The following is a 922,746-nucleotide window of genomic DNA, read 5'->3' as shown; positions in this document are numbered from 1 at the left end:
CCGGTTGGACGGCAGGTCCGGGAACAGGTGGTGCTCGATCTGGTAGCTCAGGTTGCCGGTCATGAAGTCCATGACGGGGCCGCCGGAGATGTTGGCGCTGCCGAGCATCTGCCGCAGGTACCACTGCGCCTGCGACTCGTTGTCGACGTCGGCCTTGGTGAACTTCTCGGCGCCGTCGGGGAAGTGCCCGCAGAAGATGACCGCGTTGGTCCACAGGTTCCGGATGACGTTCGCCGTCATGTTCGCGGTCAGCGTGGACTTCCAGGCCTTGCCCGTCAGCGCCGGGTAGACCACGTAGTCCTTGACGATCTGGCGACCGATCTTGTCCCCGACCTCGCGCAGCTTGCGCTTGGTCTCGGCGCGGTCGTCGCGGCCCTTGGCCACCTTGCCGAGCTCGAGATGCTGGACCGCGACGCCGTACTGGAACAGCAGGGCGAGCAGCGCGTTGTAGACGATGTTGCCGTAGTTGAACGGCGACCAGCGCTGGTCCCGCGTGACCCGCAGCAGGCCGTATCCCACGTCGTCGTCCATGCCGAGGATGTTGGTGTACTTGTGGTGCAGGTAGTTGTGGGTCTGCTTCCAGTGCGCGGACGGGTCGGCGTTGTCCCACTCCCAGCTGGCGGAGTGGACCTCGGGATCGTTCATCCAGTCCCACTGCCCGTGCATCACGTTGTGCCCGAGCTCCATGTTCTCGATGATCTTCGAGACGCCGAGCAGGCCCGCACCGAGCAGCCACAGCGGACGCCGGCGGCTGCCGAACAGCGCCGCGCGCCCGCCGAGTTCCAGGCCGCGCTGCAGCCGGATCGTGTTGCGGATGTAGCGGGCGTCGCGTTCGCCGCGGGAGTCCTCGATGTCTCGCCGGATGGCGTCGAGTTCTCGGCCGAGGGCCTCGACGTCCGCCTCCGTGAGGTGCGCGTACTCCTTGATGTCCGAAATGGCCATGCGCCTACCGTACCGTAGGTTACGAGTCCGTAGGTTACGGAGATGTAGCTTGTGCGGCAGATCACTTCCGCCGGGCGGCGCGTTTGGCGGCGCGCAATGTCTGCAGCGCGGTCGCCAGCCCCTCGCGACGCTCCCCCACCGACCGCACCCGCGGCAGATCGGGACGCCGGAACTTGCGCTCGGAGGAGGTCTCCGGGGCGTCGTCCGACGTCGCCCGCAACCACGCGTCCGGCAACGCCAGCTTGTGGATCGTGCGCAGCGCCAGCAGGTACTGCTTGCCGAGCGGACCGCTCGTGTACGGCAGGTCGTACTTCGCACACAGCGTGCGCACCCGCTCCGCGATCTCCGGGTAGCGGTTGCTGGGCAGGTCCGGGAACAGGTGGTGCTCGATCTGGTAGCTCAGGTTGCCGGTCATGAAGGCCATCACCGGACCGGCATCGATGTTGGCGCTACCGAGCAGCTGCCGCAGGTACCACTGGCCCTGCGTCTCGTTCTCGTACTGCGCCACGGTGAACTTCTCGGCGCCGTCGGGGAAGTGACCGCAGAAGATCACCACGTACGCCCACAGGTTCCGCACCAGGTTGGCCGTGAGGTTCGCGGTGATCGTGCTGCGCCACGCCCGGCCCGTCATGGCCGGGAACAGCACCAGGTCCTTGCCCAGCTGCCGCGCGATCTTCCGGGCAAAGTCCTTGGTGGGCTGGGAGTTCCGCTGCCCCGGCGGCACACCGCACGCCTTCTTCTCGGCTCCGAGGTCGTGCAGGGCGATGCCCCACTCGAAGGTGGCCGCCAAGATCAGGTTGGCCACGGGCTGCAGCAGGTTGATCGGCCGCCACTTCTCGTCGCGCGTCATCCGCAGGATGCCGAATCCCACATCGTCGTCCATGCCGACGATGTTCGTATAGGTGTGGTGCGCGTAGTTGTGGGCGCGCTTCCAGTGCTGCGACGGACCCGTCTGGTCCCACTCCCACGACGTCGAGTGGATCTCCGGGTCGTTCATCCAGTCCCACTGCCCGTGCATCACGTTGTGCCCGAGCTCCATGTTCTCGATGATCTTCGACAGGGAGAGCAAGCCCGTGCCGAGCAGCCACAGCGGACGCCGGCGGCTGCCGAACAGCGCCGCCCGGCCGCCGATCTCGAGCACGCGTTGCAGCCGGATCGTGTTGCGGATGTAGCGGGCGTCGCGCAGCCCCCGGGTGTCCTCGATGTCGCGACGGATCGCGTCGAACTCGCGGCCGAGTTCCTCGATGTCCGCGTCGGTGAGGTGCGCGAACTCGGTGATGTCGGTGATTGCCACCGGGGTCCTTCCCCCTGGTCCGGGTCGGTAGTGCGTCAGGCGCCGAGCGTGCAGTCTCCGGCAGCCGCGGAGATGCAGGTCTGAACCCGCTCCCCCTCGGCGTGTTCCTTGCCGGACCGGAGATCGACGACGTGCCCCTTCTCCAGGGGCACCACACAAGTCTGACAGATTCCCATCCGGCAGCCGAACGGCATCAGGGCGCCGGCGCTCTCACCCGCCTCGAGCAGGGTCGTCGCACCGTCGACGGTGACGGTCTTGCCCGACTTGGCGAAGGTCACCGTGCCGCCGGCGCCGGAGGTGTCCGCCCGGGTGACGGCGAAGCGTTCCAGATGGAGCCGCTCCGGCAGGCCCGCGGCATCCCAGAACCGCTCCATGTCGTCGAGCATCGCCTGCGGGCCACACGCCCACACCTGGCGCTCCCGCCAGTCCGGGCACACCGTGTCCAGCTCGGCGAGGGTGAACTTGCCCTGCTCCCGCGTCAGCCGCACGTACGGGCGGTACTGCTCGTGGTCCGCACCGAAGCGGGCGATCTCGTCGGCGAACATCACCTCGGGGGCGGTGGGCGCCGAGTGCACGTGCACGACGTCGGGCAGCTCGGCATGCGCCTGCAGCGACCGGCGGTCGAGGGTGCGCAGCATCGACATGATCGGGGTGATGCCGCTGCCCGCGGTGAGGAAGAGGATCTTCGGCGGCGGGGGGTCGGACAGGACGAACTCGCCCTTGGGCGCGGCGAGCCGCACGATCGTGCCCGCGGGCACGCCGCTCACGAGGTGACTCGACAGGAAACCGTCGGTCATGGCCTTGACGGTGATCGAGATGAGCTTGCGGTCCCAGGTGGGCGACGAGGTCAGCGAGTACGAACGCCAGTGCCAGCGGCCGTCGACGTGCAGCCCGATGCCGATGTACTGGCCCGGCGCGTACCCGAAGTCGAAGCCCCAGCCGGGCTTGATGACGAGCGTCGCGGAGTCGGCGGTCTCGCGGCGGACCTCGACGATGCGGCCGCGCAGCTCACGCGCCGACCACAGCGGGTTGGCGAGGTGCAGGTAGTCGTCGGGCAGGAGCGGTGTCGTCAACCGCGCGGCCGCGCCGCGCAGGAGATTCGACACGGATCGGTCCCTCGTCGCGACATGCGCCGCCGGCCGCTCGATCCAGTCCTTCAGACCCATCCGATCACTTCTCCTCGTCCAGGGGCTACGCCTCCGTAGGTTACCAGCTCCCTACGGAGGCGTAGGTTGCGGCGAGACAGCCGTCACACTCGGGGCCGGGAGCGGCTCAGAGCAACTCGAGCAGGAACTGCAGTTCCTGGGCGGCGTACCAGGCGAGTTCGTGGTCCTCGGCGTCGCCCAGCACGAACTCCGCCTCCTCGTCGCCGAGGTCGGCCGCGTCCACGACCGGGAGGGCACGGGCGATGTCCGGCTCCGCGGCGGCGAGGTCCACGTGCACCGACGCGACCGCGGACAGCGGCACCGGTCCGGGCAGCCGGACCACCGCATCGTCGAGATCCGGGCGCAAAGTCACCCCGTCGACGTCCGCGGCCACGACCACCCGGCGCAGGCCGAACTCGGGAGCCGGGTCGTCGTCGGCCCGGCCGGCGAGCAACCGCAACGAGGCGCGGGCCGCCTCGGCCATCGCGACCTCGGCGAGTTCCTCGTCGTCGCCGGAGGTGTACGCCTCGCGCAACGCGGGGGTGACCGCGAACGCGGTGCGGCTCACCGCCTCGAACTCGCCGTCGGCGACCAACCGCTTCAACGTCTCGATCGTGGCCGGCACGTACACCCGTGTCACAACTCACCTACTGGCATCCAACAACTCCTCGAGCGACTCGTGCAGCAGCGACGTCAGCACCTCCACATCGGGCATGGCGTCGCGGTCCGCATTCAGACCGTAGTAGACGTTGCCGTCGTACGACGTCAACGCGACGCTCAGTGCCTGGTTCTTCAGCAGGGGCGAGATCGGGTACATCTCGAGCACCCGCGCCCCGGCGAGGTAGAGGGGATGCTGCGGACCCGGTGCGTTCGTGATCATCAGGTTGAACATGCGCTGGGAGAAACCACTCGCGACACGCGCCCCGACCGCGTGCATGGTCGCGGGCGCGAACCCGGACAGCCGCATCATCGACCGCGCCGGCACCCGCCGGCCCTGCCGCGAGTAGGCCTCCCCGGCGTGCGAGATGTGGGACAGGCGGACGACCGCGTTCGGTTCACCGACCGGAAGGTCCACCAGGAAGGTCGAGACCTCCCCGCGCGGCCCCGCCGCGGACACGTCCCCACCCTCGTCGGGCGCATCCGGGTCCTGCGTGTACACCGACATCGGCACCATCGCCCGCACCACCGTCGCCTCCGTCAGCGGCTCCCCGCGTGAGAGCAGCCAGTACCGCAGCGCCCCCGCGATCACCGCCAGCACGACGTCGTTGATGGTGCAGCCGTAGCGGGCCCGGATCTTCCGGTACAGCTCGAGATCGGCCTTGACCACCGCGAACCGGCGGTTGCGCGAGATCGAGGCATTCAGCGGGCTGCCGGGCGCGGACTGGGCGGCGGTGCGCGCCAACCGGCCCACGACATCCAGCGCCTCGCCGGCGGTGGCGGCCAGATCGCCGACGGCCGCCCGCAACCCCGACACGGCCTCGCCGGGGCGGGCCACCAGCTCCGCGAGCGCGCCGAACACCAGCGCCGAGTCGCTCGGCTCCGGTTCCGGCATCCACAGCTCCTCCGGATCCACCCGGGGAGTCTCGGTGGGCTCGAAGAGCACCTGCCCGATCTCGAGTGCCTCCTCGCCGTCCACCAGGGCCGAGTGGGTCTTGGTGAACAGGGCGCACCGGTCGCCGGCCAGGCCCTCGACGAGATACATCTCCCACAGCGGGCGCGAACGGTCGAGAGGACGGGAGATCAGCCGGGCCAACAGGTCGTGCAGCTGCGCTTCGGAGCCGGGCCGCGGCAATGCCGAGCGCCGCACGTGGTAGGTGATGTCGAAGTCGCGGTCGTCGACCCACACGGGCCGCGCCAGGCCGAGCGCGACCTCGCGGGCCTTCTGCCGGTACCGCGGCACCGCCGCGAGACGTCGCTCCACCAGCCGCAGCACGTCCTCGTAGTCGAGCCCACCGCGCGGCTGCTCCAGGATGGCGAGCGAGCCGATGTGCATCGGCGTATTGCTCGTCTCCAGAAAGTAGAACGACGCGTCCTGAGCCGACATCCGGTTGGTCATCGCCCGACATCCCCCTCGTCCCGCGGCGCCCCGGCCCGCGACGACTCGCCGAGGCCGAACAGCACCGTCAATTCCGCCACCACATCGGCGGCATCGGCATGATGCACGCCGACCATCCCCGCCGCGACCGCGCCGTCCACGTTCACCCGCAGGTCGTCGACGAACACGCACGCCGACGGTTCGAGCCCGAGACGCCGGGCCACCAGCAGGTAGCTGCGCGGGTCCGGTTTGGCGGTGCCCACGTCTCCGGACAGCACCACCTCGTCCACCAGCCGGCCGCGCCCGAGATCGCGCAGCGGGCCGGCCGCGGGACCACCCGGATCGTTGCTGAGGATCGCGGTGCGCACGCCGCGCCGGCGCACCTCGGCGAGCACCCCACCGAGCGCGGCCGCGTCCGTGCCGGGGCCCGCGAGCACCCCACCGAAATCGAGCACCAGTCCACGCATCGCCTCACCCTAGTTCGCGAGCACCGGTTCGGCGATGCAACAGCCCGAACGACGCGGCGACACCGGACCCGCCATGCTCGCGCCTCCTCGGCGCGGATGTGGCACCATGACCGGCGACTCCGTCCTCTCCCGGGGTCCGCACACCGGGCGTCGGCCGTTCCGCGCCGACGTCGCCCCCCTGGATCCGGGAGAACCGATGACATCTCCGCACGGCGACGCCCACTACGTCCGGCGCATCGTTCCGTTCGAGCCGCCGGTGCAGCGCTGTTGCCCGGCCGGACCGCATCGCCGGCACGCGCGGCGCCGCCTCACCCCGCACGACGGCCGCTCGGTGCGCGCCTCGGCGCCGCCGGCCGGCCGGCCGCTGCCGGAGGTGGATCCGGCGGCGCGACGGTTCGCCGACCTCGCGGCCCGGTTGATCCTCGAGGTGGCCGACCGGCGCCGCCCGGAGACCCAACTCGCCGCGGTGCTGCATTCGTCGCTGCACGCGACCGTCGCCGCCGTGGCGAAGTCGGGCGACACGGGGACCGCGGTGCTCCTGCGGACCCGGCTGCGCGCGGTCGACGCCGACACCGCCGAGTTGTTCGGCTCCTACGGCCGCGGCCACCGCGTGTTCGCGCTGGCCGGCCGGGTCTCGCGCCATCCCACGACACGCCGGACGCCACACGGCTGGCTGATCACCACCGTGTGGCTGGGCTGACCGGACGACGCGGCCGGGCCGGCGCTCCGGCCCGGACCGGGTCGTCAGCGGCGGCGCTGCGCCTTGGTCTGCTTGCGTGCCGCCTCCCGGCGCTGCCGGCGGGTGCCCGTCGTCCCGGGCGCGGACGCGGCCGGCGACGATGTCGCGGGGCTGCGCCGCACCTGGGCACTGCCGTCCTCGGCCGGCCCGGTGTAGGTGAGGTTGCGCTCCTCGTCCTCGTCGAGCCCCTTCGCGCGCAGCGCGGCCGGAGCGGGCGCGGGAGCAGGAGGTGCCGGGGCGGGAGCAGGCTTCGCCAGGGTGGGGGCGGCCTGCGCCGTGACGGCCGCGGACGCGGCGGTGACGCTGACGCCCGGGGCCGGCTGCGGCTGCGCCGCCTCGACCTGCAGGTTGAACAGGAATCCGACGGACTCCTCCTTCAGGCCCTCGAGCATGCCGATGAACATGTCGTAGCCCTCCCGCTGGTACTCGACGAGCGGGTCGCGCTGCGCCATCGCCCGCAGGCCGATGCCCTCCTTGAGGTAGTCCATCTCGTAGAGGTGCTCGCGCCACTTGCGGTCGAGCACCGACAGCAGGACGCGGCGCTCGAGCTCGCGCATGCCGCCCTCGCCGGCGACGGCGTCGATCTCCGCCTCGCGGCGGGCGTACGCGGCGCGCGCGTCCTCCAGCAGGGCCTCGCGCAGTTCCTCGCGGCTGAGGTCCGCGGGCTCGCCGTTCGTGGAGACGGTGAGTTCCTTGTGGTCGATGCCCACCGGGTAGAGGGTCTTCAGCGCCGTCCACAGCTGCTCGAGGTCCCAGTCCTCGACGTAGCCCTCGGCGGTGGCGCCGTCGACGTACGCGGTGACCACATCCGCGATCATGTGCTCGACCTGGCCCTCGAGGTCCTCCCCGCGGAGGATGCGGCGGCGCTCGTCGTAGATGACGGTGCGCTGCTGGTTCATCACCTCGTCGTACTTCAGGACGTTCTTGCGGATCTCGAAGTTCTGCTGCTCGACCTGCGTCTGCGCGCTCTTGATGGCCTTCGAGACCATCTTCGCCTCGATCGGCACGTCGTCGGGCAGGTTCAGGCGGGTCATGATCGACTCGAGCGCCGCGCCGTTGAAGCGGCGCATCAGCTCGTCGCCGAGCGAGAGGTAGAAGCGCGACTCACCCGGATCGCCCTGCCGGCCGGAACGGCCGCGCAGCTGGTTGTCGATACGGCGGGACTCGTGCCGCTCGGTGCCGAGGACGTACAGGCCGCCCGCCGCCCGGACCTTGTCGGCGTCGGCCTTGACCTCGGCGTTGATCCGCTCGATCACCTCGTCCCAGGCCGCCTCGTACTCCTCGGGCGTGTGGACCGGGTCGAGACCCCGCTTGCGCAGCTCCACGTCGGCCAGGATGTCCGGGTTGCCCCCGAGCACGATGTCGGTACCGCGACCGGCCATGTTGGTGGCGACGGTCACCGCGCCGGACCGGCCGGCCTCGGCGATGATCGTCGCCTCCTGCTCGTGGAACTTGGCGTTGAGCACGTTGTGCGGGATGCCGCGCTTGGTGAACTGCTTGGACAGGTATTCGGAGCGTTCGACGCTGGTGGTGCCGATCAGGACCGGCTGGCCCTTGGCGTGGCGCTCGGCGACGTCGTCGACGACGGCCGCGAACTTCGCCTCCTCCGTCTTGTAGATCAGGTCGCCCTGGTCCGCGCGGACCATCGGCTTGTTCGTCGGGATCGGGATCACGCCGAGCTCGTAGATCTGGTGCAGCTCCGCGGCCTCGGTCTCGGCGGTGCCCGTCATGCCGGAGAGCTTGTCGTAGAGGCGGAAGTAGTTCTGCAGCGTGATCGTGGCGAGCGTCTGGTTCTCCGCCTTGATCTCGACGCCTTCCTTGGCCTCGATGGCCTGGTGCATGCCCTCGTTGTAGCGCCGTCCGACGAGGATGCGGCCGGTGAACTCGTCGACGATGATCACCTCGCCGTTGCGGACGATGTAGTCCTTGTCGCGCTGGTACAGCTCCTTGGCCTTGATGGCGTTGTTGAGGTAGCTCACCAGCGGCGAGTTCGCCGCCTCGTACAGGTTGTCGATGCCGAGCTGGTCCTCGACGAGCTCCACCCCCGCCTCGTGCACGCCGATGGTGCGCTTCTTGATGTCCACCTCGTAGTGGACGTCCTTCTTCAGCAGCGGCGCGATCCGCGCGAACTCGGCGTACCACTTGCTCGACGCGTCGGCCGGGCCCGAGATGATCAGCGGCGTGCGGGCCTCGTCGATGAGGATCGAGTCGACCTCGTCGACGATCGCGAAGTTGTGGCCGCGCTGCACGAGATCGTCGAGCGAGTGCGTCATGTTGTCGCGCAGATAGTCGAAGCCGAACTCGTTGTTGGTGCCGTAGGTGATGTCCGCGGCGTACGCGGCGCGCCGCTCGGCGGGCGGGAGGCCGGACAGGATCACCGCGGTCTCGAGCCCGAGGGACCGGTGCACCCGGCCCATCCACTCGGAGTCGCGCTTGGCGAGGTAGTCGTTGACCGTCACCACGTGCACGCCCTCGTCGGCGATGGCGTTGAGGTAGGCGGGCAGCACACAGGTCAGGGTCTTGCCCTCACCGGTCTTCATCTCGGCGATGTTGCCGAAGTGCAGTGCCGCGCCGCCCATGATCTGAACCGGGTAGTGCTTCTGGCCCAGCACCCGCCACGACGCCTCGCGGGCCGTCGCGAACGCCTCGGGCAGCAGCTCGTCGAGGGTCTCGCCGTCCTGGTAACGCCGGCGGAACTCGTCCGTCTTGGCCCGCAACTGCTCGTCGGTGAGCGTCTCGAACTCGGGTGAGAGGGAATCGACGTGGTCGGCGATGTGCTTGAGCCGCTTGACCATGCGACCTTCACCGACTCGGAGCAGCTTCGACAGCGACAGCACGGGCGTGTTCGTCCTCAATCTCGGGTACAGCACGGGCAACGAAAATCCGGCCGAGGCCTGTATCGACCCCGGCCGGATTCCATGGTAGGCGGTCTTTCAGCGAGGTGACGACGGGCGACCGCTCGGCAGGGTGGCGCGCGAGGCGCCGCCGCTCCGCGGTGCGGTCGTCACACCAGCCGGATCAATCCGTAGTCGAACGCGTGCCGGCGGTAGACGACCGAGGGACTGTCGGTCTCCTTGTCGTGGAACAGGTAGAAGTCGTGCCCCACCAGCTCCATCTCGTACAGCGCGTCGTCGACGGTCATCGGCTCGGCCGTGTGCTCCTTCGTGCGCACGATCCGGCCCGGACCTGTGGGCTCGGGCTCGTGCTGTTCCAGCGAGATCTCCGGTGAGATGCCGAGGGAGTCGTCCTTGGCGAGTTGCGCGGTGGCCTCGGCGACCGAGACGGGGGTCTTCTCCCCGTGGTGCACCTTGCGGCGGTCCTTCGTGCGACGCAACCGCGACTCCAGCTTGTCCGTCACGGACTCGAAGGCGGCGTAGAAACTGTCCGCGGACGCCTCCGCGCGCACCACCGGTCCCTTGGCCCGAGCGGTGATCTCGACTCTCTGACAACTCTTCAGCTGCCGGCGATTGCGCTCGTGCTGCAACTCCACATCGAACAGGAAGATCGTCGGGTCGAAACGTTCGAGCCGAGCGAGCTTCTCGGACACGTAGACCCGGAAGTGATCCGGGACCTCGACGTTGCGCCCCTTGACGACGATGTCGGCGCGGGGACCGTTGGACTCCGCAGTACCGGCTTCGGCCTCTGCAGCGGGAACCTTGGACTTCGAAGGGATCGTCACTCGTACCTCCCGAGTACGGCCGGCGCAGCTCGCGCGCCGGCATGATCGACGAGCGCGAAACGCGCTCCGCCCGACACGACGGTCAGGGGCGTTTTGCGCCCGCTACCTGTGTTTTCGGGTCTGAGGGCGACGGTAGTACGGAACGGCGGGGAGTGCCACCGTTCCGTCGAATTTCACGCCGTGGTCACCTCGTGGCAGGACCGATGTCCCCTTTCTCGCGGACCCACGTCCCGCGGCGCAGGGCCCTCCGGCTCGCTACGCGGCGGCGATCACCAGCACCCCGCACGGGCGATGGCCCGCGGCCCGCAGGACCCGCACCGACTCCGCCGCGGTGGCGCCGGTGGTGACGACGTCGTCGACGAGCAGCACCGCCGCCCCGGGCGGCGGACCCGCCGCCGTCCGGATCCGCACCCGGCCGGCCAGGTTGCGCTGCCGCTGGGCGGCCGACAGCCCCACCGAATCCCGGACGCCGCGCCCGGTGCCGAGGAGGCCGCAGACCTCGAGCCGCCGGTCGTGGCCGGCGGCCACGCGCGCCGCGCGCGTCACCGGGTCGCCGCCGCGTGACCGCGCCGCCCGCGCCCTCGTCGGGGCGGGCACCACGACGACGGGTCCGGCGGGCAGCTCGCCCCAGCGCCGCAACCGCGACACGGCGGTCGCCAGCGCGAGGCCGAGCGGGCCGGCCAGATCGCGCCGGCCGTGTTCCTTGGCCGCGATCACCGCGCGACGGCGGGCGCCGCGGTACGGCCCCAGCGCCCACACCGGCACGCCGGGATCGACCCGGGGCCGGACCCGTGCAGGCACGTCCGCCAGTTCCCGGGCACAGCGCCGGCACCAGCCGACGCCGGCGAGTCCGCAACCGCCGCACTCGACGGGCAGCACCAGATCCAGCAGCGAGGTCAGCACCGCGCCAGTGTGGCCGCCGGCCCCGACATCCCGCGCCGGACCGTCAGCCCGGCAGGACGGGGACCGCCTGCAGCCCGGTCAGGCCGGGTACCTCGCGCCAGTACCGGTCGCCGGCCGGATCGGCGTTGTTCAGCTGGAACACCGCCCGCGAGTCGGCCACGAACTCCGAGGTCGTCGACGCCTCGACGGCGACCACGGGCGGGGTGAGGTTCCGGCTCGGCAGGGCGTCCATGCGGGAGCCGTCCACCGCGACCTGCACGACGGGCACGTCGGAGGCGGACCGTGCCACCACCACGGTGTCCGGGGTGCTCCAGTCCAGCGACAACGCCGGGCTGCCGAGGCCGATGGCGATCTCCCGCGGCGTCGTGAGCGAGAACTCGCCGTTCGACTTCTGCACGACCACCGCGACGTACACGCGGCCGTCCACGATCATCGCCGCGCGCACGCCGTCGCGGGAAAGCCGCAGATCGCTGATCACGTTGCCCACGGCCCGCACGGAGCCGGCGTCGACGGGGAGGACGGTGACCCGGCCGGTGCCCGGCTCGCGCACCACGCGCACCACGTTCGTGCCGTTGACCACGGCCCACACGGAGTTGTCGTCGAGCGCCCACGTCGGCCGCGTGATCGATTCGCCCTGCAGGGCACGTGCCGCCGTCCCGTCGCGGTAGGGGCCGATCAGCAGCTCGGCGGTGGCTTCGGGGGCGGGACGCCCGGTGTCGGCGACGGCGGCCGCGAGCTCGCCGTCGTGCGACAGCGCGACCGAGCGCAGGGTCGTCGCGGCGCCGAAGGCCCCGGGCACCGGAGTCACCCCGGTCTCGGCGACACTGACCAGCCCGCCGCCCCGCAGGGCGTGGAGGCCGATGGTGGCGCTCGAGGTGGCCAGCGGGTTCATCGACGCCACGTCCGCGGTGGTCCAGCCGTTCGGGAACCGCTCGTCCAGCGGCTGACCGTCCGCGAGCAGCACGTAGGGCCCGGTGATCTCGGCGTTGGCGAGGGTCCAGATCACCTGTGCCGCCAGCATCTCGCGGCTCTCCTTGCCCAGGGGCTTCAACCCCAGGAAGTCGATCCGGACGCCCCCGAGACCGACACCGACCTGGGTCGTGCGGCCGTCGGCCTTGGTGATCGGCCCCCGCACGGACACCCCGGAGCCGAGTTCCGTGCGCACGGCCGGTGCCAGGGCCGCCTTCGGGCCCTCGATGAGCAGGTCGATCAGCTGTGCCGCGGTCTGGTCCTGGGTCGCGGCGATCCAGCGGGGGTCGGGCACGACCGTGCGCCCGGACGGGTCGACGAAGTACAGCGAGCGTCGCTGGTAGCCGTTGAGGAACTGCGGGCGGTCCATGACGACGCCCGGTCCCATCTCGTCGATGCGCCACTCGCCGCCCGTGAGCACGAGCGTTATCCTGGTTTCGAACGGTCCCTCGTCGGCGCGGTAGACTCCGCCCTCCTCCAGGTGCCCGACCCGGTTGGCGCGGATGACGTACGTCGCGCGCTCGGCGCTGCGCGACTCCGGCAGCACGTCGACCTTGTCCACGATCGTCGCGCTGGCGGCGTCGTCCCACCCGGCCGACATGTCGGCGGTGAGGAACTGCCGGGCCGCGAGGTGGCGGTTCGCCGGGTCGGTGCTGGCGCGCAGGAAGTCGCGCAGGAGCAGGTCCGGTTCCCGGCCCGGTGCCGGCGGGGGGACCGAGGTGGTGGTGGGCTCACGGGCGATGGTGCCGACCGCCTGCGGCGACGACGAGTCCGGCAGGCTGGCACACCCCGACACGGCGACGGTCAGGCCGAGCATCGCCGTGAGGATCGTCTTCGTGCCCCTCATGTGGCGGCTCCTTCGGGCGGGACCGGCACGTGCGCCGAATCCGCGGCCGTCCCGGCGTCGTCGCCGGTCCCGGCATCCGCCGGCTCCGCCTCGGCCGGCGCGGCCGCTCCCGGCAGCGGGCGGCCCTGGACCGCACGGACCGTGCTGGGAACGAGCGGCAGCGGACTGCGGCCGACCTTGCGTCCCCGTTCCCGCGGGAGGGTCAGCCGGAAGCAGGACCCCTGGCCGGGCTCGCCCCACGCCTCGAGCTTGCCGTTGTGGAGGTTGGCGTCCTCGACGCTGATCGCCAGGCCGAGACCGGTTCCGCCGGACCGCCGGACTCGCGACGGGTCCGAGCGCCAGAACCGGTTGAAGACGAGTTTCTCCTCGCCCGGACGCAGGCCGACGCCCTGGTCCCGGACGATGAAGGCGGCGGCGTTGTCGTCGGCGCGCAGGCGCAACAGGATGGGTTTTCCCTCCCCGTGGTCGATGGCGTTGGCGAGCAGGTTCCGCAGGATGCGCTCGACGCGGCGCGGATCCACCTCGGCGGTGACGGGTTCGCCGGGCAGGTCGACGATCAGCTCGGTCCCGCTCTCGCGGGCGAGGTGCCGGACGGTGGAGACCGCGGCACGGGCGCACATCCGCAGGTCGAGCTGCTCGGCCGCGAGCTCGGCGACGCCGGCGTCGTGACGGCTGATCTCGAGCAGATCGCCCAGCAGGCTCTCGAACCGGTCGAGCTCGGTGACGAGCAGCTCCGAGGCCCGCTTCAGGGACGGGTCGAGTTCGTCGCTGCCGTCGTGGATCAGGTCGGCGGCCATCCGCACCGTCGTCAGCGGGGTCCGCAGCTCGTGACTGACGTCCGAGGTGAACCGCTTCTGCAGGTTGCCGAACTCCTCGAGCTGCGTGATCTGCCGCGACAGGCTTTCGGCCATCTCGTTGAAGGACATGGCCAGGCGCGCCATGTCGTCCTCACCGCGCACCGGCATGCGTTCCTTGAGGCGGCCGTCGGCGAACCGGACCGCGATGCGCGACGCCGAGCGGATCGGCAGCACGACCTGGCGCGCGACGATCATCGAGATCGCGGCGAGCAGCACGAGCAGCACGCCGGCGCCGACGAGCAGCGTGCCCCGCACCAGCGACAGCGTGTTCTCCTCGCCCGCCAGCGGGAACACCAGGTACAGCTCGAGGGTGGAGATGTCCGACGCCGTCGGGGTGCCCACGATCAGGGCCGGACCGGAGTAACCGTCCGGATCCGACACGGTCGCGAACTGGTAGGAGATCTGGCCCTTCTGCACGAAGGCGCGCAGGTTCTCGGGGATCTGGTCGGCAGGACCGCTCGACGTCGGGGCGCGCGGTCCGTCGCCCGGCACGATCAGCACCGGGTCGAAGGTGCCCGCGACGCCGGTGTCCTGGCCGGCCTCGCTGCCGCGGTTGGTCAATGCCGCGGCGGCCCCGTCGAGCCGTACCTGCAGCGAACCGGAGTCGTCGGCGCCGGCGAGCTGGCCCTCGACGAGTGCGCGGGAGCGCTCGACCTCCTCGGTGGCGGCGTTGATCTTCACCTCGAGCAGCCGCTCGGTGATCTGGCTGGTGAGCACGACACCGAGGACGAGCATCACGATCAACGACAGCGACAGGGTCGAGACCACGACCCGGAGCTGCAACGATCGCCGCCACGTGTGGGCGAGCCGGTTGCTCACCGCACGTGACCACCTCAGCAGCGGCAGGGTCCTCCTCGTGATCCGCCGCCGCAGTCGGTACCCACCGATCACGGCGGTCCGGCCTTGTAGCCGACGCCACGCACCGTCAGCACCACCTCGGGATTCTCGGGATCCTTCTCGACCTTCGCGCGCAACCGCTGCACATGGACGTTCACCAGGCGGGTGTCGGCCGCGTGCCGGTAGCCCCAGACCTGCTCGAGCAGCACCTCACGGGTGAACACCTGCCGCGGCTTGCGCGCGAGCGCCACCAGCAGATCGAATTCGAGCGGCGTGAGAGAGATCAGTTCGTCCCCGCGGCTGACCTTGTGGGCGGGAACGTCGATGGCGATGTCGCCGATGGAGAGCACCTCGGCCGGTTCCTGCTCGGTGCGACGCAGCCGCGCCCGGACCCGGGCCACGAGTTCCTTGGGCTTGAACGGCTTGACGATGTAGTCGTCGGCGCCGGATTCGAGCCCGAGCACCACGTCCACGGTGTCCGACTTGGCGGTGAGCATCACGATGGGCACGCCCGAGTCGGCCCGCAGCACCCGGCACACGTCGATGCCGTTCATGCCCGGGAGCATGAGGTCGAGCAGGACGAGGTCGGGCCGGATCTCCCGGACCGCGTTCAGCGCCTGCGAACCGTCACCCACCACGTACGGCTCGAATCCCTCGCCCCGCAGGACGATCGTGAGCATCTCGGCGAGCGCGGTGTCGTCGTCGACAACCAGAATCCTCGGCTTCATGGCTTCTATCGTGTCACTCCTCGACCGTGGTGAAGCTGATTTGAGATCTCGGCGGCGAGTTGTCGCGGATCGGCGTCGGGTCCGGCAACCCGCCACGGCGACATCCACTGTCGGCGTGCGAGGTCGTCGTACACCTGCCCGGTCCGGGCCTGCAGACCCGAGTCCCGTTCGTACGCGTCCCGATCGCGGGCCGTGTCGGCAGCGGCGCGACTGCGGGCCCGCTGCGCAGCCAGTTCCACGGGCACCCGCAGCAGCAGCTGCAGATCCGGTACGGGTAGCGCGAACCGGTCGAACTCGAGCTCGCGGACCCATTCCACCGACGGCCCCGAGCCGTCCTCGTGGTGCCGCGCGGCGGTGTAGGCGGCGTTGGACGCGACATACCGGTCGAGCAGCACGATGTCGTTGTCCGCCAGGAGCTTCCGCAACTCGTCGGCGGCGTCGCGCCGATCGAGGGCCCACAGCAGGGCCATCGCCTCGATGCTCGAGGCCGCGTCACCGTGCCGGCCCCGCAGGGCCTCGGCACCGAGGTCGGCGTGCACCGACACGCCGTAGCGCGGGAACGCGAGCGTCGCGACGACGAATCCCGCAGCGCGCCAAGCCTCGACGAGGCCGGCGGACAGTGTCCGCTTGCCGGCCCCGTCGAGCCCCTCCACGACGATCAACGCGCCCATCGGCGGTGTCCTGCGATCCTCGCTACCGTGCTCAGTACCGGTAGTGCTCGGGCTTGTACGGGCCCTCCACGTCGACCCCGATGTACTCGGCCTGGTCCTTGGACAGCTTGGTGAGCTCGCCGCCGAGGGCCTCGACGTGGATGCGGGCGACCTTCTCGTCCAGGTGCTTGGGCAGGCGGTAGACCTCGTTGTCGTACTCGTCCGGCTTGGTCCACAGCTCGATCTGGGCGATCACCTGGTTGGCGAACGAGTTGCTCATCACGAACGACGGATGGCCCGTGGCGTTGCCGAGGTTGAGCAGCCGGCCCTCGGACAGCACGAGGATGGAATGCCCGTCGGCGAAACGGAACTCGTCGACCTGCGGCTTGATGTTGATGCGGGTGACGTCCGCCGCCCGCTCGAGGCCGGCCATGTCGATCTCGTTGTCGAAGTGGCCGATGTTGCCCAGGATCGCCTGGTGCTTCATGCGGCGCATGTGGTCGAAGGTGATGATGTCCTTGTTGCCGGTCGCGGTGATCACGATGTCGGCCTGCTCGATGAAGCCCTCGACCGTGACGACATCGAAGCCGTCCATCAGCGCCTGCAGCGCGTTGATCGGGTCGATCTCGGTGACGGACACGCGCGCACCCTGCCCGCGCAGCGCCTCCGCGCAGCCCTTGCCGACGTCCCCGTAGCCGCACACCAGGGCGGCCTTGCCGCCGATGAGCACGTCGGTACCGCGGTTGATGCCGTCGAGCAGCGAGTGCCGGGTGCCGTACTTGTTGTCGAACTTGCTCTTGGTGACCGAGTCGTTGACGTTGATCGCGGGGAACGCCAGGTCGCCGCCGGCCGAGAGCTGGTACAGCCGCAGCACACCGGTGGTGGTCTCCTCGGTGACGCCGCGCACCGACTCGGCGATCGCCGTCCACTTCTTCGCGTCCTGCGCGAGGGACTCGCGCAGCAGCGCCAGGAACACCCGGTACTCGGCGGAGTCGTGCTCCTCGTCCACCGGCGGCACCACACCCGCCTTCTCGAACTGCGCGCCCTTGAGCACCAGCATGGTGGCGTCACCGCCGTCGTCGAGGATCATGTTGGCCGGCCGCGGTGTCCCGTCGGCGGCGGCGGGCCAGGTGAGCATCTGCTCGGCAGCCCACCAGTACTCCTCGAGGGTCTCGCCCTTCCACGCGAACACCGGCACACCGCGCGGGGCCTCCACGGTGCCGTGCGGGCCGACGACGACCGCAGCGGCGGCATGGTCCTGGGTCGAGAAGATGTTGCACGAGGCCCAGCGCACCTCGGCGCCGAGCGCGACGAGCGTCTCGATCAGCACGGCCGTCTGGACGGTCATGTGCAGCGAGCCGGAGATCCGCGCGCCCTTCAGCGGCAGCACCTCCGCGTACTCGCGGCGCAGCGCCATCAGGCCGGGCATCTCGTGCTCGGCCAGCCGGATCTCCTTGCGGCCGAATTCGGCGAGGGACAGATCGGCGACCTTGAAGTCGATCCCATTCAGCTGGTCGGCCACGAGCTTGGTGTCGGACACGTGAGAATGCCTCTCCTGTTGTCAGTCGGTTCTGCCAACAGGCTATACAACTCGCTGCTCAGTCGTGCCGGGCGGAGCGATCGATGAACGGCCCTAGCAGCTCCGCCAGGTCCGCGGCGACGTCCCGGTCGGACTCGGGCGGCATGGAGATGTAGCTCATCGCGATGCGCACGATCGCGCGGCCCAGGATGCCCGCATCCGACGCGGACGCCTGGACCCAGCTGCGCTGGAAGGTTTCCGACAGCCGGGCGGAGGCCCGCTCGATGAGCGGCGCCGAATCCGTGGTGATCAACCGCAACAGGTCGGGCTTGGCCTCGCCGCGCAGCAGCGACTGGATCAGCGGGTCGGCGCTGCTCTCGACGAAGAACGACGTGAATCCCTCGACGAGGGCGTCGCGCGCCTGCCCCACATGGCTGTAGATCGCGTCGTCGACGGCGTCGACGAACTGATCGACCAGGCGCAGGGCATACGCCTGGGCCAGGCCCTGCCGCGAGGCGAACTCGTTGTAGAGCGTCTGCCGGCTCACACCGGCGCCCCGGGCGACGTCCGTCATGGTGACGGCGGACCAGTCGCGGGCGGTGAGCAGGTCCCGCATGGCATCGAGCACCGAGTTGCGCAGCAGCATCCGGCTGGCCTCGTGGAACGGTACGCGTTGCCGGTCCTCGGGTTCCCCGGCTCGCGGGGGCTCCCCGGCGGGGGACGATTCGTGCACGATCGACATGCCGCGACGTTTTCACGCGGGGCGGGTCCCGTCAACACGAATGGAGCTAGCGGCGCGGCGCCGCCGGTTCCGCCAGTACCGAGTGCCGGCGACTGTAGGTGAAGTAGACGACCACGCCGATCACCATCCACACCACGAACCGCAACCACGTCTCCACCGACAGGTTGGCCATCAGCCACACACACGCGAGTACCGCGAGAATCGGCACGAGCGGCACCGCGGGCACCCGGAATCCGCGCTCGAGATCCGGACGGGTCCGGCGCAGCACGATCACCCCGATCGAGACCAGGACGAACGCGAAGAGCGTCCCGATGTTGACCATCTCCTCGAGGGTGCCGAGCGGAATGAGGCCGGCGAGGACGGCAACCACGACCGTCACCAGCACGGTCGTCCGCACCGGGGTCCCGTGCCGGCCGGTGTGCGACAACCGTCGCGGGACGAGGCCGTCGCGTGCCATCGCGAACAGCACCCGGGTCTGACCCAGCATCAGGACCATCACGACGGTGGTCAGGCCGGCGAGGGCACCGACCGAGATGAGGTTCTTGGCCCAGTCCATCCCGTTCAGCGCGAACGCCGTCGCGAGCGTCGACTCGTCTCCGGCCAGTTCCTTGTAGTTCACCATCCCGGTGAGGACGAGGCTCACCGCCACGTACAGCACGGTGACGATCGCGAGGGAGCCCAGGATCCCGATGGGCACGGCCCGCTGGGGATGCCGCGTCTCCTCCGCGGTGGTGGCGACCACGTCGAACCCGATGAATGCGAAGAACACCAGGCTCGCCGCGGCGAGCAGGCCGTACCACCCGAACGTGCTGCCCCCGGCCCCGGTGAGGAACGAGAACAGCGACTGCCGCAGGCCCTCACCGGTCGAGGCAGATTCCGACGGCGGGACGTACGGGGTGTAGTTGTCGGTGTCGATGTAGAAGACACCGAGGGCGACAACGAACAGGACGACGGCGATCTTGATCGAGGTGATCACCAGCGACACGCGCGAGGAGAGCTTCGTGCCCGTGGCTATGAGTACGCCGATCACCACGACGATCAGGATCGCACCCCAGTCCACCTTCACGGGCCCGAGAGAAGCCACCGGCGACAGGCCGCCGAGCACCTCGCCGAGATACAGCGACCAGCCCTTGCCGACCACGGCGGCGGCGAGAGCGAACTCGAGGATGAGGTCCCAGCCGATGATCCATGCGACGAACTCGCCGAACGTCGCGAAGGAGAAGGTGTAGGCGCTCCCGGCGACGGGCACGGTCGACGCGAACTCGGCGTAGCACAGCGCCGCGAGCGCGCAGGCCACAGCCGCGAGCACGAACGCGAGGGACACGGACGGGCCGGCGACGTTCCCGGCCGTCCGGGCCGTGAGGGTGAAGATGCCGGCGCCGATGACGACGGCCACGCCGAACACGATCAGGTCCCACGCTGTGAGGTCCTTGCGCAGACGGGAATCCGGTTCGTCGGTGTCGAGGATGGATCGCTCCACCGACTTGGTCCGGAACAGTCCGCTGCGGGATACGCCGCCGGTCTCGGTCATCGGGCACTCCCCTTTCTCCGGAGCGGAAGTACCCGGAGTGGCGCCTTCCCAAGCCTAAGCCACGGGGGTCCGGAACAGGGCGGGCTCGAGGTGGATCAGCCGAACGGCGGGGACGGCGGCCCCGACCCGGGCCTCGGCGTCGCCGATCGCGGACAACGAGCCGAGGGAGAACAGCACCCCCTCATCGATCGGAAACGAGCGTGTTTCCGCTAGTCGACGGGAACGCCGGTGTCCGCCAACCGCGCGCGGAACAGTTGCGCCGGCTCGCCGGCCGCCCGCACCGTGACGGCCGGGTCGGAGGCCGACAGCCACACCGCCTGGCCGGCCGACAGTTGCAGGCTCCGCCCGCCGCATTCCACCCCGGCCACCCCGGCGGTGCACAACAGGATCTGCGGGCCGCACGGCGGCAGGGTGACGGCGTCCGGTGCGGCACCGGAGCCGGCGGCGACGTCGACGCGTGACAGCGCGAACTCCGGGGCGGGAGTCCGGTAGCGCACCTCGCCCGGACCGGACGGCTCCGGTTCGAGGATCGGCACGTCCACGGGACGGAAATCGAGCACCCGCAGCAGCTCCGGCACGTCGACGTGTTTCGGCGTGAGGCCGCCGCGCAGCACGTTGTCCGAATTGGCCATGATCTCCACGGCCATGCCGTGCAGGTACGCGTGCAGGTTCCCGGCGGCGAGGAACAGGCCCTGTCCCGGCTCGAGGGTGATCCGGTTGAGCAGTACCGCAGCGAGGACCCCCGCGTCGCCCGGGTAGGACTCGGCCAGCTGCAGCACGGTCCGCACCTCCTCGGCGAACGAGGCCGTGCCGTTGCCGTTGCGCGTCGCCAGGTACGTCACGCAGCCGTCGAGCACCCGCGGCAGCAACGCCGACAGCACCGACTGCGGCAGGGTGATCCAGATGGTGAACAGCGCCCGCAGGCCGTCCGAGTCGGGCTGCCCGGCGAGCAACCCGATGTACGGGTCGAGCTCGGGAACCTCGAGGGCGCCGAGCAGCTCGACGGTGCGATGCGGATCCCGGAAACCGGCGAGCGCCTCGAAACGGGTGAGCGCGACGACGAGTTCGGGCTTGTGGCTCGCATCGCGGTAGTTCCGCACCGGCGACTCGAGGGGCAGGCCCGCGGCCTCCTCCCGGGCGAAGCCCTCGGCGGCCTGTTCGGCGCTCGGATGGGCCTGCAACGACAGTGGCTCCTCGGCGGCGAGCAACTTGAGCAGGAACGGCAGCCGGGGTCCGAACCGGCTCAGTGTCGCCGGCCCCAGATGCCCGCCCGGATCGGCCTCGAGCACGTCGAGCAGCGATGCGCTCGCGCCCGGGCCGTCGCCGTTGGCGCTCACCACGCGCGCCGGGTCCGCGGGATGCGCACCGAGCCACAGTTCCGCCTCCGGATGTGCGGACGGCACGGTACGGCCGCACAGCGCCGCGATCGCGGTGCGCGAACCCCAGGCATACGAACGCAGCGCACCTTCGAGTCGGAGCACTAGCAACCACCGACCAACCGCAGATAGGCCGCGGCCATCTCGAATCGCACGGCCAGCACCGCCACCTGCTCCGGCACCGGCGGCACCGCCTTCGCCTCGAACTCCCCCACCACCGATACCAACTCCATGTCCGGCAGCGCTGCCGCGCGCCGCTCCGCCTGCCGCCGATCCTCCTCCACGCTCAGCACGAACACCCGCGCCGGGGGTGCGGGCACCGGCCCGTCGAGCTGTTCGTCGTGGAAGAACGGATCGTAGGGTTCCCCGCTCGCCGACGGCCTCGCGATGAGCCGGTCCCGGGCGGCGAGGACGTCCGACAACGCCGACGCCGACGCGATCACCCCGGCCACCTGCAACAGGGACTCCCCGGCGTGCCGGGCCAGCGCGGCCGTCACCGCGGAGTCGCCGGCCAGCGCCACCCGACGCGACTGGATGCGGGCCGCGAGCGCCTTCGCCGGGTTGTGGAACACCTCGCTGCCCGGCTGGTCGCGACCGGCCTCCGCGTCCGCCGAATCGGCGAGGTCGGCCAGCGGGGGAACCGCGCCCGCCGTGCGGGTGGCCTCCATCGCGACCACCACCGCGAGGAACACGGCGAGGTGCCGCAGGAGTGAGTACGCCACCGGCACCCGGATCCGCGGGGGCAGCAGCGTCGCACGGCCGGCGGTCGCCGCCCGGATCGGCCCCTCGTCCGGGGCATCGACGACCACCTCGGCCCCGCGCCGCAGGGCCGCGGCGACCGACTCGGCGAGCTGCGGGTCGCCCGCGTCGTCGCCCGCGACGACGACGACGTCGAGCGGGCCGACCCACGGCGGCGTGACGGGGGCCGTGACCAGCGGCACGGCCGAGCGGGCCGCAAGCATCGCGACGACCAGCTCGCCCGCGCGCGCGGCGCGCGCGTCGCCGCACACGAGCACCACGCTGCGGGGGTGCAGGCCGTGCAGGCGGTCGAGGATCTGCTCGTCGACGGCCGCGGCGGTGGCCCGGATCTGGGCCCCACCGAGCGCGGCGAACCGCAGGATCCCGTCGACGTCCGCGTCGATCAGGGCGTCCGTGTCGTCCAAGTCGAGGAACGAAGAGGGAGCCGTCATGGCTGCGCCACCATCCTTCCGACTCGAACCGTCCCGGCGCCGGGCCCCGGGAACTCGATTATCCCCGCTACGGATACTTCCGTCACGCGCGCACGATTGCCAGGATTTCCCTCACCAGCGCGTCGACCTGTTCGGCGGTGCGGGCCTCGACGTTGAGCCGCAGCAGCGGCTCGGTGTTGGAGGCGCGCAGGTTGAACCAGGCGCCGTCGGCGAGGTCGACGGTGACGCCGTCGAGCCGGTCGACCGATTCGGCACGATCGCCGAATGCCTCGAGCACGGCGGCGGTGCGCTCCGCGGCGTCGGCGACGGTGGAGTTGATCTCCCCGGACGCCGCGTACCGGTCGTAGCCGGCCATCAGCTCGGACAGCGGCCGGTCCTGCCCGGCGAGCGCGGCGAGCACGTGCAGCGCGGCGAGCATGCCCGAGTCCGCGCCCCAGAAGTCGCGGAAGTAGTAGTGCGCGGAGTGCTCCCCCCCGAACACGGCCCCGGTCTCGGCCATCTGCTGCTTGATGAACGAGTGCCCGACGCGGGTGCGGACGGGCTTGCCGCCGAGTTCGGCGACCAGTTCCGGCACGGCGCGCGAGGTGATGAGGTTGTGGATGATCGTCGACCCGGGTTCCTTGGCGAGTTCCCGCGCGGCCACCAGCGCGGTGACCGCCGACGGAGTGACCGGCTCGCCGCGCTCGTCGACGACGAAGCAGCGGTCGGCGTCGCCGTCGAAGGCGAGTCCGAGGTCGGCACCGGATTCGCGCACGAGCTTCTGCAGGTCCACCAGGTTGGCGGGATCGAGCGGGTTGGCCTCGTGGTTGGGGAAGGTGCCGTCGAGTTCGAAGTACAGCGGCACGAGGTCGATCGGGAGCGCGCCGAACACCGCCGGCACCGTGTGCCCGCCCATGCCGTTGCCGGCGTCGACGGCGACCTTCAGCGGGCGCATCGCCGACAGTTCCACCCGCGAGCGGACGAACGCGGCGTAGTCGGCGAGCACGTCCCGTTCGGAGACGGTGCCGGGGGCGCCGTCGAAGTCCGGGACGCCGGCGACGAGTTCGGCGGCGATGGTGGCGAGGCCGGTCTCCTGCCCGACCGGCTTCGCCCCGGCCCGGCACAGCTTGATGCCGTTGTAGCGCGCCGGGTTGTGGCTCGCGGTGAACATGGCGCCGGGGGCCTCGAGGATGCCGGAGGCGAAGTACAGCTGGTCGGTGGAGGCGAGTCCGATGTGCACGACGTCGAGTCCCTGGGCGGTGACGCCGGCGGCGAAGGCCTGCGACAGCTGCGGGGACGATTCGCGCATGTCGTGGCCGATCACGATGCGGGTGGCGCCGCCGTCGCGCATCAGGCGAGCGAAGGAGGCTCCGACATCACGGACGAACCCCGCATCGAGCTGTTCTCCCACCACGCCACGCACGTCGTATGCCTTGACCACGGCGGACACGGACTCGGCAGATCTCGCCACTGTTGCTGCTCCTGATCGTCGACTGGCACCGCCGCCTCCGCGGCGGGGCACGGTCAGCCTAGTGGGCGACGATCAGGACGTGGGATCGGGCAACACGCGCAGGTGGCCACGGCGGCCGGTGCGGGCCGTGGGCGGCGCGGCCAGCGCCGTGGGGACACCGGAATCGGTGTCGTCGGAGTCGGTTCGGGCACGCTCGCCGAGACCGGCCTCACGCACCGCCTCGGCCAGGGCGGTCAGGTCGTCCTCGTCCGGAGTGCCGGTGGTGAAGGCACCCTCGTACCGGACCAGCTCCCACCCCTTCGGCGCGGTGATCCGCGAGCCGTGCGATTCGCACAGATCCCACGAGTGCGGCTCGGCGACTGTCGCCAGCGGACCGACGACCGCGGTGGAGTCCGAGTACACGTAGGTCAGCGTCGCAACAGCAGGGTTCTTGCACCCAGGCCGGCAGCATCGACGCAGTGATCTCACAGTCGGAGAGTAGCGCGCCGTCCGCCCGGGGACTATCCGGACACACCGGAGAACCCGGTACGGATTTTCGTGTCGTACTGTCCAGAGCATGCACCGATCGCGCCGTTCCCGCCCCGTGACGTCCCGCTCGGTCGCGCGACGCGGCCGCGGCGTGCGCGGGCCGTTGTTCCCGCACGAGTTGCCGGCGTGGCGCTCACGGGCGGAGAAGTTCGACCTGCTCGTGCTGGGGGCGTTCGCCCCGATCGACGCGCAGTGGCACGACCGGCTGACCAAGCTCGATATCGCCGTCGACGAGGTGCCCAAGATCCGCGCCCTCGACCCCGACTCGGTGAACTGGCCGTCGGAGGTGGTCGCGGACGGTCCGGTGCCGCTGTCGCGACTCGTGCCCGCGGGGATCGACCGCCGCGGCGCCGCGACGCGGGCCCGGATCGTGCTCTTCCGCCGCCCGCTCGAACTGCGGGCGAAGGATCCCGAGGATCTCACCGATCTGGTCCACGACGTGCTCGTGCACCAGGTCGCCACCTACCTCGGCGTGGAACCCGAGGTCATCGACCCCGAGCTCGGCGGCTTCGGCGAGGACTGACGTCCTCAGACGATGCCGCGCTTGAGGCGCCGGCGCTCCCGCTCCGACAGACCGCCCCAGATGCCGAAGCGCTCGTCGTTGGCCAGCGCGTATTCGAGACACTCGTCCCGGACCTCGCAGCCCAAGCAGATCCGCTTCGCCTCCCGGGTCGATCCGCCCTTCTCGGGGAAGAACGCCTCGGGATCCGTCTGCGCGCACAGCGCGCGTTCCTGCCACTGTTCGTCGCCACCGTCGGACGGGTCGCCGAAACCATCGATCAGGCTGAGCACGGGTCGCGCGGGCGCGTCCCCCCCGATGCCGTCGATGTCGTCCCGAACGTCCTCGCCTGCAGTGTCGATGCCTGCAGTGTCGATCCGAGAGCTCTCGAACCATTCGCGCTCGTCGGCCATCGTTCGCCTCCTCACCTGCAGCGCTGCAACTCTCGTCGAAACCGGCCCACTCCGCGCCACCCCCGGTCGAACATGCGTTCGAATGCAGTTCACCACAACCGATCTCGGCCCCGGTTCACTGGAAATGACACTTATGTGATTAGACACGTGGGGCGTGTCGCGGTCAAGCCGAGCGGCGCCGCTGCCTTACCATCCGGGGTTCTCCACCGTGCCGGTGCGCACCCGCCGCCCGGGCGCGCAGGCACCCCGGCAGCCCACCCGGCGCACCGCCTAGGCTTGCCCTGTGAACGTGACTGTATTGGTCGGCGGCGTCGGAGGTGCGCGTTTTCTCACCGGCGTGCGCCGGCTCCTCGGCATCGAACCCGGCCGCGACCTCGACCCCGACGCCGCACACCGGGTCACCGCGATCGTCAACATCGGCGACGACGTCTGGATGCACGGGCTGCGGATCTGCCCCGACCTGGACACGTGCATGTACACCCTCGGCGGCGGGATCGACACCGAACGCGGATGGGGCCGGGCCGACGAGACCTGGCACGCGAAGGAGGAGCTGGCGGCCTACGGCGCCACACCCGACTGGTTCGGTCTCGGCGACCGCGACATCGCGACCCACCTGCTGCGCACCCAGTTGCTGAGCGCCGGATACCCGCTCTCGGCCGTGACCGAGGCCCTGTGCGACCGGTGGAAGCCCGGCGTCACCCTGCTCCCGGTCTCCGACGACCGCAGCGAGACCCACGTGGTCATCACCGATCCGGCCGACGGCGAGCAGCGCGCCGTGCACTTCGAGGAATGGTGGGTCCGGCACCGCGCGCAGGTCCCCACGCACAGCTTCGCGCACATCGGCGCCGAGAAGGCCGCCCCCGCTCCCGGAGTGCTCGCGGCGATCGAATCGGCGGACGTGGTGATCCTCGCCCCGTCGAACCCGGTGGTGAGCATCGGCGCGCTCCTCGCGATCCCCGGCCTGCGCGGCGCGCTGCGCACCACGTCCGCGAAGATCGTCGGCCTCTCGCCGGTGATCGACGGAAAGCCGTTGCGCGGCATGGCCGATGCCTGCCTCGACGTGATCGGCGTCGAGTCGACCGCCCAGGGCGTCGGGCGGCACTACGGCGCCCGCAGCGGCGCGGGCCTGCTCGACGGGTGGCTGATCCACTCCACCGACACCGCCGATGTGCCCGGCGTCGAGGTGCGCAGCGTGCCGCTGCTCATGACCGATCCGGACGCGACAGCCGAGATGGCTCGCGCCGCATTAGAACTGGCAGGAGTGACCCCGTGACCATGCCCACCGACACGGCCACCGGGACCGCCGCCGGAGTGCGCGACCACTCCCCCGGACGGCCGATCGAGATCCTCCCGGTGCCGGGCCTGCCCGAGTTCCGGCCCGGCGACGACCTCGCCGCCGCAGTGGCCACCGCCGCACCCTGGCTCGCCGACGGGGACGTCCTCGTCGTCACCAGCAAGGTCTTCTCCAAGGTCGAGGGCCGCATCGTCGACGCCCCCACCGATCCCGAGGCCCGCGACACGCTCCGGCGCCGCCTCGTCGACCAGGAGGCCGTACGCGTGCTCGCCCGCAAGGGCCGCACCCTCATCACCGAGAACCGGCTCGGGATCGTGCAGGCAGCCTCCGGGATCGACGGCTCCAACGTCGCCGCGTCCGAGCTCGCCCTGCTGCCCGAGGACCCGGACGCGAGCGCCGCGGCGCTGCGGGAGCGCCTGGGGACCCTGCTCGGCGTGACGGTCGCGGTGGTCGTCACCGACACGATGGGCCGGGCCTGGCGCGTCGGCCAGACCGACGCCGCGATCGGTGCGGCCGGGATCCCGGTCCTGCACGAATATGCCGGATCCCGGGACGCGCAGGGCAACGAGCTGTTCGTCACCTCCGTCGCCGTCGCCGACGAGATCGCCGCCGCGGGCGACCTCGTCAAGGGCAAGCTGGGCGGGGTACCGGTCGCGGTGGTCCGCGGTCTCGACCTGCCCGACAACGGTTCCACCGCACAGGAACTGATCCGCGGCGGGGAGGACGACCTGTTCTGGCTCGGCACCGCCGAGGCACTCGAGCAGGGCCGCCGTGAGGCGCTGCTGTTGCGCCGGTCGGTGCGCGAATTCTCCTCGGAACCGGTCGATCCCGAGGATCTGCGGGACGCGGTCGCCGAGGCGCTCACCGCTCCGGCGCCGCACCACACCCACCCGGTGCGGTTCGTCTGGGTCCGCACCGAGCAGGTCCGCCGGCGGCTGCTCGACCGCATGCGCGAACGCTGGGCCGCCGACCTCGCCGGCGACGGGCTCGACCCGGCGGCGATCGACCGCCGGGTCGGCCGCGGCGCCATCCTCTACGGCGCCCCCGAAATGGTGATCCCGTTCTGGGTTCCCGACGGCGCACACAGCTACCCCGACGCCCGCCGCACCGCTGCCGAGGCCACGATGTTCACCGTCGCCGCCGGCGCTGCCGTGCAGGGGTTGCTGGTCTCGCTCGCCGTGCGCGGGCTCGGCAGCTGCTGGATCGGGTCGACGATCTTCGCCCCGGACGTCGTGCGGCGTGAACTCGGCCTGCCCGGGGACTGGTCGCCGCTCGGCGCGATCGCGGTCGGGCACCCCCTCGAGCCGGCGACGCCGCGCGTCGCCCCCGCGGCCGGCGACCTGCTGCTGGAGCTTTGAGGTGACCGCGTCCACGCTGCACGCCTCGGCCGTCGACCGGCTGCAGAACTGGCGGACCGACTCGGTGGACGCGGAGTCGCTGCGGCACACCATGCTCGCGTTCCTCGACGCCGCGCCCGAGGGGTGCCTCCGCAGGCACGTGCCCGGGCACGTCACGGCGTCGTCGCTCGTGCTCGACGCCGACCGCCGGCACGTGCTGCTCACCCTGCATCCCCGGGTGGGGCGGTGGATCCAGCTCGGCGGGCACTGCGAGGAATCCGACGAGACGGTCGTCGGGGCAGCGCTGCGGGAGGCGACCGAGGAGTCCGGCATCGAGAACCTGGTCATCGATCCGGAACTGCTCTCGGCGCACACCCATCCGATCACCTGCTCGCTGGGCCGCCCGACCCGGCACCTGGACCTGCGGTTCCTCGTCGTCGCGCCGCCCGGGGCCGTGCCCGTCCGCAGCGCGGAATCGACCGACCTGCGCTGGTGGCCGGTCGACGCGCTGCCGCCGGAGGCCGAGCACGACACCCTCGGGCACCTGCTCGGCCTCGCCGCCGCACGCACCGGGGCGGGCCCCGCCGTACGCACCGGGGCGGGCCCCGCCGTGCGCACCGGGGCGGGCCGTTAGACCGGCTGCAGCGTGGGGCGTTTCGGTTCGATGCCGTCGCCCGAGGAGGTGCCGCGCAGGCGCCGCCCGACCCAGGGAATCAGGAATTCGCGTGCCCACCGGCGGTCCTCGGCCCGCTTCGCCGCCGAGACCACCGGCGCGGCATCGAATTCGGCCGGGGTGAGCGTGTGCGACACACCGAGGAGATCGAGCACGCGGATCGCCATGTTCCGGTGCCCGGCCGGCGACATGTGGATCCGGTCGAAATCCCACATCCGCAGGTCGCGGTACTCGTCGAACCGCCAGAAGTCGACGATCGCCGCACCGTGGCGGTCGGCGATCGCCCGGACCAGCTCGTTGTAGACGGCCCAGCGGCCGCGCAGCACCCCGAACACCGGCGCCCAGCTGCCGTCGTAGGCCGTCCACACGAGCACTCGCGCACCCGTGGCGGCAAGCTTGCCGATCGCGTCGTCGTACTCGGCCGCCAACGCGTCGAGGTCAAGCTTCGGGCGCATGAGGTTGTTGCCACCGGCGTAGATCGTCACCAGGTCGGGTCGCATCGCGATCGCCGCGTCGAGCTGCTCGTCGAGGATCGGGCGCAGCAGCCGTCCGCGCACGGCGAGGTTCGCATACCCGAACCCGGGGTTGTCGCGGGCGAGCTCCTCGGCGACGAGGTCCGCCCAGCCACGCAACCCGTTGGGCCGGGCCGGATCCGGGTCCCCGACGCCTTCGGTGAACGAATCACCCAGCGCCACATACCGTTCGAACTTCATTCGTGGACCCCCCGTGCTCACACGTCGGTGCTGAAACGGATCCCCCCGTCGGGGATCTGCACACCGGGCCAGACCCGGGCGCCGCGCAGCAGCTCGCAGCGCGCCCCGATGTCGGCGCCGTCGCCGATCACCCCGTCGCGGATCAGGGCGCGGGGACCGACCCGGACCCCGAATCCGATGATGGACCGCTCGATCACCGCACCGGCCTCCACCCTCGCGCCGTCGAAGATCACCGCGCCGTCCAGGCGTGCGCCGGCGCCGATCTCGGCGCCGCGGCCGACGACGGTGCCGCCGATCAGCAGGGCACCGGGCGCGACGGAGGCACCGGGATGGACGAGGGATTCGCCGCGCTGCCCACCGAGCGCGGGCGACGGTGCGATGCCGCGCACCAGGTCTGCCGAGCCGCGCACGAAGTCCTCCGGCGTGCCCATGTCCCGCCAGTAGGCGGCGTCGACGTGCCCGTACACGCGCTTGCCCTCCGCCAGCAGGGACGGAAAGACCTCACGTTCCACGGAGACCGGACGACCCTCGGGGATCGACTCGATGATCTCGCGCTTGAAGACGTAACAGCCGGCGTTGATCTGGTCCGTCGGCGGATCCTGCGTCTTCTCCAGGAACGCGGTGACCCGGCCCTCCTCGTCGGTGGGCACGCACCCGAACGCGCGGGGGTCGCCCACGCGCACCAGGTGCAGCGTCACGTCGGCGTCGGTGCGCAGGTGCGTGTCGAGCACCGCACCGAGATCCGTGCCGCCGAGGACGTCACCGTTGAAGACCATGACGTTGTCGGCGCGCAGCCTGGGCAGCACGTTGCGGATGCCGCCGCCGGTGCCCAGCGGCTCCGCCTCGGTGACGTACTCGATCTCGAGACCCAGTTCCGAGCCGTCACCGAAGTAGTCCTCGAACACCTCCGCCTTGAAGGATGTTCCGAGCACCACGTGCTTGATGCCGGCCGCACGGATGCGCGTGAGCAGGTGCGTCAGGAACGGCACGCCGGCGGTGGGCAGCATCGGCTTCGGCGCGGACAGGGTCAGCGGCCGCAGCCGGGTCCCCTGCCCGCCCACCAGGATCACCGCATCGGTGTGCGGCGCAGCATCGTTCGTCATCGTGTCCCCTGTTCCGTGGTGTTGCCCGCCTCGGCCGCCCGCGCCCGTTCGCGCGCCGCCGCGGCCACCGACATCCTCGACCGGGCGGCGAGCCCGGCCCGCAGCGCCCACCGCAGCGGCGCCTGCCACGGATGCGGGTGCCGGTCCGCCTGGAACCGGTACGCGCTGTCGTGGTGGGCCGGCAGCATGAGTTCGGGATGCCGTCCTGCGGCGTGCCCCTTCGCGTGGGTGACCTCTGCCGAGGGCACGTACACGTTGAGCCAGCCCGCCCGGCCGAACCGGTCGCCGAGATCGACGTCCTCCATGTACATGAAGTAGCGCGAGTCGAAGCCGTCGACCGCGTCGAACGCCGCCCGCCGCACCAGCAGGCACGACCCGGACAGCCAGCCCACCGGGCGTTCGGACACGGTCTCGTTCTCCTGCCGGTACCGCTGCGTCCACGGGTTCTTCGGCCACACCGTGCCGAGCAGCGCGTGCCCGGCGCCGGAGACCAGCCCGGGCACCGAGCGCGCCGACGGATAGACGGTGCCGTCGGGTTCGTAGATCAGCGGGCCGAGGGACGCCGCGCGCGGCCAGCGACGCGCCGCCTCGAGCAGCCGGTCCAGCGACCCGGGTCCCCAGCGCACATCGGGATTGGCGACGACGACGAACTCCTCCGCCGGATCGACCTCCGCGACGGCCCGGTTGACGGCCCCGCCGTAGCCGATGTTGCCGCCGGTGTGCAGCAGCCGCACGTTCGGGTGCCGGGCCGCGGCGTCTTCGGGGGCGCCGTCGGTGGACCCGTTGTCCGCCAGGATCACCTGGGTGGGCAGGTTCGTCGCGCCGGTCAGCGAGGTCAGGAAGTGCTCCAGATGCTCACCGGGCGAGTAGGTCACCGTCACCACGGTCAGCTTCGAACTCACGCCGTCACCTTAGCCGCCGGGCGCGGTCCCGCCGAATCACGCCCTGGCCCGCAGGGCGCCGATCGCGGCGTGCAGCGCAGGCCGCCACGGCCGGAGCGGCGTCAGCCCGGCCGCCGCCCACGCGCTGCCGTCGAGGACGGAGTACGCCGGGCGGGGCGCGGGCCGCACGAACTCGTCGCTGCCGCAGGGCTGCACGCGGCCCGGGTCGGCGCCCGCCTCGGCGAACACCGCACGGGCGAGGTCGAACCAGCTGGCCTGCCCGGAGTTCGTCGCGTGCAGGACCCCGCCGGGCACCGCACCGGCGCGGGTGGCGAGTTCGAGGAGGCCGTCGGCGAGATCGGCGGCGTAGGTGGGGCAGCCGACCTGATCGTCGACGACGCGCACGGTGTCGCGTTCGCGTTCGAGCCGCAGCATCGTCGCGACGAAGTCGTTGCCCTCGCCGGTGTAGAGCCACGCCGTGCGCACCACGTGGGCGGTCGGCAACCGGTCGAGCACCGCGCGCTCCCCCGCGAGCTTGGTCCGGCCGTAGACGGTCCGGGGCCCGGTCGGATCGCCGACCCGGTACGGGCGGTCCCCGTCGCCGGCGAACACGTAGTCGGTGGACACGTGGATCAGGTGCGCTCCGGCGGCGGCGCACGCGGCGGCCAGATGGGCCGGTCCCCACTCGTTGACCGCGGTGGCGTCCTCCACATGGGTCTCGGCCGCGTCGACGGCGGTGTAGGCGGCGCAGTTGAGCACGACGGCGCCCGGTTCGACGAGCGCGGCGACGGCATCCGGATCGGTGATGTCCGCCTCCTCCGCGCCGACGCCCCGGATCGGGAGGCCGGCCGCGGCGCCGCGGGTGAGCAGGTGACGGCCCAGCTGTCCGCGGGCCCCGGTGACGAGAACGGTCTGCACGGGCACGAGTCTGGCACGCCGGGGCGGCTGTCACCCGGTAGCCGTCGCGGCTGTCACCCGGTAGCCGTCGCGGCTGTCACCCGGTACGAGCCGGGCACGCCGCGGCGGGTGCCACAAGGGCCGCGGTCTCGGCAGTAGCCTGGGTGCGACCGCCGACGCCCGACGAGAGGACCGCCAGGTGCCGCCAGAGCCGCCCACACGCCGAGTGCCGGCGCGCGACGCGGGGGGAGGATCGGGGGTCTTCCGCGGCCGCCCGCTGCGGATCGCCGTCAGCGTCGCCGCGGCGCTCACCCTGGTCGTCACCGGCGTCGCATGGCGCGGCATCGATTCGCTGCGCTCGTCGCTCGCCACGGTGGGCGGGCTCACCCTGGGCGACGGCCGGGACGGCGCCCTCGACATCCTCCTGGTGGGCACCGACAGCCGCACCGACGCGCACGGCAATCCGCTGTCCCAGCGCGAACTCGACGCGCTGCGGGCCGGCGAGGAAGTGGCCAACAACACCGACACGATCATCCTGGTCCGGGTGCCGCTCGACGGCACCTCGGCCACCGCCATCTCCATCCCACGCGACACCTACGTCGAGGTGCCCGACATCGGGATGTCGAAGATCAACGCCGCGTTCGGCGCCACCAAGGAGACCGAGCGGCTGCGGCTCGTCGAGGCCGGCGAGTCCGATGCGGCCGCCGAGAAGGCGGCCACGCAGGCGGGCCGGGAGGCACTGATCGAGTCGGTCGCCGACCTGACCGGCGTCACCGTCGACCACTACGCCGAGGTCGGCCTGCTCGGGTTCGTGCTGCTCACCGATGCCGTCGGCGGCGTCGACGTGTGCCTGAACAACCCCGTCGACGAGCCGCTGTCCGGGGCGAACTTCCCCGCCGGCGAGCAGACCCTCGACGGCGCGGACGCCCTGAGCTTCGTCCGGCAGCGCCACGACCTGCCGCGCGGCGACCTGGACCGAATCGTGCGCCAGCAGGTGTTCATGGCCTCACTCGTACAGAAGGTGCTCAGCGCGAAGACGCTGAGCAACCCGTCCAAGCTGAACCAGCTCAGCGCGGCCGTGCAGAGGTCGGTGGTCCTGGACTCCGACTGGGACATCCTCGACCTGGCGACCCGGATGCAGGACCTCGCCGGCGGCGCCGTGCAGTTCTCCACGATCCCCGTCCAGGACCTCAACGCGATGACCGACTACGGCGAATCCGTGGTGCAGGTGGATCCGGAGGAGGTGCGCCGCTTCGTCGCCGACCTCGTCGATCCCGGCTCCGGCGACGACGGGTCGCAGCCGACGACGAGCGCGGCACCGGAGGTCGATGCCGGCACGATCACGGTGGACGTCGCCAACGCCGGTGGTGTCGGCGGCCTGGCCTCCCGCGTCGCGGCCGTGCTGGTCGACGACGGCTTCGTCGAGGGCGGCGTCGGGAACCACACCGGCCGCGCGGTGGACGAGTCGACGGTCTTCGCCGCCGACCCCGAGTCCGACCAGGCGCGTGCCGTCGCGGAGGCGCTCGGCGGCCTGGCCACCGCCGCCGACCCGTCGCTCGACGCCGACACGGTGCGGGTGGTGCTCACCGCGGACTACGCGGGGCCGGGCACGGATGCGAACGTCACCTCCGTGGCCTCCGGATCGGATCTCGTGAGCGCCGGGGCCACCCCGACGTCCGTCCCGGCCGCCCCGCCGATCGACGCCGGCTCCGCCGGCCCCCGCTGCGTGAACTGAGGAACGAGGAAGCTGTGACCACCCTGACCGACACCCTGCTCGATCCGATCCTGGCCGCCGACCCGGCCGGCCCCCGCATCACGTGGTACGACGACGCGTCCGGCGCCCGGATCGAGCTGTCCGCGGTCACCCTGGCGAACTGGGCCGCCAAGACGGCGAACATGGTGCGCGACGAGTTCGGTCTGCTGCCCGGCGGCCGGGTGGCCGTCCTGCTCCCGGCTCACTGGCAGAGTGCCGCGGTCCTGCTCGGCGCATGGTGGGCCGGCGCCGAGGTGGTGCTCGAACCCGACGACGCGGACCTCGCGCTGGTCAGCGCGGACCGTCTCGACGATGTCGCGGACGTCGCCGAGGTCGCCGTCCTCTCGCTCGACGCGTTCGGCCGGCCCGTGCCGGACCTGCCGGTGGGGGTCACCGACTACGCGACGCACGTGCGGGTGCACGGTGACCAGTTCCGCTCCGCCGGGGACGGCGGACCGGTGCTCGACGGACGGACGGCCGGCGAAGTGATCGCGGCGGCCCGGGACGCGGCCGCGGCCGCCGGCATCACCGGCGCGGACCGGGTGCTGTCGAGCCGCGACTGGGGCACCCCGCAGGCGCTGATCGACGGCCTGCTCGCCGTCCTCGCCGTCGGCGCGTCGCTGGTGCAGGTGAGCAACCCGGATCCCGCCGCCACCGACCGACGGGTCGAGAGCGAGAAGGTCACCGCCCGGCTGAACGGCTGACGCGCGGCAGGCTCAGGCGACGTAGCCGCCGTCGGCGAGGCCGGCCTCGATCTCGAATCGGTTGCGGGCACCCGGGTGGCGTAGCTCCTCCCACACGTAGCGGACGGCGAATCCGGCCCCGTACCGCGCCCACTGATCGGCGTGGACCGCCTCGTGCCGCAGGATCCGGCGCGACGGTGGCCGGCCGGTGAGGAACACCCCGCCGATCGTCGTGCCCGAGCGGGCGTAGCCGCCGCGCATCCCGGTGCACACGTAGAGTCCGAACTCGTCGTCGAAGCCGACGCGGCCGCCCCACACCCGGGCCCACAGCAGGGCCAGGGCCGTCACCGCCCGGGCCTGCGCGTCGCCCCGCGACGCGCGCGACCGTTGCAGGTCGGCACGCGCGTCGCGGGGGCTCACGGGCCCGAGCCTATCCGGCCGACAGTGCCTCCACCGGCGACACCGCCGCCGCGCGCCGCGCCGGAAGCAGCGCCGCGACCACACCGGCCACGCCGCCGGCGACGACGATCCCCAGCAGCTGCAGCCACGGCACCGACGGCAGGACGAGCTTGTCCACGCCGAACACCGACGCGGTCCCGGCGACACCGAGGATCAGTCCGAGCGCGACGCCGAGGCCCGAGGCCACCCCTGCCACGAGCAGCGCCTCCTGCACGAGCAGCGACCGGATGCCGCCGCGGCCGAGCCCGACGGCCCGCAGCAGTCCCGTTTCCCGGCGCCGCTCGAGCACCGACAGGGCCATGGTGTTGCCGACGCCGATCAGGGCGATGAGCACGGCGACCGACAGGAGGCCGCCCACCACGAGCAGCATCGTGTCGAGCACCTGCTCGATGGTGCGGCGCATCGCGACGGCGCCGCCGACCTCGCTGCCCGGGGCGGCCTCGGCCGCGGCGCTCGTGACGGCGCGCTGCGCGGCGGCGATCGCCGCGTCGTCGTCGATGTCGGCCAGCCGCAGCCACACCGCCTCGGTGCGCGTCGCCCCGGTCAGCGCGGGCAGGTCGGCGTCGTCGACGAGGGCCGGGGCGCCCTCGGTGCCGTCGACCACGGTGAGGGTCCGACGCCCCCGCTCTCCGGCGACGTCGAGCCGGGAACCCGCGGACACGCCGCGTCCGGCACGCTCGTCGGGCGACAGGGCGATCTCCCCCGGTCCCGGCAGCGTGATGTCGGTGCGCAGGGTGCGGCCGACGTCGACCCGATCCACGCCGAGCACGCGCAGGTCCACTCCGCCGACGGCGAGGGTGACCGCCTGCAGGTCCGCGGTCTCCGCGACCCCGTCGATCGTGTGCAGGCGTTCGCCGAGGCCCGCCGGAAGGCCCTCGTCGCCGGCGGCCGTGACGGTCACGTCGACGGGGAACTGGCCGTCGATGGCCGCGGGCGCGCTCGCCTTCACCGTGGCCACGCCCACGACGATCGTCGCGGTGAGGGTGACGCCGAGGATCAGCGCGGTTGCCGTGGCGGCGGTGCGGCGCGGATTGCGGCCCGCGTTGCCGGCGGCGAGCTCGCCCACGGGCCCGCCGATCCGCGCCAGGGCACGCCCCGCACCCTGCACGACCGCCGGGACGATGCGCCGGGTCGCGGCGAGGAATCCGACGAATGCGAGCAGCCCGCCCGCACACGCGACGAGGACGTTGACTCCCAGGACGCCCGCGGTCAGCAGCACGGCCCCGGCGACGAGGCCGACCGTCGCGACGATGCGGCGCAACCAGGACGACCGTGCCGGCTCCGGCGTGCTCTCCATCGGATGGAGCGCGGCCAGCGGCGCGACGCGGGTGGCGGCCCGTCCGGGGCCGGTGGCGGCCAGGACCGTCACGACGATGCCGACGAGCAGGCCGACGACGACGGTGAGGGGCCCGACCGCGAGCGACCCGATGGGCAGCGGTGCGTCCCACGCCCGGGCCGCCGCGACCACCGCCGCGGCGAGCCCGATTCCGGCGAGGACGCCCGCAACCGAGGCCACGGCGCCGACGAGCAGCGCCTCGAGCAGGACACTGCGCCGTACCTGTGCGGCGGTGACCCCGACGCAGCGCATGAGGGCCAGTTCCCGGGTGCGGGCGGCGAGCACGACCGCGAAGGTGTTGGCGATCACGAGCGCGGACACCACGACGGCGATCGCCCCGAACGCGAGCAGCACGTTGCGCAGCAGGTCGGCGTCGCCGAAGTAGCGCGCGGCCACTGCGGCGGACCGTTCGGCGCCGGTCCGGACGGTCCATCCGGGCAGCGCCTCGGACACCCGGTCGACGAGGTCGGCGGCGGTGACGGTGCCGTCCCCCGCCAGGCGCAGTTCCCACCCCGGTGCGCCGCCGGCCCATCGGTCGACCTGCGCTCCGGTCCCGAACACCGCCGCGTCCGCGGCCTGCGGGGTTCCGGCCAGATCGACCTGCCCGACCACCGTCACGGTCGCGGGCTCGCCGCCCTCGGCATCCGTCACGGTCAGGACCGTGCCGAGCGGCACACCGGTGGTCGAACCGACCGCGATCTCGGAATCGGCGGCGGGCCATCGGCCGTCGGCCAGCCGCTGCCAGCGCAGGGCCTCGTCGCCCCCGACGGAGGTGACGTCGGCGTACGAGGGCACACCCTCGGGACCGGTGTAGCGCACCGGCGCGGTCAGGTCCACCGCGACGGCGCTCACGCCGGGCACCGCGGCCACCCGGGCCGCGAGCTCCTGCGGCCGCTCGACGGGCGCCGGCGGCGACTCGGGCGCGGTGACGACGGCGTCGGTGCCGCGGTACTGGGCCGCGAGCGAATCGGTCACCCCGGCGCGCACCGTGTCTCCGAGGACGAGAGTCGTCACGACGTAGGCGACCGCGACGAGGACGGCGAGGACCGAGGAGAGGTACCGGCCGGCGTGTGCCCGGGCCTGGGCGAGCGCCAGCCGTCGCATCAGCGCACCTCCTGGAGCGCGGCGGTGCCGAGGCGGCGCATCGTGTCGAGGACGGTGTCGGGCGTGGGCGCGGCGATCTCGCCGGCGGGCCGGCCGTCCGCGAGCAGCACGACGCGGTCGGCGTAGGACGCGGCCACCGGGTCGTGGGTGACCATGACGACGGTCTGACCGGTCTCGCGCACGCTCGCCCGCAGCAGGCCGAGCACCTCCGCCCCGGAGCGGGAGTCGAGGTTCCCGGTCGGTTCGTCGGCGAAGACCACATCGGGCTGGGGCAGCAGGGCCCGCGCGACGGCGACCCGCTGCTGCTGGCCGCCGGACAGTTCGTGCGGCAGGTGCCGCAGCCGCCCGTCGAGGCCGAGGCGGGTGACGACGTGGTCGCGCCATTCGTCGCTCGGTCGCCGCCCGGCCAGCCGCATCGGCAGCAGCATGTTCTCCTCGGCCGTGAGCACGGGCAGCAGGTTGAACGCCTGGAAGACGAATCCGATGCGGTCGCGCCGTAGTTCGGTCAGCCGCCGGTCCCCTGCCCCGCTGATCTCGTCGTCCCCCAGGAAGATCCGCCCCGAGGTCGCGGTGTCCAACCCGGCGAGACAGTGCATGAGGGTGGACTTCCCGGATCCCGACGGCCCCATGATCGCCGTGAAGGCTCCCTTCTCGAAGGCCACGCTCACCCCGTCGAGCGCACGCACCTCGGCGTCGCCCCGGCCGTACACCTTCACCAGCTCTTCCGCACGCACGGCGGCGGTTCCCACATCGTTGTCGTCCATGCCGACGACGCTAGGAACCGCGCCGCACCGGCACATCGGAGCGCGGGCGGATCTTCCGGCCGCCGCGGGTCCTACCGTGGTATGACCGGCCGCGACCACGACGGGCGGACGGCCGGAGCCGCGCAGCCGTGCGCCCGCAGGTTCACGGTCCGTCCGCCGCGCCGAGCAGATCCTCCGGCCGGACCAGTCCCGCACGGAACGCGAACAGCACCGCCTGCACGCGGTCCCGCGACGCTGTCTTCGAAAGCACCCTCCCCACATGCGTTTTCACGGTGGCTTCCGACAGCACGAAGCGTTCGGCGAGTTCGGCGTTGGTGAGGCCGTGCGCCATCGCGACGAGCACCTCGAGCTCACGCGGGGTCAACTCCGGCGGAACCCGCACGGCCGGACGACGATCGGGCGCGCCGTCGCCCCCGAGCAGCGGACCGACGTGCCGCAGCAGACGGCGGGTGGCGCGGGGCGCGATCACCGCGTCGCCGCGGTGCACCGTGCGGACCGCGGCGAGCAGATCCTCCGGCGGCGCGTCCTTGAGCAGGAACCCGCTCGCGCCCGCGCCGAGCGCGGAGACGACGTACTCCTCGGTGTCGAAGGTGGTGAGCATCACCACCTTCGGCGCGTGCGGGCGGGTGAGCAGCCGGCGGGTGGTCTCGATCCCGTCCAGGCCGGGCATCTGCACGTCCATCAGCACCACGTCCGTCTCGGCCCGTGCGAGCGCGTCGAGGGCGGCGTGCCCGTCCGCCGCCTCGGCGACCACCGTCAGGTCCGGTTGCGAGTCGAGCACCATCCGGAAGCCGGCCCGCACGAGGTGCTGATCGTCGACGAGACCGACCCGGACGGGTCTCGGCTCCGGGCCCGAGTCCGGCACGGTCTCTCTCCTCTCAGTGGTACGGAAGCAGCGCATGGACACGGTAGCCGCCGCCCGGCGCCGGACCGGCGGACACGGCGCCGCCGTGCAGCCGGGCGCGTTCCGCCATGCCGATCAGTCCCTGCCCGCCCGGGCGGGGCTCGACGAGGGCCGCCGCGCCGCGACCGTTGTCGACGATCTCCACCTCCACGCGTTCGGGCAGCCATGCGAGGCGGACACGGGCGTGGGCGCGGGGGCCGGCGTGCCGCAGCACGTTGGTCAGCGCCTCCTGCACGATGCGGTACACGGTCAGGCCCGTGCCCGCGGGCAGGTCGCGCCGCGGACCGGTGACCGTGAACTCGACGTCGAGCCCGCCGCCCCGCAGATCGGCGATCAGCTCGTCGAGGTCGTCCGGCCCGGGTGCGACGCGGAACTCGCGGGGTCCGTCCTCGCGCAGCACCGCCAGCAGCGAGCGCATGTCGCTCAACGCGCGCCGGCCGGTGTCGGCGATGGCCGTCAGCGCGGACACGGCCTCCTCGGGGTGCTGCGGGGCGGCGTACCGGCCACCGTCGGCCTGGGCGATCACGACGGTCAGCGAATGCGCGACGATGTCGTGCATCTCCCGGGCTATGCGGGTGCGCTCGCCGAGCGCGGCGAGCTCGGTCTCCTTCTCCCGTTCGAGTTCGAGAAGGCGGTTGCGCTCGCTGAGGTTCGCCATCTCCTCCAGGCGCAGATTCCGGATACGCCCGAACGCCCATGCCCCGGCGAGGAATACGACCACGAACACCGCGGACACGGCCATGCCGAGGGCGGAGCGGTCTTCGATGTTCCCGAGGTAGCGGATGCCCGCGAGGGCACCGCCGGCGACCGCCGCGGCGAGGCCGAGGGTGCTCGCCCACCGCGGGCCGTAGGCGGCGAGGGCGTAGACCGCCGCCGGGACGGCCACCGGGGCGACGGGGCTGACCGTCGGCACGGTCGCCAGGTGCACGAACGCGGCGGCGGCGACCACGGCCGTGGCCGGCACCACCCGGGTGCGCCGCCACGCCAGCGGCACGCTCAGGACGAGCACGAGGACCGCGTCCCACCAGCCGGGCTCGGAGGTGGCGACGACGAGCAACCCGAAGGCGGTCAGCAGAGCGGCCAGGACCGCGTCGATGGTGCCGGTGTGGGTGCCGCTCCACCGGTACCACCGCTCGAGGCGAGTGGGGGCGGGCACGGCGCGGCCGTCAGCCCAGCAGCTTCCGCCGCAACGCGTCGTCCTTCTCGAGCACCATCTGCTCGAGGCCCGCCTGGAACTGCTCCATCCGGCCCCGCAGCGCGGGGTCGGCCGCGCCGAGGATACGGGCGGCGAGCAGGCCGGCGTTGCGGGCGCCGCCGATGGAGACGGTCGCGACAGGCACCCCGGCAGGCATCTGCACGATCGACAGCAGCGAGTCCATGCCGTCGAGGTACTTCAGGGGGACGGGCACGCCGATCACCGGGAGCGGGGTCGCGGAGGCGACCATGCCCGGAAGGTGGGCGGCACCACCGGCGCCGGCGATGATCACCTTGATGCCGCGTCCGGCGGCGTCGCGGGCGTAGTCGAGCATGCGCTGCGGGGTGCGGTGGGCCGAGACGACCCCCACCTCGAAGCGGATGCCGAACTCGACGAGCGCCTCGGCGGCGGCCTCCATCGTCGGCCAGTCCGAGTCGCTGCCCATGATCAGGCCGACCTGTGCTCCGTCAGTCACCGTGAGAATCCCATCCGTCGGTCCACACTCCGTGCGAGAGCCAGTGCGCCGCGCGTTCCGCGCGTTCGCGCACCGCCGCCACGTACTGCGGGTCGTCGATCGACCCGGACGCGTCCCCGAGCACGTTGACGTGCCCGATCTTGCGGTCCTTGCGCTCGCCCTTGCCGTAGAGGTGCACACGCACGTCGGGCATCCGGGCGAACAGGTGGTGCAGCCGCTCGTCCATGCTCATCGCGGGCGCCTCGGGGGCGCCGAGGACGTTCGCCATCACCGTCACCGGGGCGATCGGTGACGTGTCGCCGAGCGGGTAGTCCAGCACCGCGCGCAGGTGCTGCTCGAACTGCCCGGTGCGGGCGCCGTCCATGCCCCAGTGCCCGGAGTTGTGCGGCCGCATCGCGAGCTCGTTGACGATCAGCTCGCCGGTCTCGGTCTCGAACAGTTCGACCGCCATGACTCCGACCACACCGAGCTCGGCGGCGATGCGCAGGGCCAGCTGCTCGGCGCCGGCCTCGATGTCGGCCCGCAGGTTCGGGGCGGGCGCGATGACGACGGCGCACTGCCCGTTCAACTGCACGGTCTCGACCACGGGCCAGCTCGCGCCCTGCCCGAACGGCGAGCGCGCGACCATCGCGGACAGCTCCCGCCGCCACGAGACCTTCTCCTCGGCGATGAGCGGCACCCCGGCCGCGAGCTGCTCGGCGACGATCCGCTGCGCCTCGTCCACGTCGTCGGTGATCCACACACCGCGACCGTCGTAGCCGCCGCGCGCCGACTTGATCACGACGGGCCACCCGTGCTCGTCGCCGAACGCGGTGAGGTCGTCGACCGAGGTGAGCTCGGTGAACGGCGGCACCGGGGCACCGAGCTCCGCGAGGCGCCGGCGCATCGCGAGCTTGTCCTGCGCGTAGATCAGGGCCTGCGGCGGCGGCTGCACGCTGACGCCCTCACGCTGGAGCACCTCGAGATGCTCGGTGGGCACGTGCTCGTGGTCGAAGGTCAAGGCGTGGACGCCGGTCGCGGCACTGCGCAACGCGTCGAGATCGGTGTGGCTGCCGAGCACCACGTCGGGACTGACCCGCGCGGCCGGATCGTCCGGGCTCGCGGCCAGCACCCGCAGGGTCTGGCCGAGCGCGATCGCGGCCTGGTGGGTCATCCGGGCGAGCTGGCCGCCGCCGACCATCGCGACGACCGGCATACCGGTGGGCAGCGTGCGGGGAGGGTGCGAAGGGGCGTCACCGGCCGCGGAGGCGGGAGTCGCGGCGGCCGAGTCCGGGGGTGTAGCGGTCACGGCTCACCATGGTGTCACAGCGGGCGGCGGGCGCGGCGCCGCGCTCCCGCGCGACACCCCGTCGTTCCTGTGGTAAAGCTGATAAACCGCCCGCGGGTTCGTGTGTTCGGATCCCGGTTTCGTAGACTCGTCCGGGTGTCTTTCGTCGATGCTGCCGTGAACCGAGTCCCCGAGCCTCTGCGGGGCCTGTTGCTGCGGCACCACGAGTTGATCAAGTTCGCAATCGTCGGCGGCACCACCTTCGTCGTCGACTCGGTCATCTTCTACACCCTCAAGCTCACGGTGCTCGAGGAGAAGCCGGTGACCGCCAAGGTCATCGCCGGGGTGATCGCCGTGATCTGCTCGTACGTCCTCAACCGGGAGTGGTCGTTCAAGAACCGGGGCGGCCGGGAGCGGCACCACGAGGCGCTGCTGTTCTTCGCCGTCAGCGGCATCGGCGTGGTCCTCAGCTTCATCCCGTTGTGGATCTCGAGCTACGTGTTCGACCTGCGGGTGCCGAACGTCAGCCTCACCATGGAGAACATCGCCGACTTCGTCAGCGCCTATCTCATCGGCAATCTGCTGCAGATGATCTTCCGGTTCTGGTGCTTCCGCCGTTTCGTGTTCCCGGAGGAGATGAACCCCGGCGAAGACGACGTTCCCGAGCACGAGGAACTCGCCGAGGAAGGCCTGGGACACTCCTGAGTCCGGTCCCCGCCGCCGCGGGTCAGCCGAATCCGGTCCCCGCCGCCGCGGGTCAGCCGAATCCGGTCCCCGCCGCCGCGGGTCAGCCGAATCCGGTCCCCGCCGCCGCGGGTCAGCCGAATCCGGTCCCCGCCGCCGCGGGTCAGCCGAATCCGGTCCCCGCCGCCGCGGGTCAGCGTGGTTCCCGGATCCCCGCGGGGGCGGACTCGTCGCGGGTCGAGCCGAGGAACAGGGCGAACAGGGCGGGCCGCCGGCGTTGCAGTTCCAGGCGCCCGCCGTCGGCCTCGGTCAGGGCACGGGCGAGCGCGAGTCCCACCCCGGTCGAGCCGGTACCCGAGAAGCCGCGGTCGAAGATGTGCGGGGCCAGCTCGTCGCTGACGCCGTCACCCTCGTCGGTCACCTCCACGCACACGGTCGATCCGCCGCCGTGGGTCGACACCCGCCGCACGGACACCGTGCACGTTCCACCGCCGTGCATGAGGGCGTTGTCGACCAGCACCGCGACGGCCTCGCGCAGCCGGGATCCGGTCACGCGGCTGCGCAGCGACGGATCCCCGCTCAGCAGCAGTTCCCGGCCCGCCTCCTTGTAGGGCCCGCGCCAGTCCGCGATCACCCCCGCCAGCTCCCCCACGACGGACACCTCGGTGCGCAGCTCGGAGCCGCTGTTACGGGACGCGCGGACCAGCTCGTCGATGGCGGTGGTGAGCCGGTCCACCTGGCGCATCGCCTCCTCCGCCTCCTCGACGACGGCCGGGTCGGCGTGGGTGGACAGCTCGTCGAGGCGCAGCCGCACCGCGGTCAGCCGGGACCGCAGCTGGTGCGAGACGTCGCCGACGAGGGCGTGCTCCCGCTGCAGGCGCCCGGCGATCTCCACGGTCGCGGCGTCGAGGACGTCCGAGACGCGGTCGAGTTCCGGGATGCCGTGCCGGCGTGGATCGGGCCGGAAGTCGCCCTCGGCCAGCCGGCGGGCCCGCGCCGCGACGTCGCGCAGAGGGTCGGCCAGCCGCCGCGCGGTGACGACGGCGACGACGGCGCCGACGGCCATGGACAGCAGCACCAGCAGCGTCACCCCGACCAGGACCTGCCGCTGCAGCAGGCGCATGTCCTCGGACGGCGCCTCGAGCCGCAGGGATCCCGACGTTCCCATCGACAGGGACTCGACCAGGGGGTTCGGGACTGCGGCGGCGCCGATGTCGAGGCGGGCCGCGGCGTCCTCGGGGGTCGGGTAGACGACGAGGAGGCGGCCGCCGTCGGGAACGACGAGCCGCAGCGAACTGGTGTCGAGGCCGCCGACGACCAGGCCGTCGGCGCCCTCCTGGGCGATGATCTCCGCGGACATGCGGTCGAGCCGGTCCTGCAGGTCCCTGCGAGCGGTGTCCTCGACGAACAGCCAGGCGGTGTAGGCGAGCGGGACTCCGAGCAGCAGGGCCACGAGCAACGAGCCCGCGAGGACCGCGAACAGGATTCGGCGGCGCACTCCGGTCCCGTCAGTCGGTGTTCAGGCGGAAGCCGACGCCGCGGACGGTGGCGATGCGCCGCTCCCCGGCCGGGCCCTCGTCACCGATCTTGCGGCGCAGCCAGGACATGTGCATGTCGAGAGTCTTGGACCCGCGCAGGTCGGCGTCGCCCCACACCTCCTGCAGGATCACGTCCCGCGAGACCACCTGGCCGGCGTGCTCGAGCAGCACCCGCAACAGTTCGTACTCCTTGTTGGCGAGGGTGACCTCGGAGCCGTCGACGAGCACGCGCCGGGCCGCCCGCTCGAGCCGGATCCCCGCGACCTCGACGATGTCCTCGGGCTCGCCGCCGCCACGGCGGCGCAGCAGCGCCCGGACCCGGGCCATGAGTTCGGCGAGCCGGAAGGGCTTGCCGACGTAGTCGTCGGCGCCGGCATCGAGGCCGACGACGAAGTCGACCTCGTCGGTACGGGCGGTGAGCATCAGGACGGCGAGGTCGGAGCGGTGGGCCCGGATCTGCCGGCACACCTCGAGGCCGTCGATGCCGGGCAGCCCGAGGTCGAGGATGAGCAGTTCGTAGTCACCGGACAGGGCCCGTTCGAGCGCGGCGGGACCGGTCTGTTCGACGGTGACGTCGTATCCCTCCCGGCCCAGCGCCCGGGACAGGGGCGCGGCGATGGCTTCGTCGTCTTCGGCGAGCAGGACTGCGGTCACGGATCCAGCGTACGGATCGGCACCGGCCGTCCGGCGCGTTACCAGGCTTTGCGACTCGGCCCGTCGGGTCGGGGTTCCCGGTCCCGCGCCGGGTCGGCGTGGAACGCCTGCTGGTACAGCAGGGCATGCACGCGCTGCACGTCGGGGATGTCGTCGAACTCGAGCGGATCGTCGGCCGCGGAGACGATGACGAGGGTGCCGGTGCGCAGGATCCGGTCCAGCAGGCCGTGCCGGAACTGCACGTTGCTGATGCGGCCCATCGGGATGTCGATGCCGGAGTGGGTGAGCACGCCCTGCCGGACGAGCACCCGCCGGTCGGTGACGATGAAGTGGGTCGACAGCCAGCTCACGAGCGGCGCCAGGCACTGCCAAGCGACGATCGCCGCCCACAGCACCGCGAGCACGATCGTCAGCGTGCTCGCGGTGGAGCCGTCGAGCCGGGCCTGGCTCAGGCCGAGCAGGAATCCCGCGAGCGCGGTGGCGACCAGGAAGATCGCCGCCGGCACGATGAGCATCTTCCAGTGCGGGTGCCGGTGCAGCAGCAGCCGTTCCTCGGGGGCGAGGGCGTCCTCCGGGTATCCCATGCCGGACACGATGGCACAGCCGCGGCGCCGGGCGCCCGTGCCGGGTCAGGGCACCGGGCGCAGGTGGGTGATGTCCCCGGCCGACACCGCGATCGGCTCGCCACCGTCGTCCGGGGTGATGACGATGCGGCCCTGCTCGTCGATGTCGACCGCGACGCCGTGCAGTTCCGTGTCGCCCGGCAGGACCGCCCGCACCCGGCGGCCGAGCGTGCCGCACCGGTCGCGGTAGGCAGCGGCCAGCCCGGCGACGTCCCAGCCCGCGACGTACCACTGCTCCCACCGGCGGCCGAGTTCGCGCAGCAGGGCCTCGGCGAGTGCGGTGCGATCGAGTTCGGTCGCCCCGGCGAGCGCGAGCGACGTCGCGGTGGGAACCGGCAGCTCGTCCTCGGTGAGCGAGACGTTGAGGCCGATGCCCACCACCACGGCGGGCTCGGGGTGGGTGCCGGCGACCTCGGCGAGGATGCCGGCCACCTTGCGGCCCTCGACGAGCACGTCGTTGGGCCACTTCAGTTCGGCGTCCACTCCGGTGACCGAGCGGATCGCGTCGACGGTGGCGATGCCGGCCAGCAGCGGCAGCCAGCCCAGGTCGGCGAGGTCGATGCCGGGCATGCGCAGCAGCACCGAGACGATCACCTGGGCGCGGGGAACACCGGTCCATCCACGCGAGTGCCGGCCCCGGCCGCCGTGCTGGAACTCGGCGAGCAGGACGCGGCGGTCGGCTCCGGGTTCGCGGGCGGCCGCGAGCAGGTCGGCGTTGGTCGAGGCGGTCTCGGTGACGACGTCGAGGCGCCGGTAGAACGCGTCGGGGTCGGCGCCACGCACGAGCGCGGCGCGCAGCCGGGCGGCATCCAGCTCGCGCCGCACGGGCGCGGGGTCGACGGGCGGGCGCTGCGGTTCGGGTTCGGTGGGCATCCGCACAGCCTAGGATGGGCAGCGAAACGTACTCGCCGGTAGCTTCAGTTCAATGATTCAACACAAGCGGGGCCTCGGTGCGCGATCGCTGACTGACGCTCGCTAAGCTCATGGGCCATGACCACTGTCCAGGAGCCGTCCGCGCCCGAGGCGGCGAGTACGCCCGATATCCACACGACTGCCGGCAAGCTGGCGGACCTGCGCAATCGCCAGGCTCAGGCTCAGGCCCCGAGCGGTGAGGCCGCCGTCGAGAAGGTGCACGCGAAGGGCAAGCTGACCGCCCGCGAGCGCATCGAAGCGCTGCTCGACGAGGGCTCGTTCGTCGAGCTCGACCAGCTCGCCCGGCACCGCAGCACCAACTTCGGCCTGGCCGAGAACCGCCCGGTCGGCGACGGCGTCGTGACCGGCTACGGCACCATCGACGGCCGCGACGTGTGCGTGTTCTCGCAGGACGCGACCGTCTTCGGCGGCAGCCTCGGCGAGGTCTACGGCGAGAAGATCGTCAAGGTCATGGACCTGGCGCTCAAGACCGGCCGCCCGCTGATCGGCATCAACGAGGGGGCGGGCGCGCGCATCCAGGAGGGTGTCGTCTCGCTCGGCCTCTACGGCGAGATCTTCCACCGCAACGTGCAGGCCTCCGGGGTGATCCCGCAGATCTCGCTGATCATGGGCCCGGCCGCCGGTGGACACGTCTACTCCCCCGCCCTGACCGACTTCGTGGTGATGGTCGACCAGACCAGCCAGATGTTCGTCACCGGTCCCGACGTCATCAAGACCGTCACCGGTGAGGACGTCACCATGGAGGATCTCGGCGGCGCGCACACCCACATGGTCAAGTCCGGTGTCGCGCACTACGTCGCCGACGGCGAGCAGGACGCCCTGGACTACGTCAAGGACCTGCTGTCCTACCTGCCGAGCAACAACCAGGCCGCCGCGCCGCGCACCGAGCCGACCGACCCGATCCTCGGGTCGATCGAGGAGTCGCTGACCGAGGAGGACATCGAGCTCGACACGCTGATTCCCGACTCGGCGAACCAGCCGTACGACATGCACGAGGTGATCCGTCGCCTGCTCGACGACGACGAGTTCCTCGAGGTCCAGGCCGAGCGCGCCCAGAACATCATCGTCGGCTTCGGCCGCGTCGACGGCCGGTCCGTCGGCATCGTCGCCAACCAGCCGACCCAGTTCGCCGGCTGCCTGGACATCGACGCGTCGGAGAAGGCCGCGCGCTTCGTGCGCACCTGTGACGCGTTCAACGTCCCGATCGTCACGCTCGTCGACGTGCCGGGCTTCCTGCCGGGCACCGAGCAGGAGTACAACGGCATCATCCGCCGCGGCGCCAAGCTGCTGTACGCGTACGGCGAGGCCACTGTCGGCAAGATCACCGTCATCACCCGCAAGGCCTACGGCGGCGCGTACGACGTGATGGGCTCGAAGCACATGGGCGCGGACGTCAACCTGGCCTGGCCGACCGCGCAGATCGCCGTCATGGGCGCCTCCGGTGCCGTCGGCTTCGTCTACCGCAAGCGCCTGCTCGAGGCGGCCAAGAACGGCGAGGACGTCGACGCGCTGCGCCTCGAGCTGCAGAACGAGTACGAGGACACCCTGGTGAACCCGTACGTCGCCGCCGAGCGGGGCTACGTCGACGCGGTCATCCCGCCGTCGCACACCCGCGGGCAGATCGTGGCGGCCCTGCGGCTGCTCGAGCGCAAGATGGTCACGCTTCCGCCGAAGAAGCACGGGAACATCCCCCTCTGACGGCCGCACGGCCGAGACCATCCCGGCCGGCTCGGTCCTTCCGAGCCGGCCGGGCCACGACCCCACGAGAGGGACGACATGACTTCGAACGCGCAGCGATCCCGCTCCCGCGTCCTGCCCACCGGCTCCGGTAGCCTCCCGGGAGGTGTGTTGTGACTGCGGTAGCTGAGGAGAAGACCATCATCGACACCGAGGTGACCGAGGTCGCGGCGGCCGAGGAGGCCCCGGCGGCGGCGCCGGCGGCCGAGACCGCCGCTCCCGAGGCGGCCGCGGCGATCCGGATCGTCAAGGGCCGGCCCTCGGACGTCGAGATCGCCGCGCTGGTGGCGGTGCTCGCCGCGGCCTCCGGGTCCGCCGCCCCGGCAGGGGACGACCGCCCGCGCGAGACGTGGGGCGACCCCACCCGGATGCACCGCCGGACGGCGCCGTTCTCGCCGTACTCGTACCCGAACCTGGGCTGATCATGGCGAGGCTGGTGCTCGCGTCGGCGTCCCCGGCCCGGTTGTCCGTGCTGCGGTCGGCCGGCGTCGCGCCCATCGTGCGGGTGTCCGCGGTGGACGAGGATGCGCTCGCCGCCGCACTCGGTCCCGGGGCACCGCCCGCGGTGGTGGTCACCGAATTGGCCCGCGCGAAGGCGGCGGACGTGGTGCCCGGCCTGGTCCGGGACAGCCTCGGCGACGACACCCTCGTCGTGGGCTGCGACTCGATGCTGCTCGTCGACGGGCAGTTGCAGGGCAAACCGGGGACGGTCGAGGTAGCGCGCGAGCGCTGGCGGGCGATGGCGGGACGCAGCGCCGACCTGCTCACCGGGCACAGCGTCCTGCGCCTGCGCGACGGCGAGGTCGTCGCCCAGGCCGCCGACCACAGCAGCACCACCGTCCACTTCGGCCGCCCCACCGCGGACGACCTCGAGGCGTACCTGGCCAGCGGCGAGCCGCTGCAGGTGGCGGGGGCGTTCACGCTCGACAGCCTCGGCGGCTGGTTCGTGGAGCGCATCGAGGGCGATCCCTCCTCGGTGATCGGGATCGGCCTGCCGCTGGTGCGTCGGCTCCTGGCCGACGTGGGGGTGTCGGTGGCGCGGCTGTGGGCCGCGAACACGGCCGAAAGCCCTTCAGTTTAGGCTTGCCTTGCCTTACCATCGGGGCATGAGCGATTCCCGTGCCCTGCCCATGTCCGAGCGCGACTCCGCACACCTGCCCGGCCACTGGCTGCTCGCCCGGCTCGGCAAGCGCGTGCTGCGCCCCGGAGGCGCGGGGATGACCACCCGCCTGCTCGTCGATGCGGACATCGAGGGCAGCGACGTCGTCGAACTCGCGCCCGGCCTCGGCCGCACCGCGCGGGAGATCCTGGACCTGGCGCCGCTGTCGTACACCGGCGTCGAACACGACGAGGCCGCGGCCGAGCTGACCCGCGCCGCGATCGGCGACCGCGGCCGCTGCGTCGTCGCGGACGCCGCTGCCACCGGCCTCCCCGACGCCGGCGCCGACGTCGTCGTCGGGGAGGCCATGCTCACCATGCAGACCGACGCGGCCAAGGCGCGCATCGTCGCCGAGGCCGTGCGGACGCTGCGCCCGGGCGGCCGGTACGCGATCCACGAACTCGCCCTCGTCCCCGACGAGCTCGACGATGCGGTGAAGACGGAGATCCGGCAGGGCCTGGCCCGGTCCATCAAGGTCAATGCCCGGCCGCTCACCGTCGCCGAGTGGCGAACCGTGCTCACCGAGGCGGGCCTGAGCGTCGACGTCGTGCGGCTCGCCCCGATGGCGCTGCTGCAGCCCGCCCGGTTCGTCGCCGACGAGGGCGTCCTCGGCACCCTGCGCTTCGTGCGCAACGTGCTGCGCGACGGCGACGCCCGCACGCGGGTGCTGGGCATGCGCGCGACGTTCACGACGTACCGCAGGTCGATCGCGGCCGTGGCGATCGTCGCGACGAAGCCGCGGTAGCCTGCGGTCGTGAGCCCCGCCGCCGCGCCGCAGCCCGAACCCGCGACCCCCGCCCTGTCGTATCTCGCCGACGTCCGCGACGCCGTCGAGCCCTACCCCGACCGGCCGCGCCCACAGCGCGTCCTCGTGGCCGAGGGCGCCCGCGTGGTGATCTTCGCGTTCGACGCCGGGCAGGAACTGCGCGAGCACACGGCCGCGTTCCCGGTGCTGCTGCAGGCCCTCACGGGCCACCTGCAGGTCACCGCCGACGGGCGCACCGTGGATCTCGAGCCCGGCGGGGTGGTGCACATGACCACCCGCCTGCCGCACGCGGTGCGGGCCGTCGAGCCGTCCCGGCTCATGCTGACGATGCTCGATCCAGCTGCGCGCTGAGCGCCGCCGCGATCGCGGCCGCCTTCGCCTTGGCCCGGTCCGCGTTCGCGCCGGCGAACAGCGCGTCCACGCTGTCCGTCCACAACCGCACCCAGCGGTCGAAGCGCGCCGCGCCGAGACCGTGCTGCCGGTGCAGGGCCGTGTGCACCGGAACCAGCCGGCCCCGATAACGGCCGGTGCCGAACAGGACCTGCTCCCAGAAGTCCCCGACGACCGGCAGGTGCTCGTCGAGACCCACGACGGCCAGCGTCGCGAACGCCGCCTCGAGGTCCGGATCCGTCAGCGCCCGGTCGTAGAACCGGCGCAGCAGCCGATCGATGTCGGCGCGCGTCGCGAGGTCGGTCGGGGCGGACGGGGAGCGCAGCACGTGTCCCGACGGTACCGCCTAGAATCGACGGCGCACCTCGTCGTCACCGGATTGCCGATCACCGAACTGTCACCACTGCCTCAGGAGCCACCTGTGCCCGTCGCGCCCGACGCCAACCCGTCCTTCGCCGCCTACGCCGATCCGACCCGCCTGGTGTCGACGGAGTGGCTGTCCGCCCATCTGGGTGCGCCCGAGGTGAAGGTCGTCGAATCGGACGAGGACGTGTTGCTCTACGACGTCGGCCACATCCCCGGCGCCGTGAAGATCGACTGGCATCTCGACCTCAACGACCCGGTCACCCGCGACTACATCGACGGCACGCGGTTCGCCGCCCTCATGGACCGCAAGGGCATCCGCCGCACCGACACGGTCGTCGTCTACGGCGACAAGTCCAACTGGTGGGCCGCGTACGCGATGTGGGTGTTCACCCTGTTCGGCCACGAGGACGTGCGCCTGCTCGACGGCGGCCGCGACGCCTGGATCGCCGAGAACCGCGACACCACCCTCGACATCCCGGTGAGCACCACCACCGGCTACCCGGTGATCGAGCGGGACGACGCCGCGATCCGGGCGTTCAAGGACGACGTGCTGGACCATCTCGGCAAGGGCCCGCTCGTGGACGTGCGTTCCCCGCAGGAGTACACCGGCGAGCGCACCCACATGCCGGACTACCCCGAGGAGGGCGCCCTGCGCGGCGGCCACATCCCCACGGCCGTGTCCATCCCGTGGGCCCGCGCGGCGGCGCCGGACGGCCGGTTCCGCTCGCGCCCCGAGCTCGAGGAGATCTACGCCGACATCGCGCCGGACTCCGACGTCATCGCCTACTGCCGCATCGGGGAACGGTCCAGTCACACCTGGTTCGTGCTGACGTACCTGCTCGGCTACCAGCACGTGCGCAACTACGACGGGTCGTGGACCGAGTGGGGCAACGCGGTGCGGGTGCCGATCGTCAAGGGCGAGGAGCCCGGAGAGGTGCCGGCCCGGTGACCCTGCCCGCTCCCCTCGCCGAGATCGTCGACGATTTCGCCGCCGTCGAGGGCCAGGACAAGCTGCAGTTGCTGCTCGAGTTCAGCCGGGAACTCCCGCCGATCCCGGCCGAGCTCGAGGAAGCGGCGATGGAGCCGGTCCCCGAATGTCAGTCGCCGCTGTTCCTGTCGGTCGATACGGCCGACCGGGAGCACGTGCGGCTGCACTTCAGCGCGCCCCCCGAGGCCCCGACCACCCGCGGATTCGCATCGATCCTGCATCAGGGGCTCGACGGTCTCAGCGCCGAGCAGATCCTCGAGGTGCCCGACGACTTCTACTCGGCCCTCGGGCTGGCCGACGCGGTCAGCCCCCTGCGCCTGCGGGGAATGAGCGCGATGCTGGCGCGCATCAAGCGGCATCTGCGTTCCTGAGATGCCATGGAGTTCACCGAACTCGAGGACTACCCCATCCCGGCGGGTGTACTGACCGAATGGCTGCCGTGCGTCGCAGCGGATGCCTGGAGCACCGATCCGCGACCGGTGTCGTACGTGCACGAGGCACATCTGCGGCGCACCGCGGGCAGCCGGTACGGCGACGTCCCGGACGCGTGGCTGGGCACCGCCTTCGAGGTCGCGGGACGCCTCGAGGAGGAGCCGTTCCGGCGCGCCCTGGAGCGGTGGATCGACCGGCACGAACCGCTGCGCAGCCAGGTCGTCCTGAGCGGTGACGGCGCCGTCGGCTCCGGCGGCGTGACCCGGCGGACCGCGCCGCCGGGCGCGGTGTCGGTCCGATTCGTCCGGCACCTGCCGTCCGCCCCGGACGACATCCGCGAGCACCTCGAGCAACTGCTGGCCGACTGCACCGAGCCGCACACGTGGCCGGCGTACGTCTTCGCCACCCTCGAGCCCGAGGACGGGGACGCGTCCGCGGCGTCGTTCACGGTGTTCTTCGCCGCCGACCACGCGGTCGCCGACGCCTACTCGGTCGTGCTGGTCGCCCACGAGATCACGGCCCTGTACGAGCAGGAGCGGTCCGGCCGGCCGGCCGGACTGTTCCCCGTGGGCAGCTACATCGACTTCGGTGCCGCGGAGCGGGCGGACGCCGCCGATCTGGCCGGCGAGCACGAGGCCGTGCGGATCTGGCGGGAGGCCCTGACCGCCGGCGGCGGCGCGATGCCCGAGTTCCCGTTGCCCCTCGGCCCCCGGCCGGCCGGTGCGGTGCCGCAGCGCCGTCTGTCGACGCGGATGCTCGACGACGACCGGGCCAACCGCTTCGCCGCCCGCTGCCGGGAGGCCGGGCACGGCTTCTTCGCCGGCACGCTCGCGTGCCTCGCCCGCGCCACGGTCGAGCTCGCCGGGGTCGACCGGTTCCGGACGATCGCGCCGTCCCACACCCGCAGCGGTCCGATGTGGGCCGGGGCCCTCGGCTGGTTCGTGGGGCTGCGCCCGGTCGACATCGATGCGGCCGGGGCCACGGACTTCGCGACGCTCACGGCGCGCGCGGGCGCCGAGCTGCGCCGCACGCGGGCGAGCGCCCGGGTGCCGTTCGACCTGGTCGGCGAACTGCTCGAGGTACCCATGCGACCGCGATTCCTGGTGTCGTACATGGACGTTCGCTTCGTCCCCATGGCCGCGCAGTGGCCGCAGTGGAACGCCCGGACGCTGCGCAGCCGCAGCTACACGCACGACGTGTTCCTGTGGTTCAACCGCAGCCCGAAGGGAGTGAACCTGGCGGGCCGGTTTCCCGACACGCCGACCGCCGCGGCCAACGTGCCGTCGTTCGTCGAGCGGGTCCGGGAATTGATGCACGAGGCGAGCGAGGGCCGCGAGTGGGACACGCCGGAACACGGGAACGAGGGCGCTTCCGCTACCGGCCGGTAATGTTGCCGGGTTCCGGGCGACCCGTAGGGTGTAGGGGCTATCCGGTTACATCGTCTATCGGATTGGCGCCTACACTCCCAGAGACGGCAATAACCTAACGATCGATCAACAGGAGGCTCCGTGCCCAGTCATGCCAGCGCGCACATCACGAAGGTGCTCGTCGCCAACCGCGGCGAGATCGCTGTGCGGGTCATCCGAGCCGCCAAGGATGCCGGTTACGGGAGCGTGGCCGTCTACGCAGAACCCGACGCCGACGCCCAGTTCGTGAAGCTCGCCGACGAGGCATTCGCGCTCGGTGGCCAGACCTCCGCCGAGTCCTACCTGGTGTTCGACAAGATCCTCGACGCCGCCCGCAAGTCCGGTGCCGACGCGATCCACCCCGGCTACGGCTTCCTGTCCGAGAACGCCGACTTCGCGCAGGCCGTGATCGACGCCGGTCTGATCTGGATCGGCCCCTCCCCGCAGGCCATCCGCGACCTCGGCGACAAGGTCACCGCGCGGCACATCGCCGAGCGCGCCAAGGCACCCATGGCCGCCGGCACCAAGGATCCCGTCAAGAACGCCGACGAGGTCGTCGAGTTCGCGAAGCAGTACGGCGTGCCGGTCGCGATCAAGGCGGCCTTCGGTGGTGGCGGCCGCGGCATGAAGGTCGCGCACACCATCGAGGAGATCCCCGAGCTGTTCGAGTCCGCGACCCGCGAGGCCATCGCCGCCTTCGGCCGGGGCGAGTGCTTCGTCGAGCAGTACCTCGACAAGGCGCGCCACGTGGAGGCGCAGGTCATCGCCGACCAGCACGGCAACGTCATCGTCGCCGGCACCCGCGACTGCTCGCTGCAGCGCCGCTTCCAGAAGCTCGTCGAGGAGGCCCCCGCGCCGTTCCTGACCGACGAGCAGCGCCGCCGCATCCACGAGTCCGCCAAGGCCATCTGCCGCGAGGCCGGCTACTACGGCGCCGGCACGGTCGAGTACCTGGTCCAGGGCGACACGGTGTCCTTCCTCGAGGTCAACACCCGCCTGCAGGTCGAGCACCCGGTCACCGAGGAGACCGCCGGCATCGACCTGGTGCGCCAGCAGTTCCGCATCGCCAACGGCGAGAAGCTCGAGCTCACCGAGGACCCGGCCCCGCGCGGGCATGCGTTCGAGTTCCGCATCAACGGTGAGGACGCCGGCCGCGGCTTCCTGCCGGCCCCCGGTCCGATCAGCGTGTACCGCGAGCCCTCGGGCCCGGGCGTGCGCGTCGACTCCGGTGTGGTGCAGGGCGACGTCATCGGCGGCCAGTTCGACTCGATGCTCGCCAAGCTGATCGTCACGGGCGAGACCCGCACCCAGGCCCTCGAGCGTGCTCGCCGCGCCCTCGCCGAGTTCGAGGTCGACGGCCTGGCCACCGTGATCCCGTTCCACCGGCACATCGTCGAGCACCCCGCCTTCGTCGGGGACGGCGAAAAGTTCGACGTCTACACCAAGTGGATCGAGACCGAGTGGGAGAACACCGTCGAGCCGTACACCGGCGGTGGGGTCGCCCCCGAGGACGAGGACGAGGCGCTGCCGCGGCAGAACGTCGTCGTCGAGGTCGGCGGCCGCCGCGTCGAGGTGTCGCTGCCCGGCCAGTTCACCCTCGGCGCCGGCGGCGGTGCCGCCGGCGGGGCGCTCCGCAAGAAGCCGAAGCCGCGCAAGCGGGGCGGCGCCCACGGCGGCAAAGCCTCCGGTGACGCGGTGACCGCGCCGATGCAGGGCACCGTCGTCAAGGTCGCGGTCTCCGAGGGTCAGGAGGTCGCCGAGGGTGACCTGATCGTGGTGCTCGAGGCCATGAAGATGGAGAACCCGGTCAACGCGCACAAGGCCGGCGTCGTCACCGGCCTGTCGGTCGAGCCCGGCGCCGCCATCACCCAGGGCACGGTGCTCGCCGAGCTCAAGTAGCAGTTCCGCCTGCGACGGCGCGCCCCGTGAATCCTCGGATTCACGGGGCGCGCCGTCGTTCGTTCCGGGACTAGGGTGGTGATATGGCCGATTCACCGGAGGTCCGTATCGGCACGGCCGAGCGCGAACAGGCCCAGCGCCTGCTCGGCGAGCACTTCGGTGCCGGTCGCCTCACCCTCACCGAGTTCGAGGACCGCAGCGGCCGCATCGCCGCCGCCGTCACCCGCCGCGATCTCGCGGTCCTGTTCACCGACCTGCCCACCGTGACCGGCCGGGCCGACGGGCACCGGCGCGGATGGTGGCTTCTGGTCCCGGTCGTGGCCCTCGGACTGGTCGCGTTCTACCAACTCCTGGAACCGAACGTGTGGATCATGACGGGCGCGACGGTCGCCGCCACCGTCGCCGTCCTTGCCGCCCGCGCCCGCGGCGGACGACCGCGCACGGCCGAGCCGGCCTTTCTCCGCGACGTCCCGCCGCTCCCCGCCCCCGCCGCCCGGGACCCGCACTCCCGGGACCCACAGCCATCCGCGACGCGCGACGTCCCGGACCTGGTGTGGCTGCTGACGATGAGCATGTTCGCCGTCGCGCCGGCGCTGGTGCTGCGGCACCCCATCGCGCTGCTGATCTCCGCCGTCGCGCTGATCCTGATCATCTCCCGGGCATTCCGGACCGGGACCGGCGGGACCGGTCGCTGACGACCCATTAGTGTGGACCCATGGCCGACTCCCCCGAGGTCCGCATCGGCACCGTCGAACGCGAACAGGCACTGAACCTGCTCGGTGAGCACTTCGGTGCGGGCAGGCTCACCCTCGTCGAGTTCGACGAGCGCAGCGCGAAGGCGGCCGCCGCCACCACCCGCGCCGAACTCGACGCCCTGTTCACCGACCTTCCCCCGGCGACCCCGAACACGCCTGCGCCGGTGGACGACACCGCGAAGGCCGAGCAGCGGGAGAGGTGGCGCACCGCCGCCATGGGGCTGATCCCCCTCGTCGCCCTCCTGCTGTTCTTCGTCTTCGACAACTGGTTGTGGTTCCTGCTGATCCCGGCCGCAGGCATCCTGTACTCCGCGACCAAGGGCACGAAGGGCGGCTGCTGAGTGGACCCCGTCGAGATCAACGCCGGCAACTGGTACCTGCTCGCCGAACGCCCCGACGAGTGGGCCGCCGGCACGGGCTACCACTGGTCGGTGCGGGAGGCGACGACCGCCGATGTCGAAGCCACCGTGGAACTCCGGCCGGACGGGACGCTGACCGGGTCGGCCGAACCCGGTTGCGAGGATGCGCTGGCCGCCGCGTTGGCCGCCGTGCGCCGGTTCGCCGAGAGCGCCTGGAACATGGCGGTCACCGAATCTACATGACCGCCCGGTTCGTTCCGGTGGCGCTCACGCTCGTGGTCGTCACCGTGCTGCTCATGCTGCCGGGCGATACGACTCCGTCGGCGTTCCCGCACGCCGACAAGATCACGCACGCACTGATGTTCGCGGTGCTCGCGTACGCGTCCCGCTTCGCCCGGATCCCGCCCGCCGCGACCGTCGTCTGGCTCGCCGTGTACGGGGCGCTCACCGAGGTCCTCCAGGCCGCCGTCGCGGTGCGCCGGTCGGGGTCGGTGTGGGACTGGTGCGCGGACCTGGCCGGGGCGCTGCTCGGGCTTGCGCTGTACGCCGCAGTGCGTCGTCGTTCCCGAGCACGGACGTAGGTGCTCGCGTCCGCCGATACGACTTCCCCGCCGCCGCGGGGCGTCCCGAGCAGCAAGAACGGACGCCGGTCGTGGTGTCGCCTCCGGACGGTACGCTGCGCGCATGCCGCATCCCGTCATGTTCGACGAGGCCGATCCGCTGCTGGCACGGGTACGCGGGCTGGCGCTGACCTTCCCGGGGGCCGCCGAGAAGATCTCGCACGGCAGGCCGTTCTTCTACACGAAGACCGCGTTCGCCGTGTACGGCGGGTCCGTCAAGGCTACGGGCGCCCAATTCCCGCGGTCTCTGCTCGTCAAACCGGACACCGACGAGCACGATGCGCTGCTCGGGCAGGCACACACTTACACCCCGGCGTATCTGGGTCCGTCGGGGTGGATCGGGTTCGATCTGGATCGGGCCGACGTCGACTGGGACGAGGTCGCCGAGTTGCTCGACATGTCGTTCCGGGTCACGGCACCGGCGCGGCTGGTGCGCGAGTTGGACGGCCGCGTCGGATGATCCGGGCCGCGGCACCGCCGCGCCGGATCTCACCCCAGTAGAGCCTGCCCGAGCCGGTCCCGATCGGTGTTCGTGAGCCCCAGGCCTTCGTCGACGTACCGGTCGAACGACCCGAACGTGTCCTCTGCCGTCGCGAATGCCACCTCGAGGTACTCGGCGCGGACGCCGAGAACGGATTCGAGGTCCGCACGGTCCACCCCCCTCTCGGCGAGCGCCGCGAGGATCGGTTCGAACACCGGCAGCAGCAACTCGTTGGTCAGAAGGTAGTCCTCGAAGACCGAGTCGAGCTCGACACCGACCGCCCGCAGGAGCACCGCTGCGGCCCAGCCGGTGCGGTCCTTGCCGGTGGTGCAGTGCACGAGAACCGGGGCACCGTCGTCGGCGAGCAGCGAGTGCAGCAGCGTCCGATACGCTGCCCGGGCGCTCGGCAGCAGCACGAAGTCGCGGTAACTGCCCCGCAGGTACTCGGCGCCGCGGCCGTCCCCGAGAATTTCCCGGGCGAACGCGGCGTCGGTCAGCAACTCCTTCATGTGCGCGGCGATCGAACCGTGCTCACGATCGGCGAGCACGTCGAGTGGACGATGCCGGACGCCGGCCGGTACCCGGTCGGGCGCCGCCTCCCGTTCCGCGGCCGTGCGCAGATCCACGACCGCCGTCAGGCCGAGGCCTTCGAGTAGGCGTGCATCCGCTTCGGTGACCCGGCTCAGGTCGGTCGATCGGTACACCACGCCCCGGCGCACCGACGCGCCGTCCCGGGTGGCCCACCCGCCGATGTCGCGCAGGTTCGGGATCGACTTCGATTCGAGCCCGGGTGTTCGGGCAGGGCTACTGGCGGCGGAGTCCGACATGGGCCCACCCTAGCCGGGTCGATTCAGGCTGTCGTGCCCGCTTCTCCGGCGCCGCACGACCGGTCACCCCGTCGTAGCTCCGCCAGTTCCTCTTCTTCCAGTGCGATCACTCGGCGGTGGAGAGCTTGGATCGCGGCCATGCACACGCCGTCGGCGTCGACGACCGGGATCGGTTTCGTGCGGCGTTCTCGCTGCCGCTTTCCGGGGTGTTCCGGCGAGTTCCGGACACATCACAACTGTGGCTGTCGATGCTCGTTCGGCCGGATCCGTGGTGACACCGGATTCCGGCACCGTGGTGACACCGGAGGCGTTCCGTGCCAGCACGGTGGTGCCCGCGCCGACGTGGGAGGAGACTGAGACGGTCCGGGAGGAGGCCGGGGTGCGGCAACGAGTGATTCAGCTGCTCGTCGTGGTCACCGTGGTGCTCGTCGTGTCGATCGCCGCGGCGGTGGACCGGTCGCCGACGGGACTGCGGGATCCGGCGCGCACGCTCCTGCTCGGGCCGCGCGAGTCCTTCGCTGCCGCCGAGGGCCCGTTCCTGCCGGTGTTCGGCCCGACCGAACTCGGGTTGTTCCTCGGCGCCGGTGTGGCGTTCGTCGTGGCCGGCGCGATCGCGTGGAACACCCGCCCGCACGACCTGACCGGTCCCCTCGTCCTCATCGCCGGCCTGCTGTGGTTCCTCGGTGGTCTGCGACGCTCCGGCGAACCCGTGGCCTTCACCGTCGGCGTGGTGGCGACGAACCTGTACCTGCCCGTCCTGCTCCAGGCTCTCGTGGGGTTCCCGACCGGTCGGCTGGAACGACCGTGGCAGCGCGTGTTCGTCGGTGCCGCCTGGATTCTCGCCACGGTCGGCATCGTGGCCGAGTGGCTGTTCTTCGATCCGCGAACCGCACCCGCGGCGTCCCCGTCGACGTCGACGAATCTGCTTCTCCTGCGCGATGATCCGTCCCTCGCACGGATCGTGCAGCTCGTCGTCGGGTTCTGCGCCTTCCTGATCGTGGTGACACTCGTGGTGGTGGTGGTCGCGCGCTGGCGGTCGGGGTCGCCGGCGTACCGGTCCGGGTTCGCTCCCCTCGGCGTCGCATACGGCGTCTCGGCGGTAATCACGCTCGCCGTGCTCTCCAGCGCGGTGAACCTGCCGTGGTCGCCGCCGACCTGGGTGCTCAACCTGCGCTACCCGGCCACGGCGTTGTTCCCGCTGGCGGTCGCGGTCGGCCTCGTCCGGTACCGGCTCGCACGAGCTGCGGTCAGCGACGCGATGGTCGAGATCGGCACCGCGCCGCTCGGTCTCGGGTTCGTCGACGCGCTCCGACGCGCCGTGCATGACCCGAGCCTGGTGCTGTGGACCTATGCGCCGGAGCGCGCGGCCTACGTCGATCCGGACGGGTCGGTCCACGCTCTTCCCCGCCGTTCCGATTCTCGCGCGGCGACCATCCTCGAACGCGGCGGCACTCCCGTGGGGGCCTTGGTGTACGACCCGTCCCTCGAGACCCAACCCGAGCTGCTCGCCGCGGTCCACAGCGCCACCGCGCTGGCCCTCGAGCACGAACGGTTGCAGGCGGACCTGCAGCTCCGGCTCGACGAGGTGCGGCGCTCCCGCGAACGGATCGTCGCCGCCGGCGACATCCAGCGGCGACGCCTCGAGCGCGACCTGCACGACGGCGCGCAGCAACGGCTCGTCGCCGCGTCGCTGTTGTTGCGCCGCGCCCAGCGCGCCGGGGAGGAGGCCGATCTGCGCCGGCTGCTCGCGGACGGTGCCGCCGAACTCGACACCGCCCTGACGGAACTGCGGGAGCTCGCCCGGGGTGTCTACCCGGCGGTGCTCACCGAGCGCGGGCTCGCGGCTGCGCTGCGCTCGCTGGCCGAGCGGGCACCCGTGCCCGTCGGCATCGACGACGGCCTCCCCGGCCGGCCCTCGCCTCCCGTCGAGCTCGCCGCGTACCTCATCGGGGCGGAGGCCGTCACCAATGCCGGAAAGCACTCCGGGGCCACCGCCGTCCGCATCTGCCTGCACCGGGCGGGTGATGCGCTGCGCATGACGATCCGTGACGACGGATGCGGTGGCGCGCGGCCGACGCCCGGCGGGGGGCTGGACGGGCTGCGGGATCGGACCGAGGCTCTCGGCGGCGACCTCGTGCTCGACAGTCCCGAGGGCCGCGGCACGACCGTCGACGTCACGCTCCCGTTCCACCTCGACGTCGAGTCCTGACCGGCCCAGTCCGCCGGACGGTTCCCGGCCCGGCGGATCAATGCCGTGCCACTTCTCCCAGCACGCGGTCCAGCGCGTCGAGCGCCTCGTCCAGTTCGGCGGTGGTGACCGTCAGCGGCGGCCGGAACCGGATGCCGCGCTGCCCGGTTCCGATCATCAGCACGTGCTCGTCGACCCGCAGGCGGGTGAGCACGGCGTCGCGGACGGTGGGCGTGGGCAGGGTGAACGCGCACATCAGGCCGCGTCCGCGCGGCTCGCCGACCAGCCGGTGGCGGCCGGCGAGCTGGTTCAGCCCGGACAGCAGATGCGCCCCGGTCATGCGCGCCCGGTCGACGAGCCGGTCCCGCTCGATCACCTCCAGAATGCGCCGGGCGCGGACCATGTCGGTCAGGCTGCCACCCCAGGTGGAGTTGAGCCGCGACGAGACCATGAAGACGTTGTCGGGGATTTCGTCGATCCGGCCGCCGGCCATGATGCCGCAGACCTGGGTCTTCTTACCGAAGGCGACAATGTCGGGGGCGACGCCGAACTGTTGGTACGCCCAGGTGGTTCCCGTCAGCCCGACGCCGGTCTGCACCTCGTCGAAGATCAGCAGCGCATCGTGACGGCGGCACAGGTCTGCCATGGCCTGGAAGAACTGCGGCCGGAAGTGATGGTCGCCGCCCTCGCCCTGGATGGGTTCGGCGATGAAACACGCGATGTCGTGCGGATTCTCGGCGAACGCCCGGCGCGCCTGCTGCAGCGCATGCGCCTCCGCGGCCTCGACGTCGCGGTCGTCGGCGAGGTAAGGCGCGTCGATGCGCGGCCAGCGGAACTTGGGGTACCGGGCCGTCTTGATCGGGTCCGTGTTGGTGAGGGACATCGTGTAGCCGGTGCGACCGTGGAATGCCTCGGTCAGGTGGAGAACGCTGCCCCCGAGGTCGGAGCCGAGTCCGCGCGCCTCGTTGAGCCGGCTCTTCCAGTCGAAGGCCGCCTTGAGTGCGTTCTCCACCGCGAGCCCGCCGCCGTCGACGAAGAACAGGTGCGGCAGAGCCGGGTCGCCGAGCACCCGCGCGAAGGTGTCGACGAACCGGGCCATCGCCACCGTGTAGATGTCGGAGTTGCTGGGCTTGTTCGCGGCGGCCGCGGCGAGTTCGGCGGCGAACGCCGGGTCGTCGACGATGTCGGGCGGGTTCATCCCGAGCGCGGAGGACGCGAAGAACCCGAACATGTCGAGGTAGGTCGTGCCGTCCCGTTGATCGACGAGCCGCACGCCCCGCGATCGGTCGAGGTCGAGGACGAGGTCGAACCCGTCCACCAGTAGATGTTCGCGCAGAACGGCGTGTACCCGGCTCGGGGGCAGCTCGCGGGCACCGTCCGGGTGTCGGAATGCAGTGCTCATGCCCAGAGAATACGTCAAAGTTCCGTCAAGATCGGCGCGATAAAGGAAGATCACCCCTTTATTCGGCTATCGTTCGTAAAATGTTTGGAGGATGACGGTGCTGCGGGTGGCCACATTCGCCGTCGCACGGATCTCCTGGAGCAGTTGTTCGAGCGCCCGCGGCGAGGCGACGCGCACGAGCAGGATGTAGCTCTCGTCCCCCGCCACGGAGTGGCAGGATTCGATGGCGTCGATGTGCCGCAACCGCGCCGGCGCGTCATCGGGTTGGGACGGGTCGAGAGGGGTGATCGCGACGAACGCCGACAGCATCAACCCGAGCGCTTCGGGATCGACCTTCGCCGCGTATCCGCGGATCACCTGCCGGGCTTCGAGGCGGCGAACCCGGGACTGCACCGCGGAGATCGACAACCCGGCCTTCTCGGCGAGAGTGGCCAGCGTCGCCCGGCCGTCCACCACCAGTTCGCGCATGAGCAGCCGGTCGATCTCGTCCAGGGACTCCTTCGAGTTTTCCGCCATCAGCGCAGGCTAATCGAACCGGAAAGGACATCGACGATGAATCCGACTGGCAATCTGCACGATCGCGCCGCGGCCGCGCTGCGTCGCTGCGGGGCGAGCGCCCCCGCCCTCGACGGCGCCCACACGGTCACCAGCCCGATCGACGGCTCGGAGCTCGCGCGGTTGCACCCCGCCCGCGGCGCGGACGTCGACGCCACGGTCGCCGCGGCGAGCGCGGCCTTCGGGCACTGGCGGCAGGTCCCGGCGCCGATGCGGGGACGGCTGGTCCGCAGGCTCGGGGACCTGCTCGGCGAGCACAAGTCCGATCTCGCCGAGCTCGTCACGCTCGAGGCCGGGAAGATCCCCTCCGAAGCGCTCGGCGAGGTGCAGGAGATGATCGACATCTGCGAGTTCGCGGTCGGCCTCTCGCGCCAGCTCTACGGCCGCACGATGCCCTCCGAGCGACCCGGCCACCGGCTGATGGAGACGTGGCATCCGCTGGGGGTGGTCGCGGTGATCTCTGCGTTCAACTTCCCCGTCGCCGTGTGGTCCTGGAACACCGCGATCGCGCTCGTGTGCGGTGATCCGGTGGTGTGGAAGCCCTCCGAGAAGACCCCGCTCACGGCGCTGGCCTGCCACGCGCTGCTCGAGCGGGCCGCGGGCGACGTGGGCGCCCCCGCCGGCCTGCACCACGTCCTGGTCGGCGACGCTGCCGTCGGCGAGGCGCTGGTCGACGATCCGCGCGTCGCGCTGGTCAGCGCGACGGGCTCGATCCGGATGGGCCGCATCGTCGCGCCCCGGGTGGCGGCGCGGTTCGGGCGCTGCCTGCTCGAACTCGGCGGCAACAACGGCGCGATCGTCGGCCCCTCCGCCGACCTCGACCTCGCCGTGCGGGCCGTGGTGTTCGCCGCGGCCGGCACCGCCGGGCAGCGCTGCACCACCCTGCGACGGCTGATCGCCCACCGCTCCGTCGTCGACGAGCTGACCGAGCGGATCGCCAAGGCCTACTCGAGGCTGCGGGTGGGCGATCCGTTCGACGACGGGGTGCTCGTCGGACCGCTGATCGACGGCCGTGCCCACGCCGCGATGCAGACCGCGCTCGAGCGCGCCGAACTCGACGGCGGCATTCTCGTCACGGGCGGCGACGCTGTCGAGGTCCCCGGTGACGGGGTGTACGTCCGGCCCGCGGTCGTGCGGATGCCGGCGCAGACGGACGTGGTGCGGGAGGAGACGTTCGCCCCGATCCTCTACGTGCTGACCTACGACGGCTTCGACGAGGCGATCGCCCTGCACAACGGGGTACCCCAAGGACTTTCGTCGTCGATCTTCACCACCGACCAGCGTGAGGCCGAGCGCTTCCTCGCCGCCTCGGACTGCGGCATCGCCAATGTCAACATCGGCACCTCCGGCGCGGAGATCGGGGGCGCGTTCGGCGGCGAGAAGGAGACCGGCGGCGGCCGCGAGTCGGGTTCGGACTCGTGGAAGGCGTACATGCGCCGCGCCACCAACACGATCAACTACTCCGACGATCTGCCGCTGGCGCAGGGTGTGGAGTTCGGTTGAGCGACAATCTGGTTCCGTACCGACTGTGGGGGTGCCGACCGGACCGGTTCGACACCGAGATCGAGGGCGAGTTCGCGTGGACCGACCACATCGTGCGGACCCTCGGCGCGGCGTTCGAGCCGGCCGGCGCCGAGATCCGGAGGGAGGTGTCCCTGCTGCCGGAGACACACGGCGTCAGCGTGCGCGCGGACGGGCTGACGCTGGGCATCCTCGGCGACGGCGACGCGCTGCGCTACGGGCCGGTGCTCCGCCGTGTCGTCGCAGGCGGGTATCTGCCGACCGTGCCGGGCCGCATCTGGGCCGCCGATGCGGGCGCCTACAACGACGACCCGGCCCGCAGCGGCCGCGTCATCGCCCGCGTCTCGGTCAGCCTCGGCGCCCCGGCCCGACTGGTGCCCCGCAACGATCCTCCGGACGTGCCCTACACGCTGCTGCCCCCGGGCCGGACCCTCCAGGTCACCGGGGAGGAACGACACTTCGACCTGCTGCACCCCTACGCCGACCCGCCCGGCAAGTACGCCCTGCTCGTCACCCTCCACGAGGCGGACGGCGCGCTGGTGGAGGTGCGGGTGGACGACCGGGCGTGTGGATACCTCGGCCGGCGGTCCAGTGCGCGTCTGCTGCCGATCGTGACGCACCTGTCCGCGCGTGGACTCCGCACCGCCGCGCGGGCCGCGGTGAGCGGATCCCGGCTGGCGGCCGAGGTGACGGTGTCGGTGACGCCGGCCGACGAGATCGACGAGCGCGTCCTGGACGGACCGCCGGTGGTCGTGCCGCGGCTGGCGCCCGGCCCGGTCGCCGACCCGCCCGACCCGGTGCTGCCGATGCACCGGTACCACGGGTGGGGCGGGCAGATCGTCGTGCAGGGCGACCGGCTGTGGATCCTGCGGGAGGGCCCCGTGGCGCGGGCGTTGGGTCCGGTTCCGTTGACGCCCAAGCGGATCCGTCTGCGGGACGTGGTGGACGTGCAGTTCCGCCCGGCGCTGCCACAGACCGACGGCCTGCTCCGGATCGTGACGGGCAGCGGCCGGGACGGCGCGCCGGCGTCGGCGGATCCCGACACGGTGGTGTTCCACCATCCCGACCGGCAGCGATTCCAGGCGCTCGCCGAGTGGCTGCGGCACGTCGCAGCCGTGAACGCCGGACCGCCGTCGTGAGAGGCACCCCTCAGGGCCGCCGCAGCAGCTCGGCCTCCCCCGGCTCGACGACGATCGTGGCCGGTTCGGTCCGGCCGTAGTACCGCGTACGCAGGAGCCAGCTCCGCGCGTGGGACAGTTCCGAGCGCCACCCGGCCAGGTAGTACTTCCGGCCGAAGCGGGCCATGACGGCCGCCGGTGGCCCGCCCGGCCGCACGGTGGCCCGGCCGTGCAGCCGCAGGACGGGTCCCCGCTCGCCGTCGTCGAGCAGCACCACGACGTCGGGATTCGCGGCCGCGTTGCGCGCCGCCACGGTGCTGCGACCGGTGCCGAAGTACAACCGGCCGTCGACCTGCACGAACCACAGCGGGGCCAGGGCCGCCGCGCCCTTCGGGGAGCGGGTTGCCAGGCGCGCGACGAGGGCACGGTCGAGGAAGTCGCGCACGACGGCGTCGTCCGCCTTCACGCGTCCCGCTCCTCGTGCAGGGTCGCGTAGTCCCACGCGGTGGCCCGCCGGGGCGTGAACACGAACCAGGCGAGGTCCTCGCGACCGTCGGGGGCGGGGGCATCCGCCGCGGCGAGGCGTCCGCGCCAGTTCACCGCCCGCAGCTCGAACCAGAATTCGCCGTCGTCGAGCAGGACGGTGACCCGGTCGAGACCGGCCGACGGCGGCACCGACTCCCGCGGCACACCGACCCACAACTCGCCGTCGCGTCGCCGGACCCGCGCGGGCAGCGCAGTGACCGCACCGGCGTCGTCGAACGCGACCGCCGCCCGACCGTGCTCGAGCAGCCTGCCGGCAAGCGATTCCGGTTCGACGCGCTGGGTGATCCGCCCCATGCCGACAGACGATACCTCCGGATCATCCGCGGCGGCCGGGATCGCGCGGGGCCGGCCGGATCCGGATCGGTTCGGGCACCGTGACGGTCTCGTTGCCGGGCAACGGCTCCCCGCGGCGCCGCCCGACGTCGGCAACCGTGTCGACGTCCGCGAGCGGCTGCGCCCCCTGCCGCGCGACGGTCTCGTCGTAGAGCTCGAACCACGGGAATCCGCGCCCGGTGTAGTCGGCGGCGACCAGGGGCCGGGTCGGTGGGTCCTCCCCGGTGACCGTGCGCCACTGCTCGCTGTTCACCAGGTGCACGTCGACGACCGAGCGGTGGTCGAGGTCCCACGCATCGTGCGGTTCGACCGGGGTGGCGACGCCCTGCTCGACGGACCCGCCGGCACCGAGCCCCATGGCCGCGGCCGGCGCGAAGGAGTGCATCGGACGGCGGGCGTCGAACTCGGCACGTTCCTCCCATCGTCGCGCCCGCATGGGGTACGCCGCGATGCGGACCCCGCCCTGCGCCGGCCCGGACCGCAGCTGCTCCTCGACGCTGTAGCCGGAACCGAGTGGCATCGCGACGAACTGGCGCACCCGCCCCTGCGCCACGACGAAGCCGTCGAGCCACGGTTGCGCCGGCACCTCGAGGTAGTCCTCGCGTTCGAAGTCCGGCACCGGCGACCAGGTTTCGCCGGTGAGCGCGTCGACGTCCCCGGCGGCGACCTTCACCAGGAACGGGTACCGGGACTCGAACCCGAGCCAGCACGCCTCCGACTGCCACATCGGCATCACCAGTCCGCCGCGGGACCGCCACGAGTCCGGTATCCGGGCGTCCTCGAGTCCGGCGACGGTCCGCAGCGGGAACCGTCCCAGGCCGGGCGGCAACGGGTAGGTGTTGCCGTCGTCCGGCACCCGCAGGGTGCGGTGGAACGAGACGGCCATGCGGGCGGCGGCGTGCACCTCGGGGAACTCGACCACCAGGCGGTCCTTCTCGAGAGCGAGCGCCACGTCGTCCCTCCTGTCCGCATGCTCCGGTGCCGTTCACGTGCGGGTGAGGGTACGCCGAGCGGACGGGCCGGTCGAGCAGTTGCGCCGAGCGCCTCTCGGCTCACGTGACCCGGGCCACAGCTGTGGTAGACCAAGGGGCATGTTTCCTGGGAACTTCGTCGCCACGACCCCCGACAAGCCCGCTATCGTGCGGCCCGCCACCGGGGAGTCGCTCACCTACCGGCAGCTCGACGAGAGCTCCGTCCGCCTCGCGAAATACCTGCGCGCCGCCGGCCTCGAGCGGGGCGACCACATCGCGCTGATCTCGGACAACGACCTGCGGGTGATGGAGGTCTACTGGGCGGCGCTGCGTTCCGGCCTGTACGTCACGGTGGTCAACTGGCACCTCACCCCCGCCGAGGCCGCCTACGTGGTCAACGACTGCGGCGCGAAGGTGCTCCTCGCCTCGGCGGGCGCGGCGACCGCGATCGACACCCGTTCCGGGGCCTACCCGAACGTGATCCGCCGGCTCGTGTACGGCGGTGCACTGCCCGGCTTCGACGACTACGCCCACGCGCTCGCGGCATTCGATGCCTCGCCGCTGGAGTCGCAGCCGCGTGGTCAGGACATGCTCTACTCCTCGGGTACCACCGGCCGGCCCAAGGGCATCAAGCCGAAGCTGCCCGAGGGGCAGGTCCAGGACGTCCCGGACCCCTACACGGCGGTGTTCGCCCCGATGTACGGCTTCGATGCCGAGTCGGTGTACCTGTGCCCGGCCCCGCTGTATCACGCTGCGCCGCTTCGCTTCTGCGGAGTGGTGCAGTCCGTCGGGGGCACGGTGGTCCTCATGGACCGGTTCGAGCCGGAGGAGGCGCTCGCCCTGATCGAGCGTTACCGCGTCACCCACAGCCAGTGGGTGCCGACGATGTTCGTGCGGATGCTCAAGCTCCCCGAGGAGGTGCGCGGCAAGTACGACATGTCGAGCCTGAAGGTCGCCATCCACGCAGCGGCGCCGTGCCCGCCGGAGATCAAGCGCGCCATGATCGAGTGGTGGGGCCCGATCGTGTACGAGTACTACGCCTCCACCGAGGGCGCCGGGGCCACGTTCATCGACTCGGAGCAGGCGCTCGAGCACCCCGGATCCGTGGGTCGCGACGGCGTGATGGGCGTCGTCCACATCTGCGACGACAGCGGCGCCGAGCTGCCGGTCGGTGCCACCGGCACGGTGTGGTGGGAGCGCGACGAGCGGCCGTTCGAGTACCACAACGACCCGGAGAAGACCGAGGAGGCGACGCACCCCGATCATCCGACCTGGACCACCAGCGGCGACATCGGATACCTCGACGAGGAGCGCTACCTGTACCTCACCGACCGGGCCGCGTTCACGATCATCTCCGGCGGCGTGAACATCTACCCGCAGGAATCGGAGAACGTCCTCACCCTGCACCCCAAGGTGTACGACGTCGCGGTGATCGGGGTCCCCAACGAGGAGATGGGCGAGGAGGTCAAGGCCGTCGTCCAGCTCGCCGACGGCGTCGAGCCCGGACCCGAGGTCGAGCGCGAGCTCCTCGACTTCGTCCGCGAGCGCGTCTCCCACTTCAAGGCGCCGCGCAGCATCGACTTCTCCGACGACCTGCCGCGCACGCCCACCGGCAAGCTCGTCAAACACAAGCTGCGCGCCCGCTACCTCACCCCGGCAGGCTGACCGTGTCCGCCGATCTCGCCGAACTCGCCAACCAGCTCCCGGCCGGCGCGCTGATCACCGATCCGGACCTGCTCGCCGGGTACCGGCAGGACTGGGCCCGCGATCCGGACGCGGCGGTGCCGCGCGCGGTCGTGCGGGCCACGCGCACGGCGGACGTGCAAGCCACACTTCGGTGGGCGAGCGCCCACCGGGTGCCCGTGGTGCCGCGCGGCGCGGGCACCAGCCTGTCCGGCGGGGCGGGCGGGGTGCCGGGCGGGATCGTGCTGAGCACCGAGCGGATGCGGGCGATCACCGTGGACCCGGTCACCCGCACGGCGGTCGTCCAGCCGGGACTGCTCAACGCCGAGGTCAAGCGGGCCGCGGCCGAGCACGGGCTGTGGTATCCGCCCGACCCGTCCTCGTTCGAGATGTGCACGATCGGCGGCAACGCGGCGACCAACGCCGGGGGGCTGTGCTGCGTGAAGTACGGCGTCACCACGGACTACGTCCTCGGCCTCGAGGTGGTGCTCGCCGACGGCACCGCGGTGCGGCTCGGCGGACCCCGCCTCAAGGACGTGGCGGGCCTGTCGCTGACCAAGCTGTTCGTCGGCAGCGAGGGCACCCTCGGCATCATCACCGAGGTGACCCTGCGGCTCCTCCCGCCGCAACCGCCGGCATCGACGATGGTCGCCACGTTCGGCTCGGTCCAGGCCGCGGCCGACGCGGTGCTGGCCGTGACGGCCACGTTGCGCCCGGCGATGCTCGAGTTCATGGACCGCGCCTCGATCAATGCGGTCGAGGACGCGCTACACATGGGACTGGACCGCGACACCGAGGCGATGCTCATCGCCCGGTCCGACGCGCCGGGCACGGCCTCGGCGCAGGAGATCGCGACGATGGTGCGGGCGTGCGAGGACGCCGGTGCCGAGGAGGTGTTCTCGACCGACGACCCCGAGGAGGGCGAGGCGTTCGCGGCGGCGCGGCGGATGGCCATCCCGGCGGTCGAACGGACCGGCAGCCTGCTGCTCGAGGATGTCGGCGTGCCCCTGCCGGCCCTGCCGGCACTGGTCGGGGGTGTCGCCGAGATCGCCGACCGCAATGCGGTGACGGTGGCGGTGATCGCGCACGCCGGCGACGGCAACACTCATCCGCTGATCGTGTACGACCCCGCCGACGCCGACCAGACGGCCCGCGCGCACGTGGCCTTCGGGCAGATCATGGACCTGGCGATCGCGCTGGGCGGCACCATCACCGGGGAGCACGGGGTGGGCCGGCTGAAGAAGGCGTGGCTGCCGGATCAGGTGGGTCCCGACGTGATGGCCCTGACCCGGCGGATCAAGGCGGCGCTCGACCCGGAATCCATCCTCAATCCGGGCGTCATCCTCTGAAGCAAGATCGAGTACGGTGGCCGCGTGCGTGAGGACCGAATCCAGTGAACGCCCGTACGCCCTTGTCGCCGGCGGGCCTGCCGCTGCGCGACACCCGCTACCGGACGTTCGAGCAGTACCCGGAGTTCGCCACGGCGACAGCCTGGCTGCGCGACTACGTGCGCGCCGCGGTGCCCAACCCGAGGATGAGTGAACGCGAGTACTGGTCGGTGGTGTGCCTGCCGCCGCACGACGGCTCCATCGAGGCGGAACCGCTGGTGAGCGTGCACGTCGGCGCGATCGAGGCCGCGGGGCTGTACGTGGAGGCCCCGGCGGCGCAGCCCCGCCGGATCGGCGGCCGGGTCACCGTGGCCGTCGACGACCTCGAGGCGGCCGCCGGAACGAGCGTGGACGTGCTCGCGGCGGCCCACTCGGACCTGCGGTTCCGCCCCGACGGGCCGGTCGTGTCGATCGGCTGGTCCGACGGACCCGCCAGCCGCGCGCAGTTCGCCGCCGTGCCGTGGGAGCCGGCCGCCGCCGCACTCGTCGGACGCGTGATGCGCAACGGCAAGTGCCGATGGTCGGCTCACCACTGCGCGCAGCTCGCTCGGTTCGCGCTGGCCGACTGACGTCCGGCCCCCGACCCGCCGGCCGGGGGCCACCGGCACGAGCGCGGCGTCCGGGAAACCTCCGGCGTGTCGTACCGGCGGTGCACCATGGAACGGTGACCGACGTCCTGACCCGTTTCTCCGAGCCCACCCGGCAGTGGTTCGCGGGCGCGTTCGAGGCCCCGACCGCCGCGCAGCTCGGGGCCTGGGAGTCGATCTCGTCCGGCGCGCACACCCTGGTGGTGGCCCCCACCGGGTCGGGTAAGACACTCTCGGCGTTCCTGTGGTCGCTCGACCGCCTCGCGGCCACCCCGACCGAGCACTCCGGCACCCGCGTGCTCTACGTCTCCCCGCTCAAGGCCCTCGCGGTGGACGTGGAACGGAACCTGCGCTCGCCGCTGGTCGGCATCACCCAGACCGCGCGGCGGCTCGGCCTCGAGCCGCCGGAGATCACCGTCGGCGTACGCTCGGGCGACACGTCGGCGGCGGACCGGCGCGCCCTGATCCGCACCCCGCCGGACATCCTCATCACCACCCCCGAGTCGCTGTTCCTCATGCTCACCTCCGCGGCGCGCGAGACGCTCGCCGGCGTGGAGACCGTCATCGTCGACGAGGTGCACGCCGTCGCCGGAACGAAACGCGGTGCGCACCTTGCTCTTTCTCTCGAACGGCTCGATCTGCTGCTCGGGCGGCCGGCGCAGCGGATCGGCCTGTCGGCGACGGTGCGCCCGCACGAGGAGGTGGGCCGGTTCCTCGCCGGGACCGCGCCGATCCGCATCGTCGCCCCGCCGTCCGCCAAGACGTGGGATCTCACGGTGCGGGTGCCCGTCGAGGACATGACCGAACTGGGCGTGCAGCCGGAACCCTCGGACGACGGGATGCCGGGGGTTCCGCAGGCCGGGTCGATCTGGCCGCACGTCGAGGAGCAGATCGTCGACCTCATCGTCGCGCACCGTTCCACCATCGTGTTCGCCAACTCCCGCCGCCTCGCCGAGCGGTTGACGGCCCGGCTCAACGAGATCCACGCCGAACGCGAGGGGGAGGCGGTGGACCGCCGGCCCCCGCCCCCGGCGCAGATCGGGGCGCCCACCGAGGTCGCGTTCGGCGCGCAGCCGCTGCTGGCGCGGGCGCACCACGGCTCGGTGAGCAAGGACCAGCGGGCGCTGATCGAGGACGACCTGAAGTCCGGGCGGCTGCGCTGCGTCGTCGCCACCTCGAGCCTCGAACTCGGCATCGACATGGGTGCGGTCGACCTCGTGATCCAGGTGTCGGCACCACCGTCGGTGGCGAGCGGACTGCAGCGCGTCGGGCGGGCGGGCCACCAGGTGGGCGAGGTCTCCCGCGGGGTGCTGTTCCCCAAGCACCGCACCGACCTGGTGCACTGCGCGGTCACGGTCGAACGGATGGTGGGCGGGCACATCGAGGCCCTGCAGGTGCCGGCCAACCCGCTGGACGTGCTCGCCCAGCAGACCGTCGCCGCGGTCGCCCTCGAGCCGCTCGACGTGGACGAGTGGTTCGACACGGTGCGGCGCAGCGGCTCCTTCGCGACGCTGCCCCGCTCGGCGTACGAGTCGACGCTGGACCTGCTGGCCGGGCGGTACCCGTCGGACGAGTTCGCCGAGCTGCGGCCCCGGGTGGTGTGGGATCGCACCGCCGGCACCCTCACCGGCCGGCCGGGCGCGCAGCGGCTGGCCGTCACCTCGGGCGGCACGATCCCCGACCGCGGCCTGTTCACCGTGTACATGGTCGGCGAGAAGGCCACCCGGGTCGGAGAACTCGACGAGGAGATGGTGTACGAGTCCCGGGTGGGCGACGTGTTCGCGCTCGGCGCGACGAGCTGGCGCATCGAGGAGATCACCTTCGACCGGGTGCTGGTCTCCCCCGCCTACGGGCAGCCCGGCAGGCTGCCGTTCTGGCACGGTGACGGAGTCGGCCGCCCGGCCGAACTCGGCGCCGCCCTGGGGGCGTTCGTGCGCGAACTGGGGCACGCCGATCCGGAGGACGCCGCCGCCCGGTGCCGTCGCGGCGGCCTCGACGACAACGCGACCGCCAACCTGACACGGCTGCTCGAGGAGCAGCGCAACGCCACCGGCCACCTGCCCACCGACCGGACCCTGGTGGTCGAGCGGTTCCGCGACGAACTCGGCGACTGGCGCCTCGTGCTGCACTCCCCGTACGGGATGCGCGTGCACGCGCCGTGGGCGCTCGCCGTGGGCGCACGGCTGCTCGACCGGTACGGCGTCGAGGCCGCGCCCACGGCCTCGGACGACGGCATCATCGTCCGGCTCCCCGACACCGAGGACGCCCCGCCCGGCGCGGAGGTGTTCGCCTTCGACACCGACGAGATCGAGGACCTGGTCACCGAGCAGGTGGGCGGCTCGGCGCTGTTCGCCTCCCGCTTCCGGGAGTGCGCGGCGCGGGCACTGCTGCTGCCGCGGCGCACGCCCGGCAAGCGGGCGCCGCTGTGGCAGCAGCGGCAGCGCTCGGCGCAGCTGCTCGACGTGGCCCGTCGCTACCCCACCTTCCCGATCCTGCTCGAGACGGTGCGGGAATGCCTGCAGGACGTCTACGACCTGCCCGCCCTGCGGGACCTGCTCGGCCGCGTCGCCCGGCGGCAGGTCCGCATCGTGGAGGTCGAGACGGCCACCGCGTCACCGTTCGCGACCTCACTGCTGTTCGACTACGTCGGCGCGTTCATGTACGAGGGCGACAGCCCCCTGGCAGAACGGCGCGCCGCGGCCCTGTCGCTGGACTCGACACTGCTCGCCGAACTGCTCGGGCGTGTGGAGCTGCGGGAACTGCTCGACGCCGACGTCATTGCCCGGGCCGAACTGGAGCTGCAGCACCTGGCCCCGGACCGCAAGGCCCGCGACGCCGAAGGTGTCGCGGACCTGCTCCGGCTGCTCGGCCCGCTGACCGAGACCGAGATCGCCGAGCGCACCACGGCCGATCCCGCCGCATGGCTCGACGAGCTGGATGTGCAGCGACGGGTGCTGAAGGTGTCCTTCGCCGGCCACGAGCGGTGGTCGGCCATCGAGGACGCCTCGCGTCTCCGGGACGCGCTCGGGGTGCCGTTGCCGATCGGCGTGCCGACGGCGTTCGTCGAGCCGGTGCCCGATCCGCTGGGCGACCTGATCGGCCGGTACGCCCGCACCCACGGCCCGTTCACCGCGGCGGAGGCGGCGGCCCGGTTCGGGCTCGGCACCGCGGTGGTGCAGGACGTGCTGCACCGGCTGGCCGCCGAGAAGCGGGTCAGCGCAGGTGAGTTCCGGCCCGGCACGACGGGCGCCGAGTGGTGCGACACCGAGGTGCTGCGGCGGCTGCGGCGACGGTCGCTCGCGGCGGCACGACACGAGGTGGAGCCGGTCGGCACCGCCACCCTCGGCCGGTTCCTGCCGGCGTGGCAGCACGTGGGCGGCGGCCTGCGCGGGGTGGACGGGGTGGCCGCGGTCGTCGAGCAACTGGCCGGGGTGCCGGTGCCGGCGAGCGCTCTCGAGCCGCTGATCCTCGCGCCGCGGGTGCGGGACTACTCCCCCGCGATGCTCGACGAACTCACCACGACGGGCGAGGTGCTGTGGGCGGGGTCGGGGCAGATCTCCGGCAAGGACGGCTGGGTGTCGCTGCACCTGACCGACACCGCCCCCCTGACCCTCGCGCCGGCGGCCGAGATCGAACAGACCGACGTCCACCGCGGCATCCTGGACACGCTCGCGGGCGGCGGGGCGTTCTTCTTCCGTCAGCTCACCGAGGCCCTCGGCACCACCGACACGGAAACCGCCTCGGCACTGTGGGATCTCGTGTGGGCCGGCCTCGTCTCGGGGGACACACCGGCCGCGCTGCGCGCCCTCGTCGGCGACACCTCCCGCGCGACCCCCGCGCACCGCACGCCCCGACGCGCCCCGCGCGCCCGGATGTACCGCGGCCGTCCGGCGCTGCCGAGCCGGACCGGGCCACCGACGGTCGGTGGGCGGTGGTCGCTGCTGCCCGACCGGGAAACCGATCCGACGGTGCGCGCCCACGCCGCCGCGGACCTGCTGCTCGAGCGCTACGGTGTGGTCACCCGCGGCGCGGTCGTCGCCGAGGGCGTGCCGGGCGGCTTCGCTCTTATGTACAAGGTACTGAGCCGGTTCGAGGAGACGGGGCGGTGCCGCCGCGGCTACTTCGTCGACACGCTCGGCGGTGCGCAGTTCTCCACCCCGGAGGTCGTGGACCGGTTGCGGTCCTACGGCGAGTCGCTCGAGGGCCGCCACACCGGCACACCCGCGGTGACGCTGGCCGCGTGCGACCCGGCGAACCCGTACGGCGCGGCACTGCCTTGGCCGAAGTCGGCAGCGCCCGAGGACTCGCCGCGGCACCGCCCCGGCCGCAAGGCCGGGGGGCTGGTGGTGCTCGTCGACGGCGAGCTGGGTCTGTTCGTCGAACGCGGCGGCCGCACGGTACTGACGTTCACCGAGGACCCGGGGACTCTCCGCGGTGCGTGCGCGTCACTGGCCGGGTCGGTCAAGGGCGGGGGCCTCGACACGCTCGTCGTCGAGAAGGTCGACGGCAGTTCCATTCACGGTCACCTGTTCGCGGAATTCCTCGCCGAGGCCGGCTTCTCGGCCACCCCCCGCGGTTTCCGGTTGAGGGCCTGATGCCCGAGGGCGACACCGTCTTCCAGGCGGCCACCCGGCTGCGCCGCGCCCTCGCGGGAAAGCCGTTGACGCGCTGCGACATCCGCGTGCCCCGGTACGCGACGGTCGATCTGACCGGCACCGTGGTCGACGAGGTGCTCGCCCGGGGCAAGCATCTTCTGATCCGCGTCGGTGCGCACACCCTCCACACCCACCTGAAGATGGAGGGGGTGTGGGACGTCCACGCGCCCGGGACCCGCTGGCGCCGTCAGGGATATCACGCCAGGATCGTGCTCGCGGTCGCGGACGCCGAGGCCGTGGGCTTCGACCTCGGGATCGTCGAGGTGCTGGACCGCGACCGCGAGGAGGAGGCCGTGGGACACCTGGGACCCGATCTGCTCGGCCCGGACTGGGACCCGGCAGCCGCCGCCGCGAACCTGATGCGCGATCCGGGCCGACCCGTCGGTCTGGCGCTGCTCGATCAACGGGTGATGGCCGGGGTGGGCAACGTGTACCGGTGCGAGCTGTGCTTCCTGCGGGGCGTGCACCCGTCGACACCGGTCGCGGACGCGGGAGATGCGGCCGCCTGGGTCGATCTGGCGCACCGCCTGCTGGTGTTCAACCGGGACCGCGTCAGCCGGATCACCACCGGCGACCGCCGGCCCGGCCGGGGCACATGGGTATACGGACGCGCGGGCAAGCCGTGCCGCCGGTGCGGAACCACGATCCGGACCGGCATGCTGGGGTCGGCGAGCGACCCGGATCGCAAGATCGACTGGTGCCCGCACTGTCAGCCGCGCGACGGGGACGGCTGAGCCGGCGCGTCCCGCCGGCTCGGTCGTCCCGCAGCTCGGTGGTTGCGCAGCTCAGTGGTTGCGCAGCGCGTCGATGAGCTCGCCCTTGCGCTTGGACGAGTAACCCGAGATCCCGAGCTCCTTGGCCCTCTTCTTCAACTCGTCGACGGTCCAGTCCTCGTAGGACCCCGACGTACCGCCCTTGTGGCCGACGGAGGACCGGCCGCGCTTCGCCGCCGCGTTCGAGATCCGGGCGGCCTTCTCCTTGGAGGCGCCGTCGTCGCGCAGTTCCTGATACAGCTTCTCGTCCTTGATCGACGACCTGGGCATGATGCCCCTCCCTTCGTCGAGCGTGCCGTCGTCTCGCGAATACCCCTCCGCCTGCGGCCCTACACTTCCGGCCTGGACGAGCAGGCCCACGCAGTGCCGCACCAACCGCTCCGGCGACACCGCGACGGTGCCGTCCAGATAGCCGATGAACAGGCTCGTCAGCGCCCCGACGAGCCCGACCGCCACCATGTGCCGCTCCTCGCGGTCGGCGATCGCCGTGAGCTGCTGCTGGACGAGCAGCACGAACGTGGGAGCGAGGTCGAGTCCCTGACTACCGAGCGACGGCTCCCGCAGCGGGCCGAGCAGCAGCACCCGGCCCAGGGCCGGGCGGTCGACGATCAGCTCGACGAAGGCCCGGACCGCCGCCTCGGGAAGATCCCCCGGTCGCGGGGCCGTACCGACCGCGGTCTCCAGCGCCGTGCGCACCCGTTCGCCGACGGCGGCATACACGGCGCGCACGAACGCGTCCCGGTCGTCGAAGCTTTCGTAGAAGTACCGTTCCGTCAGTCCGGCCGCCCGGCACACGGCGCGCACGTTGACCGCCGGCCCCTCGGGCGCGCCGAGCAGATCGATGCCCACCGAGAGCAGCGCGTCGCGGCGTGCCCGCCGGCGTTCCGCCATGTCGGTGCCGCCCCAGCGCCGTCGCACCCTCTCCACCACCGCGATCCCGTCGTCGACCACCTGCGTCGTCGGATCCTACGCCGCGGCCCGGACGCAGCGAATGTGTGCGGTCGCAGGCTCCGTGCGACCGCCGTCTGTCACCCTTGTCGGCATGGACTCCGATGCCCACGCGCTCCTGCACGGTCCGTTGTTCTCCCGGCGCACACCTTTGGACCGGGACAACGCCGCCAGCCGTATCAGCGCCTACATCTACGGCAACGTCCTGGTGCTCGCGGCGCTGGTACCGATCATCACCGGCCCGAAGTACGTCGGCATCGCGATCGTGCTCGGTACGGCGCTGTCGACGTTCGTCGCCCACGCATTCGCCGAGGCGGTCGGGCACACCGTGCGCCAGGGGACCCCGCTGACCCGGGCGGAGAAGATCGCCGAACTGCGCAATTCGGTGCCGATCCTGAGTTCGGCGGTCCTGCCGTGCGTGATCCTGGGACTCGGCTGGCTGGGCTGGCTCGAGCCGCGCACGGCCCAGCTGCTCGCCGAGGTCGCCGTGCTGCTGCGGATCGGTGGCATCGTCTTCGTCATCGGCCGCCTCAACGGGGAGCGGCCGGGGCGGACCTCACTGGTGAGTGCCGTCGCACTCACCGCGGTTGCCGCGACCGTGGTGCTCGTCAAGGTCATCCTGACCCACTGACCTTCCCGGCCACCGACCTTCCCGGCCACCGACAGGGCTGGGACGCGCGCCGGTGGCGCCTCAGACGCCCGTCGGGACCGGCTCGAGGATCTCCGCGCGGGCCTCCGGGGCGGCGGCCCGCAGCGCATCGGCGGACTCGTCGTCGGGCCGGCTCTGCGAGCGGATCTCCGCTTCGACCCGGGCCCGGTAGGTCGCAATCTCCTGCTCCACCGTCGCGGCATCCCAGCCGAGGACGGGGGCGACCAGGCGGGCCGTCTGCTCGGCGCAGTGCACGCCGCGGTGCGGGTACTCGATGGAGATGCGGGTGCGGCGGGCGAGGATGTCCTCGAGATGCAGCGCTCCCTCCGCGGCCGCCGCGTACACGACCTCCACCTGCAGGTACTGCGGCGCATCCGTGAGCGGCTCGAGCAGCTCGGGACGGTCGGCCGCCAGTTCCAGCATCTCGTCGATCAGCGACCCGTACCGGTCGAGCAGATGCTTGACCCGGTACGGGTGCAGGCCGTACCGCTCGGCGAGCTGCATCGTCTGGTTCACGAGCGCGAAATAGCCGTCGGCACCCACCAGCGGCACCCGCTCGGTGATGGACGGGGCGATCCGCGCGGGGATGTCCTCCGCCGCCAGGTCGACGGCGTCCTCGGCCATCACGCGGTAGGTGGTGTACTTGCCGCCGGCGATCGCCACGAGGCCGGGTGCGACCCGGGCGACGGCGTGCTCGCGCGACAGCTTCGACGTCTCGTCGCTCTCCCCGGCCAGCAGCGGCCGCAGGCCCGCGTACACGCCGTCGATGTCGTCGTCGGTCAGCGGGACGACCAGGACCCGGTTCACGTGGTCGAGGATGTAGTCGATGTCGGCCTTCGTCGCGGCCGGGTGGGCGAGGTCGAGGTTCCAATCGGTGTCGGTGGTGCCGATGATCCAATGGCTGCCCCACGGGATCACGAACAGCACCGACTTCTCGGTGCGCAGGATGATCGCCGAGTCGCTGACGATCCGGTCGCGCGGCACCACGATGTGCACGCCTTTCGAGGCGCGCACCCGGAACCGGCCGCGCTGCCGGGACAGGGCCTGGATCTCGTCGGTCCACACCCCCGTGGCGTTGATCACCACGTGCCCCTTCACCTCGGTGACCGACCCGTCCTCCGAGTCGCGCACCCGCACGCCGGAGACGCGGTCGGCCTCGCGCAGGAACCCGACCACCTGGGTCGAGGTCCGCACCACGGCGCCGTAGTGCGCGGCCGTGCGGGCCACGGTCATGGTGTGACGGGCGTCGTCGACGACGGTGTCGTAGTACCGGATCCCGCCCACGAGCGAGTCGCGCTTGAGCCCGGGCGCCATGCGCAACGCCGCGGAGCGGGTCAGGTGTTTCTGCGCGGGCACGGACTTGGCGCCGCCCATCCGGTCGTACAGGAAGATGCCCGCGGCAATGTACGGGCGCTCCCACACCCGGTGGGTGAGGGGGAAGAGGAACTTCAACGGCTTGACCAGATGCGGCGCCAGCGTCGAGAGCGACAGCTCGCGTTCCCGCAGCGCCTCGCGGACGAGCCCGAACTCGAGCTGCTCGAGATACCGCAGCCCACCGTGGAACATCTTCGACGAGCGGCTCGACGTGCCGGAGGCGAAGTCCCGTGCCTCCACGAGGGCGACCTTCAACCCGCGGGTGGCGGCGTCCAGGGCGGCACCGGCGCCGACGACGCCGCCGCCGATGACCACCACGTCGAACTGCTCCGAACCGAGCCGTCGCCACGCGTCACGGCGCTGCTGCGGCCCGAGAATCTGGACGCCTGGTTGGTTGGTCACCGCATCGCTCCCGTGAGTCGCCGACGTTTCCGCACTCAGGCTAGTAGGTTCGTCCGCAGACTGCCGTCCCGAACCATACGCCCGGAGAGGTTGCCGTGACCCGATACATCGCCGCGATCGATCAGGGGACCACGTCGAGCCGCTGCATCATCTTCGACCACGACGGCCGCATCGTGGCCTGGGCCCAGACCGAACACGAGCAGATCCTCCCCCGCGCCGGCTGGGTGGAACACGATCCGGAAACGCTGTGGCTCAACACCCGCGAAGTCGCCGCCCTGGCCCTGGCGAAGGCGGATCTGACACGCGCCGACATCGCCGCGATCGGCATCACCAACCAGCGCGAGACGACGGTCGTGTGGGAACGCTCCACCGGCCGGCCCGTCCACAACGCGATCGTGTGGCAGGACACCCGCACCGATCGCCTGGTCGAGCAGCTCGCCGGCGACGCGGGCGTGGACCGGTATCGCAAGGCCACGGGCCTGCCGCTGTCGACGTACTTCGCGGGCCCGAAGGTGCGGTGGATCCTCGACAACGTCGAGGGCGCCCGGGAGAAGGCGGAGGCCGGCGAGCTCGCGTTCGGGACGGTGGACAGCTGGATCCTGTGGAACCTCACCGGCGGCACCGGCGCGGGCAACCGGCAGCCGGGAGTGCATCTCACCGACGTCACCAACGCCTCTCGCACGATGCTCATGAATCTTGAGACGCTGCAATGGGATCCGGACATCTGCGCGGACTTCGGGATCCCGATGTCGATGCTGCCGGAGATCCGCAGCTCGTCGGAGATCTACGGGTACGCCCGCGAACGCGGGCCGCTCGCCGGCGTCCCGGTGGCGGGCATCCTCGGCGACCAGCAGGCCGCGACGTTCGGCCAGGCGTGCCTGTCGCCGGGCGAGGCGAAGAACACCTACGGGACCGGGAACTTCCTGCTCCTCAACACCGGGACGACGCCGGTCCGGAGCGAGCACGGGCTGCTGACCACCGTCTGCTACCGCGTCGGCGACGCCCCGGCGGTGTATGCCCTCGAGGGTTCGATCGCGGTCACGGGGTCGCTCGTGCAGTGGATGCGCGACAATCTCGGGCTCATCCGCACGGCCGCGGAGATCGAGGATCTCGCCGCGACCGTCCCCGACAACGGCGGCGCGTACTTCGTGCCGGCGTTCTCCGGCCTGTTCGCGCCGCGGTGGCGCCCCGACGCGCGCGGCGTGATCGCCGGGCTCACCCGCTTCGTCAACCGGGGGCACCTGGCGCGCGCCGCGCTCGAGGCGACCGCCTACCAGACCCGCGAGGTGATCGAGGCGATGCACGCCGACTCCGGCGTCGAGTTGCACACCCTGAAGGTGGACGGCGGGATGGTCGTCAACGAAACCCTGATGCAGTTCCAATCGGACATCCTCGGCGCCCCGGTGGTCCGGCCCGTGGTCGCCGAGACCACCGCGCTCGGCGCGGCCTACGCGGCGGGCCTGGCGGTCGGCTTCTGGGACGGCGAGGACGACATCCGGCGCAACTGGGCGGCCGGCCGCACCTGGGAACCGAAGATGGACGCCGCCGAGCGGGAGCGGCTCTACGCCGAGTGGAACAAGGCGGTCGAGCGGACCTACGGCTGGGCCTGAGCCGCGTTACGCACGGGCCGTCCTGTGCTGCAGGGCGCGCACGGCGCGGCCGAGCCGGCGCGCCGCCTCGGCGAGGTCGGCCTCCCCGGCGGTGGCGAAGCACAGCCGTGCAGTGCGACCGTGGTCCCCGGACACCGCGAAGGCGGTCCCCGGCACGAACGCGACACCGTGCTCGGCCGCGACGGGCAGCAACTCGGCCGTGTCGAGCTCACCGGCGAACCGCACCCAGGTGAACATGCCGCCGCGCACGGCGGAGGAGACGACCGCGTCGCCGAACTCCGCGGCGAGGGCGGTCGACAGCGCCGTGGCCCGGGCGCCGTAGGTGCCCCGGAGCCGGTCGAGATGCCCGGCGTACCAGGGCCCGTCGGCGAGGAGCGCGGCGGCGATCGCCTGGGTCAGGGACGAGCCGCACAGATCGGCGCCCTGTTTCAGCAGCTCCACGGCCGCGCACAGCCGCCGGTCGCCGTGCAGCCAGCCCACCCGTAATGCCGGGGCGAGGGTCTTCGAGGCACTCGAGAGCCGGACGACGCGGTCCGACCAGGACGCGACGGGCGCCGGAGGTGCCTGTCCGAACCACAGCTCGCCGTACGGATCGTCCTCGACGACGCGGAATCCGTACCGGTCGGCGAGGGCCGCGAGGTGCCGGCGCCGAGCCGCGGACAACACGACCCCGCGCGGGTTGTGGAACGTGGCGACGGTGTGCACGAGCACCGGCCACTCCCCCGCCGCCAGGAGGCGTTCGAGCGCCTCCGTGTCCATGCCGTCGTCGTCGAGCGGTACCGGGACCACGCGGGCCTCGGCGGCGTGGAAGACCTGCAGCGCACCGGTGTACGCGGGCTCCTCGACGATCACCGTGTCACCCGGGTCGAGCAGCACCTGAGCGAGCAGGCTCAGCGCCTGCTGGGAGCCGTGGGTGACGACGACCTCGTCCGGGTGGACGGCGCGTCCGAGCCGCTCGCCCTCCCGCGCGGCGAGCACGGCGCGCAGGTCGCCGCGACCGGAGGTCGCGGCGTACTGGGCGGCAGCCGGGTCACGGAGCACGGTGGCGGCCGCGTCGGCGATCTCCGCGGTGGGCAGCAGCTCGGGCGCGGGGAGCCCGCCGGCGAGGCTGAGGACGTCCGGTCGGGCGGTCAGGGCGAGCAGATCACGGATGGCGGAGCTGCGCAGGCCGCGCAACCTGCGGGCGGTGCGGATACTGCCCTCGACGGACACGGGAACTCCTGGACGGGTTGAGAGAAGACCTCTTTCGTCCCGGGTCCGCGGTCGGCGCGAGGCTGTCGATGACGGACCGGATCCGGTCCTCGCCCCACCGTAGCACCACCTGCCCATAGCGTGGAATGCGGATCCCACACTATGGAACCCTGATCCGGTGGGGCGAAGCCGGCGCGGGAGCCGCGGCGCGCCGGCCTCGGGGAACCTTCATCCCGAAACGTGCTCACCCGGCAGGGGGTGCAGCACCCGCGTACGCATCGCATCGGCAGCGACGTCACGCGGGTCGGTGAGGTAGTACTCCCGGAACGGCCCCTCGGCCGCGAGACCGCGCTCGTCGAGCCACCCGAACAGTGCGTGGTAGGCGACCGGCAGCAGCGCGACCGGACCGACGAAGTCCACGCCCGCGAAAGTCCCGCCCGGCAGCGTCGTCGTGGCAGTTTCCGCACGTCCGAGCGGGGACCGCAACTCGAGACCGACGCCAAACTGCACCACGCCGTCGAGGGTGGCCGGGTACTGCCCCACCACCGGCGCGTCGGTGGGCAGCCCGGCGCTCGACGCGTCGGCCAGCAGCGCCGTCACGAGGTTCGTCACATCCGAATCCAGAGATTCGGCGGTCGATTCCCCATTGCGCCACAAGACCGTTCGATCCTCGATCCAGTGCCGGCGCACGGCGAGGCCGCCGGCTTCGGCCTCGGCGAGGGAGGCGACGAGGGCGAGCGCCCGGTGCTTACGGGCGGCCTCGCGCTCGATCCGTTCCCGCTCCGCGGCGAGGACGACCTCGGTGTGTCCGGGGTCCTGCAGGAGGAGACGGATCGCGGGGACGGATACCTCGGCTCTGCGCAATACCGCGATGCGCAGAGCCGAGGCGAGCTGCTCGCGCGAGTAGTACCGGTATCCGGTACGCGGATCGACCCGGCCTGGAGCGAGCAGCCGTTCGCGGTCGTAGTGGCGCAGCGTCCTGACGCTCAGCCGGGACATCCGCGCGAACTCGCCGATGCTCAGCCATCCGTCGGCCGGGCTCACCCGGTCACCACCGCCCCGCTTCCGGCAACCTCCGGCGCGTACGGGATCACCGTGATGACGTCGACGAGCAGGCCGTCGGGATCGACGGTCATGAAGTGCCGCTGCCCGAAGTCCTCGTCGCGCAGTTCCAACGCGACCGGGAGTGCGAGGTCGCCGGCGCGCGCATACACGGCGTCCACGTCGTCGACCTCCACCGAGATCAGCACGCCGGCGGGAGCGGAGAGGTGGGCTCGGGGAATCGTCTCGTGGCCGCGTGCCACGAGACCGAGCTGCACGGTCTCGTCGGTCGCCGCCTGCAGCTGCGCATACCAGCCGCTGTCGAAAACCACACGCAGACCGAGCAGCCCGGCATAGAAGTCGCGGCTGCGGGCGACGTCGTGAGCGGGGACCACGGGGAAGATGCTGTTCGTTCGCATGCGTCCACCGTCGACCCTCCCCCAGCGAGAGAGTCAAGAACGTCGACGCCGGTCATCCCGCTCAGTCCAGGTGGTCGTCGTGCCGCATCAGCTGGCGCGCCGCCTCGGTGATCGACCCGGTCAGCGACGGGTACACCGAGAAGGTGTGGGCGAGATCGTCGACGCTGAGATTGTTCTGCACCGCGATCGCGATGGGCAGGATCAGCTCCGAGGCGGTGGGGGCGACCACCACGCCACCGATCACGACGCCGGTGGCGGGACGGCAGAAGATCTTCACGAAGCCGCGGCGCAGCCCCGACATCTTCGCACGGGGATTGGTGTGCAGCGGCAGCATCACGGTGCGGGCCGGCACCTCGCCGTTGTCGATCGCGGCCTGGCTGACGCCGACCGTGGCGATCTCGGGCCGCGTGAACACCGCCGAGGCGACGGTCTTGAGCCGGATCGGGCTCACCCCCTCGCCGAGGGCGTGGTACATCGCGATGCGGCCCTGCATCGCGGCCACCGACGCCAGCGGCAGCAGCCCGGTGCAGTCGCCGGCGGCGTAGATACCCGAGACGGACGTGCGCGAGACCCGGTCGACCTGGAGGTAACCGCCCCGGTCGAGTTGCAGGCCGACCTTCTCGAGCCCGAGGTCGGAGGTGTTCGGCACCGAGCCGACCGTCATCAGGGCATGGCTGCCCTCGACGATGCGCCCGTCGGCCAGCTTGACCCGGATCCCGTTCGCGGTGCGCTCGACGGCGTCGGCACGGGCGTGCTTGACCAGGTTCACGCCCCGCTCGGCGAAGGCGTCCTCGAGCACGAGGGCGGCGTCCTCGTCCTCGTGCGGCAGCACCCGGTCGCGGCTCGAGACCAGCGTCACCTGGACACCGACCTCCGTGTAGGCGGAGACGAACTCGGCGCCGGTGACACCGGAACCGACGACCACGAGGTGCTCGGGCAGCGCGTCGAGGTCGTAGAGCTGACGCCAGTTGAGGATGCGGTCGCCGTCCGGCTCCGCGCCGGGCAGCACCCGCGGGCTCGCGCCGGTCGCGATGAGCACGACGTCGGCGTCGAGGATCCGCTCCTCGCCCGTGAAGAGGTTGGCGCGCACCTGGTGCGCCGCCATCCCGACCTGGCTGTCGATGAGCTCGCCGCGGCCGCTGAGCAACTGCACGCCGGCCGCCTCGAGCTTGGTGCGGATGTCCGCGGACTGCGCGCGGGCGAGGCTCTTGACCCGGGCGTTGACCTCGGGCAGCGCCACCCCGGAGCTTTCGAGCTGGACGCCGAGGTCGGCGGCTCGGCGCATGTCGGTGCGGATGCCGGTGGACGCGATGAACGTCTTGGACGGCACGCAGTCGAAGAGCACGCAGGCACCGCCGACCCCGTCCGAATCGATCAGTGACACGGTCGCGCCGTACTGAGCCGCCACCAGCGCCGCCTCGTAGCCCGCAGGGCCGCCGCCGATGATCACGATCCGGGTCATTGTTCTCCTCTGTATCGATTCCGAGATGGTCCTCGGTCCGGGTGTGCGGGCGCCGGGGTTGCCGAACGTCCGCAGACACGCTATGCCACCGGCCCCGTCCTGCGCACGCGGACTCGGCCACGCAGCGGCCAGCGCCCCGTGTCCTGCGCCGGACGGTCAGCCATTAGCCTGTACCCCGTGCCGATCTACGCCGCCTACGGCTCCAACATGCATCCCGAGCAGATGCTGCAGCGCTGCCCGCATTCGCCGATGGCCGGAACCGGCTGGCTCCACGGCTGGCGGCTGACGTTCAGCGGCGGCGACATCGGCTGGGAGGGTGCGCTCGCCACCGTCGTCGAGGATCCCGACTCGAAGGTGTTCGTGGTGCTGTACGACGTACCCGACGAGGACGAACGCAGCCTCGACCGGTGGGAGGGCTCCGAACTCGGCATCCACCGCAAGATCCGGCTGCGCGTGGACACCGACGACGGTCCCGTGCTCGCCTGGCTGTACGTCCTCGACGCGTACGAGGGCGGCCTGCCGTCGGCCCGCTACCTGGGCGTGATGGCCGACGCCGCCGAGATCGCGGGAGCCCCCGCCGACTACGTGCGCGACCTGCGCACCCGCAACAGCCGCAACGTCGGGCCGGGCCGGCCCGACAGCTTCTAGTCCCCGGCCGGCCGGTCCGGGTAGAACGGCACGGGGACGCCGACCCGCAGCGTCACCGGATCCCCGGCCTGCACGTCGTGCGACGCGGCCCGCTGCGCCCGGATCGTCTGCCCGGCGCCGGTCACCCGCACCTCCGTCAGTGCCCCGCCGAAGGCGATGTCGAGCACGGTGAACTTCGACGGCTCGTCGGCCGCGGCGACCTGCACCTGTTCCGGGCGCACGAGCACGTGACCCTTGCCGTGGGCCGGGGCGGCGAGCGGGACCGCACCGATCACCGTGTGCGCGCGGTCGCCGTCCGCATCGGCGTCGAGCACGACCGAATCCCCCACGAATGCGCCCACCTCGAGCGTCGCGGGCCACCGATAGACCTCCTCCGGGGTGCCCACCTGGGCGACACGCCCGCCGAGCATCACCGCGACCGTGTCCGCGATGGCCAGGGCCTCGGCCTGGTCGTGGGTGACCAGCACGGAGGCGACCTCCTGGTCCCGCAGCAGGGCGCGGACCTCGGCGCGCAGACTGGCCCGCAGCCCGGCGTCGAGGGCGCTGAACGGCTCGTCGAGCAGTACGACGGACGGGTTCGGGGCCAGCGCCCGCGCCAGCGCGATGCGCTGCTGCTGGCCGCCGGACAACTGCGACGGCTTGCGCTGACCGGTGCCGGCCAGGCCGACCAGGTCGAGCAGTTCCGCCACGCGGCGGTGCCGGACGGACTTCTGCCGCACCATCGATCGCCACGTCGGCTGCACCAGCCCGTAGCCGACGTTGCGCGCCACGCTCAGATGCGGGAAGAGCGCACCCTCCTGCGGCACCAGCCCCACCCCCCGGCGCTCCGGCGGCAGAGCCGTGAGGTCGCGTCCGTCCGCGACGACGTGCCCCGCGCTCGCCGGGTGCAGACCCGCGACGACGCGCAGCAGCGTGGTCTTGCCCCCGCCCGAGGGCCCGAGTACGGCCAGCAACGCGCCTCGCTCCACCGTCAGCGAGACGTCGCTGACGACCTCGGTCCGCCCGTACCGGGCGCATACGCCCTCGATGGAGAGCCCGCTCATTCCTCACCGCCACTTTCCGCATCGACCCGGCCCCGCAACAGTCGGCCCAGCACCAGCGACGGCAGCGCGGCGATGAGCACCAGGATCGCGGCGTACGGGGCCGCCGAACCGTATTCGAGGGTCTCGGTGTACTTCCACATCCGTGACGCCAGGGTGTCCTCCCCGATCGGCACGAGCAACAACGTCGCGGGCAGTTCCTTCGCGATGGTGAGGAACGCCAGCGCCGCGCCCGCCACGACACCGGGCGCGGCCAGCGGGATCATCACCCGGACGCCGGTCCGCAGCCGTCCGCTGCCGAGGGTCGCGGACGCGTCCTCGAGGCCGAGCGGGATCGAGGCGACGGCCGCGCGGATCGACCCGACGGCGAGCGGCAGGAACAACACCGCGTAGCCGATCACGAGCATCGGGGTGTGCTGGTACCACTGCGGCAGCAGCCGGATACCGAAGAAGACCAGAGCCAGACCCACGGTGATGCCGGGCAGCGCGAACCCGACGTAGGAGGCGCTCTCGGTGAACCGCGCCACCGGCGAGGTCGAACGCGCCGCCAGGGTGCCCACCGGCAGGGCCAGCGCCGTCGTCAGCAACGCCCCCAGGGCCGCCACCCACAGCGTGTACGTCGTCGCCGTCCAGATCCCCGCCCAGTCGATCGCCGCCTGCTGCGAGAACCACAGCCAGCGCGCAAGTCCGGCCAGCGGCACGCCGACGCTCACCACCAGCACGACGGCGAGGAACGTCAGGGCCGTCCACCGCTGCCCGCCCAGCGGCACGGCCGCGACGGCTCGTGGGGCGCCGGAACCGACGCGCGCGGTGGCCCCGCGGCGCACCCGGCGCTCGGAGACCGTCAGCGCGACGGCGAGAACGACGAGCACCAAGCCGAACACCGCGGCCGGGGTGCGGTCGAGCAGCCCCCGGTAGCTGCCGTAGATGGCGAGGGTGAAGGCCTCGTACCGCATCAGCGCGACGGCGCCGAAGTCGCTGAGGGTGTACAGCGCCACCAGCAGGCCGCCGGCCGCCGCGGTCGGCCACACCTGACGCAGGGTCACGGTGAGCGTGGTGCGCAGCCGGGACCGGCCGAGGGTGCGGGCCACCTCCTCGAGTCCCGGATCGACCGAGGCCAGCGCGGCGGACACCGGCAGGTACACGTACGGGAAGCTCGCCGCGGTGAGGACCAGCGCGGCCCCCGCGAAACCCGCGAGGCCGGGGAACTGGGCGATGTAGACGAAGCCGGACACGTACGACGGGATGGCGAGCGGAACGCTCAGCGCCAGGGCGAACCACCGCCGGCCGGGCAGGTCGGTGCGTGCCGTGAGCCACGCGGCGGTGACGCCGATCACGAGGCAGGCGACGGTGACGGTGAGCGCGAGAATGCCGCTGCGCCACACCAGATCGAGGGTGCGCTGCCGGAACACCAGCGACCACACGCGGTCGGGGCCGTCTGCGAACGCACGCATGACCAGGTGTGCCACCGGGGCGAGCGCGAACACCGAGACACCCAGCGCAGCCAGCGTGAGAACGGGCCGGCTGCGCCGGGTGGGACGGAGAGCGGCGAGCTGGATCAGATGAATCCCAGCTCCTGCAGCAACGCCTGGGTCTGCTCGAGCGAGGCGAGTTCGGCGAGTTCGATGTCGGAGTTGCCGATCTCCGACAGCGGACGCAGCTGGTCCTTGGTCTCGACGCCCTCGACGACCGGGTACTCGGCCGTCTCGTCGGCGAAGTAGGCCTGGGCCTCGGGCGAGAGCAGCGCGGCGACGAACTGCTCCGCCTGCTCCTTCTGGTCCGTGGTCTTCAGCACGCCGGCCCCGGCGATGTTCACCAGCGCGCCCGGATCACCGGCCTGGAAGTAGTAGACCTGCACGTTCAGGTTCTCGGCACCGCGCTCGTCCGCGAGGCCGTACCAGTAGTAGTGGTTGGTCAGGCCGAGGGTGACCTGGCCGGTGTCCACACCCTCCATCAGCGGGCCGTTGCCCTCGAAGGCCACCGGCTCGTTGGCCTTGAAGGCCTCGAGCCAGGCGCGGGCCCCGTCCTCGCCGCGCGCGACGCGCAGCCCGGTGACGAACGCCTGGAACGACGCGTTGGTCGGGGCGAAGCCGATCTGGCCCTTCCACTTCGGGTCCAGCAGGCCGTCGATGCCGGTGGGCAGATCCTGCGGCTGCACCTTCTCGTCGTTGTAGACGAGCACGCGGGCGCGCGCGGAGGTCGCCACCCAGGTGCCGTCGGCGGCGCGGTAGTCGGCGGGAACCAGCTCGGTCACCGACGCCGGCAGCGTCTCGAGCAGCCCCGCCTGGTCCAGCAGGCCGAGCGCACCGGCGTCCTGGGTGAACACCACGTCGGCCGGCGAGGAGCCGCCCTCCTCGACCAGCTTTCCGGTGATCTCGGGGGTGCTGCCGTAGACGACGTCGACCTCGAAGCCGAGGGTGCCCTCGAGCTGGTCGATCAGCGGCCCGACCAGGTTCTCGCTGCGCCCGGAGTACAGGGTGAGCGCACCGGTGGAGCCGCCCTCGGACTCACCCGATCCCGAGTCGCTGCCGCACGCGGCCAACACGGCGGCGACGACCCCGGCCGACAGTACGGCGACAGCTCTGCGTCGAAAATGCATCCGGACCTCCTGGCGTGAGCGACGACTCACAGGCAACGTACAGGTTGTGCAAGCCTAACCTGATCCCAGGACCAGGTTCGTCATCACCCGTACGCCGACGGCCAGGGCCCGCTCGTCGAGATCGAAGTCGGGCTGGTGGATGTCGAGCTTCGGCCCGGTCCCCCGCCACACACCCAGCCGGGCCATCGCCCCCGGAACCTGCTCGAGGTACCAGGAGAAGTCCTCCCCACCCCCGGACTGCGGGGTGTCCGCCAGCGCGTCCGGGTCGATCGCGCGCACCGCGTCCTCGACCATCCGGGCCGACACCTCGTCGTTGACGACGGGCGGCACACCGCGCCGGTAGTCCAGCTCGTAGCTCAGGCCGGTCGGCGCGAGCAGACCGTGCACGATCTCGCGCACCATCGGCTCGAGCAGCTCCCAGGTCTCGTGGTCGCCGGTGCGGACGGTGCCGGTCAGCATGCCGGTGCGGGGAATCGCATTCGCGGCCTTGCCCGCCGTCACCGCGCCCCACACCATCACCGTGCTCGTGCGCGGGTCGATGCGCCGGCTGAGCATGCCCGGCAGCCCGGTGATCACGGTGCCGAGCCCGTACACCAGATCGCCCGTCAGGTGCGGGCGGGAGGTGTGCCCGCCCGGCGAGTCGAGGACCAGTTCGACCGTGTCGGCGGCCGAGGTGATCGCCCCGACCCGCACCCCGACCCGGCCCGCCTCGAGCCGCGGATCGCAGTGCAACGCGAAGATCCGGGCCACCCCCTCGAGCGCGCCCGCGGCGACCACGTCGAGCGCGCCGCCGGGCATCACCTCTTCGGCCGGCTGGAAGATCAGCCGCACACCCACCGGCAGCTCGGGCACCGAGTGCAGCGCCAGCGCCGTGCCGAGCAGGACGGTGGTGTGGGCGTCGTGCCCGCAGGCGTGTGTCACGCCCGGCACGGTGGAGGCGAACGGCAGGCCCGTCAGCTCCTGCATGGGCAACGCGTCCATGTCGGCACGCAGGGCGATCCGCGGGCCCTCGGGGCCGAGATCGCAGATCAGGCCCGTGCCGCGCGGCAGCACCTTCGGCTCGAGCCCGGCGGCGGCGAGCGTGCTCCCGACGAACTCGGTGGTGGCGTACTCCTGACGGGCCAGTTCGGGATTGGCGTGGATGTGCCGGCGCCACGCCGACAGGTCGTCGGTGTGCTCGCCCAGCCACTTCTCGATGTACGGGTTCATCGGCGCGCCACGTTCTCGAGCAGCCGTGCACGCTGCGTGGGATCGGTCGCCGCCCGGGCCGCCGTCGCGGCGAGCGCGCGGGCGCCGTCGAGGACGGCGAGGTCCGCCGAGGCGGTGACGCACGCGGCGGCGAACGCCGCCTGGTGGGTCACCGCCCCACCCGAGTCGAGACCGATCACCGGGTGGATACCCGGCACCACGTTCGTCACGTTTCCCATGTCCGTGCTGCCCAGCGGGCGCGATCCTTCCTCCTCGACGGGCAGCGGCGTGCGCCCGAGACCGATGATCTCCTCACGATAAGCCCGGACCAGCCACGGGTCGGGAGTCAGTTCGGTATAGGTCGGCGACACGGTGCGGATCTCGTGCGTGCAGCCGGCGGCGAGAGCCCCCGCGGCGAAGCAGTTCCCGGCGCGCTCGGACAGGTCGGCGAGGGAGTCCGCGGTCGTCGCCCGCAGGTAGTACAGCAGTTCGGTGTGCGCGGGCACGATGTTCGGGGCGGTGCCGCCGTCGCTGACGATGCCGTGGATCTGCTGGCCGGGCAGCAGATGCTGACGCAGCAGGCCGACGGCGACCTGCGCGACGGTCGCGGCGTCGGCGGCGTTGCGGCCGTATTCGGGGGCGGCGGAGGCGTGCGCCTCGCGACCGGTGTAGGTGACGGCGATGTCGGCGAGGGCCAGCGACGTCGCCCCGGTGATGTCGAACGGGCCCGGGTGCACCATCAGGGCCATGCCGACGTCGGCGAACACACCGCGCTCGAGCATGAGCACCTTGCCGCCGCCGGTCTCCTCGGCGGGCGTGCCGATGACGCGGACGGTGATGCCGAGGGCGTCGGCGACCGCGGCGAGACCCAGGCCCGCGCCGGCGGCGGCGGCGGCGATGATGTTGTGCCCGCACGCGTGCCCGATTCCGGGCAGGGCGTCGTATTCGGCGCAGATGCCGACGACGAGTTCCCCGCTGCCGAACCGGGCGTCGAACGCGGTGGGCAGATCGGCGATCCCGGTGCGGACCTCGAATCCGCCGCCGCGCAGCAGTTCGACGATCTTCGCGGCGCTGCGGTGTTCGTCGAAGGCCAGTTCCGGCTCGGCGTGGATCGAATGCGACAGGGCGATCAGGCCGTCCGACGCAGCCTCGATCGCCCTGTCCGCATCGCTCGTCACCCGCTCAGTCTGGCACGGGCGGAACGAGGGCACCTCACCCGAGGCGGAAGTTCGACTCGTCCGTCTTCGTCTCGAGCGCCGCGATCAGCGGCGCGTGCAGACCGCGCTTGATGCCCGCCAGGTTGGCGCCCCGGGTGCCGGTCAGGGCGGCGGCCCGCTCGACGGCGGCGGCCAGCACGGTGTCGCCGTCGACGGCGCGATCGACGATGCCCGCCGCGAGGGCGTCACCACCGCCGAACCGGCGGCCGGTCGTGGTCGCCTCGACCGCGGCCTGGATCGGCAGCCGCTCGCGCAGCAGTGCGGACATCCCCACGGTGAACGGCATGTTCAGCGACACCTCGGGCAGGCACCAGAAGCCGCGGTCGGCCCGCATCACGCGGAAGTCGTGGGTCAGCGCGAGCATCGCACCGGCACCGAACGCATGGCCCTGCACCGCCGCGACGGTGGCCGCGGGGAAGGTGAGGATCCGCCCGTACAACTCGTGGACGGAATCGAGGTAACCCGGCAGCCCGGGGAGGTTCCCGAAGATCCAGTCGGTGTCGAGGCCGTTGCTCCAGAACTTCCCGGTGGCCGCGGTGACGAGCGCCGCGGGGCCGTCGTGCGCGACGACCTCGTCGAGCAGCGCGTGGACGGCGGAGAGCCAGTCGGGGTGGAAGCGGTTCTCGGTGTCGCCGCCGGAGCGGTCGCCGAGGTGGAGGACGAAGACGTCGCCGTCGCGTTCGAGGTATGGCATGCGGAGAGGATAGCGCCAGAACCTACCGGTGAGTAACAACACGGTTGGCGCTAGGGTCGACCGACATGGGAGCACCCGACGCCATCGCCGACCCCCCTGCCGAGGCCGCCCGCGCCGCCGCGGCACTCGCCGAGCGCACCGGCGTGCCCGAGCACTCCGTCGCGGTGGTGCTCGGCTCCGGCTGGCGCGCCGCGGTGGAGCGCTTCGGCACGGCGGTCGCCGACGTTCCGATGAGCGAACTGCCGGGATTCGCCCCGCCCACCGCCGAAGGACATTCGGGCACCGTGCATTCGGTGCGGGTCGGCGAGACCCCGGTGCTGCTCCTCGCGGGCCGCACCCACGCCTACGAAGGGCACGACCTGAGCCGCGTCGTGCATCCGGTGCGCACCGCCGTCGCCGCCGGCGCGCGCACCGTCGTGCTCACCAACGCCGCCGGCGGCATCCGGCCCGATCACGCGGTCGGTCAGCCGGTCCTGATCTCGGACCACCTCAACCTCACCGGACGCTCGCCGCTCGTCGGCGCCCAGTTCGTCGACCTCGTCGACGCCTACTGCCCGAGGTTGCGCGCCCTCGCCCGCGAGATCGACCCCACCCTCGGCGAGGGCGTGTACGCCGGCCTGCCCGGCCCGCACTACGAGACCCCCGCCGAGATCCGCATGTTGCGCACACTCGGCGCGGACCTGGTGGGCATGTCCACCGTCCACGAGACCATCGCCGCGCGTGCCGCCGGCGCCCGGGTCCTCGGCATCTCCCTGGTCACCAACGCCGCGGCGGGGATCACCGGCGAGCACCTCGACCACCACGAGGTCCTTGCGGCGGGACGGGCCGCCGCCACCCGCATGGGCGACCTGCTGCGTGAGCTGGCGGGCCGGCTGTGACCCTGCGCTTCGGCACCGCCGGGCTGCGCGGCCCCGTCGGCGACGGCCCGGACTGCATGAACGAGGACGTGGTCGTCCGCACCACCGCGGGCCTGGCCCGCTGGCTCGACGCGCGCGGCTCCGGCGGCGGCACCGTGGTCGTCGGCCGCGACGCGCGCACCGGATCGGCCGAGTTCTTCGCCGCCGCCACAGAGGTTCTCGCGGCCGCCGGTTTCGACGTCGTGGCGTTGCCGCGCCCGCTCCCGACCCCGGTGACGGCGTACGCCGTGCGGACGCTCGACGCGGTCGCGGGTGTGCAGATCACCGCGTCGCACAACCCGGCCACGGACAACGGCTACAAGGTCTACACCCGCGGCGGCGCACAACTGGTCGAGCCGGACGACCGGGAGATCGAGGCGGCGATCGACGCCGTCGGCGACGCGTCGTCGGTGCCGCGCGTCACCGTCGCACCCGCGGGGGACGAACTGGTGGCACGGTATCTCGCGCGCGTCGCGTCGCTGCCGCGCTCCGCGGCGCGGGAACTCCGCGTCGCGCTGACGCCGCTGCACGGCGTCGGCGGGGAGACCGCGGTGGCAGCCCTGCGCGCGGCCGGCTTCGGCGACGTGCACGTCGTCGACGCACAGTTCGCGCCCGACCCGCGCTTTCCCACCGTCGAGTTCCCCAACCCGGAGGAGCCGGGGTCCGCCGACGCCCTGCTCGCGCTCGCTGCCGAGGTCGGCGCCGACATCGCCGTCGCCCTCGATCCCGATGCCGACCGGTGTGCCGTGGGCGTCCCCACGCCCGACGGCTGGCGGATGCTGCGTGGCGACGAGACCGGGGTGCTGCTGGGCGACCGGATTCTCGCGGGGGCCCCGCGCGGTGCACTGGTGGCGACGACGATCGTCTCCTCGTCCCTGCTCGGCAAGCTCGCCGCCGCGCGGGGCGCCCGCTACGCGCAGACCCTCACGGGCTTCAAGTGGCTCGCCCGCGCGGGCGACGGGCTGGTGTACGCGTACGAAGAGGCCCTCGGACACTGCGTCGACCCGGATGCGGTGCGCGACAAGGACGGCATCGCCACGGCGATCGTCGTCGCGGACTACGCCGCGGAGCTGAAGACCCGGCGGCGCACGCTCGTCGACGCTCTCGACGCTCTGTACCGCGAATTCGGGCTGCATCTCGGCGATCAGGTCTCGATCCGGGTGACCGACCTCGCGCGGATCGGGGCGATCATGAGCCGGCTGCGGTCCGCGCTGCCGGCCGAACTCGCCGGGGAGCCGGTCACGGCCACCGACCTCGCGACGGCGGCCGGCCCGCTGCGCACGGACGCGGTGGTACTCGAGGGGGCGTCGGTGCGGGTCGTGGTGCGGCCCTCGGGCACCGAGCCGAAGCTCAAGTGCTATCTCGAGGCGGTCGCCCCGGACGGTGACCGCGGCGGCGCGACGGCGCGCCTACGGGCGTTGCGCGCGTGGGCATCCGCGCTGAGCGACGGGTAACCACGCACGTCGGTGCCGGCGGTGCCCGCGTGTCGCGGTCACAGCCGGCACCGGAGCGACGACGATTCTCAAAGGCGGTGCGGCACCCCGTATGTGATGACGGTGTCGTTGTTCGAGGTGACAGCCCTGGCGTACGGGCGGATCGTGACCGGGCCGAGCGCTCCCGAGACCGAGCCGTGGACTCCCGCGAGCCGGACGGTCGCCGCCCTGCCGTCGAACTCCATGTCCTGGACGAATGCCACGTCGGTGATGCCGCCGGGCGCAAGATCGACCTCGATCTCCTGGGAGGGGATGATCGAACCGCCGATCGTCGCGCCGGTGCTCGCGTCGAGCCCGAGCGCGAACTCGGGGGCGAGCTCGACGCCGATGCCGAACTCGTTGCCAACCTCCCAGTCGAGGCTGGGGGTGTTGATGTGCACGATGGCACCGTTGAGGGCGACGGGATAGCCGATCTGGTATCCGATGGTCAGTTTGGTGTCCTGGAAGGAATCCGCGTCCGGCCCGGTGATGTTGACCGATACGACCTCGTCGTGGAAGAACTCGAAGCTGACGGGCGAGCTGTCGAGCGGCGGATAGGACTGGATCGACGTGTCGGCCTGGAGCACTTCGATGGCGTTGTTGTTGCCGAGGGGCAGCGTCCGGGCATTGTCGACAGCGGCTCCGGCACTGCCGGACCCCACCACCATGCCCAGCACTGCGGCCGCACCGAGTGCGGTGGCCCGGGCGCACTGTCGAAACCTGTTGCCGGAGAAGGTGTTGATCATCGAGCGGACCTCATTTTCGTGGACGGTCGAGGGCAGTGGACGAACCAACCGATCTCGGCGAGCGTAACCACAGAAGCCCCGTCCGGAAGGCGAGTTGATCATCTTCGCCGAAACGAGACGGAATCGGCCGGACACACCGCCGCTCCGGACCGGACCCCCTCACGTCCGGCACCGCGACCGGAACCTCTTCCTGTCCTGCGGTTTCGCGGGTTCCGGGCCGGATGCCGGCGAGGCGCGCAATGCCGCGGAGCGGGCCCGCGCCAGATCCCAAAAGAAACTCTATTGTAATCCTGTCACACAAAAGACAAAGAGGACATACAGGACTATCTCGGCGGCGATGCGGATCGCCGGTGCGGCGCAAGCGGATCCGCGAGCCGCCTCAGCGAGGTCCGAACTGGCGGTCGCCGGCGTCCCCGAGTCCCGGGACGATGTACCTGTCCTCGTTGAGTCCCTCGTCGATCGTCGCGGTCACCAACCGGACCGGATGACCGGAGTCGGCGAGCGCCGCCACCCCCTCCGGGGCCGCGACCACGCACACCGCGGTGACGTCGGTTGCTCCGCGCGTGACCAGCAGCTCGATCGTGTGGACCATGGAGCCGCCGGTGGCGAGCATCGGGTCGAGCACGTAGACCGGCAGGCCGGACAGGTCGTCCGGGAGCGACTCGAGGTACGGCACCGGCTCGAACGTCTTCTCGTCCCGGGCCAACCCCACGAAGCCCACGCGCGCCTGCGGGATCAGCGCGTGCGCCTGCTCCACCATGCCGAGCCCCGCGCGCAGCACCGGCACCAGCAGCGGGGGCTGCTGCAGGCGCACACCGGTCGTGCTCGCGACGGGCGTGCGCACCTCGAACCGCTCCACCGGGGCGTCCCGGATCGCCTCGTAGATCAGCATCTGGGTCAGCCGGCGCAGCGCGTACCGGAAGGCGGCGTTGTCGCTGCGCTCGTCACGCAGGGTCGTGAGGAGAGCGGCGGCGAGCGGATGGTCGACGACGAGCGAATCCATGCCGGAAGGATAGAACGCGGCCACCGTGTGCCTGCCGCCGAGTGGGGCCGCGGACCACCCGCCCTCGGGCGGCGATCGACGGTCCGTGCCTGCCGGGTTCCCCGTCGCGGTTCTCCGTCTCGGCCCGAAGCCCGCCGCAGGTGTGCCATCGTGACAGTCGGGCGTGCGGGGAGACGGGACGGGTGCGCATGTGGGAATTCGTCGACGAGCGGAAGGCACAGATCGCCTTCAGCGCCTACCAGCACGTGAGCCTGGTCGTGCAGGCCGTCCTCCTCGCCACGATCGTCGCCGTCGTGATCGCGGTCATCGTCACGCGCGTCCCGCGGCTCGAACCGGTGGCGAACGCGCTCAGCGCCATCGGTCTGACGATCCCGTCGTTCGCCCTGCTCGGCATCCTGATCCCGCTCGTCGGAATCGGCGTCACCCCGGCGTTCATCGCCGTGGCGTTCTACGCGGCGCTGCCCGTGCTGCGCAATGCGGTCGTCGGCCTGCAGGGCGTCGACCGGGCGCTCGTCGAGTCGGCGCGAGGCCTCGGCATGGGCGAGGTCGGCACGCTCACCCGCGTACGGCTCCCCCTGGCCTGGCCGGTCATCCTCGCCGGGGTGCGGGTCTCCACCCAGATGTCCATGGGGGTCGCCGCCATCGCCGCCTACGTCCTCGGCCCCGGCCTGGGCTCGTTCATCTTCACGGGCCTGTCCCAGATCGGTGGCGCCAACGCCCTGAATTCCGCGCTCGTGGGCACGGTGGGCGTGGTCGTGCTCGCCCTCGCTCTCGACGCACTGCTCCTCGCGATCGGCAAGGTCACCGTCTCGAAGGGAATCCGAGCCCGATGAACACGCCAGCACATTCCGCCGGGGGCATCAGCGGCACCGACATCGACCTGGTCGACGTGGTGAAGACCTTCCCCGCTCAGGCCCGGCCCGCCGTCGACGGACTGAGCCTGCACATCCCGGCGGGCGAGATCGTGATGTTCGTCGGTCCGTCCGGTTGCGGCAAGACCACGTCGCTGAAGATGATCAACCGGCTCGTCGAACCCACCTCCGGCACCATCCTGATCGGGGGTGAGGACGTCCGTTCCGCGGACGTCGACGACCTGCGCCGGCGGATCGGGTACGTGATCCAGGGCGGCAGCCTCTTCCCGCACATGACGGTCGCCCAGAACATCTCGATCGTGCCCCGGCTGCTGGGCTGGGACAAGCGACGGACCGCGGACCGGGTCGTGGAGCTGCTCGAACTGGTCAACCTGGATCCCGGCAAGTACTGCGACCGGTACCCGCGGGAGCTCTCCGGCGGCCAGCAGCAGCGGGTCGGCGTCGCGCGGGGCCTGGCCGCCGACCCGCCCGTGGTGCTGATGGACGAGCCGTTCGGGGCGGTCGATCCGATCACCCGGCACCGGCTGCAGGACGAGCTGCTGCGCATCCACGAGGAACTGCGCAAGACGATCGTGTGCGTCACCCACGACATCGACGAGGCCGTGAAGCTGGGCAACCGCATCCTGATCATGGAGGAGGGCGCGCACGTCGCCCAGTACGACACCCCCGAGGTGATCCTCTCGGCACCGGCGAACCGGTTCGTCGAGAAGTTCGTCGGCGCCGGGTCCACCCTCAAGCAGCTGTCCCTCAGCCGGGTCGACGACCTCGACCTCGTCGACGGCACCACCGCCACCGTGGGAAGCCCCGCCGCCGAGGCTGTCTCCCGCGCCGCGGCGAACGACGACGACACCGTCGTGGTCCTCGACCAGCGACGGCGGCCGGTGGCGTGGCTGTGGGTGCACGAGCTCGAGGGCGCCGAGTCCGTCCCGGCCGGCGAACCGCAAGGCGTGATCACGCTCGATCGGCACGCCACGTTGAACGATGCGCTCGACGCGATGCTCACCTCGGCGCACGGGGCCGCGATCGTGACCGGCCGGCACGACGAATTCCTCGGATTGGTGAACTTCGAGTCCGTCACCAACCGGATCCGCCCCACCGGTCCACGCTCGGCGGGGCCCGGCGCCGACGACACCGGGAGCCGCATATGAGCCTCGACGCCGAGCCGGCCGCGCCGTCGCGCGCCGCGGGAACCGGGACACGCTCGCGCGACGCCGGCGCGGGGCGTGAGAACACGGGGCTGCTCGTCGTCATCCCCGTCCTGGTGGCGGTGGTGTTCGCCGCGTGGGCACTGTGGCGGGGCAACGCCGACCTCGACTCGATCGAGGCCCGGCAACTCGACTGGACCACGATCACGACCCTGCTCTGGCAACACGTCGGGCTCACCGTGGTCTCGGCGATCCTCGTCGTGGCGGTGGCCGTCCCGCTCGGCATCGCCCTGACCCGGCCGAGGTCACGCGCACTCGCACCCGTGGCGGTGGGGATCGCCAACGCGGGCCAGGCGGCCCCGGCCATCGGCCTGATCGTGTTGCTCGCGATCTGGCTCGGCTTCGGATTCGGAACGGCGGTCGTCGCCCTGACCCTGTACGCCGTCCTTCCGGTGCTGCGGAACACGATCACCGGGATCGAGGGCATCGACCCCACGCTCGTCGAGGCCGGCCGCGGAATCGGCATGTCCGGCGCCGGGGTGCTGCTGCGCGTCGAACTGCCGCTCGCCGTACCGGTGATCATGACCGGCGTGCGCACCGCCCTCGTCCTGCTCGTGGGCACCGCCACCTTGGCCACGTTCATCAACGCCGGCGGCCTCGGTTCCCTCATCGTCACCGGCATCACCCTCTTCCGGTATCCGGTGCTCGTCAGCGGGGCCCTGCTCGTGGCGCTGCTCGCCCTGCTCATCGACTGGGCGGGCCGGGTCCTCGAACTCACGGTGCAACCGAAGGGGCTGCGCCGGTGACCCGGATCCTGCTGCCCCGCATCGTCGGATCCCTGCTCGTCGCGGCGACCCTGACCGCCTGCGGACTCGGAACCGCCGGCGGCTTCGTCCCCACCGGCGAGCTCGCCGGTCCCCTGCAGTCCGTCCAACGGCTCGACGGGGCGAGCGTCGCGGTCGGGTCGAAGAACTTCTCGGAAGGAGTCCTGCTCGGGAAGATGGCGGTGATCCTCCTGCGCTCGGCCGGTGCGGACGTCACGGATCTGACCAACATCCCCGGCAGCGCCAGTTCCCGCCAGGCGCAGCTCGAGGGACAGGTCGACCTCCAGTGGGAGTACACCGGAACGGCCTGGATCGCCTACCTCGGACACGAGGAGGCCATCCCGGACGAGCAGGCCCAGTACCAGGCCGTGCGCGACGAGGACCTGCGCGAGAACGATCTGGCGTGGCTGCCGCCCGCCCCCATGAACAACACCTACGGCTTCGCGGCCACCAGCCGCAACGCCCAGCGCCTCGGCGTGGACTCCCTCTCCGACATCGCGAACATCCCGGTCGCCGAACGCACCTTCTGCGTGGAATCCGAGTTCGCCAACCGCAACGACGGCCTGCAGCCGATGCTCGAGACGTACGGGATCCCCCTCGGCTCCGGGGTCCCGCGGGAGAACATCAAGACCCTGGACACCGGGGCGATCTACGAGGCGACGGCCCGGGGCGAATGCAACTTCGGGGAGGTGTTCACCACGGACGGACGGATCGAGGCGCTCGATCTCGCGGTGCTCGAGGACGACCGCACGTTCTTCCCCATCTACAACGTGGCCGTCGTCGTCCGCGAGGAGACCCTCACCGAGAATCCGCAGATCGCCGACCTGTTCGCACCCGTCACCCGGGAGCTGACCGACGAGACCCTCATCGAGCTGAACGGGCAGATCGACGTCGACGGCCGGGAGCCGGCCGAGGTGGCCTACGACTGGCTCGTGGAGAAGGGCTTCATCGAGTAGGACGGGGTGTGCGTGATGGCCGAACGCGCCGAGGCCGCGCCGCGCCTCACCGGCCGGATCCTCCTGACCGTTCTCGGTCCCGCGATCGCCTACGCGATCGCGGCCGTCGACCCGCTGATGCTGACCCTCAATCTGTCCACCGTGGGCCGCGGTCTCGACGTTCCCGCCGACCGGATCGGGATGCTCGCCGCCGCCTCCACCCTCATGGTGGCCGCATCCGTCCTCGCGGTCGGGACTCTCGGCGACCGGTTCGGGCTCGCGCGCATGCTCGTGTGGGCCCTCGTCGCCAACATCGCCGTCGGGTTGCTGTCGTCGCTGGCGCCGAACTATCCGGTGCTGCTGCTGATGCGCTTCCTGGACGGCCTGGCGCTGACCGCGCTGCTGGGACTGTCGCTGGCGCTCGTCACCGCCTCCGTTCCGGCCGAACTGCGGTCGACGGCTCTCGGCGTCCTCATGGCCGTCGACACGGTCCTGTACGGCATCACTCCGGCGGTCGGCGGGTGGGTCGTGGAGACGTTCGGCTGGCGATCGCTGTTCCTCGTCACCCCGCCGCTTGCGCTGATCGCGCTGACACTGATCGTCCGGTTCGTCGACGAACCACCGCGCCGGGCCGCGGGCGGAGTCGACGTCCTCGGTGTGAGTCTGTTCGGGGTGGCGCTGCTCGGCCTGGTGGCGGGGATCGGAGCGGTGCCCGACGGGCTCACCGAACCGCGCGCCTGGGTGCCCCTGAGCGTCAGCGTCGCCGCCGCCGCGACGTTCGTGTGGCACGAACGCAGGACGCCGGAGCCGGCCCTGAACCTGTCGCTGTTCGGGCGCCGCGCCTTCGTCCTCGCGGTGCTCGCGGTCCTGACCGTGAACCTGCTCGCGGCCGGTCTGGGAACAGTGCTCGGCCAGCTCGGCGACTACGTGCTGGGCATGTCCTCGCAGGCCGTCGGACTGCTGTACCTTCCCGGCACGCTCGTGATCGCCGCGGCGAGCGTGCTGGCCGGCCGGATGATCGCCGCGCACACCGCGCGCCCGGTGCTGGTGACCGGACTGTTGGTCATCGTGCTGAGCGGCCTCGTGACGGCGGCGACGGTCGCCCCGACGATGACGGTCGCGGCGCTCGTCGTGGCGACGTGGACCAGCAATCTGGGCGGATTCGTGGCCGGAACCGCGACCGCCGACACGATCCTCTCGCAGGCCGAGACCGGCAACACCGGGTCGATCGCCGCCGTCCAGCCGGCGTTCGGAATGATGGGCTACGCCCTCGGCCCGACCGTCTACATCCTGCTGCTCGACGCGTTCTACCGGCGAGAAGTGCTCGAGGACGCCGAAACTCGCGGCATCTCGGTCCAGGAGGCGGAGCAGGCCGAGCACGCCGTCACGATGACGATGTCCCACAGCGGCGGCCCCACCGGGTACGACCCCAACCTGGTGCAGCTCGCCCACGGGCTGACCCTCGGCGTCGACTTCACCGAGGGCGTCGCGACCACCATGCTGATCGTCTCGGCGCTGCCGCTCGTCGTCGCGGTGCTGGTCTTCTTCCTCATGCCGCGACGACCCGACGGCGCCGGCGCGCGCACGCCGTGACGGCCGATCCGCCACTGCCGTGCGCGGATTCGTGCGCCCGGTTCCGGGGCCGGTGCTCCTCGCGGCCGGCCCCGACGGTTGCGGTGTCCCTCCGGAACGGGTTCAGTGCACCAGCTTCAGCCCGATCACGCCCCCGACGATCATGCCCAGGAACACGACTTTCGACGCCGACACCGCCTCCTCGCCCGTGGCCATCGCGAACGCCACGGTGAGCACCGCACCGATCCCCACCCACACCGCGTAGGACGTCCCCACCGGCAGCCGGCGCATGGCATACGCCAGTCCCGCCATGCTCGCGACCAACGCCGCGACGAACACCACCGACGGGCCGAGCCGGCTGAGTCCCCGGGACCGATCCAACGCGGTGGCCCACACCGCCTCCAGCACCCCGGACACCACCAGAACCAACCACGACATCACAGCCTCCGACGGGCCGTCTTGTCGCACACCGGGTACGGCGCCCCTCGTCCGGGAGCCCGGTGAGGCAGGCTCGCGTCCACGGTCCCACACCCCGTGACGGGGAACAAGTTCGCCCTCTGCGTGGCGGGACAGCGGGACGCGCTCGCCCGTGGCGTCCGTACCGCGGGGCCGCAGGGAACCGGGCCGCCGCCCGCTGCGTCCAAGCGGTGGAAGGACGATCCGTTTCCACGGAGGGGAGCAGGCCGAATGGACGCAGGCACCGGCAACGGCAACCACGAGGTGGTACGCGCCCGGCCCGGGACGATCGCGGCGTTCGGGCACACCGCCGCGGCCCTGGGCGAGCGGCTGCACGACGCCGCCGCCGACGCACGCGCGGCCGATCCGGCACCGCTCGGGACGGTGTTCGGCCCGGTCGGCGCCGAGTTCCTCGCCGCGTTCGCGGCCACCCACCGCGGCCACGGAGCGGAACTGACCCGTCTCGGTGACACCTTCGACGCCATGGGCGCCATCGCGGGTGCCACCGCGGCCGCCTACGAACGCGTCGTCGCCGCCCAGGCGGCACGGCTGAACGCCGCCGGGGCCCCGCGGTGACCGCGGCGCCGGGGGCGGATCTGCTCACCGCTCCCCTGGCCGAGCTGTTGTCGGCGTTCGGCGCCGGAGCGGTCGGCACCGACCCGGCCGCCGTGCTGCGGTCGTGCGCCGAACTGGTCGACGGCGTGCACTCGGTGGGCCGGGCTGCGCTGGGCGAACTCGCGTGGGACTGGGCGGGGGCCGCGGCGGAGACGGCCGTGCGCAGCGGCGAGCGGGCGCTCGCCGACCTCGTCGCCGCCGCCGACCGCGGGACGGCCATCGCCGACGTCGCGGCGGACGCGACCACGACCGTCCTGACCGGTGCAGCCGAAATCGCCCGGCTGATCGAATCGTTCACGACGCTGGCCGAGCGCTCCGCTCCCCTGGCGGCGCTACCGCAGGGGCAGATGATGTTGCTGGTCGCGGCGATCGAGCACATCGCGGCCGGGCTCGACGTGCTTACCCGGGTCACCTCGTCGCTCGCCGAGCAGACGACCAGGATGGCGGAGCTGATGCCCTCGGAGCCCGCACCGGCAGCACCGACGGCCGGCGATCCGGCCGCCTCACCGGCCGGCGAGCTGCGGGCCTTCGGCGGCAACGGCACCGAGGTGCGGCTGCCCGACGGCAGCGTTGCCGTGGCACCCAATCGGGCGGCGGCCGAGGCGGTGCGTCACGCGCTCTCCCAGCAGGGCACGCCCTACGTGTGGGGTGGCACCGCACCGGGGCAGGGCCTCGACTGCAGCGGCCTGACCCAGTGGGCGTACGGGCAGGCCGGGGTGCAGATTCCGCGCCTTGCGCAGGAGCAGGACGTCGGCACCCCCGTCGAGGCGAGCGCGGTGCAGCCCGGCGACCTCGCGGTGTGGGACGGGCACGTCGCGATGATCGTCGGAAACGGCCTCATGGTCGAGGCCGGCGACCCGGTGCAGCTGTCGCCGATCCGGACCACGAACAGCGGGATGGGGTTCCAGGGCTTCTTCCGTCCCACCGGCCCCACCGGCTAGGCCGGGAACCGAGGGGCGCGGCGTCGCGTCCAACCGGGTATGGACACCGCGGAGACGACCATCACGACGGCGACCGCCCGGAACCGGTCCGGCACCGTCTCGGTGCGCACCACCGAACAGGGCCTGCCCGTCGACCTGCACATCGATCAGAGCGAACTACGTTACGGGGCAGCACAACTGGCCGAACAGATCGTGTCGCTGTGCCGTCGCGCGACACTCGAGGCCGCCGCGCTGCACCGAGAGGAGCTGGCGGGCAGGGGAATGCCGGAGGGACTGCTGAACCGGCTGGGACTGCCCACCCACGACGACGTGCAGCGCGCACGCCGCGACGACGCGCGGACGGCCGGCTCTCCGTCGGCGACCGGGTGGTGAGCGCGATGTCGGCGAGCGATCAGCGGATCACGGAGATCGTGGACGGTGTGCGCACGCGGCTCGGGGCCCTGCAGGATTGCGTGGCCGCACTCGGCGTGGTGTCGGGCGCCGCGACGAGCCCGGACGGCCTCGTGCGGGCCGAGGTGGACGGCAACGGCGCCCTGACCCGGCTGTGGCTCGACGAGGCGCTGAGCGGGCTCCACGCGCGCGACGTGGCGGCATCGATCCTGGCCACGACGCACGAGGCGGCACGGGCCGCCGCCGCCGAACGAGCTCGTCTGCTCGGGGAACTTCGCGGTGCACTCGGGTGACGGTCGTCTCATCGGCGCCCAGCTATGTCTTCGGCCGGGACATGGCTAGGCTTGGCGACCATGGCTGGAGACATCGTCCCGATCGAGCTCGGTCTCACCGACGGCGACGTCGTGACCCTCTGGGCGCCGCGGTGGCGCGAGGGCGACGACGAATGGGAGGCGTTCCTCGGCCACGGTGACGATCTGTACGCGTTCGGTGCGGTGGCCGAGCTCGTCGCGTTCGTCCGCTCCGGCGCCGACAACGACCTCGTCGAGCATCCGGCCTGGCCGGTGGTCGCGAAACTCTCCGCGGAGGAGTTCGAGCCGGACGAGAGCCATTCGTACGACCTGATCGGCGTGCCGGAACTGGTGGCGGACGACGCGGACCCGGAGTCCGTCGCCGAATTGCAGAACACGTTCGACATCGTCTCCGTCCTCGGCGACGTGTGCGAGCTCGAGTCGGTGACGAAGTTCTTCGAACGGGCGGAGATCGAGGCGCTGCTGAGCCACGGTGTCGCGGCGTTCGAGGGCCGCGAGGGCGGGGAGCTGTGGAACCGGGTCGGCTCCGCCGTCGCCGAGGACTGGGACGGGGTGATCGACGCGCTCGACGCCGTCGTGACGTCCCCCGAGGTCGACGCCGGGCTCGTCGCCGAGGCCGAGGCGGAACTCGTCGCGGCCGAGGAGAACATCGTCGAGGCCGAGGACGCCGCCGAGGAGGCGGAGGACGAGGAATACGAGTTCGTCGACGGGGACGAGAACGAGGACACGAGCTTCTGGACGGCGGTCGGAATCGACCCGGTCAAGATCATCGCCTCCGACGGCACGTGGTTCACCCTGCGCTGCTACCTCGACGACGACGCGCTGTTCCTCGGCCGCGACGGGACGATCCTCGTGTTCCCCACGGAGCGGGCGCTGGCGCGCTACCTGGCCGACCACCACGACCACGATCTGGCGGCGCTCAGCACCTACGACGACATCCGGCACGCGGCGACGGACGGTTCCCTCGAGGTCGAGGTGACGGACGAGAACGTGTACGTGCTGCCCGGGATCGCGGACGACATCGAGCACGGTACGGAGGCGGTGGACGCCGATCAGCTGGATCTGGCGGTCGAACTGTTCACCGACGCCGCGAACTACGCCGAGGACGACAGCACCGACGCCGCGCTGGCCGGGTCGACGGAGCTGGGCTGGTTCGTCAACTACGTGCTCGAGCCGGATCCGACGCGGCTCGCGCCCAGCGCGCCGTTCACCGCGGAGGCCGAGGCGTGGCGGGCTCTCGAGCGGGAGTTCGAGACCCGGCTGCACAAGCACTGATCGTCCGGCGGAGCACCCGCCCGACCACCGGCGGGGCGAACAGCGTCCCGGGCGGATCCACCATCGCCGCGACGCGGAAGAATGCGCGGACCACCTCGGGATCCTGCGCGGCGGCGGCGTGGACGAGCGGCAGGTAGCGGTTGGCCAGGCGCACTTTCGCGCTGCGCCGGCCCTCGACCTGCGGCCAGGCGAGGTCGCCGCCGGTGGCCATGTCCCAGGGCACGTCGACGACCTTCGCCATATCCCGGAACCATCGATGCGGGTCCGGCTCCCGGCCGCCCTTCAGGTGTTCGGCGAGCAGCCCGGCTTCGAACGCCGCGACGCTCATTCCCTGCGCGTAGATCGGGTTGAAACTGCATGCGGCGTCGCCGGTCACCAGCAGTCCCTCCGGCAGCCGCCGGCACCGTTCGTAGCGCTGCCGCCGACTCGCCGGAAAGTGGTACGACCGGGGCGCGTCGAGCGGCTCGGCGTCCCGGATCGCGTCGTACACGTCCGGGCGGGGCAGGGACCGCAGGAAGTCCACCCAGCCGTCCGGCGAGGACGGGGGCCGGTGCCCGAGCATGCCCACCGCCGTCACGAGGCAGCGACCGTTCTCGATCGTCTGGATGGCGGCACCGCGCGGGTACGGCGGCGACGGCGCGAGCAGAATCCCCAGGTCGCCACCCATGAGTGCCGGATCGGAGGCGTAGGTGCGCGTGACGTACGTGAGGTCGACGCGCACCTCCTCCCGCTCGGGCGGGTGGTATCCGAGCCGCTCGAGCCACGCCGGGGTTCGCGAACCACGGCCGGTGGCGTCGACGACGAGATCGGCGTCGAGAACCTCCTCGACGCTGCCGTCCGCCCGGCGGAGCACGCGCACGCCGGTGACCTTTCGGCCGTCCCGGCTCACGGTCAATCCCAGCGCGTCGCAGCGATCGACGATCCGCACTCCGGGACGTGCGGCGACGCGGGACCGCACCCGATGTTCGAGATTCGGCCGGCTCGCGCTCACCGCCGTCAGGTCGCTCTCCGCCTGCCGGAGGCGGTGGCCACCGAGATACCAGCGCACGTCGCCGCACTGGTCCACCATCGGTGCACCGTCGCCGGCGAGATCGGCGGTGAGCCCGGGCAGCAGTTCCTCCATCGCGCGCATCCCGCCGGCCACCAGCACATGGATGTGCCGACCCTGCGGTACGCAGCGCCGTGCCGCGGCACCGTCCGGCAGTCTGTCGTGATCGATCACCACCACGTCCGAGTACGCATCCGACAACACCCGCGCGGCGAGCAGACCGGCCGTTCCCGCGCCGAGGACCACGGCGCGATCACCGATACGTGTCACCATTTCCGGCACCTCCTCGTTCGAGTGCGAGAAGCATGCGTCCGGAATCTGCTCGGTCACCAGTCCGTTCGGTGCTCGGTTGTGCTCACTGCCGGCGGCCGTACACCTCCTGGTCCCACAGCCACGACACGATCCGCTCCACCCCGGTGGCCAGGTGCCTCCGATAGGTGCTGAACGGCAGTCCGAGCGCTGCCGCGGCCGACTCCTGGGTCGCCGCCGGCCGCAGATACGTACGGTCCACGGCCCGCAGCAGTTTGTCGTCGCGGGGATGGTCGGCGAGGGTGGCGACCGCGTCGCGCAGCACCTGCTCGAGCAGCGCGACGTCGGGTTCACCGGCGCCGGCCCGGTCGTGGAGCACCCGGGTGCGCAGCAGGGGATTGCGGGCGAGCAGAGCGTGCTGCCGCAGGTCGTGCAGGCCCTGCTTGACCGACTGCGCGAACTCGGGTTGGGAGAGTACGAGCAGCACGGGTGCGCTGGGCACCGGCGGCGACGGACCGCGGGCCAGCGCCCGTTCCGTCACCCGTTCGAGCCAGGCGCCGACCGGGACGCGCCGGAAATCGTGGGCGAACAGGCCGAATCGGCGGGGACCGACGACGAAGTCGCCGCCGTCGACCCGTGGGAGGTCGGCGACGGCGAAGTAGTCGTCCCACCGGTCCGGCTCGGCCAGGACGAGCACGTCGTAGGCGAGGCCCCGGGTGGTGAGGTATCGCTGCATCGTGAGGATCGGGACCGCGTTGAGCGTCGGCGAGGGATCCTGGTACGTCTCCCGGTCCACGACGAATCGGGTCTGGGTGACGACGTCGCCCTCGCGCACCGGCGTGCCTCGCCGCGCGGCCCGCCATGCCGCCGCGGCCCCGGGGTCGCGGTCCCGGTCCTCTTCGGAGGCGCGGGTGAGGTCCAGCAGCCCGATCACTCCGCGGACGGTTCCGTCCGGGCAGCGCAGAACGAAGAAGCCGTCCGGTTGCCGGTCGAGCCACCGCTGCGCGAGCCGGGCGGACTCGGCTCCCTCCGCGGTCCGGATCAGCTCGACGACCGCCGCGTGCTCGGCGGCGGTGGCGGGTTCCGGATAGTACCGGCCCCAGCTCTCCCACTGCACCGGCGAGAGCACGCCGGCGAGGTGACGGAACACGAACTTCAGGTCGAAGATCGCCTGTTGTTGCCGTCGGCCGGTCGCCGAGTCGAGGGTTCGGTGGATGTGCCGCCACACCCGGCGGAAGACGTCGGCATAGCTGTCGGCGTCCCGCCACCACAGGTCGGCGTCGATGACGTCCCGAGCCAGGTCGTGGGGATGGAGGCCGTCGGCCCCGGTCTCGACGAACGAGAGGCCCCGAAGCCACCGGAATGCGTCGTGGGCGCAGTCGTCGCCGGTGCCCAGCGCGTCCCGCAGGAGCGATTCGGTGGTCACGCGTGCGAGTGCGCACACTTCCAGGGCCCGGCGATGCACGGTGCCCGGTTCCTCGTCGACGAACCGGCGCAGCAGCGTCCCCACGAGGTCGGGACTCAGCGGATCCGCGTCGGCACGTCCGCCGCGGAGCACCGCGTCGGCGAGCAACGACAGCGCCAGCGGATGGCCGTGTGCCACGCGGCAGAGGCGGTCGTGCAGGTCGTCCCGGACCCCGACGGCGCGCAGGTAGTCGACGCTCTCCCGGGGTGCGAGATTGCGCATCGACACCACCCGCAGCAGATCGCCCCATGCGAGGTCCGAGCGCCACTGCGGCGACGGCGGACTCCGCCCCGCGATCACGGTCACCGCGCTGTCCGGCAACCGCGGCAACAGATCCCGGCGGATCCAGCCGTCGATCGGTGCGAGTGCCTCGTACGTGTCGATCACCATCACCAGCCGTTGCCCGGAGGCGGTGGCGATTCGATCCGCGTCCAGGTCGAGATGCTCCGCCAACGAGGCGAGCACGGCGGCCGGGGCGGGAACGAGGTCCCGCCCGTCGAGACGCACGAGGACCGAACCGGCCCCGACGGCGAGATCGGCCACCTCGTCGAGCAGGCTCGTCTTACCGATCCCTCCGGGCCCGTACAGGTACAGCACCGAGAACGGGGGCCGGGGCGAGTCGAGGGCGGCACGTACGAGTTCGAGCTCGGCCGAACGACCGACGAACCGACGCCACCGGCGCGCGGCGAGCACGTCGCCGAGAGTTGCCGAGGGCGGGACGCGATCGCCCATACCTCGACCCTACGAGGTGAGGTTCGCCGAGGGTACTGTCCGACGAGGGGACTGTCAGCCGATCAGGACGGCGTAGCCGGGCTTGATCACGTCGTCGATGAGCTCGAGCCGCTGGTCGAACGGCAGGAACGCGGACTTCATCGCGTTGATCGTGAACCGCTCCAGGTCGGACCATCCGTACCCGAACGTCTCGACCAGCCGCATCATCTCCTTGCTCATCGTCGTGTCGCTCATCAGGCGGTTGTCGGTGTTGACGGTGACCCGGAACCGCAGGCGCGCCAGCAGGCCGAACGGATGCTGCTCGAGGGTGTCGACGGCGCCGGTCTGCACGTTCGAACTCGGGCACAGCTCGAGCGGGATCCGCTTGTCGCGGACGTAGTTCGCCAGCAGGCCGAGGGTGGCGGCGCCGTCCGCGGCGACGGTGATGTCGTCGACGATGCGCACGCCGTGGCCGAGGCGGTCGGTGCCGCAGAACGCGATGGCCTCGTGGATGGACGGCAGCCCGAAGGCCTCCCCCGCGTGGATCGTGAAGTGCGCGTTGGCGGCGCGCATGTACTCGAAGGCGTCGAGATGCCGGCTCGGTGGGTAGCCGGCCTCGGCACCGGCGATGTCGAACCCGACGACGCCGCGGTCGCGGAACCGCACCGCGAGTTCGGCGATCTCCCGGGACCGGGCCGCGTGCCGCATCGCGGTGAGCAGCAGCCGCACCCGGATCGGCTGGGCGCCGGAGGCCTCCACCGCGGACTCCCCCGACCGGAACCCCTCGAGCACGTGCTCGACCACGGAGTCCAGGTCCAGCCCCCGCTCGAGATGCTGCTCGGGAGCGAAGCGGACCTCGGCGTAGACGACGCCGTCGGCGGCGAGGTCGAGCACGCATTCGCGGGCTACCCGCTCGAGGCCGTCCGGGGTCTGCATGACGGCCACGGTGTGCGCGAACGTCTCGAGGTACCGCTCGAGCGAGCCGCTGTCGGCCGAGTCCCGGAACCAGCGCGCCAGCTCGGGTTCCGTGCCGGCCGGCAGCCGGTAGCCGCAGGCATCGGCCAGCTCGAGTACGGTTCCCGGCCGCAGACCGCCGTCGAGGTGGTCGTGCAGAAGCACTTTCGGCGCGGTCCGCAGCGCGGATTCGGTCAGTGTCGTCGTCGCCGGCTCCGTCATGCCCCGACGGTAGTCGGCTAGGCGGTGATCCGCTCGACGACGAGCGGCCGTGTCGCCGGCGTGGAGTCGGAGATGTGCACGCCCTCACCGAGCGTCGCCATCGCGGCGGGGAACTTCGCCGGGGTGTCGGTGTGCAGGGTGGCGATCGCGTCCCCGGCGCGGACCCGGTCCCCCGGCTTGACGTGCAGCTCGATCCCCGCCGCGGCCTGCACGGGTTCGCCCTGCCGTTCGCGGCCGGCGCCGAGCCGCCACGCGGCCACACCCACCGCCATCGCGTCGAGTTCGGCGAGCACGCCGTCGCCGGGTGCGCGCAGCACCTCGGTGTGCCGGGCGACCGGCAGGGGCGCGTCGGGGTCGCCGCCCTGCGCGGCGATCATCGCGCGCCACCGGTCCATGGCGGTGCCGTCGCGCAACTTGTCCGCGGGGTCGACGTCGTCCCGGCCGACGGCGGCGAGCATCTCGCGGGCGAGGGCGAGGGTCAGCTCGACCACGTCGGGCGGGCCGTCGCCGGCGAGCACCTCGACGGCCTCCCGCACCTCGAGGGCGTTGCCCGCGGTCCGGCCGAGCGGGACGTCCATCCGGGTGAGGAGCGCGACGGTGTGCAGCCCTTCGTCCTCGCCCAGCTCGACCATGGTGCGGGCGAGTTCCCGGGCGTCGCCGAGGTCCTTCATGAAGGCCCCGGAACCGACCTTGACGTCGAGGACGAGGGCGCCGGTGCCCTCGGCGATCTTCTTGCTCATGATCGAGCTGGCGATCAGGGGGATGGACTCGACGGTGCCGGTGACGTCGCGCAGGGCGTAGAGCCGGCGGTCGGCCGGGGCGAGGTCGGCGCCGGCCGCGCAGACGACGGCGCCGACCGCCGGGTCGGCGAGGATTTCGGCGATCTCGGCGATGCTCAGCTCGGCGCGCCAGCCCGGGATCGATTCGAGCTTGTCGAGGGTGCCGCCGGTGTGGCCGAGTCCGCGGCCGGAGAGCTGCGGCACGGCGACGCCGCAGGCGGCGACGAGCGGGGCCAGCGGAAGGGTGATCTTGTCGCCCACACCGCCGGTGGAGTGTTTGTCGACGGTGGGCAGGCCCAGGCCGGTGAAGTCCAGCCGCCGGCCCGAGTCGATCATGGCGGTGGTCCAGCGGGCCGTCTCGGCGCGCGTCATGCCCCGGAAGTAGACGGCCATCGCGAGGGCGGCCATCTGCTCGTCGACGACGACACCACGCGTGAACGCCTCGATGATCCAGTCGATCTCGGCTCCGCTGAGCTCCTTGCCGTCCCGTTTGCGGGTGATGATGGACAGGGCGTCAGGCACGGTCGGCACCTCCCGCCTCGCGCACCGCGTCCAGGTCACCGGGGCCGAACGCGTCGGGCAGCAGCTCGGAGATGGGGCGCGGACCGCGGCGCGTGTCGACCTCGAGCTCGGGGCCGCCGTGTTCGAGGAGGATCTGCCGGCAGCGTCCGCACGGGCTCAGGACGGCCCCGCGGGCATCGCAGACGGCGACGGCCCGCAACCGCCCGCCACCACCGGAAATCAAGTTACCGACCAGTACACATTCGGCGCACAGACCCACTCCGTGTGAGACATTTTCCACATTGCATCCGACGACGATCCGTCCGTCGTCCACCAGCGCCGCGGCCCCCACGGGGAATCGGGAGTAGGGCGCGTACGCGCGGCCCATCACCTCATGTGCTTTGGCGCGCAAGGTTTTCCAGTCTACGTCCGGCATGGTTGTCCATCCTGTCACGGTGGCCGATTCCACGGTTCACCGGCCCGGCCGGGCCAGATCACAGTTGGAAAGGCAAACCTAACTTGTTATTTGGAGGCCGTACGAACCGCTACTCGAATTAGTTCCCGACTTTCGGATAGGACTAAAGTCGGTCCAAGTCGGTTCAGGTTCACGTCGAGCCCGTGCTGCGGAATCCCCCAGAGGCTGGAGAGGCTCGACGCGTCCACCATTGACGTTGGAGGCACAGCACTCGATGAGCAGCACGACTGAAGCCGCTCCCGCACCGGGGCGCACACGGTCGCTTTACCGGGGAGACCCGGGCATGTGGTCCTGGGTTCTGCACCGGATCACAGGCGTGGCGACATTCTTCTTCCTTTTCGTTCACGTCCTGGACACGGCACTCGTCCGGGTCAATCCCGAGACCTACGACAGTGTCATCGAGACCTACAAGAATCCCGTCGTCGGTCTCATGGAGCTCGGGTTGGTGGCGATGGTGCTCTACCACGCCCTCAACGGCCTGCGCGTGATGCTCGTGGACTTCTGGTCCAAGGGCCCGCAGTACCAGCGGGTGATGCTCTGGACGATCCTGGCGATCTGGTTCGTGGTGATGATCCCCGCCGCCGGTCGCATCTTCTACAACATGTTTGCGGGGCACTGACATGAGCGCAGCGACGAAGAATTGGGCACTGACATGACTGAAGCGAAGACTCTGGGCACGGCGTACGACCGCCCGGCCAGCCTGGACAACCCGCGCTCCCCGCGCCGCGCCGCGAAGAACAACTTCGAGCTCTACGCGTGGCTGTTCATGCGCCTGTCCGGCCTTGCACTGATCATCCTGGTGCTCGGCCACCTGTTCATCATGCTGATGCTGGACGAGGGCGTGCACCGCATCAACTTCGCGTTCGTCGCCGGCCGCTGGTCCAGCCCGTTCTGGCAGTTCTGGGACCTGACGATGCTCTGGCTCGCCCAGCTGCACGGCGGCAACGGCCTGCGCACGGTCATCGCGGACTACTCCCGCAAGGACTCGACCCGATTCTGGCTCAACACGATCCTGGTCGTGTCGATGATCCTGATCATGGGCCTGGGCACCTATGTGATCTTCACCTTCGACCCCAACATCGTTGCGAGCTAGGGGAGCTACGACTTCATGCAGGAACATCGTTATGACGTGGTCATCGTCGGTGCCGGCGGCGCCGGCATGCGTGCGGCCATCGAGGCCGGCCCCCGCGCCCGCACCGCAGTTCTGACCAAGCTCTACCCCACCCGCAGCCACACCGGCGCCGCCCAGGGCGGCATGTGCGCCGCCCTCGCGAACGTCGAGGAGGACAACTGGGAGTGGCACACCTTCGACACCGTCAAGGGTGGCGACTACCTGGTCGACCAGGACGCGGCGGAGATCATGGCCAAGGAGGCCATCGATGCGGTGCTGGACCTCGAGAAGATGGGGCTTCCGTTCAACCGCACGCCCGAGGGCAAGATCGACCAGCGCCGGTTCGGTGGCCACACCCGTGACCACGGCAAGGCCCCGGTGCGTCGCGCCTGCTACGCGGCCGACCGCACCGGCCACATGATCCTGCAGACGCTCTACCAGAACTGCGTCAAGCACGACGTGGAGTTCTTCAACGAGTTCTACGCGCTCGACATCGCGCTGACGGAAACCCCCGAAGGCCCCGTCGCGACCGGCGTCATCGCGTACGAGCTCGCCACCGGCGAGATTCACGTCTTCCATGCCAAGTCGATCGTGTTCGCGACCGGAGGCTCGGGCCGCATGTACAAGACGACGTCCAACGCGCACACCCTCACCGGTGACGGCATGGGCATCATCTTCCGCAAGGGCCTGCCGCTCGAGGACATGGAGTTCCACCAGTTCCATCCGACGGGACTCGCGGGCCTGGGCATCCTGATCTCCGAGGCCGTGCGCGGCGAGGGCGGCATCCTCCGCAACGCCGACGGCGAGCGCTTCATGGAGCGCTACGCCCCCACCATCAAGGACCTCGCGCCCCGCGACATCGTCGCCCGCTCGATGGTGCTCGAGGTGCTCGAGGGCCGCGGCGCCGGCCCGAACAAGGACTACGTCTACATCGACGTGACCCACCTCGGTGAGGACGTCCTCGAGGAGAAGCTCCCGGACATCACCGAGTTCGCCCGCACCTACCTCGGCGTCGACCCTGTCACCGAGCTCGTGCCGGTGTACCCGACCTGCCACTACGTGATGGGCGGCATCCCCACCAAGATCAACGGTGAGGTGCTGCGCAACAACGAGGACGAGGTCCCGGGCCTCTACGCCGCCGGCGAGTGCGCCTGCGTCTCCGTCCACGGCGCCAACCGCCTCGGCACCAACTCGCTGCTCGACATCAACGTGTTCGGCCGCCGCGCCGGCATCGCGGCCGCCGAGTACGCGAACACCCACGACCACGTGGACCTGCCGGAGGACCCGGCCCGCAACGTCGTGGAGTGGCTCGAGCGGATCCTGGGTGCCGGTGGCAAGGAGCGCGTGGCGGACATCCGCAGCGAGCTGCAGCAGTCCATGGACAACAACGCCTCGGTGTTCCGCACCGAGGAGACGCTCAGCAAGGCGCTCGAGGACATCCACGCCCTGAAGGAGCGGTACAAGAACATCACCGTCCAGGACAAGGGCAAGCGCTACAACAGCGACCTGCTCGAGGCCGTCGAGCTGGGCTTCCTGCTCGAAATGGCCGAGGTCACCGTCGCCGGTGCGCTCAACCGGAAGGAGTCGCGCGGCGGCCATGCCCGCGAGGACTACCCGACGCGCGACGACGAGAACTTCCTCAAGCACACCATGGCCTACAAGGAGGGGACGGAGCTGATCTCCCCCATCCGCCTGGACTACAAGCCGGTGGTGCAGACCCGCTACGAGCCGATGGAGCGGAAGTACTGATGACAACCCTCGAGAAGAACGAAGCCGACGTCTCGAACCTGCCTCCCGTGCCAGAGGGTGCCACCATGGTCACCCTCAAGATCGCGCGGTTCAACCCCGAGGACGGCAAGGGTCAGCACTGGGACAGCTTCCAGGTTCCGGCGCTGCCGTCGGACCGCATGCTCAACCTGCTGCTGTACGTGAAGGGCTACCTCGACGGCACCCTCACGTTCCGCCGCAGCTGCGCGCACGGCGTGTGCGGCTCGGACGCCATGCGGATCAACGGCGTCAACCGCCTGGCCTGCAAGATCCTGATGAAGGACATGCTGCCCAAGGACGGCAAGCCGGTGACCATCACCGTCGAGCCGATCCGCGGCCTGCCGGTCGAGAAGGACCTCGTCGTCGACATGGAACCCTTCTTCGACGCGTTCCGCGCGGTGAAGCCGTTCCTCATCGCCACCGGCAACGAGCCGACCCGCGAGCGGATCCAGTCGCAGGCCGACCGGGCCCGCTTCGACGACACCACCAAGTGCATCCTGTGCGCGTGCTGCACCACCTCGTGCCCGGTGTACTGGAACGACGGCAGCTACTTCGGCCCCGCCGCGATCGTCAACGCGCACCGGTTCATCTTCGACAGCCGTGACGAGGGTGCCGCCGAGCGCCTCGACATCCTCAACGACGTCGAGGGCGTGTGGCGCTGCCGCACCACCTTCAACTGCACCGACGCGTGCCCCCGTGGCATCCAGGTGACGAAGGCGATCCAGGAGGTCAAGCGCGCGCTGCTGTTCGCCCGCTGATCTGCTTCTGCTCCACGGTGAAGGTTCCCGTCACCCGGTTCCACCGGGCGACGGGGACCTTCACCCGTTTCAGGGAACCACCACGCCGCGGCCGCGGATGCTGCCCTCGCGCAGCCGCCGGTACGCCGCCGGCCCCTCGTCGAGGGTGAACGTCTCGGTGTGGATGTCCAGCCGGCCGGCGCGGGCCAGCGCGACGACCTCCATCAGTTCCGACCGGGTGCCCCAGTACGGGGTCACGACGGAGGCGCCGAACGGGATCATGAAGAACCCGACCTTGGCGTGTGCGCCGGCGTGGATGCCCACGACCGAGATGTGCCCGTCGACCGCGACCACCTGCTGCGCCGTGTCGATCGTCGACTGGGCGCCGACGAAGTCGAACACCGCCGTCGCGCCCTGACCGCCGGTCAGTTCCCGGATCGCGGCCGCCGCACCGGCGCCCGACTTCACCGCCGCGTCGGCGCCGACCTCGCGGGCGAGGGCGAGACGGTCGTCGTCGAGGTCGACGGCGATCACGCGGGCCGCGCTGACGGCGCGCAGGATCTGGATGCCGACGTGGCCGAGCCCGCCGACACCGATGACGACGGCCGTCGAGCCCGGCCCCAGCAGCGGCAGGACCCGGGAGATCGCGTGGTACGGCGTCAGACCGGCGTCGGTGAGCGGCGCCGCGGCGACCGGGTCGAGGTCTCCGATCGGGACGAGGTGGCGCGCCGAATCGACGATCATGTACTCGGCCATCGACCCGGGCGAGCCGAGACCGGGTGGCGTGATGCCCAGGTCGGCGGCGCGGGTGCAGTAGTTCTCCCGGCCGCGCGCGCAGGCGTGGCACGCACCGCAGCCCCACGGCCCGTACACGGCGACGGCGTCCCCCACCCCGAATCCCGTGACGCCCTCGCCGAGTTCGGCGACGGTGCCGACACCCTCGTGGCCGAGGGTGAGCGGCAGGCCGTAGGCGTACTGCGCCGCCGGCATGTCCATCACGAAGATGTCCGAGTGGCACAGCCCGGCCGCGGTGACCTTCAGCAGGATCTCACCCGGCCCGGGCGTCGGGGTGGGGATGTCGACAACGACCGGCTCGGAGCCGATCTCGGTGTACTGGACGGCTTTCATGCGCCCGACTCTACGGCCGGGGGTGCGTGCCCGCCCGATACTGCAGCGAATCTTCCGCTGCGCGACGCCGGCCGTTCCGGCCCCGGACGTCAGGCGACACGGACGAGCATCTTGCCGACGTTGCGCCCGCGCATCAGGTCGAGGAAGGCATCGACCGAGTTGTCGATCCCGTCGACGATCGTCTCGTCGAACACCACGTCGCCGGCGGCGAGCCACGGCCCCATCTTCGCCGCGAATTCGGGGAAGAGGTGGGTGTAGTGGCCGAGGGTGAAGCCCTGCAGGGTCAGGCCGCGGGTGATGATGTTGGCCATGTTGTCCGGCCCGGGCGTGCGCTCGGTGTTGTTGTACAGGGCGATCGCGCCGCACAGGGCGGCCCGGCCACCGTCGCGCAGGACGTCGAGCGCGGCTTCGAGGTGGTCGCCACCGACGTTGTCGAAGTACACGTCGATGCCGTCGGGTGCCGCACGGCGGAGCTGGCGCCGCACGGGCGCCGACTTGTAGTCGAACGCGTCGTCGTAGCCGTAGCGCTCGGTGAGCATCGCGACCTTGTCCGCGGATCCGGCGGAGCCGAGCACGCGGGTCGCGCCCTCGAGCCGGGCGATCTGTCCGACGGCGGTGCCCACGGCGCCCGCGGCCCCGGAGACGAAGACGGTGTCGCCCGGCTGCATGCGGGCGATGTGCATCAGGCCGACGTAGGCGGTCAGTCCCGTCAGGCCGAGGATGCCGAGGTACGCGGAGTTCGGGACGCCCGGAAGCTCGTCCACCACGCGGAAGGCCGCGGCGTCGCCCTGCGCGACGTCGCGCCAGCCGAGGTCGTGCAGCACGACCGAGTCGACCGGGTGGGCCGGCGACGTCGACTCCACGACGCGGCCGACCGCGCCGCCGGTCATGGTCTCCCCCAGCGCGAACGGCGGGATGTAGGACTTGACGTCGTTCATCCGCCCCCGCATGTAGGGATCGACCGAGACGAACTCGTTGACGACGCGGACCTGGTTGGGTCCGAGGTCGGGCAGATCGACCGTCGCGGTGCGGAAATCGTCGTGTGTCGGCCAGCCGACGGGGCGTCGGACCAGCTGGATCTGGGTACTCGAGGTCACAGGGCGTGAACCTTCCTCACGTGCCGAGCCGCCGGGAGCTGTCCCCGGGCGCCTCCGAAGTATTGAACTGACCGTTCCAATATATACTGGAACGGTCTTTGCACAACGGGGAACGGAAGGGCACATGGGACGGCCACCGGAGTTCGACACCGCAGACGTCGTGGAACGGGCACGGGATCTGTTCTGGGACAAAGGCTTCGAGGCCACCTCCGTCCCCGAGCTCGAGCGGGCGACGGGGCTGAACCGGTCGAGCCTCTACAACGCCTTCACCAGCAAGCGCGGATTGTTCGACGCCGCCGTCCGCGACTACCTCGACCGCGTGGTGCGACCCCGGCTGCGCGTCCTCACCGACGAGCCCACCGCGCCCGATGCCGCGGCACGCTACTTCCGGGCACTGGCCCGCACCGTGGCCGCCCTGCCGGACGACTCGCCGCGCCGCGGCTGCCTGCTGCTGAACAGCACCGCCGGCCTTGCGGCCCACGACGAGACGCAACGCGCGGTCGTCACCGCCTACCGCGCCGAACTGACCACCGCGTTCACGCACGCGCTGCGCGCCCTCGACCCCGCCGCCGACGACGAGGCGCTGGCCCGCCGGGTACGGGTGCTGGCGTCGCTGTCGCTGAGCACGCTGCTGCTCGCCCGCGTCGACCGCGACGAGGCGGTCGCTACCGCCGAAGCCGCGATCGCACAGCTCGACGAATGGCGCGCGAGCGCTCGCTGAGCAGGACCCCGCCGAGGGCCCCGGCACCGACGAGCGCCAGACCGCCGCGCAGGCCGGGCCCCTCGTGCACCTCCACCCGCGGCGTGATCCGAGCCAGCTCCGGCGGCGGCACGTGGGCCATGACCAGATTCTCCTTGGACGATGCCGCCCACGCCGTGGCGAACAACACCATCCGGGCGGTCAGGTTCGCGAAGACCAGCACGCCGAGGATCGGGCCGAACGCCACCCCGGCGGGGCCGCTGGTGACCCGGGAAAGGTAGATCGAGCCGACCTGCTTGAACACCTCGAACGCCACGGCGGCGAGCAGGCCGGCCCGCATCGCGCTGCGGAAGGTGACGGGCTCCCGGGGCAGCCGGGCGATCACCCAGGTGAACAGCAACCACGTCGCGCACACGGCGATGGCGATCGTCGCCACCGTCAGCGCCACCCCGATGCCGGGCACGTTCTCGAGCCGCAGCACCCCGACGAAGAGGTCCATGACGGGGCCGCTGCTGGCGGCCGACAGGGCCAGCGACGCCACGATGGCGAGGCCCAGGCCGAGGAGGGTCAGCGCGTCGTTGACCTTGGTGCGCACGAACCCGTCCTTGACATGCGGATGGTCCCACATCGCCGTGAGCGCGTCCCGCAGGTTGGTGATCCAGCCGATCCCCGCATACGCGGCGGTGAGCAGGCCCAGTGTTCCGACGGCGCTGCGGGAGGCGATCGCGGAGTCCACCAGACCCTGCACCGTCGCACCGAGTTCGCCGGGGATGTTCTGGGCGATCGCGGTCTGCAGCTGCTCGAGGGTCTCGGGCCGGCCCGCGAGCACGAAACCGGCCACCGAGAACGACAGCATCAGGATGGGAATCAGGGACAGCACACTGAAATACGTGATCCCCGCGGCGTAGTAGTCGCCCTTCTGCTCCTGGTACCGCAGGCCGGCCCGCACCAGGTGGTCGAGCGACGGATGCGCTGCTCGTTGCCGGTCGACGAATCCCGGTTTCGACGGTTCGGTGGAATCGTCGGCCATCGGTGGGCAACTCCTTCCGCGTTCCGTCGCCCCGGGCTGTGTGCGGGGCACGCCCCCGGCTACTTGCGGGGCAGGAATCCCACCCTGTCATAGACCTGCCCGAGTGTCCGGGAAGCCACCTCGCGGGCTTGGTCGGCGCCGGTCGACAGGATGCGCAGCAGTTCCGCCTCGTCGGCGAGGTACTCGTCGACCTTCGCCTGCAGCGGCACGACGAACTCGGTGAGCACCTCCGCGGTGTCGGCCTTGAGGTCGCCGTACCCCTTGCCCGCGTAGCCGGCGACGAGTTCGTCGACCGGCCGGCCGGACAGGGCGGCCTGGATGGTGAGCAGGTTGCTCACGCCGGGCTTGTTCTCGAGGTCGAAACGGATCTCGCGCTCGTTGTCCGTCACCGCCGACTTGATCTTCTTCGCCGACACCTTCGGATCGTCGAGCAGGTTGATCAGACCGGCCGGGGTGGCCGCGGACTTGCTCATCTTCGCAGTGGGGTTCTGCAGGTCGTAGATCTTGGCGGTGCCCTTGATGATCTGCGGCTCGGGAACGACGAACGTCTTGCCGAACCGGGTGTTGAACCGCTGAGCGAGATCACGGGTCAGCTCGAGGTGCTGGCGCTGGTCCTCCCCCACCGGCACGCGCTGCGGGCGGTACAGCAGGATGTCCGCCGCCATCAGCACCGGGTAGGTGAACAGGCCGACGCTGGCGTGCTCGGTCCCCTCCTTGGCGGACTTGTCCTTGAATTGCGTCATCCGGCCGGCCTCGCCGAAACCGGTGATGCAGCTCAGAACCCACGCCAGCTCGGCGTGCTCGGGCACCTGGCTCTGGACGAACAGCACCGACCGATCCGGGTCGATGCCGACGGCGAGCAGCTGAGCGGCGGCGCGGAGGGTGCGCCGGCGCAGCCCCTTCGGATCCTGCGGCACGGTGATCGCGTGCAGATCGGGGATGAAGTAGTAGGCGTCGAACTCGTCCTGCAACGGAACCCACTGTTGCAGCGCGCCGAGGAAGTTCCCGAGGTGGAACGAGTCGGAGGTCGGCTGGATACCCGACAGCACCCGGGGCCGGGCGGTCGGCGCGGTGGTGTTCTGTTCTGCAGTGCTCGCCATGGTTGTCGATACTTTCACGTGCGCGGAGAGCCGCTCGCGGGAGGTCGGCTCCGATCGGCGGATCCGCCCGGATCAGCGGAACTGCACGGTGACCGGGGCGTGGTCCGACCACCGCTCGGCATAGGTGGCGGCACGCTCGACGCGGGCCTCCTTCGCCCGCTCGGCCAGTTCCGCCGTCACGAGGTGGTAGTCGATCCGCCAGCCGGCGTCGGTGTCGAACGCCTTGCCCCGGTAGGACCACCACGAGTACGGGCCGTCGACGTCCGGGTGCAGGGCGCGCACCACGTCGACCCAGCGGCCGTCGGCGAGCAGCGTGTCGAGCCACGCGCGCTCGCTCGGCAGGAATCCGGACTTCTTGACGTTGCCCTTCCAGTTCTTGATGTCGCGTTCGGTGTGGGCGATGTTCCAGTCCCCGCACACCACCATGTGCCGGGCCGCGGCCCCGGCCTCGGCGGCGCGGTGGTTCAGGTGCGTGGCGAACGACGCCATGAACCGCTCCTTCTCCTCCTGCTTCGGGGTGCCGGCCTCGCCGGTGGGTAGGTACAGGCTGCCGACGGTCACGTCCCCGAAGTCGGCCTCGACGTACCGGCCGGAGGCCGCGAACTCGTCCTCGTCGAACCCGATGCGCGAGGCGTCGGCCGGGCGCCGCGACAGGATCGCGACCCCGGCACGGCCCTTGGCCTCCGATTCGGCGGACACCACGTACCACCCGGCGTCGAGGGCGGGCGCGATCGCCGCGTGGAACTGCTGCTCGGTGGCGCGCACCTCCTGCAGGCACACGATGTCGGCCTGCGCGGTGGCCAGCCACGCGAGCAGGCCCTTGCCGGCGGCGGCACGGACGCCGTTGACGTTGACGGTGGTGATGACGTGAGGCACGACGGTCACCGTAGCCGACGGGCCGGACCCGAAACGACGACGGGACGCCCCGGTGGGGGGCGTCCCGTCGTGTGCGGTCCGTGCGTCAGGCGCGGGCCTTCTGGAGGTTCTCGTCGAGCGCGGCGAGGAACTCCTCGGTGGTCAGCCATGCCTGCTCGGGGCCGATGAGCAGGGCGAGGTCCTTGGTCATCTGTCCCGCTTCGACGGTCTTGATGACGACGTCCTCGAGCTGCTGGGCGAAGTCGATGACCTCGGGGGTGTTGTCGAGCTTGCCGCGGTGCTCGAGGCCACGGGTCCAGGCGAAGATCGACGCGATCGGGTTGGTCGACGTCGGCTTGCCCGCCTGATGCTGCCGGAAGTGCCGGGTGACGGTTCCGTGCGCGGCCTCGGCCTCGACGGTCCTGCCGTCCGGGGTCATGAGCACGGACGTCATCAGGCCCAGCGAGCCGTAGCCCTGCGCGACGGTGTCGGACTGGACGTCGCCGTCGTAGTTCTTGCAGGCCCAGACGTAGCCACCCTCCCACTTGAGCGAGGAGGCGACCATGTCGTCGATGAGGCGGTGCTCGTAGGTCAGGCCCGCGGCGTCGAACTCGGCCTTGAACTCTTCCTCGAAGATCCGCTGGAACTCGTCCTTGAACATGCCGTCGTAGGCCTTGAGGATCGTGTTCTTGGTGGAGAGGTAGACCGGGTAGTTCTGCTGCAGACCGTAGGACAGCGAGGCCCGCGCGAAGTCCTGGATGGACTTCTTGTAGTTGTACATCCCCATGACGACGCCGCCGTCCTCGGGGATATGGCACACCTCGTGCTGGATCGGCTCGCTGCCGTCCTCCGGCGTGAAGGTGATGGTGACGGTGCCCGGGCGGTCGACCTTGAAGTCGGTGGCGCGGTACTGGTCACCGAAGGCGTGACGGCCGACGATGACCGGCTTGGTCCAGCCGGGCACCAGGCGGGGCACGTTGGAGATGATGATCGGGGCACGGAAGATGGTGCCGCCCAGGATGTTACGGATCGTGCCGTTGGGCGAGCGCCACATCTTCTTCAGGCCGAACTCCTCGACCCGGGCCTCGTCGGGAGTGATGGTGGCGCACTTGACGCCGACGCCGTGCTTCTTGATGGCGTTGGCTGCGTCGACGGTGACCTGGTCGTCGGTTGCATCGCGGTGCTCGATGCCGAGGTCGTAGTACTCGAGATTCACATCCAGGTAGGGATGGATCAGCTTGTCTTTGATGAACTGCCAGATGATGCGGGTCATCTCGTCGCCGTCGAGTTCGACGACCGTTCCTTCAACCTTGATCTTGGACATGTGCGCTTCGCGTCCTCCTAGGAAGTGTCCCTGGTCCCAAGTCGATCGCACTTTGTGGGTGCGATCGTGGTCGGCTCAATGAACCATTTATGGCGTGCTCACACGTGCGGAACACGATCCAAACAAGACGAGCGTACTGCTATCGACCCGGTCCGCCAAGCGGGCCCCGGGCTACCGGCGGGTAACTTTCGCCTGCTCAGGCGCCTCCCGCCGGCAGGTATGGGTCGCCTACCGAAGCATCCGTTCGAGCCGCTAGACTCGCGCCAGGTCATGAGTACCAGCGTGAAGCCCCGGCTTGCTGGTCGGCAACCCTCCGGCCAGGGTGGGGTGCTCCGGGTGATGACCCGGTCGTCCGGCGCCACGCCGCACGACAAGCCGGTCCGATGGAGGTATTCGTCATGAGGGTTGTGATCATGAGCTGTCGCCCCTAGCCGCCCCGACCTCCCGACCACGGCCAGAAGGACATCATGACCGACAGCGAGAACACCCGGCGCGAAGACGGCTGGAGCTTCGAGACCAAGCAGATCCACGTGGGCCAGCCCGGCGGCGGCGACACCCGCGCCCGCGCCCTGCCGATCTACCAGACCACCAGCTACACCTTCGACAGCACCGACCACGCCGCCGCCCTGTTCGGCCTCACCGAACCGGGCAACATCTACACCCGCATCATGAACCCCACCCAGGACGCGGTCGAACAACGCATCGCCGCCCTCGAAGGCGGCGCCGCCGCCCTGCTGCTGTCCTCCGGCCAGGCCGCCGAAACCTTCGCCGTGCTCAACCTCGCCGCCGCCGGCGACCACCTCGTCTCCAGCCCCTACCTCTACGGCGGCACCTACAACCTGTTCCACTACACCCTGCCCCGACTCGGCATCGAGGTCACCTTCGTCGACGACCCCGACGACCTCGACCAGTGGCGCGCCGCGATCCGCCCCACCACCCGCGCCTTCTACGGCGAAACCATCGCCAACCCCAAGAACCACCTCCTCGACCTGCCGGGCATCTCCGGGGTGGCCCACGAGCACCACCTGCCGCTGATCGTCGACAACACCGTCGCCACCCCCTACCTGATCCGCCCCCTCGAGCACGGCGCCGACATCGTCGTGCACTCGGCCACCAAATACCTCGGCGGCCACGGCACCGCCATCGCCGGCGTCCTCGTCGACGGCGGCACCTTCGACTGGACCGCCACCGGCCCCGACGGCACCGCGCGGCACCCCCAGTTCGTCACCCCCGACCCCAGCTACCACGGCGTGGTCTACGCCGACCTCGGCGCCCCCGCCTACGCCCTCAAGGCCCGCGTGCAACTGCTGCGCGACCTCGGCGCCGCGGTCTCCCCGTTCAACGCCTTCCTCATCGCCCAGGGCCTGGAAACCCTGTCGCTGCGCATGGAACGGCACGTCGCCAACGCCGCCCGCGTCGCCGAGTTCCTCACCACCCGCCCCGAGGTCACCGCGGTGTCCTACGCCGGCCTGCCCTCCTCCCCCTGGTACCGGCGCGGCCGGCAGCTCGCCCCCCGCGGCACCGGCGCCATCGTCACCTTCGAACTCGCCGGCGGCGTCGACGCCGGCAAGAAGTTCGTCGACGCACTGACCCTGCACAGCCACGTCGCCAACATCGGCGACGTCCGCTCGCTGGTCATCCACCCCGCCTCCACCACCCACTCCCAGCTCACCGCCACCGAGCAACTCGCCGCCGGCGTCACCCCCGGCCAGGTCCGCCTCGCCGTGGGCATCGAAGGCATCGACGACATCCTCGCCGACATCACCACCGGCCTCGAGGCGGTCGCGTCTTGACGGCGCGCGTCGACCGGCGCCACGTGGAGCTGCCGCCGGAGGACGGCCGTCTGGGCACGGTCGACATCGGGCCGCTGGCGCTGGAGAGCGGCGCGACCCTGCCCGACGTGACGGTGGCGGTGCAACGGTGGGGCAGGCTGTCGCCGACCCGCGACAACGTCGTCCTCGTCGAACACGCCCTCACCGGGGACTCGCACGTGACCGGCCCCGCCGGGCCCGAGCACCCGTCGCCGGGCTGGTGGTCCGGGATGGTCGGTCCCGGTGCGCCGATCGACACCGACCGGTGGTGCGTCGTGGCGACGAACGTGCTGGGCGGCTGCCGCGGCACCACCGGGCCCGGTTCGACCGCCCCGGACGGCAAGGCGTGGGGCTCCCGGTTCCCCGGCATCACGGTGCGCGACCAGGTCGCCGCCGAGGTCGCCCTCGCCGACGCGCTCGGCATCGACAGGTTCGCCGCCGTGACCGGAGGGTCCATGGGCGGCATGCGGACGCTCGAATGGATCGTCGGATATCCGGAACGGGTGCGGGCGGCCCTGGTCCTGGCGGTGGGCGCCCGCGCCACCGCCGACCAGATCGGCACCCAGACCACGCAGATCGCCGCAATCACCGCCGACCCGGACTGGCAAGGCGGGGACTACTACGGAACCGGACGGGTGCCGCGGGCCGGACTGGGCATCGCACGGCGGATCGCGCACCTGACGTACCGGACCGAGGGCGAGCTCGACACCCGCTTCGCCAACTCCCCCCAGGGGAGTGAAAACCCTTGGAACGGTGGCCGATACGCGGTGCAGAGCTACCTGGAGCACCAGGCCGACAAGCTCGTCGCCCGCTTCGATCCCGGTACCTACGTGGCGCTCACCCAGGCGATGAACCGGCACGACGTCGGGCACGGCCGGGGCGGCGTGGCCGCCGCGCTCGGATCCACCCCGGTGCCGACGATCGTCGCCGGCGTGGACTCCGACCGCCTGTACCCGCTGCGGCTGCAGCAGGAGATCGCCGACGGGCTGCCCGGCTGCGACGGGCTGCGTGTCCTCGAGTCCCGGGACGGTCACGACGGCTTCCTCACCGAGGCCGACGCCGTCGCCAAGCTCCTGTCCGAGCTCGTCACCCTCGCGCGGGGCTGAGAAGCGCGTGCCGCCGGGCCGCCGAGGCCCGGCGGTTCAGCCGGTGCCGAGAGGATCGATCGAGACCGCCAGGGCGATGATGAGACCGCCTACCACGAGGAGCGCGGACACGTCGAAGGTCCGGCTGCGCACGGCGAGCACGCCGACCAGGTCCTCGGGCACCCACAGGCGCAGCAGGCCGGCGAGCAGGGTGGCGCTGCCGAAGACGAACGCACCGCGGCGCCACCGATCCGCCACGACGAGGATCACCGCCGCGGCGATGACGACCGTCACCGCCAGCAGCGGCAGATTCCGCCGGGCCAGACGCACCCAGCGCTCCGCGCCGGCCAGTTGCACCACCGGGTCAGCGGCCGGCGAGCTGTTCGGCTCGCTCGACCACGTTCGCCAGCAGGAACGCACGGGTCAGGGGGCCGACGCCGCCGGGATTGGGCGAGAGGAACCCGGCGACCTCGCGGACGTCGTCGGCGACGTCGCCGCGCAGGCCCTCCGGCGTCCGGCTCACACCCACGTCCAGGACCGCCGCACCCGGCTTGACCATGTCGGCGGTGATCAGTCCCGGCACACCGGCGGCGGCGACGACGATGTCCGCGCGCCGCACCTCCGCGGCGAGATTTTTCGTGCCGGTGTGGCAGAGGGTCACGGTGGCGTTCTCGCTGCGCCGGGTGAGCAGCAGCCCGATCGGCCGGCCGACGGTGACGCCGCGGCCCACGACGGCCACGTGGGCACCCGCGATCGGGACCTCGTAGCGGCGCAGCAGGTGCACGATGCCGCGCGGGGTGCACGGCAGCGCCGCCTCCTTGCCGAGGACGAGGCGCCCGAGGTTGATCGGGTGCAGCCCGTCGGCGTCCTTGTCAGGGTCGATCCGCTCGAGCGCGGCGTTCTCGTCGAGGTGCTTCGGGAGCGGCAGCTGCACGATGTAGCCGGTGCAGGCGGGGTCGGCGTTCAGCTCGTCGATGACCGCCTCGAGCTCCTCCTGCGTCGTGGCGGCGGGCAGGTCGCGGCGGATGGAGGTGATGCCGACCTTGGCGCAGTCGTTGTGCTTGCCGCGCACATACGCCGCGGATCCCGGGTCGTCGCCGACGAGAACGGTGCCGAGGCCGGGGGTGATGCCCTTCGCCTTCAGCGCGGCCACGCGGGCCTTCAGGTCCTCGAAAATCTCGTCGCGGGTCGCTTTGCCGTCCAGGATCGTCGCAGTCACGACCGCCATTGTCTCAGGTCGTCCAGCCGGGGCGGAGACAGCCTCACCACAGCCGGTCCCGCCCCGGGCCGGGCACGCCGCGTCGGCGACTCGGCCGGACGGCCGCGCACGACGGTCCGACCCGGGAGCGGCTGCCGGCGAACGACCCGGAGACACCGACTGGCAAGCTGGATCGGTGTTCCGAGTGATGTTCCACGAGCCGTGTATCCCGCCCAACACAGGCAATGCGATCCGCATGGTCGCCGGGACCGGATGCGAGCTGCATCTGGTGGAGCCGCTCGGATTCGATCTCTCCGAACCCAAGTTGCGGCGCGCCGGCCTGGACTACCACGATCTGGCGTCGGTGTCCGTGCACAAGAACCTCGAGGCCGCCTGGGCCGCGCTGCGGCCGGAGCGGGTATACGCGTTCACCGCGCACGCGAGCGTGTCGTACGCCGCGCTCGAGTACCGGCCCGGTGACGTGTTCCTCTTCGGGCCGGAACCGACCGGACTGTCCGACGAGGTGCTCGCCGACCCGCACGTCACCGCCACGGTGCGGATTCCGATGCTGCCGGGCCGGCGCTCGCTGAACCTGTCGAACGCGGCGGCGGTGGTCACGTACGAGGCGTGGCGCCAGCACGGCTTCGCGGGCGCGGTCTGAGCCGGTCCGGCAGCGAACCCATCCACTCCGGTGGCCGCTCCGAATGCCCACCGACGCCGCGTGCGGAGCCTCGTCGTGGGGAAACGCCGCAACTGTGGGAACGTGGAACGGGGAGGTGAGACGTCGTGACTCTAGTCGTGCTGGTCGACCGCGACGGTCGGGAAGTCGGGACGGCCGAGAAGGTGGCGGCGCACCGCCCCCCGGCCCCGCTGCATCGCGCATTCTCGGCATTCCTGCTCGATGCCGACGACAACGTGCTGCTGCAGCGCAGAAGCCTGGACAAGTACCACTTCGCCGGCCTGTGGGCCAACAGCTGCTGCGGACATCCGCTGCCGGGCGAGAGCGTGCTCGACGCCGCGGCCCGGCGCAGCTGGGACGAACTGGGCGTGCGCCCGTCGGACCTGCAGGAGGTGGCCTCGGTCGTCTACTCCGCCCACGATCCGGACTCGTCGCTGATGGAGCACGAGTTCGACCACGTGGTCGTCGGACGCGTCACCACGGCTCCTCGTCCCGTTCCGAGCGAAGTGGCCGAGGTGCGGTTCCAGTCCCTGGCCGAGGTGGTACGCGAGGTGGAACAGACCCCGCAGGTGTTCGCGCCCTGGATGCCGCATGTCCTCGGCGCGGTGCTGCCGGCGCTGACCCGATAGGCCGTCAGCCGGCGGGCACGTCCGTGGCGGTGGCCCGCATCCGGGCCACACCGGCCCGGATGCGGGCCCGGACCGTCGCGACGGGCAGATCGAGGCGCTCGGCGATCTGCCCGCAGGTCATTCCCTCGTAGTAGGCGAGATACAGCGGCTCACCGTGCCCGCACCCGGGCGGCGTCGCCTCGGCCGCGGCCGGGACCCCGGCGTGCGGCCGGCCGGCCCGTGAGCGGATCCGGTCGGCGGCCCGGCGGTGCGCGAGCGCCGACAGCCAGGCCAGGGGGGACCCGACCTGTGGGGCATAGCGGTCGGCCGTGTGCCACACCTGCTCGAACACATCGCGGGTGACGTCCTCGGCGTCGGTGCCGCCGCGCACGACTCGGAGGACGATGCCGTGCACCTGTGCGACGGTGAGGTCGTAGAGCGCCGCGAAGGCGGCACGGTCCTTTCCCGCGACCCGGACCAGGAGGGGCCGGAGGCGGTCGTCCCCGACCGGGCCGGACCCCTCGGTCCCCGCGTCCGGCGCGCGCTTCGGGGGCGTCGGCGAGCCCGTCGTCGCAGTCATACGAACGACTGTAGACATCGCACCCTCCCGTCGCCGGGTTCGTTTTTCCTTGCGTTGCAGGAAGATCGGACTTCGTATCAATTCGTTATACATCGTTACACTTCCGTGATCTTCCTGCGTCGGGCTCGACACCGGCGACGGGGATGCTCGGGACTCGCACCGCTCCGGTACACCCGGCGACACGCTCGCCGACCGGCTGTCGGGCGAACGACTCGGAGAACAGAGATGACGGCACCACGGATCCCCCACCGCCCGAAGGGCCCCTCGGCGCTGCTCGACGGCCCGCACGCAGGCATGATCCTCGCCGGCGGCGTCACGGTCGTGGGTGCGCTCGCCGCCGTGGCGGTGGCCGGCTCCGCGCTGCTGGCCGTCGCCCTCACGGCCATCGTCGCAGGTGCGGTGGCGGTCGTCGCCGCCGCGATCTGACGGCGACGAGGTGGAAACGCTCGACGCCGTCGAAGTACCGATCCGGCGCCTCGACGACGGACTGCTCGCGGCATCACTGGTACGCGCGTCCGGGCCGTCCCCCCGCCGCCGGCCGCCCCACCGCGCGGTTCCGGCCGCCGACGTCTCCGTACTCGTCCCCGTCCACCTCGGACCGGACTCCGGCGCGCGCGACGCCCTCGGCCACGCCGTGCGCGCGGCCGCCGAATCCCGCCGCGCCGGGCGGCTCGTGGCGGTCGACGAGGTGGGGGCCGATCCGCGGGCCTCGGCGCTGCTCGCGCTGCTCGAACCGGAGATCGTGATCCTCGCGTCCGGGATGCTGACGCGGCGGGCGGACAGCGACGTCGCGCCCACTCTCCATGCCGTGGCCGCGCACGTCGAACGTACGGGCGCCGTCCTGGTGGCCGACGGGGTCGACTCACTCCGGCACCGGCGGCGGGCACTCGAACTCGGGGCCACCCACGGCCTCGGCCGGCTGTATCCGCCGGCGCTGCGAGCCGAGCCCGCCGAGCGTTTCCCGCCGAGCCCGACGTGGAGCACACCCGACGTGGAGACGCCGACCCCCTACGCCACCGTGGCGTCCGGCCGCGTCCCGGTGCGCAGCACCGAGCATCTGCTGGCCCGGATGACCGCCACCCTGGAAGCTCACGCCGCCACCGCCGGTCCGGACACCCTGGTGCTCGGCACGTTCCGGCACCTCGACCACTTCTGCGCCTCCACCCGATCCCGCTGGTCGGGCATGGCCGGGGGCGTCGCCCACGCCGGCGCCTATGCAGTGGGAATGAAGGCCGGTGTGGAGTCCGGCGTCGTCCACACGCCCCTCGACCCGGCGGACCCGCTGGCCGAGGAGTGGAACGTCGTGGTCCTCGGGGCCCACTTCGCGGGCGTGCTCTCCGCGGTGAGCACCCACCATCGGCATCCCGCCGGGGACCGTGAGTTCGACTACGTCGTGTCCTACGACCGTCCGACCGTGGTGCGCTGCGCCCGCTCGATCCTGCGACGCGGCCCCTCCCCCGCCGCTCGGCGCGGGACCGGGTGACCGCCTCCGGGGCGACGGCCGGTCAGACCCCGGCTTCGATGTCGCGGCCGGACTGCTGCCACGCCACGGTGCCGCCGGCCACCGACACGGCGTTGATGCCGCGTCCGGCGAGATAGCTGGCCGCCTGCGAACTGCGCCCTCCGACCGCACAGATCACATAGACGGTGTCGGCGTCCGGGATCTCGTCGGCGCGGGCGACGAACTCGCTGAGCGGGATGAGCGTCACGCCGGGCACCCGCACCTGCAGGTACTCGTCGCGCTCACGGACGTCGATGACGGGTGCACCGGCGGCGAGCGCGGTGTCCAATGCGGCCAGGCCGACCTCACGCATCCTGGTCGTTCCTCTCCGGGTTCGGGGCTGGTTCCGGTTTGCCGCGCCGTGCGAGGAGCCGGACTACCACGTAGACGACGGCCGCGCACACGGCGAGAAACCCCACCCACGGTAGCGCCACCCCCAAAGCGACCACCGACCCGGCCAGCGCCGAGCGCAACGCGTCCCATCCGGCGAGGACTCCGTCCCAGAAGCTGTCCCGGTCCGCGCGGCGCTCTGCCGAGATGTCCACGGTCAGGGTGGACAGCTCGATCTGGTCGGCGAGGTAGCGCTGCTGGGCGACGAGGCCGTCGAGTTCGCCCTGGCGCTGCGCCAGCGCGTTCTCGGCCTCGATGAGGTCGGCGGTGCTCGCGGCCGAGGCCATCAGTGCGCGCAGCCGGTCCACCGACGACTGCAGGGCCGCGATCCGCGCCTCGAGATCGGTGTACTGGAGCGTGACGTCCTCGCGGGTGGTCGTCAGGCTGGTCACCTCGCCGAGACCGCGGATGTCCTCGATCGTTCCGGTGAGCCGGTCCGCCGGCACCCGGACGGTCAGCATGCTGCCGGCGCCCGGCTGCTCGGTGACCGAATCCACCCGGCCGCCCGCGGCCTCGACGAGCGTCACCACCTGTCGTCCGGCCGCGATCGGATCGTCGGCACGCAGAACCAGGTGCCCGGTGACGATCTCCTTGCGCGCGGTGGCCTGCGCGTCCGCGGGCGCGGATTCGCGGGTGCCGTCGGACAGGGAGGGCTGCGGCGGCGCCCCGTCACCTGGCCCACCGTCAGCCGGCCCCTCGCCGCCTCCGGCGCATCCGGCCAGGAACCACGCGAGCAGGGCGAGCAGGAGCACCAGGGGGCGTCGCATGCCGCAGGATGCTAACGGAAGTCGCGGGACTTTCCGATGATGCGCAGATCCATGCGCTGCAACCGGTCCGCCACCACCGTCACCGCTCCCTCCGCGTTCTGCACCCGCCCGCGCACGAGCAGCGCCGGTGCGGTGTGCGCGAGCGTGCGGTACCGCGCCCACAAGCCGACGGAGCACACCACGTTCACCATCCCGGTCTCGTCCTCGAGATTGAGGAACGTCACGCCCTCGGCGGTCGCGGGACGCTGCCGGTGCGTGACCGCGCCGCCCACGAGCACCCGGGCCCCGTCGGGGACCTGCAGCAGCCGCGCCGCCGGCACGACGCCGAGCGCGTCGAGCTGCGGCCGCAGGAACTGGGTGGGGTAGCTGTCCGGGGAGACTCCCGTCGCCCACACGTCCGCGGCGGACAGTTCGACATCGCTCATGCCGGGCAGCGCGGGGGCCTGCGTCGAAGCGCCGACGCCGGGTAGCCGGTCGGGCCGCTGCGCCGCTGCGGCGCTCGCCGACCACAGCGCCTCCCGGCGGGTGATGCCGAAGCACCCGAGGGCGCCGGCCGTGGCGAGGGCCTCGGCCTGGGCGGTGCTCAGCTCGACGCGCCGGGACAGGTCCGGGAACGACGTGTACGGGCCGTGCGCCGTGCGCTCGGCGACGATCCGTTCGGCGAGCGCGTCACCGAGGTGGCGGACCGCGCCGAGGCCGAGACGCACCTCCCGGCCCCGGTTCTCGGTGGTGGCGTGGGCGAGGCCCACGTTCACGTCGGGCCCGTGGACCACGACACCGTGACGGCGGGCGTCGGCGACGAGGGACTGCGGCGAGTAGAACCCCATCGGCTGCGCGCGCAGCAGGCCCGCGCAGAACGCCGCCGGATGATGCAGCTTGAACCATGCGGAATAGAACACCAGGGCGGCGAAACTCTGCGAATGACTTTCGGGGAAACCGAAATTTGCGAAGGCATAGAGCTTCTCGTAGATGCGGTCGGCAACGTCGCCGGTGATGCCGTGCCGCTCGCGCATGCCGTCGTAGAGCCGGCCGCGCAGCCGTTCCATCTTCGCGGTGGAACGCTTGGCCCCCATCGCGCGCCGTAACCGGTCGGCCTCGGCGGCCGTGAACCCGGCGGCGTCGACAGCCATCTGCATCAGCTGTTCCTGGAACAGCGGGACCCCGAGGGTGCGTTTCAGGGCCTTCTCGAGGCAGGGGTGGTCGTAGGTGACGGGCTCGAGCCCGTTGCGGCGCCGGATGTACGGGTGCACGGACCCGCCCTGGATGGGACCGGGCCGGATGAGCGCCACCTCGACCACCAGGTCGTAGAAGACGCGCGGCTTCAGGCGCGGGAGGGTGGCCATCTGCGCGCGGGACTCGACCTGGAACACCCCGACGGCGTCGGCACGGCGCAGCATCTCGTACACCCCCTCCTCGGCGAGGTCGAGACGAGCGAGATCCACCGTGATCCCCTCGTGCTCGGCGACGAGGTCGATCATGTAGTGCAGCGCGGAGAGCATGCCCAGTCCGAGCAGGTCGAACTTGACCAGTCCCGCGGCCGCGCAGTCGTCCTTGTCCCACTGCAGCACGGTGCGGCCCGCCATGCGGGCCCATTCGACGGGGCACACGTCGGCGACGGGACGGTCGCAGATCACCATCCCGCCGGAGTGGATGCCGAGATGGCGCGGCAGGCCCTCGACCTGGGCGGCGAGCTCGAGGACGGGCGGGGGGATGTCGGTGTCGGTCTCCTGTTCCACGCCGTGCCACCGGGTGACCTGCCGGCTCCAGGCGTCCTGCTGGCCCTGCGCATAGCCGAGGGCCCGCGCCATGTCGCGGACGGCGGACTTGCCGCGGTAGGTGACGACGTTGGCGACCTGGGCGGCGTGCATGCGCCCGTACTTGGCGTAGACGTGCTGGATGGCTTCCTCGCGGCGGTCGGATTCGATGTCGATGTCGATGTCGGGGGGGCCGTCGCGCTCCGGGGAGAGGAATCGTTCGAAGAGCAGCTCGTTGCGGACCGGGTCGACGTTGGTGATGCCGATGGCGTAGCAGACGGCGGAGTTGGCGGCCGAACCTCGCCCCTGGCAGAGGATGTCGTTGTCCTTGCAGAAGGTGACGATGTCGTGCACCACGAGGAAGTAGCCGGGGAAGTTCAGCCGGCCGATGACGTCGAGTTCGTGCTCGATCTGCCGGTAGGCCGCCGGGTTGTCCTCGGGGGCGCCGTAGCGGTGCCGCGCCCCGCTCAGGGCGAGTTCGCGCAGCCGGCTGAGTTCGGTGTGCCCCTCGGGTACGTCGAACGGGGGCAGGTTCGGGGCGATGAGCCGCAGGTCGAAGGCACAGTCGCGGGCGAGTTCGGCGGCACGACGGACGGCGCCGGGGTGGGCGGCGAACAGTCGTGCCATCTCGGCGCCGGAACGCAGGTGGGCGCCACCGGTCGGGAGGAGCCGCCCCGCGGCCTCGTCGAGACTCTGCCGGTCGTGGATGGCGGCCAGAGCCGTCGCCAGACGCCGGCGGTGCGGCGTGGCGTAGTGGGCCGCCGTGCTGGCGATACACGAAAGGCCTTGATTGTCGGCAAGTTCCGCGAGCAGCGCGTTGCGCTCGTCGTCCTCGGGGAGGCCGTGGTGAGTGAGCTCGACCGTGACACGATCGGCGCCGAAGCGCTCGACGAGGTCGCGCAGTGCCGTCCCCGCCGCCTCGGGCCCCCCGACCTCGAGTGCCCGGCGGACGTGTCCGCGGCGGCAGCCGGTGAGAATCTGCCAGTGCCCGCCGGCCGCACCGGTGAGCGCGTCGTAGTCGTAGCGGGGCCTGCCCTTCTCCCCGCCCGCCAGGTGCGCGGCGGCAATCTCGCGGGACAACCGCCGATACCCCTCCTGCCCCCGCGCAAGGACCAGCAGGTGCGTCTCGTCCGCCGATCCGGCATCGAGGGAGAGCTCGGCACCGAACACGGTACGCATCCCCAGCTCGCGGGCGGCCTCGGCGAAGCGCACGACGCCGTAGAGGCCGTCGTGATCGGTGAGCGCAACGGCTTCGAGGCCGAGACGCACCGCCTCCTCCACGAATTCCTCGGGGCCGGAAGCGCCGTCGAGGAAGCTGAACGCCGAGTGGGCGTGCAGTTCGGCGTAGGGCACGGTAGGCCCGTCGGGCGGCCGGACACGCGGTTCGTACTCCCCCCGGGTGCGCGACCAGGCGGGACTGTCGCTGCCGTCACCGGGGAACTCCGCGTCGCGCCGGGGCCGGCCCGACAGCACGCGTTCGAGCTCCGACCAGGTCGGCGGGCCACTCCCCCACCCCATCCGTCACCGCCTTCGGGTCGACCTCCTGCGCTCATCGTACATATGTTCGATTGGCCGGCCGACCACCCGCGGACGACGGTCACCGCCGCAGTTCCGCCGACGTCTCCAGCCGCCCCAGTTTGTGTGGGTTGTTGATCGCGTAGAGGCGGGTGATCCGGCCGCCCTCGACCACCAGACTCACTGCAGCGGCAGCGCCCTCGACCTCGAATCGTGCGCCCGGCATCCCGTTGAGCCAGGTGCCGGCCGCCACGAAGCCCGGGGCCTTGGCCAAGCGGATCAGCAACGCCGCCAGTTTCTCGGCTCCGGCGATCGGCTTCCGGGCAGCCGGCACCACCCCGCCGCCGTCGGCGATCGCCACCACGTCCGGGGCGAGCACCTCCATCAGAGCCTGCATGTCCCCCGTCGAGAGGGCAGTCATGAACGTCTCGACGACTGCCAGCTGCTCGGCCGGGTCCACCCGCATCCGCGGCCGCCGCGCCGTGACATGCCGGCGGGCACGGTGCGCGATCTGCCGGACCGCGGCCGGGGTCTTACCCACCACCTCGGCGATCTCGTCGTACGGCGTATCGAACACCTCACGCAGCACGAACACTGCCCGCTCGACCGGACCGAGGGTCTCCAGCACGGTGAGCATCGCGATCGAGACGCTCTCGGCGAGCTCGGCGTCCTCGGCCACATCGGGACTGGTGAGCAGCGGCTCGGGCAGCCATTCCCCGACGTACTCCTCGCGTTGCCGCGCCAGTGCCCGCAGCCGGTTGAGCGCCAGCCGAGTGACGATCCGGACCAGATAGGCCCGTGCGTCCCGCACCTCCGTCCGGTCCACGTCGGCCCACCGCAGCCACGTCTCCTGGACGACGTCCTCGGCGTCGGCAGCAGAGCCGAGCATCTCGTAGGCGACGGTGAAGAGCAGGTTGCGGTGGGCGACGAACGGGTCGTCGGTCATGCCTTCGACGCTACGGCGAGCGGCGCGAGGTTGCAGGCGGCGGAAAACCCCTGCGACTCGATGCCGAGTGCAGTGTTGGAGCGGGTCATGAAGTTCGTCAGCGCGATGTACGCGGTCAGCTCCACCATCGCGGCCGGACCGAGCGCCTCCAGCAGCCGGGCCGACAACTCGTCGGTGACCGTCGGCGGGGTCTGCGTCATCGCCTCGGCGTACTCCATGACGTCGCGCTCCAGCGGCGTGAAGACATCCGACTCGCGCCACCGCGGCACCTCACGCGCCTTCGCCACGTCCAGCCCCTTGTTGTGGGCATGGAAGTAGCCGAGGTCCAGACAGAAGCTGCATCCGACCAGGCTGGCCACCGCCATGTGGGCGAACGACTTCAGGTTCTCGTCACACCGGTCCCACTTCTGAATCCGGCGACCGACCCCGAAGCTGAAGTTCAGCACTTTCCGGTTGTGCCACATCACCCCCACCGCCTCGGGCACGTCGCCGAGCATCCTTCGGGACATCCGCTTGACGAGCGCGCCGTAGATGCCGGTCAGCTCCGCCTTCGGGATCCTGGTGCTGCTGGTCATGATTCCTCCTTCGGTTATGTGCTCTCGGCATGGAGACACCGGCCACGAATCGAATGTGACATCCGAGCCGGAAATCGTTGCCGCGGGCGGCCGAACCGAGGAGGACGAATATGCACGCGGCCGGCGGCAAGCCGATCGAACCACCGCGAAGAGGACACCATCGAGCACCTCATCGCCCGGGTTCGCGCCGGACAGGGCCGCCAGGCCGTCGAGGACTCGCCGAAGGAAGCCGCCGAACCCCACCGCTTGTTCCCTGGGTGGTCCGTCACCGCCGATGCGGTGAGGACTTGCCGGCGGCGACGGGGTTGTGCGCCGGATAGGCGTGGACGAGCGCAGTGGACAGTTTCGGCACCGCATGGGTGAGGGTGTGTTCGGCCTCGTGCGCCAACCGGTGCGCGTCGGCCAGGCTCGTGTCGGCATCGATGTCGAGTTCGACGTCGGCATGCAACCGGTGCCCGATCCACCGCATCCGCACACTGCGCACGCTGCGCACGCCGGGCTCTTCGGACAACGATCTTTCGGCGGCATCGACGAGTTCGGGATCGATCCCGTCCATCAACCGCCGGAACACATCCCGCACCGCGGTGCGCAGGACCACGAGGATCGCGACGGTGATGACCAGTCCGACGATCGGGTCGGCCAGCGGGAACCCGAGGGCCACGCCGCCGGCGCCGAGCAACACGGCAAGGGAGGTGAAACCGTCGGTGCGAGCATGCAGCCCGTCGGCGACCAGAGCGGCGGAGCCGATCCGGCGGCCGACGCGAATGCGGTAGAGCGCGACGAGTTCGTTGCCGACGAATCCGACGAGCCCGGCCAGGGCGACCCATCCGAGTTGCTGGATCGGGACGGGGTTGATCAGCCGACGCACCGCCTCGACCCCGGCGACCACCGCGGACAGGGTGATCATCGCGACCACGAACAGCCCGGCCAGGTCCTCGGCCCGCCCGAACCCGTAGGTGTAGCGACGGGTGGCGGCCCGGCGGCCGAGCGCGAACGCGATCCACAGCGGAATCGCCGTCAACGCGTCGGAGAAGTTGTGCACCGTGTCCGCGAACAGCGCGACCGACCCGGAGACGGCGACGACAGCCAACTGCGCGACCGCGGTGACAACCAGCGCGACCAGGCTGATCTTGACCGCCCGGATACCGATTTCGCTGGACTCGAGCGCGTCGTCGACACTGTCCGCCGCGTCGTGACTGTGCGGAGCGAACACCTCCCGCACCGCGGCACCCCACCGGCCACCGCGTTCGTGCCCATGCCCACGACCGTGGGTGTGGCTGTGGGTGTGAGTTGGCGGTTTCGGCGCGTGGCTCATGCTCGGCCACCTTCCGTGCGTGCCGGTGCGGGATCGACGCCTCGCTCGGCATGCAGAATCCGCAGATCGTCGCCGGTGCGGTGATGACCGGGAACGCCGGGCCCGGCATGCTCGGCATTGAACACCGCGTCGGTCACCAGTTGGCGGACGTGATCGTTCTCCAACCGGTAAATCACCTGGGTGCCCTCCTTCCGAGTGCGCACCAGCCGCGCCATCCGCAGCTTCGCCAGATGTTGCGACACCGACGGGGCGGGCTTCCCCACATGCTCGGCAAGGTCGTTGACCGACAACTCTCGATCCACCAACGCCCACAACACCTGGACTCGAGTGGAATCGGCCAGCATACGGAAGACCTCGACCACGAGATCGACCTGATCGCTCGGCAACCGCCGCCGACATGAATCATTATCTGCATTCATACGCAGATAATATCCAATACGGGTGATGGACTCCACGGAAGCGCAAGACGCCTCTTGACAACTACCCTGCACAAGCGGACATCAACGGGCGCCGACAGATCGAGACCGACCAGCACCGAGGGCGCCGATCACGAGGTCGACCGCCCACCGACGCAGATGCACTAACGAAACCGGACGATTGGTTTTTCGATGGTACGCTGAGAGCGCCTCCAGGGACAGACCTCCGGGACGTGGCGTGCGCCGCGGCACGGACGGGCCTCTGGTTGCACCGCAGGGAGCGGAGGGTGAGGTTCCGTTCGGGCAGGCTCGGGGGGCCGGCCCGAACGGAACACCCCCGTCCGCACCTAGGTCACGCATGCTGTGGGGGCGGACAACGAAGCGAGGAGTGGTGATGCCCCGGGACTCCGTCGGTGCACCGACCGTCGAATCGGCAGCGGCCCCGGCCGACGCGAACGAGCCGGCCGCGGCTTCCCCTGCCGGGCGCCCGGCCCAGCAGCGCGCGATCCGGACACGACAACAGATCCTCCTCGCCGCCGCGCAGTTGTTCGCCGACAACGGCATCCACGGCACGGCCCTGGCAGAGGCCGCAGCCTCGGCCGAAGTGACCAAGGGCGCACTGACCTTCCACTTCCCCACCAAGGACGCCTTGGTCCAGGCGTTGATCACCGAACAGGAACAGCGCACCCTCGCCACGATCGGCGCGGTCCTGCACACCGACGCCCCGGCGCTCGAGCAGCTGGTCGCGCTCACCCATGCGCTGGGCCGGTTGTTCACCGAGGACCTGATCGTCCAGGCCGGATTGCGGCTGACCGGCGAATACGAACGCGCCGATCCCGAGGCGTACCGAGGCTGGATCACAGTGTTCGAGAGCCTGTTCCGACGCGCCGCAGCCGAAGGCGAGCTGAGCACCCGACTGAACCCGACAGCGCACGCCCGGTTCCTCGTCTCCGCCGTCGCCGGGGTGAATCTCCTGTCGATGGTCCTCGCCGGCCGCGCGGACCTCGAGGTCCGCCTCGACCAGATGTGGGAGCTGTTGCTGCCCGGCATCGTCCGTGCCGACCGGCACGACCGGATCCCGGTGATCCGCACAGCACGCTGACGCTTTTCTCCTACCCGTCGGCGACGGGGCGGTAGGTGCAGACGTGCACGCCCGTCCCGCTGGTGACCGTGGAGACCAGCGCGAGCGTGCGCTGCACACCGTCGCCCGGGAAGATGGACTTTCCGCCGCCGAGGATCACCGGCTCGATCATGAGCCGCAGCTCGTCGACCAGCCCTTCGTGGAGCAGGGTCCGGACGAGAGTGGGGCTTCCCATGACCATCAGGTCGCCGCCGTCGGTCTCGTGCAGCTTCCGCACGGCTGCGACGACCTCATCGCCGGGGATCAGCGTGGTGTTGTTCCACGTCAGATCCGCGTCCCGCAACGTCCGGGACACGACGTACTTCGGGACGGCGTTCATCCGATCCGCGAACGGGTCGCCGGCCCGATCGGGCCACGCCGCGGCCATCGTCTGCCACGTGCGCCGCCCGAACAGCAGTGCCCCGGTACGGCCCATCGCCTCGTCGATGGCCGCCCCCATCACCTCCTCGTCGAAGAACGGGAACGACCAGCCGCCGTGGGCGAAGCCCCCGTCGGTGTCCTCCTCCGGTCCACCCGGCGCCTGCACGACGCCGTCCAGGCTCATGAACTCACTGACCACGATGCGCACGAGACTCGCTCCTGTTCCTCGACGGGGTGTACAGCGATACAGACCATCGCGTCACCCCGAAATCATCGCCTCTCCCGTCCCTCGTGCGCACCTTCGGCCTCGAACCGGGAGGAACTCGCGACGAGAAGGCGGTTCCCGCGGCATCGGCCGAGTAGCACGCCCGGCAACCGCCCGCTCGTCGCAGGAACCTCCCGTTCGGTCCGCCGAGTACCCAGGCGCGCCGGTCCCCTTCGGGGTTGTCCCCCATTCCGATTTCCGGTGTGCGCCCGGATGTGCCGCCGCGCCCGCCCCAGCAGTATCGATCTCGTGAAGCGGGTACTGCTGCAACTGTCCGGCGCCGTCGTCGCCGTGATCGTCCTCGTCACCGCGATCGCTGCCGGCGTCGTCGTGCACGCCTGGAACTCGACGGTGGTCGACACCACCGGGCAGGTCACCTTCGACCGTCCGCTGAACATCCCACCGCTCGCGGACAGCACGGTCACGCCCGACGGGGTCCGCGTGTTCGATCTGACCATGCAGCGCGGCACCACGGACATCGGTCGCGGTCCCGGTACCCGGACCTGGGGTGTCAACGGGTCGTACCTCGGGCCGACGCTGCGTGCCGGGCGCGGCGAGCAGGTGCGGGTGAACGTCACCAACGATCTCGGCGAGACCGGCACCCTGCACTGGCACGGCATGCACCTGCCGGCCGCGATGGACGGCGGCCCGCACCAGCCGATCGCCCCGGGGGCGACGTGGAGTCCGCAGTGGACGATCGACCAGCCCGCCGCAACGCTGTGGTATCACCCGCACCCGCACGGCGCCACCGCCGACCACGTCTACCGCGGGGTCGCCGGGATGTTCCTGCTCGACGACCCGGCCGGCGGCCCGTCCCTCCCCGATCGATACGGGATCGACGACATCCCACTCGTGGTGCAGGACAAGCGGTTCGACGGCGACCAGCTCGACACCGGTGGGCCGATGTTCGCCGCCGTCGGTCTCCTCGGCGACGAGATCGTCGTCAACGGCACCCCGCGGCCCTACCTCGACGTCGCCACCGAGCGGATCCGACTGCGGCTGCTGAACGCCTCCAACGCCCGCGTCTACAACTTCTCCTTCGACGCCGGCCTGCCGTTCCTGCTCATCGGCACCGACGGCGGCCTGCTCGAACGTCCGGCGCCGATGCGCCGCATCCAGCTCTCCCCCGGCGAGCGCGCCGAGATCGTCGTCGCGTTGCCCGCGGGCACGACGACCGTGCTCCGCAGCACGGCGCCGGACCTGGGCGCGGACTTCTGGCAGACCCGGTTCTCCGGCGGTGACGACGAGTTCGACGTCCTCGAACTGCGTGCCGCGCGGACCCTCGCGCCCAGCGCGCCGGTGCCCGGGGAACCGACCACCCCCGAGGATCTCGGCACACCCACCGTCACGCGACGCATCGATCTCACCGGCTCCGGCACCATCGACGGCCGCGAAATGGACATGGCGCGCCTCGACCACACCGTCGCCGCCGGCGCCACGGAGGTGTGGGAGGTCCGCAACAGCAGCGGCGCGATCCACAACTTCCACATCCACGGCACGAGCTTCCGCGTCCTCGGCGACGGCCATCCCGCGCTGTCCGGCCCGAAGGACACCGTATACATCGCGCCGGGGCACACCGTCCGGCTGCTGATGCGGTTCGCCGGCCGCCCCGGCCCGGCGACGCCGTACATGTACCACTGTCACCTGCTCCGGCACGAGGACAACGGCATGATGGGACAGTTCGTCGTCGTTGCCCCGGGCGAGGAGCCGAACGTGCCGCACGAACCGGCCGCCCACACCGCAGTCCACGAGTAGCGTGCGTCCCATGACGTCCGCGATCCGGATCGAGGGACTGGTCAAGCGATTCGGACGATTCACCGCGCTCGACGACCTCGATCTCGAGGTCGCCACCGGCGAGGTGCACGGCTTCCTCGGCCCCAACGGCGCCGGCAAGTCCACCACGCTGCGGGTCCTGCTGGGACTGCTCCGCCCGGACGCCGGGCACGTCGAACTGCTCGGCGGCGACCCCTGGCGCGACGTGGTGAGCCTGCACCGGCGGCTCGCCTACGTGCCCGGCGACGTGAGCCTGTGGCCCGGCATGACCGGCGGCGAGGCCGTCGACCTGCTCGGCCGGTTACGCGGCGGGCTCGACCGGCGCCGCCGCGCGGACCTGCTCGACCGGTTCGAACTCGATCCGACCAAGCGCGGCCGCACCTATTCGAAGGGCAACCGGCAGAAGGTCGCGCTCGTCGCGGCGCTGGCCTCGGACGTGGAGTTGTTGCTGCTCGACGAGCCGACCGCGGGGCTCGATCCGCTCATGTCCGCGGTGTTCCACGACGAGATCGCCCGGGAGAAGCAGCGCGGGCGGACGGTGCTGCTGTCGAGTCACATTCTCAGCGAGGTCGAGGCGCTCGCCGACCGGATGAGCATCATCCGCGACGGCCGGGTCGTCGAGACCGGCACCCTCGAGGACATGCGCGCGGACCTGCGGTCCACGATCGACGCGGTCCTCGCCGCGCCCGTGGCCGACCCGACGGCGCTGACGGCGCTGCCCGGGATCCACGACGTGCGGATCGACGGCCCGCGCGTGCACTGCGCGGTCGAGCACGGCCGCGCCGGCCCGGTGCTCGCCGCGCTGGGCCGCTACGACATCCGCAGCGTCACCGTCTCGCCGCCGTCGCTCGAGGAGCTGTTCCTGCGGCACTATCACCGGCACGGCCGGGACGGGCAGGCCCCGACGTGACGGCATCGTTGACGGGGATGCGGCCGCTGCTGCGGGCCACCGCCGAGCAGGACCGCGGCAACGTCGCGCCGTGGATCGTTCTCATCACGGCGCTGTCGGTGTCGTCGGTCCTCGCCTACGGCTGGGTGTTCCCGGACGCGTCGAGCCGGCGCACCCTCGATGCCACGCTCGGCGCGAACCCGGCTCTGCGGGTCGTGTTCGGTCCGGCTCGCGACCTGACGTACGCGGACGGGTTCAACGCGTGGCGGGCCGGGGCGCTCGGCGCGTTCTTCGCGGCCCTGATGGCGATCCTGGCCGTCACCCGCAACAGCCGCGCGCACGAGGATTCGGGCCAGGCCGAGCTCATCGCCTCCGGCGTCGTCGGCCGCCAGGCCCGGCTGGCGACGGCCGTCGCCTGGGCGGCGCTGGCCTCCGTCGCGCTCGGTGTCGTCTGCGCGGGCGCGACGATCCTCGTCGGCGGCGGTGTCGCCAACTCGATCACGCTGGCCGCGACGTTCACCGCGTCCGGGCTGGTGTTCGGCGCCCTCGCGGCGGTCACCGCCCAGCTCGGCTCCTACGCCCCCACTGCCAATACCCTCGCGATCGGGATCCTCGGAGCCTGCCTGCTGATCCGCGCCTACGTCGACGTGACCACTCCGGACGGATGGGCGATCTGGACGACCCCGCTCGGCTGGGTGCAGCAGGTCCGTCCCGCGTCGGGAAACGACTGGTGGCCGCTGGCGGCCTGCCTGACGCTGACGGCGGTGCTGCTGCTGGTCGCGTTCGTCGTACAGGCGCGACGGGACTTCGGAGTCGGCGTGATCGCGCCGTCACCCGGGCCTGCGGAGGGCGGCGCGGGGACGAGCGTGTGGGGCCTGGCGCTGCGGCTGCACCGCGGTGCGCTCGCTGCGTGGGCGACGGTGTTCGTGGCGCTCGGGGTGGTGTTCGGATTCATGTCCACCACGTTCGCCGATGTCTTCGCCGACAATCCGGCGCTCGGATCGTTGCTCGGGAGCGGCCGCGGCTCGCTCGTGTTCGGTTTCGTGGTGACGATGCTGCAGCTGATGGGCATCGTCGCCGCGGTGTTCGGGGTCCAGGTGATGATGCGGCTGCGCGCCGAGGAACTGGCGCTGCGGGTCGAACCGGTGCTGGCCGGGGCGCTGACCCGGACCCGGTACTTCGCGTCGCACGCCGGGATCGCGCTGCTCGCCCCCGCGGCGGCGCTGCTCGTGGGCGCGACGCTGTTCGCGTACGTCTCGTCGGCGCGGGGTGGACAGATTCCGGCCGGGGATCTGATCCGGCAGGCGCTCGTGACGATTCCGGCGGTGTGGGTGCTGGTCGGGCTGGCGGTCGCGGTGATCGGCGCCCGGCCCCAGGCGCGGATGCTCGGCTGGCTCGGTGTGGTCGCCGCATTCGCGCTGACGATCCTGGGGCCGCTGTTCCGGTTGTGGAACTGGATCCTGGGGATCAGTCCGTTCCGGCACGTGCCGGTGGTGACGGCGGCGCCGCCGCAGTGGCTCGGGTTCGCCGTGCTCACCGCCGTGGCCGCGCTGTTCGTCGCGGCGGGGTTCGCGGGGTTCCGGCGCCGGGACGTCGGCTGAGGACCGGACGCCACTACAGTCGCGGAGCATCGGGTCGTCACCGCGAACGGAGCACACCACATGAACCGTTGGTCCACATTCGTCGTCGACCGGCGCTGGTGGGTGCTCGGCTTGGCCGTCCTCGTCGTCGTGCTCGCCGGGGTCTGGGGCACCGGGGTGTTCGGCCGGCTCTCGCAGGGCGGGTTCTACGACCCCGGCAGCGAATCGGCCGAGGTGCAGCGCATCGTGGACGACAACTTCGGTCCGCAGACCGCCGACATCATCGCGATCTACACCCCGCCGCCCGGGCGCACCGTCGCCGACATCGGACCCGAGGTGACCGCGGTGCTCGACCGGTTCGCCGCCGAGGTTCCCACCCATGCGGTCGACTCCTACTGGTCGGCCGCGCCGCCGGCGAAGCAGCTGCTGCTGGCGAAGGACGGCGGCAGCGCGGCGGCGGCCGTCACCCTCGAGCCCGGCTCGGAGATCACCGTCACCACGTTCCAGGGCCTGCTGCCGAAGCTCGAGGTCCCCGGCGTCGACGCGCAGTTCGCGGGGAACTCGGTCGTCGGCGTCGCATTCACCACCCGGCTCGAGCGCGACCTGTTGTTCGCGGAGGCGATTGCGCTGCCGGTGACGCTGGTGCTGCTGGTGTTCATCTTCGGCGGTCTCGTCGCGGCGGCGGTCCCGGTGTTCGTCGGGGTCCTCGCCGTCCTCAGTGCCCTCGCCACGCTGCGCCTGCTCACGATGTACACCGACGTGAGCTCCTTCGCGCTGAACGTCACGTCCCTCATCGGGCTGGGCCTGGCGATCGACTACGGGCTGTTCATCGTCAGCCGCTTCCGGGAGGAACTCGACTCGGGTGCCGACCCGGCGACCGCGACCCGTCGCACCGTGCTCACCGCGGGCCGCACGGTGCTGTTCTCGGGGCTGCTGCTGATGTGCGCGTTCGCCGGAATGCTCGTCTTCCCGCAGGCGCTGCTGCGCTCGCTGGGCCTCGGCGCGATCGCCGCGGTGCTCAGCGCGGCGGTGCTCTCACTCACCGCGATCCCCGCGCTGCTGGCGATACTCGGGCACCGCATCAACGCACTGACGTGGCGGGAGGGCGCCGCGCGGCGGGGCGAGGCCCGGGCCCGGCGCTTCTGGGGGGCGGTGGTGACGAAGGTGATGCGCCGGCCGGCGCTGGTCGCGGTGACCATCACCGCCGGCCTGCTGCTGCTCGCCACGCCGCTGTTGCGCGCCTCCTTCGGGGAGATCGAGTACACGGCCTTGCCGGCGGGCGACCCGGCGCGTGCCGCCACCCAGACGCTGCTCGACGAATTCCCCTCCACCGGCAACGGCGTCACGCTCGTGCTGAGGGGTGACGAGGGCTCCGGGCCCGCCCCGGCCGTGGTCACGTCGGTGTCCCGCGCGGCGGCGGACGTGGACGGCGTCGCGCAGACCGTCACCGTCGCCTCGCGGAACGACGTCGTGGTGCTGCAGGCGCTGTACGCACAGGGCGTGGAGGAGACGCCGCGGGCCGGCGAGATCGTCCGGGAACTGCGGGATCTGCCGCCCCCGCCGGGCACCGACCTGCTCGTCGGTGGCGGCCGGGCGATGGTCGACGACAGCAACGCCGCGATAGCGCGGTCGATGCCGGCAATGATCGCGATCATGGTGCTCTCGACCCTCGTGCTGCTGTTCCTGGCATTCGGGTCCGTGGTGCTGCCGCTCAAGGCGGTGGCGATGGCGGGCCTGAGCCTGGCGGCCACGTTCGGCGTGCTCACCTGGGTGTTCCAGCTCGGGAACGGAGCGGAGTTGCTCGGCGTGACCCCCAGCCCGCTGGAGCCGAGCTTCGTGGTGCTGATCCTGGCGGTGGTGTTCGGCCTGTCCACCGACTACGAGGTGTTCCTCATGTCGCGCATGGTGGAGGCACGGGCCGCCGGGGCGAGCACGGAGGAGGCGGTGCGGTTCGGCACCGAACGCACCGGCCGGGTGGTGACCTCGGCGGCGCTGCTGCTGATCGTGGTGACCGGCGCCTTCACGATCTCGGGCCTGTCGATCATGCGGTTCCTGGGTGTGGGGATGATCCTCGCGCTGATCATCGACGCGACGGTGGTGCGGATGCTGCTGGTGCCGTCGCTGGTCAAGCTGATGGGCGAGGCGAACTGGTGGGCGCCGGCGTGGATGAAGCGGGTGCACGCGAAGGTCGGCATCGGACACTAGAATCCGTTCTTACCTTGCAGTAGGTTCGGGCCATGGCCACGTACCTCGTCACGGGCGGCACCGGCTTCCTCGGCACGCACGTGCTCGGGCGACTGCTCGCGACCCACCCGGACGCCGACGTCCATGTGCTGGTCCGGCCGGCGTCGCTGCCGAAGTTCGAGGCCCTCTCCGCGCGCCTGGAGGGTGGGACCCGGCTGCACCCGCTGCTCGGCGATCTCACCGAGCCGGGACTCGGACTCGAGGCCGCGACGATTCCGCCGGCCGAGCACGTCCTGCACCTCGGCGCCATCTACGACCTCACCGCCGGAGAGGAGCAGGCCACCACGAACGTGGCGGGCACCCGCGCGGTGATCGCCCTCGCGGAGAAGCTGGGCGCGACCCTGCACCACGTCTCGTCCGTGGCCGTCGCCGGTGATCACCGCGGCACGTTCGCCGAGGACGACCTCGACCTGGGCCAGCACTTCCCGTCGCCCTACCACCGCACCAAGTTCGAGGCCGAGAAGGCGGTCCGGGCGAGCCGGGTGCGCCGGCGCATCTACCGGCCGTCCGCGATCGTGGGCAGCTCCACCACCGGCGAGATCGACAAGATCGACGGCCCCTACTACTTCTTTCCCGCCCTGGCCGCGCTGGCGGCGCTGCCGTCGCGGCTGCCGCTGGTCCTGCCCGACCTCGGCGACACCAACCTGGTGCCGGTCGACTACGTCGCGGCCGCGATCGTCGAACTGATGCATCGTCCCGGACTGGACGGGCGCACCTTCCACCTCGTCTCCCGCCCGCAACCGGTCCGCGAGGTGTTCGCGGCGCTGGCCGCCGCGGCCGGGGCCCCCGTTCCCGTCGCCGGCGTGCCCGGCGCGCTGGCACGTCCGCTGTTGTCGATCACCGCGCTTCCCGGCCTGAAGACCGCCCGACGCCTCGCACTGCGACGGACGGGCATCCCACCGGTCGTGTTCGGCCAGCTGACCTTCCCGAGCCGGTTCGCCGACCGCAGCACCCGGGAAGCCCTGCGCGGCAGCGGCATCACGCTGCCCGAGTTCGCCGGCTACGCCCCCGTGCTGTGGCGCTACTGGCGCGAGCACCTCGACCCCGGCCGTGCCCGCCGCGACGATCCGCGTGGACCGCTCGTGGGACGGCACGTGCTGATCACCGGTGCCTCCTCGGGGATCGGACGGGCGAGCGCGATCGCCGCGGCCCGCGAGGGTGCCGTGGTCTTCGCCCTCGCCCGTCGCGCCGAGGCACTCGACGCGGTCGTCGCCGCGATCCGCGCGGGCGGCGGCAGCGCGTACACGTATCCGTGTGACCTCACCGACCCGGCGGCGGTGGAACGCACCGTGCAGGCGGTCCTCGCCGAGCACGACCACGTCGACATGCTCGTCAACAACGCGGGACGCTCCATCCGGCGCGGGCTGTACCACTCGACGGACCGGCTGCACGACTTCGAACGCACCATGGCGGTCAACTACTTCGGTGCGGTGCGGTTGACCCTGGCCCTGGTGCCGCACATGCGCGCACGGCGGTTCGGGCACATCGTGAACATCAGCACCGCCGGGGTGCAGGCCCGCACCCCGCGATACGCCGCGTACATCGCCTCGAAGTCCGCGCTCGAGGGGTTCGCCGACGTCGCCGCCTCCGAAACCCGGGACGACGGAATCACTTTCACCACCATTCACATGCCGCTCGTGCGCACCCCCATGATCGAACCCAGCGGGGCGTACAACCCGGGTCCGGCGATCAGCCCGGAGGACGCCGCGCGGATGGTGGTCCGGGCCCTCGTCGAACGGCCCAAACGCATCGATGTGCCGATCGGCACCCTCGGCGAGCTCGGCGGCATCTTCGCGCCGGGCCTGCGGGACCGGATGTTCTCGCTCTACTACCACGCCTACCCCGACGCGCCCGCCGCGCGCGGCGAGCAGTGCGCCTCCGCCGACGCACCCCCGCAGCCGCGGGCGCTGCCCCGTCCGGTGCTGCCGAACCCTGCGGTGCTGCGCCGGATCGGCCGGCTACTGCCCGGCGTGCACTGGTGAGGCGGCTGCGCCGCCGGTGTGTCCTTCGGGCGGTCCCGGCCGCCCGAAGGACACACCGCACTAGAGCGCAGTTGTCTCCGTCGCCATCAGCGGTCGCACCGGCTTCGGATCGGCGCCGCAGCTGACCGGACGCGGCGGCAACTGCCGGGTCTCGACCTGCACGCGCCAGCGGCGACCGTCGCGGTGCCGCACCACCGTTCCGGCGTCGCCCTCGTCGACGACGAGCGCGTCCGCATCCGCGGGCACCTGCCCCCGCACCGCGATCTCGGCGACCTGCCCGGCCGCGGACCAGCTGCTGCGCCCCCGCAACCCCGGCAGATACACCTCGCCGCGAGCGGCGGCCGCCACGGCGTCCCGGCTCTGCGCGACGTCGAGCCGGCCGTAGGTGTAGCCCGTGGGCAGCAGGATCAGCGACGGGGCGAAGCGGTGCCCGCCGGTGTGCGAACACTCCCACACGTCGTCGCCGAACTCCGCAGCCAGCGCCGCCGCCACGGGGCGCCCCAGCACGGCACAGCACCGGTCCCGTTTGCCGTGGGCGCACACCAGCGCGACGGGCCGGTCCTGCGCACGGCCGAGGCCGGGCGCCGGGCCGGCGACGATGCGCGGGATCAGGTCGAGCAGTTCCTTCGGCTCCCCGACCTCCAGCCGCTCGCACCAGCTGCCGCCCGGATCGGAGCGGGCCAGGAGCACGGTGCGGCCGTCGCCGCGGCGGGCGGTGTCACGACCGGGCCGCCGGACGAACAGGAACCGCACTCCGGCGGCGTCGGCCGCGGCCGAGATCTCGCCGGCGAGGCCGGGGCCGAGAGCGGTGCCGTCGAGGACGTCGCGCCCCCAGCCGGACGGCATCTCGAGGCACACCCAGCCGGGGGCGGTCGCCGCGGTGCCGGGCAGGGGCTCGTCCAGCGCGGAGGCCGCCGAGCAGGCAGGAGGAAAGGCAAGGCTCACCCGCCCATTGTGTCCGTTCGGGCTAGTCGTGGAAGCGACGGCCCTCCGCGAGCTGCTGCACGAAGGCCTCGATGCGGCGTGCCCGGGTCTCCGGGCGCTTCGCGGCCTGCAGCCGGTACACGATCGCGTACCGGTTGCGGCCGTCGAGCGTGTCGTAGAAGGCCTGCGCCGCGGGATTGCCCGCGAGGGCGTCGAGGAAGTCCTGCGGCACCTGCGCGGTCGCCTGGCCGGCGTAGGCGCGCTCCCAGCGGCCGTCGGCGCGGGCGCGGGCGACCTCGGCGGCCCCGGCCGGCGCGAGCCGGCCCTCTGCCTCGAACCGTTCGGCGAGCGCCCGGTTACGCTGCGACCAGGGGCTGCGGGCCCGGCGCGGAGTGATGCGCTGCAGCCGGAAGTCGTCGTCGAGCCTGCGTGCCTGACTGTCGATCCAGCCGTGGCACAGCAGTTCCTCGACCACCTCGGCGTAGGTCACCGACGGATGCGCCGATCCCTTCTTGGCGAGCTTGACCCAGATGCCGGGCGAGTCCGTGTGGTGCTCACGCAGCCAGGCGGCGAAGGACTCCCGGTCCGGGAAGTACTCGACGGGCAGCTCGTCGGCCATGATCATCTCCCCAGCCGGCGCAGGCCCGCCCGCGTCCCCAGGCCCAGGAAGCCCTGGGACAGGTAGGCGAGAGAGCCGAGCGCGAGCACCCACTTGACGGTGCTGACCGTCGTCGCCACCCGAACGGTGGTGTCGGTGATGCGGTCACGGTGGTCGAGCAGATACAGGCCCGCGGCGTTCTCGACGTAGTCCGCCGCCGCGGCCACCGCCGGAGCGACGGCGAGGACCCGGCGGGTGTGCGCGGGCACGGGCCGGTGCTCGGCGAGCGATCGCGCACCGGCCTGCAGTGCGATGGCAAAGATCAAGGGATGCACCAGATCCCAGTAATAGTGCCGGCGATACCGCGGGACGGTGTCCGCGTCGAGTCCGTCGAGAACGTTGCGGTATGTCGCCGCGGAGAAGGCGGCCTGGATCCGTCCCACCGCCGGCGCGGCGGGGCCGAGCACGCGGGCGATGTTCGCCTGCGACACCACGAATACCGCGGCGGCGGCCAACAGTCGACGGTCGGACGCGGTCCATGTCATGCGGCGATCCTAGCGGCTGCGCCGCAGCGCGAGCGCCCTGTCGGGCCGACGGCTCGTGGGTGCCCCGTTCCCGCCCTCCCCGATCCGGATCAGCACGTGGTGATGAACTGTGCCGGCGTGCACCGTGCCCTCGTGCGTCGTGCAGGGCTGCCCTGTGTGCGGGAGTCGAACCCGCGGCGCTGCCCTCCGCGCGCCTGAGGATACAAAAAGGTCGATTCACCGCGACCCACGGCGTGTGCTCGCTTCCGATTCGGGTACCCGCTGCCCACGATCACTCGTCGATCAGATCAACCTCCCAGTTCACGCGCTGGATCTCCATGTCCACCTGCCGGATCCGGCGGGCCAGGTCGTCGGTGGTGCGCCGCAGGTCCCGGACCGACAGCGCCGAGACGTATGCCAGTTCGGACCGGAGTTGTCGCCCGTATCGGTCCCTGCTGCCCGAGGCCGCGTCCGCGGCCGCGGTCAGCGCACGGTGCCGGGCCTGCAAGGCGTCCCGTTCGGCCAGCGCGTCGGTGAGCGTGCGGTCGCCGACGCGGGTGGCGGTGTTCGTCTTGTTGATCCGAGCGATCAGCAGCGCATGCCGATCGATGGCGTCGGTGAGTTGGTCGAGGAGCTCGCCGGCATTCTCGGCGGGCTCCTCACCCTCCTGGTACCGGGCGTTGGCCACGATCCGGGTGCCGAGCTGCTCGATCCGCCGTTTCAGCTCGCCTCGCTCGGCGAGTGCCTCTGCCAACCGCATGGCGTCGAATCGTAGACGACCGGTCGTGTTCATGTGAACCCGGTTTCCGGCACCGTCGAGACCACCCAGCCGGGCGGAAATACCGTGTCCCACGTTCCGGTCCGCGAACGGCCCTGCCACGTCGGCGTGCCCGGGGGTGAGCTGCGGTACAGGCCGCGCGCGGCGGCAAGAGTGCGGTCGTACTGAGTCGGCCAACCGATGTCGGCGGCGAGCTGCTCGAGGACGGTGCGATCTCGGCTCAACGCCCGCTCGGTGTGCGCCAACGCGGGCAGCGAATCCCGCTTGTCGGTGTTGCAACCTCCGCAGGCGAGTACGAGATTGGCCAGCCCGTCGAGAGGCACCCGGGACCACGGTAGCACGTGGTCAACCGGATTTCCATCGGAAAGGCTTGTCGCACAATAGAAACACTGCGTTCCGAAGGCCTCGCGCAGCGCCACGCGCGGCTTCGCGAGCGAGACGCGGTCGCGGCCGAACAGGTGCCCCGCGATGTCGGGAACGTCCTCGTCGAGAAAGGCGTTGTAGCGGCACACGTCCTGAACCCACAGGATCTCCAGTGTCGGGGTGAGCAGACCGGACAGGCGGGCCAGCGCCGCCGCGACCCCCGGAAACAGGCGGATTACGCCACCGTGCCGGGCAATCGCCGCTCGGGTGATTCCGGAGTGCAACCAGGAGTCGTCGTAGAGGAACGGTTCGCCACGTCCGCCCGGTAGCCGCTGCAGCCGGTACAGCGGTTGCTGCGCCAGTGTGAGCGCGACCTCCGCGACAGCCTCGCGGTACAAGTCGGGCATCCGCAGCCTCGCGATGGACAGGCCGACCACCCCGCCGGCGTTCGCCGCACCGCGCAGCACCTCCACCGCCGTCAGGATCCGAGCCTTCGGCTGCGAGGACTGGCGCAACCGGTGCCCGTCGAACGGACGGACCTGGGGCCAGTACAGGTCGATCACCCGCTCGGCCAGGGCGTCGATCGGCACGTCGAGTGCCGCGGCCGGGTCCGCCGGCAGATGTTCGACGCAGAAGCCGACAAGTGCCGAAAGGGTCGCAAGCTTGTAAGTGGCGGTCCGGGCACCGGTCTCGAGGACGGCGACGACGCGCTGACCGAGCGCGAGGGCGTCCGTGGGTGGTCCGGTACCGTCCACCCCGCCACGGTAGCGCAGCGGGAGGAATCATGATGGGCAAGCTGGTCCGCGACCGGATTCCCGACATCATCGAGGCCGACGGCCGGGTGGCGCGCACCCGTGTACTCGATCGGGACGAGTACCGCAGCGCCCTGCTCGACAAGCTGGTCGAGGAAGCACACGAGCTGCGGGAAGCGCACAACGGCGACGAGCGGCTCGGCGAACTCGCCGACGTGCACGAGGTGTTCACGTCCCTGCTCGCCGCGTTCGGGATCGCCGCCGAGGAGGTGGCTGCCGCGGCCACCGCCAAGCGCGCCGAGCGCGGCGGCTTCGATCGCCGCATCTGGCTGGAATAGCGTCGGTACACCGGCAACAGGTTCCGGACGGCGACAACCGTCTCGACGGTTGTCGCTGTCCGGAAGCTCTGTCGTGGCGGAACGAGTGCTCAGGTGAGGAAGGGCAGCACGGCGGCCTCGAACTCGCGGTGCCGATCGCGGTGGATGCTGTGGCCGCAGGTGAAGTCGTGGACCGCGACGTCGCCGAGGACGTCCACAGCGGCCTCGAGCCGGGTCGGATCGACCATGCTGCCCGGCCCGCCCCGCAGGATCATCGTCGGTGCGGTGATCCGCGGAAGATGTTCCCACCACCGCGGATTCGGCGCGCGGAACTGGGTGAGCGCCGAGCTGGTCATGGAGCGGTCGAAGGCGAACGTCGCGCGCGGATTGCGCAGCAGGCTCGTCGAGGCGTGCCACAGCTCGGCCGGCGACGGCAGGCGCCCGCCGAGCACCTGCGGCGGATCGCCCGGGCGCAGCGGCAGCGGCGCCTCCTCGAGCACCAGGCGCCGCACCAGGCCCGGGCGCTGCTGCGCGACGAGGGATCCGGTGTGCCCGCCGAGGGAATGCCCGACGAGGTCGACCGTCTCGAGGCCCAGGTGTTCGCAGAGCCCGAGCACGTCGGCGCCGAACTCGTCGAAGCGGTAGGACGCGGCGCGGGCGCTGCGCCCGTGGCCGCGCAGGTCCACCGCGACGACCCGCCGACCGGCCGCGAGCAGGGACCGGGCGAACCGGTCCCACGTGCGTCCGTCGCCGCCCATCCCGTGCACCAGCATCACCGGCACCGGGTGGTGGCCCGTCCTGGGAGCCGAATCCCGGTAGGCGATCGCCACACCGTTCGGCGCGGCCGTCAGCACACTGGTCTCCACGTCAACCGAGGGTACTCACTCGTAGACGCCCTCCACATGCCAGCGGTCGTCGACGTGGATCACCAGCAGGGCCCGGGACTCCTCGAGCCGCACCTGCAGCCGCGCCGCCGCCCGCGCCGCGGCCGGGTCCCACCAGTACTCGTCCACCGGCCACGGCCCGGCCCAGGCGTGCACCCGCCAGCTGCGGCTGCCCCAGCTCAGCCGGGTGGGATCGCCGCTGAGCAGACCGCGCTCGGTCACCGTCACCGGGGTGCCCGACGCGTCCTCGAGCGCGATCGGGGGCAGGGTGGTGAGCACCACCGCCGGGGCGGGCGGGGGCAGCCGACCCGGCCACGGCGCCGACGGATCCGTCGCCGGCACCCGCTCCTCCCCCAGCGGCACGAGGGTCACCCGTTCCAGCGGGCCACGTCCGCCGCTGAGCACCCCCACCAGCACGGCTTCGCCACCGAGCAGTCCCTGCACCCGCACCAGGGCGCGCCGGGCCCGTTCGTCCTCGTCGCCGGCCCCGCCCCACAGGCCCAGCTGCAGCGCCCCCGCCGCCACCACCTCCACCGGTTCGAGCCGCAGCAGCACGATCCCGGCGGTGGGGCGGGTCGCGCTGTGCCCGGTGAGCCAGCCGTCGAGCTGCCAGCGCACCCGGTCGGCGGTGCCGTCCGGGGTCAGCGGTTCGGCGCAGCGCCACGTCCGGGCCAGCTCCTCACCGTTGCCGGTGCGGGCGGCCACCAGCAGCCGGGTGCAGGCCACCCCCGCCGCGGCCAGCCGGGTGTGCAGCAGCGCGGCGAGCGCCCGGCCGGCGAAAGCGGCCGAGTCGACCCGTTCGAGCGGCGGATCGCAGGGGCGCTCCACCACCAGATCGGGCGGCAGGGCACGACCGGACGGCGGGCGCTGCGGCCGTGCCCGTGCGCTGCGGTGCGCGGCGACGGCGTCCGCACCGAAGCGGGAGGCGACGTCGGTCGGCGACAGCGCGGCGAACGCCCCGATCGTGCGCAGACCGAGCCGTTTCAGCAGGTCCACCAGGTCGACGCGGTCCGGCGCGGTCAGGGACGGCTCCACGCAGATCTCCGAAATATTCAGGGGTGCAAGGAATTCCTCGTCCTCTCCGGGCGGGACGAGGCGGGCGTGGCGGGCGGCGAGCACCGCGGTGAACAGCTCGTCGGCGATGCCGACCTGGCATTCGACGCCGGTGGCGGCCACCTCGTCGACCAACCGCTCGGCCGCCGCCTCCTCGGAACCGAACCAGCGCACGACGCCGCGTGCAGCGAGCACCACCAGACCGGGGCGCAGCACCTCCACGCCGGGCGCCGCCGCGTCGATCGCCGCCACCACCGGCTCGAACAACCGCGCATCGCGGCCCGGATCATCCTGGGCGACATACAAATCCGGACACCGAGCCTGAGCCTCCCGTCGCCGCAGGCCCCGTCGCACGCCGGCGGCCCGGGCCGGTGCGGAACAGGCCGCCACGCGGTTGGCCGAGATCACCGCCACCGGCGCCGTGGGCGGCAGGTCGGCAGCCGCGGCGGCGGCGATCGCCGGCCAGTCCGGACACCACAGGGCCACCACCCGGGCCGGGCAGCCGGATTCGCTCACCGCGCCACCTCGGCCGGGCGGGGCACACTCCCCACCCGCGCCGGTTCTCCGGGGCGCCACTCCACTCCGGTTCGACCGGCACACAAGTCTATTCGCGCCACACGGGGCTGGAAGGCACGGCCCTGCGCGCGCACGGAAAGCCCGGTGCCGCACAGCCTGCCCCGAGCCGAGGCCGACAGTCCCCGGTAGCCGTGCACCGCGGCCTCGAGCCGCACGTGCGCTCCGTCCCACCGGCCGTCGGTGACCATCAGGGCCGCGCCCTTGCTGCGGGCCCGCGCAACCACCGCCCGGGTCCGCGCCGGCGGCACCACGGCGCCCCCGAGGCCGAGGACGACGAGGTCCATGCCGTCGAGCAGGACGGCGGCCACCTCCACCGGATCCGGTCCGGGCTCGGGGATCAGCGCGATCCGGCTCAGTTCGGCCCCCATCTCGGCGGCGGCGAGCAGGCCGAGGCGGCGATGCCCGACGACGGCGGCGTGCCCACCGGCGGCGGTGGCCGAGGCCAGCACACCGATCAGCAAAGACATTGCCCCGGAGAAACTTACGACGGATCCGCGGACCAGGCCACCGTCCGGGAGCAGCCGTGCGAGCGGCTCGGGTACCGGAAGCAGCCGGTCGACCGGCACCGGGGACGTCGCGGGCTCGGCGGGGCGGGGACGAGCACTCTCCCCCCTCACAGGAATCGCGGCGATCTGCCGCCGCAACGCCTCGAGCCGTTCCTGCCGGGGGAGCCCCGCCGGATCCTGCGACCCGCCCTCGACCGGAAACTCGGCCACCTCACCCACACGAACTCCCCTCGCCCTGCGCCGGCCGCGTATAGCACGGCCCACCGACAAACCGCGGGGAAGACGCGATTGTTCGAACACGTATTCGAACAGGTTCAGTAGACCCGACGGCGGGGCGCCCGTCAAGCGATGGCCCACCGCGGCATCCACTACCCTCGTCAAGGTGGCGGAACAGGAGCGAGCGGCAAGCGTCGTCGGCCCGGATCAGCTGGTGGCCGGACGTTATCGACTCGTCTCCAAGCTCGGCGGCGGTGGTATGGGCGCGGTCTGGCTCGCGCACGACACCCTGCTCGACCGGGACGTGGCCGTCAAGCAGGTCACCTCGACCGTGGGCCTGCCCACGGAGGCCGCCGAGGAGATCCGCCGCCGTACGCTGCGCGAGGGCCGGATCGCCGCCCGCCTCACCCACGAGCACGCCATCTCCATGTACGACGTCGCCCTCCACTCCGGCGAGCCGTGGCTCGTCATGGAGCATCTGCCCTCCCGCAGCCTCGCCCAGGTGATGAACATCGCCGACACCCTGCCGCCGCTCGAGGTGGCGCAGATCGGCACACACATCGCCGACGCGCTCGCCGCCGCCCACGCCGCCGGGATCGTGCACCGCGACATCAAGCCGGGCAACATCCTCGTCGCCGAGCGCGGCCGCGAGCTGGGCACCGTGAAGATCAGCGACTTCGGCATCGCCCGCGCCAAGGGCGACCACGACCGTTCCGGTGTGATCACCGGTACCCCCGCCTTCTTCGCACCCGAGGTCGCCCGCGGCAGCGATCCCACCGAGGCCAGCGACGTCTTCTCCCTCGGCGCGACCCTCTACACCGCAATCGAGGGCCAGCCACCGTTCGGCATCGACCCCGACTCGATCGCCCTGCTGCACCGCGTCGCCCGCGCCGAGATCATCCCGCCGACCCGGACGGGCCCGCTGACCGACGTCCTCCTCGCGATGCTGGAACCGGACCCCGCCCGCCGCCCGACGATGGAGCAGGCCCGGGACCGTCTCGCCGCGGTCGCCTTCGGGCCCGACGCCGATCCGGCACTGCTCCGCGGCCGGCCGATCCTGTCCGCCGACGGCACCGTCCCCGTGTGGGCGCGGCGCGCCACGACCCTCGTCGGTTCCCGGCGCACCGCGGGCACCGGGGGCACCCTCACCGGGTTGCCCGCAGCTCCCCACAGCGCGCCCCGCTCGATGTCACCGCGGGGCGTGCCCCGCCCTGCGGAGCTGCTGCACCGGCTGCGGCCCACCGGTCCCCCGCCGCGCACCACGCAGGAGAAGATCGTGGCGTTCGCACCGATGGCGATGGCGATCATGGTGGCCGTGCTCGTTCTCGCGCTGATCGTGGCCCTGATCATCGCGGTCGTCGTGAGCTGAGCTTGACCTTCGGGTCGGCCGAAACTCGATGATGGGGCCGTGACCACCTCCCCAGACCTGATCACGATCGGCACCATGGCCCGGCTCAGCGGGCTCACCCCGGGAGCGCTGCGGTTCTACGGCGACTGCCGGCTGCTCGTGCCCGCCGTGGTCGATCCCGTCACCGGCTACCGGTACTACACGGTCGACCAGCGCGAGCGAGCGGTGACGATCCGTCAGCTCCGCGAACTCGACGTCCCGCTCGACGACGTCGGCCGGATCCTCGACGGCGATGCCGAGTCCGGTGCCGCGCTGCTCGACGAATACGTCGCCGAGCTGCATCGCCGGGCCGAGCGCGCGACCCGGCTGGCCTCCGCCGTCAAGGCCCGCCTCGTGGCGCCGCCGACGGTCGTCGTACCGGGCAGGCTCCTCGCCGACACCGTCGAACGCGTCTTTCCGTCCGTCGCCACGGATTCGGAAATCCCTTGCCTGACAGGCATTCTCGTTGAGGTCGACGCCGGGGCGGTGGTCCTGACGGCGACGAACCGTTACCGGCTGACCACCGGCTCCGTGACGGCCGCGGCCCGCACCGGGAACCCGTTCCGCACCGTCGCCGACGGCTCCGCGCTCCGCGGGACCGCCGCCTGGCTGCGGGAACACGAGAACGTCGGCCTGGCCCTCGACGACGACTCGGGCGCGCTCACCCTCACCGGCGCGGACGGCGAGCGGCACCGCTGCCCGGCCGTCGGGGGCACCTTCCCCGACTACGGCAGCATGCTCGCCGCCCTCGACCCACCGGTCACGCGGGTGATCGTGCACCGCGACGCCCTGGCCGGGGCCGTGCGCGACGCCGCGGCCGGCACGATCGACCTGTGCGTGCGGGCGGCGGCACTCACCGTCGGCCACCGGGGGCACGACCGCGTGCTGCCCGCCGACATCACCGGCGCCGACCTGGATCTCTCCTTCGACCGGGACGGGCTGGGAGCCGCCCTCGACACTGCCGTCGGCCCGGAGGTGCTGCTGGACATCGCCTCCTACGACCGGCCCGTCGTGATCCGTTCCGCTGCCGCCGGCGACCTGACCACCCTGGCCATGCCCGTCCGCCGAGAAGAACACCCGTGACCGCGACCCGACCATGACCGCCGTCGCCGGGGCGATGATCGCGGCGGCGCTCGCGGCCGGATCGACCGAGCGGCTGCCCACGCACGGAACTCCGGTCAGTCGATCCGCCGCCGGTGCGCCCACCGGGTGAGCGCATTGCGGTTGGACTGCTGGGTCTTGCGCAGCACGTTCGACGCGTGCGTCTCGACGGTCTTGACCGAGATCACCAGTTCCTCGGCGATCTCGCGGTAGGTGTAGCCGCGCGCCAGCAGGCGCAGCACCTCGAGCTCCCGGGGGGTGAGCGAATCGAGTTCGGGGTCGAGCGGCGGCTCGGGGACGCTCGAGCGGCCGGTGAACGAGTCCAGGACGAACCCGGCCAGGCGCGGGCTGAACACCGCGTCCCCGCCGGCGACGCGGCGCACCGCGTCGGCCAGCTCGGCCCCCGAGATGGTCTTGGTGACGTAGCCGCGGGCGCCGGCCCGGATCACCGCGATGACGTCCTCGGCGGCGTCGGAAACGCTCAGCGCCAGGCACACCGGGCCCTCGGTGATCCGCCCGAGCACCGCCACCCCGCCCCCGTCGGGCATGTGGACGTCGAGCAGGACCACGTCGGGGCGGGTGGCATCGATTCCCGCGACCGCTTCCGCGACGGTGCCGGCCTCGCCGACGACCTCCATGTCGCTCTCCCGGCCGAGTTCGGCGCGCACCCCCGACCGGAACACGGCATGGTCGTCGACCAGGAACACACGGAAACGGCGGGAGGCGTCGAGTGACGTCAAGTGGGCTGCTCCTCTGGATGGGCGTCGGTGCCCTCCCACTCTAGGGTCGTCGTCCGCTCCGGTCCGGCACCGGCACGGGGCATATGGATGCGGATCTCCGTGCCCTTGCCCGGGTTCGAGCGCACACCGACCCGGCCGCCGCGACGCTCCACGCGACCCCGGATCGAACGGGCCAGGCCCTGCCGGTCCTCCGGCACCGCGGATTCGTCGAAGCCGACGCCACGGTCCCGGACGAAGACGCTCACCTGTTCGGGTTCGACCTCGACGAACAGGTCCACGCTGTCCACCCGCGCGTGCTTGGCCGCGTTGACCAGTGCCTCCCGGGTGGCGCCCAGCAGCGCGGTGAACGACTCGGCGGTCAGGTCCTCGTCGTCGCCGGGCACCACGTCGCCGACGATCACCGGCGCCACCGAGACCCCGTACTGGTCCTCCACCTCGCCGGCGATGGTGCGCAGCGCCTCGGCCAGGCTGGTGTGCGGGGTCTCGCCGCCGCCGAACAGCCAGCGGCGCAGCTCGCGTTCCTGGCTGCGCGCCAGGCGCAGCACCTCCTGCGAGTTGTCGGCCTGCTTCTGGATCAGGGCGAGCGTCTGCAGCACCGAATCGTGCAGGTGCGACGCGATCTCCTCGCGTTCCTCGTTGCGGACGCGGGCGGCGCGTTCCTCCTCGAGCGCGCGCCACATCCGCACCCACAGCGGCACCGACAGCAGGCCGGCCCCGACCAGCGTCACCAGCACCGCCAGCACCGACGAGCGCAGGGCCGCCACGTCGACCTGGGCGAGGATCACGACACCGAGCCCGAGCACGATGAGCGAGGCGCCGCCGACCACCCGCGCCCAGGTCAGCACCGTCGGGCGGGCGGGCAGGCCCAGCACCGAACGCGGTCCCTCGGCGTCGAACTCGCGCCAGACCAGCGCGGCGCCCACCGCCACCACGACGACAGGCGCGATCACCGAGCCCACACCGCCGTTGAGCAGCCACGAAAGCCCTACGGCCAGGCCCAGTCCGATGACCGCCAGGCCCAGCGCCCGGCGCCGCTCGGTGGGCGACGGCGGTTCGGTGTCCGAGCCCTGCGGCGTGAGCGCCCACAGCAACCCGTAGGCGACGATGCCGAGGCCGGCGAGCGCCGCCAGGACCGTGAACGCCACCCGCACCTTGAGCACGTCGACCCCGAGGTGGTCGGCGAGACCACCGGCCACGCCGCCCACGACCCGGCCGCCGACCCGGCGCTCGAGGCGGGGGGTGGGCAGGTGCGGGTAGGGAACCGGCTGCATACCTTCGATACTGGCACGCGCACCCCGCCCCGGGCATCGGGGACGAACCCTGAGCCGGCGGCCGCGCGCAGCGGCAGAATTCAGGGTCGGTCCCTGATGTGCGGCGGGGCGGCGGTCGAGAAGGATGTGCAGCATGAACACGCGAAGCTTCCCCGAGCAGCTCTCGGACATGTGGCGCACCCGTCCGGTCCGGCTGCCACGGCAGGGCCATGTCGCCGGGGTGTGCGCGGGCATCGGCGTGCGGTACGACGTGGATCCGGTGCTGATCCGCGTGGCGTTCGTGGTGTCCACGTTCTTCGGCGGCGCCGGCCTGGTGCTGTATCTGGCGTGCTGGCTGCTGCTGCCGCGCTACGGCGATCAGGTCTCCCCCGCCGAGTCCCTCGTCGGCCGGGGGCACAGCTCCGAATCGAGCACCAAGGCCGTGGTGCTCCTGGTGGTGCTGGCGGTCGCGGCCAGCGCCTTCGGCCCGATGGGCCCCGGGGTCGGCGGTTCCGGGTTCGTGAGCATGGTGCTGATGCTCGGCGGCCTGTGGCTGCTGTACCAGCGCCGGCCCGAACCCCCGGCGCTGCCCGGGGCGCCGCAGCTGTTCCCACAGAACCCCTTCCAGGCCCCGTTCCAGCAGAGCCAGTACCAGCAGGCGCCCTTCGCGCAGCACACCGCCGCCACCGGGCCCGCGCCGGCGGATCCGAACTTCTGGACGAAGCCGGAACCGGACTCGCCCCGGGCCGCCGGCGCGGAGTCCCCCGAGGCGAACCCGGAGCCCCCGCAGGATCCGTTGCTGCAGCGCCCGACGCCGCCGTCCTGGGATCCGCTCGGCGTCGCACCGTTCGCCTGGGACCTGCCCGAGCCGGCGCCCGCGCCGTCGGTCGTGCCGGCGAAACAGCCCCGCTCACGGCTCACCACGACGGTGCTGGGCCTGGCGGTGCTCGCCGCGGCGGCCGCCGGCGCGGTGGCCTCCGCGGGTGAGGTCGCCTGGCTCACACCGGCGCGGATCGGCGCGATCGCGCTCGCGGTGATCGGACTCGGCCTGCTGTTCGGGGCGTTCCTGCACCGCGGCTACGGACTGCTGGTGGTGACGGGCCCGCTGCTCGGGTTCGTGGTGCTGGCCTCGCTCGTCGGGCCGATCGACACCTCGTCGTGGGGGGAACAGCTGTACTCGCCCCGCACCGCCGCGGAACTGCAGCCGGCGTACTCGGTGCAGATGGGTGCCCTGCAACTGGACCTGCGCGGGCTCGAACTCACCGAGGACGAGACCGTCACCGTCGAGACCCGCTTCGGTGCCACCGAGATCATGCTGCCGAAGAACCTCGACGTCGACGTCGTCTGCACCGAGCGGGCCTCGAACCCGTGCATGATGCAAGGCCTCGACGGCGGCGACGACGGCGTCGGCGGACCGGTCCTGACCCTGAACCTCGACACCGCATTCGGCAACTCGGAGGTGCGCCGTGGCTGACTTCGACACCGACCCCACCGACCCCACGACCGGCACCCGCCGGCGGGGCCCGTCGATCCTGATGCTGCTGTCCGCGATCGCGGCGCTGGCGGTCAGCGGGTGGGCGCTGATCGGGCCGTTCTCCCTCGAGCCGCTCGCGAACGTCGAATTCCGCTGGCTGCTCGTCGCGCTCGCCGTCGTCGTCGGCGCGGCCCTGGTGTTCGCGCCGGGCAAGAAGAAGCGCTGACACCCCGGAACGCACTGCGCCCTTCGGATCGGATCCGAAGGGCGCAGCCGCGTCTCACTCCCACTCGATGGTGCCCGGCGGCTTGCTCGTGACGTCGAGGACGACGCGGTTGACGTCGGGGACCTCGTTGGTGATGCGGGTGGAGATCCGCTCGAGGGTCTCGTACGGCAGCCGGGTCCAGTCCGCGGTCATCGCGTCCTCGCTGGAGACCGGGCGCAGCACGATCGGGTGGCCGTAGGTGCGGCCGTCGCCCTGCACGCCCACGCTGCGCACGTCGGCGAGCAGCACCACCGGGCACTGCCAGATCTGTCCGTCGAGGCCGGCCGCCGTGAGTTCCTCGCGGGCGATGGAGTCGGCGCGGCGCAGGATCGCGAGGCGTTCGCCTGTGACCTCACCGATGATGCGGATGCCCAGGCCCGGTCCGGGGAAGGGCTGGCGGCCGACGATCTCCTCGGGCAGGCCGAGTTCGCGGCCCACCGCCCGCACCTCGTCCTTGAACAGCAGGCGCAGCGGCTCGACCAGCGCGAACTGCAGATCCTCGGGGAGACCACCGACGTTGTGGTGGCTCTTGATGTTGGCGGTGCCGGTGCCGCCGCCGGACTCGACGACGTCCGGGTACAGGGTGCCCTGGACCAGGAACTCGACGGTCTCGCCGTGGGCGGCGTTCTCGCCGAGCACCTCCGACACGGCGCCCTCGAAGCTGCGGATGAACTCGCGGCCGATGATCTTGCGCTTGGTCTCCGGATCCGTCACGCCGGCCAATTCCCGCAGGAAGGTCTCGGCGGCGTCCACCGTGACGAGCCGGGCCCCCGTCGCGGCGACGAAGTCCTTCTCGACCTGCTGCCGCTCGCCCTCACGCATCAGGCCGTGGTCGACGAACACGCAGGTCAGGCGGTCGCCGATGGCGCGCTGCACCAGGGCCGCGGCCACGGCGGAATCCACCCCGCCGGACAGGCCGCAGATGGCACGGCCGTCACCGACCTGCTCGCGGATCTGCTCGATCAGGGCCTCGGCGATGTTCGCGGCCGTCCAGGCGGCGGGGATTCCGGCGATGTCGTGCAGGAACCGGCTGAGCACCTGCTGGCCGTGCGGGGAATGCAGCACCTCGGGGTGGTACTGGACGCCGGCGAGACGGCGCGCGCGGTCCTCGAACGCGGCGACGGGGGCGCCGGCGCTGCTGGCGGTCACTTCGAAGCCGGCCGGCGCGGCGGTGACCCCGTCGCCGTGGCTCATCCACACCGGCTGCGTCGCGGGCAGGCCGTCGTGCAGGACACCGCCGGTGACGGACATCTCGGTGCGCCCGTACTCGCGGTTGCCGGTGTGCGCGACGGTGCCGCCGAGCGCCTGGGCCATGGCCTGGAAGCCGTAGCAGATGCCGAACACCGGGACGTCCAGATCGAACAGCTTCGGGTCGAGTTGCGGCGCCCCGTCGGCGTAGACGCTGGAGGGGCCGCCGGAGAGCACCACGGCGAGCGGCTCACGGGCCGCGATCTCCTCCACCGTCGTGGTGTGCGGCACGACCTCGGAGTAGACCTTCGCTTCGCGGACGCGGCGGGCGATCAGCTGCGCGTACTGGGCTCCGAAGTCGACGACGAGGACCGGCCTGGACTGCTGGGTTTGCGACACCCGAACAGTCTAGAGGCCCGGTCCTCGCCCAACGAACGGCGGTTCGGGTCAGGCGACGCCGGAGGTGGAGCCGCTGCGGACCTCGACGATCGGCAGCGACAACGCGCCCGGAGCGCCCGCGGGCACCACCGGCTTCTTCGGGGCGATCGGGTCCAGCCGGCGGTAGCCCTCGCCCTGGGCGGGGCGCAGGTCCTGCTCCCCCTTGTTCGGCCACAGCGCCGCCGCGCGCTCGGCCTGCGCGGCGATCGTCAGCGACGGGTTGACCCCGAGATTCGCCGAGACCGCGGCTCCGTCGACGACGCTCAGCGTCGGATATCCGTACACGCGGTGGTACGGGTCGATGACGCCGTGCTCGGGGTCGGTCCCGATCACGCAGCCGCCGAGGAAGTGCGCGGTGAGCGGGATGTTGAAGATCTCCCCCCAGGTGCCGCCGGGGACGCCGTCGATCTTCTCGGCGATGCGGCGGGTGGCCTCGTTGCCGACGGGAATCCACGTCGGGTTGGGGTGCCCGTGGCCCTGCCGGCTGGTGACCTTACGGCGGCCGAGCAGGCCCTTCTTGGTGTAGGTGACGATCGAGTTGTCCAGGTTCTGCATGACCAGGGCGATGATGGTGCGCTCGCTCCAGTCCTTGACGCTGAGCATCCTCCCCATCTGGACCGGGTTCCGCGCGGCCTGGCCGAGGAACTTCAGCCACCGCGGGACACGGCCGCCGCCGTCGGTCATCAGGGTCTGCAGCAGACCCATCGCGTTGGAGCCCTTGCCGTAGCGGACGGGTTCGATGTGGGTGTCCGCGGTGGGATGGAACGACGAGGTGATCGCCACCCCGCGGGTGAGGTCGAGTTCCGGATCGACGCGCATCTTGCCGGCACCGACGATCGATTCGGAGTTGGTGCGGGTCAGGTGCCCGAGCCGGTCGGACAGCTGCGGCAGGCCGCCGGTGTCCTTGAGGTGGTGCAGCAGGTGCTGGGTGCCCCAGGTGCCGGCGGCCAGCACCACGTGCCCGGCGGTGTAGGTGCGACGGTTCTTCCGCTTCCATGCGCCGGTGCGCTCGGTGTCGACGTCCCATGTGCCGTCGGCGGCCCGGCGCAGGCCGGTGACCGTGGTGAGGGGGACGATCTCGGCGCCGGCGCGCTCGGCGAGCCCGAGGTAGTTCTTCAGCAGCGTGTTCTTGGCACCGTGCCGGCAACCGGTCATGCACTCGCCGCATTCGATGCAGCCCGTGCGGTCGGGGCCGACACCACCGAAGTACGGGTCGGCGACGGTGCGGCCGGGCTCACCGAAGAACACGCCCACCGGGGTCTGGATGAAGGTGTCCCCGACGCCCATGTCCTCGGCGACGGACTTGACGATCTCGTCGGCGGGGGTCATGTGGGGGTTCTGCACCACGCCGAGCATGCGACGGGCCTGGTCGTAGAACGGGCTGAGCTCGTCGTTCCAGTCGGTGATGTGCGCCCACTGGCTGTCCTGGAAGAACGGGGCAGGCGGCTTGTAGAGGGTGTTGGCGTAGTTGAGGGATCCGCCGCCGACGCCGGCGCCGGCGAGAATGAGGACGTCGTGCAGCAGATGGATCCGCTGGATGCCGAAGCACCCCAGCTTGGGCGCCCACAGGAAGCGCTTGAGATCCCAGCTGGTCTTGGCGAAGTCCGCGTCGGCGAAGCGCCGGCCGGCCTCGAGAATGCCGACCTTGTACCCCTTCTCCACGAGCCGCAGGGCCGTCACACTTCCGCCGAACCCCGATCCGACGATGAGGACGTCGTAGTCCGTCGCGCGCTGCTCACCCACCGAAACACCTCCATGACGCTGGTTGTTACTCACCAGTATGCACAGACTCGCTGTGACCACTGCCACAAGGGTGCCCTAACTGTAACCTCGAGTTCTAGAAACCGCAGGTGGGCGCCGAAAACGGCTGTGGCCGAATGTCACATCGCTTCGATCCGATCGACGTGATGTGACATTCGGCCACAGCGGAAGAGGGGGACGGCTACGCGCGGACGGTCAGGCCCACCTTCTGGAACTCCTTGAGATCCGAGTAGCCCGACTTCGCCATCGCGCGACGCAGGCCGCCGACCAGGTTTAGCGAGCCGAACGGGTCGTCGGACGGACCGGCGAGCACCCGGTCCAGGCCCGGGCGCTCGTCGTAGGCGACCTGCAGCAGCGCGCCCCGCGGCACGGACGGGTGCGCACTCGCCGACGGCCAGTACCAGCCGCGGCCCGGCGCCTCGGCCGAGACCGCGAGCGGGGCCCCGAGCACGGCGGCGTCGGCACCGCAGGCGATGGCCTTGGCCAGATCGCCCGAGGTCTCGATGTCGCCGTCAGCGATGACGTGCACGTACCGGCCACCGGTTTCGTCCAGGTAGTCGCGACGGGCGGCGGCGGCATCGGCGATCGCGGTCGCCATGGGCACGCCGATGCCCAGCACCTCGCTCGTGGTGGTGGCCCCGGCCGTCGAGCCGTAGCCGACGATGACGCCCGCCGCGCCCGTGCGCATCAGGTGCAGCGCGGTGCGGTGGTCGCTCACACCGCCCGCGACGACGGGCACGTCCAGCTCGGAAATGAACGTCTTGAGGTTCAGCGGCTCGCTCTCGCCGTGGGCGACGTGCTCCGCGGAGATGATGGTCCCGTGGATGACCAACAGGTCGATGCCCGCCTTCACCAGGTGCGGGGTCAGCGCCCGCGCGTTCTGCGGGCTGACCCGCACGGCCGCGGTCACGCCCGCGTCGCGCACCTGCGCGACGGCGGCGGCCAGCAGGTCGGGCTGCAGCGGGGCCGCGTGGAGCTTCTGCAGGTGGGCGATCGCCGCAGCCGGGTCCGCGTCGGACTCGGCGATGCCGACGAGCCTCTCGATCTCGGCGTCGACGTCGGCGTGCCGGCCCCACAGGCCCTCACCGTTGATGACGCCGAGACCGCCGGCCCTGCCCAGCTGCACCGCGAAGGACGGCGAGACCAGCGCGTCGGTGGGATGGGCGAGCAGCGGGATGTCGAATCGGTACGCGTCGAGCTGCCAGGCCGTCGACACCTCCTTCGAGGAGCGCGTCCGGCGGGACGGCACGATGTTGATGTCGTCCAGCTCGTAGGTGCGTCGGGCGGTCCGCCCCATGCCGATTTCAACCAGGTCGCGCACGCGCGTCCCTTTCTTCTCAGGTAGATGCCCCCGCCGGACACTCCGGCGGGGGCCCGATCGCGGACTCGGTGCTCTAGCGAACCACGTAGTTCGGTGCTTCGGCCGTGATCGTGATGTCGTGCGGGTGGCTCTCCTTGAGACCCGCCGCCGTGATCTGCACGAACTGTGCCTCCTGCAGCTGTTCGATGCTGGCGGCACCGGCGTAGCCCATCGCGGCGCGCAGACCACCGATCAGCTGGTGCGTCACCTGCTGCAGCGGACCGCGGAACGGCACGCGGCCCTCGATGCCCTCGGGCACCAGCTTGTCCTCGGAGAGCACGTCGTCCTGGAAGTAGCGGTCCTTCGAGTACGACTTGGCCGCGCCCCGGCTCTGCATCGCGCCGAGCGAACCCATCCCGCGGTAGCTCTTGAACTGCTTGCCGTTGACGAGGATCAACTCGCCGGGCGACTCGGCGGTGCCGGCCAGCAGGGAGCCGAGCATGGCCGTGGAGGCGCCGGCGGCGAGAGCCTTGGCGACGTCGCCGGAGAACTGCAGGCCGCCGTCGGCGATGACCGGGACGCCCGCGGGCTTGGCGACCGCGACGGCCTCGAGGATGGCGGTGATCTGCGGGGCGCCGACACCCGCGATGACGCGGGTGGTGCAGATGGAGCCGGGTCCGACGCCCACCTTCACGGCGTCCACGCCGGCCTCGATGAGCGCCGCGGCGCCCGCCCGGGTCGCGACGTTGCCGCCGATGATCTGGACTCGGTCGCCGACCTCGGCCTTGAGCTTGGCGATCATGCCGAGCACACCCGCCGAGTGACCGTGGGCGCTGTCGACCACGAGCACGTCCACCCCGGCGTCGGCCAAGGTCATGCCACGGGTCCACGCGTCGTCGCCCACGCCGACCGCGGCGCCGACGAGCAGGCGACCGTCACGGTCCTTGGTGGCGTTGGGGTGCTGCTCGGTCTTGACGAAGTCCTTGACGGTGATCAGGCCGGTCAGGCGGCCCTGTCCGTCGACGATCGGCAGCTTCTCGATCTTGTGGCGGCGCAGCAGCCCGAGGGCGGCCTCGGCGGTGACCCCCTCCTGCGCGGTCACCAGCGGCGCCTTGGTCATGACCTCCGAGACCGGGCGGTTCTGGTCGACCTCGAAGCGCATGTCCCGGTTGGTGATGATGCCGACGAGCTGGCCGTCGTCGTCGGTGACGGGCAGCCCCGAGATGCGGAAGCGCGCGCACATGGCGTCGACCTCGGCGAGCGTGGCGGTCGGCTTGCAGGTGACCGGATCGGTGACCATGCCGGCCTCGGACCTCTTGACGGTCTCGACCTGCGCGGCCTGCGCCTCGGCGGAGAGATTGCGGTGCAGGACGCCCATGCCGCCGACGCGGGCCATGGCGATGGCCATGCGCGACTCGGTGACGGTGTCCATCGCGGAACTGACCAGCGGAACGCGGAGGCGGATGTCCCGGGTCAGCTGGCTCGACGTGTCCACCTGGCTCGGGATCACGTCCGACGCGGCCGGAAGCAGCAGCACGTCGTCGAAGGTCAGACCCAGCATGGCGACCTTGTTGGGGTCGTCACCGCCGGTATGCACGTGCCCTCCGGTACTACTCATGCGGTTCGGACCCTCCATGACGCGTCGATACGGTGCGGGCGGGTGGGCCCCGGCCCGGCAACGGTGATTACGGAACACAATGTCGTGAAAGACAATGGCGTGAGCGGTGCGCACATTCCCCGGACGCTCCGAGCAACGATGCCCTGCTCGTGGACTATCGTATCGGTTTACCGGAACAGGCACACACGCGCATCCGCACGCGTGGATCCGCCCGCGTACACGAAGCCCCGCGGGAAGTCCACGGTGTGACGGCTGGCGCAGACCCCGTCGGACTGCGTACCGTGGAGTCGTGCGTGATCAGTTGCCTCCCGGTCTGCCACCGGACCCATTCGCTGGAGATCCCGACGATCCGTCCGCCGCACTGGACGCGATCGAGCCGGGTCAGCCACTCGACCCTGCCGAACGGCTGGCCGTCGAGGAGGATCTCGCCGACCTCGCGGTCTACGAAGCGCTGCTGTCGCCGCGCGGCATCCGCGGTCTGGTGGTGTGCTGCGAGGACTGCCACCAGGACCACTACCACGACTGGGACATGCTGCGGGCGAACCTGCTGCAGCTGCTCGTCGACGGTACGGTCCGGCCGCACGAGCCGGCCTACGATCCCTCCCCCGACGCCTACGTGACGTGGGACTACTGCCGCGGCTACGCGGACGCCTCGATGAACGAGGCGCTGCCGGTCGACCCATACGGCCTCGACTCCTAGAAGAAGCCTCCGCACGACGGGAAGGGCCCGCCGGGACGAATGTCCTGGCGGGCCCTTCCCGTCGTGCCTACGGCGAAGGCGGGGGAACGACGGTGGAGGGCGGGGGAACGACCGTGGAAGGCGGGGGAACGACGGTGATCGTCTGGCTGATCGACTGCTGTTCGAGTGAACTCGACGGCGCCGGCGCCGAGGCCGACGCGGTCGTCGTCGGCGAGGCCGTCGGCACGGTGGTCGGCTCCGTCGTCACCGGAGCGCTCGTCGGTCCGGTTGTCGGCTCTGTCGTGACCGGCAGCGGTTCCTGGGTGGGCACCGGCTGCGACGACGTCGGCGGCGGCAGGAGATCGACGCTGGGCTCCTCGGTGGACGTCGGCGGCACGGTTCCCGTCCCGGGCGTCGTGCCGGCGATCGTGGGATCCACCGTCGACGGGGTGGTCGCAGTGGTCGGCACCGGCGCGGGAACCACCGGCGCCGACTGGGCCGGGGGGATGGGCAGCACGGGCGGGGGCGGCGGCGGAAGGAGCTGGCTCAGCTCGGTGGTGAGCCGCTGCATCCAGTCGCCCAGCTGGTCCCGCTGGCCGGCGTCGGTGACCGACCCGGAACGCTCCTGTGCCGACTGGAGCAGTTCCTGGGCGCCTTCGGTGTCGCCGACGGCGAGCCGCTGCTCGGCCTCCTGCAGTGTCGAGGCGGTGTCGATCCGGGCGACCGTCGACTCTGCCTGCTCGCTGAAGACGACCTGCTTGACGCTCCACAGCGGGTCGCCGGGTTCGGCCTGGTAGGAGACGGCGGTCGCGCCGCCCACGGCGATGGCGATCAGGGCGGCGGCACCGGCGATGGGACGGATCAGGCGAAGCTGGGTGCGGGAGCGGGACCGGCGCTCGGCGAGCGCGTCGCGGGCACCGATCTCTCGGTTGACCGCGGCGACGATCTCGTCCAGGTCCGGTTCGGAAGGAAGAGGGTCGGCGAGGATCTCGGCACGCCAGCCCGCGAGGAGCGTGGCCAGCTCGTATTCCTCGGTCGTCTCGGTGGGCACCGGTCCGTCCCCGGAGATCGCGTCGATGAGGGCATCGTCACGGCGCACTGCCGCAATGTCCACGGGGGTGCCGTCGTCGGCGAGATCGGCGAAGAAATCGTCATCCGCGCCGTGCTTCCTACCCATTTCTCTCACCTGCTCTCGTCACTTCCTTCTTCAGTCGGGCGATGGCACGGTGCTGCGCCACTCGAATGGCCCCTGCCGTACTTCCCACCGCTGCTGCCGTTTCTTCCGCGGACAGGCCCATCACGAGCCGCAGGATCAAGATCTCCCGCTGCTTCTCCGGAAGCGTGCCCAGCAGCTTCTTCATCTGCCGGCTCGTCTCCGAGTTGAGTGCCTGCTCCTCCGGACTGTCGTCCAGCGACATCGACTCGGGTACCTCCGCGACCGGGTCCGCCCGGTTGCGGGCGGCGCTGCGGTGCGCGTCGGCGACCTTGTGTGCCGCGATCCCGTACACGAATGCCATGAAGGGGCGTCCCTGGTCCTGATACCGCGGCAACGCCGTCATCACGGCCAGGCACACCTCCTGCGCTACGTCGTCCGCGGAGAGCTGGCCACGCTCCGCGGATCCGACCCGCGCCCGGCAGTACCGGACGACCAAGGGCCGGATGGTCCTCAGAACCTGAGCGAGAGCCGTCCGATCCCCCTGCGCAGCCGCAGCGACAGCGGAGTCCAACTCCTCACCCATGACAGTCATCGATTGCGCAAGTCCTGGCGTTACAAAGTGACACGACCCCCCGGCCGGGTGTGCTTCCACTCGCAGTGGAACACCCCCAGACTAACGACACGACCGGACGGAACGGACGCACGGATGACTTCTAGGCCCGGATCGTTGCGAATCTCCCGCCGCGCCGGACGATGAGGGCGGCCGACTCGTCGCGCACGCGCCGGGCCGCATCACCGCCCCCCAGTCCGTCCCACAGCATCGAAGCAGCCCAGCGGAGCGGGACCAGACCGTGCGCGGTGCTGCGATCGAGCACGTCCAGGCACAGGTCGCGGGCGGGGGTCGGATCGGACTCGCCGGTCCACGAGGCGGCCTGCAACAGGTCGGACTTGATCAGGTGCCGGACCGAACCGCTGCGCTCGGCACCTGCCGCTGCGGCAGCGGAATGACGGCGGGCGGTGGCGAAGTCCCCGGAGGCGAGCGCGGTCTCGGCGGTGACCCAGTGCAGGCGCACGCGCTGGCGCCGGAACGCCTCGGGGTGGACGCCCCCCGCTTCGTCGAGACGTGCGGCGCAGCGGTCCAGCAGCCGGGCGGCGAGCCGGAGCCGGCCGCACCCGAGCGCGTCCGCCGCCAGGCCCGTGAGGGCGTCGCAGTGAGCCTCGACGGCCCACGGGCAGTCCGCCGGCGCGCCGGCGAGCGCCGCGACCGCCCGGCCGTCGAGGACGGATGCCTCACGATGCCGGCCGAGCTGACGCAACAGCGACGCCTCGGTGCTCGTCGCGAGGGACGCGAGCGCTCCGCCGGGGCCCGTGGCGCGGCGGAGCCGGGTCAGTTCCGCCCGGGCCGCGCTGTAGCGGCCCTGCCCGCCCAGCGCGACGGCCCGGTGCCACGACGCGACGGGATCGCCGGTGAGGGGCAGGGGGAACAGGCCGGGCCGGGCGCCGAATGCCGCCGAGGCGAGTGCGGACGCGTCGGACGGAAGGGCGATGTCGGGCACGCGCTCATGATCGCACCGCATCTCCCCCTCCCGACGCGGAGGTGGTCCGCATTCCGGGAAATATGCACCGGGGGCGCATGAATTACTCCGCACGACACTTGTGCTGCATCCGGTTGAACATTGGGTTTACGGCCTGTTAATTGCGGACATGGCGCCTGTACGCAAACCCGCGCACGCCGGGCCCGCCGACCCCGGCATTCTTGCCCCCGAGGCCCGGACGGGTGCCCTTCCGCGCCGACTGCAGGGCATATAGTCCCTGATCCGGGCTGTTCCGGGCACCGGACGGAGCCTCGAGCGGTCGAGGCGCACAACATCAAGACACAATCACGAATCGACCCCGATGTAAATATTTCGGTGGTTAATTCTCGCGGATCGGGATATGGAAATTGCCACTCCGCGAAACTGTTGACTCCATTTCGGCGGCCCCTTTACGGTTACGAAGCCTGAATAATTGCTTTGGGGGGAAAGACCTTCCGCCCACGGTCCGCTCGCCCCAGGCGAGCACGCTGCAAAGGAGTGCCCCATGCCTGCACCGAACCACTTGCCCGGACCCAACGCGGACGTCTGGGATTGGCAGATGCACGGACTGTGCCGTGGGGTGGACTCCTCGATGTTCTTCCACCCGGACGGGGAGCGTGGCCGGGCCAGGGCGCAGCGCGAGAGCCGGGCCAAGGAGATGTGCCGGCAGTGCCCGGTGATCGTGCAGTGCCGGGAACACGCTCTGGCCGTGTCCGAGCCGTACGGCATCTGGGGCGGCATGTCCGAGACGGAGCGGGAGATGTACGCGCGGCACCGACGACGGAGGGTCGCGGTCTGACCGGCCGCGACCCCCGGGACGACGAAGCCCCGCACGGGAAGTTCCGTGCGGGGCTTCGTGCCACCCGGGCCACCGTTACGCGCGGCCGGCCCGGGCGTTCGGATCCCTAGTGCGCGTGGCCGTGGCCGTGACCGGCCTCGGCCTCCTCCTCCGGCTTCTCGACGACCGCGCTCTCGGTGGTCAGCACCATCCGTGCCACCGAGGAGGCGTTGACGACCGCGGACCGGGTCACCTTCACCGGGTCCACGACACCGTCGGCGATCAGGTCGCCGTAGGTGAGGGTGGCCGCGTTGAAGCCGGATCCGGCCGGAGCCTCGCCGACCTTGTTCACCACGACCGCCCCGTCGAGGCCGGCGTTGCTGGCGATCCAGTACAGCGGGGCCGTGAGGGCCGCGCGCAGCACGGCGACACCGGTGGCCTCGTCGCCCGAGAGCGAGTTCTCGAGCGCGTCCAGCTCACGGGCGGCCTGCACCAGCGCCGAACCGCCGCCGGGCACGATGCCCTCCTCGACCGCTGCCTTGGCCGCGTTGACGGCGTCCTCGACACGGAACTTGCGCTCCTTGAGGTCGGTCTCGGTGGCAGCGCCGACCTTGATCACCGCGATGCCGCCGGAGAGCTTGGCGAGCCGCTCCTCGAGCTTCTCGCGATCCCAGTCGGAATCGGTGGCCTCGATCTCGCGGCGCAGCTGCGCGACGCGGTTCTGGATGTCCTCCTGCGTGCCGGCACCGTCCACGATGGTGGTGCTGTCCTTGGTGACCACCACGCGTCGGGCCGAACCGAGCAGGTCGAGACCGGCATCCTTCAGGGTCAACCCGATGTCGGCGTTGATGACGGTGCCGGCGGTGACGACGGCGAGATCGTCGAGGAACGCCTTGCGGCGGTCACCGAAGAACGGCGCCTTGACCGCGACGGCCTTGAGGGTCTTGCGGATGGAGTTGACCACCAGGGTGGACAGCACCTCGCCCTCGACGTCCTCGGCGATGATCAGGACCGGCTTGCCGTTCTCGGCGATCTTCTCGAGCAGCGGCAGGAAGTCGGGCAGGGAGCCGATCTTGTCGCGGTAGATCAGGATGACGGCATCCTCGAGCACCGCCTGCTGTGCGTCGATGTCGGTGATGAAGTACGGCGAGAGGAAACCCTTGTCGAACTGGACGCCCTCGGTGACGACAAGCTCGGTCTGCAGCGTCGAGGACTCCTCGACGGTGACGACGCCGTCCTTGCCGACGGTGCTCAGGGCCTCGCCGACCATGGTGCCGATCTCCTCGTCGCGCGAGGAGACGGTGGCGACCTGGGCGATGGCTTCCTTGCCCTCGACCGGGGTGGCGGCGGCGAGGAGCGCCTCCGACACCTTCTCGGCGGCCTGGGCGATGCCGCTGCCGAGCGCGATGGGGTTGGCGCCGGCCGCGACGTTCTTCAGGCCGGCCTTGATGATGGCCTGAGCGAGCACCGTGGCGGTGGTGGTGCCGTCACCGGCGACATCGTTGGTCTTGGTGGCAACGCTCTTGACCAGCTGGGCGCCGAGGTTCTCGAACGGGTCCTCCAGCTCGATCTCCCGGGCGATGCTGACACCGTCGTTGGTGACGGTCGGACCGCCGAACGCCTTGGCGAGCACCACGTGCCGCCCACGCGGGCCGAGGGTGACCTTGACGGCGTCGGCGAGCTGATCGACGCCACGCTCGAGTGCCCGCCGCGCGGTCTCGTTGAACTCGATTTGCTTGGACATGTTCTCCGACTACTCCTGGAACGAAGGATCCGGAACGGATTCCGCCCCGGGTCCGAGACGGAACTCCGGGGCGGAATGCGTGCGGCTTACTTGGCGACGACGGCCAGCACGTCGCGAGCCGACAGGATCAGGTACTCCTGGCCGGCGTACTTGATCTCGGTTCCGCCGTACTTGCTGTAGATGACGACGTCGCCTTCCTTGACATCGAGGGGGATGCGCTTCTCACCCTCGTCGTCCCAGCGGCCGGGGCCGACGGCGACGACGGTGCCCTCCTGGGGCTTCTCCTTCGCCGTGTCCGGGATGACCAGGCCGGAGGCAGTCGTCGTCTCGGCCTCGTTGGCCTGGACGAGGATCTTGTCCTCGAGCGGCTTGATGTTCACGCTCGCCACGATGAGCCCTCCACTTTCAGGGGTTCGATGGTCCGAGGCCTCTTGTCGTCCTCGGACAGGGTTTGTTCAGTCACCACGGTGACTCCGCGCGCAGTCCCGTCGTCGCGGGTGCCGGAACTCGCTCGGCGTCGACTAGCACTCTATACACGCGAGTGCCAGCGCTCAAGGGCAGCGGGTGCTGAATGTCCCCGTGTCGCCCCGGGCACCCCATGCTGCCATCGAAGGCCCCTCGGCCCCGGGCGGCCCTCCGGTCGACCGCGCCCGCCCGGCAACGACGGCCGGAGGCCGGCCCCCGTCCGCCCATGAGCCGGGCCCGTCCGCAACCGAGGAGACCGAATCGTGACCATTCGTATCCGGGAGCTGCCCGGTCGGCCACCCCGCCGGGCAGCGGTCCCCTCACAGCCCACTCCCCCGCCACTGTGCTCGCCCTGCGAGCCGGAAGAACGCCTCCGAGCTGGCACAACAGCGGCGCTGCCGGACTCGGCCCGCCTCCGCCACCGACGTCCGGCGGCCGGTCCACGGGCGGGGTAGCCGGGCCTGCGGCGCGGCCGGACGGACGGGGATCGCCGGTTTTCGACGAGCGCTCGCGGCCACCCGTCTGTTACGTTCGGATAACGGAGACCGAACGCGTGACCATTCGGTGACATTGCGGCCTCGTCCGCGTCACTGTCCGCCGGTCACGCACGGGAGGGGAACTATGCGCACGTCGCTGGGGATTTCCACCGGCGCTTCCGGAGTGGGCTCAGCCCTCGTCGTCGAGGGGTCCGGGGATCGCACCACCGAGTACCGATTTCTCGCCGCCGATCCCGACGCAGCCGGGGATCTGGGCGACCTCGTCATCGATGCCCTCTCCCTCATGAGCACCCAGATCGACGGCCACGCCGTCCCCGACGCCGTGGCGGTGGCCTACCGCACGCCCGAGCACGCGGAGGCGATCCGCTCCGCGGCGGTGCGCGACGGCCACATCGTCCACCTGGTTCCGGAGACGACCGCCGTCTTCGCCTACCTGCACGGCACCGGCCTCGTCGACACCGCCGACACCCTCGCCGTCGCCGACCTCGGGGCATCGGGATTCACCGTCTCCGTTTTCGACCGACGGTCCGGATCGGTGCTGCGCTCGGCCCGGACCGGGGACGTCGGGGGCGATGCCGTCCGTGGCCGCGTCTACGACCACGTGCGCCGCCAGATCGGCCGCACCCGCGGCCGCATTCCGATCGACACCGCCCTGTTGACGGTGCGCTGCCAGGGCGCCCTCGAGGCCCTCGGCTCCGCGTCGGCCACCAGGGTCGAACTCGGTGACGCCGGCCCCGCGGTGCCCCTGACCCGCGCCGAACTCGACGAGATGGTGGCCGATCTCGCCGACACCGCCGCGGCGTTCACGCGACGGATCTGCGGCGGCACCGAGCCGCGGCCGCAGATGCTCGCCCTCGTCGGCGGCGCCGCGGCCATGCCGGCTCTCGCCGGAGCCGTGACCTCCGCGTTCGCGGGGACCGCCGTGACGGTGCCGGAACCGGCCACGGCAGCGGCCCACGGTGCCGCGCTGCTCGCCGCGTCGTCACGCCTCGCGTCGTATCCGCCGGTGGGCGCCTCGGCGCCGACGCCGAGCACCCCCGGGGGCAAGGTATCCGGCGCACTCGCCGGGGCGCTGGTCGTCGGTGCGCTCGTCGCCGGCTACGCGACCGACCGGATCGCGTCCGACGACACGCCCGTCTCCCCCGCCGGCACCAGCGACCAGGCCACCACCCAGCCTGCGGCGGCGGTTCCCGACACCGGACACACGCAGATCCCCTCCGAGGATCCTCACGCCACCGTCACCACGACGGCTCCGGACAACGGTTACGCACGCACGCCCGCGCCGGACCCCTACCCCACCGGGTCGCTACCCCCGACGAGCACCTCGGCGACGACCACGCCGCCCAGCACGCCGGAGTCGACCACCACCGACCGGCCCGAGTCGCCCCCGGAGGCCCCGGGCACCGACCGGCCGTGGCAGTTCCCGGGAACCCTGCCGAGCGTTTCGTTGCCGACCGTCCCGCTGCCGACACCGCCCGGTATGACACCGCCCGAGAGCACGACACCGAGCCCGACGACGTCCGCGCCGACGACCGAGTCCGCACCCGCCGAGACGACGACCGACACCTCCTCGACCGCCGCCCCGGCGGAGGGAACGACGAGTTCGTCCCCGTTGCGCATCGAACCGTCGCCGGTCGGCTGAGCCGCACCGGCCGATCCCCCGCAGCGGACGGTCAGGCCGGCACCTGGGCGATCTCGACCGGCAGCCCGGGGTCGGTCCCGACGGTGAGCGCGGACGGCTGCGCACCTCCGGCGATCAGGTGCGCCCCCAGCGCCGCGATCATCACCCCGTTGTCGGTGCACAACCGCGGCCGCGGCACCCGCAGCGTGATCCCCGCGGCGGCGCAGCGCTCCTCGGCGAGTTCCCGCAAGCGGGAATTGGCGGTGGCCCCACCCCCGAGGACCAGGGTGTCCACGCCCACATCCTGCGCGGCCCGCACCGCCTTCATCGTCAGCACGTCGGCCACCGACTCCTGGAAACCGGCCGCCACGTCCGCGAGCGGGACGGGCTCGCCGGCGCGCTCGCGCGCCTCGACGAACCGCGCGACGGCCGTCTTGAGCCCGGAGAAGGAGAAGTCGTGCCGGGCGTCGCGCGGCCCCGTCATCCCCCGCGGGAACACCACCGCGGTGCGGTCGCCGTCCTGCGCGGCCCGGTCCAGCGCCGGACCGCCCGGAAAACCCAGCCCGAGCAAACGCGCCACCTTGTCGAAGGCCTCCCCGGCCGCGTCGTCGACCGTGGTGCCGAGCTCGACGATCGGCGTGCGGCCGAGGTCCTCGACGTGTAGCAGGTGCGTGTGCCCGCCGGAGACCAGCAGCGCCACGCACGGCGGCATCGGCCCGTGCTCGATCGTGTCCACCGCGACGTGCCCGCCGAGGTGGTTGATCGCGTAGAACGGCACGTCCCACGCCGCCGCGTAGGCCTTGGCTGCGGCGACACCGACGAGCAGCGCACCGGCGAGGCCGGGACCGATCGTCACGCACACGGCGTCGGGCTTGGCGATCCCGGCCGCGGCGAGCGCCCGTCGCATGGTCGGGACGATCGCCTCGAGGTGTGCGCGGGACGCGATCTCCGGGACGACGCCGCCGAACCGGGCGTGTTCGTCGACGCTGGAGGCCACCTCGTCGGCGAGCAGTTCGAGGGTGCCGTCGCCGACCCACCGGACGATGCCGACGCCCGTCTCGTCGCACGAGCTCTCGATGCCCATCACGATCACGACTGTGACTCCTTCCGCCGGTCCGGCCGGCACATGGTGTACGCGTCGGCGCCGCTCGGCTGGTAGTACCGCTTTCTGGTCCCGACGATCTCGAAACCCTCCCGGCGGTACAGCGCGATCGCCGCGTCGTTGTCGGTGCGCACCTCCAGGAACACGGGGCCGCCCCAGGCGTCGGCCGCCCGCAACAGCTCGGCGAGCAGCGCGCCACCGACGCCGCGGCGCCGCTGCTGCGGGTCCACACCGATGGTGTGGACCTCGGACTCCGGATGGATTCCGGTGCCGAGACGGGCGAGACCGGCGTAGCCGATCAGCCGGCCTTCGTCGTCGCGGGCGGCGACGTAGTGGTTCTGCGGCGCCGCCAGCTCGGCGCGGAAGGCGCCGGCGCTCCACGGGTCGTCGCCGGGGAACAGGATCCGTTCCAGCTCGGCGCACCGTGCGACGTCGGACGGCTGCAGCGCGTCGACGAGGGGAAGCGGGTCGTGGGGGCTCATTTCTTCTTCCGGTCCGCCGTCTCCACCGCATCGGGCCGGCGCAGGTAGAGGGGCACCAGGGGCTCGGGCTCCACCCCGGCGAGCAGGTCCGCGACGGCGACGGCGACCAGGCCCGCCGGAGACGGTGTGGCCACCGGATGTGCGGGCAGCGCGAACAGGTCGGTGTGCGGGCGGGACCCGGCGATCCGCAGCGACGGCTCCGCCTTCAGCTCCGCCGGCTTGCACACGCCCGGCCCCTCGACGCGGTGGCCACCGGAGTACCGCGCCCAGTACACCTCGCGGCGACGGGCGTCGGTGACGACGAGCAGATCACCGTCGCCGTCCGTGCCGTGGACGTCGGCCGCGATCGCGTCGAGGCTGCACACGCCGTGCACCGGCACGCCGAGGGCGTCGCCGAAGGCCGCGGCGGTCGCCATACCGACACGCAGGCCCGTGAACGGGCCGGGGCCGACACCGACGACGACGGCGTCGAGGTCGGCCGGCGTGTGGCCGGTGGACGACAGGCAGTCGAGGATCTGCGGAGTCAGCACCTCGGCGTGGGCGCGTGGATTGTCCGTGACCCGCACGGCCAACGTCTCGATGTCGACGCCCCCGCGTTCACCGCCGTCGTCTACCCGGACGAGACCTGCGGTGACAGCGGGGGTGGCGGTATCCACGGCGAGAACGAGCACGAGTATCCAGAGTACCGCCGAGCGCGACGGTCACCCCACCCAGGACCAGGTGGCGGTGCGCACGTCCGAGTCCGGTTCGCGGCGCAGCCGCACCCGCAGGTGCCGCTCGGTCAGTGTCTCGACCAGCCCCTCACCCCATTCCACGACGACCACGGCGGCGGTCAGGTCGGTGTCGAGGTCCAGGGCATCGAGTTCGTCGAGGGCGTTCGGACCGTCCCCGAGGCGGTAGGCGTCGACGTGGATCATCCCCACGGGTTCGCCACCGGCGCGATCGCCGGGGCGATGCTCGCGCGCGATGACGAAGGTCGGCGAGGTGACCCGGCCCTGCACCCCCAGGCCCGCGGCGATTCCGCGGGTCAGGGCGGTCTTCCCGGCACCGAGCGGACCGTCCAGGACGACGAGATCACCCGCGTGCAGTTCGCGTGCCAGGCGGCGGCCCAACGCCTCGGTGTCCTCGACCGTGGGCAGCTCGGCATACTGCTCGGTGCGTGTGCCGGTGGAGCGATCGTCACCCAATTGCGGCGCGCCTCCTGCCGGCGTCGTGGGCGAACCCGCGCTGGATGAGCCGGTCCAGCGCACCGACGACGACCTCGGGGAACTCGAGCTGGACCAGGTGCCCGGCCCCGCGGACCCGCTTGAGCTCGACGTCCGGCAACGCCGCCGCGAGCTCTTCGGAGCCGGAGAACGGGATGATCATGTCGGCGTCCCCGCACAGCACCAGCACGGGCACCTGTCCGAGCACCGGCAACGCCGCCGACTCGTCGTGCAGTTCGAGGGTGCGCAGGAAGTTCACGATGGTCAGCACCGAGGTTTCCGCCAGCATCCGGTCGGAGAACTCCACCAGCTTCGGGCTGACCACCGTCCCGTAGGACGCGGCGCGCAGGATCGGCGCGATGATCGCCTTGGCGGCCCCACGGGCGTACTGCACGAACCCCGGCGCGGTGCGGGCCAGATGCCGGAACGCGTCGATCACCGGGTTCTCGAGGTTACGGCCGATGCCGGTCTTGGTCAGCCCGGCGGCGGTGGTGGCGAGCAGGCCCACCCCGACGATGCGTTCGTCGAACAACTCCGGGCGCTGGGCGGCCAGGGCGATGGTCGTCATCCCGCCCATCGAGTGCCCGACCACGACCACCGGGCCGGTGGGGACGACGGTGTCGATGACGGTGCCCAGATCGCGGCCGAGCTGAGCGATGGTGCAGGACTTCGACGTCGACACGGCGGATTCCCCGTGGCCGCGCTGGTCGTAGAAGACCATCCGCACGTCCTTGCCCCACCGCTCCTGCAGGTGGCGCATCTGCAGATGCCAGGACTGCATGCGCAGGCAGTACCCGTGCACGAACACGATCGTCAGCGGCGCCAGGGCCGAACCCACCTCCCGGACGGCGAGGTCGACGCCGTCCTCGGTACGCACGGTGCGCTTGGGCAGCGCGAGCATCGCGTCGAAGTCTTCCTCGCCGTAGATCTCGTGCGCGGGCAGGCCCGCGGTGCGCACCGCGTACAGCCCCGCGTTCGAGCCGAGCGTGGCCAGGCTCGCACCCAACAGCCCCAAACTGCCCAACAGCGTCATCGCTGCTCGCCTCCTCCGCCACCGACGTAGGTGCGGACGGTGCGCCCGCCCACGCCGGTGACCACCTCGTAATTGATGGTGTCCAGTAGGTCGGCCCAGTCCTGCGCGGCGGGCTCGCCATGGCTACCGTCACCGAAGAAGAACGCGGTATCGCCTTCTTTTACTCCGTCCCCGTCCGGTCCGAGATCGACCACGACCTGGTCCATGCACACGCGGCCGAGCTGCGGTCGGCGGCGTCCGCCGAGCTGCACCTCGAACCGGCCGCTGAGATTACGCCGGATTCCGTCGGCGTATCCCATCGGCAGCAGGGCCACGGTGGTGTCGGCGGGCGCCACCCAGCGATGCCCGTAGGACACTCCGGACCCTGCAGTCACCTTCTTCACCAGCGCCACCCTCGTTCGCAACGTCATCGCGGGCCGGAACCCGAAGTCCCCGACCTCGGGGATCGGGGACAACCCGTACATCGCTATACCCGGTCTGACCATGTCAAAACGCAGGTCGGGGCGGGTAACGGTCGCTGCCGAGTTCGACAGGTGCACCACCTCGGGCTTCATGCCGTGGCGGCTCAGGTCGGCGACGGCCTCGCGCAGCCGGTCCCGCTGGCAGTCGATCTCGGGGTGGTCGAGTTCGTCCGCGTGTGCGAGATGGGAGAAGGCGCCGCGCAGCCGGATCGCCCCCTCCGCCCGGGCCCGGCCCAGATCCCGCAGGAACGCCGGCCACTCGTCCCGTGCCACGCCGTTGCGGTTGAGGCCGGTGTCGATCTTCGCGGTGAGCACCGCGGTCACACCCGTCTCCCGAGCCGCGGCGACGATCGACGCGAGATGCCGCGTCGACGACACCCCCAGCTCGACGCCGGCGGCGATGGCGGGGGCGAAGTCGGCGTCGACGGTGTGCAGCCACGACAGCACGGGCGCGTCGATCCCCGCGCGGCGCAGCTCGAGCGCCTCGGTCAGGGTCGTCACCCCCAGCTCCCGCGCGCCGGCGGCGAGCGCGGCCCGGGCCACCGGGACGGCACCGTGGTTGTACGCGTCGGCCTTGACCACGGCCATCACCGCCGCCTCCCCTGCGTACTCCCGCAGCCGCCGCACGTTCTCGGCCACGGCGTCGAGGTCGATCAACGCCTCGGCCTGCGGCAGGTCGTGGTGGAGGTGGTTGCGGGGTCGGGGTTCGGCCGTGGTCATGAATCTCGATCCTGCCACTGCGGACGAAGTGGCCCGCAGCACGGTGGCAGGTGTCGGGATCACGATTCGGCCATGCCCCGCAGGCTCCGCACCGCCGCGGGCACCCGATCCAGGATCGCGCTCGCCGAAGTGGGGGCGGCCCAACCGGGTTCACCGCCGCGAGCGGCGAGATCGCGACCGCCGCGAGCGGCGAGATCGTGCCCGCCGCGAGCGGCGAGATCCGCGGCGGTGGAGTGGGCGCGCGCGCCCGCCGCGGCCGCGAGATCCGGAGCCATCCCCGCGGACATCAGTGCCCCGATCATCCCGGACAGCACGTCGCCCGCGCCGGCGGTGGCCGCCCACGACCCGCCCGCCTCGTTGACGAACACGTGCCCGTCCGGGTTCGCGATCAGCGTCGACCGGCCCTTGAGCAGTACGTGAACCCGCCAGTCGGCGGCCAGTGCCCGCACCGCCGCCACCCGGTCCGGCTCGGGCCGGCGTCCGGTGAGCCGCGCGAACTCCCCGGCATGCGGTGTCAGCAGGGTCGGAGCCCGCCGGCCGCGGACCAGGTCCGGCTGCCGCGACAGCAGCGTCAGCCCGTCGGCGTCGACGAGGACGGGAAGATCGGTGGCCAGCACGTCGCGCAACGTGTCGGCCGCCTGGTGATCGGTGCCGCCGCCCGGCCCGATCACCCATGCCTGGACGCGGCCCGCCTCGGCGAACGACGGCGCGGCCACCACCTCGGGGAACCGGGCCAGCACGACGGGGGCGGCGCTGCCGGCGTAGCGGACCATGCCGGACGTCGCGGCCACCGCTGCGCCGGCGCAGAGCACGCCGGCGCCCGGGAACCGGGCGCTACCCGCGACGATGCCCACGACGCCCTGGCTGTACTTGTCGTCGTCGGCGCCCGGGACCGGCCAGATTGCTCCGATCTCGGCGGGCTCGGCCGCCACCATGCACGGCGGCGGCAGCTCGAGACCGATGTCGACGAGCTCGACCCGCCCGCACCGGGTGGGCGCGAGGGCGTGGACCGGCTTGTAGGCGCCGAATGTGACGGTCACGGCCGCGGTCACGGCCGGCCCGTCGACGGCGCCGGTGTCCGGGTCGACGCCGCTCGGGGTGTCCACGGCCACGATCGGGGCGGTGATCTGCTCGACCACCGCGGCCGCGGCCGGGCGCAGCGGGCCCCGGCCGGAGATGCCGACAACGCCGTCGAGCACGAGGTCCGGGTCACCGATCCGGTCCGGATCCGCCGGTACGGCGCGCCCGCCGGCGGCGCGCAGCGCCGCCAGTCCCGCCCGGTGCGCCCGCTCGGGGTCGAGGAGCAGCGCCGTGACCGCGACCCCGCGGCGGCGCAGGAACGCGCCCGCCCACAGGGCGTCGCCGCCGTTGTCGCCCGATCCGACGAGCAGGGTCACGCGACGACCGGCGACGGCGCCGGTGCGCGAGCGCAGTTCCGCCGCCGCGACCCGGGCGAGCCCGAACGCGGCGCGGCGCATCAGCGTGCCCTCGGGCAGGGCGGCGAGCAGCGGCGCCTCCGCCGCCCGCACCTGCTCGCACGGGTAGTAGCTGCGCATCGGGCCTCCCGCCGGGGTCGCTATTCCACCGTCACGGACTTGGCGAGGTTGCGTGGCTTGTCGACGTCGTAGCCGCGCGCCTGGGCGACCTCGGCGGCGAAGACCTGCAGCGGCACGGTCGACAGCAGCGGCTGCAGCAACGTCGGCGCGGCGGGGATCTCGATGAGGTGGTCGGCGAACGGCCGCACCGCCTCGTCGCCCTCCTCCGCGATCACCACGGTGCGGGCACCGCGGGCCTGGATCTCCCGGATGTTGCTCAGCAGCTTCGAGTGCAGCACCGCCCGCCCCTTCGGCGACGGCATCACCACGATCACCGGCAGCCCGTCCTCGATCAGCGCGATCGGACCGTGCTTGAGCTCGCCGGCGGCGAAGCCCTCGGCGTGCATGTACGCCAGCTCCTTGAGCTTGAGCGCACCCTCGAGCGCCACCGGATACCCCACGTGCCGGCCCAGGAACAGCACCGTCGACGACGCCGCCAGCTCCCGCGCCAGGCGCCGCACCGGCTCGACCGTCTCGAGCACCCGCGCGATCAGGTGCGGCATCGCGGCCAGATCGGCGTACTCGCGGGCCACCTCGTCCGGGTACTTGGTGCCGCGGGCCTGCGCCAGCGCCAACCCCACCAGGTAGTTCGCGGCGACCTGCGCCAGGAACGCCTTGGTCGAGGCCACCCCGATCTCCGGGCCGGCCCGGGTGTAGAGCACCGCGTCGGCCTCCCGGGGGATCTGCGCGCCGTTGGTGTTGCACACCGCCAGCACCCGTGCCTTCTGATCCTTCGCGTGCCGCACCGCCTCGAGGGTGTCGGCGGTTTCCCCGGACTGCGAGATCGCCACCACCAGCGTCGACCGGTCCAGCACCGGATCCCGGTACCGGAACTCGCTGGCGAGCTCGACCTCCACCGGCAACCGCGTCCAGTGCTCGATCGCGTACTTGGCCACCAGACCCGAGTGGTAGGCGCTGCCACACGCGACGACGAACACCTTGTCCACGTCGCGCAGCTCCTGATCCGACAGCCGCTGCTCGTCGAGCACGATGCGGCCCCCGGCGAAGTGCCCGAGCAGCGTGTCGGCCACCGCGGCGGGCTGCTCCTCGATCTCCTTGAGCATGAAGTAGTCGTGGCCGCCCTTCTCGGCGGCCGCCAGATCCCAGTCGATCTCGAACGGGCGGGTCACCACGTCGGTGCCGCCGTCGAAATCGGACACCTGATACCCGTCGGCGGTGATCACCACCACCTGGTCCTGGCCCAGCTCCACCGCGTGCCGGGTGTGCTCGATGAACGCGGCCACGTCCGAGGCCACGAACGTCTCGCCGTCGCCGACCCCGACGACCAGCGGCGTCGACCGGCGCGCCGCGACGATCGTGTCCGGATGGTCGGCATGGGTGAACACCAGCGTGAAGGCCCCCTCGAGCCGGCGCAGCACCGACAGCGCACTGGCCTCGAAGTCCCCCGCGGTCGGCCCGTCCGCATACGCCCGGGCCACCAGATGCACCGCCACCTCGGTGTCGGTGTCGCTGGCGAACTCCACCCCGGCCTTCTCGAGCTCCACCCGCAGCGGCGCGAAGTTCTCGATGATGCCGTTGTGCACCACCGCCACCTTCCCCGACCCGTCCCGGTGCGGATGCGCATTGCGGTCGGTGGGACGACCGTGCGTGGCCCACCGGGTGTGCCCCATGCCGGTGGTGCCGGCGAAGTGCTCCACCCCCACCTCGTCGAGCTCGGCCTCGAGATTGGCCAGCCGGCCCGCCTTGCGCTCGACGGCCAGGCCGCCCGCACCGTCCAGGACCGCCACACCGGCCGAGTCGTAGCCCCGGTACTCCATCCGCCGCAGTGCCTCCACCACGACATCGAGAGCCGGGCGATGCCCGACGTACCCCACGATTCCGCACATGGTTAGCAGGGTACTGGTCCGCGACCCGCCGGTAACAACTCGTCCACGTCCCGGCGGGTGGCACGCTCGAAGCTGATCATCGGCTAACGTTCACGCCGTGGCGGCGAAACCGAAATCCCTGGCCCAGCGGCTCTCGAAGCGCGGACCGCACACGGTGCTGCGCGGCAACCTCGCTCTCGCAGGTCAGCCGGGCATCGTCTACACCCCCGCCGAGGGCTTCGGCCTGCCCGCCGTCGCGTTCGGCCACGGCTGGATGACCGGTCTCGACAAGTACTCGGCGCTGTTCGAACACCTCGCCTCGTGGGGCATCGTCGTGGCCGCCCCGAGCACCGAACGCGGGCCGATCCCGTCGCACCTGGGCCTGGCCGCCGACCTCGGCACCACCCTCGACATCTGCGTGGGCGTGCGCCTGGGCACCGGACGGATCAGCGTGCACCCCGACCGTCTCGGCCTGGTCGGCCACGGCATGGGCGCGGGAGCTGCGGTACTTGCGGCGTCCCGGCGCGACGTGGCCGCCGTCGCCGCGCTCTACCCGGCCCCGACGTCGCCGCCGGCCTCGGTCCTGGCCGCGCGTGTGCACGCGCCCGGGCTCGTGCTCGCCGCCGAGAAGGACCTCGGCTCGATGGGCAGTGATGCCGTCGCCGTCGCCCAGGCCTGGGGCGGCGAGATGCTGATGCGGTCCGTCCACAAGGCCACCGACGACGGCATGATCGAGGGCCGCCGCCTGCTCGCCTTCCTCGGCGTCGGCGGCGCCCAGCGCAACACCCAGAAGGTCACCCGCGCGCTGCTCACCGGATATCTGCTGTACCGGCTCGCCGGCGACAAGACCTACGCGCCGTTCGCCGACCCCGAGGCCGAGCTTCCCGGCTCGGAGGTGCTCACCGAGCCCGACGCGATCGACCGCGAGCTCGGCACTCAGATCAACCAGCTGCTCGGGCGATAGAACTCCTCTTCGACGGCCGGCGCCGGCCCGCGCGTCGCGCCGGCGGCGAGTTCACGGGGTTCCCGGAGGCGCCGCAGGTTCTCGAGCCGGCGCTCGACCGCGTCCCGGTGCTCGGCGACGATGTGTTCGAACCGTCCGGTCACAGCGGCCCCGCCTCCGCCAGGACCACGCCGTCGGCAGGCTCCTCCTCGGGGCCCGCTTCGACGCTCTCACCAGCAGGTTCCGCCGACGCGGGCCGCCGCGCGGGGGTGTCCGCCCGCGTGCCGGGCATCCCGGCCGGCGCGGGACCGAGCGCTCCGCCGTCACCTGGTTCGTCCGGTCGCCGCGGCTCGTCGGGCGGTGTGGGCGGCGTGTCGTCGCCCGGACCGGCGCCGGGTGTGTCGGGGTCCGTTCCCGTCCCTCCGGCGGCGGGGGCCGGGGTCTCGGGGGCGGGTGTGCGCGACGGCGGGTGTGCCGGATCCGGCGGCGGCGACAGAGAACGCTCCGGCTGCGGTTGCGGCGGGCCGGCCGGCTCGACGGCCTCGGAAACCTCTTCCACCACGGTCGTGGCCAGACCGAGGACCGCGCCTGTGAGTTCGCCCACGGCCGTCGCCAGCCGCAGCCCCGCGGCCACCAGGTCCGTCGCCGCCCCACACGGCGACCACGGATCGGTCACCGGAGCCACGCTCCGCGGGCCGGGATCCGGCGGCGCCAGCGTCGCGGCGAGTTCGGCGAGTACCGCCCGCACCGCTCGGTCGGTGTCGTCGCACAGGTCGAGGAACGACTCGACGGCCGTCTCCACCCCGGGCCGGAACACCTCGTCGCGCCACCGCCCGCACCATTGCGTGACAGCCGCGCGTGCGGGGGCCGGGCCCAGCGCCGAATCCCAGGCGGCGAGCTGGGCTGTCGTCGGGCCGTCGCCGCCCGCGGCGCCGGCCAGAATCGCGTCGATCTCCTCGACGGTGCGCCCGCCGACGGTCGTGTCGGCGAACTCGGCGGCCGCCCGGGACTTCTCCTCGACGATCGCGAGCACCGCGGCCGCCGCGTCGGTCAGCGCGCGACGTGCGGCGCCGAGCCGTGCCTGCAGGTCCTCGCCGACCGCCACATGACGGTCGAGCGCGTCGGCCGCACCCACCGCCCCGCCTCCGGTCCAGGCCGCCGCCAAGGCGTCGACGTAGGAGCGCTGCCGCGCGACCTCGGCACCCAGGGCACCCTCGAGCCGGGCGAACACGTCGGCGTCCGCGAGCAGGACGGCCGGATCCGTGCCGCGCTGCTCGTCGTAGCGTTCCCGCAACTGCGCACAGGACGGCAGGCCGGGGGCGCAGCGCTCGGCGCGGGGAAGATGCTCGGCGAAGAAGCGCAACCCGACGCGGCCCCCGTCGAGCACCAGGTCGAGCCGCTGCCCGCCCCCGGTCACCGGCCTCCTCCGGTCACCGGTGCCCCGTCGGCGGCAGGTCGACGGCCCGCAGGACCGACTCGGACTCCCGCTCCAGCCACGCGTACCCCCCGGCCGCGCGCCGCAGCGCCTCCGCGCGGGCGGCCGTCGCCGCCGACCACTCCGCGACCGCCCGATGCAGCCCGTCGTAGCGCGCTCGCACGACCTCGGCCTCGGACCGGTAGCGGTCGCCGGCCGCGTCCGGACCGAAGCCGACGGCGCGGCACGCACGCGCATGCCAGTCGATCTCGGCGGCCGAGTCCGCCAGGCCCTCGGCGATCACCCGGACCGCCGCACCGTCGAGCCCCACCCCGTCACGCACCGCGCCGCCCCCTCCCTCGTCCCCCCGGGTGGTTCGACGCAGCGGGAGGCGGATCGGTTCCCCGGCGGGGCAGAGCCGACAGATGGAGGCCGACAGATGGAGGCCGACAGATGGAGGCCGTCGGATCGGTGCCGTCAGACGGAGGCGACCGCTCCCGCGAGACGATCGGCGAGAGCACGGGCCACCGCGTCGTCGGCGGCCTCGACCATCACCCGGACCAGTTGTTCGGTGCCCGACGGACGCAGCAGCACCCGCCCGGTCTCCCCCAGTTCCCGCTCCACGGCGGCAACGGCGTCCGCGACGACGGAAGCCTTGGCCACCGCGGCCTTGTCCGACACGGGCACGTTCACCAGCACCTGCGGCAGGGTGCGCATGACCGCGGCGAGCTCCGCGAGGGGCGAAGCGGTCGCGACCATCCGTTCCATGAGGCGCAGGCCGGTGAGCACCCCGTCGCCGGTGGTTCCCAGGGCCGGCAGCACGATGTGGCCGGACTGTTCGCCGCCGAGGCTGAACGAGCCGCGGCGCAGCTCCTCGAGCACGTATCGGTCGCCGACGCCGGCGGTCACGACCGTGATCCCGGCCTCGCGCATCGCCAGGTGCAGGCCGAGGTTGCTCATCACAGTGGCGACGAGCGTGTCGGCGTGCAGCTCGCCGGCCTCGCGCATCCCGAGGGCGAGGATCGCCATGATCGCGTCGCCGTCCACCACGGTGCCCGTCGCATCGACCGCGAGGCACCGGTCGGCGTCGCCGTCGTGCGCGAGACCGAGGTCGGCGCCGTGCTCGACGACCGCGGCCCGGAGGCCGTCGAGATGCGTCGAACCGCAGCCGTCGTTGATGTTGAGCCCGTCCGGGTCGGCGTGCAGCGCGACGACCGTGGCCCCGGCCGCGGCGTACGCGGCCGGCCCGACGCGCGACGCGGCGCCGTTGGCGCAGTCCACCACGACCGTCAGGCCCGTCAGCGGCATGCGCACCGCCGTCGCGAGGTGGGCGAGGTAGCGGTCGGCGGCGTCATCGGCGGTCCGCACCCGGCCGATGCCCGCGCCGGTGGGGCGGGCGACCCCGCCCGCACCGTGCAGCATGGCCTCGATACGGTCCTCGACGGCGTCGTCGAGCTTGTGACCGCCGGCCGCGAAGATCTTGATGCCGTTGTCCGGCATGGGGTTGTGCGACGCGGAGATCATCACGCCGAGGTCGGCGTCGTAGGCCCCGGTCAGGAACGCGACAGCCGGGGTGGGCAGCACCCCGACGGACAACACGTCGACGCCGGCCGCGGTCAGGCCCGCGGTCACGGCGGCCTCGAGCATCTCCCCGCTGGCACGGGGGTCGCGGCCCACCACCGCGACGGGGCGCCGGCCCTCGGCACCGCCTGCCAGCACGGTCGCGGCCGCCCCGGCGAGCCGTACCGCCAGTTCGACCGTGAGCTCGGCGTTCGCCAAGCCTCGCACGCCATCGGTGCCGAACATCCGACCCATCGAGCAAAGTCCTCCACGTCGAGAAATGCGGTCTCCGCCGTCCGCGGGCGCCGCCTGCTGTCGCAAAAAGTACGTCAATGCACGAGAGCAGGCGTCCGGTAGGGAATTCTCTACCGGCGCCTGCTCTCGTGGTCGAACAGGAGCCGAGGCTGACGAGGTCAGCGTCGGCGGCACATCAGCGCTTGGAGTACTGCGGTGCCTTACGGGCCTTCTTCAGGCCGTACTTCTTGCGCTCGGTGGCACGCGGGTCACGCGTGAGGAAGCCGGCGCGCTTGAGCGCGGGGCGATCCTCGGCGGTGACCTCGATCAGCGCGCGGGCGATGGCCAGGCGCAGGGCGCCGGCCTGACCCGACGGGCCGCCGCCGTGCAGGCGGGCATGCACGTCGAACTGCTCGGTGCGCTCGACCGTGACCAGCGGCGACTTGACGAGCTGCTGGTGCACCTTGTTCGGGAAGTAGTCCTCGATGGTGCGGCCGTTGAGCACGAAGTTGCCGGTGCCGGGCACGAGGCGGACGCGGACGACGGCCTCCTTGCGGCGGCCGACGGTCTGCACCGGGCGGTCGAACACGATCGGCGCGGGAGCCGGAGCGGCCTCCTCGGCCACGTACTCGTCCGCGGCGACCTCGACGTTCTCGGCGTCGGTGTACTCGTCGCTGTAGTTCTCGTTCACGTTCTCGGTCACTGCGCCACCTGCTTGATTTCGAACGGCACCGGCTGCTGCGCGGTGTGCGGGTGGTTCGGGCCCGCGTAGACCTTCAGCTTCTTCGCGATCGCGCGACCGAGCTTGTTCTTCGGGAGCATGCCGGTGACGGCCTTCTCCACCAGACGGTCCGGGTTCTTCTCCAGAACCTCACCGACGGTGCGGGACCGGAGGCCGCCCGGGTAGCCGGAGTGGTTGTACAGGAGCTTGTCCTGCTTCTTGTTGCCGGAGATGGCAACCTTGTCCGCGTTGATGATGACGACGAAGTCGCCACCGTCCACGTGGGGGGCAAAAGTGGGCTTGTGCTTGCCGCGGAGCAGGTTCGCCGCCTGCACCGCGAGGCGGCCGAGCACCACGTCGGTGGCGTCGATGACGTGCCACTGGCGGGTCACGTCGCCGGCCTTCGGTGTGTACGTAGACACAGATCTTCCTCGTCTATCGTTTCGCTGCTGGCCCGCGCGCCGCCGATGATCGCTTCCGGCGGCCAGTTGGGACCCGAGAAGCGACGTTCGCCGCGCACGAGGCAACGACGACGGACGACACGCCAACGGCACACGATACCGGGGAGGTGTGTGCACGGTCAAAACAGCACGACGTCCCGGCGGCCTCTCCACCACCGGGACGTCGCTCGCTACTCGTGTCGCCTCAGGCCTGCCACCTCCGTGCCAGCTCGGATTCGACGCTGCGCATCTCGTCGTTGCCCCGCGCCACGGCGACGGCGATCTGGTCGAGCAGCAGATTCAGCTCGGCGGATGCCCGATCCCACTTCTGCTGGGTGACGTGGTACTCGGACCGGGCCTGCCCGTCCCAGGTCTGCACCAGCGGCTCGACCTGTGACCTGATCCGGTCGAGCGTGTCGTTCATGCCGCGCTGCAGTCCGACGACGCGGGTGTGCAGGTCGTCGATGCCACCGAAGTCCTGCCGGATCACATCGGGTCCACTCATTCGTTCGTTCTCCTCGAGTCGTGAGTCGTGTTGTGCGCACGGGCCGATGCGCGGTTCCGCACCGGCCCGCCCGCAGCGGCGTCAGTAGCTGCCGTGGAGGCTGTCGCCGAGGACGTTCAGCGACTGCGCCTGGGCCTGGACGGTGTCCTCGTACGCCCGGCCGTTGGTACGGATGCCGGCGACGATCGCGGCCAGTGCCTCGTTGAGCTGGAGGGCGCTGCGGTCCCATCGCGACATCACGTCGGTGAACGCCATCCCCGACCGGCCCTGCCATACGTCCGGCGACGACGACACGGTGGTGCGCAGCGCACCGAGCAGTTGCTCGAGTTCTCCGTGGGAGTCCTCGATCTGCCGCGCCGCCGTCTCCATGGTCGCGACGTCGGTCGCCACCCGATTCGAACTGCCCTGCCCTGGTTGCGTCACGCCTGTCTCCTCCGTCGTCCCGCGTCCCGTATCCCTCCGGCCCACCGTGGCCGAAGCCGGTTCGCGCCTACATCCGATTGGACGCAGCGCCTGTCCGCCGGGTTCCCCTGCTCGGCGAACGGGGCGATCCGCTACTCCACCGTCACGGTGTGGACGGCCTGCTCGCATTCGTTCTTGATTCCCGCCCATTCGTCGACGAGGAATTGGCATCCGACCGCCACCTGCATGCCGGACTCGACCACGACGAACCAACGCACGAGCGAGAATTCGTCCGGCGCCTCCACGTAGGCGATCACCGGGCGGTCCGCGAAGGTGGTGTCGGGGTCGAGGTCACGGATCACCGGGGAACGTTCGTCCGCGCGCCGGGCCAGCACCTCCCCCACGCCGGCCAAGTCCATATCTTCACGAAGAAGACTGTGCACCAGCACTATTCGCCGATCCCTCCCGCCGGCGGGGACGAGTTCGACGCGCTCGGCCCCGGCAGGCACAGGGTCGCGGACCCTCCAGTCCCCCGGCAGTTCCAGCCGGACGGGCCCGAGTTCGTGACGAACCGAAGGTGGGCGCGGCATGGGCTGTCTCGTCGCCGAGGACTCATCGGCCGAGTCGCCGGCGACGGGAACCTCCGCGCCCACCGCGGGCAGGTCCGCGCCCTGTCCTGCAGTCCACACCCAGCCGGCCGTCGCGGCCACGACGGCCACGACGGCCACGACGGCCCAACGGATCCGGCGGACGGGCCGGGTCGACCGGGAGGCCGGCACGGTGTGCAGCCACTGTGGGAGCGGCTCCGTGTCCCCCGACGGGACGGCCGGGGGTTCCGGCACCGCGGCCAGCACCTCGGACGCGGCGACCGGTATCACCCGGATGCCGCGGCCGAGCCGCTCGGCGATCCGCTCGCACAGCGGAATTCCGGGCGGCTCGCCCGGAATCCCCGTCACGAGGACGACATCCGGATCGACGGAACCGCACACGTTTCGCATCAGCCGGTCCAGCCGCTCGGCTCCCGCCGGCGAGTCGAGCAGTCCCTCGTCGAGGTCGGGGTCCCGCGCGATGCGGTCGACGTCGCCGCCGTCGGGGGCGCTCAGCACCGCCATTGTCACGCCGGCGCCGTCGACCTCCGCGACCGCGCATCGCTCGCCGTCGCCCACAGGCGCGGCGCGGCGCGCGGCCACCGCGGCGGTCAGGAGGACGGCATTTCGCGCGACCTGCCGGGCGGCCGTGTGCAACTCCTCCCGCCGACGTTCGCCCCACTCGGTGGGATGGATCACCACCACCGTGTCGAGGCCGGCCGGCGCGCCTGCCGTCGCCGCGACGTACCCGAGCAGGGTCGCCAGCGGCGCATCGTCGTCCGTGGGGACACGGCCGGGAGCCGATGCGGGAATCGTCACGGTCCGATCGGACCGCCGCGCGTACACCCGACCCGGGACGACCTGCAGGTGCAGCGCGTGGACGTCGCTCATTGCGGCGGCAGCCACGCCGTCTGCACGAGCGTCTCCCCGTCGCGTTGCACGAGGATGCCCCGTCCGGGCGGCATCGGGCGCGGACGCGCGGTGCCCACGAGCGCTCCCTCCTCTCGATTGCCGCTCATCACGAGGCCGGCCGCCGACAATTCCCGCAGCCGCGCGATGACCGGCTCGAAGAGAGCCCGCCCGGCTCCCCCGGAGCGGCGCGCCAGGACGAGGTGCAGCCCGACGTCCTTGGCCTGGGGCAGATACTCCAGCAGGGGCGTCAGCGGCGACTGGCTCGCCGCGGAGACGAGGTCGTAGTCGTCGACGACGACGAACACCTCGGGTCCCGACCACCAGGAGCGCTCACGCAGTTGCTGCTGGGTGACGTCGGGACCGGGCATCCGCCGCTCGAACACCGCCGCGAGGTCGCGGGCCATCGCCGACAACGTCACCGCGGACGGCGCGTATCCGCCGAGATGCTCACCCTCGACGACGCCGAGCAGGGTGCGCCGATAGTCCCCGACGATGATGCGGGCCTGTGCGCCGGTGTGGGACTCCACGAGGCTGCGGCAGATGCCGCGCAGCACGGTCGTCTTGCCGCAACCCGAGTCACCGAAAACGAGCAGGTGAGGCTGCTCGGAGAAGTCGATCCCCACGGGGGCCAGTTCGGCTTCGTCGATGCCGACGGGCACGAAAAACCGCCGCTCCCCGGGCGCGCCACCGGCAGCCGATCGGTCCGCGAGCGCCGCGAGCACCCCGGCCCGATCGACGCGATCGGGAAGCATGCGCACGGGCGGGGCGGGGCGGCCCGGTGCGGCCGCGGCGACGGCGGCCACCGCGTCGGCCAGTCCCGCCGCGAGGTCGACGACCTCGGAGCTGCCGTCCACACGCGGCAGCGCGGACAGCACGTGCAGTCCGTGGCGGTCGATGCCCCGGCCCGGGCGGCCCTCCGGCACCGCCGCCGCCTTCTTGCGGCCGTACTCGGAATCGGCGGGGTCGCCGAGGCGCAGCTCGAGGCGGGTCCCGAGATGGTCCCGCATCGCCGGCCGCACGTCGCCCCACCGCGGTGCGGTGAGCACCACGTGGATGCCGAAGGACAACCCCTGCGCCGCCAGCACGCCGACCTTCGGCTCCAGCGCCTCGAAATCCTGCCGGATGCTGGGCCAGCCGTCGATCACGAGGAACACGTCGCCGAAGGCATCGACGTCCGCGGCCGGACCGCCGCCCTCCCGGCGGCGGCGCAGTTCGGCCATCGACTCCAGGCCCAGCGCGCCGAAACGACCCTCCCGGCGCCGCAGCAGGGCAGTCAGTTCGGCGATCGTCCGGCGCACCCGGTCGGCGTCGAGCCGGTTGGCGACCGACCCGACGTGCGGAAGGCCCGCGAGCCCGGCGAGGGATCCGCCCCCGAAGTCCAGGCAGTAGAACTGGACCTGCTCGGGAGTGTGCGTCATCGCCATCGACAGGACGAGGCTGCGGAGCACCGTCGACTTGCCGGAGCGCGGCCCTCCGACGACGACCACGTTGCCCGCCGAGCCGGCGAGATCCACCAGCAGCGGATCCCGCCGTTGCTCGAACGGGCGGTCCACGATGCCGATCGGCGTGCGCAGGGTGCTCCGCGGCAGCACGTCGCCGGTGAGCAGAGACCGCGGGACCAGTCGGTCCAGGCTCGGCGCCGCGTCGAGGGGCGGCAGCCAGACCTCGTGCGCGGGGGTGCCGTGACCCCGCACCCGGCCGATCAGGACATCGAGCACGGAGCGGCTCTCCTCCGCCGGGACCGGATCCACGCCGGGCTCGGCCGGCCCGGGACCCGGTTCGAGGTGCGCGAGGGGTACTTCGGCCGTGGTGAACAGCCGCGGCCGGGTGGTCGCCGTGCCCGGCCTGATCACCGACCGGCCCGAGCGGCGGGGCTCGTAGGGACCCGACACGTAGGCGGCCGCGAACCGCACGATCTCCGCCGAGTCGCACTTGAGGTATCCGGTGCCCGGCGACGGCGGCAGATGGTAGGCGTCGGGGACTCCGAGAACGCTTCGGGACTCGTTGGCCGAGAAGGTCTTCAAGCCGATTCGGTAGGAGAGGTGACTGTCGAGTCCGCGCAGCCGGCCCTCGTCGATCCGCTGACTGGCCAGCAGCAGATGCATGTGCAGGGATCGTCCCAGCCGTCCGATCGCGGCGAAGAGTTCCGCGAATTCCGGTTGTTGCGTGAGCAGCTCGGAGAACTCGTCCACGACGACGAACAACGCCGGCAACGGAGCCAGCGCGGCACCGCCGGCCCGGGCGCGCTCGTAGTCGCCCACATTCGCGAAGTTCCCTGCCGCGCGCAGCAGTTCCTGCCTTCGGTTCATCTCGCCCTCGAGGGCGTCCTTCATCCGGTCGACCATGGCCAGTTCGTCGGCGAGGTTGGTGATCACCGCCGCGACGTGCGCGGCCGACTCGAGCCCGAGGAAGGTTGCGCCGCCCTTGAAGTCGACGAGGACGAGATTCAGCGCATCGGGGGGATGCGTCGCGATCAGACCGAGCACCAGGGTCCGCAGCAGTTCGGACTTCCCGGACCCGGTGGCGCCGATACAGAGTCCGTGCGGCCCCATCCCGCCCTCGGCAGCCTCCTTCAGATCCAGTTCGACCGGTGCACCGTCGGTTCCGATTCCGATCGGCACGCGCAGCCGGTCGCGGCCCCGTCGCGGCGACCACGCCCGCTCCGGATCGAACTGTGCGACGTCACCGAGACCGAGCAGGTTTTCCCATGGCGCCGAACGATTCTCCCCGTTGCCGGACTCGGCGACCCGCTGGGCGGCGCGGTACGGTGCCAGGCGCCGCGCCGCCGTCTGCGCCTGCGCGACGCTCGCTCCGTCCGGGACCGCGAAGGTCTCCACGCGTTCGCCGGCGCGCGCACCCAATCGGCCCTCACCGACGACGAGTTCGAGCCCGCGGGTGGCCGACAGCCGGGGCATCGACGCGGACAGGTCCAGGACCGTGACGGAGTCGAGCCCGTCGTCGAGGATCCCCGACCCGGAGCCTGGTACGCCACCGTCGATCACGATCACCAGTTCGGGCACACCGTCGACCGGTGGGGTGTTGCGGACGAACCGGCCGCGGCCCGTCAGGCGGTCGGCGAACGCGGTCTCGAGATCCCGGACCGAGCCGAACACGGTGCGGGCGCTGCCCGCACCGTCGGCGATCTCGGGGTTCTGGGCGTGCGGCAGCCACTTGACCCACTCCCACTCCGGGGCGGTGTCCGGACCGCACACCACGGCGATCCGCAGCACGTCCGTGCTGTGGAAGGTGCACAGTTGCAGCAGCATCGCCCGCACCAGATCACGGGCCGCGGGGCGATCGCCGCCGAGCGACACCGCCGCGAACCCCCGCAACGACACCGCGGTCGGCAGGGCCGGTACGACCGAGTGCGCGCGCACGAACCGGCGCAGCGACACGGCCGCCACCGGTTCGAGGTCCTCGACGGGACCCGTGTCGGGGGCGATCAGCCGGGTTGCGAGGCGCTGGCCGCTGAGCCCGACCCGCACGTGGCAGAAGTCGGCGTCGGCTCCGTCGCGTTCCCACATGCGCACCGTTCCCGCGAGCGTCCACAGCACGGCCGGGTCGGGGTGCGTCCACTCCAGGGCCCTCCGCTGCCGGTCTGCGGTGTCGTGGACCTCCCGCCGGAGCTGATCGAGATACCGCAGGTAGTCCTTGCGGTCCTCGTCGGCCTCGGCCGCTTTCGCCCCGCCTCCGCGGCCGCCGCCGGCGAGCATGCCCACCATCGAGACGATCATCATGAGCGGGAAGACGAGCGACATCGGACTTCGCGCCATCCCCGAACCGAACATCAGCGCCACCATGCCGATCATCGCGGCGACCATCACGACGGGCAGCAGCTTCGCCAGGAGATTTCCCGGCGACGAACGCGGAATCTCCGGCGGGGCCTGCATTCTCACCTCGCCCGCCGGCACGCGTGGCACCTCGCGCCGCGGCCTGCGCACGAACCGCACCGTGCTCACACCCCACCCCCGACCCGCACCGTGCTCACACCCCACCCCCGACCCGCACCGTGCCGGCCGTCCTCACGACGGCCGTCCCCCCACGGTCGACGAAGGGTAACGCACCCCTGCGACATCGGCACGCAGGCGGGCGCGAAGACGGCCTGCGCGAAGCGATGTCGTATCGTCTCCGCGAGGTCCGGGCGACACCGGGCGGGCGAGCCCGGCCCGGACCGCAGCACGGTCGGGGGACGACGGGGGGATGGACGATGACGGCTGCGCACACCGAACCGGGGCGGATCGGCGCGCCCGAACTCTGCCGCGTGACCGTGCTGGCCCAGCACACACAGGTCGACCTCGCGTTACCCGCGGACGTCCCTGTCGCACTGCTCGTGCCGGGGGTCGTCGATCTCATCACCGCCCACCGGTCCCACAACGACTTCGACGCCTCCTCCGAGCGGGTCGAGCCCGAGGCGTGGGCGCTGGCCCGTCTCGGATCGTCGCGTCTCGCCGCCGCGCTGAGCCTGCACGAGCACGGCGTCCGGGACGGGGACCTGCTGGTGCTCGAGCACGCGTCGGCACCTGCGCCACCCCCGCTGTTCGACGACGTGACCCACAGCGTCGCGACGGCGGACGAGGCCGGCGCGGGCCGCTGGTCGCCGCGTGCGGCGGCCGCGGTCGCGGCGGTCGTCGCCCTGTCCGCGACGGTCGTCGGGGTGGGGGCCCTGCTGCGACTTGCCTCCCCGGACGGCCGGACGGCCGCCGGTGCCGGCTGCGCCGCGCTCGCCGCCCTGCTCCTGCTCGCCGGGATCCTGCTCGGGCGGGCCCGCGACGACCACCGCACCGCGGCGCTCCTGTGCGCCTGCGCAGTCCCGGCCGCCTTCGCCACCGGAATTCTCGTGGTGCCCGGCTCTTTCGGACCGGCGCACCCCATGCTCGGGGCGGTCCTGTCGGGGGCGGTGGCGACCCTGGTCCTGCTGCTGACCGCCGTCGGAAGGGCGCCCTTCACCGCGGTCGCCGCCGTCGCCGCGACCGCCGCGGCCGCATTTCTCGTCGCCGCCTCGACCGGGATCTCCGCCTCCGCGGTCGGCGCCGGTGTCGTCGTCACGGCCCTGCTGACGGTGACATTCGCACCCCGCCTCGCCATGAAATTCGCCGACCTGCCGTTGCCGCCGGTGCCCGGTCCCGGGACCGGGACCGGGACCCCCGCGCCGCAGACCGAAGACGGCAGGGACGGACCGGGCTCCCCGGACGGCGGGGACCGGTCACTGCCCGATCCCAGCGAGCTGGCGGCGGCCGCCGCGCGGGCACGCGACCACCTCACCGGGCTGATCGGTGCGGGAGCCGTTCTCGTCGTCGCGGGCGCATGGTGTGCCGCGGCGCCGCTGTCCGGCGACGGTCTCCGCTTGCCCGGCACCGCCCTCGCCGTCGCCGCGGCGGCGGTGATCATGCTGCGCGGCCGCACCTACACCGATGCGCGCCAGGCGACGTTGCTGGTGGCAGGCGGCGCAACCGTGCCGGTGGGCCTGCTCGGCGCGGCCGCGGTCGGCGGATCCGCGCCGCCCGTCGTCGTGTTCGCCCTCGCCCTTGCCGTCGCGACCGCAGCGCTGGTGTTCGGCGTGGTCGCGCCGCGACGATCGTTCACGCCGGTGCAGCGCCGCGCCGCCGAAGTGGTCGAGTACGCGGTGATCGCGACGATCGTGCCGTTGGCCTGCTGGGTCACCGGGCTCTACGCCGCCGTCCGCGGGTTCTGACGTGGCCCGCGGCGCACGCCTCGTTGTCGTCGCCCTGGTGCTGACGGCCTCGTCCTTCGGAACGGCCCCGTCCGCCGCGGCGGAACCTCCGCCCGTCGATGCCGGGCGCCTGCCCCCGCCCGGGGAACCCGGGCCCGTCGACGACACCGGGCAGCGTTCGCCGTGTACCACGGTCGACGTCGCCGGCGACAGCGCCTCGATCCCGGAACCGCAGCGCGTGCTGAACTTTCCGGCCGTGTGGCCGCTGAGTCGCGGGGCGGGGCAGCTCGTGGCGGTGATCGACACCGGGGTGGGCCGCAATGCGCGGCTGCCCGGGTTGGTACCGGGGGGCGACTATGTCTCCTCGGGCGATGGGACGCAGGACTGCGACGCCCACGGGACCCTGGTGGCGGGGCTCGTCGCGGCGCAGCCGGTCCCCGGGTCGGGGTTCGCCGGTGGCGCCCCGGATGCGCGGATCCTCACCGTGCGCCAGTCCAGCCGCCACTTCTCGGCGCGACGGTCGGATCCCGCCGACCACGATGCGCGCACGTCGCCCGGCTACGGCAACGTGCGCACGATGGCGATGGCGGTGCGCCGCGCCGCGGACCTCGGCGCCACCGTCATCAACATCTCCGAGGTCGCCTGCGCGCCGGCCGCGGAGGGCATCGACGACCCCGAACTCGGGGCGGCGGTGCGGTACGCGACCGAGGTGAAGGACGCCGTCGTCGTGGCCGCAGCCGGCAACGTGGAGGACCGCTGCCAGGGGTCGAACCCGCAGGGGCTCGATCCTCTCCGGCCGGGAGACGATCCGTGGCGCGCGGTCACGACCGTGGCCTCGCCGGCCTGGTACGACGACTACGTACTCACGGTCGGCTCGGTCGAGCCGGACGGGTCACCGTCGAGCTACAGCCTGCCGGGGCCGTGGGTGGACGTCGCCGCGCCCGGCAGCGGGGTGGTTTCCCTGCATCCCACCGCCGATGGCCTCGTCGACGCCTACCGGGGAGCCGAGGGCCCGGTGCCGGTGTCCGGCACGAGCTTCGCCGCGCCGCTGGTGGCCGCGACCGTCGCGCTGGTACGGGCGCGGTTTCCGCACCTCGATGCCCGCACCGTGGCGATGCGGATCGAGGCCACGGCGCACGCACCGGCGGAGGGCTGGAATCCGCGGGTGGGCCACGGCGTGATCGACCCCGTCGCGGCGGTGACCGCCCCGCCGAGGGAGCGGCGTCCGCAGGCGCCGGCCTCGGTGGCCGTCGCGGCGCCGATACCGCGGACGCCGCCGGATCACCGGCCCAGGGACGTCGCGGTCGTCGTGGCGGCGGTGGTGCTCGCGGTCCTGGGGGTGGCGGCGTCGGCGACCGCGCCGCTGCGGCGCCGTCGTCAGCGGCCGGCGCCGACCGGCGCCGGGTCGTGATCCGGCGCGACACCGTCGTGGGCGACGAGTGCCTCCGCCCGCCCGAGTGCAGGTCCCGGCGCGAACAGTTCGACGATCTGCCACGGCGCGGGCACCGGTTCGGAGAATCCCAGGGCGGTCGCGGCTTCCGCGTCGACGATCCCGTAGCGCACGCCGGTGTCGGCCACGTAGAAGAGGGCGCCGCGCCGCGCGCTGTCCGGCGCGACGGAGGTGGTCTGCACGAACGCCCCCCGGCCGGGCGCGAGGTAGGCGCTGTCGGCCTCGGGCCCGGCGCCGTCCGCCTGGGCCAGAGACACGGGCACCGCGCCGTCGGGCAGCGGCAGCACGGACCCCGCCGACACCTCGACGACGGACCGCGACCGTTCGGCCGCGCCGACCCCCGGGATCCACGTCAGGCAGGCGACGGGACGGTCGCGGGCATCGACGACGGTGGGCACGGTAGCGGGAAAGGTGTCCACCGCGAGACCCCGCACGGTCGGAGCCTCGCGCAGCACATCCGGCGCGACGGCCGGGATCTCCGCGGCGCCCTGCGAGTCGGTGAAGTGGACGATCTGCGCTGTCGCCTCGGACACCTCCTGCACGCCGTCGCGCAGCACGACGTAGAACCTCTTCCCGTCGGGCACCGCGACGCGGACCACCGAACCGACGGTCAGCGATCCGATCGGATAGCCGGGTTCGCCGCCAGCACCGGGGATCCGCGGGGCCTCGAGCCGCGGCACCTCCGGGATCGCGGCGAGCAGGCCCGGCCCGACGGGACGTGCCATGCCGGCATCGATGCCGAGGACGCGGGTGAGCGCCTGGTCCGCCAGATCCACCTCGGCGCGGGAGCCTCGGTAGACCAGATGGTGCCTGCCGTCGGCCGCGACGAGCAGGGCCTCGTCGTCGGCGAGAGGCCGCACGCGCTCGCCGTAGGCCGGCTCTCCCCCGGTGACGGTCGTTGTGACGGAACGACTTCCGTCGGTCGTCACGGTGTCGCACACCGTCCACGGCAGCGGTGCCGCGACGTGTGCCAGCGCGGACGGCGCACCGGGGATACCGACGAGGGGCCCCCGGCGCCGGGTTTCGAATTCGCCGTCGGCGACGACGGCGGGGGCCTCGGGCCGCCCGAGCACCAAACGGGCGGAGGCCAGGTTGAGTACCGGATGGAAGGCGCCGTCGATCGCGACCAGCATCGCGCCGGAATCGCGTCCCACCACGATCGCCGCGTCACCGATCCTGTCCTGCGGGCGGAGCAGAGCGAGCGCGGCACAGCCGGCGAGGCCGACACAGGCGAGGACGGCGCCCACCGCCAGGGCACGCGACTGCGACCGCATCGGGTCGTGGATCATCCGCACGTCTCGCCGCACCAGTGCATGTTCCATGCGGCGCACCAGAAATCGGTAGCCGTTGACCTGCCAGCGCGTGGTCGGCTGCGCTCCCATCGATCCTCCCCCGTACGACGCCCCCTCCGCCGCAACACAGTACAGTTCCGCCCGGGAACGTCGGGGGGGCCGGGCCGTCGCTCGGGTGGGAACGGGGGAATCGTCGTGCAGGATGGGATCTTCCGGCGGCCGCGGCGCCGCTGCGTGGTGACGGTGGTGCGGGCGCAGTGCGCGGCGGTGATCGGCGCGACGACGGCGGCGGCGACGGGCGCTCCGCTTCCCGCTGCGGTGACCGTGGCGGTACTGGCCGCGCTGGCGGTGGCGGTGCCTGTCCACGGACTCGACGCCGTCGAATGGGGGCGGCTGTGGTGGCGGTTCCGGCGCCGTTCGCTGCGGTCCGGCCCGGTGATCGTCGACGTCGCGGCGGGCGACGATCGACCGGTCGGGGTGTGCTGGGACGGCACCGCCGTCGTGGCGGTGGTCGAGCTGGTACCGACGGCCGGCGAGCTCACCCGGCTGACACGAGATCGGGCCGAACCGCTGCGCCGGCTTCCGCTGGCCGCGATCGCCGCGTGCCTCGCCACGCACGACGTCGGCCTCGACGGAATCGACGTCATCGTGCACGGCAGCCGGGTGTGCGACGAGACCGCCGCCGGTGCGGCGTACGAGCGCCTGATCGGGCCGCTGCCCGCCGCCGCGACGTGCACCGTGTGGCTCGCGCTGCGGTTCGACTCCGTCGCCTGCCCGGCCGCGGTGGCCCGCCGTGGCGGCGGCTCGGAGGGCGCGGCGCGCGCGGTGACCGCCGCGGCGCGGCGCGTCGTGCGCGCGTTGGCGGAGCAGCACCACACCGCGAGGATCCTCGGCGCGGGAGAGATCGCCGGGGCGGTGGAGTCCGTCGCCGGGTGCGCGGATCCGGCGTTGCTCGAGGAGGATCGGGGCGCCGTACGGCTTCCCGGCGGCTACAGTCGCGCCGCGGTGGTGGAGCCGGGGCACCTCGACCGGGCGATCATGACCCGGGTCTGGTCCGAGTCACTGTCGTCTGCGACGATCGCGGTTCGGCTGCGCCCCGGCGCCGAGCCGGGAGCCGTGCGGATAGGAGCGTCGGTGCGCGGCACGAGCCGCACGCCCGAGCCGAGGATCCGGATGCCGGGCACCCGACGGCTGTGGAGCCGCGAACTGGACGGGTTGCTGGCGTCGATCCCGACGGCCGCGGTGGGGCTCGAGGATCTGATCCCGCTGCGCACCATGCACCTCGCCGACGTCGACGCCCTGGCGCTGCCGGTGACGGGATGCGGGCAGCTGCTCGGCGCGGACGAGTCCGGTGCGGCCGTGTCCGTCCGCCTGACCGGCCGGGGGGTGCGCACCGTGTATGTCGCCGGGGAGCTACATCTGGCGCAGCAGGTGGTGTTCCGGGCGGTGGCGACGGGCGCCCGCGTGGTGATCCACACCGATCGCGCCCTGGCCTGGCATCCCCTGCTGGCCGCGGCGGGTCCGGACCGGTTGCGGTTGGCCGGCGACGATCGGGACTTCGACACGATCGTGTACGACGGCGTGCGGCCGGCGACGGTCCCGGCCGGGACGACCGCGATCCACGTGCACGCACACCCGGATCGGTGGCCGCGCGAGCGCCCGGACGTGTCGATCCTGCAGCCCGGAGCGGCCGGCGATCGGGTGGTGCTGGCGGTGGGTGGCCGACGGCTGTCGCTGTCGTTGGTGAGCATCGACGCCGAGGCCGCGTACATCGGCCGTCCGCGTGCCGCGCAGCCGGCGCCCGCGCTGAGCCGGGTCCCTCAGCCGGGGTAGGGCTGGGCGGCCCGCCCGGCGCGCACGGTCCGCGCCCACCAGGCGAGCTGGTTCAACATGCGCTGCGCGGCGTCGATCGCGGCGCCGTCGGTGGTGGTGCCGTCGGCGGCGAAGGCGTGCTTGACGCGGTGGAAGCTGACCGATTCGCGGACCGGGACCATGTGCACCTCGACGACGACCTGCCGGAGTTGCTCGACGGCGCGCAACCCGCCGGAGAGCCCGCCGTAGGAGACGAATCCGATCGGCTTGGTGCGCCATTCGCGTTTGACGGTGTCGATGGCGGTCTTGAGGGCGGCCGGGTACCCGTGGTTGTACTCGGAGGTGACGACGGCGAATGCGTCGGCCGCCTCGATCCGCCGGGTGAACGCCTCGGCCTCAGGGCCGCCGGAGAGATCCTGCGGCAGCGGGGTGTCGGCGAGGTCGAGCACGCCGACGTCGAACTCGGGGCGCTGCCGTGCGGTGGCGGCGAACCAGTCGGCGACGACGGGGGCGATCCGTCCGGCGCGCACGCTGGCGACGACGATCTCGAGACGAATCGGGGCTTCGGCGTCCATGGGCCGATGGTAGGCGGCTCAGGCGGTGAGGCCGTGGGTCAGGAGGGCGGCGAGTTCGCGGTAGGCCTGGGCGTCCGGCAGGCCGGTGGCCTCGGCGACGTGGCGCTGCTGGATGCGGACCATGACAGCCGCGACGACGTCGGCGACGAACGCGGCGTGCACGTCGCGCAGTTCGCTGGCGGCGACGCCGTCGGCGATGAGGTCGCGGACGCGTTCGGCGGCGAGGCGGGTGTTGCGTTCGTAGACCTCGCGGGCGGTGGGGGCGGCGGCCATGTCCTCCATGAACTGCGCGGAGGCGGGTTCGAGTTGCCGGCCGACGGCTTCGAGGTAGGCGCGGATGCGGTCGGCGGCGCCGGTGTGGCCGTCGAGTTCGGCCTCGACGCGTTCGGTGGCGCCACGGAAGAAGTGCACGGTGGCCGCGCGGACGAGGCGGTCCTTGCTCTCGGCGAGGGTGTAGAGCGTCGACTTCGAGCAGTGCAGGCGGGCGGCGATGTCGTCGAGGGTGAAGTGGGCGAAGCCCGCGGCGAGGAACAGGGCGACGAGCTGGTCGAACAGCTGCGCCTGACGTGCCGTGCCGCGTCGGATCCCCGCTCTTGTCATACTTCATACAGTACTGCAGTATCGTTCTCAGTACTATTTCCGATCGAGGAGTCTGCCGTGCCTGTCGAGCGCCTGCTGCCCACCCCCGAGGCCTACGACCTCATCGAACTGACCCGCGACGTCGCGGACAAGGTTCTCGCCCCGCGGGTCGTCGAACACGAGCGCACCGAGACGTTCCCCGAGGGGGTCTTCCCGGCCCTCGGCGCGGCGGGGTTGCTGAGCCTGCCGTACCCGGAGGAATTCGGCGGCGGCAACCAGCCGTACGAGGTGTACCTGCAGGTGCTCGAGGAGCTCGGCGCCCGCTGGGCGGCGGTTGCCGTCGCGGTGAGCGTGCACGGGCTGTCGTGCTTCGCGCTGGCCACCCACGGCACCGACGAGCAGAAGAACAAGTGGCTGCCGGACATGCTCGGCGGCGACACGATCGGCGCCTACAGCCTCTCCGAGCCGCAGGCCGGGTCCGATGCCGCGGCCCTGGCCTGCCGCGCGACGGCCGTGGACGGCGGCTACCGGATCTCCGGATCGAAGGCGTGGATCACCAACGGCGGCAAGGCGGACTTCTACACGCTGTTCGCCCGGACCTCCGACGCCGGCTCGAAGGGCATCTCCTGCTTCCTCGTGCCGGCCGGAACCGAGGGCCTGAGCTTCGGTAAGCCCGAGGAGAAGATGGGTCTGCACGCCATCCCGACCACCACCGCCCACTACGACGACGCGTTCGTACCCGGCGAGCGCCGCATCGGCGCCGAGGGCCAGGGCCTGCCGATCGCGTTCAGCGCGCTCGACTCGGGCCGGCTCGGCATCGCGGCCGTCGCGGTGGGTCTCGCGCAGGCCGCGCTCGACGAGGCCACCGCATACGCCAAGGAGCGCAAGGCGTTCGGCAAGAAGATCATCGACCACCAGGGACTCGGGTTCGTCCTCGCCGACATGGCCGCCGCGGTGGACTCGGCCCGCGCGACGTACATCGACGCCGCGCGCCGCAAGGATGCCGGCCTGCCCTACTCGCGGCAGGCGTCGGTCGCCAAGCTCGTCGCGACCGATGCGGCGATGAAGGTGACCACCGACGCCGTGCAGGTGCTCGGCGGCTACGGCTACACCCGCGACTTCCCCGTCGAACGTTTCATGCGGGACGCGAAGATCACCCAGATCTTCGAGGGCACGAACCAGATCCAGCGGCTGGTCATCGCGCGGCACCTGGCCGGCTGACGGTGTGAACTCCCGGCAGCCCCGGGGCGCGCACTCCCGGCGGCGTCGGGGCGCGCGGCCGTCCTCCCCGGCGGCTCGCGCACCCCGACACCGCCCGGATAACTCCTGCCGTGGAATCTGAAACATCCTCCTGTCAGATTTCGCGAACCACCTGCTACCGTGCGCCGGGTGGACAGACGCCGTAGGCGTGGCCGCAGAGCCGCGGACCGGATGGAGTGGGCGGCCGACGCCGCCGACACGGTGGCGACACTCGCCGAGCTCGGCGTCCTGTTCCTGCGGCTCCTGTCGCTGCCGTTCCGCGCGGTGGCGGCGCTGCTCCGGATGATCGCGGACTGACCTCCGACCCCTCGCCGTTCCCCTCGGTATCCTGCGTCACATTTTCTGGGCAAAGCGGACAGCCTGTACTTAGATCTTGTTGGACGTACGTCCAGGATTTGTACATCGACATCGGAGGTAATTCCCATGCTGCTCGGCTCGCTCGGCTCCCTGATCGACCACGTGCTCTCCTTCCTCAGCTGGCTGATCTGAGAGACGCCTCGACGCGTAGCGAAGGGGGCGAGGTCATCCGACCTCGCCCCCTTGCTGTTTCCGTCACGCGTGCCGGGCCGCGCTACGCGCCGATCGCCTCCGCGAGGATCGGCCAGGACTCGTGCAGCGCGTCCTGCCAGTAACCCCACGAGTGCGTGCCCTGCGCGCCCGTGCTGAAGGTCGCCTCGATCCCGAGTTCGTCGAAGGTCCGCCGCAGCCGCTCGGTGCACTGGGCCGTGGCCGCCTCGATGGATCCGAGGACGACCAGGTCGACCGGATCCACCTGCCCGCCCAACGCCGCCTCGTGCGGGCCGGGCAGACCGCCGCCGGACGAGATGTACAGCGTCGTGCCGCGCAACTTCTCCGCGTTCAGCGCCGCATCGTTGGCGATCCACCCCGGTCCGCCGATCGGCCCCCACATGTTCTCGACGTCGCCGCCGCCGAGGGTGACGACGGCCTCCACGTAGCTGCGCCCCGGGTCGCTGCTCGTCTGTGCACACCCGCTGTAGGACGCCACCGCCTCGTACAGCCCCGGCGACTGCTGGGCGAGGGCCAGCACCGAGCTGCCCGACATCGACATCCCCGCGACGGCGTTGCGGCCGTCGGCGCCCAGCACCGCGTCGACGACCGGCGGCAACTCCGACGTCAGGAACGTCGCCCACCGGTGCCGGCCGAGCTTCGGGTCGTCGCGGATCCAGTCCGTGTAGTACGCGAAGGCGCCGCCCACGGGAGTGACGACGTTGACGTTCTTGCCGTCGAAGAACTCGCGGACATCCGTCTGGTCCCGCCAGTTGGCGGCGTCCTCACCCCCACCGGCGCCGTTGAGCAGGTAAAATGTCGGTCGCGCCGCGGAGGTGTCCGCGGGCCGGATCACCTCGACCGGGATCACCCGGTCCATGGACGGCGAGTACACGTGCAGCACCCAGTCGCGCGCGGTCCGCTCCTCCACGTGATCGACGTAGGCACCGGCCGGGTCCGCATCCGCAGCCGGCTGGGCGAGCGCCGGTGCCGTCAGCAGCGACGTCGCGGCGAGCAGTGCCACCGCCACCGTCGCACCCCGTCGCCGGATCGCGGGCAAGTCGAGCAATGGGTGCCTCCCTCTCACACGCCGATCCCCCGGCCGGGCCGGCCGGGGGACGTGCTCGTCGGAACATATCACCGGCCGGCCCGGCCGCAGGTCAGCAGCAGCCGGGGCTGATGGGCCCGCGCATCTCGCGGGTGGCCGCGTTGCGCGCCGCGAGGTCGTCGTCGGCGGGATAGTCGACGCCGACGAGACTGAGCCCGTGCGCCGGGGCCACGGCCACCGCCGCGGCACGCTCCCGTTCGTCGAGCAGTGCGGTCATCCATTCGACACTGCGCCGCCCCTCCCCCACGGCCAGCGCCGCGCCGACGAGGCTGCGCACCATCGACCAGCAGAACGCGTCCGCGCTCACGTGCGCGGTGAGGATCACGCCGACGTCCGGACCGGCGCCCGCCGCGCGACCGCCGGACACCGTCCAGTCGAAGCGCTGCAGTTCGCGGACCGTCGTCGCCCCGTCGCGCCGCTTGCAGAAGGCCGCGAAGTCGTGCAGGCCCAGCAGCGAGGTCGACGCCGCGCGCATCGCGTCCACGTCCACCGGCTTGGGCCAGGCGACGGTGTCGCGGGCCCGCAGGGGGTCCGCCCCGTACACGGCGGTGGTGAGCCGGTACTCGTAGTGCCGGCGGATCGCCGAGAAGCGGGCGTCGAAGTGCGGCGGGGCGACGGAGATGCCGGTGATGCGGACGTCGCGGGGCAGGAACCGGGCGAGACGGCGCACCAGGCGGACGAGGTCGTCCGGAATCGCGGCGGTGGGGACGTCGACGTGCGCGACCTGACCGGAGGCGTGCACCCCGGCGTCGGTGCGGCCGGCGACGGTGAGCTGCACCGGCGCGCGCACGATCGCACCGAGCTTCTCCTCGATCTCCCCGCACACCGTCCGCCGTCCGGGCTGACGCGCCCAGCCGGAGAAGTCGGTGCCGTCGTAGGCGATGTCGAGCCGCAGCCGGGTGGTGTCCACGGCGGCGGCGGAAGGGTTCTCGAAAGCAACGGGCCCGCCGCCCCCGTGGGGGGCGACGGGCTCGTTCGCTTCAGCGGATGCCGAAACCAAGTGGACTAGTCCTTCTTGGCCTCGTCGGCGTCCTTGGCGTCGGCCGCGGTGGCGTTCTCGTCCTCGATCGCGTCGACGACGGCGTCCGCGTTCTCGACCTGCGCGTCGGTGGCGTCGGCCTCGACGGCCTCGACCACATTCTCCTCGGCCGGGGCCTCGGTGGCCGGCGCGCTCTGCGAGGCGGCGACGCGCCGGGCGCGGTCGGCCTCGGACGTGACCGTCTTCTCCTTGACGAGCTCGATGATCGCCATGGGAGCGTTGTCACCCTTGCGCGGCATCGTCTTGACGATGCGGGTGTAGCCGCCGTTGCGGTCCTCGTAGAACGGGCCGATCTCCGCGAACAGCGTGTGGACGACGTCCTTGTTGCGGATGACCTTCAGCACCTCACGACGGTTGGCCAGCGTGCCGGCCTTCGCGTGCGTGACGAGCTTCTCGGCGTAGGGCCGCAGGGCCTTGGCCTTGGCCTCGGTGGTGGTGATGCGGCCGTGCTCGAAGAGCGCGGTGGCCAGGTTGGCCATCAGCGCCTTCTGGTGCGAGGCCGACCCGCCGAAGCGGGCACCCTTCTTGGGCTTGGGCATGATGAATCTCCTAGTAACGGACCGTGAGCTGCTACAGCTGCTCGGTCTCGGCGTAGTCCTCGTTCCCCTCGGCGTCGCCGAAGGAACCGGCGTCCGTGTCGCTCCAGGTACCGGTCGCGGCGTCGTAGCCGGCGACGGTGCTCGGGTCGAAGGACGCGGGGCTGTCCTTGAGGGAGAGGCCGAGCGAGTGCAGCTTGACCTTCACCTCGTCGATGGACTTCTGACCGAAGTTGCGGATGTCGAGCAGATCGGACTCCGTGCGTGCCACGAGCTCACCGACGGTGTGAACACCCTCGCGCTTGAGGCAGTTGTAGGACCGGACCGTCAGGTCGAGGTCCTCGATGGGGAGTCCGAAGGAGGCGATGTGGTCGGCCTCGGCGGGCGAGGGACCGATCTCGATGCCTTCTGCTTCGACGTTCAGCTCACGGGCCAGACCGAAGAGCTCCACCAGGGTCTTGCCCGCCGAGGCGAGCGCGTCCCGCGCGGTGATCGAGTTCTTGGTCTCCACGTCGAGAATCAACCGATCGAAGTCGGTGCGCTGCTCGACGCGGGTCGCCTCCACCTTGTAGGTCACCTTGAGCACCGGCGAATAGATCGAGTCGACCGGGATGCGGCCGATCTCGGCGCCGGATGCCTTGTTCTGAACAGCGGGGACGTAGCCGCGACCGCGCTCGACGACGAGCTCGATCTCCAGCTTGCCCTTGTCGTTCAGGGTGGCGATGTGCAGGTCCGGGTTGTGGACGGTGACACCGGCCGGGGGCACGATGTCGCCCGCGGTCACGGTGCCGGGGCCCTGCTTGCGGACGTACATGGTGACCGGCTCGTCCTCTTCCGAGCTGACCACGAGGCCCTTGAGGTTCAGGATGATGTCGGTGACATCCTCCTTGACCCCGGGGACCGTGGTGAACTCGTGGAGCACGCCGTCGATGCGAATGCTGGTGACGGCCGCGCCCGGAATCGAGGACAGCAGGGTGCGACGAAGCGAGTTGCCGAGGGTGTACCCGAAACCGGGCTCGAGGGGTTCGATGACGAACTTCGAGCGGTCGTCGGCGATGACCTCTTCGCTGAGGGTGGGTCGCTGCGAGATGAGCATGGAGTGCCTCCTTGTGGGCGTCCGCCATATGACGCCCTGGTCGGGGTGTGGTGTCCCCCCGGACCTCGGGAGGACCGGAAGGACACCGCGGCGCGAAGCGCCTTACTTCGAGTAGTACTCGACGATCAGCTGTTCCTGCAGCGGGATGTCGATCTGCGCGCGCTCGGGGAGCTGGTGGACCAGCACCCGCAGACGCGGGCCGACGACCTGCAGCCAACCCGGGATCGGGCGGTCACCCTGGGTCTCACGGGCCACCTGGAAGGGCAGCGTGCCCAGCGACTTCTCGCGGACGTCGATGATGTCGTACTGCGAGACGCGGTAGCTCGGGATGTCGACCTTCTTGCCGTTCACCAGGAAGTGGCCGTGGCTCACCAGCTGGCGGGCCTGACGGCGGGTCCGGGCGAGACCGGCGCGGTAGACGACGTTGTCCAGACGCGACTCGAGGATGACCAGCAGGACCTCACCGGTCTTGCCGGGCCGGCCGGCGGCCTCCTCGTAGTAACGACGGAACTGCTTCTCCATCACGCCGTAGGAGAAGCGGGCCTTCTGCTTCTCCTGCAGCTGGAGCAGGTATTCGCTCTCCTTGATCCGCGCGCGGCCGTGCTGGCCGGGCGGGTAGGGGCGACGCTCGAACGCCTGGTCGCCTCCGACGAGGTCGACGCGCAGACGACGCGACTTACGGGTAACGGGACCGGTATAGCGAGCCATGATTCAAACCTTCCTTTCCCGTTAGACGCGACGCCGCTTGGGCGGACGGCAGCCGTTGTGCGGCTGGGGGGTGACGTCGGAGATGGTGCCGACCTCGAGGCCCGCGGCCTGGAGGGAGCGGATCGCCGTCTCGCGGCCCGAGCCCGGGCCCTTCACGAAGACGTCGACCTTCTTGACACCGTGCTCCTGCGCCTTGCGGGCAGCGTTCTCGGCGGCGAGCTGCGCGGCGAACGGGGTCGACTTGCGCGAACCCTTGAAGCCGACGTGGCCGGAGGACGCCCAGGAGATGACGTTGCCGTTCGGGTCCGTGATGGACACGATCGTGTTGTTGAAGGTGCTCTTGATGTGAGCGGCACCGTGCGGGACGTTCTTCTTGTCCCTGCGGCGCGCCTTCTGGGTCTTCTTCGGACCGGTGCTGCGTGACTTGGGAGGCATTACTTCTTCTTTCCTGCGACGGTGCGCTTCGGACCCTTGCGGGTGCGGGCGTTGGTCTTGGTGCGCTGTCCACGCACGGGCAGACCACGACGGTGTCGCAGGCCCTGGTAGCAGCCGATCTCGATCTTGCGACGGATGTCCGCCTGGACCTCGCGGCGGAGGTCACCCTCGACCTTGTAGGTCTCCTCGATGAACTCGCGCAGCTTGGCGAGATCCTCGTCGGAGAGGTCCTTGCTGCGCAGATCCGGGCTCACGCCGGTGGCCTCGAGGATCTCCTTCGAGCGGGTACGGCCGATGCCGTAGATGTAGGTCAGTGCGATCTCCATCCGCTTTTCGCGGGGAAGATCGACACCTGCGAGACGTGCCATGTGGCATTCCTATTCGGTGTGCGGAGGTCTGCTCCCAGCCCGTCCCCTGCGTCGTGAAACTGTGTGGTCCCGCGGCCCGGCCGAAGCCGGAACGCCGGTAGTCCGAAACACAGTGGGGCCCCGGCCTCCGAACCGGGGGTGTATCGCGCGGCTCCCCGACGAATCGGGAATCGTGACCGAACGACTGGTGCTGGAAGGTCTTCTCTAGCTTGTTGCCAAGCCGATCTTTCGAAGAGCGGGTGGTCTAGCCCTGGCGCTGCTTGTGGCGCAGGTTCTCGCAGATCACCATGACCCGGCCGTTACGGCGGATCACCTTGCACTTCTCGCAGATCTTCTTGACGCTCGGCTGAACCTTCACGGTGCGTCTGATCTCCTGTGTGTACGCCTGAGGCAGAGCACGAGGCATGCCGCAGACATGGTTCTCCCCGACCGTGCGGCCGGGGAAGCTCTTACTTGTAGCGGTAGACGATGCGCCCACGCGACAGGTCGTAGGGCGAGAGCTCCACGACAACCCGGTCCTCGGGCAGGATGCGAATGTAGTGCTGACGCATCTTGCCGCTGATGTGAGCCAGGACCTTGTGACCGTTCTCGAGCTCAATGCGAAACATCGCATTGGGCAGCGGCTCGATCACGCGACCCTCGACCTCGATGGCTCCGTCTTTCTTGGCCATATCCTCCGCGATCCGTGTTGTTCGGCGTGTGGTTGCATCGGTTTCCGTTACCGTGACGCTCGACGTGACCGGCCTGCAGACAACCGCGGGCCGGCGCGCAGGGCGCACCATCGATCTATGTTACGGGAACTTTCCCACCGGGGCCAAATGCCGAGATGCGAGGAGGACAGCCGTGCGGGCGTTGGTTCAGCGGGTGACGGGTGCCGCGGTCGCGGTCGACGGGCGCGAGGTCGCCCGCATCTCGCCCCGGGCCGGCGGTCACGGGCTGCTCGTGCTCGTCGGCGTGACCCACGACGACGACGCGGCGAAGGCCGCCACGCTCGCCCGGAAGGTGTGGACGTTGCGGATCCTCGAGGACGAGAAGTCCGCGTCCGATCTGGCCGCACCGATCCTCGTCGTCAGCCAGTTCACGCTCATGGCCGACACCCGCAGGAGCCGCCGTCCGTCGTGGTCGGCGGCCGCGCCACGCGCGGTGGCCGAACCCCTGGTGGACGAGTTCACGACGGCGCTGCGCGGCCTGGGCGCCGACGTGCAGACCGGCGTCTTCGGGGAGCACATGGAGGTGAGCCTGGTGAACGACGGCCCGGTCACCCTCCTGCTCGAGGCGTGAACCGGCGGCGCCCGCGGCCCGAGCGAATGTATCGTTCAGCTCCTTCACGGCAGCGAGCGATACATTCGCTCGCCGCCACCGCCGCTACTCCGGGCGCGGGGTCAGGATGCGCGGACCGTCCTCGGTCACCGCGACGGTGTGCTCCCAGTGCGCGGCGCGGCTGCCGTCGGTCGTGACGACGGTCCACTTGTCGCCGAGCACCTCGGTCTCGTAGGTGCCGAGGGTCAGCATCGGCTCGATGGCGAGCACCGATCCCACCACGAGACGGGGGCCCTTGCCGGGCGCGCCCTCGTTCGGCAGGAACGGGTCCATGTGCATCTCGCGGCCGATGGCGTGGCCGCCGTAGCCGTCGACGATGCCGTAGCTCCGGCCGTGCGCCGACTCCGCGGCGCGGGTACCCAGCTCGATGGCGTGCGAGACGTCGGTGAGCCGGTTGTCCGGCAGCATCGCCGCAATCCCCGCCTCCATCGACAGCCGCGTCGCATCGCTGAGGTCGGCGTCGGCGGCGGAGAGCTCACCGACTCCGAAGGTCCACGCCGAGTCGCCGTGCCAGCCGTCGAGAATCGCGCCGCAGTCGATCGACACGAGATCGCCCTCGGCGAGGATCTCCGTCGCCGAGGGGATGCCGTGCACCACGCGGTCGTTCACCGACGAACAGATCGAGCCGGTGAACCCGTGGTAGCCCAGGAAGGAGGGGACGGCCCCCGCATCGCGGATGACCGCCTCCGCCACCTGGTCCAGTTCCAGGGTGCTCACGCCCGGCTTCGCCGCCTTCCGTACCGCCACGAGAGCGGCGCCGACGACGGCACCCGCCGCCGCCATCGCATCGAGTTCGCCGGCGGTGCGGAACGGAACCACCTTGCGCTTGCGCCCGAAACCCATCTTCTTGCTCCTGCGTCCTTACTTGCCGAGGGCCGCGAGGGCGCGCGCGTTGATCTCGTCGACCTCGCCGACGGCGTCGACCGTGACGAGCGAATCGGCGTAGTAGTCGAGCAGCGGCGCGGTCTCCTCGCGGTAGACCCGGAGCCGGTTGCGGATGACGTCCTCGGTGTCGTCGGCGCGGCCGCGGGCGAGCATCCGCTCCACCACCACGTCCTCGTCGATGTCGAAGGACAGGACCCCGTCGAGTTGGGTGTCGAGATCCTTCAGGATGGCCTCGAGTTCGCGGGCCTGCTCCACGCTGCGGGGGAAGCCGTCGAGCAGGAAGCCGTTGGCGGCGTCGGGCTCGGCGAGGCGGGCGCGCACCATGTTGTTGGTGATCTCGGCGGGCACGAGCTCCCCGGCGTCGATGTACTTCTTGGCTTCGAGGCCGAGCGGGGTGCCCTGCCCGATGTTGGCCCGGAACAGATCCCCGGTGGAGATTGCGGGGACGCCGAGCTTCTCCGACAGGATGGCGGCCTGCGTGCCCTTGCCGGCACCGGGCGGACCGAGGAGTACAAGTCTCACTTGAGGAACCCTTCGTAGTTGCGCTGCATGAGTTGACTTTCGATCTGCTTGACAGTGTCCAGCGCGACACTGACGAGAATGAGCACCGCGGCGCCGCCGAAGATGCTGGTGGCGGTCTGGCTGCCCGAGAGGAAGAAGTTGGGCAGCGTCGCGATGAGACCCAGGTACAGCGAACCTGGAACCGTGATGCGGTTGAGGACGTAGCTGAGGTACTCGGCAGTGGGGCGTCCCGGCCGGATGCCGGGGATGAATCCGCCGTACTTCTTCATCTCGTCGGCCCGTTCCTCCGGGTTGAAGGTGATGGCGACGTAGAAGAAGACGAAGAAGACGATCAGCGAGAAGTAGATCGCGATGTAAACGGGGTTGTTCGGATTCACCAGGTATTCGTTGATGATCCGCTGCCACCAGCTCGGGTCGGTGGCCGAGGTGGCTCCGGTCAGCTGGGCGATGAGGTTCGGCAGGTACAGCAACGACGACGCGAAGATCACCGGGATGATGCCGGCCTGGTTGACCTTCAGGGGCAGGTAGGTCGAGGAACCGCCGTACATGCGCCGGCCCACCATGCGCTTGGCGTACTGCACCGGGATCCGGCGCTGGCCCTGCTCGACGAACACCACGCCGGTGATGACCACCAGCGCGACGACGAGGACGATGGCGAAGACCAGGCCACCGCGGGACTCGAGGATGGTGCGGCCCTCGGCCGGCAGCCGCGAGGCGATGCCGGAGAAGATCAGGATCGACATGCCGTTGCCGACGCCGCGCTCGGTGATGAGCTCACCGAACCACATGACGAGTGCCGCACCGGCCGTCATGACCAGCACGATCACGACCATGCCGAAGATGCTGTCGTCGGCCAGGATCGGTTCGGTACAGCCCTGCAGCAGCTGACCGCGGGCCGCGAGGGCGACGATGCCGGTGGACTGCAGCACGGCGAGCGCCACCGCGAGGTACCGCGTGTACTGCGTCATCTTGGCCTGGCCGGCCTGGCCCTCCTTGCGGAGTTCCTCGAATCGAGGAATGACCACCGTCAGCAGCTGGACGATGATGCTCGCGGTTATGAACGGCATGATGCCGATCGCGAACACCGACAGCTGTAGCAGCGCGCCACCGGAGAACAGATTGATCAGCGAGTAGATCCCGGCGGAGTCGCCGCCGCTGAGCTGATCGATGCAGGCGCGCACATTGCCGTAGTCGACGCCCGGAGACGGCAACGTCGCGCCGAGGCGGTACAGGGCCACCAACCCGAGCGCGACGAGGATCTTCCGCCTCAGGTCCGGGGTCCTGAGGGCCGAGACGAAGGCGGAAAGCAAAGATCCTCCTGGCAGGGCGAAACGGGAGACTGTGGATCGACGCGCGGGGTCCGACGGTCGACAACTCTTGAACTCTAGCAGCGCGCCCCGGACCGGTGCCGTGGCGCCGGGTCGGGGCGGCTCGCACGCGCGGCGGATGTGCTCCGCCGCGCGGCATGCGGTGGGGTGCGAACGCCGAACGGCCGCACTGCGGGACGTGCTGCAGTGCGGCCGTTCTCGAGCTGTGCGTCACGCACGAGCGAACCGGTCAGGCCAGTTCGGTCGCGGTGCCGCCGGCAGCGGCGATCTTCTCCTTGGCGGAACCGGAGAACTTGTTCGCGGTCACCTGCACGGCAACCGTGAGCTCGCCCTCGCCGAGGACCTTCACGAGCTGGTTCTTGCGAACCGCGCCCTTGGCGACGAGCTCGTCGACGCCGACCTGGCCACCCTCGGGGAACAGGCGGGCGATGTCGCCGACATTGACGACCTGGTATTCGGTGCGGAAGGCGTTCTTGAAGCCCTTGAGCTTCGGCAGCCGCATGTGCAGCGGCATCTGGCCACCCTCGAAGGCCGCCGAGACGTTCTTGCGCGCCTTGGTGCCCTTCGTACCGCGACCGGCGGTCTTGCCCTTCGAACCCTCACCGCGGCCGACGCGGGTCTTGTCCGTCTTCGCGCCCGGGGCCGGGCGCAGGTGGTGCAGCTTGATGGTCACTTGGAGGCCTCCTCAGCAGTGACTTCCTCGACAACGACGAGGTGACGCACCACGTTGATCAAGCCGCGGTTCTGCGCGTTGTCCTCGCGGACCACGGACTGGCGGATCTTCCGCAGACCGAGGGTGCGCAGGCTGTCGCGCTGGTTCGACTTGGCGCCGATGGTGCTCTTGACCTGCGTGATCTTCAGCTCTGCCATTACTTCACGCTCCCAGCAGCCTGTGCCCGGGCGCGCAGCATGCCCGCAGGTGCGACGTCCTCGAGGGGAAGACCGCGGCGAGCCGCGACTTCCTCGGGGCGCTGCAGCTGCTTGAGGGCGGCCACGGTGGCGTGCACGACGTTGATGGCGTTGTCGCTACCGAGCGACTTCGACAGGATGTCGTGGATGCCCGCGCATTCGAGCACGGCACGCACCGCGCCACCGGCGATCACACCGGTACCCGGCGAGGCCGGACGCAGCATGACGACACCCGCCGCGGCCTCACCCTGCACCGGGTGGGTGACGGTGGAGCCGATGAGCGGGACGCGGAAGAAGCCCTTGCGCGCTTCCTCGACACCCTTCTGGATGGCCGCGGGAACTTCCTTGGCCTTGCCGTAGCCGACGCCGACCAGGCCGTTGCCGTCGCCCACGATCACCAGCGCGGTGAAGCTGAAGCGACGGCCGCCCTTGACGACCTTCGACACACGGTTGATCGAGACGACACGCTCGATGTAGTTCGACTTCTCGGCGGCACCGCCGCCACGCGAGTCACGATCGCGGCGGTCGCGACCACCACGCTGGTCCCCGGTGTTGGGGCCATTCTGTCCGGCGGGGCCGTTGCCGCCGTCACGCCGCTGACGTCCCGGCATCAGGCGTTCCTTCCGTTCGAAGAGATGGTCATCAGAACTTCAACCCGCTTTCGCGAGCCGCGTCTGCGAGGGCCGCGATCCGGCCGCTGTAGGTGTGGCCGCCGCGGTCGAAGACCACGGCCTCCACGCCGGCAGCCTTGGCACGCTCGGCGAGCAGCTGACCGACCTTGGCGCCGCGCGCCTTCTTGTCGCCCTCGACCGCACGCACGTCCGGCTCGACGGTCGAGGCCGCCGCCAGGGTGGTGCCCGTCAGGTCGTCCACCAGCTGGGCGTGGATGTGGCGCGAGGACCGGTTCACGACGAGACGGGGACGCTCGGCGGTGCCGGCGACCTTCTTGCGCAGACGGAAGTGCCGACGCTGCTTCGACAGCCGACGCCGGGTGGACGCGTCCTTGCCGAGCGGAATCCGCTTGGCCTTCTGGTTCTCGGTCTGGCTCATGATCACTTACCCGTCTTTCCGACCTTGCGGCGCACCTGCTCGCCCTCGTAGCGGATGCCCTTGCCCTTGTACGGGTCGGACTTGCGCAGCCGGCGGATGTTGGCCGCGATCTGGCCGACCTTCTGCTTGTCGATGCCCGAGATCGAGAACTTCGTCGGCGACTCGACCGCGAACGTGATGCCCTCGGGGGCCTCGATCGGGACCGGGTGGCTGTAGCCGAGCGAGAACTCGAGGTCCTTGCCCTTGAGCGCGACGCGGTAACCGACGCCGTGGATCTCCATCTTCGTGGTGTACCCCTGGGTGACACCGTCGATGAGGTTCTGCACGAGGGTGCGCGACAGGCCGTGCAGCGCACGGCTGCGGCGCTCGTCGTTCGGACGGCTCACGTTGAGCGCGCCGTCCTCACCCTTGGCGATGGTGATCGGCTCGGCGATGGTCAGCGAGAGGTTGCCCTTGGGGCCCTTCACTGCGACGTCCTGGCCGTCGATGGTCACCTCGACACCCGAGGGGACGGTGACCGGAAGCTTTCCAATACGCGACATTGTGGTGGCCTCCCTTACCAGACGTAGGCGAGGACTTCCCCGCCCACTCCCTGCTTGGCCGCCTGGCGATCGGTGAGCAGGCCGGAGGACGTGGAGATGATCGCCACGCCGAGGCCGCCCAGGACCTTGGGCAGGTTGGTGGATTTCGCGTACACGCGCAGGCCGGGCTTCGACACGCGGCGCACACCGGCGAGGCTGCGCTCACGGGAAGGGCCGTACTTGAGGTCGACGACGAGGGTCTTGCCCACCTCGGCATCCTCGGTGCGGAAGTCGGCGATGTAGCCCTCACGCTTGAGGATCTCGGCGATGTTCGCCTTGATCTTCGAGTGGGGAAGCTTCACCTCGTCGTGGTACGCCGTGTTGGCGTTGCGCAGACGCGTCAAGAAGTCTGCGATGGGGTCGGTCATGGTCATGGCTGACCTGTTCACCTTTCTCGTTGCGGTTCCCATGCAACACCGGCAGTGGTGACGAATCACCGGTGCGCCGGCCGTGGGCCTACGACGAACTTGGTTTCATGCGGACCGGACGCGGATGCGACCGGCCCCTGACAGTAGTGACGGTGGGTGACCCTGCGGTCACCCACCGTTCACGTCACCAGGAGCTCTTGTGAACTCCGGGAAGCTCACCGCGGTGTGCCATCTCACGGAGGCAGACGCGGCAGAGACCGAACTTGCGGAACACCGCGTGGGGGCGCCCGCAACGCTGGCAGCGGGTGTAGGCGCGCACCGCGAACTTCGGCTTCTTGTTGGCCTTGTTGACCAGTGCCTTCTTAGCCATGGGCTCAGTTCTCCTTGAACGGGAAGCCGAGGTGCTTCAGCAGGGCACGGCCTTCTTCGTTGTTGGTGGCGGTCGTGACGACGGTGATGTCCATGCCGCGCGGGCGATCGATCTTGTCCACGTCGATCTCGTGGAACATCGACTGCTCGTTCAGGCCGAACGTGTAGTTGCCGTTGCCGTCGAACTGGTTGCCGTTGAGGCCACGGAAGTCCCGGATACGGGGCAGCGCGATGGAGACCAGGCGGTCCAGGAACTCCCACATGCGGTCGCCGCGCAGCGTGACGCGCGCACCGATCGGCATGCCCTCACGGAGCTTGAACTGCGCGATCGACTTGCGGGCCTTGCGGATCTCCGGCTTCTGGCCGGTGATCAGGGCCAGGTCGGCGACGGCGCCGTTGATCAGCTTCGCGTCGCGGGCGGCGTCACCGACACCCATGTTGACGACGACCTTCACGACGCCGGGGATCTGCATGACGTTCGCGTAGTCGAACTCCGCGTTCAGCGCGTCGCGGATCTCCTCGCGGTACCGGGTCTTCAGACGCGGTGCGGTCTTGTTCTCGGTGGTGGTCATGTCAGATGTCCTTCCCGTTCTTCCGGGAAATCCGAACGCGCTTGCCGGTTTCCTCGTCGGTCCGGTAGCCCACCCGGGTGGGGTTGCCGTCCGAGTCGATGACAGCGACGTTGGAAACGTGGATCGGGGCCTCCTGCGTCACGATGCCCCCGGAAGAGGCGCCGCGCTCGTTGGCCGAGACCGCCGTGTGCTTCTTGATCCGGTTCACGCCCTCGACGAGGACCCGGTTCTCCTTCGGGTAGGCCGCGATGACCTTGCCCTTGGCACCCTTGTCCTTGCCCGAGATGACGAGCACGGTGTCGCCCTTGTGCACCTTCATCACAGCACCTCCGGAGCGAGCGAGACGATCTTCATGAACCGCTTGTCGCGCAGCTCACGGCCGACGGGGCCGAAGATGCGGGTGCCGCGCGGGTCGTTGTCACCCTTGATGATGACGGCGGCGTTCTCGTCGAACTTGATGTACGAGCCGTCCGGCCGGCGGCGCTCCTTGGAGGTGCGCACGACGACAGCCTTGACGACGTCACCACGCTTGACGTTGCCACCGGGGATCGCGTCCTTCACGGTGGCGACGATGATGTCACCGATACCGGCGTAGCGACGGGACGAGCCACCGAGAACGCGGATGCAGAGAATCTCCTTGGCACCCGTGTTGTCGGCGACGCGCAGTCGCGACTCCTGCTGGATCACTTACTTCTCCTTGACCTGGCTGAATTCGACAGATCCGGGTGCGCGCACCCTTTTCTGTCTGCACGGCGGATTTCCGACCCGACGTGCACGGTCCGTACCCACGAAGGTGGGGCTGTCCCGGCGCTGCCTGAAGCAGGCCGCTCGAGACAACCCCACCATCGTACTGGGTCCCTTCGTCACCCCCGCGGCGGGGGGTGGAGGAGGCCTTACTTGGCCTTCTCGAGCACCTCGACCAGACGCCACCGCTTGGTCGCGGACAGCGGACGGGTCTCCATCAGCTGCACGCGGTCGCCGATGCCGGCCACGCCGTTCTCGTCGTGCGCCTTCACCTTGGTGGTACGGCGGATGATCTTGCCGTACAGCGGGTGCTTCACCCGGTCCTCTAGCTCGACCACGATCGTCTTCTCCATCTTGTCGGAGACGACGTAGCCGATGCGGACCTTGCGGCTGGCGCGCTCTTCCTTCTGGGTCACTGCCTTTTCCTCACTCATGCCGCGTCACCCGCATCCGGGCCGGAGGCCAGGCCGAGCTCGCGCTCACGCAGCACCGTGTAGATGCGAGCGATCTCGTTGCGCACGACGCGCAGCCGGCGGTTGTTGTCCAGCTGGCCGGTGGCCATCTGGAAACGAAGGTTGAACAGCTCTTCCTTCGCTTCGCGGAGCTTGGTGACCAGCTCTTCCTCGGTCAGCTCGCGGAGCTCTGTGGCGGGGGTTCCGGTAGCCATCAGAACTGCTCCTCCCTCGTCACGATCCTGCACTTGCACGGGAGCTTGTGCATCGCGCGCCGAAGGGCCTCGCGGGCAATCTCCTCGTTCGGGTAGCTCATCTCGAACATCACCCGTCCGGGCTTGACGTTCGCGACCCACCACTCGGGCGAGCCCTTACCGGAACCCATGCGGGTCTCGGCCGGCTTCTTGGTGAGGGGGCGATCCGGGAAGATGTTGATCCAGATCTTGCCGCCACGCTTGATGTGCCGGGTCATGGCGATACGAGCGGACTCGATCTGCCGGTTGGTGATGTAGGCCGGCTCGAGAGCCTGGATGCCGTAGTCACCGAAGGTCACCTGGGTCCCACCCTTGGCGGCACCCGAGCGGCTCGGGTGGTGCTGCTTGCGGTGCTTGACCCGCCGTGGGATCAACATGCGTCAGCCCTCCTGATTCTCGGTCGGAGCGGGTGCATCGGCGGAGGCGGCGCGGCCGGCGTCGGTGCTCGTCGCGGTGGTGCCCGAGGCACCGGAGCGACGGGGACGGCTCGGACGCTCGCGACGGGGGCGGTCGGCCGGGGCGGCGGCCGCAGCGGCCAGCTCACGACGGCCACCGACGATGTCGCCCTTGTAGATCCAGACCTTCACGCCGATGCGGCCGAAGGTGGTCTTCGCCTCGTACAGGCCGTAGTCGATGTCCGCGCGCAGCGTGTGCAGCGGGACCCGGCCCTCGCGGTAGAACTCCGAGCGGGACATCTCGGCGCCGCCGAGGCGGCCCGAGCACTGCACCCGGATGCCCTTGACGTTGGGCTGGCGCATGGCCGACTGGATGGCCTTGCGCATGGCGCGACGGAACGCGACGCGGTTCGAGAGCTGCTCGGCGACGCCCTGCGCCACCAGCTGAGCCTCGGACTCGGCGTTCTTGACCTCGAGGATGTTCAGCTGAACCTGCTTGCCGGTCAGCTTCTCGAGCTCGGCGCGGATGCGATCGGCCTCGGCGCCGCGGCGGCCGATGACGATGCCCGGACGCGCGGTGTGGATGTCCACACGCACACGGTCGCGGGTGCGCTCGATCTCGACCTTGGCGATGCCGGCACGCTCGAGGCCGGTGGCCAGGAACTTGCGGATCGCGACGTCTTCCTTCACGTACTCCGCGTACTGCTTGTCGGCGTACCAGCGCGACTTCCAGTCGGTGGTGATGCCCAGACGGAAGCCGTGCGGGTTGATCTTCTGGCCCACTACTGAGCTCCCTTCCGGCGGTTACGGTTTCCAGCAGACGCAGGCGCCTTGCTCTCGACGATCACGGTGATGTGGCTCGTCCGCTTGCGGATGCGGAATGCACGGCCCTGGGCGCGCGGCTGGAACCGCTTGAGGGTCGCGCCCTCGTCGACGTACGCCGTCGCGACGACAAGCGTGCTCGGGTCGAGGTCGAGGTTGTTCTGCGCGTTCGCGGCGGCGCTCGCGATCACCTTGGCGACCGGCTCGGCCGCGGCCTGCGGTGCGAACTTCAGGATCGACAGAGCCTCGTCCACGGACTTGCCCCGGACGATGTCGACGACGCGGCGCGCCTTCATCGGGGTCACGCGCACGTGGCGCGCAACAGCCCGAGCGCTGTTTGCGGGTGTTTCGGTGCTCAGCTGTGCCGAGCTCTTCGCGTTGCTCATCGGCGCTTGCTCTTCCGGTCGTCCTTGATGTGGCCCTTGAACGTACGGGTCGGCGCGAACTCGCCGAGCTTGTGGCCGACCATCGACTCCGAGACGAACACCGGCACGTGCTTGCGACCGTCGTGGACGGCGAACGTGTGACCGATGAAGTCGGGCAGAATGGTGGAACGGCGCGACCAGGTCTTGATGACCTGCTTGGTGCCCTTTTCGTTCTGCGTATCGACCTTCGCCAGGAGGTGGTCGTCGACGAACGGGCCCTTCTTGAGGCTGCGTGGCATTCTCTAACTCCCTCCTTGACTAGCGCTTCTTGCCGGTACGGCGACGACGGACGATGAGCTTGTCGGACGCCTTGTTCTTGCGGGTGCGGCCCTCGGGCTTGCCCCAGGGGCTGACCGGGTGGCGACCACCCGAGGTCTTGCCCTCACCACCGCCGTGCGGGTGGTCGACCGGGTTCATGACCACACCACGGACGGTCGGGCGCTTGCCCTTCCAGCGCATGCGGCCGGCCTTGCCCCAGTTGATGTTCGACTGCTCGGCGTTGCCGACCTCGCCGACGGTGGCGCGGCAGCGCACGTCGACGCGACGGATCTCACCGGAGGGCATACGCAGGGTGGCGTAGGTGCCTTCCTTACCGAGCAGCTGGATGCTGGCGCCGGCGGAGCGGGCCATCTTGGCGCCGCCGCCCGGACGCAGTTCCACCGCGTGGATGGTGGTACCGGTCGGGATGTTGCGCAGCGGCAGGTTGTTGCCGGGCTTGATGTCGGCCTGCGGGCCGGACTCGACCGGGGCGCCCTGCACCAGGCCCTTGGGGGCGATGATGTAGCGCTTCTCGCCGTCCACGTAGTGCAGCAGCGCGATGCGGGCGGTGCGGTTGGGGTCGTACTCGATGTGAGCGACCTTGGCCGGGATGCCGTCCTTGTCGTTGCGGCGGAAGTCGATCAGGCGGTAGGCACGCTTGTGTCCGCCACCCTTGTGACGGGTGGTGATGCGGCCGTGCGCGTTGCGACCACCGCGGCCGTGCAGCGGGCGAACCAGCGACTTCTCGGGCGTCGAGCGGGTGATCTCGGCGAAGTCCGAGACACTCGCGCCGCGCCGACCCGGGGTTGTCGGCTTGTACTTACGAATTGCCATGAGTCTTCTCGTCCTCTATCTCTCGAGACCCGGCCGCCTACGCGACCGGCCCTCCGAAGATCTCGATGGGCTTGCTGTCGGCCGACAGGGTCACGAGCGCGCGCTTGGTGTCCTTGCGCTTGCCGTAACCGAACCGGGTCCGCTTGCGCTTGCCCTGACGGTTGGCGGTGTTGACGCTGGTCACCTTGACGCCGAAGACCTTCTCGACGGCAATCTTGATCTGCGTCTTGTTCGAGTCCGGGTGCACCAGGAAGGTGTAGGTGCCTTCCTCCATCAGCCCGTAGGACTTCTCGGAGATGACCGGAGCCAGCAGGATGTCGCGCGGATCCGCGATCGTGCTCACTTGCTCTCCTCCTTCTCTGCCTGGGCGGACTCGGCCGGCCCGTGGATGAACGTGTCGAGCGCCTCGACGCTGAACACGACGTCGTCGCTGTAGAGCACGTCGTAGGTGTTCAGCTGGTCCGGAGCGATCGCGTGCACGTTCTGCAGGTTCTGCACGCTCTTCCACGCCGCGAGATCCTCACGGCCGACGACGAGGAGCAGGTTCCTGCGATCGGTCAGCTCCGCGAGGAAGGTGCGCGCGCCCTTGGTCGACGGCGTCTGTCCGGCCACGAGCTCGGTGATCACGTGGATGCGCTCGTTGCGGGCCCGGTCGGAGAGGGCACCGCGGAGGGCGGCGGCCTTCATCTTCTTGGGGGTGCGCTGGCTGTAGTCGCGCGGCTGCGGGCCGTGCACGGTGCCACCGCCGGCGAACTGCGGCGCGCGGGTCGAACCCTGGCGAGCGCGGCCGGTGCCCTTCTGGCGGTACGGCTTCCGGCCACCGCCGCGGACCTCGCCGCGGGTCTTGGTGGCGTGCGTGCCCTGGCGAGCCGCGGCGAGCTGCGCGACAACCACCTGGTGGAGCAGCGCGATGTTCGCGGGGGCGTCGAAGATCTCGGCGGGGAGATCGACGGTGCCGTTGGTCTGGCCGCCGGGGGCCTTGACGTCGAGCGTCAGCTTGGTTGCGGTCTCGGTGCTGGTCATGCCCGTGCACCACCCTTCACTGCGGTCTTGACGATCACGACGCCGCCCTTGCGGCCCGGGATCGCACCCTTGATCAGCAGCAGGCCGTTCTCGGCGTCCACCTTGTGGACCGAGAGGTTCTGCGTCGTGATGCGGTCGCTACCCATGCGCCCGGACATGCGGGTTCCCTTGAACACGCGGCCCGGGGTGGCGCAGCCACCGATGGAGCCCGGACGACGGTGCACAGCCTGCGCACCGTGCGAGGCGCCCTGGCCGGCGAAGCCGTGGCGCTTCATGGTGCCGGCGAAGCCCTTGCCCTTGGAGGTGCCGGTGACGTCGACGAATGCGCCGTCCTCGAAGACCTCGGCGGTCAGTTCCTGGCCGATCTCGAAGCCCTCGGTGTCGTCGACGCGAAGCTCGACGATGTGGCGGCGAGGGGTGACACCCGCCTTGGCGAACTGGCCGGCGACCGGCTTGGTGACCTTGCGCGGGTCGATCGCACCGTAGGCGAGCTGCACGGCGCTGTAGCCGTCGCGCTCCTCGGTGCGGATCTGGGTGACCACGTTCGGTCCGGCCTTGACGACGGTGACCGGAACGACCCGGTTGTTCTCGTCGAAGACCTGGGTCATGCCGAGCTTGGTGCCCAGGATTCCCTTGATCTGGTTAGTCATGTGTTGTCTCCGCTGCGTCTTCTACAAGCTCGCTGGTCTCGAAAGTCACTGAATGTTGACGTCGACGCTCGCCGGGAGGTCGATGCGCATGAGCGCGTCGACGGTCTTGGGCGTCGGGTCGAGGATGTCGATCAGCCGCTTGTGAGTCCGCATCTCGAAGTGCTCGCGCGAGTCCTTGTACTTGTGCGGCGAGCGGATGACGCAGTACACGTTCTTTTCGGTGGGCAACGGCACCGGGCCGACCACGCGGGCGCCCGTGCGGGTCACCGTCTCGACGATCTTGCGCGCAGATGCGTCGATCGCCTCATGGTCATAGGCCTTGAGCCTGATGCGGATCTTTTGTCCCGCCACGCTTAGTGTCCTTTTCTTGCCGCGTTTCGTAGTACCCGAACGAGTCGGGAACCACCTCGTCTGCACAGTTCCACCCGAACGGCGACGGCGAACAGCACTCTTCACACTTCGTGACCGGGCGCACCCGATCCGCATGCCGCTGTTCATCTGTCATTGTTCTCCGGCACACGCGGTCGGGCGTGTCGCCCTACTGCTCGCTCCGCGGCGTCGAACCAACGCTCGACACCACGGATCGACCTGCCGGATGCACCCGTACGGGTACAGGGAGGTACTGCTTCCGTCTTGCATGTGGCCGCGACCAGGCCGTCAGGCTCGATCCGCGACTGTCACTCGATCTCGTTCCGAGCCGCGGAAAACCGTGACCCGGTCAAGGCAACCCGACCAGTATGCAGGACCCGGTCGGCATTCTCAACTTCGCCCCGGCCGCGCGGCCGTCACCACCCTCCGGTCGACAACGTCGCGGGCGTCCGCACGGGCGCCGCCGCCCCGAGCGTGTTGGTCGGATCGGGACCCGGTCCCGGCGCCGCCGGCGTGGCCACCGGCAGCTCGCGCGGCGCCGGCGCCACGGGCGGCACGTCGCGCCACACCGGCAACGCCTCCTGCAGGGCCAGCCCCACCGAGATCAACGCGGCCTCCTGCCAGGGCAGCGCGCCCAGCTGGACACCGAACGGCAGCCCGGTCACCGCCGAGCGGCCGACCGGGAACGAAACGGCAGGGGCGCCGGTGTAATTGGCCCACTGGACGTCGCCGGCCACCCCGGACAGCACGCTCAGGCCCGCGAACGCGTCGCGGGGACAGCCGTCGTCGAGCGCGCCCGGCAACGCGATCACGTCGAGATCGTGGTCCCGGAACATGGCGTTGTACTGGTGCTGGTAGCGCAGCCGGTCGCGCTCGAGCCCGAAGTAGTCGGCCACCGGCAGCGCGAGCGACGCCACCGCCGCGCTCACGAGCGGTGCGAGATCGATGCGATAGTCGCCGAGCCGGTCCACGAACTGCCGGTGGTAGGCCCCCATCTCCGCCGTGTCGCCGGCCAGGAGCGAATCCGGTGGGTGCGGCATCGACACCGGTACGGTTTCGGCGCCCAGCGCACGCGCCGTCGCGAGGAACTCGTCGAACAGGCGCCGCAGCTCCGGGGCAAGCCGGTCGGTCGCCCCGTGCGGCACGCCGATACGGACGCCCGCGAGCGGCGCGGTCCCGGCGGGCGGCACCAGCGGATAGCCGCCCTCGGGCACGCCCGGACCGGCGGCCGTCACCGGATCGTCCGCCTCCGCGCCGGCGAGGACACCCAGCAGCAGCGAGGCGTCCGCGAGACTGTGCCCGATGGGGCCGGGGTGGTCCCGGGTCCAGGTGAGCGGGATCATCCCGTGCGAGGTGATCCGCCCGTACGTGGGCTTGATCGCCGAGACGCCGCACGAGCTGGCCGGCAGCCGCAGCGAGCCGCCGGTGTCGCTGCCGACCGACAGGGGGACGAACCGGGCCGCCACCGCGGCGGCGCTGCCGCCCGACGAGCCGCCCGGGGAGTACTGCGGGTTCCACGGGTTGGCCACCTGCGGGGTGACCACGCCGATCGCGAACTCGTCGGTGTGCACGTGACCGAGCAGGACCGCCCCGGCCTCCTGCAGCCGGCGCCACACCCCCGAATCCCCGGCGGCCACGTTGTCCCGCAGCACGTTGCTCGACGCGGTGAGCGGGAGCCCGCCCACCGCGAAGAGGTCCTTGAGCGCGATCGGCAGCCCGCACACGGGCGAGACGGGCTCGCCCGACGCCCGGGCGGCGCTGAGCCGGGTCGCCGCCGCGTCGGCGGCGGCATAGGCGAGGTCTGGATAGAGGTGGATCCATGCGCCGACGCCGCCGTCGTGGTCCCGGCTGCGACGCAGGCACGCATCGAGGAGTTCGCGCGGGTGCAACTGCCCGGACTGCAGCAGGCTCGCCGCTTCGACCGCGCTCAGCAGGGCCGGATCGATGACCGGGACGGTCCCCGGATCGGGCAGCCGGGCCGCCGGCCGGGCGCCCGCGCGCGCAGGGTGCATCAGGCCGAGCCCGACGAGGCCCCCGGCCATGGTTCCGAGAAAACGACGTCGTGACGTTTCGAAACTCACCGGTCCGACCATAACGGCGGGTAGCGGAGGCCGCAGCGCACGCGCATCCCGCGCCCCTCCCCCACGGCGCACGACCGGTGCGGAATAATCCGTCGAACGGAAGCGACCCGCGCCCCGGAACGCGGGACTGAAGGAGCGCCGAATGACATCCTCTGCCCAGTCCCGGTCGCCCGGGTCCCGGCCGCTGCGCCGCAGGCCCCAGCTGTCCGACGACGTGGCGGTGCACGTCCGCAATCTCATCATGTCGGGTGGGGTCCGGCCCGGCGACTTCATCCGGCTGGACGAGACCGCGGCCGAGCTCGGCGTGAGCGTCACCCCGGTGCGTGAGGCCTTGCTCACACTGCGCGGCGAGGGACTCGTGGAGCTCGTCCCGCACCGCGGCTATGTCGTGGCCCCGTTGAGCCGGGGCGACATCGACGACCTGTTCTGGCTGCAGGGGCAGATCGCGGAGGAGCTGGCGCGACGGGCGGCCGCGGTGATCACCCCGGACACCGTGGCCGAGCTGGCCGACCTCAACGAACGCCTGGCCGAAGCGGTCCGCAGCGGGGACGGGGCGCGGATCGAGGACCTCGAGTTCGCCTTCCACCGCACACTCAACCGCGCGACCGGCGCGCGCAAGCTGTCGTGGTTCCTGCTCAACGCCACGCGCTACACGCCGGTGCACTTCTACTCGTCCGACCCCGACTGGGGTGCCGCGGCGGTGGCGTCGCACAAGCGCCTCGTGGACGCGCTGCGCAGCGGCGACGGCGATTCCGCAGGCCGGGAGACCCGCCGGCACTTCACCGACGGGGCCGGCCGGCTGGTCCGGCACCTCGACGAGATCGGCGTCTGGAGCTGACGGACGCACGGCCCGGCGCTCGCGGAAGACCGGGGCCGCAGGCACCGGCCGGTAACATCGCGGCGTGACGGCGGGATCTACTCGTCGACGGGTCCGCAAGCGGCCGACCGAGAGTTCCACGGCGGAGAGTGATGCTGAGATACCACGACGAAGCGGTCCTCGTCGACGACCTGCACAAGTCGTTCGGGGACGTCCATGCCCTCAAGGGCATCACGTTCTCCGCCCCACGAGGCTCGGTCCTCGGCATTCTCGGGCCCAACGGCGCCGGCAAGACGACGACGGTGAAGATCCTGTCCACGCTGCTGCGCCCGACCGGCGGGCGCGCGGTGATCGCCGGGCACGACGTGGTCGGCGACCCCGCCGCCGTGCGCCGCTCGATCATGATGACCGGCCAGTACGCCGCCCTCGACGAGACGCTGTCGGGCCGGGAGAACCTGATCCTGTTCGGCCGTCTGATGGGCCTCGACCGCGCGGCCGCGCGCCAGCGCGCCGACGAGCTGCTCCGCGAATTCGATCTGGTGGACGCCGGTAAGCGGGCGGTGCGGCACTACTCCGGCGGCATGCGCCGGCGCGTCGACATCGCATGCGGGCTCGTCGTGCGCCCCGAGGTCGTCTTCCTCGACGAGCCGACCACCGGCCTCGATCCGCGCAGCCGGCAGGGCGTCTGGTCCCTGGTGGGTGCGCTCAAGAAGCAGGGCATCACGGTGCTGCTGACGACGCAGTACCTCGAGGAGGCCGACCTGCTCAGCGACAACATCATCGTCATCGACCGGGGCACCGTGGTGGCGGAGGGGACGGCCAACGAGCTCAAGGCCTCCACGGGAGGCAGCTACTGCGAGATCGTCCCGGTCGACCCGAACGCGCTGCCGTGGGTGGTGCACGCCCTCGGCAACCTCGTCCCGCCCGACGTGCGCGCCGAGCTGGCCACCGCGGGCAGCAACGACCGCGTCTCGATTCCGGCGCCGCACGGCCCGGCGACGCTCGCCGAGGCGCTGCGCCGGCTCGCCCCCACCCGGATCGAGCTGGCCGACATCGGCCTGCGCCGGCCCTCCCTCGACGATGTGTTCCTCAGCCTGACCGGGCACTCGGCCGGCGCCGACACGACGTCCGCGACGACGGGAGAGCCCGCGTGACCGTCCACACGAAGAGCATCAGCGCCCAGCGGGTGCGGCACGACGCGAACATCTCGCTGCCGGAGAAGCGGGTGGGCTCGCACCGCCGGGCCGACCCGACGGTGCTCAACCAGTGGAGCGCGCTCACGATGCGCACGGTCCGCACCATGGCGCGGTACGGCGAACTCGTCGTCGCGGCGATCACCCCGGTGGTGTTCGGCCTGGGCTTCTACCTGCCGCTGAAGTTCGTGATGTCGTTGCAGGGCATCGACTACGCGCAGTACCTGATGCCGATCATCGTCCTGCAGGCGATGGCGTTCACGGCCATCTCCGCGGCGCAGCTGTCCTCGGGTGAGGCGATGACGGGACTGACGACGCGGTTGCAGACCATGCCCGTGTTCAGCGCGGTCCCGCTGATCTCGCGGATGTCGAGCGCGATGCTGCGGTCCGTCGTGTCCCTGGCGGGGGCGCTCCTGTTCGGCTACGCCATCGGCTTCCGGTTCTCGGCGGGATTCGCACAGGCGGTCCTGTTCTGCGTCACCGCCCTGGCCATCAGCCTCGTCCTGTCGCTGGGCGCCGACGCGATCGGCACGCTGTCGAAGAGCCCCGAGGCCACCGCGCAGGCCCTGACGCTGCCGCAGCTGATTCTCGGCATGCTCTCGTGCGGCTTCGTCCCGGAGGAGGGCTTCCCCGAGTGGATCCGGCCGTTCGTGCGCAACCAGCCGATCTCGCAGTTCTCGTTCGCCATGCAGGACATGGCCGAGGGCGGCGTCACGTGGTCGGTCCTGTTCCCCACCGTGGCCTGGTGCGCGGGTCTCGCGCTGGTGTTCGCCCCGCTCGCCGTGTGGGCCAGCACGAGGCGGGGGTGAGCGGCAGATGAACGGACCTCCCGACATCCGTCCCGTCGACGCCAACGGCGCCGCCTTCACCTTCCCGCCGCCCGAGCACGCTCGTCCGGAGCGATCGTGGGGCGCCCTGTGGGAGCACAGCCGCATCCAGTGCCAGCGGCTGCTGCTGCGCTGGGCGCGCGATCCCGCGACGATGATCCAGGCGCTGGTCTACCCGGCGCTCACCCTGCTCATGTTCCGGGTCGTCCTGGGCAACACGGTCACCGCCGCCACCGGACAGCCCGCGATCTACGGCACGGTCCCCATGATCATCCTGGTCGGTGCCATGTTCGGGTCGGTGGTCAGCGCCGTCGGCCTGCGCACGGAGCGGCAGAGCGGCCTGCTCGGCCGCTTCTACACCCTGCCGATCCACCGGGCGGCCGGGCTGCTGGGCCGCATGCTCGCCGAGGCCGTCCGTGTGCTCGCCACGACCCTCATCATCCTGGCGGCCGGCGTCGGCCTGGGCTTCCGCTTCACCCAGGGTCTCGCCGCCGGACTCGCGATCCTCGTCATCCCCGTTCTCTTCGGCATCGGGTTCGCCCTGATGGTGACGGTCCTGGCCACCATGTCGAGCAAGCTGCCCCTCGTGGAACTGGTGTCGATCGCGTGCACCCTGCTGATGTTCTTCAACTCCGGGTTCGTGCCGGTCATGGCCTATCCGAGGTGGCTGCAGCCGGTCGTGGAGAACCAGCCCATGTCGTGTGCGATCGACACGATGAAGGCCCTGGCGATGGGCGGTCCGCTCGCGGAACCGCTGATCAAGACGCTGATGTGGTCGGCCCTCATGATCGCGGTCTTTACGATTCCGGCGATCCGGGGCTACCGGCGCGCAGCCGAGGAGGGCTGACCTCGGCGACCCCGAACGGCCGTCCCCGGCTGTTATCCTGTCCGCCGACCCGCGGCCGCACAACGGCTGCTGCAGCCACGGCACTGTCACCGCAGTGCGGCCCCTCGGAGGAATGCCGATGAAGTATGCCCGCCGGATCACCGTCGCGGTGATGGCCGCCGCCCTGACCGCCGCCGGGCCGGCGCTGCCCACGGCCGCCGCGGACACCACCGACGCCGCCTCGTTGCCGGCGCTGCTCGAATCGATGGGGCCGAGCCCCGCGGGGGCGAACAACCTCGACTGCGTGCCCTCCCCCGAACATCCCCGGCCGGTGGTTCTCGTGCACGGAACGAGAATGGACATGACCAGCTCGTGGGCCGTGGCGGCCCCGCAGCTCGCCGACCTCGGCTACTGCGTCTACGCCCTGAACTACGGGGGCATCCGCTCGCTCGTCGACCCCGGCCTCATGATCTGGGGCGTCGGGAGCATCGAGGAATCCGCGAAGCAGCTCGGCGAGTTCGTCGATGCGGTGCGCGCTCACACCGGGGCCGATCGGGTCGATCTCGTGGGCCACTCGCAGGGTGGACCGGTCTCCCGTCAGTACCTGCGGTTCGAGGGCGGCGCGGACCCGGCGGACCCGGCCCGCAACGAGGTCGACAAGCTGGTGATGCTGGGGGCGACCAACCACGGCACCACCTTCAACGGGATGCAGCAGCTGTATTCCCTGTTCGCCCGCCTGGGGCTGGGCAACCAGGAATGGGCCACCGAGCGCGTCGCGCAGATGGTGTTCGGTATCGCCGGTCGTCAGCAGCTGATCGGATCGCGCGTGCTGGCCCGGCTCAACTCCGGAACCGAGACCCTGCCGGGGATCGACTACACGTCGATCGCCACCCGTCAGGACACGGTGGCCACGCCTCCGGAGAATGCGTTCCTGCAACCGGGCGCGGACAGCGTCGTGCACAACGTGTGGGTCGAGGACGTGTGCCCGACCAGCCCGGCCGATCACCTCGCCCTCCTGGAACTTCCGGAGTCGCTGCACCTGGTGAAGTCGGCTCTCGATCCGCACTACGCCGAGACCGTGCCCGCGCCCTGCACCGCGCCGCCCGCCGGCTGACACCCGTAGATCCCCGGCATGCGAACGGCCCCTCCCGGCGGGAGGGGCCGTTCGCATGCTCACGGCGCCGGGTGTCAGACCCCGAGGGCCCGCTGCAGCACCGGCCACGAGTCCTTCAGGTCGTCCTGCCAGTAGCCCCACGAGTGGGTTCCGGTCTCGCGGAAGTTGTAGGTGGCGGGGATGCCGAGCGTATCGAGCCGGTTCTTCAGGTTGTGGGTGCAGTAGTTGGTGGCGGCCTCGATGACGCCACCGACGACGATCTGGTTCGCCAGGACACCGGCGTCCCCGTCGATCTCCGGTCCGGTCAGCGTGTCGTACGGACCGGGCAGACCGCTGCCGTTGGAAATGTACATCTCGAGCCCGCGCAACTTCTCGGCGTTGACGTAGGGATCTTTCTCCGCCCACGTCGGGTCGTTCGTCGGTCCCCACATGTTCTCGGTGTCGCCGCTGCCCCACGTCTCGACCGTGGTCTTGACGAACTGCTGGCCGATCGGATCGGAGGTCTGCGCGCAGCCGCTGTAGGCGGCGACACCCCGGTACAGTCCCGGCGCGGCGAGAGGCAGCTGGAACACCGAGGTGCCCGAGGTGGAGATGCCCGCGATCGCGTTGACGCCGGTGGTGCCGAGCGCACCGTCGACCAGCGGCGGGATCTCCTTGGTCAGGAAGGTCTCCCACTTGTTCACGCCGAGCTTGGGATCGGGGTTCTTCCAGTCGGTGTAGTAGCTGAACATGCCGCCGACGGGCGAGACGACGTTGACGTGCTTGTCCTTGAAGAACTCGATCGCATCGGTGCGACCCCGCCAGGTGGCCATGTCCTCGCCGCCGCCGGCACCGTTGAGCAGGTACAGCGTCGGCGCGGGCTTGCTGGTGTCGGCCGGGCGCCACACGTCCAGCAGGATCTCCTCGTCCATGGACGCCGAGTAGACCCAGACGAGCAGCTGCTGCTCTCCGTAGTTCTCGATCCTGGTGATGTACGACCCGTTCTCGGACGTGACGGCCGTGATGGGCTGCAGGGTGTCGGCCACCGGGTCGGCCGAGGCGAACGAGGCGCCCGTGAACAGCGGCAGCGCGAGTACCGCCGCCGAGATCGCGGCTGTTCCCAGCCTCCGAGCGCGGCTCCGCGACTCGACAACACTCATTCCGTCAACCTCCTCAGGCCCGGCGGGCGGGCGTCCCCAAGCCCCGGCGAACCGGGGTGCGCCCTGCGGCGCAGCATGTACTGAATCGACAGCACGGGCGTGAACGTTACCTTGCGTACCGGCCGTCAGAAACCTCACCGTTCACATCCGTCACATCGATCGCGTCACGATCCAACGCCGGCACGATCACGTCGAGGGCGGGGGGATCCATCATCGCGCCGTGCGCTCCGGGCACGAACCGATTCCGGACCCGCCCGGACACGTACGGGACCCACAGAACCGCCGCGTCCGCCTCCGTCGGGTGCTCGTCCCGCGCGCTGAAGAAGTCGACGTCGCCGGCGAAGAGCCCCGGTTCGTGCCGGTTGATCAGCTCCGGGGAGAGCACCGCCGCGGCGAAGATGCGCTGCACCCGCGGCGCGTCGAGTTCGATCAGCTCCCGGGGCACCGCGGCGGCCACAGCGTTCGCCGCCTCCGCCGGCAAACCGTCGCGCAGCGCGTCCGGATCCGCGTCCACTCCGAGACTGCGGAGGTTCTCGGCGAACTCGGCGCCGAAGCGGTCCGTGTCGATCCGCGGGATGCAGTCGAGCATCGCGAGGTGCTCGACCCGGGCGCCGCGGGCCTGCAACTCCACCGCCACCGCGTGGGCGAGCACCCCACCGAGCGACCAGCCGGCCAACCGGTACGGCCCCTCGGGACGGACCCGCGCGATCTCGTCGGCGTATCGCTGCGCGAGCGCCTCGATCGACGCCGGGACGAATCCCGGGTCCGTGAGCGCCGGCGTCTGCAGCCCGAAGACCGGCCGGCCGGGAGCGAGCCGCGCCGCCAGGGGCGCATAGGGCCAGGCCAGGCCGATCATCGGATGGATACAGAACAGCGGGGTCACGTCGGGCTCGCCGGCGCGCAGCGGCAGGACCACGGCGAGCGCCGCGTCCCCGCCGGCGTCGTCGCCGCCGATCCGTGAGGCGAACGACTCCACCGTCGGCGCCGCGAGCAACCAGGGCACCCGCACCTCCACCTCGAGCGCGTCCCGCAGGCGCGCGACGACCTGCGTCGCCACCAGGGAGTTGCCACCGAGTTCGAAGAAGTCGTCGTCGAGCCCGACCCGGTCGAGGCCGAGCACCTCGGCGAACATGTTCGCGACGGCCCGCTGCGCATCGGTCTCCGGGGCGCGGTACGGCCGCGTGGCCGTGTCCGGTTCCGGCAGCGCATCACGGTCGAGCTTGCCCACCGGCGTGAGCGGGACCTCGTCGAGGGCGACGATCGCCGACGGCACCATGTGTCCCGGCAGCGCCCTCGCCGCCGAGGCCAGCAACGCGGCGGTGTCGAGGGTCGCCGACGGCCGCGCCGTCACGTACGAGACCAACCGCACGACGCCCGCCTCGGAGGTCCGTCCGACGGTGACGGCGAAGTCGACCGCCGGATCACGGCGGAGCACGGCGTCGATCTCCCCGAGTTCGATCCGGAAGCCGCGGACCTTCACCTGGAAGTCCGACCGGCCCACGTACTCGATCTCGCCCGCCCCGGTCCATCGCACGACGTCGCCGGTGCGGTAGAGGCGGCTGCCGGTGCCGTACGGATCGGCGACGAACCGGGACGCGGTCAGCGCCGGCCGGGCGTGGTACCCCCGTGCCAGCTGGACACCGGACAGATACAGCTCGCCGGCCACCCCGACCGGCACGGGCCGGAGCCGGTCGTCGAGGACGAGCGAGCGCGTGCCCCGGAGCGGCCCGCCGATCGTGAGCGGCCCGCCGGGGGTCAGCGGATCGCTGATGTTGGTCATGACGGTGGTCTCGGTGGGCCCGTACCCGTTGTGGAACGCCCGGCCCGGCGCCCATCGCGCGACGAGCTCCGGTGGGCACGCCTCGCCGCCGACCACGACGGTCCGCAGGTCGTCGAGGCCCGCGGGATCGACCGACGCCAGTGCCGCGGGCGTCACGAACGCGTGGGTGACGCGTTCGTGACGCAGCAGTTCCGCGAGGTCCGCGCCGCCGTAGACGGTGGGCGGTGCGATCACCAGCGTGGCCCCGGGCGCGACCGCGAGCAGCAGTTCGAGCACCGAGGCGTCGAAGCTCGGCGACGCGAAGTGCAGCGCCCGGGTGGCCGGTCCGAGGCCGTAACGCTCGCGCTGTTCGGCGGCGAAGTTGGCCAGGCCGGTGTGGGTGACGACCACGCCCTTCGGCAGCCCGGTGGAGCCGGAGGTGTAGATGACGTAGGCGGGGTTGTCCACATGCAGCGGACGCGCCCGGTCACGGTCCGTCACCGGCGCGGGCGACAGCACGGCGAGTTCGGACTCGACCTCCTCGTCGTCGAGCACCACCCACGGGATCGTGTCGGGCAGGCCGGTGCGTTCGGCGGCGACGGTCACTCCCGCCCGCGCCCCCGAGTCGGTGACCATGTGCACGACCCGGTCGACCGGGTAGCCGGGATCGACCGGCACGTACGCGGCACCGGTCTTCGCGACCGCCCACACCGAGATCACGGACTCGAAGGACCGGGTCAGCCCCACGGCCACGACGTCCTCGGGCCCGACGCCGCGGGCGATGAGCAGACGCGCGAGCCGCGACGAGCGGGCATCGAGGTCGGCGTAGGTCAGCTCGCGACCCCGGTACGACAGTGCGGTGGACTGCGGGTCGCGGGCGGCGGCCGCGGCCAGCAGGTCGGCCAGCGGCACGGCCGGTTCCGCCGGGCGTCCGGTCCGTCGGACGAGATCGTCGCGCTCGGCGTCGCCCAGGATCTCGAGCTGCCCGGTCGTGCCGGCCGTCCCGGCGACGAGGCCGCCGAGCACCCGGAGGTAGCGCTGCGCGAGGTTCTGCACGGCGGAGGCCGTGAAGGCGTCCCGGCGGTACTTGAACCCGAAGGCCAGCGACTCCTCGGCCGTGGCCACCACCGTGAGCGGATAGTGGGTGGCGTCCCGGGTGTTCACGCCGGCGACGGTCATGCCGTCGATCGAGCTGGCCTGCTCGAGGCCGCTCCGGTCGATCGGATAGGACTCGTACACGAGCAGGGTGTCGAACAACGCGCCGGTCCCCGCGAGCTGCTGGATCTCTGCCAGCCCGATGTGGTGGTGGTCGAGCAGGTCGGCCTGCTCGGCCTGCAGGGCACGCAGCGCCGCGTCGACCGCCATGTCCGGGTCGAGGCGGACGCGCACCGGAATCGTGTTGATGAACAACCCGACCATCGACTCGACACCCTCGAGCCCGCCGGGCCGGCCGGAGACGGTGGTTCCGAACACCACGTCGTCGCGGCCGGTGGAGCGGGCCACCAGCACGGCCCACGCCGCTTGGAGAACGGTGTTGACGGTGACGCCGAGCCGGCTCGCGTACTCGGTCAGCGCGGCGGTGGTGTCGGCGTCGATCGCGACGCGGTGCTCCGCGCCGCCCACGGCTCCCGCCTCGCCGTCACCGAGCACCTCGGCGAGCATGGCCGGCTCCTCGAGGCCGGCCAGCGCGTCCGCCCAGGCCCGGCGGGACCGGTCGTGGTCGCGCGCGGCCAACCACTCCAGGTAGGTGCGATACGCGGGCACCCGCGGCAGGATCGTCGCATCGGCGTCGGTCGCGTAGAGGGTGAGCAGGTCCTTCAGCAGCAGCGGCATCGACCACCCGTCGAGCAGGATGTGGTGGCTGCTGACGGCCAGCGTCCACGCGTCCGGGGCGGTGCGCACGACGAGGAAGCGGATCAGTGGCGGGGCGGCCATGTCGAACGGGACGTCCTGGTCCGCCCGCACCATCGCCTCCAGGTCGGAGCCGTCCGCGCCGACGGCGTCGACCTCGCGCCACGGCAGGGAGACGTCGTCGAGCACCAGCTGCACCGGCTCGCCGGACTCGCCGGCGACGAACGCCGTGCGCAGGTTGGGATGCCGCTCGAGCAGTGCCTCCGCCGCCCGGCGCAACCGGGCCACGTCGACCCGGCCCGCGAGGTGGAGCAGCACCTGGGTGGTGTAGACGTCGGGCCAGCCGTCGGCGAGCATCGCGTGGAAGAGCAGACCGGACTGCAGCGGGGCGAGCGGCCACACGTCGACCAGGGCGGGGTACCGCGTCTCCCACGTGTCGAGGTCGCTCTGGCCGACGTGCACGAGGGGGACGTCGGACGGCGTCAGACCGCCCGCGTCGGGTCGGGCGGCGTGGGCGGCGAGCGCCTCCAGGGCGCGCACCCACAGCTGCGCGAGTTCCTCGACGTCGCCGCGGTCGAGCAGACCGCTCGCGTATCCGAAGTTTGCGCCGAGCCGGCCGCCGATCACGACGGCGTTGATGTCGACCGTGGCCATCGCGGGCGCGTCGGCGTCGTCGCGACCCGACAGGTCGCCGAGGTCCCCGGCGGGCAGCCAGCCGAGACCGGCCGCGCCCTCGGGGATCTCGCCGGCGTCGATCCGGCCGAGGTAGTTGAAGCTGATCTGCCCGGACGGCAGCGCCCGCAGCACGGGGCCGGCGGCCGGATCGAGATAGCGCAGCAGCCCGTAGCCGATGCCCTTGTCCGGAACGGCGCGCAGGTGCTCCTTGACGGCCTTGATCGCGGCGCCCGCGGCGCGGCCCCCGGCGAACGCGTCGTCGAGATCCACCCCGGACAGGTCGAGCCGGACCGGGTAGATGGTGGTGAACCAGCCGACGGTGCGGCCGAGGTCCGCGCCGGGGACGACCTCCTCCTCGCGGCCGTGCCCCTCGAGCCGGACCAGCGCCGACGGCTCGGCGACGCCCCGGTCGCGGCGCCACCGGGCGACGGCGAGTGCCAGCGCGGCGAGCAGTGCGTCGTTGACGCCCCCGTGGAACCGTGCGGGCAACGTCGTCAGCAATGCGTCGGTCGTCGCGGGATCGACCTGGATCCGCACCTTATCCACCGTGGAGGCGAGGTCGACGGTGGGATCGAAGGGGCGCGCGCCGAGCATCGGATCGGGCCCGTCGACGATCGAGCGCCACAGCCCGAGTTCGGCCGCACGGGCCGGGACCGCGGTCTCGGCGAGGGCGTGCGCCCAGCGCCGGAACGACGTGCCGACCGGCTGAAGCTCCGGACGTCCGCCGTTCGACAGCTGCGCCCACGCCGTGACGAGGTCCGGAACGAGGATGCGCCAGGAGACGCCGTCGACGACGAGGTGGTGCGCGACGACGACGAGCCGCCCGGTGCGCGCCGCGCCCGGGTCGAGCCACACGAACTGCAGCACGACGCCCTCGGCCGGCCGCAACCGCGACTCGGCCTCGTCGAGTGCCCGCGCGGCGAGGTCGGCGAGCGCCTGTTCGTCGGTCCCGGGCGCGACCTCGATGCGGGCGACGAGCGCGTCGACGTCGACGCTGCCCGGCGGCGTGGTCGACAGCTCCCAGTCGCCGGAGCCGTTGCGGCGCAGGCGCGCCCGGAGCATGTCGTGGCGGTCGACGACGGCCGTGAGGGTTCCCACGACGCCGTCGCGGTCGATGCCGGCCGGCAGTTCCAGCGCGAGCGTCTGGGTGTAGCGATCGAATCGGCCGCCGCGTTCGACCATGAACCGGACGATCGGCGTCAACGGCATGTCGCCGACGCCGCCGCCGGGAAGCTCGGCCAGCGCGGGTACCGCCGCCTCCGCACCGACGCGCGCGACCTCGGCGAGCCCGGCCACGGTCTTGCGTTCGAACACGTCGCGGGGGGTGAAGACCACACCGCGGGCCTTCGCCCGCGACACCAGCTGGATCGAAACGATGCTGTCGCCGCCGAGCGCGAAGAACGAGTCGTCGGCACCGATCCGCTCCGCGCCCAGGACCTCCGCGAAGACCGCGGCGATCGCGACCTCGGTGGGGGTGCCGGGAGCACGGAATCTCTTGTCGCCCTTGAATATCGGAGCGGGTAGAGCCTTGCGGTCGAGCTTGCCGTTCGCGGTCAGCGGCAGCGTCTCGAGCACCACGATCGCGTCGGGAACCATGTATCCGGTAAGGAACCGGGCCACCGAGTCCAGGACCGTCGCGGGCTCGAGGTCGTGTCCCGCGCGCGGCACCACGTAGCCGACGAGGCGGTCGCCGGTGCGTTCGTCGGTGCGCACGACCGCGACGGCCTGCGCCACACCGGCGACGCCGGTGAGAGCGGCCTCGATCTCGCCGAGTTCGATGCGGAAGCCGCGCAACTGGACCTGGGAGTCGCTGCGTCCGGCGTACTCGAGCTGTCCTCGCGCGTTCCAGCGGGCGATGTCGCCCGTCCGGTACATGCGGGTGCCGGGCGCGCCGAACGGATCGGCGACGAACCGGCCGGAGGTGAGGTCGGCGCGTCCCAGGTAGCCGCGGGTGAGCTGCGCTCCGCGCACGTACATCTCCCCCGGCACGCCGACCGGAACGGGCTGCAGGCGCGCGTCGAGGACGTAGATGCCCAGCCCGGGGATGCCACGGCCGATCACGCTCGCGGCGAGTCCCGCGTCGGCCGCGGCGAGCGGCAGGTGCGAGACGTGCACGGTGGTCTCGGTGATGCCGTACATGTTGACCAGACGCGGCGCGTCCTCGGCGTGCCGGGCGTACCAGCCGGCGAGCCGCCGCAGATCGAGCGCCTCACCACCGAAGATCACATACCGTAGTGCCGGAAGGCCCGTCTCGTCGCCGTGTTCCGCGGCCGCGCGGTCCGCCTCGGCGAGCTGGTAGAACGCCGACGGGGTCTGGTTGAGCACCGTCACCCGTTCCCTGGCCAGCAGGGCGCGGAAGTCCTCGGGCGAGCGCGAGGTGTAGTGGTCGACGACGACGAGCCGGCCACCGTAGAGCAGCGGTCCCCACAGTTCCCACACGGAGAAGTCGAACGCGTAGGAGTGGAACATCGTCCACACGTCCCGCTCGTCGAACTCGAAGGCGGGCCACGTGTTCTCGAACAGTTCGAGGACCGTCCGGTGCGGAACCTGCACGCCCTTGGGACGGCCGGTGGAGCCGGACGTGTAGATGACGTACGCGAGGTTGTCGACGCGCAGCGGGGCCCGTCGTTCGTCGTCGCCGACCGGTGCGCCGGGGACCGCGGACAGATCGAGCGCCGACACGTCGATCACCTCGACGGCGGTGTCCGGCAGCGCCTCCCGATCGGTGCCGGAGACGAGCACGCAGACGGGAGCGGCGTCCGCGAGCATGAATTCGAGGCGGTCCGCCGGATACGTCAGATCCAACGGCAGGTAGGCACCGCCGGCCTGGAGCACGGCGAGGAGTCCGACGACGAGTTCCTCGGTGCGCGGCAGGGCCACGGCCACGAGGCTGTCCGGCCGCACTCCGCGGTCGATCAGGGTACGGGCGAGGCGGTTCACGCGCGACGCCAGCTCCCCGTAGGTCAGGCTGCGGTCGCCGGCGGTGACGGCGACCGCGTCGGGGGTCCGGCCGGCCTGCGCCTGGAACCGGTCGACGAGCGTCTCGCCGGCGGCGCGGGTGCCCGGCGCGTTCCACGCCTCGAGCACGACGGCCCGCTCCTCGTCCGGCAGCAGCGGGATGTCCCCGACCACCGTGGCCGGATCGGCGGCGACCGCCGCGAGCACCCGGGTGAACCGCTGGGCGAAGGCCTCCATGGTGCCGGCGTCGAACAGGTCGGTCGCATAGGTCAGCGCCACGGACAGCCCGCCCGGCGCACCGTCCTCGGCGACCACGTCCGAGACGGTCACCTGCAGATCGAACTTCGCCTGGTCGAAGGCGAAGTCGACCGGTTCGACGGCCAGGCCCGGAAGTTCGAGGCGGGTGCGCGCCAGGTTCTGGAAGCTGAGCGCGATCTGGAACAGGGGGTGCCGCGCCTGGGACCGTTCCGGATCGAGGACCTCGACGATGCGCTCGAACGGCACGTCGGCATGGCCGAACGCCTCGAGGTCGGTCTCGCGGACGCGAGCGAGGAGGGCGGCGAACGTGTCGCCGGGGCCGACCGGGGTGCGCAGCACCAGGGTGTTGACGAACATGCCGATGACGTCGTCGAGTTCGGCCTCGCCCCGCCCGGCGACGGGCGTGCCGATCACGATGTCCTCGGTGCCGGACAGCCGCGCCAGCACAGTGGCCAGTGCCGCGTGGACGACCATGAACAGCGTGACGCCGTGCTCCCGGGCGAGGGCCGTCAGCGCCGCGTGCGTGCCGGCGTCCACGGAGAAGCCGGCGACGGCACCGCGGTTCGACGCGACGGGCGGACGGGGCCGGTCCGCCGGCAGGTCGAGCTGGTCGGGGATCCCGGACAGCGTTCTGCGCCAGTAGCCGAGTTGCTGCGCGAGCACCGACCGGGGATCGTCCTCGGCGCCGAGAACCTCCCGCTGCCACAGCGCGTAGTCCGCGTACTGGATCGCCGGCGGCGCCCAGTCGGGTTCCCGGCCGGCGGCCCGTGCGGCGTAGGCGAGCATCACGTCGCGTGTGAGCGGCCCCATCGAGAATCCGTCGCCGCTGATGTGGTGCAGCACGACGACGAGCACGTGCTCCCGTTCGGACAGCCGGAACAGTCTCAGCCGCAGCGGGACTCCGGTGGTCACGTCGAATCCGGCACCGATCTCGGCGGCGACCGCGGCCGCGAGGTCGGCCTCGCTCACCGGCGTCGGCTCCAGTCCGGCGGCCGGATCCGCGGTGGGCAGGACGACCTGGCGCGCCACCCCGTCGACCTCCGGGTAGACCGTGCGCAGCGACTCGTGCCGGAACACCACGTCGTCGATCGCCGCGCGCAGCGCCCCGACGTCGAGGTCACCTCGGAGCCGGATGGCCAGCGGCAGGTTGTTCACCGCGGAGTCGGGGTCGAAGCGGTTGAGGAACCACATGCGCTGCTGGGCGAGGGACAGCGGGACGACCTCCGGTCGCGGCCGGGGGCGCAGGGCGACGCGCCCGGTCCGGCCGACCTCGGATTCGAGGCGGGCCGCGAGAGCCTCCACCTCGGGGGTCTCGAACAGCACGCGGACGGCCACCTTGGTGTCGAGCGCAGCACCGAGCCGCGCCGCGACCTGGGTCGCGACGAGCGAGTTCCCGCCGAGGGTGAAGAAGTCGTCGTCGAGACCGACGCGGGTGAGGCCGAGCACGTCGGCGAAGATGCCCGCGACGATCTCCTCGACAGGCGTGCGCGGCCCGCGGAACCCGCGGGTTTCGAACACCGGCTCCGGCAACGCCTTGCGGTCCAGCTTGCCGCTCGCGTTGAGGGGGAAGGCGTCGAGCGCGACGAGCGCCGACGGCACCATGTACGCGGGCAGGATCTCCTTGACGGCGCCGAGCAGCTGCGCGCTCTCGACCGCCGCGCCCGGGGCGGGGACGACGTATCCGACGAGCTGCTCACCGGTGGCCGTGGGCACGACGAGCGCCACGGCCTGACCGACCGTGGGCTGCGCGAGCAGAGCCGTCTCGATCTCCCCCAGCTCGATCCGCTGACCGCGGAACTTCACCTGGAAGTCGGTGCGGCCGATGTAGTCGAGGACGGGCTCGCCGCCGGCGGTGCGGCGCCACCGGACGAGGTCACCGGTGCGGTACATGCGAGCGCCGGGGGCGCCGGCGGGGTCGGCGACGAAGCGATCCGCGGTGAGGTCCGGGCGGCCCACGTAACCACGTGCGAGTTGCCCTCCGGCAAGGTACAACTCGCCGGGCACGCCGACCGGGACGGGGTGCAGCCGGCCGTCGAGAACGTACACGCGCACGTTCCACTCGGGCACGCCGATGGGCACGCTCTGCCGCTCGTCACCGGCGGGCCAGTAGGTCACCGAGACTGCCGCCTCGGTCGGGCCGTACAGGTTGTGCACCGCGGCGTCCGAGACCCGGCGGAACGCGTCGACGGTCTCGGGCGGCAGGGCTTCGCCGATCACGAACACATGCCGCAGCGTCGAGCAGGTGCCGGCCGGCGCATGGGCGGCGAACACGGTGAGCATCGAGGGCACGAAGTCGGTCAGCGTCACGCCGTGCCGGGCAATCGTCTCGGCGACGTACACGGGGTCACGGTGACCGTCGTGGGTGGCGACGACGAGGGTGGCGCCGGCGCGCAGGGGCAGGAACCAGCCCCACAGCGACACGTCGAAGGTGGTGGCGGTCTTCTGCAGATAGACGTCGCCGCCGGTGATCTCGTACTCGTGGGCCATCCACTCGAGCTGGTTGACGATGGCCTCGTGCGAGACGCACACGCCCTTGGGGCGTCCCGTGGAACCGGACGTGAAGATCACGTAGGCGGGGGTGTCCGGGCGGATCGGGCCGGCCGGCTCGCCGTCCCGGATCGGGTCGGGCGCGTAGCACTGCAGGTCGAGGTCGTCGACCAGGACGGGGGCGACCGTGCCGGGCAGGTCCGCCGCGTCCGCGCGGGTGCTCAGGACGCACACCGGCTGTGCCGTGGCCAGGATGTGCCCGATCCGCTCGGCCGGATGGTCGGGGTCGAGCGGGACGTAGGCGCCGCCGGCCGCGATGACCGCGTAGATCGCGACCGGGAGTTCGATCGATCGCCGGATCGCGAGGGCCACCAGGGTTTCGGGTCCGACGCCGAGACCGATGAGGTGCCGGGCGAGCCGGTTGACGCGCGCGTCGAACTCGGCGTAGGTGAGCGACTCGTCACCGAAGACGACGGCCACCGCATCCGGGTGGCGGGCGACGGCGTCCCGGTACGCGGCGAGGAGCCCGGTCGCCCGGACCGGATGCACCGCACGGTCGTTGCCGACGGCGAGGGCGCGGCGCTCGGCGGTGTCGAGGAGGTCGACGTCGCCGACCACGCGGCCGGCGTCGGCGGTGAGCGCCGCGAGCATCCGCATCAGGCGGCCGGCGAAATCCCGCACCGTGGACTCGTCGAAAAGGTCTGTGGCGTAGGTGAACTGCGCCGACATTCCGGCCGGCTTCCCGGCGTCCTCCCGCGGCGAGACGGTCAGCTGCAGATCGAACTTGGCGATGGCCCCGCCGAGGTCGACGGGCTCGATCTCCACGTCCGGCAGGGTCACCTCGGCACGGTCGAGGTTCTGGAAGAACAGCGCCACCTGGAACAGCGGGTGGTGCCCGGTCGACCGCACCGGATCGAGCACCTCCACGAGCCGCTCGAACGGCAGCTCCGCGTTGTCGAACGCGGCGAGGTCGGTGTCCTTGACCCGGCCGAGCAGTTCGGCGAACGTGGCGGCCGGCTCGATGCGGGTGCGCAGCACGAGGGTGTTGACGAACATGCCGACGAGGTCGTCGAGCGCACGCTCGCCGCGGCCGGCGACGGGCGTGCCGATCGCGATGTCCGCGGTGCCCGACAGGCGCGACAGCAGCACCGCCAGCGCGGCGTGGACGACCATGAACGCGGACGTGCCGGTCGCCTGGGCGGTGGCCTCGACCGCCTCGTGCAGGGCGGCATCGACCTCGAAGTCCACGGTGGCGCCGCGGCCCGACGCCTCCACCGGGCGGGGCCGGTCGGTCGGCAGGTCGAGCCGATCCGGGAGGTCGGCGAGCGCGCCGCGCCAGAACTCGATCTCCCGCGCGGCCGGCGACGCGGGGTCGGACTCGTCACCGAGCACCGCGCGCTGCCAGAGGGCGTAGTCGGCGTACTGCACCGCGAGCGGTTCCCACGCGGGGGCCGCGCCGCCGGTGCGGGCGACGTACGCGGTGACCAGGTCCCGCACGAAGGGGGCGATGGACGCGCCGTCGGCGGCGATGTGGTGGACGACCACGACGAGGACGTGCTCGTCGTCGGCCGACCGCAGCAGTGCGACCCGCAGCGGCACCTCGGCGGTCACGTCGAAGCCGGCCGTCGCGAGCCGGGCGACCGCTCCGGGGATCTCGTCGGGCGGCGTCGGCACCGGGTCGAGGGAGTGCGCCGCCTGCTCCGGCGGGAGGACCAGCTGGGACCCGACGCCGTCGCGATCGGGATAGACGGTGCGCAGCACCTCGTGCCGGGCCACGACGTCGGCGAGGGCCCGGCGCAGGGCATCGACGTCGAGCCCCCCGCGGACGCGCAGTGCGACGGGGATGTTGTTCGCGGCCGACGCCGGATCGAACCGGTTGAGGAACCACATCCGCTGCTGTGCCAGCGACAGCGGGATCGGGTCGGGGCGCGGCCCGGCGACGAGCGGTTGCTGCGCTCCTTCCCCGACGCAGGGTTCGACGAGTGCGGCGAGACCCTCGACGGTGGACGCCTCGAACAGCAGCCGCGCGGGGACCCGGGTGGCGAGCCGCTCCCCGAGGCGGGCGGCCGCGCGGGTGGCGACGAGCGAGTTGCCGCCGAGCTCGAAGAAGTCGTCGTCGAGCCCGGCCCGCTCGGTGCCGAGCAGCTCCGTGAACACCTCGGCCACCGCGTGTTCCGCGGCGGAGCGGGGCGCGCGGTACTCGTGGGCGGGCAGCTCCGGTTCGGGCAGGGCCGCCCGGTCGAGCTTGCCGACCGGCGTCAGGGGAATCCGGTCGAGGGGCACGATCACGGTCGGCACCATGTGCGCGGGCAGCCGGCGGGCGACGAACTCGGTCAGCGCGTCGGGGTCGACGACCGCCCCCGGCACGGGGTGAACGTACGACACCAGCCGGGCCTCCCCCGACGGGGTCGGCCGTCCCACCGTGACGGCGAAGTCGGCATCGGGGTGTGCGGCCAGCGCGGCGTCGATCTCGCCGAGTTCGATGCGGAATCCGCGGATCTTGACCTGGAAGTCGTTGCGCCCCGCGTAGATCAGGCCGGTCTCGCCCGATCGGACGAGGTCACCGGTCCGGTACAGGCGGGTGCCGCCGGGCCCGGCGACGAACCGCTCGGCCGTCAGCGCGGCGCGACGGTGGTAGCCGCGGGCGAGGCCGGGCCCTTCGAGATACAGCTCACCCACGACACCGGCCGGGACGGGGTTGAGGCGCTCGTCCAGCACGTGCGCGGTCATCCCGCGGACGGCCCGGCCGATGGTGACCTGCTCGCCGGGCTGCAGCGCGTGCGAGATGTTCGTCATGATCGTGGTCTCGGTGGGGCCGTACCCGTTGAAGAAGCGGCGACCGGGCGCCCATCGCGCGACGAGGTCGGGTGGGCACGCCTCACCGCCCACGATCACCACGCCGAGGGTGTCCAGCCCGGCCGGGTCGACGGACGCCAGGGCGGCGGGCGTGACGAAGGCGTGGGTGACCTGCCGGCTGCGCAGCAGTTCGGCGAGGTCCTCGCCGCCGTACACCGACGGTGGGGCGATCACCATGGTGGCGCCCGCGCCGACGGCGAGCAGCAGCTCGAGGACGGAGGCGTCGAAGCTGGGCGAAGCGAAGTGCAGGGTCCGCGAGTCCGGGGTCAGCGTGTACCGCTCGACCTGCTCGGCGCAGAAACCCTCGAGGCCGGTGTGGGTGACGACCACGCCCTTGGGCCGGCCCGTGGAACCGGAGGTGTAGATCACGTAGGCGGGATGCTCCGCCCGCAGCGTCCGGACCCGGTCGTCGAGCGCGACGGGCGCTGCGGACTGCTCGGCGAGGGTGGTGCGGGTCTCGGCGGAATCGAGGGCGATCCAGGGCACGGAGCCGGGCAGGCCGGGCACCGAGGCCGCGAGGGTCAGGCCGGCCCGGGCGCCCGAGTCGTCGATCATGTGCCGGACGCGGTCGTCCGGATAGTTCGGGTCGACGGGCACGAAGGCGGCGCCGGTCTTGGCGACGGCCCACACCGACAGCACCGACTCGATCGAGCGGGGTACGGCGACCGCCACCACATCCTCCGGGCCGATCCCCCGCCGGATGAGCAGCCGCGCCAGCCGGGAGGAGGCCGAGTCGAGCTCGCCGTAGCTCAGGGTGCGGTCCTCGAACACCACGGCGGGTGCGCCGGGGTCCCGTTCGACCGCGGCGGCCAGGAGCTGGGGCAGAAGGGCGACGCGGGGTCCGCGCCGGCGTGTGGGCCGCTGCCGGACCGGCCGGCGGCTGCGTGATTCGTCCGGTCGTCGGTCCCCCGAACCGTCGACACTCATCCCCGCGTGCTCCGTCGCCGGTCGTCCTGCGCGTGCACTCCAGGCATCATCCACCTCGCGTATCCCTCATCGTCCCAGCCGCTGCCCTCTGCACACGACAGTGCAGGGTGGCACGCGCCAGCCCCATTAGACCATCGGGGCGTCGGGCGCTTCGTTACGGCCGAAACCGGGCGGTCGACCGCGGATCACCCGTCGCGGTCGCCGGGAGGACGACGGAGGATACGGGTCAGCGGGCGCCCCCGATCCAGCGGTCCAGCACCGGACCGATCCGGGCGAGGGCTTCCTGCGACGTCATCTTCCAGTGGGTGGCCTGGACCGATTCGACCGCCAGGGTGCCGGTGACGTGGGCCCGCCACTGCTGCGCGGCGCGGGCGGCCGAGGTTCCGTCCTCCCCCGCGGCGAAGAACAGCAGATCACCGTCGTATCGGGCGGGCCGGTGCTCGCCGAGCAGCCGGTAGGACAGGCGCACGCCCTCGAAGAGGCGTTCGAGCCGGGGCAGGGACAGCGCGTCGAACGGGGCCGGCAGGTCGGCGACCAGCTCCAGTGCCCGCGCGGGGGTGAACTCCGCCAGGTCGACGTCGGACCCGACGTCGGTTCCGATCGCGCCGAGCAGGTCGGCGACGGTGACCGCGGAGGGGGCGGTCCCGGTCGGCGCGGTGGGCGGATGCGCGTCGAGCAGGGCGAGGGTGGCGACCTCGTCGCCGTCGGCGCGCAGACGGACCGCGACGGCGTGGGCGAGGATGCCGCCGAGCGACCAGCCGACCAGGTGGTACGGACCGGCCGGCTGGACATGCCGGATCCGGGCCGCATAGTCGGCCGCCCACGCGTCGATGCTCTCGGGCAGCGGTTCGTCGTCGCGCAGGGCCGGGGACTGCAGTCCGAAGAGGGGACGCTCGGGGTCGAGGTGGCGGGCCAGGCCGGCGAAGCTCCACGACAGGCCGATCACCGGGTGGATGCAGAACACCGGTTCGGCGGAACCGCCCGGGCGCAGGGGCAGCACCGCGTCGAACCCTGCGGTGTGATCGGCCGGACCGGGATCGCCGGCGGATGCCTCGATCCGGGCGGCGAGGGCTTCGACGGTGGGCGTGAGGAACAGCCACTGCAGCGACACCGGCAGGCTCGTGCGCTCGCGCAGCCGGGCGATCACCCGCACGGCGCTGAGGGAGTTCCCCCCGAGGTCGAAGAAGTCGTCGTCGAGGCCGACCGGGAACGCCCCGGTATCGGTTCCCCCGGCCGGCGCGAGGACCTCCCGGTATGCGGCGGCGACCTCCGTCTCGAGCGGAGTGCGCGGCGGGCGGTGGCTCCGCGGGGCGATCACCGGCTCGGGGAGTGCCGCGCGGTCGAGCTTGCCGTGCGGGTTCAGCGGCAACGCGTCGAGGGTGACGAAGCCGGCGGGCACCATGTAGGAGGGCAGGGTCTCGGCCAGCGCGGCGCGCAGCCGGGCGACGTCGACCGGCCCGGCGGCCGGGACCAGGAAGGCCACCAGCCGGTCCCCGCCGTGGACGGTGACCGCGGCGTCGCGGATCGCCGGAAGGGCGCGCAGCGCGGCCTCGATCTCCCCGAGTTCGATCCGGAACCCGTGCACTTTGACCTGGAAGTCGGCGCGCTCGAGGTATTCCAGGGTGCCGCGGCCGGGGTCGTCACCGTCGACGCGCCAGCGCACCACGTCCCCGGTGCGGTAGAGGCGTGAGCCGGGCACGCCGAACGGATTGGCGACGAACCGCTCGGCGGTCAGGCCGGGTCGGCCCAGGTACCCGCGGGCGAGCTGCACCCCGGCCAGGTACAGTTCGCCGGCCACGCCCGGCGGCACGGGGTGCATCCGCTCGTCGAGGACGAACGTCTGGGTGTTGGGGATGGGGTCGCCGATCGGCACCGACGTGTGCGCGAGTGCGGTGACCGCGTGCGCGGTCACCGAGACGGCCGCCTCCGTCGGGCCGTACAGGTTCACCAGGTCCGCGTTCGAGGCGCCGAGCGCGCGCTCCGCCGTCGGGGTGGGCAGCACCTCGCCGATGGCGAGGACGCGGCGCAGGGTGTCGGGCAGCTCGCCGGCCGAGTCCTCGAGCAGCGCCTCGAGCATCGACGGCACCACGTGCAGGGTCGTGACCTTCTCCCGGCGGATCAGGTCGTTGAGGTAGGACGGGTCGCGGTGCCCGTCGTGGGCGGTGATCACCAGGCGGGCCCCGCAGGTGAGCGCGGACCAGAACTCCCACACCGACAGGTCGAAGGTCGCGGCGGTCTTGAGCAGTACCGCGTCGTCGGGGCCGAGCTCGTAGTGCGCCCGCTTCCAGGCGATCTGGTTGACGATCGCCTCGTGCGGCACGGCCACGCCCTTCGGGCGTCCGGTCGATCCGGAGGTGTAGATGACGTAGGCGGTGTTCGCGGCGCGCAGCGGTGTCCGCCGGTCCGCGTCACCGAGCGGCGCGGGATCGACGTCGCTCAGGTCGAGGCGGTCGACATCGAGCACCGTCCGCCCGGCCAGCGCGTCGACCCGGTCGGCGGTGGTCGACAGCACGCACTGCGGGGCCGCGGCGCCGAGGATGTACTCGTTGCGGGCCGCGGGGTGGTCGGGATCCAGCGGCAGGTAGGCGCCGCCGGCCTTGGCGACGGCGTACATCGCCACCACGAGGTCGACCGAACGCCGGATGCACAGGGCCACCGTGGATTCCGGTCCCACTCCCTGCGCCACGAGGTGGCGGGCGAGCCGGGTGACGCGCTCGTCGAACTCCCGGTAGGTGAGGGTGCCGCCGCGGAACACCAGCGCGGGTGCGTCCGGGGTGGCCGCGACCTGCTCGTCGAACAGGTCGACGAGGGTCCGGCCGGCGGTGAGGTCGGCCTGTTCGGCCTCCCATGCCCGCATCATCCCGGCGAGTTCCGTGGCGTCGTGCAGATCGATGTCGCCGACGACGGTGTCGGGTTCGGCGACGATCGCCCGCAGAATCCGCAGGTACCGGTCGAGCATGCGCTGGATCGTCGGCGCGTCGAACAGGTCGGTGGCGTAACCGAACTCGACGTCGAAACCGCCCGGGCCGCCGCCCGCACCGTGGTCGACCACTGTGACGTGGAGATCGAAACGCGCTGCGTACGAAACGCTCTCGACCGGCGCGATCCGCAGTTCCGGCAGCTCGAGGGCGTCGTGGGCGAAGTTCTGGTACGAGAACCCGACCTGGAAGAGGGGATGGCGCGCGGTGGACCGGACCGGGTCGAGCACCTCGACGAGGCGTTCGAAGGGCACGTCGGCGTGCGCGAACGCCTGCAGATCGGTGTCGCGGACCTGCTCGAGCAGCGTCGTGAACGACGCGGCGACGTCGACGTCCGTCCGCAGGGCGAGCATGTTGACGAACATGCCGATCAGGCCGTCGAGTTCGGGGGCCGTGCGTCCCGCGACGGGGGTGCCGACGACCACGTCGTGGGTGTTCGACACCCGCGCGAGCAGCACCGCGAGGACCGCGTGCAGCACCATGAACGGGGTCACGCCGTGCTCGCGCGCGAGAGCCGCGATCGCGTCGCGGGTGGCCTCGTCGACCTGCGCCGAGACCCGTTCGCCCGCATGGCCGATGACCGCGGGGCGCGGCCGGTCGGTGGCGAGCTCGAGGTGCTCGGGGATGCCGGCGAGCGCACGCCGCCAGTAGGCCAGCTGCCGGGCCGTCCCGGACCGGGGATCGTCCTCGTCGCCGAGGGCGTCGAGCTGCCACAGCGTGTAGTCGGCGTACTGGACGGGCAGGGGCTCCCACGACGGTTCCCGTCCCGCCGACCGTGCGGTGTAGGCGGTGACGAGGTCCCGGACGAGCGGCCCCAGCGACGAGCCGTCGCCGGCGATGTGGTGGAGGACCACGGCGAGCACGTGCTCGTCGTCGGCGATCCGGAAGAGCCGGGCGCGGACGGGAACCTCGCCAGTGACGTCGAAGCGCCTGCCCGCGAGGCCGGCGAGGCGGGCCGGGGCGTCGGAGTCGGTCGCGTCCTCCGGCCCGAGGTCGAGCGGAACGTCGCCGACGGCGAGGATGCGCTGCTCGCCGACGCCGTCGACCTCGGGGTACACCGTCCGGAGCGTCTCGTGCCGCGCGACGACGTCCCGCACGGCCGCGCGCATCGCGTCGACGTCGAGCCTGCCGGACAGCCGCACGGCGAGCGGGATGTTGAACACCGCCGAGTCCGGATCGAGGCGGTTGAGGAACCACATGCGCTGCTGCGCGGGAGAGAGCGGGATCCGGTCGGGTCGCGGGCGCCGCGGCAGCAGGCCGCGGGCGGCCGCCGGCGCGGCCTCGACCCGGGCCGCGAGCGACGCGACCGTGGTGGCGTCGAACAGGTCGGCGGCGGAGACGGTGACGTCGAGCGCCCCCCTGATCCGACCGATCACGCGAGTGGCGAGCAGCGAGTTGCCGCCCAGGTCGAAGAAGTCGTCGTCGACCGAGACCCGCGGCACCCCGAGCACGTCGGCGAACGCCTCCGCGACGGCCGCCTCCGCGACGGTGGCCGGCGCCCGGTACGGGGCCGACGCGATCTCGGGCTCGGGCAGGGCCGCGCGATCGAGCTTGCCCACCGGCGTCAGCGGAATGGCCTCCAGCGCGATCACCGACGACGGAATCATGTGCGACGGAAGCCGTTCGGCGACGAAGGCCGTGAGCGCGGCGGCGTCGATCGCGGAACCGGGGGCGGCGTGCACGTAGGTGACGAGACGGGTGTCCCCCGTCGCACCCCGGTGACCGACGGTGGCGGCGAAGTCGACCGTGGAGTGCGCGGCGAACGCCGCATCGATCTCACCGAGCTCGATGCGGAAGCCACGCACCTTGACCTGGAAGTCGTTCCGGCCCAGATACGAGATGCCCTCGCGGGCCGAGCGCGGGGACCGCACCAGGTCACCGGTGCGGTACCTCCGGGCGCCACCGGGCGCGGCGACGAAGCGCGCGGCCGTGAGTCCGGGACGAGCGTGATAGCCGCGGGCGAGGCCGGGCCCGGTCAGGTACAGTTCGCCGGCCGTGCCCGCCGGCACGGGCCGAAGGCGGGAATCGAGGACCTCGGCGGCGACTCCGCGAATCGGCCGGCCGATCGTGACGGGTTCGCCGGGCCGAAGCGGCCCGGAGATGTTCGTCATGATCGTGGTCTCCGTGGGGCCGTACCCGTTGTGGAACCGGCGGCCGGGCGCCCAGCGCGCCACCAGGTCCGGCGGGCACGCCTCGCCGCCGACCACCACCACCCCGAGGTCGTCCAGGCCGGCGGGCTCCACCGAGGCGAGGGCCGCCGGGGTCACGAAGGCGTGCGTGACCCGCTCGCTGCGCAGCAGTCCGGCCAGCTCGTCGCCGCCGTACACGGAGGGCGGGGCGACGACCATCGTCGCCCCGGCACCGACGGCGAGCAGCAGCTCGAGCACCGACGCGTCGAAGCTGGGGGACGCGAAGTGCAGGGTGCGGGCGCCGGGGGTGAGGTGGTAGCGCTCGACCTGCTCGGCGCAGAAGGCGGCGAGCCCGGCCTGGGTGACCACGACGCCCTTCGGCTGTCCCGTGGAGCCCGAGGTGTAGATGACGTAGGCGGGATGGTCGGGGCGCAGCGGCCGCACCCGGTCGACGAAGGCGAGCGGGTCGGCCGGGCAGGCGTCGAGTTCCGTCCGGATCTCGGCGCCGTCCAGGACGACGGTGCCGAACCCCTCGGGGACGACGTGCCGGTGCGCGGCCACCGTGAGGGCGAGGCGGGCGTTCGAGTCCGACAGCATGTAGCGGACCCGATCGGCCGGGTAGCGGGGGTCCACCGGGACGAACGCCGCGCCCGCCTTGGCGACCGCCCAGACGGCGAGAACGGACCGGATCGAGCGGGTGAGCAGCACCGCGACGCGGTCCTCGGGGCCGATTCCCCGAGCGATGAGCAGGCGCGCGAGCCGGGACGACTCGGCGTCGGCATCGCGGTAGGTGAGGGTGCGTCCCTCCGACGTGAGCGCCGGCGCGCCGGGATCGCGTTCGACGGCGGCCGACAGCAGGTGCGGCAGCAGTGCCGTAGGCGTCCGGCGGCGCGAACCGCGGAGATTTCCGCGGACGGTTCGGTCGATCACCTTCATCGGCTCTCCCCTCCGAATTCCGGAGCCGTTGCGCGCGTGCGCATTCCGGCTCCGTTCACCGCCGGGGTGTCAAGAACTACGGCGACGCCCGCCCTCCCCCGGCGGTCGCCGCTCCACTGTGCCTCGCGCACCGGAACCCCGACGATTCCCGGCGCTAGAGCACTTCGTCACCATTCCACACGAAAACAAACCGTGCCACCTGTACGTATGTCCGGAAACTAAGTTACCGACGGGTAGACCGGCATTCCGGACAGGAGTCGCCGGCCCCGCGAGAGCGTCGGCGCAGCCTCGGCGCGACGTTCGCCGCGCGACACAGCGTCGCCCCGCACGGGACGAACGGCCCGGAGCGCCGCGCGCGACCGGCGGCGGGGAGATCCCGGACCTCGCGCCGGATCTGCCTCGCCACCTGCAGATTCCGGTGGCGCGAGGCGAAGGACCTCGGCACCGCCTCCGGGCCGTTCGGCACCGCCTTCCGGCCGTTCGGCCGTTCCGACCGCACCACGAACCCCGCCAAGCCTAGACAATGCACACGTTTCATCCAACTGTTGGACAGCAGACGTTCGATGTCGAATGTGAGCTCGAACACGGCCGCCACTCACCCATGGGTCAACGATCCACGCCGTCGCATTCCGGGCAGGAGCCGCCGGACGTCCAGCGCGCCAGCAGCGGCCCGAGACGAGCGCACGCACTCGGCCCGGTCATCTCCCAATGCGAGGTCGGCAGGTCGTGCCGGTGCACGCCGCCGGAGACGTACGGTGACCAGTCCCGGCCCGATTCGGGATCCGGCACGGTCTGCGGCGCGGCGCCGACGAAGAGAATGCGTCCCTCGTACCGGGCCGGCACGTGCCGCTCGAGCGCCTCGAACGAGCAGTCGATGCTCGTGAGGACGGACGAGGCGAGGGTGGGATCGATCTCGTCGGCGAGCATCCCGATGTCACCGAGGGCGTACGCCGGTTCCCCGCCGCCGGCGCGGTTCGCACCGAAGGCCGCCGCAGCCACCGCGACCGGATCCACCGGGCCGCGCACGGCGTCGGGCAGATAGGCGTCGAGCAGCACGAGCGAACCGACCTCGAGTCCGGCTCGCTGGAGCTGGACCGCCATCTCGTGGGCGATCACCCCGCCGAGGGACCATCCGACCAGGTGGAAGGGACCGTCCGGATGGACCCGCCGGACCTCCGAGACGTACCGCGCCGCCCAGGACTCGATCGAATCCGGTAGGTCCGACTCCCCGGACAGCGCCGGGGACTGCAGTCCGTAGACCGCACGGCCCGGCTCGACGTAGCCGGCGAGCGAGGCGAAGCTCCAGGCGAGGCCGATCACCGGATGGACGAAGAACACCGGATCGCGTCCGTCGTCGCCCTCGCGCAGCGGCAGCAGCACGTCCAGGGAGGAGTCGGCGGACCCGCTCGCCGGCGGCTTCTCCCCCGCCGACTGCTCGATCCGGGCCGCAAGGTCCCCCACCGTCGGATGGGCGAACACCCACTCGAGCGGCACCGGACGGCCGAGCCGGCGCGCGAGCTCCCGCGTCGCCCCCACGGCCACGAGCGAGGATCCGCCGAGGACGAAGAAGTCGTCGTCGGATCCGACCCGGTCCGCAGCGAGGACGTCCGCGAACACCTGCGCAACCGCACGCTCGACGGGCGTCGCCGCAGCCCGGTAGGACGCCCGCTCGGGCATCGGCGCGGGCAGCGCGCCGCGATCGACCTTGCCCGTCGTTCCGACGGGGAGCCGGTCCAGGCGCATGATCGAGGCCGGCAGCATGTAGTTCGGCAGCTCGTCCGCGAGCGCGCTCCGCAGGGCCCCCAGGTCGAGGTCCGACTCACCCTGCGCGGCAACGACATACGCGACGATCCGAGCGCCGGTCGCGGCGTCGTGGTGCACCGTCGCGACCGCGGCCGCCACGGCGGGCAGACGCAGCAGCGCCGCCTCGATGTCTCCGAGTTCGATCCGGAAACCGCGCAGCTTGACCTGGGAGTCTCCGCGGCCCACGTGCTCGAGGACGCCCGCAGGGGTCCACCGGGCCAGATCACCGGTGCGGTACAGACGGCCCCCGGCCCCGAAGGGGTCGGCAACGAACCGGTCCGCGGTCGCCCCGGGGCTGCCGCTGTAGCCCCGCGCGAGTTGCCGGCCCGCCAGGTAGAGCTCTCCGGTCACTCCCACCGGCACGGGCCGCAGCCGCCGGTCGAGTACGTACACGCGGGTGTTCCACCCGGGCACCCCGATCGGCACCTGGTCGGTGTCCGCGCCCGTGACCCGGTGCGCCGTCACCGACACGGCCGCCTCGGTGGGTCCGTACAGATTGACGAGCTCCGCCCGGCTCGACCGGCGCCACGCCCCGGCCACGGCACCCGGTAGCGTCTCCCCGATCGAGAGCACCCGCCGCACCGAGGTCGGCAATTCTCGGTCTGCACCCGCGATCAGGGCGCTCAGCAGGGACGGAACCAGGTACAGCGTCGTCACGAACTCGCGCTCGACGAGCGCGAGCAGGCGGAGCGGATCGCGGCGAGCCTCGGGATCCGCCACCACCAGCCGGCCGCCACATGTCGTGGCGCCCCAGAACTCCCACACCGACAGGTCGAACGTCGCCACCGTCCGCTGCACCGTCACCTCGTCCGGACCGAACCCGAACTCCGCATGCATCCAGCGCAACTGGTTGACCACTGCGCCGTGGGCCACCGCCACGCCCTTGGGCACCCCGGTCGATCCCGACGTGAACAGTATGTAGGCGAGGTTCGAGGGCCGCAGCGGCGCACTGCGATCGGCGTCGGTCACCGGGGCGGCCGAGTACCGCGACAGGTCCACACTCGAGGTATCGATCACCGGGATCGGCTCCGGCACAACCTCCCTCGCGACGCGCGTGGACACCGCCGTCGCGAGGACCGTCGCCGGCCGCGCCGCCTCGACCATGCGGGCCAGCCTGGTGATCGGCAGCGACGGGTCGAGCGGAACGTAGGCGCCCCCGGCGGCGGACACCGCGTACATGGCGACGACGAGGTCCACGGAGCCGGGCATCATCAGACCGACCCGGGTCTCCGGCCCGACGCCGGCCGCCACCAGCGCGCGGGCCAGCCGGGCGACGCGAGCGCCGAGTTCCCCGAAGGTCAGCTGCACGCCGTCCCCGACGAGCGCGACCGCCCCCGGGCGTTCGTGCACCTCGTGCTGGAACAGCTCGGGGAGGCAGCCGCCGCCCGCAACCTCGACCCGGGTGTCGTTCGTCGCCTCGAGCAGCGCCCGCCGCTCGTCGGCGCCGAGCAGATCGGCGTCGCCGACCGCCCGGTCGGGAACCGAGACGAGTTCGCCCAGGATCCGAACGAACCGGTCCGCGATGGACGCGGCCGCGCGTACGTCGAAGAGATCGGTGGCGTAGGACAGATGCCCGCCGATACCCGCAGGCGTCCCGTCTGCGCCGAAACTGTCGCCGACGATCAGGTGCAGGTCGAACTGGGCGATCTCCCCTGCGACGTCGACCGGAGCCGCCACCAGGTCCGGGAGTTCGAAGGCGACCGCTCCGAGGTTCTGGAACGACAACCCCACCTGGAACAGCGGATGCCGCGCCATGGACCGGGCCGGCGCCAGCGCCTCGACGAGTCGTTCGAACGGGACGTCCGCATGGGCCAGGGCCTGAATGTCCTGCTCCCGGACCTGCGCGAGCAGCGACGCGAAGGAGACGGCGGGATCGACCCGGGTGCGGAACACGAGGGTGTTCACGAACATCCCGATCAGGTCGTCGAGGGCCGCCTCACCCCGACCGGCCACCGGGGTGCCCACCGCGACGTCCTCGGTGCCGGACAGCCGGGCCAGCAGCACCGCGAAGGCCGTGTGCACGACCGTGAAGGGAGTGGTCCTCGTGGCCGCCGCGAGCGCGGCCACCCTGCCGTGAAGGTCCGCGTCGATCGTGACGGGAACCCGGTCTCCCCGGTAGGACTGCACCGGAGGCCGCGGCCGGGTCGTGGGCACGGGCAACTGGTCGGGCAGCCCGGCCAGTTCGTCGGCCCAGTAGGCGAGCTGGCGGGAGACGCGCGAGGCGGGATCGGCTTCGCTGCCCAGCACCTCCCGCTGCCACAGCGTGTAGTCCGCATACTGCACCGGCAGCGGCCGCCATGCGGGTTCGCGGCCCTCCCGTCGCGCGCTGTACGCGAGGGCGAGATCCCGCACGAGCGGCGCCACGGAATAGCCGTCGGCAGCGATATGGTGCACCACGACCAGCAGGACGTGTTCAGCCGGGGACACCCGGAACAGCCGCACGAGAACCGGAACGGACCGGGTGACATCGAATCCGACCGCCGCCGCCGACCGGACGGCGGCCTGGAGCTCCGATTCGTCGACGTCCGCCGGGCGCAGGGCCGGCACACCGGCGCCCGCGGGCAGAATCTGCTGGACCGGGACCCCGTCGACCTCGGGGTAGACGGTCCGGAGGACCTCGTGCCGGGCGACCACGTCGGCGACCGCCGACTGCAGCGCGACCGGATCCAGCCGTCCGGTCAGCCGCACGGCCATCGGGATGTTGTAGGCCGCCGCGGTCGCCTCGAACCGGCTGAGGAACCACATCCGCTGTTGGGCCGGCGACAGCGGGATCCGCTCCGGACGCGGCCGGGCCGCCAGGGCGGGCAGGCCGCCGGACCCGACGTGCCGTTCCACGGCTGCCGACAGCGACTCGATCGTCGACGCCTCGAAGATCACGCGGACGGGCACCGACGCGCGCAGCGCCGACCCGATCCGGGCGACCACACGCGTGGCGATCAACGAATTCCCGCCGAGCGCGAAGAAGTCGTCGTCGAGACCGAGCCGCTCCGCGCCGAGCACTTCACCGATCACCGAGGCGACGGTCTTCTCGATCGCGGTGGTGGGCCCCCGGAACTCACGGACGGCCGGGACCGGTTCCGGCAGGGCCCGGCGATCCACCTTTCCGGATGTGGTGAGCGGGAGTTCCCCGAGCACGGTCACCACGTCGGGCACCATGTACCGCGGCAGCAGGCGCCCCACTGCCGCGCGAACGGCGTCCGCGTCGGCCTCGGCGCCGTCCGCGGACACGACGTACGCGGCGATCTGCGCGCCGTGGGGCCCGTCGTGGACGGTCACGACGGCCTGCGCCACCTGCGGCTGCGCCAGCAGTGCCGCCTCGATCTCCCCCAGCTCGATCCGCAGACCGCGCACCTTCACCTGGAAGTCGTTGCGGCCCAGGAACTCGAGCGTACCGTCCGGCAACCACCGGACCCGGTCACCGGTGCGGTACAGCCGCGCCCCGCCGGGGTGCGCGACGAACCGCTGCGCGGTCAGATCCGGGCGGGCATGGTAACCGCGGGCAAGTTGCACCCCACCGAGATACAGCTCCCCCGGCACCCCGATCGGTACCGGGTTCAGCCGCTCGTCGAGAACATGCGTGGTGGTGTTGCGGATCGGACGGCCGATCGGCACGGTGCCGGCATCGGTGCGACGTCCGGCACAGCGCAGCACGGTCGCGGTGACGGTCGCCTCGGTCGGGCCGTACGTGTTGTCCAGCAGCGCATCCGAGCGTTCGGCGAACCGGGCCGCGAGCTCTCCCGGCAGCGCCTCGCCACCGACGGACAGGTACTTCAGCGCCGCCGGCAGTTCGAGTGCGGGATCGGCGAGGAACACGGCGAGCATCGCCGGAACGAACTCGAGGATGCCGACGGCCCACTGCCGCGACAGGCGGGCCAGGTACTCCGGGTCGCGATGGCCTCCCGGTGCCGCGACCACGAGCCGCGCACCGACCTGCAGCGGGAAGAACAGCTCCCACACCGACGCGTCGAACGTGATGGGGGTCTTCTGCAGCGCCGTGTCCCCCATGCCGAATTCGTAGCGCTCGCGCATCCACGTCATCTGGTTGACGACGGCGCCGTGGGTGACGGCAACGCCCTTGGGCCGGCCCGTCGACCCGGAGGTGTAGATCACGTAGGCGATGTTCGCCCGATGCAGCGGCGCCAGGCGCTCGTGGTCGGCGAACTCGGTGACCGGCGCCGGGGCGAAGTCCGATTCGTCGACCACGAGGGCCGGGACGGAATCGGGGAGCGTGCCCCGATCGCGCGTCGTGGTCAGCACCACCACCGGCTCAGCGGTGGCCAGGACGTATGCCGTTCGCTCGGCGGGGTGTTCCGGGTCGAGCGGCACGTACCCGCCACCGGCCCGGAGAACCGCATAGATCCCGACCATCATCTCGACCGATCGGCTCATGTGGACGCCGACCAGCCGATCGGGCCCGACGCCGCACGCGACGAGGCGCCGGGCGAGCCGGTCCACCCGAGAGGCGAACTGCGCGTAGGTCAGCGCGGTGTCCTCGAAGACGACCGCCGTCGCGTCGGGGGTGCGCCGCGCCTGCCGGGTGAACGCGTCCAGCACCAACCGGTCACCGAGCGGCGCGGCGGTCCGGTTCAGCTCGTCGAGCCGGGCACGTTCCTCCGCGGTGCGCAGGTCGATGCCGCCGACCGGAACGCCCGGATCGTCCGCCGCCGCCTCCAGGATCGACGCGAGTCGCGCGGCGAACGTCCGCACGGTGTCCTCGTCGAACAGGTCACACGCGTAGACGACGGATCCCGCGACCCCGTCCCGCCGCCCCTGCTCGTCGCGCATCTCGGTCAGGTGGATCTCGAGATCGAGTTTGGCGCCGCCCGTGGCTGTCCCGACCGGCGCGATGTGCAGGTCCGGCAATGCGATCTCGGAGCGGGTGAAGTTGTGCACCACGAGCAGCACCTGGAACAGGGCCGAATGCGCGGTGGACCGGACGGGATCGAGGATCTCCACGAGCCGTTCGAGCGGAACGTCGGGGTTGCCGAAGGCGGCGAGGTCGACCTCCCGCACGCCGGCGAGGAGCTCGGAGAAGGTGGCGTCCGGGTGGATCCGGGTGCGCAGCACGAGGGTGTTGCCGAACATCCCCACGAGATCGTCGAGTGCCTCCTCGCCGCGGCCGGCGACCTGTGCCCCGACGGGAATGTCGTCGGTACCGGACAGGCGGGCCAGCAGGACCGCGAGCGCGGCGTGCGCGAGCATGAAGAACGTCACGCCGTGATCCCGGGCGAGCCGATCGAGCCGGGCGGCCAACGCCTCGTCCAGGGTGAAGTCGACGCTCGCGCCGCGCCCGGTCTGCACGGCGGGCCGCGGGCGGTCGGTGGGCAGTTCCACCAGGTCCGGCAGGTCCGCCAGCGCCGTGGTCCAGTAGTTCAACTGGCGCGCGAGCACCGACTCGGGGTCGTCCTCGGAGCCCAGCACGTCCTGTTGCCACAGGGCGTAGTCGGCGTACTGCACCGGCAGCGGAGTCCACTCCGGTGCCCGGCCCGCTCTGCGGGACAGGTACGCGGTGGCCAGATCCCGGGCCATCGGGGCCCGGGATCCGCCGTCGCTCGCGATGTGGTGAACGACGACGACCAGCACGTGGTCCCGGTCGGTGAGCCGCAACAGGGCCGCCCGGACGGGTACCGCACCGGTGACGTCGAACCCCCGGGAGACGAGGGCGGCGATCCGCGGGTGCAGGTCGTCCTCGGCCACGTCCTGTGCCGCCAGATCGAGTGGTACGTCCTCGAGCGGAACGATCACCTGGAACGGTCCGGAGTCGGAGTCGGGGAAGACGGTGCGCAGGGCCTCGTGCCGGGCGAGCAGGTCGCGCAGGGCGGCCTGCAGCGCCGGCACATCCAGCGCCCCGGTCAATCGCAGCACGAGCGGGATGTTGAAGGCGGCGGAGTCCGGGTCGAACCGGTTGAAGAACCACATCCGCCGCTGCGCGAGCGACAGCGGAATCCGCTCGGGGCGCCGCCGGGGGCGCAGGGGCATCCGGGACGGGACCGCGACCGGATCCCCCATCCGCGCCGCCAGGGCCGACACGGTCGGCGCTTCGAACAACGTCCGCACCGGGACCCGGACGCCGAGGGCGGCCTCGAGCCGCGCGATGACCTGCATCGCGAGCAGCGAGTTGCCGCCGAGCGCGAAGAAGTCGTCGGCGCGGCCGACCCGCTCGACCCCGAGCACCGCCCCGTACACGTCTGCGACCGCCTGCTCGTCGGACGTGGCGGGGGCGCAGTACTCGGCCGACTCGGGCAGCGGCACCGGCAGTGCCCGCCTGTCCAGCTTGCCACCGGGAGTGAGGGGCAGGGCGTCGAGCACGACGATGTGGCCGGGCACCATGTGGTTCGGCAGTTCCCCGGCGAGGAACTCGCGCAGGTGCGCCGGGTCGGGCACGGCGCCGGCCGCGCCGACGACGTAGCCGACGAGCCTGTCCCCGCCGCGCGGATCGGTGTGCAGCACCGTGGTGGCCTGCGCGACGGAGGGGTTCCGTTCCAGTGCGGCGTCGATCTCGCCGAGTTCGATCCGGAATCCACGCAGCTTGACCTGGAAGTCGCTGCGCCCGAGGTACTCCAGTTCGGCGACCGCGCCGGTGCTGCGCCATCGGACCACGTCCCCGGTCCGGTACATCCGCGTGCCCGGCGCTCCGAACGGGTTCGCCACGAACCGTGCCGCCGACAACCCGCTGCGCCGGTGGTAGCCCCGCGCGAGAGCGGCCCCGGCCAGGTACAACTCGCCGGCCACGCCGGACGGCACCGGCCGCAGCCGGGAGTCCAGCACCAGGGCGGCCACCCCCGGTACGGGCCGGCCGACGGTGACCGGGCGCCCGGGCTGCAGCCGCGCGAACGACGAGATGATCGTCGTCTCCGTAGGCCCGTAGCCGTTGAAGTAGCTCCGTCCCGGCGCCCACCGCGCCAGCAGTTGCGGCGATGTCACGTCCCCGCCGACGGACACGACCCCGAGACGGTCGAGTCCCGACGGATCGACCGTCCCCAGCACCGCCGGCGTGACAATGGTGTGGCTGACCCGTTCGGCCCGAAGCAGTTCCGCGAGTTCGGGTCCGCCGACGATCGTCGAGGGCACCACGACCAGGGTCGCGCCCTGGGAGAACGCGGCCATCCACTCGAGCACCGACGGATCGAAGCTGGGCGAGCACACGTGCAGGAACCGCGACCGTGACGTCACGCCGTACAGCGTCACCGCGGCACCGAGCAGCGGGTCGAGACCCGCGTGGGTGACCACCACACCCTTGGGGTGCCCGGTCGACCCCGACGTGTAGATGACGTACGCCGCGTGCTGCAGCGACAGCGGCCGTACCCGCTCGGCGTCGGACATCCGGGCGGCGGATCGTGTCGCGACGGCCCGCACGACCTCGGGATCGTCCAGTTCCAGCCGGGGCGGGGACGCGGGCAGCGCGGGGGCGTACGAGGTGGTGGTCAGGCACACCGCCGCACCGGAGTCGGCGAGCATGTACCGGACCCGCTCCGCCGGATAGGACGGATCCACCGGAAGGTGCGCGGCGCCGGCCTTCGCGACCGCCCACACGCCGAGCACCATCTCGTAGGAACGCGGGAACGCCAGCGCCACCACGTCCTCGGGGCCGACGCCGCGTGCTGCCAGTTCCCGCGCGAGCCGGGACGACGACTCGTCGAGTTCGCGGTAGCTGATCGTGCGGTCCTGGTACCGGACGGCCGGCGCCTCGGGGTCCCGGGAGACCGCCGCCGTCAGGATCTCGGCGAGCGTGCGGGCACCGCTCGGTGCGTCGTCCGGGGCACGGGTGAGCCGGTCGGCTTCGTCGTCGGCAAGGAGCGCCAGGTCACCGACCGGCACGGCCGGGTCCGCCACGGCGGCGGCCAGCAGCCGCACGAACCGCCGCGCGAATCCGGCCACCGTCTCGTCGTCGAACAGGTCCCTGGCGAAGACGAAGTCCGCCGACATTCCCGCCGGTCCCCCGCCGGGGTCCGTGTGTTCACGCAGCGTCAACGACAGATCGAACTTCGCGGTGGTCGCATCGAACGGCACCGCCGCCACGCTCAGGTCCGGCAGCTCGAGACCCGCGGGGGGCAGGTTCTCGAGGGCGATGGCCACCTGGAACAGCGGGTGCCGCGCGGTCGAACGCTCCGGAGCGAGCAGTTCCACGACGCGCTCGAAGGGGATCTCCGCGTGGGTGAACGCCTCCAGGTCGCTCTCGCGGACCCGCGCGAGATGCTCCGCGAACCCGGAACCGGGATCGACCCGGGTGCGCAGCACCAAGGTGTTGACGAACATGCCGACCATCTCGTCCAGCGCGGCGTCACCGCGGCCGGCGACCGCGGTACCCACGGCGATGTCATGCGACGACGACATCCGGGCGAGGAACACCGCGAGCGCGGTGTGCAGGACCATGAACAGGGTCGACCCGCACTGCTGTGCCAGTTCCCCCGCCCGCCGGTGCGTCGGGGCATCGATATCGAACGCGACCCGGCCGCCGGCGAAGGACTGCACCGGCGGGCGGGCCCGATCCGTCGGGAGGTGCAGTTCCGCGGGGAGATCCGCGAGGACCCGCCGCCAGTACTCCGCCTGTGCCGAGAGGGGACTGTCCGCGTCCCGCTCCGATCCGAGCACCTCACGCTGCCACAGCGCGAAGTCCGCGTACTGCAGCGGCAACGGCTCCCATCCGGGCTCCCGGCCGGCGGCCCGCGCGGCGTACGCGGTCATCAGATCGCGCGTCAACGGCGCCATCGACCAGCCGTCGGCGCTGATGTGGTGTGCCACGAACACGAGCACGTGCTCGTCGTCCGCGACCCGGAACAGCCGCACCCGGAACGGCACCTCGGCGGTCACGTCGAATCCGGTGGCCACCACGTCGGCGATCCGGTCGGCCAGCTCCGTTCCGGGCACCGATTCCGACGCCCAGTCGGGCGTGTATCCGGCGGCGGGAACGACCGTCTGGTACGGGCGCCCGTCCGTTTCGGGATACCTGGTTCGCAGGATCTCGTGCCGGACCGCGATGTCGGACACCGACTTTCGCAGGGCATCGACGTCGAGCCGGCCCGTCAGCCGGATCGCCACCGGGATGTTGTCGGCCGCGGAGGCCGGATCGAACCGATTGAGGAACCACATCCGCTGCTGCGCGAACGACAGCGGTACGCGGTCCGGGCGCTCTCGCGCCACCAGCGGAACAGCGTGTGCCGCCGCGCCACCCGACTCCAGATGCGCCGCCAATGCCGCCACGGTCGGCGCCTCGAACACCACCGGCACCGGCACCCGGGTCTCCAGGGCCGCACCCAGGCGCGCCACCAACCGGGTCGCGAGGAGCGAATTTCCCCCCAGCTCGAGGAAGGAGTCGTCCACGCCGACGCGCTCGCGCCCGAGCACCTCGGCGAACACCGACGCGACCGTCTCCTCGACCGGGGTGCGCGGCGCCCGGTATTCCCGCTCGGCGAACACCGGTTCGGGCAGCGCCGCCCGATCGAGCTTGCCCACCGGGGTCAGCGGCACCGCGTCGAGCACCATCACCAGGGCCGGCACCATGTGGCCGGGCAGCGTCTCGGCCAACCCGGCGAGCACCGCCGGCGCGTCCATCCGGGTTCCGGCCGCGGGCAGCACGTACGACACCAGTGCCGTCTCCCCCGACGGCAGCACCTTCCCGACGGTCGCGGCGAACTCGATGTCCGGCCGGGCCGTCAGGGCGGCGTCGATCTCACCCAGTTCCACCCGGAACCCGCGGATCTTGACCTGGAAATCGCTGCGCCCGAGATACTCGATCGGGCCGTCGGCCGCGCGGCGCACCAGGTCTCCCGTCCGGTACATCCGGGTTCCCGGATCCGACCCGAACGGATCGGCCACGAACCGCTCCGCCGTCAGTCCCGGCCGGCGGTGGTAGCCGCGCGCCACCTGGGCGCCCGCCAGATACAGCTCACCCACCACACCCGGCGGCACCGGCCGCAACCGGCCGTCGAGCACGTAAGCCGCCAGTCCCGGGATCGGGGTGCCGATCGTGATCGGCTCGCCCGCCACCAGCGGCGCGCTGCTCGTCGCCAGGATCGTCGCCTCGGTGGGCCCGTACGCGTTGAAGAACCGCCGGCCGGGACCGGTCCACCGGCTCACCAGCTCCGGCCCGAAGGCCTCCCCGGCCGCCACCACCACCCGCAGGTCCGTCAGGCCCGTGGGATCCACCGAACTCAATGCCGCCGGCGTGATGAACACGTGGGTCACCGCGTCGGCCGCCAGCACCTCGGCCAGGTCGGCACCGCCGCCCACCGACGCCGGCGCCACCACCACCGTCGCACCCGCGGAGAACCCGATCAGCAACTCGAGCATCGAGACGTCGAAACTCGGCGAGCACACATGCAACACCCGCGCGTCCGCGCCGACCCCGTAGTGCTCCCGCTCGGCGGAGATCACGCCGGCGATCCCGGCATGGGTGACCGCCACCCCCTTCGGGCGGCCCGTGGAGCCGGACGTGTAGATCATCCAGGCGAGGTCCGGCCCTTCGAGCGCGCGCGTCCGGTCGGCGTACGAGACGGGATGCCCGGGCAGCTGCCCGACCTGCCCGGCCACCGCCGCATCGTCGAGCAGCACCTGTTCGACTCCGGCCGGCACCGCGGCCGCGAAATCGCGCACCGTCATGCACAGGGCCGCGCCGGAATCTGCCAGCATGAATTCCACCCGCTCGAGGGGGTAGCGCGGGTCGACGGGGACGAACGTCGCGCCCGACTTCGCCACCGCCCACAACGCGAGCACCGACTCCACCGAACGGGGTATCGCCACCGCGACCACGTCGCCCGGCCCGACGCCCCGGCCGATCAGCCACCGCGCCCACCGCGACGACCTCTCGTCCAGCTCGCGATACGACAGGGCGGGGCCACCGGCGGCGCCCACCACCGCGGGATGGTCTCCGCGTTCCTCCACCGCGGAGGTCAGCAGAGTCGGCAGCAGTGCCACGCGCGTGGCCCGGCTACGCGACCGGCCCGGTTCCCTGCGCCGCACCCCCGGCTCTCGCCTCACGTGCCCGGACCTCGATCTGCCCGGACCGGGCTCCTGCGTTGCACTACGGATACAGCTCCTTCCACACGCGGGAAGAGCATGGAGAACTCGTCCCGCCCGGGAGGAATCTACCGGCCGGTATTCAGTTCCGCATACTCCATGGGTCGACGGCGGCCACTGTCGTCCACTGCCCACCCGCGGCAACGGACCCCGGCGGGACCTCGTCGCGGTCGGTGACGACCACGACCCCGAGGTCGTCACCCGGTGCCTCGTTCAACGCGTCTACCAGCGAAGACGGCACGAACGCATGGGTTACCCATTCGTCGGCCACGACGGCGGCGAGGTCGGCGCCGGGCTCGGGCACGATCACCACCGCCCCCGCGATCCCGGCAGCCAGGATCGCGAAGATGCGCCACTGCTCCGCCGTGAGGTCGCACACCAGCGACCGCGATTCGTAGTCCAGCTTCAGCGCGGCCGCACCGCCGCGGACCACGGCGACCAGTTCGCCGTGGTCGAGCCCGCGGCCGGCCACCCACAGCGCGGGGTGCTGCGGCTGCAGGACCCGGACCCGCTCCGAGTAGTCGACCGGCCGGTGGGACAGCGTGTCCACGGCCGTCACCGTCGCCGGGTCGTCGAGGCACACCCAGCGCGCGGCGGCGGACCGACGGGCGTCCGACCCGGTCGTCGTCAACCCGAGCCCGGGTGTCTCCGCAGGCGTGGCGGAGCCGGACACGGCGGGCACGATCGCGGCACCCGCCTTGGTCACCGCCCAGAGCGCGGTGATCAGCTCGGGGCCCGCCGGCACGGCGACCGCGACGCCGTCGCCGGGCCCGACGCCCTCGGCGATGAGATACCGGGCCCACTGCGACGACCGGCGGTCGAGGTCGAGGTAGGTGACCTCGACGCCGTCCGCGACGAACGCCGGGGCCTCGGGATCGGACTCCACGGCGACCTGCCACTCCTGCGGCACCGTCCGCTCGACGCGGTCGGGGACCGCCACCGGCTCGGGCTCGATGACCGTGGGCGCCGTGCGCTCGGTCTCGGTGCGGATGTCGATGTCCCCGACCACCGCGTCGGAGGTTTCCGCGACGGCGCGCAGGACGGTCACGAAGCGTTCGGCGAACGTCGCGACGGTGCCGGCGTCGAACAAGTCCACGGCGTAGGTGAACCCGACGTGCATGCCGGCGGCCGAGCCGCCCGGGTGCTCACGCGGATCGACGGTCACCTGCAGGTCGAACTTCGCGGCGAGTTCACAGGCGTCGAGGGCCTCGACGGTGAGACCCGGCAGTTCGAGCCGCGCCGCCTCGGTGTTCTGGAACGACAGCACCGTCTGGAACACGGGATGCCGGGCCGGGGAGCGCACGGCCACCACGTCGTCGACCACCCGCTCGAACGGCACGTCGGCGTGCCCGAACGCCTCGAGGTCGACGGCGCGGGCCCGGTCGAGCAGCTCGGCGAAGGTCGCCGCCGGGTCCACATCCGTGCGCAGGGCGAGGGTGTTGACGAACATCCCGACGAGGTCGTCGAGGCGCCGGTCACCGCGGCCCGCGACGGGCGTGCCGACGACGATGTCGTGGGTGCCGCTGAGCCGGGCGAGCAGCACGGCGAGCGCCGCGTGGACGACCATGAACAGCGACGCCCGGTGCTCGAGCGCGAGGGCGTCGAGCCGCTGCCGGATCTGCGCGTCGACCTCCACCGCCACCGTGCCGCCGCGCAGCGACGGCTGCGGCGGCCGGGGCCGGTCCGTGGGCAGATCGAGCAGTTCGGGCACCCCGGCCAGGCGCGAACGCCAGTAGGACAGCTGGGCACCGGCCGGCGACTGCGCATCGTCGGCGTCACCGAGGACCCGACGTTGCCAGAGCGCGTAGTCGGCGTACTGCACCTCGAGCGGCGCCCAGGCCGGCGTGCCGCCCGACAACCGCGACGCGTAGGCGGTCATCAGATCCCGTGCCAGCGGCGCCAGCGACGCACCGTCGGCGGAGATGTGGTGGACGACGAGAGCGAGCACGTGGTCGTCGGCGCCGACCGAGACGATCCGGCCGCGCACCGGCACCTGCGCGGAGACGTCGAAGCCCTCGGCGGCGAGGGCGACGACCTCGGCGAACGCCTCCTGCTCGGACGCCACCTCGACCGGCACGACCGCGGGCACCACCGCGTCGGCGTCGAGGACGTGCTGGTAGGGCCCCGTCTCGTCCTGCGGGTACCGGGTGCGCAGCGACTCGTGCCGCTCGATCACGTCGCGCACCGCGGCGGTGAGCGCCGCGGTGTCGAGGCGGCCACGCAGCCTGATCGCGAGCGGGATGTTGTAGCTCGCGGAGGCGGGATCGAGCTGGTTGAGCACCCACATGCGTTGCTGGGCGAGCGAGAGCGGCACCCGATCGGGGCGAGGCCCGGCGGTCAGCGCGGGCCGGGGCGCCGATTCCGCGTGCGCGTCGGCCCGGGCCGCGAGTTCGGCGACGGTCGGTGCCTCGAACAGTTCGCGGATCGCGAGGGCGGTTCCGAGCGACTCGTTGATCCGCGCGATCACCCGCGTCGCGATGAGCGAGTTGCCGCCGAGCTCGAAGAACGAGTCGTCCGCACCGGCCCGCTCGACGCCGAGCACGTCGGCGAACACCTGCGCGACGGCGCGTTCGGCGGCGGTGGCCGGTTCGCGGCGCCCGCCCGCGGTGGTGGCGGTCGCCTGCGGCACCGGCAGGGCGCGCCGGTCGAGCTTGCCGTTGACGGTGAGCGGCAGCTCGTCGAGGACGACCACGAGGTCCGGAATCATGTAGCCGGTGAGGAAGGCACCGAGCTGCTCGCGCACGCGGGCCACGTCGACGTCCGCGCCGGCGCGGGGCACGACGTAGCCGACGAGCCGGTCGCCGAGACCGTCGTCGCGGACCACGGCGACCGCCTGGGCCACCGCGTCGGCACGCAGCAGCGCCGCCTCGACCTCGCCCAGCTCGATGCGGAAGCCCCGCAACTGCACCTGCGCGTCGCTGCGCCCGGCGTACTCGAGCTCGCCGTCGGCGTTCCACCGCGCGACGTCGCCGGTGCGGTACAGCCGGCCCGCCCCGAAGGGGTCGGCGACGAACCGTGCGGCGGTCAGTCCCGGCCGGCCGAGGTAGCCGCGGGAGAGCTGGTCACCGGAGACGTACACCTCGCCCGGCACCCCGACCGGGACGGGCTGCAGCCGCCGGTCGAGCACCCGCAGCCGCAGCCCCGGCAGGGAGCGGCCGATCCGGCTGGCGGCACCGGGGCGCGCGGCGCCGCGGTCGAGGGCCAGGAACGACACGTGAACCGTGGTCTCGGTGATGCCGTACATGTTGACCAGCGTCGGCGCCACGGGCCGGCGCCCGTACCAGCCGTCGAGCTTGCCGAGGTCGAGCGCCTCGCCGCCGAACACGACGTATCGCAGTGCGAGCGGATCGGCGTCGGGACGCTCCACGGACGCGACCCGGTCGGCCTCGTCGAGCTGAAGGAACGCCGAGGGGGTCTGGTTGAGCACGGTGACCCGCTCTGCCCGCAGCAGCTCGAGGAACTGTTCGGGCGAGCGTGAGGTCAGGTAGTCGACGACGACGAGCCGGCCGCCGTACAGCAGCGGTCCCCACAGCTCCCACACCGTGAAGTCGAATGCGTAGGAGTGGAACAGCGTCCACACGTCGTCGGCACCGAACCCGAACAGCGGTTCGGCGTTGTCGAACAGGGTCAGCACGTTGCGGTGGGTGACCGCGACGCCCTTGGGGAGGCCGGTGGAGCCGGAGGTGTAGATGACGTAGGCGCGGTTGTCCGCATGCAGCGGCGCGCTCCGCTCGGCGTCGGTGAGCGGCCCGGACGGCGCGTGCGGGTCGTCGTCCTCGATGTACACCCGGGGCAGGCCGACGTCCGGCAGTGCGTCGCCGTCACCGGTGGTGGTGGTGACGACGCAGCGCGGACGTGCGTCCTCGAGCATGTACCGCAGCCGCTCCGCCGGATACGTGGTGTCGGTGGGCAGATACGCGGCACCGGACTTGAGCACCGCCAGCAGCGCCACGATCAACTCGGCCGACCGGGGCAGCGCGACGGCCACGAGCTCCTCCGGGCCCGCCCCGGCCGCGACGAGCCGGCGGGCGAGGCGGTTGGCGCGCGCGTCGAGCTCGGCGAACGAGAGGGTGCGTCCGGCGAACGTGACGGCCGGGGCGTCGGGGCTGCGGCGGACGACGGCGTCGAAGCGGTCGGCGAGGGTCGCCGCTGCGGGCACCCGGACCCCGGACCCGAGCGTGCTCCACTCGGTGAGGATCCGCTCGGCCTCGGCGTCGTCCAGGAACGGCAGCGCGCCGACCGGGGTGGCGGCGTCCACGGTGACGCCGCGCAGGATCCGGCTGAACCGGTCGGCGAGGGACCGCATGGTGGAGGCGTCGAAAAGATCGGTGGCGTAGGCGAGTTCGACGGTCATCCCGCCGGGGGCGCCGCGCTCCGAGAGCTGCTCGGCGACGGTGACCTGCAGATCGAACTTCGCGATGGCCGTGTCGAATTCGACCCCGGAGATGCTCAGGTCGGGCAGCTCCAGGGCGGACTGCGGCAGGTTCTGGAAGGTGAGCATCACCTGGAACAGCGGGTGCCGGGCCTGCGAGCGGGGCGGGTCGAGCACCTCGACGAGCCGTTCGAACGGCATGTCGGCGTTCGCGAACGCCTCGAGATCCGTGCCGCGCACCCGGGCGAGCAGGTCGGCGAACGGCTCACCGGGTTCGACGGCGGTGCGCAGCACCAGCGTGTTGACGAACATGCCGATCAGGTCGTCCAGGGCGGCCTCGCCGCGGCCCGCGACGGGGGTGCCGACGGCGATGTCGTCGGTGCCGGACAGCCGGGCCAGCAGCACGGCCAGCGCCGTGTGCACCACCATGAACACGCTCGCGTTGTGGGTGCGGGCCAGGTCGGCGAGCGCCGCGTGCAGTTCGGCGTCGATCGGGACACGAAGGGCGGCACCGTGATTGGACGCAACGGCGGGACGGGGCCGGTCCACCGGGAGGGTGAGTTCCTCGGGCAGGTCGGCGAGCTGCGCGCGCCAGTAGGCGAGCTGCCGCGACAGCACGGATTCCGGATCGTCCTCGTCGCCGAGCACCTCGCGCTGCCAGAGCGCATAGTCGGCGTACTGAACCGACAACGGCGGCAACGGATTCGGCTCGTCACGGGTGCGCGCCCGATAGGAGGCGACGACGTCACGGGTCAGCGGCGTCATGGAAAAACCGTCGCCGGAGATGTGGTGCACGACGAAGACGAGCACGTGCTCCTCGTCGGAGATCCGCAGCAGCGCGACGCGCCACGGCACGGCGGCGGTGACGTCGAACCCGGTGCCGACCAACTCGAGGACGCGAGCGGGAACGTCCTCGGCCGCAACCTCGACGGGGGCGAGATCCGGCAGTACCTCGGCCACCGGCAGTACCACCTGGTAGCCGTCGCCGTCGGTCTCCGGGTAGACGGTGCGCAGCGACTCGTGCCGGGCGACGAGGTCGGCGACCGCGCCGCGCAGGGCCTCGACGTCGAGACGCCCGGCGAGCCGGATCGCGACGGGGATGTTGTCCACCGCCGACTCGGGCGCGAACCGGTTCAGGAACCACATGCGCTGCTGGGCGAGCGACAACGGGATCCGCTCGGGGCGGTCGCGGGCGACCAGCGCCACGGCACCCGAGCCGGCCTGCGACTCGAGCCGCGCCGCGAGCGACTCCACCGTCGGCGCCTCGAACACCAGCGGCACCGGCACCCGGGTGTCGAGGGCCGCGCCGAGCCGGGCGACGAGCCGGGTGGCGACGAGGGAGTTGCCGCCGAGGTCGAGGAACGAATCGTCGAGACCGACCCGCTCGACGCCGAGGACGTCGGCGAAGACGTCGGCGACGGCCTGCTGGGCCGGGGTCTGCGGCGCCCGGTACTCCCGGACCGCGAACACCGGGGCGGGAAGGGCCGCGCGGTCGAGCTTGCCGACGGGATTGAGCGGCACCTCGGCGATGGGGACGACCGCCGCCGGGAGCATGTAGTCGGGCAGGAAGCCGGCCGCGAACTCGACGAGAGCGCCGGTGTCGAGGTCCGCGCCCCCGGCGGCCGGCACGACGTAGGAGACGAGCGCGGTCTCCCCGGAGGGCAGGGCGCGGCCCACGGTGGTGGCGAACTCGACGTCCGGGTGCCGGACGAGGACCGCGTCGATCTCGGTGAGTTCGATGCGGTAGCCGCGGATCTTGACCTGGAAGTCGGAGCGGCCGAGGTACTCGATCACACCGCTGTCGTCCCGGCGCACGAGGTCGCCGGTGCGGTACATGCGCGCCCCGCCGTCCGCGAACGGGTTGGCGACGAACCGGTCGGCGGTCAGGCCCGGACGGGCGTGATACCCCAGCGCGAGCTGTGCGCCCGCCAGGTACAGCTCACCGGTGACACCGGCGGGGACCGGGCGCAGGTGCGTGTCGAGCACGTATGCCCCCACGCCGGGGATCGGGGTACCGATGCGGATCGGCTCGCCCGGGTGCAAGGGGGCACTGCTCACCGCCAGGACGGTCGCCTCGGTCGGCCCGTATCCGTTGAAGAAGTCGCGGCCGGGCGCGGCCCAGCGCTCGACGAGATCGGGACCGAAGCTCTCCCCCGCCACCACGACCACGCGCAGGTCGTCCAGGCCCTGCGGGTCGACGGACCCCAGCGCCGCCGGGGTGATGAAGGTGTGGGTGACGCGCTCGGCCGCGAGCAGCTCCGCCAGGTCCGCGCCGCCGACGATCGTCGGCGGCGAGACCACCAGGGTCGCGCCGGCGGTGAAGGCGCTCAGCAGCTCGAGCATCGACACGTCGAAGCTGGGCGAGCAGATGTGCAGCACCCGCGCCTCGGCGGTGACCCGGTAGTGCTCGCGTTCGGCGGTGATCAGGCCGGCGATGCCGGTGTGCGGGACGGACACGCCCTTCGGCAGGCCCGTCGACCCGGAGGTGTAGATCATCCAGGCCGGGTGCAGCTCGGACAGCGGCCGGATCCGATCGGCGTACGACACCGGGTGGCCGGGGCGGGCGGCGATGTCACCGGCCACGCCGGGATCGTCGAGCGCGGTCCACCGCACCGAGCCCGGCAGGTCCGCGGCGAAGGCCGTGAGGGTCAGGCCGACGGCCGCGCCGGAGTCGGACACCATGTGCAGGACCCGCTCGGCCGGGTACTTCGGGTCGACGGGCAGGAACGTCGCCCCCGACTTCGCCACCGCCCACACGGACAGGACGGACTCCGCCGAGCGGGGCACGGCGACCGCCACCACGTCGCCCGGGCCGATGCCCCGCTCGATCAGCAGCCGCGCCAGCTGCGACGACTTCTCGTCCAGCTCCCGGTACGTGAGCGTCGCCCCGCCCGCCGCGACGACCGCCGGGTGATCGCCGCGTTCCTCCACGGCCGATACCAGCAGTTGCGGCAGCAACGTCGCCTGGGTGCGGGTGCGGGAGCCCCGCTGGGGCCGGGTGGGGGCGGGACGGCGGCTGCGGGCGGGGCGTTCGCGGCGCTCGACGGCCGGCGACTGGGGAGCGATCGCCGGATCGCTCCCGCCCAGGCTGCCGTCGTGTCGAGAAGACCGCATGTAGATGCCCACATCCTTCGCTTCGGTTCCGTTGCTCGCGCGCGAACGAGCAAGCATAGTCACTGCGCCCGGCGCCCTCGGCGGGACCGTACCGGCCGGTAGCCGCCACTCGTTCATCCACCGATGCGCCCGCGACGTTACCCTCGGGCCCCCGCCGGGACCGGACGCGGTGAGGCTCCCCCGACGAAAAGGGGAGCCTCACCGCGGCGGGCCGGACCTCAGGCGACGACGACCCGATGGGCCGTGCGCCACCGCTCGAGCAGGTCCTCCGGCGCCCGATCGACCACGACCACCACCGCCAGATCCTCGAGCCCCCCGGGTTCGAGGGTGTCGAGCGCGTCGGCGGTCAGGTGGGCATGGGTGACCCACTCGTCGTACAGGGCGGCGTCGAGTGCCTCCCCCGAGTCGGCGCCCTCCGGCACCACGACGACCGTCGCGCCGGTGGCCGTGACCAGCATCGGCTCGAGCGCACCGGCCTCCGCCGCGGTCGACCCGACCGCGGCGCTGCGCGACTCGTAGGTCAGGCCGTACTGCTCGCGCAGCTCGCCGATCCGGTCGATCAGCTCGGCCTGGGTGAACGTGCGGGTCGCGGTGACCAGGGCCGGGCTCTCGGACCCGACGACCCGGAGCCGGTCCGCGTACGAGACGGGGTGTGCGGCCTGCGCCGCCTGCTCGGCGCGCAGCTGCTCGTCGTCGAGCGGCAGCCACGTGACGGTGCCGGGCAGGCCGGCGGTGAGTTCCGCCACGGTCAAGCCCAGCGTCACCCCTGCGGCGCCCGGCGCCCCGACGAACGGGCCGCCGGGATCGACCATCAGCAGGGCCGCGCCGGTCTTGGCGACCGCCCACTGCGCCACCACCGACTGCACCGACCGCGGGACGGCGACGGCGACGACGTCGCCGGTGCCGATGCCGCGCGCGATGAGCAGCCGCGCCAGCCGCGACGACCGCGCGTCCAGCTCGCGGTACGGCACCTCGGTGCCGTCGACGGCCACGGCCGGGGCTTCCGGATCCTCCTCGACCACGTGGGCCAGCACGGCGGCGAGCGTGCGGCCGGTGCTCGCGGCCGAAGCCTGCGCCGGCTCGGCCTCGGCGACGAGGTGTGCCCGCTCCGCGGCGTCCATGAGGTCGATGTCCCCCACCGCCGCCTGGGCGTCGGCCACGAAGGCGTCGAGGACCCGCACGAACCGCTGCGAGAGCACGGTCACCTCCGTCTCGTCGAAGTACCGCTCCAGGTACTTGAAGGTGAACACGATCTCCGACTGCGCGAGGGTGAGCAGCGTCAGCGGGTAGTGGGTCGCGTCGTCGAGCCGGACGTCCGTGACGGTCATGCCGTCGAGGTCCGTGGCGGCGGAGGACAGCGCGGCCCGGTCGATCGGGTACGACTCGAACACGAGCAGCGTGTCGAATCCGATCCGCCCGCCCGCCCGCTGCTGGATCTCGGTCAGACCCAGGTAGTGGTGGCCGAGCAGTTCCGCCTGTTGTGCCTGCACGCGGCGCAGCAGCTGCGCGACGGTCTCGTCGTCATCGGTGTCCACCCGCACCGGCAGGGTGTTGATGAACAGGCCGACCATCGACTCGACGCCGGGCAGCTCGGCCGGCCGGCCGGACACGGTGGCGCCGAAGGTCACGTCGGAGCGTCCCACGATCCGGCCGAGCAGCACCGCCCAGGCCGCCTGCACCAGGGTGTTCACGGTGACCCCGAGGCTCGCGGCCAGGGCGGTCACCGCCGCGGCGCGTTCCTCGTCGAACACCACGTGCACCGAGGAGATGGCGTCCGCGTCGGGATGCCGCACCGACGGGGCGAGGACGGTCGGCTCCTCGACGCCGGCGAGTGCCTTCGCCCACACCTCGAGCGACGCCTCCCGGTCCTGCTCCGCCAGCCACTCGAGGAACTCCCGGTAGGAGCGGACGGCCGGGAGCGCGGTGGTGTCCCCGTGCGTGACGTACAGCGCCATGAGGTCCTGCATGAGGACCGGCATGGACCAGCCGTCGAGCAGGATGTGGTGGACCGTCACCGCGAGCAGCGAGCGGCCCTCGGCCACGTCGACGAACAGGAACCGGATCAGCGGGGCGGTGCCGAGGTCGAAGCGCCGGACCTGCTCGTCGCGCAGGATGCGGGCCAGCTCGGCGTCGCGGGCGTCCTCGGCGAGGCCGCCGAGGTGCTCGTGCCGCCACTGCACGTCGACGTCACCCAGCACCAGCTGCACGGGATCGCCGCTGTCGGTGACGAACACCGTCCGCAGGTTCGGGTACCGGTCCAGCAGCGCCTGCGCCGCGGCGCGCAGCCGCTCCGGATCGACCGCACCGCCGAGTTCGAGCACCGCCTGCATCGTGTAGACGTCCACGCTCGCCTCGGTCATGAGCGCGTGGAAGTGCAGACCCGCCTGCAGCGGCGACAGCGGCCACGCGTCGGTCACCGACGGGTACCGCGACTGCCACACGTCGAGGTCGTGCTGGGCGACCGACACGAGCGGCACGTCCGACGGGGTCAGGCCCCCGGCGCCCGGCTCGCGGACGTGGCGGGCCAGCGCAGCCAGGGCCTCATGCCAGTGCTGTGCCAGCTCCTCGATCTCCGAGCGCTCGACCACCCCGGCGGGGAAACCGAAGCGCGCCTCGAGCTGTGGGCCCTCCGGGCGGTACGACACGGTCGCCGCGACGTCGATCGTCGCGGTGACGGGCAGGCCGGCGGGGCGGACCGTGAGGTCGCCGAACGCATCGGCCGGCGCCCACGCACCGCCCGGGACCGGCTCGCCGTAGTGGAACGCAACCTGCGGCCGCGGAGCGCCGAGCTCCCCTGCGGAATCGGGGTCGAGGTGCCGCAGCAGACCGAAGCCGGCACCACCGTCGGGCAGGGCCCGCAGCTGTTCCTTGACCGCCTTGACGGCGGCGCCCATCGCCGGTCCCCCGGCGAACGCGTCGTCGAGGTCGATTCCCTCGAACCCGGCACGGAACGGGAATACGGTGGTGAACCATCCGACGGTCCGGGACAGGTCGGCACCGGGGACCACGGCCGCGTCGCGTCCGTCCCCGTCCACCGCGAGCAGCGTGGACGTCTCGTCGATGCCCCGGTCCCGGCGCCACCGCACCAGCGCGAGGCCGAGCGCGGTGACCAGACCGTCGCGGACGGTGCCGTGGAACCGCTCGGGCACCGCGGTGAGCAGCGCCTCCGTGTCCGCGGCGGGGACGGTGCCGCGCACGTGCTCGACCGTGGCGCCGAGATCGACGGCCGGGTCGAGCGGGCGGTTCCCGATCGGGAAGTCCGGTCCGTCGAGGATCGAGCGCCACAGTGCGAGTTCCGTGCGGCGCTCGGGCCGGCCGGCCGCCTCGACCAGCCCGTGCGCCCAGCGGCGCAGGGAGGTACCGACCGGGGGCAGCACCACCGGGCGTCCGGCCGCGAGGGCGTCGTACGCGGCGGCCAGATCGTCGACCAGGATGCGCCAGGACGCGTCGTCGGCCACGAAACGGTGGGCGACGATCAGCAGCGTCTCGCCGCGCCCGTCGTCGATGCGGACGAACTGCACCATCCGGCCCGCGGCGGGGTCGATTCGCTCGACGGCCGCCCCGAGGGCCCGCTCGGCGCGGGCCCGCACGTCGTCGGCCGCGTCCGTTTCCGGTTCCGCCTGCGCCAGCAGGGTTTCCGGGTCGACGGTGCCGGTGGCACGCACCCGCAGGGCGACGGCGCCGTCGGCGTCGTGCTCGACGATCGCACGCAGCGCGTCGTGATGGTCGACGAGCACGCCGATCGCCCCGGCCAGGGCGTCGTGGTCGACGCCGGAGGGCAGGATCACCGCCGTGGCCACGGCGAGTCGTTCGACGTGGCCGGCGGCGTCGAGCGCGTCACGCATCGCCGGCGTCAGCGGGACGTCGCCGACACCGCCACCGGGCAGTTCCGCGGGTGCACCCGCCCCACCGCCGGTGAGGGTGGCGACCTCCGCCAGACCCGCAACGGTCTTGCGTTCGAACACGTCCCGCGGGGTGAACACCACGCCGCGGGCCTTCGCGCGCGAGACCAGCTGGATCGAGACGATGCTGTCGCCGCCGAGGGCGAAGAAGTCGTCGTCGAGACCGACCTGTTCGAGACCGAGCACCTCGGCGAACACCCGCGCCACGGCCTCCTCCGTGACGGTGGTCGGCGCCCGGAACTCCCGGGCCTCGAACACCGGCGCCGGCAGCGCCCTGCGGTCGAGCTTGCCGTTGACGTTCAGCGGCAGCGCCTCGAGCACCACGAACGCCGCCGGCACCATGTACGACGGCAGGTCCCGCCCGAGTTGCGTGCTCACGTCGGCGACGTCGAGCACGACGCCGGGCTGCGGCACCACGTAGGCGATCGCCTGCGGTCCGACCCGGTCGTCCTCGCGGACGATCACCGCCACGTCCCGGATACCGTCGACGCCGCGCAGCGCGGCCTCGATCTCGCCGAGCTCGATGCGGAAACCGCGAATCTTGACCTGGAAGTCCGTGCGTCCGACGTACTCCAGGCGACCCGCTGGATCCCACCGCACCAGGTCACCGGTGCGGTAGAGCCGTTCGCCGTCCCCGAACGGCGAGGCGACGAACCGCTCCGCCGTCAGATCCGCCCGGCCGTGGTAGCCGCGCGCCAGCTGCGCACCCGCCAGGTACAGCTCACCGGGCACGCCGGCCGGGACCGGATTCAGCCGCGCGTCGAGCACGTACACCCGCGAATTCCACTCCGGGACACCGATCGGCACCGACACCCCGGTGGCGTCGTCGACCTCGTGGAAGGTCACCGACACCGCGGCCTCGGTCGGACCGTACAGGTTGTCCAACCGGGCCGTGTTGTGCGCCAGGAACCGTCGCGCCGTCGCCGCCGGCAATGCCTCACCGATCGCGAGCACCCGTCGCACCGACGCCGGGAGCCGGTCCTCGCCGTCGACGAGGAGCGTCTCGAGCATCGACGGCACCACGTGCAGGGTGGTCACGGACCGCTCCGCCGTCAGGGCGTTCAGATAGCCCGGGTCGCGGTGCCCGTCCGGCGCGGCGATCACCAACCGGCCACCGCAGACCAGCGCCGACCAGAACTCCCACACCGACAGATCGAACGTCGCCGCCGTCTTGAGCAACACCGCATCGTCGGCACCGAGCGCATACTCCGCCCGCTTCCACACCAACTGGTTCACGATCGCCCCGTGCGGCACCGCCACACCCTTCGGCCGACCCGTCGAACCCGACGTGAAGATCACATACGCCGTGTTCGACGCCCGCAACGGCGCCAACCGCTCCGCATCGGTGACCGGAGCGTCCGACAGTTCGTCGAGGTCGAGGGTGTCGAGAGTGAGCGTCGGGATCGTCTGTCCCGGTACCACGAAGCCGTCGCGCTCGGTGGTCAGCACCACCACCGGAGCCGCGACCTCGAGAATGTACCCGGTCCGCTCCGCCGGCTGGTCCGGGTCCAGTGGCACATACGCACCACCGGCCTTGACCACGGCGTACATGCCCACCAGCAACTCGACCGACCGGCGCATTGCCAGCGCCACGGTCGACTCCGGCCCCACACCCAGCGCAACAAGCTGCCGCGCAAGACGATTGACCCGGGCATCGAACTCGCCGTAGGTGAGCGTCACACCCTCGAACACCAACGCCGGCGCGTCGGGAGCGCGCCGCACCTGCTCGTCGAACAGATCCACCAGCGTCGCCGGCCCCCCGACCGCACGAGCGGTCTCGTTCCACGCCTCGAGCACCCGCACCCGCTCGGCCGCCTCGAGAATCTCGATATCCCCCAGCGCCACCGACGGATCGGCCACAATCGCCTCGAGCACCCGCACGAACCGCTCCGCGAACACCACGACGGTTGGCTCGTCGAACAGATCCGTGGCGTACGTGAGCACGCTCGTGATCCCCTCGGGGGCGCCGTCGTCGGCGTACCGGTCGGTGACCACGAGATGCAGGTCGAACTGCGAGGTCTGCAGGTCCGCGTCCACACCGGAGACGGTCAGTCCCGGCAGCTCGAGGCTCGTCGTCGCGAGGTTCTGGAACGACAGGCCCACCTGGAACAGCGGATGCCGCGCCGTCGACCGCTCCGGATTGAGCACCTCCACGAGCCGCTCGAACGGCACGTCGGCGTTCGCGAAGGCCTGCAGGTCCCGCTCCCGCGCCTGGTCGAGCAGGTCGGCGAAGGACTCGCCGGGCTCGACCCGGGTGCGGAAGACCAGCGTGTTGACGAACATGCCGATCAGATCGTCGAGTTCACGCTGACCGCGGCCGGCGATCGGCGTGCCGATCGCGATGTCGTCGGTGCCCGACAGCCGCGCGAGCAGCACCGCGAACGCGGCGTGGACGGCCATGAACAGCGTCGCGCCCCGGCCCCGGGCCAGCTCGACCAGCTGCCGGTGCAGGTCGGCGTCGATCGTGAAGTCGATCTTCCCGCCCGCGAAGGACTGCACGGCCGGTCGCGGCCGGTCGGTCGGCAGATCCAGCTGGTCCGGCAGATCCGCCAGGGCCTGCTTCCAGTACGTCACCTGCTTCGCAGCCACCGACGCCGGGTCGTTCTCGTCGCCGAGCACCCGCCGCTGCCACAGGGCGTAGTCGGCGAACTGCACCGGCAGCGGTGCCCAGTCCGGAGCGTTCCCGGTCGACCGGGCGACGTACGCCGCCACGAGATCGCGGGTGAGCGGCCCCATCGAGGAGCCGTCCGCCGAGATGTGGTGGACGACGAAGGCGACGATCATCTCGTCCTCGCCGACGGCGAACAACCGCACCCGGATCGGGGCCTCCGACGTCACGTCGAAGCCGGTGTAGGCCAGCTCGCGGATCCGATCGGCGACCTCGTCCCAGGTGGTGACGACGGGTGTCAGGTCCGGGACCACCGCCGTCACCGGCAGCACGACCTGGACCGCGCCGTCGTCGGTCTCCGGGTACGCCGTGCGCAGCACCTCGTGCCGGGTGAACACGTCCCGGATCGCGTCCTGCAGCGCCGCGACGTTCAACCGGCCCGAGAGCCGCAGCGCCACCGGCAGGTTGTAGGCCGCCGACTCCGGGTCGAAGCGGTTGAGGAACCACATGCGCTGCTGGGCGAGCGAGAGCGGCACCCGTTCCGGCCGCGGCCCGGCCACCAGTGGCACGGAGCCGCCGGATCCGGCGTGCTGCTCGACGTGCGCCGCGAGCGCCTCGACCGTCGAGGCGTCGAACAGCACCCGCACCGGCACCCGCGAATCCAGCGCCGCACCCAGGCGCGCCACCAGCTGCGTGGCGATCAGCGAGTTACCGCCGAGCGCGAAGAAGTCGTCGTCGAGACCGACCCGGTCCACGCCGAGGACCTCGGCGAAGATGCCCGCGACGATCTCCTCGATCGGAGTCGTCGGGGCCCGGAACTCCCGCGCGGCGAACGTCGGCGCGGGCAGCGCCTTGCGATCGAGCTTGCCCGAGGTGTTCAGCGGGAACTCCGCGAGCACCACGATCGCCGCGGGCACCATGTACGACGGCAGCGTCCGCGTCACGAACGCGATCACCTCGCCCGCGTCCACCTCGTGGCCCGGCGCGGGAACGACATAGCCGGCGAGCTGGTCGCCGGTAGGGGTCGGCACCACCAGCACCGCGGCCTGGTTCACCGACTCGTGCGCCAGCAACGCCGTCTCGATCTCGCCGAGCTCGATGCGCTGACCGCGGAACTTCACCTGGAAGTCGGTGCGGCCGATGTACTCGAGTTCCCCGGTTTCGTTCCAGGTGACCAGGTCGCCGGTGCGATACATCCGCTCCCCCGGCGCCCCGAACGGGTTCGCGACGAACCGGTCGGAGGTCAGGTCCGGGCGGCGGACGTAGCCGCGGGCCAGCTGCACGCCCGCCAGATACAGCTCACCCGGGACCCCGACCGGCACCGGCCGCAGCCGGCCGTCGAGGACCAGCACCCGCACGTTCCACTCCGGGACGCCGATCGGCACCACGTCGACCGGTCCGGTGGCCGGCGCCTGCCAGAAGGTGGCCGACACCGCCGCTTCGGTCGGGCCGTAGAGGTTGTCGATCGCGGCCGTGCTGATGCGCCGCACGCCCTCGATCGTCTCCGGCGGCAGGGCCTCGCCGATCACGAAGATGTGCCGCAGCGTGGCGCACGACTCCCGGTCGACGTGGGCGGCGAACACCGTGAGCATCGACGGCACGAAGTCGGTGATCGTCACCTTCTCGCGGGCGATGACGTCCGCGACGTACACCGGGTCGCGGTGGCCGTCGGGTGTCGCCACGACCAGCTTCGCCCCCACACTCAGCGGCATGAAGAAGCCCCACAGCGACACGTCGAACGTCGTGGCCGTCTTCTGCAGGTAGACGTCCTGTGCCGTCATCTCGAACTCGTCGAGCATCCACGCCGTCTGGTTGACGATGGCGCGGTGCGTGACGGCGACGCCCTTGGGCCGGCCGGTCGAGCCGGACGTGAAGATGGCGTAGGCCGTGTTGTCCGGGCGCAGCGGCGCACGCCGGTCCCGGTCGGTGACGGGCGCGTCCGAGACCGCCGACAGATCCAGCTCGTCGACGAGGACGGCGTCGACGGTGAGCCCGTCGGGAACGGTGAACTCGTCGCGGGCGGTCGTGACGATGCACACCGGGTCGGCCGTGTCGAGGATGTGCCGGACACGGTCGACCGGGTGATCCGGATCGATCGGCACCCATGCGCCGCCGGCCTCGACGATCGCGTACATGCCCACCAGCAGGTCGAACGACCGCCGGATCGCCAGGCCCACCAGGGACTCCGGCCCCACCCCCTGCGAGATCAGGTGCCGCGCGAGGCGATTGACGCGGGCGCCGAATTCGGCGTACGTCAGCTCGGCACCCTCGTAGGCCAGCGCCACCGCATCCGGGGTGCGCCGGGCCTGCGCCTCGAACCGGGACAGGAGCAGTTCGGTGCCGTCGAGGGCGTGGTCCGAGTCGTTCCACCCGTGCAGGATCTGCTCGAGTTCGGCCGCGTCGAGCAGATCGACGTCGCCGACGGGCAGCGCCGGCTGCTGTGCGATCGCTTCGAGGACCCGCACGAACCGCGACAGCAGCGTCTCGACCTGCTGCACGTCGAACAGCCTGCGCTGGTAGCGCAGGTCGAGGTCCATGCCGGATCCGACATGGATGAACAGGCTCAGCGGGTAGTGGGTGGCGTCGTTCGTGCCGACGCCGGTGACCGACATGCCGTCGATCGACGCCGCCTGGTCGGCCAGGCCCTTCTCGTCGAGCGGGTAGGACTCGAACACCGTGAGGGTGTCGAACGCCACGGTCGGCCCGGCGACCCGCTGGATCTCGGTGAGACCCAGATGATGGTGCTCGAGCAACTCGGCCTGCTCCTGCTGCAGGCGCTGCAGGAACCGCTCGATCGGCTCCTGCGGATCGAACGTCACCCGCACCGGCAGGGTGTTGATGAACAGGCCCACCATCGACTCCACGCCGGGCAGGTCCGCCGGCCGGCCCGACACGGTGGCGCCGAAGACGACGTCGTCGCGTCCGGTCGACCGGCCGAGCAGCACGCCCCACGCCGCCTGGACGAGGGTGTTGACGGTGACGCCGAGCCGGGCCGCGGCCGAGGCGATCTCGGCCGTGCGGGCGTCGTCGAGCAGCAGCCGCACGCGGTCGGCGCCCTCGGCGCCGGGGTGCCGGTCGGTCGCCGGGGCGAGCAGCGTCGGCTCCTCGAACCCGTCGAGCACCCGGGCCCACGTGGCGCGGGAGGCGTCGAGGTCACGCTCGGCGACCCACGCCAGGAACGACCGGTAGGAGCGGGCCCGCGGCAGCGGCGACGCATCCCCGCGGGTGGCGTACAGCATCATCATGTCCTGCATCAGCAGCGGCATCGACCAGCCGTCGATGAGGATGTGATGCACGGTCACGCCGAGCTGGTAGCGGCCGTCGCCGAGCGACGCGAGGACGAACCGGATCAGCGGCGCCTCGTCCATCGCGAACCGGCGCGCCTGCTCCTCCCGCCAGAACGGGACCGTCGCGCGCACGCCCTCGGCGGCGACGAGCTGCGACAGGTCGGCCTCACGCCACGGCACCCGCACGCCGGAGAGCACCACCTGCACCGGGGCACCGGCGGCGTCGGCGACGAACACCGTCCGCAGGTTCGGGTACCGGTCGAGCAGCGCCTGCGCCGCGCCGCGCAGCCGCTGCGGATCGACCACGCCGTCGAGGTCGAGCACGGCCTGGATCGTGTAGACGTCCACGCTGGATTCGTCCATGAGGGCGTGGAACAGCAGGCCCGACTGCAGCGGGGACAGCGGCCATACGTCGGTCGCCGACGGGAAGCGCGCCTCCCACGCCTCGAGGTCCTGCTGGGTCACCGACACGAGCGGCACGTCCGACGGGGTCAGGCCGCCGGCGCCGGGCTCGCTCGCGTACCGGGCCAGCGCCGCGAGCGCGTCCACCCAGTAGGCGGCGAGGGACTCGACCTCGTCCGGGCCGAGAAGGCCGGTCGGGAAGGCGAATCCGGCCGCGAGCTGCGGTCCGTCCGCACCGTCGGACACGATCGCGTTGATGTCGACGACGGCGTTGGCGGGCATGTCCGCGTCGAGGGCGGCGTCGACCCCACCGAGCGCGTCCGTCGGAACCCAGCCGATCGCGGCGAGTTCCTCGGGCACGTCCGCGGCGGACACCCGGCCGAGGTAGTTGAAGCTCACCTGCGGCTGGGTGGTGTATGCGGACAAGATCTGCGAGCCGACCGGATCGAGGTGGCGCAGCAGGCCGTAGCCCATGCCCTTGTCCGGGATCGCCAGGAGCTGTTCCTTGACGGCCTTGACGGCGGATCCCATGGCGGTGCCGCCGGCGAAGGCGTCGTCGACGTCGATGCCGGTCAGGTCCACCCGCACGGGATGCGCGCTGGTGAACCAGCCGACGGTGCGGGACAGGTCCGCACCCGGCACGACCGACTCCTCGCGGCCGTGACCCTCGAACTTCAGCAGCGCGGACGTCGCGTCGACGCCGCGGTCGCGCCGCCACCGGGTCAGCGCCAGGCCGAGCGCGGCGATGAGCCCGTCGTTGACGCTGCCGTGGAACAGCGCGGGCACCGCGGTCAGCAGCGCCTCGGTGTCGGCCGCGGGGATGTTCACGTCGAGACGCTGCACGGTCGACGCGACGTCGACCGCCGGGTCGAACGCGCGGCCGCCGAGCAGCGGGTCCAGCCCGTCGAGCACCGACCGCCACAGCTCCAGCTCCGCCCGGCGTTCGGGCGCGCGCGCGGCGTCCACCAGACCGTGGGCCCAGCGGCGCAGCGACGTGCCGACCGGCGGCAGCGCGACGTCCTGTCCCGCCGCCACCTGGCCCCACGCGACGGCGAGGTCGGGCAGCAGGATTCGCCAGGAGACGCCGTCGACCACGAGATGGTGGGCGACGACGAGCAGCACGCCGGGGCGTTCGCCGGGTCCGAAGTCGAACCACACGAACCGCAGCACCCGTCCCTCGGTGGGCGCGAGCCGGTCGAGCGCGGCGTCGAGCTCGCGCGACGCGACCGCGGTGAGCGCGGCGGCGTCGATGTCGGCGGGCACCTCGACGCGGGTGACGAGTTCGTCGGCGTCGACCGTGTCCGCGGCACGCACCCGCAGCACGGGAGCGCCGTCGGCGTCGTGCTCGAGGATCGACCGCAGCGCGTCGTGGTGGTCGACGACGGCGCCGATGGTGCGCACCAGCACGTCCCGGTCGATGTCCTTGGGCAGCGTCACCGCCACGGACTGGGAGAAGCGGTCGAACCCGCCACCCCAGCCGAGCACCTCGCGCATGATCGGCGTGAGCGGCACCTCGCCGACGCCGCCGCCGGGCAGTTCCTTCAGACCGCCGGGGCCCTCGCCCGCGGTGGTGCGGGTCGCGACCTCGGCGAGACCGGCGACCGACCGGCGCTCGAACACGTCACGCGGCGTGAACACGACGCCGCGGGCCTTGGCGCGCGAGACCAGCTGGATGGAGACGATGCTGTCGCCCCCGAGCGCGAAGAACGACTCATCGACGCCGACCCGGTCGAGGCGCAGCACCTCGGCGAACACCTCGGCGATGATCTCCTCGAGATCATTGCTCGCGGCCCGGAATTCGCGCTCCTCGAGCTCCGGTTCGGGCAGCGCGTCGCGATCGAGCTTGCCGACGGGGGTCAGCGGGATCTTGTCGAGCACGACGAGCGCGGAGGGCACCATGTGCGCCGGCAGCGAGCGGCCGACGAACTCGGTCAGCGCGGCGGTGTCGATCGTCGCGCCCGCCTTCGGCAGCACGTAGGAGACGAGCACGGTGCCGCCGGAGGGCGTCGTGCGGCCCAGCGTGGCCGCGAACTCCACGGTCTCGTGGGACGTCAGCGCCGAGTCGATCTCGCCGAGTTCGATGCGGAAACCGCGCACCTTGACCTGGAAGTCGCTGCGCCCGACGAACTCGAGTTCGAGCCGGTCGTCGTCCATGACGCGCCAGCGCACCATGTCGCCGGTGCGGTACATCCGCCCGCCGTCCGCCGTGAACGGATCGGCGACGAACCGTTCCGAGGTGAGCACCGTGCGCCGGTGGTAGCCGCGGGCGAGGGCGGCACCCGACAGGTACAGCTCACCCGCGACACCCACGGGGACGGGCCGCAACCGCGAGTCGAGAACGAGGGCGGTCGTGCCGCGCACGGGGCCGCCGATCGTGATCGGATCCCCGGGCCGCACGTGCGCATAGGTGGAGATGACCGTCGCCTCGGTCGGGCCGTAGCCGTTGAGCAGCGTGCGGCCGGGCGCCCACCGGTTCACCAGCTCCGGCGGCAGGGCCTCACCACCGACGACGACCACCTCGAGGCTGTCGAGGCCCTCGGGGTCGACGGTGCCGATCACCGCGGGGGTGATGATCGTGTGGGTGGGGCGTTCGGTGCGGAACAGTTCCGCGAGGTCGGGGCCGCCGATGATCGTCGACGGCACGACGACCAGCGTCGCGCCCTGGGAGAACGCCGCGATCCACTCCATCACCGACGGGTCGAAGCTCGGCGACATGATGTGCAGGAACCGCGAGCGGGACGTCAGGCCGTACAGGTCGATGATCGTGTCCAGCAGCCCACCGAGGCCGGTGTGGGTGACCACGACGCCCTTGGGCCGGCCCGTCGAACCCGACGTGTAGATCAGGTAGGCAGGGTGCTGCGGGCGCAGCGGCCGGACACGGTCGGCGTCGGTGATCGGTGCCGACGAGCGGGCCGCGACGTCCGGTGCGAGACCGGGATCGTCGACGACCAGCCACTCGGCGTCGTCGGGCAGGCCGGCCCGGTGTGCGGTTCCCGTGATACCCAGGGCCGCACGGGAATCGGAGAGCATGTAGCGCACGCGCTCCGGCGGGTACGACGGATCGACCGGCACGTGTGCGGCGCCGGCCTTCGCCACCGCCCACACCGCACGGACCATGTCGTAGGAGCGCGGGAACGCCACGGCGACGATGTTCTCGGGGCCTACGCCGCGCTCGACCAGCAGCCGCGCGAGCCGGGACGAGTCCTCGTCGAGCTCGCGGTAGGTGATCGACCGTCCCTCGTGCCGCACGGCGGTGGCGTCCGGGTCCAGGGCCGCACCGGCCGTGAGGAGGTCGGCGAGGGTTCCGCCGCTGACGACGTCGGTGCCGCGGACGTGGGTCAGCCGCTCGAGCTCGTGCGGCGCGAGCAGCGGCAGGTCACCGACGGGCAGGGCCGGGTCGGCCAACGCCGCGTCGAGGAGGTGCGCGAAGCGGGCGGCGAACCCCTCGACGGTGCCGGCGTCGAACAGGGACCGCGCGTAGGAGAACTCGGCGGAGATCCCGTCCGGTCCGCCCTCGGTGGTGGTGTGCTCCCGCAGGGTCAGTGCGAGGTCGAACTTGGCGCTGTCCACGTCGAACGGCACCGTGGACACACTCAGCTCGGGCAGCTCGAGTCCGGTCTCGGGGAGGTTCTCGAACGACATGGCGACCTGGAACAGCGGGTGCCGGGCCGTGGACCGCTCGGGGTTGAGGATCTCGACGAGCCGCTCGAACGGAAGATCCGCGTGGGCGAACGCCTCGAGATCGCTCTCGCGGATGTGCCCGAGATGCTCGGCGAACCCGGCGTCGGCGTCGATGTGGCTGCGCAGCACCAGGGTGTTGACGAACATGCCGATCATCTCGTCGAGTTCGGCCTCACCGCGGCCGGCGATCGGCGTGCCGATCGCGATGTCGTCGGCGGCGGACATGCGCGCGAGGAACACCGCGAGGGCGGTGTGCATGACCATGAACAGCGTCGTGCCGCTGCGCCGGGCGAGGTCGGCGGCCTGCCGGTGGGTGGCCGCGTCGATGCGGAACTCGACCGTGCCGCCCTCGAAGGCCTGCACCGACGGCCGCGGCCGGTCGGTGGGCAGGTTCAGCTCGTCGGGCAGGCCGGCGAGCGTCCGCTTCCAGTAGTCGGCCTGCGCGGAGACGAGGCTGTCCGGATCGTCCTCCGATCCCAGGACCTGCCGCTGCCACAGCGCGAAGTCCGCGTACTGCACCGGCAGCGGCGCCCGGTCCGGTTCGTGCCCCGCCGCGCGCGCGACGTAGGCGATCATCACGTCCCGCGTCAGCGGTGCCATGGACCAGCCGTCGGCACTGATGTGGTGCGCGACGAACACCAGCACATGGTCGTCGCCGGCGATCCGGAAGAGCTTGGCGCGCAGGGGGATCTCTTCGGTGACGTCGAAGCCGGCGGAGACCACCTCGGTGACCCGGGCGACGAGGTCGGCCTCGGAGACCGGTTCGGGCGTGAGATCGGGTGCGGCCTCGGCGACCGGGAGGACCACCTGGAAGGCGTGCCCGTCGGACTCCGGGTAGACGGTGCGCAGCACCTCGTGCCGGGCGACGACGTCGCGCACCGCGGCCCGCATGGCGTCCACGTCGAGCGTTCCGGTCAGCCGGACCGCCACCGGGATGTTGTTGACCGCCGACCCGGTGTCGAAGCGGTTGAGGAACCACATGCGCTGCTGCGCCAGCGACAGCGGGATCCGGTCCGGCCGCGGCTGCGGCACCAGCGGCGGACGACCGCCCCCGCCGGCGTGCTGCTCGACCGCGACGGCGAGGGCCTCGACCGTGGGCGCCTCGAAGACGACCCGGACGGGGATCTTCGCGTCGAGCGCGGCCCCCATGCGGGAGACCACCTGGGTGGCGAGCAGCGAGTTGCCGCCGAGCTCGAAGAAGTCGTCGTCGACGCCGACCCGGGCGAGGCCGAGCACCTCGGCGAACACGCCCGCGACGATCTCCTCGACGGGGGTGCTCGGAGCGCGGAACTGCCGCGCCTCGAACACCGGTTCCGGCAGCGCCTTGCGGTCGAGCTTGCCGTTGACGTTCAGCGGCAGCGCCTCGAGCACCACGAACGCCGCCGGCACCATGTACGACGGCAACGCGCCGGCGAGCCCGGACTTCACGTGCGCGATGTCGAGCACCGCGCCCGTCTCCGGAACCAGGTACGCCACGAGCTGCGTGCCCGCCCGGTCGTCCTCCCGGGCGATCACCGCCACGTCGCGCACCTCGTCGGCGCCGCGCAGCGCGGCCTCGATCTCGCCGAGCTCGATGCGGAATCCGCGCACCTTCACCTGGAAGTCGCTGCGGCCGAGGTACTCCAGGCGGCCGGTGGTGTCCCACCGGACGAGGTCGCCGGTGCGGTAGAGCCGCTCGCCGTCGCCGAACGGGGAGGCGACGAACCGCTCCGCCGTCAGATCCGCCCGGCCGTGGTAGCCGCGCGCCAGCTGTGCACCGGCGAGGTACAGCTCGCCGGACACGCCGACCGGCACCGGATGCAGGCGCCCGTCCAGCACGTAGACCCGCGAGTTCCATTCCGGCACACCGATGGACACCGAGGCGCCCGCGTCGCCCACCACGTCGCCCGCGGTGATCGACACCGCGGCCTCGGTCGGGCCGTAGAGATTGACCAGCTGCGCGCTGTTGTGTCGCAGGAACCGCTGCGCCGTCGCCGCCGGCAGCGCCTCACCGATCGCGAGCACCCGGCGCAGCGACCTCGGCAGCATCCCGTCGGAGTCGACGAGCAGCGCCTCGAGCATCGACGGCACCACATGCAGGGTGGTGACCTCCTGCTCGGCCATCAGGGCGTTCAGGTAGCCGGGATCGCGGTGACCCTCCGGCGCGGCGATCACCAGCCGGCCCCCGGAGACCAGCGCCGACCAGAACTCCCACACCGACAGGTCGAACGTCGCCGCGGTCTTGAGCAGCGCCGCGTCCTGCGATCCGAGGCCGAAGTGCTCGCGCTTCCACAGCAACTGGTTCACGATCGCGCCGTGCGGCACCGCCACACCCTTCGGCTTGCCCGTCGAACCGGAGGTGAAGATCACGTACGCGGTGTTCGACGCCCGCAGCGGCGCCCGCCGCTCGGCGTCGGTGACCGGAGCACCGGCGTAGGTCGACAGGTCGGCCGTGTCGATCGCCAGGCGCGGGACAGACCTGTCCCCCGGGATCTCGACCCCGTCGGCGGTCAGCACCACCACCGGAGCCGCGGCATCCAGGATGTACCCGGTCCGCTCGGCCGGCTGATCCGGGTCGAGCGGCACGTACACGCCACCGGCCTTGGCGACGGCGTACATGCCGACGAGGAGCTCGATCGACCGGCGCATCGCCAGCGCCACCGTCGACTCGGGGCCGACCCCCGCCGAGATCAGGCGACGGGCAAGCCGGTTGACGCGGATGTCGAACTCGCCGTAGGTGAGCGTCTCACCCTCGAAGAACAGGGCCGTGGCGTCCGGAGTCCGGCGCACCTGCGCGTCGAACAGGTCGGGCAGGGTCACCGACGCGTCCACGGCGTGATCGGTGTCGTTCCAGCCCTCGAGCACCCGGAGCCGCTCGACGTCGTCGAGCAGCGGCACATCGCCCACCGGGAGCGACGGGTCCGCCACCACGGCTTCGAGCAACCGCAGGAACCGGCGGGCGAAACCGGCCACCGTGGACTCGTCGAACAGGTCCGTGGCATAGGTGAAGAAGCCGGTCACCCCGGCCGCGGCACCGTCCTCGGCGTGCCGGTCGGTGACGATCAGATGCAGGTCGAACTGGGAGATCTGCATGTCCGCGTCGACGTTCGCGATGGTCAGACCCGGCAGCTCGAGCCGGGACTGGGCGACGTTCTGGAACGACAGGCCCACCTGGAACAACGGGTGCCGCGCGGTGGAGCGGACGGGGTTGAGCACCTCCACGAGCCGCTCGAACGGCACGTCCGCATTGGCGAACGCCCCCAGGTCGGCCTCGCGGGCCTGTGCCAGCAGGTCCTCGAACGCCGCATCCGGCTGGACCTGCGTGCGGAAGACAAGGGTGTTGACGAACATGCCGATCAGATCGTCCAGCGCCCGCTCGTCACGCCCCGCGATGGGCGTGCCGATCGCGATGTCGTCCGTGTCGGACATCCGCGCGAGGAACACCGCGAGGGCGGTGTGCATCACCATGAACAGCGTCGTGTTGCTGCGACGGGCGAGGTCGATCAGCCGGGCGTGCAGCTCCGGATCGACGGCGAATCCGGTCCGGGCGCCGGCGAAGGACTGCACCGCCGGGCGCGGCCGGTCGGTGGGCAGGTCCAGCTGGTCGGGCAGACCGGCCAGCGCGTTCTTCCAGTACGCCACCTGCTTCGCCGCAACCGAGTCCGGATCGTCCTCGGACCCGAGGACCTCCCGCTGCCACAGCGCGTAGTCCGCGTACTGCACCGGCAGCGGCGCCCACGCGGGGAACTCGCCCTGCGAACGCGCGATGTAGGCCTGCATCAGGTCCCGGGTGAGCGGGCCCGCCGACGAACCGTCGGCCGAGATGTGGTGGACGACCAGGGCGAGCACGTGGTCGTTCGCGGCGAGCCGGAACAGCCGCACCCGCAACGGCACCTCGATGGTGACGTCGAAGGTCGTGGCGCCGAGTTCCCGGACGGCCGCGACGATGTCGTTCTCGCCGACCGCGATCGGGGTGAGATCCTGTTCGGCCTGGGCGGCGGGCACGACGACCTGGATCGGGCCCTCGGCCGTCTCCGGGTAGTAGGTCCGCAGGATCTCGTGCCGGGTGACGAGGTCACCGACCGCCGCCTGCAGCGCCGCGACGTCGAGCGTTCCGGTCAGCCGGATCGCCATCGGCACGTTGTACGCGGCGGTGTCCGTGTCGAAGCGGTTGAGGAACCACATCCGCTGCTGGGCCAGCGACAGCGGGATCCGCTCGGGACGCTGCCGCGCCTCGAGCGGCCGCCGGGCGTCGGCGCTCTGGTGCTGGACGGACACGGCGAGCGCCTCGACGGTGGGCGACTCGAACAGCGCGCGGATCGGCACCCGGACATCGAGCGCGGCACCGAGCCGGGATGCCACCTGGGTGGCGAGCAGGGAGTTGCCGCCGAGCTCGAAGAAGTCGTCGTCGAGACCGACCTGTTCGAGACCGAGCACCTCGGCGAACACCCGCGCCACGGCCTCCTCCGTGACGGTGGTCGGGGCCCGGAACTCCCGGGCCTCGAACACCGGCGCCGGCAGCGCCCTGCGGTCGAGCTTGCCGTTGACGTTCAGCGGCAGCGCCTCGAGCACCACGAACGCCGCCGGCACCATGTACGACGGCAGCTGCTGCGACAGGGCCGACTTGAGCTCCGCCGCATCGAATTCCGCACCGGCGGCCGGAACCACGTACGCCACGAGCTGCGCGCCCCCACGCTCGTCGTCCCGCGCGATCACCGTCACGTCGCGCACCTCGTCGATGCCGCGCAGCGCGGCCTCGATCTCGCCGAGCTCGATGCGGAATCCGCGCACCTTCACCTGGAAGTCGCCGCGGCCCACGTAGTCGAGCTCGCCGCCCCCGTCGCCCGTCCCGATCCACCGGACGAGATCGCCGGTGCGGTAGAGCCGTTCGCCGTCGCCGAACGGCGAGGCGACGAACCGCTCCGCCGTCAGATCCGCCCGGCCGTGGTAACCGCGCGCCAACTGCGCACCCGCCAGGTACAGCTCACCGGGCACGCCGGCCGGGACCGGATTCAGCCGCGCGTCGAGCACGTACACCCGCGAATTCCACTCCGGGACACCGATCGGCACCGACACCCCGGTGGCGTCGTCGACCTCGTGGAAGGTCACCGACACCGCGGCCTCGGTCGGACCGTACAGGTTGTCCAACCGGGCCGTGTTGTGCGCCAGGAACCGTCGCGCCGTCGCCGCCGGCAACGCCTCACCGATCGCGAGCACCTGCCGGAGCGAGTTCGTCAGCGTGCCGCCGGACTCGACGAGCAACGCCTCGAGCATCGACGGCACCACGTGCAGGGTGGTGACCCCCTGCTCGGCCGCCAGGGCGTTCAGATAGCCCGGGTCGCGGTGCCCGTCCGGCGCGGCGATCACCAACCGGCCACCGGAGACCAGCGCCGACCAGAACTCCCACACCGACAGATCGAACGTCGCCGCCGTCTTGAGCAACACCGCATCGTCGGCACCGAGCTCGTACTCCGCCCGCTTCCACACCAACTGGTTCACGATCGCCCCGTGCGGCACCGCCACACCCTTCGGCCGACCCGTCGAACCCGACGTGAAGATCACATACGCCGTGTTCGACGCCCGCAACGGCGACCGCCGCTCCGCATCGCCGACCGGGCCGTCCGCGAACACCGACAGATCCGCCGCATCGAGTTCCAGAGTGCGGACAGACCTCTCCCCCGGCACCTCGAACGCGTCCCGCCCGGTGGTCAGCACCACCACCGGAGCCGCGACCTCGAGAATGTACCCGGTCCGCTCCGCCGGCTGATCCGGATCCACCGGCACATACGCACCACCGGCCTTGGCCACCGCATACATGCCCACCAGCAACTCGACCGACCGGCGCATCGCCAGCGCCACCGTCGACTCCGGCCCCACACCCAGCGCAACAAGCTGCCGCGCAAGACGATTGACCCGCGCATCGAACTCGCCGTAGGTGAGCGTCACACCCTCGAACACCAACGCCGGCGCGTCGGGAGCGCGCCGCACCTGCTCGTCGAACAGATCCACCAGCGTCGCCGGCCCCCCGACCGCACGAGCGGTCTCGTTCCACGCCTCGAGCACCCGCACCCGCTCGGCCACCTCGAGAATCTCGATATCACCCAGCGCCACCGACGGATCGGCCACAATCGCCTCGAGCACCCGCACGAACCGCTCCGCGAAACCGGCCACGGTGCCCTTGTCGAACAGGTCCGTCGCACATGTGAACGTCGCGTCGATGCGGGCGGGCGTCCCGTCCTCGTCGTAGCGGTCGAAGACCGTCAGCTGCAGGTCGGTCTTGGCGAGCTCGAGTTCGAAGTTCGTCGGCGAGACGGTCAGCCCCGGCAGCTCCAGCTTCGTCTGCGCGAGGTTCTGGAAGGACAGGCCCACCTGGAACAGCGGGTTGCGGGCCGTCGAGCGCACGGGGTTGAGCACCTCGACCAGGCGCTCGAACGGCACGTCGGCGTTCGCGAACGCCCCCAGGTCCGTCTCGCGCACCTGGGCCAGGAACTCGTCGAACGCGACGTCGGACTGCACTCGGGTGCGGAAGACCAGCGTGTTGACGAACATGCCGATCAGATCGTCGAGCACCCGCTCGCCCCGGCCCGCGATCGGCGTGCCGATCGCGACGTCGTCGGTGCCCGACAGCCGGCCCATCAGGGTCGCCAGGGCGGCGTGGATCACCATGAACAGCGTGGCGTTGTGCCGGCGCGCCAGCTCCTGCAGGCCCCGGTGGACGTCGGCGTCGACGGTGAAGTGCAGCGATTCGCCGCGGAAGCTCTGGCGAGGGGGCCGCGGCCGGTCGGCCGGGAGATCGATCTGGTCGGGCAGACCGGCCAGGGTCCGCTTCCAGTACTCGACCTGCCCGGCGGCGACGGAGTCGGGGTCGTCCTCCGAACCGATGACGTCACGCTGCCACAACGCGTAGTCCGCGTACTGCACGGGCAGCGGCTCCCAGCCGGGCGCCTCGCCGCGGGAACGTGCCTCGTAGGCGATCGTGACGTCGCGCGCGAGGGGCGCCATGGAGGCGCCGTCGGCGGAGACGTGGTGCACGACGAACGCCAGGACGTAGTCGGAGTCGGTGATCCGGAAGATCCGCGACGCCACCGGCACCTGCCGTGTCACGTCGAAGGTCGTGGACATGAATGCGACGATCTCGCCGGTGAGGTCGTCCTCGGTGACGTCGTACGGCGTCAGGTCGGGCAGCGCGTCGTCCACGGGGAGCACGATCTGGTGCGGCTCGCCGTCCGGGTCCGGGTAGTAGGTGCGCAGCATCTCGTGCCGGCCGATCACGTCGCGGACCGCCGCCTGCATCGCGGCCAGGTCGAGCTCACCCTGGAGCCGCACCGCGAAGGGGATGTTGTCCACCGCGGAGGAGGTGTCGAACTGGTTGAGGAACCAGTAACGCTGCTGGGCCAGCGACAGCGGCAGCCGCTCGGGACGCGGTGCCGCCTCGAGCGGGCGCCGGGCGCCGGTACCGATCTGGCGGCCGACCTCCGCGGCGAACGCTTCGACGGTGGAGGTTTCGAACAGCAGCCGCAGCGGCACCGACGCATCGAGCGCCGCACCGATCCGCGAGACCACCTGCGTGGCGATCAGCGAGTTGCCGCCGAGGGCGAAGAAGTCGTCGTCGAGGCCCACCCGGTCGAGACCGAGCACCTCGGCGAACACACCCGCCACGATCTCCTCCACCGGAGTCGTCGCGGCCCGGAACGCCTTGACCTCGAACACCGGCTCCGGCAACGCCTTACGGTCCAGCTTGCCCGACGCGTTCAGCGGCAGCGCGTCCAGTTCCACGAACGCCGACGGCACCATGTACGACGGCAGGTGCGCCTCGAGGGCACGGCGGGCGAGGGTGTGGTCGAACGTCCCGGCCGCGGGGACGACGTACGCCACCAGCTGCTCGTTGCGGACCATCGCGACCGCCTGGGCCGCCTCGGTGTGTTCGACGAGCGCGGCCTCGATCTCGCCCAGCTCGATGCGCAGGCCGCGCAGCTTGACCTGGAAGTCCGTACGCCCGATGTACTCGAGTTCCCCGCCCTCGGTCCACGTCACCAGGTCGCCCGTGCGGTACAACCGCTCCCCGGGCGCGCCGAACGGCGACGCGACGAACCGGTCGGCCGTCAGGTCCGCCCGACGGACGTAGCCGCGGGCCAGCTGCACCCCGGCCAGGTACAGCTCCCCGGCCACCCCCACCGGGACCGGGCGCAGCCGGGCGTCGAGCACGTACACCCGCGTGTTCCACACCGGCGCACCGATCGGCACCGACACCACGTCCGCGTCGGTCACCTCGTGGAACGTCACGTCCACCGCGGCCTCGGTCGGCCCGTACAGGTTGTGCACGCTCACACCCGGGACCAGCGTCCGCATACGCGCCGCGACCGCGCCCGGCAACGCCTCACCCGATGCGAAGACGTAGCGGAGCGCGGAGAGGCCGGCCACGGCCGGTTCGGCGACGAACACCGCCAGCATCGACGGCACGAAGTGCGCGACCGTCACCGACCGTGCGCGCATGACCGCAGCGAGATACCCCGGGTCACGATGGCCGTCCGGCGCCGCCACCACCAGCCGTGCCCCGACCTGCAACGGCCAGAAGAACTCCCACACCGACACATCGAACGTGAACGGCGTCTTCTGCAACACCACATCCTCGGCGGTCAGCCCGTACCGCCCCTGCATCCACACCAGACGATTGACGATCGCCGCATGCGAGACGCCCACACCCTTCGGCCGGCCCGTCGACCCCGACGTGAAGATCACATACGCCGTGTTCGACGGCCGCAACGGCGCCGTCCGGTCCGCGTCCGCGAGCGGCGTATCGGAATACCCCGACAGGTCCACCGCGTCGACGCACAGGACAGTCGTCTCCCCCGGCGCCTCGAACCCGTCCCGCGTCGTGGTCAGCACCACCACCGGTTCCGCCACCTCGAGGATGTAGCCGTTGCGCTCCGCCGGCTGATCCGGATCCACCGGCACATACCCGCCCCCGGCCTCCACGATCGCGTACATCCCCACCAGCAGATCCACCGACCGGCGCATCGCCAACCCCACCAGCGACTCCGGCCCCACCCCCACCGACACCAGATGCCGCGCCAACCGGCGCACCCGCCCGGCGAACTCGCCGTACGTCAGCGACTCGTCCCCGAACACCACCGCCACCGCCTCCGGCGACCGGCGCACCCGCTCCTCGAACAACCCCACCAACGTCGCCGACGGCACCGGATGTGCCGTGTCGTTCCACACCTCGAGCACCCGCGACCGCTCCACCGGCTCGAGGATCTCCAGGTCGCCCACCGCCACCGACGGATCCGCCACCACCTCCTCGAGCACCCGCACGAACCGCGCCGCGAACCCCGCCACCGTCGACGCATCGAAAAGATCTGTCGCATAGGTGATCCCGACCGCGTATCCGGCGGAATCGGCTGTCTCGGCAGCCGTTTCGGCGAGGGAGAACTGCAGGTCGAACCGGGCGGTCGCGGCGTCGAAGTCGAGGCCCGAGACGCTCAGGCCCGGCAGCTCGAGGGACCCCATCGCCTGGTTCTGGAAGGACAGCATCACCTGGAACAGCGGGTGCCGCGCCGTCGACCGGGCGGGATTGAGCACCTCCACCAGCCGCTCGAACGGCACGTCCGCGTGCGCGAACGCGTCGAGGTCGGTCCCGCGTACCCGCGCGAGCAGGTCCGCGAAGGACTCCCCACCCTCGACCCGGGTGCGCAGCACCAGGGTGTTGACGAACATGCCGACCAGGTCGTCGAGTTCCTGCTCGCCGCGGCCGGCCACCGGGGTGCCGATGGCGATGTCGTCGGTGCCCGACAACCGCGCCAGCAGCACCGACAGCGCCGCGTGCACCACCATGAACGGGGTGACGTTACGCTCCCGCGCCACCCGTCCGATCGCGGCATGGAGTTCCGGTCCGAGCGAGAACTCGTGCACCGCACCCGCATTGGATGCGAACGCCGGCCGGGGCCGGTCCGACGGCAGGTCGAGCTGCTCGGGCAGCCCGGCGAGCGCGCCGGTCCAGTACGCTTCCTGGCTCGCGATCACCGAGTCCGGATCGTCCTCCGATCCGAGAACCTCCCGCTGCCACAACGCGTAGTCGGCGTACTGCACCGGCAGGGGCTCCCACTCCGGCTCCCCACCGGTGGCGCGCGCCGAGTACGCCACCACCACGTCACGCGTGAGCGGCCCCATGGAGAAGCCGTCGGCCGCGATGTGGTGCACGACGAGGACGAGAACATGCTCGGTCGCGGACACCTCGAACAACCGCGCCCGGAACGGCACCTGTGTCGACACGTCGAAGCCGGCCGAGGCCATCGTCAGGACCTCGCCGAGCAGCTCGGCCTCGGACACCGGGATCGGCGACAGATCGGGAATCACCCGCGAGGTCGGCAGCACCTGCTGGTACGCCACCCCGTCGGCGTCCGGGTACACCGTCCGCAGGGACTCGTGACGGGCCAGCACGTCGGCGACCGCCACCTGCAGCGCGTGCCGGTCCAGCAGTCCGGACAGCCGGATGGCCAGCGGGATGTTGTTCACCGCGGAGTCCGGTTCGAACCGGTTGAGGAACCACATCCGGCGCTGCGCCAACGACAGCGGGACCCGCTCCGGTCGGGTCCGCGCCACCAACGGCGCTCGGCTGCCGGAGGCGTCGGCCTGCTCGAGGCGCGCGGCCAGGGCGGCGACCCCGGACGCCTCGAACAGCGTCCGCACCGGAATCGTGGCGCCGAGCGCCGCGCCGAGACGGGAGATGACCTGCGTGGCGACGAGCGAGTTGCCGCCCAGTTCGAAGAAGTCGTCGTCCAGCCCGACGCGGTCCACGCCGAGGACGTCGGCGAAGACCCGCGCGACGATCTCCTCGACCGGGGTGGTCGGCGCCCGGAAGACGCGGGCCTCCTGCTCCGGTTCCGGCAGTGCACGCCGGTCGAGCTTGCCGCCGGGCGTCAGCGGGATCGAGTCCAGGACCACCACCGCATGCGGCACCATGTAGCTCGTCAGGAACTGCGCCACGGAATCCCTGACGGCGGCGCCGTCGAGTTCGGTGCCCGGTTCGGGGACGACGTACCCGACGAGCTGCTCACCACGCTGCCCGTCCCGGCGCACCGTCGCGACCGACTGGGCGACACCGGCGCACCGCCCGAGGGCCGCCTCGATCTCACCGAGTTCGATCCGGAAGCCGCGGATCTTCACCTGGTCGTCGGCCCGGCCGACGTACTCGACCACACCGGCCGCCTCGTCGCCGGGAGAGCCGAACCACCGCACCACGTCACCGGTGCGGTACATCCGGCTGCCGTCGGTGGCGTACGGGTCTGCCACGAACCGCTCGGCCGTCAGCCCGGCCCGACCCAGATACCCGCGGGCCACCTGGATTCCCGCCAGATACAGCTCGCCGGGGACGCCGACCGGCACCGGCCGCAACCGGTCGTCGAGAACGAGCACCCGCATGCCGCGGACGGGGCCGCCCATCACCACCGGATCACCGGGCAGCAACGCGTCGCTGATGTTCGACGCCACCGTCGACTCGGTGGGACCGTAGGCGTTGAAGAACGCGCGGCGCGATCCGTCGGGCAGGATCGTCGCCCAGCGCGACACCAGGCCCGGGGAGCACGCCTCGCCGCCCGTGATCACCACGCGGACGCAGTCGAGGCCCGCAGGGTCCACCGAGCCGAGGGCAGCGGGGGTCACGAAGGCATGGGTGACCGCTTCGTCCGCCAGCAGGCCGGCGAGTTCGGCGCCGCCGTACACGGAGGTCGGCGCGACGACCATCGTCGCGCCCGCGCCGAACGCCAGCAGCAGTTCGAGAACCGACGCATCGAAGCTCGGCGACGCGAAGTGCAACGTCCGGGAGTCGGCGGTGACGGAATACCGTTCCACCTGTTCGGCACAGAAGTTCACCACGCCGGCATGCGCGACGACCACACCCTTCGGCGTGCCCGTCGTGCCGGAGGTGTAGATGACGTACGCCGGATGCGCCGGAAGCAGCGAGCGTACGCGCTCGGCGTCGGACACCGGTTCCGACGGCAGCCCGGCGCCGGCCTCGACCGCCTCCTCGAGCACGAGCCAGGACACCGTGCCCGGCAGCGCGCCGGCTGATTCGGCCGATGTGATACCCAGCGCCGCACCGGAATCCGACAGCATGTACGCGATCCGCTCGATCGGGTACGTCGGGTCCACGGGGACGAACGCCGCTCCGGACCGGACGACCGCCCACAGCGCGACCACCGACTCGATCGACCGCGGGACGGCGAGCGCCACACGGTCTTCCGGTCCGATGCCGCGGGAGATCAGCAGCCGCGCCAGGCGCGACGACGCCGCATCCAGCTCCCCGTACGACACGGACCGGCCGTCGAACCGCAGGGCCACGGCGCCGGGATCGCGCCGGGCGGCGGCGGACAGGATCTCGTCCAGCGTGCCGGCGGGCTCGGCCGGTGCGCCGTGCACCGACGTCAGCGCCCGCCGCTCGGGCTCCGACAGGAACTCGACGTCGCCCACCGCCCGCGCCGGCTCGGCCGCGACGGTCCCGAGCACCCGCAGCAACCGCCGCACGAACGAGGCGATCGTCGCCTCGTCGAACAGATCGGTGGCGTACCGCAGGTCGCAGGCGAGGCCACCCGGCTCGCCGTCCTCGTCGACCGTTTCGACGAAGATGAACGACAGATCGTACTGGGACTGTTCGAGATTCGCGGTGACCGGGCTGATCGCGAGGTCGCCGAGCTCGAGGGTGGTCTGTTCGAGATTCTGGAACGCGAGCATCACCTGGAACAGCGGGTGATGGGACTGCGACCGGACCGGATCGAGCACCTCCACGAGCCGCTCGAACGGGACGTCCGCGTGCCCGAACGCCGCGAGGTCGGACTCGCGCACGCGCGCCAGGAGCCGGGTGAACGGCTCGCCCGGCGCGACCTCGGTGCGCAGCACCAGGGTGTTGACGAACATGCCGATCAGGTCGTCGAGTTCCTGCTCACCGCGACCGGCGATCGGCGTGCCGATGGTGACGTCCGCCGAGCCCGACAGGCGGCTGAGGACGGCCGCCAGGGCGGCGTGCACCACCATGAACGGCGTCGTCCGGGTGTCCTGCGCCAGCCGGACGAGACCCCGGTGCACCGATTCGTCGACGGTGAAGGCGTGCACCGAGGCACGGTTGGTGGCGACGACGGGCCGGGGCCGGTCGGTCGGCAGGTCCAGCCGCTCGGGCACACCGTCGAGACGGCGCGCCCAGTACTCGATCTGCTGCGTGACGACCGACTGCGGATCGTCCTCCGAACCGAGGGCCTGCCGCTGCCAGATGGCGTAGTCGGCGTACTGCACGGCCAACGGCTCCCAGGCGGGTGCCTCGTGCCGGGTACGGGCGTCGTAGGCGACCATCACGTCCCGCGTGAGCGGACCCATCGAGAAGCCGTCCGCTGCGATGTGGTGCACCACGAGCACCAGCACGTGCTCGGTGTCCGCGACCTGCAGCAGACGGACGCGAACGGGCACCTCGGTCGTGACGTCGAACCCGGCCGCGACGGTGCCCGCCACCGTCGACACGATCTCGGACTCGGTCACCCTCGCCGGCGTGAGGTCCAGTTCCACGCCGGAGGCCGGCAGCACCTGCTGGTAGCCGACCCCCTCCGTCTCCGGGTAGACGGTGCGCAGCACCTCGTGCCGCGCGACCACGTCCGACACGGCCGCCCGGAGCGCGTCGACGTCGAGCGTCCCGGACAGCCGCAGTGCGACCGTGATGTTGTTGACCGCCGAGCCGGGATCGAGGCGGTTGAGGAACCACATCCGCCGCTGCGCCAGCGACAGCGGCACCCGCTCCGGCCGCACCTGCGGCACCAGCGGAGGCCGGTGGGAGTCGCCGGCGGCCATCGCCGTGTCGACGAGCGTGGCGAGCTGCGCGGCGGTCGGGGCGTCGAAGAACTCCCGCACGTCGATGCGGACCTTGTGGTCGGCGTTGATACGTGCCACGACGCGCGTCGCACTCAGCGAGTTGCCGCCCAGGGCGAAGAAGTCGTCGTCGACGCCGAGACGCTCGACGCCGAGCACGCTCTCGAAGGCCGCGACGACCGTCTCCTCGGTGGGGGTGCTCGGTGCGCGGTATTCGGTTGCCAGAGAACTGAAGTCGGGCTCGGGCAGGGCCCTGCGCTCGAGCTTGCCCGACGCGTTGAGAGGGAACTCGGTCATCTCGACGAACAGCGACGGCACCATGTAGTCCGGCAGCCGCCGGCGCACGGCCGCGGCCAGTTCGGTGCGGTCGATCGGTTCGCCGTCGGTGACGAGGTAGCCGACGAGGTGGTCGCCGAGCGTCTCGTCGGAGTGCACGACGACGACCGCCTGCCGGACCCCGGGATGGTCGAGCAGGGCGGATTCGATCTCGCCGAGCTCGATGCGCAGGCCGCGCAGCTTGACCTGGAAGTCGGTGCGGCCGACGTACTCGATCAGGCCCTCGGCGTTCCACCTGACCAGGTCACCGGTGCGGTACATGCGGTCGCCGGGCGCACCGAACGGGTCGGCGACGAAGCGGTCCGCGGTCAGGTCGGGTCGGCGCAGGTAGCCGCGCGCGAGCTGGATGCCCGCGAGGTACAGCTCTCCCTCGACACCCTGCGGAACGGGTCGCAGGCCCTCGTCGAGGACGTAGAGGTCGGTGTCGGCGACGGCCGCACCGATGGGGACGACCGCGTCGTCGCCGTGGGTCGCGTAGTAGGTGACGTCGACCGCGGCCTCGGTCGGGCCGTACAGGTTGTGCAGCCCGGCCGTGGAGATCCGGTGGAATCGGGCGACGGTCTGCGCGGGCAGCGCCTCGCCCGAGGCGAAGACATACCGCAGCGAGGTGACGGCCGCGGCGGTGGGCTCGGCGAGGTAGACCGCGAGCATGGACGGGACGAAGTGGGCGACCGTGACCCGGCGCTCGATCATGGTCTGCGCGAGGTAGGCGGGGTCGCGGTGGCCGTCGGGCCTCGCGATCGACAGGCGCGCCCCTACCTGCAGCGGCCAGAAGAACTCCCACACCGACACGTCGAACGTGAACGGCGTCTTCTGCAGCACGGCGTCGTCGCCGCGCAGCCCGTACTCGGCCTGTCGCCAGGCGATGTTCGCGACGATGGCCCGGTGCTCGACCGCGACGCCCTTCGGGCGGCCGGTGGAGCCGGAGGTGAAGATGACGTACGCGAGACTGTCGGCGGTCAGGGGGCCGAGCCGCTCGTCGTCGCGCACCGGGTCCGCGGATACGTCCGCGAGGTCGAGGGTGTCGACGAGCACCACGGGCACCGATCCGGGCAGATCCACCCGGTCGCGGGCGGTGGTGACCACCGCGACGGGTTCCGCGGTGTCGAGGACGTAGGCGATGCGGTCGGCGGGGTGATCCGGGTCCAGCGGCACGTAGGCCCCGCCGGCCTTGACGATCGCGTACATGCCGACGAGCAGGTCGAAGGACCGCCGCATCGACAGGCCGACGCGCGCGTCCGGGCCCACGCCGAGCCCGATCAGGTGCCGCGCGAGCCGGTTGACGCGGGCGTCGAACTCCGCGTAGGTCAGGGTCTCGCCGTCGAACTCGAGGGCGACCGCGTCCGGGGTCGCCTCGACCTGGGCGTCGAAGCGGCCCGCGAGGGTGCCGAGGTCGGGGCCGGCGGGGGCGGCCGCCGCGTCGCCGAGGACGGACGCGGCGTCGGCGAGGAGCAAGTCGAGCACGGCGGGCAGCCCACCGTCGGCGAGAAGCGCGGGCGCGAGGTTGGACAGCACGACCGGGACCAGCGCTTCGATACCGAGCACGCCCCCCATCGCGGCGTCGAGGGTGGCGATCTCCTGCTGGAGCCGGCTGTAGGTCAGCTGCGTGTCACCGTGGGCGAGGGCGACGCGGTCGGGCTCGCGGTCCACGACTCCGGCCAGCAACCGGGGCAGGTCTGCGATCGTCAGCGCCTGCTTGCCCGACGTGCCTTCAGCCATCTACTTCATCCTCCGATACCTCTGCGTGTCGCACACAGTCGTGCGCGCTCCGTCGACCCCGCGGCCACCTCGGTGCCCACGGGGTCGGACGACAGTCGATGTTCGATTATCCCGGTCGGACCGACAGCAAACGAAGCGCCCAGGTCAGAGCCCCCTACCGGTGATCTCGTCGGCCGCCGCGAGCACGGATCGGACCAGTTCGGCGAACCCGTCGGCGCCCAGCGCGGGCAGGACTCCGGGGATGAGGGTGTTCAACACCACGGGCACGAGCGCCTCCGCGGTGAGTGCCCCGCCCGTCGCGGTCGCCGTCGCGGCCAGTTTCTGCGCGAACTCCCCGAAGGTGACGTCCCGGCCGCCGTGGCTGAGCGCCACCGTGTCGGGGGCGGTCTCGGCGGCGGCGGCGACCAGGTCCGGCAGGTCCGCCACGGTCCGGGGCTTGCGCGGCGCGGCCACGCGGGCCCGTTCGGCCTCGGTGAGGATGTCGATCGCGCGCAGCCGCACCTGGGGGTCCGACGTCACCGCGTCCAGGACGCGGGTGAACCGCTCGGCGAACAGCTCGACCGTCTCCCGGTCGAACAGCGCGGTCGCGTAGGTGAAGATCACGTCGAGGCCGCCGAGGCCACCGCCGGGCGCGAACTGCTCGACGAAGGTGCACTGCAGGTCGAACTTCGCCTGATGGGCACCCGCCTCGAGCGGGGTGACCGCCAGTCCGGGCAGCTCCAGCGTTCCGGTCTCGATGTTCTGGAACGTGAGCATCACCTGAAACAGCGGCGTGTACGAGCTCGACCGCTTACGGCCGACGGCGTCGACGAGCCGCTCGAACGGCACGTCGGCGTTGCCGAACGCCGCCAGGTCCTTCTCCTTCGCCTGGGCGAGCAGGTCGGCGAACGTGTCCCCGCCGGCCACGCGGGTGCGCAGCACCAGCGTGTTGACGAACATGCCCACCAGGTCGTCGAGAGCTTCCTCGGCGCGGCCGGCGGTCGGGGTACCGACCGCGACGTCCTCGGCGGACGCGAGCCGCGACAGGAGCACCGCGAGGGCGGCGTGCACGACCATGAACACCGTCGCGTTGTGTTCGCGGGCGGTCTTCTCGATGCGCTGCGCGAGCGCCTCACCGATGGTGAACGCCACCGCGTCGCCCTGGGTCGACTGCCGCGCCGGCCGCGGCCGATCGGTCGGCAGCGCGAGCAGCTCGGGGCTGCCCGCCAGCTCGACGGTCCAGTACCCGAGCTGGCGGGACAGCTCGCTGTCCGGGTCGTCCGGGTCGCCGAGCACCCGCTGCTGCCACAGCGTGTAGTCGGCGTACTGGACCGGCAGCTCCGCCCATCCGGGCACCTGGGCCTCGGCGCGGGCGGCGTACGCGACCATCACGTCGCGCACGAGCGGCCGCATCGAGTAGCCGTCGGCGCTGATGTGGTGGGCCACCAGGGCGAGCACGTGCTCGTCGTCGGCGACGCGGAACAACCGCGCCCGCACCGGCGGGGTCGGTGCCGTCACGTCGAAGCCGGCGCCGAGGACGCCGGTGAGCCGGTCGACGATCTCGCTCTCGGGCACGGGCACCGGGGACAGGTCCGGCAGCGCCTGCGCCGTCGGGAGCACCACCTGGACCGGGCCGTCCTCTGTGTCCGGGTACACCGTGCGCAGCACCTCGTGCCGGGCGATCACGTCGGCGACGGCGGCGCGCAGCGCGTCGACGTCGAGGGAGCCGCTGAGCCGCACCGCGACGGGGATGTTGTAGGCCCCCGATCCCGGATCCACCTGGTTGAGGGTCCACATCCGCTGCTGCGCGAGCGAGAGCGGAACCCGGTCGGGCCGCGGCTCCGGCACCAGCGGCGGCCGGGCGCCGCGGCCGACGGACGGCTGGATCCGCCCCGCCAGCGCCGCGACGGTCGACGCCTCGAACACGGTCCGCACCGACACCCGGGTGTCGAGCGCGGCGCCGAGCCGGGAGGCCAGCTGCGTCGCGAGCAGGGAGTTGCCGCCGAGCTCAAAGAAGTCGTCGTCGAGGCCGGCGCGTTCGATGCCGAGAACCTCGGCGAGGATGCCGGCGACGATCTCCTCCACCGGGGTGGTGGGGGCACGGAACTGCCCGGCCTCGAACTCCGGTTCGGGCAGTGCCCTGCGGTCGAGCTTGCCGTTGGTGTTCAGCGGCAGTGCCTCGAGGACGACGAACACCGACGGCACCATGTACGACGGAAGCGCCTGCGCCAGCGCGGTCTTCGTCGCGGCGGCGTCGAGTTCGGCACCACCGGCCGGAACCACGTAGGCCACCAGCCGATCTCCGACGTGCGGGTCGTTGCGGACGAGGACGGCGACGTCCCGCACCTCGGCGCGGGCGCGCAGCACCGACTCGATCTCACCGAGTTCGATGCGGTAGCCGCGCACCTTGACCTGGAAGTCGGCGCGGTCGCGGTAGACCAGTTCGCCGCCGCGGTTCCAGTGCACGATGTCGCCCGTGCGGTACATCCGGCCCCCGCCGAACGGGTCGGCGACGAACCGGTCGGCGGTCAGGTCGGGACGGCCGTGGTAGCCGCGCGCCAGCTGGGCACCGGCCAGGTACAGCTCGCCGGCGACCCCGACCGGCACCGGACGCAGGCGCGCGTCGAGCACGTGGACCCGGGTGTTCCACTCGGGCACACCGATCGGCACGACCGTGGTGTCGGCGTCGTCGGTCTCGTGCACGGTGACGGACACGGCGGCCTCGGTCGGCCCGTACAGGTTGAACAGGACCGCCGCGTTGTCCGCGCGGAACTGCTGCGCAGTGGCCGCCGGCAGCGCCTCGCCGATGGCGAGCACGCGGCGCAGCGACGGCGCGACCTCCCCGCCGGCGGCGGTCATCAGCATCGAGAGCATCGACGGCACCGAGTGCAGCGTGGTGACGCGCTCGTCGCGCAGCAGCCGCAGCAGGTAGTCGGGATCGCGGTGCCCGTCGGCGGTGGCGATCACCAGGCGCGCGCCGGAGGTGAGCGCCGACCAGAACTCCCACACCGACAGGTCGAACGTGGCGACGGTCTTGAGCAGCACCGCGTCGTCCGGTCCGAGGTCGAACGCGTCCCGCTTCCACAGCATCTGGTTGACGACGGCGGAGTGCGGAACCGCCACCCCCTTGGGCCGGCCCGTCGACCCGGACGTGAAGATCACGTACGCGGTGTTCGCGGCGCGCAGCGGCGCGCGGCGCTCCGCCGCCGTCACCGGCGCGTCCGGCAGCCCGGACAGGTCCACGCGGTCGAGTTCGACCACCGGCACGCCGGGCACGTCGAACCGGTCCGCCGCGACCGTGACCACACAGGTGGGGGCGGCGGTGTCGAGGATGTAGGCGTTGCGCTCGGCCGGCTGATCCGGATCGAGGGGCACATACGCGGCGCCGGCCGTGGCGATCGCGTACATGCCGACCACGAGTTCCGGCGAGCGTCGCGCGACGAGCGCCACCCGATCCTCCGGGCCCACGCCCAGGGCGATCAGGTGCCGGGCGAGGCGGTGGACTCGGGCGCCGAACTCGCCGTATGTGACGGCAACGCCCTCGTACACCAGTGCGACCGCGCCGGGATCCCGGCGCACCTGCTCGTCGAACAGGTCGACGAGCGTTGCGGCCGTGCCGGTCTCGTGGACGGTGTCGTTCCACGCCGTCAGGACGTCGTGCTGTTCGCGCGCGAGCAGCAACGGGTGGTCACCCACCGGCACGTCCGGCGCCTGCACGAGTGCACGGAGCAACTGCTGGAAGCGCTCGGCCACGGCACGGGCGGTGGACTCGTCGAACAGGTCGGTGGCGAACGTCAGGATCGCGTCCATCCCCGACGGGGCGCCCTGCTCGTCGTACCGGTCGCTGACGATCAGGTGCAGGTCGAACTGCGACGTGCCGCCCTCGAGGTCGATCGGCGCGACGGTCAGGCCCGCCAGTTCCAGTGCGGTGCGCTGCTGGTTCTGGAACGAGAAGCCCACCTGGAACAGCGGGTGCCGCGCGGTCGAGCGAGCCGGGTTGAGCACCTCCACGAGCCGCTCGAACGGCACGTCCGCATGCGCGAACGCCTGCAGGTCGGTTTCGCGGGCCGCCGCGAGCAGTTCGTCGAACGAGCGGCCGCCGTCGACGGAGAGCCGGAAGACCAGCGTGTTGACGAACATGCCGATCAGGTTCTCGACGGCGGCCTCGCCGCGGCCGGCGATGGGCGTGCCCACCGCGATGTCGGCGGATCCGGACAGGCGGGCGAGCAGCGTGGCGAACGCGGCGTGCATCGCCATGAACACGGTCGCGTTGCGGGCGCGGGCGAGATCGCGCAACGCGGCGTGCACGTCCGCGTCCACGGTGAACTCGACCCGGTCGCCGCGGAACGACTGCTGCGCCGGACGCGGCCGGTCGGTGGGCAGGTCGAGCTGGTCCGGCAGGTCGGCGAGCGCGGTCCGCCAGTGGTCGAGCTGCCGGGCGGCGAGCGACTCGGGGTCGTCCTCGGAGCCGAGCAGTTCCCGCTGCCACAGCGCGTAGTCCGCGTACTGCAGCTCGAGCGGCGCCCACGCCGGTTCGGTGCCGGCGGCCCGGGCGGCGTACGCGGTCATCACGTCGCGGGCCATCGGGACCATCGACGAGCCGTCGGCGGCGATGTGGTGCACCACGGTGACCAGGACGTATTCGGCGGGCGCGAGGCGCAACAGCGCGATCCGCAGCGGGATCTCGCGGGTGACGTCGAAGCCGGTCGACGCGAGTGCGCGCAGCCGCGACTCCAGCTCGGCCGCCGGGACGTCGACCGGCTCGAGACCGATCGGCACCGCGGTGGCGGGCCGGATCTCCTGCACCGGACCGGAGTTCGTCTCCGGGTACACGGTCCGCAGCGTCTCGTGGCGGGCCACCAGGTCGGCCACGGCGGCGCGCAGCGCGTCGACGTCGAGGTCACCGGTCAGCCGCAGGGCCATCGGGATGTTGTAGGCCGTCGACTCCGGGTCGAAGCGGTTGAGGAACCACATGCGCTGCTGCGCCGGCGACAGCGGGATGCGTTCCGGACGCGTCCGCGCCGTCAGCGGCACCCGGCCGCCGCCGGTGGCGTCCTGCTCGACCCGCGCCGCGAGCGCGGCGACGGTCGACGCCTCGAACAGGGTCCGCACCGGAACCTGCGTGTCGAGCGCCGCCCCGAGCCGCGAGACGACCTGCGTGGCGATCAGCGAGTTGCCGCCGAGCTCGAAGAAGTCGTCGTCCGCACCCACCCGCTCGACGCCGAGCACCTCGGCGAACGTGCCGGCGACGATCTCCTCGACCGGGGTCGACGGCGCCCGGAAGACCCGGGTCTCGAACACCGGTTCCGGCAGCGCCCGGCGGTCGAGCTTGCCGTTGACCGTCAACGGAATCGCGTCGATCACCACGAACGCCGACGGCACCATGTACTCCGGCACCAGCGCGCCCACCCCGGCGCGCAGTTCCTCGACGTCGACGGTCGCGCCGTCCGCCGGCACCACGTACGCGACGATCCGCGCCGCCCCGGGGGCGTCCTCGCGCACGATCACCGCGGCCTGCCCGACCGGCTGCTGGGCCAGCACGGCCGACTCGACCTCGCCGAGCTCGATCCGGAAGCCACGGATCTTGACCTGGTCGTCCGCGCGGCCGAGGTACTCGAGGTCACCCGAGACCGCCCAGCGCGCCACATCGCCGGTGCGATAGAGCAATCCGCCGTCGGCGGAGAACGGATCGGCCACGAACCGGGCCGCGGACAGGTCCGGACGGCCCAGGTATCCGCGGGCCAGCTGCCCGCCGCCGACGTACATCTCACCGGCCACGCCCACCGGGACGGGGTTGAGACGGGTGTCGAGGACGTAGACCCGCAGGCCCGCGATCGGCACGCCCACGATGCTCGCCGAACCGGCCTCGGCCAGGTCCGCACCGATCTCCCGGTACGACACGTGCACCGTGGTCTCGGTGATGCCGTACATGTTCACCAGCCGCGGCGAGGTGTCCCCGTGCCGGGCGAACCAGCCCTCCAGGCGGCGCGGCTCGAGCGCCTCACCACCGAAGATCACGTACCGCAGGGCCAGCTCGCCACCGGTCCCGCCGGCCGTGCGGTCCGCCTCGGCGAGCTGGTAGAACGCCGACGGCGTCTGATTCAGCACCGTCACACCCTCGCGAACGAGCAACTCGCGGAACGCTTCCGGCGAGCGCGAGGTGAACCAGTCCACGACGACGAGGGTGCCGCCGTACAGCAGCGGACCCCACAGCTCCCACACCGAGAAGTCGAACGCGTACGAGTGGAACATCGTCCACACGTCCGACGGGCCGAAACCGTAGACCGACTCGGTGTTGACCATCAGCCGCACCACGTTCCGGTGCGGGATCAGCACGCCCTTCGGCCGGCCCGTGGACCCGGAGGTGTAGATGACGTACGCGAGATTCGTGGCGTCGAGCGGCGCGGTGCGCTCCTCGTCGCGGATCGGCGCGTCGTCCACCCCCGACAGGTCGACGGTGTCGAGCTCGACCACCGGCACCGCGGTGGGCACGTCGACCCCCGTGCCGGAGAGGGTGAGCACCGCGGCCGGCGCGGCGTCGGTGAGCATGAACTCGATCCGGTCGGCCGGGTAGTTCGGGTCCACCGGCAGATACCCGCCGCCGGCCTCGAGCACCGCGACGAGCGCGACCACCAGATCCAGCGACCGCGGCAGCGCGACCGCCACGAGCGACTCCGGACCCACACCCACGGAGATCAGGTGCCGGGCCAGTCGCCGCGCCCGAGAGGCGAACTCGGCGTAGGTGAGCGCCTCGTCGCCGAACCGCACCGCGATGTCGCCGGGTGCGGCGGCGACGCGCGCCTCGAACATGTCCACCAGCGTCACGTCCGCCGGGGCGACGTCGTCGCCCAGCGAGTTCCACCGGGAGACCACGAGCTCGCGCTCGAACTCGTCGACGATCTCGATGTCACCGACCGCGACCGACGCGTCGGCCGCCACGGCCCGCAGGATCCGCAGCAGCTGCTCGGCGAACGCGGCGACCCGCAGCTCGTCGAACAGGTCGGTGGCGTAGGTCACGGCGGCATCGATGCCGGCGGCCGAGCCGTCCGGGGCCACCTGCTCCGAGAAGGTGAACTGCAGATCGAACTTCGCCGTGGGCGGGTCGTAGTCGAGCGCCTCCAGAGCGAGGCCGTCGAGTTCGAACTCGGCCTGTCCGATGTTCTGGAAGGTCAGCGCCACCTGGAACAGCGGGTGCCGGGCCTGGGAGCGTTCCGGATCGAGGATCTCCACCAGCCGTTCGAACGGCACGTCCGCGTGCGCGAAGGCATCGAGGTCGTTCTCGCGCACCGCGCTCAGCAGGTCCGCGAAGGACTGCCCGCCCCGCACGTCGGTGCGCAGGACGAGGGTGTTGACGAACATGCCGACGAGGTCGTCGAGGGCGGCCTCGCCGCGGCCGGCGACCGGCGTGCCGATCGCGATGTCCTCGGTCGCGGACAACCGGGCCAGCAGCACCGCGAGCGCCGCGTGCACGACCATGAACAGCGACGTGTTCTTCTCGTGCGCGAGGTTCTGCAGGCGGTCGTGGAGCGCCTCCTCGACGCGGAAGCGGCTGGTGCGGCCGTGCCCGGAGGCCCGCTCGGGACGGACACGATCGGAGGGCAGGTCGAGCTGGTCGGGCAGGGCGGCGAGGGTGCGCTTCCAGAACTCCACCTGCTCGGCGGCCACGGATCCCGGTTCGTCCTCGGAGCCGAGCACGTCGCGCTGCCACAGGGCGTAGTCCGCGTACTGGATCTCGAGCGGTGCCCAGCCGGGCAGCTCACCGCGGGTGCGGGCCGCGTAGGCGACCATCACGTCGCGGGCGAGCGGACGCACCGAGAACCCGTCCGTGGCGATGTGATGGGCGACGAACAGCAGCACATGCTCGGTCCGGCTCAGCTCGAAGACCACCGCGCGGAAGGGCACCTCGGTGGTGACGTCGAATCCGCGCGTCACCAGTTCGCGGGCGCGGTCCGGCAGGGCCTGCGCGTCGATGCGTTCGATCACGAGCCGCACCGGGGACTCCGGCAGGATCTGCTGGTAGCCGGTGCCGTCCACGTCGGGGTAGACGGTGCGCAGCACCTCGTGGCGCTCGGTCAGGTCCCGTATCGCCCCGCGCAGCGCGGGCACGTCGAGGGCGCCGGTGAAGCGCACGCCGATCGGCACGTTGTTCACCGCCGACTCGGGGTCGAAGCGGTTGAGGAACCACATGCGCTGCTGCGCCGGCGAGAGCGGGATGCGCTCGGGCCGCTCGTACGGGACCAGCGGCGTGCGGCGGCCGGCGCCGGCCTCCTGCTCGGCCCGCACCGCGAGGGCCTCGACGGTCGGGGCATCGAACAGGGCCCGCACCGGGATCGACGCGTCGAGCGCCTCGCTGAGGCGGGCCGCGACCTGCGTCGCGACGAGCGAGTTGCCGCCGAGGTCGAAGAAGTCGTCGTCGCGGCCGACCCGCGGCACGCCCAGTACCTGGGCGAACACGCCCGCGACGATCTCCTCGACCGGGGTCCGCGGCGGGGTGAAGGTGCGCACCTCGAAGGTGGGGGCCGGCAGCGCGCGCCGGTCGATCTTGCCGCTGGCGTTCAGCGGGAAAGCGTCCAGTGCGACGAACGCGGAGGGCACCATGTACGACGGCAGCGTGGCCGCGAGCGCGTCCTTCGCCTTCGCGGGATCGAACTCCGCACCCGGCTCGGGGACGACGTAGCCGACCAGCTGCGGCCCGAAGCGCGGGTCCTCGCGCACCACGGCGACGGCCTGGCGCACCTCGTCGAGGGCGGCGAGCTGCGACTCGACCTCCCCGAGTTCGATGCGCAGCCCGCGTAGCTTGACCTGCAGGTCCGTGCGGCCCAGGTAGTCGAGCTCGCCCGCGGCGGTCCACCGCGCGAGGTCGCCGGTGCGGTACATCCGCTCGCCGGCGGCCCAGGGGTTCGCGACGAACCGCTCGGCCGTCAGATCCGCGCGGCCGTGATAGCCGCGGGCCAGCTGGACACCGGTGAGATAGAGCTCGCCGGCGACGCCGACGGGCACGGGGTGCAACCGTTCGTCGAGCACGAGCGCGTCGGTGTTCCACACCGGCGTACCGATCGGCACCGCCCCGGCGTCGTCGGCACCCGCCGTGCGGTGGACGGTCTGGATCGTCGTCTCGGTGGGTCCGTACAGGTTGTGGACGGGCGCGTCGTTCAGTGCGCGGAACCGTGCGACGGTTTCGGCCGGAAGGCTCTCGCCGCCGCAGAAGACCTGGGTCAGGGACGCGGCGGTCGTCCGGTCGAGGTGTTCGAGGACCGCGTCGAAGACGGCGGGCACGAACTGGGCCACCGTGACGGCGTGACGCGCGATCGCCGCCGCCATTCCGGCGGGGTCGCGGTGCAGGTCGGGCGCACCCACCACGATCCGCGCCCCCACCAGCGGGGGCAGGAAGATCTCCCACACCGAGGCGTCGAAGGTGGCGGGGGTCTTGAGCAGCAGGACGTCGCCGGCCGTCGGGCCGAACCGGTCCCGCATCCACAGCAGCTGGTTGACCACGGCGGCGTGCGGCACGGCCACGCCCTTCGGCCGACCGGTGGAGCCGGACGTGTAGAGCACGTACGCGAGATGCTGCGGCCGCAGCGGCGCGAGCCGGTCGGCGTCGGTCAGCGGCGCGTCGCCGTACGGCGCGGTGTCGGCCTCGTCGAGCGCCACGACCGGCACCGCGTCCGCACCGGGCAGGCGGTCCCGCCCGGACCTGGTGAGAACCAGGACGGGCGAGGCGGATTCGAGGACGTACGTGATCCGGTCCGCCGGCTGGTCCGGGTCGAGCGGGACGTAAGCGGCCCCGGCGGCGAGGACCGCGTGGATCGCCACGAGCATCTCCGTGGAGCGGCCGGCGGCCACCGCGACCACCGTGTCCGGTCCCGCGCCGCGCGCGACGAGATACCGCGCCAGCGCGTTGACCCGGGAGCCGAACTCGCGGTAGGTCAGCGCCGACTCACCCGACTCGATCGCCACGGCGTCGGGGGTGCGGGCCGCCTGCTGGGCGAGGAGATCGACCAGCGTGGCCCCGCAGTCGAGCGTGCGGCGGGGCCCCCGCGCGAGCTGCTCGACCGCGTCGAGTTCCGCGCCCGGCAGCATCGGCAGGTCGCCGACCGGCACGTCGGGCTGCTCGGTCACCAGCCGCAGCAGCCGGACGAACCGGTCGCCGACGGCGGCCACGGTCGGGGCGTCGAACAGGTCGGTGGCGTAGGAGATCTCGACGGCGAGGTCGCCCGCGTCGGTGCCGGCCGCCTGACCCTCGAGGATCGTGACCATGAGGTCGAACTTCGACACGCCCGCGTCGAGGGGCAGCTGCGCGACGGACAGCCCCGGCAGTTCCAGGGCCACGTCGCCGATGTTCTGGAACGCCAGCATGACCTGGAACAGCGGAGTCCGGGCCTGGGTGCGTTCCGGCGCGAGCACGTCCACGAGACGCTCGAACGGCACCTCGGCGTGCGCGAAGGCCCCGAGGTCGACCTCGCGCACCCGGGCGAGCAGTTCGGCGAAGGTGTCGGCAGTGTCCACCTCGGTGCGCAGCACCAGGGTGTTGACGAACATGCCGATCAGGTTGTCGAGCGAGCGTTCCCCGCGGCCGGCCACCGGGGTGCCGACGGCGATGTCCCGGGACGTGCCGAGGCGGGCCAGCAGCAGCGCCAGGGTCGCGTGGACCACCATGAACACCGTCGCGCGCTGTTCCCCGGCGAGCCGGCCGAGCGCGGCGTGCAGCGACTCGTCGATGGTGAGGCGATGTGTCGCACCACGATTCGTCGCGACCGCGGGCCGCGGCCGGTCGGTCGGCAGGTCGAGCCCGTCCGGCAATCCGTCGAGCGCCTGCTTCCAGTACTCGAGCTGACGGGTGACGACGGAGTCCGGGTCGCCCTCGGAGCCGAGCACGTCGCGCTGCCACAGGGTGTAGTCGGCGTACTGGATCTCCAGCGGCTCCCAGGCGGGCTCGTTGCCGAGCGACCGGGCCGCGTAGGCGACCATGATGTCGCGGGTGAGCGGCCCCATCGAGAAGCCGTCGCCGGCGATATGGTGCATGACCGCGACGAGCACGTGCTCCTCGGGACTCAGGCACAGCAGGCGCACGACGATCGGGACGTCGGTGGACACGTCGAAGTGGGTGGCCGCCAGCGCCCGCAGCTCGCCGGGGAGCTGCGCCGGCTCGATCCGCACGGGCTCGAGCGAGACGCGAACCTCGGACGGGGCGAGCACCTTCTGGTAGCCGTACCCGTCGAGGTCGGGGTAGACGGTGCGCAGCGACTCGTGGCGGGCGAGGACGTCACACACCGCTTCCTCGAGCGCCGGGACGTCGAGCCGGCCGGACATGCGGACGGCGACGGGGATGTTGTTCGCCGTCGAGTCGGGATCGAACCGGTTGAGGAACCACATGCGCTGCTGGGCCAGCGACAGCGGCACCCGCTCGGGCCGGGGCTGCGGCACCAGCGGGGCCCGTCGCGCCGGGCCGTCGTGACCGTCGATCCGGGCGGCCAACGTCTCGACGGTCGAGTTCTCGAACAGCAGCCGCAGCGGCACCGACGCATCGAGCGCCGCACCGATCCGCGAGACCACCTGCGTGGCGATCAGCGAGTTGCCGCCGAGGGCGAAGAAGTCGTCGTCGAGGCCCACCCGGTCGAGACCGAGCACCTCGGCGAACACACCCGCCACGATCTCCTCCACCGGAGTCGTCGCGGCCCGGAACGCCTTGACCTCGAACACCGGCTCCGGCAACGCCTTACGGTCCAGCTTGCCCGACGCGTTCAGCGGCAGCGCGTCCAGTTCCACGAACGCCGACGGCACCATGTACGACGGGAGCATCTGCCCCACCGCCGACCGGGCCGCGCCCTCGTCGAACACGGCACCGGCGGCCGGCACGACGTACCCCACCAGCTGATCCGACCGGACCAGTACCACTGCCTGCTCCACCGCCGGCACGTGCAGCAGCGCCGCCTCGATCTCGCCCAGCTCGATGCGCAGGCCGCGCAGCTTGACCTGGAAGTCCGTGCGCCCGATGTACTCGAGTTCCCCGCCCTCGGTCCACGTCACCAGGTCGCCCGTGCGGTACAACCGCTCCCCCGGCGCGCCGAACGGCGACGCGACGAACCGGTCGGCCGTCAGGTCCGCCCGACCGACGTAGCCGCGGGCCAGCTGCACCCCGGCCAGGTACAGCTCCCCGGCCACCCCCACCGGGACCGGGCGCAGCCGGGCGTCGAGCACGTACACCCGCGTGTTCCACACCGGCGCACCGATCGGCACCGACACCACGTCCGCGTCGGTCACCTCGTGGAACGTCACGTCCACCGCGGCCTCGGTCGGCCCGTACAGGTTGTGCACGCTCACACCCGGCAGCACCGACCGCACCCGGGCGGCGACGGCGGCGGCGAGGGCCTCACCCGACGCGAAGACGTACCGCAACGACGAGATCCCGCCGACCGCGGACTCCGCGACGAACACCGCCAGCATCGACGGCACGAAGTGCGCGACCGTCACCGACCGTGCGCGCATGACCGCAGCGAGATACCCCGGGTCACGGTGGCCGTCCGGCGCCGCCACCACCAGCCGCGCCCCGACCTGCAACGGCCAGAAGAACTCCCACACCGACACATCGAACGTGAACGGCGTCTTCTGCAACACCACATCCTCGGCGGTCAGCCCGTACCGCCCCTGCATCCACACCAGACGATTGACGATCGCCGCATGCGAGACGCCCACACCCTTCGGCCGGCCCGTCGACCCCGACGTGAAGATCACATACGCCGTGTTCGACGGCCGCAACGGCGCCGTCCGGTCCGCATCGGTCAACGGCGCATCCGACAGCGCCGCGACGTCCACCGCGTCGACCGCCAGCACACGCACCGACGACTCCGCCGGCGCCTCGAACCCGTCCCGCGTCGTGGTCAGCACCACCACCGGTTCCGCCACCTCGAGGATGTAGCCGTTGCGCTCCGCCGGCTGATCCGGATCCACCGGCACATACCCGCCCCCGGCCTCCACGACCGCGTACATCCCCACCAGCAGATCCACCGACCGGCGCATCGCCAACCCCACCAGCGACTCCGGCCCCACCCCCACCGACACCAGATGCCGCGCCAACCGGCGCACCCGCCCGGCGAACTCGCCGTACGTCAACGACTCGTCCCCGAACACCACCGCCACCGCCTCCGGCGACCGGCGCACCCGCTCCTCGAACAACCCCACCAACGTCACCGACGGCACCGGATGTGCCGTGTCGTTCCACACCTCGAGCACCCGCGACCGCTCCACCGGCTCGAGGATCTCCAGGTCGCCCACCGCCACCGACGGATCCGCCACCACCTCCTCGAGCACCCGCACGAACCGCGCCGCGAACCCCGCCACCGTCGACGCATCGAACAAATCCGTCGCATAGGTGATCTCGGCGACGAGCCCGTCGGCGCGGCCGTCGTCCGAGGACTCGGACAGCGTCAGCTGCAGGTCGAACTTCGCCACCGAGGTATCGATGGCCTGCGTCTCCAGGACGAGACGGGGCAGCTCCACGTGGGTCGATCCGAGATTCTGGAAGGCCAGCATGACCTGGAACAGCGGATGCCGCGCCGTCGACCGGGCGGGATTGAGCACCTCCACCAGCCGCTCGAACGGCACGTCCGCGTGCGCGAACGCCCCGAGCGCCGCCTCGCGGGCCCGGGCGAGCTGCTCGGTGAACGGCCGGTTCGGGTCCACCTGGGTGCGCAGCACCAGGGTGTTGACGAACATGCCGACCACGTTGTCGAGTTCCTGCTCGCCGCGGCCGGCCACCGGGGTGCCGATGGCGATGTCGTCGGTGCCCGACAACCGCGCCAGCAGCACCGACAGCGCCGCGTGCACCACCATGAACAGGGTGGTGCCCTGCCGGCGCGCGACCTCGTCGAGCGCGGAGTGGATCTCGGAGGACACGACGAATCGTTCGGTCCCGCCGCGGAACGACTGCCGTGCCGGCCGGGGCCGGTCCGACGGCAGGTCGAGCTGGTCGGGCAGCCCGGCGAGGGTGTTGCGCCAGTATGCGAGCTGATCGGCGATCAGCGACTCCGGGTCGCCCTCGGAGCCGAGCAGTTCGTGCTGCCACAGCGTGTAGTCCGCGTACTGCACCGGCAGCGGCGGCCACGCGGGGCGCTCCCACTCGATGCGCGCGGCGTAGGCGGCCATGACGTCGCGCGCGACGGGTCCCATCGACCAGCCGTCGGCGGAGATGTGGTGCATGACGATCGCGAGCACGTGCTCGGTCGGGCCGATCTCGAACAGGTGGGCCCGGATGGGCACCTCGCGGGTCACGTCGAACCCGGTGGATGCCAGCGCCGAGATCTCCTGCTGCAGATCCTCTTCCGTGATCAACGTGGGCGTCAGGTTGGGCACCGCCGTGGCGGCGTCCGTGACGACCTGCATCGGCCCGTCCGGCCCTTCCGGGTAGACGGTGCGAAGCGACTCGTGCCGGTCGATGACGTCCATGATCGCGACCTGCAGCGCGGTGATGTCGAGCTCACCGGACAGCCGCAGGGCGAAGGGCAGGTTGTAGGTGGCCGACTCGGGCTCGAATCGGTTGAGGAACCACATGCGCTGCTGGGCCAGGGACAGCGGGATCCGGTCGGGGCGCGGCCGGGCCACGAGCGGGATGCGCCGACCGGCGCCGGCCCGGTGTTCGACCCGCGCGGCCAGCGCGACGACGGTCGACGCCTCGAACAGCAGGCGCACGGGCACCTGGGTGTCGAGGGCCGCGCCGAGCCGGGACACGAGTTGTGTCGCGACGAGCGAGTTGCCGCCGAGTTCGAAGAAGTCGTCGTCCAGTCCGACGCGGTCGATACCGAGGACGTCCTCGAACGTGCCCGCGACGATCTCCTCGATCGGCGTGGTGGGGGCGCGGAAGGTCCGCGCCTCGAACACCGGCTCGGGCAGTGCCTTGCGGTCCACCTTCCCGTTCGGGGTGAGGGGGACGATGTCGAGGACGACGCACACCGAGGGGACCATGTAGGACGGCAGGAATCCGGCGACGTACTCGGTGAGTTCGTCGCTGTCGAGGCCGGCCTCGCCGTGGACATAGGTGACGAGAGTGGTCTGGCCCGAGGGCGTCTCGTGCCCGATCGTGGTGGCGAAGTCGACGGCGGGGTGGGACAGGAAGGCGGCGTCGATCTCACCGAGCTCGATGCGGTAACCGCGGACCTTGACCTGGAAGTCGGTCCGTCCGGCGTACACCAGCCGGCCCTCGTCGTCCCACCGCACGACGTCCCCGGTGCGGTACATGCGCTCGCCCGGCGCGCCGAACGGGGAGGCGACGAAGCGGTCCGCCGTCAGCGCCGGTCGCCGGTGGTAGCCACGGGCGAGGGCGTCCCCGGTCAGGTACAGCTCGCCGGACACGCCGACCGGGACGGGGTGCAGACGCGGGTCGAGCACCAGGGCACCGACGCCGGCGACGGGCGTGCCGATGGTGATGGGCTCCCCGGGGCGCAGTTCGCCACGGGTGGTGACGATCGTGGTCTCGGTGGGGCCGTACGCATTGAAGTAGCGGCGGCCCGGAGACCAGCGGGCGACCAGGTCGCCGGTGGAGACGTCGCCGCCGACGTTGAGGACGCGCAACGTGTCGAGGTCGCGGGGGTCGACCGAACCGAGCACGGCGGGAGTGATGACGGCGTGGGTCACCCCGTGCGCCTTGATCAGGTCGTGCAGTTCGGTGCCGCCCAGCACGTTCGCGGGGGTCACCACGAGCTCGGCGCCGGAGGCGCCGGCCATCAGCCACTCGAGCACCGACGGGTCGAAGCTGGGCGCGCACACGTGCAGCACCCGGGACCGGTCGGTGACGCCGTAGAGTTCGACGCTCTCCTGGACCAGCGCGGCGAGCCCGTGGTGGGTCACGGCGACGCCCTTCGGCAGGCCCGTCGAGCCCGAGGTGTAGATCATGTACGCGACGTGGTCCAGGCGCAGCGAGGCGAGCCGGTCCGCGTCGCGGACGGGCGCGGCGGACGCCCGCGCGATCGCCGCGACGGTCTCGGCGTCGTCCAGGGCGTTCCAGTCGAAGTCCGCGGGCAGCCCCGGCAGGTGCCCGGCGGTGGTCAGGCCGAGCACGGCGCCGGAGTCCCCGACGATGTGCCGGATGCGCTCGATCGGGTGCGCGGGATCGATCGGCACGTACGCGGCGCCGGTCTTGGCTACGGCCCACACGCAGTGCACCATCTCCGCCGAACGCGGGAATGCCAGTGCCACAATTGTTTCGGGACCGACGCCACTGTCGATGAGGACGCGCGCGAGACGATTGGACCACTCGTCGAGCTCGCGGTAGGTGAGAGCGGAGTCGCCGCACCGGACGGCGACCGTGTCGGGAGCGAGATCCGCACCGGCCGTGAGCAACTCGACGAGCGGCCGCTCGCTGCGGTGGAGCCCGGGGCCACGGACCGAGGCGAGCCGCGCCGACTCCTCGGGCGCAAGGATGTCGATGTCACCGACGGGCGTGGCGGCGTCGGCGACGATCGCCTCGAGGATCCGCACGAAACGCTGCCCGAAGACGTCGACGGTGTCGGCGTCGAACAGGTCGGTCGCGTACTCGAACACGGCGTCGACACCGGCCGGGCGGCCCGCGTCGTCGGTGCGCTCGACGAGCCACAGCTGCAGGTCGAACTTCGCGATCGGTACGTCCAGCTCGGCCGCGGTGGCGCGCACGCCGGAGAACGAGATGTCGCGCGTGCCCGGAGATTCCACGGCGAGCGCGGCCTGGAACAGCGGGTGACGGGCCGTGGAACGGGGCGGCTTGAGGACCTCCACGAGCCGCTCGAACGGGACGTCCGCGTTGGAGAAGGCGCTCAGGTCGGAGTCGCGGACCCGGTCGAGGAGTTCCTCGAAGCGCGCCCCCGGATCGACCCGGGTGCGCAGCACCAGCGTGTTGACGAACATGCCGATCAGGTCGTCGAGGAGACGATCGCCGCGGCCGGCGACGACGCTGCCGACGGTGATGTCGTCGGATCCGCTCAGCCTCGACAGGAGCACGGCGTAGGCGGAGTGCATCACCATGAACAGCGACGCCTGATGCGAGCGGGCCACCTCGGCCAGCCCCCGGTGGGTCTCGGGCGAGATCCCGAAGCGGCGCTTGCCGCCCCGGTAGGAGGCGACCGCCGGGCGGGGCCGGTCCGCGGGCAGGTCGAGCTGATCCGGGATGCCCTCGAGTTCGCGGGTCCAGTAGGCGATCTGCTGCGCAGAGATCGAGTCCGGGTCGGATTCGAGACCGAGCACATCGCGCTGCCACAGCGCGTAGTCGGCGTACTGCACCGGCAGCGGGGACCAGGCCGGTTCGGAGCCGGCGGCCCGCGCCGCGTACGCGGCCACGATGTCGCGCACGAGCGGCTCGAAGGACGATCCGTCCGCGGCGATGTGGTGCAGCACCATCGCCAGGACGAACTCGTCGTCCGCCAGGCGATACAGCGCGATCCGGAACGGCAGGTCGACGGTGACGTCGAATCCGCGCTCGGCCAGCGCCACGACCCGGGCGAGCAGATCGGACGCGGCGATGTCGAGGACGGGCACACGGCTGTCGACGTGTTCGACCGGCAGGATCACCTGCTGCGGTTCGCCGTCGACCGCCGGGTAGACGGTGCGCAGCGTCTCGTGCCGGGCGACGACGTCGCCGAAGGCGGCGTCGAGGGCAGCGGGATCGAGCGGACCGGTCAGCTGCACCGTGAAGGGCAGGTTGTAGGCGGCGGTGCCGACGTCGAACCGGTTGAGGAACCAGATCCGCTGCTGCGCCGTCGAGAGCGGCAGCACGTCCGGCCGCGAGCCCGCCACGAGCGGCCGGCGGGCCCCGGACCCGGACTGGCGCGCCACCCGGGCGGCGAGACCCACGACGGTGGACGACTCGAACAGCACCCGCACCGGCACCTGGGTGTCGAGTGCGGAGCCGATCCGGGAGACCAGCTGAGTGGCGACGAGCGAGTTGCCGCCGAGTTCGAAGAAGTCGTCGTCGAGCCCGACCTCGGCGACTCCGAGGACCTCGGAGAACGTCTCGGCCACGATCCGTTCGGCGGCGGTGCGCGGCGCCCGGAACATGCGGGCGCTGTTGAACACCGGCTCGGGCAGGGCCTTGCGGTCGAGCTTGCCGCTGGTGTTGAGCGGGAACGCCTCGAGCACCATCAGCGAGGCCGGCACCATGTACGACGGGAGCGCCCGCCCGAGCGCCTCGGTCAGCGCCTCGGCGTCGATCGCGTGCCCGGGGGCGGCGACGAGGTAGCCGACGAGCTGGTCGCCCGTCGCCGTGGGCACCACGAGCACGACGGCCTGCGACACCTCCGGGGCGGCGAGCAGGACCGTCTCGATCTCGCCCAGCTCGATCCGCTGGCCGCGGAACTTGACCTGGAAGTCGGTGCGGCCGATGTAGTCGAGGTATCCGCCACCGTCCGCGCCGAGGCGCCACAGCACGAGGTCGCCGGTGCGGTACATCCGGTCGCCGGGCGCACCGAACGGATCGGCGAGGAACCGGTCGGCGGTGAGGTCGGGGCGGCTCAGGTAACCGCGCGCGAGCTGGACACCGGCGAGATACAGCTCGCCGGGCCGGCCGGGCGGCACAGGGCGCAGCCGGTGGTCGAGGACGTAGGCGCGGCTGTTCCACTGCGGCACGCCGATCGGGACGGTGGTCACGTCCTCGGGTCCGGCGCGGTGGTAGGTGATCGAGACCGCGGCCTCGGTGGGTCCGTAGAGGTTGTGCAGCTGCGCGTTGCACAACTGGGCGAACGCCGCGGCCGTCTCCGCCGGCAGGGCCTCGCCGATCACGAACACGTGCCGCAGCGTGTCGCACGAGCCGGGGCGGGCATTGGCGACGAACACGGTGAGCATCGACGGGACGAAGTCGGTGACGGTGACGCCGTGCGCGGCGATCTTGTCGGCCACGTACATCGGGTCGCGGTGGCCGTCCGGGGTGGCGACGACCAGGGTCGCACCGACGCGCAGCGGCATGAAGAAGCCCCACAGCGACACGTCGAACGTCGTCGCGGTCTTCTGCAGGTACACGTCGGACGCCGACAGCGCGTACTGGTCGTTCATCCACCGGATCTGGTTGTCGATCGCCCGGTGGGTGACGGCGACGCCCTTGGGCCGCCCCGTGGAGCCGGAGGTGAAGATGACGTAGGCGGTGGTGTCGAGGCGCACCGGCGCGAGCCGGTCGGCGTCGGCGAGCGGGCGCGTGTCCAGGCCGGTGAGGTCGAGGCGGTCGATCTCGACCACGTCGAGGCCGGCAGGCAGGTCCACCTCGTCGCGCGCGGTCGTGACCACGCAGACGGGCCGGGCCGTCTCGAGGATGTAGGCGGTCCGGTCCGCGGGATGGTCCGGGTCGATCGGCACCCAGGCGCCGCCGGCCTTGACGATCGCGTACATGCCGACGAGCAGTTCCAGGGAGCGCCGCACCGACAGCCCGACCAGGGACTCGGGTCCCACGCCGCGGGCGACGAGCAGCCGCGCGAGCGCGTTCGCGCGGGCGTCGAACTCGGCGTACGTCAGGCTCTCGCCCTCGTACACGAGGGCCGGGGCGTCCGGTGTGCGCGCCACCTGCTCCTCGAACGCCTCCAGCAGCGTGCGGTGGTCGAGGGGGTGCTCGGTGCGGTTCCACTCGGTGAGCACCTGGGCGGTCTCGGTGCCCGTTCCGAGGGGCAGGTCCCAGACGCGCCGGTCGGGATCGGAGGCGACGAACCGGTCGAAGAACTCCACGAACCGGGAGTGGTGCGCACGGGACTCCTGCGCGCCGTAGAGGTTGGGGTTGGACTCGAAGTCGATGTGGGTGTGCGTGCCGCCGCTCTTGTAGACGTTGACGCCGAGGTCCTCGATGAGACCGGTGGACAGGATGTTGATCCGTCCCACCATGTCGCCGAGGCGGACCTCGTTGTCGAACAGCATGATGTTGATCCACGGCCCGAAGAACGTCGAACGGCCGCCGGCCGCGTTGCCGGCGTCGCGGACGATGTCCTCGTGGCGGTACCGCTGGTGCCGCAGCGCACCGGAGACCGCGGCGGTGGCCGCCTCCACGAGCTGCCGCACGGTGGTGCCGGAGTCCACGTCGAGCCGCAACGGCACCACGTTGGAGACCATGCTGCCGGACCGGCGCAGCACCGCGGTGGTCCGCGCGGCGACGGGCAGGCTGAGCACGACGTCGGTGCGGCCGGTCATCTGGGCCATGTAGGCGGCGAAGGCGGCGATGACCGCGGTCGCGAGGCTGGTGTTCTCGCGTTCGGTGAAGCTGTCGACGAGCCGCTCGACGCGGTCGCCGAGGGCGGCGCTGTCGATCCGGCTGACGGGGGCCGGCGGGGCGGTGCGGCCGGCCAGGCTGGTGGGTTCCTCGATGCCCTCGATGACCGTCGACCAGTACTCGCGGTCGGTGTGGAACCGGGGTGAGTTCCGGTACGCGATCTCGGCCTCGTACACGGTGCGCACGTCCGAGGCCTTGTTGGGGCTGGGCTCGGCGCCTTCGACGGCGGCGGTGTAGAGCTCCGCGATGCGCGTCATGAAGGTGGCGGCACCGAAACCGTCCAGGGCGAGGTGGTGGACGCGGTTGTACCAGAAGTAGCGGCGCTCGCCGATCTGCAGGACGGTGGCCACGATGAGCCGGTCCTTGAGCACGTCGACCGGCGTGCTGCGGTCGGCGCGCATCCATTCGAGCGCGGCCTCGCGAGGGTTCTCCGCCGCCCGCAGGTCGACGAACCCGAGCGGCGCCTCGAGGCTGGGATCGACCAGCTGGTAGGGCTGCGCGTCGACCTCGAGGAAGCGCAGGAAGCCGGACCCCATCTCGAGGGCGGCGCGGGCGCTGGACTCCCGGAGCAGGTCGACATCGAGGTCGCCGACGAGCTCGACGTACTGGGCGATGTTCGCGGGCACGGAAGGATCGACGTGTTGCGCGAACCACATCCCGAGCTGCGCCGGGGAGAGGGGGAAGGCACCGTCCGGCACGTTCGCCGCGTTCGTGTTCGTCGCACCCGATCCGCCGACACCCAGCGAGTCCAAACCCCAACCTCTCTCTCACCGTCGGACGCAGGCCCGACCGTCGCGCCCGGTGGCCCGGGCGAGCACCGTGCTCAGGTATATCTGCAGTTCAGGGGAGGAGCGTTACACGGCGGACAACGGCGCGAACGCCGCGAGACCCGCCGGGACAACGATCCCCCCGCCTGTCGGCGCGGAGCTGCCCGAGCAGGTTACTCGCCGGTCGCCTTCCGGCCGCGTGACTTGCGCACCGGACCAATCTACAGGGTCGGTAAGGTCGGCTTCATCTTCGCCGCCGGGGGTGTCGGAGCCGTCACCACAGCACGGCGATGACGACGTTGAGGACACCGAGAGCACCGGCCGCGTGTGCGAGGGCGGCGGTCGAGCCCGGGTTCTGCCGTTCCTTCTTCATGCCGACGATCGCGAGGACGAGGATGACGACGGCGACGACGAGCTTGATACCGATCTTCATGTGGTTCAGGTCGGCGTCGTTCGCCTCGTTGAGCCCGACCAGTGCGAGACCGGTCACCACCTGCAGGATCGCGCCGTGCAGCATGCCGGCCACCACGCGCGGTTCCTTGATCACGGCGAGCCAGGAGCCGATGATCCCGGCGAGGCCGATGAAGTGCAGGATGAGGAAGATCTTGATCGCGACGTCCATGCGGCCATCGGATCACCCGAGCAGGACGGATGTCCAATCAGGCTCACCCCACCGGATGTGCCGTCTGGTGACGCGGGTCACCGCGGCTCCTTCCGCTGCCCCGCGTACCAGTCGAGCAGCTCCGGCGCGTCGACCGCGCTGCGATCCACCGTGCGTGCCGCGTCGGCGCCCTGGAAGAGCCGCTTGATCGGCACCTCGAGCTTCTTGCCGGTGCGGGTGTGCGGCACACCGGGGGCGGCGACGATGTCGTCGGGGACGTGCCGCGGCGAGGCCTGCTCCCGGATTGCCGCGCGGATCTTCTCCCGCAGCTCGTCGTCGAGCTCGACCCCGTCGGCGAGCACCACGAACAGCGGCATCCAGTAGCCGCCGTCCGGCTGCTCGGCGCCGATCATGAGCGCCTCGACGACCTCCGGGAGTTTCTCGACGGCCTGATAGATGTCGGCGCTGCCCATCCGGACGCCGTGCCGGTTGAGCGTCGAGTCGGAGCGCCCGTGCATCTCCACGGTCCCGCGCCCGGTGATCGTGATCCAGTCGCCGTGCCGCCACACCCCGGGATAGACGGAGAAGTACGCCTCGCGGTAGCGGTGCCCGTCCGGGTCGTTCCAGAAGCGGACCGGCATCGACGGCATGGGTGCGGTCACCACGAGCTCCCCGACGTCGTCGCGGACCGGGCGACCGTGTTCGTCGTACGCGTCGAGTGCGACGCCGAGGTACGGCACCGACAGCTCGCCCGGCCACACCGGGACAGTGCGTACCGCGCCGACGAAGGCCGACACCACGTCGGTGCCGCCGGTGATGGACATCACCGGGACGTGTTCGCCGACGTTCTCCGCCAGCCACCGCGACGAGGACGCGGGCAGCGTGGACCCGGTGACCCCGACGGCCCGCAACGCGGACAGGTCGTGGTCCCGCCGGGGTACGACGCCCGCCTTGATGCAGGCGAGCACGTAGCCGGGACTCGTGCCGAGGACGGTGACCCGTTCCTCCGCGGCGATCCGCCACAGCCGGTCGACCCGCGGGTGTGACGGGCTGCCGTCGTAGCAGACGATCGTGGCCCCGACGAGCAGCCCGGCCGCCTGGAAGTTCCACATCATCCAGCTCGGGCTGGTGTACCAGAGGAAGGTGTCGTCGGGCCCGAGGTCGGTGTGCAGCGAGACCGCCTTGAGATGCTCGAGCACCACCCCGCCGTGCCCGTGCACGATGCCCTTCGGCAGGCCGGTGGTCCCGGAGGAGAACACGACCCACAACGGATGGTCGAACGGCACCGGCTCGGGGTCGAGGGGTTGGGCCCCGACGGTCGCCGCCTCCCAGGTGAGCGCGCCTTCGAGGTCCTGCCGCGGACCACCGAGCCGGGGCACCACGACGGTCAGCGCCAGCGACGGCAACCCCTCCCGCAGCCGGCCGACCGCCTCGGCGCGGGGGTGGGTGCGGCCGGCGAACCGGTAGCCGTCGGCGGTGATCAGGGCAGCGGGGTCGAGTTGCCCGAGCCGGTCCAGGGCTGCGGGGGCCGAGTAGTCCTGGCCGCAGGCCGCCCACACGGCGCCGATGCTCGCGGTGGCGAGCAGCGCGACAAGGGCCTCCGGGATGTTCGGCAGGTAGCCGACGACGCGGTCACCGACGCCGATGCCGTGCTCGCGCAGCGTGGCGGCCAGCGCGGCCGCCTGCCTGCGCAGTTCGGCCCAGCCCAGCTCGGTGCGTTCCCCGTCCTCGCCGACGTACACGATCGCCGGGCGGTCGTCGCGCGCGTGCCGCAGGGCCTGCTCCACGTAGTTCAGTCGCGCCCCGGGGAACCAGACCGCCCCGGGCATCGAGGCGTCGGCCAGCGCCGGTCCCGGATCGGTGCGCGACCGCACGTCGAACCAGTCCCACACGTCCTGCCAGAACCGCCCGAGGTCGTCGACGGACCACCGCCACAGAGCGTGGTAGTCGGGAAGAGAGAGGCCGTGGCGCTGCTCGACCCACCGGGTGAAGGCGGTGATGCGGGCGTCGGCGACGTCCTGTTCGGTGGGGGTCCACTGCGGCGGCACCGGGGTGTCGGTCATGCCGTCGCACCCCCTCGGTGATCGCCCGAGCGGGCCTCGACGGAGCGGTGCAGGATCTGCTCCGCGTGCCGCAGCACCGGCGCGTCGACCATCCGGCCCTCGAACTGGAACACCCCCCGCTCCTCCGGCACCGCCGCCAGCACCCGCCGCGCCCACGCCACATCCTCCGCGCTCGGCGCGTACGCGGACCGGATCACCGCCACCTGACCGGGGTGGATCGCCACCTTCGCATCGAACCCGACCGCCACCGCGTCCAGCGCCTCCGCCCGCAACCCGTCGTGATCCCTGATGTTCAGATACACCGAGTCCAGGGCGAACCGCTCGTACGCCTTCGCCGCCAGCAACGCCTGCGACCGCACGTGCCGCGCCACGTCCCGATACGTCCCGTCCCCCCGGCGGGACGACTGCCCACCCAGGCCGACCACGAGATCCTCCGCACCCCACATCAGACCGACCGTGCCCGCCGCCAGGGCGATCTCGTCGACCTTCAACGCCCCCAGCGGGGACTCGATCAGCGCGATCACCTCCCGCGGCGCCAGCGACGTCACCTGCTGCGCCGACTCGCACTTGGCCAGCATCACCCGCATGTAGTCGGTGGCCGCCAGCGCCTTCAGGTCCGCCTCGTGCTCGTCGGTGCCGACGGGGTTGACCCGCACCACCGTCCGGGCCGGATCGAGCAGGGTGTCCTGCAGGCACCGGCGCGCGTAGTCCTTGTCCCCCGGCGCCACCCCGTCCTCGAGATCGAGGATCACCACATCCGCCGTCGCGGCCGCCTTACCGAACCGCTCCGGACGATCGGCCGGACAGAACAACCACGCCGGGCCGCCGACGCTGTACATAGAGACCTCCTCGATCGGGTGATCTCTTCGATGATGCGGCCCGGGCACCGCACTGTCAGCACAATCGTGACCCGAGCGCGGGACGGGTGGTCGTCCGCGCGGGAATTCCGCGCGGACGACCGGCAAGAGCGCGGATCCGTCAGGCGCCGGCCGCTGCCTCCGACTGCCCGGCCGCTGCCTCCGACTGCCCGGCCGCTGCCTCCGACTGCACCGAGCGGTGCAGGATCTGCTCCGCGTGCCGCAGCACCGGCGCGTCGACCATCCGGCCCTCGAACTGGAACACCCCCCGCTCCTCCGGCACCGCCGCCAGCACCCGCCGCGCCCACGCCACATCCTCCGCGCTCGGCGCGTACGCGGACCGGATCACCGCCACCTGACCGGGGTGGATCGCCACCTTCGCATCGAACCCGACCGCCACCGCGTCCAGCGCCTCCGCCCGCAACCCGTCGTGATCCCTGATGTTCAGATACACCGAGTCCAGGGCGAACCGCTCGTACGCCTTCGCCGCCAGCAACGCCTGCGACCGCACGTGCCGCGCCACGTCCCGATACGTCCCGTCCCCCCGGCGGGACGACTGCCCACCCAGGCCGACCACGAGATCCTCCGCACCCCACATCAGACCGACCGTGCCCGCCGCCAGGGCGATCTCGTCGACCTTCAACGCCCCCAGCGGGGACTCGATCAGCGCGATCACCTCCCGCGGCGCCAGCGACGTCACCTGCTGCGCCGACTCGCACTTGGCCAGCATCACGCGGGAATAGGGGGTCTTCGCGAGGGACTCGAGATCGGCGAGGTGGTCGGCCGTGCCGGCCGGGTTGAGCCGCACCACCGTCCGGGCCGGATCGAGCGGGGTGTCCTGCAGGCACCGGCGCGCGTAGTCCTTGTCCCCCGGCGCCACCCCGTCCTCGAGATCGAGGATCACCACATCCGCCGTCGCGGCCGCCTTACCGAACCGCTCCGGACGATCGGCCGGACAGAACAACCACGCCGGACCACCCACGGAGTCGACGGAACCCATGCTTGTCCCCTATCCCTTCTGCGTGTCGTCGGCGGGCCGGCATTGCACGAGTGTCTGGCGCACCGCGACCGCGACGACGTCGCCGTGCTGGTTGCGGGCCGTGTGCTCGAGCGTGACGATCCCCTGCCCCGGACGGGACTTGGACTCGCGCTTGTCGGTGACCAGGGTCTCGGCGTACAGGGTGTCGCCGTGGCGGACCGGCGCGGGGAACTTGATCTCCGAGAAGCCGAGGTTGGCGACGATCGTGCCCTGGGTCAGCTGCGCCACCGACAATCCGACGAGGGTGGACAGGGTGAACATCGAATTCACCAGGCGCTCACCGAATTCGGTGCCCTCACTGTAGGCGGCGTCGAGGTGCAGCGCCTGCGTGTTCATCGTCATCGTGGTGAACGCGACGTTGTCGGCCTCGGTGACGGTGCGCCCGGGGCGGTGCTCGTAGACCGTGCCGACCTCGAACTCCTCGAACCACAGTCCCCGCTGGGTGACGCGTCGCTGAGCGCTCACAGGCCGAGCTCCCGCGCCACGAGCATGAGCTGGACCTCGGTGGTGCCCTCGCCGATCTCGAGGATCTTGCTGTCCCGGTAGTGCCGGGCCACCGCGTACTCGTTCATGAAGCCGTAGCCGCCGTGGATCTGCGTCGCGTCGCGCGCGTTGTCCATCGCCGCTTCCGACGCGACCAGCTTGGCGATGGCAGCCTGCTTCTTGAACGGCTTGCCCGCCAGCATGAGGGCCGCGGCGTCGTAGTAGGCGGCGCGGGCGGCATGGGCCCGTGCCTCCATCCGGGCGATCTTGAAGGCGATCGCCTGGTTCCGGCCGATGGGACGGCCGAACGCCTCGCGCTCCTTCGCGTACTTGACGGACTCGTCGACGCAGCCCTGCGCCGCGCCGGTGGACAGGGCGGCGATCGCGATGCGGCCCTCGTCGAGGATGCGCAGGAAGTTCGCGTAGCCGCGGCCGCGCTCGCCGAGCAGGTTCTCCGCCGGCACCCGCACGTCGGTGAAGCTCAGCGGGTGGGTGTCCGAGGCGTTCCAGCCGACCTTGTTGTAGGCGGGCTCGGCGACGAAGCCGGGCGTGTCGGTGGGCACGACGATCGTGGAGATCTCCTTCTTGCCGTCGCGTTCGCCGGTGACGGCGGTGACGGTCACGATCTCGGTGATGTCGGTGCCGGAGTTGGTGATGAACTGCTTGCTGCCGTTGATGATCCACTGGTCACCGTCGAGCTTGGCGGTGGTCTTGGTGCCGCCGGCGTCGCTGCCGGCGCCGGGCTCGGTCAGGCCGAACGCGCCCAGCGCCCGTCCCGCGGCGAGCTGCGGCAGCCACTTCTGCTTCTGCTCCTCGGTGCCGAAGCGGTAGATCGGCATCGCGCCGAGCGAGACGCCGGCCTCGAGGGTGATGGCCACGGACTGGTCGACCTTGCCGAGTTCCTCGAGCGCGAGGCACAGCGCGAAGTAGTCTCCGCCCTGCCCGCCGTACTCCTCGGGGAACGGCAGCCCGAACAGGCCGAGGTCGGCCATGCCCGCGACGACCTCGTACGGGAACGTGTGGTTGGCGTCGTGCTCGGCGGCGACGGGTGCGACGACGGTCTGCGCGAAGTCTGCGACGGTGTTCTTCAGGTCCCGGTAGTCCTCGGGAAGCTGTCCGGTGGAGAGGTAGTCGGTCATCGGGGTGTCCTAGCTGTCGGTGGTGTCGGTGGGGGCGGGAACGGAGTGGGTGGGAACTCCGCTGCCGGGGACGACGCGGGCGAGGAGCTGGTCGACCTTGACCTGGTCGCCGGGGGCGACGAGGAGTTCGACGGTGCCGTCGACGGGCGTGGTCAGGGCGTGTTCCATCTTCATCGCCTCGACGACGACGACGGTGCTGCCGGCGGTGACGGTGGCACCGTTCTCGACGGGGACGGCGATGACGGTGCCGGGCATCGGGCTGGTCAGCTCGGCCTCGCCGGCGTGGGCGTCGGCGTCCCGGATGTTCGGTTCGCGGGCCTCGCGCACCGGCCAGGTGCCGCCGTCACCGGCGAGCCACAGCTGCCCGTCGCCCTCGGCGACGAGGAACTCCGAGCGCACCCCGTCGAGGGTGACGGCGAGGCGGCCGGCGTCGAGCCGAGCGGTGAGTACCCGCTCGGGGCCGTCCTCGATCCGGGCGGTGGCGGCCTCCGGGGTGCCGGTGAGGTGCACGTGATCGGTGCGGGTGGGGGTCTGCAGCCGCACGGTGGTCGGCGCGGGTCCTCCGACCCGCCAGCCGGTGGGCCGGTCCCACGGGTCCACTGCCGACGTCGTGGACGTCGCGGGCCAGCGGCGCAGCCAGCGGTGCGCGGCCGCGGCGACGAGCACCGCGTCGGGGGTGTCCGGGGCGGTGTAGTCGTCGAGGCGGCGATCGAGCAGCCCGGTGTCGAGGTTGCCGGCCTGCACGTCGGGATCGGCGAGCAGGAAGCGGGCGAAGTCGATGTTGGTGACCACCCCGAGGACCGCGGTCTCGGCCAGGGCCCGGTCGAGCCGGCGCAGCGCGGCGGCGCGGTCGGGTCCGTGCGCGATCACCTTCGACAGCATCGGGTCGTAGTCGCTGCCGACGACCGTGCCCACCTCGAGCCCGGAGTCGACGCGGATGCCCACCCCGGTGCCGGCCTGGTTGGCGGGTTCGTCGAGCCCGACGACGGTGCCGCCGGTGGGCAGGAATCCGCGGGCGGGGTCCTCGGCGTAGACGCGGGCCTCGATCGCGTGCCCGGTCAGGGTGATGTCGTCCTGTTCGAAGCCGAGCGCCTCGCCGGCGGCGACGCGCACCTGCCACTCCACCAGGTCCAGTCCGGTGACCAGTTCGGTGACGGGGTGCTCGACCTGCAGGCGGGTGTTCATCTCCATGAAGAAGAACTCGTCCGGCGCGTCCGCGGAGACGATGAACTCCACCGTGCCGGCGCCGGTGTAGTCGACGCTGCGGGCGGTGTTGCACGCGGCCTGCCCGATCCGGGCGCGAGTGGCCTCGTCGAGCAGCGGCGACGGGGCCTCCTCGATCACCTTCTGGTGGCGGCGCTGCAGGCTGCACTCACGCTCGCCGAGATGGACGACGTTGCCGTGGGTGTCGGCGAGGATCTGCACCTCGATGTGCCGTGGGCGCTGCACGAACCGTTCGAGGAACAGGGTGTCGTCACCGAACGCGGAGGCCGCCTCGCGCCGCGCGGAGGCGAGCGCCTCGGCGAGCTGACCGGATTCGGTGACCAGGCGCATGCCCTTGCCGCCGCCGCCGGCGGACGGCTTGATCAGCACCGGGTATCCGATGTCGCCGGCCGCGGCGATCAGCTCGTCGTCGGTCAGGCCGGGCCGGGAGATGCCGGGCACGACCGGGACGTCGAACGCGGCGACGGCGTTCTTGGCGGTGATCTTGTCGCCCATGACCTCGATGGCCTTGGCGGGCGGGCCGAGGAACACGATCCCGGCGTCGGCGCAGGCCTGCGCGAAGCCCGAGTTCTCGGACAGGAAGCCGTAACCGGGGTGGATCGCCTGCGCACCGGTGCGCCGGGCCGCGTCGATCACCTTGGCGATGTCGAGGTAGCTCTCGCGCGCGGCGGCGGGGCCGAGGCGCACCGCGGTGTCGGCCTCACGCACGTGCCGGGCGCCGGCGTCGGCGTCGCTGTACACGGCGACGGACCGGATGCCCATGCGGCGCAGGGTCCGGATCACCCGGACCGCGATCTCCCCGCGGTTGGCCACCAGTACGGTATGGAACATCCCGGCTCGGCCGGTGGTATCGAACATGTTCATGTGCCTCACATCCGGAAGACGCCGTAGGAGACCGGCTCGAGGGGTGCGTTCGCGCACGCCGACAGGGCCAGGCCGAGAACTTCCCGCGTGTCGGCGGGATCGATGATGCCGTCGTCCCACAGCCGCGCGGTCGAGTAGTAGGGGTTGCCCTGGTGCTCGTACTGGGCGCGGATCGGCGCCTTGAACGCCTCCTCCTGCTCGGCGGTCCACGGGGTGCCGGACGCGTCGAGCTGTTCCGAACGCACCGTCGCCAGGACGGAGGCGGCCTGCTCGCCGCCCATCACCGAGATGCGGGCGTTGGGCCACATCCACAGGAAGCGCGGCGAGTACGCCCGCCCGCACATCGAGTAGTTGCCGGCGCCGTAGGAGCCGCCGACGACGACGGTCAGCTTCGGCACCCGCGCGCACGCGACGGCGGTGACCATCTTGGCGCCGTGCTTGGCGATGCCGCCGGCCTCGTAGTCCCGGCCGACCATGAAGCCGGAGATGTTCTGCAGGAACAGCAGCGGGATCGAGCGCTTGTCGCACAGCTCGATGAAATGGGCGCCCTTCTGGGCGGATTCACCGAACAGCACGCCGTTGTTGGCGACGATGCCGACCGGGTGGCCGTGGATCCGGGCGAAGCCGGTGACCAGGGTCTTGCCGTACTCGGCCTTGAACTCGGAAAAGCTCGAGCCGGGCCCGGCGGGGTCGCCGTCGACGATGCGCTCGATGACCTCGTGCACGTCGTAGGGGGTGCGCGGGTCGGTGGGCACCACGTCGTACAGCTCGGCCGGATCCGCGGCGGGCGCGAAGGTCGGCGCCACGTCCCACGGCCGGGGGTTGCGGGGCCCGAACGTGGCGACGATGTCGCGCACCCTGTTCAGCGCGTCGCGGTCGTCCTCGGCGAGATGGTCGGTGACACCGGAGACCTTCGAGTGCAGGTCGCCGCCGCCGAGTTCCTCCGCGGTGACGACCTCGCCGGTGGCGGCCTTCACCAGCGGCGGGCCGCCGAGGAAGATGGTGCCCTGGTTGCGGACGATGACGGCCTCGTCGCTCATCGCGGGCACGTAGGCGCCGCCGGCGGTGCACGAGCCCAGCACCGCGGCGATCTGCGGGATCCCCTTGGCGCTCATGGTGGCCTGGTTGTAGAAGATGCGGCCGAAGTGCTCGCGGTCGGGGAACACCTCGTCCTGCCGCGGCAGGAACGCCCCGCCGGAGTCGACCAGGTAGAGGCAGGGCAGCTGGTTCTGCAGCGCGATCTCCTGCGCCCGCAGGTGCTTCTTGACCGTGATCGGGTAGTAGGTGCCGCCCTTGACGGTGGCGTCGTTGGCGACGATCACGCACTCGCGGCCGGACACCCGGCCGATGCCGGCGATGATGCCCGCGCCCGGGCACTCGTCGTCGTACATGCCGTTCGCGGCCAGCGGCGCGATCTCGAGAAACGCGCTGCCGGGGTCGAGCAGGGCGTCGACGCGGTCCCGGGGCAGCAGCTTGCCGCGGGCGACGTGCCGATCCCGCGCCTTCTCACTGCCGCCGAGGGCGGCGGTCGCGAGCATGTCGCGCAGCTCGGCGACCAGCTGGACGTGCTGGTCGCGGTAGGTCCGCGGAGCGGTTGTTGGGGGGGTTGTCACAGTACCGTCCTCGCCATGGGGGTGAACGCCTGAGTTAATACTCGATAACTGAAAATAAGGTTAGCTGTGATTAACTGAGTTGTCCAGACCACATCAGGAAGGAAGGGTGCGGCCGATGACCGAGCTGAAGCCGGACACCGACGAGCAGCTGCTCACCGCGCGCGGCCGGGCCAAGGCCGACCGGCGGCGGCAACTGCTGCAGGCCGCGGCACGGCTCGTCGCCGAGCGCGGCTTCAACGGCGTGCGCCTCGAGGATCTCGGCGCGGCGGTGGGCATCAGCGGTCCCGCCGTCTACCGGCACTTCCCCAACAAGGACGCGCTGCTCGTCGAGCTCCTGGTCGACATCAGCCGCCGCCTGCTGGCGGGCGGTACCGACGTGATCGACCACACCGACGAGCCCCGGCGCGCACTCGACCGGCTCGTGGACTTCCACCTCGACTTCGCGCTCGGGGAGCCGGACCTGATCCGCGTCCAGGACCGGGAGCTGCAGTCCCTCCCGGAGGACGCCCGCCGGGAGGTGCGCCAGACCCAGCGGCGGTACGTCGAGCTGTGGGTGGGCGTGCTGCGCCGGCTCGACCCCGCCCTGGGGGAGTCCGACGCTCGGACCATGGCCCACGCGGCGTTCGGGCTCATCAACTCGACGCCGCACAGCGCCGACCGGTCCTCTCCCGCGGCGACCCGGGCGGTCCTGCGGCGCATGACCCTGGCCGCGCTCGGTGCCGATCGGCCGGGCACCGCGGCCTCCGGGACCTGAACAGGCACGGAGACCCCGTCCGGATCTCCGGACGGGGTCCCGTTTCGCCGCTGTTACCGGACCCTGCTCCTCGTCATGGAGGTGTAGGCCAGCGTCAGCACCGCGGCCACGGCGATACTGATGATCCAGCGGATCCAGTCGATACCTTCGGTGTCGCCCTGGTCGCTGATCATGCCCCAGATCCAGTAGCCGAGCAGGGCACCGATGATGCCGATGACGATGGTGATGAGCCATCCCATCGCCTGCTTCCCCGGTATCACCAGGCGTGCGAGCACACCGATGACCGCGCCGAAGATGATCGTGCCGATGATTTCTCCCATCACGGGCTCCTCTCTCGGAACATCGAACCGTGGGGACGGTATGCCACAGGGTGCGCGGAATATGCGCACTTCGGGTGAATTCCGGTGAATCTTCTGCAAAAAGTTGCGCGGTCCCGGAGGTGCGCCCTGCCCGGCGGGCGAGGCGCACCCCACGATCAGGCGTCGTGGACGATGACGCCGCGGATGTTCTTGCCGTCCCGCAGGTCCTGGTAGCCCTGGTTGACCTCCTCCAGGCTGTAGCGATGGGTGACCAGCTCGTCGAGCTTCAGCTGGCCGGCATCGTAGAGCCGCAGCAGCCGCACGATGTCGTACTGCGGGTTCGCCGAGCCGAACAGCGAGCCCTTGATGGTCTTCTGGAACAGGGTCAGTTCCGTTCCGGACACGTGCACGGTCAGCTTCTCGGGATTGGCCAGGCCGGTGATGACGACGGTGCCGCCCTTGCCCACGATCGAGGTGGCCGCCGAGACGACCTCCTCGTCGACGGTGCCGACGAGGATCAGGGCGGCGTCGGCGCCCTGGCCCCAGCTCAGCTCGTTGACCTTCTCGGCCGCCTCGGCGGCGCTCGCGAAGGCGTGCGTGGCACCGAACTTCAGGGCGGTCTCGCGCTTGAACTCCACCGGGTCGACGACCACCACGTACTTGGCGCCCGCGTGCACGGCACCCTGGACGGCATTGACACCGAGGCCGCCGATGCCGTAGATCACGACGATGTCCCCGGCACGGACGTCCCCGGCGTACACCGCGGTGCCCCAACCGGACGGCACACCGCAGCCGACGAGCACGGCGGTCTCGAGCGGGAGCCAGTCGTCGACCTTGACCACCGAGTGCTGCGAGATGGTGGCGCGTTCGGCGAACGTGCCGAGCATGCACATCGCGCCGAAGTCGGTGCTGCCGGAATGGAACCGGAACGAGCCGTCCGGCATGCAGCCCTCGAGGATGGTGGCGCCCATGTCGCACAGGTTCTGCCGGCCCGTCGAGCAGTACCGGCAGGTGCCGCAGTTCGGGATGAAGCTGCACACCACGTGGTCACCGGGCTTGACCTTGGTGACGCCAGGGCCGACCTCCTCGATGATGCCGGAACCCTCGTGGCCACCGACGATCGGGAAGCGCGGGGGCAGGTCCCCGTCGGTCAGGTGCAGGTCCGAGTGGCACAGGCCCGCCGCGGTGTACTTGATCAGCACCTCGCCGGGGCCCGGGCCGTCGAGGTCGAGTTCCATGATCTCGAACGGCTTGCCGGTCTCGAGCAGGACTGCGGCTTTGGTCTTCATCGTTGTTCTCCTTGGGGTGGCGGGTGACGGGGGTCAGAGGGCGATGTTCACGGCCTTGGTCTGGGTGTAGAGGTCCAGCGCTCCCGCGCCGAGCTCGCGTCCCCACCCGGACTGCTTGAACCCGCCGAACGGCATCGCGGTGTCGAAGCCGTTGTACTGGTTGATCCACACCGAACCGGCCTTGAGCCGCCGCGCGGTGCGGTGCGCCTTCGACAGGTCCCGGGTCCAGATGCCGGCGGCCAGCCCGTAGATCGAGTCGTTGGCCGCGGCGGTGATGCCCTCGTCGGCGTCGAACGGCATGGCGGCGACGACGGGACCGAAGATCTCCTCGCGCACCACGCTGAAGTCGGGCTGCACGTCCACCAGCACGGTCGGTTCGACGAAGAAGCCCTTGTCACCCCAGCGCTTTCCGCCGGTGAGGGCGCGTGCCCCGTCGGTCAGGCCCTGGCGCAGGTAGCCGGTGACCCGGTCCAGCTGCTCCTGGGAGACCAGCGGGCCGAGCTGGGTGGCCGGGTCGAGACCGGGGCCGATCTTCACCTTGCTCGCCGCCTCCGCGACGGCCTCGGTGAACTTCTCGAAGATGGGACGCTCGACGAACAACCGGGTGCCGGCGACGCAGCACTGGCCGTGGTTGAACAGCCACGCATCGAGCGATCCGGCGACGGCGGCGTCGAAATCGGCGTCGGCGAAGACGATGTTCGGGCTCTTGCCGCCGAGTTCGAGAGAGACCTTCTTCAGGTTTCCCTTGGCGGCGTCGACGACCTTCTTGCCCACCTCGGTGGACCCGGTGAAGGCGATCTTGTCGACGTCGTCGTGGGCGGCGAGCGCGGCGCCGGCGTCGCCGAAGCCGGGCACGATGTTCACCACGCCGGGCGGGAAGCCGGCCTCCTCGAAGATCTCGGCGAGCAGCAGCGCCGTGAGCGGGGTCTGCTCTGCGGGCTTGAGGATGACCGTGTTGCCGGCGGCCAGGGCCGGCGCGAGCTTGAACGCGGCCATCAGCAGCGGGAAGTTCCAGGGCACGATGAGCCCGCACACGCCCACCGGCTCGCGCAGCGTGTAGGCGTGGAACTCACCGCCGGGCACGAACGGCATCGTGACGTTGACCGTGCTGCCCTCGATCTTGGTGGCCCACCCGGCGTAGTAGCGGAAGATGTCCGCCGACCACGCCGTGTCCACGGCCGCGGCGATCACGGCGGACTTGCCGTTGTCGAGGGCCTCGAGCTGGCCGAACTCCTCGGCACGTTCGGTGAGCAGATCACCGACCCGCCAGATCATGCGCTCGCGCTCGGCGGCCTTCATCGTCGGCCAGGGGCCCTCGTCGAACGCCTTGCGGGCGGCCCGCACGGCCCGGTCGACGTCCTCGGCGGCGCCGTGGGCGACGTCGGTGAGCTTGTCCCCGGTCGCGGGATCGTAGGTCGCGAAGACGCGGCCCGAGGCGGCGTCGACCCATTCGCCGCCGATGTAGAGCTGCCTGGTCCCGGAGAGAAACTCCCGAACCCGCGGAGCGACGGTGTGCTCGGCAACAGCTGTCATGCCCAACCTCCTGAAGTAGTGTGACACGGGTCATACTGCTTCGGGCAGGCCCGCGGGAACTGTTCAAGGATTGGACAGTGCGCACATGCGCATACGACGGTCAGCCGGCGATGCCGAGTGCGCGGATCCTGCTGTAGAGGGTGGTGCGGCTGATGCCGAGCCGCGCCGCGGCGTGCACCTTGTTGCCGCCGCTCTCGCGCAGCGCCTCGATGATGGCCTCCCGCTCGGCGCGCTCGCGCCCGCCCAGACGCGAGACCCGGCTCGTCGCGCGGTACTCGACCGGCAGATCCTCCACCCGCACCGGCAGCGGGGACTCCCGCTCCGGGATGGCGGCCAGCACCGCCCGCAGCTCGGCGAGGTTGCCGGGCCACGAGCGTTCCGACAGCGCCGTCAGGGCACTGGGGCCCAGGCGCAGGTCCGGCCGGTCGAGTTCCCGGGCCAGCGCGGAGGCCAGGTCGCCGAGTTCCCGGATCCGTTGCCGCAGCGCGGGCACCCGGACCTGACCGGGGCAGCGCGCCAACAGTTCTCGCACCGTCGGGCGGACGTCGTCCAGGGGGTCCGCGGTGAGCACGAGGCGGGCCGCGGCCGGGTCGGAGAGCATCGACGAGAGCAGCGCCAGCACCGGATCCGGCGCCAGGTGCACGTGTTCGACGACCACGACGCCGCCGTCCGCCGCAGCGGCGACCGACAGCAGCCCGGCCGCCCACTCGTGTTCGCCCTCGCCGACGATCCGGGCGGCGTCGAGGAAGGTGACGGTGTCACGTACGAGTTCCCTTGCGGCCCAGGTCCGTCCGCTCCCGGGCTCGCCGAGGATCGCCACGCCACCGGTGCGCTCGCGCAGCCGTCCGAGCCGCTGCCGCAGCCGCGTCGTCGCGTCCTGCGCGACGTCGCTGCGGGGCACGGGTTCCCGCGCGGCGGCGGCGTCGAGCAGGAACAGCGCCCCGCTGCCGATGCCCGGGATGCGGTCGATCCGCAACCGGGTGCGCCCGCCGGCGGACAACGCGAAGTCCATCGTGCGGGACTCCCCCGCCGGCAGGTCGACCGCGATCGCGCGCAGCGCCGCGTGGTCGGCGGGCACGAGCAGTTCCACGGCGGCCTTGTTGGTGAGCATGATGTCCTCACCCATGGCCGCGACCGCGACGCCGCGCTGCTGCGCGGCCCGCTGGAACGCATCGACCACCCGCCGGTCCGATTCGCGGGCCCCCTCGAGCAACCGCGCCTCGATGTCGCGGGCCGCGCGGGCGAGGAACGGCACGAACAGCGGATTGGCGATCTTGCCGGCGGCGGTGATGTCGAGGATGCCTTCGATGCGGCGGGTGACGGGATGCACGAGGGGGTGCCCGTAGCAGCTGAAGTCCTTGAGGGACTCGAGGTAGTGCTCCTCGCCGTGCACCACGAGGCTCTGCCGCACCTCGAACGGGGTGCCGAGAGCGTTGGTGCCGTAGGTGTCCTCGCTCAGGGTCGCGCCGGGGACCACGCCGATCTCCTCCATGGCGCGCTGCATGGGTGCCGCGTCGAACAGCCGGGCCACGATCCGGCAGTCCCGGTCCACGAGGAGGATGCAGCAGCCCGTGCCGGCGAGCTGCGTGCGCAGCTCGTCGAGCACCGGCCGGGCGGCGTCGAGCAGCCGCCCGGCCGCGTCCGAGGGGCCCAGCAGGGTCGGCTCGGGGAGCCGTCCCGGGTCGATCCCGCTCAACTGCGAGCGTTTCCAGGACAGCGCGATCTCCGGCCGCAGACCGTTCACCCCCGCTCGGCCTCCCCGAGCAGGGCCGTGGACAGCTCCCGCATCTCGACCTTGCGGATCTTGCCGGTGACCGTCATCGGGAACTCGTCGACGATGTGCACGTAGCGGGGGATCTTGTAGTGCGCGAGCTTGCCCGTGCAGTACTCGCGCAGCGACTGCGCGTCGAGCGGCGCCGCCCCCTCCCGCATCCGGATCCACACCATGAGCTCCTCCCCGTACTTCTCGTCGGGCACGCCGACGACCTGCGCGTCGAGAATGTCCGGGTGGGTGTAGAGGAACTCCTCGATCTCCCGCGGGTAGATGTTCTCGCCACCACGGATGACCATGTCCTTGATGCGGCCGGTGACCGAGACGTACCCGTCGGCGTCCATGACGCCGATGTCGCCGGTGTGCATCCACCGGGCCTTGTCGATGGCCTCGGCGGTCTTGTCGGGCTGGTTCCAGTAGCCGAGCATCACCGAGTAGCCGCGGGTGCACAGCTCGCCCGGTTCACCACGCGGGACGGTCAGGCCCGTGGCCGGGTCGACGATCTTGACCTCGAGGTGCGGGCCGACGCGGCCGACGGTGGACACGCGCTGGTCGATGGTGTCGTCGCTGCGGGTCTGCAGGGACACCGGCGAGGTCTCGGTCATGCCGTAGCAGATGGAGACCTCGGTCATGCCCATCCGCTCGATGACCTGCTTCATCACCTCGACCGGGCACGGGGAGCCGGCCATGATGCCGGTCCGCAGGCTCGACAGGTCGTGGGTCTCGAAGGAGGGGTCGGCGAGTTCGGCGATGAACATCGTCGGCACCCCGTACAGGGAGGTGCAGCGCTCCTCGGCGACGGCGGCCAGGGTCTGGGCCGGGTCGAAGGCGGGTCCCGGGATGACCATCGTCGCGCCGTGGCTGGTGCAGGCCAGGTTGCCCATGACCATGCCGAAGCAGTGGTAGAAGGGCACCGGGATGCACACCTTGTCGTTCTCGGTGTAGTGGCACAGCTCGCCGACGAAGAATCCGTTGTTGAGGATGTTGTGGTGGCTGAGGGTGGCGCCCTTGGGGAATCCGGTGGTGCCGGACGTGTACTGGATGTTGATCGGATCGTCGGCCGACAGGTCACGCTGGGCGGCGTCGAGCCGGGTGCGGTCGTCGGCGAGTGCGGCGCGTCCGGACTCGGCGAGTTCGTTCCATTCGGGGTATCCGAGCAGCACCACGTGCTCGAGGTCCGGGCAGTCGCCGCGCACCTCGGAGATCATTGCGGCGTAGTCGGACGTCTTGAAACTCGGCGCGGAGATCAGCATCCGGATCCCGGCCTGGGTGAGCACGTACTGCAGTTCGTGCGAGCGGTAGGCGGGGTTGATGTTGACCAGGATCGCGCCGATCTTCGCGGTGGCGTACTGGACGAACACCCACTCCGCCCGGTTCGGCGCCCAGATGCCCACCCGGTCGCCCTTGCCGATGCCGGCGCGCAGCAGACCGAGCGCGAGGGCGTCGACCTCCGCGGCGAGTTCGGTGTAGGTCCAGCGCCGGCCGGCGGCGCGGTCGACGAGCGCGTCGCGGTCGCCGTGGCGGGCGACGGTGCGGTCGAAGTTGTCGCCGATCGTGTCCCCCAGCAGCGGGGTGTTCCACGCCCCCGAGGTGTAGCTGGGCAGTTCGGGTGTGGCGAAACCGGTCATGGGTGCTCCTGCAGTGTGCGCGGCCCGGGGCGAGCGAGGGGATCTCGTGGACTCGTCCACCATGCTCGCCGATCCGGCGCCGCAGGTGTTCGGATTCTGGACAGTTGGCGGTGCGGTGGCAGCACGAGGCGCCCTCCCCGGGGGTGTCGGGGAGGGCGCCGGTGGGATCAGAGCGCTCGGTCGCGGGTCTCGACGAGGGCCTTGGTGCACACGAAGCTCAGCACGCCGAGCACGGAGAGCATGATGCCGATGGCGATGCCGCCGTAGGACGCCGCGAGGGGCGCGGCCAGCATGGGCGGAATCGCGCCACCCAGGACACCGGCGAGGTTGTAGCCGAGTCCGGCGCCGGTGTACCGGTACCGGGTGTGGAACATCTCCGGCAGCAGCGCGCCGCACGGTCCGTAGGCGATGCCGAAGATGGCCAGGGTGACCATCATGCCGACGACGAACGCGACCGGCGAGCCGGTGTCGAGCAGCGGGAACAGCGCCAGCGCCCACACGACGGAGAAGCCGCAGGAGATCATGATGACGCGCCGGCGGCCGACCCGGTCGGAGTAGAGGGCGGAGAGCACGATCGCGGCCCCGAAGACGAACGAGGCGGCGATGCCGACGGTGAGGACGAACGGCCGGGAGAAGCCGAGGGTCTTGGTCGCGTAGCTGGTCAGGTACGCGGTGCCCATGTAGAAGAAGGCGAACATGATCGCCAGTGCGCCGGCCGAGAGGAGGATCTCCTTGGTCTGGTAGCGCAGGGCGTCGAGGAACGGCAGGGTGCGCTTCTCGGACGGGGCGGCGGCGCGGGCCTCGCTCTCGGCCCGGAACACGGGGGTCTCCTCGATGGCGAGGCGCATGTAGAGACCGATGGCCACGAGAACGATGCTGAACAGGAACGGGATTCGCCAGCCGTAGTTGAGGAAGGCCTCGTTGGTGTCGCCGAGGGCCAGGCCGGTGAACAGGAAGGTGGCGCTCGACAGGGCGAAGGCGATGGCGGGGCCGAGCTGCGGGAACATCGCGTACAGGCCGCGTTTGCCCGGTGGCGCGTACTCGGCGGTGAGCAGCGTCGCGCCGGCCCACTCCCCGCCGACGGCGAAGCCCTGCGCGAATCGCAGCAGCACGAGGATGATCGGGGCGGCGACGCCGATCGTCTCGGCGCCCGGCAGCAGCCCGATGAGCAGGGTCGAGATGCCCATCAGCAGCAGCGTGGAGACGAGGGTCTTCTTGCGGCCGATGCGGTCGCCGAAGTGCCCGAACAGCATGGCGCCGACCGGGCGGGCGATGAACGCGACGGCGAAGGTCGCGAACGAGGCGACCGTGCCGGCGGTGGCGCCGAGAGCCGGGAAGAACACCGTCGGAAAGACCAGGGCTGCGGCGGTTCCGTAGATGAAGAAGTCGTAGAACTCGATGGTGGTGCCGATGCAGCTGGCGATGGCGACGCGTCGGATGCCGGGTCCGCCCGGGGCGGGGGCGGTCGGCGCGGCGGGCTTCTGTCCCGCCGGTACCACGGGGGGTTCGGCCCCCGGTGTCGACACTGTGGTCACGTCTGTCCTCCGTATTTCCGTCCGAGCCGCGGCGGCCCTGCGCCGCGCGATGGAAGGAAAGGTAGTGATCCGTCTCACTCCCCCACTACCCCCGAAAGGGGGGTGGCTGTGAGCCGGATCACGTAGTTTGCCGAACGAAGGACTTGATCGTCGCGGGACGCCCCACCCCGCACCACGCGCGGTCCTCCGCGGCGATTCCGGGACACCCGGTGGCCGAACAACTTTCGCGCCGTCTACGCTCCGTTCATGGCGACGACGACCTGGGACCCGCACGCCCCGGGGATCCTGGCACTACCGTCGGGCCGGTACGTCCGGGGCCGTGGCGTCCGACGTCCCCTTCCGGCCGGACCGCTGCCCACCCTCGGGGTGTACCTCGCGGGCCGGACGCCGCCGGCGGTCCCGTGGGACGCCCGGTGGATCCGGTGGCCCGACTTCCGCCTCCCCACCGACCCCGCCGCTGCCCGCCGGATACTGCACGAGGCGTGGCAGCGGTGCGCGACCGAACGCGTCGAGGTCGCCTGCGGCGGTGGCCGGGGGCGCACGGGCACCGCCCTGGCCTGCCTCGCGATCCTCGACGGCGTACCGCCCGGCGAGGCCGTCGCCTATGTGCGCGAACACTATTCGCACCGAGCGGTGGAGACGCCGTGGCAGCGGCGCTTCGTCGCTGCGTTCCGGTGACCGGCGGCGCCGGTCAGCGACCGGCGGCGCCGGTGAGTTCGGCGCGCATCTCGCTCCACACGGTCGCGTACGAGTCGATGTTCGGCGCCGTCGCCCACGCCAGCGCGCCGGACTTGATCTTCCCGAGCGCCTCGGCGAACAGGTCCTGATACCGCGACAGGCGCGGAACGAACGCCGACACGTCGTCGAAGAGGTTCTGCGCCTTGCGATCCAGCTCGATCAGTTCGTCGAGGAAGTTGGCGGATTCCGGGTCGGCGAGCAGCGCGGAGAGCTCTTCGTCGAGCGGGCCGAACTGCTCGAACAGCTCCGCGAGAGAATCCTCGTCGATCGAGACGCGCTCCGCGTCGAGCTGATCGGTCAGTTCCGCGACCCCTGCGTCGGTCAGGGAGACGCCGTTGCCGGTCTCCTTCGCCTTGCCCTGCGTGACCAGCGCGTCGTACGCCGCCCGCCCGGACGCGACCGACACCCCCAGATGCGCCGCGATCATCTCGGCGGTGACGGTCTCCTTCAACCGCACCGTCTGCAGCAGAGCCAGCTCGTCGACATTGCCAGCGAACGCCATCGTGTCTTCTCCTCGTCGCCCGGTCGCGGGCGGTACGTGTCACCCGGTCGGGCGGAGTACATAATTTGGCGCTTCCGGTCGCGATGTCAACCGCCCACGCGGGTACGTCACACTCTCGCCCCTACAACTCCCCCACCGTCGCGGAATCGAGCCGGTCCGCCCGCGTCGTGTCCTTCAGGTCCACACCGGAACGCCCGAGCCGGCGCGCCCCGTCGACCAGCCCCGCGACGACACGCGCGGCCGCGGCGTACCCGAGCCCCTCCGGGGGGTGGATGTTGGACACGCAGTTCCGCTCGGCGTCGGCCCGACCGGGCCGCGGCTCGTGGGTCAGGTACACCCCGAGGCTGTCGGCGACCGACAACCCGGGCCGCTCCCCGATCAGCACCAGCAGCGTGCGCACCCCCAGGGCGGCGCCGATGTGGTCGCCCAGCGCCACCCGTGCCGACGTCGCGATCACCGGCGGTGCCACGGACAGGTGCCGCGGCAGGGCCGCCACGACGGCCTCGAGCAGGGCGACGCCGTGCTCGGCCAGGGCTCGCGGCGAGAGCCCGTCGGCGAGGACCACCCCGACGTCGGCGCCGGTGCCGGGGACCGCGGACAGATCCTCGGGCAGGCGGCCCAGGTCCGGGCGGCGCAGGTACTCGCCGCGATCGCTCACCCGGCTGGTGACGACGATCGGCGCGCCGAGTCCGAGGCGTTCGAGGTCGGTGGCCAGCGCCGGCACGTCGAGGGGCTGGTGCACCGCGTCGCGGGCCGCGGCGTGCGCGGCCCGGAACTCGAGCACCCGAGCGGTCGGGAGGCCGTCGCCGGCCCGGCCGAGCCCGATGCGGGCCTGGGTCGCCGACCGCAGCGGTGCCCAGAAGTCACGGTCGACGGACCCGCTCACGCCGCACCTCCCGCGAGGGCGCGCAGCGGGGAGGCCGCCGCGTCCACCGGCAGGATGTGCCCGGCTCCGTCCACCATGCCGAGACCGGAGAGCCACCGCTCGAACTCGGGGGCGGCGCGCAGGCCCAGCGCGCGACGCACATACAGCGCATCGTGGAACGACAGGCTCTGGTAGCCGAGCATGACGTCGTCGGCTCCGGGCACCGCGATGACGAACGCGGCGCCGGCCACCCCGAGCAGGGTCAGGAGGGTGTCCATGTCGTCCTGGTCGGCCTCGGCGTGGTTGGTGTAGCAGACGTCCACGCCCATCGGCAGGCCCAGCAGCTTGCCGCAGAAGTGGTCCTCGAGGCCGGCCCGGACGATCTGCTTGCCGTCGTAGAGATATTCGGGGCCGATGAACCCGACCACCGTGTTGATCAGCAGCGGGTCGAGCGCCCGGGCGACGGCGTACGCGCGGGTCTCGAGGGTCTGCTGGTCGACGGGGCGTCCGCCCGTGCCGAGGTGCGCGCCGGCCGACAGCGCCGAGCCCTGCCCCGTCTCGAGGTACATGACGTTGTCGCCGACGGTGCCGCGCCCCAGAGCGCGACCGGCCTCGTTCGCCTCCCGCAGCAGAGCCAGGTTCACGCCGAAGCCGGCGTTCGCCCCCTCGGTGCCGGCAATGGACTGGAACACCAGGTCCACCGGGGCACCGGCCTCGATGAGGCCGAGCGTGGTCGTCACGTGGGACAGGACGCAGGACTGCACCGGGATGTCGAAGCGCAGCCGCATCTCGTCGAGCAGGTGCAGCAGGTCGGCGGTGGCCTGTGGCGAGTCCGTGGCCGGGTTGATGCCGATGACGGCGTCGCCGCAGCCCATCAGCAGCCCGTCGAGGGTCGCGGCGGCGATGCCGCGTGGATCGTCGGTGGGGTGGTTGGGCTGCAGCCGGGTGCCGAGCCGGCCGGGCAGTCCGACGGTGGTGCGGAACGCCGAGGTGACCTCGATCGCGCGGGCCACCGCGATCAGGTCCTGGTTGCGCATGAGCTTGCTGACGGCGGCGACCATCTCGGGGGTCAGGCCGGGCGACATGGCGGCGAACGCCGCGGCCGCATCGGTTTTCGTGACGGTGTCGAGAAGCAGGTCGCGCAGTCCCCCGACCGTCAGGTGCTGCACGGACCGGTAGGCGTCACGGTCGTGATCGTCGAGGATCAGCCGGGTGACCTCGTCGGTCTCGTACGGCACCACCGGCTCGGCGAGGAACACGTCGAGCGGGATGTCGGCGAGGACCCACTGCGCGGCCGCACGCTCGGCGTCGGATTCGGCCGCGCAGCCGGCGAGTTCGTCGCCGGAGCGGCGCGGGGTGGCCTTGGCGAGCAGGTCGACGAGGCCGTCGAAGGTGTAGGTGGTGCCGGCGAGATGCTGGGTGTAGACGCTCACTTCAGCTCGGCCTCCGCCTCGGCGAGCGCGGCGAACTCCTCGTCGGGCGAGTTCGCCACCAGCCGGTGCCGGCTGTAGAGCCCGAAGTAGGCCATGAACGCGGCGAAGGCACCGAGGGTCCATAGGGCGGCGACGGGATCGACCAGGAAGGTGGCCACGACGGCGGCCGCGGCCACGACCAGCGCGAAGGAGGTGGTGACGACGCCGCCGGGGGTGCGGTAGGGCCGCGGCATGTGCGGTTCGCGCCGGCGCAGCACGATGTGGCTGACCATCATCAGCACATAGCTCACCGCGGCGCCGAAGACGGCCATGTTGAGCAGCATCGCTCCCTCGCCGGTGAGCGAGAGCGCGAACCCGATCACGCCGGGGACGATCAGCGCCAGCATGGGCGCCTTGCGCTTGTTGGTCAGCGACAGGCTCGTGGGGAGGTACCCGGCGCGGGAGAGCGCGAACGTCTGCCGCGAGTACGCGTACATGATCGAGAAGAAGCTCGCGATCAGGCCGGCGAGCCCGATGTAGTTGACCACCTTCGCTGCGCCGGTGTCGCCGAGGGCCTCGACGAGCGGGTTACCGGATGTGGACAGGGCGTCGGCGCCGAGCGCGCCGGTGGCCAGGAACAGCACGGTCGCACCGGTGACGAGCAGCACCAGCATGGACACGATGATGCCCTTGGGCACGTTCTTCTCCGGCTCGGTTGCCTCCTCGGCGGCCAGGGGCACACCCTCGACGGCGAGGAAGAACCAGATCGCGAACGGCACGGCCGCCCAGATGCCGAACAGGCCGAAGGGAAGGAACGACGACGCTCCGGCGGCGGTCTCGTCGACGGCGATGTCGGTCAGGTTCGCGGTGTCGAACAGCCCGACGGCGGAGACGGCGAACACCACGAGCCCGACGAGAGCGATCGCCGTGATCACGAACATCGCCTTGAGCGCTTCGCCGGCGCCGGTGAGGTGGATGCCGATGAACACCGCGTACACGGCGAGATAGATCCACCATCCGTCGGTGATGCCGAACAGGTTCAGCGACTCGACGTACCCGCCGATGAACGTGGCGATCGCGGCCGGGGCGATCGAGTACTCGATGAGAATTGCTGTGCCGGTGGCGAATCCACCCCACGGTCCGAGGGCGCGGCGCGCGAAGGTGTAGCCGCCGCCGGCGGCGGGCAGCGCGGAGGACAGCTCGGCCATGCCGAGCACCATCGCGAAGTACATGGCCGCGATGACCACCGAGGCGACGAGCAGACCACCGAATCCGCCCTCGGCCAGGCCGTTGTTCCAGCCGGCGTAGTCACCGGAGATCACGTAGCTGACACCGAGGCCCGCGAGCAGCACCCAGCCCGCCGAACCCTTTCTCAGAGTGCGCTTTTCGAGATACGCACGACTCTCGGCGTGGAAGTCCGCGCCGTCGTGGTGGGCCGGGGTCTCGGCCCCGGTCCTGGGCGGGTCGGTCAACGACATGATCTCTCTTCTCGACGGAGGATGGCGACGTGTCGAGCGGGCACGTCGAGGACACCGCGCGTACTCACGGTACGAGCGGTAGGTACACACCGCGTCAGTACGCGGTCACGGAAGTGTTACGAGGAGGCGCCCCGGGGCGTCGGCACCGGGCACGCGTCGGCGGCCTCGGCCACGACGGTCGGCTCGGCGGCCGGCTCCGGACGGGCGCCGGCGGCCCACCGCTTGCCGAGCAGGGGTGTGTCGCGGGCGAGGGCGTCGTTCTCGTCGGCGGTGAAGGCGCGGCCGCGGCTGAGGAACCGGAGCCCCTCGGGCGATTCCAGGCTGAACCCGGAGCCGCGGCCCGGCACCACGTCGAGGACGAGCTGCGTGTGCTTCCACGCCTCGAACTGGGACCCGGAGATCCACACCGGGACGGCGTCGGCGCCCGCGGGCAGGTCACCGGCCGTCGCCCCCACCTGCAGCCGCAGGTCCAGCACCCCCAGCAGCACGTCCAGGTCGCCGACGACGAAGTCGCCGTCCGGGTAGCACATCGGCGCCGACCCGTCGCAGCAGCCGCCGGACTGGTGCATCATCAGCGGCCCGTGCCGCTCGGCGAGACGGCGCAGGAGAGCAACCGCGTCGGCGGTGGCGACGAGGCGGAGCGGGACGGACATGGGGTGCCTTCCGGTTGTCGGCTTGCGCCTCCCCCGAGCGAATGTATCGCTCACCTCGACTGATCGAGTGGGCGATACATTCGCTCGACTCGGGGCAGGGCGGAATGGGAACGGCGCCTGCCACGTCGCAGGGGGGATGACGTGACAGGCGCCGGGTCTTCGGATCAGAAGAAGCCCTGGGCCTTCGGCGCGTAGGACACCAGGAGGTTCTTCGTCTGCTGGTAGTGGTCGAGCATCATGTGGTGGTTCTCGCGGCCGATGCCGGACTGCTTGTAGCCACCGAACGCCGCGTGCGCCGGGTACTGGTGGTAGGTGTTGGTCCACACCCGGCCGGCCTGGATGGCGCGGCCGGCCCGGTAGGCGACCCCGCCGTCGCGGGACCAGACGCCGGCTCCGAGGCCGTAGAGGGTGTCGTTGGCGATGGAGATGGCGTCGTCGAAGTCCTGGAAGGACGTCACGGAGACCACCGGTCCGAAGATCTCCTCCTGGAAGATGCGCATCTTGTTGTGGCCGCTGAACACCGTCGGCTGGACGTAGAAGCCGCCGGACAGATCGCCGCCGAGGTCGGCGCGCTCGCCGCCGGTGATCACCTGCGCGCCTTCGCTCTTGCCGATCTCGATGTAGGACAGGATCTTCTCGAGCTGATCGTTCGACGCCTGGGCACCGATCATCGTGTCGGTGTCGAGCGGGTCGCCCTGGCGCACGGCCTTCGTGCGCACCGCGGCCAGCGACAGGAAGTCGTCGAAGATGTCCTGCTGGACCAGGGCGCGCGACGGGCAGGTGCACACCTCGCCCTGGTTGAGGGCGAACATCGTGAAGCCCTCGAGCGCCTTGTCCTGGTAGTCGTCGTTGACCGAGAGCACGTCGGAGAAGAAGATGTTCGGGCTCTTGCCGCCGAGCTCGAGGGTGACCGGGATCAGGTTCTGCGAGGCGTACTGCATGATCAGGCGACCGGTGGTGGTCTCGCCGGTGAACGCGATCTTGCGGATGCGCGGGCTCGAGGCCAGCGGCTTGCCGGCCTCGACGCCGAAGCCGTTGACGATGTTCACCACGCCCGGGGGCAGCAGGTCGCCGATGACGGAGATCAGGTACAGGATCGAGGCGGGCGTCTGCTCGGCCGGCTTGAGGACGACGGCGTTGCCGGCGGCCAGGGCGGGGGCGAGCTTCCACACGGCCATCAGGATCGGGAAGTTCCACGGGATGATCTGGCCGACGACGCCGAGCGGCTCGTGGAAGTGGTAGGCCACGGTCTCGGCGTCGATCTCGGAGATCGAGCCCTCCTGCGCCCGGATCGCGCCCGCGAAGTAGCGGAAGTGGTCGATCGCCAGCGGGATGTCGGCGTTGAGGGTCTCGCGGATCGGCTTGCCGTTGTCCCAGGTCTCGGCGAGGGCGATCGACTCGAGGTTCTCCTCGAGGCGGTCGGCGATCTTGTTGAGCAGGATGGAACGCTCGGCGACGGACGTCTTGCCCCAGGCCGGCGCGGCGGCGTGGGCGGCGTCGAGGGCCAGCTCGATGTCTTCCTCGGTGGACCGGGCCACCTCGGTGAACGGCTGACCGGTGACCGGGGTGACGTTCTCGAAGTACTGACCCTTCACAGGCGGTACCCACTGGCCGCCGATCCAGTTGTCGTAGCGGGACTGGAAGGACATCAGGGCGTCGGGCGAGCCGGGACGGGCGTACACGGTCATCGGTGTTCACTCCTCGGATGGTCTGGCACCCCCCATGCGGGGCGTGTGATCCGGAACACTACGAACGTGTGGGTTGCAACTACGTTGCGTAGCTCCGAACCTCAGATCCCGAGCTGACGGTCCAGCAGCTCGATCCGGGCCTTGACCTGGGCGAACAGCGTCGAATGCGGATCGAGGGTGGTCAGGTACGCCTCCCACGCGGCGATGTCGTCGCGCCCGTGCACCGACGCGGTCCACCGCGCGAGCAACTGGGCGTCGCCGGCCCGGAGCAGCGCGGCCTGCACCCGGGCGCGCAGCTCGTCCCGGATCTCCTCGATGCCGGGCGCGGCCGATCCGGGCAGCACCGGTCCGGCATACAGACGCACCGCCGTCGCCACATCGCCGCGGTCGAGTGCGCCGCGGACCTCCGCGACGTCGGTGACGAGTTCGCCCAGGAGCCGGTATGGGCGCGAGCCGAGCCCCTCGGGTCCGAAAACCTTTCGCAGGCGCGACATCTCGGCACGGATGGTGACGGAGTCGAGCTCGGCCTCGTCGAGCAGCACCGCAAGCCGGTCCGAGCTCAGGCCCTCGGGGTGTTCGGCGAGCAGCAGCAGGATCTCGGCGTGGCGCTGGGAGAGCGGGATCCGTTCGCCGTCGCGGTGCAGAGTGGGCCGGCCCGACCCGAACGTGTCGAGGCTCGTCCGGGCAGCCGACAACAGCCGCGGCGAGCTGAGCAGGTGCAGTCGCAGTTCCGACTCCGCGGCGGCGACCGTGGCCCGCACGAGCTGCAACACCTCCGGCGCGGCGACGCGGAGCCCACCGGTGATGTCGATGGCGCCGAGGATCCGGCCGGTGCTCGGGTCGTGCACCGGCGCGGCCGAGCAGCTCCATTCGTGCACGGTGCGGTTGAAGTGCTCGGCGGCGACGATCTGGACCGAGTGGTCGACAGCGAGAGCGGTGCCGGGCGCGTTGGTGCCCACCCGCTCCTCACTCCAGTCGGCGCCCTCGACGAAGCTCATCGACAGCGCCCGGTCACGGGCGGCGTGATCACCCTCGACCCACAGCAGCCGGCCCTGTTCGTCGCTGATCGCGACGAGCAGCCCGCTGTCGGCGGCGTCCTCCACCAGCAGCTTGCGCACGACGGGGCGGATCAGCGCCATCGGGTGCCCGGCCCGGTACCGCTCGAGGTCCAGGCCCGTGAGCAGGCTCGGCTGTTCGACGGCGTCGGGACTGATGCCGTTCCTGCGGCTGCGCAGCCAGGATTCGCGGACCACCGAGCGCACGGAGGCAGGTACGACCGACGTGTCGGCCGCGTCGAGGAACGAGCTGTGCGCCGAGGACGCGCGTTGCGCCAGCTGCGACGGGTCGTCGCCGGGCCGCAGCGCCACCCAGGGGTTGGCCGCGCCGGATCGTTCGTCGGTCATGCGCTGCTGCTCATCTGCCGGTTCCTCCTCCGAACAACTGTAACCCGAGTCACAAGCACGTCCGGGTGCCCACCCGTTCGGCCAACATCACGGCCGTCGCGTGCGGCCCACGGCTGGGCACCTGCGGGAACACGGACGTGTCCACGACGCTCAGCCCCTCGGCGGCGTGCACCCGGCACCGCTCGTCGACGACGGCCGAGGCGTCGCCGCCCATCCGGCAGCTTCCGGACAGGTGCAGCGACGTCCCGAGGTACCGCTCGAGCCACGCGTCGCCGGGGTCGAATGCGTCCGGGTCGAGGCCGGTGCGGTCGACGATGTCCGGCATCGCCGCGAGCAGGTGCGCGGCGCGCGCCACCCCCTCGCGCAGGTCGGCACGGTCGGCCGGGTCGTCGAGGTAGCGGTAGTCCAGCAGCGGCGGCCGGAACGGGTCGGCCGGGTCGAGCCGGATCGCGCCGCGGCTGCGGGGCCTCGTGAGCACCACCCCCAGGACCGGGTCGGCGACGCCGCTACCGGGGACGGACGCGGCGAACGGTGCGGTGTAGGGGCGCAGCTCGAGGTTGCCGGCGTGCAGGACGACCTGCAGCACGGGGGCCGGCCCGGGCAGCGGTGCGCGGTACCGGTAGGGGACGGCGACCTCCGGATGGTCGGTGTAACCCGTGCCCACACCGGGGATCTCGATCCGGGGGGTGATGCCGTGACGGGTGAGCTCGGCGCCGTCGCCGATGCCGGAGAGCATGAGCAGCTGCGGGGAGCCGATCGCACCGGCGGCGAGCACGACGTGGCCGGCACCGACGGTCTCGCCGTCCTCGGTCTCGACACCGACTGCGCGCGCGCCCGAGAGCACGACCCGCCGCACGCGCGTTCCCGTGCGCACGGTCAGGTTCGGCCGGGCCAGCGCCGGCAACAGGTACGCGTGGGCGGGACCGACGCGCATCCCGTCTCGGATGTTGAGCGGGACGGGGCCCACCCCGTCCGGGCCGGGCGCGTTGAGGTCGTCCACACGGCGATGGCCGGCGGCGAGCGCCGCGTCGTGGAACGCGGCGCTGGCCGGGTGCAGCCGCTCCCGGGGCGTGCGGGCGACGGGCACGGGGCCGGTCGCGCCGTGCCATCGCCGGCTCACTCCGGTCTCCACGGCGTCCGCCGCGTCGGCGTCGGTCTCGGTGGCGCGGAAGTGCGGCACCACCCGATCGAACGACCAGGACGGCGGCCAGGCCTCGAAGTCGTCCGGGCGGGCCCGCACGAAATACGCGCCGTTCACTGCGCCGGAGCCGCCCAGCAACCGGCCGCGGGCGACGACGGAGCGACGACGTCCGGTCAGCCGGGCCGGGTAGGCGCAGGTCCACGGGCTGTCCGGACCGACGGGCAGGACGGTCGCGTCGAGCACCGCGGGCGGGGTGTCGGCGGTCGTGCGGTAGCCGGGGCCGGCCTCGAGCAGCAGGACCGTCCGGTCGGGGTTTTCGCTGAGCCGGGCGGCCAGCACGCAGCCGCAGCTGCCGCCGCCGACCACGACCACGTCGGCGTGCACCGGATCGGCCATGGATGGGGGTACCCCGGCTCAGCCCCGGATGCGGGGCGCGAGCGCCGCCGGATCCCGGGCCTCGACCGCGCCCCACCACAGTCCGGCGCCGTAGGCGATGTCGTCGAGGCGCTTGTAGAACACGTAGCGCAGGGGGTCGAGGCCGCCCTCCTCGCGGTGGCCGTACCAGTCCCACAGCCCCTCGGCGACGGCGAAGCCGAGGACCGCGCGCCGCACCTTCGGCGAGACCACGGCGGCGACGAGCGTGACCGGCCAGTAGTGCCGGCACAGCGCGGAGGCGACCTGCCACATCCCGCCGACGAACCCCTGCGCGGTGAGCACCGCCGCGATGCGGGTCGGCTGGTCGAGTTCGGTGAACATCCGCCGCAGCCGGAGCATCGTCACCGACAGCGACGCGACCGAACCGACGACGCCGAGGCGGGTGCGGCTCGCGGCGGCCACACACGCGAACAGCATCGACCCCGACATCGACATGGTGGGCACCGAGCCGGGGTGCCGGCTCGCGAGGGGCGCCGCACCCGTGCCGTAGAAGGCCTTGCGGGTGAACCACTTCCGGAATCCGACGCGATGGTCGTGGGCCACGTGCGCCACCGGTTCGTAGCGCAGCCGCCAGCCGGCCTCCTGCAGCCGCCAGCACAGGTCCACGTCCTCGGCGACGTGCATGGCCTCGTCGAAGCCGCCGGTCGCGGTGAGCACGTCGCGGCGGACGATGATCGCGGCGCTCGGTACGTACGAGACCGGGCTGCCGGACTTGACGGCGGCCTCGCGGCGGCCGAGATCCAGCGACGAGCGCGCGTGTTCGTAGCGCCCCAGGGCGCCCTTGTCGGGCTCGAGCGCGACGACGCGCGGGGCCACCAGGGCCACCGCAGGGTCGGAGAAGTGCCCGAGCATCACCTCGAGCCATCCCTTCCGCGGCACCACGTCCGAGTCGAGGAATGCGACGAACGGCGTTGTGGCGGCGCGCAGTCCGGTGTTGCGTGCCGCGGCCGGACCACGGGATCGCTCGTGCCGCAGTACCCGGACCGACGCCCTGGCCGGGGTGGGCACCGGGACGTCGGAGCCGTCGTCGACGACGATCACCGTCAGTCCCTCGACGGCCGCCAGCAACCGCTCGAGCCCGGCCGTGTTGTTCTTGACGGGAATCACGACGGTGACGTCGGACGTGGCAGGCAGGGCCGTGGGACGGGGGTTTCCGACTCCGGAGTCGAGCAGCCGCCGCGCCACGACGGCGGTCTGCGAGTCGACGACCTTCACGTAGCCGTCGCCGATCATCGCCGCGGCCGCCGGGGCGAGCTTGAGCATGCGGGTGGGCGAGCCGCCGATGAGCACGCGGCCGTCGGAGTAGGCGCGCACCCGCGGGTCGATACGGACGCCGAATCCGTCGGGCAGTCGGGCCGTGCTCGTCAACGGAGTCTTCCTTTCCCATCCGGCTCCCACCGGGTTACCTGTGCCGTTGCTCGATCGACGAGTTCGGCGAACCATCGTGCCCCCTGCGCCGCGCTCGCGGGCGTCGGATCCCCCAGCACGCCGTTCGCGGACACGGCGACGATACCGCCCTCGCGCATCCGTGGCATCAAGTCGGCGAGGGTGCCGGTGTTGCCCATCTCGGCGCGGGCGGTGTCCACCACGCGCGGATCGAGGTGCAGCAGCAGGCTGGTCTCGGTGACCCCGGCGTGGGCGTCGCCGCCGGGCACGGCGAACGGCAGCCACGCCACGTCGCGGCCCTCGTAGCGCAGCAGGGACACCGCCCTGGTCAGCGGGTGCACGTTGCCGCCGTGCCAGTTGACGAACAGCAGGCGCGCGGCCCACCGGCACACCGAACGACCGTATTCGACGAGGACGGTCTCCATCGCCTCCGCGCCGAGCGAGACGGTGCCGGGGAAGCCCTCGTGCTCGCCGCTGGACCCGTACTCGAGGGCCGGCGCGACGAGCACGCCCGGCAGGGCGGCCGTCAACGCGCGGGCGATGCGGGTGTCGGTGTCGAGCGGCAGGTGCGGCCCGTGCTGCTCGAGCGCGCCGACGGGAACCGCGACCGTGGCCCGGCCCGGTTCGAGGTCGGGCCAGTAGGCGGTGGCGAGTTCGGGGGTCACCGGTCCGATGGTAGGGGTGCACCCTCCGGGTCGCCGTCGGCGGTGGCGAGGGCGCGCTCGACCCGGGCCAGCGCCCCCTGCCAGTGGGCGCGCTGAGCAGCGCGTTCGTCCGGGCCGGCGAGGCGCTCCTGATGGAAGCGGAGCACGGTGCCGCGGGGCGCGGCCGAGACGGCCACCTGCACGGTACTGTCGTGGTTCCAGCCCGCGGGCCGCCAGGTCAGGCGCACCCGGTCCCCCTCGTGGCGGCTGCGCAGCTCCCCCGTGACACCGTCGTCGCTGCGCCACTCGGCACCCGGGGCGCGCGGGACCGTCGCGCCGCGGCCGAGCCACAGCTCGGGTGTGCCGACGAGCAGCCGCCACACCGCGTCGATCGGATGCGGCAGGGTCTTCGACACCCCGATCTGCCATCCGGCGTCCTTCGTCTGTCCGACCGGCATCACTTCTCCTTCTCCCGATGGGCACGAACCTTGTCACGGTTGCCGCACCGCGCCATCGAGCACCAGCGCCGCGTTCCCGCGCGGGAGGTGTCGGCGAAGACGATGGCGCAGTCGTCGGCGGCGCACCGCTTGATGCGCTCGGCGTACGGACCGGTCAGCAGGCCGATCGCGTCGCGGGCCAGCGTCGACAGCACCTGACTGCCGGTGACGGGAGTGACCACGCCGGGCGGGCGCAGCTGTGGGGCGATGTCCGGCCGGGCGGCGGCCGCGTCGAGGGCGGCGCTGTCGGCGGCCGCCGGCCCGTCTCCGTCCGCAGACCGGTTCGCGGTGCGCCACAACACCTCGCGTAGTTCCTTGGCGCGGATCAGATCCTCGGCGGTGACGTCGACCGCTGCCGCGGCGACGGCCCGCCCGAGCAGGTGCGTCGCGACCCAGCGCGCGAGGTCGCCCGCGGCGTGCAGCGTCTCCCACCGGGCCCGATCCCCCTCGCCGCCGGTGTAGAGCAGATCCAGGCACGGCGCTCCGGTGTCGACGACGAACTCGATGCCCTCGGCGGAGCGCATGTCGACCCGACTCACGTAACCACATTAACCAGTTACACATCCATTGCGACGAGTTTCCGTCCGTCCGGCAGTCGGTACGGACAGAATCGAGACACCGCGAGCGGAAGGCAGGCCGATGAGCAAGCTGCTGTACTCGGCGACGACGTCGGTCGACGGATTCATCGCCGGTCCCGGCGGCGACATGTCGTGGCTGGTGCCGTACCTCGGACCGGATCCGGCGATCGACGACCTCGTCGGCGAGATCGGCGCGCTCCTCGTCGGCAACCGCACCTTCCGCGGCGACGACCCGCACAAGGGCACACCCGCCGAGGGCGAGGCGTTCGGTGGCGGCTGGAGCGGACCGCAGTTCGTGCTCACCCACCACCCTCCGGCCGAGCCGGTCCCGGGCGTGACGTTCGTCGGTGACCTCCACGCGGCCGTGGCCGCGGCCACCACGGCCGCGGGCGGGAAATACGTCAACGTGCTCGGCGCCGACGTCGCCCGGCAGTGCCTCGAGGCCGGCCTGCTCGACGAGATCTTCGTCTGCATCGCGCCGGTCCTGCTCGGCGACGGCGTCCGGCTGTTCGACCGCCCGGGCGGAACCCCGCTCGCGCTGGAACGTCTCGTCGCGACCCGCGGGCCCGTCGCGACCGACATCCGGCTGCGGGTCGTGCGGTGAGGCCGCTATCCACCTTCGACAGGACTCTCGTCGCCGGACGGCGGAGGGAGCCGGATCCCGGCGACGAGGCCGTGATGATCGGAGCCGGGCAGCTCGATCCGTTCGAGGGCGGTCGCCGTGGCGCCCCGCGTGAGGATGTGATCGATCCCGACGAGGGCCGGGTAGCGGCGGTCCGCCGGATACGTCGGCACGAGCCCGCCGCCGACCCGGTCCGCGGCGTGCACGTACCCGTCGTCGAGCAGGTCGCGGAAGCGGGTGTGCGAGTACGTCGCGTTGAAGTCCCCGCTGACCACGACCGGGGCCGTGCCGGACACCGACTCGAGCTCCGCGTCCAGTCGTTCCAGCTCGGCCGCCCACGCCGGAGCGGGTGTCAGGCACGGCGGCGCGGGATGCACCGCGTACAGGATCAGCGGGCGTCCGGGACCGGTGTCCAGAGTCGCGGTCAGGTTCGTCGGCCCGAACCCGTCGAGCTTCCGGCCGGCCGAGACGGGAAACCTGCTGTAGATCCCGGCGCCCGCACCGCCGGTCGGCGTCGGGGCCAGAAAGCGATGCGGTAGCAGGTCGTCGAGCCCCGCGACCTGCAGCGCGGCCACCGCGCCGTCGGTCAGCTCCTGCACGGTGAGGACGTCGATCTGTCGCTCGCGCACCGTCCGGACCAGCGCATCGGAGTCGACCTGCCCGACCATGAGATTGGCCTGCATCACGCGGATGGTGGGACCGGATGCGGCGTCCGGCCCGTCGCCCGGGACGCCGGGCAGGTACAGCGGTCCCAGGGTCCATGCGCCGGCCGCGACGACGACGAGTGCCGACGCCAGCAGTACCGGTCGCCGGGCGAGCGCGGCGGCGATCGCGCCCGCCACCGTCCCGAGCAGCAGGTACGGACCCAGCGACGCCCATGCGATCACGGCGTTGTTCTCCACGTCCGACGCGAAGGCCATGAGCGCGGTGAGCCCTGACGCCGTCGTGACGACCGCGAAGAGGACGGCGATCCGTCGCGCCGGCGGCGGTCTCACCATCATCACAACCTCGCATGCCGCAACCGCGCCGAGTTGCCGACCCCGATCCGGGACACCCGCCGGCACCGTGACCGGGCAAAGCCGGCGTTCCGCCGGCGATCCTCAGTATCGCGGGCCTCCTTCCGGGGCGGGAGTGTGCAGCGACGTCCGCGCCCCGAACACACCCGCGTCCGTGATTCCGGCGCGCGGGGGGGCCGCGTCGCCGAGGGCCTCATTGGCGGGCTCAGTTGTTCGGACCGAGGCTCGGCTGGTCGTCCGTCGTCGGAGGAACAGTCGGTTCCATAGCCGCCGGAGCGGATGCCGCAGCCTCGGTCAGCGGTACACCGGTGGCAGTGCCGGTGCCCGTACCCGAACCTCGGTGGGCCGCCTTCTTCGCCAGCGCCTCGACCCTGTGCTGCACCTGAGGCACCTTGTCTTTCGCGGTCTGCGTCGCACCGCTCACCTTCTCGTGCACCGCGGGGTTGTGCCAGAGGCCGAGGGACTGATCCCTCATCTTCTCGTAGGTCTGCCGCCCGGCACGGGTACCGAGGACGAAGCCTACGGCCGTCCCGGCGGCGAAGATCACTGCTCGGACCATGCTTTCTCTCCCTTGTTCGACGAGTGCCGAGATTCGATTCGGAGGCCGCGACGAATTCCTACGGACCGGTCGCCTCTACCCTGTCGGCGCCGCCACCGCCGCGGGTACGGCAACCGACGGCGTGTGTGCCGGCGCAGACCAGCACTACGACCACCGTCCACAGCAGTGATCCGAACACCCATATGCCGACGGTGATCCCGCTGCCCACCCACAGGCCGTCGAGCACCGCGATCGACAACGGCTGCAGCACCAGCGCGTCCTCGTCACCGACAGCTTTCCCCTGCATTCGACCGCTCCTCGCCCTGTCCCCCTGTGAACCGCGAGCCCCCGCCCCTTCTCAGCGCCGTCGCCCCACCCCGCAACCGCGATCGATCCCCCTGTCCCGGGAAGCCGATCCGAGGTAAGCCGGCCACCCCGTTGCCACCCGGAAACTGCTGGGGCAAGACCGAGTTCAAGACCGGAGAGGTGGCGGTACCGATGTCGCCGCGCACGTGGATCGCCGGAGGCCGACCGATTCGTCGATCCACCGCCGAATCGAACCGCTCGTGCCCGAGATCTCACCGAGCGCCCCGCCGAGGTCCGCACCGGCCCGTGCGCGAATACAACAGCACCATCGCAACCCTCCGGTCCCGGTCCCCTGCCAGGAACGGCCTGGCACATAGCCCTGCAACACATCCCGGAGTCGGCGACCGCCCACCCTGTCACCCGTCACAACGATAGAGCAGGCAGCGGGGCTGTCGCAGAGGAACGGAGCCCGCATGTTCTGGGCGGACCCTGGACACGCCGGTAGTCCGCGCGGCAGCACGGGCGGGCCGATGTCGCCGACAATGTCGTTGTCGGGATCGTCGTTGCCGGGATCGCCCGCACCGGCGCGTCCGGGGACACCACGGCGACGACAGGATCGGAGGGCCGGAAGTGGTTGTCACGACACTCGGCCGACGTCGGATCCTCGGCTACCGGGCCGCGGCCCAGGGACTCGACCGGACCTCCGCCGGGCGAGATCGGGTGCTTGCGCTCGGGGTCCAGGACACCCCGTACGGATCGGCCCGCGACGCGCTCGCCGCACGATCGGACGACGCCGCGGCAGAACATGATTCACTCGTCCTCGTATGGTCGTGGCGCGGGGCGCCGCACCTGCATCGGCCCGGGGATCTCGCGTTTCTCGCCGCGGCCCTCTGGCCGGTGAACGACACCGACGCCACGACACGTATCGGGACCGGGCAGATCCGCGAGGGCGCCCAGCGCGGCCTGCGCGCATTCACCGAGGCGGCCGAGGCCATGGGCGCCGCGCTCACCGGCCCGATGACCAAGGGAGAGCTGAGTGCGGCGGTCAGCGCGGCGGTTCCCGCCGACCTCACCTATCACTGCCCCTCGTGCAGAACCCGCCACATCTCCGGTGCGCTGTTCCAGCAGGTCGGTCTCGCGGCGCGCGTGCGGGTCTGCCCACAGGGCCGCAGCACCCACCTCGACGTCCTGCCCGCAGGGATCGGACCGGATGCGGTGCCCGACCGCGCCGAGGGCACCGCTGCCGCCCTGCACCGGTACGCCGACGTGCTGGCGCCGGTCACACCGGCCGGGCTGGCGGCCTTCCTGGGCACCGACATCGCAACGATTCGCGCGGTCCTGCCCGACGATCTGGTTCCGGTGAAGGGCCCGGCCGGGACGGGCCTGGTGCCGGCCTCGGCGGTCGCTGACCTCGACGGGGCCGCCGACGTGCGAGCGACCCGCCTGCTGCCGCCCGGCGATCCGTGGCTGCAGGCCCGGGACAGGGAGTTCCTGGTGCCGGACCGAGCGCGCCGAAAGGCGATCTGGCGCCCGATCGGCAGCCCCGGTGTCGTCCTCGTCGACGGGGAGATACGAGGGATCTGGCGGGCGAGGGCCACGCCACGGGACACGCTCGCGGTGTCGGTCGAGCCGTTCGAGCCGCTGTCCGTGCGGACGCGGGACGAACTCGAGGCCGAGGCGCAGCGACTGGCCCGCGCCCGGGAGCGCACCGGCGCGACGGTGGGGTATGCCGGCTGACGATCCGGCGACCGCGCCCGGACGTGCCACCGGATGTCGGGGTCGCCGTCGACAATGAACCGGTACCCCTGTCGATCCGACGCCGTCCCGTTCGTCGTCATGTCGTACGGCAACCCTGCCGCACAGGACACTCACCCAACGAGAGGTGCTCACCATGAAGTACATGCTGCTGATCAACGCCGCATCGGCCGACGCAGGCGACCAGTGCAGCGTCGAGGAGTGGATGGTCTACGACAAGCAGATCCAGGAGACCGGAATCGTCGTCGCCTCGGAGTCGCTCGCGGACCTGACCACCGCGACGACCGTGCGGGTCGGCCCCGACGGTGCGCGTGCCGTCACCACCGACGGGCCGTTCGCCGAGACGCGCGAGGTCCTCGGGGGCTTCTACGTCGTCGACGTGCCCGACCTCGACGTCGCGCTGGACTGGGCGGCCCGCTGTCCCGGGGCGCGCGGCGGCGGATCCGTGGTGGTGCGGCCGATCGCCGACTTCGGGCAGTGACCGCGACGGACGGGCCGGGTGCCGGCGCCCGGGTCGACGCCGCCGTGGAAGCGGTGTTCCGGGAGGAGCGCGGTCGGCTGCTCGCCGCGCTCGTCCACCGCTTCGGCGACCTCGACCTGGCCGAGGACGTCGCCGCCGAGGCGATCGAGGCGGCGCTGGTGCACTGGCCCGTCCGGGGCGTACCGGCCAAGCCGGGGGCCTGGCTGCTGACGACGGCGCGGCGCAAGGCCGTGGACCGGCTCCGGCGGGATCAGGTGTACGCCGCCCGGCTCGCCGTTCTGCAGGTGGATTCGGAACGGGCCGCCCCCTCCCACACCCCGGACGCCGGCAGTGAGATGCCCGACGAACGCCTGCAGTTGTTCTTCACCTGTGCCCACCCGGCGCTGCCGGCCGAGGACCGGGTGGCACTGACCCTGCGGTGCCTGGCCGGGCTCGAGACACCCGAGGTGGCGCGTGCCTTTCTCGTCCCGACCGCGACGATGGCCCAGCGGATCGTACGGGCGAAGAAGAAGATCCGGCAGGCCCGTATCCCGTTCCGGGTGCCGGATCCGGACGAGCTGCCGGCGCGACTGCCGGGCGTGCTACAGGTGCTCTACTCGGTCTTCACCGAGGGATACGTAGCCAGCTCGGGGCCGGACCTGCAGCGTCTCGACCTCGCCGAGGAGTCGATCCGATTGGTCCGGATCCTGCGCCGACTGCTGCCCGGCGAGCGGGAGGTGACCGGACTGCTCGCTTTGATGCTGCTGATCCATGCGCGACGCGACGCCCGGACCGGCCCGGACGGCGACATCGTTCTGCTCGCGGATCAGGATCGCGCACGGTGGGACCACGCCCTGATCGCCGAGGGCACCGCCCTCGTGCCCGTGGCGCTGACCGGCGGCCTGCCGGGCCCGTACGGAGTGCAGGCCGCGATCGCGGCGCTGCACGACGAGGCCCCCGGCGCCGCATCCACCGACTGGCCGCAGATCGTCGCGCTCTACGACGTCCTGTCCGCCCTGGCACCGTCGCCGGTCGTCGCGGTGAACCGCGCCGTGGCGGTGGCGATGCGCGACGGTCCCGAGGCCGGCCTGGCGCTGCTCGACGCACTCGCCGACGAGCCCCGGCTGCGCGGCTACCACCCGTATTCCACCGCGCGCGGCGAACTGCTGCACCGGCTCGGCCGCGACGACGAGGCCGCCGTCGCCTACCGGCGGGCGCTCGAGCGGGCCGGAACCGAACCCGAACGGGAGCACCTGCGCCGGCGGCTGGACGAGACCGGCAGGTCGTGACCGGGACGAACCCGTGGTTGCCCGCGTCTGTACGCGGACCGCTCCGAACGTAGCCGGGACCGGTTAAGTTTGCGGCCATGCAGGCAGCGGCGAGGCGGATGCTGTGCCGGACAGGGTGCGGCGGTGCGGGTGACGTGCCTGCGCGGTTGAGCAGGGGCAGGATGTCCGTTGTCGTCGCACTGCACGGGCGAGTCGCGGCACCGATCGGTATGGCCGGATGACCGGCCTCCCGGTCCTGCACATCGCCGCGGCCGACGCCGCGGCCGGTGAGAGCACCGACGTGCTGTCCCGTCTGCAGAGTTCGTCCACCGGTCTGAGCAGCGCCGACGCGGCCGCCCGGCTGGCGGTGGCCGGACCGAACGCGGTGCGCAGCCACGGCGTGAGTGCCCTGGCGGTGTTGGGGCGGCAACTGCGCAGCGCGCTGTTGCTGCTGCTGTCCGCGACCGCGGTCGCATCGTTCTTTCTCGGCGACCGCAACGACGCCGTCATCATCGGGGTCATCCTGCTGGCGAGCATCGGGTTGGGCTTCGTCAACGAGTACCGCGCCGAACGCGCCAGCGCCGCACTGCACTCGAGGCAACGGCACACCGTGGTGGTGCTGCGCGACGGCGCCGCTGCCACGATCGACGTCACCGAACTGGTGCCCGGCGATGTGGTGCACCTCGTCCTGGGCGAGCTCGTGCCAGCCGACCTGCGCCTGCTCAGCGCGACCGGGCTCGAATGCGACGAGAGTGTCCTGACCGGCGAATCGGAGCCGGCCGCCAAGTCCGTGGACCCGGTGCCGCCGGGAACGGCCCTGGCAGATCTGGCCGGGTGCGCATTCATGGGCACCGTCGTCCATGCCGGCACCGGGACGGGGGTGGTCGTCGCCACCGGCGCGGACGCCGAGTTCGGGCGCATCGCGGTCGGGCTCGGTGAACGCGAGCCGGAGACCGAGTTCCAGATCGGGCTGCGGCGCTTCTCGGTGCTGCTGCTGCAGGTCGCCGTCGCTCTGACCGCGACGATCGTGGTCACCAACCTGGTGCTGCAGCGCCCGCTGATCGAGTCGCTGCTGTTCGCCTTCGCCATCGCGGTGGGCATCACTCCGCAGCTGCTGCCGGCGGTGGTGAGCACCTCCCTCGCCGAAGGTTCCCGACGCCTGGCCCGCCGCAAGGTTCTGGTCAAACGTCTGGTGTGCATCGAGGACCTCGGTGACATCGACATCCTCCTCACCGACAAGACCGGCACCCTCACCGACGGACGGATCGGTTTCCGCGAGGCGCTGGCCCCCTCCGGTGCTCCCAGCTCGGCGGCGCTGTTGCACGGCCTGCTCGCCACCGAGACGGACACCGACACCGCCGGCGGTGTCCGTCTCGGTTCGAACGCGCTGGACACCGCCCTGTGGGCGGCGGCAGGTCCCACCGGCCCGGTCGCGGACGGGTACACCCGGCTGGCCACCCTGCCGTTCGACCACGAGCGACGCATGTCCTCGACGCTGGTGCGCGGTCCCGACGGCGAGTCCTTGATCGTGGTCAAGGGCGCGCCCGAGACCGTGCTCGATCGCTGCGCCGACGTCGGTACCGCCGCGCACACGGTGCTGAACGGCCTGTTCGCCCAAGGCAGCCGCGTCGTCGCCGTGGCGTCCAAACCCGCGCCCGGCCACGCCGATCGGCTCGTCCCCGACGACGAACACGGCCTGATCCTGACCGGCTTCCTCGTTTTCCTCGACCGGCCGAAGACCTCCGCGGCCGCTTCGCTGACCCGGCTCGCCGCCCTCGGCATCACCGTCAAGGTGGCCACCGGCGACAACCCGCAGGTCGCCGAGAAGGTCTGCGCCGACCTCGGGCTCGTCTCCGGCGGCAGCCTGACCGGCTCCGACCTCGCAGGTCTCGACGACGCGCAGTTCAGCGAGGCAGCATTGCGGGCCACCATCTTTGCCCGGGTCTCCCCGGAGCAGAAGGCGCGACTGGTCGAGACCCTGCGCACCCACGGCCGGTCGGTCGGATTTCTCGGCGACGGCGTCAACGACGCGCTGGCCCTGCACACCGCGGACGTCGGCATCTCCGTCGATTCCGCCACCGATGTGGCCAAGGACGCCGCGGATGTGGTGCTGCTCGAGAAGGATCTCGGAGTGTTGGCGGACGGCGTCACGGAAGGGCGGCGTACCTTCACCAACACGATCAAGTACGTGCTGATGAGCACGTCGAGCAATTTCGGCAACATGTTCAGCGCCGCGGCGGCCTCGGCGGTGCTGGATTTCCTGCCGATGCTGCCGAGCCAGATCCTGCTCAACAACCTGCTCTACGACACCAGCCAGCTCGCGATTCCCGGTGATCGCGTCGACGAGGAACAACTGCACGCACCCTCGCATTGGGACATCGCGTTCATCCGCCGGTTCATGCTGTTCTTCGGCCCGATCAGCTCGCTGTTCGACTTCATCACCTTCGGGATCATGCTCGGGGTGTTCGCTGCCGGGCCGGAGCTGTTCCACACCGGTTGGTTCGTCGAATCCCTGGCCACCCAGACCCTGATCGTGTTCGCGATCCGCACCCGCCGCGTCCCGTTCCTGCGCAGCCGGCCCAGCCTGGGACTGGTGCTCACCGTCGCCGGGGTGCTTGCGGTCGGTATCGCGATCACGGTCTCCCCGCTCGGCGCGGACCTGGGGTTCACGCCCCTGCCGATCGGGTTCTTCCTCACCCTGGTCGTGCTGGTGATCGGCTACCTGGTGCTGATCGAGTATGCCAAGCGCGTGTTCTACGCCGAACCGATGCGGTATCTGCCGGCAGTGCGGTGGCGCGGTCACGAACACCGGATCCACCGGCGCGCAGCCCGGTTCAGCACCCCCACCCACCTTCGGGCGCCGACACCGCCCACACCGGCACCGCCGGTGCGGTGACTTCGGCCCGCTGCCGGCCGAACATCACAGCCCGAGCATCGAACCGGCGCTGGTGCCGGCGGTCGGCCCCCGATCGCCTCGGGGGCCGGGGAGGACGATCAGTGGGGGGCGGCGGTCGACCCACCGGATCGATTGCCGAACGGATGGCGCCAATCGGGTGAGTTGGACGGCGAGCCCCCGGGCGGCGGCGGGGCGGCGCTGCCGGGCTGCGGTGCGGAGGACCGGTCGTACTCGTGCCTCGCAGCGGTGGTCTCGAGGCGGGATTCTTTCAGTTCGCGGCGAGCGAGCCGACCTCGACGCGAGGTCCGCTGCGCACCGGCGAGCAGGAGACTCAGCCCGACCGCTCCGATCGCACCGACGACGATGCCGTAGAGGAACAGTGCACCGGTCGAACCGGTGACGTGGTACCCGAAGACGACGAAGCTGTCGTCGGTCAGTGCATGGGCGGCGCCGGTGTTGCCCAACACCCCGGCCACACCGATGATCACGGCGGCGAGGAGAACGACGAGTCCGAAGATGATGAGCATGACGGCCTCCATGGCCAGGGGAGTGTGTATCTCTCCAGTCAACGCCGGGTTCGCACCGTTGTCGACCGGCTGTCGTGGAAGTCGTTGCTCCTGCCGCTAGCCGTCGAAGCCGCTGCGGGCGGCCCAGCCCGACGCGGCGAACGACTGTCGCAGGGCGGCGCGCAGGTCCGCTTCACCCGCAAGGGCTTTCATCGCGGACCGGTACTCGTGCGGGCGCCGGCCGACGAGCGCGGCGAACCCGGCACAGTGGCGCAGGAGCGCGGCGAACAGCGCCTCCTGGGACCGCAGCCGCAGCGGCGGCGCCCCCGGCGGCGCGAGGGCGCCCCACTTCGAGACGTACACGCCGAAGGACGCCGGCCGCTGTCCGCCGTCGATCTCCAGCCGGCACTCGTCGGCGGTCACGGTACGTCGCGTGTAGTTCGGCTCCGTCGCGTCGAGGCACGCGAGCTGGTCTCGGTCGAGCAGCGACGCGAACACCGGGGTGCGGGTCCCCGGCCGCCGGAACGCGGTCGCCGCGACGTAGCCGGCCACGCTGACGTGGGCGCTGTGCCCGACGGCGATGCCCTCGACCGTCGCGCGCAGGAACGGCACGGTGGTGTCGACGTTTCCGGCCGTGAACTTGCGCCGCACGACCGCCGGGCACGCGTTCGAGCCCACCGCGACGACGAGGTGCCGGTCGCCGACGCCGGCGACGCCGGCCCGGCGCAGCGCCTCGTCGAGCATCGAGTCCTCGCGCCCGTCCAGCCGTGCCGCACCGAGGCCGGCTCCCGGCCGGGGACGTGCCCGGTGATAGCCGTCCCCCCGGAGCAGACCACTGCCCGGCGCGGCCGTCCCGGGATAGAGCCAGGGGGCGGCCGCGAAATCCCCACAGTCCGTTCCGGCGGTAGAACCCACCTTCCCAGTATGGCGCCGCGAACGCGCGGTACCCTCCGGCCGTGCAGATCGAACCGCGTCCCATCGACGACGCCGAGGTGCAGTCCCTGATCGACGAGGTGCAGCTCGAGTACGTCCGTCGCTACGGCGGACCGGACCACACGTCGCTGCATCCGGAGGAGTTCACCCCGCCGCACGGCGTCTTCCTGCTCGCCCACGGCGGCGGCTCGCCGGCGGGGATCGGTGGCTGGCGCGCCCGCGACTCGGCGCATCCGGGACTGCGCGACGGCGACGCCGAGATCAAGCGCATGTACGTGCGGGAAGGCGCCCGCCGCCGGGGCGTGGCCCGACGGATCCTGGCCGAACTCGAACGCACCGCCGTCGAGGCGGGCCGGCGTCGGATGGTGCTCGAGACCGGCACCGAGCAGCCCGAGGCTCTCGCCATGTATGCCGCCGCCGGATACGAGCCGCTGCCCGAACGGTTCGGCAAGTACGCGTACTCCGCATCGTCGCTGTACTTCTTCAAGGACCTCGCGCTGCCCGGCGACGACGCGCCCCGCGTCCGTCCCGCACTCGCGGCGGAGCTGCCGGTTCTTCAGGACATCGAGCGCGCGGCCGGCCGCGCGTTCGCGGACCTCGGAATGGACGCCGTCGCCGCCGACCCGCCGCCCACGCTCGAGGAGCTGCACGAGTATGTGGCCGGCGGGCGCGCCTGGGTGTGTCTCGACGGCCACGACCGCCCGGTGGCATACCTGCTCGCCGATGTCGTCGACGGCACCGCCCACATCGAGCAGGTGTCGGTGCATCCGGACCATGCGCGCCGCGGGCTCGGCCGGGCCCTGATCGACCATCTCGCCGGCTGGGCGCGTGTCCGCGAACTGCCCGCCCTGACGCTGACCACCTTCGCCGACGTCCCGTGGAACGGGCCGTACTACCGGCGGCTCGGCTTCCGGTACCTGCGCGACGACGAACTCGGCCCGGGGCTGCGGCAGATCCGGCGCGACGAGGCCGCCGGGGGTATGGACCGGTGGCCCCGCGCGGCTATGCGACGCGAACTCTGAAGTTCTGCAAGACGTCTCACGTGCGGCGCGGTACCGCGGCGGCCCAGAATCGCCGCACCAGGTCCGTCGTCTCGGCCGGCGCCTCGAGCGGTACGAGGTACGCGGCGCCGTCGACGACGGCGCAGGACCCGTCGGGTAGCAGCAGGCTCGCCGCGCGTGCCTGCTCGGGCGTCCAGCCCTTGTGATCGCTGCCGGTGACGAACAGGGTCGGGACCGACACCCGTGGGAGCCGCTCGGTGAGGTCGGGCCGGTGCAGCGAGATGGAGACGACGGCGTTGCGCAGCGCGGCCCGGTCCGCGCGGACGAGACAGTCCTCGACGAGTGCGACCGCCTCCGGGTCGCGCTCCCTCGTTGCGGCGGAGAGCAATACGTTCGTCACGCCGGACCGGATGAACCCGGCGGCGCCGAGCGTCCGGTAGGCGGCGAGGAGGAACAGCGTGCGCGCGTGCTCCGCCCGGTTCAGCGCCTGGACGGGCGTTCCCAGCGTCACCAGCGTCCGGCACCTCGACGCCGCGTCGGTCGCGAAGACGATGCCGACGTGGCCGCCCCAGGCATTGCCGACCCAGTCGACGGGTTCGTCGATACCGAGGGCGTCGAGCACGGTGACGGCCGCCGCGGCGCATTCCCCGGTGGTGTAGCGCCGGCCGGGGTCACCGCTCGCCCCGTGCCCGGGACCGGTGACCACGACGAGGCGCCGGTCGATTCCCAGCGCGTCTTCGACTCTGCTCCAGGATCTTTCGTCGACGAACAGGCTGTGCCAGAGCACCGCGGGCCGGCCCTCCCCGTGCACGCGGACGGCGAGTGGACCCACCTCGGTCGAGATCTTCTGCATCCGTGTCATGACCGCCACCACCTCCGGTGCGACTCGGGTTGACACTGTCAATTGCTATGGTCCCGCGGTAGGTTGACACTGTCAATGGGCGGAGCCGCGCACGCCGGGAAGGGCTGGTGGACGGATGACCGACACGCTCGACGAACGGCTGCTCCGAGCCGCGCTCGAACTGCTGAGGGAGCAGCCGGCCGAACGCCTCAGCCTCCGCCGGGTGGCGCAGCACCTGGACGTGAGCCACCAGGCGCCCTACGTGCACTTCGGGAACAAGCGCCGGTTCCTCGCGGCCGTGGCGGGCACCGGACTGCAGGGCGCCGCGGCAGAGGCGGCCGCCGCCGTCGAGGCAGCCGGATCCGATCCACGGTGCCGGCTGCACGCGCTCACCGACGCCTACCTGCGGTTCGTCCGGGAACGCCCGCACGTGCACGACCTGGCCTACGGGCCCACGGTCGACAAGGCCGATCACCCGCGCCTGCAACAGGCGGCCGCCGACTACTGGCGTCTGTTGCGCGGCACCGTGGCGGCCTGCCAGCCCGAGGGTGTGGAGGAGGCCGAGGTGCTGCGGCGGTGCGCCGCCACGTGGGGCACCGTCTACGGCATCGCCCGGCTGACCACACTGCACCAGATCCCCGCGTCGGTCCCCGGCGACCGCGACGGCCTGTTGCACGAGGCCGTCGACGTGCTCCACCGGGGCTGGCAGGCCGGCGACTCGGCCGGGATCCCGGGACAGGACCCGTCTTCCCCGTCGCCGCCGGGTCGCCGGTGACCGCACCGGCCCGACGCCGCCGTTAGCCGACTTGTTCTATTTCAAATAGAACAATATGCTTGTCGCGTGCTCATCAGACTGGACCCGAACTCGCCGGACCCGTTGTTCGTGCAACTGGCCGCGGCCGTGCGCGGCGCGGTGGCCCGGGGCGAGGTCCGGGCGGGCGAGCGCCTCCCCGGCGCGCGCGACCTCGCCGCATCGCTCGGCCTCAACGTCCACACCGTGTTGCGGGGGTACCAGCAACTGCGCGACGAAGGCCTGGTGGAGCTGCGCCGCGGACGCGGCGCGGTCGTCACCGACCGCGCCGAAACCGGGCATGCCGCTTTGCATTCCGCCGTCGCTCAGGCCGTCGCGCACGCCAAACGCGTCGGCCTGAGCGCCGACGATCTCGTCGACCTGATCAGAACGGAGTACCGATGACAGACGATCCCGGCACCGACCAGCGCCCCACCGGCCGCATTCTCCTCAGCTCCACGGCCGCACCCCTGGCCGTCGCCGCCGCGGGCGCACTCGTGCTCCGGAGCTGGCATGCGCAGCTACCGGATCCGATCGCAACACATTGGAACCTCGACGGCACCGCGGACGGATTCGCCGGCCTCCCTGCGACGATCGCACTGTTGCTCGGGTTCGGTGTCCTGTTCGCCGCCCTCGGTTTCGGTCTCACCCGGGCCGCCGACACCGACCCTGCCCTCACCCGCGCGGTCGCCGCGACCGTCACGGGGACGGTCGCTTTCGTGACCGCCCTGATCGTGCTGGTCACCGGCTCTCAGCGGGGACTCGCGGACGCCGCCGCAGCCTCGCCGCCGGGGGCGTCTCTCCTCGCAGCACTCGGCATCGGCGTCGCCCTCGGGGCCGTTGCCGCCGCGGCGGTGCCCCGGTGGTCGCGCGGACCTGCCTCTCCCCCGGCCGCCGATGCACCGCGAATTCCCCTCGGCGCAGACGAACTCGTCGCGTGGACCCGATCGGTGGCCACCGGCAACGTCACAACGATCGTGCTCGTCGCGGCGATCGGTATCGTCGCCGCCCTCGGCGTGCTCACACGCCTGTGGATCCTGCTGGGCCTGGCCGTGCTGCTCGCCGTGCTGGTCGCGCTGACCTGCTCGATCCGCGTCACCGTCGACGTCCGCGGGGTCACCGTCGCGGGCCTGTTCGGGTGGCCGCACCTGCACACCCCGCTCGGTGCCATCGCCTCCGCCTCCGTCACCGACGTGGCACCGCTGAAGCACTTCGGGGGCTACGGATACCGCATGGCGGTACTGGGCCCGCTGCGCGGCGCCCGAGGGTTCGTCCTGCGCGGCGGCCCCGCGCTGGTGCTGCACCGGCGCGACGGCGCACGCACCCTGGTCGTGGTCGACGATGCCGCGACCGCCGCCGGCCTCGTCAACGCCCTCGTCGAGACAGGACCGAGGCACCCCCAGTAGATTCCCGTGGAACATCTCACCTGCGGGCGGCGGAGAGTCCGGCACCGTCGATCATCCGCCGGCCACCAGGTTGAGCGATCCGAGCTGCACAACACATCAACAACCAACCGGGCGCAATTCCCGGAGCGGGACGCTGCTTCGCACCACCGAACCTCACCGCTGGAGGATTTCGGAGAGCCGCCTGATGCCTTCGGCGATCTGGGCTTCGGTTGCGGCCCCGTAGGAGAAGCGCAGGAACGGTGCGGGTGGTTCGTCCACGAAGAAGTGACTCCCGTCTCCGATGAGTACCCCGGCCGCGTACGCGGCGGTGCAGATCTCGCGGGTATCTGCGCCCTGGGGCAGCCTGGCCCACAGGTGAAGGCCACCGCGCGGGACGCACGGGATGCGGATGCCGGGCGTCGTGGCGTGGATCGCGGAGGCAAGTGCGTCGCGTCGCGTCGCGAGCTCTGCGCGCAGGCGTTTCAGGTGCCGGGGCCACGCATTCGAGGTCAGGAGACCGCAGGCGATTTCCTGCACCAGCGGCGCGACGCAGAGGTCGTCGGCGGTGCGAGAGGCCCGGAGCCGTTCACCTGCCGGGCCGCGCGCGATGACCGCGCCGAGCCTGAGACCTGGGGAGGCAGACTTCGAAAGGGTGAGGATCGATACGACGTGTCCGTGGGGGTCTTCGGTGAAGAGAGAGGGTGGGGCCTGTCCGTCGATTCCGAGGTGTCTGGCCCAGTCGTCCTCGATGATGAACGCGCCGTGTCGGGCGGCGAGTTCGAGCACCTGCTTCCGGCGCTCTGCACCGAGGACCGCGCCGGTGGGGTTCGCGTAGTTCGGCTGGAGGTAGACCACTCGCGCTCGCGTGCGTTCGAGTTCGTCGGCGAGACGGTCGACCAGGATCCCGTCGGCGTCGGCGGGCACCGACGAGAGGTTCAGGCCCGCGCTCTGCGCAGCGAGAATCGCGCCCGGATAGCTCGGACTCTCGGTGATGACCGCCGACCCCGGCTCGGCGAGTGTGCGCATCGTGAAGACGAGGCCCTGCTGCCCGCCGGAGACCACAAGCACGTCGTTCGGGTCGGCGCGGTATTCGGAGGCGAGGATCCGCCGCAGTTCCGGCGATCCCGCTGGCGGCGTCATCATCCAGGCACGACCGCTCTTCGCCGCACGCGAGCCGATGCGATGCAGTTCCTCGTTCGGCTGTAGTTCGGGGGCGAGGTATCCCCAGGAGAGCGGGATGTGGTCGGGAGTACCGTAGCCGCCCAGGCGAGCGGCCCGGTCGGCGTCCACTCTGGCGCGGCCGAGCGCCTGAGACTGCCAGGAGAAGTCCGGTTCCGGTAGTCGTTCGCGGCCCGCCACGAACGTTCCCCGTCCGGGCTCAGCCCGGACCAGCCCGAATGCGCTCAGTTCCGAGAGAGCTGCCGAGACGGTGGCTGCACTCGCCGCGAACTCTCCGGAGAGTTCGCGGACACCCGGCAGTTTCTCCCCGATATGCATCGTCGCGATCCGCTGGCGGAGGCGTGCCGCGATTTCCGACGCTCTGTTATCATTCGACATGACGCTAGTAAATAACGTTACTCAAGTTTCCGCAAGATTGTTACGCCATCGAGCGGGCGTGACGTCGGCAGTCTCGGCGGCGCACCGATGAGCCGGGGTTCCTCTGTGCTGCGGGATGTCTCAGTCTCCGCGGTCGTCGCGGGCTTCCTCTCGGCGCTCATCAACTTCGCAGGCCCGTTCCTGATCGTGCTCGAAGCCACTCGCGCATCGGGTCTGAACGAGGCGCAGACCGCGTCGTGGGTCTGGGCGGTGGCGATCGGCAACGGCGTGTGCAGCATCGCGCTGAGCCTGTTCACCCGTATCCCGGTGATCGTCGCTTGGTCGACGCCCGGAGCGGCGCTGCTGATCGCCTCGCTCGGCGGCTTCTCGTTCACCGAGGCCGTCGGCGCGTTCCTCGTCGCCTCGGTCGCCGCCGCAGTGGTCGGGTACACGGGCTGGTTCGGCCGGCTACTCGCCAGGGTGCCCGGCCCGGTGCTACAGGCTCTGCTCGCCGGGATCCTGCTGCCCTTCGTCGTGACCGCAGCGGGCGCCTTCACGAGCGCGCCGCTGATCGCGGGGAGCATCGTCGTCGCCTTTTTCCTCGGCAAGCGCTTCTTCGACCGATACGCAGTGCTCGCCGGACTCGTCGCCGGGCTCGCGGCGACCGGGGCGACCGGATCCTTCCGCGAGGTCGCGCCGTCGCTCGCGCTCGGCGGCCCTGTGTTCACGATGCCGGCATTCACCCCGGCCGCGCTCGTGAGCATCGCGCTGCCGCTGTTCATTGTCACGATGGCCTCCCAGAACGCACCCGGGCTCGCACTGCTCCACTCGCAGGGGTACGAGCCGAACGACCGCCTGCTCGTCGGTGCCATCTCGACGGTCTCGGCGATCCTCGCGCCCTTCGGCTGCCACGGCATCAACCTCGGCGCGATCACGGCGGCGATCGCGCTCGGCCCCGAGTCGCATCCGGATCGCGCACAGCGTTACATCGCGGGCCTATCGGGCGGCCTCACCTATCTGCTCGTCGGCTCGTTCGGGGGCGTGCTCGTGGCCGGGTTCCGGGCGATCCCGAGCGAAACGGTTTCGGTTCTTGCTGCCGTCGCCCTGCTGGGCTCTGCCCTCACCGCACTGAAGGGGGCGATGGGCGGCGATACCCGCACCGGGATCGCGGCCCTGACCACGCTCGCGGTCACCATGTCGGGCGTCGTGTTCTTCAGCGTCGGTGCCGCGTTCTGGGGCCTCGTCGCGGGCAGCGCCGTGTACCTCCTGCTGGCCCCACGCCAGCCGGGAACCCGAACAGGCAAGGAAAGAAAGGAGAACGCAGTGATGACGTGACCGAAGCCTGAGCGCGCCGCATCCCGCATCGGATATTCGATCCTCGCGGGCGGAGAACGCTCGGACAGTACCTGGCAGTACCGCTCTGCCGAGACCTTCAACCACCGATAGGAGCCACCCATGGCAACGACCACCATTCCGACGATCCGGCCGCTCGCCCCTGCCGACGAGTGCCGCTGGCGTGTCCTCTTCCGCGAGTACCGCGAGTTCTACAAGCTGCCCGAGTCCGAGGACATCGTCTCCCGCGCATGGGGATGGTTCATGGATCCCCGACACGAATGCAAGGCTCTCGTTGCGGAAGCGGACGGCGAGATCCTCGGGTTTGCACACCATCGCCGGTTCTCCTCGCCCTACACCGGCACCACCGGCCTCTTCCTCGACGACCTGTTCACCGACCCCGCAGCCCGAGGCCGGGGCGTCGGACGTGCACTGATCGGCCGTCTCACCGAGATGGCCACCGCCGAGGGTCGCGCCGTGGTGCAGTGGGTGACCGCCGAAGACAACCACCAAGCCCAGGCGCTCTACAACACCCTCGCCACGCGAACGAGCTGGGTCACCTACGAGGCCGAACCTTCTGCGAAGTGAGCACTGCACCATGAAACCGCTGCCGCCGGAGACCCTCCGAGTGGTAGCACAGGGCGGCGGAAATGCGAGTTGATCCATTCGCCTGTCCTCGACGGTATTGGGGCCGGCCCCGGAGCCGGCCCCAATACCGTCCAGCCGTGCCCTGCCTGCGGATCCCCGACCGGTAGGTCGCCGACGACGATCAGTGCGTCGACCCGTCTCCGCGCCAGCCTCGAAAACCTTTGCGGCAGAACCACATCAGGCAATCCGACGGGGTGGCGGATCATCACAAGCAGTGGCGTCCACCAATCCACCTGCCGGTGTTGGTGACCGAGTTGCCGGGTGAACGGCGCGTACCGGCCCGCCCGACCCGCTGAACCGTGCGCAGAGGCTACGGGCCGGCCGGGAAAACCTCGACGAGCGAACCGGGTTCGATGACGACCGGTCCGGCCGCGGTGCTGTGCTCCCGTCGCCCCGCCGCGGGCCGGCGGGTCACCAGGCCAGCCCGAGATCGACGGCGGCCAGGCCGGCCCGCGTGCGGTTGTCCACCCCGAGCTTGGCGTAGACGCGCTCGACGTGGTTGCGGGCCGTCTTCTCCGCGATGCACAGCTCGTCGGCGATCTGCCGGTTGGACCGGCCCCGGGCGACGAGCCGCAGCACCTCCACCTCGCGGGCGGTCAGCCCGGCCGGCCATGGCGCGCGCCGCACCCGCCGGTGCCCGGCCGCCGTCAGCACCGCCTCGACCGCCTCGGCGTCGAGGCGCCCGCGGTGGGCCTCCTGCCGCAGGCGGCCCGCCGCGTGTTCGGGGGTGAGCGCACCGCGATGCGGCCGGGGTTCCCCGAAGCGCTGGTACGTCTCCGCCGCGGCGAGGAGACGATCGGCGACACTCAGGTCGCGTCCGCGCACGCCGTTGGGATACCCGGAGCCGTCGAGGCGTTCGCGGTGCGTGGTTGCGACGGCGACGACGTCCTCCATGCCGGTGACGCGGCTGAGGATCCGCCCGGTCAGGTAGGGGTACAGCCGGACCCGCTCCCATTCGACGCCGGTGAGCGGACCGGGCTTCTCCCAGATCCGGTTGGACACCCCCATCCGGCCGAGACCGTGCACGAGCCCGGCCCGGTAGAGCACCTCGACGTCCGTCGCCGGCAGGCCGCGCAGGCGGCCCGCGGCCGCGGTCAGCTCGGCCACCGCCCGCGAATGCCCGAGCAGGCAGGGAACTTTCAGGTCGACGAAGTCTGCCATCGCACGAAGCAGCGTGTCGAGTTCGTCGCCGGCGAGGACGCGCGCACGGTCGGGCGCCCGATCCAGCGCCGCCGCCCACGCGTCCTGCTCGAGCAGACCGTCGGTGAGTTCGCCCGCGGCCTCCTGGAACACCCGCGCCACCCGCGGACAGAACTGGGTCCCGCTGCGCGCCCGCGCGACCTCGACGGCCCGCCCCGGTCCGCCGGCCCGCAGATGGACCTCGGAGACCTCCGCGAGGTGCACGATGTGCATCTCGAGGGGGATGTCGTCGCCGCGCACACCCGCGGGCAGCCCGGCACCGTCCCACCGTTCGAACGCGTAGGCCAGGGCCGCGCCGACCTGCCGGTCGAGCCCGACCCGGTCGGACAGCGTCCCCGCCGAGGCGCAGTGCGAACCGATCAGCTCGGCCATGCGACGGCGGGCGGTCAGCAGGAACGCGACGACCTCGACCCCGCGACGCGCGCCGTCGAGCCCGCGCCCGACGTGGCTGGTCAGCATCCGCAGGAACGGCAGCCCCCTCATGTCGACCCCGTAGGTATCGGCGCGGAGTGCGATGTCGTCGCCGAACAGCTGCGCCAACTCGTGCGAGTCCGCGTGGCAACCGATCCAGGCGACGAGGTTCGCGTAGTAGACGACGGCCTGCTGCCGTGCGTCCAGGCCCATGCGCTCGGCGATCCGTCCGGCCAGCACGGCGGACCGCAGCATGTGCTCCATCGGCTGCCCCAGGCCCAGGTCGATCGCCAGGGACAGCGCCGCGAGCAGCTCGGCGCGCCGCGGCCCGTCCCGCGGGCCCGGAGACGACTCGCTCCTGCGCTGCACGGCCCCATTGTCCTCCGCCGCCTGAGCCGGGGCGCAGGGCCGGACGGATGCCGAAGATGAGGCATCGGCCCCATGCTTCCGGTCACGACGCGGCGCACGATCGGGAGGACCGTATTCGTACGCCGAGGGAGGACGAGATGAAGACCACACCGCAGGAAGCCGCCGAGGAGCCCCGCGCCCTGCCCCAGGTCGCCGGCGAGCGGTTCACCGGGTATGCCGTGATCGGGGCGCCGTTCGCCAGCGGGCACTGTCTGGCGCTGCGCCGGTTCACCGCCGGGTCGGTGGGCCCCGCCTTCACCGCGGTCTGGCACCGCGACCCGCAGGGCCACTGGACCGTCTACAGCGATGCCGCGCCGGAGCACGGATGCGCCCGCTACCTCGGCGCCGCCCTCACCCGGACGGTGCGCACCGACGTCGCCGCCGAGTGGACCGGCCCGTCCCGGTTGCACATCACGGCGGGCGACGACGTCGTCTGGGACGTGCGGGTGTCCTCGTCGCCGGCCACCACCCTGGCGACCCTGGCCGGCCGGCTGCTGCCGGGTGGGGCGTGGCACAACCCCGCGGTCCTGGCCGCCGTGGCGCGCGTCGCCGGCCCGGTCCTGGGCGCCGGCCGGATCCGGCTCACCGGCGACGTGCCGAACGGACAGTGGTTCCGCGCCGCACCGCGCCGGTTGTGGTCCGCCCGCACCCTCGCCGCGGTGGTGGGCGGCGTCGACCTCGGCGCCGACGGGCCGCTGCCCGAACAGGAGCGGCTCGGCGATTTCCGGATTCCTCAGCGCGCCCTGTTCGCGACCGTCGATGCCTGGTTCGAGCCGTTCGATCCGCTGCGGCACGCGCCGGCGTCCCCGGGCGGTGCGCTCACCTGCTGACCCGTGCCGGCACTTGCGCGTGCGATGATCTTGTGGACCATCGAGGGGGTGCCATTGTCTGAAAGCATCGTGCCGGTGACGGGTAGACGAACCACGCGGGGGGCGTCCGAGGACCCTGTGTACGTTCCGCTGCGCAGCATCTCCGAGGCGGCGGCGACGCTGCAGGAGTCGGTGGCGCGGCAGAACGCCACGGACTACTACGAGGTCCGCGCGGCGATGGATGCGGAGTACTACTGGCGCGCCGTGGTGCAGACCTTTCAGATCGCCGACGAGTCGTTCCTGCACGCCTCGCGCGGCACCCAGGACGGTGCCGACATCTCGGCCCACGTCATGGCCCGCGCCGCGGACTGGGTGGCGAAGACGGAACTGGCCGTCGAGGGCTCCCGGATGTACGGGGCGCTGGTCGCATTCACCCAGGGTGTGGGCGACGGGTACGCGGCGGTGGAGTCGTGGGCCGACGCCACCAAGCGAGCGAGCCGATAGGCCGCTGCGCGGCCGGTGCGTCCTTTGGGTTGCTCCTGCCGCCCAAAGGACGCACCGGGCTACAGCCCCACCGCCGCCCGCTCCCCCTCCACGATCGCGGCATGTGCCCGTCGCGGCGTGACCGCGTCGCCGATCCGCACGACGTGGAAGGCACTGTCGCGCAGCGCTACCCAAAGATCGTCCACGGGGTCCTGATGGGTGGCCACGACCACCGCGTCCACCGTGCGGGTGTGCGCGACGGCGGTCGGATGGTGCCACAGCGCGACGTCGAGCCTGCCGCCGGTCTCGGTGACGGCGGTGACGAGCGTGTCGGTGAGCTGCGCGATGCCCTCGGCGTGTGCCCGGCGGGTCCAGTCCTCCATGTCGAGGGTCAGGCCGAGGTCCTGTCCGACGATCATCCCGGCCGTGCAGACCGTGACCGCGGCGCCGCGGCCGGCGAGCAGTGCGGCCACCGACGTCGCCTGGTGGAAGCCGAGGTCGTCGACGACGAGGACGTCGCCCTGCGGGGACACGCGGCCGTCGAGCACGTCGCGGACGTCGACGACGAGCGCGGTGTCGGCGGCCCAGTCCGGGCGCCGCGGGCGCGCCCCGGTGGCGACGACGACCGCGTCCGGTCGGTGCTCCTGCACGAAGGCGGCGTCGACGTGCACGCCGATGCGCACATCGACGCCCGCGCGGCGGCATTCGACCTCGAGGCTGTCCACCATGCCGGCGAGTTCGCCGCGGCCCGGAGCGGTGGCGGCCGTGCGGATCTGACCACCTAGGGCGGGGGTGCGCTCGCACAGGGTGACCCGGTGCCCGCGCTGCGCGGCGGTCGCGGCGGCGCGCAGGCCGGCCGGTCCGCCGCCGACGACCAGCACGCGCCGGCCGGGGACCGCCGGATCGGGTAGCAGCTGCGCCTCGCGGCCGGCGCGGGGGTTCTCCACGCAACCGATCCACCGGCCGAGCCCTACCCGGCCGATGCACTCCTGGTTGCAGGCCAGGCACGGACGCACGGCCTCGTCGTCGCCGGCGAGAGCCTTGGCGGCGAAGTCGGGGTCGGCGATCTGGCCGCGGACGACGCCGACGAGGTCGCAGCGCCCTTCGGCGAGGGCCGCCTCGGCCTGGGCGGGGGTGGTGAAGCGTCCGACGCCGACGACCGGCAGCCGCACCCGCCGCCGGATCGCGTCGGGCACGAACAACGCGTAGCCGTGGGGCGTGGCCATGGACGCCTCGATCAGGTGCAGCGTCTCGGTGGCCACGCCGATCGAGGTGTTCAGGTAGTCGACGTGCCCGCTGTCTTCGATCATGGCGGCGACGGCGACGGCGTCGTCGAGGGTGATCCCGCCGTCGGTGCCGTCGTGCCCGCTGAGGCGGACCCCCACGACCAGGTCGGACCCGACCGCCGCGCGCAGTGCCCCGACGACCTCGAGCAGGAACCGCGCCCTGTTCCGGAGCGGTCCGCCGTACCGGTCGGTGCGCAGGTTGGTGCCCGGGGACAGGAATTGCCGCACGATCGACGCCTGTGAGCACTGCAGTTCGACCCCGTCGAATCCGCCGGCACGGCAGTGCTCGGCGACGCGGGCGTACCCCTCGACGAGGTCGCGGATCTCGTGCTCCTCGAGCGCCTTGGGCACCTCCCGGAACAGCGGGTCGGGCACGGCGCTGGGCGCCCACAGCGGCAGGCCGGTGTACATGCCGCAGCCCTGGGCGCCGTTGTGGTTGAGCTGGGCGAAGATTCGCCCGCCGCGGGCGTGCACGGCGTCGGTGATCCGCCGGTACCCGGGCACCACCGCGGGGTCGTACCCGCGGATCAGCTTCTCGTAGGGCCGGTCCGTCGGGTGCACGGTGTGCTCCTCCGAGACGATCAGCCCGGCTCCACCGCCGGCCCGCGCCGCGTAGTACGCGGCGTGCTGCGCGGTGGGCAGCCCGTCCTCGGCGAAGTTGGTCAGGTGCGCGGAGAACACCACCCGGTTGCGCAGCGTGACCGGGCCGAGCCGCAGCGGGGCGGCCAGCCGTGGGTGCGGTCCGGCGGAGCAGGTTTCGCTCACACCTTCGAGTTCCCCTGGTCGAGGGCCATCTGGCTGCCGGTGACGGTCCGGGCGCGGTCGCTCGCGAGATACAGCACGGCCTCGGTGATGTCGTCGACGTCGGCGATCGGCTTCTCGGTGAGGATCGGGGCGAAGCTCGGCAGCCAGTGCGGGTACTTCTCGAACAGCGTCAGCGCGCCCTGGTCGGTGCCCATCGGGGTGTTCACGCCGTAGGGGTGGATGGAGTTGACCCGGATGCGGTACTCGCCGAGCTCCTTGGCGGCGCTCTGGGTCAGGCCGACGAGGCCGAACTTCGCGGCGGCGTAGTTGGCCTGGCCGGGCATGGCCTTCAGCCCGGCGACGGAACTCACGACGATGATCGACCCTCCGTTGCCGGCCTCGATCATGGCGGGCGTGGCGGCCTTGAGGGTCTTGAAGACGCCGGTGAGGTTGATGTCGATCAGTTCCTCGAACTGCTCGTCGGGCATCTCCCAGAAGCGGTTCCAGTTGCAGATGCCCGCGTTGGCGACGACGACGTCGAGGCGGCCGAACTGGGCGACGCCGTCGTCGACGACGGACTTCAGGGCGGCGCTGTCGCGCACGTCGGCGATGCGCGCGTGGATCTTCGCCCCCTCGGCCTCGACGAGCTGGACGGTCTCGTGGAAGTCGGCTTCGGTGACCGGTGCGTAGGAGTTGTACTCTGAGACGGGACCGGCAATGTCGACGCCGATGATCGACGCGCCCTCCCGCGCGAACCGGATCGCGTGGTTGCGTCCCTGACCGCGCGCAATGCCGGTGATGAACACGACCTTGCCGTCGAACTCGCCCATTCGTCGATCCTTCCGATCCGTAGCAGTCTGCAACAGGTTACAGTTCGGATCCGAGCGTGTGACCCTCCCGTACCGCCTGGTGGACACTTCGCGGCGCCAGGCAGTCGCCGATCCGTGTCAGCCCGGTGCGGTACAGGGTGTCCTCCGGCAGCCCCGGGGCGCAGTCGACGAGCAGCGCGCCGGCGACGTCGGTGCGCCGTCCGGTCAGCCGGTGCTCGAGTTCGACCGCGTCGGCGCCGACCCGTCGCACCGTGACCCCGAGGTGCCGGGCGACCCCGGCCCGCTGCAGCCGGGTGTTCGCCGCGACCAGGTCGCCCGTCGGCGCGAGCCGCGACCCGGCGATCGGGTCCGTCGTGGCGTACGAGACGGTATAGCCCTGGGCGGCAAGCTGTTCCGCGATGCCCACCGCGACGGGACCCCCGACGGGATCCCACACCACGACCGGCCGCACGGCGATCGGGCCACCGGCCAGCAGGCCGGCTGCGGTGACGTAGTGGCCCTCCTCGGCCGGGTACTCGGGGGGCCGGTCCCGGCTGCCGGTGGCGAGCACGACGGCCTCGCCCGCGGCCACGGCGTCCTCGAGTTCGCCGGCGGTGACGGCACGACGGGTGTCGATCCGCACGCCGAGCGCGCGGCAGCGGGCCTCGAGCCAGTCGACGAGCGCGGAGAGCGTGTCGCGTCCCGTGCCCACCGCCGCGGTGCGCAGCATCCCGCCGACGCGTCCGGCGCGCTCGACGAGGCGGACCCGGTGACCGCGCTCCGCGAGGACCCGGGCGGCCTCGAGCCCGGCCGGACCCCCACCGACCACGAGGACGTCCCGCGCGGCGGCGGCCGGAGGCTGCGGCGCGCGCGTCTCGTGCCCGGCCTCCGCGTTGCCGATGCAGCCGACCCGGGGATTGCGGAAGTCGCGCACCAGGCAGGCCTGGTTGCACAGCACGCACGGCCGGGGCGAGCGGCCCTCGCGCACGGCGGTGACGAGGTCCGGATCGGCGATCTGCGCGCGGGTCATCTCGACGAGGTCGCCCACCCCCTCGGCGAGGGCGCGCTGCGCGGCGGCGGGGTCGACGACACTGCCCTGCAGGACGACGGGGACGGCGCCCGCCACCGCGTCGCGGACGGCGCGGCACAGTCCGGCGTTGAACCCGGCCGGCGTGTGCGCGTCGGGACGGTACGCGCCGGGGGCGTAGAGGCCGCCTCGCACGACGGAGAGCAGATCCAGGTCCGGCGCGAGGTCGCGGGCGTGGGCGGCGGCGTGCTCCGGGGTGATGCCGCCCCAGGGCGCCTCCTCGTCGCAGCTCAGGCGCAGCGCCAGGATCCGCCCGGGGCCGAGTTCGGCGCGCACGGCCGCGACCACCCGCCGCAACAGCAACGACCGGTCGGCGCCGTAGCGGTCGGTGCGCCGGTTGGTCAGGCCCGAGAGGAACTGGCGCAGCAGCGCGGTCGGCCCGGCGTCCAGTTCGATCCCGTCGACATCGGCGGCGACCGCGACCGCGGCGGCGGCGCGGAATCCCTCGATCACCGCATCGATCTCGTCGTCGCCGAGTTCCATGGGCAGTTCCCGGACCGCGGGGTCCGCCACCCGCGACGGGGCCCACAGCGGTGCCTGGGTCCACGCGCTCGAGCCCTGCAGCCCGGCGTGGCCGAGGCCGGCCAGCACCAGGGTGCCGTGCGGCCGGCAGGCGGCGACGACGGCGGCCCATCCGGGACCGCACTCCGCGGCCAGGGGCGCCCGCTCGTAGGGCTGGTCGTGCGGGTGCACGGAGGCGACCTCGGTCACGAGCACCCCCGCGCCACCGCGCGCTCGGCGCTCGTAGTACGCCACGTGTTCGGACGAAAAGGTCCTCCCCACACCGAGATTGGTTTCGTGCGGCCCGAAGAGCACCCTGGCCGGCGCGTGGCGTCCGGCCAGGGTGATCGGTTCGGTGAGGGTGCCCATCGGCAGGTGGACCGCTCAGATTCCGAGGTCCCGCCGGAAGCCCGGCGGGACGACGATGTCGTCGGGGGTCAGCTCGTGGATCGACGTCTTGCCGAGGCCGATGAGCGCGGACCCGATGCCGCCGGCGAAGATGTCGAGGACGTTCTCCACGCCCGCCTGCCCGTTCGCGGCGAGGCCCCACAGGTAGGCGCGGCCGATCATCACGGCCTTGGCGCCGAGGGCGAGGGCCTTGACGACGTCGCTGCCGCGGCGGATGCCGCCGTCGAGCAGCACCTCGATGTCCTTGCCGACCGCCTCGGCGATCGCCGGCAGCGCCCGGATCGGGGCCGGCGTGCCGTCGAGGTTGTTGCCGCCGTGGTTGGACACCGAGATCGCGGTGACGCCCGCGTCGACGGCGCGCTTGGCGTCGTCCACCCGCATGACGCCCTTGAGCATGAACGGCGCGTCGCCCCACTGCTCCCGCAGCCACGCCACGTCCTCCCAGGTGGGCAGCGGGGTGCCCATCCACTCGCCGTAGGCGCCGAAGAACGTCGGGGCACTGCCGCCGGGCGGGGTCAGGTTCGGGGTGGTCAGGTCCGGCACCTTGCCGGTCTTCGCCCAGTCGAGCAGCCAGCTCGGCCGCAGGATGCCCTCGGGGGCGAACCGGAACATGGCCTTGAGGTCCATCTTCTCCGGAATGGCGGGGCTGCCCCAGTCGCGGCCGCTGGAGAACGACCAGTCCAGGGTCATGATCAGGCCCTTCGCGCCGGCGGCGCGGGCCCGCTCCATCCGCTGGACCAGCACGTCGCGGCTGCCCACCCAGTACATCTGGAAGAAGGTCTTGTCGTTGGCCGCGGTGACCTCCTCGATGGACTTGCTCGCGAACGAGCTCAGCCCCATCGCGGTACCGCGGGCCGCGGCGGCACGGGCGACGGCGACCTCGCCGTCCGGATGCACCGCCTGCACGCCGGTCGGGGAGATCACCACCGGCAGGGCGATGTCCTGACCCATCACGTGGGTGCCCATCTCCCGCTTGTCGGACAACCCCGCCACGTGCGGGGCGAAGCCGAGCTCGCCGAATGCCGTCAGGTTGTCCTCGACGGTGATGCCCTTCTCGGAGCCGGCCACGAGGGCGCCGTAGACGGACCTGGGGAGCTTCTTCTTCGCCCGTTGCTGCGCGACCGCAACGGTTTCGAACCATTCCTTGGACATGGATCTGCCTCTCCTACTTGCACGAACGGGGCCGGCTAGTGCATTCCGGCGAGCGGGTTTTCGTCGCAGGCCCGCGACGGCGGGCGCACCATCAGCTGCAACGGGACGGGCGCGCGCGGGGTGCGGCGCTCACCGGTGCGCGAGTGGTCGACGCTGGACTTGGGGACGGTGCGGTCGGCGCTGAGCGCGGATTCGCCGTAGCCCTGGACGCATTCGGGATCCGGCCCGTCCATCGGCAGACCGGTGAAGAACTTCGCGGCCATGCAGCCGCCGCGGCACGAATCGTAGAAGGTGCACTTGCTGCAGGCCCCGCCGGTCTGCGGCGACCGGAGTTCGGTGAAAAGCTCGGAGTGCTGCCACACCTGCTGGAAACCGCCGTCGGACAGGATGTTCCCGGCAAGGAACTTGTCGTGGATGGCGAAGGGGCAGGCGTACACGTCGCCCACGGGGTCGATCAGGCACACCACCCGGCCCGCGCCGCACAGGTTCAGCCCCGGCAGCGCACCGGCGCCGTCGCTGCCACCGAAGGCGGACAGGTGGAAGAACGAATCGCCGGTCAGCACACCCTCGCCGTGTGCGACGAGCCAGTTGTAGAGCTGCCGCTGCTGCTCGTGGGTGGGGTGCAGGTCGTCCCACACGTCGACGGCACGGCCGGAGGGACGCAGGCGGGTGATGCGCAGCGTCGCGCCGTACTGGTCGGCCAGGGCCTTGAACTCGTCGAGCTGGTCGACGTTGTGCCGGGTCACGACGACGGAGATCTTCGCGTCGCGGAATCCGGCCTCGGCGAGGTTCTCGAGGGCACGCACGGCCATCGCGAACGAGCCGGGGCCGCGCACGGCGTCGTTGACCTCGGCGGTGGCGCCGTCGAGGGAGATCTGCACGTCGACGTAGTCGGAGGCCGCGAGACGCGCGGCAACCTTCTTGTCGATCTTGACGCCGTTGGTGGAGAACTTCACGCCCACCTGGTGCTCGGTGGCGTAGTCGACCAGCTCCCAGAAGTCCGAGCGCACGGTCGGCTCTCCGCCGCCGATGTTGACGTAGAACACCTGCATACGCTGCAGTTCGTCGATGATCGCCTTGCATTGTTCGGTGGTCAGCTCGCGCGGATCACGCCGGCCGGACGAGGACAGACAGTGCACGCACGACAGGTTGCAGGCGTAGGTCAGCTCCCAGGTCAGGCAGATCGGGGCGTCGAGACCCTTCTCGAACTGGTCGACCAGGCGGCCGACCTTGGGCGGGCCGGAAGCTTCTCGTACTGCGGCGGATTCGAGCACAGAGGTCATGGGCTGCGTCCTCGTCGGTGGGGCGGGCGGGAGGGGGACCGGCGGGGTCTAGGCCGGCACGATCATGTGGGAGTCGGCCAGGGTGGCCAGCGCCCGCAGGTACGGACGTGCAGCCGACTCGTCGATTCCGTGCGCGGCGAGCGCGGCCCGCACGGACGGATGCTGGTGCAGGGATTCGACGATCTCGACGATCGTGGTGTTCTTCAGAAACGAGAGCTTGCGGGTCCCGAAGTGGTAGAGCAACGCCCCGAACGGCTCGGGGCGAAGCGCTACCTGCGGGTGCAGCCTCCACGTCGTATCCGGATCGAACCCTGCCGAGTCGACCTTCTGCGAGTCGAACACTGTGGTGGCGGCGTCGGCGGACACGATCAGTACACGCCGCACATGCCGTCGATGGACACCTCTTCCACGAGGGACTCCTCGACCAGGTCGGACTCGACGACGGTGTTGTCACGATCGGACATCAACTACCTCCTCGGATGGGGACTCCACGAGCGGAGCCCGGCGTCACAGACCCGTTGCGCTGTGACTCGGTTCACCACTGTAATGGCATCGAGTGCACAATGTCACCCATGGAAGGCTCACACCATGCGTAGCCGCCGGAAACCGTCCGCTCGGATAGGTCGCCGCTCCTCCACCACGAGAGAGGGGCTGAGCGCGATCGGGATCGAACTGTTCCGCGCCCGGGGATTCGACGAGACCAGCGTCGACCAGATCGCCGAAGCCGCCGGAATCGCCCGCCGCACCTTCTTCCGGTACTTCCCGTCCAAGAACGCGGTGCCGTGGGGCGACTTCGACGGCCACCTCGAACAGATGCGCGCCCACCTCGACGCGCTGCCGGGCCACGTCCCCCTCGCCGAGGCGCTGACCTCGGCGCTGCTCGACTTCAACACCTTCCCCGAGTCCGAGGCGGCGCTGCACCGCGACCGCATGGACCTGATCCTGCGGGTACCGGCGCTGCAGGCGTACTCGGTGGTGATGTACGAGGGCTGGCGCCGGGTGATCGCCGAGTACGTCGCGCGTCGCGTCGGCGCCGCCGCCGACGACCACTTCCCGCGCACCGTCGGCTATCTCGTGCTCGGCGTGGCGATGGCGGCGTACGAGCAGTGGCTCGCCGACGACTCGCTCGCGCTGCCGGAACTCTTGTCCGCCGGCATGCGCGCCCTCTACAGTGGCCTCGACGCGGCCGTCCCGTCCCTCGACGGTCCCGACGCCTCCCCCTCCTCGAAAAAGGCTGCGCTGCAATGACTGTGCTCGACTCACTCGCCCCCTGCCCGCCCGGCCGGTGGTCCCACGCCCACGTCACCGTCGAGAAGGTGAGCTCGGGCCCGATCGCCCTGCGCCGCGAGGGCGACCGGCTGCACGTGACCCACTCGCTCGGGCCCGACGACCTGAGTGAACGCCTCGTCGCCGGGGTCACCGCGTCGATCGCCGGCAGCGACCTCGGACAGGAGGAGTTCGAGTTGACGATGGTCGGGCTGGTGCGCTCCACCCTGCCCGACGCCCTCGACGCGTGGGTCACCTACTACCGCAACTCGCTCACCGAACTGCTGGACGGCACCGCCGGGTTCGCCCCGATCCACGACAAGGCCGCCGAACTCGTCCGCGGCCGCGTGCTGGATCTCGGCTCCTGCTTCGGCTTCCTCCCCCTGCGCCTGGCGCGCGCCGGGATCGCCGTGACCGCCACCGACATCCTGCCCGGCACCATGACCCTGCTCGACGCCGTCGCGCCGCGACTGGGCCTCGAGGTGGACACCGTCGTGTGCGACGCGGCCCACGTGCCCGTTCCCGACGGCAGCGCCGACACCGTCACCGCAATCCATCTGCTCGAACACGTCGACGCCGCGACCGGTGCGGCCGTCGTCGCGGAGGCGCTGCGCATCGCCCGGGAGCGCGTGGTGATCGCGGTGCCGTTCGAGGACGAGGCCACCGCCTGCCACGGCCACGTGCGCACCTTCGACCTGCCCGCCCTGCGCACACTCGGCGAATCCACGGGTCTCGCGTTCGAGGCGTTCGCGCACCACGGCGGCTGGCTGGTGCTCGACGCGCGCTGATCCCGAGTCGGCCTCCTCCGCAGTGACCGAATGTCACATCGCGGCAGTCGGATCGCCGCGATGTGACATTCGGTCGCGGCCGCGGGCGGTCACTGGACGACGAGGTCGCGGCGGCGCATCGCGCTCACACCCGCCGTCGCGGTCGCCACGGCGACGAGCAGCAGCACCAGCAGCGGTAGCGGGCGCATGTCCGCGGCCGGCAGGGCCGGGACGTGGACGAACGGCGACAGGTCCAGCACCGCCTGGGGCAGGTCCAGCAGGGCGCCGAGCTGCCCGATGATCAACCACACGGCGAAGACGCCCCATGCGATGCTCGACGCCCGGCGCGGCGCCACCCCGACACACAGCACCGCCATCGCGCCGACCAGGAGCACGGCCGGCACGAACGCCAGCGCGGCGGGCAGCAGATTGCCGAGCGGACCGGTGATGTCGCCGATCGTCATTCCGTAGGAGACGGCCAACGCGACGCCCGTGACGACCTGCAGCACAATCACTCCCACCGTCACCACGGCGATGTGCGCGAGCATCCACGGCACCCGCCCGAGGGCCGTCGACAGCACCGGCTCGACCCGGCCGGACGTCTCCTCCCCGTGCATCCGCAGCACCGCCTGCACCGCGTATCCGCTGGCGAACAACGCCATCATCAGGAAGATCATCGCGAAGTACGCGTCGGTGATCGCCTCGGCCCCGCCGCCGAGCTGCTTCATCATGTCTGCGACGGCACCCTCCTCGTCGAGGAAGTTGTCCATCTCGTTCGCGACACTGCCGTAGGTGGCGGCGAGGACCGCAATGCCGAGCGCCCACCACATCAGCGTCGTGCGCTGCACCCGCCACGCGAAGCCCGCGGCGGTGGGCAGCCACGTCGCCGCCCGGTCCGGCCCCGGCCGCGGCTGCACCAACCCGGCTCCGTGATCCCGCCTGCCGGTCAGCACGTACGCGGTCCACGTCGTCGCGGCGGTGAATGCGGCGAACAGCAGCAGGATCCACCACGCGTCCACGTCGTACGGCCGGATCTGCTGCGCCCACCCGATCGGTGACAGCCACGACAGCCACATGCTCGTGACGCTGACCCCGCCCGGGTCGACGGTGCCCGCGCTGTCGCCGACGGCGCGGAGCAGGAACGCGACCCCCAGCGCCGCGCCGGCCAGCCCGTTCGCGGCCCGGGCGCCCTCGGCGACCTGCGCGGTCACGGCCGCGACGGCCGCGAACGCGACACCGGCCGCCCCGGTGGCCGCTCCGAGCGCCAGAGATCCGGACATCGGCAGTCCGAAACCGAGAGAGACGACCGTGAGCAGCAACGCGAGCGCAACATTCGCCGCGGTGACAACGATCAGGGCGGCGGTGAGCAGGGCCCGCCGACCGACCACATTGGCCCCGACCAGTTCGGCGCGGCCGGTCTCCTCGTTCTGCCGGGTGTGCCGCACCACGGCCATGGTGCTCATCAGGCCCGCCGCCAGCGCCAGGAACAGCAGCGTCTGGGCCGCGACGACCGCTCCGAGGCTGTCGCCGGAGACCAGGCCGTTGGTGGCCAGCACCACCGGGGACACAGCGGAGCTGACGGCGATGAGGTGCAGGTCTTCCTGCGCCGGATAGAGCCCCTTCAGGCTCGACACCGAGATCGCGTAGACGATCGCGATCGCAGCCAGCCACACCGGCAGCTGCACGCGGTCGCGGCGCACCGCCAGGCGTACCAGCCGGCCGGTGCCGACAAAGGCGGCATTCATGCGCCGGCTCCCTCGCCGGCGGCCGGCCGGCCGTGCGCGAGCCGCTCGCCGGGCAGGTGGATGTGCTCGCCCGGCAGTTCGTCGCCGTAGTGCCGCAGGAACAGCTCCTCCAGGGTGGGCGGGGTACTGGTGAGCGACGTGATGCCGAAGCCGAGCAGCTCGCGCAGCACCGGATCCATGTACGCCGTGTCCACCTCGCACCGCACCCGCAATCCGTCCACCTGCAGGTCGTGCACCCCGGGCATCGTGTCCAGCCCGGCCACCGGGCGCACGGTGTCGGCCACCACCGAGGTGCGGGTCAGGTGCCTCAGTTCGGTCAGCGTGCCGGATTCGACCGTGCGGCCCTGCCGGATGATGGTGACCCGGTCGCACAGCGCCTCGACCTCCGCGAGGACGTGGCTCGACAGCAGCACCGAACACCCGTCGGCGACGGCCTCGCGGACGCAGTCCCGGAAGACCTCGTCCTTGAGCGGGTCCAGGCCCGAGGTGGGCTCGTCGAACAGGAACAGCTCCACGTCCGAGGCGAGCGCGGCGACGATCGCGACCTTCTGCCGGTTGCCCTTCGAGTACGTGCGGGCCTTCTTGGTGGGGTCGAGCTCGAAGCGTTCGAGCAGTTCGGCACGGCGGCGTTCGTCGATGCCGCCGCGCAGGCCGGCGAGCAGATCGATCGCCTCGCCACCGGTGAGATTGGGCCACAGATTGACTTCGCCGGGCACGTAGGCGAGCCGCCGGTGCAGGTCCACCGCGTTGCGCCACGGGTCGCCGCCGAGCAGTTCGGCCCGGCCGGAATCCGCGCGCAGCAGCCCGAGCAGGACACGGATGGTGGTGGATTTCCCGGAGCCGTTCGGGCCGAGGAACCCGTGTACCTCGCCCCGGCGGACCTCGAGGTCGAGGCCGTCGAGAGCGCGGGTGGTTCCGAACGACTTGACGAGCTGTTCCACGGAGATCGCCGCCGACATGCTGCCGAGGCTACGCCCCTACCGGCGTCCGTGTGGCGACGAATCGCGGAGAGGGCGGGGTCGGGTGAACCTTCGCAAATCGGTCGCCTAGGCTTCGCCGGGATCACTGGTTTCAAGGAACGGCACCGGTCGGTGCGCTGGAGAGGTGGGGGACGTGGCCGGACGGCTCGGTCGGGGAATCCGCAATGCGGTGGCGGGCGCGGTGGCGGCGTGCGCCGCGGTCGCCGGTGCCGGAACCGCGGTGGCCGCACCCGTCTACCCGGCGCCACCGGCCGACCCGTTCTACCGCGCGGCCGCCGACATCGCCGTCGCCCCCACCGGCGATGCGCTCGAGGTGCGGCGCGTGCCCGCGCCGCCGGGCATCGTCGACGTCGAGGCGTGGCAGGTGCGTTTCCGGTCGACGAATTCGGCCGGTCACCCGATCCCCGCGGTGACGACGGTCCTCGCCCCCGTCGGCAAGGCCCCGGACGGCCCGCTGCTGTCGTTCCAGCACGTCATCAACGCCCTCGGCACGCACTGCGCACCGTCGCAGACGCTGTGGGCGAGCGACCCGAACCTCGCCGTCCGGGAAGCCCCCGCCCTCAACCTCGTGCTCCGGCGGGGCTGGACGGTCGCGATCCCGGACCATCTCGGGCCGAACAGCGCCTACGGCGCGGCGCGCCTCGGCGGGCAGATCACCCTCGACGGCATCCGCGCCGTGCAGCGGGTCCCCGAACTGCAGCTCGCCTACAGCCCTGTCGCGCTGGCCGGCTACTCCGGCGGTGGGATGGCCACCGGGTGGGCCGCGGCGCTGGCCCCGACCTACGCCCCCGAGCTGAACCTGGTGGGTGCGGCGATGGGCGGCGTGCCGATGAACATCCGCAAGATGGCCGAGGCTCTCGGCGAGAACCCGCACCCCGCCTTCGGTCTCGCGTTCGCCGCCGCGCTGGGTCTGGAACGCGAGTATCCCGAACGGATGCGGATCAGCGCCGACCTGACCCCGGCGGGCGTGGAGATGCGTGACGCGCTGGCCAATGCCTGCACCAACGACATCCTCGCGCGCGGCGCCGGGGGCAGCCTGCGGCAGGTGAGCACCAACGCCCGCCTGGCCGACGACGCCGACGCGGTCGCCGTCGCGGAGGAGAACAGCCTCGAGCTGTATCCGGGCGTGCCGACCGTGCCGGTGTTCGAATGGCACAGCCCCACCGACGCACTCATCCCGGTGGGCACCATCGACGCCACGCTCGACCGCTACTGCGCCGCGGGTGCGCCGGTACGCCGTGTCGAGACCCCGAGCCCCGACCACATGTCGGCGGCGGTACTCGGCCTGCCGGACGCGTTCGAGTTCCTCGGCGAGCGGTTCGACGGGGTGGCCGTCACCGGGACCTGCTGAACTACGCACCGGGCTTCCCGCCCCCGCCCGACGCAACGGTCGGGGCCACCCCCGCGGGCGGGTCAGGCGTCGAAGCGCCGGCGGGATTCGTCGATGTCGCGGAGGTATCGCTGCGTCCAGTCACACATGCCGTCGACCGTCGCACGGAGCGCCCGACCCGGCTCGGTGAGGCAGTACTCGACCCGCGGCGGCACCGTGGGATACACCGTCCGCTCGACCAGGCCGTTGCGCTCCATCATGCGCAGGTTCTGGGTGAGCATCTTGTGGCTGATGCCGTCGATGCCCTTGCGCAACTCGCTGAAGCGCAGGGTGCCGTCACCGATCGTTTCGATGATCAACAGCGCCCACTTGTTGGCGACGTCGGAGAAGATCTCCCGCGCCAGCGAGTCTGCTCGCGTCAGGTCCGCATCTTCTGGCAGGCCGCTGAGCTGCTTGGTCACCATCGAGTTCCCCAGTCACTGAAAAGTGCGTTCTTCCACGTCAGGGAACACTCTCCTACGGTTACCGAGTAACCACAAGTGACCGAGAGAAAGTGGGCAGCATGTCCATCACCCTGGTGAACCCGAACGAACTGCCGAAGATCGACGCCTACCGCCAGGTATCCGTCGCCACCGGCTCGAAGCTGGTCTTCGTCGCCGGGCAGGTCGCCTGGGACGCCGACGGCAACACGATCGGCGCAGGCGACCTCGCCACCCAGGTCGAGCAGAGCTACCTCAACGTCGGAGCCGCCCTGGCCGCGGTCGGTGCCACCTTCGCCGACGTGACGAAGCTGACCGTCTACGTCGTCGACTGGACTCCGGACAAGATGAGTGGGTTCGTCGACGGCGTCGCCCGGGCAGCCGCGAAGCTGGGCGTCACCCCCGTAGCGCCGGGCACGCTGATCGGTGTCGCAGCACTGTCCTCTCCCGAGCACCTCGTCGAGGTCGAAGCCACCGCAGTCCTCGACTGAACCGAGTCACCGCACCCGGCGTGTCTGCCGTCAACCACGACGGAACCCGCGAAAACCAAGCCGATCGGTCGCTTTTGCGGCAGGATCACCCCGGACACCGCACATCCGACAAAAAGGACACAGATGCGACCGATTGCCCGCGCCGCGCTCATAGCGGTGGCGTCCGTCCCCTCGGCCCTGGCAGCCCCCGCCCTCGCGTCGGCGGCCAGCGCCACCGACGTCAGCTTCGCCTTCACCGTCAGCGGCTCGACCGTGACCAACACGATCACCAACAACTCGGGCACTCCCCTGGACTGCATGACCGGGCTCGCCCCGGCTCCCGGCGGGGTACTGCCACCGGTCGCCGAGGTCATCCGGAACGGTCAGGCCCTGGGTACCTCGGGCCAGGTGCAGCCGGGCGTGACCACCCAGACCGTGACCGAGATTCCCGACGGCTCGTACGTCGTGCTCGCCTCGTGCTCGACGGACGGCCTGGCAACCATGTGGGTCTCCGACTATCCCGGGATCGCAGAGCACCTGGCACCCCTGCCCGTCACTGCCTACATCGTCCAGGAGGCCTCGCCCGTCGTCACCGTTCCCAGCACCCCGCCGATCTTCGGCAGCAGCTGACCACTCGCCCCGACCCGCGGCCTGCACCGATCACCGGTGCAGGCCGCGGACTCGTCCGGGCCGGGCACCGCACGCTGCGTCCACGCCCGCCCGCGCTGCCCGTGCGCCGGCACGCCCGGAAGGGACCGGTCAGATGAGCCCGCGCTTGCTGGCGGCGTACACGGCCTCGGCGCGACGGCTCACCCCGAGCTTGCGCATGATGTTGCTCACGTGGAACTTCACGGTGGTGCCCGAAATGAAAAGGCGCTCACCGATCTTCGAGTTCGACAGGCCCGCGGCCAGCAGACGCAGCACCTCGAGCTCGCGATCGGTGAGCTGTTCCTGCGGCGTGGTCTGCCCGTTGAGGGACCGCACCACCGCCGCGGCACTGCGCGAGTCGAAGGCGCTCTCGCCGCGCGACACCGCGCGGATGGCGCGCACGAGTTCGGTGGTGTCGACGTCCTTGACGACGTAGCCGCGCGCCCCGGCGTGCACGGCCCGCACGACCAGCTGCTCATCGAGGAACGTGGTGAGCACCAGCAACCCGAGGCCGGGGCGGGCCGCCGACAGCTGCCCGCACAACGCCAGCCCCTCGTAGTCGGAGCCGGCCGAGAGCTTCAGGTCCATCAGCACGATGTCGGGCCGGACCCGGTCCACCAGCGCGACCGCCTCGGCCTCGTGCGACGCCTCGCCCACCACCGCCAGGTCCGGCTCCCGTTCGAGAATCGAGCGCAGCCCCTGGCGCAGGATCGCGTGGTCGTCGACGAGAACGATGCGGACCGTGCGGTTCACCGTCCCGGGAGGGGTTGCCACGTTCATCGCTGTGCTCCTGTCCGCGCCGCGTGTGCCGACGCCGCACTGTTCCCGTTGTTTCCGGTCGCCTCGTCGGCGCCCCGCTCCGCATCGACGGCCGGTTCGGGCACCGGGATGCGCACCGCCACCCGTACCCCGCCGAGGCGGGCGCGGCGCACCTCGAGAGTGCCGCCGAGCTCGTGTGCGCGGGCCTGCATGTTGGCCAGACCGCGATGCCGGCCGTCCCAGTCGTTGTCCGCGGCCAGGCGCAGCATCAGCCGCATCCGGGCCGGGTCCCCGTTGCCGTCGTCGGCGACCGCCAACAGCACCGAGTCGGGCCGGTAGGTCAGCCGCAGCACCACGCGCCGGGCGTTGGCGTGCACCGCGGCGTTGAACAGCGCCTCCCCCGCAATGCGCAGCAGCGAGTGTTCGGCCTCGCCCGGCAGTTCGACCGGCGTGCCGCCCACCCGGACCGTGATGTCGAGTTCGCCCGGCGTGTGCGCGACGCAGAGCTGCTCGAGCATCTCGGGCAGCGACGTGCGATCCGAGTCGGACGGGTGGTTGAGCGCGTAGATCGCCGACCGCAGCTGCTCGACCGCGCGGCGCGTGAGCTCCTTCGCCAGGTCGAGGCGCTCGCCGCGCTCGGTGTCGGGAATGTCGCTGCGGCACACCTCGATCTGCATGCCGGCGGACAGCACGGCCTGGGTGACGCTGTCGTGCAGCTCCCGCGCGATGCGGTGGCGTTCCTCGTCGAGCGCCTGGTGCCGGTGGGCGGCGCCCAGCTGCCGTTGGGTCAGCTCCAACTGCCGGAGCGTGGCCTCGAGTTCGGCGTTACGGGCCTGCAGGTCCGCCGCCGCCCGGTTCGCCTCCTGGTAGGCCTGCTCCGCGCGCTCGAGCAACAACTGGCCACGCTGATAGAGCGCGGAATTCTGCAGCGCCACCGCGGTCTGGCTGGCGAGGATCGACAGCACGGCGTGATCGGTGCCGTCGAGCGTGCGGTGCTCCGGGGTCCACGCGGCGATCGCGCCGGCCACTCCGCCGCCGAGGACGATGGGCACGAACGCGTGATGGGTGTCGACGGCCGCGTCCCGGCCGATCGACCCCGACCGGATGTCCTCGAGGCAGCGCACGACGTCGTCCGGCAGGGGCGGACCTTCGACGTTGTCGACGAGGAACGGGGTGGCGTCGGGGCCGAGGACCAGGCGGCGCGGCCCCGCGTCGGGCAGGGTGCCGTCGGTGAGGGCGAAGACCACCCATCGGGCGCTCAGGTGGGCGCGTGCCGCCTCCGCCACGGCGCAGATCAGGGTCTCGGGGCCCTCGACGGTGCGCACCAGGGCACGCGAGATCAGCTCGAGCGCATGCACGACCCGCTCGAGGCGTTCGGCAGCCCCGCGGTACTGGGGATAGAACGTGGGCTTGCCGGAGCGCAGGCCGGTCAGCCGGGACAGGTCGGGCGCGGTCACCGGGCACCGCCCGCCCCGGTCACAGCGCCGCCCGGAACAGCGCCACCATCTGCTCGTGGGTGGCCTCGCGCGGGTTGGTGGACATGCACGCGTCGCGCAGCGCGCCGGCGGCCAGGCGTTCGAGGTCGGTCGCCTGCACCCCGAGTTCCCGCAGCCCCCGCGGCACCCCGACCTCCCGGGCGAGCCGTTCGACCCGGTCCGCGACGGCGAGTGCCGCTTCGACGGCCGGGCCGCGGTGCTCCTCGAGTCCGAGAGCGGCGGCGATCGCGACGAACGGCTCGGGATCGGACGCGGCGTTGAACCGGATGACGTGCGGGAGCAGCACCCCGTTGATGACGCCGTGCGGCAGGTCGAGCAGGCCCCCGACCTGGTGGCTCATCGCGTGCGCGGCGCCGAGGATCGCGTTGGTGAAGGCCAGGCCGGCCTCGAGGCTGGCCTGCGCCATGATCGACCGGGCCGCCATCTCCTGCGGGTCCTCGATCGTGCGTACCAGCGTGTCGGTGACGAGCCCGACGGCACGCAGGGCGTGGTGGTCGGTGAGCGGGTTGTGGGCGCGGGAGACGAAGGCCTCCACGCCGTGGGTCAGGGCGTCCAGCCCGGTGGCGGCGTTCAGGTCGTCCGGCATGGTCGTGAGCAGCCGCGGGTCGATCACGGTCAGGTCCGGGACCAGCGAACGACCGATGATGGTGATCTTGGTGCCGCGGACGGTGTCGGTGACGACGCAGAACTGGGAGACATCGGCGCCCGTGCCCGAGGTCGACGGCACCACCACCATCGGCGGGATCGGGGCCGCCGCCCGGTCCACGCCCTCGTAGTCGAGGATGCTGCCGCCGTTGGCGGCGAGTACCGCGATGCCCTTGGCGGCGTCGATCACCGAGCCGCCGCCGAGCGCGACGAGCACGTCGCAACCGTGGGCCCGGTAGGTCTCGTGCCCGGCCGTGACCTCGTGGTCCTTGGGATTGGGGGTGAGGTCACCCCACACGATCGGGGTGAGTCCCTGCTCGACGAGGTGGCCGCGAAGCTCGTCGGCCCAGCCGGCCTCGATCAGGCCCGGGTCGGTGACCAGCAGGGGCCGGACCGCGCCGAGCCGCACCGCCGCGTGCGCCGCCTCGACCAGTGAACCGATCCCGAACACGATCTCCGGGGCGTGGAACTTGGCCAGCGTCGTCGCGGTGTGCTCCGATGCGACGGCCACTACGCACTCCTGACGATCCCGATTGCTGTGATCCAGCTTACGTGGCTTCGAGCCTAGCCCCTCCACGACGGGGCGGCACCGGGCCGAACGGCAGGTGCGGTACCTGCCCGATCGGGTAGGTACGCCCGAGTGCCCGGGAGCCTCCGGGCGCCGGCTGCGGGGTGAATACGAAGTGAATGCCACCACCGCGTACCACGCCGGAACGGGACATATAGGATGCACGTCGCAGGGGTGGACCGGATACGCAGGAAACGGGCTGCGCACCGGCGGAAACAACCCTGGGAGAGCATCATCGACGGCCGATGGATCGTGTGGTGGCACGAGGTGGACGGCGTCACATGGCACGTCCACGACACCGAGAACGCGGCGCTCGACTCGGCGTACCTGGCGCTCCACTCCGATCGGCGGGTCGGGGATCCGGTCATCGAACGCCCCAACCGCACCCTGGTGCTGGGCAGTGAGTTCGCCGCGTACGTCAGGGCGCGGGAGGACGCGGAGGGCCGCCTGGCGATCCGCGGCACCCACCGGGTCGAGATCCGGTACCCGCTCGGCGTGGACCGGTGGATCTCGCAGGGGTGGACGTCGGAGCGGCTCGCACGGGCGAACTACGACGAGGCCCTCGAGCACTTCCGCCCCGACCGGGTCCGGCTCACGAAGCGCGACCACTGATCCCCCGCCGGCCTACCTGGCGAACTCCACGATCGGCGCGCGGCGCACGCCGGAGATCGAGGCGTGCACGACGGACATCGGCAGGAACGCAAGGACGATCAGCAACATGACGACCTCGTACGCCACGCTGCTGCGCGGATCCGGATTGCCCTTCAACCGGCCGCGGAGCGCGGTCCATGCGATTCCATGGGCGTTGCCGACCATGATCGCCCGCACCGCCCCGAGTATCCCCTCGGCGGCGGACTTCCCGTAGACATCCACGAGACGGTGCCACGACTCGGGCGTGGGGTTGCCCCGGGTGTCGGCATAGTGCTGGGCGAACAGGACCGCGGCGACCTCGGAGTCGGGAACGTCGTCGAGGACCCCCGACAGGATGTTCCGGATCTCGGCGCTGCTCATTCCGGCCTCGAGGGCCATCTTCGTGTGGGCGTAGGAGCAGGCGCCGCAGCCGTTCACCTCGGTCACCGCCAGCATGATCCGTTCGACGAACTCGGGGCTCAGCTCGGCGCGCTTCCTGGCACCGATCAGGTGCTTCATCGATCGAACGCCCCGGTAGAAGATCCAGTAGGCCTCACGGATCGAATAGTGCTTCTTCGCGAACTGCATCGTCGTCTTCCTCAACTGTGCCCGGGATTCCGATGTGCCGGAGCACTCTCCCGTAAGCCGGCCGGTCCGCCGGCGGTGGCGTGGGCGGACGGCACACACACCCCGGGGGGTATTTACCGGTCCATGGTAACCATCGGCCGTTCCCCCGCCGGAGCGGGGCCGGAGGCGGCCGGCACGGGCCGCGCACTCAACGCAGTGCGTGCCCGAGCTCCGCCGCGCGGGAGAGCAACTGGGCGGCGTCCCGGGCGACGACGACGCGATCGCATTCCGGCGCGTACTCGGGCATCGCGCACGTTGCCTGGGCCCAGTAGCGCTGCGGTTCCGGGGTGACCCAGGCGAGCCGGTGCACGCGACGGCGCAGGTCCGCGAGACGGTCGGCGCGGGAGGGCAGGCCGTTGCAGCGGCCGTCGCCGACGACGAGCACGCTGGTGCGCGAGTCGACGATCCCGGCGTGCTCGGTGAGCAGCTCGTCGAGGACCCGGCCGTAGTCGCTGCTCGCCTCGAGGTCGAGGCCGGGGTGCGCCAGGACCGCGGCGAGGGCGCCGTCACCGGTGCTCGCCAGCAGCTCCCGCGTCACGTCGACGGGCCGGTCGACGAAGGCCAGGACCCGGCAGCGGTGGGCCCGGCCGTGCATGGCCTGGGCCAGGCGCAGCGTGAACGCGGTGATCGGGCGCACCGACAGGGACACGTCGGCCAGGATCAGCAGCCGGACCCGGTCCGGACGCGGGGCGCGGACGATCAGGTGGAACGGTACGCCGTCGGTGCGCATCCCGGCGCGGGCCGTGCGGCGCATGTCGAGGCGGCCGCGGCTGAACTCGCGCGGCACCGGCCGGGCCGGTCCGCGCATCCGCCGCAGCACCTCGTGGCACGCCAGCTCGATCTCGGCTCGGGACGCGACGTCACCGGCGGTGTCGGGGGCGTCGGGTTCGCCGTCCGGCAGCGGGCCGCCGAGTCCGGCCTGGGACAGTGCCGCGACGAACGCCTCGACGGCCTCGACGAGCCGGTTCAGCTGCGCCGCGGTGAGCGGTTCGTCGGCCTCGTCGTCGCCGTAGGCACGACGCGGATCGTAGGCGTCGAGCCACGCGAGGATGGATTCCGGATCGTCCCAGGACAGCGAGCCGACCACGGCGGCCCCGGGATTCGCGGCCAGCTCGCCGACGGCGGCGGCGCCGGCCCGATCCACGTCGACGGTGTAGGTGACCCCGCGCCGCCCCGAGTCGGCTCCGGTGTCCACGGACAGGGCGGCGTCCGACGACGTCATGGAGACATCGTCGTCGTCCTTGTGCGGATTGAAACCCTTGTCCGCCTCGGGGGTGTCGAAGTGGTCGCCGACCTCCGCGGCACGATCGTTGTATTCGGCGTAGCGGGCGATCTCCGGATCGTCGTCGAGTTCGAGCGCGGTGGGCAGGGCCTCGGCGAACTGCGCCCGGGGCGTGGACTTCTCGCCCGCGGCCCCGGCCGCATCCGTCGCCGCGAACAGCGCGTCGAAGGCCCGGTCGAAGCCGGGCTGCTCGTGCGGGTACTTCGCGCACACCGCACGCAGACAGGCCCGCAGGACGTCGCGGTCGCGGGCCCCGACCAGGCCGAGCACGCGGCGCACCTCGATGGTCTCGGCGGGCGAGGCCGACACCCCGTGCCGGCGCAGCAGGCGCCCGAACACGGCGGCGACCACGTCGAGGGGATACGAGGTGCGCATCGTCGCCAGCGGCGTCACGGGCATCGCGTCACCGCCGCGCGCCGATGCCGACGCCGCCGCGGCCGCCGCCACCGCCGCGCCCCCGGAACACCGCGGTGGTCGTGTTGGCCGGCCGGGACGCGACGGTGGCCCGCTCGGGCCGCTCCCCCGCCGGTTCGGCCGGGGCCGGGACGGCCTCGGCCGGACTCCCGTCGAGACGTGCGCGGACCAGGTCGGCGTCGCCGGTGTACTTGAGGAGCGTCGCGAGCAGGATGTCGCGGATCTGCCGGAGGGAGGTGTGGTCGCCGCCGCCTCGCCGCAGGACGGTCGCGGCGCGCGCGGCGTCGATCACCTCCGAGATGGACGGGCTCTTGCGCAACGGCAGGTCCCGGAGGGTGCGGGCCAGGTCCACCACCTCGGCGGCAGTCACCGTGTCGACCTCGGGGGCCCGGGCGGTGACGATCTCGCGCTCACGTTCGGGGGTGGGATAACCGACGTGGTAGTGCAGGCAGCGGCGCTTGAGGGCGGGCGAGAGTTCGCGGGTGTCGTTGGAGGTCAGGATCACCCACGGCGAGGACCGGGCTGTGAAGGTGCCCACCTCGGGAATGGTGACCTGCCCCTCGGCGAGGACCTCGAGCAACAGCGCCTCCATGGACTCCTCGGTGCGGTCCACCTCGTCGACGAGGAGCACCACCGGTTCCGGGGAGAGGATCGCCTCGAGCAGGGGGCGCACGGCGAGGAACTTCTCGGAGTACAGGCCGAAGTCCTGCGCGGCGAGGAACCGGGACGCCTCGGCGACGTCGGGGTACGCGGCGAGCTGCTCGCCGATGCGGTCGCGCAGCATCTGCACGTGCAGCAGCTGCTTGGCGTAGTCCCACTCGTACAGCGCGCGGCTGTCGTCGAGGCCCTCGTAGCACTGCAACCGCACCAGCCTGCGCCCGCCGGCGGCGGCGAGCGCCTTGGCCAGCTCGGTCTTGCCGACGCCGGCCGGGCCCTCGAGCAGCAGGGGCCGCTGGAGCGCGGTGGCGAGGTGGACGACGACCGCGAACTCGTCGTCGGCGATGTAGTCGTGGCGGCGCAGCGCGTCGGCGAGTTCCGGTCCGCTGGCGAAGCTGGTCATCGGTGCTCCTGTGTCGTCGGCACTCGAGGGAGGTGGGTGTGCCCGGGGCGGGTCGCCCCGCCCCGGGCACGGGATCGGTCGAGCAGGTGGGTCAGTAGGACCGGTTGATGCAGTGGTCGACGACCGGGATCATCGACTCGACCGTCACCTCACGCGGGTTGCCCGGGGTGCACCAGTCGCCCTGGATGTGCTCGGAGATGGCCCGCACGGTCTTCTCGTCGCCCTTGATGACGTCGCCGCGGCCGGCGTACTTGCCGGTGTTCATGCGGTTCTTCTCGTACGAGTCGACGCGCACCTGACCGAAGTTGTCGGGGATCCCGACGTCCTTGGCGAGCCGGATGGCGGCCTCGACCGCGGCGTCCGCGGCCTGGACGGTGGTCATGTTGCGGGTGTCGACGCCCATCGCGGTGGCGATGCGGGCGTAGTGCTCGTAGCGCGAGGGCAGGTTGTACTCCCACACGCGCGGCAGGGCGATGGCGTTGTTGAGGCCGTGGTGGCTGTCGAAGAAGGCGGACACGGCGTGCGAGATGGAGTGCACGATGCCCAGGCCGCCCGAGTTGAAGGCCTGCGCGGCGATGTACTGGGCGTTCATCATGCCCTCGCGCGCCTTGAGGTTGCGCGGCTCGAAGGTGGCCTCGCGCAGGTGCTTGGCGACGAGTTCGATCGAGTACAGGGCGTTGCCGAGCGACGGCGCGAAGTCCAGCCGCGAGACGAACGGCTCGGAGCCGTGGGCGAGGACGTCGAAGCCGCAGTAGGCAGTGAAGTGCTGCGGGCAGGTGTAGTACAGCAGCGGGTCGTCGATCGCGAGGGTGACGATCGTGGCCTCGTCGAAGCCGACCCACTTGTGCGGGTGCTCCATGTCCGAGGTGTCGGTGATGACGTACGCCCAGGAGGTCTCCGAGCCGGTGCCGGCCGTGGTGGAGACGGCGATGTGCGGCGGGTTCTCCTTGTTGGTGGACTTGGCGAAGCCCTCGAACTCGTTGATGTTGCGGCCGTCGTGGGCGATGACCACGCGGGCGCCCTTCGCGGCGTCGTGGCTCGAGCCGCCGCCGACGGAGATGATGGAGTCGCACTTCTCCTGCTGGTAGAGGGCGGCGGCCTCCATGACGTTGTAGTCCTTGGGGTTGGACTCGACCTTGTCGTACAGGACGACCTCGACACCCTGGTACTCGATCTTGCCGATGAGCTCCTCGATGATGCCCGAGCCACGCAGGCCGGTCGTCATCAGCAGGGTGCGCTTGAAGCCCAGGTTCTTCGCCTCGACACCGATGATGTCGTGGGCGCCGACACCCATCAGCGCCCGGGGGAAGGGGTGGAACTCCTTGATGGGAAAGTCCCAGATCTGGTTGAGTTCGATGGCCATCGCGTTTCTCCTGGTGTGTCGGCCGGAAGTGGTGGTTCGAAGGGGGCGGCCGGTGTGACCGGCGTCTCTTCCCTTCCCCACTCTCGGGCCCGATCACGCTCCCGGAAAGGGGTTCGAGCCCGAACCGTCCGGTCGCGGGACCGAAGCCGTCCGGTCGAGCGTGCGCACCTACCCGATCGGGCAGGTGCGGTTCCCGCTGATCGGGAGCCGACCGGACCCCGGTGCACCCCGTCCCGGTAGCGTCGTCTTGCTGATACCCTGAAACTAGAACGCGTTCTAGATTGCTTCGCCCGCTCCACGGAAGGACCGACCTGGCCATGACGACAGTCGAGGTGCCGCACGGCTCGCGATCCGCGATCCTGACCGTCTCCGCAGTCATCGAGGAGACGCCGGACTCGCGCTCGATCGTCTTCGACGTGCCGGCCGAGTTCCAGGACAAGTTCGCGTACAAGCCCGGACAGTTCCTGACCCTGCGCATCCCGAGCGAGCAGACCGGCTCCGTGGCCCGCTGTTACTCGCTGGCCAGCTCCCCGTACACCGACGACGCCCCCAAGGTCACGGTCAAGCGGACCGTCGACGGTTACGGGTCCAACTGGCTGTGCGACCGGATCTCCGCCGGCGACCGACTCGAGGTACTGCCGCCGTCGGGAGTGTTCACCCCGAAGTCCCTCGACCACGACTTCCTGCTGTTCGGCGCCGGCAGCGGGATCACTCCCGTCATCTCGATCCTCAAGTCGGCACTGACCCAGGGCTCGGGCACGGTCGTGCTGGTCTACGCCAACCGCGACGAGGCGTCGATCATCTTCGCGGACGAGCTGCGGGCGCTGGCGGAGAAGTACCCCACCCGGCTCACCGTCGTGCACTGGCTCGAGTCCGTGCAGGGCCTGCCGTCCGCCGACCAGCTCGCCACCCTGGTGACCCCGTACACGAGCCACGAGGCGTTCATGTGCGGACCCGGTCCGTTCATGGACGCCGTGCACCGGGCGCTGCAGGCCGCAGGCATGCCGCGCTCCCAGGTGCACGCGGAGGTGTTCAACTCCCTCGCGGGAGACCCGTTCGCCGACCACACCCCCGTCGAGGTGAGCGACGAGGAGGCGGCCGACGCCGCGACCGTGGAGGTCGAGCTCGACGGCGAGACCCACACGATCCCGTGGCCGCGCTCCCAGACCCTGGTCGACATCATGCTCGCCAAGGGCATCGACGTGCCCTACTCCTGTCAGGAGGGCGAGTGCGGCTCGTGCGCCTGCACCGTCCTCGAGGGCAAGGTCGAGATGGACAACTGCGAGATCCTCGACCCCGAGGACATCGAGGCCGGCTACGTGCTCGGCTGCCAGGCCCACCCGGTGACGGACACGGTCAAGATCGTCTTCTGAGACGGCGCAGGGGCCCTCCGTCCGGCTCGTCCGGACGGAGGGCCCCTGCGTGTACGCGCCGGCAATCCCCGCCTCAGCGGACGAGAACCGGTGCCTCCGCGAGTTGTGCGAGCGGCTGCCGCGGGCCGCGCAGCGCCACGCCCGCCCCGGCCCCGAGGGCGAGCACGATCACGGCACAGCCGTAGCCCAGCGTCGTCGCGGCCAGCCCGAACGCGCCCGTCGCCAGGCCCGCGAGCACCGCGGGCACGGAGAACGCGAGGTAGCAGACGACGAACGTGGTGGCGAACAGGCGCCCGCGCTCGTGCGGCGCCGCCAGGGCGCCGATGACGTTCATCGCGCCCAGGAACGCCGCCCCCCAGCCGAAGCCCGCGACGGCGGTACCGGCGAAGTACGCGACGGCCCAGCCACCGAGCACGGCGGTCACGACGACGCCGACGCCGGTGGCGAGGATCGCGGTCCCCGCGACGACGACGCGCCGCGGGTCGGAGCCGCGCAGCACCGTCGCGGCAACCGAACCGGAGGCGAAGAGCGTGAAGATCGCCAGCCCCGCGACGAGGCGGTTGCCGATACCGAAGACCGTGCCCACGATCGACGGGCCGAGGGACATGTAGAGGCCGCCGAGCGACCACGCCGACAGCAGACCGGGCAGGATCACCAGGTACGGGCCCCGCACGTCCGCCGGCACCGACGCGCTCGGCAGCAGGCTGCGCAGCGCGGCCCGGCGGGACGCGAAGCCCGGCGCGGGTGCCCGGTCGGGGACGAAGACGAGCACGACGGCCAGCGCCAGCGCGATCACGACGACGAGGGCATAGACGAGGACGGTGGGAAGGGGCGCGAACTGCACGAGCAGGCCCGCCCCCGCGGCGCCGAGGGCGAGCCCGAGCGACGGCGCCACGCTGTTGACGAAGGATCCGAGGCGCGGGTTCGGTTGCAGATCGATCACGGCGGCGCTGACGGCGCCGGTCGCCGCGCCGACCGCGAGACCCTGCAGCACGCGGGCCAGCACGAGCCAGCCCACGTCGTCGGCGAGGACGAACACGCCCATGCTCACCACGAGCAGCAGCAGCGCCCCGATCAGGACCGGCCGGCGGCCGACGTGATCGGAGATCGAGCCGATCGTCAGCAGCGTGGCGAGCAGGGCAACCGCGTAGACGGCGAAGACGGCGGTCAGCATTCCCGCGGAGAAACCCCACTGCTGCTGGTACAGCGGATAGAGCGGGGAGGGGGCGGACGAGGACGCGGTGAGCAGAAAGCTGGCCGTGCCCACCGCCGCGAAACCGTAACGGCGTGGCAGGGTGCGGCCCGGCGTCGGCTCCGGCATCGGACCTCCTGAGAACTCGTGCGGGAAGGCCGACAGTTCGTTGGCCAAGGCAACGATCTAGTGGAACACACGCACCGCGGAGATCATTCCCCCCTCTGTCACCGATCCGCAAAAAACCCCTCCCAACTGCACCGGAGCGTTACCGCAGTGCAATCGCCCACACCATTGACCGACCGGTCGATCAGGTCTATACCGAAGTCAGGACACAATCCCCACTAGGAGGCTCGACATGTTCTCCGACAGCCGGCTACAGGACTACGTGGCCGTGATCCTGGGCGTCTTCACCGCCCTCTCCCCGCTGTGGGTCGCCAACGACAACACGACGATGTGGACCCTGATCGTCCTCGGCGTGCTGATCGCGCTGACCGGACTGGCGCAGATCGTCCGGCCCACCATGGCCGCGATCGACTACGCGATGGGCGTCTTCGGCGTGCTGCTGTTCCTCTCCCCCTGGGTCATGGGCTTCACCGAGTACAGCGGTGCATCCTGGACGGCCTGGGTGGTGGGCGTGCTCACCGTGGTCGTCGCGGTGGCGGCACTGCCCGCGATGAACGCCCGGATGCACGGACACGGCGGACTGGCCACGCACCACTGATCACGGTGCGGAAGGCCGCGACAGCGGCCTTCCGCACGAGGAGGGCGGGAGCCGAGGCCCTCGTCCTCCGTCCACACCGTCCTCCGTCCCGCAACCCGGCGCCTTCGCACCCTTGCCGGTGCACCCGGAAGTGAGCGCCATGAGCACCCCGGGCTCGACACCGCCGCGCCGTCGCGCGCGGCGGGACAACGCCGCGCGTGTCCACATCCTCGACGCCGCCGAGACCCTCTTCGCCGCCCACGGCTTCGACGCCACCTCGACGACCGCGATCGCCGTCGCCGCGGACGTGCCCAAGGGACTGATCTTCTACTACTTCCCCACCAAGGAGTCGATCCTCGAGACGCTCGTCGCCGAGCGGCTGCCGGCCGAACCGATCCAGGACGTCACCGGCCTCGTCTCCCCCGGCGACCCGGCGGCCAGCCTCGTCAACCTCGACGCCGCCCTCGACCTGCGCACCCACCACTCCTCGCTGCTCCGGGTGATCTGGCGTGAGGCGGAGACGCATCCGGGCCTGCGCACCCCGCTGCGCCGGCTGCGGACGTCCCTGCAGGAGGCCACCATGCGGGTGCTGCAGGCCAGCGTGCCCGGCCCGATACAGCCGGGCACCCTGCGCACCTGCGCGACGACGTGGGTGTCGGCGATGTTCTCCGCCGCCACGGTCGACCGGCTGTTCGGCCTCGACGGGCCTTCCCCCGACGAACTCGGCGGCATCGCGCGGCTCGTCGCCGCGGGCATGACCGGGATGGGCTGAGCAGGGCAGCGGATCAGCGCGTCTCGGCCCGGGGAGCCTCGTCGCCGGGCAGACCGGCGGTCGGGTCGCCGATGCCGTCGACGAGCTGCCGGCCCGCCGAGAAGCTGAGGGCGCCGGGGGGCAGCTCACCCGGCCTCCCGCTGAGGAACACCTCGACCCGCCCGCTGCCCGCCCACGGCCGACCGAGGGCGTCGATGCGGCGCAGGGTCTGGGCCGCCACCGCCTCGGCGCTGTCGAACAGGCGCACACCCGGCGGCAGGTGCGCGGCGATGGTGTCGGCCACCAGCGGGTAGTGGGTACAGCCGAGGACGACGCCACCCACGTCGGGCGGGGTCCGCTGCGCTGCGGCCGCGATCGCCGCGGCCGCAGCGGTCGTGTCGCCGCGGTCGATGGCATCGGCGAGCCCGTGGCAGGCCACCCCCACCACGTCGCGGTCCCCGGCGAACCGGGCGACCAGATCGGCCTGGTAGCGGCTGGCGGTGGTCGCGGCGGTGGCCCAGATCGCCACCGATTCGCACGCCGCGGCGGCCGGCTTGATCGCCGGCACCGTTCCGATCACCGGGATCTCGTCACCGAGCGTCTCGCGCACGTGCTCGAGCGCGGTCACGGACGCCGTGTTGCACGGCAGCACGACCACCTCGGCGCCCCGGGTCACGGCCCGCTCCGCGGTGCTCACGACCCGCTCGATCACCCAGTCCCCGGGCTTCGGTCCCCACGGGGCGCCGTCCGGGTCCATCGAGAGCATCAGATCCAGTTCGGGACGCAATCGGCGCAGCCATGCAGACGTCGGCAGGAGGCCGAGACCCGAGTCGATGAGCGCAACGATCACCACACGAATCTAGCGCTCGCCGTCCCGGCGGCTAGGACGTGGGCGCGAGGATCTCCGTGATCGGCGCGCCCTCGGCGATCTTGCCTCGCATTTTCATCACCGGCCCGGCCAGTCCCGCGCCGACCACACCGGTGAGACGACCGTCGCGCTCGTAGTAGGCGAGGAACTTGCGGCCGTCGTCACGCACCACGTGCACGGTGTCGTCGGCGCGGACCGCACCGAGGGCCTGGATCTTCACTTCGTACTGGTCGCTCCAGAAGTACGGCACCCGCGCGGCGTCGGCGACGGTGGACCCGAGCAGCGCACCGGCGAGCACCTTCGCCTGCTCCCCCGCGTTCGTCCAGTGCTCGAGACGCGCGCACCGACCGTCCGAGACCTCCCAGGCCGCGACGTCCCCGACCGCCCACACGTGCGGGGCCGAGGTGCGGCCCACGCCGTCGCACACCACACCGTTGTCCACCCGCACCCCCGAACCGTCGAGCCAGTCGGTGACCGGCACCGAGCCGATCCCCACCACCACCAGGTCCACGTCGAGGTCGGTGCCGTCGCTCAGGACCGCGCCGGTGACCCGCCCGTCGCCGCGCAGGGCGCGCACCCCCACGCCGGCCCGCACGTCGACACCTTCGTCGGTGTGCAACCGGGCCACCAGCGCGCCGACCCGCTCGCCGAGCACCGACGCCAGCGGCGTCGGCTGCGGCTCGACCAACACCACGTCCATGCCCCGCGCCCGCAGGCTCGCCGCGACCTCGCAGCCGATGAACCCGGCGCCGACGATCAGCGCCCGCCCGCCCGGGACGACCGCCGCGCGCAGGGCCCGGCTGTCGTCCACGGAGCGCAGCACGTGCACCCCGGCGAGCCCGGCCGTGCCGGGCAACCGCCTAGGTCGCAACCCGGTCGCGACGATCAACTCGTCGAAGCCGACGCTCTGCCCGTCGGACAGCGCGACGGTGCGGGCCGCCGCGTCCAGCGCCTGCACCCGCACACCCAGGCGCAGCTCGATGCGCTGGTCGTCGAAGAACTCCCGCGGCCGCAGGGTGGTGTCGTCGGTCCCGCCACGGACGACGTCCTTCGACAGCGGGGGCCGGTCGTAGGGCAGATGCGGCTCGTCGCCGATCAGGACGAGCTCGCCGTCGAATCCACCGTGGCGCAGTTCCTCTGCGGCACGCACCCCCGCCAGCCCCGCCCCGACCACGACGATCCGCTGTGTTCCCGTCTCACCCACCCGCTCCACCCTCTCCGCCAGCAGTGACCCACGCCACCGTAATCCGTGCAACTGTTTTACCAAATACAGGGACCTCCGGACAGGGCGCCGTTCATGCGAGCCGCGTGCCCCGCACCCGGGGCGGCCTGGAGTTACTACAGTCGGAGGGGACAGACCTTCATCCGGCAGGCCGACGAGGAGCCCCCATGACCAGCGACAGCGGCGCAGGCGTCAGCCGCGTGCAGTTCGGCAACGGAATCGCGCCGGGACCGGTCGACACCCAGGGGCGCACCATCATCGCCGACGCGGTCGTGGCGAAGATCGCCGGAATCGCGACCCGCGAGATCAGCGGCGTCTACGACGTCGGCGCGGGCACCGCACGCGTGGTCGGGGCCCTGCGGGACCGCATTCCCGGCGCGCGGATCAACCACGGGCAGGGCGTCGCGGTGGAGGTCGGGGAGAAACAGGCCGCGATCGACATCGGCATCGTCGCCGAATACGGCGTGGCCCTGCACGAACTCGCCGTCGCGATCCGCCACAACGTGATCGCGGCCGTCGAACGGATGACCGGCCTCGAGGTCACCGAGGTCAACATCACCGTCTTCGACGTCGTGCTGTTCGACGAGACCACCGGTGTCGCCGACGACCTGAAACCCCGCGTCCAATGACCACCCCCGCCGAGCCCGCAGAACTCGCCGCGGCCGCCGCCCGGACCGTGCCCGGCGTCGCCGACCTCCACGGCGGAGCGTTCGGCGAGGTCGCGACCTATCTGCCGGGCCGGCGCGTCACCGGAATCCGCCTCGGCTCCGACACGTGCGCGGTGCACATCGTCGTCGAGTACCCGGCCGACCTGTACGCCGTGGCGGCCGCCGTCCGCGCCCGGCTCGAGCCGCTGCTGGGCGTCCCCGTGGACGTGACCATCGAAGACATACGGATCCCGTCACCCGACGGCGAGCACCCGACCAGTGAGGTGACCCAGTGAACCACACCCCTGTCAGCAACACCGCCGTCGGACTCCTCGCGGGACTGCTGCTGGCCCTCGCGGGCATCCTCGGGGGCTTCAGCGGCCTGCTGTTCGGCATCCTGCTCGGCGCCCTCGGCATGGCGATCGGCGCCCACCGGGACGGGCTTCTCGACCTGGGCGCTCTGCTGCGGAGCCGGGGCCGTGGCTGACCCCACGCCCACCGGCCCGAGGACCCTGCCGGCCCAGGCCGGCGCCGACGCGGTCGCCACCGAGACGGTCGACCCCGTCGGGCACCGCGGCCAACTGGTCATCAAGGACCGCGCCGTCGAACGGATCGCCGCGGCCGCCGCCCTCCAGGTGCCCGGTGTGGTTCGTCAACGCGGTGGCCTGAGCCTGTTCACCGGGCGGGACCTGCCCCGCGCCGACGTCACCACCGGCGGCGGCGCCGTCGCGATCAACCTGTACATCGCCGCGGAATGGCCCTACGACGCCGCCGCCCTGACCCGGCGTGTGCACGACGCGGTGGACCGGCAGCTCCACGAGCTGACCGGCCTGCCGGTGCACGAACTCAACGTGCTCGTCGCGGCCACGTCCGTCGCCGGGCCGGCCGAGCGCAGCGAGCCGGCGGTGCCGGTCGAGTACACCGAGGCCGACATCGTCGCCCGGACGGAGTACCGGGCCCCCGTACCGGTCGTTTCGCCGCTGCCGCCCCTGGCCCACCCGGCCGCGGCCCCGGCGGCCGCGCTCATCGCCGTGGGCGCTCTGGCGCTCGCGTTCGCCGCCGCCCGGGAACTGCTCATCGTCCGCGGCACGTACGCGGGCGCGCCGTGGCTGCGGAACTCCTTCGAGTGGTTCGGCCGGCTGCACTGGCAGAGCTGGATCGCACCCGTCGCTGCGGTCCTCGTGCTGCTGGGGGTCGTGCTCGTCGTGGTGGCGGTCAAGCCGCGGCGCCGCACCCACGTGCCCCTGCAGGTGTCCGGTCCGGTCCCGACGGTGTGGATGCGCCGGACCGACCTGGCCCGGATGTGCAGCGCTCACGCGTCCACGCTGCCCGGTGTGTACGCGGCCCGCACCGTCGTCGATCGCCGTCGCGCGCTCGTCAGCGTCGTGGGCTCGGGTGAGGAGTCGACCGCCGATCTGGTCGCCGCGGTCCGGGGTGCGGTGGCGCCGAATCTGGCTCTGCTCGCGGAGCCGATCGCTCTCGTGGTGCAGGTGCACCGGCCGAGGACGGCGCGATGAAGCTGCGCACCGTCCTGGTCAACCGGATGCTCACGTTCGCCGTGGGCGCCGCGCTCCTCGGCGCCGGGGCCTTCGCACTGGCCTGGGTGTGGCAGGTGCGCTTCGCCCGGGAATGGCTGGCCCGCCTGGACCGGCCGCGCATCATCGACATCCCGGACCAGTCCTGGTGGGAGGGCGCGTTGTGGACCGCCGTCGCGGTGGGGGTGACGATCGGGATCGTGCTCCTGGCGGTCAACTTCTCCCGGCGCCGGACGTCGCGGGTGCAGCTCTACGACGAGGTCACCGAGGCCACCCTGGCCGTGGAGCTCGGGCCGGTGGCCGACGGCGTCGCCGGTGAGCTCGCGGCCCTGCCCGGTGTGCGGGCCACGCGCAGCCGGGCCGTGGTGGAACGCCATCTGCCGACCCTGTCGGTCACGGTGTACGCGGACCCGAACATCGACGTCGCCGACTTCACCGCCCGCGCCGAGGAGACCGCCGAGCGGGCCGCCCGGGCGCTGGGCGGGGCCCGCGTGGCGACGCAGGTACTGCTGCACCTGGATCCGGCCCACCCCGAATCCGGCGGACAGGGGTAGGCCGCCGAGCGAACGTGGCATTTCGTCGGCGTACGGAGATGAACGATACATTCGCTCGTTCCCCGGCGACGGAAACGCCGAACGGCGCCCACCCCGAAGGGTGGACGCCGTTCGACGTCAGCGAGAACTAGCTCACTTGATGATCTTCGTGACGCGACCGGCGCCGACGGTGCGGCCACCCTCGCGGATCGCGAAGCGCAGGCCCTCGTCCATGGCGACCGGCTGGATCAGCTTGACGGACATCTCGGTGTTGTCGCCCGGCATGACCATCTCGGTGCCCTCGGGGAGGGTCACAACGCCCGTCACGTCCGTGGTACGGAAGTAGAACTGCGGACGGTAGTTGTTGAAGAACGGGGTGTGGCGGCCACCCTCCTCCTTGTTGAGGATGTAGGCCTGGCCCTCGAACTCCGTGTGCGGGGTGGTGGTGCCCGGCTTCACGACGACCTGGCCACGCTCGACGTCCTCGCGCTTGATGCCGCGGACCAGCAGACCGACGTTGTCGCCGGCCTGGCCCTGGTCGAGCAGCTTGCGGAACATCTCGATGCCCGTGACCGTGGTCTTGGTCGAGGTCGGCTTGATACCGACGATCTCGACTTCCTCGTTCACGTTGATGACACCGCGCTCGATGCGGCCGGTGACGACCGTGCCACGACCGGTGATGGTGAAGACGTCCTCGACGGGCATGAGGAACGGCTTCTCGGTCTCACGGACCGGGTCCGGGATCGACTCGTCGACGGCGCTCATGAGCTCGAGGATGCTCTCGGTCCACTTCGGGTCACCCTCGAGTGCCTTCAGGGCCGAAACCTTGACGACAGGAGCCTCCTCGTCGAAGTCCTGCGCAGCGAGGAGCTCACGGACCTCCATCTCGACGAGCTCGAGGATTTCCTCGTCGTCGACCATGTCGGACTTGTTGAGCGCGACGAGGATGTAGGGCACGCCGACCTGACGGGCGAGCAGCACGTGCTCACGCGTCTGCGGCATCGGGCCGTCGGTGGCGGCCACGACCAGGATCGCACCGTCCATCTGAGCCGCACCGGTGATCATGTTCTTGATGTAGTCGGCGTGACCCGGAGCGTCGACGTGCGCGTAGTGGCGCTTCTCGGTCTGGTACTCGACGTGGGAGATGTTGATCGTGATACCACGAGCCTTCTCCTCCGGAGCCTTGTCGATCTGGTCGAACGCGAAGCTCTGGTTCAGCTCGGGGTACTTGTCGGCCAGCACCTTGGTGATCGCCGCCGTCAGAGTGGTCTTGCCGTGGTCGACGTGACCGATGGTGCCGATGTTCACGTGCGGCTTGGTCCGCTCGAACTTCGCCTTCGCCACTTGAGGGTCCTCCTGGACTGTTGTTGCTTGCAGTATGCAGCAGTGCGGTTGTTACTTACTTGGTCGTGCAGCCGACCGGGTCGGAACCGAGGTTACTCGCCGGTCGCCTTGGCGATGATTTCCTTCGAGACGTTCGCGGGAACCTCAGCGTAGGAATCGAACACCATGGAGAAGTTCGCGCGACCCTGGGTCTTCGACCGCAGGTCACCGATGTAACCGAACATCTCCGAGAGCGGAACCAGCGCCTTCACGACACGGGCACCACTGCGTTCCTCCATGGCCTGAATCTGGCCACGGCGGGAGTTGAGGTCGCCGATCACTTCACCCATGTAGTCCTCGGGGGTGGTGACCTCGACAGCCATGAGCGGCTCGAGGATGACCGGCGCAGCCTTGCGCGCGGCCTCCTTCAGGGCCTGCGAACCGGCGATCTTGAACGCCATTTCCGACGAGTCGACGTCGTGGTACGCGCCGTCGAGCAGGGTGACCTTGACGTTCACCAGCGGGTACCCGGCGAGCACGCCGTACTGCATCGCGTCCTGCGCACCGGCGTCGACCGAGGGGATGTACTCGCGGGGCACGCGGCCGCCGGTGACCTTGTTCTCGAACTCGTAGGTCGCGCCGTCCTCGCCCACGAAGGGCTCGAGGGCGATGATGACCTTCGCGAACTGGCCGGAACCACCGGTCTGCTTCTTGTGCGTGAACTCGAGCTTCTCGACCTTCTTGGTGATGGTCTCGCGGTACGCCACCTGCGGCTTGCCGACGTTGGCCTCGACCTTGAACTCACGACGCATCCGGTCGACGAGGATGTCGAGGTGGAGCTCGCCCATGCCGCCGATGACGGTCTGGCCGGTCTCCTCGTCCAGCTCGACGGAGAAGGTGGGATCCTCCTCGGCCAGCTTCTGGATCGCGGTGCCCAGCTTCTCCTGGTCGGACTTGGTCTTCGGCTCGATGGAGACCTGGATGACCGGATCCGGGAAGGTCATGGACTCGAGCACGATCGGGGCGTCCTGCGCGCACAGGGTGTCACCGGTCGTGGTGTCCTTCAGGCCGATCATCGCGTAGATGTGGCCGGCCACCGCCTCGTCGACCGGGTTCTCCTTGTTGGCGTGCATCTGGAACAGCTTGCCGATGCGCTCCTTCTTGCCCTTGGTGGCGTTGAGCACCTGGGCACCCGGCTCGATGCGGCCGGAGTAGACGCGCACGAAGGTCAGCTTGCCGAAGAACGGGTGCGCGGCGATCTTGAACGCCAGCGCGGAGAAGGGCTCTTCCTTGCTCGGCTTGCGGGTGAGGGTCTCTTCCTCGTCGCCGAGCTTGTGGCCCTCGACCTCGCCGATGTCGAGCGGGTTCGGCAGGTAGTCGATGACCGCGTCGAGCATGGGCTGGATGCCCTTGTTCTTGAACGCGGAACCGCACAGCACCGGGTACAGCTCGGAGGCGACGGTCAGCTTCCGGATGGCGCCCTTGATCTCGGCGACGGTGAGTTCCTCGCCACCGAAGTACTTCTCCATGAGCTCTTCGTCGCTCTCGGCGACCGTCTCGAGCAGCTTCTCGCGGTACTCGGCGACCTTGTCGGCCAGCTCCGCGGGGATCTCCTCGATGGTCGGCTCGGCGCCGATCTCGACGGTGCCACGCCAGGTGATGGCCTTCATCTCGACCAGGTCGACGACGCCGTCGAACGCGTCCTCCGCGCCGATCGGGAGCTGCAGGACCAGCGGCTTGGCGCCGAGGCGGTCGATGATGGTCTGGACCGTGAAGTAGAAGTCCGCGCCCATCTTGTCCATCTTGTTGACGAAGCAGATGCGCGGAACGTCGTACTTGGCGGCCTGCCGCCAGACCTGCTCGGACTGCGGCTCGACGCCCTCCTTGCCGTCGAACACGGCGACCGCGCCGTCGAGGACGCGCAGCGACCGCTCGACCTCGACCGTGAAGTCGACGTGGCCGGGGGTGTCGATGATGTTGATCTGGTTCTTGTTCCAGAAGCAGGTCACGGCGGCGGAGGTGATGGTGATACCCCGCTCCTTCTCCTGCTCCATCCAGTCGGTGGTCGAGGCACCGTCGTGGGTCTCACCGATCTTGTAGTTCACACCGGTGTAGAAGAGGATGCGCTCGGTCGTCGTGGTCTTGCCGGCATCGATGTGCGCCATGATGCCGATGTTGCGGACCTTGTTCAGGTCGGTCAGCACTTCCTGTGCCACAGGTAACCCCGCTCGTAGCTCGTGTCGGTCCTAGGGTGCGGACCAGTGTTCTCGGATGTTCAGCCGGCCTTCAGGGACCGACACAGTTGTGCGAACGGCCGGCCGGGAGGATTTCGGGAATACCGGTTCCTCCCGACCGGCATCGACTCACCAGCGGTAGTGCGCGAACGCCTTGTTGGCCTCGGCCATCTTGTGGGTGTCCTCGCGACGCTTCACGGACGCACCCAGACCGTTGCTGGCGTCGAGGAGCTCGTTCGCGAGGCGCTCGACCATGGTCTTCTCACGACGCTGACGCGAGAAGGTGACCAGCCACCGCAGGGCGAGGGTGGTCGAACGACCGGGACGAACCTCGACCGGCACCTGGTAGGTGGCGCCACCGACACGGCGGCTGCGCACCTCGAGGGCAGGCTTGACGTTGTCCAGAGCGCGCTTGAGGGTGACGACCGGATCGGTGCCGGTCTTCTCGCGCGCGCGCTCGAGTGCCTCGTAGACGATGCGCTCGGCGGTGGACTTCTTGCCGTCCAGCAGGATCTTGTTGACCAGCTGGGTGACGAGCGGCGACCCGTAGACCGGGTCGGCGATCAGGGGACGCTTCGGAGCGGGACCCTTACGTGGCATCAGCCCTTCTCCTTCTTCGCGCCGTAGCGGCTGCGCGCCTGCTTGCGGTTCTTGACACCCTGGGTGTCGAGCGAACCGCGGATGATCTTGTAGCGGACACCGGGGAGGTCCTTCACACGACCACCGCGCACGAGCACCATCGAGTGCTCCTGCAGGTTGTGACCCTCACCCGGGATGTAGGCGGTGACCTCGACGGAGCTGGTCAGACGCACGCGGGCGACCTTCCGGAGCGCCGAGTTCGGCTTCTTCGGGGTGGTGGTGTACACGCGAGTGCACACACCGCGGCGCTGCGGGCTGCCCTTGAGGGCCGCGGTCTTGACCTTGGCGGCCTTGTCGCGGCGGCCCTTGCGGACCAGCTGATTGATGGTTGGCATCTACCGGCTTTCTCGTTGTCTGAAGACTGCTCGCACGAGCAACCTTGGCTGTTCTGAAATTAGGGATCCATCGGTTGGGGCAAGAGAGCCGCTGCCCCGCACCCACACCCTCGTGTGCACACGAGGTCGGGCGTGTCGCGTACCCCCACACAGGCAGCCGGGGGCTCGCTCCTGCGGTGATTCCACAGACCGCGCGCACGGCACTACCTCGCATAGGCACACAGATCGGCCCGGGCATGCCGGACACGACCCACAACGATACCCGGCGGCGCGGCGCAAGGTCAAAGCGAGCTGCGGGGGTCCGCTCGTGGCTCAACTGCTGAGGTCGAGGGTCAGTCGGGCCAGCGTGACGGCCGCCGCACACGGATCGGGAGGCGCCGAACCGGGCGCGTACTGCACCCACCAGCCGAAGATCCCCGTCGTGGACGCTCCGGCGGAGATCCCGCAGGACGCCGGGTCGTCGGGCGGGCGCATCAGCACGGCCCGCCGGCCCTCCACGGTCGTGTTCTCCACCGCGTATCCCAGCCGTTGCGCCGTCCCCCGCTCGGTGTCGAGGGACCCGGTCTCGAACCAGTTGAAGGTGACCTTCGCCGTCGCCCCCGCACCTGCGGTGTCCCACCGGCAGATCGCCCCGAAGAACCCGCGCTCGATCGCCTCGACGCCGACCGCCTCCGCGATCTGCTCGTCGGTGACGGCATCGCACTCGGTGAGCAGGCGCGTGAACTCGGCGGAGGCGCCGCCCGCTCCGGCCCCCTCCGGCACGGCCTGCCCCTCGATCGTGCTGCCGCACCCGGCGAGCACCGCGGCCAGGGCCAGCAGCGACGGCAGCGTCGCCACCCGCGTCGTCCGCGTCGTCCGCTTCACCGCTGTGCCCTTTCCGCGCTGAGCTCGGCCAGGTCGCGGGCCACCACGCACGCGTCCGCGGCCGGCGTGAAGAGCCCGTACGTGACGGACCAGTGCACGAAGTCGCCCCCGAACTGCACGCCGATCTCGCACAGCACGGTCTGCCCGAAGTCGTTCTGCGCCGAGCCCTGGAAGCCCGGGTTGCCGTCGATCTCCACGTCGATCGCGGGCCGGCCGATCAGGTCGGAACCGGCGCGTTCGCGGCCGATCGGGCTGCCGCGGTACCAGGAGAACGTCACGCTCGGGCCGCCCGCCCCGACGAGTTCCCACTCGCATCCCACCGAGTTGCGGGTGACCTGCACGAACGACCCCAGCCCGAAGGCCCGGGCCACCTCGTCGTCGGTGACCGACCCGCACGCGCCGAAGAACGGGCCCGGCTCGGTCACCTGCAGGGTGGGCGACGCGCCGGCCGGGCCCTCGGCCGGGTCCGAGCCGCACCCGGCGACGACGGCACCGACGAGTCCGAGGACCGCGACCGTGGCCAGCTTGGGAGGCATGCCACAAACCTAACCGGCCGGGTGCTGCGCCGCCGAACGCTGCCGGGCCGCGTCGAGCACCGTGTCGAGCTGCGCGGCCCAGTGCCGGACGATCTCGGCCCGGCGCCGCGAATCGTCGGTGAGGACGTCGGCGAGGCCGAGGCCGCGCGCGAGGTCGAGGGTGGCCTGCACCATGCGGTGCACCGTCGCGTCGGACTCGTCCACGCCGAGTTGCTCGACGGCGACGCGGTGGGCGACGCGGCCGAAGTGTTCCTCGAGGGGGACGATGCGGGCCCGCAGTTCCGGATCGGCCGCCGCGGCCGTCCACACCTGCAGCGCCGCCTTGAACAGGGTGCCGGTGTAGTAGTCGACGAGCCGGCGCACCACGGCCTCGGTACGGGCGGCCCCCAGTGGCAGGTCCACGGTGTCGCGGCGGGCGAGATCCATACGGCTGTCGAACATGAACTCGAGCGCCGCGGTGATGAGGTCCTCCCGGGTCGGGAAGTGGTGCTGGGCCGCGCCGCGGGACACGCCCGCCCGCTCGGCGACCACCCCCACCGTGGTCGCGCCCCACCCCAGCTCCGCGAGGCAGTCGATGCTCGCCTCGAGCAGCCGGCGGCGCGTGACCCGGCTCCGATCCTGCTTGGGCTGCCGGGTCATCGCAGCGCGCCCCCGGCGGCGGAATCCCCGGGTTCGTCGTCCACCAGGACCCGCTCCATCTGGCGACGCCACACCGCCAGCTGGGGTTCGGTCAGCGGGTCGCGGGGGTCGATGGCGTAACCGAGGGCCGCCCCGCGCATCGCCTGATAGATCAGGTCGCGCACCTCGGCGAACCGGGGGCGGTTCGCGATTTCCGGACCGAAGTTCGCGGTCGTCTGCTCCTTGATCATCCGGCCCAGGAGGCGTTCGAGCGGCAGCAGCTCGGCCCGAAGTTCCTCGTGGCCGCGCGCGGCGAGCCACAGCTCCATCGACGCCCAGAAGTACGGCTGCCGGAAGTTCCACCACATCCGGTCGACCGCGGCGGCGATACGTTCGACCGGGTCGGCGGGCCAGGGATGGTCGCCGTCGAGGCCCTGGACCCCCTGGGCGGCGAGGTGGTGCACGGCGGCGACGAGCAGGGCGTCCCGCGACGGGTAGTGGTGCAGCAGCCGCCCGCGGGACACGCCGGCCGCCTCCTGGATGCGCACGGTGGTGGCGTTGGAGTAACCGTGCTCGACGAGCACGGCCACCGCCGCGTCGAGGATCCGCTTGCGGGTGGCACGGCTGCGCTCCTGCTCGCCGCGACGGCGGACATCCGGGGACGGGCTGCTCATGGCGATCAGACTAGGCAGGCCGGCGCGTCAGCTCGCGGAGGGTGACCGTCGAGGCGAGGCGCCCGGCCCGGGTGTCCTCGAGGGCCATGATGTTGATCGTGGTGACTCCGGCGGCCTCGAACGCGGCGAGGCGCTCGGCGACGTGACTGCGCGGGCCGACGAGGCACACGCCGTCGATCAACTCGTCCGGGATCGCCGCCTCGGCCTCCTTCTTCCGCCCGGCCAGGTAGAGGTCCTGAACGGTCTCGGCCTCGCGCTCGAAGCCGTAGGTGCGGGCGAGCTGGTTGTAGAAGTTCTTGCCCTTGGCGCCCATCCCGCCCAGGTACAGCGCCAGGTGGGGCCGGGCGCGGTCGCGCAGCTCGGCGACGTTGTCCCCGATCCCGACCTGGACGTTGACCACCACCTCGAGCTCCCCGAGCGCCGGGTCCCGCTTCGCCTTGCCCTCGGCGAGCGCGTCGCCCCATACCCGGTGCGCGTGCTCGGGGAAGAAGAACACCGGCTCCCAGGCCTCGGCGATCTCGGCGGCGAGGGCGACGTTCTTCGGGCCGAGCGCGGCGATCATGATCGGAATGCGTTCGCGAACCGGCTGATTGATGAGCTTGAGGGGCTTGCCGAGCCCGGTGCCGCGGTCGGCCGGCAGCGGGATCGTGTACTTGCGGCCGGCGTATTCGAGCTTCTCGCGCCGCCACACGGCCCGGCAGATGTCGACGACCTCGCGGGTCCGCTGCAGGGGCGCGTCGTACGGCACGCCGTGGAAGCCCTCGATCACCTGCGGGCCGGACGCCCCGAGGCCGAGCACGAAGCGGCCGCCGGAGACGTAGTCCATGCCGGCGGCCGTCATCGCGAGCAGCGACGGCGTGCGGGTGTAGATCGGCACGACGCCCGTGCCGAGCTGCACCGTCGAGGTGCGCGCGGCCAGGTAGCCGAGCTGGCTGAAGGCGTCGAAGCTGTACGCCTCGGCGACGAACGCGATGTCGAGCCCCACCGATTCGAGTTCGACGATCTCGTCGACGACCTGCCGGAAGTCGCCCGCGTAGTCGGGCTGGATGCCGAGTTTCATGACAGCCACTGTCGTACACCCACCACTATCCAGTCAACCCTGACCGTTTTGCGGACCGTGTCACGCCCGGCTCCACGACGGCGGCCGCTTCTGCAGGAACGCGGTCATCCCCTCGACCGCCTCCGCGGAGCCGAACAGCCGCGCCGACTGCTCCGCCAGCTCGTCGCCGTACCGGTCGAAGTCGGCGAGCATCCGCATCGTGGTGAGCCGCTTGGATTCGCCGAGCCCCTGCGGCGAGCATTCCCGCAGCTGGGCGAGGATCTCCCCCACCGACGCCTGCGGATCGTCGGTCTCGACGGTGACCAGGCCGATCGCCGCTGCCACCTCCGGCCCGAACCGCTCACCGGTGAGGAAGTAGCGGCTCGCGGCACGGGAGGTGAGCCGCGGCAGCACCGTCAGCGAGATGATCGACGCCGCCAGCCCCAGCCGGGCCTCGGTCAACGCGAACGTCGACCGGGGCCCGGCGACGGCGAGGTCGCATGCGCCGACCAACCCCATGCCGCCGGCGCGCACGTGCCCGTCGATCCGCCCGATCACCGGCTTGGGCAGCTCCAGGATCGACCGCAGCACCGCCGTCATCTCCCGCGTCCGGGCGGCAGCCGCCGCCGCGGCGCCGCCCTCCGCGGTGCTCGCCTCGCTCAGGTCGGCGCCGGCACAGAAGGTGCCGCCCTCATGGGTGAGCACGACCGCGCGGACCCCGTCGTCGGCGGCCGCGTCGGCGAGGCCCTGCCGGAGCTGCGCCACGAGCCTGGCGGAGATCGCGTTGCGGTTGTGCGGCGAGTCGAGAGTCAGGGTGGCGAATCCCTCGCTCACGTCGTACCGGACGAACGTCTCGGACACCGGCGCTCCCCTCAGTACGACCGGGGCAGGCCCAGCGAGTGCTGGGACACGAAGTTGAGGATCATCTCCCGGCTCACCGGCGCCACCCGCGCGATCCGCGCCGCGCCGAGCATCGCGGCAAGCCCGTACTCGCGGGTGAGCCCACCGCCGCCGTGCGTCTGGATCGCCTGGTCGAGCGACTTGATGCTGGCCTCGGCCGCGGCGTACTTGGCCATGTTCGCGGCCTCGGCGGCGCCGAAGTCGTCGCCGCTGTCGTACAGCACCGCGGCCTTCTGCATCATCAGCTTGGCCAGTTCGAGCTCGATCTTGCACTGCGCGAGCGGATGCGCGATGCCCTGGTGCGCCCCGATCGGCGACTTCCACACGGTCCGTTCGTTGGCGTACCGCACCGCCGCGTCCAGCGCGTAGCGGCCCATGCCCACGGCCATCGCCGCGCCGAGGATCCGCTCGGGGTTCAGGCCGGCGAACAGCTGCATCAGCGCGGCGTCCGGCTCCCCTACCAGCGCGTCCGCCGGCAGGCGCACGTCGTCGAGGAACAGGGTGAACTGGCGGTCCGGTTCGACGATGTCCATCTCCATCGGCGTCTTGACGAAGTTGTCCGCGTCGGTGGGGACGATGAACAGCGCCGGCCGCAGCTTGCCGCTCTTCGCGTCCTCGGTGCGGGCCACGATGAGCACCGCGTCGGCCTGGTCCACACCGGAGATGTAGATCTTGCTGCCGCGCAGGATCCAGTCCTCCCCGTCGCGCCGCGCGACGGTGGTGATCTCGTGCGAGTTCGAGCCGGCGTCGGGCTCGGTGATGCCGAACGCCATGATCTTCGAGCCGTCGGCGAGCGCGGGCAGCCAGCGTTGCTTCTGCTCGTCGGTGCCGAACTTGGCGATGATGGTGCCGCAGATGGCCGGCGAGACCACCACCAGCAGCAGCCCGCAGCCCTGCGCGGCGAGTTCCTCCTGGACCAGGGCGAGTTCGTAGATGCCGGCCCCGCCGCCGCCGTACTCCTCGGGCAGGTTCACGCCCAGGAAGCCGAGCTGGGCGGCCTCGCGCCACAGCTCGGTCAGCGGTTCGCCCTTGCGGGCCTTCGGCAGCACGTAGTCGACGTAGTTGTAGCGCTTGGCCAGGCCCGCGACCGCGGCGCGCAGCTGCTTCTGCTCGTCGGTTTCGATGACGCTCATGGTTACTCCTCGATGTCGGCCGGGGCGGACGGTTCGCCGGACTCGGCGGGGGTGACGACGGCCAGCACGGCGCCCAGTTCGACCTGGGTGCCGACGGCGACGGGCAGCTCGGTGAGCACGCCCGTGGTGGGGGCCTTGACGATGTGTTCCATCTTCATCGCCTCGAGCCAGAGGACCGGTTGCCCGGCGGTGACCGCATCGCCGACCGCGGCCCCGATCCGGATCACCGAGCCGGGCATCGGGGCGAGCAGCGAACCCGCGGCGACGTGGGCGGAGGGTTCGACGAACCGGGGGATCGCGCGCAGCCGTACCGGGCCGAGCGACGAGTCCACATGCACCGCGTCGCCGTAGCGCGCGACGTGGAACTGCCGTTGCACGCCGTCGATCGCGAGCACCACCCGGCGCTCGGTGTGCGCGACGAGGACGACGCCGGGATGGTCGTCGGCAATCAGCCCGGACCGGGTGAGCCGGTACCGCACCTCGTGTGCACCGCGGTCGCCCTCGTACCGTTTGACCTGCGGCTGCGACGGCAGGTTGCGCCAGCCGCTCGGCAGGCCGCGGGCGACCCTCGCGGCCGCGCGGTGGGCGGCGGCGTCCGCCAGGGCCGCGGCGAGCGCGGACAGCGATTCGGCCCCGGCGTCGGCGAGCGGCGCGGCGAGCGTGTCGAGCCCGTGGGTGTCGAAGAAGGCGGTGTCGGTGTTGCCGGCGAGGAATTCGGGATGCCGCAGCACGTTCACCAGCAGGTCCCGGTTGGTGCGCAGGCCGTGCACCTCGGCGCGGGCCAGCGACGTCGCGAGCATCCGCGCCGCGCGGCCCCGGGTCGGGGCGTACGAGATCACCTTGGCGAGCATCGGGTCGTAGTGCACGCCCACCGCCGAACCGTCCTCGACGCCGGAGTCCAGGCGCAGCCCGGGCTCGCGCAGCACCTCGAACGCGGCGACGCGGCCGGGCAGCGCGAGACGGTGCACCGTGCCGGACTGCGGCCGCCAGTCCTGTGCCGGGTCCTCCGCGTAGAGCCGCACCTCGATCGAATGTCCGCTCGCCGGCGGGGGTTCGGGCTCGAGGCGGGCGCCGGCGGCGACCTGCAACTGCAGGTCGACGAGGTCGAGGCCGGTGGTGCACTCGGTGACCGGGTGCTCGACCTGCAGGCGGGTGTTCATCTCGAGGAAGAAGAACTCGCCGTCCGCCGAGCTCCCCGTCGCTTCGCTCACCCCGGTGACATTCCCCGTCGCTCCGCTCGCCCCGGTGACATTCCCCGTCGCTCCGCTCGCCCCGGTGACATTCCCCGTCGCTTCGCTCGCCCCGGTGACATTCCCCGTCGCTTCGCTCGCCCCGGTGACATTCCCCGTCGCTTCGCTCGCCCCGGTCGCGAGGAACTCGACGGTGCCCGCGCCCTCGTAGTCGATGGCCTGCGCGGCGCGCCGGGCCGCCGCGAACAGCCGCTCCCGCATCCCGGGCGTGGCCTCGACGAGCGGCGACGGCGCCTCCTCGACCACCTTCTGGTGGCGGCGCTGGATCGAGCACTCCCGCTCCCCCACCGCCCACACGGTCCCGTGCCGGTCCGCGAGGACCTGCACCTCGATGTGCCGGCCCGTTTCGAGGAAGCGCTCGCAGAACACCGTCGGATCGCCGAACGCGGACTGCGCCTCGCGCCGGGCCGCGGCGAGCTGGTCGGGCAGCTCGGCCAGGTCGCGGACCACCCGCATGCCGCGGCCGCCGCCCCCGGCGGACGCCTTGATCAGCACGGGCAGGTCGGCTTCGGTCACCGCGGCAGGGTCCAGCTCGGCCAGCACCGGCACACCGGCGTCGGCCATGATCTTCTTGGCCTCGACCTTCGAACCCATCCGGGCGATCGAGTCCGGGCCCGGCCCGATCCAGGTCAACCCCGCGTCGAGGACCGCCCGCGCGAATTCGGCGTTCTCCGAGAGGAACCCGTAACCCGGGTGAATCGCGTCGGCCCCCGCCGCGCGGGCGGCGGCGATGATCGCCTCGCCGCGCAGATAGGTGTCGGCGGGGGCGGTGCCGGGCAGGCGCACCGCGGCGTCGGCCTCGGCGATGTGGGGGCTGCCGGCGTCCGCGTCGGAGAACACCGCGACGGTGCCGAGGCCGGCGCGCCGGCAGGAGGCGAACACCCGGCGGGCGATCTCGCCGCGGTTGGCGACGAGCACGGTGGTGACGGTATCGGTGTGGTTCACTGCTGCCTCACATCCGGAAGACACCGAAGCTGTCGGTGCCCTCGATCGGCGCGTTGGCGATGGCCGACAGGCACATCCCCACCACGGTGCGGGTGTCGCGCGGGTCGATGACCCCGTCGTCGTAGAGCCGGCCGGACAGGAACATCGGCAGCGACTCCGCCTCGATCTGGTTCTCGATCGCCGCACGCATCGCCTCGTCGGCGGCCTCGTCGAAGGCCTGGCCGCGCGCCTGGGCGGCGGCGCGTCCGACGATGGAGATGACACCGGCGAGCTGGGCGCCGCCCATCACCGCGGATTTGGCGCTGGGCCAGGCGAACAGGAACCGCGGGTCGAAGGCCCGGCCGCACATGCCGTAGTGGCCGGCCCCGTAGGAGGCGCCGAGCAGGATCGAGATGTGGGGCACCGTCGAGTTGGAGACGGCATTGATCATCATCGAGCCGTGCTTGATCATGCCGCGTTCCTCGTACTCGCGGCCGACCATGTAGCCGGTGGTGTTGTGCAGGAACAGCAGTGGCGTGTTCGCGCGGTTGGCGAGCTGGATGAACTGGGTGGCCTTCTGGGATTCCTCGCTGAACAGCACGCCGCGGGCGTTGGCGAGGATGCCCACCGGGTACCCGTGCAGACGGGCCCAGCCGGTGACGAGCGACGACCCGTAGAGCGGCTTGAACTCGTCGAAGTCGGAATCGTCGACGATGCGGGCGATCACCTCGCGGGGGTCGAACGGCACCTTGAGGTCGGCGGGCACGATTCCGAGCAGTTCCTCGGGGTCGTAACGCGGTTCGCGCACGTCGGGGTGGGGTTCGGGGCCCTGCTTGCGCCAGTTCAGGCGACGGACGATGCCCCGGCCGATCCGGATCGCATCGGGCTCGTCGACCGCGTAGTAGTCGGCCAGCCCGGAGGTGCGGGCGTGCATCTCCGCGCCGCCGAGGGATTCGTCGTCGGATTCCTCGCCCGTGGCCATCTTCACCAGCGGCGGTCCGGCGAGGAACACCTTCGAGCGCTTCTCGATCATCACCACGTGATCCGACATGCCGGGAATGTAGGCGCCGCCCGCGGTGGAGTTGCCGAACACCAGCGCGATGGTGGGAATGCCGGCGGCGGACAGCTGCGTCAGGTCGCGGAACATGCGTCCGCCGGGGATGAACACCTCCTTCTGGGTGGGCAGGTCGGCGCCGCCCGACTCGACGAGGGAGATCACCGGCAGCCGGTTCTGCATCGCGATGTCGTTGGCGCGGAACCCCTTCCGCAGGGTCCACGGGTTGCTGGTGCCGCCGCGGACGGTGGGGTCGTTGGCGACGATCAGGCATTCGACGCCCTCGACGACGCCGATCCCGGTGACGGTGCTGCCGCCGACCGGGAACTCGGTGCCCCACGCCGCGAGCGGGGACAGCTCGAGGAACGGGGAATCCGGGTCGAGCAGCAGTTCGATGCGTTCGCGCGGGAGCAGCTTGCCGCGTTCGTGGTGGCGCCGGACGTACTTCTCCCCGCCGCCGGCGAGGGCCTTGGCGTGCTCGGTCTCGAGTGCGGCCAGTTCGGCGGTCATCGCCGAGGCCGCGGCGGCGTACTCTGCCGAGGCCGGGTCGAGGGTCGTCTGCAGGATGCTCACGAGGTGTACCCCAATCGTTTCGCCGCGAGCTCGGTGAGAATCTCGGTGGTGCCGCCGCCGATGCCGAGGATGCGCATGTCGCGGTACTGCCGTTCGATCTCGGACTCGGCCATGTAGCCGAGTCCGCCGAACAGCTGCACAGCCTGGTTCGCGACCCATTCGCCGGCCTCGACGGCGGTGTTCTTGGCGAAGCACACCTCGGCGACGAGGTCGCCGTCGCCGACGAGGGCTCGCTCGACGACCCGCCGGCCGTACACGCGCGCGACGTCGACGCGCCGGGCCATCTCGGCGAGGGTGCGCTGCACCGACTGCCGGGAGATCAGCGGCCGGCCGAACGTCTCGCGGTCGCGGCACCACGCCACGGTGAGGTCCAGACACCGCTGTGCGCTCGAATAGGCTTGGGCCGCAAGGGCAATCCGCTCCGAGACGAAGGCCTGGGCGATCTGCGCGAAGCCGCTGTTCTCGGTGCCGACGAGATTCTCGACGGGCACGCGCACGTCGACGAAGGACAGTTCGGCGGTGTCGGAGGCACGCCAGCCCATCTTGTCGAGCTTGCGCGAGACGGTGAATCCTTCGGCGCCCTTCTCGATCACCAGCAGCGAGATCCCGGCAGCGCCGGGACGTTCGCTGCCGCCGGTGCGCACGGCGGTCACCACGAAGTCCGCGCGGCAGCCGGAGGTGATGTAGGTCTTGGCGCCGTTGACGACGTAGTGGTCGCCGTCGCGGACGGCGGTGGTGGTCAGGTGCCCCACGTCGGAGCCGCCGCCGGGTTCGGTGATCGCGAGGGAGCCGATGAGCTCGCCCGCGAGGGTCGGCTCGACCCACTTCGCGATCTGCACCTCGTCGCCGGCGGCGACGAGGTGCGGCAGGGCGATGCCGCAGGTGAACAGGGAGGCGAAGGCACCACCGGAGGCGCCGGCCTCGTGGAATGCCTCGCACACGGTGAGAGTGTCCGCCGCGTCGCCGCCGGACCCCCCGACGGCCTCGGGGAATCCGGCGCCGAGAAGCCCGAGGGCGGCGGCCTTCTTGTGCAGTTCGCGGGGCAGTTCGCCGTCGCGCTCCCACGCGGCGAGGTGCGGCAGGACCTCGCGCTGGACGAAGGAGTGGACGGTCGAGCGCAGGTCGCGGCGTTCGGGGGTGTCCCAGATGCTCACTCGGGGTTCTCCATCTCGGGGTTCTCCATCTCGGGGTCCTCCATCTCGGGGTCCTCCAGGAGGGTCTCGGGGATGTAGAGGTATCTGCTGCGCAGCCACTCGCCGAGGCCCTTGGCCTGCGGGTCGAAGCGGGCCTGTGAGGCGACGCCGCGGCCGAGGATGCCCTCGATCACAAAGTTCACCGCCCGCAGGTTCGGCAGCACATGGCGGGTCACGATGAGGTTCTTCGACTCGGGCAGAAGGGTTTTCAGCGCGTCGACGGTGAGGGTGTGCACCAGCCAGCGCCACTGGTCGTCGGTGCGCACCCACACCCCCACATTCGCGTCGCCGCCCTTGTCGCCGCTGCGGGCGCCGGCGACGAGCCCGAGCGGCGCGTGCCGGGTGGGCCCCGCGGGTAGCGGCGCGGGCAGCTCGGGCTCGGCGACGGGTTCGAGTGGGCGCGTCGGGGTGACGGGCGGGATCGGGACGCGGCTGCCGTCGGGCAGGACCGCCGTGTGCGGCACCTCGGCGGCGTCGACGTAGCCGGGCGTGAACACGGCGTACGGCTGGCCGTTGCCGGGCGGAGCGGTCAGCGAGAAGCCGGGGTAGCTGGCAAGCGCGTACTCGACCGCGACCGCGGAGAAGGCGCGGCCGACGACCTGCGGGTCGCGGTCGCGGACGGTGCAGCGCAGCAGGGCGCTGGCCGCCTCCTCCGTGTCGGCGTCCGGATGGTCGGTGCGGGCGAGGGTCCACTCGAGCTCGGCCGGACGCGCGGGCAGGCTCGCCTCCATCTGCCGGCGCACCAGCGCCGCCTTGGCCTCGATGTCGAGTCCGGTGAGGACGAACACCGCTTCGTTCCGGAATCCGGCGAGAGCGTTGAGGGAGACCTTCAGCGTCGGCGGGGGCGCCTCACCGCGGACCCCGGTGATGCGGACCCGGTCCGGTCCGTCCTGGGTGAGCCGGACGGAGTCGAGGCGCGTCGTCACGTCGGGTCCGGCGTAGCGGCCACCGGTCACCTCGTACAGCAGCTGGGCGGTCACGGTGCCGACGGTGACCGCGCCGCCGGTGCCGGGGTGCTTGGTGATGGTGGAGCTGCCGTCGGCATCGATCTCGGCGATCGGGAAGCCGGGCCGGTCGAGGTCGGCGATCTCGGTGAAGAACGCGTAGTTGCCGCCGGTGGCCTGGGTGCCGCACTCGATCACGTGTCCCGCCGCGACCGCACCGGCCAGGGCATCGAAATCGTCCCGGGCCCAGCCGAAGTGGGCGGCGGCCGGGCCGGCGATCACGGAGGCGTCGGTGACACGGCCGGTGACGACGATGTCGGCGCCGGCGGTGAGACACTCGGCGATGCCCCACGCCCCGAGGTAGGCGTTCGCGGTCAGCGGCGGCGGATCGGCGGCCAGGCCGAGTTCGGCGGCGCGGGAGATGAGGTCGTCGCCCTCGACGTACGCGACGGTGACGTCGAGTCCGAGCCGGCCGGCAAGCTCGCGCACGGCCGTCGCCAGCCCGGCGGGATTGAGTCCGCCGGCGTTGGCGACGATCCGCACGCCCTTGTCGACAGCGAGCCCGAGGCAGTCCTCGAGCTGGCGCAGGAACGTCTTGGCGTAGCCGAGCGCCGGGTCCTTCATCCGGTCCCGGCCGAGGATCAGCATGGTCAGCTCGGCGAGATAGTCACCGGTCAGGTAGTCGAGTTCCCCGCCCTCGAGCATCTCGCGCATGGCCGCGAGCCGGTCGCCGTAGAAGCCGGAGCAGTTCCCGATGCGCACCGCCCGTCCGGCCGTGGGGGCGCTCACGCGGTGGCTCCTTCCGGGGCGCGGCCGCCGCCGGGCGGTCCGGCGAACGCCTGCGCGAGGCCGAGCCACGCCTCGGCGTCGGGTCCGGTGGCGACGAGGTCGGTGTCGGCCCGGTGGATCCGCTGGGTCACCAGCCGGCAGAAGTCGAGGGCGGATCCGGTGACGGTCTGGGTGGCGGCGTCGGGCCCCCAGGTCCACTCCTGCCCGTCGGGGGCGGTGAGACGGACGCGGAACGGCTCGGCCGGCGGGGTGCGGCCGTGCACGGCGAAGGCGAAGTCGCGGGTGCGGACGCCGAGATGGGCGATGTGGCGCAGCCGGTGCGTGGGCGGGCGGGTGACGCCGAGCGCGTCGGCCACGTCGCCGCCGTGGGCCCAGGTCTCCATCAGCCGTGCCGTCGCCATGGAGGCCGCACTCATCGGCGGGCCGTACCAGACGATCTTGGTTCCGGCGGGGACGGCCGCGAGGGCGTCGGCGAGGGCGCGGCGGGCGGCACGCCAGTCGGCGAGCAACTCGGCCGGGGGGCGGCGGGCCTGTGCCCGCGCCCCGTCGTCGACGAACCCGTCCGGATCGGTGACCTCGCCGAGCCCGGCGACGAACGCCTCCGGGTCTTCGACGGCGGTGAGGGCGGCGCGATCGGTCCACAGCAGGTGTCCGATCTGGTGGGCGATGGTCCAGTCTTCGGCGGGGGTCGGGGTCGCCCAGCGCTCGTCCGGGAGGTCCGCGACGAGGGCGTCGAGGGACTCGCCCTCGGCACGCAGGTCGTCGAGAAGCGGTTGTAGCTCCGTCATGCGACCAGAGTCACACCCGGGGCGCAAAAAATCAAGCACTCGTGATTGTTTTTCTGGTTGAGGTGGCGCGTGCTGCCGATCGTGCTCCCGTGCGGCAACATTCGTCGCACGCGGGACGGCGGATCCCCCAGGCCACGGAGGACGGATGAGCGGCACAGCACCGGCGCCACGGGGCGGCAGCCGGACCGTGCCCGTCGCGGCCGTGCTCGGCTCGGTGCTCTCCCTGCAGTTCGGCGCGGCCTTCGCCAGCACCCTGTTCGACGACGTCGGTGCCCTCGGCACGGTCACGCTGCGGCTGACGCTCGCCGCGGTGATCCTGTGGGCGGTGGTGCGGCCGTCGGTGCGGCACTGGCGCCCGGCGCAGTGGCGCGGCGTGGTCGCGCTCGGGGCGAGCCTGGCCGCGATGAACGGCTTCTTCTATGTGGCGATCGCCCGGCTGCCGCTCGCGGCGGCGGTCACGATCGAGTTCCTCGGACCGCTCGCCCTCGCCGCGGTCCTCTCCCGCCGCCCGCGGGACGCGCTGTGGGTGGCACTCGCCCTGGCCGGGGTGGTGCTCCTCGGGGCACGCGGCCTCGGCGGGGACGGCGGCGCCCTCGACCCGGCCGGGGTCGGTTTCGCGCTGCTCGCCGCCGCCGGCTGGGCCTGGTACATCGTCGCGGGCTCGCACGTGGCCACCACCGTCTCCGGCGCGGCGGGCCTGACCGTCGCCACCACCGTCGCCGCGGCGCTCGTGCTGCCCCTCGGCCTCGGGACCGCCGGCGCCGGCCTGGCCGATCCCGCGATCCTGGCCGCCGGAGCGGCGGTGGCCCTGCTGTCCTCCGTGGTCCCCTACAGCCTGGAGATGCGGGCGCTGCGGGAGCTGCCGAAGAACGTGTTCGCGATCCTCATCGCTCTCGAACCGGCGGCGGCGGCCCTGGCGGGCGCGCTGGTGCTCGGCCAGTGGGTCCAGCCCGTCGCGGCGGTAGGCATCGCGCTGGTGATCGTCGCCGGCGTCGGCGCCCTGCGCGGCAGCGGCGACCAACGCTAGCCGTCCGCGTCCCCGGGCGCGGCCCCCTGCCGCTCGTCCCCCGCCGGCTCGGCGCGTTCGTCCTGCGCACGGTACGACGCGAGGAGCCGTCTTTCGGCGTCGCGCTTCGGGAAGGCGAAGAACACCAGGACCGCACCGGCGGCGACGACGAGAATGGCGGCGGCATACGCCTTCGTGTCCCCGTCCAGGAACGCCGTGCGCGCGGCGGACATGATGGCGTCGGCGTACTGCGGGTACCGCTCGGCGAGGTCGGCGGCGCTCGCGAACGACTTGGTCAGCGCGGCCTGCGTCTGGTCGCTGATCTCGTCCGCCTCCGGCGACGAGGCGATCGCCGCCGAGATCGACGAAACGTATCCGGCGGTGAGCAACGCCCCGAGGATGGACTGCATCACGGCCCCGCCCAGATCGCGTTGCAGGTCGGCCGTTGCCGACGCCATCCCGGCCCGGGTCACCGGGACCGAGCCGGTCAGCGAGCGGGAGGCGGGCGTGCCGGCGAAACCGACCCCGATCCCCACGAGGCCGTACGCGAGCGCGATCTGCCAGTAACTGGAGGTCTCGTCCCACATCGTCAGCGCGACCACGAGCCCGAGGAGGATGAACGCGTAGCCGAGCAGCAGGGTGGTGCGCGCACCCCGGCTCTCCACCATCCGGGCCGAGTACGGAGCCACCACGAGCATGCACGCGGCGGCCGGAAGGATCGTCGACCCGGCGGCGAGCGTGGAGTAGCCCAGCACGTTCTGCAGGAACTGCTGACCGACGAACATCGTCCCCATCAGGGTGCCGAACACGATGATGCCCGCCACCGCTGCCACCCAGAACGTCGGCCGCGCGGCCACCTTCAGGTCGAACAGCGGCTCGGGCACCCGCCGCTGCCGCCACACGAATACCGCGCCCGCCACGGCGGTGACGGCGGCGCAGACGAGCGCCGCCGTGCCTCGGCCGCTCTCGGGTGCGAGGTTGACCGTCAGGACGAGCGCCGCCACGAACAGCACCGACACGACACCGCCGACATGATCGACCGGCCCGGAGGTCTCGTTGACGTGCGCGGGAATCAGCACGGCCGCCGCCACGAGGGCGACGGCGGCGAGCGGCACGGTGATCAGAAAGGCCGAGCCCCAGTAGAAGTACTCCAGGAGCAGGCCGGACAGCAGCGGTCCGAGCGCAGCGACCGCACCGCCGGTCGCCGACCACAACGCGATCGCGCGGGTCCGCGAGGCTCCCGACCACAGCGCGGTGATCAGCGCCAGCGTGGTGGGATACGCCAGCCCCGCGGCGAGACCACCGGCCAGCCGGGCCGCGAACAGCACCTCGACGCTCGGTGCGAAGGCCGCCACCAGACACGCGGGTATCGACAGCGCGACGCCGAGCACGAGCAGCTGCTTGCGCCCGTAGCGGTCGCCGATCGCCCCCAGGTACAGCACCGACGCGGCCAGGCCCAGCGAATACCCGACGGCGACCAGGTTCAGTTCCGTCTGGCTCGCGTCGAAGGCCCGGCCGATCGCCGGCAGCGCGATGTTGGCAACCGAGAGATTGAGGTTCGCGACGGCGGCGACCAGGATCAACGTCGCGAGGACGGCCCCGGATCGCCGGGGGCTGCGATCGACCTCGACGGCCGTCACGGCCGCGACCCGTCGTACCGCGATGCGTCCATGTCCCACTCCCGGTGCCGGCTCGGCGCCACGCCGCGTTCGCTCGTACCCCCGGCGAGCAGCGTCCTCGACGATCATGATGACGCACCGGGCGCCGGATTCGGGCCGATTGCGACGATCGGTACGCGATCAGGCGCCGCGGACGATCATCCGCACCAGGTCCCCGGCCGGGCCGGCGAGCTTGCGGGGTGGGCGCCACACCGCGCGCAACGTGCGGGCCAGATCCAGGCCCTCGACCTCGACGGTCCGCAATTCGCCGGACGCGAGGTGATCGGCCACGGCGAGGGTGCTGAGCACGGCCGGGCCGACGCCGCCGAGGGCCGCGGTGCGCACCGCGGCGCCGCTGCCGAGCTCGAGCAGCGGCGACGGCCGCGCGAACTCCCGGAGGGCCAGATCCAGCGTGTGCCGCGTCCCGGAGCCCTCCTCGCGCACGACGAGCGGCGTCGCCGCCAGTTCGGCGACGGTGAGCGGACGCCGGCGCCGCGCCCACGGGTGCGCCGGCGTGACGACCACCACCAGCCGGTCCCGCGCCACGGGGGTGCTGTGCAGTCCCGGTGGGACGGTGGGAGCCTCGACGAACCCGACGTGGCACCGGCCCTCCGCGACCGCGTCGCAGACCTGCCGCGAGTTGTGGACCTGCAGCTGGATCTGGACGTCGTCCCGGAGCCCGCGGAAGCGGCCCAGCCAGCGCGGGATGAGGTGTTCGGCGACCGTCATGCTGGCCGCCACGGTCAGCTCGGCCTGCCGGTCGGCACTCAACGCCGCGGCGGCGTCGAGCAGGCGACGGGCGTCGGCGAGGGTCTGCCGCGCCCAGTGCGCGACCACGGTGCCCTCCGGGGTGAGCGCGGAACCGGCCCGCCCCCGGCGCACGAGCACGGTCCCCAGCTGCTTCTCGAGGCGGCGCACCGCCCGGCTGGCATTGGGCTGCGCGACGCCGGCGGCCCGGGCGGCCGCGCCGAGGCCGCCGTGGTCGTCGATGCCGACGAGCAGCTCCAGAGCGGCGAGGTCCGGCCAGCGGACCGTCGGCGAATGAGGTGACCGCGTCATGCGCGAATGATATGTCCGCCCACGACCCGGCGGTGTGGGGCAGACTGCAGGCCGTGGAACTTCGAGGGGTGGACGACGCGGCGGCGGTGCTCGCGGCCCAACCGTTCAGCGTGCTGGTCGGCGCCCGGGTCGCCGCGTACGAGCCGGGCCGCGCGGTGCTCGAGATCCCGCTGCGTCCGGAGCTGCTGCAGCAGTTCGGGTTCGTGCACGGCGGCGTGCTGGCCTACGCCGCGGACAACTCCCTGACCTTCGCGGCGGGAACCGTGCTCGGATCGTCGATCGTGACCACCGGATTCACGATCGACTACCTGCGCCCGGGCCGCGGCACGCTGCTGCGGGCCGCGGCGACGGTCGTCGACTCGAGCCGGCGACAGGCGCTGTGCCGGTGCGAGATCGTCGCCGTGACCGAGGACGGCACCGAGACACGGGTGGCCGCGGCGCAGGGCGGGGCCCGGGTGATCGACCTCGACCGCCGTTCCGGCCGTGAGCCCGGATCCGGTTCGTAGGCAACGGCGCCGGCCCGGACAGGTCGACTGACCGGGGACCGGAGAGAGGAAGACCGCGATGACGGATCACACCGCCGACGCCTGGGAGATCGCCGCGGCGTACGAGCGCTATGTAGGTCGCTGGAGCCGCCCGGTCGCCTCGAAGTTCCTGCAATGGCTGCCCCCTGCCGGCGCGGGCGCCGCGTGGTGCGATGTGGGGTGCGGGACCGGCGCTCTCGCACACGCCGTCCTTGTCGCCGAGGAACCGTCCCGGGTCGTCGGGGTCGAACCGTCCGAGGGCTTCGCCGCGGCGGCCCGCACCACGGTCGACGATCCCCGCTTCGAGGTCCGGCCGGGTACCGCTGCGGCGATACCGGCCGTGGACGGCGAGTTCGACCGCGTCGTATCCGGATTGGTCCTCAACTTTCTTCCCGATCCGATCGAGGGTCTTGTCGAGATGCGCCGCGTCACCCGAGCGGGCGGGACGATCGGCGGCTACGTGTGGGACTACGCCGAGGGCATGGAGATGATTCGCGCCTTCTGGGATGCGGCCGTCGAACTGGACGAGGCGGCGCGGGACCGGGACGAGGGTGTCCGCTTCCCGCTCTGCCGGCCCGATCCCCTCCACGACCTGCTCGCGTCTGCAGGTCTCACCGGGGTGCGGATCCAGCCGCTCGAGGTTCCCACCGTGTTCGCCGACTTCGACGATTTCTGGGCGCCGTTCCTCGGCGGTCAGGGACCCGCCCCCGGATATTGCATGTCGCTGCCGGCACGGCGCCGAGCCGAACTGCGGACGGTACTCGATGCCCGACTGCGCCGCGACCGAGCCGGTCGGATCGCGCTGACCGCCCGGGCGTGGGCCTTCCACGGCTCCGTGCCCGATTGACACGGGAGTAGATCGTCCAGCCCGGCTGGAACGGCGACGGTGCGGCGGTCACGCCTGCGACGTGACGATGAGCGTGGCGGCGGCGAGGGCCAGAACGACGACCGTGACGGTCAGGACGATGTTGCGCCACCAGTGATGCCTCGCGCGGCCCTCGATGAAGCGCCTCACGCGCGCCCGGTGCTCGCGCCCGCTCGTCACGAGCAGCACGAGCGCCGGCACCAGGCACAGCAGGCCGATCACCACCACCACGGGCGCCGGGCCGGGCGCCAGGCGCAGGAACAGCAGGACCACCGCTCCCAGCCCGGTCGCCGTGCGCAGCCACGCGAGCGTGGTGCGCTCGGGCTGCAGGCCCGGGTCGTCGTGTCTCATCGTGGGCCCGAACGCGACGGCGCGGTCATATCAGGAGGGCCGCGGCGAGGGCCACGGCCCCGACCGCCAGCATCGCCGCGAGCAGGAAGGCGATCCGCGGCGGCGGCAGGGGACGTTCGGTGCGCATCGCGGCCTCGATCTGCAGCCAGCGCCGCAGGGCGGCGATCACCAGGAGCGCGGAGAACACCAGCAGCGTGCACGACAGCGTGGTCCGCACCACCGGCCCCACGACGTCGCCGGCGAAGGTCTCGAGCGCGACGGCCGCCGCGATGACGCCGAGCGCGGTGCGGATCCACGCGAGGAACGTGCGTTCGTTCGCGAGGGTGAAGCGGGCGTCGGGTTCGGCGCCTTCACGCAACGCCCGCGGCCGCCAGTCGCGCAGAGGTCTGGTCACGCCGTCGACCCTATCCCGGTGCCGCCCGATGAGACCGTCGAGGTGGGACGGCGAACCCGGTCAGGCGAGGGTGATCTCGCCGTTCTCGACGGTGACGGCCCTGCTCTCGAGAGGACGCGCGGCGGGCCCGTTCGCGACGGTGCCGTCGAGGTTGAACCGACTGCCGTGGCAGGGACAGTTGATCGTGCCGTCCTGCACGGCCGCGACCGTGCAGCCCTGATGGGTGCAGATCGCGCTGAACGCGAGCACCTCGCCCGCGGCCGGCTGGGTCACCACGACCTTCTGATCGGGGAAGATCCGTCCCCCGCCCACGGGAATGTCGGCGACGGCCGCGAGGGGCTGTCCCGCGGCCGCCCCGGTGCCGGCGTCCTCCGCCGCGGAGGTCTGCCCGGAGGCCGGCTCGTCGCCGTAGGTGCTGCAGGCCGCCGTGGCGGCGACGGCGGCCACCCCGGCACCCAGGAGCACCGAACGGCGGCTGACGGGAGACTGCTCGAAATCCATTTCCGGCTCCGATCGTGGGAGGGACAGTGGGGTGGAGGGGACAGTAGGGGTGGGGCCGTCAGAACGTGAGGCCCGTCGTGCGGAAGAAGTACAGCGCCGAGGTCGACCACACGACCACGATCGCCGTGAACAGGGCGCCGCCGGCCACCGGAACCGCCCATCCCGGCAGGCCTCGCCGGCTCAGCAGCAGCATCTTGGCCACGAACGCCCCGTAGAGGAGGCATCCGGCCAGCGAGTGCCACAGCACCCGCGGCTCGCCGGTGCGAAAACCGAGCGCGTACAGGCAGTGCACCGCGACGGGGACGGTGGCCAGCACCGCGAGGCGGCCCGACCACACGTGCAGGGTCCCGATCCAGCTCGGCGCCCGCAGTCCCGGCATCCGTCCGTACATCACGGCCGCCGAGGCGAGCTGAACCAGTGCGAGCACGCCGGCGAGGGTCGCCAGCCAGGCCTTGACGGCGGTCGGACTGGAGAACCCGGCGACGTTGATCGAGAAGAAGGTCGGCTCGTGCACACTGCCGTACACACCGAGCCCGACCGCGACGAGGGCACCCACCAGGAACGCGACCACGACGGGGGCCGTTCGCGGCGGTGCGACGGGATGGACCTGCGGTGTGCTCATCCGTCCTCCTCCCGGTGTCACCGCGCGGCGGCACCGTCAGAATGTGTCGCTGCCGGACACCGGGTCGGCGGTCACGACCACCCCGTCGACGACCGCCGTCCCGTCCGGCGCCAGGGCCGGGGCGGGCGCGGTGCCGCCGTCGCCGGCGCGGCGCACACCGGTGACCGTCCCGTCCTGCGTGACGATCCAGCTCGCCCGGACGTCGCCCACGTTCGCGAGGTAGAGGCCGGCCGGGGGTTCGGCCGGCGCGGCGTCGAAGGTCCAGCTCCGGTCACCGAGCCACAGGGTGCCGCGCACCGTCGTGCCGTCGAACTCGCCGTCGAGGCGGGCACCGTCGCGGCCCTCGAGCTCGAGCCTGCCGTCCTCGGCGTCGCCGGACAGCCAGGACTCGACTGCGCTGCCGTCGCACGCGTACGCGACGGCGTCCTCGCCCTCGACGGCGATCGCGAGCGTGAGGGTTCCGGTGGCGACGGGGATCTGCGCGACGTAGGTGGCCTGCGCGGGAAAGGCCACGGCGGTCGAGGGCGCAGCCGTCGTGGTGGGGGCCGGCGCGGACGTGGCGGCCGGGCCAGGGGCGGGCGTGGGGCCGCCGTCCTCCTTGGAGACGTTGACCGCGAGCAGGACCGCGGCGAGCACCACCACCGCCGCCAACGTGATCAACGGCCCCCTGCGCACCATCGGGTCCCCTCGTCGGTCCGCACTTCAATGATGATGTCGCGGTCGAATCTACTCCGCCGCCGCCCGCCCGCTCAGCGAATCGCCCGCATCAGTCGACGACGACGTCCGCACCGCGGGCCGCGGCCGGACGCGCCTTGAGCGGCTTGCGGGCGGGACCCTTGCTCACGGTCCCGTCCAGACGGAACCGGCTGCCGTGACAGTCGCAGACGATCTCGTCGGCCTCGACGCCGGTGATGTTGCAGCCCGAGTGGGTGCACAGCGCGACGAACGCCCGGTAGTCCCCGGCGACGGGTTGCGTCACCACGAGACGCTTGTCGGCGAACAGGACGCCGCTGCCCACCGGGATGTCGGCCGCGGCAGCCACGACCGCGGCGTCCGGACCGGGCTCAGGCGGCGTGGTCGGTGCGGCGGAGGTGCCGTCGGCGCCACTCTGGTCGGCCTCGGCACCGCACGCGGACAGGACTGCGGCGGCCGCGACCGCACCGGCACCGCCGAAGAGGGCGCGCCGGCACAGACGCGGCTGTCCGGGTGCCTCGTCCGTCGCGGCGGGGCCTCGGTGGGTGGGTTCGATGCTCATTGGGTCGTCCGTTCGGGTCGCCGTCGTGCTGCCGGAACGAGGTTAGCCGCAGACACGGAGAGGGGGCCGCGACGTACGTCACGGCCCCCTCCGGACGGCCGGCTAGTGGACGGCCACCGGCTGCAGTCCCTCCCCGGCCGGATGCTTGACGCGCGTGCGCGGCAGGAACAGCGCCGGGATCACCGCGAGGGCCATGAGGACGGTCGCGACGAGGAACGTGGTCGCGAACGCGTCCGCGAGCGAGGTGAGGATCGACTCCTGCATCGGTGCGGGCAGCTGTTCCAGAGCTGCCGGGTCCATCTGCCCGCCGCCCTCGGGCGCCCCCGCCGGGGTCGCCAGGCGGCTGCTCAGGATCACCGACATGGTCGCGGTGCCCACGGAGCCGGCGGCCTGCTGGACGATGTTCATCAGCGTCGACCCGCGGGCCACGCTCTGATGGGTCAGCGTCTGCAGCGCGGCCGTCATCGTCGGCATCATCGTGGCACCCATGCCCATGCCCATGACGAACAGCGCACCGAGCAGCAGCACGTACGACGTGTCCGTGCCCACCTGCGTGAAGACGGCCATGCCGAGCGTGACGAGGGTCAGGCCGACGAGCACGATCTTCCCGGGTCCGATCCGGTCGACGAGCCGGCCGGCGACCGGCATGGTGAGCATGGCGCCGAGGCCCTGCGGCGCGAGCAGGATGCCCGCCGCCAGGGTCGACTCGCCCCGCACCTGGAGGAAGTAGCTGGGGAACAGCAGTCCTGCGCCGAAGAACGCGATCGCGAACACCGACATGGTGAGCACCGCGAACGTCAGTTGGCGGTTGCGGAACAGGTACAGGTCGATGAGCGGGTTCCGGGCACGCAGGGCGTGGAACACGAACGCGACGATCAGCGCGGCGCCGATCGCGCCCGGCACGAGGACCCGCGTCGCGGCGACGGTGCCGACCTCCGGGATGGACGAGACGCCGAACAGGAACAGCGCCAGGCCCGGCGACAGGAGCGCCATGCCGACGAAGTCGAAGGACTCGGACCGGCTGGGGCGGTCCTTCGGCAGGATCAGCACGGAGGCGACGAGGGCCACGACGCCGATGGGCAGGTTGATCAGGAAGATCCAGTGCCAGCTGGCGGTGTCGATCAGCCAGCCGCCGAGGATCGGGCCCCCGATCGGGCCCAGCAGCATCGGGATGCCAAGCACCGCCATCACGCGGCCGACCCGGTGCGGTCCCGCGGCGTGGGTCATGATCGTCATGCCCAGCGGCATGAGCATGCCGCCGCCCAGGCCCTGCACCACGCGGAACCCGATGAGCGACGTGATGTCCCACGCCATGCTGCACAGCACGGACCCGGCGACGAACAGGACAAGGGCGGCGAGGTACAGCCGTTTGGTGCCGAACCGGTCCGCGGCCCAGCCCGTGAGCGGAATCACGCTGGCCAGCGCCAGCGTGTAGGCGGTCATCGTCCACGCGACGGTCGCGTAGCTGGAGTCGAAGTCCTCCATGAACGTCGGCACGGCGACGGAGACGACCGTCACGTCGAGGATCGACATGATGGCGCCGAGCACCACCACCGACGCGATCTTCAGAACTGCCGCGTCGAGCTTGTCGCTCGCCGGCGCGGCGGCCGGGCCCGCATGGGGGGCTGTCATGGGTCGGTCCTCTCGAGGCGCGATGGCAGGCAGACCTGCCAGGATGGGATCGAGGGGGCCGGGCACCACGTCGTACCGTGCGGCGACGACGATCTCGGCGCGAGCCGCGTGTCACCCTCGACGTGCCCGGCGACCAGCGCGCGCCCCGACAGCGCGGCGGATCGACATCCCGGCCTGCGCTCCCCCGGCGGACGTCGCCGCGGGCGGTGCCGGGCACCGCCGAAAGATACTAGTCCCGACGCAGGCGGAGCCCCAACCGATTATCGGCGCACCAGACGCAGCAGGCTTCGCCCCGGCCGCGGCCGCCCGGCCGCGGTCTCCGTGAGGCGGGCGCGGTCGGTCAGCTTGACGCGCGGCCGGCCGGCGGCGCGGCCGGCCGCCCGCTCGGCCCCGTCGATCTCGTGCCATCCGCTCAGGCCCACCCGGGTGGGCCGCCGCTGCCCGAGCAGGCGATCGAGTTCCCGCCGGCCACCGGCCGGACGCGCGAGCCGGCCGGCGTCGAAGTCGGCGAGCAGGGCCGCGACCGTCTCCTTGGCGCACGCCTTGTTGGTTCCGATCACGCCGCTCGGACCGCGCTTGATCCACCCGGTGACGTACACGCCGGGTCCGGCGGCGGTGACCCGCCCGCCCTCGTTGGGGACGATCCCCCGTCGCTCGTCGAACGGCACTCCCGGGAGGGGGACCCCGCGGTAGCCGATCGAGCGCAGCACCAGCTGCGCGTCGAGGTGCAGGGCCTGCCCGGCGGGCCGGGCGACGAGCGCACCGTCGTCGCCGGCGATCAGGTCGTTGCGTACCGCGCGCAGTCCGGTGACCCGTTCGGTGCCCTCGATCTCGGTGGGCGACACGAGATAGCGGAACACGATGCGCTTGTTCCCCGGCCGGGGCTCGCGGCGCGCGTACTCGCGCGCGAGCCGCATGCGCATCGCGACCGCCGGGTCGGCGGCGGCGAGCGCCGCGCTGGCGGGATCGAGCTCGAGCTCGGTCTCGTCGACGACGACGTCGACGCCGTTCAGATCGCCGAGGGCGAGGAACTCGGGGTTGCTGTAGGCCGCCTGGGCCGGACCCCGGCGGCCCAGCAGGACGACCTCGCGGATGTTGCTCCGGCGCAGCGCCTCGAGGGCGTGATCGGCGATGTCGGTGCGGGCCAGCTCGTCGACGTCCATGGTGAGGATGCGGGCGACGTCGAGGGCGACGTTGCCGTTGCCGACCACGACCGCGCGTTCGCCGGAGAGGTCGAAGACCCGGTCGGCGTAGTCGGGGTGGCCGTTGTACCAGGCGACGAACTCGGTGGCGGCGTGGCTGCCGGGAAGGTCCTCGCCGGCGATGCCGAGGTTGCGGTCGGCGGACGCCCCGGTCGCGTAGACGACGGCGTGGTGATGGGCGAGCAGCTCGGCGTGGTCGATGTCGCGGCCGACCTCGACGTCGAGGTGCAGGGCGAACGCGTCGCGGCGGAACGACCATTCGAACGACTCGGTGACGGCCTTGGTACCGGGGTGGTCGGGTGCGACACCGCTGCGGACGAGTCCCCAGGGGGTGGGGAGCCGGTCGAACATGTCCACCTCGACGTTCGAGCGCTCGAGCAGTTCCTGCGCGGCGTAACAGGCCGCCGGACCGGCACCGACGACCGCCACGCGCAGGGTGCCCTGTCCCCGCGGCGGGGCCGGGACGGGTGTCAGCGGGATCCAGTTCTCGGGCATCGGGTGCGCCGTGTAGTAGTCGGCGTTGATGTCCTTGAACCGGGCCTGAGCCTCGGTGAGCCGGTCCTCCGGGAAGATCGCCTCGACCGGGCAGGCGTCCGCGCACGCGCCGCAGTCGATGCAGGCCTGCGGGTCGATGTGCAGCATCTCGGTCTGCGCGAACTCCCGCTCCTCGGGCGTGGGATGTATGCAGTTCACCGGGCACACGGCGACGCAGCTCGCGTCGTTGCAGCACGTCTGGGTGATCACATAGGCCATGTCGTGTCCTCGAAGAGCCGGGACCGGATTTCATGTGACATCCGGTAACAGTTAACTCCACTGTAGCCTCGATGTCTCGCCCCTCGCAAGATTCGCTGCAGCCCTGCCCCGCAGCTGTCAGAATCGGCAGGGGCCGACGACGAGCAGGGGGACGAATGGGTTCGGACACGGCCGCGAAACCGGCACCGGAGAAGTCCGCGGCGGAGGACGCGCTGGCGCAGCCCCTCGGGGCCGCGCCCCCGCCCGACGACGCGTTCCGGTCCACGCGCACGGTGCGCACCGGCGACGTCGACAACCGGGAACGGCTCCGTCTCGACGGCGTGGCCCGCTACCTGCAGGACATCGGCACCGACAACCTCGACGCCGTCGACGCCACCGCCACCGACCCGCTGTGGATCGTGCGCCGCACCGTCGTCGACGTGCACCGGCCGGCCCGCTTCCGCGAACAACTCGAACTGCGCCGGTGGTGCGACGCCTTGTCCACGCGATGGGCCAACGTCCGCGTGCGGCTCGACGGCACCGGCGACGCCCTGATCGACACCTCGGCGTTCTGGATCAACATCGGGCCCACCAACGGGATGCCAGCCCGGATCAGCGACCGGCTCTGGGAGCACATGGCCCGCCATGCGGAGGACACCCGGCTGCGATGGCGGGCATGGCTGCCGCCCACGCCGTCCGACGACGCCGACGCCGGCACGGCCTTCCCGCTACGGGCCACCGACATCGACCCGTTCGACCACGTCAACAACGCCGCCTACTGGCACGGCATCGAGGAGCACCTGGCCGGCCGGCCGGAGCTGCAGACCGCGCCGTACCGTGCGGTGATCGAGCACCTTCGACCGGTCGTCGCCGGCGACGCGCTGGTCCTGCGCGCCCGTCACGAGACCGACGCGCTGACCCTGTGGTTCACGGTCGGCGACGAGGTGCGCGCGGTGGCACGCGTCGGCCGCCGGTGACCCTGACCACCTAGGGTGAACCCATGACCCGCACCCTGATCCTGTTGCGGCACGGGAAGTCCGCGTACCCGGACGGCGTCGCCGATCACGAGCGCCCCCTTGCCCCACGGGGACGACGCGAGGCCGGCCTCGCCGGACGCTGGCTGCGGGCCCACCAGCCCCCGATAGACGCCGTGCTGTGCTCGAGCGCGACGCGCGCCCGCAAGACCCTGGCGGAGGCCGCCGTCGAGGTCCCCACGGAGATCCTCGACGACCTCTACGAGGCCACGCCGGGGAAGATCGTCGACGCGATCCGCCAGGTCCCGGACGACGTGTCGACCCTGCTCGTGGTGGGCCACGAGCCCGTCCTGTCCGCGACGACGCTGCTGCTCTCGGACGACCACGACTCGGATGCCGCCCGTCAGATCATCGAGAAGTTCCCGACCTCCGCGGTGGCGGTGCTGGCGGTGCGGGGGCCGTGGCACGACCTGGGCCCGCGTGGTGCGGCCCTGGTCGACTTCCACATCCCGCGCTGACCGGGACGCCGACCGGGAATCGCCCTACTCGGCCGCGGCGGCGAGCGCCTCGAGATAGGCGTCGATGCCCCACGTCAGCGACAGCACGGTCGGCGGCGACACAGCGGCGATGAGCTCGGTGCCGTTGACCTTCGCGACCCGACCGTCGGTCACCTGCCCCATGGTCCGCGCCCACGGCTGGGCGAGCGTGCGCTCCTGGGCCGCGGCGTCGTCGGCGTAGGAGAGCAGGATGTCGCTGGTGAGCTTGCCGGCCTCCTCGAAGCTGAGGGTGAAGTAGAAGCTGGACTCGTCGGTGCTCAGCTCGGCCACGCTGGGTGCGCTCACCAGACCGAGGTCGGTGAGGAACTCCACGCGCGAGTCGGCCGGCTTGTAGACGTAGAAGGTGTCGCCGGTGTCCCACACCGCGGCGACGGTCCTGCCCCGCAGCTGCGGATAGGCTGCCGCCTTCTCCGCGATGGTGGCCTCGGTGTCGGCGATCAGCCGGGCCGCCTCGCCGGATCTGCCGAGCGCCTGCCCGACGGTGGCGACGACGTCGCGCCACGGGGTGGCCCACGGCTCGTCCGGGTACGCGATGGTCGGCGCGATCCGGCTCAGCGTCTCGTACTGCTCCCGGGTGAGCCCGGAGTAGTTGGCGAGAATGACGTCCGGCCGCGCCGCCGCGATCTGCTCCACCGGCACGTCCGTGCCGTCGTTCGGCAGGACGGCCGGTGTCTCGGCACCCAGCTCGGCGAGCCGGTCCCCGATCCACGGCAGCACCCCCTGCGCGTCGCCGCCGTAGGACTGGGCCGGGATGGCAACGGGCACGACGCCGAGCGCGAGCGCGGCATCGGTGCTGCCGAAGCCCCACGTGACCACCCGCTCGGGTTCGCCGTCGAGCGTCGTGCTGCCGAGGGCGTGTTCGATCGTGACCGGGAACGCGCCTCCGGCCGCGGACGACGACTCGCCGGCCTCGTCGCTCCCCGACGAGCACGCGGTCAGGACGAACGTGAGAGCGAGTCCGGCTGCGGCGAGCAGCCTCGGGATTCGGGTCGACGGCACAGGCGTTCCCTTCGGGTTGTTAGGAGTGCCTACCCAAACTAGCCGACGACCGGCGCGGCCGTGACGCCCACCCCGGAAACCAGGAAGGCCCCGCCCCCGAAGAGAAGAGGGCGGGACCTTCGTGGCCACGGCAGAGAGCCGGGCCGCAGCCGGTTTCCCGGCCGCGGCGACGGATCTACCGGTAGTCGCTGGAGTAACCGTAATCGTCGAGCGGAACCGCAGCGCCGGTGTTCTGGCCGAAGCCCTCCGGCGAGTAGTACTGATCCTCGTACGACGGGATAGCGTACGCGGCCGCGCGGGCCTCCTCGGTCGGCTGCACCTGGATGTTCCGGTACCGGTTGATGCCGGTGCCGGCCGGGATCAGCTTGCCGATGATCACGTTCTCCTTCAGACCGATCAGCTTGTCCGAGCGGCAGTTGATCGCCGCGTCGGTCAGCACGCGAGTGGTCTCCTGGAACGACGCCGCCGACAGCCACGAATCGGTGGCCAGCGACGCCTTGGTGATACCCATGAGCACGGGACGACCGGCAGCCGGCTCGCCGCCCTCGGCGACGACCCGCCGGTTGGAGGCCTCGAACTCGCTGCGCTCGACCAGCGAACCGGGCAGGAACTCCGTCGAACCCGAGTCGATGATCGTGACGCGACGCAGCATCTGGCGCACGATGACCTCGATGTGCTTGTCGTGGATCGACACACCCTGGCTGCGGTACACCTCCTGAACCTCGTTCACGAGGTGGACCTGCACCTGACGCGGACCCATGACACGCAGCACCTCGTGCGGATCGGCAGCACCCTCGAGGAGCTGCTGACCGACCTCCACGTGGTCGCCGTCGGCGAGGATGCCCTCGGTGCCGTTCGCCTTGCGGATCACGTGCAGACGCTGACGCTTCGACAGCTTGTCGTACACGACCTCCTCGCCGCCGTCGTCCGGGACGATGGTGATCTTGTAGAAGCGGTCGTCGTCCTCGAGGCGCACGCGGCCGGAGACGTCGGCGATGGGCGCCTTGCCCTTCGGGACGCGGGCCTCGAAGAGCTCCTGCACTCGCGGCAGACCGCCGGTGATGTCCTCACCGACGCCACCCTGGTGGAACGTACGCATCGTCAGCTGCGTACCGGGCTCACCGATCGACTGCGCGGCGACGATACCGACGGCCTCGCCGATGTCGACGAGCTTGCCGGTCGCCATCGAGCGGCCGTAGCAGGTGGCGCACACGCCGGTGCCGGTGTCGCAGGTCAGCACGGAGCGGACCTTGACCTTCCGGATGCCGGCGGCCAGCAGGGCCTCGATCGCCGGGTCGCCGAGGTCGCTGCCCCGGGTGACGACGACGTTGCCGTCCGCGTCGACCGCATCGGTGGCCAGCGTACGGGCGTACGTGCTGGTCTCGATGTGGGCGTCGCGCACCAGGCGGCCGGTCTCGTTGCCCGCGCCGTCGCGCTCGGGCTCGGCGATGACCATCTCGATACCGCGCGGGGTGCCGCAGTCGGTCTCGCGGACGATGACGTCCTGCGACACGTCGACCAGACGACGGGTCAGGTAACCCGAGTCGGCGGTACGGAGCGCGGTGTCGGCCAGACCCTTACGGGCACCGTGGGTGTTGATGAAGTACTCGAGCACGGTCAGGCCCTCACGGAACGAGGACTTGATCGGGCGCGGGATGAACTCACCCTTCGGGTTCGTCACCAGACCCTTCATGCCCGCGAGCGAGCGGATCTGGGTCATGTTGCCCGCGGCGCCGGACTTCACGATCGTCGGGATCGGGTTGTCGTCCGGGTAGTGCGCCTCCATGGCCTGACCGACCTCTTCGGTCGCCTCCTGCCACAGCTTGACGAGCGAGTCGCGCCGCTCCTCCTTCGAGAGGGCACCACGAGCGAACTTGCGCTCGAGCTGATCCGCGGACGCTTCGTAGCGCTCGAGGATCTCCTTCTTCTCCGGCGGCACCAGCACGTCGGCCATCGACACGGTGACACCCGAACGAGTGGCCCAGTAGAAGCCGGCGTCCTTGAGCTTGTCGACGGTCTGCGCGACGACGATCATCGGGTAACGCTCGGCCAGATCGTTGATGATCGCGGCCTGACGCTTCTTCGGCATGACGTCGTTGACGAAGCCGTAGTTCACCGGCAGCAGCTCGTTGAACAGCACGCGACCGAGCGTGGTCTGCACGGTCCAGCCGTCACCGTAGTTCCAGCCGTCGGGGAACAGCTCGGCCTCGACGTCCTTCGGCGGGCGCTGCCGCGTCAGGCGCACCTTGATCGGGGCCTGCACCGAGAGCACGCCGCGGTCGACGGCCATGATGGCCTCGGCCGGGGACGAGTACACGCCCTGCTCCGGCTCGTCGTCGGTGGCCGGCCGGTACGCGCCCGGCGCGTCCTCGACCAGGCGGGTCAGGTGGAACAGACCGGTCACCATGTCCAGACGCGGCATGGCGAGCGGACGACCCGACGCCGGCGACAGGATGTTGTTCGACGACAGCATCAGCACGCGGGCCTCGGCCTGCGCCTCCGCGGACAGCGGCAGGTGCACGGCCATCTGGTCACCGTCGAAGTCGGCGTTGAACGCCTCACACACGAGCGGGTGCAGCTGGATGGCCTTGCCCTCGACGAGCTGCGGCTCGAACGCCTGGATACCGAGGCGGTGCAGCGTGGGAGCACGGTTGAGCAGCACGGGGTGCTCGTTGATGACCTCTTCGAGGACGTCCCACACCTGCGGGCGCTGCCGCTCGACCATGCGCTTCGCGGACTTGATGTTCTGCGCGTGGTTCAGGTCGACCAGGCGCTTCATCACGAACGGCTTGAACAGCTCGAGCGCCATCAGCTTCGGCAGACCGCACTGGTGCAGCTTGAGCTGCGGGCCGACGACGATGACCGAACGGCCGGAGTAGTCGACGCGCTTGCCGAGCAGGTTCTGACGGAACCGGCCCTGCTTGCCCTTGAGGAGGTCGGACAGCGACTTCAGCGGACGGTTGCCCGGGCCGGTGACCGGCCGGCCACGACGGCCGTTGTCGAACAACGCGTCCACGGACTCCTGCAGCATCCGCTTCTCGTTGTTGACGATGATCTCGGGGGCGCCGAGGTCGATCAGTCGCTTGAGGCGGTTGTTGCGGTTGATGACGCGGCGGTACAGGTCGTTCAGGTCGGAGGTCGCGAAGCGGCCACCGTCGAGCTGCACCATCGGACGCAGCTCCGGCGGGATCACCGGCACCGCATCGAGAACCATGCCCATGGGCGAGTTACCGGACTGCTGGAACGCCGCGACGACCTTCAGTCGCTTCAGGGCGCGCAGCTTCTTCTGGCCCTTGCCGCTGCGGATGGTCTCGCGCAGCGACTCGGCCTCGGCGTCGATGTCGAAGTTCTCGATGAGCTTCTGGATCGACTCGGCACCCATCGCGCCGGTGAAGTACTCGCCGTAGCGGTCCTGCAGCTCGCGGTAGAGCAGCTCGTCGACGATCAGGTCCTTCGGCTTGAGCTTGGTGAAGGTGTTCCAGATCTCCTCGAGCCGGTCCAGCTCACGCTGGGCGCGGTCGCGCAGCTGACGCATCTCGCGCTCGCCGCCGTCCTTGACCTTGCGGCGGACGTCGGACTTGGCACCCTCCGCCTCGAGCTCGGCCAGGTCGGCCTCGAGCTTCTGCGCGCGGGCCTCGAGGTCGGCGTCGCGCTGATCGGCGACGGACTTCTTCTCGACCTCCATCTCGGCCTCGAGGGTCGAGAGCTCGTTGTGGCGCAGCTCGTCGTCCACCGCCGTGATGACGTACGCGGCGAAGTAGATGATCTTCTCGAGATCCTTCGGCGCCAGGTCGAGCAGGTAGCCGAGGCGGCTCGGCACACCCTTGAAGTACCAGATGTGCGTGACCGGCGCGGCGAGCTCGATGTGGCCCATGCGCTCACGACGCACCTTGGCGCGAGTGACCTCGACGCCGCAGCGCTCACAGATGATGCCCTTGAAGCGGACACGCTTGTACTTGCCGCAGTAGCACTCCCAGTCCCGGGTGGGGCCGAAGATCTTCTCGCAGAAGAGGCCGTCCTTCTCGGGCTTGAGCGTGCGGTAGTTGATGGTCTCCGGCTTCTTGACCTCGCCGTACGACCAGTTGCGGATGTCCTCCGCAGTGGCCAGGCCGATGCGGAGTTCATCGAAGAAGTTGACGTCGAGCACGTAACTTCCTTTCCCCTTTACGGGTTTTGTTGCTGCTAGTTGTCGCTATCGCTGCCGGGGCCCGATGAGATACGCGCCGGCTGAGCGGGGCGTATCTCATCGGGTCGGCTCCTAGTTCGCGAGGTCGTCGACCGTGGCCGACTCGTTGCGGGAAAGGTTGATGCCCAGGTTGGCCGCCGCCCGCTCGAGGTCCTCGTCGTCGCCGTCGGCCATCGCGATGGCCGCGCCGTCGCTGGACAGCACCTCCACGTTCAGGCACAGCGACTGGAGCTCCTTGAGGAGCACCTTGAAGGACTCGGGGATGCCCGGCTCCGGGATGTTCTCGCCCTTCACGATGGCCTCGTAGACCTTCACGCGGCCCACCACGTCGTCCGACTTGATGGTGAGCAGCTCCTGCAGCGTGTACGCCGCACCGTAGGCCTGCATGGCCCAGCACTCCATCTCACCGAAGCGCTGGCCACCGAACTGCGCCTTACCACCGAGCGGCTGCTGGGTGATCATCGAGTACGGGCCGGTCGAACGCGCGTGGATCTTGTCGTCGACCAGGTGGTGCAGCTTGATGATGTACATGTAGCCGACCGACACCGGGTACGGGAACGGCTCGCCGGAGCGACCGTCGAACAGCGTCGCCTTGCCGTCGGGGCCGACCATGACCTCGCCGTCGCGGTTCGGCAGCGTGGAGCCCAGCAGGCCCGTCAGCTCGTCCTCGCGGGCACCGTCGAACACCGGGGTGGCGATGTTGGTGTTCGGCTCGGCGGCGAGCATGTCGTCGGACAGGTTCTTCGCCCACTCCGGACGCTCGCCGTCCCCGGCCACCTGGACGTTCCAGCCGGCCTTGCCGATCCAGCCGAGATGCGTCTCGAGGATCTGGCCGATGTTCATACGACGCGGAACACCGTGGGTGTTGAGGATGATGTCGACCGGGGTGCCGTCGGGCAGGAACGGCATGTCCTCCTGCGGGAGGATCTTGCCGATGACGCCCTTGTTGCCGTGCCGGCCGGCGAGCTTGTCGCCGTCCTGGATCTTGCGCTTCTGCGCCACGTACACGCGGACCAGCTCGTTGACACCCGGGGGCAGATCGTCGTCGTCCTCGCGCGAGAACACGCGGACGCCGATGACCTTGCCGGTCTCGCCGTGCGGCACCTTCAGCGACGTGTCGCGCACCTCGCGCGCCTTCTCGCCGAAGATCGCGCGCAGCAGCCGCTCCTCGGGGGTCAGCTCGGTCTCGCCCTTCGGGGTGACCTTGCCGACGAGGATGTCGCCGTCGCGCACCTCGGCACCGATGCGCACGATGCCGCGCTCGTCGAGGTCCGCGAGGACCTCGTCGGAGACGTTGGGGATGTCGCGGGTGATCTCCTCGGCACCGAGCTTGGTGTCGCGGGCGTCGATCTCGTGCTCCTCGATGTGGATCGAGGTGAGCACGTCCTCCTCCACGAGGCGCTGCGACAGGATGATCGCGTCCTCGTAGTTGTGGCCTTCCCACGGCATGATCGCCACGAGCAGGTTCTTGCCGAGCGCCATCTCACCGTTCTCGGTGCAGGGGCCGTCGGCGAGGACCTGGCCGGACTCGACGCGCTGGCCCTCGTCCACGATCGGCCGCTGGTTCGAGCAGGTGCCCTGGTTCGAGCGGTCGAACTTGCGCAGCCGGTAGGTGCGACGGGTGCCGTCGTCGGCCATCACGGTGATGAAGTCGGCCGAGACCTCCTCGATCACGCCCGACTTCTCGGTGACGACGACGTCGCCGGCATCGACGGCGGCACGCAGCTCCATGCCGGTACCGACGACCGGGGCCTCGTTGCGCACCAGCGGCACGGCCTGACGCTGCATGTTCGCACCCATGAGGGCACGGTTGGCGTCGTCGTGCTCGAGGAACGGGATCATGGCCGTGGCCACCGACACCATCTGCCGCGGCGAGACGTCCATGTAGTCGACCTCGGTCGCCGCGACGAACTCGACCTCGCCGCCCTTCTTGCGGACGAGGACGCGCTCCTCGGTGAAGCGGCCGTCGGCGTCGACCGGCGAGTTGGCCTGCGCCACGACGTGGCGGTCCTCCTCGTCGGCGGTCAGGTAGTCGACCTGGTCGGTGACGATGCCGCCCTCGACCTTGCGGTACGGGGTCTCGATGAAACCGAACGGGTTGACCCGCGCGTACACCGACAGGGAGCCGATCAGGCCGATGTTCGGGCCTTCCGGCGTCTCGATCGGGCACATGCGGCCGTAGTGCGAGTGGTGGACGTCGCGGACCTCGAGGCCGGCCCGCTCACGGGACAGACCACCGGGGCCGAGCGCCGAGAGGCGGCGCTTGTGGGTCAGGCCCGACAGCGGGTTGTTCTGGTCCATGAACTGCGACAGCTGGGAGGTTCCGAAGAACTCCTTGATCGCGGCCACGACGGGACGGATGTTGATCAGCGTCTGCGGCGTGATGGCCTCGACGTCCTGGGTGGTCATCCGCTCGCGGACGACGCGCTCCATGCGGGACAGGCCGACGCGGATCTGGTTCTGGATGAGCTCGCCGACGGTGCGCAGGCGACGGTTGCCGAAGTGGTCGATGTCGTCGACCTCGACGGGAACCTCGACGCCGCCGGGCGCCGTCATGGTGGTCTCGCTCGCGTGCAGGCGCACCAGGTACTCGATCGTGGCGACGATGTCTTCCTCGGTGAGGGTCGACGCCTCGATCGGCTGGCCGGCGTTCAGGCCCAGCTTCTTGTTGATCTTGTAACGTCCCACGCGCGCCAGGTCGTAGCGCTTGTCCTTGAAGAAGAGGTTCTCCAGCAGGGTCTGCGCGCTCTCCTTGGTGGGCGGCTCGCCCGGGCGCAGCTTGCGGTAGATGTCGAGCAGCGCCTCGTCGGTGCCGGCCGTGTTGTCCTTCTCGAGGGTGGACATCATGATCTCGGAGAAGCCGAAGCGCTCGACGATCTGCTCGTTGGTCCAGCCGAGGGCCTTGAGCAGCACGGTGACCGGCTGGCGGCGCTTGCGGTCGATCCGCACGCCGACGGTGTCGCGCTTGTCGACGTCGAACTCGAGCCACGCGCCGCGGCCCGGGATCACCTTGACGCTGTGCAGGTCCTTCTCGGTGCTCTTGTCGACCGCGCGGTCGAAGTACACGCCCGGGGAGCGCACCAGCTGCGAGACGACGACACGCTCGGTGCCGTTGATGATGAAGGTGCCCTTGTCGGTCATCATCGGGAAGTCACCCATGAAGACCGTCTGGCTCTTGATCTCGCCGGTGTTGTTGTTGATGAACTCGGCAGTGACGAACAGCGGCGCCGCGTACGTCATGTCCTTGTCCTTGCACTCCTCGACCGAGGCCTTGACCTCGTCGAAGCGCGGATCGGAGAAGGACAGGGACATCGACCCGGAGAAGTCCTCGATCGGAGAGAGCTCCGCCAGGATCTCCTCGAGGCCACCGACGACGGGGCCGTCACCGCGCTCGGCAGCGAGCGCGCGCCAGCGCTCCGAGCCGATCAGCCATTCGAAGGAATCTGTCTGTAGATCGAGGAGCCCAGGGACTTCGAGAGGTTCGCGAATCTTCGCGAACGACACCCTCTTCGGGGCTCCGGGGATTCCGGCAACTGCCTTGGTCTGGCTAGAGACTGCCAAGATGCGTCCTTCCAGCACCTCACGCGGGCCGCTCCAACCGGTGCGACCGCCGCTGTACCTGCTTCTTCATGTGGGGCGTTATCGCTGGTCGCAACCCGAACGACAACCCCACCACGAAGTCGGCGGAACGAGCCCCGAAGGGCAACGCTCCCGGCGATGCGGTCGAAGGATGGACAGGAGGCAGCCAGCGCAAAGTCCGAACTTACACCCAAAAGTCGCAGATGTCGAGCGACGGCACGAAAAGAAGCGCCCGACCCCGGGCGCCCAGGACGCGTATTCGTGCGTGCGTACCGATAGAGTGACCGCTCACGCCGCCCGCGTCAAGAGCAACCAGGCCGATTGTCCCGTCGGAACGTCCGTCACCGGTCCCGGATCTCGGAGACCAGCCACTTGCCGTCGATCCTCTCCATCCGCACCAGCAGCGGCGCCGACGCACTGCCCTGGGCGACCGCGTCGCCCGTCGCGCTGACGCTGATGAACGCCGCGACCTCGGCGCGGTCGTCGTCGAGCATCGACGCACCGATGTGGTCGATCCGCACCTCCGTCGCGGTGTGCGTCTGCACCGCGGCCTGCTTGGTGACCTCCGCGGTCAGGTCGAACTCCTCCCGCATCGGCGGGGTGAGGACCTCGCGGATCTCGGCGAAGTCCTGGTCGATCGTCTCGTGGTTGTAGCCGTGCATCGTCTCGATCGCATGGCCGGCGGCAGCGGTGACCTCCGCCGTCGCGGCGCTGTCGACCCACGCCTCGTTGCTCACCGTCGAACCGGGACGGGCGGCAGCGACCGCGGCGAACGCACCGAGTGCGACCGCGGCACCGCCGAGGATCGCCACCGGGCGCCAGCTGCCGCGCGCGACGGTGCCGCCGGGCTGCTCCCCCGGCTCCCGCTCCGCTCCGGCGTCCTCGACCGGTGCCGGCGTGCGCAGGCCGGGAGCGCTCTTGCGGGCCGTCTCGGACCCGGAAGCCGTGGGGGCTTTCCCGGCCGGCTCCACCGGGGCCGGTGTGGGCGCCTGTGGCGCGGTGGTCGCGGACGGCTCGGACCCAGTCGTCGCGGACCCAGTCGTCGCGGGCCCGGTGGTCGCGGGCCCGGTCACCGCGGGCCCGGTGGTCGCGGACTCGGTCGTCGCGGACTCGGTCGTCGCGGACTCGGTCGTCGCGGACTCGGTCGTCGCGGGCTCGGGAGTCGCGGGGCGGGCGGCACCGCCCGGGGCCGGGGTCCGGCCCGTTCCCGCGATCTTGGGCCGCCGGCCCCTCGGGGGACCCATCGGATTGGGCTTGCGACGCTGCGGGGGCACTACACACTCTCCTTCATGGCTCACTCGCCTCCGGCGGATCCGGGATCGGCCGGTGCAGGCGCAGGAGCGCCCGGGGCGGGCGCGGGATCGGCCGGCGGCGCGGGTTGCTGCGCTCCTTCCACGGGCCCGCCGCCGAGCTGCACCGAGTCCAGCGGCTGGATCGTCTCCGCCTTCCAGATGTCGCCGTCCTTGCGCATCGCCACGTTCACGGTGACCTTGTTCTCGACGAAGTTGTCGGGCCAGGTGGTCTTCACCGCCAGGACGATCAGGGCGTTCGCCGTGTTCGCGTCCGTGTCCAGCGCCGTCAGGGAGCCGAACAGCACGTTCGCCGACATGCCCGTGCCCGTCTGTGCCACCTGCTGACGGATCTGCTGCTCCGTCGCGGCCAGGTCGTTGTTCAGGGCCTCACCGGTGATCGACGAACGCATGTTCTCGATCGACCGGTCGACGTCGGCGGCGTCGACGCTGTTGAGGTTGATCGCGGCCTGCATCGCCCCGGACAGGGCGGCGTCCCGCGCATCGGCCGTCGGGCGGTCGGCGAGCAGGGCCCGCCCCCATCCGAAGCCGAACCAGGCGGCCGCCACGAGGGCGATCACCGCCAGCACGCTCACCACTGCCAGGACGATCCTGCGTATCTTGTCGCCGCCCGCCCCCGCCGTCTGCGGGGGACGGGACGTCGTGTCTGCGGTCACTGCACCAACCTACTTACCTACTTCGGGGTGACTCCGAGCAACGGCGCGAGCTGCGTCGCGATCGGATTCAGATTGAGCTTGTCCGGATCCTGCTTCGGCGTGAAGTCCCACGGCTGGATCGTCGCCGGGTCGGCGAACACGATCCGGTTCGCGCTCCGCACGCCGGTGACGCTGCCCTGCGGGGCCTCACAGGACGCCTCCGTGTTGAACGGAAAGTCCTGTTGGGTGTCGTCGAAGTTGGGATCCCGGCGCTGCATCTCGTCGAGGATCGCCTGAGTGCCCTCGTACCCGAGGGTGCACGACGGCGGGTTGTTCGTCTCGAGCAGGATGCCCTGCCGGACCGTGCCGTCGCCGGGCGCCACCGTCCCGGCGCTGGCCGCCACGGCCGGCAGGAACGCGAGCAGCGGCTGCAACGCGACCGCCTGCGGGCCGAGCTTGTCGCCGAGCAGCGCCAGGTTCGTCAGGTTCGCCGTCAGGCCGGGGCCCGAGTCCGCGACCAGCTGCGTGAGCTCCTCGCTCGCCGCCGTCCCGGTCTCGAGGAGGCGACGGACGTCCGGGTCGCTGTCGCGCAGCTGCGCGGTCACCAGGTCCAGATCCGCGCTGAACTGCCGGATCGCCGACGCCTGCACCGACTGGGTGTCGAGCACCGTTTGGCTGTCGCGGATCAGCGACACCGTCTGCGGCAGGTACTGCACTCCGGCGTCGCTGAGCTGGGCCAGGGAGTCCACGAGGGTCTGCAGCTGGCCACCGCGGCCGTCGAACGCCGCCCCCAGCTCGGTCACCACCGTGCGCAGCGAGTCCACCGGCACCGACCGGACGAGCGCGTTCGTGCTCACCAGCAGGTCCTGCACGGGCACGGGCACGTCGGTGGCGTCCTGGCCGATGACCGATCCCGCTTCGAGGTAGGGGCCCTCGTCGGTATCCGGTTGCAGATCGACGTACTGCTCGCCGATCGCCGACCGGTTCGCCACCACGGCACGGGTGGACGCGGGGATCTGCGGCCCGCCGTTGTCGAGGAGCAGCGTGACGTCGATGCCGTCCTCGGTCAGGCCGAGCTCGCCGACCCGCCCCACCGGCACGCCCCGGTAGGTGACCTCGGCGTTGGTGAAGATGCCGCCCGAATCGGCGAACCGTGCGTGGACGGTGTACTGCCCGAACCCGAGCAGGTTGTCGAGGCGGACGTACCGCGCGCCGACGAACACCACCCCGAGCAGCGCGATCACCACGAACGCGACCAGCTGTATCCGCAGCATTCGCGATCTCATCATCGCCCTCCCCCGACTCCGAGCTGGTTCAACAGGCCCTCCAGCGGATTGGCCGGCGCCGGGTCGTCGCCGGTGTCCGCCGCCGCGGCCGGCTGACCGGGCAGCGTCACCCCCGGAGGCAGTTCGAGTCCCACGGGCAGCTTCGGCGCCGGCAGCACCGGCAGCAGCGAGACCGTCGGCCAGCCCGGCCTCGGCCCGTTGCCGTTGTAGTACGGGTTCGACGGATCCACGACGGGCTTGGGCTCGCCGAACTTCGGCTGCCGGTAGACCGGCTCGCCCTGACCGACGCCGAGCGAGGCCAGCGCGTCCCCGATCTGCAGGTCCACGGCGAGGAACAGGTTGACCGAGCCACCGAGGGCGATCTTCTCGACCCCGTCGGGGAACGGCACCGTCGGGATGAACGGCAGCGCCTTCACCAGATCGTCGCCGGAAGCGGCGAGCTGCTGCAGGGTGGGGCGCAGGGCCAGCAGGTCGGCGATGAGGTCCTCCTTGGACTGGTCGAGCACGTCGGTGCCCACCGTCCCCAGGCGGTCGAGCTGACCGAGCAGTTCGGTCAGCTGGGGCCGCTGCTGTTCGAGCACCGCGGTGGCCACCGGCAGGTCGTCGAGGATCGCCGCGATGCGGTCGTTCTGTTCCGCGACCCGGACGGTGAGCACATCGAGGCCGTCGAGGGCGCGGGTGATGTCGTCGCGCTGCTGGTTGAGACCGTCGATGAGCCGATCCGCCTGTTGCAGAAGGCTCTTCGTGGTGCCTTCCCGGCCCTCGAACGCGGTGGACAGCTCCTCGACCACCGGCTGCAGCTGGCCGACGCCGCCGCCGTTGAGCAGCAGCGAGAGGGCGCCGAGCACGGGCTCGAGTTCCGTGGCGTGCCGGGTCCGGTCCAGCGGAATGACGTCGCCGTCGGCGAGCAGTTCGCGCGACGGGTCGCTCGGCGGCGGACTGAGCTGGACGAACTTCTCGCCCAGCAGACTGGTCTGTTCCACCGCGGCATACGCGTTGGCCGGCAGCTCCACTGCCGAGTCGACCACGATCCCGACGTCGGCGGTCCACCCGTCGGGACCGACGGAGACCGTCTCCACCCGGCCGACGGGCACGCCGTCCACCTTGACTGTGGACTGCGGCACGAGGTCGAGCACGTCGTCGAACTGCACGGTCACGTGGATCGGGTCGGACCCGACGTCCGCACCACCGGGCAGGGGGAGGCTCGCGGCCCCGCCGCACCCCGACACCGCCAGGGCCGTCACGCAGGCCCCGGCACCGAGAATCGCCGAGCGTCTCACTGTCCGCCCCTCTCCAGGTCCAGGCGCGGCGACTCGACACCGGGCACCGTGCCGGGAACCACCCGGCGCTGGATGTTCTCGCCGCTCAGGACGCCGAACGGCAGGATCAGATCCGGCGTCCGGACGTCGTTGGTGATCTGCTCGGCGAGGCCGGAACACTGATCGATCAGCGGCTGCATCTGCCGGCCGAGCTGCTCGAACCTCGGGTCACCCGGCACGAGCCGACCGAGGTCGATGAGCTTGCACATCACGCCCGCCGGATCCTGCAGATCGGTCACCACCAGACGGGAGGCGAGCGACCCGGACTCCGCGTCGTAGGAGTTGACGAGGTTGCTCACCGCCAGGGGCAGCAGGGTCAGCGAGTTCACCAGTGAATCCCGGTTGGCGGCAAGGTTGTTCGTCACCGGGACCAGAGCGTCCACGTTGTCCTTCAACGCCGCCTGATTGTCGTTGACGAACTGCGCGACCACCCCGAGCGACTCCGACAGCTGGTTCAGCGCGAGCCCGAGATTCTCCCGCTCGCCGGCCAGATAGCCCGACAGGTCCGACAGCTGCGCGTTGAACTCGCGCACCTGCTGATCGTTGGCCGCCAGCGCGGACACGAAGATCTGCAGGTTCTCGATGGTGCCGAACAGGTCGCCGCGCGACTCGTTGAGCGTGCGCGACGCGGCGGAGAGCTGCTCGATGGTCTGGCCGAGCGCGGCACCGTTGCCTTCGAGATTCTCGGCGCCGGTCTCCACGAAGCGCGTCAGTGCGCCGTCCTTGTTGGCGCCCTCGGGACCGAGCGCCCGCGACAGCTCGTCGACGCTGGCGTACAGCTGGTCCACCTCCACCGGGGTGGCGGTCCGTTCCCGCGGGATGACGGCGCCGTCGGCCATCGTCTCGCCGCCGGTGTACACCGGGGCGAGCTGCACGTAGCGGTCCGCGACGACCGACGGGGTGATCTGCACGGCCTTGGCGTCGGCGGGGATGTCGACGCCGCGGTCGACCCGCATGTCCACCCGCACCTGGTCCCCTTCGGGGACGACCGCGGTGACCTTGCCGACCTCGACGCCGAGGACCCGGACACCGGACCCCTCGTACACCCCGACGGCCTTGTCGAAGTAGGCCGTGATCTCGGTGGTTCCCATGCGGTTGAAGACCCACCACAGCACACCGGCGATCAGTACCACGGCCGCGGTGATCGCGGCGATCAGCAGCACCATCGGGCCGCGCCGTGAGCCGCCACCGGACTCGGCATGCGACATCAGTTCTCTCCCAACGTGCGAACCGGATCGCGGTATCCGGGGATCTCCGGCAATCCGGGCGGAATGAGGTTCACGACGACCTGGTCGAACCAGCGGCCGTTGCCGACGACATTCGAGTACAGCCGGACGAACGGCTCGTACAGCTTCATCGCGCGGTCGAGATCGTCGTTGCGGTCCTGCAGGATCTGCACCACTCCCCGGAGCTGGTCGAGCGCCGGGCCGATCGTCGCCTCGTTGTCGCGGACCAGACCGGTCAGCTCGGCAGACAGCCGCTGCGTGCCCGTCAGCAGCTGCGAGATGGCCTGCTGCCGGTTGTTGAGTTCTGCGATCAGCAGGGCGCCGTCGCTGATCAGCCGGTTGAACTCCGCGTTGCGGTCGGCGAGGATCTGCGAGGTCCGGCCGGTCGCCTCGAGCAGCCGTTTGAGCTCCTGGTCCCGGCTCGCAACGGTCTGCGAGAGCCGGGTGACTCCGTCGAGCGAGGCCCGGATGTCGTCCGGTGTCTGCGAGAACGCCTCCGAGAGCGTGTCGAAGCTCGTGGCCAGCTGTTCCGAGTCGATCTCGCCCAGAGTGGTGGCCGCGGACGAGAACGCCTCGATCACGTCGTACGGGGCTACGGTGCGCGACAACGGGATCCGATCATCCGGGTCGAGCACCTCGGTGCCCCGCGGCTCGAGGGCGAGGTACTTCTGGCCGAGGATCGTCTTGATCTGGATCGAGGCCGAGGTGTCGTTGCCGAGCCAGGCGTCCTTGACCTTGAACGACACGAGCACCCGGTCCCCGTCGAGCTCGATGTCGGTGACCTGACCGACCTTGACTCCGGCGATGCGCACCTCGTTGGTGGGCTTGAGGCCGGCCGCCTCGGTGAACTCCGCGCGGTAGGTGGCGCCGGCCCCGATGATCGGCAGCGAATCCAGGAAGAACGCCGACAGGGTGGCCAGCAGGACCACGAGAATCCCGAGGGCGCCGGACACGGCCGGACTGCGACGTCTGCTCATCGTCCCTGCAACTCCTGCATCCCGTCCTGCGTGCACCGCTTGGCGGCGTTGGTGTAGATCGGCTGGTTCACCGTGGGCAGGCCGGTCGGCAGGTTCAGGTACGGAACCGAACCCGGGCCGGCAATCACGTCGATGCCGCACAGGTAGAACTGGAACCACGACCCGTAGCTCGCGACCCGGCCCAGCTTCTCGAGCTTGACCGGAAGGGTGGCGAGGACCTCGTCGACCGCGTCGCGGTTGCTGTTCAGGTTCGCCCCGAGCTGCTGCACCGCCGTGACGGAGCCGGCGATGGCCGGCCGGGTCGGCTCGAGCAGATCGGCCGTCGCGTCCGTCAGCCCGGCCAGCGACTGCACGGCCGCACCCACCGTGTCGCGGTCGGCGGCCAGCCCGCTGACCAGCGCCTGCGTGTTGACGAGCAACGAGTCGAGCTGATCGTCCCGCTCGTTGATGTTGGTGAGCACCGAGTTCAGGTTGTCGATGACCGCACCGATGACCCGGTCCTTGTCTGCGATCGTGTTGGTCAGGCTCGCCGTCGTGCGCACCAGGTCGTCGATGGTTCCGGCCTCGCCCTGGAACACCTGGACTATCTGCGACGACAGCGTGTTGACGTCCTCGGCGCTCAGGGTCTGGAACAGGGGCCGGAACCCGTTGAACAGGGTGGTCAGGTTCACGGCCGGCTTGGTGCGCTCCAGCGGGATGGTGTCGCCGCCGGTCAGCTTCATCCCCTGCATGCCCTCGCCCTGGTCGAGGGCGATGTAGCGCTGGCCGACGAGCGTCCGGTAGCGGATCGTCGCGGTCGTCGCGGCGGGCAGCCAGTCCCGGTCGGACATCGAGAACGTCACGCGCGCCTCGCGCCGGTCGACGATCTCGATCTTCTCGACCTGACCGACGCGGACGCCGGCGATTCGGATGTCGTCGCCCTCGTTGAGCGACGTCACGTCCGTGAAGATCGCGTGGAATTTCGTGCCTCCGCCGCCGCCGAGGCTCGCGATGGTCGCCGCGAGCATTCCGGTGGCGAGGATCGTGACCACGGCGAAGACGATCAGCTTGATCAGCGGTGCTGCCAGGCCTCTCATCGGAAGCTCACCTCCGTTCCACGCAGGGCGGGCGCGCCCAGGCGCGTCGTCCAGGTCGGCACGTCCTCGGGCGCGATGCCCGTCGCCTCCGCGTACACGACGCCGAGGGCGTCCTGCTCGGCCCGCGACCCGGTGTACGAGACCTGCGTCGTCGCCGGGGTCGTCCCGATCAGCTCGCCGACGTCGTCCGGCACCCCGGACCCCTCGGGGGCCGGGAAGTACGACATGGTCTCCGGGCCCGGGTTGCGGGACGGCACCTGGTAGGAGCCGTCGTTGATCGAACCGCCGGGGTACTGCGGGAAGAACCGGCCCGGGGCCGTGACGTTGTCGTAGCAGGTGGGGCCGCGGACGTCGAGCAGGCGCGGCTCGTCCTGGTTCGGCAGGTACCGGCCCTTCGGATTGACGAACTGGACGCTCGCCCGCACGCCGGGGAACGGGTCGTCGGCCGCGAGCACCCCCGCAGCCGCGGGTGCCGCGTCGGCGAAGCCCTTCAGCATGCACGGGTACGACGGCGAGTACCGGGCCAGCAACTGCAGGGCCTGCTTGGAGTCGGCGGCGATGCTGATGATCGAGCCGGCGTTCTGCTCGAGCAGCCCGGCGGTCGCCGACGACGCCCCCGTCGCCGTGACCAGCAGAGTCTCGAGCTGGTTCTCCTGTTCCACCACGGTGTTGCCGGTGGTGCGCAGGTTGTCGAGGGCGCTGATCAGATCGGGCGCGGCGTCGGAGTAGGTCTGGGAGAAGTCCGCGAGCCCGCGCAGGTCCTCCTGCACGGCCGGGAGCTCCACGTTCACCTCGCGGAACACCTGCTCGAGCCGGTCCACGGTCTGCCCGAGGGTCTCGCCGCGGCCGCTCAGGCCCTGGGCCAGGGCGCCGAGGGTGTTCGCGAGATCCTGCGGTGGGATGGCCTCGAGCAGGGGCAGCAGCCCGTCGAGCACCTCGCCGAGTTCGACGGTCTCGGCGCTCGTGTCCTGCATCAGGGTGTCCCCCGCCTGGATCGGGCGCGCCGGCCGGTCCGGGAGGATCAGCGAGACGTAACGCTCCCCGAACAACGTCTTCGGCAGCAGCTGTGCGGTCGCGTTCGCGGGGATCAGGCCGGCCTTGTCCGGTTCGAGCGCGAGATGTGCGGTCACCGTCCCGCTCTCGGCCGACGTGCCGCGGACCTCGCCGACGATCAGTCCGCGCACCTTCACGTCCGCGTTCATCGGCAGCGCGTTGCCGACCTCGTCGGTCACGAGGTCCACCTCGACGACCTTCTTGAACGTCTTGTTGTACATCGCGATGGTGACGAACAGGAACAGACCCAGCACGACGAAGAACAGCAGGCCGAGAACCCTCCGCTTGAGGGTCGAGGGAGTCGGGTTCATCCGGCCACCCTCACGGTCGTGGTGGTGCCCCAGATGGCGAGGCTGAGGAAGAAGTCGAGCACGGCGATCGTGACGATCGCGGTGCGCACCGCACGGCCGACGGCCACGCCGACGCCCGCGGGTCCCCCGCTGGCGTTGAAGCCGTAGTAGCAGTGGATGAGGATCAGGAAGAAGGCGAAGACGAGGACCTTCCCGAAGGAGTACAGCACGTCCTCGGGCGGCAGGAACAGATTGAAGTAGTGGTCGTACGAACCCGACGACTGCCCGTTGAACAGGGTGCTGATCACGCGTGTCGCGAGGTACGCGGCGAGCAGGCCGATGATGTACAGCGGGATGACGGCGACGAAACCGGCGATCATCCGGGAGGTGACGAGGAACGGCACCGACGGCACCGCCATCACCTCGAGCGCGTCGATCTCCTCGCTGATCCGCATCGCACCGAGCTGGGCGGTGAAGCCACAGCCCACCGTCGCCGACAGCGCCAGGGCCGCGACGATCGGGGCGAGTTCACGCGTGTTGACGTACGCCGACAGGAAGCCGGTGAGCACCGAGGAGCCGAGCTGCTCGAGGGCGGCGTAGCCCTGCAGACCCACGACGACGCCGGTGAAACCGGACATCATGGCGATGACACCGATGGTGCCGCCGATGACGGCGAGCGCGCCGCTGCCGAAGGTGACCTCGGCGAGCAGCCGCAGCACCTCCTTGCGGTAGTGGACGAGGGTGCGCGGGGTCCACGCGATGGCCCGCGCGTAGAACGACATCTGGTCGCCTGCCCGATCCAGCATGTCGAGAGGAGCGCGCACGATTCTGCGCCCGCGGAGCCAGATGACGTCTCCGCGGCCCTTTGCGATTGTCATCGAGTCAGGATCCCTTCGCCGGAACGATCTGCAGGTACACCATCGTCAGGATCAGGTTCGCGAAGAACAACAGAAGGAAGGTGATGACGACGGTCTGGTTGACGGCCTCGCCGACCCCCTTCGGTCCGGCACCGGGGTGCAGGCCCTTGTAGGCCGCGACGACGCCGGCGATGACACCGAAGATCGCCGCCTTGATCTCGGCCACGTAGAGGTCGGGCAACTGGGCGAGGGCCGAGAAGGACGCCAGGTAGGCGCCCGGGGTACCGCCCTGCAGGATCACGTTGAAGAAGTAGCCGCCGGCGATGCCGACGACGGAGACGAGTCCGTTGAGCAGCAGCGCGATGAGAACCATCGCGAGCACGCGCGGGACCACCAGGCGTTGCACGGGGTTGATGCCGAGCACCTCCATGGCATCGATCTCCTCGCGGATGGTGCGCGATCCGAGATCGGCGGTGACCGCGGAGCCGGCCGCGCCGGCGATCAGCAGCGCGGTCACGATGGGACTGCCCTGCTGGATCACGGCCAGCACGCTGGCGGCGCCGGTGAACGACTCCGCGCCGAGCTGCTTGATCAGCGACCCGGTCTGCAGCGAGACCACAGCGCCGAACGGGATTGCCACGAGGGCGGTGGGCAGGATCGTGACGCTCGCGATGAACCACGCCTGCTCGATGAACTCGCGGAACTGGAACGGCCGGCGGAAGGTGTTCCGCACGACGTCGACGAACAACTCGACGATGTTTCCGGCCTGGGTGAGTGCACCGTGTATCGGACGCACGAACGAGCTGGTGCCCGATCCGACCCCCATGTGTGCTCCTAGCTTCTGTGGCGGGCGGACTCGTCGTACCCGTGACCGGGGTACGCCGGGATGACCTGCGTGTCGTCGTCGCGGAAGGAATGCTCGGGGTAGGCCGGCGCGGCGTGCGTCCCGCCGGTCTCCTCGAAGGACTCGAGGATGGCCTGCTGGGCGGCCTCGGGCAGGGTGTGCAGGATGTGCCGCACCCGCTCCTGCCGGCGGGCGACGGCCTGCCGCTCGGGCATCCCCGGGGTGGCCTTCATCTGCGGCACGATGCCCTCGACGTCCTCCACCCCACCGGCGTGGTGCCCGGCGTCGACGAGGGCCTGCTCCTGCGCCATCGTCGCCTCGTCCTTCTCCTCCGACATCCCGATCGGCCCGATCATCGTGCCGTTGAGGAACTGCTTGACCACCGGCTCGTCGCTGGTGAGCAGCACCTCGCGCGGACCGAACATCACCAGCTCCCGGCGGAACAGCATCCCGATGTTGTCCGGCACCGTCCGCGCCAGGTTGATGTTGTGCGAGACGATCAGGATCGTCGCGTCGATCTCGGCGTTGATGTCGATCAGCGTCTGGCTGATGTAGGTGGTGCGCACCGGATCCAGCCCCGAGTCCGGCTCGTCGACCAGGATGATCTGCGGATCGAGCACCAGCGCCCGCGCCAGCCCGGCCCGCTTGCGCATGCCGCCGGAGATCTCGCCGGGCAGCTTGTCCTCGGCGCCGAGCAGACCGACGAGCTCGAGCTTCTCCATCACGATCTTGCGGATCTCGGACTCGGACTTCTTGGTGTGCTCGCGCAGCGGGAACGCCACGTTGTCGTAGAGGTTCATCGACCCGAACAGCGCACCGTCCTGGAACAGCACCCCGAACAGCTTGCGGATCTCGTAGAGCTCCTTCGAGGAGCACTGCAGGATGTCGGTGCCGTCGATGACGATCGAGCCCCGCTCCGGCCGCAGCAGACCGATCAGCGACTTGAGGAACACCGACTTGCCCGTACCCGACGGGCCCAGCAGCGCCGACACCTCACCCGCCGGCAGCGTCAACGTCACGTCCTGCCAGATCCGCTGAGACCCGAAGGACTTCGTCAACCCCTCGACAGCTACTTCGACTCCCACCATTACCTCCGCACGGCTCGATGCTGTTCCCCACTGTGGATTGCGTCACTGTAGCGCATCGAAGTGTTACCTGTGACACGGGATCCTACTAGCGAGTAAGAACACAGGTCAACTCGGGCATAACCCCCTTCGATCAGGGGTATGACCTGCGCTTATGCCGTCCCCGTGCGGCACCGACGTCAACTTAGCGCGGATGGTTTCCGCGCGCTCGGCAAACCGGTCACGAATGCGCGAAAAGGCCGCTGCCCACGGACTCACGTCCGTGGGCAGCGGCCTTGCCGAAGCGCTCGACCGCGGTGCGGTCGGGCAGCCGGGTTCGTCTTACTTGACGGCGACCTTGGCGCCGGCCTCTTCGAGCTTCGCCTTGGCAGCCTCGGCGGCATCCTTGGCGACCTTCTCCAGGATCGGCTTCGGAGCACCCTCGACGAGGTCCTTGGCCTCCTTCAGGCCGAGGCCCGAGACGATCTCACGGACGACCTTGATGACCTGGATCTTCTTGTCGCCGGCACCCTCGAGGATGACGTCGAACTCGTCCTGCTCGGACTCGGCCTCGGCGGCGGCGGCCGGGGCACCGGCAGCGGCGACGGCGACCGGAGCGGCAGCGGTGACCTCGAAGGTCTCCTCGAAGGCCTTCACGAACTCCGAGAGCTCGAGGAGGGTCAGTTCCTTGAACGCGTCGAGCAGCTCTTCGGTGGTGAGCTTCGCCATGGTGGCGGTCCTTCCTTGTGGATCCCATGTCGCTGATCCGCGACCGGATGGGATGCGCGCCGGGGCGCGCGGGGTGGGTGGGTCAGTGATTCGCGATGGTGCGGATCAGCTTGCGGCAGACTCCTGGTCCGCCATCTTCTCCTGCAGAGCGGCCGCGAGACGGGCCACCTGCGAGGCAGGAGCGTTGAACAGGCCGGCGGCCTTTGCCAAGTTGCCCTTCATCGCGCCGGCGAGCTTGGCCAACAGCACCTCGCGGGACTCGAGGTCCGCGATCTGGTTGACCTGATCCACGGACAGCGCAGCGCCGTCCATGTAGCCGCCCTTGATGACGAGCGCCTTGTTGTCCTTCGCGAAGGTCTTCAGGGCCTTCGCAGCGTCGACCGGCTCGCCCTTGATGAACGCAATGGCGGTCGGTCCGACGAACAGGTCGTCAAGGCCCTCGACGCCCGCCTCTGCGGCGGCGCGCTTGACCAGGGTGTTCTTGGCGACGGAGTAGGTGGCACCCTCTCCGAGAGCGCGTCGCAGCTGCGTCAGACTGGTCACCGACAGACCACGGAACTCCGTGATCACGGCGGCCGTCGAGTCCTTGAACTGCTCGGTGATCTCCGCAACCGCAGAAACCTTCTCAGGCTTTGCCATACTTCGCCTCCTCTCAGTAACAGTCGTTTTCCCGCTCGGGAAGTTCCACTCGAAATCCGCAAAATGCAAAACGCCCCGGTGCAGGGCACACGGGGCGTACAGAGAGAAAGACGGCATCGCAACCGATGTCGTATCTCCCCTACCTCGTCCTCCTGCGTGGGCCGCCGGGCAATCCCGGACCTTCAACCGAGTCCGCGAGCGGATCCGGTGACCAACGGTCTTGGGTAGAACATGATCGGGGTGAAGATCGGCACGCGCCGAACTCCGCAGGCAAGCGTACCCGACCGGATGTGCGGACGCAAAACGGCCGGCACGGAGCAGTTCCGTGCCGGCCGTTTCGTGCGCTGACCGCGAAGACTGGAGACCAGCCTCCTACTCGGCGTCCTCCAGGAGGTTGCGAGTGCGCGACGGGTCCACCGGGATGCCCGGTCCGGTGGTGGTCGCGATCGTCACCTTCTTGACGTAACGCCCCTTCGCGGTGGACGGCTTCGCGCGCAGGACCTCGTCCAGGGCGGCACCGTAGTTCTCCACCAGCTTCGCGTCGTCGAACGACGCCTTGCCGATCACGAAGTGCAGGTTCGAGTTCTTGTCGACGCGGAAGTTGATCTTGCCGCCCTTGATGTCGGCGACAGCCTTGGCGACAGCCGGGGTGACCGTACCCGTCTTCGGGTTCGGCATCAGGCCGCGCGGACCGAGGACACGCGCGATGCGGCCGACCTTGGCCATCTGGTCCGGGGTCGCGATCGCGGCGTCGAAGTCCAGCCAACCGCCCTGGATCCGCTCGATCAGGTCCTCCGCGCCGACGGCGTCCGCACCCGCGGCCTCGGCCTCGGCGGCCTTCTCGCCGACCGCGAACACGATGACGCGGGCGGTCTTACCGGTGCCGTGCGGCAGGTTGACCGTGCCGCGGACCATCTGGTCCGCCTTGCGGGGGTCCACACCGAGGCGCATGGCGACCTCGACGGTGGCGTCGTAGTTCTTCGACGAGGTCTCCTTCGCGAGCCGAGCGGCCGCGAGGGGGCTGTAGAGCGTCGAGGCGTCGATCTTCTCAGCGGCGGCGAGGTACGCCTTGCTGCGCTTTGCCATTGTTCTGTCCTAACTTGTCACCGGAAGGTGAATGGTTCGGTCGTGGTTGTCGAGCCTGGCCGGCCCTCCCACGGGTTCCTGCTCCGGGGCTTCGTCAGCCCTGCGGTGTCACAACGCGTCGCGGCGCTCAGCCCTCGACCGTGATGCCCATCGAACGCGCGGTGCCGGCGATGATCTTCGCGGCAGCCTCGACGTCGTTGGCGTTCAGGTCTTCCTGCTTGGTCTTGGCGATCTCGCGCACCTGGTCCATGGTGACCTTGGCGACCTTGGTCTTGTGCGGCTCGCCGGAGCCCTTCTGCACGCCCGCGGCCTTCAGCAGCAGCTTGGCGGCCGGCGGGGTCTTCAGCTTGAAGTCGAACGAGCGGTCCTCGTAGACCGTGATCTCGACCGGCACGACGTTGCCGCGCTGCGACTCGGTCGCGGCGTTGTACGCCTTGCAGAACTCCATGATGTTGACGCCGTGCTGACCCAGGGCGGGGCCGACCGGCGGAGCCGGGTTGGCCTGACCTGCCTGGATCTGGAGCTTGATGAGCCCGGCAATCTTCTTCTTCTTCGGGGGCATCTCTATTCCTAGTTTCTTGCTCGGTGTGGTTCTTGCGTACTGCTATCGCAAGCTTGAGTGGGTCGGACCCTCAGATCTTCGACACCTGGTTGAAGGACAGCTCCACCGGGGTCTCACGACCGAAGATCGACACCAGGACCTTGAGCTTCTGCTGCTCGGCGTTGACCTCGCTGATCGAAGCCGGCAGCGTCGCGAACGGTCCGTCCATCACGGTGACGGACTCGCCGACCTCGAAGTCCACCTCGATGGCAGGCTTGACGGCGGTCGCGGCGCCCTCGGCGGTCGTGGCGGCGGCTGCGGCGGGCTTCTTCTTCGCCTGCTGCGGCAGCAGGAACTTCACGACCTCTTTGATCGTCAGCGGCGACGGGCGCGAGGTGGCACCCACGAACCCGGTGACGCCGGGGGTGTTGCGCACCGCGCCCCACGACTCGTCGTTCAGCTCCATGCGCACCAGGATGTAGCCCGGCAGGACCTTGCGGTTGACCTGCTTGCGCTGGCCGTTCTTGATCTCGGTGACCTCTTCGGTGGGCACCTCGACCTGGAAGATGTACTCGCTCAGGTCCAGGTTCTGCACGCGGGTCTCGAGGTTGGCCTTGACCTTGTTCTCGTAGCCGGCGTAGGAGTGCACGACGTACCAGTCGCCGGGCTCGAGCCGCAGCTGCTTCTCGAGGGCCTCCGCCGGATCGACCTCCTCGGCCTGTGCCTCTTCGGCCACCTCGTCGGCCTGTGCCTCCACGGGCGCTTCGGGCTCGTCGCCGGACGTCTCGTCGGTTTCGATGCCCGCCTCTGCCGACTCGTCGGCCGCGTCCGCGGTCACGGAGTCGTCAACAAAGACCTCGTCCGAAACGCGCTCTTCGGCCGAGGGCTCGTAGGAGTCGTTCTCGGGGGTGCTCACCGGGCACTTTCCTCTCGTCGATCACATTCGCCGGCACGCTGACGCGCTAACCGAACAACCAGCTGACGCCCTTCACGAACGCCAGATCCAATCCAAAGATGAGCGCGGTCATGACCGCCACGAAGACCACGACGACGGTCGTGTACGTGACCAGCTGCTTGCGATTCGGCCAGATCACCTTGCGGAGCTCGGCGAGGACCTCACGGAAGAAGCGCCGCAGGCGCTTGAAGATGTTCTCCGTGCCCTGGGCACCGGAGCGGGAGGCGGACTTGGCTGCCGCCTTCGAATCGGGCCGCCGGGTGGCAGCCACCGCGGTCGACGCAGGAGCGGCCGAACGCCGCTGGGACCTCTTGCCGGTGGGAGCAGCGGACGCGGAGGAAACGTCGGGGGTCGCGTCGGTCGCCGATCCGGCGTCGACAGGGTTGGAAGTCCCTGCAGTACCGCCGTCGCGCTTACCGCGCTCCTCGCTCACATCGTTCCTCTCGGTCGCTGGCCGTCCGGGGGCAGGGGCGACAGGACTTGAACCTGCAACCTGCGGTTTTGGAGACCGCTGCTCTGCCAATTGAGCTACGCCCCTTTGGTCGATGCCTCCGCCGGGAACCGGCGTCTCGATCGACCCATCTGCGACCACATGACATGCGCGCCACCCCGCGGACCGTGGAGGTCCTCGAGAGCAGCGCGCTGCGCTATGCGATCCCAGAAGTCTTAGTGTACTTCATAGCCCCGGGACAAACCCAATCCGCCCGGCCGGTCAGGCCAGACGGACCGTTGCCGTGGCCCGCCCGAAGATCTTACGCCCTTCGGACTTTGCCACGATCGCGACCACTGCTGTCTTGCTGTCCGCGTCCACCGACTTGACCTTGCCGGAGAACTCCACCTCGGCGGCCCGATGGGCCTCGACGTAGACCGGACTGGTGAACCGAACGTTGTACTCGGTCACCGCTCCTGGGTCACCGAGCCAGTCGGTGACGAAGCCGGCCGCGATGCCCATGGAGAGCATGCCGTGGCCGACCACATCGCGCAAGCCGGCGAGCTTGGCGACCTCGTCGCTCCAGTGGATCGGGTTGGGATCACCCGACACACCCGCGTAGTTCACGAGGTTGCCGCGGGTGAGCGTGACCACCCGCGCGGGCAGCTCCTCCCCGACCGAGACGTCCTCGAACCTACGGAGCGACATGCATCATCACATCCTTGACTGCGTGGGCGATGTTCTCGTCCACCTCGCCACCGGTGCGGCCCACCAGGGTGGTCCACGTGGTCATCACGACGTTGTCGTGCTGATCCGTGATGATGTTCTTGGTGGTGATGATGTCGCTGCCGGCGGCCTGACGGAAGTCGTCGAGGTACACGTCGCAGAACAGTCGATCGCCCACCTGGATGGGCCGGTGGAACACCAGCCGCTGGTCCGTCTGCATGATCTGGCTGAGGTCGTATCCGGTGACGACCTCGTCGAACAGCTTGCGCTGGGCGATCATGCCGACGATGGAGACGAAGGTCAGCGGAGCGACGAGGCCGTCGTAGCCGAGGCCCTTGGCCGCTTCCTCATCGTGGTGCGCCGGATTGTTGTCCAGCACGGCACGCGCGTACTCGCGGACCTTCTCGCGCCCGACCTCGTAGAAGTCCTCGACACGATAGTGATGGCCGACCATCGAGGCCGCATGTGCCGCTGCATCGAACTGGATCCCGGCCTGTTCGGTGCCGTCCACGACCGATTCTTCACTCACGGATATGCCCGTCATACGCAAAACTCCCGCAAATTCGCCCGGACGCCGGCCGGCGTGGGCGAGTTTGCGGAGAGCTCACGCGTCGACGTCGACCCTGTACGACTACTTCGACTCGCGGTGGGCGCGATGAGTGCCGCAGTTGGGGCAGAACTTCTTCAGCTCCAACCGGTCGGGGTCGTTGCGACGGTTCTTCTTCGTGATGTAGTTGCGGTGCTTGCACACCTCGCAGGCCAGGGTGATCTTCGGCCGAACGTCGGTTGAGGAGGCCACGGGATGCCTTCTTTCGCGTCAATCTGATCAACGACGATCAGGGTGGTTCATTCAACTTTGGTAGCGGTGACCGGACTTGAACCGGCGACGCAACGATTATGAGTCGTTTGCTCTACCAACTGAGCTACACCGCCTCGGTGTCGAGTGTCGCGAACAACGGCGGCACCACAATCCAGCGAGCCCCCTGACGGAATCGAACCGTCGACCTTTTCCTTACCATGGAAACGCTCTGCCGACTGAGCTAAGGGGGCGCGACCACCGTGAGCATCTCTGCTCGCTGCGGCCTCCAAAAGATTACACACACTCCTCTGCAGGAACAAAATCAGCAGCTCAGGGGCCATAAATCGGCTTTCCGGCGGCTTCCGCGCGCATCCGGCGAGGTGCTCCCCTGCCCCGCCCCGGCACGGGCCCTGCCCACGAGCGCCGGCGGGACCCGGCACGGACGACGTCCCGGTACCCGAACGGCTGCAATGCAGAACGGCCCCGATCCGTTCGGATCGGGGCCGTTCTGGTGGCAGGTGTAGGATTCGAACCTACGTAGGCGTAAGCCGACGGATTTACAGTCCGCTCCCATTGGCCGCTCGGGCAACCTGCCGGGCGCGATCGGGACCGTGTCCCTGGCGCGTTTGAAACAATACAACGCACACCCCCCTGTTGTGCAAACCGGGTGGACAGCGGCACTGCGCCACCCGATAGCGTCGGGGCGGCAACCCGTACAGAACCGATCCGAAGTGGAGTGCTCGTGGCTGATTCGTCGTTCGATGTGGTGAGCAAGGTCGACCGGCAGGAGGTGGACAACGCGCTGAACCAGGCCGCCAAGGAACTCGGCACCCGCTTCGACTTCCGCAACACCGGGGCGAGCATCGAGTGGAGCGGCGAGGAGTCCGTCACCCTGACCGCCGACACGGAGGAGCGCGTCAATGCCGCCCTCGAGGTGTTCAAGGAGAAGCTGATCCGCCGCAATCTCTCCCTCAAGTCATTCGACGCCGGCGAGCCCACCCAGTCCGGCAAGGTCTACAAGATCAGCGGATCCCTGGTGCAGGGCATCAGCACCGAGAACGCCAAGAAGATCTCCAAGCTGATCCGCGACGAGGGCCCGAAGGGTGTCAAGGCGCAGATCCAGGGCGAGGAGCTGCGCGTGAGCAGCAAGAAGCGCGACGACCTGCAGGCCGTGATCGCACTGCTCAAGAACGCCGACCTCGACATCGCGCTGCAGTTCGTCAACTACCGGTAGGCCCCCGGGGCGCTACCCGCCGCGGGCCATGCGCTCGAGCCGGTCGATGCGCTCGGCCATGGGCGGGTGGGTCGAGAACAACCGGCTCACCCGCTCCCCCGCCCGGAACGGGTTGGCGATCATCATGTGCGACTGCGCGGCGATCCGGGGTTCGGGCGGCAGCGGCGCCGCCTGGGTGCCCCGCTCGAGCTTGCGCAGCGCCGACGCCAGCGCCAGCGGATCGCCGGTGAGTTCGGCGCCGGACTGATCCGCCTGATACTCGCGCGAGCGCGACACGGCGAGCCGGACGACCGTGGCCGCGATGGGCCCGAGCAGCGACACCAGCAGCAGAGCCAGCGGATTGGTGCCCTGGTCGCGGTTGCCGAACATGTTCGCGAACAGTGCGAGATTCGCCAGCCCCGAGATCACCGCCGCCATCGCCCCGGCCACCGACGAGATCAGGATGTCCCGGTTGTAGACGTGCGACAGCTCGTGCCCGAGCACGGCGCGCAGCTCCCGCTCGTTCAGGATCTGCAGGATTCCGGTGGTGCAGCACACCGCCGCGTGGCGGGGATCGCGGCCCGTCGCGAACGCGTTGGGCGCATTGGTCGGGCTGATGTACAGCCGGGGCATCGGCTGATGGGCCGTGGTCGCGAGCTCGCGCACGATCCGGTACACCACCGGCGCCTCCACCTCGGTGATCGGTTGGGCGTGCATCGCACGCAGCGCCAGCTTGTCGCTGTTGAAGTACGCGTAGGCGTTCATCCCGACGGCGAGAACGATCGAGCCGATCAGGATCGTCGGGTTCCGGAACAGGGCGCCGATGAACACGATGAGGGCGGACATCCCGATGAGGAGCCCCGCCGTCTTCAGCCGGTTCGCATACCCGTGCACGTCACGCCTCTTCCCGATTCGTCGATCTTGCTCGAATGTTCAACGAAACAGGGCGGGGAGCGGGTTCCCCACCGTCACTCCCCGCAACGGCCGTCCCGGCTTCCGGGTCTACCCCACGCGCGCAATCGTGTAGTCGACGAGCCGTCGCAGGGCCTCGTTCGCCGGTCCCGACGGCAGCGACGCCAGCTCCGCGCGGGCCTTGTCCGCGTACTCGCCCAGCGTCCGCTTCGCGGCGGCCATCCCCGGCGACCGTGCCAGCAGCATCAGGGCCTCGTCGACGGCGGCCTCGTCCTCCACCGGCCCGGCCAGCAGTTCCCGCAGCCGGTCGGCCTCGGGTCCGGACTCGCGGAAGGCGTAGAGCACCGGTAGGGTGTGGACCCCCTCACGCAGGTCCGTTCCCGGAGTCTTGCCGGACTCCACCGAGGCCGACGAGATGTCGATGATGTCGTCGGCGATCTGGAACGCGGTGCCGACGGCGTCGCCGAGCCGTTCCAGTTGTGCGATCTGTTTCGCATCCGCGCCGGAGAACGTCCCGCCGAACCGCCCGCTCGTCGCGATCAGCGAGCCGGTCTTCTCCCACACCACCTTGAGGTAGTGCTCGACCGGGTCGCGTTCCTTCCCGGTGCCGATGGTCTCTCGCATCTGCCCGGTCACGAGTTCGGCGAACGTCTCGGCGATGGTCCGCACGGCGTCGGGGCCGAGGGTCGACACCAGCCGCGACGCGTGGGCGAACAGGAAGTCCCCGGCGAGGATGGCGACGCTGTTGCTCCACCGCGCGTTGGCGCTGGGCGCCCCCCGGCGCATGGTGGCCTCGTCCATCACGTCGTCGTGGTACAGCGTGGCCAGGTGCACCAGTTCGACCGCGGTCGCCGCCGTGACGACCGCCGCATCGTCGGGCTCCGGCCCGAGCTGGGCGGTGAGGAGCGTGAACAGCGGACGGAACCGCTTGCCGCCGGCCTTGGCGAGATGCAGCGCGACCTCGGTCAGGAAGTCCTCGCCGTCGGACAGCTCCGAGATCAGCAGTTCCTCGACCCGGGCGAGGCCGTCCCGGACGGCGGCCGCCAGGACCGGATCGCCGAGGTCCACCCCGGCCACCACCGTGTCCGACGTCGCGCCGGACGGACCGGCGGACTGCGCCGCCCCTTCAGTGCTCACGATGAGATACCCATCCTGTTCTGTCGACCCGGCTGTTGCTGTCCGCTGTCGAATCGGCTCCACGGTAGTGAACCTAGCCGCTCCGCCGGGCGGCTACCTCCCCGAGGCACCGAAGCCGTGCCTGGAAAGATGGAGCCGTGGTGGCAGAACACGCTGCGTCCGAACCGCGGCACAACCTTTCCGAGATCCCCGACCGTACCGACGTGCTCGTCGTCGGCGCAGGTCCCGCAGGGTCGGCAGCCGCCGCCTGGGCGGCCCGCGCCGGGCGCGACGTGCTGCTCGTCGACGCCGCGACCTTCCCCCGGGACAAGACGTGCGGCGACGGCCTGACGCCGCGGGCGGTGGCCGAGCTCGACCGGCTCGGCCTCGGCGACTGGGTGCGCACGCGCACCGTCAACCGCGGCCTGCGGCTCGAGGGTTTCGGCCGCAGCCTCGAGCTGCCGTGGCCGTCGGGTTCCTTCCCGGCGCAGGGCAGCGCCGTGCCGCGCACCGAACTCGACGACCGGATCCGCCGGGCCGCCGTCGAGTCGGGCGCCGGTACGGCCGAGGGCGCCAAGGCCGTCGCCGTCGAGCGCGACGAGTCGCGGGTGACCGGTGTGACCTTCGCGACCGCGGGCGGTCGGCGCACCGTCGCGTGCGAGCGGCTCGTCGTGGCGGACGGGGTCCGGTCCCCGCTGGGCAAGCTGCTCGGCCGGCAGTGGCACCGCGACACGGCGTACGGGGTCGCGGCCCGCGCCTACGCCACCTCCCCCCGCAGCGACGACCCGTGGATCACGTCGCACCTGGAGTTACGCGACGACGCAGGCGCGCTGCACCCGGGCTACGGCTGGGTGTTCCCACTGGGTACCGGCGAGGTCAACATCGGCGTGGGCACCCTCGCGACCGCGAAGCGACCGGCCGCCGGATCGCTGCGGCCGCTGATCGAGCTGTACGCGTCGCGGCGCCGCGGCGAGTGGGGCCTCGGCGAGACCACCCGCGTGGCGTCGGCGCTGCTGCCGATGGGCGGTGCGGTGTCCGGGGTGGCGGGCCGGAACTGGGCCCTGATCGGTGATGCCGCGGCGTGCGTGAACCCGCTCAACGGCGAGGGCATCGATTACGGCCTCGAGGGTGGGCGGCTCGTCGCCGGCGTCCTCGACGCGGACGACCTCACGCAGCTGTGGCCGGCTCTGCTGCGCGAACGCTACGGCCGGGCGTTCTCCGCGGCCCGGCGGCTGGCCGGCCTGCTGACGCTGCCGCGGTTCCTGCCGGCCACCGGGCCCGTCGGGATGGGCTCGACGGCGCTGATGACGGTGGCCGTCCGGGTCATGGGCAACCTGGTCACCGAGCGCGACGAGGATCTCGTCGCGCGCGCGTGGCGGGCCGGGGGCGGCGCGTCGCTGCGGTGGGACCGCCGGCCGCTCTTCGCCTGACCCCGCCGGCCGAACGGTGCGGTCAGCGCACCGCCCGGTGCAGGGCCACGATCCCGCCGGTGAGGTTGCGCCATTGCACCGACCGCCAGCCGGCGGTCTGGATCCGCTCGGCGAGCTCGGCCTGCGTGGGCCACGCGCGGATCGACTCGGCGAGGTAGACGTAGGCGTCGGGGTTGCTGCTGACGGTCCGCGCGACCCGCGGCAGTGCCCGCATCAGGTACTCGAGATAGAGCACGCGCAGCGGGGCCGAGACGGGCGTGGCGAACTCGCTCACCACGAGGCGGCCTCCGGGCTTGGTCACCCGCGCGATCTCCCGCAGGCCGGCGTCGAAGTCGGAGACGTTGCGCAGGCCGAACGAGATCGTGGCGGCGTCGAACACCGCGTCGGCGAAGGGCAGGCGCATCGCGTCGCCCGCGACCATCGGCACCTGCCGGAACGCGCCCGCCTGCAGCATGCCCTTGGAGAAGTCGGTGGCCACCACCCAGGCGCCGGACCGGCCGAGCTCCACCGTCGACACCCCGGTGCCGGCGGCGAGGTCGAGGACCCGCTCCCCCGGCTGCAGGTCCAGTGCCGCCCGGGTGGCGCGCCGCCAGCTGCGGTCCTGCCCGAAGGACAGCACGGTGTTGGTGATGTCGTATCGCTGGGCGACGCCGTCGAACATCGACGCGACCTCGCGCGGATCCTTCGCGAGCGAGGCCCGCGACCCGTGAGTAGTTGCCACGGTCGAAACGTTACCGCTACGCGCTGCGCCGCAGCGTGCCCGGCCGGACCGAGCAGACCTGTTCGTAGTGCCCGAGCAGTTCGTGGCACACCGCGGGCCAGGTGCGGCCGAGGACGCTGCGCCGCGCGGCCGCGCCGAACCGGTCCCGCAGCATCGGATCGGCGAGCGCGCCCACCGCGCCCGGCAGCAGCTCGGCGAACCCGTCGACCGGCAGCCGGTACCCGTTGCGGCAGTGGGCGACGAGATCGCGCGGGCCGCCCGCGTCGGGTGCGATCACCGGGACGCCGCTGGCGAGCGCCTCCTGCACGGCCTGGCAGAACGTCTCGTGCTCGCCCGGGTGGACGAACACGTCGAGGCTCGCGTAGGCGTCGGCCAGCGCGTCGCCGCCGAGGTGACCGGTGAACACCGCCCCGGGCAGGAGCGGTTCGAGACGGGCGCGCTCCGGGCCGTCGCCGACGACGACGAGCCGGTAGCGGGGGTCGGCTGCGAGGCCTGCGAGTCGTTCGACGTGCTTCTCCGGGGCGAGCCGCCCCACGAAGCCCACCAGGAGCCGGCCGTCGGGCGACCATGTCCGGCGCAGGGCGGCACTGCGCCGGGCCGGGGTGAAACGCGCGGTGTCGACGCCCCGCGCCCAGCGGTGTACCCGCGGGACGCCGTGTGCGGCGAGGTCCGCGGCGGCCGCCGTCGAGGGTGCGAGGGTGCGGTCGCACGCGCGGTGGATTCGGCGCGTCCACTGCCAGGCGGCGCGGGCCGCGAGCCCGAGCCCGTAGCTGGACGCGAATCCGGCGACGTCGGTCTGGTAGACCGCGACGGTGGGCAGGTCGAGCCGGCGAGCGGCGCCGAGGCCGCCGGCGCCGAGCAGGAACGGCGACGCCAGGTGCACGACGTCGGGGGCGAAGCCGCGCAGGATGCCGGTGAGCGCCGGCTGCGGCAGGCCCACGGGCAGGGAGCTGACCTTCGGGACGTGCACCGCCGGCACGCGGTGCACCGGGATCCCGTCGTGCTGGGTGGGGGCCGGGGGCTGTCCGGCGACGGTGTCGGGAGCGACGACCAGGGCCTCGTGGCCGTGGCGGTCGAGGTGCTCGAGCACGCGCAACACCGAGTTGGTGACGCCGTTGACGTTCGGGAGGAAGGATTCCGCGACGATGGCTACTCGCACCGGTCCAGCATCGCGGCGCGGCCGGTCGGTGGGAAGTGGCCGAGGTGTCCGCCGGGCGAAGTTCCGGCGAATCTTCTAGGCCGCGGCGGCGCTGCGCCGGCGGAGATAGGTCAGCACGGGGGTCGCGATCAGCCAGGTCACCACGATCACCGAGGCCGCGGGTACGAGTGCGACGCGCACGTCACGGCCGGTGACCCGCACGAGGTCCGGGTCGGCGCGGGAGTATTCGACGGCGATCCGCTGGCCCGCGGTCAGACCCGTGGGGTACAGCACGCCGAGTTCGGGGTTGTGGGTGACGCCGTCGGGGGTGACGAAGCTGATCGCCGAGCGCAGCGAGCCCGCGGAGAGCACCTCGGCGGTGGCGGTGCCCATGTCGGAGCCGATGAGGTGATCGTTGCGCCACGCGCCGAGCACTAGGATCGCGGTGAGCACCGAGATGCCGACGGCGACGGCGAGTACCGCACGACGTGCCTTGTCGATCCCGCTCATGCGTCCGTCACAGCTGGGCACGCACGGCCGCGTGCAGTTCCCGCAGGCCGGAGCGGTCGGTGATCACCTCGAGCACCCGGATGCCGCCGGTGGGCGCGGTCCGGTCGGCCAGCGCGGCCGTCAGCGCGGACAGGTCCACCCGCTCGTGCGGCACCCGGTAGGCGGCGCACAGCGCGGCGAGATCCATGCCGTGCGGAGTGCCGAACACGCGCTCGAACACGCCGGCGTACTGCGGGTCGCCCTGCTCGAGCAGCTCGAAGATGCCGCCGCCGTCGTCGTTGGCGACGACGACGGTCAGGTTCTGCGGGCGCGGTTCGGCGGTGCCGATCAGCAGGCCGGACGCGTCGTGCAGGAACGTCAGGTCGCCCATCAGGGCGACGGTGCGGCCCTGCTGGTAGGCCAGGGCGGCGCCGACGGCGGTCGACACGGTGCCGTCGATGCCGGCGACGCCGCGGTTGGAGAGCACCTTCACCCCGTCGCGGGGGTAGCTCACCAGCGCCGCGTCGCGCACCGGGTTGGAGGCGCCGAGCAGCAGCTGGTCCCCGTCGCGCAGCGCGTCGGTGACCGCCGCCGCGACGTGCAGTCCGGTCGGCTTCGGGTGGGCGTCGAGCTGGGCGCGCACCGCCTTGTCGGTGTGGGCGGACAGGTTCCGGCAGCGGTCCAGCCAGGCCGGGTCGGGACTGCCGGTGACGACGGCGCGCGTGCCGGTGGCGAGGACGTTGCCGGACACGTCGGGCCAGCGGGGGCCGGTGGTGAGCGCGTACACGGCCACCGCGGGGTCGGCGAGCAGCTTGGACACCGGCCGGTGCAGGGTGGGCCGGCCGGTGATGATCGCCTGCCGCGGCTTCAGCTGCGGCAGCGCCATCGGGTGCAGGGGGACACCGTGGAGCGGCGCGGTGGGTTCGGCCACGGTGGGCAATTCCGACAGCTCGGGCCGGTAGGCGGAGCCGTGGCCGGAGATCACCACGGTGTCGGCGGTGATGTCGAGCTCCATCGGCACGTCGAGGGTGGCGTGCACGGTGGTGGTCCAGGCGCTGCCGTCGGGGCGGCCCTCGGGGACCGGGCCCTGGGGGTGGACGTCCGGGACGAGCGGCTCGCGTAGCGGGATGTCGAAGTGGACGGGCCCGGCGTTGCCGGAGCGGGTGCCGCGGGCGGCGGCGAGGACGCGGCTGACCGCGGAGCGCCACTCGCTGTTCTGCTCGATCCCTTCGGCCAGGCCGAGGCTGATGGTGGCGCGGACCTGGGTGCCGAACATGCCGAGCTGTTCGACGGTCTGGTTGGCGCCGGTGCCGAGGAGCTCGTAGGGGCGGTTGGCGCTGAGCACCACGAGCGGCACCCGAGCGTAGTTGGCCTCGAGCACGGCCGGCGCGAGGTTGGCGACGGCGGTGCCGGAGGTCATCACGACGGGCACCGGCCGGCCGGAGGCGACGGACAGCCCGATCGCGAGGAAGCCGGCGGTGCGTTCGTCGATGCGCATGTGCAGCCGCAGCCGGCCCGCATTGTCGGCGGCCTGCAGCGCGAAGGCCAGCGGCGCGTTGCGCGAGCCGGGGCACAGCACGACGTCGCGGACGCCGCCTCGGGCGAGTTCGTCGACGACGGCGGTCGCCTGGGCGGTGGACGGGTTCACGGCACCCAGAGTAGTGCCCCGGGCGGTACGCCCCCGATGCCCCGGGCGGTACGCCCCCGATGCCCCGGGCGGTACGCCCCCGATGCCCCGGGCGGTACGCCCCCGATGCCCCGGGCGGTACGCCCCCGATGCCCCGGGCGGTACGCCCCCGATGCCCCGGGCGGTACGCCCCCGATGCCCCGGGCGGTACGCCCCCGATGCCCCGGGCGGTACGCCCCCGATGCCCCGGGCGGTACGCCCCCGATGCCCCGGGCGGTGCGGGACGAGGGTCACAGCAAGAATGGGGCGATGCGCACCGTCTTCGATCCCACCGAGCTGGGCACCGGCCGCTTCTACCGACTGATGACCGCCACGATCGTGCCGCGGCCGATCGCATGGGTGTCCACCGTGTCGGCGGATGGAGTGCCCAACGTCGCGCCGTACAGCTTCTTCACCGTCGCCGCGGTCACGCCGCCGGTGGTGCAGTTCACCTCGGTCGGGCGCAAGGACAGCCTCCGCAACATCGAGGAGACCGGCGAGTTCGTGATCAACGTCGCAACCGTGCCGCTGATGGAACGGGTCAACGCGACGTCGGCGGGCTTCGCGCACGACGTGGACGAGTTCGCGGCGGTGGGCTTGCGGCCCGAGCGCAGCGAACGGGTCCATCCGCCCCGGGTCGCGGAAGCGCCGGCGGCGATCGAGTGCACCCTGCACCGGGTGATCGAAGTCGGGGACTGCTTCGTGGTGATGGGCGACGTGGTGGCCGTGTCGGTTCGGACCGACGTGCTGGCCGAGGACGGGATGCCGGACTTCGCTGCTCTGGCGCCGGCGAGCCGGCTGGGTCGCAACGAATGGGGCCTCACCCCCGCGGTGCGCCACCTCGACCGCCCCGAATGATAGGTTAGCCTCCGCTAATTTCAACGGAGGTTCGTATGGCCGTGCGCACCAAGACCACCCGCATTGCCCCGGCGAGCCGCGAGATCGTCACCGGCCGGGTGCTCGCCACCGAACGAATCGGGCCGAGCTTCGTGCGGGTGACCGTGGGCGGCGCGAACGTCGGGCGGATCGCACCCATGGGGTTCGACCAGTGGTTCCGGCTGTTCTTCCCGGCCCCCGGCCAACGGTCGCTGACACTGCCGGCCACGGCGGGCCCGCAGTGGTGGCCCGAGATGCGAGCCATGCCCGAGGCCGTCCAGCCGATCCTGCGCAACTACACGATCCGTCGCTACCGGGAGGCGGGCGCGGGCCGGTACGGCGACACGGCCGAACTGGACATCGACTTCGCCACCCACGGCGACACGGGACCGGCATCGCAGTGGGCGCGCACCGCGCAGCCGGGCGCCGAACTGGCGCTGCTGGACGAGGGCATCATGTACCACCGCCCCACCGAGGCGCGCTGGCAAATCCTCGTCGCCGACGAGAGCGCGCTGCCCGCGATCGCGGGGATCCTCGCGTCGTCCGCCGGGCGGCACCACGCGGTGCCCACCGAGGTGTTCGTGGAGGTGGACGATGCCGGCGACGTCGCCGCCCAGGAGATCGTCCCCGGCCCGGGCGTCCGGCTGCACACGGTGGTGCGGCCCGGGCGGCACGCGCCGCCCGGGCCGCACGTGCTCGAGGCCGTGCGGGCCGGCGCGCTGCCCGACGGGCCGGGATACGCGTTCCTGGCGGGCGAATCGGGACTCGTGACGTCGCTGCGCCGGCACCTGGTGCGGGAGCGGGGCCTCGCGAAGTCCGCCGTGACCTTCACCGGCTACTGGAAGTTCGGCGCCGCCAGTTATTGAGGGTGGTGTCTTTCCGGACCGCGACCGGTCCGGAAAGACACCGGGTGTCTCAGCCGGCGTGCTTCTGCACCAGCGCGCCCACGCGCGGCAGGGCCTCGACGACGTGCTTCTGCGCCGACGGGCGCAGCTTCTCGTAGACCTTCTTGATCGCCGTGCGCGACGAGGCCTCGATGCGCGCGTCCGTCACACCGAGCAGCGCGTCCGCCACCGTCTCACCGCGGGCGGTGAGGTAGTCGGCGAACGCACCGTTGCCCGCGTAGTCCTGCCAGAACGGCTGGATCTTGGCGACGAACTCCGGCAGCAGCCCCTCGACGGCGCTGGGCACGATCGACGGGCCGAGCTTCGTCACCGCCGCGTAGCCGGCCTTGAGCGCGAGACCCGACGCGCCCTTCTTGTCCGACACCTCGGCGTCGATCAGCGCCTCGACATCGGCGACAACCGCCGGGACCTTGTCGGCGCCGAGCAGGGCATCATCCAGAGCTGCAACCACTTCCACTGCCTCCGTAATGTGACTCGTGAGTACGAACGCCCGGAACGATATACGACGACCCGAGCCGCACCTAGTCGAGCGCGGCGCGGCAGCGCCGGACCCGGTCGAACCACCAGCGCACCCGTTCCGGGTCGGCCCGCACGGCCTCGAGGAGCGCCGGATCCGGCGTCACCTCCCCCACCGGGAGCGCCCCGCCGGCCATCGTCCGCGGCGCCCCCACGTCGACGGTGAAGAACCCGCCCGTGCCCAGTCCGCACGCGTACGGCAGCTCGGGCAGCGCGGCCGCCGCGGCCAGTCCGGCACCCATGCCCACGGCCGAGTCGAGCGCGCTCGACACCACCACCGGCACGCCGTGGCCGGCCAACTCGTCGGCCAGCGCCAGCAGCCGTCGCACCCCGCCGAGCGGGGCCACCTTGACCACCGCCACGTCGGCGCCGCCGGCCCGCACCACCCGCAAGGGATCCTCGGCGCGCCGGATGCTCTCGTCCGCCGCCACCGGCACGTCGGGCATCCGGCGGCGCACCTCGACCAGTTCCGGCACCGTCGCGCAGGGCTGCTCGGCGTACTCGAGCGGGCCGTCGGCGACGAGCGCCGTCAGCGCAGCGACGGCCTCGTCCGCGCTCCACCCGCCGTTCGCATCGATCCGCACGTGCGGGACGAGTTCGCGCACCGCCCGCACCCGCGCGACGTCCTGCGCCAGGTCCTGCCCGGGTTCGGCGACCTTGACCTTGGCGGTGCGGGCCCCCGGGAACCGGGCGAGGACGGCCGGCACGTCGCCGGGGCCGACGGCCGGGACGGTGGCGTTGACGGGCACGGTGTCCCGGCGCGGCGCCGGGTGCCCGAGCCACGCGGATTCGAGGGCCGAACGCAGCCAGTGCGCCGCCTCGTCGTCGGCGTACTCGGGGAACGGCCCGAATTCTCCCCACCCGGCGGGACCGCGCACGAGCACGAGTTCACGTTCGGTGATGCCGCGGAACCGCACCCGCATGGGCAGCGACACCACGACGGCCGCGGCGAGGATCTCGTCGACGGCGGGCAGGGCCGCGGCGGTCACGGCTGGCCGGGCAGCAGCTGGATCATCAGGGCCTCGCAGTCGGCGAGCAGCGTGCCGTCGAGGTCGTGCAGCTCGGCCGAGCAGAAGAGCTTGCGCCCCTCGACCCGGTCGACCCGCCCCTCCACGACGAGCTCGGTCTCGAGCGGGGTGATCTTGCGGTAGTTCACATGCAGGTAGCCGGTGCGGGCGATGGGATGGCCGGCCGCGTGGACCACCATGCCGAACAGGTCGTCGAACAGCAGTGGCAGGGTGCCACCGTGCGCCGCGCTGTTGCCGCCGCGGTGGTAGAGCCGGAACGTGCCGCGCGAGCGGACCGACTCCGCGTCGAACTTCTCGATCATCCACGGCGGCATCAGCAGGCTGCCGCGACCGGGCAGGTCGATGTTGAAGCCGGCCGGCGACCTGCCCTCGGGCACGACGTGCGGCTCGAGCAGGTCCCCGAGGGCCTCGGCCTGCTCGATGGCCCGGTCGACGACGTCGTCGGGGATGTGGGTGGAGACGGCGAGATCCTGCAGCCGCCGCAGCGCCTCGACGAAGCGACCGTAGTTCGGTCCCGCCTTCACCGGCGTGTACACCGGAAACCCGCCGTGGTGCTCGTAGTCCGCGTCGACCGTACGGTCTGTCTGCTCGCTCATAGCTGCACGGTATCGCCCGGCGACCGTCGCGTCGGCGCAGAGGGCCGCGACCGGAGTTCTATGGTCGACGGGTGACTTTCAATCCTGAGCTGTGGCGGCCCGTACCCGGGTTCGAGAACCTCACCGACATCACCTACCACCGGCACGTCACGCAGGGCACCGTCCGCGTGGCGTTCGACCGGCCGGAGGTGCGCAACGCGTTCCGGCCGCACACCGTCGACGAGTTGTACCGCGCGCTGGACCACGCCCGCATGACGTCCGACGTCGGCGCGGTGCTCCTCACCGGCAACGGCCCCAGTCCGAAGGACGGCGGCTGGGCCTTCTGCTCGGGCGGCGACCAGCGGATCCGTGGGCGCAGCGGCTACCAGTACGCGAGTGGCGAAACCGCCGACACGGTGGACAGGGCCCGCGCGGGCCGGCTGCACATCCTCGAGGTGCAGCGGCTGATCCGGTTCATGCCGAAGGTCGTGATCGCCCTCGTCAACGGCTGGGCCGCCGGCGGCGGGCACAGCCTGCACGTCACGTGCGATCTGACCCTCGCCTCCCGCGAGCACGCCCGGTTCAAGCAGACCGACGCCGACGTGGGCAGCTTCGACGGCGGCTACGGCAGCGCCTACCTGGCGAAGATGGTGGGCCAGAAGTTCGCCCGCGAGATCTTCTTCCTCGGCGACACCTACACCGCCGAGGAGATGCACCACATGGGTGCGGTCAACCGCGTCGTCGACCACGCCGAGCTCGAGAACGTCGCGCTGGAGTGGGCCGCGAAGATCAACGGCAAGTCGCCGCAGGCCCAGCGGATGCTCAAGTACGCCTTCAACCTCGCCGACGACGGGCTCGTCGGCCAGCAGCTGTTCGCGGGCGAGGCGACGCGGCTCGCGTACATGACCGACGAGGCGGTCGAGGGCCGCGACGCGTTCCTGCAGAAGCGGGACCCGGACTGGTCGCCCTACCCCTGGTACTACTAGGGCCTTCTCGCGCCGAGGGGGAGGTTGTCGCGACATCGCGCGAGTAGCTCCCGCGACAACCTCCCCCTCGGCGCCACAACCTCCCGATTGAAACGGCCCGAATCGGGCACACTCCTGATCATGACGGATCGCGAGCAACCACTTCCCGACCACATCCGGCCCGAAGGCGTGTCCGACGAGACGGTGGCGGCGGCCGGCAAACTCTCCGAAGCGCTCGAAACGGTGGAGCAGGCCCGCGGGAACCTGTACGCCTTCCACCAGCTGATGGGCCGCGCCGACCTGCTGCTCGGCGACGCTGTGGACAAGCTCGCCGAGGCCGGTCACCGCGAACTCGCCGACCGGGTGCAGACGGAGATCGTCGGACGCAACGTCCTCGAGGGACGGTGGACGTTCCAGATCGTGGAGGACTTCGACGACGGGTACTGGACGGAGTTCCGTGAGCTCGAGCGACAGGTGCGCGACGAACTGGTCCGCGGCCGCCGGCATCTGTTCGAGGCCGAGATGAAGGAGCAGCGCCGCACCCACGGGCGACGGGGGCACGAGGCGCGCCCGGCCGAGGAGGGCTGAGATGGAGATCCTCGGCAGCCGGACGATCCTGCGGCCGGGCGACTACGACGCCGCCCTGCGGTTCTACGGTGACGTCCTGGGCCTGGCGATCTACCGCGAATATCCCGGCGGGACGGTGTTCTTCGCCGGGCAGTCACTGATCGAGGTGGCCGCGCACGGCAACACCGGGCGGCCCCAGCACTTCGAGGGTGCGCTGTGGCTGCAGGTGCGCGACGTCTACGACGTCGAGGCCGAGCTGGTGACGAGGGGGGTCCCGATCGTGCGGGGCGCCCGGCAGGAGCCGTGGGGCCTGCACGAGCTGTGGATCGCCGATCCCGACGGCATCCCCATCGTGCTGGTGCAGATCCCGCCGGACCATCCGCTGCGCCGCGACACCCGCTGACCGGTGCGTCCTTCGGGCTGCTGGGACAGCCCAAAGGACGCACCGGCCGCGTCAGCGGCCCGTCAGCGCGGCCGCGATCTGCTCGGTGTGCGCCTGCGACTCGTAGAGCTGGCGCAGCAGCCACAGCCGCAGCACCCGCGCGATCGCGCCCGCCAGAAACAGCGCGGCGCCGAGGATCGCGACGATCAGCAGCGCCGTGGCGAGGATCTGGTACGACGCGATGTTGCGCAGGTCCGCCTGGGTGAGCGAGGCGAAGTAGACGACGAACGCCGCGACGGCACCGCCGATCATCAACACGAGCCCGCCGATGCGCGCGGGACCGTCGCCCTTCGCCGCTCCGGTGTCGAGCTTCAGGTCTGCCGCGTCCTGCCGGAACTTGGCGCGCCGCTCCTCGGTGAGTGCGGTCATGGTCATCCTCCTAGGTAGCTGGTCGAAAGTTCGTGTTCGATGTCTGCGGGATCCCCGACCCGCACGACGCGGCCCTGCAGCATCAGCGCGGCCGACGTCGCGATGGGCAGCACCGCCCGCGCGAACTGCTCGGCGACGAGGATCGACAGCCCGTCGTCGACGAGCCGGCCGACGATGTCGTACATCTCGGTGACGATCCGGGGGGCGAGCCCCATGGACAGTTCGTCGAGCAACAGCACCGTGGGGTCGGTGCCGAGGGCCCGGGACAGGGCGAGCATCTGCTGCTCGCCGCCCGACATCGAGCCCGCGAGCTGGCCCCGTCGCTTCCCGAGGATCGGGAAGCGCTCGTAGGCGACGGCCTCGAGATCCTTCAGCGACACGCCGGTTCCGGTGGCGACCCACAGGTTCTCCCGGACGGTGAGGTTGGGGAAGATGCCCCGCCCCTCCGGAATGGTGCAGACGCCGAGCCGGGCGAGCGCCGCGGCGTCGACACCGTTGACGACGCGGCCGGCAACGCGCAGCTCGCCGTGCTCGACGGGCAGCACGCCCGAGCACACCCGCAGCGTCGTGGTCTTGCCGCCGCCGTTGGGCCCGAGCAGGGCGACCACCGAGCCCGGCTGCAGCGCCAGGTTCACCCCGTGCAGCACCTCGATGGGTCCGTAGCTCGCCCGCACGTCGACCAGTTCGAGCAGCGGGGCCGGTTCGTCGCCGGGGACGTCGACGAGATCGGTGACCGGTGCGTTCATGCGACCTCCTCAGTTCCGATGTACGCGGCGATCACCGCTGGGTCGTTGCGGATCTGCTCGGGGCTGCCCGAGGCGATGAGGGCGCCGTAGTCGAGGACGTGGATGCGCGAGCACACCCGCATCACGAGCGGCAGGTCGTGCTCGACGAGGCAGATCCCGAGACCGTCGCCCGCGAGCCGGCACAGCAGGTCCGCGAAATCGTCGGTCTCCCGCTCCGTCTGCCCGGACGCGGGTTCGTCGAGCAACAGCACGCGCGGCCGGGTCATCAGCGCCCGCGCGACCTCGACGACGCGGGCGCGGCCGGTGGGGATGTCGGAGACGTCCCGGTCGGCGACGTCCGTGAGCCCGGTCAGCTCGAGCAGCCGGTCGGTCTCGGCGTCGATGTCGTGGCGGGCGCGGGTCGCGGTGCGGTGCATGTCGCCCGCGACCCGCAGGTTGTCGCGCACCGACAGCGACAGGAACAGCTCGAGCCGCTGGAAGGTGCGGGCCAGCCCGCGCCGGGCACGCTTGTAGGGCGCCGCGCGGGTGACGTCGACACCGTCGAGGAACACCTGCCCGGAGGTCGGTTTCTGCAGCCCGGTGACGGTGTTGAACAGGGTGGTCTTGCCGGCGCCGTTGGGCCCGATCAGGCCGGTCACGGCGCCCGCGGTGACGGCGATGCTCACGTCGTCGACGGCGGTGTGACCACCGAACCGGACGGTGACGCCCCGGGTCTCGAGCAGGGTGTCAGACATGCGCGCTCAGCTCCTTCGCGACGGTCGCGGGCGGTTCGGCCGCCGGATGGGTGGGCCGTGCCGCGGGCAGCCCCAGTTCGCGGTCGAGGCGGTAGCGGCCCTCGGCGGTGTACGGCTCGTCGAGGCCGACGAGTTCCGGCGGGGTGGTTCGCCGGCGGGCCAGCTCCTCGGGGTCCAGGACCGCGCCGGGCATCAGCCATTCGCCGATCACCGGGAGCAGGAACACGATCGTGATGGTCAGCGCCGCGAACCACCAGTTGCCCAGGACGCCCGTCAGCGCCAGGACGTAGAGCACCGCGATCACGGCGCCGCCGCCGTAGAGGACCGGCCGGGCGGACAGCAGACGGCGGTAGCCCTCCACCATCTGGTGCACGCTGCCCGACGGGTTGTGACCCACCCCGATGCCGATGAGCGCGGGGCTGACCGCGGCGATGTTGCCGAGCAGCAGGTACAGGCCCTCGAGCTCGGGCTGCGTCTTCGCGAGGTTGTTGAACGAGACCATGATGACCGCGAACCCGACGCCGGCCATGAGGCCGCCGAACAAGGCCCCGCTGACGTAGCCGATGCCGGCCACCACGGTGAGCATGAGCAGGGTGAGGCCCACGATGATGCTGAAGTTCTCGCCCGCGACCGCGCCGGTGGCACTGGACATGAGGACGCCGCCGAGACCGGCGATGGCGGCCGAGAGCATGAAGACGCTCAGCTTCAGGGTCACCAGGTTCTGCCCGAGCATGGCCGACGCGGCGGGGCTGTCCTTCATCGCCGCCAGGCGACGTCCGTAGCCGCCGTTGCGCAGGGCGACGACGCCGACACCGAGCAGCGCGAACAGGACCGTCGCGGTCATGAGGAACGTCGTCTCGTCCTGCAGGTCCAGCGGCCCGATCCGCAGCGGCGGGATCACGAGTGAGCCCCCGGTGAAGATCGAGAACTTCACGCCGAACAGTTCGTGCTCGGTGGTGTCGCGCAGCACCATGTTGGAAACGAAGACGCCGAACGCCATGGTGGCGAGCGCGAGGTAGAGACCGCGCAGCCGCAGGGCCGGAAGCGCGACGAGCCCGCCGACGAGCGCGGTGACGGCCACGGCCAGCAGCACCCCCCACACGGTCAGACGCTGGTCGAGACCGGTGCCGGTGATCCCGAAGTGGAACACGACGATCGTGGCGATGGCCCCGAACGACAGGGGTGCGAGGTTCATCTCGCCCGCGTATCCGGTGAGCAGGGTCAGCGACAGCGCGACGATCGCGAAGGTCATGCCCAGCGTGAACGTGGTGATCGCGGATTCCACCATGAGCAGGCGGACGAGAGAGACGACGGCGACGAGCGCAACCGCCCACACGACGGCCTTGCGCACGCTCGGCACGTGGTAGCGCTCGCGGGTACGCATCGCCGCGCCGCGCAGCCGGTCCTGGGGCAGGACGATCAGCACCACGAACAGCGCCACCATCGGCAGCGAGACCCGCAGGTTCGACGTCCAGGCCCAGGACGAGGGTGCGTAGCCGATCAGGTAGGCGCCGGCGAGGCCGAGCACGAGGGCGCCGACGAACGTGCGCGGGATCGAGCTGAGCCGGCCGAACATCGCGGCCGCGAACGCGTCGATGACGAGCAGGGTGAGCATGTTCGCCTCGAGGCTGCCGCCACTGATCGGGGTGATCAGCACCCCGGCGAGGACGGCGAGGGTGGAGCCGAGCGCCCACGAGAACGCGGCGATCCGTTCGGGGTTGTGGCCGTTGAGCCGCAGCAGGTCGGGGTCGTCGACGACGCCGCGCATGGTGGCGCCCATCCGGGTGCGCTGGAAGAGCATGCGCAGGCCGACCGCGATCCCGATGGCCGCGACCACGCACAGGATCTCGTGGACGCGGACGAACGCGCCGAGCACGCTGATCCCGGCGTCGTCGCCGAAGAACATGCCGAGCGAGCGGGGCTTCTCGGGATGCCAGAACCACTGGGACAGGAACAGCATCCCCAGCATGACCGAGACGGTCACGACGATCTTGGTGACCTCGGCGGTGTCCCGCAGGCCCCGCATGATCACGACGTACAGCGCCAGGCCCATGAGCGGCCCCGCGAGGAACAGCACCACGAGCAGGGCCAACGGGACGGGCAGTCCCCAGCCGGCCGTGAGCTGCCAGTAGAGGAACGCACCGAGCATGGCCTGGGCGCCGTGCGCGAAGTTGAAGATTCCGGAGGTGTTGTAGGTCAGAACGAGCCCGGAGGCCGCGATCGCGTACACGGACCCGAGCACGAGGCCCAGGATCGTGAACGTCACGAATGTGTCCATGGTGAAGCCCTGTCGGTAGAGAACCGGTCGTGGGGAGGCGGGGCAGTGCCGTGCGGGCACCGCCCCGCCGGTCGGTGCAGGCCGGTCAGTCCTGCGGCTTGATCACGTTCGGGTTCATGAACTTGGTGGCGATCCGGTCGGGTCCGAGTTCGGTGCCCCACGTCTCCGGGGCGGTCTTGACGAGGTACGCGTCGTTGCACTCGAACTCGGCGGCGGTCTGCGGGAACGCCTGCGTGTAGGTCTCGCCCGTCAGCGTGACCGTCAGACCGCAGCTGGCCGGCATGTTGGCACCCGGGTCGGTCACGGCGTGCAGTCCGCCGCCGTCCCACTCGTGGATCTGCGACAGCTCGTCGATCATGCACTGCCGGGTCAGGTCGGAGCCGCACTCCTTCGCCGCGGTCGCCCACAGCAGGAACGACGAGGTGGCCTGCATGCCGAGCAGCGCGGTCTTGCCGCCCTTCTCCCCGACGAGGTCGAGGTACTGCTGCACCGCCGGCACCTTGTCCGCGTTCTCGAGCATCTGGAAGGTCATGCCCGCGTGCAGGTTGTCGAGCAGACCGCCGGCGTTCGCCTCCTCGACGGTCTGGCCGTACCAGGTCGCCTCACCCATCAGGACGGGATCGATGCCCACCTGGTCGAGCGCCTTGAAGAAGTTCAGCTCGTTCGGCACGGGCGACCGGGAGGTCCACAGGCCCTCGACGCCGCACTCCTTGAACTTCTCGGCGAACGGGACGTAGCTGGCCTCGCCGTCGTAGTTGATGGTGACGCCGCAGTTCTTCAGCTCGAACCCGGCGGCCTCGGCGATCGAGCGCACCTTGGTCAGCGACGTGATGATGGTCGGCATCGTGCTGCCGACCAGGTCGAACTTGTCCTTCAGGTCCGGCCGCAGCTGCGCAATCTGGAACCATGCCGAGCCGTTGGCGTAGTCCACCGGGAACGGCACCCCCTGATAGGTCATGGGGCCGTTGGCCGCCTCCGGCGACACCGTGAAGCCGGGCACCGCGGCGAGGTTGCAGGCCACGCGGGTCTGCTCGGCGGTCTGGTCCATCGCGAAGCCGTGACCGACCATCATGAACTCGGAGCGGCACGCGTCCTGCATGACGGAGTTGGCCTGGGTCATCGCTGCGTCGTAGTCGGTGCCGACGATCGTGCGCCCATTAATGCCGCCCTGGGCGTTGCACCAGTCGATCATCGCGGAGACGGCGTCCGACATCTCCTTGTTCAGGCCCGGGCTCTTGGCGTAGCCGCGGTCGTCGCCGTAGCCGATGCGGATCTCGGTGTCGGTTACGCCCTGGTCGGTGGCGCCCGCGGCGTCCCCCTCCCCGCACGGTGAGTCCAGGGTGCCGAATTTGTCCACCGCGACGGTATCGGCCGCGGCGGCCCCGGTCCCGGTCGCGCCGGCCCCGCCCGACGGGTCGGCGCCGCGTTCGCCGGCACAGGCCGAGAGCAGCGCCGCGGACGCCGTCAGCGCCAGCACGGTCCTGGCGAGTGTGTGCTTGTTCAAGGTCGGGTGTCTCCTTCGTCGCGGGGCTCCGTCCGGCGGAAGCTCCGGGGCGGTGTACTGCGGCGAAAGCTAGCCAGGGCCGGGAAGGGCGGGACGAGAGATTCCCGTTCAGTGAGACCTGCCGTGAAGCCGGTCACACGCTCCGCGCCGAGTGAAACTCCACACAGCGGGGAACCGGCGCACGCGGGCTGCCACCACCGGAAGGAGCCGGGGTGTCCGCGTTCACCTCGCCGTCGCTGTACTTTTACCCACCGGCTACCTCACAATCGGCAGATGTGACCGCAGAGCTTGTCGTCCTCCTGGTGGTGGTAGTCACTGCCCTCGCATTCGACTTCACCAACGGCTTCCACGACACCGGGAACGCGATGGCGACATCGATCGCCACCGGTGCCCTGAAACCGAAGGTGGCGGTCGCCCTCTCCGCCTCGCTCAACCTCGTCGGCGCGTTCCTGTCCGTCGAGGTCGCCGCGACGGTCGCCAAGGGGGTGGTCAACCTGGGCAGCACCGGCGGCGAGGCACTGCTGCTCATCGTGTTCGCCGGTCTCGTCGGCGGCATCCTGTGGAACCTGGCGACGTGGCTGTTCGGCCTGCCGTCGAGCTCGTCCCACGCACTGTTCGGCGGCCTCATCGGCGCCGCCCTCGCCTCCCTCGGGATCGACGGCGTGGTGTGGGACGGAGTGATCGGCAAGGTGATCATCCCGGCGCTGCTGGCGCCGGTGGTGGCGGCACTCGTCGCCACGGTCGGCACCTGGTCGGTGCACCGCATCACCCGCACGGTGCCCGACGAGACCCGCGGTCACGGCTTCCGCATCGGCCAGATCGGTTCCGCCTCCCTGGTGTCGCTGGCGCACGGCACCAACGACGCGCAGAAGACGATGGGCGTGATCTTCCTGGCGCTCGTCGCGCACGGCAGCCTCACCGCCGACGCGGAGATGCCGTTCTGGGTGAAGCTCTCCTGCGCCGTCGCGATCGCCCTGGGCACCTATCTCGGTGGCTGGCGCATCATCCGCACCCTCGGCAAGGGACTGGTGGAGATCGCACCGCCGCAGGGCATGGCGGCGGAGTCGTCGTCGGCCGCGATCATCCTCACCTCGAGCCACTTCGGTCTGCCCCTGTCGACCACCCACGTGGCGACCGGTTCGATCCTGGGGTCCGGACTCGGCACCCGCTCCGCGAACGTGCGCTGGGGCGTCGCCGGCCGCATGGCCGTCGCCTGGCTGATCACGCTGCCGTCCGCGGCGCTCGTCGGCGCGGTGTGCTGGGGTCTGGCCCACCTGATCGGCGGCCTGCCGGGCGTGATCGTGGTGTTCGCGGTGCTGTGCGCGCTGTCGCTGCTGATGTACCTGCGGTCACGCCGGCAGCCGATCGACGCCTCCAACGTCACCGCGGAATGGGACGGCAAGCTGGCTCCGGCTCCGGCCCCGGCCCCGGCCCCGGCCCCGGCCCCGATCCCGGCCCCGGCCCCGATCCCGGCCCCGGCCCCCGAGGACGTGCCGGCCGCACCGACCACTCCCACGGAGGGACGCCCGTGAACCTGTTGACGAACACCCTGAGCTCGCTGTGGCAGGTCGTCCTCGTCGGCCTCTTCTTCGGAGCGGGCCTGCCGGCCGTCTTCGCGCTCGGCATGCGGTCGCTCGTCGCGGGGCGCGCCGGAGAGCAGGCCCGGCCGAACCCGCTCGGCATCGCCGGCGCCGTCGTCTGCTTCGCCGTCGTGCTGATCGCAATCGTCGCGGGGATACTGTTGCTGGCTTCGGACTTCCTGTCGAGCACCTTCGGCATCGACGTCTTCTGAGCCACCGCTGTCCCGCCGTCCGACCCACGAAAGAACCGCATTGCCCAAGTACTCGCTCCGTTCGGTCCTCGACTGGCTGCGCGCCGGTTATCCGGAAGGCATCCCGGCCAAGGATCACTTCGCGCTGCTTGCCGTGCTGCGGCGGCGCCTGACGGACGAGGAGATCGCCGAGGTGTGCGAGATGTCGATCGCCACGGCGCACGAGCACCCGGAGCGCTGTGTCGACTACGACACGCTCGAGCAGATCATCGCCGGGGTGCTGAACGAGGAACCGGCGGAGGAGGACCTCGAACGGGTCGCCGGGCGCCTCGCCGCGGGAGGCTGGCCGGTGGTCGCCGAGGACGGGACCGTGGTGACCGGCGACGACGGGACGGACTGAGGAGGTGCCCCCGTGACGCTTCCGCCGTTCCTCACCTCGATCATCGAGTGGCTGCGGGCCGGCTACCCGGAGGGCGTGCCGGAACAGGACTACGTGCCCCTGTTCGCGCTGCTCAGCCGGCGGTTGTCGGAGGACGAGGTCGACCAGGTGGCGCACACCCTCGTCGACGACGGGGACCTGCCCATCTCGAAGACGGACATCGCCGTGCTGATCACGAAGATCACCAACGAGATGCCGCTCGAACAGGACATCGATCGGGTGCGCCGGCACCTCGAGACCGGAGGGTGGCCGCTCACCGGCCCCGCCACATGAATCTCGAGGTGCTGCCCGTCCCCCCCGGCGACGCCGTGCGGGAGGTGCTGCCCGCACTACGGCGCATGCTCGACGGCGACGGACCGGCCCTGCTCCCCGTGCCGGTCGCCGACGACCGGGAAATCCGGAGACTGACCGAAGCGCTGCGCCCGGGCGAACCCGTCGACGACGGCATCGGCCTGGTCGTCGCCACCTCGGGCACCACGGGCACCCCGAAGGGCGCCCAGCTGACCGCCGGGGCGCTGCGGGCCAGCGGTGACGCCACCCACGAGCGCCTCGGCGGACCCGGCTCGTGGCTGCTGGCGCTGCCGGCCCACCACATCGCCGGGATGCAGGTGCTGCTGCGGGGCCTGCTCGCGGGAGCCGGGCCCGTCGTGATCGACGTCGCCGGCGGCTTCGATCCGGATCGGCTGCCGGCGGCGGTCGCCGCCATGCCCGGTGGGCGGCGCTACACGTCGCTGGTGCCCACGCAGCTGATCAAGGCCCTGGACCACCCGGGTGCCGTCGCGGCCCTCGCCGACCTGGACGCGGTCCTGCTGGGCGGGGCCGCCACGCCCGCCCCGATCCTGCGCCGTGCGCAGGACGCCGGGATCACCGTCGTCCGCACCTACGGGATGAGCGAGACGTGCGGCGGGTGCGTGTACGACGGGGTCCCACTGGCCGGGACCACGGTCCGGGTCGACGCGCAGTCGCGGGTGTGGCTCGGCGGGGCCACACTCGCGCGCGGCTATCGCGGTCTGCCCGATCATCCGGCGTTCGCCGAACCCGGCTGGTTCCGCACCGACGACGCGGGCGAACTCGCCGACGGCGTCCTCCGCATCCTGGGGCGCCTGGACGAGGCCATCTCCACGGGCGGCCTCACCGTCGTGCCGCAGGTCGTCGAGGCCGTCCTGCTCGAGCACCCCGCGGTACGCGAATGCGCCGTGATCGGGCTGCCCGACCCCCGGCTCGGTCAACGGGTGGCGGCCGTCGTCGTCCCGGAGGTCGGCGCCTCCCCCACCCTCGACGACCTGCGAGCCTGGACCAGCGCGACGCTGGACGTCACGGCGGCGCCGCGGGCGCTGCACGTCGTGCCGGCCCTGCCGTTACGCGGCCCCGGCAAGGTGGACCGGCGGGCACTGGTCGCCCGGTTCTCGTAGGCCGACCGGGTTCGGGCGAGCGAATGTATCGCTCATCTCCTCGGGCCGACGGCATGGCACATTCGCTCGATGGCAGGATCGACGCATGGCAACCGCTGGTCAATGGCTCGAAGGCGCCCGTCCGCGCACCCTTCCCAACGCGATCGCGCCCGTCGTCGCCGGCACGGGGGCGGCGGCCGCGCTCGACGGCGTGGTGTGGGGAAAGGCTCTCCTGGCGTTGGTGGTCGCCCTGGCGCTGATCATCGGGGTCAACCTCGCCAACGACTACTCCGACGGCATCCGCGGGACCGACGACGACCGCGTCGGGCCGCTGCGGCTGGTGGGATCCGGGGCGGCGTCGCCGGCGTCGGTCAAGCGGGCCGCGTTCGCGTGTTTCGGAGTGGGCGCGGTGGCCGGGATCGCCCTGGCGATCACGAGCGCGTGGTGGCTGCTCCTGGTGGGCGCGGTGTGCATCGCCGGCGCCTGGTACTACACGGGTGGCCGCAACCCCTACGGCTACAGCGGGTTCGGCGAGATCGCCGTGTTCGTGTTCTTCGGGCTCGTCGCCGTGCTGGGCACGCAGTTCGTGCAGGCCGGCCGGGCCGACTGGGTCGGGCTGGCGTGTGCGGTGGCGGTGGGCTCGTTCTCGAGCGCGGTGCTGGTGGCGAACAACCTGCGCGACATCCCCACCGACACCGTCTCGGGCAAGCGCACGCTCGCGGTGCGGCTGGGCGACCCGCGGACCCGGACGCTGCATCTGATGCTGCTGGCCGTGCCGTTCGCGGCGTCGCTGGCACTGGTGGCGCGCACGCCGTGGGCGCTGGCGGGCCTGCTGGCGCTGCCGTTCGCGGTGCGCGCCCACGCACCCGTGCGGTCCGGCAGCCTGGGGTTGAGCCTGATCCCCGCGCTGCGGGATTCGGGCCTGGCGATGCTGGTGTGGGCCGTTGCGACCGCAGCCGCCCTGTTCCTGGCCTGAGGCGTCCCGCGCCCGGAACTTCAGTCCCGGTCGGGCACCAGCACGCCGAGCACCCAGTTGACGATCGAGATGATCAGCGCGCCCCAGAACGCGGTCCAGAAGCCCTCGACGGTCAGGCCGTAGTCGGTGAACTCGCTCAGCCATGCGGTGAGCAGGAGCATCAGGGCGTTCACGACGAGAGTGAACAGCCCCAGCGTCAGGATCAGCAGCGGCAGCGACAGCAGCTGCACGAGCGGCTTGACGAAGGCGTTGACGACGGTGAAGACGAGCGCGATCACCAGCAGGGAGATGATCTCGTTGGCGGCGCCGGTGCCGGAGCCGGTGAAGTCGATGCCGGAGACCCACTGGGCCGCCAGCCAGATGGCGACGGCGTTGAGGACCAGCCGGACCAGGAAGTTGATCATGCCGCCACTGTCGCACATTCCGGCCCCGGCGCGCGGTCGGGAACCGGTCGGTCAGGCGGCGCGACCCGGGTAGTCGCGCAGGCGGTCGCGGAGCGCCCTGCGGGACACGTGGGACTCGACGAGCGTGCAGGCGCGGTCGTCGTCGGAGCGCAGTATCCCGAGCAGGAGGTGCTCGCAGCCGATGACGCGGTCGCGGCGCGCGAGGGCTTCCCGCAGGGCGAGCTGCAGGGACTTCTTCGCGGCAGGATCGAACGGAAGGTGGCCGGCGAACGGCCTCCGCCGGTTCCGGCCGAGTCCGCGGTCGAGGACGCCCTCCCCGAAGGTCTCCTCGAGCCGGGCCCGGACGGAATCGAGGTCGATGCCGATGGCCCCGAGCGCGGCGGCGTCCTCGTCGCCGAGCACCCCGGTGTCCCGGGCGAGTTCGCTGCGCACGGTCTCGGCCGTGAGGCCGACGTCGGCGAGCAGGTGCCGCAGCGTCACGTCCGCGGTGACGAGGAGGCCGAGCAGCAGGTGGGCCGGCTCGATGCGGGGAGCGTTCAGCTCCCGGGCCTCCGCCTGCGCGGTGACGACGGCGGCTCGTGCGCCGGCGGTGAATCGTTCGAACACGGCGGATCACCCACGCTTCCGGTTGTACTTCTGGTGGACGGCCTGCCTGCTCACCTCGAGCGCATCGGCGATCGCCTGCCACGACCAGCCCTGCCGGCGGGCGTTGTCGACCTGGATCGCCTCGAGTCGTTCGAGCAACCGTCGCAGGGCCCGCACGGCCCGCAATCCCTCTGCGGGGTCGGGGCTTCCGGCGGCGGCGGCGAGTGTGGTGGCCTCGGTCATACCGTCAATTTACGTTGACAAGCGGGCGGACGTCAAGAAAAGTTGACGCGCCGGGCCGGGGCGCGACCGGTTCAGTACCGCGCGACGGCGCCGTCCACCGCACGCTGCAGCTCGTCCTGCACCAGGCGCGTGACGTCGCGGACCTTGCCGTCGAGGTCGGTGACCGGCTCGGTGAGGAACACGCTCGCCGGGCGTGACGGGTCCTTGCCGGGCCCGTAGCCGATGCCGACGCACACCAGCGCGGGCCGCGCCCCCAGATCGCGCGAGCGGCGGACGATGTGCCCGATGCCGGTCCCGAGCGGCTGCACTCGGGTCGGGTCCCCCTCGTTGCAGGTGCCCTCGGGGAAGATCGCGACGCTGTCGCCGTGATGCAGCCGCGCGGCGGAGACGTCCATCATCCGGCGCCCGGCGTCGGAGACCGCCCGCAGGCCGTGGTTCTTGGCCCGGAAGACCGGGATCCCGCCCATCATGTCGATCTTGCGGCGCTGCGACTCGTCGGCGAACAGCTCGTCCTTCGCCAGCACCCGCGTGCTGCCGATCACCGGGCGCAGCGGGGAACGCCACGCCGTCGCCGCGAGGACGTACTGATCGCTGTGGGTGAGGTGGTTGGCGACGATCAGGAGGGGCGTGCGAGCCCGGATGAGTTCGCGGAGGCGATCGCGGACCCCGTCGTCGCAGCGCACCCGGGGGCGGTACCGGGCGGCGAGCAGGGCGTAGGCCGCCCGGGCGACGGGCCGGCTCTGCCGGTGCTCGAGGTAGAAGTCGTAGACGGCTTCGTAGTTGTCCAGGGCCACGACGGGGCGTTCCATGCCCCCACGATACTCAACCTACGACACCGTAGGCTACGGCCTCGTAGGGTCGGGTGCGGCCGGGCCGCGACGGCTCAGGCCTCCCACCTGCCGGTGTCCGCGAACTTCTCGAGCGTCGCGGTCGGGCCGGCCAGATCCATGCCCTCACCGGCCACCCAGCCGTCGTCGAAGTAGGTGCCCGCGTAGCGTTCCCCGCCGTCGCACAGGAGGGTGACGACGCTGCCGCGCCGGCCGTCGGCGATCATCTCGGCGATCAGGCCGAACGCACCCCACAGGTTGGTCCCGGTCGAGCCCCCGACGCGGCGGCCCAGGCTCTCGCTCGCGTGCCGCATGGCGGCGATCGACGCGGCATCGGGCACCCGGATCATCCGGTCCACCACCTGGCCGACGAACGACGGCTCCACCCGGGGCCTGCCGATGCCCTCGATCCGCGACGGCATGCCGGTGGTGTAGTCCACCGAGCCCGTCTCGTACCCGCCGTAGAACGCGGAGTTCTCGGGGTCGACGACGGCCAGCCGGGTGCGGTGGCGGCGGTACCGGATGTACCGCCCGACGGTCGCGCTGGTGCCGCCGGTGCCCGCGCCGACGACGATCCACTCCGGGATCGGATGCTCCTCGAGCTGCAACTGGGTGAAGATCGATTCGGCGATGTTGTTGTTGCCGCGCCAGTCGGTGGCCCGCTCGGCGTGGGTGAACTGGTCCATGAAGTGACCGCCCAGCTCGACGGCGAGCCGGCGTGCCTCGGCGTAGATCTCCGGCGGCCGGTCGATGTAGTGGCACCGCCCGCCCTGCGCCTCGATGAGCGCAACCTTGGCGGGGCTGGTGTTGCGCGGCATCACCGCGACGAAGTCGAGGCCGAGCAGCTTCGCGAAGTATGCCTCGCTGACGGCGGTCGAACCGGACGACGCCTCGACGATCGGGGTGTCCTCGCGCACCCAGCCGTTGCAAATGGCATAGAGGAACAGCGACCGCGCGAGCCGGTGCTTCAGGCTGCCGGTGATGTGCGTGGACTCGTCCTTCAGGTACAGCTGGACACCCCACCCGGGAGGCAGCGGATAGCGCAGCAGGTGCGTGTCGGCGCTGCGCTGGGCGTCGGCCTCGATCAGCTGGACGGCACGGTCCACCCAGTCCCGCGACGCGCTGCGATCGACGACGCCGTCGCTCACCTACGATCCTCGCCGCGCAGGCGGGCCTGCAGGTCGGCCCGGTCGGCGCGGCGGCGCGCGTCGACGGACGCGATACTCTCGTTCACCCGGCGGCGCAGCGGCGCGAACACGACGAGCGAGAGCGGCAGCGCGATCAGCACCGCGAAGAGCGCGGCGACCAGCAGGGGGATCTCCACTCCGAACAGGCGGGGCACGTAGAGGATCACCACAGCGAGCACGAGGACGAGAGCCAGCCGGGCCAGCGAGTAGAGGGCGACGTCCCGGGCCAGGGTGCCCTTGCCGGTGCCGGTGTTGCCGGGCTGGTCAGGACGGTTCTGCGATGCTTCACTCACCCGTCCAGGGTAACCGCCGCGCGCGGGCACCCTGCTGGTCGACCGTCCGTTTTGTCTATTACTTCCGCTTTACCAACCGTAGACCGTTCGAGCAACCGGGGTATTCGGTGTCAACATGGCCACGTCGATCCGAACGAGACGAAACACCCGGAAGGACCATCGATGAGCGCACCCGCATTCAACGGCGCGAAGGAATCGCTGCTGACCCCCGGCCAGGTCGCGGCCCTGTTCCACGTGGACCCGAAGACGGTCACCCGCTGGGCCCACGCCGGCCGGCTCGGCTCGCTGCGCACCCCCGGCGGTCACCGCCGCTTCCGGGAGTCCGAGGTACTCGCGCTGCTGCGCTCCCTCACCACCGAAGCCACCCGCTGATCCGAGGAGACGGAGGCCTCGTCGGGGACCCAGGCCACATCTGCACTCCCGCCACTACGAATAGACTGAAGGAGCAGGCCCGGCCGGCTGCGGAAACGCCGGCGGACTGCTCGCGGCGAGGAGGTGCGTGGTGCTCTACCTGTTGGCCATAGTCGGTGCCCTCACGATTGCGGTGCTGCTGTGGAAGGCGTTCGGTCCCGACCTTCGCTCCCGGCCGACCCGCGTGATCGGACCCGACGACGACCCGGACTTCCTGTGGAAGGTCGACCGGGAGTTCCGGCGCAGGTCCGCCGACGGCACCCCCGGACCCGATCAGGACCCCGGAGACTGATCTCCGGCCGAGTGACCTGTCCCGCCGCTGCGCTCGCCCCGGTGGCCTGTCCCGTCGCTGCGCTCGCCCCGGTGACCTGTCCCGTCGCTGCGCTCGCCCCGGTGACCTGTCCCGTCGCTGCGCTCGCCCCGGTGACCGCGACGCGGGAAGTCCGCGGCGACCCCCGCCGCGAGTTCCAGCAGGGCTCGCCGGGTGCGTGGCTGCAGCCGGGCCAGGTCCACCTCCGCACCCTCCTCGAGGTGCGGATCGAACGGCAGCACGTGGACGGCGCGGCAGCGCCGCGCGAAGTGCTCGACCAGCCGCTCCACGTCCACCTTGCCGGACCGGGGCCGCACGGCGTTGACCACCGCCACCGAGCGGGCCACCAGGTCCCGGTAACCGTGGGCGTCGAGCCAGTCCAGCGTCGCCGAGGCGCTCCGCGCGCCGTCCACCGATCCGGAGCTGACGACCACCAGCGTGTCCGCGTTCTCGAGAATCGCGCGCATCGCCGAGTGCATCAGTCCCGTGCCGCAGTCGGTGAGCACGATGTTGTGGAACCGTTCGAGGAGTGCCAGTGCCCGCTCGTAGTCCCGCGCGCTGAACGCCTCCGAGACGGCCGGGTCGCTGTCCGAGGCCAGCACCTCGAGGCGATGCCGGTTCTGTGAGGTGTGGGCCCGGACGTCGCCGTAACGGTGGATGTGCGCCTCGTCGCGCAGCAGCGTGCGCACCGTGCCGGACGCTCGGTCGGCGACCTTCTGGCTCAGTGTCCCCCGGTCGGGGTTGGCGTCCACCGCAACCACCCGGTCGCCCCGCAACGACGCGAACGTCGACCCGAGCGTGACCGTGGTGGTGGTCTTGCCGACCCCACCCTTCAGGCTCAGCAGCGCGATCCGGTAGCAGCCGTGCAGCGGTCCGCGCACCTGCTCGACCAGTTCGCGGCGCTGCCGGCCCCGCCGGCTGTCGCCGGGATCGATGCGCCCGCCGGTGCCGCGGTACACGGCCCGGCGCCACCCCCGCGCGGGCGCCGGCTGCACCCGGCTCACGAGAAGCGATGCGTCCAGATCCCGCGCCGACGGCTGCGCCGTCCCCGTCCGCTCGCCGTCCTCCGGCACCACGTCGTCCCCCGTCCCCGGTCCCCCACGGCCCGGCCGACGCGGACGATAACAGATCAGGTCAGGCCGGCGTACGAGTGCAGACCGGAGACGACCATGTTGATGATGAAGAGGTTGAACAGCATGGCGACGAAGCCGGCGACGTTGATCCAGGCCGCGCGCGTGTTGCGCCAGCCCGACGTCGCGCGGGCGTGCAGGTACGCCGCGTACATCACCCAGGTGATGAACGAGACGGTCTCCTTGGGATCCCAGCCCCAGAACCGGCCCCAGGCGGCCTCGGCCCAGATCGCGCCGAGGATGATGCCGGCACCGAACAGCGGGAACCCGATGATGGTGGTGCGGTACGCGAGACGGTCCAGGGTCTGCGCGTCCGGCAGGCGCTCGGCGATCCGGCCGAACACGCCGCGACCCTCCTCGCCCTTCGGGAACCGGATGCGCAGCAGGAACAGCAGGCTGGCGACGCCGGAGACCAGGAAGATGCCGCTGCCGACGCTGATGATGGTCACATGGATGGGCAGCCAGAACGACTGCAGGGCGGGCACGACGGGCGCGGCGTCGGCGTACAGCACGGTCGCCGCGAGGAACATCAGGATCAGCACCGGCACGAGAAGGTAGACCCACATGATCCGGTAGGCCGGCCGGCGCAGCACCACCAGGCCGAACAGCACCGCCGCGGCGCACGCCATCGACACGAACTCGTACATGTTGCCGAGCGGGAAGCGCTCGGTGGACAGCCCGCGCAGCACGATCGACGTGACCTGCAGGGCGGCCACCACGACGACGAGCGCGCGCCCCATGTTGCCGAGACGCTCGGACAGCGTCCGGCCCCGCGGCTCCTCCACCCGGCCCGGACCGTCCGGCGCCGAGGGCGGCTCGCCGGCCGCGCCGACGGCGACGAGCGTGCGCTCACGCTCGGCGACGAGATCGGCCCGGTGCGAGGCGTACTCGGCGATCAGCAACACCAGCGCGAGCACCAGCACCGCGAACGCCGATTCGAATGCCCAGTCGCTGTACTGCGCGAGGGTCTCGTTGAGGGTCATGCCTTCTTCTCCTGTGCTGCCTTCGCACGTGCGGTCGTGTCGTCGCCGAGCAATCGGCCGGTCAGACGCTCGAACTCGTCACCCCATCCGGCCTGGTCGGTCCGGGCGAGACCACCGAGTTCTACTACGGTACGTCGTTCCCCGTCGGCCACTGTACCGGCCGGGTAGGCCCGCACCCAGATCCGGCGGCGCTTGATCAGCAACGACACCAGTAGCCCCACCATCATCGTGATCGCCGAAACCAGCACCCAGGTCTGCGCCGGGTCGTGCGAGACCTGCAGGTTCACGAAATCGGTCGCGCCGTCGAAGCGGATCTGTGTCCCGTCGGGGAGCGTCACGCTCTCCCCCGCGAACAGGTTCACCCGGTCCTGCTTGACCAGCCGGCCCTGGTTGATCAGCTCACCGTTGAGGGAGAACAGCGACTGCGGGGTGCCGGTGTCGAGACCCGTGTCGCCCTTGTAGATGTCGATCGCGACGGCGGGATCGGTCAGCGCCGGGTAACCGGAGGACAACAGGTTGCCGTGGAACACCGCGGTGGGCGCGAACAGGCCCTCTATCGCGATCTGGTTGCGCCGCCGCTCGTCGGGATCCGGGTACATCCCGCCCGGCGGGTCGAACCGCATCGCGCCGCTGCTGAGGAAGGTGGTCGCGTCGTCGGGCCGCCACTGCAGCGTCTCGGTGCGGGTCTCGCCGTCGGGCCACGTCACCGTGAAGGACGGCGCGAAGCCGTGGCCCTGCAGGTAGACGCGGTCGCTACCGACCCGCAGCGGGTGGTTGACCCGCAGCTGCGCGTCGCGCCAGGTGTTCGTCGCCAGGTCGGCCCCCGCCTGGTAGTCGATGTTCGAGGTGAACATCTCGGCCTGCCCGTTGTCGAGATAGTCCGCGGAGAAGTCCTTCACGCGGATGCACATCGGAGTCAGGCCCGTGCCGTCGAGGGTGTTGCCCGCGCGGAACGAGTCGAACGCCGCCGGCGAGCTCGTGCAGAACTCCTCACCGTTGGCGACCAGGATGCGCTGGCCCTCGTAGCCGAACAGCTTGCCCACCGCGACCGCGGCGAGCAGACCCACCAGCGCGAGGTGGAACAGCAGGTTGCCGGCCTCGCGCAGGTACCCCTTCTCCGCGGAGAGCGTGAGCTCGCCGTCGCGCGCGCCGCGCCCCGCGGTCGTCTCCACGCCGCGCTCGGCGATGCGCCAGCCCCGCAGCTGACCGCGCACCCGGGCGAGCACCTCCTCGGGCGAGGCGTCGACCGTGGTCTCGAGGTGGTGCGGCAGCCGCGACAGGTTGCGCGGCGCCGGCACGGGCCGGGTGCGCAGCGCCCGGTAGTACTCCGTGCAGCGCGGCAGGATGCAGCCGATCAGGGAGACGAACAGCAGCACGTAGATCGCGGTGAACCAGAAGCTGCCGAACACGTCGAACAACTCGAGCCGGTCCAGGAGCGGCCCGAGGGTCGGGCGCGCGGCGATGTACTCGTCGACCTTGCCGGAATTGAGGCTGCGCTGCGGCAGCAGCGCGCCGGGGATCGCGGCCAGCGCGAGCAGGAACAGCAGCACCAGCGCGGTGCGCATCGACGTCAGGCCGCGCCAGGTGTTGCGGACGAACGCCGCGGTGCGACCGGCCGGGCCCTGCCGCGGCGGCGGGGTCGGCGACGGTGGGGCGGTGGGGGTGTCGGTGGCCGTCATATTGGCATCGTGACCTCGGAAATAAAGGCGTCCCGGATCCAGGAGACGAACACGTCCCAGGCGCCGGTGACGAGGGCGATTCCGACGGCCACGAGCATGAAGCCGCCGACGAGTTGGACGGTGCGGGCGTGGGCACGCAGCCAGCCCACCCCGCGCAGGGCCCGCGCCGAGCCCAGCGCGAGAACGACGAAGGGCAGCCCGAGGCCGAGGCAGTACGCCACGATCAACGCGACGCCCCGCGCGGCGGTGGTGCCCTCGGTCCCCGCGGCCAGGGAGATCACCCCGGCGAGCGTGGGACCGAGGCACGGCGTCCACCCGAGGGCGAAGACGCCGCCGAGCAGCGGCGCGCCTGCCAGTCCGGAGATGCGCCGGGGTTCGGGGCGGGTGTCGCGCTGCAACGCCGGGATCAGCCCGACGAACACCAGGCCCATCACGATGGTGACCACCCCGCCGATCCGCATCAGCACCTCGCGGTTGACGGAGAGCACGGAGATCGCGCCGAACACCGACGCGGTGGCGAGGACGAACACGACCGTGAATCCGGCGACGAACAGCGCGGCGGCCCCGGCGACGCGCAGGCGCCCGTCGTCGCGGACGGTGGTGGTGCGCCCGCGCGCCTCGGCGGCGGTCACCGCGGGGGCCTCGGCACCCACGACACCGGCCAGATAGGACAGGTAACCGGGCACGAGCGGCACCACGCAGGGCGATGCGAAGGACACGAGTCCGGCCAGCAGGCACGCCCCGAGGGCCAGCAGCAGCGGGCCGGACGAGGCGACCGACTGGAAGGTGTCCCCGATGCCCGCGGCGAGGACGGCCTCGCTCACCAGCGGATCACTGCTCACCACTGCACCACCCATGCCACTGCACCACCCATGTCACTGCACCACCCATGTCACTGCTCGGACGGACTTTCCGCGGCCACGCGCTCGACGACCGGCTGCAGATCGCTCGCGAGCAGTTCGGTCAGGAACACGGCGGCGACGCGGTGGTCACGGTCGAGGACGACCGTGGTCGGTACGACCGAGGTCGGGTAGTTCGCCCCCAGGGCGAGCAGCGAGCGCATCGACGGGTCGTAGATCGACGGGTAGCCCACCCGGTTGTCGACGACGAAATCCTGGGCCTTGTCGCGCTGGTTGTCGCGGACGTTGATGCCGAGGAACTGCACGCCCTGATCCTTGGTGGCCTCGTAGACCTGCTCGAGGTCGTCGGCCTCGCTGCGGCACGGGGCGCACCACTGGCCCCACACGTTGAGCACCACCACCTGGCCGGCGTAGTCGTCGAGCGAGAGGGTCTGCCCCTCGTTCATCAGGTCCTCACCCGACAGTGCACCGAGGGTGCCGCGGTCCGTGGGCGGGTCGTAGAAGATCCGGGTCTGGCCCCCGGGCGAGACGAAGTCGAAGGTGCCGCCGGTGGCGACGGCGTCGTCACCGGTGGCGCACGACGTGAGAGTGAGGCCGCAGGCCAGCGCCGCCGCCAGCGCCGCCCGTCGCGTGGCCCGGCGCCTCATGCGCCGTGGACGGTCGGGTCCGAAGCCCCGGCCGGTTCGGAGTAGACGATGTCGACGAGGGTGTCGCCCTGGTACACCAGCGAGGTCATCGATGCGAGGCTGCACTGACGGTGCTGCGGGTTGTGCCACAGCCGCTCGCCCTCGAGGAAGCGGCGCAGCGTCCACACCGGCAGCTGGTGGCTGACGCACACCGCCTCCCGGCCGACCGCGGCGATGCGGGCGGCGTTGACGGCGGCGAGCATGCGGTGCGCGATCTGCAGGTAGGGCTCTCCCCACGACGGGGTGAAGGGGTCGCGCAGCTTCCACCAGTGCCGCGGCCGGCTCAACGCCCCGTCGCCGACGGCGACCCGCAGGCCCTCGAACTGGTTGCCCGCCTCGATGAGGTTGTCGTCCGTCGCCACCGGCAGGCCGTGCTTGTCCGCGATCGGCTGGGCGGTCTGCTGGGCCCGCTCGAGCGGAGAGGCGACGATGTGCGCGACGTCGTGGTCGGCGAGCGCCGAGGCCACCGACCGGGCCTGTGCCTCCCCGGTCACGGACAGCCGGAAGCCGGGCAGACGGCCGTAGAGGATGCCGCTGGGGTTGTGCACCTCGCCGTGCCGGAGCACGTGCACGATGGTGCGGGACTCGGACGGGGCAGGTTCGGTCACGTGGGAATTCCTCGGGTGTGCGTCGGGTGTGGTGGCGTGGGAGGGCCCGCTCAGGCCGTGGCGGCCGCCGCGGCCTTCGCTGCGTGCGGCAGCGCGTCGGCGATGCGGGAGAACGCGTCGTCGTCGAGCACGGAGGAGACGAACCACGTCTCGAACGCGCTGGGCGGGGCGTAGACGCCGTGGTCGAGCAGGGCGTGGAAGAACGCCGGGAACCGCCACGTCTGCGCGGCCTTGGCCTGCGCGTAGTCGGTCACCGGATCCTCGGTGAAGAAGACGCTGAGCATCGTGCCGGCGAACTGGACCCGGTGCGCGACGCCCTCGGCCGTGAGTGCCTCGCCGATCATCCGTCCGAGGGTGGTGGCGTTCCGGTCGAGCGCGGCGTAGGCGGCGCTGTCGGCGGCGCGCAGGCTGGCCAGCCCGGCGGCGACGGCGACCGGATTACCCGACAGGGTGCCGGCCTGGTAGACGGGCCCCGCCGGCGCGAGGTGGGCCATGACGTCGGCGCGGCCGCCGAACGCGGCCGCGGGCAGGCCGCCGCTCATCACCTTGCCGAACGTCATGAGGTCGCCGGCGACACCGTCGATGCCGTACCAGCCGGCCGGTCCCGCCCGGAACCCGGTCATCACCTCGTCCATGATCAGCAGCGCGCCGTGCTCGCGGGTCAGCTCGCGCAGGCCGGCGTTGAAGCCCGGCAGCGGCGGGACGGTGCCCATGTTGCCGGCGGCGGCCTCGGTGATCACCGCGGCGATCTTCCCCGGGTTGGCCGCGAACGCCGCGCGCACCGCCTCGAGGTCGTTGTACGGCACGACGATGGTGTCCTCGGCCTGCGCACCGGTCACACCCGGCGACGTCGGCAGCCCGAAGGTGGCGACGCCGGAGCCGGCGTCGGCGAGCAGGGCGTCGACGTGACCGTGATAACAGCCCGCAAACTTGACGATCTTGGTTCGGCCGGTGAATCCGCGTGCCAGCCGCACCGCGCTCATCGTCGCCTCGGTGCCCGAGTTGACGAGCCGGACCTGCTCGACGGGCTCGATGCGCGCCACGATCTCCTCGGCGAGTTCCACCTCACCGGCCGTCGGCGCGCCGAACGACAGGCCCGTCGAGGCGGCGCTGCACACCGCGTCGACGACCGCCGGGTGCGCGTGGCCGAGGATCATCGGCCCCCACGAACACACCAGGTCGACATAGGAATTGCCGTCCACGTCGGTCAGCGTGTAGCCCGAGGCGGACGCGACGAAGCGCGGGGTACCGCCGACCGATCCGAATGCGCGGACCGGAGAGTTCACACCCCCGGGAATCACCTTCGACGCCCGGTCGAACAGTGCGGTGGATACGGAGTCGCGGGCGCGAGATGCATCGGGGGTCGCAGTCACGACCTCCAGTGTCCCAGTTTCGCGGGATTTGCCAAAAGGCGTGGACCCTGCAACGGCGGTCGTTCCGGTAGGAATGTGACCATGGTCTCGTTCGACGACGTCCGGATCGCCCTCGCGGACCGTTTCCGGGTGGTCACCGCCGCGTTGTCCGCCGACGGCCGTGAGGTACTTCTCACCGGACCGGTGGACGTCGGTGTCGACGTCGGCGGGTTCGCGGTCGTCGAACTCGACGACGGGCGCCGCCTCGCCGTGCAGGTCCGCAGCGTGCGCATCGTCGAACGCGAGGGCGCCGACGTCGACGTCACCGTCGACGAACCGGGTCTGCCGGTGCGATCGGTGCGGGGCCGGGCGATGGTGCGGACGCTGGCGGGTTCCGCGACCGTCCTGGGGGTGTTCGGCGACGGCCGGTTCGTCGCCACGCCGGAGACGGAGCCGTTTCCCGAGCGGCATGTGCGTCCGGCCACCGAGGCCGAGACCGCGACGATCGCCGCCGCGCTCGCCGGCACCCTCGACGTGGGCACCATGCTGCACGCCCCGGCGGTGCCGGCGCGGCTGCACCCGGCGGGCTTCGCCCGGCACACCTTCATGTGCGGCCAGTCCGGCTCCGGCAAGACGTACACGACCGGCGCGGTCCTCGAACGGCTGCTCGTCGCGACGACCCTGCCGATCGTGGTGCTCGACCCCAACTCCGACCACGTGCAGCTCGGCCGGCTGCGGGATCCGGGGGACGACTCCCCCGCCGCGCGCCGGCATCGCGAGGCCGCGACCGGAGTGCGGGTGGTACGGGCCCGCGGCGCCGACTCCGACCACCTGCTGTGCCTGGATCTCAGCGACCTTCCCCTCGTCGCGCAGGCGCTGCTGCTGCGCCTGGACCCGGTGCACGACCTCGACGAGTACTCGGCGTTGCGCCGCGTCACCGCCTCCCTCGCCGTCCCCTACTCGGTCGCGGACGTGCGGTCCGCGGCGGCGGCCGACCCCGCGACCGCGCGTCTCGCGACCCGCATCGACAACCTGGGGATCGCGGCGTGGGAGCTGTGGCGCCGGGGGGACGAACGCTCGGCCGCCGAACTCGACATGACGGCGGGCCGGTGCTTCGTGATCGATCTCGGCAGCCTGAACTCCCCCGGCGAGCGGGCCGCGGTGGCGCTCGGCCTGCTGGGCCGGCTGTGGATGCTGCGGCGGCGCCGCCTGCCGATGCTCCTGGTGGTGGACGAGGCGCACAACATCCTGCCGTCGGCCACGGCGGACCCGTTGTCGTCGAGCACCGCGGATCTGGGAGTGCTCATCGCCGGCGAGGGCCGCAAGTTCGGGCTGCACCTGTTCGTCGCCACGCAGCGCCCCGGGAAGGTGCATCCGAACGTCGTGTCCCAGTGCGACAACCTGTTGCTGATGCGCATGAACGGCAGCACCGATCGAGGAGCTCGCACACCTGTTCTCGCACGTCCCGCCGGCGATGCTGCACCGCGCCACGACGTTCGGGCTGGGCCAGGCCCTCTTCGCGGGACCGATCGCTCCGACCCCCCTGCTGGCCCGCGTCGGGACACGGGTCAGTCCGGAAGGCGGCGCGGACGTCCCGACGGACTGGGCGCATCCTGCAGCCGATACCGGCGTTCTCACATACCCACACGAGGGGCCCGAATCGTCCTAGTGTCGAGTCCATGACGACCACAGCTGAGCACATCCGCATCACCCTGGACGGCGCGTGGCGGCAGGCGCGCGAGCGGGCCCGCGCGGATCTGGACCGGCCCGAGTTCGCCCCGCACTACACGCCGGACCTGGACGCGGCCCGGGCGATCACGCTGAAGCAGATGCGGATGCTCGCCGAATCCGGCTATGCCCGGGCGGGCTTCTCCAAGGCGGTGGGCGGGGGCGGCGACGCCGGTGGTGCGGTGGCGTCGATCGAGATGCTCGCCATGTCGGACCTGTCGCTGATGGTCAAGGCCGGGGTGCAGTGGGGCCTGTTCGGCGGCGCGATCGAGAATCTCGGCACGACCCGTCACCACGAGCGCTACCTCGGCCCGCTCATCGACCTCGATCTGCTCGGCTGCTTCGCGATGACCGAGACCGGTCACGGCTCCGACGTCCAGTCGCTCGAGACGACGGCGTCGTACGACCCGGGCACCGAGGAGTTCGTGATCCACTCCCCCACCCCGTCCTCACGCAAGGACTACATCGGCGGCGCGGCGCAGCACGCGACGGTCGCCGCGGTGTTCGCGCAACTGATCACCGGGGGCAAGTCCCAGGGCGTGCACTGCTTCGTCGTGCCGATCCGCGACGAGAACGGCGACGACCTGCCCGGCGTCACCACCTCCGATTGCGGCCACAAGGGCGGCCTGCCGGGCGTGGACAACGGGCGGATCATGTTCGACCACGTGCGGATCCCGCGGGAGAACCTGCTCAACCGGTACGCCGACGTCGAGCCCGACGGGACCTACGTCTCGGCGATCGAGAACCCGAACCGCCGCTTCTTCACCATGGTGGGCACGCTCGTGCGGGGCCGGGTCACCGTCGGCGGCTCGGCGGGTGCCGCGGCCCGCGTCGCGCTGTCGATCGCGACGCGGTACGCGTTGCAGCGCCGCCAATTCAGCGCCCCGGGCGACGAGAACGAGGTGCTGCTGATGGACTACCTGGTGCATCAGCGCCGCCTGCTGCCGCTCATCGCGAGGTCGTACGCGCTGACCTTCGCGCAGAACGAGCTGGTCTCGACCATGGACCGGATCCAGACCACGCCCGTCGACGACGTCGACCCCCAGGAGCAGCGTGAGCTCGAGAGCCGCGCCGCCGGACTGAAGGTCGCCAACACCGCCCACGCGACGCGCGCCATCCAGGAGTGCCGCGAGGCCTGCGGCGGCGCCGGATACATGGCCGAGAACCGGCTGACGGCGTTGAAGGCGGACACCGACGTGTTCACCACCTTCGAGGGCGACAACCACGTGCTGACCCAGCTCGTCGCCAAGGAACTGCTCACCGCCTACGCGGACGAGGTCCGCGGGATGAGCCCGGTGGAGTGGATGAAGTTCGCCGCCGTCACGGTGTCGGACATCGTCAAGAAGCGCACCGCCGCGCAGCAGATCCTCCAGACCCTCGTCGACACCCGGAAGGACAACGAGGAGGACGGCAGCCTCTTCGACCGGGGCACGCAGATGGCGATGTTCGAGTCCCGGGAGCAGTACCTGCTCTCGACGGCGGCGCGGCGGCTGCAGGCCGCGTCGAAGCGCGAGGAGAACATGTTCGACGCGTTCAACTTCGTGCAGGACCACGTGCTGCACGCCGCGCAGGCCCACATCGACCGGGTCGTGCTCGAGGCGTTCGTCGCGGGCATCGACTCGTGTCCCGACGAGGCGGGCCGCGAGCTGCTGTCGGACCTGTGCGACCTGTACGCGCTGAGTGTCATCGACGAGGACAAGGCCTGGTACATGGAGCACCGGCAGCTGTCGGTGGAGCGGGCGAAGGCCGTGTCACGCGGCATCAACGAACGCTGCCGGACCCTGCGCCCGCACGTGACGACGCTCGTCGAGGGTCTCGGCGTGCCGGAGCACCTGCTGGGGTCGGCGATGCTCGACGGTCCGGGCACGGACGCCGGTCGCCTCGGCTGACCCGCCGGGCCGGGTGCGCGGATCAGACCAGTGCCAGCACCCGGCACGGTCCGCCGGTGCCGCCGACGTGCTTGGGCGCGCCGACGACGACGGTCGCGCCGCGCGGCGGCACGGCCGCGAGGTTCGCCATCGCCTCGATGCCGTAGCGGCCCGCGCCGAGCAGCTCCACGTGGGCGCCGAAGTCGCTGCTGCTCGCCCGGTCGAGGCTGAGGGTGTCGACGCCGAGCCCCACGACGTTCCGTTCGTGCACGAGCATCCGCACGGCGTCGCGGTCGAATCCCGGCGCGTGCGGGATGCGCAGCGCGTCGGCGTTGACGAAGCGGGCGGGGTCGGCGAGGCGGGCCTCCCAGCCCGAGTGCATCGCGACGAACGCGCCCGGCGGGATCGGGCCGTGCTGCTGTTCCCAGGCCGCCACGTCGGCGACGGTGACCACGGAGTCGTCGTCCTGCGCGGCCTTGCCGGCGATGTCGACGACGGCGAGCGGGGCCACGAAGTCGCGCACCGGCAGCGCCTCGACGGTGGCGCCGCCGCGCACGATGTGGGCCGGGGCATCGAGATGGGTGCCGGTGTGCTCCCACAGCGACATCTCGTTGACGGCGAACCGCCCGGTGTCGAGCGTTGCGACGGGACGCATCGTGAACTGCTCGTTGCCGGGCCAGACCGGGAACTGCGGGGTCAGCGTGTGGGTCAGGTCGATCACCGCGTCGGCCCGCACGGGGGTGGTGTTCCCGCCGGCCCGTGCGGCGGGCGTCGCGGCGAGGCCCGCGGCGGTCACGCCCACTGCGGCGAGGAAGGACCGGCGGCCGAATCGGCTTCGGCTGTCCTGGATCTCGCGATACACCCGGTCGAGCACCGTCGGTGAGCACATCGTCTCGCCCTCTCAGTCGGCGGTAGGTTCCACCAGCAGGACGCGGTCGCCGCTTCCGTTGTCCGTCGTGACGAGCAGTGCCCCGTCGGGCCGCGCGGTCACCGACCGCAGCCGGCCGAATCGGCCCTCGAGCGCGGTCGCGGTCTCGTCCACCGCGCGGCCGTCGGCGGTGAGTTCGAGGAACAGCAGCTTCTCCTGCTGTTGGCTCGTGATCACCAGTGCGCCGTCCCACCCGTTCCAGCCGGCACCGGCGACGAACGTGCCGCCGGGAGTCGCGAGGGTGGGGGCGCCGGAACTCCACACGGCCCCGATCGCCCCCGGAACGCGGGCCGGGTCGGTCATGGGCACCGACTCGTCGTAGACGAACGGGAAGCGGTCGGGCCGGTAGCCGTAGTTGCCACCCGGCAGCAGCAGATTCACCTCGTCGTCGCGGCCGGTGCCCTGCTCGACCGCATAGAGTTCGCCGGTGCCGGGACGCTGCGCCAGTCCCTGCACGTTGCGGTGGCCGAGAGTGAACACCGGGCTGTTCGGATCGGGGGTGCCCGCCGCGGGAGTGCCGTCGGGATCGATGTGGAGCACCTTGCCGCCCAGGCTGTTCCGGTCCTGAGGAACCTGGGGGTCGGCGGTGTCGCCCGTGCCGACGTACAGCGATCCGTCGGGGTGGGCGAGCAGCCGGCAGCCGCCGTGACGGCCGCCCTGCCCGGCCGGAATGCCGGCGAGCACGGTGGCACCACGGGTCAATTCCGTCCATCCGGCATCGACCGTCCACGACTGCACGCGGATGTCGGTGCCGTCCGGGCCGCGATGACCCTGGCAGCTGTAGAGGGTCCGGCTCGTCCCGAAATCGGGCGCCAGCGCCAGTCCCATCAGACCGGTCTCGCCCTCGGCGTACAGGTCGGACAGGTCGGCGCGCACGTCGCGGACGTCACCGTCCGGGCCACGGGCCACGAAGCGGCCCCTGCGTTCTCCGGTGAGGATCGTCCCGTCCGGCGCGGCGACGACGTCCCAGGGCTTGCTCAGCCCCTCCATCAGTGGCGTCACGGTCAGCGCCGGCAGCGCGCCCGCCTCGGGTGGCGCCGCGTGGGCGCTCGGCGCCCCTGCCGCGAGCACGCCCGCTGCGATCGCCGCCGCGCACCTCCCCGGGATTCGCACGCGCATCTCCTCCTCGCCGGATCCCGGCGATGTTACGGAAGGCGATGCGCCGGACGGCGACGACACGCGCGGCGGCGTCAGATTCGTTCGGGTTCCGCTGCGGAGGAGTCCGCCGGGACCGACCGGAGCCGGTGCGCGCGGGCCGGAACCGCGCGGCGCGCGGCGAGCACGCCGAGCACCGCCACGGCCGCGAACCCGAACAGCAGGAGCCGCGCCGAGCGCACGTCGGACGGTTGTCCCGCGTTGACGAGGACCCCGGCCAGTGCTGCGCCGAACGCGTTCGCGATCAACTGGACGGTGTTGATCGCGGCGGACGCCCTGCCGCTTTCGCGCGGGTCGGCGACGGCGTTCATCGCGCCGACCGCGAGGTGCGGCCACGCGATGCCGATGCCCGCGCCCGCGACGACCAGTCCCGTGACCCACGCCGCGACCGCAGCCGGTCCGGCCTCGTCACGCACGACGGTCGCCATGAGCGCGAGACCGAGGCCGACGAGCACCGGAGCGCTCACCACGATGCGGTGCACGGTCCGTGGCGCGGACGCCGAGGCGCTCGGGATCTCGCCGAGCGTCCACCCCACCGCGAGCGCGGCGCCGAGGAAGCCGGCGGCCAGCGGCGCGAGGCCGGCGAGGCGCTGCCCGAACAACGGGACGAACGTCTCGGCGGTCGAGGCGACCGCCAGCACTGCGATCGTCAGGTACACCCAGCGCAGCCGGGCGGTGGTGAACGTCGCCGCGGGCAGGATGCCGTGCGGGCTGCGGCGGTCGACGGCGACGAACGCGACCACGGCAGCGGACGCGACCGCGATGAGGGCGATCGTGGGCGCACTGCCGGTCACGACGGCGGCCACGCTGACCGTCAGGGCCGCGGCGGTGAGCAGGGCGAGCGAACCGAGCGGAATCCTGCCGGCATCCCGCGATCCGCGGGCGTGCGCCGGCAGGGTGAAGGGCACCGCGGCGGCGACCGCGAGCGTGCAGACCACTAGCGCGCCGAACGCCCATCGCCAGGCGTGGAACTGGGCGAACACGCCGCCGACGGCGGGTCCCGCAAAGGTCCCCACGCCCCACATCGCCGATACGAGCGCCGCGCCGCGGCTCCAGAGGCGTTCGGGCAGTGCACTGTTCAGAACGGCGTAGCCGAGCCCGGCGAGCAGGCCGCCGCCGAGTCCCTGGACCGCCCGGCCCGCCAGCAGCGTCTCCATGGACGGGGCGAGCGCACACACGAGGGTGCCGGCCGCGAAGGTCCCGAGCGCCACGAGGTAGGCGCCCCGGGGTCCGCGGGCGGCGAGGAGGCGGGCCACGGCCGTCGAGGAGATCACCGACGCGATGAGGAACACCGTCGCCGTCCACGCGTAGTAGGCGTGGCCGCCGATCTCCTCGACCGCGGTCGGCAGCAGGCTCGTGGTGAGGTACACGTTGGTGGCGTAGAGGGCAACTCCGCCGGCGAGAACCGATGCTGTACCGAGGTATTCGCGCCCGAGAAGTTCCGGCCAGGAGCCGGCGCGAGTCGTGGATCCGTGCATGCCGGTGACTGTAGAGTCTCGAGTGCACTTGAGATCAAGCGCGGGGAACGGAGTCGTGATGAGCCGCACGAGCGAAGAACTGCTGGCGATCGGTGAAGTCTCCCGGCGCACGGGCGCCGCCGTGTCTGCGATTCGCTACTACGAGTCGCTGGGACTTGTGACGGCACACCGCACCGCAGGCGGCACGCGCCGCTTCCCCCGGCACACGATCCGGCGCATCTCGATCATCCAGTTGGCGACCCGGTTCGGCATTCCGCTCGCCGAGGTGGCCGAGGTGTTCTCGGCGCTGCCGGCCGACAGGCCCCCGACCCGACGGGACTGGATGCGCATCTCGCGGGCATGGCACGAGCGCCTCGCGGAACGCAAGCAGGCGATCGACCGGATGCAGCGCGAACTGGCGGGGTGCATCGGCTGCGGCTGCCTGTCGCTGCAGGCGTGCACACTGTTCAATCCGGGCGATCGGCTGGGCGAGGACGGCGCGGGCGCGCGGCGCGTCGACCCAGGGGCACGCTAGACGGGGGCGACCTGCAGAATCTTGTCGCCGGAGCCGTTGTCGGTGGTGACGAGGAGCGAGCCGTCGGGCAGCGAGGTGAGCGACCGCAGGCGGCCGTACTCCCCCTCGAGCAGCGTCGCCGACTCGGTGACGCTGCGGCCGTCACCGGACAGGCGCAGCAGCAGGAGCTTCTCGTCCTGCTGGCTGCTGACGACGAGCGCACCGGACCACGGGCCCCACGCCGGCCCGGCCGCGAACGCCAGCCCCGGGGTGGCGATGGTGGGCGAGCCGGAACTCCACACCGCCGGGATCGCGCCGGGCACGCGCTCGGGATCGGTCATCGGCACCGATTCGTCGTACGTGCCGGGTTCGCGGTCGGGACGCCAGCCGTAGTTGCCGCCCGGCACGAGCAGGTTGACCTCGTCGTCGCGGCTGCTGCCCTGCTCCACCGAGTAGAGCCGGCCGGTGCCGGGCTGCAGCGCCAGCCCCTGCACGTTGCGGTGGCCGAGGGTGAACACGACGCTGCCCGGATCCGGGTTGCCGGGCGCCGGCGACCCGTCGGGGTTCAGGTGCAGCACCTTGCCGCCGAGGCCGGCCGGATCCTGCGGCGCCGTCGGGCGGGTGGCGTCGCCCGTGCCGATGTACAGGGTGCCGTCGGGGTGCGCGAGGATCCGGCAGCCGCCGTGGCGCCCGCCGCGGGCGACGGGCAGGCCCTCGACGACGGTGCGCTGCCGCGTCATCGTGGTCCAGCCGGGATCGACGGTCCAGGCGTAGACGCGGACGTCGTCGGGGTCGCGGTGCCCCTGGCACGCGTAGACGGTGCGGCTGGACTCGAAGTCGTGGCCGAGCGCCACGCCCATGAGCCCGGTCTCCCCCACCGCGTACAGGTCCGGCAGGTCGGCGCGCAGTTCCTCGACGCGCCCGTCGGGCCGCCGGACGACGAACCGGCCCGACCGTTCCCCGGTCAGCAGCGTCCCGTCGGGGGCCTGCACCACGTCCCACGGATGGTCGAGACCGTCGACGACGGTGGTGACGGTGACCCGCGGCGCGGCCGGCGACTCGGGGACCGCGCTCGGCGTACCCGAGAGCACCGTCCGCGCGGGCTCCTCCGGCGCACACGCCGTCAGGACGCACGCCAGTCCCGCAGCGCACAGTCCGTGGGCGATCCGCATGCCGATCGGGCTCCTCGGGCGATCAGGGTTTGAGAACGAGGCGGGCGATCGCGTCCGAGGCCTCCTGGATCTTCGCGTCGGCCTCCGGTCCGCCCTGCCGGGCGGCGTCGACGACGCAGCCGGCCAGGTGCGCGTCCAGCAGCTTGAGCGAGACCGTCTGCAGGGCCTTGGTGACGGCGGAAACCTGGGTCAGGACGTCAATGCAGTAGCGGTCGTCCTCGATCATCCGGGCAATGCCCGCAACCTGTCCCTCGATCCGGCGCAGGCGCTTGAGCAGGTCCTCCTGGTGCGGGGTGTATCCGGCCATACCCGCATCGTACCCCTAGGGGGTATTAAAGCAAGGGTGGATCGGCGCGCTCGGCCAGCACCGTCCCGAGTTCGGACCGCAGCCGCTCGTGGTCCCTGGCCCAGGCCCGCACCAGGGCGCCGCCGCGCAACCGCAGGCCGACGGCCGTGCGACCCCGCGGCACGTTCGACAGCTCCCCCAGCGGCCGGGCCGTCTCCCAGCGCTCGGGTTCGCGGGCCCGGGGATCGGCCGGCGGCAGCACCGCGTCGATCTCCTCGAGCGGCAGCTCCTCGGTGCCGAGGCGCAGCGTCGCCGCGGTCAGCTCCACGCTCACGTGCCGCCGGGCCGCGACGACCGTCACGTACGCGAAACCGCTGAGGACGAGAGCGATCACCGGCAGGGAGACCCAGTGGACCACCGGCCCGGTCAGCAGCTCCACCGCGAGCACGACGACGCAGAGCACCGGGCCGAGCGCCACGGTGCGCCAATGCGCACCGGGCTCGTGGAATCGGGGCTCGGCCGGCTCGCTCACGTCGCGATCAGGCGCTGAGCATGCCCGGAACGACGACCAGCACCAGGGTCACCACACCCAGGACGGCGATGAGGCCGATCAGAACCAGCTCACGACGACGACCGTAGGGCCGGGGCTCCACCTGCATGAAAGTCCTCTTCGCTCGTCGGGAACGACCGCGCGGGCCGTGGGTCGTCAGACACCGTACTCCGCGCGCCCGGGGGGTCAGCTCGGGGGCAACCGAAGGAAGTACAGGTTCGGCTCGCGGCGGTGCATGAGCACGATCGCCCCGACCGAGCACACACCCTGCAGGATGCTCACGAGGCCGATCACGAGTCCGGCCCCACCGCCCAGCGCACCGACGCCGAACACCGTGGGGAGCGCCGTGAAGGTCAGGAAGACGCCGATCATCGTGAGCAGCATGCGCGCCCAGTTCCGGCCGCGGCGCATCGCGAAGACCACCAGCAGGAACAGGCCGGTGAAGGCCAGGCCCAGGACGGCGGTGATCCCGAAACCCAACGGCAGCAACGACTCCACCGATTCCCGGGGCATCTCCACCGGGGGCGTCTGCCGGGCCAGCTCGGCCGTCATCTGGTCGACGAACTCGTCCCTGCGCTCCCACATCAGCGCCACGCTCGCACCGAGGTACACCAGGCCCAGGACCGCGACCGCACACCACAGCTGGAACGCGGTCTCCACGTCCACGGGGGTGGGGCGCCGCTCCCCCGGCGCCGTCCCGGGCGGCGTGGCCGGCGGCCCGGGCCACTGCGACGGTTCGGGCGTGCTCACGTGAGCCGGCCCGCGACCTCGGCCGCCCAGTAGGTGAGCACGATGTCGGCGCCGGCGCGGCGGATACTCGTCAGCGACTCCAGAATTGCCGCGTCCCGGTCGATCCAGCCGTTCTGCGCGGCGGCGGTGATCATCGCGTACTCGCCGGAGATCTGATACGCCGCGACGGGCACGTCCGAGCGGTCCGCGACCTCGCGCAGCACGTCGAGGTACGACATCGCGGGCTTGACCATCACCAGGTCGGCGCCCTCGGCGAGATCGAGATCGACTTCGCGCAGCGCCTCCCGACGGTTCGCCGGATCCTGCTGGTAGGTGCGCCGATCGCCCTCGAGCGAGGAACCCACCGCGTCGCGGAACGGCCCGTAGAACGCCGACGCGTACTTCGCGGAGTACGCGATCTGCCCCACGTCCTGATGCCCCGCGGCGTCGAGCGCCGCCCGGATCGACGCGACCTGGCCGTCCATCATCCCGCTCGGCCCGAGCAGGTGCGCGCCCGCCTCGGCCTGCGCGACGGCCATCTCCGCGTACCGCTCGAGCGTCGCGTCGTTGTCCACCTCACCCGAAGCGCCCAGGACGCCACAGTGACCGTGGTCGGTGAACTCGTCGAGGCACGTGTCGGCCATCAGGACCGTCGCGTCGCCGAGTTCGGCGCGCAGGTCGCGCAGCGCGCGGTTGAGCACGCCCTCCGGGTCGGTGCCGCCGGATCCGCGGGCGTCCTTGTCCTCGGCCCGCGGCACGCCGAAGAGCATCAGCCCGCCGACACCGGCCTCGACCGCGGCGGTCGCCGCGGCCGGCAGCGAGTCGGGGGTGTGCTGGTACACGCCGGGCATCGAGGGAATCTCGCGCGGCGCGTCGAGCCCGTCGGCGACGAACATCGGCAGCACCAGATGCCGCGGCTCGAGGGAGGTTTCGGCGACCAGCCGGCGCATGGCCGGGGTGGTGCGCAGCCTGCGGGGACGGACATCGGGATACATCGGCGGACTCACCTTCCATGCAAGCCGTGCGCGGTTTCGGTAGCGGCAGCCACCGGAACCGCGCACGGTGGGTCAGCGGCGGGCGCGGGACTTCTTGCGGGGCGGCGGCAGCGCGCCCTCGGCCCGCAGCCGGGCGGCGTGCTCGGCGAGCGCCTCCACCAGGGGACCGATCTGGGCGGTCTCCGGCTGCACATCCACCCGCAGGCCGAACTCGATCGCGGTCTCCGCGGTCTTCGGCCCGATGCACGCGACGATGGTGCGTGCGTGCGGCTTACCGGCGATACCCACGAGGTTGCGGACCGTCGAGGACGAGGTGAAGCACACCGCGTCGAACCCACCGGTCTTGATCATCTCGCGGGTCTCGGCCGGCGGCGGCGCTGCCCGCACCGTGCGGTAGGCCGTCACGTCGTCGATCTCCCAGCCCCGCTCGCGCAGGCCCTCGGCGAGGGTCTCGGTGGCGATGTCGGCGCGCGGCAGCAGCACCCGGTTGACCGGGTCGAAAACGTCGTCGTACGGGGCGAACTCGGCCAGCAGGCCCTCGCTGGACTGCTCACCGGAGGGCACCAGCTCGGGGGTGATCCCGAACGAGCGCACCTTGTCCGCCGTCGCCTGCCCGACACACGCGATCTTCACGCCCGAGAAGGCGCGGGCGTCGAGGCCGAACGCCTCGAACTTCTCCCACACCGCGCGCACCGCGTTGGTCGAGGTGAACACCACCCACTGGTAGCGGCCGTCCACGAGACCCTTGACGGCCCTCTCCATCTGGGCCGGGCTGCGGGGCGGCTCGACGGCGATGGTCGGCACCTCGATCGGGATGGCGCCGTGCGCGACGAGCCGCTCGCTCATCTCCCCGGCCTGCTCCTTGGTGCGCGGCACCAGCACCGTCCAGCCGTACAGCGCGCGGGACTCCCACCACGAGAGCTTGCCGCGCTGCGAGACGATCTTGCCGACGGTGACGATGAGCGGCCCCACCAACTCGGAGCCGGCATCGTTGAGCGTGGCGAGGGTGGCCTCGACGGTGCGCTGTTGACGGGTCGTGCCCCGGACGGTGATCGCCGCGGGGGTCTGCGGCGCCAGCCCGTGCTCGACGAGGGCGCTGGCGGTCTCCGCGAGGTGACCGGACGTGGCGTGCAGCACCAGCGGGCCGGGCGCGGCGGCGAGCGCCGCCCAGTCCACCTCGCCGCGCACGTCGACCTCGGTGTGGCACGAGCCCAGGGCCATGCCCGCGTAGCTCGGCACGGCCGAGCCGGGGGTCAGGCCCGGCAGGACCTCGAACACCACCTGGGTGCGGGCGACGGCGTTGACCTCGGCGATCACCGAGTCGGTGGTCAGCGGATCACCGGCGACGAGGCGCACGACGTCGTGGCCGTTCTTCGCCTCCGCGACGAGGGTCTTGGCGACCTCGGTGGGCTCGCCCAGCGCGGGACGCACCTCGGCGACGGGCTCCCCGGTCTCCGGGTCCCGGCCGGCGGTGGTACCGACGAGCGCGACCACCCCCTTGTCGACGTCGGGGTCGGTGAAGGCGATCGTCGCGCCCGCGAGCACGTCGCGGGCTCGCACGGTCAGCAGAGCCGGGTCGCCCGGCCCAGCTCCCACGAACAGGATCCGTCCGGGATTGTGCTTACGGACTCGGCTCATCGGTCATTCTCCAGTGCGGTCAAATCTGCGGTAAGGGGAAACCTGGGGTGTGGACGGAGGGCGTCAAACATCTGCGGTGCCCTGTTCCGGCGCGTCGTCCGCACGGCTGGTCATCAGCTCGCGCGCACCGAGATCGAGCAACTCGCGGGCCACCGCCCGGCCCAGCTCCTCCGCGCGGTCGGGATCGCCGACGGCGCTCGCGCGCAGCACGTCCGAGCCGTCCAGGGCGGCGGCGCAGCCGCGCACGGACAGCTCCTCGATCACGCGGCCGTCGTCGTCGAGGGATTCGACGACCTCGGCAACGGCCCCGACCGGGGCGGTGCAGCCGGCCTCGAGCTCGGCGAGCAGGGCCCGTTCGGCGACGACCGCGACGCGGCTGGCGCGGTCGTCGAGGCCGGCGAGGATCTCGATCAGTGCGGTGTCCCCGGCGCGGCATTCGACCGCGAGGGCCCCCTGGGAGGGCGCCGGCAGCATCTGCACCGGCTCGAGCGACTCGGTGATCCGGTCGAGGCGGCCGATGCGCGAGAGCCCCGCCCGGGCGATGACGATGGCGTCCAGTTCGCCGGACGCGACCTTCCCGAGCCGGGTGTCGATGTTCCCGCGCAGCGGCTGGATGTCGAGGCCCAGGCCCATGGCGGCGAGCTGGGCACGGCGCCGCGGCGCGGAGGTGCCCACGCGGGAGCCGGGCGGCAGTTCGCCGAGCACCAGGCCGTCGCGGGCGACGAGCGCGTCCCGCGGATCCTCACGCGGCGGCACGGCCGCGATCACCAGACGCGGATCCTGCGCGGTCGGCAGATCCTTGTACGAGTGCACGGCCAGGTCGACGTCGCCGGCGAGCAGCGCCTCGCGCAGCTCGGCGGTGAAGACGCCGACGCCGATCCGCTCGACCGGACCGGCGGTCACGTCGCCCTTGGTGGTGATGACGACCAGCTCGGCGGGATGGCCGGCGGCGATCAGCGCGTCCCGGACGGTGCCCGCCTGCGTGGTCGCCAGCAGGCTGCCGCGCGTTCCGATCCGCAGCGTGCGGCTGCCGGTCCCGGCTTCGATCCGGGTGTCCGATGCGACCTCGGCGCTCATGCCTGCCTTTCCTCTCGGGGAGCCCCCAGCGGGCCGGGAAACTGCTTCCGGGGAGCCTGCAGCTCCGTGGTGACGGCCGGATCCAGCGCGGCCGAGAGATCGGTCGCGCCGGTCACGTCGGGCAGCGCGCCGAGCTCCTTCGCCACCGGGGTGGCGACGGCCTCGGCGGCACCCGGACGCAGTTCGAACAGCTCGCGCAGCGCCTCGGCGTACTGGTCGCCGCCGGGGGTGGACGCCAGTTGCTTGACGCGCACCGTCGGCGCGTGCAGCAGCTTGTCCACGACGCGGCGCACCGTGCGGGCGACCTCCCCGCGCTGACCGTCGTCGAGCCCCGGCAACCGGGACTCGAGCCGCAGCAGCTCGCCCTCGACGACCTCGGCGGCACGCTGGCGCAGGGCGGTGACGGTGGGGGTGACCTCGGCGAGGCGCTGGGACGCGAGGTAGTCGGCGAGTTCGCCGGCGACGATCGAGCGGGCGGCCTCGGTGTCGGAGGCGGCGGCCCCGGCCGCGGGATCGCGTTGCAGCGACTCCATGTCGAAGACGGTGACGCCGGGCAGACCCGAGACGGCAGGCTCCACGTCGCGCGGCAGGCCGAGATCGCAGATCACCAGCGGGCGGGTGCTGCGCTCGGGCTGGGCGAGGGCCCGGTGCGCGTCGGCGAGGGTGACGACCGTACCGACGGCCCCCGTGCAGGTGACGGCCACATCGGCCTGCGACAACGCGGCGGCGAGCCGCTCGAACGGCATGACGTCGGCCTCGACGCCGTTGCCGCGTGCGGTCTCGGCGAGCCGCTCGGCGCGCTCGCGGGTCCGGTTGACCACCACGATGCGCCCGATTCCGGCGCGGGTGAGGTGCGCGACGGCGAGCCCGCCCATCGCGCCCGCGCCGATCACGGCGGCGGTGCGGCCGGCGAGACCGTCGAGCGATGTCGCGGCCTTGTCCAGCGCCACCGACACGACGGAGGCACCCGCCGCGTCGATGCCGGTCTCGGTGTGCACCCGCTTGCCCACGCGCAGCGCCTGCTGGGCCAGCTCGTGCAGGGCCCGGCCGGCGGCCTGCTGGGCGTCGGCGCTCGCGTAGGCGGTACGGATCTGGCCGAGGATCTGCTGCTCGCCGACCACCATGGAGTCCAGCCCGCTGGCCACGGCGAACAGATGCTCGGCGGCCGCCTCGCTGTAGCGCACGTACGCGTGCTTGTGCAGGTCGACGAGGGTCAGGCCCGAGTGCTCGGCCATGAGCTCGCTGACGTCGGCCAGCGCACCGTGGAACGCGTCGACCACCGCGTAGATCTCCACCCGGTTGCAGGTGGAGACGATCATCGCCTCCGAGATGTGGTCGGAGGCCATCATCTTGTCGGTCAGCTTGGGTCGATCGGTGTCGGTGACGGCGACCTTCTCGAGGACCGAGACGGGCGCGGTCCTGTGCGAGACCCCGACGAGGAGAACACTCACGGCGCAATCACCGATCCGTTTCTTGTCGCTGCCGAGGCCACTGGGCTCGGCGTTCCTGATGCGGTGTGCCCGTTCGCGCTCGGCGCGGTGAGCCCCGACGCGGCGCGCCGGGTGTCGGTCAGGCCCGCGTGACTGCCGCCCGCCACCTGGGCGAGTGCGTCGTTGCGGGCGCTGTGGAACGAGAGGACCTGCATTTCCACGGACAGGTCGACCCGCCGGACCTCGACATGGTCGGGCACCGCGAGGGGCGCCGAGGCGAAGCTCAGCACGGACCGGACACCGGAGCGCACCAGCAGGTCGCACACACCCTGGGCGGCGGCGTCCGGGGTGGCGATGACGCCGATCGTGGCACCGAGTTCGCGGGCGGCCGCTTCGAGCCCGTCGACGTGGCGGATGGTCAGGTTCCCCACCCGCGTCCCCACCCGCGCCGGGTCGGCGTCGAACAGTCCGGCCATCGTGAACCCTCGGCGGTCGAAGCCGGCGTACCCGGCCAGGGCACGGCCGAGATTGCCGACGCCGACGAGCACCACGCGGTGCCCCCGGTCGAGGCCGAGTGCGTTCTCGATGCGGGCCTGCAGGCGCAGCACGTCGTAGCCGACGCCGCGCACCCCGTTGGGCCCGAGAAAGGACAGATCCTTGCGAAGCTTCGCGGAACCGACCCCGGACGCGGTGGCGAGTTCCTCGCTCGAGACGATGAGCGTGCCCTCGTCGGCGAGCATTCCGAGGACCCGCAGATACGTCGCGAGACGCGTCACAGTAGCCTGGGGGATGTCCCGCACAGGGACACCGGGAGACGCACCCCCGCCGACTTCGGCGACGCCGCCGCGGGCAGCGTCGCCCTGCGGGGGGTGCAGCTCTGTCACGTTCGTGGCTCCTCGTCCGGCCGACGGGTACACGTCGGTCCTCACGGTGATCCGGGGGATTCGTTCACACCACGGTAACCGCTTGTGAAGCCCTGCACAAAGTTGCTCGAACGGCCCCGAATGTGCTTCTCACCTGCACGACGGTTCCGCCCAGGGGCGCTCAACCGGCGAGATCGGCCCGCAACCGCGGCTCGTCGACCTCCCAGTAGCTGTGTTCACGGCCGTCGAGCAGCACCACCGGCAGACGATCGCCGAATTCGGCGCGCAGGTCGGGATCCGTTGAGGCAGCCCGATCGACGTCGATGCACGTCAGCCCGGCTCCGAACTCGTCGCACAGTTGCTCGAGCAGAGTCAGTGCCGGCGCGCAGGCACCGCAGCCGGCTCGGACGAGGAGGGTGATCTCGTGGCGGGTGCCGGATGTGGCGGCGGGTCCGGGCAGATGTTCGCTCATGGGGTCAACTGTGCGTCATACCCCACCGAGACGAACGTCACACCCACCGGCCACATGCGGCAACGCGCGGAGGGGGCCGTGTCGCGGGCTAGGCTGGGGCGGTCTGCCACACACGACGGCCGGCCGCCGACGAACCGGCCGGCAGCACTCGACGGCGCGGCCGTCGCGCAACAGGGAGGTGCAGGTGCCGGAACGTCCAGTGCGACACGGCTGGGGATTCGGCGAGAACCTGGCCGGCCGCGTCAGCGAGACCCTGGCGGGTCTGATCCGGCCCGGCCGGCGCCGGCTGCTGAGCAAGTTCGGCCCCAGCGAGGCCGAGGTCCGCGCGAACCTCGCCGGCCAGGCGAGCGCCGACGCCGCTCTCGCGCTGCAGGAGGCCCGCACCGAGGCCGAGCCCGCCGACACCTCGACCACCGCCGTTCCGCAGGACCTGACCGCGGCCGCGTTCTTCGACGTCGACAACACGATGGTGCAGGGCGCGTCGATCATCCATTTCGCGCGCGGACTCGCCGCCCGCGACTACTTCACCAAGTCCGACCTGGCCGAATTCGCCTGGCAGCAGGTCAAGTTCCGGGTCACCGGCAAGGAGAACTCGGACGACGTCGCCAGCGGCCGCGAGAAGGCGCTGTCGTTCGTCGCCGGCCGGTCCACGGCGGAGCTGGCCCGCCTCGGCGAGGAGATCTACGACGAGATCATCGCGGACAAGATCTGGCCCGGCACCCGGGCGCTGGCGCAGATGCACCTCGACGCGGGGCAGCAGGTGTGGCTGGTGACGGCCACCCCGGTCGAACTGGCGAACGTCATCGCCGAGCGGCTCGGTCTGACCGGCGCCCTCGGCACCGTCGCCGAATCGGAGGACGGCGTGTTCACCGGCCGCCTCGTCGGGGACATCCTGCACGGCCTGGGCAAGGCCCACGCGGTGCGGGCCCTGGCGATCCGCGAGGGCCTGAACCTCAAGCGCTGCACGGCGTACTCCGACAGCCACAACGACGTGCCCATGCTCTCGCTCGTCGGCACGCCGGTCGCCGTCAACCCGGACGCCGACCTGCGGGAGCTGGCGAAGACCCGGGGCTGGGAGATCCGGGATTTCCGCACGGCCCGCAAGGCGGCGCGCATCGGGGTGCCGACGGCGTTGGCGCTCGGCGCGGCCGGCGGAGCGCTCGCCGCCGCCCTCGGCCGGCGCCGCGACCCCGCCGCGTGACGCGGGGCCGGTGCCCTAGCCGAGAAAGACGTTGCGCCGCTTGGTGAGCAACCGGTACAGCGTCTGCTGGATGGTCTCCCGCACGTGGTCGGTGACCTCGAACAGCACCATCGGATCCTCCACCGCGGCGTCGTCGTAGACGTCGGTGGCGATCGGTGTGCCGAACTCGATGTACCACTTCGAGGGCAGCGGAACGATGCCCAGCGGACCGAGAGCCGGGAAGAGCGGGGTGATCGGGAAGTACGGAAGGCCGAGGAGCCGGGCGATGGACGTGAGGTCGGCGATCTTCGGGTAGATCTCCTCCGAGCCCACGATCGAACAGGGCACGATCGGTGCCTTGGTCTGGAGCGCGGCCGAGACGAAGCCCCCGCGCCCGAACCGCTGTAGCTTGTAGCGTTCGCTGAACGGCTTGCCGAGCCCCTTGTACCCCTCGGGGAACACCGCGACGACCTGATCCTCGCGGAGGAGCCGCTCGGCGTCGGGATGGCACGCGAGGGTGTGCCCGGCCTTGCGGGTGACGCTGCCGACGACCGGCATCCCGAAGGCGAGGTCGGCCGCGAGCATCCGCAGCGGACGGTGGGCGAGGTCGTGCACCGCGACGGAGGTCATCAGCGCGTCCACCGGCAACGTGCCGGCATGGTTGGCGACGATCAGCGCGCGGCCGTCGGCCGGAATGTTCTCGATGCCCCGCACCTCGACGCGGAACCACTTCTCGAACAGCGGCCGCAGCGCGGGCAGCAGGACGTTGTCGGTGAAATGCGGATCGAACCCGAAGTCGTCCACCTCGTAGTCGCCCGTGATGCGGCGCCGGAGGAACTCGGCGGTACCGGTGATCTGCCCGACCAGCTTGTGCCGCAGATCGTCGAGGAACCCGTCGGCCGCCGTCTCCTGCACGGGCAGCTCGGGGCGCTCGGGTGGTGTCGGCGAGCCGAGGCCGTACGTCGACGGATGACCGGAACCGGCACCCGGACGTGCGGCCGCCCGCCGCGCCGACCCAGTCCCACCGTGGAGCGGGATCACCTTGGCAACTTCTGTCATCGCGCCTCCATCCGCTCTCCGAGCGCCGAGAGCAGGACCGACTCGGTTCGATCGACCCATTCCGTCCGGACGACCCGCCGCAGTCCGACGTTGCGGGCGAAGTCGTCGAGTGCCTGCTTGGTGGTCCACCTCGGCTCGAAGCCGAGTTCGGTGCGCATCCGCGTGGTGTCCAGGCCGCGCCCGAAGTGGAAGTAGTCGAGTTCTTCCTTGTTGAACGATTTCATCACCGGCCCCATCAGTGCCTGCCCGACGGTGCGGAACAACCCGTAGGGCATCGGCACGGTCAGTCCGCCGGCCCGCCGCACGGCCTGCGACATCATCACGATGCCGTCGCCGGCGACGTTGTAGGTCCCGGGCGGCCCCGCGACGGTGGCCCGTTCGAGCGCCGAGAGGGCGTCCTCCTCGTGCAGCAACTGCAACCGGGCGTCGCGACCGAGGATGGTGGGCACGATCGGCGAGGTGAGGTACCGCGATACCGAGCCGGGCATATGGTTGCCCACCGTCGGGGCGAGACGCAGGATCGTCGCGGCGATGTCGGGCCGCCGGCGCGCCATTCCGCGCAGGTAGCCCTCGACCTCGATCATGTCGCGGGCGAAGGCGCCGGTCGGCCGCCGGCGCGCGCTCATCTCCTCGGTGAACTTCGCGGGGTCCTTCGCGCTCGAGCCGTACACCACCGACGACGAGCGCAGCACGACGCGCCGCACGGACGGGGTCTTCTGGCACACGGCGAACAACTGCATCGCGCCGAGGACGTTCATGTCCTTCATCGCGGCGCGGCTACCGGACTTGGGAGCCTTGGTGAGGGTCGACGCGTGGACGACGGTGTCGACGTCCATATTCCGGATGACCTTGCCGATGAGGGGGTTGCGGATGTCGGCGAGCACGAACTCGGCGCGGCCCATGCGCCGCAGCATGTCCTTGGTGGGCGACTGGGTGTCGACCGCGATGACGCGCTCGACCGCCGGATGCTGCGCCAGCCGGGTGACCAGGTAGCCACCGAGGAATCGGCTCGCTCCGGTCACCAGGGCCACCCTCGGCGGGTCGATACCGTCGATCTCCGAACTCACCCACATACCCCCTGCCGTCACTCCGGTCTCTCACGATACGGTGACTTTCGCAACAAAGCATTACACCGGAGTAACCGATCACCGGAATGGCCCCTGTGCGGGACCTTCGGCCCCTCGGGCGCACACTCCGCATTCCGGCCGAACCGGACATTCCGCTCGCCGGCCGCCGACGAGCCGGCGGAAACGCTCGATGCCCGCCACCGCGGGGTGACGGGCATCGGGAGATCGATCTACTTGCCGAGTTTACGACGCTGCACTCGGGTGCGGCGGAGCAGCTTGCGGTGCTTCTTCTTCGACATGCGCTTGCGGCGCTTCTTGATCACAGAACCCATCTGGGTTTTCCCTCACGTTCTCTCTAGCGTTCCTGCGCGCACGCCGGTGACGTACGCCTGTTGTCGACGCTGGGCCTCGTGGTGACGAGCTCAGCGCCTCACGACACCGGGTGGCCGGTACGACGACAAGCAATCCTACCGGGGCGGGTTTCGATCGGTGAAACCGAGGTCCGCTCCGGGTTCGATTGCGGTCGTCGACCGCTCAGCCGACGTCGAAGTAGGACGTTTCCAGGTAGTCGTGCACAGCCTTGGCGTGCACCCGGAACGAACGCCCCACTCGCACGGCGGGCAGTTCCCCGCTGTGCACCAGCCTGTACACGGTCATCTTCGACACCCGCATCAGCGCCGCCACCTCGGCGACGGTGAGGAACTGGGTGCCGGAGAGAACCGACTGACCGTCCTCGGGTTGACCCTTCGACGGTTTGCTTCCAGATACCATTACACACCTCCGGCACGTCCCGCGCCGCCGGCTTCCCCTCCGGCGGAACAGACACGCACGTGCTCGATCGAGCTTAGCGTGACCAATGGTTCCCGTGCGACGATGCGCGCGACGAATTTCCTCAATCCCCGGACGAACCGAGGGCCGCGGAGCGGTCCCGGGCCGCCGCGAGCGCCTCGTAGAACGCCGTCCGGACGCCGCCGCGCTCGAGTTCCCGGATCGCCGCCGCGGTGGTTCCGCCCGGCGATGTCACCGCTGCACGCAGGTCGGCGGCGTTCTCCCCCGACCGGGCGAGCATGGCCGCCGAACCGGTCATCGTCTGCACCACCAGCTCGGTGGTGGTCGCCCGCGTCAGGCCCAGAGCGACGCCCGCATCGATCATCGCCTCGGCGACGAGGAAGAAGTACGCCGGGCCGGAACCGGACACGGCGGTGACCGCGTCGATCTGGGACTCGGGAACCACCGTCACGGTACCCACGGACTCCAGGATCTCGCGCGCCAGCGCCAGATGGTCGGGCTTGACGTGCCGGCCGGCGGCGATCACGCTCGCACCCTCCCCCACCAGCATCGGGGTGTTGGGCATGACGCGCACGACCGGCGATCCGGCGGGCAGCTTGTTCTCGTACCGCGACGTGGGCACGCCGGCCACCAGCGACATCAGCAGCTTCTCGCGGTCGCTGTCCAGGTCGGCCTTGCCCAGGTCCGCGAGCACCACGTCCACGTCGCCCGGCTTGACCGCGATCACCAGCACGTCGGCGCCTTCGGCCGCGTCGGCGATCGAGTCGGTGACGCGGATCGAGTACTCGGTGGCCAGCTCCTCGGTCCGGGCCGGGAACTTCTCGACGACCACCAGATCCTTGGTCGCGAATCCACTCTGCAGCAGCCCCGAGACCAGCGCCTCGCCGATCCTGCCGCCACCGATCACCGCAATTCTCGTCATGGGCAACAGCCTGCCACGACCGTTGTCGTGCCCCGCATCGCCCCGACGATCAGCGCGGGATCATCGCGAGCTGGCGGCTCTGCACGACGACGGCGCCGGTGGCGTCGACGACGGTGTGGTCCTCCTCGAACCAGGCGTTGCCCAGGACCGTGCTGTCGGCCATGATCCGCAGCCAGCCGGGCGCCGGCAGTCGCCGCAGGTAGGCGGTGAGCTGCACGGTCGGAGCCCAGCCGAACAGGCCGCGGTTCATCGTGACCGGGGCCGAGATGTCCCCGGCCATCAGCGCGAACAGCACGGCGGTGTCGACGTCGGCCTCGTCCCCCGGCCACGGCCGCGCCCACATCCGCACCACCGGTTCGCCCTGCTCTCCCGCGAGGAAGCGGGCGCTGGCCTCGTCCACGACGAGGTCGGCCCCGCCGCACAGGTTCACCACCTGCGCCATGGGGTGGCCGGGCCCGATGAGGGGCGCGCCGGCGGGCGGCTGCACCGGCAGCCCGGTGACCGGGTGCGGCGCGGTGTATCGCGGCTCGCCCGCGTCGGGCTGCCCGAGCGTCACCGAGGCACGGACCGCGATGCGGTCGCCCTGGGCCAGCTCCACGTCGACCAGACCGACCTGCTTGCCCAGCTTGCGGACGGTGGTGGTCAGCTGCACGTCGCCGGGGTCGGGGGCGGCGACGAACCCGGCACTCACCGCGAGGGGCTGCACGGCCGGATCGGACCCGGCGGCCTGCAGCGCCGACCGGGCCGCCGCGGCGCACACGGCGAGCATGCAACCGCCGTGCACCTTGGGGCCGATCGTCCAGACCGGGGCGATGTGGGCGAGCCAGCGATCGTCGCCGGCGGCGTCGAGTGTCGTCAGGTCGCGGAACGGGTGGTTCTCGGGATCGGGCACGGCGTCGGTCACTGCTGCTCCTGGGAATCGGCGACGGGGCTGTCGAGGGAACCGGGTGGGAAGAACTCGGTGAAGCGGCGGGCGGCAAGGTGCTGGTGCGCGAGGCGGCGCATCGCGGTGAGGACGGGTTCGTACAGGGCCGTGCCGAGGACCGCCGCCTCGACCGTCGCATCCCGGGACCGGGTGGGCAGCAGGTCGAGGTCGAGCTCGGCGATGCCGAGCACGTGCCGTCCGTAGACGTCGATGCGCTCGTCGCTCATCGCCAGGCCGGCGGATTCGAGGGCGGCCAGGGCTCGCTCGAGCTGCGCGACGGCCGCGAACCGCGGGTCGTAGAGCTGGCCGAGCCGCTCGAGGACGCGCCGGGCACGCGGACAGTCGCGGGGTTCGGGCGCGTCGTCGTCGGGCGGGTAGGGCGGCAGCGCGGCGATGGCCCGGCCGAGGGCGACGAACAGCGACTCGTCGGTGCCGTCGAGGAGACGGACGATCTCGCGGATGCGCGGCAGCGGCAGCCCCTGGGCGGCGAGCGCACGGATCAGGGCGAGGCGGCGGACGTGCCGCTCGTCGTACCGGGCCTGGGTGGCGCTGGTCGCCTCGCCCGGCATCAGCAGGCCCTCGCGCAGGTAGTACTTCACGGTCGCCAACGGGACGCCGGTGCGGGCCACCAGTTCCGAGATCCGCATTGCCACCTCCTCTTGACATCGGATAGTACAACTATCCAGTATTGGATATTGCAACTATCCAATTGTCTGCGAGGAGGACCTCGTGCATCCCGTACTCGTCATCGCCCTCGGCGCCACCCTGCTCACCGTCGCCGGGATCGCCTTCGGCGGCACGTTCCTGCTGCGCGTCACCGGCGGGCGGGTGCCGGCCAACGAGCTGCAGAAGGCCTTCTTCCGGGCCGGTCACGCCCACGCCGGCGTCCTCGTCACCCTGGGATTGCTCGTGGCGGTGCTCACCGACGCGGTCGGCGCCTCACCCGGATGGGCCGCGGCCGGCGCGCTCGCCGTGCTCGGCTCGGCGATCCTGATCCCGGCCGGATTCTTCCTGTCCGTGCTCGGCCCCGACCCCCGGCGGCCGGGCGCGATGATCGCCTCGGTGTGGCTCGGCGCCGCCGCCCTCGTCGCCGGGGTGACGATCTCAGGCGTCGTGGTTCTCGGCGCCGGGATCGGCGCCCTGGCCTGACGCGCGAACCTGCTCGATCGCCGTCGAACGCGGATGCTCGGGCCCGGTGGTGATCGCCAGTCGGGGGGCGCGGTGCAGATGCTCGCGAGCGAAGGCCAGCGCCTGGGCCAGCGCCCGTGCCCGCGCGGACCGGGTACGCGCCCCCTGGGTGCTGACCTCCAGGACGACGTGCCCGGAGAAGTCGCTCTCGGCGAGGAGCCGGCACACCTGCTCACACGGCTGGCCCCCCTCGCCCGGGAGCAGATGTTCGTCCGTCGAAGCACCGTGGCCGTCCGCGAGGTGCAGATGGGCCAGACCACCGCCCATGCGCTCGGCGAGCGCCACCGCGTCCATCCCCGCCGTGGCGGTGTGCGAGAGGTCCAGCGTGTAGTGCGCGAAGCCGGTGTCGGTGGGATCGATCGACGGGCTGTAGGCCGACACCGCCCGGCCCGGCCCGCCCCGCTTGCGCATGCGCTGGGCGGTCCGGTCGCGGCCGCCGAAAAACACGTCGGCGCGCATCGGGTACATGTTCTCCACCGCGACGACCACGTGACTGCGGTCCTCGAGGTCCGCCACCTGATCCGCGAAGCCGTCCGCGTAGCGGCGCTGCCACCGGAACGGCGGATGCACCACCACCGACGTGGCACCGAACGATTCCGCCGCCCGCACCGACCGCTCGAGCTTCGCGGCCGGGTCCGAGCCCCACACGCGTTGCGAGATCAGCAGGCACGGCACGTGCACCGCCAGCACCGGTACGCCGTACTTGCGCACCAGCGCCTGCACCGCCCGCACGTCCTGGCTCACCGACTCGGCCCAGATCATCAGCTCCACGCCGTCGTAGCCGAGTTCGGCCGCATAGCGGAAGGCCGCCTCGGTGTTCTCCGGATACACCGAGGCGGTCGACAACCCGACCAGGATCTCTCGCGAAAGGACGCTCATGACGACGTGCGGATCAGCCGGTGGGCAGCAGGAACAACAGCGGACCGAACGTCACGAAGGCGCCCACGGCGAGAGCGATGAGCTGGCTCGTGATGTCGTCGGTGCGGCGGAGGATGCGCACCATCGCCACCAGGCCGACAATGACCAGAAGTGCGAGCGCGAACGCCACCCACGGCAACGCGTCCCACAACTGTTCGAAGCCCTTGAACAGCAGCGCGCCCGCGATGATCGCGACGACGCCCTCGCCGATCAGCCGCACCCACTGACCGATCGCGCCGCGCGGCTCACCGGTGTCGGACGGGGCCTCGTCCGGCTCAGCCGCGGCCGGGGTCTCCGCCGGGGCGGCAGTGCCGCGGCGACGGCGTGACCGCGCGGACCGCTCCTCCGGCTTCTCCTCGTCCGGCTCGTCCGCGGCGACGGGCTCGCCGATCGTCTCGGTGTCGCCGTCGGCGGTGTCGTCACCGTTGCCCCGCAGGTCGCTCGCGGGCCCGGACAGCAGCCTCGGCTCGGGGGCGTCGGCGGGCCGCGCCGGCGCGCTCGCGGTCACCTCGGCGTGGGCCCGCGCCCGCCGCGGCAGGACGGCCGGGCGGATGATCTCGGTCGGCGACTCGACCTTCACCGGCTGCACCCGCTCGGCGGCTGCCGGCTCCTCGCGCGTCCGGGGCGGCGACGGCTGGACCTGGGTCTCCGGCTCGACCTTCGGCGCCTCGAGTGCGAGGGGCTCGACCTTCGGCGTCGCCGACACCACGGGCCCCGCCTTCGCCGGCACGACGGGCTGCGCCTGTGCCGGCACCACGGGCCCCACCTTCGGCTTCTCCGGCACTACGGGCTCCACCTTCGGCTTCGCCGGCACCACGGGCTCCGGCTTCGCCGGCACCACGGGTGCCGCCTTCGCCGGCACCACGGGCGCCGCCTTCGGCGCCGCAGGCGGGGCGGACGCGGCCGGCTCGGCCACCGGAGCCTCGACCTCCGGGGCCTCCGGGGCCTTCGTCTCCGGAGGCTCGGGCTCCGGAATGCTGACGGGAATCTCTCCGGTCAGTTCCGCGACCGAGATTCCCCCACTGACGCCGCGGCGGCGACGTCCGCCGGCGCGGGAATTCACCTTCTGGCCGTTCCGGGCCAGCAGCTCCGCGACGGAGATCTGCCCGGTGTCGGTGCTGTGACCGTCCGTCATTGCGAAACCACCATCAATTCGCCCCCCATCTCGGTGTCGAGTTTGCGGAGGATGAGCCCCTCTCGCAGGGCCCAGGGACAGATGTCGAGCGTCTCCACTCCCAGCGCGCGCATGGCGGCCTCCGCGACCAGCGCACCGGCGACGATCTGCTGCGACCGGTCGGAGCTCACGCCCTCGAGCTCGGCACGGTCCGCGGTCGTCATGCGGGAGATGAACGCGATGAGCTGACGCAGCCCGGCGGCGGTCAGGGTGCGCCGCACGCGCGGGCCCGCCGACGACGGGGCGGCACCGGTCAGCCGCGCCAGGGTGCGGAAGGTCTTCGAGCTTCCGACGCACAGGTCGGGAACGCCGGCCGCACGAAGCTCCTGGGCGGGCCGGACGAGCTCGGCGTCGAGCCAGTCCCGCAGCACCGCGACGCGCCGCTTGCCGGGCGGGTCCTCGCTCAGCCAGTCCCGGGTGAGGCGACCGGCGCCGAGCTGCAGCGAGAACGCGCAGTCCGGGTCCTCGTCGCCGCCGAAGGTCAGCTCGAGGGAGCCTCCGCCGATGTCGAGGCACAGGATGCGTCCCGCGCTCCAGCCGTACCAGCGCCGGACCGCCAGGAACGTCAGCCGGGCCTCGTCCACGCCGGAGAGCACCTCGAGTGCGACGCCGGTCTCGGCGCGGACGCGACGGAGAACCGCTTCGGAGTTGTTGGCGTCGCGCACCGCGGAGGTCGCGAAGGCCATCAGCTCCTCGCACCCGGAGGTGCGGGCGATGCCCGCGAAGTCGGCGACCGTCTCGACCAGCCGGTCGGCGCCCTGCGGGGTGATGTCGCCGCGGTCGTCCGTGTTCTCGGACAGGCGCAGGGTGGCCTTCGTCGAACTCATGGGGGTGGGATGGCCACCGCGATGAGCGTCCACCACGAGCAGATGGACGGTGTTGCTTCCGACGTCGAGTACCCCTAGGCGCACATACATACGGTACTGGGTCTACCGTCGGGTCCTGTGACAGCAGGTATGCCCGGCGCCGCACACAAGCAGGTCCCGGCCCCCGAAGTTCCCCTCGACTTCCCGCGCGAATGGGTCGAGTTCACCGACCCGGACAACAGCGAGCACGTCGTCGCCGCCGACCTGACGTGGCTGCTCTCCCGCTGGACCTGCGTGTTCGGCACGCCCGCGTGCCAGGGCATCATCGCCGACCGCCCGGACGACGGGTGCTGCTCCCACGGGGCGTTCCTGTCGGACGACGACGATCGCGCCAAGCTGGACGCCGCCGTGAGACATCTCACTCCCGAGGACTGGCAGTTCATGGAGAAGGGACTCGGCAAGAAGGGCTACCTCGAGGAGGACGACCTCGAGGACGAGCCGGCCCTGCGCACCCGCCGCTACAAGGGTGCCTGCATCTTCCTCAACCGGCCCGGTTTCGCCGGTGGTATCGGCTGCTCGCTGCACAAGATGGCGCTGCGGCGCGGCATCGAACCCCTCGAGGTGAAGCCGGACGTGTGCTGGCAGCTGCCGATCCGCCGGACCCAGGACTGGGTCGAGCGCCCCGACGGCACCGAGGTGCTGCGCACCGTCGTCACCGAATACGACCGGCGCGGCTGGGGCGAGGGCGGCCACGACCTGGACTGGTACTGCTCCGGATCGCCGGACGCCCACGTGGGCGTCTCGCCGGTGTGGCAGTCGTACGCGCCGGAACTGCGCGAGCTGATCGGCGATGCCGCCTACGAGGAGCTCGCGCGGCTGTGCCGCCGCCGCGAGGGGCTGGGCCTGATCGCCGTGCACCCCGCGACGACGGCCGCCGCCGAGCGGACGCCGGAGCCCGCCCCCTACCCCTCGAGCTTGTAGCCGAGGCCGCGGACGGTGACCAGGTGCTGCGGCTTGGCGGGATCGGCCTCGATCTTCGAACGCAGCCGCTTGACGTGCACGTCGAGGGTCTTGGTGTCGCCGACGTAGTCGGCACCCCAGACCCGGTCGATGAGCTGGCCGCGCGTGAGCACCCGGCCGGAGTTGCGCAGGAGGTACTCGAGCAGGTCGAACTCCTTGAGCGGCAGGGTGACCGGTTTCCCGCCCACGTGCACGACGTGCCGGTCCACGTCCATCCGCACCGGCCCGGCCTCGAGGATCCCGTCGTCCTGTGCGGACTCGGCGTCGCTCTCCCCGCCGCGGCGCAGCACCGCGCGGATCCGGGCGATGAGTTCACGCGCCGAGTACGGCTTGGTGACGTAGTCGTCCGCTCCCAGCTCGAGGCCGACGACCTTGTCGATCTCGCTGTCGCGAGCGGTCACCATGATCACCGGCACGCCGGACCGGCTGCGCAGCTGCTTGCACACGTCGGTGCCGCTCATGCCGGGCAGCATCAGGTCGAGCAGGACGATGTCCGCGCCGGCCCGGTCGAACTCCGCGAGCGCCGACGGTCCGTCGCCGACGACGGTGGTGTCGAAGCCCTCCTTGCGCAGCAGGAACGCGAGCGGATCCGCCAGCGATTCCTCGTCCTCCACGATCAGCACACGCGTCACTGCTGGTCCTCCGTACCTTCCGTTACCTGGTGCATCCGGCTCGCTTCCGTTTCTCGTCGTGGATGTCGGCGTGGTCGTCACCGCTCCGCCGTCAGCGCCGCCCCGCCCTCGCGGCGAGGGGAGGCGACCTGCGACTCGCGGGGGTCGGCCGAGTGGGCGGGGATGAGGAGCGTGAACGTCGATCCGGTTCCCGGCTGGCTCCACAACCGGATCTCCCCGTTGTGGTTGGCGGCGACGTGCTTGACGATCGCCAGGCCGAGACCGGTGCCGCCGGTGGCGCGGGAACGGGCCTTGTCGACCCGGAAGAACCGTTCGAAGACGCGCTCCTGGTCCTCCTTCTCGATCCCGATGCCGCGGTCGGTCACCGCGATCGCCACCTTGCCCGCGCGCAGGGACCGGCTGACCGAGACCGGCGAGCCCGGGGACGAGTAGGCGACCGCGTTCTCGATGAGATTGGCCAGGGCGGTGACGAGCAGCGTCTGATCGCCGAGGACCTCGTAGCCGCTGGGGGCGTCGGTGGTGACGGTGATCTGCGCGTTCTCGGCGGTCAGGCGGGTGCGGCGCAGCGCCTCCTCGACGACGTCGTCGACCTCGACCACCTCGAGGTTCGGGAGCTTCTCGGCCCCCTGCAGACGCGAGAGCGCGATCAGTTCGGTCACCATGTTGCCGAGCCGGTTGGCCTCGCTCTGCAGCCGGGTTCCGAAGTGCCGCACGGATTCCGGGTCGTCGGCGGATTCGAGCAGGGCCTCGGCGAGCAAGGCCATCGCGCCCACCGGCGTCTTGAGTTCGTGGCTGACGTTGGCGACGAAGTCCCGGCGCGTGGCCTCCATCCGGACCTGCTCGGAGTCGTCGTAGGCGTAGAGCGCGACGAAGCGTGCGTCGTCGTCGAGCAGGCGCCGCGCGACGCAGCGCACCGCGACGCGCTCGCGACCGCGCGGGCTCTTCGCGGTGAGGTCGAGCTCGGCGGGCTCACCGGTCTCGAGGACCCGGGTGGCGGCCGCCCAGGCCGAGTCCTCGACGAGCCGGTTGCGGACGAGGCCGAGTTCCTCGGCGCGCGGGTTGAACAGGATGACGTCGTGGAACCGGTCGACGACGGCGATGCCCGTGTCCGCGCCGTAGACGACGCGGTCGAGCACCTGGGCCATGGTCAGGTCGGCGTCCGTGCGGTCGGTGGCCCGCCCCCGGAGGAGCCGCATCAGCACGATCGCGAACACGGCACCGAGGACGGCGGCCCCGGCGAGCAGCACGGCCTGCACAACAGTCACGTCTCGAATCGTACGTAGGCACGGCGGGACGGTGACAGCGGGTCGGGGCATTCCGCCGCACGTCACGCCGCATGTTCGCGGCATTTGCCGCGTGTTCACCGGCCGTTTCCCGGGGGCCGCGGGACGGCTGCCCGCGGCCCCCGGAGGGACTACCGTCCGCCCTGGCCGGCGACGGCGGCGGCACCGGCCGCGGCCGCCTCGGGATCGAGGTACGTGCCGCCCGGGTTCAGCGGGCGCAGGTTCTCGTCGAGGTCGTAGCGCAGCGGGATGCCGGTGGGGATGTTCAGCCCGGCGATCTCCTCGTCGGAGATCCCGTCGAGGTGCTTGACGAGGGCGCGCAACGAGTTGCCGTGGGCCGTGATCAGAACGGTCCGGCCGGCCCGCAGGTCCTGGGAGATGGTCTCCTCCCAGTACGGGATCAGGCGCTCGACGACGTCCTTCAGGCACTCGGTGAGCGGCACCTCGTCGACGTCCGCGTACCGGACGTCGCTGTCCTGGCTGTACTTGCTGCCGGGCTCGATCGGGGGCGGCGGGGTGTCGTAGCTGCGGCGCCACAGCATGAACTGCTCCTCGCCGAACTCCGCCTTGATCTCCGCCTTGTTCTTGCCCTGCAGCGCACCGTAGTGCCGCTCGTTCAGGCGCCAGTCACGCACGACCGGGATCCAGTGCCGATCCGCGGCGTCGAGCGCGTAGTTGGCGGTGCTGATCGCGCGGCGCAGCAGCGACGTGTACAGCACGTCCGGCAGGAGACCGTGCTCCGCGAGCAGCTCGCCGGCACGCTTGCCCTCGGCGATCCCCTTGTCGGTCAGGTGCACGTCCACCCACCCCGTGAAGAGGTTCATCGCGTTCCATTCGCTCTCGCCGTGGCGGAGCAACACAAGTGTTCCGTTGGTCATGGGCCAATCCTGGCACGCCCGGGCGGCGGTGCCACGTCCGCACCGTTCGGCGAATCCGCCCCGCGGGCCGCACACATCGGATATATGTGACAACGGTTGTTTTCAGAACGACGTCCGGATCGGGGGATTCTCGTGTTCGACACCCGGCTTTCCCGCCGCACCTTCCTCACCGCCCTGGGCGCGGTCGCGGTCGCGCCCACGACCGCTCACGCCGCACCGCGCTCGCCCGCGCTGCGCTCGGGGGGCCGGCGCGTCGCCGTGCTCGGCGGCGGGATAGCGGGCCTGACGGCCGCCCACGAACTGATCGAACGCGGCTTCGAGGTCACCGTCTTCGAACCGACCGCCCTCGGCGGCAAGGCCCGCAGCATCCCGTCGCCGGGCACCGGGTCCGGTGGACGCGCCGACCTGCCCGGCGAGCACGGCTTCCGCTTCTTCCCGGGCTTCTACCGGCACATCCCCGACACGATGCGGCGGATCCCCTTCCCGGGCAACCCGAACGGCGTGTTCGACAACCTCGTCGCCGGATCCGCCTTCCGGATGGCGATCCCCGGCGGGCCCGACCTGACCGCCCCCGCGTCGATCGCGCCGCTGCGCCCCGACGTCCTCGACCCCGCCTCGCTGCAGGAGTCCCTGGCCGCCGCCTTCTCCCTCGGCGGCGCGATCCCCCCGCACGAGCTGGCCGTCTTCACCCGCAAGCTGGTGATGTTCCTGACCAGCAGCCTCGAACGCCGCCACGGCCAGTGGGAGCACCAGACGTGGTCGCAGACGCTCGAGGCCGACGGCAAGTCGCCGGCCTACCGCAACATCCTCGTCTCGGCGCTGACCCGGCAACTGGTGGCCGCCCGGCCCACCGTCGCGTCCACCCGCACCATCGGCATCATGGGCCAGGCGTTCGTGTGGAACGCGATGGGCACCGTCCCCGAGTACGGTCACCTGGACCGGCTCCTCGCCGCCCCCACGAACGAGGCCTGGATCGACCCGTGGTCCGCGCACCTGCGCGCCCTCGGCGTTCGATTCGAAATGGGCTGGGCGGCCGAGGCTCTCGACATCTCCTCGGGCTCGATCACCGGAGTACGGCTGGTGGACGGCGGCGGCACCCGCGCCGTCGCCGAGGCCGACTGGTACGTCGCGGCGATGCCCGTGGAGCGGGCCGTGCCGCTGTGGTCACCGCGGATCGTCGCCGCCGATCCGCGGCTCGGAGCCATGCGGAACCTGCAGACGGACTGGATGGTGGGCATCCAGTACTTCCTGCGCCGGCCCACCCCGATCGCCGACGGGCACGTCGCCTACCTCGGCTCGCCGTGGGCCCTGACCTCCATCAGCCAGGGCCAGTTCTGGCGCGGGGACTTCGCCGCCCGCTACGGCGACGGCAGTGCCCACGACTGCCTGTCGGTGGACATCTCCGACTGGGACACCCCCGGCATCCTCCACGGGAAGACCGCGAAGGAGTGCACCGCCGAGGAGATCGCCCGGGAGACGTGGGCGCAGATGTCGGCGTGCCTCGACGACACCGGCACCGGCGTCCTCGACGAGAACGACGTCGTCTCGTGGTTCCTCGATCCCGGCGTCCGGTGGGACGCCGCGCAGGCCCGCAACACGAACGACACTCCCCTGCTCGTCAACACCGCCGGCTCGTGGGCCGACCGTCCGGACGCGCGCACCGCGATCCCGAGCCTCTTCCTCGCCGGCGACTACGTCCGCACCGACATCGATCTCGCGACCATGGAATCGGCCGGCGAATCGGCGCGGGCGGCCGTCGCCGCGCTGCTCGAGGCCGCCGACTCGCCCGCCGCACCGCCGGCGCGGTACCGCCTGCACGAGCCGCCCGAGCTCGAGCCGATGCGGCGGATCGACGCCGACCGCTACCGCGCCGGGCTGCCGCACATCCTCGACGTGTGACGTCGGGCGCGCGCTGCCCGGCGGCGAGAGGGTCCGGAGCGTGGTCCCGTCGGCACGGAAGCAGGATGCGGCGAACGGGCACGCGCCGGAGGCGGATTCGGACATACTTCCCTCGAACGCGACGAAAGGGTATGCCCGATGAGCGAGACCTCGGTCCTGGTGGTCGGCGCCGGCCCGGTCGGACTGACCGCCGCGCTGGAACTGCGCCGGCGCGGCGTCGACGTCGTGATCGTCGATCGGCTCCCGGAGCCGCCGCAGTACGCCAAGGCGGTCGGTATCCAGCCGCGCACGCTCGAGGTGTGGGACGCGATGGGCGTGCTCCGGCCGTCGCTCGACGTGTCCGCGCCGATGCACGGGCAGCTCGTGTACGTCGACGGGCAGGAGGTGATGCGCCTCGAACTCGCACTGCCCGAGGACGTGCCGTACCGATTCGTCTGCATGCCCCAGTACGCCACCGAACGGGTGCTGACGCAGGCCCTGGCCGAGCACGGTACCGTCGTGCGCCGCGGCGTCGAACTGACCGGCTTCGACCGGACCGCGGACGGCGTGGTCGCCGCCCTGCGCGACGGCGAGGACACGACGCGGCTGGCCGCCCGCTATCTGGTCGGCTGCGACGGCGCGCACAGCGCCGTGCGCAAGGGCCTCGGGGTGTCCTTCGACGGCGACGCTTTCCCCGAGGAGTACATGCTCGCCGACGTCGAACTGGACTGGTCGATGCCGGCCGGTTACGGCATCCGCGCGTCGACGCGGACCGACGGCACGACGACGGACATGATGGTGTGCATCCCGCTGCCCGGCGACGGCCGCTACCGCCTGTCGACGTTCGTCGCGCCGGACCTGGCGACGTCCGCGCCCGGCGTCGGAACCGTCGCGCACGGACTCGAGGGCGGGCGCCGGCCCACCCTCGGTCACATCCAGGCGGTGCTCGACCGGCTGGCGCCGGAACCGACGCGGGCGAGTGCCCTGCGCTGGTCGTCGGTGTTCCGGATCAGCCACCGCCTCGCCGGGAACTACGGTGGGGGCCGGGTGTTCCTGGCCGGGGACGCCGCGCACATCCATCCGCCCACCGGGGCGCAGGGCATGAATACCGGCATCCAGGACGCCTACAACCTCGGCTGGAAGCTCGCGCTGGCGGTGCAGGGCCGCGCCGCCGACGGCCTGCTCGACAGCTACGACGCCGAGCGCCGCCCCATCGGGGAGGAGGTGGTGGGCCGCACCGTGCGGCACGCCCGGCAGGGCATCGGGGCCGGCGAGACGGACGCGGCGACCGCGATCGCGCGCGAGGCCCAGTTGCTGCTCGGCTACCCCGGCAGCCCGCTCGTGGGCGGCGACGTGCCGGACGGCGGCGGTCCGGCCCCGGGTGATCGCGCCCCGGACGCGACGGGACTGCGACAGGACGCCGTCGCGTCGCCGCTCCGGCTGCACGAGCTGCTGCGCCACCCCGGTCACACGGTGCTGCTGTGGGCGCCGACGGTGCAGGCGCTGGCGTCCCAGCGGGAGCTGGCCGAGCGGGCGGCGGACCGTTTCGGCGACGCGCTGCGGGCGTACGTGCTCGTGGCGGGACCCGCCGGGACGCCGGCCGACGGCAGGGTGCTGCGCGACGACGCGGGCCGCGCCGCGCAGGCGTACGGGTTCGGCGGTGCCGCCGCGGCCGTGGTGGTGCGGCCGGACGGCTACGTCGGGTTCCGGGCGCAGGATCCGACGATCGAGGCGCTCGCGGCGCATCTCGGCCGGATCCTGCGGCCCGGACGTTAACCGGCTACGCCGTCGGCGTGCGCAGATCCTTGCGCAGGATCTTGCCCGCGGCGGACTTCGGAACGATGTCGATGAACTGCACCCGGCGCACCTTCTTGTGCGGCGAGACGCGCTCGGCGACGAACTCGATGACCTCGTCCTCGGTCAGCTCCGCGTTCGGCTGGCGCACGACGAACGCCTTCGGCACCTCCTCGCCCTCGTCGTCGAGCACGCCCACGACCGCGGCGTCGGCGATCTGCGGGTGGGTCAGCAGCAGCGCCTCGAGCTCGGCCGGCGGCACCTGGTAGCCCTTGTACTTGATCAGTTCCTTGAGCCGGTCGACGATCGTGACGTTGCCGGCCGCGTCCACCGTGGCGATGTCGCCGGTGTGCAGGAACCCGTCGGCGTCGAGGGTCTCCGCGGTGGCCTGCGGGTTGCCGAGGTAGCCGACCATCACGTTCGGGCCCTTGCACCACAGCTCACCCGGCTCGGAGACACCCTCGCCGGTCGGGTACGCGACCTCCTCGAGCGTGCCCGGGTCGACCAGCTTGCACTCCATGTTGGCGATCGTCGGGCCGACCGAGTCGAGCGGCACGTCGTCGCCGTCGAACGGGATGGCGTGGCTGACCGGGCTCATCTCCGACATGCCGTAGCCCTGGCGGATCTTGCAGCCGAGCCGCGCGGACACCGCACCGCCGAGTTCCTTGTCCAGGGGCGCGGCACCCGAGAACACGGTGTGCACGCTGGACAGGTCGAACTGGTCGACGAGGGGGTGCTTGGCGAGGGCCACCGCGACGGGCGGCGCGATGAACACGTACGTGCACTTCTGCTCGGCGACGATCCGCAGGAACTCCGGCAGGTCGAACTTCGGCATCGTCACCAGCGACGCCCGGTTGTACAGGGCCGCGTTGAGCAGCACGGTCATGCCGTAGATGTGGAAGAACGGCAGCACGGCGAGGACCTTGTCGGCGGCGCCGATGCCCATGCGCGGGTTGATCTGGCACACGTTGGCGACCAGGTTGGCGTGCGTGAGCATCACACCCTTCGGGCGGCCCGTGGTGCCCGACGAGTACGGCAGCACCGCCAGATGGGTGGCCGGATCGAACGACACCTCGGGGGCGGGCGCGTTCTCGGCGAGCAGGTCGCGCAGGGACGGGTGCCCCTCGGCGCCGTCGAGCACGACGAGGCGGTCGTCGGCGATGCCCACCTTGGCCGCGGCCTCCTTCGCGTGCGGCAGCAGCGGGGAGACGGTGAACAGGAACGTCGCCTTGGAATCCTCGAGCTGCTTGGCGATGTCCTCGGCGGTGTAGAGGGCATTGATCGTGGTGGCGGTCGCGCCCGCCCGCAGGATGCCGTGGAAGACGGACGCGAAGGCGGGCACGTTCGGCGAGAGCAGGCCGACGACGTCGCCGACCCCCACGCCGCGCGCCGCGAGGGCCCCGGCGATCGCGTCGATCTGCCCGATCAGGGCGCGGTAGTCGGTGACGGCCCCCGACGCGCCCTCGATCAGCGCCGGGCGACCGAGGTCCGCCTCCGCGATCGAACCGAACAGGAAGTCGTAGACACTCAGTGCCGGGATTTCGACGTCGGGAAACGGGCTGCGAAAGCTCATGGGTTCTCCTCGGGAGCAGGACTCTGTGGCACGCCGTGCCAGACGTGCCGGGAGTACGGTACCTGACCGCTGTGAAGGCAGTCACACGCACGCCGGACATTACCGCGTCGGGGGCCGTCGCGTGCCCGGTCGCGCGCGCCCGGACCCAGCCGATCGGGCAGTGTCGGCGCCCGCCCCGGCGCTCTAGGCTCGGCCGGATGACGGACGTCGTGCATTCGCTGGACCCGTTCTCCGGCTGCGCCCCCTCGCCGGCGACGGTCTCGACGGACTGGGACGAGATCCGGGCGTGGTCGGACCAGGTGTACATGCCCTATCGCGTGCGGCCGAGCGGGCGCCTGCTGCGCCCGCGATCGAGCATGTTCTCCGCCGCGATCGGCGACATCGTGCTCACCCGGTTCCGGTACGGGATCCCGGTGACCGTCGACCAGCTCTCGGCCGAGGCCGGCAACATCCTGGTGCTGACGACGATCCGCGGTCACGCCCGGCACCGGGTCGCAGCGGGCGAGGTGGAGATCGACTCCGGCGCCACCTTCGTGGCCGACTGCAGCCGGATCGAGCACCGCGTCGACTTCGACGACGAGCATCTCCAGCTCAACCTGACGGTGCCGCACCGGCTCGTCGCCGACCTCGCCGACCGCTGGTTCGGCGTCGTTCCCGACGACCGTCTGTGGCAGCACAAGTGCGTCGTCGGGGCCGGATCGTCGGGCTGGAACGCGCTGCTCGCGTATGCGGTCCGCGCGATCCGCGCCGATCCGGTGCGCATCGCGCAGGGCCCGCCGGGCGCTCACCTGCAGGAGCTGCTCCTCGGTCACCTCGTCACCGAATGGGCCGCCGCAGCGGGCGTCGCGCTCGACGCCGACCGGCAGCCGGCCGCGCCGGCGTACGTCCGCCGCGCGGAACAGTACATCCGCGAGCACGCCGCGGATCTGCCCACGGTCTCCGAGATCGCCGCCGCCGTGGGCGTCAGCGTGCGCGCACTGTCGGGCGGGTTCCGCCGCCACCTGGACACGACGCCGAACCGGTACCTGAGCGACGTGCGATTGCAGCACATCCGCGACGAACTCGCCGCGGCGTCGGCCGAGTGCACCGTCTCCGCGGTGGCGGCCCGCTGGGGCTACGTCAACATGGGCGTCTTCGCCGCCGCCTACCGTCGCCGATTCGGCGAGAACCCGTCGCGGACCCTCGCCCGGGCCCGCGGACGGTGAATGCCGAAATCCGACAGCGCGTGCCGATCGGAGGTGGCCCACGTCACACCCCTGTCCGTAGCGTCCGCATCCGACGCCGGTGAGCCCACCGGCGGCGGACCCGCGCACAGGAGGAACCGTGACAGACGACTTCGCGAGCACCATGGATGCAGCCCTACGGGAACTCACCCACAGCCCGGGGGGCCTGCCGGGCGTGGTGGCCATGCTCACCGACCGGGACGACGTGGTGTATTCGGGGGTGGCCGGGGAACGGGCGGCCGGGTCCGGCACGGCCATGACCGCCGATACCGTGTTCGCCGCCTTCTCCACGACGAAGGCGATCACCGGCACCGCAGCACTCCAGTGCGTCGAGGAGGGCCTGCTCGACCTCGACGTCCCCGCCGCCCGGTATGTGCCGGAGATCGGGGACCTCCAGGTTCTCGAGGGCTTCGGAACGGACGGCGAGCCCCTGCTGCGCGCGCCGAAACGGGACATCACCACCCGCATGCTGCTGCTCCACACAGCCGGCCTCGGGTACGACTTCTTCGACGAGAACTACCGGCGTCTCGCCGAGGAGCACGGTCAGCCCAGCGTCATCACGGCGTCGAAGGCCGCGCTGCGGACCCCGCTGCTGTTCGATCCGGGCGAGCGGTGGATGTACGGCTCGAACATCGACTGGTGCGGGCTGGTGGTCGAGGCCGTGCGGGGCCGGCGCCTCGGGGAGGTGATGCGCGAACGGATCTTCGAGCCCCTCGGGATGGCGGACACGGCGTTCACCCTCACCGCCGACATGCGCGACCGGCTCGCCGTCGTCCACCAGCGCGGCGAGGACGGGACCGTCGTACCGATGCCCGAGATGGTGCTCCCCCAGGATCCGGAGGTCCACATGGGGGGCCACGGTCTGTACACGACCGTCCCGGACTACCTGAGGTTCCTCCGGATGTGGCTGCGCGACGGGGACGCGCCCGGCGGCCGGGTGCTGGCCGCCGGAACGGTCGCCGACGCGGTGCGCGGCGGTTTGGACGGGCAGCAGATCACCGCCCTGCCGGGCGTGATCCCCGCGCTGTCGAACGATGCGGAGTTCTTCCCCGGGCTACCCAAGGACTGGGCATACACGTTCATGGTCAACGAGGAGCCGGCGCCGACGGGTCGGCCCGCCGGGGCGCTCGGCTGGGCCGGCCTGGCGAACCTGTACTACTGGATCGACCGCCAGAACGGCATCGCCGGTTTCTGGGCTACCCAGATCCTGCCCTTCGCCGACGCCGTCTCGTTCGGGGGATACCTCGACTTCGAGGCCGCCGCCTACCGCCGGTCGGCCGCGTCGCGGATCCGGTGAGAACCCGACGAACCCCGCGTGCGGTGCACGCGGGGTTCGTTCGGCTGCTACGGGCGTGAGCCCGGGCGGTGGGGTCAGAGGTACTGACCGCACACCGGCCACGCACCGACGCCCTGGCCGGCGAGGACGTTCTCGGCGATGGCGATCTGCTGCTCCCGGGTCGCCTGGTCGGCGGTGGGGGCGTACTGCTGGCCGCCGTAGGCGTTCCAGGTGCTCGGCGAGAACTGCAGGCCACCGTGGTAGCCGTTGCCGTTGTTGATGGCCCAGTTCCCACTGCTCTCGCACTGCGCGACGGCGTCCCAGTTGCCGGAGGCGGCGTTGGCGGTGCCGGTGCCGAGTGCGAACGGGGTGACGGCCAGGGCCGCGGTGGCGGCGACGGTGCCGAGGGCGCGCTTGAAGGTGAAGTTTGCCATGATGCGGTTGAATTCCTCTCGCGTCTGCTGGCGAGGCACTGCGGCGGCCGACGATGTCGATCCCGCTGCCCGGATTCGGAGCTGTGCCTCGTCCCTGCCCCTCGATCAGGTATCGAGTTCCGGTCCCGCGGGGCAGAGTCAGCGGCGACGGGCCGGTGTTGCTTGCCCGGTGGTATCGGGCTGATTACGACGCTAGAGACTCATCACGGATCGGTCACGCGCTGTTTTCCGGCACGCCCGTCTCACATTCCAAGATCGGGCGGCAGCGTTTTCCCAGGTGACGTCCGAGTAATCGCCGTTTCGAAACCGTGTAGTTACACGGCCGTTATGTGACCATGCTCACAGTAATATTGTGGCTCGGGTCACCGATATCGCGGCGTTACGGCTGCGCGTCCTCCACCACGAAGGGCCGGCCGTCCTCGATCAGGTGCCGGAAGGGTTCGAGATTGCGGAGCGACTCGCCCCGCGAGACCCGCCACTCCCACTCCCGCTTGATGGAGGTGAGGAATCCGAGTCCGAGAATGACGTTGAAATCGTGGTCGGCGGCCTCGAGCACCTGGCCGAGCACCGTGTCCAGTTCGTCCGGAGTGACCGAGGCCTCCGACATCCGGCCGACGAGGTAGATGTCCCCGATCTTGTCGAGGGTGTACGCGACCCCGTACAGCCGCCGATTGCGGCGGAGCAGGTACCGGTAGACGCCCTCGAAGTTCTCGTCGGGCTTGCGGCACACGAACGCCTCGATGCGCAGGCCGTGGTTGCCGGGACTGAGCAGCGTCGTCGTCTTGAGCTTGTTCTCCCCCGGCAGGTCGACGACGAAGTGCCCACCCTCCTTGCGGGAGAACTCGAGGCCGCGATCGCGCAGCGTCGCCTCGATCGTCTCGCTCAGTCGCTCGCTCACGCCCGTACCCCCGTCGTCCGCCGGATCTTCCACACTCCGCGTTGCCGGCGCAGCGGGAACTCGCCGGTCCCGAGCGAACGGTTCCGCAGCGCACCGGCCTTACGGTAACTGGCGAGCAGACCCTCCGCGGTGTGCTCCCAGGAGAAGTTCTCCGCGTGCAGGGGCGCGGCCGCCGCGAGCGCAGCCCGCCGTCCCGGGTCCGTGACCAGCGCGCGCAGCGCGGCGGCCCAGTCGTCGGTGCGATGGCCGTCGACGAGCAGCCCGGTCTCGCCGTCGCGCACCGCGACGCCGAGGCCACCGACGTTCGCGGCCAGCACGGGGGTTCCGCAGGCCTGCGCCTCGATCGCCACCAGGCCGAACGACTCGGAGTAGCTCGGCACCGCCACCACGTCCGAGGCGCGGTAGACCTGCACCAGCCGCTCGGGTGGCTGCGGGGGCAGGAACGTCACCCGGGCGGCGATTCCGAGCTCGGCGGCCAGTTCGATCAGCGAGTGCGGCCGCTCGAGTCCCGTGCCGGAGGGCCCGCCGACCACCAGCACGCGCAGGGGTACCTCCGGGTCGGCGGACATCGCCGCCGCAGCGGCCCGCAGCAGCACGTCCGGTGCCTTGAGCGGCTGGATGCGCCCGACGAAGGTCACGATCGTCTCGCGGGGGTCGAGGCCGAGGCCCGCCCGGGCGGCCGCCCGGTCCCCCGGCCGGTAACGGGACAGGTCCGCACCCGGCGCCACCACGTCCACCCGCGACGGGTCGGCGCCGTAGCTGCGTTCGAGCTGCGCCGCCTCGTCGACCGTGTTGGCGACGAGCCGGTCGGACTCGGCGACCACCTGCTGCTCGCCGATCTGCCGGGCCGCGGGCTCGGGTACGTCACCGTCGGCGAGCGAAGCGTTCTTCACGGCGGCGAGCGTGTGCGCGGTGTGCACCAGCGGGACTCCCCACCGGTCCCGGGCGAGCCAGCCCACCTGGCCGGACAGCCAGTAGTGCGAGTGCACGAGGTCGTAGTAGCCCTGCGGGTGACGGGCCTCCTCCCGCAGCACCCCGGCCGCGAACGCGCACAGCTGCGTGGGCAGGTCGTGCTTGTCGAGCCCCTCGTACGGACCGGCCGCGACGTTGCGCACGAGCACGCCGGGTGCCGCCTCCTGCACCACGGGGTCGGCCGACGACGTCGCCCGGGTGAAGATCTCCACCTCGACCCCGCGGCGCGCGAGCTGCACGGCGGTCTGCAGAACGTAGACGTTCATCCCGCCGGCGTCCCCGGTGCCGGGCTGCGCGAGCGGCGAGGTGTGGACCGACAGGACGGCCACGCGGCGGGGACGGCTGTTCGACTTCGACGTCACTTCTCCATACTGCCCTGCCGCACATCCCCGCCCGGCTCCGCCCTCCCCTGCGCTCCGGCGCGCTGCGGCTGCTCGACGCGGCACCCCGGCCGTTCAGGAATGCTCGCCGGCCTCGAAACCCGCGACGGCGCGGCGCACCGCCGCGTGGAAGGGGCTCCACAGGAACCAGGTCCCGAACTCGCGCACCAGCGCGGACGGCCCGTGCACCTGCACGCTGCCGTCGTCGATCGCCTCGGCGAGGGTCCGGGTGCCGGCGAAGACGCGCATCAGGGCCACCGGTTCCCCGGTCACGTACAGGTCGACGTCGAACCCCGGCGGCTTGCGGCACACCGACGGCTCGCCCCGGTCCAGGACGATCCACAGGCGAATCGGGGCGGGACCGGTGTAGTCGAACTCGATCACCACCCGCCGCTGCGGCACCCGGTCGCGGTCCACCCGGCGGTGCATCCACCACGTCAGCGTCACCGGGTCGACCTCGGCGGGCACCGGTTCGGCGAACAACCACTTCACCGCCCACTCCCCGATCGCGACGAGGATCGGGGCGAGTTCGCGGCCGGCCGGGGTCAGGCGGTACTCGCAGCCGCGGGCCTGCGGGACCCGCTCCAGCACGCCCTTGCGTTCGAGGTGCCGCAGCCGGGTGGCCAGCAGGGTGCGGGAGATGCCGGGGAGGCCGCGCTCAATCTCGTTGAAACGGGTACTGCCGTAGACCATTTCGCGCAGGATCAGCGGGGTCCACCGGTCGGCGAGCACTTCGCTGCCGATCGAGACCGGACAGTACTGCCCGTACTCGCGCACATCTCCAGAGTAGGTCCAGAACGTGCACTGGGCGGCATCGATCTGCGCCCCTACCGTCGAGACATGACCACCGTAGACATCACCCAGTCCCCCCGCTCCCGCCCTCGCGAGGAACTCGCCGCCCGCGCCGACGAACTGGGCCGGCGGATCGCCCCGTACGCCCGCGCCCACGACCGCGACGGCACGTTCGTCGCCGAGGCCTACGAGATCCTGCGCTCCGAGGGCCGCCTCGCGCTCGCCGTCCCGCGCGAGCTCGGCGGCGACGGCGCGACCGTGCGCGACGTCGCCACCGTGCAACGCACCCTGGCGCACCACTGCGCGGCCACCGCCCTCGCCTCGTCCATGCACCACCACGTCGTGCTCGCCGCCGCGTGGCGGTACCGGCACGGCGCGCCCGGCGCGGACCGGATGCTGCGCCGCGTCGCCGGGGAGGGACTCGTGCTCGTCTCCACCGGCGGCGCCGACCAGACCCGGCCGCGCGGGACCGCCCGGAAGGTGCCCGGTGGCTACCGCGTCGACGGCCGCAAGGTGTTCTGCAGCCAGGCCCCGGTCGGCGACGTGCTCGCCACCATGTTCCCGTACGACGACCCCGACGAGGGCCGCATCGTGCTCAACATGATGGTCCCGATGAAGGCCGACGGGGTGCGGGTCCTCGACAACTGGGACTCGCTCGGCATGCGCGGGACCGGCAGCCACGACGTCGAGCTGACCGACGTGTTCGTCCCGGACGCGGCCGTGGTCGCCCGCCGCCCGTACGGGGTGATCGACCCGCCGTTCCAGCTGGTGCTCAGCGTCGCCATGCCCGTCGTCGCGGCCGTGTACCTCGGGGTTGCGGAGGCCGCGCACGCGCACGCGACCGCGCTCGTCGCCGGGACGCCGCGGGCCGGCGACCCGAGCGTGCGACGCCAGCTCGGCGTCGCGGCCACCCGCCTGCAGGTCGCGTCGTGGGCCCTCGACGGTGCCCTCGACGTCGTCGGCGACGACCCGGTGCCGTCGATGACCACGGTCGCCGCGGTGATGACCGCCAAGGCCGAGATCGCGCGGACCGCGATCGAGGTGTGCGACCTGGCCCTCGACGTCGCCGGGGGCCGCGGCTTCTACCGGTCGAGCCCGCTCGAGCAGTGCTACCGCGACGTGCGCGGGGTCAAGTTCCACCCGCTCACGCCGGAGGAGACACTGCTGCTCGCCGGGGCGCAGGCGCTCGGGTCGGCAGCGGCTACAGCGATCCCGCGAAGCGCGTGACCTCGGCGGCGAACCGCTGCGGGTCCTCGACGAACGGGCCGTGGTCGGTGCCCTCCCAGAACGAGGTCGTCGCGTTCGGCAGCAGCGACGCCGCGTGCTCGGCGGCCGAGACGTCGACGACCGAGTCGGCCGTGCCGTGCAGGACGAGCACGGGCGTGTCGAGGCCCCGCAGCAGCTCGTCGTTGCGCACCGTCCGCGCGAACATCGCCGCCCGCACGCGGGGCGGGGTGCACAGGCTGGTGCCGAACAGCGCCTGTGCCGCGACGCCCTTGCCCTCCCCGGGCCCGGTGAGGGCCGTGCCGAAGGCGCCCAGGGCGCGGATCGCCGTCGCCGCGTCCTCGGACATCGCGTCGGGGACGGCCGCGCGCATGGCCGCCCCGACCTTGCCGCCCTTCTCGCCCCGGCCGATGCTGGTGATCGCGCCGACCAGCACGATCCCGGCGACGCGGTCGGTGCCGTGGGTCGCGAGGTAGTCGCAGATCACCAGGCCGCCGTAGGACCAGCCGAGCAGCACCGCCCCGTGGGCGCCTTCGGCGTCGAGCACGGCCTGCACGTCCGCGGCCCACAGCTTCGACTCGTCGTATCCGGTCTCCGGGGCCCCGGAGTACCCGTGTCCGCGCAGGTCGACGGCGATCACCCGGTGGGTGCGGGCCAGCTCGTCGAGCACGGCCTCGCCCCAGCACCGCGACGACTGGGCCCAGCCGTGCAGCAGGACCAGCGGGCGGTGGGCGGGATCGCCGGTGACGCGGTAGACGATGGGGGTGCCGTCGGAGCTCTCGACCTCGCGGATTGTCATGCGGGTCACCCTAGCCGGGCGAGCCGGGCCACTCCCACCGCGCACGCGCATCCGACGAGCGCGGCCACCACCGCGACCCCGATGCCCGCGCTCGGCCCGGACCGGTCGATGACCTGACCGACGACGGCGGAGCCGACCGCGACACCGACCCCGAGTCCCGTGACCGTCCAGGTGATGCCCTCGGTGAGCCGGCCCGGCGGCACGATCCGCTCGGTCAGGGAGGTCGCGACGATCATGGTGGGGGCGACGGCCACCCCGGCCGACAGGTAGAGCACCGCGAGGGCCGGCACCGTGTCGGCGAGCAGCAGCGGCCACAGCAGGACCGCGACGGCCGCCGTCGCGCCGAGCAGCTGCCGCGTCAGCGGCGCCCGCAGCCGCACCGCCCCGAAGACGAGGCCGCCGAGCGCGGACCCGGTCGCGAACATCGCCAGCACCACGGTCGCGGCGCCGGGCGCGCCCCGCTCGGCGGTGAAGGCGACCCCGACCACGTCGACGACGCCGAAGATCGTGCCCATCGCCGTCATCGCCACCACCAGCACGACGAGCACCGGGATCCGCAGCACGCTCGCGCCGGGTGCCCCCGCGACGACCGGGCGTGCCGGGGGTTCGGTGCCGCGCTGGGCGGCGAGCGCGACGGTGCCGATCACCAGCAGCACCGCCCCGAGCAACGCGCCCGCCTCCGGGAACGCGGCGACGCTCAGCCCCACCGACAGCACCGGCCCGACGATGAAGCACAGCTCGTCGATCACCGCCTCGAGCGCGAACGCGGTACGCAACCCGTCGGTGCCGCGGAGCAGCTCGGTCCACCGGGCGCGGACCATGGCGCCGATCGTGGGCATCAGTCCCGCCGGGACCGCGCACGCGAACAGCAGCGCCTCGGGCGCCTCCCACCGCACCCCCGCCAGCATCGCGGTGGTCGCGGCCGCGCTGATCGCCGCGGCGACCGGCAGGACCCGGGACTGCCCGTGCCGGTCCGCGGCCCGCGAGACCAGCGGGGTGAGCGCCGCGTACGACAGCGCGAACACCGCGGCCAGGGCGCCACCGCGGCCGTAATCACCCCGCAACTGCGAGAACATCGTCACGATGCCGATGCCGACCATCGCGATCGGCAACCGCGCGACGAACCCCGCCAGGCAGAAGGCGGCGGCGCCCGGCGCGGTGAACAGTGCACGGTAGGAGCGCATTCGTGCCAGCATGCAGTACGTGAGCGTGCTGGTGTGTTTCCATGCCCATCCCGACGACGAGGTGTTCACCACCGGCGGGGTGATGCGCCTCGCCGCGGACGCGGGGCATCGGGTGGTGCTGGTCGTGGCGACGGACGGCGCCGCGGGCGAGGTCCCCGACGGGCTGCTCGGTCCCGGCGAGTCCCTGGTGCAGCGTCGCCGCGCCGAGCTCGAGGCGTCGGCGGAGACGCTGGGAGTCGCCCGCCTGGTGCCGCTGGGCTACGCCGATTCGGGCATGGCCGGGGCGCCGCAGAACGCGGACCCGGCCGCGTTCTGCAACGTCGACGTGGACTCGGCCGCGGCCCGGCTCGCGGCCGTGCTCGCGGAGGAGAGCGCCGACGTCGTCACCATCTACGACCCCAACGGCGGATACGGGCACCCCGACCACGTGCAGGTGCACCGCGTCGGCGCCCGGGCCCAGGAGCTGACCGCGCACCCGTCGGTGTACGAGGCGGCGATGAACCGGGACCACATCCGTCGCCTGCTCGCCGCCAACCCGGACGTGAGCCCGGACGCGTCGCCCCCGGACCTGGACACGTTCGGCCTGCCGGAGGCGGAGATCACCACCACGATCGACGTGTCCGCGACGATCCCCGCGAAACGGGCGGCGATGCTCGCGCACGCCTCACAGGTCGGTGACTTCGGGCCGATGCTGGCGATGACGCCGGAACAGCTCGCGAGCGCCTTCGGCCTCGAATGGTTCCGCCGGCGCGGCGCGGAGCCGACGCTGCAGGAGAACGCCCTGCCCCTGTGATCGACCCGACCGAAGAGGAGCGCGAATGGGCCACCACGTCGAGCTGAGCCGTTTCGTCGACGCACCACCCGACCGGGTGTGGCGGGTGCTGACCTCCGTCGACTCGGCCCCGCAGATCCTGAGCGGGGTGCAGGGTGTCGAACGGCTCGCGGGCGTCGGCTACGAGGTCGGCACCCGCTGGCGCGAGACCCGCACGATGTTCGGCAGGGCCGCGACCGAGGAGATGACCGTGACGGCCGTGGAGCCGGGGCGGCACACGGCCGTCGAGGCCGAATCCGGCGGTGTGCGCTACCGCACCGAGTTCGACGTGGCCCCCGAGCGGGCCGGCACGACGCTGACCGTGCGGTTCTCGGCCGACGCCGGCCGTCCGGGACGGATCCGGCGGGCGCTGACGGCGCTCGTCGCTCCCCTGGCCGTGCGGGCGACGCGTAAGGCGCTGCACCAGGACCTCGACGACATCGCGGCCGCGGCCCGGGCCGGGATCTGAGCGTCGTGTCGCTGTGCTCGAGCTACCGCGCCACCGGCGCCGACCTGCCCTTCGGTGATCCGCTGGCGGCGCACGACGTCGCGATGGAGGGGTACTTCTGGCGGTTCACCCAGCCCGGGACCGGACGGGTGGTGATCGCGCTGTGCGGCGTCAACCGGGCCGCCGACGGGTCGTGGGCGACCCTCGGCCTGGCGGCGCACCCGGGCGGATTCCTGCGTACGACGGCGCATCCGGAGGGGTTCGCCGACCCGCGGCGGCTCGGCGCGTCGGCGGGCACGGCGTTCCGCGGGGAGCCCGACCGGCTGCGCGTGGACCTCGGCGACGACGCACGCCTCGATGTGCGGGTGACGGCGCCCCGGCCGTGGCCCCGCCGCCGGTTCGGCGGATCCAGCGTCTTCCACGCGGTCCCCGCGCTCAACCAGTACTGGCACCCGTGGCTGCTCGACGGGCGAGCCGAGGGCGAGGCCGTGCTCGGGGGCGAGACGTGGAACCTGGACGGCGCCCAGGTGTACGCGGAGAAGAACTGGGGCCGAGGCGGATTCCCGGAGTCGTGGTGGTGGGGCCAGGCGCACGGCTTCACCGACTCCGCCGCGTGCGTCGCCTTCGCCGGTGGGCAGGTCCACGCCGGACCGCTGCGGACCGAGGTGACGGCGGTGGTGGTCGCCCTGCCGGACGGACCCGTGATCCGGCTGGGCAACCCCGTGGTCTCCCCGGTGCGGGCCCACGTCGCCGACGAGCGGTGGTCGCTGTTCGGGCGCGGGCCGCGGTGGACCGTCGAGATCGAGGCGACCGCCCCGCTGAGCGCCGCGCACGTCCTGCCGGTTCCGCTGCCCCTCGAGCGCCGCAACGTGCCCGGCGCCCTCGAGCACCTCGCGGGCTCGCTGAGCGTGACCGTCCGCGACCGCGGCACGCTGGTCTGGGCGGACGAGTCGCCCCTCGCGGCGCTCGAGCACGGCGGTCTGGCCCGCGCGCGGGCCGAACTGGACCGGCGGGGGGCGCCGGCGGACGCGACGGACGGCCCGCCACTGCACGGCGGCTGACCGGCGGCCCCGCATCCGCGCGCCTCCCGGTCGTCCGCGCGTGAAATCGAATCGTCTGCGCGGATAGCCATTCCGTGCGCGTATCAGACCAGCGCCCGGCGCATCGCGCCCAGCGGATCGGAGTACAGCGAACTCAAGGACACCACGCTCGCGGCGTGCGCCTGCACTCGGTCGCCGAATCCGGTGACCCGGACGTCGGCGCCCGACGGCGACGCGAGCGCGCGCGCGACGTGCGGTGCGGCCTCCGGGTACGCGGTGAACGCCTGGCCGCCGAGGATCACCCGGTCCGGGTTGAACAGGTCCCGGAGCATCGCGACGGACCGCCCCAGCACCTGTGCCCGCTCCACGAGGATCTCGTGGGCCTCGTGAGAACCGTTGCGGGCCAGCGCGTACAACGCGGAGACGGACGTGGCGCCCGCGTCGAGCAGGCCGGCGGCCCGCGCCCGGGTCAGCACCGCACGGTCGGCGACGGTGGCCTCGAGGCATCCGCGGGCACCGCAGGCGCACGGCACGGACGATCCGGTGGGCAGGTGCGACACCGAGCCCGGGCCGCCGCGCGGTGTGTGCACCCGGCCGTCGAATGCGATTGCGATACCGACGGTTTCGCGAGCGTAGAAGTACAGGGTGGCGCCCTCGACATCGGCGGTGTCGCGGTCGGGGGTGAGCAGCAACTCGGAGGCGGCCATCGCCTCGACGTGCGCGGCGACGGAAACCGGCAGGCCCAGGCCCCGGCTCACCACGGCCCCGACGGGCGCATCCTCCCAGCCGAGCCGCGGGTGGTCCACGGTTCCGGTGGCCGAGTCGACGCGGCCGCCGAGCGCGACGCCCGCCCACAGCGGCGTGCGCCGGTGCCAGCGCGACGCGAAGGCCCTGGCGCTGCTGGTGATCGCCCCGAGCGCCGCCTCCTGGCCGCCGCGCGGGGTGGGGATCTCCACCGCGCCGATCACACGCCCGCGCAGATCGCTCGCGACGATGCCGGTGACGGCCGCACCGATGTGGATGCCGACGGTCAGGTAGCGCTCGTGGTCGGTCTCGAACGGCACCCGGGGCCGGCCCACGGCACCGGACGCGGTCAGATCCGGCCGCTCCCGGAGCAGGCCCGCGGCGAGCAGCGCCGAGACCTGCCGGTTCACGGTGGCGATGCTCGCGCCCGTCGCCGTCGCCGCCTGGTCGCGGCAGATCGGCCCGCGCGCCGCGGCGACCCGGAACACCGCGGCGGCGGTGCCGTCGGCGATCTTCAGCTCGGGCGGCACGATCTGCACGCGCGTCGTCGATCGCACCCGGGCGGTGGCACTACGGGAACGGACGCCCGATCCGGATTTCGGACGAATAACATTGGTGGACAGGACATTTGACGTAGCTACTGCAGTCACTGCGACTCTTCCTCGAGATCGGGTCCGCAGACCCGGGGCGTGGCAGGGAGGCGCCGATCCGCTCGATCGTGAGGCAGAGGTCCACCGGCCGACGGCCGGGGGAAACGAAGCGGGGCGCGAAGGGCGGTGTCAGCGACAACACAGTTCGCGCGCCAGCGGCAGCCGCGAGCCCAGCGCGGCGGTCACGTAGGTGACCCGCGGAGCACGGAGACGGCGAGCTGGCATATCCGCAACCTAGCCGCCACGCGCCACTGTGTCCAATCCGCACGGCGACGCGGCGGCAACGGTCCCGATCACGGTGACGGAAACCCTTACGCCGGCCCGCCGCCGGTGATGAGGTCGACGGCACCAACGTTCGATCTACGAAAGGTCCTCCATGTCCGTGGATTTCGATACCCGCACCGCCTCTGCTCGCGACGTGTCCGTGGTCCGTCTGGGCGGGCACATCGGGGCCCGCATCGACGGCGTGCGGCTCGGCGGCGATCTCGACGAGGCCACCGTCGAAGCGATCCGACGCGCCCTGGCCGAGCACAAGGTGATCTTCTTCCGGGAACAGCACCACCTCGACGACGCGTCGCAGTACGCGTTCGCCGAGTTGCTCGGCACGCCGACCACCGCGCACCCGACGGTCACCTCGCGTGGGGCGCACGTGCTGCCGATCGACTCCGACTACGGCAAGGCGAACAGCTGGCACACCGACGTCTCGTTCGTCGATCGCATCCCGAAGGCTTCGATCCTGCGCGCGGTGGAACTGCCCGCCTACGGCGGTTCGACCACGTGGGCTTCCGGGGTGGCGGCCTACGAGGGCCTGCCCGCCCCGCTGAAGACCCTGGCGGAGAACCTGTGGGCCACCCACACCAACCTGTACGACTACGCCGCCGAGAGCGCGGAGCACCTCCGCGACGGCGCCGACGAGCGGGTCGCCGAGTACCGCGCCGAGTTCCGGTCCGAGTACTTCGAGACCGAGCACCCGGTGGTGCGCGTGCACCCCGAGACCGGGGAGCGGTCGCTGCTGCTCGGCCACTTCGTCAAGGGCTTCGTCGGGCTGAGCGGCCGGCAGTCGCAGGCGCTGTTCCGGCTGCTGCAGGACCACCAGACCCGGCTGGAGTACACCACCCGCTGGAACTGGGCCGCCGGGGACGTGGCGGTGTGGGACAACCGCGCCACCCAGCACTACGCCGTCGCCGACTACGAGGGCCTGCACCGCCGCCTGAACCGCATCACCCTCGCCGGGGACGTCCCGGTGAGCGTGCACGGCGAGGCGAGCCGGTCCGTCGCCGGCGACGCGAGCGCCTACTCGGTCGTCGAGGTGCCCCGGCCGCTCGCGTCGTGACGGACGCCGCGGTCGCGCGGACCCCCGCGCGACCGTATCCGGGGCACCCTAGGATCGCCTGCATGACGATTTCTCCCGATTCCCGCGTGGCCGTCGTCACCGGTGCCTCCTCCGGCATCGGCGAGGCCACCGCCCGAACCCTCGCAGCCCAGGGCTTCCACGTCGTCGTCGGCGCTCGCCGCGTCGACCGGATCGAGAAGCTCGCGGACGAGATCGGGGGCACGGCCCTCGAGCTGGACGTCACGGACGAGGACTCGGTGACCGCCTTCACGACGGTGCTCCCCCGGGTGGACGTGCTGGTCAACAACGCGGGCGGCGCCAAGGGCATGGCCCCGGTCGCCGAGGCGGACCTCGACGACTGGCGCTGGATGTGGGAGACCAACGTCCTCGGCACCCTGCGGATGACGAAGGCCCTGCTGCCGAAGCTCGTCGACTCCGGCGACGGCCTTATCGTCACGATCACGTCGGTGGCGGCCTTCCATGCCTACGACAACGGCGCGGGCTACACCTCCGCCAAGCATGCCCAGGCGGTGCTGCACCGCACGCTGCGCGGTGAGCTGCTCGGCAAGCCGGTGCGCCTGACCGAGATCGCGCCGGGTGCGGTGGAGACCGAGTTCTCCCTCGTGCGGTTCGAGGGGGACGCCGAGCGCGCCGCCAAGGTGTACGAGGGCATCACACCGCTGGTGGCCGAGGACATCGCGGAGATCGTCGGTTTCGTCGCGTCGCGCCCGCCGCACGTGAACCTGGACCAGATCATCGTGCAGCCGCGCGACCAGGCCGGCCCCATGCGCTTCCACCGCACCGCCGAGTAGGAACCGGTGGGCATCGAGAGGGACGCCGGGCAACGCCGCCTCTCCCCGGGGCCGTTGCTCGACGTGCGGGGCCGTCTCGCCGAAGCCGGCTGGGCCGGCACCGAGGTCCGGGCCTACGACCGGTCCCGGGTCGCGGCACCGCGGTGGCGGATCAAGGAGTGGGACTACTACTGCGTGCTCGCCGACGGCGACGACGGCCCGTTCGGTCTCGCGCTGACCGTCGCCGACAACAGCTACATGGGCCTGCTCGGCGTGAGCTGGCTCGACCTGGCCGACCGTGCGGACACCACCGAGAACGCGATGATCCCGTTTCCGCTCGGACGGTTGCGGTTGCCCGCCTCCGCGGACGCGGGCGATGTGGTGCTCGACCGGCGTGGAATGCGCCTCGAGTTCCGGCACGAGCGCGGCGCCCGGCGGCTGATCGTCCGACATCCCGGATTCGCGGGCGGGCGGGGCCTGTCGGGCGAGGTGGTGCTCACCCCGCCCGGTGCCGAGCGGATGGTCGTCGCGATCCCGTTCCCCGGCGACGAGCGGGCGTTCTACTACAACCAGAAGATCCCCGGCCTCACCGCCGCCGGCACCATCACGGTCGGCGGCCGCGCGCACACCTTCGACCCCGCCTCCGCGTTCGGGGTGTTCGACTGGGGCCGGGGCGTGTGGACCTACGACAACACCTGGTTCTGGGCGTCCGCATCGGGACGGCACGAGGGGCGTCCCTTCGGGTTCACCGTCGGCCACGGCTTCGGCGACACCGCCGCCGGAAGCGAGAACATGCTCCTGCTCGACGGCATGGAGCACAAGCTGGACCGGGTGCGGTTCCATCTGCCTCACGGCACCTACGACGGCGCGCCGTGGCGGTTCTCGAGCAACGACGGCCGGTTCGAGATGGGGTTCGAGCCGATCCTCGACCGCGCCGCCGACGTGAACGCCCTCGTCCTGCGCTCGACGCAGCATCAGGTCTTCGGCCGGTTCACCGGCCACGTCACGCTCGACGACGGTGCCCGGCTCGAGGTGCGCGAGCTTCTCGGATTCGCCGAGAAGGTGCGCAACCGCTGGTAGTGCGCCTTGCCTACAGCGCGGACATCGACTGCCAGGTGGGCCAGTCGATCGCCCAGTCGTACAGGTCGCCGTCCGCGGCGGACAGCTCGATCGACGTTCCGGACACCTCGACCGGGTCGCCGTACATCGCCGTCGCGAAGTACTCCTGGGCGTCCCCGAGCGAGAGGTTGATGCAGCCGTTGGTGACGTTGGTCGCCCCCTGCTGGCCGAGGGTCGCGGGGTTGGCGTGGATGAACTCGCCGTTGTTGGAGATCCGCACCGCCCAGCGTTCCCGCACGTTCTCGTAGTACGGCGGGTTGGACATCAGGAAGTCCTCGTGCTTCTCGGTGACCACGTGGACGCCGCTGCGGGTGACGTTGCGGGCTTCGTTGCCCTGCCCGTAGCTCACCGGGATGTCCATGATCGTCACTCCGTCGCGCACCACCTGCATGCGGTGCGACGTAGCGTCGGCCACAACGACCTGGCTCCGGCCGACGGTGAAGTCGAGGGTGAGGTCCTCCGCCCCGTAGGCGCCGTCGCCGTAGTCGAGGCCGTAGAGCCGCGCGTCGAGGTGCACCGCCGTGCCCGGCGTCCAGTACTGCTGCGGGCGCCAGTGCGCGCGGGCACCGCCGTTGTCGTCGGGCAGCCACGCCCAGCTGCCGACGGTCGGCGGGTCGGTGCCGACCACCATGGCCTTCTCGACGGCGGCCTTGTCGGTGATCGGGCCATCGAACTGGACGATGATCGGGGCGGCGATCCCGACCGGCTGCGCGTCGGCGATGTTCAGGTTCGCGGAGACGACCCGGTCGGGGTCGACGGTGTCGAAGCTGCCCTGGACGGCCACTGCCTCGCCGTCGGAGCCGACGGCCGTGCCGGACCAGCGGTAGGTCGCGCCGTAGCCGAGCGGTTCGGCGACGGTGTAGCTGCGGCGGTCGGCGGCGAGGGCGCCACGCACGACGGTGCTCGTTCCGACGTTCGTGAGGGCGACGTCGGTGAGTTCGCCGTCGGTGACCGCGACGCGGATCGGGGTGGTGGGGTTCACGTCGGTGGCGCCGTCGGCGGGGTCGGTGACGATCGACACGACGGGCGCGGTGCCGGTGGGAACCGCGCTCCCGCCGGGGCCCGACGAGCACGCCGCGAGCACCGCGACGAGTGCGAGCAGCCCGAACCACAACAACCGACGACTTCGTTCACCCAGGTGGAGCACTCCGACGAGAGTACGCCCGCCGCGCGGTCGCGTCGCAGCGCGGCGGCAGGTCCGGCAGACCGGCTCTCAGACGAAGCAACCCACGGTGACCGGCTCCGGCTCGAGCCGCACACCGAACGCGTCCTGCACGCCGTCGCGCACCTCCCGCGCGAGGGCCACCAGATCGGCGGTGGTCGCGGTGCCGCGGTTGGTGAGCGCGAGGGTGTGCTTGGTGGACAGCCGCACCGGCGCGCCGGGGCCGGGGAAGCCCTTGCCGAACCCGGCCCGCTCGATCAGCCATCCCGCGGAGAGCTTGGTGCCGCCACCGGCGGGGAACCGCGGGATCCGCACGTCGGGCCCGACGCGTTCCTCGACGGCCGCGAGCACGCGGGGCAACTCGTCGTCGGCGAGCACGGGATTGGTGAAGAACGATCCGGCGCTCCAGGTGTCGGGATCGTCGGGGTCGAGCACCATGCCCTTGCCCCGGCGCAGGGCGAGCACCTGCTCGCGGACCTCCGCGGCCGGGCGTCGCTCCCCCTCCTCGGCGTGCAGGGCCGACGCCAGCTCCCGGTAGCCGATGGGGGCGCTGGCCCCGTCCGGCCGCACGGCCAGGTCGACCTCGAGGACCAGGGCGTCGTCGGAGTGCTTGAGGACACTGGTGCGGTATCCGAGCCCGAGGTCCTCGGGGCCGATCCACCGGACGTCGCCGCTGGTGCGGTCGAGCAGCCGCACGGCCCTCAGAATCGACCCGACCTCGACGCCGTAGGCGCCGACGTTCTGTACCGGGGTCGCACCCGTGGAGCCGGGGATGCCGGACAGGCATTCGAGCCCGCCGAGGCCCGCCTTCACGGTCAGGGCGACGACGTCGTCCCACCCGGCGCCGGCCTCGGCGCGCACGGTGTCCTCCCCCGGCTCGATCCCGGTGGTCGCGATGCGCACGACCACACCGTCGAACCCGGCGTCGCCGATCACCAGGTTGGAGCCGCCGGCCAGGACGAGGGTGGGGACGCGTGCCGCGTCGAGCAGGCGGACGACCTCGACGAGGATGTCGGTGGTGGTGCACTCGGCGAGCAGCCGGGCCGGACCGCCGAGCCGCAGCGTGGTCAGCGTCGACAGCGGCACGTGCTCGGACACGGCGGCGCCCGCCTCGACGAGTTGGGCCCCAATACGCGGATCAGACACCCGCAAACGGTAGCGTGCCGACCATGGGCAGCCGCATCGACCATTACTCGCACTACGCGTTCCCCGTCGCCACGGTGCACGCGGCGCTCGTCGACGAGAACTACTGGCGGAGCCGCCTGGCGGAGATCGGCGGGCCGGGCGCGACGCTCGAGGACGTGCGCACCGGTGACGGGACGATCGACCTGCACATGACCCAGTCCATCCCGGCCGAGCACCTGCCGAGCTTCGTCACCAACTTCCATCCCGGCGACCTGGTCATCCATCGGCACGAGTCGTGGCAACCGGTGACCGGGGACCGCGCGACGGGCCGCTTCTCGGCACACGTGGACGGGCTGCCGGGGAAGGTGGACGGCACCTCCACGATGGCGCCGGACGGCGCAGGCACCATCGTCGAGATCGACGGCGAGGCCGAGGTGCGGATCCCGTTCCTCGGCGGCAAGATCGAGGGCATCATCGTCGAGCAGATCGTCGAACTGTTCGACGTGGAGCGCACCTTCACCGCGAAGTGGCTGTCCGAGCCGCACTGACGAGGCCGTTGCGAGACGGTGACGATTTCCGTCGTTCGGTAACGAACCGGTAACCTCGCATGTCATGGCCCGGCGAATCGACTACTCCGCCCGCTATCCGTACAGCCCGGAGCAGGTGTACGAGGCGCTCTCGGACCGCGCGCACTGGGAGGCGCGCATCGTCGAGATGCGCAAGTACTCCGAGAACCACCTCGCGGAGTTCGAGGTGTCGGACGACGGCATCGACCTGGTACTGCACCACGTCCTGCCGCGCACGGAACTGCCCGAGATCGCCCAGACGGTGATGAAGAAGGACATGGTCATCACCCGTAAGGAGACGTACACCCCCTTCGGCGACACCATCACCGGCAGCTACCAGGCCTCGGTCCCCGCGGGTCCCGGCAGCCTCACCGGCACGATGGAACTGTTCGCCTCGGACGGCGGCAGCACCCTGCGCACCACCTCGGAGGCCAAGGTCTTCCTGCCGTTCATCGGCGGCAAGCTCGAGCAGCTCATGCTCGTCAACCTCGTCGACCTGTTCCGCACCGAGGCGGAGATCACCGCCGGCTGGCTCGCGCGCCGGTTCGGATAGTCCCCCGTGCGCGCCCCGCGCCCGGAAGGTGTCGTCACCCGCGGCACCACGGGCATCAACCGCCTGCGCCGCAGCGACCGCTGGCTGATGCACCACCCCGACGTCGCCCGCGTCCTGCACTCCCGGGACGACGCGCTCGTCGTCGACCTCGGCTACGGCGCGATGCCGGTGACCACCCTCGAGCTGGCCGCGCGGCTGCGCACGGTGCGTCGCCGCCTCCGGGTGGTGGGTCTCGAGATCGATCCCGACCGGGTGGTGCCGGGGCGGGACGGCGTGGAGTTCGCCCGCGGGGGCTTCGAGCTGGCCGGGCTCCGGCCGGTGCTGATCCGCGCGTTCAACGTGCTGCGCCAGTACCCGGAGGAGGCGGTGGCGCCGGCGTGGGATCGGCTGCGGTCCGGGCTCGCGCCCGGCGGGTTGCTGCTCGACGGCACGTGCGACGAACTGGGCCGGCGGTGCGCGTGGGTGCTGCTCGACGAGCACGGCCCGCGCACGCTCACGCTGGCGTGGAGCCCGTTCCACTCGGACACCCCGTCGGACCTGGCCGAGCGTCTGCCGAAGGCGCTGATCCACCGCAACGTGCCGGGGGAACGGATCCACGAGTTGCTGCAGGCGGCGGATCGGGCCTGGGCGTCGGCGGCACCGCACGCGGCGTTCGGACCGCGCGTGCGCTGGCGCGCGACGCTGGACCTGTTGCGCGCCCAGGGCGTGCCGGCGGCATCGCAACGCCGGCGGCTGCGGGACTGCGTGCTGACCGTGCCGTGGGACTTCGTCGCCCCGGCGCAGGCTCAGCCGGCCGCGAGCAGTGCCAGCTCGATGCGGTCCGCGACGGCCGCGGGCTGATCGGCGACCGCGGCGTGCAGCTGCGCCGAGGTCACCCGCCCGATGGCGATGGCGTCGCCGACGAGTTCGTCGAGGACCTCCTGGGAGACCCCACCCGCGGCGAGGTCGACGGCGGTCCGCGCGGGGGTGGTGATGCGGAAGCACCCGACCTGCTCGCAGTCCTGTGCGCGCAGCTGCCGGTGGTGCAGGGCGAGCCGGTTGCTCGGCACGGTTCGCTGGTCGGCCGTCGACAGGTGCAGGAAGCGGGGTTGCAGGTGCCCCATGCCGTGCAGGTCGGCGGCGCTCTGGTGCGAGACCACCGCCGCGCCCTCGTACCAGGCGCACCACTGCGCGAACTCGTCGAACTTCGTGTGCGGGCTGTCCCCGAGCCGGAACAGGTCCGATTCGATCCGGACCCAGTGCCCGGCCGCGATCCGGCCGACGAAGTCGATCGTGGCGATGCCGTGGGCAATGGCCTGGCGCGCGGTGAAGAAGCCCGCCTGCGCGAGCGCGGTATGTCGCAGGGCCTCGTCCGGATCCACCCGGCCGGAGGCGTCGTGTTCAGGTTCCGTCCAGCCCGTCATGCCGCCACAGTACCCGAACAACTGTGTCCCACCTCACACTTTCTGGTAGTGGGACCGCATCTTCACAGACCTTCCTCAGAGTTCTTCGGAACAATCCCGAACCATGACGAACCGGAAGCGCATCCCCTTCGCCACCATCGGCATCGCCCTCGCCGTCGCGCTGGTCGCGGTGCTCGTCGGCGCCGAGGTGTACGTCCGCAACCGTGCCACCAACTGCCTCGCGCAGTCGTTCGAGAGCGAACTCGGCACGAACGTCGACGTGGATCTCGGGTGGAAGCCGGTGCTGCTCTCGCTCGTGGACAAGCAGGTCTCGTCCGTCACGCTCGACAGCGACGACACGGCGTTCGGCCCCGCCCAGGAGATGCAGGTGCACGCCGTGGTCCGCGACGTGGATCTGCGGGAGAGCGCCGCCGGGGCCGGGACCATCGGCAGCTCGAGCGCCGACGTGGTGTGGCCGTCGTCGGGCATCCTCGCGACGGTGCAGACCCTGCCGCTCGGCTCGCTGATCACCGACGTCACCCCGGACGCGAACGCCGGCACCCTCCGCTTCACCGTGGGCGGCGCGGACCTGGTGGAGCTGACCGTGCGGCCGGAGGCCCGGAACGGGGCGATCGCCGTCGAGACGGTGGACGCGTCGCTGTTCGGCATCGGGTTGCCCACGGCACTGGTCGACGGCATCGTCCAGATCCTCACCGAGAGCCTGCAGCAGTACCCGCTGGACATGCAGGCGACGGCGGTGTCGGTCACCGACTCCGGCATCGCGGTGACGCTCGAGGGCGGCGCCTACACGATGCCGGAGGCCCCGGCCGGACAGCAGTCGCAGAACCAGCTCGACTGCTGAGGCCGCGGCCCGATACTCGCTGAGGCCGCGGCCCGGTGCTCACTCCGGCAGGTCGTCGAGCACCGCGCGGGTGCCGGACAGGCCGAGCCGGGTGGCGCCGGCCTCGATCATGGCCAGCGCCGCCTCGGCCGTGCGGATGCCGCCGCTGGCCTTGACGCCGAGCCGGCCGCCCACCGTCTCGGCCATCAGCCGCACCGCGTGCACCGACGCACCCCCGGCGGGATGGAACCCGGTGGACGTCTTGACGAAGTTCGCGCCGGCCCGCTCGGCGGACCGGCACGCCTCGACGATCGCCTCGTCCGACAGCGCCGCCGACTCGATGATCACCTTGAGCACGGGCTCGAACCCGATCGCCTCCCGGACGGTGAGGATGTCGGCGAGCACGGCGTTGAAGTCCCCGGCGACGGCCGCTCCGATGTCGATCACCATGTCGATCTCGGCGGCGCCCTGATCCACGGCGAGCCGGGCCTCGGCGCCCTTGATCAGCGAATGGTGCTTGCCCGACGGGAAGCCCGCCACGGTGGCGACGACGAGTCCGTCCGCCCGCAGCGGCAGCATCGACGGCGACACGCACACCGACCAGACGCCGAGCTCGCGGGCCTCGTCGACGAGCGCGCGCACGTCGGCCCCCGACGCCTCGGGCTTGAGCAGGGTGTGGTCGACCATCGCGGCGACCCGGGCACGGGTGAGGGTGGTCTCCGGCATACCCGTCAGCTTTCCACAGCGATATTCCGTTGCCCGGCCCGACGCCGGTGTCCACACTGCTCTCGTGTTCATCCGACGAGAACTTCCCGCCGACGTCCCCGCGATCGGCGACGTGCACCGCGCCGCATTCACGCCGCTCACCCCAACCGGCGCGGAGCCGGTCGAGCCCGGCCTGGTCGAGGCGCTGCGCGCCGGCCCGGCGTGGCTGCCCCGGCTGTCACTGGTCGCAACGGACGCCGAGGGCACGGTCGTCGGGCACGTGTGCGTCACCCGCGGCACGGTCGACGGCGAGCCGGCGCTGGCCCTCGGGCCGATCGGGGTGCTTCCGGAGTTGCAGCGCGCCGGCGTCGGGGGCGCTCTGATGCACGCGGTGCTCGGCGCGGCGGACGCCCTCGACGAACCGCTCGTGGTGCTGCTCGGGCACCTGGACTACTACCCCCGTTTCGGGTTCGTCCCGGCCGCCGAGCTCGGTGTCGAACCCGACGTGCCCGAATGGGCGTCACACCTGCAGGCCCGCGCGCTCACCGCCCATCGGCCGCAGCTGCGCGGGGTGTTCCGCTACGCGCCTCCGTTCTACGAGATCGGCTAGCCCGAGCGGGCCGTCGGGGCAGCAATCGCGGTGTCGCGATGCGCTCGATTCGGCGTTCCCCGGGGTGGGAGGACTCACGTGTTCTCCGACGCCGCGGACGGCTGTGGTGCTGTGTGCAGCCGATCGAAGAAGTGGGCGAGGGCGGGGCTGATGCTGCGGCCGTGTCGTTCCGAACCGACCCGCCGAACGAGTTCTCGCACAGCGGGTCCGGTATCGAGCACCGGCTGAACCAAACCCGACCGTGCACACTGCTCGAGGACGGGCAGTAACACCCGTTCCGCTTCCGGGAGTGAGCCGACCGTGACAAGGCACTCGGTCAGCAACAAGCGGACATAGAGGGATGCTCTGGGCCGGTCGGTGGCGCTGATCGACTCGGTGAGGATTCGGGCGCGCCGGCACGCGTGTGTCCGGTCACTGTCGGAGCCGGCGGCGAGCAGCAGCCGGATTGCCGCCTCTTCCGTGGTCTCGGCCGTGACCTGGGCGATCCCGTCAGGAACGTCGCTCGGAAGCCCGGGAGGAAAGGTGTCCGGGGAGACCTGCGATATCCCGATGCCCGTCCGGATGCGCTCGTTGGTGATGTACACCGCCAGGCGGGGCAGTTGCAGTGACAGCGCCAGCCGTTCCCCTTCAGCCAGTCGCTCGGCGGCCTGTTCGTGCTGCCCCAGGCGATGCTTCAGGCGAGCGCCGATGACGTACGTGGCGAGCATGAACTCGACGGTTCCGCCTTCGGCGCCGAGGCTGTAGCTCTCGTCGAGCAGGCCTTCGGCCTCGGCGAGGTTTCCCTGTTCGTACAGCAATTCCCCGAGGAGGGCACCGGTGAGCCGGGAGCTGTAGGAATTGTCTTCGTCGGAAGCGGTGGCCAGGTGCATGGCGTGGCGCAGGCTCGTCTCGGCGCCGTCGAGATCGAGTTGTTCCCGTGCGGCCACTGCATCGAGGCAATAGCCGTAGATGACACTGAACGGCCCGGAGGCGCGGCGGTGATGCGGGCGTGCCCATTGCTGCCAGCGCCGGGCCTCGTCGAAGTCGAACCGCTGGATCTCGCGGAACGAGGCCACATCCGCGACACCGCACAGAATCCACGGGCGGAGTCTGTCGGCGCGGGCGATACACGCCTCGAGTGCCTCGTCGAGGTGGTCGAGACGGTCGTCGAAGACGGTGATGGTGGCCCGGATGAGATCGGCCTCGGCTCGGGCGTCAGCCTCTTCGTCGCCGGGCACGGTCGGCAGCACTGCCTCTAGGCGGCTGAGGGCGTCGTTGGCCGCAGCGCGGTGGTGCAGCAGCGCGTGTGCCCAGGCCACCGCCAGCTGCAGGCGTGGCCGCATCGCGCCGGCGGTCGTCGGTAGCTTGGTCTCCAACCCGAGCAGAGTGTTCATCCGGGATTGTTCGAGCAGTGGGATTGCTTCCCGCTCGACCACGTCGATCGCCGCGTCGTCGTCGCCGGCGGCGTGGAAATGATCGACCGCCGCGCTCAACAGGTGTTGATCGGCGAACCATCGGGCCGCGGTCCGGTGCAGTTCGTGCAGGCGTTCCGGGTCGCCTCGTTCGAGCCGGCGGCGTAGATAGTCGGTGAACAGGTGGTGGTAGCGGAACCACTGTCCCTCCTCGTCGAGCCGGGTGAGGAACAGGTCCCGTTCTTCGATGTCTTCGAGCACGGCCTGGGCGTCCCGGCAGCCGGTCAGGGCGGTGGCCAGGGCTGCGCACGTGCGTTCGCTGACCGCGGTGGCCAGCAGGAAGTCGAGCAGGTCCGGTTCGAGGCTGTCGAGGACGTTCTCGGCGAGGTACTCGCCGAGAGCGCGATGCCGGCCCGACAGCTGGCGGATGACCGTCCGGGGGTCACGGTGTTCGCGTATTGCCAGCGAGGCCAGCTGCAGGGCCGCCGCCCACCCGTCGGTTGTTTCCTCGAGCTCGGCAACGTCCTTGTCCTCCATGGTCAATCCGGTGGTACCGGTGAGCAGCTGGCGGGACTCGTCGACGTCGAAGCGCAGTGCGGCGGCGTCGATCTCGATCAACTCGTTGTGCACGCGCAGGCCGCTCAGCGGCAGACCCTGCCGGGCCCGGCTGGTGACGACCAGCTGCAGGTGGTGGCACCCTTGCTCGAGCAGGAACCGGGCGATGGCCCGGCTGGCAGGGTTGGTCACCCGGTGCCAGTCGTCGAGGACCACCGCGATGTGCTGCCCGCCCGTGTGTGTCCGGTTGATGAGGGTGGTCAGCACGAACCGCTCGGCGCCCTCCCCGTGTGCCTCCAGGACACGGGTCAGCTCTCTGCCGAGCCGGGGCAGGGTCACCGTGACCGCATCGACGAGATGCGCGAGAAACCAGGCGGGGGTGTTGTCGTCTTCGTCGATCGACAACCAAGCGGTCTTGCCGCCGTCGTGCTCGAGCATCCGCACGTACTGGGTGGCCACGGTGGTCTTGCCGTATCCGGCCGGGCCGTGGATCAAGATCAGCCGTGCCCGGGTCGCGGTACTGAGCCGGTCGAGCAGCCGGGTGCGCTGCACCATCGCGTGAGCCGCGACCGGGGGGCGGTACTTGGTCGCCACGGCGGGCGGGCGAGCAGGCACGGACGCACCGGCCGAAGGGTCGAGGCGCAGATACGCCGCGGTCGCGGGGGATTCGCGACTTTCCGGCTGCGGTGGGCTCTCCTCGTCCCAGACCAACGGCAACGGCAGGTCGGCAACGGTGTAACCGAGGTCCGCCCCGGCGCTGCGCAGCGCCTCCCCCAACCCCGCCGCCGTGCCGAAGCGGTGGGCGGGCTCACGGGCCATCGCCTGCTCGATCACCGCACACACACCCTCCGGAACATCCCGCTCGCGCAGATCCGGGATCGGTTCGGTGCTGATCCGCAGCAGCTGCGCCACCAGTTCCTCCCCGCGGCGCCGCGCGTAGGCCGGCCGGCCGGCCAGCGCGGTGAACAAGGTGGCGCCGAGTCCGTAGACGTCCGAGGCGACCGACGGAGACTGCCCGTGCAGCAGCTCCGGCGCGGTGTAGGCGGGAGAGCCCACCACCAAGCCTCGCGTGGTGTCCTGCCGATCCGACAGCCGGGCGATCCCGAAATCGGTCAGTTGCGGTTCGCCGTACTCGGAGATCAGGATGTTCGCCGGTTTGACGTCGCGGTGCAGGACACCCGCCCGGTGTGCCGTCTCGAGCGCCCCGGCCATCTTGATGCCGATGTCGAGAACTTCGGCAATCGTGCGGGCCCCGCGCCGGTTGATCCAGGCCTCGAGGGAGTCCCGGTGGTGGAACGGCATCACGATGTAGGGACGCCCGGTACGGGTGACGCCGGCCTCGAGCACGTGCACGATGTTCGGATGCCCCGACAGCCGGCCCATCGCCTGCTGCTCGCGCAGAAACCGCACCCGGTCGGTCTCGTCCGGGCTGGAGCTCATCACCTTGACCGCGACCACCCGGTCGAGGGCGGGCTGACGACAGCGGTAGACGATGCCGAAACCTCCCTGCCCTGCCACCCGCGGCTCGACGAAACCGGCCGCGCTCAACTCGTCCGCAAGCTCCCTCGGAGGCGGATCAGCGGGACGTTCGGCGGCGTCACCGGACACCGTGCACCCGGTCTTCGGACCGAGTCCGGCACGGCAGCAGGTGCACCACGGCACTCCCGGGAGCCGGTTCTGCCGGCCGGTGCTCTGCGGACTTGATCATGACGCCACCTCGGATTGCTTCCGATTCTAGGCGCCACCCGCAGAAATTCACTGGCGGTGGGGAGCGCGAGGGCCTGGGCGCACTGCCCATCGGGAGAGGCCGATCTGATCGTTCGGCCAGTTCGTCGGCAAGTCGGCGGACTTTACGGTGGATCCGGCAACGACCGTTGACGGTCGGGCAGGACCAGCTGTGTTCGATGAAGATGCGAGGGACCACGTGTGCGATCGGAAGGCCTACCGCGGTGCGCGTTCCTGTGGTGCAGGCTCACGCCCAGGGGTATTCGGGTCGGGGACACGTGCAGTGAGCCGACCGACGGTACGAGCCTGACGTGAGTGAGGGTTTTCGGATCGACCGCGTCTGCGTTCGACGAGCACGGCCCCCGGGGCCGTTCTTCGCCGATCCCGGAGAAACGAACGTCTGGCTGGTCGGCGACGACCGGGACGTGGTGGTCGTCGATGCGGGTGGTCGAGCCACCGACATCGCCGACGCGGTCGGTGACCGATGTGTCACCGCGGTGATCTGCACCCAGGGTGGCCGGGCCCACGTCTCGGCCGCGGTCGACGTGGGCGTGGGACTGTGTGCTCCGATCCTGCTGCATCCGGCCGACCACGCGTTGTGGCAGGCGGTGCACGGGCAGCGTCGCTATTGGCGACTCGACGACGGGCAGCGCATCGCCGTCGCCGGTGAGGAGATCCGGGTGCTGCACACTCCGGTCGCCACGCCCGGGTCGGTGTCGTTGCATCTTCCACACCTGGGCGTGGTGTTCACCGGCGACGTCCTCCGGCACGGGTGTGAAGCGCCCGGACACACCCCGCCGCCGAGCACGGCGCCCGGGCCACTGTCGGCGTTACCGGCCGACACCCGAGTTCACCCCGGCCACGGCGACAGTTTCCTTCTCGGCGAGGCGTTCTCGCCGACCGATCGATGGGTGCGACACAGCGCATGACGAACACCACGGACCGGCACGTCTTCGACGAGAACGACATCCAGATCACCGACCCCAAGTCCTACGCGGCCGGGGTGCCCGCGGTGCTGGTGTCGCTGCGTCGTGGTCTCGAGCAGATGGGCCCGCTTCGCACCGCCCGCACCCTGGCCCGGCTGAACCAGCGGCACGGCTTCGACTGCCCGGGGTGCGCCTGGCCGGAGACCCCGGGGCATCGCAAGGCCGCGGAGTTCTGCGAGAACGGCGCCAAGGCCGTCGCCGAGGAGGCCACCACCCGGAAAGTCGGCCCGGAGTTCTTCGCCGCCCATTCGATTCCGGAGTTGCTCGCGCAGACGGACTTCTGGCTCGGGCAGCAGGGCCGGCTGACGCATCCGATGATCATCCGACCGGGCAGGGCGCACTACGAGCCGATCGGCTGGGACGAAGCCTATGCGGTGATTGCCGAGCACCTGCGTGCCCTGCCGAATCCGGACGAGGCGATCTTCTACACCTCCGGCCGCACCTCCAACGAGGCGGCATTCGTCTACCAGCTGATGATCCGGTCCTTCGGCACCAACAACATGCCGGACTGTTCGAACATGTGCCACGAATCCTCCGGCACCGCCCTGACCGAGACCATCGGCATCGGCAAGGGCTCGGTGTCGGTCACCGACCTCGAAGACGCCGACCTGATCCTCATCGCCGGCCAGAATCCCGGCACCAACCATCCCCGCATGCTCTCCGTGCTCGAGAAGGCCAAGGCCAACGGCGCCACGGTGATCGCGATCAACCCCCTGCCCGAGGCCGGGTTGCTGCGGTTCAAGGACCCGCAGAAGGTGAACGGCGTGCTCGGTGACGGCGCACAGATCGCGGACGAGTTCCTGCAGATCCGCATCGGCGGGGATCAGGCCCTGTTCCAAGGGCTGGCCAAGCTGCTGCTCGAGGAGGAGGACCGTCGGCCGGGCACCGTGCTCGACCGCGAGTTCCTCGACAGCCGGTGTGCCGGGTTCGAGCAGTGGGCCGAGCACATCCGGGCCGTCGACCTCGCCACGGTGCTCGAGGCGACCGGCCTGACGCGCGAGCAGATCGAACAGACCGCCCGCGCCCTGATCGCCTCGAACGCCACCATCGTGTGCTGGGCGATGGGCCTGACCCAGCAGACCCACGGTGTGGCCACCATCCAGGACGCCGTGGCCTTGTTGCTCATGCGGGGGATGATCGGCAAACCCGGAGCGGGGGTGTGCCCGGTGCGCGGGCACTCCAACGTCCAAGGCGACCGGACGATGGGGATCTGGGAGAAGATGCCCGAGTCCTTCCTGCAGGCTCTGGACGACGAGTTCGGCATCCGCAGTCCCCGCAGGCACGGCCTCGACGCGGTCGATTCGATCCGCGCCATGCGCGACGGCGCCGCGCACGTGTTCATGGCGATGGGTGGCAACTTCCTCTCCGCGACCCCGGACACCGATGTGACCGCCGCCGCGCTGCGCAACTGCGCGCTGACGGTGCAGATCTCGACCAAACTCAACCGCAGCCACCTCGTGCACGGGCGCACCGGGATCATCCTGCCCTCGCTCGGCCGCACCGACAAGGACGTCCGCAACGGCCGCAAACAACTGGTGTCGGTGGAGGATTCGATGTCGGTGGTGCATCTGTCCCGCGGTGGCCTGACGCCGGCCGGCGAACAGTTGCGCAGCGAGGTCGCCATCGTCTGCGAGCTCGCGCAGGCGTTGTTCGGGCCGGATCACCCGGTGCCGTGGCGCGCGTTCGCCGACGACTACGACGCCATCCGCGACGCCATCGCCCGCGTCGTGCCCGGGTTCGACGACTTCAACACCCGGGTCCGCCGACCGGACGGGTTCGTCCTGCCGCACCCACCCCGCGACGAGCGCCGCTTCCACACCGCCACCGGAAAGGCGAACTTCGTCGTCAACGACCTCGACTGGGTACCGGTGCCCGAGGGCCGGCTGATCCTGCAGACCCTGCGCTCCCACGATCAGTACAACACCACCATCTACGGCCTCGACGACCGCTACCGCGGCGTCAAGGGCGGCCGGCGGGTGCTGTTCGTCAACGACCGCGACCTCGAGTCGTTCGGCTTCGCAGCGGGCGACCGGGTGGACCTGATCTCCGAATGGCCCCGCCCCGACGGCACCGTCGAAGCGCGCCGCGCCGACGACTTCCGGCTCGTCCCCTACCCCACCCCGGTCGGCAACGTCGCCGCCTACTACCCCGAAACCAACCCCCTGATCCCGCTCGACCACGTCGCCCGCAAGTCCAACACCCCCGTGTCCAAGGCCGTCACCATCCGCCTCGAAGCCCACACCCCTCGGCGCGAGGGCGCCGCGGCACCGGGCACGGCGCCCGGCCGGCCTTCCCCCGGATCACCCGGGCGAGGCGAACTGGTGCACCGGAGCGTCGCATGGGACGAGTAACCACCCGCACCCGCATCACCCGCATCCACGCGAACCGACAGTCGACACGCCCGGATACCGTGGTCGTCGAAGAGCCCCTCGAACTCAGGGTGAACGGCACCGCGCTGGCGGTGACCATGCGCACCCCCGGCTCCGACATCGAACTCGCCCAAGGCTTCCTGCTCACCGAAGGCATCGTCGGCGACCGCGGCGACATCGCCGCGATCCGCTACTGCCACAGCACCGACGAGAACGGCCGCAACACCTACAACGTCCTCGACATCGACCTCGCCCCCGGCGTCGCACTGCCCGAGACCGGCATCGAGCGCAACTTCTACACCACCTCCTCCTGCGGAGTGTGCGGCAAGGCCTCCCTCGACGCGATCCGCCAACGCACCCGCCACGCCCCCGCCGACGACCCCGTCGTCGTCGACCCCACCGCCCTGTCGGGCATGCCGCACACCCTGCGCGAGGCGCAGAAGGTGTTCGACCGCACCGGCGGCCTGCACGCCGCCGGCCTGTTCACCGCCACCGGTGACCTGCTCGCCCTGCGCGAGGACGTCGGCCGGCACAACGCCGTGGACAAGATCGTCGGCTGGGCCACCGAAAACCACCGCATCCCCGCCCGGGGAACGGTCCTGCTCGTCAGCGGCCGCGCCTCCTTCGAACTCGCCCAGAAGACGGTCATGGCCGGCATCCCCGTCCTCGCCGCCGTCTCCGCACCGTCCTCACTCGCCATCGACCTGGCTGACGAATCCGGGCTGACCCTGGTCGGTTTCCTGCGCGAGGACACCATGAACATCTACACCCACCCTCATCGAATCGGGGTGTGAGCAATCCGCAGGGTGCCCGTCCCCTCCGGCGAGCACGTGAAGGCCGCCGCGCCGCGCTCGTCGCACGGGCGCGAGCGGGCTGTTGTGGTGGCGAGCGGGGGGTTCCTGAGCCCTCCCCTCGCGGTTCGCCGCGAAATCCACCCGCTCGACGCGGGATGTACCCGCTCGACGTCCCGGGTGCTCGCCATTCAGCATTCGGAACTGAAACGTTCGGAACTGCAATAAGGTATCGGCTGCACTCCCGCTGGGCATCCGAGGTTCCGTCCTCGGATTCGAGAACCCGAGGACGAGGCATGACCGACGCAGTGGACGAGACGGCACGGCTCGCGAGCACCTTCGACGACGCGAGCGGCGACTTCGACCGGCTCACCCCGACGGTGTGGGGCCCGGCGGGGCAGGCGCTGGTCTTCCAGCTCGGGCCCGGTCCCGGCGCGACGGTGCTGGACGTGTGCTGCGGCGCCGGCGCCTCGGCGCTGCCCGCCGCCGCGGCGGTGGGACCGACCGGCCGGGTCCACGCGATCGACGTCGCCGACGAACTGCTCGAGCTCGGCCGGCTCGTCGCCGCCGAGCGGGCGCTGCAGAACATCGACTTCGTGTGCGCCGACGCCACCACGTGGGAACCGCCGTCCGCGGTCCCGGAGGCCGGGTACGACGCGCTCGCCATCTCCTACGGCGTGTTCCTGCTGCCCCACATGGACGCCACGTTCGACCGCCTGGTCGGCCTGGTCCGGCACGGCGGCCGGATCGGCGTCACCGTGTGGCGGGCCGGCGCGATGGAGGAGATCAGCGCGACGCTGTTCGACGTCGTCGGCCGGCGCAACCCGGCGGTGGCGGGCCGGCCGTCGCTGCGCGACCGGACACCGCTGCACGCGATCGATCTGCCACGCACCCTCGAGGCGTGGCTCGCGGCCGCCGGCACCCACTCGGTGGAGGTACGCACCCTGTCGAATCTGCTGCCCGCCACCGAGGAACTGTGCTGGACGCTGGTGACCGCGACGGGCCTGCGGGCAGCCCTGGCCGGGCTCGACGCCGACGCGGTCGCCGCGGTGCGCGCCGAGTTCCTGGCGGCCGTCACCGAGCGCGGCATCCACACGATCGACGCGACCACCCTCGTCGGGACCGCCACCGTCCGGCGGCCCCCGGCGACGGTGTGACCGGCCGGAACGACCCGGATGCACACCTGAGACACTGGACGGCATGACCTCCGCTGCCTCGTCCGACGACCGTCGGTATGTACTGTCACTGGGCTGCCCCGACGCCACCGGCATCGTCGCCCGCATCTCGACCTTCCTCGCGGACGTGGGCGGCTCGATCGTCGAAGCCGGCTACCACGCGGACCCCGACAGCGGCTGGTTCTTCACTCGTCAGGCGGTGCGCGCCTCCTCCATCCCGCTCGGCCTCGACGAACTGCGTGAGCGGTTCGCGACCGTCGCGGCGGAGCTGGGCCCGGAGACCGAGTGGACGCTGCAGGACACCGGCGAGACCAAGCGGGTGGTGCTCCTCGTCAGCAAGGAGGGCCACTGCCTGCACGACATCCTCGGCCGGGTGGCCGCCGGCGAGCTGAACGCGGAGATCTGCGCGGTCGTGGGGAACCACCCCGACCTCGAGCGGGTGACCCGCCGGCACGGCATCGACTTCCACTACGTGTCCTTCCCCAAGGACCCGGAACAGCGCGGGCCCGCGTTCGAGCAGGTGCGCAAGCTCGTCGACGTGCACGATCCGCACGCCGTCGTGTTGGCGCGGTTCATGCAGATCCTGCCGCCCGAGCTGTGCGAGCACTGGGCGGGCCGGGCGATCAACATCCACCACAGCTTCCTGCCGTCGTTCATCGGCGCACGCCCCTACCATCAGGCCTTCGCGCGCGGCGTGAAGCTGATCGGCGCGACGTGCCACTACGTGACCCCCGAGCTGGACGCCGGCCCGATCATCGAGCAGGACGTGGTGCGCGTCGGTCACGCCGACACGGTCGGCGACATGGTGCGCCTCGGCCGCGACGTCGAGAAGCTGGTGCTGGCCCGCGGTCTGCGCTGGCACCTCGAGGACCGGGTGCTGGTGCACGGCAGCAAGACCGTCGTCTTCAGCTGACGTCCCGTTCCGGGGCTCGCCCGTCACCCGACCGTGACGGTCCGGCTGTGCCAGCCGGTGGCGCCGTCGGGGACGGGCGGGCGACGCTGCTCGTCCTGCACCCGGCCCTCGCCGTCCGTCGCGCGCACCTCGACCACGTGCGTACCGGGCGTCGCGTCCCACCGCCACGTCCACTGCCGCCACGTGTCGAGGGAGTACTCCTCGGCGAGCACGGCGTCGTTCCAGGGGCCGCCGTCGACCCGGACCTCGACGCGGTCGATGCCGCGATGCTGCGCCCACGCGGTACCGGCGACGATCACGGGCCCGGGTTCGAGCCGGCCGAACGCGGCGGGGACGTCGATGCGCGACGCCGTCCGGACGGGGGCCTTCTCCGCCCAGCCGCGCCGCGTCCAGTAGGCCTCGGCCCGGTCGAAGCGGGTCAGTTCCCAGTCGACGACCCACTTGGTGGCGGAGACGTACCCGTACAGGCCCGGCACCACCTGCCGGGCCGGGTATCCGTGTTCGAACGGCAGCGGCTCGCCGTTCATCGCGACGGCGAGCAGGGCATCGCGGCCGTCGAGGACCGCGTCGACGGGGGTGCCGCAGGTGAAGCCGTCGACGCTGGTGGACAGGAGCATGTCGGCGTCGGGGCGGACCCCGGCCCGCGCGAGCAGGTCGCTCATCCGGTATCCGATCCAGCGGGCGTTGCCGGCCAGGTCGCCGCCCACCTCGTTGGACACGCAGGTGAGCGTGAGGATCCGTTCGACGGGTTCGAACGCGGCCAGATCGTCCCAGGTCAGCGTCACCTCCCGTTCCACCATCCCGTGGATGCGCAGGCTCCAGTCGGCGGTGCGCAACCGCGGCACCCGGAGCGCGGTGTCGATGCGGTAGAACTCCGCCGGTGAGGTGAGGAAAGGGGTGGCCCCGGGGACCGTCACCTCGGTGCCGGCCGGCACGGATGCGGCGGGCCGGGCGGGCCGCGGGATCAGGAACCGGGCGCGGTCCTCGACGGCCCGCGTCAGCCGGTCGGTGAGGTACCGGCCGGTCGCGCCGGCGGCCACGGCCACGGCGGCCGCGGAGCCGACCACCGTGAGGAACCGCCGGCGCGGCCACCCCGACGCCGGGGTCTCCGGCACGCCGTCGCGGACGTCGGATCGGGCGAGCAGCCGGATGGAGTACTGCAGCAGCGCCGCGCCCGCGACGGCGCCGGCGACCGTCGGCAGCGCGGCGACGGCCGTGGCGCCCGGCCGGCTCAGCGCCGCGTACACGCCCACCGCGGCCAGGGCGAGGATCACGAGACCACCGCGCGGGCGGCCGGGCTGCTCGAGCAGCCCCGCCCCCACGGCGAGTACGGCCAGGATCACCGACATGCCGATGAACAGCGCCGGCTTGTCGGACGTGCCGAAGGTGTCGATCGCGAACTCGCGGGCCCACGCCGGGGCTCGGTCGACCGTGGTGGCGCCGACGGCGTAGAACGGCGACGAGGCGGGCCCGATCAGCACGGCCAGCAGTTCTCCGACGCCGAGGACCACTCCGAACGCGACGAGGCCGGCGAAGGCGCGGGCCGCGCGGTGGCGGGCCACTGTCATGGGTCTCCTCCCGGTGGACTACACCGAGGGTTCGGCGCCGCGCCCGCCGCGGATGGGACCCTCAGGCGCCGGCCGGCATGCGATCGCGTTCGGCCAGGTGCAGCAGTTCGTCGTCGAAGGCGTCGATCGCCTCGACCGAGCTCATGTGCCCGATCCCGTCGAGCACCACGAGCCGCTCGAGGTGCCCGCAGGTCTTCAGGGTCTCGGCGAGCTTGCGGGCGTGCACCGGCGGTGTGAGCCGGTCCGCGGTGCCGACGAGCACGGTCGTCGGCACCGTGAGGTGGTCGAGCCCGTCGCGGATGTCGAAGGCGCTCAGCGCGGTGCCCCAGTTGCCGCGGGCCCGCGGCGTGCAGCCGAGCACGATCTTCTCGCAGAAGGCGACCTCGGCGGTGCTCGAACCGGGCGCGAGCGCGACGTACTTCAGGGCCCGGGTGGTGACGGGTGAGGCGACGAGCGGAAGGGCGGCGCCGAGGAGCCGGCGCGCGACGGGCTCCTGCACCCGCCCCAGCCGGGACGGCAGCAGCGCGGCCTCGGCGAGCAGGCTGTCGGTGCCGGTGCTCGCGAGCAGCACCCCGGAGGCCTTCTCCCGCACCTGATCGGGGTGGCGGCCGGCCCACGCGATGATGCTCATGCCGCCCATGCTGTGACCGGCGAGGACTGCCTTGCGGCCGGCCGGCACCGTCGCCTCGAGGACCGCGGCGAGGTCGTCGGCGAGGACGTCGGGGCCGAAGGTCCGGGTACCGAGGTCGCTGCGGCCGTGTCCGCGCTGGTCGTAGGTGATCACCCGGTAGCGGCCGGCGAGGGCGTTGATCTGCGGGATCCAGTAGTCGGCGTTGCAGGTCCATCCGTGGCTGAGCACGATCGGGTCGGCGTCCGGGTCGCCGTAGGCTCGGACGTTGAGATGGGCACCGTCGTCGGTGGTGAGGTCGATGACGTCGGGTTCCACCGTCGGCGGCGCGAGCAGCGCGTGCGGTGGCCGGTCGGCGGCGCGCACCACGGCGCGGCGTCGGCGGGCGCGGTAGGCCACGAGGCCGGCAACGGCAGCGGCGCCGGCCACCCCGGCGATCGCCAGGGTGGTCCTGCGGGACGGCTTCTTCACCTGTGTTGTTCTCCTGGTTGCTGGAACGACGGCCGTCGCGACGTGCGGCGGCCGGGGGACGGTCGCGCGGTCACAGGACGTGGGCGCGGCGGAGCAGCAGGGTGGACGGTCCCCCGATCAGGCCGACGTCGTCGAGGAACTCGATCGTCCGTCGTGCGCCCTCGCGGAGCCGGTCGTGGTAGTGGGTGTTGGTGCGGACCGCGGCGGTGGCCTCGGCGACGTCGAGTCCCGCGGCGGCGTAGACGTCGTCGTGGACCAGGCTCGTGACGACGAAGTACGCGGAGATGCCCAGCTGCAGCCGGACGCGTGCGCGGTCGACGCGGGAGAGGTGGCGCGTGCGGCGGATGATCTCCTCACGCGCGTACCGGATGTGGCGGGACTCCTCGATCACATGGATGCGGCTGACGGTGCGGGTGACGGGCTGGACCCGCTCGTCGCGCATGAAGTCGCGCTGCATCATGTCGAGGATCTCCTCGGCGAACAGGGTGCCGCCGAAGGCGAGCGCTCCGCTCGCGGTGGCCTTGAACAGCCGGCCGCTCTCCCGGATCCAGCGCTTCGGCCGGTAGGACGGGATCCCGAAGTGCTGTGCCGCGCGCGCGAACATCGTCGAGTGCCGGCACTCGTCGGCGATCTCGGTGAGCCCGAACTGGACGTAGGGGGTGGCGGGGTCGCGGCGGTAGAGGTCGCGCACGAGCATCTGCATCAGGATCATCTCGAACCAGATGCCGGTGCCGGCGATGCTGGCGGCCTCGTGCTGGGTCAGTACGATCCGCTGCCGCTCGGTCATCGACTCCCACAGGGCGGTGCCGTAGAGGCTGCTCCACTCGGGGGTCATGCCGTACTTGTCGGCAGGGACGGGGGCGTCCCAGTCGATCTCGAGGGCCGGGTCGTAGGAGGAGCGCGCCGCGGACGCCAGCAGGCGTTCGGCGGTGTCCTGACGGTCGGCGGTGCGGAAGGTCCGGGTGAGCGCCATCGTCGATCACCTCGTCTCGGTTGTTACCCGTTACTCGAAGTGTCACCAACCTGTCGGCGCTTGTCAAGGCTCCCGGGGAGAGCTACCACCGGCGCCGTTGCACCTCGTCCACCCGCGGCCGCACGTCGACGAGGTACACGCACACGGCGATGACCGCGATGATCCCGAGCATCATGAAGGTGCCCCAGAAGACGAAGATCACCAGCAGCGAGGCGGCGAGGATGCCGAGCCACACCGGCTTGGTGAGCTTGTCGACCGCGGGGAACGCCTCGGCCGGCTGCCGCACGGCATGCAGCAGCGCGAAGCCCGCCCCGGCGAGCGCGACGATCTGCAGAGCGAAGATGATCAGGGCGGCGAGAGAATCGACGTTGGGCACGTCCCCATGGTACGAGCAACGGCCCCCACGCGGAGGTCGCGTGGGGGCCGTCGGCGGTTCTACCGACCGGTCGAGATCAGGCGCCGGTGGTCTTGCGCGGCGCGGCCTTCTTGGCGGGCGCCTTGGCCGGAGTCTTGGCCGGAGCCTTGGCCGCAGCCGGGGCGGGCGCCTTGGCCGGGGTCTTCGGCGCGGCGGCCTTCTCCGCGGCCTCCTCGACCTTGGTGGCGGCCTCGTCGAGCTCGAGCGCGGCGGTCTCGACCCGGTCGGCGGCCTCCTCGGCGGCCTCCTGGGCCTGGCCACCGAGATCGAGCACCCGCATACCGGCCTCCTCACCGGCACCGGAGATGGCCTCGCCGACATCGCCGGCGGTCTCCTCGATCCGGCCGGCGGCGCGACCGGCGAGCTTGGCGGCCTGCTCGCCCACGGCGCGGGTCTGCCGCGCCACGGTGCCGAGAGCATCCTCGGTGAGCTCGACGGCGTCACCGAACGCGGCCTCGGCGCGGCCGATGCTCTCCTCGACGACCGGCTGCTTGCGCAGCCGCTCGATGGTCTCCTCGCCGCGCTCGGCGAGCGCGGTGTAGATGTCGGAGGCCACCTTCAGGTATGCCTCGGCCACCTTGCGCAGCTCCTCGGCAGTGAACTTCTCGCGCAGCTCGGCGAGATCCTCGGGCAGCTCGGCCGGCAGGCCCGCGAGACGCTCGCGCAGGGACTCGACGTTCTCGGTCAGGTCCTCCTGGAAGTCGGCGAGACGGCCCCGGGCGCTGTCGACCCGGTCGGTGACGTCGGTCTGGGTGGTCTCGGCGCGACGGCGGGTCCGGGCCACCACGTCGGCCACTGCCTGGACCACGGCGTCGCCGGCGCCGACGGCGGCATACAGCGGGGTGGCGAAGGTCTTCGGATCGGTCATGTCAGTTCTCCTGTTGGTCGGGGTCGGTCGCGCCCTTCGGGGCGGCGGCCTCGGATGCGGACGTCTCGGATGCGGATGCCTCGGGGGCAGATGTCCCCGGTGCGGATGCCGCCCCGGACGGGCGGGAACCGTTCTCGCGGCAGAACGATTCGTAGATGTCGAGCAGGACCTGCTTCTGCCGTTCGGTGAGGACGGCGTCGGCGAGCAGCGCGTCGCGCACCGCGCTCTGCGGACGTTGCTCCAGGATCCCGGCCCGGACGTAGAGGACCTCCGCGGACATCCGGAGACCCTTGGCAATCTGACCGAGCACCTCGGCCGAGGGCTTGCGCAGCCCTCGCTCGATCTGGCTCAGGTAGGGATTGCTGACGCCGGCGAGCTGGGACAGCTGACGCAGGGACACCTGCGCCGCCTCGCGTTGCGAGCGGATGAAACTGCCGATGTCCTGGGCGGCAGTGCTGACTACCCGGGTAGCGATCTCGGTGGCGCCGGACGCGTCGTCCTTGTCACCGTCCCCCCCGTCGGCGGGTTCACCCGATTCCTTCGTGGACACAACCTCAGCGTACGCGCAAGTGCTAGCTGTAGCAAGCACTCTGCTAGCAGGTGTGGCACGTCACGCGAACAGCAGGTTCGACAGGGTGTAGATGGCCAGGCCGGCGAGCGATCCGACCACCGTGCCGTTGATGCGGATGAACTGCAGATCGCGTCCCACCTGCAGCTCGATCTTGCGGCTCGCCTCCTCGGCGTCCCAGCGCTCGACCGTCTCCCGGATCACCGCGGTGATCTCGTCGGCGTAGTTGGCGGCGATGTACCGGGCCCCATCCAGCAGCCAGCGGTCGAACTTGCCGCGTAGCTCGTGGTCCTCCATCAGCCGCACGCCGAAGTGGATGACGTTCTCGGTGACCTTCGTCCGCAGCGTGCTGTGCGGATCGTCGACCGACTCGAGGATCATCCGCTTGGCCGCCCGCCACGTCGCGGAAGCCAGCTGCGTGACCTCCTCGCGGCCCATGATCTCCGCCTTGACCTTCTCCGCCTTGGCGATGGTGACCGGGTCGTGCTGCAGGTCCCGCGCATAGTCGGCGAGGAACCGGTTCGCGGCCACGCGCACCTCGTGGTCGGGGTTGGAGCGCACCTTCCAGGTGAACTCGACGAGCTCGCGATGGATCCGCTCCCCGAGCAGCAGGTCCACGAACTTCGGCGACCACGACGGCGAGTCGCGGCTGATGATGCGGTCGATCGTCTCCTGGCTGCCGAGGGCCCATTGATGGGCCCGCTCGGCCAGCATGTCGATCAGCGGCATCTGCCGGTTCTCGGCGAGGAGCTCGGACAGCACCCGGCCGATGGGCGGCCCCCACTCCGGCTCGGCGATGCGCTTGACGATGGTGTTGTCGATGATCTGCTGGATGTCCTCCTCGCGCAGGACCGTCACGAGGCCCCGCAGCACCGTCGACGTCTCCTGCGCGATCCGCTCGGCGTGGTCGGGCTCGGCCATCCAGGTGCCCAGCCGCAGCGGGATCCGGGCGTTCTCGACCTTCTCCGACACCACCTCGGGGGCGAGGAAGTTGGCGCCGACGAACGAACTCAGGCTCGCCCCGAGCTGATCCTTCTTCCGCTTGATGATGGCCGTGTGCGGAATGGGGATCCCGAGCGGATGCCGGAACAGCGCGGTGACGGCGAACCAGTCCGCGAGCGCGCCGACCATCCCGGCCTCGGCGGCCGCCCGCACGTACCCCACCCATTCGCCGGCACCGCGCGACTCCTGCCAGCGGCAGAACAGGTAGACCGCGGTCGCCGCGAGCAGAAAGCCGGTGGCGACCGCCTTCATCCGCCGCAGATCCCTGCGCTTGGCGTCATCGTCGATGCTCATCAGCTGCACCTCCACCATTGTGCCGAACCCGCCACCCGCAGGGGCGGGACGCGGGTTCGGCACACCGTCCCCCCCCTGGGAACGGGACATCCGCACGGGGTGCGGCACACCCCCTTATAAACTGGGCGGACGATCGACAGCGAACGGATGTGCCACCCAGTGCCGAACCACCGAGTTCCCCAGCCCCTGCCCCCGACCGACACGCCGGTCCCGACAGCCGCCGCGCCGACCAAGCAGGACGGGCGCAAGCGCCGCTGGCACGAGCACAAGATCGCCCGGCGCGAGGAACTGGTCGACGGCACGATCAAGGCGATCCGGTCCCGCGGGCGCGACGTCGGGATGGACGAGATCGCCGCCGAGATCGGCGTGTCCAAGACGGTTCTCTACCGGTACTTCACCGACAAGAACGACCTGACCACGGCGACGATGCTCCGGTACGTGGAGACGATCCTCGCTCCGCGCATCTACGCGGCGGTGGCGGAGGATCTCGACGAGTACGACCTGACCCGGGTCGCGATCGCCACGTACGTCGAGACCGTCGCCTCGGATCCCGAGGTGTACCTGTACGTGATGACCAACAGCGCCGCGGCCGGGCGCGATGTCGTGGCGAACTCGGAGCGGATGATCGCCGAACTCGTCGCGACGGTGATCGGCGAGCGGCTCCGGAATCTGGAGATGGACTCGGGCGGTTCCGTGCCGTGGGCGTACGCGATCGTGGGCGCGATCCAGCTCGCCACCCACTGGTGGATCTCCAACAAGTCGATGTCGGCGGAGGACCTGACCGACTACCTCACCATGATGACCTGGGGCGGGATCTCCGGGATCGCCGCCGTCGGCGGCTCGCCGGCCCGGTTCAAGAGCCGGCCGCACCCGCTGCTCCCGGAGGCCGGCACGCCGTGACCAGATTTATGTAACTGGCGTTTACATGTAAAGTCGCGGGCATGTCCGACCCACACGACGACGAACCCGACGGCTACCGCGGCCCCGCCGAGGTCACCGTCGGCGAGCAGCACGCCACCACGGAGGTGCAGCTGGCCGGAGCGTTCGACCCCATCAGCGGGCGCTACCGCTGGCGCGGCCGGATCCGCGGCCTCGCGGCAGCCCTGCCGCCGGGCACCGACCTCTCCCCCGGCACCGACCTCCACCTGACCGTGCCCGGGCCCGGCGGCCCCGCGCCGGCGACCGTCCGGATCAGCGAGACGGACCTGTGGGGCAGCCACATGGTCGACGGCGTCTCGGCCCCGCCCTATCCCACCCGCCCCGACGACACCGAGCTCGAACCCGGCTGATCCGGTCGCCGGATGTGGCACCCTCGGCATCATGACCGTCAAGAGCACCGACCCGTGGCAGACGCCGGCCGTCGAGGTGCTGCGCGCCCACGCCGGGACCAGGGTCGCCGAGATCGACACCAACGGCACCCCGGGCTTCTCCGGCGACAAGGCCACCGGCGAACTGCTCATCGAGGAACGCGGCGCGGTGCTCTCGCGGCTACAGGAGATGCTCTTCGCCAACGGGCGCTCGGGCGACCGCCGGTCGATCCTGCTGATCCTGCAGGGCATGGACACGGCCGGCAAGGGCGGCATGGTCCGCAACGTGATCGGCCACGTGGATCCGCAGGGCGTCGACCACACCTCGTTCGGCGTGCCCACCCCCGACGAGAGGCGCCACCACTACCTGTGGCGCATCAACAAGGCACTGCCGCGGGCCGGGCAGCTCGGCGTGTTCGACCGCTCACACTACGAGGACGTCCTCATCGTACGGGTCCACAACCTCGTACCGGAGAGCGTGTGGAGCGCCCGGTACGACGAGATCAACCAGTTCGAGCGTGAGCTCGTCGACAACGGGACCACGCTGATCAAGGTCGCGATGTTCGTCTCGCTCGAGGAGCAGAAGCGGCGCCTGGCAGAACGGCTCGAGCGGCGGGACAAGCACTGGAAGTACAACCCGGGCGACGTCTCCGAACGCAAGCTGTGGCCGGCCTACCAGGAGGCGTACCAGGCGATGCTCGACAGAACGTCGACGGATCACGCCCCCTGGTACGTCGTGCCCTGCGACCGCAAGTGGTACAGCCGCATCGCCGTCATGGAACTGCTCATCGACGCGTTCGAAGGCCTCGACCTGGACTGGCCGCTCGCCGGGTTCGACGTGGAACTCGAGAAGCGGCGCCTGGCCGAGGCGTGAGGCGGCGGCGGGACCGGACCGTCAGAACAGGTGCGGCGTCTCGCGATGCAGACGGTGGTCGTGATGGACGGTCGTGCCGATCATCGCGATCGCCGACGCGACCGCGACGACGCATACTATGCCGGCGACAAGCGCCCACCCGCCGTTGCCGGAACCCGCGGCGTAGAGGAAGGCCGCAAGACTCACGATCGAGAGCAACGCGAGCATGTACCCGGTCCATGCGACGAACAGATTGAGCTTCATGACCGCTCTCCTTCCTCAGAGCGCCGTTGTCCCTGGTGGAGCCGACAGTACCCCCACAGTGACACAGGTCACAAGTGGGCTGCCGTCGTCGCCGCGGAGGTTTGACGGGCGCCGTACGGGGCATGTCACAACCGTGCAGCCCGCAGCGGTGCCGAACGAGGAGTGGAACAGGCAGGTCCGGCACGAGACCCCCGTGCAGCGGCTGGACCGGAACTGGTCGAGCCTGCTGCAGGAGCTGCGCGTAGTGCAGACCGGCGTCCAGCTCCTCACAGGCTTCCTGCTCACCCTGCCGTTCCAGAGCCGGTTCGACGCACTCACCGACTTCCAGCGCGGCGTCTACCTCGTCACCGTGCTCGCGTCGATCGCGGCCACCATCCTCCTCGTCGCTCCCGTGGGCATGCACCGCCTGCTCTTCCGGCAGCGCCGGCTCCCCGAGCTGGTGAACACCGCGCACCGCTTCGCCATGGCGGGCCTGCTCCTGCTGGGCGTCGCGATGACCGGCGTCGTCGTGCTCGTCGTCGGACTGGTGGTCAATACCGCCGCCGGCATCGCCGCGGGCGTCGTCACGGTCGTGCTGTTCCTGACCCTGTGGGTCGCCTACCCCTGGCGCTACCGGCGGCGGTGACCGGGCTCAGCCGGGCAGCGTCTCGCCACCGATCGGTGCGAGCACCTCACCGCTGTAGTACGACGACATCGTCTCGGAGGCGAAGAAGACGTACGAGGGCGCGATCTCGTCGGGCTGCGCGGCCCGGCCGAACGGGGCCTGCTGCCCGAACGTCGCGACCTTCTCCGCATCCATGGTGGCGGGGATCAGCGGCGTCCATACCGGCCCCGGCGCCACGCAGTTGATGCGGATTCCTCGATCCTGGAAGGACTGCGCCAGCGAGTACGTCAGCGCGAGCACCGCGCCCTTCGTCGCCGAATAGTCGATCAGCGACTTGTTACCCCGCAGACCGTTGATGGAGGCGGTGTTGATCACCGCGGAGCCGCGGGGCAGGTGAGCGAGCGCCGCCTTCGTCACGTGGAAGTAGCTGTCGATGTTCACCGCGAACGTCCGCCGCCACTGGGCGTCGTCGAGCTCGGCGAGGTCGTCCACCGGCTCCTGGTACGCGACGTTGTTCACCAGCAGATCCAGGCCGCCGAGCGCCGCGGCCGCGTCGGCGACCACCGCGCGACAGTGCTCCGCGGCGGCGAGATCGCCCGGGAGCAGATGGCATGCACGGCCTGCACGCCGCACCAGTTCCGCGGTGTGCTCGGCGTCGTCGTGCTCCTCCAGGTAGGCGATCGCGACGTCGGCTCCCTCCTTCGCGAAGGCCACCGCCACCGCGCGCCCGATGCCGGAGTCGCCGCCGGTGATCAGGGCCTTGCGTCCGGCGAGCAGGTCACGGCCCCGGTAGTCCCGCATCTCGTCGCGGGGCTGCTCGGCCATGTCGGCCGTCGCACCGGGATAGTCGATCGTGTGGGGCGGGCGCTCGACGTCCTCGCCCCCGGGCGCCGTGTTCTCGTTGTCGCTGTTGTCACCGTTCATGCCCGGGCGGATACCCGCGCGAACCCGTCCCACACCCGCGCGCCGCAGGGCGTTTCGCACGAATCGGGTCCGGGTATCCGCGCACATGCCTGCGAATTCGCCGACCGTCGTGATGCAGTCCTCCGCCCTTCCGCGGGCCCGGGGCCCTGTCTCCCGAGAGGTGATCGAGCGGCTCGCGCGTCCGGCCGATACCGCGATCTGGCCGATCGAGGTGGCCGGGATCGACCCCTACGGCGAAGACGCCCAGCTGGCCCTGACGGTGCTGTACGAACTGTCCTACCGCGGGTTCGACGGAGTCGACGCGGGCTGGGAATGGGCGCCGGGCCCGCTGACCGTCCGGGCCGGCCTCGAGGGGCTGTTCCTGGACCGGCTGCACGCCGACGTGCCCTCGGGCAACGATCCCCAGCGGGTGCTCGACGACCTGTGCCGCGAACCCGAGGACGCGTGGGGCGTGTCCCACCACATCTGCGAACGCGGCACCTGGGAGCAGGTGCGCGAGTTCTTCGTGCACCGGTCCGTCTACCACCTCAAGGAGGCCGACCCGCACTCGTTCGCCATCCCCCGGCTCACGGGCCGGGCGAAAGCGGCGCTCGTCGCGGTGGAGTTCGACGAGTACGGCGGCGGCCGGGCCGACCGCATGCACTCGACCCTCTACTTCGACCTGCTCGCCGCGGCCGGACTCGACCCGGGATACCTGGCGTATCTGGACCGGGTGCCGGCGGAAACGCTCGCGACGGTGAACTTCATGTCCCTGTGCGGGCTGCACCGCGCACACACCCCGAAGCTCGTGGGGTTGTTCGCCTCCGCGGAGATCACCTCCTCCCCGATGGCGCGCCGCATGGCACGCGGCCTCGAACGCCTCGGCGCGCCGAGCGCCTGCATCCACTTCTACACCGAGCACATCGAGGCGGACGCGGTGCACGAGCAGGTGCTGCGCTACGACGTGGTGGGCGATCTGGTGGAACGGGATCCGCGCTGCGCGGGCGACATCGCGTTCGGCGCGGAGGCGATGGAATACCTCGAGGGCCGGCTCGCCGCCTACGTGCTCGAGCGGTGGAACGACGACGAGTCGTCCCTGCTCGGCGCCGGAGCCGTCTGAGCGTCCCTCCGGCCGATCGCCGCCCGGCATCCGAGTTCTCGGGTGCCGGGCGGCCGCCGTTCAGTCCTGCCGGTCGGGCTCCTCCTCCTCGATCAGGTGGACGGCCGCTTCCTCGGCGGAGGCCGCGCCCCCGTCGATCCCTACGTCCGTGCCGAACAGCTCGGAATCCACGTCCTCGGCGGTGCCCTCGTCCGGCGCGACGAGGCGTCCCGCGCGCGCCCGGCCCGCCTCGGCGACGGAGCTGCGGAACTCGTTCTCCCCCTCGTCGTCCTCGCGTTCGGGCTCCTCCTCGCGGAGCCGTTCGTCCAAGGTCTCGTGGCGTTCGAGGCCGACGGGTCGTTCCATCGGCGAGAATCCCTCGTCGAGGACGTCGTCGACACCGCGGTCGATCAGGGAATCCTCCGGCTGCAACTGGTCCTCGTCGTCGACGCTGTACTCGCCGGGGACGCTGTCCCCGGGGTTCTCCGAAGTAGGCATGCACCCGACAATGCCACCGGCGCCGTCCGCGCGCCACGGATCGACGCGAAGTGCACATCCTTCCCACCACGAGTGGTTCGCGAGGTTTCGGCACATCCGATGCGGGTATCCCCTGTGCACGGCCCGGATCCGACCGGCAACGGGCACCGACAGCGAGGTGACACTCATGATCATTCTGGGTTTGATTCTGCTCGTGGTGGGTTTCCTCACCAACATCTCTATCCTGTGGACGCTCGGGATCATTCTCCTGGTGGTAGGCGCAATCCTGGCGATCCTCGGAGCGACGGGCCGGGCTGTCGGCGGCCGGAAGTACTGGTATTGACGCATGACGCGTGACGACGCGTAAACGCGTTGCGGGGCGGGCGGTTCCTCTCGGGAACCGCCCGCCCCGCGTTGTCCACCGGCGTCGTGCGCACCCGGCACGACCGGCACCCCGCCGGAACCGGCGGCTCTCAGCGTTGATCGCGCCGGGACCGGCGGTGACTGGTGTCGCACAGCGGGTACCGCTCGCTGCGCCGGCACCGGCAGATCGCGACGACGAACCGGTCCGATTCCACCTCGTCGCCGTCCTCGGTCACGATGCGCACCGGGCCCTCGACCAGGACGGGACCGCCGCGGACCAGGCGGACGACCCTGGGCTCCGCCCCCGCGGGACCCTCCACCCGCAGTCCCGGGCACAGGCCGGGCACAGCGACGCCCCCGGAAGACGTGTCCCGGGGGCTGCCGTCCGTGGCTACTTCACGGGCAGTGTGTTCGATCGGCACGGATCACCACCACTTCCTCGGTGTCGACGCCCGCGGGCAGTTCGTAACGCGCCCGCAGATACCCGGCGCGGCTGCGCATCACGGGCCCGAACGGGATCCGGCGACGCGCCACGACGGAGGCCTTGAGACCGCCGTCGCGCAACCGGACGAGCGTCTCGTCCACCCCGGAGAACTCCGAATGCACGACGAGAGCGAAACCGCCGGGAGACAACAGGTTCGGCAGGCTCCGGCACAGCGGGTCCAGCACCGCCCGCCCGTCGGCACCGGCATCCCAGCGGGCGTCACCGTCCCCGGCTGCGTGCGGTACGTAGGGCGGATTGGACAGCACCACGTCGAACGGTCCGTGCCGGTCGGCTTCGTCCAGTCCGCCGCGCAGGACCCGGATGGGAAGCTGCCGCGACCGCGCGTTGATACGCGCCGCGAGGACCGCCCGGGGAGCGATGTCCAGTGCCGTCACGGACCCGGCACCGGACATGGCCGCCGACACGGCGATGAACCCTGTGCCGGTGCAGAAGTCGAGCACCTTGGCGCCGGGGGGTGCCGCCGCACGATCGAGTGCGCCGGCGAGCAGATGCGAATCCTCCTGCGGGCGGTACACACCGGGCAGTCGCCACACCCTCCTGGGCGCCGGCACGTTACCGGACCCCGGCTGCGACGGCACGACCCCCGTGGGTGGACCGGGCGAGGGACACGTTGGACTCCGGGCGAGACGTCGTTGTCATACGTGGGAGTACCCCTCCAAGCGGCCGCCCGAAACGTGGTGCGGGCGGAAGGCGGTGACGGCGGTGCGCCGCGATGCGGGAGCCGCGGCGCCGTCCGGACGGTTGCGGAACAACGAGGGCCCGGCACGGTCGGGCTCCCGGCGCGCGCCGGCCGGCGCCGCCCCGGTCGGGGCCAGCGAACCGAGCATGAACGACAGTCCCGCCGCCACGGCGAGTCCGGCCCCGATGCCCGTGACGGCGGAAGCGGAGAGCACACCCACGCCGACGGCGGCGATCACGCAGATGCCCGCGGCGATTGCGGCGACTCCGCCTTCCACCTCGCGCAGCGCCCGCGGCACGAGGGAAGGGTTGTACACCTGCCGGATCGGTGTTCCCACTGGCGTTCCCATGACTTCTGATACCCCGTCGGCGAATCGCTCAACCCCGAAACGTGTGAATCTCCGCGTTCGGCAAGGGCACCGGGAATTCAGCTGCGCATCAGCACGTCCGAGATCGCCCCGTTCAGCCGCCGCCGAACCCTGCCGCCCACGCCGTGGTCGCGCAGGGCCGCCCGGGCCGCGTTCCACCCGCACATCCCGTGGACGCCACCGCCGGGATGGGTGGACGAGCCGGCCAGGTACACACCCTCGACCGGCGTGCGGGGACCACCGAAGCCGGGCAACGGCCGGAACACGAGCTGCTGATGGATCTGGGCGGTGCCGCCGTTGACCGCCCCCCCGACGAGGTTCGCGTTGGCGGCCTCGAGGTCGCGCGGGCGTTGCACGCTGCGGTGCACGACCGAGCTCAGCACCCCCGGCGCGTGCGCCTCGAGTTCGGCGTCGACGCGCCGGGCGAGTTCCTCCGCGGAGGCGTCGTCGGCGACACCACGCGGCAGATGCGTGTACGCCCAGGCGCTTTCCGTTCCCTCCGGCGAGCGGGCGGGATCTGTGGTGGTCATCTGGCCGAAGATGATGAAGGGATGCTCCGGGACGCGGCCGGTCGCGAGGTCGGCCGACCAGTGCACGAGACCGTCGGCGTCGGCGCCGAGGTGGACGGTCCCGGCCGTCGCGAGCGCCGGCGAGCGCCACGGAATCGGCCGGTCGAACGCGTAGTTCACCTTCACCACGGGCGTGTCCCACTCGAAGCGCCGCAGGTCGTCGCGGACCGCGGCGGGCACGGCGTCCGCGGGCAGGAGCGAACCGAACAGTGCCGGCGCGGACACGTCGGCCAGTACCGCGCGCCGTACCCGGAACCGTTCCCCCTGCTCGGTGCGGACCTCGGTCGCCACACCGCCGCCGACCTCGATGCCGGTGACCTTCCGGCCGCACAGGATCCGGGCCCCGCTGCGTTCGCCGCGCCGCGCCAGGGCCGCCGCGAGCTCCCCGGCGCCGCCCTCGGGCACCGGATAGCCGACGTCCTGGGCGAGCATGGTCAGGACGTATCCCATGATTCCGCTGCCCGCCGAGTCCACGGGGGTGTCGGCGTGCATGGCGTTGCCCAGCAGCAGCAGCCGCGCGTGCTCACCGCCGAACAGTTCCTGGGCCATCCGGCGGGCGGGCAGCGCCAGCATCCGCATGAAGCGCAGTGCGTCCGCGGTGCCGAGCCGGCGGATCAGCCCCGCCGGGCCGCGCACCGGTGGGAACGGCTCGAAAAGGGTGCTCAGGAAGGGCTCACGGATGCCCTTCCACTGCTCGGCCAGGCGGATCCAGGTGGTCCCGTCGCCGGGGTGGCGCCGTTCGAGTTCCGCCGCGGTCTCGGTGACGTCCGGGTAGACCACCGCGGCGTCCTCGTCGTCCGGCCCGGCGGCGTGCCCGTACACCCGCGGCGCCCGCCGCAGCCGCAGCCCGTGCGACGCGAGGTCGAGCGCGCGGAACGCCGGGGACGCCGCCGCGAGGGGGTAGAAGGCGCTGAACAGGTCCATACGGAAGCCCGGATGCAGTTCCGCCGTGCGGACGGCGCCGCCGATCTCGTGCTGCTCCTCGAGCACCAGGACGTCCCAGCCGGCGTCGGCGAGCACGGCCGCCGCGGTCAGGCCGTTCTGGCCGGCGCCGACGACGACGGCGTCGACGGTCTCGGTGCTCACTCTCCGACGCCCTTCGGCTCCGTGGCGTGTTCGGCCATGAGCATGAGCCGGCGCAGGCACTCGACGTTGCGCGGCAGCACCAGCCGGGCCTGGATCGCACCGGGTACGAACTGAGCCGGGCCGGCGGCGGCCTTCTCGGCCATCTCGATCCGGCACCCCCCGGGCCGCTCGTGCAGGCGCATGGTGATCTCGGCCTGCCCGGCCGGCCACGCCCGCGCACGCAGCTTCAGCTCCCTTCCGGGGATCGATTCCACCACCTCGGTATGGTCGTTCAGCAGGGCGGGCCACACCCCCACCGAGTGGTGGATGCGGCTGCCCACCGCCGGCCACGCGTCGTCCACGGCCCGGATGCGGGAGGCGCCCACCACCCAGCCCGCGTACGACCAGCCGTCGGCGAGGACATCCCACACCTGTTGCGGCGTCGCCGTGGTGTCGCGCTGCGCTGTTTCGCTCATCCCGATACCCTCTCTCGTCGCTCCGCCGCGAGTGGTCACGGCGGCACGCGGCGCCCGACGGTCCCGCGGCCGAGCAGGACGCTCATCGTCTCGAGCGGCCCGCGACTGCGCAGGACCGGGCTGTCGGTGCCGGCCTCGGCCTGCATACCCGCGATGGCCTCGCGCCACACCTGGGGGCCCGGAACGGTCGGTGCCCAGTCCAGGTCTCGGCGGGCCCGGTCACAGTCGAGCATCGGGGTGTTGTAGGCCAGGTCGATCCATCCGCCGGCGATCGGTTGCAGGTGGACCTGCCAGGTCGCCTCGACGACGGCCCGCAGCACCTGCCGCGGTACGGGGATCGCACGGGCCCCGAACGCCCCGGCGATGTCGCCCGCACGCAGCGGTTCGGGGGTCGCGAGGTTGAACGCGCCCGGCACCCGCCGCTCCAGGGCGGCATCGAGCGCGGCGGCCACGTCGTCGGCGTGCACGGCGGGGATCGAAGTTCCGGGGTCCACGGGCAGCAACGGCAGGTGACGGAGCACGACGTCGGGCACGTATCCCGGCACCGCGTAGCGGCGCAGCGCGCTGCCGCCCGCATACTGGCCGATGAAGCCCGGCCGGAAACGGGTGACGATCGGCGCCGCGGCCGCGCCCTCGATCCGCTCGTCGAGCAGCCGCTCCGCCGCGACCTTGTCGACGCTGTACGCGCACGATTCGATGCCGGTCGCGGGCCACGACTCGTCGACCGCCCGGCCGTAGGCCCCGGCCGCGTACACCGCGGCGGAGGACATGTGCACCAGGTGTCCGACGCCGGCGGCGAGGGTCGCCCCGATCACGGCGGCGGTGCCGTCCACTCCGGTCCGGCGCAGATAGTCCCGCCGGTGCGAGGGCTGGAAACCCCAGGCCAGGTGCACGACGGCGTCGGCCCCTTCGATGAGGGGGCGCAGCCCGGTCTCGGCGCCGGGTGCGGCGAGGTCGACGCTGTGCCAGGTCACGCCGTCGTAGGGGTCGGTGGGCGGTGGCACGCGCCGGGCGACGGCCACGATCTCCGGCGGCTCCGATCGCCGGGCGAGGCGCCGCAGCAGGGCGGTGCCGACGTTGCCGCTGGCGCCGGTGATCACGATGCGCTGTCTCATGATCGCAGGAGATACCCCGCCGATCTGCGTCGTACACCCGTCTGGCAGGTTTCACCCGGTCGGGGCGGGGTATGCCCGTGGGCATGACGGACTCGCAGATGGAGATCCTGTATTCCGGGACGGAGTCGGCGGCGTGGCTGGACGGTCCCGCCGAGGTGCTGCGGAAGCAGGTCGGGCGGCTGGCGGACAGCCCGATCGGGGCCGTGCTGCACGGCGCTCCCGTGGGCCACCCGCTGCACCCGGCGCTGGTGGCCGTCCCCATCGGGGCGTGGACCGCGGCCGGCGTCTTCGACGCCCTGCGACAACCCGAGACCGCGCGGCGGCTGATCGGGCTCGGTCTGCTGGCGACGCCGCCGACGGTTCTGGCCGGCTGGGTCGACTGGGTGCACACCGACACCGTGCAGCGCCGGGTGGGGTTGATCCACGCGGCCGTCAACGGCGCCGGAGCAGCCCTCATGGCCCTGTCCTACCGCCAGCGCCGCCGCAGTTCCGGTCCCGGCGCGGTGACGCGTAGCGCCGCCGGCGCGGTGACGCTGAGCGCCGCTGGCACCATACTGATCGGGCTGGGCGGCCTGCTGGGCGGGCACCTCGCGTACTCGCTCGGCGCCAATGTGCGCCCGCCCGAGGTGCCGAACGCCCCCGTCTACGATCCCGTCCTCGCCGACTCCCCCGGCGATACGGCCTGAGCGAGGCCGCACCGCAACGCGAACCGCGCGTCCGCCACCGCGGGCGCCGTCTCCTCCCCATTTCGAAGGACATGCATGAACCCCGCTCCCCGAGACGGCAACGACGACAGCGCGCCCTCCGCCTTCGTCTTCGCACCCACTCCCCTGCTCACCGTCACCATCGAGTCGTCGCCGTCGGATGTCCCGGAACTGCACGTCCACGCCGGCGGGCAGGGTTTCTGGATCGCCCGCATGGCGGTCACACTCGGCCTGAAGGTGCGGCTGTGCGGCACCTTCGGCGGCGAGACCGGCCCCGTCGTCAGCGATCTCATCGCACGGGAAGGCGTATCGGTGCGATCGGTGTTCACCGCCGGCCAGAACGGCTCGTACGTGCACGACCGCCGCGGGGGTGAGCGTGAGGAGATCGTGGAGGTTCCGCCGCCGACGCTCAACCGGCACGAGGCCGACGACCTGTTCGGCGCGGCGCTGGCCGAGGGCCTCGAGGCGGACGTGGCGCTGCTCGGTGGCCCGCATTCCGACCGGGCGGTGCCGCACGACGTCTACACCCGGCTGGCGGCCGACCTGACCGCCCTGGGTGTTCCCGTCGTCGCCGACCTGTCCGGCCCCACCATGACCGCGGCGCTCGAGGGCGGTCTCGCCGTGCTCAAGGTCAGTCACGAGGATCTCCTCGAGGACGGCAGGGCCAAGTCCGACGACGTCGACGACCTCACCGCGGCCATGAAGGAACTCGTCTCGCAGGGCGCCCGCAACGTGGTGCTGTCCCGCGCCGGCGACCCCGCCCTCGCCCTCGTCGACGGCGAGCTGTGGGAAGTCGTCGCGCCGCCGCTGAACATCGCCGACCACCGCGGCGCCGGCGACTCCATGACCGCCGGGATGGGCGCCGCGCTGGCCGCCGGAGCCACGATGGTCGAAGCCCTGCAGCTCGGTGCCGCGGCGGGCGCCGTCAACGTCACGCGGCACGGGTTGGCCACGGGACAGCGAGAACTCGTCGACAAGGTCGCCGAGAGCGTCGAGGTCCGGCCGTTCGCGAAGGGGAAGAGCGGGAGGTAGGAACGTGAGAGCGCTGATCGTCAACGACGACGGGGTGGACAGCCACGGCATCTCGGTGCTCGCCCGGGTGGCGGTGGACGCCGGTCTCGACGTGGTGGTGGCCGCCCCCCATGCCGAGCGCAGCGGCGCCAGCGCGTCGCTCAGCGCACTCGAGGAGGACGGCCGGCTCGTCGTCGCGCCGCGGGCGTTCCCGGACCTGCCGGACACGACGGTGCTCGCCGTCGAGGCGTCGCCGGCCTTGATCGCCTTCGTCTCGATGTACGGGGCGTTCGGCCCCAAACCCGACATCGTCCTGTCGGGAATCAACCACGGCCCCAACACCGGCCACGCGATCCTGCACTCCGGCACGGTCGGCGCGGCGCTCACCGGAGCCAACCACGGCAGCCTGGCCCTGGCGGTCTCGCTGTCCGGTTCGGTCCACGAGCACTGGGAGGGTGCCGAGGTCGTCGCCCGGCACGCCCTGCAGTGGGTGCTGACGCAGGGCACGCCCGGCACGGTGCTCAACGTCAACGTGCCCGACATCCCGCTGAGCGAACTGCGCGGCCTGCGCACGGCACCGCTCGCGGCGTTCGGCGCCGTGCAGGCCGACATCGGCGAAACCGACCAGGACCCGGACGACGGGGAGCGCCAGTACGTCACCGTGACCTTCAGCGACATCCGGGCCGACGAGGCCGAGGACACCGACGCGGGCCTGCTCGCCCAGGGCTGGGCGACCGCGACGGCGTTGCGCTCCCCATTCGAGGCCGCCGACGTCGACACCGCGGATCTGCCGCGTACCGCGGCCGACCTGGTGTGACGCCGGCGGCACCGGTCAGGGCTCGAGCTGGATCTTGATCGCGCCCTCCTGCTTGCGCTGGAAGATCTCGTACGCGTGCGGGGCGTCCGACAGCGGCAACCGGTGCGTGGCGAAGGTGTCCACTCCGAGCGGATCGTCGTCGGTGAGCAGCGGCATGATCTGCGGCACCCAGTGGTTGACGTTCGCCTGACCCATCCGCAGCCGGATCTGCTTGTCGAACAGGGTCATCATCGGCATCGGGTCGGTCATGCCGCCGTACACGCCGCTGAGCGAGAGGGTGCCGCCCCGGCGCACCACGTCGATCGCGGTGTAGAGGGCGTGCAGCCGGTCGACACCGACGTGGGTCATCAGCGGCGCGGACAACGCGGACGGCAGCAGCCCCGTCGCGGTCTGCAGGGCGGTGGCGACGGGTGACCCGTGCGCTTCCATGCCGACCGCGTCGATCACCGAGTCGGTGCCGCGGCCGCCGGTGCGGTCGCGGATCATCTCGCCCAGCGAGTTCCCGGCCTCCTTCAGGTCGATGGTCTCGATGCCGCGGGTGGCGGCGCGCGCGAGCCGCTCGGGCACCATGTCGACACCGATCACCCGGTGGCCGCGGTGCACGGCGATCCGTCCGGCCATCTCGCCGATGGGCCCGAGGCCGAGCACCGTCACCGAACCCCCGTCGGGTACATGCGCGTACTCCACGGCCTGCCAGGCGGTGGGCAGCACGTCGGACAGGTAGACGAACCGCGAGTCCGGCGGCCCCTCCGGAACCGAAATGTGGGTCGAATCCGCATGCGGCACACGCAGATACTGCGCCTGGCCACCGGGCACGCTCCCGTACAGCTTCGAATACCCGAACAGCGCCGCGCCGGTGCCCTGCTCGGTGACCTGGGTGGTCTCGCACTGGGAGAACAGGCCGTCCCCGCACATGAAACAACCGCCGCACGAGATCTGGAACGGAATGACCACGCGGTCGCCGGGTTTGATCGAGGTGACCTCGGAACCGACCTCCTCCACGATCCCCATGGGCTCGTGGCCGAGGATGTCCCCCGGCGACATGAACGGACCGAGCACTTCGTACAGGTGCAGATCCGAACCGCAGATGTTGGTGGTGGTGACGCGGATGATCGCATCGGTGGGCTGCTCGATCTTCGGGTCGGGGACCGTGTCGACACTCACCTTCCGCTTGCCCTGCCATGTCACTGCTTTCATCGCCGATCCTCCCGCCCGGTGGTCCGGGCACCTCTCGTCGTGGACTGCGCGGCGCACTGCCGGACCGGCACCATGACGCACTGCCGGACCGGCACCATGACGCACTGCCGGCTCGGTACCGCCTACCCCGCACGACGGGGCGCAAACCTCGACCGGCCCGGCGCAGGACCGGTGACCAGCGCGGGTTTCCCGGGCGCGGCACGGGGCATCCCTCACAGGTGACCTCACTGTGGCTCTCCCGCACCGACACCGCCCGCACCGACGACACGCCGTGGCCCGAGGGCCCGGCCCGCTTCGACACCGTGGTGGTCGGCGCGGGCCTCACCGGCATGGCCACCGCCCTCCTGCTCGCGCGCGCCGGACACCGCGTGGCCGTCCTCGAGGCCCGCACGGTCGGCGCCGTCACCACCGGCAACACCACCGGCAAGATCAGCCTGCTGCAGGGCAGCACCCTCTCCAGCATCGCCAGAGGCCATTCCCGCGACGTCCTGCGAAACTACGTGGCCGGCAACCTCGAGGCGCAACGGTGGGTGGTGCAGCTGTGCCGGGAGCGGGGCCTGCCGATCGAATCCGCGGCCGCCTTCACCTACAGCGCCGGCGAGGAGGGCGTGGCCACGGTGCGCGCCGAGCACGAGGCCTGCCGCGCGGCCGGTCTCGACGCCCGCATGACGACGGAGACGGAACTGCCGTACCCCGTGGCCGCGGCGGTGACGCTGCCGGATCAGGCGCAGATCGATCCGATGCCGTTGCTGCACGAACTGGCCCGCGAACTGCGGGAGCGCGGCGGCGCCCTGTTCACCGGCTGCCGGGTCCGGAAGGTCCGCTCGGACCGGAACGGATGCGTCGCGGTCACCGATCACGGTGAGGTGCGGGCCGGGCACATCGTGCTGGCGACGGGGACGCCGATCCTCGACCGCGGCGGGTTCTTCGCCCGGCTCGAGCCCCAGCGGTCGTACGCGGCCGCGTTCGAGGTACCGGGCGACATTCCGAGCGGGATGTATCTGTCGGTGGATTCGCCGACGCGGTCGCTGCGCACGGCCTACGGGGGGCGGTACTTCCTCGTCGGCGGCAACGGCCACACCGTCGGGCGTGCACACGACCATCGGGGCGCCGCGGACGATCTCGTGGCGTGGACGGGCCGCCACTTCCCGGGCGCGAAGACCGTGGCGCGCTGGTCGGCGCAGGACTATGCGACGCTCGATCACCTGCCGTATGTGGGCCCGCTGCTGCCCGGCAACGATCGGCTGCTCGTGGGCACCGGCTACGGCAAGTGGGGCATGACGAACGCGGTGGCGGCGGCGCGGTTGCTGTCGGCCCGCATTCTCGGCGAGCCGGCTCCGGAATGGGGGTCGGCGTTCCAGGCTTGGAGTCCCACACAGCTTTTCGATCTTCCGGCAGCAACCCGGCTCAATGCCGCGGTCGCGGTGGAGATGACGCGCGGATGGGTGCGGGCCGAGTTGTCCGGCGACGGCGCGTCCCCGCCGGAGGGCCGCGGCACGGTACGCCGGGAGAAGCTCCGCCCGGTCGGGGTGTGCACCGTCGACGGCACCACGCACCGGGTGTCCGCAGTGTGTCCCCACCTCGGTGGCGTGCTGCGATGGAACGACGCGGAAGCCTCCTGGGACTGCCCGCTGCACGGCTCCCGCTTCGCCGCGGACGGGCGCCTGCTCGAAGGCCCTGCCACCCGGGATCTGGCACCGGAGTGACGTTTGCCGGTCGCCGGCCTCGGGTACGCGATCGGGGAACCTTCCCACGACGAAAGGACGACTTCGCGATGAGCGCTTCAGGGAACGGCCGGCTGGCGGGACGCACGGTCGCCGTCCTCGCCACGAACGGCGTCGAGGAGGTCGAGCTGGTGGAGCCGCGCCGGGCGGTCGAGGAGGCGGGCGGCACGGTGCGCCTGCTGTCGCTCGAACCCGGCGAGATCCAGGCCATGAAGTCCGACGTGCACGCGGCCGGCCGGCACCCGGTCGACCAGGTGGTGTCGGAGGCGTCGGTGTCGGACTTCGACGCGCTGATCCTGCCCGGCGGTACCACGAACCCCGATCATCTGCGCCAGGATCCCGCCGCCGTGGCGTTCGTGCGGGACTTCGTCGAGTCGGGCCGGCCCGTCGGGGTGATCTGTCACGGCCCCTGGACGCTGGTCGAGGCCGACGTGGTCCGGGGGCGGACGCTGACGTCCTACCCCAGCGTCCGCACGGACATCCGCAACGCGGGCGGGAACGTGGTCGACGAGGAAGTGGTCGTCGACGGGAACCTGGTGTCGAGCCGCAATCCGAGGGATCTGCCCGCCTTCTGCGCCACCCTCGTCGAAGTGTTCGCGAACGCCGAGCAACACGCCGGCTAGATCCCCTCACCTCACGCGATCCCGCAGCGGTAGTGCCCGTCACCGGAGGCATAATCGTTGCATGAGGGAACCGATCGTGGACGCCGGCGACACCCCGGTGGACGACGCCTTCGAACGGGTCTTCGCGAGCGGGAAGCCGCAGCGGGTCGGGAGTTTCCGCTACCTGATCGACGACGACAGGTGGGAATGGTCGGACGACGTGGCGCGGATGCACGGGTACGCTCCGGGGACCGTACGGCCGACCACCGACCTGCTGCTCAAGCACAAGCACCCCGAGGACAAAGACCACGTCGCGGCCATGCTGGGCGCCCTGCAGCGCAACGGCGAGCCGTTCAGCAGCCGGCACCGCATCATCGACACGCACGGCACGGTCCGGCCCGTCGTCGTGATCGGCGACCGCCTGCTCGACGAGCGAGGGCGGGTGATCGGCACGGCCGGGTTCTACCTGGACCTGTCCGACGCGTACGACGACGAGGTCCGGCACAGCGTCGACGAGGCGGTCTCGGCGCTCGCGCACCACCGTGCGGTCATCGAACAGGCCAAGGGCATGCTCATGGCGGTCTACGGGATTCCGGCGGACCGCGCCTTCGAGATCCTCGCTTGGCGGTCCCAGGAGTCGAACGTCAAGCTCCGCACGCTCGCCGAGCAACTCGTCCGGGACGTCACCACCGGACTCGACGCACCGGCAACGCTTCGCACCGCCTTCGACCATCTGCTCATGACCGCGCACGAGCGGATCTCGGCGCCGCGGCAGCCCGCGGGTCCGGTCACGGACTCGGCTGGGGAAGCTCGCACTCCACCTTCGGATTGACTCCGGCGTAGTTGAGGGGCCCCGCGATCACCGTCACCGCGACGGTGGCGAAGTCGGCGCAGCTCTGCTCGGCTTCCGTGAAGTACCCCCGCTGCCCGGCGGCGATCGCACCGATCACCAGCCACACCAGCACAACGAACGTCAGGATACGCATCGCTCCTCCTCCGGGGCGAAGACCCGGGAGCCGAACGGCCCCCGGGTCGTGGACGAACGACGGCGCGACCGCCTGCGCGGCCGGTCACCGATTCACTGCTGATGCGGATTCACTGCTGATGCGAGCGCTGGCGCGCCTCGTCGACCTCGGCGTCGGCGCGTGCCTTCTCCGCCTCGGCTTCCTTCTTCGCGGCCTCGCGCTGGCTGTCGGCCTTGTCCTGCTGGGCCCGTCCCTCGCGGGTGAGTTCGTCGCTGCCGACGACGGCGCCGGTCGCCTCCTTGGCCTTTCCCTTGACGTCTTCGACGACGCCCTTGACGCCTTCGCTCGGACCGCTCGTGTTCTCTGCCATGCGACTCTCCCTCAGTCGGCGTTCCTCACTTGCGAACCATGGGTACCCCGCCGGCACCCCGGCAAATCGTGCAGGACTGCGCCACCTACATCAGAATCCCCACGATCACCACGAGAAAGAGGACGACGATCAGCACGATCGCACCGATCGTCAGAATCCCCGTGGGCGGGAATCGGTTCCGCGTCCGCGGCTCGGGGGCCGACAGACCGGAGGTCGAGCCCGAGTCGGGTGGTGTCGAGCCCGGTGCCACACCCCCGCCGGGTTCGAGATCGGGGGTGCGGGCAGGCTCGGGATCGGTGCCGGGATGCGCGTGTGGGTCAGGGACGTTCCGCGGATCGGGGGTGTTCATCGCCCACTCCTTTCTCTCGGCGGCCTGCAGCCCCGGGGAACTCGCCGAGGGGCGCGGCCGGAGCATGGGGCCCACCGCCGATCGAGTTCCCGGCGTAGTCTTCGGCCAAACCGCCGCACCGCCCAGGTTGAAGCGGGCAGTACGGGGTATGCGCGGGTCATGACCGAACCACTCGAGCCCGCCCAGCGCGCCGGCCAGCCGGAGAGCACCCGCTCGATCGTCCAGCTCGGCGCACTGTCGGCAGGCACGCTCTTCCTGGTCGTCGGGATCGCCGGCTTCGTCCCCGGGGTGACGGGCAACTACGACGAACTGGCCTTCGGCCACGAGTCCGGCGCCCTGCTCCTGGGCGTGTTCGCCGTGTCCGTCCTGCACAACGTGGTGCATCTGGTCTTCGGTCTGGCGGGCGTGGTCGCGGCGCGCCGATCTGGCGCGCTGGTACCTGATCGTCGGCGGCCTGATCTACCTCGCACTGTTCCTGTACGGGCTGATCGTCCGGCCGGAGGGCAGCGCCAACGTCCTGCCGGTCAACGATGCGGACAACTGGCTGCACCTCGGCGTGGCGGTGACCATGCTCGGCCTCGGCCTGGCGGCACCGCGGATCCGGCCGGCGACGACGGTGTGAGCCGTTTGACGTGACCGAGGGTGGGGCACCCGATCCGGAGGACAGATATCGGAGAGGAGGACCGTGATGACCACGTGCGACACCTGTGGCAACGACTACGACAAGACCTTCACCGTCACCCGCGGCGACGTCTCGGGCACGTTCGACAGTTTCGAGTGTGCCGCACAGGCAATGGCCCCGCAGTGCGCCCACTGCGGTTGCCGCATTCTCGGGCACGGGGTCGAGGCCGACGGCACCATGTATTGCTGCGCGCACTGCGCCCGGCAATCGGGTCAGGCTGCGCTCACCGACCGCGCCGACCGGGCGTAGGGAGGTGCTGTGACGCAGGATGTGGAGAAGCGATGGCGGGACCCGCGCGCCGCCCGCGCAGCGGTGCGGTACGCGGCCGTGATCGTCGCCGCCGCCCTGCTGCTGATGGCGGCGGTCGTGATCTGGGCCGCCGCGAGCGGTGACCGATGCGCCGACGAGGAATTCCTCGTGTGCACCGACCCTGCGCGGCTCGTCCTGGCCGTCGGCCCCACGGCGATCCTGCTCCTCGGGGCCGTCGGTGCATTCGTGCAGACCTACCGGGTGTGGCGCTCGGGCGGGACGTGGCCGATCTGGCACGGCACGGGCTGGGGGCTGATGGTTCTGACCCTGGTGTACGGGTCGATCTCGTCCGGCGTCCTCGTCGGGGGCTGAACCGCTCAGACGACGACCGGACGGGATTTCGAGGGCGACCCGCCCGGGGGTTTCGGGGCGACCCGCCCGGGGGTTTCGGGGCGACCCGCCCGGGGGTTTCGGGGCGACCCGCCCGGGGGTTTCGGGGCGACCCGCCCGGGCTATCCCTGCGTCCCGGGGCGCGGTGCCCCGCGCACCCCGATGGAGGAACGATGATCCGATCCAGCCCGTATCCCAGGGTGCAGCGCACCCGGATCCAGGGTTACGCCTTCGCGATCGGCATCGTATTCCTCCTCATCGGGGTGCTCGGATTCGTGCCCGGACTGACCAGCGGGTACGGCTCGATGGCCCTCGCGGGGCAGGAGTCGAATGCGCATCTGCTGGGCCTGTTCCGGGTCTCGATCGCCCACAACGTGCTGCACCTCGCCTACGGGGCGGCGGGGATCCTCGCCGCCCGAGGGATCCGCGCGTCGCGGATCTACCTGATCGCGGGCGGCGCCGGGTACCTCGCGTTGTCGGCCTTCGGCATGGTCCTCGGCCACGACAGCCACGCCAACGTGGTGCCGGTCAACGCGGCCGACAACTGGCTGCACCTGGTGCTGGGTGTGCTGCTGCTCGTCCTGGCGGTCGATCCCCGCGGCAACCGCCCGCCGAAGCTGCCGAAGCCGGTGTGACCCGCGCCCCGACGGGGGTTCGCTTCGGGAGAGCCGGATCAGGCCGGAACCCGCAGGGCGTGGATCGCACTCTCGAGCGAGGCGTGCGCGTGGACGGGGTCGCCGAGCACCCGCAACAGCCGGTGTACCGGCCGTCCGCCCACGAGGGCCCACCGGGAACTTCGGCGCAGGGCCAAGGTGTCGAGCTCGTCGAACACGGTCAGGCCCGCCGACCCGAAGAACTCCACGTCGGAAAGATCGAGCACCAGGCGCGACGACGGGTGCATCTGGTCGCCGGCGTAGCTGCGCAACGCCGGGGCGTTGCGCATGTCGAGCTCGCCCGCCACGGCGACCCGGACGAGGCCGGAACTGATTCTCTCCGTGGAGAAATCGGCACCGGCGGACGTATGGAAGGAGACCGGTGAGCGATCCGATCGGGTGACCCACAGCGATGTGACTTTGCGCTGAGAAACGACAGACATGAGCTTCCCATCGTGGAAAGAGGATGGAAGCGTCGACAGAGCGGGGACCGCACCGACACCGGTCACCGCGGATGTGCGGCGCCTCCGAGTCAGGCTGTGTGCTCAACCTCACCCATACCCTACGGCAGCCCCTGCGGCACCGCAAAGGGCGGATCGACCTGGCGCGGCGCCGCCCCGGCGGCGCGCGTTTCCGCATGATTGAGAACCCCGCGCCGCGGGTAGTCTCGCCAGGAACCCCCGCTCGCCCGGGCCCCCACCTGCCGCAACGGAGAAACGACACACATGGCGAACACGGCATCGATCGACTCGGCCCTCGAACGCACCCACCCCGTAGTGGAGTTGCGGGTACGGGCGGAACCAGGCCAGCTCCCCGTCCTGCGCGCGGTCGCTGCCGCCATCGCTCTGCAGCAGGGCTTCGACCTCGACGCGGTGGCCGACGTCAAGCTCGCGATCGACGAGGCGGGCACCCGGCTGATCACCCGGGCCCCGCAGGGCGCAACGTTGTCGTGCCGGTTCCAGGCCATGCCGCCGGCACTGCGGATCAGCGCGTCCGCTCCGACGGTGGACGGCGGACTGACGGCGGACTCGCGGACCTTCGGCTGGCATGTGCTCAACGCACTCGCCGACTCGGTCGAGGTGAACGTGGACGAATCCGACGAGGGCTCCGTCACCACGATCGACGTGTCCCTGACCGACAGCAGCGCTGTTCTGTGACGGGGACCGGCGCCCAACGGCGCAGCGGCCGAGCCGCCGACGAATACGCCGACGTCATCCCCCTCTTCGAGGAAATGGTGACGTTCGACGAGGACGATCCCGCGCGCGGAGTCTTGCGGGACAGCCTGGTCGAACGATGCCTGCCCCTCGCGGAACACATCGCCCGCCGGTTCGACGGCCGCGGCGAGGCATTCGACGACCTCCTGCAGGTCGCCCGCCTCGGCCTGGTCAACGCCGTGGACCGTTTCGACCCCGAGCGGGGCTCGGACTTCGTGTCCTTCGCGGTTCCGACCATCATGGGCGAGGTGCGCCGGCACTTCCGCGACGCCGGTTGGGCGGTGCGGGTGCCGCGCCGGATGAAGGAGATGCATCTGGCGCTGAGCAAGGCGACCGGGGAACTGTCACAGCGCCTGGGCCGCGCCCCCACGGCTGCTGAACTCGCCGCCGAGCTGGACCTCGATCCGGAGGAGGTGGCGGAGGGCCTCGTCGCCGGCAACGCGTACCAGGCGGTCTCGGTCGACCGTCCGGCCCCGGCCGGGGACGACGGCGTCACCCTGGCGGACACTCTCGGCGACTATGACGCCGCGCTCGCGCACGTGGAGAACCACGAGGCACTGCGCCCGTTGCTGGCTGCGCTGCCGGAACGTGAGCGCACGGTCGTGCTGCTGCGGTTCTTCGGGAACATGACCCAGACCCAGATCGCCGAACGTGTCGGCGTGTCCCAGATGCACGTGTCCCGGCTGCTGACGAAAACCCTCGCCCAGCTGCGCGAACAACTGGGCGAGGGCTTCTAGGACCCGCAGGCCCCGGGCGTCGTCATTCCTTCCCGGGCCAGGTGCCGGTGACGCGGCGGAAGCCCACCGCGCTCGCGCGGTTCGCCGCCGCGCTCACCGCACCGAAGATCGCTCCCTGCACGGCGGCGGAGACCAGCACCTCCCGCCACCCGAAGCGGCTGTCCATGGCCTCCGGCGGATCGTCCTGGCCGGCGCCGAGCGCCCACACCTTCCGGAACACCATGCCGGCGGCGACGCCCGCCAGGGAACTCACCACGAGGCTCACGGGCCGGTACAACGCCTTTTTCACATTTCCTCCACGTCTCGAGATACGTGGCGGGAGTACCCGGCCGCCGCGGTCTCACACCTGCCCGCCCGGCTCAGATGGTGGCGGCGTCGATCACGAACCGGTAGCGCACGTCGCTCGCGACGACGCGGTCGTACGCCTCGTTGATCCGGTCGGCCGAGACGACCTCGATCTCCGCGCCGATGCCGTGTTCGGCGCAGAAGTCGAGCATCTCCTGCGTCTGCGGGATGCCGCCGACCATGGAACCGGCGAGGCTGCGCCGGTTCTGCGCGAGCGAGAACGCCCGGACCGTGAGGGGGTGTTCGGGCAGGCCCAGCTCGACGAGGGTGCCGTTGCGGGTGAGCAGCGACAGGTAGGCATCCAGCTCGAGGTTCACCGAAACGGTGTTGACGATCAGGTCGAACGTGCCCCGCAGATCCTCGAAGGTCTGCGGATCGGTCGTTGCGCGGTAGTCGACGGCGCCGAAGCGCAGCCCGTCCTCCCGCTTGGCCGGCGAGTGCCCCAGCACGGTCACCTCGGCACCCATCGCCGCGGCGATCTTCACGCCGACGTGGCCGAGCCCGCCCATCCCGATCACGGCGACCTTCCTGCCCGGTCCGGCGCCCCAGTGCCGGAGCGGAGAGAACAGGGTGATGCCCGCGCAGAGCAGCGGCGCCGCGGCGTCGAGCGCAAGACCGTCGGGGATCTTCAGGACGAAGTGCTCGGTGACGACGATGTGGGTGGAGTAGCCGCCCTGGGTCACCTCGCCGTCGCGGCCCACGGCGTTGTAGGTGCCGGTGACCCGGCTGGTGCAGTACTGCTCGTCGCCGCTGGTGCAGGCCTCACACGCGAGGCACGAGTCGACGAAGCAGCCGACGCCGACGCGATCGCCGACGGCATGCCTGGTCACCTCGGCGCCGACGGCGCTCACCACCCCGACGATCTCGTGCCCGGGAACGACGGGGTAGCGGGTGCCGCCCCACTCGTTGCGGGCGGTGTGGATGTCGGAATGGCAGATCCCGGCATACCTGATCTCGATGAGCACGTCGAGCGGACCGAGCTCACGCCGCTCGATGGTGGTCTTGACGAGGGGGCTGTCCGCCGCGGTGGCGGCGTACGCGGCAACGGTAGTCATGCAGACATGCCTACCGGCCGGCGACACGACGCGCACCCGCGGGGGCTGTCCGCAGGTGCGCGTCGACGGGCGCGGCCTGCCGGCCTACTGCCCGGCCGCGCGTCGCCGCAGACGACGTGCGGCGGCGACGAGGTTGCGCAGCGACGGCTCGAGCTGCCAGTAGTGCCGGGTCTTGAGCCCGCCGTCCGGATTCGCCCACAAGCGGTCGAGTTCGACGGATTCCGCTGCGGTGCTGAGCAGTTCGTCGAGTTCGTCGATGTCGGGGATGCGCGCCGATCGGCTCTCGTAGACGCCGGGGCCGACACCGTGCGTGAGGGCCTTGTCCTTGATGGCCTCGAGCACCCAGCGGATCGAGCGGGTCGCGACGATCGCCGTGACGTCCGCGTCGAGCCGTTCGATCGCGTCGACCACCGACGCCTGACCGGAGTAGGTCAGGTGCGTGTGGATCTGCGTCTCGGGCTTGGCGCCCCCGGTCGCGAGCCGGAACGCGTCGACCGCCCAGTCCAGGTACTCGGCCCGGCCGTCCTGCCGCAACGGCAGCAGTTCCCGGATGGCGGGCTCGTCGACCTGGATGATGGCGATGCCCGCCCGCTCGAGGTCGGCGATCTCGTCGCGGATGGCGAGCGCCAACTGGTCGGCCGTCTCGTGCAGGGGCTGGTCCTGACGCACATACGACCGCGCCAGCATCGTGACCGGGCCCGTGAGCATGCCCTTGACCGGCTTGTCGGTCAGCGACTGCGCGAACGCGATCCACTCCACCGTCATCGGCTTCGGCCGCACGATGTCGCCGTAGAGGATCGGCGGGCGCGTGCACCGCGACCCGTACGCCTGCACCCAGCCGAAGTGCGTCGTGGCGAAGCCCTCGAGCAGCTCGGCGAAGTACTGGATCATGTCGTTGCGCTCGTGCTCACCGTGGACGAGCACGTCGAGGCCGATGTCCTCCTGCAGCCGGACGGTGGACTCGATCTCCTCCTGGATGCGCTTGACGTAGTCGTCCCACGACATGCGGCCCTCGCCCAGCTCGTAGCGGGCCTTGCGGATCTCGTCCGTCTGCGGGAACGACCCCAGCGTGGTCGCCGGCACCGGCGGCAGCTTCAGCCGCTCCTGCTGCGCGGCGCGCCGCTCCTCGTACGGGACGCGGCGCCGGTGCTCGGGCCGCAGGGCGTTGACGCGGGCGCGGATCGCGTGCTTCTGCTTGAAGTGCACCGACGTCGGCGGCTTGCGCCACCGCTCCTCCGCGCCGGTGGTCAGCGCCTTGGCGAGCGAGACCACCTCGCCCACCTTCTGCTTGGCGAAGGCCAGCCGGTCCGCCACGTCGCCGGGGATGTCGTACTCGGCGAGCACGTCGTAGGGCACGTGCAGCAGCGAGCACGACGTGGAGACCACCAGGTCGGGCGTCACGGCCGCGAGGCTGCTCAGGTACTCGAGCGTGCGATGCCGGTCGGCCTTCCACACGTTGCGGCCGTCGACGACCCCCGCGTAGATGCGCTTGCGCTTGAGGCCGGGCACCGCGGCCAGCTCCTCCGCGCTCATCCGGCCGTTGACCAGGTCGAGACCGATGGCCTCGACCTTGGTGGCGGCCAGGATGGGCAACGCCTCGCCGAGGTGACCGTAGGGGCCGGTGACGAGGAGGCGCGGGCGCAGCGGCGCGTGGGAGAGCGTGTCGTAGGCGCGCGCGAAGGCCGCGAGCTCCTCCGGGGTGCGGTCCTCGGTGAAGGAGGGCTCGTCGAGCTGCACGCACCAGGCGCCGGCGCGCGCGAGCTCCGCGAACAGCTTCTCGTACTCGGGCAGCAGCCGGTCGAGCAGCTCGAGGGTGGAGAACCCGTCCTGCTCCGACGTCTGCGAGACCTTGGACAGCAGCAGCAGCGACACCGGACCGAGTACGACCGGGCGCAGGTCGATGCCGCGGGCCTTGGCGCGCTCGAACTCGTCGAGCACCGCCGCCGAGTTCAGCGCGAAGGTGGTGTTCTCGTCGAGCTCGGGCTGCCGGTAGTGGTAGTTGCTGCCGAACCAGCGGACCAGCTCGAGCGGCGGGAAGTCCTCGCGGCCCCGGCACAGCGTGAAGTAGAAGTCGAGCGGGTCGAGCTCGCCGACGAGCGGGCGGAACCGCTCGGGGATCGCACCGAACAGCAGCGCGTTGTCGAGCACGTGATCGTAGTAGGAGAACGTGTTACCGGGCACCTGGGTGAGCCCGGTGGCGGCGAGCTCGCTCCAGGTGGACTCCTGGATCTCGCGGGCCACCGCGACGAGCTCGTCGCGGGTGCCGGTGCCGTGCCAGTAGGCCTCGAGGGCACGCTTGAGTTCACGACGGGGTCCGATGCGCGGATACCCGAGGATGCTCGAGCCGTATCCGTCTGCAGTGCTGGCCATTCGGGGTCGACCTTTCCCTCGATGCACCTCGCGCCCGTGTCCCGACAGTCAGCGCGACGGCTGTGCTGTCGGCACACGGGCGCCGAGGTGCGGTGTGGTGCTACCTACCTAGCTGACTTTCTTGGCGGCACGACCGTTGTCGGCATATTCGTAGAAGCCGGCGCCCGACTTCTTGCCGACGAGGCCGGCCTCGACCATACGCAGCAGGAGCGGCGGAGCCGAGTACAGCGGCTCCTTGAACTCCCCGTACATCGAGTCGGCGATCGACTTGACCGTGTCCAGGCCCACCAGATCGGTGAGCGCGAGCGGACCCATCGGGTGGGCACACCCGAGGACCATCGCCTTGTCGATGTCCTCCTTGGTGGCAAAGCCGGACTCGACCATCCGGATCGCCGACAGCAGGTAGGGCACGAGAAGCGCGTTGGCGATGAAGCCGGCCCGGTCGGAGGACCGGACGACCTGCTTGCCGAGCACCTCGGAGGCGAAGGCCTCCGCACGCTGGGAGACCGCGGGGCCGGTCTTGAGCGTGGTGACCAGCTCGACCAGCGGCAGCACCGGAACCGGATTGAAGAAGTGCATGCCGATGACCCGCTCGGGCCGGGTGGTGGCGATGCCCAGCTTCATGATCGGGATCGACGAGGTGTTGGACGCCAGCACCGCGTTCGGATCCGTGACGATCTTGTCGAGTTCCGCGAAGATCTCGGCCTTGACCTTCTCGTCCTCGACGACCGCCTCCACGACGAGCTGGCGATCGGCGAAGTCGCCGAGGTCGGAGGTGAAGCGCAGCCGCCAGGCGGCCTGCTCACGCTCCCGTTCGGTGATCTTGCCGCTGCTGACACCGCGATCGAGGGACCGGAGGATGCGGGCACGCCCGGCAGCCGCGAGCTCGCGGGTCTGCTCGTACACAAGTACGTCGACATGAGCGCGTGCGCACACCTCGGCGATACCTGCGCCCATGATCCCGGCGCCGATCACGCCGACGCGCTGAATCTTTTCGCTGGTCACGTCAGCTCCTACTCGTCATGTGGGGGGTCGTGAAAGGGGTTCTGACAGGGGGTGGATACGGCGGCGGCGGGACCTGGTCGTCCGAGATCCCGCCGCGCACCTACATCCGGTTGCCGGTTCCTAGTGGAACTGGCCCTCCTCGGTGGAGCCCTTCAGGGCTGCCGTGGAGGTGTTCGGGTCGACGGTGGTGGCGATGGCGTCGAAGTAGCCGGCGCCGACCTCACGCTGGTGCTTGACGGCGGTGAAACCACGCTCCGCGGCGGCCTTGAACTCGCGCTCCTGCAGGTCGACGAACGCGGTCATCCCCTGGCGGGCGTAGCCGTGGGCCAGGTCGAACATGCCGTAGTTGAGCGAGTGGAAGCCGGCGAGGGTGATGAACTGGAACTTGAAGCCCATCGCGCCGAGCTCCTTCTGGAACTTCGCGATGGTCGCGTCGTCCAGGTGCGCCTTCCAGTTGAAGGACGGCGAGCAGTTGTAGGCGAGCAGCTGGTCCGGGAACTCGCTGCGGACGGCCTCGGCGAACTTCTTGGCGACCTCGAGGTCCGGCACGCCGGTCTCCATCCAGATCAGATCGGAGTACGGCGCGTAGGCCTTGGCACGCGCGATGCAGGGCTCGATGCCGTTCTTGACGCCGTAGAAGCCCTCGGCGGTGCGGGTGCCGTCGAGGAACTCACGGTCACGCTCGTCGACGTCGGAGGTCAGCAGCGTCGCCGCCTCGGCGTCGGTGCGGGCGATGACGACCGTCGGGACGTCGGCGACGTCGGCCGCGAGGCGAGCCGAGGTCAGGGTGCGGATGTGCTGCTGGGTCGGGATGAGCACCTTGCCACCGAGGTGACCGCACTTCTTCTCCGACGCGAGCTGGTCCTCCCAGTGCGAGCCGGCGACACCGGCCGCGATCATGGCCTTCTGCAGCTCGTAGACGTTGAGCGCGCCACCGAAGCCGGCCTCACCGTCGGCGACGATCGGGGCGAGCCAGTTGTCGACCGAGGTGTCGCCCTCGATCTTGGCGATCTCGTCGGCGCGCAGCAGCGCGTTGTTGATGCGGCGGACGACCTGCGGCACCGAGTTCGCCGGGTACAGCGACTGGTCCGGGTAGGTGTGGCCGGACAGGTTCGCGTCACCGGCGACCTGCCAGCCGGACAGGTAGATGGCCTTGAGGCCGGCGCGGACCTGCTGCACGGCCTGGTTGCCGGTGAGGGCGCCCAGCGAGTTGATGTAGTCCTCGTTGTTCACGAGATCCCACAGGATCTCCGAGCCGCGGCGGGCGAGGGTGGCTTCCTCGACGACGGTGCCCTGCAGCTTGACGACCTGCTCGGCCGTGTAGTTGCGGGTGATCCCCTTCCAGCGCGGGTTGGTGTCCCAATCCTTCTGGATTTCCTCAGCGGTCCTCGGGGTGCCGGTGGTCGACATCTAAGCTCCACTCTCTAGATCGGATCCGCGCCGGACGCTCTGCAGTACGTGCGTACTACTTCACATCCTTCGCGAACCTTTCGGATGTACCACTCGACAATGACACACCCGGAAAGTGCCGTCTACCTGTTGCTAGTGCCAATCTTCGCTAGTTTTTCCCCAGGCTTTGCAAATGTTGTAAACCTTTGGCGCGTCCAACGAACCCGGCCCGGACCCCGATAGCTACCCGTCGGTAGCAATCACCTCGGCATTGTTCCCCGGCGGGCGCGCCGCCCGGCAGCCGACGACACCGCCCCGCACCCGCGGCCCACCAGCGACGGAGCCGCGGATCACCACGGAGATTGTGACGAGTTTCACACCCGGAGGCCCGGCAAATCGGGAAGTCGCCCCGGTCGAATCGGGGGTCGGCCAGGATCGCTCGACTACCATGTGCGCGTTGACCAGTCGGGGCCGGTCACGCCGCTCGGGCGTGCCCACTCCCCACTCGCACACGAGTCGAGGAGGGCGCCATCCTTTCCGCCACGTCGAAGCCGGTGATCGAGGCCACCCTCCCGGTCGTCGGCGCCCACATCGGCCAGATCTCCGAACTGTTCTACGAAAAGCTCTTCGCGGCCGCGCCGTCGCTGCGGACCGACCTGTTCAACCGCACCAACCAGGAGAACCGGGAGCAGCAGAAGGCGCTCGCGAGCTCGGTCGCCGCCTTCGCGACGCTGCTCGTCACCGAGGACGCCGCCGACATCGACGCGATCATGGCCCGGATCGCCGCCAAGCACGCCTCGCTCGGCGTCCAGGCCCCCCACTACGACGTGGTCCGGCACCAGCTGTTCGCCGCGATCGGCGAGGTGCTCGGCGACGCGGTCACCCCCGAGGTCGCCGCGGCCTGGCGCGAGGTCTACACGCTGATGGCCAACTCGCTCATCGAGCAGGAGTCGGCACTCTACGACAAGGCCGGCGTCCGGCCCGGTCAGATCTGGCGCGTCGTCGTGGTCACCGACGTCCAGTTCGACGGCGCGGAGGTCGCGACCCTGACCCTGCGCTCCCTCGACGGCAGCCCGCTTCCGGATTTCCTTCCCGGACAGTACATCTCCGTCGCGACCACCCTGGGAGACGGCACCCGGCAGATCCGCCAGTACACCCTCGTGCGCAGCCACGTCCCGGGTGAGTGGGCCGTCACCGTCAAGCGGGTCCCGGGCGGGATCGTCTCCCAGCTCCTCGTCGGCGGCGTCGGCATCGGCACCGAGCTCGTCGTCTCGCATCCGTTCGGCAGCCTCGTCGTCGAGGACGCCGACGCTCCCCTGGTGCTGATCTCCGCCGGCATCGGCGTCACCCCGACGCTCGCGGCGCTGCAGCACCTGGCGGCGCACCGCTCCGAGCGCGAGGTCCTGGTCGTGCACGTCGACCGGTCCAGCTACGACCATGCGCGGCGCGCCGAGACGCAGGCCCTGGTCGACCGTCTGCCGCGGGCCCGCATGCTGACCCGCTACTCCGAGTTCGAAGAGCTCCGCGAGGACGGCCACACCCCGCTCGACGGGGTCGAGCTGCCGAAGGATCCGCAGGTGTACGTGTGCGGTCCCGTCCCGTTCATGCGGTCGATCCGGCAGACGTTGCTCGGCGCGGGAGTATCGCCCGACGCCGTCCACTACGAGGCCTTCGCGCCGGGGTCCTGGCTGGGACTCGAGTAGAGCGCTAACGTTGCGAACCTGTCGTTGCGAAGCTGCGTAGACGCTCGTACGCTGGGCTGATGCCAAAGACGTTCGTCGGCGCCCGCCTGCGCCAGCTGCGCACCGAGCGGGGACTCAGCCAAGCGGCGCTGGCCAAGACCCTGGAGATCTCGGCCAGCTACCTCAACCAGATCGAGCACGACGTGCGGCCGCTCACCGTACCGGTCCTGCTGCGCATCAGCGAGGTCTTCGGTGTCGACACCACGTTCTTCTCGTCCCAGGACGACACCCGGCTCATCGCCGAGATGCGGGAGGTTGCTCTCGATCAGGAGATGGGCATCGACGCCGACGCCCAGGAGATCGCCGCGATGGTGTCGGCGCACCCCGGGCTGGCGCGGGCCATGGTCAACATGCACCGGCGGTTCCGCAACACCACCGCCCAGCTCGCCGCCGCCACCGAGGACCGCTACAGCGACGGCAGCGGCAGCGGCACCATCACCATGCCGCACGAAGAGGTCCGCGACTACTTCTACCAGCGGCAGAACTACCTGCACGATCTCGACACCGCCGCCGAGGAACTCGCCACCCGGATCCGCTTCCATCGCGGCGACATCTCCGGCGGCATCATCAAGCGCATGGAGACGGTGCACGACGTACAGCTCGTCCGTCGCGTCGACCTCGGCGAGAACGTCCTGCACCGGTTCGACCCCGCCACGCGCGTCCTCGAGATCTCCGCGCGGCTGTCGGGCGGCCAGCAGGTCTTCAAGCTCGCCACCGAGCTCGCCTACCTCGAGTGCGGGGAGCTGATCGAGAAGCTGGTCGCCGAGGGCGCGTTCACCAGCGAGGCCTCCCTCGCCCTGGCCCGCCACGGCCTCGCCAACTACTTCGCCGCGGCGATCATGCTGCCCTACGCGCAGTTCCACGAGATGGCCGAGGACTTCCGATACGACGTCGAGCGGCTCTCCGCCTTCTACGCCGTCAGCTACGAGACCATCGCCCACCGGATGTCGACCCTGCAGCGGCCGAAGCTGCGCGGCGTGCCGTTCTCGTTCGTCCGCGTCGACCGGGCGGGCAACATGTCCAAGCGCCAGTCCGCCACCGGCTTCCACTTCTCCACCAGCGGCGGGACCTGTCCCCTGTGGAACGTGTACGAGACCTTCGCGTACCCGGGCAAGATCATGACCCAGCTCGCGCAGATGCCCGACGGGCGTCGCTACCTGTGGGTCGCCCGCACGGTCGAGCGCCGCGCCGCCCGCTACGGCCAGCCGTCGAAGACGTTCGCGATCGGCCTCGGCTGCGAGCTGCGCCACGCGCACCGCCTCGTCTACGCCGACGGCCTCGACCTCGACGACAGCAACCCCGGTACCCCCATCGGCTCCGGCTGCCGCGTGTGCGAGCGGCTGAACTGCCCCCAGCGCGCGTTCCCGCCCCTCGGGAAGGAGCTCGTCATCAACGAGCACCAGAGCTCCGTGTCCCCCTACCTCATCAAGTGACACCCGCGCGACGGCCGGACAGCCGCGCGCCCAACCCCGCTGATTGCCAGGATGGTCGTGAGACGGCGCGGCAGTGCGTCATCGATTTTCTCCACAACCGGACGATCGCTCCCCAGATCCGGTCCGGAGCGCGGAGTTCACGTCGAAGGGCCCCTCCGTCGGGGCACCGTGTTCGCCATGACCGACCACACCCGATCATGCGGCGCGACGCTGTCCGCTCCGGGCTCACCGAGGACGAGATCCGCCGAGCACTGCGCACCGGCGCCCTCGAGCGTCTCGACGCAGGCGTCCACCTGCCCAGGGAGATCGCAGCCGACCTCGACGACGCCGGCCGGCGCCTGGTGCGCGTACGCGCGGCCGCCGCCAAGCTCGGCCCCGAGGCCGTGATGAGCCACACCTCCGCCGCCGTCGTGCACGGGTTCGCTCTGTGGCGTCCGGACCTCACGCTGGTCCACGTCAGTCGGAATCGACCCTCCGGCGGCCGTCGCACCTCCCAACTACACGGGCACGCAACACCTTTCGCACCAAGCGATGTGGAGATCGTGGACGGGATACGGGTGACCTCGGCGGCGCGCACGATCGTCGACACGGCACGCTGCCTGGATGCCGACCGTGCAGTGGTGCTGGGCGGCTCTGCACTGAGGCTGCGGCCTGCGGCCCACGCCGCACTCCCGGCCGCCTTGACAGCAGCCGACACGCGAACCGGAATTGCGGCGGCTCGACGAATGTGCGCATTCCTGGACGGACGAAGCGAGAGCCCGGGCGAGTCGATCAGCCGCCTCCGCATTCGGGCGGCAGGTCTGCCCGGCCCGGTCCTGCAATTCGAGATATGGACAGCCGGTGGCGCATTCGTCGCGCGCACCGACTTCTTCCGGGAGGAGTTCGGCGTCGTCGGCGAGTTCGACGGCATGGGCAAGTACCGGTCTGCGGACCCCGGCGCAAGCGCCGAGACGGTGCGTCGCGAGAAGCTTCGTGAAGACGCGATCCGGGCACAGGGATACGAAGTGGTGCGCTGGACGTGGTCGGAACTCTTCCACTTCGACGACGTTCGTGCGCGAATCGACGCCGCCACCCGTCGTCGCTGGCGGTAGGTCGTCCGGAAACCCGCACGGCGGCAGGACAGCCGCGCGATGAAAGGAGCGCGCCGCTGTCCTGCGGAGGCGCGGATACATCCGGACCTCGGCGTGTGCGCGTTCGGAAATCGAGCCGTAATACGGGTCACGAACTCGTCACCGCAGGACATTCCCATGCAACACCGGCCGCCTACTCTTCGGTCCACGGATACAGCGCTGTATACGCAGCCCGGATACACCGGGCCCCGTCCGGCTCCCACCTTCGAAGAAGGGCACCTCCATGCCAGTTGCCACGTCCAAGTTCGCCAAGCGCGCCGTCGCCGCGCCGGCCGCGCTGGCCGCCGTCGGCCTCGTGCTCAGCGCCTGCGGCAGCAAGGCCACCGACAGTACCGACGCTGCCGGGTCCGCCTCGTGCGTCGACACCTCCGGCGACACGATCAAGGTCGGTTCGCTGAACTCGCTGTCCGGCACCATGGCAATCTCCGAGGTCACGGTGCGTGACTCGATCGCACTGGCCGTCGAGGAGATCAATGCGAACGGCGGCGTTCTCGGCAAGCAGATCCGGATCGTGGCCGAGGACGGCGCGTCGGAGCCGACGGTGTTCGCCGAGAAGGCCGAGAAGCTGATCAGCTCCGACTGTGTGGCCGCGGTGTTCGGTGGGTGGACGTCGTCGAGCCGCAAGGCGATGCTGCCGGTGTTCGAGGACAACAACGCGCTGCTGTACTACCCCGTGCAGTACGAGGGCCTCGAGTCGTCGCCGAACATCTTCTACACCGGCGCGACCACCAACCAGCAGATCGTGCCGGCGCTGGACTACCTGAAGGAGAAGGGCGTCAAGTCCCTCTACCTCGTCGGCAGCGACTACGTCTTCCCGCAGACCGCGAACCGCATCATCCGCGCGTACGCCGAGGCCAACGGCATCGAGATCAAGGGTGAGGACTACACCCCGCTCGGGTCCACCGACTTCTCCACGATCGTCAACAAGGTCCGCACCGCCGACGCGGACGCGGTGTTCAACACCCTCAACGGCGACTCGAACGTCGCCTTCTTCCGCGAGTACTCCAACGTCGGCCTCACCGCCGCCGACATGCCGGTGATCTCGGTGTCGATCGCCGAGGAGGAAGTGGTCGGAATCGGCGCGCAGAACATCACCGGCCAGCTCACCGCCTGGAACTACTACCAGACCGTGGACGGCCCCGAGAACACGGCGTTCGTCGACGCGTACAAGGCGAAGTACGGCGCGAACAAGCCCACCTCCGACCCGATGGAGGCCGCGTACGCGTCGGTGTACCTGTGGAAGAACACCGTCGAGAAGGCGGACTCGTTCGCCGTCGCCGACGTGCAGGCCGCGGCCGACGGCGTCTCGTTCGACGCACCGGAGGGCACCGTCACGATCGACGGGGACAACCACCACATCACCAAGACGGCTCGCATCGGCGAGATCCGGGGCGACGGACTGATCTACACGGTGTGGGAGTCGAACGGGGCGATCGAGCCGGACCCGTACCTCGAGAGCTACGACTGGGCCGCCGGCCTGTCCGGCAGCTGACCACCGTGACCGGGAAGCCGACGAGAAGGGAGGCGAAATGGATGTCGTTGTAGGACAGTTGTTCACGGGCCTGAGCATCGGTTCGATCCTGCTGCTGGCGGCGCTGGGCCTGTCGCTGACGTTCGGGCAGATGGGCGTGATCAACATGGCCCACGGCGAGTTCATCATGGCCGGCTCCTACACCGCGTACGTGGTGCAGCAGGTGGTCTCGGCCGCCGGGGTGTCCCTGCTGGTGTCGCTGCTCGTCGGTTTCCTGGTCGGCGGCGTGATGGGGGTGCTGCTCGAGGTCACCCTCATCCGCCGCATGTACCACCGCCCGCTCGACACCCTGCTGGTGACCTTCGGCGTGGGCCTGCTGCTACAACAGGCCGCCCGCGACATCTTCGGCGCACCCGCCGTCAACGTGGTTGCGCCGCAGTGGCTCTCCGGTGGCGTGGAGATCCTCGGGGCGGTGGTGCCCAGGACCCGGCTGTTCATCCTCGCGCTGGCCGTGGTGTGTGTGGTGATCCTGATCGCGGCGATGAAGTTCACCCCGATGGGCCGGCGCATCCGGGCCGTCGTGCAGAACCGCGATCTCGCCGAGACCGTGGGCATCTCGTCGCGGCGCACCGACATCACCACCTTCTTCCTCGGCTCCGGCCTGGCCGGCCTGGCCGGAGTGGCGCTGACCCTGATCGGCTCCACGAGTCCCACCATCGGCCAGTCCTACCTGATCGACGCGTTCCTGGTGGTCGTCATCGGCGGCCTCGGACGGATCGAGGGCGCCGTCATCGCGGCCGTCGCGCTCGGCCTGCTCAACTCGTTCATCGAATACTCCACCACCGCATCGATCGCGAAGGTGATCGTCTTCGTGCTCATCGTGATCTTCCTGCAGGTCCGGCCGCAGGGCCTGTTCGCGGTCAAGACAAGGAGCCTGGTCTGATGCCTGCCCCGACACGTCTGCCGGCGCTCACCCGACCCGGACCGGCCCGCACGTGGGCCGGGTTCGCCCTCGCCGCACTCGTTCTGTTCGCCCTCGCCCCGGCCGTGCTGTCGGACTTCCGCCTGAACCTGCTCGCAAAGTTCCTGTGCTTCGCGATCGTCGCCGTCGGCATCGGTCTCGCGTGGGGCCGCGGCGGCATGCTCACCCTCGGCCAGGGCGTCTTCTTCGGCCTCGGTGCCTACCTCATGGCGATGCACCTGAAGATCGCCGACGCCGGGCTGCGCGGCGACACCGTCCCGGACTTCATGCAGATCGCCGGCATCCGCGAATTGCCCGGCTACTGGGCGCCGTTCGCCTCTCCGCTGGTGACGATCGTCGCGATCCTGGTGCTGCCCGCCCTGGTGGCGGTGCTGCTCGGGCTCGGCGTGTTCAAACGCCGCGTCAAGGGCGCCTACTTCGCGATCCTGTCCCAGGCCCTGACCGCCGCCTTCGCGATCCTGCTGATCGGCCAGCAGTCGATCGGAGGATCGAACGGGCTCAACCGCTTCCGCAGCTTCTTCGGCCTGTCCCTCGCCGACCCGGCCAACAAGCGGATGCTGTTCTTCGTCGCCGCGGGCGTCCTGCTCGCCGTCGTCGCGCTCACCCGGCAGCTGATGTTCTCCCGCTACGGCGAGCTGCTCGTGGCCGTGCGCGACCAGGAGGAGCGGGTCCGCTTCCTCGGCTACGACCCCGCCAACGTCAAGGTCGTCGCCTACGCCGCGGCGGCCTTCTTCGCCGGCATCGCCGGGGCGCTGTTCGTGCCCATCGTCGGCATCATCTCCCCCGCCGATGTCGGCATCGTCCCCTCCATCGCATTCCTCATCGGCGTCGCCATCGGCGGACGCACGACCCTGCTCGGCCCGGTCCTCGGCGCCATCGGCGTCGCGTGGGCCCAGACCGCCCTGTCGGAGAACTTCCCCTCCGCGTGGACCTACGCCCAGGGCCTGCTGTTCATCGTCGTCATCGGGTTCTTCCCCGCCGGCCTGGCCGGGCTGGCGACGTTGCGCCGGCGACGCACCCGCACCGGCCCGGCGCAGCCGATTCCCGAACCGACCACGACGATGGAGCCGGTGAGATGACCGAACCCCACTACGGCGGCAACGCCGGCATGTCCAGCGAGTACCTCGAGATCCGCGACCTGCGGGTCAGCTTCGACGGCTTCACCGCCGTCGACGGGGTGGACCTGACCCTGTTGCAGGGCGACCTGCGCTTCCTCATCGGCCCCAACGGCGCCGGCAAGACCACCCTCGTCGACGCCGTCACCGGCCTGGTGCCGGCCACCGGGTCGGTCACCAAGTCCGGCATCGAACTGCTCGGCAAGAAGGTGCACAAGATCGCCCGCCTCGGTGTGGGCCGCACCTTCCAGACCGCGTCGGTGTTCGAACAACTCACCGTGCTGCAGAACCTCGACATCGCCGCCGGCTCCGGCCGCTCCCCGTGGTCGCTGCTGCGCCGCCGCACGACGGTGCTGCCACAGATCGAGGAAGCCCTCGAGACGATCGGCCTGACCGACCTGCGCGACGTGCCCGCCGGCATCCTCGCGCACGGGCAGAAGCAGTGGCTCGAGATCGGCATGCTGCTCGTGCAGAACTCCGACGTGCTGCTGCTCGACGAGCCGGTCGCCGGGATGAGCCACGACGAACGCGAGGAGACCGGCCAGCTGCTGCGCCGGATCGGGGCGCAGCGCACCGTCGTCGTCGTCGAACACGACATGGACTTCATGCGCGCCTTCGCCACCTCCGTCACCGTCCTGGCCCGGGGCCGGGTCATCGCCGACGGCACCGTCGAAGAGGTGCAGAACAACCCCCAGGTCCAGGAGGTCTACCTGGGCACCGCGACCGCCGCGCAGGAGGCCTGACATGCTCGAGCTCGTCGACGTGCGCACCGGCTACGGCCGCACCGAGATCATCCACGGGGCCACCCTCACCGTCCCCGCCGACGGGGTCGTCGCCGTCATGGGCCACAACGGGGCCGGCAAGACCACCCTGCTGCGCGCCGCGGTCGGCCTGCTGCCCACCACCTTCGGCCGGATCGTGTTCGACGGCGAGGACGTCACCGCGCTGCGGCCGTCCGCGCGCGTCGCCCGCGGCCTGGCCTACGTCCCCCAGGGACAACAATCCTTCGGCCAGCTCACCTGCGCCGAGAACCTGCAGGTCGTTGCCGACGGGCGCAGACGCGGCAAGCAGCTCGTCGCCGAGATGCTCGACCTGTTCCCCGCCCTCGTGCCGCTGCTGGACCGACGCGCCGGCCTGCTCTCCGGCGGCCAGCGCCAGCAGCTGGCGATCGCCCGCGCCCTGATCACCGAGCCCCGCATGCTCATCCTCGACGAACCCACCGAGGGCATCCAACCGTCGGTCGTCGCCGAGATCGAGAACACCGTCGTCGAACTCAGCCGGCGCGGCGACCTCGGGGTGCTGCTCGTCGAGCAGCACATCGGCTTCGCCCTGCACGCCGCCCAGCGGTACTACGTCCTCGAATCCGGTCGCATCACCGCCACCGGCGACGGCGGCACGGATGCCGCCGGCACCGTCCGCGCGGCCATGGCGATCTGATGAGCACCGGTGGCACGCGGCGCGACCGGGTCTACCGGGCGCTGCGTTCGGACCTGATGACGGGCGTCCTGCCGCCGGACGCACGGCTCGGCGAGGAACGCCTCGCCGAGCAGTACGGGGTCTCCCGCACGCCGGTGCGGGAGGCGCTGGCGCGGCTGGTGTCCGACGGGCTGGTCGAGCGGCGCGAGCAGGGCCTGTTCCCCTACCGGCCGCGCTTCGACGACCTCGCCGATCTGTACGAGCTGCGGACCACGTTGGAGCTGCGCGGGATCCGTCGCGCGCTGGCCGATCCGTCGATCCGGCACGATCCCCACGTGCTCGGCGCCGAGCTCGACCGGTGGTATGCGCTGCGCCGTGACCTGCCCGAGCCGGATGCGGGCTTCGTCGGGCTCGACGAACAGTTCCACCTGGCGTTGCTGGCCTCCGCCGGCAACCCGGCCCTGTGCGACGCGCTGGCCACCGTGAACGCGAAGGTGCGGCCCGTGCGCATGTTCGACTACCTGACGCACGACCGGATCACGGCGACCGTCGACGAGCACATCTGCGTGGCGGAGTCGGTGCTCGCGGGCCGTCTCGAGGACGCCCACGCCCAGCTCCTCGCCCACATCGACACGTCCCGGGCGGTGGTGGTGCAGCGCGCCGAGCAGGCCCGGACGATGGCCCGATTGGCGCGCGCCGTGCGAGACTGACCGGCATGTCACCTCGCATCCGGCCCGGACGGTTCAGGGAGCTCGGCCCGCTCAACTGGGCGGCCTGGCGCGTGCTCTCGACGGTGGCCGGCACGAAGGACGCGCACCTGTTCAGCACCCTGGGCCGCACCGGTGGCCTGTTCCGCGGCTGGCTGCACTACTCCGGGAAGCTCATGCCGTTCGGGCGGTTGCCCCGGTTCGAATCCGAACTGGTCATCCTCCGCGTGGCGCACCTGCGCGAGTGCGGCTACGAGCTGGACCACCACACCCGGCTCGGCCGCCGCGCCGGGATCACGCCGGAGATCCTGCAGCGCATCCTCGACGGGCCCGGGGCCCCCGGCTGGAGCCCGCGGCACCGGGCGATGCTCGCGGCCGTCGACGAGCTGGTCACCACCAGGGACCTCGCCGACGGGACGTGGAAGGCGCTGGCCGCTCACCTCGACGACCGGCGGATGGTCGAATTCTGCCTGCTGGTAGCGCAATACGACGGACTTGCCACCACCATCGGCGTGCTGCGCATCGAGCGGGACTTCTGAGAGTTCTTCCTAACCGCCGCTTTACCGCGGGCAATCTCGGCGAAACACGACGTCCATAGCGTATACAGCTATGTCGACACGTACGGATACAGCCACGGCGCAACCGCTCCGGACGCGGGTGTACCGGGAACTGCGCAACGAGCTGATGAACGGCTCGATCCCGGTCGGTGAGCGGCTGACCGAGCCGAAACTGTCCGCGCGCTTCGGCATCTCCCGCACCCCGGTCCGGGAAGCCCTCGCGATGCTGTGCGCGGACGGCCTGCTGCGCCGCGAGGAGTACGGATTCTCGCCGGTGCCGCCGAGCATCCCCCGCATCCGCGACCTCTACGAGCTGCGGATCACCCTGGAACTGCAGGGCATTGCGCGGGCGATCGACAATCCCGATGTGCGGCACGACCGCGCCGCCCTCACCGCCGAACGCGAACGGTGGTTGCGCCTGTCCGCCGACCCGCCGCAGCAGGAACCGGGCTTCGTGGTGCTCGACGAGGAGTTCCACGTCGCACTGCTCGCCGCATCGGGCAACACGGAACTGGCGGGCTCGCTCGAGTCGGTCAACTCCCGGATCCGGCACGTGCGGATGTACGACTTCATGGTCAACAGCCGGATCGAGACGTCGATCGCCGAGCACCTCGCCATCGTCGACGCCGTGCTCGGCGACGAGCTCGAGCGTGCCCACCGGTTGCTGCACCGGCACATCGGTGAATCCCTCGCGGTGGTGCTCGACCGGGTGACCCGCGCCGTCACCGCGATGTCGTTCGCGCGCTGACATCCGGTTCCGCCCCCATACCTTCCTCTTCCCCGTCACCGAAGGAGCCTGTCGTGACGTTCGCTTTCGACACCCTGCTCGTCGCCAACCGTGGCGAGATCGCCTGCCGGATCATGCGTTCGGCGCACACACTGGGGCTGAAGACCGTCGCCGTGTACTCGGATGCGGACGCGTCCGCCGCCCACGTCGAAATGGCGGACATGGCTGTGCGCCTCGGTCCCGCCCCGGCCGCGGAGTCGTACCTGCGGGCGGATCTGGTGATCGAGGCCGCCCTCGCGACCGGCGCCGGCGCGGTCCACCCCGGGTACGGGTTCCTCTCGGAGAACGCGGAATTCGCGGCCGCCTGCGAGGCGGCCGGCATCGCGTTCATCGGGCCCACGCCCGAGCAGCTGCGGGTCTTCGGCGACAAGCACACCGCTCGCGAGGCGGCGCGCGCCGTCGGCGTCCCGCTCGTCGAAGGCAGCGGCCTGCTCGCGTCCGTCGACGCCGCCGTCGCCGCGGCCGAAACCGTCGGATACCCCGTGATGCTCAAGGCCGTCGGCGGCGGGGGTGGCATCGGCATGCAGGCCTGTCACACCCCCGACGAGCTGCGGGACGCGTACGAGCGGGTGCAGCGCCTCGCGTCCGCGAACTTCTCCTCGTCGGGCGTGTTCCTCGAACGGTTCGTCGCCCACGCCCGCCACATCGAGGTGCAGGTGTTCGGCGACGGCCGCGGCCGCACGATCAGCCTCGGCACGCGCGACTGCTCGCTGCAGCGTCGCAACCAGAAGGTCGTCGAGGAGGCGCCCGCCCCGAACCTGCCCGACGCGGTCGTCGAGGAACTGCTCGCGGCGTCGCGCCGGCTCGCCTCGTCGGTGAGCTACCGCTCCGCCGGGACCGTCGAATTCGTCTACGACGTCGAACGCGGCGAGGCGTCGTTCCTCGAGATGAACACCCGCCTGCAGGTCGAGCACCCGGTCACCGAGGAGGTCACCGGTGTGGACCTGGTCGAGTGGATGCTGCGGCTGGGCCGGGGCGAGACCGAGATGCTCGACGCGCTGCCCGACGGCGGACCGCGGATCACCGGTCACGCCGTGGAGGCGCGCGTGTACGCGGAGGACCCGGGGCACGACTACCGGCCCAGCGCCGGACTGCTCACCGCCGTGGAATTCCCGGCCCACACCCGCGTCGAGACGTGGGTGGACACCGGCACGGAGGTGAGCTCGTTCTACGATCCGATGCTCGCCAAGATCATCGTGCGCGGCGAGTCCCGGCGCACCGCGTTCGCGGCGCTCGCCGAGGCGCTCGACGACACCCACCTGTACGGCGTGCAGACGAACCTGCCGCAGCTGCGGCGCATCTGCACCGCCGAGCCGGTGCTCGAGGCCGCACACACCACCGCGACGCTGCGGGACGTGCGGGCGACGGGCCACCGCATCGACGTGCTGCGCGCGGGCACCATGACCACGGTGCAGGACTTCCCCGGCCGGATCGGCCTGTGGGAGGTCGGCATTCCGCCGTCGGGCCCGATGGACGACCTGTCGATGCGCGCGGCCAACGGCGCCGTCGGCAACCCGGAGGGGGCACCGGCGCTGGAATGCACGCTGCAGGGCCCGCGCCTGAAGTTCTCCGACCCGACGCTCGTGTGCGTCACCGGCGCCCCGGTCGTCGCCACCGTGGACGGGGTGCCCGTGCCGATGTGGGAGCCCGTGGAGGTGCCGGCCGGCGGCGTGCTCGACGTCGGCGCCCCGGCCGAGCAGGGCCTGCGCACCTACGTCGCAGTGCGGGGCGGGCTCGACGCCCCGCTCTACCACGGCAGCGCCGCGACGTTCACCCTCGGCGGCTTCGGCGGCGTCACCGGTAGAGCCCTGGCCACGGGTGATGTGCTCGGCGTGGCGGAGTCCCCCGCCCCTGCCGGCCCGGCACCCGTACCCGTGGACCGTCGCCCGGAGTTCACCCACACGTGGCATCTCGCCGTCACCGAGGGTCCGCAGCCCGCCCCGGCCTACTTCACCGAGGACGACCTGGCCCAGTTCTACGACACCACGTGGACGGTGCAGTCCCACGCGAACCGCACCGGCATCCGCCTGGACGGCCCCAAGCCCACCTGGTCGCGGACGGACGGCGGCGAGGCCGGGCTGCACCCGTCGAACCTGCACGACAACCCCTACTCGGTGGGCGCACTCAACGTCTCCGGCGACACCCCGATCCTGCTCGGTCCGGACGGCCCGAGCCTGGGCGGGTTCGCGTGCCCGCTCACGGTCGTCTCCGGTCACCGCTGGAAGATGGGGCAGATCCGGCCCGGGGATTCGGTGCGGTTCGTTCCCGTGACCGACGAGGCGGCGGTCGAGCTGCGCGGCGCGGCGGCCCGCGCCCGCGACGTCCCGCCCGTGGCGCGGCCCGCCGCGCTCGACGGCGGCCGGCTGGCCGGTACCCCGGCGTTCCTGGACCGTCCCGAGGTGGTGTACCTGCGCGGCGGCGACGACAACATCCTCGTCGAGTACGGCGACATGGTGCTCGACCTGGGGTTGCGGATGCGGGTGCACGCCCTGTCCGAGGCGCTCGCGGCCGTGCGCCTGCCGGGGATCGTCGACGTCACGCCGGGGGTGCGGTCGCTGCACGTGCACTTCGACCCGGAGGTGCTGCCCCAGCACCGGCTGCTCGGGACCCTGCAGGACCTCGAGACGGAACTGCCGGCCACCCACGATCTGGTGGTGCCCAGCCGCACCGTCCGGCTGCCGCTCTCGTTCGACGACCCGTCGATCTCCGAGGCGATCTCCCGCTACCACAGCGGTGTGCGCGACTCGGCGCCGTGGCTGCCGTCGAACACCGAGTTCATCCGGCGCATCAACGGACTCGACTCGGTCGAGCAGGTCCGCGACACGGTGTTCGACGCCGAGTACCTCGTCCTCGGCCTCGGCGACGTGTATCTCGGTGCGCCCCTGGCCGTTCCGCTCGATCCCCGGCACCGGCTCGTGACGACGAAGTACAACCCGGCGCGCACGTGGACCCCGTCGGACGCCGTGGGCATCGGCGGGAAGTACCTGTGCGTCTACGGCATGGAGTCCCCCGGCGGCTACCAGCTGATCGGGCGGACGGTGCCGATCTGGTCGGGGTACCGGCAGGCCGGCCCGTTCGAGGACGGCAAGCCGTGGCTGTTCCGCTTCTTCGACCGGATCGTGTGGGAACCGGTGAGCCCGGAGCAGCTGCTCGAGTACCGCGCCGCGTCCCTGGCGGGCCGGTTCGACGCCGAGGTCTCCGAGGGCACGTTCGCCCTCGCCGACCACCTGCGGTTCCTGGCGGAGAATGCCGAGTCCATCGACGCGTTCCACGAGCGTCAGTCCGCGGCGTTCGAAACCGAGAAGCAGGCGTGGCACGCGGCCGGTGAGTTCGACCGCACCGAGCCGGCGCCGATCGAGGTGGTCGAGCCCATAGACCCGCTCGCCGGGATGCCGGCGGGATCGGTCGTCGTCGAGGCCCCCATGGTCGGCAACGTGTGGCGGGTCGAGGTGGCAGAGGGCGAACGGGTCGCCGCCGACGACACCGCCGTCATCCTCGAGGCCATGAAGCTGGAAATGCCCGTGCCGGCAGCCGTCGAGGGGACCGTCCTGAAGGTCCTCGTCGGGCCGGGCGCGAAAGTCGCCCCCGGCACCCCCCTTCTCGTGATCGGAGCAGCATGAGCATCGTTGTGGAAAATGGACTTTCGGCTGCGCCGTCGTCGAGCAGGGCCCGGGCGGAGGCGGCGCTGCGCCGCCTCGGCGAGGTGGACCGGCCCGAGGTGTGGATCGCGCTGCGGCCGGCCGCGGATGTGCTCGCCGACGCCGACGCCGTGGACGCGCGCGTCGCGGCGGGCGAGGACCTGCCGCTCGCGGGCCTGCTCGTGGCGGTGAAGGACAACGTGGACGTCGCCGGACTACCCACCACGGCCGGCTGCCCCGAGTTCGCCTACACCCCCACGGACACCGCGTCGGGCGTCGCGCGCCTCGTCGATGCCGGTGCGGTGATCCTGGGCAAGACCAACCTCGACCAGTTCGCCACCGGACTCGTCGGCACCCGCAGCCCGTACGGGGCGGTGCGCTGTTCCTGGGATCCCGAACGCGTATCGGGCGGATCGAGTTCGGGCTCGGCGACCGCGGTCGCGCTGGGCATCGCGGACATCGGGATCGGCACGGACACCGCGGGATCCGGCCGGGTCCCGGCCGCGCTGCAGGGACTGGTGGGCATCAAGGCCACGCTCGGCGTGATCCCGGCCCACGGCGTGGTGCCGGCGTGCGTGGACTACGACTGCCTCACCGTGTTCGCCACGTCGCTCGACCTGGCCGTGACGGCGGCGAAGGTGATGGCCGGGCCGGAACCGCGCGACCCGCGCTCCCGGAGGTGGCCGTCGGACGTGCCGTTCGCCGCGCCGTCCACGCCGCGTGTGGCGGTGCCGCGCGCGGAGGACCTCGTCGAGTTGTGCGACGAGTATCGAGAGGCGTTCGCGCGCACCGTCGCCGCAGGGCGTGCGGCGGGACTCGACGTGACCGAGGTCGACGTCTCGCCGCTGCTGGACGCGGCGACACTGCTCTACGACGGTGCCGTCGTCGCGCAGCGGTACGCGGCCGTCGGAGAGTTCCTGGCGACGAACCCCGCCGGGGCGGATCCGACGGTCGCGGCGATCGTCGCGGCCGCGGAGCGCCCCGCGGCGCACGAACTGGTGGCCGATCTCGACACCCTGACCCAGGCCAAGGCGTTCGCGGCGGACCTCCTCGACGGATTCGCCGGACTGCTGCTGCCCACCACCACCGAGCATCCCACGATCGCGGCGGTACAGTCCGACCCGATCGGGATCAACCGGCGGATGGGCACATTCACGAACTTCTGCAATCTGCTCGACATGGCCGCGGTCGCGGTACCGGGTGCCTCGACCGCCGAGGGCCATCCCTTCGGGGTGATGGTCGTGGTGCCGGCCTTCGCCGACCAGGTCGCCGTGGACCTCGCGGCGCGGTTGACGGGCGTCGCCGCGCCGGGATTCGCCTCCGGCGGGGTCGAGCTGGCGGTGTTCGGGGCGCACCTGCGCGACCAGCCGTTGCACTTCCAGCTCGAGGAGATCGGTGCCCGGTTCGTCGAGGAGGTCCACACGTCCGACGCGTACCGCCTGACGGCGCTGAACACCACTCCCCCGAAGCCCGGTCTCGTCCGCCACGGCGCCGGCCGGGGCGCGCCGATCGCCGGCGAGGTGTTCCGGGTCTCGGAGGCCGGCCTGGGCCGGTTCCTGGCCGCGCTGCCCGCGCCGATGACGCTGACCAGCGTCGAACTCTCGGACGGGCGGTGGGTCGTCGGATTCGGTTGCACGCACGACGCCGCGGTGGACGCCGTCGACATCACCGAGTTCGGCGGCTGGGTGGCCTACCGGACTCGCTGAATTCCCGCGCTGAACCGGAATCCGCTCAGGCTGTGTCGTGGGCGGATTCCGGTTCAGCGCGTGGATCTTCGAGCGACGGCCCGGGCGAACCTCCGGGCGACGACCTCGAACCGATCCAGGTCGGCCCATGTCCACCGCACAACCTCGAAGCCGAGGTCACGCAGAGCGTCCTCGCGGTGCTTCTCGGCGACGAGGTCGCGGCGGTCCGCGTACTTCCCGGCACCGTCGAATTCGCCGACGACGCCCTGCGATTCCCAGAAGAAGTCGACGCGGTACCGGCGCCCGTCCCGAGCCACGACCTCGTGTTGCAGGGCAGGTACCGGCAGGCCGAATCGCGCCATGCGCAGGCGCGACACCGACTCCCCGACGCTCTCGCTCCGTCCGTCGAGCAGGTCCACGACGGCGGCGGCCCGGGACACCCCGGTGCGGTGACGGGCCGCGGCGAGAACTGCGGGCAACCGGTCGCGGGCGGACGCATCGGCACGCAGTCCGGAGTCCCCGGCGACGACCGCCTCCTCGAGTGGCAGCGACCGGCCGAGGTCGACGATGGTGCGCGCCACCGAGGTGACGCGGACACCGTCGAGCGTGACGACATCGCCGTCGCACCAGTCGGTTGCGTGGACGTGGAGGTACGTGACCCTGCGCCCACTCGCGGACGTCCGCGAGACGTGTACGCGGCGCAGATCCGCGTTCCACATGTCCAGGCCCAGCAGGACGGCGGCGGACACGTGGCTGAGCGCATCCCCCGGGCGGAGACCCGAGCCGACGTGCCGTGCCAGGATCCGGTGCCGGCCGGTGTCGTCGAGCGGGCCGTCTTCCGCCCGCCGCAGATACACGCCCCGTTTCAGCGCGACGAGGTCGCCTGTCCGCAGCGCGGCGCGGAGCCGGTCGTCGGTGACACCCTGCGCCAGCAGATCCCGTCTGGTCAGGGCTGTGGGATCGGTCATGGACCGAGCGTGGCGCATGTGCCGCGTCGAGCCGGCGCAGATCGGGACGCACCGGCACATCTGGGGATGAAGCGGCCGCCTGTGGACAACCTGGATCCGCTCGCGGAGCCGGAATCTGCCCATGCTGTGTCGTGGGCGGATTCCGGTTCGCCGCGTGGATTACCGGCTCAGCGCCGTGGCCACCGGCGTGCTCGGGCGTCCGCTGAGTCGCTGCAGGTCGCCGCTGTCGGTGTCGAGGGCGCCGACGGCGATGCCCGCGTCGGAGTCCGCGAGGACAGCGGCCATCGGAGCGGGCACCCCGGCGCTCTCGAGGACCTTCGTGTACTCGTCCCGGGGCAGGTCCTTGTAGGCGACGGGCGCGCCGACGATCCCGGACAGGACGTCGGCGAGTTCCACGTAGGTGAGGCGCTCGTCGCCGCCGAGTTCGTAGATCCGGCCGGCCTGGTCGTCGGCGAGCAGCACGGCGGCGGCGGCCTCCGCGTAGTCCTTGCGGGCGGCACCGGCGACGCGGCCGGTGCCGGCGGCGCCGAACAGGGCGCCGGTCGCCTTCGCCGTGTCGACAGCGGCGGCATAGTTCTCCCAGTACCAGCCGTTGCGCAGCAGCACGACGTCCAGGCCGGAGGCGGCGAGCAGGTCCTCGGTGGTCTTGTGCTCGGCGGCCAGGGCCAGGGGGCTGCGCTGCGCGTCGAGGACGCTGGTGTAGGCCACGAGGCCGGCCCCTGCGGCCTTCGCGGCCTCGATGACGTTGGTGTGCTGCGCAATCCGCCGGCCGACCTCGCTTCCGGAGATCAGCAGGAGCTTGTCGACGCCGGCCAGAGCGGCGACGAGTGCGTCCCGGTCGCCATAGTCGGCGACGCGCACCTGCACGCCCCGGGCGGCGAGGTCGGCAGCCTTCGCGGCGTCGCGGACGATCGCGACGACGTCGGACGGCTCGGCACCGCGGTCGAGCAGAGCGGTGACGACGTGGTGGCCGAGGTGGCCGGTGGCACCGGTGACGGCGATGGTCATGAGATCTCCTCGAGAACGGAAGTCGGGAACACTGCCATCAAATCACTTACTAATCGTAAGTGCAACCCATCAAGTAAGTACGCCACGAAGTGTTCGCACATGTACGCTGGGGGGCGTGACGACGGATCCCGCACTCGAAGCGAACGTGTTCGCCCGCGCGTGCACGTCCCGGCAGGTCCTGCAGAACGCGACCGGCCGCTGGGGCGTGCTCGCCCTGGCCGCCCTGGGCGAGGGCCCGCACCGGTTCGGTGAACTGCGCCGCCACGTCGACGGGGTGAGCGAGCGCATGCTGTCCCAGACGCTGCAGCAGCTCGAGCGCGACGGCCTCGTCCACCGGCGGGTGGAAACGACCATTCCGCCCAAGGTCGAGTACAGCCTCACGCCGCTCGGCGCGCAGGTCGCCGAGCACCTGCGCGCCCTCATCGGGCTACTCGAGTCGAGCATGCCGGAAGTGCTTGCGGCACAAGCGGAGTACGACCGAACCCATCGGCCGTAGCAACGATCGTCAGCGCGGCGGCGGTTCGACCTCCACACCACCGTGCTCGTGCTCCGGGCCTGCTGCGGGATGGTCCGCGGGCAGTCGGCTGCGGAACCGGGCGGCCTCGCTCGTCGCCGGCTTCCGTGACGACGGATCGTCCGCGCTGCGATACGGACCGGGCTTCGGCCGCGGCTTGCCGCCGGGGAACGCGAGGCGCAGGATCGTCCGGTGCACGGTGCCCCACTGCCTGGACAGGGGCCCGGTGTTGTACGGCAGTCCGTACCGCTCGCAGATGTCCTTCACCTCGGGCGCCACCTCGGAGTACCGGGTGCTCGGCATGTCGGGGTAGAGGTGGTGTTCGACCTGGTAGCCGAGGTTCCCGCTGATCACGTGGAACAGCGGACTGCCCTCGATGTTGGCCGCACCGACCAGCTGGCGGACGTACCATCCGCCGCGGCTCTCGTTCTCGACCTCCTTCCGGCTGAAGGTGTACGTCTGGTCCGGGAAGTGGCCGCAGAAGATGATCGCGTGCGACCACACGTTGCGGATGATGTTGGCGGTGAAGTCCGCCGCCAGGGTGGCGAGGAACGTCTTCTCCACGCCCGGCAGGACCTTGTCGAGCACGTCGGCGACGAGGTCGGCCCGGCGGCCGGCCGCGCGGCCACCCCCGAGGCGGCCGAGTCCGCGCAGGCGGCGCCCGATCCGGGAGGTGGCCGGCTGCGGAATCCGTCCGCCCGACAGCAGCTGCACGGCGGCGAACGCGCCGGCGGAGACCAGAGGCCAGCCCACGTAGTCCTTGACGAATTGCCGCCGCGCCTTGCCTGCGATGCCCTTCAGTTCGCCGAGCACCTGCGCCGGGGTCTTCTCCCCCGCCCACAGCGCATCGAGATCGAGGTCGTGCAGCGCTACGCCCCACTCGAAGAACGCCATGAGCAGCACGTTGTAGAACGGCTGCGCAAGGTAGACCGGATGCCACTTCTGGTGCGGGTCGATCCGCATGATCTCGTACCCGAGATCCTTGTCCTTGCCGCGGATGTTGGTGAAGGTGTGGTGAATGTAGTTGTGCGAGTGTTTCCAGCCCGCCGCGGTCGACGCGGTGTCCCAGTCCCACACCGACGAGTGGATGTCCGGATCGTTCATCCAGTCCCACTGCCCGTGCATGACGTTGTGGCCGATCTCCATGTTCTCGAGGATCTTGGCCATGCCGAGGCATGCGGTGCCCGCGACCCACGCCGACTTGGACGCCGAGCCGAGCAGCAGGGCACGGCCGGCGACGGCGAGCTGTCGCTGCGTCGCGATCACCGTCTTGATGTAGCGGCGGTCGCGCTCCCCCAGGTCGGCGTAGACCCGGTCGTGGATGGCGTCGAACTCCTTCGCCAATGCCTCGAGCGTTTCCTGGCTCAGATGCGCGAGCGGACTTTCGATCTCCGTCGTCATCTCGCGTTCCTTTCGTTCACAGCTCGATTTCGATGTCGCCTTCGGCGGTGTGGATGCATGTGCGGACCGCGGCGCCGACGGGTTCGGCGACCTCGTCCGTGCGCAGGTCCCGCACCCTGCCCGACCGCAGGGTGCCCACGCAGGTATGGCAGATTCCGATCCGGCATCCGTACGGAAGCTGCAGGCCGGCCTTCTCGCCCGCCACCAGGATCGGCGTGCCGCCGTCGCATTCGACGTCGGCCTCGCTGTCGAGGAAGTGAACCGTGCCGCCCTCACCCGACCCCGCATTCCCGCCGATGATCGGCTGGAAACGCTCCATGTGGAGTTTTTTCGGATCCCCGTGGTCGTTCCAGTGCTCGACGAACGCATCGAGCATCTCGCCGGGTCCGGAGCAGAACGCCTCCCGCTCCCGCCAGTCGGGGCACAGCTCGTCCAGATCGGCCGGCGTCATGCGGCCCTGCTCCGCGGTGAGCCGCAGCACCAGGCGGAACCCGGGACGACGCGCATCGAGGTCACGCAGCACGGACGCGAAGATGACCTCGTCGGCGGTACGGGCCGAGTGCACCAGGACGACGTCGTCGAGGGCGTCGCGGTGGTCCAGGCTGCGCAGCATGCTCATGATCGGCGTGATACCGCTACCGGCACTGACGAACAGCATCTTCCCCGGCAGCGGATCGGGCAGGGTGAACACACCCTCGACCTCGCCGAGCCGCACCACGTCGCCGGGCCGGATCCGGCGCACCAGGTGCGGCGAGACCACGCCGGACTCGACGACCTTCGGGGTGACGCTGATCAGCCCGTCCTCGGGGTCGGGATCGGAGGTCAGCGAATAGGCGCGCCAGTGGTAGACGCCGTCGATGATCACCCCCAGCCGCACGTACTGGCCGGGACGGTGCCCCCGCCACTCGTACGCGGGACGGATCAGCACGGACGCCGCACGGGAACCTTCGGGCACCACCCGCTCGACCCGGCCCCGCAGCTCCCTGGTGGTCCACAGGGGATTGATCATCTCGAGGTAGTCGTCGGGACGAAGGGGGGTGAACAGGTGGCGCACGGCACGCAACATCATCCTGCGAATCGGATGTACCTCGGGTCGCGCGCCGCGTTCCGCCATGGGGGGGAAGGTACCCCGCGTCACGGGTATCGAATCAGGTTTCGTCTCCGAAGACGACGACAGCCCGCGGCGACGTTTCGGTCGCCACGGGCTGAGGCCGGTACATCCGAACGGGGATCTGCCCGTGCGGAGGATCTTCGACGCGCTGGGATCAGAAGTTGATCATGTGCCCTGCGAGGCCGTGGATGGCCTCCTGCAGCGCCTCGCTCAGCGTCGGGTGGGTGTGGACGTTGCGGGCCAGTTCGTTGACCGTCAGGTCCCACTTCTGCGCGAGGGTCAGCTCGGGCAGAAGTTCGGAGACGTCGGGGCCGATCAGGTGGCCGCCGAGCAGTTCCCCGTGCTTGTTGTCGGCGATCAGCTTGACGAAGCCGTTGGGGTCGCCGAGGCCGTGGGCCTTGCCGTTCGCGGTGAAGGGGAAGGTCGCGACCTTGACGTCGTAACCCTCGTCGCGCGCCTGCTCCTCGGTCAGGCCGAAGCTGGCGACCTGCGGCTGGCAGAACGTCGCGCGCGGCATCATCCGGTAGTCGTCGAAGGTGAGGGTCTCGGCGCCGCCGATGGTCTCGGCCGCGACCACGCCCATCGCCTCGGCGACGTGCGCCAGCATGAGCTTGGCGGTGACGTCACCGATGGCGTAGATGTGCGGCACGTTCGTGCGCATCACGTCGTCGATGGCGATGGCGCCGCGGTCGGTGAGGGCGACACCGGTGTTCTCGAGGCCGAAGCCCTCCACGCGCGGGGCGAACCCGACCGACTGCATGACCTTGTCGACGACGACGGACTCGACGTTGCCGGACTTGTTGTCCTTGATCGCGACGGTCACCTTGTTGCCGTCGTCGTCGATGGACTGCACCGCGGCACCGGTCATGATCTTCACGCCGAGCTTCTTGTACGCCTTCGCGATCTCCTTGGAGATGTCGGCGTCCTCGTTGGGCAGCGCACGGTCGAGGAACTCGACGATGGTGACGTCCACGCCGTAGTTGGCCAGCACGTAGCCGAACTCCATACCGATGGCGCCGGCACCGACGATGAGAATCGAGCCCGGCAGCTCACGGGTGAGGATCTGCTCCTCGTAGGTGACCACGTTCTTGCTCAGCTCGGTGCCGGGCAGCAGCTTGGTGACCGAACCGGTCGCGATGATCGCGTTGTCGAAGGTCACCGTCTCGGTCCCGCCCTTGTTGAGCTCGACGGAGATGGTGTTGGCATCGACGAAGGAACCCGCACCGTCGTATTCGGTGATCTTGTTCTTCTTCATCAGGAAGTGCACTCCCTTGACGCGGCCGTCCGCGACCTTGCGGCTGCGGTCCACGGCGGCGCCGAAGTCGAAGGACACGTCCCCGGACATGCCGAACGTCTTGGCCTCTTTCGTGAAGAGATGCGCCAGTTCGGCATTGCGGAGAAGCGCCTTGGAGGGAATGCAGCCCACGTTCAGGCAGACACCACCCCAGTACTTCTTCTCGATGATGGCGGTACTCAGTCCCAGCTGTGCCGCGCGGATAGCAGCGACGTACCCACCGGGACCGGCTCCGAGGACAACGACGTCATAGTGTGAGGTCACGAACAAACAGGGTAGACCTGCCGCTCCGGCGTGTCTGCGGATGGTCCGGTTACTTGCCGGTAGCCCCGACATGAGGCACGAATCGGGCAGACGCACGGCGTCGAGCGGGTGATCGCGCGGCCGAGGGGACGCTGCCGCGGGCGGGGGGGACGCTGCCGCGACGAACATCGAGAGCCACCCGCGACAACCGCCCCCTCGGGCGCAAGCACTTCCTCAGCGGCGGAAGCTCCGCATCCGCTGCACGTACCGCAGCACCTTCCGCACCGGCACCGGTCGCGGCCAGTCGACGGCACGGAACCACGCCTCGCTGCCGCCGTCGACCACCACGACGGAGCCCACGAGGAAGTCCGCGGCCGGCAAGAGCATGAACTCCACCCACTCGGCGATCCGGTCGGGATCACCGAACCCGCCGATCGGAACCGGAAAACTCCTGACCCGCTTACCTTCCGGGCTCGCGAGCTGAGTCTCGAGCAACGGCGTCGCCACCGCGCCCGGCGCGAGGACGTTCAGCCGGATCCCCGACCCCGCCCAGTCCGGGGTCACCGCATTCCGGCGTGCCCAGTGGGTGACGGCGATCTTCGACGCGGCGTAGGTGAACGGGGCGGCCGCCGGCCGGATCCGGCCCGCCCGCCGCACGCCCTTCTCCAGGTCGCCCGCGAGAAACGCCCGCACCGCCGACATCGGGACGGCCGGGGTGGTGGTCGTCGAATTCGACCCGAACACGACGACCTTGCTGTTGCCGGTCGCGGCGAGCGCCGGCCGCCACCCCTCGAGCAGCTCGATCACGCCCCGGACGTTGACCTGGGCGATGGCCTGTTCCTTGCCGGGCACCGGACCGAGGCCCGCGGCGAGGACCGCACCGTCGAGCCGGTTCCCGGCCCGCTCGAGGGTCTGCCGCACCGCGTCGGAACGTCCCGCCGGGGTCGAGAGGTCGGCGACGACGTCGCCCTCCTTCAGGTCGATCCCGATCACCGTGTGACCGGCTGCCCGCAGCCGATCCGCGGCGGCCCGGCCCATCCCCGACGCCGCACCGGTCACCGCATACACACCCATCGTCACTCCCTCGTCGATCCGGTTCCGACCGGCACGCTACAGTCGCAACCGTCCCGAACCAAGCAGTTGCTCGACAGCGCCCGGGGCGGTTCGGGCACACCTTCCCTACGCGCGCGCCACCTGCGCGACGGCGGCACGCAGCACGGTCTCGTACCGGTCCAGTTCCCCGGGCTCGAGCACCTGCGGACTGGTCGTGACCGACAGCGTGACCACGTCGCCGATCCCGTGCACGCCGTGGGTCAGTCCCATGACGGGCGACAGGCCCGGGAACCCGGCGGTGAAGCGCACGACGGCGCCACCGAGCACCAGATCGCCCGCGCCGCGGTACACGCTCGACACGACCGTAGTGCCGGTGACGGTCCGCGGCACCGCGCCGAAGTCGGCGCGGGCGAGCCCGAACCGCAGCAGCGGGGCCGGGACGTGCGCGAGCGGACGATCCCGCAGATCCATGGCCGGATGCGTGATCCGTCGCCGCCGCTGCGCCAGGTCGTCCGCGATGGCCGCGGCGCGTTCACGGAGATCGCGCACGTGCGCGAACAGCCGGACGCCGGTGCTGCGGTAGGCATTGCGCGACAACCTGTTTCCGGCGAGGGAGACGGGCACCTCCGCGCCGAGCCGGTCGGCCGGGAAGTCGCCGAGGAACTCGGCGAGCGCGGACCCGATCGCGGTCAGCGCACCGACGGTCACGGTCCCCACCGTGCGCAGGTCCGTCGCCGGGCACACGATCGTCCGCACGGCACGCCGCGGGCCGGGATCGGTGTTCACGGCGCTCGGCGGGCAGCCCGGGGCCGGCGGCGGGACGGCCGGATCGGCCAGTTCCCGTTCGGCGCGACCCGCGCGTGCCCCCGTCACCAGCAGCGAGCCCAGCTGGAGCGGCACCCGGGCCGCGGCCCGCAGCAGCATTACCGGCACCGCCGGCGCCTCCGGCCCGGCCGGGGCCCCGTCGCCGGCGGGGGCGGTGCCGGACAGCAACGCCCGGGCCAGGGCGGACGCGCGGGCCCCGTCCGCGAAGGCGTGCGAAACCTGCAGCACGACAACGGTTGCGGCCGCGGCGCAACGCGGTGCCCCCGTCACGCCGGGCAACAGGTGCAGCCGCCACGGCGAGGCCCGGATGTCGAGCCGGTCGGTGAGCAGCTCACCGAGGGCCTCCTGCACGCCCGGCCAGGACGGATCCGGCAGCCGGTGCACGACGAACCGGTCGGCGCCGACGGGCCCGGTCGCCCAGTACGGATAGTCCAGATCGCCCGGCACCGCCACGGCGTGCAGCCGCAGCTCGACGACGGCCGACGCCCGTCGCCGCAGCTCCGCCACCAGGTGGCCGGGGTCGCCGGCCGGCTCCTCGAAGCAGAACAGCAGGAACTGGTCGCTGCGGACGCGGTCGTCGAGCCAGTCCCGCTGGGCGTCGGAGGGGTGGAGCTGCATGCCGCCAGTGTGGCGGGTGCGGCGTTTGCGTCGCGCGCCGCGGTCCCCACCGGGTCGCCCGGGGCCGGATGAGTAACAATTGCGCTCAACGCCTCTCCTGCCTGAAGGCAGGAGATTCCCAGCTCAGACCGCAACCGCAGCACCGACCCGAAGGAGGTGATCCGATTGACTGACGTCGTCGACACCGGTGTGGCCACGCTCCGCCACAGCCAGAACCACTCTGGCAGCGTTCCGGTCCCGGCATGCGATATAGCCGCAGCCCTGGCACCGGAAGATCCGTTCCGCGAGTTCGAGACGCTGCTTGGTTCTCGCGAAACACCTCGAACACGTCATGGTCGTGTACGCGGGCCGCACCATCACCACCTTCCGGTCGGCCCGGCTGCCCCGCTCGATCAACTCCCGTTTCGCCGACCCGATCGCCGCGTCCGCGGCCTGACGAGCCATCGTCGACCTCGCCATAAACCGCGGCCGGAAATCCTCCACCGCAATCAACTCCTGGTTGTCGACCACACGTTTCGCCCACACCCGCGCCTCGTGCCGGTTCCGGCACGCGGCCTTCGTCACGATCTTCGCCGCGTGTGTGCGGGCGCGCCGGTAGCCCTTCGACGGCGGGTGGCCCTTCCCGCGGCGGCGCGCCGTCTTCCGTTGGGCTTTCGCCGGCTCCGCCGCGCAGCGTTTCCGATGCCCACCGTAGGACAGGTCGAATCTCTCGTCGGTGGTCGTCGCGGTCCGGGCCCCACCCCAATCCACACCGATCCCGGAACCGCTCGGGGCTCCCGGTGCCGGTTCCACCTCGCGGGTCACCACGAACGAGGCGTACCAGTGCCCCGGCGAATCGCGGGTGATGCGCACACTCGACGGCTCCGACGGCAACTCCCGCGACCACACCACCGGGATGCTGACACCCTTGGCGAGCACCAACCGCCCGTCCCGGATCCGGAAGCCGCGCCGGGTGTACTCGAGCGACGGCGACGTCGTCTTCCACGACTTGCCTCTGGGGCGGCCACGCCCTTTCACCGTGAAGGATGCCTCCAACGCTTGTGCATAGGTTCGCAGCGTCTGCTGCTGCGCCACCTGGGAACCGTCCCGCAACCACGACGAGCGTTTCCGCGCTTCGGTCAACTGCGTGGCCAGCTTCCCGAACGTCGGCCTGCCACCGGCCTTGTGTTGGTGCACCGCCTCGTTCCACAAGAATCGGCAACGATGCCACTCCTGCATCAGTGCATGTTCGGCGATACTGCCCGGCCGCAACCGGTAGTTGTAGCGCACCACCTCGACCCCCATACCGGGCACGCCAACCGGACCCACCGACAGGTTTCCCCGACACCCTCACACCCCTCGAGAGGAGGACGGCGCCTTCTCTCCCCCGTGCACGAGGGAGTATCCGCGCCGAACACCAGATGACCGACGACACGAACGACCCGTACCTCTGGCTCGAGGACGTCACCGGCGACCAGCAACTCGGGTGGGTGCGCGCGCACAACGACCGCACCGTCGACGAGTACACCCGCACCGAGGCGTTCGAGACGCTGCAGTCCCGGATCCGGGAGGTCCTCGACACCGACGCGCGCATTCCGTACGCGCGGCGTCGCGGCGAGTACCTGTACAACTACTGGCGCGACGCTCGGCACGTGCGCGGTCTGTGGCGGCGCACCACCATGGAGCAGTACCTGCGCGACGCCCCGGACTGGGACGTGCTGGTCGACCTCGATGCGGTCGCCGAGGCGGAGGGCGAGAACTGGGTGTGGTCGGGCGCGCAGGTGCTGCGGCCCGACCAGTCCCGGGCCCTGATCGGCCTGTCGCGCGGCGGCGCCGACGCCACCGTGATCCGCGAGTTCGATGTGGAATCACGGAAGTTCGTCGACGGGCCGGACAGTTTCACGGTGCCGGAGGCGAAGACCGACATCGGCTGGATCGATGCGGACACCGTGTACGTCGGCACCGATTTCGGCGACGGCTCGCTCACCGACTCCGGATATCCGCGCCTGGCCAAGCGCTGGCGCCGCGGTACCCCGCTGTCCGCGGCCGAGACGGTGTACGAGGGCGACAAGTCCGACGTCGCCGTCTCCGCCTGGTACGACCGCACCCCCGGCTTCGAGCGCAGTTTCGTCGAGCGCGCGATCGACTTCTACACGTCGCACCGTTTCGAGTTGCGGCCCGACGGGGAGCTCGTCCGGATCGAGGCCCCCGACGACGCGAAGGTCTCCGTGTACCGCGACCACCTGCTGATCAGGACCCGGTCGCCGTGGCTCGGACATCCGGCGGGCACCCTGCTGGCCGCGAACTACCCCGAGTTCCTGGCCGGGTCGCGCGAGATGACGGTGCTGTTCGCCCCGGACGCGCACACCTCGCTGGAACAGTACGCCTGGACGCGGAACCACCTGCTGGTGGTCGCGCTGCGCGACGTGCAGACCGAGGTGCGGATGCTCACCCCGGGAGCGGACGGGTGGACCGATCGGCCCCTCGAGGACGTGCCGGCCGCGACCTCCACCTCCGTGATCGACGTCGACCCGCTCGAGAGCGACGAATTCTTCCTCAACTCCAGCGGTTTCACCGTGCCCGCGACGCTGCTGTCCGGCACGGTCGGCAGCCCGCTGGAGCCGATCAAGCAGGCCCCGGCGTTCTTCGACGCCGAGAACGTGACCGTCACACAGTATTTCGCCACCTCGGACGACGGAACCCAGGTTCCGTACTTCGTGGTGGGCCGCAACACCTCGTCCCCGGCGCCGACCCTGCTGTACGGCTACGGCGGATTCGAGAACTCGATGGTGCCGGCGTACAGCGGCGGCGTGGGCCTGGCGTGGCTCGAACGCGGGTACACCTACGTGATCGCCAACATCCGCGGCGGCGGAGAGTACGGGCCGCAGTGGCACACCCAGGCGCTGAAGGAGAACCGGCCCCGGGTGTTCGAGGACTTCGCCGCGGTGGCGCGGGATCTGGTCGCGCGCGGCATCACCACCGCCGACCGGCTCGGCATCCAGGGTGGCAGCAACGGCGGTCTGCTCATGGGCGTGATGCTCACCCGCTACCCCGAACTGTTCGGGACGATCGTGTGCCAGGTGCCGCTGCTGGACATGAAGCGGTATCACCTGCTGCTCGCCGGGGCGTCGTGGATGGCCGAGTACGGCGACCCCGACGACCCCGACGAATGGGCCTTCCTGCGCGAGTACTCGCCGTACCAGAACACCGACCCGGACGCGGCGTACCCGCCGATCCTGATCACCACCTCGACCCGGGACGACCGGGTGCATCCCGGTCACGCCCGGAAGATGGTGGCCCGGCTCGAGGAACAGGGGCACGAGGTCTGGTACTACGAGAACATCGAGGGCGGGCACGGCGGTGCCGCGGACAACGCCCAGGCCGCGTTCAAGGCGGCACTGACGTTCACGTTCCTCGAGCGCATGCTGTCCCGGTAGGAGGCCGCGCTCACCGGTCCTTCAACCAGGCGGAGATGCGGTCGACGGTGTCCGCGTTGTCGCGGATCCACCCGTTGTGCCCCAGCGGCCGGGACTGGTGCCACGTCGTCACGTCCGCGGCGGGCATCTTCTCGAGCAGGTGCCGGGCGGCGGGGACGGGCGTCATGTCGTCGCCCTCGACGGTGACGGACAGGACCGGCAGGCTCAGCTCGGCCAGCCGCTGCTCGTAGTCGACGTCGGCGCCGCGGGGCTCGAAACGTCCGCTGCGGGCCAGGCGCGCCCAGTCCGAGATGAGCAGCCGGGACTGGCGGCCGAAACCGGCGACGTCGAGCCGATCGCCGGGCCAGAACCCGGCCACGCTCGCGGTGATCGACATCGCCGCGGACCCGAGGAGCAGACCCGGCCCGCGGATGCCCGCGTGGTGACGGTAGTAGGGGGTGCCCGCGGCGACGAGGATCAGCCCGCCGAGGCGTCCGGGATTGCGGGAGGCATAGAGCACCCCGAGCTGACCGCCCATCGAATGCCCCAGGAGGTACGGGGTGGAGTCGAGGAACCGTTCGTGCACCACCTCGAACATCGCCGGCAGGTCGACGGCCACCAGTTCCTGGTAGCCGTAGTCGCTGTCGGGTCCGGGACGGGGGCGGCTGTCGCCCTGCCCGGGCAGCTCGCAGAGCGCGGCGTCGAACCCGTGCCCGGTGAGCGCCTCGGCGACGGGCTCGTAGTAGCCCGCCGGGATGCCGAGGCCGGGCAGGATCACCACCACGGGCCGTGGCGCGTCGATGCGGGCCGGGTGTTCCGGACCGGGAAACAGGCGGACCGGCGTCGTCGTGCCGCCCGGCAGCTGGATCGGTACGGTCTCCACCGGCTCAGCCTAGGCGGTTCCGGTGTCCGGGTCAGCCGGTTCGGCGACCGGCGCGACGCCGAGCCCCGCGGCGTCGAGGGCGGACTCCGTGAGGCTGCGGCCGAGCGCGATCATCTCGGCCGCACGGTGGAAGTCGAGGCTGCGTCCCGACTTGCGAGGGACGCGGATGAGCACGTCCGGCGGGTACCCGGCGAGCTGATACCGGGCGAGGGCCGACTGCATCAGATCGAGCGAACGGTTCATCACCTCGAAGCGGCTGAGCTTCGGGACCGGTACCGGATCGTCGACGACCTCGGTCTCCTCGGGCGCCACGTCCTCCACGGCATCGCTGCGTGCCACCTGCCCGCTGCCGAAGCGACCGACCACCGAGCGGACGACGTCGCGCTCGAGCAGTTGCGCGGCGCTGCGGCGGAAGCGGCCGATCCACTCGTCGACCGGTCGCGGCTCCGCACTCGCGTGGGCCGGGGCGCCGCCCTCGACGTCGCGCTCCTCCGCCCCGAGACTGACACCGATGGTGACGTCGGCACCGGCGGCGAGGATCGGGGCGAGTGGCAGCGGATCGAGGATTCCGCCGTCCGCGAGCACCCGCCCGTTGAGCACGTACGGGGTGATCACGCCGGGGATCGCGATGGAGGCGCGGATCGCCACGTCGACGGGGCCGCGCTGGAACCACACGGACCGGCCGGCGGCCAGGTCCGTCGCGACCGCCGTATACGGGATCCGCAGCCCCTCGATGGGGGTGTCGCCGAGGATCTCGCGCACCTTGTCGAGGATCTTCTCGGCGTGGATGGCGCCCGGCGCGGACAGCGACACGTCGAGCAGGCGCAGCACGTCGAGCTGGGTCAACGACGTCGCCCAGCGGGTGTAGTCGTCGAGCTTGCCCGCCGCGTACAGCCCGCCGACGAGCGCGCCCATGGACGAGCCCGCCACCCCGGTGATGTCGAAGCCGCGTTCCTCGAGCACCTCGATCACGCCGATGTGGGCGTAGCCGCGGGCACCCCCGCTGCCCAGGGCGAGCGCCACACGCGTCGGTCCGGCCATGCACAGATCCTACGGAGCACACGGCGCGCGAACCCCGAGACGAAAGATCAGGGTAGGGATCGGGGCGTCACCCGATGTGGAGCCGGCCCGCCGGTCGGCACGCTGAAAGGCATGACATCCACCACGAGCAGTTCCCACTCCGTTCCCGAAAGATCCCGCCGTGGAAGGGTTTTGCTGCACACCTCCGTCACCGCGGCCGTGTGCGCGGCGGCCGCGTCGGTGCTGCTGGGCACCGGCACCGCGGCGGCGGCCCAGCCGGCTCCGAACGTGGTCGGCATGAGCGAACACAGCGCCCGGGCCGCGCTCGAGGCGCAGGGCGTGCCGTACGGCGTGGTCAACCGCGCCGGCACGGCGTCCGGCGACTGCCATGTCACCGAACAGCGCGACAGGGGCTACCGCACCGAGATCGACATGCGGTACAACCACGACAAGGACGAGTTCGAGCGCGTCGAGACGCAGGTCTGGCGGGGCGTGGGCCTGGCGGTGGTCTGCATCTGACGAGTTCTCGCGCCGCGCCGACGATCCGGCGCCTCGAGGCGGGCCGGGATTCCGGCCCGCCTCGTCGGCTTGTCGGTTCACCCTCCCGGCCGGTGGGGGCTAGTCTCCTGGCATGGTCCGTCTGCTCGCGTCCGCGGTCGTCGCACTGCTCGCCAACGCTCTGGCGCTGCTCGTCGGTGCCTGGGTCCTGCCCGGCATGACGCTCGACGGCGTCGCCTTCGTCATCGCCGTCGTCCTGTTCACTGTGGCCGCGATGCTCGTCGACCCCCTGCTGCGTCAGCTGGCGGTGACCAAGACCCCCGCGCTCCTGGGCAGCAGCGCGCTCATCTCGACGCTGGTGGCGCTGATCGTCACCTCGCTCGTCAGCGACGGCCTGCAGATCCGGGGCGCGGCGACCTGGATCCTCGCGACGGTGATCGTGTGGGCCGTCGCGCTGATCGCCCGGATGCTGCTGCCCCTGGTGATCTTCAAGAAGACGCTCGCCAAGCGCCGCTGAGGACGAACCCCGAGACGAAAGATCAGGGTAGGAATCGGGGCGTCACCCGATGTGGCCGGCAGGCCCGCGGCGGCACGCTTGTCGCATGACATTCGAGAACAGCACCCCCGGTCCCCGTCCCTTCGCCCGTTCCCGCTCGCAGCGCATGCTCGGTGGCGTGTGCGGCGGTCTCGCCGAATACTTCGGCATCGACGTCAACCTCGTCCGCGCCGGTGTGGTGGTCGCCGCGTTCGTCACCGGAGGCGGTGCGGCGCTGGTCTACCTGGCGCTGTGGATGCTGCTGCCCGAGTGAGAGGGACGAGCTCACCGCTCTCCCCCGCGGCGTGCGCCCGCGCCGCCGGCCGGAACGGGCGCACGCCGCACAACGACGGTCAGCCGTCCCGGCCGAGCCGGTCGGCGTTCGCGAGGATCACGGCACGCAGTGCCCGCTCGGGTTCGTTGAGGACCGAACGCCGCGACAGCAGCACGAACTCGACCTCCCCCGCGTCGGGCAGTCGTCCCGCGCGCACGGGAACGAGCCCCGCCGGCGGCAGCCGGGCAGCGTGGAGCACGACGCCGAGCCCGGCGAGGACGGCTGCGCGCAGGCCGTTGAGGCTGTCGGTGGTGCAGGTGATGCGCGCTCCGAGTCCGGCGCGCCGGAGCGTGTCGAGGGCGATCTCGCGGGTCAGCGCCGGCGGCGGATACGTCACCAGCGGGATCGGCCCGTCGGGCTCGACCACGAAGTCCGGTGCGGCGTGGAACACCAGCCGGCCCCGGAAGATCAGCTCCCCGTGTCGTTCCCCCGGCCGGCGCTTGCCGAAGACCAGGTCGAGGTCCCCGTCGTCGAGGCGCCGATGCAGGTCCTCGCTCAGCGCGACGGTGAGCTCGAAATCCACCCGGGGATGACTGCGCCGGAACTCCGCGAGGATGGCGGGCAGTTCGTGCAGCACCAGGTCCTCCGAGGCCCCGAAGCGCAGCCGCCCGCTGATCGGCGACTCCGAGAAGTACCGCCGGGCCGCGTCGTGCCGATCGAGGATGTCCCGGGCGAAGCCCAGCATGGCTGCGCCGTCGGCGGTGAGATCGACCGCGTGCGTGTCCCGCAGGAACAGCCGGCGGCCGGCGGCCTGCTCGAGCTTGCCGACGTGCTGACTGACCGTGGACTGGCGCAGGCCGAGCCGTCGCGCGGCGAGCGTGAAGCTGCGGGCGCGTTCCACGGCCAGGAAGCTGCGCAGGTGAACGGGATCGAACACCACGGTATTCAATCACGATTCGTGATGACAGTAATCGCGGTGATCGGTTTCCTGGATGGGCGTGCGGTGACCTAGCGTCGACTCATGTTCTCCAGGATCCCCGTGCTCGGACGCCTCGACCCCTTCCTCGTCGGCATCCTCGCCACCGTCGCGATCGCGGCGCTGCTGCCGGCCGAGGGCACGGCCCTGACCGCCGTCACGTGGGCCTCGAAGATCGCCATCGGCCTGCTGTTCTTCCTCTACGGAGCTCGCCTGTCCACGCACGAGGCCCTCGAAGGCCTCAAGCACTGGCGCCTGCACCTGACGATCCTCGCCACCACGTTCGCGGTGTTCCCGCTGCTCGGTCTGGCGACGAAGGTCCTCGTGCCGGCGGTCCTGACCGAGCCGTTGTATCTCGGCGTCCTCTACCTGTGCCTGCTGCCCTCGACGGTGCAGTCGTCGATCGCGCTGGTCTCGGTGGCCCGGGGCAACATCCCGGGGGCGGTCGTCTCCGCCAGCGCGTCGAGCCTGCTCGGCATCTTCGTCACGCCGCTGCTCGTCGCGCTGACGATAACCACGCAGGGCGTGACGTTCAGCGCCTCTGCGGTGCTCGACATCGTGCTCATGCTGCTGGTTCCGTTCCTCGCGGGCCAGTTCGTGCGCCGCTGGATCGGCGGGTGGGTCAAGGCCCACGGCAGGCCGCTGAAGATCGTCGACCGCGGTTCGATCCTGCTCGTCGTGTACGTCGCGTTCAGCCGCGGCATGAACGAGGGCATCTGGTCGAGCCTGTCGCCCGCGCGGCTGCTCGCCCTCGTGGGCGTGTGCCTCGTGCTGCTCGCGCTGGTCCTGGCGATCACGTGGTTCGGCGCACCGCGCCTGGGCTTCTCCTACGAGGACCGCGCGACGATCCTGTTCTGCGGCTCGACGAAGTCGCTCGCCACGGGCCTGCCGATGGCGACGGTGCTGTTCCCGGGCCAGCCGATCGGGCTGATCGTCCTGCCGCTCATGTTGTTCCACCAGATCCAGCTGCTGGTGTGTGCCGCGATCGCGGCGCGGCTGGCGAAGCGTGCGGTCGCCGCGGCCGTGGCGGTGTGAACCGGCCGGACACCTCACGACCGCAGCCACAGCGGCAGGAGATCCTGCGGCTGCGGCTGCGATTCGACTGCGGTCTCGGGCCCGGGACTAGTCCGTGCTGCCGGAGCCGAGGTCGGCGATCAGTTCGAGGATGGGCGTGATGAGGTCGAGCAGGCTGCCGATCATGATCTTCTCCGTCCAGGTGGTGGGTGGCTGCTAGTCGTCGCCGGCGCTCAGCGAGTCCAGAACCTCCAGCAGATCGAAATTCTCGAGTACCCAGCCGATGATGTCCGCGAGAGACCCCATGGCGACTCCTCCTTGATTTCGTCGGTGTCACGGATGCGCGGCCTGGAACTGCGACCGCGACGCCATTGTTACAACATGTCACGAGTCGAGAACGCAGAAATCGGAAAAATCACCCCTCGATGGGAACGGGCCGGTCACACCGGAAACCCCGGACAGCACTCGGCCGCAGCGACGACGTGTGCCGCTGCGGCCGAGTGCTGTGGATCGAGGCAGCTCGAGAAGGGAAACCCTCCGACTCCCTCTCGGGCCGACGATCAGCTCACGGCCTGCTGGGTGGTCTCACCGGCCTCCGCGCTGCCCGTGCCGAGGATGTCGGCGAAGTCACCGAAGGTCTCCAGCAGGAGGTTGAGAATGTCCTGAACGGATCCGAGCATTGTCCGACTCCTTTGTCTCGTGTTTCTCGACCGGCCGGAATTTCCGGCCCGCCGCTTCTGCACGCGACCGGATCGTTCCCGATCACAATTCCGAGTGTGGCACGGGCCCCGCGAATTGTGCGCTGCGAGCCGGCGAATTCAGGGCGTGAGACAATTCACACCCCGGAAATGCGGCCTTGTTTTCGATGCATTTCCGCGGCATTTATGCAGGTGCAGAGCGGAAAATTCCGGAACGCAAAGATTTCCGCATTGTGAGTGCGGAAAAACGGAATGTTTAACGAAAAGAATTGCGTCCCCGGCCGCCCGGGAAGCGCCGCGCGGCCGCCCCGAACTGCACTTCAGCACTCGGCGCGGCGGAACATTTCCCCGATTTCCCGGCGGCGGCAGGCATTCCTGCACCCGTCGGAACTTCGCGCACGCCGGGGCCTGCGCTCCCCGCCGCTCGGCCCGGGCCGAGCCCTCGACGCCACGAGGCCCGGCCCCACCGAAGTGGAACCGGGCCTCGAAGACGGTCGGGCGTGGATCAGAAGTCCATGCCACCCATGCCGCCGGTCGGGTCGCCGGCGGGAGCGGCGGCCTTCTCCGGCTTGTCGGCGACGACAGCCTCGGTGGTCAGGAACAGGGCCGCGATGGACGCCGCGTTCTGCAGCGCCGAGCGGGTGACCTTGACCGGGTCGTTGATGCCGGCAGCCAGCAGGTCCTCGTACTCGCCGGTGGCGGCGTTGAGGCCGTGGCCGGCGGGCAGGTTGCGGACCTTCTCGGCGACGACGCCGGGCTCGAGGCCGGCGTTGAAGGCGATCTGCTTCAGCGGGGCCTCGAGGGCAACCTTGACGATGTTGGCACCGGTGGCCTCGTCACCCTCGAGCTTCAGGTCGTCCAGAACCGGCGCGGCCTGCAGCAGCGCGACGCCACCACCGGCGACGATGCCCTCCTCGACCGCAGCCTTGGCGTTGCGGACGGCATCCTCGATGCGGTGCTTGCGCTCCTTGAGCTCGACCTCGGTGGCGGCACCGGCCTTGATGACCGCAACGCCGCCGGCCAGCTTGGCCAGACGCTCCTGCAGCTTCTCGCGGTCGTAGTCCGAGTCCGACGCCTCGATCTCGGCGCGGATCTGGTTCACGCGACCGGCGATGGCGTCGGCGTCGCCGGCACCGTCGACGATGGTGGTCTCGTCCTTGGTGACGACGACCTTGCGCGCACGGCCGAGCAGCTCGAGACCGGCGGTCTCGAGGGAGAGACCGACCTCTTCGCTGATGACCTCGCCACCGGTGAGGATGGCGATGTCGGCGAGCTGGGCCTTGCGGCGGTCACCGAAGCCGGGGGCCTTGATGGCGACCGACTTGAAGGTGCCACGGATCTTGTTGACGACCAGGGTGGACAGAGCCTCACCCTCGACGTCCTCGGCGATGATCGCCAGCGGCTTGCCGGACTGGATGACCTTCTCCAGCAGCGGCAGCAGGTCCTTGACGGTCGAGATCTTGCCCGACACGAGCAGGATGTACGCGTCCTCGAGCACGGCCTCCTGACGCTCGGCGTCGGTGGCGAAGTACAGCGAGATGTAGCCCTTGTCGAAGCGCATGCCCTCGGTCAGCTCGAGCTGCAGGCCGAAGGTGTTGGACTCCTCGACGGTGATGACGCCTTCCTTGCCCACCTTGTCGATGGCCTCGGCGATCAGCTCACCGATCGCGGGGTCGCCCGCGGAGATGCCGGCGGTGGCGCCGATCTGCTCCTTGGTCTCGACCTCCTTGGCGGTGTCGAGCAGCTTGGCAGTGACGGCCTCGACGGCCTTCTCGATGCCGCGCTTGAGGCCGAGGGGGTTCGCACCGGCGGCGACGTTGCGCAGACCCTCGCGCACCAGCGCCTGGGCGAGCACGGTGGCGGTGGTGGTGCCGTCACCCGCGACGTCGTCCGTCTTCTTGGCAACTTCCTTGACCAGCTCGGCGCCGATCTTCTCGTACGGGTCCTCGAGCTCGATCTCCTTGGCGATGGACACACCATCGTTGGTGATCGTGGGGGCGCCCCACTTCTTCTCGAGCACGACGTTGCGACCCTTGGGCCCCAACGTCACCTTGACAGCGTCGGCGAGGCTGTTCAGGCCCCGCTCGAGGCCGCGACGGGCCTCTTCGTCGAACGCGATGATCTTGGCCATTGCGAAGTGATCCTCCGGATATGGGGGTGACACGCAGGGCGACCGCTCGTCGGGTCGCCCCATGTACGCCTTCGGCCGGAAGCAGTGCCCGCGACGGACGACCAGGGGTGTCGATATTCCCGGCCTCACCGTCCCGACCTGGCACTCACGTGTTGCGAGTGCCAAGAGCATTCTTAGCACTCGAGGGTGGCGAGTGCAAGGTCTGGAGCACCCGCCACCCCCGTCGCGCAAGACCGCTGCGGTGTGTTCTCAGCGACGCGTGGAACCGACGCCGACGGCGCACCACTGACCGGTGGCCGTGTTGACGGCGAACGACTGCGGGCCGACGCAGGTCACCCCGGTCGGATCGGCCGTCGCCCCCGACCCCCAGCCCGCGACCGACACCGTCGTCACCGGGCCCTGCGCCGAGGAATGGCTCAGTCCGCCGCCGAGGGCGTACGCGTAGGAGCGGCCACCGTTCTGGGCGCCGCTCAGGGCGGTCCCGAACCCCGTCGCGTGGGCCTCGGCCGCGCCGGCCGTCTGCGCCGCCGACACCGCGGTGCCGCTCTCGGAGGCGAAGGAGTGGGCCGTGCCGCCCTCGGCGGCCGTCGCGCCGCAGCTGGCGGCGTCGGAGACCAGGATCTCGTTGGCCGACGGCGGCGACACGCACGTCACCGGCGCCGCCGTCGCGGTACCCACGCCGAGCAGGGCGGCCGACGCGACGCCGAGAGCGGCGACGACACCGGCCCGGAGGAGGCGGCGGGGGACTAAGACGGCACGGATGGATCGGATGGACAACAAGGTCTCCTCTGCGCTGGGCCGGGACTCGCTGGGCTCGGATGCCCGGACGGGGGCGACTCCCCCGGCGGCGAGGGTACCGGTCACACCCGCCCGGGGCGAGACGGCGTCACAGCGTGTCGAGGAGCTCCGGCAGGGCGGCGACCGAATCGATCACCCGATCGGGACGCTCGACCGCGAGGTCGAGCACCGACTGCCGAAACTTGCCGGTGCGCACCAGGATTCCCGTCATGCCGAGGCGCTGGCCGGGGATGACCTCCGCGTGGAGATCGTCGCCCACCACGGCCATCCGGTCCGGTTCGGTGCCCATCAGCTCGGCCGCGGCGAGGAAGCCCCGCATCGACGGCTTGCCGACCGCGACGACGGTCTGCCCGGTGAGTTCCTCGAGACCGGGCAGGTACACGCCGGTGTCGATGCGCAGGCCGTCCGCGGACTGCCACGTGGAGCCGCGGTGCATCGCGACCACCGGCACCCCGTCGAGCATGAGCTCGGCGACGCGGCTGAGGGCGCGGTGGCTGAACTCCGGCCCGGCCCCGCCGAGCACGACCACCTCGGGATCGTCCTCGTCGCGCACGATGCCCTCGAGGTCCGCCTCCACGTCGCCGTGGTTGAGCACCCAGCAGCGCCGGTCCGGGTAGGTCTGGCGCAGGTACTCGGCGGTGAGGGACGCGGCCGTCACGATCTCGGCGGGCTCGACCGGCATGCCCAGCCCGGTGAGGCTCTCGGCGATCTGCGCGCAGGTCCGCGACGTGGTGTTGGTCAGGAAGGCCCGATGCACCCCGCGCTCGCGGAGCCCGGCAAGCACCTCGGCGGCGCCCGGCACGGGTTCCCACGACGTCACGATCACGCCCTCGATATCGAACAACACCCCGTCCACGCCGGCCATGGTGTGAGCCTATCGGGTCGCCGCACCCCCACCACGCACGGACCGAATGTCACACCACGTCGATTCGATCGACGCGATGTGACATTCGGCCGGAAGGGGTGAGCGGTTACAGCGTGCGCGCGAGGCGATCGGCGAGCAGACGGGCGAACGCCGCCGGGTCCTCGAGTTCGCCGCCCTCGGCGAGCAGCGCGGTGCCGTACAGCAACTCGGCGGTCTCGCCGAGCGTCGGGTCGTCGGCGTGCCGGGCGTGCGCGTCGCGCAGCGCCGTGACCAACGGGTGGTCCGGGTTGAGCTCGAGGATGCGCTTGGTGTGCGGGACGGGCTGGCCCGACGCCCGGTACATCCGTTCGAGGGCGGGCGACATCGCGAACGTGTCGCCGACGAGGCACGCGGGCGACGTGGTCAGCCGCGACGACAGCCGCACCTGCTTCACGTGCTCGTCGAGCGTCTCGCCGAGCCACGACAGCAGGTCGGCGTACTCCTTCTCCCGCTCCTCACGCTCGGCCTCGGCGGCCTTCTTCTCGTCCTCGGTACCGAGATCCACCTCGCCCTTGGCGATCGACTGGAACGGCTTGCCCTCGAACTCGGGCACGGACCCCACCCACATCTCGTCGACCGGGTCGGTGAGCAGCAGCACCTCGAAGCCCTTGGCGCGGAAGGCCTCCATGTGCGGGGAGCTCTCGATCTGCTGCCGGGACTCGCCGGTCATGTAGAAGATCTCGTCCTGGCCTTCCTTCATCCGCGAGACGTACTCGGCGAGCGTCGTCGTCGAGTCCTCGCTGTGCGTGGACTCGAAGGAGGACACGGCGAGCAGGGTGTCGCGGTTGTCGAAATCCGAGAGCAGACCCTCCTTGAGGACCCGGCCGAACTGCGACCAGAAGGTCCGGTACTTCTCCTTCTCGGTGGTCGCCATGTCCTGGATCGTGGACAGCACCTTCTTGGTGAGCCGCCGGCGGATCGCGCGGATCTGCCTGTCCTGCTGCAGGATCTCGCGCGAGACGTTGAGCGACAGGTCCTGGGCGTCGACCACGCCCTTGACGAACCGCAGGTACTCCGGGATCAGCTCCTCGCAGTCGTCCATGATGAACACGCGCTTGACGTAGAGGTGGATCCCGGTCTTGCGCTCGCGCATGAACAGGTCGAACGGCGCCTGCGACGGGATGAACAGCAGCGCCTGGTATTCGAATGTGCCCTCGGCCTTCATCGGGACGACCTCGAGCGGCTCGTCCCACGCGTGGCTGACGTGCTTGTAGAACTCGCTGTACTCCTCCGCGGAGACGTCGTCCTTCGAGCGCGCCCACAGCGCCTTCATCGAGTTCAGGGTCTCCGTCTCGCGGACCACTTCGGCGACGGACCCCTCCCCCTCGGCGGGCTTGGTGCGTTCGACCTGCATCCGGATCGGCCAGGCGATGAAATCCGAGTAGCGCTTGACGATCTCCTTGATCTTCCACTCGGCCGTGTAGTCGAACAGGTGATCCTCGGTGTCCTCCGGCTTGAGGTGCAGCGTCACCGACGTGCCCTGGGGTGCGCCCTCGACCGTCTCGATCGTGTAGGTCGACTCGCCGCTCGACTCCCACCGGGTGCCGTCGTGCTCGCCGGCCTTGCGGGTCAGCAGGGTCACCTTGTCGGCCACCATGAAGGTCGAGTAGAAGCCGACCCCGAACTGGCCGATGAGTTCCTCCGGCGCGGCCGACTCCTGCGCCTCGCGCAGCTTGCGCCGCAGTTCCGCGGTACCCGACTTCGCGAGGGTGCCGATCAGGTCGACCACCTCGTCCCGGGACATGCCGATGCCGTTGTCGCGGACGGTGAGGGTGCGCTGCTCCTTGTCGACCTCGATCTCGATGTGCAGATCCGAGGTGTCGACCTGCAGGTCCTTGTTGCGGAACGCCTCGAGCTTGAGCTTGTCCAGCGCGTCCGACGAGTTGGAGACGAGTTCCCGGAGGAAGGTGTCCTTGTTCGAATACACCGAATGGATCAGCAGATCCAGCAGCTGACGCGTCTCCGCCTGAAACTCGAGCTGTTCGATACCCGTGGTCATGGATGGTTCCCTTCGACAGCAGAACGTTCGACGAAATCGTACGACCGCGCCGCCCCGCTGTTCCAAGGGGCCGCCGGGGCGGGCCGCGGCCGGCCGCTCGGTCTCGGATCCGACACATCCGCCCGGACCGGTTGTCGCGGGGCGGTCCGCCGCAGTGTCATGGGATGGAGTCGCGGCGCCGGCGCGCCTCGCCGGTTTCGAGAGGAGGCCCCATGGCCACCGGAACGACCCCCTCCGCCCTCCCGGGCCCGCGGCCCGTGCGCGCCCCGCGCGGTCCCGGGCTGCGGTGCCGGGGCTGGCAACAGGAGGGCGCGTTGCGCCTGTTGATGAACAACCTCGATCCCGACGTCGCCGAACGGCCGGACGACCTGGTGGTCTACGGCGGCACCGGCCGGGCGGCCCGCAACTGGGCCGCATTCGACGCGATCGTGCGGACCCTCGAGACCCTCGGCGGCGACGAGACGCTGCTCGTGCAGTCCGGCAAGCCCGTCGGGGTGCTGCGCACCCACGAGTGGGCACCGCGCGTGCTGCTGGCCAACTCGAATCTGGTCGGCGACTGGGCGAACTGGGAGGAGTTCCGCCGCCTGGAGGCGCTGGGGCTGACGATGTACGGGCAGATGACCGCCGGATCCTGGATCTACATCGGCTCGCAGGGCATCCTGCAGGGCACCTACGAGACGTTCGGGGCCGTCGCCCGCAAGCGGTTCGGCGGCAGCCTCGCCGGCACCGTCACCCTGACCGCGGGCCTGGGCGGCATGGGCGGGGCGCAGCCCCTGGCGATCACGATGAACGAGGGCGTCGCGATCTGCGTCGAGGTCGACGAGGCCCGGGTCGACCGCCGGCTCGCGCAGGGTTTCCTCGACGCCAAGGCCGACAGCGTCGAGGCGGCGCTGGCCTCGGCGCTCGCGGCACGGGATGCGCGCGAGCCCCGCTCGATCGGGGTGGTCGGCAACGCCGCCGACGTCGTGCCGGCGCTGCTCGCGCTGCAGGCCCCCATCGACATCGTCACCGACCAGACCTCCGCCCACGACCCGCTGTCCTACCTGCCGCTCGGGGTGACGGTCGAGGAGTGGCACACCCTCGCGGCGAAGGACCCCGTGTGGTTCACCGAGCAGGCCCGCCGGTCGATGGCCCGGCACGTGAAGGCCATGGTCGGGTTCCTCGATCGCGGCGCCGAGGTGTTCGACTACGGCAACTCCATCCGCGACGAGGCCCGCAAGGGCGGCTTCGACCGGGCGTTCGCGTTCCCCGGCTTCGTACCCGCCTACATCCGTCCGCTGTTCGAGGAGGGCCGCGGGCCGTTCCGCTGGGTCGCGCTGTCGGGAGATCCCGCGGACATCGCGGCCACCGACCGTGCCGTCCTCGAGCTGTTCCCCGAGAACGAGCATCTCGCCCGATGGCTCACCCTGGCCGGGCGCGCGGTGCCGTTCCAGGGGCTGCCGGCCCGCATCTGCTGGCTCGGCTACGGCGAACGGGACCGGGCCGGGCTGAGGTTCAACGAGATGGTCGCCGCCGGAGAGGTCGCCGCTCCGATCGCCATCGGCCGCGACCACCTCGACGCCGGGTCGGTGGCCTCGCCGTACCGCGAGACCGAGGCGATGGCCGACGGTTCGGACGCGATCGCCGACTGGCCGCTGCTCAACGCCCTGGTCAACACGGCGTCCGGCGCGTCGTGGGTGTCGATCCACCACGGTGGCGGGGTCGGCATCGGCCGGTCGCTACACGCCGGGCAGGTGTGCATCGCCGACGGCACCGACCTCGCCGCGCGCAAGCTCGAGCGGGTGCTGACGAACGACCCCGGCACCGGCGTCCTCCGGCACGTCGACGCCGGCTACCCCCGTGCCGCCGAGGTCGCCGCGCGCCGCGGACTGCGCATCCCGATGCGGGAGGGCTGACGCCGTGTCGCCCGGGCGGAACTGGACACTGCTCGACAACATCGGCTGCCTCGTCACGAACGACCCGGAACTCGACCGGGGCCCGCTGGGGGTGCTCGTGGACGCCGCGGTGGTCGTCGGCGAGGGTCTGATCCGGTGGGTGGGGCCGCGCGACCGGGTCCCCGAGGGGGCCGCCGCGGACCGGCACGACCTGCAGGGCCGCGCCGTGCTGCCCGGATTCGTCGACAGTCATACGCATCTCGTGTTCGCCGGGGAGCGCGCCGAGGAATTCGCCGCCCGCATGGCCGGTGCCCCCTACACCGCCGGCGGCATCGCCACGACGATCGCGGCGACCCGCGCGGCGACCGATCGCGCGCTGGGGGCGACGGTGTCGCGGCTCGTCGCCGAGGGGTGGCAGTCCGGGACGACCACGGTCGAGTGCAAGTCCGGGTACGGCCAGTCCGTCGCCGACGAGCTGCGTTGCCTGCGGGTGGCCGAGGTGTTCACGCCGGAGACGACGCTGCTCGCCGCGCACGCCGTGCCGCCGGAGTTCGCGGGCCGCCCCGACGACTACGTCCGGCTGATGTGCGAGGAGATGGTCCCCGTGTGCGCGCCGCACGCGAAGTGGATCGACGTGTTCTGTGAGCGGGGCGCGTTCGACGCCGACCAGTGCCGGGCCGTGCTGCAGGCAGGGATGGCGCACGGCCTCACCCCGCGGGTGCACGGCAATCAGCTCGGTCCCGGGCCGGGCGTGCAGCTGGCGGTGGAGGTCGGTGCGGCATCGGTGGACCACGTCACCTACACCACGGCGGCGGACGTGGCGGCGCTCGCCGGCTCGGGCACGGTGGCGACGCTGCTGCCGGGCGCCGACTTCTGCACGCGCAACCGGTATCCGGACGCGCGGGCACTGCTGGACGCGGATGTCACCGTCGCGCTGGCCACCGACTGCAACCCCGGCACCTCTTACACCACGAGCATGCCGTTCTGCATCGCGCTGGCGGTGCGCGAGATGCACATGAGCCCGGAGGAGGCGGTCCACGCGGCGACCGCCGGGGGCGCCGCGGCGTTGCGCCGGGACGACGTCGGCGTCGTCCGGGAGGGCGCACGGGCAGATCTGATCGCGTTGGACGCGCCGTCGTACCTGCACCTGGCGTACCGGCCGGGAGTGCAGCTGGTCCGGGAGGTCTGGCAGGAAGGACTGCGGATGTGAGGATTCCGGTCGACGTGCCGCCTGCGCCGTGGACAGGCCGCGACGACGGCCCCGGTCCCGAGCACCTGCGCTGGCACGACGTGGTGGCGCCGCTGCCCGCGGACGCCGCGCGGGCGCAGGTCCTGATCGGATTCCGCAGCGACGAGGGCGTGCGCCGCAACCAGGGGCGGCCCGGCGCGGCGGACGGGCCGGTCGCGTTGCGGCACGCCCTGGCGTCGCTGGCGCTGCCGGCGCCGGCGACGATCCACGACGCCGGCGACGTCGCGGTGCGCGGCGGCGCCCTCGAGGACGGGCAGCGCCGCCTCGGCGCGGCGGTCACCGCGCTGCTCGACGCGGGGCATGCGGTGGTGGTGCTCGGCGGCGGGCACGAGGTGGCCTTCGGCAGCTACCTGGGCTGGGCCGGGTCCGCGGCCGCGCGGGCCGGGACCCGCTGGGGCGTGCTGAACCTGGACGCGCACTTCGACCTGCGGGCGGCGCCCGTCGCCACGTCGGGCACCCCGTTCCGGCAGATGGCCGAACGCGAACGCGAACAGGGCAGGTCGCTGCGCTACGCGGTGGTGGGCATCGCGCAGCCGAGCAACACGGCCGCGCTGTTCGCCGCCGCGGACGAGTTCGGGGTGCGGTACCTGCTGGACGACGAGTGCCGCGCGACGAACCTGCCCGTCGTGGAGACGTTCGTCGAGGAGTTCGTCCGCGCGGTGGACGCGGTGCACCTGACGATCGACCTCGATGTGCTGCCCGGCTGGGTGGCGCCCGGGGTGAGCGCCCCGGCGGCCTGCGGCGTCGCGTTCGAGGTGGTGCAGCACGTGTGCGACGTCGTGGCGCGCAGCGGCAGGCTCGCGCTCGTCGACGTCGCCGAGCTGGCGCCGGCCGTCGACGTCGACGGGCGCACGGCCCGGGCGGCGGCCCGGCTGATCCACCGGATCGTCACGGGGCGGCCGGCGGGCGACCACCCCCGGTTCGCGGGCACCGAGCCCGGCGACGGTCCATGATGGAGGTGATGGGGTACCTCGAGATCGGGAGTGCGTCATGGCGATTCGTCGGGTGGTCGTCGTCGGGGCGGGCTTCGTCGGGTTGTCGGCGGCCTGGTTCCTGCAGGAGCGCGGCGTCGAGGTCACGGTGCTCGACCGCACCGGGGTGGCCGCCGATGCGTCGTGGGGCAATGCGGGCTGGCTGGCCCCCGCGCTGACCCTGCCACTGCCGGAACCGGCGGTGCTGCGGTACGGGATCCGTTCGATGCTCACGCCGTCGTCCCCGGTGTACGTGCCGCCCGCGGTCGACCTGCGGTTGTGGCGGTTCCTGGCGGGATTCGCGCGGCACTGCACCGCCCGCCGGTGGCGCGCGGCGATGGCGGTGTTCGCCGAGGTGAACCGGATGGCGCTGGGCGCCTACGACGATCTGGCCCGCGGCGGTGTCGTCGAACAGACCCGCCCGGCGGATCCGTTCCTGGCAGCGTTCGCGTCCGAGGACGACCGTCGCGTGCTCGTCGAGGAGTTCCGGCAGGTGGTCGCGGCGGGCGGCGAGGTGGATTTCGACCTGCTCGACGGGGACACGATCCGCACCCTGGAGCCGCTGCTCGGCGACGGGGTGCGGGCCGGGATCCGGCTGCGGGGGCAGCGGTTCGTCGACCCGCCGCGGTTCGTCGCCGCGCTGGCGGAGTCGGTGCGCGACCGTGGCGGTGAGGTCGTCACCGGGTTCGAGGTGCAGGCGGTCCGGGACGGCCCGCGGGACGTGCGCGTGGTGGGCACCGGCGGCGGGGACCGGGCGGCGGATGCGGTGGTGCTGGCCACCGGGGCCCGGCTGAACGACCTGGCCCGGCCGTTCGGGGTCCGGATGCCGGTGCAGGCCGGTCGCGGCTACAGCTTCAGCGTGCGCCCGGCGCACCTGCCGAAGAACCCGATCTACTTCCCGGCCCAGCGGGTCGCGTGCACGCCGCTGCACGATCGGTTCCGCATCGCCGGGATGATGGAGTTCCGCCGGCCCGACGCCCCGCTCGACCCGCGGCGGATCCAGGCCATCGTCGACGCGGCGCGGCCGCTGCTGACCGGCGTCGACTGGGCCGCCCGGGCGGAGGAGTGGGTGGGCTCGCGTCCCTGCACCCCGGACGGTCTGCCGCTGGTCGGCGGCACCCGCTCCGCGCGCGTGTTCGTCGCCGGCGGTCACGGCATGTGGGGCGTGGCGCTGGGCCCGCTGACCGGCCGCCTGCTGGCCGGCGCGATGACCGGTGCGCGGGCGGCGGTGCCGCGGCAGTTCGACCCGCTCCGCTGACGATCAGTCCAGGGCCCCGATCGCGGATTCCGCCGCGGCGACGAGTTCTCCGCTCGCGGCGAGCCGGGCCGCGGCGTCGATCTCCGGGGCGAGATGCCGGTCCGGGCCGGGCCCGGCCACGTGCCGGCGGAGCGCGGCGACCACCGCGCCGGTGCCGGGGGCCGGGGTGAGCGGGGCGCGCAGGTCCAGTGCGCGTGCCGCGGTGAGTGCCTCGATGGCCAGGACACGGGTCAGCGCGGCGAGGCCGCGGCGCAGCTTGCGGGCGGCGGACCAGCCCATCGAGACGTGGTCCTCCTGCATGGCCGACGACGGGATCGAGTCGACGGCGGCGGGCACGGCGAGGCGCTTGAGGTCGGCGACGAGCGCGGCCTGGGTGTACTGGGCGATCATGTGCCCGCTGTCGACGCCGGGATCGTGGGCGAGGAACGGCGGCAGGCCGTGGCTGCGGGCCACGTCGAGCAGCCGGTCGGTGCGGCGCTCGCTGATGTTCGCGACGTCGGCGACGACGACGGCGAGGAAGTCGAGGACGTACGCCAGCGGGGCGCCGTGGAAGTTGCCGTTCGACTCGATCCGGCCGTCGCGGGTGACGACCGGGTTGTCGATCGCGGCCGCGAGTTCGCGTCCGGCGACCTGCTCGGCGTGGGTCAGGGTGTCGCGCGCGGCGCCCGCGACCTGCGGGGCACACCGCAGCGAGTAGGCATCCTGCACCACCGGGCAGTCCGGGGTCCGGTGGCTGGCCACGACGGCGGAGCCGGCGAGGAGCCGGGTCATGTTGGCGGCGGCCACGGCCTGGCCGGGGTGCGGCCGCAGGGCGTGCAGGTCGGCGGCGAAGACCCGGTCGGTGCCGAGCAGGGCCTCGACGCTCATCGCGGCCGTGACGTCGGCGAGCCGCAGCAGGGCGCGCAGGTCGTGGCAGGCAAGGACCAGCATGCCCAGCATCCCGTCGGTGCCGTTGATCAGGGCGAGCCCTTCCTTCTCGGCGAGCACGACGGGCGCGAGGCCCGCCGCGGCGAGGGCCTGCGCGGCCGGCACGAGCGTGCCGGCGGCGTCGCGGGCCTCGCCCTCGCCGGTGAGGACGAGGGCCACGTGGGCGAGCGGCGCGAGATCCCCGGAACAGCCGAGGCTGCCGTGCTCGGGCACCACCGGCGTGATTCCCGCGCTCAGCATCGCGGCGTAGGCCGTGGCGGTCCCGGGGCGGACCCCGGTGTGCCCGGTGGCGAAGGTGGACAGGCGCAGCAGCATCATCGCGCGGACCACCTCCCCTTCCACCTCGGGACCGGTCCCGGCGGCGTGAGAGCGGATCACGCTGCGCTGCAGATCGATTCGCGATTCCGGGGGAATGTGGCGGGTGGCGAGCGCCCCGAACCCGGTGGTGATGCCGTACGCGGGCCGGGGGTCGCGGGCGAGCGCGTCGACCACGGCACGGGCCGCGCCGATGAGGGCGAGCGCGTCCGCGGAGAGCCGGACCGGCGCGCCGGACCGCGCCACGCGCAGGACCTCGTCCGTCGAGACGGGACCGACCCCGACGACGACCTCCTCGGCCACGGCCACCTCCCGATCGATACGCGCTATCCGGATTGTGTCCCCGGCACCGGCCGGCGCGCCGCCGAATCGGGGTCGAGAAGGCCGGCTTCGCGCCGGATCGTGGTGACCGCATCGTCGGGACCGGCCACAGCCGTGTCGATCGTCAGGTGGGCACGGTCCCACGCCTCCGGTTCACGAGGCCGGCCCCAGCGTGTCCGCCACCCGGCCGAACCACTCGAGCACGGCCCGTTCGTAGACGATGCCGAAGTCCAGGGTCGCCGACGAGTACGGGTCCGCGCAGTGCTCGGCGGCGGCGCGCTCGTAGTCGGCGAGCCGGCGTTCGTGGGCGGCGCGGTGGACGGCGAGCATCTCGGCCAGCCTGCCGGGCGGCAGGTGCCTGCCGAACGCGACGGTGAGCAGCAGCGGGTAGCGGATGTTCTCCGGTCCGGGTTCGCGTTCGATCCACTCGGCGAATGCGGCGCGGCCGGAGGCGGTGAGCGCGAAGGGCTTGCGGTCGCGCGGGCCCACCTCGCCCGCCTCGACGAGACCGGCCCGTTCCATGGCGGCGAGTTCGCGATACACCTGACTGGTCGTGATCGACCAGAATTTCCCGATCCGCTCCTGCGCGGTCACCACCAGATCCCACCCGGTCTTCGGACCCTCGTGCAGGAATCCCAGCAGCGACGCCGCGGTGGCGTTGAGCGGACGAGCCGCGGTGGCGTTGAGCGGACGAGCCGCGGTGGCGTTGAGCGGACGAGCCGCGGTGGCGTCGAGCGGACGAGCCGCGGGGGCATCGAGCGGACGGTCGACCATGGCGGACACCTTTCCCGGGGGCTTGACATTCCACTGTGGCATATCCACCATGGTGGTATCGACATTCCACTGTGGCATATCCACCATGGTGGTATCGACATTCCACTGTGGAACCTCAGTGGTCTCGACCCTCCGCAGGAGGCAGCGATGGAATACGTCAACGGTGTCCGGATCTCCGACCCCGAACGCGAGCGGCTCGTCGACGAGCTGGGCCGGCATCTCACCGCCGGCCGGCTCACGATCGGCGAGTTCGACCAGCGGGTCGGCGAGGTGTACCGGTCCGTCACCACCGACGAGGCGCACCGGGTACTGAGCGACCTTCCGGCCGCACCCCCGGCCTCACCCGCACCCCCGCCCGCCCGGGCCCGCACCGCGGACCGCCGGCTCCCCCTGCATCAGCGGATCGAGTGGGGAGCCTGGGCCGCAGCCGGGACGGTCAACCTCGTGATCTGGGCGATCGTGTCGATCGCCGTCGGCGCGGCCGTGTACCCGTGGCCGGTCTGGGTGATCGGGCCGTGGGGCCTGGTACTGCTCGGCCGGACCCTCGCCGGACGGGAAGGCGCCGGCCACCGGGCGCACCCCGGCCGCGGCTCGTCGCGGGCCCTCCCCGCCGGCGGGTGGTGCACGTCCGGGTGGCGGGCGTCACAGACTCGGATATGATCGACCGGCAGTATTTGTAACTCGCGGTTACGCGAAGAATCAGGGAGGCCCCGTGTCGAAGACCCTCGAAGCCACCGTCGAGATCGCCGCATCGCCACAGCAGGTGTGGCATGTGATCTCCGACCTGAAGCGGATGGGCGAGTGGAGCCCGCAGTGCCGGAAGATGGCCGTGCTGGGCGGACCCGTCGGAGTCGGGACCAAGACGATCAATGTCAACCGCAAGGGCCTGCTCGTGTGGCCCACCACCGCCAAGGTGCTCGCCTTCGAACCGGGGCGCCTGCTCCGCTTCCGGGTCAACGAGAACCGCACCGTCTGGTCGTTCACCCTCGAGCCCACCGACACCGGCACTCGGGTGATCCAGCGACGGGAGGCGCCCACCGGGACCAGCAAGGTCTCGCAGTTCCTCATCGACAAGGTCCTCGGTGGCGCGACCGCCTTCGACGACGACATGGTGGTCGGCATGAACGCCACCCTCGCGCGCATCAGGAACGAGGCCGAGGGCGCGGCCCTCGCACGGTGACCCTCCTCGCGTAGGCTGTGTTAGCCCGCGGGCCGCACGCCCGCGGGTCACACCGCGCGACACTAAGAGGAGCCGTGGCCCGAAAGCCCACACCCCCCGGAACCCCACCGCCCACCAGCGTCGAGCACGTTCTCGAACTGGTCCGCAAGACGATTCCACCGCTCCACCCGGCAGGCATCCCCTTCGTCGCCGCCCCGCTCGCCGTCGCGGCGCTCGGCCGCAACCGCAAGTGGGTCCGTCGCGCCGGCCTCGTCTCGGCCGCCGCCACCGCAGGATTCTTCCGCCACCCCCACCGGGTGCCGCCCAACCGGGTCGGCGTCGTCGTGGCCCCGGCGGACGGCGAGGTGGCCCTCGTCGACACCGCGGTGCCGCCCGCCGAACTCGAGATGGGCACCGAGCCGCGGCCGCGGGTGAGCATCTTCCTGTCCGTGCTCGACGTGCACGTCCAGCGCAGCCCCGTCGGCGGCACCGTCACCAAGGTCGTGCACCGCCCCGGGCAGTTCCTCTCGGCCGACCTCGCCGATGCCAGCGAGGTCAACGAACGCAACAGCATGCTCCTCGAGACCCGCGACGGCGCCGACGTGGCCGTCGTCCAGATCGCCGGGCTGCTCGCCCGCCGCATCGTGTGCGACGCGAAGGCGGGCGACACGCTGCCGATCGGCGACACCTACGGCCTGATCCGCTTCGGTTCCCGTGTCGACACCTACCTGCCCCCGGGCAGCACCCTCCTCGTCGAACGCGGGCAGAAGACGATCGGCGCCGAGACCGTCATCGCCCAGCTGCCGTGAGCCCGTCCGCCGCCTCCCCGGCAGCCCCGGAACGCAAACGCCGCGGTCGCCCGCAGGCCGTGCGGCTGCTGCCGAGTGTCATCACGATCCTCGCGCTCTCCGCCGGCCTGTCCGCGGTGAAGTTCGCCCTCGACGGCCAGCTGGGCACCGCCCTCGGCATGATCGGCGCGGCAGCGGTGCTGGACTCCCTCGACGGGCGCATCGCCCGCCTGCTGGACGCCACGACCAAGATCGGCGCCGAGCTGGACTCGCTGTCCGACGCGGTGGCGTTCGGCGTGGCCCCGGCCCTCGTGCTGTACGTGACGCTGCTGGACGGCAGCCCGTTCGGCTGGATCATCTCCCTGCTGTACGCGGTCAGCATCGTCCTGCGCCTCGCCCGGTTCAACACCCTGCTCGAGGACGACACGGTGCCCGCTTACGCCCGCGAGTACTTCGTCGGCGTGCCGTCCCCCGCCGGCGCCCTCGTCGCCCTGGCGCCGGTCGCCGCGCACATCCAGTGGGGTGAGGGCTGGTGGGACTCCTACCCCGTCGTGGCCGCCTGGACGCTGCTCACCGCCGCCCTCGTCGTCAGTCAGATACCGACCCTGGCGATGAAGTCGGTGTCCGTGCCGCCCCGCTACGCGGTGATCCTCCTGGTACTCGTGGCGGTCGCGGCGGCCGCGCTGGTCACCTACCCGTACGTGCTCATGCTCGTCCTCATCGGCCTGTACCTGGCGCACATCCCGTTCGCGATCCGCTCCAAGCGCTGGGTGGCGGCGCGGCCGGAGACATGGAACATCAAGCCGTCCGAGCGGCGCGCCCTGCGCGCCGAGCACCGCGCCCTGAGGCCACGGCGGGTCGCGATCCGGCGCGCCCCGCAGCCCCGGCAGTCCGCCGCGCGACTCGGTCTGCGCCGCCCCCGCGGACGCTGACGACGCTCTAGGCTCGGCGGGGTGAGCAGCCCCGAACTCGCGTTGACCGTCCGCCTCAACACCTCCGCGGCCGATGCGCGCCGCGGCGTCGTCCGCGTGCACCCGGAGGTGCTCACCGCGCTGGGCCTGCGCGAATGGGACGCGATCGCGCTGATCGGGGGGCGCCGCACCGCGGCCGTCGCCGGCCTCGCCCCCGCCGGCACGCCGACCGGCACGATCCTGCTCGACGACGTGACGCTCTCCAACGTGGGGCTGCGCGAGGACGCCACCGTCCTCGTCGGCCCGGTCGTCGTCCACGGCGCCCGCACGGTCGCGGTCACCGGATCGGCACTCGCCACCCACACGATTGACGACGTCACCCTGCGCCAGGCACTGCTGGGCAAGGTCCTCACCGTCGGCGACGCGGTGTCGCTGCTGCCCCGCGATCTCGGACCGGGCACGAGCACCGCCCCCACCACGCGCACCCTGTCCCGCACGTTCGGGATCGCCTGGACCACGGAACTGCTCACCGTCACCGCCGTCGACCCCGCCGCACCGGTGAGCGTGCAACCGAACACCGCGGTGAGCTGGGGCACCACCCCGGCCGGGCGGGCCGTCGCCGGCCCCCGCCCGGCCGCCGCCCCGTCGGCCCGGCCCGCGATCCCCGCACCGCCGCCGCCACCGGTGGAGGACCTGGTCGGCGTGCAGACCCAGGCCGGCAGGCTCACCGAGTGGCTGAAGCTGGCCCTCGACGAGCCCGAACTGCTGCGCACCCTCGGCGCCTCCCCCCACCTCGGAGTGCTGATCACCGGGCCCGCCGGCGTCGGCAAGGCCACCCTCGCCCGCGCAGTCCTCGCCGGCCGTCGCGTCGTCGAGCTCGACGGGCCGAGCGTGGGCGCCACTGCCGCCGACGATCGGCTGCGCCGCGTGACCACCGCCGTCGCCGATCTGGCCCCCGGCGGGGTCCTGCTCGTCACCGACATCGACGCCCTGCTGCCCGCCGACCCCGAACCGGTGTCGGCGCTGATCCTCGACCAGCTGCGCCGCGCCGTCGACACCGTCGGGGTCGCGCTCGTCGCGACCACGGCGCACCCCACCGAGGTGGACTCGCGGGTCCGCTCCCCCGAGATCTGCGACCGGGAACTGGCCCTGCCCCTGCCCGACGGCGCCACCCGTCGCGCCCTGCTCGACGTGCTGCTGCGCCGGGTGCCCACCGACACCCTCTCGCTCGACGCCGTCGCCGCCCGCGCGCCCGGCTTCGTCGTCGCCGACCTGGCCGCCCTGTGCCGGGAGGCGGCGCTGCGGGCGGCGGCGCGGGCGAGCCGCGACGACACCGAGCCGAGGCTCACTCAGGATGACCTGCTCGGTGCGCTCGAGGTGATCCGCCCGCTGTCGCGATCGGGCACCGAGGAGCTGGCCATCGGCAGCGTCACCCTCGACGACGTCGGCGACATGGTCGACACCAAACAGTCGCTCACGGAGGCGGTGCTGTGGCCGTTGCACCACCCCGACTCGTTCGCCCGCCTCGGCGTCGAGCCGCCGCGCGGTGTACTGCTCTACGGGCCACCGGGTTGCGGCAAGACCTTCCTGGTGCGCGCGCTGGCCAGCTCGGGACAGCTGAGCGTGCACGCCGTCAAGGGCGCCGAGCTGATGGACAAATGGGTGGGCGCCTCGGAGAAGGCCGTGCGGGAGCTGTTCCAGCGGGCCCGCAACTCCGCACCGGCGCTGGTGTTCCTCGACGAGATCGACGCGCTCGCCCCGCGCCGCGGGCAGAGCTCCGACTCCGGCGTCACCGACCGGGTGGTGGCCGCCCTGCTCACCGAACTCGACGGGGTCGAACCGCTGCGCGACGTCGTGGTGCTCGGCGCCACCAACCGGCCCGACCTGATCGATCCGGCCCTGCTGCGCCCCGGCCGGCTCGAGCGGCTGGTGTTCGTGCCGCCGCCGGACGCCGAGGCGCGCGCCGCGATCCTGCGCACCGCGGGCAAGTCGGTGCCGCTGGCCGACGATGTGGACCTCGGCGCCCTCGCCGCGGACCTCGACGGCTACTCCGCGGCGGACTGCTCGGCGCTCCTGCGGGAGGCCGCGCTCGCGGCGATGCGCCGCAGCGTCGACGCCGCGGCCGTCACCGCCGACGACGTCGCGGCGGCGCGGAAGGCGGTGCGCCCGTCGCTGGAGGCCGCGCAGGTCGAACACCTGCGGGCCTACGCCGAGGGGCGCTGACGATGCCGGCGGCGACGGTGCGGTTGGACGAGCCGGTCGCGGGTCTCGCGGCGTTGTGCGCGGGCGCCCTCGCCGGCTTCGCCGTAGCGGTGGACGGGGTGGCGCTCCCCGCCGCGACGGGCAGCGCCACCGGGCCGATCGTGTTCGCGGTGGCGGCGGTGCTGGCGGTCGCGGGCCTGCAACGCTCGGGGTCGCGCCGCACGGCGTGGTTGCTGGCGGCCGGCTGCACGGTGGTGCTGGGGACGGTGCGGTTCGCGGTACCTGCCGCCGACCCCGACACCCTCACCGTGCTGCCCCTGATCAGTGCGGGAGCCGCCGGGATCCTGCTCGGGGCGGCGGTCGCCGCGGCGTGGGGCGAACCGATCGGGCAGTGGGCGGTGGTCGTCGGGGCGTGGGCGGTGTTCCTGCTCGCCGGCCCGATGGGGACGTCCCTGCAGTCGTCGGCGCTGCCGTCGCCGCTGCAGTGGCCGCTCGCCGTCGCAGCCGGGGCCGTGGTGCTCGCCGCATTCGTCGCGGGGGCCGGGGCCCGGGTGCAGCGGCCGGAGGCGCGGCTGCCGATCGTCGCGGTCGGGGCGACGGCGGCGCTGACCGTCGGCATGCACGTGCTCGCCGGCTGGGCGGGCGAGCAGGCCACCTCGGCTGCGGCGTGGATGTGGCTGGCCGCCGCGGCCGTGCTCGCCGCGACGGTGCTCGGTGCGGAGGCCGTCGGCCGTTTCCTGCCCTTCGCAGACGGCCGGTTCCCCGTCGCCGCGATCGGGGCGACGGCCGCGGCGTACCCGCTGGTCGACGACCTGGCCGGGAGGGAGGTGTCCGCGTGGGTTCCCGCGGCCGGGGTGCTGGCGGTCGCGGCGGGAGCCGCGCTCGCGTGGCGGGTCCCGCGGGTCGAGCTGGGCCTGGGGGTGGCCCTGGTCGTCACGCTGACCGCGGCGCTGTGGCCCGACACCGCGGCGGACGGCCCGCAGTTGCTGGTGCGTGTGGCGCTGGTCGCCGCGGGCACCGGCCTGGCGCTGGGGGCGGCGCTGCCGGGTGCGGCACCGATCGCCGCGATGGGCCTGGTGCTGCCGGTCGCGGCCGCCACGGTGGCCGCGGTCTGGGCGCTACCCGCCGACCCGCGGCTGCTCACCGGTGCGCTGGCGGCGACGGGCGCGGTATGCGCGTGGCGCTGCCGGAGCTGACGTGGCCGGTCTCACTCGGCCCGGACGAGACCGAGGGCGTGCAGGTGCTCGAACACCAGCATCGAACCCGGCGCGACCTCGGGCAGGGCAGCGTACTCGGCGACGGTGAACCAGCCGAGTTCGGCGATCTCCGCCGCCGGGCGCGGTTCCCCGGCCAGCTCGGCCGTGAAGCAGGTCATGTGCAGGCGAGTGCCGACCGGATGGCCGAAGGCCTCGGCCTCGAAGATCCCGACCTCGGCGACGGTGCCGTCGACGAGGCCGACGCCGAGTTCCTCGCGGATCTCCCGGTGCAGGGCCTGCTCGGGGGTCTCGCCGGGATCGATCTTGCCGCCCGCCATGTAGAAGGCGGTCTTGCCGGCGGAACGGGTCTGCAACAGGCGTCCGTCGCGGACGTACGCGAGCGCGGCGGTACGGATCGGTCCGGTCTCGGGCATGGGGGCACTCTACGATGGGAATCGGACATCGGAGCGTCGGCGGCCGATTCGCAACCGTGCGAATGCTGCCGGTAAGCTGACACCGAATCCGATTTGTCCATTTGCAGAGCAGCACGTGCATCGGGATTTCCCGGGTCCGCGCGGCTCGGGCATCGCCCCCTGTGGGTGCTGCACAACACTTGCAAGCCTGTTACACCCCGCCGCCAGGCCCGACCCCGACGGAGTGCCTTTGCTCGCCATACTCATCGCCCACGCGGTCGCCGCTCTCGTTGCGCCGCCTCTGGTCAGAGTCATGGGGAGAAATGCGTTCCTACCGCTGGCGCTCGTGCCACTGGCGAGCCTCGGCTGGGTGATCGGCAACTGGGGCACGGAACGCACGCTGCACATCGCGTGGGCGCCGGGCCTGTCGATGAACATCGACATGCGCTTCGACTCCCTCGCGGCGATCATGTCGGCGCTGGTGCTGGGCATCGGCGCGCTCATCCTGCTCTACTGCGCCCGGTACTTCACCGACGACGAGCCCCGCCTGGGGATCTTCGCCGCCGAGATGGTCGCCTTCGCCGGCGCCATGTTCGGCCTGGTGACCAGCGACAACATGCTGGTCCTCTACACGTTCTGGGAACTGACCACCGTGCTGTCGTTCCTGCTGGTCGGCCACTACGCGGAGCGGGCGTCGAGCCGCCGCGCCGCCACCCAGGCCCTGCTCGTCACCACCGCGGGTGGCCTCGCGATGCTCGTCGGCATCATCGTGCTCGGGCAGCTGGTGGGCAGCTACAACCTCTCCGACGTGATCGCGGCCGCCCCGAGCGGCTGGCTGGCCGGGGTGGGCGTCGCCCTGGTGCTGGTCGGCGCCCTGTCGAAGTCCGCGGTGGTGCCGCTGCACTTCTGGCTGCCCGGCGCGATGGCAGCCCCGACCCCCGTCTCCGCGTACCTGCACGCCGCCGCGATGGTGAAGGCGGGCATCTATCTGGTGGCGCGGCTGGCTCCGGCGTTCGCCGATGCGGCGCCGTGGCGGCCCATCGTCGTCACCCTCGGCCTGGCGTCGATGCTGCTCGCCGGCTGGCGCGCGTTCCGGGCCTTCGACCTGAAGCTGATCCTGGCGTTCGGCACCGTCAGCCAGCTCGGTTTCCTCATCGCCCTGGTGGGGATCGGCAGCCGGGAGGCGGCGCTGGCCGGCATGGCCATGGTCGTGGCCCATGCGATGTTCAAGGCCTGCCTGTTCATGGTGGTCGGCATCGTCGACCACGGCGCCGGCACCCGCGACATCCGCAAGCTCGCGCACCTCGGGAAGCGGGCGCCGTTCCTCGCGGCCGTCGCGGCCGTCGCCGCGATGAGCATGGGCGGCCTGCCCGTGTTCATCGGGTTCGTCGGCAAGGAGGCCGCCCTCGAGGCCGTGCAGGTGACGACCCTGCTGAGCCCGTGGGCCCGGATCGCGGTACTCACCGCGATCGTCGCCGGGTCGATCCTCACCCTGGCGTACAGCATCCGGTTCGTGTGGGGCGCCTTCGGACGCAAGCAGCTCAAGCGCCCGAGTCCGGCCGTGCAGAACTTCCACGCCGCCGGCCCGCTGCTGCTGTTCTCCCCGACCGTCCTGGCCTTCGGCGGGTTGGCCGCCGGACTCGCGGCGCCGTGGCTCGACACGCTGCTGTCCCCCTACGCGGACACGCTGCCCAGCACCCTGGACAAGCCCTACCACCTCGCGCTGTGGCACGGCGTCGGCCTCCCCCTCGTGCTGACCGCCGTCGTCGTGGCCGGTGGCACCGCGCTGTACTTCGCCCACCGCGCGATCTCCCGCGTGAAGTTCGAGCGTCAGCTGTTCGGCAACGCCGACCGCATGTACGACGCGACGCTGCGCTTCATGGACACCGTGTCGATACGGCTGACCGGTTCCACCCAGCGGGGCTCGCTGCCGCTGACCCAGGGCATCATCCTGGTCACCCTGGTGGTGCTGCCCACCACGCTGCTGCTGGTGTTCGGCCCCGAGCGGGACATGGCGGTGCGGTGGTGGGACTCGTCCGTCCAGTTCGCGGCGGCGGCCATCATCATGTGCGGCGCCCTGGCCGCGACGGTGATGCGCAACCGCCTCGCCGGCGTGCTGCTCGTGGGCCTGACCGGCTACGGGTGCGGATTCCTGTTCGCCCTGCAGGGCGCCCCGGACCTCGCGCTCACGCAGTTCCTCGTCGAAACGCTGACCCTCGTCATCTTCGTGCTGGTGCTGCGCAAGCTCCCCGCCGAGTCCCGTCCCGAACACGTGGTGGGCCGGAAGCTGCCGCGTGCCCTGCTCGGCATCGCCGTCGGCGTCGCGGTCACGACGATCGGGGTGTTCGCCACGAACGCCCGCACCGCCGACCCGATCGCGCTGCTGCTGCCGGAGGCGGCCTACGAACTCGGCAACGGCAAGAACGTGGTCAACGTGCTGCTCGTCGACATCCGGGCGTGGGACACCCTCGGGGAGATCTCCGTGCTGCTCGTCGCGGCGACGGGCGTGGCGAGCCTGGTGTTCCGCACCCGCCGCTTCGGTTCGGCGCCGCGCGTCTCGGACGCCCCCGCGGCGCAGCTCGACGCGATGTCGTCGAGCACCGAGACGACGTGGCTGCGCGGCGGGGACCTCATCGACCCGCGGCACCGCTCGCTGGTCCTCGAGGTCACGACCCGCCTGGTGTTCCCGACGATGATGGTGCTGTCGGTCTACTTCTTCTTCGCCGGGCACAACGCGCCCGGCGGCGGCTTCGCCGGCGGCCTGATCGCGGGGCTTGCGCTGGTGCTGCGGTATCTGGCCGGTGGCCGTTACGAGCTCGGCGAGGCGGTGCCCATCGACGCGGGCAAGATCCTCGGCCTGGGTCTGACGTTCTCGGCGGGGACCGCCCTGGTCTCCCTGTTCCTCGGTGCGCCGCCGCTGTCGTCGGCGACCGTCGAGATGACTCTGCCGCTGCTCGGCGACATCAAGCTCGTCACCGCACTGTTCTTCGACCTGGGGGTGTATCTGATCGTCGTCGGCCTGGTACTCGACGTGCTCCGCAGTCTCGGCGCGCGTCTCGATGCGGAGATCGTGGGTGAGAAGCGATGAGCGCGAATCTGACCATGCTCGCTCTGGTCGGGGTGCTGGTCGCCTCCGGGGTGTACCTGCTGCTCGAGCGCAGCATCATCAAGATGCTGCTGGGGTTGCTGCTGATCGGCAACGGCATCAACCTGCTGATCCTCACCCTCGCCGGGCCGGCCGGCGGCCCGCCCGTGGTCGGTGCCCGCAACGACCTGCACGAGAACATGGCCGACCCGCTGGCACAGGCGATGATCCTCACGGCGATCGTCATCACCATGGGCGTGGCCGGCTTCGTGCTGGCGCTCACGTACCGGTCGTTCACGCTCAGTGCCCGCGACGAGGTCGAGAACGACCCCGAGGACACCAAGGTGTCGCAGCGGCGCTCGCCCGCCGAGGCCCCCGACCGCGACCGTTCGGACGATCCGCTCACCGGCCTGCCGAGCCGCAGCGGCGACGCGTTCGACGCGGCCGGCAACCCGATCCCCCTGGAGGAACTCGTCAACCTGGAGGACCTCGAATCCTACGAGGACCTGCACGACGGCGACTTCGACGACGAGACGGATTCGGCCTACAGCGACGGTGAGACGGCCCGCGGGGACGACGCACCGTCCCGGGGAGGAAGGACCCGATGATCCTGTCCGCGACGGCGCTGACCCCGCTGCCCGTCCTCATCCCGATGCTGGCGGCGGCCGCGACGCTGATCCTCGGGCGCCGGCCCCGCGCTCAGCGGGCCGTGACCCTCGTTGCGCTCGTCGCCGTGCTGGTGGTCTCGGGCCTGCTGCTGTACCTCGCCGACCGGGACGGCATCGCGGTCGTGCAGGTCGGCGGATGGGACTCCCCCATCGGGATCTCCCTGGTGGTCGACCGGCTCGCGGCGCTGATGCTGGTGGTGTCGGCGATCGTGCTGCTCGCCGTCATGCTGTACGCGGTCGGACAGGGCATCCACGACGGCAACGACCAGCAGCCCGTGTCGATCTTCCTGCCGACGTACCTGGCACTGACCGCGGGCGTGTGCAACGCATTCCTCGCCGGCGACCTGTTCAACCTCTTCGTCGGGTTCGAGGTGCTGCTCGCGGCGTCGTTCGTGCTGCTCACCCTGGGGGCGAGCGCGGACCGGGTCCGCGCCGGCGTCTCCTACGTGATGGTCTCGATGGTCTCGTCGCTGATCTTCCTGGCCGGCATGGGGTTCGCGTACGCCGCCACCGGCACCCTGAACCTGGCGCAGATGGCGGTGCGGATGGACGACGTGCCGGAGGGCACCCGCGCCGCGATCTTCGGCGTGCTCCTCGTCGCGTTCGGCATCAAGGCGGCGGTGTTCCCGCTGTCGACGTGGCTGCCGGACTCGTACCCCACCGCCCCGGCGCCGGTCACCGCCGTGTTCGCCGGCCTGCTCACGAAGGTCGGCGTCTATGCCATCATCCGGGCGCACACGCTGCTGTTCCCGGGCGGCGAGCTCGACAACGTGCTCCTGGTGGCCGGCCTGCTGACGATGGTGATCGGCATCCTCGGCGCCATCGCCCAGAACGACATCAAGCGCCTGCTGTCGTTCACCCTCGTCAGCCACATCGGCTACATGGTGTTCGGGATCGCCCTCTCGACGCAGGCGGGGTTGTCCGGCGCCGTGTACTACGTCGCCCATCACATCCTGGTCCAGACGACGCTGTTCCTCGTGGTCGGCCTGATCGAGCGGCAGGCCGGCTCGGCGTCGCTGCGGCGGCTCGGCGGACTCGCCCTCGCCAGCCCGGTCCTCGCGATCGCGTTCCTCGTCCCGGCGCTGAACCTCGGGGGCATCCCCCCGTTCTCCGGGTTCATCGGGAAGGTGGCCCTGCTGCAGGCCGGCGCCGCCGACGGATCCGTCCTGGCGTGGGTGCTGGTTGCGGGCGGCACCGTCACGAGCCTCCTCACCCTGTACGTCGTCGCCCGGGTGTGGACCAAGGCCTTCTGGCGGGCCCGCGCCGACGCCCCCGAGGGCGGCCTCGCCGACGCCGCCCCGTCCGCGCTGATCGACGAATCCGGGATGGAGGTCGCCTTCTCGGACCGGGCCGACGTCGGGCGCATGCCCCCGGCAATGCTGGTTCCGACGATCGGTCTCGTCGTCGTCGGCCTGGCCCTGACCGTGTTCGCCGGCCCGCTCGTCGACATCAGCGACCGTGCCGCCGAGAACCTGCGGGATCGGTCCGTCTACATCGAAGCCGTGCTGGGAGGTCAGCCGTGACGAGCCGGTCGAATCTGCTCCGCCTGTTCGTCCTGGGCTGGATGACGCTGGTGTGGGTGCTGTTGTGGGGCACCTTCAGCGCCGCGAACCTGCTCGGCGGGATCGCCGTCGCGGTGATCGTCACAGTGATGCTGCCGCTGCCGCGGGTGCCCGTCGAGGGCCGCCTGCACGTGCTGTCCGCCGTGCGCCTGGCCGCCGTGATCTTCGTGGATACGATGAAGTCCACGGTCTCGGTCGGGTGGCTCGCGATCCGGCCGGCGCCGCCGCCGGTGACCGGTGTGCTGCGGTGCCGGCTCACCATCAAGTCCGACCTGGTGCTCACTCTGTGGGCGGACATCATGAACAACATCCCCGGCACGATGGTCCTCGAGATCGACCAGGCCCGCCGGATCGTCCACGTCCACGTCCTGGACGTGGGCACCGACCGGAAGGTCGCGGACTTCTACCGCTCCGCGCGGCGCATCGAACGCCTGCTGATCTCGACGTTCGAACGCAACAACGAATGGCAGCCCAGCCCCTGGGTCGTCCGGGAGGAGGCGTGATGACGGTGATACTGGCGCTCTCGGGCGCTCTGCTGGTGGTCGCGGCCGCGCTCATCACCTACCGGGTGCTGGCCGGCCCCACCTCGCTGGACCGGCTGATCGCCCTCGACGCACTGCTGGCCATCGCGATGTGCGGGCTCGCCGCGTGGGCGGTGCACAGCCGGGATACGACGATCGTGCCGGCCGTCGTCGCTCTGGCCCTCGTCGGATTCATCGGCTCGGTGTCGGTGGCACGATTCCGGGTGCGTGACGACCAGTGACCACCGTGCTGGAACTCGTCGGCCACGTCCTCATCCTGATCGGCTCGGTCATCTCCCTCACCGCAGCGGTCGGCATCGTGCGCTTCCGCGACACCCTCTCGCGCATGCATCCGGCAACGAAACCGCAGGTGGTCGGCCTGCTGTTCGTGCTCGGCGGCGCGATGCTCATCCTGCGGGGCAACGTCGACATCTGGATGCTGGCGCTGGCGGGCATGTTCATGGTGCTGACCGCTCCCGTCATCGCCCACCGGGTGGGCCGGCTCGCCTACCGGGAGCAGCTCGGCCGCGACGGTCTGCTCAGCGGCGACGAGCAGTCGCCGGACGGGAGCTGACCGCATCCGGCCGGCGATCGCCGTCGGCCGCATGGAACGTGACGTGGAAGGCCACCGCCACCACCACCAGCGAACCGAGCAGGAGGGGCCCGGCGAGCGGAGCGTGCTCCGCCATGAGACCCGGCAGGTACCGGTAGGCCGCCAGCTGCGCGGCCAGCACCGCCGTGCCGCCCGCGACGAGGCGGATGCGGAACCAGCCCCAGCCGCGGTCCGGGTCGCGCAGCGCGGCCTCGAGCGTCAGGCACAGCACCGCGCCGGAGACGAGGTCCACGCCGTAGTGGTAGCCGAAGCCCAGCGTGGCGGCGAGGGTGCAGCCGAGCCACCCGGTGCCGAGCAGCCGCAGCCAACCGGGGCCGCCCCGGGTGTGCAGGAACAGCGCCAGCGCCCACGCGGTGTGCAGGCTCGGCATGCAGTTGCGCGGGGTGACCGCGTCGAACGGGATCGGCTGCGGGTCGGGATTCCACGGCACCGCAGCCGGCCAGAAGGTCCCCACCTGCCAGCCCGCGCCGTGGTCGCCGAACGCGAAGATCGGGCCCACCACCGGGAACAGCATGTAGACCAGCGGCCCCACCAGGCCGATGAGCAGGAAGGTGCGCACCAGGTGGTGTGCGGGCCAGGGGCGGCCGCCGCCGACGTTGCGGAGCTGGTACACGGCGACGACGATCGCCGCGACGGGCAGCTCGATGTACACCCAGTGCAGCACCGCGTACACGCCGGGCCCGAGCCATTCGAGAGCCCGGCCCGCCAGCCACGACGGATTGCCCAGGGCGTGGTCGGCGAGCTGGACGTACTCGTCGAGCACGTCCGGCCGGGTCCGTGCGGTCAGTTCGAGCCACGTGTCGCCGATCTTGACCGAGAGCACCAGCAGCACCCCGAGCGCGATGCCGCGCAGCGCACCGCGGCGCGGGCCGCCCTGCAACGCGACCGCGGCGTATCCGGCCAGCAGCACGAGCACGATCGTCGGCCCGTTCCCCACCGTCAGGGGGCCGCCGGTGAGGTACCGCTCGGCCGCGAACGCCCCGTCGAGCAGCACCGCGGCACCGACCGCCACGTACCGCAGGCGCGCGGTCAGGCCCACCATCGCCAGCGCGAGACCGGCCCACGGCACGGACGCCGACTTCGGGATCGCGACGACGTCGCCGACGAGTCCGGGGAGCGGCCCGGGGAACCCGCTGTACCGCGCGACCGCCTCGGCCACGAGGACACCCAGGATCGCGCCGGTCAGAGCGAGGGGAACGAACAGTTGCGGCACATGCGCCGGCTGCGCCTTCGGGCGCTCCACCCCTCGGATCGACACCGATACATGGTAAACAGCGTGTGAACTGTGCGGGAACGCGGCCGATCGTTCAGGCGCGCAGTTCCTCCACCAGCGAGTCCACCACCGCGACGAGGTCGCCGCCGGTCTGCTCCGCGATCCGGCGCTGCCGCTGGTAGGAGGCTCCCCGCACGGGGATCTGCGCCACCTGGGCGAGTTCGTCCGCACAGCCGAGCCGCGCCGCCGTGGGAGTGAGCTGCTCGAGCAGATCGTTCAGGTCGTCGGTGACGAGGCGCTCGTGGCACACCGGGTCGAGGATCACCTCGGCCTCGAGGCCGTAGCGGGCGGCGCGCCACTTGTTCTCCTTGACGTGCCACGGCTGCAGGGTGGGCAGCTGCTCGCCCCGCTCGAGTCGCTCGTCGTAGTACACGACGAGCGAGTGCACGAGGGCGACGAGGGCGGCCAGCTCGGCCTTGTTGGTGATGCCGTCGAAGACCCGGACCTCGATGGTGCCCCACCGCGGCGACGGGCGGATGTCCCAGTGCATGCCGCCCGGCTTCGTGATGACCCCGGACTTGAGCTGGTCCTCGATGAAGCTCTCGTACTGGGCCCAGCTCTCGAAGTGGTACGGCAGTCCGGCCGTCGGCAGCTGCTGGAACATCAGGGCACGGTTGCTCGCGTAGCCGGTGTCCACGCCCGCCCAGATCGGTGAGGAGGCCGACAGCGCCAGCATGTGCGGGTACTTCACCAGCAACGCGTTGAGGATCGGGATGACCTTCTCCGCGGACGAGACACCGACGTGGACGTGCACGCCCCAGATGAGCATCTGCCGGCCCCACCAGCGGGTGCGCTCGATCATCTCGTCGTAGTCCGGGGACCGGGTGACGACCTGGTCGGTCCACTGTCCGAACGGATGGGTGCCGGCGCAGATCAGATCCACCCCCGCGGGATCGGCGGCGGTGCGCAGCAGGTCGAGGGATTCGGCCAGGTCGTCGACGGCCTCGGCGACGGTGTCGTGCACGTCGGTGACGAGTTCGACGGTGTTGCGGAGGAACTCCTTGGTGAGCCGCGGGGTCTGCCCGGCGCGCTGCTCGACCGCGTCGAAGACGACTGCGGCGGTGTTCGACAGGTCGCGCGTCTTCTTGTCCACCAGCGCGATCTCCCACTCGACGCCGAGAGTCGGGCGGGGTGAACCGGGAAACGGTACAGGCACGAATCGATCCAACCACAGGGCCCCGGCGACCGTCGCCGGTCGCCGGGGCCCTGCAAGTAGAGTTTCGGGAGGTGGCCGTCAGGAGACGACGCCGCAGGCGAGACGCTCGCCGCCGGCGGTTTCCTGGTGGACGACGACGGACGTGCCGTCCCCGCCCTGCAGGTCGTCGAGGGTGAACGCCTCGGTGGTGACGGTCAGCGATCCGGAGCCGCCCTCGCGCACCACGACCGCACCGAGGTCACCGCTCTCGGGGATGCTGGTGTTGCCGCCGGCCTGCAGGTGCCCGCCCGCGGACAGGAAGTTGCCGGGCTCGCCGCCGGTCGGGGCGGTGGAGTTGGTCTCGCACTTGCCGACCTCGTGGACGTGGACGCCGCGGTAGCCGACCGGCATGCCCTCGAGCTCGACGGTCGCCTCGACGCCTCCGTCGACCTCGGTGAAGGTGACCGTGCCGGCGGCCGCACCGGCCGGGGTCCGCAGCTCGGCGGAGTGCTCCGCGCCGCCGGTGCCGCCCGCCGCGCCCGTCGTGGCCTCCCCCGGGACAGCGCTGCCGCCGTGGGCCTCGTCGGCGCCCTCCGGCGCCGCGGAACCCGTCCACACCGGCGGGGTGGTGCCGGGGGTGTCGCTCGGCTCCTCGCTGTTCGAGCACGCGCTCAGGCCCACCGCAGCGATCGCGACGATCGGGGCCAGGGCACGCCAGGACATGCGACGGGTGGAACTCGAGGCCATCAAACCGCTCCTTCGAAGTGGCGAAAAGTCACCTGATCATAGCCGGGGGGCGGAAGCCCTCACGGCGAGGTGACGATGACGATGACGCCCGGCGACGAGTCCTGGATCCCGGCGAAGCGCGGCTGGGCCGTCACCCCCAGTGCCTCGGCCACCGCCTCCGCGGTCTGCCGCTCCCCCGGGCCCGTGCCGTAGTACACGGACGTGGTTTCGATCACGCCGTCGCTGTAGTTGCCCGTCTCCGCAACGGTGAATCCCTCGTCCTCGAGCAGGCCGGCCGTCTGGGCGGCCAGGCCCGAGACGTTGCTGTTGTTGAGCACCCGCACGGGGGCGGCGGCCCCCGCCGACGTGGTGGCGGAGACCGTCGTCGTGGCCGACGGAGCCGCACCGGGGGCGGTCGTCCTCGCCGACGTCGCGGCGAGCGGCGCCGACGTCGCGGACGTGGTCGCCGGCGCGGCCGCGGGCTCGGTCGTCGGCTCGGGAGCCGGGCTCTCGGAATCGGAGCCTCCGAGCGAGGCGAGACCGAGGCCGGCGAACAGGATGGCGAGAGAGATCAGCACCATCGCGAGCGCTCGCAGCGGCGGACCCGACGATTCCGAGGTTGTGCTCACGCTCTCGACCTTAGTTGCCGCGCCCGCCGGATCACCGTCGTACTCGTACTACTTGGTGATCTCGAAGCCGAGCCGGCGCGCGGCGCGGGCCTTCTGCCGGCTGGCCCGCAGCCGGCGCAACCGCTTGACGAGCATGGGGTCGGCCGCCAGCGCCTCCGGCCGGTCCACCAGCGCGTTGAGGACCTGGTAGTAGCGGGTCGCGGACAGACCGAAGAGTTCCTTGATCGCCTCTTCCTTGGCACCGGCGTACTTCCACCACTGCCGCTCGAAGGCGAGGATGTCGCGCTCCCGGCGAGAGAGACCGTCCGTGCCGGCCTCGTCCGGGCCGGCCGCGGGGTGGTTGTTCTCGGCGTGGTTGTTCTCGGCGTGGTTGCTCCGGTCGGAAACCTGCTCGGATTCGTTACCGATTTGCGCTGCTGCGCCGTCCATCTCACTCCTCGACTGCCTCGAATCACGCCGAGGTCCGATCGGACCCGGGTGTTTCCGAGGGCAATTCAACCACGGTGGTACGACAGGTACCGGCTCAACGGACAGGCGAGTCCTGCCCACTATCCTCTTGCACCATGGCAATACTTCCGATCCGGATCGTCGGTGACCCCGTCCTGCATCACCCGACGAAACCGGTCACCCAGTCGCCGGCCGAACTGGCCCAGCTGATCGCCGACATGTACGAGACGATGGATGCGGCGAACGGCGTCGGTCTCGCCGCCAACCAGGTCGGTGTCGACCTGCGGCTGTTCGTCTACGACTGCCCCGACCTGGACGAGGCCGGCAACGTGGTCCGCCGCCGCGGCGAGGTGATCAACCCGGTGCTCGAGACGTCGGAGATCCCGGAGACGATGCCCGACCCCGACGACGACGTCGAGGGGTGCCTGTCGGTCCCCGGCGAGCAGTTCCCCACCGGGCGCGCCGAGTGGGCGAAGGTCACCGGCACCGACGCCGAGGGCAACCCGATCGAGATCGAGGGCCACGGCTTCTTCGCCCGGATGCTGCAGCACGAGGTCGGCCACCTCGACGGCTACCTGTACGTCGACAAGCTCATCGGACGCAACGCCCGCGCCGCCAAGAAGACGATCAAGCGGGCGGGGTGGGGCGTGCCCGGCCTCAGCTGGGTGCCCGGGACGGTCGAGGACCCGTTCGGCCACGACGACGACGAGGACTGACGCGCCGGTGACGACCGAGCAGTCCGTACCCGTCGGCACCCGGGTGGTGCTGCGCTACCGGCTGCCCGCCGGCTACAGCCACCCGATGACCGACGTGATCGGCGAGCTGGTCTCCCTCGAACCGGCCGTGGTGGTGCGCACCGCCGGCGGCCGCCTCGTGCAGGTCGCGCCCGAGGCCGTGGTCGCGCTCAAGGCCCTCGGTGCCCGGCCGATCCGCACCGGTGAGATCCGCGCCCTCGAGAACGCCGCGGCTGCCGCCTGGCCCGGGCTGGAACAGGGCTGGATCGACGGCTGGCTCCTGCGGGCCGGCGCCGGCTTCACCGGCCGCGCGAATTCCGCCACCCCGCTCGGCGACCCGGGCACGGTCGCCGACCCCCTCGATCCGGACGCGCACGCCCGGATGCGCGAGTGGTTCGCGGTCCGCGGCCTGCCGCTGCGGCTCCTGCTGCCGGACCGGCTCGCCCGGCTCCCGCACGGGTGGGCACCGAGCGACGAGGTGCAGGTGCTGGCCGCCGACCTCGACAACGTGCCGCTGCCCGGCGTCGCCACCCCCGTGACCGTGAGCGCCGGCCCGGACCCCGGGTGGCTGTCGCTGTACCGCTACCGCGGCGCGCCGATGCCTGCCGATGGCCGGGCGGTCGTCGAGTCCGTCCTGGGCGGCGTCCTGGGCTTCGGCCGCATCGGCGGCGACACGGAGACCCTGGCGATCGCCCGGGCCGCGGTCACCGACGCCCCCGACGGCCGCCGCTGGGTAGGCCTGACCGCGGTCGAGGTGGCCGCCGCGCACCGCCGGAACGGCCTCGGCACGCTCGTGTGCGGGGCCCTGCTGCAGTGGGGTCGCGACCACGGCGCCACCCACGCATACCTGCAGGTCGCGGCGGGGAACACCGCCGCTCGGGGCCTGTACCGGGCGCTCGGATTCGTCGAGCACCACCGCTACCGGTACGCCACGGAACCTGTCGGTCCGCTCGCCTAGAGTGGGGACGTGCGTCTTGCTACCTGGAACGTGAACTCCGTCCGTGCCCGTACCGACCGGATCCTCGACTGGCTGCAGCGGACGGGCACCGATGTGCTCGCCATGCAGGAGACCAAGTGCAAGGACGAGCAGTTCCCGTACGAGCGGTTCGAAGAACTCGGCTACCGGGTGGCGCACGTGGGGCTCTCCCAGTGGAACGGCGTCGCCATCGCCTCCCGCATCGGTCTCGACGACGTGCAGGTCGGGTTCGAGGACCAGCCCGGGTTCACCAAGGACCCGGACGCCGACCCGGCTCAGGAGGCCCGGGCGATCGGCGCGACGTGCGGCGGCGTGCGGGTGTGGAGCCTGTACGTGCCCAACGGCCGTGAGCTGGCCGATCCCCACTACGTCTACAAGCTCGAGTGGCTGGCGAAGCTGCGGGCCGACGCACAGGCCTGGCTCGCCGCCGACCCGCAGAAGCAGATCGCGCTCGTCGGTGACTGGAACATCGCTCCCACCGACGAGGACGTGTGGGATCCGGCGTTCTTCGAGGGTCGGACGCACACGTCGGAGCCGGAGCGGGAGGCGTTCCGCGCCTTCCTCGACGGCGGCTTCACCGACGTGGTGCGCCCGCACGCCCCGGGCCCGGGTGTGTACACCTACTGGGACTACACCCAGCTGCGCTTCCCGAAGCGCCAGGGCATGCGCATCGACTTCGTCCTCGGCTCCCCCGCGCTCGCGGCGCGGGTCTCCGGCGCGGAGATCGACCGCAACGAGCGCAAGGGCAAGGGCGCGAGCGACCACGCGCCCGTCGTCGTCGACCTCGCCGACTGAGGCGACCCGGTCACGGCGGGGCGGAATCCGCGCGTCAGCGACGGCCGGCGGTCGGCTCGAGCGGCAGGACGACGTCCCGGTACTCGGGGTGGGCGGTGAGGAACCGTTGCACGTAGGTGCACACGGGCCGGACCCGCCAGCCACGCTGACGCGCGAGATCCAGGGAGTGGCCCACGAGCACCCCCGCGAGCCCACGGTGCCCGAAGTCCTCGACGATGACGGTGTGCAGGAAATCGACGACGGGATGGTTGCGCCCGGGCACGCCCGAGGGACGATCCGTGTCGAAATACCCGAGGATCCCGACAAGATCCCCGTTGAGGCGTAGCTCGAAGCGGTTCTGATCCTTGTTGTCGGTCACCTCGGTACGCGGCGAGTTGACGAGCATGATCCCCTCCGTGGTGCCGTAACCGAACTGTGACCTACGCCACTATAGAGCATGCAGGGTGTATCCGCCGAGACGTAGGCGGCAAATATCTGTCCTGCCCCCGACACGGTGCTGCCCTGCCACCCCCCGCGCGGTGCCGTCCTGCCCCCGGCACGGTGCTGCGCTATGGTGGCACCGCACATCGCAACCACACGGGAGCTCGCACCAGCGGGCTGAGAGGACGGCTCGGGGCCGTCGACCGTAGAACCTGACCGGGTAATTCCGGCGTAGGGAGATCATCTCGTGAGCACAGCTGTATCCGGCTCGTCCGCGTCCGGCGCGGGCGCCGTCACCACCGGCCCCATCGAGGGCAGCACCAAGCACTACGTCGCCGTGCCCGGGGAACCGGGGATGTCGGTCCCGGTACGCCGGGTCCACCTGACCACCGGCGAGCACCACGACCTGTACGACACGTCCGGGCCGTACACCGAGTCCGACGTCGTGGTCGACCTGGCCGCGGGCCTGCCGGCACTGCGGGCCGGGTGGCCGCGGCACCCGGGCACGCAGCTCGCCGCCGCCCGCGCGGGCGTCGTCACCCCGGAGATGCGCTATTGCGCCGCCCGCGAGGGCGTACCCGCCGAGACGGTCCGCGCCGAGGTCGCCGCCGGCCGGGCCGTGATCCCGGCGAACCACCGCCACCCCGAGCTCGAGCCGATGGTCATCGGCAAGGCGTTCGGGGTGAAGGTCAACGCGAACATCGGCAACAGCGCGGTGACCTCCTCGATCGCCGAGGAGGTCGACAAGATGGTGTGGGCGACCCGGTGGGGGGCCGACACCGTCATGGACCTGTCCACCGGCCCGCGCATCCACGAGACCCGCGAGTGGATCCTGCGCAACTCGCCGGTGCCCGTCGGCACGGTGCCGATCTACCAGGCCGTCGAGCAGGCCGGTGGGGATCCGGCCGCGCTGACCTGGGAGATGTACCGCGACACCGTGATCGAACAGTGCGAGCAGGGCGTCGACTACATGACCGTCCACGCCGGGGTGCTGCTGCGGCACATCCCGCTCACCGCGCACCGGGTGACCGGCATCGTCTCGCGCGGCGGCGCCATCATGGCCGCATGGTGCCTGGCGCACCATCGGGAGTCGTTCCTGTACACACACTTCGCCGAGCTGTGCGAGATCCTGCAGCGCTACGACGTGACGATCTCCCTCGGCGACGGCCTGCGTCCCGGCTCCGTCGCCGACGCCAACGACGCCGCCCAGTTCGCCGAGCTGCGCACGCTCGGGGAACTCACCCGCGTCGCGAAGTCGCACGGCGTCCAGGTGCTGATCGAGGGTCCCGGACACGTGCCGATGCACCTGATCGAGGAGAACGTGCGGCTCGAGGAGGAGCTGTGCGAGGAGGCCCCCTTCTACACCCTCGGGCCGCTCACCACCGACATCGCTCCCGCCTACGACCACATCACCTCGGCGATCGGCGCCGCGATGATCGCCCGGGCCGGCACCGCGATGCTCTGCTACGTCACGCCGAAGGAGCACCTGGGCCTGCCCGATCGGGACGACGTCAAGACCGGGGTGATCGCGTACAGGATCGCCGCCCACGCGGCAGACCTCGCCAAGGGCCACCCGCGCGCCCGGGAACGCGACGACGCGCTCTCCCGCGCCCGGTTCGAATTCCGGTGGCACGACCAGTTCGCGTTGTCCCTCGACCCGGACACCGCCCGCGCGTTCCACGACGAGACGCTGCCGGCGGAGCCGGCCAAGAAGGCCCACTTCTGCTCGATGTGCGGCCCGAAGTTCTGCTCGATGCGGATCTCCGCGGACGTGCGGGCCGGGCTGGCCGGCAAGGCCGCCGAATTCGCCGGCGCGGGCGGCCAGGTCTACGTCCCGATCGAATCGGTAGGGTCGCAGCCGTGAAGCTGCTGCCCCTGGCCCCGAAGGGCCGAACCCCGGTCCGAGCCCTCACCATCGCCGGAACCGACTCGGGTGGCGGGGCCGGCATCCAGGCCGACTCGCGCACCATGGCGATGTGCGGCGTGCACGCCTGCGTCGCCGTCGCGGCCGTGACCGTGCAGAACTCCGTGGGCGTCAGCGGCTTTCACGAGATCCCGCCCGAGACGGTGGCCGCGCAGGTGCGGTGCGTGGTGGAGGACATCGGGGTCTCGGGCGCCAAGACCGGCATGCTCGCCTCCACCGGGATCATCGAGGCGGTCGCCGCGGTGTGCGCGGAGGTCGGCATCGGCCGCGATCGGCCGGTGCCGCTCGTGGTCGACCCGGTGTGCGCGTCGATGCACGGCGATCCCCTGCTGCACGCGGAGGCTCTCGACGCGGTGCGGCACACCCTGATACCGCAGGCCACGGTGGTCACGCCGAACCTCGACGAGGTGCGGCTGATCACCGGCATCGAGGTCGTCGACGACGCCTCCGCGCGACGCGCCGCCGAGGCGCTGCACGGCCTCGGCGCGCAGTGGGCGATCGTCAAGGGCGGGCACCTGCGCACCTCCGACGTCAGCACCGACCTGCTGTTCGACGGGGACCGGTTCCTCGAGTTCACCAGCCCCCGCATCGACACCGGCAACGATCACGGCGGCGGCGACACGCTCGCCGCGGCGATCGCGTCGGCCCTCGCCCACGGGTGGTCGGTGCCCGAGGCCGTGGAGTTCGGCAAGGAGTGGGTCACCCGGTGCCTGGAGTGGTCGTACGACCTCGGCGCCGGGCACGGCCCGGTCAACCCCCTGTGGCGACTGCAGTCCTGATCCGCCAGATCCCGAGTTCGGGCGGTACACCCTTGGGGGCCGACGCGAACAGCCCGCGCCGGTGCGGGCGCACCTCGAGGCCGAGCGTGTCGACGGCACCGGCCGGCAGTGCGTCGAGCGTCGCGGAGGACACCACCACGTGCCCGTTCCCGGCGAGCTCCATCATGCGGGCCGCGACGGTGACGTCGACTCCCAGCCAGTCGCTGCCGATCCGCCGGGGCCGACCGGTGTGCGCGCCGACCCGGATCCGCGGCCGGTAGCCGTCCGCGGTCACCGCCGTCAGGGCGGCGCGGGCCGCGAAGATCGCGTCCAGCGCCCGTTCCGGCCGGTCGAACACCACCATCAGACCGTCGCCGAGCCGCTTGACGACGGTGCCGCCGCGGTCCGTGAACGCCGGCTCCAGCGCCCGGGCGACGCGCCGCAGCAGGTCGAGGGTGGCGACGTCGCCCGCGGCGAGGGACCACGTCGAGAACCCCACGAGGTCGGTGAAGACCACGGTGACCTCCCGGTCGCCGCGGCCGGCGCCGGCGCGTTCGAGCAGCGCCTGCCAGGCCTGCAGCACGCCGAATCCGAGTTCGTGCACCGCGCTCGGGTCGTCGACGTCGCGCCACCGTCCGGCCAGCCGGGCGACGGCCTGCGGCCCGCTGGTCCCGGCGGTGGACAGCGGATCGCCGAACCCGGGATCGCCGGGGAGCGCGCGCCGCAGCCGCCGGGCCAGCCGGACCAGCTCGGGCCGCCGGTCCACGGCCGAGAACCGGTCCGCGAGGCGACGACCGAAGCCCGGGGCCGGCGTCTCATCCATCGGAGCGGACCTCGGCGCGCTGCGGCCCGACGGGAACCCCGTCCGGTCCCGCGACGGTCCGCGCATACGTGCCCACCCCGTACCCGACGGCCGACGCGGCGACGGCGAGCGCGGCCCGGTCGATGTTGGCGAGCGTGTCCTGCGGGCTGTGGTAGTTCGGGTCGAACGGCGCGTCGCCGGTGCCGCCCCACTTGCCCGCCTGCTCCGGGGTCTTGCGGTCGTCGGCACCGGAGAACACGCCCCCGGAGGGGATGCCCGCGTCGACGAACGGCCCGTAGTCGGAGCGGCCGTCGAAGTCGGTGCCGTCCGCGGCGACGCCCCGCGACGTCAGGTAGCCCAGGAAAGTGCGCTCGATGCCGGCCGAGCCTTCCGGTCCCGGTCCGGCGCCCACCGCGTCGGAGTCGTCGCCGTCGTAGACGAGGTAGCCCGGATTCGGCGACCCGAGCATGTCGAAGTTCAGGTACAGGGCGATGTCCTCGCGGGCGGCGTCGTCCAGGGAGGCCACATAGTCGGTGGAGCCGACCAGCCCGACCTCCTCGGCACCCCAGAACGCGAACCGCACCGCGTTGGTGACACCCGGGTCGCTGCCGAGCTGCAGGGCCGTCTCGAGCACCGCGGCGACGCCGGTGCCGTTGTCGTTGATGCCCGGTCCCTCCGGGACGCTGTCGAGGTGGGCGCCGACGACGACCACGTCGTCGGTCGAGCCCGTGGCGGTCTGCGCGAGCACGTTGCGCGAGCGCACGCTGTCCACGCGGGTGTCGAGGACGAGGGTCACCGTGGTGGGTGCGGCGGCGAGCGCGCGGCCGTCGGCGCCGCTGATCCCCGCGGCGGGCACGAGGTCGTTGCCCTCCTCGCCGAGGGTGGCGCCGGCGAGCGCACCGTCCTCGTTGTTGGCGACGAGGAGCGCCGCCGCACCGCGTTCGGCCGCGACCTGCTGCTTGACGAAGAACGGGCACACCCCGCGCGTGACGAGCACGACGGCGCCGGAGACGTCGAGCCCGTCGTAGTCGGAGGCCTCGCACCCGGGCGTGTCGTCGGCGGGCACCGGCACGAGCCGGGCGGTGAGTCCGTCCGGGCCGGTGGACGGCGAGAACTCGAGGGCCCGGACCGGCACCGGCGCGCCGGCGACGGTCAGGGTCTCGGTCTCGACGTCGAAACTGCGGACGTCGAACTCCGGGGTCTGCACGTCGAATCCCGCGTCGCGCAACCGGCCGGCGACGTAGTCGACGCTCGCGTCGTAGCCGGCGGTGCCCACGGCGCGGTTGCCGTCGTGCTCGGTGGCGATGCGTTCGAGTTCCGTGAGGTGGCCGACCACCGCGTCGATTCCCACGGCCCCCGCCAGCACGGCCGGGTCCACCGGCGCCGGCGCCGGCGGCTCCTCCGAGCATGCCGCCACCAGCAGCACGATCGCCGCGACGGCGCCCCCGGCCCGTACCCGCGCTCCCCGGTTCATCCGCCGAGAATACTCACGCGTCGCGCCGATTCACCACGACCAGCGCGGCCGCGAACACCACGGCGACGAACACCGCGAAGTACACCAGCGAACCCCACGGCCCCCAGTGGAAGTCGATGCCCTGCTCGCTGCCGAGGAAGTGGTTGGCATTGGCGAACGGCAGGAAGGGCTGCACCTGCCGGCCGAACGAACCGAACAGCGCGAACAGCGACTCGATCAGCAGCGGCCACAGCAGCAGCAGCGCGATGGTGCCGGCGGACTGGCGCAACAGCGCCCCCACCGCGACGGCGAGCACCGCGCACAGCAGCGCGTAGATCGCGACGCCGTAGATCGACCGCCACGCATCGTCGCCCTCGAGCACCAGGTCCCGCCCGGCCTCCGGGCCGGCGAGGGCCTTGGCGAGATAGAACGAGGCGAGGGCCAGCACGCCGGTCAGTACCGCGCCGAACACCCCGATCAGCAGCGCCTTGACGACGAGGACGGCGCTGCGGTTCGGCATGGCCTGGAACGTGGTACGGATGACCCCGAACCGGTACTCGCTGGTCACCGACAGCGCCGCGAGGATCATCAGCACGAGCACGCCGAAGCCGGCGACGCCGCTGACCGCGACGTCGACGGTCGGGTAGAACCGGCCGACCTCCTCGTCGACGGACATGCTCGCCTTGGACGCGGCGCCGAGGATCGCCGCGAGGCCGAGGCCCAGCGCGACGATCACGACGGTGCACCACCACGGCGACTGGGTGGAGGTCAGTTTGATCCGTTCCGCCTTGACGGTGTCCACGACCACGCTCGTCGTGCCGGCGTTGTCCACGGCCACGCTCATCGCAGCTCCCCCTTCATCGGCTGCACAGCCGGGCCCCCGGCCACGGCTCCCTGGTACTGCACGTCGTCTCCGGTCAGTTTCATGAACGCCTCCTCGAGCGACGCGTTCTGGCCCGCCAGTTCGTGCAGCACCACCGAGTGCGCAGCTGCGACCTCACCCACCTGCGCGGTGGTGACGCCGCTGACGATCAGCGCGCCCTCGTCGTCCCGGACGGTGTGGCCCTGCCCGGTCAGTGCCGTCCGCAGCGTGTCGAGCTGTGGGCTGCGCACCCGCACCGTCGCCTCCGACGCCCGCTCGACGAACTCCGCGACGGACGTGTCCGCGATGAGCCGGCCCCGGCCGATCACCAGCAGGTGGTCGGCGGTCTGCGCCATCTCCGACAGCAGGTGGCTCGACACGAGGACGGTGCGGCCCTCCGTTGCGAGGGCCTGCATGAACCGCCGGATCCACACGATGCCCTCGGGGTCGAGGCCGTTGACGGGCTCGTCGAACAGCAGCACCTTCGGGTCGCCGAGCAGGGCACCGGCCAGTCCGAGCCGCTGCGACATGCCGAGCGAGAAACCGCCCGCGCGCTTGTCGGCCACCTCGGTCAGGCCGACGAGCGCGAGCACCTCCTCGACCCGAGAGTTCGGCAGGCCGTTGGACGCGGCGAGCCAGCGCAGGTGTGCCCGCGCCGACCGGTTCGGGTGTACCCAGCGCGCGTCGAGCAGCGCACCGACGGTCCGCAGCGGCCGCTTCAGCTGCCGGTAGGGGACGCCGTCGATCAGCGCGGTCCCGGCGGTGGGCCGGTCGAGGCCGAGAATCATCCGCATCGTCGTGGATTTCCCGGCGCCGTTGGGGCCGAGGAATCCGGTGACGATCCCCGGCCGGACCGTGAACGTCACGTCGTCGACGGCGACGGTGGAACCGAAGGTCTTCGTCAGTCCGGTCACTTCGATCATGACCCACAGCCTGCCCGATTCGGGCGGATCGCGCCGCGCGGGGTCGCCCTACGGTCCTGCAGGCGTCTCGATCAGTGGCTGTCGTTGCATGCGACGACGAGGACCTCGGCGTCCACCGGGCCGGTGCTGCGGAGCCGATGATCGAGGGAGGCGTCGAAATAGGCGCAGTCGCCGGAGTCCAGGGTGACGATCGTCCCCCCGTGGTCGAGTTCGATCGATCCGGAGACGACGAACACGAACTCCTGGCCGCTGTGCTCGGGGTGCGGGTCGTCGGCGAAGTCGCGTCCGGGCCGGACGACGAACGGGGACATCGCTTTCCCCAGCATTCCCGCGGCGACGGGGTGGTAGCGGTCCGCCCCGGCCCGGGCGGGGGCGCGCTCGATCGTCATCCGCGAACGCGACGCGTCGTCCGCGAACAGCTGCCCGACGTCGACGTCGAGGGCGCGGGCGATCCTCATCGCCACCGCGATCGACGGTGTGCTGCGCTCGCGCTCGATCTTGGACAGGTAGCTCTTGGTCAACCCGGTCTGCGCCGCGAGGGCCTCGAGCGTGAGCCCCCGCTCCTTGCGTAACGCTCGCACCAGCGCGGTCACGGCCCCGTCCTTCCGTCGTCACCCCTCACACGGCGAGTCTACAAAGTGTCCTGTCGAGGGCTCTCCCGACGAAAGTAGCTGTATATGACACAAAGTGTCCTATAGTCTCCCTCGTGTCCACCGCAGTCGAGATCGAGGAGGCCGATCGATGTCCGGGACGTTCACCGCTACGAAAGCGGAGTTGATGCACCAGGCCCAGGCCCGCATGCGGACCCACCTTGCGGAGTCCGGCTGGACGACGCGCCAGAAGCTCGCCCTGACCTGCCGAATCCTGTTCGACGCCGGGCACGACTCCGGCCTGGCGGGCCAGATCACCGCCCGCGCCGAAGAACCGGGGACCTACTACACCCAGCAGCTGGGCCTCGGGTTCGACGAGATCACCGAGGACAACCTGCTGTTGGTCGACGAGGATCTCCAGGTTCTCGACGGCTCCGGGATGGCCAATCCCGCCAACCGGTTCCACAGCTGGATCTACCGCGCGCGCCCCGACGTGCAGTGCATCGTCCACACCCATCCGTTCCATGTCGCCGCACTGTCCATGCTCGAAGTCCCGCTCGTGGTGTCCCAGATGGACATCGCGCCGCTCTACGACGACTGTGCCTTCCTCCCCGCCTGGCCCGGCGTGCCGGTCGGCAACGAGGAAGGCGAGATCATCACGGCCGCGCTCGGCTCGAAGAAGGCGATCCTCCTGGCCCACCACGGCCACGTCGTCGCCGGGGCCGGCATCGAGGAGGCGTGCTCGCTCGCCGTGCTGATCGAACGCGGCGCCGAGCTGCAACTCGCCGCCATGGCGGCCGGCACGATCGCCGAACTTCCGGACCGGCTCGCGCGAGAGGCGCACGACTGGACCCTCACCCCGAAACGCAGCCAGGCCAACTTCGCCTACTACGCACGTCGCGCCCTGGCCCGGCACCCGGACGCGATCGCCGGCTGAGCGCCCACCGGCACTCGGCGAGGTTGCTCGCCCCCGCTTTCACGAGACGAAAAGGATTCTCTGCCTTGACCACACTGGAAGGCATCATCGCCTACCCGATCACCCCGTTCACCTCCGGCGCCGATGCGACGGTCGACACCGGCGCGCTCACCGCGCTCGTCGACCGCCTCGTCGGGGACGGTGTGCACGCCGTCGCCCCACTCGGCAGTACCGGCGAGAGCGCCTATCTCACCGAGAAGGAGTTCGACACCGTTCTCGACACCACGATCGCCGCCGTCGCCGGCCGCGTCCCCGTCGTCGTCGGAGTGTCCGACCTGACGACGGCGAACACCGTCCGCCGGGCCCGTCGCGCGCAGACGGCGGGCGCCTCGGCCGTCATGGTGCTCCCCGTGTCGTACTGGAAGCTCACCGATCGCGAGATCGCCTGCCACTACGCCGCCGTCGGTGCGGCGATCGACCTTCCCGTCATGGCGTACAACAACCCCGCCACCAGCGGCATCGACATGAGCCCGGAACTGCTGGTGTCGATGTTCGACACCATCGACAACCTCACCATGGTCAAGGAGTCCACCGGCGATCTGTCCCGGATGCAGCGCATCGCCGAGCTCAGCGAGGGCCGCCTGCCGTTCTACAACGGCAGCAACCCGCTCGTGCTCGAGGCGCTGAGGGCCGGGGCGTCCGGCTGGTGCACCGCCGCGCCGTGCCTGCGGCCCGAGCCGTGTCTCGCGCTGTACACGGCCGTCGAGGACGGCGACCTCGCCCGCGCTCAGGCCCTGTACGCCGAACTGCGGCCCCTGCTCGAGTTCATCGTCGCCGGCGGCCTCCCCACCACGATCAAGGCGGGCCTCGGCATCCTCGGCTCGGACGTCGGGGATCCCCGAGCGCCGCTGCTGCCCCTCGAACCCGAGGGAAGAGCCACCCTCGCACGGCTGCTCTCCGCCGCCTGACGGCGCGTGTGGTGCCGCGGCCCGTGCGGCACCACACGCACGTCGAGCGACCACCCGGTCACCGTTCCCTCGGGTCGCCCTACGGTTCGAGCGGCGAGGAGGCCTGCGCCCAGAACCGCTTCGGGATGCGGCCCGCGTGCCGGGCCCGGAAGCCCGCCTCGACGGCGTGCCGCATCGCCGACGCCATGAGCGCCGGGTCCTTCGCCCGCGTCACCGCGGTCGCCAGCAGCACCGCGTCGCACCCGAGTTCCATCGCGAGCGCGGCGTCCGAGGCGGTGCCGATGCCGGCGTCGAGGATCACCGGCACCCCGGCGGCCTCGACGATCATCTCGATGTGGTGCGGGTTGGCGATGCCCAGTCCGGTCCCGATCGGCGAGCCGAGCGGCATCACGGCGGCGCAGCCGACGTCCTCGAGCCGTCGCGCCAGCACCGGATCGTCCGTGGTGTAGGGCAGCACGACGAACCCGTCGTCGACGAGCTGCTCGGCGGCGGAGACGAGTTCGATCGCGTCGGGCAGCAGGGTGCGTTCGTCGGCGATGACCTCGAGCTTGACCCAGTCCGTCCCGAGGGCCTCGCGCCCGAGTCGGGCGGTGAGCACCGCCTCGGCGGCGCCGCGGCAGCCGGCGGTGTTGGGCAGCGGCGCGATGCCGAGGCGGCGCAGCAGATCGAGCACGCCGGTCCCGGACGCCGCGTCCACGCGGCGCATCGCCACGGTGGTCAGCTCGGTGCCGGAGGCGACGAGCGCCTCCTCGAGCACCGCGAGGTTGGCGGCCCCACCGGTGCCGGTGATGAGCCGCGACGAGAAGGTCCGCCCGGCGATCGTCAGCGGCGGCAGGTCGTGGCCGGGGTCGCGGCCGGTGTTGTGCTCAGCCACCCTGCACCGCCGTGAGAACCTCGATCTGCCAGCCCTTTTCGACGCGTTCGGACCAGCGCCCCCGCGGGAACACGGCACCGTCCACGGCGACGGCGACGCCCTTGTCGGGCAGACCGAGTTCACTGAGCAGTTCGGCCATCGTCGGCGCCTGCGCGAACCAGCGCTCCTCCCCGTTGACCGTGACACCCACCGTCGGCGCACCGTTCATGACCTTTTCCCCTTCGAGAATCGTTGTGGATCAGCATGTTTCGAGACAGCGAGGGGTTCGTCCGCGAGCTCCGCGACCACCGCGTCCGCGGTGACCGGGGTCAGCAGCACCCCGTTGCGGCCATGCCCGGTCGCGGCGATCACCCGTTCGGACAGCCGGCCGATGAGCGGCAGATTGTCCGGGCTCATGGGCCGCAGCCCGGCGCTCGCCTCGTGCAGTTCGTACTCGCCGATCGCCGGGAACAGCGCCTCGGCGTCGGCGATCAGGTCCCGCACCCCCGCGACGGTGACCTGCGTGTCGTCGGCCTCGTACTGGGTCGCGCCCACGACGAGGCCGTCCGCGCGCGGCACCAGGTATGCCGGCCGGCCGTGCACACTGCCGCGGACCGTCCGGTGCGGGGCGGGCGCCGCACTCGGGCGGGTCCGCAACCGCAGGATCTCCCCCTTGACCGGCCGCACCGGCAAGCCCGGCCACAGGCGGGCCGACGCCGCGCCCGCCGCGAGCACCACCCGGTCGGCGTCCAGGTCCGCGACGTCGCGCACCGGCACATCGACGAAGGCCACACCGGCCTCGGCGACGGCCCGCCGCAGCGCATCGACGAGGATCCGGTTGTCCACGGCCAGCTCGTCCGGGGCCAGCAGGCCCAGGCGGATGCGCGGCCCCAGCGACGGCTCGAGCTCGCGCACCTCGGCGCGACCGAGCACGCGCATCTCGTGCCCCTGAGCCGAGACCCACTCGGCGATCGTGCGCAGATCGGCCGCGTCGGCCGCGTCCAGCGCGACGGTCAGCGACGCGTCGGCGGTGAACAGGTCCAGTCCGGTCTCCCGCAACAGCTCGGCGCCGAACTCCGGCCAGCGGGCCAGCGACGCCGCGCCCAGTTCGAGGACGTGTTCCTCCCCCGGCCAGCCCTCCGACAACGGTGCCAGCATCCCGCCGGCCACCCACGACGCCCCCGCCCCCGGGGACGGGTCGTGCACGGTCACGGTCCAGCCGGCACGGGCCGCGCGCCACGCGATCGACAGCCCGATCACGCCTCCGCCGACGACGGATACGGTTCCCACAGTTCGTCCACCTCACTCCCTGCGCCGGCATGATCCGGTTCAGGTGCTGACGGTCGGGGCCGGCAGGCCCCCTCTCAGCCCCGCGATCCCCGGGACTCCCGTGTCGATTCGTTCAGTGCAGAGACTACCGTCTTCGCCGTGACTACCTACCGCGGCAACCATCCCGCCCCCCGGGAACGCCTCGCGCAGGCCCGGCTCTACCTGTGCACCGACGCCCGTCGCGACACCGGAGACCTGGCCCGATTCGCGGAGGAGGCCCTCGCGGGCGGAGTCGACATCGTCCAGCTCCGCGACAAGGGTTCGGCGGGCGAGAAGAAGTTCGGCCCGCTCGAGGCCCGCGAGGAACTCGCGGCACTCGAGGTGCTGGCGGCGGCGTGCCGCCGGCACGGTGCGCTGCTGGCCGTCAACGACCGTGCCGACATCGCGCTCGCCGCGGGCGCCGACATCCTGCACCTGGGTCAGGGCGACCTGCCGGTGCGGTACGCCCGGCAGATCCTCGGCGAGGAGATCGTGATCGGCCGGTCCACCGGCAGCCGCGCGCAGGCGAGCCTGTCCGACATCGAGGAGGGCGTCGACTACTTCGCCCACGGGCCGGTGTGGTCCACCCCCACCAAGCCGGGGCGCACCCCGGCGGGACTCGAGGTACTGCGGGAGGTGGCCCGGTCGCAGCCGCAGCGGCCGTGGTTCGCGATCGGCGGCATCGACGCCGAGCGGCTGCCCGAGGTGCTCGCCGCCGGCGCCACCCGCATCGCGGTGGTCCGGGCCATCACCGCGGCACCGAATCCGCGGGCCGCGGCGGCGGCGCTGAAAGCCGCGCTGCCCGGCTGACCGTCCGCTGGAGCCGGCCCGCCGGCCGGCAGTCCGCTGGAGCCGGCCCGCCGGCCGGCAGTCCGCTAGAGCCAGCCCAGGACCGTCGACGGCGACAGGGTCGGCACGTCCCCGGGCAGCCGGGCGCGCAGTCCCCGGTCGGCCGTCACCACCACGGTGAGCACCTGGTCCAGCACGGCCGACGTGCCCGTCGCCAGGGAGGCCAGCTCGTCGTCCCCGCTGCCGACGGCGGTGTGCACCGGGGTCCGGTCGTCGTGGATCACCGCCGCGCGGGCCTGCCCCTCGAGGACCGCTTCGATGCGGCTCACCCAGCCGAAGCACCCGTCGGGCAGCTCGACGGTGCGGGGCAACGCCTCCGCCAGCTCCGCGAGCAGTCGTGCGGTGGCGCCCGGGCGGTCACGCCACCAGCCTGTCGGCCGCGACCCGAGGACGTTGGCGGTGTCGAGCAGCATCCGCACCGCACGGGTCCGCAGGTCCGGCCAGGCCGCCGCGAACCCGGTGTGCAGCGGCATGGTCTCGACGTCGGCCTCCGGCACCCAGCGCAGTTCGGTGCTCTCCCCGTTGAGGGTCGTCTCCATCGGGCTCGGGGTGTCCGCGACGACCGTCGTGTACGTCCACCCCCCGGCCACCCCGGAGGTGACCCGCTCGGTGCGCACGCTCAGCGCCGCCGGGTCGATCCCGGTCTCCTCGTTCGCTTCCCGCACGGCCGCGGCGACGGGACTCTCGTCGCTGTCGCGGGCGCCGCCGGGTAGCGCCCACGTGCCGCCCTGATGGCTCCACGCCGCGCGGTGCTGCAGCAACACGGCCGGCGTGCCGTCGGGCAGCGGCGCGCGCAGCAGCAGTCCGGCCGCGCCGAATCTGCCCCACCGGCGATCACCGTCGGGTCCCACGGCCCAGCCGTCCCCGTCACCTCGCATCGCGTCCGCCTCCCTGCCGCCCGACCGCCGACCGCGAGCCGGGCGTCCACCGTCCTCGGACGGCAACAACATCCCGTTACTGCTTATATGCTCGCCACACACAGTGCCACATCGGAAGGGGTGCTCTCGTGGACGTGCGCGTGACCCCCACGCTCGGTGCGGTGGGGAGTCGCCTCCAGCGTAACGACGTGCCGGCCGCCGCGACCGCCCACGCCGGCCCCTCCGACGAGGTGCGCGACCTGCTGCGCTCCACCCCCGCCAAGCTCGTCACCCTCGGTGTGCTGCTCGCCGTGCTCCTCCTCGTCTCCGGGGTCGCGGCGGGCCAGACGGTCACCGGCCGCAAGGCCACCCACGATCGGTTGCTCGCCACCACCGAACCGCTCGCCGATGCCGCACAGAACCTCTACAGCGCACTGTCGGTCGCGGACGCGGCGGCCGCCACCGGCTTCATCTCCGGCGGCATCGAGCCGAAGGAGGTCCGCGACCGCTACGCCCAGGCCGTCGGCGAGGCGTCCGCCCAGCTCGTCGCCGCCGCCGGCGGGATTCCCACCGGCGACCGTGCGGGCACCCGGCTGCTGTCCGGCATCGCCGAACGCCTCACCGTGTACACGGGCCTGGTCGAGACGGCGCGGGCGAACAACCGCGTCGGCAACCCGGTGGGTGCCGCCTATCTCGGCGAGGCGTCGAACCTGATGCAGTCGGCGCTGCTGCCGATGGCGCAGGAGCTGTACACGCAGAGCGTCTCGGCGGTCTCGTCGACGCAGCGCGCGTCGGTGCAGCCACCGTGGACGTCGATCGGTCTGCTGCTGGTGACGGTCGTCGCGCTCACCGCGGTGCACGTCATCATCTCCCGGATCAGCCGTCGCACCCTCAATCCCGGTCTGCTGCTGTCGATCGCGGCGACGGGAATCCTGCTGTGCTGGTTGCTCGTGGCCGGACTGATCTCGTCGAGCGCGACCGAGCGGGCGATCGTGCACGGGGCCGAGCCGCTCGGGGTGTTCACCGACAGCCGCATCCTCGCGCAGCAGGCACGCACCGCGGAGACCCTGCAGCTCGTGCGCCGCGACGCCACCGGCGAGTACGACGCGACGTTCGACCAGAGCATGTCCCGGCTCGGCGAGCTGCTCGCCGGGTATGCGTCCGGCGAGGAGGTGGAGATCGTCACCGATCCCGCCGTGCGTGCCGCCGAGGCACGCACCGCATGGCTGGCGTCGCACAATCGCATGCAGGCCGCGCTCGACCGCGGGGACTTCCCGGCCGCCGCGATCCTCGCGACCGGTCCCGGTCCCGACGAGGCCGTCGCCCAGTTCGCCACCCTCGACCGCGCCCTCGAACGCGGCATCGACCTCGCCCGCGCCGAACTGCGCGGCAACGAGGACCGCGCCGCGCAGACCCTGTCCGCGCTCGCCCCCGCCACGACGGCGTTGACGGGGCTGGCGCTGCTCGGCATCGTCGTCGGGCTGTGGCCGCGCCTGCGGGAGTACCGGTGAACGTGCGTCGTCTCGTCGCCGCGACGGTCGTCGCCGTCGCCGCATTCACGGGCGGCTGCGCGACCTCACCGCCGGAGATCCTCGCCGACCCGGACCCGTCCTACACAGAGCCGCCCCTGCCGGAACGCGCCACCGTCGCGCCCAGTGCGGCGCCCGTCCCCCCGGAACCGGACTGCGGCGACCCCACCGCCGGTCTGCGTCCCGACGGCGCGACGACCGGACCGACCCTCGACGCGATCCGGGCGCGCGGCCGGCTCGTCGTCGGGCTCGACACCGGCAGCAACCTGATGAGCTTCCGGGATCCGGCGACCGGCCGGATCACCGGATTCGACGTGGACGTCGCGCGGGAGATCGCGCGGGACCTGCTCGGCAGCCCGGACCTGCTCGACTTCCGGATCCTCAGTTCCGCGGACCGCGAGCAGGCGCTGCAGGACTCCACCGTCGACATCGTCGCCAAGACGATGACGATCACGTGTGCCCGCCGCGAACGGGTCGACTTCTCCACCGTCTACTTCCGGGCCCAGCAGCGCGTCCTGGTGGTCAAGGGGTCCGACGTCCGCGACGTCGCCGACCTGGCGGGCCGGCGGGTGTGTGTCGTGCAGGGAACCACGTCGCTCGACCGCCTCCGGCGGCTGCAGCCGTCCGCGGCGATCCTCACCGTCCCGACGTGGGCGGACTGCCTCGTGGTGCTGCAGCAGCGTCAGGTGGACGCGGTGAGCACCGACGACACGATCCTCGCCGGCCTCGCCTCGCAGGATCCGTACCTCGAGCTGGTCGGGACGTCGATCGGCAGCGAGCCGTACGGCATCGGCATCGCCAAGGGCCGCGAGGACCTGGTGCGGTTCGTCAACGGCACCCTCGAGCGGATCCGTCGCGACGGGACGTGGACGCAGCTCTACAACCGCTGGCTCCTCGTCCTCGGACCCGCCCCGGCGCCGCCGACCCCGACGTACGTGGACTGAGAGGCCGCATGTCCGACACCGAACACGACCCGGGCGCGGCGACGCAGCGCAGTGCCCCGCCGGACGGCGGGCCCGCCACCGAGCGCAGCGCCGCGCCGGAGACGGGACCCGCGACGCAGCGCAGCGCCCCGCCGGAAACCGCACCCGCCGCCCAGCGCAGCGCCCCCTCCCGGGGCAGCGTCCCGTCGCAGCGGTCGTCGCGGCGGTCCCGGCCGCGCGTGCCCTCGCGGCGGCGCCTCGCCGGGCTCGTGGACATCCCGGTCCCCGCACCCGTCGACCCGGCCTCCGTGGTGCTCCCGGATCCGCACGTGGCCGAGGGCAAGCGGTTCTGCTGGAAGTGCGGCAAGCCGGTCGGCCGCAGCACGCCGAACGGACCGGGCCCCACCTCCGGGCGCTGCCCCTCGTGCGGCACCCCGTTCGAGTTCGTCCCGATGCTGCCGCCCGGCGCCATCGTCGGCGGGCAGTACGAGGTGCAGGGCTGCCTCGCGCACGGCGGGCTGGGCTGGATCTACCTCGCCGTCGACCGGAACGTCAGCGACCGGTGGGTCGTGCTCAAGGGCCTGCTGCACTCGGGCGACGCCGAGGCGCAGGCCGTCGCCGTCGCCGAGAAGCAGTTCCTCGCCGAGGTGACGCACCCGAGCATCGTGAAGATCTTCAACTTCATCGAGCACCCGCGCCCGGACGGCACCCCGATGGGCTACATCGTCATGGAATACGTGGGCGGGCATTCGCTGCGCGAGGTGCTCGACAGCTGTCCCGAGCCGGCCCGGATGCCCGTCGAACAGGCCATCGCGTACGTCCTCGAGATCATGCCGGCGCTGAGCTACCTGCACTCGATCGGACTCGTCTACAACGACCTCAAGCCCGAGAACATCATGGTCACCGAGGAGCAGCTCAAGCTCATCGACCTCGGGGCCGTCACCGGCGTCGAGGACTACGGCTACCTGTACGGCACGCCCGGCTACCAGGCGCCGGAGATCGTGCGCACGGGCCCGACCGTCGCCACCGACATCTACACCGTCGGCCGGACCCTGGCCGTGCTCACCCTCGACATGCCGTGGCAGCAGGGCCGCCTGGCCGACGGCCTGCCCACCCCCGAAAAGGCACCGCTGCTGGCGGAGTACGAGTCGTACCACCGGCTGCTGCTGCGGGCGACCGACGCCGATCCGCAGCAGCGGTTCCGGTCGGCCGACGAGATGGCGAGCCAGCTGACGGGGGTCCTGCGGGAGATCCTGTCGCAGCAGACCGGCGAGGAGCATCCCGGCCTGTCGTCGGTCTTCAGCCGCCAGCGGACGACGTTCGGGACGGACGAGGCCGTCGGACGCACGGATTCGATCGTCGACGGCGTCGCGCGGGACGAGAACCTCTCGGCCCGCGACGTGGCGGCGGCGCTACCGGTGCCGCTGCTCGACCCCAACGATCCGAGCGCCGCGCTGCTCGCCGCCGCGGTGCACAGCGAGCCCCAGCAGACCCTCGACTCGCTGCGGCACGCGCGCGACAACGGGCTCGAACGCGTCGTCGGCACCGCGGACGTCTCGTTCTCCCGCGAGATCACCCTCGCGGAGGTGCGCGCCCATCTCGACCTGGGCCACGGCACCCGCGCCGCGGAGATCCTGCGCAAGCTCGAACGCGACCTCGGCGCGGACTGGCGCATCGACTGGTACGCCGGGCTGGCCGAACTCGTCAACGGCGAATTCGAGTCCTCCTTCGGCAGATTCGAGAAGGTACTCGCGGCAATGCCCGGCGAGACCGCACCCAAGCTGGCGCTCGCCGCAACCGCGGAACTCATTCTGCAGCACTGGGAGAGCGACGATCCCGAGGCCTGGCGCCGATTCTGCGAGAGCTACTACCGCACCGTGTGGCGCACCGACCACAACGTGGTCAGCGCGGCGTTCGGCCTCGCCCGGCAGCTCACCCGCCGCGGCGACCGGGCCGGTGCGATCGCGGCGCTCGACCAGGTGCCCGCGAGTTCCCGGCACCACGCCGTCGCCCGCATGACCACGGTGCTGATCCTGTTGCACGACAGGCCGATCGACGAACTCGAGGAAGCCGACCTGCGCGAGGCCGCGCGCCGGGTGGGGACGTTGTCGCCCGACGAGAGCCGGTTCCTGCAGATGCGCACCCTGGTGCTGTCGACGGCACTCGACTGGGTGCGCGCCGGCCACTCCGCCCGCCGCGAACTCGACCCGATCCTCGACGTCCCCTTCACCGAGAAGGGACTTCGCGCCGGCACCGAGTCCGGCCTGCGCGCCCTCGCCCGCAACGCCCCCGCCCGCACGCACCGCTACACCCTCGTCGACCTGGCCAACGCCATCCGCCCCCGCAGCATCCTGTAGCCCGTCTCCGCGCCGAACGTTGAAGGGGTCGTTATGAAGACATCGGGCGAGTAGCACTCCCGACAACCGCCCCCTCGCGCGTCACCAACGGGCACCAGCCGCGTCCAAAGCTCGGCGGACACGTTCGACAACGATGTGCGGCCGTTCCCTGAGGAGCACGGCGCCCACCCGCACAACTCTCCAACCGTTCTCCTCGAGGACCGCATATCGATCGATGTCCCGCGCTCGCTGCCGCCGGTCGGTCCAGTGGTGCTCGCCGTCGTATTCGACGATCACCTTCCACCGTCCCCATCCCATGTCCGCTCTCGCCAGGAATCGTCCGGAGCCGTCTCGGATGATCAGCTGCGTTTCGGGCGCAGGCAGCCCGTGTCGAACGAGCAGGAGGCGAGTTCGCGTTTCGGGTGGAGACTCGGCTCCACCGTCGACGACGGCCAGCACGCGCCGGAGCTGTGCCACGCCCCTGGCGGCTCCGCGACTTGCCGCCACGTCGAATACGTCCGTCACCGGCAACCCCGTGGCGTTGCACAGGGCGTCCAGGGTTTCCACGGCGTGGTCGAAGCCGAGCGCGCGACCGAGATCGAACGCGGTGCGTGCCGGGGTCGTGACAATCAAGCCGCCGATCGTGCACACCTCGTGTGCGGCCAGGTCGGCCTTCCGCACGAGGATTGCCTTGGGCGCCCGCACATGAGCACCGAACGCCAACTCTGGGGGCACTTCGTCGTCGATCCATCTGGTGCCGTGCACCGCCGCGGCCGACATGCCTGCAAGTACGCCTTTCCGTCCCGACCACAGCCACGCCGCGTGCGCACGGCCGACCGCGTCGAGCACGGTGCCCTTCGATACGTACACATTGCGATGGATGCGATCGAACCGGCAGCGCAGATCGTGAGCAGTGACCCGGCCCGAAGCCACAGCTTCCGTGCCGAGGAAGGGTCGACCGGAGAAAGTCATGCGCGCAGCATGCTGGTCGCGCCGCGGCCGGGAAAGCCCGCTCACGCCACTCTGTGGACAACTCGGAGCTGTCCACAGGTACCACCTCGAGGGGGCGGCCTTCGGGAGTGGCACCTGTACGATGTCGCGCCCTCGCCCCCTTCGGCCTACACCAGCGCCGCGGCCGCCCGCGCGATGGCGAGCTCCTCGTTGGTCGGGATGACGAGGATCTCCACCTGCGACATGTCCGCCGAGATGCGCCGCTCACCGCGTGCGGAGGCGGCGTTGCGGGTCTCGTCGACGGCGATGCCGAGACGCTCGAGGCCGGCGAGGGCGTCGCGGCGGACGTCGACGTTGTTCTCTCCCACCCCGCCGGTGAACACGACGACGTCGACGCCGCCCAGTTCGACGAGATACGCGCCGAGGTACTTGCGCAGGCGGTGCACGTAGACGTCGTAGGCGAGCTTCGCGTCCTCGGATCCCTCGGCGACGAGCCGCATCAGGGCGCGGAAGTCGTTGACCCCTGAGAGGCCCTTGAGCCCGGAGCGCCGGTTGAGCAGATCGTCGATGGAATCGACGTCCATCCCGGCGCTGCGGTTCAGGTGCAGCAGCACGCCGGGATCGATGTCGCCGCACCGGGTTCCCATGACGAGTCCTTCGAGCGGGGTCAACCCCATGGACGTGTCGACGGGCCGGCCGCCGGCGATCGCGGAGGCCGACGCACCGTTGCCGAGGTGCAGCACGATCTGGTTCAGTTCCGACAGTTCACGTCCGAGGAACCGGGCGGCGCGCTCGGACACGTATTGGTGCGACGTCCCGTGGAAGCCGTACCGCCGGATGCCGTGCGCCCGGGCGACGTCCCGGTCGATCGCGTAGGTGGCGGCCGCGGCGGGCAGGGCGTGGAAGAACGCGGTGTCGAACACCCCGACGTGCGGAATGCCGGGCAGCTCCTCCCGCGCGACCTCCATGCCGATGACGTTCGCCGGATTGTGCAGCGGCGCAAGAACGGCCAGTTCCTTCACGGTGCGCACCACGTCGTCGTCGACGACGGTCGGCTCGTGGAACACCTCGCCGCCGTGTACGAGGCGATGGCCGACGGCGATGATGCCGGCCTCGCGCAGGGGGCGGCCCAGCGCTTCCACCCAGTCGAGGACGATCCGCAGTCCGGCGCGGTGGTTCTCGATGGGACCGACGTGTTCCTCGGTGCCGGTGGTGTGGTGGAACACGACCCTGCCCTCGGGCTCACCGATCCGCTCGATGAGCCCGTGCGCCACCGAGTCTCCGGTCTCGGGGTGGACGAGCTGGAACTTGATCGACGACGAGCCGGAGTTGAGCACCAGCACGGTGCCGTCCGTCTGGGAGCTCATTCGCCGGCCTCCTGCGCCTGGATGGCGGTGATCGCCACCGTGTTCACGATGTCCTGGATCAGCGCCCCACGCGACAGGTCGTTGACGGGCTTGCGCAGGCCCTGCAGGACCGGACCGACGGCCACGGCTCCGGCGCTGCGCTGCACGGCCTTGTAGGTGTTGTTGCCGGTGTTGAGGTCCGGGAAGATGAACACGGTCGCCCGGCCGGCGACCTCCGAGTCGGGAAGCTTGGCGCTGGCCACCGACGGTTCGATCGCGGCGTCGTACTGGATCGGTCCCTCCACCGGCAGGTCCGGCCGGCGCTCGCGCACCAGGGCGGTGGCGGCGCGGACCTTGTCGACGTCGACGCCCGAACCGGACTCGCCGGTCGAGTAGGACAGCATCGCGACGCGCGGTTCGATGCCGAAGCGGGCGGCGGTGGCGGCGGAGGAGATCGCGATGTCGGCGAGCTGATCGCTGGTGGGATCGGGCACCACTGCGCAGTCACCGTAGGCGAGCACCCGATCCGACAGGCACATGAGGAAGATGCTCGACACCGTGGACACGCCGGGTTCGGTCTTGATGATCTCGAAGGACGGCCGGATGGTGTGCGCGGTGGTGTGCGCGGCACCGGAGACCATGCCGTCGGCGACGCCGAGGTGCACCATCATCGTGCCGAAGTACGAAATGTCGCTCATGATCTCGCGGGCGCGTTCGATCGTCATCCCCTTGTGGGCACGCAGCCGGGCATACTCCTCGGCGAACGGCTCTGCGTGTTCGGACGACCTGGGATCCAGCACGGTCGCCGCACTCAGGTCCACCCCGAGTTCGGCCGCCCGGCGCCGCACCTGCGTCTCGTCGCCGAGGATCGTCAGGTCGGCGATCTTGCGTTGCAGGACGCGGCCCGCCGCGCGCAGGATCCGGTCGTCGTCGCCTTCGGGCAGCACGATGTGCCGGCGCTGACGGCGGGCCCAGTCGATGAGCTGGTACTCGAACATCTGCGGGGTCGTGACGGACGGCCGGGGCACGTCGAGGCGGCTCAGCAACCGATCCGTGTCCACGTGCTGTTCCATCAGCGCGACGGCGGTGTCGATCTTGCGGTGCGCGCCGAGCGCCATGCGGCCGCGCGTCCGGTCGGCGGCCGACGCGGTGTCGAACGTCCCCAGGGTGGTCGTCAGGATCGGCAGGCTGGGCCTGAGTCCGGCGACGAGTTGCGCCATCGCCGGGTGCGGCAGGAGCCCACCGTTCATGATGATGCCGGCCAGCGACGGAAACCCTTCGGCGGCATTGGCATTCACGAGGGCGAGGAGCACGTCGGAGCGGTCGGCGGGGGCGATCACCACGACCCCCTCGGTGATGCGTTCGAGGATGTGTTCGGCGGTCATGCCGCCGACCATGACGCGCAGCGCCTCGCGGTGCAGCAGCTCGGGATCGCCGCTGTAGAGTTCGCCGTCGATCGCGGTCAGCAGTTCGCCCATGGTCGGCGCGACGAGGATCGGCACCTCCGGCAGGGTCCACAGCGGCACACCCCGGTCCCCGACGGCCGCGGCGATCTCGTCGAGCCGGTCAGAGGGACAGCGGTTGACGACGATTCCGGTCAGGTGGGCGTGCTGGGCGGCGAGTTCGGCCGTGCACACGCTGGTCAGTTGCGCCACCTCGTCGGGGGTACGCCGGGAGCCGCGCAACACGAGCAGAACGGGCGCGTCGAGATTCGCGGCGATGCGCGCGTTGTAGCCGAGCTCGCTGGGGTTGGCGATCTCGGTGTAGTCGCTGCCGACGATGACGACGGCGTCGCACCGGTCCGCGACGGCGTGGTACTTGACGACGATCTCGCTGAGGGCGGCCTCGGGATCGGCATGCACGTCGTCGTAGGTGGCGCCGACGCACTCGTCGTAGTCGAGGTCGACGGTGATGCGTTCGAGGAGCAGTTCGAGGATGTAGTCGGTGTCGCCGTCGGAGCGGGCGATGGGGCGGAAGACGCCGACCCGGGCGGCGGAGGCACACAGCGCCTGGAGCAGGCCGAGCGCGACGGTGGACTTGCCGGTGTCACCCTCCGGCGCAGCGATGTAGATACTCGACACGGACTCGGCGGCGGCGCTCATGGCTCACACCCTAACGCTGCGCCGGTGCGTCCTTTGGGCGGTGGGAGCAACCCAAAAGACGCACCGGCGGCGCAGCCGCGTCAGTCCGCGAGCGGGTCGAGCGCGAAGTCGTACGTGGCCACCTTGCGGCCGGCGTCGTCGACCTGTGGTTCGAGGACGAGTTCCGGTTTCGTCGCGGTCGCGACGTCGTCGTCGAGCCACTCACCACCGGCGAAGTACAGCTGGGTGATGATCGGCTGCCTGCCGGGTGCGGTCACCCGCAGGTGCAGGTGCGCCGGGCGCCACGGGTGCCATCCGGCTGCCTCGATGAACTGTCCGGTGGGCCCGTCGGTGGGGATCTGATACGGAGCCGGCTCGATGGTGGTGATGTCGTAGCGGCCCTCGGCGTCGGCGACGACGGTGCCGCGCAGATTCCAGTGCGGAAGGTGCGGGGCGAACTGGGAGTAGTAGCCTTCGTCGTCGGCGTGCCAGATCTCGATCCGGGCCCCGCCGAGGCCCCGGCCGTCGAGGTCGGTGACCTGTCCGCGCAGGACCAGCGGGGGGTGGACGCGATCCTCGTCGCGCATCGGGAGTGTGCACTGCGCCGGTAGTTCCGGTGCGCCCGGAACGTAGTACGGCCCCTCGATGCTGCCCTTGGTGCCGCGGAACCTCCGGGAGTTGACGTCCTCGATCTCGTGCTCGACGAACACGTCCAGCAGCAGCGGCCACTCGCCGCCCTCGCCCACGTCGATGAGCCACTGCTTGAGCACGCGGTACTCGTCGTAGGTGACGGCATGTTTCCGGATCAGCGCACCGAATCCCGCGAGGGCTTCGGTCGCGATGGCGGACAGACGCTCCGGTGAGGTGTCGGCGGTGCAGCGTTCGCCCTTGAACTTGTCGGTGGCGGCGTTGCCGGATGCGGCAGCGGTGGGGTTTTCGGTGATGGTCATGGTGTCTCCCGGGAAGTGGTCAGGCACGGCGGAAATGGGACACGTCGTCGTTGCCGACGAGGTCGGGCACGGTCCAGCCGTCGAGGTCGTACTCGCTCATGAACTGCTCGGCCAGGCCCTTCATGGCGGACACGTCCCCACGGCCTTCTGCGGCGAACAGCAGCTCGGCCTTGACGTTCTCGTGGTTGCCGGCGTAGTTCCGCTCGTACAGTTCGTGGCGGCCACCGAACTCGGAGCCGATCGAGTCCCACAGGGCCTTCATGACCTTGACCCGGTCCACGGCGGTGATGCCGTCGGAGCCGCGGACGTACTTGTCCAGGTAGGGGCGCACCTCGGGATTCTTGAAGTCCGCCGCCGACGAGGGCAGGTAGATCAGGCCCGAGGCGACGTCCTGCTCGATGATCTCCTTGATGCGCGGGTAGCCCTGCATCGCGAACATCCGGTAGGTCAGGCCGTACTCGAGCTTCGGGATGACGGTGTCGCCGATCCACGGCTCCGGGTTGTTGACCATCGCGTCGGTGAGCGACCAGAACAGGTTGCGCCAGCCGATGACCTCCCCGACGCGGGTCTGCACGCCGCGGAAACCGCCGGCGCCGGTCGCGTCGAGGGCCTTCATCAGCAGGCCCGCGATGAAGTCGAGCTTGACCGCAAGGCGCGTGCAACCCTGCAGCGTGAAGCGCTGGAGGAAGCCCGAGCCGCCGAGGAAGTTGTTGATCTTCTCCACGTCCCCGTACATGAACACGTTCTCCCACGGCACGAGCACCTTGTCGAAGATGAAGATCGCGTCGTTCTCGTCCATGCGCGAGGACAGCGGGTAGTCGAACGGGGAGCCGACCACGGCGGCATTCTGGCTGTAGGAGGCCCGCGAGATCAGCTTGATGCCGGGCGCGTCCATCGGCACCGTGCAGATCAGGGCGAATTCCTTCTTCTTGATCGGCAGGCCGTAGTGGGCGATGAAGTTGTAGTTGGTGATCGCCGAGCCGGTGGCGACGACCTTGGCGCCGGAGACGATCAGGCCCGCGTCGGTCTCCTTCTCGACCTTCATGAACACGTCGCCGACCTGGTCCGGGGGCAGCGACCGGTCCACCGGCGGGTTGATGATCGCGTGGTTCCAGTACAGGACCTTCTCCTGCGACTCGCGGTACCAGCGCTTGGCGTTGTCCTGGAACGGCGAGTAGAACTCGTCGTTGGCGCCGAGGGTGCCGAGGAAGGAGGCCTTGTAGTCGGGGGACCGGCCCATCCAGCCGTAGGTCATCCGCGCCCAGGTGGCGATGGCGTCGCGGTCGGCTCGCAGGTCGTCGGCGGACTTCGGGGTGCGGAAGAACGGCATGGTCACCCCGCCGTTGCCGGTGTCGGTCGGGGCGGTGAGGGTGCCGACGTGCTCGCCGGTGTGCAGCGCGTCGTAGAGGCGCGCCGTCATGCGGATGGAGTTGCGGAACGCCGGATGGTTGGTGAAGTCCTTGACGCGCTCGCCGTGCAGGTAGATTTCGCGACCGTCGTCGATCGACGCGATGTACTCGTCGCCGGTCATCGGCCGCGAAGCGAAGGTCTGCTGCTGATTGGCCGGGTGGTCCGCGGCGACGTTCACCTTCGACCGGTCGACGGTGCCGGTAGCGGGGGCTGCTTCGGTGGTGGTCATGGTCTTCCCTTCGAAAGAGGTGGGAGCGGGGTCAGGAGGCAGTGCGGGCGAGCTGCGAGGGCAGTGGGGTGAATGTGGTGGTGGCGTCGAACCATCCGCTGTGCGGATCGTCGAGGCACCCGTTCCACGCGGTCGAGCCGGACCGGTCCCCGAGGTCGTGGAAGGTGCTGCGGAAGAACAGGAGCGGGTCCTTCTCGGCGTCGACGGAGGCGTCGACGATCTCGCCGACGAAGATGACGTGGTCGCCGCCGTCGTATTCGGCCCACGGGCGGCAGATCAGGGTGGCCGCGTTGCCGAGGAGGGCGGGTGCGATTCCGGTGTCGTCCCATGTCGGCGCGACGGCCTGCGGTCTGCCGGCGAAATGCAGTGCGGTGGAGAGCTGGTCGGCCGCCAGGATGTTCACGGCGAACGGCGCGTCGTCGAGGTAGCCGCACGCCTTCGACGTTCGCGTCAGCGTCACCTGGCACAACCTCGGCTCCAGCGAGATGGCGGTGAAGGCCGTGACCGTGGCCCCGTGCGGGGTGCCCTCGGCGTTGGCGCACGTGACCACAGTGACCCCGCTGGCGAACTGACCGAAGATGTTGCGAAGTGCTCGCTGGTCCATGAGGAGACCGCCTTTCTGCACGATGTGCGATCGCAGGTCGATCCGGAACGAGAACCAACGTATGACCCGGATCACACTCCGTCGATCCGCATTGCGAAGGTGCGATCCGCATTGCGAAGCGGGCTCGGAACGCACCGGATCATCCGGGCGGCACGTGACCGTCGTCACAGTACGGTGCTAGCGTGGGGAGCTGCCCACATACCGGCACGGCACCAGTTGGGAGGGTTGGAAGGGCGAATGCGAGCACCGGAAAGCCGCGGCTTCACGGACTGGGACGAAGTGCACGACGTGGTGTCCCAGGCGTACTTCCCGCACCAGCTGACGCTCCTCAGCCGCGGGCCCGCCGCCCGCACGTCGCTGGAATCGACCCAGCTCGGCGCCGCGCGGCTGGCGCGGATCGGCTTCGGCGTGGACGTGTCGATCCGTTCCGAGCATCCCGGCGCGTACGGCATCAACATCCCCCTGACCGGGCACCTGGTCACCGCCGTCGGCCGCGACGAGGTCGTGTCGGCTCCCGGGCTGGCGACGGTCTGCCCACCCGACACCCCCACCGTCATCACCCGGTGGAGCAGTTCGTGCGAGATCATCGGGTTCAAGGTCGACCGCGACTACATGCAGCGCGAGATGGACCGCCTGCTCCCCCGTCCGGGTAGGCAGCTGCCCGCGCAGCTGGATCTGCGGGCGGGAGCGGGGGCCGACTGGCTGCGCCTCGTCCGAGCGGTCGCCGACGAGTCGCTGCGGGACAACGTCCTGCTGCGCAGCGTCCAGGTGGCCGAACAACTTTGCCGCGCCGTCACGACCGCGCTCGTGCTCGCCGCCGCACCGGACGACGGTGACGGCCCGACCGGGGTGCGGCCACGGATCGTCAAACGGGTGATGGACGCGGTCCAGCAGGATCCGGCGCGCCCGTGGACCGCCGCGGAGATGGCCGAGCTCGTCGGCGTCAGCGTCCGCCGCATCCAGCAGGGCTTCCGCGAGTGCGTCGGCATGACGCCGATGGAGTATCTCGCCGACGTCCGGCTCGAGCGGGTGCACACCGATCTGTCCCGAAGCGATTCCAGTGCAACGGTATCCGATGTCGCCCTCCGCTGGGGCATCATGCACACCGGGCGGTTCGCCGCCGCGTACCGGCGCAAGTTCGGCGCCAGCCCGTCCGAGACGCTGCGCGGCGGGACCGCCTGACCTACAGGCGACGTCGTCGCCGGTGTGTCCTTCGGGCGGCTGGAACAGCCCAAAGGACGCACCGGCGGCGCAGCCGCGTCAGGCCAGCGCGCGCAGGCGCGGCGCGAGGTCGCGCTCGAACAGGTCGAGGAAGCGCCGCTGATCGTGTCCCGGCGCGTGGAACACCAGATGGTTCAGCCCGGCGTCGACATACGCCGCGACCTTCTCCACCGCCTCGTCCGGATCCGACGCCACGATCCACCGCTTGGCCACCTGTTCGATCGGCAGCGCATCGGCCGCCGCCTCCATCTGCACCGGATCGTCGATGCTGTGCTTCTGCTCCGCCGTCAGCGACAACGGCGCCCAGAACCGGGTGTTCTCCAGCGCCCGCTCCGGATCGGTGTCGTAGGAGATCTTGATCTCGATCATCTTGTCGATCGCCCCGGCGTCCCGCCCGGCCTTGCCCGCGCCCTCGGCCACCGCCGGCAACAGCTTCTCGGTGTAGAGCTCCATCCCCTTGCCCGAGGTGCAGATGAACCCGTCCCCCGCCCGGCCCGCATACCGCGCCACCACCGGACCCCCCGCCGCGATGTACACCGGGATCCCGCCGGCGGGCACGTCGTAGATCGACGCCCCCTTCGTGGTGTAGTACTCCCCGTCGAAGTCGACCCGCTCCCCGGTCCACAGCTCGCGCATCAGGGCCACCGACTCCCGCAACCGCGCGAACCGCTCCTTGAACTCCGGCCACACCCCCGCATACCCGGTGGCGATCTCGTTGAGCGCCTCCCCGGTGCCGACCCCGAGCATGACCCGCCCCGGATACAGGCACCCCATCGTCGCGAACGCCTGCGCGATCACCGCCGGGTTGTACCGGAACGTCGGGGTCAGCACCGAGGTCCCCAACTGCAGCCGCGAGGTGCGCTCGCCGACCGCGGTCATCCACGCCAACGAGAACGGCGCATGCCCCCCGTTGTGCCGCCACGGCTGGAAATGATCCGACACCGTCGCCGAATCCATCCCGTGTTCCTCCGCCAGCACCGCCAGCTCCACCAGCTCCCGCGGCCCGAACTGCTCCGCCGACGCCTTGTACCCCAACTTCAGACCCTGCGACACCACGAACTCCTACCCGTCTACGAATCCGGCCGGGTTCGAGTATGCCCAGACACGTGTGACGGACGCGACGTCACCTCTCGGCCTCGGCCAGATGCAGGTCGGGTTTCCAGTCGTAGACGACGCTGGTGCGCAGCAGGATGTCCTGCAGGGACCGGCGGCGGCGATCCACCGCCACCCACAGCAGCCCGAACCCGAACATCACGCACAGCCCGGCGCGCAGCCCCGCCCGGACCCATCCGACGAGGTCGCCGTTGCGGCTCACCATCCGCAGCCCCATCACCACCGCGCCGACCGTGCGACCGGTGGTGGCCCAGGACACCGTCAGGTACAGCGACGCGACACCGACGAACACACCGACGGACAGCAGAACGTGTGCGTCGGGGAAGGAGAACTCCTGCGGCGAGAACAGCAACCGCACGAGTACCACGGCGAGATAGATCCCGCCCATCACGGTCAGGACCACGCCGAGGTCGATGGCTGCGGCGATGCCCCTCGTGACGATTCCGGCGGGTCGGTGGGATGGTTCCCGGTTGCTCATGCCGGTTCTTCCGGGATCTCGGCGCGCCCGAACAACCGGCCGACGAACCCGGATACCGCGTCGTCGGCGTGCATACCCTGGCTGCGCACGCCGCGCATCGCCTCGGTGGACATGGATCCGGTCGAGTCGCGGATGATGGTCGGCAGGTCGACGCCTTCGATCACCGCGTTCGCCAGGCCGATGAGGTCGACTCGCCCGATGATCGCGTCCACGTCGATCGTCGCGGCGACGGCGTCCAGGTCGACCCGATCGATGATCGCGCCCACGTCGATCGTCGCGGCGACGGCGTCCAGGTCGACCCGATCGATGATCGCGCCCACGTCGATCGTCGCCGCAACCGCATCCAGGTCCACCCGATCGATGATCGCGCCCACGTCCACCCGTTCCGCCACCGCGTCGATGTCCACGCGGTCCAGGATCGGTGCGATGTCGACGCGCGCCGCGATCGCGTCCAGGTCCACCCGACCGACGATCCGCTCGACGTCGACGCCCTCGGCGACGGCATCGAGGTCGACGTGGTCCCGCACGACGGCGGTGATGTCGACCTCGTCCAGCGCGGCGCTCACCACCCGGCGCACCACAGCGCGCAGCAACCGGTCCGCGATCTCGTCCCCGGCGCGCAGGGTCTCGGCGCCGCGCGCCTCGAGCGCGACGAGCGCGGGGTCCACACCCGGTAGACGACGTGCCGCGTCGACACCGAACAGGAGCATGCGACGAATCCCGTCGCCCACGGTCGCGGCGGCACCGACCGCCACGCGTACCGGGTCGGGGCCGGTCCTGCCGTTCATACCGACATCAAAGCCCTCCGGCGCCCGAAATGCACGTGGTTCGCGATCGGCCCGTCCGAGGGTCGATCGGGCGGTTCACGCGGAGCGGTCCAGCTGCGGCGCAGCCCGGAGCGACGCCGGGCCGAATTCGACGGTGACGGACACGGCACCGGAATGCACGAGGAGGGCATGCACCGCCCCGCTGTACCGGCTCCGATGGTCCGCGAGGCGCCGCACATTCGGTACCGGAACCGCGGGGGCCTCCGACACGGGCAACAGGATCTCCGCGTCGAGCCGGCTGCGGCTCCCCTCGATCAGCAGGCCCTCCGCGACCACCCAGCGAACCGGCACATCATGCCGCTGCTGCACGTCGCCCACCACCAGCGCCACGTGCTCTTCGTCGTCGTCCACGACGGTGAGCAGACGCCCTCTCCGGGTGCCGACCGTCAGCGGCACGTCCGATACGAGCTCGGGACCGCCCGAGTCGATCCCCGACTGATCGTGGAACGGACATCCATTGGTGCGCAGGACCATTCGCCTCGTGTTCCAGCTGAAGAACGGCTCGTCTGTGGTGTTCACGACTCTCGTTCCTCCTTCACGCAGTCGACGAGATGTGCTATCTCCATCTTCGGCGGGAGGAGCGGTCGCGAACTGTCCCAGATCCGGACAGGGATCCTCGTCGCGGCAACCGGCGCGACGCGACGATCGCCCGTAGGTGACTACTCGCCGGTGAATCCGAACAGAGTCAGCTTCCGGTACAGCGACGACCGCGAGATTCCCAGCGCGCGCGCAGCGTGCACACGGTTGCCTCCGGTTTCCCGCAGGATCTTGGCGATGAGATCCCGTTCGGCGGACTCGACCGCGTTGAGTTGCCTGCGCGGACCGTGCCGGCACCATTCGGGCAGGTCCTCGACGGTGATGGCACCCGCAGGCCGTTGTGCGACGGCGCTCCGCAGGGCCGCCTCGACCTCGTGGATGTTGCGCGGCCACGGATAGCGCGCCAGCACCCGCATGGCGTCGGGAGCGACCGCTCGGCTCTGCGATCCGCTGATCTTGCGGAGCACCTGCGCCACGACCCCGGCGATGTCGTCGGTGCGGTGCCGCAGCGCAGGAACGTGCACGGTCCGGTCGAGCGCCGCCAGCAGCGGTGCCAGGGTCTCGGACGGCGGCTCCTCGGATTCCTCCATGGTGGCCACGACGAAGATGTGCTCGGGGACGGGTTCCGCCAGGGTCTCGGCCAAGGTCGTCGTGAGTGGGGCGGGCATGGCCTGGATGTTGCGCAGCACGTACAGGGTGGGGTTGGTGGAGGACACCGTGAGCCCGGACAGGTCGGTCTCGCTCCCGTCCACGAGGATGCTCCGGCCCCCGGCGTACAGGGAGTGGAAGATCTCCGACGCGAGAGACGCCTTCCCCGTGCCCGGTTCGCCGGTGAGGAGCAACTTCGCCCCGGCGGACAGGGCCTCCTCGATCTCGTTGCAGGCGCGCATCCACAGCGCGGAGGAACCGCTCGAGCGGAGACGATCGGTGCCGGCAGCGGCCAGACCGACCCGCCCGGAGTGCAGCCGGTGCTCGCGGACACGGTTCGGAACGGACGGAAGCGGTGCCGCGGCCGCGGCCGCCTCGGAGACCTCGACGAGGTATCCGGCGGTGTCCTCGCCCGCCAGGATCCGGGTCGCGCGAACCCGGACGGACAGGCCGGTGCCCAGCTCGACCAGTTCGTCGATGCGCGCGCGGTGCCCGATGACGTAGTCGACGTGTTCACCGACACGGCGTTGGTCCTCCGGCGCGAGGAGGGTGTGGGCGAGCGGATTCGCGAGCGACATCGCGCTCCCGATCGCCATGAGGGCCGTGCCGCCGCGAGCGTCGGCCCGCACGAACGCGTCGAACAGCGCGTGCTGGCGGGCGCTCCGGTCCCGGAACAGATTCTGTTCGATCTCCGCCGCCGCGGTCCGCACGACGGTCGTGAGCAGCGGCGAGGAATGCTCGGTGAGGCAGCTGATGTCGATGACGCCGGCGACGCGTCCGCTGAACGGGTCCCGGATCGGCGCCCCGGAGCAGGCGAACGGCTGGAACCGTTCGTGGAAGTGCTCGGCGCCCTCGATCTGCACCGGGCGCCCGGATTCCAGCACGGTGCCGACGCCGTTGGTGCCGATCTGCCCCTCGCAGTAGTCGAATCCCGGCGCGAGGGAGACATGGTCGAGCAACCGTCCGATGGCGCGGGCCCCGTCGAGGCGCATCAGCACCTGTGCCTTGGCGTCGGTCAGGGCGATGCTCACCGGGACGTCGACGGTCTCCTCCGCGAGGCGGTCCAGGACCGGCAGCGAGCACTGGACCAGCCGAGAGGTCCGGTCCACCTCCCCCGCGAACCGGACCTCCCCACCGGACGGTCGCACGCCCGCCGCGGCGGAGCGCCGCCACGACGCGGACACGACAGAGGAGACCAGCGAATCGTCCGGTTCGCCGGAGTCGAGGAATCCGGCCCGGGCGACCGCCACCCGCAGCCGTCGGTCCGCGCTCTTCATCGGGTGCCTCGCCCCGGCACTCTCGTGATGCACGTCACGCCTCCAGGGTAGCGTCCGCCCCCGGGCCGGTGCCCCTCCCCGCGGCACCGGTGTGCAGGTCGTCCACGTTCAGGCACCGTGGCCGTCGAGCCGGGCCAGCCGGGCGAGCACCGTCTCCGGGACCGCGTCCGCCGGCAGGTGCGCGAGCCGGAACGCGCCGCGGGCGTCCGGTACGGCAGTGTCGTCGGCGAGCCAGTAGCCGGAGCCGAGGACGTCACCCTCGTGCGCGCCGACCGAGACGGTGTCCTCGCCGCGCAGTCCGATCTCCCACCGGTAGTGCGCAGCCACGTTCGTCACCGGCACGTACGACTGCGGATCGACCGGCGGTAGCGCGGCGGCATCGGCGCCGGGCGCGATCCGCTCGTCGAGCAGGACCGCCGAGACCGGCACCTCGGCGAAGCCGCGCAGCCAGTCCGCGACGTACATCGCCGCGGCCTCGACACGGTCCGCGTCCAGGTCCGCGACGTCTCCGGGGTGGGTCGCCGCCAGCCAGGCCCGCGGCGAGGGGATCTGCAGCACCAGCGGCAGCCGGGTCGTGCCGGCCACGGTGGCGGCGAGCGTCGCCACGGCGCGGGCGGTCGCGGCGTCCGCCAGCAGTGCCCGCAACGCGTACCCGGTCCGGGACCGTGCGGCCATCGCCTCGCGCAGGCGCGGGTCGTCCGCCGCGAGGCGGTAGTACTCGCCGAGATCGAGCAGCGTGACGTCCGGTCGCAGCAGCCCGTGGGCCTGGTTGAGGAAGTTCGACAGCGCGGTGGGATCCTCCCAGGGCACCGGGTTGCCGCGGAGCAGGACCCGGCGGCTGTAGTCGAGATGGTCGACGACGAGCGGGACCCGGCGCCCGGAGACCGGCGCGTCGAGTACGGCGGGAAACGAGATGGTCATGTTTCTGACTCCAGGGAGTGGGTGCCCGCACGGTGAGGGGAGCACACGTGCGGGCACCCGGCTTGGGTGGATCCGGTGGCCGGAGCCGGCCGGAACCGGCTCCGGCCGGACCGGTTTCAGGACTTGCGGTGGACGATCTCGCCGTGCTTGGACTCGAGTTCCTTCACCCGGGCCGTGAGCTCGGCGATCTTCAGCTCCCGCCGGTCGGGCATCATGATGATCGGCATCTTGTCGATCGTCGTGGTGACCCGCTCGGCGCCGTGCACGGTGAAGTGCGTGGCGGTCAGTTCCTCGGTGTCGCCCCAGGATCCGTAGTACAGCAGGTCCTGCGGAGGTTCGGGCGTCACGAACTTCTCGACGAACTCGCCGTAGGGCACACCGCGGGAGAGCCGGTCGCGCCGCATCGACGCGCGTAGCGTCTCCGTGGCGTCGACGTCCACGACGAACGTGTCCGGCGCGTACACGACGCCGTAGATGTCGTGCGCCACCTTCGCGGAGATCCGGTCGATCTCGAGATCCGCGACCACGTCCTCCGGGGCGCGTTCGAGCGGATCTCCGTACCCTCCGCCCGTGCCCTGCGAAATCATGTACAGCTCACCGTCCTTGGCGACGTCGAACTGCAGACCCATGTGGCTGGTGCTGTACTCGGCGCCCTCGAAGGGCTGTTCGTTCATCACCTTCTCGATGGACAGGTCGAACCGTTCCGGGTTGCGGCGCAGCTCGTCGTAGACGTTGACGCCCTTGACCGTCGCGAGCGGGTAGGTGTTGCAGCCGTACCCGCCGAACTGTCCGCTGATGGAGGAGAACTTGGCACCGGAGGTCACCGTCATGAAGCCCCACAGCGGGGTGCCCTCGGCCGCCACGATCATCTCGTAGCCCATGCCGCCGCGGTACTTGCCGAAGCCCTGGTTGTCGCGGACGATCCGCTTGCTCACCAGCTGCATGAAGGGCACCTCCTCCTCCATGACCTCCTGCTCGGCCGTGTCGGCCATCGCGCAGAAGAGCGGGGAGACCGCGTCCTCGCCGTCCCGGAACGCCTTGGCGCCGCCGCCCATGCCGTTCAGGTCGGCGCACAGGTTGCCGACCTGGTCGCCGTGCTGGGTGACCCCGCCCCACAGGAAGGTGTTGATCTGGTTGAACCAGGGCGCGATGACGTTGGAGAACTTCTCCGGGTTGGAGAATTGCAGCTTGGCCCAGGGATTCTGGAGCGCCGAGAAGCCGCGGAAGGAGGCCTGCAGCGACTGGCCCATGGGGGCGTCGTAGCCGGCGTCGGACCACGTGTGCTCGTCGGAGATGATCTCGATCGGGCTCATCGCGGAGGTGCAGCGCGGCAGGTCCGGCCACCAGAACGCGAGGATGGCCTGCATCATCATCGACTTGACCGAGCACAGCGGCGAGTTGATGGCCCGGTTCAGGATCTCCGGTCCGCTGCCCCGCAGGTCGATGGTCATCTTGTCGCCCCGGACCGTGATGGAGCAGGCGAGCTTGATGAGGATGTTCTCCTTGAGGGTGGAGTCCATGAACTGGTTGAACCGGACCGTGCCGTCGGGCAGTTCCCGGATGCGCCGGCGCACCTCGGCCTCGACGTCCTCGACGGTGATCCGCAGCGCCGCGACGAACGTTTCCACGCCGACCTCGTCGATGATCTTGTCGACGCGTTCCTGGATGCGCTGGACCGCACCGATCTTCACCTTCAGGTCGGCCAGCTGGAGCTTCGGGTCGCGGACCGAGTGCTGCAGGAAGGTGAGCAGGTCGCGGCGCAGCTCGCCGCGCTCGACGATCTTGAACGGGCTCATCCGCAGACCGTCGTCGAACGGGGTCTCCGAGCCGGAGGGCATGCCGCCCGGTTCGCAGGCGCCGTTCTCGCCCTCGTGGATCGTGGCGGCCACCCAGGCGATGATGCGGTCGTCCCGGATGATCGGCATGATCATCGACTGGTCGGTGTTGTGGACGTTGCCGAAGCGGGCGTCGTTGTGGATGAACCCGTCGCCGGGGTGGATTCCGACGGTCGGCTCGTCCTTCCAGTACTTCATGATGTACCGGATGGGGTGGTGCAGGATCGCGGAGAAGGCGATCACGCCGTGGCAGGACAGGTAGGTGACGTCCCCGGCCGCCGTGTAGATGGCCGTGGTGAGGTCGCCCCACTTGGCGCCCGGTGCCGCGCCCATCGCCTCGCACATCTCGAAGCCCTCGTCGAGGGCGCCCGCGAGGCGCTTGCGGATGCGGTCCACCTGGAGGGGGTCGACCCCGTCGGCGAGGCATTCCTGCTCGAACTCGCTGCGGGAGGTGATGTGGTGCGAACGCATGATCTCCCGGTCCGGCCCGAGGAACAGCGTCGTCTCGTCCATGAAGTCGTCGACCCACTGCTGCTCCTGCTCGTTGAGCGAAGCGGTTGCGAGGCGCTGCTCCGCAGCGGCTGTGAGGTCGTCGTGAAGTGCGGTCATGGCTGTGTCTCCTGTGTTTCTGCGCTAGTCCTTGAGGAACCAGACGGCGCCCTGCGGTGAGGGTTCGAGGCGCCAGCCCGGCTCGACGAGGTAGGTCGTGTTCTCGGTGGTGACGATCGCCGGACCGGGAATCACGTGGTGGTGACTCAGCGCGTCGGCGTCGTAGATCGCGGTGGTGATCGCCCGGGGATGCGCGACGAAATGGACGTCGCGGTGCCCGACCGGCGTCGGCAGCGTCCGCTCCCCGTCGTGGTGCAGGGAATCGAACTCGACGGTCTCACCGTTGACGTAGGACGCGACCCTGATGGTCTGGACGCGGATGCCGGCCTCGGGTGCGGCCGACCCCTCGCCGTAGCGCTTGGAGTAGATGTCGGAGAACGTACGGATCAGGTGGAGCACGTCACCGACGCCGTGGATCCGGTTGATGTCGAAGGCCACTGCCGTCGTCACGAGCTGGTTGCCGTAGCGCAGGTCCATCTCGAGGCGGTGCTCGATCGCCCCGTCGCCGACACCCTGGCGTCGCAGATCCTCCGCGCCCCGGGCCTCGAGCGCGGCGACGATGTCGTTGAATTCGTCGTAGCTGTCGTAGAGCCCGCGGGTGGTGGCGTTGTAGAGCACCACGTGGACGCCGCGCTCGTGGATGTGCAGCTGCTTCATGTTGCCGGCGCCGCAGGCGGAGAACACCGAGGAGAACGGCGGGGCGAGGATCTTGCGGATGCCGGCCTGGTCGGCGATCCCGCACGCGTGCAGCGGGCCGTTGCCGCCGTACGCGAGCATGGTGAAGTCCTCCGGCAGATAGCCGCGCACCCGCAACTCCTTGGCGATGCCGATCGCCATCTGCTCGTCGACGGACCGCTTGATGACCTTGGCGACGTCGATGACGTCGAGGTCGAGCTCGTCGCACAGCTGTTCCTCGACGGCGAACACCGCCCGCTTGCGGTTGAGCTTGATGAAGCCGTTGGCGTAGTTGTCCGGATCGAGGTAGCCGAGCAGCAGGTCGGCGTCGGTCACCGTGGGCCGCAGCCCGCCGCGGTCGTAGCAGGCCGGACCGGGGTCCGAGCCGGCGGACTCGGGCCCGAGCCGGACCGAGTGGTGGATCCGGTCGTAGCTTGCGATGGAACCACCACCGGCACCGAGGGTTTCGAGGTGGATCATCGGGACCGAGACCAGCCAGCGGTCGATCGTGGGCTGGAAGTCGTAGTGCTTCACGCCGCCCGCGGGTACCAGCCCGATGTCGAAGGACGTGCCGCCCATGTCGGTGGTGATGATGTTGCCGATCCCCGAGGACTCCGACAGATGCTCGGCGGCACTGACACCCGCGACGGGACCCGAGTGGATGGTCTGCAGGGCATCGGTCGAGTTCATCTGGGCCATGCCGCCGGAGTTGTGGATGATGAGCATCGGCTTGTCGTAGCCCGAGTCGCGCAGGTTGTTCGCGAGCTGGCTCATGGCGTGGAACATGATGCCGTGCAGGAAGCCGTCGACGATGGTGGACGTCGCGCGGACGTACTCGCCCTTGCGCCCGGAGACCTGGTGGCCGAGCAGTACCGGGATCGCGCCGAGCTGATGCTCCGGGTACTCCTCCTGGATGATCTCCATGATCCGCAGCTCGTGGGTGGGATTCTCGGTGGCGTTCACCAGCGACACCACGAGCGCCTGCGCACCGGCGTCGACGAGTTCGCGCACCATCGTGCGCACGTTCTGCTCGACGAGCGGAACGACGATCTCGCCGGCGGAGTTGACCCGCTCCTGGACCGACCGGATCAGGCTCCGGTGGACCAGCGGTTCGGGCCGCTCCGCGGCCGGCAGGTTCTGCTGCATCGACGGATCGAGTCCCTCGCCGTATCCGCGGCCGCGGGAGAGCGGGATGGTGTCCTCGAAGCCGTGGGTGACGATGGCACCGACGCGCGGGCCCTTGCGTTCGATGAGGGCGTTGGTGCCGAGCGTGGTCGCGTAGCGGACCGAATCCACCTGGGACAGGACGTCGTCCCGGTCCAGCTCGGCTCGGCGGCAGGCGAGGTCGAGTGCCTCGTTGAATCCCTGCGCCAGGTTGTGGTGGGTGGTGAGGGCCTTGGCCTCGACGTACTTGTCGTCCCAGGCGAAGAAGCAGTCGGTGAAGGTGCCGCCGATGTCGACGGAGATTCGTTTCATGGTGACGAGGTTCCTTGCGGGTCGCGGTGACTAGTGGTGGTTGTGGCGCCGGCCTTCGAACTCGCCCTCGGCGTCCTGGCCGGGGCCGTACGTGACGACCTGTCCGGGATCGGTGCCGCGTTCGAGCCACTGGGCGCGCAAGGCGTCGACGTCCCATTCCATGTCGACGGTCGGGGGGTGTCCCGGCGGGATGTACTCGGTCTCGATCTGGGTGCCGCAGCCGGGGCAGTAGTACTCGAGGATGCGGCAGTAGGCCGGGTCCGGCGAGAAGGTGAACTCGTAGCGGTCGGGATCGATGATCGGCTGGTGGATCTCGCGCGGGTCGCGGTCGTAGACCAGGGTGCCTTCCTTGTAATTGCCGCGGGCGCTGCCGAGTTCGTGCCGGCACACCCGGCACACCCACAGTTCGCTGTCGAGGTCGATGACCAGGTATTCGGTCATGGGGATCTGCATGTCGTGCATCCTTCGAACGAGCCTGCGGTCGAACAGGCTTCGGGCTCTGTCGGTCAGTGGGTGTCGGTGAGCAGCAGGTCGCCGCCGGCGGTGACGTCGAACTTCCAGCCCTCCTGCACGCGGGCGGTGAAGAAGGGGCCTTCGACGATGGCCGGGCCCTCGGCGGTGGCGCCGGGCTCCTGGTCGGCCAGCGCGAACACCGGCACCGCCCGTCGGCCGCCGGCTCCGAGCACGGTGCGCTCCCCGGCCGCCCGGGGATCGCGGGCCTCGGCGAAGGAGCCGTGCGGGAGCTCGATCCGGTTCATCCGGCGGGTGGCCACCAGGGTCAGCGCGGTGGACGCGCCGGGCAGGAGCTCGACGCACTCGCCGGGTTCGTACGACGCCTCGTCGACCGTGGCCCCGTGCGCATCCTCGGTGGTCAGGGTCCAGGAGAGTTCGCAGTCGGTGAGGGCGTGCCCCTCCTGGAACATGTCCCGTTCTGCCTTGGCCAGCAGGTCGGCCACGGCCGCGGCGAGCGTCGCCTCCGCCGTGTCCGCGACGTCGGCCTCGTAGCTCTGCCCGATGTCGGAGAACCCGATCCCGAAGGCGGAGAACACCGCCGCGAGCTTGGGGACGAGCACGCTGCGCACGCCCGCGACCCGCGCCGCGCCACACGCACTCATCGGGCCGGCGCCGCCGAACGCGGCGATGGTGGTCTCGTCGGCCTCCGACACCGCGGGCGCGACGGCGTTGCCCATCGCGGTGAAGTACGCCTGCTCCATCGCGAGCAGCGCCTCGTCGAGGGTGAGGCCGAGAGGTTCGGCCACCGTGGCGGTGACGACGGCGCGGGCCCGGTCCGCGTCGAGGGTGAAGTCGCCGTCGAGGTAGGTGGTGGGGTCGAGGACGCCGAGGAGGAGGTTGACGTCGGTGATGGTGGCGGACGTGCCGCCGAAGCCGAAGCAGGCCGGTCCGGGTGCCGCACCGACGCTTTCCGGTCCGACGGTGATCGCCCCGTCGGTGACGGTGATGATGGAGCTGCCGCCGATGCCGGCCGACTCGACGTTCGACATCGGGAAGGAGATCGGGATGCCGGCGATCGAGCCGCGGCGGTCGGTGAGGATCTCCCGCCCGGCCACCGTGCCGATGTCGGTCGTGGTGCCGCCGACGTCGATCATGAGAACGTGCTTGAGGCCGTAGATCTCGGCGAGCGCCCGGGTGCCTTCGAGGCCGCCGCGCGGGCCGGACGAGTACGTCTTGAGGGCCACGGACTTCGCGACGCGCGAGGAGGCGCCGTCGTTGCGGTAGATCAGCAGCGGGTTCTTGACGCGGTGGTCGCGCAGCCGGTGCTCGGCGTTGTAGAGGAACCGTTCCATCGTCGGGTGCAGGAACGTGTTGATCACGGCCGACCAGACCCGCCGGGCCGGCGTGCGGTCGGTGGTGAAGTCCCACGAGTACAGGAACGGAACCGAGCCGAGCAGGTGGCGCGGGAACTTGCGCAGCAGGATGCCGCGCAGCTTCCGCTCGCGTCCGTCGTCGGTGTCCCCGACGGCGACGACGATGCGGGCGGCACCGTCGGTGGTGAGACGGTTGACCCGGGCGACCAGCTCCCCCTCGAGGTCCGCGGCCTCGGCGTCGACGACGGCCACCCGGGCCCCGACGAGGTCGTCGAACAGCGCCTGCTGCTCGGGGGTGCGGCGCAGCTCGTCGACGAGGTCGGCCGAGTCGGTGATGATGCCGATGCGGGGGCCCTTGCGCTCGACGAGCGCGTTCGTCCCCTGCGTGGTCGAGTAACGGATGTGCGCCGTCGAGTGCAGCAGTGCAGGCAGGTCCTCGGCTCCGTAGATCTCCTTCGACACCTTCGTCAATCCGTCGAACAGGCACTGCGACAGATCGAACGGTGTGGTGAGGGTCTTGGTGAAGCTGAATTCGTGGCCGTCCCAGGCGCAGATGTCGGTGAGCGTGCCACCGTTGTCGATGTTGATGAGTCTGTCCATCGGGTGTCCCCCGTTTCGGGTTGCGGTGATGCGGTTCGAATGAGGAAGAGCATGCGGCCGGACCCGAGGATGTGAAGTGTGCCACTTTCGGACACCCGCTATGACGTGGCTCATCTCCCGCCCTCGGACGCCCCTCGACCTGCGGATTCGAGCGCGCGTCGCCGGAACGGGACCGTTCGGCCCCCGAACCGGCGGGAGGGGTGGGCGGCTCCCGCGGACGGGGAGTGTCCGGAATTGGGACGGTGCACCGGCGGGCCACGACGGCGGGACACCGGCACCCGCGGCGGCCGGTGCCGTCCGCCGGCGATCCACGCGAAAGCCTTGTCGAGACAGCGTATTCGGTGGCACCCGACGCTCTGGGGTGGCGACGACAGGCCACGGCGGCGCCTACCGTAAGGTCGGCTCGGTGACACCGCTCGAACTGTTCCTCGTCGCCCTGGCCGGGCTGGGCGCCGGCGCGATCAACGCGCTGGTCGGCTCCGGGACCCTCATCACCTTCCCGACCCTCGTCGCCTTCGGTCTGCCGCCGGTGACCGCCACGATGTCCAACGCGGTCGGGCTCGTCGCGGGTGGGGTGTCGAGCACGTGGGGGTACCGGCGGGAGCTGCGCGGACAGTGGCCCCGGCTACGGTGGCAGATCCCCGCGTCGGTCTCCGGCGCGGTCCTCGGATCGTGGCTGCTGCTGAACCTGCCCGAGTCGGCCTTCGAGACGATCGTGCCCGTCCTGCTCGTGCTGGCGCTGCTCCTCGTCGTGTTCCAGCCGAAGCTGCAGCAGTGGGTGCTGCGCCGCTCCGGCGGCCCGGAGGAGCAGATCGGCCCCGCCCGGATGACGGCGCTGATCGTCGGCACCTTCGCAGTGGGCGTGTACGGCGGCTACTTCACGGCCGCGCAGGGCATCCTGCTGATGGGCCTGTTCGGCGCGCTGCTGCACGATCACATCCAGCGGCAGAACGCCGCGAAGAATCTGCTCTCGCTGCTGGTGAACGTCGTGGCCGCCACCGCCTACACGCTGGTCGCGTTCGACCGGATCGACTGGACGGTGGCGGCGCTGATCGCCGTGGGCTCGCTGATCGGCGGCGCCCTCGGCTCCCGGTACGGCCGCCGGCTCTCGCCCACGGCGCTGCGTGCCGTCATCGTCGTGGTCGGGTTGATCGGCTTGTACCGGCTGCTGGCCTGAGCGGTCGGTGACACACTCGAACGGTGAGCGACGAACCCACACCCGCGCCGGTCTGGAACTACCTGATGGACATGGACGGCGTCCTGGTCCACGAGGAACACCTGATTCCCGGCGCCGACGCGTTCCTGACCGAGCTGCGCGAGAACGGCACGCCGTTCATGGTGCTCACCAACAACTCGATCCGCACTCCGCGGGATCTGCGGGCCCGGCTGCTGCGCACCGGGCTCGACGTCCCGGAGAAGTCGATCTGGACGTCGGCGCTGGCGACGGCGACGTTCCTGGCGAATCAGCGCCCCGGTGGCAGCGCATACGTGGTGGGCGAGTCGGGGCTGACCACGGCCCTGCACGACATCGGCTACGTCCTCACCGACAGCGATCCGGACTACGTCGTCCTGGGGGAAACCCGCACGTACTCGTTCGAGGCGATCACCACGGCGATCCGGCTCGTCGAGCGGGGTGCCCGGTTCATCGCGACCAATCCGGATCCGACCGGACCGTCGCGGGAGGGCTCGCTCCCCGCCACCGGGGCCGTCGCGGCCCTGATCACCCGCGCGACGGGCCGCGAACCGTACTTCGTGGGCAAGCCCAATGCCCTGATGATGCGGTCCGCCCTGCGCGCGATCGGCGCGCACTCGGAGCACACTCTCATGATCGGCGACCGCATGGACACCGATATCGTCTGCGGCCTCGAGGCGGGCCTGCAGACACTGCTGGTCCTCACCGGCATCTCCACCCGCGAGTCCGTGGAGATGTTCCCCTACCGGCCTACCCGCGTCATCGAATCGATCGCGGAACTGGTGGGGCGCACCGCGAATCCGTTCTGAGCGGCATCGAGCGGGCGGTTTCGACGCCGAAGGGGAGGTTGTCGCGCATGCCACTCGGGCGATGCCGCAACAACCTCCCCGTCACCGTTCATCCATGACGCCACTGCCCGGCCCCCACCGGACCGGGCAGCGACGACGCCCCGCCGACGAGAGGATGAGGTTCTCGTCGGCGGGGCTGCTCACCTCTGAAGGCGCCTCGCTCAGCCGATGCTGAAGGGCTGGCCCCAGAGGGTGACCTGCTGGGTCGCGGTCGGGGTGTCGACCGTGACCTTGACGTAGCTGCGGGCCTGCGCGAAGCCGGCGCAACCGGTGACGCCGAGAGTCGAGTCACCCCAGGTGACGGTGCCGCTCGCACCCTTGAAGGTGTTGAAGTTGCGGTGCACCTCGGCGCCGAAGGGATCGACCTGGGTCAGGTCGAGAACCTTGTAGTCGTAGGCCTGGTTCGGCTTGAGGGTGATACCGGCGTTGCCCGTGACCGAGCCACTGGCAGACTCTCCCGAGGTGCCCATGCCGGCGCCCAGACCGGCCCCCGCACCGAGGTTGGCCGTCATGCCGAGCTGGCAGCCGACGATGTAGCCGGGCTGGATCCGTCCGCCGATCGCGGCACCCGGCCCGCTGAGGTCGACCTTGGCCGTGCCGGAAACCCACACGTTGCGGTGCAGCGGGGTGGCGCCCATCGAGGGCGAGATGGTGGCGGTCTCACCGGTCCGGGTGACGGTGACGACGGTGCCGTCGGGCAGCGTCTCGCTGATCGAGCCGTCCTCCAGCGGAACGAAGGTGTCGGCATTGGCAGCACCGACGGAGGCGAATCCGATTGCGACGGCGACGGTTGCACCGACACCGGCGGTCTTGAGCGCGCGGCGCAGGCCGGTCTTGAAGCTGGTCTTCATGGTCTCTCTCTCGAGGTTCTACGCTCGTGCGAGCGAGGGTAAGGAGGGGTGGCCTGGAGATGCTCAGCCGATGCTGAACGGCTGGCCGTACAGGGTGGTCTTGGAGTAGTTGTTTCCGGTGACCTCGAGGACCGTGTACGAACGAGCCTGGGCGTAGCCGCCGCAGCCCTGAGCGTCGATCTGGGCATCCTGGTACTGGATGGTGTACGTGCCGTCCTTCTTGATGTCCCTGCCCTGGACCGGCACGAAGCGGACCTGACCAGCGGTCATGGGTGCCGTGATGCCTGCCGAACCGCCGACCGACGCATTGCCGGTCTCCTTGGCAAGATCGCCGGACATGCCTACGTTGAGACCCAGCGTGCCCGACATCTGGCTGATGTCCACCTGGCAGCCGACGATGTAGCCGGTGGTCAGGCGCGGAACGCCGTTGGTCGAGGTGCCCTGAGTGCCGTTCTGGTTGACCGAACCGTCGGGGTTCTCGGCGATACCACCGTTGGAGGGACCGGCCTCCGCAGTGGCGGGAACACCCTTGACGTCGGCGGTGATCGTGCCGGACACCCACGCCACGCGACCAGCGCCGTTAGCAGCGAGCGACGGCGAGATCAGCGCAGTTTCGGCGAAACGCTTGATGACGTTCCCATTGGGGGCGACGATTTCGCCGTCGGGCAGCGGCACGAAGGTGTCGGCGTTCGCCGCACCCGCGGACAGGAAGCCCAGGGCGATCGCAGCAGCAGCTGCGACACCACCGATGCGTGCGCCGCGGCGGAGGCCGGACGTGTGCTTGATGCTCAATTCATTCCCCTACTCAGGTGTGCGGTTACCCGGGCGCCCCCGGGCACGGCTGATCACGGCCGCGGGCGGCCGCCGCGGTCGATTCGGATGTGCCTTCTGGTCAGGTCGGGCGAGATACCGGTCGGTTTCTCGCACAGGCGGATTCAGGTGTCGTTGGCGTGCTGCCCCGAAGGGCACTGTGGACCGACACCCCCGCTCGGACCCCAGTTCGTTTCGGAACGATAACACGCCCGATGCGAAGGGTCACTAAACAGTTACGGCTGTGTTCCAGATCACATCTGCACACAATCGTGTGCGATCGGAGGTTTATGTGTGACCGGGAATCCGACTTGCACAGAACGAAGTTCGATGCTCTAGCGCAACCGCATCGGAATACCCGCCACGACCAAGGTCACCGCCTCCGACTCGGCGGCCACGCGCGCGTTGAGCCGCCCGAGCAGGTCGCGGAACAGCCGGCCCGACGCCGTCGGCGGCACCACGCCGCTGCCGACCTCGTTGCTGACCGCCACCACCGGCGCGGCACACGAACGCCACGCCTCGAGCAACTCCTCGACGTCCGCCTCGACCGCGGTGACGTCGCCGCCCGACCACACGTCGTGACGGTCCAGGCGGGCGGTGAGCCAGGTCCCGAGGCAGTCGATCAGCAACGGCTCGCGCGACCCGCGCAGTACGGATGCCACGTCGTCGGTCTCCACCGTCGTCCACGACCGCGGCCGACGGGCGCGGTGCAGCGCCACCCGCTCGGCCCACTCCGTGTCGCCGTCGCGCGTGCCGCCGGTCGCCACGTACGTCACCGCCGGGAACGATTCGAGCAACTCCTCGGCGTGCCGCGACTTGCCGGAGCGGACACCGCCGAGTACCAGGGTGCGCTGCGTCGCAGCGGCTTTGCCGGTCGTTTGTCCCACCGTCGTCACCTCACCGTCGTCGCCCGGTCGCGCCCCGCAGGCCGCCAGGCGGATCCGCAACTGCGCGACCGGCGGGTTGTGGTGCCCCAGATGCACGGCCACCACATCGGTCCGCTCGGTCACCGCCCCGCACGCGCGCAGCGCCCCCACCGTCTCGCCGAACGCGGGCAGCGTGTGGTGCGCGTCCCCCAGATCGATGCGGTCACCGAACGTCTCCTCCAGGAAGACCGCGTCGTACCCCGCGCCGGCGACCCGCTCGAACCAGTCCGCGGGCAGCGGGCCGGTGTCGCACGCCCACAGCAACCGGTCGCCGCCCGGGCCCTGCACGTCGTAGAGCACCGAGTCTCCCTCTCTCAGGACCCGGTGGGCGGCGGGCAGGACCCGCACCCGATACTCGCCCACCGTCAGCACGTCCCCGGCCGCGACGGGCACGAACCGCACCGCGTCGGTGGGACCCACCCAGTCCCGGCACTGGTCCAGCGTGTCGGGGGGTCCGATCACCTCGATCTCGAAATCCACTGTCGCCCAAGCACGGAACAGCAGCGCCTGCGGGCCGAGATGGTCGGGATGCGAATGGGTGAGCAGGATGTGCCGCACCCCGGCGAGGGTGCGGCCGTGGCGCAGGGCCGCGCGCGGCGCCTCGGGCCCGCAGTCGAGCATGAGGACGTCGTCCACCAGCGCCGCCGTCTGCCCGCGTATCTCGCCGCGGGCGGCCGCGTCCGAGCACGATGCGCACGTGCAGAACGGGTTCGGCCAGCCGTCGGCCGCACCCGTGCCCAGCAGCAGGACCTCCATCACGAACCCTCCGATTCGGTTCGGCCGGAACAGCTCCCGCGAACCGGAACGATGGCCGGTCCGGAACCGGGTCGGTCCAGCACCTCGACGCGCGCGCCGTACACGTCGGCGATCCGCCGGGCCGTCAGCACCTGCCGGGGCGTGCCGTCGGCGACGACGCGGCCGTCGGCGAGCAGCACCAGCCGTCCGCCGTACAGCGCCGCCGAGGTCAGGTCGTGCATGGCCGCGAGGACGGTGAGCCCGTTCTCCGCGCGCATCGACTCCACCAGGTCCAGCACGTGCTGCTGGTGGCCGATGTCGAGGGCGCTGGTGGGCTCGTCCAGCAGCAGCACCTTCGGCTCCTGCGCGAGTGCGCGCCCGAGCACCACCCGTTGCAGCTCACCGCCGGACAGCTCGGTCGCCGGCCGCGCAGCCAGCCCGCGCAGGTCGAGGCGGTCGAGCACCGACTCGACCACCTCGCGGTCGTGCGCCGACTCGGTCGCGAACCGCGGCATGTGCGGGGTACGGCCGAGCCGGATCAGGTCGGCGACGGTCATGCCTTCGGGCACCACCGGCCGCTGCGGCATGAGCGCCACCGTCCGGGCCATCGCCCGGCGTCCGGCGTGGGCGGGGTCCAGGCCGCCGACGCGGATCCGGCCGGTCGCGGGCACCAGGCCCGCGAGCGCGTGCAGCAGCGTGGTCTTCCCACCGCCGTTGGGCCCGACGAGCGCGACCCACTCCCCCTGTCCGACAAGCAGGTCCACCCCGTGCAGGACGGTCTTGCCGCCGCGGGCGACGCTCAGGCCGCGGCAGTCGACGGCGTTCACGACACCCCCCGATGCCGGCGCAGCACGACGAGGAAGAACGGGGCGCCGACGGCCGCGGTCACCACGCCGATGGGCAGTTCGGCCGGGGACATCACGGTCCGGGCCAGCACGTCCGCCAGGACGAGGAAGGCGGCCCCGATCATCAGCGACAGCGGCAGCAGCAGCCGGTGCCCCGGGCCGACGATCAGCCGGATCGCGTGCGGCACCACGATTCCGACGAAGCCGATGAGCCCGCTGGCGCCGACCACGGCGGCGGTGCCGAGGGTGGCCACGCACACCAGGACCAGCCGGACCCGGGCCGGGCTCACGCCGAGGCTCGCGGCCTCCACGTCGCCGACCGCCATCACGTCGAGCATCCGGCGGTGCAGCAGGATGACCGCGGCGGACACCACGACGTACGGCAGCACGACGACCACGTCGGACCAGCCGTCGGTGCTGAGGCGGCCGAGCAGCCACGTGTACACCTGCCGCAGGGTGTCGTCGTAGAGCTGCTGGACGAACGTCTGCGCCGCATTGGCGAACGCCGCGACCGCGACGCCGGCCAGGATGATGACGACCTCCGAACGCATCCCGCCGACGCTGCGCCCGAGCGCGTACGTGGCGGCGACGGCCACCAGGCCGCCGGCGAACGCGGCGACCGGCACCCCGGCGGCGCCGAGCGCCCCGCCGAGCGCGATCGCGAGGGTGGCGCCCAGGCCCGCCCCGCTCGACACGCCGAGCAGGTAGGGGTCGGCCAGCGGGTTGCGGAACACCCCCTGGTAGGTGGCACCCGCGATGGCGAGCATCGCGCCGACCAGCGCGCCGAGCGCCACCCGCGGCATCCGGATGTTCCACAGGATGGCCTGCTGCCGCGTCGTCAGTCCGGAGTCGACGTCGACGAACGGCAGGGCGTCGATCAGCTCGAGGAACACGCCGCGCACGGTGAGCCCGGCGGGGCCGACGAGCACCCCGACGTGCAGCGCGACCACCAGGACGAGGGCTGCCGCGCCGAGCACCAGGGCCGGGTGGCGCGCGGCGCGGGTCACCGGGTGGGCTGCGCGGCGGGTTCGGACGCGGGCGCGGCGGCCACGATCGTCCCGAGGTGCCGCACGAGGTCCACGACCCGGGGTCCCCAGCGGCTGGCGACGTCCTCGTCGAGCACGTGGACCTGGCCGGACCGGACGGCCGTCAGCTCGCCCCAGCCGGCGCGGGCGGCCACGGTGTCCGGGGTGACACCGCAGCACTGCCCGTCGGCGAGGAAGATCAGGTCGGGGTCGGCGTCGAGGACGTACTCGGCGGACAGCTGCGGGTAGGCGTCGGCTCCGGCGGCGTCGCCGATCGAACGCAGGCCGAGCATCGAGTAGATGCCGCCGATGAAGGTGCCGCCAGTGACGCTGTAGTAGGTGTCGTCGAGCTCGTGGTAGTAGGTCAGCGGGGCCGGGCGCGGGGGCAGCCCGGCGACGACCTCGTCGATGTCGCTGCGCATCGAGGCGACGAGTTCGGCCGCGTCGCCGACGTGCCCGGTGGCGGCGCCGAGCTGCTCCATCTGCGTGTACGCCTCGTCGAGGGTGGTGGCGGCGGGCAGCAGCAGTGTGGGGACGCCGGCCGCCTCGAGGCCGGAGACGAGGTCGCCGACGTCGTCCATGGCGACCACGAGGTCCGGTTCGTAGCCGAGCACGGCCTCGACGTTCGGCGAGTATCCGGACAGGGCGGTGACGGGCGCCTCCGCGGGGAAATCGGACTGGTCGTCGACCGCGACGACCTGGTCGCCGGCGCCGACGGCGTAGAGCATCTCGGTGGCGGTGGGGCTGAGGGAGACGATCGATCCGGGGACCGCGTCGAGGGTGATCGCGCCGTCGCCGGAGCCCACGGTGACCGGGAAGGTGCCGTCGCCGGACGGCGCGGAGGCCGGCTCGGATCCGCCGCTCGAGCCGCACGAGGCGGCGAGCAGGGCGAGCGCGGCGAGTCCGGTAGCGAACAGCCGGCGGGCGGGCGCAGTGGGGGCAGGCACAGCCATCCTCCGTGAGGCGGAGGACGAAAACAGCACGGCTGCAACGGATCACCGTTGCGGCACGACACCGTCCTTCGTCCGAGGACCAGTACGTGACCGCCGCGCCGGCCGACCTGACTCGTCCGGCAGCGCGCTGCCGGCCTCACAGTTGCGGGACAGTGCCGGATTACACCGGACTTCACCGATACGCTGCGGCACCCCGCCGGCAAGCGGGGTCACCGCAGCGTATCGCAGGACGCCGGGTCCGGGGACGGCGGCCCGACGCCGTCTTCGACCGGTTCCCCACCCCGGTGCCCCATCGGAGGACGTCGACATCGTCAGTGCGCCGCGCCGCGCTTCTTCCGTTTCGGAATCAGGTGCGCGATCAGGACGATGATCGCGCCCACGACGAGCCCGACGAGTGCGGACGCCACGGTCCCGGCAGTCCAGGACAGCACACCGCCGAAGCCGCCGTGCACGAGATCGCCGAACCAGTGTTCGAGATCGTGGAGGCGATCGGCCGGCCAATGGAATCCTGCCTCGCCGACGTTGACGAGCAGGATGTGGCCACCGACCCACAGCATCGCGGCGATCCCGACCACGGTGAGCACCGTCATCACCTTCGGCATCGCGGCCACGAGCCCCCGCCCGAATCGTCGACTGAACGACGATCGGCGTCGGGCGAGCGACAGGCCCACGTCGTCCATCTTCACGATCAGCGCGACCGCGCCGTACACCAGGGCGGTGATGAGGATCGCGACGACGACGAGCACCAGCAGCCGGGTGAGGAACGGTTCGTCCTCGACCGACGCCAGGGAGATCACCATGATCTCGGCCGACAGGATGAGGTCGGTGCGGATCGCGCCGCTGACCATCGACTTCTCGAACTCCGGCCCGCTCTGCCCCGCAGTCGCGTCCTCGTCGTGGTGACCACCGGTGAGTGCTTCGTAGACCTTCTCGGCCCCCTCGTAGCACAGGTACAGACCACCGGCGATCAACAGGTAGGGCAGCGCCTGGGGCAGGAACTGGCTCAGGAGCATCGCCACCGGCAGGATGATCAGGAGCTTGTTGCGGATCGACCCGGTCGCGATCTTGCGGATGATCGGCAGTTCTCGATCGGGGGTGAACCCGTGCACATAGCGCGGGGTGACGGCGGTGTCGTCGACGACGACACCGGCCGCCTTGACCCCGGCCTTGCCGGCCGCGGCGCCGATATCGTCGATGGACGCCGCGGCCGCCTTTGTCAGTGCCGCGACGTCGTCCAACAGGGCGACGAGACCACCAGCCACGGGAACCTCCCACAGTTCGGCTGTGCAGAGCCGATCGAACGACACGCAGTTGCGGGTCGACTTGTACGTTACCGAAGCACACCCGACCGCCGAGCCGGCTCTCCTTCGGTGTCCGGTACGGCCGGTGTCATCGACTCGGCAGGCCCAGGGGGCGGATCAGAGTCCGCGATGCCGGTACGGCCTCGACGTGGCTGTCGCCCCCGACGTGGCAGCGAGCTACTTCAGCGCCTGCTCGAAGTCCTCGAGCAGGTCCTCCGGATCCTCGAGCCCCACCGACAACCGGACCACACCGTCGGACAGGCCGATTGCCGCCCGGCCCTCCGGACCCATCGCCCGGTGCGTCGTCGTCGCGGGGTGGGTGATCAGCGACTTGGCGTCGCCGAGGTTGTTGGAGATGTCGACGATGCGCAGCCCGTCGAGCAGTTCGAACGCGCGCTTCTTGCCCTCGCCCTCCGGGGCGTCCAGCTCGAAGGTCACGACCGTGCCGCCGCCGCTCATCTGGGACCGCGCCAGGTCGTACTGCGGGTGCGACTCGAGGAACGGGTACTTGACCCACTTGATCGCGGCGTGGTCCTGGAGGAAGCGGGCGATCCGCCCGGCCGACTCCACCGAGTGCCGGATCCGCAGCGGCAGTGTCTCGAGGCCCTTGAGCAGGGTGTGGGCGTTGAACGGGCTCAGCGCCGGGCCGGTGTGCCGGATGAGCTGCTGCACCGGGCCGTCGATGTAGTCCTGCGGGCCGAGGATCGCCCCGCCGAGCACGCGGCCCTGGCCGTCGATGTGCTTGGTGCCCGAGTACACGACGATGTCGGCGCCGAGATCCAGGCTGCGCTGCAGCAGCGGCGTGGCGAAGACGTTGTCGAGCACCACCTTGGCACCGGCGGCGTGGGCCATCTCGGAGACCCGGCGCACGTCGACGAGGGTCTGCATCGGGTTCGACGGCGTCTCGAAGAAGACCGCGGTCGTGGGCACGGACAGCGCCTGTTCCCACTGGTCGAGGTCCTCGCCGTCGACGAACACCGTCTCCACGCCCCAGCGGGGCAGGATCTCGTTGCACACCACGAAGCAGGAGCCGAACAGGCTCCGGGCCGCGACCAGGCGATCACCCTTGCCGAGCAGCGCGGCGAGGGAGGTGAACACCGCCGACATGCCGGAGGCGGTGGCGTAGCAGCCCTCGGCGCCCTCGAGCAGCCGCAGCCGCTCCTCGAACATCTTCACGGTCGGGTTGCCGTACCGGGAGTAGACGAAGTGGTCCACGTCGCCCGTGAACGCCTGCTCCGCGGCCTCGGCCGATTCGTAGACGAAACCGGAATTGAGGTAGATCGCCTCGGAGGTCTCCTCGAATCCGGACCGCATGGTGCCGCCGCGCACGCCGAGCGTGGCGGGACGCACCGATGCCGGCAGCGGCCGCTCGAAGGCGCCGCCCCTGGGAATTGCGCTCACGACTGCCTCCACGGCAGGCCCGCGGCCCGCCAGCCCTCGGCTCCGCGATGCCTCTCGGCATCGAGGCCGCCTTCGAATCCTTCGACGATGTTGTACGACGGGGCCAGGCCCGCCGCGGTGGCCGCTTCCGCGGCCGCGATGGACCGCTGTCCCGAGCGACACAGGAACACGACCGGCCCGCCGGTCACGCCGGCGTCCTTCAGCTGCTCGACGAACCCCGCGTTGCGGGCACCGTCCGGGTAGCGCACCCACTCGACGAAAACGGTGCGGCGCCCGATGGGGGAGGTCTCGGGGACCCCCACGTATTTCCATTCGGCGTCGGTACGCACATCGACGAGCACGGCGTCCGGGTTCTCGCGCAGCAGCTCCCACGCTTGCTGCGGCGTTATATCACCTGCGTAGCTCACCGCACCAGCTTTTCACAGTTCGCGGCGAGCCGACCAGGCGGGCGGGTGGCGCCGGTCCCCGATCAGAAGGTGCAGACCCGCCAGACGTCGTCGATCCGGACGAACTGCCACGTGGCGGTCTGCTCGTTCCCGTCGAACCGGGCGCGCACGTCGGCGGTTCCCCGGTCGCCGTCCGTCTCGACGTTCTCGACGCCCTCGAGCTGCACCTCGCCGTCCACGCCGGCCAGCGGGGCCCGGTCGGCAGGGAGCCCGTCGCAGCGCAAGCGGTCCTGCGCGGGGGCGTCGCCGGCGTTGTGCGCGCGGACGTAGTCGTCGACCGTTCGCACGACGAGCTCGGTCCCGGAGGTGCTGCTGTCCGACGGCGACACCAGCTGGGCGACGAACACCCCGACGACGAGCACCACGATGATCGCGAGCGCCGCGAGGAACGGCGTCGCGCTGCTGCGGTCCGTTTCGTCCGGGTCGGGTTCGGGTGCGCGTTCGGCTGCCATGGGGCGATCCTAGGCCGCGCGGGCACGGCCCCCCGCGGGCGCATTTGCCCCAATAAACCCTCTCGAGGTAGGAATTGCCCATGGCCTCTACGCACCTCGTTCGACGTCTCGCCGTCGACCTGTGTCGAGTGAGCGCCCACATGTGTTGTCGCTGAAGCGATTTCTCGTCACGCCCGGTTCGTCGCGCAGTTTCTGCCGCTCCCGCGTGCCCATGGCAGCCACCCCTGCCGGCTCCCTTCCTCAATTAAGCTGAACCACGTCCGTCCGCACACCGAAGAGGTAGTTGACCCCTGATGACCGATCAGACTCGTCCCCTTCGCGTCGCGATCGTCGGTGCCGGCCCCGCCGGTATCTACGCCGCCGATGCGCTCATGAAGTCCGACACCGAGGTCAGCATCGACCTGTTCGAGCGGATGCCCGCCCCGTTCGGTCTCATCCGTTACGGCGTGGCCCCGGACCATCCGCGCATCAAGGGCATCATCACCGCGCTGCACAAGGTGCTCGACAAGCCCCAGGTCCGGCTGCTCGGCAACCTCGACTACGGCACCGACATCACCCTTGAGGACCTGCGCCGCTTCTACGACGCGGTGATCTTCTCCACCGGCGCCAACGCCGACCGCGCCCTGAACATCCCCGGCATCGAACTCGACGGCAGCTACGGCGCCGCCGACTTCGTCTCCTGGTACGACGGCCACCCGGACGTGCCCCGCGACTGGCCGCTCGAGGCCGAGAAGGTCGCCGTGCTCGGCGTCGGCAACGTCGCCCTCGACATCGCCCGGGTGCTGGCCAAGACCGGCGACGAGCTGCTGCCGACGGAGATCCCCGCCAACGTCTACGAGGGCCTGAAGAACAACAAGGCCGTCGAGGTGCACGTGTTCGGCCGCCGCGGTCCCGCCCAGGCCAAGTTCACCCCGCTCGAGCTGCGTGAGCTCGACCACTCGCCCACCATCGAGGTCATCGTCGACCCCGAGGACATCGACTACGACGAGGGCTCGGAGGCGGCGCGCCGCAATTCCAAGCAGGTCGACATGGTGGCCAACACCCTGCAGGACTGGGCCATCCGCGACGTCGGCGACCGCCCGCACAAGCTGTTCCTGCACTTCTTCGAGTCCCCCGCCGAGCTCCTCGGCGAGGACGGCAAGGTCGTGGGCCTGCGCACCGAGCGCACCGAGCTCGACGGCACCGGCAACGTCCGCGGCACCGGCAAGTTCCGTGACTGGGAGGTCCAGGCCGTGTACCGGGCCGTGGGCTACCTGTCGCAGAACATCGCCAAGCTGCCGTTCGACGAGCAGGCCGGCACCGTGCCCAACGAGGCCGGACGCGTCGTCGCGGACGACGCCGCCGAGGGCACCGCCCGCTACCTGCAGGCGACCTACGTCACCGGCTGGATCAAGCGCGGCCCCGTCGGCCTGATCGGCCACACCAAGGGCGATGCGAACGAGACCGTCGCGAACCTGCTCGCCGACCGGGCGCAGGGGCTGCTCAATACCCCCGAGGACCCGTCCGAGGACGCGATCGTCGCCTTCCTCGAGGACAAGCAGCTGCCCTACACCACCTGGCAGGGCTGGTACCGCCTCGACGCGCACGAGCGCAGCCTCGGCGAGGCCGAGGGCCGCGAGCGCGTCAAGGTCGTCGAGCGCGAGGACATGTTCCGCGCCTCGGAGCCGCACAAGGCCTGACGCCACCCGCTCCCCCGCCGTGGCCGAATGTCACATCGCGTCGTTTGGATCGACACGATGTGACATTCGGCCACAGCCGTATCCGGAGGCTGCGACGTTCAGGTGAGCAGCACCGCGCCGAGCCACACACCGGCGGCGACGAGACCGCCGAACAGCTCGACGAGGATCGACAGCGCCACCGCCTTCGTCGCGTACACGGTCGAGAGCCAGGCGTCGCGGTGGGTGCGGTGCCGCTGCACCTCGGACAGGTACGTGCCGAGCAGAAAACCGAGCAGCAGACCGATCACCGGGACGACGAAGAAGCCGACGATGCCGAGCAGACCGCCGGCGACGATCGAGCGGGTCGGCACCCCGGCGCGGCGCATCCGTCCTCCCGGCCACGTGTACTTCACGATGCCGGTGACCAGCAGGGCCGTCGTCGCGACGGCGAAGACCGTCCACCCGACGGTGCCGCCGGTGAGGACGGCCCACACCGCGATCGCCCCGAAGATCAGCAGGGTGCCCGGCAGGATCGGCACGACGATGCCGACGAGGCCGACGAGGATCGCGAGCCCGACGAGGACCTCCGCGCCGGCGGTCACGGCGCCACCGGCCGCACGCGCGACGCCGCCTCGACCGCGCGGGCCCGCGCGGTCTCGATGTCCGGGCCGGTGGACACCGCCACACCCATGCGACGACGGACGAACGACTCGGGCTTGCCGAACAGCCGCAGGTCGGTTTCGGGCACCGACAGCGCGTCGGCGACGCCCTCGAACGCGATGCCGGCGGCGTCGATGCCGCCGTAGATCACCGCCGACGCCCCGGGCGCGAGGAGCGCGGTGTCGACCGGCAGGCCCAGGATCGCGCGGGCGTGCAGCTCGAATTCGGAGAAGCGCTGCGAGCGCAGGGTCACCAGGCCGGTGTCGTGCGGGCGGGGGCTCACCTCGGAGAAGAACACGTCGTCGCCCGCGACGAACAGTTCGACGCCGAAGACGCCGCGGCCGCCGAGCGCGCCGGTCACCGTCGCCGCGATCTCCCGGGACCGGGCCAGGGCCCGCTCGCTCATCGGCTGGGGCTGCCAGGACTCGACGTAGTCGCCGGCGCGCTGCAGGTGCCCGATCGGTTCGCAGAAGAACGTCTCGACCTCCCCGGACGGCCCGACGGCGCGGACGGTGAGCTGGGTGATCTCGTACTCGAAGTCGACGAAGCCCTCGACGATGACCCGGCCGAGGTCGACGCGCCCGCCGGCGAGCGCATAGTCCCAGGCGGCGGCGATCTCGTCGGGGGTGCGGACCGTGGACTGGCCCTTGCCGGACGAGGACATCACCGGCTTGATCACGCACGGAAAGCCGACCTCGGCCGCGGCGGCGCGGACCTCGTCGAGGGATTCGGCGAAGCGGTACGGGGAGGTGGGCAACCCGAGCTCCTCGGCGGCGAGGCGGCGGATGCCCTCCCGGTTCATGGTCAGCCGGGTGGCGCGCGCGGTCGGGATCACCTCGGCGAGACCGCGTTCCTCGACGATCGCGAGCGCGTCGGTGGCGATCGCCTCGATCTCGGGCACGACCAGGTGGGGTCGTTCGGCCTCGACGAGCGCGAGCAGGGCCTGCGGGTCGCTCATGTCGACGGTGTGCGCGCGGTGCGCCACCTGGTGCCCCGGCGCGTTCGGGTACCGGTCCACCGCGATCACCTCGACACCGAGCCGTTGCAGCGCGACGACCACCTCCTTGCCGAGCTCACCTGCGCCGAGCAGCATGACGCGCAGGGCGCCGGGAGTGAGCGGGGTGCCGATTCGGGGTGAGACCATGAGGGGACTATATGTGCCCCGCAGGTCGCACCTGGAGGACGCGATGGACGTCGCAGAACCGAACCTCGAGTCGGACACCGGACGGTTCTTCACCACGGCCGGCGTCGACCCGGCCGACGAGGTGGACTGGCAGCGGCGCGACGCCCGCATCGTCCACCACGGCACCGGCGCGGTCGTGTTCGAGCAGCGCGACGTCGAGTTTCCCGCCGCCTGGTCGCAGATCGCCACCGACATCGTCACGCAGAAGTACTTCCGCGGCACCCTCGGCACCGAGGCGCGGGAACGCTCGCTGCGCGACGTCGTCGCCCGCATCGTGGACACCGTCACCGCGTGGGGTGCGGCCGACGGTCATCTCGACGACCCGGAGGCGTTCGCCGCCGAGCTGACGTACCTGATCCTCACGCAGCGGGCGTCGTTCAACAGCCCCGTGTGGTTCAACATCGGGGTGCCCGGCACCCCGCAGCAGGCCAGCGCGTGCTTCATCCTGTCGGTCGAGGACAGCATCGACTCGATCCTCGAGTGGTACCGCCAGGAGGCGGTGATCTTCAAGGGCGGGTCCGGGGCGGGCGTGAACCTGTCGCGCATCCGGTCGTCGGCCGAACCGCTGGCGGGCGGGGGTACCGCGTCGGGTCCGGTGAGTTTCATGCGCGGCGCGGACGCGTCGGCGGGCACCATCAAGTCCGGCGGCAAGACGCGCCGGGCCGCGAAGATGGTGATCCTCGACGTCGACCATCCCGATATCGAGGAGTTCGTCGACTGCAAGGCGATCGAGGAACGCAAGGCGCGGGTGCTGGCCGCGGCCGGCTTCGACATGGGACTCGACGGTCGCGACATCCATTCGGTGCAGTACCAGAACGCCAACAACTCGGTGCGGGTGACCGACGAGTTCATGCAGGCCGTCGCCGACGGCGCCGAGTGGCCGCTGCGCGCGGTGACCACCGGGGCGACGGTGTGCACGGTGCCGGCCCGCGAACTGCTGCACCGCATCGCGGCCGCAGCGTGGGAGTGCGCCGATCCGGGCCTGCAGTTCGACACCACCATCAACCGCTGGCACACCGCGGCCGCGACGGGCCGGATCAACGGCTCGAATCCGTGCTCGGAGTACATGCATCTGGACGACTCGGCGTGCAACCTGGCGAGCCTGAACCTGCTGACGTTCCTGCGCGACGACGGCACGTTCGACATCGCCGGGTTCCGGCACGCCGTCGCGGTCGTGCTCACCGGCCAGGAGATCCTCGTCGGCCGCGCCGACTATCCCACCGACCGCATCGCGCGGACCTCGCGCCGGTTCCGGCAACTCGGCCTCGGCTACGCCAATCTCGGGGCGTTGCTGATGGCCCTGGGGCTGCCGTACGACAGCGACGCCGGACGGGCGTACGCCGCGGCGCTCACCGCGCTCATGACCGGGCACGCGTACGCGGTGTCGGCACGGCTCGCGCGCCGGCTCGGGCCGTTCGACGGATTCGCCGAGAACCGGGAGCACACCCTCGCGGTGCTGGCCCGTCATCGCGGTGCCGTCGACGACATCGACGAACAGGTCGCGCCCGCCGACGTTCTCGCCGCGGCGCGGGAGGACTGGGACACCGCGTGCGCCCTCGCCGCCGAACACGGGGTACGCAACAGCCAGGTGACGGTCCTCGCGCCGACCGGCACGATCGGCCTGGCCATGGATTGCGACACCACCGGCATCGAACCCGATCTGGCCCTGGTGAAGACGAAGAAGCTGGTGGGCGGCGGGACGCTGTCCATCGTCAATCGCACGGTGCCCCGGGCATTGTCGCGGCTCGGTTATCCCCCGGACAAGGTGGCCGAGCTGATCACCCACATCGACACGCACCGCACCGTCGTCGGCGCGCCGCAGTTGCGGCCCGAGCATCTGCCGGTGTTCGCGACGTCGATGGGAGACAACGTGATCGAGCCGCGCGGCCACGTCCTGATGATGGCCGCGGTGCAGCCGTTCCTGTCCGGCGCGATCTCGAAGACGGTCAACCTGCCGGAGTCGGCGACGGCGGCCGACATCGAGGAACTGTTTCTCGACGCGTGGCGGCTCGGGCTCAAGGCGATCGCGGTGTACCGCGACAACTGCAAACTGGGCCAACCGTTGTCGGCCACGGCGGCCCCGGCCGCGACGGCCCCGGCGCCGCGGCGGGAACGGCTGCCCCGGCTGCGCCGGTCGCGCACCTTCGAGTTCCGCGTCGCGGACTGCAAGGGCTTCGTCACCGTCGGCCAGTACGACGACGGCCGTCCGGGCGAGATGTTCCTGCGGGTGGCCAAGCAGGGCTCGACCCTGGCCGGAATCATGGACGCGTTCTCGATGGCGGTCAGTTACGGCCTGCAGTACGGGGTTCCGTTGCGCACGTTCGTCAACGCGTTCACCAGCACGCGGTTCGAGCCGGCGGGCATCACCGACGATCCGGACCTCCGGATCGCGACGTCGATCCTGGACTACATCTTCCGGCGCCTGGCAGTGGAGTACCTCGACGCGGACGAGCGGGCCGAACTCGGCATCCGCACCGGTGCCGAGCGCAGCGCGCCCGTCTTCGACGACGCGGTGGCCGACACCCGGCAGGGTCGTGCGCGCCGAAGCGACGCGCCGTACTGCATGCAGTGCGGGGTGCAGATGCAGCGCTCGGGTTCCTGCCACGCCTGTCCGTCGTGCGGCAGCACCAGCGGGTGCAGCTGACGCGGTCGCGGTTGCGCCGAGGGGAACGTTGTCGCGGCATCACGCGAGTGGCGTCGACGAGAACCGCCCCCTCGCGGCCACGTCGACCCTAGCCGGTGGCCTCCATCAGCGACAGCACGTTTCCGTGGGGGTCGCGGAACCACGCGACCCGCATGCCCTCGGGCGACGTCCACGCGTCGTGTTCGTCCTGGGCCATGCCGTTGTACCGGACGAATTCGACGCCCTTGGCGCGCAGCGCTTCGACGGTCTCGTTCAGGTTCGGTACCCGCCACCCCAGGGCGGTGTAACCGGTATCGGCGCGGGACTGCACCAGCGTCACCCGCACGGGCGAGCCGCCGCCCGCGTCCAGAATCAGCGTGAAGTGATCCCGGGACAGCTTCTCGAAGCCGAGGGTGTCGACGTAGAACATCTCCGAGATGTCGAGATCGGTACTGGGCAGGAAGCTCACGAGCTGACCGCGGATCGTCATGGGAACCACTGTGCGCCTCACCCCGCGGCCAGGCAAGGTTGCGGCAACCCGTGCGTGGCGGGTCCGGGGTACTAGCATCTGCTCGTATGAGCACCTCCGAGATCGCGACCGTCCTGGCCTGGCACGACGCTGTCAATTCCAACGACATCGAGACCCTGCTGGCGTTGTCGAGCGACGACATCGTGCTCCCCACCGGGGACGACGACGAGGATCAGGGCCTCGACGAGCTGCGGGAGTGGGCGACGACGGCGGGCGTGACGTTCCGGCCCGGCCGGATGTTCGTGCACGAGGGGATCGTCGTGGTCGAGGAGACCGCCACGTGGGCGGCCGATCCGGAGCACCCGCGCAGTGAGGCGATCGCATTCCGGGTGGTGGGCGACCATGTCGTCTCGGTGTACCGGCACGACACCCTCGAGGAGGCGTTCGAGGCCACCCGGCTGAACGAGGGGGATCTCTACGAGGGATAGGCGACGTGCCGTGACCCCCGGCACATTCTAGCGATCGCTAAGGTAGCCTCCTCGTGGAATGGTCCCAACGCACCCCGAGTGAGGTTCGACGAGTGTCCGCTGAAGCTGTTGAGAAGAAGGGTCCGCTCGCGGGTATCCGCGTCGTCGAGTTCGCGGGACTCGGCCCCGGCCCGCACGCCGCCACCCTGCTCGCCGATCTCGGCGCCGACGTCGTGTGCGTGCAGCGGCCGGGCCTGATCCCGCCCGCCGGTCACCGCGACCAGATCCAGCGCGGCCGCCGCGTCGTCGAGGCCAACCTGAAGGATCCCGAGCAGGTCGAGAAGGTCCTCGGGCTGATCGAGCGCGCCGACGTCCTCATCGAGGGCTTCCGCCCGGGCGTGACCGAGCGCATGGGGCTCGGCCCGGACGTCGCGCTGGCCCGCAACCCGCGCCTGGTCTACGGGCGGATGACCGGCTGGGGCCAGGAGGGCCCGCTCGCCCACGCCGCCGGCCACGACATCAACTACATCTCCCTGACGGGCGTGCTGCACGCCATCGGGCGCAAGGGTGAGCGGCCGGTGCCGCCGCTGAACATGGTCGGCGACTTCGGCGGCGGCTCGATGTTCCTGATCTTCGGCATCCTCTCCGCCCTCGTCGAGCGTCAGAGTTCCGGCAAGGGGCAGGTCGTCGACGCCGCGATGGTCGACGGCGCGCTGGCGCTCTCGCACATGATGTGGGCGTTCCGCGGCCGCGGCGTGTGGTCGGACGAGCGCGGTGTGAACCTCCTCGACACCGGCGCGCCGTTCTACGACGTGTACGAGACCGCCGACGGCAGGTACATGGCCGTCGGTTCCATCGAGCCGCAGTTCTACGCGCTGCTGCTGCAGGGCCTCGAGCTCGATCCGGCCGATCTGCCGCAGCAGCTCGACACCTCGGCGTGGCCGCAGATGAAGAAGCTGTTCACCGAGAAGTTCCTGTCCAAGACCCGCGACGAATGGGCCGCGATCTTCGACGGCACAGACGCGTGCGTCTCCCCCGTGCTCACGTTCGGCGAGGCCCCGGCCAACCCGCACATCGCGGCCCGCGGCTCGCTGATCGAGCTCGACGGCGTCACCCAGCACGCCCCCGCGCCCCGGTTCTCCCGTACCCCGGCGGGCCCGCCGGCCCCGCCGGCCGGCGAGGCCACCGACGTCGACTCCGTCTGGCGCTAGGCAGCGGAGCTGCCGGTGTGTCCTTTGGGCTGCCCTGGCGACCCGAAGGACACACCGGCGCCGCAGGCGCCTACAGGAGGTGCACGGCGCCCGTATCGACCGCGTCCAGCAGGAACGCCGGGGACACGTCCGGGCGACCGGCGCGGCCCCTGCCCGCGGTGAGCTCGTCCGCGAGCCGGCGCGCGACGTCGAGCACGAGCGGGCCGCCGTCGGGCAGGAACCGGAGCAGACCTGCCTGTTCGCACCGCGCGGCGACGGAGGCCAGCAGGGTCGCCGCTTCCTCGTCGTGCCCGGCCGCGGCCAGGCAGGCCACCTCGAGCCGCTCCGCGCGCAGCAGCCTGCGCGCCCGGCGGCTGCCGCGCAGCAGTTGCACCCACTCGCCGGCCCACCGGCACGCCAGCTCGGTGTTCTCCGGCGTGGGATCGGCGAGCAGCCCCCGGATGGCCGTGGCCTCCTCGAGCTGCGCGGTCCACGCCGCCGTGCCGTGGTCGGGGCGCGGCCGCGTCCCGTAGGCGACCGGCTGCTGCCGCGGCGCCGACGGCAGCGGCCCGAGACCGAGCCGGACGCGTTCGTTCTCGACGGCCGCCGCGAGCCGCTCCAGGTTCATGGCGGCGGCCGCACGGGCGCCGTCCGCCAGTCGCGACACCACCGCCTCGCAGTCGCCGCGCACGGCCTTGAGCCGGGCACCGACGACGTACCGCGAGATCTTGAAATCCACGACCCCGCCCTCCGAGCCGAGGGCGAAGCCGTCGTCGAGCAGCCGCTCGGCCTCGTCGAGCTCGCCCCGCTCGTAGAGCAGCTCACCGAGGATCGACCCGGCCAGCACCGCGGCCGACGAGTGCCGGCCGCTGCCGCGCCGCGCCGCGCGCAGTCCCGCGCGGAAATGCTCCTCGGCCCCGGCGACGTCGAGCTGTTCGACCGCGGCCAGCCCCAGCAGGGCGCGGGCGTGCATGGTGTTGTAGGGGCCCTCGTTGAGTTCGTGGTACGGCTGCGCCACCTGCTGCAGCCGAACCACCTCGTCGTAGTCGGCCCGGTAGACCGCGGCGAACGTGGCGACGTTGAGCCCGGACGAGATCACCAGCGGCGGCAGGGTGGCGGCGCGGGCCAGGCAGTGCTCGACGAGATCGTCGGCGCGTTCCAGGCGGTCGCAGCGCAGGGCGACGATGCTGCGCACGACCTCCACCTCGACGGCGATGTCGGCCGCCTCCTCGGCGTTCACACCGTCGGCCGCGACCGCCGCCTCGACCACGTCCAGCGCGTGCAGCGCCGGCGCCGAGCGGTGCAGCAGGATGTTCCCCCAGGCGATCGACAGCTGCAGGCGGATCCGGCCCGCCACGGCGCGGCGCGGCAGCTTGGCGACGAGCCCGAGCAGCGTGGTGGCGTGCCCGTGCTCGATCATCCGGCGCCCGTTCTTCTCGACGAGGTCGACGGCGCGGTCCTCGTCGCCCGCGGCGAGGGCGTGGTCGACCGCCTCGCCGACCATCGCATGGCCCTCGTACCACTCGGACGCGGTCCGGTGCAGGGCCGGGACGCGCTCCGGGTGCTCGCGTTCGAGCCGCTGCCGGAGGAACTCGGCGAACAACGGCTGATATCCGAACCAGCGGCCGTCCTCGTCGATCCGGTGCAGGAACAGGTCCCGGTCCTCGAGGTCCTCGAGCAGGGCCTGACCACGTTCGTGCCCGGTGAGCGCGGTGGCGAGGCTGCCGCAGATGCGTTCGGTCACCGCGGTGGTGAGCAGGAACTCGACGTCGTCCGGGGGCAGCGACTCGAGCACGTTCTCGGCGAGGAAGTCGCCGATCGCCCGGTGCCGGCCGGACAGGTGGGAGATCAGTTCCCCGGGGTCCTCGCGTCCGCGCAGCGACACCGCCGCGAGCTGCAACGCGGCCGCCCACCCGTCGGTGGCGGCGGTCAGGTCGGCGACCTCGTCGTCGTCGAGGTCCAGCCCGGCGAGGTCGACGAGGAAGGTCCGCGCCTCGGACTCGTCGAATCGCAATGCCTCGTAGTCTATTTCGACGAGTTCGTCGCGCACCCGCATCCGGCTCGTCGGCAGTCCCGCGCGGGTCCGGCCGACCACCACGAGCTGCATGTGGTGGCAGCCGTTGTCGAGCAGGAAGGCCATCGCGGCGATCGTCGCGGGGTCGTCGACCCGATGCCAGTCGTCGATGATGACGACGAGTCGTTCACCGGCCCTGTGGATCTCGTCGATGAGTGAGGTGAGCACGTAACGTTCGGCCTCGTCGCCGTGTTCGTCGAGCACCTGGCCGAGCTCGCGGGCCAGCGAGGGCCGCACCTGCCGGATCGACTCGACGAGGTGGGCCAGGAACCACACCACGTTGTTGTCGTCGTGGTCGACGTTGAGCCACGCGACGGGCACGTTCCTCTCGGTGAGCACGTAGCGCCACTGCAGGGCCAGCATGGTCTTGCCGAATCCCGGCGGGGAGTGGATGACGGTCAGTTTCCGGCGCTGCTCCGTGTCGAGGACGGCGAGCAGGCGCCGTCGCGGCACGAGCCGGCGTGTGGTCGACGGCGGACGGAACCGGGTCGCCGGCACCGGCGGGGTGGTGGCGCGCACGCCGGACCGGTAGGTGCTCCGCCGCTCCGACACGGACGGCGACGGAGGGTGACCGGGCTCCGAGCCCGGCTCGAGTTCCCCGGCTACCGGCAGCTCGTCCACCGGCAGACCCTCGTCGGCCTGCACCTCGCGCAGCAGCTCCCCGAACTCGGCGGCGGTCGCGGGCCGGGCCTGCGGGTCCACCGACATGGAACGCTCGATCGCCGAGGACAATCCGTCCGGGACGCCCTGCTCGCGCAGGTCCGGAACGGGCTGGGTGGTCACCCGCACGAACTGCGCCACGACCCGCTCGCCGCTGCGCCGTTCGAATGCCGCGTGCCCGGTCAGCGCGCAGAACAGCGTGGCGCCGAGGCTGTAGACGTCCGATGCGGGGGTGGGCACGCGGCCGCTGAGCACCTCCGGGGCCGTGAACGCCGGCGACCCGGTCACCTCACCCGCCACCGTCTCGAAGCCCCCGCTGATGCGGGCGATCCCGAAGTCCGTGAGCTGCGGCTCGCCGAACTCGGTGAGCAGGATGTTGGCCGGCTTGACGTCGCGGTGCAGGATGCCGACGCGGTGGCCGGTCTCGAGGGCGCCGGCCAGCTTGATGCCGATCCGCACCACCTCGGCCCACGGGATGGGCCCGGAGCGGCGCAGTTGCGCGTCGAGCGAGTCGCGCGGGTGGTACTGCATCACGAGGTACGGGCGCCCGGATTCGGTGGTGCCGACCTGCAGGACGTTGACGATGTTGGGATGCCCGGACAGCCGTCCCATGGCGCGCTGCTCACGCAGGAAACGCTCGAGGTTGTCTGTGTCCATGTGGGAGGTGAGGACCTTCACCGCGACCGGGCGATCGAGTGCGGTCTCGTAGCAGCGGTAGACGACACCGAATCCGCCGCGCCCGATCTCCCGCGCGTCGTCGAACCCGGCGGCGGCGAGTTCGGCAGCGAGGTCGAACCCGATGTCGCGCTGCGTCGCGTACGGATCCTTTTCGGCCACAGTCGTTCTCGCATCCGTCCGAAGTGGCGGCTCGCGGACGGCCACAACGGCGTGACCGCCCGTGCGTACCCCTCGAGCATAACGCCGCGGACCGGTTCCCGGGCCCCGTCCGGCCACCTCCGAATCAGACCACGAGGTGTGGTTCCGCGAGGTCCCGGCCGCGGGCGAGCGCGTCGTACGCCGACGCCACGGACGCCACCGCCCGGCGCACCTCGTCGACCTCCCGCGCGTACGGCAGCCGGAGGAAGCGCTCGAACGCGCCTTCCACGCCGAACCGCGGTCCGGCGGCGAGGACCACACCGTGATTCGGGGCGGTCGCCGCGAGGGCCGTCGACACCGGCGTGGGCATCCGCACCCACAGCGACATCCCGCCCGGCCCCACCGTGTACTTCCAGTCGGGCAGGTGCTCGCCGAGCGCGCCGAGCATCGCCGCCCGGCGGCGGCGCAGCTGTCCGCGCCGCCGCTCGAGCAGGTCTTCGACGTCGCCGAGCAGGTGCGCCGCGGCGAGCTGCTCCATCACCGGCGTGCCGAGGTCGACGGCGGAGCGTGCCCCCACGAGCCGCGTGATCAGGGACCGGTCGGCACGGATCCAGCCCACCCGGAGCCCGCCCCACAGGGACTTCCCGGTGGATCCCACCGTCACGACGGACCGGTCCGCGCCGTACGAGGCGACCGCGGGGGGTGGTGGGGTGTCCAGCCACAGGTCCACCATCGTCTCGTCCACGACGAGCGTCATGCGGGTCTCCTGGGCGATCCGGACGAGTTCGGCCCGGCCCTGTGCGCCCATGCACAGCCCGGTGGGGCTGTGGAAGTCCGGGATCAGGAACGCCATTCGCGCCGCCGTCTGCCGCGCGGCGCTGCGCAGGCCCTCGAGGTCCCAGCCGGCGTCGGCGCCGCCCTCGGGCCGCACCGGCACCACGACCGGCCGCGCCCCGTGCCGCCGGATCGCCTCGAGCGCATTGGGATACGTGGGATGGTCGACGATCACGCGGTCGCCGGCGTCGGTGAGCACGCCGAGCAGCAGGCGCAGCGCGTGCTGCGCGCCGGAGGTGACCATGATCTGGTCGGCGTCCGTGGGCAGCCCCCGCTCCCGGTAGCGCCGCGCGATGACCTCGCGCAGCGGGGCCACGCCGATCGGCTCCATGCCGTGCGAGTCGAGGTAGGCCGGCACCGAGCGCAACGCGGCCGCGTAGGCGGACTCGATCTCGGCGGCGGGCGCGGGCATGGACGCGTAGCTCAGATCCACGGTCTCGGGCGCCCGGGCGGGACCGGGACCCCCCGCCCGCGCCGGGGCGGCGGTCCGGCCCGACGGCAGCGCGACGGTGCTGCGCGCGCCCTGCCGGCTGCGCAGGTAGCCGGCCTCGCGCAGCGCCGTGTACGCGGAGGTGATGGTGGTGCGGCTCAGGGCCAGCGCGGCGGCGAGCTCGCGTTCGCTGGGCAGCGCCACGCCCAGGGGGACGCGGCCGTCGTGCACCAGCAGGCGGATTCCGTCCGCGAGGGCCCGGTACGCGGGCCGCCGATCGGCGGTGTCCTGCCAGTTGCCGAGGTCGCGGGCCAGGGAGCCGGCGCCGATCGCACGCGTGATCACCGGTCCAGTATCGCAGTCCAGTCGGTGAAGTGGTCGCCCGTCCCCGGTCCAGTCCATACTGACGACGTGACCACCCTCGGCTACACCCTCTTCGACACCGCCGTCGGCACGTGCGGGCTCGTGTGGTCTGCAGCCGGCATCGTCGGCCTGCAACTGCCCGAGACCGCACCCGAGCCGACGCGCGACGAACTGCTCGAGCGGTTCCCGGACGCGGTCGAGCGCCCGGCCCCGGCCGCGGTGCAGCCCGTGATCGAGGCCGTCACCGCGCATCTCGCCGGCGCCCCGGACGACCTGCGCTGGGTTCCGGTCGACTACCAGAACGTGTCCGAATTCGACACCGCGGTCTACGAGTTCGCGCGCACGATCGGCCCCGGGACGGTGGCGACCTACGGCGAGGTCGCCACCCGGATCGGCCGGCCGGCCGGAGCGCAGGCCGTCGGACAGGCCTTGGGACGCAACCCCGTTCCGCTCGTCGTGCCGTGCCACCGGATCCTCGCCGCGGGCGGCGGCATCGGCGGCTTCTCCGCACCCGGAAGCACCGTCACGAAGCGGGAGCTGCTCGCGCTCGAGCACGCCCCCGGCTTCGACGATCCGACCCTGTTCTGACGGGCAGCCGCAGCGGGTTTCAGCCCAGGATGTCGCGCCGCACGATCGTCTGGTCGCGGCCCGGGCCGACGCCGATGCACGACATGCGCGCGCCCGAAAGCTCCTCGAGCCGCAGCACGTAGTTCTGTGCGTTCTTCGGCAGGTCCTCGAAGGTGCGGGCGTCGGAGATGTCCTCCCACCAGCCGGGCATCTCCTCGTAGATCGGCGTGGCGTGGTGGATGTCGGTCTGCGTCATCGGCATTTCGTCGACGCGGACCCCGTCCACCTCGTAGCCGACGCAGATCGGCACGGTCTCGAGGCTCGACAGCACGTCGAGCTTGGTGAGGAAGAAGTCGGTGATGCCGTTGACACGGGTCGCGTAGCGGGCGATCACGGCGTCGAACCAGCCGCAGCGCCGGGCCCGGCCGGTGGTGACGCCGACCTCGCCGCCGGTCTTGGCCAGGTAGGCGCCGTGCTCGTCGAACAGTTCGGTCGGGAACGGGCCCGAACCGACGCGGGTGGTGTAGGCCTTGAGAATGCCGAGCACCGTACCGATCCGGTTGGGGCCGATGCCCGACCCGACCGCCGCGCCGCCGGCCGTGGGGTTCGACGACGTCACGTACGGGTAGGTGCCGTGGTCGACGTCGAGCAGCGTGCCCTGCGAGCCCTCGAGCAGCACCGTCTCGCCGGCCTCGAGGGCCAGGTTCAGGCGCAGCCGGGTGTCGGCGATGCGATGCTTGAAGCCCTCCGCCTGGCCGAGCACCTCGTCGACGACCTGCTGCGGGTCGAGGGCCTTGCGGTTGTAGATCTTCGACAGCACCTGGTTCTTGAACTCCAGGGCGGCCTCGACCTTGTGGGTGAGGATCTTCTCGTCGAGGACGTCGGCGACGCGGACGCCCACGCGGGCGATCTTGTCCTGGTAGCACGGGCCGATGCCGCGGCCGGTGGTGCCGATCTTCTTGGCGCCGAGGAAGCGTTCGGTGACCTTGTCGATGGCCACGTGGTACGGCATGATCAGGTGCGCGTCGGCGCTGAGCAGCAGGTTCGTGGTGTCGACCCCGCGGTTCTCGAGACCGGCCAGCTCGTCGAGCAGCACGCCCGGGTCCACGACCACGCCGTTGCCGATCACGTTGGTGACGCCGGGAGTGAGGATGCCGGAAGGGATCAGGTGCAGCGCGAAATTCTCCCCGTTGGGGAGGACGACGGTATGGCCGGCGTTGTTGCCCCCCTGGTAGCGCACCACCCACTGCACCCGGCCACCGAGCAGATCGGTGGCCTTGCCCTTGCCCTCGTCGCCCCACTGGGCGCCGATCAGGACGATTGCCGGCATTTCGCTGTCTCCTAGGGTGTCGACGTGCGGGCGCCCTCCGCCTGCAGGGTTCTGCCGTCACAGAACAGAAGCCGGGGGGACAGTCTAGCGGACCACGCGCGCGGCGCTGCCTCCGGCGTCCGCCGGTCGCCGCCCCGCCTGTGACGGGGACCGAGAATCCGCCCGACTCACCGTGCCACGTTCGGGCGCCCGGCGGCGGGGCCCGTCGTGACTAGAGTGAACGGAGCATCGTCGGCCGCGAGAGGAGTGCTCTTGACCCCCGTTGTGCTCAAGTGCGGTGACGCCCCGCTGCCGTTGACATTGACGTCCCTGACCACGTTGACCGCCCCCGTGCTTCCCGGCAAGGACGACTTCGAGGACGTGTTCGCGCATCTCGAGTCGGTCGAGGATCCCCGGCTCGTGGTGGTGGGCGGGGATGCCGCCTTCGCCGCGGCGCTGACCCGGATGATGCGCACGGAGCGGCTCGGCATCGAACTGGCCTACGTGCCCGAGCGGCGCACCCCGGCCGCCGAGGCCTACGGGCTGCGGTTCGGGTCCAAGGCCGCGACCGTCGCCCTGCAGGGCGTGGCCCGGCCGGTGCCGCTCATCCGCGACGACGCCGGCATCGCCCTCGTCGGGCGTGCCCTCGTCGAGGGTGAGGTCGGCGAGCTCGTCGGCGAGGCGTACGTGGACGACACCCGCCTGTTCAGCGGGGTCGCCCCGGGCGTGCGGATCGAGCCGATCCCCGACATGCCGGGACTGCGGGCCGCGATCGACCGGCCGCGCTGGTTCGGCGGCTACCGCTGGGTGACCGGACGCGCCGTCCAGCTCGGCTCGCCCGGCGCCCTGCTCACCCGCGACGGGGTGGCCAATCCCCGGGCGGTGAAGCGATCCACGTTCTACCGGCACGAGCACAAGTGGAAGCTGGTGCGCTGAGCCGTCCGCTCACACCGCTGCACCACGAGAGCCGTTCGCGCAGAACGCCTGTCGCCTTCGATCCGACGTCACGAGTTGCACCGGGCCAGCGTCTCGCCGGCGCCGCGGAGGGCGGCCCTCAACGACCGCGGGGCCACGACCTCGACCCCGCCGCCGAGGGCGAGGAGCTGGTCGAGCGCCACCTCCTCGGTCTCGAGCAGCAGGTCCACCCGAACCCGCCCGTCCGCGTCCGGCGGGCCCGGCTCGACGGCGGCGGCGTCGGCGCCCACCACGCGGGGCAGGCGCCGCCACGCGGCCGGGGTGAGGCGGACCGTGCAGGCGAACGTACGCAGGGCCCGGTCGAACTCCGCCGCGGACGCCGCCCAGTAGGCGGGCAGGTCGAATCCGCCGGGGCGGTGCGCGGGAGCGTCGAGCACGTCGGCGGATGCGATGCGCCCGACGCGGTAGGTGCGGACGTGACCGGTGTGGGCGGCGACGAGGTACCAGACCCCGGCCTTGGCGACGAGCCCGAGCGGGTCGAGGGTGCGGGCCACGGTCCGGCCGCCGCGCCGGTAGCGGATGTGCAGGCGACGCTCGTCGAACACGGCGGACGCGACCCCCGGCAGGTGCGTGTTGTCGCCCGGTGCGGCGAACCAGCCTGGGACGTCGACGTGTACCCGGTCGCGCCACGCCTGGGCGGCGCTGCGCAGGGTGACCGGCATGGACCCGAGCAGCTTGCCGCGTGCCGCCTCGAGCTCCACCCCGAGGTCGGCGGCGAGGGTGGGCACCCCCAGCAGCATCAGCGCGGCGCTCTCGTCGCTGGTGAGCCCGCTCAGCCGGGACTGCCACCCGTCGAGCAGGCGGATGCCGCCACCCGGCCCGCTCTCGGTCCACACCGGGACCCCCGCGGCGGACAGGGCACCGACGTCGCGGTACACGGTGCGCACCGACACGCCGAGGTCGTCCGCGAGTTGCCGCGCGGTCAGGCCCGCGCTGCCCTGGAGCCGGAGCATCATCGCGAGCAGACGTGCCGATCGCATGTCCGCAGCCTACGCGGAAAACACTGACATCGGATGTCAGTGATACGGGGGCATGCTGGGTCCATGACCACATGGGACGAGTTCTCCGAGCAGGCACCGGATCTGGCGAAGGCGATCGCCGCACGACTGCAGGCGCACAAGCATCACGTCCTGGCGACGGTGCGACGGGACGGGTCGCCCCGCGTCAGCGGGACGGAGGTCGAGATCGTCGGCGGCCGGCTGGTGCTCGGCTCGATGCCGGGCGCGCGGAAAGCGCGCGATCTGCAGCGCGATCCGCGCTACGCCCTGCATTCGAATCCCGGGCACCACTCGATGACAGGGGGCGACGCGAAGGTCGCCGGCCGGGCCCGGGAGCTGCACGACGAGGAGAAGGCAGCCGTGCTCGCCGCCTACCCGGAGGAGGTGCCGCCGGGACCGATGCACGTGTTCGAACTCGGCCTGGCCGAGGCGGTGCTCACGTCGGTGGACGGGGAGCACCTGTACGTGGACCTGTGGCGGCCCGGTGCCGCGGTCGAACGCTTCACCCGCTGACCGGCCGGAGCTGCCGTTTCGACCCGCCGGTCGGCCCGGCACGCCGAGGGAGTTCGGCGCCCCGGGCTGTCGAGTTCAACCCGGGGCACCTTGGCCGGCCCGCATCCGGACTACGAGACGGCCCTGAACCGTTGTGCCCACTGACGCGCGGTCGAAACCTCCGGCCCCGAATACGTCCGCCCGCCGGGCATCCGTTCTCGTCGCCCCGTCGGGCGAAGTGTGGGATCCCCGCCGAAGGGGTACCCGCCCGTGGTGGCCGGCCACCGCGCGTGGCCGGCCGCAGACGTTGTCACGGGCGGGGTGGGTCGCCACCCCGGCGCACGCCGAGACCCGACGCGCCGGCCGATGTTTGGAAACGGGCGTGCGGGGCAACTCGGCCGAGACGTGAACGTCACCCGTCTCGACCGAACGGAGCATCGCAGTGTTCGAGAAGAATCCGCCGGTTCCCGGCTCACCCGCCGGTTTCGAGGTCCCGGTCGAGGAACCCACCACCCCGACGGACCCGCCACCGGCCAAGCCCGACCAGCGTGAACCCATCCCGGTCACTGCCACCGGCACCCCCGAAGACCTGCCCGACGGCGCGCGCGGGCCCCAGGGCCGGTACCTCACCACCGCGCAGGGCGCGCGGCTGACGGACACCGACCACTCCCTCAAGGCCGGTCGGCGCGGCCCCACCCTGCTGCAGGACCACCACTTCCGCGAGAAGATCACCCACTTCGACCACGAGCGCATCCCCGAGCGGGCGGTGCACGCCCGCGGCGCCGCGGCCCACGGCGTCTTCCGGGCCAACGGCGCCGCCTCGAAGATCACCCGTGCCGGGTTCCTGCAGAAGGGCGCCGAGACGCCCGTGTTCGTCCGCTTCTCGACCGTGCTCGGCTCGCGCGGCTCCGCCGACACCGTCCGCGACACACGCGGCTTCGCGACGAAGTTCTACACCGAGGAGGGCACGTTCGACCTGGTCGGGAACAACATCCCGGTGTTCTTCATCCAGGACGCGATCAAGTTCCCCGACGTCGTCCACGCGGCCAAGCCGCACCCGGACCGGGAGATCCCGCAGGCGCAGAGCGCACACGACACGTTCTGGGACTTCGTCTCGCTCCACACCGAGGCCACCGCCCACACCCTGTGGAACATGTCCGACCGCGGCATCCCCCGCTCCTACCGGATGATGGAGGGCTTCGGCGTCCACACCTTCCGCATGGTCAACGCCGACGGTGAGACGTCGCTGGTGAAGTTCCACTGGAAGCCGCGCCTGGGGGTGCACTCGCTGGTGTGGGAGGAGGCGCAGCTGCTCGGCGGCATCGACCCGGACTTCCACCGCCGCGACCTCGCCGACGCGATCGAGGCCGGGGCCTACCCGGAGTGGGATCTGGGCGTGCAGGTCTTCCCCGACACCCCGGAGCAGACGTTCGAGGGCATCGACCTGCTCGATCCCACCAAGATCGTCCCCGAGGAGCTCGCGCCGGTCCAGCTGATCGGGACGATGCAGCTCAACGCCAACCCGACCAACTTCTTCGCCGAGACCGAACAGGTGGCCTTCCACCCCGGGCACCTCGTGCCGGGTATCGACGTCACCGACGACCCGCTGCTGCAGGGCCGGCTGTTCTCCTACCTCGACACCCAGATCAGCCGGCTCGGCGGGCCCAACTTCGGTCAGCTGCCCATCAACCGGCCGCATGCGCCCGTCAACGACATGCTGCGCGACGGCATGCACCAGACCGGTATTCATCCCGGGGCGGCCCCGTACCGGCCCAACTCGCTCGGGGCCGGCTGCCCGTTCCTGGCCGGCGCCGAGGAGGCCGCGTTCATCGACGTGCCGGCACCCATCGCCGCCGCGGTCAAGGAACGCGCACAGCCGAGTTCGTACGACGACCACTTCTCGCAGGCGCGACTGTTCTACATCAGCCTGTCCGAGGTCGAGAAGCAGCACGTGGCCGACGCCTACAGCTTCGAACTCGGCAAGTGCTTCGAGCAGGCGATCAAGGAGCGGGCCCTGCGCGTGCTCGCGAACATCGATGCCGGACTGTGCGCCACCGTCGCGGCCGGCCTGGGGCTGCCGGCACCGGAGCCGACGGTGGCCCTCGCCGGTGAGCCGCTGCGCAGCGAGGCGCTGTCCCAGGTCGGTGCGACCTGGCCGATCGAGGGCCGGATGGTCGGCATCGTCGCGGACGACAGCGCCGACGTCGCCGAGGTCGCCAAGGCCGTCGCCGCGGTGGCCGCCGCGAAGGCCGTGCCGCTGGTGATCGGCCCGCACGGCGGCAAGCTCGACGGCGGCCGCAAGGAGGTGCCGATCTCGCGGACCTTCGCCACGGCCCGGTCCGTCGAGTACGACGCGCTGCTGCTCGCGAGCGCCCCGGCCGATCCGCGCGTGCGCGTCCTGGTCGACGAGACGTTCCGGCACTGCAAGGCGCTCGGCACGTGGGGCGCCGGCACCGAGGCGCTCGAGCACGCGGCCGTCCACCCCGAAGCCCCGGGTGTGGTCACCGCCGACGATCCGGAAGCGGTGGTCACCGGGATCGTCGACCTGCTCGGCGCCCACCGCGTGTGGGAGCGGGCCCAGGCCTGACCCCCCGCGCGTCCCCCGCCTGGGATGGTGGCCGAATGTCACACCGCTTCGATTGGATTGAACGCGTGTGACATTCGGCCACCACGGGTGTGTCAGGAGAAGGGCTTGCCGCCGGTGACGGCGATGACCTCGCCGGTGATGTAGCTCGACTCCTGCGAGGCGAGGAAGACGTACGCCGGCGCCAGTTCGGCCGGTTGCCCGGGGCGGCCGAGCGGGACGTCGTCACCGAAGGACTCGAACTTCTCCCGCGGCATGGTGGCCGGGATCAGCGGCGTCCAGATCGGGCCCGGGGCAACGGCATTGACCCGGATTCCCCGCTTCGCGACGTCCGCCGCCAGCCCCTTGGTGAAGTCGACGATGCCGGCCTTGGTCGTGGCATAGTCGAGCAGTTCCGGCGACGGGCTCGTCCCCTGGATCGACGACGTGTTGATGATCGTCGAGCCCGGCTCCATCACCCCGACCCCGAACTTGCACAACCAGAACAACGCGTACAGGTTCGTCTTCAGCACGCGATCGAACTGCTCGGTCGTGATGTCGGCGATCCCGTTCATCTGCACCATCTGGAACGCCGCGTTGTTCACCAGGATGTCCAGGCCGCCGAGTTCGCGCACCGCCGTGTCGACCAGGTGCCGGCAGTGTTCCTCGGCGCGGATGTCACCCGGCACCGCGACGGCGCGCCGGCCCGCGTCCTCGATCCACCGCACGGTGTCGCGGGCGTCGTCCTCCTCGGACTCGAGATAGCTGAGGACGACGTCGGCGCCCTCGCGGGCGAAGGCGATCGCGACGGCCCGGCCGATCCCGGAGTCGGCACCGGTGATCAGCGCCCGCCGTCCCTCGAGCCTGCCGCTGCCGCGATAGGTCTGCTCGCCGTGGTCGGGTGCCGACACCATGTCGGACGTGAGGCCCGGATATTCGAGCTCGGGTTGCCGCTCGCGATCCGGTGCCGGGTACTGCTCGACCGGATTGCGGGGCCGGTGCTGGTCGGTCATGGTTCCTCCCTCGAGGTCTGCGGGCGAGTGCCGACGGCCCCGGACGGGGACCGCCGGGTCCGGCCGGTGCATACCCGGACCCGGGAGCGGGTACACGGGGGACACGGTCGGCGAATCCGAGCGCCGCAGCGCTCTCCCGGCCCGACTTCTGGAAAGGATGCGGCTGTGACGGAACACGAGAACGAGTTTCGGAGAAGCGACGAGACCCGGGCGGGTGCCGATCCGGTGCACGGCAGGCAGACGTACAACAGGGATCTGACGACCGACAGCGACTTCCCGGCCGACGACGCCCGCACGATGCGCAGCCACGCCGGCGAGGCCCTGACCGACTCCAAGGGCTGGCCCGGCTACTTCTTCCTGGGCCTCGGGCTGCTCCTGCTCGGGCTGACGCTGGTGGCCGCCGGGTACGGATTCGAGGGCTGGGCGTGGATCGCCGGCCCGGCGTGCATCGTGTCCTTCGCGGTGGGCGCCGTGCTGGTCATGCTGGAGCGCAAGCGGGTCCGCGACGTCGAGGGAACGAGCCTGCGCGAGCCGCGCGGTCACTGACGCCCACCGGCCCGCCCGGCCCGGGGTGCTGCGGCTGCGCACCCCGGGCCGGCCCGGTCCGTCGTCACGACGGGTAGTGTGCCCAACCGTGAATCCACGCCCGCAGACGTCCGCGCCGATGCGTGGCGCGTTCGTGGGTTCGACCTCCGCCGCGGTCTCCGTCGCGGCCCACGGCCTGGCGGGCGGCGAAATTCCGTCCCAGTCGTCGGTGGTGCTGCTGATCGCCGCCTGCGCCGCGTTCGGCGCCGCGGTGTCCGCCATCCGGCCGTCCCGGCTGCTGCCCGCCCTGGTGCTCACCCTGGGGGCGGGACAGATCGTCGGTCATACCGTCCTCACCCTCACCGCCGAGCACGCCCACGGCCCCGGGCTCTCGCCCGCGATGCTCGGCGCCCACGCCGCGGCCCTCGTCGTCTCCGCCGCCCTGATCCGGGCGGCCGAGCAGGGCTGTGCCGCGGCGCTCGGCGTGTTGCGGCGCATCGTCGCCGCGGTGCTCACCCCGCCCCCGGCGCATGCGCCGCTGTGGGTGGCCACGCCGTCGCACCGGGCACGTCTCGTGCTGCGGGTGCTCGTTTCCGCGCAGGCCGGCACCCGGGGTCCGCCCCGCACCGCCTGACCCGATCCCGTTCCGCCGTGGCCCGTACGCCGCGGCGGCCTTCCCCGTGTGCCGACGCCCGGCGCGGTGCGCCGCCCTCGATACGGCGCTGCGCGCTGCCGTCGCCACCGACGATCGAAACGAGCATTCGCATGTCCACGACCGACCTCGGGACGGATCGTCCCGTCCCACCCCGTTCCGGCCCGGACCGTTCCGCGGCGCCCGCGCTGCGCCCGCTGATGCTGCGGCTGCACTTCTACGCCGGCATCCTCGTCGCCCCGTTCATCCTGATCGCCGCGGTCAGCGGCGGCCTCTACGCCCTGGCCCCGACGATCGAGCAGCTCGTCTACCGCGACCAGCTGCACACCGACGCCACCGGTCCGGCCGTGCCGGTGGCGGAGCAGATCCGGGTGGCCGCCGGGCAGCGCCCCGATCTCACCGTCACCGCGGTGCGGCCGGCCGCGGCCCCCGGCGAGACCACCCGGGTCCTGTTCGCCGACCCGAGCCTCGGCGAGTCGCAGCGGCGCGCCGTCTTCGTCGACCCGGTCACCGCGCGGCCGCTCGGTGAGCTGACCGTCTACGGCAGCAGCAGCGCGCTGCCGGTCCGGACCTGGATCTCGCAGCTGCACCGGCACCTGCATCTCGGCGAGCCCGGCCGCCTCTACAGCGAGCTGGCCGCGTCCTGGATGTGGGTGATTGCGCTCGGCGGCGTGTACCTGTGGGTGCGCCGCTACCGCACGGTGCGTGCCCGCCACGCCCAGGCACGCCTGCTCACCGTCGACCGCACCGCCACCGGCCGGTCCCGCACCCTCGGCTGGCACGGCGTGGTGGGCGTGTGGCTCGCGGTGGGCCTGGTGTTCCTGTCCGCGACCGGCCTGACCTGGTCCCGGTTCGCCGGCGACAACATCGCCGAGCTGCGGGCCGCGCTGCACTGGAAGACGCCGACCGTCGACGCGACCCTGACCGGGGGCGGCGCCGCGGCCGCGACGGGCCACGAGGGGCACGGCGGCCACGCCGGGCACGCCGCCGACCCGGGACTGCTCGACGCGAACATCGCCCGGATCGACCCGGTGCTGGACACGGCCGCCGCCGCGGGACTGACCGGGGTCGTCGAGGCCTCGATCCCGGCGCGCCCCGGCACCGCGTTCACCGTCGCCGAAACCCGCCAGCCCTGGGTGTACGGCATCGACTCGGTCGCCGTCGACGGCGCGACCGGCGAGGTCGTCGACGTGTCGCGGTTCGCGGACTGGCCGCTCGCCGCGCAGCTGACGTGGTGGTCGATCACTCTCCACATGGGCATCATGTTCGGGCTCGTCACGCAGGTCGCCCTGGCGCTGCTGGCGGTGGCGTTGATCACGGTCGTGCTGCGCGGCTACGTGATGTGGTGGCGGCGACGGCCCACGCGAGGGTCGGCGTGGGCCGTCGGCCGGGCCCCGGCACGCGGCGCGCTGCGCCGCATCGGCGCAGGTCCGGCGGTCGCGATCGGCGTCGCGGCCGCGGTCGTGGGCTGGTTCGCCCCGGTGCTCGGGCTGAGCCTGCTGGCGTTCCTCGTCGTCGACACCGCCGTCGGGTGGCGCATGCGGGGGCGCGCATAATGGTCCCTCGTGTGCCGATCGACGAGGAGTGCCGGTGAGCGACGATCTGTCCGCGTACCGTAAGGAGTTCGCCCGCATCGAACGAAAGGTCGCCGGCGAGTTCGACGCCGGCCGGCGGCACCGTGTCCTCGTCGCCTGCATCGTCGCGGTGGTGCTGGGTCTGCTTCTGCCGCAGTCGGATACGGAATGGTCGTGGACGGTGCTCGGCACGTGGTTCGGGCACGACGCCACGACGACGGTGCCGATGCGGATCTTCGTGAGCCTCGCCCTGGTGTTCGGCGTGGTGTCGTCCACCGCGGCGCTGTGCACGCACCGCTGGCGGCTCGCGTCGGCGTCGATGCTCGGCTCCGGACTGGCGTCCCTGTTCGGGCTGCTCGGCTACTGGTCGCAGAACGGCATGCCGGTCGAGACCCCGCACGCCCCCGGCGCCGGGATGGTGCTGTCCTGGCTCGGCATGGTGGCGCTGACCTCGCAGTGGCTGCCCGTCGTGCTCAGCCGCTCCCCCACGGACCGGCACCCGCATCCGGTGACCACGCCCGTGCTCTGACGGGGCATCCGCGCGCCGTTCCTCGGCGCGCGGATGTCCCGTGTGCACGGATCCACTGCGCGCCGGGGGGACGCGGCGTACATTTCCCCGGCGAATCGGCCGCACCGGGTCGGCGCATTCCTCGGCGTGCGGTCAGGAGACGACGCCGTCGCCGTCCGCGCGACGTAGCAGGTAGGTGTCCATCACCCAGCCGCGCGCGGCCTTCGCGCGGGCGCGGGCCCGCTCGATGTCCGGCAGCACCTCCCGCAGCGGGCCGGCGACGAGTTCCTCGTCGGACGTGCCGAGGTCGGCGCCCCACCAGATGCGCCAATCACCTTCGAGCCGGGCGCATTCCAGCGCACCGTCGAGCATGACGACGAGGTTGTCACCGCCGGCCGCCACCTCCTGCGCGAGCCGGCGGCCCGTGGTGACGACGATCGGGCCGCCGATCCGGTTGAGCACCAGCCGGTGCCGCGCCGCGAGCAGCGACACGCTGCTCACCCCGGGGATCACGTCGTAGTCGACGTCGAGCACGCCCCGGTCACGGATGCGCTCGACGACGCGAATCGTGCTGTCGTACAGGCTCGGATCGCCCCACACGAGGAATCCGGCGGTCTCGTGCTCGGCAACCTGCTCGCGCAGCACCGTCTCGTAGGCGGCGGCCCGGGCGGCGTGCCAGTCCCGCACCTCGGTGCCGTAGGCGGACGGCGCGCGGTCCCGCGGCGGGTCCGGCACCGGGATCGTCCGGTAGTCGCCGGCGATGTGGCGACGGCAGATCTCCTCCCGCACCGCGACGAGGTCGTCGACGCCCCGCTGCTTGTCGGCGACGAGGAAGACGTCGACGTCGTTCAGCGCCCGGACCGCGGCCACGGTGAGGTCGTCGGGCCCGCCCGGCCCGATCCCGATCAGCCGCAGCCGCCTCCTCACGCGCGGTCCTCGAGGTCGCCCTCCACATCGAGGTAGGCCTGCTGCAGTTCCGCGAGCGTCGCCGGATCCGGTTCGGTCCACAGGCCGCGGTCGGCGGCCTCGGTGAGCCGTTCGACGATGCCGCGCAGCGCCCACGGGTTGGCCTCGCGCAGGAACCGCTGGTTCTCGGAGTCGAGGGCGTAGGTGCGGGCGAGGGTTTCGTACATCCAGTCGGCGACGACCCCGGCGGTGGCGTCGTAGCCGAACAGGTAGTCGACGGTGGCGGCGAGCTCGAACGCGCCCTTGTAGCCGTGCCGGCGCATCGCCGCGAGCCAGCGCGGGTTGACGACCCGGGCCCGGAACACACGGGCGGTCTCCTCCGCCAGCGAGCGGGTGCGGACCTGGTCGGGGGTGGTCGAGTCGCCGATGTAGGCCTTCGGATCCGCACCGGTGAGCGCCCGGACGGTGGCGACCATGCCGCCGTGGTACTGGAAGTAGTCGTCCGAGTCGGCGATGTCGTGCTCGCGGGTGTCGGTGTTCTTCGCCGCCACCGCGATCCGCCGGTAGTTGGCGCGCATGTCGTCCGCGGCCGGGACGCCGTGCAGGTGCCGCCCGTACGCGAACCCGCCCCACGCGGTGTACACCTCGGCGAGATCGGCGTCGCTGCGCCAGTTTCCGGAGTCGATGAGCGGCAGGATGCCGGCGCCGTAGGAGCCGGGCCTGGACCCGAAGATGCGGCGCACCGCGCGCTCGGGGTCGCCGTGCTCGGCCTCGTCGCGGCGGGCGTGCGCGCGCACGTAGTTCAGCTCGTCGGGCTCGTCGAGGGCCGCGACGGTGCGGATCGCGTCGTCGAGCATCGCGACGACGTGCGGGAAGGCGTCGCGGAAGAACCCGGAGATGCGGACGGTGACGTCGATGCGCGGCCGGCCGAGCTCGTCGAGCGGGATCACGGTCAGCTCGCGCACCCGCCGGGACTCGGCGTCCCATTCCGGGCGCATGCCGATCAGGGCGAGGACCTCGGCGATGTCGTCGCCGGAGGTGCGCATCGCGGAGGTCCCCCACACCGACAGGCCGACCGAGGGCGGATAGCCGCCGGTGTCGGCGCGGTACCGGTCGAGCAGGTTGTTCGCGAGCGCCACGCCCGTGTCGTAGGCGAGCCGGCTCGGCACCGCCTTCGGATCGACGGTGTAGAAGTTGCGGCCGGTGGGCAGCACGTTGACCAGGCCGCGCAGCGGCGATCCGGACGGGCCGGCGGGCACGTAGCCGCCGTCGAGGGCGTGCAGCACCGCGTCGAGCTCGTCGGTGGTGCGTGCCAGGCGCGGCACGACCTGCTCGGCGGCGAAGGCGAGCACCCGCTCGACCTCCGGGTCCGCCCCGCCCAGCACGGACTGCACGACCGTGGCGGCGCTATCCGCCTGCCAGCCGGCGTCCTCCATGCCCTGCACCAGTGCCCGGGCCTGCGCCTCGACCGCGTCGGTCTCGGTGAGCGGCGCGTCCGGCTTCAGGCCGAGGGCGGTGCGCAGACCGGGCACGGCGTGGGCCCGCCCGCCCCACACCTGGGCGGCCCGCAGCACCGACAGCACCAGGTTCACGCGGGCCTCGCCGACGGGTGCCGTGCCGAGCACGTGCAGGCCGTCGCGGATCTGCGCGTCCTTCACCTCGCACAGCCAGCCGTCGACGTGCAGCAGGAAGTCGTCGAACTCGGCGTCGTGCGGGCGGTCCTCGAGCCCGAGGTCGTGGTCGAGCTTGGCGGCCTGGATCAGCGTCCAGATCTGGGCGCGGATCGCCGGCAGCTTGGCCGGGTCCATCGCCGCGATGTTCGAGTACTCGTCGAGCAACTGCTCGAGACGGGCGATGTCGCCGTACGACTCGGCGCGCGCCATCGGCGGGATGAGGTGGTCGACGATGGTGGCGTGGGCGCGGCGCTTCGCCTGGGCCCCCTCGCCCGGGTCGTTGACCAGGAACGGGTAGATCAGCGGGAGGTTGCCGATGGCGGCGTCGGTCGCGCAGGCCGCGGACAGGCCGGCGTTCTTGCCGGGCAGCCACTCCATCGAGCCGTGCTTGCCGAGGTGGACGACGGCGTCGGCGCCGAAGCCGTTCTCCACCCACCGGTACGCGGCGAGGTAGTGGTGCGACGGCGCCATGTCCGGATCGTGGTAGATCGCCACGGGGTTCTCCCCGAACCCCCGGGGCGGCTGGATCATCAGCACCACGTTGCCGGCCTGCAGGGTGGCCAGGACGATCTCGCCCTCGGGAGCGGACTGCCGGTCCACGAACAGCTCGCCGGGGGCCGCGCCCCACGCCTCGGTCATCGCGTCGGTCAGTTCCGCGGGCAGGTCCGCCGTCCACTCGCGGTACTGCGCCGCGCTCACGCGGACCGGGTTGCCCGCCATCTGCTCGGCGCTGAGCCATTCCTCGTCCTGCCCGCCCGCGGCGATCAGGGCATGGATCAGCGCGTTGCCCGCCTCGGCGTCGTCCGCGGTGTCGAGGCCCGGGAAGCCGTCGCCGAGGTCGTAGCCGCGCTCCCGCAGCGCGCGCAGCAACCGGATCGCGGACACCGGGGTGTCCAGGCCGACGGCGTTGCCGACCCGGGAGTGCTTCGTCGGATACGCCGAGAGCATGATCGCCAGGCGCCGCCGTGCGGGCGGGATGCGCCGCAGGCGGGCGTGCGCGACGGCGATGCCGGCGACGCGGCGGCAGCGTTCGGGGTCGGTGACGTAGCGGGGCAGGCCGTCGGCGCCGAATTCCTTGAACGAGAACGGCACGGTGATGATGCGGCCGTCGAACTCGGGGACGGCGATCTGCGTCGCGGAATCGAGCGGGGAGACACCCTCGTCGGAGTCGGCCCACGCGTCGCGTCCCCAGGTCAGGCACAGCGCCTGCAGGATCGGGACATCCAGGGCGGCGAGCGCTTCGACGTCCCAGGCATCGTCGTCGCCGCCGGCGGAGACGGTGGCGGGGCGGGTGCCGCCGGCGGCGAGGACCGTGACGATCAGGGCGTCGAGGGTGCCGAGCTCGGCCAGCAGGTCCGCGGGGGCACCGCGCAGCGTGGAGCAGAAGATCGGCACGGCCACGGCACGGCCGGTGGCGTCGACCGCCTCCGCGAGATCGCGGACGAAACGGGTGTTTCCGCTGGTCTCGTGGGCGCGGTAGTAGAGGATGCCCACCCGCGGCAGGCCGGGATCGGTCGCGGCGGGCGCGTGGCAGCCCCACGCGGGCAGCGCGGCCGGCGGCTCGAAGCCCTCGCCGGTGAGCAGGACGGTGTCGGACAGGAAGGCATGCAGCTGGGCGAGGTTCGCGGGCCCGCCCTGCGCGAGGTAGGCGTGCGCCTCGGTGGCGATGCCGACGGGGACGGTCGAGTGGCTCATCAGCTCGGCGTCGGGCAGCTGCTCGCCGCCGAGCACGACGACGGGTGCGCCGTGCGCCAGGACCGCGTCGATACCGTTCTGCCAGGACCGGACGGAGCCCAGGATGCGGACGATCACCAGGTCGGCGCCCTCGAGGAGGCGGGGAAGCTCGGTCCCGACGTCGAGGCGCGACGGGTTGCCCAGCGCGTACTCGGCGTCCGAGCTCAGCGCCGACAGCAGGTCGGTGTCCGACGTGGACAGCAGCGCGAGCCGCGTCACGACCGGGCCCCGCGCAGTTCCCGATCGCCCCTGCGCAGCACGAAATCAGCCATGTTCAGTCTCCAAACCCTCGTGGACTTCCCGCGCCGTGGCCGGTCTCCTGGCTGACGGATCATCGCTGCCGCGCCGACCTTCCCGGACTTCCGTCCAGTGGTCTCCGGACCGGCGGACCGGTCCGGACGAGGGCGAGCACCTACCCGCTCACAGTGGCGAGGGCCGCGCCGGTCTCACACCGGCTTCCCGAGCACCACGGCAGGTGGAGCGTAACGCACCGCTTCCTCGTCGTGTGCAACCATGTGCCCCCATGGCCGACCTTCCCCCGGACCGGTGCCCCGGTCTGCTGCGCCCCCACCTCGCCGCCGACGGCGCGCTGGTGCGGCTGCGCGCGCCCGGCGGCAGGCTCCCGGACGGTGGACTGCGGGCGCTGTCGGCGGCGTCGACCGCCTTCGCGGACGGCGATATCCACCTCACCTCGCGCGGAAACCTGCAGCTCAGGGGCGTCACGGTGGACGAGTGCGGCGGTGTGCCGGCCGGCCTCGTCGACGCGGTGGCGGCGGCCGGGTTCCTGCCGGCACCGTCGCACGAACGGGTCCGCAACGTCGTCGCCTCGCCGCTGTCCGGGATCGTCGGAGGACGCGCCGACCTCCGTCCGCTCATCGGCGCGCTCGACGCCGCCCTGTGCGCCGAACCCGTGCTCGCGCAGCTGCCGGGCCGGTTCCTGTTCGGCCTCGACGACGGTCGCGGCGACGTCGCGGCCCTGCGCTGCGACCTCGCCGCGGTGGCCGCCGACTCGGGGTCGTTCGAGATCGCGATCGGCCGGCTCTGCGGTCCGGTGGTCCCGGCCGACCGGGTCGTCGACACGCTGATCGACCTGGCGCGACGGTTCGCGGCGGTGCGCGGCACCCGCTGGCACGTGCACCAGCTGCCCGAGGCGGGGGCCGAGCTCGGGGGCGGCGCGCCGCTGCCGCCGGCCGCCCGGTACACGATGCCGTACGGCCCCCTGCCGGGGGCGGTCTCGGCGCTGGTCCCGCTGGGCATCCTCTCGCCGGCGATGGTGGCGGCGCTGCCCGAGTCGGAGGTGATCGTCACGCCGTGGCGCGGCCTCGTCCTCGCCGGCGAACCCGATCCGCAGCCGCTGCGCGACGCCGGGTTCGTGCTCGACGGTGCGTCGCCGTGGACCCGCACCACCGCGTGCGCCGGCGCGCCGGGGTGTAGCCTCGCCGAGGGCGACACCCGTTCCGCGGCCCGGCGTGCCGTCGCCGGCGCGCCCCCGGCCGGGCACCTCCACGTCGTGGGATGCGAACGATCCTGTGGCGCCCCGAATTTCCCACATACCCTCCTGTTCGCGAGGACCCGCCCATGACGCCCACTCCCCCACCCCGGCGCTACGACTACGTCACCGACGGCGCCGACATCTACGTCCGGTCGTTCGCGACGATCCGTGCCGAGACGGACCTGTCCGCGATCCCCGCCGACGCCGAGAAGGTGGCGGTGCGGATGGTGCACGCGTGCGGCCAGACCGACCTGACCCGCGACCTCGCGATCCATCCGGACCTGGTGTCGGCGGCGCGCGGGGCGCTGCGGGCGGGCGCGCCGATCCTCACCGACGCCCACATGGTCGCGTCCGGGGTGACGCGCACGCGGCTACCCGCGGACAACGAGGTGCTGTGCCTTCTGCGCGACCCGCGGGTGCCGGACCTCGCGGCGGCGTGGGGCACCACCCGCTCGGCCGCGGCGGTCTCGCTGTGGGAGGACCGGCTCGACGGCGCGGTCGTCGCGATCGGCAACGCCCCCACCGCGCTGTTCCACCTGCTCGAGCTGATCGACGCCGGCGGCCCCCGGCCCGCCGCGATCGTCGGGGTGCCGGTCGGGTTCATCGGCGCCGCCGAGTCCAAGGAGGCGCTCGCCGCGCATCCGCTGCAGCTCCCCTACCTGGTGGTGCGGGGGCGCCGCGGGGGTTCGGCGATGGCGTCGTCCGCGATCAATGCCCTGGCCCAGGAGGCGGAGTGAACGACACCGGACGGTTCTACGGCGTGGGGCTCGGCCCCGGCGATCCCGAGCTGATCACCCGCAAGGCGGCTCGGCTGATCGAGCAGGCCGACGTGATCGCCTACCACTCGGGCACCCACGGCCGCTCCATCGCGAGGGGCATTGCGGCCGAGCTGATCCGGGAGGGGGTGATCGAGGAGGCGTTGATCTACCCGGTCACCACCGGCACCACCGACCATCCCGGCGGCTACGACGGCGCCATCGCCGACTTCTACGACGAGTGCGCGGCGCGCCTGGCCGCCCACCTCGACGCCGGCCGCACCGTCGTCGTGCTGTGCGAGGGCGATCCGCTGTTCTACGGCTCCTACATGTATCTGCACGACCGGCTCGCGGATCGCTATGCGACCGAGGTGGTTCCGGGCGTGACGTCGGTGTCCGCGGCCGCCGCGGCCGCGGCGGAACCGCTGGTGCGGCGCACCGACGTGCTCACGGTGCTGCCCGGCACGCTGCCCGAGCCGGAGCTGGCGCGCCGTCTCGCCGACACGGACGGCGCCGCGATCATGAAGCTGGGCCGTACCTTCCCCGCGGTCCGCAGCGCGCTCGCCCAGGCGGGCCGGCTCGACGACGCGGTGTACGTCGAGCGCGCGTCGATGGGCGGGCAGCGCATCGTCCCCGTCGCCGAGGTCGATGCCGACGCGGTGCCGTACTTCTCGGTGATCCTCACCCCCGGCGACCGGGCGCCGCGCAACCGGGACATCACCGACCGGTCCCGGCCCGTCGTCGCCGATGCTCCCGAGGCGGTCGCTGCCCGGGAGCTCCTCGTCGTCGGTCTCGGCCCCGCGGACGAGAAGTGGCTCACCCCCGAGGCCGCCGCCGCGCTGGCGTCCGCCGACCACATCGTCGGCTACGGGCCCTACGTCGACCGCGTGCCGGTCCGCCCGGGCCAGCGGCGGCACGCGAGCGGGAACACCGTCGAGGTGGACCGGGCCCGGTTCGCGCTCGAGCTGGCGCTGTCCGGGGAACGGGTGGCCGTCGTCTCGGGCGGCGACGCCGGGGTGTTCGGGATGGCGTCGGCCGTGTTCGAGGCCGCGCAGGATCCGCGGTTCGCCGAGCTGCCGGTGCGCGTGCTACCCGGGGTGTCGGCGATCCAGGCGGTGGCCGCGCGGGCGGGCGCCCCGATCGGCGGGGACTTCGCCGTGATGAGCCTGTCCGACCGGCTCAAGCCGTGGGAGGTGATCGAGCGGCGGCTCGCGGCCGTCGCGCAGGCGGACCTGGTGCTGGGTCTGTACAACCCGGCGTCGCGGTCGCGGACCACGCAGGTCGCGCAGGCCCAGGCCGTGCTGCTGCGGCACCGGCCGGCCGACACCGTCGTCGTGGTCGGCCGCGACGTCGGCCGCTCCGGCGAGTCGCTCGAGGTGACCACGCTCGAGAAGCTCGACCCGGCCACGATCGACATGAAGTGCCTGCTCATCGTGGGATCGTCCGGGACCACGGTCACCGACGCCGGCGCGGTGTGGACGGCGCGGTCGGTACGCACCGACTCCTGACATCCGTGCGGTACACCGGAATCCGCGCCCGCCGCGGCGGGCGCGGATTCCGGGTCAGCGCGTGAATTCCGTGCGATCCCGCGCCGGGTCGTAGAGATGCGAGCACGCGACGTCCGGCTGTGCCCGCACGCCCAGGGCCCGGCCGACGACGATCACCGCGGTGTGCTTCAGTCCCGCCGCCTCGGCCCGGTCGGCGATGTCGGCGAGGGTGCCGCGCAGCACCAGCTCGTTCGGGCGGGACGCGAACGCCACCACCGCGGCCGGGCAGTCGGCGCCGTACTCGCCGCTCAGTTCCTCGGCGAGGGCGCGGATGCGGGTGATCGCCAGGTGCAGCACCAGGCTGGCGCGCAGTCCCGCGACGCGCGCCAGGGACTCGGTGTCGGGCATCGCCGTGGATCGTGCCCGGGTACGGGTGAGGACCACGGTCTGCACCAGTTCGGGCACGGTCAGCTCCGCGCCGAGGGTCGCGGCGGCGGCCGCGTAGGCCGGCACGCCGGGGGTCACGTCCCAGGGCACCCCGGCCGCGTCGAGCCGGCGCGTCTGCTCGGTCAGGGCCGAATACAGCGACGGGTCACCGGAACACAACCGGACGACGTCGAGGCCGCGCCGGTGCGCGTCCACCAGGTGCGCGGTGATCTCGTCGAGGTCCAGGTGCTGGGTGTCGACGAGTTCCGTGTCGGGCCGGCAGTGCGCGAGCACCTCGGCGTCGAGGTAGGTGCCGGCGTAGAGCACCACCGGTGCCTCGCTCAGCAGCCGCGCCGCCCGCAGCGTCAGCAGGTCGGCCGCACCCGGCCCGGATCCCACGAAGTGCACTGTCATTTCTCGCCTTTCGTCACCTGCCACTGCACCACCGGGCGCAGCGCCTGCCAGCCACTGAACCCGCCGAGGGGTGCGGCCTGCTCCACGGTCAGCCGGGTCAGCTCCCCGCCGTGGGTCTTCCACCACTGCACCAGCGTCGCCTCGGTCTCGAGCGTCACCGCGTGCGCGACCAGCCGTCCTCCCGGACGCAGTTCCTCCCAGCACTTTTCGAGCACACCGGGAATCGATCCGCCGCCGCCGACGAAGACGGCGTCGGGGGTGTCGAGGCCGTCGAGCGCCGCCGGGGCGGGGCCGCGCACCACCGCGACCGACGGGACGCCGAGCCGCGCGGCGTTGCGCACGATCCGCTCCGCACGCCCCTCGTCGCGCTCGATCGCGACGGCGCGGCAGCGCGGATCGGTACGGGCCCATTCGATCCCCACCGAACCGGCGCCGGCGCCGACGTCCCACAGCAACTGCCCCGGCCGGGGCGCGAGCGCGCACACCGCGGCGAGCCGGATCGGGCGCTTGGAGATCTGCCCGTCGTGCTCGAACGCGTCGTCGGGCAGGCCCGGCGCGGTGGAATAGCCCTCCGCGCCCCGGCATTCGACGCAGACCACGTTGAGGGCGGGGGCGTCGCCGGACCACTCGTCGGCGGTGGCGCTGCGGCGGGCCTCGGCGGGGGCTCCGAGGTCGGACAGCACCGTCAGCACGCTCGCCCCGAAGCCGTCGCGGCGCAGCAGGTCCGCGACCTGCGCGGGCGTGCCGCCGTCGGAGGAGAGCACGATCAGCCGCCGGCCCCGCCCGAATGCGCGGCGGACGGCGTGCACGTCGCGGCCCACCAGCGTCACCACGTCCACCGACTCGGCGCTCCACCCCATCCGCGCGCGGGCCAGGGCCACCGACGACACCGCGGGCAGCACCGTCACCGCGGCGGCGCCGAGGTGGGCGATGAGCGTGGAGCCGATGCCGGAGACGAGGGGGTCGCCCGAGGCGACCGCGACGATCCGCCGGTCGCGATGGCGCTCGAGCAGCGCGGCGAGCCCGTCGCGCAGCGGGGAGGGCCACGGCTCCCGGACGGCGCCAGTCTCGGGCAGCAGCGCCAGGTGGCGGCGCCCGCCCAGCAGGACCTGCGCGCCGAGCACCGCGTCGCGGGCGGGCGGCGGCAGGCCGTCCCAGCCGTCGGCGCCCATGCCGACGACGGTGATCTTCGAACCCATGGCGTCGAACCCTAGCCGGTGCGGTTAGACTCGGCGGCGGCAAGACAATCGAGGTGCCCCTCACGGGGATAATCGGGAAGCCGGTGCGAATCCGGCACAGGCCCGCTGCGGTGACCCGGGAGTCGTCGATCACGCGCAACACGCGCAGCCACTGGACCGGCCGGTCCGGGAAGGCGATCGCACGGCGTTCGACCGGGAAGTCCGAATACCGGCCTCGATTCAGCTGCCGAGAAGACATCCCAGCGGGAGCCTGTGGAGGTTCGAGTGCACGTGTATCCGTTCAGTGCCGTCGTCGGCTCCGACGACCTGGCGCTGGCCCTGTCCCTGTGCGCGGTCTCGCCGTCGATCGGCGGGGTGCTCGTGCGCGGCGAGAAGGGCACCGCCAAGTCGACCACCGTGCGCGCCCAGGCCGCGCTGTTGCCGCAGGTCACCGAGGTCACCGGCTGCCGCTTCGCGTGCGATCCCGCCGCCCCCGACCCGGCGTGCCCCGACGGGCCGCACCCGGGCGGTGCGGCGACGCAGACCCGTCCGGCGCGGCTGGTGGAACTGCCGGTCGGTGCCACCGAGGACCGCGTCACCGGCTCCCTGCACCTGCAGAAGGCGCTGTCGGCGGGCACCGCCGAGTACGAGCCCGGCCTGCTCGCCCGGGCGCACCGCGGGGTGCTCTACGTCGACGAGGTCAATCTGCTGCACGACCACCTCGTGGACCTGTTGCTCGACGCCGCCGCGATGGGCCGCTGCTCCGTCGAGCGCGACGGGGTGTCGGTCTCGCACGCCGCCCGGTTCGTGCTGGTCGGCACGATGAACCCGGAGGAGGGTGAGCTGCGGCCGCAGCTGCTCGACCGCTTCGGCCTCACCGTCGAGGTGGCCGCGCCCCGCGATCCGCAGGTGCGGGCGGAGATCGTGCGGCGGCGCCTGGCGTTCGACGCCGACCCGGACGCGTTCGTCGCGCGGTGGGCCGACGCCGAGGCGGCGCTGACGCGGCGGTTGGCGCAGGCCCGCGACCGGCTGCCGCAGGTGCGGCTCGGCGACGACGCGCTCGTCGCGATCGCGGAGGTGTGCGCGGCGTTCGACGTCGACGGGATGCGCGCCGACCTGGTCACCGCAAAGACCGCCGTCGCGCATGCGGCGTGGGTGGGCCGCGACGAGGTGACGCGGGAGGACATCGCGGTGGCGGCGCGGCTGGCGTTGCCGCACCGTCGTCGCCGCAACCCGTTCGACGAGCCCGGCATGGACGAGTCGCTGCTCGACGAGCTGCTCGGCGAGCAGCCGCCCGAGCTCGATCCGGACGGCCCCGACGATTCCGGTCCCGACGATTCCGGTCCCGACGATTCCGGTCCCGACGATTCCGGTCCCGACGATTCCGGTCCGGACGGCCCCGGCGCCGGCGAGGCGACGCCGGGCCGGGACGACCGGGGGCAGGGCTCCGGTGCGGCGACGTCCGTCGCGGCCCCCGCCGAGCCCTACCGGACCCGCCTGTTCACGGCCGACCGCACCGGCCGCGGTGCCGCGGGCCGCCGCTCCCGCGCCCGCACCACGGTCGGCCGGACCGTCGGCGAGCGTCGCGGCGACACCGGCCCGATCCATCTGCCCGCGACCATCCGCGCCACCGCCACCCACCCGTGCGTGGTTCCGGTAGCGGGGACTACCGAAACCACGCACGGGTGGCAGGTGCGGCGGAAGGTCGTCGAGGGCCGCGAGGCCAACCTGGTGCTGCTGTGCGTCGACGCCTCCGGCTCGATGGCGGCGCGGCAGCGGATGACGCAGGTGAAGACGGCGATCCTGTCGCTGCTGCTCGACGCCTACCGGCGTCGCGACACGGTGGGCCTGGTGACCTTCCGCGGGGATCGCGCCACGCTCGTGCTGCCGCCGACCAACTCGGTGGACGTGGCCGCGACGCGGCTGCGGGAGCTGCCGGCGGGTGGGCGCACCCCGCTCGCCGAGGGACTGCTCGAGGCGGCCGAGACGATCCGGCGGCACCGGCTGCGCGAACCCGACCGGCGGGCCCTGCTCGTCGTCGTCACCGACGGCCGCGCCACCGCCGGGCCGGACGCGGTGGCCCGGTCCCTCGCGGCCGCCGACCGGCTCGCCGCCGCCGGGATCGACGCGGTCGTCGTGGACTCCGAGACCGGCCGGTTCCGCATGGGCCTCGCGGCCCGGCTCGCCGAGCGGCTCGGCGCCGAACACGTCCCCGTCGGTGAGGTCCACGCCGACGCGCTCACCACCGTCGTGCGAGGAAGGGCCGCCTGATGCCGAAGGGACAACCGACCGCCGTGCCGGACGACGGTCTCACCACCCGCCAGCGCCGCAACCGGCCGCTGCTGATGGTCCACACCGGCGACGGCAAGGGCAAGTCGACCGCCGCGTTCGGTCTCGCGCTGCGCGGCTGGAACCAGGGCTGGTCCGTCGCGGTGTTCCAATTCGTCAAGTCCGCCAAGTGGCGCCTCGGCGAGCAGACCGCCTTCGAGACCCTCGGCGACCTGCACACCGAACGCGGCACCGGGGGCCCGATCGAGTGGCACAAGATGGGCTCCGGGTGGTCGTGGTCGCGCAAGGACGGCACCGAGGAGGACCATGCCGCCGCGGCGCTCGCCGGGTGGCGGGAGATCCAGCGCCGGCTCGCCGCCGAGCAGCACGGGCTGTACGTGCTCGACGAGTTCACCTACCCGATCGGCTGGGGATGGATCGACGCCGACGAGGTGGTGCAGACCCTGCGGACGCGCCCCGGCCACCAGCACGTCGTGATCACCGGCCGCCGGGCGCATCCGGCGCTGATCGAGGCCGCGGATCTCGTCACCGAGATGACGAAGATCAAGCACCCGATGGATGCGGGCCAGAAGGGCCAGAGGGGCATCGAGTGGTGACACTCGCGGGTGACGGCGTGGTGACCGCATGACACCGCTGCCCCGGCTGGTGGTGGCCGCGCCGGCCTCCGGACACGGGAAGACCACGGTCGCGACGGGCCTCATGGCGGCCCTGCGGGCGGCCGGGCACACCGTGTCGGGACACAAGGTCGGCCCGGACTACATCGACCCGGGCTACCACGCCCTCGCGACGGACCGGCCCGGCCGCAACCTGGACGCCCATCTCGTCGGCACCGACCTGCTCGCACCGCTGCTCGCGCACGGCGCCCGCGGTGCCGACGTCGCGATCGTCGAGGGCGTGATGGGCCTGTACGACGGGATGCTCGGCACCGACGGGTTCGCCTCCACCGCCCACACGGCCGCCGTCCTCGGTGCCCCGGTGGTCCTCGTCGTGGACGTCTCCCACGCCTCCCGCTCCGTCGCGGCCGTGGTGCACGGGATGGCCACGTTCGACCGCAGCGTCCGCATCGCCGGGGTGATCCTGAACAAGGCCGGCTCGGTGCGGCATTCCGACGAGGTGGTCGAGGCTCTGGCCGCGACGGGCGTCCCGGTGCTCGGCGTCCTGCAGCGCGACGACGGGATCTCGGCGCCGTCGCGGCATCTCGGGCTGGTGCCGGCGCAGGAGCGGGCCGAGGCCGCCGCCCAGCTCGATCGCCTGGCCGCACAGATCGCCGCGCGGGTCGATCTCGCCGAGGTGATGCGGATCGCGTGCGCCGCACCGGATCTTCCTGCGAGCCCGTGGGATCCGGGGGCACCGGCCGACGACGGCCCGGTCGTCGCGATCGCCGGCGGCCGCGCCTTCACGTTCCGTTACGCCGAGACCGAGGAGATGCTGCGCGCCGCCGGGTGCCGCACCGTGGTGTTCGATCCGCTGCGCGACGAACGACTGCCCGACGGCACGGCCGGGATCTATCTCGGCGGCGGCTTCCCCGAGGTGCACGCGGCAGATCTGGCCGCGAACACCGCTCTGCGCGAACATCTCCGGGCCGCCATCACGGCCGGCACACCCACCGTCGCCGAGTGCGCCGGGCTGTTGTACCTGTGCCGCGAGGTGGACGGGGCGCCGATGATCGGCGCGATCGACGCGGCCGCCCGGATGACGCCGCGCCTGACCCTCGGCTACCGCACGGCCGTCGCGCCGCGCGAGACCCTGCTCGCGCCGGCGGGCACGCGGGTGACCGGACACGAATTCCACCGCACCACGGTCGATTCCACCGACGAGCCGGCGTGGCTGCTGGGCGGGCGGCCCGACGGCTTCGCGTCCGCCACCGTGCACGCCTCCTACCTGCACACCCACTGGGCCGGGCATCCGGCGCTGGCGCAGCGGTTCGCCGACGCGGTGCGGGCCGCGACGCCGGTCCCCCCGCCGCCGCGCACGACCCGGGCCGCCGCACCGGACCTGCAGCACCACGGCGACCGGGAGGCCACGCCGGGACTGGTGGATCTGGCCGTCAACGTCTCGCGCCGGCCGCGCCCGGAGTGGCTCGACGCCGCGCTGGCCGGGTCGCTGGCCGAGCTGGATCGGTATCCGGACCCGCGCGCGGCGCGGGCCGCCCTGGCCGCCCGGCACGGACGCGACCCGCTCGAGGTGCTGCCCACCGCCGGCGGCGCGGAGGCGTTCACCCTCGTCGCCCGTGCCCGTCGCTGGGCGCGACCGGCGGTGGTGCACCCGCAGTTCACCGAGCCGGAGGCGGCGCTGCGCGCCGCCGGGCACGAGGTGACCCGGGTGCTGCTGCGCCGCGAGGACGGCTTCGTCCTCGACCCGGCGCTGGTGCCCGACGACGCCGACCTCGTGATCGTCGGCAACCCCACGAACCCGACCGGCGTGCTGCACCCGGGTGCCGCGCTGCGGGCCCTGGCGCGGCCCGGCCGAGTGCTGGCGGTGGACGAGGCGTTCATGGATGCGGTACCGGGGGAAACGGAATCGCTTGCCGGCGTGTCGCTTCCGGGTGTCGTGGTGGTCCGCTCGCTCACCAAGACGTGGGCGATACCCGGTATCCGCGCCGGGTACGTGCTCGGCGACGAGTCGATCGTCGCCGAGCTCGCCGCGCACCAGCCACCGTGGTCGGTGTCCACACCGGCGGCGGCGGCGATGATCGCGTGCGCGTCGCCGGCGGCCACGGTCGAGGCGGAGCGCATCGCCGTGCAGGTCGCGGCCGACCGCGCCGTCCTCGTCGACGGCCTGACCGCGCTCGGCATCGCGGTGGCCGGCCCGTCGGCGGCACCGTTCGTGCTGGCGCACGTCCCCGTGGGGACGCGGGAGCGACTGCGGGGCAAGGGCTTCGCGGTGCGTCGTGGGGACAGCTTCCCCGGCCTCGGCGCCGACTGGGTGCGCATCGCGGTGCGCGATGCGCAGACCACCGAGGCGTTGCTCGGGGCATGGCGGGACCTGACGTGAACCCGCGCGCCGCCGGCCTCGTCCTCGGCTACCTCGCCGATCAGGCGTTCGGCGATCCCCGTCGCGGCCACCCGGTGAGCGGCTTCGGCCGGATCGCCCGGACCACCGAGCGCGCGCTGTACGCGGACCACCGGGCGGCCGGGACGCTGTTCACCGCGGTGCTGGTCGGCGGCGCGGCCGGCCTCGGCTACGGCGTGGACCGGCTCACCCGGCGTCGTCCGCTGGTGCGCACGGCGGTGACCGCGGCAGCGACGTGGACCGTGCTCGGCGGCCGGTCGCTGGCGCGGGAGGCGACGACGATCGACGGCCAGCTGCGCCGCGCGGATCTGCCCGCCGCGCGCCGTCAGGTCACCCACCTCGTCGGGCGCGACCCGTCGCGCCTCGACGCCGCCGGCGTCGCCCGCGCCACCCTCGAGTCCCTGGCGGAGAACACCTCCGACGCCGTCGTCGCCCCGCTGCTGTGGGGTGCGGTGGCGGGGCCGGCGGGCCTGCTCGGCTACCGGGCCGCGAACACCCTCGACGCCCGCGTCGGCCACCGCACGCCGCGGCACGAGCGGTTCGGCTGGGCGTCCGCCCGGTTCGACGACCTGCTCAACCTGGCGCCGGCGCGGCTGTCCGCGCTGCTCGCGGCGGGCCTGGGCGAGCGGCCCGGCGCGGCCCTGACGGCCTGGCGCCGCGATGCCCACCGGCATCCGAGCCCGAACGCCGGGCCGGTCGAGGCGGCGTTCGCTGGCGCGCTCGGGGTCACTCTGGGCGGGGTGAACGTCTATCAGGGCGTGGTGGAGGACCGCGGCACCCTCGGCGACGGCCCGGCCCCGGAACCCGGGGACATCGCGCGGGGCGTGCGGCTCGCGGCCCGGGTCGGCGCGGGCGCGCTCGCGGTGTCCGCGGTCGTCGCGTCCGCGAGCACCGTTGTGGCGCGAATCACGTAAGCGGTGTAACACTGTAATCAGTGATATTGGCACTTCGTCCCGAGGAGGACGACATGCGACACCATCCGCACATGCACGGACCCCGCTTCGGACGCCCGGGCGGCTGGCAACAGGCCGACGTCCCCGATGCGAGCGACGCCGCCGAGTGGTTCGCCGGACGCCTGCCCGACGACTGGTTCACCGGCCCCGCCGACATCGAGGTCGACCGCGAGGAGATCGTGGTCGTCGGGGAACTGCCCCCGCCCGAGGACACCGGCCCGGCGTCCGTCGACGGGCGCATCGCGCGGTTCCGGGAGACCACCCGGCCGGACCGCATGCGCATCGCCGACGAGGCCGAGGCCCGCTACGGCCGGAAGGTCGCGTGGGGTGTCACGCTCGGCGAGCGTCGAGTGCTGTTCACCCACTTGGCCGTTCCGGTGATGACCCGGTTGCGCCAGCCCGAGCGCAAGGTCCTCGACACCCTCGTCGACGCCGGCGTCGCCCGCTCGCGCTCCGACGCGCTCGCCTGGTGCGTCCAGCTCGTGGGGCAGCACAGCGAGCAGTGGCTCGCCGAGCTCCGCGAGGCGATGCGCAAGGTCGACGACCTGCGCACCGAGGGCCCGCAGGTCTGAGATCGCGGACCCGCGCGGTTCCCGGTCGTCTGCACACGACATTGCGTGCACGGACGACTAATCCGCGCAGGAATCCGTCGCCCACGCGACGGCGTCCGCGACCGTCGCCACCGTCGGCACGCCCGCCGGCGAGGGCGGGCGGCGCACGACGACCACCCGCACCCCGAGTTCGGCCGCCGCGTCGAGCTTGGCGCGCGTGAGGTCCCCGCCGGAGTCCTTGGTGACGAGCACGTCCACCCCGTGGCCGGCGAGCAGCGCACGCTCGCCGTCGACGGTGTAGGGGCCGCGGGCCAGCAGCACCGTCCAGGAGTCCGGCACGTCGAGGTCCAGCGGCTCGACCACCCGCACCAGGACGCGGTGCCGCGCGAGCGGCCCGAGGAAGCGATCGAGGGTCTGGCGGCCCGTGCTCAGGAACACGCTCGCCCCCCGGGCGGCCACCGCGGCGGCCGCATCGTGGTCGTCGACCCACGTCCAGTCGCCGGTGCCGGTCCAGCCCGGCCGCGCCAGGCGCAGCAGCGGCACCCCGGCCGCCGCGCAGGCGGCCGCGGCGTTACCGCTGATCCGCGCGGCGAACGGGTGCGTGGCGTCGACCACCCTGCGGATACCGTTGCCGCGCAGATACTCCCGCAGTCCGTCGATGCCGCCGAAACCGCCGATCCGCACGTCGCCGACCGGCAGGCGCGGGTTGCGCACCCGTCCCGCAAGCGACGACACGTACGCCACCCCCGCGGTGTCCAGGCCGGCGGCGAGCGCCCGCGCCTCGCCGGTGCCGCCGAGGATGAGGACGGTCACGCCAGGCCGCCCGTCAGTGTGGGCAGCACCGGCCGAGCCCCGAGCATCCCGAGCAGGGCGCCGACGTCGAGGTGCTCCTCGACCATGTCCGCGAGCACCTCGAGGCGCGCCTCGCGGGCGGCGTGGAAGCCGACGGTGCCGGTGGCGAGGTCGCGCCCGGTGAGGGCGGCCGCCTCGCGGAGCCACGCCGTGCGCAGGGCGTCGCCCTCGAGGCTGCCGTGCCACATGGTGCCGAACACCGTTCCCGCCCGGGCGCCGCCGAGGAACTCCTCGTCGCCGCCGCGGGAGATGCGGCCGTGGTGGATCTCGTACCCGGAGGCAGGCACCCCGAGCGCCGACCCGGCCGGCAGCCGCAGCACCTTCTCCGGTTCGAAACGGGTGTGCACGTCCAGCAGTCCGAGCCCGTCCACGCACGCCCCGGGGGTGCCCTCGACGCCGTGCGGATCGGAGATCCGCCGGCCGAGCATCTGGAAGCCGCCGCAGATCCCGAGCACCACGCCCCCGCGACGGGCGTGGTCGGCGACGGCGGTGTCGAGGCCACGGCCGCGCAGCCACGCGAGGTCCGCGAGGGTGGCGCGGGTGCCGGGCAGGATCACCACGTCGGCGCCGGCGAGGGCGCGCGGATCGTCGACGAACCGCAGCCGCACGTCCGGTTCGAGGCACAGCGCGTCGACGTCGGTGAAGTTGCTGATCCGCGGCAGCATCACCACCGCGACGGTGAGCGACCCGGCGCCGTCGTGGGCCGGGCGCGACGACAGGGCGAGCGAGTCCTCCGAGTCGAGCCACAGGCCGCGCTGCCAGGGCAGGACGCCGAGCACGGGCCGGCCCGTGAGCTTTTCGAGCGACTCGAGACCGGGACGCAACAGCCCGAGGTCTCCACGGAACTTGTTGATCACGAAGCCGCGGACGAGGGCCTGATCGGACGCATCCAGCAGGGCGAGCGTGCCGTACATGGCGGCGAACACCCCGCCGCGATCGATGTCGCCGACGAGCACGGTCGGCAGGTCGCCGTGCCGGGCCAGGCCCATGTTCACGTAGTCGTGGGCCCGCAGGTTGATCTCGGCGGCGCTGCCGGCACCCTCGCAGACCACCACGTCGAACCGGTCCCGCAGGTCGTCGAGCGCACCGAAGGCGGCCTCGGCGAGGTGCTTTCGGCCGCCGGCGAACTCGCCGGCCTCGAGGTGACCGGCGGGCCGGCCGAGCACGACGACGTGACTGCGGCGGTCGCTGCCGGGTTTGAGCAGCACCGGATTCATCGCGGCCTCGGGTACGGCGCGCGCCGCCACCGCCTGGATCCACTGCGCGCGGCCGATTTCCACGCCGTCGCCGGTGACCGGGTCGACGGCCACCATGGAGTTGTTGGACATGTTCTGCGCCTTGAACGGCGCGACCGACAGCCCACGGCGGGCCAGTGCCCGGCAGATCCCGGTGGTCACCACGGATTTCCCGGCGTCCGAGGTGGTTCCGGCGACGAGCAGGCCCTGTCCCACGACGGCTACGCCACGCGGACGGGCACGCGACGATCGGCGCGTTCGGTGAGGAACGCGAACGCCACGCCCAGGGCGAACCACAGGGTGGTCTGAACGATCACCGACGCAACGCGGAAGTCCCACAGCAGCGTGGCCGGAAAGTCCGTGCCGACCTCGTCGATCGTCGGCAGCACCGCATACCCGAGACCGACCACGACGAGGAACGCCAGGACCGGTCCGGCGAGCCGGACGGTACGCAGCTCCTGACGGGCGAGCGCCTTCGCGGCGGCCACCGCCACCGCGAGCGCGACGAGGCCGAGCACGACCGCCGCGACCCACAGGAGGGTGCGCTGGTCGATGGTGTCCGGGTCCCCCACCGCCGGCGGGTTGGCCGGGTACTTCAGGAACGGCACCGCTTCGATCGCGAGCCATCCCGCTCCGGCGCCGAGCAGTCCGAGAGCGGGACCCGACAGCGTGGTGTGGCGCCGGGCGAAGTGCAGCACCGACGCGAACAGCGCGCCGAGCGCCAGACCGGCGAGGGTGGTGGCGAGGATCAGGCCCACCTTCTGCCCGGTGCGGCTGACGAGGGCGTCCTCGCCGTGGCTGTGACCGGCGGACGCGGCCTCGTGCGTGTGGGAGTGCGCCTCGGTGGCCGCGTGCGTCGCGGCGGCCTCCTCCAGCGCGATCGCGGCCTCGATGTGCGGCTCGCCGACCACGAAGGCGACGGCGCCGGCGAGCAGGCCGGCAATCAGGCCGGCCAGCAGGCCGCGCAGCAGGATCCGGGTGTAGGGGCCGGTCAGCGGGACGCCTGCCGACACGGCAGCGTCCGGGTGCGACGAGACGCCGGCCCCCGGCCTCGGTGACATGCCGGCCCCCGGCCTCGGTGACACGCCGGCCCCCGGCCTCAGTGGCACGGCAGGCCGAGCAGGTGCCGGCCGTCGTGCATCAGCTCATGCATGAACATGCCGGTGCGCGAGATCGCGCCCTGATCGAAGCCGACCAGGTAGAGGGTGACGAAGGCGAGCAGCACGACGGCGGTGATCGCGGCGGCCAGCGCCGCGGAGCCCATCGTGGACTCGGGGGTGTGGACAGTAGCCATGGCATCCTCCTGGGATAACGCGTCCCGTCGAAAATCCATGCGCCGAGACAGTTTTCTGACTCCCGGGCGGGTCGCCCGGTCACAGTGGCGCGACCGCTCCGGACTTGCACCGGATTGCCTGCACCTCGGCACGTGTGACGCAGGAACAGTCGCACCGTGAGCCCGCCCCTGTCAAGGCGACACACCCGGTGGTTGTGATTCGATGACCGCCGTGGTTCGCCTCGTCCTTCTGGCCCATGCCTCGACGGAGGCGCAGCGCGCCGTCCGGTTCCCCGCCGACGAGCCGCTGTCGCAACGCGGCCGACGAGAACTGGAGCGGGCGGTCGCGCCGGTGGCCGACCGCGTCGTCGCGGCGCCGGAGCGACGGGCCGTCGAGACCGCGGCCGCGCTGGGCACGACGGCCGCGGTCGATCGGGCGCTGCGGGACCTGGACTACGGCGACTGGGCGGGGCGGGCGATGGACGAGGTGCCGGCCGAGAGCCTGCAGCAGTGGCTCACCGACCCGCACGCGGCGCCGCACGGCGGCGAGTCGATCGCGGAGCTGACCGAACGGGTGGCGCGGTGGCTCGACGAGCTGGCGCCGGGCCGGGTCGTCGCGGTGACCCACCCGGCCGTGATCCGCGCCGCGACGGTGTACGCCCTCGGCGCGCCCCCGGCAGGATTCTGGCGGATCGACGTGCGCCCGCTCGCACAGGTCCGGCTGCACGGACGCGGGGGCCGGTGGTCGCTGCGGCTGGGTTGAGCCGCAGCGACCACCGGAGGCGCCCCGCCGTGTCAGATCGCCGCGTGCAAGGCGGCACCGTGGGCCGGTTCCGCCGCCTCGAAGTGCCCGCGCAGCGTTTCCGTCTCGTACTCGGTGCGGTACAGACCGCGCGACCGAAGCCGTGGCACCACCTCGTCCGCGATGACCTCCAACCCGTCCGTCAGGATGTCCGGCTGCAGGTTGAACCCGTCACACGCACCGCCGAGATACCACTCCTCGATGCGGTCGACGAGCTGCTCCGGAGTCCCGACGAACCCGCCGTGCCCGGAGCCGGTGTATCGAGTTTCGCGCAGGTACTCACGGACCGTCGGCTGGGTCTGCCGGATCTGTTCGAGGATGGACTCCCGGAATCCGATACTTCCCTGGAAGAGGTCGGTGTCCACCGGTCCCCGCAGGACGTCGTCGGGGAACTTCTCGTCCAGCTCGAGCTTGGCGACGTCGACACCGATCGCGTGCGACAGCCACGCCGCGGAGTACCAGCCCGGGCTGGTCTCGTACAACTCGTCGACCCGCCGGCGCGCTTCCTCCTCCGTCGAACCGAGAGTCAGCAGCAGACCGGGCAGAATCTTCACGTCGCCCGGCGCGCGCCCGTGCCTGACCGCATCGGCCTTGACCTGCCGATAGTGCTCCCGTGCCGTCTCCTGGGTGATCTCCGCCGCGAACACGCCGTCGGCGAAGCGCGAGGCGATGTCACGGCCGCCGGGCGAGCCGCCGGCCTGGAAGAGCACCGGCCGGCCCTGCGGCGAGGCGGGGGCGACGAAATCGCCGTCGTATCCGAAGTACCTCCCGTCGTACCGCACCGTTTCGCCGGTTCCCGCAGCGGACCACAGTCGCTGCACCAGCTCCGCGAACTCCGCACCGCGGTCGTACCGTTCGGAGCGCGGCACGACCCGTGACAGTCCGAAGTTCGCGGCCGAGCGGTCGTCCCGGGTGGTCACCAGGTTCCAGCCGGCTCTGCCCCGGGACACGTGATCGAGCGTGAGAATGCGACTCGCGAGCTCGACTGGATCGTTGAACGTGGTGGACGCGGTGGCGATGAGACCGACCCGTTCGGTGGCCTGCGCGACGTGCGCCCACAGGACGGTCGGATCGAGCCGGATCGGGTTGGCGTCGTACGCGGGATCCCCCAGCCCCAGCGCGTCGGCCAGGAACACGGCGTCCAGTGTGGCGCGTTCGGCGAGCCGACCGATGCGCTCCCAGTACGCCGGCTCGAGGAAGTCCCGCGCTCCCAGCAGGGGCGAGCGCCAGGCCGACGGAATGTACCCGTAGACGAGGACATTCACGCCGAGGATCACATGACCGTCTCGTCGGTTCCCCATCGAGCTAGACCCCCTGTCCCTGCGGGCGGGCGTACGGGTTCGAACCGCCCGCCGGCACCGTGCCGTTGACATAGAAGTCACCGAGCACGCGCTCCTTGAACACCCGCGGGTTGTGGGAGGCGAGCGTCCGGGCGTTGCGCCAGTGCCGGTCCAGCGCCAGCGGAACCGCCGTCGCAGAGGCACCCAGCGCATCGAAGACGGTCGTCGTCACCTCGAGCGCCGAGTCGACGACGACCGACTGGGCCTCGTGCGTGCGGACGGTCGCCTGCACCAGCGCGGCCTTCTCCGTCTCGTCGTCGCCGAGCGCGTGCGCCCGTGCCACCGCGTCGAGCGTGGCGGCCTGCTTTTCCAGGGCCGCGTCGGCCTGGAACACACGCGTCGCGAGGAAACCGATGCGCTGCTGCAGTAACGGGTCCTGCGGAGGCGCCTGGTCCACGCCGAGAGGGTAATTGCGCGTGCGACGCCGCAACGCCGCAGTGCCGTCTCGGAAGGCTGCTCGGGCAATACCGACGAGCACCGACAGCAGCGCCGTCTGGTAGAAGAGCCCCTGGTAGGCGAAGCGGTCCTGGGCGGGGAAGATGCCGTGCTCGTCGACCTCGGCGTCCTGGTAGCGGGCCGATCCGCTCGCGGTGGTCTGCTGGCCGAAGCCCTCCCAGTCGTCGACCAGAGTGACGCCGGGTTGAGTGCGGGGCACGAGGACCGTGACGAGTTCGTCGTTGTCGTCGCGGCCGATGACGTCGAGCCAGTCCGCGTAGAGACTGCCGGTCGCGTAGAACTTGTTGCCGGTGATGCGGGTGACGCCGTCGGAGGTGGTGATGCGGGTGGCGATCTCGCCGAAGCTCGCGTTGCTCGCCTCCGTCCACCCGCCGCCGACGAACTCGCCCCGGCGGAATCGCTCGAGCCAGACCTCGGTGGCGGGATGGTCCGGCGCATTCAACCGATCCTCGACGAACGCAAGATGGTTGCGGAAGACATGGGAGACGTTGGGGTCTGCTTCGGCGAGTTCGGCGAGCAGCAGGAAGACCTGCTGCAGCGATGCCCCGTCGCCGCCGAGCTCACGCGGGATCCGCAGCCGCGAGAATCCCGCGTCGATCAGCCAGCGCACCTGTTCGTGCGGGAACTCACGGGCGCGTTCCCGTGCGAGGTTTCCTTCCGCGATCCGCGCGAAGACGGGCCGGTAGGTCGCGGCGAGCGTGCCGAACTCCGCAGCGGGGCGGGCAAGCAGCGACCGGATGTCGGGGGAGGTGGGTGCGGCCATGATGTTCACTTTCTGGATTGGTCTGGGGCGACGCGCGTCAGCGGTAGACGCTCGTCGTCGGCGCCGCGAACGCCGGCTGGGCTTGCGCGAGGAGCTGGGCGGGTGGCGCGAGGCCGAGGGTGGCGCGCAGCGTCACGTCGCGATCTCCGCGGCCGGTGCCGTCCACCGCGGTCAGCACGGCGAGTGCTCGGTCCAGCAGGTGCAGCACGCTCTCGGCAGCTTCGGCGGGCTCGGCCGACCGGAGCAGCACCCCGTCGGCGCCGGCGGCGATCGACTCTTCAACCGCGGTGATCACCTCGTCGTGCCGCGGCGCTCCCGCGACAGGGACCTCCACCAGCAGGCCCGTGCGGCCGGACGCGGCAGCGGCCACGCTCGCGGCGTCCGGGAATCCGCCGAGAACGACGAGATCGGCCGCGGCGGGAGCCGCCGCGACCACTTCCGGATCGTCGGCATACCACGCGAGGACGGGCGCACCCTGTGGCGAGCTGGGCACGCTCAACGGTCCTGCGATGTCGACGACGCCGTGGTGGTCGATGCGCACGATCCGATCGGAGCGGACGAGGACGCCCGAGTCCTTGTCGGCGATCACGCTGTCGAGTGGCCAGCTCTGCCACAGTTCGGCGATCGCGAGAGCCGTGTCGGCCGCGGTGGCCGCACCCAGCTCGGCACCGTCGTTCAGCCCCACAGCACCCCAGGCGCTGTGCCCGTGACCACGTGCATCTCGGTGCCCGAGGAGCAGTCCAGCCCGCCCGTGCGTGAGGTGATCGAGCGAAAGTACCCTTCGCGCAAGGTTGTAGGGCAGGTCGTGGTGCGCGGCGCCGGCGACCACCAGCGGCGGGCCACCCCCGGTGGCCAGCGCTGTCGCGACGATGCTCGGGTCGAGGTCCGTCGGGCGCGGAGTCTCGGCCGTTCGGTCCGCGGGTGGTGTCCGGGTGATCCGATCGATCCCTACCACCCCGAATGCCGCACCGCTCGTGGACCATCGATCGAGAGATTCGCGATCGTCGAGAAGGCGACTCGCCTCGTCACCGGTGAGGCCCACTGCAACGACCGGCGCCCGGCCCGGTGCATCACGTCCTGTCATGAAATTCGTACCTTTCGTGCGCCGAGATCGGCGTTCAGCAGCTCACGGACGGCCGGCGATCTGTCGGCGTCGTGCAGGTCTTCGGTCGGGAAGGTGTCGACGAGGCGTCCGTGGGACATCACGCCGATGCGGTCACAAGTCCATTCGACGAGGCCCAGACCGTGTCCGATGAAGACACAGGTCAGGTCGAGCCGTTCGCGTAGTTCCAGGATCAGGTCGACGACGCCAGCCTGCGTGGACACGTCCAGGGCGGACGTCGGCTCGTCGAGGATCAGCAGTTCCGGGGCCGGAGCGAGCGCTCGCGCGATGCACACCCGTTGTGCCTGCCCGCCGGACAGGGAATGCGGATACCGGTCGGCGAACTCGGCGGGCAGACCGACCAGTTCGAGTGCTTCGACGACGAGGTCCGTTGCTCGGCCCCCGTCGGGAATGGAGCCGAATCGCCGCAACGGCCGGGCGATCTGCTCGCCGACCCGAATGCTCGGATTGAGCGAGCCGAGCGGGTCCTGGAACACATATTGCAGCCGTGGACGGATGTCGCGCAGGGTGTGCCGATCTGCACCCGCGATCCGACGACCCTGGAACTCCACCGAGCCGCCGGTCACGTCGAGCAGGCCGCCCATCAGGCGGGCGAGGGTGGACTTGCCCGAGCCGGAAGAGCCGATGAGACCGTAGATCTCTCCCGACCGGATCTCGAGCGACACGTCCTCGACGGCGACGAACCGGCGGCGGGGGGTACCGGTCCCCCAGCCACCGGCGGTGAACGTCCTCGTGACGTGGTCGAGCTTCAGGACGGCAGGCCCGGAACCGGGATCCGTGCCCTCCACGACAGGTACGGGACCGGAGCCGCCGGGCGAGGTCAACGAGCGTGGTCCGTGCCAGCGGGGCAGAGCACGGCGCTTGCCGAGCCGGGGCACCGCCGCGAGCAGTTCTCGGGTGTAGGGGTCGCGGGGTGACGAGAGCACCGTGTCCCGCGGACCGGACTCCACCACTGCGCCGCCCCGCAGCACCACCACGGTGTCCGCGAGATACTCGACCACGTCGAAGTCGTGCGTGATGAGCAGCAGGGACGCTCCGGTCGTGCGCGCCACATCCCGGAGCAGGTCCAAGACCTGCCGCTGCACGACGGTGTCGAGTGCGGTGGTCGGTTCGTCCGCGATCAGCAGCGCGGGCCCGGCGAGGCCGGCCAGCGCGATCATGACTCGCTGCCGCATGCCGCCGCTGAGCTCGTGCGGATAGGCGTCGAGTACACGGTCCGGGTCGTCGAACCCGACGCGACGCAGCCACTCCGCGCTCAGCTTCCGCCGCTCCGCTCGCCGCGTGCGCGGTCGATGACGGGCGAGAACCTCGTCGAGCTGACTGCCGACCCGGAAGGACGGGTCCAGCGAGCTCAGCGGATTCTGGAACACCATTCCGATGCCGGACCCGCGGAAGGCGTTGAGGCGCCGGTCGGGCAGGCCGGCGAGGTCCACGGGGGCGTCGGTGCCGCCGCGGAACCGGATCGAGCCTCCGGCGAGGTGTGCCCCCGGTGGAAGGAGACCGAGAAGTGCCGCGGCTGTCAGACTCTTGCCCGAGCCGGATTCGCCGACGAGGGCGAGCACCTGTCCCTCTCCGATGGTGAATGACACGTCGCCGACCGTGGGGGCGTCGGCGGGATCGCCGGGGAAGCGGACGTTCAGGCCCCGGACCTGGAGGACCGCAGCGGGCGCGGCGGGCGTCGGCGGTGTGCGCAGGTCGGTTCCGTACAGGCTGGTCATCGCCGGGTTCCTCTCCGCACTCGCGGGCTGAACACGTCGTGCAGGCCGTCACCGAGCCAGTTGAAGGCCAGGGCGACCACGAGGACCGTCACGCCGGGGATCAGTGCGACGTACAGGTGCCCCGAGATGATCACCTTCGCTCCGGAGGCAATCATCTGGCCCCAGTCCGGTTCGGGTGGCTGCACGCCGATTCCGACCGCGCTGAGGCTCGCGGAAAACACCACCATCGCGCCCACGAGGCCCGTGGCGTACACGACGATCGGGCCCGCGACGTTCGGCAGGACCTCTCGCAACATCAGCGACCAACGCCCGGCGCCGAGTGAGATCGCGGCCTCGACGTACTCCTTGCCATGCTGCTGCTTGACCTCCGCGAACACCACACGCGTGACGTAGGGCACGACCGCGAACACGATCGCGAGCACCACCACGCCCGGACCCGGGCTGAGCAACGCGGCCAGGGCGATCGCGACGAGAATGACGGGGAACGCGAACAACACGTCGACGATCCGCATGATCACCCCCGACGCGCGCGGGCCCGCAAAGCCCGCCGCGAGCCCCGCCGCGGAGCCCACCACCGCCGCCAGCACGACCGCCAGCACGGCGAGCACCAGGGACGTGCGACCGCCCCACAGCAGCCGGCTCAGCAGATCCCGTCCGAGTTCGTCGGTGCCCAGCAGATGGCCGGGGCTTCCCGGCGGCAGGAACTTCGCGGCGGAGTCGGTGAGGACGGGATCGTACGGCGCCAGGATCGGTGCCAGCAGCGAGCACACCACGACGAGTCCGATCAGGATCACCGCGACGATGAACTGGATGCGATGACGTCGGCGACCGACGCGGGCGGGGTCCGGAAGATCGGTGGTGTCTCGCTCCTCGAGCAATGTTGCCATCATGCGCCTTTCAGGCGGGGGTTCAAGCCGTCCACGATCAGGTCCGTGATCAGGTTGACGAGGAGGTAGCACAGTGCGACGAGCACGATCCCGCCCTGGATCACCGGGTAGTCCTTACCGTTGACCGCATTGACCAGCTGCGTACCGATGCCGGGCCAATTGAAGACGATCTCGACGAAGAACACACCGGTGATCAGGGTGCCGATCTCGAGTCCCGTGATATTCACGACGCTCGGCAGAATATTCCGGAAAACGTTCTTCCCATACAGCTTTCGCGCAGGAATACCTTGGGAACGAAACGTCCGGAACCAGTCCGACGACCTCTCCCGGATCACCCCGATACGCACGAACCGGGCAAGCACCAGCATCGAGATCAACGCTGCCGACACCGCCGGCAGCACCAGGTGCTGCAGAAGATCGGCAAGTCCGCCGCCACCGCGCGACTCCATTCCACCCACCGGCAGCCAGCGCAGCTGCAGCGCGAACACGCTGATCAGGACGAGACCGAACCAGTACACCGACAGGTTGCTGCCGATCTGCACGAGCAGCATGACCGTGCGGTCGATCCAGGTTCCGTGAAATATGCCCGCGAGCAACCCGATCGAGGTCCCCACCACCACGCAGACGACCGCCCCCGCCGCGGTGAGGATCAGGGTGTTCACGAAATTGGGGACCAGAATGTCGAACACGGGGGTGCCCAGGGTGAGGGACAGCCCGCCGCCGTCGACGAACAGGTTCTTCAACCACACGAAGTACTGCTCCCACAACGGCCGGTCGAGGCCGTAGGTGGCCCGGATCTCCGCGAGCTGTTCCGCCGGGAATCTCGACGCGAACTGCGCTTCGACGGGGTCTCCGGGCGTCAGCGCGCCCAGCAGGAAGGCTAGCAGCGACACGATCAGCAGAATCGGGACGATGTTGGCGACTCGGAATCCGATCCGTCGGAACCGGCTCATCGGATGTCCGTGAGCCAGACGTTCGACAGGTCGTACCAGTTGGTGGACGCGAACGTGAACCCTTCGACGTTCGGACCCGTCGCGTAGTACCGGTTCAGATTGACGGCCGGGATGACCAGCGCGCGCCGGCGCAGCTCCTCCTCCGCCTTCTGCCACAGGGCGATTCGCCGGTCGGGCTCGGCGGTGTAGAGCGCGGTCTCGATCGCCTGCGTGACCTCCGGGTACTGCTCCGGCTTCAGGCCGCGGTTGACGAGGCCGTTGAAGCCGTTGTACAGCCACTCCGCGTCGGTCTCGCCGAACTCGTCGATGTTCAGTCCGTCGCCCGGTTGCGGATTGTAGACGCGGGCAGAGTAGTTCACTCGGTCCAGGCTCACCACGTCGGCCTCGACACCGATCTCTTTCAGGTGCGCCTGCAGCCACTGGCCGACGTTCTCGTTGGCGACGTCGATGACGAGGTTGAACCGCAGCTGGCCGGGCCCGTAACCGGCTTCGGCGAGGAGCTGCCGAGCCCTATCCGGGTCGTACTCGAAGTCCTTCACGTCGGCGCGGTACGCCTCGTTACCGGGCGGGAGGAAGGAGTACTGAGGCGCGGCATAGCCGTTGTACACCTCGTCCGCGAGCGCCTGACGGTCGAGCCCGTGGACGAGTGCCTGCCGCACGCGGTCGTCGTCGAAAACCGGGTTGCGCCGGTTGAACGAGAAGTAGATCAGTTCCGCCCCAGTGCCTTCCGGTACGTGGAGGCCAGCGTTCTCGAGCGTCTCCACGTCGTCGGGCTGGACATAACTGATGAGGTCGACCTCGCCGCCCAGGAGGGACGCCACCCGGGTCTGGTTGTTCGGGATGATGCGGAAGGTGAGCGAGTCGAGATGCGGTCGCTCGCCCCAGTAGCCGTCGTTGCGCTCGAGGACGATGCGATCACCGATGGCGCGGGAGACGAAGCGGTACGGCCCGGTGCCTTCCGGATGTTCCGCGAAGCCGTCGTTTCCGTACCGTTCCCAGATCGCCGGGTTGCCGACGGGAAGGGTGTACATCGACTGCGCAAGGATGCGCGGGAAGCCCAGGAAGGGGCGCTCGAATTCGAAGGTGTACGTGTGCTCGCCGGTGGGAGCCGCCTTCAGCAGGCCGCCGAACCACACCTTGACCCGGCCCGCGCTCTCCTCGTCGAAGAACTCGTAGGAGCGGTCCCAGACCCGGCGGACGTTCTTGTGCAACGCCTCGGCGTCGAACGAGGTGCCGTCGTGGAAGGTGACGCCGTCGCGCAACCGGAAGGTCCAGGTTCGTCCGTCCCCGCTGTGCTCCCAGCTCGTGGCGAGCACCGGCACGAGGTCGGGCGTACCCTCGGCCCGGGTGAGATCCTCGCCGACGAGCGGCTCGAAGATGTTGCGGGAGACCCGATACGTCTCCCAGAACACCTGCCGGTGCGGATCCAGGCCCCGCGGTTCGAGATACAGCCCGGTGACGAAATCACCACCATCGCTCGGACTTTCGCTCGAGTCGCCGCCCGCCGCACCACCGGATGCGCAGCCCGCGACGAGCCACACCACAGTCAATCCCGCCGCCACGGCGGCGAGACGGTTCCTTTTGCGCACTGGCACACACTTTCGTTTCAACAAACAAGCAACGACCGGTCCACCGTATCCGGGCAAATCCCCGGTCGGCACCGATTGCACTCACCGTGATTTTTTGTGCGCTCCACCCCGTGTTCGCCGCAGTCGCGAGGGTAAAAATCAGTGACGCACATAAAGGTTGATCGTTCATCGCACACTGGGCACCGTGAATCGAGGTGTGTCGGTGGCGACGACCGTCGTACGGTGTGCGACGGGTGTGACGCATCCGGAGACGCCGACACCCAATCCTGCAGGCGCACCGCTTCCTGGTACGCCTGCCGCCCGTACGACAGGAATACGCCATGCCCCCGCAGCCAACCGATCACTCCGGTCTCGAGGTCGACATTCGAGTCCTGGTCGATGAACAGGATCTGACCGGTGCCTTCGACGTCTTCCGAACCGCCATGGTGGGCCTGCCGTCGTTCGGTCCGCTGCCGCCCGGCACCGTCGGAAAGATCTTCGAGCCCGGCCGGACCCTCGGTGCTTACGTGGCGGGACAGCTCGTCGGCACCGTGGACTCCGCGGCGAGTTCGTTGACGTTGCCGGGCGGGCGGACGGTCGCCCACGCGGCAGTCACCCACGTCGGCGTGCTCCCCACCCACACCCGACGCGGGATCGTCTCGCGACTACTGCAGCGCCAGCTGGGGGACGCCCGTGCCGGCGGCGAGGTCGTCGCGACGCTCCGCGCGTCCGAGGCGACGATCTACGGCCGGTACGGCTACGGGATCGCCAGCCGGGCGGCCGCCGTCGAGGTGGACACCCGCCGCGGTGCCCTACGCTCCGATGCCCCGGCCGGTGATCGGGTACGTCTCGTCGACCCGGCCGGCGCGTGGGACGTTCTGCCCGGTATCCATGCACGCAACGCGGACCCGCGCCCAGGAGCGATCACCAGACCACCGGTGTGGTGGGCGGCCCAGGAGATGAGGGCGGCCACCGCGCAGGGGCCCGCCTACGTCGCTCTCGCCGGATCCGAGGGCTCCGAGACCGGCTTCGTCCGCTACCACCCGATCGGTACGGAGGCCTGGTTCGGCGGCACCGAGCGCACAGTCGTCGTCGACGACCTTCACGCTCCGTCGCGAGACACGTTCGTCGGCATCGTCCGGTTCCTCTGGAACCTCGATCTCGTCGACCGGATCATCTTCCCGACCCTTCCGGTCGACTCGTCGCTGCCGTGGCTGCTCACCGATCCGAGAGGGGCCCGGACAACCGGGCTCAGGGACGAGACCTGGCTGAGGATTCTCGATGTCGGGACGGCGCTCGGCGCTCGTGCGTATGCCGGCGGCGAGACCCTCGTCATCGGCGTCCACGACCACCTCCTCCCCGCAAACACCGGGACATATCGCGTCTCCGGAGGGGACGTGGAGACAGTCGCGCACCGCATCGAACCGGACGTCGATCTCGAAACCGATGTCGCGACGTTGAGCGGCGCGCTCCTCGGTGGCGTGCGATGGCACCAGCTCGCCGCATCCGGAACAGTCCGGGCCCGTTCCGCCGGCGCGATTGCCTCGGCCGACCGGAGCTTCGGAACCGACCTGGCGGCGTTCGCCGGGACGAATTTCTGAGATCCCCACCGTACTCCCGCCCGCTACACCGAAGGACACCTGTGAGAACACCCCGCCGACCGGCGTCACGCACCCTGCGTGGCGCTGGCATCGCCGTCACCGCGCTCGCTGCAGTGCTTGTCGCTGCCTGCACCGGCACCGCCCCGGCGAACCGCGCCGCCGACGGCGACATCGTCGCCGGCGGAACGCTGCGGATCGCGTCGCTGGCCTCCGACATGGACTCGCTCGATCCCCTGACCGGGTACGACACGAACGCCTGGGCCGTGCAGCGCGCCATCACCCGGCAGCTCGTGACGTTCCCCGGCTCGGCGAACGAACTGAAGGACGACACCGAACTCACCCCCGACCTCGCCGAGTCCTGGGACGTGAGCGAGGACGGCCGGACCTACACCTTCCACCTGCGCGACGGCATCACCTACTCGGGGTCTTCGACCCGCGAGATCGTCGCCGGCGACTTCGTCTACGCGATCGAGAGGTTCTGCGACCCGAACAAGCAGGTGGCGGCCGTCAACTACTTCCACCTGATCTTCGAGGGCTTCACGCAGTTCTGCAGCGAGTTCGCGAAGGAGCCCACTGGGGACCTCGCCGCGTCCAAGCGGTTCATCGACACGCACGACATCTCGGGCGTGCGTGCCCTCGACGACAAGACACTGGTCATCACCGCGCCGGCCAAGTCGTACGATTTCCTCGACATCCTCACCATGAACTTCGTAACTCCGCTACCGCCGGAGGTCGCGTCGAAGTACTTCGGCGACTCGCTCGAGTTCCGGCAGAACTTCCCGTCGTCCGGCCCGTACCGGATCGACACGTACCAGCCGGGCCAGCAGTTGATCCTGAAGAAGGTCGAGGGGTACAACCACGACGCCGATCCGGCCCGCAAAGCCTACGTCGACGAGATCGCGATCGACTTCACGGCCAACAGCGAGGACAGCGTGGTGCAGAAGGTGCAGTCGGGCGAGGCGGACCTCACCCTGTACATGGACGTCCCGCCACGCGCCGTGCTGAACCAGTACGCATCGACGAACAATCCCAACCTGCACACCTCCGACAGCGGCGCGGCCAACTTCATCGTGCTCAACGCCAAGCCCGAGGCGACGTTCCCCGGCGCCACCGCGCTGCGAGACCCACGAGTGCGGCAGGCCCTGGCCTATGCCGTCGACAAGGCGAATCTCGTTCAGGGACAGGGTGGCCCGATCGCCGCGAAGCCGAACGGTCAGATCGTCACCTCCACCCTGCTCGGACACGAGCCGTTCGACCCGTATGCGACGCCGGGGAGCAAGGGTGACCCGGCCAAGGCGCGGCAACTGCTGGCCGAGGCCGGATATCCCGACGGCCTCACCCTCGACGCGGTCTACCGGTCTACCGTGCAGTTCGAGAGCATCGCGGTCACCCTGAAGGAAGACCTGGCAGCGGCCGGCATCACCCTGAACCTCACCGCACTTCCCGGCACCGAGTACTCGGCCTACCTGCAGGACCCCGGCAGCCGCTACGACGTGGCCCTGAGCGGTTCGTTCACCCCAGACTGGCAGGGCCGCTCGACCCGGATGCTGCTCGGCGGCTGGCTGAACTCCGAGGCGTCGCCGTGCGGCAAGGGCAACGTCAACGCCATCTGCTACAGCAACGATCGGCTCAACGAACTCGCCCGGCAGGCCTTCCCGTCCGTCGACCCCGGGCCGATCTGGGCGGAGGCCGATCGGGTCGTCTCCACCGACCTGCCGTGGATTCCGCTGTTCGAAAAGCGCAAGAACCTCATCTCGTCCGATCGCGTGACCAACTGGACGTGGGCGTCGCTCCCGGCCCAGGCGGACTTCACCAACATCGCGATCCGGCCCGGAGCCTGACATGTCCGTGTTGAGCGTCGAGAACCTCACCGTGTCGTTCCGGTCCGGAACCGCGGTGCGGAACGTGTCGTTCGCGGTCGAGGCGGGCCGGACGCTCGGGATCGTGGGTGAGTCCGGATCGGGCAAGAGCGTGTCACTGCTCGCAGCCACCGGGCTGCTCGGGTCCGGTGCCGTGGTGCAGGGCCGCGCCCTGCACCACGGCACTGATCTGGTGACCGCGACGCCGAAGCAGTTGCGCGCGCTCCGTGGCCGCGACATCGGGTTCGTATTCCAGGATCCGCTGAGCAACCTGCATCCACTCATGCCGGTCGGCCGACAGATCGGCGAGGCCATCACCGCGCACAGGCGCGTCGACCGCGCGACGCTGCGACGCCGCGTCGTCGAACTCCTCGACGAGGTGGGCATCGCCCGCGCGCGGGACCGGATCGACGACTACCCCGTGCACTTCTCCGGCGGCATGCGCCAACGGGTGATGATTGCGATCGCGATCGCGAACGATCCGCAGCTCGTCATCGCCGACGAACCGACCACAGCCCTGGACGCGACGGTACAGTCCGCGATTCTTGGTCTGCTGCAACACCTTCGGCAGGACCATCACATGGCGCTCGTGCTGGTCAGTCACGACCTCGCCCTGGTGTCGGACGTCGCGGACGACGTGGTGGTCATGCACCGCGGGCAGGTCGTCGAAGCCGGCCCGGCGGATCGGGTGTACACCGCACCCGCGCACCGCTACACCGAGGCCCTGCTCGCGGCCCGGCACCGGCCGGTGGCCCCACCCGTCGGTGCGCGGCCGCACCGCGCCGAACTACTGCGGGCCGAGAATGTCTCGAAGAGTTTCCGCACCGGAGGCCGCAGACGCCATCAGGTGCTCGCCGACGTCGACCTGTGCATCGGTGAAGGCGAAATCGTGGGCCTGGTAGGCGAATCCGGTTCCGGCAAGTCCACGCTCAGCCGCATCGTCGCGGGGCTCGAGACCGCCGACTCGGGCATCCTGCATTTTCGCGGCTCTCCGTATGTGCGTCCGGGACGGCAGCGCGTCGCGGTGGAGCCGCACGTGCGTCGGTCGATCCAGATGGTGTTCCAGGATCCGTACGGCAGCCTGAACCCGCGGCGCAGCATCAGCGAGATCCTCACCGCACCGTTCGAGCTGGCGGGGGAGTTCACCCCGGTCGAGATCCGGCGAAGAATCGGCGAATTACTCGCGCGCGTGGGCCTTCCCGGCGGATTCACAGCCCGATATCCGGCACAGCTGTCCGGTGGTCAGCGCCAGCGTGTCGCGCTCGCCCGGGCTCTCGCGCTGGATCCGGCCCTGATCGTCGCCGACGAACCGGTCTCGGCGCTGGATATGTCGACCGCTCGGCAGATCGTCGACCTGCTCCGCGCCTTGCGCGACGAGCAGGGAACCTCACTGCTGTTCGTCTCGCACGACCTCGGCGTCGTGTCCGCGCTGTGCGATCGGGTCGCTGTCCTGCGCGACGGCATGATCGTCGAGCAGGGGTACACCGACGAGATCTTCGCCGCGCCCCGGCACGAGTACACCCGCACCCTGTTGAGTGCCGTCCCCGGCCACGCTCGAAGGGACACCGTCGATGCCTGAACCGTGGACGAAGCTCGTCGGCCTCGGCGCCGTGGACGCCGAAGCCCCACCGGTGTCCCGCGGCGAGGCGATCCGCGCACTGATGCAGGACCACTCCGCTCGGTTCGGAGCATGGACGGTGCTGCTGGTGATCGTGGCCGCTGCGGCGGCACCGCTCGTCGCTGCGGTCGTGGGGCACGGACCCACGGAACAGTTCCGGCAGGAGGCCCTGGACGCATCCGGCATACCGGTCGGACCGTCCTTCGGGTTCTGGCTCGGTGCCGACGGGGAAGGGCGCGACGTGCTGGTGCGCACGCTGTACGGCGCGCAGATTTCGTTGCTCGTAGGGATTCCCGCCACCACGTTGGCGATGGTGATCGGGACGGTCGTCGGTCTCACGTCGGGGTTCATGGGAGGCGCCTTCGATCGGGTGACAGGTCAGGTCATCGACGTGGTGTTGTCGTTTCCGTTCGTCGTGACCGCGCTGAGCCTGCTGGCACTCAACCGAGGCGGGGACGGCAGACCGGTCATCAGCCCGGTCCTGGTGGTGATCGCGATCATCTCCGCGTTCTCGTGGACGTTCTTCGCGCGCCTGAGCCGGGGCATGGCGGTGGCGCTGCGGTCGCAGCCGTTCGTCGACGCAGCGGTGACCCTCGCGGCGGGCCGGCGGTACATCCTGTTCCGGGAGATCCTCCCGAACGTCGTGCCGGTGATCGCGGTGTACTGGGCCGTGCAGTTGCCCACCAACATCGTCGCCGAGGCCACGCTGTCGTTCCTCGGGGTCGGTATCCAAGCCCCGACGCCGAGTCTGGGAAACATGATCGCCGACGCCCAACGCACCTCGATCTATCAGGTACAGCCCTGGTATCTCCTCGGTCCCGCCGTGGCCCTGTTCGTCGTCGTGCTCGGCTTCAACACGTTCAGCAGCGGCCTGCGCAACGTCCTCGACCCCGGGAAGCGGTGAGATCGATGTTCCGGCAATTTCTCGCTCTCGTCACCCGATCGGCGACCACGCTCCTGCTCGTGCTGCTCGCCGCCTTCGCGATCACACGCGTCGCCTATCGGGATCCCGCGACGATGCTCGCGCCGCGCAACGCCACTCAGGAGAGCATCGACGCGGTGGCCCGCGCCTTGCGCCTGCACGAACCGTGGTACGTGCAGTTGAAGAACTACCTGCTCCGCGGCCCGGACATCCAGGGCGCGCCGATGGGACTCGCCCATTGGCCACCCGCCCTCGGGTACTCGTTCCGGCAGCAGACACCGGTGACGGACCTGATCCTGTCGAAGGTGCCGGTGACCGTCTCCCTGGCCTTGGGCGCCCTGGTGATCTGGATGACGCTCTCGATCGTGCTGGGCGTCGAAGCCGCCCGCCGGCCGGGCTCGGCAGTCGATCACGGCCTGTCTGCCCTGTCCTACGTCGCATTGTCGCTGCCGACGTTTCTCACCGGCATGTTGCTGTCGTACTTTCTGTTCTTCACGCTGTCGACCCACGGGCTGTATCTCTTTCCCAGCAGCGGGTACGTGCCGTTCGCGGAGAACCCGTTCGAGTGGGCACGGCACCTGCTGCTGCCCTGGCTGACACTGACCATCGCGGAGATCGGCATCTTCCAGCGGGTGGTGCGTGGGTCGATGCTCGAAGTCCTCGACGCCGACTACATCCGGACTGCGCGGGCGAAAGGACTGTCGGAGAACGCCGTCCACTACCGGCACGGGTTGGATGCGGCGTTGAACCCGGTGATCACCCTGGGCGGTCTCGAGCTTGCGGCGATCATGGGTGGGGCGATCGTGACCGAGACGATCTTCGGCCTGGACGGCGTGGGCCGACTGGCGATCACGGCGGCGCTCGAGGGGGATTTCCCCGTGGTGATCGGCACCACCGTGTTCGCCGCAGCCGTGTTCGTCCTGTGTTCGCTGGTGGTCGACGGCGTCACCCGCCTACGGGAGCCCTCCCTGGCGTGAGCAGCCTCGGCCCTACCAGGTGACGTTCTCCTCGCAGCGCCGCCCGTTGACGGTCGTCTCCACCTGGACGGTGGCGTGCTCGAGCCCGTGGGAGGTGAGGACGGCGCGGGCCGACTCGAGCACCCACTGCCCGTCGTGGTCGCTGATCAGGTGCACGGTGGCGACGTCCATGCCGGTGGTAAGGGTCCACACGTGCAGGTCGTGGACGCCGGTGACGCCGGGCAGGGCGGACAGGTCGGCGCGCACCCCCTCAACGTCGAGGTGGGCGGGCGAAGCCTGGGTGAGGATGCGCAGCGACGCCGCGGCCAGGCGCACCGCCCGCGGCACCACCCACAGGGAGATGAGGACGCCGACGACGACGTCGGCGAGGCTCCAGTCGAACAGCAGCACGAGGGCACCGGCGACGAGCACCCCGACGCTGCCGACCGCGTCGGCGAGCACCTCGAGGTAGGCGCCGCGCACGGCGAGGCTGTCCTTGGCGTCGGCCCGCAGGAGCAGCATGACGACGAGGTTGGCGGCCAGGCCGGCCGCCGCGGTGACCACCAGCGCCGTCCCGGGGATCTCCGGGGCGTCACCGATGCGGCGGATCGCCTCGTAGAACACCCACACCGCCACCGCGAGCAGCAGCGCGGCGTTCGCCATGGCGGCGAGTACCTCGGCGCGGTGCCACCCGAAGGTGCGCGCGGCCGCCGTGCTGCCCCGCCGGGCCAGGATCAACGCGACCATGCCCATGGACATGCCCACCACGTCGGTGAGCATGTGGCCGGCGTCGGCGAGCAGGGCCAGCGAGTCGATCCACAGGGCGACGCCCGTCTCGAGGATCAGGAACGCGACCAGGACGACGAGGGCGATCGCCATCCGCCACAGCCGTCCCTTCGACGGGCCGGCCCCGCCGGGAGTGCTCGTCCCGGAATGGCCGTGCGAGTGGCCGTGTCCGACGCCCATGGTCCTCCCTCCGAAGTTTCGGCAATCATATGCAGACATACGCATATGTTCAACGGAGAGGGGAGCCGCTCAGGACTCGGGGGGATACGCCGGATGCTCCACCGTCGGGGGCAGCGTGGCGATCGCCGAGACCCGCTCGAGGCCGGCCACCTGCAGCAGGTCCACGATCAGCGAACGAATCTGCGCGAACACCACCGTCGAGGACAGGCCCGCCCCCGCCACGAGGTCCGGCTTCATCTCCCGGGCCACGCTGCGCAGCACCCGGGCCGCCTCCGCCTGATCGGGCTGCTCCCCCGGCTCGGCGAGGACCATCAGCCGCAGCACGTCCACCGCCCCGGCCAGCTCCTCGATGCGCCGCACCAGCCGCGGGTCGAGGATCTCGTCGTCGCGCACGAGCGAGAGCGACCGGCGCGCCAGCACCCGCGTGTTGCGCATGGCGTTGTCGATCGGGTCCGCCGCGGCCATGAGGCGCTCGAGCCGGGGCCGGCTGTTCCAGTACAGCGGCGAGATGCGGCTCACCTCCTTGCCGCCGGAGATGTTGGCGCGCATCGCGTCGATCGCCGACTGCGTGGCCCGGGCCTCCCTGAGGGCCGCCTCGATGGGTTTCGGGTTGTTCTCGACCAGGCCGGCCTCGACCTTGCGCAGCACGTCCGCCGTGGTGGACAGCACGTTCGCCGCCTCCCGCCGCGCCCGGCGCACCGGGTGGGTGGGGATGACGGCGACGACGGCGATGCCGACCAGCCCGCCGATGAGGGCGTCGACCATTCGGTCGATACCCCCGGACCCGCCGGGCGGGATCAGGGTCGCCACCAGCACCGCCGAGTTCCCGGCCTGCATGGAGAAGATCGGGCCGCTGTTGAGCGCGACCGCCGTGCCCATCGCCATCGCGACGACGAGCGCGATCTGCCACGGGCCGCTGCCGATGAACGAGATGATCAGGTCGCCGACACCGATGCCCACGGTGACACCGCAGACGAGTTCGACCGACCGTCGCATCCGCGCACCCAGTGACAGCCCGAGCGACACCACCGCCGCGATGGGCGCGAAGAACGGCTGCTCGTGCCCGACCGGCCCCGTGGCGACCCACCAGGCGATGCCCGCTGCCAGCGCGCACTGCAGGATCGGCAGCGCCGAGGAACGCAGGCGGAGCCCCGACGTGCGCAGCCGCCGGCGCGTGCCCACCCTGGTGGGTAACCGGGGACTAATCGACGCCAAGTGCTTCGGCGGCGCGCGGGTCGCAGTCCTCGAGCAGGTCGAGGCAGCGGGCATGCTCGTCGGCCTCGCCGATCTCCTTCGCCGCACGGGCCAGCGTCGCGACGCACCGCAGGAAGCCCCGGTTCGGTTCGTGGTCGAACGGCACGGGACCGAAGCCCTTCCAGCCGTTGCGGCGCAACTGGTCGAGACCGCGGTGGTAGCCGGTGCGGGCGTAGGCGTAGGCCGCGATCGTCTCGCCGCGCCCGAGGGCGGCTTCGGCCAGGTAGGCCCAGGCGATCGACGCGGTCGGGTGGTCGGCGGCCACCTTCGCCGGGTCCTCGTGGTTCAGCAGCGCCGACTCCGCCTCGTCGTCGCCGGGCAGCAGGGTGGGTTGGGGTCCGAGAAGGTCACCGAAAGACGTCATGGCCACCATTGTGCCCACCGCCCGAAGACGGTCGATAGGCTGCCCGGGAGAACAGCCGTCCGTCCAGCAAGGGGGATCGCGTGCCGGATCCGAAGAACGAAGACACCACCACGTCTCCCCGTCCGGCGACGGACACCCCCGGGTCCTCCGCGGAGCACGACGACGCCGAGGACCCGGCGCCGCGCGCGGGCTCGGAGCGCGACACCCCCGGCGACGACGCGCCGGCCCCGGCCGGTGCCGCGGATCCCGCCGCCGCCCCGGACACGCCGGCCGCACAGCCCGGGCCGGCCGCGGCGAGCGAGGCGGAGACCGTGGCCATCCCGGCCACGCGCCGCGCCGAGCCCGCGCCCTCCCCCGCCGACGCACCCACCGCACGCATCCCCGTCACCACGCACACCCCCAAGCAGGCGCCGCAGCGGATCGAGCCCGATCGGGCGGCCGGACGCGCGGAGCCGCAGCGGGTCGCCCCCCAGCGCGCCGAACCGCCGCGCATCCAGCCGACGCGGGTCCCGCCGCCCCGGCCGGAGGCGCGGCGTGTCGAACCCCAGCGCATCGAACCCCAGCGCGTCCAGCCGGTCCCGGGGCCGCAGCGCATCGACCCGGTCGCACCCGCCCGGCGCAGCCGCCGGGGCTGGGCGATCGCGGCCCTCGTCGCGGGCCTGCTCGTCGTCGCCGCGGTGGCGGCCGCGGCCGTGAAGGTCTACCTGGACGACCGGGCGGCGAACTCGCCGGAGGCTCGGATCCGGACCACCGTCGAGACCTTCGTCCGGGCGCTCGCCGCCGGCGACCTGACGACGCTGCGCACCACGACGTGCGGCGGCCTGCAGGAGTTCTACGCCTCGGTGCCGCCCGAGCAGTTCGCCGACATCCACCGCACCGCCGTCGACCAGGGCACCGTGCCCGTCGTCACGGGCATCGACAAGGTGCAGATCACCGACGGCCAGGCCATCGCGCAGGTGACGGCGCACCCGGCCGGCACCCCGACCGACGTCACCCAGCGCACCTTCGACCTGGCCCAGGAGGGCGAGGACTGGAAGGTCTGCGGGGAGTGAAACGACGCGAGCGGTGACGCGGGCCGGGCCCGCGTCACCGCTCGCGTGGGATGACCGCGCAGGGACGGATCAGCCGGCGGACACCGAGCGGCCCGCGGACTTGAGGTCGTTGCAGGCCTCGACGACCCGAGCGGTCATCGACGCCTCGGCCTTCTTCAGGTAGCTGCGCGGGTCGTAGGTCTTCTTGTTGCCGACCTCGCCGTCGATCTTCAGCACACCGTCGTAGTTGGCGAACATGTGGCCGGCGATCGGGCGGGTGAACGCGTACTGGGTGTCGGTGTCGACGTTCATCTTCACCACGCCGTAGCTCAGCGCCTCGTCGATCTCCGACTTCAGCGAGCCGGAACCGCCGTGGAAGACCAGGTCGAACGGCTTCGAGCCGGCGGGCAGGCCCAGCTTCTTCGAAGCGGCGGCCTGGCCGTCGGCCAGCACGGACGGCTCGAGCTTGACGTTGCCCGGCTTGTAGACGCCGTGGACGTTGCCGAACGTCGCAGCGAGCAGGTACTTGCCCTTCTCACCGGCGCCGAGCGCGTCGACCGTCTTCTCGAAGTCCTCGATCGAGGTGTAGAGCTTCTCGTTGATGGCGTTCTCGACGCCGTCCTCTTCACCGCCGACGACGCCGATCTCGACCTCGAGGATGATGTTCGCGTCCTTCGACAGGGCCAGCAGCTCCTGGGCGATCTGCAGGTTCTCGTCGATCGGGATGGCCGAGCCGTCCCACATGTGCGACTGGAACAGCGGGTTCTCGCCGTTCTTCACCCGCTCCTGCGAGATGGCGAGCAGCGGGCGCACGAAGCCGTCCAGCTTGTCCTTCGGGCAGTGGTCGGTGTGCAGCGCGATGGTGACGTCGTACTTCGCGGCGATGACGTGCGCGAACTCGGCGAGCGCGACGGCGCCGGTCACCATGTCCTTGACACCGAGGCCGGAGCCGAACTCGGCGCCACCCGTCGAGAACTGGATGATGCCGTCGCTGCCGGCGTCCGCGAAGCCCTTGATGGCGGCGTTGATGGTTTCGGACGAGGTGCAGTTGATGGCCGGGAACGCGAAGGAGTGATCCTTGGCGCGGGCGATCATCTCGGCGTAGACCTCGGGAGTCGCGATTGGCACGGCGGCTGTCCTCCAGATGAGAGTCGATGGGTGCCTCCCCGGGGGTGCGGGAGGCGCCAGGGTTGTCCCTGCAGTATGTCAACTGCCGGCGCGGGGACACAGTCGGGTGCCCGCCGTGATTCGGGCCACCGGCATCCCACCGGTACTCTGGTGGCCGTGAGTGTGCTCGGAGGCCTGGAGTCCGTGACCGTCGTTCCGGAGAGCGTGACGAATCTGGCGTTGCTGCCGGGATTCCTGGACCCGGTGAACCTGCTCAACTCCTTCGGCACCTGGGTGCTCATCGGCCTGCTGCTCGTGGTATTCATCGAGTCGGGTCTGCTGTTCCCCCTGCTGCCGGGCGACTCGCTGCTCTTCACGGCGGGCCTGATCGCCGCCTCGAAGTCCGAGGAGATCCCGCCGTTCGCGCCGCTGTGGGTGCTGATGGTGACGATCCCGATCGCGGCGATCCTGGGCGACCAGGTGGGCTACTGGATCGGCGCCAAGGGCGGCACCCGCCTGTTCAAGAGCTACGACGCGAAGATCCTCAACAAGCAGTACATCGACCAGTCCGAGGACTTCTTCCAGCGGCACGGTCCGATCACGATCGTCCTCGCCCGGTTCGTGCCCATCGTGCGCACCTTCGCGCCGGTCGTCGCGGGCGCCTCCCGCATGCGGTATCCGGTGTTCCTCACCTACAACATCGTCGGTGGTGTGCTGTGGGGCGCCGGCGTGACGTTGCTGGGTTACCTGCTCGGTCAGATCGCCTTCATCCGCGACAACATCGACATCATCTTCCTGCTCATCGTGTTCGTCTCCGTCGTCCCGATCCTGCTCGAGATCGGCAAGCACCTGATCGCCAAGCGCAGGGCCGCGGCCGTCACGGAGGCCGAGGCCACGGCCGACACGGTGCCGGTGCCGACGACCCGTCGCGACACCACGCCCTGAGCACGCGCGCGAACGCGTTCTCCATGATTCTCGCCGCGGAAACCTTCGGTCCTCTCGAAACCGCCGGGCCCGCCCTGGTGTGGCTCGTCGTCGTGACGTTCGTGTTCGTCGAGTGCGCGATCATCCTCGGACTGTTCCTGCCCGGGGACTCCATGCTGCTGACCGCCGGCGTCGTGCTGGCCGCCCACCATTCCGGTGCGGCGCAGGTGTGGGCCCTGGCGGTCGGCGCGATGGTGGCCGCGATCGCCGGGAACCAGGTGGGGTACGTGATCGGCCACCGTCGCGGCCACCACCTCATCGCCCGCCGCAACGGCCGATACCTCAACGCGGCCAACCTGCGGAAGGTCAATGTCCTGCTCGACCGGTACGGGTTCTGGGCGGTGCTGATCGCCCGCTGGATCCCGTGGGTGCGCACGCTGTCGCCGCTGGTGGCCGGGGCCGCCCGGATGAACCACACCCGGTACACGATCGCGTCCACGATCGGCGCGATCCTGTGGGCGCCCGTCCTGCTGCTCGTCGGGTTCTACTTCGGCGAATACCTCGAGCGGGTCTCGTGGCTGCTGCCGACGGTCCTCGCCGTGATGGCCGCCGTCCTCGTGGTGGGCACCGTGCTCGGCGTCCGGCAGTACCGGATCGAGATGGCGCGGCCCGCGGTGGACGTGGAGATCGCGGACGTCGACCCCGACTAGGAGTGCCCGGCCGCGAGAGCCGGATCCAGGAGGCGGCGCGGGGTGTCCGGGTCCAGGCGCACCCCGATGAAGACGATCTCCTGGCCCGGCGTCTCGCCGGTCAGAGACCACGGCTGCGCCGGTTCGAGCATCAGGTTGGGGCCGGCCTGCGACCAGATCGCCGCGGTGTCCGGGTCGTCGGCGAACCAGCAGAAGCCCTTGCTGCGCAGCACCCCGTGCAGGTTCTCCACCGCCGCCTCGAGCCGGGCCCGGTCGAAGGGGCGGTCGGCGCGGTAGACGACGCTGCGGATGCCGTACTCCTCGGTCTCCGGGGTGTGACCGCCGGCGAGCTCCTCGGCCCAGCCCGGGGCGAGCGCGGCCGCCTCCGGGTCGTAGCGGCCGGTGCCGAGGACCTCGTCGATCGGGACGGCGCCGTGGACGGTGCGCAGCAGCCGCGCCGTCGGGTTGAGCCGGCGCAGCGTGGCCTCGACGGCCCCGGCGACGGCGTCGCTCACCAGATCGGTCTTGTTGACCAGCAGCACGTCGGCGAACTCGACCTGCTCGACGAGCAGGTCGGAGATGCTGCGCTCGTCGCCTGCGCCGGCCTCGAGCGCGCGGTCGTCGAGGCGGTCGCCGCGCGCGAGTTCGGCGAGGAATGTGGCGGCGTCGACGACGGTGACCATCGTGTCGAGGCGCGCGAGCCGGCTGAGGCGGAAGCCGTCGTCGAACTCCCAGTCGAACGTCGCGGCGACGGGCATCGGCTCGGAGATGCCGGTCGACTCGATCACGAGATGGTCGAACCGGTTCTCCCGGGCGAGCCGCGCGACCGTCTCGATCAGGTCCTCGCGCAGCGTGCAGCAGATGCAGCCGTTGGTGAGCTCGACGAGCTTCTCGGTGGTGCGGTCGAGGCTGCCCTGGCCGGCGACGAGCGCGGCGTCGATGTTGATCTCGCTCATGTCGTTGACGACGACCGCTACGCGCGCGCCGTCACGGTTGGCGAGGATGTGGTTGAGCAGTGTGGTCTTGCCCGCGCCGAGGAAGCCGGAGAGCACGGTGACGGGCAGGGGCGTCGCGACGGTCATGCCGTCGACGATAGCCGTTATCGATAACCGTTTTCAAAACGGGTGCCATCGGGCCGCGCGGCGCTCGGCCCGGGCGCCCGCTCGGCGGCCACGGCGTAGGCCGACTCCATCAGCATCCACCCGCTCAGCTGCACCGACAGATCCCGCTCGGCCACCCCCGAGCTGCGCACCGTGCCGCCGGAGAAGCGCGCGATCCCGGGGGCCGTTCCCGGCAGCCGCGCCTGGACGGACCAGTCCCGCCCGAACAGGGGCAGCCCCTCGATCTGCAGGCGGTTCGCCCACGCGGCCTGCGCGGACGCGAGCACGATCCGCGCCGCGACCCGGCGCGCCCGTTCGTCCTCGGGATCGACCACCGGCAGCGTCGTCGCGACCATCGCCAGGTACCGGACGAGGATGCCGTTGAACAACCCACCGTCCCCACCGCCGCCGCCGGTGATCACCCCCCGTTCGGTCAGCTCGTTGTCGACGGCGTCGACGAGGGCGTGCACCCGCTCCCGGTGCCGCGGATCGCCCATCTGCACCGCCAGCTCCGTCTCCAGGCCGAGCACAACGCCCTGGCAGTACGTGTAGACGGCGCGCTCGACCCGGTCACGCCGGATCCCGTCGAAGATCAGGCCGGTCTCCGCGTCGCGCAGCGTCTCGTGGATCCAGTCCGCCATCTCCTGGGCCCGCAGCAGCTTTCCGGTGCGGGCGAGCAGCAGGCCCGCCGGGCCGTTGGCCGGGGTGTTGTAGAAGTCGTCGCGGCGCCGCCAGGGGATGCCGCCGCCCCGCTCGGGCGCCCACGCCGCGAACACCTCGTTCTCGAGGACGGCGATGGCGTCGCGGCGGTCGACGTAGAGGTGCCGCTGCGCCCGCTCGAGCGCCAGGCCGAGCCAGGCCATGTCGTCGAAGTAGTTGTTGGTCCAGCCGGCGAGGTTGCGGATCCGGTGCGAGCGCGTCAGCCGCAGCACCCGGCGCCGGCGCCGCGGCGTCGCCTCCCGCTCGGCGGCGTCGACCGCGAGATCGATCAGGTGGGCCTGCCACCAGTAGTGCCAGGTGAGGAAGAGCCGTTCGCGGCGCACCGCCGGCCAGCCGACGACCCCGAGCGCGGTGCCGGGCAGCGCCCACAGCCGCCGCACGTGCCGCGACATGACTGCAGCCTCCGCGAGATCCGCCCGCTCGGCCCACACATCCGACATGTCGTCGCCAACCTCGTCTCACCGTCGCTACCGATACCAGCTTTCCCCTATCGGCCGCTCCCCGTCGAACGTTTCTTCACCAGGCCCGGTCGAGATCGGCGTGCTGCCGGATCCAGGCGTGCATCGCGATCCCGGCGGCGACGCCGGCGTTGATGCTGCGGGTCGAGCCGAACTGGGCGATGGACACGGTCGTCGCCGCGACCTCCCGCGCCCGCGCCGTGACACCGGGCCCTTCCTGGCCGAACAGCAGCATGCACGCGCGGGGCAGCTGCGCGGTCTCGAGCGGCACCGATCCGGGTGTGTTGTCCACCGCGACGATCGTCAGTCCCCGTCCGGCCGCCCAGTCGATCAGGGAGTCGACGTCGGGGTGGTGCACGAGATGCTGGTACCGGTCGGTCACCATGGCCCCGCGACGGTTCCAGCGCCGACGGCCGACGATGTGCACGGCGGCCGCCGCGAACGCGTTGGCGGTACGCACCACCGTGCCGATGTTCGCGTCGTGCCCGAAGTTCTCGATCGCCACGTGCAGCGGATGACGGCGGGTGTCGATGTCGGCGACGATCGCCTCGCGCGTCCAGTAGCGGTAGGCGTCGACGACGTTGCGGCGGTCGCCGCGGGCGAGCAGCTCCGGATCGTAGCGCGGGTCCTGCGGCGGTTCGGTGCCGAACTCCTCGGCCCACGGGCCGCACCCGTGCGGGTGCTCGCCCCACTCGGTGGGGCCGGGAGCGTCGTCGAGTTGCACGGTCAGAAGGTCGTGTTGGAGCCGGCGGCGATCGTGAAGCCGTGACCGGTGGCGTCGTTGGCGCAGGTGACGTCGGCGTCGGTGGTCTCGCACGTGTAGCCGAGCTTGCTCAGCCGCGATCCGCTCGGCAGCACCGGGTCGTCGCCGCCGGAGGTGTAGACCGAGCCGCCCGAGCACATGAACTCCGCCGGGCCCGCGTCCTGTACGCGAATACCGTTGCCCCAGTTGACCATACAATTCTCGGGACGCGGGGGGACCGGATCGGTGGCGCCCTCGCAGCCGGCCTCGGTGCGCGAGGGGAGTCTGACGATGCCGCAGCGGAACCCGCCGTCGGGGCTGGTGAAGTAGTACGACTCGTTGCGCTCGTACTGCACGTCCGCCAGCGTCGTCGGCGCACTGTCGGGGGCCGGTGCCGGCGGCGTGGTCGTCGTGGCCCCGGTGGCCGTCGTGGTCCCGGGGGCCGTCGGCGCGGGTGCCGCGGTCGTGGTGGTGGTCGTGGCGGCCGCGCTCGCCGACGACGCGGCGGCCGGCTGCTCCCCGCCGTCCGCGGTCCCTCCGCAGCCGGCCAGTGCCAGCACCGCCACCGCGGCCGCACCGATCGACGACATCCGACGCACGTTCACCCGACTCCTTCCGTCGCTGATCCGTCCGCCACTCTAGCGAGACCGCCTCAGCTGCCGGTCACCCACCGGTTGACCAGGCGATTGAGCCGGGTGGGCGTAACCTGCGCGAGTGCGGCGAACGCCTTGGCCTGCCAGCCCACCGCGTGGTGCACACCCGACGGCCGCCGCCCGGGGCGGGTCAGGTCGTAGAGATCCCGGGCGACGTCGTCGGCGGTGAGCCGGATCCCCAGCCGCCGCGCGGCGCCGACGTTCAGGTCCCGGGTCATCGCCGTCTCGACGAACAGCGGCCACAACGCGATCACCCGGACGCCGTGCGGGGCCCATTCCAGATCGAGCGCCTCGGTCAGCCCGCGCACGGCGAACTTGGTGGCGCTGTAGGTCGCGAGCTCCGGCTGGCCATAGAGCGCCGACGCCGAGCAGAGGTTGACCACCTGCGCGCCGGGCGTGCGGCGCAGGTACTCGAACGCGCTGTGGCAGCCCGTGATCGTGCCGGTGACGTTGACGTCGACCATCTGCCGGTGCCGTTCGAGCGCGGTCGTCTCGAACGGTCCCGACGCCAGGAGGCCGGCGTTGTTGACGAGCAGGTCGAGGGTGCCGTCGGTGCAGAACCCCTTCAGCGCCCGCTCCCAGCCCAGCGCGTCGGTGACGTCGAGAACGCCGGTGACGATGCCGGGCTGCTCCGCGGCGAGCACCTCGAGGCCCGCCGCGTCGACGTCGACGGCCGCGACCCGGTAACCGCGGCGGGCGAAGAGCAGTGCGGTGGCGCGGCCGATCCCCGAGGCGGCGCCGGTGACGAACACACTGGGTGAATTCATGGATGCAGCGTAGCGACGACGGACGTGGCGCAGGTCACGGACTATCCTGGCATCGGAGGAGCAATGAACCACGTTCGAGTCGTTCGTGCCGTCGCATTCGTCACCGCCGGGTACATCGTCGTCCTGGCGCTGTGGCTGGGCCTGTTCGTCGCCAACTCCCCCGAGGGCACCGTCCCCTACCAGATCATGTTCCTGCTGGCCGCGTACGGCTCGGCGCTGGGCATCGCCATGATCCTCGCCGGGCGGCCGCCGCGCGCCGACCGCCGCCTCGCCCGCCGCGGCCTCGAGGGCTGGGCCACCATCACCTCGGCCCGGCAACTCGGCCACACCGTCGACAACGGCGAGCTGACCGAACTGGACCTCGACCTGACGGTGCCGGGCTCCGAGCCGTACCACGGACGGGTGCTCTACGAGGTTGCCCGCGAGGATCTCGCCCGGTTCGAGCCCGGCCGGGTCGTCGGCATCCGGGTCGACCCCCGCGACCGCGACCGGATCGTCCTCTGCCCGTAGGCGACGTGCGCACGAAAGTGGACGCACGCACGAAAGTGCCTGTCGCGCCCGTCGTTACCCGCGCAGATAGCCCCGGCGCGCGCGAGTGCCGTCCCGGCCGAGGGCGAGCTTGCCCTCGACGAGGAGCAACTGCGCGAGGGCGTACGTCGCGAGCACGAATCCCTCTGCCGCGGCCCGGGTCCGCTGCGACCGCAGCAGCACCCGCCGCACGACGATGGTGCCGTCGGACAGGGTGAAGACCAGGCCGCCGGCGCCCAGCCAGCTGCGCCGGTCCTCGTTCGGGATCGGCAGTCCGGCCACCCGCCGGGCCCCGGGCGCGAGCGCCGGATCGGCGGCGAGGGTCGCGGTGGTGCCCAGCAGGGCGCCGTACCCGGTCAGCGGCGCCGCCACCTCCGGGGACCGTGCGCCGAGCAGACCGGCGGCCCCGAGCGCCGCGACCGCCCGCGGCACCGCCGCCGACCGCGTCGGACGGGCACCGCGACGCACCAGCAGGGCCGAGTAGCAGGCCTGCATCACGGCGAACGACGACGCACCGCGCAGCAGCCGGGCGTCGTCGTCCGGGTCGATCATGAACACGTCGCCGACGGTCGCGCCGGTCAGCCCGAGCAGCAACAGGGCGGTGTCGAGCCGGTCGGTGTGCGGGGCGTGCCGCAGCACCCGCACCGCCAGCGACGGGCCGATCAGCGGCTTGGCCACCCGCTGCAACCGCTCGTTGCCGAGCACCCCGCCCACGACCGTCGCCGCCGCGGCCGCGGCGAACACCGCATGCTCGGCGTTCCACTTGTCCCGGCTGAACCATCCCATGGCTGGCAGCGTACCGACCCGCACGACGTCACCCGGCCGCCTTCCCTCAGGAGCAGCGCCGGGCGCCCGCCGCCGCCACCGCACGCAGGAACTTCGGCCGCGGCAGGTCCCGCTCGCGGGCGGCCGCCGTCACGGCCTCCGCCACCGCGGCGACGTCCGTCGCCCGGCACAGCGCGATCGCGGATCCGCCGAATCCGCCGCCGACCATCCGGGCCCCGAGCGCCCCGGCGGCGCGGGCGGCGTCGACGGCGCTGTCGAGTTCGACGGAGCTGACCTCGAAGTCGTCGCGCAGCGACCGGTGCGCGGCGTCGAGCAGCGGCCCGAGCCGGTCCGGGGCGTCGTCCCGCAGCGCGGCGACGGCGGCGCGCACCCGGGCGATCTCCGTGACGACGTGCCCGGCCCGGCGCCGCAGCACCGGATCGGTCAGCGCGTCGAGCGGAGCCACGGTGTCGACCTCGCGCAGACTCGTCACGCCGAGCCGGCGCGCGGCCTCCTCGACGTCGCGGCGCCGCTGCCCGTACGGCCCGTCGACGAGGCGGTGCGGCGCGTCCGTGTCGACGACGAGCAGCGCCAGGCCGTGCGATTCCAGGTCGATCGGGATGTGCTCGACCGCTCCGGTCGCGCAGTCCAGCAGCAGTGCACGACCGGCCCGGCCGCGCAGCGCGATCTGCTGGTCCATGCCGCCGGTGGGGGCGCCGACACAGTCGTTCTCGGCCCGCGTGCAGGCGGCGGCGAGGGCGGCCCGGCCGGCATCGTCGACCGGCAGCCCGTACAGCTCGGCCAGGGCGAGGGCGACGGCCGCCTCGAGTGCCGCCGAGCTGGACAGGCCCGCCCCCACCGGCACGTCGGAGGCGATCGCGACGTCGACGCCCGCGAACCCGGGCGGGTCAAGCGTGTGAATCACCCCGGCGACGTAGGCGGCCCAGCCGCCGGTGCGTCCTTTGGGCGGCTGGAGCAGCCCAAAGGACGCACCGGCGAAGCCCTCGCTGACGAGCCGCACCGTCCCGTCGTCGCGGCGACGCACCACCGCCGCCGTGACCTGCGGCAGCGCCAGGGGCAGGCACAGCCCGCCGGCGTAGTCGACGTGCTCACCGATCAGGTTGACCCGGCCCGGCGCGCACCACACCCCCTCCGGTACCCCACCGAACTCCCGGGCGAACTCGGCCGCCGCGGCCGCGCACACCTTCATCCGGCGAGCTCCCGCAGTCGCGCCGCGATGCGTTCGGCGGAGGTGTCGCTGATCCATACACCCATCGCGGACTCCGAGCCGGCCAGGTACTTGAGCTTGTCGGCGGCGCGGCGCAGCGAGAAGATCTGGCAGAACAGACGACCGTACGGTCGCTCGTCGCCGACCGGCGCCTGGTGCCAGGCCGCGATGTAGGGGACGCGGTCCACGCCGTCGAAGAACAGGTCCACGCGGCGCAGCAACTCCCGGTAGGCCACCGCCAGCTCGTCGCGCTCGGGGTCGTCGAGGGCGGCGAGGTCCGGCACGTCGCGATGCGGGGCGAGATGCACCTCGATCGGCCACCGCGCCGCGGCCGGCACGTAGGCGGTCCACCGCCGCCCGGACCACACGATGCGCGTGCCCGCCCGGCGTTCGGCCTCGAGCACGTCGCGTTGCAGCAGCCGGCCCGTCGCGGCGTGGTGCGCGCGGGCCCGCTGCACCAGCCCCTGCGACCGCGCCGGCAGGAACGGGTAGGCATAGATCTGCCCGTGCGGATGTTGAAGCGTCACACCGATTTCCGCGCCGCGGTTCTCGAAGCAGAACACCTGCCGCACGTCGGGGGCGGCCGAGAGTTCGGCGGTGCGGTCGGCCAGCGCATCGAACACCGTGCGGACCCGCGCGACGCTCAGGTCGGCGAACCGGGCGTCGTGGTCGGCGGTGAACGCGACCACCTCGCAGCGGCCCGTCGCGGGTCGTCGCGGCCACAGCGGGTCGCCGTCCACCGGACCGGCGACGGCGCCACCCGGCCCGAGGGCCGGGAAGCGGTTCTCGAACACCACCACGTCGTAGTCGTCGGCGGGGATCTCGGTGGCGGCCCGGCCCGGACGGGTGGGGCACAGCGGGCAGTCCGCGGGGTCCGGCAGGAAGGTGCGGTCCATGCGGTGCGACGCGGAGACCACCCACTCCCCCGTCAGCGGGTCGAAGCGGAGTTCGGACGCGGCCCCGGCCGACGGTAGCCGCCGCGTGTCGTGCCGCTCCCGCACCGCGCCACCACCGACGTACGGCTCGGTGTCGTCGAAATAGAACAGTTCCCGGCCGTCCGCGAGGCGCGTCGCGGTCCGTCGCACCCGCCCGGCCACGGAAAACCTAGGCGTCCTGCAGTCCCAGGTCCTGCAGGCCCAGCAGGTAGCGGTACTCGACGCCCTCCGCGGCGATCACCTCGCCGGCACCGGTGGCCCGGTCGACGACGGTGGCGACACCCACGACCGTCGCGCCGGCGTCGCGCAGGGCCTTGACCGCGGTGAGCGGAGAGTTGCCCGTGGTGGTCGTGTCCTCGACCACCAGGACGCGCTTGCCGAGCACGTCGGGACCCTCGATCTGCCGCTGCATGCCGTGCGCCTTGGCGGCCTTGCGGACGACGAACGCGTCGATCGGGCGGCCGGCGGCGTGCATGACCGCGAGCGCCACCGGATCGGCACCCATGGTGAGGCCGCCCACGGCGTCGAAGTCCCAGTCGGCGACCAGTTCCCGGATGAGCTTGCCGATCAGCGGGCCGGCCCGGTGGTGCAGGGTGGCGCGGCGGAGATCCACGTAGTAGTCGGCCTCTTTGCCGGACGACAAGGTCACCTTGCCGTGCACCACCGCCAGTTCGCGAACCAGCGCAGCCAACTCCTCGCGATCACTCATCGCAACCCCTCACCGTCTCTCGTTCCACGCCGCGCCCCGAGGGCGCCGGCGACGACGAGCCTAGTCGGGGTCCGACGGTCAGGCCGCGACGGTGTCCGATCCGCCGGTCGGCGCGTCCGATCCGCCGGTCGGCGCGTCCGATCCGCCGGTCGGCGCGTCGCCTCCGGGGGCGGAGGCGGGAGCCGTCGCGACGGGCTCAGGCGGGGCCACGGCGGTGGGGGCGGGCGGGGCGGCGACCTCGAACAGCGGGACGGGTCCGACCGCGGCGAGGCGCGCGAACACCGAGGCCGGGAAGGTGGTGGTCGCGGTGTTGATGGCGCGGCCGAGGTCGTTGTGGACGCGGGCGGCCCCGGCGATGCGCTGCTCGCGGGTCTGCAACTCGCGGGCGACGCGGATGAACGGCCAGTGGTTGACGCCGTCGAGGACGCCGATCAGGTCGTGCAGGGCCGCCGACAGGGTGTTCTCGGCCGCGGCCCGCTCGCCCAGGGGCAGCCGCTGGTCGCGCATGGCGATTGCCAGGGAGCGGGCTCCGACGACGGGGCTGAGCCGGCTGCGGTCCATGCCGGCGCCGGCGGAGGCCGCGACGAGGGCGGGCACCTGGTCGTAGCGGTCGTCGAGTTCGTTGGTCAGCAGCCGCAGGCTGTCGCGGTGGCGCATCTTCAGCACCCGGAGGCGGCGGACGGCGGCGCGCGTCCACAGCAGCAGTACCACCACGACCGCAACGACAATCACAAGAGCCACAGACGTCACAGGGCGAAATCTACCGCGGGCCCGCGGGGGCGCCCGAGTCGCGACGCGCCGTGTCGGCGCGCCGTGTCCGGACCGTTACCTGCGCTGGGCCTACGTCCGTCCCCGGCCGCGGCCGACCAGGTTGGTCGCCCTGCGCACCAGGTTCTTCGGGACGAGCCGGCCCACCGTCGTGAGCACCTTGTACTGCAGGCCCGGAATGCTGATCACCTTGCCGGCCTCGAGGTCGGCGAGGGACGTGCGCACCACCGTGTCCACGTCGAGCCACATCAGTTCCGGGATCGAGCTCATCTCGATCCCGGCCCGCTCGTGGAACTCGGTGTGCACGAAGCCGGGGCACAGCGCCTGCACCCGCACCCCGGTGCCGGCGAGGCCGCCGGCCAGTCCCTCGGTGAACGAGACGACGTAGGCCTTGCTCGCCGAGTACGTCGAACCCCGCCCGGAGAGCAACCCGGCGACGCTGGCGACGTTGACGATGCTGCCCCTGCCTGCCGCGATCATCGGCGGCAGCGCGGCCCGGGTCAGCTGCATCACGGCGGTGACGTTGACGTCGAGCTGCGACTGCAGCAGAGCGGGGTCGGCGGTCCAGAATTCGCCGGACGTACCGAACCCGGCGTTGTTGACGAGCATCTCCACGCCCTCGGCGAGGCGCCGCGCGACGGAGGCGCGGCCGTCCTCGGTGGCCAGGTCTGCGGCGAGGACCTCCGAGGTGGTGCCGAAACGCGACGTCAGTTCGTCGGCGAGGGACCGCAGGCTCTCCTCGCGACGGGCGACGAGCACGAGGTCGTACCCCTTGCCGGCGAGCGCGCGCGCGAAGCCTGCGCCGATGCCGGACGTGGGGCCGGTGATCAGGGCGACGGGCCGGGTGGCAGCGGAAGTCATGGGCTAAAGCTAGCGCAGCGCGCCGGCCGCTTCCGGTGACGCGGTGGGCTCAGTGCCGCGCGGAGGGGCGGCCGGGGTCGTGCGCGACCCGGTCGAGTTCCTGCGGCTCCACGATCGGGGGCAGCACGTGCAGGATCCCGGAGAGCCGGGCGACGGTCTCGATGGCCGAGTCCCATTCCCGGCCGGTGCTGCCCACGGGGATCGAGCCGAGGGTCCATTCGCCCTCGCTCCACAGCATCTGCACGTGCGGCGGGATCGACTCGGTGTAGGCGACCATGCGCTGGTCACAGATGCGGCGGGCGATCTCGAGGTCGGTGGCGAACACGATGCGCGGACCGATGGCGCCGAGCAGGTTCATGTCCGAGTCCTTCGGCGGCGGCGTCGACTTCAGGCGCAGGTCGATGTCGACGTCGGAGCCGACCTTGCGGCGCACCGCGACGATCGTCGCGGTCTCCTCGATGTCGAAGAGGATGAACTCCTCGCCACGGCGGATGCCGTGGACCACGTCCACCGCGCCGAGATACTCCTGCTTGGCCAGGGCCGCCCGGTGCCAGTGCCCGGGCAGGGTGTCGTCGGCGGCGCTGTACTTGTAGCCCTGGGCGCGCGCCCAGATCTCGCGCACGCGGCCGGACTGTTCGCGGCGCGTGCGGTCGATGTAGAGCAGCACCAGCGCACCCGCGAGTGCGATCGCCGCCAGTCCGAACCACATAACCGTCATCGAGGGTCAGCCTATCGCGTTCTAGTTGCCCGGACCGCCGAAGGACGGCAGGGACGCGCTGACCACAGTGTCGGCGATCATCTCCCCGTCCCGCAACGGCGAGCCCTGCGCGACGACCGAGTCGCCGACCCGCAGCGCCGACGGATCGGAGCCCGCGAGCGACATGATCTGCGTCTCGGGCGTGAGCCGCACGGTGACGCTCGAGCCGCCCATGCCGCTGAGCGTGAGGGAGGTGCCGTCGTTGGCGGTGATCGTGCCGACGACGGTGCCGGCCGCGCCGATGACGTCGCCGAGCCCGCCGGGCAGCTGCTCGAACGGCAGGCCGGGCACGGCCGGGTCGGTGGTGGGCGCGGGCGTCGTGGGCGCGGGCCGGGGCACCGTGGTCGTGGTGGTCGGGGCCGCCGCGCTGCGCTGCTGCGGGTCGTCGCCGCTGCCGCCGCTGAGCAGATAGCCGCCGAAGCCGGCCAGCACGATCAGCGCCACCGCGGCGAGCAGGATCAGGCCCCAACGGCGCCGCCGGGGCGGCTTCGCGTCGAGCGCCGGGTACTCGCCGGTGTGCGGCGGGGTGGGTGGCGCCGCCCCGTACTGCTGGGTGTGCGGGTACTGCTGCGCCGACGTGTACTGCTGGGTCGGCGCGTACTGCTGGGTCGGCGCGTACTGCGGCTGGGGCCCGTAGGAGCCGGGCTGCTCGAACGCCTGCGTCGGGTTGGGCGGCGCCGCCGTCGGATCGAACCGGGGGTCGTACGCCGGGTAGACCAGGGTGGGGTTGGCGGGCGGACGGCCGTACGCCTCGGTCGGGTCGGCGGTGTGCAGGACCCGGGTGTCGTCGGCGTCCGGGTCGGTGCGGCCGGTGCCCGTCGCGCGCGCGTCGTCCGCACGCCCCTCGTCGAGCGAGTAGGCGCGCTCCTGGGGGGTGCGCGGATCGTGCGGGTTCGTCATGGTCCCTCCAGGTTAGGCGCTGCGCGCCGGTGCGTCCTTTGGGCTGGCACAGCAGCCCAAAGGACGCACCGGCGGCGTCAGGCGCCTATCACGAGGTGGTCGCCGTCGTCGCTGACGCCCACCGAGACGGTGTCGCCGTCCTTGATGTCCCCGGCCAGCAGCTTCTTGGCGAGCTGATCGCCGATCGACTGCTGGATGAGCCGGCGCAGCGGACGCGCACCGTACTGCGGGTCGTAGCCCCGCACGGCGAGCCAGAACCGGGCCGAGGTCGACACGTCGAGCGCGAGCCGCCGGGCCGCTAGACGCCCGGCCAGCTGCTCGAGCTGGATGTCGACGATCTGCTCGAGCTGCTCCTCGGTCAGCGAGTGGAAGATCACCACGTCGTCGAGCCGGTTGATGAACTCCGGCTTGAACGCCGCCCGCACCGCCGCCATGATGTGCTCCCGGTCGCCACCCGCACCGAGGTTCGAGGTGAGGATCAGGATCGTGTTGCGGAAGTCGACGGTGCGGCCCTGCCCGTCGGTGAGCCGACCGTCGTCGAGCACCTGCAGCAGCGTGTCGAACACGTCCGGGTGGGCCTTTTCGACCTCGTCGAACAGCACCACCGAGTAGGGGCGGCGACGCACCGCCTCGGTGAGCTGGCCACCCGACTCGTAGCCGACGTAGCCCGGAGGGGCGCCGACGAGCCGCGCGACGGAGTGCTTCTCGCTGTACTCGGACATGTCGATCCGCACCATGGCGCGTTCGTCGTCGAACAGGAAGTCCGCCAGCGCCTTCGCCAGCTCGGTCTTGCCGACGCCGGTGGGGCCGAGGAACAGGAACGAGCCGGTGGGCCGGTTCGGGTCGGCGACGCCCGCCCGCGAGCGGCGCACCGCGTCCGACACGGCCTGTACGGCCTCGTCCTGGCCGACGACCCGCTTGCCGAGCTCGGACTCCATGCGCAGCAGCTTGGCGGTCTCGCCCTCCATCATGCGGCCGGCGGGGATGCCGGTCCAGGCGGCGACGACGTCGGCGACGTCGTCCGGGCCGACCTCCTCCTTGAGCATGACGTCGCCGTCGGAGGCGGCTCCGGACGCGGCGGCGGCCTTCTCCAGTTCCTTCTCCAGCTGCGGGATGCGGCCGTAGCGCAGCTCCGCGGCCTTGCCGAGGTCACCGTCGCGTTCGGCGCGTTCCTCCTCGCCGCGCAGCGCCTCGAGTTGTTCCTTGATTCCCCGCACCGAATCGATGGCGGTCTTTTCGTTCTGCCAGCGGGTGGTGAGCTGGTTCAGCTTCTCGCGTTCGTCGGCGAGTTCGGCGCGCAGCTTCTCGAGCCGGTCCTTGGAGGCCTCGTCGGTCTCCTTCTGCAGCGCCATCTCCTCGATCTCGAGGCGACGGACGATGCGCTCGACCGAGTCGATCTCCTCGGGGCGCGAGTCGATCTCCATGCGCAGCCGGGACGCGGCCTCGTCGACGAGGTCGATGGCCTTGTCCGGCAGGAACCGGGAGGTGATGTACCGGTCGGAGAGGGTGGCGGCGGCGACGAGCGCGGAGTCGGTGATGCGCACGCCGTGGTGCACCTCGTACCGCTCCTTGAGCCCGCGCAGGATGCCGACGGTGTCCTCCACGCTCGGCTCGCCGACGAGCACCTGCTGGAAGCGGCGTTCGAGGGCGGCGTCCTTCTCGATGTACTTGCGGTACTCGTCGAGGGTGGTGGCGCCGACGAGGCGCAGCTCGCCGCGGGCGAGCATGGGCTTGATCATGTTGCCGGCGTCCATCGCCGATTCGCCGGTCGCGCCGGCGCCGACGATGGTGTGCAGCTCGTCGATGAAGGTGATGATCTGCCCGGCCGATTCCTTGATCTCGTCGAGCACGGCCTTGAGGCGTTCCTCGAACTCGCCGCGGTACTTGGCGCCGGCGACCATCGACCCGAGGTCGAGCGCGATGACGGTCTTGCCGCGCAGGGACTCGGGGACGTCGCCGGCGACGATGCGCTGGGCGAGGCCCTCGACGATGGCGGTCTTGCCGACGCCGGGCTCGCCGATGAGCACGGGGTTGTTCTTGGTACGCCGGCTCAGCACCTGGACGACGCGACGGATCTCGTTGTCGCGGCCGATGACCGGGTCGAGCTTGCCCTCCCGGGCGCGGGCGGTGAGGTCGGTCGAGTACTTCTCGAGCGCCTGGTAGGTGCCCTCGGGGTCCGGGCTGGTCACGCGGGCGCTGCCGCGGACGGTGGTGAACGCGTCGCGCAGCGCGGCGGGGGTGGCGCCGTGCCCGACGAGGAGCTTGGCGACGTCGGAATCGCCGCCGGCCAGGCCGACGAGCACGTGCTCGGTCGAGACGTACTCGTCGTCGAGTTCGGTGGCGAGGTGCTGCGCGGCGGTCAGGGCGGCGACGGCCTCCCGGCCGAGTTGCGGCGTGGTGGTGGCGCCGGTGGCGCTGGGCAGCCGGTCGACGAGTGTCTGCGCCTCCCGGTGCACGACGGTCGGGTCCACGCCGACGGCCTTGAGCAGCGGCGCGGCGATGCCGTCGGTCTGGTCGAGCAGCGCGACGAGCAGGTGGGCCGGACGGATCTCCGGATTGCCCGCAGCGGACGCGGACTGCATGGCAGCCGTCATCGCCGCCTGGGTCTTGGTGGTGGGATTGAACGAGTCCACTGCGAACCCCTTCCCTTCATTGAGCGAGCCGGTATCAATTCTGCACCCGCAAGCCTCCCGCCGCGGGCGTTCGCATGCTTCAACAGCACCAAAGTTGAGTTTGTTCCGCTCAACTTTATCGAGTCGTGTGACCTGCGGCACATCGCGGGGGTCACCGAGCCGCTCGACGTCGATTGTGGCCGAAACACCGCCGCGGGACTACAGTGGCGGCCGACCAGCAGAGACGGCGAGCGGGAGGGTGCGTGGAGGCCTTCGCCGTCGCCCGCGTCCAGCTCAGCTTCGCGTCGATCGTCGCGACCCCCGGCGGCGCCGAGCGCTTCGCCACGGCCTTCTACACCGCCCTGTGGAGCGACACAGTCGGCATCCGCGAGCTGTTCCCCGCGGGAATGGAGACGATGCGGCAGCGGTTCGCGACCGCCGTCGGCTGGGCGATCAACCGGCTCGGCGACCCCGACACCGTCACCGCCTTCCTCACCCAGCTCGGCCGCGACCACCGCAAGTACGGCGTCCGGCCCGACCACTTCCATGCCGCCGGCCGGGCCCTGCACACCGCCGTGCGCGAGTGCACCCCGCCCATCCTGTGGACCGACGCCCTCGACCGCACGTGGTCCGGGGTCATCACCCACGTCGTCGACACCATGGCCGCCGCCGCCGCCGAGGACGACCTGCCCGCCGCGTGGGGCGCCACCGTCGTCGGCCACGAACGGGTGCTGCCCGACCTGGCGATCATCCGGCTCGAGACGGACTCGCCCATCCCGTACCACGCCGGGCAGTACATGAGCGTGCAGATCCCGCAGCGGCCGCACATGTGGCGGTACCTGTCGGCGGCAATCCCCCCGAACCCGTACGGCCAGATCGAGTTCCACGTCCGTCGCGTGTCCGGCGGCTGGGTCAGCCCGGCACTGGTCGGCGACACCTCCGTCGGGGACCGCTGGGTGATCGGGCCGCCGCTCGGCGGCCTGCACGTCGACCGCGACAGCGGTGAGGACGTGCTGATGATCGCCTCCGGCACAGGCCTCGCGCCGCTGCGGGCGCAACTGATGGAGATGGGCATGCGGGGCGACAACCCGCGCGTGCACCTGTTCTTCGGCGGCAAGTACCCCTGCGACCTCTACGACCTGCAGACGCTGTGGCAGCTGGCCACCACCAATCCGTGGCTCACGGTCGTGCCCGTCGTGGAGGAGACCGAGAACCCGTGGTGGCACCCGGTTCCCGTGGAAGATCCGCCGCCGGGCCTGCACCGGACCCTGCACGGCAAGCTGGGAAAGGTGGTCTCACAGTTCGGCTCCTGGGCCGATCGGCAGATCCAGATCGCCGGGTCCCCGTCGATGATCAAGACCACCCTCTACGCACTGTCCGCCGGCGGCACGCCGCGGCAGAACATCAGCTTCGACCCGCTGTAGATCCGCATCTGCCGCACATTGTGTGCCGGTGAGCCTACGCACCGCACCGGCGGTGACCGCAATTCGTTCCCCTTCGAGCCGCCTCACGGGTAATTCGACCTCCGAAGCGATTCCTGGGGATCTCGTTCGGTCCGGGCAATGGACGTCCACCGTGTTGAGCGTTCCGATTCGCCCGTTGAGCCGATGTTGAGCGCCGTCCGGACACTTGTTGTTGCCCATTCACACCTCCCCCGGGAGCAAGAGATGCAACCCCGAGTGCCTGTTTACGTATACGCCGACGACTCGATACTCCGGGCCGGAGTAGTCAGTCAGCTGCGCATGCGGAGCGAGGTGGCCGTCGTCGACACCGATCCGGAATCCGCGGAGGTCGCCATCCTCGCCGCTGACGTTCTCGACGACGCCGCCATGCGGACCCTCCACGCCCTCCAGCGCGGCTTCTCGCCGCGAGTGATCCTCGTCCTGCGTGTCATCGACGACTCCACGCTCGTCGCCGCGGCAGAGGGCGGTATCAGCGGCCTGCTCCGCCGTAGTGACGCGACACCCGACCTGCTGGTCCGCACCGTCCAGCGCGTCATCGCCGGGGACGGGGTCGTTCCTCCTGACCTTCTCGGCCGCCTGCTCGGCCAGGTCGGTGCCCTGCAGCGACAGGTACTGACGCCGCGCGGATTGCGATTCTCGGGACTCTCCGAACGCGAGGTCCAGGTTCTGCGTCTGGTGGCCGACGGACACGACACCTCTGAGATCGCGCAGAAGCTCTGCTACAGCCAGCGCACGGTCAAGAACGTCCTGCACGACATCACCACCCGGCTGCAGCTCCGCAACAGATCGCACGCCGTGGCATATGCCGTCCGCGAGGGACTGATCTGAGGCCGGTGGTCGCCGTGATATCCGATGTCGATGCAGCTCTCCGCCAGCTGATCGAGCACGAGGCGATCGATGACGCGGAGGTTGATGTCGTCTTCGACGCACCGACCAAGGACTGGGCGGCCCGCCGCACCGGTCCGACGGTCGACGTCTACCTGTACGACATCAGGGAAGACCTGCGCCGACGCCAGCGTGGCCTCGTGAACGAATACGACAACGGGCTCGTGCGCGCCCGGCATCTACCTCCCCGCTACTTCAAGCTCTCCTATCTCGTGGCCGCCTGGACCCAACGTCCCGAGGACGAACATCACCTGTTGGGTCGGTTGCTGACCTGCTTCCTGCGGCACGATGCACTGCCGGGGAGCCTGTTGTCCGGTTCGCTGGCCGACCTCGGGATGCCTGTTCCGGTCGCCGTCGCGCTGCCACCGCCCGAAGACCGATCGTTCGCGGACGTCTGGACAGCGCTCGGCGGTGAACTCAAACCGTCCCTCGACCTCGTCGTCAGCATGCCCACACCTACCGGTCGTGTGCACCCGGCCGCTCCACCTGCCCTTCGCACTCCGCGCCTGTCCGCTGAAGGGAAACACGGCTCGGTTCCTGGTGAGCAGAAGCGCAGACGCACGCCGGCGCCGGACGGCTCCGATCCCGTCCCGTCCGGCCTCGAGACCTTGCCGGAGGACGCACCTCCGGCGGACGGCGAGAGTCCGTCGATCACCATGCGCAAGGCTCGCCGCAAGCAGGGACGCAACGAATGAACTCGGACGCCAACCTGCGGGATCTGCTCGACCGGTGCGCCCTGATCGAGGCACGCGTCCGCATGGTCGTGACCCATCGGCGCAGTTACGATCCAACCCCCGACGACCCCTTCCGAGGCCTGTATCTGAGCGACGAATCCGCAGTGGCGTTGCTCGACGTGGTTCCACCCCCGCCGGAGTCCGACCGCGTGGCTCGCATCGCACTGGATCGCCGGGCCGACGCGGCAGAAGCGGCGGGCGGCGACCTGCGGCTGCGTCGGCTTGCCCGGTCCGCCGGGCTGTCCGACATCGATGTCGACGCGTTGCTGATGTGCATGCTGCCGGACTTGAATTCGCGGTTCGAACGTCTCTACGGCTACCTCAACGACGACGTCACGCGGCGGAGGGCGACGATCGGCCTGGTCCTCGAACTACTCGAGCTGTCCCCCATGACAGCCGAGCACCGCGCACGATTGGCGGCAGGGGCGCCGCTGATCGAAACCGGCCTCGTACTGGTGGAGGACGAGGAGCGCCCGTTTCTCACCCGGGGCCTGCGAGTTCCGGATCGTGTGACCCAGCATCTGCTCGGCGACGATCGCTGCGACCCGGAGATCGCCGATCTGCCTTTCGATGCAGGGCATTTCGAGTCTCCCGTGTCCGGCCGGATCGCGCGGACGATACGAACAGGCCAGCACTGCACCTACATCCGGGAGTCCATCGGGTCCGGCGCTCCTGCTGTTGCCGTTGCAGCCCTGGAGGCAGCAGGTCGCTCCGCCCTGTGTGTGGACGCCAGCCGGCTGCTCGAGCACCCCGACCCGGCCCGCGCGGTGGTTGGGCTGGGCCGAGAAGCGATGCTACGCGGAGCCGGGATAGTCGTGACACCCATGGACGCGCTGGCCACACACACGGCGATCATCCGGGCGTTGTGCGAACTGACAGCACCCGTCGTTGCGATCGGAACCGTCACCTGGGATCCGCGCTGGTCGGACAGCGTGCCGCTCCAGGTCGATGCGGAGCGCCTGTCGACCGAGGACCGAGCACACCTCTGGGCCGTCGCAGCCGGGGACAGCGTCGTCGACGGCTCCCTCACCGAGGTCGCGAACCAGTTCGTGCTGGGTCCGGCACAGATCGAACGTGCGGTTCGTTCGGCGCGTATATCGGCGAGCCTGACCGGCAGCACCCTCACCGGACGAGACCTGTGCCAGGGAGCGCGGGCGCAGAACGCGGCTGGGCTGGAGCGACTCGCCCGGCGCATCGAACCCTCGGTCGGCTGGGATGATCTCGTACTCCCCCACCGCGTCGTCGACCAGTTGCACGAGCTCACCGCTCGTGCTCGCTATCGGGAACGAGTCCTCACCGACTGGCGGATGCGGCCCGGTGGCGGACGAGGGCGTGGAGTCACCGCCCTCCTCGCAGGTGAATCGGGCACCGGCAAGACCATGGCCGCCGAGGTCATAGCCGGGGATCTCGGTCTCGACCTGTACTCGGTGGACCTGGCCGCGGTGGTGGACAAGTATGTGGGCGAAACGGAGAAGAACCTCGAACGCATCTTCGCGGAAGCGAGTGGCGTCAATGCCGTGCTGCTGTTCGACGAGGCCGATGCCGTCTTCGGCAAGAGGAGCGAAGTACGCGACGCGCACGATCGCTACGCGAACATCGAGAGTGCTTATCTGCTGCAACGCATGGAGAACTTCGACGGACTCGCCGTTCTCGCAACCAATCTGCGCGCCAACCTCGACGAGGCATTCGTCCGCCGGCTCGACGCCATCGTGGACTTTCCGACGCCCGACGAGGACGCACGGCGGGCGTTGTGGCGGCATTGTTTCGACTCACCGGTACCGTGCAGTGACGATCTCGATATGGACTACTTGGCCCGATCGTTCACGTTGTCGGGCGGCAACATTCGTTCCGCAGCCATCACCGCCGCCTACCTCGCGGCGGCGAGCAACAGCGCGATCGGCATGGAACATGCCATACCCGCGGTGCGTCAGGAATACCGCAAGCTCGGCCGACTCGTGCCGGAATCCGTCGCCGCCGGGTGATCCGATCGTCACGATTCGCTACTTCGGATGCACAATCCGCCGACACATCCGAGGAGGCACCCCACCACCACGAGCGGCAAACCGGTTCCTCCGGGCGCCGCAGAGAACTGCGCATCCGCGTAGACCGCGAATCCGATCGTGACAGCGATGGCAGCGAGGCCGGCAATGATGGTCATGCCACCCTTCGGACGCAGGATGCCGATCAGCATGAGCGCGATGAGCACGATCACGACCGCCCGAGCGATGGGTTGAGTCACGTAGGTGTAGTCGTCTCCGGTAGCGACGCTCATGATGTCGCCGATACCGGGGAACCGCCGCACGGTCAGCAGCGGAACCTGCTGTGCATCACCCGTCCATGGGAGAAACGCTCCGATCAACGCGATCAGGCCTCCAAGGAGGGTCGCGGCGATCCGGATCAGCGGAAGCAGGTCGTCCGAGGTCTGGGTGAGCACGGCGCCGGCATCCACGACGATTCCGCCGTCCTCGGCACCCACCTCGAGGTTTCGGACCTTGGCGTGCCCCATTCGCGGACGCGGCGCCCGGACGGTGACCTTCGCCCAACCGGCTTGCCCCGGGGGAATGTTCAACGTCGGCGGGTCGAAGGAGAACTGGACGGCGTTTTCGGGGTCGCGGCCCACCAGTCGCGCCCGGAGAGGCAAGGCCCTGCTCCTGTTGTCGACCACGACACGCAACTGTCCACGCGAACTGTTGTGCACGGTGAACTGTTCCGGCTCGAGCCGTATCCGAGCGAGGGTAATCGGCGCCGGGGACGCTGTCTGCACGAAGGCGCCCTGGGTCTTGACGGAACCGTCCTCGTTGCTTGCCACGACCCGGATCTCCCGGGAGACCGTCTCTCCGCCCGGCGGTGGTGGAGCGGAGACCGTCATCGCGACCCGCGACACCCCGCCCGGCGGCACTTCGAGTGCCCACGCCTCGAATTCGAATCCGACGGCGCGTTCCGGATCGGAACCGTTCAGCCGCACTTTCAGTGGTTGCGATCCACGGGTGTTGTCCACCGCTACACGGCAGCGACCGTGTGTGCGGTCCTTGACCGTGATCTGCTCGGGTTCGAGTCGGATTTCGGCTGTGGCAATCGGATTCGGCGAGGTCGTGTGTATCAGGGTTCCGTCTACGGTGGCCTCACTGGTGCCGTCGGTCGCGACGACCGTGAAGGGTTTGCTGGTTTCGGCTTCCTTCCGGGGAGCAACGAGTTGGGCGCGGATGCCGACCCGGCTCTCGGAACCGGCGCGGACATCGATCTTTGCTACATAGAACAAAACCCGGACCGATCCTTCCGGGTCTCGACCGGAGAGCCGGACATGTCGGTCGACGCCACCTTTGCGGTTGTCGATGATCAGCCATCCCTGCCCGTAGGGCGCGTCGGCGGCCTTGAGGGTGCTCGGTTCGAGCCGCAGCTGCAGTGCCGACACCTCTTGTTCGATCGTCAGATGCGTCTCGATCTCGGCCTGATCGTTCGCACCGCGGATCGTGGCGCGATACGACCGTGCCGAACCGGCCTCCGGTGGTGGCACGAGGACGGCGAGTCCGATCGGAACCGTCTCCCCCGGAGGAACTTCGATGACGTCGGCGGAGAACTCGAATTCGAGGAGATCCTCGGCGTCCGAACCGCTCAACTCGAAACGTTGAGGATAGTTGCTGCTTCGATTGTCGACCTTCAGCTCGACCTTCGCCGATGTCCCGTCCCGGAGCCTGACCCGCTCCGGTTCGACGTGGAGCTGAGCGGGGTCGCCGATCGGTGGCACCGTCAACGCCAGAGCGACGTCGATGGCGGCGTCAGGATCCTCGTCCGAATGTACTCGGATCGGTAGCGTGAACCTCTGAGCGGCAGGCCATCTGGGTGCATCGATCACGACGCTGATCGTGGCCGGCTTCTCCTCGTCGGGATAGAGGGCGATCGCGGGATGCGTCAGCTTCAACCAGCCCGGAGCATCGAGCGGCACCGCCCGGAAGCGATCGACGATCGTGGAGGTGTTGTGCACCCGCAGATCGAACGTGCCACCCCCTTCCGGATCGATCGTCAGCTCCGGAGTGACGATCTCGACGCGGGGAGGACGCGCCTCACCGTGACCGCCGGCGGAGCTCCGGCTCGGGGCGGAGGGGGCAGCACTTCGAACGTCCGAACCGGTAGCCCGATCCGGTGGACTCCAGGACGTCACCACCGGGATCTGGGACGTAAGTGTGCGCCCCTCATGGGTGCCCGATCCCGACTCGAACCCGACGAACCGTCCGCAGCGAACACAGAATTCGGCATTCGCCGCGTTGACGGTGCCGCAGTTGCCGCAGATGGGTGCGACATCCGCGTTCGAGATCCGTCCTGAATCGTCCATGTCAGCCGGCTTCTTACTCGACCTACCCGTCCCCCTACACACATCGATCTGCGGCGATCATCTTCGACCTGGTCCGCCTTCGGTCTGGCTTAGGCCGTCTACAGCGTTCCCGATCAATCGTTCCAGGGGGACAAATATAGGAGGAATCATCGTCCTCGGGCGTATAGCAGGTCCCATCAGGCAAGGGAATGCTTCCCAGCGGGCAGTCGGGAGGCTCGTAACATGTTCCGTCCGCTAGGGGATAGCTTCCCGGAGGGCAGTCAGGAGGCTCGTAACACGTCCCATCCGGCAACCGAGGACTACCATCCGGACACGGCTCCGGAGGCTCGTAACACGTCCCATCCGGCAACCGAGGACTACCATCCGGACACGGCTCCGGAGGCTCGTAACACGTCCCATCCGGCAACCGAGGACTACCATCCGGACACGGCTCCGGAGGCTCGTAACACGTCCCATCCGGCAACCGAGGACTACCATCCGGACACGGCTCCGGAGGCTCGTAACACGTCCCATCCGGCAACCGAGGACTACCATCCGGACACGGCTCCGGAGGATCCACAATCGGCGGACAGGTCTGCCCCGCCTGCACCGTAGTTCCATCCGGGCACGTGGTTCCTGTAGTTCCGGGATTCGGTGTTCCCGGTCCGGGGCTTGGTCCGGGGCTTCCCGGCTTGTGAGGCTGAGTCCCCGACCCCGGCGGTACCTGCGGAATCGGGACGCATGGGCCGGTCGGGTGCTGCAGACGCTGCTCTCCCTCAGCGCATTCCGGCGGTGGTGGCGCCTGGGTCGGAATTTCTGGGAAGAAGGAGATGAGGCTGACGCGCCAGTCGTTCCCTTGTTTGACAGCAGCGACACGGTCCACGCGCATGTCGCTCTCCTCGAGAACCGCCCCGTCCGACGCCGTCACCTTCTGGTTCAGCATCACCGCACGCTCGACGGCGTTTTCGGAGTCCTTCGGGTGCTCTCCGAAGATCACCAGGGCATCGGCGATCACCGAAGCATCCGCGGCTTTCCATTCGTCCCACCACACGCTGGTTCCGCGTTCACTGGAGTGATTCGCTGCCGCGAGCTCGGGAGTCAGATACTTCGATGCCCGCTCGTAGGCGTCGCGTGTCGAGGCGTCCGTCGTCGGATACCACGTGAACATGGTTTCGAGGGCACCTTCGATGGCGTCTCGGGCTCCGTCCGGAAGTGAGTCTTCGTCGGTCCCCGTCCATGCCGACTGCGGATCCGGTTCTCCGCCTCCGCACGCCACGACGAACCCCAGCGCTGCGATCAGCGCTACGAATGCCGAGAGGAAGCGCAGCGATCTCATCAACCCTCCTGGGAGTCGATCGTCGCACGCTCCATGGTCGAAGAGCGCTGGCAAGCAACAGAATGCCCGATCGGGAACGGCAGTCGGAACGTTCGAGCAGGCATACCGGACAGCGGGGGCACGGATCCTCGACGAAAGGGCCGAACCGGCCGGCAACCCTGCCGTTGTAGAACAGGTCTGGTGATAGTTGAAGCCGTACAACGGATGCGATCGAGTCCACAAAATGCCGGCGGGATCCATGCCATGAGAATGCGTCGTGCACTCGGACGGCTCGCGGGCCTGCTCGTGGTCGTCCTGACAGTTGCATTGGGTCAACCGGGACCGGCGTTCGCCGACACCGGGGCGGGTGTCCCGTGCCCCATGAACCGGAAACCGGTCGCGGACGGCACGTTCGTCGTCTCGTCCCCGTTTGGTGCCCGAAGTGGGGGTTTCCACCAGGGCGTCGACATGGCCGGGGATGCCGGAACCGACATCTACGCAGCTCTCGACGGCACCGTCTCGGCGGCCGGGCCTGCCAGTGGCTTCGGGCAATGGATCGTGATCGACACACCGACACGTACCGGGGTCGTCTCCACCGTCTACGGGCACATGTACCCCGACGGCGTGCTGGTGCGCACCGGTGATCCGGTGAGGACCGGGCAGCACATCGCCGACATCGGATCCAACGGCCAATCCAGCGGACCGCACCTGCACTTCGAACTGTGGGAGGGCGGGCGCTTCAACGGTCGAGCCGTCGACCCCGCTCCCCTGCTCGACGAGGGCGCATCGTCGGGTTCCTCCGTGGTGGAACTGGTGGCCGCCACCACCGACTGCTCCGTCGGTGTTCTCACCCCCGGACTCGTCCCGCCCGAGTTCGTACCGTGGCTGCTGAAGGCCGGCGTGATGTGTTCGGGTATTACCGCACCGCTCCTGGCGGCGCAACTGGAGGCGGAGAACGGATTCCGGCACGGCCCTTCGGCCCCCGTCTCGTCGACGGGAGCCCGCGGCCCGGCACAGTTCATGCCTGCCACGTGGACGACCTGGGGCAAGGACTACGACGGCAGCGGACCTCCCCCGGACGTCAACAGCATCGCTGACGCTGTGATGGCCCAGGGCGCGCTGATGTGCGAGAACCACCGATCAAGCGCCGACGCCATCTCCACGGGCCGTGTGGTCGGCGATCCGGTGGCCCTGGCGCTCGCCGCCTACAACGCCGGATTCGGTGCGGTGCTGGAGGCGGGAGGCATGCCCTTCGGTGGGGAGTACACCACCCAGACACAGCCCTACGTGAAGAAGATCCTCGAGCGCGCCATGGCGTTCGCGGCCGCGCCCTGGGCGACGGGGACGACCCCACCGCCGCCGACCGAGGCGCCGCAGCCCGATGTCGGCGACCGGATCGTCGAGGTGGCCCGGACCCTCGAGGGGACATCGTGGGTCTGGGGCGGCGGCAACATTGACGGCCCGACCAGGGGTGGTATCGACAGTCCCGGCCTCACCCGGCATGCGGTGGCGCAGGCAACGGACGGCAAGGTCGTGTTGCCACGTTCGACTCAGGAACAGTGGGAGATCGGCGACCCCGTTCCGGTCAACGAACTCGACCCCGGGGACCTGGTCTTCTCAGGGTGGAACGAGTTCGACATTCCCACCCACGTCGGGATCGCGGTTGGCGGCGGCAAGATGGTGCACGCCTCGACCGACAGTGGCGTGACCGTCTCGAACTTCGACCCCGAGTCGGAGGGGCGGCGAGTGACATGAACCTCGGGAAGTGCTCCGGATCGCTGCTCGCGTCGTGCGCAGTGGTGCTCATCGCGTCCGGATGCGGGGAGAGTGTCCAGGGAACGGCCACTCCGGACATCGACCGGGAGGATCCGCTCGTCGTCATCGAGACCGCACTGGAGACGATGTTCACATGGAGGCCGGCAGAGGACGAATCGGGAGCAGCCGCACTGGAGCGGGCCGCACCGTACCTCGGTCCCGAACTCGGGTCCCAAACCGTCGTCTCTCAACCAGGACCCGGATCACAGTGGGAGCAGTGGAAACGCGACCAGGCGACCGTCCGCGCGGACGCCGCCTTCCTCGCCGACGAGCATCCCCCCGACAGCGACGACACCGTCCACCGTGTCGTCTCGATCAGACAATCGGCAACGACACCGAACGACCTGCTCATCGACGAGAACGAACACGTCGCATGGGCGATTGCGACCAGAGGTGACGACGGATGGCGGCTGACGTCGCTGCAGTTCTGATCTTCCTGTAGAGATGGGATCCCGGCATGCTCGAGAACGGCGGACGGATCTTCACCGCTGCGGTCGGTGTGGTCGCTCTCGTGGTGGCAGTGATCTTCGTCGGCCACGGTCTCCTTACCGGCCCTACTACACCTTCGGCAGTCTCCGACACGTCCATCGCCGCGAACGCACCGCCGGGTGAAGCCGACTCCAGCGCAGCGACGGGTGGCCCCGACCACCCACCTGAGGGAGGCGGAGCGCCCGACTCCGCACCAGCACCGGAGCCCAGCACCGTACCGGGACCGTACGGGAACGGCGGCGCAGGCGGAGGTGGCGCTGGCGGAGGCGGCGGAGGTGGCTCCGGCACCGCCACCCCGGAGCCCTACACCGACGCCTCGACCGAAGTCGTCACGCCGAATCCCGTACCTGTCGATGTCGTCCTCCCCCAGATCACCGGGGGCGACCCCGCCGTCACCGATACCTTCAATGCAGCGATGCGCGCCGCTCTGGACGACCGCATCGCGGAGGTACGGGCAGGTGGTCGATTGACCGGCTCGGACGGCGAGGTCGCCCATATCGGCGAACGCGTCACTAGTGGCGTGCTACTGGTGACAGCCGAATACGAGGAGTCCGCAGAGGACTTCGCAGACACCGTCGTGGTCGGCATCGACTCCGGTGACGTACTCACGCTCGACGAGATTTTCACCGACACCGCTGACGGCCTCGATCGTCTTGTTGCCGTCTCCCGCGAACTCGGCCCGAGCACCGACGCGGGCGCCTCGTTCGACCTGAATGCCGTCAGCGCCGACCCGGCATTGTTCTCTCGCTGGCTTGCGACCCCCGACGGGATGCGGATCTACTTCGCCGAGGGATCCGTCGCACCGACCTACTCCGATCTTGTGGAACTCACCGTGCCGTGGGAGGAACTGAGTACTGTGCTCGACCCGGACATGCATGCAGTCCTCACCAGCTGAGAATCCTGCCCGATCAGATGCACGTTCGGGCAGTCATCGTTGCCCGAACGGCCACGCCTTCGCATCTTTCGTACAGCTGGAGAACGGTGGATGTTCGGTGCGTACCGACGGAAGCGAGAGACCATGCGCACGCACGAGACAGATCACGACGGCGATGCGGAGCTGCGTCCCAAGGCTTCGCGACTCGACGAACCGAACTCGGCTCTCGCTCTGAGAGCGGCGTTGTCCGGACGTCTGGACGTCGCCGGACCCGAAGGCATGGCCGGGTTGCAGCGTGTCGTCGGCAATGCCGGAGCGTCGGCACTCCTCGACGAGGACCGTTCGCCCGTGCACGACGTCGTCGCCTCTGCGGGAACACCGCTGCCCACCGACCTGCGCACTGAGATGGAGGGCCGGTTCGGTCAGGACTTCGGAGACGTGCGCGTCCACAGCGACGGAACAGCGCACGAATCCGCGAAATCCGTCAATGCACAGGCGTACACGGTGGGTTCGGACATCGTCTTCCAGAACGACAGGTACGACCCCGGATCGGACACCGGCAAGCACATGATCGCTCACGAACTGACGCATGTCGTGCAGCAGCGCAATGGCCCTGTCGACGGCACCGACGCCGGCGGTGGGGTACGGATCAGCGATCCCTCGGATCGGTTCGAACGCGACGCCGTCGCGAATGCCGAGCACGTCATGGCCGCACCCGCTCCCACGACCGCGCCCTCCGGCGCACTCCAGCGAACCACGGAAGAGGGATCCGCTGCCGTGCAGCGTGAGGAGGCCGCGGAGGAAAAGGAAGACGAAACCGCCCAGACCTTCGTGCAGCGTCAGGAGGAGGAGTCCGAGGAAGAATCGGCGTGATGCCATGACTGCACCCACTCGAGTCACGAGATCCGTTGCCCCGGAACGCACTCCTGCGCGATCGGCTGCTGCTGTGCGGTCGGATTCCAACTCACTACGCCGCTTGCAGTCCGCCGCGGGCAACCACGCCGTTGCGTCTCTCGTCACCCAGCGTCTCGACGCCGGACCCGTCCAGAGCGGTTGCGTTGCGCCACCCGTAGAACCGACACCGGCTGATCCGCAGAAGGATCCGCAATGGGCCCACGCGAAACATGAGATCGAGACCAAAGCCGATGCAACCAAAGCGCATCCCCCTGCCTCGAAGGAAGTGGGCGAGGCACAGAACGCGGCCGTCGCGCCACCCGACGACAAGGAAGCCCAGGCCAAGGCCGCTCACACCGGCAAGATGGACGCCGCGAAGCCAGGAGGCTTCGACAAGGCGGGCTTCATCGCCGCGGTGAAGGCCGCGATCGCGGCGAAGGCTCCGAAGAACCTGGACGAGGCGGACAAGTTCGCGCAATCCGGCAAGGCGGATCAGGTCAAGAACGAGGTGATGAGCAAGGTCACCGGAGGGAAGCAGGCGTCCGCCCGAGAAATCAAGGATTCGACCGAGGCGACACCGGATACCTCCACTGCGAAGGACAAGCCGGTCACACCGCTTCAGCCACCCCCGTCGCCGTCCGCGCCTCCACCACCGGATCCGAAACTGTTGGCACCGAAACCTGCACCCGACGACCAGACGAGACTGGGTGCGGACAGCTGCGCCACCGACCACAAGATGGCGGAAGCCGGGGTCACCAAGGAACAACTCGCCAAATCGAACGAGCCCGAGTTCACCGGTGCACTCGAGGCGAAGAAGACTGCCGAGGAGCACGACGCGAATGCGCCCGCTGCTGTGCGCGAGAAGGAAGCTCAGGTCATCGCCGGCGCCACTGCGGATGCCGATGCCACGGCGAAGACCGGATTGAGTTCGATTACCGCCTCGAAAGGCAGTGCGCTGCAAGCCGCCGGTGCGGGCAAACAGGCCACAAAGTCCGCCGACGAAGGGGAACGAAGCCGGATCACCGGCGAGATCAAGAAGATCTTCGACAAGACAAAGGCCGACGTCGAGGGGATCTTGACCGGTCTCGACAAGACCGTGTCCGAGCGGTTCGAGGAAGGTGAAAGGAAGGCCAAGGAAGCGTTCGTCGCCGACCACCAGGCCCGCATGGCTGCGTACAAGGCGAAGCGATACGGCGGTCCTGGTGGGTCCGCGTTGTGGTTGAAGGACCTGCTCCTGGACATGCCGCCCGAGGCGAACGCGCTGTTCCTGGAATCGAAGAAGCTGTACGAGTCGCGGATGGAGGACGTCATCGGCGGCATCGCCGATCTCGTGGGCTCCGAACTCGCACGTGCGAAGGCCCGGGTGTCCGAGGGGCGCGCACAGGTCCAGAAGTTCGTCGCGGAGCAACCCAAGAACCTTCAGAAGCTGGCCGGTGATGCCGCCAAGGAAATTGGTTCGCAATTCGAAGATTTGGAGAAGTCCGTCGACGAGAAGCAGGAGTCGCTCGTCGACGATCTGGCGGACAAGTACATCGAGGCACGCAATGCGGTCGACGAGGAGATCAAGAAGCTTCAGGCGGAGAACAAGGGATTCGCAGGCCAGGCCGCCGAGGCGATCGGCGGCGCTATCGACACGGTGAAGAAACTCAAGGACATGCTGCTCGGCGTCTTCACCCGAGCCGCAAACGCCGTCGAGAAGATCATCAAGGACCCGATGGACTTCCTCGGGAAGTTCGTCAACGCGGTCAAGACCGGCATCCAGAACTTCATGTCGAACATACTCACGCACTTGAAGAAGGGTCTGCAGGGCTGGTTGTTCGGTACCCTCGCCGAAGCCGGCATCGAGATCCCCGAGAAGTTCGACCTGAAGGGCATCATCGGTCTGCTGCTGTCCCTTCTCGGCCTCACGTGGACGTCGATCAGAACCCGGATCGTCAACGTGGTCGGCGAGAAGGCGATGAGCGCGATCGAGAAGGGTGTCGATTTCGTCAAGATGATCCTCACCGAGGGCGTCCCGGCATTGTGGAAGTTCATCGCGCAGAAGATCTCGGACCTGAAAGAACAGGTGATGAGTCGCATCCGCGACTTCGTCATCACCAAGGTGATCACGGCCGGCGTGACGTGGCTGATCTCGCTTCTCAATCCTGCGGCGGCGTTCATCAAGGCCTGCAAGATGATCTACGACGCCGTGATGTGGTTCGTGGACAATGCACAGCGATTGAAGGACTTCGTCGACTCCGTCCTCGACTCGGTCGAGTCGATCGCGGCCGGCGGGGTCGGCAAGGTGGCGGCTCTGATCGAGGGCACGCTGTCGAAGACCGTCCCGATGTTGATCAGCGGTCTCGCCAGCCTGCTGGGGCTGGGCGGGATCGCCGACAAGATCAAGAGCATCCTCGAGAAGGTGCAGACTCCCGTCGGCAAGGCCGTGGACTGGCTGATCGCCAAGGCGGTCAAGTACGGCAAGAAGTTCCTCGACAGGCTGAAGAAGTCCAAGCTCGGCAAGGCTGCGGCAAATATCAAGGCGAAGGCGAAGGCCGCCTACGCCACGGGTAAGGCTTGGGCGAAGAAGAAGTTCGAGGCGGGCAAGGCTTGGGCGAAGAAGAAGTACAAGCAGACACGGAAAAAAATTAGATCAGGTACTCGATCTATCGCCGACTACATCCGAGCGAAGTGCAAGGAGTTTATTAACATAAAGTTCCATTCCGAGTTCCGACCGAAATCGAGCCGGCAGGTTCATAAGTTATACAACCGACCAGGATCACCCGACAAGCTTTACGTCGCCTCATCCCCAACTCCCCTAGCCGACGCCTTCAAGAATTGCGACGCAACAGTAAGGTCGCAAGTTTCCGATCTTGAGGGGAAGTTTCGGGACGAGATGGCGCACTACCTAAATCGACTCAACACACTGAGTGGGCGAAGCGAAGATCAATTGGTCAAACTCGGAACTGCAGCGAAAGAAGAGCTCAGGCAGATCAAGGCCGCCGGCCGCCGAGCAGCAAGAGTTCAAAAAGGCATACTGGCACTAGCTCGGGAGCACTTGAAGGACGAGTCTGCAGGACCGGGCACACACGCACCCGGAATCGGGACGATCGCACCGTATGGCGCCAAGATTAGTAGCCTGCACGGCAAGAAGCCCATACCAGAATGGAAGATGATAGCGGAACACATAATTCCGGACGCATTTATCAGACGAGCACTCATGGGATTGAAGAAGGAAGGCGAGGTCACCGCCGAGGATACAGGGTACAAGCTGCAGCCGACCATTCTCCTATATGAGGAAGCCGCAAAGAAAAAGACACACGCCCTGAAATCGAGCACATCCGGACGAGGCGATCTCAGCTTGATTCGTTCGATGAGAAACATCGTAGGAATGATCCGCGATCGAGCCGGTGGATCCGGAAAAGATCTGCGAAAATCTCCGGTACCAGAAACACTTGCAACGAAGGCAGACTGGCGCGCTTACCTGAAAGATCAGTACTCACGTCGAGTGTCGCCACAAATATTACGCATTTCCATTGAAGCTTTGACACGCACCAAAGAGGCGGTCAAGTCGGAGCAGCAGTCCGTCAAGGATCGCCGCGGAGAAAATGCCGAACCTCGGCCATCCGATTCAGAAATTGATACCTGCTATCATTCCCAACTAAGAGTACTCGGGAAGGCCATCGAGGAGCTTGTCGCGAAAGCCGACTTTCAGTGAATGCCAACTTTTTCCCGAAACCGAGAATCCACACTTCGAAGCCCCTCGATGCCAACGTATTCCCCAGACTGAACAGTCAGCCCAGTTAGACCGAGTGATGCGCCGAATGGTCGGCGCACAGCAGCCTCGAACCTTCGACGCACAGACCCGTTGATCACTTGTCTGAGACAGTTTTTCACAGTGGTCAGATCCCACCGCGCGACCTTGGAGTCCAACGGGTGCCTCCAAGCAGCCGCGAGGCCAGCCAGGCCGCCACGAGTACTCGGTTATTGAACTGTGTATGCATCGCCACACGTCGACTCGGTGGTTACTTCCGGACGAACCAGAATTTCACTGTTTGCGAACGGGCACAGTGTTCGCGCTCATACCGTAGGGCCCTGAATCCTGCCTGCGGTCTCACGCGTTGTGCCCTTTCGCGCACTTCCCCCTACCCGACCGTCCGTCCCCCCGCATCTGTGCCGCTCCACAGAATCGGGCCACCATCAACCCATCTCACCGAACGCCATCCGAGGAGGCGCCATGCCGACCTACCTGTCGCCCGGGGTCTACGTCGAAGAGGTTGACTCCGGATCCCGGCCGATCGAAGGCGTCGGGACCGCCGTCGCCGCCTTTGTCGGGTTGTCGGAGAAAGGGCTGTTCAACGAACCGACCCTCGTCAGTAACTGGACCCAGTTCACCGGTCTCTTCGGTGGTTTCGTCGATGGCGCATGCCTCGCGCGGTCGGTCTATGCGTACTTCCAGAACGGTGGCGGCAACGCGTACATCGTTCGCATCGGCGACAGCAACGGCAACAGCGGTTCGAAGTCAGCTCCCAAGCCCGTCGAGGCTGCCCCGCAGGGCATTCTCGGCAACTTCCGTGTGCTCGCGATCGACCCGGCCGCAGCCGAATCCGGCATCGAAGTAGAAGTCGTGCCGAGTGACGCAGAGCCCGCGGACGGGACCTTCAAGCTCGTCGTCCGCAGGGGCGGTGAAACCGTCGAGGAGCATTCGGGTGTCACGCCCGGACGGGGCAAGACGAATGCCGCGACCGTCGTCAACGGCCAATCCCGGACGATCAAGCTCGAACAGATCCCCAACGCCCAGGCCTCCGACGAACTCGCCGTCGGCAAGAAGGTGACGCTGGCGGCACCCGCACAACCAGCGCTGCTGCCGTCCGCTCAACTCACGACCGACGACTACGTCGGTGACGTCTCGGAACGCACCGGTTTTTCCGGTCTCGAGGCGATCGACGAGATCACCATGATCTGCGTTCCTGATCTGGTCACCGCCTACCAGCGCAGCGCGATCGACCTCGACACCGTCATCTCCGTCCAGCAGGCCATGATCGCGCACTGCGAGCTGATGGGTGACCGGATGGCGATCCTCGACCCGCCGCCCGGCCTCAATGCGCAACAGATCAAGGAGTGGAAGAGCGACAAGGCAAACTACGACTCCAAGTACGCAACCCTGTACTGGCCGTGGGTGAGCACGGACGGTGGAACTTACCTCCCGCCTTCCGGTTTCGTCGCCGGCGTCTGGGCGCGCAACGACGACACGCGAGGTGTACACAAGGCCCCCGCGAACGAGGTGCTGCGCGGTGTCGTCTCCCTGCAGACGCAGATCACCCGTAACGAACACGACCTGCTCAATCCTGTAGGCATCAACTGCATCCGCTCGTTCCCCGGCCGTGGGATCCGCGTGTGGGGAGCCCGCACGCTGTCCTCCGATCCGGCCTGGCGCTATCTCAACATCCGCAGGCTCTTCAACTACCTCGAGGAATCCATCCTCAACGGCACGGACTGGGTCGTCTTCGAGCCGAACGATCAAGCGTTGTGGGCGAAGCTGCGCCGGACGATCAGCGCCTTCCTCGTCAACGAGTGGCGTAAGGGCGCACTGTTCGGCAGCACTCCCGACGAGGCGTTCTACGTCAAGTGCGACGAGGAGACGAACCCCGCCGAGGGAATCGATGCGGGTGAAGTGGTCTGCCTGATCGGCGTGGCCCCGGTGAAGCCAGCCGAGTTCGTGATCTTCCGACTGTCCCAGTTCTCCGGCGGCACCAGCCTGGTCGCCGAGTGATCGACGTATCGAACAGTGAGGAACCGCAATGCCTCTACCGGAATTCGACAGCTCGGTAGGCCACTCGTTCGGACTCGAGTTCGACGGGCTTCAGATCAAGGCCATCACCGAGGTGACCGGCCTGAAAATGGAACAGGACGTCATCGAGTACAAGTCCAACGAAGCGAAGGACGGAAAGTACCTCGTCAAGAAGCTTCCCGGACGTTGGAAGGCCGGTGAGGTCACTCTCACCCGGCCGCTCACCGAGGACCACGGATTCGACAAGTGGATCAAGGACTCTCAGCTGGGAAAGATGAAGGACGTTCGCAAGGGCGGCGCCATCGTGGTGTACGACTACGAAGGACAGCCCGTCAAGCGATACACACTCACCAATGCCTGGCCGAAGAGCCTTGAGGTCAGCTCTATGAAGGCCGGCGACACCAGCGTCATGACGGAGAAACTGGTACTGACCTTCGAACGCGTCGAGGTGGACGGTGCGTAGAACCAGCACCTCCACCCTGACAGTGGAGCACGAGCCGGACCGTTCGGCAGAAACTTCGGGTACCCGAGAAGCGCTGCGCACGGAATTCGGTTTCCTGTTGCCCCGTGGCTACATCGATTCGGCAGGCACCGTCCACCGCGACGGTGTCATGCGTCTCGCCACGGCCCGCGACGAACTCGTCTCCCAACGCGACGACCGGGTGCGGGAGGATCCGTCGTATCTGACGGTGGTGCTGATCAGTCGGGTCGTGTCCCGGCTCGGCGGCATCGAGGACGTGCACGCCGGAGTCGTGGAGAACATGTTCGCGTCCGACCTCGCCTTCCTCCAGGATCTGTATCGGCGGATCAATCAGGACGGGCACACCCGGGCGGGCGTCACCTGTCCGGAGTGCGGATGCGACTTCGCCGTCGACATCGCCGGGGGCCGCCTGGGGGAATCGTGACGTACGGGACCGAACGTCTGCACGCCGAGGTCGCGTACATCGCCTATCACCTGCATTGGTCGTTCGACACGATCCTCGACCTCGAACACGCAGATCGGCAACGGTATGTGCGCTTGAGCCGGAACTTGGCGCCGGAATCCGCGAGGAGGTGAGCGATGACCATCCGATGGCCGTGGCAACGCCGGTCGGCCGAACCGGCCCGGACACCGCCCGAACGTCCGGACGTTCGCCCCTCGCGGACCTCTCGCGAACGGCTGTCGTTGCCCCCGGTGCAGCGGGTGGTCGAACCGATCGAGTCGACCACACAGTTCGACGGATTCACTCGAACGCTCACAACCTCCCGATCGCCGGCTCTCGTCGAACCGCTCCCGACGGTCGGCGCCGGTGTGCCGTGGTTGTCGCTGACCGCGGCCCCTACGTCTACGCCGGTGTCCCGGCACGACGGTCCAACCCCCCACACCGTCGCACAGCGGCACCACCGGCCCCCGGGCTCCCTCCAGCGAGCAAGGGTCGGTGCCGTGCCGTCCACCCCCACCGACACGGCTCCGCCGCCTGCTCCCGTTCGTCACCTCGACTCGTCGCCCGTATCGAACGAGGTACCCGGTGCACATACCGAGATCGACGAGATGGTCACTGCGTCGCCACCGGACGACGAACGGGCACTCCCTACTGTTTCGACGTTCCCGGTCGACGAGCTTCCGGTGGGACGGATCCTGCCTCTCTCTGCCCACGCGGGCCACCAGGATTCGGACCCCGCGGAGGTTGTGCAGGACCGGCCCGTGGATCCACCGTCGGTGCTGCAGCCCGAGGTCGCACAGCGAGTATCCATCGAGCCACGCCCGCAGCCCCAGCTCGAACCGCAACCGCAACGGACGCGGGCGCGTCCCCCGCATCACGAATCGCCGCACGTGGAACGGCAGAGCATCGATCGGCTTCCTCCCCCGCGCGAGCAGCCACTCCGCCGTCCCGTCCAGCGATCGGCGGCAGAAGTATCGGCGCCGTGCCTCGAACGTTCGTCATCGCCTCCGACCCCGGGGCCGGAACCGGCTCCGGCTCCGGACTCGACCGAGCATCCCGCCACACCCGAACCCCACCGTCGCCCCATTCGCCTCGACATCCGAGCCGATGACACCGCGGTCGAGACGGTGCAGCCCACACTCGACCTACCGTCGGTGCAGACACCCCCGCCTGAAGAACCTCGCCCTGCGAGCACACCGATCCCCGAACCGCTGCGTGCACCTCGTTCGGCGCCCACGTCCCTGCCCTTCGAAGAGCGCGTTGTCCAACGGGTCATCCCGTCACCCGAAGCCGTCACTTCACACGAGACCGTCATCCCGCACGACCTCGTCTCTGCGCCCCGCGTAGTCCCGGAGAGAGCGTCCCCGTCGTCGTCCTCGGTCCCTGCACCTCCGATAGTGCAGCGCGACGTTGTTCCGGTTCCGGATCCCGGAGACAGTCCGGATCCCGAGCCGAGTCCGACCGTCACGGGCCCGGTCCTCGAGGCGAGTGAACCCGCCCCGATTGTCCCCGTGGTCGCTCGTCACACCGCCGCTCCCGACCCGGTCGAACATCGATCTCGCGGCGAAGAAGCTCCGCTGCAGGTCGCCCCGAGCGTCCAACGGGTCGACGACGCTCCCACGAACGGAGCGTCGAGTCGATCGCGAACGCCTGATCCGGTTCCGAACCGAGCACCGGACGTCGATCCCTCGCCTACCCGGACCGTCCCCACCGTCTCGAGAAATTCCGAGACGCCGATCGACGCAACCAGCCCTACAAGCTCTCCTGTGCAGCCGATTTTGACAGACGAGATCGAGTCGATCGAGGCATCCGAGAACCCGGCCGATACGTCGAGCATCGCTGATGACATGACGCCGGTGCCGGACGATGTCGCGTCCCGGCCGGTGGTTCCGACACATCCCCTACCACCGACACCGACACCGACACCGGAGACGGTCCGCTCCAGCTCTACCGACCGAAGAGAACCACTCGTCCCACCGCATCGGATCCCGTTGCAGCGGAACCTCACATCTGAAACCGTCACCGCTCCTGCTGCGCCGCAACCCCACCCGACTACGTCGGTGCAATTCGTCCCGGATCCTCCTCACACAGCGGTGCAGGATGAGCCGGTTCCGCTCATGCGAGTAGCGGCCGTTCCTGCCGATCCGCCCGGGACGCCCGGCGCCCCGCCCCACCGCAACGCGGGCCATGACGTAGACCCAAGCCCCTCCGCACCCATGGTCACCCTTCGCGGTGCACCGAACCCACCGATCACAGTCCAGCGACACACCGGCACTTCGCAACCCGCAGGTATCGGATCGCCGATCACGGCTCCGGCGCCGGGACCGCTCTCCGGCGGAATCGACCGACCGGTGTCGCTTCGGGAGATGTTCGCCCACGTCGCACGTGAGGTCGACGACGACGACGTCGAGCCGACACGGCAAGCCCCCGTCGCTCAGCGCCTGGAGGAGCCTTCCCCTCCATCCGAGCCGGCTTCGACCACAGAACCACACCCTCCGACCACGGCAACTCCGATCGCCGGTACCGCGTCCCCGGCCGGCCCCCTCGCGGGCATGAACATCGACGATCTCGCCAACCGCCTCTACGAACCGATCGTCACCCGCATCAAGACGGAACTGTGGCTCGACCGGGAACGCGCCGGTCTGCTCGCCGATCCACAAATCTGAGCCGAAGGAGCAATCGATGTCGACCTCCGACGACGACCCTGCCGTGAGCGTGTGTTTCACGGTGGAGGTGGACGGCACGGACCTGGGCTCCTTCAACAGCTGCGAAGGACTCGGGGTGGAGATCGTCATGGAGCAGCGTGAGGAGGGCGGCAACAACACCATGGTGTGGCAGCTTCCCACTCGCATGAAGTTCACCAACGTCAAACTCACTCGACCGGTCGGCCCGAACAGCCGCAAACTGACCGAATGGCTCAGCCAGGCCCTCGAGGATCTCCAACCCACCACGGCTGGCATCACTGCTCGTACGGCGGACGGAACGGTCATCGCCGGCTGGTCGTTGCGCGGCGTCGTGCCGGTCCGGTGGACCGGCCCGAGCCTGAACGTCGACACCGCGAAGGTCGCCACCGAGACCCTCGAGATCGCACACCACGGCATCCTGCCGGGACCTACGAAGTGAAGGCCGACGAATGTCCGATCCGATCGCACTGGCCAATACCCCCGGCACGGCCCCGGCAAAGAAGGCTGGAAAGGCTGCCGCGAAGAAACCGTCGCCACCACCCGAGGCGCAGAGCCACGCGGAGCTGCTCCTCTACAAGGCGGAGAAGGCCGTGGGTGGAAGCAAGCGAGGCAGTTCGCTGGGGACGATCGCGTTCCAGTTCAATCCCAAGGAGATCACCATCTCCAAGTCCGCGAAGTGGGACCGGAGCCCGGCCAAAGGAACGAAGAAGGCAGGCCCACCGGAATACTCCGGGCCCGAGCCGTGCAAGCTCACCCTGGAGATGTTCTTCGACGCGACCTTCAAACAGGACACCGACGTCGCGAAGTGCGTCGACAAGCTCTTCTCGTGTTGCGTCCCGGTCGACGAGAAGGACAAGAAGCCCATGCCGCCGCTGGTGGTGCTGAAGTGGGGTGGAACCACGAGTTTCAATGCCTTCGTCACCCAGGTGAGCGCGAAGTACACCCTCTTCTCGGCGTCCGGCAAACCGATCCGCGCTGTGTGCAGCGTGAGCCTGGAGGAGATGCCGGGCGAGACGAGCCGGCAGAATCCGTCGTCGGGTTCGGTCACCCACTCCCGGGTCCACGAGGTGATCGAGGGCGACACGCTGCACCTGCTGGCCTATCGCGAATACGGAGATCCAGCCATGTGGCGAGCGGTGGCCGCCTACAACGGAATCGACGACCCGACGCGCCTCCCGCCCGGCCGATCGCTCGTGCTGCCGAATGTGACGGACCTGCTCACGAAGATCGGATCGCTGCGATGACATCGGCATCCGGACTGGAGATCGAGGTCGACGGCGATCGTCTGGCCGACGATCTCGTGGCCGTGCTCGCAACGGCATTCGTGGATTCGAGCCTGCAGGTGCCCGACATGTTTGCCCTGCGCTTCCGCGACACCGACCGGACCCTGCTCGCCAAATCGAAGATCAAGATCGGCTCCGAGCTGAGGATCGCCGTCGTCACCGACGCGGTCGCCGTTCCGGAACCGTTGGTGACAGGCGAGGTCACCGCCGTCGAACTCGAATTCGACGGTACGGGAACGTTCACGACCGTGCGCGGCTACGACGCGTCCCACCGGCTCTTCCGCGGCCGGCACACCCGGGCCTTCACCCAGACGACGGCGTCGGACGCGGCGGTCGGCGTTGCACGTGACGCCGGCATCGAACTGGGCAACATCACGTCCACCGGAACCGTCTTCGATCACTTGTCCCAGTGCGGCCGAACCGACTGGGAATTCCTCGTCGGCCTCGCGCGACGGGTCGGTTTCGAGGTCGCCGTGCGCGAGAACAAACTCGACTTCGGTCCCCGGAAACCCGCCGAGGAGGCCCCGCAGGCCGAGGGCACCTCCAGCCGGGATCCGCTCGTGCTGACCTTCGGAACCGATCTGCTGCGGGTGCGTTCGGTGGTGACCGCCGCCGAGCAGGTCGCCAAGGTTCAGGTACGGGGGTGGGACATCGCGCAGAAGCAGGCGATCGTGGCCGAAGCACCCGCGGAGACGAAGAGCGCGGTGCTGCCGACGATCACCCCGGCGGAGGTCGCGGCGACCTTCGGGGACCCCACCTACGTCGCCTCCGACGTCGCCTACCGCACCCAGCCCGAAGCCGACTCGGCGGCGACCGCTCTCGCCGAGGTGATCGGCGGGTCGTTCGCTCAGGTCGAGGCCCTCGTCCGCGGGAACCCGAAACTGCGGGCGGACACCCCGATCTGCCTGGCGAACATGGGTGAACCGTTCGACGGGAAGTACCTCGTGACCGCAGCCCGCCATCGGTACGTGCCCGGCGCCGGGGGCTACACCACGTCGCTGTCCGTCACCGGCAGGGAGGAACGCAGCCTGTTCGGGCTGTCGTCCGGCACCGGTGGCGAGGCGGACTACGGAGTGGTCGTGGCCGTCGTCAGCGACGCCCGCGACCCGGAACAGCTCGGCCGGGTCCGTCTGACCTTCCCGTGGTTGTCCGAGGACTACGTCAGCGACTGGGCGCGCGTCGTGCAGCCGGGCGCCGGGAAGGATCGCGGCGCACTCGTCGTCCCCGAGGTCGGAGACGAAGTGCTCGTCGCTTTCGAACAGAATGACCCGAATCGACCCTATGTCCTCGCCGGGCTGCACAACGGAATCGACACACCGGACACGAAGGGACCGGATCTCGTCGACGCCGGATCGGGAGCGGTCAATCGTCGTTCGTTCGTCTCCCGCAACGGACACCGGATCGATCTGCTCGACGAGGACGGGAAGACCGAAGGCATCCTGGCCGAGACCGGTGACGGACGACTGCGTCTGTCGCTGGACAAGATCGGCACCAAGATCGAGATACACAGTGACGGACGGATTCTCGTCGAGGGAACTCAGGGCGTGGTGATCGACGGCGCAGACTCGAAGATCGAGCTCACGTCGGGTGAGATCGTCCTGAAGGGCAAGCGTTCGGTCAAGATCGCGGGCGCCCGGGGAACGGTCGAGGCGGACACGACCGGCGTGAAGGTCGGCGGCCCGAGCGTGAAGGTGACGGCGAGCGCGACCGCCGAGTTCAAGTCCGGCGGACCGGCAATCGTCTCCGGTGCACTCGTCAAGATCAACTGAGGAGGTGGTCGTGCCCCCTGCCGCGCGCGTCGGTGATCCCACAGGCCATCCCGGAGTCATCGGCCCTCCGGGAGTCCCCACCGTCCTCATCGCCGGTCAACCGGCGGCGACGGTGGGAACCCCGCACATCTGCAGCTTCCCACCTCCCCCACCGCACCCACCCTCGGCGATCGTCGGACCCGGCTCGGCCACCGTCCTCATCGGCGGGATGCCTGCCGCACGGATAGGAGATATGTCCGCCTGCGGAGCTCCGATCGTCTCCGGCGCCCTCACTGTCCTGATCGGAGGTTGACCCATGTCCACCGATTTCGTCGGGCGTGGCTGGAACTATCCCGTCGGCTTCGACGCCGCGGGCGCGGTGGCGCTGGCGTCGGGGCCCCGCGACATCGAGCAGGCGATCGAGCTGATCCTGCGAACCACACCGGGCGAACGACCGATGCGACCCGAGTTCGGGTGCCGCGTACAAGATCATGTCTTCTCACCCGCCGACGACGGGACCGCGGCTGCGATCGCCGCCGATGTGCACGATGCCCTCACCCGCTGGGAGCCCCGCATCGACCTGGTCGACGTGGTGGTCCGGTTCGATCCGGACGTACCGACGACCTGCTACATCGACATCTCCTATTCGCTCCGCGAGCGCAACGACGTCCGCAATCTCGTCTTCCCGTTCTATCTGATCGTCGACGAACCCGCCGAGTCGTTCACGGCCGTCGAACCACCGCAGAGGAAGTGACTCCGTGCTCCCCGCCCCGAACCTCGACGACAGAACCTTCCAGCAACTGGTGGACGACGCACGTCGACTGGTTCAGGACAGATGCCCCGAATGGAGCGACCACAACGTCTCCGATCCCGGCATCACGCTCATCGAGACGTTCGCGATGATGGTCGACCAGCTCATCTACCGGCTCAATCGCGTCCCCAACCGGAACTACCTCAAGTTCCTGGAACTGATCGGCGTGGAGCGACGACCACCGGGAGTTGCTCAGGGGGCGGTCACCTTCTGGCTGTCCGCACCGCAACCGCAGACGGTCGTCGTGCGCGCGGAGACCGAGGTGGCGACGGATCGCACGGACGTCACCGAGCCGGTCGTGTTCTCGACGGCGGAGCGCCTCGACATCGTTCCCTGCAGCGCCGCCTGGGTGGGCGTCCAGCTGGTCGGCTCGGAACCGGTCGAACGCACCAACGAGATGCGCGGCTCGGCCGGGTTCACATGTTTCTCACCGGTCCCGCGCCCCGGGGACTCCCTGGTGATCGGCTTGTCGAATGCCGTTCCGCGCTGCGCGGTACTGCTCCGGATCGACTGCGAGGTCTCCGGCATCGGTGTCGATCCACGACGACCACCGCGGGTCTGGGAGGCCAGGACCCCCACCGGCTGGCAGCGCTGCGAAGTCGACCGCGACCAGACGGGAGGCCTGAACAAGCCCGGCGACGTGGTCCTGCACATCCCCCCGGAGCACACGGAATCGGTGTTCGCCGGCGTGCGCCGGGCGTGGATCCGCTGTCGGCTGCGGGAAACCGAGAGCGGCGAACGCACCTACTCCGAACCTCCCCGCATCCGGAAGATCACCGCCCGGACGATCGGCGGCACCACTCCGGTCATCCACGCCCGTGTGGTGCACGACGAGTTCCTCGGGGTCTCCGACGGTGCTGCCGACCAGCACCTTCGGGTGCGCCACACGCCGGTCCTGCGGTGGCCGGGATGCAGCATGGTGGTCGTCGACGCCGGCCAGGAGTCGCGGTGGCATCACGTGGAACACTTCGCCGAATCGACCGCGCAGGACAAGGTGTTCCACGTCGACGCAGTCACCGGCGAGGTGTCCTTCGGTCCCGCCCTGCGTCAGGCCGACGGGACCCTGCGGCGGTACGGTGCGGTGCCGGCGAAATCGTCGGCGATACGCATGGCCGCATATCGGACGGGCGGCGGCGCCGAAGGGAATGTCGCGTCCGGACGGATCCGGGTGCTGAAGACGAGCGTGCCCTATATCTCCCGAATCGAGAATCGCGGCCCGGCGATCGGCGGTGCACCCCCGGAAACCCTGGAGGAACTCAAGATCCGCGGACCGTTGCTGTTGCGCTCCCGCGGGCGCGCGGTGACCGCCCGCGACTTCGAGGAGTTGACACGCGAGGTCGCGCCGGAGACCGCTCGTGTGCACTGTCTTCCGTCCAACGACGCGTCCGAGGCGGGCGTGGTCCGGGTCCTCCTGGTTCCCCACGTCCGTCCAGACGATGCGGGACACATCGCCCTGGCCGATCTCGAACCCCCGGACGACACCGTCCAGCGAATCCGGCGGTATCTCGACGAACGCCGGCTCGTGGGCACCCGTCTGATCATCGAACCACCGGTCTATCGGGCCGTGACGGTCGTCGTGGTGAACGTGCGTCCGGGACCCGGATTCACTGCCGCCCAGGTCGAATCGGGTCTGCTCGATGTCCTGTACCGCTATCTCGACCCCTTGCGTGGCGGACGGGACGGCCGAGGCTGGCCGCTGGGCCGCGCGGTGCGCGACGGTGAGATCGCGGCGGCGATCAGTGCGGTGCCCGGCTTCGAGATGTCGAGCAGCACGTCGATCCGGTTGTATCCCGCGGATCCCGTCACGGGCAGTCGCGGGGAACGCGCATCGGTCTTGCCGCTGGCCGCGGACACGCTCGTTTACTCGTACGACCACCAGGTGGTGATGACGGCATGAGAGGCACCCTCGCAGCGCTGTCGTCCCCGCGACCACTCGTCGAGACAATGCCCGCGGTGTATCGACAGGATGCGCGCACACAACAGCTCTGCGACGCATTCGACGAGGTCCTCGCGCCGATACTGGCGACCCTCGATTCGTTCTGTGCCTACCTGGATCCACACACCACGCCGGAGGACATGCTCGGCTGGCTCGCCGGCTGGATCGGACTCGCCTTCGACGGCCACGAATCCGAATCCCGCCGACGCGACCTCATCGCCGCAGGAGTCCGGACGATGGCGGTTCGCGGAACCGTGCATGGGATCAGGGAGGCCGTAGCGGCCGTGTTCGACCTCGAGCCCGAGATCGAGGAGTCCGGAGGGACCGTGGGTTCCGCCACGGCCGGTGTCGCACCACCGGGAAGTCCCCATCCCTATCTTGTCGTCCGCCTGACCGTCACCGACCCGAGGATGGTCGACGAACGCCGATTCGACGCCTTGGTCGAGGCGGTCAAGCCTGCACATATTCCGCACCGAGTCGAGATTTCCGGAGGCGCCGTTTGATCAACTCTCGACGAGACCGAGTTCTTCCTGCACCCGTCGATGGTCGAGTCGTACCTGTTCGGCGGCGCTCATGTCGCCGGCCTTCTCGCGGATATCGACCATGATCCACCAGGGCCGATCCTGATAAGGGTTCAGATCCACCGCACGGTGGGCAGCGATGTCGGCTTTCACGCTGTCACCGAGCGCCACATAGTCTTCGGCGAGTGCCACGGCTGCGCTCGCAGCGGCACTGCGCAGCCGATGTCGCTCGGAGGCCACGAACTCCGCGGGACCATCTTCCTGGAGGAGGTCGCCGGTGTAGAGAGTGAGCGCGTATTCGAGGGATGCCACCCGGTCACGTGCCGCCTCCGGGTCGGTTCGGGCGGCGGCATTCGACAACGCGCGTTCGAATTCGACCACGTCCGAGAAGACATACCCGGGCGTCGCCAATCGATACGACTCGTCGCTGCGCTGCAGCGTCATCCCGTACTCACCGAGCAGACCTCGCACGCTCGAGACTGCGACCTGCAATCGGTGGCATGCCACCTCGTGCGCGGCACCGGGCCACAGCGCATCTTCGAGCACCTCCCGGTGGTAATCGAGGTTCGGGGTCATCGACAGGAGGTGCAGCAGTATCCGTGCCTGGGGCCGGAGACCTGTGAGGTCGACGATTTGTCCGAATGCCTCCAGTCGGTATCCGCCGAAGCAGAAGATCCCGATCGCGGGAAGCACGGCACCGCGGATCGGATCCGTCTGATGGGCCGTCATTGGCGCAAGTTCTTTGAGAGTGGGAGAGCGACTCTTGTCGTAGCCTGTTGCGTACGACAATGCCATCATCTCGGCTCGGTGCAGTCCGACGCCGTGTGCGGCGGCGGCTGCCTGTTTCGACCGGGCGACGATGTCGGGGGCGGCCGGGTTCAGCCCCAGGACACGACTCCACACCACGAGAACCGGCGCATTCAGGCGCTCGAAGCGGCGTGCCGCATCCTCGAACCGATCGAACGCCGTCGGGTCACGTCGGTGCAGCGCGACGAGCGCGAGCCCGAATGTCAGCAGTCCAGCGCCCCAGTGATCGTCGACCTTCTCGCACTCGACCAGCATTTCCTCGCAGATGTCGGCGCGCCACTCGGCGGGAAGGTCCCGCATGAGCACCAATTCCTGCAGGCCGCGGCAAACTCTCTCGAGCCACAGCAGGCCCTCCCGATAGCATCTCGACGCCAGATCGTTCACTACCGCAGGATCTGGCATCGCTCCGCGAAGCGCATCGACGATCGTGACCACCAACCGTGACGAGATCGCGGCAATCTGCTCGTCCGCGGCTTGCGCCTCGACCATTGCCTCTCTGGCCGAGGCGATGTCGCCCGCGCTGAGGGCGCACATCCCCTCTACGAATCGCGCCTTCGGCGCTCCTGGTTCGGTTGCGGCGCGCCCAGTGTTAGGGGCCCGCAATGCGGCCCGCAGGGGCCCGAGCCAGTGTTGCAGGAGTCGCGCGTCGACCGACGCTCCCGGCAGCCATGCCAGCAGTTCGCGCCGCTCGGATTCGCACCGTGCGACGAACTCCGGGTCGTCGAGCAACTCGCGCGCCGCTCGATAGACTTGTTCGGCTTCGGCGATGGCCCCCTCCCGCACGCGCAAGCGCGCCAACGCGAGTGCCAGCCACGGATCGGTCTGCCACTCGCTGCATGTAATAAGGGGATCGTCGTTCCCTATCGGCACGGTGCAGCTGGCTGCGTGTCGGACCAGTCGCGAGACCGCCGCCCAGTCCGATGCCTTGGCATAGGCGTGGGCGGCATGTCGGTGCTCGCCGGCCTCCTCCAACACCCGGGCTGTCCGTAGGTACCACGCCTTGGTTTCCCTCTCCCCGTTGGCTTCCAGCAATGCGAGCTCGAGGTATGTCCGGAGCACCTCGTGATACCGGAAGGTCCGACCGACGTCGTCGCACTCGGTGAACAGCTGATGTTCGGTCAACTGCTGAAGAATGCGTCCGCTGTCGCTGATTCCCAGCAGAGTGTCGCAGAGGGCAGGTGTCATGAGCTCGAGCGAGGCGGTGTGCGTCATGAACCATCGCTGATCGGCCGGCAGTTCCGCCAGAACGTTACGGGCGAGGTACGCCCGGACGAGTCTGGAGTGCCCCGTGAGGTGGCCGACGGCACGCTGCCGGTCGCAGTCCGCGAGTTTGGACGTGGCGAGATGAAACAGCTGCAAGCCTGCTGCCCATCCTCCTGTCCGGCGCGTCAGTCTGGCTGCCGGCTCAGGCGAGAGTGGCTCGCCGTAGAAGGTTGCGAACAGCTCTTCCACTTCCCACGACCGGAATCGCAACTGGTCCTGATCGATCACGCGAGCCTCGCCCGACACAACGAGTCGGGGTAAGTTGATTTCCAGGGTGCGCCGCGTTCCGAGGATGATGCGTAGACGAGGAGGGCGCAATGCGACGAAACGACCCAGTGCCGTTTCGGCGCCACTATCGGCGATCTCGTGAGCATCGTCGATGATCAACAATGCATCGACGTCGCCGATTTTGTCCAATTCGCCGAGAACAGCGTCGATCGAATTCGTTTCCGGGTCGAGAGCAACGCCCATTTCCCGAGCAGCAGCGCAGAGATATTTACCGAAGGCATGTTCGGTCGAGTCGTCCTCGGTCACCCGATACCACCCGACCGGGGAGTCAGTCGACGCGGCGACCTGGGACAACAATGTCGATTTCCCTGATCCCGCCGGACCGACGACGACGACCACGGGGGTCAACTCGTCATAGCATTGTTTCAACAACCTTTCTCGCCGCAACCCACGTTGAGCGGGCACTCGAAGTTTTGCCCTCAAAATTTCCGACGTTGGCATTTCGGATCCACCCCTGGCACCGGACTGCAATCCCCACCGTTCGAATATCCTCCCGAACGAAACCGAACGCCAGTGTTCGGTGGGCCGATTTCCGAACTCATTGCAGCTCCGAGGGACGGAACACTTACGGATGCCGCGAGTTGTAGAGCCTCGACGTCCGTGTTCGTGAGGATCCGACGTCGGTTTCTACCCGCCGCACAACCTGCCTCGGTTGCGAAACGAATGTTCCGCCTATCTGTACGACGCGCGCAGAGTCTTCTTGTCCAGCTTGCCCAACGGGGTGAGCGGCAGCGCGTCGAGGAAGTCCACCGACTTCGGTGCGTGCACCGAACCCTTTGCGGCGCGGACTCTCTCGATCAGCTCCTCCGCGCGGACCGACCGGCCGTCGCGCAGCACCACGCAGGCTTTGACGGCCTCGCCCCACTTGGCGTCGGGCACGCCGACGACCGCGACGGACGCGACCGCCGGATGCGCGGAGATGACGTCCTCGATCTCGCGGGGGAAGACGTTGAATCCGCCGGTGACGATCATGTCCTTCTTGCGGTCGACGATGGTGAGGAAACCGTTCTTGTCGGCCCGGGCGACGTCGCCGGTGTGCAGCCAGCCGCCCCGCAGCGCCTCGGCGGTCTCTGCGGGTTTGCCGAGGTATCCCTTCATCACCAGCGGCCCGCGCACGCAGATCTCCCCCAGCTCCCCGCGCGGCACCTCGTTCAGGTCGTCGTCGAGCAGCCGCACGTCGAGCCACGGGACCGGCCGCCCGCACGTGGCGAGGCGTTCCGGATCGTCGGCGAGGTGGTCCTCCTTGCGCAGCACGGAGATGGTCATCCCGCATTCGCTCTGCCCGTAGAACTGGAAGAACACCGGGCCCAGCCGCTCGATGCCCTCCCGCAGCCGCGCCGGGGACATCGCCGACGCGCCGTAGAACAGGGTCTCGAGGCTGGACAGGTCGCGGCGGTCGAAATCGGGGTGGTCGAGCAGCAGGTAGATCATCGTGGGCACTAGCATGGTGGCGTTGATGCGGTGCTTCTCGATCGTCTCGAGCACCAGGCCCGGCTCGAAATACGGCAGCACGTAGAGGGATCCGCCGCGCAGCAGCGTCGGGACGAAGAACGCGGCGCCGGCGTGCGAGAGCGGCGTGCAGATCAGGAAGCGCGGCTCGTCGGGCCACTGCCATTCGGCCATCTGGATCTGGGTGAGCGTCGCGCCGGAGCGGAACGAGCCCATGACGCCCTTGGGTTTGCCGGTGGTGCCGCCGGTGTAGACGATGCTCGACGTGTCCTCGGCCGCCACCGGCGCGGCGACGAGCCGCTGCGGCGTGAACTGTGCGGCCAGGGCGAGGATGTCGGTGCCGACCTCCGACGGGCCGAGGGAGAAGACGTTCTTCAGCGTCGGCACCTGTGCCCTCAGTTCGGCGGCGCGTTCCTCGAAGTGGTTCGGATCGAAGATGAGGGTCTCGATGGCGGCGTCGTCGACGATGTAGAGGTGGTCCGACAGCGAACCCATGGGATTGAGCGCGCTGTTGCGGCAGCCGGCGACCATCGTCGCGCCCATCGAGATGAGAACCTCGGGGCGGTTCTTCGACAGCATCGCCACCGACGATCCCTGCCCCACCCCGACCGAGGCGAGTGCCTGCCCGAACCGGCTGATCTCGTCGCGCATCTCCCCGCCGGTGAGCACGACGTCGCCGAGGTACAGGGCCGGCTTCTCGGCGCTGCGCTCGAGGGCGGTGATGAGCAGGTCCGCGGTGAACACGGGGCGATGCAGGTCGGCGTACTCGTCGGTCATGGTCGTCCTTCCGATCGATGGGGCGGCGTGGTGACGGCTCGACGTGGCAGGGATCACCCTTCGTCACCATAACCGCATCGGCGGCAGAATTGGAACATGTTCCATTCCGGGTGCGGCGCCTACCTCCCCTAGAGTGGGGCCACCTTCACGCTCGAGCACCGGGAGTCACACCATGCAGCCGGCCGGACAGACCCTGCACACCCCCGACACGGTGTGGTCGGCGACCGTCGTCGAGCACCACCGGCTCCGCCACGACGTCGCGGTGGTACGCCTCGAATGCGACGACGCGATGGTGCCGTTCGCGCCCGGGCAGTACGTCGACGTCACCGTGCCGCAGCACCCCCGGCTGCCGCGCCGCCTCTCCCCCGCACTGCCCCCGTCGCTCGACGGCAAGCTCGAGTTCCACGTCCGTACCGTCCCCGGCGGCTGGGTCAGCGGCAGCATCGTCACCGCCACCCGGCCCGGCGACGTGTGGACGATCGGCGCGCCGCAGGGCGGCAACCTGCACGTCGACGACTCCGGCCGCATCGTGATCATGGTGGCCGGCGGCACCGGCCTGGCCCCGCTGAGGGCGCTGATCCTCGACGTCGCGCGCCGGCCGGACCCGCCCCAGACCTTCCTGTTCGTCGGCGGCCGCACGCCCCGCGACCTGTACGCCGCCGACATGCTGATCCTGCTCGCCGAGACGCTGCCGTGGCTGACCGTGGTGCCGGTGGTCGAGTCGGTCGACGACCCCGGGATCCCCGACGAGTGGTACGACCGCATCGTCGCCCACGTCGGCGATCCCGGGTTCCACCCCGACGAGCTGCTCGAGGGCAGCCTCGACGAGGTGGTCACCTCCTACGGGGCGTTCGGCGACCACCAGGTGCTCGTGTGCGGGTCCGCGGCGATGGTCCGCGCGACCCTGCACACGCTCGTCGAGACCGGGACCCCCGCCGAGAACGTCCGGTTCGACCCGTACTGACCGGGCCGCGACGGCCGACCGGTTGACCGGGCGGTACGCCCGCGACGATACTCGAGGGGGCCACCAGCGCGACGAGTGAGGGCTGCGCCGGGTCGTGACCGTTCGAATCACGGGAGCTGCCATGGGTATTGCGGATTCGCACGCCGACCCCCCGACGCCGGCAATCCTGTCCCGCGCCCACCTCGACCGGCTGATCGAGGTGCTGCAGGCCGAGGGATATCGCGTCGTCGGCCCCACCGTCCGCGACGACGCCATCGTGCTCGACGAGCTCGGGTCGGGACGAGAGCTGCCCGACGGGTGGGGCGTGTCGACCGCACCCGGGCGGTATCGGCTCCGGCGACGCGACGACACCGCCGTGTTCGGCCATTCCGCGGGTCCGCAGTCGTGGAAGCAGTTCCTGCACCCCGCACGACAGCAACTGTGGTCGACCGCGCCGGACGGCAGTTACCGGCCCCCACCCGCGGACGAGACCCGGTACGCGTTCCTCGGCGTCCGCGGCTGCGACCTGGCCGCGATCGGCATCCTGGGCACGGTGCTGACCCGCGGCGCCCATCCCGACGGGGCCACCGCGCGACGGTTCCGCGGGCTGTTCGTCGTCGCAGTCAACTGCACCGAACCCGGCGAGGTCTGCTTCTGCGCCTCGATGGCCACCGGTCCCGCCGCGGGCCCGGGGTACGACCTGGGCCTGACCGAACGCGTCGACGAGCAGGGACACCGTTTTCTCGTGGACGTCGGGACCGACGAGGGTGCCCGCATCCTGGACCTGCTCCCCCACCGCGACGCCACCGCGGACGAGACCACCGGGGCCCGCAACGCGGTGGCGGCGGCCGGCGACCGGATGGGACGGAGCATGCCCGAGGTCGACCTGCGGGCGATGCTCCGCGACGCCCGCGAGGCGGACGTCTGGGAGGATGTGGCCGATCGCTGCCTGACCTGCGGAAACTGCACGATGGTGTGCCCCACCTGCTTCTGTACGTCGACGGAGGACGTCACCGACCTCGCCGACGGGCACGCCGGAAGGTGGCAGCACTGGGCATCCTGTTTCGAACCGGACTTCTCCTACATCCACGGCGGTGACGTCCGGGCGTCCGGCCGGAGCCGGTACCGGCAGTGGATCTCGCACAAGCTCGGCACCTGGCACGACCAGTTCGGCAGCTCGGGATGTGTCGGCTGCGGCCGCTGCATCGACTGGTGCCCGGTCGGCATCGACATCACCGCGGAGGCGGCCCGCCTCACCGGCGCGCTCGCCACCCACGACGACGAACCGGACGGGCACCGATGACGACCCCACCGCTCGACGGCATCCGGGCTCTGGCGGGGCTGGGCCCGGAGGCGCGGGATCGGATCGCCGCGCTCGCCCACCCGGTCCGCTTCGCCGCCGGGGAGCACGTCTTCCACGAGGGCGGGGAGGCGCGCAGTTGCTGGCTGCTCCAGGAGGGCCGGGTGGATCTGTACACGGTGGTGCCCGGCCGCGGCCAGGTCACCCTCGACACGTTCGTCGACGGTGACGTCCTGGGATGGTCGTGGCTGACGCCGCCCTACCGCTGGCATTACGGGGCCGTCGCGGCCGCTGCGACCTCGGCTCTGGAGGTGGACGCCGCGGCGCTGCAGGCGCTGAGCGAGGCCGACGCCGAGTTCGGATACACGGTGATGCGGGCCCTGTTCGGGGCCCTCCTGGAGCGGTTGCAGGCCACCCGGGCGCGACTGCTGGACCTGTATGCGGGTCCCGATGTTCGGTGACCTCGCGCACGACACCGCAGCGGCGCCGGGCGCGCCGATGCTGCCCAGCGCCCACCGGGTTCGCTCGCGGACCGTCGAGACCGCCGATGCGGTGACGCTGTCGCTGGCCCCGCTGGGGGCGCCGCGACCGCGGTTCCGGCCCGGGCAGTTCATGATGCTCTACGCCCCCGGGGTCGGCGAGATCGCGCTCTCGGTCAGCGGGGATCCCACCGACACGACCGGGGAACTGGTCCACACCGTGCGGAAGGTGGGTGCGGTGAGCCGGGCCCTGCACGACGCCGAGCCCGGCGCGATCGTCGGCGTGCGCGGCCCGTTCGGGGTGGGCTGGGACCTCGAGTCGTGCACGGGCCGGGACCTGGTGATCGTCGCCGGCGGGGTGGGGTTGGCCGCGGTGCGGGCCGCCGTTCTCGGCGCGGTGGCCGCGCGCGGCGACTTCCGGCGCGTCGTGCTCGTGGTCGGAGCACGCCGGCCGGCCGAGATCCTGTATCGGCGCGAGCTACAGGACTGGGCCGACGGCGGCGTGGAGATCCGGCTGACGATCGACCAGCCGGTCCAGGGCTGGTCCGGGTCCGTCGGATTCGTCACCGAGCCGCTGAGCCGGCTCGACCTCGATCCCGCGCGGACGACGGCCCTGCTGTGCGGGCCGGAGGCGATGATGCGGTTCTCGGCCCGGGTGCTGCTGGGCAAAGGGATTCGGCCCCCGGATATCCGGGTCTCGCTCGAACGGAACATGCAGTGCGGGATCGGGCTGTGCGGGCACTGCCAGCTCGGCGAGATCCTGCTCTGCCGGGACGGCCCGGTGCTGGATTACGCGGTGGCCGGACCGCTGCTGCACGTACGGGAGCTGTGATGGACAGGCCGAAGCTCGCGGTGTGGAAGTTCGCGTCGTGCGACGGATGTCAGCTGTCCGTGCTGGACTGCGAGGACGAACTGCTCGCGCTGTCGGGGGCGGTGCAGATCGCCCATTTCCTCGAACTGTCGAGCGCCGTCGACGACGGTCCGTACGACCTGTCGCTGGTCGAGGGCTCGATCACCACCGCCGCGGACGTCGCGCGCATCCACCGGGTCCGGGAGCAGTCCCGGACCCTCGTCACGATCGGCGCGTGCGCAACCGCCGGCGGCATCCAGGCGTTGCGCAACTTCGCCGACGTCGCCGAGTTCACCTCGATGGTCTACGCCCACCCGGAGTACATCGAGACCCTGGCGACGTCGACGGCGATCGCGGCGCACGTGCCGGTCGACTTCGAGTTGCGCGGTTGCCCGATCGACCGGCGCCAGTTGCTCGAGGTGATTACCGCGTTCCTGGCCGGCCGCCGGCCGAACATCCCGAACACCAGTGTGTGCACCGAATGCAAGCGCCGGGGATTGACCTGCGTGATGGTCGCCGACGGCACGCCCTGCCTCGGCCCGGTGACCCACTCCGGCTGCGGCGCCCTGTGCCCGGCGCAGTCGCGCGGCTGCTACGGCTGTTTCGGGCCGACGACCGACCCCAACATCGCGTCGCTGGCCGGGTGGCTGCGCACGTGCGGCATGAGCGACGACGACATCGACCGCGCCTTCGCGACGTTCAACGTCGGCGCCCCCGTGCTCGCCGAGAGGCACCGCCGTGAGCGGGAGCCGTAGAGAGCTGACGGTCCGTGCTCTCGCCCGCGTCGAGGGCGAGGGCAGACTGAACGTGTCGGTGCGCGACGGGCGGGTGCAGCGCGCGGAGCTGAACATCTACGAGCCGCCCCGGTTCTTCGAGTCGTTCCTGCGGGGAAGGGATTTCCGCGAGCCTCCGGACATCACCTCCCGGATCTGCGGGATCTGCCCCGTCGCCTACCAGGTCAGCGCCTGCAATGCGCTGGAGCAGGCCTGCGGGGTCGAGCTCGACGAGCCGGTGCTGAACCTGCGCCGCCTGCTCTACTGCGGCGAGTGGATCGCCAGCCACGTGCTGCACATCTACTTCCTGCACGCCCCCGACTTCCTCGGCCTTCCCGACGCGATCGCCCTCGCCGAGCGTCATCGGAGCGCGCTCGAACGCGGGCTGGCCCTGAAGAAGGCCGGCAACGCGATCCTCGAGCAGGTCGGCGGACGGCCCATCCACCCGGTCAACGTGCGGATCGGCGGCTTCTATCGCGCACCGACCCGCACGGAACTCGCCCCGCTCGCCGAGCGGCTGCGCCGCGCCCTCGACGACGCGCTCGACACGGTCCGCTGGGTGGCCGGGTTCGACTTTCCCGAGGTCGATCTCGATCACGACCTGCTCGCCCTGCACCGGCCGGACCGCTACGCCATCGAGGACGGGCAGATCCGGTCGTCGACCGGATCCTCCTTCGCCGCAGCACAGTTCCCGGACCATGTGGTCGAACACCAGGTCCCGCACTCGACGGCCCTGTACGCGCGGCTCGACGGGCGGCGGTACCTGACCGGACCCCTGGCCCGATACACCCTGAACTCCGCGCAGCTGTCGGAGACCGCACGACAGTCGGCACACGCGGCGGGACTGGGGACGCAGTGCCGTAACCCGTTTCGCAGCATCGTTGTTCGCGCCGTCGAAACCGTCTATGCGGTGGAGGAGGCGCTCCGCCTGATCGCCGGGTACGAGCGTCCGGGCCGGCCCGGCACCGAGGTCGCCGCCCGCGCCGCGACCGGGCACGGTGTCAGCGAGGCACCGCGGGGACTGCTGTACCACCGTTACGAGCTCGGCGACGACGGACTGATCCGCTCGGCCGTGATCGTCCCCCCGACCTCCCAGAACCAGGCTGCCGTCGAACACGATCTGCGCACGCTGATCGCCGGCCACCTGGAGCTGTCCGATGCCGATCTGACGTCGCTGTGCGAACGGGTGATCCGCAACTACGACCCGTGCATCTCGTGTGCCACACACTTCCTCGACCTCACGATCGACCGCGGGTGATCGCGACGAACTTCGTGGTGATCGGCGTCGGCAACGAGTACCGTCGCGACGACGGCGTCGGGCCCGCGGCGGCCCGGGAGGTCGGCCGGTCCCGGCCCGGATGGCGGGTCCTGATCTCCGACGGCGAGCCGACGTCAATGCTGGACGCGTGGGCCGGGACGCGGTTGGCGGTCGTCGTGGACGCCACAGTCGGCACCGGTCCGCCCGGCGCGATCCGGCGTCACGAGATCGGGGAGGCGAGTCTCGCCCGCCGCTCGCGACACGCCGGCTCGCACAGCCTCGGTCCCGCCGAGGCGTGGGCGCTGAGCCGGATCCTGGGCGTCGACCCGGGTCGGGTCGTGGTCTACACCCTCGAGGTGACGGAGGTCGGTTACGGCGTCGGCCTGTCGCCCGCCACCGCCGCGGCACTGCCCGCCGTGGTGCGGGCAGTGATCGACGAATGCGAGCGGTAAGGCCGTTGCCGAGTCATCCGTTCGCGGGAACGGCTGCCTTCGCGGCGTCCTGCGCGGCGATGTACCCGAACACCAGGCCCTGACCGATCGTCGCCCCCGCACCCGGGTACGTGTTGCCGAACGCGTTCGCGGCGGTGTTGCCGATCGCATAGAGACCGTCGATCACACTGCCGTCCTCGCGCAGCACCCGCGCCCGCTCGTCGGCCTGCACGCCACCGCACGTGCCGAGGTCGCTCAGCGTCATCTTCACCGCGTAGAGCGGCCCCTCGGTCAGCGGCCGCAGGTTCGGGTTCGGCTCGACCGTCGGATCGCCGTAGTAGCGGTCGTATGCGCTTCCCCCACGACCGAATTCGGAGTCCGTTCCCGACGCGGCGTCGTCGTTGAACCGGCGGAAGGTCTCGGCGAACGCGTCCTCGGGTATCCCCATCGAGCGCGCCAGCTCGACCGGATCCGTGGCCCGGTGCGCGATGCCCGCCTTGTACCAGGAGCCCGGGATGGGCTGGCGCGGGAAGAGCCCCGCCGCGAACAGGTAACTGTTGCGGTACTTCTGGTCGAAGACGATCCACATCGATTCGACCGGGTCGCCGGCCCGCTCGCGCTCGAGGACGACCTGACCGAACGACATGTAGTCCGAGGACTCGTTGGTGAACCGGCGGCCCGTGTGGTCCACGATGAACGACCCCGGCAGGGACCGTTCCGCCAGCATCACCAGCGGCGGCTTGCCCGGGGCCGTCGGCGCGACGGCGGGGAACCACCATGCCTGGTCCATCAGGTCGAGGCCGGCGCCCACCTCCTGGGCGACCTTGATCGCGTCGCCGGTGTTGCCTTCGGCGCCGAGGCTTTCGTTGTCGGCGAGACTGTCGGACTGGAACTTCCGTCGCATGGCCATGTCGTGGTCGAACCCGCCGGCCGCGAGGACCACACCGCGACGGGCGGTCACGGTCACCTCACGGCCGTTCTGTTCGAGGACGGCACCGGTCACCCGCTCGCCCTCGGTGACCAGCCGCACCAGCGACGTCTCGGTCCAGACGGGGATCCCGGCCCGCAGCACCCCCGCGAACAGGCCCGCGGCGATCGCCTGCCCGCCGGCGACGTACTGCCGGCCGAGCGCGAGGCCGCCCACACCCTGCGCCAGCCGCCGGAAGATGCGCGGGAATCCCTTGAGGGGGACCCGCATCATGAGGTTCAGCCACTTGTAGTCGGCACCGGTGGTGGGCATCGGCAGCCCCGCCTCCATCAGGCCGGGGCGCAACCGGCCGCGCTCGTCGCCGAGCACCGACGTGTCGAACGGCCGGCACTCACAGGTACGTCCGACGGCGGCGCCGCCCGGCTGCTCCGGGTGGTAGTCGGCGTAACCCTTGGCCCAGAAGAACTTCATCGGCGTGGTGCGCCGGAGCATCTCGACGGTCGCGGCGCCGTGATCGACGAACGCCTCGCCGCGCTCGGCCGGCGCCGAGCCGTCGACCACCGACCGCACGTAGGTGTGACCCCGCTCGGGGGTGTCGCCCGAACCGGCCTCGCGCAGCACCGGGTTGGCGGGCACCCAGAACGCGCCTCCCGAGCGGGCGGTGGAGCCACCCACGTACCGGGTCTTTTCCACGATCAGCGCCGACAGGCCGAGCTCGCGCGCGGTGAGCGCGGCGGCCATACCGGTGCCGGACCCGATCACCAGCAGATCCACGGTGGTGTCGTGGGCGGGGGTCACGGCCGGTACGGGACTCGTCGCCATTTCGAATTCTCCTTCACATCGTCGCTGCCTGGTCGGGTCGCGCCTCGGACCCGAGGCGACCCACTGCACGCATGCCCGACGACGCTAGGACAGTTCCACCACGCCGGCGGGCGGGTTCCCGGCCACCGGGACGTCCGTGGGCGCGGTCGCCACCGGCTCACCGCAGCGCGCGCAAACGCGATCCCGCAACCTCCCGATGCGTGGGACGACGACCCCGGCCGGGTCCACGGTGCCGCTAGCGTCGACTCGTCTCGCGACGAACCGTCGATCCCACAGGAGCAGCCATGACCACGTCCGGCACCGTCACGCACGCCGAACGCATCCGCGCCACCGTCGTCGAGTATCTGGCGGCCGTCGCCGACGGCAGCGGCGCCGACATCGCTGCGCTGTATGCGGAGGACGCCACCCTCGAGGACCCGGTCGGCTCCGCGCCGAGGACCGGACGGGCGGCGATCGCCGAGTTCTACCGCGCACTCGAGGGCTCCCGGCGCGCGACCGAACTGCTGGCGCTGCGGGTGACCGGGTCGTGCGCGGCGTTCCACTTCCGGGTCGTCACCGAGACCGGGGGCCGGGTGCACGAGGTCGAGCCGATCGACGTGATGACCTTCGACGACCAGGCCCGGATCACGAGCATGCGCGCCTACTGGGCGCCGTCGGACATGCGGCAGCGCTGAAAGCCCCGGCACGGTCCGCCGGACGCCGGTCGCAACCCGCCGCCGGAATGACGGACACTGGAGAGATACCGAACGGCGAGAGGAACCTTATGAGCGCGGAACACACGGTGCTCGATCCCCGGACGATGCGCGACGTGCTGGGCAACTTCTGCACCGGCGTCACCGTCGTGACCGGCCACGACGGCCGCGAACCGCTGGGTTTCGCGTGCCAGTCGTTCGCGTCGGTGTCCCTGGATCCGCCGCTCGTGTCGTTCTGCCCCGCCCGCACGTCGCGGACCTGGCCGAAGATCCGTGAGATCGGCACCCTCGCGATCAACGTCCTGGCCCACGACCAGCGCGACACGTGCATGGCGTTCGCCGTCAGCGGCGGCGACAAGTTCACCGGCGTGGACTGGACGCGCGGCGACAACGGCGCGCCCGCCATCGCGGGCGCGCTGGCCCGCATCGAGGCCACCGTCGAGGCCGAGCACGACGCCGGCGACCACACCATCGTCGTCGCGCGTGTGACGGGGCTGACCGCGCTGCACGACGACGGACCGCTGTTGTTCTACCGCGGCGGCTTCGGCAGGTATGCGGGCGAGACGCTCCTCGATCCCCGCACCGCCACCGACGTGAACCCGGTGCGGTGAGCGGCGAGGCGCACGTCACGGAATAGTGGACCGGCCGGTGTGGTTGGACCGATCGTGTGCCCGGATCCCGAACCCGGGCCCCGGACACGCGAAGGATCCAGGTGACCACACCACTATCGATTCTCGACCTGGCTCACATCGGCCGCGGCGAAACCGCGCGCGACAGCTTCGCCGCGAGCGTGGACATGGCGCAGCGCGCCGAGCGGTGGGGCTACCGCCGCATCTGGTACGCCGAACACCACAACATGCCGACCATCGCCTCGTCGGCCACCAGCGTGCTGATCGCGCACGTCGCCGCCCACACGTCCACGATCCGGCTCGGCGCCGGGGGCATCATGCTGCCCAACCACTCGCCGCTGACCATCGCCGAGCAGTTCGGCACCCTCGAGACGCTGCATCCCGGCCGCATCGACCTCGGTCTCGGCCGTGCCCCCGGCAGCGACCAGAACACCCTGCGGGCGCTGCGCCGCGACCCGTCGTCGGCCGACAGCTTCCCGCAGGACGTGCTCGAGCTGCAGGGCTACCTGCGCGGCACGTCGCGCATTCCGGGCGTCGACGCCGTCCCCGGCAAGGGCACCGACGTGCCGCTGTACATCCTCGGCTCGTCGCTGTTCGGGGCGAAACTCGCCGCGCTGCTCGGCCTTCCGTACGCGTTCGCGTCGCACTTCGCGCCGCAGGCGCTCGAGGACGCCGTCGCGCTGTACCGGCGCGAGTTCCAGCCGTCCGAGCAGCTCGCCGAGCCGTACGTCATCGCAGGCGTCGGCGTGATCGCCGCGGACACCACCGACGAGGCGAATGCACTGTTCGAGGCCACCAAGCGACAGCGCATCCGGCAGATGCTCGGCCGCGGCCGCACCTTCACCGACGACGAGGTCGAGATGCTGCTCGACGCCCCCGCCGGGCAGCAGGTGCTGCAGATGCTGCGGTACACCGCCGTCGGCACCCCGGCCGAGGCGCGTGCCTACCTCGACCGCTTCACCGAGCGCGCGCAGGCCGATGAGCTGATCGTGGTGTCGTCGGCGCCCGGGCGCAAGGCGTGGCTGCGTTCGCTCGAACTGCTCGCCGACGTCAGCGGGCTCGTCCCGGCCTGAACGGCCCGTGACCGCCCGTGACCGCCCTGAACGGCCGAATGTCACATCGTGTCGATCTGATCGACGCGATGTGACATTCGGCCACAACGGTATTGGGTGACCGAGGCCGGAGGGGCCGAGCACCTACCTGTCGCGCTGGTGCTTCGGCTTCCAGACCACCAGCGCGTTGCTGCGCGGCACCGGCACCAGCGCGCGGCGCGACGCGTGCAGTTGCGCGATCTCGGCTGCCATCTCGGACAGCCGCTGCTGCAGGGCCTCGACCTGATTGGTCAGCTCGATGATCCGCTTGATGCCCGCGAGGTTCACGCCCTCGTCCTGCGACAGGCGCTGGACCTCACGCAGCAGCGCGACGTCGCGCGGGGAGTAGCGGCGCCCGCCGCCCCGCGTGCGGTGCGGGGTGACGAGGCCGAGCCGGTCGTAGTTGCGCAGCGTCTGCGCGTGCATGCCGGCCAGTTCCGCCGCCACCGAGATCACATAGACCCGGGCGTCCGGGTCCATCGGCGAATCGTGCCGGTTGCGGTTCTCGCTCATCATGCACCTGCCCAGCCCGCCCGCGGATCGAAGCCGCTCGCCTGCTCCGCGTGCATGTAGATCCGCAGTGCGTCGATCGCCTGGTCGTCGAGGTTCTGGGGCACGGCCACCTTGACGGTCACCAGCAGGTCGCCGGCGCCGCCCCCGCGCTTGGGGACGCCGCGCCCGCGTACCCGCAGCACGCGCCCGTCGGCCGTACCGGCCGGGATCTTCAACCCGACCCGGCCCTCCAGGGTGGGGACCGAGACGGTGGTGCCGAGCACCAGCTCGCCGTAGCTGACCGGCAGCACCAGCGTCAGGTCGTCGCCGTCGCGGCCGAACACCCTGTCGGCGCGCACGTGCACCGTGACGAACAGGTCACCGGGCGGGGCGCCGCGCAGTCCCGCCTCGCCCTGACCGGCCAGCCGGATGCGCTGGCCGTCCCGGACCCCGGGTGGGATCCGCACCGTGATGGTGCGGGTGCGGTTCTGGATGCCGCTGCCGCGACAGTCCGTGCAGGGCTCGTCGATGATCGACCCGGTGCCCCGGCAGTCGTCGCACGGCTCGGAGAAACCGAACGCCCCCTGGTTTCGCGAGACGATGCCACTTCCGTTGCAGCGCGGGCACACCCGCGGGCTGGTGCCGGGTCGGGCGCCACTGCCGTGGCAGGTGGTGCACGGCGCCGGGCTGGTCAGCCGCAGCGGGACGGTGACGCCGAGGGCCGCGTCGCGGAAGTCGAGCGTGGTCTCGGCGTCCACGTCGGACCCGCGCCGGGGCCGCGACGTGGTGCGCGCGCCCCCGCCGCCGGTCCGGTTGAACAGGCCGCCGAACAGGTCGCCGAGACCGGCGTCACCGGCCCCACCGCCGCCGCCACCGAACAGGTCACCGAGATCGAAGGTGGTGGTGCCGCCGGAGAACCCGCCGCTGCCGGCGCCGGGACGGAACCCGCCGCCGAAGCCGCCGGAGGCGAACATCTGCCGGGTCTCGTCGTACTCCTTGCGCCTGGCCGGATCGGACAGCACGGCGTACGCCTCGCTGACCGCCTTGAAGCGCTCCTCCGTCCGGGTGTCGCCGGGGTTGGCGTCGGGATGCAGATCCCGCGCCAGCTTGCGGTAGGCCTTCTTGATGTCGTCGGCCGACGCGTCGGAGGAGACACCCAGCTCCTTGTAGAAGTCCTTCTCGATCCACTCCCTCTGGCTCACCGGGTGTCTCCTCCTCTCGCTGTTTCCCTGTACTTACTCGTTGTCCGCACCGGACGCCGGCTTTTCCGCCGGTGCGTCGCCCGCGTCCGTCACGGTCACCATCGCGTGCCGCAGGATCCGCTCACCGAGCCGGTATCCCTTGCGCAGCACCGTGTCGAGCACCGGGTTCGCGCCGTCGCCCTCCATGTGCACGGCCTCGTGGATCTCCGGGTCGAAGGCGTCGCCCTCGTCGCCGAAGGGCTGGAGCCCCAGGCCCGACAGGACGCCGTTCAGCTTGTCCGCCACCGACTTCAGCGGCCCCTGCTCGAGGTCGCCGTGGGCGCGGGCCCGGTCGAGGTCGTCCACGACGTCGAGCAGCTGGGTGACCACCGAGGCCTTGGCCGCCTCGGTCGTGACCACCCGCTCGCGCTCCACGCGACGCCGGTAGTTGGCGTACTCCGCGGTGAGGCGCTGCAGGTCCGCCGTGCGCTCGGCCAGCTGAGCCGACTCGGGCGACGGTTCGGCCGCGAGTGCGGCCTCCTCGTGTTCTCCCGCAGCCGGAGCCTCGGTGTCCGCACCGCCGACGGGCTGCGACCCGGTCTCCGGGTCGCGAACCTCGAAGGTGTCGGGGTCGATCCGACGCTTGTCGGTGACGGTCACCGGCTCCTGCTCGGGCTTCTCCGCCGTCACTTCTTCTCCGAGTCGGTCGGCTCGTCGACGACCTCGGCGTCGACGACGTTGTCCGAGCCGGCAGCCGCGCCGTCACCGGCGGCAGCACCCGCGTCGGCGGCCTGCGACTCGTACAGGGACTGACCGAGGGCCTGCGACTCCGTCGCGAGCTTCTCGACGGCGGTCTTCACCGCGGCGATGTCCGTGCCGGCGAGGGCGTCCTTGGTCTCCTTGATCGCGGCCTCGACCTTGCTCTTGGCGTCGGCGGCGACCTTGTCCCCGTTCTCCTGGAGGAACTTCTCGGTCTGGTGCACGAGCGACTCGGCCTGGTTGCGGACCTCGGCCTCCTCGCGACGCTTGCGGTCCTCCTCGGCGTGCGCCTCGGCGTCCTTGATCATCCGGTCGATCTCCTCCTTGGAGAGGCCGGAGCCCTCCTGGATCTTGATCGTGTTCTCCTTGCCGGTGCCCTTGTCCTTCGCGGTGACGTGCACGATGCCGTTGGCGTCGATGTCGAAGGTCACCTCGATCTGCGGGACGCCGCGCGGAGCCGGGGCGATGCCACCGAGCTCGAACGAGCCGAGCAGCTTGTTGTGCGCCGCGATCTCACGCTCACCCTGGAAGACCTGGATCTGCACCGACGGCTGGTTGTCGTCGGCCGTGGTGAAGGTCTCGGAGCGCTTCGTCGGGATGGTGGTGTTGCGCTCGATGAGCTTGGTCATCACGCCACCCTTGGTCTCGATGCCGAGGGACAGCGGGGTGACGTCGAGCAGCAGCACGTCCTTGACCTCGCCCTTGAGGACGCCGGCCTGCAGGGCGGCGCCGACGGCGACGACCTCGTCCGGGTTCACGCCCTTGTTGGGCTCACGGCCACCGGTCAGCTCGCGCACCAGGTCGGTCACGGCGGGCATGCGGGTCGAGCCGCCGACCAGGACGACGTGGTCGATGTCCTTGACGGAGATGCCGGCGTCCTTGATGACCTGCTGGAACGGCGCGCGGGTGCGGTCGAGCAGATCCGAGGTGATCTTCTGGAACTCGCTGCGCGAGAGCTGCTCGTCGAGGAACAGCGGGTTCTTGTCCGCGTCGACAGTGATGTACGGCAGGTTGATGGACGTCGACTGCGAGCTCGACAGCTCGATCTTCGCCTTCTCCGCGGCCTCGCGCAGACGCTGCAGGGCCATCTTGTCCTTGGTCAGGTCGACGCCGTGCTGTGCCTTGAACTTCTCGACCAGCCAGTCGACGACGCGCTGATCCCAGTCGTCGCCACCGAGGTGGTTGTCGCCGGAGGTCGCGCGGACCTCGACGACGCCGTCGCCGATCTCGAGCAGGGACACGTCGAAGGTGCCGCCACCGAGGTCGAAGACCAGGATGGTCTGTTCCTTCTCGCCCTTGTCCAGGCCGTAGGCCAGCGCCGCGGCAGTCGGCTCGTTGACGATGCGCAGCACGTTCAGGCCGGCGATCTGCCCGGCCTCCTTGGTGGCCTGCCGCTGTGCGTCCTCGAAGTAGGCGGGGACGGTGATGACGGCGTCGGTGATCTCCTCACCGAGGTAGGCCTCCGCGTCCCGCTTCAGCTTCATGAGCGTGCGCGCGCTGATCTCCTGCGAGGTGTACTTCTTGCCGTCGATCTCCACGGTCCAGTCGGTGCCGATGTGACGCTTGACCGAGCGGATGGTGCGGTCGACGTTGGTGACCGCCTGGTTCTTGGCGGGCTGGCCGACCAGCACCTCGCCGTTCTTGGCGAAGGCGACGACCGACGGGGTGGTGCGCGATCCCTCGGAGTTGGCGACCACTACGGGCTCGCCGCCCTCCAGAACGGAAACGACGGAGTTGGTGGTTCCGAGGTCGATACCGACCGCACGAGCCATAGTGTTTCTCCATTCTTCGCTGCGGCACACCGGTGTGCCGCATAGGTGTCCTTGCACAACCTGAGCCGGATCGGCTCAGCTGAGCGCAGTCGACTCAAGCTTGCACCCGCCCGGAATCCCGAGTCAAGTCAAAGTTGAGCCTGTGACGCTCAAGTTGTCTGCTTCCTCCAACGGCAGACCGCCCCGCGATGTTCCCTTTGTGACTCGGATCACAAGAATTGCGGGAGGCTACGATCCCGGGGTGAGCACGCGCCCGCAGCCGCCCCGCCCGGAGTTCTCCGTCACCCCGCTGCACCCCACCGCCTCCCCCGCACCGCGCGTCGGCGCCGCGGTCTCGGCCTGGGTCCTGTCGTTCGTCGTCTTCGCCGGACTGCTCGGCGCCGTCCTCCTCGACCGCGAACCCGTCCGGGACGCCCTCGAGCACTCGCTGCGCAGCGCCAACCCCGGCACCACCGCCGAGAGCATCGCCGACACCGTCGCCCTCACCCTCGCCGGTTTCGCCGCCGCCGGCCTGCTCCTCGTCCTGCTCGCCGTCGTCTTCCTCGAACTCCTGCGCCGCGGCCACCCCCGGGCACCCCTCGCGCTCGCCGTCGTCTCCGCGGCCACCGTCGTCACGGCCGTCGCCGCCCGCAGCGTCCTCGCCGACGCCGGCGACGCCACCGCCGGCGTCCTGCTGTGGGCTCCCCTGCTCTGGGCCGGGCTCACCGTCGTCGGCGCCGTCGCGGCCCGGCGTCGCTGACGCCGGAGCCAGCCACACAGCTGTCGGACATCGACAACCGTCGCAACCGCTGTCGATGTCCGGGAGTTGTGTCTACCGTCGGGCACGTTCGGCAGCCCGAGCCAGCCGCTCCAGCACGACGTCGAACCGGAACAGTTCGGCCCACGTCCAGCGCACCACTTCGAGACCCAGCTCCCGGATCGCATCCTCCCGCAGCTTCTCCCGCCGTACTACGTCGGCGGCCACACCCGGTGCCCCGCTTCCGTACTTGCCCATGCCGTCGAACTCGCCGACGATGCCGGGGTCCTCCCAGAAGAAGTCGACCCGGGCGACGAAAAGGCCCGCGGGCGTGCGCAGCTCGTGCTGCAGTTCCGGCGGGCGGGTACCTGCCTCACGCATCCGCAGGCGGCTGAGCGACTCGCCAGGGCTCTCGCTACGCCCGTCGAGGAGACCGGCGATCCGGCGCGCCGCGGCGATTCCCGCCCTGCTCCCGGCCGCGTCGAGCGCGGCCCGGAGGTCGAGTGCCGGGTGCATACGCATCGCCGAATCCCCGATCACCACCGCCTGCTCGGGCGGCAGGGTACGTGCGAGGTCGACGACGGTCCGGGCTGCGGAGGTGACGGGCACACCGTCGACGATCTCGACGTCATCGACGGCCAACGGTGCCGCGTGCGAGTGCAGATGCGTGGTGCGCCGCGCACCCGTGGCACGGTTGTGCGTGAGGTGGACCCGGGAAAGGTCGGCGTCCCAGACGTCGAACCCGTGGACGATCGCCGCCGAAACATGGCTGATCGCGGCTCTCGATCCGAGCACACACCGGACGGCGCGAATCCGGGCACGGTGCAGCTCGGTCGCGTCGAGCGTTTCAAGGACGGTGCGGTAAAGGTAGGCACCGGGAGCGATGCGCTGGAGTTCGCCCGTGCGTAGCGCCTGGCGAAGTTCTGCCTCCGTGGTCCCGGAGGCGAGGGCGGCGGAGCGGAGGATCGGATCGACCATGGCGTCGAGTCTGAGATCGATCCGGCCCGGTCGAGGCGACACGGAACCCGCAACCGCGAATCTGTGGATGAGTGCTCCGACTGTGGACAAATGTGTCCACATGCGTCTCGGACTTCAACAACCGTCGCGACCGTTGTCGAAGTCCGAGACCTGTCAGCCTGCGACGTCGGCGAGGATGCCTTCCCCGCTGCGCGCCGCCACGCTGCACGCGTTCGCGGTGAACCGGTCGAGCAGGGGATGCTCGGCGCGGGCACGCCAGGTGCGGACGGCGGCGACGCCGGCGGCGTGGATCTCCGCGGCGGTCGCCTCCGGCCCGAGACCCAGCCGCTGGGCAGGACCGATACCGAAACCGCCGATCAGCCGCTGCAGTTCGAGCAGGTCGTTCTCGCTCAGCGCGACCCGGGTCGAGCGCAGGCGGCCGAGCAAGCGCAGCTCGGTGAAGCCGTGGACGTCGGCGAGCAGCCGCTGCACCGAGGCGAGCAGCGGGCCGTCGCGGTGGGCGCGCAGGACCCGTTCGAGCGACATCAGCGCCGAATGCGCCTTGAGCTGATCGGCGCGCTGGCCGAACTGCACGTCGATCACCTGACGCAGTTCGTCGAGCCCGCTGCGCGCCACCAGTTCCGCGGCCAGCGTCGGCGAGTCCCGTACCCCGAGATGGATCAGCGTGACGGCCATGCGGATCCCGAACAGGCCGAACCGGTCGACCAGGTGCGCCCGCGTCCCCGGATCGACAGGCAGCGCGATGTCGGGGCGCGCGAACCGATCCGCCGACAGCATCGCCACCTGAAGATCCTGCGACGGCACCTGCGCGAGCGCCTCGAACGCGGCGAACTCGCTCTGCCGCAACGTCCGCGCGCCCAGCGCGAGCAGCCCCGCGACCGGCACGACGGCCTGGCACAGTCCGGTGCGCTCGAGCTCGCCCGCGAACCGGGCCGCGACCTCCTTGGCGGACATCATCGCGTCCATGCGGCCGGCGCCGACCTCGTCGGCGCGGGAGACCACGCCGATCACCCCGAGCGGGCCGGACTCGCCGCCCACGTGCTGGCCGATCCGGCCGAGGAACTGCACGTCGGCGGCACCGAGGGTGCGCATCAGGTAGACGACGGCGTCGGCGCCGGACGCTTCGTCGTCGGGGGTCAGCAGCTCGAACGTCCGGGCCGAGACGTCCTGTGACAGCGACGACGTGCCCGGAGTGTCGATGATCGTGGTCTGGGCGAGCGCACTGGCGGGCCACTCGACGTCGATGCGGTCCACCCGGTCCGCGGTCAGCTCGCCGAGGTCGAAGGTGAGCCGGCCGTCGCGGCGCTGCACCGGCACCGGGAGGATCCGGTCGCCGTCGTAGCGGGCGGTGACCGAGGGGGTCGAGCCGCTGCGGTACCACGTGACGACGCGCGTGCACTCGGTGGCGTCGGTGGGGGCGATGTCCTGCCCGACCAGGGCGTTGAGCAGCGTCGACTTGCCGGCCTTGAGAGAGCCGGCGAGTGCGACGCGCAGCGGCTGCTCGAGCCGCGCCGCACACAGCGCGAGCTGCTCGGCGGCGCGCGGGTCGCCGCCGTACCGGGCACGCGCGTGGGCGACGAGCTCGCGGGCCTGTTCGACGCTCACGCGCCGGCCCCGGCCAGCTGCGCGGCCCGCTCGCGGAGGGTCGTCAGCGCACGCACGTGCGTCTCGAGTTCGGCGATGCGGCGCTGCCGCTGCGCCTCCTCGACCGTCGCGGCCTCCTGCGCGGCGCGCAGCGACTCGGACAGCGACCGCAGCGTCTGCTCGGCCAGCTCGGTGAAGTGGTCGCGCAGCTGGCGCTGGATCAGCCGGAGCCGGTCCTTCGACTCCTTGCCCACCTGGAAGCCGACGTCGTCGGTGAACTTGCGGACGGCGACCTTGGCGTCGGCGCGGCGCTTGGCGATGCGCGCCTGCTTGTCGTCGCGATAGGCCTTGGTGCCGAGCACAACTCCCGCCCCGACGGAGATCGGGTTGACCAGCGCCATGCCCATGAGCGTGGTGATGAGCCCGAACATGAGCACGCCGCCGTAGGAGCCCTTCATTCCCACGAGCATCTTCTGGCCGACGCCGATGCGGCCCGACTCGAGGTCCGAGAGCCGGGAGACGGGCTCGAGCAGCCCCTCGAGGTCGCCGAGGCGCAGATCCGGCAGGTCCACCGCACCGCTGTCGGCGAAGTGCCGGGCGACGACCTCCGCGAGCCACACCGAACGTTCGTGGGCCCACACGAAGTTGTCGCCCACGGATTCGGCGACCTGCTCGCCCAGCCATTCCCCGATCCGCGGCCATTCCTCACCGGGGTCGCATTCGTCGACGGTGGCCTCCGCCTCGCGGGTGACCCGGCGCAGCCGGTCCCGCAGGTCGTGGTCGATGTCGGCGGCGAGGTCGGCGATGCCGTCGGCCAGGGTCTGCTGCCACTGGGCGGCCCGGGTGCGCAGCGCCTCCGCGGCGGACTTGGCGCGCTGCAGTTCCGCGACGGCCGCCGCACCGGTCTCGGGGTCGCGCAGCGCCGCGAGCTCGCTGCCCAGGCCGAGCGCGACGTGTTCGACGACCGACTTCACGTCCAGCGCGACGGACCGCCGGGCGGCGTCGGCGCCGCGCGCGACGACCCGCTCGCGGAGGAACCCGTACACCGATTCGAAGCCCGACTCCTCGTGCAGCGACGCGTCGTCGAGGCGCAGGGCGTGACTGCGCAGCAGCGACGAGACGGGCAGCAGGGGCACGTCGAGGCCGGCGCGCTGCAGGTGCCCGCGGTCGGCGGCGACGATCTCGCGCCAGTGCGGGTACAGGTCCGTCTTGGTGATCAGCACCGCTGCGGCCGGGCACAGCTGCAGCACCTGCCGCAGGAAGCTCAGCTCCGGCTCGGTGAACTCCTGGCTGGCGTCGGAGACGACGAACACCGCGTCGGCCGCCGGAAGCAGACCCAATGTTGCTGCGGCGTGCGGGTTTCCGTGCCCGCCGACACCGGGGGTGTCGACGAGGACGAGACCGTCGGCGAGCAGCGGGCTCGGCACGTTCACCTCGAGCCGCAGCACTTCCCGGCCGCCCGCGCGCGGCGTGCCGGGCGTGACGTGCTGCAACTCGTCGATGGGCAGGTCCACCCGGACGGGATCGCGGCCGGGCTCGGCGAGCACGAGTTCGGCGAAGGTGCGGTCGGCGTTCTGCACGACGGTGGGCACCGCGGTGGTCTCGTCGTCGCCGACCGAGCACACCTCGAGGTTGAGGAGCGAGTTCACGAACTGGCTCTTGCCCTGTTTGAGCTGGCCGACGACGACGACCCGCAGCCGGGGGTCGACGACGCGAGTGCGCGCCGCCTCGAGCCTGGCGGCGAGGTCACCGCGCTCGGCGGCGCGGATGTGTTCGGCGGCCGCGTCGATCAGTTCGACGAGGGCCGCGCGGCGAGCGGCGGCATCTGCGGACGACGTGTGCATGGTGATCGCTTCGACTCGCCTTCTGTCGGAGTGCGGGCTGCACCGAGATTATGTCCTCCGCGACGAACGCCGGCCCCGCGTGGTGCACGCGGGGCCGGCGCCGGGTCCGTGCGGTGGGTCAGCCGAGGAAGGTGTCGAAGTCGGAATCGGTGCCGGCACCGGCGCCGGCGTCGATCCCGCCGTGCAGATCGGCGTCGGCACCGGTGTCGGCGGAACCGAACAGGCCACCGGTGCCGCCCGCGCTGCCGAAGACGTCGCCGGCGTCGATGGACGACCACGCATCCGTCGTGCCGTCGACGGCTCCCGAGAGCTGGCCACCGAGCTGCGAGGTGCCCTCGGCCGCGCCGCCGAGGCCCGTACCGAGCGCACCGCCGGCGTCCGTGGCTCCCTCGAGCCCGCCCGTGACGGCGCCGCCGACCTGCGACGCGCCGCCCGCGGCGCCGTCGAGGCCACCGCTCAGGCTGCCGCCCAGGTCGGTCGCGCTGCCCAGGCCGCCCGCCAGGCCACCGGTCAGCTCGCCGCCGAGGTCCGCGGCACCCTCCAGGCCACCGGTCAGGCCGCCGCCGAGCCCCGCCCCGAGATCCGCGGCGCTCCCGAGCCCGCCGGTCAATCCACCGGCCAGGTCCCCGCCCAGGTCCGCTGCCCCGTCGAGCTCGCCCGACAGTCCACCGGCCAGCCCGCCACCCAGGTCCGCTGCCCCGTCGAGCCCGCCGGTCAATCCACCGGCCAGGTCCCCGCCCAGGTCCGCTGCCCCGTCGAGCCCGCCCGTCAACCCACCGCTCAGGCCGCTGCCGAGTCCGGCGCCGAGGTCAGCGACGGTATCCAGTCCCCCGGACACGTCGCCGGTGAGGCCGCCGACCGCCTCGCCGCCGCCGGCGAGCTGCCCGCCGAGGTCGAGCGCGCCGTCGAGGGCGTAGCCGAGCTGGCCGGTCAGGTCCGCGTCGGCGCCGAGACCGCCGCCGAGGGTGGTGGCCAGCTGGGAGCTCAGGTCCACGGTGGAGTCGAGCGTTCCGCCGAGGCCGGCCTCGAACACCCCACCCAGCGCGGAACCGAGGTTCGCACCGGCTTCCCCGCCGACGGAGAACGCGGAGCCGAGCACCGCGGAGAGGGTGCCGTCGGCGCTCGATTCGACGGTCGTCGACAGGTCGAGCGCGACGTTGAGGGCGTTGCCGAGCTCCAGGGTCGCGGAGTTCTCGAGACCGAGCGCGCCGCCGAGGAGGCCGCCGACCGCGGTGCCGAGGTCCACGCCGCCGACGAGCCCGCCGTCGGCACTGCCCTCGAGTACGGCGCCGAGGGTGCCACCGAGATCACCGGCGACGGAGCCGCCCGCCTCGAGCAGCGCGGACAGGGAGGCTCCGAGTCCCGCGGTCACGCCGGTGAGGGCGTCGAGGCCACCGCCGAGGTCCAGGCCACCGGCGAGCCCGGGACCGACCTCGAGCACGGATTCGAGGGCGCCGCCGAGCTGTCCGGCGAGGTCGGTGCCCAGGCCCAGCGTGCCGCCGAGGGTCGCGCCGACGGCCGTCGCGAGGTCCGCGCCACCGGCGAGGGCCGCCTCGACCGCGGTGGAGAAGCCGCCGCCCGCGGCGAGCGCGGTGTCGAGCAGACCGCCCAGGGCCCCACCGAGCTGGCCGCCGAGCTCACCGCCGACGCCGAAGGCGGCCTCGAGCGCACCCGACAGGTCCAGGGCGGTCCCGGCCGTCGCGCCGAGCGCCGCGTCGAGCGCTGCACCGAGGTCCGCGACGACGCCGGTCGCGGCGTCGAGCCCGAGGCCGCCGGCGAGGGCGCCGGAGAGCGCCGCGCCCAGGTCCAGGTCGCCCGCCAGGTCGAGCGCGCCGGAACCGATGCCGCCGAGCGCGCCGCCCGCGCCGAGGGCCGCTCCGAACGCCGCACCGAGCGCGGCACCGAGATCGCCGCCGAGTTCCAGGGCCGCGCCCAGCGTGCCGGCGAGATCGGCGGCCAGCTCGGCCGCGAAGTCGGTGTCGAGGCCGAGACCGCCGCCGAGGCCGCCGCCGACGGCACCCGCCAGGCCGAGCCCCGCCCCGCCGGCGAGACCGAGGCCCGCGCCGCCGGCCAGGCCACCGGCGAGACCACCGGCCGCACCGGCACCGATCGCGCCGGCCGCACCCGCCGCCCCACCGAGCGCCGCGGTCAGCTCGGCGGCCGTCCCCGTGAACAGTCCGCTGTCGGCGACCAGGGGCGCGACGGCGACGATGTCGGCGTGGCACACGTCGGCGAGACCGGCCTGGGCCAGGGCGGCGTCGGGGTTCGCGCAGTAGCGGGCGAGGGCCTCTTCGTCGCGCAGCAGGCTGAGGATGAAGTCGAGCACAGCGTTGGTGGACATCGCATCTCCTGAGGTCGGTGTTCTGCGATTCACGCTACGAACGGCCCGTCCCCCGCCCAAGGGGGCGGAGTCCCCCATCGGTCCGGGGCCCGTACGGGGGCGGGGGTTAGGGGATCGGGACGGATAGGGGGATCGCCCCCGCGCCGGGGCCGAAGGTCTCGAATCGGGCTAACGACATCGTGTCCGATTACGACATCCAACGCGACACGGCGGATCCGTCCGCCCCGACCAGGGGAGCGAAACGACATGGCAACAGGACTCGGAGTCACGATCGGTTCGGCGGACTCGGTGGCGGCCACCGCGTTCGATCGCGCCGACACGTACCGCCCGGTCGTCCTGTCCCGCGCCAGCGAGCTGCACCTTCCCGCCGACGACGCGCCGCACCTCGGTCGTCGTCCGGCCGCGCCGGGTTCGCTGGTGTTCACCGACTTCGTGAGCCGGGTCGGGGATCCGGTGGGGGTGCTCGCCGACAACGGGGCGTCGTACTCCGGGGAGGACCTCACCGCCACGGCGATCGGCTGCCTGGTGCACGAGGCGTCGCGTGACCTGCCGGAGGCGCCCACGATCACGGTGGCGCATCCGGCGCCGTGGGCCGGCTACACCGTCGATGCGTTGCGCGATGCGCTGTCGCGGGCCGGTCTGCCCGACGTGACGCTGATGCCCGAACCCGTCGCCGCGGTGCGCTGGCTCGACGCCGCCCAGGGCCCCCTCGGCGACGGCGTGGTCGTCGTCTACGACCTCGGCGCCCGCACTCTCGACGTCTCGGTGCTGCGCACCGGCGCCGAGCCGGTACTCCTCGGTCGCCCGATCGGCAGCGAGGACGTGTGCGGCGGTCACCTCGACCACCTGGTCACCACCCATCTGCTGGACACCGTGCGCGACGACGTCCCCGACTTCGATCCGTTCGCCGCCCCCATGACGGCGGCGCTGGCCGAGCTGCGTGCCCGCGCGACGGCCGCGAAGGAACAGCTGTCGACCGACACCGAGACGGTCGTCGCGATCGACCTGCCCGGCGTGCGGCGGGACGTGCGTCTCGTCCGCGACGAGTTCGAGGAACTCGCCCGCGGCCCGCTGCAGGCGTCGATCGCGCTGGTGCACGAGGCGCTGCGCGGCGCCGGGGTCGAGCCGTCCGACGTGGGGCGGGTGCTGCTCACCGGTGGCGGCGGCGCGATCCCCCTGGTCGCCGAGCTGCTCTCGGCGGAGCTGGGCATTCCGGTGGTCGCCGGCCCGCGGCCCGCCCACACCGCCGCCCTCGGGGCGGCCCAGCCGCCGACGGTGAGCTCTGCGACGGCCCAGCCGCCGGTGAGTTCCGCGGCGGCCCAGCCGCCGATGGTGAGCTCCGCGACCGTCACCCCGCCGGCGGACGACGATGTGCCCACCACCGCGCTGCCCGTGACGACCCTGCACGACCGGCCGGCCGAGACGGTCTCGCCGGTTCGCCCGGCGATCGTCCCGGCCCCGGCCGCCGCGGCGGCTCCGGCGCCTTCCCGTTCGCGGCGCTACGTGCTCGCCGGGGCCGCGGCCGCTGCGCTCGTCGTGCTCGGCGCGGGTGGTCTCGCGATGGGCACGCTCGGCACCTCCGACGCGTCGGAGACCGGTGCGGGCGTCGCCACCTCCGAGACCGTCCCGGGCGCGACCCCGGCCTCGGCGGGGGGCCCGGCGACGACCGCGACCACCGGGGCCGGCACGAGCGGCACCACCCCGGGTGCGGCACCGGGCACCCAGGCCGCGGCCACGGCGGCGACACCCGGGGCGCCGGGCGCCGTCGCCCCCGCCGGGAGCATTCCCGCCGGCACCCCCGCGCCCGGTGCGGCGCCGGGAGCGCCGGCCCCCGGTACCCCCGCGCCCGGCACCCCCGCCCCCGGCACCGTCGCCCCGGCACCCACGACCACGGTCGTCCCCGCCCCCGCGCCGGCTCCCGCTCCCGCCCCGGCGCCCGCGCCGTCCCCGAACTACGGCTCGCAGGTCGGTGACGCGCTCGGCGGCGCCGGTCAGGGTGCCGGCGCGGTCCTCGACGGCACCGGCAACGCGGTCGGCGGCGTCGTCGACGGGGTCGGTGGTGCCGTCGGTGGCGTCGTCGACGGTGTCGGCGGACTCCTCGGCAACTGACCGATGCCGCAGCCCACCCCCCTGCCGCGCGACGTCGCGCACGCCGTCGCCGCGACCCCGCCGCGGCTGCTGCTCACCGGTCCCGCCGGCAGCGGCAAGTCCGCATTGCTGTCCTCGGTGCGGCAGACGCTCGCCGGCCGGGGCCTCACCGTCGGAACCGATCCGCGTTCCCCCGCGCCGGCGGCGCTGGTGGTCGACGACGCGCACACCCTGCCCGCCGAATCGGTCCTCGCGCTCGCCGAGCAGGTGCGGCGCGGCGAGCGGCCGGTGGTCGTCGCGACGGAGCCGCGGCCGCACCGCAGCGATCTGCGGGCGCTGCTGTCCGCGTTCGGCGCGCACTCGACGCTCGTCGAACTGCACCCCCTCAGCCCGCGCGAAATTGCTGGTCGCGCAGCAACTCTCGGTCTCACCCCGCGCCCGGAACCGATCCGCGCGGTGCACCGGCTGACCGGCGGCGCCCGCGACGTCGTCGACGCGGCCCTCGCGGCGTTGCGCGACGGCACCGATCCCCGGCGGGCCGCCGCGGCCCGCGTTCGCGACCGCCTCGGCGGCGGCGACCCCGACCTGCCCCGGGTCCTGGTCCTCGCCGGCCTCGGCGGCACCCTCGACCCGCTCGAGGTCGCCACCGTCCTCGGCGTCGACGCGGACCGCGCCCGCGAGCTCGTCGACGCCGCGCGGGCCAGCGGCCTGCTCACCGTCGACGGCGACGTCCCGATCCCCGCGGCCGCCGCGGTGCCCGCCGCCGTCCTCGGGACCCACGCCGTCCGCACGCTGGCGCACCGGCTGGCGGCGCTGCGCCTCGACGCGGGCTGCTGACCGCGGACGCCGCCCGGGCTCTCGCCGAGGCCGGGGTGGCCGACGCCCGCCTCGCCGCCCTTCTCGTGACGCTCGCCGACGCGGCCGAGCCCCGCGCAGGCCCGCACGCTGTACGACGCGGCGATCCCGTGCCGGCGCCGACGCCGATGCGCTGGACGTGCGCCGCGCCGAGGCCGCCGGGCTCGCCGGCGACCTCGCCACCGCCGGACAGCTCACCGACCGTCTGCTCGACCGGGCCGGTGCCCTGCCCGCCGGCGAGCTGGCCGCCGCCACCCGCATCGCCGCGACCGTGGCGCGCGCCGCGGCATGCTGGGGCGCAGCGCGGATCTGTACGAGTGGCTCGGCCCCGAACGGGCCGGCGCCGACGCGCCCATCGCCGCGACGGTGCTGCTCGCCGCGGGCCGCCCGGGCACCGCCGCCCGGTTCGGCACAGAGGCCGCGGCGCCGACGTCGTCCGCGGCGGCCGCGCAGCTGCTGGCCGCGGGCCTGCGCGAGTCCGTCGGCGGCGACGGGCGCGTCGCGATGAACACCCTCACGCGGGCCCTCTCGGTGCACGGGGCGACCGACCGGACGCGGCTGCTGCCCGACACCCCGGAGGCGATCACCGCGCTGCTGTGCCTGCACTCCGGCGAACTCGCCCACGCCGGCGCCGTGCTCGGCCGCGCCACCGCGGCGCCGTCCGTGCGGCACCGCCTGCTCGCGGCGTGGACGGCGCTGATCGGCGGCGACCTGCCGGCCGCGACGGCCGCCGCCGACGAGTTCACCCCCCACGCCGCCGAGCAGCGGGACCTGCTGTTCCTGCACGGGCTGCGGGTGGGCCTGGCCCGCCGAGGCGGCGACGTCGGCGCGCTGACCGCCGCCTGGACCGCGGCGCAGGGCGTGGTGGCCGAGTACTCGGTGGACCTGCTGAGCCTGCTGCCGCTCGGCGAGTTGTGGCTCGCCGCGGTCCGGCTCGGCGAGGCCGACCGCATCGCCCACCTGGTCGGTCAGGCCCAGGATCTCCTGACGACCCTCGACGAACCGCCGCTGTGGGGCGCGACGCTGCACTGGTACGGGGTGCAGGCGGCCATCGCCGCGGACCGGCCCGCGGAGCTGCTGCCGCACGCCCGGGCCCTCGGGGCGGCGGCGGAGACCACCGCCTACGCGGCCGCCCTGGCCCGGGCCGGGCAGGCCTGGCTGCGGGTGCTGCAGGGCGATGCCGACCCCGCGCGCGTGCAGGCGGCCGCGGAATCGCTCGCCGCGATCGGCCTGCCGTGGGACGGGGCGCGGTTGGCCGGCGAGGCCGCGCTGCGCGTCGACGACACGGCGACGGCGACGGCATTGCTCCAGGTCGCGCGGGCCGTGCGGCACCCGTCGGCCGCGCCGCGCACCGCCGCGCCCACGCCCGCGGCCGACGCGCCGGCGGCGCCGAGCCCCCTGTCGGACCGGGAGGCGGAGGTCGCCGACCTCGTCGTCGCCGGCCTGACCTACCGCGAAGTAGGGTCGCGCCTGTACATTTCGGCGAAGACTGTCGAGCATCACGTCGCGCGCATCCGGCGGCGGCTCGGCGCCGGCTCGCGATCGGAGCTCATCTCGATGCTCCGTGCGCTCGGCCACGGCGCCGAGGTTCGGCAACCGGCAACCAGTGGGAACGGGGGGATTTCTGCATGTCCGTAGGCGTGGGCCTGAGAGTCGGCACCATCGTGTCCGCCGTGGCCGTCACCTCCGCCGAGGGCATCCGTCCCGACCCCGAGCCGGTCGAACGCCTCACCCGTCTGCACCTGCACTCCGACGGCACGGCAACGCTCGGCGTCCGTGACCCCGGCGCCGCCGACGAGTGCAGCTCCTTCTCCGGCTTCGTCGACCGAGTGGGCGAACCGGCCGGGGTGCGCGCCGAGGACGGCGCCCTCTCCCGCGCGGAGGACCTCGTCGCGACCGCGATGGAATGCCTGCTCGCCGACGCCGCACCCCTGGTCGGCGACGCCCCGGCGACCGTCGCCGCCGCACATCCCACCGCATGGTCGCCGGCGACCGTGGCGGTGCTGCGCAACGCTCTCGACTACGTCGGGCTGCGGCACGTCACCCTGATCTCCGACGCCGAGGCCGTCGCGGCCTGGTTCGAGGCCCGGGTCGCACAGCAGAGCGGCCGGCTCGTCGCCGTCTATCACCTCGACGCCGGCGGATCGACGGTGACGCTCGTGCGGTCCGGTGTCGCCGCGGGCCGCTCGTTCCGTTACCCCGAGGGGGACGCCCCGTCGGTACCCGCGCAGCTGTCGGCCGCGCTCGGCGCGTTCGGCTGGCTCGTCAGCAACCTCGACGCCGTCGTGATCAGCACCGAGGAGCCGGTGGACCCGTCGGCGGCGCAACTCGTCGCGCAGACCGTGAAGGCCGGTATGGGCGTGCGGTGCGTGCTGCCGCCGCAGCCGCAGCACGCGGTGGTGCGGGGCGCGGCGCTCGCCGCCGCGGCCGGTTCCGCGGACATGCTCGGCGCCACCCGGATCATGCCGGCGGTCCGCACCGGCGCCGCGGCGCGCACCCAGCTCGACCCCGTCGCCCCCGTCGAGCCGCCCGTCGCGGCCACGGCCCCCGTCGCGGCGGCCGGCACTGTCACAGCGGCCGGCACTGTCACAGCGGCCGGCACTGTCACAGCGGCCGGCACTGTCGCAGCGGCCGGCACCGAGGCGGACACGGTGCCCGGGGGCCCGGACCGGGCCCCGCACAACCGGCTGGTCGTCGGCGGCGCCGTCGCGGCGGCCGTCGCGCTGCTCGTCGGGATGGGCGCCCTGGTGTTCTCGCTGCGGGACACCCCCGCGGACACACCCGTGCGGGAGGCGGGCGCCGCCTACGAGTCGCTGTCGAGCGCGGTGCAGGTGCCCCCGAGCACCGGCACCCCGACCGGTACCGCCACCACCACGACGACCGCCCCGGACGCGGCGCCGGCCACCGTCGACTCCGGGCTCGTGGCGCTCACCCCCGCCCCCGGCACCGCCGCCGAGGCCGCGCCGCCGACCACGTCGGTCCGGGCCACGATGTCCCGGCCGGCCCCGTCCACCACCACGCGGTCGACCACGGTCGCACCGACCACGAGCGAGGCCACCCGCGAACGGGACCGGCCCGCCCGGACGACGACCCCCACGACCGTCGCGCCGACCGGGACGTCAACGTCGACGCCCCCCGAAACCACGGAACCGGACCCAACGGACACGACCGGTTCCGAGGCGGCAGGGTGACCCTCCCCGTCCCGTACGCTGTCACACGGTTGTGTCCGCTTCCGCGGCACGACCGCGCACGAAACCCGTCAACCCATTCTCGAAGGGCCCCCATGCGTCACTCGTCGGCGTCGCGCGCCGCTGCTCGTACCACCGTTCGCCGTGTCGTCGTCGCGGCGGCGTCGGCACTGCTGCTGGCCGGGCCGCTCGCTGCGACCGCCCACGCCGCCCCGGCCGATCAGCTGCCCGCGGATCAACTGCCCGCCGAACTCGTCGAGGCCATCAGCCGCGACCTGAAGATCAGCGCCGACGAGTACCTCGCGCGATCCGAACGCGCGCAGGAACTCGCGGACTACGCGCGCAGCTTCCGTGCCGAACGGCCGGAGGACTTCGCGGGGGCATGGCTGGGCACCGACGGCCGGCCCGTCGTCGCGGTCACCAACCCCGACGCCGCCCGGCAGGCCGAGAACGACGGCTACCACGTCACCGTCGCGCCGGTGTCCGCGGACGGGCTCGAGCAGTCCCTCGCCGAGCTGAACCGCTGGGTCGCCGCGCTCCCCCGCGAACTGTCCTCCCAGGTGAACGCGACGTCGATCGACGTGTTCAACAACCGCCTGATCGTCGACATCGCCAACAGCCCGGCCGGCCGCGCACTGAACCTGCCGACGCTCATCGCCAACGTCCAGGTCATGCTCACCCCGGGCCAGCCGCCGAACGAGCCCGGCCCGCTCGGTGGCGACACCTACATCACCGCCGACGGGGACGTCCGCTCGACGCCGCTCGACCGCATCGGTGTCTGCTCGTTCGGCTTCAACGCCGTCGACGCCGACGGATCGGCCGCCAACATCACCGCCGGCCACTGCGACGCGGTCGCCCGCGAGGACGGCGGCTCCACCGTCTACCTGCCCAACCGGGAGAACATCGACGAGAGCCTGAAGATCGGCGCGTTCACCCGCTCGACCGTCGGCGAGGGCAGCACCCTGGACTACGGCATCATCGGCCTCGACCAGGCGGGCGAGGACGTCGGCCTGAACCGGCCCGTCATCCGCGGCGGCAACGGCTCGACGCTGACCGTCACCGGCACTGCCGCGCCCGTCGCCGGCGCCCCGGTGTGCAAGTCCGGACAGTCGTCGTACTTCACGTGCGGCATCGTCGCCGCCGACCGGATCGAGACCCAGCTGGTCCGTGCCGACGGCACGAGCACCACGATCCGCGGCTTCGCGACCACCGCCTGCACCCTCTCCGGCGACAGCGGCGGCGCCATCGTCACCGGCACCCTTGCGCTCGGCGTAATCAGCGGTTCCAACAGCTCCGGCGCCCCCGACTGTGTGGAGGCCAACCTCGTCCTCGCACCGCAGGGCGGCACCTCCAGCCTGGGCATCTCGATCCAGGACATCGAGGCCGAGACCGGCGCGCGGGTGCGCACTGGCGCTGCAGCCTGACAGGTCCCGCGCCACGCCGCGCGGCTGGGTGTTCGCGCGGCCGACCCCATATGATCGTCCCGTCCAGCACCGGCCCGCCCGGGGCCGGCATCTTCGCGCACCGTCGCGGAGATCAACGAGGAAGGCATCCATGCGACGCTCCTTCGCCCGTCGAGCAGCGGTTTACGGTTCGGCAGCGCTCATGCTGCTCGGCCCTGCCGCCGCCATCGCACAGGCCGACCCGGCCCCGATCGAGGCGACGGCGCTGCCGAACGAACTCGTGGAGGCGCTGGCCCGGGACCTGCAGATGAGCCCCGAGCGGTACCTGACGGATGCTGCCCGCAGCCAGGAGCTGGCCCGCTTCGCCGAATCGGCGCGGGAGGAGTTCGCTGCCGTGTTCTCCGGCGTGTGGCTCGAGCGGGACGGCACGCCGAAGGTGGGGCTGACCGAGGGCGAGGGTTACGACGCGGCCCGCGAGGCCGCCGAGGACGCCGGATTCACCGTCGAGGACACCGACCGCACCGAGACGCAGCTGCGCGACGAACTGAAGGCGCTGAACGACTGGCTGGCCACCCAGCCGCCCGCCGTCGCCGACCTGGTGCGCGGCGTCGCCATCGACGTCGTGAACAACGACGTCGTGCTGCGCACCGAGAACGTCGCCGGGATTCGGCTGCCCGACTTCCTGCAGGGTGCCCGGGTGCTGTTCGCGCCCGCGCCGCTCGTCCCGGAGCCGGCCGCCGGCGACCTGCGGCCCGTCGCCGACCTCGCCGCCCCGACGGCCCTGTTCGGCGGGGACGCCTACGCCGCGCTCGGCGCCGGCGAGGGCCTGCGCTGCTCGCTCGGCTTCAACGCCGTCGACGGCTCGGACCGCCCGGTCAACATCACCGCCGGGCACTGCGACCCGAACCGGCCGTCCGCCGGCACCCAGTTCGCGTCGAAGGTGTACCAGCTGCTCGGTGAGGAGCTCGGCCAGCAGCTCGGCACCTTCGAGAAGACCAGCCTGGACGGCCGCGACTACGCCGTGATCCGGCCGACCGCCGAGGCCCAGGGCCGGTTCGAGAACAACGGTGTGCGGGTGCCGCTGGCGGCGCCGCTGCCGATCACCGGCGTCGCCGAGCCCGTCGTCGGCGCGCCCGCGTGCAAGTCCGGCGTCCGCTCGGGCTACAGCTGCGGTGTCGTGACCGCCTCGGGCCAGACCGTCGAGGTCGGCCACCGCGTGCTGGAGAACGGCTTCTCCACCAACCTGTGCGCCCTGCAGGGCGACAGCGGCGGCACGATCGTCACCGGCACCCTGGCCCTGGGCATCTCCAGCGCCTCCAACGTCGGTCAGTACGGCATGTGTGAGATTGCCGGCGTGGTCAGCGGCCTGCTGGGCGAGTCGCCGGAGTTGTTCGCGACGCCGATCTCCGCGGTCCTCGCCGAGAACCCCGGGCTGCGCGTGCGCACCTGGTGATCGCCGCTCCCTGAGAGCTCCACGAGGGCCCGCCTCCGGCCGGAGGCGGGCCCTCGTGCTGTGCGGCGTGTCGCGCCGAGCGAGACGACGGGAAACCAGCCGGCCGGTTTAGGATCCTGAGGTCCCGAGGTCCGGCTGCGGAGTGTGCTCCGCGGCCGGACCGTCGCATATCCCGGCGTCCGTTGACGGCGGTTCGACGAGAAGGTGAGTGACTGTTGTCAGCAGACCTAGCAACGGTTGGCGTCGACGTAGTGGTCTACGCCGTCGAGATCGTGGTGCATCTTTTCCGGCTGATCACGCTCCAGTCCTGACTGGCCCGGAGAACGACTGCGGCCCCGCCACCGGATCGGTGGCGGGGCCGCAGTGGGCTGAGGGGCGAGGGTTACTTCTCGGCCCACTCCGTGGTGCCCGGAGGCGCCATGAGGGTGTTGATCAGGCCGATGCCGGCGACGACCAGCGTCGGACCACCGGCAACGATGGTGCCGATGATGCCGCCGATGGTGGCACCCGGGATGCAGCCGACACCGACACCGACAATGCAACCTGCGATGGCACCGATGATGGTGCCCACCAGGCCGCCGACGGCGGTGGCGATGCCGAGCTGGGACGCGAAGTTCTGCTGCGCCTTGAGGTTCTCCTCGGGCGACGCGACGTCGCTCAGCTTGAGGCTGACCGGGTTGAGGCCCGGAGCGACCTTGTCCTCGGGCTCGACCGGGGTGGCCTTCGACGGGTCGGTGACCGGCGTCAGGGTGAGGGTCTTGCCGTCCTCGCTGATCTCCCGCTCGAAGGGCAGCTGCAGGTCGCCGAGCTGGATGGCCAGCGGCAGGCTCACGACCGCGTTGCCGTCGCTGTCCTGCAGCTCGACGCTCTTGCCGTCGCCGGACACGGCGAACGAGCCGGCGTCGATGACGGTGACGACGGAGTCGCCCTCCGCCTTGGTCTCGTAGTTGATCTTCTCCGGTGCCGTGACCGCCGGTGCGGCGTAGGACGTGCCGGCGGTGACGCCGACGGCGGCGATGGTCATCGCCGCGACGGCGGCGAGCTTCCTGAACTTCATTCGATTCCGTTCTGTGACTTCGGCGCACGCCCCCGACGGACGCCCCCCAAGTTCTGACACCAATGTGCCCCTGCGCACCGTAGGCCCTGATCGCGGGTGCGCGAAGCACATCTCGCGCAGCATCATAACCGACATCACACGGATCCTCGCGTCCGGAATGTACCTAATCCGTTGCCACTCCGTTGCCGGACTCACGAGTACCTATGCCGAAGCGTGACCAGCTACCGCACGTTAGGTTTGCCTGACTCAATGAGTCGAAAGGTTTAACGCTTAACGTGAGCGGACACTCACGCTACGGCGCGATGCGGCAATTCGGCCGCCCCCCACGCGGTCGACCTCTGCTCAGCACCGCGCCGCAGCACCGCGAGACTAGACTACCGGCCGGTAACTTCCTATAGCTACCGGCTGGTAACTTAGTTCGGGTTAGGATGCGTGGGCTTATACCAGGCGGCGCGCTGCCGCCCCCGACACGAAAGGCCACCTATGAATGCCCTGACGATCACGTTGGGCACGATCGGCGTGCTGCTCAGTCTGGTGTGCTGGTACTCGTTCATCGGTGGCGCGATGAAGATGGTCAACGTCGTCCGGATCGGCCAGCCGGCTCCGGATCGGTGGCGGCCGTTCTTCCCGCGCTTCAAGCAGATGCTCGTCGAGTTCGTCGCACACACCCGGATGAGTAAGTTCCGCACCGTGGGCTGGGCCCACTGGCTGGTGATGGTCGGCTTCATGCTCGGCGCGATCGTCTGGTTCGAGGCCTACGGCCAGACCTTCGACCCGGCGTTCCACTGGCCGCTGATCGGCAACACCGCCGTCTATCACCTGATCGACGAACTGCTCGGCCTCGGAACCGTGATCGGAATCACGGCGCTGATCATCATCCGGCAGCTGAACCACCCGCGGAAGCCCGCGCGGCTCTCGCGCTTCGCCGGCTCCGACTTCCGGGCCGCGTACTTCGTCGAGACCGTCGTCCTCATCGAGGGCCTCGGCATGATCTTCGTCAAGGCCGGCAAGATCGCGACCTACGGCCACGCCAACCCGTGGACCGACTTCTTCACGATGAACCTCGCCAAGCTGCTGCCGGCGAGCGCCGTGATGGTGTCGATCTTCGCGTTCGTCAAGCTGATGTCCGGCATGGTCTGGCTGTACGTCGTCGGCCGCAACATCACGTGGGGTGTCGCCTGGCACCGCTTCGCCGCGTTCTTCAACATCTACTTCAAGCGCGAGGACGACGGTGGCGTCGCCCTCGGCGCCGCGAAGCCGATGACGTCGAAGGGCAAGGCCATCGACATGGAGACGGCCGATCCGGACACCGACACCTTCGGTGCCGGCCAGATCGAGGACTTCTCCTGGAAGGGCTGGCTCGACTTCACCACGTGCACCGAGTGCGGCCGCTGCCAGTCGCAGTGCCCGGCCTGGAACACCGGTAAGCCGCTGTCGCCCAAGCTGGTCATCACCTCGCTGCGCGACCACGGCTACGCCAAGGCGCCCTACCTGCTCGCCGGTGGCCGCAAGGACCTCGGCGGCGACGAGGTCGGCCTGGTCGACGCCGAGGGCAACGCGGACGAGGCCAAGCTCGGGAAGATCCCGGCGGCAGCCCTGGCCGAGGCCGATCGCAAGCTGGTCGGCGAGACCCTCGAGGGCGAGCTCGCGCCCGTCATCGACACGGAGACGCTGTGGAGCTGCACCAACTGCGGCGCCTGCGTCGAGCAGTGCCCGGTGGACATCGAGCACGTCGACCACATCATCGACATGCGCCGCTACCAGGTGCTCATCGAGTCCGACTTCCCGTCCGAGCTCGCGGGTCTGTTCAAGAACCTCGAGAACAAGGGCAACCCGTGGGGCCAGAACGCCAAGGACCGGCTCAACTGGATCTCCGAGCTGGACTTCGACGTTCCGGTGTTCGGCCAGGACGCGGACAGCTTCGCCGACTACGAGTACCTGTTCTGGGTCGGTTGCGCCGGCGCCTACGAGGACCGGGCCAAGAAGACCACGAAGGCCGTCGCCGAGCTGCTCGCGACCGCCGGCGTGAAGTTCATGGTTCTCGGTGCCGAGGAGACCTGCACCGGTGACTCGGCCCGTCGCGCGGGCAACGAGTTCCTGTTCCAGCAGCTCGCGATGCAGAACATCGAGACCCTGAACTCGGTGTTCGAGGGCGTCGAGGACTCCAGGCGCAAGATCGTCGTCACCTGCGCGCACTGCTTCAACGCGCTCAACAACGAGTACCCCCAGGTCGGCGGGAACTACGAGGTCGTGCACCACACCCAGCTGCTGAACCGCCTGGTGCGGCAGAAGAAGCTGGTGCCGGTGGCGTCGGTGAGCCAGGACGTGACCTACCACGACCCGTGCTTCCTCGGCCGCCACAACAAGGTGTACGACGCACCGCGTGAGCTGATGGCGGCGTCCGGCGCGAAGCTCACCGAGATGCCGCGGCACGGCGAACGGTCCATGTGCTGTGGTGCCGGTGGTGCCCGCATGTGGATGGAAGAGAAGATCGGCAAGCGGATCAACATCGACCGCGTCGACGAGGCACTGTCGACGAATCCGTCGAAGATCGCCACCGGCTGCCCCTTCTGCCGCGTCATGCTCAACGACGGTGTCACCGCGCGTCAGGAGAAGGGCGAAGGCGAGGGCGTCGAGGTCGTCGACGTCGCCCAGCTCATGCTCGACTCCATCACCCGTCTCGAGCCCGCGACGCTCAGCGAGAACATCAAGGTGATCCCGCGTGAGCGGCCCGTCGCGGAACCGGTGGCGACCGCCGGCACCCAGGGAGCCGCCGTGGCCTCGGAGGCGACCGCCGAGACGGTGGAGAAGGAGCGCGTCGAGGAGATCGAGGAGGCGGCCGCGACCCCGGCGGCCCCCAAGACGGCCCCGGCCGGCGGCCTGCAGATGAAGGGTGCCGCCAAGGCTCCCGGCTCGAAGCCGGGCGGGCTGCAGATGAAGGGCGGCCTGAAGGCCCCGGGCGCGAAGGCTCCCGCAGCCGGCGACGGTGCCGCGGCCGAGGCTCCCGCGGCCCCGGCCGCCAAGCCGGGCGGACTGCAGATGAAGGGCGGGCTCAAGGCCCCGGGCGCCAAGAAGACGGCTCCGGCCGCCGCCGCTCCCGCTGCCGCTCCCGCTGCCGAATCCGCTCCGGCCGAGGCCCCGGCGGCCCCGAAGGCCAAGCCGGGCGGACTGCAGATGAAGGGCGGGCTCAAGGCCCCGGGCGCCAAGAAGACGGCTCCGGCCGCGGCCGCCCCGGCCGCGCAGGCACCGGCTGCCGAGGCCCCCGCGACGGCACCGGCCGCCGAGGCACCCGCCGCGCCGTCGGTTCCGAAGGCCAAGCCGGGCGGCCTGCAGATGAAGGGCGGGCTCAAGGCTCCGGGTGCGAAGAAGGCCGCGCCGGCACCGGCCGCCGAGGCACCCGCCCCGGCACCGGCGGCCGAGGCCCCCGCGAAGGCACCCGCCGCCGAGGCACCCGTCACGGAGGCTCCGGCGGCTCCCGAGCCGCCGAAGGCGAAGCCGGGTGGCCTGGCGTTCAAGGGCGGAGCGAAGGCTCCCGGCGCCCGCAAGGCCGCCGCGCCGAAGCCTCCGGCAGAGAGGCCCGAGCCTCCGGCGGAGAAGCCCGAGGCTCCCGCGAAGGCACCGGAACCGGCGCACGCACCCCCGGGTGAGGCGCCCGATCCGGATGCACCGCCGGAGAAGGCACCGGCCCCCGAGGCGCCGTCGACCAATGGCACCGAGGCCTCGCCGACCAATGGCACCGAGGCCTCGCCGACCAACGGCGCCGAGGCACCGGCCCCGCCGCAGGCCAAGCCGGGAGCGCTGGGCTTCAGGTCCGGCGCCAAGGCCCCCGGCCGGCGCGGGTAGCACCCACGGCGACGCCCCTCACCCGCTCGGGTGGGGGCGTCGCCGTTTCCCGGAGCAGACATCCCTTGCACCGTCCTTGCACCTCCTGCCTACGCCTGCAACGGAGGCAAGCACGCAACGACGGGTGCAAGCTCGACGTCAGGCCCTGAACGTCCCGGTGGGCCCCGGCCCACGTCCGGCCCGGGCGATCGCCTCCCGGATGCGGTCGGCGACCACCGAGGGTGTAGCCAGCTCGTCCCACACCCAGCGCACCACGGTCCAGCCGGCGTCGCGCAGACGATCCTCGCGCTGCTTTTCCCGCCACACCGTCTCCTCCGGGGTGATGTCGTCGCCCCGATACTTCACGCGACCGTCGAACTCGCCGATCACCCCGTGTTCCGGGAGCAGGAAATCGACCCGGGCCAGCCACCGACCGCGGTCATCGTGGATCACCGCCTGGGTCATCGGCATCGGTAGCCCGTCGCGGACAAACAGCACGCGACTGCGGGACTCGCCCACGCTCTCGCTACGCCCGTCCAGGAACCGCGCCGCGCGCAGGCCCTTCGCGTGGCCGGGATGGCGGGTGTTGCGAGCCAGTGCGCTGATCACGTCGGCGGTGGTGAGCCCGCACAGCCGCAGCGCGTGATCCCCTGCGACGACGGCCTGCTCGAACGGCAGGGTGCGGGCGAGGTCGGCGACCGTGCGGGCGACGGTGAGCACGCGCGCCCCGCCGACGTCGGTGACCTCGTCGGGAGCGAAGGGCGACGCGTGCAGGTTCCGCCCCGGCGTGCGCTTCGCTCCGCCGATGCGGTTACGGGTCAGGTGGACCTCCCCGAGCGGGGTGTTCCAGAGGGCGAGGCCGTGCAGGACGGCGGCAGAGACGTGGCTGAGCGCGGCGTCGGAGCGGAGCCCACCGGCAACGGCGACGGCTCGCCGGTGGTGACGGCCGTATTCGTCGAGCTGTGCGTAGCTCTCGGCCGGCAGATAGGCGCCGCGGTGGATGCGGTGCCAGTGCCCGCGGCCGCACAGCCGCCGGATCTCGCGATCGGTGACGCCGCGCTCGCGTGCGGCGGCGCGCCGGATGATGTCGTGTTCGTCGCCCATGACGGTCACGGTGCCGTATCCGGGCGGGCGCACACCGCAACAAACGCAGGAGGCGGCCCGATCTGTGGACGAACCGCCCGGCTGTGGACAGCCGGGCGTGCACCCGAAGCCGCGTCCCGACAACCGGATTCGACTGCCCCACCGGGTGCGAGCACGCGGGTCAGCCGTGCCGGGCGAGCAGCTCCTCGCGGCGCTTGGGATCGAGGTTCACGCGCGAGATGTCACCGTCGTAGTGGTCGAGCAGGCGCGGGTCCATCACCTTGCGCCACAACGGCGGAACGAACGACAGCAGGATCATGACGGCGTAGCCGGCGGGCAGCTGCGGCGCCTCCTCCATCGTGCGCAGCGTCTGGTAGCGCCGCAGCGGATTCGCGTGGTGGTCGCTGTGCCGCTGCAGGTGGTAGAGGAACAGGTTGCTGCAGCTGTGGTCGCTGTTCCAGCTGTGCCGCGGCGCGACGCGCTCGTACGTGCCGTTCGGATGCGTGCCGCGCAGCAGGCCGTAGTGCTCGAGGTAGTTCGCGGCCTCGAGGAACATCACGGCCAGCACGGCCTGCACCACCAGCCAGGGCGCGACGGACCATCCGAAGACCTCGATCAGCCCGGCGTACAGCACGACGGTCAGCGCCCAGGCGTTCAGGACGTTGTTGCGCGGGCTCCACCAGGGCAGCCCGCGACGGGCCAGGCGCTCACGCTCGTACCGCCAGCCCGACCGGAGGCCGCCGAACACCGAGCGCGGCAGGAACTCCCAGTAGGTCTCGCCGAACCGCGCCGTCGCGGCGTCCTCCGGGGTGGCGACGCGCAGATGGTGACCGTGGTTGTGTTCGACGAAGAAATGCCCGTAGCCCGACTGGGCGAGGGCGATCTTGGCGAGCCGGCGTTCGAGGTCGGTGCGTTTGTGCCCGAGTTCGTGCGCGGCGTTGATGCCGACGCCGCCGACCACGCCGACGGTGGCGGCCATCGCGAACCGCTCGGGCCAGCCCATCGGCGCGACGGTCCACACCCAGCAGGCGAAGACGAGGCCCGCGTACTGCAGCGGCAGGTACAGGTAGGTGCACCAGCGGTAGTACCGGTCCTCCTCGAGGTCGCGCACGACCTCTTCCGGCGGGTTGGCCTTGTCGACGCCGGTGAACCGGTCGACGAGCGGGACGATCACCGCGATCAGCAGCGCACCGAACGCCCAGAACACACCGAGGTGCAGGTACTCGACGAGCAGCCACGCGACGAACGGGCTCAGCGGGACGGCGAGCCCGCACAGCCACAGGTACCGTTTCCGGTCCTTCCAGCGCGCCCCCGCGCTCCCGTCCCCCACCATGTACACCAACCCCCTGGTTGTCTCGCCCGTCCCCCGAACATCACGGTTCTTACATCCCATATGTCCGCAACGCGCCGGGATGTTACCGAATAGTAGGACAAACGAGACGAACCACCCACGAAGTTGTGACCGGTCCGAATACAGCGACGGCGCCGCACCGTAGGTGCAGCGCCGTCGAACCGTCGGGACGACCCGCTCAGATGGGACGGACTCCCTGGGCCTGCGGGCCCTTCTGTCCCTGCCCGATCTCGAACTCGACCCGGGCACCTTCGTCCAGCGACTTGAAGCCGGAGCCCTGAATCTCCGAGTAGTGGACGAACACGTCGGGTCCACCGCCGTCCTGCTCGATGAAGCCGAAACCCTTTTCGGCGTTGAACCACTTCACAGTTCCCTGTGCCATACCGTGCGACTCCTCAATCCACCCGCGCGTCACCCCGACGCAACGGTCACAAGTGGTCATGATTGCACTTTTCGGGCCGATCGTCGCGGTGGACGCGGCGATGCAGGCGAAATCCGGCTGAAACCCGGTTGCGGCCGGGTGGCACCATGGACGCCGTGAGTACAGGAGAACAGGGCCACCTTCATCACCGCATCACCCGCAAGCTCGAGCAGTCCGCGAAGCTGCAGAACGTGCTGTACGAGATCCGGGGGCCGGTGCACGCGCATGCCGCGCGGCTCGAGGCGGAGGGGCACCGCATCCTGAAGCTCAACATCGGCAACCCGGCGCCGTTCGGGTTCGAGGCACCCGAGACGATCGTGCAGGACATGATCGCGGCGCTACCCAACGCCCAGGGCTACTCCGAGTCGAAGGGCATCGCGTCGGCGCGCCGGGCCATCGTCACCCGTTACGAGCTCGTGCCGGGCTTCCCGAAGCTCGACATCAACGACGTCTACCTCGGCAACGGCGTCTCCGAGCTGATCACGATGACGATGCAGGCCCTGCTCGACGACGGCGACGAGGTGCTGATCCCGGCGCCGGACTACCCGCTGTGGACGGCGATGACGTCCCTGGCCGGCGGTACGCCGGTGCACTACCTGTGCGACGAGTCCAACGACTGGAATCCCGACATCGAGGACATCGAGTCGAAGATCACGGAGAAGACCAAGGCCCTGCTGGTCATCAACCCGAACAACCCGACGGGTGCCGTGTACTCGCTCGAGGTGCTCGAGCAGCTGGTGCAGCTGGCCCGCAAGTACCAGCTGCTGCTGCTCGCCGACGAGATCTACGACAAGATCCTCTACGACGACGCCAAGCACATCTCCCTGGCCACCCTCGCGCCCGACCTGCTGTGCCTGACCTACAACGGCCTGTCGAAGGCCTACCGGGTCGCCGGGTACCGGTCGGGCTGGATGACGATCACCGGCCCGAAGGACCACGCCGGCGGGTTCCTCGAGGGCATCGACCTGCTCGCCTCGACCCGTCTGTGCCCCAACGTGCCGGCCCAGCACGCCATCCAGGTGGCGCTCGGCGGGCATCAGAGCATCGAGGACCTGATCCTGCCCGGTGGCCGGCTGCTCGAGCAGCGCGACGTCGCGTGGGAACGCCTGAACTCGATTCCCGGCGTCAGCTGCGTCAAGCCGCGCGGCGCCCTGTACGCCTTCCCGCGCCTCGACCCGGAGGTGTACGAGATCCACGACGACGAGAAGCTGGTCCAGGACCTGCTGCTGCAGGAGAAGATCCTGATGGTGCAGGGCACCGGCTTCAACTGGCCGGATCCGGACCATCTGCGGATCGTGACGCTGCCGTGGGCCCGCGACCTGGCGGTGGCCATCGAACGCTTCGGCAACTTCCTGTCCAGCTACAAGCAGTGACCGCGGCGACCTCCTCGCGACACGCCAGGGATGCACGACACGCCGACCGTTGTCGAAAGTATATGTTGCGACGATCGAACGGCGTCACCGCAGGCAGAGCCGCCGACTGCCCCCGGAAGCGAGCGTGCGGCCGGACCCCGGTGAGGACCGACACACGGTAGGTACTACCCCGGGGGCCGACAGAGCCAGTACGTTTGTCTACGGCACCTCAGCGTGCTGGGCTCCCTGATCATCGCCATCCCCCCTGTGCGAGATCAGGTCGAAGGTGGCGGGGACACCCCCCCTGCTCCCCGCCACCACCAGCCCTTGTCCCCCGGATGCGGCCGGTCTTCCGCGATGCGACCTCGCCGCGATCTCGTCGTTACCCTGATGCGGTGACTCGCGCAGAGCCCCCCGGCCACGGACACGGACACGGACACGGCCACTTCTCCGGGCCGATCCCGGTCGGACCCACCGCCGCGAAGGTCGTCGTCGGACTCCTCGTCGCGATCGGCGTCGCCGTGTTCGCCGGCGCCGTCGCGCTGTGGCCCAGCGGGCAGGCGGTCGACATTCCGGCCCCGTTCCAGACCACCGGCGGCGGAGCCGTCGTCACCGAGGCCGGCACCGTCGTCGAGCAGGACATCGGCCCGTGCGGGAGCAGTTCGGCCGGCCGCCCGTTCACCGGCGACCCCGTCCCCCCCGCGACCGACGCCTACCAGTGCCAGCGCAGCATCGTCACCATCGATTCGGGCCCCAACGAGGGCACCCGCACCCTGCTCGAGATCGGGCCCGGCCCGGGGCAGCCGGACCTGCGCGTCGGCGAGGAGATCCGGCTGGTGCGGCAGGTCGACCCGTCCGGCGCCACCCAGTACTCGTTCTACGACTACTCCCGCGGGCTCCCCCTCGCGCTGATCATCACGGCGTTCGCCGTGGTCATCGTGGCCGTGGCCCGGTGGCGTGGCCTGCGCGCCCTGATCGGCCTGCTGATCGCGTTCGGGGTGCTCGTGGTGTTCATGCTCCCCGCGCTGCTCGACGGCAAACCCGCCGTGCCCGTCGCGCTGGTCGGCGGCGCGATCATCCTCTACGCAGTGCTCTATCTCGCGCACGGGGTGAATCTGCGCACCAGCTCGGCCCTGCTGGGCACCCTTGCGTCGATGCTGCTCGCCGCCCTGCTCTCGTACCTCGCGATCTGGATGACACACCTGACCGGGCTGTCCGAGGAACAGAACACCGACGTGCAGCTGTACCTCGAGCAGGTCAGCATCACCGGCCTGCTCCTCGCCGGCTTCATCATCGGTTCGCTCGGCGTCCTCAACGACGTGACCATCACCCAGGCGGCGTCGGCGTTCGAGCTGGCGGCGCTCGATCCCACGGCCTCGCGCCGGAAGGTGTTCTCCTCCGCGATGCGGGTCGGCCGCGACCACATTGCCAGCACCGTCTACACCCTGGTGCTGGCGTACGCCGGTGGCGCCCTGCCCCTGCTGCTGCTGTTCAGCGTCGCCGGCCGGTCCATCTCGGACGTCCTCACCGGCGACGCCGTCGCCATCGAGGTGGTGCGGGCGTGTGTGGGCGGCATCGCGCTCGCTCTGTCCGTTCCGCTCACCACCGGCATCGCCGCGCTGCTGGCCCGGCCCGGCGCCCCCGAGCCCGTCGCACGCAAGGGCCGCCATGCCCGGTGACCGGTTCGTCGTCCGCGGGCGACGGCGGGCGGGTGAACGATAGGTATTCTTCCTCTGTTGTCGTCCGGAGCGAGGGATCCGGGATCACGGCACGCGAGATCGAAGGGCAGGGGCCATGTTCTCCGAGCAGCACGGGCCTGCCGGCGCACCACCAGGAAGTAGCAGCAAAGGTACATCGGTTGCTCTGGAGACCGACTGGGACCGGGAGGAGCCGTCGGTCCTCCTGATCGAGGACGACGCCGGCGACGCACTCATCGTCGAGGAACTGGTGGCGGACAGCGCGCAGGGCATGCGCCTGGAATGGGTCCAGACGATGGCCGCGGCCCGCGCGGAGCTGGCCGACGGACTGCCCGACTGCATCCTGCTGGACCTGCATCTGCCCGACGCGCAGGGCATGGACGCGCTGGCCCGGGTGCAGCAGTACGCCGCCGGCGTTCCGGTCGTGGTGCTCACCGGCCTCGCCGAGGAGCAGACGGGGCTGGCGGCGGTGACCGCCGGCGCGCAGGACTATCTCGTCAAGGGTCGGGTGGAGCCGGACATGTTCGGCCGGACCGTGCGCTACGCGATCCAGCGCAAGCAGGCCGAGCATGCCGCCGTCGCGTTGCAGGCCAGCCGGCTGCAGGCGCGGGAGAACGCCCGCCTCGAACGCGGCCTGCTGCCGTCGCCGATGCTGCGCGGCACGGGCGACGTGGACGTCGTGGCCCGCTACCGGCCCGGGCGCGAGCAGTCCCTGCTCGGCGGCGACTTCTACGACGTCGTGCAGACCGAGGACGGCACGGTGCACGTGCTCATCGGCGACGTCAGCGGGCACGGCCCCGACGAGGCCGCACTCGGGGTGAGCCTTCGGATCGCCTGGCGCACCCTCGTGGTCACCGGCGTCACCGGTGTCGCGCAGTTGCAGAAGCTCGAGCAGATCATGGTCGCCGAACGGGCGAACGAGCGGCACTTCGCCACCCTCACCAGCCTCGCCATGTCGCCGGACCGGCGCCGGGTGCAGGTGATGCGCGCCGGGCATCCGGGCCTGCTGCTGCACAGTTCCCAGGGGGTGGACTGGGTCGAGGCGCCCGGCGGACCCGCCCTCGGACTGCTGCCCGGCGTCTCGACGTGGCCCGTGCACGAGCTGGAACTGCCGGAAGGCGGCGGCATCGTGATGTTCACCGACGGGCTGTTCGAAGGCCGGATCGGCGACGGCGGCGAACGCCTCGGCGAGGAGGGCCTGCTGCGGCTGGCCCGCGAGGAGGGCCACCTGGCGCCCGAGGCGTTCGTCGACACCCTGATCGACCGGGCCGAGGCGCTGGCGGAGAGTCACGGAGGACTTGCCGACGACGTGGCCGTGGTACACGTGCGCTGGAGCGAGAAGGTGACGAAGCAGTCATGAGAGACCCGTCGATGCCCGAACCCAAGGTCGAGCGGGTGCGCTCGCGGCTGACGGTCCAGAGCTGGTTCCAGGTCGCCTTCGCGGTCCTTGCCGTGTTCGTCGTTCTCGGCACCATCGTGGGCGGCTACTTCATCCAGCGCACGGTCCAGATCACGGACGAACTGGTCGACCAGATCCAGCCGGCCCGCGCCGAGGCGTACCGCCTGCAGGCGGCGCTGCTGGATCAGGAGACCGGCGCCCGCGGCTACGCCGCCACCGCCGACGTCGAATTCCTCGAGCCGTACCTGACGGGCAAGCGGATCGAGCAGGATGCCGCGGACCGGATGCGGGAGTTCACCGCCGGCCATCCGGAACTGCTCGCCGCCGTCGACGAGATCGAGGCGGCGGCGGCGGCGTGGCGCGCCGACTACGCCGACCCGCTCGTCGCGAGCGTCGTCCCCGGCGTCCCCCAGCCCGTGGATCCCGCGAGCACCGAGCGGGGCCGGACCACGTTCGACGCCATGCGCACCCTCTTCGAGGCGCAGAACGCCGAACTCGTCCAGGCCCGCGCAGAGGGCTACGACGACCTCATCCACGCCCGGACGATCCGCAACTCCGTGCTCGTGGCGATGGTGGCGGGATTCCTGCTCACCGGCCTGCTCATGGTGATCCTCGTGCACAACCTCGTCGCCATGCCGCTGGTCAGCCTGCGCGCGGCGACGCGGCGCGTCGTCGCGGACGGCAACTTCGACCAGCACATCCGCCCCCAGGGCCCGAAGGACATCCGGGCCCTGGCCCAGGACGTCGAAGCCATGCGCGGGCGCATCGTGTTCGCGCTCGCGGCCGCCCACACCCAGCACCAGCGCCTCGCCAGCCAGAAGGCGGACCTCGACGCCCAGGCCGAGGAACTGCGCCGCTCCAACGCCGAACTCGAGCAGTTCGCCTACGTCGCTTCCCACGACCTGCAGGAGCCGCTGCGCAAGGTCGCCTCCTTCTGCCAGCTGCTCGAGAAGCGTTACGGCGACAAGCTCGACGAACGGGGCACCCAGTACATCGCGTTCGCCGTCGACGGCGCCAAGCGCATGCAGGTCCTCATCAACGACCTGCTGGCGTTCTCCCGCGTCGGCCGGGTCAACGACGCCCACGTGCGCGTCGATCTGGATCAGCCGCTGGACAAGGCAGTGGCCAACCTCGCCGCCGCCGTCGACGAGTCCGGGGCGCGCATCGAGCGGCCCGAGCAGCTCCCCGAGATCACGGGCGATCCGACCCTGCTGACGATGCTCTGGCAGAATCTGCTGGGCAACGCGATCAAGTTCCGCCACCCCGACCGCGCACCCGTCGTGCGGATCACGTGCGACCGGGTCGACGGTGAGGACGACGGTGACCGGGCGGGCGCCGGCCGCTGGCAGCTGTGCGTCACGGACAACGGCATCGGCATCGACGAGGAGTTCGCCGAGAAGGTATTCGTCATCTTCCAGCGCCTCCACGGCCGCGACGTCTACACCGGCACCGGCATCGGCCTGGCGGTGTGCAAGAAGATCGTCGAGTACCACGGTGGCAGGATCTGGATCGACACCGAGCACACCGGCGGCACCCGGTTCTGCTTCACCCTGCCCGCCCTGCCCGACGAAGAACCCGAAGAGCACGCCCCGGCCGACACCGATCTCGAAGGAGCCCCCGCATGACCCCCGCAGAACCCATCGACGTCCTCCTGGTCGAGGACGACCCGGGCGACGAGCTGATGACCCGTGAGGCCTTCGAGGACAACAAGATCGGCAACGAGCTGCACGTCGTCCGCGACGGCGAGGAGGCGCTGGACTTCCTGTACCAGCGCGGCGAGCACGTCGGAGCGCCGCGTCCCGACCTGATCCTGCTCGACCTCAACCTGCCCAAGTACGACGGGCGCCAGGTCCTCGAGAAGATCAAGTCCGACCCGGACCTGTCCGACATCCCGGTCGTGGTGCTGACCACCTCGGCCGCCGAGGAGGACATCCTGCGCAGCTACCGGCTGCACGCCAACGCGTACGTCACCAAGCCGGTGGACCTCGACCAGTTCATCGGGGCGGTCCGGCAGATCGACGAATTCTTCGTCCAGGTGGTGCGGCTGCCCCGCCGCCGAAACTAGCGATGCCGGCAACTACGGTCGCCGACAACTACGGTCGCCGCTAGATACTCCAGCGCATGGTGACGACGGTCCCGGTGTCGGCCGGGGCCACGGTCGCCGTGTCGGCCAGGGACTTGATCAGCGTGAGACCGTGCCCGCGCGAGCTGGTGCCCGGGTCGGTGTCGTTCGCGCGCCAGCTGCCGCGGTCGATGATGGCGACCTCGACCTGACGGTCGCCCGGGATCAGCGTCGCCTCGAGGTCGAGGGTGCCCGACGCACCGTCGCGGTAGGCGTGCTCGACGGCGTTGGCGAGGGCCTCGTAGCTGGCCAGCAGCACGTCGCGGGTCAGCTCGGGGCGCACGTGCACCGCGTCGAGCCAGCGCTCCAGGGCCCGCCGCAGCACGGTCAGCTGACCGGGCTCGGCGCGCACGCGCCGATAGGCCAGCGTGACCGAGTCGCACAGCGGGGTGTTCTGCGGCGAAAACATCGTCTGTACTCTAACCCGTCGCGCCGGGCGCCATCGGCCACGAGGGTCCCCGGCGGCGGAGGGGTCCGTCAGATCGGTAGCCGCAGCTCCGGCGGCACTTCGATCGTGGGCAGGGGCGGCAGCGGCGGCAGTGTCGGTACCGGGATGTTGAGCCCGGGGATCAGCGGCGGCGGCGGGGCGGTGGCCACCGGCGGGGGCGGCACCACCCGCTCCGTCGTGGACTCCTCGATCGGCGGCACGGTGGTCGTCGTCGGCGCCGGCGCCGGCGCGACGGCAGGCGCCGGCTGCGGGGTCCGCGGCGGCGTCGTCACGATCACCTCGGTCGGCCGGGGCTCCGACTCGTCGTCGCCGGCGAAGGTGTTCTGTGCGCCCAGCGCCAGCCCGATCATGGCCACCACACCCAGGGCGGTGCCGGCCAGCCCGGCCCCGCTGATCTGGCGACCCGACACGTGCGGGCCGGGCGCGGTCGCCGCCCGCTTCCACGCCGGCGTCCGCTCCGGCGGCCCGGCGCTGTCCACCGCGGGTGTCTGGGTCCGCGCGAGCCGCTCGGTGCGCTGCGGCGCCACTCCGCGCGGCGGGACGATGCGTTCGGTCGCCCCCGGCGGGACGATCAGTTCGGTGACCGCCGACGCGGTGGGGCCCGCGGCGACGGCGCGCAGGGCGCCGCCCTTGGCCAGGACGAGTTCGGGTTCGTGCGGCACCACGACGGGCAGCTTCATCCACGTCTCGAGCACCCGGCGCACCAGCCGGACGTGGGCGCCGCCGCCGAGCAGCACGATCGTCTCGGGCCGGGCGCCGGACCGGTGCACGACGTCGCGCAGGAACCGCGCGGAACCCTCCACGAGCGGGGTGATCAGCGGGTCGAAGGTCTCGAGGGACATGAGGATCACGCCGGCGGTGCCCGGCACGGCGACGGCGTCGCTGCCGGACAGCTGTTCCTTGGCCGTGCGGCACTGGGCGACGAACTCCTCGTCCTCCGGGTCGTCGGGTCGCCACACCCCATCCGCGCCGAGCTGGTGCAGGCGCACCGCGTCGTCGAACAGGCGGCCGGAGACGGTCCTGGTGCGTTCGGTGTGCACGGCACCGGTGGTGCGGTCGACGACGGTGACGGTGAGCCCGGAGGCACCCAGGTCGTAGAGCACCGCGACGTCACCGGGGAGCTCGCCGGTGGCCCGCAGGTAGGCCAGGGCCGCCTCGGACTCGCCGACGAGGGTGTAGCGGTCGAGTCCCTGCTCGGCCATCGCGGCGCGGAGCCGCTCGGCGTCGGCGGCGTCGCGGTACACCAGGCCCACCCGCTCGACGGTGTCGCCCGCGATGCCGGCCTGCACGAGCACGCCCACGGTCTGCGCCGCGAGCCGTGCCGGATCGTCCTGCCTGGTCTCCACCACCTGGAACTGGTAGCCCGCGGCGGGCGCGGCCGGATCGATCGGACGAACGATCCGGACGGCACTCGTCCCTGCGGTCACCCCGAGAACCGAACTCATCAGCCGCCTTCTGATTGTGTTTTGCGCCGCACATCCACCCCCGGCGCATCCCGACCGCCCGATGCTACCGAACGGTCCGGACACGCCCACCCGGCGAATCGGACACACGCCGTCACAATCGGACGAGCGACCCGTGTGCTGCCTAGGATCGAGCGATGCGGGTTCTGTACGTCTGTACCGGGAACATCTGCCGATCGCCCACCGCCGAGCTGTTGACCACCGCATACGCGACGGAAACCGGCCGGAGTGAGCTGTCCGCGCACAGCGCCGGCACCCGCGGCATGGTCGGGCGGCCCATGGAGCCGACAGCCGCGCTCGTCCTGCGCCAGCTCGGCGGCGAGCCCGACGGTTTCGTCGCCCGGCGCCTGTCGCCGCACATCGCCCAGGACGCCGACCTGGTGCTCACGATGGCCGAGTCGCATCGGGGGGCCGTGCTGCAGGCGGCGCCGCGGATGCTCAAGCGGACGTTCACGCTGCGCGAGGCCGCGCGGCTGCAGCAGCTCAGCGGCGCCGAGACCGTCGCCGAGCTCGCCGCGGCCCGGGCGCAGTTCCCCGCGCCCGGACCGGAGGACGTCACAGATCCGATCGGTCTGGACGAGGACACGTTCGTCGCCGTCGGGACCGAGATCGCCGATCTGCTGCTACCGCTGCTCGCCCGGATCCACGACTGACCCGTTGCGCGGGCCCTGCATGGGCGACGGCGCGACGGGCCGCGACACCGCCGTCGGCACCGCCTGCTCGCGGTAGGCGGGGTCGGCGGTGTACGCCTGCGGGGCCCGGTAGTGCTGTCCCGGCTGCGCGTCGTCGTGGTCCGTCCCGCCCCGGTGCGGCTGCTCCGGCCGGTACGGTTCCGGCCGGTTCTGCTCCTCGCGGTAGCGGCGTCCGCCGGTGGTCTGTGCAACAGGACCCGGCTCCACGGGAGCCGACCCGGCCGGGGCGGGCGTCGACGCAGCGGCCGTGGCCTTCTTCGCCGACTCGTCGGACTCGTAGTAGTACCGGTACTCGTAGGCGCCGCGGCCCTTGTTCGGCGTCATCGTGATGATGGTGCCGAGCAGGTGCGCGCCGGCGCTGCCCAGGTTGCCGACCGCGCGGCTGAGCTGCTCGCGGGTGGTCTTGCCGTGGCGAGCGATGAGCAGCGCGCCGTCGGTGGCCGCGGCGAGCACGACCGAGTCGGTGACGGGCAGGACCGGCGAGCCGTCGATGATCACGTACTCGAAGCGCGCCCGCAGGTGGTCGATGACGTGCTTGGCGGTTTCGGAGCCGAGCAGCTCGCTGGGGTTGGGCGGCAGCGCCCCGGAGGCCAGCACCCACAGGCCCTCGTACTGGCTGGGCTGCAGCACGTCCTCCAGACCGGCCTGGCCCGACAGCACGGTGCTGAACCCGACGTCGCCGACGACCCCGAGGTACTTCGACACCCGCGGCCGGCGCAGGTCACCCTCGACGAGCACCACGGAATGGCCGGCCTCCGCGAGCACCAGCGCGGTGTTGATGGCCGTGGTGGTCTTGCCCTCGGCCGGCAGGGCGCTGGTGACGACGATGACGCGCGGCGGGTTGTCGACGTCGAGGAACTTGAGGTTGGTGCGCATCTCCCGGTACGCCTCCGCGCTGCCGGAGTTCGACTCCTGGAAGTCGATCGCCGCATGCTCCTGCCGCTCCTTGTCGAGGGGGATGGTGCCCACCAGGCCCGTCCCGGCGAGCTCCTCGACCGTCTTGCGGTCCTTGACGGTGTTGTCGAGCCGGTCGCGCAGCACCGCGAGGGCGATGCCGAGGAGCACGCCGACGGCGAGGCCGAGCGCGAGGTTGCGCTTCGTCTTCGGCGACACCGGGGTCACCGGGGTGTCGGCGTGCTGCTCGACGACGACCCGCGCGGTGGGCTCACCGCCGTTCTCGGGGGTCTCGAGCTCGCGCGCCATGACGACGAACTCGTCGGAGAGGGCGTTGGCGAGGTCCCGGGCCCGCTCCGGCGACTCGTCGTCGACCTTGACGTCGACGAGGACGGTGTCCGGGGCGGACGACGCGGTGACCTTTCCGGCGAGCTGCGACGGCGTGACGTCGGACAGGCCGAGCCGGTCGAGGGTGCGCTGCGCCAGCGTGGTGCCGGTGAGCAACTTGGTGTAGGAGGCGACGCGCTGCTGCGAGAACAGGTTGCCCTGGTAGATCTCGTTGACTGAGGCCCCGGAGGAGGTGGAGACGAACAGCCGGGTGCTCGCCTGGTAGATCGGGGTGGTGAGCAGGGAGGCTCCGAGCGCACCGAGTACCGCCACCACGGTCGTCACGGCGACGATCTTCCATCGCGCCTGCAGGATGCGTAGGTAGTCGTGTACTTCCATTACGGTGTCTCCCTCGTTGCTGTGACACTGTCGGTGCACCCTACGGGCGCGGAAATCTGTCGTTCGGTCAGGTGCCGGGCGAGCGTGGGGCCGATCAGGGCCAGCGCGCCGGGGGTGGTCAGGTCGGAGTGCGGGTAGGGCACGTCGTGCTCGGCGACGCGGCGGACGTGGCGCCGCCAGCTCGCCGCGAGGTCGGGTCCGGTCTGCCCGCCGGGCCGGGCCCGGAACAGCAGCGCGTCGCCGTCGAGGACGCGGGGGGTGTGCGCGGTGACGGCCTCCTCCAGCGCGGCGCCCGCGGCCAGAGCCCGCTCCCGGATCTCGGCGACGAACGTCGGCGGCAGGCCGGGCACCTCGAGCTCGACGACGGGTTCGTCCGGCAGGGCCGCGACGTCGGGGAGGGTGTCGGGGGTGAGCGTGTCGAGCAGGATCAGCGACGCCACCTGCTGCCCCGCCTCGTGCAGTTGCACGGCCATCTCGTGCGCGATGGTGCCGCCGAGGGACCAGCCCAGCAGGTGGTAGGGGCCTTCGGGCTGGACGGTGCGGATCCGGTCGAGGTAGCGGGCGGCGAACTCGGCGACGGTGCGCGGCAGCGGCTCGAGCCGGGTGGCCTGCAGCCCGTACAGCGCGACTCCGGTCAGGTGCGGCGCGAGTCCCGTGTAGCACCACGACATTCCGCTGATCGGGTGGACGCAGAACAGCGGGGTGCCGCCGGGGCGCCCCGCGAGCGGCACCAGCGTGGCGAGCGGGTCGGTGTCGTCGCCGCCGTGGTCGATCCGGTCGGCGAGGTCGGCGACGGTGGGTGCGGTGAGCAGCCAGTCGAGCGGGACGTCGCGGTCGAGTTCGGCACGCAGGTCGGCGGCGACGGCGACGGCCCCGAGCGACGTGCCGCCGAGGTCGAAGAACCCGAGGTCGGCGGACACCGATCCGGGGGGCCGGCCGAGGTGCCGGGCGAACACGGCGGCGACCGTCTCGGCCGTCGCCCCGTCGGGTGGCACGAATCCGTCTGCGGGCGAGGCGAAGTCGGGCCGGGGCAGCGCGGCGCGGTCGACCTTGCCGGACGGCAGCAGCGGCAGCGCGTCCACGACGGTGATCGCGGCGGGCCGCAGCGCGCGCGGCAGGTGCGCGGCCACGCGGGTGCGCAGCGCGGCGGCGTCGGCGCTGCCCTGCGCGTAGGAGGCGAGGACGGTTCCGCCCGCGGGGCCGGGCACGGCGACGGTGACGGCGGCTTCGACGCCGTCGGCGGCGGTGAGCACCGCGTCGATCTCGGCGGGTTCGACGCGGATGCCGTGCAGCTGGATCTGCTCGTCGACGCGGCCGAGGACGTCGAGCTCGCCGTCGGCGGTGACGCGCGCGAGGTCGCCGGTGCGGTACAGGCGCGTGCCCGGCTCGCCGTGCGGGTCGGCGACGAATCGTGTTGCGGTGAGCCCGCTTCGGCCGTGGTAGCCGCGGGCCAGGCCCGCCCCGGTCACGTACAGCTCACCGATCACCCCGGCCGGGACGGGGTGCAGGCGCGCGTCGAGGACGTGGGCGGTGGCGCCGGCGACGGGGGCGCCGACGGTGGGCCGGGCGCCGGGGTCGAACGGCCCGCCGAACGACACGGCGATCGTGAACTCGGTGGGCCCGTACCCGTTGAGCAGGCGGTGCCGCCGCCAGCGTTCGACGACGGGCGCGGTGAGCGCCTCGCCCTCGGACAGGACGGTGACCGGGCGCCCCAGCGCGTCCGGGTCGAGGGTGGCCAGCACGGTGGGGGTGGCGACCACGTGGGTGACGTGCTCGTCGACGATCAGCCGCTGCAGCGCCGCTCCGGCATAGACGTGGTCGGGGGCGACGACGAGGGTCGCGCCGTGCGCGTGGGCGGCGAGCAGTTCGAACACCGACGCGTCGAAGGTGTGCGACGCCGCGTGCAGCACCCGACTGCCCGGCGCGACGCCGAGGACGTGCCGCTGCGCGTCGACGACGGCGGTCAGGCCGCGGTGCGGCACGGCGACACCCTTGGGGGTGCCGGTGCTCCCGGACGTGTAGATCAGATACGCGGTGTCGTCCGGATGCGGCTCCGCCGCAGTGTCGTCCGGATGCGGCTCCGCCGCAGTGTCGTCCGGATGCGGCTCCGCCGCAGTGTCGTCCGGATGCGGTTGCGGCGCAGGGATTTCCCGCGCCTCCCACTCGCCGGTCAGGTCCACCCAGTCGATGCCCTCCCCCACCGGTTCGGCACCTGCCACGGTCAACCCGACGGTGGCGCCGCTGTCGCGCAGGACGGTCTCGACGCGGGCGGGCGGCTGCGCCGGGTCGACGGACACCCACGCCGCGCCGGTCCGGGCGACGGCCCACACCGCGAGCGGCCAGCATTCCCCGCGCGGCACGGCCACGGCGACCACGTCGCCGCGGGTCACGCCGCGGGCGCGCAGTTCCCCGGCGACGACGTCGGCGCGGGCGGCGAGCCCGGCGTAGGTCCAGGCGACGGCCCCGGCCCGCACGGCGATGGCGCCGGGGTGCGTGCGGGCGGTGGCGGCGAGGAGCTGCGGCAGCGTGCGCGGCGCCGCGGCGGGCGCGGACAACGGCGCCGGCGCGGAGGCGGCGAGGTCGCCGACGCGGTGCCGGGTCGGCGAGCGCGGCGCCGAGCAGCGCGACGTAGTCGTCGAGCAGCGCGCCGGCGGTGGCGGGGTCGAACAGGTCGGTGGCGTACACGAGACGCACGTCGATGCCGCCGTCGCCGTCGCGTTCGGTGACGTCCCAGGTGAGGTCGAACTGCGCGGCCGGGGTGCCGGCGTCGAATTCGCGCACGCGCAGGCCGGGCAGCTGAGGCAGGTCCTCCCCCGCGGGCACCGTGCGGTGGGCGAGCAGCACCTGGAACAGCGGATGGTGGGTGCCGCGGGCCGGCGCGACCCGCGCGACGACCCGGTCGAACGGGACGTCCGCGTGCGCGAGGGCGTCGAGGTCGGTGGTGCGGATGCGGCGCAGCAGGTCCCCGAACGGCTCGTCCCCGGCGACGGTCGTGCGCAGGGTGAGGGTGCCGACGAACATGCCGACGAGGGCGTGCAGGCGCGGGTCGGCGCGCCCGGCGACGGCGGTGCCGACGGCGATGTCGGCGCGGCCGCTGCGGCGGGCGAGCAGCGCGGCGAGCGCCGCGTGCAGCACCATGAAGCCGGTCGCGTCGTGGGCCCGCGCGACGTCGCGGACGCGGCGGTGGGTGCCGGCGTCGAGGTGGGCGGTGACGGCGCCGCCGCGGTGGCTGGGCCGCGCGGGCCGGGGCCGGTCGGTGGGCAGCGGCAGCGGTGTGTCGGGCAGGCCCGCGAGAGTCGTTGCCCAGTGGTCGAGTTGGCGGGCGGCGAGGCTGTCCGGGTCCGCGGGGTCGCCGAGCAGGTCGCGTTGCCAGCGGGCGTAGTCGCGGTAGCGCACGGGCAGCGGCCACCAGATCGGTTCCGCCCCGGCGAGGCGGGCGGCGTAGGCGTGCTGCAGGTCGGTCAGCAGCGGCGCGACGGAGCCGCCGTCGAACGCGATGTGGTGGACCGCGGCGGCGAGCACCCATTCGTGGGCGCCGAGTTCGATCAGCCGGATCCGCAGCGGAGCGTCGGCGGTGAGGTCGAACGGCGCGGTGATCACCTCGGCGACGGCGGCGGCCGGGTCGGTGCCCGGAACCGCTTCGAGCACAGGCGGATCGACCTCGGCCGCGACGCCGTCGGGGTAGGCGGTGCGCAGGATCTCGTGCCGGGCGGCGACGTCGGCGACGGCCGCGGCCAGCGCGGCGGTGTCGAGGTCGCCGGTCAGGTGCAGCGCGACGGGCACGGTGTAGGCGGCGCTGCCGGGCTCGGCGCGGCCGAGGAGCCACAGTCGCTGTTGCGCGGGCGCGAGCGGGGTGGGGGCGTCGTCGTCGTAGCGGCGCAACGGGATCCGGGTGCGGTCGCCGTCGCGGATATGGGCGGCGAGTGCCGCGAGGGTCGGTGCCTGCAGCACGGCGCGGGCGGGCACGTCGGTGCCGAAGGCGTCGGCGAGGCGGGCGGCGAGGACGACGGCGGACAGCGAGTCACCGCCGGCGGCGAAGAACCCGGCGTGGATGTCGGGCCGGGCGCCGAGCACGCTCTCGGCGACGGTGACGACGAGGTCCTCGACGTCGGTGAGCGGCCGGTCGTCGGCGGCCGCGTCCCCGGCGGTGTCGAGGTCGCGCAGGGCTGCGGTGTCGAGTTTGCCGTTGACGGTGGTGGGCAGTTCCGGCAGCAGCCGCAGCCGCGTCGGCATGCGGTGCGGCGGCACCACGTCGGTGAGCCCGGCGAGCACGCGGCTCGGCTCGACACCCGGATCGGCGGCGGCGAAGGCGACGAGCGCACCGCCCGCGGCCAGCGCGACGGCGTGCCGGATGCCGGGCTGCGCGAGCAGGGCGGCCTCGAGTTCCCCGGGTTCGATGCGCACGCCGCGGACCTTGAGCTGCCGGTCGGTGCGGCCCCGGAAGGCGAGGGTGCCGTCGGGACGGCGGTGCACCAGGTCGCCGGTGCGGTAGCGGCGGGTGCCGCCGGGGGCGGCGACGAACCGCTGCGCGGTGAGCGCGGGGGCGCCGAGGTAGCCGAGCGCGACGGATTCCCCGGCCAGGTACAGCTCGCCGACGGCGTCGTCGGGCACCGGGCGCAGGCGGGCGTCGAGCACGTGCGCGACGGTGCCGGGGACGGGCCGGCCGATGCCGCCGCGGCCGTCGACGTCGGTGAGGGTCGCGACGATGGTGGCCTCGGTGGGTCCGTACGCGTCGAGCATGTGCCGGCCGTCGGTCCAGCGGGCGGCGAGCGCCGGCGGCAGGGTTTCGCCGCCGGACGCGACGACCCGCAGGTCGGGCAGCTCGTGCGGGTCGAGGGTGCCGAGCACCGCGGGGGTGGACAGGTAGTGGGTGATGCGCTGCGCGCGCAGCAGCCGCTGCAGGTCCTCCCCCGCGTACACCTCCGGCGGGGCGACGACGAGGGTCGCGCCGGTGGTGTGGGCGAGCAGGATCTCGAGCAGGGCCGCGTCGAACGCCGGATGGTAGCCCTGCAGCACGCGGTCGCCGGGTCCGACGCGGTAGCGGCGGGCGGCCTCGGCAGCGAGCGGGGCAAGGCCGGCGTGGGTGACGGCGACGCGCTTGGGCGCCCCGGTCGAGCCCGAGGTCGACACGACGTACGCGACGTTCGCCGGCGCCGGGCCGGCCGCGTCGGGGGCGCCGGTGAACGCGGCGCCGGTCTTGGTGATCGCCCACAGCCGCAGCACGTACTCGAGGCCGCGGGGCCGGTCGATGGGCACGACGGTGCCGGGCCCGGCGCCGGCGGCGCGCAGTTCGTCGGCGAGCGCGTCGGAGCGGGCGTCGAGTTCGCGGTAGGTCAGCGCGGTGTCGCCCTCGCGCAGGGCTTCCCGGTCGGGGTGCGCGGCGGCGGTGGCGCGCAGCAGGTCCGGCAGGGGTCGGGCCGGGGCGGGGGCGGCGCCGGTCAGCGGCGCGGCGGGACGGTCGACGGGCAGGTCCCCGACGGTGGTGCCGGGCGCGGCGACGAGGTGCCGCAGGACGGCGACGAACCGGTCCGCGAGCCGCCGCGCGGTGGGTCCGGCGAACCGCGACGCGTCGTGCACGAGGGTGCCGGCGTAGCCGTCCGCGGCGGGCGCGAACGCGAACTGCAGATCGAATTTCGGTGCGCCGCGGACGATCTCCTCGGCCTCGACGGTGAGGTCCCCGATCCGGGTGGGGGCGAGGGTGAAGTCCTGCAGGGCGAGCGCGACCTGCGGGGCGCGGCCGGGCAGGCCGGCGAGGATCTGCTCGTAGGGCACCCCGGCGTGGTCGAGGGCGGCGACGTCGAAGTCGCGGACCTGCGCGAGGAGCCCGGCGAACGGCATGTCGGGTTCCACGCGGGCGCGCAGCACGAGGGTCTCGAGGAACGGGCCGACGAGGTCCTCGACCTGCGCCCAGCGGCGGGCGGAGACCACGGCGGCGACGGCGACGTCGTGTCCGGCGCCGACGCGGGCGAGCAGCACCGACAGCGCGGCGTGCAGCACCATGAACTCGGTGGCGCCGTGGGCCCGCGCGAGCTCTGCGATCCCGGCGCGCACGTCGGCGGGCACCTCGAACGCGACGGTCCCGGCCTCCTGCTCCGACGACTCCGTCTCCGAACACCCTGCCTGCGTGGGTAATTCGACCGGATCGAGCCCGTCGAGGGCGCGCCGCCAGTGCGCGGCGTCCGCCTCCGGGATCCCGCGCGCCTGTTCCCACAGGGCGTAGTCGGCGTACTGCAGCGGCAGCGGCTCCCACCGCGGCGCCTGCCCGGCCGCGCGGGCGGCGTAGGCGACGGCGAGGTCGCGCAGCAGCGGCGCGAGCGACGCCCCGTCCGCCGCGGCGTGGTCCACGGTCAGGCGCAGGCGCCGTGGTGTCGTTTCGGTCCCCTCGAGGTCCCAATGGACACCACGGTCCGCCAGGACCTGATGCGGACCCTGCTCGTCGACGACGATGCGGGTGCGCAGGATCTCGTGCCGCGCCACGACGTCGCCGAGCGCGGTCTCGAGGGCGGGCACGTCGAGCGGGCCGGTCAGGCGCACGTCGGCGCGCAGCAGGTAGGCGTCGGGGTCGAGGCGGCTGAGCCCCCACAGGCGACGTTGCGCGCGGCTGAGCGGGATCCGGGCGGGGCGCGGGTGGACGGGCACCGGCCCGGCCTCGACGTCGAGTCCGCCGGCGTCGAGCGCGGCGGCGAGCCCTTCGACGGTGGGGTTCTCGAAGATCAGCCGCAGCGGCACGGCGACGCCGGTCTCCTCGCGCAGCCGGCCGACGAGCACGGTCGCGAGCAGCGAGTTGCCGCCGACGGCGAAGAAGTCGTCGGTCCTGCCGACCGGGGAGTCGAGCAGTTCGCCGTAGACCCGCGCGACGAGCGCCTCGGTCCCGGTGCCGGGCTCGTCGCGCCCGCCGAGGTCGGGGGCGGGCAGCCGCGCGACGTCGAGCTTGCCGTGCGCGGTGCGCGGCACCGCGTCGAGCGGCACGACGACGACGGGCACGAGGTGGGCGGGCAGGCTCTGCCGCAGCCGCCCGCGCGCGTCCTCGGCGTCGACGCCGGCGGGCACGACGTAGGAGACGAGCGCCCCGTCGCGCACGACGGTCGCGGCCTGCTCGACGCCGGGCACGGTCCGCAGCGCGGCGTCGACCTCGCCCGGTTCGATGCGCACGCCCCGCAGCTTGACCTGATCGTCGCTGCGCCCCACGAACCGCAACGCGACCCCGCCGCCCGTGCGCGTTTCTGGTAGCTCCGACGACCGGAAACGCGCACGGGCCCAGCGGGCCAGGTCGCCCGTGCGGTACCGGCGACGACCGCCGTCGGCGGCGACGAACCGCGTCGCGGTGCGGCCCGGGTCGTCGCGGTACCCGTCGGCGAGCCGCTCCCCCGCCAGGTACAGCTCCCCGGCCACGCCGGTGGGCACGGGCCGCAGCCGTTCGTCGAGCACGACGGCCTGGACCCCGCGCACGGGGGTGCCGATCACGACGTCCGCGCCGGGCGCCAGCGGCGACGAACAGGTGGCGAAGACGGTGGCCTCGGCGGGGCCGTATCCGTTGTAGAGGCGACGGCCCGCACCCCACCGGGCGACGAGCTCGTCGCTCACGGCCTCGCCGCCCAGCATGAGCACCCGCAGGTCGGGCAGCGCCCGCGGCGGCACGGTCGCCAGCGCCGACGGGGTGACGCACGCGTGCGTGATGCGCTCGCCGGCGAGCAGGTCGGCGAGGGCGTCGCCGCCGTACGCGTCGGGCCCGGCGACGACGAGGGTCGCGCCGGCGGTGCCCGCGACGAGCAGCTCGAGCATCGCCGCGTCGAAGCTCGGCGACGCGACGTGCAACATCCGGTCGCCGGGCGCGGCGGCGAACCGCTCGGCGAGGTCCTCGGCGAGGGCGCTCACCCCCCGGTGGGTGATGGTGACGCCCTTGGGGTTTCCGCTGGTTCCGGAGGTGAACACCAGGTAGGCGGGCGCGCCGGCGCCCGGGTCGGCCACCTCGACACCGTCACCGTGAAAGCCGCCACCGTGGGAGCCGGCACCGTGGGAGCCGGCGACGTCGAGCCACGTCACGGCGGCGGGCAGCGACCCGCGGTGCGCGGCGCCGGTGACGCCGACGGTCGCGTCGCCGAGCATCGCGGCGAGCCGCGCGGCGGGCTGGGCGGGGTCGACGAGCATCGGGGCGGCTCCGAGCCGGGCGATGCCCCACACGGCGACGACGGAGTCGAGCGAGCGGGGCAGCGCGCACGCGACGGCCGTGCCGGGCCGGGCGCCGGCGGCGTGCAGCCGGGCGGCGAGCGCGTCGGCGCGCGCGAGCAGCTGCGGGTAGGTCAGTTCGGTGTCGCCGTCGCGCACGGCCACACCGTCGCCGCCGCGGGCGGCGCCGGCGGCCAACCACTGCCACAGCGTCCGCGCCGGGGCCGGCTCGGGGCCGGCGGCGGGGACCAGCGCGGCGCGTTCCCGCTCGGTGAGCAGGTCGATGTCGCCGATCCGCACGGCCGGGTCGGCGACGGCGGCCCGCAGGATCGCGACGTACCGGTCGGCGAACGCGGCGACGGTGCCCGCGTCGTACAGGTCGGTGGCGTAGGCGAATTCGAGGTCGACGCCGGGGCCGGTCTCGGTGACGACGAGCTGGACGTCGAAGTTGGCGTGCTCGTCGGCCACCGGCAGCACCCGCGCGGTCAGGCCGGGCAGCTCGAACGTGTCGACGGTGGGGCGGCGCAGCGACAGGGCGACCTGGAACAGCGGGTGCCGGGCCGGGTTGCGGGCGGGGTTGAGGCGTTCGACGAGGGTCTCGAACGGCGCGTCGGGGTGGGTGTAGGCGGCGAGGTCGCGGGCGTGGACCTCGGCGAGCAGGTCGGCGAAGGTGGCGTCCGGGTCGACGGGGGTGCGCAGGACGAGGGTCCCGGCGAACATGCCGACGAGGGCGTCGAGCTGCGGGTCGCCGCGCCCGGCGACGACGGTGCCGACGGCGATGTCGTCGCCGGCGCCGTGCCGGGCCAGCAGCACGGCCAGCGCCGCGTGCAGCACCATGAACGTCGTCGCGCGACCGTCCCGCGCGAGCCGCGAAACACCTTCGGCGACGACGGGATCCACCGCCACCCGGTGGGTGGCACCGCGGCCGGTCGGGCGCGCGGGCCGCGGCCGGTCGCCGGGCAGGGTCACCTCGTCGGGCAGGCCGGCGAGCACGGTCGCCCAGTGCGCGAGCTGGCCGTCGGCGCCGGCGCGCTGCCAGCGGCTGAAGTCGGTGTACTGCACCGGCAGCGGCGCCCACCGCGGCGCCTGCCCGGCGCGCCGGGCGGTGTAGGCGTCGACGATGTCGCGCAGCAGCGGGGTGAGCGACCATTCGTCGGCGGCGATGTGGTGCACCACCACCGCGAGCACGTGCCGCCGCGGCGCGAGCCGGTACAGCCGCATCCGCACCGGCGTCTCGCGGGTGAGATCGAAGCCGGGGGCGGCGAATTCGCGGACGAACTCGTCGAGCCCCTCGGCGGGCACGGCGACGGGCTCGAGTCCGGGCCGCGCGACGGGCCGCACCACCTGCGCGGTGGCGTCGGGGTACACGGTGCGCAGGGTGCGGTGCCGGTCGAGGACGTCGGCGACGGCGGCGGTGAGCGCCGCGACGTCGAGCCGGCCGTCGAGCCGCACCGCGAACGGCAGGTTGTAGCTGCCGGATCCGGGGTCGAGCCGGTTGACGAACCACAGCCGCTGCTGCGCCGGCGACAGCGGCGCCGGGGCGTCGTCGCCGGCCGCGACGAGCGGGGCACGGCGACGGCCGGTGCCGGCGCGGGCGGCGAGCAGCGCGGCGAGGTCGGCGACGGTGGCGGCGTCGAACACGTCGCGGACGGTGACGTCGACGTCTGCGATGTCGGCGAGGCGCCCGGCGAGGCGGGTCGCAAGCAGCGAGTTGCCGCCGAGGTCGAAGAAGTCGTCGCCGGCGCCGACGGGCCCGGCGCCGAGCAGTTCCCGGAACACCTCGGCGACGAGTTCCTCGAGCGGCCCGTGCGGGGCGAGGCCGCCGGTGGGGGCGACGGCGGGTGCGGGCAGGGCCGCGCGGTCGAGCTTGCCGTTGGCGGTGCGCGGCAGCGCATCCAGCGCGACGGCGGCGGCGGGCACGAGGTAGTCGGGCAGGGTGCGGCGAAGCTCGCGCAGCACCCCGGTAGGTGAGCCGCCGACGAGGTAGGCGACGAGCCGGTCGTCGCGCAGCACCACCACGGCCTGGGTGACGCCGTCGCAGCGGAGCAGGGCGGCCTCGATCTCGCCGGGTTCGATGCGGTAGCCGCGCAGCTCGAGCTGGTCGTCGGCGCGGCCACGATGGTGCAGCACCCCGTCGCGGCCGCGGCGGCCGAGGTCGCCGGTCCGGTAGCGGCGGGCGCCGCCGGACGCGGCGACGAACCGGGTGGCGGTCAGGCCGGGGCGGCCGCGGTAGCCGCGGGCGAGTTGGCCTCCGGCGACGTAGAGTTCGCCGACGGTGCCGGGCGGGGTGCGGCGCAGCGACCGGTCCAGGATCTGCACGTCGAGCCCGGGCAGCGGCCGCCCGACGCCGGGCTCGGCGGCGGGGCCGCGGGTGACGTGCACGGTGGTCTCGGTGATGCCGAACATGTTCACCGCGCGCACCTGCGGCCGGTCCGCGAGCCACGGCCGGACCCGCCCGGGGTCGAGGGCTTCGCCGCCGAAGATCAGCAGCCGCAGCGTGGGCAGCGCGGTGTCGACGGTGGAGAGCTGGCCGAACGCGGTGGGCGTCTGGTTGAGGACGGTGACGCCCTCGCTGTCGAGCAGCGCGGCGAACGCCCCGGGGTCGCGGGCGGTGTAGTGGTCGACGACGACGAGGCGCCCGCCGGTGGTGAGCGCCCCCCACATCTCCCACACGGAGAAGTCGAACGCCGGGGAGTGGAACAGGGTCCACACGTCGCGCGGGCCGAACCCGAAGTCGCCGGTGGCGGCGAACACCGCCGCGGCGGCCTCGTGCCCGACGAGCACGCCCTTGGGGGTGCCGGTGGAGCCGGAGGTGTAGATCAGGTACGCGCCGGCACCGGCGGGCACGGCCGCGTCGAATGCGGCGCCGGCGTCCAGGCGTTGCCGAACCTCGGGCGCATCGACGTGCAGGATAGCCACATCCGTGTCGACCGCGAACCCGGTGTCGCACAGCACCGCGGCGGGGGCGGCGTCGTCGAGCAGTGCGCGCAGCCGCGCCGGCGGGTGGGTGACGTCCAGCGGCAGGTAAACGGCGCCGGCGCGGGCGACGGCGAGGATCGCCACCACCAGGTCGAGCGAGCGGGGCAGCGCGACGGCGACGACGTCCTCGACGCCGAGCCCGCGCTCGGCGAGCATTTCGGCGAGCGCCCCGGAGCGGGCGTGCAGCTGCGCGTAGGTCAGGGTGTCGTCGCCGTGGGTGAGCGCGACCGCGTCGGGGCGGCGGCGTGCCTGCTCGGCGACCAGCGCGGGCAGCGTCGCCGTGTCGGGGGCCGGCCGGGGCGCGGACGCGTCGTCGTCGGGGCCGAGCAGGTCGATGCCGCCGACGGCGACGGCCGGGTCGGCGGTGACCACGTCGAGGATGCGCAGCAGGAACGGCGCCCACGCGGCGACGGTGTCGTGGTCGAACAGGCCGCGGTCGTAGGTGAGCACCCCGTCGAGCCCGGTGGGGGTGCCGGCGTCGGAGCGGGTCTCGCGGACGGTGACCTCGAGGTCGAATCGGGCCGTGCCGGTGGATATCTCGCGCACCCCGGTCACGCCGGGCACGTCGAGGCCCTCCAGCGCGAAGCTCTCGTAGGCGAGCATCACCTGGAAGACCGGGTGGTGCCGCGACGCGGAGGCGCCGAGGGCGTCGACGACCCGGTCGAACGGCACGTCGGCGTGCGCGAACGCGTCGAGGTCGACGCGGCGGGTGTCGGCGAGCAGCTCGGCGAACGTCGCGCGGGCCGGCACGGGCAGCCGCAGCGCGACGGTGCCGACGAACATGCCGGCCACGTCGTCGAGCATCGGGTCGACCCGCCCGGAGACGGGGGTGCCGACGGTGACGTCCTCGGCGGCGGCCAGGGTCGCGAGCAGCACGGCGAGCGCGGCGTGCACGACCATGAACGTCGTCGCGTCGTGGGCGCGGGCCAGCTTGTCGACGGCGGCGTGCAGTTCGGCGGGCACCGAGAAGCGCACGCGCCCGGCAGCGCCGTCACCGTCGCCGCGCGGACGGTCGGTGGGCAGGGCCAGCAGCGGCGGGGCGCCGGCGAGGGTGCGGGTCCAGTGCGCGAGCTGGCGGGCGGCGAGGCTGTCGGGATCGGCCGGGTCGCCGAGCAGGGTGTGCTGCCAGCGGGCGTAGTCGCGGTAGGTGACGGGCAGCGGCGGCCACGCCGGGGTGCGCCCGTCGCGCCGGGCGGCGTAGGCGAGCGCGAGGTCGCGGCCGAGCGGCAGCAGCGAGAGCCCGTCGACGGCGATGTGGTGCAGCACCACCGCGAGGGTGTAGCCGGCGCCGGTGCGGTAGAGGCGGGTGCGCAGCGGCGGGTCGACGGTGAGATCGAAACCGGTGCGGGCGAATTCGGTGAGGGCGTCGTCGAGGTCGGCGGGTGTCGCGTGTGGCGCGAGGTCGAGGGCGATGCCGGGCAGCACCCGCTGCGTCGGCCCGGCCGGGCCGTCGGGGTGGACGGTGCGCAGCACGGCGTGCCGGGCGATCACGTCCGCGGCGGCGACCGCGAGGGCGTCGAGGTCGGTGCCGGCGGCGAGGTCGACGGCGAACGCGACGTGGTCGCCGGGGGCGGCGTCGGCGACGTCGAGCCGGTTGGCGAGCCACATCCGCTGCTGCGCCGGCGCGAGCGGCACCGGACCGGTGTCGTCGGTCGGCAGCAGCGGAAGGCGTTCGCCGGCAATCGGATCGGACACGGCGACGGCGAGGCCGGCGACGGTGGGGTGCTCGAAGATCTCCCGCACGCCGACGCGGTGGCCGGCGACCGCGCCGAGGCGCGCGGCGAGCTGGGTGGCGAGCAGCGAGTTGCCGCCGAGCGCGAAGAAATCGTCGTCGGCGGCGACGGCGGGCACGTCGAGCAGGGCGGCGACGACACCGGCGACGAGTTCCTCGGCGGCGCTGCGATATCCGGTGCTCGGGCGGTCCGGGTCCGCGGTGGGTTCGGGCAGCGCGGCGCGGTCGACCTTGCCGGTGCTCGTGAGCGGCAGCGCGTCGAGGACGGTGACCGTGGCGGGCACCATGTGCCGCGGCAGCCGCGCGGCGACGAACTCCCGCAGCTCGGCCGGGTCGAGGCGGGCGGGGTCGGGACCGTGTACGTACGCGACAAGCGCCTCGCCCCGCACGACGGTGACGGCGGCGGCGACCGCGGGATGCCCGGTGAGGGTGGCGTCGATCTCGCCGAGTTCGATGCGGAACCCGCGGAGCTTGACCTGATGGTCGACCCGCCCGACGAACTCCAGGGCGGCTCCGCCGCCGGTGTGTCCTTTGGGCTGCTCCGGCCGCCCAAAGGGCACACCGCTCCAGCGCACCCTGTCGCCCGTGCGGTACATGCGACCGCCGCCGAACGGGGACGCGACGAAGCGGCTCGCGGTCAGGCCCGGCATCCCGAGGTAGCCGCGGGCCAGGCCCGGCCCGGCGAGGTACAGCTCGCCGACCACGCCGACGGGCACGGGCCGCAGCCGCGGGCCGAGCACGAGCGCGGTGACGCCGTCGAGGCCGGTGCCGATGGTCAGCCGCTCCCCCGGCACGAGCGGCGCGCTGGCGGTGGCGAGCACGGTGGTCTCGGTGGGCCCGTACACGTTGAGCATGGTCCGGCCGGGCGCCCACCGGGCCGCGGTCTCGGCCGGCCACGCCTCGCCGCCGACGGCGAGCACGCGCAGCGCGTCCAGGCCCACGGGGTCCAGTTGCGCAGGCACGGCCGGGGTGGAGAACCAGTGCGTGATGCGTTCGGCGCGCAGCAGTTCCAGCAGGTCCTCGCCGCCGAATATATCCGGCGGCGCGACGACGAGGGTGCCGCCGGCCGCGGCGGCCAGGAGGTACTCGAGCACCGACGCGTCGAACGCGGGCGACGCGAAGTGCAGCACCCGCGCCTGCGGGTCGAGGTCCATGCGGCGGCGCAGCGACGCGACGAGCGGCGCGAGCCCCCGGTGGGTGACGACGACCCCCTTCGGCACGCCGGTCGAGCCGGAGGTGTAGACGAGGTACGCGGCGTGGTCGGGCCGCAGCGAACGCACCCGGTCGGCGTCGGTGATCTCGCCCGACCGCGCGGATCCCGCGGCCGGGTCGACGAGTGCGACGCCGTCGGGCAGCGACGTGCCGGGCCGCGCGACGACGTGCCGCACCCCGGCGTCGGCGAGGATCCGGGCGATCCGCACCGCGGGCTGCGCGGGGTCGACGGGCACGAACGCCGCCCCGGTCAGCGCGACGGCGGCCACCGCACGCACCGAGTCCCCCGACCGCGGCAACAGAATCGCCACCCGATCCTCCGGACCGAGACCGCGCTCGATCAGATGCCACGCCAACGGTATTGCGGCCGGGATCAACTCGACCGGCGCGCCGCCCGGAGCGCTCACCCGCAGCGGGTGCGCGGCGAGCAGCTCCGGCAGGGTCGCGACCGGCCCGGGGTCTGCCAGGACGACCTCGGGGGCGCCGAGCTCGAGATCGCCGACGGGTGCCTGCGGCGCGGCGACGGCCGCGTCGAGCACCGCGTGCAGGCGGGCCACCGCGGCGGCGACCGTCGCGCGCTCGAACAGGGCACCGTCGTAGATCACCCGTCCGCACAGCGAGCCGTCGGGCAGCTCGCGCACCGCGATCTCCACGTCGAACCGGGCGCGGCCGGACGGGATCTCCTCGGCGCGCACGGCCAGGCCGGGCAGCGCGAGGTCGGGCACGGCGACGTTGTCGTAGGCGAGCATCACCTGGAACGGGGCGAACCCGAGTGCATCGACGACGCGGTCGAACGGCACCGTCGCGTGCGCGTAGGCGTCGAGGTCCGCGCGACGGGCGGCGGCGAGCAGCTCGGCGAACGACGCGGCCGAGTCCACGTCGAGCCGCAGCGCGACGGTGCCGACGAACATGCCGACGAGACGCTCGAGGTCGGGGTGCTCGCGGCCGGCCGTGCCGGAGCCGACGGCGACGTCGCGCCCCCCGGTCCACGCCGACAGCCACACGGCGACGGCGGCGTGCACCGCCATGAACGCGGTGGCGTCGTGCGCGGCGGCCAGGCGGCGCAGCGCCTCGAACCGCGCGGCGGGGACGGCGAATTCGAGCGATTCGGCCGGTCCGGGGCGGCCAGGGCGGGGACGGTCGGTGGGCAGGGTCGGCGCCTCGCCCAGCCCGGCGAGCGTGGTGGTCCAGTGCGCGAGTTCGCGGGCGGCGAGGCTGTCCGGGTCGTCCGCGTCGCCGAGCAGGGCGCGGTGCCAGCGGGCGTAGTCGGAGTACCGCAGCGGCAACGGTTCCCACCGCGGGCCGTGCCCGTCGGCGCGGGCGGTGTAGGCGGCGGCGAGGTCGAGGGTCAGCGGCACGAACGACGCGCCGTCCATGGCGATGTGGTGGGCGACGACGGCGAGCACGTGCCGGTCCGGGCCCACGCGCAGCAGCCGCACCCGCAGCGGGATGCCGGTGGCGAGGTCGAACGGTGCGGCGGCCCACTCGGCGATCAGGGCGTCCACGTCGGCCGGGTCGACGGGTTCGACGTCGAGCGCGGGCAGCACCTCGGCCACGGGCCGGACCCGTTGCCGCGGGCCGGGTTCGGTGTAGACGGTGCGCAGGATCTCGTGCCGGTCGAGGACGTCGCCGAGCGCAGCGCACAGCGCGGCCACGTCGAGGGTGCCGTCGAGGTGCAGCGCGAACGGCAGGTGGTAGGCGGCGGTGTCGCCCTGCGCGAGCAGCCACAGCCGTCGCTGGGCGGGGGCGAGCGGCGCGGGCGTGTCGTCGTCCGAGCGCGTGGGCGTGGGCATCGCGGCGGCCGGTCCGGCGTCGACGGCCGCGGCGAGTCCGGCGACGGTGGGATGGTCGAACACGTCGCGCAGGTGCACGTCGCGGCCGAGCGCGGCCCCGAGCCGCGCCGCGAGCTGTGCCGCGCCGAGCGAATGCCCGCCGAGGGCGAAGAAGTTCGCGTCGGCCCCCACCCAGTCGACGCCGACGATCTCGCACATCAGCTGCGCGACGAGCGTCTCGGTCGGGCCGGTCGGCGGCCGCGAGCCGGTGGCCGTGTCCACCGCGGGGGCGGGCAGGGCGCGACGGTCGATCTTGCCGCCCGGGGTGAGCGGCAGCGCGTCGAGCACGGTGACCGTCGCGGGCCGCAGGTAGGCGGGCAGGCGCTCGGCGAGGCCGACGTGCACGTCGTCGGGCTCGACGTCGCCGACGACGTAGGCCGCGAGGGTGTCGCCGTGGACGACGACGGCCGCGCTCGCGACGTCGCCGAGACCCGTGAGCGCCGCCTCGACCTCGCCAGGTTCGATGCGGTAGCCGCGAATCTTCACCTGCCGGTCGGCGCGCCCGACGAACTCCAGGACGTCCCCGCCGCCCGTGCGCGTTTCTGGTAGCTCCGACGACCAGAAACGCGCACGGCTCCAGCGCACCAGGTCTCCTGTGCGGTACACGCGGCCGAACGGCGACGCGACGAACCGGGCCGCGGTCAGCGCCGGGTCGCCGAGGTATCCACGCGCGACGGCCGGCCCACCCAGGTACAGCTCGCCGACCGCGCCGACGGGCACCGGGTGCAGCCGCGCGTCGAGCACGACGGCCGTCACGCCGTGGACGGGTGCACCGATGGGCACTCCCCCACCCGGCCGCAGCGGCTCGCTGAGCATGGCGAGGACGGTGGTCTCGGTGGGCCCGTACGCGTTGAGCATCGTGCGCCCGCGCGACCACCGGTCGGCGACGTCGACCGCCAGGGCCTCGCCGCCCGCGTCGAGCATCCGCAGCGCCGGCAGGTCGGCCTCGGGCGTGACGGCCAGGACGGCGGGCGCGGTGATCGCGTGGGTGACGGCCTGCTCGCGCAGCAGCGCGGCCAGGTCCGGTCCGCCGACCACGTCGGGCGGGCAGACCACCAGGGTGGCGCCGGCGTCGAAGGCCAGCAGCAGTTCCTGCAGCGACGCATCGAAACTCGGGGCAGCCAGGTGCAGCACGCGCGACGTGGCGTCGGCCGGGTACCGCTCCCGCAGCGTCGCGACGAGGCCCGCGAGCCCGCGGTGGCTGACGGCGACGGCCTTGGGGGTGCCGGTGGAGCCGGACGTGTGGATCACCCAGGCGAGGTGGTCGGGGTGCAGCGGGCGCCGCCGTTCGCCCGCGTCGAACGGCGCCGACGACGTCTCGCCGTCGGCCGGGCCCACGCGGGTCACGCCGTCGGGCAGGGCGACGTCGTCGCCGCACACCGCGACGGGCACGTCGCGCAGCAGTTCGGCGAGCCGCAGCGCCGGGGTGCCCGGCTCGATCGGGGTGTAGGCGGCGCCGGCCTTGGCGACGGCCCACAGCGCGACCACCGAGCCGGCCGAGCGCGGCAGCAGCACCGCGACCCGGTCGTCGGGTCCCGCGCCGCACGCAATCAGCCTGCGCGCGAGCGCAGTTGAACGCTCGTCCAGCTCTCGGTAGGCCAGCGCGACGGCGCCGTCGCGCACGGCGACGCGGTCCGAGCCGGCGTGCGCGGTGAGCACGTCGGGCAGCAGGCGTACGCCCTCGACGTGCGGGCCACGCGCGGGGACGAGGCCGGCGAGTTCGCCGGGCGCCGCGAGCGGCAGGTCGCCCACCGCCCGGTCGGCCGACCGCGTGAACGCGCCGAGGAAGTCCAGGAACCGGCGGTGGTGCCGGGTCAGCGCCTCGTCGCCGTACCGGCGCGGGTTGGCCTCGAAGTCCACCCGCGTGCTGCGCCCGGCGATCCCGGCGTACACGTTCACCGACAGGTCGTCGACCGGACCGGTGGAGAGCAGGTTGTAGTCGCCCGAGACGTCGCCGTACGCGTACTCCGGGTTGAATATCATCAGGTTCACCACGGGCCCGAACGCGCTGCGGGTCTCCCGGTGATCGCCGACGGCGTGCAGGTCGCGCAGCATGTCCTCGTAGCGGTACCGCTGGTGCCGCAGCGCCCCGGTCAGCTCCACCTGCACGCGCCGCACCAGCTCGGCGACGGTGACGCCGGGTTCCACGCCCACCCGCAGCGGCACGATGTTCGAGATCGAGCCCGCCGAGCGGCGCAGCGGCGCGGTGGTGCGGGCCGAGACCGGCAGGCTCAGCGCGACGTCGGCGGTGCTGGTCATGCGGGCCAGGTAGGCGGCGAAGGCGGCGACGACGATCGGGACGTCGGTGGAGTTGGCGTCGCGGGCCAGCTCGGCGACGGCGTCGGTCACCTCGGCGGTGAGCGCCGCACCGACGTGTCGGCACGGCATCGAGGGGGCGGCGGAGCCGGCGGCGAGCGTGACGGGCGGCGGCAGGTCCACCAGGCGCTGCCTCCAGTGCTCGCGGTCAGTGGCCTGCCTGGTGCTGCCGACGTAGGCGAGCTCGTGTTCGGCGATCTGCTCGAGGCTCATCGCCGCGAGCGGCGCCGGCGCCTCCCCGCGCGCCCACGCCGTGTACAGCTCGGCGCTGCGGCCGAGCATCACCATCCCGCCGTGCCCGTCGAGGGCGAGGTGGTGGATGTAGGTGAAGAGGTAGAAGTGCTCGTCGGCGAGCTGGATCAGCGTGGTGGCAATGAGCCGGTCGCGCAGCGGGTCGAGCGGACGGGTGTAGGTCTCGTCCATCCACCGTCGCGCCTCGGCCTCGGGGTCGTCGTCGCCGCGCAGGTCCAGGTAACCGGGGTAGTCGTCGACGTCGGGAATCACCAGTTGCCACGGCTCGCCGTCGACCATCTCGAGGAACAGCGTGCCGGATTCGACCTCGCGGGCGGCCTGGTTGCAGGCCGCGCGGATCAGGTCCGCGTCGAGCGGGCCGTGCAGGTCCAGGTACTGGGCGATGGTGAACGGGACGTCCGGGGTGAGCTGCTGAGCAAACCACAGTCCACGCTGACTCGTGGACATGGCAAAAGACGGCACCGCACCCCCTCGTTTTCCCTCGAGACCGACGGGCGTGCAGTGGAACCCCTCGATCGACCACGGCGTGGACGCCTCCCTGCATCCATCACCGTCGAATACATCGACCCTAACGATCCCGAGCGTTCCTCACCACTCGAACCGACCATCCGACCGGTTTCTCGGATATGGTCGCCGCGGAGGAATCGAAGGGGGTTTGACCGCGTGAACGATGTTACCGACGAGTCACTTTCGCCGGAACCACGGCGGCGCAAGGTGCGCCGACGCAAGACCGACGAGCAGATCGCCGCCGAGCGCTACAAGCGCCGGACCGTCGCGATCGGTTGCACCGCAGGAGCGGTCGTCGTCGTCGGCCTCGGCACCTGGCTGGCTTACGAAGGACTGCAGGCGAAGTCGAGCCTCGAACAGGCACGGGAGTATGCCACCAGTTCGAAAGAGGCTCTGCTGGCGGGTGATACCGACACGGCCCTGCGCACCGCCGGCGACGCCGACAAGTACGCGAAGCAGGCCCAGGATTCCACCCACTCGCTGCCGTGGAGCATCGCCGCGGCGATCCCCTGGCTCGGCAGTCCCTTCGCCTCGAGCCAGCAGATGAGCGACGTTGTGACAGGCCTCACATCGGATGTTCTGGTGCCTGCCGTGGACGCCGGCTCGGCCGTCTCCCCCGATCAGCTGATCCTCGACGGCGCCCGCATCAACCTCGCCGCACTGCGCGACGCCGCCCCCGTCCTCGAGACCACCGCGGCGGCGGCCGCCGATCTGGACGCGCGCGCGCAGAACATCGACGGCACCTACCTCGGCCCGGTCGACGACGCCCGCGTCCAATTGCAGGACCAGACAGCCGAATTGTCCGGTTTGCTCACCAACACGGCCACCGCCGCGCAGATCGCGCCGGCCATGCTCGGCGCCGACGGGCCGCGCAGCTACTTCATCGGCTTCCAGACCAATGCGGAGGCCCGGGGCACGGGCGGCCTGCTCGGCGGGTTCGGCATCGTGCGCGCGGCCGACGGTGCGGTGCGGGTCGACGACCTGGCGAGCAACCGGGAACTTCGCACGAACTACCAGCCCATCGACCTCGGACCCGACTTCGCCCGCACCTACGGGCACAGCCGGCCGACGATGGACTTCCGCAACAGCAATGTCAGCTCCCATTTCCCGTACGCGGCGCAGATCTGGCAGTCGATCTGGCAGCAGGAGTCGGGCGAGCGGGTCGACGGCGCGGTGGCCACGGATCCGGTGGCGCTCAGCTACGTCCTCGAGGTGGTCGGCCCGGTGACGTTGCCGGACGGCGAGAAGATCACCGCCGACAACGTCGTCGAGCTGACCGAATCGACTGCCTACTCGCGATTCGCAGACAACAATGCCGCGCGCAAGCAGTACTTGCAAGATGTAGCGGCAGCAGTAGTCCAGAAGATGACGGGCAGCATCAGCCGGCCGCAGGCCCTGCTGGAAGCCCTCGGCCGTGGGGCGAGCGAAGGACGGCTGGCGGTGTGGAGCGCCAACCCGGACGAGCAGGCCGTCCTCGCGGGAACACCGCTCGGCCACACCGTTCCCGAGACTTCCGCACCGTACGCGGGCGTGGTCGTCAACAATCTAGGCGGCAACAAGCTCGACTACTACCTGCGACGCGAGATCGAGTACACCGCAGGCTCGTGCGAGGGCGACACCCGGGACTCGACGGTCACGGTGCGGCTGACCAACGACCTGCCTGCCGGGGATTACACCAACTACGTGGCTGGCATGTTCGACAACCCGGTCGGGGCGCCGTTCGGCGCGAACCTAACGGATCTAACCCTGGTCGCCACCCAGGGCGCGAGGCTCGGCAAGGTAACCGTAAACGGTAGCCCGGCCATGAACTTCACCGGAAAAGAACTGGGGCACCCCGTCTACAGCGTGCAGGTGCCAATTCCAATGGACAGTAGCGTCGAGATCAAATATGACCTAATTGAACCGACGACCCCCGGAAAAGCGCAAGTCCCAGTCCAACCCCTCGTAGATCGGCCGGACGTCGAACTCGATGTTCCCGAATGCAGCTGAACTCGGGCACCGATTCACTCAAGGCGATGGACTTCAGCGCAGATTAGTGACGCCAGCGGTCCGACGAACGCCGTGACCTCCCCAAGCCCCAAAGGCATACCCATGAATCTGAATCGCCGAACAATTCTCCTCTCCTCGTTGGGTGGTGCGACCGCAGGAATCGTCTCAGCTACGGTCGGGCACTCCCTTCTCGATTCCCTGACGACCCCTCCACGAAAGACTCGGTGGCACTTTCATGTCGACGAGTCGACCAGCACCGACGACATCAACGCGTGGCTGAGGGACCGCACAGACACTGGGACGAAGGCGCTTTCCGGCGTTCATACCACGAGCACTCAACTCCTCGTACCATCAGACACCAGACTCGATCTGTCGGGATGCACCCTGATCCGAGGTCACAGCGCCGGTGGTAACGGAGGCGCCACCATCGTGAACACCGACCAAGAAAAGGGGAACCACAACATCACGATCATCGGCGGAATCCTGCGGATTGCCCCCCACCATGCCGGCAAACATTTCGGATTCGTCAACGTCTCCGGACTGCGTATCTCCGACAATACAATCGAAGGAGCAGCTGGGGACTTCATGGCTGTCCTCAAGAACTGCAACAATGTATCTATTGCTCGCCTGCAGTGGTCCGGCAGCAGTCACCACGGCGAAGATGGTCTCCATCTTTACGGCGGGAGCAACTACAACATCTCCGACTGTCACATCCAATCCGGAGATGACGCCTTGGCGTTGACCGTCGAAGCACCGGACAACACCGTGCTCGAGAATGTCAATGTAACCAACTGCAGCCTCAGCTCCACGATGGCTTCCGCCATCAAGATTCACGCGAAGTCCAAGGCACAGAATGCTGCGGTTCGCCACATTCACATCACCAACGTAAGCATTGTTCAGCCCGCACTGAACACTGGACACGATGCGATTCGAATGCTGGACGAATCCAGCGAGGATGACAAGGTCTACGGCATCACACTGAGTAGCATCAGTATCGATAATTCCGGTGGGCCTGGAACGGGCATCAGGGCGTCGGGGATCGATCAACTCACACTCGATAACGTCTCCGTTCGAAATATCCAGGGCCAATCGGTATGGGCATCCGGAAAATCCAGGAACCACACAGACCTTATATTGGAGAACATTCTGATGACCGATCAGAAGCCCGGAAGTGGACCTGGAATCACCGTCTCCGAAGCAAACAGATTCACCATATCCACATGCGTGATCCACAACCCTGCGGCGCACGGGATTCTAGTCCAAAACTCTAGTTTCGGGATACTCCGGGGAAACACGGTTTTGGGCAGCCCGCAATCTGCAATCCGCATCGAGCACTCCGATCAACTCACCTTGACAGCTAACGTGCTGCCAATGAACCAAAGCACGGTTACCGAAGTCGGAGACTCGAGCGGAAACTCATACGCCTCTGAAGCTCCGGCAGACTCAGCCAATCGAACCCCGGCGAGAACCGAATCTGCTGCGGGAGGCTGAATTCGCTGCAGATGGCTACCAACTGATTGGTCCGGCCCGACTGGTCGAACCAGCGCAGCTCCGGGTCTAAGCCTGGGTCACGCTCTGCCCGAGGGCAACCCGAAGGTTCGAATCGCGTCGACGGGAAGCTTCCCCGAGTAGGGTGTCAGTCCCTGTTCGTCGGCGTACCCGAACAGAATCAGCATGACGACGCGCTCGTGCTGCTCAAGTCCGAGGAGCGACGCCATCTTCTTCTCGCGCGTGCCGATGTCGGGCCAGTTCACGCAGCACGACGAAACTCCCTGCGCCTGCAACGCGAGGATGAAGGACATGGCTGCCAGCGATCCGTCGATATAGATCAGGTGTCGGTCGCGCTCATTCGAATACGCCCCCAGATTGCCCACCAGCACCGCGACATTGGACACCTGCTCCGAGTACCCCGCGGTTCCCATCGCCACTCCGGCGACGAGCCGTGCGTCCTCGGGATTGTCCATGATCCGCATCGTCCATGGGACGCGGTTACAGGCCGAGGGTGACTCAAGCGCAACGATCAACGCCCTGTCGATTGCGCCCCTGTCCACGGGCTTCGAGTGGTATGACCGGACGGACGTGCGGCTCACGGCGAGCGCCTCAAGCGCCTTGATCGACACGACATCCTGGAGCGTACCGACCTCGTACGGTGCACTCTCCTGAATGGGCACTTCCGGCCTCGCCAGACCCAGGAATTCGTCGCGCGCCCTCCTGATCCGGGCATTCGGCGAGGTCGACGTGGCGTCGAAGTACGCCGAGAGAACGTCGAAGCACCACTTGAGTTCGATGTCGCTGAGCTCGTTTCCGGCCATGCACTTACGGAGGTCGCCAACCGTCGTCTCGATGTAGTCGACCGCAAACGTCTCGCGCCGAGGTCTCATGCACAGCCCCTTTTCGAGCATGTGCACGTGTCGACGCAGCGCGAATCGCTGCCCCCGACTGCGGTCCACCCGATAGAACTCGGCTGCGCCCGAGAACACCGCGTTCATCTCTCGATTGTGGGACGTGCCGAGAACCCGGTACATCGCTCGACCTAGGCGACCGCCACGACGGAAGAACGTGCTCCTTACCGCTTCCTTGACCCTGACGAGAACAACCTTGACATCCTTCTTATCCACGAATTCCTCCCGCCACCATGTTGGCCTGACGGCTCCATCCCAGATCCGACGCGATTTCACTCCACATCGCGAGGTTGCGTGCCTTCAACGCATCGGTCGCAATCACGATGCGTCCGCGAGGAGATTCACTGTCTACTGCACGGGCAATCAATTCGCCGACGATTTCGCCAGGGGAGTAGGGATCAGCGAGGAATTCCGTGCAATCGAAATCCTCCGCCAACCAGCGATATTTGTGACTCCAACCATGCAGGATCGACGGAACTCCTTGGGACAGCGCACTGACTAATGCATGGTACCGACCGGACACCACCACGGAAGCCGCACCGAGAACTCCCTTGAGTTCCTGCCCGTTCAGTCCGTCGATCACCTCCATATCGGGCACGTGAGTACGGACCCTGTCCAGGATCTCACGATCATGCCGGCCTTCGTGACAGAGCCCCACCACCCTGATTCCATGCTGCTGCATCGCCCGCGACGCTTGCACGAGCCACTCGAGATAGCCGCTCGAGTGATCGGCAGTAGCGGCCCTCTTCATAATGTTCCAGTTCGGCACGATTACACCGAATCCGGCGTCGTGACGAGGTACGGCGTTCAGCGCCCCCTCGACACCGATCGTGAAGTCCGGCGAGGTGCTGATCTTGGCCCGTTCAGACTCGCCGACCAGATTGCGCAGGTGCCCGTACGAATCCATGTCTCGGGCATAGACGATTCGACTCGACCGCACAGCAAGCTTGGCCGGCTCCGCCGTGAGCTCGAACGGGCCGAATGCTTGTGGAAGCATATAGATGGGAATGCCCCTTCTTGCCCACATTTCGTAGTTGCGCGCCCGCCTCATTAAGGGAGCATCAGCCCATTGATCTCCGAAGGCGAATCCAGTGATATCGAACACCGCGTCGATTTCGGAAGCAGTGACGAAGGGAAGGCGATCCCGCCAGCTGCCCCCAACGGCCCGACCCAGTCGCGGGAAGAACCCGACGCGCTCCTCGGCTAGCAGCGTGTCGTAGCCGATCCACGCCTTCTGCCGTTGTGTGCCAAACCGTACCGGGATAACCGGCTGCGCACCGAGGTGCTTGCGGATGCCGACGCCCGCCGCAACGAGCATCAGATAAGCACCTTGGTTGAGAAAGTTCCCCCCGGTGACCAGTACCTTCATTGTCATAGTGAACCTCTCGAATTCTGTTCCCCCGCGTGCGTAGGAACTTCGGACTTCCGGTGCCGACCCACGTATCGGTGCTTAATTGCGCGCCGACGCTTACCTGTGCAAGCGATCGCCATGACCGCTTCCCTCAACTCCCGATTCAGTAGCACATTCGCCCACCACACTGCCGCGACGCAGATACTGGCGACCATGGCGCCGGCATTGTCGTCGGGATACATTGCAGATGCGGCGAAGATTGCTGCCAGCGTGGGAGAAAGGACCAGCAGACCCCGCAGTAATGGCAGAATTATTCCCGCGAGCAGCGCTGCGGTTAGCGCCCCGAAGACAGCTCCGATCGAGATTGCTTTTCCGAGACCAGCTGCGCCGTAGGCGTCGACCGACAACGGCCGCACCGCGATCGTGACCACGGCGGCAATCCCCACCGATAAGATCGCCTGGATGTTTGCCCCACGCGCGTTGAGCGCCTTCGTCAGTACGTAGCTGAGGAGGAGTGCCCCAATGCCCAAACTCAGTCCACGCACGATCGAACTCGTGATAACGATCGACGATTCTCCGAACTGGCCACGGCCGAACAATATTTGCACTATCGGCCGGGCAAGCAGGTACAGCAACGAACCGCACAGGACGGCCAGGGCAAGCAATGGCCTTGTCAATGCTGAGAGCCGTGCCCGAAACTCCTCCTCCGCCAGGACTGCGAATGTCGGAAGACTCGCGAGACCGATCGGCATAGCCAGAAGGAGAATTCCCGTGTCCGCGATGATGCGTGCGTAGTCGACAGCGGCAACGGCATCCACTCCTAGACCAGACGCTTCGATCTTCTCAGTGATGATGACGCTCTGCGAAAAAAGCGGCATCCAGATCAGTACCGATGCGCTCTTCAGGAAGGGCTTGGCGGTTGAGAGGGTTTCCCGCGTGAACAGCGATCCGGTGGCGTAGTCCGACGAAATGTAACCACGACTCCGAATCCGGGCCACCGCCCAGGTCGCCATTAGTACGTACGCCACGGTGAAGCCCCATGCAAGTAGGGCGGGGCGTCCGCAGAGATACCCGGCCACGATGCCGATGACAAGCCCGACACTCTGCCCCGTCGCCCTCACGCTGCTGATCCGATAGTCGGCGTTCGCCATCGCGAAGTAGCCGGCGATGTTGTAATAGAGGTAGAAGGGCGCACCGACTGCCATCGCGACGACCATCGACACCGTTAGATCGACAAAGCTCGCGTCGAGCCCCGGCGCAAGGAATTTGATGAATTGCTGGCCCAGCAGGATTGATGCGGCGGCGAACACCATTCCGAGACAGGTCAGTCCGCCGCGTACGATTCGGTACAACGCGAGCGCTTGCGCGAGATCGTCCTTCTGCAGACGCGCCTCGTGAGGCAGGAACGCCCCGCTCAAGGCATCGGTCGTGACGAGGTTGAGGGGGGACAAGACCGCCGTTTGGGCCATTCGATTGGCTGCCGCAACCTCCGAGGTCCCGTACAGGTACGCTAGGAGCCCCTCACGAAAGACGCCGAGGAGCTTTCCCATGAGCCCGCCGGCGAACAAGCTGAGTGCGCCGCGCAACATCAGCGCTCAATCGATCGCGTCATGAGTATGTCCGCTCGGACTCCCTGTCGAGGAAGATGGTTCGATACAGCGCGAGGTAGCGCTCCTTTTCCGTATTTGCGCCGTACTTCTCCCGAACCAGCCTCGCAGCTGCGGCACCCGTCGTCGGTTTCCGAATCGCACGAACGAGGGCATTGGAGATTTCCGAGCTTGTGGGCGTCGAAGCCAAGTAGCCCGTCACCCCTTCAGAGATCTTGTTGGGAATTCCTCCGACGGCGCAGGCGACGATCACCCTGCCGTGCGCCATTGCCTCGAGCGTGGTGAGGCTGCTCCCTTCGAATCGCGATGGCTGGACAAAGAAGTCAGCGTCTGCAAGGGTGCTCCGAACTTCATCGTCCGAGCGGCCTCGCAGGATGCTCAGCGTCACGACCGGTTCGACCCGCGCCTTCGCGACCAACTCATCGGCCATTGCCCCGTCCCCGAAATGGACCCATTCCCACCTCGCCGGCAGGGCCGCACGAACTGCAGGGTTCTTCAACGCGTCCAGAAGAAGATCGTATCCCTTGTTTCTGACGAGCCTGCCCACCGTCACGATCTTGATGTCTTTCCGATCGGGCTCCTGCATCGGATTGACGGTCGACAGCGGCGTGAGGTCTACTGCGTTCACGATACATTCGATGCGGGAGGCGCTGCAGCCGACGTGCCGCGAAATAACCGGCGCAAGAAGTTCATCGGTGGCGATGATCCTGTCGGCGAACCGCCCTTTTCGTGCGAGCCGTCGGAGAAACACCCGGTTGGGTACCCGCTTCAAGGAGAAGCTCCCGAATGCCTCCAGCCCATGGGGATTGACGACAGTACGGGCAGCTGCAAATCGCCCGGACCCGTCGAGGACACCCGCAGCCGCGCCGTGCAGATGCAAGATCTCTCGGTACCGATCCGACAGTGCGATCGAGTCTCGCAATCGCTGGACCCAGAGCCAGTATGCAAGTCCGAAAGTCGGTCCGCCTCCAGTGGAGAGACCGAAGGGCCAGGGCACATCGACGACTTCCACACCCGGCGGGACGATTCCCTGCAAGGTTTCCGCCGCGGTGTAGAGCCGCACGGTGAGTCCCGTTGCAAGCATGCCCTCGATGTGACGAACGGCGGCGCGTTCCATACCCCCTACACCGTCACCAAATGCGATTTTTCTGATGCAGACATTAACGCGCACCGGCTCGTCACTCATCGCTCCGCCACCCTGTTCCTCCTTGCCGCAGCGCGATCGGGCGTTCGGTACACCATGTACCCGATCGTGGCGACCGATCCCATGAAAATGACCTGCGCACCGAGCGGTCCGCGCAGGAAACCGAACATGCAAACAGCAACTAGGACACACATGTGTGCGGACGTCGACAAGGGACGCAGGTAATACGCCAGATCAAGCCTTCCGGAAATGAAACCGAAGGCGATCAGGCCGGCTATGACGCCGATTATCCCAAAATCGATGTAGAACTCCGACCAGATAGGTAGCGACAAATTCTGGAAGGAGTATCCACGCGAGTGGGCCACGTCGATGCTCGCTGGGTTCGCTTTACCCTCCCAGATCGCGCGTGGAACGAAGAAGAGGCCCGCGGAAAGGACGTACTTCCCGAAAGTGTATCCATTCTCGTTTACGAAGTAGATCGAGTTGACTAATTGCTGGTAACCGTCGTAGTCAACAGTGAAGAACGTGTCCGGGAACCCGCGAAACGGGCTCGACTGGACCGATTCTCGCTTGAACCAGGTCGCGAGGGGATACACGAACAACAGACCTACGACGCACAGGAACGTGAAAATTAAGCGCCGCTTTGCGCTGTCGATGCGCACAGCTGCCAGCAGGATCGCCGCGATGGCGCCGAAGGCGATGTAGCGAGAGCTCGAGAACGGGTTGGCCAGCAGGACAACGAGGGAAATCCCCAACACCAGGATGATCAGCGGCCCACCCCTATCACGGCCGGTTTGACGCGCGTACTGGAAGAAGTAGTGCGACGCCGCATACGCGGCGACCAACGCGGCTGCTGCTGGAAGTCTGTTGAGCAGGAAGAGTTGGATGGTGTCGCCGTTCGCAGCGGAGATACCGCTCTCCGCGAACGCGCTTCCGACATCGTCTCGGGTCGCGAATCGGCCTGCCACACCGCCCGTGACAGCAAGCACCGGCAGCGCCAGAATGAGACCGATGGCGAACGGTATCCACATTCGACCGTATCCGGACTTTCCTCTTCCGGCTTCCACCTTCGGCTCAGCCCCACCTCGATCGCACGCCACCGAAGCCGCCCTTCGGCGAGCTATGAACTTGCCCGCCGCGAACGAGAGCAACGCGACCGTGGTGAGCAGCTGAGCCTCCACATAGAACTCGTCCATGAGCGAGTCGGGCCATGGCAGCTGGCGCGCATCGAGCTGCGCGAGTGGGGCCACGCACAGCCACATCAGCGAGAACGACCAGAATGTCAAGGTGATCGGCCCGCTGT

780 protein-coding genes, 4 tRNA genes, 7 pseudogenes and 7 riboswitches (2 of these 798 running past the window's edge) are annotated in these 922,746 nt (G+C 71.3%); of the genes and pseudogenes, 301 read left to right on the top strand and 490 right to left on the bottom strand.

All coding sequences use genetic code 11. The annotated features are described in order from the left end of the window. The 6 genes from A4U64_RS07600 to A4U64_RS07575 form a co-directional block, all read right to left on the bottom strand. Window positions 1-942 carry the 5' portion of a fatty acid desaturase family protein gene (locus A4U64_RS07600; protein WP_006942700.1) on the bottom strand. Its footprint begins 294 nt before the window's first position, so the window shows 942 of its 1,236 coding nt (coding positions 1-942); its start codon is at window positions 940-942; the stop codon falls past the left edge of the window. 61 nt (window positions 943-1,003) lie between these two features. Continuing rightward, window positions 1,004-2,236, bottom strand: a complete 1,233-nt coding sequence (locus tag A4U64_RS07595) for a fatty acid desaturase family protein (protein ID WP_006942699.1) — start codon at window positions 2,234-2,236, stop codon at window positions 1,004-1,006. A 35-nt stretch (window positions 2,237-2,271) separates the two neighbouring features. Then, window positions 2,272-3,402: a ferredoxin reductase gene (locus tag A4U64_RS07590; RefSeq protein WP_050035462.1), complete on the bottom strand. Its 1,131-nt coding sequence runs from the start codon at window positions 3,400-3,402 to the stop codon at window positions 2,272-2,274. A 106-nt stretch (window positions 3,403-3,508) separates the two neighbouring features. Further along, complete coding sequence (locus A4U64_RS07585; protein WP_006942694.1) at window positions 3,509-4,021, bottom strand: DUF6912 family protein; 513 nt, start codon at window positions 4,019-4,021, stop codon at window positions 3,509-3,511. Between the two features lie 3 nt (window positions 4,022-4,024). Then, on the bottom strand, window positions 4,025-5,437 hold the full coding sequence (locus A4U64_RS07580; protein WP_029544608.1) for a WS/DGAT/MGAT family O-acyltransferase: 1,413 nt from the start codon (window positions 5,435-5,437) through the stop codon (window positions 4,025-4,027). Then, the gene (locus tag A4U64_RS07575; RefSeq protein WP_065922407.1) at window positions 5,434-5,883 is read right to left on the bottom strand and encodes an HAD-IA family hydrolase; all 450 of its coding nucleotides are present in this window, start codon (window positions 5,881-5,883) and stop codon (window positions 5,434-5,436) included. Before A4U64_RS07575 ends, A4U64_RS07580 begins: the two co-directional genes overlap by 4 nt. A 196-nt stretch (window positions 5,884-6,079) precedes the next feature. On the opposite strand from A4U64_RS07575, the gene A4U64_RS07570 reads away from it, so the two are divergent. Continuing rightward, the gene (locus A4U64_RS07570; RefSeq protein ID WP_037201793.1) at window positions 6,080-6,583 is read left to right on the top strand and encodes an Rv3235 family protein; all 504 of its coding nucleotides are present in this window, start codon (window positions 6,080-6,082) and stop codon (window positions 6,581-6,583) included. A gap of 44 nt (window positions 6,584-6,627) precedes the next feature. Here A4U64_RS07570 and secA read toward each other — a convergent pair whose 3' ends face one another. The 15 genes from secA to A4U64_RS07500 form a co-directional block, all read right to left on the bottom strand. Then, window positions 6,628-9,417: a preprotein translocase subunit SecA gene (secA, locus tag A4U64_RS07565; protein ID WP_044476285.1), complete on the bottom strand. Its 2,790-nt coding sequence runs from the start codon at window positions 9,415-9,417 to the stop codon at window positions 6,628-6,630. 209 nt (window positions 9,418-9,626) lie between these two features. Continuing rightward, window positions 9,627-10,301 carry a ribosome hibernation-promoting factor, HPF/YfiA family gene (gene hpf, locus A4U64_RS07560; RefSeq protein ID WP_006942687.1) on the bottom strand — a complete coding sequence of 225 codons (675 nt, stop codon included), beginning with the start codon at window positions 10,299-10,301 and terminating at the stop codon, window positions 9,627-9,629. A 255-nt stretch (window positions 10,302-10,556) separates the two neighbouring features. Further along, window positions 10,557-11,204: a ComF family protein gene (locus A4U64_RS07555; protein WP_065922406.1), complete on the bottom strand. Its 648-nt coding sequence runs from the start codon at window positions 11,202-11,204 to the stop codon at window positions 10,557-10,559. Between the two features lie 43 nt (window positions 11,205-11,247). Further along, entirely contained in the window at window positions 11,248-13,020 is a 1,773-nt protein-coding gene (gene lpqB / locus A4U64_RS07550) for an MtrAB system accessory lipoprotein LpqB (protein WP_065922405.1), read from the bottom strand. Next, entirely contained in the window at window positions 13,017-14,768 is a 1,752-nt protein-coding gene (gene mtrB, locus A4U64_RS07545; RefSeq protein ID WP_084648611.1) for an MtrAB system histidine kinase MtrB, read from the bottom strand. The genes lpqB and mtrB overlap by 4 nt, the downstream gene beginning before the upstream one ends. Next, the gene (gene mtrA, locus A4U64_RS07540; RefSeq protein WP_006942670.1) at window positions 14,765-15,442 is read right to left on the bottom strand and encodes an MtrAB system response regulator MtrA; all 678 of its coding nucleotides are present in this window, start codon (window positions 15,440-15,442) and stop codon (window positions 14,765-14,767) included. Before mtrA ends, mtrB begins: the two co-directional genes overlap by 4 nt. Window positions 15,443-15,447: 5 nt before the next feature. Further along, window positions 15,448-16,113, bottom strand: coding sequence for a dTMP kinase (locus A4U64_RS07535; protein ID WP_029544615.1), 666 nt, complete (start codon window positions 16,111-16,113; stop codon window positions 15,448-15,450). Between the two features lie 31 nt (window positions 16,114-16,144). Next, on the bottom strand, window positions 16,145-17,632 hold the full coding sequence (ahcY, locus tag A4U64_RS07530) for an adenosylhomocysteinase (protein WP_006942661.1): 1,488 nt from the start codon (window positions 17,630-17,632) through the stop codon (window positions 16,145-16,147). 58 nt (window positions 17,633-17,690) lie between these two features. Next, window positions 17,691-18,353: a TetR/AcrR family transcriptional regulator gene (locus A4U64_RS07525; protein WP_029544617.1), complete on the bottom strand. Its 663-nt coding sequence runs from the start codon at window positions 18,351-18,353 to the stop codon at window positions 17,691-17,693. A 46-nt stretch (window positions 18,354-18,399) separates the two neighbouring features. After that, window positions 18,400-19,884 (bottom strand): amino acid permease, encoded by a 1,485-nt coding sequence (locus A4U64_RS07520; RefSeq protein WP_065922403.1) that lies wholly within the window; start codon window positions 19,882-19,884, stop codon window positions 18,400-18,402. 54 nt (window positions 19,885-19,938) lie between these two features. Beyond that, window positions 19,939-20,061, bottom strand: a complete 123-nt coding sequence (locus A4U64_RS29040; RefSeq protein WP_257785079.1) for a hypothetical protein — start codon at window positions 20,059-20,061, stop codon at window positions 19,939-19,941. Window positions 20,062-20,093: 32 nt separating this feature from the next. Beyond that, window positions 20,094-21,365 (bottom strand): mannose-6-phosphate isomerase, class I, encoded by a 1,272-nt coding sequence (manA, locus tag A4U64_RS07515; RefSeq protein WP_065922402.1) that lies wholly within the window; start codon window positions 21,363-21,365, stop codon window positions 20,094-20,096. Further along, window positions 21,365-22,450: a hypothetical protein gene (locus A4U64_RS07510; protein ID WP_043802402.1), complete on the bottom strand. Its 1,086-nt coding sequence runs from the start codon at window positions 22,448-22,450 to the stop codon at window positions 21,365-21,367. The genes manA and A4U64_RS07510 overlap by 1 nt, the downstream gene beginning before the upstream one ends. A gap of 82 nt (window positions 22,451-22,532) precedes the next feature. Then, window positions 22,533-23,900 (bottom strand): phosphomannomutase/phosphoglucomutase, encoded by a 1,368-nt coding sequence (locus A4U64_RS07505; RefSeq protein WP_065922401.1) that lies wholly within the window; start codon window positions 23,898-23,900, stop codon window positions 22,533-22,535. A gap of 72 nt (window positions 23,901-23,972) precedes the next feature. Continuing rightward, window positions 23,973-24,368, bottom strand: a complete 396-nt coding sequence (locus A4U64_RS07500; protein ID WP_170914101.1) for a DUF3499 domain-containing protein — start codon at window positions 24,366-24,368, stop codon at window positions 23,973-23,975. Window positions 24,369-24,456: 88 nt separating this feature from the next. Here A4U64_RS07500 and A4U64_RS07495 point away from each other — a divergent pair, with 88 nt between their 5' ends. Further along, window positions 24,457-24,951 (top strand): metallopeptidase family protein, encoded by a 495-nt coding sequence (locus tag A4U64_RS07495; RefSeq protein WP_084648610.1) that lies wholly within the window; start codon window positions 24,457-24,459, stop codon window positions 24,949-24,951. A gap of 5 nt (window positions 24,952-24,956) precedes the next feature. Here the strand turns inward: A4U64_RS07495 and A4U64_RS07490 are convergent, their stop codons facing one another. Next, window positions 24,957-25,220, bottom strand: a complete 264-nt coding sequence (locus A4U64_RS07490) for a WhiB family transcriptional regulator (protein ID WP_170914112.1) — start codon at window positions 25,218-25,220, stop codon at window positions 24,957-24,959. 403 nt (window positions 25,221-25,623) lie between these two features. On the opposite strand from A4U64_RS07490, the gene cofD reads away from it, so the two are divergent. The 3 genes from cofD to A4U64_RS07475 are packed head-to-tail and all read left to right on the top strand — an operon-like array spanning window position 25,624 to window position 28,605. Then, window positions 25,624-26,613, top strand: coding sequence for a 2-phospho-L-lactate transferase (cofD, locus tag A4U64_RS07485; RefSeq protein WP_029544620.1), 990 nt, complete (start codon window positions 25,624-25,626; stop codon window positions 26,611-26,613). 2 nt (window positions 26,614-26,615) lie between these two features. Beyond that, entirely contained in the window at window positions 26,616-27,992 is a 1,377-nt protein-coding gene (locus tag A4U64_RS07480) for a coenzyme F420-0:L-glutamate ligase (protein WP_037201795.1), read from the top strand. Between the two features lies 1 nt (window position 27,993). Then, complete coding sequence (locus A4U64_RS07475) at window positions 27,994-28,605, top strand: NUDIX hydrolase (RefSeq protein WP_065922399.1); 612 nt, start codon at window positions 27,994-27,996, stop codon at window positions 28,603-28,605. Here the strand turns inward: A4U64_RS07475 and A4U64_RS07470 are convergent. The 4 genes from A4U64_RS07470 to rfbD are packed head-to-tail and all read right to left on the bottom strand — an operon-like array spanning window position 28,602 to window position 32,259. Next, a complete protein-coding gene (locus A4U64_RS07470) occupies window positions 28,602-29,357 on the bottom strand; it encodes an SGNH/GDSL hydrolase family protein (protein ID WP_065922398.1) in 756 nt (251 codons plus the stop codon). The two genes, A4U64_RS07475 and A4U64_RS07470, sit on opposite strands and share 4 nt — an antisense overlap. A 17-nt stretch (window positions 29,358-29,374) precedes the next feature. Then, on the bottom strand, window positions 29,375-30,460 hold the full coding sequence (locus tag A4U64_RS07465; RefSeq protein ID WP_006942634.1) for a sugar phosphate nucleotidyltransferase: 1,086 nt from the start codon (window positions 30,458-30,460) through the stop codon (window positions 29,375-29,377). After that, entirely contained in the window at window positions 30,457-31,362 is a 906-nt protein-coding gene (locus tag A4U64_RS07460) for a glycosyltransferase family 2 protein (RefSeq protein ID WP_006942633.1), read from the bottom strand. The genes A4U64_RS07465 and A4U64_RS07460 overlap by 4 nt, the downstream gene beginning before the upstream one ends. A gap of 36 nt (window positions 31,363-31,398) precedes the next feature. Then, window positions 31,399-32,259, bottom strand: coding sequence for a dTDP-4-dehydrorhamnose reductase (rfbD, locus tag A4U64_RS07455; RefSeq protein ID WP_065923432.1), 861 nt, complete (start codon window positions 32,257-32,259; stop codon window positions 31,399-31,401). Window positions 32,260-32,437: 178 nt separating this feature from the next. Between rfbD and A4U64_RS07450 the strand changes: the two genes are divergently transcribed. Together A4U64_RS07450 and A4U64_RS07445 are read left to right on the top strand one after the other, a co-directional pair. Continuing rightward, a complete protein-coding gene (locus A4U64_RS07450) occupies window positions 32,438-33,973 on the top strand; it encodes an LCP family protein (RefSeq protein ID WP_084648608.1) in 1,536 nt (511 codons plus the stop codon). Window positions 33,974-33,987: 14 nt separating this feature from the next. After that, window positions 33,988-34,695: a TIGR03089 family protein gene (locus tag A4U64_RS07445; protein WP_043801451.1), complete on the top strand. Its 708-nt coding sequence runs from the start codon at window positions 33,988-33,990 to the stop codon at window positions 34,693-34,695. 12 nt (window positions 34,696-34,707) lie between these two features. Here A4U64_RS07445 and A4U64_RS07440 read toward each other — a convergent pair whose 3' ends face one another. From A4U64_RS07440 to A4U64_RS07410, 7 genes are all read right to left on the bottom strand, one after another. Continuing rightward, window positions 34,708-35,094, bottom strand: coding sequence for a hypothetical protein (locus tag A4U64_RS07440; protein ID WP_373867499.1), 387 nt, complete (start codon window positions 35,092-35,094; stop codon window positions 34,708-34,710). A gap of 10 nt (window positions 35,095-35,104) precedes the next feature. Then, window positions 35,105-37,573, bottom strand: a complete 2,469-nt coding sequence (locus A4U64_RS07435) for an FtsX-like permease family protein (protein ID WP_065922396.1) — start codon at window positions 37,571-37,573, stop codon at window positions 35,105-35,107. Further along, a complete protein-coding gene (locus tag A4U64_RS07430) occupies window positions 37,573-38,337 on the bottom strand; it encodes an ABC transporter ATP-binding protein (protein WP_006939554.1) in 765 nt (254 codons plus the stop codon). Before A4U64_RS07430 ends, A4U64_RS07435 begins: the two co-directional genes overlap by 1 nt. 142 nt (window positions 38,338-38,479) lie before the next feature. Further along, window positions 38,480-39,121: a response regulator gene (locus tag A4U64_RS07425; protein ID WP_230304575.1), complete on the bottom strand. Its 642-nt coding sequence runs from the start codon at window positions 39,119-39,121 to the stop codon at window positions 38,480-38,482. 94 nt (window positions 39,122-39,215) lie between these two features. Then, window positions 39,216-40,397 (bottom strand): sensor histidine kinase, encoded by a 1,182-nt coding sequence (locus tag A4U64_RS07420; RefSeq protein ID WP_065922395.1) that lies wholly within the window; start codon window positions 40,395-40,397, stop codon window positions 39,216-39,218. Between the two features lie 10 nt (window positions 40,398-40,407). After that, window positions 40,408-40,881: a 5-(carboxyamino)imidazole ribonucleotide mutase gene (gene purE, locus A4U64_RS07415; RefSeq protein WP_044476118.1), complete on the bottom strand. Its 474-nt coding sequence runs from the start codon at window positions 40,879-40,881 to the stop codon at window positions 40,408-40,410. Between the two features lie 22 nt (window positions 40,882-40,903). After that, on the bottom strand, window positions 40,904-42,106 hold the full coding sequence (locus A4U64_RS07410; protein ID WP_202917709.1) for a 5-(carboxyamino)imidazole ribonucleotide synthase: 1,203 nt from the start codon (window positions 42,104-42,106) through the stop codon (window positions 40,904-40,906). 228 nt (window positions 42,107-42,334) lie between these two features. Between A4U64_RS07410 and A4U64_RS07405 the strand changes: the two genes are divergently transcribed. Then, window positions 42,335-42,883, top strand: coding sequence for a GtrA family protein (locus tag A4U64_RS07405; RefSeq protein ID WP_029544643.1), 549 nt, complete (start codon window positions 42,335-42,337; stop codon window positions 42,881-42,883). 172 nt (window positions 42,884-43,055) lie between these two features. On the opposite strand, the gene A4U64_RS07400 is transcribed toward A4U64_RS07405, so the two are convergent. Genes A4U64_RS07400 through A4U64_RS07385 form a run of 4 tightly spaced genes read right to left on the bottom strand, consistent with a single transcriptional unit; the run spans window position 43,056 to window position 46,550 of the window. After that, window positions 43,056-44,360 (bottom strand): sensor histidine kinase, encoded by a 1,305-nt coding sequence (locus A4U64_RS07400; protein WP_006939562.1) that lies wholly within the window; start codon window positions 44,358-44,360, stop codon window positions 43,056-43,058. Window positions 44,361-44,370: 10 nt separating this feature from the next. Then, window positions 44,371-45,054, bottom strand: a complete 684-nt coding sequence (locus A4U64_RS07395; protein ID WP_006939563.1) for a response regulator transcription factor — start codon at window positions 45,052-45,054, stop codon at window positions 44,371-44,373. A gap of 38 nt (window positions 45,055-45,092) precedes the next feature. Next, window positions 45,093-45,638, bottom strand: a complete 546-nt coding sequence (locus A4U64_RS07390) for a PH domain-containing protein (RefSeq protein ID WP_006939564.1) — start codon at window positions 45,636-45,638, stop codon at window positions 45,093-45,095. A gap of 45 nt (window positions 45,639-45,683) precedes the next feature. Next, a complete protein-coding gene (locus A4U64_RS07385) occupies window positions 45,684-46,550 on the bottom strand; it encodes a biotin--[acetyl-CoA-carboxylase] ligase (protein WP_065922394.1) in 867 nt (288 codons plus the stop codon). Between the two features lie 117 nt (window positions 46,551-46,667). Here A4U64_RS07385 and A4U64_RS07380 point away from each other — a divergent pair, with 117 nt between their 5' ends. From A4U64_RS07380 to A4U64_RS07360, 5 genes are all read left to right on the top strand, one after another. Beyond that, a complete protein-coding gene (locus A4U64_RS07380; RefSeq protein ID WP_006939566.1) occupies window positions 46,668-48,308 on the top strand; it encodes an acyl-CoA carboxylase subunit beta in 1,641 nt (546 codons plus the stop codon). Window positions 48,309-48,460: 152 nt separating this feature from the next. After that, window positions 48,461-48,769, top strand: a complete 309-nt coding sequence (locus A4U64_RS07375; RefSeq protein ID WP_065922393.1) for an acyl-CoA carboxylase subunit epsilon — start codon at window positions 48,461-48,463, stop codon at window positions 48,767-48,769. 2 nt (window positions 48,770-48,771) lie between these two features. Next, the gene (locus A4U64_RS07370) at window positions 48,772-49,428 is read left to right on the top strand and encodes a Maf family protein (protein ID WP_029544651.1); all 657 of its coding nucleotides are present in this window, start codon (window positions 48,772-48,774) and stop codon (window positions 49,426-49,428) included. Between the two features lie 25 nt (window positions 49,429-49,453). Continuing rightward, the gene (locus A4U64_RS07365) at window positions 49,454-50,251 is read left to right on the top strand and encodes a class I SAM-dependent methyltransferase (protein ID WP_065922392.1); all 798 of its coding nucleotides are present in this window, start codon (window positions 49,454-49,456) and stop codon (window positions 50,249-50,251) included. A 9-nt stretch (window positions 50,252-50,260) separates the two neighbouring features. Further along, the gene (locus A4U64_RS07360; RefSeq protein WP_006939570.1) at window positions 50,261-50,623 is read left to right on the top strand and encodes a cupin domain-containing protein; all 363 of its coding nucleotides are present in this window, start codon (window positions 50,261-50,263) and stop codon (window positions 50,621-50,623) included. Here the strand turns inward: A4U64_RS07360 and A4U64_RS07355 are convergent. Beyond that, entirely contained in the window at window positions 50,589-50,990 is a 402-nt protein-coding gene (locus tag A4U64_RS07355; RefSeq protein ID WP_029544655.1) for a group III truncated hemoglobin, read from the bottom strand. The genes A4U64_RS07360 and A4U64_RS07355 overlap by 35 nt on opposite strands. A 93-nt stretch (window positions 50,991-51,083) precedes the next feature. Here A4U64_RS07355 and A4U64_RS07350 point away from each other — a divergent pair, with 93 nt between their 5' ends. From A4U64_RS07350 to A4U64_RS07310, 9 genes are all read left to right on the top strand, one after another. Then, window positions 51,084-51,977: a sulfurtransferase gene (locus A4U64_RS07350; RefSeq protein WP_044476114.1), complete on the top strand. Its 894-nt coding sequence runs from the start codon at window positions 51,084-51,086 to the stop codon at window positions 51,975-51,977. Then, window positions 51,974-52,387, top strand: coding sequence for a SufE family protein (locus tag A4U64_RS07345; protein WP_006939577.1), 414 nt, complete (start codon window positions 51,974-51,976; stop codon window positions 52,385-52,387). The genes A4U64_RS07350 and A4U64_RS07345 overlap by 4 nt, the downstream gene beginning before the upstream one ends. Before the next feature lie 6 nt (window positions 52,388-52,393). Continuing rightward, a complete protein-coding gene (locus A4U64_RS07340) occupies window positions 52,394-53,836 on the top strand; it encodes a condensation domain-containing protein (RefSeq protein ID WP_065922391.1) in 1,443 nt (480 codons plus the stop codon). Window positions 53,837-53,956: 120 nt separating this feature from the next. Continuing rightward, the gene (locus tag A4U64_RS07335; RefSeq protein ID WP_006939582.1) at window positions 53,957-55,753 is read left to right on the top strand and encodes an acetyl/propionyl/methylcrotonyl-CoA carboxylase subunit alpha; all 1,797 of its coding nucleotides are present in this window, start codon (window positions 53,957-53,959) and stop codon (window positions 55,751-55,753) included. Between the two features lie 83 nt (window positions 55,754-55,836). Continuing rightward, window positions 55,837-56,448 carry a DUF1707 SHOCT-like domain-containing protein gene (locus A4U64_RS07330; protein WP_065922390.1) on the top strand — a complete coding sequence of 204 codons (612 nt, stop codon included), beginning with the start codon at window positions 55,837-55,839 and terminating at the stop codon, window positions 56,446-56,448. Window positions 56,449-56,468: 20 nt separating this feature from the next. Further along, entirely contained in the window at window positions 56,469-56,849 is a 381-nt protein-coding gene (locus tag A4U64_RS07325) for a DUF1707 SHOCT-like domain-containing protein (protein ID WP_006939585.1), read from the top strand. After that, window positions 56,850-57,110, top strand: coding sequence for a hypothetical protein (locus tag A4U64_RS07320; RefSeq protein ID WP_006939587.1), 261 nt, complete (start codon window positions 56,850-56,852; stop codon window positions 57,108-57,110). Then, window positions 57,107-57,448, top strand: coding sequence for a VanZ family protein (locus A4U64_RS07315; protein ID WP_065922389.1), 342 nt, complete (start codon window positions 57,107-57,109; stop codon window positions 57,446-57,448). The genes A4U64_RS07320 and A4U64_RS07315 overlap by 4 nt, the downstream gene beginning before the upstream one ends. Window positions 57,449-57,551: 103 nt before the next feature. Continuing rightward, complete coding sequence (locus tag A4U64_RS07310; protein ID WP_065922388.1) at window positions 57,552-57,947, top strand: MmcQ/YjbR family DNA-binding protein; 396 nt, start codon at window positions 57,552-57,554, stop codon at window positions 57,945-57,947. Window positions 57,948-57,976: 29 nt separating this feature from the next. Here A4U64_RS07310 and A4U64_RS07305 read toward each other — a convergent pair whose 3' ends face one another. Then, a complete protein-coding gene (locus tag A4U64_RS07305; RefSeq protein WP_065922387.1) occupies window positions 57,977-58,795 on the bottom strand; it encodes a tyrosine-protein phosphatase in 819 nt (272 codons plus the stop codon). Between the two features lie 271 nt (window positions 58,796-59,066). Between A4U64_RS07305 and A4U64_RS07300 the strand changes: the two genes are divergently transcribed. Beyond that, window positions 59,067-61,004: a sensor histidine kinase gene (locus A4U64_RS07300; RefSeq protein WP_231772675.1), complete on the top strand. Its 1,938-nt coding sequence runs from the start codon at window positions 59,067-59,069 to the stop codon at window positions 61,002-61,004. Window positions 61,005-61,041: 37 nt separating this feature from the next. Here the strand turns inward: A4U64_RS07300 and lat are convergent, their stop codons facing one another. Further along, a complete protein-coding gene (lat, locus tag A4U64_RS07295; protein WP_065922386.1) occupies window positions 61,042-62,385 on the bottom strand; it encodes an L-lysine 6-transaminase in 1,344 nt (447 codons plus the stop codon). A gap of 66 nt (window positions 62,386-62,451) precedes the next feature. Further along, the gene (locus A4U64_RS07290) at window positions 62,452-62,901 is read right to left on the bottom strand and encodes an Lrp/AsnC family transcriptional regulator (protein ID WP_006939604.1); all 450 of its coding nucleotides are present in this window, start codon (window positions 62,899-62,901) and stop codon (window positions 62,452-62,454) included. Window positions 62,902-62,937: 36 nt separating this feature from the next. Here A4U64_RS07290 and amaB point away from each other — a divergent pair, with 36 nt between their 5' ends. Then, a complete protein-coding gene (gene amaB / locus A4U64_RS07285; RefSeq protein WP_065922385.1) occupies window positions 62,938-64,443 on the top strand; it encodes an L-piperidine-6-carboxylate dehydrogenase in 1,506 nt (501 codons plus the stop codon). After that, window positions 64,440-65,600, top strand: a complete 1,161-nt coding sequence (locus tag A4U64_RS07280; RefSeq protein ID WP_065922384.1) for a hypothetical protein — start codon at window positions 64,440-64,442, stop codon at window positions 65,598-65,600. Before amaB ends, A4U64_RS07280 begins: the two co-directional genes overlap by 4 nt. 10 nt (window positions 65,601-65,610) lie before the next feature. Here A4U64_RS07280 and A4U64_RS07275 read toward each other — a convergent pair whose 3' ends face one another. The 3 genes from A4U64_RS07275 to A4U64_RS07265 are packed head-to-tail and all read right to left on the bottom strand — an operon-like array spanning window position 65,611 to window position 67,410. Further along, window positions 65,611-66,045, bottom strand: coding sequence for a pyridoxamine 5'-phosphate oxidase family protein (locus tag A4U64_RS07275; RefSeq protein ID WP_029544672.1), 435 nt, complete (start codon window positions 66,043-66,045; stop codon window positions 65,611-65,613). Beyond that, window positions 66,042-66,419, bottom strand: coding sequence for a hypothetical protein (locus A4U64_RS07270; RefSeq protein WP_065922383.1), 378 nt, complete (start codon window positions 66,417-66,419; stop codon window positions 66,042-66,044). The genes A4U64_RS07275 and A4U64_RS07270 overlap by 4 nt, the downstream gene beginning before the upstream one ends. A 22-nt stretch (window positions 66,420-66,441) precedes the next feature. Next, window positions 66,442-67,410: a hypothetical protein gene (locus A4U64_RS07265; RefSeq protein ID WP_065922382.1), complete on the bottom strand. Its 969-nt coding sequence runs from the start codon at window positions 67,408-67,410 to the stop codon at window positions 66,442-66,444. A gap of 139 nt (window positions 67,411-67,549) precedes the next feature. Here A4U64_RS07265 and A4U64_RS07260 point away from each other — a divergent pair, with 139 nt between their 5' ends. From A4U64_RS07260 to A4U64_RS07240, 5 genes are all read left to right on the top strand, one after another. After that, window positions 67,550-69,094, top strand: coding sequence for an AMP-binding protein (locus tag A4U64_RS07260; RefSeq protein WP_065922381.1), 1,545 nt, complete (start codon window positions 67,550-67,552; stop codon window positions 69,092-69,094). Continuing rightward, window positions 69,091-70,461: an FAD-binding oxidoreductase gene (locus A4U64_RS07255; protein WP_198163431.1), complete on the top strand. Its 1,371-nt coding sequence runs from the start codon at window positions 69,091-69,093 to the stop codon at window positions 70,459-70,461. Before A4U64_RS07260 ends, A4U64_RS07255 begins: the two co-directional genes overlap by 4 nt. Before the next feature lie 44 nt (window positions 70,462-70,505). Continuing rightward, window positions 70,506-71,069, top strand: coding sequence for a hypothetical protein (locus A4U64_RS07250; protein WP_050035479.1), 564 nt, complete (start codon window positions 70,506-70,508; stop codon window positions 71,067-71,069). A 95-nt stretch (window positions 71,070-71,164) separates the two neighbouring features. Next, window positions 71,165-75,682 (top strand): ATP-dependent helicase, encoded by a 4,518-nt coding sequence (locus tag A4U64_RS07245; RefSeq protein ID WP_065922380.1) that lies wholly within the window; start codon window positions 71,165-71,167, stop codon window positions 75,680-75,682. Next, complete coding sequence (locus A4U64_RS07240; protein ID WP_065922379.1) at window positions 75,682-76,476, top strand: DNA-formamidopyrimidine glycosylase family protein; 795 nt, start codon at window positions 75,682-75,684, stop codon at window positions 76,474-76,476. Before A4U64_RS07245 ends, A4U64_RS07240 begins: the two co-directional genes overlap by 1 nt. 51 nt (window positions 76,477-76,527) lie before the next feature. On the opposite strand, the gene A4U64_RS27650 is transcribed toward A4U64_RS07240, so the two are convergent. Together A4U64_RS27650 and A4U64_RS28180 are read right to left on the bottom strand one after the other, a co-directional pair. Then, on the bottom strand, window positions 76,528-76,785 hold the full coding sequence (locus A4U64_RS27650) for a DUF7218 family protein (RefSeq protein ID WP_029544682.1): 258 nt from the start codon (window positions 76,783-76,785) through the stop codon (window positions 76,528-76,530). A gap of 57 nt (window positions 76,786-76,842) precedes the next feature. Further along, window positions 76,843-77,406: pseudogene (locus tag A4U64_RS28180) on the bottom strand (TetR/AcrR family transcriptional regulator); the annotation flags it as partial. 151 nt (window positions 77,407-77,557) lie between these two features. On the opposite strand from A4U64_RS28180, the gene A4U64_RS07230 reads away from it, so the two are divergent. Next, window positions 77,558-78,094: a hypothetical protein gene (locus A4U64_RS07230; RefSeq protein WP_006939619.1), complete on the top strand. Its 537-nt coding sequence runs from the start codon at window positions 77,558-77,560 to the stop codon at window positions 78,092-78,094. Between the two features lie 60 nt (window positions 78,095-78,154). On the opposite strand, the gene glpD is transcribed toward A4U64_RS07230, so the two are convergent. Further along, the gene (gene glpD, locus A4U64_RS07225) at window positions 78,155-79,888 is read right to left on the bottom strand and encodes a glycerol-3-phosphate dehydrogenase (protein ID WP_006939620.1); all 1,734 of its coding nucleotides are present in this window, start codon (window positions 79,886-79,888) and stop codon (window positions 78,155-78,157) included. A 95-nt stretch (window positions 79,889-79,983) separates the two neighbouring features. Between glpD and glpK the strand changes: the two genes are divergently transcribed. Further along, window positions 79,984-81,498 (top strand): glycerol kinase GlpK, encoded by a 1,515-nt coding sequence (gene glpK / locus A4U64_RS07220; RefSeq protein WP_006939621.1) that lies wholly within the window; start codon window positions 79,984-79,986, stop codon window positions 81,496-81,498. A gap of 6 nt (window positions 81,499-81,504) precedes the next feature. Here the strand turns inward: glpK and A4U64_RS07215 are convergent, their stop codons facing one another. The 4 genes from A4U64_RS07215 to A4U64_RS07200 all read right to left on the bottom strand — a co-directional run bounded on the left by A4U64_RS07215 (window position 81,505) and on the right by A4U64_RS07200 (window position 85,611). Then, window positions 81,505-82,710, bottom strand: coding sequence for an aminotransferase-like domain-containing protein (locus A4U64_RS07215; RefSeq protein WP_065922377.1), 1,206 nt, complete (start codon window positions 82,708-82,710; stop codon window positions 81,505-81,507). Between the two features lie 207 nt (window positions 82,711-82,917). Further along, window positions 82,918-83,733: a MerR family transcriptional regulator gene (locus tag A4U64_RS07210; protein WP_065922376.1), complete on the bottom strand. Its 816-nt coding sequence runs from the start codon at window positions 83,731-83,733 to the stop codon at window positions 82,918-82,920. Further along, window positions 83,730-84,149 carry a VOC family protein gene (locus A4U64_RS07205; protein WP_029544686.1) on the bottom strand — a complete coding sequence of 140 codons (420 nt, stop codon included), beginning with the start codon at window positions 84,147-84,149 and terminating at the stop codon, window positions 83,730-83,732. The genes A4U64_RS07210 and A4U64_RS07205 overlap by 4 nt, the downstream gene beginning before the upstream one ends. 61 nt (window positions 84,150-84,210) lie before the next feature. Beyond that, window positions 84,211-85,611: an NAD(P)H-quinone dehydrogenase gene (locus A4U64_RS07200; RefSeq protein WP_006939626.1), complete on the bottom strand. Its 1,401-nt coding sequence runs from the start codon at window positions 85,609-85,611 to the stop codon at window positions 84,211-84,213. Window positions 85,612-85,788: 177 nt separating this feature from the next. On the opposite strand from A4U64_RS07200, the gene A4U64_RS07195 reads away from it, so the two are divergent. Next, a complete protein-coding gene (locus tag A4U64_RS07195; protein WP_006939627.1) occupies window positions 85,789-86,259 on the top strand; it encodes a gamma-glutamylcyclotransferase in 471 nt (156 codons plus the stop codon). On the opposite strand, the gene A4U64_RS29105 is transcribed toward A4U64_RS07195, so the two are convergent. From A4U64_RS29105 to A4U64_RS07165, 6 genes are all read right to left on the bottom strand, one after another. Continuing rightward, entirely contained in the window at window positions 86,256-87,302 is a 1,047-nt protein-coding gene (locus A4U64_RS29105; protein WP_065922375.1) for an ABC transporter ATP-binding protein, read from the bottom strand. The two genes, A4U64_RS07195 and A4U64_RS29105, sit on opposite strands and share 4 nt — an antisense overlap. Beyond that, complete coding sequence (locus tag A4U64_RS07185) at window positions 87,299-88,753, bottom strand: ABC transporter permease (RefSeq protein ID WP_180987003.1); 1,455 nt, start codon at window positions 88,751-88,753, stop codon at window positions 87,299-87,301. The genes A4U64_RS29105 and A4U64_RS07185 overlap by 4 nt, the downstream gene beginning before the upstream one ends. A 104-nt stretch (window positions 88,754-88,857) precedes the next feature. Next, window positions 88,858-89,898, bottom strand: a complete 1,041-nt coding sequence (locus A4U64_RS07180) for an iron ABC transporter substrate-binding protein (RefSeq protein ID WP_006939636.1) — start codon at window positions 89,896-89,898, stop codon at window positions 88,858-88,860. A gap of 54 nt (window positions 89,899-89,952) precedes the next feature. Continuing rightward, window positions 89,953-91,107 (bottom strand): M20 family metallopeptidase, encoded by a 1,155-nt coding sequence (locus A4U64_RS07175; protein ID WP_006939637.1) that lies wholly within the window; start codon window positions 91,105-91,107, stop codon window positions 89,953-89,955. Beyond that, window positions 91,104-92,264, bottom strand: coding sequence for a M20 family metallopeptidase (locus tag A4U64_RS07170; protein ID WP_065923430.1), 1,161 nt, complete (start codon window positions 92,262-92,264; stop codon window positions 91,104-91,106). The genes A4U64_RS07175 and A4U64_RS07170 overlap by 4 nt, the downstream gene beginning before the upstream one ends. A 34-nt stretch (window positions 92,265-92,298) precedes the next feature. Next, a complete protein-coding gene (locus A4U64_RS07165; RefSeq protein WP_006939639.1) occupies window positions 92,299-92,997 on the bottom strand; it encodes an enoyl-CoA hydratase/isomerase family protein in 699 nt (232 codons plus the stop codon). 65 nt (window positions 92,998-93,062) lie between these two features. Here A4U64_RS07165 and A4U64_RS07160 point away from each other — a divergent pair, with 65 nt between their 5' ends. Both A4U64_RS07160 and A4U64_RS07155 read left to right on the top strand, forming a co-directional pair. Beyond that, on the top strand, window positions 93,063-93,875 hold the full coding sequence (locus A4U64_RS07160) for a purine-nucleoside phosphorylase (RefSeq protein ID WP_006939640.1): 813 nt from the start codon (window positions 93,063-93,065) through the stop codon (window positions 93,873-93,875). Further along, complete coding sequence (locus A4U64_RS07155; RefSeq protein ID WP_006939645.1) at window positions 93,872-95,347, top strand: phospho-sugar mutase; 1,476 nt, start codon at window positions 93,872-93,874, stop codon at window positions 95,345-95,347. Before A4U64_RS07160 ends, A4U64_RS07155 begins: the two co-directional genes overlap by 4 nt. A 68-nt stretch (window positions 95,348-95,415) precedes the next feature. Here the strand turns inward: A4U64_RS07155 and A4U64_RS07150 are convergent, their stop codons facing one another. Together A4U64_RS07150 and upp are read right to left on the bottom strand one after the other, a co-directional pair. Beyond that, window positions 95,416-96,111, bottom strand: a complete 696-nt coding sequence (locus A4U64_RS07150; RefSeq protein ID WP_006939646.1) for an MspA family porin — start codon at window positions 96,109-96,111, stop codon at window positions 95,416-95,418. 379 nt (window positions 96,112-96,490) lie between these two features. Then, window positions 96,491-97,114 (bottom strand): uracil phosphoribosyltransferase, encoded by a 624-nt coding sequence (gene upp, locus A4U64_RS07145; protein WP_065922373.1) that lies wholly within the window; start codon window positions 97,112-97,114, stop codon window positions 96,491-96,493. A gap of 188 nt (window positions 97,115-97,302) precedes the next feature. Here upp and A4U64_RS07140 point away from each other — a divergent pair, with 188 nt between their 5' ends. Genes A4U64_RS07140 through A4U64_RS07120 form a run of 5 tightly spaced genes read left to right on the top strand, consistent with a single transcriptional unit; the run spans window position 97,303 to window position 102,483 of the window. Further along, the gene (locus A4U64_RS07140) at window positions 97,303-97,947 is read left to right on the top strand and encodes an ABC transporter permease (protein ID WP_029544703.1); all 645 of its coding nucleotides are present in this window, start codon (window positions 97,303-97,305) and stop codon (window positions 97,945-97,947) included. Next, on the top strand, window positions 97,944-99,134 hold the full coding sequence (locus A4U64_RS07135; protein WP_065922372.1) for an ABC transporter ATP-binding protein: 1,191 nt from the start codon (window positions 97,944-97,946) through the stop codon (window positions 99,132-99,134). The genes A4U64_RS07140 and A4U64_RS07135 overlap by 4 nt, the downstream gene beginning before the upstream one ends. After that, window positions 99,131-99,937: an ABC transporter permease gene (locus A4U64_RS07130; RefSeq protein ID WP_043801414.1), complete on the top strand. Its 807-nt coding sequence runs from the start codon at window positions 99,131-99,133 to the stop codon at window positions 99,935-99,937. The genes A4U64_RS07135 and A4U64_RS07130 overlap by 4 nt, the downstream gene beginning before the upstream one ends. Beyond that, a complete protein-coding gene (locus A4U64_RS07125) occupies window positions 99,934-100,911 on the top strand; it encodes a glycine betaine ABC transporter substrate-binding protein (protein ID WP_006939655.1) in 978 nt (325 codons plus the stop codon). The genes A4U64_RS07130 and A4U64_RS07125 overlap by 4 nt, the downstream gene beginning before the upstream one ends. A 15-nt stretch (window positions 100,912-100,926) precedes the next feature. Beyond that, entirely contained in the window at window positions 100,927-102,483 is a 1,557-nt protein-coding gene (locus tag A4U64_RS07120; protein WP_044476116.1) for an MFS transporter, read from the top strand. Window positions 102,484-102,585: 102 nt separating this feature from the next. Here A4U64_RS07120 and A4U64_RS07115 read toward each other — a convergent pair whose 3' ends face one another. Then, window positions 102,586-102,900 carry a DMT family transporter gene (locus A4U64_RS07115; RefSeq protein ID WP_006939659.1) on the bottom strand — a complete coding sequence of 105 codons (315 nt, stop codon included), beginning with the start codon at window positions 102,898-102,900 and terminating at the stop codon, window positions 102,586-102,588. Between the two features lie 10 nt (window positions 102,901-102,910). Continuing rightward, a riboswitch (guanidine-III (ykkC-III) riboswitch) is annotated at window positions 102,911-102,978 on the bottom strand. Between the two features lie 171 nt (window positions 102,979-103,149). Between A4U64_RS07115 and A4U64_RS07110 the strand changes: the two genes are divergently transcribed. The 5 genes from A4U64_RS07110 to A4U64_RS07090 are packed head-to-tail and all read left to right on the top strand — an operon-like array spanning window position 103,150 to window position 106,450. Continuing rightward, a complete protein-coding gene (locus A4U64_RS07110; RefSeq protein ID WP_065922371.1) occupies window positions 103,150-103,494 on the top strand; it encodes a hypothetical protein in 345 nt (114 codons plus the stop codon). Then, window positions 103,491-104,474: a C40 family peptidase gene (locus tag A4U64_RS07105; protein WP_006939668.1), complete on the top strand. Its 984-nt coding sequence runs from the start codon at window positions 103,491-103,493 to the stop codon at window positions 104,472-104,474. The genes A4U64_RS07110 and A4U64_RS07105 overlap by 4 nt, the downstream gene beginning before the upstream one ends. A 39-nt stretch (window positions 104,475-104,513) precedes the next feature. Continuing rightward, entirely contained in the window at window positions 104,514-104,846 is a 333-nt protein-coding gene (locus A4U64_RS07100) for a hypothetical protein (protein WP_050035492.1), read from the top strand. A 5-nt stretch (window positions 104,847-104,851) separates the two neighbouring features. Then, window positions 104,852-105,157 (top strand): YbaB/EbfC family nucleoid-associated protein, encoded by a 306-nt coding sequence (locus A4U64_RS07095; RefSeq protein ID WP_006939673.1) that lies wholly within the window; start codon window positions 104,852-104,854, stop codon window positions 105,155-105,157. 60 nt (window positions 105,158-105,217) lie between these two features. Continuing rightward, complete coding sequence (locus A4U64_RS07090) at window positions 105,218-106,450, top strand: hypothetical protein (protein WP_006939675.1); 1,233 nt, start codon at window positions 105,218-105,220, stop codon at window positions 106,448-106,450. On the opposite strand, the gene A4U64_RS07085 is transcribed toward A4U64_RS07090, so the two are convergent. The 5 genes from A4U64_RS07085 to A4U64_RS07065 form a co-directional block, all read right to left on the bottom strand. Next, window positions 106,383-107,771, bottom strand: coding sequence for an NAD(P)/FAD-dependent oxidoreductase (locus tag A4U64_RS07085; RefSeq protein WP_198163405.1), 1,389 nt, complete (start codon window positions 107,769-107,771; stop codon window positions 106,383-106,385). The genes A4U64_RS07090 and A4U64_RS07085 overlap by 68 nt on opposite strands. Window positions 107,772-107,853: 82 nt before the next feature. Next, complete coding sequence (locus A4U64_RS07080) at window positions 107,854-109,944, bottom strand: AAA family ATPase (RefSeq protein WP_065922369.1); 2,091 nt, start codon at window positions 109,942-109,944, stop codon at window positions 107,854-107,856. 54 nt (window positions 109,945-109,998) lie between these two features. Further along, on the bottom strand, window positions 109,999-111,099 hold the full coding sequence (locus tag A4U64_RS07075) for an adenosine deaminase (protein ID WP_065922368.1): 1,101 nt from the start codon (window positions 111,097-111,099) through the stop codon (window positions 109,999-110,001). Between the two features lie 17 nt (window positions 111,100-111,116). Beyond that, window positions 111,117-112,400: a thymidine phosphorylase gene (locus A4U64_RS07070; RefSeq protein ID WP_065923429.1), complete on the bottom strand. Its 1,284-nt coding sequence runs from the start codon at window positions 112,398-112,400 to the stop codon at window positions 111,117-111,119. After that, window positions 112,393-112,815: a cytidine deaminase gene (locus A4U64_RS07065; RefSeq protein WP_044476117.1), complete on the bottom strand. Its 423-nt coding sequence runs from the start codon at window positions 112,813-112,815 to the stop codon at window positions 112,393-112,395. Before A4U64_RS07065 ends, A4U64_RS07070 begins: the two co-directional genes overlap by 8 nt. A gap of 322 nt (window positions 112,816-113,137) precedes the next feature. On the opposite strand from A4U64_RS07065, the gene sdhC reads away from it, so the two are divergent. Genes sdhC through A4U64_RS07045 form a run of 4 tightly spaced genes read left to right on the top strand, consistent with a single transcriptional unit; the run spans window position 113,138 to window position 116,490 of the window. Beyond that, a complete protein-coding gene (gene sdhC, locus A4U64_RS07060; protein WP_029544726.1) occupies window positions 113,138-113,473 on the top strand; it encodes a succinate dehydrogenase, cytochrome b556 subunit in 336 nt (111 codons plus the stop codon). 33 nt (window positions 113,474-113,506) lie between these two features. After that, a complete protein-coding gene (locus tag A4U64_RS07055) occupies window positions 113,507-113,947 on the top strand; it encodes a succinate dehydrogenase hydrophobic membrane anchor subunit (protein WP_029544728.1) in 441 nt (146 codons plus the stop codon). A 15-nt stretch (window positions 113,948-113,962) separates the two neighbouring features. Further along, the gene (gene sdhA, locus A4U64_RS07050; protein ID WP_006939688.1) at window positions 113,963-115,714 is read left to right on the top strand and encodes a succinate dehydrogenase flavoprotein subunit; all 1,752 of its coding nucleotides are present in this window, start codon (window positions 113,963-113,965) and stop codon (window positions 115,712-115,714) included. Then, the gene (locus A4U64_RS07045) at window positions 115,714-116,490 is read left to right on the top strand and encodes a succinate dehydrogenase iron-sulfur subunit (protein WP_003935736.1); all 777 of its coding nucleotides are present in this window, start codon (window positions 115,714-115,716) and stop codon (window positions 116,488-116,490) included. The genes sdhA and A4U64_RS07045 overlap by 1 nt, the downstream gene beginning before the upstream one ends. A gap of 69 nt (window positions 116,491-116,559) precedes the next feature. Here the strand turns inward: A4U64_RS07045 and A4U64_RS07040 are convergent, their stop codons facing one another. After that, a complete protein-coding gene (locus tag A4U64_RS07040; RefSeq protein ID WP_065922367.1) occupies window positions 116,560-117,597 on the bottom strand; it encodes an NAD(P)-dependent alcohol dehydrogenase in 1,038 nt (345 codons plus the stop codon). An 89-nt stretch (window positions 117,598-117,686) separates the two neighbouring features. Continuing rightward, complete coding sequence (locus A4U64_RS07035) at window positions 117,687-118,694, bottom strand: NADP-dependent oxidoreductase (protein ID WP_006939692.1); 1,008 nt, start codon at window positions 118,692-118,694, stop codon at window positions 117,687-117,689. Between the two features lie 124 nt (window positions 118,695-118,818). Here A4U64_RS07035 and A4U64_RS07030 point away from each other — a divergent pair, with 124 nt between their 5' ends. After that, window positions 118,819-119,415 carry a TetR/AcrR family transcriptional regulator gene (locus A4U64_RS07030; protein WP_029544730.1) on the top strand — a complete coding sequence of 199 codons (597 nt, stop codon included), beginning with the start codon at window positions 118,819-118,821 and terminating at the stop codon, window positions 119,413-119,415. Here the strand turns inward: A4U64_RS07030 and yhjD are convergent. The 4 genes from yhjD to A4U64_RS07010 all read right to left on the bottom strand — a co-directional run bounded on the left by yhjD (window position 119,360) and on the right by A4U64_RS07010 (window position 123,703). Further along, complete coding sequence (yhjD, locus tag A4U64_RS07025; RefSeq protein WP_043801408.1) at window positions 119,360-120,424, bottom strand: inner membrane protein YhjD; 1,065 nt, start codon at window positions 120,422-120,424, stop codon at window positions 119,360-119,362. The two genes, A4U64_RS07030 and yhjD, sit on opposite strands and share 56 nt — an antisense overlap. Before the next feature lie 59 nt (window positions 120,425-120,483). After that, the gene (gene trpS, locus A4U64_RS07020; protein ID WP_006939694.1) at window positions 120,484-121,524 is read right to left on the bottom strand and encodes a tryptophan--tRNA ligase; all 1,041 of its coding nucleotides are present in this window, start codon (window positions 121,522-121,524) and stop codon (window positions 120,484-120,486) included. Between the two features lie 72 nt (window positions 121,525-121,596). After that, window positions 121,597-122,400: an exodeoxyribonuclease III gene (locus A4U64_RS07015; protein ID WP_029544732.1), complete on the bottom strand. Its 804-nt coding sequence runs from the start codon at window positions 122,398-122,400 to the stop codon at window positions 121,597-121,599. An 85-nt stretch (window positions 122,401-122,485) separates the two neighbouring features. Next, on the bottom strand, window positions 122,486-123,703 hold the full coding sequence (locus A4U64_RS07010) for an NADP-dependent isocitrate dehydrogenase (protein ID WP_006939696.1): 1,218 nt from the start codon (window positions 123,701-123,703) through the stop codon (window positions 122,486-122,488). A 266-nt stretch (window positions 123,704-123,969) separates the two neighbouring features. Beyond that, a riboswitch (SAM riboswitch) is annotated at window positions 123,970-124,085 on the top strand. A gap of 85 nt (window positions 124,086-124,170) precedes the next feature. Between A4U64_RS07010 and A4U64_RS07005 the strand changes: the two genes are divergently transcribed. Together A4U64_RS07005 and metX are read left to right on the top strand one after the other, a co-directional pair. Beyond that, window positions 124,171-125,496, top strand: a complete 1,326-nt coding sequence (locus A4U64_RS07005; RefSeq protein WP_029544734.1) for a bifunctional o-acetylhomoserine/o-acetylserine sulfhydrylase — start codon at window positions 124,171-124,173, stop codon at window positions 125,494-125,496. Next, window positions 125,493-126,620 (top strand): homoserine O-acetyltransferase MetX, encoded by a 1,128-nt coding sequence (metX, locus tag A4U64_RS07000; protein WP_029544736.1) that lies wholly within the window; start codon window positions 125,493-125,495, stop codon window positions 126,618-126,620. Before A4U64_RS07005 ends, metX begins: the two co-directional genes overlap by 4 nt. Before the next feature lie 36 nt (window positions 126,621-126,656). Here the strand turns inward: metX and A4U64_RS06995 are convergent, their stop codons facing one another. Both A4U64_RS06995 and A4U64_RS06990 read right to left on the bottom strand, forming a co-directional pair. Then, the gene (locus tag A4U64_RS06995) at window positions 126,657-126,959 is read right to left on the bottom strand and encodes a DUF3017 domain-containing protein (RefSeq protein ID WP_029544738.1); all 303 of its coding nucleotides are present in this window, start codon (window positions 126,957-126,959) and stop codon (window positions 126,657-126,659) included. A 4-nt stretch (window positions 126,960-126,963) separates the two neighbouring features. Continuing rightward, a complete protein-coding gene (locus A4U64_RS06990; protein ID WP_198163403.1) occupies window positions 126,964-127,818 on the bottom strand; it encodes a bifunctional methylenetetrahydrofolate dehydrogenase/methenyltetrahydrofolate cyclohydrolase in 855 nt (284 codons plus the stop codon). A 175-nt stretch (window positions 127,819-127,993) separates the two neighbouring features. Here A4U64_RS06990 and A4U64_RS06985 point away from each other — a divergent pair, with 175 nt between their 5' ends. Further along, complete coding sequence (locus tag A4U64_RS06985) at window positions 127,994-128,458, top strand: tRNA (cytidine(34)-2'-O)-methyltransferase (RefSeq protein WP_050035501.1); 465 nt, start codon at window positions 127,994-127,996, stop codon at window positions 128,456-128,458. Window positions 128,459-128,583: 125 nt separating this feature from the next. Then, a complete protein-coding gene (gene idi / locus A4U64_RS06980) occupies window positions 128,584-129,105 on the top strand; it encodes an isopentenyl-diphosphate Delta-isomerase (RefSeq protein WP_044476485.1) in 522 nt (173 codons plus the stop codon). 4 nt (window positions 129,106-129,109) lie between these two features. On the opposite strand, the gene A4U64_RS06975 is transcribed toward idi, so the two are convergent. Continuing rightward, window positions 129,110-129,664 carry a sigma factor gene (locus A4U64_RS06975; protein WP_084648607.1) on the bottom strand — a complete coding sequence of 185 codons (555 nt, stop codon included), beginning with the start codon at window positions 129,662-129,664 and terminating at the stop codon, window positions 129,110-129,112. A gap of 225 nt (window positions 129,665-129,889) precedes the next feature. On the opposite strand from A4U64_RS06975, the gene A4U64_RS06970 reads away from it, so the two are divergent. Beyond that, a complete protein-coding gene (locus tag A4U64_RS06970; protein WP_029544747.1) occupies window positions 129,890-130,090 on the top strand; it encodes a hypothetical protein in 201 nt (66 codons plus the stop codon). A gap of 10 nt (window positions 130,091-130,100) precedes the next feature. Beyond that, complete coding sequence (locus A4U64_RS06965; protein ID WP_065922365.1) at window positions 130,101-131,147, top strand: DICT sensory domain-containing protein; 1,047 nt, start codon at window positions 130,101-130,103, stop codon at window positions 131,145-131,147. 22 nt (window positions 131,148-131,169) lie between these two features. Here the strand turns inward: A4U64_RS06965 and A4U64_RS06960 are convergent, their stop codons facing one another. The 7 genes from A4U64_RS06960 to A4U64_RS06930 all read right to left on the bottom strand — a co-directional run bounded on the left by A4U64_RS06960 (window position 131,170) and on the right by A4U64_RS06930 (window position 138,846). After that, a complete protein-coding gene (locus tag A4U64_RS06960; protein WP_006945846.1) occupies window positions 131,170-131,478 on the bottom strand; it encodes a rhodanese-like domain-containing protein in 309 nt (102 codons plus the stop codon). After that, the gene (locus A4U64_RS06955) at window positions 131,471-132,322 is read right to left on the bottom strand and encodes a DUF4349 domain-containing protein (RefSeq protein ID WP_006945844.1); all 852 of its coding nucleotides are present in this window, start codon (window positions 132,320-132,322) and stop codon (window positions 131,471-131,473) included. Before A4U64_RS06955 ends, A4U64_RS06960 begins: the two co-directional genes overlap by 8 nt. An 11-nt stretch (window positions 132,323-132,333) precedes the next feature. Then, window positions 132,334-135,594, bottom strand: a complete 3,261-nt coding sequence (locus A4U64_RS06950) for an error-prone DNA polymerase (RefSeq protein ID WP_065922364.1) — start codon at window positions 135,592-135,594, stop codon at window positions 132,334-132,336. Window positions 135,595-135,673: 79 nt separating this feature from the next. Then, window positions 135,674-136,537 carry an RNA polymerase sigma-70 factor gene (locus A4U64_RS06945; protein WP_029544753.1) on the bottom strand — a complete coding sequence of 288 codons (864 nt, stop codon included), beginning with the start codon at window positions 136,535-136,537 and terminating at the stop codon, window positions 135,674-135,676. Beyond that, window positions 136,534-137,112, bottom strand: a complete 579-nt coding sequence (locus A4U64_RS06940; RefSeq protein ID WP_029544755.1) for a carboxymuconolactone decarboxylase family protein — start codon at window positions 137,110-137,112, stop codon at window positions 136,534-136,536. Before A4U64_RS06940 ends, A4U64_RS06945 begins: the two co-directional genes overlap by 4 nt. A 265-nt stretch (window positions 137,113-137,377) precedes the next feature. Then, window positions 137,378-138,427 carry a cation diffusion facilitator family transporter gene (locus A4U64_RS06935; RefSeq protein WP_050035505.1) on the bottom strand — a complete coding sequence of 350 codons (1,050 nt, stop codon included), beginning with the start codon at window positions 138,425-138,427 and terminating at the stop codon, window positions 137,378-137,380. Then, window positions 138,424-138,846, bottom strand: a complete 423-nt coding sequence (locus tag A4U64_RS06930; RefSeq protein ID WP_029544759.1) for an ArsR/SmtB family transcription factor — start codon at window positions 138,844-138,846, stop codon at window positions 138,424-138,426. The genes A4U64_RS06935 and A4U64_RS06930 overlap by 4 nt, the downstream gene beginning before the upstream one ends. 391 nt (window positions 138,847-139,237) lie before the next feature. On the opposite strand from A4U64_RS06930, the gene A4U64_RS06925 reads away from it, so the two are divergent. After that, window positions 139,238-139,945 carry a ScbR family autoregulator-binding transcription factor gene (locus A4U64_RS06925; protein WP_065923427.1) on the top strand — a complete coding sequence of 236 codons (708 nt, stop codon included), beginning with the start codon at window positions 139,238-139,240 and terminating at the stop codon, window positions 139,943-139,945. Window positions 139,946-139,955: 10 nt separating this feature from the next. On the opposite strand, the gene A4U64_RS06920 is transcribed toward A4U64_RS06925, so the two are convergent. After that, on the bottom strand, window positions 139,956-140,552 hold the full coding sequence (locus A4U64_RS06920) for a dihydrofolate reductase family protein (protein ID WP_050035506.1): 597 nt from the start codon (window positions 140,550-140,552) through the stop codon (window positions 139,956-139,958). A 270-nt stretch (window positions 140,553-140,822) separates the two neighbouring features. Between A4U64_RS06920 and A4U64_RS06915 the strand changes: the two genes are divergently transcribed. From A4U64_RS06915 to A4U64_RS06895, 5 genes are read left to right on the top strand one after another with little or no spacing between them, the layout of a single operon-like run. Further along, entirely contained in the window at window positions 140,823-142,364 is a 1,542-nt protein-coding gene (locus tag A4U64_RS06915) for a multicopper oxidase family protein (protein WP_050035507.1), read from the top strand. Between the two features lie 10 nt (window positions 142,365-142,374). Beyond that, on the top strand, window positions 142,375-143,292 hold the full coding sequence (locus A4U64_RS06910) for an ABC transporter ATP-binding protein (RefSeq protein WP_050035508.1): 918 nt from the start codon (window positions 142,375-142,377) through the stop codon (window positions 143,290-143,292). Beyond that, the gene (locus tag A4U64_RS06905) at window positions 143,289-144,872 is read left to right on the top strand and encodes an ABC transporter permease (protein ID WP_231772665.1); all 1,584 of its coding nucleotides are present in this window, start codon (window positions 143,289-143,291) and stop codon (window positions 144,870-144,872) included. Before A4U64_RS06910 ends, A4U64_RS06905 begins: the two co-directional genes overlap by 4 nt. Window positions 144,873-144,932: 60 nt before the next feature. Next, window positions 144,933-147,056: an MMPL family transporter gene (locus A4U64_RS06900; protein WP_006945823.1), complete on the top strand. Its 2,124-nt coding sequence runs from the start codon at window positions 144,933-144,935 to the stop codon at window positions 147,054-147,056. A gap of 32 nt (window positions 147,057-147,088) precedes the next feature. Beyond that, window positions 147,089-149,077 carry an SDR family oxidoreductase gene (locus tag A4U64_RS06895; protein ID WP_065922363.1) on the top strand — a complete coding sequence of 663 codons (1,989 nt, stop codon included), beginning with the start codon at window positions 147,089-147,091 and terminating at the stop codon, window positions 149,075-149,077. Window positions 149,078-149,137: 60 nt separating this feature from the next. Here the strand turns inward: A4U64_RS06895 and A4U64_RS06890 are convergent, their stop codons facing one another. The 5 genes from A4U64_RS06890 to A4U64_RS06870 form a co-directional block, all read right to left on the bottom strand. Beyond that, complete coding sequence (locus A4U64_RS06890) at window positions 149,138-150,022, bottom strand: sucrase ferredoxin (protein WP_185712872.1); 885 nt, start codon at window positions 150,020-150,022, stop codon at window positions 149,138-149,140. A 22-nt stretch (window positions 150,023-150,044) separates the two neighbouring features. Beyond that, window positions 150,045-150,620: a YdeI/OmpD-associated family protein gene (locus A4U64_RS06885; RefSeq protein ID WP_006945818.1), complete on the bottom strand. Its 576-nt coding sequence runs from the start codon at window positions 150,618-150,620 to the stop codon at window positions 150,045-150,047. A 2-nt stretch (window positions 150,621-150,622) separates the two neighbouring features. Then, complete coding sequence (locus tag A4U64_RS06880; protein ID WP_065922362.1) at window positions 150,623-151,144, bottom strand: hypothetical protein; 522 nt, start codon at window positions 151,142-151,144, stop codon at window positions 150,623-150,625. Between the two features lie 271 nt (window positions 151,145-151,415). Then, window positions 151,416-151,883, bottom strand: coding sequence for a DIP1984 family protein (locus tag A4U64_RS06875; RefSeq protein WP_029544765.1), 468 nt, complete (start codon window positions 151,881-151,883; stop codon window positions 151,416-151,418). Window positions 151,884-151,912: 29 nt separating this feature from the next. Next, entirely contained in the window at window positions 151,913-153,019 is a 1,107-nt protein-coding gene (locus tag A4U64_RS06870) for an HNH endonuclease (RefSeq protein ID WP_065922361.1), read from the bottom strand. Between the two features lie 32 nt (window positions 153,020-153,051). On the opposite strand from A4U64_RS06870, the gene A4U64_RS06865 reads away from it, so the two are divergent. Next, window positions 153,052-153,354: a nucleoside triphosphate pyrophosphohydrolase gene (locus A4U64_RS06865; RefSeq protein ID WP_006945808.1), complete on the top strand. Its 303-nt coding sequence runs from the start codon at window positions 153,052-153,054 to the stop codon at window positions 153,352-153,354. A gap of 89 nt (window positions 153,355-153,443) precedes the next feature. Here the strand turns inward: A4U64_RS06865 and A4U64_RS06860 are convergent, their stop codons facing one another. The 3 genes from A4U64_RS06860 to A4U64_RS06850 are packed head-to-tail and all read right to left on the bottom strand — an operon-like array spanning window position 153,444 to window position 156,571. Then, window positions 153,444-154,199 (bottom strand): alpha/beta fold hydrolase, encoded by a 756-nt coding sequence (locus A4U64_RS06860; protein WP_065922360.1) that lies wholly within the window; start codon window positions 154,197-154,199, stop codon window positions 153,444-153,446. Window positions 154,200-154,214: 15 nt separating this feature from the next. Continuing rightward, window positions 154,215-155,786 (bottom strand): DNA polymerase Y family protein, encoded by a 1,572-nt coding sequence (locus tag A4U64_RS06855; protein ID WP_065922359.1) that lies wholly within the window; start codon window positions 155,784-155,786, stop codon window positions 154,215-154,217. Beyond that, window positions 155,783-156,571: a hypothetical protein gene (locus A4U64_RS06850; protein WP_065922358.1), complete on the bottom strand. Its 789-nt coding sequence runs from the start codon at window positions 156,569-156,571 to the stop codon at window positions 155,783-155,785. The genes A4U64_RS06855 and A4U64_RS06850 overlap by 4 nt, the downstream gene beginning before the upstream one ends. A 163-nt stretch (window positions 156,572-156,734) precedes the next feature. Between A4U64_RS06850 and A4U64_RS06845 the strand changes: the two genes are divergently transcribed. Next, window positions 156,735-157,937 (top strand): serine/threonine-protein kinase, encoded by a 1,203-nt coding sequence (locus A4U64_RS06845; protein WP_043802555.1) that lies wholly within the window; start codon window positions 156,735-156,737, stop codon window positions 157,935-157,937. 39 nt (window positions 157,938-157,976) lie between these two features. Then, window positions 157,977-159,038, top strand: coding sequence for a DNA polymerase III subunit beta family protein (locus A4U64_RS06840; RefSeq protein WP_065922357.1), 1,062 nt, complete (start codon window positions 157,977-157,979; stop codon window positions 159,036-159,038). A 95-nt stretch (window positions 159,039-159,133) separates the two neighbouring features. On the opposite strand, the gene A4U64_RS06835 is transcribed toward A4U64_RS06840, so the two are convergent. After that, complete coding sequence (locus tag A4U64_RS06835) at window positions 159,134-159,796, bottom strand: response regulator (RefSeq protein WP_006934956.1); 663 nt, start codon at window positions 159,794-159,796, stop codon at window positions 159,134-159,136. Continuing rightward, the gene (locus A4U64_RS06830; protein ID WP_006934957.1) at window positions 159,793-161,067 is read right to left on the bottom strand and encodes an ATP-binding protein; all 1,275 of its coding nucleotides are present in this window, start codon (window positions 161,065-161,067) and stop codon (window positions 159,793-159,795) included. The genes A4U64_RS06835 and A4U64_RS06830 overlap by 4 nt, the downstream gene beginning before the upstream one ends. 133 nt (window positions 161,068-161,200) lie before the next feature. Here A4U64_RS06830 and A4U64_RS06825 point away from each other — a divergent pair, with 133 nt between their 5' ends. Next, window positions 161,201-162,520 carry a PspC domain-containing protein gene (locus tag A4U64_RS06825; RefSeq protein WP_050035515.1) on the top strand — a complete coding sequence of 440 codons (1,320 nt, stop codon included), beginning with the start codon at window positions 161,201-161,203 and terminating at the stop codon, window positions 162,518-162,520. Then, a complete protein-coding gene (locus A4U64_RS06820; RefSeq protein ID WP_006934962.1) occupies window positions 162,513-162,746 on the top strand; it encodes a hypothetical protein in 234 nt (77 codons plus the stop codon). The genes A4U64_RS06825 and A4U64_RS06820 overlap by 8 nt, the downstream gene beginning before the upstream one ends. Before the next feature lie 54 nt (window positions 162,747-162,800). Here the strand turns inward: A4U64_RS06820 and guaA are convergent, their stop codons facing one another. From guaA to guaB, 4 genes are all read right to left on the bottom strand, one after another. Further along, window positions 162,801-164,372 (bottom strand): glutamine-hydrolyzing GMP synthase, encoded by a 1,572-nt coding sequence (guaA, locus tag A4U64_RS06815; RefSeq protein WP_006934964.1) that lies wholly within the window; start codon window positions 164,370-164,372, stop codon window positions 162,801-162,803. 48 nt (window positions 164,373-164,420) lie between these two features. Then, entirely contained in the window at window positions 164,421-166,154 is a 1,734-nt protein-coding gene (locus A4U64_RS06810) for an FAD-dependent oxidoreductase (protein WP_029544781.1), read from the bottom strand. Between the two features lie 199 nt (window positions 166,155-166,353). Further along, the gene (locus A4U64_RS06805) at window positions 166,354-167,493 is read right to left on the bottom strand and encodes a GuaB3 family IMP dehydrogenase-related protein (RefSeq protein ID WP_050035516.1); all 1,140 of its coding nucleotides are present in this window, start codon (window positions 167,491-167,493) and stop codon (window positions 166,354-166,356) included. Window positions 167,494-167,566: 73 nt separating this feature from the next. After that, a complete protein-coding gene (guaB, locus tag A4U64_RS06800) occupies window positions 167,567-169,090 on the bottom strand; it encodes an IMP dehydrogenase (protein ID WP_029544783.1) in 1,524 nt (507 codons plus the stop codon). 289 nt (window positions 169,091-169,379) lie between these two features. Between guaB and A4U64_RS06795 the strand changes: the two genes are divergently transcribed. Beyond that, window positions 169,380-169,790: a DUF5319 domain-containing protein gene (locus A4U64_RS06795; RefSeq protein ID WP_006934975.1), complete on the top strand. Its 411-nt coding sequence runs from the start codon at window positions 169,380-169,382 to the stop codon at window positions 169,788-169,790. Window positions 169,791-169,857: 67 nt separating this feature from the next. Here the strand turns inward: A4U64_RS06795 and A4U64_RS06790 are convergent, their stop codons facing one another. The 3 genes from A4U64_RS06790 to A4U64_RS06780 all read right to left on the bottom strand — a co-directional run bounded on the left by A4U64_RS06790 (window position 169,858) and on the right by A4U64_RS06780 (window position 172,481). Continuing rightward, a complete protein-coding gene (locus tag A4U64_RS06790) occupies window positions 169,858-170,946 on the bottom strand; it encodes an anti-sigma-D factor RsdA (protein WP_043802547.1) in 1,089 nt (362 codons plus the stop codon). After that, window positions 170,939-171,517: a sigma-70 family RNA polymerase sigma factor gene (locus tag A4U64_RS06785; RefSeq protein WP_029544787.1), complete on the bottom strand. Its 579-nt coding sequence runs from the start codon at window positions 171,515-171,517 to the stop codon at window positions 170,939-170,941. Before A4U64_RS06785 ends, A4U64_RS06790 begins: the two co-directional genes overlap by 8 nt. Window positions 171,518-171,638: 121 nt before the next feature. Further along, window positions 171,639-172,481, bottom strand: coding sequence for a hypothetical protein (locus A4U64_RS06780; protein WP_006940032.1), 843 nt, complete (start codon window positions 172,479-172,481; stop codon window positions 171,639-171,641). Window positions 172,482-173,004: 523 nt separating this feature from the next. Here A4U64_RS06780 and A4U64_RS06775 point away from each other — a divergent pair. Then, on the top strand, window positions 173,005-173,298 hold the full coding sequence (locus A4U64_RS06775; protein WP_029544792.1) for a WhiB family transcriptional regulator: 294 nt from the start codon (window positions 173,005-173,007) through the stop codon (window positions 173,296-173,298). 106 nt (window positions 173,299-173,404) lie between these two features. Here the strand turns inward: A4U64_RS06775 and groL (A4U64_RS06770) are convergent, their stop codons facing one another. Next, window positions 173,405-175,021, bottom strand: a complete 1,617-nt coding sequence (groL, locus tag A4U64_RS06770; protein WP_006940029.1) for a chaperonin GroEL — start codon at window positions 175,019-175,021, stop codon at window positions 173,405-173,407. An 86-nt stretch (window positions 175,022-175,107) separates the two neighbouring features. Further along, window positions 175,108-175,410: a co-chaperone GroES gene (gene groES, locus A4U64_RS06765; RefSeq protein WP_003938034.1), complete on the bottom strand. Its 303-nt coding sequence runs from the start codon at window positions 175,408-175,410 to the stop codon at window positions 175,108-175,110. 697 nt (window positions 175,411-176,107) lie between these two features. Here groES and A4U64_RS06760 point away from each other — a divergent pair. Beyond that, a complete protein-coding gene (locus A4U64_RS06760) occupies window positions 176,108-177,625 on the top strand; it encodes an Hsp70 family protein (protein WP_232334176.1) in 1,518 nt (505 codons plus the stop codon). Between the two features lie 31 nt (window positions 177,626-177,656). Here A4U64_RS06760 and tsaD read toward each other — a convergent pair whose 3' ends face one another. The 8 genes from tsaD to glmS are packed head-to-tail and all read right to left on the bottom strand — an operon-like array spanning window position 177,657 to window position 186,049. Next, window positions 177,657-178,697: a tRNA (adenosine(37)-N6)-threonylcarbamoyltransferase complex transferase subunit TsaD gene (tsaD, locus tag A4U64_RS06755; protein ID WP_006940025.1), complete on the bottom strand. Its 1,041-nt coding sequence runs from the start codon at window positions 178,695-178,697 to the stop codon at window positions 177,657-177,659. Further along, a complete protein-coding gene (gene rimI, locus A4U64_RS06750) occupies window positions 178,694-179,188 on the bottom strand; it encodes a ribosomal protein S18-alanine N-acetyltransferase (protein ID WP_006940023.1) in 495 nt (164 codons plus the stop codon). Before rimI ends, tsaD begins: the two co-directional genes overlap by 4 nt. After that, complete coding sequence (gene tsaB, locus A4U64_RS06745) at window positions 179,185-179,859, bottom strand: tRNA (adenosine(37)-N6)-threonylcarbamoyltransferase complex dimerization subunit type 1 TsaB (protein WP_029544796.1); 675 nt, start codon at window positions 179,857-179,859, stop codon at window positions 179,185-179,187. Before tsaB ends, rimI begins: the two co-directional genes overlap by 4 nt. A 30-nt stretch (window positions 179,860-179,889) precedes the next feature. Beyond that, window positions 179,890-180,375 (bottom strand): tRNA (adenosine(37)-N6)-threonylcarbamoyltransferase complex ATPase subunit type 1 TsaE, encoded by a 486-nt coding sequence (gene tsaE, locus A4U64_RS06740; RefSeq protein ID WP_006940019.1) that lies wholly within the window; start codon window positions 180,373-180,375, stop codon window positions 179,890-179,892. Then, window positions 180,368-181,426, bottom strand: coding sequence for an alpha/beta fold hydrolase (locus A4U64_RS06735; RefSeq protein ID WP_029544798.1), 1,059 nt, complete (start codon window positions 181,424-181,426; stop codon window positions 180,368-180,370). Before A4U64_RS06735 ends, tsaE begins: the two co-directional genes overlap by 8 nt. Next, a complete protein-coding gene (gene alr, locus A4U64_RS06730) occupies window positions 181,423-182,607 on the bottom strand; it encodes an alanine racemase (RefSeq protein ID WP_029544801.1) in 1,185 nt (394 codons plus the stop codon). Before alr ends, A4U64_RS06735 begins: the two co-directional genes overlap by 4 nt. Window positions 182,608-182,666: 59 nt before the next feature. Beyond that, the gene (locus A4U64_RS06725; protein ID WP_006934938.1) at window positions 182,667-184,163 is read right to left on the bottom strand and encodes an NAD(P)H-hydrate dehydratase; all 1,497 of its coding nucleotides are present in this window, start codon (window positions 184,161-184,163) and stop codon (window positions 182,667-182,669) included. Window positions 184,164-184,183: 20 nt separating this feature from the next. Next, window positions 184,184-186,049: a glutamine--fructose-6-phosphate transaminase (isomerizing) gene (gene glmS, locus A4U64_RS06720; protein ID WP_029544805.1), complete on the bottom strand. Its 1,866-nt coding sequence runs from the start codon at window positions 186,047-186,049 to the stop codon at window positions 184,184-184,186. A gap of 97 nt (window positions 186,050-186,146) precedes the next feature. Here glmS and A4U64_RS06715 point away from each other — a divergent pair, with 97 nt between their 5' ends. After that, window positions 186,147-186,992, top strand: coding sequence for a dienelactone hydrolase family protein (locus A4U64_RS06715; RefSeq protein ID WP_029544807.1), 846 nt, complete (start codon window positions 186,147-186,149; stop codon window positions 186,990-186,992). Here the strand turns inward: A4U64_RS06715 and A4U64_RS28465 are convergent. The 10 genes from A4U64_RS28465 to eccCa all read right to left on the bottom strand — a co-directional run bounded on the left by A4U64_RS28465 (window position 186,965) and on the right by eccCa (window position 197,705). Further along, on the bottom strand, window positions 186,965-187,135 hold the full coding sequence (locus tag A4U64_RS28465; protein WP_006934931.1) for a hypothetical protein: 171 nt from the start codon (window positions 187,133-187,135) through the stop codon (window positions 186,965-186,967). The genes A4U64_RS06715 and A4U64_RS28465 overlap by 28 nt on opposite strands. Continuing rightward, a complete protein-coding gene (locus tag A4U64_RS06710; RefSeq protein ID WP_065922356.1) occupies window positions 187,132-188,388 on the bottom strand; it encodes a hypothetical protein in 1,257 nt (418 codons plus the stop codon). Before A4U64_RS06710 ends, A4U64_RS28465 begins: the two co-directional genes overlap by 4 nt. A 13-nt stretch (window positions 188,389-188,401) precedes the next feature. Beyond that, window positions 188,402-188,728, bottom strand: coding sequence for a hypothetical protein (locus A4U64_RS06705; protein WP_006934927.1), 327 nt, complete (start codon window positions 188,726-188,728; stop codon window positions 188,402-188,404). 134 nt (window positions 188,729-188,862) lie between these two features. Then, window positions 188,863-190,200, bottom strand: coding sequence for a phosphoglucosamine mutase (gene glmM, locus A4U64_RS06700; protein WP_006934924.1), 1,338 nt, complete (start codon window positions 190,198-190,200; stop codon window positions 188,863-188,865). 175 nt (window positions 190,201-190,375) lie between these two features. Further along, complete coding sequence (gene rpsI, locus A4U64_RS06695) at window positions 190,376-190,882, bottom strand: 30S ribosomal protein S9 (protein WP_006934923.1); 507 nt, start codon at window positions 190,880-190,882, stop codon at window positions 190,376-190,378. Then, window positions 190,879-191,322 (bottom strand): 50S ribosomal protein L13, encoded by a 444-nt coding sequence (gene rplM / locus A4U64_RS06690; RefSeq protein ID WP_006934922.1) that lies wholly within the window; start codon window positions 191,320-191,322, stop codon window positions 190,879-190,881. The genes rpsI and rplM overlap by 4 nt, the downstream gene beginning before the upstream one ends. A 223-nt stretch (window positions 191,323-191,545) precedes the next feature. Next, entirely contained in the window at window positions 191,546-191,845 is a 300-nt protein-coding gene (locus A4U64_RS06685; protein WP_006934921.1) for a WXG100 family type VII secretion target, read from the bottom strand. A gap of 81 nt (window positions 191,846-191,926) precedes the next feature. Continuing rightward, window positions 191,927-192,268: a WXG100 family type VII secretion target gene (locus A4U64_RS06680; RefSeq protein WP_231772664.1), complete on the bottom strand. Its 342-nt coding sequence runs from the start codon at window positions 192,266-192,268 to the stop codon at window positions 191,927-191,929. Between the two features lie 131 nt (window positions 192,269-192,399). Further along, a complete protein-coding gene (locus tag A4U64_RS06675) occupies window positions 192,400-193,740 on the bottom strand; it encodes a type VII secretion-associated protein (RefSeq protein ID WP_231772663.1) in 1,341 nt (446 codons plus the stop codon). Further along, window positions 193,722-197,705, bottom strand: a complete 3,984-nt coding sequence (gene eccCa / locus A4U64_RS06670) for a type VII secretion protein EccCa (RefSeq protein ID WP_065922354.1) — start codon at window positions 197,703-197,705, stop codon at window positions 193,722-193,724. Before eccCa ends, A4U64_RS06675 begins: the two co-directional genes overlap by 19 nt. Before the next feature lie 248 nt (window positions 197,706-197,953). On the opposite strand from eccCa, the gene eccD reads away from it, so the two are divergent. Further along, on the top strand, window positions 197,954-199,438 hold the full coding sequence (eccD, locus tag A4U64_RS06665; RefSeq protein WP_050035523.1) for a type VII secretion integral membrane protein EccD: 1,485 nt from the start codon (window positions 197,954-197,956) through the stop codon (window positions 199,436-199,438). Between the two features lies 1 nt (window position 199,439). Then, a complete protein-coding gene (mycP, locus tag A4U64_RS06660) occupies window positions 199,440-200,828 on the top strand; it encodes a type VII secretion-associated serine protease mycosin (protein WP_050035524.1) in 1,389 nt (462 codons plus the stop codon). On the opposite strand, the gene eccB is transcribed toward mycP, so the two are convergent. Then, complete coding sequence (eccB, locus tag A4U64_RS06655) at window positions 200,795-202,249, bottom strand: type VII secretion protein EccB (RefSeq protein ID WP_065922353.1); 1,455 nt, start codon at window positions 202,247-202,249, stop codon at window positions 200,795-200,797. The two genes, mycP and eccB, sit on opposite strands and share 34 nt — an antisense overlap. A gap of 105 nt (window positions 202,250-202,354) precedes the next feature. Here eccB and eccE point away from each other — a divergent pair, with 105 nt between their 5' ends. Continuing rightward, window positions 202,355-203,992, top strand: coding sequence for a type VII secretion protein EccE (eccE, locus tag A4U64_RS06650; protein WP_084648606.1), 1,638 nt, complete (start codon window positions 202,355-202,357; stop codon window positions 203,990-203,992). Here the strand turns inward: eccE and A4U64_RS06645 are convergent. Both A4U64_RS06645 and A4U64_RS06640 read right to left on the bottom strand, forming a co-directional pair. After that, entirely contained in the window at window positions 203,980-204,546 is a 567-nt protein-coding gene (locus tag A4U64_RS06645; protein WP_029544898.1) for an NADPH-dependent FMN reductase, read from the bottom strand. The genes eccE and A4U64_RS06645 overlap by 13 nt on opposite strands. An 18-nt stretch (window positions 204,547-204,564) precedes the next feature. Beyond that, window positions 204,565-205,146 (bottom strand): TetR/AcrR family transcriptional regulator, encoded by a 582-nt coding sequence (locus A4U64_RS06640; protein ID WP_065922352.1) that lies wholly within the window; start codon window positions 205,144-205,146, stop codon window positions 204,565-204,567. Window positions 205,147-205,203: 57 nt separating this feature from the next. Between A4U64_RS06640 and A4U64_RS06635 the strand changes: the two genes are divergently transcribed. Together A4U64_RS06635 and A4U64_RS28175 are read left to right on the top strand one after the other, a co-directional pair. Then, a complete protein-coding gene (locus A4U64_RS06635) occupies window positions 205,204-206,346 on the top strand; it encodes an acyl-CoA dehydrogenase family protein (protein ID WP_006947196.1) in 1,143 nt (380 codons plus the stop codon). 168 nt (window positions 206,347-206,514) lie between these two features. After that, window positions 206,515-206,682, top strand: coding sequence for a hypothetical protein (locus A4U64_RS28175; RefSeq protein WP_155948273.1), 168 nt, complete (start codon window positions 206,515-206,517; stop codon window positions 206,680-206,682). A gap of 274 nt (window positions 206,683-206,956) precedes the next feature. Here the strand turns inward: A4U64_RS28175 and A4U64_RS06630 are convergent, their stop codons facing one another. The 9 genes from A4U64_RS06630 to infA all read right to left on the bottom strand — a co-directional run bounded on the left by A4U64_RS06630 (window position 206,957) and on the right by infA (window position 212,853). Further along, window positions 206,957-207,961: an alpha/beta hydrolase gene (locus tag A4U64_RS06630; protein WP_006947192.1), complete on the bottom strand. Its 1,005-nt coding sequence runs from the start codon at window positions 207,959-207,961 to the stop codon at window positions 206,957-206,959. Between the two features lie 91 nt (window positions 207,962-208,052). After that, window positions 208,053-209,000: a tRNA pseudouridine(38-40) synthase TruA gene (gene truA, locus A4U64_RS06625; protein WP_029544901.1), complete on the bottom strand. Its 948-nt coding sequence runs from the start codon at window positions 208,998-209,000 to the stop codon at window positions 208,053-208,055. Between the two features lie 5 nt (window positions 209,001-209,005). Beyond that, window positions 209,006-209,578: a 50S ribosomal protein L17 gene (gene rplQ, locus A4U64_RS06620; protein WP_029544902.1), complete on the bottom strand. Its 573-nt coding sequence runs from the start codon at window positions 209,576-209,578 to the stop codon at window positions 209,006-209,008. Window positions 209,579-209,609: 31 nt separating this feature from the next. Next, window positions 209,610-210,671: a DNA-directed RNA polymerase subunit alpha gene (locus A4U64_RS06615; RefSeq protein WP_006947180.1), complete on the bottom strand. Its 1,062-nt coding sequence runs from the start codon at window positions 210,669-210,671 to the stop codon at window positions 209,610-209,612. 102 nt (window positions 210,672-210,773) lie between these two features. Continuing rightward, on the bottom strand, window positions 210,774-211,379 hold the full coding sequence (gene rpsD, locus A4U64_RS06610) for a 30S ribosomal protein S4 (protein ID WP_006947173.1): 606 nt from the start codon (window positions 211,377-211,379) through the stop codon (window positions 210,774-210,776). Between the two features lie 21 nt (window positions 211,380-211,400). Beyond that, complete coding sequence (gene rpsK, locus A4U64_RS06605; RefSeq protein ID WP_003938066.1) at window positions 211,401-211,814, bottom strand: 30S ribosomal protein S11; 414 nt, start codon at window positions 211,812-211,814, stop codon at window positions 211,401-211,403. Further along, window positions 211,814-212,182, bottom strand: a complete 369-nt coding sequence (gene rpsM / locus A4U64_RS06600; protein WP_003938067.1) for a 30S ribosomal protein S13 — start codon at window positions 212,180-212,182, stop codon at window positions 211,814-211,816. The genes rpsK and rpsM overlap by 1 nt, the downstream gene beginning before the upstream one ends. Window positions 212,183-212,426: 244 nt before the next feature. Next, on the bottom strand, window positions 212,427-212,540 hold the full coding sequence (gene rpmJ / locus A4U64_RS06595) for a 50S ribosomal protein L36 (RefSeq protein WP_003938068.1): 114 nt from the start codon (window positions 212,538-212,540) through the stop codon (window positions 212,427-212,429). A gap of 91 nt (window positions 212,541-212,631) precedes the next feature. After that, window positions 212,632-212,853 (bottom strand): translation initiation factor IF-1, encoded by a 222-nt coding sequence (gene infA, locus A4U64_RS06590; protein ID WP_003886926.1) that lies wholly within the window; start codon window positions 212,851-212,853, stop codon window positions 212,632-212,634. Between the two features lie 172 nt (window positions 212,854-213,025). Between infA and dtd the strand changes: the two genes are divergently transcribed. Beyond that, window positions 213,026-213,463 carry a D-aminoacyl-tRNA deacylase gene (dtd, locus tag A4U64_RS06585; RefSeq protein WP_006947171.1) on the top strand — a complete coding sequence of 146 codons (438 nt, stop codon included), beginning with the start codon at window positions 213,026-213,028 and terminating at the stop codon, window positions 213,461-213,463. Window positions 213,464-213,547: 84 nt separating this feature from the next. Here dtd and map read toward each other — a convergent pair whose 3' ends face one another. From map to A4U64_RS06460, 25 genes are all read right to left on the bottom strand, one after another. Next, window positions 213,548-214,345 carry a type I methionyl aminopeptidase gene (gene map, locus A4U64_RS06580; RefSeq protein WP_006947169.1) on the bottom strand — a complete coding sequence of 266 codons (798 nt, stop codon included), beginning with the start codon at window positions 214,343-214,345 and terminating at the stop codon, window positions 213,548-213,550. An 18-nt stretch (window positions 214,346-214,363) separates the two neighbouring features. After that, complete coding sequence (locus A4U64_RS06575) at window positions 214,364-214,909, bottom strand: adenylate kinase (protein ID WP_006947168.1); 546 nt, start codon at window positions 214,907-214,909, stop codon at window positions 214,364-214,366. Next, window positions 214,906-216,219, bottom strand: a complete 1,314-nt coding sequence (secY, locus tag A4U64_RS06570; protein WP_006947167.1) for a preprotein translocase subunit SecY — start codon at window positions 216,217-216,219, stop codon at window positions 214,906-214,908. Before secY ends, A4U64_RS06575 begins: the two co-directional genes overlap by 4 nt. Window positions 216,220-216,466: 247 nt before the next feature. Then, window positions 216,467-216,910: a 50S ribosomal protein L15 gene (rplO, locus tag A4U64_RS06565; protein ID WP_006947166.1), complete on the bottom strand. Its 444-nt coding sequence runs from the start codon at window positions 216,908-216,910 to the stop codon at window positions 216,467-216,469. Then, window positions 216,907-217,107 carry a 50S ribosomal protein L30 gene (rpmD, locus tag A4U64_RS06560; protein WP_006947165.1) on the bottom strand — a complete coding sequence of 67 codons (201 nt, stop codon included), beginning with the start codon at window positions 217,105-217,107 and terminating at the stop codon, window positions 216,907-216,909. The genes rplO and rpmD overlap by 4 nt, the downstream gene beginning before the upstream one ends. Continuing rightward, a complete protein-coding gene (gene rpsE / locus A4U64_RS06555) occupies window positions 217,107-217,757 on the bottom strand; it encodes a 30S ribosomal protein S5 (RefSeq protein WP_006947163.1) in 651 nt (216 codons plus the stop codon). Before rpsE ends, rpmD begins: the two co-directional genes overlap by 1 nt. A gap of 31 nt (window positions 217,758-217,788) precedes the next feature. Beyond that, window positions 217,789-218,196 carry a 50S ribosomal protein L18 gene (gene rplR / locus A4U64_RS06550; protein ID WP_029544906.1) on the bottom strand — a complete coding sequence of 136 codons (408 nt, stop codon included), beginning with the start codon at window positions 218,194-218,196 and terminating at the stop codon, window positions 217,789-217,791. Between the two features lie 2 nt (window positions 218,197-218,198). Next, window positions 218,199-218,738, bottom strand: a complete 540-nt coding sequence (gene rplF / locus A4U64_RS06545) for a 50S ribosomal protein L6 (protein WP_006947161.1) — start codon at window positions 218,736-218,738, stop codon at window positions 218,199-218,201. 14 nt (window positions 218,739-218,752) lie between these two features. Continuing rightward, a complete protein-coding gene (gene rpsH, locus A4U64_RS06540) occupies window positions 218,753-219,151 on the bottom strand; it encodes a 30S ribosomal protein S8 (protein ID WP_017681442.1) in 399 nt (132 codons plus the stop codon). Window positions 219,152-219,329: 178 nt separating this feature from the next. After that, window positions 219,330-219,515: a type Z 30S ribosomal protein S14 gene (locus A4U64_RS06535; protein ID WP_006947159.1), complete on the bottom strand. Its 186-nt coding sequence runs from the start codon at window positions 219,513-219,515 to the stop codon at window positions 219,330-219,332. A gap of 4 nt (window positions 219,516-219,519) precedes the next feature. Further along, window positions 219,520-220,086 carry a 50S ribosomal protein L5 gene (gene rplE / locus A4U64_RS06530; RefSeq protein ID WP_006947158.1) on the bottom strand — a complete coding sequence of 189 codons (567 nt, stop codon included), beginning with the start codon at window positions 220,084-220,086 and terminating at the stop codon, window positions 219,520-219,522. A gap of 1 nt (window position 220,087) precedes the next feature. Next, window positions 220,088-220,405, bottom strand: a complete 318-nt coding sequence (rplX, locus tag A4U64_RS06525) for a 50S ribosomal protein L24 (protein ID WP_006947157.1) — start codon at window positions 220,403-220,405, stop codon at window positions 220,088-220,090. Continuing rightward, complete coding sequence (gene rplN, locus A4U64_RS06520) at window positions 220,405-220,773, bottom strand: 50S ribosomal protein L14 (RefSeq protein ID WP_006947156.1); 369 nt, start codon at window positions 220,771-220,773, stop codon at window positions 220,405-220,407. The genes rplX and rplN overlap by 1 nt, the downstream gene beginning before the upstream one ends. A 206-nt stretch (window positions 220,774-220,979) precedes the next feature. Further along, complete coding sequence (gene rpsQ, locus A4U64_RS06515) at window positions 220,980-221,264, bottom strand: 30S ribosomal protein S17 (protein WP_026137932.1); 285 nt, start codon at window positions 221,262-221,264, stop codon at window positions 220,980-220,982. Beyond that, on the bottom strand, window positions 221,261-221,497 hold the full coding sequence (gene rpmC / locus A4U64_RS06510; RefSeq protein WP_003938084.1) for a 50S ribosomal protein L29: 237 nt from the start codon (window positions 221,495-221,497) through the stop codon (window positions 221,261-221,263). The genes rpsQ and rpmC overlap by 4 nt, the downstream gene beginning before the upstream one ends. Next, the gene (gene rplP / locus A4U64_RS06505; RefSeq protein WP_006947154.1) at window positions 221,497-221,913 is read right to left on the bottom strand and encodes a 50S ribosomal protein L16; all 417 of its coding nucleotides are present in this window, start codon (window positions 221,911-221,913) and stop codon (window positions 221,497-221,499) included. Before rplP ends, rpmC begins: the two co-directional genes overlap by 1 nt. 3 nt (window positions 221,914-221,916) lie before the next feature. Then, window positions 221,917-222,714, bottom strand: a complete 798-nt coding sequence (gene rpsC, locus A4U64_RS06500; protein ID WP_003938086.1) for a 30S ribosomal protein S3 — start codon at window positions 222,712-222,714, stop codon at window positions 221,917-221,919. After that, window positions 222,714-223,139, bottom strand: a complete 426-nt coding sequence (rplV, locus tag A4U64_RS06495) for a 50S ribosomal protein L22 (RefSeq protein ID WP_037201025.1) — start codon at window positions 223,137-223,139, stop codon at window positions 222,714-222,716. The genes rpsC and rplV overlap by 1 nt, the downstream gene beginning before the upstream one ends. Continuing rightward, a complete protein-coding gene (gene rpsS / locus A4U64_RS06490) occupies window positions 223,136-223,417 on the bottom strand; it encodes a 30S ribosomal protein S19 (protein ID WP_003938088.1) in 282 nt (93 codons plus the stop codon). The genes rplV and rpsS overlap by 4 nt, the downstream gene beginning before the upstream one ends. 19 nt (window positions 223,418-223,436) lie before the next feature. Next, complete coding sequence (gene rplB / locus A4U64_RS06485) at window positions 223,437-224,270, bottom strand: 50S ribosomal protein L2 (RefSeq protein ID WP_003938089.1); 834 nt, start codon at window positions 224,268-224,270, stop codon at window positions 223,437-223,439. A gap of 37 nt (window positions 224,271-224,307) precedes the next feature. Continuing rightward, the gene (gene rplW, locus A4U64_RS06480; RefSeq protein WP_003938090.1) at window positions 224,308-224,613 is read right to left on the bottom strand and encodes a 50S ribosomal protein L23; all 306 of its coding nucleotides are present in this window, start codon (window positions 224,611-224,613) and stop codon (window positions 224,308-224,310) included. Then, window positions 224,610-225,293, bottom strand: a complete 684-nt coding sequence (rplD, locus tag A4U64_RS06475) for a 50S ribosomal protein L4 (RefSeq protein ID WP_006947148.1) — start codon at window positions 225,291-225,293, stop codon at window positions 224,610-224,612. Before rplD ends, rplW begins: the two co-directional genes overlap by 4 nt. Continuing rightward, window positions 225,290-225,943, bottom strand: a complete 654-nt coding sequence (rplC, locus tag A4U64_RS06470; RefSeq protein WP_006947147.1) for a 50S ribosomal protein L3 — start codon at window positions 225,941-225,943, stop codon at window positions 225,290-225,292. Before rplC ends, rplD begins: the two co-directional genes overlap by 4 nt. A 45-nt stretch (window positions 225,944-225,988) precedes the next feature. Next, a complete protein-coding gene (gene rpsJ / locus A4U64_RS06465) occupies window positions 225,989-226,294 on the bottom strand; it encodes a 30S ribosomal protein S10 (RefSeq protein WP_003938093.1) in 306 nt (101 codons plus the stop codon). Between the two features lie 434 nt (window positions 226,295-226,728). Further along, window positions 226,729-228,405, bottom strand: coding sequence for an amidase (locus A4U64_RS06460; protein WP_221776116.1), 1,677 nt, complete (start codon window positions 228,403-228,405; stop codon window positions 226,729-226,731). 130 nt (window positions 228,406-228,535) lie between these two features. Here A4U64_RS06460 and A4U64_RS06455 point away from each other — a divergent pair, with 130 nt between their 5' ends. The 5 genes from A4U64_RS06455 to A4U64_RS06435 all read left to right on the top strand — a co-directional run bounded on the left by A4U64_RS06455 (window position 228,536) and on the right by A4U64_RS06435 (window position 233,170). Further along, window positions 228,536-229,231: a GntR family transcriptional regulator gene (locus A4U64_RS06455; protein WP_065922351.1), complete on the top strand. Its 696-nt coding sequence runs from the start codon at window positions 228,536-228,538 to the stop codon at window positions 229,229-229,231. A 131-nt stretch (window positions 229,232-229,362) separates the two neighbouring features. After that, window positions 229,363-230,364, top strand: a complete 1,002-nt coding sequence (locus tag A4U64_RS06450; protein WP_006947144.1) for a daunorubicin resistance protein DrrA family ABC transporter ATP-binding protein — start codon at window positions 229,363-229,365, stop codon at window positions 230,362-230,364. Next, window positions 230,361-231,212: an ABC transporter permease gene (locus A4U64_RS06445; protein WP_050035539.1), complete on the top strand. Its 852-nt coding sequence runs from the start codon at window positions 230,361-230,363 to the stop codon at window positions 231,210-231,212. Before A4U64_RS06450 ends, A4U64_RS06445 begins: the two co-directional genes overlap by 4 nt. 7 nt (window positions 231,213-231,219) lie before the next feature. Further along, on the top strand, window positions 231,220-232,077 hold the full coding sequence (locus A4U64_RS06440; protein WP_006947142.1) for an ABC transporter permease: 858 nt from the start codon (window positions 231,220-231,222) through the stop codon (window positions 232,075-232,077). Window positions 232,078-232,195: 118 nt separating this feature from the next. Next, entirely contained in the window at window positions 232,196-233,170 is a 975-nt protein-coding gene (locus A4U64_RS06435; protein WP_065922350.1) for a lipase family alpha/beta hydrolase, read from the top strand. A gap of 74 nt (window positions 233,171-233,244) precedes the next feature. Here the strand turns inward: A4U64_RS06435 and A4U64_RS06430 are convergent, their stop codons facing one another. The 15 genes from A4U64_RS06430 to A4U64_RS06360 form a co-directional block, all read right to left on the bottom strand. Beyond that, a complete protein-coding gene (locus A4U64_RS06430; protein ID WP_006947136.1) occupies window positions 233,245-234,309 on the bottom strand; it encodes an alpha/beta hydrolase in 1,065 nt (354 codons plus the stop codon). Between the two features lie 106 nt (window positions 234,310-234,415). After that, entirely contained in the window at window positions 234,416-248,080 is a 13,665-nt protein-coding gene (locus tag A4U64_RS06425) for a non-ribosomal peptide synthetase (protein WP_065922349.1), read from the bottom strand. 226 nt (window positions 248,081-248,306) lie between these two features. After that, window positions 248,307-254,117, bottom strand: a complete 5,811-nt coding sequence (locus A4U64_RS06420) for an amino acid adenylation domain-containing protein (RefSeq protein WP_442971935.1) — start codon at window positions 254,115-254,117, stop codon at window positions 248,307-248,309. A gap of 612 nt (window positions 254,118-254,729) precedes the next feature. Further along, the gene (locus A4U64_RS06415) at window positions 254,730-266,840 is read right to left on the bottom strand and encodes a non-ribosomal peptide synthetase (RefSeq protein WP_084648605.1); all 12,111 of its coding nucleotides are present in this window, start codon (window positions 266,838-266,840) and stop codon (window positions 254,730-254,732) included. Window positions 266,841-267,024: 184 nt separating this feature from the next. Next, a complete protein-coding gene (locus tag A4U64_RS06410) occupies window positions 267,025-274,428 on the bottom strand; it encodes a non-ribosomal peptide synthetase (protein ID WP_084648713.1) in 7,404 nt (2,467 codons plus the stop codon). Window positions 274,429-274,646: 218 nt separating this feature from the next. Beyond that, the gene (locus tag A4U64_RS06405) at window positions 274,647-304,190 is read right to left on the bottom strand and encodes a non-ribosomal peptide synthetase (RefSeq protein ID WP_065922346.1); all 29,544 of its coding nucleotides are present in this window, start codon (window positions 304,188-304,190) and stop codon (window positions 274,647-274,649) included. A gap of 144 nt (window positions 304,191-304,334) precedes the next feature. Continuing rightward, window positions 304,335-325,124 carry a non-ribosomal peptide synthetase gene (locus tag A4U64_RS06400; protein WP_065922345.1) on the bottom strand — a complete coding sequence of 6,930 codons (20,790 nt, stop codon included), beginning with the start codon at window positions 325,122-325,124 and terminating at the stop codon, window positions 304,335-304,337. A 289-nt stretch (window positions 325,125-325,413) separates the two neighbouring features. Then, on the bottom strand, window positions 325,414-325,761 hold the full coding sequence (locus A4U64_RS06395; protein ID WP_006939718.1) for a hypothetical protein: 348 nt from the start codon (window positions 325,759-325,761) through the stop codon (window positions 325,414-325,416). A gap of 77 nt (window positions 325,762-325,838) precedes the next feature. Further along, the gene (locus A4U64_RS06390) at window positions 325,839-327,803 is read right to left on the bottom strand and encodes an acetoacetate--CoA ligase (protein WP_065922344.1); all 1,965 of its coding nucleotides are present in this window, start codon (window positions 327,801-327,803) and stop codon (window positions 325,839-325,841) included. Beyond that, the gene (locus tag A4U64_RS06385; protein ID WP_065922343.1) at window positions 327,800-328,642 is read right to left on the bottom strand and encodes an HpcH/HpaI aldolase/citrate lyase family protein; all 843 of its coding nucleotides are present in this window, start codon (window positions 328,640-328,642) and stop codon (window positions 327,800-327,802) included. The genes A4U64_RS06390 and A4U64_RS06385 overlap by 4 nt, the downstream gene beginning before the upstream one ends. A gap of 139 nt (window positions 328,643-328,781) precedes the next feature. Further along, window positions 328,782-329,660 (bottom strand): HpcH/HpaI aldolase/citrate lyase family protein, encoded by an 879-nt coding sequence (locus tag A4U64_RS06380; protein WP_065922342.1) that lies wholly within the window; start codon window positions 329,658-329,660, stop codon window positions 328,782-328,784. Between the two features lie 9 nt (window positions 329,661-329,669). Next, complete coding sequence (locus tag A4U64_RS06375) at window positions 329,670-330,164, bottom strand: MaoC family dehydratase (RefSeq protein ID WP_006947103.1); 495 nt, start codon at window positions 330,162-330,164, stop codon at window positions 329,670-329,672. After that, window positions 330,161-331,321, bottom strand: a complete 1,161-nt coding sequence (locus tag A4U64_RS06370) for an acyl-CoA dehydrogenase family protein (protein ID WP_006947101.1) — start codon at window positions 331,319-331,321, stop codon at window positions 330,161-330,163. The genes A4U64_RS06375 and A4U64_RS06370 overlap by 4 nt, the downstream gene beginning before the upstream one ends. A gap of 9 nt (window positions 331,322-331,330) precedes the next feature. Then, window positions 331,331-333,403, bottom strand: coding sequence for an acetyl-CoA carboxylase biotin carboxylase subunit (locus A4U64_RS06365; protein WP_083662556.1), 2,073 nt, complete (start codon window positions 333,401-333,403; stop codon window positions 331,331-331,333). An 11-nt stretch (window positions 333,404-333,414) separates the two neighbouring features. Further along, on the bottom strand, window positions 333,415-334,947 hold the full coding sequence (locus A4U64_RS06360) for a carboxyl transferase domain-containing protein (protein ID WP_230304576.1): 1,533 nt from the start codon (window positions 334,945-334,947) through the stop codon (window positions 333,415-333,417). Window positions 334,948-335,137: 190 nt separating this feature from the next. On the opposite strand from A4U64_RS06360, the gene A4U64_RS06355 reads away from it, so the two are divergent. Continuing rightward, the gene (locus A4U64_RS06355; RefSeq protein ID WP_065922341.1) at window positions 335,138-335,776 is read left to right on the top strand and encodes an SACE_7040 family transcriptional regulator; all 639 of its coding nucleotides are present in this window, start codon (window positions 335,138-335,140) and stop codon (window positions 335,774-335,776) included. A 53-nt stretch (window positions 335,777-335,829) separates the two neighbouring features. Here the strand turns inward: A4U64_RS06355 and A4U64_RS06350 are convergent, their stop codons facing one another. From A4U64_RS06350 to A4U64_RS06325, 6 genes are all read right to left on the bottom strand, one after another. Next, complete coding sequence (locus A4U64_RS06350; RefSeq protein ID WP_006947094.1) at window positions 335,830-336,096, bottom strand: GlsB/YeaQ/YmgE family stress response membrane protein; 267 nt, start codon at window positions 336,094-336,096, stop codon at window positions 335,830-335,832. Window positions 336,097-336,251: 155 nt separating this feature from the next. Continuing rightward, a complete protein-coding gene (locus A4U64_RS06345; RefSeq protein WP_006947092.1) occupies window positions 336,252-337,364 on the bottom strand; it encodes an NDMA-dependent alcohol dehydrogenase in 1,113 nt (370 codons plus the stop codon). A 33-nt stretch (window positions 337,365-337,397) separates the two neighbouring features. Further along, on the bottom strand, window positions 337,398-338,897 hold the full coding sequence (locus A4U64_RS06340; RefSeq protein WP_006947089.1) for an aldehyde dehydrogenase family protein: 1,500 nt from the start codon (window positions 338,895-338,897) through the stop codon (window positions 337,398-337,400). Between the two features lie 100 nt (window positions 338,898-338,997). Beyond that, window positions 338,998-340,641 carry a sigma-54-dependent Fis family transcriptional regulator gene (locus tag A4U64_RS06335; protein ID WP_029544940.1) on the bottom strand — a complete coding sequence of 548 codons (1,644 nt, stop codon included), beginning with the start codon at window positions 340,639-340,641 and terminating at the stop codon, window positions 338,998-339,000. Further along, window positions 340,638-342,296 carry an AMP-binding protein gene (locus tag A4U64_RS06330; protein WP_065922340.1) on the bottom strand — a complete coding sequence of 553 codons (1,659 nt, stop codon included), beginning with the start codon at window positions 342,294-342,296 and terminating at the stop codon, window positions 340,638-340,640. Before A4U64_RS06330 ends, A4U64_RS06335 begins: the two co-directional genes overlap by 4 nt. Window positions 342,297-342,463: 167 nt before the next feature. Continuing rightward, entirely contained in the window at window positions 342,464-343,831 is a 1,368-nt protein-coding gene (locus tag A4U64_RS06325) for an MFS transporter (protein WP_442971933.1), read from the bottom strand. A 246-nt stretch (window positions 343,832-344,077) separates the two neighbouring features. Between A4U64_RS06325 and A4U64_RS06320 the strand changes: the two genes are divergently transcribed. Then, the gene (locus tag A4U64_RS06320) at window positions 344,078-344,509 is read left to right on the top strand and encodes a protein-tyrosine phosphatase family protein (protein ID WP_065922338.1); all 432 of its coding nucleotides are present in this window, start codon (window positions 344,078-344,080) and stop codon (window positions 344,507-344,509) included. Between the two features lie 13 nt (window positions 344,510-344,522). On the opposite strand, the gene A4U64_RS06315 is transcribed toward A4U64_RS06320, so the two are convergent. The 12 genes from A4U64_RS06315 to A4U64_RS06260 form a co-directional block, all read right to left on the bottom strand. Continuing rightward, entirely contained in the window at window positions 344,523-345,071 is a 549-nt protein-coding gene (locus A4U64_RS06315) for a hypothetical protein (protein WP_065922337.1), read from the bottom strand. A gap of 121 nt (window positions 345,072-345,192) precedes the next feature. Beyond that, entirely contained in the window at window positions 345,193-345,957 is a 765-nt protein-coding gene (gene eutC, locus A4U64_RS06310; protein WP_065922336.1) for an ethanolamine ammonia-lyase subunit EutC, read from the bottom strand. Further along, window positions 345,954-347,369 (bottom strand): ethanolamine ammonia-lyase subunit EutB, encoded by a 1,416-nt coding sequence (locus A4U64_RS06305; protein ID WP_029544950.1) that lies wholly within the window; start codon window positions 347,367-347,369, stop codon window positions 345,954-345,956. Before A4U64_RS06305 ends, eutC begins: the two co-directional genes overlap by 4 nt. Then, window positions 347,366-348,826, bottom strand: a complete 1,461-nt coding sequence (gene eat, locus A4U64_RS06300; protein WP_029544952.1) for an ethanolamine permease — start codon at window positions 348,824-348,826, stop codon at window positions 347,366-347,368. The genes A4U64_RS06305 and eat overlap by 4 nt, the downstream gene beginning before the upstream one ends. A gap of 116 nt (window positions 348,827-348,942) precedes the next feature. After that, a complete protein-coding gene (locus A4U64_RS06295; protein WP_006930895.1) occupies window positions 348,943-349,479 on the bottom strand; it encodes a DUF779 domain-containing protein in 537 nt (178 codons plus the stop codon). 164 nt (window positions 349,480-349,643) lie between these two features. Further along, window positions 349,644-351,167, bottom strand: a complete 1,524-nt coding sequence (gene exaC / locus A4U64_RS06290) for an acetaldehyde dehydrogenase ExaC (RefSeq protein ID WP_006930896.1) — start codon at window positions 351,165-351,167, stop codon at window positions 349,644-349,646. A 101-nt stretch (window positions 351,168-351,268) separates the two neighbouring features. Further along, complete coding sequence (locus A4U64_RS06285; protein WP_065922335.1) at window positions 351,269-352,570, bottom strand: helix-turn-helix domain-containing protein; 1,302 nt, start codon at window positions 352,568-352,570, stop codon at window positions 351,269-351,271. Window positions 352,571-352,619: 49 nt separating this feature from the next. Next, the gene (gene mftG / locus A4U64_RS06280; protein WP_065922334.1) at window positions 352,620-354,107 is read right to left on the bottom strand and encodes a mycofactocin dehydrogenase MftG; all 1,488 of its coding nucleotides are present in this window, start codon (window positions 354,105-354,107) and stop codon (window positions 352,620-352,622) included. Between the two features lie 18 nt (window positions 354,108-354,125). Next, window positions 354,126-355,514, bottom strand: coding sequence for a mycofactocin biosynthesis glycosyltransferase MftF (gene mftF, locus A4U64_RS06275; protein WP_065922333.1), 1,389 nt, complete (start codon window positions 355,512-355,514; stop codon window positions 354,126-354,128). Further along, window positions 355,511-356,197, bottom strand: coding sequence for a mycofactocin biosynthesis peptidyl-dipeptidase MftE (gene mftE / locus A4U64_RS06270; RefSeq protein WP_065922332.1), 687 nt, complete (start codon window positions 356,195-356,197; stop codon window positions 355,511-355,513). Before mftE ends, mftF begins: the two co-directional genes overlap by 4 nt. Then, the gene (locus A4U64_RS06265) at window positions 356,194-356,634 is read right to left on the bottom strand and encodes an SRPBCC family protein (protein ID WP_006930907.1); all 441 of its coding nucleotides are present in this window, start codon (window positions 356,632-356,634) and stop codon (window positions 356,194-356,196) included. The genes mftE and A4U64_RS06265 overlap by 4 nt, the downstream gene beginning before the upstream one ends. Continuing rightward, on the bottom strand, window positions 356,634-357,212 hold the full coding sequence (locus A4U64_RS06260) for a CGNR zinc finger domain-containing protein (RefSeq protein WP_198163401.1): 579 nt from the start codon (window positions 357,210-357,212) through the stop codon (window positions 356,634-356,636). The genes A4U64_RS06265 and A4U64_RS06260 overlap by 1 nt, the downstream gene beginning before the upstream one ends. A 100-nt stretch (window positions 357,213-357,312) precedes the next feature. Here A4U64_RS06260 and A4U64_RS06255 point away from each other — a divergent pair, with 100 nt between their 5' ends. After that, window positions 357,313-357,855, top strand: coding sequence for a dihydrofolate reductase family protein (locus tag A4U64_RS06255; RefSeq protein ID WP_065922331.1), 543 nt, complete (start codon window positions 357,313-357,315; stop codon window positions 357,853-357,855). A gap of 5 nt (window positions 357,856-357,860) precedes the next feature. Here the strand turns inward: A4U64_RS06255 and A4U64_RS06250 are convergent, their stop codons facing one another. The 3 genes from A4U64_RS06250 to A4U64_RS06240 form a co-directional block, all read right to left on the bottom strand. Continuing rightward, window positions 357,861-358,871 carry an endonuclease/exonuclease/phosphatase family protein gene (locus tag A4U64_RS06250; RefSeq protein ID WP_065923421.1) on the bottom strand — a complete coding sequence of 337 codons (1,011 nt, stop codon included), beginning with the start codon at window positions 358,869-358,871 and terminating at the stop codon, window positions 357,861-357,863. Window positions 358,872-359,094: 223 nt separating this feature from the next. Beyond that, on the bottom strand, window positions 359,095-359,448 hold the full coding sequence (locus tag A4U64_RS06245; RefSeq protein WP_006930917.1) for a YtxH domain-containing protein: 354 nt from the start codon (window positions 359,446-359,448) through the stop codon (window positions 359,095-359,097). A gap of 58 nt (window positions 359,449-359,506) precedes the next feature. Then, on the bottom strand, window positions 359,507-359,734 hold the full coding sequence (locus A4U64_RS06240; protein WP_051446102.1) for a hypothetical protein: 228 nt from the start codon (window positions 359,732-359,734) through the stop codon (window positions 359,507-359,509). Between the two features lie 629 nt (window positions 359,735-360,363). On the opposite strand from A4U64_RS06240, the gene A4U64_RS06235 reads away from it, so the two are divergent. The 4 genes from A4U64_RS06235 (at window position 360,364) to mgtA (ending at window position 366,112) form a co-directional block, all read left to right on the top strand. Then, window positions 360,364-361,470, top strand: a complete 1,107-nt coding sequence (locus A4U64_RS06235) for a DNA glycosylase AlkZ-like family protein (RefSeq protein WP_043800519.1) — start codon at window positions 360,364-360,366, stop codon at window positions 361,468-361,470. Window positions 361,471-361,624: 154 nt separating this feature from the next. Beyond that, the gene (locus A4U64_RS06230) at window positions 361,625-361,969 is read left to right on the top strand and encodes a YciI family protein (RefSeq protein ID WP_043800623.1); all 345 of its coding nucleotides are present in this window, start codon (window positions 361,625-361,627) and stop codon (window positions 361,967-361,969) included. After that, entirely contained in the window at window positions 361,966-363,237 is a 1,272-nt protein-coding gene (locus A4U64_RS06225; RefSeq protein ID WP_043800523.1) for an RNA polymerase sigma factor, read from the top strand. Before A4U64_RS06230 ends, A4U64_RS06225 begins: the two co-directional genes overlap by 4 nt. A gap of 217 nt (window positions 363,238-363,454) precedes the next feature. Beyond that, on the top strand, window positions 363,455-366,112 hold the full coding sequence (gene mgtA / locus A4U64_RS06220; protein ID WP_043800526.1) for a magnesium-translocating P-type ATPase: 2,658 nt from the start codon (window positions 363,455-363,457) through the stop codon (window positions 366,110-366,112). Window positions 366,113-366,210: 98 nt separating this feature from the next. Here the strand turns inward: mgtA and A4U64_RS06215 are convergent, their stop codons facing one another. After that, complete coding sequence (locus tag A4U64_RS06215) at window positions 366,211-366,639, bottom strand: hypothetical protein (protein ID WP_043800627.1); 429 nt, start codon at window positions 366,637-366,639, stop codon at window positions 366,211-366,213. A gap of 96 nt (window positions 366,640-366,735) precedes the next feature. Then, the gene (locus tag A4U64_RS06210; RefSeq protein WP_065922330.1) at window positions 366,736-367,533 is read right to left on the bottom strand and encodes a hypothetical protein; all 798 of its coding nucleotides are present in this window, start codon (window positions 367,531-367,533) and stop codon (window positions 366,736-366,738) included. A gap of 41 nt (window positions 367,534-367,574) precedes the next feature. Between A4U64_RS06210 and A4U64_RS06205 the strand changes: the two genes are divergently transcribed. Beyond that, window positions 367,575-368,573: a GNAT family N-acetyltransferase gene (locus A4U64_RS06205; protein WP_065922329.1), complete on the top strand. Its 999-nt coding sequence runs from the start codon at window positions 367,575-367,577 to the stop codon at window positions 368,571-368,573. A gap of 16 nt (window positions 368,574-368,589) precedes the next feature. Here A4U64_RS06205 and A4U64_RS06200 read toward each other — a convergent pair whose 3' ends face one another. Continuing rightward, window positions 368,590-369,414 carry an alpha/beta fold hydrolase gene (locus tag A4U64_RS06200; protein WP_065923420.1) on the bottom strand — a complete coding sequence of 275 codons (825 nt, stop codon included), beginning with the start codon at window positions 369,412-369,414 and terminating at the stop codon, window positions 368,590-368,592. Window positions 369,415-369,529: 115 nt separating this feature from the next. On the opposite strand from A4U64_RS06200, the gene A4U64_RS06195 reads away from it, so the two are divergent. The 3 genes from A4U64_RS06195 to A4U64_RS06185 all read left to right on the top strand — a co-directional run bounded on the left by A4U64_RS06195 (window position 369,530) and on the right by A4U64_RS06185 (window position 371,589). Beyond that, window positions 369,530-370,168, top strand: coding sequence for a TetR-like C-terminal domain-containing protein (locus tag A4U64_RS06195; protein ID WP_084648604.1), 639 nt, complete (start codon window positions 369,530-369,532; stop codon window positions 370,166-370,168). Window positions 370,169-370,234: 66 nt separating this feature from the next. Continuing rightward, window positions 370,235-370,588 carry a GntR family transcriptional regulator gene (locus A4U64_RS06190; protein ID WP_006930948.1) on the top strand — a complete coding sequence of 118 codons (354 nt, stop codon included), beginning with the start codon at window positions 370,235-370,237 and terminating at the stop codon, window positions 370,586-370,588. Continuing rightward, a complete protein-coding gene (locus A4U64_RS06185) occupies window positions 370,585-371,589 on the top strand; it encodes a DUF1648 domain-containing protein (protein WP_065922328.1) in 1,005 nt (334 codons plus the stop codon). Before A4U64_RS06190 ends, A4U64_RS06185 begins: the two co-directional genes overlap by 4 nt. A 153-nt stretch (window positions 371,590-371,742) precedes the next feature. Here A4U64_RS06185 and A4U64_RS06180 read toward each other — a convergent pair whose 3' ends face one another. Continuing rightward, complete coding sequence (locus A4U64_RS06180; RefSeq protein WP_065922327.1) at window positions 371,743-373,065, bottom strand: aminotransferase-like domain-containing protein; 1,323 nt, start codon at window positions 373,063-373,065, stop codon at window positions 371,743-371,745. A 147-nt stretch (window positions 373,066-373,212) separates the two neighbouring features. On the opposite strand from A4U64_RS06180, the gene A4U64_RS06175 reads away from it, so the two are divergent. Together A4U64_RS06175 and A4U64_RS06170 are read left to right on the top strand one after the other, a co-directional pair. After that, window positions 373,213-374,439: a benzoate/H(+) symporter BenE family transporter gene (locus tag A4U64_RS06175; RefSeq protein ID WP_232334175.1), complete on the top strand. Its 1,227-nt coding sequence runs from the start codon at window positions 373,213-373,215 to the stop codon at window positions 374,437-374,439. 120 nt (window positions 374,440-374,559) lie between these two features. Beyond that, the gene (locus tag A4U64_RS06170; RefSeq protein WP_006930966.1) at window positions 374,560-375,024 is read left to right on the top strand and encodes a GNAT family N-acetyltransferase; all 465 of its coding nucleotides are present in this window, start codon (window positions 374,560-374,562) and stop codon (window positions 375,022-375,024) included. Between the two features lie 471 nt (window positions 375,025-375,495). Here A4U64_RS06170 and A4U64_RS06165 read toward each other — a convergent pair whose 3' ends face one another. Next, on the bottom strand, window positions 375,496-377,064 hold the full coding sequence (locus A4U64_RS06165; RefSeq protein WP_065922325.1) for an HD domain-containing phosphohydrolase: 1,569 nt from the start codon (window positions 377,062-377,064) through the stop codon (window positions 375,496-375,498). A 137-nt stretch (window positions 377,065-377,201) separates the two neighbouring features. Here A4U64_RS06165 and A4U64_RS06160 point away from each other — a divergent pair, with 137 nt between their 5' ends. Together A4U64_RS06160 and A4U64_RS06155 are read left to right on the top strand one after the other, a co-directional pair. Further along, on the top strand, window positions 377,202-377,933 hold the full coding sequence (locus A4U64_RS06160) for a hypothetical protein (protein WP_065922324.1): 732 nt from the start codon (window positions 377,202-377,204) through the stop codon (window positions 377,931-377,933). A gap of 75 nt (window positions 377,934-378,008) precedes the next feature. Beyond that, window positions 378,009-378,416, top strand: a complete 408-nt coding sequence (locus tag A4U64_RS06155) for a hypothetical protein (RefSeq protein WP_230304501.1) — start codon at window positions 378,009-378,011, stop codon at window positions 378,414-378,416. Between the two features lie 59 nt (window positions 378,417-378,475). Here A4U64_RS06155 and A4U64_RS06150 read toward each other — a convergent pair whose 3' ends face one another. The 7 genes from A4U64_RS06150 to mftA are packed head-to-tail and all read right to left on the bottom strand — an operon-like array spanning window position 378,476 to window position 386,129. After that, entirely contained in the window at window positions 378,476-380,446 is a 1,971-nt protein-coding gene (locus A4U64_RS06150; protein WP_006930972.1) for a mycofactocin system FadH/OYE family oxidoreductase 2, read from the bottom strand. Continuing rightward, a complete protein-coding gene (locus A4U64_RS06145; protein ID WP_006930974.1) occupies window positions 380,443-381,255 on the bottom strand; it encodes a mycofactocin-coupled SDR family oxidoreductase in 813 nt (270 codons plus the stop codon). The genes A4U64_RS06150 and A4U64_RS06145 overlap by 4 nt, the downstream gene beginning before the upstream one ends. 37 nt (window positions 381,256-381,292) lie before the next feature. Continuing rightward, complete coding sequence (locus A4U64_RS06140; protein WP_065922323.1) at window positions 381,293-383,191, bottom strand: mycofactocin system FadH/OYE family oxidoreductase 1; 1,899 nt, start codon at window positions 383,189-383,191, stop codon at window positions 381,293-381,295. Between the two features lie 15 nt (window positions 383,192-383,206). Continuing rightward, a complete protein-coding gene (gene mftD / locus A4U64_RS06135) occupies window positions 383,207-384,382 on the bottom strand; it encodes a pre-mycofactocin synthase MftD (protein ID WP_065922322.1) in 1,176 nt (391 codons plus the stop codon). Window positions 384,383-384,417: 35 nt separating this feature from the next. After that, window positions 384,418-385,665 (bottom strand): mycofactocin radical SAM maturase, encoded by a 1,248-nt coding sequence (mftC, locus tag A4U64_RS06130; protein WP_029544993.1) that lies wholly within the window; start codon window positions 385,663-385,665, stop codon window positions 384,418-384,420. A gap of 48 nt (window positions 385,666-385,713) precedes the next feature. Beyond that, window positions 385,714-386,007, bottom strand: a complete 294-nt coding sequence (gene mftB, locus A4U64_RS06125; RefSeq protein WP_170914118.1) for a mycofactocin biosynthesis chaperone MftB — start codon at window positions 386,005-386,007, stop codon at window positions 385,714-385,716. A 26-nt stretch (window positions 386,008-386,033) separates the two neighbouring features. Continuing rightward, window positions 386,034-386,129: a mycofactocin precursor MftA gene (mftA, locus tag A4U64_RS06120; protein ID WP_065922321.1), complete on the bottom strand. Its 96-nt coding sequence runs from the start codon at window positions 386,127-386,129 to the stop codon at window positions 386,034-386,036. A gap of 124 nt (window positions 386,130-386,253) precedes the next feature. On the opposite strand from mftA, the gene mftR reads away from it, so the two are divergent. Both mftR and mftM read left to right on the top strand, forming a co-directional pair. Further along, window positions 386,254-386,913 (top strand): mycofactocin system transcriptional regulator, encoded by a 660-nt coding sequence (mftR, locus tag A4U64_RS06115; protein WP_065922320.1) that lies wholly within the window; start codon window positions 386,254-386,256, stop codon window positions 386,911-386,913. Next, the gene (gene mftM, locus A4U64_RS06110) at window positions 386,910-387,719 is read left to right on the top strand and encodes a mycofactocin oligosaccharide methyltransferase MftM (RefSeq protein ID WP_065922319.1); all 810 of its coding nucleotides are present in this window, start codon (window positions 386,910-386,912) and stop codon (window positions 387,717-387,719) included. The genes mftR and mftM overlap by 4 nt, the downstream gene beginning before the upstream one ends. 89 nt (window positions 387,720-387,808) lie before the next feature. Here mftM and A4U64_RS06105 read toward each other — a convergent pair whose 3' ends face one another. Then, window positions 387,809-389,443 (bottom strand): ABC transporter permease, encoded by a 1,635-nt coding sequence (locus A4U64_RS06105; RefSeq protein WP_065922318.1) that lies wholly within the window; start codon window positions 389,441-389,443, stop codon window positions 387,809-387,811. Continuing rightward, on the bottom strand, window positions 389,440-390,402 hold the full coding sequence (locus A4U64_RS06100) for an ABC transporter ATP-binding protein (protein ID WP_006932880.1): 963 nt from the start codon (window positions 390,400-390,402) through the stop codon (window positions 389,440-389,442). Before A4U64_RS06100 ends, A4U64_RS06105 begins: the two co-directional genes overlap by 4 nt. A 154-nt stretch (window positions 390,403-390,556) precedes the next feature. Between A4U64_RS06100 and A4U64_RS06095 the strand changes: the two genes are divergently transcribed. Beyond that, window positions 390,557-391,774, top strand: a complete 1,218-nt coding sequence (locus A4U64_RS06095) for a lipase family protein (protein ID WP_198163399.1) — start codon at window positions 390,557-390,559, stop codon at window positions 391,772-391,774. 62 nt (window positions 391,775-391,836) lie between these two features. Here the strand turns inward: A4U64_RS06095 and A4U64_RS06090 are convergent, their stop codons facing one another. Beyond that, a complete protein-coding gene (locus A4U64_RS06090) occupies window positions 391,837-392,217 on the bottom strand; it encodes a winged helix-turn-helix transcriptional regulator (RefSeq protein WP_065922316.1) in 381 nt (126 codons plus the stop codon). 98 nt (window positions 392,218-392,315) lie between these two features. On the opposite strand from A4U64_RS06090, the gene A4U64_RS06085 reads away from it, so the two are divergent. Both A4U64_RS06085 and A4U64_RS06080 read left to right on the top strand, forming a co-directional pair. Next, the gene (locus tag A4U64_RS06085) at window positions 392,316-392,723 is read left to right on the top strand and encodes a RidA family protein (protein WP_029545001.1); all 408 of its coding nucleotides are present in this window, start codon (window positions 392,316-392,318) and stop codon (window positions 392,721-392,723) included. A 123-nt stretch (window positions 392,724-392,846) separates the two neighbouring features. Then, a complete protein-coding gene (locus A4U64_RS06080) occupies window positions 392,847-393,332 on the top strand; it encodes a hypothetical protein (protein ID WP_065922315.1) in 486 nt (161 codons plus the stop codon). A gap of 129 nt (window positions 393,333-393,461) precedes the next feature. On the opposite strand, the gene A4U64_RS06075 is transcribed toward A4U64_RS06080, so the two are convergent. The 3 genes from A4U64_RS06075 to A4U64_RS06065 are packed head-to-tail and all read right to left on the bottom strand — an operon-like array spanning window position 393,462 to window position 396,761. Further along, the gene (locus tag A4U64_RS06075; protein ID WP_006932871.1) at window positions 393,462-394,130 is read right to left on the bottom strand and encodes a MadR family response regulator transcription factor; all 669 of its coding nucleotides are present in this window, start codon (window positions 394,128-394,130) and stop codon (window positions 393,462-393,464) included. After that, the gene (locus A4U64_RS06070) at window positions 394,127-395,566 is read right to left on the bottom strand and encodes a MadS family sensor histidine kinase (RefSeq protein ID WP_006932869.1); all 1,440 of its coding nucleotides are present in this window, start codon (window positions 395,564-395,566) and stop codon (window positions 394,127-394,129) included. Before A4U64_RS06070 ends, A4U64_RS06075 begins: the two co-directional genes overlap by 4 nt. Window positions 395,567-395,585: 19 nt before the next feature. Continuing rightward, on the bottom strand, window positions 395,586-396,761 hold the full coding sequence (locus tag A4U64_RS06065) for an iron-containing alcohol dehydrogenase (protein ID WP_006932868.1): 1,176 nt from the start codon (window positions 396,759-396,761) through the stop codon (window positions 395,586-395,588). A 324-nt stretch (window positions 396,762-397,085) separates the two neighbouring features. On the opposite strand from A4U64_RS06065, the gene A4U64_RS06060 reads away from it, so the two are divergent. Next, window positions 397,086-397,430 carry a hypothetical protein gene (locus A4U64_RS06060; RefSeq protein WP_231385926.1) on the top strand — a complete coding sequence of 115 codons (345 nt, stop codon included), beginning with the start codon at window positions 397,086-397,088 and terminating at the stop codon, window positions 397,428-397,430. Between the two features lie 12 nt (window positions 397,431-397,442). Here A4U64_RS06060 and A4U64_RS06055 read toward each other — a convergent pair whose 3' ends face one another. The 4 genes from A4U64_RS06055 to mdo all read right to left on the bottom strand — a co-directional run bounded on the left by A4U64_RS06055 (window position 397,443) and on the right by mdo (window position 402,194). Beyond that, window positions 397,443-398,036 carry a carboxymuconolactone decarboxylase family protein gene (locus A4U64_RS06055; RefSeq protein WP_006932864.1) on the bottom strand — a complete coding sequence of 198 codons (594 nt, stop codon included), beginning with the start codon at window positions 398,034-398,036 and terminating at the stop codon, window positions 397,443-397,445. A gap of 187 nt (window positions 398,037-398,223) precedes the next feature. Next, window positions 398,224-399,756, bottom strand: a complete 1,533-nt coding sequence (madC, locus tag A4U64_RS06050) for a MadC family VWA domain-containing protein (RefSeq protein WP_029545007.1) — start codon at window positions 399,754-399,756, stop codon at window positions 398,224-398,226. Between the two features lie 4 nt (window positions 399,757-399,760). After that, on the bottom strand, window positions 399,761-400,831 hold the full coding sequence (locus A4U64_RS06045) for a MadB family AAA-type ATPase (RefSeq protein ID WP_043800560.1): 1,071 nt from the start codon (window positions 400,829-400,831) through the stop codon (window positions 399,761-399,763). Window positions 400,832-400,922: 91 nt separating this feature from the next. Then, window positions 400,923-402,194, bottom strand: a complete 1,272-nt coding sequence (gene mdo / locus A4U64_RS06040; protein ID WP_006932857.1) for an NDMA-dependent methanol dehydrogenase — start codon at window positions 402,192-402,194, stop codon at window positions 400,923-400,925. Between the two features lie 317 nt (window positions 402,195-402,511). Between mdo and A4U64_RS06035 the strand changes: the two genes are divergently transcribed. Continuing rightward, window positions 402,512-403,567: a ferredoxin--NADP reductase gene (locus tag A4U64_RS06035; protein ID WP_006932856.1), complete on the top strand. Its 1,056-nt coding sequence runs from the start codon at window positions 402,512-402,514 to the stop codon at window positions 403,565-403,567. A 73-nt stretch (window positions 403,568-403,640) separates the two neighbouring features. Here the strand turns inward: A4U64_RS06035 and A4U64_RS06030 are convergent, their stop codons facing one another. After that, window positions 403,641-404,888: an MFS transporter gene (locus A4U64_RS06030; protein WP_065923419.1), complete on the bottom strand. Its 1,248-nt coding sequence runs from the start codon at window positions 404,886-404,888 to the stop codon at window positions 403,641-403,643. Window positions 404,889-405,117: 229 nt separating this feature from the next. Between A4U64_RS06030 and A4U64_RS06025 the strand changes: the two genes are divergently transcribed. Continuing rightward, window positions 405,118-405,483: an SPW repeat domain-containing protein gene (locus A4U64_RS06025; RefSeq protein ID WP_065922314.1), complete on the top strand. Its 366-nt coding sequence runs from the start codon at window positions 405,118-405,120 to the stop codon at window positions 405,481-405,483. 139 nt (window positions 405,484-405,622) lie between these two features. Next, window positions 405,623-406,234: a TetR/AcrR family transcriptional regulator gene (locus A4U64_RS06020; RefSeq protein ID WP_065922313.1), complete on the top strand. Its 612-nt coding sequence runs from the start codon at window positions 405,623-405,625 to the stop codon at window positions 406,232-406,234. A gap of 13 nt (window positions 406,235-406,247) precedes the next feature. On the opposite strand, the gene A4U64_RS06015 is transcribed toward A4U64_RS06020, so the two are convergent. Together A4U64_RS06015 and A4U64_RS06010 are read right to left on the bottom strand one after the other, a co-directional pair. After that, window positions 406,248-407,063 carry a glutamate racemase gene (locus A4U64_RS06015; protein ID WP_065923418.1) on the bottom strand — a complete coding sequence of 272 codons (816 nt, stop codon included), beginning with the start codon at window positions 407,061-407,063 and terminating at the stop codon, window positions 406,248-406,250. Between the two features lie 31 nt (window positions 407,064-407,094). Next, window positions 407,095-408,285 (bottom strand): NAD(P)/FAD-dependent oxidoreductase, encoded by a 1,191-nt coding sequence (locus A4U64_RS06010; RefSeq protein ID WP_050036405.1) that lies wholly within the window; start codon window positions 408,283-408,285, stop codon window positions 407,095-407,097. A gap of 185 nt (window positions 408,286-408,470) precedes the next feature. Between A4U64_RS06010 and A4U64_RS06005 the strand changes: the two genes are divergently transcribed. From A4U64_RS06005 to A4U64_RS05985, 5 genes are read left to right on the top strand one after another with little or no spacing between them, the layout of a single operon-like run. After that, window positions 408,471-408,932: an Asp23/Gls24 family envelope stress response protein gene (locus tag A4U64_RS06005; RefSeq protein WP_006936221.1), complete on the top strand. Its 462-nt coding sequence runs from the start codon at window positions 408,471-408,473 to the stop codon at window positions 408,930-408,932. Beyond that, entirely contained in the window at window positions 408,929-409,246 is a 318-nt protein-coding gene (locus tag A4U64_RS06000; protein ID WP_029545019.1) for a hypothetical protein, read from the top strand. Before A4U64_RS06005 ends, A4U64_RS06000 begins: the two co-directional genes overlap by 4 nt. Continuing rightward, window positions 409,243-409,437 (top strand): hypothetical protein, encoded by a 195-nt coding sequence (locus A4U64_RS05995; RefSeq protein ID WP_003937668.1) that lies wholly within the window; start codon window positions 409,243-409,245, stop codon window positions 409,435-409,437. Before A4U64_RS06000 ends, A4U64_RS05995 begins: the two co-directional genes overlap by 4 nt. Next, complete coding sequence (locus A4U64_RS05990) at window positions 409,430-410,467, top strand: DUF6286 domain-containing Asp23/Gls24 family envelope stress response protein (RefSeq protein ID WP_006936218.1); 1,038 nt, start codon at window positions 409,430-409,432, stop codon at window positions 410,465-410,467. Before A4U64_RS05995 ends, A4U64_RS05990 begins: the two co-directional genes overlap by 8 nt. Continuing rightward, complete coding sequence (locus A4U64_RS05985) at window positions 410,464-411,039, top strand: hypothetical protein (protein WP_050035582.1); 576 nt, start codon at window positions 410,464-410,466, stop codon at window positions 411,037-411,039. The genes A4U64_RS05990 and A4U64_RS05985 overlap by 4 nt, the downstream gene beginning before the upstream one ends. A gap of 132 nt (window positions 411,040-411,171) precedes the next feature. Here the strand turns inward: A4U64_RS05985 and tuf are convergent, their stop codons facing one another. The 17 genes and pseudogenes from tuf to A4U64_RS05905 form a co-directional block, all read right to left on the bottom strand. Further along, window positions 411,172-412,362, bottom strand: a complete 1,191-nt coding sequence (gene tuf, locus A4U64_RS05980) for an elongation factor Tu (protein ID WP_006936215.1) — start codon at window positions 412,360-412,362, stop codon at window positions 411,172-411,174. Between the two features lie 92 nt (window positions 412,363-412,454). After that, on the bottom strand, window positions 412,455-414,557 hold the full coding sequence (gene fusA, locus A4U64_RS05975; protein ID WP_043800567.1) for an elongation factor G: 2,103 nt from the start codon (window positions 414,555-414,557) through the stop codon (window positions 412,455-412,457). A gap of 147 nt (window positions 414,558-414,704) precedes the next feature. Continuing rightward, on the bottom strand, window positions 414,705-415,175 hold the full coding sequence (rpsG, locus tag A4U64_RS05970) for a 30S ribosomal protein S7 (RefSeq protein ID WP_003937663.1): 471 nt from the start codon (window positions 415,173-415,175) through the stop codon (window positions 414,705-414,707). Beyond that, window positions 415,175-415,549, bottom strand: coding sequence for a 30S ribosomal protein S12 (rpsL, locus tag A4U64_RS05965; RefSeq protein ID WP_003937662.1), 375 nt, complete (start codon window positions 415,547-415,549; stop codon window positions 415,175-415,177). Before rpsL ends, rpsG begins: the two co-directional genes overlap by 1 nt. A 312-nt stretch (window positions 415,550-415,861) precedes the next feature. Next, window positions 415,862-416,413, bottom strand: coding sequence for a DUF3558 domain-containing protein (locus tag A4U64_RS05960; RefSeq protein WP_006936213.1), 552 nt, complete (start codon window positions 416,411-416,413; stop codon window positions 415,862-415,864). After that, window positions 416,410-416,949 carry a DUF3558 domain-containing protein gene (locus A4U64_RS05955; RefSeq protein ID WP_006936212.1) on the bottom strand — a complete coding sequence of 180 codons (540 nt, stop codon included), beginning with the start codon at window positions 416,947-416,949 and terminating at the stop codon, window positions 416,410-416,412. The genes A4U64_RS05960 and A4U64_RS05955 overlap by 4 nt, the downstream gene beginning before the upstream one ends. 9 nt (window positions 416,950-416,958) lie before the next feature. Beyond that, window positions 416,959-417,588 carry a TetR/AcrR family transcriptional regulator gene (locus A4U64_RS05950; RefSeq protein ID WP_006936211.1) on the bottom strand — a complete coding sequence of 210 codons (630 nt, stop codon included), beginning with the start codon at window positions 417,586-417,588 and terminating at the stop codon, window positions 416,959-416,961. Next, on the bottom strand, window positions 417,585-418,241 hold the full coding sequence (locus A4U64_RS05945; RefSeq protein WP_006936210.1) for a TetR/AcrR family transcriptional regulator: 657 nt from the start codon (window positions 418,239-418,241) through the stop codon (window positions 417,585-417,587). Before A4U64_RS05945 ends, A4U64_RS05950 begins: the two co-directional genes overlap by 4 nt. A gap of 10 nt (window positions 418,242-418,251) precedes the next feature. Then, on the bottom strand, window positions 418,252-419,301 hold the full coding sequence (locus A4U64_RS05940) for an LLM class F420-dependent oxidoreductase (protein WP_065922312.1): 1,050 nt from the start codon (window positions 419,299-419,301) through the stop codon (window positions 418,252-418,254). A 60-nt stretch (window positions 419,302-419,361) separates the two neighbouring features. Then, window positions 419,362-420,141 carry an enoyl-CoA hydratase family protein gene (locus A4U64_RS05935; protein WP_050035586.1) on the bottom strand — a complete coding sequence of 260 codons (780 nt, stop codon included), beginning with the start codon at window positions 420,139-420,141 and terminating at the stop codon, window positions 419,362-419,364. 11 nt (window positions 420,142-420,152) lie between these two features. Then, on the bottom strand, window positions 420,153-421,313 hold the full coding sequence (locus tag A4U64_RS05930) for an acyl-CoA dehydrogenase family protein (protein ID WP_006936207.1): 1,161 nt from the start codon (window positions 421,311-421,313) through the stop codon (window positions 420,153-420,155). Between the two features lie 2 nt (window positions 421,314-421,315). Beyond that, window positions 421,316-422,503, bottom strand: a pseudogene (locus A4U64_RS29215) (biotin/lipoyl-containing protein); the annotation flags it as partial. A 165-nt stretch (window positions 422,504-422,668) separates the two neighbouring features. Beyond that, window positions 422,669-423,508: pseudogene (locus A4U64_RS29210) on the bottom strand (ATP-binding protein); the annotation flags it as partial. Between the two features lie 7 nt (window positions 423,509-423,515). Next, window positions 423,516-425,114 carry an acyl-CoA carboxylase subunit beta gene (locus A4U64_RS05920; RefSeq protein ID WP_006931255.1) on the bottom strand — a complete coding sequence of 533 codons (1,599 nt, stop codon included), beginning with the start codon at window positions 425,112-425,114 and terminating at the stop codon, window positions 423,516-423,518. Then, window positions 425,111-426,268 (bottom strand): acyl-CoA dehydrogenase family protein, encoded by a 1,158-nt coding sequence (locus tag A4U64_RS05915; protein WP_043800577.1) that lies wholly within the window; start codon window positions 426,266-426,268, stop codon window positions 425,111-425,113. Before A4U64_RS05915 ends, A4U64_RS05920 begins: the two co-directional genes overlap by 4 nt. Further along, a complete protein-coding gene (locus tag A4U64_RS05910) occupies window positions 426,265-427,965 on the bottom strand; it encodes an acyclic terpene utilization AtuA family protein (protein WP_206531316.1) in 1,701 nt (566 codons plus the stop codon). Before A4U64_RS05910 ends, A4U64_RS05915 begins: the two co-directional genes overlap by 4 nt. 71 nt (window positions 427,966-428,036) lie before the next feature. Next, window positions 428,037-428,828 carry a TIGR03084 family metal-binding protein gene (locus A4U64_RS05905; RefSeq protein WP_029545033.1) on the bottom strand — a complete coding sequence of 264 codons (792 nt, stop codon included), beginning with the start codon at window positions 428,826-428,828 and terminating at the stop codon, window positions 428,037-428,039. A gap of 145 nt (window positions 428,829-428,973) precedes the next feature. On the opposite strand from A4U64_RS05905, the gene A4U64_RS05900 reads away from it, so the two are divergent. Continuing rightward, window positions 428,974-429,855, top strand: coding sequence for an EamA family transporter (locus tag A4U64_RS05900; RefSeq protein WP_050035590.1), 882 nt, complete (start codon window positions 428,974-428,976; stop codon window positions 429,853-429,855). Here the strand turns inward: A4U64_RS05900 and A4U64_RS05895 are convergent. Both A4U64_RS05895 and A4U64_RS05890 read right to left on the bottom strand, forming a co-directional pair. Beyond that, window positions 429,852-431,474, bottom strand: coding sequence for an MFS transporter (locus A4U64_RS05895; RefSeq protein ID WP_065922310.1), 1,623 nt, complete (start codon window positions 431,472-431,474; stop codon window positions 429,852-429,854). The two genes, A4U64_RS05900 and A4U64_RS05895, sit on opposite strands and share 4 nt — an antisense overlap. A gap of 159 nt (window positions 431,475-431,633) precedes the next feature. Further along, the gene (locus A4U64_RS05890) at window positions 431,634-432,551 is read right to left on the bottom strand and encodes a LysR family transcriptional regulator (RefSeq protein ID WP_006931266.1); all 918 of its coding nucleotides are present in this window, start codon (window positions 432,549-432,551) and stop codon (window positions 431,634-431,636) included. A gap of 68 nt (window positions 432,552-432,619) precedes the next feature. Between A4U64_RS05890 and A4U64_RS05885 the strand changes: the two genes are divergently transcribed. Next, window positions 432,620-433,057, top strand: coding sequence for a PaaI family thioesterase (locus A4U64_RS05885; protein ID WP_043800645.1), 438 nt, complete (start codon window positions 432,620-432,622; stop codon window positions 433,055-433,057). Between the two features lie 58 nt (window positions 433,058-433,115). Beyond that, window positions 433,116-433,922, top strand: a complete 807-nt coding sequence (locus A4U64_RS05880; RefSeq protein WP_006931268.1) for a class I SAM-dependent methyltransferase — start codon at window positions 433,116-433,118, stop codon at window positions 433,920-433,922. Window positions 433,923-433,970: 48 nt separating this feature from the next. Here the strand turns inward: A4U64_RS05880 and A4U64_RS05875 are convergent, their stop codons facing one another. The 8 genes from A4U64_RS05875 to A4U64_RS05840 form a co-directional block, all read right to left on the bottom strand. Beyond that, window positions 433,971-434,291, bottom strand: coding sequence for a DUF202 domain-containing protein (locus tag A4U64_RS05875; RefSeq protein WP_006931270.1), 321 nt, complete (start codon window positions 434,289-434,291; stop codon window positions 433,971-433,973). Between the two features lie 25 nt (window positions 434,292-434,316). Further along, entirely contained in the window at window positions 434,317-434,685 is a 369-nt protein-coding gene (locus A4U64_RS05870; protein ID WP_006931271.1) for a YidH family protein, read from the bottom strand. A 60-nt stretch (window positions 434,686-434,745) separates the two neighbouring features. After that, window positions 434,746-435,186, bottom strand: a complete 441-nt coding sequence (locus tag A4U64_RS05865) for a QcrA and Rieske domain-containing protein (protein ID WP_006931272.1) — start codon at window positions 435,184-435,186, stop codon at window positions 434,746-434,748. A gap of 58 nt (window positions 435,187-435,244) precedes the next feature. Continuing rightward, window positions 435,245-435,808 carry a DUF6529 family protein gene (locus A4U64_RS05860; RefSeq protein ID WP_006931273.1) on the bottom strand — a complete coding sequence of 188 codons (564 nt, stop codon included), beginning with the start codon at window positions 435,806-435,808 and terminating at the stop codon, window positions 435,245-435,247. 36 nt (window positions 435,809-435,844) lie between these two features. Then, a complete protein-coding gene (locus A4U64_RS05855) occupies window positions 435,845-436,486 on the bottom strand; it encodes a hypothetical protein (RefSeq protein ID WP_050035593.1) in 642 nt (213 codons plus the stop codon). Window positions 436,487-436,574: 88 nt separating this feature from the next. After that, window positions 436,575-437,063 (bottom strand): QcrA and Rieske domain-containing protein, encoded by a 489-nt coding sequence (locus tag A4U64_RS05850; RefSeq protein WP_029545047.1) that lies wholly within the window; start codon window positions 437,061-437,063, stop codon window positions 436,575-436,577. A 102-nt stretch (window positions 437,064-437,165) separates the two neighbouring features. Next, complete coding sequence (locus A4U64_RS05845) at window positions 437,166-438,695, bottom strand: DHA2 family efflux MFS transporter permease subunit (protein WP_006931279.1); 1,530 nt, start codon at window positions 438,693-438,695, stop codon at window positions 437,166-437,168. A 260-nt stretch (window positions 438,696-438,955) separates the two neighbouring features. Beyond that, complete coding sequence (locus A4U64_RS05840) at window positions 438,956-440,650, bottom strand: FAD-dependent oxidoreductase (protein ID WP_029545051.1); 1,695 nt, start codon at window positions 440,648-440,650, stop codon at window positions 438,956-438,958. Between the two features lie 155 nt (window positions 440,651-440,805). Here A4U64_RS05840 and A4U64_RS05835 point away from each other — a divergent pair, with 155 nt between their 5' ends. Further along, window positions 440,806-441,606, top strand: a complete 801-nt coding sequence (locus tag A4U64_RS05835) for an acyl-[acyl-carrier-protein] thioesterase (protein ID WP_006931283.1) — start codon at window positions 440,806-440,808, stop codon at window positions 441,604-441,606. Window positions 441,607-441,629: 23 nt separating this feature from the next. Continuing rightward, entirely contained in the window at window positions 441,630-442,121 is a 492-nt protein-coding gene (locus A4U64_RS05830; protein ID WP_006931286.1) for a SixA phosphatase family protein, read from the top strand. Between the two features lie 24 nt (window positions 442,122-442,145). Here the strand turns inward: A4U64_RS05830 and A4U64_RS05825 are convergent, their stop codons facing one another. The 27 genes from A4U64_RS05825 to A4U64_RS05695 all read right to left on the bottom strand — a co-directional run bounded on the left by A4U64_RS05825 (window position 442,146) and on the right by A4U64_RS05695 (window position 469,361). Further along, a complete protein-coding gene (locus A4U64_RS05825; RefSeq protein ID WP_232334174.1) occupies window positions 442,146-443,159 on the bottom strand; it encodes an iron-siderophore ABC transporter substrate-binding protein in 1,014 nt (337 codons plus the stop codon). 175 nt (window positions 443,160-443,334) lie between these two features. Continuing rightward, a complete protein-coding gene (locus A4U64_RS05820) occupies window positions 443,335-447,306 on the bottom strand; it encodes a DNA-directed RNA polymerase subunit beta' (RefSeq protein ID WP_006931290.1) in 3,972 nt (1,323 codons plus the stop codon). Window positions 447,307-447,417: 111 nt separating this feature from the next. Next, window positions 447,418-450,924 carry a DNA-directed RNA polymerase subunit beta gene (rpoB, locus tag A4U64_RS05815; protein ID WP_029545057.1) on the bottom strand — a complete coding sequence of 1,169 codons (3,507 nt, stop codon included), beginning with the start codon at window positions 450,922-450,924 and terminating at the stop codon, window positions 447,418-447,420. 341 nt (window positions 450,925-451,265) lie between these two features. Continuing rightward, window positions 451,266-452,198 carry a hypothetical protein gene (locus tag A4U64_RS05810; RefSeq protein WP_065922309.1) on the bottom strand — a complete coding sequence of 311 codons (933 nt, stop codon included), beginning with the start codon at window positions 452,196-452,198 and terminating at the stop codon, window positions 451,266-451,268. A gap of 20 nt (window positions 452,199-452,218) precedes the next feature. Next, a complete protein-coding gene (locus A4U64_RS05805) occupies window positions 452,219-452,812 on the bottom strand; it encodes a hypothetical protein (RefSeq protein ID WP_006931296.1) in 594 nt (197 codons plus the stop codon). Between the two features lie 95 nt (window positions 452,813-452,907). Beyond that, window positions 452,908-454,155 carry an MCE family protein gene (locus A4U64_RS05800; RefSeq protein ID WP_029545063.1) on the bottom strand — a complete coding sequence of 416 codons (1,248 nt, stop codon included), beginning with the start codon at window positions 454,153-454,155 and terminating at the stop codon, window positions 452,908-452,910. After that, window positions 454,155-455,435 carry an MCE family protein gene (locus A4U64_RS05795; RefSeq protein WP_006931303.1) on the bottom strand — a complete coding sequence of 427 codons (1,281 nt, stop codon included), beginning with the start codon at window positions 455,433-455,435 and terminating at the stop codon, window positions 454,155-454,157. Before A4U64_RS05795 ends, A4U64_RS05800 begins: the two co-directional genes overlap by 1 nt. Beyond that, window positions 455,432-456,682 carry an MCE family protein gene (locus tag A4U64_RS05790; RefSeq protein WP_006931305.1) on the bottom strand — a complete coding sequence of 417 codons (1,251 nt, stop codon included), beginning with the start codon at window positions 456,680-456,682 and terminating at the stop codon, window positions 455,432-455,434. Before A4U64_RS05790 ends, A4U64_RS05795 begins: the two co-directional genes overlap by 4 nt. Beyond that, entirely contained in the window at window positions 456,682-457,677 is a 996-nt protein-coding gene (locus A4U64_RS05785; RefSeq protein WP_003937627.1) for an MCE family protein, read from the bottom strand. The genes A4U64_RS05790 and A4U64_RS05785 overlap by 1 nt, the downstream gene beginning before the upstream one ends. Further along, window positions 457,674-458,753, bottom strand: a complete 1,080-nt coding sequence (locus A4U64_RS05780; protein WP_006931307.1) for an MCE family protein — start codon at window positions 458,751-458,753, stop codon at window positions 457,674-457,676. The genes A4U64_RS05785 and A4U64_RS05780 overlap by 4 nt, the downstream gene beginning before the upstream one ends. Next, window positions 458,750-460,117 (bottom strand): MCE family protein, encoded by a 1,368-nt coding sequence (locus A4U64_RS05775; RefSeq protein ID WP_006931309.1) that lies wholly within the window; start codon window positions 460,115-460,117, stop codon window positions 458,750-458,752. The genes A4U64_RS05780 and A4U64_RS05775 overlap by 4 nt, the downstream gene beginning before the upstream one ends. Then, window positions 460,114-460,974 carry an MlaE family ABC transporter permease gene (locus A4U64_RS05770; protein ID WP_029545068.1) on the bottom strand — a complete coding sequence of 287 codons (861 nt, stop codon included), beginning with the start codon at window positions 460,972-460,974 and terminating at the stop codon, window positions 460,114-460,116. Before A4U64_RS05770 ends, A4U64_RS05775 begins: the two co-directional genes overlap by 4 nt. Before the next feature lie 4 nt (window positions 460,975-460,978). Next, window positions 460,979-461,779 carry an MlaE family ABC transporter permease gene (locus A4U64_RS05765; RefSeq protein ID WP_006931311.1) on the bottom strand — a complete coding sequence of 267 codons (801 nt, stop codon included), beginning with the start codon at window positions 461,777-461,779 and terminating at the stop codon, window positions 460,979-460,981. 8 nt (window positions 461,780-461,787) lie between these two features. Further along, entirely contained in the window at window positions 461,788-462,885 is a 1,098-nt protein-coding gene (locus tag A4U64_RS05760; RefSeq protein ID WP_029545069.1) for an ABC transporter ATP-binding protein, read from the bottom strand. 318 nt (window positions 462,886-463,203) lie between these two features. Beyond that, complete coding sequence (gene rplL / locus A4U64_RS05755) at window positions 463,204-463,590, bottom strand: 50S ribosomal protein L7/L12 (protein WP_006940888.1); 387 nt, start codon at window positions 463,588-463,590, stop codon at window positions 463,204-463,206. Between the two features lie 105 nt (window positions 463,591-463,695). Further along, window positions 463,696-464,229: a 50S ribosomal protein L10 gene (gene rplJ / locus A4U64_RS05750; protein ID WP_006940886.1), complete on the bottom strand. Its 534-nt coding sequence runs from the start codon at window positions 464,227-464,229 to the stop codon at window positions 463,696-463,698. A 372-nt stretch (window positions 464,230-464,601) separates the two neighbouring features. Beyond that, a complete protein-coding gene (gene rplA / locus A4U64_RS05745) occupies window positions 464,602-465,315 on the bottom strand; it encodes a 50S ribosomal protein L1 (RefSeq protein ID WP_006940876.1) in 714 nt (237 codons plus the stop codon). A 127-nt stretch (window positions 465,316-465,442) separates the two neighbouring features. Continuing rightward, complete coding sequence (gene rplK / locus A4U64_RS05740) at window positions 465,443-465,877, bottom strand: 50S ribosomal protein L11 (RefSeq protein WP_003937618.1); 435 nt, start codon at window positions 465,875-465,877, stop codon at window positions 465,443-465,445. A gap of 70 nt (window positions 465,878-465,947) precedes the next feature. After that, the gene (nusG, locus tag A4U64_RS05735; protein WP_065922308.1) at window positions 465,948-466,772 is read right to left on the bottom strand and encodes a transcription termination/antitermination protein NusG; all 825 of its coding nucleotides are present in this window, start codon (window positions 466,770-466,772) and stop codon (window positions 465,948-465,950) included. A 46-nt stretch (window positions 466,773-466,818) separates the two neighbouring features. Further along, window positions 466,819-467,244: a preprotein translocase subunit SecE gene (gene secE, locus A4U64_RS05730; RefSeq protein ID WP_006940872.1), complete on the bottom strand. Its 426-nt coding sequence runs from the start codon at window positions 467,242-467,244 to the stop codon at window positions 466,819-466,821. 32 nt (window positions 467,245-467,276) lie between these two features. After that, window positions 467,277-467,349, bottom strand: a tRNA-Trp gene (locus A4U64_RS05725). Window positions 467,350-467,523: 174 nt separating this feature from the next. Then, window positions 467,524-467,949: a (3R)-hydroxyacyl-ACP dehydratase subunit HadB gene (hadB, locus tag A4U64_RS05720; RefSeq protein WP_006940870.1), complete on the bottom strand. Its 426-nt coding sequence runs from the start codon at window positions 467,947-467,949 to the stop codon at window positions 467,524-467,526. After that, window positions 467,936-468,511 (bottom strand): (3R)-hydroxyacyl-ACP dehydratase subunit HadA, encoded by a 576-nt coding sequence (hadA, locus tag A4U64_RS05715; protein WP_006940869.1) that lies wholly within the window; start codon window positions 468,509-468,511, stop codon window positions 467,936-467,938. Before hadA ends, hadB begins: the two co-directional genes overlap by 14 nt. Before the next feature lie 87 nt (window positions 468,512-468,598). After that, on the bottom strand, window positions 468,599-468,766 hold the full coding sequence (gene rpmG, locus A4U64_RS05710) for a 50S ribosomal protein L33 (RefSeq protein WP_003937613.1): 168 nt from the start codon (window positions 468,764-468,766) through the stop codon (window positions 468,599-468,601). A 58-nt stretch (window positions 468,767-468,824) separates the two neighbouring features. After that, window positions 468,825-468,900 (bottom strand) — tRNA-Met (locus A4U64_RS05705). A 44-nt stretch (window positions 468,901-468,944) separates the two neighbouring features. Then, a tRNA-Thr gene (locus A4U64_RS05700) sits at window positions 468,945-469,017 on the bottom strand. Between the two features lie 258 nt (window positions 469,018-469,275). After that, window positions 469,276-469,361 (bottom strand) — tRNA-Tyr (locus A4U64_RS05695). 147 nt (window positions 469,362-469,508) lie between these two features. On the opposite strand from A4U64_RS05695, the gene A4U64_RS05690 reads away from it, so the two are divergent. Next, window positions 469,509-470,000: a YajQ family cyclic di-GMP-binding protein gene (locus tag A4U64_RS05690; protein ID WP_006940864.1), complete on the top strand. Its 492-nt coding sequence runs from the start codon at window positions 469,509-469,511 to the stop codon at window positions 469,998-470,000. A gap of 12 nt (window positions 470,001-470,012) precedes the next feature. On the opposite strand, the gene htpX is transcribed toward A4U64_RS05690, so the two are convergent. Next, a complete protein-coding gene (gene htpX / locus A4U64_RS05685) occupies window positions 470,013-470,873 on the bottom strand; it encodes a zinc metalloprotease HtpX (protein ID WP_006940863.1) in 861 nt (286 codons plus the stop codon). A 108-nt stretch (window positions 470,874-470,981) separates the two neighbouring features. Beyond that, entirely contained in the window at window positions 470,982-472,028 is a 1,047-nt protein-coding gene (locus A4U64_RS05680) for a polyprenyl synthetase family protein (RefSeq protein ID WP_006940861.1), read from the bottom strand. A gap of 137 nt (window positions 472,029-472,165) precedes the next feature. On the opposite strand from A4U64_RS05680, the gene A4U64_RS05675 reads away from it, so the two are divergent. Continuing rightward, window positions 472,166-473,437 carry a geranylgeranyl reductase family protein gene (locus tag A4U64_RS05675; RefSeq protein ID WP_029545078.1) on the top strand — a complete coding sequence of 424 codons (1,272 nt, stop codon included), beginning with the start codon at window positions 472,166-472,168 and terminating at the stop codon, window positions 473,435-473,437. A gap of 22 nt (window positions 473,438-473,459) precedes the next feature. On the opposite strand, the gene A4U64_RS05670 is transcribed toward A4U64_RS05675, so the two are convergent. From A4U64_RS05670 to menD, 4 genes are all read right to left on the bottom strand, one after another. After that, a complete protein-coding gene (locus tag A4U64_RS05670; protein WP_029545080.1) occupies window positions 473,460-474,158 on the bottom strand; it encodes a demethylmenaquinone methyltransferase in 699 nt (232 codons plus the stop codon). Between the two features lie 16 nt (window positions 474,159-474,174). Beyond that, entirely contained in the window at window positions 474,175-475,317 is a 1,143-nt protein-coding gene (locus A4U64_RS05665; protein WP_065922307.1) for a glycosyltransferase family 4 protein, read from the bottom strand. 75 nt (window positions 475,318-475,392) lie between these two features. Then, on the bottom strand, window positions 475,393-475,806 hold the full coding sequence (locus tag A4U64_RS05660) for a DUF3592 domain-containing protein (protein WP_043802286.1): 414 nt from the start codon (window positions 475,804-475,806) through the stop codon (window positions 475,393-475,395). A 7-nt stretch (window positions 475,807-475,813) separates the two neighbouring features. Then, on the bottom strand, window positions 475,814-477,433 hold the full coding sequence (gene menD, locus A4U64_RS05655; RefSeq protein WP_006940852.1) for a 2-succinyl-5-enolpyruvyl-6-hydroxy-3-cyclohexene-1-carboxylic-acid synthase: 1,620 nt from the start codon (window positions 477,431-477,433) through the stop codon (window positions 475,814-475,816). Window positions 477,434-477,721: 288 nt separating this feature from the next. Here menD and A4U64_RS05650 point away from each other — a divergent pair, with 288 nt between their 5' ends. Further along, window positions 477,722-478,309 (top strand): flavin reductase family protein, encoded by a 588-nt coding sequence (locus tag A4U64_RS05650; RefSeq protein WP_029545089.1) that lies wholly within the window; start codon window positions 477,722-477,724, stop codon window positions 478,307-478,309. Window positions 478,310-478,344: 35 nt separating this feature from the next. Continuing rightward, a complete protein-coding gene (locus A4U64_RS05645) occupies window positions 478,345-479,193 on the top strand; it encodes a siderophore-interacting protein (RefSeq protein ID WP_006940848.1) in 849 nt (282 codons plus the stop codon). Window positions 479,194-479,242: 49 nt separating this feature from the next. Here the strand turns inward: A4U64_RS05645 and A4U64_RS05640 are convergent, their stop codons facing one another. The 3 genes from A4U64_RS05640 to A4U64_RS05630 all read right to left on the bottom strand — a co-directional run bounded on the left by A4U64_RS05640 (window position 479,243) and on the right by A4U64_RS05630 (window position 481,372). Further along, a complete protein-coding gene (locus A4U64_RS05640; protein ID WP_006940846.1) occupies window positions 479,243-479,683 on the bottom strand; it encodes a DUF6918 family protein in 441 nt (146 codons plus the stop codon). A gap of 70 nt (window positions 479,684-479,753) precedes the next feature. Then, window positions 479,754-480,737 carry an o-succinylbenzoate synthase gene (locus A4U64_RS05635; RefSeq protein WP_006940844.1) on the bottom strand — a complete coding sequence of 328 codons (984 nt, stop codon included), beginning with the start codon at window positions 480,735-480,737 and terminating at the stop codon, window positions 479,754-479,756. Continuing rightward, window positions 480,734-481,372 (bottom strand): PaaI family thioesterase, encoded by a 639-nt coding sequence (locus tag A4U64_RS05630; protein ID WP_050035607.1) that lies wholly within the window; start codon window positions 481,370-481,372, stop codon window positions 480,734-480,736. The genes A4U64_RS05635 and A4U64_RS05630 overlap by 4 nt, the downstream gene beginning before the upstream one ends. A gap of 71 nt (window positions 481,373-481,443) precedes the next feature. Here A4U64_RS05630 and A4U64_RS05625 point away from each other — a divergent pair, with 71 nt between their 5' ends. The 3 genes from A4U64_RS05625 (at window position 481,444) to A4U64_RS05615 (ending at window position 483,286) form a co-directional block, all read left to right on the top strand. Continuing rightward, window positions 481,444-482,337: a 1,4-dihydroxy-2-naphthoyl-CoA synthase gene (locus A4U64_RS05625; RefSeq protein WP_029545095.1), complete on the top strand. Its 894-nt coding sequence runs from the start codon at window positions 481,444-481,446 to the stop codon at window positions 482,335-482,337. 117 nt (window positions 482,338-482,454) lie between these two features. Then, complete coding sequence (locus tag A4U64_RS05620; RefSeq protein WP_157127615.1) at window positions 482,455-482,904, top strand: hypothetical protein; 450 nt, start codon at window positions 482,455-482,457, stop codon at window positions 482,902-482,904. A 1-nt stretch (window position 482,905) separates the two neighbouring features. Then, complete coding sequence (locus A4U64_RS05615) at window positions 482,906-483,286, top strand: VOC family protein (RefSeq protein ID WP_006935877.1); 381 nt, start codon at window positions 482,906-482,908, stop codon at window positions 483,284-483,286. 51 nt (window positions 483,287-483,337) lie between these two features. On the opposite strand, the gene A4U64_RS05610 is transcribed toward A4U64_RS05615, so the two are convergent. From A4U64_RS05610 to A4U64_RS05590, 5 genes are all read right to left on the bottom strand, one after another. Beyond that, window positions 483,338-483,694 carry a hypothetical protein gene (locus A4U64_RS05610; RefSeq protein WP_006935878.1) on the bottom strand — a complete coding sequence of 119 codons (357 nt, stop codon included), beginning with the start codon at window positions 483,692-483,694 and terminating at the stop codon, window positions 483,338-483,340. 2 nt (window positions 483,695-483,696) lie between these two features. After that, window positions 483,697-484,440, bottom strand: coding sequence for an ABC transporter ATP-binding protein (locus A4U64_RS05605; RefSeq protein WP_006935879.1), 744 nt, complete (start codon window positions 484,438-484,440; stop codon window positions 483,697-483,699). Next, a complete protein-coding gene (locus tag A4U64_RS05600; protein ID WP_006935881.1) occupies window positions 484,437-485,174 on the bottom strand; it encodes an ABC transporter ATP-binding protein in 738 nt (245 codons plus the stop codon). The genes A4U64_RS05605 and A4U64_RS05600 overlap by 4 nt, the downstream gene beginning before the upstream one ends. Then, entirely contained in the window at window positions 485,167-487,452 is a 2,286-nt protein-coding gene (locus A4U64_RS05595; RefSeq protein ID WP_043803222.1) for a branched-chain amino acid ABC transporter permease, read from the bottom strand. The genes A4U64_RS05600 and A4U64_RS05595 overlap by 8 nt, the downstream gene beginning before the upstream one ends. Before the next feature lie 85 nt (window positions 487,453-487,537). After that, window positions 487,538-488,956, bottom strand: a complete 1,419-nt coding sequence (locus A4U64_RS05590; protein WP_065922305.1) for an ABC transporter substrate-binding protein — start codon at window positions 488,954-488,956, stop codon at window positions 487,538-487,540. Window positions 488,957-489,231: 275 nt separating this feature from the next. Here A4U64_RS05590 and A4U64_RS05585 point away from each other — a divergent pair, with 275 nt between their 5' ends. From A4U64_RS05585 to A4U64_RS05560, 6 genes are all read left to right on the top strand, one after another. Next, window positions 489,232-490,488 carry an inorganic phosphate transporter gene (locus A4U64_RS05585; protein ID WP_065922304.1) on the top strand — a complete coding sequence of 419 codons (1,257 nt, stop codon included), beginning with the start codon at window positions 489,232-489,234 and terminating at the stop codon, window positions 490,486-490,488. After that, the gene (locus tag A4U64_RS05580; protein ID WP_006935886.1) at window positions 490,485-490,748 is read left to right on the top strand and encodes a hypothetical protein; all 264 of its coding nucleotides are present in this window, start codon (window positions 490,485-490,487) and stop codon (window positions 490,746-490,748) included. Before A4U64_RS05585 ends, A4U64_RS05580 begins: the two co-directional genes overlap by 4 nt. 40 nt (window positions 490,749-490,788) lie before the next feature. Beyond that, window positions 490,789-491,127, top strand: coding sequence for a DUF3349 domain-containing protein (locus A4U64_RS28710; protein WP_006935887.1), 339 nt, complete (start codon window positions 490,789-490,791; stop codon window positions 491,125-491,127). Window positions 491,128-491,139: 12 nt separating this feature from the next. Further along, entirely contained in the window at window positions 491,140-491,439 is a 300-nt protein-coding gene (locus tag A4U64_RS28705; RefSeq protein ID WP_006935891.1) for a DUF3349 domain-containing protein, read from the top strand. Further along, window positions 491,436-492,578: an o-succinylbenzoate--CoA ligase gene (gene menE, locus A4U64_RS05565; protein ID WP_065923416.1), complete on the top strand. Its 1,143-nt coding sequence runs from the start codon at window positions 491,436-491,438 to the stop codon at window positions 492,576-492,578. Before A4U64_RS28705 ends, menE begins: the two co-directional genes overlap by 4 nt. Window positions 492,579-492,663: 85 nt before the next feature. Further along, window positions 492,664-493,533: a 1,4-dihydroxy-2-naphthoate polyprenyltransferase gene (locus tag A4U64_RS05560; protein WP_029545112.1), complete on the top strand. Its 870-nt coding sequence runs from the start codon at window positions 492,664-492,666 to the stop codon at window positions 493,531-493,533. A 20-nt stretch (window positions 493,534-493,553) separates the two neighbouring features. Here A4U64_RS05560 and A4U64_RS05555 read toward each other — a convergent pair whose 3' ends face one another. From A4U64_RS05555 to A4U64_RS05530, 6 genes are all read right to left on the bottom strand, one after another. Continuing rightward, the gene (locus tag A4U64_RS05555) at window positions 493,554-493,937 is read right to left on the bottom strand and encodes a phage holin family protein (protein ID WP_006935897.1); all 384 of its coding nucleotides are present in this window, start codon (window positions 493,935-493,937) and stop codon (window positions 493,554-493,556) included. Window positions 493,938-493,988: 51 nt separating this feature from the next. Continuing rightward, complete coding sequence (locus A4U64_RS05550; protein WP_065922303.1) at window positions 493,989-494,543, bottom strand: Clp protease N-terminal domain-containing protein; 555 nt, start codon at window positions 494,541-494,543, stop codon at window positions 493,989-493,991. Between the two features lie 6 nt (window positions 494,544-494,549). Next, the gene (locus A4U64_RS05545; RefSeq protein WP_003937583.1) at window positions 494,550-494,765 is read right to left on the bottom strand and encodes a hypothetical protein; all 216 of its coding nucleotides are present in this window, start codon (window positions 494,763-494,765) and stop codon (window positions 494,550-494,552) included. A gap of 71 nt (window positions 494,766-494,836) precedes the next feature. Further along, the gene (locus A4U64_RS05540; protein WP_065922302.1) at window positions 494,837-495,574 is read right to left on the bottom strand and encodes a lysophospholipid acyltransferase family protein; all 738 of its coding nucleotides are present in this window, start codon (window positions 495,572-495,574) and stop codon (window positions 494,837-494,839) included. Window positions 495,575-495,648: 74 nt separating this feature from the next. Further along, window positions 495,649-496,740, bottom strand: a complete 1,092-nt coding sequence (locus A4U64_RS05535) for a PLP-dependent cysteine synthase family protein (RefSeq protein ID WP_006935906.1) — start codon at window positions 496,738-496,740, stop codon at window positions 495,649-495,651. Continuing rightward, on the bottom strand, window positions 496,737-497,072 hold the full coding sequence (locus A4U64_RS05530; RefSeq protein WP_006935907.1) for a DUF4229 domain-containing protein: 336 nt from the start codon (window positions 497,070-497,072) through the stop codon (window positions 496,737-496,739). Before A4U64_RS05530 ends, A4U64_RS05535 begins: the two co-directional genes overlap by 4 nt. A 162-nt stretch (window positions 497,073-497,234) precedes the next feature. On the opposite strand from A4U64_RS05530, the gene A4U64_RS05525 reads away from it, so the two are divergent. Together A4U64_RS05525 and A4U64_RS05520 are read left to right on the top strand one after the other, a co-directional pair. Next, window positions 497,235-497,444, top strand: coding sequence for a BldC family transcriptional regulator (locus A4U64_RS05525; RefSeq protein ID WP_006935908.1), 210 nt, complete (start codon window positions 497,235-497,237; stop codon window positions 497,442-497,444). A 130-nt stretch (window positions 497,445-497,574) separates the two neighbouring features. Beyond that, window positions 497,575-497,775, top strand: a complete 201-nt coding sequence (locus A4U64_RS05520) for a hypothetical protein (protein WP_029545121.1) — start codon at window positions 497,575-497,577, stop codon at window positions 497,773-497,775. On the opposite strand, the gene A4U64_RS05515 is transcribed toward A4U64_RS05520, so the two are convergent. From A4U64_RS05515 to hemL, 7 genes are read right to left on the bottom strand one after another with little or no spacing between them, the layout of a single operon-like run. Then, window positions 497,757-498,869, bottom strand: coding sequence for a MinD/ParA family ATP-binding protein (locus A4U64_RS05515; RefSeq protein WP_029545123.1), 1,113 nt, complete (start codon window positions 498,867-498,869; stop codon window positions 497,757-497,759). The two genes, A4U64_RS05520 and A4U64_RS05515, sit on opposite strands and share 19 nt — an antisense overlap. Window positions 498,870-498,922: 53 nt before the next feature. Next, on the bottom strand, window positions 498,923-499,906 hold the full coding sequence (gene ccsB, locus A4U64_RS05510) for a c-type cytochrome biogenesis protein CcsB (protein ID WP_029545125.1): 984 nt from the start codon (window positions 499,904-499,906) through the stop codon (window positions 498,923-498,925). Next, complete coding sequence (gene resB / locus A4U64_RS05505; protein WP_006935921.1) at window positions 499,903-501,585, bottom strand: cytochrome c biogenesis protein ResB; 1,683 nt, start codon at window positions 501,583-501,585, stop codon at window positions 499,903-499,905. Before resB ends, ccsB begins: the two co-directional genes overlap by 4 nt. Then, window positions 501,582-502,442 carry a cytochrome c biogenesis CcdA family protein gene (locus A4U64_RS05500; protein WP_006935923.1) on the bottom strand — a complete coding sequence of 287 codons (861 nt, stop codon included), beginning with the start codon at window positions 502,440-502,442 and terminating at the stop codon, window positions 501,582-501,584. Before A4U64_RS05500 ends, resB begins: the two co-directional genes overlap by 4 nt. Window positions 502,443-502,477: 35 nt before the next feature. Beyond that, entirely contained in the window at window positions 502,478-503,092 is a 615-nt protein-coding gene (locus A4U64_RS05495; protein WP_043803231.1) for a TlpA disulfide reductase family protein, read from the bottom strand. Further along, the gene (locus A4U64_RS05490; protein WP_043803234.1) at window positions 503,089-503,739 is read right to left on the bottom strand and encodes a histidine phosphatase family protein; all 651 of its coding nucleotides are present in this window, start codon (window positions 503,737-503,739) and stop codon (window positions 503,089-503,091) included. The genes A4U64_RS05495 and A4U64_RS05490 overlap by 4 nt, the downstream gene beginning before the upstream one ends. Window positions 503,740-503,789: 50 nt before the next feature. Beyond that, window positions 503,790-505,112, bottom strand: a complete 1,323-nt coding sequence (gene hemL / locus A4U64_RS05485) for a glutamate-1-semialdehyde 2,1-aminomutase (RefSeq protein WP_043803237.1) — start codon at window positions 505,110-505,112, stop codon at window positions 503,790-503,792. Between the two features lie 81 nt (window positions 505,113-505,193). Here hemL and A4U64_RS05480 point away from each other — a divergent pair, with 81 nt between their 5' ends. Continuing rightward, window positions 505,194-506,774, top strand: coding sequence for an ATP-binding protein (locus A4U64_RS05480; protein ID WP_232334193.1), 1,581 nt, complete (start codon window positions 505,194-505,196; stop codon window positions 506,772-506,774). After that, complete coding sequence (locus A4U64_RS05475) at window positions 506,771-508,708, top strand: acyl-CoA dehydrogenase family protein (protein ID WP_006935934.1); 1,938 nt, start codon at window positions 506,771-506,773, stop codon at window positions 508,706-508,708. Before A4U64_RS05480 ends, A4U64_RS05475 begins: the two co-directional genes overlap by 4 nt. Before the next feature lie 22 nt (window positions 508,709-508,730). On the opposite strand, the gene A4U64_RS05470 is transcribed toward A4U64_RS05475, so the two are convergent. The 3 genes from A4U64_RS05470 to A4U64_RS05460 form a co-directional block, all read right to left on the bottom strand. After that, window positions 508,731-509,576: a cyclase family protein gene (locus tag A4U64_RS05470; protein WP_006935936.1), complete on the bottom strand. Its 846-nt coding sequence runs from the start codon at window positions 509,574-509,576 to the stop codon at window positions 508,731-508,733. Between the two features lie 12 nt (window positions 509,577-509,588). Next, window positions 509,589-510,734, bottom strand: coding sequence for a PQQ-dependent sugar dehydrogenase (locus A4U64_RS05465; RefSeq protein WP_065922301.1), 1,146 nt, complete (start codon window positions 510,732-510,734; stop codon window positions 509,589-509,591). Between the two features lie 71 nt (window positions 510,735-510,805). Further along, window positions 510,806-512,248, bottom strand: coding sequence for an MFS transporter (locus A4U64_RS05460; RefSeq protein ID WP_065922300.1), 1,443 nt, complete (start codon window positions 512,246-512,248; stop codon window positions 510,806-510,808). A gap of 58 nt (window positions 512,249-512,306) precedes the next feature. On the opposite strand from A4U64_RS05460, the gene soxR reads away from it, so the two are divergent. Further along, window positions 512,307-512,762, top strand: a complete 456-nt coding sequence (gene soxR / locus A4U64_RS05455) for a redox-sensitive transcriptional activator SoxR (RefSeq protein ID WP_065922299.1) — start codon at window positions 512,307-512,309, stop codon at window positions 512,760-512,762. Here soxR and A4U64_RS05450 read toward each other — a convergent pair. The 10 genes from A4U64_RS05450 to A4U64_RS05405 all read right to left on the bottom strand — a co-directional run bounded on the left by A4U64_RS05450 (window position 512,759) and on the right by A4U64_RS05405 (window position 521,953). Then, the gene (locus tag A4U64_RS05450; protein WP_065922298.1) at window positions 512,759-513,913 is read right to left on the bottom strand and encodes a PQQ-dependent sugar dehydrogenase; all 1,155 of its coding nucleotides are present in this window, start codon (window positions 513,911-513,913) and stop codon (window positions 512,759-512,761) included. The two genes, soxR and A4U64_RS05450, sit on opposite strands and share 4 nt — an antisense overlap. A gap of 22 nt (window positions 513,914-513,935) precedes the next feature. Then, window positions 513,936-514,220 carry a metal-sensitive transcriptional regulator gene (locus A4U64_RS05445; protein WP_003937563.1) on the bottom strand — a complete coding sequence of 95 codons (285 nt, stop codon included), beginning with the start codon at window positions 514,218-514,220 and terminating at the stop codon, window positions 513,936-513,938. Window positions 514,221-514,245: 25 nt separating this feature from the next. Beyond that, on the bottom strand, window positions 514,246-514,731 hold the full coding sequence (locus tag A4U64_RS05440; protein WP_006935948.1) for a hypothetical protein: 486 nt from the start codon (window positions 514,729-514,731) through the stop codon (window positions 514,246-514,248). A 204-nt stretch (window positions 514,732-514,935) separates the two neighbouring features. Continuing rightward, the gene (locus tag A4U64_RS05435) at window positions 514,936-515,415 is read right to left on the bottom strand and encodes a hypothetical protein (protein ID WP_006935953.1); all 480 of its coding nucleotides are present in this window, start codon (window positions 515,413-515,415) and stop codon (window positions 514,936-514,938) included. 80 nt (window positions 515,416-515,495) lie between these two features. Continuing rightward, a complete protein-coding gene (gene hemB, locus A4U64_RS05430; RefSeq protein WP_006935956.1) occupies window positions 515,496-516,473 on the bottom strand; it encodes a porphobilinogen synthase in 978 nt (325 codons plus the stop codon). A gap of 72 nt (window positions 516,474-516,545) precedes the next feature. Further along, a complete protein-coding gene (locus tag A4U64_RS05425) occupies window positions 516,546-518,111 on the bottom strand; it encodes a uroporphyrinogen-III synthase (protein ID WP_006935959.1) in 1,566 nt (521 codons plus the stop codon). A gap of 63 nt (window positions 518,112-518,174) precedes the next feature. Further along, window positions 518,175-519,188 carry a hydroxymethylbilane synthase gene (gene hemC, locus A4U64_RS05420; protein ID WP_006935961.1) on the bottom strand — a complete coding sequence of 338 codons (1,014 nt, stop codon included), beginning with the start codon at window positions 519,186-519,188 and terminating at the stop codon, window positions 518,175-518,177. Continuing rightward, complete coding sequence (locus A4U64_RS05415; RefSeq protein ID WP_006935962.1) at window positions 519,185-520,639, bottom strand: glutamyl-tRNA reductase; 1,455 nt, start codon at window positions 520,637-520,639, stop codon at window positions 519,185-519,187. The genes hemC and A4U64_RS05415 overlap by 4 nt, the downstream gene beginning before the upstream one ends. Further along, a complete protein-coding gene (locus A4U64_RS05410; RefSeq protein WP_006935964.1) occupies window positions 520,636-521,502 on the bottom strand; it encodes a redox-sensing transcriptional repressor Rex in 867 nt (288 codons plus the stop codon). Before A4U64_RS05410 ends, A4U64_RS05415 begins: the two co-directional genes overlap by 4 nt. Window positions 521,503-521,662: 160 nt before the next feature. Further along, window positions 521,663-521,953 carry a glutaredoxin family protein gene (locus A4U64_RS05405; protein WP_006935968.1) on the bottom strand — a complete coding sequence of 97 codons (291 nt, stop codon included), beginning with the start codon at window positions 521,951-521,953 and terminating at the stop codon, window positions 521,663-521,665. A gap of 184 nt (window positions 521,954-522,137) precedes the next feature. Between A4U64_RS05405 and A4U64_RS05400 the strand changes: the two genes are divergently transcribed. Continuing rightward, window positions 522,138-523,154, top strand: coding sequence for an HAD family hydrolase (locus tag A4U64_RS05400; protein ID WP_438270043.1), 1,017 nt, complete (start codon window positions 522,138-522,140; stop codon window positions 523,152-523,154). 15 nt (window positions 523,155-523,169) lie between these two features. Here the strand turns inward: A4U64_RS05400 and A4U64_RS05395 are convergent, their stop codons facing one another. The 7 genes from A4U64_RS05395 to A4U64_RS05370 all read right to left on the bottom strand — a co-directional run bounded on the left by A4U64_RS05395 (window position 523,170) and on the right by A4U64_RS05370 (window position 528,542). Then, window positions 523,170-524,192, bottom strand: coding sequence for a lysophospholipid acyltransferase family protein (locus A4U64_RS05395; RefSeq protein ID WP_006935972.1), 1,023 nt, complete (start codon window positions 524,190-524,192; stop codon window positions 523,170-523,172). Then, window positions 524,189-525,265 carry an NAD-dependent epimerase/dehydratase family protein gene (locus A4U64_RS05390; RefSeq protein ID WP_044475927.1) on the bottom strand — a complete coding sequence of 359 codons (1,077 nt, stop codon included), beginning with the start codon at window positions 525,263-525,265 and terminating at the stop codon, window positions 524,189-524,191. Before A4U64_RS05390 ends, A4U64_RS05395 begins: the two co-directional genes overlap by 4 nt. Before the next feature lie 224 nt (window positions 525,266-525,489). Continuing rightward, window positions 525,490-525,591: a 30S ribosomal protein bS22 gene (locus A4U64_RS27640; protein ID WP_003402602.1), complete on the bottom strand. Its 102-nt coding sequence runs from the start codon at window positions 525,589-525,591 to the stop codon at window positions 525,490-525,492. A gap of 202 nt (window positions 525,592-525,793) precedes the next feature. Continuing rightward, window positions 525,794-526,030, bottom strand: a complete 237-nt coding sequence (locus tag A4U64_RS05385; RefSeq protein WP_003937551.1) for a helix-turn-helix domain-containing protein — start codon at window positions 526,028-526,030, stop codon at window positions 525,794-525,796. Between the two features lie 121 nt (window positions 526,031-526,151). Further along, window positions 526,152-526,970, bottom strand: coding sequence for a pyrroline-5-carboxylate reductase (gene proC, locus A4U64_RS05380; RefSeq protein ID WP_029545142.1), 819 nt, complete (start codon window positions 526,968-526,970; stop codon window positions 526,152-526,154). 49 nt (window positions 526,971-527,019) lie between these two features. Next, window positions 527,020-527,874 (bottom strand): thioesterase family protein, encoded by an 855-nt coding sequence (locus A4U64_RS05375; RefSeq protein WP_065922296.1) that lies wholly within the window; start codon window positions 527,872-527,874, stop codon window positions 527,020-527,022. Further along, window positions 527,871-528,542 (bottom strand): MerR family transcriptional regulator, encoded by a 672-nt coding sequence (locus tag A4U64_RS05370; protein WP_043803244.1) that lies wholly within the window; start codon window positions 528,540-528,542, stop codon window positions 527,871-527,873. Before A4U64_RS05370 ends, A4U64_RS05375 begins: the two co-directional genes overlap by 4 nt. Window positions 528,543-528,624: 82 nt before the next feature. Here A4U64_RS05370 and A4U64_RS05365 point away from each other — a divergent pair, with 82 nt between their 5' ends. Continuing rightward, on the top strand, window positions 528,625-529,044 hold the full coding sequence (locus tag A4U64_RS05365) for a hypothetical protein (RefSeq protein ID WP_006935984.1): 420 nt from the start codon (window positions 528,625-528,627) through the stop codon (window positions 529,042-529,044). On the opposite strand, the gene A4U64_RS05360 is transcribed toward A4U64_RS05365, so the two are convergent. The 3 genes from A4U64_RS05360 to A4U64_RS05350 are packed head-to-tail and all read right to left on the bottom strand — an operon-like array spanning window position 529,000 to window position 532,086. Next, entirely contained in the window at window positions 529,000-529,962 is a 963-nt protein-coding gene (locus A4U64_RS05360) for a sugar phosphate isomerase/epimerase family protein (RefSeq protein ID WP_006935986.1), read from the bottom strand. The two genes, A4U64_RS05365 and A4U64_RS05360, sit on opposite strands and share 45 nt — an antisense overlap. Before the next feature lie 13 nt (window positions 529,963-529,975). Continuing rightward, window positions 529,976-531,136: a hypothetical protein gene (locus tag A4U64_RS05355; RefSeq protein ID WP_065922295.1), complete on the bottom strand. Its 1,161-nt coding sequence runs from the start codon at window positions 531,134-531,136 to the stop codon at window positions 529,976-529,978. Next, entirely contained in the window at window positions 531,133-532,086 is a 954-nt protein-coding gene (locus A4U64_RS05350) for a Ppx/GppA phosphatase family protein (protein WP_029545150.1), read from the bottom strand. The genes A4U64_RS05355 and A4U64_RS05350 overlap by 4 nt, the downstream gene beginning before the upstream one ends. Window positions 532,087-532,131: 45 nt before the next feature. Between A4U64_RS05350 and A4U64_RS05345 the strand changes: the two genes are divergently transcribed. Then, complete coding sequence (locus tag A4U64_RS05345) at window positions 532,132-532,962, top strand: hypothetical protein (protein ID WP_065922294.1); 831 nt, start codon at window positions 532,132-532,134, stop codon at window positions 532,960-532,962. Here the strand turns inward: A4U64_RS05345 and A4U64_RS05340 are convergent. From A4U64_RS05340 to A4U64_RS05330, 3 genes are all read right to left on the bottom strand, one after another. After that, a complete protein-coding gene (locus tag A4U64_RS05340; RefSeq protein WP_029545153.1) occupies window positions 532,944-533,633 on the bottom strand; it encodes a response regulator transcription factor in 690 nt (229 codons plus the stop codon). The genes A4U64_RS05345 and A4U64_RS05340 overlap by 19 nt on opposite strands. Window positions 533,634-533,710: 77 nt before the next feature. After that, window positions 533,711-534,829 (bottom strand): sensor histidine kinase, encoded by a 1,119-nt coding sequence (locus tag A4U64_RS05335; RefSeq protein WP_231386031.1) that lies wholly within the window; start codon window positions 534,827-534,829, stop codon window positions 533,711-533,713. 218 nt (window positions 534,830-535,047) lie between these two features. Continuing rightward, on the bottom strand, window positions 535,048-535,794 hold the full coding sequence (locus A4U64_RS05330) for a phosphoglyceromutase (RefSeq protein WP_006936001.1): 747 nt from the start codon (window positions 535,792-535,794) through the stop codon (window positions 535,048-535,050). Between the two features lie 132 nt (window positions 535,795-535,926). Here A4U64_RS05330 and A4U64_RS05325 point away from each other — a divergent pair, with 132 nt between their 5' ends. Then, window positions 535,927-537,693, top strand: coding sequence for a hydroxysqualene dehydroxylase (locus tag A4U64_RS05325; protein WP_029545157.1), 1,767 nt, complete (start codon window positions 535,927-535,929; stop codon window positions 537,691-537,693). A gap of 138 nt (window positions 537,694-537,831) precedes the next feature. Further along, window positions 537,832-539,448, top strand: coding sequence for an FAD-dependent oxidoreductase (locus A4U64_RS05320; RefSeq protein ID WP_043803252.1), 1,617 nt, complete (start codon window positions 537,832-537,834; stop codon window positions 539,446-539,448). Between the two features lie 4 nt (window positions 539,449-539,452). Here A4U64_RS05320 and A4U64_RS05315 read toward each other — a convergent pair whose 3' ends face one another. Next, window positions 539,453-541,039: an AMP-binding protein gene (locus A4U64_RS05315; protein ID WP_050035624.1), complete on the bottom strand. Its 1,587-nt coding sequence runs from the start codon at window positions 541,037-541,039 to the stop codon at window positions 539,453-539,455. Window positions 541,040-541,236: 197 nt separating this feature from the next. On the opposite strand from A4U64_RS05315, the gene A4U64_RS05310 reads away from it, so the two are divergent. Both A4U64_RS05310 and A4U64_RS05305 read left to right on the top strand, forming a co-directional pair. Continuing rightward, window positions 541,237-542,244 carry a helix-turn-helix transcriptional regulator gene (locus tag A4U64_RS05310; protein ID WP_044475929.1) on the top strand — a complete coding sequence of 336 codons (1,008 nt, stop codon included), beginning with the start codon at window positions 541,237-541,239 and terminating at the stop codon, window positions 542,242-542,244. A gap of 142 nt (window positions 542,245-542,386) precedes the next feature. Beyond that, on the top strand, window positions 542,387-543,559 hold the full coding sequence (locus A4U64_RS05305) for a serine hydrolase domain-containing protein (protein WP_044475934.1): 1,173 nt from the start codon (window positions 542,387-542,389) through the stop codon (window positions 543,557-543,559). Between the two features lie 74 nt (window positions 543,560-543,633). Here the strand turns inward: A4U64_RS05305 and A4U64_RS05300 are convergent, their stop codons facing one another. The 4 genes from A4U64_RS05300 to A4U64_RS05285 all read right to left on the bottom strand — a co-directional run bounded on the left by A4U64_RS05300 (window position 543,634) and on the right by A4U64_RS05285 (window position 546,999). Further along, entirely contained in the window at window positions 543,634-543,972 is a 339-nt protein-coding gene (locus A4U64_RS05300; RefSeq protein ID WP_006936011.1) for a transglycosylase family protein, read from the bottom strand. A 379-nt stretch (window positions 543,973-544,351) separates the two neighbouring features. Next, a complete protein-coding gene (locus A4U64_RS05295) occupies window positions 544,352-544,870 on the bottom strand; it encodes a YbjN domain-containing protein (protein ID WP_006936013.1) in 519 nt (172 codons plus the stop codon). Continuing rightward, window positions 544,867-546,204: a D-inositol-3-phosphate glycosyltransferase gene (gene mshA / locus A4U64_RS05290; protein WP_006936015.1), complete on the bottom strand. Its 1,338-nt coding sequence runs from the start codon at window positions 546,202-546,204 to the stop codon at window positions 544,867-544,869. The genes A4U64_RS05295 and mshA overlap by 4 nt, the downstream gene beginning before the upstream one ends. Before the next feature lie 93 nt (window positions 546,205-546,297). Beyond that, window positions 546,298-546,999: a winged helix-turn-helix transcriptional regulator gene (locus tag A4U64_RS05285; RefSeq protein WP_029545165.1), complete on the bottom strand. Its 702-nt coding sequence runs from the start codon at window positions 546,997-546,999 to the stop codon at window positions 546,298-546,300. A gap of 63 nt (window positions 547,000-547,062) precedes the next feature. Here A4U64_RS05285 and A4U64_RS05280 point away from each other — a divergent pair, with 63 nt between their 5' ends. Continuing rightward, the gene (locus A4U64_RS05280) at window positions 547,063-548,241 is read left to right on the top strand and encodes an acyl-CoA dehydrogenase family protein (RefSeq protein WP_050035625.1); all 1,179 of its coding nucleotides are present in this window, start codon (window positions 547,063-547,065) and stop codon (window positions 548,239-548,241) included. Here the strand turns inward: A4U64_RS05280 and A4U64_RS05275 are convergent. Then, window positions 548,216-549,037, bottom strand: coding sequence for an alpha/beta fold hydrolase (locus A4U64_RS05275; RefSeq protein ID WP_006942311.1), 822 nt, complete (start codon window positions 549,035-549,037; stop codon window positions 548,216-548,218). The genes A4U64_RS05280 and A4U64_RS05275 overlap by 26 nt on opposite strands. A 5-nt stretch (window positions 549,038-549,042) precedes the next feature. Next, entirely contained in the window at window positions 549,043-550,233 is a 1,191-nt protein-coding gene (locus A4U64_RS05270; RefSeq protein ID WP_006942310.1) for an MFS transporter, read from the bottom strand. Between A4U64_RS05270 and A4U64_RS05265 the strand changes: the two genes are divergently transcribed. From A4U64_RS05265 to A4U64_RS05255, 3 genes are read left to right on the top strand one after another with little or no spacing between them, the layout of a single operon-like run. After that, window positions 550,232-551,014, top strand: coding sequence for a PIG-L family deacetylase (locus A4U64_RS05265; protein ID WP_006942308.1), 783 nt, complete (start codon window positions 550,232-550,234; stop codon window positions 551,012-551,014). The two genes, A4U64_RS05270 and A4U64_RS05265, sit on opposite strands and share 2 nt — an antisense overlap. Window positions 551,015-551,039: 25 nt before the next feature. Then, window positions 551,040-551,501, top strand: coding sequence for an SRPBCC family protein (locus A4U64_RS05260; protein WP_006942306.1), 462 nt, complete (start codon window positions 551,040-551,042; stop codon window positions 551,499-551,501). 5 nt (window positions 551,502-551,506) lie between these two features. After that, window positions 551,507-552,541, top strand: a complete 1,035-nt coding sequence (locus A4U64_RS05255; protein ID WP_050035626.1) for a tocopherol cyclase family protein — start codon at window positions 551,507-551,509, stop codon at window positions 552,539-552,541. Window positions 552,542-552,624: 83 nt separating this feature from the next. Here A4U64_RS05255 and A4U64_RS05250 read toward each other — a convergent pair whose 3' ends face one another. Next, window positions 552,625-553,821: an ROK family protein gene (locus A4U64_RS05250; protein ID WP_407107397.1), complete on the bottom strand. Its 1,197-nt coding sequence runs from the start codon at window positions 553,819-553,821 to the stop codon at window positions 552,625-552,627. Window positions 553,822-554,290: 469 nt separating this feature from the next. Between A4U64_RS05250 and A4U64_RS05245 the strand changes: the two genes are divergently transcribed. From A4U64_RS05245 to A4U64_RS05235, 3 genes are all read left to right on the top strand, one after another. Then, a complete protein-coding gene (locus A4U64_RS05245; RefSeq protein WP_006946544.1) occupies window positions 554,291-555,247 on the top strand; it encodes a TauD/TfdA dioxygenase family protein in 957 nt (318 codons plus the stop codon). A gap of 62 nt (window positions 555,248-555,309) precedes the next feature. Beyond that, entirely contained in the window at window positions 555,310-556,059 is a 750-nt protein-coding gene (locus tag A4U64_RS05240; protein ID WP_006946542.1) for an SDR family NAD(P)-dependent oxidoreductase, read from the top strand. A 6-nt stretch (window positions 556,060-556,065) separates the two neighbouring features. Beyond that, window positions 556,066-557,118: a DUF2804 domain-containing protein gene (locus A4U64_RS05235; protein WP_065922293.1), complete on the top strand. Its 1,053-nt coding sequence runs from the start codon at window positions 556,066-556,068 to the stop codon at window positions 557,116-557,118. A 10-nt stretch (window positions 557,119-557,128) separates the two neighbouring features. Here A4U64_RS05235 and A4U64_RS05230 read toward each other — a convergent pair whose 3' ends face one another. Both A4U64_RS05230 and A4U64_RS05225 read right to left on the bottom strand, forming a co-directional pair. Continuing rightward, window positions 557,129-558,304 carry a L,D-transpeptidase gene (locus A4U64_RS05230; protein ID WP_198163396.1) on the bottom strand — a complete coding sequence of 392 codons (1,176 nt, stop codon included), beginning with the start codon at window positions 558,302-558,304 and terminating at the stop codon, window positions 557,129-557,131. Between the two features lie 66 nt (window positions 558,305-558,370). Continuing rightward, entirely contained in the window at window positions 558,371-559,417 is a 1,047-nt protein-coding gene (locus A4U64_RS05225; protein ID WP_065922291.1) for a UDP-N-acetylmuramate dehydrogenase, read from the bottom strand. Between the two features lie 71 nt (window positions 559,418-559,488). Between A4U64_RS05225 and A4U64_RS05220 the strand changes: the two genes are divergently transcribed. The 3 genes from A4U64_RS05220 (at window position 559,489) to A4U64_RS05210 (ending at window position 561,403) form a co-directional block, all read left to right on the top strand. Beyond that, window positions 559,489-559,992: a DUF2505 domain-containing protein gene (locus A4U64_RS05220; RefSeq protein ID WP_006946535.1), complete on the top strand. Its 504-nt coding sequence runs from the start codon at window positions 559,489-559,491 to the stop codon at window positions 559,990-559,992. A gap of 64 nt (window positions 559,993-560,056) precedes the next feature. After that, window positions 560,057-560,563 carry a DUF2505 domain-containing protein gene (locus A4U64_RS05215; RefSeq protein WP_006946528.1) on the top strand — a complete coding sequence of 169 codons (507 nt, stop codon included), beginning with the start codon at window positions 560,057-560,059 and terminating at the stop codon, window positions 560,561-560,563. A gap of 6 nt (window positions 560,564-560,569) precedes the next feature. Continuing rightward, the gene (locus A4U64_RS05210) at window positions 560,570-561,403 is read left to right on the top strand and encodes a hypothetical protein (protein ID WP_029545190.1); all 834 of its coding nucleotides are present in this window, start codon (window positions 560,570-560,572) and stop codon (window positions 561,401-561,403) included. On the opposite strand, the gene A4U64_RS05205 is transcribed toward A4U64_RS05210, so the two are convergent. Next, the gene (locus tag A4U64_RS05205) at window positions 561,349-561,966 is read right to left on the bottom strand and encodes a type IV toxin-antitoxin system AbiEi family antitoxin domain-containing protein (protein WP_029545192.1); all 618 of its coding nucleotides are present in this window, start codon (window positions 561,964-561,966) and stop codon (window positions 561,349-561,351) included. The two genes, A4U64_RS05210 and A4U64_RS05205, sit on opposite strands and share 55 nt — an antisense overlap. A gap of 103 nt (window positions 561,967-562,069) precedes the next feature. Here A4U64_RS05205 and A4U64_RS05200 point away from each other — a divergent pair, with 103 nt between their 5' ends. Next, window positions 562,070-562,807: an LmeA family phospholipid-binding protein gene (locus A4U64_RS05200; protein WP_043803277.1), complete on the top strand. Its 738-nt coding sequence runs from the start codon at window positions 562,070-562,072 to the stop codon at window positions 562,805-562,807. Window positions 562,808-562,846: 39 nt separating this feature from the next. Here the strand turns inward: A4U64_RS05200 and deoC are convergent, their stop codons facing one another. After that, window positions 562,847-563,512, bottom strand: coding sequence for a deoxyribose-phosphate aldolase (gene deoC / locus A4U64_RS05195; protein WP_006946525.1), 666 nt, complete (start codon window positions 563,510-563,512; stop codon window positions 562,847-562,849). Window positions 563,513-563,576: 64 nt separating this feature from the next. On the opposite strand from deoC, the gene A4U64_RS05190 reads away from it, so the two are divergent. Further along, a complete protein-coding gene (locus A4U64_RS05190; protein ID WP_006946524.1) occupies window positions 563,577-564,101 on the top strand; it encodes a GNAT family N-acetyltransferase in 525 nt (174 codons plus the stop codon). A 74-nt stretch (window positions 564,102-564,175) separates the two neighbouring features. On the opposite strand, the gene A4U64_RS05185 is transcribed toward A4U64_RS05190, so the two are convergent. After that, complete coding sequence (locus A4U64_RS05185) at window positions 564,176-567,595, bottom strand: serine/threonine-protein kinase (RefSeq protein WP_065922290.1); 3,420 nt, start codon at window positions 567,593-567,595, stop codon at window positions 564,176-564,178. Between the two features lie 488 nt (window positions 567,596-568,083). Between A4U64_RS05185 and A4U64_RS05180 the strand changes: the two genes are divergently transcribed. The 5 genes from A4U64_RS05180 (at window position 568,084) to purU (ending at window position 574,006) form a co-directional block, all read left to right on the top strand. After that, window positions 568,084-568,701: an MBL fold metallo-hydrolase gene (locus tag A4U64_RS05180; RefSeq protein WP_043803279.1), complete on the top strand. Its 618-nt coding sequence runs from the start codon at window positions 568,084-568,086 to the stop codon at window positions 568,699-568,701. Next, entirely contained in the window at window positions 568,698-571,109 is a 2,412-nt protein-coding gene (locus A4U64_RS05175; RefSeq protein ID WP_232334172.1) for an FdhF/YdeP family oxidoreductase, read from the top strand. The genes A4U64_RS05180 and A4U64_RS05175 overlap by 4 nt, the downstream gene beginning before the upstream one ends. Beyond that, entirely contained in the window at window positions 571,097-571,921 is an 825-nt protein-coding gene (gene fdhD, locus A4U64_RS05170) for a formate dehydrogenase accessory sulfurtransferase FdhD (RefSeq protein ID WP_006946513.1), read from the top strand. Before A4U64_RS05175 ends, fdhD begins: the two co-directional genes overlap by 13 nt. Before the next feature lie 293 nt (window positions 571,922-572,214). Beyond that, window positions 572,215-573,075 carry a class I SAM-dependent methyltransferase gene (locus A4U64_RS05165; RefSeq protein WP_006946511.1) on the top strand — a complete coding sequence of 287 codons (861 nt, stop codon included), beginning with the start codon at window positions 572,215-572,217 and terminating at the stop codon, window positions 573,073-573,075. Between the two features lie 43 nt (window positions 573,076-573,118). Next, the gene (gene purU / locus A4U64_RS05160; protein ID WP_006946510.1) at window positions 573,119-574,006 is read left to right on the top strand and encodes a formyltetrahydrofolate deformylase; all 888 of its coding nucleotides are present in this window, start codon (window positions 573,119-573,121) and stop codon (window positions 574,004-574,006) included. 23 nt (window positions 574,007-574,029) lie between these two features. Here the strand turns inward: purU and A4U64_RS05155 are convergent, their stop codons facing one another. From A4U64_RS05155 to A4U64_RS05125, 7 genes are all read right to left on the bottom strand, one after another. Beyond that, window positions 574,030-575,574 (bottom strand): molybdopterin-dependent oxidoreductase, encoded by a 1,545-nt coding sequence (locus A4U64_RS05155; protein ID WP_065922288.1) that lies wholly within the window; start codon window positions 575,572-575,574, stop codon window positions 574,030-574,032. 61 nt (window positions 575,575-575,635) lie between these two features. Beyond that, entirely contained in the window at window positions 575,636-576,673 is a 1,038-nt protein-coding gene (locus tag A4U64_RS05150; protein ID WP_006946508.1) for an alpha/beta fold hydrolase, read from the bottom strand. A gap of 70 nt (window positions 576,674-576,743) precedes the next feature. Next, a complete protein-coding gene (locus A4U64_RS05145; RefSeq protein WP_006946507.1) occupies window positions 576,744-577,646 on the bottom strand; it encodes an AurF N-oxygenase family protein in 903 nt (300 codons plus the stop codon). Window positions 577,647-577,728: 82 nt separating this feature from the next. Next, window positions 577,729-578,022, bottom strand: a complete 294-nt coding sequence (locus tag A4U64_RS05140; protein ID WP_006946506.1) for a DUF2516 family protein — start codon at window positions 578,020-578,022, stop codon at window positions 577,729-577,731. 76 nt (window positions 578,023-578,098) lie between these two features. After that, window positions 578,099-578,929, bottom strand: a complete 831-nt coding sequence (locus A4U64_RS05135) for a hypothetical protein (protein WP_006946505.1) — start codon at window positions 578,927-578,929, stop codon at window positions 578,099-578,101. Window position 578,930: 1 nt separating this feature from the next. Beyond that, entirely contained in the window at window positions 578,931-579,479 is a 549-nt protein-coding gene (locus tag A4U64_RS05130) for a helix-turn-helix domain-containing protein (RefSeq protein ID WP_006946504.1), read from the bottom strand. 60 nt (window positions 579,480-579,539) lie between these two features. Next, window positions 579,540-580,793 carry a DUF445 domain-containing protein gene (locus tag A4U64_RS05125; protein ID WP_373566444.1) on the bottom strand — a complete coding sequence of 418 codons (1,254 nt, stop codon included), beginning with the start codon at window positions 580,791-580,793 and terminating at the stop codon, window positions 579,540-579,542. A 159-nt stretch (window positions 580,794-580,952) separates the two neighbouring features. Between A4U64_RS05125 and A4U64_RS05120 the strand changes: the two genes are divergently transcribed. From A4U64_RS05120 to A4U64_RS05110, 3 genes are read left to right on the top strand one after another with little or no spacing between them, the layout of a single operon-like run. Then, window positions 580,953-581,693: a TetR/AcrR family transcriptional regulator gene (locus A4U64_RS05120; RefSeq protein WP_006946502.1), complete on the top strand. Its 741-nt coding sequence runs from the start codon at window positions 580,953-580,955 to the stop codon at window positions 581,691-581,693. A 41-nt stretch (window positions 581,694-581,734) separates the two neighbouring features. After that, window positions 581,735-582,082, top strand: coding sequence for a DUF4873 domain-containing protein (locus tag A4U64_RS05115; protein ID WP_029545207.1), 348 nt, complete (start codon window positions 581,735-581,737; stop codon window positions 582,080-582,082). Between the two features lie 31 nt (window positions 582,083-582,113). After that, a complete protein-coding gene (locus A4U64_RS05110; protein WP_006946498.1) occupies window positions 582,114-582,974 on the top strand; it encodes a PPK2 family polyphosphate kinase in 861 nt (286 codons plus the stop codon). A 21-nt stretch (window positions 582,975-582,995) separates the two neighbouring features. On the opposite strand, the gene A4U64_RS05105 is transcribed toward A4U64_RS05110, so the two are convergent. After that, a complete protein-coding gene (locus tag A4U64_RS05105) occupies window positions 582,996-583,217 on the bottom strand; it encodes a hypothetical protein (protein WP_006946496.1) in 222 nt (73 codons plus the stop codon). A 133-nt stretch (window positions 583,218-583,350) separates the two neighbouring features. On the opposite strand from A4U64_RS05105, the gene A4U64_RS05100 reads away from it, so the two are divergent. Next, window positions 583,351-583,842 (top strand): DUF6328 family protein, encoded by a 492-nt coding sequence (locus tag A4U64_RS05100; protein WP_029545210.1) that lies wholly within the window; start codon window positions 583,351-583,353, stop codon window positions 583,840-583,842. Between the two features lie 6 nt (window positions 583,843-583,848). On the opposite strand, the gene A4U64_RS05095 is transcribed toward A4U64_RS05100, so the two are convergent. Further along, entirely contained in the window at window positions 583,849-584,745 is an 897-nt protein-coding gene (locus A4U64_RS05095) for an SDR family oxidoreductase (RefSeq protein WP_050035634.1), read from the bottom strand. An 85-nt stretch (window positions 584,746-584,830) separates the two neighbouring features. Between A4U64_RS05095 and A4U64_RS05090 the strand changes: the two genes are divergently transcribed. Beyond that, window positions 584,831-585,844 (top strand): iron-containing redox enzyme family protein, encoded by a 1,014-nt coding sequence (locus tag A4U64_RS05090; protein ID WP_065922287.1) that lies wholly within the window; start codon window positions 584,831-584,833, stop codon window positions 585,842-585,844. A gap of 60 nt (window positions 585,845-585,904) precedes the next feature. Here A4U64_RS05090 and A4U64_RS05085 read toward each other — a convergent pair whose 3' ends face one another. Then, window positions 585,905-586,321 carry a DUF5709 domain-containing protein gene (locus A4U64_RS05085; protein WP_029545216.1) on the bottom strand — a complete coding sequence of 139 codons (417 nt, stop codon included), beginning with the start codon at window positions 586,319-586,321 and terminating at the stop codon, window positions 585,905-585,907. 166 nt (window positions 586,322-586,487) lie between these two features. Here A4U64_RS05085 and A4U64_RS28460 point away from each other — a divergent pair, with 166 nt between their 5' ends. After that, the gene (locus tag A4U64_RS28460) at window positions 586,488-586,643 is read left to right on the top strand and encodes a DUF6131 family protein (RefSeq protein WP_003937495.1); all 156 of its coding nucleotides are present in this window, start codon (window positions 586,488-586,490) and stop codon (window positions 586,641-586,643) included. Between the two features lie 130 nt (window positions 586,644-586,773). Here the strand turns inward: A4U64_RS28460 and A4U64_RS05080 are convergent, their stop codons facing one another. From A4U64_RS05080 to A4U64_RS05055, 6 genes are all read right to left on the bottom strand, one after another. Then, window positions 586,774-586,983 carry a CDGSH iron-sulfur domain-containing protein gene (locus A4U64_RS05080; protein WP_037201884.1) on the bottom strand — a complete coding sequence of 70 codons (210 nt, stop codon included), beginning with the start codon at window positions 586,981-586,983 and terminating at the stop codon, window positions 586,774-586,776. Window positions 586,984-587,059: 76 nt separating this feature from the next. Then, on the bottom strand, window positions 587,060-587,683 hold the full coding sequence (locus A4U64_RS05075; RefSeq protein ID WP_006946489.1) for a HemK2/MTQ2 family protein methyltransferase: 624 nt from the start codon (window positions 587,681-587,683) through the stop codon (window positions 587,060-587,062). A gap of 120 nt (window positions 587,684-587,803) precedes the next feature. Further along, complete coding sequence (locus A4U64_RS05070; protein ID WP_006946487.1) at window positions 587,804-588,184, bottom strand: hypothetical protein; 381 nt, start codon at window positions 588,182-588,184, stop codon at window positions 587,804-587,806. Between the two features lie 89 nt (window positions 588,185-588,273). Next, complete coding sequence (locus A4U64_RS05065; RefSeq protein ID WP_029545221.1) at window positions 588,274-589,869, bottom strand: phytoene desaturase family protein; 1,596 nt, start codon at window positions 589,867-589,869, stop codon at window positions 588,274-588,276. Next, complete coding sequence (locus A4U64_RS05060; RefSeq protein WP_006946482.1) at window positions 589,866-590,324, bottom strand: SRPBCC family protein; 459 nt, start codon at window positions 590,322-590,324, stop codon at window positions 589,866-589,868. Before A4U64_RS05060 ends, A4U64_RS05065 begins: the two co-directional genes overlap by 4 nt. A 35-nt stretch (window positions 590,325-590,359) precedes the next feature. After that, window positions 590,360-591,439 (bottom strand): NAD-dependent epimerase/dehydratase family protein, encoded by a 1,080-nt coding sequence (locus A4U64_RS05055; protein WP_050035637.1) that lies wholly within the window; start codon window positions 591,437-591,439, stop codon window positions 590,360-590,362. Between the two features lie 71 nt (window positions 591,440-591,510). On the opposite strand from A4U64_RS05055, the gene A4U64_RS05050 reads away from it, so the two are divergent. The 3 genes from A4U64_RS05050 to surE all read left to right on the top strand — a co-directional run bounded on the left by A4U64_RS05050 (window position 591,511) and on the right by surE (window position 593,971). Continuing rightward, window positions 591,511-592,125, top strand: coding sequence for a DUF2231 domain-containing protein (locus A4U64_RS05050; RefSeq protein ID WP_050035638.1), 615 nt, complete (start codon window positions 591,511-591,513; stop codon window positions 592,123-592,125). A gap of 75 nt (window positions 592,126-592,200) precedes the next feature. After that, the gene (locus A4U64_RS05045; RefSeq protein ID WP_006946476.1) at window positions 592,201-593,175 is read left to right on the top strand and encodes a PfkB family carbohydrate kinase; all 975 of its coding nucleotides are present in this window, start codon (window positions 592,201-592,203) and stop codon (window positions 593,173-593,175) included. A gap of 4 nt (window positions 593,176-593,179) precedes the next feature. After that, on the top strand, window positions 593,180-593,971 hold the full coding sequence (gene surE / locus A4U64_RS05040) for a 5'/3'-nucleotidase SurE (protein WP_006946475.1): 792 nt from the start codon (window positions 593,180-593,182) through the stop codon (window positions 593,969-593,971). 15 nt (window positions 593,972-593,986) lie between these two features. On the opposite strand, the gene A4U64_RS05035 is transcribed toward surE, so the two are convergent. After that, window positions 593,987-595,168 carry a zinc-dependent alcohol dehydrogenase gene (locus A4U64_RS05035; RefSeq protein WP_050035640.1) on the bottom strand — a complete coding sequence of 394 codons (1,182 nt, stop codon included), beginning with the start codon at window positions 595,166-595,168 and terminating at the stop codon, window positions 593,987-593,989. Between the two features lie 218 nt (window positions 595,169-595,386). Between A4U64_RS05035 and A4U64_RS05030 the strand changes: the two genes are divergently transcribed. The 3 genes from A4U64_RS05030 (at window position 595,387) to A4U64_RS05020 (ending at window position 598,326) form a co-directional block, all read left to right on the top strand. Continuing rightward, a complete protein-coding gene (locus A4U64_RS05030) occupies window positions 595,387-596,874 on the top strand; it encodes an FAD-dependent oxidoreductase (protein ID WP_050035641.1) in 1,488 nt (495 codons plus the stop codon). A gap of 68 nt (window positions 596,875-596,942) precedes the next feature. Continuing rightward, window positions 596,943-597,515, top strand: a complete 573-nt coding sequence (locus tag A4U64_RS05025) for a type 1 glutamine amidotransferase domain-containing protein (RefSeq protein WP_043803302.1) — start codon at window positions 596,943-596,945, stop codon at window positions 597,513-597,515. A 61-nt stretch (window positions 597,516-597,576) separates the two neighbouring features. Further along, on the top strand, window positions 597,577-598,326 hold the full coding sequence (locus A4U64_RS05020) for a PAS and ANTAR domain-containing protein (RefSeq protein WP_065922286.1): 750 nt from the start codon (window positions 597,577-597,579) through the stop codon (window positions 598,324-598,326). On the opposite strand, the gene A4U64_RS05015 is transcribed toward A4U64_RS05020, so the two are convergent. The 3 genes from A4U64_RS05015 to A4U64_RS05005 form a co-directional block, all read right to left on the bottom strand. After that, window positions 598,283-598,480, bottom strand: a complete 198-nt coding sequence (locus A4U64_RS05015; protein ID WP_029545235.1) for a hypothetical protein — start codon at window positions 598,478-598,480, stop codon at window positions 598,283-598,285. The two genes, A4U64_RS05020 and A4U64_RS05015, sit on opposite strands and share 44 nt — an antisense overlap. Window positions 598,481-598,589: 109 nt before the next feature. Then, window positions 598,590-598,829 (bottom strand): microaggregate-binding protein 1, encoded by a 240-nt coding sequence (mbp1, locus tag A4U64_RS05010; protein ID WP_006946464.1) that lies wholly within the window; start codon window positions 598,827-598,829, stop codon window positions 598,590-598,592. Between the two features lie 85 nt (window positions 598,830-598,914). Continuing rightward, window positions 598,915-599,178: a DUF6480 family protein gene (locus tag A4U64_RS05005; protein WP_065923414.1), complete on the bottom strand. Its 264-nt coding sequence runs from the start codon at window positions 599,176-599,178 to the stop codon at window positions 598,915-598,917. 159 nt (window positions 599,179-599,337) lie between these two features. Between A4U64_RS05005 and A4U64_RS27630 the strand changes: the two are divergent. The 4 genes and pseudogenes from A4U64_RS27630 (at window position 599,338) to A4U64_RS04990 (ending at window position 601,134) form a co-directional block, all read left to right on the top strand. Next, window positions 599,338-599,800: pseudogene (locus tag A4U64_RS27630) on the top strand (DUF4383 domain-containing protein). Between the two features lie 66 nt (window positions 599,801-599,866). Next, the gene (locus A4U64_RS05000; protein ID WP_029545239.1) at window positions 599,867-600,109 is read left to right on the top strand and encodes a hypothetical protein; all 243 of its coding nucleotides are present in this window, start codon (window positions 599,867-599,869) and stop codon (window positions 600,107-600,109) included. 9 nt (window positions 600,110-600,118) lie between these two features. After that, on the top strand, window positions 600,119-600,481 hold the full coding sequence (locus A4U64_RS04995) for a hypothetical protein (RefSeq protein ID WP_006946456.1): 363 nt from the start codon (window positions 600,119-600,121) through the stop codon (window positions 600,479-600,481). 191 nt (window positions 600,482-600,672) lie between these two features. Next, entirely contained in the window at window positions 600,673-601,134 is a 462-nt protein-coding gene (locus tag A4U64_RS04990; protein ID WP_072635801.1) for a DUF4383 domain-containing protein, read from the top strand. Between the two features lie 38 nt (window positions 601,135-601,172). Here A4U64_RS04990 and A4U64_RS04985 read toward each other — a convergent pair whose 3' ends face one another. Further along, window positions 601,173-601,595: an STAS domain-containing protein gene (locus A4U64_RS04985; RefSeq protein WP_065922285.1), complete on the bottom strand. Its 423-nt coding sequence runs from the start codon at window positions 601,593-601,595 to the stop codon at window positions 601,173-601,175. A 282-nt stretch (window positions 601,596-601,877) separates the two neighbouring features. Here A4U64_RS04985 and A4U64_RS04980 point away from each other — a divergent pair, with 282 nt between their 5' ends. Beyond that, window positions 601,878-602,309 (top strand): ATP-binding protein, encoded by a 432-nt coding sequence (locus A4U64_RS04980; RefSeq protein WP_029545248.1) that lies wholly within the window; start codon window positions 601,878-601,880, stop codon window positions 602,307-602,309. Then, complete coding sequence (locus tag A4U64_RS04975; RefSeq protein WP_006946451.1) at window positions 602,306-603,103, top strand: SigB/SigF/SigG family RNA polymerase sigma factor; 798 nt, start codon at window positions 602,306-602,308, stop codon at window positions 603,101-603,103. Before A4U64_RS04980 ends, A4U64_RS04975 begins: the two co-directional genes overlap by 4 nt. A gap of 22 nt (window positions 603,104-603,125) precedes the next feature. Here the strand turns inward: A4U64_RS04975 and A4U64_RS04970 are convergent, their stop codons facing one another. The 5 genes from A4U64_RS04970 to aceA form a co-directional block, all read right to left on the bottom strand. Next, on the bottom strand, window positions 603,126-603,392 hold the full coding sequence (locus A4U64_RS04970) for a DUF4235 domain-containing protein (RefSeq protein WP_006946450.1): 267 nt from the start codon (window positions 603,390-603,392) through the stop codon (window positions 603,126-603,128). Window positions 603,393-603,462: 70 nt separating this feature from the next. Further along, entirely contained in the window at window positions 603,463-604,503 is a 1,041-nt protein-coding gene (locus A4U64_RS04965; protein WP_029545250.1) for an NAD(P)-dependent alcohol dehydrogenase, read from the bottom strand. Window positions 604,504-604,587: 84 nt separating this feature from the next. Next, window positions 604,588-606,873: a 5-methyltetrahydropteroyltriglutamate--homocysteine S-methyltransferase gene (metE, locus tag A4U64_RS04960; RefSeq protein ID WP_006932986.1), complete on the bottom strand. Its 2,286-nt coding sequence runs from the start codon at window positions 606,871-606,873 to the stop codon at window positions 604,588-604,590. A 108-nt stretch (window positions 606,874-606,981) separates the two neighbouring features. Beyond that, window positions 606,982-607,878, bottom strand: a complete 897-nt coding sequence (locus A4U64_RS04955) for a 3-hydroxybutyryl-CoA dehydrogenase (protein WP_006932984.1) — start codon at window positions 607,876-607,878, stop codon at window positions 606,982-606,984. A 120-nt stretch (window positions 607,879-607,998) separates the two neighbouring features. Further along, window positions 607,999-609,288 (bottom strand): isocitrate lyase, encoded by a 1,290-nt coding sequence (aceA, locus tag A4U64_RS04950; RefSeq protein ID WP_006932982.1) that lies wholly within the window; start codon window positions 609,286-609,288, stop codon window positions 607,999-608,001. Window positions 609,289-609,821: 533 nt separating this feature from the next. Between aceA and A4U64_RS04945 the strand changes: the two genes are divergently transcribed. The 13 genes from A4U64_RS04945 to atzF all read left to right on the top strand — a co-directional run bounded on the left by A4U64_RS04945 (window position 609,822) and on the right by atzF (window position 625,951). Next, the gene (locus A4U64_RS04945; protein WP_065922284.1) at window positions 609,822-610,970 is read left to right on the top strand and encodes a globin domain-containing protein; all 1,149 of its coding nucleotides are present in this window, start codon (window positions 609,822-609,824) and stop codon (window positions 610,968-610,970) included. Window positions 610,971-611,029: 59 nt separating this feature from the next. Next, window positions 611,030-612,442 (top strand): acetate metabolism transcriptional regulator RamB, encoded by a 1,413-nt coding sequence (gene ramB, locus A4U64_RS04940; protein ID WP_006932979.1) that lies wholly within the window; start codon window positions 611,030-611,032, stop codon window positions 612,440-612,442. Further along, window positions 612,439-613,533, top strand: a complete 1,095-nt coding sequence (locus A4U64_RS04935) for a hypothetical protein (protein WP_335740037.1) — start codon at window positions 612,439-612,441, stop codon at window positions 613,531-613,533. Before ramB ends, A4U64_RS04935 begins: the two co-directional genes overlap by 4 nt. Window positions 613,534-613,795: 262 nt before the next feature. Further along, window positions 613,796-615,064, top strand: coding sequence for an urea ABC transporter substrate-binding protein (urtA, locus tag A4U64_RS04930; protein WP_006932975.1), 1,269 nt, complete (start codon window positions 613,796-613,798; stop codon window positions 615,062-615,064). Between the two features lie 37 nt (window positions 615,065-615,101). Continuing rightward, window positions 615,102-615,986: an urea ABC transporter permease subunit UrtB gene (urtB, locus tag A4U64_RS04925; RefSeq protein ID WP_006932965.1), complete on the top strand. Its 885-nt coding sequence runs from the start codon at window positions 615,102-615,104 to the stop codon at window positions 615,984-615,986. Next, entirely contained in the window at window positions 615,986-617,104 is a 1,119-nt protein-coding gene (gene urtC / locus A4U64_RS04920; RefSeq protein ID WP_006932963.1) for an urea ABC transporter permease subunit UrtC, read from the top strand. The genes urtB and urtC overlap by 1 nt, the downstream gene beginning before the upstream one ends. Next, on the top strand, window positions 617,101-617,883 hold the full coding sequence (urtD, locus tag A4U64_RS04915) for an urea ABC transporter ATP-binding protein UrtD (protein WP_006932961.1): 783 nt from the start codon (window positions 617,101-617,103) through the stop codon (window positions 617,881-617,883). The genes urtC and urtD overlap by 4 nt, the downstream gene beginning before the upstream one ends. A gap of 1 nt (window position 617,884) precedes the next feature. Further along, window positions 617,885-618,577: an urea ABC transporter ATP-binding subunit UrtE gene (gene urtE / locus A4U64_RS04910; RefSeq protein ID WP_006932959.1), complete on the top strand. Its 693-nt coding sequence runs from the start codon at window positions 617,885-617,887 to the stop codon at window positions 618,575-618,577. After that, a complete protein-coding gene (locus tag A4U64_RS04905; RefSeq protein WP_006932958.1) occupies window positions 618,577-619,266 on the top strand; it encodes a GntR family transcriptional regulator in 690 nt (229 codons plus the stop codon). The genes urtE and A4U64_RS04905 overlap by 1 nt, the downstream gene beginning before the upstream one ends. 5 nt (window positions 619,267-619,271) lie before the next feature. Continuing rightward, window positions 619,272-619,802, top strand: coding sequence for a carboxymuconolactone decarboxylase family protein (locus tag A4U64_RS04900; protein WP_065922282.1), 531 nt, complete (start codon window positions 619,272-619,274; stop codon window positions 619,800-619,802). A gap of 70 nt (window positions 619,803-619,872) precedes the next feature. After that, on the top strand, window positions 619,873-620,568 hold the full coding sequence (locus A4U64_RS04895) for a GntR family transcriptional regulator (RefSeq protein ID WP_065922281.1): 696 nt from the start codon (window positions 619,873-619,875) through the stop codon (window positions 620,566-620,568). Window positions 620,569-620,681: 113 nt separating this feature from the next. After that, on the top strand, window positions 620,682-624,227 hold the full coding sequence (gene uca, locus A4U64_RS04890; protein WP_442971934.1) for an urea carboxylase: 3,546 nt from the start codon (window positions 620,682-620,684) through the stop codon (window positions 624,225-624,227). After that, window positions 624,224-625,951: an allophanate hydrolase gene (gene atzF / locus A4U64_RS04885; RefSeq protein ID WP_065922279.1), complete on the top strand. Its 1,728-nt coding sequence runs from the start codon at window positions 624,224-624,226 to the stop codon at window positions 625,949-625,951. Before uca ends, atzF begins: the two co-directional genes overlap by 4 nt. Window positions 625,952-626,004: 53 nt before the next feature. Here the strand turns inward: atzF and A4U64_RS04880 are convergent, their stop codons facing one another. Next, a complete protein-coding gene (locus A4U64_RS04880) occupies window positions 626,005-626,898 on the bottom strand; it encodes a hypothetical protein (protein WP_006932948.1) in 894 nt (297 codons plus the stop codon). A 159-nt stretch (window positions 626,899-627,057) separates the two neighbouring features. Then, window positions 627,058-627,906: an SDR family oxidoreductase gene (locus tag A4U64_RS04875; RefSeq protein ID WP_065922278.1), complete on the bottom strand. Its 849-nt coding sequence runs from the start codon at window positions 627,904-627,906 to the stop codon at window positions 627,058-627,060. 115 nt (window positions 627,907-628,021) lie between these two features. Here A4U64_RS04875 and A4U64_RS04870 point away from each other — a divergent pair, with 115 nt between their 5' ends. Further along, entirely contained in the window at window positions 628,022-628,402 is a 381-nt protein-coding gene (locus A4U64_RS04870) for a winged helix-turn-helix transcriptional regulator (protein WP_006932945.1), read from the top strand. 9 nt (window positions 628,403-628,411) lie between these two features. Here A4U64_RS04870 and A4U64_RS04865 read toward each other — a convergent pair whose 3' ends face one another. The 6 genes from A4U64_RS04865 to A4U64_RS04840 form a co-directional block, all read right to left on the bottom strand. Then, a complete protein-coding gene (locus A4U64_RS04865) occupies window positions 628,412-629,821 on the bottom strand; it encodes a fatty acid desaturase family protein (RefSeq protein ID WP_006932943.1) in 1,410 nt (469 codons plus the stop codon). A gap of 16 nt (window positions 629,822-629,837) precedes the next feature. Next, on the bottom strand, window positions 629,838-630,935 hold the full coding sequence (locus A4U64_RS04860; protein ID WP_065922277.1) for a ferredoxin reductase: 1,098 nt from the start codon (window positions 630,933-630,935) through the stop codon (window positions 629,838-629,840). Window positions 630,936-631,086: 151 nt separating this feature from the next. Continuing rightward, window positions 631,087-632,490: a dihydrolipoyl dehydrogenase gene (gene lpdA / locus A4U64_RS04855; protein WP_029545277.1), complete on the bottom strand. Its 1,404-nt coding sequence runs from the start codon at window positions 632,488-632,490 to the stop codon at window positions 631,087-631,089. A 213-nt stretch (window positions 632,491-632,703) separates the two neighbouring features. Continuing rightward, entirely contained in the window at window positions 632,704-633,543 is an 840-nt protein-coding gene (locus A4U64_RS04850; RefSeq protein WP_050035656.1) for an SDR family oxidoreductase, read from the bottom strand. Between the two features lie 105 nt (window positions 633,544-633,648). Further along, window positions 633,649-634,965 (bottom strand): wax ester/triacylglycerol synthase domain-containing protein, encoded by a 1,317-nt coding sequence (locus A4U64_RS04845; RefSeq protein WP_065922276.1) that lies wholly within the window; start codon window positions 634,963-634,965, stop codon window positions 633,649-633,651. A gap of 123 nt (window positions 634,966-635,088) precedes the next feature. Continuing rightward, window positions 635,089-636,249 carry an RNA-guided endonuclease InsQ/TnpB family protein gene (locus tag A4U64_RS04840; RefSeq protein ID WP_065922275.1) on the bottom strand — a complete coding sequence of 387 codons (1,161 nt, stop codon included), beginning with the start codon at window positions 636,247-636,249 and terminating at the stop codon, window positions 635,089-635,091. A gap of 116 nt (window positions 636,250-636,365) precedes the next feature. On the opposite strand from A4U64_RS04840, the gene A4U64_RS04835 reads away from it, so the two are divergent. After that, window positions 636,366-638,381 carry a prolyl oligopeptidase family serine peptidase gene (locus A4U64_RS04835; protein ID WP_006932929.1) on the top strand — a complete coding sequence of 672 codons (2,016 nt, stop codon included), beginning with the start codon at window positions 636,366-636,368 and terminating at the stop codon, window positions 638,379-638,381. A 10-nt stretch (window positions 638,382-638,391) separates the two neighbouring features. On the opposite strand, the gene A4U64_RS04830 is transcribed toward A4U64_RS04835, so the two are convergent. After that, window positions 638,392-639,243, bottom strand: coding sequence for an alpha/beta hydrolase family protein (locus tag A4U64_RS04830; RefSeq protein ID WP_006932928.1), 852 nt, complete (start codon window positions 639,241-639,243; stop codon window positions 638,392-638,394). 9 nt (window positions 639,244-639,252) lie between these two features. Next, window positions 639,253-640,284 carry a patatin-like phospholipase family protein gene (locus tag A4U64_RS04825; RefSeq protein WP_029545286.1) on the bottom strand — a complete coding sequence of 344 codons (1,032 nt, stop codon included), beginning with the start codon at window positions 640,282-640,284 and terminating at the stop codon, window positions 639,253-639,255. A 171-nt stretch (window positions 640,285-640,455) separates the two neighbouring features. Between A4U64_RS04825 and A4U64_RS04820 the strand changes: the two genes are divergently transcribed. The 3 genes from A4U64_RS04820 to A4U64_RS04810 all read left to right on the top strand — a co-directional run bounded on the left by A4U64_RS04820 (window position 640,456) and on the right by A4U64_RS04810 (window position 641,570). Further along, window positions 640,456-640,782 (top strand): PASTA domain-containing protein, encoded by a 327-nt coding sequence (locus A4U64_RS04820; RefSeq protein WP_232334171.1) that lies wholly within the window; start codon window positions 640,456-640,458, stop codon window positions 640,780-640,782. Window positions 640,783-640,894: 112 nt separating this feature from the next. Next, the gene (locus tag A4U64_RS04815) at window positions 640,895-641,278 is read left to right on the top strand and encodes a phage holin family protein (RefSeq protein WP_029545290.1); all 384 of its coding nucleotides are present in this window, start codon (window positions 640,895-640,897) and stop codon (window positions 641,276-641,278) included. Between the two features lie 85 nt (window positions 641,279-641,363). Further along, window positions 641,364-641,570, top strand: coding sequence for a PspC domain-containing protein (locus A4U64_RS04810; protein ID WP_029545293.1), 207 nt, complete (start codon window positions 641,364-641,366; stop codon window positions 641,568-641,570). Window positions 641,571-641,649: 79 nt separating this feature from the next. Here the strand turns inward: A4U64_RS04810 and A4U64_RS04805 are convergent, their stop codons facing one another. After that, the gene (locus tag A4U64_RS04805; RefSeq protein ID WP_065923412.1) at window positions 641,650-642,507 is read right to left on the bottom strand and encodes a LysR family transcriptional regulator; all 858 of its coding nucleotides are present in this window, start codon (window positions 642,505-642,507) and stop codon (window positions 641,650-641,652) included. 84 nt (window positions 642,508-642,591) lie between these two features. Between A4U64_RS04805 and A4U64_RS04800 the strand changes: the two genes are divergently transcribed. Beyond that, window positions 642,592-643,581: a bile acid:sodium symporter family protein gene (locus tag A4U64_RS04800; RefSeq protein ID WP_065922274.1), complete on the top strand. Its 990-nt coding sequence runs from the start codon at window positions 642,592-642,594 to the stop codon at window positions 643,579-643,581. 1,182 nt (window positions 643,582-644,763) lie between these two features. Here A4U64_RS04800 and groL (A4U64_RS04795) read toward each other — a convergent pair. The 4 genes from groL (A4U64_RS04795) to htpG form a co-directional block, all read right to left on the bottom strand. Further along, window positions 644,764-646,389 (bottom strand): chaperonin GroEL, encoded by a 1,626-nt coding sequence (gene groL / locus A4U64_RS04795; RefSeq protein ID WP_006932397.1) that lies wholly within the window; start codon window positions 646,387-646,389, stop codon window positions 644,764-644,766. A 249-nt stretch (window positions 646,390-646,638) separates the two neighbouring features. Continuing rightward, on the bottom strand, window positions 646,639-647,166 hold the full coding sequence (locus A4U64_RS04790; protein ID WP_065923411.1) for a DUF6764 family protein: 528 nt from the start codon (window positions 647,164-647,166) through the stop codon (window positions 646,639-646,641). 109 nt (window positions 647,167-647,275) lie between these two features. Continuing rightward, entirely contained in the window at window positions 647,276-648,052 is a 777-nt protein-coding gene (locus A4U64_RS04785; protein ID WP_006932403.1) for an HAD-IIA family hydrolase, read from the bottom strand. Between the two features lie 106 nt (window positions 648,053-648,158). After that, window positions 648,159-650,090, bottom strand: coding sequence for a molecular chaperone HtpG (gene htpG / locus A4U64_RS04780; protein WP_006932404.1), 1,932 nt, complete (start codon window positions 650,088-650,090; stop codon window positions 648,159-648,161). Window positions 650,091-650,302: 212 nt separating this feature from the next. On the opposite strand from htpG, the gene hutU reads away from it, so the two are divergent. The 4 genes from hutU to A4U64_RS04760 are packed head-to-tail and all read left to right on the top strand — an operon-like array spanning window position 650,303 to window position 655,442. Continuing rightward, a complete protein-coding gene (gene hutU, locus A4U64_RS04775; RefSeq protein WP_029545300.1) occupies window positions 650,303-651,985 on the top strand; it encodes a urocanate hydratase in 1,683 nt (560 codons plus the stop codon). Window positions 651,986-651,989: 4 nt separating this feature from the next. Next, window positions 651,990-653,174 carry an imidazolonepropionase gene (hutI, locus tag A4U64_RS04770; RefSeq protein ID WP_065922273.1) on the top strand — a complete coding sequence of 395 codons (1,185 nt, stop codon included), beginning with the start codon at window positions 651,990-651,992 and terminating at the stop codon, window positions 653,172-653,174. Beyond that, window positions 653,171-654,166 (top strand): formimidoylglutamase, encoded by a 996-nt coding sequence (gene hutG, locus A4U64_RS04765; protein WP_065922272.1) that lies wholly within the window; start codon window positions 653,171-653,173, stop codon window positions 654,164-654,166. The genes hutI and hutG overlap by 4 nt, the downstream gene beginning before the upstream one ends. Before the next feature lie 37 nt (window positions 654,167-654,203). After that, window positions 654,204-655,442, top strand: a complete 1,239-nt coding sequence (locus A4U64_RS04760; protein WP_065922271.1) for an NAD(P)/FAD-dependent oxidoreductase — start codon at window positions 654,204-654,206, stop codon at window positions 655,440-655,442. A 3-nt stretch (window positions 655,443-655,445) separates the two neighbouring features. On the opposite strand, the gene hutH is transcribed toward A4U64_RS04760, so the two are convergent. Further along, window positions 655,446-656,993: a histidine ammonia-lyase gene (gene hutH / locus A4U64_RS04755; protein ID WP_065922270.1), complete on the bottom strand. Its 1,548-nt coding sequence runs from the start codon at window positions 656,991-656,993 to the stop codon at window positions 655,446-655,448. Between the two features lie 165 nt (window positions 656,994-657,158). Continuing rightward, window positions 657,159-657,779 carry a PadR family transcriptional regulator gene (locus A4U64_RS04750; protein WP_198163394.1) on the bottom strand — a complete coding sequence of 207 codons (621 nt, stop codon included), beginning with the start codon at window positions 657,777-657,779 and terminating at the stop codon, window positions 657,159-657,161. Between the two features lie 147 nt (window positions 657,780-657,926). Here A4U64_RS04750 and A4U64_RS04745 point away from each other — a divergent pair, with 147 nt between their 5' ends. The 6 genes from A4U64_RS04745 (at window position 657,927) to A4U64_RS04720 (ending at window position 664,035) form a co-directional block, all read left to right on the top strand. After that, window positions 657,927-658,439, top strand: a complete 513-nt coding sequence (locus tag A4U64_RS04745; RefSeq protein WP_006932413.1) for a DUF1707 SHOCT-like domain-containing protein — start codon at window positions 657,927-657,929, stop codon at window positions 658,437-658,439. A 52-nt stretch (window positions 658,440-658,491) separates the two neighbouring features. Then, window positions 658,492-658,959, top strand: coding sequence for an SRPBCC family protein (locus A4U64_RS04740; protein WP_006932414.1), 468 nt, complete (start codon window positions 658,492-658,494; stop codon window positions 658,957-658,959). Between the two features lie 74 nt (window positions 658,960-659,033). Then, the gene (locus A4U64_RS04735; RefSeq protein WP_006932415.1) at window positions 659,034-659,747 is read left to right on the top strand and encodes a phosphatidylserine decarboxylase; all 714 of its coding nucleotides are present in this window, start codon (window positions 659,034-659,036) and stop codon (window positions 659,745-659,747) included. Next, window positions 659,744-660,658 (top strand): CDP-alcohol phosphatidyltransferase family protein, encoded by a 915-nt coding sequence (locus tag A4U64_RS04730; protein WP_006932417.1) that lies wholly within the window; start codon window positions 659,744-659,746, stop codon window positions 660,656-660,658. The genes A4U64_RS04735 and A4U64_RS04730 overlap by 4 nt, the downstream gene beginning before the upstream one ends. A gap of 21 nt (window positions 660,659-660,679) precedes the next feature. After that, on the top strand, window positions 660,680-662,860 hold the full coding sequence (locus A4U64_RS04725) for an AAA family ATPase (protein WP_006932419.1): 2,181 nt from the start codon (window positions 660,680-660,682) through the stop codon (window positions 662,858-662,860). 2 nt (window positions 662,861-662,862) lie between these two features. After that, entirely contained in the window at window positions 662,863-664,035 is a 1,173-nt protein-coding gene (locus A4U64_RS04720) for a hypothetical protein (protein ID WP_065922269.1), read from the top strand. 11 nt (window positions 664,036-664,046) lie between these two features. Here the strand turns inward: A4U64_RS04720 and A4U64_RS04715 are convergent, their stop codons facing one another. Beyond that, a complete protein-coding gene (locus tag A4U64_RS04715) occupies window positions 664,047-664,469 on the bottom strand; it encodes an NUDIX hydrolase (RefSeq protein WP_006932425.1) in 423 nt (140 codons plus the stop codon). A gap of 229 nt (window positions 664,470-664,698) precedes the next feature. Between A4U64_RS04715 and A4U64_RS04710 the strand changes: the two genes are divergently transcribed. Genes A4U64_RS04710 through mnhG form a run of 6 tightly spaced genes read left to right on the top strand, consistent with a single transcriptional unit; the run spans window position 664,699 to window position 670,858 of the window. Continuing rightward, the gene (locus tag A4U64_RS04710; protein ID WP_029545324.1) at window positions 664,699-667,536 is read left to right on the top strand and encodes a Na+/H+ antiporter subunit A; all 2,838 of its coding nucleotides are present in this window, start codon (window positions 664,699-664,701) and stop codon (window positions 667,534-667,536) included. Beyond that, window positions 667,533-668,141 (top strand): Na(+)/H(+) antiporter subunit C, encoded by a 609-nt coding sequence (locus tag A4U64_RS04705; RefSeq protein WP_006932433.1) that lies wholly within the window; start codon window positions 667,533-667,535, stop codon window positions 668,139-668,141. Before A4U64_RS04710 ends, A4U64_RS04705 begins: the two co-directional genes overlap by 4 nt. Beyond that, window positions 668,138-669,724, top strand: coding sequence for a Na+/H+ antiporter subunit D (locus A4U64_RS04700; protein WP_006932434.1), 1,587 nt, complete (start codon window positions 668,138-668,140; stop codon window positions 669,722-669,724). The genes A4U64_RS04705 and A4U64_RS04700 overlap by 4 nt, the downstream gene beginning before the upstream one ends. Window positions 669,725-669,765: 41 nt before the next feature. Continuing rightward, window positions 669,766-670,266 carry a Na+/H+ antiporter subunit E gene (locus A4U64_RS04695; RefSeq protein WP_044475672.1) on the top strand — a complete coding sequence of 167 codons (501 nt, stop codon included), beginning with the start codon at window positions 669,766-669,768 and terminating at the stop codon, window positions 670,264-670,266. Then, on the top strand, window positions 670,266-670,526 hold the full coding sequence (locus A4U64_RS04690) for a monovalent cation/H+ antiporter complex subunit F (RefSeq protein WP_006932436.1): 261 nt from the start codon (window positions 670,266-670,268) through the stop codon (window positions 670,524-670,526). The genes A4U64_RS04695 and A4U64_RS04690 overlap by 1 nt, the downstream gene beginning before the upstream one ends. Further along, window positions 670,523-670,858, top strand: coding sequence for a monovalent cation/H(+) antiporter subunit G (gene mnhG, locus A4U64_RS04685; RefSeq protein ID WP_006932437.1), 336 nt, complete (start codon window positions 670,523-670,525; stop codon window positions 670,856-670,858). The genes A4U64_RS04690 and mnhG overlap by 4 nt, the downstream gene beginning before the upstream one ends. Here mnhG and A4U64_RS04680 read toward each other — a convergent pair. The 5 genes from A4U64_RS04680 to A4U64_RS04660 all read right to left on the bottom strand — a co-directional run bounded on the left by A4U64_RS04680 (window position 670,824) and on the right by A4U64_RS04660 (window position 675,089). Next, window positions 670,824-672,140 (bottom strand): phosphatase PAP2 family protein, encoded by a 1,317-nt coding sequence (locus A4U64_RS04680; RefSeq protein ID WP_029545326.1) that lies wholly within the window; start codon window positions 672,138-672,140, stop codon window positions 670,824-670,826. The two genes, mnhG and A4U64_RS04680, sit on opposite strands and share 35 nt — an antisense overlap. Window positions 672,141-672,204: 64 nt before the next feature. Further along, window positions 672,205-673,326 carry a glutamate--cysteine ligase gene (locus A4U64_RS04675; protein WP_006932439.1) on the bottom strand — a complete coding sequence of 374 codons (1,122 nt, stop codon included), beginning with the start codon at window positions 673,324-673,326 and terminating at the stop codon, window positions 672,205-672,207. 78 nt (window positions 673,327-673,404) lie between these two features. Further along, window positions 673,405-674,052 (bottom strand): superoxide dismutase family protein, encoded by a 648-nt coding sequence (locus A4U64_RS04670; RefSeq protein WP_029545328.1) that lies wholly within the window; start codon window positions 674,050-674,052, stop codon window positions 673,405-673,407. A 59-nt stretch (window positions 674,053-674,111) separates the two neighbouring features. Further along, window positions 674,112-674,660, bottom strand: coding sequence for a LytR C-terminal domain-containing protein (locus A4U64_RS04665; RefSeq protein WP_065922268.1), 549 nt, complete (start codon window positions 674,658-674,660; stop codon window positions 674,112-674,114). Between the two features lie 48 nt (window positions 674,661-674,708). Further along, window positions 674,709-675,089: a DUF3263 domain-containing protein gene (locus A4U64_RS04660; protein WP_006938240.1), complete on the bottom strand. Its 381-nt coding sequence runs from the start codon at window positions 675,087-675,089 to the stop codon at window positions 674,709-674,711. 134 nt (window positions 675,090-675,223) lie between these two features. Between A4U64_RS04660 and A4U64_RS04655 the strand changes: the two genes are divergently transcribed. The 3 genes from A4U64_RS04655 to A4U64_RS04645 are packed head-to-tail and all read left to right on the top strand — an operon-like array spanning window position 675,224 to window position 677,612. Continuing rightward, a complete protein-coding gene (locus A4U64_RS04655) occupies window positions 675,224-675,823 on the top strand; it encodes a peptide deformylase (RefSeq protein ID WP_006938238.1) in 600 nt (199 codons plus the stop codon). A 7-nt stretch (window positions 675,824-675,830) separates the two neighbouring features. Continuing rightward, complete coding sequence (locus A4U64_RS04650) at window positions 675,831-676,799, top strand: N-acetylglutamate synthase, CG3035 family (protein WP_065922267.1); 969 nt, start codon at window positions 675,831-675,833, stop codon at window positions 676,797-676,799. 9 nt (window positions 676,800-676,808) lie between these two features. Next, the gene (locus A4U64_RS04645) at window positions 676,809-677,612 is read left to right on the top strand and encodes an exodeoxyribonuclease III (RefSeq protein ID WP_029545336.1); all 804 of its coding nucleotides are present in this window, start codon (window positions 676,809-676,811) and stop codon (window positions 677,610-677,612) included. A 34-nt stretch (window positions 677,613-677,646) separates the two neighbouring features. On the opposite strand, the gene A4U64_RS04640 is transcribed toward A4U64_RS04645, so the two are convergent. After that, entirely contained in the window at window positions 677,647-677,997 is a 351-nt protein-coding gene (locus A4U64_RS04640; RefSeq protein WP_029545338.1) for a GNAT family N-acetyltransferase, read from the bottom strand. Window positions 677,998-678,279: 282 nt separating this feature from the next. Between A4U64_RS04640 and thiC the strand changes: the two genes are divergently transcribed. Then, the gene (thiC, locus tag A4U64_RS04635; protein ID WP_006938227.1) at window positions 678,280-679,896 is read left to right on the top strand and encodes a phosphomethylpyrimidine synthase ThiC; all 1,617 of its coding nucleotides are present in this window, start codon (window positions 678,280-678,282) and stop codon (window positions 679,894-679,896) included. Continuing rightward, window positions 679,893-680,735 (top strand): bifunctional hydroxymethylpyrimidine kinase/phosphomethylpyrimidine kinase, encoded by an 843-nt coding sequence (thiD, locus tag A4U64_RS04630; protein ID WP_006938226.1) that lies wholly within the window; start codon window positions 679,893-679,895, stop codon window positions 680,733-680,735. The genes thiC and thiD overlap by 4 nt, the downstream gene beginning before the upstream one ends. Here thiD and A4U64_RS04625 read toward each other — a convergent pair. The 5 genes from A4U64_RS04625 to A4U64_RS04605 form a co-directional block, all read right to left on the bottom strand. Beyond that, window positions 680,707-681,537 (bottom strand): adenylate/guanylate cyclase domain-containing protein, encoded by an 831-nt coding sequence (locus tag A4U64_RS04625; RefSeq protein ID WP_065922266.1) that lies wholly within the window; start codon window positions 681,535-681,537, stop codon window positions 680,707-680,709. The genes thiD and A4U64_RS04625 overlap by 29 nt on opposite strands. Then, window positions 681,530-682,990 carry a M28 family peptidase gene (locus tag A4U64_RS04620; protein WP_198163392.1) on the bottom strand — a complete coding sequence of 487 codons (1,461 nt, stop codon included), beginning with the start codon at window positions 682,988-682,990 and terminating at the stop codon, window positions 681,530-681,532. Before A4U64_RS04620 ends, A4U64_RS04625 begins: the two co-directional genes overlap by 8 nt. Window positions 682,991-683,003: 13 nt before the next feature. Continuing rightward, a complete protein-coding gene (locus tag A4U64_RS04615) occupies window positions 683,004-683,813 on the bottom strand; it encodes an ABC transporter permease (RefSeq protein ID WP_050035671.1) in 810 nt (269 codons plus the stop codon). Then, entirely contained in the window at window positions 683,810-684,754 is a 945-nt protein-coding gene (locus A4U64_RS04610; protein ID WP_006938220.1) for an ABC transporter ATP-binding protein, read from the bottom strand. The genes A4U64_RS04615 and A4U64_RS04610 overlap by 4 nt, the downstream gene beginning before the upstream one ends. Before the next feature lie 71 nt (window positions 684,755-684,825). Next, entirely contained in the window at window positions 684,826-685,347 is a 522-nt protein-coding gene (locus A4U64_RS04605) for a helix-turn-helix domain-containing protein (protein WP_050035672.1), read from the bottom strand. A 148-nt stretch (window positions 685,348-685,495) separates the two neighbouring features. On the opposite strand from A4U64_RS04605, the gene A4U64_RS04600 reads away from it, so the two are divergent. Together A4U64_RS04600 and A4U64_RS04595 are read left to right on the top strand one after the other, a co-directional pair. Beyond that, window positions 685,496-686,281 (top strand): aldolase, encoded by a 786-nt coding sequence (locus A4U64_RS04600; RefSeq protein ID WP_006938218.1) that lies wholly within the window; start codon window positions 685,496-685,498, stop codon window positions 686,279-686,281. Between the two features lie 65 nt (window positions 686,282-686,346). Further along, a complete protein-coding gene (locus A4U64_RS04595; RefSeq protein WP_043803353.1) occupies window positions 686,347-687,228 on the top strand; it encodes a dihydrodipicolinate synthase family protein in 882 nt (293 codons plus the stop codon). Between the two features lie 79 nt (window positions 687,229-687,307). Here A4U64_RS04595 and A4U64_RS04590 read toward each other — a convergent pair whose 3' ends face one another. The 3 genes from A4U64_RS04590 to thiO form a co-directional block, all read right to left on the bottom strand. Further along, window positions 687,308-688,102, bottom strand: coding sequence for a thiazole synthase (locus A4U64_RS04590; protein WP_006938216.1), 795 nt, complete (start codon window positions 688,100-688,102; stop codon window positions 687,308-687,310). Beyond that, window positions 688,095-688,310, bottom strand: coding sequence for a sulfur carrier protein ThiS (thiS, locus tag A4U64_RS04585; protein ID WP_029545344.1), 216 nt, complete (start codon window positions 688,308-688,310; stop codon window positions 688,095-688,097). Before thiS ends, A4U64_RS04590 begins: the two co-directional genes overlap by 8 nt. Next, a complete protein-coding gene (gene thiO / locus A4U64_RS04580) occupies window positions 688,307-689,371 on the bottom strand; it encodes a glycine oxidase ThiO (protein WP_065922265.1) in 1,065 nt (354 codons plus the stop codon). Before thiO ends, thiS begins: the two co-directional genes overlap by 4 nt. Next, a riboswitch (TPP riboswitch) is annotated at window positions 689,371-689,483 on the bottom strand. Its footprint overlaps the gene before it by 1 nt. 26 nt (window positions 689,484-689,509) lie before the next feature. On the opposite strand from thiO, the gene thiE reads away from it, so the two are divergent. Then, window positions 689,510-690,199, top strand: a complete 690-nt coding sequence (gene thiE, locus A4U64_RS04575; RefSeq protein WP_006938213.1) for a thiamine phosphate synthase — start codon at window positions 689,510-689,512, stop codon at window positions 690,197-690,199. A gap of 65 nt (window positions 690,200-690,264) precedes the next feature. Here the strand turns inward: thiE and A4U64_RS04570 are convergent, their stop codons facing one another. After that, window positions 690,265-691,116 (bottom strand): NUDIX hydrolase, encoded by an 852-nt coding sequence (locus tag A4U64_RS04570; RefSeq protein WP_006938212.1) that lies wholly within the window; start codon window positions 691,114-691,116, stop codon window positions 690,265-690,267. A 128-nt stretch (window positions 691,117-691,244) separates the two neighbouring features. Between A4U64_RS04570 and A4U64_RS04565 the strand changes: the two genes are divergently transcribed. From A4U64_RS04565 to A4U64_RS04555, 3 genes are read left to right on the top strand one after another with little or no spacing between them, the layout of a single operon-like run. Beyond that, window positions 691,245-692,606 carry a hypothetical protein gene (locus tag A4U64_RS04565; protein ID WP_006938198.1) on the top strand — a complete coding sequence of 454 codons (1,362 nt, stop codon included), beginning with the start codon at window positions 691,245-691,247 and terminating at the stop codon, window positions 692,604-692,606. After that, window positions 692,603-693,568, top strand: a complete 966-nt coding sequence (locus tag A4U64_RS04560; RefSeq protein ID WP_029545345.1) for a glutamate ABC transporter substrate-binding protein — start codon at window positions 692,603-692,605, stop codon at window positions 693,566-693,568. Before A4U64_RS04565 ends, A4U64_RS04560 begins: the two co-directional genes overlap by 4 nt. An 8-nt stretch (window positions 693,569-693,576) precedes the next feature. Further along, complete coding sequence (locus tag A4U64_RS04555; protein ID WP_029545346.1) at window positions 693,577-695,904, top strand: serine/threonine-protein kinase; 2,328 nt, start codon at window positions 693,577-693,579, stop codon at window positions 695,902-695,904. An 81-nt stretch (window positions 695,905-695,985) separates the two neighbouring features. Here A4U64_RS04555 and A4U64_RS04550 read toward each other — a convergent pair whose 3' ends face one another. The 6 genes from A4U64_RS04550 to A4U64_RS04525 form a co-directional block, all read right to left on the bottom strand. Continuing rightward, the gene (locus A4U64_RS04550) at window positions 695,986-696,855 is read right to left on the bottom strand and encodes a DUF559 domain-containing protein (protein WP_065922264.1); all 870 of its coding nucleotides are present in this window, start codon (window positions 696,853-696,855) and stop codon (window positions 695,986-695,988) included. A 146-nt stretch (window positions 696,856-697,001) separates the two neighbouring features. Then, complete coding sequence (locus A4U64_RS04545; protein ID WP_065922263.1) at window positions 697,002-698,201, bottom strand: acetate kinase; 1,200 nt, start codon at window positions 698,199-698,201, stop codon at window positions 697,002-697,004. Beyond that, the gene (pta, locus tag A4U64_RS04540) at window positions 698,198-700,282 is read right to left on the bottom strand and encodes a phosphate acetyltransferase (protein WP_006938193.1); all 2,085 of its coding nucleotides are present in this window, start codon (window positions 700,280-700,282) and stop codon (window positions 698,198-698,200) included. Before pta ends, A4U64_RS04545 begins: the two co-directional genes overlap by 4 nt. An 80-nt stretch (window positions 700,283-700,362) precedes the next feature. Beyond that, the gene (catA, locus tag A4U64_RS04535) at window positions 700,363-701,211 is read right to left on the bottom strand and encodes a catechol 1,2-dioxygenase (RefSeq protein WP_065923408.1); all 849 of its coding nucleotides are present in this window, start codon (window positions 701,209-701,211) and stop codon (window positions 700,363-700,365) included. Between the two features lie 19 nt (window positions 701,212-701,230). Next, window positions 701,231-702,850 carry a 4-hydroxyphenylacetate 3-hydroxylase family protein gene (locus A4U64_RS04530; protein WP_065922262.1) on the bottom strand — a complete coding sequence of 540 codons (1,620 nt, stop codon included), beginning with the start codon at window positions 702,848-702,850 and terminating at the stop codon, window positions 701,231-701,233. A gap of 31 nt (window positions 702,851-702,881) precedes the next feature. Next, window positions 702,882-703,454: a flavin reductase family protein gene (locus tag A4U64_RS04525; RefSeq protein ID WP_044476278.1), complete on the bottom strand. Its 573-nt coding sequence runs from the start codon at window positions 703,452-703,454 to the stop codon at window positions 702,882-702,884. A 237-nt stretch (window positions 703,455-703,691) separates the two neighbouring features. On the opposite strand from A4U64_RS04525, the gene A4U64_RS04520 reads away from it, so the two are divergent. Further along, the gene (locus A4U64_RS04520; protein ID WP_043802313.1) at window positions 703,692-704,636 is read left to right on the top strand and encodes an AraC family transcriptional regulator; all 945 of its coding nucleotides are present in this window, start codon (window positions 703,692-703,694) and stop codon (window positions 704,634-704,636) included. A 78-nt stretch (window positions 704,637-704,714) separates the two neighbouring features. Here A4U64_RS04520 and fgd read toward each other — a convergent pair whose 3' ends face one another. The 10 genes from fgd to A4U64_RS04470 form a co-directional block, all read right to left on the bottom strand. Next, window positions 704,715-705,728 carry a glucose-6-phosphate dehydrogenase (coenzyme-F420) gene (gene fgd / locus A4U64_RS04515; protein ID WP_065923407.1) on the bottom strand — a complete coding sequence of 338 codons (1,014 nt, stop codon included), beginning with the start codon at window positions 705,726-705,728 and terminating at the stop codon, window positions 704,715-704,717. A gap of 70 nt (window positions 705,729-705,798) precedes the next feature. Then, window positions 705,799-706,266 (bottom strand): RDD family protein, encoded by a 468-nt coding sequence (locus A4U64_RS04510; protein WP_065922261.1) that lies wholly within the window; start codon window positions 706,264-706,266, stop codon window positions 705,799-705,801. Next, window positions 706,263-707,054, bottom strand: coding sequence for a hypothetical protein (locus tag A4U64_RS04505; protein WP_065922260.1), 792 nt, complete (start codon window positions 707,052-707,054; stop codon window positions 706,263-706,265). Before A4U64_RS04505 ends, A4U64_RS04510 begins: the two co-directional genes overlap by 4 nt. 75 nt (window positions 707,055-707,129) lie before the next feature. Then, window positions 707,130-707,612, bottom strand: a complete 483-nt coding sequence (locus A4U64_RS04500) for a hypothetical protein (RefSeq protein WP_065922259.1) — start codon at window positions 707,610-707,612, stop codon at window positions 707,130-707,132. A 140-nt stretch (window positions 707,613-707,752) separates the two neighbouring features. Then, the gene (locus A4U64_RS04495; RefSeq protein WP_006945521.1) at window positions 707,753-709,555 is read right to left on the bottom strand and encodes a sigma-54-dependent Fis family transcriptional regulator; all 1,803 of its coding nucleotides are present in this window, start codon (window positions 709,553-709,555) and stop codon (window positions 707,753-707,755) included. A 108-nt stretch (window positions 709,556-709,663) separates the two neighbouring features. Beyond that, window positions 709,664-710,476, bottom strand: a complete 813-nt coding sequence (locus A4U64_RS04490) for a hypothetical protein (protein ID WP_043802326.1) — start codon at window positions 710,474-710,476, stop codon at window positions 709,664-709,666. A 116-nt stretch (window positions 710,477-710,592) separates the two neighbouring features. After that, complete coding sequence (locus A4U64_RS04485; protein ID WP_006945517.1) at window positions 710,593-712,920, bottom strand: hydantoinase B/oxoprolinase family protein; 2,328 nt, start codon at window positions 712,918-712,920, stop codon at window positions 710,593-710,595. Between the two features lie 24 nt (window positions 712,921-712,944). Further along, on the bottom strand, window positions 712,945-715,071 hold the full coding sequence (locus A4U64_RS04480; RefSeq protein ID WP_006945516.1) for a hydantoinase/oxoprolinase family protein: 2,127 nt from the start codon (window positions 715,069-715,071) through the stop codon (window positions 712,945-712,947). A 30-nt stretch (window positions 715,072-715,101) separates the two neighbouring features. Further along, window positions 715,102-715,524: an acetone carboxylase subunit gamma gene (locus tag A4U64_RS04475; RefSeq protein ID WP_006945515.1), complete on the bottom strand. Its 423-nt coding sequence runs from the start codon at window positions 715,522-715,524 to the stop codon at window positions 715,102-715,104. Between the two features lie 53 nt (window positions 715,525-715,577). Beyond that, window positions 715,578-717,497 (bottom strand): hydantoinase/oxoprolinase family protein, encoded by a 1,920-nt coding sequence (locus A4U64_RS04470; RefSeq protein ID WP_043802328.1) that lies wholly within the window; start codon window positions 717,495-717,497, stop codon window positions 715,578-715,580. A 406-nt stretch (window positions 717,498-717,903) separates the two neighbouring features. On the opposite strand from A4U64_RS04470, the gene A4U64_RS04465 reads away from it, so the two are divergent. Next, entirely contained in the window at window positions 717,904-718,674 is a 771-nt protein-coding gene (locus A4U64_RS04465) for a sulfite exporter TauE/SafE family protein (RefSeq protein WP_006945513.1), read from the top strand. A gap of 65 nt (window positions 718,675-718,739) precedes the next feature. Beyond that, window positions 718,740-719,498, top strand: coding sequence for an HAD-IIA family hydrolase (locus A4U64_RS04460; protein ID WP_044476465.1), 759 nt, complete (start codon window positions 718,740-718,742; stop codon window positions 719,496-719,498). Between the two features lie 200 nt (window positions 719,499-719,698). On the opposite strand, the gene A4U64_RS04455 is transcribed toward A4U64_RS04460, so the two are convergent. From A4U64_RS04455 to A4U64_RS04410, 10 genes are all read right to left on the bottom strand, one after another. Continuing rightward, window positions 719,699-720,388 carry an MspA family porin gene (locus A4U64_RS04455; RefSeq protein WP_065922257.1) on the bottom strand — a complete coding sequence of 230 codons (690 nt, stop codon included), beginning with the start codon at window positions 720,386-720,388 and terminating at the stop codon, window positions 719,699-719,701. 63 nt (window positions 720,389-720,451) lie between these two features. Continuing rightward, entirely contained in the window at window positions 720,452-721,180 is a 729-nt protein-coding gene (locus A4U64_RS04450) for an MspA family porin (protein WP_065922256.1), read from the bottom strand. A 353-nt stretch (window positions 721,181-721,533) separates the two neighbouring features. Beyond that, window positions 721,534-722,880, bottom strand: coding sequence for a bifunctional adenosylcobinamide kinase/adenosylcobinamide-phosphate guanylyltransferase (gene cobU / locus A4U64_RS04445; protein WP_043802331.1), 1,347 nt, complete (start codon window positions 722,878-722,880; stop codon window positions 721,534-721,536). After that, the gene (locus tag A4U64_RS04440) at window positions 722,880-723,686 is read right to left on the bottom strand and encodes an ABC transporter ATP-binding protein (RefSeq protein WP_043802333.1); all 807 of its coding nucleotides are present in this window, start codon (window positions 723,684-723,686) and stop codon (window positions 722,880-722,882) included. Before A4U64_RS04440 ends, cobU begins: the two co-directional genes overlap by 1 nt. Next, entirely contained in the window at window positions 723,683-724,711 is a 1,029-nt protein-coding gene (locus A4U64_RS04435) for a FecCD family ABC transporter permease (protein ID WP_006945506.1), read from the bottom strand. Before A4U64_RS04435 ends, A4U64_RS04440 begins: the two co-directional genes overlap by 4 nt. Beyond that, entirely contained in the window at window positions 724,708-725,682 is a 975-nt protein-coding gene (locus A4U64_RS04430; RefSeq protein WP_037201082.1) for an ABC transporter substrate-binding protein, read from the bottom strand. The genes A4U64_RS04435 and A4U64_RS04430 overlap by 4 nt, the downstream gene beginning before the upstream one ends. Window positions 725,683-725,762: 80 nt before the next feature. Continuing rightward, window positions 725,763-725,905: riboswitch (cobalamin riboswitch) on the bottom strand. A gap of 88 nt (window positions 725,906-725,993) precedes the next feature. After that, window positions 725,994-726,944 carry a DUF808 domain-containing protein gene (locus tag A4U64_RS04425; protein WP_029545373.1) on the bottom strand — a complete coding sequence of 317 codons (951 nt, stop codon included), beginning with the start codon at window positions 726,942-726,944 and terminating at the stop codon, window positions 725,994-725,996. Window positions 726,945-727,160: 216 nt separating this feature from the next. After that, on the bottom strand, window positions 727,161-728,384 hold the full coding sequence (locus A4U64_RS04420) for an O-succinylhomoserine sulfhydrylase (protein WP_006945502.1): 1,224 nt from the start codon (window positions 728,382-728,384) through the stop codon (window positions 727,161-727,163). Then, window positions 728,381-728,791 (bottom strand): rhodanese-like domain-containing protein, encoded by a 411-nt coding sequence (locus tag A4U64_RS04415; RefSeq protein ID WP_006945501.1) that lies wholly within the window; start codon window positions 728,789-728,791, stop codon window positions 728,381-728,383. Before A4U64_RS04415 ends, A4U64_RS04420 begins: the two co-directional genes overlap by 4 nt. 62 nt (window positions 728,792-728,853) lie before the next feature. Continuing rightward, the gene (locus A4U64_RS04410) at window positions 728,854-729,282 is read right to left on the bottom strand and encodes an Rv0361 family membrane protein (RefSeq protein WP_043802335.1); all 429 of its coding nucleotides are present in this window, start codon (window positions 729,280-729,282) and stop codon (window positions 728,854-728,856) included. A gap of 293 nt (window positions 729,283-729,575) precedes the next feature. Between A4U64_RS04410 and A4U64_RS04405 the strand changes: the two genes are divergently transcribed. Further along, the gene (locus tag A4U64_RS04405) at window positions 729,576-730,961 is read left to right on the top strand and encodes an FAD-dependent oxidoreductase (protein ID WP_065922255.1); all 1,386 of its coding nucleotides are present in this window, start codon (window positions 729,576-729,578) and stop codon (window positions 730,959-730,961) included. Between the two features lie 98 nt (window positions 730,962-731,059). On the opposite strand, the gene A4U64_RS04400 is transcribed toward A4U64_RS04405, so the two are convergent. Next, window positions 731,060-731,542 carry a DUF456 domain-containing protein gene (locus A4U64_RS04400; RefSeq protein WP_043802339.1) on the bottom strand — a complete coding sequence of 161 codons (483 nt, stop codon included), beginning with the start codon at window positions 731,540-731,542 and terminating at the stop codon, window positions 731,060-731,062. After that, entirely contained in the window at window positions 731,539-732,744 is a 1,206-nt protein-coding gene (purT, locus tag A4U64_RS04395; RefSeq protein WP_043802341.1) for a formate-dependent phosphoribosylglycinamide formyltransferase, read from the bottom strand. Before purT ends, A4U64_RS04400 begins: the two co-directional genes overlap by 4 nt. Window positions 732,745-732,787: 43 nt before the next feature. Between purT and A4U64_RS04390 the strand changes: the two genes are divergently transcribed. After that, on the top strand, window positions 732,788-735,427 hold the full coding sequence (locus A4U64_RS04390; protein WP_043802343.1) for a vitamin B12-dependent ribonucleotide reductase: 2,640 nt from the start codon (window positions 732,788-732,790) through the stop codon (window positions 735,425-735,427). A gap of 88 nt (window positions 735,428-735,515) precedes the next feature. On the opposite strand, the gene A4U64_RS04385 is transcribed toward A4U64_RS04390, so the two are convergent. Continuing rightward, window positions 735,516-735,896 carry a VOC family protein gene (locus A4U64_RS04385; RefSeq protein ID WP_029545379.1) on the bottom strand — a complete coding sequence of 127 codons (381 nt, stop codon included), beginning with the start codon at window positions 735,894-735,896 and terminating at the stop codon, window positions 735,516-735,518. Between the two features lie 86 nt (window positions 735,897-735,982). On the opposite strand from A4U64_RS04385, the gene A4U64_RS04380 reads away from it, so the two are divergent. Continuing rightward, entirely contained in the window at window positions 735,983-736,363 is a 381-nt protein-coding gene (locus A4U64_RS04380) for a nuclear transport factor 2 family protein (RefSeq protein ID WP_006945477.1), read from the top strand. A gap of 92 nt (window positions 736,364-736,455) precedes the next feature. Beyond that, a complete protein-coding gene (locus A4U64_RS04375; protein WP_043802346.1) occupies window positions 736,456-737,553 on the top strand; it encodes a CaiB/BaiF CoA transferase family protein in 1,098 nt (365 codons plus the stop codon). A 70-nt stretch (window positions 737,554-737,623) separates the two neighbouring features. Here A4U64_RS04375 and A4U64_RS04370 read toward each other — a convergent pair whose 3' ends face one another. Both A4U64_RS04370 and yczR read right to left on the bottom strand, forming a co-directional pair. Further along, entirely contained in the window at window positions 737,624-741,103 is a 3,480-nt protein-coding gene (locus tag A4U64_RS04370) for a serine/threonine-protein kinase (RefSeq protein ID WP_065922254.1), read from the bottom strand. A gap of 124 nt (window positions 741,104-741,227) precedes the next feature. After that, window positions 741,228-742,691, bottom strand: coding sequence for a MocR-like transcription factor YczR (gene yczR / locus A4U64_RS04365; protein ID WP_006945460.1), 1,464 nt, complete (start codon window positions 742,689-742,691; stop codon window positions 741,228-741,230). 66 nt (window positions 742,692-742,757) lie between these two features. On the opposite strand from yczR, the gene A4U64_RS04360 reads away from it, so the two are divergent. Next, the gene (locus A4U64_RS04360; protein ID WP_006945458.1) at window positions 742,758-743,297 is read left to right on the top strand and encodes a methylated-DNA--[protein]-cysteine S-methyltransferase; all 540 of its coding nucleotides are present in this window, start codon (window positions 742,758-742,760) and stop codon (window positions 743,295-743,297) included. Between the two features lie 19 nt (window positions 743,298-743,316). Here the strand turns inward: A4U64_RS04360 and A4U64_RS04355 are convergent, their stop codons facing one another. Next, on the bottom strand, window positions 743,317-744,606 hold the full coding sequence (locus A4U64_RS04355; protein WP_006945457.1) for an adenylosuccinate synthase: 1,290 nt from the start codon (window positions 744,604-744,606) through the stop codon (window positions 743,317-743,319). A 264-nt stretch (window positions 744,607-744,870) separates the two neighbouring features. On the opposite strand from A4U64_RS04355, the gene A4U64_RS04350 reads away from it, so the two are divergent. Then, window positions 744,871-745,521 (top strand): hypothetical protein, encoded by a 651-nt coding sequence (locus A4U64_RS04350; protein ID WP_029545383.1) that lies wholly within the window; start codon window positions 744,871-744,873, stop codon window positions 745,519-745,521. 68 nt (window positions 745,522-745,589) lie between these two features. On the opposite strand, the gene A4U64_RS04345 is transcribed toward A4U64_RS04350, so the two are convergent. Then, the gene (locus A4U64_RS04345) at window positions 745,590-746,540 is read right to left on the bottom strand and encodes a helix-turn-helix transcriptional regulator (RefSeq protein ID WP_065922253.1); all 951 of its coding nucleotides are present in this window, start codon (window positions 746,538-746,540) and stop codon (window positions 745,590-745,592) included. A gap of 63 nt (window positions 746,541-746,603) precedes the next feature. Between A4U64_RS04345 and A4U64_RS04340 the strand changes: the two genes are divergently transcribed. Both A4U64_RS04340 and A4U64_RS04335 read left to right on the top strand, forming a co-directional pair. Then, complete coding sequence (locus A4U64_RS04340; protein ID WP_006945450.1) at window positions 746,604-747,071, top strand: pyridoxamine 5'-phosphate oxidase family protein; 468 nt, start codon at window positions 746,604-746,606, stop codon at window positions 747,069-747,071. 421 nt (window positions 747,072-747,492) lie between these two features. Next, window positions 747,493-749,637 carry a catalase gene (locus tag A4U64_RS04335; RefSeq protein ID WP_065922252.1) on the top strand — a complete coding sequence of 715 codons (2,145 nt, stop codon included), beginning with the start codon at window positions 747,493-747,495 and terminating at the stop codon, window positions 749,635-749,637. Between the two features lie 92 nt (window positions 749,638-749,729). Here A4U64_RS04335 and A4U64_RS04330 read toward each other — a convergent pair whose 3' ends face one another. Then, window positions 749,730-750,626, bottom strand: coding sequence for a glucose 1-dehydrogenase (locus tag A4U64_RS04330; protein ID WP_029545388.1), 897 nt, complete (start codon window positions 750,624-750,626; stop codon window positions 749,730-749,732). A gap of 225 nt (window positions 750,627-750,851) precedes the next feature. Between A4U64_RS04330 and A4U64_RS04325 the strand changes: the two genes are divergently transcribed. From A4U64_RS04325 to A4U64_RS04310, 4 genes are all read left to right on the top strand, one after another. Beyond that, window positions 750,852-751,172, top strand: a complete 321-nt coding sequence (locus tag A4U64_RS04325) for a hypothetical protein (RefSeq protein ID WP_029545390.1) — start codon at window positions 750,852-750,854, stop codon at window positions 751,170-751,172. A gap of 88 nt (window positions 751,173-751,260) precedes the next feature. Further along, a complete protein-coding gene (locus A4U64_RS04320; RefSeq protein WP_029545392.1) occupies window positions 751,261-751,785 on the top strand; it encodes a hypothetical protein in 525 nt (174 codons plus the stop codon). 131 nt (window positions 751,786-751,916) lie between these two features. Beyond that, the gene (locus A4U64_RS04315; RefSeq protein WP_065922251.1) at window positions 751,917-753,359 is read left to right on the top strand and encodes a PepSY-associated TM helix domain-containing protein; all 1,443 of its coding nucleotides are present in this window, start codon (window positions 751,917-751,919) and stop codon (window positions 753,357-753,359) included. Window positions 753,360-753,393: 34 nt separating this feature from the next. Continuing rightward, window positions 753,394-753,906 (top strand): Rv2732c family membrane protein, encoded by a 513-nt coding sequence (locus A4U64_RS04310; protein WP_006945430.1) that lies wholly within the window; start codon window positions 753,394-753,396, stop codon window positions 753,904-753,906. Window positions 753,907-754,038: 132 nt separating this feature from the next. On the opposite strand, the gene cobF is transcribed toward A4U64_RS04310, so the two are convergent. Next, window positions 754,039-754,812 carry a precorrin-6A synthase (deacetylating) gene (gene cobF, locus A4U64_RS04305; protein WP_006945429.1) on the bottom strand — a complete coding sequence of 258 codons (774 nt, stop codon included), beginning with the start codon at window positions 754,810-754,812 and terminating at the stop codon, window positions 754,039-754,041. Beyond that, window positions 754,809-758,417, bottom strand: a complete 3,609-nt coding sequence (cobN, locus tag A4U64_RS04300; protein WP_065922250.1) for a cobaltochelatase subunit CobN — start codon at window positions 758,415-758,417, stop codon at window positions 754,809-754,811. The genes cobF and cobN overlap by 4 nt, the downstream gene beginning before the upstream one ends. A 73-nt stretch (window positions 758,418-758,490) precedes the next feature. Beyond that, window positions 758,491-758,684: riboswitch (cobalamin riboswitch) on the bottom strand. Window positions 758,685-758,721: 37 nt separating this feature from the next. Here cobN and A4U64_RS04295 point away from each other — a divergent pair. Genes A4U64_RS04295 through A4U64_RS04285 form a run of 3 tightly spaced genes read left to right on the top strand, consistent with a single transcriptional unit; the run spans window position 758,722 to window position 761,953 of the window. Next, window positions 758,722-759,780: a cobalamin biosynthesis protein CobG gene (locus A4U64_RS04295; protein ID WP_065922249.1), complete on the top strand. Its 1,059-nt coding sequence runs from the start codon at window positions 758,722-758,724 to the stop codon at window positions 759,778-759,780. Then, window positions 759,777-760,427, top strand: a complete 651-nt coding sequence (locus A4U64_RS04290) for a precorrin-8X methylmutase (protein ID WP_006945411.1) — start codon at window positions 759,777-759,779, stop codon at window positions 760,425-760,427. The genes A4U64_RS04295 and A4U64_RS04290 overlap by 4 nt, the downstream gene beginning before the upstream one ends. Beyond that, a complete protein-coding gene (locus tag A4U64_RS04285) occupies window positions 760,424-761,953 on the top strand; it encodes a precorrin-2 C(20)-methyltransferase (RefSeq protein WP_065922248.1) in 1,530 nt (509 codons plus the stop codon). The genes A4U64_RS04290 and A4U64_RS04285 overlap by 4 nt, the downstream gene beginning before the upstream one ends. Before the next feature lie 54 nt (window positions 761,954-762,007). Here the strand turns inward: A4U64_RS04285 and A4U64_RS04280 are convergent, their stop codons facing one another. Next, window positions 762,008-762,772, bottom strand: a complete 765-nt coding sequence (locus A4U64_RS04280; protein WP_006945407.1) for a cobalt-precorrin-4/precorrin-4 C(11)-methyltransferase — start codon at window positions 762,770-762,772, stop codon at window positions 762,008-762,010. Beyond that, entirely contained in the window at window positions 762,769-763,971 is a 1,203-nt protein-coding gene (locus tag A4U64_RS04275; RefSeq protein WP_065922247.1) for a bifunctional cobalt-precorrin-7 (C(5))-methyltransferase/cobalt-precorrin-6B (C(15))-methyltransferase, read from the bottom strand. The genes A4U64_RS04280 and A4U64_RS04275 overlap by 4 nt, the downstream gene beginning before the upstream one ends. 39 nt (window positions 763,972-764,010) lie before the next feature. Then, a riboswitch (cobalamin riboswitch) is annotated at window positions 764,011-764,202 on the top strand. 33 nt (window positions 764,203-764,235) lie between these two features. On the opposite strand from A4U64_RS04275, the gene A4U64_RS04270 reads away from it, so the two are divergent. Genes A4U64_RS04270 through A4U64_RS04250 form a run of 5 tightly spaced genes read left to right on the top strand, consistent with a single transcriptional unit; the run spans window position 764,236 to window position 770,776 of the window. Next, entirely contained in the window at window positions 764,236-766,221 is a 1,986-nt protein-coding gene (locus A4U64_RS04270) for a magnesium chelatase subunit D family protein (protein ID WP_198163390.1), read from the top strand. Beyond that, window positions 766,221-766,835, top strand: coding sequence for a cob(I)yrinic acid a,c-diamide adenosyltransferase (gene cobO / locus A4U64_RS04265; protein ID WP_006945402.1), 615 nt, complete (start codon window positions 766,221-766,223; stop codon window positions 766,833-766,835). Before A4U64_RS04270 ends, cobO begins: the two co-directional genes overlap by 1 nt. Before the next feature lie 28 nt (window positions 766,836-766,863). After that, on the top strand, window positions 766,864-769,233 hold the full coding sequence (locus tag A4U64_RS04260) for a cobyrinate a,c-diamide synthase (RefSeq protein ID WP_065922245.1): 2,370 nt from the start codon (window positions 766,864-766,866) through the stop codon (window positions 769,231-769,233). Then, complete coding sequence (locus A4U64_RS04255; protein WP_065922244.1) at window positions 769,215-770,165, top strand: cobalamin biosynthesis protein; 951 nt, start codon at window positions 769,215-769,217, stop codon at window positions 770,163-770,165. The genes A4U64_RS04260 and A4U64_RS04255 overlap by 19 nt, the downstream gene beginning before the upstream one ends. A gap of 53 nt (window positions 770,166-770,218) precedes the next feature. Then, window positions 770,219-770,776: a hypothetical protein gene (locus A4U64_RS04250; RefSeq protein WP_006945398.1), complete on the top strand. Its 558-nt coding sequence runs from the start codon at window positions 770,219-770,221 to the stop codon at window positions 770,774-770,776. 57 nt (window positions 770,777-770,833) lie between these two features. Here A4U64_RS04250 and A4U64_RS04245 read toward each other — a convergent pair whose 3' ends face one another. From A4U64_RS04245 to A4U64_RS04230, 4 genes are read right to left on the bottom strand one after another with little or no spacing between them, the layout of a single operon-like run. Continuing rightward, on the bottom strand, window positions 770,834-771,568 hold the full coding sequence (locus A4U64_RS04245; RefSeq protein ID WP_065922243.1) for a cobalt-precorrin-6A reductase: 735 nt from the start codon (window positions 771,566-771,568) through the stop codon (window positions 770,834-770,836). Then, the gene (locus tag A4U64_RS04240; protein ID WP_006945396.1) at window positions 771,565-773,058 is read right to left on the bottom strand and encodes a cobyric acid synthase; all 1,494 of its coding nucleotides are present in this window, start codon (window positions 773,056-773,058) and stop codon (window positions 771,565-771,567) included. The genes A4U64_RS04245 and A4U64_RS04240 overlap by 4 nt, the downstream gene beginning before the upstream one ends. Before the next feature lie 5 nt (window positions 773,059-773,063). Next, the gene (locus tag A4U64_RS04235) at window positions 773,064-773,903 is read right to left on the bottom strand and encodes a CbtA family protein (protein WP_065922242.1); all 840 of its coding nucleotides are present in this window, start codon (window positions 773,901-773,903) and stop codon (window positions 773,064-773,066) included. Window positions 773,904-773,941: 38 nt separating this feature from the next. Next, window positions 773,942-774,106 (bottom strand): CbtB domain-containing protein, encoded by a 165-nt coding sequence (locus A4U64_RS04230; RefSeq protein ID WP_373566487.1) that lies wholly within the window; start codon window positions 774,104-774,106, stop codon window positions 773,942-773,944. A gap of 59 nt (window positions 774,107-774,165) precedes the next feature. Next, window positions 774,166-774,279: riboswitch (cobalamin riboswitch) on the bottom strand. 59 nt (window positions 774,280-774,338) lie between these two features. Here A4U64_RS04230 and A4U64_RS04225 point away from each other — a divergent pair. After that, on the top strand, window positions 774,339-774,878 hold the full coding sequence (locus tag A4U64_RS04225; RefSeq protein ID WP_065922241.1) for a histidine phosphatase family protein: 540 nt from the start codon (window positions 774,339-774,341) through the stop codon (window positions 774,876-774,878). 32 nt (window positions 774,879-774,910) lie between these two features. On the opposite strand, the gene A4U64_RS04220 is transcribed toward A4U64_RS04225, so the two are convergent. From A4U64_RS04220 to A4U64_RS04190, 7 genes are read right to left on the bottom strand one after another with little or no spacing between them, the layout of a single operon-like run. Further along, entirely contained in the window at window positions 774,911-776,218 is a 1,308-nt protein-coding gene (locus A4U64_RS04220; RefSeq protein ID WP_065922240.1) for an NtaA/DmoA family FMN-dependent monooxygenase, read from the bottom strand. A 4-nt stretch (window positions 776,219-776,222) separates the two neighbouring features. Further along, window positions 776,223-777,476: an acyl-CoA dehydrogenase family protein gene (locus A4U64_RS04215; RefSeq protein WP_420877402.1), complete on the bottom strand. Its 1,254-nt coding sequence runs from the start codon at window positions 777,474-777,476 to the stop codon at window positions 776,223-776,225. 37 nt (window positions 777,477-777,513) lie between these two features. Further along, complete coding sequence (locus tag A4U64_RS04210) at window positions 777,514-778,560, bottom strand: LLM class flavin-dependent oxidoreductase (RefSeq protein ID WP_157127570.1); 1,047 nt, start codon at window positions 778,558-778,560, stop codon at window positions 777,514-777,516. Continuing rightward, on the bottom strand, window positions 778,557-780,317 hold the full coding sequence (gene nikE / locus A4U64_RS04205; RefSeq protein ID WP_065922238.1) for a nickel ABC transporter ATP-binding protein NikE: 1,761 nt from the start codon (window positions 780,315-780,317) through the stop codon (window positions 778,557-778,559). The genes A4U64_RS04210 and nikE overlap by 4 nt, the downstream gene beginning before the upstream one ends. Continuing rightward, window positions 780,314-781,207, bottom strand: coding sequence for an ABC transporter permease (locus A4U64_RS04200; RefSeq protein WP_232334170.1), 894 nt, complete (start codon window positions 781,205-781,207; stop codon window positions 780,314-780,316). The genes nikE and A4U64_RS04200 overlap by 4 nt, the downstream gene beginning before the upstream one ends. Next, window positions 781,204-782,157 (bottom strand): ABC transporter permease, encoded by a 954-nt coding sequence (locus tag A4U64_RS04195; RefSeq protein ID WP_065922236.1) that lies wholly within the window; start codon window positions 782,155-782,157, stop codon window positions 781,204-781,206. The genes A4U64_RS04200 and A4U64_RS04195 overlap by 4 nt, the downstream gene beginning before the upstream one ends. After that, window positions 782,154-783,746 carry an ABC transporter substrate-binding protein gene (locus A4U64_RS04190; protein ID WP_161997169.1) on the bottom strand — a complete coding sequence of 531 codons (1,593 nt, stop codon included), beginning with the start codon at window positions 783,744-783,746 and terminating at the stop codon, window positions 782,154-782,156. The genes A4U64_RS04195 and A4U64_RS04190 overlap by 4 nt, the downstream gene beginning before the upstream one ends. Before the next feature lie 320 nt (window positions 783,747-784,066). Between A4U64_RS04190 and A4U64_RS04185 the strand changes: the two genes are divergently transcribed. Genes A4U64_RS04185 through A4U64_RS04165 form a run of 5 tightly spaced genes read left to right on the top strand, consistent with a single transcriptional unit; the run spans window position 784,067 to window position 790,702 of the window. After that, window positions 784,067-785,326: a GNAT family N-acetyltransferase gene (locus A4U64_RS04185; RefSeq protein ID WP_065922235.1), complete on the top strand. Its 1,260-nt coding sequence runs from the start codon at window positions 784,067-784,069 to the stop codon at window positions 785,324-785,326. A 41-nt stretch (window positions 785,327-785,367) separates the two neighbouring features. Further along, window positions 785,368-787,167, top strand: coding sequence for an ABC transporter substrate-binding protein (locus A4U64_RS04180; protein ID WP_006945383.1), 1,800 nt, complete (start codon window positions 785,368-785,370; stop codon window positions 787,165-787,167). A 1-nt stretch (window position 787,168) separates the two neighbouring features. After that, window positions 787,169-788,764 (top strand): dipeptide ABC transporter ATP-binding protein, encoded by a 1,596-nt coding sequence (locus tag A4U64_RS04175; RefSeq protein ID WP_065922234.1) that lies wholly within the window; start codon window positions 787,169-787,171, stop codon window positions 788,762-788,764. Beyond that, window positions 788,757-789,707: an ABC transporter permease gene (locus tag A4U64_RS04170; RefSeq protein WP_006945380.1), complete on the top strand. Its 951-nt coding sequence runs from the start codon at window positions 788,757-788,759 to the stop codon at window positions 789,705-789,707. Before A4U64_RS04175 ends, A4U64_RS04170 begins: the two co-directional genes overlap by 8 nt. 5 nt (window positions 789,708-789,712) lie before the next feature. After that, window positions 789,713-790,702, top strand: coding sequence for an ABC transporter permease (locus A4U64_RS04165; RefSeq protein ID WP_044476452.1), 990 nt, complete (start codon window positions 789,713-789,715; stop codon window positions 790,700-790,702). Window positions 790,703-790,714: 12 nt separating this feature from the next. Here the strand turns inward: A4U64_RS04165 and A4U64_RS04160 are convergent, their stop codons facing one another. The 3 genes from A4U64_RS04160 to A4U64_RS04150 form a co-directional block, all read right to left on the bottom strand. After that, on the bottom strand, window positions 790,715-791,647 hold the full coding sequence (locus A4U64_RS04160; RefSeq protein ID WP_006945361.1) for a cation diffusion facilitator family transporter: 933 nt from the start codon (window positions 791,645-791,647) through the stop codon (window positions 790,715-790,717). 69 nt (window positions 791,648-791,716) lie between these two features. Beyond that, on the bottom strand, window positions 791,717-792,862 hold the full coding sequence (locus A4U64_RS04155) for an FUSC family protein (protein WP_043802373.1): 1,146 nt from the start codon (window positions 792,860-792,862) through the stop codon (window positions 791,717-791,719). Next, the gene (locus tag A4U64_RS04150) at window positions 792,849-793,265 is read right to left on the bottom strand and encodes a DUF3151 domain-containing protein (RefSeq protein ID WP_029545418.1); all 417 of its coding nucleotides are present in this window, start codon (window positions 793,263-793,265) and stop codon (window positions 792,849-792,851) included. The genes A4U64_RS04155 and A4U64_RS04150 overlap by 14 nt, the downstream gene beginning before the upstream one ends. Before the next feature lie 80 nt (window positions 793,266-793,345). On the opposite strand from A4U64_RS04150, the gene A4U64_RS04145 reads away from it, so the two are divergent. Next, window positions 793,346-794,317, top strand: a complete 972-nt coding sequence (locus A4U64_RS04145) for an Rv0361 family membrane protein (RefSeq protein ID WP_065922233.1) — start codon at window positions 793,346-793,348, stop codon at window positions 794,315-794,317. A gap of 69 nt (window positions 794,318-794,386) precedes the next feature. Here the strand turns inward: A4U64_RS04145 and fbaA are convergent, their stop codons facing one another. Next, window positions 794,387-795,424, bottom strand: coding sequence for a class II fructose-bisphosphate aldolase (gene fbaA / locus A4U64_RS04140; RefSeq protein ID WP_006945356.1), 1,038 nt, complete (start codon window positions 795,422-795,424; stop codon window positions 794,387-794,389). Window positions 795,425-795,574: 150 nt separating this feature from the next. Here fbaA and A4U64_RS04135 point away from each other — a divergent pair, with 150 nt between their 5' ends. Then, window positions 795,575-796,348: a DedA family protein gene (locus tag A4U64_RS04135; RefSeq protein ID WP_006945355.1), complete on the top strand. Its 774-nt coding sequence runs from the start codon at window positions 795,575-795,577 to the stop codon at window positions 796,346-796,348. Between the two features lie 23 nt (window positions 796,349-796,371). Then, window positions 796,372-797,037, top strand: coding sequence for a DedA family protein (locus A4U64_RS04130; RefSeq protein WP_006945353.1), 666 nt, complete (start codon window positions 796,372-796,374; stop codon window positions 797,035-797,037). Here the strand turns inward: A4U64_RS04130 and A4U64_RS04125 are convergent. The 5 genes from A4U64_RS04125 to A4U64_RS04105 all read right to left on the bottom strand — a co-directional run bounded on the left by A4U64_RS04125 (window position 797,034) and on the right by A4U64_RS04105 (window position 801,456). Then, on the bottom strand, window positions 797,034-798,098 hold the full coding sequence (locus A4U64_RS04125; protein WP_065922232.1) for a GTP-binding protein: 1,065 nt from the start codon (window positions 798,096-798,098) through the stop codon (window positions 797,034-797,036). The genes A4U64_RS04130 and A4U64_RS04125 overlap by 4 nt on opposite strands. Window positions 798,099-798,115: 17 nt before the next feature. Continuing rightward, complete coding sequence (locus A4U64_RS04120) at window positions 798,116-799,276, bottom strand: glycoside hydrolase family 76 protein (protein WP_065922231.1); 1,161 nt, start codon at window positions 799,274-799,276, stop codon at window positions 798,116-798,118. Window positions 799,277-799,352: 76 nt separating this feature from the next. Beyond that, the gene (locus A4U64_RS04115) at window positions 799,353-800,018 is read right to left on the bottom strand and encodes a TrmH family RNA methyltransferase (protein WP_006945344.1); all 666 of its coding nucleotides are present in this window, start codon (window positions 800,016-800,018) and stop codon (window positions 799,353-799,355) included. A gap of 2 nt (window positions 800,019-800,020) precedes the next feature. Further along, window positions 800,021-800,641, bottom strand: a complete 621-nt coding sequence (locus A4U64_RS04110) for a hypothetical protein (RefSeq protein WP_084648599.1) — start codon at window positions 800,639-800,641, stop codon at window positions 800,021-800,023. A gap of 47 nt (window positions 800,642-800,688) precedes the next feature. Next, window positions 800,689-801,456, bottom strand: coding sequence for an SDR family oxidoreductase (locus A4U64_RS04105; RefSeq protein ID WP_044476450.1), 768 nt, complete (start codon window positions 801,454-801,456; stop codon window positions 800,689-800,691). A 63-nt stretch (window positions 801,457-801,519) separates the two neighbouring features. On the opposite strand from A4U64_RS04105, the gene A4U64_RS04100 reads away from it, so the two are divergent. Beyond that, window positions 801,520-801,966 (top strand): hypothetical protein, encoded by a 447-nt coding sequence (locus A4U64_RS04100; RefSeq protein WP_006945336.1) that lies wholly within the window; start codon window positions 801,520-801,522, stop codon window positions 801,964-801,966. 54 nt (window positions 801,967-802,020) lie between these two features. Here A4U64_RS04100 and A4U64_RS04095 read toward each other — a convergent pair whose 3' ends face one another. From A4U64_RS04095 to clpB, 9 genes are all read right to left on the bottom strand, one after another. Then, entirely contained in the window at window positions 802,021-802,770 is a 750-nt protein-coding gene (locus A4U64_RS04095; protein ID WP_043796727.1) for a lysoplasmalogenase, read from the bottom strand. Window positions 802,771-802,816: 46 nt separating this feature from the next. After that, window positions 802,817-803,959 (bottom strand): galactokinase, encoded by a 1,143-nt coding sequence (galK, locus tag A4U64_RS04090; RefSeq protein ID WP_065922230.1) that lies wholly within the window; start codon window positions 803,957-803,959, stop codon window positions 802,817-802,819. Further along, a complete protein-coding gene (gene galT / locus A4U64_RS04085; protein ID WP_043796725.1) occupies window positions 803,956-805,062 on the bottom strand; it encodes a galactose-1-phosphate uridylyltransferase in 1,107 nt (368 codons plus the stop codon). The genes galK and galT overlap by 4 nt, the downstream gene beginning before the upstream one ends. Window positions 805,063-805,081: 19 nt before the next feature. Continuing rightward, window positions 805,082-805,621: an orotate phosphoribosyltransferase gene (gene pyrE / locus A4U64_RS04080; protein WP_006945331.1), complete on the bottom strand. Its 540-nt coding sequence runs from the start codon at window positions 805,619-805,621 to the stop codon at window positions 805,082-805,084. 78 nt (window positions 805,622-805,699) lie between these two features. After that, window positions 805,700-806,362 carry a LemA family protein gene (locus A4U64_RS04075; RefSeq protein WP_232334169.1) on the bottom strand — a complete coding sequence of 221 codons (663 nt, stop codon included), beginning with the start codon at window positions 806,360-806,362 and terminating at the stop codon, window positions 805,700-805,702. 99 nt (window positions 806,363-806,461) lie between these two features. Next, window positions 806,462-807,250 (bottom strand): SDR family NAD(P)-dependent oxidoreductase, encoded by a 789-nt coding sequence (locus tag A4U64_RS04070; RefSeq protein WP_029545441.1) that lies wholly within the window; start codon window positions 807,248-807,250, stop codon window positions 806,462-806,464. A 49-nt stretch (window positions 807,251-807,299) separates the two neighbouring features. Continuing rightward, a complete protein-coding gene (locus A4U64_RS04065) occupies window positions 807,300-807,959 on the bottom strand; it encodes a hypothetical protein (RefSeq protein ID WP_029545443.1) in 660 nt (219 codons plus the stop codon). A 30-nt stretch (window positions 807,960-807,989) separates the two neighbouring features. Then, a complete protein-coding gene (locus A4U64_RS04060; RefSeq protein ID WP_029545445.1) occupies window positions 807,990-808,907 on the bottom strand; it encodes a DUF5666 domain-containing protein in 918 nt (305 codons plus the stop codon). Window positions 808,908-808,984: 77 nt separating this feature from the next. Then, on the bottom strand, window positions 808,985-811,540 hold the full coding sequence (clpB, locus tag A4U64_RS04055; protein WP_043796703.1) for an ATP-dependent chaperone ClpB: 2,556 nt from the start codon (window positions 811,538-811,540) through the stop codon (window positions 808,985-808,987). 242 nt (window positions 811,541-811,782) lie between these two features. On the opposite strand from clpB, the gene A4U64_RS04050 reads away from it, so the two are divergent. The 4 genes from A4U64_RS04050 (at window position 811,783) to A4U64_RS04035 (ending at window position 816,583) form a co-directional block, all read left to right on the top strand. Then, window positions 811,783-812,943 carry an FAD-binding oxidoreductase gene (locus A4U64_RS04050; RefSeq protein ID WP_006931236.1) on the top strand — a complete coding sequence of 387 codons (1,161 nt, stop codon included), beginning with the start codon at window positions 811,783-811,785 and terminating at the stop codon, window positions 812,941-812,943. 255 nt (window positions 812,944-813,198) lie between these two features. Further along, on the top strand, window positions 813,199-813,810 hold the full coding sequence (locus A4U64_RS04045) for a response regulator transcription factor (protein WP_373566445.1): 612 nt from the start codon (window positions 813,199-813,201) through the stop codon (window positions 813,808-813,810). A 14-nt stretch (window positions 813,811-813,824) separates the two neighbouring features. Further along, entirely contained in the window at window positions 813,825-814,562 is a 738-nt protein-coding gene (locus A4U64_RS04040) for a DUF4255 domain-containing protein (protein ID WP_072635971.1), read from the top strand. Continuing rightward, window positions 814,559-816,583 (top strand): ATP-binding protein, encoded by a 2,025-nt coding sequence (locus A4U64_RS04035; RefSeq protein ID WP_065922229.1) that lies wholly within the window; start codon window positions 814,559-814,561, stop codon window positions 816,581-816,583. The genes A4U64_RS04040 and A4U64_RS04035 overlap by 4 nt, the downstream gene beginning before the upstream one ends. A gap of 8 nt (window positions 816,584-816,591) precedes the next feature. Here the strand turns inward: A4U64_RS04035 and A4U64_RS04030 are convergent, their stop codons facing one another. Continuing rightward, the gene (locus A4U64_RS04030) at window positions 816,592-818,583 is read right to left on the bottom strand and encodes a hypothetical protein (protein WP_157127569.1); all 1,992 of its coding nucleotides are present in this window, start codon (window positions 818,581-818,583) and stop codon (window positions 816,592-816,594) included. A gap of 1,912 nt (window positions 818,584-820,495) precedes the next feature. Between A4U64_RS04030 and A4U64_RS04025 the strand changes: the two genes are divergently transcribed. The 16 genes from A4U64_RS04025 to A4U64_RS03950 all read left to right on the top strand — a co-directional run bounded on the left by A4U64_RS04025 (window position 820,496) and on the right by A4U64_RS03950 (window position 839,955). Next, window positions 820,496-821,980 (top strand): peptidoglycan DD-metalloendopeptidase family protein, encoded by a 1,485-nt coding sequence (locus A4U64_RS04025; RefSeq protein ID WP_198163388.1) that lies wholly within the window; start codon window positions 820,496-820,498, stop codon window positions 821,978-821,980. Continuing rightward, window positions 821,977-822,471, top strand: a complete 495-nt coding sequence (locus tag A4U64_RS04020) for a hypothetical protein (RefSeq protein WP_050035726.1) — start codon at window positions 821,977-821,979, stop codon at window positions 822,469-822,471. Before A4U64_RS04025 ends, A4U64_RS04020 begins: the two co-directional genes overlap by 4 nt. Window positions 822,472-822,497: 26 nt before the next feature. Further along, on the top strand, window positions 822,498-823,424 hold the full coding sequence (locus A4U64_RS28170; RefSeq protein ID WP_144415040.1) for an RsiV family protein: 927 nt from the start codon (window positions 822,498-822,500) through the stop codon (window positions 823,422-823,424). A gap of 123 nt (window positions 823,425-823,547) precedes the next feature. Continuing rightward, a complete protein-coding gene (locus A4U64_RS04010; protein WP_050036417.1) occupies window positions 823,548-824,276 on the top strand; it encodes an eCIS core domain-containing protein in 729 nt (242 codons plus the stop codon). A 73-nt stretch (window positions 824,277-824,349) separates the two neighbouring features. Continuing rightward, window positions 824,350-827,994: a phage tail protein gene (locus tag A4U64_RS04000; RefSeq protein WP_157127567.1), complete on the top strand. Its 3,645-nt coding sequence runs from the start codon at window positions 824,350-824,352 to the stop codon at window positions 827,992-827,994. A gap of 519 nt (window positions 827,995-828,513) precedes the next feature. Further along, on the top strand, window positions 828,514-830,049 hold the full coding sequence (locus A4U64_RS03995) for a phage tail sheath family protein (protein WP_065922225.1): 1,536 nt from the start codon (window positions 828,514-828,516) through the stop codon (window positions 830,047-830,049). 28 nt (window positions 830,050-830,077) lie between these two features. After that, the gene (locus tag A4U64_RS03990; RefSeq protein ID WP_050035730.1) at window positions 830,078-830,530 is read left to right on the top strand and encodes a phage tail protein; all 453 of its coding nucleotides are present in this window, start codon (window positions 830,078-830,080) and stop codon (window positions 830,528-830,530) included. After that, a complete protein-coding gene (locus A4U64_RS03985; protein ID WP_231772565.1) occupies window positions 830,523-830,972 on the top strand; it encodes a hypothetical protein in 450 nt (149 codons plus the stop codon). Before A4U64_RS03990 ends, A4U64_RS03985 begins: the two co-directional genes overlap by 8 nt. Continuing rightward, a complete protein-coding gene (locus A4U64_RS29150; RefSeq protein WP_306430604.1) occupies window positions 830,924-831,124 on the top strand; it encodes a DUF6760 family protein in 201 nt (66 codons plus the stop codon). The genes A4U64_RS03985 and A4U64_RS29150 overlap by 49 nt, the downstream gene beginning before the upstream one ends. Before the next feature lie 2,548 nt (window positions 831,125-833,672). After that, window positions 833,673-834,113 (top strand): phage tail protein, encoded by a 441-nt coding sequence (locus A4U64_RS03975; protein ID WP_065922223.1) that lies wholly within the window; start codon window positions 833,673-833,675, stop codon window positions 834,111-834,113. A 10-nt stretch (window positions 834,114-834,123) separates the two neighbouring features. Further along, complete coding sequence (locus A4U64_RS03970; RefSeq protein ID WP_065922222.1) at window positions 834,124-834,918, top strand: CIS tube protein; 795 nt, start codon at window positions 834,124-834,126, stop codon at window positions 834,916-834,918. Beyond that, complete coding sequence (locus tag A4U64_RS03965) at window positions 834,915-836,726, top strand: VgrG-related protein (RefSeq protein WP_065922221.1); 1,812 nt, start codon at window positions 834,915-834,917, stop codon at window positions 836,724-836,726. Before A4U64_RS03970 ends, A4U64_RS03965 begins: the two co-directional genes overlap by 4 nt. After that, on the top strand, window positions 836,704-837,018 hold the full coding sequence (locus A4U64_RS27620; protein WP_335740036.1) for a PAAR domain-containing protein: 315 nt from the start codon (window positions 836,704-836,706) through the stop codon (window positions 837,016-837,018). Before A4U64_RS03965 ends, A4U64_RS27620 begins: the two co-directional genes overlap by 23 nt. 3 nt (window positions 837,019-837,021) lie before the next feature. After that, a complete protein-coding gene (locus A4U64_RS03960) occupies window positions 837,022-837,459 on the top strand; it encodes a GPW/gp25 family protein (protein ID WP_065922220.1) in 438 nt (145 codons plus the stop codon). A 4-nt stretch (window positions 837,460-837,463) separates the two neighbouring features. Continuing rightward, a complete protein-coding gene (locus A4U64_RS03955; protein WP_065922219.1) occupies window positions 837,464-839,413 on the top strand; it encodes a putative baseplate assembly protein in 1,950 nt (649 codons plus the stop codon). A 47-nt stretch (window positions 839,414-839,460) separates the two neighbouring features. Further along, a complete protein-coding gene (locus tag A4U64_RS03950) occupies window positions 839,461-839,955 on the top strand; it encodes a phage tail protein (protein ID WP_232334215.1) in 495 nt (164 codons plus the stop codon). Here the strand turns inward: A4U64_RS03950 and A4U64_RS03945 are convergent, their stop codons facing one another. Both A4U64_RS03945 and A4U64_RS03940 read right to left on the bottom strand, forming a co-directional pair. Continuing rightward, window positions 839,956-842,772: a BTAD domain-containing putative transcriptional regulator gene (locus tag A4U64_RS03945; protein ID WP_065922217.1), complete on the bottom strand. Its 2,817-nt coding sequence runs from the start codon at window positions 842,770-842,772 to the stop codon at window positions 839,956-839,958. A gap of 231 nt (window positions 842,773-843,003) precedes the next feature. Continuing rightward, window positions 843,004-844,557, bottom strand: coding sequence for an AMP-binding protein (locus tag A4U64_RS03940; protein ID WP_065922216.1), 1,554 nt, complete (start codon window positions 844,555-844,557; stop codon window positions 843,004-843,006). Window positions 844,558-844,729: 172 nt separating this feature from the next. Between A4U64_RS03940 and A4U64_RS03935 the strand changes: the two genes are divergently transcribed. From A4U64_RS03935 to A4U64_RS03905, 7 genes are all read left to right on the top strand, one after another. Further along, window positions 844,730-845,521 (top strand): FAD-binding oxidoreductase, encoded by a 792-nt coding sequence (locus A4U64_RS03935; protein ID WP_043796686.1) that lies wholly within the window; start codon window positions 844,730-844,732, stop codon window positions 845,519-845,521. A gap of 121 nt (window positions 845,522-845,642) precedes the next feature. Continuing rightward, the gene (locus tag A4U64_RS03930) at window positions 845,643-846,803 is read left to right on the top strand and encodes a 4Fe-4S dicluster domain-containing protein (RefSeq protein WP_006945151.1); all 1,161 of its coding nucleotides are present in this window, start codon (window positions 845,643-845,645) and stop codon (window positions 846,801-846,803) included. Continuing rightward, on the top strand, window positions 846,800-847,261 hold the full coding sequence (locus A4U64_RS03925) for a Crp/Fnr family transcriptional regulator (protein ID WP_006945149.1): 462 nt from the start codon (window positions 846,800-846,802) through the stop codon (window positions 847,259-847,261). Before A4U64_RS03930 ends, A4U64_RS03925 begins: the two co-directional genes overlap by 4 nt. Beyond that, window positions 847,251-848,111, top strand: a complete 861-nt coding sequence (locus tag A4U64_RS03920; RefSeq protein ID WP_065923403.1) for an FAD/NAD(P)-binding protein — start codon at window positions 847,251-847,253, stop codon at window positions 848,109-848,111. The genes A4U64_RS03925 and A4U64_RS03920 overlap by 11 nt, the downstream gene beginning before the upstream one ends. Then, window positions 848,111-848,884, top strand: coding sequence for an oxidoreductase (locus A4U64_RS03915; protein WP_065922215.1), 774 nt, complete (start codon window positions 848,111-848,113; stop codon window positions 848,882-848,884). Before A4U64_RS03920 ends, A4U64_RS03915 begins: the two co-directional genes overlap by 1 nt. Next, window positions 848,868-850,160 carry a Ni/Fe hydrogenase subunit alpha gene (locus A4U64_RS03910; protein WP_065922214.1) on the top strand — a complete coding sequence of 431 codons (1,293 nt, stop codon included), beginning with the start codon at window positions 848,868-848,870 and terminating at the stop codon, window positions 850,158-850,160. The genes A4U64_RS03915 and A4U64_RS03910 overlap by 17 nt, the downstream gene beginning before the upstream one ends. Next, on the top strand, window positions 850,157-850,612 hold the full coding sequence (locus tag A4U64_RS03905; protein ID WP_065922213.1) for a hydrogenase maturation protease: 456 nt from the start codon (window positions 850,157-850,159) through the stop codon (window positions 850,610-850,612). Before A4U64_RS03910 ends, A4U64_RS03905 begins: the two co-directional genes overlap by 4 nt. Window positions 850,613-850,625: 13 nt before the next feature. Here A4U64_RS03905 and A4U64_RS03900 read toward each other — a convergent pair whose 3' ends face one another. After that, a complete protein-coding gene (locus A4U64_RS03900) occupies window positions 850,626-852,341 on the bottom strand; it encodes a 3-ketosteroid-delta-1-dehydrogenase (RefSeq protein WP_065922212.1) in 1,716 nt (571 codons plus the stop codon). Window positions 852,342-852,625: 284 nt separating this feature from the next. Between A4U64_RS03900 and A4U64_RS03895 the strand changes: the two genes are divergently transcribed. The 3 genes from A4U64_RS03895 to A4U64_RS03885 all read left to right on the top strand — a co-directional run bounded on the left by A4U64_RS03895 (window position 852,626) and on the right by A4U64_RS03885 (window position 854,735). Beyond that, window positions 852,626-853,015 carry a nuclear transport factor 2 family protein gene (locus A4U64_RS03895; RefSeq protein WP_043796674.1) on the top strand — a complete coding sequence of 130 codons (390 nt, stop codon included), beginning with the start codon at window positions 852,626-852,628 and terminating at the stop codon, window positions 853,013-853,015. A gap of 89 nt (window positions 853,016-853,104) precedes the next feature. Further along, a complete protein-coding gene (locus A4U64_RS03890; RefSeq protein WP_029545566.1) occupies window positions 853,105-853,644 on the top strand; it encodes a flavin reductase family protein in 540 nt (179 codons plus the stop codon). A gap of 101 nt (window positions 853,645-853,745) precedes the next feature. After that, complete coding sequence (locus A4U64_RS03885) at window positions 853,746-854,735, top strand: LLM class flavin-dependent oxidoreductase (protein WP_043796671.1); 990 nt, start codon at window positions 853,746-853,748, stop codon at window positions 854,733-854,735. Window positions 854,736-854,858: 123 nt separating this feature from the next. On the opposite strand, the gene A4U64_RS03880 is transcribed toward A4U64_RS03885, so the two are convergent. From A4U64_RS03880 to dnaK, 4 genes are read right to left on the bottom strand one after another with little or no spacing between them, the layout of a single operon-like run. Then, window positions 854,859-855,266 (bottom strand): heat shock protein transcriptional repressor HspR, encoded by a 408-nt coding sequence (locus A4U64_RS03880; protein ID WP_006945118.1) that lies wholly within the window; start codon window positions 855,264-855,266, stop codon window positions 854,859-854,861. Then, window positions 855,266-856,447, bottom strand: a complete 1,182-nt coding sequence (gene dnaJ / locus A4U64_RS03875; RefSeq protein WP_006945117.1) for a molecular chaperone DnaJ — start codon at window positions 856,445-856,447, stop codon at window positions 855,266-855,268. Before dnaJ ends, A4U64_RS03880 begins: the two co-directional genes overlap by 1 nt. Window positions 856,448-856,480: 33 nt before the next feature. Further along, entirely contained in the window at window positions 856,481-857,116 is a 636-nt protein-coding gene (gene grpE, locus A4U64_RS03870; RefSeq protein WP_006945115.1) for a nucleotide exchange factor GrpE, read from the bottom strand. Then, window positions 857,113-858,957: a molecular chaperone DnaK gene (gene dnaK, locus A4U64_RS03865; RefSeq protein WP_006945114.1), complete on the bottom strand. Its 1,845-nt coding sequence runs from the start codon at window positions 858,955-858,957 to the stop codon at window positions 857,113-857,115. The genes grpE and dnaK overlap by 4 nt, the downstream gene beginning before the upstream one ends. A gap of 241 nt (window positions 858,958-859,198) precedes the next feature. Here dnaK and A4U64_RS03860 point away from each other — a divergent pair, with 241 nt between their 5' ends. Further along, window positions 859,199-859,696, top strand: coding sequence for a hypothetical protein (locus A4U64_RS03860; protein WP_029545573.1), 498 nt, complete (start codon window positions 859,199-859,201; stop codon window positions 859,694-859,696). Window positions 859,697-859,768: 72 nt separating this feature from the next. Here A4U64_RS03860 and A4U64_RS03855 read toward each other — a convergent pair whose 3' ends face one another. The 4 genes from A4U64_RS03855 to A4U64_RS03840 form a co-directional block, all read right to left on the bottom strand. Further along, window positions 859,769-860,671: a hypothetical protein gene (locus A4U64_RS03855; RefSeq protein ID WP_065922211.1), complete on the bottom strand. Its 903-nt coding sequence runs from the start codon at window positions 860,669-860,671 to the stop codon at window positions 859,769-859,771. Between the two features lie 153 nt (window positions 860,672-860,824). Next, a complete protein-coding gene (locus A4U64_RS03850; RefSeq protein WP_050035742.1) occupies window positions 860,825-862,276 on the bottom strand; it encodes a dynamin family protein in 1,452 nt (483 codons plus the stop codon). Then, a complete protein-coding gene (locus A4U64_RS03845) occupies window positions 862,273-864,099 on the bottom strand; it encodes a dynamin family protein (RefSeq protein ID WP_006945110.1) in 1,827 nt (608 codons plus the stop codon). The genes A4U64_RS03850 and A4U64_RS03845 overlap by 4 nt, the downstream gene beginning before the upstream one ends. 118 nt (window positions 864,100-864,217) lie before the next feature. Continuing rightward, window positions 864,218-866,440 carry an IniB N-terminal domain-containing protein gene (locus A4U64_RS03840; protein ID WP_065922210.1) on the bottom strand — a complete coding sequence of 741 codons (2,223 nt, stop codon included), beginning with the start codon at window positions 866,438-866,440 and terminating at the stop codon, window positions 864,218-864,220. A gap of 246 nt (window positions 866,441-866,686) precedes the next feature. On the opposite strand from A4U64_RS03840, the gene A4U64_RS03835 reads away from it, so the two are divergent. From A4U64_RS03835 to A4U64_RS03815, 6 genes and pseudogenes are all read left to right on the top strand, one after another. Beyond that, complete coding sequence (locus A4U64_RS03835; protein WP_065922209.1) at window positions 866,687-868,549, top strand: Hsp70 family protein; 1,863 nt, start codon at window positions 866,687-866,689, stop codon at window positions 868,547-868,549. 3 nt (window positions 868,550-868,552) lie between these two features. Further along, complete coding sequence (locus A4U64_RS28700; RefSeq protein ID WP_232334168.1) at window positions 868,553-869,365, top strand: nucleoside-triphosphatase; 813 nt, start codon at window positions 868,553-868,555, stop codon at window positions 869,363-869,365. Between the two features lie 1,167 nt (window positions 869,366-870,532). Next, window positions 870,533-871,021: pseudogene (locus tag A4U64_RS29205) on the top strand (helix-turn-helix transcriptional regulator); the annotation flags it as partial. Then, on the top strand, window positions 871,012-872,574 hold the full coding sequence (locus A4U64_RS03825; protein ID WP_065922208.1) for a hypothetical protein: 1,563 nt from the start codon (window positions 871,012-871,014) through the stop codon (window positions 872,572-872,574). The pseudogene A4U64_RS29205 and the gene A4U64_RS03825, both read left to right, overlap by 10 nt. 92 nt (window positions 872,575-872,666) lie before the next feature. Then, a complete protein-coding gene (locus tag A4U64_RS03820) occupies window positions 872,667-873,995 on the top strand; it encodes a S1 family peptidase (RefSeq protein ID WP_065922207.1) in 1,329 nt (442 codons plus the stop codon). Between the two features lie 130 nt (window positions 873,996-874,125). After that, a complete protein-coding gene (locus A4U64_RS03815; RefSeq protein ID WP_065922206.1) occupies window positions 874,126-875,427 on the top strand; it encodes a S1 family peptidase in 1,302 nt (433 codons plus the stop codon). A 382-nt stretch (window positions 875,428-875,809) separates the two neighbouring features. Here the strand turns inward: A4U64_RS03815 and A4U64_RS03810 are convergent, their stop codons facing one another. Then, the gene (locus tag A4U64_RS03810; RefSeq protein ID WP_065922205.1) at window positions 875,810-876,484 is read right to left on the bottom strand and encodes a hypothetical protein; all 675 of its coding nucleotides are present in this window, start codon (window positions 876,482-876,484) and stop codon (window positions 875,810-875,812) included. Window positions 876,485-876,967: 483 nt separating this feature from the next. Here A4U64_RS03810 and A4U64_RS03805 point away from each other — a divergent pair, with 483 nt between their 5' ends. Continuing rightward, window positions 876,968-880,327, top strand: a complete 3,360-nt coding sequence (locus A4U64_RS03805) for a (Fe-S)-binding protein (RefSeq protein ID WP_065922204.1) — start codon at window positions 876,968-876,970, stop codon at window positions 880,325-880,327. A 138-nt stretch (window positions 880,328-880,465) separates the two neighbouring features. On the opposite strand, the gene A4U64_RS03800 is transcribed toward A4U64_RS03805, so the two are convergent. The 3 genes from A4U64_RS03800 to A4U64_RS03790 all read right to left on the bottom strand — a co-directional run bounded on the left by A4U64_RS03800 (window position 880,466) and on the right by A4U64_RS03790 (window position 883,122). Beyond that, window positions 880,466-881,410: a type IV toxin-antitoxin system AbiEi family antitoxin domain-containing protein gene (locus A4U64_RS03800; protein ID WP_044475797.1), complete on the bottom strand. Its 945-nt coding sequence runs from the start codon at window positions 881,408-881,410 to the stop codon at window positions 880,466-880,468. Window positions 881,411-881,570: 160 nt separating this feature from the next. After that, on the bottom strand, window positions 881,571-882,722 hold the full coding sequence (locus A4U64_RS03795) for an alkane 1-monooxygenase (protein ID WP_065922203.1): 1,152 nt from the start codon (window positions 882,720-882,722) through the stop codon (window positions 881,571-881,573). Window positions 882,723-882,918: 196 nt separating this feature from the next. Next, on the bottom strand, window positions 882,919-883,122 hold the full coding sequence (locus tag A4U64_RS03790; protein ID WP_003938894.1) for a cold-shock protein: 204 nt from the start codon (window positions 883,120-883,122) through the stop codon (window positions 882,919-882,921). 146 nt (window positions 883,123-883,268) lie between these two features. Between A4U64_RS03790 and A4U64_RS03785 the strand changes: the two genes are divergently transcribed. From A4U64_RS03785 to A4U64_RS03765, 5 genes are all read left to right on the top strand, one after another. Further along, a complete protein-coding gene (locus tag A4U64_RS03785; protein ID WP_029545602.1) occupies window positions 883,269-884,534 on the top strand; it encodes a pyridoxal phosphate-dependent aminotransferase in 1,266 nt (421 codons plus the stop codon). Between the two features lie 317 nt (window positions 884,535-884,851). Beyond that, the gene (locus tag A4U64_RS03780) at window positions 884,852-886,192 is read left to right on the top strand and encodes a YibE/F family protein (RefSeq protein WP_006934321.1); all 1,341 of its coding nucleotides are present in this window, start codon (window positions 884,852-884,854) and stop codon (window positions 886,190-886,192) included. A 115-nt stretch (window positions 886,193-886,307) separates the two neighbouring features. Then, window positions 886,308-887,570 carry a PP2C family protein-serine/threonine phosphatase gene (locus tag A4U64_RS03775; protein WP_006934322.1) on the top strand — a complete coding sequence of 421 codons (1,263 nt, stop codon included), beginning with the start codon at window positions 886,308-886,310 and terminating at the stop codon, window positions 887,568-887,570. Next, window positions 887,567-889,234: a sensor histidine kinase gene (locus A4U64_RS03770; protein ID WP_232334166.1), complete on the top strand. Its 1,668-nt coding sequence runs from the start codon at window positions 887,567-887,569 to the stop codon at window positions 889,232-889,234. The genes A4U64_RS03775 and A4U64_RS03770 overlap by 4 nt, the downstream gene beginning before the upstream one ends. Further along, window positions 889,231-889,674: a response regulator gene (locus tag A4U64_RS03765; protein WP_006934327.1), complete on the top strand. Its 444-nt coding sequence runs from the start codon at window positions 889,231-889,233 to the stop codon at window positions 889,672-889,674. Before A4U64_RS03770 ends, A4U64_RS03765 begins: the two co-directional genes overlap by 4 nt. A 40-nt stretch (window positions 889,675-889,714) precedes the next feature. Here A4U64_RS03765 and A4U64_RS03760 read toward each other — a convergent pair whose 3' ends face one another. Together A4U64_RS03760 and A4U64_RS03755 are read right to left on the bottom strand one after the other, a co-directional pair. Beyond that, window positions 889,715-890,140 (bottom strand): ATP-binding protein, encoded by a 426-nt coding sequence (locus A4U64_RS03760; protein ID WP_006934328.1) that lies wholly within the window; start codon window positions 890,138-890,140, stop codon window positions 889,715-889,717. 68 nt (window positions 890,141-890,208) lie between these two features. Beyond that, window positions 890,209-891,624, bottom strand: coding sequence for a chaperone protein (locus A4U64_RS03755; RefSeq protein ID WP_065922201.1), 1,416 nt, complete (start codon window positions 891,622-891,624; stop codon window positions 890,209-890,211). 155 nt (window positions 891,625-891,779) lie between these two features. Between A4U64_RS03755 and A4U64_RS03750 the strand changes: the two genes are divergently transcribed. Next, window positions 891,780-892,295 carry an arsenate reductase/protein-tyrosine-phosphatase family protein gene (locus A4U64_RS03750; protein ID WP_065922200.1) on the top strand — a complete coding sequence of 172 codons (516 nt, stop codon included), beginning with the start codon at window positions 891,780-891,782 and terminating at the stop codon, window positions 892,293-892,295. Here the strand turns inward: A4U64_RS03750 and A4U64_RS03745 are convergent. The 4 genes and pseudogenes from A4U64_RS03745 to A4U64_RS03740 all read right to left on the bottom strand — a co-directional run. Beyond that, a complete protein-coding gene (locus tag A4U64_RS03745; protein ID WP_065922199.1) occupies window positions 892,266-893,954 on the bottom strand; it encodes a polysaccharide biosynthesis tyrosine autokinase in 1,689 nt (562 codons plus the stop codon). The two genes, A4U64_RS03750 and A4U64_RS03745, sit on opposite strands and share 30 nt — an antisense overlap. Next, window positions 893,954-896,428: an amino acid adenylation domain-containing protein gene (locus A4U64_RS28690; protein WP_232334165.1), complete on the bottom strand. Its 2,475-nt coding sequence runs from the start codon at window positions 896,426-896,428 to the stop codon at window positions 893,954-893,956. The genes A4U64_RS03745 and A4U64_RS28690 overlap by 1 nt, the downstream gene beginning before the upstream one ends. A gap of 178 nt (window positions 896,429-896,606) precedes the next feature. Further along, window positions 896,607-897,992, bottom strand: a pseudogene (locus tag A4U64_RS29200) (condensation domain-containing protein); the annotation flags it as partial. 183 nt (window positions 897,993-898,175) lie between these two features. Continuing rightward, window positions 898,176-912,890, bottom strand: a pseudogene (locus A4U64_RS03740) (amino acid adenylation domain-containing protein); the annotation flags it as partial. 216 nt (window positions 912,891-913,106) lie between these two features. Here A4U64_RS03740 and A4U64_RS03735 point away from each other — a divergent pair. Both A4U64_RS03735 and A4U64_RS27615 read left to right on the top strand, forming a co-directional pair. Beyond that, complete coding sequence (locus tag A4U64_RS03735; protein WP_425540753.1) at window positions 913,107-914,939, top strand: DUF4012 domain-containing protein; 1,833 nt, start codon at window positions 913,107-913,109, stop codon at window positions 914,937-914,939. A gap of 429 nt (window positions 914,940-915,368) precedes the next feature. Further along, on the top strand, window positions 915,369-916,430 hold the full coding sequence (locus A4U64_RS27615) for a right-handed parallel beta-helix repeat-containing protein (protein WP_158507577.1): 1,062 nt from the start codon (window positions 915,369-915,371) through the stop codon (window positions 916,428-916,430). 77 nt (window positions 916,431-916,507) lie between these two features. On the opposite strand, the gene A4U64_RS03730 is transcribed toward A4U64_RS27615, so the two are convergent. The 5 genes in view from A4U64_RS03730 to A4U64_RS03710 are tightly spaced (at most 19 nt apart) and all read right to left on the bottom strand, a layout consistent with a single transcriptional unit that may run on beyond the window. Beyond that, complete coding sequence (locus A4U64_RS03730; RefSeq protein ID WP_065922197.1) at window positions 916,508-917,557, bottom strand: nitroreductase family protein; 1,050 nt, start codon at window positions 917,555-917,557, stop codon at window positions 916,508-916,510. Continuing rightward, on the bottom strand, window positions 917,550-918,710 hold the full coding sequence (locus A4U64_RS03725; RefSeq protein WP_065922196.1) for a polysaccharide pyruvyl transferase family protein: 1,161 nt from the start codon (window positions 918,708-918,710) through the stop codon (window positions 917,550-917,552). Before A4U64_RS03725 ends, A4U64_RS03730 begins: the two co-directional genes overlap by 8 nt. Window positions 918,711-918,712: 2 nt before the next feature. Next, window positions 918,713-920,281 (bottom strand): lipid II flippase MurJ, encoded by a 1,569-nt coding sequence (locus A4U64_RS03720; RefSeq protein WP_065922195.1) that lies wholly within the window; start codon window positions 920,279-920,281, stop codon window positions 918,713-918,715. 19 nt (window positions 920,282-920,300) lie between these two features. Continuing rightward, complete coding sequence (locus tag A4U64_RS27610; protein ID WP_082120276.1) at window positions 920,301-921,485, bottom strand: glycosyltransferase family 4 protein; 1,185 nt, start codon at window positions 921,483-921,485, stop codon at window positions 920,301-920,303. After that, a protein-coding gene (locus tag A4U64_RS03710) for an O-antigen polymerase (RefSeq protein WP_157127566.1) crosses the window boundary here: on the bottom strand, window positions 921,482-922,746 show its 3' portion. The gene runs 235 nt beyond the window's last position; only the last 1,265 of its 1,500 coding nucleotides appear in the window; the start codon falls outside the window, past its right edge — the gene reads right to left on this strand; the stop codon is at window positions 921,482-921,484. The genes A4U64_RS27610 and A4U64_RS03710 overlap by 4 nt, the downstream gene beginning before the upstream one ends.

Source organism: Rhodococcus sp. WB1, from assembly GCF_001700945.1.
Taxonomy (GTDB): Bacteria; Actinomycetota; Actinomycetes; order Mycobacteriales; family Mycobacteriaceae; genus Rhodococcus; species Rhodococcus aetherivorans.
Note: the sequence above shows the minus strand (reverse complement) of the source record. Positions and strands in the feature narration are given on the sequence as shown.

What these genes read in the sequence shown, in the direction of transcription:
- A4U64_RS07590 (WP_050035462.1), bottom strand. Translation starts at nt 3,402, where the DNA reads ATGGGTCTGAAGGACTGGATCGAGCGGCCGGCGGCGCATGTCGCGACG.
- A4U64_RS07580 (WP_029544608.1), bottom strand. Translation starts at nt 5,437, where the DNA reads ATGACCAACCGGATGTCGGCTCAGGACGCGTCGTTCTACTTTCTGGAG.
- A4U64_RS07575 (WP_065922407.1), bottom strand. Translation starts at nt 5,883, where the DNA reads ATGCGTGGACTGGTGCTCGATTTCGGTGGGGTGCTCGCGGGCCCCGGC.
- A4U64_RS07570 (WP_037201793.1), top strand. Translation starts at nt 6,080, where the DNA reads ATGACATCTCCGCACGGCGACGCCCACTACGTCCGGCGCATCGTTCCG.
- secA (WP_044476285.1), bottom strand. Translation starts at nt 9,417, where the DNA reads ATGGTCAAGCGGCTCAAGCACATCGCCGACCACGTCGATTCCCTCTCA.
- lpqB (WP_065922405.1), bottom strand. Translation starts at nt 13,020, where the DNA reads ATGAGGGGCACGAAGACGATCCTCACGGCGATGCTCGGCCTGACCGTC.
- mtrA (WP_006942670.1), bottom strand. Translation starts at nt 15,442, where the DNA reads ATGAAGCCGAGGATTCTGGTTGTCGACGACGACACCGCGCTCGCCGAG.
- A4U64_RS07535 (WP_029544615.1), bottom strand. Translation starts at nt 16,113, where the DNA reads ATGGGCGCGTTGATCGTCGTGGAGGGGCTCGACGGGGCCGGCAAGCGG.
- A4U64_RS07525 (WP_029544617.1), bottom strand. Translation starts at nt 18,353, where the DNA reads ATGTCGATCGTGCACGAATCGTCCCCCGCCGGGGAGCCCCCGCGAGCC.
- A4U64_RS07520 (WP_065922403.1), bottom strand. Translation starts at nt 19,884, where the DNA reads ATGACCGAGACCGGCGGCGTATCCCGCAGCGGACTGTTCCGGACCAAG.
- A4U64_RS07510 (WP_043802402.1), bottom strand. Translation starts at nt 22,450, where the DNA reads ATGACGGCTCCCTCTTCGTTCCTCGACTTGGACGACACGGACGCCCTG.
- A4U64_RS07495 (WP_084648610.1), top strand. Translation starts at nt 24,457, where the DNA reads ATGCACCGATCGCGCCGTTCCCGCCCCGTGACGTCCCGCTCGGTCGCG.
- A4U64_RS07480 (WP_037201795.1), top strand. Translation starts at nt 26,616, where the DNA reads ATGCCCACCGACACGGCCACCGGGACCGCCGCCGGAGTGCGCGACCAC.
- A4U64_RS07470 (WP_065922398.1), bottom strand. Translation starts at nt 29,357, where the DNA reads ATGAAGTTCGAACGGTATGTGGCGCTGGGTGATTCGTTCACCGAAGGC.
- A4U64_RS07465 (WP_006942634.1), bottom strand. Translation starts at nt 30,460, where the DNA reads ATGACGAACGATGCTGCGCCGCACACCGATGCGGTGATCCTGGTGGGC.
- A4U64_RS07435 (WP_065922396.1), bottom strand. Translation starts at nt 37,573, where the DNA reads ATGCGACGGCTGGCGCTCGCCCAGGCCCGGGCACACGCCGGCCGGTAC.
- A4U64_RS07430 (WP_006939554.1), bottom strand. Translation starts at nt 38,337, where the DNA reads ATGGACGACAACGATGTGGGAACCGCCGCCGTGCGTGCGGAAGAGCTG.
- A4U64_RS07425 (WP_230304575.1), bottom strand. Translation starts at nt 39,121, where the DNA reads ATGGTGCTCGACTCGCAACCGGACCTGACGGTGGTCGCCGAGGCGGCG.
- purE (WP_044476118.1), bottom strand. Translation starts at nt 40,881, where the DNA reads ATGGGCAGCGACTCGGACTGGCCGACGATGGAGGCCGCCGCCGAGGCG.
- A4U64_RS07410 (WP_202917709.1), bottom strand. Translation starts at nt 42,106, where the DNA reads ATGCCGGTCGTCGCGATGGTCGGCGGCGGCCAGCTCGCCCGGATGACC.
- A4U64_RS07390 (WP_006939564.1), bottom strand. Translation starts at nt 45,638, where the DNA reads ATGGGATACCCGGAGGACGCCCTCGCCCCCGAGGAACGGCTGCTGCTG.
- A4U64_RS07385 (WP_065922394.1), bottom strand. Translation starts at nt 46,550, where the DNA reads ATGCCCACCGAACCCGAACCGCAGCGCCCGCCCGTCGACCCCGCGCCC.
- A4U64_RS07380 (WP_006939566.1), top strand. Translation starts at nt 46,668, where the DNA reads ATGACCACTGTCCAGGAGCCGTCCGCGCCCGAGGCGGCGAGTACGCCC.
- A4U64_RS07370 (WP_029544651.1), top strand. Translation starts at nt 48,772, where the DNA reads ATGGCGAGGCTGGTGCTCGCGTCGGCGTCCCCGGCCCGGTTGTCCGTG.
- A4U64_RS07365 (WP_065922392.1), top strand. Translation starts at nt 49,454, where the DNA reads ATGAGCGATTCCCGTGCCCTGCCCATGTCCGAGCGCGACTCCGCACAC.
- A4U64_RS07340 (WP_065922391.1), top strand. Translation starts at nt 52,394, where the DNA reads ATGGAGTTCACCGAACTCGAGGACTACCCCATCCCGGCGGGTGTACTG.
- A4U64_RS07330 (WP_065922390.1), top strand. Translation starts at nt 55,837, where the DNA reads ATGGCCGATTCACCGGAGGTCCGTATCGGCACGGCCGAGCGCGAACAG.
- A4U64_RS07325 (WP_006939585.1), top strand. Translation starts at nt 56,469, where the DNA reads ATGGCCGACTCCCCCGAGGTCCGCATCGGCACCGTCGAACGCGAACAG.
- A4U64_RS07315 (WP_065922389.1), top strand. Translation starts at nt 57,107, where the DNA reads ATGACCGCCCGGTTCGTTCCGGTGGCGCTCACGCTCGTGGTCGTCACC.
- A4U64_RS07310 (WP_065922388.1), top strand. Translation starts at nt 57,552, where the DNA reads ATGCCGCATCCCGTCATGTTCGACGAGGCCGATCCGCTGCTGGCACGG.
- A4U64_RS07305 (WP_065922387.1), bottom strand. Translation starts at nt 58,795, where the DNA reads ATGTCGGACTCCGCCGCCAGTAGCCCTGCCCGAACACCCGGGCTCGAA.
- lat (WP_065922386.1), bottom strand. Translation starts at nt 62,385, where the DNA reads ATGAGCACTGCATTCCGACACCCGGACGGTGCCCGCGAGCTGCCCCCG.
- A4U64_RS07290 (WP_006939604.1), bottom strand. Translation starts at nt 62,901, where the DNA reads ATGGCGGAAAACTCGAAGGAGTCCCTGGACGAGATCGACCGGCTGCTC.
- amaB (WP_065922385.1), top strand. Translation starts at nt 62,938, where the DNA reads ATGAATCCGACTGGCAATCTGCACGATCGCGCCGCGGCCGCGCTGCGT.
- A4U64_RS07270 (WP_065922383.1), bottom strand. Translation starts at nt 66,419, where the DNA reads ATGGGGCGGATCACCCAGCGCGTCGAACCGGAATCGCTTGCCGGCAGG.
- A4U64_RS07260 (WP_065922381.1), top strand. Translation starts at nt 67,550, where the DNA reads ATGTTTCCTGGGAACTTCGTCGCCACGACCCCCGACAAGCCCGCTATC.
- A4U64_RS07240 (WP_065922379.1), top strand. Translation starts at nt 75,682, where the DNA reads ATGCCCGAGGGCGACACCGTCTTCCAGGCGGCCACCCGGCTGCGCCGC.
- A4U64_RS27650 (WP_029544682.1), bottom strand. Translation starts at nt 76,785, where the DNA reads ATGCCCAGGTCGTCGATCAAGGACGAGAAGCTGTATCAGGAACTGCGC.
- A4U64_RS07230 (WP_006939619.1), top strand. Translation starts at nt 77,558, where the DNA reads ATGGACTCCGATGCCCACGCGCTCCTGCACGGTCCGTTGTTCTCCCGG.
- A4U64_RS07205 (WP_029544686.1), bottom strand. Translation starts at nt 84,149, where the DNA reads ATGCGAACGAACAGCATCTTCCCCGTGGTCCCCGCTCACGACGTCGCC.
- A4U64_RS07200 (WP_006939626.1), bottom strand. Translation starts at nt 85,611, where the DNA reads ATGACCCGGATCGTGATCATCGGCGGCGGCCCTGCGGGCTACGAGGCG.
- A4U64_RS29105 (WP_065922375.1), bottom strand. Translation starts at nt 87,302, where the DNA reads ATGAGCGGGCTCTCCATCGAGGGCGTATGCGCCCGGTACGGGCGGACC.
- A4U64_RS07185 (WP_180987003.1), bottom strand. Translation starts at nt 88,753, where the DNA reads ATGCGTGCGTTCGCAGACGGCCCCGACCGCGTGTGGTCGCTGGTGTTC.
- A4U64_RS07180 (WP_006939636.1), bottom strand. Translation starts at nt 89,898, where the DNA reads ATGCATTTTCGACGCAGAGCTGTCGCCGTACTGTCGGCCGGGGTCGTC.
- A4U64_RS07175 (WP_006939637.1), bottom strand. Translation starts at nt 91,107, where the DNA reads ATGAACCCGTACATCGAGAAGTGGCTGGGCGAGCACACCGACGACCTG.
- A4U64_RS07165 (WP_006939639.1), bottom strand. Translation starts at nt 92,997, where the DNA reads ATGCCATACCTCGAACGCGACGGCGACGTCTTCGTCCTCCACCTCGGC.
- A4U64_RS07160 (WP_006939640.1), top strand. Translation starts at nt 93,063, where the DNA reads ATGGGAGCACCCGACGCCATCGCCGACCCCCCTGCCGAGGCCGCCCGC.
- A4U64_RS07150 (WP_006939646.1), bottom strand. Translation starts at nt 96,111, where the DNA reads ATGATCAACACCTTCTCCGGCAACAGGTTTCGACAGTGCGCCCGGGCC.
- upp (WP_065922373.1), bottom strand. Translation starts at nt 97,114, where the DNA reads ATGGATTCGCTCGTCGTCGACCATCCGCTCGCCGCCGCTCTCCTCACG.
- A4U64_RS07140 (WP_029544703.1), top strand. Translation starts at nt 97,303, where the DNA reads ATGTGGGAATTCGTCGACGAGCGGAAGGCACAGATCGCCTTCAGCGCC.
- A4U64_RS07135 (WP_065922372.1), top strand. Translation starts at nt 97,944, where the DNA reads ATGAACACGCCAGCACATTCCGCCGGGGGCATCAGCGGCACCGACATC.
- A4U64_RS07130 (WP_043801414.1), top strand. Translation starts at nt 99,131, where the DNA reads ATGAGCCTCGACGCCGAGCCGGCCGCGCCGTCGCGCGCCGCGGGAACC.
- A4U64_RS07120 (WP_044476116.1), top strand. Translation starts at nt 100,927, where the DNA reads ATGGCCGAACGCGCCGAGGCCGCGCCGCGCCTCACCGGCCGGATCCTC.
- A4U64_RS07115 (WP_006939659.1), bottom strand. Translation starts at nt 102,900, where the DNA reads ATGTCGTGGTTGGTTCTGGTGGTGTCCGGGGTGCTGGAGGCGGTGTGG.
- A4U64_RS07110 (WP_065922371.1), top strand. Translation starts at nt 103,150, where the DNA reads ATGGACGCAGGCACCGGCAACGGCAACCACGAGGTGGTACGCGCCCGG.
- A4U64_RS07100 (WP_050035492.1), top strand. Translation starts at nt 104,514, where the DNA reads ATGGACACCGCGGAGACGACCATCACGACGGCGACCGCCCGGAACCGG.
- A4U64_RS07095 (WP_006939673.1), top strand. Translation starts at nt 104,852, where the DNA reads ATGTCGGCGAGCGATCAGCGGATCACGGAGATCGTGGACGGTGTGCGC.
- A4U64_RS07090 (WP_006939675.1), top strand. Translation starts at nt 105,218, where the DNA reads ATGGCTGGAGACATCGTCCCGATCGAGCTCGGTCTCACCGACGGCGAC.
- A4U64_RS07085 (WP_198163405.1), bottom strand. Translation starts at nt 107,771, where the DNA reads ATGGTGACACGTATCGGTGATCGCGCCGTGGTCCTCGGCGCGGGAACG.
- A4U64_RS07080 (WP_065922369.1), bottom strand. Translation starts at nt 109,944, where the DNA reads ATGGGCGATCGCGTCCCGCCCTCGGCAACTCTCGGCGACGTGCTCGCC.
- A4U64_RS07075 (WP_065922368.1), bottom strand. Translation starts at nt 111,099, where the DNA reads ATGACGGAGCCGGCGACGACGACACTGACCGAATCCGCGCTGCGGACC.
- A4U64_RS07065 (WP_044476117.1), bottom strand. Translation starts at nt 112,815, where the DNA reads ATGCCGGACGTAGACTGGAAAACCTTGCGCGCCAAAGCACATGAGGTG.
- sdhC (WP_029544726.1), top strand. Translation starts at nt 113,138, where the DNA reads ATGTGGTCCTGGGTTCTGCACCGGATCACAGGCGTGGCGACATTCTTC.
- A4U64_RS07055 (WP_029544728.1), top strand. Translation starts at nt 113,507, where the DNA reads ATGACTGAAGCGAAGACTCTGGGCACGGCGTACGACCGCCCGGCCAGC.
- sdhA (WP_006939688.1), top strand. Translation starts at nt 113,963, where the DNA reads ATGCAGGAACATCGTTATGACGTGGTCATCGTCGGTGCCGGCGGCGCC.
- A4U64_RS07045 (WP_003935736.1), top strand. Translation starts at nt 115,714, where the DNA reads ATGACAACCCTCGAGAAGAACGAAGCCGACGTCTCGAACCTGCCTCCC.
- A4U64_RS07040 (WP_065922367.1), bottom strand. Translation starts at nt 117,597, where the DNA reads ATGAAAGCCGTCCAGTACACCGAGATCGGCTCCGAGCCGGTCGTTGTC.
- A4U64_RS07030 (WP_029544730.1), top strand. Translation starts at nt 118,819, where the DNA reads ATGGGACGGCCACCGGAGTTCGACACCGCAGACGTCGTGGAACGGGCA.
- yhjD (WP_043801408.1), bottom strand. Translation starts at nt 120,424, where the DNA reads ATGGCCGACGATTCCACCGAACCGTCGAAACCGGGATTCGTCGACCGG.
- trpS (WP_006939694.1), bottom strand. Translation starts at nt 121,524, where the DNA reads ATGGCGAGCACTGCAGAACAGAACACCACCGCGCCGACCGCCCGGCCC.
- A4U64_RS07010 (WP_006939696.1), bottom strand. Translation starts at nt 123,703, where the DNA reads ATGTCCAAGATCAAGGTTGAAGGAACGGTCGTCGAACTCGACGGCGAC.
- A4U64_RS07005 (WP_029544734.1), top strand. Translation starts at nt 124,171, where the DNA reads ATGACCGACAGCGAGAACACCCGGCGCGAAGACGGCTGGAGCTTCGAG.
- A4U64_RS06975 (WP_084648607.1), bottom strand. Translation starts at nt 129,664, where the DNA reads ATGACTGCGACGACGGGCTCGCCGACGCCCCCGAAGCGCGCGCCGGAC.
- A4U64_RS06970 (WP_029544747.1), top strand. Translation starts at nt 129,890, where the DNA reads ATGACGGCACCACGGATCCCCCACCGCCCGAAGGGCCCCTCGGCGCTG.
- A4U64_RS06960 (WP_006945846.1), bottom strand. Translation starts at nt 131,478, where the DNA reads ATGCGTGAGGTCGGCCTGGCCGCATTGGACACCGCGCTCGCCGCCGGT.
- A4U64_RS06955 (WP_006945844.1), bottom strand. Translation starts at nt 132,322, where the DNA reads ATGCGACGCCCCCTGGTGCTCCTGCTCGCCCTGCTCGCGTGGTTCCTG.
- A4U64_RS06950 (WP_065922364.1), bottom strand. Translation starts at nt 135,594, where the DNA reads ATGGGGTGGGGGAGTGGCCCGCCGACCTGGTCGGAGCTCGAACGCGTG.
- A4U64_RS06945 (WP_029544753.1), bottom strand. Translation starts at nt 136,537, where the DNA reads ATGACCGACGACCCGTTCGTCGCCCACCGCAACCTGCTCTTCACCGTC.
- A4U64_RS06940 (WP_029544755.1), bottom strand. Translation starts at nt 137,112, where the DNA reads ATGACCAGCAGCACCAGGATCCCGAAGGCGGAGCTGACCGGCATCTAC.
- A4U64_RS06935 (WP_050035505.1), bottom strand. Translation starts at nt 138,427, where the DNA reads ATGAGCCACGCGCCGAAACCGCCAACTCACACCCACAGCCACACCCAC.
- A4U64_RS06930 (WP_029544759.1), bottom strand. Translation starts at nt 138,846, where the DNA reads ATGAATGCAGATAATGATTCATGTCGGCGGCGGTTGCCGAGCGATCAG.
- A4U64_RS06925 (WP_065923427.1), top strand. Translation starts at nt 139,238, where the DNA reads ATGCCCCGGGACTCCGTCGGTGCACCGACCGTCGAATCGGCAGCGGCC.
- A4U64_RS06915 (WP_050035507.1), top strand. Translation starts at nt 140,823, where the DNA reads ATGTGCCGCCGCGCCCGCCCCAGCAGTATCGATCTCGTGAAGCGGGTA.
- A4U64_RS06910 (WP_050035508.1), top strand. Translation starts at nt 142,375, where the DNA reads ATGACGTCCGCGATCCGGATCGAGGGACTGGTCAAGCGATTCGGACGA.
- A4U64_RS06900 (WP_006945823.1), top strand. Translation starts at nt 144,933, where the DNA reads ATGAACCGTTGGTCCACATTCGTCGTCGACCGGCGCTGGTGGGTGCTC.
- A4U64_RS06895 (WP_065922363.1), top strand. Translation starts at nt 147,089, where the DNA reads ATGGCCACGTACCTCGTCACGGGCGGCACCGGCTTCCTCGGCACGCAC.
- A4U64_RS06885 (WP_006945818.1), bottom strand. Translation starts at nt 150,620, where the DNA reads ATGGCCGACGAGCTGCCCGTCGAGTACTTCCCGGACCGGGAGTCCTTC.
- A4U64_RS06880 (WP_065922362.1), bottom strand. Translation starts at nt 151,144, where the DNA reads ATGACATGGACCGCGTCCGACCGTCGACTGTTGGCCGCCGCCGCGGTA.
- A4U64_RS06875 (WP_029544765.1), bottom strand. Translation starts at nt 151,883, where the DNA reads ATGCGGTTGGCAGAGGCACTCGCCGAGCGAGGCGAGCTGAAACGGCGG.
- A4U64_RS06865 (WP_006945808.1), top strand. Translation starts at nt 153,052, where the DNA reads ATGGGCAAGCTGGTCCGCGACCGGATTCCCGACATCATCGAGGCCGAC.
- A4U64_RS06830 (WP_006934957.1), bottom strand. Translation starts at nt 161,067, where the DNA reads ATGCAGCCGGTTCCCTACCCGCACCTGCCCACCCCCCGCCTCGAGCGC.
- A4U64_RS06825 (WP_050035515.1), top strand. Translation starts at nt 161,201, where the DNA reads ATGAACACGCGAAGCTTCCCCGAGCAGCTCTCGGACATGTGGCGCACC.
- guaB (WP_029544783.1), bottom strand. Translation starts at nt 169,090, where the DNA reads ATGAGTAGTACCGGAGGGCACGTGCATACCGGCGGTGACGACCCCAAC.
- A4U64_RS06790 (WP_043802547.1), bottom strand. Translation starts at nt 170,946, where the DNA reads ATGGGTAGGAAGCACGGCGCGGATGACGATTTCTTCGCCGATCTCGCC.
- A4U64_RS06785 (WP_029544787.1), bottom strand. Translation starts at nt 171,517, where the DNA reads ATGACTGTCATGGGTGAGGAGTTGGACTCCGCTGTCGCTGCGGCTGCG.
- A4U64_RS06775 (WP_029544792.1), top strand. Translation starts at nt 173,005, where the DNA reads ATGCCTGCACCGAACCACTTGCCCGGACCCAACGCGGACGTCTGGGAT.
- groL (WP_006940029.1), bottom strand. Translation starts at nt 175,021, where the DNA reads ATGTCCAAGCAAATCGAGTTCAACGAGACCGCGCGGCGGGCACTCGAG.
- A4U64_RS06760 (WP_232334176.1), top strand. Translation starts at nt 176,108, where the DNA reads ATGCGCACGTCGCTGGGGATTTCCACCGGCGCTTCCGGAGTGGGCTCA.
- rimI (WP_006940023.1), bottom strand. Translation starts at nt 179,188, where the DNA reads ATGAGCCCCCACGACCCGCTTCCCCTCGTCGACGCGCTGCAGCCGTCC.
- A4U64_RS06735 (WP_029544798.1), bottom strand. Translation starts at nt 181,426, where the DNA reads ATGACGCTGTTGGGCAGTTTGGGGCTGTTGGGTGCGAGCCTGGCCACG.
- alr (WP_029544801.1), bottom strand. Translation starts at nt 182,607, where the DNA reads ATGACCACGGCCGAACCCCGACCCCGCAACCACCTCCACCACGACCTG.
- A4U64_RS06725 (WP_006934938.1), bottom strand. Translation starts at nt 184,163, where the DNA reads ATGCGCAGCTACTACCCGTGCGAGCAGGTGCGGGCGGCGGAGGCGCCG.
- glmS (WP_029544805.1), bottom strand. Translation starts at nt 186,049, where the DNA reads ATGTGCGGAATCGTGGGGTACGTCGGGCATCGCCCGGCTCTCGATGTC.
- glmM (WP_006934924.1), bottom strand. Translation starts at nt 190,200, where the DNA reads ATGGGTCGGATGTTCGGCACCGATGGCGTGCGAGGCTTGGCGAACGCC.
- A4U64_RS06685 (WP_006934921.1), bottom strand. Translation starts at nt 191,845, where the DNA reads ATGAGTGGACCCGATGTGATCCGGCAGGACTTCGGTGGCATCGACGAC.
- eccD (WP_050035523.1), top strand. Translation starts at nt 197,954, where the DNA reads ATGACGGCTGCGCACACCGAACCGGGGCGGATCGGCGCGCCCGAACTC.
- eccB (WP_065922353.1), bottom strand. Translation starts at nt 202,249, where the DNA reads ATGGGAGCGCAGCCGACCACGCGCTGGCAGGTCAACGGCTACCGATTT.
- A4U64_RS06645 (WP_029544898.1), bottom strand. Translation starts at nt 204,546, where the DNA reads ATGGACGCCGAAGCCCCGATTCGTCTCGAGATCGTCGTCGCCAGCGTG.
- A4U64_RS06640 (WP_065922352.1), bottom strand. Translation starts at nt 205,146, where the DNA reads ATGACAAGAGCGGGGATCCGACGCGGCACGGCACGTCAGGCGCAGCTG.
- rplQ (WP_029544902.1), bottom strand. Translation starts at nt 209,578, where the DNA reads ATGCCCAAGCCCAAGAAGGGTGCCCGCTTCGGCGGGTCGGCCTCGCAC.
- A4U64_RS06615 (WP_006947180.1), bottom strand. Translation starts at nt 210,671, where the DNA reads ATGCTCATCTCGCAGCGACCCACCCTCAGCGAAGAGGTCATCGCCGAC.
- rpsD (WP_006947173.1), bottom strand. Translation starts at nt 211,379, where the DNA reads ATGGCTCGCTATACCGGTCCCGTTACCCGTAAGTCGCGTCGTCTGCGC.
- rpsK (WP_003938066.1), bottom strand. Translation starts at nt 211,814, where the DNA reads ATGCCTCCCAAGTCACGCAGCACCGGTCCGAAGAAGACCCAGAAGGCG.
- rpsM (WP_003938067.1), bottom strand. Translation starts at nt 212,182, where the DNA reads ATGGCACGTCTCGCAGGTGTCGATCTTCCCCGCGAAAAGCGGATGGAG.
- infA (WP_003886926.1), bottom strand. Translation starts at nt 212,853, where the DNA reads ATGGCCAAGAAAGACGGAGCCATCGAGGTCGAGGGTCGCGTGATCGAG.
- map (WP_006947169.1), bottom strand. Translation starts at nt 214,345, where the DNA reads ATGGGTTTCGGGCGCAAGCGCAAGGTGGTTCCGTTCCGCACCGCCGGC.
- rpmD (WP_006947165.1), bottom strand. Translation starts at nt 217,107, where the DNA reads ATGGCAGAGCTGAAGATCACGCAGGTCAAGAGCACCATCGGCGCCAAG.
- rpsE (WP_006947163.1), bottom strand. Translation starts at nt 217,757, where the DNA reads ATGCCGGGACGTCAGCGGCGTGACGGCGGCAACGGCCCCGCCGGACAG.
- rplR (WP_029544906.1), bottom strand. Translation starts at nt 218,196, where the DNA reads ATGAGCCAGACCGAGAACCAGAAGGCCAAGCGGATTCCGCTCGGCAAG.
- rplF (WP_006947161.1), bottom strand. Translation starts at nt 218,738, where the DNA reads ATGTCGCGTATTGGAAAGCTTCCGGTCACCGTCCCCTCGGGTGTCGAG.
- rpsH (WP_017681442.1), bottom strand. Translation starts at nt 219,151, where the DNA reads ATGACCATGACCGACCCCATCGCAGACTTCTTGACGCGTCTGCGCAAC.
- A4U64_RS06535 (WP_006947159.1), bottom strand. Translation starts at nt 219,515, where the DNA reads ATGGCTAAGAAGGCACTGGTCAACAAGGCCAACAAGAAGCCGAAGTTC.
- rplE (WP_006947158.1), bottom strand. Translation starts at nt 220,086, where the DNA reads ATGACCACCACCGAGAACAAGACCGCACCGCGTCTGAAGACCCGGTAC.
- rplX (WP_006947157.1), bottom strand. Translation starts at nt 220,405, where the DNA reads ATGAAGGTGCACAAGGGCGACACCGTGCTCGTCATCTCGGGCAAGGAC.
- rpsQ (WP_026137932.1), bottom strand. Translation starts at nt 221,264, where the DNA reads ATGAGTGAGGAAAAGGCAGTGACCCAGAAGGAAGAGCGCGCCAGCCGC.
- rpmC (WP_003938084.1), bottom strand. Translation starts at nt 221,497, where the DNA reads ATGGCTACCGGAACCCCCGCCACAGAGCTCCGCGAGCTGACCGAGGAA.
- rplP (WP_006947154.1), bottom strand. Translation starts at nt 221,913, where the DNA reads ATGTTGATCCCACGGCGGGTCAAGCACCGCAAGCAGCACCACCCGAGC.
- rplV (WP_037201025.1), bottom strand. Translation starts at nt 223,139, where the DNA reads ATGAGCAACGCGAAGAGCTCGGCACAGCTGAGCACCGAAACACCCGCA.
- rpsS (WP_003938088.1), bottom strand. Translation starts at nt 223,417, where the DNA reads ATGCCACGCAGCCTCAAGAAGGGCCCGTTCGTCGACGACCACCTCCTG.
- rplB (WP_003938089.1), bottom strand. Translation starts at nt 224,270, where the DNA reads ATGGCAATTCGTAAGTACAAGCCGACAACCCCGGGTCGGCGCGGCGCG.
- rplD (WP_006947148.1), bottom strand. Translation starts at nt 225,293, where the DNA reads ATGACCAGCACCGAGACCGCAACCAAGCTGACGCTCGACGTCAAGGCC.
- rplC (WP_006947147.1), bottom strand. Translation starts at nt 225,943, where the DNA reads ATGACTAACCAGATCAAGGGAATCCTGGGCACCAAGCTCGGCATGACC.
- A4U64_RS06460 (WP_221776116.1), bottom strand. Translation starts at nt 228,405, where the DNA reads ATGGTCGGACCGGTGAGTTTCGAAACGTCACGACGTCGTTTTCTCGGA.
- A4U64_RS06455 (WP_065922351.1), top strand. Translation starts at nt 228,536, where the DNA reads ATGACATCCTCTGCCCAGTCCCGGTCGCCCGGGTCCCGGCCGCTGCGC.
- A4U64_RS06450 (WP_006947144.1), top strand. Translation starts at nt 229,363, where the DNA reads ATGCTGAGATACCACGACGAAGCGGTCCTCGTCGACGACCTGCACAAG.
- A4U64_RS06440 (WP_006947142.1), top strand. Translation starts at nt 231,220, where the DNA reads ATGAACGGACCTCCCGACATCCGTCCCGTCGACGCCAACGGCGCCGCC.
- A4U64_RS06435 (WP_065922350.1), top strand. Translation starts at nt 232,196, where the DNA reads ATGAAGTATGCCCGCCGGATCACCGTCGCGGTGATGGCCGCCGCCCTG.
- A4U64_RS06430 (WP_006947136.1), bottom strand. Translation starts at nt 234,309, where the DNA reads ATGAGTGTTGTCGAGTCGCGGAGCCGCGCTCGGAGGCTGGGAACAGCC.
- A4U64_RS06425 (WP_065922349.1), bottom strand. Translation starts at nt 248,080, where the DNA reads ATGAGTGTCGACGGTTCGGGGGACCGACGACCGGACGAATCACGCAGC.
- A4U64_RS06410 (WP_084648713.1), bottom strand. Translation starts at nt 274,428, where the DNA reads ATGCGGTCTTCTCGACACGACGGCAGCCTGGGCGGGAGCGATCCGGCG.
- A4U64_RS06405 (WP_065922346.1), bottom strand. Translation starts at nt 304,190, where the DNA reads ATGGCTGAAGGCACGTCGGGCAAGCAGGCGCTGACGATCGCAGACCTG.
- A4U64_RS06395 (WP_006939718.1), bottom strand. Translation starts at nt 325,761, where the DNA reads ATGGACGTCGCGATCAAGATCTTCCTCATCCTGCACTTCATCGGCCTC.
- A4U64_RS06390 (WP_065922344.1), bottom strand. Translation starts at nt 327,803, where the DNA reads ATGACCGACACCCCGGTGCCGCCGCAGTGGACCCCCACCGAACAGGAC.
- A4U64_RS06385 (WP_065922343.1), bottom strand. Translation starts at nt 328,642, where the DNA reads ATGTACAGCGTCGGCGGCCCGGCGTGGTTGTTCTGTCCGGCCGATCGT.
- A4U64_RS06380 (WP_065922342.1), bottom strand. Translation starts at nt 329,660, where the DNA reads ATGGGTTCCGTCGACTCCGTGGGTGGTCCGGCGTGGTTGTTCTGTCCG.
- A4U64_RS06370 (WP_006947101.1), bottom strand. Translation starts at nt 331,321, where the DNA reads ATGACCGACTACCTCTCCACCGGACAGCTTCCCGAGGACTACCGGGAC.
- A4U64_RS06365 (WP_083662556.1), bottom strand. Translation starts at nt 333,403, where the DNA reads ATGTTCGATACCACCGGCCGAGCCGGGATGTTCCATACCGTACTGGTG.
- A4U64_RS06360 (WP_230304576.1), bottom strand. Translation starts at nt 334,947, where the DNA reads ATGCTCGCGACCGCCGCCCTCGGCGGCAGTGAGAAGGCGCGGGATCGG.
- A4U64_RS06355 (WP_065922341.1), top strand. Translation starts at nt 335,138, where the DNA reads ATGACCGAGCTGAAGCCGGACACCGACGAGCAGCTGCTCACCGCGCGC.
- A4U64_RS06350 (WP_006947094.1), bottom strand. Translation starts at nt 336,096, where the DNA reads ATGGGAGAAATCATCGGCACGATCATCTTCGGCGCGGTCATCGGTGTG.
- A4U64_RS06345 (WP_006947092.1), bottom strand. Translation starts at nt 337,364, where the DNA reads ATGAAGACCAAAGCCGCAGTCCTGCTCGAGACCGGCAAGCCGTTCGAG.
- A4U64_RS06340 (WP_006947089.1), bottom strand. Translation starts at nt 338,897, where the DNA reads ATGACAGCTGTTGCCGAGCACACCGTCGCTCCGCGGGTTCGGGAGTTT.
- A4U64_RS06330 (WP_065922340.1), bottom strand. Translation starts at nt 342,296, where the DNA reads ATGACCGGTTTCGCCACACCCGAACTGCCCAGCTACACCTCGGGGGCG.
- A4U64_RS06320 (WP_065922338.1), top strand. Translation starts at nt 344,078, where the DNA reads ATGGCGACGACGACCTGGGACCCGCACGCCCCGGGGATCCTGGCACTA.
- A4U64_RS06315 (WP_065922337.1), bottom strand. Translation starts at nt 345,071, where the DNA reads ATGGCGTTCGCTGGCAATGTCGACGAGCTGGCTCTGCTGCAGACGGTG.
- eat (WP_029544952.1), bottom strand. Translation starts at nt 348,826, where the DNA reads ATGTCGTTGACCGACCCGCCCAGGACCGGGGCCGAGACCCCGGCCCAC.
- A4U64_RS06295 (WP_006930895.1), bottom strand. Translation starts at nt 349,479, where the DNA reads ATGTCCGTCCCGCTCCGCCTCGTCGCCACCGCCGACGCGGTTGCTCTC.
- exaC (WP_006930896.1), bottom strand. Translation starts at nt 351,167, where the DNA reads ATGACCGTGTACGCCCGTCCCGGCTCGCCCGACGCCCTGATGTCCTTC.
- A4U64_RS06285 (WP_065922335.1), bottom strand. Translation starts at nt 352,570, where the DNA reads ATGACCGACGAACGATCCGGCGCGGCCAACCCCTGGGTGGCGCTGCGG.
- mftG (WP_065922334.1), bottom strand. Translation starts at nt 354,107, where the DNA reads ATGGCCGATCCGGTGCACGCCGACGTGGTCGTGGTCGGCGGCGGCAGC.
- A4U64_RS06265 (WP_006930907.1), bottom strand. Translation starts at nt 356,634, where the DNA reads ATGCCGGTCGGACAGACGAAGGACGCCGGATGGCAGATCGGGGTGTCG.
- A4U64_RS06255 (WP_065922331.1), top strand. Translation starts at nt 357,313, where the DNA reads ATGAGCAAGCTGCTGTACTCGGCGACGACGTCGGTCGACGGATTCATC.
- A4U64_RS06250 (WP_065923421.1), bottom strand. Translation starts at nt 358,871, where the DNA reads ATGGTGAGACCGCCGCCGGCGCGACGGATCGCCGTCCTCTTCGCGGTC.
- A4U64_RS06245 (WP_006930917.1), bottom strand. Translation starts at nt 359,448, where the DNA reads ATGGTCCGAGCAGTGATCTTCGCCGCCGGGACGGCCGTAGGCTTCGTC.
- A4U64_RS06240 (WP_051446102.1), bottom strand. Translation starts at nt 359,734, where the DNA reads ATGCAGGGGAAAGCTGTCGGTGACGAGGACGCGCTGGTGCTGCAGCCG.
- A4U64_RS06230 (WP_043800623.1), top strand. Translation starts at nt 361,625, where the DNA reads ATGAAGTACATGCTGCTGATCAACGCCGCATCGGCCGACGCAGGCGAC.
- mgtA (WP_043800526.1), top strand. Translation starts at nt 363,455, where the DNA reads ATGACCGGCCTCCCGGTCCTGCACATCGCCGCGGCCGACGCCGCGGCC.
- A4U64_RS06215 (WP_043800627.1), bottom strand. Translation starts at nt 366,639, where the DNA reads ATGCTCATCATCTTCGGACTCGTCGTTCTCCTCGCCGCCGTGATCATC.
- A4U64_RS06200 (WP_065923420.1), bottom strand. Translation starts at nt 369,414, where the DNA reads ATGACACGGATGCAGAAGATCTCGACCGAGGTGGGTCCACTCGCCGTC.
- A4U64_RS06195 (WP_084648604.1), top strand. Translation starts at nt 369,530, where the DNA reads ATGACCGACACGCTCGACGAACGGCTGCTCCGAGCCGCGCTCGAACTG.
- A4U64_RS06185 (WP_065922328.1), top strand. Translation starts at nt 370,585, where the DNA reads ATGACAGACGATCCCGGCACCGACCAGCGCCCCACCGGCCGCATTCTC.
- A4U64_RS06180 (WP_065922327.1), bottom strand. Translation starts at nt 373,065, where the DNA reads ATGCATATCGGGGAGAAACTGCCGGGTGTCCGCGAACTCTCCGGAGAG.
- A4U64_RS06175 (WP_232334175.1), top strand. Translation starts at nt 373,213, where the DNA reads ATGAGCCGGGGTTCCTCTGTGCTGCGGGATGTCTCAGTCTCCGCGGTC.
- A4U64_RS06170 (WP_006930966.1), top strand. Translation starts at nt 374,560, where the DNA reads ATGGCAACGACCACCATTCCGACGATCCGGCCGCTCGCCCCTGCCGAC.
- A4U64_RS06160 (WP_065922324.1), top strand. Translation starts at nt 377,202, where the DNA reads ATGAAGACCACACCGCAGGAAGCCGCCGAGGAGCCCCGCGCCCTGCCC.
- A4U64_RS06145 (WP_006930974.1), bottom strand. Translation starts at nt 381,255, where the DNA reads ATGGGCGAGTTCGACGGCAAGGTCGTGTTCATCACCGGCATTGCGCGC.
- A4U64_RS06140 (WP_065922323.1), bottom strand. Translation starts at nt 383,191, where the DNA reads ATGGGCACCCTCACCGAACCGATCACCCTGGCCGGACGCCACGCGCCG.
- mftD (WP_065922322.1), bottom strand. Translation starts at nt 384,382, where the DNA reads ATGTCCAAGGAATGGTTCGAAACCGTTGCGGTCGCGCAGCAACGGGCG.
- mftC (WP_029544993.1), bottom strand. Translation starts at nt 385,665, where the DNA reads ATGACCTCTGTGCTCGAATCCGCCGCAGTACGAGAAGCTTCCGGCCCG.
- mftA (WP_065922321.1), bottom strand. Translation starts at nt 386,129, where the DNA reads ATGTCCGATCGTGACAACACCGTCGTCGAGTCCGACCTGGTCGAGGAG.
- mftR (WP_065922320.1), top strand. Translation starts at nt 386,254, where the DNA reads ATGCGTAGCCGCCGGAAACCGTCCGCTCGGATAGGTCGCCGCTCCTCC.
- mftM (WP_065922319.1), top strand. Translation starts at nt 386,910, where the DNA reads ATGACTGTGCTCGACTCACTCGCCCCCTGCCCGCCCGGCCGGTGGTCC.
- A4U64_RS06105 (WP_065922318.1), bottom strand. Translation starts at nt 389,443, where the DNA reads ATGAATGCCGCCTTTGTCGGCACCGGCCGGCTGGTACGCCTGGCGGTG.
- A4U64_RS06100 (WP_006932880.1), bottom strand. Translation starts at nt 390,402, where the DNA reads ATGTCGGCGGCGATCTCCGTGGAACAGCTCGTCAAGTCGTTCGGAACC.
- A4U64_RS06090 (WP_065922316.1), bottom strand. Translation starts at nt 392,217, where the DNA reads ATGGTGACCAAGCAGCTCAGCGGCCTGCCAGAAGATGCGGACCTGACG.
- A4U64_RS06085 (WP_029545001.1), top strand. Translation starts at nt 392,316, where the DNA reads ATGTCCATCACCCTGGTGAACCCGAACGAACTGCCGAAGATCGACGCC.
- A4U64_RS06080 (WP_065922315.1), top strand. Translation starts at nt 392,847, where the DNA reads ATGCGACCGATTGCCCGCGCCGCGCTCATAGCGGTGGCGTCCGTCCCC.
- A4U64_RS06075 (WP_006932871.1), bottom strand. Translation starts at nt 394,130, where the DNA reads ATGAACGTGGCAACCCCTCCCGGGACGGTGAACCGCACGGTCCGCATC.
- A4U64_RS06055 (WP_006932864.1), bottom strand. Translation starts at nt 398,036, where the DNA reads ATGCAGTTCGCGAAGAAGCACTATTCGATCCGTGAGGCCTACTGGATC.
- madC (WP_029545007.1), bottom strand. Translation starts at nt 399,756, where the DNA reads ATGCCCGTGACGCCGCTGGCGACGATGCGCACCTCGTATCCCCTCGAC.
- A4U64_RS06045 (WP_043800560.1), bottom strand. Translation starts at nt 400,831, where the DNA reads ATGACCAGCTTCGCCAGCGGACCGGAACTCGCCGACGCGCTGCGCCGC.
- mdo (WP_006932857.1), bottom strand. Translation starts at nt 402,194, where the DNA reads ATGGCCATCGAACTCAACCAGATCTGGGACTTTCCCATCAAGGAGTTC.
- A4U64_RS06035 (WP_006932856.1), top strand. Translation starts at nt 402,512, where the DNA reads ATGACGACAGTCGAGGTGCCGCACGGCTCGCGATCCGCGATCCTGACC.
- A4U64_RS06030 (WP_065923419.1), bottom strand. Translation starts at nt 404,888, where the DNA reads ATGCCGGAGCCGACGCCGGGCCGCACCCTGCCACGCCGTTACGGTTTC.
- A4U64_RS06025 (WP_065922314.1), top strand. Translation starts at nt 405,118, where the DNA reads ATGTTCTCCGACAGCCGGCTACAGGACTACGTGGCCGTGATCCTGGGC.
- A4U64_RS06020 (WP_065922313.1), top strand. Translation starts at nt 405,623, where the DNA reads ATGAGCACCCCGGGCTCGACACCGCCGCGCCGTCGCGCGCGGCGGGAC.
- A4U64_RS06005 (WP_006936221.1), top strand. Translation starts at nt 408,471, where the DNA reads ATGACCAGCGACAGCGGCGCAGGCGTCAGCCGCGTGCAGTTCGGCAAC.
- A4U64_RS06000 (WP_029545019.1), top strand. Translation starts at nt 408,929, where the DNA reads ATGACCACCCCCGCCGAGCCCGCAGAACTCGCCGCGGCCGCCGCCCGG.
- A4U64_RS05985 (WP_050035582.1), top strand. Translation starts at nt 410,464, where the DNA reads ATGAAGCTGCGCACCGTCCTGGTCAACCGGATGCTCACGTTCGCCGTG.
- rpsG (WP_003937663.1), bottom strand. Translation starts at nt 415,175, where the DNA reads ATGCCACGTAAGGGTCCCGCTCCGAAGCGTCCCCTGATCGCCGACCCG.
- rpsL (WP_003937662.1), bottom strand. Translation starts at nt 415,549, where the DNA reads ATGCCAACCATCAATCAGCTGGTCCGCAAGGGCCGCCGCGACAAGGCC.
- A4U64_RS05955 (WP_006936212.1), bottom strand. Translation starts at nt 416,949, where the DNA reads ATGCCTCCCAAGCTGGCCACGGTCGCGGTCCTCGGACTCGTCGGTGCC.
- A4U64_RS05950 (WP_006936211.1), bottom strand. Translation starts at nt 417,588, where the DNA reads ATGACCCGGCAGCCCAAGCAGGATCGGAGCCGGGTCACGCGCCGCCGG.
- A4U64_RS05945 (WP_006936210.1), bottom strand. Translation starts at nt 418,241, where the DNA reads ATGAGCAGCCCGTCCCCGGATGTCCGCCGTCGCGGCGAGCAGGAGCGC.
- A4U64_RS05940 (WP_065922312.1), bottom strand. Translation starts at nt 419,301, where the DNA reads ATGAAACTCGGCATCCAGCCCGACTACGCGGGCGACTTCCGGCAGGTC.
- A4U64_RS05930 (WP_006936207.1), bottom strand. Translation starts at nt 421,313, where the DNA reads ATGAGCGTCATCGAAACCGACGAGCAGAAGCAGCTGCGCGCCGCGGTC.
- A4U64_RS05910 (WP_206531316.1), bottom strand. Translation starts at nt 427,965, where the DNA reads ATGCGCGAGATGCTCGAGGGCGGGGAACTCGACTACCTGACCGGTGAC.
- A4U64_RS05905 (WP_029545033.1), bottom strand. Translation starts at nt 428,828, where the DNA reads ATGACGGAGCTACAACCGCTTCTCGACGACCTGCGTGCCGAGGGCGAG.
- A4U64_RS05900 (WP_050035590.1), top strand. Translation starts at nt 428,974, where the DNA reads ATGAGCGGCACAGCACCGGCGCCACGGGGCGGCAGCCGGACCGTGCCC.
- A4U64_RS05890 (WP_006931266.1), bottom strand. Translation starts at nt 432,551, where the DNA reads ATGACGCGGTCACCTCATTCGCCGACGGTCCGCTGGCCGGACCTCGCC.
- A4U64_RS05880 (WP_006931268.1), top strand. Translation starts at nt 433,116, where the DNA reads ATGACGGATCACACCGCCGACGCCTGGGAGATCGCCGCGGCGTACGAG.
- A4U64_RS05875 (WP_006931270.1), bottom strand. Translation starts at nt 434,291, where the DNA reads ATGAGACACGACGACCCGGGCCTGCAGCCCGAGCGCACCACGCTCGCG.
- A4U64_RS05865 (WP_006931272.1), bottom strand. Translation starts at nt 435,186, where the DNA reads ATGGATTTCGAGCAGTCTCCCGTCAGCCGCCGTTCGGTGCTCCTGGGT.
- A4U64_RS05860 (WP_006931273.1), bottom strand. Translation starts at nt 435,808, where the DNA reads ATGAGCACACCGCAGGTCCATCCCGTCGCACCGCCGCGAACGGCCCCC.
- A4U64_RS05855 (WP_050035593.1), bottom strand. Translation starts at nt 436,486, where the DNA reads ATGGTGCGCAGGGGGCCGTTGATCACGTTGGCGGCGGTGGTGGTGCTC.
- A4U64_RS05850 (WP_029545047.1), bottom strand. Translation starts at nt 437,063, where the DNA reads ATGAGCATCGAACCCACCCACCGAGGCCCCGCCGCGACGGACGAGGCA.
- A4U64_RS05845 (WP_006931279.1), bottom strand. Translation starts at nt 438,695, where the DNA reads ATGACAGCCCCCCATGCGGGCCCGGCCGCCGCGCCGGCGAGCGACAAG.
- A4U64_RS05840 (WP_029545051.1), bottom strand. Translation starts at nt 440,650, where the DNA reads ATGGCCTATGTGATCACCCAGACGTGCTGCAACGACGCGAGCTGCGTC.
- A4U64_RS05835 (WP_006931283.1), top strand. Translation starts at nt 440,806, where the DNA reads ATGGGTTCGGACACGGCCGCGAAACCGGCACCGGAGAAGTCCGCGGCG.
- A4U64_RS05830 (WP_006931286.1), top strand. Translation starts at nt 441,630, where the DNA reads ATGACCCGCACCCTGATCCTGTTGCGGCACGGGAAGTCCGCGTACCCG.
- A4U64_RS05800 (WP_029545063.1), bottom strand. Translation starts at nt 454,155, where the DNA reads ATGAGATCGCGAATGCTGCGGATACAGCTGGTCGCGTTCGTGGTGATC.
- A4U64_RS05790 (WP_006931305.1), bottom strand. Translation starts at nt 456,682, where the DNA reads ATGTCGCATGCCGAGTCCGGTGGCGGCTCACGGCGCGGCCCGATGGTG.
- A4U64_RS05785 (WP_003937627.1), bottom strand. Translation starts at nt 457,677, where the DNA reads ATGAGCAGACGTCGCAGTCCGGCCGTGTCCGGCGCCCTCGGGATTCTC.
- A4U64_RS05780 (WP_006931307.1), bottom strand. Translation starts at nt 458,753, where the DNA reads ATGAGAGGCCTGGCAGCACCGCTGATCAAGCTGATCGTCTTCGCCGTG.
- A4U64_RS05775 (WP_006931309.1), bottom strand. Translation starts at nt 460,117, where the DNA reads ATGAACCCGACTCCCTCGACCCTCAAGCGGAGGGTTCTCGGCCTGCTG.
- A4U64_RS05770 (WP_029545068.1), bottom strand. Translation starts at nt 460,974, where the DNA reads ATGACAATCGCAAAGGGCCGCGGAGACGTCATCTGGCTCCGCGGGCGC.
- A4U64_RS05765 (WP_006931311.1), bottom strand. Translation starts at nt 461,779, where the DNA reads ATGGGGGTCGGATCGGGCACCAGCTCGTTCGTGCGTCCGATACACGGT.
- A4U64_RS05760 (WP_029545069.1), bottom strand. Translation starts at nt 462,885, where the DNA reads ATGGTGGGAGTCGAAGTAGCTGTCGAGGGGTTGACGAAGTCCTTCGGG.
- rplL (WP_006940888.1), bottom strand. Translation starts at nt 463,590, where the DNA reads ATGGCGAAGCTCACCACCGAAGAGCTGCTCGACGCGTTCAAGGAACTG.
- rplJ (WP_006940886.1), bottom strand. Translation starts at nt 464,229, where the DNA reads ATGGCAAAGCCTGAGAAGGTTTCTGCGGTTGCGGAGATCACCGAGCAG.
- rplA (WP_006940876.1), bottom strand. Translation starts at nt 465,315, where the DNA reads ATGGCAAAGCGCAGCAAGGCGTACCTCGCCGCCGCTGAGAAGATCGAC.
- rplK (WP_003937618.1), bottom strand. Translation starts at nt 465,877, where the DNA reads ATGCCCCCGAAGAAGAAGAAGATTGCCGGGCTCATCAAGCTCCAGATC.
- hadB (WP_006940870.1), bottom strand. Translation starts at nt 467,949, where the DNA reads ATGTCGCTCCGTAGGTTCGAGGACGTCTCGGTCGGGGAGGAGCTGCCC.
- hadA (WP_006940869.1), bottom strand. Translation starts at nt 468,511, where the DNA reads ATGACGGGCATATCCGTGAGTGAAGAATCGGTCGTGGACGGCACCGAA.
- A4U64_RS05660 (WP_043802286.1), bottom strand. Translation starts at nt 475,806, where the DNA reads ATGAGCGGGATCGACAAGGCACGTCGTGCGGTACTCGCCGTCGCCGTC.
- A4U64_RS05650 (WP_029545089.1), top strand. Translation starts at nt 477,722, where the DNA reads ATGCGCACCGTCTTCGATCCCACCGAGCTGGGCACCGGCCGCTTCTAC.
- A4U64_RS05645 (WP_006940848.1), top strand. Translation starts at nt 478,345, where the DNA reads ATGGCCGTGCGCACCAAGACCACCCGCATTGCCCCGGCGAGCCGCGAG.
- A4U64_RS05630 (WP_050035607.1), bottom strand. Translation starts at nt 481,372, where the DNA reads ATGAGCGAGCAGACAGACCGTACGGTCGACGCGGACTACGAGCACCAC.
- A4U64_RS05615 (WP_006935877.1), top strand. Translation starts at nt 482,906, where the DNA reads ATGGAGATCCTCGGCAGCCGGACGATCCTGCGGCCGGGCGACTACGAC.
- A4U64_RS05610 (WP_006935878.1), bottom strand. Translation starts at nt 483,694, where the DNA reads ATGACCGCACTCACCGAGGAGCGGCGCGCCAAGTTCCGGCAGGACGCG.
- A4U64_RS05605 (WP_006935879.1), bottom strand. Translation starts at nt 484,440, where the DNA reads ATGAACGCACCGGTCACCGATCTCGTCGACGTCCCCGGCGACGAACCG.
- A4U64_RS05600 (WP_006935881.1), bottom strand. Translation starts at nt 485,174, where the DNA reads ATGTCTGACACCCTGCTCGAGACCCGGGGCGTCACCGTCCGGTTCGGT.
- A4U64_RS05595 (WP_043803222.1), bottom strand. Translation starts at nt 487,452, where the DNA reads ATGGACACATTCGTGACGTTCACGATCCTGGGCCTCGTGCTCGGGTCC.
- menE (WP_065923416.1), top strand. Translation starts at nt 491,436, where the DNA reads ATGAATCTCGAGGTGCTGCCCGTCCCCCCCGGCGACGCCGTGCGGGAG.
- A4U64_RS05560 (WP_029545112.1), top strand. Translation starts at nt 492,664, where the DNA reads ATGGCAACCGCTGGTCAATGGCTCGAAGGCGCCCGTCCGCGCACCCTT.
- A4U64_RS05555 (WP_006935897.1), bottom strand. Translation starts at nt 493,937, where the DNA reads ATGATCAACTTCCTGGTCCGGCTGGTCCTCAACGCCGTCGCCATCTGG.
- A4U64_RS05545 (WP_003937583.1), bottom strand. Translation starts at nt 494,765, where the DNA reads ATGACCGAGGCCACCACACTCGCCGCCGCCGCCGGAAGCCCCGACCCC.
- A4U64_RS05540 (WP_065922302.1), bottom strand. Translation starts at nt 495,574, where the DNA reads ATGGAACGCCCCGTCGTGGCCCTGGACAACTACGAAGCCGTCTACGAC.
- A4U64_RS05525 (WP_006935908.1), top strand. Translation starts at nt 497,235, where the DNA reads ATGAGCGCACCCGCATTCAACGGCGCGAAGGAATCGCTGCTGACCCCC.
- ccsB (WP_029545125.1), bottom strand. Translation starts at nt 499,906, where the DNA reads ATGACCCTCAACGAGACCCTCGCGCAGTACAGCGACTGGGCATTCGAA.
- resB (WP_006935921.1), bottom strand. Translation starts at nt 501,585, where the DNA reads ATGACGGCCACCGACACCCCCACCGCCCCACCGTCGCCGACCCCGCCG.
- A4U64_RS05500 (WP_006935923.1), bottom strand. Translation starts at nt 502,442, where the DNA reads ATGGGTGGTGCAGTGGTGAGCAGTGATCCGCTGGTGAGCGAGGCCGTC.
- A4U64_RS05495 (WP_043803231.1), bottom strand. Translation starts at nt 503,092, where the DNA reads ATGAGGCGCCGGGCCACGCGACGGGCGGCGCTGGCGGCGGCGCTGGCC.
- A4U64_RS05480 (WP_232334193.1), top strand. Translation starts at nt 505,194, where the DNA reads ATGGTCTCGTTCGACGACGTCCGGATCGCCCTCGCGGACCGTTTCCGG.
- A4U64_RS05475 (WP_006935934.1), top strand. Translation starts at nt 506,771, where the DNA reads ATGACGACCACAGCTGAGCACATCCGCATCACCCTGGACGGCGCGTGG.
- A4U64_RS05470 (WP_006935936.1), bottom strand. Translation starts at nt 509,576, where the DNA reads ATGTGCTCACCGACGGTGCTCGACCGGGTGTATCGCGAGATCCAGGAC.
- A4U64_RS05465 (WP_065922301.1), bottom strand. Translation starts at nt 510,734, where the DNA reads ATGCGCGTGCGAATCCCGGGGAGGTGCGCGGCGGCGATCGCAGCGGGC.
- A4U64_RS05460 (WP_065922300.1), bottom strand. Translation starts at nt 512,248, where the DNA reads ATGCACGGATCCACGACTCGCGCCGGCTCCTGGCCGGAACTTCTCGGG.
- soxR (WP_065922299.1), top strand. Translation starts at nt 512,307, where the DNA reads ATGAGCCGCACGAGCGAAGAACTGCTGGCGATCGGTGAAGTCTCCCGG.
- A4U64_RS05450 (WP_065922298.1), bottom strand. Translation starts at nt 513,913, where the DNA reads ATGCGGATCGCCCACGGACTGTGCGCTGCGGGACTGGCGTGCGTCCTG.
- A4U64_RS05445 (WP_003937563.1), bottom strand. Translation starts at nt 514,220, where the DNA reads ATGGCCGGATACACCCCGCACCAGGAGGACCTGCTCAAGCGCCTGCGC.
- hemB (WP_006935956.1), bottom strand. Translation starts at nt 516,473, where the DNA reads ATGTATCCCGATGTCCGTCCCCGCAGGCTGCGCACCACCCCGGCCATG.
- A4U64_RS05425 (WP_006935959.1), bottom strand. Translation starts at nt 518,111, where the DNA reads ATGAGCCGAGTCCGTAAGCACAATCCCGGACGGATCCTGTTCGTGGGA.
- hemC (WP_006935961.1), bottom strand. Translation starts at nt 519,188, where the DNA reads ATGAGCGCCGAGGTCGCATCGGACACCCGGATCGAAGCCGGGACCGGC.
- A4U64_RS05405 (WP_006935968.1), bottom strand. Translation starts at nt 521,953, where the DNA reads ATGAGCGAACATCTGCCCGGACCCGCCGCCACATCCGGCACCCGCCAC.
- A4U64_RS05395 (WP_006935972.1), bottom strand. Translation starts at nt 524,192, where the DNA reads ATGACAGAAGTTGCCAAGGTGATCCCGCTCCACGGTGGGACTGGGTCG.
- A4U64_RS05390 (WP_044475927.1), bottom strand. Translation starts at nt 525,265, where the DNA reads ATGTGGGTGAGTTCGGAGATCGACGGTATCGACCCGCCGAGGGTGGCC.
- A4U64_RS27640 (WP_003402602.1), bottom strand. Translation starts at nt 525,591, where the DNA reads ATGGGTTCTGTGATCAAGAAGCGCCGCAAGCGCATGTCGAAGAAGAAG.
- A4U64_RS05385 (WP_003937551.1), bottom strand. Translation starts at nt 526,030, where the DNA reads ATGGTATCTGGAAGCAAACCGTCGAAGGGTCAACCCGAGGACGGTCAG.
- proC (WP_029545142.1), bottom strand. Translation starts at nt 526,970, where the DNA reads ATGACGAGAATTGCGGTGATCGGTGGCGGCAGGATCGGCGAGGCGCTG.
- A4U64_RS05370 (WP_043803244.1), bottom strand. Translation starts at nt 528,542, where the DNA reads ATGCGGATCTCGGAACTGGTGGCCCGCACCGGCGTCCCGTTGGCGACC.
- A4U64_RS05360 (WP_006935986.1), bottom strand. Translation starts at nt 529,962, where the DNA reads ATGAGCGTCCTTTCGCGAGAGATCCTGGTCGGGTTGTCGACCGCCTCG.
- A4U64_RS05355 (WP_065922295.1), bottom strand. Translation starts at nt 531,136, where the DNA reads ATGACGGACGGTCACAGCACCGACACCGGGCAGATCTCCGTCGCGGAG.
- A4U64_RS05345 (WP_065922294.1), top strand. Translation starts at nt 532,132, where the DNA reads ATGCCCGGCGCCGCACACAAGCAGGTCCCGGCCCCCGAAGTTCCCCTC.
- A4U64_RS05335 (WP_231386031.1), bottom strand. Translation starts at nt 534,829, where the DNA reads ATGCGGCTCCTCCGGGGGCGGGCCACCGACCGCACGGACGCCGACCTG.
- A4U64_RS05330 (WP_006936001.1), bottom strand. Translation starts at nt 535,794, where the DNA reads ATGACCAACGGAACACTTGTGTTGCTCCGCCACGGCGAGAGCGAATGG.
- A4U64_RS05320 (WP_043803252.1), top strand. Translation starts at nt 537,832, where the DNA reads ATGAGCGAGACCTCGGTCCTGGTGGTCGGCGCCGGCCCGGTCGGACTG.
- A4U64_RS05315 (WP_050035624.1), bottom strand. Translation starts at nt 541,039, where the DNA reads ATGAGCTTTCGCAGCCCGTTTCCCGACGTCGAAATCCCGGCACTGAGT.
- A4U64_RS05310 (WP_044475929.1), top strand. Translation starts at nt 541,237, where the DNA reads ATGACGGACGTCGTGCATTCGCTGGACCCGTTCTCCGGCTGCGCCCCC.
- A4U64_RS05305 (WP_044475934.1), top strand. Translation starts at nt 542,387, where the DNA reads ATGGATGCAGCCCTACGGGAACTCACCCACAGCCCGGGGGGCCTGCCG.
- A4U64_RS05300 (WP_006936011.1), bottom strand. Translation starts at nt 543,972, where the DNA reads ATGGCAAACTTCACCTTCAAGCGCGCCCTCGGCACCGTCGCCGCCACC.
- A4U64_RS05280 (WP_050035625.1), top strand. Translation starts at nt 547,063, where the DNA reads ATGACCACCGTAGACATCACCCAGTCCCCCCGCTCCCGCCCTCGCGAG.
- A4U64_RS05275 (WP_006942311.1), bottom strand. Translation starts at nt 549,037, where the DNA reads ATGACAATCCGCGAGGTCGAGAGCTCCGACGGCACCCCCATCGTCTAC.
- A4U64_RS05265 (WP_006942308.1), top strand. Translation starts at nt 550,232, where the DNA reads ATGCAGTACGTGAGCGTGCTGGTGTGTTTCCATGCCCATCCCGACGAC.
- A4U64_RS05270 (WP_006942310.1), bottom strand. Translation starts at nt 550,233, where the DNA reads ATGCTGGCACGAATGCGCTCCTACCGTGCACTGTTCACCGCGCCGGGC.
- A4U64_RS05260 (WP_006942306.1), top strand. Translation starts at nt 551,040, where the DNA reads ATGGGCCACCACGTCGAGCTGAGCCGTTTCGTCGACGCACCACCCGAC.
- A4U64_RS05245 (WP_006946544.1), top strand. Translation starts at nt 554,291, where the DNA reads ATGTCCGTGGATTTCGATACCCGCACCGCCTCTGCTCGCGACGTGTCC.
- A4U64_RS05240 (WP_006946542.1), top strand. Translation starts at nt 555,310, where the DNA reads ATGACGATTTCTCCCGATTCCCGCGTGGCCGTCGTCACCGGTGCCTCC.
- A4U64_RS05220 (WP_006946535.1), top strand. Translation starts at nt 559,489, where the DNA reads ATGGGCAGCCGCATCGACCATTACTCGCACTACGCGTTCCCCGTCGCC.
- A4U64_RS05215 (WP_006946528.1), top strand. Translation starts at nt 560,057, where the DNA reads ATGGCCCGGCGAATCGACTACTCCGCCCGCTATCCGTACAGCCCGGAG.
- A4U64_RS05205 (WP_029545192.1), bottom strand. Translation starts at nt 561,966, where the DNA reads ATGACGGGCTGGACGGAACCTGAACACGACGCCTCCGGCCGGGTGGAT.
- A4U64_RS05200 (WP_043803277.1), top strand. Translation starts at nt 562,070, where the DNA reads ATGACGAACCGGAAGCGCATCCCCTTCGCCACCATCGGCATCGCCCTC.
- deoC (WP_006946525.1), bottom strand. Translation starts at nt 563,512, where the DNA reads ATGCCGGAGACCACCCTCACCCGTGCCCGGGTCGCCGCGATGGTCGAC.
- A4U64_RS05175 (WP_232334172.1), top strand. Translation starts at nt 568,698, where the DNA reads ATGACGAACACCACGGACCGGCACGTCTTCGACGAGAACGACATCCAG.
- fdhD (WP_006946513.1), top strand. Translation starts at nt 571,097, where the DNA reads ATGGGACGAGTAACCACCCGCACCCGCATCACCCGCATCCACGCGAAC.
- A4U64_RS05165 (WP_006946511.1), top strand. Translation starts at nt 572,215, where the DNA reads ATGACCGACGCAGTGGACGAGACGGCACGGCTCGCGAGCACCTTCGAC.
- purU (WP_006946510.1), top strand. Translation starts at nt 573,119, where the DNA reads ATGACCTCCGCTGCCTCGTCCGACGACCGTCGGTATGTACTGTCACTG.
- A4U64_RS05155 (WP_065922288.1), bottom strand. Translation starts at nt 575,574, where the DNA reads ATGACAGTGGCCCGCCACCGCGCGGCCCGCGCCTTCGCCGGCCTCGTC.
- A4U64_RS05145 (WP_006946507.1), bottom strand. Translation starts at nt 577,646, where the DNA reads ATGGCGCTCACCCGGACCTTCCGCACCGCCGACCGTCAGGACACCGCC.
- A4U64_RS05135 (WP_006946505.1), bottom strand. Translation starts at nt 578,929, where the DNA reads ATGACCGATCCGAAGACCTTCGCCACCCCGCTGTATGCCGCCGTCGGC.
- A4U64_RS05125 (WP_373566444.1), bottom strand. Translation starts at nt 580,793, where the DNA reads ATGAGCATCGACGATGACGCCAAGCGCAGGGATCTGCGGCGGATGAAG.
- A4U64_RS05115 (WP_029545207.1), top strand. Translation starts at nt 581,735, where the DNA reads ATGTCCGACCCACACGACGACGAACCCGACGGCTACCGCGGCCCCGCC.
- A4U64_RS05110 (WP_006946498.1), top strand. Translation starts at nt 582,114, where the DNA reads ATGACCGTCAAGAGCACCGACCCGTGGCAGACGCCGGCCGTCGAGGTG.
- A4U64_RS05105 (WP_006946496.1), bottom strand. Translation starts at nt 583,217, where the DNA reads ATGAAGCTCAATCTGTTCGTCGCATGGACCGGGTACATGCTCGCGTTG.
- A4U64_RS05095 (WP_050035634.1), bottom strand. Translation starts at nt 584,745, where the DNA reads ATGAACGGTGACAACAGCGACAACGAGAACACGGCGCCCGGGGGCGAG.
- A4U64_RS05090 (WP_065922287.1), top strand. Translation starts at nt 584,831, where the DNA reads ATGCCTGCGAATTCGCCGACCGTCGTGATGCAGTCCTCCGCCCTTCCG.
- A4U64_RS05085 (WP_029545216.1), bottom strand. Translation starts at nt 586,321, where the DNA reads ATGCCTACTTCGGAGAACCCCGGGGACAGCGTCCCCGGCGAGTACAGC.
- A4U64_RS28460 (WP_003937495.1), top strand. Translation starts at nt 586,488, where the DNA reads ATGATCATTCTGGGTTTGATTCTGCTCGTGGTGGGTTTCCTCACCAAC.
- A4U64_RS05060 (WP_006946482.1), bottom strand. Translation starts at nt 590,324, where the DNA reads ATGAGCGAAACAGCGCAGCGCGACACCACGGCGACGCCGCAACAGGTG.
- A4U64_RS05055 (WP_050035637.1), bottom strand. Translation starts at nt 591,439, where the DNA reads ATGAGACAGCGCATCGTGATCACCGGCGCCAGCGGCAACGTCGGCACC.
- A4U64_RS05050 (WP_050035638.1), top strand. Translation starts at nt 591,511, where the DNA reads ATGCCCGTGGGCATGACGGACTCGCAGATGGAGATCCTGTATTCCGGG.
- A4U64_RS05045 (WP_006946476.1), top strand. Translation starts at nt 592,201, where the DNA reads ATGAACCCCGCTCCCCGAGACGGCAACGACGACAGCGCGCCCTCCGCC.
- A4U64_RS05035 (WP_050035640.1), bottom strand. Translation starts at nt 595,168, where the DNA reads ATGAAAGCAGTGACATGGCAGGGCAAGCGGAAGGTGAGTGTCGACACG.
- A4U64_RS05025 (WP_043803302.1), top strand. Translation starts at nt 596,943, where the DNA reads ATGAGCGCTTCAGGGAACGGCCGGCTGGCGGGACGCACGGTCGCCGTC.
- A4U64_RS05020 (WP_065922286.1), top strand. Translation starts at nt 597,577, where the DNA reads ATGAGGGAACCGATCGTGGACGCCGGCGACACCCCGGTGGACGACGCC.
- A4U64_RS05015 (WP_029545235.1), bottom strand. Translation starts at nt 598,480, where the DNA reads ATGCGTATCCTGACGTTCGTTGTGCTGGTGTGGCTGGTGATCGGTGCG.
- mbp1 (WP_006946464.1), bottom strand. Translation starts at nt 598,829, where the DNA reads ATGGCAGAGAACACGAGCGGTCCGAGCGAAGGCGTCAAGGGCGTCGTC.
- A4U64_RS05005 (WP_065923414.1), bottom strand. Translation starts at nt 599,178, where the DNA reads ATGAACACCCCCGATCCGCGGAACGTCCCTGACCCACACGCGCATCCC.
- A4U64_RS05000 (WP_029545239.1), top strand. Translation starts at nt 599,867, where the DNA reads ATGACCACGTGCGACACCTGTGGCAACGACTACGACAAGACCTTCACC.
- A4U64_RS04990 (WP_072635801.1), top strand. Translation starts at nt 600,673, where the DNA reads ATGATCCGATCCAGCCCGTATCCCAGGGTGCAGCGCACCCGGATCCAG.
- A4U64_RS04985 (WP_065922285.1), bottom strand. Translation starts at nt 601,595, where the DNA reads ATGTCTGTCGTTTCTCAGCGCAAAGTCACATCGCTGTGGGTCACCCGA.
- A4U64_RS04980 (WP_029545248.1), top strand. Translation starts at nt 601,878, where the DNA reads ATGGCGAACACGGCATCGATCGACTCGGCCCTCGAACGCACCCACCCC.
- A4U64_RS04965 (WP_029545250.1), bottom strand. Translation starts at nt 604,503, where the DNA reads ATGACTACCGTTGCCGCGTACGCCGCCACCGCGGCGGACAGCCCCCTC.
- metE (WP_006932986.1), bottom strand. Translation starts at nt 606,873, where the DNA reads ATGGCCAGCACTGCAGACGGATACGGCTCGAGCATCCTCGGGTATCCG.
- aceA (WP_006932982.1), bottom strand. Translation starts at nt 609,288, where the DNA reads ATGTCGACCACCGGCACCCCGAGGACCGCTGAGGAAATCCAGAAGGAT.
- ramB (WP_006932979.1), top strand. Translation starts at nt 611,030, where the DNA reads ATGCCAAAGACGTTCGTCGGCGCCCGCCTGCGCCAGCTGCGCACCGAG.
- urtA (WP_006932975.1), top strand. Translation starts at nt 613,796, where the DNA reads ATGCCAGTTGCCACGTCCAAGTTCGCCAAGCGCGCCGTCGCCGCGCCG.
- urtB (WP_006932965.1), top strand. Translation starts at nt 615,102, where the DNA reads ATGGATGTCGTTGTAGGACAGTTGTTCACGGGCCTGAGCATCGGTTCG.
- urtC (WP_006932963.1), top strand. Translation starts at nt 615,986, where the DNA reads ATGCCTGCCCCGACACGTCTGCCGGCGCTCACCCGACCCGGACCGGCC.
- urtD (WP_006932961.1), top strand. Translation starts at nt 617,101, where the DNA reads ATGACCGAACCCCACTACGGCGGCAACGCCGGCATGTCCAGCGAGTAC.
- urtE (WP_006932959.1), top strand. Translation starts at nt 617,885, where the DNA reads ATGCTCGAGCTCGTCGACGTGCGCACCGGCTACGGCCGCACCGAGATC.
- A4U64_RS04905 (WP_006932958.1), top strand. Translation starts at nt 618,577, where the DNA reads ATGAGCACCGGTGGCACGCGGCGCGACCGGGTCTACCGGGCGCTGCGT.
- A4U64_RS04900 (WP_065922282.1), top strand. Translation starts at nt 619,272, where the DNA reads ATGTCACCTCGCATCCGGCCCGGACGGTTCAGGGAGCTCGGCCCGCTC.
- A4U64_RS04895 (WP_065922281.1), top strand. Translation starts at nt 619,873, where the DNA reads ATGTCGACACGTACGGATACAGCCACGGCGCAACCGCTCCGGACGCGG.
- uca (WP_442971934.1), top strand. Translation starts at nt 620,682, where the DNA reads ATGCGTTCGGCGCACACACTGGGGCTGAAGACCGTCGCCGTGTACTCG.
- atzF (WP_065922279.1), top strand. Translation starts at nt 624,224, where the DNA reads ATGAGCATCGTTGTGGAAAATGGACTTTCGGCTGCGCCGTCGTCGAGC.
- A4U64_RS04880 (WP_006932948.1), bottom strand. Translation starts at nt 626,898, where the DNA reads ATGACCGATCCCACAGCCCTGACCAGACGGGATCTGCTGGCGCAGGGT.
- A4U64_RS04875 (WP_065922278.1), bottom strand. Translation starts at nt 627,906, where the DNA reads ATGACCATCGCCGTCACCGGTGCCACCGGCCACCTCGGCCACCACGTC.
- A4U64_RS04865 (WP_006932943.1), bottom strand. Translation starts at nt 629,821, where the DNA reads ATGACGACGGAGATCGAAAGTCCGCTCGCGCATCTGAGCCAGGAAACG.
- A4U64_RS04860 (WP_065922277.1), bottom strand. Translation starts at nt 630,935, where the DNA reads ATGGCGGAACGCGGCGCGCGACCCGAGGTACATCCGATTCGCAGGATG.
- A4U64_RS04850 (WP_050035656.1), bottom strand. Translation starts at nt 633,543, where the DNA reads ATGGGTGTGTATGCGGTGACCGGTGCGGCGTCGGGGATGGGCCGGGCC.
- A4U64_RS04845 (WP_065922276.1), bottom strand. Translation starts at nt 634,965, where the DNA reads ATGCAGCTCCACCCCTCCGACGCCCAGCGGGACTGGCTCGACGACCGC.
- A4U64_RS04840 (WP_065922275.1), bottom strand. Translation starts at nt 636,249, where the DNA reads ATGGGGGTCGAGGTGGTGCGCTACAACTACCGGTTGCGGCCGGGCAGT.
- A4U64_RS04835 (WP_006932929.1), top strand. Translation starts at nt 636,366, where the DNA reads ATGACCGACGACACGAACGACCCGTACCTCTGGCTCGAGGACGTCACC.
- A4U64_RS04825 (WP_029545286.1), bottom strand. Translation starts at nt 640,284, where the DNA reads ATGGCCGGACCGACGCGTGTGGCGCTCGCCCTGGGCAGCGGGGGTGCC.
- A4U64_RS04815 (WP_029545290.1), top strand. Translation starts at nt 640,895, where the DNA reads ATGGTCCGTCTGCTCGCGTCCGCGGTCGTCGCACTGCTCGCCAACGCT.
- A4U64_RS04810 (WP_029545293.1), top strand. Translation starts at nt 641,364, where the DNA reads ATGACATTCGAGAACAGCACCCCCGGTCCCCGTCCCTTCGCCCGTTCC.
- A4U64_RS04800 (WP_065922274.1), top strand. Translation starts at nt 642,592, where the DNA reads ATGTTCTCCAGGATCCCCGTGCTCGGACGCCTCGACCCCTTCCTCGTC.
- groL (WP_006932397.1), bottom strand. Translation starts at nt 646,389, where the DNA reads ATGGCCAAGATCATCGCGTTCGACGAAGAGGCCCGTCGCGGCCTCGAG.
- A4U64_RS04785 (WP_006932403.1), bottom strand. Translation starts at nt 648,052, where the DNA reads ATGGCCGGCGTGGACGGGGTGTTGTTCGATATCGAGGGCGTGATCGTG.
- htpG (WP_006932404.1), bottom strand. Translation starts at nt 650,090, where the DNA reads ATGACCACGGGTATCGAACAGCTCGAGTTTCAGGCGGAGACGCGTCAG.
- hutU (WP_029545300.1), top strand. Translation starts at nt 650,303, where the DNA reads ATGGCCACCGGAACGACCCCCTCCGCCCTCCCGGGCCCGCGGCCCGTG.
- A4U64_RS04760 (WP_065922271.1), top strand. Translation starts at nt 654,204, where the DNA reads ATGGCGATTCGTCGGGTGGTCGTCGTCGGGGCGGGCTTCGTCGGGTTG.
- A4U64_RS04750 (WP_198163394.1), bottom strand. Translation starts at nt 657,779, where the DNA reads ATGGTCGACCGTCCGCTCGATGCCCCCGCGGCTCGTCCGCTCGACGCC.
- A4U64_RS04745 (WP_006932413.1), top strand. Translation starts at nt 657,927, where the DNA reads ATGGAATACGTCAACGGTGTCCGGATCTCCGACCCCGAACGCGAGCGG.
- A4U64_RS04720 (WP_065922269.1), top strand. Translation starts at nt 662,863, where the DNA reads ATGCCGGCGGCGACGGTGCGGTTGGACGAGCCGGTCGCGGGTCTCGCG.
- A4U64_RS04715 (WP_006932425.1), bottom strand. Translation starts at nt 664,469, where the DNA reads ATGCCCGAGACCGGACCGATCCGTACCGCCGCGCTCGCGTACGTCCGC.
- A4U64_RS04705 (WP_006932433.1), top strand. Translation starts at nt 667,533, where the DNA reads ATGAGCGCGAATCTGACCATGCTCGCTCTGGTCGGGGTGCTGGTCGCC.
- A4U64_RS04700 (WP_006932434.1), top strand. Translation starts at nt 668,138, where the DNA reads ATGATCCTGTCCGCGACGGCGCTGACCCCGCTGCCCGTCCTCATCCCG.
- A4U64_RS04695 (WP_044475672.1), top strand. Translation starts at nt 669,766, where the DNA reads ATGACGCTGGTGTGGGTGCTGTTGTGGGGCACCTTCAGCGCCGCGAAC.
- A4U64_RS04690 (WP_006932436.1), top strand. Translation starts at nt 670,266, where the DNA reads ATGACGGTGATACTGGCGCTCTCGGGCGCTCTGCTGGTGGTCGCGGCC.
- A4U64_RS04670 (WP_029545328.1), bottom strand. Translation starts at nt 674,052, where the DNA reads ATGGCCTCGAGTTCCACCCGTCGCATGTCCTGGCGTGCCCTGGCCCCG.
- A4U64_RS04660 (WP_006938240.1), bottom strand. Translation starts at nt 675,089, where the DNA reads ATGGACGGCGCAGCAGCGCAAATCGGTAACGAATCCGAGCAGGTTTCC.
- A4U64_RS04655 (WP_006938238.1), top strand. Translation starts at nt 675,224, where the DNA reads ATGGCAATACTTCCGATCCGGATCGTCGGTGACCCCGTCCTGCATCAC.
- A4U64_RS04640 (WP_029545338.1), bottom strand. Translation starts at nt 677,997, where the DNA reads ATGCTCGTCAACTCGCCGCGTACCGAGGTGACCGACAACAAGGATCAG.
- A4U64_RS04625 (WP_065922266.1), bottom strand. Translation starts at nt 681,537, where the DNA reads ATGGATGAGACGCCGGCCCCGGGCTTCGGTCGTCGCCTCGCGGACCGG.
- A4U64_RS04620 (WP_198163392.1), bottom strand. Translation starts at nt 682,990, where the DNA reads ATGAACCGGGGAGCGCGGGTACGGGCCGGGGGCGCCGTCGCGGCGATC.
- A4U64_RS04615 (WP_050035671.1), bottom strand. Translation starts at nt 683,813, where the DNA reads ATGAGCGTGGCCGTGGACAACGCCGGCACGACGAGCGTGGTCGTGGAC.
- A4U64_RS04610 (WP_006938220.1), bottom strand. Translation starts at nt 684,754, where the DNA reads ATGATCGAAGTGACCGGACTGACGAAGACCTTCGGTTCCACCGTCGCC.
- A4U64_RS04600 (WP_006938218.1), top strand. Translation starts at nt 685,496, where the DNA reads ATGTCCGGGACGTTCACCGCTACGAAAGCGGAGTTGATGCACCAGGCC.
- thiS (WP_029545344.1), bottom strand. Translation starts at nt 688,310, where the DNA reads ATGAACGGTGCGCCGACGGTGGGTGTCACGGTCAACGGGGAGGAGCGC.
- A4U64_RS04570 (WP_006938212.1), bottom strand. Translation starts at nt 691,116, where the DNA reads ATGCGAGGTGACGGGGACGGCTGGGCCGTGGGACCCGACGGTGATCGC.
- A4U64_RS04555 (WP_029545346.1), top strand. Translation starts at nt 693,577, where the DNA reads ATGTCCGACACCGAACACGACCCGGGCGCGGCGACGCAGCGCAGTGCC.
- A4U64_RS04550 (WP_065922264.1), bottom strand. Translation starts at nt 696,855, where the DNA reads ATGACTTTCTCCGGTCGACCCTTCCTCGGCACGGAAGCTGTGGCTTCG.
- A4U64_RS04545 (WP_065922263.1), bottom strand. Translation starts at nt 698,201, where the DNA reads ATGAGCTCCCAGACGGACGGCACCGTGCTGGTGCTCAACTCCGGCTCG.
- pta (WP_006938193.1), bottom strand. Translation starts at nt 700,282, where the DNA reads ATGAGCGCCGCCGCCGAGTCCGTGTCGAGTATCTACATCGCTGCGCCG.
- catA (WP_065923408.1), bottom strand. Translation starts at nt 701,211, where the DNA reads ATGACCATCACCGAAAACCCCACCGCTGCCGCATCCGGCAACGCCGCC.
- A4U64_RS04530 (WP_065922262.1), bottom strand. Translation starts at nt 702,850, where the DNA reads ATGACCACCACCGAAGCAGCCCCCGCTACCGGCACCGTCGACCGGTCG.
- A4U64_RS04525 (WP_044476278.1), bottom strand. Translation starts at nt 703,454, where the DNA reads ATGGACCAGCGAGCACTTCGCAACATCTTCGGTCAGTTCGCCAGCGGG.
- A4U64_RS04520 (WP_043802313.1), top strand. Translation starts at nt 703,692, where the DNA reads ATGCGAGCACCGGAAAGCCGCGGCTTCACGGACTGGGACGAAGTGCAC.
- A4U64_RS04510 (WP_065922261.1), bottom strand. Translation starts at nt 706,266, where the DNA reads ATGAGCAACCGGGAACCATCCCACCGACCCGCCGGAATCGTCACGAGG.
- A4U64_RS04505 (WP_065922260.1), bottom strand. Translation starts at nt 707,054, where the DNA reads ATGAACGGCAGGACCGGCCCCGACCCGGTACGCGTGGCGGTCGGTGCC.
- A4U64_RS04495 (WP_006945521.1), bottom strand. Translation starts at nt 709,555, where the DNA reads ATGAAGAGCGCGGACCGACGGCTGCGGGTGGCGGTCGCCCGGGCCGGA.
- A4U64_RS04490 (WP_043802326.1), bottom strand. Translation starts at nt 710,476, where the DNA reads ATGACCATCTCGTTTCCCGCCGTACTCGACGCGCCGGTCTCCGGGCGC.
- A4U64_RS04485 (WP_006945517.1), bottom strand. Translation starts at nt 712,920, where the DNA reads ATGACCGCACTTCACGACGACCTCACAGCCGCTGCGGAGCAGCGCCTC.
- A4U64_RS04480 (WP_006945516.1), bottom strand. Translation starts at nt 715,071, where the DNA reads ATGAAACGAATCTCCGTCGACATCGGCGGCACCTTCACCGACTGCTTC.
- A4U64_RS04475 (WP_006945515.1), bottom strand. Translation starts at nt 715,524, where the DNA reads ATGCAGATCCCCATGACCGAATACCTGGTCATCGACCTCGACAGCGAA.
- A4U64_RS04470 (WP_043802328.1), bottom strand. Translation starts at nt 717,497, where the DNA reads ATGGACAGACTCATCAACATCGACAACGGTGGCACGCTCACCGACATC.
- A4U64_RS04460 (WP_044476465.1), top strand. Translation starts at nt 718,740, where the DNA reads ATGGACATGGACGGCGTCCTGGTCCACGAGGAACACCTGATTCCCGGC.
- A4U64_RS04455 (WP_065922257.1), bottom strand. Translation starts at nt 720,388, where the DNA reads ATGAAGACCAGCTTCAAGACCGGCCTGCGCCGCGCGCTCAAGACCGCC.
- cobU (WP_043802331.1), bottom strand. Translation starts at nt 722,880, where the DNA reads ATGGAGGTCCTGCTGCTGGGCACGGGTGCGGCCGACGGCTGGCCGAAC.
- A4U64_RS04430 (WP_037201082.1), bottom strand. Translation starts at nt 725,682, where the DNA reads ATGGCTGTGCCTGCCCCCACTGCGCCCGCCCGCCGGCTGTTCGCTACC.
- A4U64_RS04410 (WP_043802335.1), bottom strand. Translation starts at nt 729,282, where the DNA reads ATGGCAGCCGAACGCGCACCCGAACCCGACCCGGACGAAACGGACCGC.
- A4U64_RS04405 (WP_065922255.1), top strand. Translation starts at nt 729,576, where the DNA reads ATGACCGATCAGACTCGTCCCCTTCGCGTCGCGATCGTCGGTGCCGGC.
- purT (WP_043802341.1), bottom strand. Translation starts at nt 732,744, where the DNA reads ATGGTCTCACCCCGAATCGGCACCCCGCTCACTCCCGGCGCCCTGCGC.
- A4U64_RS04390 (WP_043802343.1), top strand. Translation starts at nt 732,788, where the DNA reads ATGGACGTCGCAGAACCGAACCTCGAGTCGGACACCGGACGGTTCTTC.
- A4U64_RS04385 (WP_029545379.1), bottom strand. Translation starts at nt 735,896, where the DNA reads ATGACGATCCGCGGTCAGCTCGTGAGCTTCCTGCCCAGTACCGATCTC.
- A4U64_RS04380 (WP_006945477.1), top strand. Translation starts at nt 735,983, where the DNA reads ATGAGCACCTCCGAGATCGCGACCGTCCTGGCCTGGCACGACGCTGTC.
- A4U64_RS04355 (WP_006945457.1), bottom strand. Translation starts at nt 744,606, where the DNA reads ATGCCGGCAATCGTCCTGATCGGCGCCCAGTGGGGCGACGAGGGCAAG.
- A4U64_RS04345 (WP_065922253.1), bottom strand. Translation starts at nt 746,540, where the DNA reads ATGCGATCGGCACGTCTGCTCGCGATGATGCTCCGGCTCCAGGGCAGC.
- A4U64_RS04340 (WP_006945450.1), top strand. Translation starts at nt 746,604, where the DNA reads ATGACCACATGGGACGAGTTCTCCGAGCAGGCACCGGATCTGGCGAAG.
- A4U64_RS04330 (WP_029545388.1), bottom strand. Translation starts at nt 750,626, where the DNA reads ATGACCGACCAGCACCGGCCCCGCAATCCGGTCGAGCAGTACCCGGCA.
- A4U64_RS04315 (WP_065922251.1), top strand. Translation starts at nt 751,917, where the DNA reads ATGTCCACGACCGACCTCGGGACGGATCGTCCCGTCCCACCCCGTTCC.
- A4U64_RS04295 (WP_065922249.1), top strand. Translation starts at nt 758,722, where the DNA reads ATGGCCGACCTTCCCCCGGACCGGTGCCCCGGTCTGCTGCGCCCCCAC.
- A4U64_RS04290 (WP_006945411.1), top strand. Translation starts at nt 759,777, where the DNA reads ATGACGCCCACTCCCCCACCCCGGCGCTACGACTACGTCACCGACGGC.
- A4U64_RS04280 (WP_006945407.1), bottom strand. Translation starts at nt 762,772, where the DNA reads ATGACAGTGCACTTCGTGGGATCCGGGCCGGGTGCGGCCGACCTGCTG.
- A4U64_RS04275 (WP_065922247.1), bottom strand. Translation starts at nt 763,971, where the DNA reads ATGGGTTCGAAGATCACCGTCGTCGGCATGGGCGCCGACGGCTGGGAC.
- cobO (WP_006945402.1), top strand. Translation starts at nt 766,221, where the DNA reads ATGCCGAAGGGACAACCGACCGCCGTGCCGGACGACGGTCTCACCACC.
- A4U64_RS04260 (WP_065922245.1), top strand. Translation starts at nt 766,864, where the DNA reads ATGACACCGCTGCCCCGGCTGGTGGTGGCCGCGCCGGCCTCCGGACAC.
- A4U64_RS04255 (WP_065922244.1), top strand. Translation starts at nt 769,215, where the DNA reads ATGGCGGGACCTGACGTGAACCCGCGCGCCGCCGGCCTCGTCCTCGGC.
- A4U64_RS04250 (WP_006945398.1), top strand. Translation starts at nt 770,219, where the DNA reads ATGCGACACCATCCGCACATGCACGGACCCCGCTTCGGACGCCCGGGC.
- A4U64_RS04235 (WP_065922242.1), bottom strand. Translation starts at nt 773,903, where the DNA reads ATGTCACCGAGGCCGGGGGCCGGCGTCTCGTCGCACCCGGACGCTGCC.
- A4U64_RS04230 (WP_373566487.1), bottom strand. Translation starts at nt 774,106, where the DNA reads ATGGGCTCCGCGGCGCTGGCCGCCGCGATCACCGCCGTCGTGCTGCTC.
- A4U64_RS04225 (WP_065922241.1), top strand. Translation starts at nt 774,339, where the DNA reads ATGACCGCCGTGGTTCGCCTCGTCCTTCTGGCCCATGCCTCGACGGAG.
- A4U64_RS04220 (WP_065922240.1), bottom strand. Translation starts at nt 776,218, where the DNA reads ATGGGGAACCGACGAGACGGTCATGTGATCCTCGGCGTGAATGTCCTC.
- A4U64_RS04215 (WP_420877402.1), bottom strand. Translation starts at nt 777,476, where the DNA reads ATGGCCGCACCCACCTCCCCCGACATCCGGTCGCTGCTTGCCCGCCCC.
- A4U64_RS04210 (WP_157127570.1), bottom strand. Translation starts at nt 778,560, where the DNA reads ATGACAGGACGTGATGCACCGGGCCGGGCGCCGGTCGTTGCAGTGGGC.
- nikE (WP_065922238.1), bottom strand. Translation starts at nt 780,317, where the DNA reads ATGACCAGCCTGTACGGAACCGACCTGCGCACACCGCCGACGCCCGCC.
- A4U64_RS04200 (WP_232334170.1), bottom strand. Translation starts at nt 781,207, where the DNA reads ATGATGGCAACATTGCTCGAGGAGCGAGACACCACCGATCTTCCGGAC.
- A4U64_RS04195 (WP_065922236.1), bottom strand. Translation starts at nt 782,157, where the DNA reads ATGAGCCGGTTCCGACGGATCGGATTCCGAGTCGCCAACATCGTCCCG.
- A4U64_RS04185 (WP_065922235.1), top strand. Translation starts at nt 784,067, where the DNA reads ATGCCCCCGCAGCCAACCGATCACTCCGGTCTCGAGGTCGACATTCGA.
- A4U64_RS04175 (WP_065922234.1), top strand. Translation starts at nt 787,169, where the DNA reads ATGTCCGTGTTGAGCGTCGAGAACCTCACCGTGTCGTTCCGGTCCGGA.
- A4U64_RS04170 (WP_006945380.1), top strand. Translation starts at nt 788,757, where the DNA reads ATGCCTGAACCGTGGACGAAGCTCGTCGGCCTCGGCGCCGTGGACGCC.
- A4U64_RS04165 (WP_044476452.1), top strand. Translation starts at nt 789,713, where the DNA reads ATGTTCCGGCAATTTCTCGCTCTCGTCACCCGATCGGCGACCACGCTC.
- A4U64_RS04160 (WP_006945361.1), bottom strand. Translation starts at nt 791,647, where the DNA reads ATGGGCGTCGGACACGGCCACTCGCACGGCCATTCCGGGACGAGCACT.
- A4U64_RS04150 (WP_029545418.1), bottom strand. Translation starts at nt 793,265, where the DNA reads ATGACGTCTTTCGGTGACCTTCTCGGACCCCAACCCACCCTGCTGCCC.
- A4U64_RS04130 (WP_006945353.1), top strand. Translation starts at nt 796,372, where the DNA reads ATGATTCTCGCCGCGGAAACCTTCGGTCCTCTCGAAACCGCCGGGCCC.
- A4U64_RS04125 (WP_065922232.1), bottom strand. Translation starts at nt 798,098, where the DNA reads ATGACCGTCGCGACGCCCCTGCCCGTCACCGTGCTCTCCGGCTTCCTC.
- A4U64_RS04120 (WP_065922231.1), bottom strand. Translation starts at nt 799,276, where the DNA reads ATGTCGGATGTGTGGGCCGAGCGGGCGGATCTCGCGGAGGCTGCAGTC.
- A4U64_RS04105 (WP_044476450.1), bottom strand. Translation starts at nt 801,456, where the DNA reads ATGAATTCACCCAGTGTGTTCGTCACCGGCGCCGCCTCGGGGATCGGC.
- A4U64_RS04100 (WP_006945336.1), top strand. Translation starts at nt 801,520, where the DNA reads ATGAACCACGTTCGAGTCGTTCGTGCCGTCGCATTCGTCACCGCCGGG.
- A4U64_RS04095 (WP_043796727.1), bottom strand. Translation starts at nt 802,770, where the DNA reads ATGGGATGGTTCAGCCGGGACAAGTGGAACGCCGAGCATGCGGTGTTC.
- galK (WP_065922230.1), bottom strand. Translation starts at nt 803,959, where the DNA reads ATGAAGGTGTGCGCGGCCGCGGCGGCCGAGTTCGCCCGGGAGTTCGGT.
- pyrE (WP_006945331.1), bottom strand. Translation starts at nt 805,621, where the DNA reads ATGAGTGATCGCGAGGAGTTGGCTGCGCTGGTTCGCGAACTGGCGGTG.
- A4U64_RS04070 (WP_029545441.1), bottom strand. Translation starts at nt 807,250, where the DNA reads ATGACTTCCGCTGCCACCCGGCCCGTCGCCCTGATCACCGGCCCCACG.
- A4U64_RS04065 (WP_029545443.1), bottom strand. Translation starts at nt 807,959, where the DNA reads ATGTGGTTCGGACTGGCGGCGATCGCACTCGCGGGTGCGCTGGTGCTG.
- A4U64_RS04060 (WP_029545445.1), bottom strand. Translation starts at nt 808,907, where the DNA reads ATGACGAACCCGCACGATCCGCGCACCCCCCAGGAGCGCGCCTACTCG.
- A4U64_RS04035 (WP_065922229.1), top strand. Translation starts at nt 814,559, where the DNA reads ATGAACTCGGACGCCAACCTGCGGGATCTGCTCGACCGGTGCGCCCTG.
- A4U64_RS04025 (WP_198163388.1), top strand. Translation starts at nt 820,496, where the DNA reads ATGCGTCGTGCACTCGGACGGCTCGCGGGCCTGCTCGTGGTCGTCCTG.
- A4U64_RS04020 (WP_050035726.1), top strand. Translation starts at nt 821,977, where the DNA reads ATGAACCTCGGGAAGTGCTCCGGATCGCTGCTCGCGTCGTGCGCAGTG.
- A4U64_RS28170 (WP_144415040.1), top strand. Translation starts at nt 822,498, where the DNA reads ATGCTCGAGAACGGCGGACGGATCTTCACCGCTGCGGTCGGTGTGGTC.
- A4U64_RS04010 (WP_050036417.1), top strand. Translation starts at nt 823,548, where the DNA reads ATGCGCACGCACGAGACAGATCACGACGGCGATGCGGAGCTGCGTCCC.
- A4U64_RS03995 (WP_065922225.1), top strand. Translation starts at nt 828,514, where the DNA reads ATGCCGACCTACCTGTCGCCCGGGGTCTACGTCGAAGAGGTTGACTCC.
- A4U64_RS03990 (WP_050035730.1), top strand. Translation starts at nt 830,078, where the DNA reads ATGCCTCTACCGGAATTCGACAGCTCGGTAGGCCACTCGTTCGGACTC.
- A4U64_RS29150 (WP_306430604.1), top strand. Translation starts at nt 830,924, where the DNA reads ATGCGACTTCGCCGTCGACATCGCCGGGGGCCGCCTGGGGGAATCGTG.
- A4U64_RS03975 (WP_065922223.1), top strand. Translation starts at nt 833,673, where the DNA reads ATGTCGACCTCCGACGACGACCCTGCCGTGAGCGTGTGTTTCACGGTG.
- A4U64_RS03970 (WP_065922222.1), top strand. Translation starts at nt 834,124, where the DNA reads ATGTCCGATCCGATCGCACTGGCCAATACCCCCGGCACGGCCCCGGCA.
- A4U64_RS03965 (WP_065922221.1), top strand. Translation starts at nt 834,915, where the DNA reads ATGACATCGGCATCCGGACTGGAGATCGAGGTCGACGGCGATCGTCTG.
- A4U64_RS03960 (WP_065922220.1), top strand. Translation starts at nt 837,022, where the DNA reads ATGTCCACCGATTTCGTCGGGCGTGGCTGGAACTATCCCGTCGGCTTC.
- A4U64_RS03950 (WP_232334215.1), top strand. Translation starts at nt 839,461, where the DNA reads ATGCCCGCGGTGTATCGACAGGATGCGCGCACACAACAGCTCTGCGAC.
- A4U64_RS03945 (WP_065922217.1), bottom strand. Translation starts at nt 842,772, where the DNA reads ATGCCAACGTCGGAAATTTTGAGGGCAAAACTTCGAGTGCCCGCTCAA.
- A4U64_RS03940 (WP_065922216.1), bottom strand. Translation starts at nt 844,557, where the DNA reads ATGACCGACGAGTACGCCGACCTGCATCGCCCCGTGTTCACCGCGGAC.
- A4U64_RS03935 (WP_043796686.1), top strand. Translation starts at nt 844,730, where the DNA reads ATGCAGCCGGCCGGACAGACCCTGCACACCCCCGACACGGTGTGGTCG.
- A4U64_RS03930 (WP_006945151.1), top strand. Translation starts at nt 845,643, where the DNA reads ATGGGTATTGCGGATTCGCACGCCGACCCCCCGACGCCGGCAATCCTG.
- A4U64_RS03925 (WP_006945149.1), top strand. Translation starts at nt 846,800, where the DNA reads ATGACGACCCCACCGCTCGACGGCATCCGGGCTCTGGCGGGGCTGGGC.
- A4U64_RS03920 (WP_065923403.1), top strand. Translation starts at nt 847,251, where the DNA reads ATGTTCGGTGACCTCGCGCACGACACCGCAGCGGCGCCGGGCGCGCCG.
- A4U64_RS03915 (WP_065922215.1), top strand. Translation starts at nt 848,111, where the DNA reads ATGGACAGGCCGAAGCTCGCGGTGTGGAAGTTCGCGTCGTGCGACGGA.
- A4U64_RS03900 (WP_065922212.1), bottom strand. Translation starts at nt 852,341, where the DNA reads ATGGCGACGAGTCCCGTACCGGCCGTGACCCCCGCCCACGACACCACC.
- A4U64_RS03895 (WP_043796674.1), top strand. Translation starts at nt 852,626, where the DNA reads ATGACCACGTCCGGCACCGTCACGCACGCCGAACGCATCCGCGCCACC.
- A4U64_RS03890 (WP_029545566.1), top strand. Translation starts at nt 853,105, where the DNA reads ATGAGCGCGGAACACACGGTGCTCGATCCCCGGACGATGCGCGACGTG.
- A4U64_RS03880 (WP_006945118.1), bottom strand. Translation starts at nt 855,266, where the DNA reads ATGAGCGAGAACCGCAACCGGCACGATTCGCCGATGGACCCGGACGCC.
- dnaK (WP_006945114.1), bottom strand. Translation starts at nt 858,957, where the DNA reads ATGGCTCGTGCGGTCGGTATCGACCTCGGAACCACCAACTCCGTCGTT.
- A4U64_RS03855 (WP_065922211.1), bottom strand. Translation starts at nt 860,671, where the DNA reads ATGGTCGATCCGATCCTCCGCTCCGCCGCCCTCGCCTCCGGGACCACG.
- A4U64_RS03845 (WP_006945110.1), bottom strand. Translation starts at nt 864,099, where the DNA reads ATGCACACGTCGTCCGCAGATGCCGCCGCTCGCCGCGCGGCCCTCGTC.
- A4U64_RS03840 (WP_065922210.1), bottom strand. Translation starts at nt 866,440, where the DNA reads ATGTCCACCAACGCTGTGCTCGACTTCATCCTCAGCCTGCTGCGCGAC.
- A4U64_RS03835 (WP_065922209.1), top strand. Translation starts at nt 866,687, where the DNA reads ATGGCAACAGGACTCGGAGTCACGATCGGTTCGGCGGACTCGGTGGCG.
- A4U64_RS28700 (WP_232334168.1), top strand. Translation starts at nt 868,553, where the DNA reads ATGCCGCAGCCCACCCCCCTGCCGCGCGACGTCGCGCACGCCGTCGCC.
- A4U64_RS03825 (WP_065922208.1), top strand. Translation starts at nt 871,012, where the DNA reads ATGTCCGTAGGCGTGGGCCTGAGAGTCGGCACCATCGTGTCCGCCGTG.
- A4U64_RS03820 (WP_065922207.1), top strand. Translation starts at nt 872,667, where the DNA reads ATGCGTCACTCGTCGGCGTCGCGCGCCGCTGCTCGTACCACCGTTCGC.
- A4U64_RS03815 (WP_065922206.1), top strand. Translation starts at nt 874,126, where the DNA reads ATGCGACGCTCCTTCGCCCGTCGAGCAGCGGTTTACGGTTCGGCAGCG.
- A4U64_RS03810 (WP_065922205.1), bottom strand. Translation starts at nt 876,484, where the DNA reads ATGAAGTTCAGGAAGCTCGCCGCCGTCGCGGCGATGACCATCGCCGCC.
- A4U64_RS03805 (WP_065922204.1), top strand. Translation starts at nt 876,968, where the DNA reads ATGAATGCCCTGACGATCACGTTGGGCACGATCGGCGTGCTGCTCAGT.
- A4U64_RS03800 (WP_044475797.1), bottom strand. Translation starts at nt 881,410, where the DNA reads ATGGGCGACGAACACGACATCATCCGGCGCGCCGCCGCACGCGAGCGC.
- A4U64_RS03795 (WP_065922203.1), bottom strand. Translation starts at nt 882,722, where the DNA reads ATGGTGGGGGACGGGAGCGCGGGGGCGCGCTGGAAGGACCGGAAACGG.
- A4U64_RS03790 (WP_003938894.1), bottom strand. Translation starts at nt 883,122, where the DNA reads ATGGCACAGGGAACTGTGAAGTGGTTCAACGCCGAAAAGGGTTTCGGC.
- A4U64_RS03785 (WP_029545602.1), top strand. Translation starts at nt 883,269, where the DNA reads ATGGACGCCGTGAGTACAGGAGAACAGGGCCACCTTCATCACCGCATC.
- A4U64_RS03780 (WP_006934321.1), top strand. Translation starts at nt 884,852, where the DNA reads ATGCGGCCGGTCTTCCGCGATGCGACCTCGCCGCGATCTCGTCGTTAC.
- A4U64_RS03775 (WP_006934322.1), top strand. Translation starts at nt 886,308, where the DNA reads ATGTTCTCCGAGCAGCACGGGCCTGCCGGCGCACCACCAGGAAGTAGC.
- A4U64_RS03770 (WP_232334166.1), top strand. Translation starts at nt 887,567, where the DNA reads ATGAGAGACCCGTCGATGCCCGAACCCAAGGTCGAGCGGGTGCGCTCG.
- A4U64_RS03765 (WP_006934327.1), top strand. Translation starts at nt 889,231, where the DNA reads ATGACCCCCGCAGAACCCATCGACGTCCTCCTGGTCGAGGACGACCCG.
- A4U64_RS03760 (WP_006934328.1), bottom strand. Translation starts at nt 890,140, where the DNA reads ATGTTTTCGCCGCAGAACACCCCGCTGTGCGACTCGGTCACGCTGGCC.
- A4U64_RS03755 (WP_065922201.1), bottom strand. Translation starts at nt 891,624, where the DNA reads ATGAGTTCGGTTCTCGGGGTGACCGCAGGGACGAGTGCCGTCCGGATC.
- A4U64_RS03750 (WP_065922200.1), top strand. Translation starts at nt 891,780, where the DNA reads ATGCGGGTTCTGTACGTCTGTACCGGGAACATCTGCCGATCGCCCACC.
- A4U64_RS03745 (WP_065922199.1), bottom strand. Translation starts at nt 893,954, where the DNA reads ATGGAAGTACACGACTACCTACGCATCCTGCAGGCGCGATGGAAGATC.
- A4U64_RS03725 (WP_065922196.1), bottom strand. Translation starts at nt 918,710, where the DNA reads ATGAAGGTACTGGTCACCGGGGGGAACTTTCTCAACCAAGGTGCTTAT.
- A4U64_RS03720 (WP_065922195.1), bottom strand. Translation starts at nt 920,281, where the DNA reads ATGTTGCGCGGCGCACTCAGCTTGTTCGCCGGCGGGCTCATGGGAAAG.
- A4U64_RS27610 (WP_082120276.1), bottom strand. Translation starts at nt 921,485, where the DNA reads ATGAGTGACGAGCCGGTGCGCGTTAATGTCTGCATCAGAAAAATCGCA.